This window comes from Clostridium bornimense, from assembly GCF_000577895.1.
GTDB classification, from domain to species: Bacteria; Bacillota; Clostridia; order Clostridiales; family Clostridiaceae; genus Clostridium_AN; species Clostridium_AN bornimense.
This window is the reverse complement of the sequence record NZ_HG917868.1, coordinates 922,743-1,845,488: the sequence shown is the minus strand read 5'-3', so window position 1 is coordinate 1,845,488 and position 922,746 is coordinate 922,743. Positions and strand designations below refer to the sequence as shown.

Sequence of the window (922,746 nt, the reverse complement as noted above, 5' to 3'; positions counted from 1 at the left end):
GATTAGATATTAGAAAAATAGATACTATAAAACAAGGTGATGAAGTTCTAGGATCAAGAGCTAGAGTTAAAGTTGTTAAAAATAAGGTAGCACCTCCATTTAAACAAGCGGAATTTGATATTATGTATAATGAAGGAATTTCAAGAGAAGGTAATGTATTAGATATCGGCGTAAAGGAAGAAATTGTACAAAAAAGTGGGGCTTGGTTCTCATATGGAGATACTAGATTGGGTCAAGGAAGAGAAAATTCAAAAATTTTCTTAACTGAAAATCCTGATATAGCATTAGAAATTGAAAATAAAATTAGAGAAAAATATAATTTGCCATTAGCTACTAATGCTGTAGAAGTAGACATGGAAGAAGAATAAAATTTGTATAATTGTTAATTTTAATATATATTTAAAAATTAAAGTAGAGTTAACGCTCTACTTTAATTTATTATATAAAAAGGTAATTTATGAAAAAACAATAAAAAATATCAGAAAAAAATACAAAAAATAACGAATTGCAATAATGATACATAACGATATTTACTTTAATGTATAAAATTACCTATTTTCTGAGTAAATAAATAAATATTTTAATAGTTGAAGTCCTTAAATCTTGACAGTAGACTGTATTTAATATAAAATTAAATACAAATACTGGTTTATCATATAAGTATTATTGCCAAATGAATAAATATGACACCTTTTCGGCTCTCAAATTTGTACAAATAAGCAAGGAGGTGTTCGGCAATGGAAATGAAATATGTTGTATTTGCAGTAATAGCAATAGTTATTGCTGGTATCGCTATATTAATTGACATTCAGATTAAAAAGAGTACAGCGATGGATAAGTTATCCAATGCTGATGAAAAAGCAAAGAAAATTATTGAAGATGCTTTAAAAGAAGCAGATTCTAGTAAAAAAGAAGCTATTTTAAGTGCAAAAGAAGAAGTTCATAAGTTAAGAGCTGATTTAGATAGAGAACTTAGGGAAAGAAGGAATGAAATTCAAAGGCTTGAAAGAAGAAACCTTCAAAAGGAAGAATCTCTAGATAGAAAGAGTGAAAGCTTAGAGAAAAAAGAAGATGTTTTAGCGAAAAAGTTATCTCAAGTTGCTGAGAAAGAAGAGAAAGTAGAAGAAACATATCTTTTACAATCAAAAGAGTTAGAGAGAATATCAGGGCTTACTAGTGAGGAGGCCAAAGAAGAGATTCTGGGAAAACTTAGAAAAGAATTGAAACATGAATCAGCGATGTTGATAAAGGATGCTGAGCAAAAGTCCAAGGAAGAAGCAGATAAAAAAGCAAGAGAAATTATTACTATGGCTATTCAGAGATGTGCAGCTGATCATGTAGCAGAGTCTACAGTCCATGTAGTTGCTCTTCCAAATGATGAAATGAAAGGTAGAATTATTGGTAGAGAAGGAAGAAATATAAGAGCTATCGAAACGCTAACTGGTATAGATTTAATCATAGATGATACACCAGAAGCAGTAATTTTATCTGGATTTGATCCGATAAGGAGAGAAGTTGCTAGAATTGCATTAGAAAAGTTAATACTAGATGGTAGAATTCACCCAACTAGAATTGAAGAGATGGTGGAAAAAGCCAAGAGAGAGGTTGAAAACAACATAAAAGAAGAAGGAGAACAAGCATCTTTCGAAACAGGAGTTCATGGATTACATCCAGAGATAACAAAAGTTTTAGGAAGACTTAAGTATAGAACTTCTTATGGTCAAAACGTTTTAAAACACTCTATAGAAGTAGCTTATCTTGCAGGATTTATGGCTTCTGAATTAGGAATGGATCCTACTTTAGCAAAAAGAGCTGGATTATTGCATGATATAGGAAAGGCTGTAGATCATGAAGTGGAAGGTCCACATGCTGTTATCGGAGCTGAACTAGCTAAAAAATATCATGAATCTTCAATAATAGTTAATGCTATTGGATCTCATCATGGAGATATGGAACAAGAGTCTATAGAAGCTATTCTTGTTCAAGCGGCAGATGCCATTTCTGCAGCTAGACCTGGAGCTAGAAGAGAAACTTTAGAAGCATATATAAAGAGACTTGAGCATTTAGAAGAAATAGCAAATTCATATGAGGGTGTAGAAAAGTCATATGCCATTCAAGCTGGAAGAGAAGTCAGAATTATGGTTAAACCAGAAGTTGTTGATGATTTATCATCAGTTCAAATGGCTAGAGATATTGTAAAGAAGATAGAAGAAGAATTAGAATATCCTGGTCAAATTAAGATAAATGTTATAAGAGAAACTAGAGCAATTGAATATGCAAAATAATAAATGAGAAAAAAATTTCCTTCAAGAGATTAAAAAAAATCTTTTGAAGGAATTTTAGATTTTTTGTAGAATTGTAAATATATAAGCAGTTTAATCACAACACTATATTTTGAATTTATTTTTAGGAGGGTAATTATGGAAGTATTAAAAGTTTCAGCAAAATCAAATCCAAACTCAGTAGCAGGGGCTTTAGCGGGAATCGTTAGAGAAAAAAATGGGGCAGAAATACAGGCTATAGGAGCAGGAGCAATTAATCAATCAATCAAAGCAGTAGCAATAGCGAGAGGGTTTATGGCTCCGTCTGGAATTGAGTTAGTAGTAATTCCTGCATTTACAGATATTGAAATTGATGGGGAAGAAAGAACTGCTATAAAGCTTATAGTTCAACCAAGATAAAAATGTTTACTAAAGGACTTGTTTAATACAAGTCCTTTTATTATAATAAAGACATTAAGAGGGGGTAATAGCATTGAAATTATCAAGAAAAGCTGAGGCATTAGCAGCCTCATTGACGTTAGAAATAACAGCGAAAGCCAATGAAATGAAAAAGCAAGGTATAGATGTAGTATCTTTTGGTGCAGGGGAACCGGATTTTAATACCCCAGATTATATTAAAGAGGCTGCAATAAAAGCTATAAATGATAATCATACAAGATATACAGCTACATCAGGAATATCAGAATTAAAAAAAGCAATAATAAAAAAGTTTAAAGAAGATAATGGATTAGACTATAGTGAAGATCAAATCTTAATTTCTACAGGTGCTAAGCAATCGTTAGCAAATGTGTTTTCAGCAATATTAAATGAAGGTGATGAAGTCCTAATAAATATACCATATTGGGTTACTTATCCAGAATTAATTAAATTAAATGGAGGAGTACCTGTTTTTATTAAGACTAAAAAAGAAAATTCTTTTAAATTTACATTGAAGGAATTAGAAGAAAATTGTACAGATAAAACAAAAGCAATTTTAATAAATTCGCCGAATAATCCAACAGGTTCAGTTTATAGCGAAGAAGAGTTAAGGGTTATAGCTGAATTTGCAAAAGAAAAAGATTTAATTATTATATCAGATGAAATATATGAAAAACTTATATATGATGGTAAAAAGCATATAAGTATTGCAAGTTTAAGTGAAGATGCTTTTAATAGAACTGTCGTTATTAATGGGGTATCAAAGACTTATGCTATGACAGGATGGAGAATTGGATATTCAGCAGCACCTAGAGAAATAAATAAGTTAATGATAAATATACAAAGTCATACTACATCTAATGCTAATGCTATAGCTCAATATGCAGCATTAGCGGCATTGGAAGGAAATGACGATGAGATAAAGCTCATGGTGAAAGAATTTGAGAGAAGAAAAAATTATATGATACAATCAATAAATAGTATTGATTCATTAGAAACTTTACATCCAAATGGAGCTTTTTATGTGATGGTAGATGTAAGTAAAGTATTCGGAAAAAAATGTGATGGTAAAGTGATAGAAGGTTCAATGGACTTCTCAAAGGCAATTTTAGAAAAGGAAAAAGTTGCGGTGATACCAGGGATAGCATTTGGAAATGATAATTATATAAGACTTTCTTATGCAACTTCTATGGAAAATATAGAAGAAGGTATAAGAAGAATCGAAAAATTTATAAAAGGTCTTTAAAATCTATAGGCAATATGATAAACTAAAGTAGATATTTAAAGATACTATGATAAAGGTGGGAGAAAAAATGGTAGTTAAAGAAGTAACTGTAAAAAGCGCAACAGGATTACATGCAAGACCAGCTACATTATTAGTTAAGGAAGCATCAGGATTTAAGTCAGATGTAAGTTTAGAATTCAATGGTAAAAAAGCAAATGCTAAGAGCTTAATCGGAGTTTTATCATTAGCAGTAACTAGCGGAGCAGCTATTAAGGTTTCAGCTAGTGGAGATGATGAAGCTGCAGCAGCTGAAGCAGTAGCTAAGTTAATAGAATCAATTGAAGAATAATATTCACAATATAGGGGCCGCTGCACAATAAATTAATTTTGTGCATCAGGCTCCTTTTTTCATAATCTATTTATTATTAACGATTGCTTCTTCTCTATTTCTTTCGAAATATGTAATTTATTATATAAGAAGAAATATATATTCCACTTACACCTATAAGAATATATATTATTCTAGAAATATAAGAATATACTCCAAAAATTGTAGCAAGGATATCTATATTTATAATACCTATTATTCCCCAATTTATAGAACCAATAAGTATAAAGAGAAATGCAATCTTCATAGAGGTAGATAATTTAAACAATAAGAAATCTCCTTTATTAATTAATACAATAAAGTATATTCATAAAAAATGTAAATATGAAAAATTATTAATTACGAACAAAGATGTTACTTTACATAATAATATATGTTATAATCATAAACGGATGAAATTTCTAATATATAAATGTACGGAGGTAATTATGAGAGATTTATATAGCACACCACTAAATAGTAGATATGCTTCAAAAGAAATGTCATTTATATTTTCAGATGATAAGAAGTTTACTACATGGAGAAAGCTTTGGATAGCTTTAGCAGAAAGTGAAAGAGAACTTGGATTAAATATAACAGAAGAGCAAATAGAAGAGTTAAAAGCTAATGTTAATAATATAAATTATGAAGATGCAAAAAAAAGAGAAAAAGAAACTAGACATGATGTTATGAGTCATGTATATGCTTATGGATTACAATGTCCTAAAGCTAAAGGAATAATCCATTTAGGAGCTACTTCTTGTTATGTAGGAGATAATACAGATCTAATAATAATGAGAGAAGCTTTATATCTTATAAAGAAAAAAGTTTTAAAAGTAATAAAAAATCTATCAGATTTTGCAATGGAATATAAAGATATGCCAACACTTGGGTTTACACATCTTCAACCAGCTCAATTAACTACAGTAGGTAAAAGAGCTACATTATGGATTCAGGATTTAGTGTTAGATTTAGAAAATATAGATTTTGTTATAGAAAAGTTAAGATTTAGAGGAGTTAAAGGAACAACTGGTACACAAGCATCTTTTATGGATTTATTTAACGGTGATGAAGAAAAAGTAAGAGAATTAGATAAATTAGTTTGTTCTAAAATGAATTTTAGTGAAAGTTACTGGGTTACTGGTCAAACTTATACTAGAAAAGTTGATTCAATAATATTAAATACTTTAAGTGAAGTTGCTCAAAGTGCATATAAATTTTCTAATGATATGAGATTACTTCAACATATGAAAGAAATGGAAGAACCATTTGAAAAAAATCAAATAGGTTCATCAGCAATGGCATATAAGAGAAATCCAATGAGAAGTGAAAGAATTTCAGCTCTTTCAAGACATGTTATTGCAAATAGTATAAATCCTGCTATAACTGCAGGAACACAATGGTTCGAGAGAACTTTAGACGATTCAGCTAATAAGAGATTATCTGTTGCAGAAGCATTTTTAGTTTTAGATGGAGTATTAAATCTTTATATAAATATTTCAGAAAATCTTGTTGTATATCCAAAGGTTATAGAAACTCACATAAATGCAGAATTACCATTTATGGCTACAGAGAATATAATTATGGAAGGTGTTAAAGCTGGAGGAGATAGACAAGAATTACATGAAAAGATAAGAGTATATTCTCATGAAGCATCATTTAGAGTTAAATCAGAAGGGTTAAATAATAACTTACTTGAAAAGATAGCAAATGATAAAGAGTTTGGACTTACATTAGATGAACTTAATGCAGTTATGGATGCTAAGAATTTTATAGGAAGAGCACCATCACAAGTAACTGATTTTATAGAAGGAACAGTAAATCCTTTATTAGAAGATAATAAAGAATTTTTAGATGAAATATCAGTAGAGATAAATGTATAGTTAAGATATAATATATTATTAAGCTGCTGCAGAGCAAGAAAATTGCTTTGTAGCAGCTTTTTAAATATACTCTAAAATATTCATTATATATAAAAGGAATACTATATGGAGCAAATATAAATCTACATAAAAACTACACTTAAAATGTGCTAAATAAAAATAGTATTAGTTCGATAATATAAATATGTAAGATGATAGGAGAGGTGTGAAATGAAAATAGATAGATTAACAGTAGTTAATATAGATAGATTATATAAGAATAATGCTAAAAGTAATATAGAAGAAAAAGAAGTCAGTAAAAAAGGTGATCGTATAGAAATATCAGAAGATGCTAAAAGAATTCGATCTATGAATGAGGATAATAACCAATATATGAATAGAGATATAGAGGCAATTAAAAAAGCAATTAATAATGGGACTTATAAGGTTGATAGTAAAGAGTTAGCTGAAAGTATGAAAGACTTTATGAAAGGAACAGATATATAATGAAAGAAACTCTAAAAGCTATAATGAAGGAAGAAGTTACTGCGTTAGAAAATTTGCTTAAAGTTTTAGAAAATCAGCATAAACATCTATTTGGAAAAGATCCATTATTGTTAGAAAAAGATGTGGAACTAATAAAGGATGCTTCAGTAGAGGTAGCTAAAGTAGAGAAGAAAAGAAGAGATTTAGTTGTAGGCAAGACAAAAAAAGAAATGTTTGAAATGTTAGATGATGATGGTAGACAAATTTATTATAAGTTAGATTCAACAATAAATCTTTGTGATTTACAAAGAGGAACTAATGATGCATTAATAAAACAAAATTTAATGTTTACAAACAAAATGTTAAGCTTTATAAATCCAAATAGAGAAGTAAATGTGTATAACGGGAACGGAAAGTTAAATAGGTAGGTGAAATTATGTTAGGATTAATGAGTACATTAAATACAGCAAAATCGGGGATTAATGCTACACAAGTAAATATCAATGTTACATCCCACAATATATCAAATGCAAATACGGAAGGTTATTCTAGACAAGTTGCTAAGCTTGTAACTACAACGCCATTTTCAGCACCAAGCTTTTCATCTATGGCAGGACCTGGTCAGTTTGGAACAGGAGTAGAAGTTGCTTCTGTTACTAGAGTAAGAAATCATTTTTTAGATTATCAGGTAAGAAATGAGACATCTAAGCAAGGTGAATATGAAATAAAATATGAAACACTTAGCAAAGTTGAAGGAATACTAAATGAACCAAGTGATAGTGGCTTAACGTCAATCATGTCAGATTTTTTTAAGGCGTGGCAAGATGTTTCTAATAGTCCGGCTGATTCTAATGCAAGAACTGTATTGGCGCAAAAAACTGATGCATTAACAGGGGCATTAAATAGTTACTATAATCAATTAACTAAAATGCAAGAAGATGCATGTGAAAGTATAAAACAAACAGTATATGATGTTAATTCATTGTTAAGCCAAATAGATACTATAAATCAAGAAATAATTCAAGTGTCTGTAGCTGGACAATCACCAAATGACTTAATGGATAGAAGAGATTTACTTCTAGATCAATTAAGCGCAAAGATGAATATAAATGTAGATAGAAATCAAAACTTTAATGGAGAAAATGTATCTCCTGTAGATAGTAATGGTGTTATAGACCCAACTCTTATTAAATCAGTGTTTAATCAAGAAATAAAATCTTTTTCTTATGTAGCCAATATAGATAAAACAGGTACCGCTAATGCTGATGGAACTTATACTTATGAAGTTACGTATTATACACACGGTGATATGACAAGTAATACTAATGCTAGAACTATAAAAGTAAATATGACTGAGGCAGAAGCAAAGGAACTTTCTCAGACAAGAGTTCTTTGGGCAGATAAAAATGGAGAAGCAATTAAAAATGGATGTGAAACAATTTCAGAAAATGAAGTTGTCGATTTCTCTGAACTTAATATATTTAAACCAAGTTCTGGAGAATTAAAAGGTCATCAAGATGTACAAGAACAATTAGATGAGTATATAACACAAATAAATAATGTAGCAAAGGCTATGGCTTTAGCAGTTAATGCTGTGCATAGCGCTTCAGCTGATGGAAGTACAGACACTATGCCTTTCTTTGTTAATAGTGATGTCGCTAAATATAATGAAGATGGAACACTAAAAAATCTTGATGAAGTATTGGCTGCAGAAAAAGATATAACAGCAGGAAACATAAGTATTAATAAGGAAATTCTTAATGATGTTATGAAGATTAATGCAGGGAAAGATGAAACTAGTGGTGAGGGAGATGGAAAAAGAGCTCTTGCTATAGCACAAATCATGGATACTATGATGATGATACAAAATATGAGCTCAAGTACTACAAGAGAAGAATTTGTAGGAACTCTAGAAGAAAATGAATATGGTGTTTTAACAATAGCTTCTGATAAAAAAGGAATGAAAGTGGAAAGTTACTATAAAGACATAATTAACAAGTTAGGTGTTCAAACACAAGAAGCTAATAGAGTTGTTACTAATCAAACAGCGCTTCTTAGTGATTTTGAGAATCAAAGGTTACAAGTATCTGGAGTATCTTTAGATGAAGAAATGGTAAATCTAATACAGTTTCAACATGCATATGGAGCAAATGCTAAGATTATATCTACAGTTGATGAATTATTAGATGTGTTAATAAACGGATTAAAGAAATAAGGGTGGTATTTTAAATGAGAGTAACAAATAGTATGTTAGTAAATCAATTTATGAGAGATACACAAAATAATTTAGGTAATATGCAGACTATTCAAAAACAATTGACTAGTGGAAAAACGGTGAATAAGCCATCAGATGATCCTCTAAAAGTTTCAAGAATAATGCAACTTAATAGAGATTTAAAGGCAAATGAACAATATAACAAAAATATATCATCTACTATAAATTATTTAGATACTGCTGATACTGCACTTGGACAATTAAATGAAGTTATAAAAAGTATAAATGAAAATATATTGGCGGCAGGAAATGGTGCATATTCAACTGAGGAAAGAGAAGCTATAAGAAACACTATTAATGAGCAAATTGGTCATATGGGTCAGATTTTAAATACAAATTTTGATGGGAAATATATTTTCGGTGGAACTAGAACAGGAGAGAAACCTGTTGAAGTAAGTAAAGATGATACTGGTACTAATCATTTAACTATAGCTGGTGGCGATGATGCAAATGAGCTTAAGAAATTAGATACAAAATTAGTAGTTGAAGTATCACAAGGGGTTACATTAGAATATACGAACTCAGTAACAGATCTTTTTACTTTTACTAACAGTAAAGGTGAAACAAAAGATATAAGAGATATTATGGATAATATAATGAATAATTTAGCTTCAGACGATCCAGATGATTTAGAAAAATTAACGAGTGAAAATCTTACTGATATTCAAGATTTTCAAAATCATCTTTTAAAAATAAGATCTGAAGTAGGGGCTATGCAAAATAGAATGGAGGATGCACAGTCTAAAAATGAAGATGAAACATATAATATGACTGAAATTTTATCACAGACTGAAGATATAGATTTTGCAGAGACTGTAATAAATCTTATGACACTGCAATCTGTTTATCAAGCATCACTCCAAGTATCTTCTAAGGTACTACAACCAACGTTAATTGATTACGTATAATTATGGAGGTTTTCATGGCAAATATAGACAGCATATTTAACACAGATATATTCTTTAAAGATGGTCTTTTAGGATTAGAAGAATATAAGACTTATGCTCTTGAAATGATAGAAGAAAATGGAGTATTTTATTTGTTACAAAATAAAGAAGATAGAGAATTAGCTTTTGTTGTTATAAATCCATTTACATTGAAAGAAGATTATGAAGTTAAATTGGATGATAAACTTGTAGAAGAGTTAGATATAAAGAAAGAAGAAGAAGTATTAATAGTTAATACAGTTACATTAGGTGAAAAAAAAGAAGATTTTACATCAAATTTTATGGCCCCATTAATTATAAATGTGGCAAATAATAAAGGTAAACAGATTATACTTAATGATTCTAGATATAAAATAAAAGAAAAAATTTTCAAGGAGTAACTTATGTTAGTTATAACTCGTAAAAAAGAAGAAACAATTTTGATAGGTGATGATATAGAAGTAACTGTAGTTAGTTCAAAAGATGGTGTAGTAAAGCTAGCTATAAAGGCTCCAAATGATATTACTATACTTAGAAAAGAATTGCTAGCAGAGGTAAAAGAAGAAAATAAGAAGGCCATAAGCACCAAAAAAGATTTACTTAGTATCTTAAAGAAGTAATATGAAAGGGATGGAGGATATGGATGTAAATATAATTCATCAAGGGGAACAAGTTACCTTAGAATTGTCTGGTTCAACATATGAAGTATCTTTATATAGAGAGGATAAAGGTAATTGTTCAGCGACAGAATTAAATTTAAGTCAAAATGATGCGAAAAAAGTCGTAGAAGAACTTAATAAATATATAGAAGAAAAGGATACTTATGCAGAATATAAAGTTCATGAAGAACTAGGTAGTATAATGATAAAAATACATGATAGGGAAACTAATGAAGTTATAGCTGAATATCCACCAGAAAAGATACTAGATATGGTTGCTAAAATGTGTGAAAGAGCTGGAATATTTATGGATAAGAAAGCTTAGGATGTGATTTAATGGAATATATTTTGAACAAGATTAATCGAAGCACAAGAGAAAAAATTGTGAAGGCAACTAAAATAGATAAAGTTCATAAATTAGATTCCTATAATATAAAAGCTTATAAGAGAAATGATAATAAACTAAATAGTAATAATGATGATAGTGAAGATTATATAGTTACAGCAGTTAGAAAAACTAATGAAAAGGATAGAGGAAGATTTCTTGATAGTCTAGAATAGGAGGATATTTATGCAAAATTTAGGGGGATACAATGCTTACAGAAATAATTCTGTAAACTATGCATCTAAGAATCAATTATTATTAATGTTAGTAGATGGAGCTGTGAAATTTTCAAAGTTAGCATTAAAGGGAATAGAAGAAAAAAATGTATCGTTAGCTCACGAAAATCTTATAAAAACACAAAATATATTTAATGAACTTATAGTTACTTTAGATGTAGAGGCTGGAGGAGAATGGGCTAAAAACTTAAGAAGTGTGTATGGGTTCATTGTAGAATCTTTAGTTAAGGCTAATTTAACTAAATCTAAAGAAGAAATGGAAAAAGTACTATCCCTTGTGATAGATGTTAGAAATTTATGGCATGAAGCGTATGAAAAAAGTATAAAGGAGGCATAACAATATGACTAGAATAACAGGACTAGCTACTGGGTTGGATGTAGATTCATTAGTAAAAAGTATGGTATCCCTTCAACAAAGTAGAGTAGACAAGGCAAAACAAAATCTACAAACTGTAACGTGGAAACAAACACTTTATAGAGATTTAATGAAAGAAGCTAATGAATTTAAAAATAAGTATTTTAACGTAACTAGCTCAAGTAACATGTTAAGTTCTAAAAATTTATCTACATTTAAAGCAAGTGGTTTAAGCAGTACTGCGGGAATAACAGTTAAACCTGGTACAGGATCTGTTAAAGGTACATACTCTATTACTGTTAATAGTTTGGCAAAAGAAGCAACGGTTCAAGGTAGTAAAACTATTGCTTTTGCTACTGGTGGTACTAGTAAAATACCTGTAAATGTAACAGATTCAAATAACACTATAAACATTGAAGGAACAGATATAACAATAGATAATAAAGCATATAGTACTATTTCTGATGTAGCTTCAGCTTATAATGATGCAATATCCAACGATGATTCTTTAAAAGGAAAATATGTAGCAACTGTTGATAGTGAAACTAATTCAATACAAATAGAAAAAAAGATAGAAATTGGTGCAGATTATAAAGAAACTATTGCGGTATCGGGAAAAGATATAGAGATTGAATTAGAAGAAGGAAGTTATACAGCGGAAGAGCTTACAAGTAAAATTCAAAGTGCATTGAATAAAGCTATAAAAAATGATAATGATTTAAGCAACGATGAAAATCTTAAGGATATAAAAGTTGCATTAAATGATGATAAAAAGATAGTTATTAATAAAGATAATGCTGAAGTTGGAACTACTAACTATTCTCAAAATATTACTAACAAAAAGCAATATACACCACAAATAGTAGATGGTGTAAATGATACATTAAAAATATCAATTGGAGGAAATACTTCAATTGAATTGAAACTTGATACTACAAAAAATTTCACGAATCCAGATGGGACATTAAAAACAAATGAAGAAATTATGATTGAGTTATCAGAAAATCTAAATGATCAATTGGCGCAAAAAGGTATAAATAATATTTCTTTTAGTAACAATGGCGGGAAACTTTCTGTAACAGCAGAGACTGGAGAACAAGTAATAATAACAGGAAATGCAACAAGTACGCTGGGTCTTGATAGTAGATTTGAAGTAAAAGGTAATACTTCAACAAAGATGTCTGATATGCTTGATGCTATGGGGGTAACAGATAAGAAAGTATCATTTGAAATTAATGATGTAAAATTTGAATATGACTTTGATGGAGCAGATGCTAATAAAACAATTAATGAAATAACAAAGGACATTGCAAGCAAAGCAGGGGTTAATGTAAATTATTCAGAAGTTACAAAAAGCTTTACTATGTCTTCAAAAAATACAGGATCAGATTCAACTATAACACTTAAAGATACCAACGGAAACTTCTTAGGAGCATTATTTGGTGATGGTAGTCAACTAGATAAGACTGTAGAAGGATCAGATGCAGAGATTGTAATGAAAACACCAAATGGAGAACAGACATTACAAAAAAACAAAAATAACTTTACAATTGATGGAATTGAAATAAATTTAGTAAAAGATCCTGAAGGAACACCGTATACAGAAACTTTTACTGTGGAAGGTAATGTAGATGAGGCAGTTAAGAATATTAAAGAAGTAATTGATGGATATAATTCTTTAATTACAAAAATGTACACATTAACTAGTGAAAAGAAGTTATCATCATATTCACCATTAACAGATGAACAAAAAGAAGAGATGACAGAAAAGGAAATAGAGCTGTGGGAGACTAAGGCAAAGCAAGGGTTATTAAGAAATGATACATATCTTAATAAATTAAGTTCAGCATTAAGAAGTGCTGTAAATACTCCTGTTGAAGGTGCTGGAATAAGTATGAGTGACGTAGGGATTTCTTTTTCAACAGATTATACTAGTGCACCAACTATAGTTCTTGATGAAGATAAATTAAAAGCTGCACTAGAAGAAAATGGTGATGCGGTAGTTAGTTTATTTACACAAAATAATGCTGAAGCTTCAGTATATACATCTGATTTAACAGCGGATGAGAGAAAAGATAGAATGAATAATTGTGGTATATTCCATAGAATAAGTGATGCTCTTAACGATGCGCTTAGAACAACTAGAAGTGAAAGTGGAAATAAGGGGTATCTTGTAGATATAGCAGGATTTGAAGGAGATTCAACTAATACTTTATCTAAAAATCTTGTTAAGATACAAGAAAATATAGATACATTATTAGAAAAATTGACAGATGCAGAAAATAAGTATTATAAGCAATTTGCAGCATTAGAAACAGCTATGTCAAAGTTAAATTCTCAACAAGCTTGGTTAACTCAACAGTTTAGTAGTGGATCATAATGATTAAAGAGTTACTTGAAAAGTATAATAAATTAAATATTGACTGCATAGAAGCTGTTGAGAAAGATGATGTTGAGAAGTTAAATATTTTACTAAAAGAAAAAGATCTTATTATTGGGAAGATAGATAATATTAAATACACTGCAGATGAATTTAAGAGATATGCTCAAGAAATTGATTTGGTTAATGTAGAAAATCAGTTAGAGAGAGTTATAAAAGAAAAAAAAGAAGAAGTTAAAAATAAAATAAAAAATACTGCTATTAGTAAAAATGCTGTAGGTGCTTATAGTAATGCAAATTTTACAAATAGTGGTATCTTTAATAAAAAGATATAAAATAAAAAGGACTCAAAACAATAGCAATATTGATTGAGTCTTTTATTTATTATAAATATTAATAGGATAGTGTAAATAAGAATCAAAGTAGTTGTTTTTTACATACAAAAATTCCTTGAGAAAAATGAAAGTGAAAAGTGTCGAAAGATGTTACAAAAAAATACAGTAAAATATTATAAAAATATGTAAAGTTATAGTAAAGTGTAACGAATATATTAAATGACAGGGAAGTCTAATAATATTTTAAAGTCATGGAGGAATATAAAATGATAATTAATCACAACATGAATGCGATGAACGCAAACAGACAAATGGGAATTAATAACACAAATCAAGGAAAGTCAATTGAAAAGTTAAGCTCAGGTTTAAGAATAAACAGAGCTGGAGATGATGCAGCAGGACTTTCAATCTCAGAAAAAATGAGAGGACAAATCAGAGGATTAGAACAAGGATCAAGAAATGCACAAGATGGTATTTCATTAATCCAAACAGCAGAAGGAGCTTTAAATGAAACTCATTCAATTCTTCAAAGAATGAGAGAATTATCAGTACAATCAGCTAATGATACTAATATAAGTGAAGATAGAGAACTTATAGATAAAGAATTCCAACAATTATCAAAAGAAGTTGACAGAATTGCAAGCCAAACTCAATTTAACAAACAATCTTTATTATCATCAAATGCAGCAAGCGGTGATGCATTAGCATTCCAAGTAGGAGCAAATGCAGGTCAAACTATATCAATCCAATTAGCAGATATGAGTTCCACTGGATTATCAATAGGTTCTTTAGATATTAAAAATAAGACTAATGCTAATTCTGCAATAACAGCTTTAGATGAAGCAATTAAGACTGTATCATCACAAAGATCAGAATTTGGTTCAGTACAAAATAGATTAGAGTCAGCTATAAATTCAACAGATAATACTGCAGAAAACTTACAAGCAGCAGAATCAAGAATAAGAGACGTAGATATGGCTAAAGAAATGATGACTTATTCTAAAACTAATATCTTAGCTCAAGCAGCTCAATCAATGCTTGCACAAGCTAATTCTGCACCACAAGGTGTATTACAATTATTACAATAATTTGTTTCGCAAAAAATAAGTTTATGGTATTTAAGCCATAAACTTATTTTTTTTATAACATTTTAATAAAAAATATAAAAAAGTTGTAAAGTTATAATATATTGTGTCGATAATAATAATAGGACAGGGAAGTCCACTAAGTTAAAATCAGGGAGGAATATACAAATGATTATTAATCACAATTTAAATGCGATGAACGCAAACAGACAAATGGGAATCAACAACACAAATCAAGGAAAGTCAATTGAAAAATTAAGCTCAGGTTTAAGAATAAACAGAGCTGGAGATGATGCAGCAGGACTTTCAATCTCAGAAAAAATGAGAGGACAAATCAGAGGTTTACAACAAAGTTCAAGAAATGCACAAGATGGTATTTCATTAATCCAAACAGCAGAAGGAGCATTAAATGAAACTCACTCAATTCTTCAAAGAATGAGAGAATTATCAGTACAATCAGCAAATGATACTAATATAGGTGAAGATAGAGAACTTATAGATAAAGAATTCCAACAATTAAAAGAAGAGATTAACAGAATAGCAAGTCAAACTCAATTTAACAAACAATCTTTATTATCAGAAGATGCAGATGGTACTGATGTAGATTTCCAAGTAGGAGCTAATGCAAACGAAACTATTACTGTACAACTAAAGAGAATGGATGCTGAGGGATTAAGCTTAGATGGGGCTGATATTACTGATAAAACTAATGCTAGTGATGCTATAACAGCTTTAGATGCAGCAATCAACACTGTATCAACACAAAGATCAGCATTTGGTGCAGTACAAAACAGATTAGAGTCAGCGATAAACTCTACAGATAATACTGCAGAAAACTTACAAGCAGCAGAATCAAGAATAAGAGACGTAGATATGGCTAAAGAAATGATGAATTTCTCTAAGACTAACATCTTATCTCAAGCAGCACAATCAATGCTTGCACAAGCTAATTCTGCACCACAAGGTGTATTAAGTTTATTACAATAATAAATAAAATTCAAAGGTTACTCAATAAATTTTGAGTAGCCTTTTATTTTTTTATAAAGTTAGTATATAAAATGAACGATAAATAAAAACAAAGATATTTTAATTATGGGCATTTAATTGGAGGCATAATGAATATAGCAATAATTGTAGGAGAAAATTTACTTGAAAGAAGTATCATGAGAAGTTATAGAGATGCATTTATAGATTTAGGACATAGAGTCTATGTAAAAAGTTTTGCACAAGGATATACTGAAAATGATATTATAAGCATTATAGATTTTAAGCCTGATTTTATTATTTTTTATGGAAATATAGGAATTTTGAAAGCTACAAAAGGGTATTTGTTTAGATATATGAAAATACCAGTAGTATGTTTATACTATGATAATTTGTTTTTTGGATTAAATCCAGATTTTGAAGAAGAAATGAAAAATTATCCTGAGTATTATTATTCTTTTATATGGGATGAAAAATTTTTGGAGTTATATAACGACAAAGGATTACCTAATGGATATAAAATAATGTTAGCTTTAGATAAGAAAAATTTTTATCCTATGGAAAAAGTATATGCTAAAAAATCATTGTCTTTTGTAGGATCTATGCCAGAAGATTTAAGTGATTTTTCTACAGGTAATACTATTTGTAATAACTTTATTGATGATGTAATTAAATTAAAGATAAATAATATTGATGTTCCAGTGTTAGAAATATGTGACTATTTATATAAAGAGATAGATGAATATAAATTAGTTGAAAGAATATATAAAAATCAAGAAAATGATTTTTGGAGAGGAATATACTTAAATATTCATGTTAAAGGCGGAACAGAGTATAGAAAATATGTTTCATCAATAATTGAAGATGTTGATTTTTATATTTATGGTAAGTGTAACATTATAAAAAATAATGTTCATATAAAAGATCCGGTTAAATATGGGGAAGAACTTTGTAAGATATATAATAGCCATTGTATAAATCTAAATTTATCCACATTTCAGTTGGAAACATCAGTAAATAATAGACCTTTTGATTGTTTTGGAAGTAAAAATTTCTTATTAAGTGATTATAAAAAAGATATGGAAATTATATTTCCTGATCATTATAAGGAAGTTACATTTAAAAATTTTCAAGAATTAGGAGAAAAGGGAGAATATTATTTAACTCATGATAAAGAAAGGAAAGAGATAGCAGAAGAGCTTTATAATATAGTTATTAATAATCATACATATCATCATAGAAGTAAATATATTATAGATTGTATAAGCAATAAAATTTCCAAAAGAAATAAATAGATGATTTTTAACTATAAAACTTAATATACGATTAAAGAAAATTTTTTTAAAGACGATAATTTAATATAATATAAAACGGAGATAAATAAATGGAAAAATATGAAAAAATGCAAGCTGTAGAAGAAAAAAGTAAAGATGGAAAAAAGGTAATAAAGATAATAAGTGATAACAGAGAGCTTTATGTTGGATCTAAATATAATGTTCAAAGAGATATAGATAATTTTATAAAAAAGATAGAAGAACAAAAAAGTACAAAAAAACTTATTATTTTTGGATTAGCTGCAGGAGAACATATAAAAGAAGTAATTAGAAGAAATTTTTCAGATATAGATATACTGATTGTAGAGCCTTGTGAATCTATTGTAGAATTAATGAATAAAGATCATGATTTTATTAATATTTTAAAAAATAATAATATCAAGATAGTGCACTTTAACAAAAAAGAAATTTATAAAGAATTAAATGCTTTTTTTTCTGAGAGAGATATTAATGGAGTGGTAGTGCAAGTATATGCAAACTATTCATCTATTTTTAGAAAAGAAATTGATGAATTTTATGAAGTATATAAGTCATTATTACTAGATAAAAATGTGCAAAAAAATACTAGATTAGAATTTGGAAAAACATGGTTTAATTCTTTGATGTCAGGTTTAAAATTTTTTGCTACAGAACATTTTGTAAGTGATTATAAAGATAAATATAAAAATATACCAGCAATAATAGTTTCAGCGGGACCGTCATTATCAAAGAATATAAAAGAGTTACAAAAAGTTGATAGTAACTTTCTTATATTACCAGGAGGAAGAACTGTAAAACATCTTATGGATATAGGCGTAAAACCAAGCTTTTTAACAATAGTTGATCCAGGGGAAATATCTTATACTTTGGTGGAGGATGTAATTGAGAAAATTGATACTCCTTTAGTATGTTATGAAGGTACTAATAAGAAGGTGCTTGAAAAGCATAAAGGTGAAAAAATATTATTTACACAACAAGAAGAGTTGAATAGGGTATTAAATAAGGATATAGGAAATTTATCATCAGGAGGATCAGTAGCTCATATTTCTACAATGTTTGCTTTGAAAATGGGATGTAATCCAATAATATTTATAGGACAAGATTGTGCATATACAGGAGATAAACTTCATGCTGATGAGGTTTATCATAATGGTGAATATGTAGGTAAGATAAAAGTAGATATAGGAGATTCTTATGTACCTTCAGTAGATGGTGGATTAGTTAGAACTAGTATTGTTTTAGATGGATTCAGAAGATATATGGAGACAATTGTATATGAAAATAAAGATATAGTATTTATTAATGCTACAGAAGGTGGGGCAAGAATTGAAGGAACTATAGAGATGCCATTAAAAGATGTTTTATGTAAGTATGGAAAAAATAAGATAAATAATAATATAGAGCTTGAAGATGTAGATGTAAAAGAACGAAAGGATAAGATAAAAAAGTTCTTAAGAGAATATATAAGTAATTTTAATATTATTATAGATAATTGCAATAAAGGTATAGTTTTATTAGAGGAATTCTATAATAATGTGAAGCTAGGGAAAAAAATAGACAAGGATATAAAAAAGTTAAATTTAATTGATAAAGTTTTAGAAGAAACTTGTTCTAAAGTAGAATTTATAAATGATGTTATATATCCAATAACATATCAATTAGCTAATAACGAAGATTATATTATTAACTCTAATGAAGAAGAAACTATAAGGGTTGAGAAGTATTATAACAGAAACAGCTTTTTATATACAGAACTTAGGAAAATAATAAAAGAAAGTATTAAGGTTGTAGAAAAGGCATTAAAGGAATTAGAAGGAGATAAATAAAAATGAACTACTTTAAGGATAAAGCAATTCTTATTATAGGTGGTACAGGAACTATAGGAAAAAAACTTGTTGAAGAACTTATAAAATGCAAGCCGAAGGTTATAAGAATATTTAGTAGAGATGAATATAAACAGTTTAAGATGCAACATTCTGAGATAGTAAATGTGTATGGAAACTTTAGATTCTTAATAGGTGATGTAAGGGATTATGAAAGAGTAGAAAGAGCTATGAATGGAATAGATATAGTATTTAATTTAGCTGCAATGAAACATGTAGGCTCTTGTGAATATAATCCTACAGAAGCAATTAAAACAAATGTAGATGGTATGAATAATGTTATAAAAGCAGCAATAAAACATAATATTGAGGCTGTTGTTTTTACTTCATCGGATAAAGCTATTAATCCCACAAATACATATGGAGCTACAAAAATGCTAGCAGAAAAATTAGTACAATCAGCTAATTATTCTAAAGGAGATGTAAAAACTAAATTTTTAGCAGTGAGATTTGGAAATGTTATGGGATCTCGTGGCTCAGTAATTCCTTTATTTAAGAAACAGATTATTAATGAAAATAGAGTAACGGTAACAGATCCTAATATGAGTAGATTTATGATGACATCGATAGAAGCAGTAAAACTTATGATGAATGCTTGTGAAATAGGAAAAGGTGGTGAACTTTTTGTATTAAAGATGCCTGTAATAAATTTAGGAGATTTAGTTGATGTAGTAATAGAGGAAACTTGTAGAAAGAGTAATAAACAGGAAGAAGATATATCAAGAGAGATTATTGGAATAAAACCAGGAGAAAGACTTTATGAAGAGCTTATGACAGAGGAAGAATCTCATTATGGAAGAGATTTAGGAGATATGTATGTAGTATTTCCTACAACTTATGGTAAGGAATATTTTAATGAGATTTATAAAGAATATGAAAAGTGTAGTATAGGGTGCTATTCTTCAAATGATATTGAACCGATAAAGAAGGAAGAAGTAAGAAAGTTAATAAAAAATTTATTGTAATAAAAGTAATAGTGAGAAGGTAGAATAGGAGGTATATATATGAAAATTTTACTTACTGCTATTGGAAGAAGAGTAGAGCTTATAGAGCATTTAAAGAAATATTTATATGTAATAGGCGTTGATATAAATAATAATGTAGCGGCGAAGGAATTTGTAGATAAATTTTATATAGTACCCAAATTTGACAGTAATAATTACTTAAGTTCTTTGTTGGAAATTTGCAAAAAAGAAAAGGTGCAAGGAATAATACCTTTATTTGAGAAAGAATTTGATATTTTGAATAAGAATAGAGAGATTCTAAGAGAGAATAATGTGGAACTCATTTTAAGTAATGAGAAGACGATAAGAACATTTAATGATAAGGAAAATACGGACAAGTTCTTTTTAGATAATAATATAAAGACTCCTCAGAAGTATACAGAAGGTGATTTAGAAGATGAATCTATTTATCCTATTATTATAAAGCCAAGGGATGGTATGGGAAGTAGGGGTGTTTTTAAAGCCAATAATAAGGAAGAAGGTAAGTTTTTCTATAAATATGTTGAGAATCCTATAGCTCAAAAGTTTATTAACGGAGAGGAATATACAGTAGATTTATTTTGCGATATAGATGGAGACGCAATTACAGTTATACCAAGAAAAAGAATAGAGGTAAGAAGTGGTGAAGTTTCTAAAACATCAACAGTAAAGGATATGGATATTATTAAAGAAGTAATTGCTATAACTAAGAAAATAAGATTTTTCGGACCTATAACTATACAATGCATAAAAGACGATGATGGAAATATATTCTTCATTGAAATAAACCCAAGATTTGGTGGTGGTGTTACAGCAAGCATTTATTCAGGAATTGATTATAGCTTTATGATAAAAAGTATCTTAAAAAAAGAAAAGTTGGAACCAATAATAGGGAATTTTGATGAAAAGTTAGTAATTAGATATGATAGGTCAGTGATAAAATGATAAAAGCAATAATTTTTGATATGGATGATACTTTATATAAGGAGTACGATTTTGTATTTGGCGGTTTTAAAGCCGTATCGTTGTATCTTTCGGAAAAGTATAAGTTAAGTGAGAATGATGTATATAAAAAGATTTTAGATATATTTTACAGAGAAGGTAGAGGTAAAATATTCAATAGAATTATAGATATATATAATTTGAAAGAAGATATAAATAATTTGATAGATAAATATAGATTTTACAAGCCTAAAATAGAACTATATGACGATGCTGAAGAAGTTCTTAACTGGTGTAAAGAAAATAATATAAAAACTGGAATTATAACAGATGGAATGAGTGCTGTTCAATGGAGTAAAATAAAGGCTCTTAAGTTGGAAGAGAAAGTAGATAAGATAATTGTAACAGACGATTTTGGAAGAGAGTTTTGGAAACCACATACAAGAGCTTACAAAGAGATGATTAAGTATTTTGGAATTGATGGAGAAGAAGCTATATATGTAGGAGATAATCCTAATAAAGATTTTATTGGGGCAAAAAAACTTCATTACAATACAGTAAGAATAATCAGAGAAGAAGGAGATCATATGAATACTAAGTCAAGTGAAGATCATGGGGTAGATAAAATGATAAAATCTCTTAGAGCATTAACAAAAGAAAAGGAGACTAGTGATGAGAAAATTTATTATGGAGTGGATAGAAAGTAAGGAAATAAATCAAATGGGAAAATACGGAATCTTTGGAGCAAGTACATTTGGTTTAAAGGTGCTAGACTTTCTTACTAAGAATATAGGTATATCGAAAGATAATGTTGTATTTATTGATAATGATATAAACAAGCAAGGAAAATTTTTAAGCGGAATAGAAATTAAAAATATTAATGATTTAGCAATCGAAATTGATAGAAAAATTATAATTGCATCTCAATATTATAACGAGATAGAAAAACAATTGTTAAATTTAGGTGTTAGTAATTATTTTATAATGCGTTACGAGATGCTAGAATATTGGAATAATGTAGATAAAATAGAAGAATTAATAAATATGGTAGAAGATGAGAAATCAATAAAAAGTATTGAAAATATCATAAAATATAGAATAACTAAAGATAAAGAATATCTTAAAGAAATATATGAAGAGGTTCATTACTTTCCTAATGAGATAATTAAATTAAGTAAAAATGAAGTTATGATTGATGGGGGGGCTTACACGGGAGATACTTTAAAGGAATTTATAAAACATACTAATGGAAATTTTAAAAAGATATATAGTTTTGAGCCAGGAGAAAGAACATTTGAGGAACTACAGAATACGAAAGATAATTTAAATGATGATAGAATTGAAATATTTAAGTTAGGATTATATAGTGACAGCGAAAGATTATTGTTTGATGATACATTAGGTGCTGGATCTACAATTTCGAGTTGTGGAAATAGTTACATAGATGTTGTGAGTTTAGATAAATTTGTTGAAGATGAAAATGTATCCTTTATAAAGATGGATATTGAGGGTTCGGAACTAGAAGCATTAAAAGGTGCAAAATCAATTATTAACAAAAATAGACCTAAACTTGCAATATGTATATATCATAAAATTAATGATTTGTGGAATATACCACTATATATTAGAAGATTAGAGTTAAATTATAAAATATATATTAGACATCATAATGATGAAAATGAATGGGAAACTGTATGCTATGCAGTGCCAAGATACTAAGTAATTATAGTATCAAAAGTGAGGTTAATACAGATGATAAATGTTACAAAGACCTTTTTACCAGATATAAAAAAGTATAATAATTATGTTAAAGATATATTTGAATCAGGGTGGATTACTAATAATGGAAAGTATTTGGGTGAACTGGAAAAAAGATTAGAAGAATATCTAGAAGTAAAAAATTTAGTTTTAGTAAGTAATGGAACATTAGCATTACAACTAGCTTATAAGTTACTAGGAGTAAAGGGGGAAGCTATAACAACACCTTTTTCTTTTGTTGCAACTGCTAGTAGTCTTATATGGGAAGGAATCGATCCTATTTTTGCGGATATTGATGAAGAGTCATTTTGTATAGATCCCTCCAAGATAGAAGATAAAATTACAAATAGCACTAAAGCCATAGTACCAGTTCATGTTTTTGGTAATTGTTGCGATGTAGAAAGAATTGATTATATTGCTAAAAAGTATAATTTAAGTGTGATTTATGATGCTGCTCATGCATTTGGAGTTAATTATAAGGGGAAGAGTTTATTAGAGTATGGTGATATTTCTGTTTTAAGTTTTCATGCAACAAAAATTTTTCATACAATTGAAGGTGGGGCATTAATAATTAATGATGATGAGTTATATAAGAGAGCTAAGCTTATGATAAATTTTGGTATACAAGGGCCAGAAGATATTCAGTGTTTGGGGATAAATGCAAAAATGAATGAATTTCAAGCAGTGATGGGATTATCTATACTAGATAATATAAATGAATTAATAGAAGAAAGAAAAGAAATATATGAATACTATGTAAATAAATTATCATGTGTAGAAGGAGTAGCATTACAAAAAATTCATGATTGCCTTCATTATAATTATAGTTACTTTTCAATTGTATTTATTAGTGAAAAGATACTACTTAAGGTTATGGAGGAACTTAATAAAAATGAGATATATCCACGTAGGTATTTCTATCCATCATTAAATAAATTGAGTTATCTTAATAAAAAAGATCAGTGTCCTATATCAGAGAAAATAAGTGAAAGAATACTATGTTTACCGATATATCCAGGTATAACAACTAAAGAGCAAGAGTTAATAATTGATATAGTAAAGAAAAACATTAAAAATTAGAGGTATAAGATATGAAGAATGTATTAGTTTTTCCATGTGGAACAGAAATAGGATTGGAAATTAATAAGGCACTTAAGAACTCTAAGTTTTTCAAAGTATTTGGTGCATCTAGTGAGAAGATAAATCATGGGAACTATGTTTTTGATGATTATATAGGAGAATTACCATATGTAACAGATGATAATTTTATGGGGAGTTTAAATGAGTTAATTATTAAATACAAGATAGATTATATTTACCCAGCACATGATACAGTTCTTTTAGAGTTAAGTAGAATAAGAGATGAAATAAAATGTATCGTTGTAGCATCAGAATATATGACTTGTAAAATATGTAGGGATAAAATGGAGACATATAAAATTTTTAAAGATAAGATAGAAGTTCCCAAGATTTACAATTTAAGAGACAAAATAGATATCTATCCTGTGTTTCTGAAACCTAATATCGGACAAGGTAGTCAAGATACATACTTAGTTCATAATAAGGATGAGTTGGATTTTTATGTTAATAGAAATAGTAAGTTAATGATTCTTGAGTATTTACCAGGAAAGGAATATACAGTTGATTGTTTTACGGATAGAAATGGTGAGCTAAAGTATATATATCCTAGAGAGAGAAGAAGAGTAAGAAATGGAATTAGTGTGAATACATATCCTGTAGAAAGCATAGAGTTTAATAATATTGCTGAAAAAATAAATAAAAATTTAAAAATTAGAGGAGCTTGGTTTTTTCAAGTAAAGAGAGATAGGAACAATAAATTAGTTTTATTAGAAATTGAACCTAGGATTGCTGGTGCTATGGGGATAAATAGATCTATAGGAGTTAACTTACCACTTATAACATTATTTGATTTTGAGAATATTGACATTGAGATAATGAAGAATAATTTTAATATATGTTTAGATAGAGCATTGGAAAATAAATATAAGATAGATTTGGAATATGATGAGTTGTTTGTAGATTTAGATGATACCATAATTATGAGACAAACTATAAATACTAATTTGATAAAGTTTTTATTTCAATGTATTAATGAAAAAAAGAGAATAACTTTGATAACAAGACATTTAAAAAGTGATTTAGAAGATCATTTAAAAAAATACAGAATTTATGAAATATTTGATGAAATTATAGTAATAAATGATGGAAGTAAAAAGCATAAGCATATTAAAAATTTAAAATCAATTTTTATTGATGATTCATATATAGAGAGAAAGGATGTTAAAGATAATATAGGAATACCTGTTTTTGATATTGATTCTATAGAGTGTTTAATTAAATAAGAATAAGTAATAAAGGATGTTAAACAAATGATAAAATTAATTAATGAATTTAATGATTTTGAGGTAGATATAATTAGAAAATATATTGATGAAAATCATTATATTATTTTTGGTACAGGGGAAGGAAGTAAAGAAGTAGTTAGAGTTTTAGATAAGAAACCACAATTTTTCTTAGATAATAATAAAGAAAAATATAATCAAAAATTTTTAGATAGAGAAGTTAAGTCTCCAAATGTACTAATAGATAATAATTATGAAGGTATAATTATTATAGCTAGCATGTACTATAAAGAAATTAGATGTCAACTAGACTCTATAATAGATGGTAAGAATATCATATGTTATAACTTACATAGTATAGAAGAAATTCTATATAATCATATAAAAAATTCTGTAGAAGATATAGTTGATATTAAGGAAAAGATTTGTTATTTGGAGTTAATGGAAGATAAGATTTATAATGTGAAATCAGCTAAATATATTAAAGAGAGATTATATAGTCTTAGGGTTGATGAATTAAAAAAATACATTGCAAAAAATAGAAGAAAAAAGAATGTGATAATATATCATTTAGAGAGTATATCACAAGAAATATTAAATCATAATTTAGAGTCTTTTAAAACAATAAAGAAATTACAAAAAAAATCAATAAATTTGACAAAGTTTTTTTCAAGTGCAACTTCAACATATATGACTATGAGTTACTTTTTTTATGGAAATGATTTTGAACTAGATAAAAAGCAAGAACTATATGATGATATACCAGTATCTAATATAGAAGAAAATCTTTTTTCTGTTTTAGAAAAAAATAACTACAGAACTTTATCAACAATATATTGGGATGATAAGAATACTATTAATGATATAAATATATCACATAACAAGACGTATACATCTAAAAATAAGTATAGAGACTTTGTAAATGGTATAAGGGATTTTATTTATCAAGATGAAAATCCATTTGCTATGTATGTTACAGATGCAAGAACTCATTTAATATATCAAAAGTGGAATAAGCCAGATGAAATTACTCATATAAATAAGTTGCAATGGGGATATAGAAATGTAGATAATACGTTAGAAAATATTTTAAGGATATTAGAAGAAAAAGATATATTAAAAGATACTATCATAATTTGTTACGGTGATCACGGAGATGATTATTGGAGTCATAATTTTAATGGTGGATTTGCTCATGGAATAGAGCCATATAGTAATATGATACATGTTCCTGCATTTATATATTCAATGGAAATTCCACCTATTAATTTAACTACAGTATGTTCTACTATAGATATGAAAAACACTATTTTGGATTTAATAGGTGTTGAAGCAAATAATAACTTTAAGTATAGTGGTAAGTCTATTTTTAATAGTGATGGATATGCTTATTCGCATAATTTGTTAGCTAATCAGTCAGAAGAAAAAGGATATCTACTTAAGTCATATTCTATAACTAACAACATGTATACTCTTATTGTTAGTAAAAATGGATTAGAAATGTATGCTTATGAAATGGATCCATTTAATCATAATAATTTATTAAATTTCTTTGAATTTAAAGATAAGGATATATTAGAGGCAAAAGAATTTAAAGATGCACATGGACATTTTAAAGTTTGTTTTGATGAAATACAATTAAATGATATTAGAGATAATTACTATTTGTTAGTTGATTTGTTAAAGAAGAGAATCATTGAAAAGAATAGATTAGCATCGGAGAATAAGTTTGATATAAACAATTTTAATAAAATAAAGGAAAGAAAATATAATTGGTAATTATATTTTTAAATGGAGTAGTATATGAAGTGTTTTATTTGTGATACAGATGCAATATTTTATTTTAACAAGGCATTTTATAATAATTCTGTATTAAAAGATGATGTTGAGTATTTAATATGTCCTAAATGTGGATTTGTTTTTTCAAAAACTCATGCAGAAATGGATAAAAAGCAATGGGAGTGTTTAAATATTAAGGGACATATGGAAATTGAAAGTGCGACGCTTAAAAGGAGAAAGAATAATCAGCCACCTTATTTAGAACAAGCTACTATGATAAATTTATTAATTAGAAATAATATTATTGATGAAAAAGGAATTTTGGATTGGGGAGCTGGTATTGGAACGTTATCAAATATTTTAAATAAATATTATAATATAGATATTTTAACTTATGATAAATATATGAATAGTAACAAGATTATAGAAAATAGAAAATATGAAACGGTTATTTCAAGTGCAGTATTTGAACATGTAACTAATAGAAATATTTTAGATGAAATAAATTCTTATGTAGAGGAAGATGGATGTTTAATTTTACATACAGTTATTGCTGAAAATGTACCAAAAGATCCTAAGTGGTTTTATTTATTGCCAATACATTGTGCTTTTCATACTAATAAGAGTATGGAAATACTAATGAGGCAATGGGGATATATATCTTCGATATATTGTCCTAGCTCTAAATGCTGGATATTATTTAAGAAAGAGAAGATCAATATAGAAGAATGTATATATAAGATAAATGAAGAATTACAAAGAGAATATTTTATTTATAAAAAAGGATTCGTGGATTATTGGAAGTGATTTAAAGAAATACATTTAATAAGGAGTAGGTAATGGAAGATATACTAGTAAGTGTTTTTATGATTACATATAATCATGAAAAGTATATAAAGCAAGCGTTAGAATCTATTCTTATGCAAAAAGTAAATTTTAAGTATGAGATTGTAATAGGTGATGATTATTCTACTGATAAAACAAGAGACATACTTAAATTATATAAAGAAAAATATCCAGATAAAATAAAACTTATATTAAGAGATAAGAATATTGGAGTCACTAATAATGTTATTGATGTATATAGAAATTGTACCGGTAAGTATATTGCAATGTTAGAAGGTGATGATTATTGGACAGATGAAAACAAATTACAAATCCAAGTGAATTTTTTAGAAGATAATTTAGAGTATAATGGATGTTTTCATAATACTAAGATATATAATTGTACAAATGGAAAATTTTTTGGAGTATATCCTCCTAAATATGTCGAATCAATAAATAATATAGGAGAAGGAATAGAAGAGATAATAGGACATAATTGTTCTATACATATAAGTTCATTAGTATTTAGGAACTTTTTGATAAAAGATTTAGAAAAATGTATGGAAGTACTAAAAGCATCAGAAGTTGTTGGAGATATTCAATTGTTCTTTTTAAATTTATACTATGGAAAGTTAAAAGGAATAAATAGATATATGTCAGTTTATAGATATAAATCTTGTAGTACTGCTGCAACTACTAAAGAAGATGAATTTTTTGTAAATGAATATATGAAAATTATAGATAATCTAAATATATTCACTAATAAAGTTTATAATGAAGATTTTTTAAGAGTAAAAGAATTTAGAAAAAGCTTGTTAATTAATACACAAAAGGCAAAAGTAAATAACTACGATTTAATAAATCTTATTATTGGTGATCTATTGGAAAAAGATAAGTCAAAGATAATAAAATATATAAATAAAAATAACAATAGTTTTGGTATTTATGGATTTGGAACTTGTGGTAAATTAGTATATAAGTTGTTGAAAAATGAAGGACTTGTTCCTAATTTTATAGTAGATAAAAATGAAAAATATCAAGATGAGTTTATAAAGGTAGAAAATAATATTGTTAAAATAAATGATAATAGTGTCATTTTATTATCTATTCCAACAAATACAGAGGAAATAAAAAATTTTATAGTTAATAACACAAAAAATAAGGTTGTGACTATCGAAGAATTAATTAGTGAATAGAAAGGTGACAAAATTAGTTTAAATGTAATTAAAAAGAAGGGTAATTATATTCATTAAGTGATGAGGACACGAAGATTAGAGATACAATAGATGACATTGATGAATTGAAGGAGAATTTATATGGAGAAAGTGATAGTATTTGGGACAGGAAAATATTACCAGGACAATAAAGAAAAAATTGCTTCATTAGGATACAAGATAATTGGATTTTTAGATAATAACTACAAAGGTAAAAATGCAATTTTTGAGGGAGTTAATGTGTTTAAACCTGAAAAAGTTGTTAATATAAAATATAACAAAATAATTATTATGAGTATGTTTAAGTATGAAATGGTAAATCAACTATTAAAATTAGGTGTTAATATAGACGATATATATGTCTATGATGTATATGAAAGTGAGTGTATAAAGGTAACAAAAGAATATTATCCTATAAAGTTTAGGAATAAAAACAATGGAAGAAAAATATTGTTAATTTCTCACGAGTTATCTTGTACTGGTGCACCAATAGCTCTTAAGTATGCTGTGCAAGTAATAAAAGAAAATGGTGATATACCTATAGTAATGTCGCCATCTTCAGGACCATTATTAGATGAATTTTTAAATATGGGAATAGATGTAGTTTTAGAAAGTGGTTATTCACTTAAATATGGAAGGTTTAAAGAGATAATAGATGATATTGATTTAATTATAGTAAATACCATGCACTTAAGTAATTTAGTGCATGGACTTTTAAAACAATTATCTATACCAATTTTGTGGTGGATACATGAAGGAGAGTCTTTTTATAATATGACAAAAAAAGACACAGTTTCAAGAATTACTGGAAATATAGTTATGTATTGTGTTAGTCATTATATTAAAAATATATGGGAAAAAGTTTACACAAATTTTAATATAGAAATATTACTATATGGTATGCCAGATTTATATAATAGCACGATGAAATATAGATTAAGTGATAAAATTATCTTTTCTATAGTTGGTACTATCGATAATAGAAAAGCACAAGATATTTTTATTAAAGCAATACTAAATATGCCATTAAAATTTAGAGAGCAATGTAAATTTAGAATCATTGGAAAAATTAATGATAAGGAATATTATGAAGGATTGGTAAAAATGTCATCAGAAATAAATCAATTAGAATTTATTGATGAGGTTCCTAATAATATGATGTATAAATACTATTTAGATTCTGATGTTATTGTAAGTACTTCAAGAGATGATCCTATGCCTGTAGTATTATCAGAAGGAATGATGTTTTCTAAACCTTGTATATGTTCTAAGAATACAGGAACTTCTTTTCTTATTAGAGATGGTGAAGATGGATTTACATTTCAATCAGAAGATTATAAAGAACTTTCAAAGAAAATGATTTATTGCATAGAAAATAGAAATAAAATCGAGTATATTGGTAAAAAGTCTCGTGAAATATATGATAAAAATTTTAAATATGATACATTTTCAAATAACTTAATTAATATTATTAGACAATTACTTGGCGAAGAGAAGTTAGAAGATAGAGAATTGTGTAGGGAGTAGCTATGAACAAGAGGATAAGTATAATAGTATTAACTTATAATAATTTTAAATATTATAAAGAATGTATAGACTCTATATTATGTCAAACATATAGCGATATAGAAATTGTAATAAGTGACGATGGGAGTTTAGATTTTCCTAGAAATGAAATTTATAATTATATATATTCTAATATATCTAAGAATATAAAAAAAATCACCATTAATATTAATGAACATAATCTGGGCATAGTAAAAAATTACAATAAAGCTATTAGGTTAAGCGAAGGAGATTATATTTTTTATTTAGCTATAGATGATGTATTATATGATAAAAATGTAATAAAAGATGTTGTGAATTATTTTGAAGAAACTGGAGAATTAATCTTTACAGGATATAAAGATGTTTATAATAGTGATTTAAATGAGTATATTAAAACATTACCTAGAGATAATGAAGTAGAAATATTAAAGAAAAAAGATGCAAGAGTTTTATATGAAAGTTTATGTAAAGGATCTTTTATTTCTGGGTCTAATACACCTTTTTCTAAAAATTTGATAGATAAATATGGATACTTAGATGAGAGTTATTGTTATCTAGAAGATTATCCTCGATATTTAAGTCTTACAAAAAGAGGATGTAATATTGGATTTTATGATAGAAAGCTAATAAAGTATAGAAGTGGTGGGGTTACTACATCAGGTAAAATAAGCGATGTTCTAAGAAGAGATATAAGACGAGCAACAATTGAGGAGTGTAGTGAATATTTTCAAGAGAAGTGGAATCATCAGTGGATTATTGATAAAAAGCTTATTGGTTGGGGAACTGGTGATTGTTATAAAAATTCTACAGATTATATAAAAAACAATATTGATTATTTAGTAGATTCAAATAAATCTATTCAAAAGACAAAGATAGAGGGTAAGCTTGTGTTATCACCAGAGGTACTATTAAAAGAAGATATAAATAATATATTTATACTAATATTTAGTTATGCTAATTATTTTGATATTGCCAAGTGTCTTGAAGAATATGGTTTTAAAGAATATAAGCATTTTTTTGTATGTACACCAAATATATTAGAAATAATTTAGATTATATAGAGCGAGGGAGAACATGAACATATTACATATTACCACCTATATGCAAGGTGGAGCTGGTAGAGTTATTCGAGACTTAGTATTTAAGCAAAAAGAAAATGGTCATAATGTTACGGTAATAATGAACGGTAAAAATGAAGTTGGCTATGAAAACTATAAAGAGTATATAAATGATCTTAGAGAAAATAAAATAGACTTTTATTTTGTAGATTCGACTTTTAAGAGAGACATATATTTAAATATAGATGCTTCAACAATAGTAAATAATGTCCTTAAACAAAAAAATATTGATATAATACATTCTCATGCTACAACGCCATCAATGATTGCAATGATTGCAAAGAGTAATATAGATAAGAAAATACCTATCATACAAACTATGCATGGATGGGGTACAAATAAAAATGATAAACATGAAAAAATGGATGTATCTATTCTAAATTTAGTAGATAAAGTAGTAACGGTTTCTAATACAGATAAAGAATTATTGATATCAAAAGGAGTTATTAAAAGTAAAATAGATGTTATATATAATGGTATAGGGGATATAGAAGATATTAATAATATTGATAAAAATATTGAACTTCAATTAAGAGAATTAAAGAATGAAGGGTATACTATAATAGGATGTATTGGCTCTATATGCAAAAGAAAAAATCAACTTGCTATTTTAGAGGCATTAAAGAATATTAAGGATGCAAATGTAAGAGTTATCTTTATTGGTGAAGGTGAATCGATTGAGGAATTAAAGGTAAAGGCAATAGAATATAAAATTTCTCATATGATAAAATTTTATGGATATGTAAGTAAAGGATATTTATATATTAATAATTTTGACTACACTATATTACCTTCTTTAAGCGAGGGACTACCTTTAAGTGTATTAGAAAGTTTTAGAGCTGGTAAGCCTGTTATTGTCAGTGATATTGATGTATTTAAAGAAATGATAGAGGATAAAAAAAATGGTTTTATCTTTAATCTAAATGATAAAGATAGCTTGGCTTCAAAGATAAATGATGCTGTAAAGATAAAAGATACAGAGCAATATATTTTAATGTCACGAAAATGTTATAAAGAGTTTCAAGGTAAATATAGATTAGATAGTTGTTATAATAAATATTTAAATCTGTATAAGAGAATATAAAGCCAATTATTGTGATATTTACTGTATCAAAATATTATACAAAATACTTTTCAGAAAGAATAGAAAATGAGTTTTTTAGTATTATAAATGAAATAGGTAAGTTATATGATTTTCAATATATTGATTACTTTAGATCAGAATTATTTACTGATGATGATTTTGTAGATGTATCTCATTTAAATGGAGATGGAGCAACGAAATTTACAAAAGTATTAAATAGTATGATAAAGTGATAATATGATTAGTGATATAAAGAGTATTTCAGATAAAAGTGATGGTGATTTTTTATGTTGAAAGTTGTTTTATATGGAGTTGGGAGTTCATATCAAAAATTTAAAGAAATTAATAGTTCACTTATAGATATAGTAGCATTAGTCGATTCATATAAAAGTGGTAAACAGATTGATGGATACATAGTAAAAAATATAGATGAAATATTAGAAATGAATATAGAATATGATTATATAATTAGTTGTAGTGAATATTCTAGTGAAATAAGAAAATTATTAATACAAAAAAATATTGATGAAAATAAGATTATAAATTACTTTGGATATCATAATATATTAAACTTATTAAAAATAAAAGAAAACCGTAATATTATAGGGAATGATATTACAATTATATCTAATCATTGTTGGGGGGCATATTTATACAAATTATTAGGAATTCAATATAATTCACCATTTATTTGGTTATCAGTTGAAGATAATGATTATAAGAAACTAGTTTCAAATTTTAATGAATATATGGATAATGTTAATTCATTAGAAGTTATATTTGATGAGAAGTTAGGATATCCTGTAGGAACCCTTAAAGATATTAAACTTCAATTTATTCATTATAAAACTTGTGATGAGGCATATGAAAAGTTTATTTCAAGGGCATTAAAAATTAATAAAGATAATATATTATTAGAATGTACAACTAGTAATAAAGATATTATTGAAACTATATTAACTAGTAATTTTCAGAAAAAGTTGATAATAACGGATATAGAGTACAAAAGTAATAATGTACATTCTTTTACCGGGTGGAGAGAAATTGCAAGAAATAAAAATATAAGTAAGTTTAGTGATTTTGTTCTTAATTGTTCATTTGACTATATTGATTTAAATAAAATAATTAATAATTAATCATATACAATTTATGTAGAACTTCAGGTGATTAAAAATGATGAATAAAAAAGTTATTTATATTAGAGCAGATGGTGGATCATCAATAGGAATGGGTCACATAATGAGAACGATAATCCTTGCAAATGAATTAAAAAAGAAATATAAGATAATTTATGTGTGTTTAGATGATAAAAATTATATAAATGGAATAAAGTTTATAAAAGATAGAGGTTTTGAAGTTAAACTAATTTTAGACGAAGAAGAAATATTAAAGATAGAAAATTCTATAATAATTGTTGATAAATATAATCTAAGTAGTGATTATTACAACAAATTAGCAATAAATAATAAAGTTATTATATTTGATGATAATTGTACTTTAGATTTTTACTATGGAAACATAGTATTAAATCAAAATGCTTATGCTAAAGAGTTAGAATACAAATGTAATAGTAGTACTAAGTTATTACTTGGAAATGATTATACTTTGCTTAGAGAAGAGTTTAGGATGAAAACACCGATAGAAGTAAATAGTGATGTGAAAAATATAATGATAACTTTAGGTGGAAGTGATGATAGAAATTTAACTGAAATAATAATAAAACAGTTAATAGATGAAGAATTTACTATACATATTATTATTGGTCAAGCCTTTATACATGAAGCAGCATTAAGAAAATATGAAAGTGATAATGTTATATTATATAAAAATCCATCAATAAGTGACGTCATGAAAAAAAGTGATATACTTATATGTGGATGCGGAAGCACTATTTACGAGGGGTTAAAATTAGGAGTGCCAATTATAGGACTTGTATTAGCAGAAAATCAAGTAAACCTAGGGAAATATTTATCTAAAAATAATATTATAATAAATTCCGATATTAATAATATTAAAAAGAATATTTTGAGTTTAGATTATGAAAAGAGATGTTTTTTTAGTAATAAAGGTAAGAGTATTATAGATGGTATTGGTTATAGAAGAGTCATTAGTGAAATAATGGGGATATTATAAGATATAATTTATGTCTTATAATATCTTTTTTATTTGTTAATTAGAAAAAGTTGTTTCAAGGATAAGTACTATATTACGATAATAGTTATAGAAAAAGTATGGAGGGGTATCAATGAATAGTTTTTACATAGATAATAAGGAGATAGGTGGAGATAGAACTTTTGTTATTGCAGAACTTTCTGCTAATCATAATCAAGATTTTGATAGAGCTGTAGAAATTATAAAAGCAGCAAAATGGGCGGGAGCAGATGCGATAAAGTTACAAACATATACTCCTGATACCATAACATTAGATTGCGATAATGAGTATTTTCAAATAAAACAAGGCACTATATGGGATGGTACTACACTTCATAAGTTATATCAAGGAGCATATACTCCATGGGATTGGCAACCTAAATTGAAGAAAATTGCAGAAGAAGAAGGTCTTATATGTTTTTCATCACCTTTTGATTACACTTCAGTAGATTTTCTTGAAAAAATGGATGTACCCGCATATAAAATAGCATCTTTTGAGATAAATGATATACCTTTTATTGAGTATATTGCATCAAAGGGAAAACCTGTAATTATGTCAACAGGTATAGCCACTTTAAAGGATATTGAAGAAGCTGTTAATGCTTGCAGAAGAGTTGGTAACAATAATATTGCATTGCTAAAATGTACTTCTGCGTATCCATCTCCATTGGAGGATATAAACTTAAGAGTTATACCTAATATGAAAGAAACCTTTGATATAGTAGTTGGATTATCAGATCACACTATGAGTAACACAATAAGCTTAGGTGCTGTGGCATTGGGGGCTAAGATAGTAGAAAAGCATCTTACTCTTAGAAGGGAAGATGGAGGGCCGGATTCTAAGTTTTCTATGGAACCAGAGGAATTTAAATCTATGGTAGATGGAATTAGAGAAATGGAAAAAGCTTTAGGGAAGGTTACGTACCAATTAACAGAAAAGCAAAGAAACTCTAGAGAGCATAGTAGATCTCTTTTTGTAGTTAAAGATATCAAGAGTGGAGAAAAATTCACAGAAGAAAACGTTAGAAGCATTAGACCTGGTTTCGGTATGGAAACTAAGTATATTGATGATATAATTGGAAGGGAAGCAAAGGTAGATATAGAAAAAGGTACTCCTATGAGTTGGGACCTTATTAGATAATGGAGGAATTTTATATATGAATATATTAGTTACAGGTGGAGCTGGATTTATAGGAAGATGGGTAGTAAAAAAACTTTTAGATGAAAATCATACAGTTACAGCATTTGATAACTTAAGTAATGGTAGATTATTTAATATAGAGGAGTTTGAAAGTAATTCGAAGTTTAAATTTATTGAAGGGGATATACAGGATTTAGAAAAGCTAGATGAGGTATTCAAAGAAAAGTACGATATTATTTATCATCTTGCAGCATCTATAAATGTTCAAGACTCTATAGATGATCCTAAAACTACTTTTTATAATGACACTGTAGGAACATTTAATATTTTAGAAAAAGCAAAAATACAGATGTTTGGTAAAAATTCTAAAATGATTGGAGATAAGTGGAGTATTGATGAAAGTGAGGTAGTACATAGCACTAAAATTGTGTTTATGAGTACTTGCATGGTATATGATAAATGTGATGATAAAGGGATAGATGAATATCATCCAACAAATCCAATATCTCCTTATGGTGGAAGTAAGATTGCAGCAGAAAATATGGTTCTATCTTATTATAATGCTTATAAACTACCTACAACAGTTATAAGACCTTTTAATACATATGGCCCATTTCAAAAGACTGGTGGAGAAGGTGGCGTTGTAGCTATTTTTGTTAATGCTGTTATAGATAAAAAAGATATAAATATATATGGTAGTGGAGAGCAAACAAGAGATCTTTTATATGTAAAAGATTGTGCAGATTTTGTAGTAAATGCGGGTTATAATGATAATACAAATGGACAAATTATAAATGCTGGTACTGGTAGAGATGTTACTATAAATGAATTGGCGAATATTGTTTCAAAAAATTTAGTTAATATCAATCATGTAGAACATATACATCCGCAAAGTGAAATAATGAAATTAAAATGTAATTATGAAAAAGCTAAAAATATAATGGGATGGTCACCTAAATATAGTCTTGAAGAAGGAATAGAAGAGACATATAGATTTTTGAAAGGTATGAGATAAGTGGAAGAGAAGCTAGCAATAAATGGAGGAACTCCAGTAAGAAAAGAATTTTTACAATATGGTAGGCAATATATTGATGATGAAGATATTTCAAAAGTTGTTGAAGTTTTAAAAGGTGATTATTTAACTACAGGACCCTATGTTAGAGAATTTGAAAAGGCTATAGCAAATAAAGTAGGGTCAAAATATGCTGTGGCTGTTACAAGTGGTACGTCAGCACTTCATTGTGCTACATTAGCAGCAGGATTAGAAAAAGGTGATGAAGTATTAGTGACACCGATGACTTTTGCTGCTTCAGCTAATTGTATATTATATGTGGGAGCTACACCAGTATTTGTTGATATTGAAGAAAACACAGGAAATATTGATGTTAGCAAAATTGAAGAGAAGATAACATATAAGACTAAAGCAATAATTGCTGTATCCTATAGAGGAAATCCAGTAAAAATAGATAAAATAATGGATATTGCAAAAAAGCACAATTTAATTGTTATTGAAGATGCTGCTCATGCAATAGGTGCTAAGTATAAAGATAGTTATGTTGGTAATAATGCAAATATGACGATATTTTCTTTTCATCCTGTAAAGCATATTACTACAGGTGAAGGAGGAGCAATAACTACTAATGATAAGGAACTTTATAGAAAACTTATAGAAGTAAGATCACATGGAATAACAAGAAATGTTGATATAATGGAAAACAAAGATGATCCTTGGTATTATGAACAAATTGATTTAGGTTATAATTATAGAATGCCAGATATAAATGCAGCACTGGGAGCTTCACAAATTAAAAAATTAGATTCTTTTATTGAAAAGAGAAAAGAGTTAGCTACATTGTATTCAAGTATGTTAAAAGGTAATCAGTATGTAACTTTATTAGAGGATACTGAAGATGGATTTAACTCTGAACATATATATGTAATAAAATTGAACTTAGAAAAACTTAATTGTACGAGAAGAGAAATATTTAGTGCACTTATTAAAGAGAATATAGGAGTAAATGTTCACTATATTCCTGTTTATTTTCATCCTTACTATAGAAAGTTAGGATATAAAAGAGGAATTTGCCCAGTATGTGAAGAATTTTATGAAAGAATAATTACGTTACCATTACATGTATCAATGAATAGAGATGATGTGATATCAGTAATTAAAGCATTAGATAAGGTATTTAAATACTATAGTATAGAAGCTTAGGAGGATATTATTATGGATAACAAGGAATTAGTAGAAGTAGTAGATAAAGCTATTGAATATTGTGATAAGCTAGAAAAGGCTATATCAAATGGTGCAGAACTTTTTAGAAGCGATAAAATAGCAGATGGTTCTAAACTTTTATTAGAGATATTAGATGCAATACAATGGGTTATAGATGTTGCAGCAGGAACTAAAGATTTACAAACTAGTAAGGTAGATATAGAAGATGTAAATGAAAAATTAAAATTGGCTATAGAAGCTTTTGAAAATAGTGACTATAACCTTTTAGGAGACGTTCTTGAATATGAAGTTTTAGAAGGAACAAGCAATATTAAGACTTCATTACAAACTGTTAAGAAAAATAAATAAATTATAGCTGGAGTTTGTCATCAAATGAAAATTTGATTTTTGACAACTCCTTTTTGTTTTATAAATATACTAAAGAAAAAAAATAAGAAATCGAATATTAATATATATATTAATTTAGAGTGGAATTATGAAATAGATTATAAATACATTGTAAATGGAGGGGATTAAATGAGATTAATGCATAATATGGCATCGTTAAGCACTTATAGGACATATAAAAAAAGTCTAACAGCTCAATCTAATAGTATAAGCAATATTTCCACGGGATTAAAAGTAAGTGCAGCTAAAGATGACCCTAGTGCTTTATCTAAATCTGAAAGCATAAAGATGAAAATAAGAAGCCTTCAAATGGCATCTAGAAATGCACAGGATAGTGTTTCATTAATACAAACAACTGAAGGTGGATTAGATGAAGTCTCAAATTGCCTTCAAAGAATGAGAGAGCTAACTATTCAATGCGACGGAACAAAGACAGATGATGAAAAAGAGATGATATCAAAAGAGATTGAACAGTTGAAAAAAGGTATTAATGATCTTGTGAATAATACAAGTATGAATAATGTGAATATAATTAATGGTGATTTGGAAAAATCATTAAAAGTACCTTCAGGAGCTAATTCAGGAGAGTTTATTGAGATTCCTGTAATTAATATGAATTTAGATGCATTTCCCTCAGGAGAAAACTCTGATATGAATTTGCAAGATGTAGATGTAAATGATATGGAAAAGTCATTATCTATAATAGATGAATCTATAAATAAATTAAGCTTACATAGAGGAAAACTTGGAGGGGTATCAAATAGATTTGAGAGTTGTTATAATGATTTAGAGGAAATCTCTATAAGGTTAGAGGCAGCAGATAGTTCTTTAGTTGATGCAGATGTTGCAACAGAAATGATGAATTTAGCAAAGAATGATGTACTTGTTACTGCTGGGATTTCTATAATGCAACAAACAAATAATTTTCCGCAAGATGTATTAAGGATACTTCAAGGAATTTAATAAGAATAAGAGGGGTAATCTATAAGATACCTCTTTTTTTAGGAGGATTTTATGAAAATTATATGCATAATACAGGCCAGAATGGGTTCGGAAAGATTGCCTGGGAAAGTTGTAAAACCAATAAAAGGAATACCTCTGATTGGATATACTATAGATAGATTAAAAAGAAGTAGGTATATAGATGAAATAATATTAGCTACATCTAATAAAAAACAAGACGATAAGTTGGTTGATGTAGCCAAAGAGTATAAAATAGAATGTTTTAGAGGTAGTGAAGAAAATGTATTAGAACGATATGTTAAGTGTTCTGAAAAGTATAATGGAGATGTAATAATAAGAATTACTGGAGATTGTCCACTTATAGATCCTATTATTGTTGATAACGTAATTACAAAACTTATTATGTATAAATATGATTATGTAAGGTTAGATGTACCGAATACTTTTATTAGAGGATTTGATATTGAGGTATTTACTAAGGAAAGTTTATTTAGAACTTATAATATTGTTAGCGAAAAATATGCAGGTGTTATAAATAAATATAAAGAACATGTAACTTTATTTATTTATGAGAATAAAGAGTTATTTAATATAGGGTATGTTATAGGAGAAAAAGAATTTAATAGAAACTATAGGGTGTGTGTTGATACTTTTGAAGATTTTCAGGTTGTAAAAAATATAATAGAAAATATAAAAAAGGAAGATTTACAATATAATAATATAGTACATTATATTGATGAAAGTCATATAGATAATCTTAACAAAGAAGTAATTCAAAAAAATAGTTAAATCATACAAATCATATAAAAAGTTGATAGATTGCTTTTTATATGATTTTTTTTACTGCATTTTATGACTATTTTTTTGTTAAGATTATTAAATTTAATTAGGAGTGAGCTATACAAAACAAGAAATCGTTCGACAAAAACAAAGCATTAATACATAATATGTAAACTTAATAATGTATATTATAATAAAATTTATATAAATGATAAAAAAATAAGTGAATTCTTTTGCTGGTGCTATAATATTGGTTAAAAGTAATAATTTGTAAAAAAATGTGGTGCAAATGCTGATATAACTTGTTTAAAGGAGAAAAAAAACAGTGTATAATGTATAACGTAGGGAGGGGTAAAATTGTCTAATAATATTTCAAGTGTCGCATACAATCTTATAAAAGATGATTTAGATGTATCAGCTTTAAGAAACAAAGTCATAGCTAATAATATTTCCAATATTAATACAGCTGGATATAAGAGAAAATATGTATCTTTTGAGGATACTTTACAAAATACGATAAAATCAGTAAGATTAAAGACCACTAGTGAAAAACACATATCTAGTAGTAATGAATCAGGGGATGAAAGAATTATTACAGATAATAGTACATCAACAAGAAGTGATGGAAATAATGTTGATATTGATACTGAAATGGTGAATTTAACGGCTAATAATATGATGTATGAGTCTTTGACTACAGCATTAAATAGTAGGTTTGCTATGAATAAGATAGCTAGAGGAAATTAATAGACTTTATAGGAGGGGAAAGATGACTTTAGGAGTTTTCGATACTTTACGTATAAGTTCTTCCGGTTTATCGGCAGAAAGATTAAGAATGGATACGATAGCTTCAAATGTTGCTAATGTAAATACTACTAGAACGGAATCTGGTGGTCCATATGTAAGAAAAATAGCAGTTTTTGAAGAAAATTTAAAAGCGGCAAAGGATAAAAGTAGCTTCAATGGAAATGGGGTAAAAGTGTCTGCTATTGTTGATGATACTAGTGATCTTAAAACAATGTATGATCCCACACATCCGGATGCAGATGAGAATGGATATGTAGCAATGCCTAATGTAAATATATTGAATGAAATGGCAGATTTAATTGCATCTAGTAGAGCATATGAAGCAAATACAACAGTAATAAGTACAACAAAAAATATGTATTTAAAAGCATTAGAAATTGGTAAGTAGGGGGAAGACGGAAAATGATAGTAAATAAATACATACCAACAGAGTATTTAAATAAAGTAAATAGTATAGGAACAAATAGTAATAAAGAAAGTGATACAAATACATCAAGTATAAGTTTTTCTGATGTTTTAGGAGAAAAGATACAAGCTGTTAATGATAAAATTATAGAATCTGAAGAAACAACAATTAACTTTATAAATGGGGAAGAAGAAGATATTCATAATGTTATGATTGCTACAGAGGAAGCAAAAGGCTCTCTTCAATTGGCAGTAGAAGTAAGAAATAAACTTGTAGAAGCGTATAAAGAAATACTATCAATGCAACTATAGTAAGGAGTGTATAAGTTGGATAAGATAAAGAAATTATTTGGAACATTTATAGATAAATTCAAAGCTTTATCTGTTACTAAAAAAGTTGCATATATAATTTTAACTTTAGTGTTCATAGGGACTATTGCCGTACTTAGTACATATATGTTTAAAACAAAATATACTACTTTGTTTTCTAATTTAGATGCAAATGATTCTAAAGTAATAATTGAATCCTTAGATAGTAAGGGTGTTAAGTATAAAGTAGATAATAGTAGCAATTCGATTTTAGTACCAGAAGACCAAGTAGGAACGCTTAAATTAAGTCTAGCTTCTGAGTTGTCAAATGGATCTATCGGATTTGAGATATTTGATGAATCAAGTCAGTTTGGACTTACAGATTCAGAGTTTTCTGTAAAATATCAAAGAGCAGTTCAAGGGGAATTAGAAAGAACTATAAAAAACTTGGAAGAAGTGGAAAATGTTAAGGTTAATTTAGTTATGCCTGAAGACTCTACTTTTGTTAAGGATCCTACTAATGCAACAGCGGCAGTAGTTGTTAAACTAAAGTCAGGGGAAAGTTTAGAAGAAAGCCAAGTAAGGGCTCTAGTAAATTTAGTATCAATGTCAGTTAAAAATCTACCAACAAGCAATATAACTATTGCAGATACAAATGGTAATTTATTAACAGATGGATTATATGATGAAAATGGAAATTCTAGTTCAAGTTCAAGTAGTTCTGTAGAGAAGCAATTAGAGGATAAATCAAAATATGAAAAATACTTGGAAGAAAAAGTACAAGGTCAATTAGAACCTGTATATGGTAAAAGTAAAGTAAAAGTAAAAGTAAATGTAGATATGGATTTTGATACTTATACACAAAATTCTGTTACTACAGAAAAAGATCCACCAAAAGAAAGTGAACAAATAACAATAAATAAGGATAATAGTGAAGGTGGAGCGGTATCACAATCACCGGTAGATGAGAATATGTCCAATAAGATTGAGGATGAAGTAATTAATGATAGCTCTGTAACAAATTATGAGTCTATAACTAATTACAATACATCTGGGAAAACTGAAGAAAATAGAGTTCAAGCTCCAGGAAAGGTTAAAAATGTATATGCTTCTGTAATAATCGATACTCCAAGTTTAGGATTGGTAGAAAAAGAAGATATACAATCAGTGGTAAATAAGACTATAGGACAATCTAATGCTGAAAATACAGTAGTTATGGGCAAAGAATTTGACTCTGAAACAAAAGAATTAGCAGCTGAGGCTTTAAAAGAGATGGAAGAAGCAGAAGCTAAGGAAAAGAGAGAAAAAATTATTAGATATTCAATTATTGGTGCTGTAGTACTAGTATTATTAATTACTTTAATAATTGTAATGAGAAAGAAGAAAAAGAATAATGAAGAAGTAGTAATGGAAAATGAAAATACTCTTGATGCAATTATTGATGATGAAATAGATGAAACAGAAGTATATAAACCTGTGAACTTTGATGAACCAAATAATAAACAGGTATTAGAAAATGAGCTTAAGAAATATGCACAAGAAAAGCCAGATCAAGTATTAGAGATAATTAAATCTTGGATTTCTAGTGATGAGAGGTGATAATTGGTGGCTAAAGATAAAGGATTAACAGGAGTTCAAAAAGCAGCAATTTTATTTATTACTTTAGGACCAGAAGCCTCTGCCAATATAATAAATAAATTGCCAGAAAGAGATATTCAAAGAATTACTTATGAAATTGCAAATACTACTACAGTAAGCACTACAGAAAAGTCAGAGATACTTGAAGAATTTATTCAAATGAATAAAGCTAAAGATTATATTTTAGAGGGTGGATTTGATTATGCTAAGGATCTTTTAAGTAAGGCGTTAGGTAATCAGAAGGCAAAAGAGATTTTAGATAAGGTATCTGAAGAGACTCAGCAATATAGACCATTTGCACTTGCTAGAAAAGCTGACTCAATACAATTACTTAATATAATTTCAAATGAACATCCACAAACTATAGCATTGATACTTTGTCATATAAATGTAGATAAAGCAGCTCAGATTTTATCAGAATTACCTCAAGAAGTACAAGAGGAAGTGGCGTATAGAATAGCGGTTATGAATACTACATCGCCTACAGTGATAAAGGAAGTAGAAAAAACATTAAATATGAAATTGTCATCAATAGTAAGAAATGAAGTTACATCAATTGGAGGACTACAATCAATTGTTGATATATTAAATCAAGTTGATAGAAGTACAGAAAAGAATATTATGGAAGCATTAGAAAGACAAGATCCAGAAATTGCTGAAAAAGTTAAGGAATCAATGTTTGTCTTTGAAGATATTATTGCTCTTGATGATGTAGCAATTCAAAGAATATTAAGAGAAGTAGATGGAAAAGATTTAGCGTTAGCATTGAAAGGATCTTCAGAGGAAGTATCAGAAGTTATTTTCAGAAATCAATCAAAGAGAGCTGCTGCTTCAATGAAGGAAGATATAGAATTCTTAGGGCCAGTTAGAATTGCTGATGTTGAAAAGGCACAAACTAAGATTTTAGCGGTTATAAGAAGACTTGATGAAAATGGAGAAATTGTAATTGCTAGAGGTGGGGAAGATGCTGTTATCATCTAATGTTATTAGAAATACTTCAATTGGAGAACCAAAGGAGATTATTACTAAAGGTGAAATTGTATTAAATGATGAATTAGAAATAACAAAAGAAGAAATGGATATACTGCATGATGATGTAAGTGAATCAACAGAAATCATTGAAGAAATGCTTAAGAATGCAGAAAATGAAAGTAGATTAATACTAGAAAAAGCTGAAGAAGAAAAAAATAAAATTTTAGAAGAGGCTAGAAATGAAGCTAGTATTATAAGACAGAAATCATATAAAGAAGGATATGAGAAAGGCATAGCAGAAGGAAATGAAGTAGCTAAAAATCTTATTTCAGAGGCAGAAAAGCGTAGTGATGAGATTGTATTAAATGCTAATGTTGTCTATAAGCAGTATTTATCTAGTAAGGAAGATGATATAAAAAAAATTATCATTGAAGGATATGAAAATATATTTCTTAAAGCTTTTAATGAAGAGGATATACTTGATAATATTTTATATTCTCAATTAGAAGAAACAATGAATGGCGAAGTTTTTTATATTAAGGTGAATGAAAAATACTATTCTCATCTTATAGAAAAGAAAAATGAATGGGAGCATTTACTTCATAATATGGAGATTAATATAATAGAAGACAACCATATAGAGGATGGTGCAGGTATTATTATAGGTGAAAAAGGTAAAGTTGAAATTAATCTAAATAGTAGTCTGGATGAAATAAAAAATGTAATTGAGAATTATTAAGAGGGATAAGGATGATTAATATTGATTTTCAAGGAATAGCTAAGCGAATAGAGAAAATTACTCCTTATAAATATCAAGGAACAGTAACTAGAGTTGTAGGACTTACTATAGAGGCAGAAGGTATCAAAGCAGCTGTAGGTGAGGTATGTATCATCAATAATATAAAAAAAGATGTAATCAAGTGTGAAGTAGTTGGATTTAAAGAGGATACAGTAATATTGATGCCACTAGGTGAATTAACAGGAATAGCTCCAGGTTGTAAGGTGGAGCCACTAGGGCATCCTCTTTCAGTTAATTGTGGAGAGCATTTATTAGGTAAGATATTAGATGGACTTGGAAATCCTTTAGATGGTGAAGATAATGAAAAGGGTGTTCCATATCCATTAGAGGCAATGCCACCAGATCCTTTAAGAAGAAAAAGAATTACAACGATTCTTCCCACAGGAGTAAGAGCCATTGATGGACTGCTTACTATGGGTGAAGGTCAAAGAGTGGGGATTTTTGCAGGATCCGGTGTAGGTAAAAGTACTACACTTGGAATGATTGCAAGAGAAGCTAAGGGAGATATAAATGTAATTGCGCTTATTGGAGAAAGAGGAAGAGAAGTAAGAGATTTTATTGAAAGAGATCTTGGTGAAGAAGGAATGAAAAGGTCTGTTGTTGTTTGTGCTACTTCTGATCAGTCAGCATTAGTAAGACTTAAAGGAGCTTTCACAGCTACAGCTATAGCTGAATATTTCAGAGATCAGGGGAAAAAGGTAATTTTGATGATGGATTCTGTCACAAGATTTGCTATGGCTCAGAGAGAAATTGGTCTTGCTATTGGAGAACCTCCAGCAACGAAAGGGTATACACCATCAGTTTTTTCAATGTTACCTAAACTTATGGAGAGATCTGGAACTAGTGATAAAGGATCAATAACAGCTTTTTATACTGTTTTAGTTGATGGAGATGACTTTAATGAACCTATAGCTGATGCAGTAAGAGGTATTTTAGATGGACATATAGTGTTATCAAGATCCCTTGCTGCTAAAAATCATTATCCAGCTATAGAAGTATTAAAATCAGTATCGAGACTTATGAGTGAGATAGCTGATAAAAATCATAAAAACGATGCATCAAAACTTAGAGATCTTTTAGCTACTTATGAAAATTCTGAAGATTTGATAAATATAGGAGCATATGTAAAGGGGAGTAATCCTAATATAGATAAAGCTATAGAATGTCATGATTCAATTTTAGGATTTTTAAAGCAAGGTATAGATGAAAGTACTTCTTTTGAAGAAGTCAAAGAGAAATTAGCAAAAAGCATTTCTGTTTAAGTGGGGGAAGTTTAGATGGAAAAATTCCATTTTAGATTAGAAAAATTATTGGAAATAAGAAGAAGTTTAGAAGATGAAAGTAAAAGAAAATTTAAAAGTGCTCAAGATGAAAAAATAAAAGTAGAAGAAGAGTTGCAAAATTTGAAAGATAAGTATAAAGAAACTTCTAAAAATAAAAATTGCTCTACAATTCTAGAATATAAGATAGTTAATAATTATATGAATTTTCTTGATAAAAGGATAGCAGAGGAAAAAATAAATCTTAAGAATAAAACGATAGCAGTAGAAGAAAAAAGAAAAGAATTAATAGATAAACAAAGAGATAGACAAGCTGTTGAAAAGTTAAGGGAAAATAAGTATTTAGAATATGTTAAGGAAGTTCAAGCCATAGAGCAAAAAAATAATGATGAATTCGCATTATATGGGTTTATTAGAAATACTGAAAGGGGGTGAGAAAAATAGGGAATAGTATAGCAAGCTTTATAGATACGATTAATAATATGAATTCAGCTGAAAAATCTACTGGCAGAGATATAAATATTAAAAGTAGCAATAGTTTCAAAGAATGTTTAGATACAAAAAATAAAAGTATTAAAAATGAGAATAGCAAAGAAAAAGATTTTTTTGTAAAAAATTCTAATACTATAGACGATACTGCCAAAATTAAAAAAGATGATGGAAAAAATTCTATAGAAGATAAACCATCAAAAGTAGATAGTGAAGAAAGTGATAGTAAGGAATATGATGCTATTGAAGAGTTATTATTAATGCTTTTAAATGGTAAAATAAATGATAACTATGATTACGAAAAAGTAATTAGTGAAAATGAATTTCTGTCAGAAGAAGTTAAGACTATGATTTTAGATTTATTTTCTATGTATAATTCTACTGAAAATAATGACAAAACTTTGATTGAAGGTAAGAGCGAAAGTTCTATAGCTGATATTATGAAATTGTTGAAAAATGATTCATCTGTAGATAAAGAAGCGTTAGATAGTATATTAGAGTCAGTAAAAAGAAATAGTAGTGAGGTAGAGTCGCCTAAAGAAATTCTAAATTATATTAAAGCAAATGTAATAAAAGAAACTAATACTGATAATAATGATATCTTAGAAAATAAAACTACTTTAATAAATTCTATAGATGAAAATAATATCGATTTAAATAGTGAAAATAATGAAACTAGCAGTGAAAGTAAAAATCAGGAACAAACAAATAAAGAAGATACATTTCTTACATCATTAATAGAAGGAAATGATAATGTAAAAAGTGAAGGGAATTTGATGCAAGTTCCAAAGATGGTATTTGAACCATTAAAAGATGTAAAGGAATCAGCACCTGCACTGACAAACAAAACTAATATTGTGGAAGATATAATAAAATCAGTGAAATATATCAGGGATGAATCTGTTAAAGAGATTGTATTGAAAGTGGTTCCAAGGAATTTAGGAGAGGTAGTAATTTCTCTTTCTATGGATAAAGGTGTTATGAAAGCTAATGTTGCTACAAATAATGCTGAGACCTATAGTTTATTAGCTACAAAAATAGAAGAAATGAATAAAATATTAAACGAATTTAAGGTAGAAAGTTTTGACTTAACTTATATGAATAATAGTGAGTATGGTGAAAAAAATAAAGAAGGTAATGATCAGAATAGTTTTCAGGGAAATGGTAAATCATCCTTTATTAGTATAGAAGATGATGTAATTGAAGAAACAAGTGATGAAATTTACTCTAATATAGACATGCTTGCATAAGGGAGGGGAAATATGTCAGATTTAAGTTTAGCAAGTACATTAGCATCATCTACTACTGGAAAAACATCTAATGGTACAAAGATAACAACTAGTAGTAACGATTTAGATAAAAATTCTTTTGTAAAAATACTTGCAGCACAATTAGCTAATCAAGATCCTACAAATCCTGTAGATTCAACTGCGTATGTATCTCAATTGGCAGAATTTACAGCACTTGAACAAATGACAAATCTTAATGAAACCATGTCATATATGAGTGCTACTAATATGGTTGGCAAATTCGTTATGACAAAATATGTAGATGATAATAATGTACCTATATCAGGAACAGTACTTTATGTTAGTAGACGAGGTAGTGAAACTACTGTAGTTCTAGAAGGGTATGAAGATACTGAATTTAAAGTTAGCGATATACAGGAAGTAGTAAATGGTGATACTTTAGTTGAATCACAAAAATATGTTGGACAAACAGTAATAACTAATCTTGTAGATTCCAATAATAATTTCTTAGAAGGTAAAGTAACACAAGTTATCAATGGATATGATGGTATCTATGCTAAGGTACAATATGAAAAAGATGGAGAACTCACAGAAACTACCATAGGAATTAAAAATATTATAGGTGTTAAGGATCCGAATGCTCCAGTTATAGATAAAACGGAAACAGAAACAGAAACAGAAACAGATAGTAATGGTGAGAATAGTTAGTAGATGACTTACCGAATTGTAAATGGAAATATTGTTTCAGTAAAGCCATTAGATATAGAGAGCAGTAGAGCTAATGTAAACAAAGATGCTAGTACAACATCTTTTAGCGAGATATTAAATGAAAAGCTAAATAAAGATATAAATATATCAAAACATGCTAATGTAAGACTTACTGAAAGAAATATAACACTATCTGATGAGGATATGGGGAAACTAAGTGATGCTTTTGATAAAGCAGAAAATAAAGGGGCAACAGATTCAGTTATTTTGTATAAGGATTTAGCTTTTGTAGCGTCTATTAAAAATAGAACTATAATTACAGCTATGCCGAAAGGGGAAGAAAATATATTTACAAATATAGATTCGGTGATTTTATTATAGCTGGACCTTATTGGAGGCTAATTTTTACTGAATGACAGAAGTAAAAAATCATCGAAGTAATTAGTGGAGGGGAAGAAAAATGATAAAAAGTATGTATTCAGGAATAACGGGATTAAAGGCGAATCAAACTAAGCTTGATGTTATAGGGAACAATATAGCAAACGTAGGAACAACATCCTTTAAATCTCAAAGTGTTAATTTTAAAGATGCATTAAGTCAAACTTTAAATAGTTCATCAGCACCAGGATATAGTGTTGGAGGAACTAATGCATCACAAATAGGATTAGGTGTACAAGTTGGATCTATTGTAACAAATATGGCTCAAGGGAATTTACAAACAACAGGAAGTAATCTTGATGTAGCTTTAGATGGAGATGGATTTTTTATCGTAGCGAGAGGTGCAACTCCGGTATCTAACAATTCTAGTGTTAGTGTAGATTCAACTTATCATACTATGGGAGCAGGTAATGGTCTTGAAGTAAGTTATACTAGAGACGGTTCTTTTGCACTAGATTCTGAAGGAAATTTATTAACTTCAGATGGATATAGAGTTATGGGTTATCCAATATCTGAAAAAGGTGGAAATGTAGCAAGTATAGATTATGCTAGTAATGGTACTTGTAATTTTGTAGATGCCGATTCTAAAAAGGGAATAGCGGCTTCTTCAGATAATTTAGTACCATTAAAAATTACTGATACAGTGCATGTTTCAGCTAGCAACTATAATAAGGTGGAAATGACATATACAGGATCAGGAGTCGTTGCAGATGTAAACCCTATTACAGTATCTACTGGTGGATCTTATAAATATGATGGTGACTTAAACATTACGGTATCATTTAATGCAGAAAGTAAAATGTATATGTTGTCTGTTAATGGAAATACACCAGTAAGTATAGAAAATAAAGATAGTTATAAAACTGCAAAAACAGGAATAACTGTAGATGGAAAAGAAACTACATTAGCTGATTTAGGTATAACTATTGATGGATTAGATAATTATACAGGAGTTCAAACAGATGTAAATGCAGCAAAAAAAGACTCTTTTAATTTGGTTGTATATGCAGAAGCAGATAAGAAGATAAGAAACTTTTCTATAGAAAAAGATGGATTAATTAAAGGGGTTCTTGAAGATGGTAGAGTTACAGTTTTCGGTCAAATAGCTATGGCATCATTTAAAAACCCAGCAGGATTAGAGAAACAAGGAAATAATCTATATTCTGTTTCATCAAACTCAGGAAATCCAGTTGTAAGAAGTGCTACTGGATGTGAAGAGATTAATGATAACTCATCTGGGTTTGGATCAGCTTTAAATGGTTATTTAGAAATGTCTAATGTAGACTTATCAGAACAGTTTACAGAAATGATTGTTGCAAGTAGAGCATTCCAAGCTAGCAGTAAAGCAATAACAACTGGAGACGAAATATTGCAAGAATTAGTTAACTTGAAAAGATAGATTAATATAATTCATAATTCACAAATTGCAATTCACAATTAAGGTGGTTTTTCCTTAGGAAAAACAATATAGTCTTGCAGACGGTTTATTTTATCATGGTGCAGATGTGTTACCATACTTTAATTAAAGAAATTCCCTAGGAATTTCCTCCAAAATTGTGAATTGTGAATCGTGAATTGAGATTTGCAAAAAGGAGACAATATGATTAAGTTAATTGGTTTTAATAGTAAAGAGATTGTTTTAAACAGTGAGCTTATTGAAAAAATAGAAGAAGTCCCAGAGACGTTAGTTACTTTAGTTAATGGAAAAAAGATTATAGTTAAGGATACCGTTGATGAAGTGATAGAAAAGGTAATAGATTATAAAAGAAAGATACATATTTAAGGTTTTAATTTAAGGGGGGGGAACTAATGACTAAACTAGATATAATGACGCCTGTGGGAATAATATTAGCAATAGGACTTATAATCTATGGAATTTTAGGTGGTGGAACAATATCGTCATTTATAGATATACCATCATTAGCAATAACAGTAGGAGGAACTTTTGCAGCGATATTTATTGCATATCCACTAAATGAAGTAAAAAAAATACCTACATTTATTGCATTATCAATGAAAGAAGATGTTATATCTAAAGTGGATATAATAACAATGTTTAGTGACTTTTCTAAAAAAGCAAGAAGAGAAGGTCTATTATCATTAGAAGATTCTATGGCCAGTGTTGAAGATAAGTTCCTTAAAAAAGGAATGCAAATGGTAATAGATGGAGTTGAACCAGATCATATAAAAGATATATTAGAGTTAGAACTACAAAAAATAGAAGATAGACATAGAATAGGTACAGATATGTTCAATAAACTAGGAACTTTTGCTCCAGGTTTTGGTATGATAGGTACTCTTATAGGACTTATTAATATGTTAGTAAAACTTGATGATCCGTCTACAATATCTACAGGTATGGCTACTGCCCTTATCACAACATTATATGGATCATTAATTGCAAATATAGTATTTTTACCAATTGCTAATAAATTGAACCATAAAACAGAAGTAGAGATAGAAACAAAAGAACTTATGATTGAAGGTATTTTAGCAGTTCAATCAGGTGTAAATCCAAGAATTATTGAGGAAACATTAATAACATATCTACCACCAAAAGAAAGAGAATTATTAAATGGAAATAATAATGGAGAAATAGATAATGGCTAGAAGAAAGAGACCAAGAAGTGACTCAGGTGGTGGTAGTGAGTGGTTAAATACATATGCCGATATGGTTACATTACTTTTAACTTTCTTTATCTTAATGTTTTCAATGTCTACGATGGATGCAAAGAAATTCGAAGCTTTAGCTAATGCTTTTAAATCTGTTTTAGCAGGAGAGTCAGGATCAACAATTTTTGAGAATACTTTATCAGAAGGACTTGAAAATACAACAGGTGCACAAGCAGAAATTAGCATGGAGCAGGGTCATAATAGTGAATATGAGGAAATTTACAGTGCAGTTGAAGAACTTATAGATGAAAATAATCTTCAAGAAGTAGCTCAAGTTAAAGAAGATAATAGAGGAGTAATAATAGAATTAAAGGATAAGATTTTATTTGATTCTGGAAAAGCGGAAATAAAGGAGATATCTATTCCTGTGTTAGATAAGATTTATGAAGTTATTGCTAAGTTGCCAAATACTATTGAAATACAAGGACATACTGATAATGTACCGATATCAAATTCTTCATATAAAGATAATTTTTCTTTATCAGGAGCAAGGGCATATGCAGTATTAGATTATTATAGAAGTAAGGGGATACCAGGCGATAGATTAAATTACAGAGGAATGGGAGAGTTTTCACCAATAGCACCTAATGATACCGATGAAAATAGATCTATGAATAGAAGAGTTAATATATTAATTGAAGTAAGTGGGAAGGGGAATTAAATATGGCTAAAGAAGAAAAAAAAGGTGGAGCACTTAAAGTAGTTGTAATAACACTAAGTTTATTATTAATAGTTTCAGTAGGATTTACTTCATACTTGTTATTATTTAAGAAGCCTAATGAAGAAGTAAGTCAGCATGCTTTAGATGGTGTAGAATTTTATTCACTTGGGGACTTTAAGTTAAATCTTGCAGATGAAGGTAAGTTTGTACAGCTGACTTTGCAAATGGGATATAGAGGCGATGATGAAATGCCAGAAGAATTAGAGAAAAAGAAAGATGGGCCTCTTAGAGATGCAGTAATTACTGTAATTTCATCTAAAACAGTTAATGATTTTAAAGGTGACGGAAAAGCTAAGGTTAAGGAAGAAATTAAAAATGCTATAGCTCCGTTACTTGAACATGGTGAAGTGGTAGATATCTGGTTAGGAGATATAATTTATACTTAGAGAATTAAGAGGTAGGACACATGGATATATTTATTTCAATACTTCAATTGTTTTTAGTACTTCCTATAATATTAATTTTAATATATATATCAATAAAAGTTGGAGGAAGAAAATTAGATACTCTAAATAAAAATAGGTATATAAAAATTATAGAAAGAGTTCCTTTAAATAAAGATAATAATATTTATCTTATAAAGTTAGGACAAGAGTATTATGTTGCAACTTCTAACAATGGATCATTTGAAATTATTAAAGAATTATCTAAAGATGAAGGTACTAAGTTAGAGGAAAATAAGGAAATACCACAGTATGATAGTTTTAAGGATTTTATTTACGATATAAAATCTAAATTTAGAAAAAATGAGGAAAAGAAATGAAAAAGAAATATATAATTCTAACTTTTATAGTTACATTTATTTTAATAGCATCTACATCTTTAGTGGCCCATGCAGAGCCTACCAATCTAACTATACCTGACATAAATATATCTGTTGATGGAAGTGAAAGTCCTAAAGAGTATGTAGAGAATATAAAAATATTTTTGTTATTAACATCACTTTCTGTTTTACCTTCACTTATCTTAACAATGACAAGTTTTACAAGGATATCTGTAGTATTTGGATTTTTAAGAAATGCATTAGGAACACAGCAAGCTCCATCTAATCAGATTTTAATAGGATTATCATTATTTTTAACTATTTTTGTTATGTCACCTACATTTACTAAAATAAATAATGATGCAATTAAGCCATATACAGAGGAGACTATATCACAAGAGGAAGCTATAGATATAGGAACAGGTTATTTAAAAAAATTTATGCTTAAACAAACTAGGCAAAAAGATTTAAAAATGTTTATGGACATAAATGGAGTATCAGAAAAGGTTGAAAATGAAGATTTACCTATGACTGCAGTTATACCTGCTTTTATAATTTCAGAATTAAAAACTGCATTTACCATAGGATTCCTTTTATATCTACCATTTTTGATTATTGATATAGTAGTGGGATCTATTTTAATGTCTATGGGAATGATGATGATTCCACCAATGATGATATCATTACCATTTAAATTATTATTATTTGTTATGGTTGATGGATGGAATCTAATTGTAAAGTCATTAATAATGGGATTTTAGCGAGGTGATAGTAAATGAGTGAAAGTATGGTTATTTCTATATTAAAAGATGCAATAACTACAGCAATTATTGTCGCCGGCCCACTTCTTATAGTAGCTGTAGTAGTAGGACTTATTGTAAGTATTTTTCAAGCTACGACTCAGATTCAGGAACAGACATTGACTTTTTTACCTAAGGTTTTATGTGTAGCTTTAGTAGGTTTATTACTTGGAAGTTTTATGTTACATACTCTAGAAGGATTCACAGAAAGAATTTTTTCTATTATTTCAAATATAACTAAATAGGTGAAATTATGATAAATATGATTTATTTAGTAGGTTTTATTTTAGTAATGTTGAGAATAAGTGCATTTTTTGTATCATCACAAATATTATTACCGAAGCCTACACCCAATATAGTAAAAGTAATTTTTATAGTATCAATCTCATATGTTATAACTCCATTAGTGTCTTTAGATGGTATAGAAGGAGTTATTGAAAATAATATGACTTTTATTATCGTATGTATTAATGAAGTTTTAACAGGGCTAATATTTGGATTTGTCACCTATATGTGTTTTGAAGCGATAAAATTCGGAGGAGCATTAATAGATTTCCAAGCCGGACTTTCAATGATGAGTATGTTTGATCCTACGACAGGGAGTAATGCTGCTTTAGTAGAAAAGATATATTCGTATTTGGCTTTAACAATAGTATTTGTATTTGATGGACATCATATAGTTTTGAAGGCAATCATTAATACTTTCAATACTATACCATTAGGAAAAAATGTAGTAAGCCAAGATAGTATATCTTCATTTATGAAAGTGTTTGTTAACTTCTTTGAGATTGGCTTTAGAATTGCATTACCAATAATCTTAGTATTGTTATTAACAGAGATAGTACTTGGAATAGTATCAAGAACTGTTCCTCAACTGAATGTTATGATTTTAGGAATGCCAGTAAAATTACTGATAACATTGGCATTGCTTATAGGAATGTTCCCTGTAACACTTAAACTTATACAATATGCATTTGAACAATTACCTGGGGCATTTAGAAATCTGTATAAAGCTTTCCCTATAATATTTATCTTTTCATCATCTGGAGGAGAAAAGACTGAAGAAGCTACGGGAAAGAAGTTACAAGATGCAAGAAAAAAGGGTCAAGTAGCGAAATCAAGAGATATATCTTTAACATTTACATTACTTGCAGCGACACTTATGTTTTTAGTTTTTGGTGATTTTTTAATTGAACAATTAAAAATCATTATGATTAATGGATTTAATTCAACAACTATAACAGAATTAAGTGAAGCATCTCTCTCCTCTATTGTATTATCGTATATAGGGAAAGGACTCTTAATAGTAATTTTATTTGCAGCAATAATAATGATAGTTGGTGTTGCGGCAAATATAGCACAAACAGGTTTTATTAGAACTTCAGAACCTTTAAAATTTGATTTTAAGAAAATGAATCCTATAAATGGATTTAAAAATATATTTTCTATGAGAAGTGTAGTAAGTTTATTCAAAAATATTTTATTAATATCTGTTATTGGTTTTATAGCAGTTAAATTTTATACTTCTACTTTAGATGATGTTATGAGAATTTCTTTATTATCTATAGATAAAATTCCGTCGAAAATGATTTCCATAGGAGTAAAGTTATTTTCTCTTATTGGTTTAGCTATGGTTGTTATTTCTTTAGGTGATTTTGTGTATCAAAAATGGAAGTATAAAAAAGATATGAGAATGACTAAGCAAGAAGTAAAAGAAGAATATAAACAGATGGAAGGAAATCCAGAAGTTAAAGCAAAAAGAAGAGAAAAAATGAGAGAGCTATCAAGAAGGAGAATGATGGCAGAAGTACCAAATGCAACGGTGGTAATTACAAATCCAACTCATATATCAGTAGCACTTAAATATGAGGAAGGCGGAGAAAATGCGCCTAAGGTAGTTGCAAAAGGAGCAGATAACTTAGCATTAAAAATTAAGGAGATAGCTATTGATAACAAAGTTCCAGTAGTAGAAAACAAACCTTTAGCCAGAATGATATATAGCCAGGTAGAACTAGAAAGTGAGATACCTGTTGAGATGTATGCAGCGGTGGCTGAAATACTTGCAGTAGTTATCAATGAAAAATAGTGGGGTGGGAGAATGGAAGAAAAGAAGAAATTTTCTTTTTCAGCAAAAAATAATTTAGATTTAATTGTAGCTTTTGTAGTAATTTTGATTGTAATGATGATAATTATACCGCTTCCAACATGGATGTTAGATATATTATTAGCATTTAATATTGCAGTTTCATTAGTTATTTTACTTATAACTATGTTTACAACTAATGTCCTTCAATTTTCAGTCTTTCCATCTATATTACTTATTACTACATTATTTAGATTAGCACTTAATATATCTTCAACAAGACTTATTTTAAGTGAGGGTGATGCAGGAGAAATTATTAAGGCTTTTGGAGATTTTGTTGTAGGAGATAGTTATGTAGTAGGTATAATTATATTTTTAATTATTGTAATAATACAATTTATGGTTATTACTAATGGTGCAGGAAGAGTATCAGAAGTAACAGCTAGATTTACATTGGATGCAATGCCAGGTAAGCAGATGAGTATAGATGCAGATTTAAATTCAGGGCTTATTGATGAGGCGGGAGCAAAAAAGAGAAGAGAAGAATTGCAGATGGAAGCAGATTTTTATGGTTCAATGGATGGTGCTTCTAAGTTTGTAAAAGGAGATGCTGTTGCTGGGCTTATAATAACAGCAATTAATATTATAGCAGGTATTGTTATAGGAATGACGATGCAAGGATTAAGTGTAGGAGAAGCTGCAGAGTTATTTACAAAATTAACAGTAGGAGATGGACTTGTATCTCAGATACCAGCATTACTTATTTCTACAGCTTCTGGTATTTTAGTAACTCGTTCAGATAACAAATCTAATTTTGGGGATACTATTGTCAAACAAATGACTACTTTTCCAAAGGTAATAGCAATAGCGTCTTTTGTATTACTAGTGTTTGCTATAATACCTGGACTTCCTACATTAGTCTTTTTAGTTATGTCAGCGATAACTGGATATATAGCCTACATATTATATAAGGAAGAAGAAAGCGAAAAACAGAGAGTAATTGAAGAAAAAGAAATGGAAATTATAGAAACAGAGCAAAAAGAGCCGGAAAATGTTATGAATTTAGTGAAGGTAGAGCCTATGGAAATAGAAATAGGATATGGCTTAATACCGTTGGCTGATGAGACTACAGGTGGAGATTTACTTCAAAGAATTGCTTCTGTTAGAAGACAATGTGCTATTGAGATGGGAGTTGTAGTACAACCTATACGAATAAGAGATAATCTTCAATTAAAGAATAATGAATATGTAGTGAAGATTAGAGGAACTGTTATAGAAAAAGGTGAACTTATGCCTGGTATGTTCCTTTGTATGGATCCTACATCTAATGAAATAAATTTACCAGGAATTAAGACGGTAGAACCTACATTTGGATTACCTGCATTATGGATAAATAAAGATAGTAGAGAAGAAGCTGAGATACAAGGACTTACAGTAGTAGATCCAACAACAGTAATGGTTACTCATTTAACAGAAACTATAAAGGCACATTCATATGAACTTTTAGGAAGACAAGAAGTAAAAGAACTTATAGATTCTTTAAAAGATCAATATTCAGCAGTTATAGATGAATTAATACCAGATCTTATGACTATAGGTGAGGTACAAAAAGTTTTAAGAAATCTTTTAATGGAAAAGGTGCCAATAAAAGATATGGTTACTATATTAGAAACGTTAGCAGATCAATCTAGAACTAGTAAAGATATAGAATTATTAACTGAATATGTAAGAATATCATTAGGAAGAACAATAACTATGCCTTTATTAGATGAGAACAATGCGTTGGTGGTGGTTACACTAGATGGAGAAATAGAGGAACTTATAGGAAACAACCTTCAAAAATCTATTCAAGGAACTTTTCCAGCATTGGATCCTCAAACTACACAAAGTGTTTTAAATGGTATAAGAAATACAGTAGAGAGAGTATATTTTAATAATAATATTCCAGTTATATTAGTATCTCCAAAAATCAGACCAGCTTTTAGGAGATTAGTAGAAATGGTATTTCCGAATTTAATGGTTTTATCTCTAAATGAAATTCCAAATAATGTTGAGATTAGAACTGGAGGTGTAGTTGAATTAGCATGAAAGTAAAGAAATACGTTGTTAAAAATATGAACGAAGCAATGGCTAGAATAAGAAATGAATTGGGAAAAGATGCAATTATAGTTTCACAAAGGAAAATAAGAAAAGAAGGCATAAAAGGATACTTTACACCAAAGTTAATAGAGGTTACTGCTGCATTAGATAGATATAATAAAGATAATGAAGGGCAGTCTATGGATTCTATAAAAGCACTAATATACAACAAACAAGAAGAGCAGAAGAAGGCAATGATTGCTAAAGAACAATTTATTCAAAAAGATAAAAGGATTGAAAATACTGATAATTCTAATAGTAGTATTATAAAAGAAGTTATTGAGATGAAAAAGATGATAAAAGAATTGCAGAATAATAATGCAATAGAGGATAAAGAAGATAATGTCATTGATTCTTTTATAGATAACTTAGATATATCCACAGAATCTAAAAAAAGAATTATAGAAGAAATATTAAAAATAGATACAGATAATGAAATAGAAGAAAAATTTAAAATGGCATTAGATAAAATTTTTCCACAGTATGAAGATAAAGAGAAAAAGATAGAAATTCTTATAGGGCCTACAGGAGTGGGGAAAACAACTACAATAGCAAAACTTGCTGGTAGGAAGGCGTTACTAGAGAAAAAGAAAGTAGGACTTATTACTATTGATACATATAGAATAGGTGCCGTTGAACAATTAAAAACATATTCTGAGATAATGAATATACCTTTTAAAGTTGTATATTCTATAAAAGAGATGGATAAAGCTTTAGAAGAATTGAAGGATTGTGATAGTATTTTTATCGATACCACAGGAAGAAGTGCAAAAAATACTATGCAAATATCAGAACTTAGAGCATATATTAATAAAATTCCTAACAAGTTAATTCATTTGGTTATTAGCTCCACTATAAAGAATAAAGATATAAAAGTTATTTTACAAGGATATGGTGTCATAGATTTTGACTCTATTATTTTTACTAAGTTAGATGAAACATCAAATTATGAGATATTAATAGATGCTTTAATAGATGGTAATAAGCCTATAAGTTATATGACATTAGGGCAAAGTGTTCCAGATGATATTAAGAAAGTGTCTAAAAACTTTATTATTGATTTAATAGTTGGAGATAAGATTATATGAGAGATCAGGCAGATAGGTTAAGAGAGTTAGCAAGAGGCGCTAAGCAAAGTGAAAAAACCACTAAAGTTATAACAGTAACTTCAGGTAAAGGTGGAGTAGGAAAAAGTAATTTTGTTGTAAATCTATCTATAATGCTTCAAAAGATGGGAAAGAAAGTCTTGATTTTTGATGCAGATATAGGAATGGCTAATGATGAGATTCTTATGGGATTTGTTCCTAAATATAATATACTTGATTGTATTATTAGGAACCTAGATATAGAGGATATAATGATAACAGGACCGGAGGGAGTAAAATTAATATCTGGTGGTACAGGCTTAAATAAGATAAAAGAGTTACAAGATGAAGAAAGAAGAATATTACTAAGTAAGTTAGAAAAGCTAGAAGATTATGACTACATTATAATGGATACAGGAGCAGGTGTTAATGAAACAGTAATAAATTTTATAGCCTTTAGTGATGAGTTTATTTTATTAACTACACCAGAGCCTACAGCAATAATGGATGGGTATTCATTATTAAAAACTGTGTCATATTTCAATGTTAAAAATATGGTGTCAATTGTCGTTAATAGAGTGTATAATGAGAAAGAAGGAGAAAAAACTTTTTTAAAGCTAAAAAATGCTAGTACTAAGTTTTTGTCTATTAAATGCAATTTTATCGGCTGCATTGAAGAAGATAGAAGGTTATTGGAATCTGTTAGAAACCAAGTACCAGTAGTAGTTGGATTTCCTAATAGTAAAGTAAGTAAAAATATATCGTCTATAGCTAAGAGGATAGATGATAATGGAGTATTGAATAGAAGAGATAAATCAGCAAATAGTTTATTTAAAAATATATTTCAATTGTTTAGATAAGGGGTGTTATATGTTTTGAGTATAGGAATTGAAGAGAACAGTGTGATAGAGGTTATGCATAATGAAGAGATATATATAAGTAGCATAAGAGACATTTCAAGTGATTTTTTTTCAATTACTATTCCAATGTTCCAAGGTCAATATTATATACCAAATCAAAATGATGTTGTTGATATAAGCTATGTTGGTAAAAATAAAAAATATTCTTTTTCTACTATTGTAGTAAAAAGAGAGAAAATAAAAGGAATCCCACTAATAGTGTTGAAAGCTCCTACAAAGGTTACTGAAATTCAGAGACGAGAATTTGTAAGAATAGAAACCTCCATAAAGGTTAAAGGTTGGATAGTAGATGATGAAAAGAAGTCTTTGGAAGAGTATTTAAAAGTGCCTAGTATATTAGTAGGAAATATTGTTGATTTGAGTGGTGGGGGATTAAGAATAAATATATCTCAAAAGTTGAACTTAAATTCCAAGGTAATATTATCATTTTTTATAAATGATGAAGAGATAAATATAATGGGGAATGTAGTTAGGATTTTGAATGAAGATATGAATCGACATATTTACGGTATTGAATATGAATGTATGAAAGAAAATATTAGGGATAAAATTATAAAATATATATTTGAAGCAATGAGAAAAAAATAACAATAAGGTTTAGGGGGGAATTTTATGGCTATAATGCAAGCTGATAGCTATAAACAAGAAGTAATAGAGAAATATCTTCCATTAGTGAAGTATATAGCATCAAGAGTAATAATCGGGAAGAGTAGACATATAGAATATGAAGACTTAGTATCATATGGAGTAGTAGGATTAATTGATGCATTTAATAAATTTGATGAATCAAAAGGAATGAAATTTTCTACATATGCATCTATAAGAGTAAAGGGAGCAATGATAGATGAGCTTAGAAAAAATAGCCCTATATCTAAAGGTGCAATGGATAAACTTAATAGATATAATGCTGCTGTAGAGAGATTACAGAATCAATTTATGAGAGAACCAAGCGACGCAGAAATTGCAAAAGAACTTGGAATGACAATATATGAAGTTAAAGAAGTAGAAGGATACATTGGCTATCTTTCACAGGTATCTTTAGAGGAATTAATATATTCAGAAGATGATGATATGCCTTTAATAGGAAAGATTGAAGATGAGAAAAGTCCAAGCCCAGAGAAGAATTTGGAGAAAAAAGAAGAAATTATTCATTTATATAAAGCTATTGATATGTTAAATGAAAAAGATCAACTAGTTCTTAATCTTTACTATAAAGAAAGATTAACATTAAAAGAAATTGGTAAAATATTAGAAGTGTCAGAGTCAAGAGTTTGTCAATTACATACAAGAGCTATAGTTCATCTTAGAGCTAATATGAAAAAGTTAAAATATGATTAGGTGAGATATATGATTATTTATATATTAATAGTTACAATTGGGATACTTTTAATATGGATAAATAGAAAAGAGTTTAAAGTAAAAAGTTCAGGGTTTAAAGAAGTATTGATTAATAAAACTGATACAATAACTGAAGTAGAAATCGAAATACAAAATCTACGAAGAGATTTTGCAGAAACTATAGGTATTCTACAAATGGATATTAAGAATTTAAGTGAAGACATCGATAATTTAAAAGGTACACAAGTTATAGAAGAGAGTATTATAGAAAATGATTTTTCTAATAGTGGAAAATCAAATAATGTAGAAGAAGTTAAAAGATTAATAGAACAAGATGTTTCTATAGATGATATATGTAAGATATTATCTATTGGAAAGGGGGAAGTACTATTAATAAAAGATTTATACAAACAATAGTTGAGAAAATAAAAAAATATACTAAATTTATTGATAAAAAGATAATTTTAGGTATTGGTATTGGTATGATTATAGGCTCTACATTAATGCTCCCAGTTAAATTTAAAGAAATAAATGATTCAGGTAAGATTGAAAATAAGGCACGTGCCATGGGGATGGAATATCCTGAGAATTACAAAGTCGATGTTAAGGGGGAAGAAAAAAATGATTAGAGGATTGTATACAGCCGTATCAGGGATGATTGTTCAAGAAAATAAGCAAAATGTTATAAGTAATAATATAGCTAATGCAGAAACAGTTGGATTTAAAAGTGATAACTTAATTGCAAAATCATTTAAAGATGTTATGATGATAAATCATGATAAAGGGACATCATCAGGATCACAAAAAGTACAACTTGGAACAATGTCATTAGGTTCATCAGTGGCAGGGGTTTATAGTGACTTTTCACAAGGAACTATAAAAGAAACAGGAAATGATACTGACTTTGCTATAGTAGGAAATGGATTTTTTAAAGTATCTAGAGAAAGTAACGGTATAGCAGAAGAATACTATACTAGAGATGGTAATTTCCAAGTAAATATTCAAGGTTATTTAGTAAATAATTATGGTGATTATGTATTAGACAAAAATTCTAATAAGATATATGTAGGAGATGGAAAAATTACTGCTAATGAAAATGGTGATTTATCTATAGAAAATAATAATGGAACAGTAAATAACTATTCTCTTGCTGTTGTAGATTTTGAAGACTATACAACACTAAATAAGGTTGGTGATAATTTATATTCTGGAGAAGGTGCCGTAGATATAAATGCTAGAGTTCAACATAAGTCTGTAGAAGGTTCTAATATAAACATAATGAATGAAATGGTAAATCTTATGTCTGTAATGAGAGATTTTGAAAGTAATCAAACATTAGTACAAACTATGGATGAAAGTCTCGGAAAATTGATAAATAATGTAGGAAGTGTAAGGGGGTAGAAATTTATGAATACAATATATTGGACATCAAGAAGTGCAATGAATGCCTCTGAACAAAAATTGCAAGTTATATCAAATAACTTAGCGAATTCTTCAACTACAGGATATAAAAAAGTACAGGCAAATTTTAGTGATTTATTATATGAAAATATAGATAGAAAAGGAGTACCAAACTCAAGAGATAATAATTTAACAGCTCCAAGTCATGGAAATGGAGTAAGAATTAGTTCAACTGTAAGAAATAATTCACAAGGATCTCTTTTAGCTACGGGACTTTCTACTAATGTAGCTATTGAGGGAGAGGGGTATTTTAGAGTGAAATTAGGTACTCCTATAAATGGACAAGAATATGGATACACAAGGAATGGATCATTTCAAGTAGATGTAAATGGTGACATAGTTGATGAAAAAGGCAATCTTTTAGATATAGATTTTCTACCAGGATATGAGAATACAAAATTTACGGCAAATAATTTTGAAATAGGAAGTAATGGGGATATATATGTTTCAAATGAAAACACAACTACTAAAGTGGGAAATATAAGTTTATATAATTCTATTGGAAGTGGTGGATTTGTTTCAGTGGCAGACTCTTTATATATACCAGTAGATGGAAGTAATGTATATAAAGATGAAAGCAGTAAATTGTACCAAGGTTATTTAGAAAATTCTAATGTTGATATGGCTGATGAATTAAGTGATCTTATTATAACTCAAAGAGTTTTTCAAATGAATTCAAAGATGCTTCAGACTGGAGACGAAATGTACGGAATGGTGAATAATCTTAGAAAATAAAAAATAACAAATAATAAATAATAAGTATTAGGGGGCGACTTAGTGGACATTAGTTCAATTATATTTTTATTTATAGGAATTTTATCTCTTATTTTAGGATTTGTATTGGAAGGTGGAAGCATCGGTGGATTATTGGAACCAACAGCAGCTTTGATTGTTTTTGGTGGTACTTTAGGAGCTGTTGGTGTATCATTTCCAATGAAAGAAATAAAGAGAATACCAAAAATGATTGCTGTAATATTTAAAAAACAAAATCAAGACTTAGTACAAACATTAGAAGAATTTAAATATATTGCAGGGGAAGTAAGAAAGAATGGATTGTTGCAATTAGAAGAAGTTATTAATAATAAAGATATGGATCCTTTTATGAAAAAGGGATTACAGATGGCTATAGATGGCGTTGAACCAGAAGTTATAAAAGAATGTCTAGAGGTAGAAGCGACGATGATTTCACAGAGACATAGAGCAGGAGCTAAAATTTTTGATTCAGCTGGTGGATATGCACCTACGTTAGGTATTATTGGTACGGTTTTAGGTTTAATTCATGTATTAGGTTCTATGAATGATACTTCAACATTAGGATCAAAGATAGCTGTAGCTTTTGTAGCAACATTATATGGGGTTTTTTCTGCAAATATATTATGGATGCCTATAGGCTCTAGGTTAAAGAATTTAGATAGCGATGAATTAAAAAGAAATTCAATGATTATTGATGGTGTACTAGCGGTGCAAGAAGGAAGAAGTCCTCAAGCTATAACTAATAAATTAATTGGATATATTGATAAAAATTACGTAAATAAGTTTACAAATATAGAAGGTCAAGGTGATTAGTTATGCTTAAACCAGTAGAAGAGGAACACGAAAATAGTGAAAGATGGCTTTTAACCTATTCAGATTTAATAACATTACTAATGATATTCTTTGTTATAATGTTTGCTACTTCAAATGTTGATGCGAAAAAATTCAAAGAAATATCAGATTCTTTTAATGGAGCTTTTGGAGAAGGAACTGCAATTATTGCTAGTACTTCTGGTGATAATATAGAAAGTAGCAATTTGCTTCTCAATGATACTGATAAAAAGGATTCTATCGAAAGTAAGCTAGAAGAATATTTAAAAGAGAGTAATATATCTGAGGGTGTTACTGTAGATAAAGATGATAGAGGTGTACGACTATCAATTCAAGATACATTATCTTTTGATTTGGGAGAAGATACTATAAAGGAAGAATTTAAAAATCATATTATTGATATTGGCAATATAATATCACAATTTGATAAGAAAATTTATGTTGAAGGACATACAGATACTACACCTATACATAATGATAAATTTAGCTCAAATTGGCAATTATCTTCTGTGAGGGCAAGTAATGTTGCAGAGCTATTATCTAATAATACAACAATTCCTAAAAGTAATATTGTAGCTGTTGGTTATGGTGAATATAGACCTGTTTATGATAATAGTACAGAAGAAGGAAGAGCTAGAAATAGAAGAGTAGATATAATAATATCAGATGATTAATAATAAATAAGTGGATTGTTTCAATTAACAATCCACTTTTTATTACGTTATTTAAGTTGTTCTATTGCTGTTGTAAGAGGTGGAATAACTTGTTTCTTTCTTGAAACCACACCTTCTTTATAAGCACAAGAATTTTCTAGTTTAACACCGAAAGCAGTATTAACTATTTCTGTATCTCTACCTACAGCAAGTAGAAGAGAACCTTCTTTTATTATATCTGTTAATAATAATAATATTAGGTCAAATCCATCACGATCAGCAGTTGTATTCATTAAGTTTAACATATCGGCTTTCATTGATTCGAAACCTTCAATGTCCATAGTATTTACTTGGGCAACAGCAATTTTTCTTCCATTCATTTCAAATGTTTTGCAATCTTGATAGAATATCTCTTCTAAAGTTTTACCTTGAAGAGAAGTACCCGCTTTGAACATGTCCATAGCAAACTCTTCAATATTAATATTTGCTATTTCAGCTAACTTCATTAAAGTATGTTTATCAGTTAAAGTTGTTGTTGGTGATTTTAAAAGTAATGTATCTGATATTAATGCACCACATAATAACCCAGCTATCTTTTTAGATGGTCTAATTCCATTTTCAAAGTAAAGATTAGCAACTATTGTACTAGTAGAACCAACAGGTTCACATCTATAGTATATTGGCTTAGAAGTTTCAATATTAGCTACTCTATGGTGATCTATTATTTCTAGTATTTCAGCTTCTTCTATTCCATCTACAGCTTGTGTTCTTTCATTATGATCTACTAAGATTATATTCTTTTTATTTTGAGAAATTAAGTGGAATCTTGATATAGAACCTATAACTCTATCATTTTCATCAAGAACAGGATAACTTCTATATCTAGTTTGTAACATAATTTCTTTTACATCTTCAACAAATTCATTATTTCTAAAGAATACAATATTTTCTTTAGCCATAACATAATCTATTGGAATACTTTGTACAATAATTCTTGATGCAGTAAATGTATCATGAGGTGTTGAAATTATTGTAGTACCACTTACTTTAGCCTTTTCTATTATCTCTTCTTCAATTGGTAAATTTCCAGTAATAATAAGAAGAGAAGCTTTTGAAGATACTGCAACGTTTTGAGTGTCTGTTCTATTACCACATATTACAATATCATTTTCTTCAATATGTTCTTCTGCACTTTCTGGAGTCATAGCGCCTACTACAATTTTACCAGCAAATTTCTTTGTAGCTTTATTTGCATATATAATTTTTGCTGATAAAGTATTTACTATGTTTTCAAGTGTAGTATTAGATTTTCCTATTATATTGTTGTCCCAAATATCCATATAGTTAGTTGTTAAATTTGAAACAGATGCTAAACCAAGTAGTTTTGAGTTTTCATCTACTACTGGTAAATTTTTAACTTCATACTTTTTCATAATAGACCATGCTTGTTGTAGAGAAATCTCTGGTGAGATTGGTGTAATTTGATCTATATCTAGATCTCTAATTTGTGGTCTAACTGTTTTTACTAGATTAGGTGCATCTACATCAAAATAATCTAATATATATTGAGTTTCTCTTGAAACTTCCCCAAGTCTTATTGGTACATATGTTTTGCCAAGTGCCATTCTATTTTTAAGTTCTGCATAAGCAATTGCAGCACATATAGAATCAGAATCTGGATTTTTATGTCCACTTACATAAATTGTATTATGCATAAAAATACCCTCCTAAATTTAATCGTTATGTTTATTACTATACTTTTAAATTTTATAATTAAATAAAATCTTTGTAAAGTACTAAAGATGATTATAATACTCATAATTTAAAATAAAGGTTCATATATTTAAGTATAATTTAGTTCTAGGAGGGGGAATATGGAACAACTAAAAATAAGAGAAAAGGGATTGACGACAGCTGAAGCTGAGAAAAAGCTTAAAGAGTGTGGTCATAATGTTCTAGAGGTAAGTAAGAGAAAATCAGCGATAGGTATGTTCCTTGCTCAATTTAATGATTTTATAATATGGGTACTTATAGGAGCTACTATTCTTTCAGGGCTTATGGGCGAAGTTGCTGATGCAGTTACAATAATTATAATTGTAATAATGAATGCAATCTTAGGATTTGTTCAAGAATTTAAAACTGAAAAGTCTCTGGAGGAATTAAAAAGATTAGCTTCACCAACAGCTAAAGTAATTCGTGATGGATCAATAAAAGTTGTTAATGCAGAAGATTTAGTGCCAGGTGATTACATAGTATTTGAAAGTGGGGATAAAATTCCTGCTGATGGTTATCTTGTGAAGGAAGCATCATTGTCAGTAGACGAATCTCTATTAACGGGAGAATCTGTAGGAGTACAAAAAAACATAGCAGATGAAAATAAATTTTTTATGGGTACTACAACTATAAATGGTAAAGGTGAAGGTATTATAACTAATACTGGAATGAGTACTGAAATGGGGAAAATAGCCCATTTATTAAACAATATAAAAGAGGAAAAATCACCTTTAAAAGAAAAATTAACATCTCTAGGTAAAGTATTAGTAGTGATTTGTGTAGCTATATGTGTAATAGTAACAGTAATGGGTATTATAAGAGGTCAGGATAAGTACCAAATGTTTCTTTTAGGGGTATCATTAGCTGTAGCAGCAATTCCAGAAGGATTGGCAGCAATAGTAACAGTATGTTTAGCGTTAGGGGTATCTAAGATGCTTAAAAAGAATGCATTAATAAGAAAGTTACCAGCAGTGGAAACATTAGGGTGTACCTCTGTTATATGTTCTGATAAGACAGGGACTCTTACACAAAATAAGATGACTGTCAAGGCAGTTTACTATGATGACAAAATTAAAGAGATAGATGATAACAAATTAGATAATAATGAAATGTTGAAGAAAATATTTACATATTGTAATGATCTAAATATAGATATTGCTGAAGAATCAATAAAAGATGCTTTAATCGGTGATGCCACAGAAAAAGCGTTAGTATTAGCATATTATGATGATATAAAGGAATTTGAAAAAAGAGTATCATCTTTTAATAAAATTAAAGAAAATCCTTTTGATTCAATTAGAAAATTGATGAGTATAAGAATTGATGAAGGAGGAAATCGAATTACTTTAGTAAAAGGTGCACCGGAAAGAGTATTAGATAGGTGTAAACAAATATATATAAATGGGAAAATAAGACCTATATCTCAAGGGGATAAAAAAAATATACAAAATGCCATTGATAAAATGAGTGAGAGAGCTCTTAGATGCTTAGCTGGAGCTTTTAAATATAATGAAGGTGATTTAGAAGAAGATTTAATTTTTGTAGGTGTTATTGGAATGATAGATCCACCAAGAAAAGAAGTAAAAGAAGCTGTTGATAAATGTATCAAAGCAGGTATAACACCTATAATGATTACAGGTGATCATAGAAAAACTGCTTATGCTATAGGGAAAGATTTAAATATATGTAACAATAGTAGTGAAGTTATTGATGGTGTTGAATTGAATAGATTATCAGAAGAAGAATTGAATAAGAAGTTGGATAATATTAGGATATTTGCAAGGGTTAGCCCAAAAGATAAATTAAGGATAGTTAAGGCTTTTAAGAAAAAAAATAAGATTGTAGCAATGACTGGAGATGGGGTTAATGATGCTCCAGCAATTAAAGAAGCGGATATAGGTGTAGCAATGGGAGTTAATGGTACAGATGTAACTAAAGAAGCTGCTGCTATGGTACTTTTAGATGATAATTTTAATACTATTGTTTCAGCAGTAGAAGAGGGAAGAGTAATTTATGGAAATATACGAAAGTTTATTAGGTACTTATTATCTTGTAATTTAGGAGAGGTACTAACTATGTTTTTATCTAGCCTTTTTGCATTACCAACACCGTTACTTCCAATACAAATATTATTTGTAAATTTAGCTACAGATGGATTACCAGCAATAGCACTGGGGCTAGATCCAGGAGAAAAAAATATAATGGATGAAAAGCCTAGAGATAAAAAAGAAGGAGTATTTGCTAGAGGTTTAAAGGAAAAAATTCTTGTAAGAGGTGTTCTTATCGGTGTATGTACTGTTTTAAGTTTTATAATTGGAACATACTTCAATTTTGATTTGAAAACTTGTAGAACAATGGCATTAACAACATTAGTATTGTCTCAATTAATTCATGTATTTGAATGTAAAAGTGAGAAATTACCTTTATTTAAGATAGATATATTTAACAATAAGTATTTGGTACTTGCTGTTTTATCATCTATTTTGATGATGCTTGCAGTAATTTATATACCATTTTTATCAACAGTATTTCATACATCACAGCTAACATTAATGCAATGGTCAATAATATTATTTTTCTCCTTAATAATTTCATTTATTAATTCCTTATTTAATATGATTGAGAAGGAGAAATAAATAAATAAATAAAAGACTTAGAATTGTCTAAGTCTTTTATTTATTTCTATATTTAGGTTGAACTGTTTGTGGACTTGTTGGACCCCCATCTATTGGAGATAAATCTTCTTTAGTAGTAAAGTTTCTAACATTTATAATTTCTAATATTTCAGAGGAAATATTGTTTTTCTTAGAACTATCTTTTTTACCTTTTAAACCTTGAACTAATATTGAGTTACCTTGAGATATATGTATAAATGTTGGCTTCTTAAACCACTTATTTTTTGTATATACACAATTAGCGATAGAACGAGAATGATCGTTTTTAACAACTAGTGTAACTTTTAGTTTATGAAATATACCGATAATAGATTTTTTTTCAATTTTGCAAGATAGAACTTTACCTTGAACTTGAGTTAATCTATCTCCGTATTTTTTCATATATGAGTTGATATAGTATTGTTGAATTTTATCTCTAAATCCCATATAGAATTGCTCCTTTACATAAAAATAATTCATTGATAAACACCACAAGTATATCATATTTTAAATGTATTTAAAAGAAAAAGGAAAGAAAATTAATAATAGTATATTGTATTAATTAAAATAGTGATATAAAATATCAATGCAAGGAGTGATAATTTTGGAAAAAGATAAATTAAGCAGAATGATAGACCACACAATACTTAAGGCAGATGCAACTAAAGAAGAAGTTCAAGCCTTGTGTAAAGAAGCAAAAGAGTATAATTTTGCATCAGTATGTATAAACCCATCTCATATTTCATTAGCGAATAGAGAGTTACAAGGAACTGAGGTAAAGGTATGTACAGTTATAGGATTTCCATTAGGAGCCAATGCTACTGAAGTTAAGAGATTTGAGACTAAAGTAGCTATAGAAGATGGAGCTACTGAAGTAGATATGGTAATAAATGTTGGAAAGTTAAAAGAAAAAGATTATGATTATGTTTTAAAAGATATTGAAGCTGTTGTAGAAGCGGCAAAAGGAAAAGCTTTAGTTAAAGTTATTTTAGAAACTTGTCTTTTAAATGACGAGGAAAAGAAAATAGCTTGTTTACTAAGTAAAAAAGCAGGAGCTGACTTTGTGAAGACATCTACAGGATTCTCAACTGGAGGAGCTACGGAAGAAGATATAAGACTTATGAGAGAAACAGTAGGAGAGGATATGGGTGTTAAGGCATCAGGTGGAGTTAGAACATATAATGATGCTATAAAAATGATAAATGCAGGAGCTACTAGAATTGGTGCATCAGCTTCTATAAATATAGTAAATAAGGTTGATAACACTAAAGAAATGAATTATTAATATAAAGATAAAAGTTACAGGTTAAATAAGATATTTTAAACTGTAACTTTTTTATTTTCAAAAATAAAAATTGTAGGGAATTAAAGTATTTAATTTTGAATATATATTTTAATAACGGAAGGGAGGGTGTTATATGAAAAAGTTATCTTATGATGATATATCCCTTAAAGTTTCAATAAGCAAAGATGAGGATAAAAGTTATTATGATTCTATGAAAAATGAAATTAATAAGGCTTTATCTGTTAATAAAAAGGGCTTCAATTTATTCTTTATAGACAATTATTCTAATTATTGTAGAGAAAAGTTGATAGAAATAGTAGAAGAGTACTACAGTGAAAAAGAGGCACCTAAAGATATATGTTATGTTGTGTTAAAAGGAAGTAAGAATCCATATGGAATGAAAGTTAAAAATGGATATGGAATAAAAATAAAAAATAAAATAGAAGATATAAAAGAAGAGCTAAAATCTATTATAACTAATTTTTTATCTGATGAAGATATAGAGGAAAAGAATGTAATAGTAGAAAAATATAAGGATGATAGAGATTTATTAATAGATAAATTGCTAAATATATCTAAAGAAAGTGGGTTTGAATTAGATTTTAATGATAAAGGATTTGCTTTTACACCAGTTTTGGATGGCAAATTACTCAGTGAAGAAGAATTTAATAAATTAGATGAAGAAAATAGAGAAAATATATTAGATAATTTGGAAGAGTTGAAAGCGGTAACAGAAAGTATTGTAAAAGATATTGGAGATATAGATGACAAGGAGAATAAAGAGCTAGAAGATATATTTATAAAGGAAATTAGTGATTTTGAAATTATATGTAAAGACGAAATAGAAGAAGAATTTATTGATGAGTCAGAAGGAAAAAAATATTTACTAAATATTCTTAGTATAATAATTGGTGAAATAATAGAGAAAAAAGCTTTTAAAGATGAAGAGAGTGGGGTATTATCTGATATATTAAAAAGAATTCATATTAATGTAATAGTGGATAATAGTGAAAAAGAACACCCTCCAGTATATTTTGAAGATGATCCAAATATAAGTAATTTATTTGGTAGATTTGAATCAGAAAGTGTTAATGGATCTTATATTACAGATATATCTATGTTAAGACCTGGAGCTATACTAAAGGCTAATGAAGGATGTTTAATTTTAAGGGCCGATGACCTTATTAGTTATCCTCAAGCATATCAATATCTAAAAAATTTTTTATATAGTGGAAAAGTAGGATATAAAATAACATCATCAATAGACTATATGACTTTAAATGGATTTATGCCAGAAGAAATTGAAGTAAATACAAAGATAATACTTATAGGTGATTATGATACATTTGAAACTTTATATAACATTGATAGTGATTTTAAAAATATATTTAGGATAAAAATATTTAATAATAAAATATTAGAGAAAAGAAACTTTATAATCATATTAGAGAAGTTCAAAGAGATATGTAAAAAGAACTCTATTACAATAGAAGATGAGAGTATTTATTTACTGATATTAAAAAGTTTTATGAGAAGAAATGAAAGTAAAGAGAAGATTGTATTTGATTATGAGTTTTTGGAAAATATAGCATTCTTAGCGTGCGAAGATAACAATTTAAGTTATAAATCTGTATATGATTATCTTTTCAGAGAAGATGAAATAGAAAAACAGTATTTTGAAAGCTATAAAAATAAGGATGTATTTATTTCTGTAAAAGGAGAAAAGATAGGAGAAATTAATGCATTATCTGTTATTGATGGAGGCGATTTCTCCTTTGGAAAACCTATAAAGGTAACTTGTGTTTGTTCTAAAGGGAAAGGAAATATTTTAGATAGCCATAAGGAAAGTTATTTAAGTGGTAAAATTCACAGCAAATCAATTTTAATTCTTAAGGGAGCAATTCTAAGATATTTAGATGGATATTATAACTTACCTATAGATTTTCATATATCTTTTGAGCAGCTCTATAGTAATTTAGAAGGTGATTCTGCTTCAGTAGCTGAATTTTTATCTATGATTTCAGCTATAACAAAAATTCCATTAAAGCAGAATATAGCTATAACTGGATCAATGAATCAAATGGGAGAAATACAACCTATTGGTGGAGTAAATGAGAAAATAGAAGGTTTTTTTAAAGCCTGTAACTTAGTAGACACTTATGAAGATAAAGGGGTACTTATACCTAGGGCTAATGTTAGAAACCTAGTTTTAAATAATGATGTTGAAGAAGCTATAAGAGAAGGTACATTTTCTCTATATATAATGGAGAATATTGATGATGCTATAGAAATAATGTTTAGTAACTATGAGAGAGATCAAGTAATTAATATTATGAGGAAAGAAATGATGAAATATATGTAAAAGAATTGTAATAAAATTCACAAATCACAATTTGCAATTAAGGTGTTTTTTCCTAAGGAAAACATTATAGTGCTGCGGACGGCCTGTGTAGTCGTTTATGAGTAATGAAAATTAACATTTTTATATTTCAATTATGCATTTATATTATAAAGCTATATGAAAGTGCAACTTTCATTAGCACCAAGTAAGACTGCGTTAAGCTCCCTATTCAAACTATAAAATAAGTCTTTATAATAAATTAATGACAGCATGTTTATAATCTCAGAAATTCTGTAGGAATTTCCACCACAATTGTGAATTGAGAATCGTGAATTAAAAAAAGGACTGTAGCACATTGATTAATTTCTTGTGCAACAGTCCTAGTTTGATAATTAAACGTTAAATCTAAAGTTTACGATGTCTCCATCTTTCATTATATATTCTTTACCTTCAAGTCTATATAATCCTTTTTCTTTTGCAGCAGCTTCACTGCCACAAGCTACTAAATCATCATAAGATACTATTTCAGCTCTAATGAATCCTCTTTCTATGTCTGAGTGGATTTTACCAGCAGCGGCAGGAGCTTTTGTTCCTATCTTGATAGTCCAAGCTCTTACTTCTATTTCACCAGCAGTTAAGAAACTCATAAGACCTAGCAATTTATAAGAAGCTCTTATAAGCTTATCAAGTCCTGATTCATCAAGACCATATTCAGCAAGCATTTCTTTTTCTTCTTCTTCATCAAGACCACTTAATTGTTCTTCAAGAGAAGCACATACAACCATTACCTCTGAATTTTCATTTGCAGCATACTCTCTAAGTTTTGCTACATATTGATTTTCTTCTCCTGAGATTATATCATCTTCGGAAACATTAGCAGCATATAAAACTGGTTTTAAAGTTATTAAGAATAATGATTTTAAGAAAGCGGCTTGTTCTTCATCACATTCAAAACTTCTAGCAGGTTTTTCAGCCTCTAGATGTTCCTTTAATTCTTCTAGAAGAGCATATTCAGCTTTAGCCTTTTTATCTCCAGAACGAACAAGTTTCATAGTACGCTCTAATCTTCTTTCTACCATTTCTAAATCTGATAGTATAAGTTCTAAGTTGATAGTTTCAATATCTCTAATAGGATCAACACTACCATCAACGTGAACTATGTTTTCGTCGTCAAAGCATCTAACAACATGAACAATAGATTCACATTCTCTTATATGTGATAAAAACTTATTTCCTAATCCTTCACCTTTTGAAGCACCTCTAACAAGTCCGGCTATATCATAAAATTCTATGCTAGCATATACTTTTTTCTTTGTGTTATAAATTTTCTCCAAAACATCTAATCTTTTATCTGGAACATTAACAACACCAACGTTTGGTTCAATTGTACAGAATGGGTAGTTAGCTGATTCAGCACCAGCTTTTGTTATAGCATTAAATAATGTACTTTTACCTACGTTTGGTAGACCAACTATACCTAATTTCATCTTAAAATATCCTTTCTAAATACATATAATATCTAACTATAGATTATATCTTACGGCGTATTATATTTCAAGAAAGATAGAATTTGAGAAAAAAATGATAACAGAAAAAATCTATTAGCATATTAATATTTTAATTCAGATAAATTACAGTATAAGGAATAAAAGTATTAAATTAACGTATTCATATAAAAAATGTTATAAAATTTAAATAAAATTTGCATATATGGTTGAATAGATGTGAAAATGAATATAAAATATAAGTAAAGTGGTTTAAAGTGGTTTAAAGTGGTTCGAAGTTATGAAATTGGGGTGAAAGAATGTTTATAGGTGAATATGGACATGCCATTGATGCTAAAAACAGAATAATTCTCCCTTCAAAGTTTAGAGAAGGTTTAGGTGACTCATGTATAATGACAAAAGGTCTTGATGGATGTCTTTATGTATACCCACGAAATGAATGGGCCATACTAGAAGAAAAGCTAAAGTCATTACCACTAACATCTAAAGATGCTCGAGCTTTTGTAAGATTCTTTTTTTCAGGAGCAAACGAAATGACTTTTGATAAGCAAGGTAGAACTTTAATTCCACAAAACTTAATGCAATATGCGGGGATAGTTAAAGAAGTAGTGTCTATTGGCGTATCCAATAGAATTGAAATTTGGAGTAAGGAAAAGTGGAACAGCTATACGGAAAGTGACATAAATATGGATGAAATTGGTGAGAAAATGTCTGAATTAGGAATATAGAAGGAGAAAGACAATGGAGTTTAGTCATTATACAGTAATGCTTTCAGAGACAGTAGACGGCTTAAATGTAAGAGAAAACGGAATTTATGTTGATTGTACTTTAGGTGGAGGAGGCCATTCTGAAGAAATCTTAAAAAGACTAGATGGAAGTGGAAAACTTATAGGTATAGATCAAGATACTATGGCTCTTGAAGCATCAAAAAAAAGATTAAGTAAGTTTAATAACGTAGAATATGTACATAATAATTTCTATAATATATCTGAGGTCTTGGATAGTTTAGGAATTGAAAAAGTTGATGGTATTGTTATGGATTTAGGAGTATCATCACCACAATTGGATCAAGCAGAAAGAGGATTCAGTTATCATAAAGATGCCCCACTTGACATGAGGATGAATAGAGAAAAAGAATTTTCAGCATATAATGTAGTTAATGAATATAGTGAAGAAAAATTATATAAAGTTATAAGAGATTTTGGTGAAGAAAAATTTGCAAAAAATATTGCTAAACATATAGTTATCGATAGAGAAATTAAGCCTATAGAAACTACATTTGAACTAGTAGAAATTATAAAAAAATCTATTCCTGCTAAGTTTAGAAAGGATGGACATCCTGGGAAAAAAACATTTCAAGCTATAAGAATAGAAGTAAATAGTGAGTTATCAATTTTAGATAAGGCAATAAATGATTCTATAGATAGATTAAACGACGGGGGAAGGCTATCTATAATAACATTCCATTCTTTAGAAGATAGAATAGTAAAGAATATTTTTAGAGATAATGAAAAACCATGTACATGTCCAAGTGAATTTCCTATATGTGTATGTGGTAAGAAACCTAAAGTAAAAATCATTACTAGAAAGCCAATTGAATGTAGCGATGAAGAATTAAATCTTAATAATAGAAGTAGAAGTGCAAAACTTAGAATTTGTGAGAAGAAGAGTTCTAAATAGCACTAGGGGGGAATAAATATGTTAGTGGAGAAAGAGGAATATATAATTAAAGGCAGCAACGCTTTAAAACAAAGCGCTATTGAAGTACAAAGGGAAAACGAATATGAGAAGCTTAGGGAGCAAAGGGTAAGGTCTAAACAAAAAGCTAAAAAGAATTTAGTTAGGTTAAGAGTATCTGTATTACTTAGTATATTTATGGTTTTAGTTACAGGAATACTTTTAGTTTCTAGGTACAGTATAATATATTCATTGCAGGACCAGTATTTTGATGCTAAAGATGAATTAGGAGTGGCAGAAAGATACAATGAAAAATTAAAAATTGATTTACTAAAAGTTGCAGAAGAAAAGGATGTTTTAAATACTGCAAAGGAAAGTCATAATATGGTTCTTCCACAAAAGGGAACAGCTATTGTGTTGGAAGGAAATGAAAAAACATTCGCTGAGCCAACAAAGGTAGACGAAAAAGAAAGTATATTTGACAAAATTAAAGGTCTATTCTAGCGGAGGTATCAATTTTGAGTAAAAAAAAATATAGTGACAGGTACATATCCAAAAGGAGAGCTATAGGTATTTATGGCATACTTATTTTACTTTTTATAGGATTAACAACTGTTTTATTTAGAGTTATGGTTCTTGATTCTAAAGGGCTTAAGGAAAAAGCTATGAGACAGTGGACTTCAAAGGTAAAAATAGCCGCTAAAAGAGGTCGTATTTTAGATCGTAGAGGTAAAGAGTTAGCTATATCAGGAAACTTGTTTAGAGTAGATTTAGATTTGAACACTTTAAGAGATGGTGTGAAAAAAGAGAAATTTACATTGGAAGAACTTGCAAAAGATATAGCACCTATAGTTGATATGACAGAAGAAGAAGTTTATGAAAAACTTACAATAAAGGGATCTAAGGGAGAAGATTTAGGGTATTCAATTCTAAAAAGAAGAATAGAAGATGATGTTGCTAATAAACTAAAAGCATTAGCTTTAGAAAAGGAAGCTAACGGAATAATAATTTCTCCAGATACAAAAAGATATTATCCTAATGGTAATTTTGCATCACAAGTTATTGGACATACTAATTCTGATGGAAAAGGATTGACAGGTATAGAATATCAATATGATGATGAGTTATCAGGAATATCGGGAGAGATATTAACGGAGAGAGATAATATACAACAAGATTTACCTTATGGAATAGCTCAATATTATCCAGCGGTAGATGGAAAAGATGTTGTATTAACATTAGATGAAACTATTCAAGGATTTGCAGAGAAGTATGCTAATGAAGCTCTTACTAATAATAGTGCTGAAGCAGTATCTATTATTGTTATGAATCCTAACAATGGTGAAGTATTAGCAATGGCTACTGCACCAGGATATGATCTTAATGATCCTTGGGTTGATGGTGTAGATGGAGATGAACTGCAAAAACTTTGGAGAAATAGAGCAGTAAGTGATGCTATGGAACCAGGATCTGTATATAAAGTAATAACTGCTTATGCAGCCCTTGCTGAAGGTATTGTAACAGATGTAACAAAGGTTGATTTTAATTGTACAGGAGTTCACTATGTAGGTAAAAGTAGCTTCCATTGCTGGAAACATGGTGGACATGGAGCACAAAGCTTTGAGCAGATATTACAAAATTCTTGCAATCCAGGGTTTGGTTCTATAGGAGAAAAACTTGGAGCTGAGAAAGTTGAAGAATATGCTAAGTTATTTGGATTTGGAAGTAAGACTGGAATAGATTTGCCAGGAGAAACTAGTGGAATAGTTAAAAAAGCTAGCGATATGTATCCAATAGATACAGCAACAATTTCTTTTGGACAAGCAGATACAAACTCTATGGTACAATATATGGCTGCATTTAATGCTGTTGCTAATGGAGGTCAGTATATAACTCCACATCTTATGAAAGAAATAGTTGGAAAAGATAGTAAAGGTAATGATGTAGTAGAAAAAGAATATGAACCAGTAATAAACAAAAAAATACTAAGTACTGAAACAACGAAAATACTTAGAGAATGTCTTGAAAAAGTAGTTTCTGAAGGTGGAGGAAGAAATGCTTATGTAGAAGGATATAATATTGCTGGGAAAACAGGAACAGCTCAGATACCAAATCCTAATGGTGGTGGATATGAACCAGGTAAATATCTTTCAACTTTTGTAGGAATGGCTCCAGCTGAAAATCCTCAGATTACAGTAATGGTATCTATCTTAAAACCTGATCCTGCTAAATATTATGCAGGGCAAATAGCAGCTCCAGTAGGAAGAGAACTATTTAGTGATATATTCAATTATTTAGCATTAGGACCAAGTTCATATGATTTTAAACCAGAAGTTACAAAGGATGTTATGATTCCTGAAATTCGTGGAATCTCAAAAGAAGATGCAATAAAGATATTAAAGGAAAAAGGATTAAAATATCAAATAGAAGGTGAAGGTACTAAAATATCTGATACAAATCCTAAGCCAGGTTTTTCTATAGAGGAAGGATCAAAAATTATTCTTTACACTAGTGACGATGAAAATTATAATAATATGGTAGGTGTACCTAATCTACGAGGTTACAGTAAAGAAAGAGCTATAGAGACTTTAGATTCTATTGGTCTTAAGTATAATTTTATTGGAAACAGTGGAATAGTCGTTAATCAAAGTATCAGTAAAGAGACTGAAGTTGTTGTAGGAACGTCTATTAGTTTAACATTAGAAGAAGTAGGAGACTAATTTGGAACACAATACGAAAGTATTGTGTTTCTTTATAAGGAGTGGGATATAGATGAATTTAGATAATTTATTAAAAGATTTAAATCTAAAGGAAACATATAATGAAGAGATTAATGAGATACAATATGATTCAAGAAAAGTGACAAATGGTGATGTCTTTGTTGCTATTAAAGGATTTAGTGTAGATGGACACAAATTTATCGATAAAGCACTTGCTAATGGTGCAAAGGTTATAGTGGGAGAAGATGATATATCTATAGAAAATGCATTATACATTAGAGTAAAAGATAGTAGAAAAGCTCTTGCAATTTTAGCAAAAAACTATTTTGATAATCCACAAAACAAAATGAAGATAATTGGAATAACAGGGACTAATGGAAAGACTACTTCAGCATTTATGATGAAATCTTTATTGGAATCTAAGGGATATAAGGTTGGTTTAATAGGAACTATATGTAACATGATAGGAGATAAAAAATTAAAAGCTGAAAGAACTACACCAGAATCACTTGAGTTATATAAGTTATTTAATGATATGGTAGAAGAAAATATAGATTATTGTGTAATGGAAGTATCTTCTCATTCTTTAGCTCTAGATAGAGTATATGGTATAGAGTTCTCCACTGGTGTATTTACTAACCTTACAGTGGATCATTTAGATTTTCATAAAACTCTTGAAAATTATTTTAATGAAAAGAAAAAGCTATTTAAAGTATCTAAAAAGAGAGTTGTTAATGTAGATAACAAGTATGGAGTAGAACTAAAAGGTCAATATAAAGATGCATTGTCATATAGTATTGATAAAGATGGTGATTTAAATGCTACTAACATGGAGATAAGTTCAAAAGGTGTTAAGTTTTACGCAACATATAGAAATGAACAGGAGCATATATCTATAAATATTCCTGGAAAGTATAACGTAGAAAATGCCTTAGGTGTTATAGGGGTAGCATTAACAGAAGGAATGACGTTAAGAGAGATAGCTGATGGAATGAAAGAATTAAAAGCAGTACCAGGAAGATGCGAATTAGTATCTTTAGGAGAAAATATTCCTTTTGATATAATAGTAGATTATGCCCATACACCAGATGGACTAGAAAATATAATAAAAACTTTGAAAGAGCTTACAGAAGGAAGACTTATAACTATTTTTGGTTGCGGTGGAGATAGAGATAAGAGTAAAAGACCTATTATGGGTAAAATTGCTACAGAGTTATCAGATATAGCAATTGTTACATCAGATAATCCAAGAACAGAAGAACCAGGAGAAATTATAAAAGATATATTAGCTGGTATAAGCAGTGATAATTATGTTGTTGAAGAAAACAGATTAGAGGCTATTAAAAAAGGTATGTTGATGGCAAAAGAGAAAGATGTTTTATTAATTGCAGGAAAAGGTCATGAAGATTATCAAATACTAAAAGATAAAACTATAGCTTTTGATGAGAGAGTTATCGTAAAAGAATTAATAAAGGAGTTATTCTAATGGAAAATTTATCATTTAATGAAATACTAGAAGCTGTTAATGGAAGATATCTAGAATATAATGGTGAAAGAAAAATAACTTATGTAGAAACAGATACAAGAAAGATAAAAGAAGGTGCTTTATTTATAGCATTAAAAGGAGAAAATTTTAATGGGAATAAATTTGCTGATGTTGCATTAGAAAATGGTGCTTCAGCAGTAATAATAGATGAAATAGCCTTTGATGTCTTAAAAACTAAAGGGTTAGGAAATATAATAATAGTAGAGGACACGAGAAAAGCACTTTTGGATTTAGCAGCTTATTATAGAAGAAAGTTAGATATAAAAGTAGTTGGAATAACTGGATCTACTGGGAAAACATCAACAAAGGATTTGGTAGCAGCAGCTCTAAGTAGTAAATACAAGGTTTTTAAGACAAAGGGTAATTTTAATAATGAAGTAGGCGTACCACTTATGATATTCAGCATTGATAATAGTTATGATATTGCAGTATTAGAAATGGGTATGAGCAATTTAGGGGAAATTGAAAGATTAGCTTTGGCAGGTAAACCAGATATAGCAGTTATAACTAATGTAGGAATGTCTCATATAGAAAATTTAAAAACTAGAGAGAACATATTAAAAGCTAAGATGGAAATAACAACAGGATTTAATAAGGAAAATGTTCTTATTATAAATGGAGAAAATGATTTATTAAAGACCATATCTAGAAAAGATTATGAAGTTATAAAAATTGGTGCCGATGATGATTATTATGATATTAAAGCTAAAGATATAAAAATTTGTGAAGATAGTGTAGAATTTACTGTAGATGAATCTTCGTTTTTAGTAGAACAGCTAGGATATCATAGTGTACTTAATGGACTTTTAGCTATAGCAGTAGGAAGGAAGCTAGGTCTTAGCGATAAAGAAATTAACAAAGGGTTTAAAAATATTGAATCTACATCTATGAGACTTGATGTTAAGGAGAAGAATAACAATATTATTATTAATGATACCTATAATGCAAGCCCAGACTCAATGAAGGCAGGTATAGATGTTCTCATGAACTTAAAGAAGTCTTATAATATTATAATTGTAGGAGATATGAGAGAGCTTGGTGATGAAAGTTATAATGCACATAAAAATGTTGGAGAATATGCCAAGGAAAAAGGTATAGATTTGTTATTAACTACCGGAGAATATTCTAGGGCATATAAAGACGGATTTGGTGAAAGTACTGTAGTCTTTGAAGATAAAGAGTCTATAGTTAATTATGTGAAAGCTTTAGATAAAAATTATGCTGTATTAGTAAAAGCTTCTAGAGGAAGTAAATTTGAAGAAATAGTGAATAATTTAATTTAGCTGGAAAGGAAGAAACAATGGATATTAACTTTTATTTAACATTATTATTTGATATATTATTAGCACTAATGATAACACTTATTATATGTCCAAGAATGATACCAATTTTGCATAAATTTAAATTCGGGCAACCAATAAGGGAAGAAGGACCAAAGAGTCATCAAAAGAAAGCTGGAACACCTACAATGGGTGGAGTTACATTTATGATATCAATTCTTATAGTTATGGTTTTAAATTTTAAACTTTTAAAGATTGATGGAATGATACCTGTATTTGCATTATTTGGATTTGGTATTATTGGGCTTTTAGATGATTCAATTAAGATAATTAAAAAGCAGAATGAAGGTCTAAGACCAATGGAAAAAATGGTATTACTACTTGTTGTATCTACTTTTCTAAGTGTTTTAGGAGCTAAAGTTATTGGGACTGATTTAAAGTTTCCATTTGTTGAAAATACAATAGATTTTGGATTTATTCCATATGTATTATTAATGGTGTTCTATTATGCTGCAGTAACTAATGCTGTTAATTTAACAGATGGGTTAGATGGTCTTGCTACATCAGTGACATTAATGGTTATGACATTTTTTGCTGTTGCAGCATTTATGTTTGGAAAGTTAAATATAGTTATATTTGCAGGAATTACCATAGGAGCTTTATTAGGATTCCTAAAAAATAATGCTTATCCAGCAAAGATATTTATGGGAGATACTGGATCTCTAGCTTTAGGAGGAGTTGTAGGGGCTACAGCTATGGTTTTAAAGATGCCTATATTTGTAGTAATAGTAGGTGGAATATATGTTTTTGAAGCTCTTTCAGTTATAATTCAAGTTACTTATTATAAGAAAACGAAAAAAAGGTTTTTCAAAATGGCACCAGTACATCATCATTTTGAAGCTTTAGGATGGAAAGAGACTAAAGTAGTTACAGTATTTACAGTCGCAACTTTTGTCTTATGTATATTAGGGATATTTGCATTATACTTTACTTTTTAGGGTAAGTAAGGGGGGAGTTTATGATAAAAAAAATTAAAAAGTTATGTGATGATAGGGGATCAGTAGATTTTGTGCTCCTTGCAACAATATTATTATTAGTTTCAATCGGAGTAATAATGGTTTTTAGTGCATCATCCTATATATCATTACATTCTAAAGCATATGGAAATAATGAGATGTATTTCTTTTTAAGACAAGGAGCCTTCGCATTTGTAGGAGTAATAATGATGTTTTTTGTTTCTAGAATAGATTATAGGAAATACAGAAAAAAGAAGTTTCTTTTATGGGGTATGGCAATAACAGCAGTATCATTAATAGCAGCATTATTTTTTCCTGCTGTTAATGGAGCAAGAAGATGGGTAAGATTAGGACCACTTGGATTTCAACCATCAGAATTAGCAAAATATATTGTTGTGTTTTTTTCAGCGGCTTCTATAGCTAGAAAAGGTGAGAGAATGAAGAGTTTTACATATGGAGTAATGCCTTATCTAGCAGTAGCAGGAATATTTGCTGGACTTGTATTGTTAGGGAAAAATCTTAGTATTGCAACTATTATTTTAGGTACTACGATAATAATGTTAATTGTTGGAGGAATTAAGATAGTTCATATTGCACTTTTAGGTATTGGGGCAATTGGATTTGGTGTGTTCTTTATACTTGTAGAACCGTATAGAATAGCCAGAGTAATGTTCTTTTTAGATCCTTTTAAAGATCCTCAAGGGAAAGGATATCAACTTATACAATCCTGGTTTGCTTTATCTTCAGGAGGAGTAATTGGACAAGGACTTGGACAATCAAGACAGAAGGCATTCTTTTTACCTGAACCTCACAATGATTTTATATTTGCTATAATAGGAGAAGAGTTTGGTTTTATAGGATGTTTTCTACTTATAATGCTTATAATACTGCTATTAACAAGAGGACTTAAAGTAGCTTTAAATGCAGAAGATACTCATGGAATGTTATTAGCATTAGGAATAACTTGTGTTTTAGGATTACAAGCAATTATTAATATTGCAGTAGTATCTGGAGCGATGCCAGTTACCGGGGTACCGTTGCCGTTCATAAGTTATGGTGGAACAGCTCTTATGATAAATTTATTTGCTTCGGGGGTACTTTTAAATATATCGATACATAGTAAAAAGCGTAAAATAAATAAAAAAAGGTAATATAAAAAAAGTACGAAAGCTAAAATAAGTAACTTTCGTATTTTTTTAATATTATATAAAAATACTATAAACATTATGTAATTACCAATTAATATATGATATTATAGTTATTAGACAATACAAAATAAATATAAGGTGTTAGATATGGGTGCAAATAAGTTTATACAGAAAAAAGAACGTCAGAGGAAAAGGAAAAAAAAGTTTAGGAATATAGTGATACTATTGATTTTAGTAATAGTATTATTAAATTTAGTGTACAAATTACCTTACTTTGATATTAAGCATATTAAAATTCAAAATAATAATATAGTTTCTAGTGACGATATATATTCAATATGCAAAGAAGTAGAGGGAAAAAATATTTTTTATACAAAATTAGATAATTTACAGAAGAAAATAAAGAAAAATACTTACATAGAAAGCGTAGAAATATCAAGAAAATTACCTTCAACTATTACAGTAAAAATAAATGAGAGAGATCCTTTTTTCTATGTTAATAATGAAGGTAAATATTACATTTTTTCTGAAAATGCATTACTGCTCGATATTAAAGATACAATAATAGATTTAGATGTACCAGAAGTAGTAGGATTAGACTTAGGTGATATAACCATAGGTGAATCGATTGCATTTAATAAAGATAATGAGAGAAAAGTCAAATATATATCAGATTTATATTTAAATATGTCAAATCCTATAGATGACAGTTTTAATAAAAAAAATATATCGCTTATAGAGATACCAGAATTTTTTAATTGTTCTTTTAAGTATAAAAATTTGACAATAAAGCTTGGGAAAAATGAAGAGCTTTTAGACAAGTTGAATAAAGCGTTTCAGATTATTAAAGAAAAAGAATTTGAAAACTCTATAGGATATATAGATGTTAGTTATTATAAATTACCAGCAGTTCATATAGAAGGGTAGGAGGATAAATGGGAAAGAGTTTGGATTACAAAAAGTTAAAAAGAGAATTAGCTATAGCAGTAGTCCTTGGAATCTTAGGATTTATAATAGCATATCAACTTAAGTATATTTCAAAAGAAGAAAAAAATGCATATGAAAATACATCAGATGTAGATATAACAAGTGAAGTATCTAAATTATCAAAAGAGAAAGAGGAACTTTCTGAAAAAGTTAATGCCCTTCAAGCGACAGTATCAGAATTTGAGAAGGAAGCAGCAGAAAACAATAGTAATAGCCAACAATTATATGAACAGTTAGAGAAAAGTCGTATGCTTTTAGGAGAAACTGATGTTGAAGGACCTGGTGTAGTAGTTACTATAACACCAAAAGTTTTAAATGTGGATAGCACTAACAAGGTTATTATAACACACAAGGATTTAATAACTTATGTTAATGAATTAAATTTTGCTGGTGCAGAAGCGATTTCTATTAATGGATATCGAATAACAAGTAATAAGGGAATTCGTTCATCTGATGGTGTAAAAACTATATATATAGGAAATGAAAGAATATCCCCTTATGAAACAATAACCATTAAGGCTATTGGAAGTAAAGATCAATTAAGTGCTGCTATGAATTTTTATGGTACATTTAAAGATATAGAGGGATCTTATACTTGTTCTGTGGAAAAAAAGGATAGTGTACGTATAGAAAAAAGTAATTATACAAGTGAATTTAAGTATTCAAAAGTAATAAAAGGCGATTAGAGGTGAAATAATGATAGCTTTAATAGGATTGATTATCGGAATTGCTGTAGGAGTATTCTGGGATATAAGTATACCACCAAGTTTATCACCATATTTATCTGTTGCAATTTTTGCATGTTTAGATTCGGTTTTTGGTGCCTTTAGAGGTACACTAGAAAAAACATTTAGAACGGATATTTTTATTTCTGGTTTTTTTGGTAATGCAATTCTTGCAGTAGCATTAGTATTTTTGGGAGATAAGTTAGGCATACCAGTATACTTGGCAGCTGTAATTGTATTTGGTGGAAGAATTTTTAATAATTTCGCTATAATAAGAAGACTAATAATAGATAAACTGAGATTACATAATGAGGTGAAAAGATGAAAAAAAATGAAGCTACAATATTTATTTTGATAGCTTCAGTACTTATAGGATTCCTTATAGCATCTAATTTGAAAATTGGGGAAGGTAGTACCTTTAATTATTTAGATAGTAAAGAGTATAGTAATCAGTATAATAAAAAAATATCATTAATAAATGAAATTGATGATTTATATAAGAAATATAATGAATTGAAAGATAAAGAGGAATTATATACTGATATTGGAGTAGAAGATCCCAAAGTACAAAGACAATTAGAAAGGGAGCTATTAACATACAAAGGTCTAACTGGAATGGCTGATATAAGAGGACCAGGAGTAGTTATAACATTAGATGATGCTAAGGATGTGTATGCAACTAATTATGATTTAATACATGATAGTGACCTTAGATATATAGTAAATGATTTAAAAATATTAGGCGCTGAAGCTATTGCAATAAATAAAGTTAGGATTTTAGATACAACAGAGATTAAATGTTATGGTGCATTAATAAAAATTAATGGTATAGTTATTCCAGCACCATTTACTATAGAAGCCATTGGAGATATAGAGAAACTTAAGGCAATTAATAGTAGTGAATATTATTTTGGAGCTTTAGAATTTTATAGAAGTGGACTTGTAAGAGAATTTGAAGAGAAAAATGATATAGTTATAAATGCTTTAAGTGATGATAGAAATTACAAGTATATGAAGGAAGTTAAGTAATATTATTGTGTTAATAAATTTTAAAAATTAAAGGAAATTTAATTTGTTTGAAGAATATATTATTAAAATTATTTCTTTTGAGGTGGCGATGATATGACAGTTAAAGAAAATAGTATAGAAACTTTAAATACTATTAAAGATGGGGTAACACTTATAGGAGTATCTAAAACTAAGCCAGTGGAGATGATAAAAGAAGCTTTTGACGGTGGGATAAGAAATTTTGGAGAAAATAAAGTACAAGATTTGATTGCAAAAATGGATATACTGAAAGATTATCCAATAAAGTGGCATTTTATAGGACATCTCCAAAAAAATAAAGTCAAATATTTAGTTGATAGAGAATGTCTTATTCATTCTATAGATTCTGTTGACTTAGTAAGAGAAATAGAAAAGAAGTATGGAAACAAAGGACGAAGTTGTAGAGGATTAATACAAATAAATATCGGTAGAGAAGAAAGTAAATTTGGAGTACTAAAGGAAGATCTTTATGATATAATCGAAGAGGTTGAAAAAAGTGAATTTATAAAAATAGAGGGCTTAATGGCTATATTACCTAAAGAAAATGAGGAAATATTGAGAAAGTACTTTAAAGATATGAAAAATACGTTCGATAAGTTAAGTAAAGAGAGCTTTAAGAATATTGATATGAAATTTTTATCAATGGGAATGACTAATGATTATCTATATGCCATGGATGAAGGAAGTAATATGGTAAGAGTGGGTAGAAAAATTTTTGGTGAAAGATAAAGGAGGATATTATGTTTAACAAATTTAAAGAAATTATTGGCCTAGAAGATGAAGAAGACTTCATTGAAGAGATGGAAGAAAATAGAGAAAAAGAAGAAGAAGTTAATTCTTTAGAAAGAGAAACAATTTTTAATACAAAGAAAAGTAATTCTTATGGAGAAAATAAACTTGTAAATATACATACATCTGCATCAGTGAAGGTAGTTATTTCAAAACCTAATAATTATGATGAAGCAACTGCTATATGTGATGATTTAAGAAATAGAAGAATAGTCGTTGTAAATACAAGTAATTTAGAGACTAAAGTAGCACAAAGATTATTAGATTTTATATCAGGAGCATGTTATGCAGTAAATGGGGAAATTCAAGAAGTAGAGAAAGGTGTATATGTATTATCACCTTCTAATGTGGAAGTGTCAAAAGAAATAGGCAAGAGTTTTGCTTCTAAAAGAGGATTTTTAGATTCTGAGGAGTAAAGAGTGAATAAAAAAGCTTTTTTAGAACATTTTTTAGGGGAAGATACAAATTTATTAAGTAATATTTTTGAAAAAATTAACCTTAGTAAAAAGTCAGGTATTATAACTTTTAGCAATGAATTTTTGCCAGAGTTATTGTGTAGAGAGATAGTAAATATAGCGGAATCTATGGGAGTTACTGCAGAATATTTCGGGGGATTTAATAATTGTGATAGAGCAATGGTATCTTTTAATAATTTTTATAAAACTCCATACCCTATGGAGCTTATAAAAATTAAGTTCTCTATAAAATTTCAATCAGTTACTCATAGGGATATATTAGGCGCATTAATGTCTTTAGGAATAAAGAGAGAGAAATTAGGAGATTTAATTATAGAAGAATCTTGTGGGTTAGTTGTTGTACATGAAGATATAAAGGAATATATAATATCAAATTTAGTAAAAATTAAAAATGCTAGTTGTAAGATTGAAACGTTAGATTTAGAGGAATGTAAAAACTTCGAAAAAAAGTTTCAAGAAAAAATAGAAATTGTATCTTCACTTCGATTTGACTCAGTTGTTAGTTCAATTTGTAATAAATCTAGAAGTTATGCAGTGGATCTTATAAATTCTGGGGATTGCAAGATAAATTATTTAGATAACAGAGACAAAAGTAAAGAAGTGAAGATTAATGATGTAATTACAGTAAGAGGATATGGTAAATTTAAATTAGATGAAGTGATATCTAGCACTAAAAGTGGAAGAATTAAGGTAAAGATAAAGAAATATGTTTAAAGAGGTGTAGAAATGAGATTAACTCCAATGGATATTACAAACAAAGAATTTAAAAAGTCTTTAAGGGGATTTGATTGTGAAGAAGTAGATGAGTTTTTAGATAAAATAGTAGAGGACTATGAATTTATATATAAAGAAAACTCATCATTAAAGGAAAAAATAAAAGCTAATAATGATAGAATAAAACATTATGAGCAGATTGAAGAAACAATACAAAATACTCTTTTATTAGCACAAAATGCTGCTGAACAAGCTAAATTAGTAGCTCAAAAAGAGGCAGAAATGATTTTAAATTCTGCTAATGAAAGTGCAAAAAAAATAATAGATAAAGCTAATTTTGAAGTTATAAAAATAAATGATGATTATGAAGTTATAAAACAAGACTTTATGAAGTTTAGAGCAAAATATAATAATTTCTTACAAACTCAAATGGATATGTTTAAAGGTCTTGAACAAGATTTCTTAAAGAATTATAATATAGCTACAAATGAAAAAGATGACAAAGTTATAGAAACAATAGATACAAAAGTTATATCAGATGATATAAAAGAAAAAGAAGCAAATGAAAAAGAAATAAAAGAAAAAGATATTTTTAAGGAAGTAGCTGCTGAAGAAGTAAAAGCGATTCCAGAACTTGAGCTTACTGCTAACTTAGAAGATGTAAAAAATTATTTTGTAGAAGATGATAAATAACCACTTGCCTTAAGTGGTTTTTTATCTTAAAGGAGGATTTACATAAAATGATAGGTATAATAGGCGCAATGGATGAAGAATTAGCAATATTATTAGAGCTTATGGAAGTGGAGAAAGACATAGTAAAGGCTGATATGCATTTTAAGATAGGTAAATTAGACAATAAAAATATAGTAGTTGTACGATGTGGAATAGGTAAAGTAAATGCTGCAATATGTACTCAAATTTTAGTAGATGATTTTAAAGTAGATAAAGTAGTTAATGTAGGTATAGCAGGAGGAATTGGAAAGGATGTTTGTCCTGGAGATGTTGTTATTGGTACAGCTTTAGTACAACATGATGTAGATGCTACTAATTTTGGATATGAATTAGGTCAAATACCGAGATTAGATACCCTAGAATTTAAATGCGATGATAATTTAATAAAATTAGCAAGAAAAGCTTGTGAAGGTAATCTAGATCACAAGTGCTTCACAGGTAAGATTGCTACTGGAGATCAATTCATAGCATCTGTTGACAAGGTAAGATGGATAAAAGAAACATTTGGCGCAATAGCATGTGAGATGGAAGGTGGTAGTATTGCTCACGTATGCTATTTAAATAGTGTACCATTTGTGGTTATAAGAAGCATTTCTGACAATGCAGATAATGGGGCACATTTGGACTATGATAAGTTCCAAGATATAGCTATTAAGAATTCTACCAATATTTTAAAGACTATGATATCAGAAATGTAATGGTAAATTTATAAAGTTATAAAAAATTAATCACTAGATAACAATATTATTGTATAAGGAGTGATTAATTATGTTAACTAATGATGAAAAGAAATATTTTAAGAATAAATTGATAGAAGAAAAAAATAGAATTGAAGGTATAATTGGACTTATGAATAAAAATGAGACAATTGGAGAAGATGCACAGAACTTTTCAGAATTGTCTCTATATGATAATCATACAGGAGATATTGGCAGTGAAGTGACAGAGACATCTAAGTCTATTGCACTAAAAAATAATGAAGAAAGAATATTAGCTAAAGTTGATAATGCAATTGAGGATATAGACAATGGAAGTTATGGTATATGCAAAATTTGTGGTAAAGAAATAAATAAAGAGAGGCTACAGTTTATACCTTATGCTGAGTATTGTGTAGAGTGCCAAAAAGCTAGTTCTTTTCATGATAGGAATGAGTTTGATAGGTTTAAAGAATCATCACCATTTGTAGCAGATACTTATACTGCTGCACCAAATCCTGTAGAATACTATGAAGCAGTGGAATCCTTTAATCAAATAGATAATATCTATGAATTTGATGAAGATGTTGATTATGGAGATGTTGTGGATCCATTAGATAATATAAGTAATGAATTTTATAAACGAACATTGTAATTTTGGGGGAAACATGGAATTAATAATAATAGTTTTAGGCTTTATCTTAGATAGAGTTACGAAGGTAATGGCATTTAATGTTTTAGGTGGAGGCGAAGAAAAACAAATTATAAAAGGTATATTTTCATTAGAATATTATGAAAATACTGGTGCTGCTTTTTCTATGCTTTCTTCTAAAACAATGCTATTAGCGTTTGTGTCATTAATAGCAGTTATACTAATGACGGTTATACTATTAAAGTATAGAAAGAAAAACAAGATTTTCGATTTATCATTATCATTTCTAATTGCTGGAGCATTGGGAAATATGTATGATAGGTTTTTTCAAGGATATGTTATAGATTTTTTTAAATTACATTATTATAATAAGTATACTTTTCCTATTTTTAATGTAGCGGATGTATTGGTATGTATAGGAGCAGGTTTTTTAATTTTATATGTTATAAAGGAAGAAATAGATGAAAGAAGAAAAAGTAGTAGTAAGTGAAAAAGACAATAATAGTAGGCTAGATAAATTTCTCACAACTATATTTACTGATAAATCACGAAGCTTTTTTCAAAATATTATTGAAGAAGATTTAGTTAAAGTAAATGGTAATACAAGAAAAAGTAACCATAAAGTAAAAGAAAATGATATAGTAGAAATAAAATTTCCCGATGCAGTAGAAGGAAGTGTAGAAGCAGAAAATATTCCAATAGATATATTATACGAAGATGATGATGTAATAATTGTGAATAAAGCTCAAGGAATGATTGTACATCCAGCTCCAGGTGTTTATTCTGGAACTTTAGTAAATGCATTATTATACCATTGTAAAGATTTATCTGGTATAAATGGAGTTGTAAGGCCAGGAATAGTTCATAGAATAGACAAAGATACTTCGGGAATACTAGTAATAGCTAAAAATGATTTTGCACATATGAAGCTAAGTGAGGATTTTAAAAAGCATTCTATAACTAGAGAATATATAGCTATTACAGAAGGTATAATAAAAAATGATAGTGGTACAATAGATAAACCATTAGCTAGAGATCCAAAAGAGAGAATAAAGATAGCTATTGTAGAAGGTGGAAGAAAAGCTGTAACACATTATTCTGTTGAAAAAAGATTTAAGAATAATACGATGGTCAGGTGTACTTTAGAAACAGGAAGAACTCATCAAATAAGAGTTCATATGGCATCAATAGGACATCCTTTAGTTGGAGATCCTGTATATGGATATAAAAAACAAAAATTTAAAGTTAATGGTCAAATGCTTCATGCTGCTAAATTAGGTTTTATACATCCTACAAAAGGAATATACATGGAATTTACTAGTGATGTGCCAGATTATTTTGCAAAAATATTGCAAGTTTTAGGAAACACTTGATGATGTAGAAAAGATTTGATATAATACACTAGAATTAATCTTTAATTGATCCCGTGAGGTCACAAGGTTAAACTAGTAAAACCTAATTATAAGTTTGTATAGTAATGCCTTACTTCGCGAGAAGTAGGCTTTTTTAGTTAATTTATAAAATAAAACTTTGAGGTGATTAAATGAATTTAAAAGCGGAACTTTTAGATGAAAAAGCAATAGGAAGAACACTAAAAAGAATCTCTCATGAAATAATTGAAAAAAATAAAGGGACAGAAGATTTAGTCCTAATTGGAGTTAAAAGAAAAGGAGTTCCTTTAGCCAATAGAATTGCTAATTTTATTGAGAATATTGAAGGAAATAGAATACCAGTTGGAGATGTTGATATATCATTATATAGAGATGATTTAAATACGTTTCTAGGTGATAGTTCGATAGAAAATATGAATTTAGGAGTAGAAGTTAGGAATAAAAAAGTTATATTGGTAGATGATGTTCTTTATACAGGAAGAACGGTTAGAGCTGCAATAGATGCTATTATAGCAGTGGGAAGACCTAATTCAATACAATTGGCTGTATTAGTTGATAGAGGTCATAGAGAGCTTCCTATAAGAGCTGATTATGTTGGAAAAAATATACCGACATCTAGACACGAGATGATAAAAGTATCTCTTGTTGAAATAGATAAAAAAGATTTAGTTAGTATATATGAATAGGAGAAAGCTATATGAATAAAAAAGATTATGTTGATGTAGAAGAAAAATTGCCAATAGGTAAGACAATTCCATTGTCACTTCAACATTTATTTGCAATGGTAGGTGCTACAATATTAGTACCACAACTTACAGGACTACCACCAGCTATGGCTTTGTTTTGCTCAGGTATAGGAACATTATTATATATATTTGCAACAAAAGGGAAAATACCATCTTTTATTGGTTCTTCTTTTGCATTTATAGGAGCTATCATTTTAGTAAAAGATAAATATTCAACATCAGTAATGCTATCTGGAGTGATTGCTGCAGGACTAGTATATATTATTGTAGCAGGAATTATAAAATTGGTAGGAGTTAAATGGATTGATAAAGCATTACCTCCAGTAGTTGTAGGGTCAGTAGTAGCCTTAATCGGGCTGTCATTGGCAGGCACAGCAGTAGAAATGGCTGGCTTTTCTTTAGCTTCGTCTGTAGAAAATAGACCTTTAGTTATTTTAGTAGCAATAGTTACATTGTCAATTGCTATAATAGGTACTACCTTTTTTAAAGGATTCCTTTCGGTAATACCAATACTTATTGCTATGATATCAGGATATGTTTTATCTTTTATAGTTGGAATAGTACCAGAAGAAGCAATACATGAAATAGTATCTGCGCCAATATTTCAAATTCCACAGTTTACTTTACCTAAGTTCAATAGAGATTCAATAAATGCAGTAGTTATAATGGCACCGATAGCATTTGTTACATTAGCAGAACACATAGGACACTTATATGTAGTCAATAGTGTTGTAGGAAGAGATTTTACAAAAGATCCAGGATTACATAGATCTATTTTAGGAGACGGACTAGCTACAACTTTTGCAGGATTAGTGGGAGGACCTCCTAATACAACTTATGGAGAAAATATAGGAGTTATGGCTATTTCTAAAGTTTATTCTGTATGGGTAATTGCTGGTGCAGCAATTCTTTCTATAATAATGTCCTTTATTGGACCTGTAGCGGCTCTTATAAAAAATATACCTAGTCCAGTTATTGGTGGCGTTGGGATTTTACTTTTTGGAATAATAGCATCATCTGGATTTAGAATATTTGTTGATGATAAAATAGATTTTTCAGATAAAAGAAATTTAATTATAGTGTCTGTAATAATGATATTAGGGGTAGGAAAGACTGTTTTAGAATTTAATATAGGAGCTATACCAGTAACAATAGATACTATAGCATTAGCTACTATAGTAGGAATTATGTTAAATTTAATTCTTCCAAAGAAAAAGAAAATAGATTTATAGTGCACTGAAAATTGTGCACTAAAAGAGGAGCTGTTGCATGAAGAGTGTGGCAGCTTTTTTCAGTAAGTTTGATAGAGTAAAAATCAGGGCACAAGTATGATGGCACAAGGCACAGGTATGGAGGAAATTCCTGCGGAATTTCTTAAATTATAAATGTTAAGTTGAATGTTATAAGTTAGACTATGTCTCTCTTTTAGATAACAGTTGATATAAAAGTCTTTACAGAAAGCTCATGAAAGTTACACTTCCATGAAGCTGTGGTTACAAATTACATTTTATATTAAACATGAAAATACTGTGTTGTCCGCAGGAGTTATAATATTTTCATCTTAAGGGTAAGAATAATCTTCTTATCTATTCACTAGCATTTCTAACCTGTGCAATGATAAAAGGAACTATCGCTCACGAAAATTTATTCGTTATTGCGATAGCCTACTTTTTAAGATTTATTAGATTTAATTTTAGATCTAAATAGTAACTTTCTAAGAGCAGCTCCGTTAAATGGAATTAATGGATAAAGATAAGATTCTCCAGTTAGAGTTTTTGTAGAAGCCATAATAATTATTGAGAAGATAATTCCTATAATAAAACCCCATATATTAAACAAACCAGTTAAAATTAATATTATAATTCTAAGAAATTTTATAGCATAGCTTAATTCTATGCTTGGTTGTGTAAAACTAGCTAAAGCGACTATAGCCATATATAAAATTGTTTCAGGTATAAGCCATCCTGTGTTTACTGTATACTCCCCTAAGAGCAATGCACCAATAACAGATAAGGACATTCCAAGGGAGCTAGGGGTGTTAAGAGAGGCGAGTTTTAAACCATCTATCCCTATCTCTAATAGTAAAAATTGAAATATCAGTGGAACGGTGTATGAAGTTGATGGTAGTAAAAATTTTAATGATGTTGGTATTAAATTTTGATAGTGAACTAGTAAAAGATAACATGGAGTAATAAAAATTTGAGCAATGAATATAAAATTTCGGATAATTCTCAAATAGTTTCCAGTTAAAATTGGGAAATAATAATCTTCAATATTTTCAAAAAAATCAAATATGCAAGTTGGAATTAACATTGCTGTAGGGTTATTATCCACTAATAATATAATTTTACCTTCTAGTATGTGTGCCGCTGTTACATCGGGTCTTTCTGTATATCTAACTTTAGGAAATGGGTTAAACCAATTATTGGAGTTTAGAGATTCTACTAAACTTTCATCGCCCATTGTTAAAGCATCTACCTCTAATGAACTTAATCGTTTTTTTAGGGTATCTAAAGCTTTCTTATTTACTAAATTCCCCATATATCCTATAGCTACATCTGTTTTTGATGATGAACCTATAGTTGTCATTTCAAAAGTTAAATTTGTATCTCTTATTCTACGACGTATAAGAGCTGTATTAAACACTATAGTTTCAACAAAACCATCTCTAGCTCCTCTAAGGACTTTTTCTTTATCTGGTTCTTCAGGACCACGAGCAGGATAAGTACGGATGTCTAATATAATTGCAGAATTGTAACCTTCTATAATCATGATAGTTTGACCAGATAGTAAACTATCAATTATTTTATCAAAATCTGTTTCTTCTGCAACTTCTATATTTGGAATAACTTTTTCTATGAAATCTTTAGATGTTTTTAAATTTTTGAAAATATCTTCTTTTAAGAAATATATAGATTTCATAAGTGATCTAAGAGCATCGTCCTTTGTTAATCCATCTAAAAATACTAAATATGCTTTTTTGTTATGAATAAGTATATTTCTTTCTAAGATATCAAAACTTTTTTCTAGGGGTAGCCTAGAACGAATTTCAGAGACATTTTTCTCGAATTCTGATGAAAATTTCATATATCGTCACCTCTTACTTTTGTATACTAGAAATAGTATCCACAAATAAAAAATAAATATACTGAAAATAGTATAGTGATTTGTTGTATCAAGAGATGAAAGTATGTATAATAACTCTAAATAGGAAATTTTAAGGTGGAGTGTGATTTTATTTTGAAGGAAATAAAAAATAAAGTGAAAGAGAGTATGATAGTAGGTACATATATTGTTCTATTGGCTTTCTTACTTATTAATTTAAAAGGGGTAACTATGATATTAGGTAATATTATGGTTATAATTAAACCTATCATAATAGCATTGGCTATGGCATTTGTATTAAACATATTGATGAGGATTTTTGAAAATAAAATATTTTTCTTTTTAGATAAACAAAAAAGTGAGTTTCTAAGAAAATTGAAAAGACCATTATCTATATTAGCTACTTTTTTATTTGTTATTGGAATGATGGTAGGAATAACTTTATTTGTAATTCCACAGTTTATTGAGAGTTTATCAACATTAATTGATGCAGTACCTGGATATTTAAATTCCTTTGAAGCAATGATTGATAAGCATTTTTCATCTATAGAGGTAATGAAAGCGATTCAAGATAGTGTTATTGATGCATGGAAGGAAGTCTTTCAAATAGCAGGGCAATTAATAGGAAAGTCTTTAACAGGAATATTAAGTGTTACAGTAAATATTACTAATATGATATTTAATTTTGTAGTTGCTCTTGTTTTGGCTATATATCTGCTTGCAAATAAGGAGAAATTAATATTACAAAGTAAGAAATTATTATATGCATTCTTAAAAAAAGATGTAGTTGATAAAATATTGGAAGTTGGTAGGCTTACAAATGTTACATTTTCTAGTTTCATAGGGGGTCAATGCACTGAAGCTATAATACTTGGTATATTGTGTTTTATAGGAATGAATATATTTAAAATGCCTTATGCATTACTGATAAGCGTACTTATATCAGTTACAAGCTTAATACCTGTTTTTGGAGCTTTTATAGGAACAATTCCTGCAGTATTTATAATTTTAATAATTAGTCCTATAAAAGCGATATGGTTTGTTATATTTATAATAGTTCTTCAACAATTAGAAGGCAATATTATTTATCCAAAAGTTGTTGGAAGTTCTGTTGGATTATCTGCTATATGGGTTATGGTAGCTATAACTGTAGGAGGAAGTGCTTTTGGATTAATAGGTATGCTTATAGGTGTTCCTACTGTAAGTGTAATATACCAATTAGTTAGAAATGCTACAAATAACAAATTGAATAAAAAAGGTATAAGAGTAAAGTGATTATTTTATATGAGGTGAAAATGTGAATAGGGTAATTCTTCATGTAGATATGGATGCCTTTTTTTCATCGGTAGAGGTGGCTGATAATCCTAGACTTAAAGGGAAACCAATAATTGTTGGAGGAAAGTCAGAAAGGGGTGTAGTTTCTACATGTTCTTATGAGGCGAGAAAATATGGGATAAGATCAGCTATGCCTATTTATAAAGCAAAAGTATTGTGTCCTAATGGTGTTTTTTTACCGGTGAGATATGGTAGATATGTAGAAGTATCGAATAAAGTATTTAAAATCTTATTTAGTATAACAGACCATGTAGAAAAAGTTAGTATAGATGAGGGATATTTAGATGTTACAGATATAGATGAAGATCCAAAGCTAATAGCATTAAAAATAAAAAGCAAAGTACTAATGACTTTAGGATTAACTATTTCTGTAGGGATTTCTTATAATAAGTTTTTAGCAAAGTTAGCTTCAGATTGGGAAAAGCCTAATGGTTTAAAGATAATAACAAAGGAAATGGTTCCGATGATATTATTTCCTTTGCCTATAGAAAGAGTGCATGGCCTTGGAAAACAATCTGTAAAAAAACTTAATAATATAGGGATTTTCACTATAGAAGATTTATATGGTTTACCTAAAAAATATTTTAGTGAGTATTTTGGTAAATTTGGAGTGGAAATCTATGATAGAATAAGGGGAATAGATAATAGAGAAGTTGTTACAGAGAGAGAAAGAAAATCTGTTGGAAGGGAAATAACATTAAAAGAAGATACTAAAGATATAAAAAAACTTAAAAGTTATCTAAAAGAATTTGCAAATTTTATATCTAAGTATTTAGAAAAAAATAATATATCGGGAAAAACTTTAACTGTAAAAATTAAAACAGCGTCTTTTGAAAATCATACTAAAAGTAAAACTTTTAATAAATATCTTTATCTAGAGAAGGATATTTATGAGGAGGGGTGTAAGATTTTGGATGAAGTTGTTATAGAAGAAGATATAAGGCTTATAGGACTTACAATTTCATCACTAGAAAGTAATAATCTTAAGCAATTGACATTTTACTGATAAAGAAAAGAGGAAGAGCACTAATGAAAAAAAGAACAAAGGAAACGATGATAATAGGAGGAGCTTTAATAGCATTATCTTTATTATTACATTATGGGCATTATCTTATTTTTCAGGACTTACATCATACATTAATATTTTTAGTTGCGGATTTAGCTTTTATACCTATGGAAGTATTTTTTACAACATTAGTTCTAGATAAATTTTTAGAAAAAAGACAAAATCAACATTTATTTGAAAAACTAAATATGATTATTGGAGTATTTTATACAGAAGTAGGTACAAGATTATTGTATAGATTTGCAGAATCAGATGATGATATAGAGGACTTAAAAGAAAATGCAGTAGTGAACCTTAATTGTAGTGAAACAACTTTTAAGCAGTTAGAAACAATTGTAGAAAATCATAATTATGTAGTAAATATGGATAAGGTGGATTTAAAGAGTTTAAGAGACCTTCTTGATTACGAAAAAGATTTACTTATAAATCTAATTACTAATCCTACGTTATTAGAACATGAAGAATTTACAGAAATGATGATGTCTATTATGCATCTAAGAGAAGAATTAGATAGTAGATGTAGTGAATCTATGGAAGAATATGAGATAATTCATATTTCATCAGATATTTCAAAAGCATATAAATATTTAGCTAAAGAATGGGTAAGATACATGAAATATCTTAAAAATAATTATCCTCAATTATTTTTAAAAGCTGTAATAAACAATCCTTTTGATAGGAGAGATAAAAGGGAGAAGGATTATTTATTGATAGATAAAAATAGAAAGTAGTTTTTGCATATTATTTATTAAGCTATAACAAAGGACTGTTACATAAAATTTTTTTATTATGTAACAGTCCTTTCTTTAAATTGGCTTAGGATCAATATAAATAGTTTTATTAGTTAAATAAATAACCATGCCAGCTTTAGCTCCATTAGGTTTTCTAACATTTTTTATTTCTGTATAATCTACTGGAACTTTAGTACCAGATCTACCTTTTGAATAATATGCAGCTAAGTTAGCAGCGTATTCAAGTGTTGTATTGGGAATATCACTGGAGGTTCTTTTTATTATTACATGAGAACCAGGAATATTTTTAGTATGTAGCCAAATATCATTTTTAGATGCAAATTTTGTTGTTAAATAATCATTTTGAATATTATTTTTACCAACATAAATATCTATTCCATCTGGAGAAGTAAATTTTAAAGGTTTTGTTGAAGTAGATTTATTTTTCTTTTTAGAAAATTTAATATATCCTTCAGCAATAAGTTCATTTTTTATATCATCTATTTCATTATAGTTATCAATTAAGTTTATATTTGTTAAAACAGATGTTAGATATTCCAATTCAACTTTATTATGTTCTAATTGAATATTAGCCATTTCTTCAGATTTTTTTAGTTTATTATATTTCTTATAGTATTTTTGAATATTATAAGATATGGATTTATTAGGATCCAGTGAGATTGTTATATAATCATTTGTATAATAATTGTATACATTAGCTTCTTTATCTCCATCTTTAATAGAATAAATGTTTGATGTTAATAATTCACCATAAAGTTTAAATATATCTTTATCCTTAGTTTCATCAAGAGTTTTAAGAAGTATTTTTTCTTTTTTTATACAACGTTCAATATTATTATTAATAAGCTTTTGAAGAGTTAAAGTTCTATTTTTTAATCTATCTGCTTTATCCTTCTCCTTATAATAATCTTCTAGAAGTAGAGATGGAGAAGGATAGTTTTTTATAGTTGAATTATCTAATGAAAGTGGCATTGAGGAAAAATTAAATGGAATGCCATTTTCAATATATATATTAAATTCTGGAGATACATTAAAGTATTTCTTTATACAAGAAAATAAATCGTCACCATCATATTTTAAATATATATCTTTAGATATATCCTTACCTATACCCATAAACACTTTAGATGCAAAGTTTGTGTTAAAGTCTGTATTTTTAGAAACAATTTCAAATTCTTCTTTTGTAAAGGTAAATGGATCTAATTTATTAGTTGATGGTGGTAGAACAAACTCTAGAGAAGGGAGAATAGTTCTAAACCTATTTATATCTTCTGTTATGTGTTTTATGGAATCCATTATAATATTATCTCTATCTCTAACTAATGTTATATTTGAGTGTCGTCCCATTATTTCGAAATATAAATTATATTTACTATCAAATCCTAGTTCATCTGTTGTTAGAAAAGAAATTTTTCCTATTCTATCAGTTCCTATTTGTTCAATATCTATTATTTTAGAGTTATTTAAGTATTTTCTAAGAACCATATTAAACAACGGAGGTGTTAAAGGATTTTCTTTAATCTCATTTGTAATATGTATTTTAGGATAAGATGAGGAAGATGAAATTAGAAGCTTTACCTTCCCATGATTTTTAGTTTTTATAGTGAAAATTATTTCGTCTTTTTCAGGTTGATTTATTTTATTAATTCGACCATCGATAATTGTATTTTTAAGTTCATTTATAACATAATGGAGGTATAAACCGTCAAATGCCATGATATCATCTCCTTATTATCTTTGGTTATTAGTATAACATTGATAAAAATTAAAATAAAGTACTATTGATAATTCAAAAAAGTCATTGTACTATATAGTATGTAGAGTAGAAGGAGAATGGAAAAATGAGGCTAAAGTATTATAGGAAGGTAATGGCTTTAACACTTATTTTATTATTGATGTTACAAGGATGTACTTCAAAGAATACTAAAAAAAATGATGGTAAATATTTAAAACTTGAAAAGAATATTATCGTCGGTTTTGATAGAAAGGGAGTAAAATACTATAATTTTGATGATTTAAATGAGGTGTTATATACAGAAGAAAATGCTATAGATGTGTTATATAATAATGAACCATTAGTAGTAGTAAATATAAAGCAAGAAGAAAGTGGTAATAATTACATTGATATATATACAAAGGATAATATAATAACACTGAAGGACTTTAAGAATTATTCAAATATAAAGTTAAGTGATAATGGAAGATATTTAGGATATTATGGTTATAATGATGAAGAAGTTATAGATGGTCTAAAAATATTTGATATAGAGACTAGAGAAGAAAAAGAAATTCCAAGTGAATATATTATTTCAGGTGACAATTATTCAATTACAAATAATAAGGTATATTTTTATGGTGTACATAACCAAGGAAATAAAGCCGGATTGTATCAATATGATATTGAAAAAGATCAAGTTAAAGAAAGAGATATTAATGTAGATGGTATAGTTGTTTACTATAAAGTTATTGGAGATTCAGAGATTATATTAACTTTTGATGGCATGGATTATAAGTTAGATATATATAAGGATAACAAAAGAGTGATATCTAGAAATGATTTTACTAAAATAGAAGATTTTTTATATATAAATAATAAATATTATATAGTTGGGGTAGCACAAGACGATACGACTAGAATATATGAAATTATATCATCGGATGAAAAAAGAACAATGACCTTTGAGTTTCCGAAGAATATATATGCAAGTAGAGGAATTGCTTATGATGATGATAATATATATTTTATAGGTGGAGATAATAGTTTTGATGATAATAAATTATATAAGTTGAATATTGAATCTAGAGAGGTAACTATATATAATGCTTACTCTGATGAAGTAAAGGTAAAATAAAAAAGTAAGAATGTAAAAACATAAACATTCTTACTTTTTTTTGTTTATGTGAATTAATAATGAAAATATGGTAAATAATTTAAGTGGGGTGAAAATATGAAAGAATTAGAAGTATATATAGAAGATGAAAATATAACAGATTTACATATAGAACAAAAAAAGGATAAGGGGATTTTACGAATTAGGGCTAATGGAGAACTTGAAGAAATGAAAGAGTTTTCAAAAGAAGAGGTGCTAAGTCTTGTTGCAAAAATTAAAGTAAGAAGCAAATTGGAGTTAGATAAAAAAAGAATCTGTCAAGATGGAAGTTTTAATGTTACGTTAAAAGATAAAGAATATAGCATTAGAGTTTCATCCTTGCCAACAATATTTGGAGAAAAAATTAATCTTAGAGTGCTAAGAAATAAAACAGCATATTCTCTAGAATCATTAAAATTTATACCTAAGGATACTTTAGATTTATTGTTATGTGCTAATAGTGGGCTTTTTTTAATTGGTGGACCAACAGGAAGTGGAAAAACAACTACTTTGTGCAACATAATAAATTCTATAGATACTGTGGGAAAAAATATTATAACTATTGAAGACCCAGTAGAGTATATAATACCTAATGCAAATCAAGTGGAAGTTAATGAAAAAGCTAATTTCAATTTTTCAAACATACTAAGATCTGTTTTAAGACAAGATCCAGATATTATTGTTATAGGTGAACTTAGAGATGAAGAGACAGCTAGATTAGCTCTTAGAGCAGCTCTTACAGGGCATTTAGTTATATCAACTATACATTGTAATGATAGTTATGGAGCTATTAATAGACTTTTAGATATGGGGATTGATAAGACACTTATAAAAGATACTCTTATAGCAGTAATATATCAAAGACTTCTGAAGAAAAAGTGTAACTGTGAAAATAAGTCTAAATGTTTGATATGTGGAGGAAAAGGATACAAAGGTAAAGTTGTTGCTGGAGAATATATAGTAAACGATAGATATGATATTGAAAATGATTTATCTAAAGATTATTTATGTAAAAATAAAATACCGTTAAGAAAATATTGTAAGGGATTGTGGGAGAAAAAGATTATACCTAAGGAGGAATATTTATCTTTATTAATTTAAAAAAAATAAAACGAAAAGAAATAAGCAATTTGTTTTATCAGTTAAGTATTTTATCTAAGGCAGGAATATCTATAGTTACTTCATTAGATATTATAAGCAAACAATGTAAAAATAAGAAATTCAAATACATTTTAAATAAAATAAATGAAGAAATATTGAAAGGAAATAGCATATATAAGGCTTTTTCAAATAGAAAGGTTTTTGATACATATGTAATACAATCAATAAAAGTAGGAGAAGAAAGTGGTAGTATAGATAAGATTTTCAATAATATTTATGAAAATTTGGAGTCTAAAATTAAGACAAGAAAAAATATATTACAAGCTATAACATATCCAATTGTGATTCTTAGTATATGTTATATTTTGTTTAATATAATCTTTATAATAATCGTGCCATCATTGTCTTCTACCATTACCGTTGATAAAAGTAAAATATCTAGCTTGGTAAAGTTTTCCATGCACTTTAAAGAAAATTATATATTAATAAATTTTATGGTGTTTTTAACTGGAGGCTTATTAGCCAAAATATATAAAAAAATAAGTGCTAAAAATGATAAATTGAGAATTAAGATACCTATATTTGGAGAACTAATATTATCAAATTTAAGAATAGGGATATATGAATCATTATTTTTATTGATAAATAATGGGGTACCTATTACTACGGCTATAGAAAATATTGTAGATGATTGTAAAAGCAATTTTATAAGAGATATTTTAAATAATATATTGATAGATATAAAAAATGGAAATGATTTAGCTACTGCCTTAAATAAAAAGTATATTTTTGATGATATATCTATGGTTCTAATATCAACTGGCATAGAAAGCGGATATTTACCTGAGACTATAGAGAAAGTTTCAGAAATGGAAAAAGAAAATTTTAATATGAAATTAGATAAAGTAGTAAAAAAAATAGGGCCTATTATGCTTGTGATAATGGGAGCCATTGTATTATCTATAGTTGTATCTATTATGGAGACTATGTTTTCTTATATGGAGGGAATTATGTGAAGAAAGGATTTACGTTAATAGAAGTTTTAGTAACTTTATCTATATTAGTTATATTAATGTCTATAGTAGTACCTAATTATAGTGAATTAAGAAAAAACATAGATAAGAATAAGTATATTTTAAATTCTGTACTGGTATATGATTATGTTAAAGCTCATAATGAAAAGAATACTTTTACTAAGTTAAGTGATTTAAAAGTAGCAATTGAAAGTAATATATCTGTTACCGATGTAGAACTTACAATTGGAGGAAAAGGTATTGAAACTGTGAAATACAAAGATAAAGGTAATGAATTAAAATTAGTATTAGATGATAAGAAGTTTACTTATAAATTATATTTAGAAGGGAAAGTAATTTACAGTGGAGATTAAAAAAGGATTTACATTAATTGAAACAATAATAGCAGTGGCTGTTATCGTAACATTATTGCTTCCTATAGGGTCGATAATAAAAGTTTATAAGCATCGATCTATAATATACAAAGGAGAAACAATAAAAAATGAAATTGGGGATTTCATTTTTAGAGGAAAAGAAATATCTAAAAGAAGAGAGAGAGAAGGAACAATAATTATTCAAACTAGTAATAACAAATTGATTTTAGTAATAGATGGAGAAGTAATAGATCAATATAATCTTAAAGAAGAATTTGAGTTTATAGAAAATTCAACAATGAAAAAACAAGAGATTATTTTAGGAAGTAAGGGAAATATAAAGTCTTCGATAAAAGTTAGATTTAAAGATAAGTATGATAACAAATATGATGTTTCTATTAGAGTAGGAGTGAGCAATATATTTTATGAATAGGAAAAAAGGTTTTATTGTGATAGATATGTTACTATCTATAGCACTCTTTTTATATTTGTCTATAGTGGTGATAAAGGTTATTGATAAAAATACGAAGGTTGGAATCGATAATAGTAGAATTAAAAATAATATGAGAATATTGAATGTCATTAGAGAGAAGGTATTAGTAGATAGTGAAAAAGACTATCATATAATGATTCCAGAAGAGAATTTGACAATTAATAGACTTACAAGTAATAAAGTTATTGATTTAAGTGGCAAAAAAGGTGACAAATATGTAGAGGTATATAAATATAGTGGTGGTATGGATATTACCTTATATGAGAGAGTGGAAGATGGGTATGAAGTATATAAAGTTAAGAACTAAATATAATGGCTCAATACTTATTAACTTATTAATTCTACTTATGATTAATGTAATAATTATGACATTCCTTTTAAGATATATGTATAGTGTAAAAAATCATTATATCAGTAATATTGATGAAAATAGAAAGTATATAGATATAAGTTGTACTATGGATCAAATAGTTTACATGTTAGATAATGAAATATCACAGTTTGAAGTTAAAGAAGAATCTATAAGTTATTTATATAATGGAAAACGATATATGATAAGTAAATATGGTGGAGTTTTAAAATATATAGTAATTGATTCTGAGGCTACTAATGTAGTTATAAGTAATTCTATAGATAAGTGTAGATTCACATATGAACCTTCTGAGGAGTTATTATATATATATTTAAAATCAAATAGTGGGGAGGAAAACTTTCGTTGTATAAAGATAAAAAAAGAGGTTTTATTATGATATGGATAGTTATTATTATGAGTGTAATGATTATGTTAGAATTTATGATAGCTAATATACTCATAAAGGAAAGAAGAACTATTATTTATACAGAAAAAAATATAGAGTATCAGTACATTAAAGATTAGTGTATTTAATTTGCAAATAATCATAAGTTTTGATAAAATATCATTGTTGTTTGCGTATGTATACTATAATTTAAGAATAAATATTAAAAATATAGTATTAGATTAACTAAATAGGTTATAATAATAATGAAAATCATTTTGGAGGGATATTAATGATATCAGCAGGAGATTTAAGAAAAGGTACTACGTTTGAGCAAGATGGACAAGTGTATACAGTTATAGACTTTTTACATGTTAAGCCAGGAAAAGGAGCTGCATTCGTTAGAACTAAGCTTAGAAATGTTATAAATGGTGGTGTTACAGAAACTACTTTTAACCCAACAGCTAAATTCCAAGAAGCAGTAATTGAAAGAAAAGAAATGCAATATCTTTATTCAGATGGAGAATTATACTACTTCATGGATGGAGAAACATATGAACAAATACCATTAAACTATGATCAAGTTGAAAACGCTATTAAGTTCTTAAAAGAAAATATGTTTGCTATAATTAAGTTCTATAAAGGTGAAGCTTTCTCAGTTGAAGCACCGAACTTTGTTGAATTACAAGTTGTAAGTACTGAGCCGGGTGTAAAAGGAAATACAACAACTAATGTAAATAAACCAGCAACATTAGAAACAGGTGCTGAAATTGGAGTTCCATTATTCGTAAATGAAGGTGACATGATAAGAGTTGACACAAGAACTGGAGAATATATGGAAAGAGTTTAATTTTCCTTAAGAGAGGAAGAGTATATGAATATTAACGAGAAAATATCTACTCTTGAAAATATTGAAAATAAATCTTGTGAAGTGAAATTATTTATAGACATTATAAAAGATTTGCAAGATGAAATAGAAAATCTTAGCAACGAAAATCATTTGTTAAGAGAGTATATTGATACTATAGAAGAGGATTTAAGAGAAGTAGAATCAGTGCTTTCTGTAGAAGATGATGAATTAGAAATTGATAATTTTGATGAAGAAGAATTTATTCAAGTTAGTTGCGATAGTTGCAAGGAATCTCTATATATAGATAAGGAAATTTATGAAAGTGAAGAAAATTTTGATTGTCCTAATTGTGGAAATTTAATTACTTTTATAAAGAGCTAATATTAAAGAAATCACTATCTCTAAAAAGAAAGATAGTGATTTCTTTATTTTATTATGTGTTAGAGATCAATAAATTAATTTAGATAGAAGGAATTTTACATAAAAATTGAAATATTAAGAAAATTAAAGATATTCAGAGTAATTGGAAAATATCAAATACTAATTTCTTCCAGTTAGACTTTTATACCCTTAAGTGCTATACTAATTATAAAATTATAGTGCTATAATACAAATATGGTCGCAAGAAGGAAGGTGACTACAATAAAATTTACAAGTAGACAAGAAGAGATTATGAGATTGGTGAAAGAGTTTCAACCGATAACTAGTGAAAAAATAGCCAAGAAATTAAATCTTACCAGAGCAGCATTAAGAGCAGATCTTTCTATACTTACAATGAGTGGTATGCTAGATGCTAAGCCAAAGGTAGGATATGTTTTTTCTAATAGAGAAAATAAGATTTCAATTGGAGAAAATACTCTTACCACAAAGGTAAAAGATATAATGTCTAAGGCTGTAGTAGTAGGAGAAAATACTATGGTATATGATGCAGTATTAGAATTATTTCTTAATGATAGCGGAACTTTATTTATTGAGAATGATGGATTTTTGGTTGGTGCAGCATCAAGAAAAGACTTCCTAAAAACAGCTATAGGAAGTAGTGATATGCATAAGGTACCAGTAGGGATTATCATGACAAGAATGCCTAATATAGTTTTTGTTGAAGAAGATGATACGGTTATTTCAGCGGCTAAGAAAATTATAGATCACGAGGTTGATTGTCTTCCTGTCGTAAGAAAGGAAATTAAAGATATAAAGGAAAGCTATAAAGTAGTAGGAAAGGTTTCTAAAACTAATATAACTAAGTTATTTGTTGAAGCGGCATCTAAATAATAATGATACTATCGGGTAAAACCCGTTAGATATAGATTAATATGACAAAGGGGATGTTGTTATATGGATAATAATAAGTATGTGTACCTTTTTAAAGAAGGAAATGCTTCAATGAGAAACCTTTTAGGAGGAAAAGGTGCTAACTTAGCAGAAATGACAAATTTGGGAATTCCGGTGCCTCAAGGATTTACAGTTACTACAGAGGCATGTACAAAGTTTTATGATGATGGTAAATTGATATCAGAGTCTGTTAAAAATGAGATGAAGGAAGCTATAAAAAACTTAGAGGTAATAACAGGTAAAACATTTGGGTCAACAGAAAATCCTTTATTACTCTCAGTAAGAAGTGGTGCTAGAGTATCTATGCCAGGAATGATGGATACTATTTTAAATTTAGGACTTAATGATGATGCTACTATAGGGCTTTCAAAGTTAACAGGTAATGAAAGATTTGCTTATGATTCATACAGAAGATTTATTCAAATGTTTTCTGACGTTGCTATGGGGATAGAAAAAAGATATTTTGAAAACGTATTAGACGATGTTAAAGCTGAAAAAGGAGTAAAGTTTGATACAGAACTTACTGCTGATGACTTAAAGGAAGTTGTAATTAGATATAAAGATATCTATAAGAGAGAGATGGGAGAAGATTTCCCAAATAATCCATTTGATCAATTGATAGCAGCAGTAGAAGCAGTATTTAGGTCATGGGAAAATCCAAGAGCTATAGTATATAGAAGACTTAATGATATTCCATCTGACTGGGGAACTGCTGTAAATGTTCAATCTATGGTTTTTGGTAATATGGGAGGAAATTCAGGAACAGGGGTAGCCTTTACTAGAGATCCGGCTACAGGAAACAACAAAATATATGGTGAGTACTTAATTAATGCTCAAGGGGAAGATGTTGTTGCAGGAATAAGAACACCCCAACCTATATCTAAACTCGAAGAGGATCTTCCAGAATGCTATAAAGAGTTTATGGATATAGCACATAGATTAGAAAATCATTATAGAGACATGCAAGATATGGAGTTCACTATAGAACAAGGTAAATTATATTTCCTACAAACTAGAAATGGAAAAAGAACAGCACAAGCAGCTTTAAAGATTGCTGTAGATTTAGTAGAAGAAGGTTTACTAAGTAAAGAAGAAGCAATATTGAAGGTTGAACCAAAACAATTAGATTCATTACTTCACCCAACTTTTGATATAGATGAATTAAAGAAGAGTACAGTTATTGCAAAGGGGCTTCCTGCATCACCAGGAGCAGGTTGCGGAAAAGTTTATTTTACTGCAGAAGATGCCAAATTTGCAGCAGATAGAGGAGAAAAGGTAGTTCTTGTACGTTTAGAAACATCACCAGAAGATATTGAAGGAATGGTTGTTTCAGAAGGTATCCTTACAGTAAGGGGAGGAATGACATCTCATGCTGCAGTTGTTGCAAGAGGAATGGGAACTTGTTGTGTGGCAGGTTGTGGAGAACTTGAGGTAAATGAAGAAGAAAAATATTTTAAAGCTGGAGATAGTATATATAGAGAAGGGGATTATATTTCAATAGATGGTTCCACAGGAAATGTATATGGAAAGGCTATAAAAACAACTACACCGGAAATAACAGGATATTTTGGAACTTTTATGGAGTGGGCTGATTCAATAAGAAAACTTAATGTTAGAACTAATGCTGATACACCTAGAGATGCTAAACAAGCAGTGAAATTTGGAGCAGAAGGAATTGGATTATGTAGAACAGAGCATATGTTCTTCCATGAAGAAAGAATAGCTGCAGTTAGAGAAATGATTGTGGCGAAGACAGAGGATCAAAGAAGAAAAGCATTAGATAAGATTTTGCCAATGCAAAAAGAAGATTTTATAGGAATTTATGAAGCGATGGAAGGAAAAGCTGTTACAATAAGATTTTTAGATCCACCATTACATGAATTTTTACCAAGTGCAGATGAAGATATTGAAGCTTTAGCAAAAGAGATGAATATAGATTTATATGAATTAAAAAATACAATAGCTTCACTTCATGAATTTAATCCTATGATGGGACATAGAGGATGTAGATTAAGTGTTTCTTATCCAGAAATAGCAGAGATGCAAACTACTGCTGTTATAGAAGCTGCATTAGATGTAAAGAAGAGATTAGGATATGACATTGTACCAGAGATAATGATACCATTAGTAGGAGAAGTAAAAGAATTAAAATATGTAAAAAATATTGTAGTATCTGTTGCTGATGAACTTATTAAAAATAGTGGAATAGATATGAAATATAAAGTAGGTACAATGATAGAGATACCAAGAGCAGCTTTAACAGCTGATGAAATAGCTAAGGAAGCTGAGTTCTTCTCATTTGGAACTAATGACTTAACACAAATGACTTTTGGGTTCTCTAGAGATGATGCTGCTAAATTCTTAAATGATTATTATGAGAAAAAGGTTTATGAATTTGATCCATTTTCAAAACTTGACCAAAATGGTGTAGGAAAATTAGTGAAGATGGCAGCAGATGCCGGAAAATCTACAAGAAAAGATATTAAGCTTGGAATTTGTGGAGAGCATGGTGGAGATCCATCATCAGTAGAGTTCTGTCATGCTGTTGGATTAAATTATGTATCTTGTTCACCATATAGAGTTCCAGTAGCTAGACTTGCAGCGGCACAAGCACAAATTAAAAATCCTAGATAATTAAAAAATAGTTTATAAAAGAGTCTAAAGTACAATAAATTAATATTATGCTTTAGGCTCCTTTTTTATAGGTAAGAGTAAATAGTGAAGAAATAAGAGAAAAGGTTGTCTCTTAGACAAGCCGAGAAAATTTTATTTAAGAAATTTAGTTATACTTTAATATTGGTACCAGTACAAACTAGCCATAATATCAAGAAAACTGTTATTTTCTTACCATATATTTTGAATTTTACTATTATTGCTTAATTTCTTTATGCATTTCAAATCTGTTCTTTCTTTCGTTTTTAAAGCGATTATAAATATAAAATTTATATGAAAATATAAAATTCATGTGATTTTCGCTTTGATTATTATATTTATTTAACAGAGTATTATAATCTTCATAAGATAGCTCTGATGTATTATAAAAATCTCTACATAGTCTCCAATGCTTTTGTGGAAAGCTTAGATATGAAAAAAGATAAATATGTTCATTAAAATTTAAAGGAGATATTTTCTCATATATATTTAATAGATATGAGAAAAGAAAGAAGTTCCATTTTGTATTTTCTCTTCTTAAAAAACGCCTAAAAAAATAGCAAAGGTCTGTAATTCTATAATCAATTCTACATTTATCAAAATCAATTACCCAAGGATTCATATTGTTATCAATGATTATGTTTTTATTGACGTAATCTTTATGACATAAAGTTTTAGGAAGAAAATTAGTATCAATTAATTGAGAATATATGACACTTATATAGCCTGTATTGAGAATATAATCTTTATAATCTATAATCTTTTTTGAAAAAATATCATCTTTATTACTACAGATATCAATATACTTTTTTAAGTCAGAAAAATGCTTAGCGTATGAAAAAGAGCTGTTATCAAATCCTGTTAATAATTTAGAACCTTCTATAGGAGAAAAGTTTTTGCCAGATATATGCATATTAGCTAGATTCTCTAGAGAAATTTCTAAATGATTTAAAATATCATAATTGCATTTTACACCATTAATCCATGGAGTTAATATAAAAAGCATATTATTATACTTAAAATATCGTCCACCACTAGTAGTAGTAAGAAGAGTAGGACAAGATATATTATGAAGATTTAACCATATTATTGATGAGTAAATAAATAATAGTGTTTCTTCATCATAATAGACTTTCTTTAGACAATATGATTGGGAATCAGTATTTATTTTATACACCATTCTATCTTTTGCAGTAGCTTTAGCTTTGACAAGTTCAATAGAATTTGCTCTAATATTATATTCTTTCAAAACTAAATCAAAAATTAAATTATTACTCAAAGTTAAGTTAGACATATAAAAATCTCCTTAATCATTATAGTATAAGAGTATTAAAGAAATAATATATTTATGCATGAAGTATATTAATAAATGAAGGGAAAATTAAAAATATTATAATATAAAAAGAGGAAATGAGAATTTTATAAAGAAGTATTATTAATCAGGAGGATTTATATGAATATAAGAGAAACTATAGAAAATAGAGAAGAAGTTACATTAAATAAGCATGCTGTATTATCTAAGAATACTCGTGGAAGAAGTGTTGCTGAAAAAGAAGAAGATATTCGTACTTGTTTTATGAGAGATAGAGATAGAATAGTTCATACGAAATCTTTTAGAAGATTAAAACATAAAACACAAGTATTTATAAGGACATCAGGAGATCATTATAGGACACGGTTAACACATACATTAGAGGTAGCTCAAATTGCAAGAACTATTGCTAAGGGTATAGGACTTAATGATGATTTAGTTGATGCTATAGCGTTAGGGCATGATATAGGCCATGTGGCTTTTGCACATAATGGAGAAGAAGTCTTAAATGAACTTATGCCTAATGGATTTAAACATAATATAAATTCTATACGAGTGTTGACACGTCTTGAAAAAAATGGAGCAGGGTTAAATCTTACAGAAGAAGTATTGGATGGAATACTACATCACTCTGGATTTGATAAAAATGGTAAAGAAGCTTTTACATTAGAAGGTCAAGTAGTAAAATATGCAGATAAAATAGCTTATGTAAATCATGATATTGATGATTCAATAAGAGCAGGTTTAATCGTTGAAGAAGATCTTCCAAGTGAATACATAAATATTCTAGGACATACTAATTCTGATAGAATAAATAGATTAGTTCATGATATTATATATAATACTATAAATAATTTAGAAAGTGAAAATATAAAAGTTAATTTAAGTGAAGAGGTTGGTTATGCATTAACTGGATTAAGAAGTTTTATGTTTAAGGAAGTATATAAAGGAAATATACTTAGAAATGAGAGAGAAAAAGCCAAGTTTGTATTTGAACAAGTATTTATGTATTATGTTAAAAATCAAGATAAGCTTCCTAAGTTTTATAGAGATATTGCGGAAGAGGAAGGAATTTACCAAGGTGTGTGTGATTACATAGGCGGCATGAGTGATGATTATTGTATTCATTTGTTCAATGAATTGTATGTTCCTAAGTTTGTAATATATTAAGAATAGGTAAGCTACAAGTATGTAATAATATAATAAAAGAATAACATAATTAATATATTTAAATTAAAAATAAAAAGAGGAAATATAATTTCAGTGTCGAATATTAATTTAATTGTACGAAAAAAATAGAGGTGGTTTTTATTTGATAAGTGATGAATTAATCCAGAAGATAAAGGACGAAAATGATATTGCTAGTGTGATAGAAGAAAGTGGTGTCAGACTCAAAAAAAGTGGTAAATATTTAACTGGATTATGTCCCTTTCATAAAGAGAAAACTCCATCATTTACAGTTACACCTGAAAAAGGAATATATAAATGTTTTGGATGTGGAGAAGCAGGTAATGTAATTGTATATGTAATGAAAACTAAAAATCTGCCATTTGTTGAAGCAGTAAAGTATTTAGGGGAAAGAGCCAACATAGAAATTGATGAAGGCAATAAGGAATCCAAAAAAAAGAAGGAGTTTAAAGATAAACTTCTTAAAATTAATAAAGATAGTGCAAGAATATTTTTTAATAATTTAAAAACTAGTAAAAAAGCACAAGATTATTTTAAAAATAGGGAATTGAATATAGCAACAATTAAGAAATTTGGTTTGGGTTATGCCGAAGATTCATGGCATTCATTAATGAATAATCTAAGACGAAAGGGTTATAGATTAGAGGACTTAATAGCGCTAGGGTTAGTAATAAAAAGTGAAAAATCCACCTATGATAGATTTAGAAACCGAGTAATTTTTCCTGTTTTTGATTATAGAGGAAATGTAATAGGTTTTGGTGGACGGGTTTTAGATGATTCTAAACCTAAATATCTTAATTCTCCAGAAAGTTTAATTTTCAAAAAAGGTGACAATTTATATGGCTTAAACTTTGCTATAAAAAGTGGACTGAAAAAGTCAATAATTATAGTAGAAGGTTATATGGATGTAATTACTCTTCATGAGCACAATATTACCAATGTAGTAGCTTCACTGGGAACAGCTTTAACTGTTAATCAAGGTAAGCTTTTAAAGAAGTTTGTGGATACAGTTATAATTTGCTATGATGCTGATGCAGCTGGAAAAAGTGCTACAGAAAGAGGATTTAAGGTATTGCAGGATATGGGAATTAAAATAAAAATTTTAAGAATCCCAGATGGAAAAGATCCTGATGAGTTTGTTAAGAAAAATGGTAGAGATAAATTTATAGATCTTGTTGAAAAATCTATGTCATTAAATGAGTATAAGCTGGAACTAATAAAAGAAAAGTATGACCTTAATGAATCAGAAGATGTTCGACATTTTATAGAAGAGTCTCTAAAGGAAATTTGTATAGATTTATCTAGTTTAGAAAGAGATGAATTTATACATAATATAAGTGAGATAACTAAAGTTAGAGAAGAATTTATAATAGATACATTAAGAAAAATGGAGAATTTTAAAGGTAATTATGAAAAAGTGAATAATTCGGGGTATATTGGCCAAAATATACATTTAGAGAAGAGTAGTTTAAGAATAGAAAGAATATTACTAAAATTATCTTTAAAAAATATTGAAAATTATAAATTAATCTTACAGCATAATGATGAGGAGAACTTATATTCAAGAGAAACAGCACCTTTATTTGAAAAAATTAAAGAGCTTTACAATAGTGGGAAAGTTGATATAACTAAAGATATAGAGGCAAAATGTAATGATGAAGGGACTTTGAAGACACTTATAAAGGTTCGAGAGGAACCAATTATTACAGATGGATATGAAGACGATAAGCTTATATTTGATTGTATAAGAAGACTTAAAAAATTTAAGCTAGAAGAAGAAATAGAGTTCTTAAATGAAGAAATTAAGGAAAAAGAGAAGTTAGGTTCAGTGAATGAGACGATAACATTATTGAAGAAGATGAAAGAGAAACAAAAACAATATAAAGAACTCTAGGGATATTGAGAGGAGGTCTAGCATGGAAAAGGTGAATCCAAAAGACAAGGCTGGAATGTTAAAGATAGTTAAAAAATTAATTGATACTGGTAAATCAAAAGGAAGTTTGACATATAGTGAAATAGTAGATGAGCTTGAAGATGTAGAATTAAGCCCAGAACAAATAGAACAGGTTTATGAAGCGTTAGAATCTATGGGAATAGAAGTAATTGGTGAGAATAAAGATGCAGTAGAGGAAGCAACTGAAGAAATTGACATATCAATTCCTGAAGGAATATCTATAGATGATCCTGTAAGAATGTACTTAAAAGAGATTGGTAAGGTACCTTTATTATCATCAGAAGACGAAATATCACTAGCTATGAGGATAGAAGAAGGAGATCAATTTGCAAAGAAAAAACTTGCAGAAGCAAATCTTAGACTTGTTGTATCTATAGCTAAGAGATATGTAGGAAGAGGAATGTTATTTCTAGATCTTATACAAGAAGGAAATTTAGGTTTAATTAAGGCTGTAGAAAAATTTGACTATAGAAAAGGATATAAGTTTTCAACTTATGCAACATGGTGGATAAGACAGGCAATAACTAGAGCTATTGCAGATCAAGCTAGAACTATAAGAATACCTGTGCATATGGTAGAAACAATAAATAAGCTTATTAGAGTAGAAAGACAACTAGTACAAGAATTAGGAAGAGCACCTCAGCCAGAAGAAATATCAGAAAAAATGGATATGCCAGTTGAGAAAGTTAGAGAAATTATGAAAATAGCTCAAGAGCCTGTATCACTAGAAACGCCAATAGGTGAAGAAGAAGATTCTCATCTTGGAGATTTTATACCTGATGATGAAGCACCAGCACCGGCAGAAGCAGCAGCTTTTACAATGTTAAAAGAGCAGTTAATTAATGTTTTAGATACTCTTACACCTAGGGAAGAAAAAGTATTAAGACTTAGATTTGGTCTTGATGATGGTAGAACGAGAACCCTTGAAGAAGTAGGTAAAGAGTTTAATGTAACAAGAGAAAGAATAAGACAAATTGAAGCTAAGGCATTAAGAAAATTAAGACATCCAAGTAGAAGTAAAAAACTTAAAGATTATTTAGATTAGAGCATCACTTTATGATGCTCTTTTGTTATTGGTGCTATTTAATTATTATGATATAATTATATATATTATAAGGGGGAGATGTTATGAAGGTTTACAAGCAGAAACCAGGAATTGGAAGCTTTTATTTAATACTTATGACGGTGATTCTTAATTTTGCTTTATTATTTATTTCAATGTTTATCGAATCCTATATGATAAATTTATTCGGATTGGTATCTTTAATATGCATTGATATATATCAAATGTATTATATAGTTATATCGTTTACAACTAGATATATAGTAAATGAGGATTCTGTAACAATAAATACATTTTTTTATTTAAGGAATATAAAAATATCAATGAAGGATATAATAGAACTTCGACATGAAGAAAATAAAATAGATGGAATGGTTTTAGATGGATATGGAATGAAAAAATTTGCCTTTGGGATAATTTATATAGAAAATATAGGTGCTACAAGAGCATACATATCTAATTTTGAAAATGTTTTACTTATAAAAACTACTAAGGGTAATTTTGCAATTTCTCCAATAGATATTGGTGGAATTTGTGATGATATATCTATAGAAGGTTCAAAGAAAGTTGAAGATAAAAAAGTAAGTCCATTATATAAAGATAAATTTTTTTTAGCACCATTTATATCTGCTTCATTTCTTATTATAGTATTAATGATAATACCACTTTTATTAGGAATGAAAGATAATTATGCATTAAATTCAATGCCTTTATCTTTTAATGAGAGATTTGAACCGATTAAATGGGGGACATATACACAGTTTGCTGTAAATCAAATTTCTTATGGGCTTATTACAGCAGGAATACTGCTATGTATGTTTTTAACTTCTAATGTATACTCTAAATATGATAGAAAATCATGTTATAAGTATATATATTTACCTTTAATAGTAGCAGTTGTTTTATTATTTATGCAAATTCAAATACTTTCAATATATTATTTTTAGAATACATAGGAGAAAAAAATGTTAGTTTCAAAGAGAATAAAAGAAATATGTGAATTTATAGATTCCTGTGATACATTAGGAGATGTAGGCTGTGATCATGGATATATAGGATTATGCTCGTTAGAGAATAAACTATGTAATAATGTTATTGCTACAGATATTAGTAAAGATTCACTAAAAAAAGCGATGTTTAATGTTAAAGGATCTAAGTTTACTAATGATATTTCCTTTAGAGTTGGTCCTGGACTTAAAGTGTTTAAAAAAAATGAAATAGATGTAGCTGTTATAGCAGGTATGGGAGGAAATCTTATAAGAGATATAATAGAGGATTCATTGGATATCTTTAAAAGTATGGATTATCTAGTATTGCAACCAGTTCAAAATGTAGAAGTTGTAAGAAAATACATTTATGAAAAAGGATACAACTTAATAGAAGAAAAAGTAATTTATGATGAAGAAAAGTATTATCCTATAATTAAAGTATCTTATGGAGAGAATGAAAAAAAATCATTTTCTGATATAGTATATGAGTTAGGTGAGAAGGTAATATGTAATCCTAGTAAAGAGGAAATAATGTATATAAATCATAAAATAAATCATTTTAGAGAAATCATAAACTATATAACAAAAGAAACAGAAGCATCACTTATAAGAAAAAAAGAGATTCAAGATAAAATTGATTTTATGGAGAGTATATTAAATGAAAATAAAAGACTTTGAAGTATATATGAATGGGATAGCACCTACATATTTAAAAGAAGATTTTGATAATGTTGGATTAATGGTAGGGGACTTTGAAGATGAAATATCTAAAATATTAGTGGCTTTAGATGGAACTATTGAAGTTATTGAAGAAGCAGCTGAAAAAAAATGTGATTTAATTTTAACACATCATCCTTTAATATTTAGTAAACCAAGTTCTATTACAAATAAAACAATACAAGGTATTAAAATAAGAAATCTTATAAAAAATAATATTGCGTTATATTCTGCTCATACAAACTTAGATAGTGTTAATGGTGGAATAACAGATACTTTAGGGCAAATATTAGAACTTGAAAATATGACATTATTAAGTAGTAATCCTCTTAGTAGTGATGCTGGTATTGGAAGAATAGGTGTCACTAGTGGTGATATAACATTAAAAGATATATTAGATAAAATAAAGAAAAAATTTGGAATAAATAATATAAGGTATTGTGGTGATTTAACTAATAAAATTAATAGAGTAGCACTATTGAATGGATCAGGACAAGATTTCTTTAAATATGCTAAGGAGCAATCATGTGATTTAATTATAACTGGTGATACTACATATCATTATGTATCAGATTACAATGAAGAAAAAATTAATATTATAGATATGGAACACTTTTATTCAGAATGGATACCTTTTATAGAGATATCAAAAAATATAAAAAAAGATTTAAAAAAGTATGGAGTTGATGTTTTATTATCAGAAAAAAGTAAATCTCCATATAAGAATTATTAAAAATTAATTGATTTAAAATATTAATTATGTTAATATACATATGCGAGTAAAACAGATGGTCGCTGCCTAAAGTTTTAGGGAGAGGAAAGTCCGAGCACCACAGAGCAGAATGCTGGGTAACACCCAGTCAGGGCGACTTGAAGGAAAGTGCAACAGAGATATACCGCCTAGAGTATATTCTAGGTAAGGGTGGAAAGGTGAGGTAAGAGCTTACCAGCGCAATGGCGACTTTGCGGCTATGTAAACCCCATTTGGTGCAAGATCGATTTGAAGCAATGAGTTGCTCGCTCGCTTCAGAAGTATCGCTTGAGTTTATTGGTAACAATAAACCTAGATAGATGACCGTCAAATACAGAACTCGGCTTATAGTTTTAGTCGTACATGAGAGACATTTGGTTATAGTCAAATGTCTCTCTTTTTCTTATTTGGATAAATTATTTTATTTTGCTAATAATATAAAATAAAAGTCTGGTAGGAGCTGATATTAATGTCTAAAAATACAGGAGTTATTAAATGGTTTAATAATGAAATAGGATGTGGATTTGTCGAAACAAAATATGGAATAAATATTTTTGTAAATGATTTGTATTTTAATGATAACAATATGGATTATATTAAGGTGAAAAAGTAAAGTTTTATGTAATTGGCGGCTCTATAGGATTGACGGCAGTTAATATACATAGAATATAGGTTAAAAATGAAAAGATAAATATAGTAAGATATGGTTTTGTAAAAAATATACTCCACAAATCTATAAATATAGTTTATATTATAATATGGCGATTATATTTTAGAATGGAGTAATGGGATGAATAAAGTTATGGATGATAATCTTTTAAAAAGGTACGAAGAAGTTAAAGGATTAATAGAAGGATATTGTAAAACAAATTTAAGTGAAGAATTTGCAGGTTTATGTATTAGAGCAATAGATAAAGTTATTGAAACAAATGAAAAAGGATTTTCAAAAGGAAGATTAGAAGGGTGGGCTTGTGGAGCTGTTCATGCCCTTGCTGGAGTAAATTTCTACTTTGAAAAGTTTTCAAAAATAAATGTTAAAGCTTCAGACTTATATAAATCTTTTAATATAAGCTCTTCAACTGCATTAAGTAGATCTAAAGAAATAAGAGATGGTATAATAGGTGCTGACATAAAAGATTGGGTTACAGAAGAGAATAGAAGTACCTTAAAAGAGATAGCATATAATATTGCTAGAGAGGCTATATATATAGAAAACTATGAAGAGAGAATAAATGAAGCATATTTTGCTTTAAGTTTATATGATAGATGTGTTGATGCTATGCTTATTATAGCTGATGAAGAAATAATGGATTTAAATAAGAAAAAAGAAGCATATAAACTGGCTTTAGATGCAGGATATGATGAGATAAAGGAAGACTTTGAAAGTTTTAGAGGAAACTTTTGGAGTATAAAAGAAACTCAACCATATATGCTTGCAAAATTCTCTTATGGAGACTTATTGTGGGCTTTAGGAGAAAAAGAAGAAGCTATAAAAGAATATACAGAGATGATTGAATTAAATAGTAGTGATTCTCAAGGAATTAGATATATATTAATAAACTGGTTATTAGAAATGAATAAAGATGAAGAGGTAGAAAAACTTTTAGCTACATATAGTGATGATGCAACTGCTATATTTAAGTATGCTAGAGCACTTTTAAGTTATAAATATGGTGATTTAGATAAAGCTAAAGATGAGCTAAAAGAAGCTGTAAAAGTAAATTCATTTATACCACCTTATCTATTAGGATATAAATCTATGCCTAAGTCACTACCAGATTATTGTGAAGCAGGAGATGAAAAAGAAGCAATAATGTATTGTTGGTATTCTTTATCTGCATGGAGAAGTATTTTAGGTTCATTACAATGGCTTAGAAAAAATTATAGATAGATATTGCAAATAATCTTGTGAATTTTTGCTAAATGTAAAAGTTAATAGTATAATGAAGTAAAAAAATAGTGGCTGTTATTAACAGCCTTTTTATATTTTTTTCAGAATAAATGTTCGATACTATTTACTATTCGATATAAAATAATATAAAATATCAAGTATGGATTAAAAATAGGAGGCTAGAAAGACTATGAGTAATAATACTTATGAAGTAACGGATTTAACTTCCTTAGAAAAGCTTGAACCTGTTAGAGTAAGACCAGGTATGTACATAGGATCTACAGGTATAAAAGGATTACATCATTGCCTTTGGGAGATATTGGATAATGCTATTGATGAAATATCTAATGGATATGGCGATAAAGCAACAATAGTTTTGAATAAAGATAAAAGTATAACGGTTAGGGACAATGGAAGAGGTATACCTACAGGAATACATCCTATTAAGAAAAAAAGTGGTGTAGAAATGGTATTTACAGAACTTCATACTGGTGGAAAGTTTAATAATAGTAATTATAAAACTTCCGGTGGATTACATGGAGTTGGAGCTGCTGTCGTTAATGCACTATCTAAATGGGTTGAGGTTGAAGTGTTTCAAGGAGGAAAAATATACAAGCAGAGATTTGAATATGGGTTTGATAAAGACCTAAAGAAAGATATGCCAGGTACTCCAGTTAGTAATCTTAAAATCGTTGGAGATACAGAAGAACAAGGTACAAAGGTTACTTTTATGCCTGATAAAGATATTTTTTCTACAATAGATATAAAATTTGATATAGTAGATCAAAGACTTATGGAATTATCATTCCAAAATAAAGGCATAACCCTTGAACTTATTGATCTAAGAGGAGAAGAAGAAGTTAAAAAATTATACTACTCTGAAAATGGACTTTTAGATTTTATAAGATATTTAAACGAGAGTAAAACAGTATTGCATAAGGATCCTATTACTTTTTCTGGAGATAGAGAAATAGGCGATATAAAGATGAGTGGAGAAATATGCATGGAGTTTACTGATTCAACTTCAGAAAATATTATGAGCTATGTAAATAATATTCCGACTACTGAGGCTGGAACCCATGAGAGTGGTTTTAAAACTGGTATGACTAGAGCCTTTAAGGAATGGGCTAAGAAGTTGAACCTTATAAAAGAAAAGGATAAGGAATTTGAAGGTGATGACTTAAGAGAAGGTCTTACAGCTATTATAAAAATATCCTTAACTAATCCTATTTTTGAGGGGCAAACAAAGACTAAACTTGGAAATAGCGAAGCATACACTATGATGAATGATTTATCCTATACTAAAATTTCTCAATGGATAGAAGATAATAAAGAAGTTGCTACAATGATAATAAATAATGCCATAGCAGCTGCTGCAAGAAAAGATAAAATTAAGAAAATTAATGAATTAGAAAGAAAAAAAGTAGGAAAAGGAACATCACCTCTTGCTGGGAAGATAGCTATATGTACTTCAAAGGATAGAAAGTATAATGAATTTATTGTAGTTGAGGGAGATTCTGCAGGGGGATCAGCAAAACAAGCAAGAGATAGAAGATTTCAATCAGTTATGCCGTCTAAAGGAAAGATAATGAACACCGAGAAGCAAAAATTGGAGAATGTTCTTGCATCAGAAGAACTTAAAATTTTCAATACGGCAATTGGTACTGGTATTCTTACAAATTATAATGAAGAAGATCTTAAATACGATAAAATAATAATAATGTCTGATGCTGATGTGGATGGATATCATATAAGAACTTTATGGATGACATATATATATAGATATATGAGACCACTTATAGCCAATGGACATTTATATATGGCACAACCACCTCTTTATAAAGTATACAAAGTTGTAAAGGGAAAAGAAGTTGCTAAATATGCATATAATGAAGAAGAACTAGATAAAGTAAAAAAGGAAATTGGTAAAGGTGCATTAATACAAAGATATAAGGGACTTGGAGAAATGAATCCAGAACAACTTTGGGAAACTACTTTAAATCCTGAAACTAGAAATCTAATGCAAATTACTATAGAGGATGCTGCAAAAGCAGAGAAGATGGTATCTTTGCTTATGGGAGATGTAGTTGAACCTAGAAAGAATTATATGTATAAATATGCTGAATTTTAAAGAAAGGGACTTACGATATGGCAAAGAAAATTAACATACCGACAGATAAACACGTCATTAAAGTACCTATTGAAGAAGCAATGCCAGATAACTATTTACCTTATGCAGTAGAAGTTGCAAAGGAAAGAGCATTGCCAGATGTTAGGGATGGATTAAAACCGGTTCATAGAAGAATACTATATGGTGCATATAAATTAAAAGCATTTCCAGATAAACCATATTATAAATCGGCGAGAATTGTAGGTGATATTTTAGGTAAATATCATCCACATGGAGATTCTTCTGTATATGATGCAATGGTTATATTAGCACAAAATTTTAGTACAAAAGAGCCGTTAATTGATGGACATGGAAATTGGGGAAGCATAGATGGAGATTCAGCGGCAGCGATGCGTTATACAGAGGCAAGACTTTCAAATATCGCATTAGAAATGTTAAGAGATATTGAAAAAGATACAGTAGATATGGTAGATAACTATTCAGCATCAGAACTAGAACCTAGTGTACTACCAAGTAGATATCCTAATATTTTAGTTAATGGAAGTTTTGGTATTGCAGTAGGACTTTCAACTAATATTCCACCTCATAATTTAGGAGAGGTAATAGATGGAATATTAGCTTATATAGATAATGAAGAAATAACTACAAAAGAGTTAATGAAATATATTAAAGGACCTGATTTGCCAACAGGAGGAGAACTTATAGGAAGTGATTCTATATTGTCTGCTTATGAAACTGGTACAGGCAAGGTAGCATTGAGAGCAAAGACTAATATTGAAAAGAATGAAAATAATAGATGGTGTATTGTTATATCTGAATTTCCATATAGAAAGAATAAGGCTAAATTACTTCAAACTATATCAGAAATGACTGGGGATAAGAAACACGCAAAAATTCTTGATGGAATAATGGATATAAGAGATGAATCTGATAGAACTGGTATTAGAGCTGTAATTGAATTTAAAAAATCAGTTGATGAAGAAGGGGCTAGAAGAGTTTTAAAATATCTTTATATGAAGACAGAACTTCAATGTAATCTTCCATTTAATATGGTTGCTATTGCAGATGGAAAACCTCAAACGTTATCTTTAAGGAGTATTTTAAAACACTATATAAATCATCAAAAAGAAATTATAACAAGAAGAACAGCCAAAGAATTGCAAGAAGCAGAAAAAAGATATCATATAGTTGAAGGATTTATTAAAGCTATTGGAATAATGGATGAAGTAATTAAAACTATAAGAGAGTCTAAGTCAAAAGCCAATGCTAGAGAAAATCTTATGAATAAATTCGGGTTTTCAGATGTACAAAGTGATGCTATTCTTGAACTTATGCTGTATAGATTAACAGGACTTGAGATAAAAGCTTTTGAAAAGGAATATAAAGAATTATCTCGATTAATTAAAAAGCTAAGAAAAATATTAAGCGATGAGAAAGAATTATTAACTGTCGTAAAAAAAGAGCTAGAAGAAGTAAAAAACAATTATAGTACAGAGAGAAAAACTAAAATACTTGATGGTGTAGAAGAGACAAAATTTGATATAGAAGATATTATCGTTTCAGAAGATGTAGTAATAACTTTATCTAATGATGGATATATAAAAAGAATTTCTCAAAAAAGTTTTAATAGACTTTCATCAGGAGTAGAAGATATAGAGTATAGAGAAGGAGACTTTAATAGATTCTTGCTACAATCTAATACAAAGGATACTTTTATGATTTTCACTGATAAAGGGAATATGTATCAGACTAAAGTAAATAATATTAAAGAGATGAGGTGGAAAGAAAAGGGTGAAAGAATTTCAGAAATTATTAAAAGTTGTACTTTAGATGAAGAGTCTATAGTTTATGCCACTACTATTGGTCAAAATAATATGAATAGTGATTTTATTTTTATAACATCAAAAGGTTTTTATAAAAAAACTTCAATAGATAAATATGTAACAGCATATTCAAAAATTGCGGCACTTAAACTTAAAAATGATGAAACATTAGTTATGGTGGATATGGTTTCAAAAGATGAAGAAAGTAAATTTTTAAATGTAACATTAAAGAGTTCATTAAGCTTTATTGTGGAAGAACCAGAGGTTCAAGAGGGAGAAAGAATGGCTGCCACTTCTAAGTTCTTAAGTTTGCCGAATAAAGAAGAGATAATTGATGCAAATATAGTTAATGAAGGAGTTTATGCTGAATTTTCTATTGATATAAGTAAAAAAGGTATTATAAAAAGAAAGAGCAGTGGTAAAAAGATAACTTCTAATGATGATATATTATTATTTACTAGTAAGGGAACAGTATTAAAGATTAGTGCTGTGCTATTTGAAAATTTAAAAGATAATTATGACTTAAGCAAATATTATGATGGATTTTTAAAGAATGATGAAATAATCAAAGTTGTTTATATAAGTAAATTTGATGGAATAGTGATTTTTTCTACTGAACTTGGATATATAAAGAAAACAAGACTTCAAGAATTTAAAAAAGATGAAGGAGTAACTATAGGGTATAAGCTTAAAACTGCTGATGATAAGTTAGTACATGTTGATATTATAGAAGATGATGTTGATTATGTAATGGTTACTAGAAAAGGTATGGCCTTAAGAATTAATACTAGTACAGTAAGTGAAATGGGAAAAGTAGCTTCTGGAGTTATTGCCATATCATTAAGAGATGAAGATAAAGTTATTTATTGTAATACTGTAAGTAAAGAATATAATATAAAGATGATTTCAAAGAATAAAGAAGAAAAGATTATAAATACTAAAGAATTGAATACACAAAATAGAGCTACAAGAGGAAAAAGTGTTTTTACGGTAAATATGGATGATTATATAAATAAAATAAATCAGGGGTGATAAGATGAAAAAAGTAGTAGTATTTTTGGCTACAGGTTTTGAAGAGATAGAAGGGTTAGCTGTTGTAGATATATTAAGAAGAGCAGGAGTTAACGTTGATATTTGTTCTCTCAATGGAGAATATGTTACAGGATCTCATGATATAACAATAAAAAGTGACATTTTAATAGAGAATATAGATATAGATCAGTATCAATGCATCGTATTACCAGGTGGACTGCCAGGGGCAACAAATTTAAGAGATGATAAAAGAATTATTGAATTTGTTAAAAGTTTTGATAAAGAAAGTAAACTTATAGCTGCGATTTGTGCCGCACCTATTGTATTGGAGAGAGCTGGAGTAATAAGAGATAGAGAAATAACTTCATATCCAGGATCTTTAGAAAATAGTGAAAAGTTTAATTATAAAGATGAGATTGTAGTTAGAAGTGAAAATCTTATAACAAGTAGAGGACCAGCGACAGTATTGGAATTTGCATATAATATCCTTAATGCCATGGATTTAAAAGATAAGGCAGATGCATTAAGAGAAGGTATGATGGTTAATTTCTACAATAAAAACATATAAATAATAAGGGCTGTCGTATTAACAAATGAAGATTTGTATGTCAGGGCACAGGGAATAAGGCACAGGGCACTAGTAAAGTGAAAATTCCTCTTTTAGAGGAATTTTATTATAATGCTGTGGATGTCAAAGTATTTTCATATTTACTATAGCTACAAAAATTATATTATAATTCGTAATACAAGAACTGTGTCACAATAAATATTGTGAGCAGTTCTTTTTTGTGAATAAGTAAGAGTGAAGCTTAATTTTCACCACTACTTAACTAGAACAGGTATGAATATTAACATAACTATACCTTATGATATCGTACAGTTATGTTCCAAGCTATATGAAAGTGCAACTTTCATTAGCCATCTGTAAGACTATGGTATTAACTCTATTTTAATTATATAGTCAGTCTATATAACAAACTAATGACATATTACTTATAATCTCAGAAATTCTTCAAGAATTTCATCTATACCTGTGCCTTGTGCCATCATACTTGTGCTCTGTGAAGCATAAATTTACAAGAAGGAGATAATATATGATTAAATATCTATCAAATGGTATAAAGGTTATAATTGAACCGACGGAAGGAGAATTAACTAGTTTTACTATTGGATTTAATGGTGGGGCATTACAAGATAATGAAGAGCTTGGAATATGTCATTATATTGAACATGGATTGTTTCTAGGGACCAAGAATAGAAGTGAAGAAGAGATAAATGTAGAGTTTGATAAGTATTTTGGCTTTTATAATGCTATGACTAATTATTCTTATGTAGTTTTTTATGGAACAACTTTTAATGAAGATTTTGAAAAAGGACTAGAATTATATAGTGATATATTACTAAATCCTACTTTCCCTGATGAAAAACTTGAAAGAGAAAAAAATATTATTTATACAGAAATTGATGAATGGTTACAAAATGAAAAGTTAAAAAGTGAAAGCATATTATTTTCAAAAATTTTCAATGGTAGATTGCAAAATATAATTCATGGAAATAAAGAAAGTTTGAAAAAGATAACTAGGGAAAGTGTAATAAAAAAATATAATGATATATATGTAGCTGAAAATTGTACTATTTCTGTTGTTACATCAATAGAAAGTGATATAATTTTAAAATGTTTAGAAGAAAATTTTGCATATATGAAAAAAGGTAAACGTTTTATATACCCTGAAAGAGAGGTTTTATCTGGGAAGAAGATTACTGCAAGCGGTGAGAATAGTAATACAGCTACAGTATTTGTGTCAATTGATTTACATGGTTTAAGTAAAGAAGAAAAGTATTGCATGCAGATTTTAGATTACATTTTAGGCATTGGTACAAACTCTATTTTATATGATAGACTTCGAACTGATAAAGCGTTAGTTTATGATGTTGAAACAGAAATTAGATTTGATTCTGGAGTAGAGATATATTTAATTAATGCTATGACAAGTAAAGATAAGGGAGAAAATGTGGCTAGTGAGGTTGAAGAAATATTAGATAACTTAAAGAACTATATATCAGATATTGATGAAGAAGAAATAAAGCATTATATTAAGAAAGTAAAGATGAGTAAAACAATAAGGTGGGAGAGAAAGATTCAAAAGGCTAAAGATTTATCTGCAGAAGATATTATGTTTTCAGAGGAAAATTCATTGGTGGATAATGAAATAGAAATAATAAATAAAAAATTACTTTTTAAATTATGTGATAGAATTAAGAATTACTCCATATTAATTAATAATTAGTATTTTTGTGGGGTAAAAAATGAAAAAAGAATATTATTTAAAAAACTTACATTGTACAAACTGTGGAGAAAAGATTGAGAGACGTTTGAAGAAGATAGATTTTATAAAAGATGTACAAGTTGATTTTATCACTAAAAAAATCTATATCGAAACTAAAGAAGATATAAGGGGTCTGGATAAGAAAGTGAAAAAAACTGTGCATTCTGTAGAACCTAATTGTATTATTGAAGAAAGAAAATATATGCACGAAGAAGAAATAGCTAATGTAGATATAATGAAGTACATAATTGCAGTTACAATGTTTCTGACAGGGATTATTTTAGATAATAAATATTCTTTTTATTTATTAATTATAGCTTACATAATTATAGGATATAAAATTATAGTAAAATCAATTAAAAATATTATTAGAGGAAATGTTTTTGACGAGAATTTTTTAATGTCACTAGCTACACTAACAGCAATAGGAATAAATCAATATAAAGAAGCAGTAGCAGTAATGCTATTTTATAGTATTGGAGAAATGATACAAAATCTTTCAGTAGAATCATCAAGAAATTCTATTAAAGAATTGCTAAAGTTAAAAGAACCGAAAGTTAATTGTATAGAAGAGAATAAGATAGTAACAAAGCCAATAGAAAAAATAAAAATAGGTGAAGTAACCTTAGTTAAGTCAGGAGAAAAGGTGCCATTAGATGGGAGTTTAATTGATAAAGTATGTATATGTGATACATCACCACTCACAGGGGAGTTGGTTCCTAAGGTATATACAAAAGGTGAAAGTATAAAAAGTGGTATTATAAATATTAATGAACCAATAAGAATAAAGGTAGACTCCGAATATAAAAATTCTACAATAAAGCAGGTTTTAGATTTAGTTGAAAATTCAACTTTAAAAAAAGGCAAAAGTGAAAAAATGATAACAAAGTTTTCAAAAGTATATACACCTATTATACTTATAATAGCATTTATGACCACTATACTTGGTTATAGTATATTTGGAGGAAAATTAGTAGCCTGGATTTATAAATCATTAATATTTTTAGTATTATCATGTCCTTGTGCACTAGTATTGTCAATACCACTAGGATATTTTTCAGGTATTGGTGCAGCGGCAAAGCATGGAATAATGATAAAAGGTTCTAAGTATTTAGATACCATTTGTAGTCTAGAAAGTATTTTTTTTGATAAAACAGGAACAATTACTGAAGGAAAGTTCCATGTAACAGAAATAGTGCCATTTATCAATATACCAAAAGAAAAACTTATAGAGTTAGCAGTAGCTGCGGAGTATTATTCAAATCATCCTATAGCAAAAACTTTGAGAAATTCTTATAATATGAATATAGATATAAACTCGTTATCTAATTTTCACGAACATGTAGGTATGGGGAATAGGTGTACTTATAAGGGAAAGGATATTATTATAGGAAACTGTAAACTTATGAATAGGTACAATATTAAAATTGATGATAATTGTAAAATGGGTACATCTATATATCTGGCTATGAATAGAAGAGTAATTGGTAAACTTATATTTAATGATAAAATAAAGCAAGGTAGTTATAAAGCCATAAATGATATAAAAGAACTAGGAATTAACGATATATATATTTTATCAGGTGATTGCAAAGAAAATGTGGAAGATGTAAAAAATCTACTATCTATAGATAGAGGTTTAAGTGATTTATTACCACAAGATAAAATTAAAGCTTTTGAAGAATTATCTAAAAATAAAATTACTTCATTTGTAGGTGATGGTATTAATGATGCTCCGGTATTGTCTATGGCACATGTTGGAATAGCAATGGGAGGGCTTGGTTCTGATATTGCGATAGAAGCTGCGGATATAGTAATAATGGGAGATGATCTAAGTAAGATTCCAATTATCATAAAAATTGCTAAGGTTACTAGAAAGGTAGTTTTACAAAATATAGTTATGTGTATTGGAGTGAAGCTTACTATATTATTATTAGGAATATTAGGACATTCAACGTTATGGGGAGCAGTATTTGCAGATGTAGGGGTAGCCTTAATTGCTATTTTTAACTCAATTAGGATAGAATATAGAAAATATAATTAAAAAAGGGAGGGTGCAAACAATATTCGTGTAACACCCTCGTTTTTATAGGAGGAAATATGGAGAAAAAGTGGGTAATTAAAAATAATAAGATTAACATAGAGGAATTATCAAAAAAATCATTTATATCTAAAGTAATAGCAAAGATACTAGTAAATAGAAGTATATCTACAACAGAAGAAATCGAGAAATTTCTAAAGGTTAGTGTAGATGATGCACATGATCCATTTTTAATGGAGGATATGGATAAAGGGACAGAGATTATATCAGAAGATATATCATTAGGAAATAAGATAGCTATATATGGTGATTATGATGTAGATGGGGTCGCTTCTACTACTATCTTATATATTGCATTAAAAAAGATAGGAGCCAATGTGATATATTATATACCAGATAGAGAAAAAGATGGGTATGGATTAAATGAAAAATCTTTGTATTCATTAAAGGAGCAAGGAGTAAAAACTATTTTAACATGTGACAATGGAATTGCTGCTATTAATGAAGTTAAGAAGTGCAAGGAATTTGGAATGAAGATTGTAATAACGGATCATCATGACTTACCATATGAAGATGGAGATAATAGCAAAGTGATTATTCCAGAAGCAGATGCAATTATAAATCCTAAAAGATTAGATTGTAATTATCCATTCAAATTAATTTGTGGCGCTACTGTAGCTTATAAATTTTCGGTAGCTCTATATATAAAAAGGAATATTGATATATCAATGTTAAAGGAATTGATAGTATTTGCAGGAATAGCAACTATATGTGATGTTGTGGATCTTATAGATGAGAATAGAATTATCGCTAAATATGCCATCGATGCACTAAATGGTACTGTAAATAATGTTGGTATGAGAGCTCTTATTGATGCATGTAATTTACATGATAAAGAGATTAATTCATATTCTGTAGGTTTTATATTAGGTCCATGTATAAATGCCTCAGGAAGGTTAGAAACAGCAAAAATGGCTGTTGATTTATTTGTATCTAAAGAATATGAAAAATGCAGTGAAATTGCAAAGAAACTAGTAGAATTAAATAAAATGAGAAAGATGATGACAGAAGAAGCTGTAGAATCTGTAATTGAACAAATAGAGAATAGTGATATTATAAAAGATAAGGTTTTGGTAGTACTAGATAAAGAAATTCATGAATCCTTAGCTGGAATTATCGCTGGAAGAATTAAAGAGAGATATAATAGACCAACAATAATATTGACATTAGGTAGTAATGGCAGCATAAAGGGGTCAGGAAGATCTATAGAAGAATACAATATGTTTGAGGAACTTACAAAAGTAAAAGATAATTTTTCGAAATTTGGAGGACATCCTATGGCAGCGGGAATGTCATTACAAGGTGATAATGTAGATAAACTAAGAAGAGAATTAAATGAAAACTGTCTTCTTGAAGAAAAAGATTTAATTAAAAAATACACAATAGATTGTGTATTTAAGATTGGTAATATTAATAACCAATTGGTATATGATATAGGGATGTTGGAACCTTTTGGAAAAGGGAATAATAGACCAATATTAGGGGATAAAGCTGTAGAAGTAAGTAAAATAATAGCATTTGGTGAAGAAAGTAATGTAATAAAGTTTGAATTTGGAAATAATCCTGATGGAATGATATTTGAAAATGTCGAAAAAGTGAGCGATAATATAAAAGCGTGGTATGGAGAGGAATATGGAGAAATCATAAGCTATGATAGGTATAAGACGATAACAATACCTGAAAATTGTAAAATGGATATACTATATTCTCCAACATTTAATAAATATAATGGAAATATTAATATACAATTAAAAATAGTAGATTATAGAAAAATGAAAGTATAATTGAATGTGTTACATAATTTGCTATATTTCAAGTTTTCATATATAATATAAGTGATTTTATTCTATGAAGGGATATGTTACTTATGGATAAACGTAGCTTATTAAAAAAAGAATTGGAAAATTCACCCTATAATAAGATATATTTAGATAGAAATCTCAAAGTATTATATTTAAATAGTAACGCGAAAAAATATTTCAATAATAAAAAGTATAAAGATTTGTATTCTATATGTGCTGATGTTGAATTAAAAGATTTTGCTGGAGAAGAATATGAAGTAAAGTATGACAAACTTATAGAAACATTTGAAATTAATGAGCCTTTTGCTGTGCATCAATATATTCGTATAAGAGGTAAAATATATGATTTTAATATATATTCCTTACAAGATAGTGGCATTAACATTGCTATAGTTATTAATTTTTTTGATGTTACTAGCAAGGTTGAAAATGATATATTAGGTTCCAATGAATTATTACAAAGTATTATTGCGTTGAAAGCTAGTCTAGATGTATCTAATAAGATTAAAGAAAAATATAGAGTAAATATGAACCAATTTAATAAATTAATGAGTAATGTATCAGTAGGTTATATATTATATGATGAAACATATAATATAATTTTTAGTAGTAATAGGGTATATGAAATTCTAGATTTTAATGGAGATAGTATTTACACTTGGTTTGATTTCAATAATAGAAAGAGTGAAGATTATAGAGTAAATACAATGCTTGCTGATTATATTTCTAAAGGTAAAGAATTAAATGGATATCAATTAGAAGTAAATAAAAATGATATTAAGAAGATTATAGAAATTTATATTTCTTATACTACAGATGAAAGTGGAAAAAGTAATGCAATAATTACATTTAAAGATGTAACAAAGGATACTGAAATAAAAGCGGTAAAAGAGGAGAATAAAAAATATATTAATGATGTTTTGAACAATATAGATATACCTATTCTTGTAATAGATTGCAATGATTCTGACATAATTTTTTCTAATTATAAAATGAAGGAAGAATTTGGTGTGTTTGAAGGTAACCTCAAGAAATATTCAGTTCCAGAGATGATACCATACTACAGTAAGGCATTACAAACAAGAGAAAAATGTTGTTGTGACCAAATTAAATATGAAAATCGATATAAGAAAATATTTTTCTATCCTTGTATAGGAAAAAATGAAGAAGTATCAGTTATGTATGTACATACTATTGATATAACTGATGAAGTAATAAGATTCAATGAGAAAGAAAGATTACAGGACATAAGAAATTCATATTTTTCTATGATATCCCACGAGCTTAGGACTCCTCTTACAGTAATATATTCTTCACTTCAACTTATAGATACATTATATAGTGATAGCATAAATGATAAGTTTGATTCTATACTTAAAACTATAAATAGCAATTCTAGAAGGCTTATGCGATTAGTTAACAATGTATTAGATATGTCTAAAATCGATGCAGGATATTTAGTGATTAATAAAGAAAATATAGAAGTTGTAAGTTTTATTGAAGAATTAGTAGATTCCATTATATCTTTTTCTAAAAGTAAAAATATAAATATTATCTTTGATACTAATATAGAGGAATTATATATTAGTATAGATAGTGAAAAATTAGAGAGAGTAATCCTTAATATTTTATCAAATGCTGTAAAGTTTACTCCTAGTGGAAAGAGTATATTTGTGAATTTATTTATAGACATAAAAATGTCAAAAATATACATATCTATAAAAGACGAAGGAGTAGGGATCGAAGAAGAAAAGCTGCCATTGATTTTTAATCAATATGTAGAAGTAAGTAAAGGGAAAAAAGAAATGGAAGGTACAGGATTAGGCCTTGCTATTGTAAAAAAATTTGTTGAAGCAATGGGAGGTAAAATAGAGGTATCTTCTGTATATGGTAGTGGTACTACTTTTAATATATCATTGGGATTTGAAAAGTGTCCTGAAGATGATGATATGATACAACGAGGAGTATATGATCAAATTTCTAGAAAAGTAAAAGTTGAATTTTCAGTTATTGAGTAGTATATGATTTTTATTGAAAAAAAGTTTGAATTTATATAATATAAATAGGTAAAAATATTTAGGAGATGGTGTTTTGAGTAAATATAAAATATTGATGACAGGTGGGGGAACCGGTGGACATGTTATTCCAAATCTAGCATTGATTCCAAGATTACAACAAGAGGATTTCGATATTTTTTATATAGGATCTATTAACGGCATAGAAAGAAAACTTATAGAAGAGACAGGAATAAAATACCATCCTATATCTTCAGGAAAACTGAGACGATATTTCGATATCAAAAATTTTACAGATCCATTTAAAGTTGTTAAAGGCTTATCTCAAGCATTTTTTATTATAAAAAAGGAAAAGCCAGATGTAGTTTTTTCAAAAGGTGGATTTGTAGCAGTGCCAGTAGTTATAGCAGCTAGTATGTTAAAAATTCCAGTAGTAGCACATGAATCAGATATTACGCCAGGACTTGCAAATAAATTATCACAACCATATGTTAGCAAGCTATGTGTAACATTTCCTGAGTCAATTAAATATGTAAAGGATAATAAAGGGGTAGTTACTGGTACACCTATAAGAGAAGAATTATTTAAAGGAAATGCAGAAAAAGCTTTAAAATTTCTAAATTTTACTGGTAAGAAACCAGTTATTTTAATAATGGGTGGTAGTTTAGGATCTAAAGTTATTAATGAAAGTATAAGGAATAATTTAGATTTATTAACTAGTAGGTATGATATAGTTCATTTATGTGGAAAAGGAAACTTAGATGATTCATTAAATGGAAAACAAGGATATAGGCAGTTTGAATATATAAATGAAGAATTAAAAGATATAATGGCCTTGTCTTCTATGATTATTACTAGAGGTGGATCTAATAGCTTATTTGAAATCTTAGCTTTAAAGAAACCTAATATAATAATTCCTTTATCTAGGGCGGCATCTAGAGGAGATCAAATTTTAAATGCAGCATCTTTTGAAAAGTCAGGTTATTCTATTGTTATTCAAGAGGAAGAATTAAATAGTAATATTTTACTTAATAAGATTAATCTATTAGAGGAAAAGAAAGCTACTTATATTAATAATATGAGAGAATCTAAATTGCAAGGAGCTATAGATAAAATAGTAAATATTATTAAAGAGAGTATTAAAGATAAAAGATAGAATATATACGGAAATGATAAATATATATAAGAACGAGGCAAATTTGTCTCGTTTTTATAGTTGTTATTTAAGTAATAATATAGTATTATTAATTAATAAAGATTATTAATTAAAAACAATGAAGTTTAATATAAAGAGGTGGAATTCATGAGAAATATGAAAACAATGGATGGAAATACTGCTGCAGCATATATAGCGTATGCTTTTACAGAAGTAGCGGCAATTTATCCTATTACACCATCATCACCAATGGCTGAAAGTTTTGATGAATGGATGAGTAAGGAAAAGAAAAATATTTTTGGACAAAAAGTAAAAGTAATGGAAATGCAATCAGAGGCAGGAGCGGCAGGAGCATTACATGGATCTTTACAGTCTGGAGCATTGACTACAACCTTTACTGCTTCACAAGGATTATTGCTTATGATACCTAATATGTATAAGATAGCTGGGGAATTATTACCTTGTGTATTTCATGTAAGTGCTAGAGCTATTGCTACATCAGCATTGAATATTTTTGGAGACCATAGTGATGTTATGGCTACTAGACAAACAGGATTTGCAATGCTTGCGGAATCTTCAGTTCAAGAAGTTATGGATTTATCAGCAGTAGCACATTTAGCATCTATAGAAGGAAGAATACCATTCATTAATTTCTTTGATGGATTTAGAACTTCACATGAAATACAAAAAATAGAAGTTTTAGAGTATGATGAATTGAAAGAAATGATTAATGTTGATGCTGTAAATGATTTTAGAAGAAGAGCATTAAATCCAGATCATCCTGTTACAAGAGGAAGTGCGGAAAATCCAGATATATATTTTCAACAAAGGGAAACTTGTAATGAGTATTACGACAAATTACCAGCAATAGTAGAAAAATACATGGAAAAAATCAATAAGATAACAGGGAAAAGTTATGGATTATTTAATTACTACGGAGCAAAAGATGCAGAAAGAGTAATTATTGCTATGGGATCTATATGCGAATTATGTGAAGAAGTGGTTGATTATCTAAATGAAAATGGTGAAAAAGTAGGTTTAATAAATGTTCATTTATACAGACCATTTTCTAATGAGTACTTATTAAAGATATTACCAAATACTGTTAAGAAAATAGCGGTATTAGATAGAACAAAAGAACCTGGATCTAAAGGTGAACCATTATACTTAGATGTAGTTAATGCTTTCTTTGGTAAGAAAGATTCACCAATAATAGTGGGAGGAAGATATGGTATTGGTTCTAAAGATACAACACCTGCTCACATTATAGGAGTATTTAATAATTTACTTAAAGATGAACCTAAAAATTATTTCACTGTTGGTATAGTAGATGATGTTACTTTCACATCTATAGATAGTGGCGAAGATATAGATACAACACCAGAGGGAACAAAAGCATGTAAATTCTGGGGATTAGGATCAGATGGAACTGTAGGGGCTAATAAAAGTGCTATAAAAATTATAGGTGACCATACAGATATGTATGCTCAAGGTTATTTTGCATATGATTCAAAGAAATCTGGAGGAATAACAATATCACATTTAAGATTTGGAAAAAACAAGATAAAATCTCCATATCTGATTAATAAAGCTGATTTTATAGCATGTCATAATCAATCTTATGTATATAAATATAATATATTGAACGACATAAAAGAAGGTGGAACTTTCTTATTAAATACAGTATGGAATGAAAAAGAATTAGAAAGTAAATTGCCAGCTCATTACAAGAGAGTTTTAGCAAATAAGAAAGTAAAGTTCTATACAATAAATGCGGTTAAAATTGCTCAAGAAATAGGCCTTGGTGGAAGAATTAATATGATAATGCAATCAGCATTCTTCAAATTATCTAATATAATTCCTATAGAAGAAGCAATAAAGTATTTAAAAGAAGCTGTGGTAACTTCTTATGGTAAAAAAGGTCAAAAAGTTATTGATATGAACTTCGAAGCTATTGATAGGGGAGTTCAATCTATAGTAAACATAAGTATACCAGAAGAGTGGAAAGAGGCAAAAGATATAGAAATATCTGAGGCAAAGAAAGTACCTTCATTTATAAAAAATATATTACAGCCTATAAATAAGCAAGAAGGAGACAAAATAACAGTAGGAGATCTTGTTAAAAATGGAATGGTAGATGGTACATTACCAGCTGGAACAGCTGCTTATGAAAAGAGAGGTATAGCTATAAATGTTCCTGAGTGGCAAATAGATAAATGTATTCAATGTAACCAATGTTCATATGTGTGTCCTCATGCTACAATAAGACCTTTTTTAATGGATGAAGAGGAAATTAAGAATGCACCAGAAGGTTTTGAAACTAAAAATGCAGTTGGTGCTAAAGGGTTAAATTATAGAATAGCAGTAGATGTATTAGATTGTACTGGATGCGGAAATTGTGCAGAAGTTTGTCCTGCAAAAGATAAAGCATTAATAATGAAACCAATAGAGACTCAGATGGATAAACAAGAGATATGGGATTATGCAAAAAATGAAGTTAAGGTAAAGAAAAATCCAATGAAAAAAGAAACCGTAAAAGGTTCACAATTTGAAACTCCACTTATAGAGTTCTCAGGTGCTTGTGCAGGATGTGGAGAAACTCCATATGCTAAAATAGTAACACAGTTATTTGGAGATAGGATGATGGTGGCTAATGCTACAGGATGTTCTTCTATATGGGGAGCATCTGTACCGGCAACTCCATATACAGTCAATGACAGGGGACATGGACCAGCATGGGCAAATTCTCTATTTGAAGATAATGCTGAATTTGGTCTAGGAATGTTACTAGGTACAAAACATGTAAGAGATGGATTATGTGAAAAAGTTAAAAGAGCATTAGACCTTGATATATCAGTGGAATTAAAAGATGCAATGGAGGATTGGATAAATAATATTGATAATAGCAATGAAACTAGACTTAGATCTGAAAAGTTAATTTCAATCTTGGAAGTAGAAAAGGATAAGGATCCATTACTAGAGGAAATATATAAGGATAAAGATTTCTTTATAAAAAGATCTCAATGGATTTTCGGCGGCGATGGATGGGCATATGATATAGGTTATGGTGGTCTAGATCATGTTATTGCATCAGGAGAAAATGTAAATATACTAGTATTCGATACAGAGATATATTCAAATACAGGAGGGCAAGCATCAAAGTCATCACCAGCAGCAGCGGTAGCTAAATTTGCGGCATCAGGTAAGAGAACTAAAAAGAAAGATTTAGGAATGATGGCGATGAGTTATGGTTATGTATATGTTGCTCAAATAGCTATGGGTGCTGATAAAAATCAAACACTTAAAGCAATTGCAGAAGCTGAAGCATATGATGGACCATCATTAATAATAGCCTATGCTCCATGTATAAGTCATGGTATTAAAGCTGGTATGGTAAGTTCTCAAGAAGAAACAAGAAGAGCTGTTAATTGTGGATATTGGTCATTATATAGATATAATCCTGAATTAAAAGATACAGAGAAGAATCCATTTATATTAGACTCAAAAGAACCGAAATGGGATGAATTTGAAGATTTCTTGATGGGAGAAGTAAGATTTGCATCATTAAAGAAATCTTTCCCAGATGTTGCAGATGAACTTTTTAAGAAAACTAAAAAGGATGCTATGGATAGATTAGCATCATACAAGAGATTAGCAATGGATTAATATTGTATAATTAAAGGATTTAAGGTTATAATTTTAAATAAGTTTATTTCAAAAGAAAAAAATACTTTCAATTTACTAAAATTGAGGGTAAAATGAAGTGTAGACCTAAAGGAGGTATAAATATATGGATGAAAATAATTTATTAAATAATGGTTGTGGATGTGGAGAACACCATCATCATGAAGAAGAAGGATGTTGTGGTGGAAGCTGTGGCGGACATGAAGAAGAGCATTCATGCGGATGTGGCTGTGGTGGTCATGAAGAAGAAGCCTTATTCCTTCCATTGCAAGATGAAGAAGGAAATGAGATATTATGTGAAATAGTTGAAGGATTTGAATTTGAAGATAAAGAATATGCTTTAGCTCAAAATCCTAACGATGGATCAGTTTACTTATTTAGAATAGTAGAAGATGAAGAAGGGTTAGCTTATGAAGTTCCTGAAGAAAAGGAATTTAATGAAGCTGTAGCTTATTTTGAAAGTTTAAAAGCTAGTGATTTATAATGGATAAAGCCGTAATTTACGGCTTTATTTTCTTTATTATTATAATGGAGGTATATATATGGAGTGTAGCTCTGAATATTTCGTATTAAATAATGAAACAAAGAGTAAAGACAAATTTGATGAAAGATATATTTATCAAGGAAAGTCTGTATATGAAGTTATAAAAGTAAAAAAGGGAATTCCTATGTTTCTAGAGGATCATATGGATAGAGTGTTATTGACGTTAAAATTGAAGAAGTTAGAATTATTTATATCTATTGAAGAAATAATATCAAGAATTATGAAATTGATCGCTATTAATGATATTAAAAATGGAAATATAAAAGTTATACTAAATTATAATAAAGATGATAAAAATTTTATAACTTATTTTATAAGGCATAGTTATCCTACTGAACAGCAATATAGAGAGGGAGTTGAAACTATTTTATATTATGCTGAGAGAAAGGATCCAAATTCAAAGATAATAGATATAGATTTAAGAAAAGCTGTAAATGAAGAAATTAAAAATAATAACGTATATGAAGCTTTATTAGTTAACAAAGAAAATTTCATAACAGAAGGAAGTAGAAGTAATATATTTTTTATTATAGATAATAAAATTATTACGTCGCCTATAGAGAGTGTTCTTCCTGGTATTACAAGAAAATGGATATTTAATATATGTAGAGAATTATCTGTAGATATAATAGAAAGAAAAGTGTCAGTAGAGGAACTTGGGAAATTCCAAGGAGTATTTATGACAGGTACGTCTCCAGATGCTTTACCAATAAGCAAAGTAAATGATATCATTTATAATTCAAGTAATGAAAGACTTATGAAAATAATTATGAAAAAATTTCAAGATGAGACAGAAAAATACATAGAAAAAAGGAGTTGATTTCAACTCCTTTTTAATTATTTGTTTGCATTAAATTCTTTTTCTGCATTTTGTAAAACAGATTTTAATGTCTTAGCAGATGATTGGAATAATTCTAATTCGTCTTTAGCTAATGGAATGTTAAGTACTTGCTTAACTCCAGTAGATCCTACGATACAAGGTACTCCAAGATATATATCTTCAACACCATATTCACCTTCAAGTAAAGCTGAAACAGTTAAAATAGAATTTTCATCTCTTAAGATAGCTTCTACTATTCTCTTAACAGCTACACCTATAGCATAGAAAGTAGCACCCTTTCTATTGATGATTTCGTAAGCTGCTCTTACAACTTTATGATGTATTTCTTCTTTTAATGTGTCTTCACAAGTTTGGCAATGTGAATCGCAGTATTCTTGGATGCTCATACCAGCTATGTTTGTAATACTCCAAGTTGCAACTTCTGAATCACCATGTTCACCCATGATGTAAGTGTGAACGTTTCTAGCATCGATACCAAAATGATCAGCAAGTTCAGTTCTTAATCTAGATGTATCTAAAACAGTACCTGAACCTATAACTCTTTCTTTAGGGAATCCAGAAAGTTTATAAGTGATGTAAGCTAATACATCAGCAGGGTTAGATACAACTAATAAAATTGCATTAGGACTATATTTTGTAACTTGTGGAATAATACTTGAGAATATTCTGTAGTTCTTTCCAACAAGATCTAGTCTAGTTTCACCAGGTTGTTGTGCAGCACCAGCTGTAATAACAACGATGTTTGAGTCTTTAGTGTCTTCATAGTCTCCACTTCTAACTTCAACAGGCTTAACAAAAGCACCACCATCAGCTATATCCATAGCTTCACCTTCAGCTTTATCCTTATTGATGTCAACGATAACTAGTTCAGAAGCTAATCCAGCTAAAGTTAATGCGTATGCAGTAGTTGAACCAACTGCTCCAGCTCCAATGATAGAAATTTTAGTTCTGCTCATAATAATCCTCCATTCAATTCTGCGAATATATAATTAATAGTGTTTCATGTAAACATTATAGCCTACTTACGAAAACTTATCAATTATAAATGAAAATTTTATGTTCATTTATTTATTTTTTATTATACTTAGTATTAGTTTTTTAGAATTAACTTATACCAATTATAAAGAAAAGTAATTAAAAGTCGATAAATATAATACCACTGGTATAGTTAGGATGTGATAAAGTGAGAAAGGAAGCAAAATTTATAGGAAAAACATTGGATGAAGCAATAGAAAAAGCAAACAATTTCTACAATGGTAAAGAATTTGAATATTCTATAGTAAGCAGTATAGATACGATTTTTAACAACAAGATAAAAATAAGTACAAAACTAATGAATAATGAAGATAAAAAGAGTATTAGTAGTATTGAAAGAAAAGATGTTACTTATGGATATGCGTATATAAAATCAGGAAAGCTTATTGTTGTAGATCCCAAAGTAGGAACTGAATATGCCAGAATAAAATTTAATAGTAATATAAAAATAAAAGTAAATGGAGAAGAATCATATGATTCAGTTATGGTGCAGTCTAGTGATGATATTGATATTAAAATACCTAATTTAATGGGAGAAAGGAAGATTAATATCAACATATCTAAAGATAAATTAGAGGCATATTTAAATGTTGAATATAATGATGGAATACGATATAAATTAAAAGATTGTAATGAAAAGGAAAAGAATAATATATTAAATTTAGATATAGAGGAAGATGTTGTTTTACCAACAAAAAGGTACAATAAAGACGAAGTGATAAAACAAATAAAAGAGATGGGAATATATACAGAAATATTCGAAGAGAGCATTGAAAATGTAATAGAAGATAATATAGAAAACCTTCTTATATCTAGGGGAAAAGATAAAATAGATGATGAAGAAGATAAAATAGTAGAACACTATAAGAATAAAAAGGATAAAGATAAGTATAGTGATAGAATAGATTATAAAAATATTGGATATGTTGAACCAGTATTAAAAAATCAATTAGTTTGGGAAATTATTAGAGGAAATAAAGGGAAAGATGGCTTAGATGTTTTTGGTAATGTTATAAAGCATAAAATAAAGCAGGATAAGAAATTAGAGATATATGAAAATGTATATTCTATAGGAGATAAATATTTTGCCTCAATAGATGGAAAGCCATACATCCAAGGTAAGTTAGTAAGTATTAGGAATTTGCATCAAATAGAAGGTGATGTAGATATGAAAACTGGAAACATAACTTTTGTAGGTGATGTAGAAATATTAGGTGACATAAAAGATGGTATGAAGGTTACTTCACAGAATGATATAAATGTATACAAGAATCTTTTAAGCGGAGAGGTAAGTGCAGGAGGAAGCGTACATATTGGAGAAAATGTAATAGATTCAAAGGTAGTTGCAGGTGGGGGAGATATAGATAAGATTAAAGCATTAAAATTACTAGAGCAGTTGCAGTTGAGTTTAAAAGAATTATATTCCGCTGTGGAGCAAATTAAAAAGAATACAAATAAGTATAAAGATGGAGAATTGATCAAAATATTAATAGAAAATAAATTTAAAGGAATAACTTCAATTATATTGAAGCTAATGAATGCGTATTCTCCTGTAAATAGTAAAATATATATTCTTTTTAGAGAAAAATTAATAGGAATTGCTTCAGTTAATATAAAGAACTATGTAGAATTGAACGATATTTTAAATGAAGTGAATAAAGAAGTTACTATACTAAAGGAGTCAATAAAATCAATAAAAACAGTGGATATAGGTTATTGTCAAAAGTCAGAGATACAAAGCACAGGAGATATACATATACATGGAAAAGGTGAATATATATCACATGTGTTTGCTAAAGATAAAGTTATATTCACTGACGATAGTAGTATTGCTAGAGGGGGAATAATTAAGGCAGATTCTGAAGTTAGATGTGGAATAGTTGGTAATGAATCAGGAGTTCCTACTAAAATTGTTGTTGGAAAGCAGGGACATATATATGCAAAGTTAGCTTATATAAATACTTGTTTTGTAGTAGGAACTAGGGAATATCTAATTTATGAGAATTGCAAGGATGTTCATTGTTTTTTAGATAAAGATGGAGATATAGTAGTGGAACGATTAGTTATGTAGAGGGGGGTATATGATGAGTAATAAAGAAATGAAAATATTGATTTTTTTAATAAATGATGAGTATTTTGGAATAGACATAATGGAAGTTGAAAGAATACTATCATTTAGTCCTTTGACAGAAATTCCAGATAGTCCCAACTTTATTGAAGGAGTTATTAATTATGAAGGAAATATTCTTCCGATAATAAATCTTAAAAAGAAGTTTTCTATGAACAATATAGTTGGAAGTAATGAAGATGAGACAAAGATAATAGTATCAAAACAAGATCAATGTAAATATGGTGTTATGGTAGATTTAGTTTCAGAAGTTAAAGATATATCTATGGATATCGTAGAAGAGACACCAGAAATAGTTAAGGGTATATCTGAAAGATATATAAAAGGCTTAATAAAATTAGAGGATAAAATAGTAATTCTTCTTAATTTGTATACAATTTTAACAGATGATGAAAAGAAACTTTTATAAAAGAGGTGATATATGGATGCTTTAAAACTAAAAGAAAAAAAAGTTGGGATAGCGGATGCTGCAATATCAATAAGTCCTAATAGATTAATTACAATAGGATTAGGATCTTGTATCGGAGTAGCTTTTTATGATAAGAAGACTAAGATAGGTGGATTATTACATATAATGCTTCCTGATAGCAGTAAGTTTAACAATGTAGAGAATTTATATAAATATGCTGATACAGGAATTCCTTTAGTTATAAAGGAGATGGAAAAAATGGGAGCTAACATCTCGCGAATTACAGCAAAAATAGCTGGTGGAGCATCTATGTTTAATTTTAGTGATAAAAAAATAAAAATGGATATTGGAAAAAGAAATAGTGATGCAGTTAAAAAAATATTGTCTTATTATAAAATTCCTATTTTAGCTGAAGAAATTGGTGGGACAAAAGGGAGAACTATGATTTTTAAGTTAGAAAGTGGCTTAGTTGAAATTAAAACATTAGGAGTTTTAAGTAAGGAGATATAAAAGTGAAAAGAATATCAGCAATAGTTATTGGAGCATCGACAGGAGGCCCAAAGGCAATTGAAAAAATTCTAATGAGCCTTCCCAATAATTTAGATGTGCCAATTTTTATAGTTCAGCATATGCCCAAAGGAATAACAAAAGGTTTTGCTAATAGATTAAATGATAAGTGTAAATTGAATGTAGTTGAAGCTGAAGATGGGATGAAGATACAAAACAATTATGTTTATGTAGCGCCAGGTGGACAACATATGGAGATAATTTCAAAAGAAAGAATTAGTTTAAATATGAAACCGCATGTACGTGGGGTTAGACCATCAGTGGATAATTTATTTATATCAGCATCAAAAACCTATAAAAATGAACTGCTAGGAATAGTGCTAACAGGCATGGGCAAAGATGGAACTAATGGAGTGTTAGATATTAAGTCAAGAGGTGGTACTGTATTAGTAGAATCTGAAGAAACAAGTATAATTTATGGTATGCCTAAATCTGCATATGAAATTGGAAAAATTGATGAAGTAATACCCTTACAAGATATAGCTAAGGGGATTGTATCATATGTTAAGGGGGAGCATTAATTTGAACATAAATGAGTTTAAGAACTGGGTTTTTAAGGAATTTAATATTAATTTAATTGCATATAAAGAAGTTCAATTGGATAGAAGGATACTTTCTTTAATGAATAAATGCAATATAAAAGATTTAGGAGAGTATTCGAGAGTATTAAAGACTGATAAAAAACAAAGACAAATTTTCTTAGATTTTATAACAATAAATGTAACAGAATTTTTTAGAAATCCTGAATTGTTCGATGAACTAAAAAATGAGATAAGAAAAGGCGTAAATAATTCTAATGGAACCTACAAGATATGGAGTGCAGCTTGCTCTATAGGATGCGAACCATATTCATTAGCAATGATTATAAAAGAATTTAACGCAAGAAAAAAAGTAAGTATTTTAGCTACAGATTTAGATACCACAATTTTAAATAAGGCTAAGATTGGAGAATATTCAAACATTGAAATGAAAAATATGGATTCTACTATGATAAATAAATATTTTAAAGTAGATAATGGAAAGTACTACATAAATGACGATATAAAAGAAATGGTAAGTTTTAAAAAGCATGATCTGATTTTAGATGATTATGAAAAGGGATTTGACTGCATCTTATGTAGAAATGTAGTTATATATTTTAAGCAAGAAGTAAAAGAGGAAATATACAATAAGTTCGCTAAATCATTAAAGCAAGGCGGCATATTTTTTGTAGGCGCCACAGAGAGTATATATAATTACAAAAATTATGGATTTGAAAAAGTGTCTACATTTATTTATAGAAAAATATAGGAGGGGATACCATGGATACATCACAATATTTATCAATGTTTTTAGAAGAATCTATGGACAATCTTCAAGCATTAAATGAGTCATTACTGCAATTAGAGCAAGAGCCAGAAAATATAGATAAAGTAAATGAAATATTTAGAGTTGCACATACATTAAAAGGTATGGCAGCGACAATGGGCTATAGTAAAATGGCAGAATTGACTCATAAGATGGAAGATGTTTTATCAAGATTTAGAGATGGAGATTTAAATGTAACTCAAGAAGTTGTAACAGTGCTTTTCACATGTTTAGACAAATTAGAACAAATGGTGGATGCTATATCAGAAGGTAATGAAGAAGGAGAAATAGAAGGAATAATTAAGGAATTAGAATCTTTACATTCTCAAAGTATGGAAGTGCCATTATCATCAGAACAAGAAAAACAAGGTGAAAGTGATAAAGTAAGTTCTATTGTATTAAATGAATATGATATAAGTGTTATTAAACAAGTTATCGAAAAAGACTACAATGTTTATGAAATAAATATAACTTTAGATGAAAAAACGTTATTGAAATCTGCAAGAGCATTTCTTATAGTTAAGGCTCTTGAAGATAGTGGTGACATAATTAAGATACATCCTTCAACAGAAGATATAGAAAATGAAAATTTTGATTTGGATTTTACAGCAATATATGTTAGCAAAAAAACAGATACTGAGGTATATGAATCAATAATAGGAATTTCAGAAGTGGCATCAGTACAAGTGAAATTTTTAAATGATAGTTTTAAAGAGAAATTAGAAATAAAACCTACAGTACAAGTAAACCCAAAACCAGTAGTTGAAAAAAGTAAACAAGCTGCGACAAATAAGGTTACAAAGAAAGAAGAAAAGAAGTCTAATCAGCATAAAAAAGTTCACCAATCAGTAAGAGTAGATCTTGAAAGATTAGATAATTTTATGAATATGGTTTCAGAATTAGTTATTCATAGAACAAGGTTAGAACAAATAGCAAGTGGATATAGAATTTTAGATTTAAGTGAAACATTAGAGCAAGTTGCAAGAACAACATCAGATTTGCAAGACTTAGTTATGAAGATCAGAATGCTGCCTTTAGATACTGTGTTCAATAGATTTCCAAGGATGGTTCGTGATTTAAGTGTAGAATTAGATAAGGAAATGGAACTTATTATAGAAGGACAGGAAACAGAGCTAGACAGAACTGTAATAGATGAAATAGGTGAACCTTTAATTCATTTAATTAGAAATGCGGCAGATCATGGAATCGAAAGCAAAGAAGAAAGAGAAGCAGCTGGAAAAGATCCTGTAGGAAAGATAAAACTTATTGCGTATCAAGAAGGAACTAAGGCCGTAATTAAGGTACAAGATGATGGTGCAGGAATTAATGTAGACAAAATAAAAGCTAAGGCAGAGAGATTAGGCATATCTACAGAAGGAATGAATGATACTGACATTAGAAACCTTATATTTAATCAAGGGTTCTCTACGAATGAAGAAGTAACAGATATATCCGGAAGAGGAGTAGGAATGGATGTCGTTAAGACAAAAATAGCTGCTCTTGGTGGAACTGTAGATTTGATATCAGAATTAGGAGAAGGTTCTTCTTTCATAATAAAGCTTCCATTAACATTACAAATTATACAAGCTTTATTAGTAAAAGTAGGATCAGAAACTATGGCAATATCATTAGGTTATGTTAATGAAATAGTTGAGTTTAAGGAAGAAGATATCAAAAAGACTAATAATCAAGAAGTAATAATTTATAGAGGAGCAATTATTCCTTTAATAAGAATAAATGAAAAGTTAGATATTGAAGCTAAAAATGAATCCAAAGGATTTGTTGTTATAGTTAAGGTAGGCGAAAAAACTGCTGGAATACTAGTAGATTCACTTATGGGACAACAAGAAATTGTTATTAAACCATTAGGTAAGATATTAAAGAATCTAAAACAATATATAGGTGCTACAATTTTAGGAGATGGTCTAGTAACTTTAATCTTAGATATAGCTGCATTGATTTAGGAGGAGATTATGAATATAGGACTAACAAACCTACAATTGGATGTATTAAAAGAAATTTGTAATATTGGGGCTGGTAATGCAGCTACTTCGCTATCAAAGTTTATTAATAAAAAAGTAGATATGAGTGTACCATGTGCAAGGATTATATCTTATGATAGCATATATGATAAGTTGGAAGATAGAGCTGTTATTGCAGTTGTAGTAAGAGTATTAGAAGGTATAGAAGGTAATATTTTAGTTATTTTTAATGAAGAAATAGCTAAAAATCTTATTGAAAGTTTAACTGGAAGTAAGGAAAATATATTTGATGAAATGGGAACTTCACTTATGTGTGAAATTGGTAATATTATGTCTGGAACATTTTTAGAAACAATAGCTAAATTTGCCAATTTTACAGAGGAAAGTTTAACCTTGTCTGTTCCAGCTTTATGTTATGATATGCTAACAGCAATTTTATCCACAATATTTATAGAATCAGGACAACATGAGGATTTTGTGTTAGAATTAGATACAGAATTTACAATAGAGGATGATAAGAAAGATTGTTTATTTTATTTTATTCCAGTTCCAGGTTCATTAGATAATATATTAGAAAAATTAAAAATTAATTAAATTTAGGAGGTAACAAAAATGGCTAGAGTGTTAATAGTAGATGATGCTGCATTTATGAGAATGATGATTAAGGATATTTTAGGGAAGAATGGTTTTGAAATAGTTGGTGAAGCACCAAATGGGTTAAAAGCGGTAGAACTTTATAAGAAGGAAAGACCAGATGTTGTTACTATGGATATAACAATGCCTGAAATGGATGGAATCGAGGCTGTTAAAGAAATAAAAGCTTTTGATCCAAATGCAAAAATAGTTATGTGTTCTGCAATGGGACAACAAACTATGGTAATGGATGCAATTCGTGCAGGAGCAAAAGATTTTATAGTTAAGCCATTCCAAGCGGATAGAGTTTTAGAAGCACTTAATAAAGCTATAGGATAGGTGATAATATGCAAGTTGTTGTATTTAAACTAAAGGATGAAGAATTTGGAGTAGAAACTTCAAAGGTCCAAAATATAGGGGATAATATGAGCATAACAAGGGTTCCTAAATCTCCAGCATTCATTAAAGGATTAGTTAACCTAAGAGGAAATGTAATAACTCTATTAGATATTAATCTGTTACTTGGAATAGATAACGATAATGAATCAACGAACACAATAATATTAAAATTAGAAGAAGAAGAAATTGGAATTACTGTTGATGAAGTAAAAGAAGTTTTAGAAGTAGATGAAAATGTAATTGAAAGAAATTCAGTAGAAGATGAAAATTCATATATTAAAGGGATATTGAATTTTAAGGATAGAATTGTTACACTAATTGATGTAGCGGAATTATTATAAGTAATAGAAATGAGGGAATGATATGGCAGATGTATTGTCACAAAGTGAGATAGACGCCTTATTATTAGCCTTAGACTCTGGAGAATTAAAGCCGGAAGAAATTACAAATGAAGAAGAAAAGCAGAAAGTAAAATTATATGATTTTAGAAGTCCACAGAAGTTTTCAAAAGATCATATAAGAACACTGGAGCTTATATATGATAATTATTCTAGGATAATTGCTAATTATCTTGCGGCACAAGTTAGAACTACTGTTAAAGTAAATTTGGAGTATATAGAACAGACTACATATGAAGAATTTATGCATTCTATATCTAATCCTACAATATTAAATTTATTTAAATTGCAACCGCTTAGTGGAACATTATTGTTTGAAACTAATCAACAATTTACATATCAAATAATAGATATTTTATTGGGTGGAAAAGGAGAAGGTGTATATAAGACTAGGAGTATTTCTGATATTGATAGAAATATAATTATGAAAATAAATCAAGCTTTAGTTGCACATCTAAAGCTTGCTTGGTCTGATGTATTATCAGTAGAGCCAGAGTTTGAAGGAATAGAAACTAATCCAGCACTGAATCAAACATTAGCACCACATGAACCAGTGGTACTTATTACCTTATCTGTAGAGATAGGAAAAAATAGTACATTTTTAAATATGTGTATACCGTATTTAAGTGTAGAGAAGATACTCGATAAGCTAGTTTTTAGTTATTGGTATCAAGAAAGTGATGAAAATGACAAGGCTGAAACACAGGAAAAGATAGTAGAAAACTTAAATAAGGTTGAAGTACCTATAAACGTTCTGTTAGGTAAGAGTCAAATTTCCGTCCATGACTTTTTAAGTGTAATGACCGGGGATGTAATCACTTTAGATACTAAGTGTGATGATCCTTTAAAAGTTTTAGTAGATAATAAGGTTCATTATATTGCTAAACCGGGAGTTGTAGGTAAAAAATTAGGAGTTCAAGTTATAAGCGTAAATAATGAGGAGGTGGATGGTGATGACTGAAGGATTCCTTTCACAAGATGAAATAAATGCTCTATTAAATGGAGAAATAGAAAATGAAGAAAAAAAAGAAAATACCACTTTAACAGATATAGAAAAAGATCTTTTAGGTGAAATTGGAAATATTTCCATGGGAACGGCATCAACAGCATTATCTCAAATCATAAATTGTAAAGTTAATATAACTACACCAGTAGTTACATCTACGACATTTGAGGATTTAAGAGAAGAGTTTGATATACCTAATCTTGCATTAAATATAAAATATATATCTGGAATAGTTGGGCAAAATCTTTTAGTTATGAAGATTAAGGATTCAGGTGTTATTGCTAACTTAATGATGGGTGGAGATGGAAGGGTTGAGGTTTCTGAACTTACAGAGATAGAAATATCTGCAGTTCAAGAAGCAATGAACCAAATGATAGGGTCTGCAGCTACATCTATGGCTACAATGCTTGGAAGAGAAGTAAATATATCACCACCAGTATCAGAAGTGTGGAATAATACGGAAGAAGCTGTAAAATCAGGTATTGAATTAGAAAAAGAAATTGTAAAGGTATCTTTTAGAATTACAATAGGAGATTTAGTTGATTCTAACATAATGCAAATTTATCCTGTAGAAACTGCAAAATACATATGCTCAATTATGATGGGTGAAGAAGAAAAATCACAAAATAATGATATTAAGGCTACGCCAGAGTATCTTGAGGAAAAAGTTGAATTTAAATCACCAGTTCATGAGGAGTTTATAGAAAATCCAACACCTGTTTCAGTACAAAAAGCTAGTTTTCAACCTTTAAGAGAGATTCCAAGAGAAAACTTACCAAATAATATAGATTTAATAATGGATGTTAACTTAGATATATCTGTTGTACTAGGAAGAACTAAAAAAACTATTAAAGATATTTTGGCACTTGGAAATGGTTCACTAATTGAATTAGATAGACTTGCTGAGGAACCAGTAGAAATCTTAGTAAATGGTAAAAGAATTGCTTATGGTGAAGTTGTTGTCGTTGATGAAAACTTTGGAGTTAGAATTACGTCAATAGTAAGTGGAGAAGATAGAATTAAATCATTATCAAAATAAATATTTATAAATGGAGGCTATCGCAATAACAAATGAAAGTTTGTAGGCGAGAGCCTCTTTTCAGTTCACAGTTTTCAGTGCACAGTGCACAGTGATGGTTGAAATTCTTGCAGAATTTCTGAGAATATAAATGCGGAGACACAATTCATAATTTGTTCTAAGTTTCTTAATAAGTTTAAGTTTTTTAATAGGTTGTTATAGAAGGCTTATGACAGGTGCACTCGCATGTCGCTTGAGTTGTAGGTTCTTAAAATAATCATGTAAGTTAGAACTTGGAACTATAACATGATTTTCAATATAGAATAAAAATGGAAACATTCTGCCGTCCGCAGGACTACAATATTTTCCCTGCAGGGGAAAATAAACCTTTACTGTGAACTGATAATTGTGCACTGTGCACTGAAGAATAATTGGTTAATTATAACTAAGTTAACAATGAAAAATTAATAAGCTCTGTGATAATTTCTATATTAAAGGAAAAAATAAGGTTATAGAAATTATATAGGAGGTAAAACAAATGAAAAAATTAAGATTTATATCATTTGTATTGATATTTGTCATATTATTTCCATTTGGATCTGTTGCATTAGCAGAGGGTGGAAAAAATGAAGAAAATCATAATCCTTTAGAACCAGAATGTAGAAGTGCAATTTTAATAGAACCTGTAACTGGAAAAGTAATCTTTGAAAAAAATTCTAATGAGAAGTATCCACCAGCATCTGTAACAAAGATAATGACTATGTTATTAGCTATGGAAGCAGTAGATAGTGGTAGAATCAAATTAGATGATAAAATAACATGTTCTGAAAAAGTTAAAAGCATGGGGGGATCTTCAATGCTTTTAGATAATAACGAGGTTAGAACAGTAGAAGAAATAATAAAAGGAATAGGAATAGCATCAGGAAATGATGCTGCAGTTGCTATGGCAGAATATCTAGCTGGTTCAGAAGAGGCATTTGTTGTTATGATGAATAAGAGGGCACAAGAACTTGGAATGAATAATACTTCTTTTAAGAATTGTACTGGTCTTTCTGCACCAGATCATTATACAACAGCAAGTGACATAGCAAAAATGTCAATGGAACTATTAAAACATCCTCAAATATTAAAATATACAGGTACATATATGGAGACAATAAGTGAAGGTAGAAAGACTCCTATAGAGCTAGTTAATCACAATAAATTAGTGAGATTTTTTAAAGGTTGTGATGGTTTAAAAACAGGGTTTACTTCAGAAGCAATGTATTGTATATCAGCTACAGCTGTGAGAGATGACGTAAGAATGTTAACAGTTATTATGGGAGCACCATCTTTCAAAGTTAGAAATAGAGATGCATCAAATTTAATGAACTATGGATTTTCTAAATTTGAATGTAAGACGCTTGTTGAAAAAGATGCAGAAGTACAAAGAATAGATTTGGATAAAAATGGAGAAAAGTTTTATCTGTTAAAAAGTGCTGATGATGTTAAAACAATTGTAGAAAGAGGAGAAGATTTTAAGTTAGAACAAAAAATTATTTTAGATGAAAAGAAAAAGTATGCAAAAGCTGGAGAGATTATTGGATCATGTGAATTTTATAATGGTTCTAATCTAATTGGAAAAGTAGATTTATATTGTGATAGAGATATATCTAAAGGTTCTATATTTGAAAACTTTAAGGATTATATAAAAAATTTATTTAATTGTGCTGTTTAGAAGAAAAAAACACTCTATATATGTTAAAATATATAGAGTGTTTTATTAGTTAAAGGAGAAAGAATAATGTCACTTAAGGTAAAGATAAAGGATTTTGAAGGACCATTTGATGTTCTTTTGCATTTAATAAGAAAAAATAAGATGGATATATATAATATAAAGTTATATGAAATAACGACTCAATATTTAGAATATATTAAAACATTAGAAGAGATGGACTTAGAAGTAACTTCTGAATTTATAATAACGGCAGCAACAATGATCGAAATAAAATCTAGGGCATTATTACCAAAGGAAAAAAATGATGACGACAATGCTGATGATATAGACCCTTCAAAGGAACTTATAAATAAATTAATTCAATATAATAAATTTAAAGGTGCTGCATTGTATTTAAAAGAAAAAGAAAAAAGTTCGGAAATTGTTTATAGTAAAAAAGGTGAGATAATAGAAGATACTCATGAAGTATCTACGGAGGAATTATTAAAAGGTGTGACTATGTTAAAGCTATTTAAGATATATGAGGAAGTCTTAAATAGTTATTATAATAAGCAAAACATAACTGTAATTGAAAGAGAAATACCTATAGATAGTTTTAAAATAGAAGATAAAATAGATAAGATAAGAAAAATAATTACTGATAAGAAGATGGTAGTTTTCAGTGAGATTGTTTTTGAGTCTGTATGTAAGATGGAAGTAGTAGTTACCTTTTTAGCTTTATTAGAGTTAGCTAAATTGAGAGAGGTTCAATTGTTACAATCAGAAAATTTTCAAGATATTATAGTTGAAAGGATAAATTGAAATGAAAAATTATAATCAAATAGAAATAGAAAACATAAATAATAGTAGATATTCAATAATCGAATCTTTACTATTTGTAAGTGGTGATGCTTTAGATAAAAAAGATATAGCTAATATATTAGATATATCAGAAAATGAAGTTGAGGCTACTATAGAAGCTATGATTAGAAACTATAGTAAAAGTAGTTACAGAGGAATAAAAATAATTAAAGTAAATGAGAAATATCAACTTGTAACAAAGAATGAGAATAGCAACTATATACAAAAATTGTTAAAGAAAAATAGTAGACAATCATTATCACAAGCAGCGTTAGAGACCTTATCTATAATTTCATATAAGCAGCCTATTACTAGGGTAGATATTGATGAAATAAGAGGGGTTAAAAGTGATAGAGCAATAGTGACACTTATGGAAAAAAATCTAATTAAGGATTGTGGAAGGTTAGATGTCCCAGGAAGACCTATATTATATTCAACTACAGATGAATTTTTAAGATATTTCAATTTAGAATCAATTAAAGAATTACCTAACTTAGATAGTTTTTATACATCTAATAATGATGAGGAAGCAGAGCCAGAGGTTACTCCGTAGGCTCTGTTTCTTTTTTATATGGAGAATTATTTGAATTATCACTATCAGTCTTGCCTTTTATAATATCAATTAATTGAGGTACACTATCGACTAACTTGTCGATGGTAGTACTAGCATCTAAAGGTAATAATCGTATAGTGTCTTTTTTTATAACAAGAAAGGCAACTGGTTTTAAAGATACACCTGCACCAGATGCACCACCAAAAGGATATTCAGGAGTATCTTTATTAGGTATATCACTTCCACCAGATACAAAGCCTAAACTTACTTTTGATATTGGTAAAATAACACCATCCTCTTTTAGGGGAATTGCGTCTCCTACTATAGTGTTTACATCAATTATATCTCTTAAATTCTCAAGTGTATTGTTAATAAGATTATCTAATGGGTTCATTGTAAATCTCCTTTATATTTTTTTAAAAGTAACTTACTACCTATAAATATAAGTTTTCCAATACTTATATAAATTATACTGTTTATAGATAGATATAAATTTTTTTCTTTTAATGTTGGAATTATATTAATTGAGTAATGTTTAATTATTAAAAAGTAATTTAAGATATTTATAAGATAACTATTTAGTAGGTCCTTAAATCCATAAGTTATAGCAGTAATGTTTGGTTCTTCAAAACCATATTTTAGATTAATATCTAAAGTATTAACTGGCAAAAGTTTTTTAAAAAATTTATGATATAACTTGAATTTTTTATAGTTGGATATAAAAGAATTTTTATTCTTTTTACTTGAATTTTCTGTATTTGTAGAATCATTAATAACTGTAGAGGAGTTTTCTCTTTTTTTCTTAGTAAATTTATTTAAGTTAATTTTATGATTCCATAAAAATAAGGTAATTTTTTTATTATCATATATGAAACGAATATTTATTTTAATTGGTATAAGTAGTAACAATAATATAATAAAAAAAACATAAATCATAACCTACCCCCTAAGTATTATAAATAATAGTATTGCCATATTTAAAAAATTTATTAACTTTTTATAATAATATTATTTACAGCCTTGGGGCAAAATAAATTTAGAGGTGGTAGTATGAAATTTAGAAAAAGTATATCGCTATTATTAATAATTATTTTGTTGTTTAGAAATAGTGTAGTTTTAGCTAAAAGTGAAAATAAAAATTTAAATATTGTAGCGAGAAGTGCTACTGTTATAGATGGAAGAACTGGAATACTTCTATATGGAAAAGACGAGAATAATCCTATACCTATGGCATCGACAACGAAGATTATTACATCATTAGTAGCTTTAGAAAGAGGAAATTTAGATAAGAAGGTATTAATATCTAAAAGGGCTATTAGTATTAATGGATGTAAAGTTGGTTATAAAGAAAATGAAGAAATAGCTTTAAAAGAATTAATATTCGGATTAATGTTAAGATCAGGAAATGATGCAGCTATAGCTATTGCAGAAGGTGTTAGCGGTTCAGTAGAGGAATTTTTAAAGCTAATGAATGAAAAAGCAAGAACATTAGGACTTACTAATTGTAACTTTGAAACACCTAATGGATTAGATTCGAAAGAACATTTTATTACTGCTAAAGAATTAGCATTAGTTACTAGAGAAGCAAAAAAGATTCCTCTGTTCAATGAAATAGTTAGTACAAAACAGATATCAAAAGATAAATATAATTTTACAAGAGACTATGGAAATATAAATAAACTATTATATCAATTAAATGAATCAACAGGAGTTAAAACGGGGTATACAGGAAATGCTGGAAAATGTTTAGTAGGAGCTTCTATGGTTGGGGATAACGAACTTATAGAAGTAGTTTTAAATTGTAATGACAGATACAATCAAATTGTGAAAATGCATAACTATGTAAAGGATAATTTTATATTTGATAAAATTTATAATAAAGATGATATTATAAAAGAAGTTTCTTATGGAAGTACAAATTATAAGTTGTCAGTTAATGAAGATATAATTATACCTAAAAATAAGAATAAATCATATAAAGTTGAAGTTATAGTCCCAGAAAAGATTATGAAATTTAAGCCACAAAAAGGAGATCCTTTTGGTGCATTAAGAGTATATTGTGAAGATGAGGAATTAATTTCATATAATCTATATATAGTATAAAATTATATAGATTAACGTAGATAACTCTCACAAGACAATTAGGTTTTGTGAGAGTTTATTTACGTTTAATGTAGAAAAGGATATGAAAAATGTAAACTTACAGTGGAGTTATTAGCTACACTAGTTGTTTTTAGGAAAACCACCTTAATAGTGAATTATAAATTGTGAATTATATAATGTTATATAGTTTCTATATTATTAATATAATATAGAAGAATAAATAATTGGAGGAGTTTATGTCTTCTAAAGATTGTAAAAATGATAGGTATTTAACTACAAACCAAGGAAGTCCTATTTGTGATGATAATAATTCTTTGACAGTGGGAAAGAATGGACCGGTATTGATACAAGATAATCAACTTATCGAAAAATTAGCTCATTTTGATAGAGAGAGAATACCTGAGAGAGTGGTTCATGCAAAAGGTGCAGGAGCTCATGGAAAATTTAAGTGTTATAAGTCTATGGAAAAGTATACAAAAGCAAAATTTCTCTGTAAGGAAGGAAAAGAAACACCTGTTTTTGTTAGATTTTCAACAGTTATAGGAGGGCGAGGTTCAGCAGATACTGTAAGAGATCCTAGAGGATTTGCGGTTAAATTCTATACTGAAGAAGGAAATTACGATATAGTAGGGAATGATCTTCCTGTATTTTTTATACGAGATGCTATAAAGTTTCCTGACGTTATTCATGCATTAAAGCCATCTCCAGATACTAATATACAAGATCCAGAGAGATATTGGGATTTCTTTTCTAATACTCCAGAAGCAACTAATATGTTAACTTGGTTATTTTCTGATAGAGGTACTATCAAGAGTTATAGAAAAATAGAGGGATTTGGGGTAAACACTTATATATGGAAAAATAGATATGGAGAACGAGTATATATAAAATATCATTGGAAACCTATGGCTGGTATAGAGACTATAACGAGAGAAGAAGCTATAAGGCTAGCAGGAACAGATCCAGATATAGCTGTTAGAGACTTATATGATACATTGGATTGTGGAAAAGTAGTTGAATATGAGTTATGTGTTCAAATAATGGAATTAGATGAGGCTTGTAATCAGTATTTTAACCCATTAGATGATACAAAGATATGGCCAGAGGAAGAGTTTCCACTTATTAAGGTAGGAAAGATGACTTTAACACATAATCCTAAAAATTTCTTTGCAGAAGTGGAGCAAGCAGCTTTTTGTCCTGCGAATGTAGTTCCAGGTATTGAACTTTCAGCAGATAAAATGTTGCAAGGAAGAGGATTTTCATATTTAGATACTCAAAGATACAGAATTGGAATTAACTTTATACAACTACCAATAAATAAGCCTAGGGTTAAGGTAGACAATAATATGCAAGATGGCAGTATGAATTATTATCCTAATAAAGGGAAGGTTAATTATTATCCAAGCTCTATAGAAAAGAACCCAAAAAAAGAAGCAATTTGTGATAAAGATGATTTTATGTATGTAGAAGGTGAAATAGTCAGAAAAGTGATAGATAAAGAAGAGAATTTTAGACAAGCTGGAGAAAGATATAGATCTTTTACAAAGAAAGAGCAAGATAATTTAATTCATAATATTGTAATGGACCTTTGCGGAGTGAGTGAAAAAATACAACGAAAAATGATAGAATACTTTACTATTGCTGACAAAGAATTTGGAAGTAGGGTTAAAAAAGGATTAGGAATATAAAAAATGAGGATTGCATAGCTAAAGTGCAATCCTCACTTTTTTAGTTATTAAAAGCGTTGTAAATTAGATTTACTGCTTTTTCAAAATCATCTGTATTTATACCAACAAGAATGTTCATTTCACTAGAACCTTGATCTATCATCTTTATATTTATGTCTTCTTTAGATAAAGCATTAAAGAGTTTTGCTGCTATTCCAGGAGCACTTGCCATGCCTTTACCAACAGTAGCTATTACTGCCATATGTGGATGAATTTCTATGAAATCTGGATTACATTGTTTCTTAATCTCTTCTACAATTTTTTCGCCTTTACCTTTTAATTGTGAGTCTTCAATTACAAGAGAAACGGTATCTATTCCTGATGGCATATTTTCAAATGATACACCATACATTTCAAGTATAGATAAAATTTTTCTACAGAATCCAAGCTCTGAGTTCATAAGAGCCTTTTCAATTGCAATAACAGAGAAATTCTTTTTACCGGCAATTCCTGTTATTGTTCCAAGTGTGCTCAAATCATGAACATCGCTGACGATTAGAGTACCTTCATCTTCTGGTCTATTAGTATTTTTTATTCTTATAGGAATATTAGCCTCTTTCACAGGGAAAATAGCTTCCTCATGTAAAACAGAAGCGCCCATATATGATAATTCTCTAAGTTCTTTATATGTTATTTCTTTAATAGTTTTTGGATTATTAACGATTCTTGGATCTGCCATTAAAAATCCTGATACGTCTGTCCAATTTTCGTATAATTTTGCATCAACGCCAGATGCTACTAATGAACCTGTTACATCAGATCCACCTCTTGAAAATGTTACAATTTCTCCATTAGTATCAGCACCATAGAATCCAGGAATTACTGCACATTTAGTATCTTTAAGTCTAGTTGATATGGCTTTTTTAGTAAGTTCATGATTAAAATTGCCGCCTTCATCAAAAACAATTACTTCTGCGGCATCTATAAATTCAAATCCCAAATACTCTGCTAATATAAGTCCATTTAAATATTCGCCTCTACTCGCTGCATAATCTGATGAAGCACCATTTGCAATATCCTCTTTCACTTTATTTAATGGAGTTGATATATCGAAATCTAGTCCAAGGTCTACAACGATTCCTTTATATCTATCCTCAATTAACTTAAAAACGTCATCAAAAGCAATACCACTATTAACATGAGCATTGCATAAATAAAGAAGATCTGTTATTTTATAATCTTTACTGTTTCTTCTTCCTGGTGCAGAAGGAACAACATATCTTCTATTTTTATTAGACATTATTATATTTTTTACTTTTTGAAATTGCTCAGAGCTTGCCAGCGAACTTCCCCCAAATTTTGTTACGATTGTTTCATTCATAATGTATTAGCCCCCTAATAATAAAAAATATTGTTTAATATATAAATAATAACATTTCTTTACTGTGTATTCAAGGAAAATACTAATGTGTGTGGTGAATATACTTTTTTGTAGTTCTATTTTGTTTTTCAACATATGAAATTGTATTATAATATATTTATAATACAATTTAGATTGGGGATAATTATGAATATACAAGTTTTTGGAATAAATAAGTGTTTTGATACTAAAAAGTCTGAGAGATATTTTAAAGAAAGAAAAATTCCATTTCAATATATAGATTTATCTAAAAAGAATATAAGTAAAGGTGAATTAGAGAGTGTACTAAAAAATGTGTCATTAGCAGAGATTACCAATATTAATTCGAAAGAATACAAGAAAAGTAATATATCTATGATAAGAAATACTCAGGGGAAAATTGATATTTTACTTGAAAATTATAAGTTATTAAAGACGCCTATAGTTAGAAACGGTAAGTTAGCTACTGTAGGATACAAAAAAGAGATATGGGATAGTTGGGAATAACGGTAGTGAAATTCATAACCACCTATTAATAATTATGAAAAAAGGAGCTTTGCATGGCGATTAATTTATCGCTTCTGCAATAGCTTCTTTAAATAATTAGTTTTTTACATTACTTTAGAAATAGTTTTTAACATTTTGATAGTTTTTTCATCATCTACTAGTTCTAATGCTTCATTATCTTCATCATAGTTGTATTTATAGACTTCTATCTTGCTTTTGTTTTTTTCTGGTGTCATTATAATGTAATCATTGGAATTGACAGATAATTGTTCTTTTACTATGTAAGATAATAGATCACCATTTTCATTCCGAAAAGAATAAATTTTATCTTTCATAAATAAGCCTCCTTATAATATTTTCATAAGTTAGTATGTGTTAAAAAAAATTAATTATGAAATTAATATAAAAGAACTTGTTAAAATATGGAATATGTAATATAATTATAATACCGATTTCAGGTTAGGGGATGGGATCATGTGTCATAGAATAAAACTTATTAAAGGAGATATTACTAAAGTTTCTACAGAGGTTATTGTTAATGCTGCAAATACTTCATTAATAGGTACTTCTGGAGTAGCATCAGATATACATAAAGCTGGGGGAATAGTTATTGATCAGCAATGTATGGATATTAGAAGAAGACTTGGTGGATGTAAGACAGGAGAGATTGTTGTAACTGATGCTGGAAATCTAGATGCAAGGTATGTAATCCATACTGTTGGACCAGTATGGAAAGGTGGAGAAAAAAAAGAAGCAGAATTATTATATAGTTGCTATATTAATTCATTGAGAGAAGCAGTAAGGTTAGAGTGTAAAAAAATTGCTTTTCCAAACATAAGTACTGGTATTTATAGATATCCTAAAAAGGAAGCAGCTATGATAGCTTTAAAAGCAGTAGAGGAATTTTTAAGCGAGAATAGTACAATAGAAGAAGTATTATTTGTAGCATATGACGAAGAAAATTATGAAATATACGAAGAATTATTAAAATGAATATAATAAGTGATGTATTAACTTTAAATATTACTAAAAATCTATTATCATATATCTAGAAGGGACGTGAAAATATGGACAATAATAAATTGAAAACAATGGATCCATTTATGCTTTTAAGTATCGTAAATATGAAGCTTAGGGATTTTTATAGTAATTTGGATGACTATTGTGAGGATATAGGTGTAGATAAGGAACTTTTAAAAGAAAGATTATTAACGGTAGGTTATAAATATGACGGAGAGACAAATAGTTTTGTATCTCTATAGTAAAATAGGGGCTACTGCATAAAATAAATGCATAGCCCCTATTTCTATTTATAAAATTTATATATTAAAATAAAAGACTCTTGTTTAATGATGAAAAAAATTATAATGAAAATAAGAAATTTTTAAGGGGGAAAAATATGAATATAAGCAAAGAAATAGTTGAAAATGTAAGTGGTATAGATATTGTGGAATATATTATTGAAAATGATAATGGAATTGCTATAGGAATAATAAACTTTGGGGCTACTATAACAAAAATTATAACTCCAGATAGATATGGGAATTTAGAAAATATGGTAGTAGGATTTGATAACAAAAGTAAGTATTTAAAGAACTTTCTCCATTTTGGAAGTGTAATAGGTAGAGTAGCAGGAAGAGTATATAAAGGTAAATTGACAATAGATGATGTAGCCTATAATCTAGATTTAAATTTAAATGATACCCATATACATGGTGGAGAAAATGGATTTCATTCAAGAGTATGGGATACAGAAGAGATTTATGAAGAAGATAAGGTAGGAGTTAAGTTAAGATATATTTCTTTAGATGGAGAAGAGGGATTTCCAGGGACAGTGGAGACAAAAGTTGTTTATTCATTAAATAATGAAAATGAATTAGAATTTGAAGTAGAAGCTACTACTGATAAAACTACTGTTGTAAACATAACTAATCACAGTTATTTTAATTTAAGTGGAAATTTTAAAGAAAATATATTGAATCATTATCTAAAAATTAATGCAGATAGGTTTTTGCCAATTTATAAGAATGGAGATATTTCTGGGAAGATAAATACTGTGGAAAATACAGTTTTTGATTTTAGAAAAGGAAAATTAATAGGTGAGGATATAGATAAAAAATTAGAGCAACTTACATTTGCAGACGGATATGATCATCCTTTATTATTTGATGATAAAATAGGGAAAATAGAGCTTTGGGAAAGTAATTCAGGTAGACATATGGAGATTACAACTAATAATGAAGCTGTTATATTTTATAGTGGTAATTGTTTTATGAAGAAAACACCTTTTAGTAAAAAAGATAAAAATAGAAGGATAGCTTTATGTCTTGAAACTCAAAATTTACCTATTGGTGAAAATGAGGTGTTTAAGGAAAATTCAATCTTGAGGAAAAATGAAGTATATAAGAGAACTACTAAATATAAATTTTCAGTAATATAATTTTTATAATCTATAATCTGTTATAATATTATAGATTAAAATCCTTGGAGGTAAGTATGGAAAAATTAATGATTTTAGATGGAAATTCTTTGATGAATAGAGCTTTTTATGCTGTTCCTACATTGACTATAGCTGATGGAACACATACAAATGGAATATATGGTTTTTTAAATATGGTAGATAAAGTTAAAGAGGATATAAAGCCTGATTATATTGTGGCTACTTTTGATAGAAAAGCACCAACATTTAGACATTTAGAATATAAAGAATATAAAGCTGGAAGAAAAAAGATGCCAGAAGAATTGGCTATGCAATTTCCTATTTTAAAAGATATATTAAAAATGATGGCTATAAATATTTTTGAAATAGATGGTTTTGAAGCTGATGATCTTATAGGTACTTTAAGTAATTATGCTGAAAGTAATGGGTTAGAGGTTTACATAGTAACAGGAGATAGAGATGCTCTTCAATTAGCTACTGATAATATTAAAGTCGTTTTAACAAAAAACAAAGGTGAAAAAGAAATTTATGATGCAAATAAAATGATGGAAACATATGGTGTAACGCCAACAGAGTTTATTGATGTAAAAGGATTAATGGGAGATTCCTCAGATAATATCCCAGGAGTACCAGGCATTGGAGAAAAAACAGCATATAAACTTATAAAAGAATATAAGAGTATAGAGAATTTATTATGCAACTTAGATAAACTTAAAGGAAAAATGAAAGAGAATTTAGAGAATAATGTAGAACAAGCGATTTTTTCAAAGAAGTTAGCAACAATAGAGACCAATGTGCCTGTTGAAATAGATTTAGAAGAAATTAAGTCTAAAGAAGAATATGATGTTAATGGACTAAGAAAAGAGTTTACTAGATTGCAGTTTAAATCATTATTATCAAAGTTGCCAAAGGAAGACAAGGAAGATAGAAATATAGAAGTCTTATCAGTGACAAAAGTTGAAGATATAAGTATAAATGAAAGTGATGAGTTATATATAACCTATGGTGTTAAAAATTCAGATAAAATCTCAACAATAGAATTAAGCAATTTAGAAATGTTTATAAATGGGAAAGTCTATAATTTTGATCTGGATTTAATAGATATAGAAGAGCTTAGAGATATTTTTCAAGGGGAAAATAACAAGGTGATACATAGTTCTAAAAATCTTTATACTATTTTAAGAAAACATAATATTGATTTAAATAATGTTATTTTTGATACAGAAATAGCTGCATATATAATTGATTCTTCTAGAGGAAACTATAATATTAAGGATATAGTTTTTAATGTTTTGGGAGAAGAAATCGAAGAAAATATAGAATGTAGTTATTTAAAAGAGTTATATTTAAAATTAAAAGAAGAAATAGAAAAATTAGACATGCAAAAACTTTATTATGATGTAGAGTTACCTTTAGTGGAAGTTTTATCATCTATGGAAGAAGTAGGTTTTAAGGTAGACGAAGATAAGTTAGATGAACTAGGGAAAGAATTTAAAGATATGATAATAACTTTAGAAAAAGATATATATAATTTAAGTGAAGAGGAATTTAACATAAATTCTCCAAAACAATTAGGTAAAATACTATTTGAAAAGCTTGATTTACCAGTTATAAAGAAAACAAAAACAGGTTACTCAACTAATGCAGATGTATTAGAAAAGCTTAAAGATAAGCATCCTATAGTTGAAAAGATTATAGAGTATAGACATGTGGCTAAATTATATTCTACCTATATTGAGGGCCTAAAAAATGTTATAGATGAAGATGGTAGAATACATTCATCATTTAATCAAACTGTTACAACAACAGGAAGACTTTCATCAACAGAGCCTAATCTTCAAAATATACCGATTCGTACTGAAATGGGTAGAAGTATTAGAAAGGTATTTGTACCATTTGATAATGATAGTGTAATTTTATCAGCGGATTATTCTCAAATAGAACTTAGAGTGCTAGCTCATATGTCTGAAGATGAGAATATGATTAATGCTTTTAACTCTCATTTAGATATACATACAAAAACAGCATCAGAGGTGTTTGGAGTAAAAGAAGATGAGGTTTCATCTGAAATGAGAAGTGCAGCAAAAGCAGTTAATTTTGGTATTATTTATGGTATGTCAGATTTTGCATTAGGTGAAGATTTAAAGATATCTAAAAAAGAAGCAAAGAAATATATAGATATATACTTTGAAAGATATCCTAAGATTAGTGAGTATTTATCAAAGCTAAAGGAAGATGGGAAAAAATATTCTTATGTTAAAACTATTTTAAATAGAAGAAGATTCATACCTGAAATATCATCTAGTAATAAGATAGTTAAGGCATTAGGAGAAAGATTAGCAATGAATGCACCAATACAAGGTAGTGCAGCAGATATTATTAAGCTTGCTATGGTGAATGTGTGGAAGAGACTTAGAAAAGAAAAATTAGAAAGTTCTATAATACTTCAGGTGCACGATGAAATTATAATTAATGCTAAGAGAGGAGAACTTGAAAAAGTTAAGGTAATTTTAAAAGAAGAGATGGAAAATGTAATTGAATTTTCAGTGAAGCTTGAGGTGGATGAAAATGTTGGGAAAACATGGTACGAAGCAAAATAGAATAGTGAAGATAGGAATTACAGGGACTATAGGAAGTGGAAAATCTACAGTTTCATCATTTTTAAAAGAAAATGGATTTGATGTAGTTGATGCAGATATTATTAGTAGAGAAATATTAGATAAATATAAGGAAGTAAGGGAAAAAATAAAGAATACTTTTGGTGATGATATCTTTGAAAATGAAAAATTAAATAGAAAGAAATTAGGAACTATAGTTTTTAATGATGATAAAAAGAGGAAGCAGTTAGAGGCTATAACTATTCCTTATATAATTAAAGAAATTGAAATGAGAATTGATATACTAAGATCTGTAGGTAAAAAAATAGTATTTATTGATGCACCTACTTTGATAGAGCATGGACTTCATAAATCTATGGATTATAACATATTAATAACATTAGATGAAGAAACAAGAATATCTAGAGTTATGAGAAGAGATGGAATATCTAGAGAAGAAGTATTAAATAGGATAAAAGCTCAAATGAGTCAGGAAGATAAGGTTAAATATGTAGATTTTGTACTAGAAAATAATGGTGAAATTGAAGAAACATATCATAAGATCGTTAGTATATTAAAAGATGGAGTGGGGTATGAAAAAATTATGTAGATTTATAATATTATTTTTAATATTAGTCTTGGTATATATATCATTTAAACCTGTTATGAAACTTATATTTCCGTTAAAGTATAAAAATATTGTTTTAGAATATTCTGAAGAAAATGATGTAGATCCACTTTTTATTATGTCTATAATAAAAGCAGAAAGTAATTTTAATAAAGATGCCAAGTCAAATAAAGGAGCTCTCGGACTTATGCAAGTTACACCGTCAACAGGAGAATGGATAGCTGAGAAACTTAATGAGGAGATCTTTGAAGAAGATAAATTATTTGATCCAGATACAAATATAAGGTATGGTATATGGTACATAAATTATCTTAGTAATCAATTTGATGGAAATCTTAATTTGATTATTGCTGCTTATAATGCAGGCCCTGGTAGCGTAGATAAATGGCTTAATGATTCAAGTTATTCTCAAAATGGAGAAGACTTAGATAATATACCTTTTGTTGAAACAGATAAATATGTTGAGAAGGTAAACTTTTTTTATAATATATATAAGTTCCTATATAGATAGGAACTTATATTTTAGTTTTAAGTATTGACAATAGCTATTATGTATATATAATGAAATATATAAATGTAAAATGCAGGTATGGCGGAATGGCAGACGCGCTATCTTGAGGGGGTAGTGAATGAATTTTCGTGCGGGTTCAAGTCCCGCTACCTGCACCAGATAAAAGAAATCTATCTTGTAAAACATTACAAGATAGATTTTTTTACAATTTTATAAAAAATATCAGTTTTTTTCATATTTTACGAAGAAATAAATCGACTTTTGGTGAAAAATTATATACAATTAATATTGAAAGAATATTATAATTTTTAGTATATAAGGAGAGAATTGTATGAAAAAAAGAATCGGAAGTTTAATATTAGCAATAGGTATAATTGTTTCAGTAGTGATGACTTTTACAGGATGTTCATTTGGCGGTAATGATAGTGATTCAAGTACACTAACAGCAGAAGAAATTTTAGAGAAAATAACAATGAATATAGATGAACCTAATCAAATGGATATTGATTCAGACTTTTTTACTGATAACTATGAGATAGATAAATCAATACTAAAGAGTTATGTAGTTAGAGTACCAATAGGAGACAAATATGCTAATGAATGTGCAGTATTTGAGGTTAAAGATAAGAAGGATATAGAAAAAGTAGAAGAAGGAATAGAAAAAAGAAGCAAAATATTAGAAAATAATTGGAAAGGATATATTCCAGAGCAATATGATTTAGTTAAATCTAGAAAAGTAGTAACAAAAGGAAAATATGTTCTTTTTGTTATATCAGAGAATTCAGATAAGATAGAAGAAAATTTTGAAGAAATAATTGAATAATACATAATTTGTATATAAATATATTTTAAAGAGGCTGTTGCAATAACAAAAGAAAATTTGTATGTCAGGTCACAGGGATTAGGGCACAAGGCACAAGTAAGGTGAAAATTCCTCTTTTAGAGGAATTTTATTATGATTGTGTGAATGGCAAAGTGTTTTCATATTTACTATAGGTACAAGAATTATATTATAATTTGTAATCCAAGGAACTGTTTCACAATAAATATTGTGGAGCAGTTGTTTTTTTGTGAATAAGTAAGAGTGAAGATTAATTTTCGATTGTAAGAAAAATATTAAAGTCCTGCAGATAGCTAGTGTGGCTGGGAGAAATCAATGAAAATTGTCATTTTTATATAGCTTATGTATTAAATCTGTAATAAGAGTACCATTGAAACCACACAATTCTCACCACTACTTAACTAGAACAGGTACTAATATGAGATTAACTATACCTTATCATATCGCACAGTTATATCCCAAGCTATAGAAAGTAAAACTTTCATTAGCCTCCTGGAAGACTATGTTATGCTTTCTAGTTTAATTATATAATAAGTCTATATATCACATTAATGACATAATACTTATAATCTTAGAAATTCTGTAAGAATTTCATCTATACCTGTGCCTTGTTACAAGCACCTTGTCAAACATAAATTTATATAATTCAATATGCGACAGTTCTTTATTTTAAATGCATTTATTATATTACTTACTAAAGTTAGAATTTTTAAGTTTTATGCATCTCATATTACAATCTGTACCACCAAAAAGATAAATGAGTTCTAAAAGATTTCTATTATATAAGTCAGCAGTATGTTGCGATATATATATATCGCTATATTTAGATCCGTTACCATTAATGTGAGTTACATAAACTGAGTGGCTGTACCTTTTATTAATTGAGCCAAATTGTAAAACATCTCCTAAGTTTATTGAAGAAGGAGATAGAGATTCATAAGTTTTTTTATTATTTAGTCCAACGCCATTAGGACCAATTGTTTTTTCTTTACACAAATAGTTGTATAAATTTTCAACTGATTCCCAATTTATAGTTCCACCACCTTCATTACCATGCCAGGACCCTGGTACCATGCGATATTTTTTTCTAATATTTTCATAGGATGTTTCAGTACTTGAAAAGTCATATCCCCCATAAGCAGCCCATATACATTGGGATACAAAATTAGAACAATCACCAGGTGCGCTATAAAATAATGGATTATATGACTTAGAAAATGTTTTTGCATATAAAATACCTTTATCAGGAGAGTAATTTGAATATTCTCTTGTTAGTTCAGAATTAGATCTGACATTTTCTTTAGATATATCTATTATGTTATCTATTTGTTTTTGTTCTTTAATTTCTAGTTTATCAAGATAGTTCTTTAAGGTTTCAATGGGAATGTCTTCGCTTCTAAGATCCATCGAATATAAAAATGATTCATCTTCAGAGAAAATTCTTTCTATGTTACAAATTTTTAATTCAGGTTCACGAATAATTTCTAGTCTATAAGGTATATTACATAAATTAGATTGGCAAGTAGCATTTTTATATTTATATGATACTGAAAGAAGAAAATCTATATCTATAGTATTTTTTTTTGTATATATGTTTTTATATACAATATTTATATTGAAAGATTCAAAAGGTGTATTTAATGTTTTATAAAGATATATTTTATTTTTATGGATAGTATTATATATTAATGTGCTGTTACTTTCTTTAGTATATTTATTATATGTATCTTCAGTTAAATTTATATAATCTTCAAAATAGCTATTAAAATAACTTTCTATAAAATTTTTTAACTTTGTATCTAAAGTTTGAGATCCGTAGATGATTTCTTTGAAACTAAATATAATTAATACTATTGTTAGAAAAATTGATAAAGATTTTTTCATTGTGGCCTCCTTTTAAAATTATTATGATAATAGTAGAATATCCTTAGTTGTGATAAAATATAAGAAAAATTATTGAGGTAATTTAAATGAAAGGTACAATACAAGAAATAGAAATAAAAAGCATATTAAAAAATGTAATATTTATGGATATAGAGACTACTGGATTAGACTCTAGTTTAAACGATGGGGTAAAGCATAAAGGTGAAATAATCGAGATAGGTGCTGTTAAGGTATTAGATGATAAAGTGTATACATATAGAACACTTATCCGACCAGTAGGATTTGTGCCTAAGTTTACTTTTCAATTATGTAAAGGACTAACTATGGATATGTTGTTAGAAGCTCCAACGCTAGAGGAAGTAAAAGATGAATTTTTAGAGTTCATTGGAGATATGCCTTTAGTTTGTCATAATGCAGAATTTGAAAAAACTTTTTTAAAATATTATATAAAACCAGATATAGATATAAGTAATAAGTTTTTAGATTCTATGGAATTGGTGGCTATTTTATTTCCTTACTTCAAAGAATATAATTTAGATTACTTGATTAAATCAGTTACAACTATAGATAGAGATGAAATGCATAGAGGATTAGAAGACTCTATAGATACAATATATGTGGTTAATAGTGTACTTATAAAATATTTTAATAGCACATTAGATTATTTATCAATATCATCATGGTTTGATGATAATAATAGATGGCAATGGTGTGAGTATTTACTACCGCCAGAAAATATTAATGAATATATGGTAAAAGTAAGAATAAATGAAGAAACTATAGTTGAAAAGGGAAAAAAGAAAAGTATAGATTATAAAAAATACGAGGAGTTATTAAAAAAAGGAGAAATATTTGATACTCCTTCATTTAAATATATATTTAGAGAAGGTCAATACAACTTAGCTAAACATGTAAGAAAAACACTAGAAAATAAAAAGATTTCCATAATTGAAGCTCCGACAGGAATAGGAAAGAGTATAGGATATTTATTGCCAAGTATAATTTACTCATATATAAATAATCAACGTATATTTATATCTTCCTCAACAAAAGAATTACAAGATCAATTAATAGAAAAAGATATTCCTAGATTAATATCAACTTTAGGATTAGAAGAAAAAATAAGGTATACTTGCATGAAGGGTAGAAGTAATTATTTATGCAATAAAAAAATTAAAGCTTATTTAGAAGAAATTATAGAGCCAGATTTAGATGATATTCTTTCTATATTATTTATAAGTAGGTTAATGACGATAAATGGTAATGTTGAAGAAATTAATTTTTGGGCAAGAAAACATTTTAAGAAATTAGATTATCACCTAAATTTTCTTACTAGTGATGGTGAAACTTGTACAGGAAGAAAGTGTAATGAAGGTACAAGTTGCTATTATTACAATAAAATAAATGAACTTGAAAATAGTAACATTGTAGTGATAAACCATTCATTATTTTTGAAGTGGCCTTATCCAGAAATAAAAATAGAAAATATTGTATTGGACGAGGCACATAATTTAAATGATAATTGCTTTAAAGCTTTTACTGAAGAGGTAAGTAATTTTGATATATTATCTCTTTTACGAGAGGTATATAACACTAATAAAAATTATGGATTTTTAAAGGATTTTATAGTAAAGAATAATTTATCTTTAGCAAATGTAGAGTATGTGAAATCTAAAATAATTAATGTATATGAAACAATTGAAGAGATGATGACCTTAATTAGAGATAGGTATTCGTCAATGGATAATTTTTGGGGAATAAATAGTGTCTTTACTTATAAAGATTTTCAATTTATCGTAAGTGTATTAGAAAATTTGGTACTTCAACTAGATGAAATATATATGCGAATAGATGAAGTTATTAAAGAAACAGATGCGAAAGAACATCCACTTATTTTACTGAATAATAAGATAAGAACTTTTAAGGAAACTATAAACTTTGTCATAGGCGAGACTACCGATAGCTATTGTGCTGTTATAGATATTTCAAAAGATTTATCTAGAATTACGCTAAGAAAGATTCCGTTATCAGTAAATTATTTATTTAAAGAAGAAATTTTAGATAAATGTAGTAGTTTGGTAATGACATCAGCGACAATAAGAATCGATAGTACTTTAGATAATTTTAAAAATTCATTAGGTATTTCAATGATAGATAAAGATAAGTTATTAGAAGATTTAATTGAAAAACCAGTTTTTGATTATAAAAATAGAAGTGTAATAGCTATTCCTACTAATATAGAGAGATATTCATACAATCGAGAGGATGAATTTGTAAAAAGTGTTAGCAATGTTATATTGAGAATTGCTAAAAATATTGGTGGTAATATTTTGGTGTTATTTACATCAACTTCAAGGATGAAAAAAGTAAAAGAAAGTATTATTGAAGAATTAAATGATCTAGAGTATGATATTTTTGATAATAAGAAACAATGTAATAAATTAAGAGATCCATTAACTAAAGCCGTAGTTTTTGGATCTAGAGGATTATTTGAGGGTGTAGATATACCAGGTGATGGTTTGTTTACTGTAGTAATGGAGAAAATACCCAATATTCCAATGAGAGATCCATTATATTCATCTATTATGGAGAAGAAAAAGATAAATTATAATACACTAAATTATCCACAAAGTATTATAAAAATGAAACAAATATTTGGAAGATTGCTTAGAAGTGTTTATGACTATGGATATTTATTTGTGTTAAGTAATTTAGAGGATGGAAATTCATATAGAACTAAAGAATATGAAAGAGATTTAGAAGGTCCTGTTTTTTTAAGAGATAATTTAGATAATATTTTATATAAGATGAAAAAAGATAATGAAAGATGGAGAAAAGAAAATCTTATTAAAATTGTTTCTAAAGAGTGTAAAAAAGAAATGAAGGAAATAATTGAATCAAAAAAAGATGTTGATAAAAGGTTAAAAGATTTTTATAGAGATGAGTTTTATAAAAGGAATATAAGATGTGTTTTAGAGAGTATAGTCTATGAAGGAGATGAGGTCAGAAAGCTTGTTTTTAATTATTTGGGTAAAAAATTTACAACGAGCAATTTAGGATGATTTATGAAAATTGATGAATATGAAGTAAAAATAAAAAAGGAAAATAGAAAAACAATAAAAATATCTATAGAAAAAAATTTTTTGGTGGTGAAGGCTCCAGGATTTATAAGGGAAGATCAATTAGAAAAAATACTTTTTCAAAATATAAATAAAGTTAGAAGAATAATAAATAAAAATAGAAATCTTATTGATATTGGAGAAAAGCATTTTTTAGAGAGTAACAATGCAATGCTTCTAGGAAAAAGTTACAAAGTGGAAGTTATTAACTCTTATGTGAATAATGTTGAGATTATTGATGATACTATAATAATATCGGTGAAGAAAGATGATGAAAATTTAAAAATAAAATTGTTTAAGAATTTCTATAAAAATAAGTGTATTGAAGTAATAACACCAATTTATAAGCAATGTCTAGATAGTTTTGTAGAAGATAAGTGTAGCATTAGACCAAGAATAGAATATAAATTTTATAAAGGAAGATGGGGGGCATATTATCCAAAAGATAATAAAATAGTCCTTAATTGCAATTTAGTTAAATTAGATGAGGAGTACATTAGATATGTTATATTTCATGAAATAAGTCATACAAAGATACCTAACCATTCTAAAGAATTTTACAATGTTTTTAATAATGTTTATGATAGAGTAGAAGAAATGAGAATAAAAATAAAAAAATATATAATAAATTAATAAAAAATTGTGTTTTAATTTTATTTATGAAATAATATATGTTAAATAAAAGTCGTGGGGGAGTATATCATGAGTGAAAAAAGTTATGAAATAGTTAAAAGTAGTAATAAGATAAGAGTAAGAAAAAGCTGGCATAATTATTTTATGAATTTAGCTCTTCTTGCAGCAGAAAGAGGTACTTGTGACAGAGCGAATGTAGGTGCAATTATAACAAATAAAGAAAATAGAATAGTAGCAACAGGATATAATGGTTCTGTAGGAAATAAGACACCTCATTGTGATGATATAGGTCATGTAATGAGAGATGGACATTGCATAGCAACGCAGCACGCAGAACTTAATTGCCTTTGTTATTGTGCAAAAGAAGGTATCGCTGTTAAAGGATGTAGTATATATGTAACCCATTTCCCTTGTCTTAATTGTACTAAAGCATTAATTCAATCAGGAATTGAGAGCATATATTATTTGAACGATTATAGAGTAGATGATTATGCATTAGAATTACTAAATATAAATAATATAAAATATAAAAAGATTACTTTGGAGGATTAGAATGAAAAGTAGATTTATAGTAGTAGATGAGAAGTTGCTTCCAGAGGTTCTCCCTAAGGTATTAAAAGTTAAAGAGATATTATCTTCTAAAAGTGCAAAAGATATATCAGAAGCAGTTAAACTAGTAGGAATTAGTAGAAGCACATATTATAAATATAAGGATGGCGTATTCAAGTTATCTGATGGTGCAATAATTCAAAAAGCAACTATAGGAGTTACTGTTGGGCATAAAAGGGGAACTTTATCAAATGTTTTAGATATTATAGCTGAATGTGGTGGAAATATATTAACTATAAATCAAGATATTCCAATAAATAATACAGCAAATGTTACCATTACTATGGATATATCATCATTGAAGGCAGACTTATATGCATTACTTGAAACTTTAAAAATAGAAAATAACATTTTAGGTGTTTCATTAATAGCTATGGAGTAAGAAGGAATTTCTCATCATATAGAGAATATTCTATTTAAAGGATGGTGAGAGGATGCTATGTGAAATATCAGATTTATATAATTACAATATATCGAGGGTATTAAAGGAAGATATACCATCTATATATAATTTTATAATAAAAAATGATATTGATTTAAAATGTTATTTAACATCTAATTCTATTGAGGAAAAAATAAATGAAGCATTATATTGTAGGGGAGAGTTGTTTTTAAAAATCGAAAATCAATATGAAGAAGTTATAGGGATTATTAGAGGAAGAATAGATTTTGATTTTTATAATAGATTATGGCTTTCTTTATTCAAAATTTCTGATGATATACCAGAAAAAATGAAGAAAAAAATTTTCAACTATTTCACAGAGAGAGTCAGTGAGAGTTATAGTATATATAAAATAGAAATAGGTGTATCCAGTGAAGATAATACATTATTTTTTCTAAAAAGTTGTGGATTCTCTATAAGTAGAATATTGAAAAATTACTTTACTTTTGGAAATGAAAATCATAGTTTAATTATCTTAAATAGATAAGAATAAATATGTCTCTTAATGAATATAGATTTACTATATACATTGGGGGGGATAAAATGAGATATTCTAAAGTAAAAGCAAAGAGAACATCTAGAAGAGAGCTTATAGTAGTTACTTTTACATTGATGGTGATTTTTATAGGTTCAACTTTATTTGCCACAGCATTATTTAATGTTTTTCTTAAAGACAGTAGTGCATTTTCTAATAATTTTAAAGATGATGAAACTGCTATGACATCAGGAAATGTAGAAAACAATACAGCTAAAGAAGGAAGTGTTACTACATTTTATATTATTCAATGTGGAGTTTTTGGAATTAAAGAAAATGCAGACAAAGTGAATAATGATTTAAATTCACAGGGAATGTCATTTATTTCTGAAGAAGGTGGAAAATATAAAGTTATTTACTCCATTTGTAATAGCGGAAATGAAGATGAAATTATGGCTATGATAGAATCAAAAGGTGTGGCAGTAGCGAAAATTAAAAAAGAAATTACATATTCAAACATTTGTGATGAGGAAATTGGTGAAATGATTAAAGGTCTTATAAGTGTTGTTGATAAGCTTAAAGATAATTCAGTATCAAGTGTAGAAATTCAGTCATTGAAGAAATGGTGTAAAGAGTTAGAACAATGTGATGCAAATGAAGAAAATGCAAATAAGGCAAATGAGTTAAGAAAATATATAGAAGAATTACCAGATGAGATAGATAAAACTAAAATTAGTGAAATAAATAAGAAAATATATCAATGTATAGTGTAGTAATAAGGGGCTTTGCAATTAGTATTTTGCTTAATAGCTCCTTTTTTTTATTCATCTTACTTGTTTAAAATTATTGTAAATGGTAAACTATATTAGATATGATGGGGGCGGGAAATTTGAGAGAGATAAAAAAGAATAGAATTGGACTTTTGTGTTTATTAGTATTCATGGGAGCTATTTCTGGTACGTTAGTTGGAGAAATATTAGGATCAAAGTTTGAAGTACTTTCTTTCATGGAGTCTACATATTCATTAGGTTTTTCAAAACCACTATATTTAGACTTAGGAATTCTTAAGATTACTTTTTCATTAATCTTTGATATTAATATAATGACTATAATAGGGATAATTCTTGTGGTTGTATTGTACAAAAGATTATAGGAGGTTTAAATGAAGATTATCTTAGCGTCATCATCTCCAAGGAGAGCAGAACTGATAAAAACTATATCAGATAAGATAACTATATGTCCAAGTAACTTTAATGAATCATCTATAGAATATGATGGAGATGTAGTTAAGTATATAAGAAAATTATCTTATGAAAAAGCAAAAGAAGTAAGTGAAAGAGAAGAAGGAATAATCATAGGATGTGACACTGTAGTATTTTTTGAAGAGAAGATTCTAGAAAAACCTAAAGATAGAAAAGAAGCAATAGAATTTTTGAAAAGCTTAAGTGGAAATGTTCATTATGTATATTCCGGATACACTATTATAGATAAAAACAATAATTGTAACAAATTCAATTATTGTAAGACCGCTGTTAAATTTTATACTTTATCAGAAGAAGAAATAGAAGAGTATATAAATACTGATGAGTATATTGATAAAGCAGGTGGTTATGGAATACAAGGGAAAGGTGCTCTTCTTGTTGAGAAAATAGAAGGGGATTATTTTAATATTGTAGGGCTACCAATTAGTTTACTAAATAAAGAGCTTAGGGGCATGGGGGTAAATCTTTAGGAGGACAAATGAGTTTTAGATTAAAAGATTTACCAAAACACAATAGACCAAGAGAAAGATTTAAAATGTATGGGGCACAAAACCTTACAGATATTGAACTTTTATCAATTCTATTAGGTAGTGGGATAAAAGATGATAATATTATAAATGTATCTATGAAGGTATTTTCAAAATCAAAGGGATTAAGAAATTTATTTAACATGAGTTTAAATGAGCTTCAAGAAATTAAAGGTATAGGAGAAGTTAAGTCTATACAAATACTTGCACTTGGAGAACTTATACGAAGATATACAATTGTTGATTATGAAGATAAACTTAAAGTTTCAAGTGCTATAGATTGTGTAAATATTATAAATAATGAGATGTGCCTATTGAATAAAGAGGTTTTAAAAATTATAATGTTAAATGTGAAAAATATTGTGATTGGAATAAGAGACGTTTCTATAGGATCATTAAATTCATCTATAGTGCATCCAAGGGAAGTTTTTCATGAAGCAATTAAGAATAGTAGTGCATCAATAATTATAGCTCATAATCATCCTAGTGGAGATTCAACACCTTCAAAGGAAGATATTAATATAACAAAAAGATTAAAGGAGTGTGGAGAACTCTTAGGAATCAATTTATTAGATCATATAATTATTGGGAAGAACACATATGTAAGTTTAAAAGAAAAAGGAATACTTTAATGTATAAATGGAAGGAGCAATAGTAATGGGTTTATTTGGTATGACAAAAGATATGGGAATTGATTTAGGAACAGCTAACACATTAGTATATGTAAAAGGTAAAGGAATAGTTTTAAATGAGCCATCGGTGGTAGCTATTAATACTAATAGTAAGGCTGTACTTGCTGTAGGAAATGAAGCAAAACAAATGATAGGTAGAACACCAGGTAGCATTGTAGCAATAAGACCATTAAAAGATGGTGTTATAGCAGACTTTGATGTCACTGAAAGAATGCTTAGAATGTTTATTGAGAAAGTATGTCCAAAAGGTGCGTTTACTTCACCAAGAGTAATGGTATGTTTCCCATCTGGAATAACAGCAGTAGAAAAGAGAGCTATCGAAGAAGCAACTAAACAAGCAGGAGCAAGAGATGTAAAATTACTAGAAGAACCGATGGCAGCGGCGATAGGAGCAGGCCTTGCTACTGATGAACCAAGAGGATCTATGGTTGTAGATATCGGTGGAGGTACTACAGAAGTTGCTATAATATCTCTTGGAGGAATTGTAACAGCAAAATCTCTTAGAATAGCTGGTGATGATTTAGATAAGGCTATAATTAATTATATTAAGAGAGCGTATAACTTAATGATAGGAGAAAGAACAGCAGAAACTGTAAAAATTACTTTAGGATCAGCATATAAAGTTTCAGATGTAGATGAAAAGATGGAGATAAGAGGAAGAGACTTATTAACAGGACTTCCAAAAGTAGTTGAAATTGGAGAAGCTGAAATAAGAGAAGCATTAAGTGAGCCTGTAAGTTCTATAGTAGATGCTATTAAAACAACTCTTGAAAAAACTCCACCAGAATTAGCAGCAGACATAATGGATAGAGGTATTATGTTAACTGGTGGTGGTGCATTATTAAGAGGTATAGATAAGTTAATAAATGAAGAAACTCATATGCCAGTAAACATTGCTGAGAATCCCCTTGATTGTGTAGCTTTAGGAGCAGGAAAAGCATTAGCTCACTTTGATAAATTGAGATAGAGTGCTAGAGCAAGGTTAATTATGAAAAAGTTTTTAAGAAATAAACTGACAGTTGTTATAATTATACTGTCAGTTGCCTTTTTAAGTTTAATAACTTATAGTGCGAAGACACAAAATAATAATATAATAGCAAACTCAGTGGGCAGTGGAACAGGAAAAATTGGGGGATTTTTCTATACAGTTGGTAGTGAGATAAAAGGTTTTTTTAGTAATATATTTTATGCTTCTTCAATTAAGAGTGAGAATGAAGAACTTCAATTAAAAAATACAGAATTAGAGAAAAAAGCTGTTGCATATGATAATTTAATTGAAGAAAATGAAGAACTTAGAAAAATGTTAGAGTTCAAGGAGACACGTGGAGAATATGATTATGTTGGAGCTGATATAACAGGTTCATCTGGAGAAGGGTGGCTACAAAGTTTTATAATAAACAAGGGTAGTGACGATGGAATGAAAGAAGGTCTAGTAGCGATATCTCCTAATGGGTCTTTGGTAGGTGTTATTAAAAATGTAAGTAAAAGTTGGTCAGAAATTGAAACAGTAACATCGCCTAATGTTTCTATAGCATGTTATATTTCTAAGGTTACAGCAGATATTAATGATACAAATAATGAAAATAATGGCGATAATACAGATAATCAAAGTGTCAATGATGCACCTAATGGTGTTTTAAAAGGAATTAGTACAAATAAACAAACAAATCCAAGAGCTGAAATTAATTATATACCTATACAAAGTGATGTTAATAAAGATGACTTAGTTTTAACTTCTGGACTTGGAAAATTGTATCCTAAGGATATTGTTATTGGAAAAGTTTTGGAAGTTAAAGAGGAAACAGGAAAAGGTATGAAAGTAGCGACAGTAGTGCCAAATGTTGAATTTAACAAACTAAATGGAGTTTTAATCGTTATACCAAAAGATGGTGTTAGTGTAGATGGAGAGGTGAAGTATTAATGAAAAGAATACTCACCCTATTTTTAATAATCATAGGACTATTTATTTTAGATAATTCTGTAGTGCCTTTATTTTCTATTGGTGGTTATTGCCCTAGTTTGCTATTAGTATTTACCCTTGGATATGCAATTTTGATTGATCCTATCGATGCTATGTTTTTAGGTATTTTTTCAGGTTTAATTCAAGATGTTTATTTTCATGGAGTACTAGGTGTTAATGGATTTTTAAATATGGGTGCATGTGTTATATGTTCAGTTATCGGGACAAAAATATTCAGAGAGAAAAGGTTATTTCCTGTAATAATTATATTTTTTTTAAGTGCTTTAAAATATGCCATAGTGTTTATAGTGATGTATTCTTTAGGTACAAAATATAATTCTTTAAACATTCTTTTCGGTTCTTTTTATAATATGATAATAGCTATAATTGCTTATGGATGGATATATGATTTATCTCAAAAAAGCTTTATGATTAGGGACTGGGAGTTTTAGGAGTTGATATATTGAACAAACAAAACAAAAGAAGAAAAACGGTAACAAGAAAATCGTTTATAAATGAATTTACAAGATATTCAGTATTAAAGTTATCTGTAGTTGCAGTAAGTGCTTATGTAGGAATAGGTTTATTAAATATACAAGTTTTTAATCATAGTTATTATAGTGAAAGTGCAAAATCAGGTTCACATAGATTTGTAGAAGAACAAGCTCCGAGAGGAAATATATATGATAAAAATGGAACAGTAATAGCTTATGATATCCAAAACTTTGCACTTACATTTACAGAAGCTACAGAAAGTAATGAAAAGTTTTATGATACAATGGAAAAAGTCTTTAAAGTTTTAAAAGAAAATGAATTAGATATAGATGATGACTTTCCCATAAAGCTTAATGGAGATCAATATGAGTTTAAGTTTAATGCTATAGATGAGGAAGGTAAAAAGCTTCAAGAAAGGCAATTTAAAATTGATATCAGTTTAATGGATTATTTAGCTGGAGAGATGTTTGATGGAGCGTCTTATTCAAAATTAGAAGATGATGAAGCTAAAGCTGTCATTAAAGAAGCAGAAAAGTATACAGCAGAAGATACTTATAATTTTTTATTATCAGATAAAAAGTATAGTATACCTAAAGGTGTATACTCAAAAGATGATGAAAGAAGAATGGTGATTGTAAAAAATTCACTTCAACTTCAAGGGTATTCAGGATATAAACCTATAACTATAGCTTCTGCTCTTGATAGAGAAGTAGCATTTACCTTTGAACAAATGTTAGACGAATTACCGGGTATAAATGTTGAAACTAAACCCCAAAGATATTATCCATATGGAAAAATGGGAGCAGCTTTTATAGGTTACGTATCAAAAGTTAATGATGATGATAAAAATGTAGAAAAGGGATATGATGCTAGTACAGATATAAAAGGAGCTTCAGGAATAGAAGCAGCATACGAAGATAGATTAAGAGGATCTAAGGGAGCATCTATTGTAGAAGTTAATAGATTTGGAAGACCTATTTCAGAACTGGCTAAAAGAGAAGCTTATCAAGGTCAAAATGTTCATTTAACAGTAGATTGGAAAGTACAAGAAGCTGCTGAAAATGCTTTAGCAAAGAACATGACAGAATCTAGAACATTATTAAATGGAACAGTGATAGATCCTCCTGACAGAGGAGCTGTAGTAGCGTTAGATGTAAATACAGGAGCTGTGATAGCTATGGTATCACAACCTACATTTGATCCTAATGACTTTGCAGCTGTTAATGGGCTTAGTACAGAAAAATATAATGAATATTATGGTTTTGATAATGAGTTCTATGAAAATTTAGCTAAGGAAAAAGGATGGGATAATAAAACTATTTCCACTAAGGATAAGAGTCATCCTCTTAATGGAAAGAATATGTTTGAAGCGCTTTTTCCGAAAAATGAAAATGGTCAAAGAGAAGATATTAAGGATTTAGTACCAAAACCTACTATTAATTATGCAACACAATCATTGATACCTCCTGGTTCGATTTTCAAAACATTTACAGCTTATGCTGGATTTGCTGAAGGCGTTGTAGATAGTTCTAGTACAGTTTTTGATGGAGGATATTATGAAGATGGAGAAGGGTTCAGGACAACTTTCCCAGAAGATCCTCAGGCTGGAAATGCAGATATAGAACTTGCTCTGGAGAAATCTTCAAATCCATATTTTATGGAGATATCTAAAAGATTATACCAAAAGTTTTCAGATGAGAATAATAGAGAATCATCAGGAGTAAAGTATAAAGAAAATGGAATTGCTTCCTATGCATGGAGATTTGGACTTGGAGCAGATCCTGAAGACAAAAATGCTATAACATCTACAGGAATAGAAATAAGTGAAAATTTTGGGCAAGTATATAATCATTATTCATGGATAAGTTCGCAGTCAAAATTAATGTATATATCATTAGCTGATAGATTAAAGGCAGGAGAATACACTGGAAGAACAAAATATACTTTTATACCAATAAATTTGAGTATAAATGAAGAAGTAGATAGTGAAGAAGTTAAATCACTAAAGTTAAAAATAAAATCTATTATTTTAGAAGGACTATGTAATGGAACTTATGATAATAAACTTCTTGAAGAAAATATTAGACTATTAAATGATACGGATCCAGAATATAATGGAAGAAAACCAAGTGATAATGAATATAAGAATTTACTGGATTTTATTAGAGATCAAATAAAATATGAAGGATATAATCAATTTGTTGCTAAATATCATTCATATAATGCTTCTATAGGTCAAGGAGCTACAAATGTTACACCACTTCAGATTGCTTCTGCTTATGCTACTTATTTAAATGGAGGAACTAGATATAAAGTTCATCTATTAGATAAGGTAACAGATGTAGATGGAAATATAGTGTCTGAATATGAACCAGAAGTTATAGATAAAATGGATATTGATCCTAAAATATCAAAAAGTATAAATGCTGGTTTAGAAAGAGTTATTTATAATTCATCATCATTTAATAGTTTATATAGTAAACTGCCTGTTAGAGTTGGCGGAAAGACAGGAACAGCTACTTTTGATAATGAGCAATTAGCATATGGTAGAGAAGCTTATGGATGGCTTGTAACTTATGCACCAGCAGAAAATCCTGAGATTGTAGTTGTATCAGTAACTTTCAATGGACATTTTGGGAAAAATAATGCTGAAATTAATTATGAAGTATTAAAAGCATATTTTGAAAATAAATAATAAGAAAAAACTATCTACTTTGTAGATAGTTTTTTCTTAATTTAAACTTCTACAGTAATATATATTTTGATATAATTATGATGAAAATAACTTAATATAAAAAATATGTAATGAAAAATAAGAATATTTTTAAAAAAAGAAGGAAAATTTGGTGTAATTGTTGAATTATATAATGATGCAATTTCTAAATGGAGGTGTTTCCGATTTCTAGAAAGATTACTTTAAAAGGAAATAAAGATGGGTTAAATGCTATAATTGATATGAGTAGATTTGCAAGCTTTGATGAAATGATGACAAATTTAGTTGCAAGATTAAATAAGGGGAAGAGATTTTTTAAAGGAAGCACTCTAATTATAACATCTCAACTTGAGTATTTTAGTGAATCAGAAATGAGGATGTTTAAGAATACACTTTTTTCTGAATTTGAGATAAAGGATTGTATATTTAAAGATAGTGAAGAAAATAATAAGAAGGTTTTTGAAGGAATTAAAGAAGGAAAAACTAAATTTATAAGAAATACTATCCGAAGTGGTCAAATAATAAGATTTGATGGAAATCTTATTATAATAGGAGACATAAATCCAGGCGCAGAAGTATATGCAACGGGGAATATTGTAGTTTTAGGAGTTTTACGTGGAGATGTTCATGCAGGTAGTGATGGTAATAAAGAAGCAATAATAGCAGCTTTTTCATTGCAACCTAAAATTATTCAGATAGCGAATATGATTACAAGATCTCCAGATGATGTGATGAAGCCCAATTATCCAGAAGTAGCTAAAATCAAAGGAAATTTTATTATAGTTGAACCATATTCACCAAATAAATTCATATAGTGGAGGTTTTTTTATGGGAGAAGCAATTGTTATAACATCAGGTAAAGGTGGGGTTGGAAAAACAACTACAACTGCTAATATTGGAACTGCACTAGCTAGTCTAGGTAAATCAGTTGTAGTAGTTGATGGAGATACAGGCCTTAGAAACTTAGATGTATTAATGGGTCTTGAGAATAGAATAGTTTATACATTATTAGATGTTATTGAAGAAAAATGTAGGTTAAAACAAGCACTTATTAAAGATAAGAGATTCGAAAATTTAGCATTATTACCTACCGCTCAAACTAGAAACAAAGAAGATATAAACATGGAACAGATGGTCTCTTTAGTTGGGGAACTGAAAAAAATGTATGACTATGTTTTAATAGATTGCCCTGCAGGTATAGAGCAAGGTTTTGAAAATTCTATTGCTGCTGCTGATAGAGCCTTGATTGTAGTTAATCCAGAGGTAACTTCAGTGAGAGATGCAGATAGAGTTATTGGTAAGCTAGATGCAAAAGGTATAGAGGATCACAAGCTTATCATTAATAGGATGAATCCAGCTATGGCAGCAAGTGGGGATATGCTTAATGTAAATGATATAGTGGAAATTTTAGCAGTTAAGTTAATAGGAGTAGTTCCAGATGATAAAGGTATCACAGTATCTACAAATAAAGGGGAACCTATAGTTCTAGAAGATAGTGCAATAAGTGGAAGAGCATTTAAAAATATAGCTAGAAGAATACTTGGAGAAGAAGTACCATTTTTACAACTTAAAGCAGAAGAAAAAGGATTTTTAGCTTCGATAAAGAAAATCTTTTCTAAATAAGTTAAGGGGGTGGAGATATGGACTTTTTTAAATTTTTTACAGAGAAGCAAGCACCTAAGGATGTAGCAAAGGAAAGATTAAAATTAATTTTAATTCATGATAGACAAGATCTAAGTCCAACTATATTAGAGAAAATGAAAAATGAGATATTAGAAGTCATATCTAAATATGTGGAGATAGATAATGCAGATGTGGATGTAAAATTAACTACAGATAATAATATGGATGGATGTGGCCCAGCCTTAATAGCTAATATACCTATCAAAAAACTGAAAGAATAGTTGCTTAATGTAACTATTCTTTGTTTTTTGTGTTAAATATAACTTCTATATGATATAATAAAATGACTATGTAGTACTTACAAAATGATTATTGAGGTGAAAAAATGAAAAAAAATTCTAAGATGGATAGAATGTTATCTAATCTTAAAATAAATAAGAAATTATTAGGAGAAATAGATTTTACTATCTTAATGATAGCAATTGTTATTGTTATTTTCGGAGTACTTAATATATATTCGGCAACATATAACAAGACATTAGATGGAGTACCAATTGGGTTTGAATATGCAAAGTTACAACTAATGTGGCTCGGAGTAGGCCTTATAGCTATTTATTTTATTTTAACTATTGATTACTCTTTCTTTAGAAATTATGCATATGTTTTTTATGGTGCATCTATTATACTTTTGCTTATAAATAAAGTGGCTGGAACAGTTAGTAAGGGAGCTAATTCTTGGATACAAATAGGTTCTAGAGCAATACAACCATCTGAATTTGCAAAACTAGCTATAATAATTATAGTAGCAAAAAAAATAGAAGATATGGATGGTAAAATTGATTCCTTTAAAAAGCTGTTTATAATTTTTATATATGCTATAATTCCTACATCTTTAGTTATAATCCAACCAGATATGGGGATGACTATGGTAATATTCTTTACTGTACTTGGAATGGTTGTAGTAGGAAAATTGGATTGGAAGATTATCGGTGGTGGATTTTTAGCTTTATTTATCGCTATTGCAGTAGTATGGAATAGTGGGCTTATAGAAGACTATCAAAAAAATCGTATAATCACTGTATTTAATCCAGCTAGAGATCCATTAGGAGATGGTTATCATGTAATACAGGCTAAAATTGCTATAGGGTCTGGTGGTCTTACTGGAAGCGGATATATGAATGGAAGTCAAACTAAAGGAGGATTTATTCCAGAAGCATGGACAGATTTCATATTTTCTGTAGTTGGGGAAGAATGGGGACTTCTTGGATCTGTTGGTCTTTTAGCGTTATATGGAATTATGATTTTTAGAATGATTAATATAGCAAGAGAATCGAAAGATGTCTTTGGATCAATATTAGTAGCAGGTGTTACGGGATCGATGTTATTTTCAATTTTAGAAAATGCAGGAATGAATGTTGGATTAATGCCAATAACAGGAATAACTCTTCCGTTTATGAGTTATGGAGGTAGTTCTATGTTAGTTTACTTCATGAGTTTGGCTTTAGTTTTAAATGTAGGAATGAGACGTAAGAAAATTAATTTTTAGAGTGGTAAGAAGCTGTTGCACGGGAGGGTGTGACAGCTTTTTTTCATTAAGCTTGATAGAGTAAAAAGTAAAGCACAAGGCACAGGGATAGATGAAATTCTTACAGAATTTCTGAAATTTTAAATGTTGAGTTGAATGTTATAAGTTAGACTATGCTTCTTACTTAGATTACAGTTGATATAAAAGTCGTTGCATAAAGCTCATGAAAGTTGCACTTTCATGAAGCATTGAATATATCTGCAGGACTATAATAAAATTCCTCGCAAAGAGGAGTTTTTACCTTACTTGTCCCTGTGACATGATAAAGTTTTTTTATTTAAAATTAGTACATATACATACAAGGATTCAAATATACTTAAATAGATAGCTTAAATTAGAATCTTGTTATGGGGTGATACGATGATAAAAATAAATAAAAGATTTTTTATTTATGTAATTATAATTGTAATAGCCACAAGAAGTTTAAGTATACTATATTCATTTCTGTTTATAATAATTCACGAAATAGCACATTTACTAGTTGCTATATGCTTTAAATATAAAGGATATACTATAGAAATTGATATATTGGGTGCTAGATTACATTATAAAGATATAGAGGATATGTCTATAAAAGAAGACATCATTATTTCCTTAGCAGGTCCAATTATCAATATTATTATGGGATTAATTTTTTGTTTATTAAGCCTATATGAAGAGATGATTATAAATTATATTTTAGGCTTTTTTAATTTAATACCGGTTATACCATTAGATGGAGGACGTATTTTAAAGAATCTTTTAACTAAAAGGTATTTATATAAGAAAGCCAATGTTATTACAATTTATATAAGTATGGTTATAGGAGTATTTTTTTTAGTAACAGCTATTATATTGGGAATTGAATTTAAATTTAATATAAGTTTGTTACTAATTAGTATATTAATAATATATTGTTCATATAGGGAGAAAAGAAGAATAGTATATGTAGTTATGGGGGATTTAATGAAGAAGAGAGAAAAGTTTTTTAAAAAAGGATATATAGAGAGTATAGTAGTTTCAATTTCATATAACAAGTCATTACTTAGTGTATTAACTTTAATAGATAAGGGTAAATACACTTTATTTTATATTTTAGATGATAGTATGAATGTTATTAAGGTTATATCTGAAGAAGAAGTATTAAAAGGAGTTAAAGAATATGGAGATATAACAATAAAGGAATATATTAATTTACCTTAGAATTTAATTACATTGATAAAGAATATTCCCTATGTTAGAATAAATGTACGTAGCGAAGGAGGAGTAAAATGAATAGAATAAATGATGATATTCTTTATAGGGTTGAGAAGCCAGCTAGGTACATAGGAGGCGAATATAACTCTTTTAATAAAGATTTAAATAATGTTGATATTAGATTTGCATTTTGTTTTCCTGATGTATATGAAGTTGGTATGTCACATTTAGGGATGAAGATTCTTTATCATACATTAAATCAAAGAGAAGATACATTTTGTGAAAGAGTATTTGCCCCTTGGGATGACATGGAAAAACTATTAAGAGAAAAAGAAATTAAATTATTTACCTTAGAGACAAAAGACTCAATAGATAACTTTGATTTTGTAGCATTTACATTACAATATGAGATGAGTTATACTAATATATTAAACATGTTAAATTTGGGTGGAATTACAATAAGAGCTTCCGAAAGAGGAGAAGATGAACCAATAGTTTTAATGGGTGGACCATGTTCTACAAATCCAGAAACTTTATATGATATAGCAGATATTTTTTCATTAGGGGAAGGAGAAGATCACTTAAATGAAATTATCGATTGTTATAAAAAGTGTAAAGCTAAAGGGATGAGTAAAAAAGAATTTTTGAGAGAAGCTTCTCATATAGAAAGTACGTATATTCCATCTCTTTATGATGTAACTTATAATGAAGATAATACAATAAAAGAATTTAAACCAAAGTATGAAGATGTTCCAAAGACGGTTAAAAGACGAGTTATAAATAACTATAATGATGTAGAGTATCCAGATAAGTTAGTAGTTCCTTATACAGAAATTGTACATGATAGAATAATGTTAGAGACTATGAGAGGATGTACAAGAGGTTGTAGATTCTGTCAAGCGGGTATGATTTATAGACCAGTTAGAGAAAAGAAAACAGAGACACTTATGAAGCAAGCTGATAAATTATTAAAAGCTACAGGATATGAAGAGATATCATTAACATCATTATCAATTTGTGATTATTCAGATGTTAAAAATTTAGTTTTATCAATGGTTGAAAGATATAAAGATGATAAAATTGGTGTGTCATTACCTTCACTTAGAATAGATTCGTTCTCTGTAGATTTAATAAATGAAATACAGAAAGTAAGAAAAACAGGCCTTACTTTTGCTCCAGAGGCAGGAAGTCAAAGGATGAGAGATGTTATAAATAAAGGTGTAAATGAAGAGGATTTATTAACATCTGTTTCTGATGCGTTTAAAAATGGTTGGAGTACTATAAAATTATACTTTATGGTAGGATTACCATATGAAACCGTTGAGGATGTTAAAGGAATTGCTCATCTTGGAGAAAAGGTCGTAGATGAATATTATAAGATTCCGAAGAATGAAAGAAATAGAGGACTTAAAGTTACTATATCTACATCTATTTTTGTACCAAAGCCATTTACTCCATTCCAATGGGCGCCAATGGATAATTTAGAAAATGTAAGAGAAAAAATTGCAGCTTTAAGAGGAGAAATAAAAAGTAGAGCGATATCATACAATTGGCATGAGACTCTTGTAAGTTACATGGAAGCAGTTATTGCAAGAGGAGATAGAAGAATATGCGATGTCATAATAAAAGCATATGAAAAAGGTGCTAGATTAGATGGATGGTCTGAATTCTTTAACTATGATATATGGATGGAAGCATTTAAAGAGTGTAATGTTGATCCAGAATTCTACGTTCATAGAGAGCGTGATTATGAAGAAATACTACCATGGGATTTCATTGAAATTGGAGTTACTAAAAACTATTTGAAGAAAGAAAATGAAAAAGCTAAAAAAGCTGCATTAACACAAGATTGTAGATTAGGATGTACAGGATGTGGAGTTAATAGAAATGCATTTGCGAAGGGAGAGTGCTTTGAAGGTGCGTTATTTAATTAAATTTACTAAGGAAAGTAATATAAAGTTCATATCTCATTTAGATTTAATGAGAACAATTCATAGAACTGTTAGAAGAAGTGGAATAAAAGCAAAATATTCAAAAGGATTTAATCCTCATATGATAATGTCAATTGCTCAACCATTATCAGTTGGGGTATATTCAGATTCAGAGTATTTAGATATTGAACTGGAAGAGATTATTTCTGAAAAAACTGTTATTGATAAGTTAAATATGGCCGCTCCTAGTGGAATAAAGTTTCTAGATGCTAAGATGATTGTTGAAAAAGAAAACACCAAAAAGCCACCGACAGCTATGGCAGCAGTTGAAGGAGCTAAATATATTATAAAGATAAAGTATAATGATGATATTTTATTAAAAGATGAACTACAAGATTTATATTTAAAAGAAAATTGGCAAACGATAAAGAAAAGTAAAAAAGGCGAAAAACTTGTAGATATAAAGCCAATGATTAAAGAATTTGAATATACTATTGAAAATAATTTATTAACTATAGAAACTATAGTGGCATGTGGTTCAAGAGAAAATCTTTCAGCAGATCTTTTAGGTAACTTTATAAAAGAAAACACGTCAAATGCAGTAAGTGATGCTTTTATAGAAATAAGAAGATTAGAGTTGTATGGTATGAAAAATAAAAAGTTAGTTCCATTAAATAAAGCGATAGTTTAAAGTATAAAGGAACTGTTGCATAATAAATCATATAAATGTATGTCTCAGTTTCGTTTATATAATTGGTAATTCACAAAGCATAATTCACAATTAAAATTAAAAGAGCTATCGCTTACGAATTTAAATCGTTAATGCGATGGCTCTTTTTAGTGTAGAAGGGAAAAATATGAAAGAATTATTTATAGATAGGGATAAAGATATACTTAGAATAGCTATAAAGAATAAAGGAAAACTAGAAAAGTTATATATTGAAGAAGAGGAAAAAGAGCCTATACAAGGTGAGATATATAAAGGAATAGTTAAAAAAGTTATACCAAATTTAAGAAGTGCATTTATTGATATAGGATTTAAAAAAAATGCTTATATGTACATAGATGATAAGTTTAACAATAATGAAATTAAAAATGGAGATGAAGTTATAGTAGAGATATTAAAAGAGGGGACTAGAGATAAGGGGCCTAAAGTTACTAATATGCTTTCTATCCAAGGGAAATATATAGTTCTAGATTCTTCTTCAGATAAATTAAGATTTTCTTCAAAGATTGATAATGAAGAAAATAAAGTTAATATAGTACAAGGAATATTAAAACCAAAAGATATAGGTGTAATAATAAGAACAAAAGCCATAGGAGTATCAGTTAGTGATATTAATGAAGAAATAGGTTTATTATATGATACTTATTTAAATATACTTAAGAAGGGACAATTTTCTTTAAAACCATCAAAAATATATGATGGAGGAGGAACTATTGGTAAGGTATTAAGAAATATTGTAGAAGATGATATAAAAATAACATTAAATAATATTAATGACTACAATAGAATAATTGAAATGAAATTTTTGCAAATGAATAAAAAATATGATATCAATTATTATGAAGAAAATATACCTATATTTGAAAAGTATGGAATAGAAAACGAGATATTAAAGTTAAGAAATAAGAAAGTGAAATTGCCATGCGGTGGAGATATAGTAATTGATAGAACAGAAGCAATGACAGTGATAGATGTAAACACTGGGAAAAATATAAAAGGTAAAAATGCAGAGAAAACAATTTTTGATACTAATGTAGAAGCTGCAAAAGAGATAGTAAGACAAATTTTACTTAGAAATATAAGTGGAATTATAGCTATTGATTTTATAAATATGAACTCAAAAACATATAAAAAAAATATTATAGATATTCTAAAAAAATATTTGCATGAGGATGATAATAAATTCTCTATAGTAAATTTTAATGAATTAAATATTGTACATATAAGCAGAATGAAAAAAGGTAAGTCTATTTTGGAATATATAGATGAAAGATGCACTATTTGTCATGGTAAGGGAACTATTTTAAAATTTTCATATTTAAAAATGCTTATGAGAAATGAAATAGTAAGGCAAATGAAGGAATATACGGTTAGAAAATTTCATATTGCGATAAATAAAGCATATAAAGATGTTATTGAAAATAAAAAACAATTATTAATTGATGAGTATAGGGAGATAGAGTGTGATATATATATCACATATACAAATGAAATTGATACATATAAAGTAGAACCTATAATCTTTGAAAATATGAGAAAAAAACTAGAAGAATTTAAAATAACGAAGTAAAATTCTTTACAAGATATAAAAGTTATGTTAGAATATCGTTTGTAGACCGCACAGAAAAGGTTGAAACATTTATGTACCTTTATGGCGAGACTGGATAGAGGAGGTGTATTTAATGTACGCAGTTGTTGTTACTGGTGGAAAACAGTATAAAGTTGAAGAAGGAAACACAATCTTTGTTGAAAAATTAGAAGCAGAGGTTGGTTCTACAGTTGAACTTGACAAAGTTCTTGCAGTTAGCAAGGATGGAGAAATCAAGGTTGGAAAGCCTGTTGTTGAAGGAGCTAAAGTTGTTGCTAAGGTTGTTGCTCAAGATAAGGCAAAGAAGATTATTGTTTTCAAATATAAGCCTAAAAAGGATTATAGAAAGAAACAAGGTCATAGACAACCTTACACTAAATTAGTTATTGAAAAAATCGAAGCTTAATTATGATTAAGATTGATTTTCAAAAGCATTGTGACAAATTAATTTCTTTCAACATAAGTGGGCATGCGGGATTCGATGAATCTGGACGCGATATAGTATGTAGCGCTGTTTCAGTGCTTTCAGGCGCTGTTATTAATGGTGTTACAGAGATATTAAAGATAGATGCACCTTATGATTTTAGTGATGGACATATGAGTATATCTCTAAGTTCTTTAAGTGATGAAGAGATAGAAAAATGTCAAGTATTGATGGAAACAATGCTAGTCTCATTAAAAAGTTTAGAAGTAAATTATAAAGACTATGTAAATGTCCATATAAAGGAGGTGTAGTGGAATGTTTATCATTGACCTTCAGTTATTTGCTCACAAAAAAGGGGTAGGTAGCTCAAAGAACGGTAGAGATTCTGAATCAAAGAGATTAGGAACTAAATGCGCTGATGGAGAATTTGTTTTAGCTGGTAACATATTAGTTAGACAAAGAGGAACTAAGATTCACCCAGGTACAAACGTTGGTAAAGGTGGAGATGACACTTTATTTGCTAAGGTTGACGGTATAGTTAGATACGAAAGAATGGGTAGAGATAAGAAAAAAGCAAGCGTATATCCAATCGCTGTAGAAGAAGCAATTAACGAATAACAAAAAGGCATCCTTTTAGGATGTCTTTTTCTTTAAGAGATTAAATAACTAATGTGATAAATAGACTAGTAAAAGATAATAATATTAAAAGAAATACTAATAAAAGAGAGGTGACTTAATTTGTTTATAGATAAAGCAAGGATCTTTGTTAAGTCAGGCGATGGTGGTAATGGTGCAATTTCTTTCAGAAGAGAAAAGTATGTTCCACTTGGAGGGCCAGATGGAGGCGATGGTGGTAATGGTGGAAGTATAGTATTAGAGGTAGATACTAATATGACAACATTACTAGATTTTACATACAAGAGAAAATATTCTGCTGAGAGAGGTCAAGATGGTGGAACATCTAAATGTTTTGGTAGAAAAGGTGAAGACTTAATCATAAAAGTGCCAATGGGAACAGTAGTAAGAGAAGAAGAAAGTAATAAGATAATAGCAGATTTAGCTCACCCGGGAGATAGATGTATTGTATGTAAAGGTGGTAAGGGTGGAAAAGGAAATGTACACTTTGTTACACCAACTAGGCAAGCACCTCATTTTGCAGAACCAGGTATGCCAGGCGAAGAAATGTTCATAAGATTAGAATTAAAACTATTAGCGGATGTTGGACTACTTGGATTCCCTAATGTAGGTAAATCTACTTTGTTATCTACTATAAGTAAAGCAAAACCTAAAATAGCAAATTATCATTTTACCACATTAAAACCTAATTTAGGAGTAGTGGCACTTCCAGGAATAAATCCTTTTGTTATAGCTGATATTCCAGGAATTATTGAAGGAGCTTCAGAAGGTGTAGGCTTAGGACTAGAGTTTTTAAGACATATAGAAAGAACAAGATTATTGATTCATGTTGTAGATATTAGTGGTATTGAAGGAAGAGATCCAATTGATGACTTTATTAAAATAAATGAAGAACTAAAAAAATATTCTATTAAGCTATGGGATAGACCACAAATTATAGCTGCAAATAAGAGTGATATGTTATATGATGAAGAAGTGTTTATAAACTTCAAAGAAAAACTTAAAGAAATGGGATATGATAAAGTATTTAAGATTTCTGCGGCAACAATGTCAGGTGTAGAAGAACTTATAAAAGTAGCAGCTGAGGAATTATCTAAAATACCTGTTGTAGATTTAGAAATAAGTGAAGATGAAATGTATATTCCAGAAGAAAAGAGATTTACTTATGAAATAAGAGTAGAAGATTACGAAGAAGATAATAAAGTATATATAATAGAGGGTACTTTTGTAGATAGATTATTATTAGCAGTTAATATTCATGATCCAGACTCTTTAAGATATTTCCATAAGGTTTTAATGAAAAAAGGTATTATGACTGAACTTAGAGAAATGGGAATCAAAGATGGAGATATGGTAAGATTGAATGATTTTGAATTTGAATATCTATTATAGGAGGCAATATGATAACAAGTAAGCAAAGAAGTTATTTAAGATCATTATCTAATAACATAACACCTATATTTCAAATTGGTAAGGGTGGTATAGATGATAATATGTTAAAAGCTATAGAATCAGCATTAGAGGCTAGAGAGTTAATTAAAATTTCTATATTAAATAATTCTGACTATGGAGCTAGAGAAGCTAGTGATGAAATTTGTAAAAAATTAAAATGTGATGGAGTTCAAGCTATAGGGAAAAAGATAGTACTTTATAAGAAAAGTTCAAAGAAACCTGTAATTGAATTGCCATAATATAGAGGAATTTGTTTTAGTGAGGAGTGATTAATATGAAAAAAGCTATATTTGGAGGAACTTTTGATCCGTTGCATATAGGACATTTAAATATAGCTTTTGAAGCATTGTATCTGCTTGATTTAGATGAAGTGATATTTGTGCCTACAGGAAATCCTCCTCATAAAAAAAATATAACTAGTAATTATCATAGAGTTAATATGATAAAAGGAACAATAGATAAATATGATAAATTATCTTTAAGTACTTATGAGATTGAAAAAGAAGATAAAAGTTATACTTTTGAAACTTTAGAATATTTCAGAAATATAGAAAAAAATACTGAGTGGTATTTTATAGTCGGAGAAGATTGTTTATTAAATATTGAAAAATGGAAAAATCCAGATAAAGTATTGAATTATGCAACTTTAGTTGTTTTTAAAAGAACAGATAATAATGTAAATAGACTAAAGGAGTATAAAGATGTTATTGAAAAAAAATACAATACAGATATAATATTACTTGATAATAAAGTTATAGATATATCTTCTACATTTATTAGAAAATCTATATATCAAAATAGGGAAGTTTCTTTTTTATTACCTTCATATGTAAGAAAATATATAAAAAAGTTTAGACTTTATGAAAAGGGGGATACGCTTATATTAAAAGAAAAAATAAAAAATGCATTAAAGGATACCCTAAATTCAGATAGATATGATCATACAATAAGGGTAGTAGATGAGGCGAAAAAATTAGCATTATTATATGGTATAGATGAGGAAAAAGCTGAGATTGCAGCATTGGCTCATGATTGTGCCAAAAATATCAGTTATGATGAATTAAAAGAAATTTGTGAAAAAGGGAATATGATTTTTACTGAAGATGATTTAAATAGTAAACCTATATGGCATGCTTATGCAGCTGCTATAATAGCTAAGGAAGAATTTAATATTAATGATGAAGATATTTTAAATGCAATTAAGTATCACACTACAGGCAGAAGAAATATGACAGCTCTAGAAAAAATAATTTATTTAGCTGATTATATTGAGCCAGGAAGAACTTTTGAAAAAATTCAGGAAGTTAGAGTATTAGCATATGATAAAAATATTGATGAAGCTTTGATTAAAGCTATAAATAATACAATAGAGTTTTTGATAAGCAAAGGAAGTATTATACATAAAAGTACAATAGAGGCTAGGAATTATCTAATTATGAATACAAAGTAGGTGTGTATTAAATGAATAATAAATGGGGAAGAATATTAAGAAATATCTTAGTTATGATGATGGTGATAACAGGTAGTATTGGATCTGCAGTGACATATCTTTATTCAGGTTTTATATTTAAAAGTGATGTATATGGATCGTCTGAGACTAAGAAAGAAGAAGAAATCCCGAAGATAACTGATCCGGTAAATATTCTTATTACTGGTGTTGATATAGGAACTCCAGGTGAGGAAAGTGGATCAGCATCTAATCCTCAGAGAACAGATACAATTATGGTTGCACATTATGAACCATCGTTAGATCAGATGACAGTGATTTCTATACCTAGAGATACCAAGGTATATAGTAAAAGACAGAATTGTTATATTAAGATTACAGAGGTTCATGCATATGGAGATTTGCATAACTCAGGAATACAAGATTTAGAAGAAACAGTTGAAGAATTATTAGGAATAAATATTAATTACTATATGAAAATAGATTATAGTGGATTTCATGAAATGATTGATGCTATAGGTGGGGTAACTGTTACGATACCTCAAACTATGATATACGATGATCCAGTTCAAGATCTACATATTAACTTCACAAAAGGTGATGTAGTGACTTTAGATGGACAAAAGGCAGAAGAGTTTTTTAGATGGAGAAAAAATAATGAAGGAATAGCCAATGAAAAAGATGGCGGAGATTTAGGTAGAATTGATAATCAAGTTGTATTTATTAAAGCTTTTATTGAAAAAGTAGCATCTCCAAGCATAGTTACTAAAATACCAGTATTATTACAGTCTCTTAGCAATGTTCTATATACTAATATGGATGGAGACTATATATTGAAATATGCATTGAATTTTGCAAAGTTGGGTGTTGATAAAGTTGAATTTGCTACACTTAGAGGGGATACACCTCCATGGGAGCCAGGAGAAGCATCTTATTTCATATATTATCCAGAATGGAATAGAGATATTTTACAAGCTTTAAATGGAAAACAATTTTTTAGTAGGTATGATAAGAATGTGAAGATTATAAATAAATCTTCAGATTCAGGTATAGGAGATAAGCTTAAAACTATATTAGTTAATGATTATTCATATAATAAGTACAATGTTAATATAGAAAATAATTCTGAAGAAGTTGTAGAAAATACTTCTTTAGATGTTTATGGAATAGATGAAAAGTATGATAATGTTATAAAAGATGATTTCTTGACAAATGTTATAAATCATAATGAAAAATCAGAAGATACGAAATATGATATAGTAGTAACTTTAGGTAATAATAGTATTGATATAATAAATAATTATACTCTTAAAGAAAAAGTTATAGATACTAGTAGTAATAGTAGTACTAGTACTAATTCTAGTAATAGTAGTTACTAGTATGTTTCAAATGCTAATAAGTGAGATTTGTAGCAGTGAAATCATAGATTATAAAAAAGGTTGATAAATATCATTATTAAGATATATAATATCTTAATATATACTAATAAAATAGTATTTGATGTATAATATATTTATATATAAAATGAATATCAAGGGGGAAATAAAATGGAAAAGGAAATAATAAGCACTATTAATGCACCAGCAGCAATAGGACCATATTCACAAGCTATAAGAGTAGGGAATTTAGTATTTACATCAGGTCAATTACCATTAATACCAAGTACTGGTGAGTTAGTTAAATATGATATAAAGAAGGCTACTGTTCAATGTTTAGAAAATATAAAAGCAATTTTAGATGAAGCAGGTACATCTTTTGATAAAGTTGTAAAAACAATGGTATTTTTAAGAGATATGGAAGATTTTGAAGATATGAATGAAATATATTCAAAGTATTTTGCAGTAAAACAGCCAGCAAGATCATGTGTTCAAGTGGCTAAATTGCCTAAAAATGCTCCAATTGAAATAGAGGTTATTGCATTAGTTACAGAATAGAAATAAAAACTGGTCTGTGTTAGAATATAAAAGTTCTTAGCACAGACTTTTTTTAAGGAGGAAAAATGAGCAACTTTATAAGTTATATAGTAGATGAAGTAGATAATGGAGAAAAAATTAGAAATTATTTAAAGTATAAATGTAATTTATCTTCGAGATTTTGTAGGAGTGCGGCGCTAAATAAAAATATTCTAGTTAATGGTGAAATAGTAAAGTTATCATATATTTTAAAAGCAGGAGATAAAATTGAAATAAATTTAAAAAAGGAAGAAAATCAAGATATTGAAGCTGAAAAGATGGATTTAGATATAATATATGAAGATAGTGATATTATTATTATAAATAAACCACCTAATTTAGTTGTACATCCGACTAAGTCTCACCAAAGTGGTACTTTAGCAAATGGGGTGTTATATCACTTTAGAGAAAATGGTGATAGTTCTATAGTTAGGTTAGTTTCTAGATTAGATATGAATACATCAGGTCTTATAATTATAGCAAAAAATCAATTTTCTCATATGGCTCTTCAAAGAGATATGACAGAAGGACACGTTGATAAGATTTATAGGGCTATATGTCACAATAAGATGAAGTATAGTGAAGGTACAATAAACTTACCTATATACGCTTCAGAAGAATCAAAGCCAAGACGTATTATTGATGATAGAGGACAAAGAAGTATTACTCATTATAAAGTCATTGAGGAATTGAATGATGCCACATATATAGAGTTAAAGCTAGAGACGGGTAGAACTCATCAAATAAGAGTTCATTTAGCTTATTATGAATATCCAATATTTGGAGATAACTTATATGGAAAAGAAGAAAAAGAATTTATAGATAGGCAAAGTTTACATGCGTATAAATTAAGATTTAATCATCCGAAGACTGGTGAAAGAATGGAATTTATAGCGCCAATTCCTGATGATATGAATAATTTATTAAATAAGCTTAAGTAGAAAATGATGATTAAAATCACTTTTTATGGATATTACTTAGAATAAGGAGTGGTTTTATGAAAGAATTTTTTAATAAATATAAGATTTTAATAATAGTAGTGATATGTTTATTAGGATTTTTACTTATATTTAGTAATTTTAATAGTAGTATAAATGATGAAGAAGATGCTTTTAAGAAGTATAGTAAAGAAACAGAAATAAAAGAAGATTCTGAAGATAGCTATACGGAAAAAAATAAGGAAGAAGAAATATTTGTGTATATAGGTGGAGCTGTAGTGAAACCTAATGTATATAAACTTATGGAAGGTTCAAGAATAAAAGATTTAGTACAGGTAGCAGGCGGATTTTTAGATAATGCAGAAAGTAAAGATATAAATTTGGCTCAAAAGCTAAATGATGAAGACTATATATATGTATATTCAGTTGGAGAAAGCGAAGTTGATGCTACTATAGATAGTGTAGTAAATAGCAGTATCAGAAAAGATGGATGTATTAATATAAATAAAGCTACTGTTGAAGAGTTAAAATCTATTGATGGTATAGGTGAGGTTAGAGCTTCAAAAATAGTAGAATATAGAGAAGAAAATGGACCATATAAAAACATTGATGAATTAAAAACAATTGGTGCAAGGATTGGAGAAAAGACTTTTGAAACAATTAAAGATAAAGTGTATGTGCCATAATACACATTGGATTAACAAGGGGGATGATATATGCATAGCTTACGATGGGATGAAGTGTTAAGAAATTTGGATACTACAATTTCTACAGGACTTTCATCTGATGAAATTGATGCTAGAAGAAGTAAATATGGAGATAATGTTATTAAAGAATATAGAAATAAAATTTTCAATAATCTTAAAAATTTTATTATGTCAAAGTTTTTTTTAATAGCTACAGTTTATTCTGTATTTACATGGTTTTATTCTCAATATAAAATTGTATGTTATATAAGTTTATTATTTGTATTGCTTATTGCATTTATAATAATTAGGAAAGTTAATAATCCTATATCTTTTGATAGAGTAAATAATAAAGAGGTTAGAGTAAAAAGAGATGGTTTAATTAAATATATAAAATCAGCAGAATTGGTAGTAGGAGATATAGTGTTTATTGAAGAAGATGACATTTCTCCTGCAGACATAAGAATAATACAGGGAAATAACATAACTGTAAAAGAAATTTTTATAAATGGTGAAGATGTACCTGTAAATAAGTTTTCTTTAGAAATAGATGAAAGTAGTGATTTTAAAGAAAGAAGTAATATTCTTTATAAGGGGTCAAAAATTGTTTCTGGGCATGGAATTGGTGTAGTTATTGCCGTTGGTTATAATACGAAGCTGGGAGAAAAGCTCTTAGATCATGTCATAGAAAATAATAGATTAAAGTTATTAAAATATATTGATAATATGATTTCACCAATATATGTGTTATCAATGATAATATCTATATTTGAGTTAATACTTATGAAAAACAGTTATAGTAAATCATTAGCTATAACTTTACCACTTATACCAGTATATATTCTTTTATTTATAAAATGCATAAAGAATGAGTTTAGAAAAGATGAGATAGAAGTAAGTGGTATCTTAGATTTAGAAAAGCTTAATAATACAGATTATATTGTTATAGAAGATAAAGATAGTTTTTATGATGATGATATAGATATAATAGAGATAATTATTGATGAAAAAAGATATTCTACATTATCATTAGCACCAGATGAGTATATGATTACTAGAGCTTTTGAAATATTACATATTTGTTCTTTAGATGTACCAGAAGGATTTGATAATAAAATATCTAAAAAAATTATAGATTTTTTAGACGATATGAAATTTAACTATAATGAATCAAAATCTAAAATAAAGTCTATTTTTACATTACCATATAATATAGAAAATGATGTAGTTACAAAAGTTATAGCGGTAGAGAATGGGTATAGAGCATATTCTTTAGGAAATATAAATACTATAATTAACAGTTCGACTTTTAGAATATCTAATGAATTAGAAGTAAAACTAGAAGAAGATTATATAGAAAAAATAAAAGAACTAGATATAGAGATGAGCAAAAAAGGATTTAAAACGGTAGCTTTTTCTTATAGAGCATTTAATTATAAGCCATCAGAATATGAGAATATAGAAAGCAACATGGTTTTTGTAGGTGTATTAGTATATAAATCAAGAGTAAATTGTAACTATGAAACTAATATTCAATTAATAAGAGATATGAATATAAAGGTATTAACATATACTAATGATAATAAGCTAGTTGCTTTTAATAAAGGTAAGTTGCTTGGAAATATATATAAGGAAAGTGATATAATTTCTGGAGTAGAACTAAAAAATATAGATAAAGATGAAATGAATAGAAATATAGAAGGATATAAGGTATTATCAAAAGTAACTAAAGATCAAATTGAAGATATAGTTAAGGAGTTAAGAATAAAAAAGTATAACATACTATATTCTGGAGATAGTATCGGAGATTTAGGAATACTAAAAGAATCATCTGTTTCAATATATAAAGGAAATAACAATAATAGTCTATGTAAAGAAGTATGCGATTTTACTATAAAAAATAATCATTTAACTAAAATTCTAAAGGGAATGGAGTTATCAAAACAAATTATAAAGAGATTTAATTATATTCAAGGATTTTTTATATCATTTTTTGGAACTGTATTATTATCAAATATTATAATTATGAAATTGTGTGAAAGAAGTTTATATAATTATATAGAGCTATTTATTTTGAATGTAGTTTGTATTTCCATATATATTGGGTATCTAATGTTAAATTTGGAATCGGAAAAAGTAACTTATTATAAAAAATATAAATTTAATAATTCTTTAGCTTGTATAAAATTAAATATAAAAGATATTGTAATCAGTACATTAATTATATTAATTCCTTTTATAATTCCTTTTTTACAGTTTAGTGTAAAAAAATATTTGTCATTGATAATATTTATATTAATTTATACAATAAAGGCTTTATTAAATGGATATAGAGAGAGTAAAGTTCAAGATATAATATTAATATTGCCAAGTATAATAATTTTATTATATATTTTTTTAATGTGATGTTTAAACCTCTATTTAAGAGTTAAGAATTCTTAAATAGAGGTGTTTTATTTGAAAAATATACTTTCTTTTATAAAGATATTTTGTGAAGAAAAATTACAAGGAAAATATATAGGAGGATTTCCGTTATTAGCTATAATATTATCTATAAATTATTGGTTTAATGATTGCAAAATAATAACAACTATTATGTTATTTATCGTAACTATATTTATATTTAGTTATTATAAGGTAAGATATACTATTATTTTTATCGTAGCATTTTTTTCTACTTCTTTCCTATGTATTAATTACTTGTCATATAGTGATGTGAATAAGTTATGTATTGTTGAAAATAATGGTATAAATAGTATAGGAGAAAGTGGTAATCATCTTATTTTAGTAAATAATAGTGACTTGAAAGTTGGCTATGAGTATTTACTAGAAGGAAAATTTACAAAGGCTTTAGATTTAAATAAAGGATACTATGGAATATATGATGTTGAAAATATAAAAGAATGTAAAAAAACATATAGATATTTCATAATAAGGTTAAGAGGAATAATTAAAGATAAGTATAGTGAAAAGTTAGATAAAAAAGCAGCTATGAAAATAGATAGTTTACTATTAGGTGATACAAGTACATTACCTAGTATTGAGAAAGAAAAAATGAAATCATTAGGAATATATCACATAATATCTATATCGGGATTTCATTTATCGTTATTATTTAAGTTGTTAGATAAATTTACAAGTAAAACTTTATCTATAGTCTTTATTTTATCATACATAATATTTTTAGGGGCACCAGTACCAGTATTGAGAGCTTTTATTATGATTTTAATTAATATATTTAGCTATAAGTTATACAGAAATTATGATGGAGTTAATGCTTTAATAATAAGTGCTATTATAATATTGATATTAAATCCTATAAAGCTGTACTCTTTAGGCTTTCTTTTAAGTTATGCTGGGGTCTTTGGAATCTATTTTTTTAATGATTTTTTCAAGAAGAAATTAATTTTTTTACCAGAAACAATAGGAGAATCGATAGCAGTATCTATAAGTGCTACAGTTGCTACAGCTCCATTTATTTTTGCAACTATAAAAGGAATATCAGTTAATTGTATCATTGCCAACTTATTTTTAGCGCCGATATTTTCTTTAATAATAGCTTTGATTTTTATATCGTTATTTTCTATTTTCTTTAATCCCGTATTAGATTTTCTATGTTATGTCATAAATATAGTGTCCAGAATTATTGATTATATGATAGATAAGCTATATTATAACACTTTAGATGAAATATTTTTCAGCAGTGAAGTAGCTATATTATTAATAGCATATATTTTTATAGCTTTTTTATACAAATCAAATATCGAGGTAAAGAGAATTATATTAGGGACAACAATATTATTTTATATTTTTATATTAAATCCAATACATAGAGTAGAACTTATAAAGTATAAGGATAGTTATGGAATAGTGGAGAGGGAAGCTAAGAATAGTACCTTTTATTATTATGGGAAAATTAAGTCTATGAAAGAGGAAGAGTTTTTAAAAAAATATCTTTTAGTTAATGAAATTTATTCAAATGCAAATAAAAAATTTGATATAATTAATTGCAGAGAGAATTATTATTATCAATCTTCACCAGTTGTTATTGATACATATATTTTAGAAGGAGAGTAAATGTGATTGATTATTTCAAACTTAAAGATGATATAAAAAATAATAAATTTAAGAATAATTATATTCTTATGGGAGTTAATGAGCATCTTATTAAAGAATGTGTGGAAGACATAGTGAAAAAGAATGTAAAAGAAGAGTTCTTAGATCTAAATTATATTAAATTTGATGGATTTAAATTAGATTTTCAAGAAGTGATTAATGCTTGTGAAACATTACCTTTTTTTGATGAGAAGAAGGTAGTTGTAATATATAGAGGAGACTTTTTAAGAAATTCTAAAGATAAAGAGCATAAAAAGAATTTCAAAGAATATAAGGAATATATAAAAAACATACCAAGTACAACAATACTTATAACCTACTGCGTTTTTGATAATAAACGAGAAAAAATACCGTCAGAGGTAAAGCCTTTGAGCAAGAACTCAGAGTTAGTAGAATTTAAACAATTAAAAGGTGAAGCGTTAAATAAAGTTTTAAGAAGTCTTTTTAAAGAAAAAGAAAAAGAGATAGGAAGAGCTGAACTTAGTTATCTATCATCAATTTTAGATGGTAATATAGATGTAATAAATAATGAAATAGAAAAACTTATAAATTATTGTAAAGATAGACCTATTACAAAAGAAGATATAATTAAGCTTATGCCACCTTTAAATGAAAATGATATTTTTAATTTAGTAGATTCTATAAGTAAGCGTAAAATAAAAGATGCTTTGGATATATTAAGTGAACTTATAAATCGTGGTGAGAAAGAACCTATGATATTATTTATGATTCTTAGGCAATATAGATTATTATATAAAATAAAGTCATTTAGTGAACAGGGATATGATAGCAAATCAATAAGTAAAGAGTTAAAAATTAATGAGTTTGTATGTAATAATTTATATATTTTAAGTAAAAAATATAGTTTTATTACATTAGAAAAGAGTATAGAAAAGATTTTAGAGACAGAAAAGGCTATAAAAAGTACTTCATCAGAAGATAATTTAGAATTATTACTAATTTCTCTTGGAGCATTATAAAAAATAAAAGACCGGAATAAACCGGTCTTTTATTACATTGCTACTAATTTAGCATTTAATCTAGACTTACCTCTAGCAGCTTTATTCTTATGAATAATGCCCTTAGAAGCAGCCATGTCTAAAGCTTTAACTGCAGCTCCGAAAGCAACAGTTGCTTCTTCAGTGTTTCCAGCTGCAACAGCAACTTCGAACTTCTTTATAGTAGTCTTTAATGCAGACTTAATCATCTTGTTTCTTAAAGTCTTCTTTTCAGTCACTTTAATTCTCTTTTTAGCTGATTTTATGTTTGCCATGTTTTTCACCACCTTGTAAAAATAAAGTAACAGCTGGGGAATAGCGCCACTTTACATACGTTTAACAACGAATACTATTATAACATCTGAGAACAACACTTTCAATAGATATTTATAATGAATATTAAAAATATGAAAATAAAACAATATACATATATGAAGGAGGTATATATATGTATAATTATAGTATAAGAACAGATTTAGCTGTAGAAGCAAAGGAAATGATAGAAGAAACATCTAGACCAAAATCTATAGAAGGTGTAGAAGCAACTGAGAAAGAGGAGGATAATGTAAAAACTACTACAGTAATAATTAAAAATGCTGAAGGCGCAAAAAAAATGGGAAGAGCTGAAGGTACTTACATAACAATTGAAATACCAGATCATGTTCACTATGATGAAGATACTAAGGAATCAGTAGCTAGGTCACTGGCGAAAGAGCTTACAAGTGTGTTAAAAATTGATGAAGATAAAGTAGTACTTGTTGTGGGTCTGGGAAATTGGAATGTTACTCCAGATTCATTGGGACCTAAAGTTGTGTCAAAAATAATGGTAACAAGACATTTAAAGGAATTAGTTCCAGATGAGATTGATGAAGGAATAAGACCTGTTTGTGCAATATCTCCAGGAGTTCTTGGGATTACTGGCATGGAGACAAGTGAAATAGTTAAAGGAATTGTGGAGAGAGTAAAACCTGATGTATTAATCTGTATAGATGCTCTTGCATCTAGAAGACTAAATAGAGTGAATACTACTATTCAGATTGGAACATCAGGAATAGCACCAGGTGCAGGAGTAGGTAATAAAAGAAAAGAATTATCAGAAAAGACCTTAGGCATACCAGTTATAGCTATAGGTGTGCCAACGGTAGTTGATGCAGCAACAATGGCATCTGATACTATTGACTTAGTTATAGATGATCTTATAAGAGAATCAACTAAAGGTGGAGATTTTTATAAAATTTTAAAAGGTATAGATAGAGAAGATAAGCATAAGCTTATAACTGCTCTTCTAACACCAGAGGTAGGGGATTTAATTGTAACTCCAAAAGAAGTAGATGATGTGATCGAGTCAATATCAAAAATAATAGCAAATGGAATAAATATAGCATTACAACCAGCACTAGAATTAAGTGATATAAATAGGTATTTGAATTAGTAATAAAAAGAAATCCCTCCTCATAGATTTAAAAGAGGAGGGATAACTATGGGATATAGATTGGATAACTTAAAGAAGAAAAAATCAATTTTTGAGATAATATTGTTTTTCATTATGATGCTATTGTTAATAGCGTTTTGCTTTGTGAAATTTATGGAGTTTAATTATAGAATTTCGAAAGGAAATAGAAATTTATTTTATGTAACTATGGTTAATAAAACGGTACCAATTATAGAAACTGTTCATTTTGATAATACAGCTATGGTGGAAAATCAATTTACTTTAAAAAATATAATAAATTTCTTGTTTGATTTTTCTATAGATAATCCTAAAAGTATTATAGGAAAAGAATTTATAGGAATAAGTATGGTTAATAAGGATAATATATCAAATAGTGGTGGGATAAAAGGCTTTGCTTCAGATAGTATAGTTATTAAAACTAAAGAGAATGGTCAAGTGGAGCCAGTATCAGAAGAAGGAAATCCATTATTAGAAGCTACATTAAATGTTTTTGATGAAAGATTTGTAAATAATAGTAGTATAAAGCCTAGGGTATTAATTTATCATACTCATACAGGTGAAGCATTTGTACCATATCAAGCATCTAGTAGAAATGAAAATGAAAATATAATTTCAGTAGGAGAAGAATTAACAAAAGAATTAAACAGATATAATATTGATGTTGTTCATGATAAAACTATAAATGATGGAAATTATATAGCTGCCTATGCCGCATCGAGAGAGACCGTTAAAAGGAATCTAACTACATATAATAGTTTTGATATTATTATAGATTTACATAGAGATGCTGTTTCCAATAAGGCAGCAGTAACAGGAAATATTAACGGAGTTACGTTAGCAAGACCGATGTTTGTTTATGATACATCTGTACCAAATATAAATGAAAATTTACGAATAGTTGAAGGCCTAAAAAATATAATTGACAGAGATTTTCCAAATTTAAGAAGAGATGATTTTGTTTATACAAGCACGTCAAGTAAGTTTAATGCAGATTTAAGTACAAATTCAATATTGATAGAGATGGGATCTGAAGCAAGTAATTTAGGAGAAGCTAAAAATACTGCAAGAATAATAGCTCGTGCAATAGGTGAATATTTAAAAAAATAACGTTTTTAGCATATACAATTGAAATATAAATTAATATATAATTATAAATAATTCTATAATATTGACAACTATCGGGGAATCTATGATATAATTTAACATTGATAAATAGATAATCATTCCGCATAAATCGGAATAGAATAAATACCCAAACAAAAATAGAGTGGGGGAAGAAAAATGAGCATAAATCAAAAAAACATAAGAAACTTTTGTATTGTAGCCCATATTGACCATGGTAAGTCTACACTAGCTGATAGACTCTTAGAAAAGACAGGAACCTTAACTCAAAGAGAAATGGAAGCTCAGGTTTTAGATAATATGGAGCTTGAAAAAGAAAGAGGAATAACAATAAAATCCCAAGCTGCGAGATTAGTATATAAAAGAAGTGATGGAGAAGAATATATATTGAATCTTATAGATACTCCTGGTCATGTAGACTTTAATTATGAAGTATCAAGATCTCTTGCTGCTTGTGAAGGAGCTATATTAGTAGTAGATGCCACACAAGGTATACAAGCACAAACTTTAGCAAACACATATTTAGCGTTAGATCATGATTTGGAATTAGTACCAGTAATTAACAAAATTGATTTACCATCTGCTAGGGCTGATGAAGTAAGAGAAGAAATAGAGGATGTTATAGGAATAGAAGCATCAGAGTGTCCACTTATTTCAGCTAAAACTGGATTAAATATTGAAGATGTTTTAGAAGCTGTTGTTGAAAAAATACCAGCTCCATCAGGGGATGAAAATGCACCACTTAAGGCATTAATCTTCGATTCATTTTACGATTCGTATAAGGGTGTAGTATCTTATATAAGAATAAAAGATGGAAAGATCAAAAAAGGAACAAAAATAAAACTTATGGTAACGAAGAAAGAATACGAAGTTACTGAAGTAGGTGTTTTTGCACCAAATTACATGCCTGTAGATGAACTAGGTCCAGGATGTGTTGGATATTTTACTGCATCAATTAAAAATGTTAGAGATGCAAGAGTTGGAGACACTGTAACTTATGCTGAAGGTGGCACAGAGGAACCATTACCAGGATATAAACCAGCAATTCCTATGGTGTATTCAGGAATTTATCCAGTTGATGGAGCGAAATATGTTGAACTTAAAGAAGCTTTAGAAAAATTACAAGTTAATGATGCGGCGCTATCTTTTGAGCCTGAGACATCTGTAGCACTTGGATTTGGATTTAGATGTGGTTTTCTTGGATTACTACATATGGAAATAATACAAGAACGTATAGAAAGAGAATTTAATCTAGATATCATAACAACTGCACCGTCAGTTATATATAAAGTAATAAAAACAGATGGAGAAATTATAGAATTAACAAATCCAACTAATCTTCCACCAGTTACAGAAATTGATTACATGGAAGAGCCTATGGTAAAAGCAACAGTTATTACACCAGCAGACTTTGTTGGGGCCATAATGGAACTTTGTCAAGATAAAAGAGGTACATTTAAAGATATGCAATATTTAGAGGAAACTAGAGTTATGCTTACTTATGATATTCCTTTAAATGAGATAATCTATGATTTCTTTGATGCATTAAAATCAAGAACAAAAGGATATGCTTCATTTGATTATGAACTTATAGGATATTCAAGAACTAAACTAGTTAAACTTGATATATTATTAAATTCTGAAGTTGTAGATGCATTATCTATGATAGTCCCAGAAGAAAGAGCATATACTAGAGGAAGAGGAATAGCGGAAAAATTAAAAGAAGTTATTCCAAGACAAATGTTTGAAATTCCAATTCAAGCAGCAGTAGGAGCAAAAATTATAGCAAGAGAAACCATAAAAGCTATGAGAAAAGATGTATTAGCTAAATGTTATGGTGGAGATATTTCAAGAAAGAAGAAACTTCTTGAAAAACAAAAAGAAGGGAAGAAGAGAATGCGTCAAGTAGGTTCTGTAGAAGTACCACAAGAAGCATTTATGTCTATTTTAAAAGTAGATTAAAAATAAGAGAGGTGTCGCAACGATAAATGAAAATTTGTTTGCGAGCCTCTTTTTTTAAAATTCACAATTTACGATTCACAATTAAGGTGAAAATTCCTGCGGAATTTCTTGAATTATAAGTGCATTGTCGTTAATTTGTTATTGAGACTTATTTTATAATTATAATTGATATTATAATTATGTCTTATAGGTAGCTAATGAAAGTTGTATTTACATGAATTGTGAATTGCGCTTTGTGAATTGTGAATTATGATTTATATATAGGAGGAATTATGAGCAGTTTATATATACATATACCATTTTGTAAAAATAAATGTTTTTATTGTGATTTTCCATCGTATTCTTGTATGGAAAACAGTATAGAAGAATATTTAAATGCATTAGAAAAAGAAGCTAAATCGAGGGCAAAAGATACTTATGACACTATATTTATAGGTGGAGGCACACCAACCCATTTAAGTGAAAGGCAAATAGAAAAATTAGGTGATATTATAAGTAATATTAAGATGTCAAATAATTGCGAATTTACTATGGAAGGAAATCCAGGAACACTTACAAAAGAAAAGTTATGTATGATGAAGGATATTGGGGTAAATAGGCTTTCTATGGGATTACAAAGTACAAATAATGACTTGTTAAAATTTATAGGAAGAATACATAAGTATGAGGATTTTTTAAAAAATTATAATGATGCTAGAGAAGTAGGGTTTGAAAATATAAATGCAGATTTAATGTTTGGTCTACCAGGACAATCATTACAGGAATATAAAAAGTCTATAAAGTCTTTAATTGATTTAGGATTAGACCATATATCAGCATATTCTTTAATAATAGAAGAAGGAACAAAATTTTATGAATTATATAATAATGATAAGTTAAAGTTACCTGATGAAGAGGTAGAAAGAGATATGTATCGTATTACATTAGAGGAATTAGAGAAAGGAGGATATCATCAATATGAAATTTCGAATTTTTCAAAAGAAAAAAAGGAATGTAAACATAATATCGTTTATTGGACATTAAATAATTATATTGGGATAGGATCTTCTGCAGCATCATATTGTTCTCATAAAAGATTAAAAAATGTTAATAATATAGGTGAATATATAGATAGGATAAATAAAAAAGGCAATGCAATAGAAGAAGTAATAGAAAATTCTATAAAAGATGATATGGAAGAGTTCGTATTTATGGGATTAAGGATGATAAAAGGGATATCAATAGAGGAATTTTATAAAAGATATAATAAGAGAATAGAAGATATATATGGTGATGTCATTAATAAATATACTAATATGGATCTGCTTAAAATTGCTTGTGGTAATATGTTCTTGACTAAAAGGGGAATAGAAGTATCAAACTATATAATGAGTGATTTTATATTATAAATTACTTGCATATGAAAAATGGAGAATATAGTATCTAATTTAATCTAAATGATTTTTTTAAGTATAGAGGGTAAATTATGAGGTAAAAATCAATATTGACAATAATATTCCAAAGTGGTATTTTATAGACAAGATGTTAGCACTCAATTATAATGAGTGCTAATAAGAGGTGATAATGATGGAAATGGATGAAAGGAAAATTAGGATACTTCAAGCTATTGTTGATGACTATATAAGTACTGGGGAGCCAGTGGGTTCTAGAACAATTGCAAAAAAGTATAATTTAGGTGTTAGTCCTGCTACAATAAGAAATGAGATGTCAGACTTAGAAGAAATGGGGTATTTAGTACAGCTTCATACATCTTCAGGAAGAATTCCTTCCGATAAAGGATATAGATTATATGTTGACAGACTTATGATGCCATCAATAATCACACCTCAAGAAGAAAATTTAATTCATAGTGTTTTGAATCAAAGTATCTATGATTTAAGTAAGATAATTAAGTCATCAACAGAGTTATTATCTCATATGACAAAACTTACTTGTGTAGTTAAAACACCATCATTAAATAAAAGCTATCTTAAATCATTACAAATAGTATATGTAGATAAGCTTAAGTTACTTTTAGTTATGGTCAGCGACTCTGGAATCGTAAAAAATGCAATGATTAGAGTTGATGAAGAGGTGGATATTAACGCAGTAAATTCAATAAATGCTATATTAAATTCATTTCTTCAAGGTGTAGATTTAAAGTCTATAGATCATCAAGTTATTGTGGAACTTAAAAGTTCTTTTGCAGGCAATGAAAAAATATTTGATTCATTAATGAATCAAATTATTAATGAAATGAAAGATGATTATGATTCTGAAATTTACGTTGAAGGAATACAAAATTTATTTTCTATGCCTGAGTATAAAGATATTGATAAAGTTAAAAATATGTTCAACTTATTAGAAGATACCAAAAATGTAAATAGCCTATTGAAAGCTGAGAGCGATTTTAATATTGTTATCGGTGAAGAAAACAAAATAATAGGAGCAAAAGAATGTTCTGTTATAAAGGCTACTTACAAACTAGGTGATAGACCACTTGGTACCATAGGACTTATTGGACCAACAAGAATTCCATATGCAAGAATAGTATCTATATTAACATCTTTTGTTAATGAATTAAATAGAACTATAACTAAAAGATTAGGTGAAGAGTAGAGAGGTGATGTAATTGACAACTAATAATGAGGAAATGAAAGAAGAAATGAAAGATTCAAGTTGTGCAGAAGAATCGATAAATGAGGAATGCACTAACAATTGTGAAGAAAATATAGAATCTGATAATGTTGAAAATAATTCAGAAGAGGAATCTAAAGTAATTAATGAAGAAGATTACTATAAAGTAAAATATACTAAAGAAGCTGAAAATAGTAAAAAGCTTTCAAAGGAAGTAGAAGCCCTTCGTGATAAGCTTATGAGATTAGATAAAGAATATGAAAATCATAGAAATAGATCAGCTAAGGAAAAAGAAGAAATTTATGATAATGCTGTTGTAGATACTCTTAAAGAGATTGTACCAGCAATAGATAACTTAGAAAGAGCTGTATCAGCTGTTGGCGATGAAAGTTCTCTTAGAACTGGAGTTGAAATGACATTAAAAAGTTTGCTAGATTCATTAGCAAAACTTGGTGTAGAAGAAATATCTACAGAAGAAGGATTTGATCCAAATGTTCATCAAGCAATAATGCATATACAAGATGATTCTTTTGGAGAAAATGAAGTTGTAGAAGTATTCCAAAAAGGATACAAGAAAGAATCTAAAGTTTTAAGATATAGTATGGTAAAAGTAGCAAATTAATTGCAAAATAAAATTGGAGGTAATTATAATGTCAAAAGTAATAGGTATTGATTTAGGAACAACAAATTCATGTGTTGCAGTAATGGAAGGAGGAGATCCAGTAGTTATAGCAAACTCTGAAGGAGCTAGAACTACACCATCAGTAGTATCTTTCCAAAAAGATGGAGAAAGATTAGTAGGGCAAGTTGCAAAAAGACAAGCAATTACAAACCCAGATAAAACAATAATTTCAATTAAAAGACATATGGGTACAGACCATAAAACTAATATAGATGGTAAAGATTACACACCACAAGAAATATCAGCAATGATTTTACAAAAATTAAAGGCCGATGCTGAAAGTTATTTAGGAGAAAAAGTTACTCAAGCAGTAATAACAGTTCCAGCATACTTTAATGATGCAGAAAGACAAGCAACAAAGGATGCAGGTAAGATTGCAGGGCTTGAAGTATTAAGAATAATAAATGAACCAACAGCAGCATCTTTAGCATATGGATTAGATAAGCAAGATGATAGTCATACAATTTTAGTATATGACTTAGGTGGAGGTACTTTCGACGTATCTATTCTAGAACTTGGTGATGGATTATTCCAAGTTAAATCAACAAACGGAGATACTAAGCTAGGAGGAGATGATTTTGATGAAAAAATCATGAACTACTTAGCAGATAATTTCCAAAAAGAATATGGAATTGATTTAAGAAATGACCAAATGGCACTTCAAAGATTAAAGGAAGCAGCTGAAAAAGCTAAGATAGAATTATCTTCTTCACAAAGCACAAATATTAATCTTCCATTTATTACTGCTGATGCAACAGGTCCAAAACATATAAATGAAGATTTAACAAGAGCTAAGTTCAACGAATTAACAAGAGATTTAGTTGAAAGAAGCTTAACTCCAATGAAGAAAGCATTAGAAGATGCTAAAATGACAATTGGTGATATAGATAAAGTAATTTTAGTTGGTGGATCAACTAGAATACCAGCAGTAGTAGAAGCTGTTAAAAACTTTACAGGAAAAGAACCATCAAAGGGAGTTAACCCAGATGAAGCTGTTGCAGTTGGTGCTGCAATTCAAGCTGGTGTATTAACTGGTGATGTTAAAGATATCTTACTATTAGATGTAACACCATTAACATTAGGAATTGAAACAATGGGTGGAATTGCGACTCCATTAATAGAAAGAAATACACCAATCCCAGCTAAGAAGAGTCAAGTATTCTCAACTGCTGTAGATAATCAACCATCAGTTGAAATTAATATAGTTCAAGGTGAAAGACAAATGGCTGTAGATAACAAGTCACTTGGTAGATTCACATTATCAGGAATAGCTCCAGCTCCAAGAGGAATTCCTCAAATAGAAGTAACATTTGATATCGATGCAAATGGTATAGTTAATGTTTCAGCTAAGGATAAAGGAACTGGTAAGGAAGCTAATATAACTATCACTGCTTCAACTAATCTTTCTGATGAAGAAATAGATAAGGCTGTAAAAGAAGCTGAACAATTTGCAGAAGCTGATAAGAATAGAAAAGAAGCTATAGAAGTTAAAAATAATGCTGACAACTTAGTATATCAAATGGAAAAATCATTAACAGATCTTGGTGATAAAATTTCTGAAGATGAAAAAGCTAAAGTAACTGCTAAAATTGAAGAGTTAAAGAAAGTTAAAGATGGCGATGATATAGAAGCTATTAAGAAAGCACAAGAAGAATTAACTCAAGAATTCTATGCAATATCTCAAAAGATGTATGCTGAAGCAAATCCACAAGGTGCAGAAGGTGCTACTGGTGCAGGAGATGCTGCTGGTGCAGGAAGCGCTGATGATAATGTTGTAGATGCAGACTTTAAAGTAGATGATAAATAGTATATAATATAGAAGTCAAATGTTAAAGGGAAGGGTTTTACCCCTCCCTTAATTTAAGTAGGGTGGTGAAGAAATTGGCAAATAAGGATTATTATGAAGTGCTTGGTGTATCAAGAGATGCTTCTCAAGATGAAATAAAAAAGGCTTTTAAAAAGCTTGCTATAAAATATCACCCAGATAAAAATCAAGGTAACAAAGAAGCTGAAGAAAAATTTAAAGAAATAAATGAAGCGTTTCAAGTATTATCTGATCCAGAAAAGAGACAAAGATATGATCAATTTGGAAGCGCAGATGGTGCTGGATTTGATGGATTTGGTGGATTTGGCGGCTTTAGTAGCGGTGGCGGTTTTGATTTTGATTTAGGTGATATATTTGGAGACTTCTTCGGCGGTGGTGGAAGAAGTAAGAGAAGAAATGGTCCAGAAAGAGGATCAGATTTAGAAGTAACAATCAATTTGACTTTTGAAGAAGCAGTTTTCGGTTGTAAAAAAGAAATAAAAATTGTTAGAAATGAAAGCTGTGAAACTTGTAATGGTACAGGTGCTAAAAGTGGAAGCGGTAAAGAAACATGTTCTAAATGTGGAGGAACAGGTCAAATTAAAATTCAAAGAAATACACCACTTGGAACTTTTGTTCAAACAGGAACATGTGATACTTGCGGTGGTAAAGGAACAATTATTAAAGATCCATGCTCACATTGTGGAGGAACAGGTATTGAAAGAAGACAAAGAAGCATTACATTAGATATACCAGCAGGAGTAGATAATGATAATGTAATTCCACTTAGAGGACAAGGAAACCATGGTACTAATGGCGGACCAGCTGGAGATGTATATGTAAGAATCAGAGTTACTCCAAGTTCAGTATTTAGAAGAGAAGGTTCTGATATATATATAGAACAACATATTTCAATTGGAAAAGCTATATTAGGTGCTGAAGTTAAAGTTCCTACTATTGATGGAGATGTTAAGTATGATGTTCCAGCAGGAACACAATCAGGAACAACCTTTAGACTTAAAGGAAAAGGTGTAAGCAAAGTTAATACTTCTTATAGAGGAGATCAGTATGTTAAAATTATAGTTGATATTCCTAAGAAGTTAAATGAAGCTCAACATGAAGCAATTGAAATGTTTATGGAAGCATCAGGGGAATCTCTTGATGGAGTTCATACAAAGAAGTTTAAAAGTAGATTATTTGGTAAAAAGAAATAATATAGTTTGTGAGGATGTTGCATGATAAGTTAACTTACTGTGACATTCTCTTTTTATTATCTCTTTTATTGTTAAATTATAATAAAGTGTGTTAATATATAACTTGCATCAATGATTTATATTAAAAAAGTATGAATTTTATTATAGAAAAGCATAATTAAAGATTAGGAAAAGGTGATTATATGAACAAAGATTGGATAGAGATAACAATTATAACTTCTTCAGAAGCGGTAGAAGCAGTGCAAGGAATTTTATATACAACGGATGTAAAAGGTGTATCAGTGGTAGATAGTGAAGATTTAGAATTTAAAAAGAAACATCCTGGTGATTGGGATTATTTTGATGAAGAAATTTTAAATATAAAAGAGGGTGCCGTTGTAAAGGGGTATTATGTAGAAGAAGAAAATATTGAGGAGATAGTAGAATATATAAAAGAAAAAGTAGACAATTTAGGTGAATTCGGTATAGATAAAGGAGAAGGCACAATATTTGTTAGTAAAGTTTCAGAGGAAGATTGGGCAAATAATTGGAAAAAATATTATAAACCAACTAAAGTTGGTGCAAGATTAGTAGTAAAGCCATTATGGGAAGACTATGAAAAAAAATCTCATGAATTAATAATAGAATTAGATCCAGGTATGGCTTTTGGTACAGGTACTCATGAAACAACTAGAATGTGTCTTCAAGGATTAGAAAGATATGTTGGGGAAGATACAACAGTATTTGACATTGGTACTGGATCAGGTATTCTTGCAATTGGTGCAGCAATGCTTGGTGCAAAAAAGGCTGTTGGTGTCGACTTAGATCCAGTAGCTGTAGATTCAGCGAAAGAGAATGTAGCTTTAAATAAATTGTCAGATAATATTGAAATACTACATGGAGATTTAATGGAAGTGGTAGAAGGAAAAGCAGATATTGTAGTAGCAAATATAATTGCAGATGTAATCAAGTTCCTTACACCGATGGTAAAAGATTATATTGTGGATGATGGTTATTTTATTTCTTCTGGTATAATAAAAGATAAAAAAGATGAAGTTATTGAAGTATTAATTAAAAATGGATTTGAACCTATGGAAATAAATAATCAAGGTGAGTGGATTTGCATAATTGCAAAGAAGCATAAGATGATAACAAAGTAATCAAGGAGTTTATATATGCATAAGTTTTTTGTAGATAGTTCTAATATTATAGGCAATAATGTAAATATAATAGGTGATGATGTAAAGCATATTTATAAAGTTTTACGTCTCTCAGTAGGAGATATTGTTGCAATAAATGATTGTAATGGTAATGAATTTCTTGGAGAATTAGAAGAAATAAATAAAAAAGAAGTAAAAGTAAAAATTTTAGAAGAGCTTGAAACTAGTAATGAGCCACCTATAAAAATATCTTTATATCAAGGAATGCCTAAAGGGAGTAAGATGGACCTTATAGTACAAAAAGGAACTGAGCTTGGAATATCAAAGTTTCAACCTATTATTACAAAAAGAGTTGATGTAGCTTTCGAAGAATATAAAAAACTCGATAGACTTAGAAGAATAATATTAGAAGCATGTAAGCAAAGTAAGAGAAGTATTATTCCAACTATAAATGAGCCAATTAATTTTGAAAATACAAAAGAAGAGTTAAAACAGTATGATTTAATAGTAGTACCTTATGAAAGAGCTGATGATTATGGAATAAAATCTCTTTGTATGAATATTAAAAGGGAAGATATAAAGAATATAGCCATTGTTATTGGACCAGAAGGTGGATTTGAAGAAGATGAAATAGAAGAGTTGAAAAATATTGGCGCTGAGATAGTTACTTTAGGAAAAAGAATATTAAGAACTGAGACAGCAGGGTTTGTAGCAACATCATTACTATGTTATGAATTAGGAGATATGGGAGGCGTATAATATAATGAAAGTAGCATTTCAAACATTAGGATGTAGAGTAAATTCTTATGAGAGTGAAGCTATGACAGAAAAGTTTAAAAAAGAGGGCTTTGAAGTTGTAGATTTTAATGATAAAGCAGATGTATATGTTATTAATACATGTACAGTGACAAATATGGGAGATAAAAAATCAAGGCAAGCAATAAATAAAGCAAAAAAAGCTAATCCGGATTCTGTAGTAGCTGTCGTAGGATGTTATTCTCAAACTTCTCCAGATGAAGTGTCTAATATTGATGGAGTAGATGTAGTTCTTGGTACAAGAAATAAAGGGGATATAGTATATTGGGCTAATAGAGCTATGGCAGAAAAAAATCAATTTGTTGAAGTAAATGATGTATTGAGAAATAAGCAATTTGAAGAACTAGAAATTAGCGAATATCAAGATAGAACAAGAGCTTTTGTAAAGATACAAGATGGTTGTAATAGATTTTGTACATTTTGTCTTATTCCATTTGCAAGAGGTGCTGTATGTTCAAAAGATCCTAAAAAAGTTATAGAAGAAGTTAAAATTTTAGGCGAAAATGGATTTAAAGAAGTTATTTTATCAGGAATACATATTGCATCATACGGTATGGATCTTGAAGAAGAATATGAATTAGCTGATTTATTAGAAGAAGTAGAGAAAGTTGAAGGAATAGAGAGAATAAGAATAGGATCTATTGATCCTACTTACTTTACAAAGGATGTAGTAGAGAGAATTAGTAAACTTAAGAAACTTTGTCCTCATTATCACCTTTCACTTCAAAGTGGATGTGATAAGACATTGAAGAGAATGAATAGAAGATATACTGTTGAACAATATATAGATATAGTTAAAAATTTAAGAGAAAAAATAAAAGATGTTTCTATTACAACAGACTTAATAGTAGGCTTTCCAGGAGAAACTGATGAGGATTTTGAAACTACATTAAACTTTGTTAAGGATATAAAATTATCAAAGATACATGTATTTAAATATTCACCAAGAAAAGGAACAAGAGCAGCAACATTTGATGATGATGTTCATGGAAGTAAAAAGGAAGAGAGAAGTAAAGCTATTATTGCAGCTGACAGAAAAAATGAAGAGGATTTTGCTGACAAATATGTAGGAAAGACAGTAAAAGTATTATTTGAAGAAAAAGTTAAAGGAAAAGAAGGATTTTACAGTGGATATACAGAAAATTATATTAAGGTAATGGCAGAATCTACTGAAGATATTAGTGGATTAATTCTAGATGTAGATATCAAGGAAAATCACATAATATACTTAGAGGGAAGCCTAATAAAGGAGAGGATATAATGGATTGTTTATTTTGTAAAATAATAAAAGGAGAAATACCATCAGAAAAAGTATATGAAGATGATCTAGTTTATGCGTTTAAAGATATATCACCTATGGCTCCAGTGCATATACTAATAATACCGAAAAAACATATTAGCACAATTAATGATATCGAAGAATATGATGAATCAGTAATAGGTCATATTTTTACTGTTGCTAATAAAATTGCAAAAGAGTTAGGAATAGATGAAGAAGGATATAGAATTGTAAGTAATTGCAATAAAAATGCCGGGCAAACAGTATTCCATGTTCATTTTCATTTACTTGCAGGAAAAGAGTTAATTACTACACTTGGATAAGGTTTTATATTGACAATTAATTAAGATATAGTGTATAATAATCAATGTGCTATTGAAGCCCGCTGTATTTTAATTATTTTATTAAATGGCTAGCGGAGGGAGGGATATATATGTCAGAAATTAAAGTTGGAGAAAACGAAACATTAGATAGCGCTTTAAGAAGATTTAAGAGAAAATGCGCAAGAGCTGGTGTTCTTTCCGAAGTAAGAAAGAGAGAACATTATGAAAAGCCAAGCGTTAAGAGAAAGAAAAAATCAGAAGCTGCAAGAAAGAGAAAATTTAAATAGAATTATCTATTATAGAAGGTACCACAATTCAATACTATATAAGTTTAGAACTGTACAGTTAAAATTGTTTGAGTTGCCTTCCTGCGCAGTTGTATTATATTGCTTTTAATTTTAAAGTGGGTAGATAGCTAAAGAATAGAAATAATGTAAGTTAATTATAAATAGACCTCATATGAGGTCTATTTTCATTTTTTGAATAAATGTTATAGTTGAGACTTTTTAAACATAGATTTAATATGAAGGAGGTTGATACTATATGAATGAGAAAATGAGAAAATCAGCAGAGTTTCTTTCTGAAAAGCTTGATATACCTAAAGAGTTAGTTGGAGTCAAAGCTAAAATAACAATTCTAGGGAATGAAGAAATAACTGTAGAGAATCATAAGGGAATTATAAGCTTTTCAAAGGAATATTTAGAAATTGCTACTCATAAAGATAATATTTCATTGTATGGAGATAATTTTGAGATATGTTATATTTCAGAAGGCACAATGGTTATAAAAGGGAAACTTAATAGAATATCAGTAGGTGAGGATGATGAATAAAGGGCAATTTTTAAATTTATTTTATGAAGCTAGATTAACTTTAAAAATAGAAGTTATAGAATTAGAAGAGCTTATTAATAATCTTATAAAAAGTGATATAGATATAGATAGCATAACTAGAGTATCTATATCCTCAGCAATTTTATCTATTCAGTATAAAGATTTTGAGTTATTTAAGGAAATTTTTGAAAAGTATGATGGAACTTATAAAGTTATAGGTAAAGACAAAAGAAGTACAACCATATATATTTTAAAGAGTAGAATATCATTAGTAATTGGAATAGTAATATTCTTTTTATCGCTTATGCTATTTAATGAGATCATTTGGTCAATAGATATTAAAACAGAAAAGAACATCTCGCCATTTGAAATAAGAAATCTTTTATATAAGGAAGGAATAAAAGAAGGGACTTTTAAAAGAAAAATAAATTATGAAGATTTAGAGGAAAAGTTGAAAAGTGATCATTCAAAAATATCATGGGTATCTATAAGACCATATGGAAGTAAATTACTTATTGATGTTAGGGAAAAGCAGCTACCACCTAGTTTAATAAAAGATGATACAAAGAAAGATTTAGTAGCAAAAAAAGATGGAATAATATCTAGAGTATATACATCAAATGGTACTGCCCTTGTCAAAGCAGGAGATGTAGTTAAGAATGGAGATTCATTAATATCATATATAGAAGGTGATGAAAGTCATTCATATGAAGTTGTTCCTAAAGGTGTTGTAATGGCTAAAACTTTTTATGAAGATAAAATAATTGTCCCATACAAAGAAAAAAATAGGGAGAAAACTGGAAAATACATAACTAATAAATACATAATTATAGCAGGTAATAAAATATGCGTAAAAAAATCTGAGAATAAGTTTGAAAAATATGATAAAATAGAAGAAAACTATGGTCCTTTTGTAATAGAAAAATATTACGAAGTTATTGAGAATGAAGTAGAACTTAATAAGGAATCTGTAATAAAAAAAGCGGAAGGTGAATTGCTAGATAAGATAAGAAGTAATATAAGTGTAAATAGCACTATAATGGATAAAAAAATATATAGAGAAGAAAAAGGTGACTGTTGTGAAATTAGAATGATTATTCAATGCGAAGAAGATATATCTAATTAAAGGAGAATTAACATGGAAGATAAGAAAAAGGTTCCCAAAAGAAAATGGAACAGTATAGTTTTTATATACATAATTGCTTTTTTCGTTATATCTATAATAATTTGTACTGGGTATTATTCGGTAAAGTATAACTTAGAAGTTGGGGATATTGCAAAAGTAACTATTAAATCTCCTCGTGACGTAGAAGATAAAGTTACGACTGAAAAAGATAAAGAAAAAGCACTGCAATCTGTATCTAAAGTATATAAGGTAGATAGCAGTATTAAAAATGATCAGTTACAAAAGGTTCAGTCATTGATAGATACTTTTGATAAGCTTAGGATAAATAAAAATAGTGAAGAAATATTAAATAAAATTGATGATACATATGATTTGAATATTGATGATTTGAATAACATAATAAATCTTAATGATTCTGATTACAATGCATTTAGAACATATTTAAAAGAATCTGTTGATTCATTATCAACAATAGTGGTAAGAGATAATAATTCAGAGGATATAGCTAATGTGAGAAAAAATATATCATCTAAATTATCAGGTTACAATCTTTCATCTGAAATAAAGAGTATAATAAGTAAAATAGATAGCAGTTGTATCAAAGTTAATGCAGTAGTTGATGAAGATAAAACGAAACTTTTAGAAGAGGAAGCTTTAAAGAAAGTTCAATCTGTTATGATAAAGAAAGATCAGACAATTGTAAAAGAAGGAGAGCCTGTAGAGGAGTGGCAAATAAAAGTTCTAGAATCATTAGGGCTTCTTAATTCATCTAGAGGAAATAATTTCTTTATATATGCATCTATAGTAGCTATAGTAGCTATAGTTACATTTATGCAAGGTAGGTATTTGTTTAAGTTTAGGAAGGAGATATTTTATTCGCCTAGAAAATTTTCACTTATATTTTTCCTAATTACTATACAGATATTATTTGCTAGAATTCTTGTTATTCAACCATTTTTAATTCCATTAGGAGCTACTGCAATTTTAATGGTTTTAATTTTTGATAGAGAAACGTCATTGGTAATAAACTGTTTAAATGCAATATTGTTGTCTGTTGTAGTAAATTTTAATGTGCAAATAATAATTGTTTTCTTATTAAATATAATTTTAACTTTTATGTTTATGAAGAAGTTAAATGTTAGAAATGATATTTTTTCTTCCGCACTTATTATATCTGTAATTACAATTATGATAAATATTTTTGTTGGAAATGTTATAAGTAGCAATTTAATAGAGGTGTTAAAAAATTCGGCATTGTTAATGGTTGGGGGAGTTTTATCAGCTATTTTTGCGGCTGGTGCATTGCCTGTTATTGAAAACATGTTTGATATAGTTACTAATATAAAGCTATTGGAATTATCAAATCCTAATAATCCATTATTAAAACGATTGGTAGTTGAAGCACCAGGAACATATCATCATTCTTTAATGGTTGGAAATTTAGCAGAAGTTGCAGCAGAAGAAATAAAAGCTAATGCTACATTAGCAAGAGTAGGAGCATTTTATCATGATATAGGAAAGATTTCTAATCCTATATTTTTCAAAGAAAATCAGGTAAATGAAAGTAATCCACATAACAATTTGTCGTCAAAGATAAGTGCAATGATTATTATTTCTCATGTTACTGAAGGGGTAAAGTTATCTAAGGAGTATGCATTGCCAACAGCTATTGAAGATATTATAAGAGAACATCATGGTACAGACTTAGTTAAATATTTTTATATTACAGAAAGAAATAATGCTGAAAATCCAGATGATGTAGATGTTAATTTATTCAAATATCCAGGACCGATTCCAAAGAGCAAAGAAAGTGCTATAATAATGCTTGCTGACGGTGTAGAAGCATCAGTGAGAAGTATTAAGAATCCTACTGTAGAATCTATAACTGAAATGGTAAATAATATATTTACAAATAGGTTGTCGGAAGGACAATTAGATGACTGTGACTTAACGTTAAAAGATTTAAATAGAATAAAGGAGGCTTTTATAAAAGTGCTTATGTCTATGTATCATCAAAGAATTGAATATCCAAAAGATAAAAATAATAAGGAGATAGAGAAAAGTGATCTATATAGAAAATAATCAATCAAAAAAAGAAGTAAAAGATGAACTAAATGATTTGTTAGAAGAAGTAATTAATTTTACTATAGAAGAGGAAAAAGTAGATGTTGATGTTGAAGTAAGTTTATTATATGTAGATAATGAAGAAATAAAAAATATTAATAAAGAATTCAGGAAAATTGATAGGGTGACAGATGTATTATCATTTCCTATGTTAAGTTATCCAGAAGGAAAAGTTTATAAAGATATATATTATAAAGATAAAGAGCTATTAGAAAGAAACCTAGATAATGGGGTATTAATATTAGGTGATATTGTGCTATCTTTAGAAAGAGCTGAAGAACAAAGAATAGAGTTTGGACACTCGTTTTTAAGAGAAGCAGCATATTTGACAGTACATTCAGTATTACATTTGTTAGGCTATGATCATATTAATGACAGTGATAAAGAAAAGATGAGAAGACGAGAAGAGGAAATACTAAATAAATTTCAAATAACTAGGTAGGTGGTACTATGAAGCAAGTTAGAAGCATAGTAGATTCCTTTAATTATGCAATTGAAGGACTAGTATATGCTACTAGAACTCAAAGGAATATGAGGATACACTTAATTACATCATTAGGTATTCTTACAGCTTGCTTTTTTTATAAACTTAGTAAAGCTGAAATATTAGTATTATCAATAACAATAACATTAGTATTATTTGCTGAACTTATTAACACTGCCATAGAAGCTACTGTTGATATATTAACAAATAATTTTCATCCTCTAGCGAAAATTGCTAAAAATACAGCTGCAGGAGCAGTTTTAGTAACTGCAATTAATGCTATATTTATAGGATATATAATATTTTGGGATAAACTTAAAAAATTATCTTTTCAATTAGTTAATATAATAAAAGAATCTGATACATATTTAGTTTTTATAGTATTAATACTAATTTGTATGATAATATTATTTTTGAAAGCTGTAATAGGAGAAGGAACACCGCTTAGAGGTGGTATGCCTAGTGGTCATGCATCTATTAGTTTTGCTATTGCTACTATGATATCATTAATTGCTAAAAATGAAAGTGTAATTTTATTATCATTTATATTAGCAATTATTGTTGCACAAAGTAGAGTAGACTCTAAAGTACATACAGTTTGGGAAGTAATAGTTGGAGCAATTGTTGGAATATTAATTACAGTAATTATATTTAAAGTGTTTACATATTAAAGGAGAGTTATAATGAAAGATTTAATTAAGATAGCAATGGAGTACAAAGAAAAGGCCTATGTTCCATATTCAAATTTTAGAGTAGGTGCGGCAGTGCGATTTGATAGTGGAAATATATATGGTGGATGTAATATAGAAAATGTATCATTTGGAGCAACTAATTGTGCTGAAAGAACAGCTATATTTTCTGGAGTTAAAGAAGGAGAAAAAGTTATAAGTGAAATTGCTATAGTTGCTGATTCAGAGGAGCTTATAGCTCCATGTGGAATATGTAGGCAGGTTATAGTGGAATTTTGCTCAAAAGATAGCAAAATAATTCTAGCAAAAAATGAAGAAGAGTATATAATTAAAACTATTGAAGAAATTATGCCAGGAGCATTTACAAAAGATTTCTTAAAATAAGGAGGAAATATGTTTAAATCAGGATTTGTAACAATAATAGGAAGACCAAATGTAGGAAAATCAACTTTGATGAATTATTTAGTAGGAGAAAAATTATCTATAGTTTCTTCTAGACCACAAACTACAAGAAACAATATACAGACTATACTCACAACTAAAGATTATCAAATAGTTTTTGTAGATACTCCAGGAATGCATAAACCTAAGCATAAACTTGGTGAATTTATGATGAAAAATGCTCAAGAGGCATTAAAAGATGTTGACCTTGTATTATTTATGACAACAGCTGATAAAGAATTAGGGATTGGAGATAAAAAAATTCTTGAGGATTTAAGATCTACAAAAGGTAAAAAAATTTTTATAATAAATAAAATAGATGAAACTCCATCAGAGAAAGTGGCAGAATTTTTAGAGTCTATCAAAGAATATAATTTCTTTGATGAAGTTATTCCTATATCAGCATCAAATGGTAAAAATGTAGATACCTTATTAAAACTAATGGTTGATAATCTTAATGAAGGACCTATGTATTATCCAGAAGATATGATTACAGATGTAAATGAGAGATTTGTAGTTATGGAAATAATAAGAGAAAAGGCATTAAGATTATTATCTAAAGAAGTTCCTCATGGTATAGCAGTAGAGGTTATATCAATGAAAAAGGATGAAAAAGGAATGTATCATATTGATGCAAATATGATTTGTGAAAAAGATTCTCATAAAGGAATTATTGTTGGTAAAAATGGTGCTATGATGAAAAAAATATCTACTTATGCTCGACAAGATATTGAAAAATTCTTAGATGCTAGAGTGAATTTGAAGGTATGGGTAAAAGTTAGAAAAGAATGGAGAGATAATGCCTTACTTCTAAAAGATCTAGGTTATAAAAACTTAAAGTAGGAGATGATATTCTGTCCATAATAAAAACACGAGCTATAGTATTAAAAGCTATAGATTATAAAGAAAGAGATAAGATAATTACCGTCTTTAGTGAAAGTTTAGGAAAGATATCTGTTATGGTTAGGGGAGTTAAAAGTAATAAAAGCCAAATGCTGCCATTGACGCTTCCGATGTCTTATAGTGAGTTAGTTTTATTTAAGGGTAAAGGAATGTATACATTGAATGAAGGATTCTTAATAGATTCTTTTCAAGAGATGTTAAAGGATATATATACTTTAACTTATGGAAATTACATTTTAGAATTAATAGATATGAGTATGGTAGATGATGAAATAAATATTAATCTATTTAAGAATGTAGTTGTATCATTTTATTTTCTAAAGAATAAAGCTGTTAGTGATAGAATTGTGATAAGAAAATTTGAATTAGATTTGCTAAAATATACAGGACATAGTTTGAATTTTGAAAACTGTGGAATTTGTAGAAATAAGATTATATCTAGTAATTACATAATATATCCACCATTTAGTGGAGTATGTGGTAACTGTAATAAAAAAAATGGTATATATATATCATATAGTGTTTTCTCTTTTATGAAATATTTGTATCATATAGATATTATGAAAATACATATACTAAAAGAAAATAATTATATACTTTCTGAAATAGAAAAGATAAATTCAGAATTGATAGTTACAAGTATAGGAAAGAAACCTAAAAGCTTAGAACTTTTAGAAATATTATAAGGGAGGAATAAAGATGGAAGATATTACTCTTGAAAAAATTGACACATTAATAGAAAGAACTGGTATAGGTTATGGCAAAGCTAAAGAAATTTTAGAAATTTGTGATGGTAATATTGTAGATGCATTAGTTTATGCAGAAAAATTAAAGGAAAATGAGCCAGATTCTGTTTTGAAGACAACTACAGATGGTGTTATAAAGTATTTAGAGGAACTTATTAAAAAAGGAAATGTTTCAAGAATAAGAATAAAAAAAGAAGATAAAGTTTTGGTGGATATACCTGTAAATGGAGGTATTGCTGTAGGATTATTAGGGATTGCTATATCGCCGATATTAATTCCACTTACAGTGATTGGAGGTGTTATCTCTAATGTTGTTATAGAGATAACTGATGATGAAGGAAATATTAAAGAAGTTAATGCTTTGATAGAAAGTGGTGCTAAGGATATAAAAAATAAAGTTTCTAGTTTAGCACTTAATATTAGAGATAAGATGAGTAGCTCTAAAGGAGATAGTGGATCTACTTATAATGAATCAATTTCTTATACTGTAAAATTTGATGATGAAGATAAATAAAAAAGTAGGACTGAGAAATCAGTCCTACTTTTTTTATTTATTATTTTTGCATAATTTATTATTTACAGTAATAAAAATAATTATGTAAAGGAGGATAAAAAATGGAGAACTGGAAAGAAGTTGTATTGTTATTGCCAGAATCTGTGGCAGTGCTAATAAAGAAAAAACTTATTAGATCAATTGAAGAAATAAGATTATCTATTGATAAACCTGTAGTTCTTTTAGGAGAGAATAAAGAAGTTTTAGGTGAAAGAAGAATTACTAATGAAGAATTTATGTTGACTCTAAATAGACTTACATCATATTCATTGTATGCATATAAAGAAGAAATTAAAGGTGGATACTTTACCTTAAAGGGAGGACATAGAGTAGGAATAGGTGGACAATATATAACCGATGGTGGAGCTATAAAAACTATAAAACATATTTCATCACTTAATATAAGAATTAATAGAGAAGTAAAGGAATGTTCAAATAGGATTTTAAAGTACATATGTAAAAATGGAAAAGTATATAATACGTTAATTGTATCTCCACCTAAGTGTGGTAAGACTACACTTTTAAGAGATATATCAAGGTCGTTATCAAATGGTGAGAATTGTGACATCACTAGAGGGGTCAGGGTGTCTATTATAGATGAGAGAAGTGAAATAGCTTGTTGTAACAAAGGTGTGCCACAATTTGATGTGGGATTAAGAAGTGATGTATTAGATGGATGTCCTAAAAGTAAAGGAATTATGATTGCTATAAGATCGTTGAGCCCTGATGTAATAGTTTGTGATGAAATAGGTACTGATGAGGATATAAATAGCCTCATAACGGCATTAAATTGTGGTGTATCTGTTATTACTTCAATTCATGGTGATGATATAAGCGATGTTGAAGAAAGAATCATGTATAAGAAGATACTGGAGAATAAGTTTTTTGATAGAGTTATAGAGTTAACTAATTATCCAAAAGTTGGAACGATAAAAAGAGTATATGATTATAAAAATAAGAGGATTTTATTATGATTATAAAGATTATTGGATCATTAATTATTTTAGGTAGCACTACTATAGCAGGCTTTATATTAGGGGATATAGTTAAGGCAAGATTTGAGCAATTAATGGAACTACAAAAAGCAATAAATATAATAAAAAATGAAATGATATATTCTTTTGATGTTTTAGAAAATATTTTACTAACTACATCGAAGCATGTAAAAGGGTCTATAAGTCTAATATTTAAGAGAGCAAGTGAGATTATATATGCAAAGGAAGTTGATAATGTTAAAGAAGCCTTTGATAAAGCTTTAGAAGAGATAAGTCATAATTTAAATAAAGAAGATATAGAAGTAATACGTGCAATGGCCACCTCTATAGGAAATTTTGATGTTGATGGTGAAAGTGAATTATTAAATTTAACACTAATTAATATTGAAAGACAATTAAAAGAATCAGAGGAACTTAAGAATAAGAATTTAAAAATGTATAGATCTTTAGGTATATGTATTGGCCTTATTATAGTTATTTTTATATTTTAGGAGGAGATTTTAGATGGAGTTAGTGTTAGTTTTTAAGATAATAGGAATAGGGATAATAACCATTGTTTCGGACAGATTATTAAAAGCTGCAAATAAAGATGATTTTGCAACTTTAGCTAATATAGCAGGAATAACAATAATATTATTTATGGTGATAGAGCAAGTTTTTAAATTACTTACTACAGTGAGGACTATGTTCAATCTTTAAGGAGGGAAAATGGAAGATATATTAAAAGTTGTGTCAATAGCAATGGTAGGTATGGTAGGATATTTAGTATTAAAAAAGTGGAGAGATGATATTGCCATTTTATTTTGTTTAGCTATAGGAGTAACTATTCTATTATTTGTTATGCCCCAAATATCAGAAGTTCTAAATCTTATAAAAAGATTGGCGGAAAAAGGAAGTATAGAACCTTTTTATATTACAACCACATTCAAGATAATAGCAATTGCATATATAACTACTATTGCATCTGAAATATGCAAAGATGCCGGTGTTGGTTCACTTGGAAGTAAAGTGGAATTAGCGGGAAAAGTAATGATACTAATGTTAGCCGTGCCTATAATATATGGGCTTTTAGATACTATTGTTAAATTGTTATGAGGAAGGGTTATGAAGAAATTAATAGTTTTTATTATATCGATATTGTTGTTATTATTTCCATCTGCCATAGCATTAGGGGAGGAAGAGGTTAAGCCTAATGATATTGAAGGGGTAGAGGAATTTGATAATTACATAAATAATTTTAAGACGAGATATGATCTTTTAAATGATATAGATTTTAGCAAATACATAGAAGATACATTTAAGAATGGAACTAGTGAATTAAATATTAAAGAAATATCTTCAACATTAATAAAGTATACAGTAAAAGAAATTTATGCATCTATAAAGATTATGGCATTGCTTGCAGTTATGGTGTTACTGACATCATTTTTAATGAGCTTACAGGAAGCTTTTTCAGGAAATAATTTAATTAATATAAGTTTCTATGCAATTTATGGATTGATAATGATTTTATTAATGAAAAATATGTTAATTGGTGTGGAAGAGTGTAAAGAGATAATAAAATCTTTATCAGATTTTATGGTGGTATTGATTCCGCTGCTTCTTACAATGCTTATAGGAATTGGAGGATTTACTGAAGCAGTGGCTATGGATCCTATTGTAATAGCAGTAGTAAATATTTGTGTAACAATAGTGGTAAATTTTTTACTTCCAGCTATTCTAATGGTAACAGTTTTGAAACTTATAAATAATTTATCTGATGATGATAAGCTTACAAAATTAACGGCATTGTTTAATTCGGTAATAAAATATACCCAAGGTATAATGCTTACAGTTTTTATTACAGTTTTAACAATTAGAGGTGTTACTACACGTACTTTTGATAAGGTAGCTGTTGAAACTGCTAAATTTGCCGTAGATAACTTTGTGCCAGTTGTAGGTGGTGCATTATCCGATGCAGTTACATCTGTAGCTAATTATTCATTACTTATAAAAAATTCATTGTCATCGGTAGGACTAATTGTAATAGTATTCTTAATATTAACTCCAATAATAAAATTATTTATATTATCTTTAATAAATAAGTTTACTGCAGCTATTTTGGAACCAATAGGCAATAAAAAAATTATTGATTCCATAAATGAAGTAGGTAATAGTTTAATGCAAATCATATCTTGTGTTGTAGTTGTTTCATTAATGTTTTTTATAATGATTGCAATAATAGCATCTGCAAAACCAATATAGGAGGAGTTGTATGTTGGAGAATATAAAGAATTACATATTAATAATAGCTGTAGCAATTGTATTTTTTTCTACAGTAAGGTTATTATTACCGAACAATTCATTAAAGAAATATATAAATTTGGTTTTTGGATTATTATTAATAGGTATTGTTATAGATCCTATAACAAAATTTATGCTGAATACATCTATAGATAAAGAAGTAAATGACTTTTATGATAATTTAGATAAAAAGTATAGTAATACAACTTTGAATACATATGCTGAGAAAGATAAAGATTTAACCATGAATACATTTAAAAATAACCTCGATGAATCAATTAAAAATTTATTAAAGAAAAATTTTCAGAATATAGATTTTGAAGTAGATACAAAAGTTCAGTATAAAGATAAAGAAGTATTAATAGAGAATGTTAGTGTTACATACTATAGTGGTATGGTAAAACCGATAGAAAAGGTTACTATAGGTGAAGTAAAAGAGAAGGATGAACATTTAGATAAAGAAGGGACTGATATTGAAAAATTTTTATGTGATGAACTAAAAATAGATTCAAATAAAATTAATATAATAAAGGGGTGAAAAAATTGTTTAAAGAAATAAAAGAAAATTTAAAGAAACAAAAAAATAATTTACCTTTTATAACTATTGCAGGGATTATGGTGGGAGTTTTAATAATTTTCATGGGGAAGTATTTTTCAGGAGAAACTTCAACAGTTTACGGTGAAGATCAGCTAAATAGTAAGACTACAGAAGTATCTTCTACTGAGGAAGAATACAAAGAAAAAATAGAAAAACAATTAGAAGATATTTTAAGTCAGATTGATGGTATAGGGAAAGTAGATGCAATGGTATATATAAAAAGTGGAGAAGAAAAAGTTCCTGTATATAATGAGAGTGCATCAGCAAATACAACAGAGGAGACTGATAGCTCTGGAGGTAAAAGAACTACTAATCAAAATAATACAGGAAATTCTGTGGTTGTAGGAAATAATGGAAGTAGCAGTGAACCGTTTATAAAAAGGGTAGATGCACCAGATATAACAGGAATCGTTATTGTAGCAGAAGGGGTCAATGACGAATATAAAAGAGCGACTCTTGTACAAACAGTTTGTAATTTATTTGATATTCCATCTTCAAAAGTTAATGTACATCCAATGAAAAGTAACTAAATAATATAAATAGACAATAATTATCAAGAAAATGAATATTATAAAACAAATAAAAGTTAACATAATTAAATTAAAACATTCATATAAATTAATAAATACATATTAGGGGGTTAATAAAATGAATAAGAAACAAGGCATAATTATTGTGTCTCTACTAGTACTTATAGTTATAGCAGGAGTTTTAGCAACAAGGGTTCAAGGTCCTTTATATTTTCCAACTGATGAGACAGCATCTTCTGAGGATGTAGAAAAGAGTTCTGAATCAGGTGATGAGTATTTTTCACAAGCAAAGTTAAATAAGACATCACAATCTGAAGACACATTAAAGAACTTAAGAACTATTATAGAGGATGAATCATTACCAGAAGACTCAAGAAGAGAGGCTAAAGATCAATATGTAAGTGTTAATTTAAATGCACAAAATGAAACAAAAATTGAAGAGGATCTTAAAGGAAAAGGTTTCGAAGATGCTGTAGTTACTATAGGAAATGATAAGGCATCAGTAATAGTTAAAAGTGATAAAGAACTAACTGATGAACAAACTAGAATGATTCAAAAGTCAATTATAACTATAGCAAATATTAAAGATTTTGAAATTACGTATAAACAATAATCATTTGTAAAATCATATTTATATGATATAATTATCTCAAGATAAATATTTTGCACAGGCAAGATAAGGGGGTATCTTTTATGGAACAAGAGTTAAATCAAGAAATAGGAATAATCAAAATTTCTGATGATGTTGTAGGTATAATTTCTGGTCTTGCAGCAAATGAAATTAAAGGTATTCATAGTATGAGTACTGGATTTGTAGAAGGAATAACATCTAAATTAAGTGGCAAAAAAAATGTTAGTCGTGGAGTTAAGGTTAACTTTGCTGATGACAATGCAACAATAGATATTTATGTTATTGTGGAATACGGATTAAAAATTACTGATGCTTGTATAAAAGTACAAGAAAATGTAAAGAAAACTGTTGAAACTATGACTGGATTGAAAGTAGATAAAATAAATGTTTATGTTCAAAATGTTATGTTTCCAAAGCCAGAAAACGAAACTATAAGTGAAGAAGAATAGGGCGCCCTCTTAAAGAGGGTGTTTTATTTTATTATATTATATGTATAATATAAATGAAGATAAGTATTTAGGAGGAAGTTATGAATCGTAGAAAAACAAGAGAACTTACATTTAAATTAGTATATGAAAGTATTATACATAAATTTGATTGTGATGAAGTATTTGAAAACTTCGTAGAAAATGAGGTATCAGGAAAAGAGGATAAGTTTAAAGATATAGATCTTAAATACCTTAAGGAAAAATTAAAAAATATATGTGAAAAAAATGAAGAGTTAAAAGGATATATTAGTGAAAGCTCACAAAAGTGGAAGTTTGAAAGAATTTCAAAAATAAATGTAGCTATATTATTTGTAGCTATTTATGAAATAAAGTATGAAGATGATATTCCAAAAGCTGTATCTATAAATGAAGCATTAGAACTTTCGAAAAAATATAGTGAGGAAAAAAGTAAAGGTTTCATAAATGGAATTTTAGACAAAATAAATTAGGAGGAGATTATAATATGGGGGCTATTATTGATGTTAAAAGCTTAGTATCTAAATTTCAAAATGAAATTATGGCAATAGTTAATGAGAAAAAAAATAAAGGTGAAATAGTATCTATAGGTATACTCCAAGTTGGAAAAGATGGAGGAAGTAACTTTTATAGAAATAGTGTAGTTAAATTATCAAACAAATTAGGTATAGAACCTAAAGAATTTTTGCTAGAAGAAAATGTGTCAGAAGAAGAAATTATATCTGTAGTTAATGAAATAAATAATGATAATAATATAACAGGTGTCCTTATGTTATTGCCGATGCCTAAAGGAATAGATAGTGATAAGGTAAAAGAGGCATTGAGTCCAAGTAAAGATATTGATGGAGTAACAACTCATAATATAGGTCAGTTTTACTCTGGAAATAAAGCATTTATTCCTTGTACACCACTTTCAGTAATGGAAATTTTAAGATCAGTTACGGATTTAGAAGGAAAAGAAGCTGTTGTAATAGGAAGAAGCAATGTTGTAGGTAAACCATTGGCTCAATTATTACTTAATGCAAATTGTACAGTTACCACTGTTCATTCAAGAACTAAAAATATAGAAGAAGTATGTAGAAGAGCAGATATATTAGTAAGTGCAATAGGTAAACCTAAATATATCAATAGTAATTTTATAAAGGATGGTGCAGTAGTTATTGATGTAGGAACTTCTGATGTAGAAGGAAAGATTACTGGAGATGTTGATTTAGAAGATGTAATAGAAAAGGTTTCATATATAACTAAGGTACCAGGTGGGGTAGGATCTTTAACAACTACTATACTATTAAAAAATTTATGTGAGGGTTTATAATAAATGTTTTTGAAAGTACTTACAGTAACTGAAGTAAATAATTATATAAAAAAGGTATTTGATAATGATTTTATATTAAAGAATTCAAAAATTAAAGGTGAACTATCTAATGTAAAGGTACATTCATCAGGACATATTTACTTTTCACTTAAAGATGAAGGTGGAAAAATAAATGGAATAATGTTTTCGAATTATGCAGAAGATTTAAAGATAATTCCTGAAGAAGGTATGCAAGTTGTTATATCGGGAAAGATATCTTCTTATCCTAAAGATGGAAGTTATACTATTTATGCGAAAGAAATGGAAGTTGAAGGGGTAGGAGAGTTACATAAGGCTTTTGAAAAATTGAAGTTAGATCTTATGGAAGAAGGCTTATTTGAAGAAAAATATAAAAAATCTATACCAAGATATCCAGGAAAAATAGGAGTGATAACTTCACCAACTGGAGCAGCAATTAGAGATGTAATTAATGTATCTATGCGTAGAAATAGAAAGGTAGATATATTAATTTATCCATGCCTTGTACAAGGGGTTAATGCACCGCAAACTATAATTCAAGGTATAGAAACATTAGATTCACGAGAAGATATAGATGTAATTTTACTTTGTAGAGGTGGAGGATCAATAGAGGAATTATGGGCCTTTAATGATAAAGATTTAGCTAGGGCAATTTTTAATTGTGATACACCTATTGTAAGTGCTGTTGGTCATGAAGTAGATTTTACTATTTCAGATTTTGTTGCAGATATAAGAGGTGCGACACCATCACAGGGGGCAGAAATTATTGTGCCACAGTTAAGCGATATGGAAGGTTTTTTAAGAGATTCAAATGATAAGTTGAAAACTAATATAACTTCATATATAAGAGATAAAAAAAGTATTATAAGTCAAAACGAAGAAAGACTTAAGAGGTATTCCCCAATAAATAAAATACTACAGAAAAAAGAGAAAGTTGAGTACTTAAACAAGAACTTAAATATTTATATAAAACATTATGTTGAAAGTAGAAAAAGAAAAGTAAATTCTTTGATTGATTTGATTGAAGCTAATAGCCCAATGAATATTATTAAAAGAGGATATAGTTGTATAGAATCTGATGGGAAAGTAATTTCTTCAATTGATACTTTGAAAAAGAAAGATAATGTAAAGATAACATTAAGAGATGGTAGTGAATATTTTAGTATAAAGGTAAGGAAAGAGTAATGAAAGATTTTGAAAAGAAGTCAGTAGCATTAGAACAGATAGTTAAAAATTTAGAGGATGAAAATTTAACATTAGATAAAGCTATGAAAGAATATGAAAAAGGAGTCTTTCTAGCAAAAGAACTTATGGATATGCTAGATACTGCAGAAAGTAAGATAAATGTATTGACATCTCAAGGCGAGAAGAAATTTATTGATGAAGAGGAAGAGCTATGAGTATTGGAGAATATAAGAAATGTATAGATAGGGAATTGAAGCTTTATTTTGAAGATAAGATAAAATATAGTGAAGAAGAAAAAATCATATACGAGGCAATGGCATACTCTACAAATATTGGAGGAAAAAGAATAAGACCAATATTATTTATGGCTACACATAATATATTTTCAAATAGTGAAGTTCCAATGGGTATACCTTGTGCCATTGAAATGATTCATACTTATTCTTTAATTCATGATGATTTGCCAGATATGGATAATGATGATTTGAGAAGAGGAAAGCCTACAAATCATAAAGTTTTTGGTAATGCTATGGCCATATTAGCTGGAGATGGGCTATTGAATGAAGCATTTAATATTGCATTTCAATATGTAGTAGATCATCCACATCATGCTAAAGCATTAAAATATTTATGTAACTCGTCTGGTGTTGATGGTATGATTAGTGGACAAGTGATTGACATTTTAAATGAAAATAAGACAGTGTCTCTAAAAGAATTAGAAAAGATGCATAGATTAAAAACAGGAGCTTTAATTAAAGCATCAATAGTCTCAGGAGCAATTATAGGTGGAGCTACTGAGGAAGAAATTGTACTTTTAGAGCAGTATGGTGATGCTTTAGGTTTAGCTTTTCAGGTAATAGATGACATTTTAGATGTTACAGGTAATGAAGATAAAATAGGTAAAAAAGTTGGATCTGATGCCACAAATAATAAGAGTACATTTGTTAGTGTTATCGGACTTGAAGAATCTAAAGTTTATGCAGAGAAACTTACTTTAAAATGTTATGATATTTTAGAAAATATAGACAAGAACACAGATGAACTATATGAAATTACTAGATATCTTTTAAATAGAGAGGAATAAGAGAGAAAAATTTATTCTCTCTTTTTACTTTTTATATGGTAATTTATTGTGAATTGATATAAACTATAAAAGATATAGTATATAAAATTGTCGAAGTTTTGAGATGGGGTAGTAGATTACAAAAGTTGCTACTATTTTTTTGCTTTGATATAATTAATAAAGAAAGTAAAGTAATGGAGAAGAGAAGACATGTATGAAATTATTGATTCATATAAAGATGTAAATGATATAAAAAATATGTCAGAGGAAGAAATAAAAAACTTTTCCGATGAAATAAGAAAATTTTTGATAAACAAGGTGTCAAATACTGGAGGGCATCTTTCTTCTAATTTAGGAGTAGTAGAATTGACATTAGCTTTATATAAAGTTTTTGATTTTAATAATGATAAAATTATTTGGGATGTAGGGCATCAAGCATATGTGCATAAGATTCTTACTGGAAGAGCAAAGAATTTTGATACACTTAGAAAATATAATGGTATGAGTGGATTTCCTAAAAAAAATGAAAGTAAATATGATTTTTTTGAAACAGGACATTCTTCTACATCTATATCTGCAGCGGTTGGGATGGCTAGAAGTAGAGATATTAAAAAGGAAAATCATGAAGTTATAGCAGTGATTGGTGATGGTGCTCTTACAGGGGGTATGGCCTTTGAAGCATTGAATGATATTGGCTTTAACAAGTCTAAAATCATTGTAGTTTTAAATGATAATGGAATATCTATCGCTGAAAATGTTGGTGGATTATCTATGCATTTAGCAAAACTTAGGGGAGATAAAAAATATAATAAATTAAAGAAAGAAATAAAAAGTTTTTCCAGAAGTAGTATAGGAAAAACTATGAATAAGTCAATGAAATATTTAAAAGACTCTATAAAAAAGATATTACTTCCAAGTTCATTATTTGAAGACATGGGTTTTAAATATTTTGGACCGATTGATGGACATAATATTAAAGAGTTGACAAAGATATTGGAAAATGCAAAGAATATAGATGCACCGGTATTAATTCATGTGAAAACAACAAAAGGTAAGGGCTATGATTATGCTGAAGAAAATCCCTATAAATTTCATGGAATTGGGCCTTTTAACTTAGAAAATGGAGAAGTAGAAGATAAGAGTGGTAAGATTACATACTCTAAAGTTTTTGGAGATACAATAATAGATATGGCACGAGAAGAAAAAAATATAGTGGCGATAACAGCTGCTATGCCAGATGGCTGTGCTTTAACTAGTTATTCTAAGGAATTTCCTGATAGATTTTTTGATGTTGGTATTGCTGAACAACATGCAGTTACTATGGCTGCTGGAATGGCTAGTACTGGAATTAAACCATATTTTGCAGTATATTCAACTTTCCTTCAAAGAGGATATGATCAGGTACTTCACGATGTATGCATCCAAAATCTTCCTGTTGTATTTGCTATAGATAGAAGTGGTATTGTTGGAAATGATGGTGAGACGCATCAAGGTATATTTGATTTATCTTACTTATCAATGATTCCTAATATAACAATAATGAGTCCTAAATGTACAGAAGAGCTTAAAAATATGTTATACTATTCTAAGAATTTTAATGGACCGTTAGCGATAAGATATCCAAGAGGCGGAGATGTATTTACTGAAGGTTTTAAAGTACAAAAAGAATTTACTTTTGGTAAGTGGGAGATTATTACAGAAGGCGAAAATATAGCAATAATAGCAGTTGGAAAAATGGTTCAATTTGCAAATGAAGCTGTAATGAAATTAAAAGAAGAAGGTATTAATATAACGTTAATTAATGCTGTATTTGTTAAGCCTCTAGATTATACTTTATTGGATGAAATTAAGAAACATTATAAAGTTGTAATAACTGTAGAAGATAATGTGATAGCTGGTGGATTTGGATCATACGTAAACCAATATATAAATTCGTCAGAAATAAGTATTAAAAATTTAGGGTATCCAGATGAATTTGTTCCTCATGGAGATATTGATACATTATATAAATTGTATAAATTAGATTCTGAAGGGATATATAATAAAATAAAAGAAGAAATGTAGGTAGTATATATGACTAAAGAAAGATTAGATGTAGTATTAGTTAATAAAGGTTTTTTTGCTTCTAGAGAGAGAGCAAAAGGAGCTATAATGGCAGGAAATGTTTTTATAGATAATATACGAGTTGATAAATGTGGTGAAAAGATAAATCCAGATGCAGAGATAGTTGTAAAGGGACATGATATACCTTATGTAAGCAGAGGTGGGTTAAAACTTGAAAAAGCAATAAAAGAATTTGGAACAAATGTTTCAAATAAAGTGTGCTTTGATATAGGAGCATCTACAGGAGGTTTTACTGACTGTATGTTAATGAATGGAGCAACTAAGGTATATGCTGTAGATGTGGGATATGGACAACTAGCATGGAAGCTAAGGACTGATGAACGTGTAGTTTGTATGGAAAGAACAAATGTAAGATATCTAAAAAAAGAAGATATTGAAGATATACCATCTTTTGCATCTATAGATGTTTCGTTTATATCACTAAAAAAAGTTGTACCAGTTGTTTCATCATTAATGAGCGAGGATGGAGAGATTGTTGCATTAATAAAACCGCAATTTGAAGCTGGTAGAGATAAAGTTGGCAAAAAGGGAGTAGTAAGAGAAAAAGAGACACATAGAGAAGTTGTTACTGATATAGTTAATTTTTTAAAAGAGAATGACTTTGGTATTATAGGATTAACGTATTCACCAATAAAAGGACCAGAAGGAAATAGAGAATATTTAGTGTATTTTAAAAAGGCTTGTGAAGATGCTATAGATATAGAAAACAGCATTAATGAGGTTATTGAAAATTCTCATATAAGTTTATAGTACTGGAGGATATAGGATGAAAATAGGTATAATTATAAATGCTTCTAAAGATATTGATGGTGCAATAATTAGATTTGTAAAAGAAAAAATAAGCATTTACTATGACAATGCAGAAATACTAGTTTTTGATGACCCTAATATACATAAGAAAAAAATCACTAATCTAGATTTTATCTTAGTATTAGGGGGAGATGGAACAGTACTTAGAAGTGCTAAAGCTGCAATAGAAAAAGAAATACCTATTTTGCCTATAAATATTGGATCTTTAGGATTTATAACTTCAGGGGAATTAGAAGAACTGGAGGAAATTTTAAAGAAAATAATTAATAAACAATATTATATAGAAGAGAGATTAGTATTACATTGTAAAATTCAGGGTAAACATGAATTTAACTTTATAGCATTAAATGAAGTTACAATTACTAAGGGCACTCTTTCAAGGATAGTGAAATATAATATTGATGTTAATGATAAAAAGTATAGTAGATTTAAAGGTGATGGTGTTATTATATCTACGCCAACAGGATCTACAGCATATTCATTATCTGCAGGTGGACCTATTATAGAGCCGAGCTTAGAACTTATATCTATAACACCTATTTGTAGTCAAAACTTTTCAATAAAGACTATGGTATTAAATAAAGAATCAAAAATTAAGGTATATCTTAGTGAAGTTAAAGATAAGGTATATATTACTATAGATGGTCAAGAATATGTAAAGATAGATGAAAGTGATATTATAACATTAACAAGTTATGATAAGAAGATAAAATTTATTAGAACAGATAATTATGATTATTTTAATGTATTAAATAAAAAAATATTAAGTAACGGTAAGGAGTATTAAAAGATGAAGGTTTCAAGACACTCTAAAATTTTAGAACTTATAAATTCTAGGGATATAGAAACACAAGAAGAATTAGCGGAGATATTGAAAAAAAGTGGTTTCGATGTAACGCAGGCAACAGTGTCAAGAGATATAAAAGAGTTAAAGCTTATTAAAATTATGGGAAATGAAGGAAAATATAAGTATGCAACAATTTCTCCTAACGAAGGATTCTTATCTGATAAATTACTAAATATATTAGCACATACAGTTATTTCAGTGGAAAGAGTTAATAACTTTGTTGTAGTTAAAACTATCACAGGTTCTGCAGGAGCAGCGGCAGAAGCGTTAGATTCAATTAATATAGATGGTGTTGCTGGTACTATAGCAGGAGATAATACTATTTTTGTTATGCTAAGAGATAAGGAAAAAGCTGAAGATATGATTTTTAAGATAAAGAAAATAATTAATGCTCAGGAGGAATAAATGCTTGTTCAACTTAATATAAGTAATTTTGCTTTAATAGATAATTTATCTATCAATTTTGAAAAAGGGTTTAATGTTCTTACAGGAGAAACTGGTACGGGAAAATCAATTCTTATAGATGCTATCAGTTACATACTTGGAGGAAAGTATAATCGTGGTATTATTAGAAATGGAGAAGAAAGAGTATTTGTAGAAGGTGTTTTTGAAATTTCAAATACTAAAAGCATTAAGATATTAGAAAAGCTTAACATACCTGTTGAAGAAAGTATAATTATTAGCAGGGAGACTTTAAGTGAAGGAAGAAGTGTAGCAAAAGTAAATAATAGAACTGTGACATTGAGCCAACTTAGAGAACTGGGAGAAACTATTTTAAATATACATGGTCAACATGAAAATATAAGTCTTTTGAATACAAATTTACATATAAATTATCTTGATGATTTTGGAGATGATGAATTTCAGAATGCACTAAAAACATATCATAGTGAGTTTGATAAATTTAAAGGACTAAAGAAAAAGTTGGAAGAACTTGAGAATTCAGATGATGGTTCTGAAAAAATGAAAGATTTTATTAGTTATCAAATTGATGAGATAGAAAAAGCAAAGTTAAAGATAGGTGAAGATTTAGAGTTAGAAGAAAAAGTTACTTTGTTATCAAATTCAGAAAATATGACTAAAATCTTCTTAAGTGTAAATAATATATTAAAGGAATCATCAGAGGAAAGATTATCAGTATTGGATTCTTTAAATATTGTAGTAAGAGAATTAAGAAGTCTTGGTAATTGTAGCGAAGAATTAAATAAAATAATATCGTCTATTGAAGATTCATATTACTCAATTCAAGATAATTCTAGTGCTATAAGAGATATGAAAGATTCATTAGTTTATGATGAAGATGAGTTAAATTATTTAAATGGTAGATTATTTTTAATAGATTCATTAAAGAGAAAGTATGGGGAAACTATTGAAGAAATTATCGCAACTAAAGACCAATTAGAGAAACAATATTATGATATATGTAATAAGGATGAGATTATTGATAAAATAAAAAAAGAAATAGAAGAACAGCATAGTTTATTGATTAAGTTATCTGAAGATATATCTAAAACTAGAAATAATCTTGCAAGATCATTAGAAGATAGTATTCATCAGCAGTTAAAGGAACTAGGCTTAGAAAAGGCTAGATTTTCTATAGAAGTTTTATTTGATGAAAAATATCTTAATAACAAAGGCTGTAATAAGGTTACATTTAAGATTAGTACAAATCCAGGTGAGCCATTATATTCAATAGATAAGGTAGTATCTGGAGGAGAACTCTCAAGAATAATGTTAGCATTAAAAGTGGTTTTCACAAATAAAGATAAAATACCAACAATAATTTTTGATGAAATAGATATAGGAATAAGTGGAAGTATAGCATCAGCTGTTGCTAAGAAAATGTTTTATGTTTCTTTAGATACACAGGTATTTGTTGTGACTCATTTGCCACAAATAGCAGTGATGTCAGATAATCATTTTGTTGTAACGAAAGAAGTTAAAAATGAAAAGACTTATTCATATGTAAATAGATTAAAAGAAGAAGAAAAAGTAAATGAGATAGCAAGAATGATTGGTGGAAGTGATTTAACTAAACTTACTATAGAAAATGCAAGAGAATTAGTAAAGCTTGCTAATGATATGAAAAGTGAAATTAAGAAGGAATAAATAAAATCCTTCTTATTTTTTGTAGTAATAGAGATAAGAATAATATTTTTACTTAAGGGAAAATTAAAAATACAGAAAAGATTTGGAGGTGAAAATTTTGCGAAAATTATATTCAAAAAATTTTTTATTGCGTAATATATTGATACTGTTTTTTATTTTTATATTTGCTTTTGGAAATTCGCCTCTAATAATATTTGGAAAAAACCTAGATAGAACATATTTAGTTAATAAAGAAGATGATAAATATGATGCTGTTTATTTAGGTGGATATCCTATAGGAATTAAACTAAAGACTAAAGGCTTTATAGTAATATCTCTTAGTGAAATAGAAAATTATGAGAAAGAGCCTTATTCACCGGCTAGTGAAGGTGGAATAAAAGTAGGGGACAATATAATTTCAATAAATGAAATAGAACTAAAAAATTCAAATGATATTACAGAAATAGTTAATAAAACTAAAGGAGATACAATAAAAATTAAATTAATACGAGATAACGTAGAATTAGTTAAAGAAGTTAGACCTGTAAAATGTGTAGATAATAATTATAAGCTGGGATTGTGGATTAGAGATTCTACAGCAGGTGTGGGAACGCTGACTTTTTATGATAAGAAAAGTAACATATTTGGTGCATTAGGTCATGGAATTATAGATAGTGACACTAATATTATTATGCCAATTGAAAAAGGAGATATTTTATCTGCAGAAATAAAATCTATAAAACGTGGAGAAAAAGGAAATCCAGGAGAATTAAGAGGAATATTTGTAAATGAATCACATATAAGAGGAGAAATTAAAAAGAATAGCTTAAATGGTGTTTTTGGTATATCTAAAGAATCATTAGAAAATATAAAATTTAATGAACCTATAAAGGTTGCAAAAATTAGTGAAATTAAAGAAGGAGATGCACAAATTTTAACTACAGTAGATGCTGAGGGACCTAAATATTATAATATAAGAATTGAAAAGGTTTTAGATAATGCTAGTACATCATCTAAAAATATGTTGATAATAGTAACTGATGAAGAATTATTAGCGAAAACTGGAGGTATTGTCCAAGGAATGAGTGGTAGCCCAATTATACAGGATGGTAAATTAGTTGGGGCTGTTAATCATGTATTGGTAAATAATCCATGTGCAGGATATGGGATTTTTATAGAAACTATGTTAAATGAATTGAATAAAGGAATAAAATAGTTTATTATTTAAGAAAGAGTTTATTTTTATTAATTTTTTTTCAAAAAAAATTTTTTTTTAAGAAATTTAGAAGGGATTAAAGAAAAGATGTCGAATATATAATGTTGTAAAGAAATGGAAATTAATTTGTGAATTGGGGGATTTATTTATGGATAATCAAAAAATTAACGTACTAATTGCCGACGATAATAAAGAGTTCTGTAATATCTTGAATGATTATTTACTTAATCAGAGAGATATGGTGGTTGTCGGCGTTGCTAAAGATGGATTAGAGGCTTTAGATATGATTGAAGCTAAAAAGCCAGATTTGGTGATTCTTGACATAATAATGCCACATTTAGACGGTTTAGGTGTACTTGAAAAACTTATGTTAACAGAATCTGAAGATAAGCCAAGAGTTATTGTATTGTCAGCAGTAGGTCAAGAAAGAATAACTCAAAGATCAATTGCATTGGGTGCAGATTACTATGTAGTAAAACCATTTGATATGGATGTATTTGTTAAAAGAATAAGAGATATGTTCAATAATAATGTTGTTACAAATGAAAATAAAAAATCTGTAGAAGTATATTCTGAGCCTGTAGTTCAAAAAGTGACAGAAAATAAACCGGTAGATTTAGAAACAGAAATTACATCAATAATACATGAAATAGGAGTACCAGCGCATATAAAAGGTTATATGTATTTAAGAGAAGCTATTTCAATGGTAGTTAATAATGTAGAATTATTATCTGCAGTTACAAAAGAGCTATACCCTTCTATAGCTAAAAAATATAATACAACAGCCTCTAGAGTTGAAAGAGCAATTCGTCATGCAATTGAAGTTGCATGGAGCAGAGGACAAATAGACACAATAAATAAATTATTTGGGTATACTATAAACAATGGTAAAGGTAAACCAACAAATAGTGAATTTATTGCTATGATAGCCGACAAATTAAGACTAAAAAATAAAGTAGGTTAAATTTTATTTAATATAATTTTAAAAATGTAGGCAGAAATAATTTTATTATATGAAAATATAACGGGAATAAAAATATCTTTTAGTTTTGCTAAAAGATATTTTTATTTATACATAGGTGATTATAAATATTTACATAGAAAAGTTGCTGTAGTAAAATGTAAATATAGGTTATTGGATTAATTTGTACGTTGAACATATTTATGTAAGAATGTTGAAAGAACTTATTTACATAAAAGTAAAAATGCATGTTAACTTTCAAAAGAACAATGGAAATGAAAAGATATAACAGTAAATTAGAGTGCTTTATGTGGTTTTATATATAAGTTGTTGACAGTATAAATTTCCAGTGATAATATACATTAAACAGTATGACATGAAAAAGGGGAAGGATTATGAAAAAATATGTATTATTAGCTATAGTGGAGGATAATCCTGGAGTACTAACACGTGTTTGTCAGTTGTTTACTAGGAGAAGTTTTAACTTAGATAGCGTTACTGCAGGCAAAACTGAGAAAGAAGGATTTTCTAGATTAACATTAATTACAACTGCTGAGAATGATTATGTTGTAGATCAAATTTGCAAACAAATGTCAAAATTAGAAGAGGTAAAAAAAGTAAAAGCTTTAGAAGAAGATATGATTATATGTAAAGAGATTGCAATGATTAAGATAAAGTGTGATAATAATAAGAAAACAGAAATTGTTAATATAGCAAATATTTTTAAGGGTACAATTGTAGATGTTTCTAAGGAAACTGTAACAGTTGAAATGACTGCAGATGTTGAAAAGTTAAATGCATTTATTGAATTAGTTAAAGAAGATATAGTTGAACTTGTTTCTAGTGGATATATAGCTATGGAGCGAGGAAGTCTTGTCTTATAAATAAACAAAATATATTAGGGGGTCTATTTTATGGCAAAAGTATATTATGAAAGCGATGCAAATTTAAATTTATTAAAGGATAAAACAGTAGCTGTTATTGGTTATGGTAGCCAAGGACATGCTCATGCTTTAAATTTACATGAAAGTGGAGTTAATGTTATCGTAGGTTTATATGAAGGAAGTAAGTCTTGGGCTAAGGCTGAAGAAGCAGGATTAAAAGTAATGGTTACTGCTGATGCAGTTAAAAATGCTGATATTATTATGATATTAGTAAATGATGAAAAACAAGCTGCATTATATAAGAAAGATATATTACCAAATTTATCAGCAGGAAAGGCATTAGTATTTGCTCATGGTTTTTCAATTCATTTTGGACAAATTGTTCCACCAGCAGATGTTGATGTATTCTTAATAGCTCCAAAAGGACCAGGACATACTGTAAGAAGTCAATACTTAGAAGGAAGAGGAGTTCCTTGTTTAATTGCTGTACATCAAGATGCAACTGGAAGAGCTAAAGATATTGCTTTAGCTTATGCAGCTGGTATCGGTGGAGCAAGAGCTGGTGTTATCGAAACATCATTTAAAGAAGAAACAGAAACAGATTTATTTGGTGAACAAGCAGTTTTATGTGGAGGTTTAACAGCATTAATTCAAGCTGGATTTGAAACTTTAGTAGAAGCTGGATATCAACCAGAAATGGCTTATTTTGAATGTTGCCATGAAATGAAATTAATTGTAGATCTTATAAATGAAGGTGGACTTAACCTTATGAGATATTCAATCTCTGATACAGCAGAATACGGTGATTATATAACAGGTCCAAAGATAATTACTGAAGATACTAAGAAAGCTATGAAAGAAGTTCTTAAAGACATTCAAGAAGGAACATTTGCTAAGAATTGGTTACTTGAAAATCAAATCAATAGACCATATTTCAATGCACAAAAAAGAATTCATAGAGAACATCAAATTGAAACAGTTGGTGCAGATTTAAGAAAGATGATGTGTTGGTTAAAAAAATAGTACATCATAATTAGAGCTGTAGCTTGCGTTGTAGGCTCTAAAATTATTATCTATAGATATAGAATCTGTAATACTCAGTTTTACATAATTGAGTATTATAGATGATAGTCATAAGATAAAACTGAACAACTGAAAAAATTGAACAAGCTTAGGTTACTAAGCTTGTTTTAATTATAAGGGAAATAAATAATATAAGGGGGCAAGTTAGTATGATAAAACCTATGACTATGACACAAAAGATACTAGCCAAGTCAGCAGGACTAGATTATGTAGAAAGTGGACAACTTATTACTGTAAATTTAGATTTAGTATTAGGAAATGATGTAACTACACCAGTTGCATTAGATGCTTTTAATAAATTAGATAATGCTAAAGTTTTTAATAAAAATAAAATAGCAATAGTACCGGATCATTTTACGCCGAATAAAGATATAAAATCTGCTGAACATTGTAAATGTGTAAGAAAGTTTTCAAAAGAAAATGAAATAAAGAATTATTTTGAAGTTGGTCAAATGGGAATAGAACATTGTTTAATTCCGGAAAAAGGTTTGGCTATTCCTGGGGATGTAATAATAGGAGCTGATTCTCATACATGTACTTATGGGGCTTTAGGAGCATTTTCTACTGGAGTTGGAAGTACTGATATGGCCATCGGAATGGCAACAGGAAAAGCTTGGTTTAAGGTGCCAGAAGCAATAAAGTTTGTATTAAAAGGTAAACTACCTAAGTGGGTTAGTGGAAAAGACCTAATACTTCATATAATAGGGAAAATTGGCGTCGATGGTGCACTGTATAAATCTATGGAGTTTACTGGAGAAGGGGTAAGTGAACTATCTATGGATGATAGATTTACAATAGCTAATATGGCCATAGAAGCTGGTGCTAAAAATGGTATTTTCCCAGTAGATGATAAGACATTAGAATATATAAAAAATAGAACTGATAGAGAACCAAGAGTTTTTACTGCTGATGATGATGCTCTATATAGTGAGGTCATAGAAATAGATTTATCAGAACTAAAACCAACGGTAGCATTTCCGCATTTACCAGAAAACACTAAGACTATAGATGAGATAGATGAAGAAGTTAAGATAGATCAGGTTGTTATAGGATCATGTACAAATGGGAGAATAGATGACCTTAGAATTGCTGCTAAGATTTTAAAAGGGAAGAAAATTTGTAGCGATATAAGAACAATAATTATACCTGGTACTCAAGATGTATATTTACAAGCAATAGAAGAAGGGTTAGCTAAGATTTTTGTAGAAGCTGGAGCAGTTCTTTCTACACCAACTTGCGGACCTTGTCTTGGAGGTCATATGGGTATATTAGCTGAAGGTGAAAGAGCATTATCAACTACAAATAGAAATTTTGTTGGTAGAATGGGTAGTCCTAAGTCAGAGGTTTACTTATGTTCACCAGCTGTAGCAGCTGCATCGGCTATAACAGGTAGAATAACTTCACCGGAGGAGGTATAGTAATGAAGGTAATAGGAAATGTTTTAAAATATGGCGATAATATAGATACAGATGTAATAATTCCAGCAAGATATTTAAATACATCTGTACCGGAAGAATTAGCAAAACATTGTATGGAAGATTTAGATGTTGACTTTTTAAAGAAACTAAAAAAAGGTGATATTGTAGTTGCAGGAAGTAACTTTGGTTGTGGTTCTTCAAGAGAACATGCACCTATCGCTATAAAGTATGCTGGGGTATCATGCGTTATAGCAAAAAGTTTTGCAAGAATATTTTATAGAAATGCAATAAACATAGGATTCCCAATATTAGAGTGTGAAGAGGCAGTATTAGCTGCTGAAAATGGACATAAATTGGAAATTGATTTTGAAAATGGAATAATTAAAAATTTAGATTTAAATGAAGAATATAAGAGTCAACCTTTCCCAGATTTTATTTTAAATATAATGAAAAATGATGGTTTACTAAATACTGTTGACGCTGGTGAATTTTAAGGGGGTAAATTTATGAAAGAGTTTAATATCGCAGTTATGCATGGAGATGGAATAGGAGTAGAAATAGTAAATGCCTCTTTAGAAGTTCTAGAGAAGATAGGAGAAAAATATAATGTAAAGTTTAATACAAAAAATGCTTTACTTGGAGGGGCTGCAATAGATGCTACAGGGATACCACTTCCAGAAGAAACAATAAAAATATGTAAAGAATCAGATGCAGTAATTTTAGGATCAGTAGGAGGACCTAAGTGGGATAGCCTACCTGGAGCAAAAAGACCTGAAAAAGCTCTTTTAGGTATAAGAGAAGCTCTTGGATTATATGCAAATCTTAGACCAGCTAAAGTTTATGAGGCTTTAAAAGATGCGTGTCCTCTAAAAGATAGTATAGTAAATGAAGGGGTAGATCTTTTAGTTGTAAGAGAATTAACTGGTGGTATATACTTTGGTGAAAGAGGAAGAGTAAAAAAAGATGTAGATTCTGCATATGATACTGAAAGTTATGATGTTAATGAAATAAAAAGAATTGCTCATGTAGCATTTAAATCTGCAAGGCAAAGAAGAGGTAAGGTAACTTTAGTCGATAAAGCTAATGTTTTAGAATCATCTAGATTATGGAGAGAAGTAGTTAATGAAATTCATAAGGAGTATACTGATGTAGAACTTGAATTTATGTATGTTGATAATGCAGCTATGCAACTTGTAAGAAAACCAAGTCAATTTGATGTTGTATTAACAAACAATATTTTTGGAGATATTTTATCTGATGAAGCTTCAATGATAACAGGTTCAATAGGAATGCTTCCATCAGCTTCTGTTAGAGAAGATTCTTTTGGTATGTATGAGCCTATACATGGATCTGCACCAGATATTGCTGGAAAAGATATTGCTAATCCACTAGCACAAATTCTTTCTGTTGCAATGATGCTTAGGTATTCTTTAGATATGAAAGAGGCAGCTGAAGATATTGAAAGAGCGGTTGAAAAAGTATTAAAAGATGGTTATAGAACAGCAGATATTTATGCTGAAGGTATGAAAAAAGTAGGTACAAAAGAAATGGGAGAATTAGTTGTAAGTAAGTTATAACAGAGAAATCCCTAGTCTAAGATATAAATGTAGTATAGGGGGGCTTAGCATGAAAGTAAGAGGAGCTAGAATATTACTTGAATGTTTAAAAGAACAAGGTGTAGATACAGTTTTTGGATATCCAGGAGGAGCAGTACTTAATATATATGATGAATTATATAATTTTAAAGATATAACTCATTATATGACTTCTCATGAACAAGGTGCTGCTCATGCAGCTGATGGTTATGCAAGAGCTACAGGAAAAGTAGGGGTTGTTTTTGCAACATCAGGTCCAGGGGCCACTAATTTAGTCACTGGAATTGCAAATGCGTATATGGACTCAGTTCCTATGGTAGCTATTACAGGACAAGTTCCTACATCACTTATTGGTAAAGATTCATTTCAAGAGGTAGATATTGTAGGAATAACTCTTCCAATAACAAAACACAATTTTATAGTTAAGGATGTTAAAGATTTAGCTGATACCATAAGAAAAGCTTTTAGAATTGCAACTACTGGTAGAAAAGGACCAGTGCTTATAGACATACCAAAGGATGTAACTGCAAATTTAGCAGAATATGAACCAATAGAAATTAATAAAGATGATTTTAATTTAGAAATTGAACAAGCATCTTTAGATAAGGCATTAAATTTGATTAATGAGAGTAAGAAGATTGTTTTGATGGTAGGTGGTGGCTGTAATGCATCACCATGTACTGAGGAAATATTAGAGTTGCAAAAGAAACTAAAATGTCCTATTACAGAAACTATGATGGGATTAGGAGTTATAGATGGGTATTATGAGATGAATGCAGGATATGTTGGAATGCATGGAAGTGTAGCTGCTAACAGATTAATTCAAAAATCTGATCTTATAATTGTATTAGGAGCAAGATTCTCTGATAGAGTTATTAGTGATCCAAATAAATTTGCAACAAATACAAAAATTCTTCATATTGACATTGATGAGGCTGAGGTATCTAAGAATATTGAAGCATATACATCATTAATAGGCGATGTTAAAAAGATTCTAAAAGAGATAAATGAGAAAGTGGAAAATAGAGATGCTAATGAATGGACAGAGTATGCACGAGAACTTATAGAAGTTGAAATAGAGAAAAAGAATAGAGATAGAAGTGCAAAAGGACCTATCGATCCACATTATGTATTACAAATGTTAGAGAAGGAAACTAATGGTGATGCTATAATTGCAACAGAAGTTGGACAACATCAGATTTGGGCATCAAAAAGTTATAATTATAAAAATCCAAAGACCTTTATTACATCTGGTGGACTTGGAACAATGGGTTATGGGCTAGGTGCAGCTATTGGAGCTTATATTGGTACTGGGAAAATGGTATTTGATATAGCTGGCGATGGTTCATCACTTATGAATATAAATGAATTAAATACTATTTTTAAATATAATTTACCTGTTAAAGTAATTGTATTTAATAATTATTCACTTGGAATGGTAAGACAATGGCAAAATTTATTTTATGAAGGTAGATTATCTTCAACAGTAATGTATCCAGAAACAAGTTTTGCAAGAATTGCAAATGGATTCGGAATATATAGTAATAGAATAGAGAAGAATGAAGATGTTAAAGGCGCTATACATGAATTTGTAGCACATGATGGACCTGGATTACTTGAAGTGATTATTAATCATGAAGAAATGGCAACACCTATAGTTCCACCAGGTCAATCTATTGATAATATGATGTTAACAGATTAATAAATAAGAGGCTCTCGTAATAACAAATGAAAATTTGTAGACGAGAGCCTTTTTTTTATTTACAATTCACAACTGTAGTGGAAATTCCTATGAGGAATTTTCACCTAAACTATTCACCATTCACTACAATACCTTACTTCTGCACAGTTTATTTGATTTTTATGATAAAATATAAATATATTATTTTGATAAGAGGTAGAAATGTAATGAAATTAGAAGAAAATACTTTAAGAGAAGAAATAGTTTATAGAGGGGAATTTATAAATATATCACAATTACAAGTAAAGCTACCTGATGGTAATATAGCTAATAGAGAAGTGATAAGACATCCAGGTGGTGTAGCTGTATTAGCTTTTTATGATAGTGAGACATTAATCATGGTAGAACAATATAGGAAAGCTATAGATAGAGTTACTTTAGAATTACCAGCTGGAAAAATAGAAAATAAAGAAGAAATAATAGAAACAGCAAAGAGAGAATTAGAAGAGGAAACAGGCTATTTATCAGATAAATTTGAATACCTAGGGAAAATTGTTACGGCTCCAGGGTTTTGTGATGAATATATTTATTATTTTAAGTGTGAAGAGTTAAATAGTGGCTTCAAAGGTGGAGATGATGATGAGTTCATTAATGTAAAAAAAATAAAGGTTAACGATATAAAGAAAATGATAAGAAATGGTGATATAATTGATGGAAAGACTATTGCAGCATTGATGTTCCTATAAAATATGGAATATTTATCTCCTTGTTTACATATATTTTAGTAAAACAATAGGAGGTAAAGTCATGAAAGGAATTAGGTTTAATGAATTTATAAAAAAACATTGTAGAGATAATTTTTTAAGTTATGTTATTGTTATTTTTTTTATTTGCACAGGTGTTGTGTTAGGTATATATACAGTTTTATATATGGATGATTTTTCAAAACAAGAATTAAAGAGTTACATAAATTCTTTTTTGAGTATAGGAAAAATAGATATACCTTATGAAGAGTTATTTATAAAAACATTTATAAACAATTTTATGATTTTAGTACTTATATGGTTATTAGGGTTAACAGTAATAGGAGTTCCTTTTACACTTATAATTTCTCTTGTAAAAGGATTTACTTTAGGATTCACTACAGTATTTTTTATTTCAGAAATAGGCGGAAAGTCTATAGCAATTATATTTTTAACTACTATCATTCCTAACATAATTTATACCTTAATGTTAATAGTTGCATCAGTACTTAGTATTCAATTTTCCATGTCCCTTTTAAAGGATAAAGGTTCATGGAGGAATAAATTATTAACTAATATAGGTAGGTATACTATATTATTTGTTATTATTATTGGAATAACAATGTTAGGAGTGGCTTATGAGACTTTTGTTTCACCAAATTTCATTAAGTTATTTAATTAGGAGTATTATATGGAAGAATATTTATCAGAATATGAAAATTATTTAAAGAGAGAAAATTTGTCTGCAAATACATTAGAAAATTACAAAAGAGATGTAAAGTTATTTATGGAGTATATTATTAGTAAAAATCTAGATATAAAAGATGTAACAGAACAATGGGGAAATAGATATGTTATAGAGTTGAAAAATTCAAAGAAATCTCTTAATACAATAAAAAGAAATATATCATCATTAAAAAAGTTTTATTCCTTTTTAGTAACTAAAGGAGAAGTAAATATAAATCCTTTTATTATAAAAACTGTAGGAAGTTCGAAGCGTATAGATATTAAATATCTTACATATGATGAAATAGAAAAACTTATAGATGCACCAGATGAAAATACAGTAAAAGGTATAAGAGATAAAGCAATGATTGAAATTATGTATGGAACAGGTATTAAGGTTACAGAGTTAATTAATTTGAAATTAGATAATATAAACCTTAAAGATCATTTTTTACTCTTTAATAAAAGTGAAGAAGAGAGATTTATACCTATTGGAAGATATTGTGTAAATATAATGAAAAAATATTTATCATATAGAAAAGAATTAGATAAATTTCAAAGTGAATATGTTTTCCTAAATGTTAAAGGAGAACCATTAACTAGACAAGGATTTTGGAAAATTATCAAGGAATATGCTAAAGAGATAAATATAGATAAAGAAATTAACTGTACAGTATTAAGACATTCTTTTGCAATGCATCTTTTAGAAAATGGAGCAGATATATCAGTTGTTCAAGAACTTTTAGGTTTAACTTATTTGAATAGTGCTGAAGTTTATAAATCAGCAATAAAAAACAGAAAAATCGTAGATGAATATATAAAAAATCATCCAAGAGCATAGCTTTTATTTAGGCTATGCTTTATATTATTATTGTAGTAAAATGAAAGATGAAGGAAGGAGAGATTGTAGTGACAAATAGAGTAATTTTAATAGTACTAGATAGTGTCGGTATAGGAGAGTTACCTGATGCAAATAAATATAATGATGTAGGAAGTAATACAATTGGTAATATAAGTAGTAGATGTAATGGAATTAATCTTGCAAATCTTTCGAAATTAGGAATTGGCAATATTCAAGGTATTAAAGGTTTAGAGAAGGTATCAAGTCCAATGGGTGCATTTGGTAAATGTGCAGAAGCTTCAAATGGCAAAGATACTATAACAGGCCACTGGGAAATTGGTGGAGTTATTTTAGAAAAACCATTAAAGACTTACCCTAATGGTTTCCCAGAGAGAATTATTAAAAATTTTGAAAATAAAATAGGAAGAAAAATAATAGGAAATAAAGTAGCTTCAGGAACAGAGATATTAGAAGAATTAGGTGAGGAGCATATTAAAACTGGATATCCTATTGTTTATACATCAGCAGATTCTGTGTTTCAAATAGCAGCTCATGAGGATGTTATAAGTGTTGATGAGTTATATAGATTTTGTGAGATTGCTAGAAATATGTTAATCGGTGATGATACTGTAGGAAGAGTAATAGCAAGACCTTTTATTGGGGAAGCTGGACATTTTAAAAGAACTGCTAAAAGACATGATTATGCTCTAGAGCCATTTTCAAAAACTTTCTTAGAGTACATAAAAGATAGTGGTATGGAAGTAGATGCTGTAGGGAAGATAAATGATATTTATTGTGGTAAAGGAATAACATCGTCAATTCATACTAAAAATAATGAAGATGGAATAAATAAGACTATTGAGTTAATGAAAAAGGAAAGTAAAGGTTTAATTTTTACTAATTTAGTTGATTTTGATATGCTATATGGTCATAGGAATGATGTAGAAGGATATAAAAGTGCATTAGAATACTTTGATATGAGATTGCCTGAAATAATGGAAAATATAAATGATGATGATGTACTGATAATAACTGCTGATCATGGTTGTGATCCCACTACAGAATCAACAGATCACAGTAGAGAATATATTCCTCTTATAGTATACGGAAAAGATATAAATGAAAATGTTGATTTAGGAATAAGAGACTGTTTTTGTGATATTGGAAAAACTATACTTGATTTATTAAATATAGATAATAATTTAAATGGAGTATCTTTTAAAGATAAATTAGTTAAATAGGGAGAATTAAAATGAAAAGTGAAATTATAAAAGAATCAGTAGAATATATAAAATCAAAAATAAATTCCACTCCTAGTATAGCTTTAATATTAGGAAGTGGTCTTGGAGATATTGCAGAAGAAGTTGAAGATGCAATTTATATAGATTATAAAGATGTTCCTCATATGCCAATATCTAAGGTTGTTGGTCATAAAGGAAGATTTGTTATAGGAAAACTTTCGGGGAAAGATGTAATTATGATGCAAGGAAGATTTCACTATTATGAAGGGCATAATCCAGAAATTATTGCATTACCAATATATATAATGAAATTATTAGGAGTAAATGATATTGTAATAACTAATGCAGCAGGAGGAGTTAATACAACCTTCAATGCTGGGGACTTAATGATAATAAGTGATCAAATTAATGGAGCAGGAGTAAATCCTTTAATAGGAGAAAACAATGATGAATTGGGACCGAGATTTCCTGATATGAGCAAAATATATAATGATAGATTAATAGATGTAACTGAGAAGTGTGGAAAAAAATTAAATTTAGAATTGAAAAAAGGTGTTTATTACATGACATCAGGTCCATGTTATGAAACACCGGCAGAAATAAAGATGATAAGAATTTTAGGTGGAGATGCTGTAGGAATGTCTACAGCACCAGAAGCTATGGTAGCTAATTATTGTGGGATGAACATACTTGGAATATCATGTATAACTAATATGGCAGCAGGAGTATTAAATCAACCATTAAATCATGAGGAAGTTATTGAAACTTCAAATAATGTTAAAAAAGATTTTATAGCATTGATAAAAGAAATAATAAAAGAGGTGTAGTCTATAATATGAGTTTGTTAGATAAAGTCAACAATACAAAAGAACTTATAGCAGAAAAATATAATGGCGACATAGATTTTGCCATAGTACTTGGAAGTGGACTTGGAGATTTAGCAAATAGAATAGAGAATCCTATAACTATTCCTTATAGTGACATACCGGGATTTCCTAAAGCAACAGTAGTTGGACATAAAGGAGAGTTAATAATAGGGGAGTTATCTGGGAAAAAAGTTTTGGCATTCAATGGTAGATTTCATTATTATGAAGGTCATAATATGAAAGATGTTACTATAGGTATTAGAGTGGCACAGAAGCTAAATATTAAAAATTTAATAATATCTAATGCTGCTGGTGGCATGAATCCAGAATTTAAACCAGGTGATTTAATGGTTATAACAGACCATATCAATATGACAGGAGATAATCCTCTTATAGGTGAGAACATAGAAGAGTTTGGACCTAGATTTCCAGATATGAGTTCTTGCTATGATAAAGAATATATAAATAAAGTTAAAGAAATAGGGACTAATTTAGGAATTAATTTAGTTGAGGGTGTTTATACCGCTGTAACAGGACCTAATTATGAAAGTCCCTCAGAACTTAGAATGCTTAGAATTATAGGTGGAGATGCAGTAGGAATGTCTACAGTGCCAGAAGTTATTGTTGCAAGTCATGGTTCTATGAGGATCCTCGGAATTTCAGTTATTACAGATATGGCTTTATGGGATACTCTTGAACCATTAGAGCATTCAGCTGTTATAGCAACTGCCAATAAAGCTAAAGATAAGTTTATTAAACTAATTGAAGAGTTTATTATGGAGGTTTAATATCTATGAGAATGTATGATATCATACTTAAAAAACGTAGAGGTCTTGAATTAACTACAGAAGAAATAAATTTTTTTGTAAATGGATTTAATAAAGATGAGATACCTGACTATCAGGTATCTTCTCTTATGATGGCAATATTCTTTAAGGGAATGAATAAAAGAGAGACGGCAGATCTTACTATGGCAATGGCTCATTCTGGAGATATTCTAGATTTGAGCAGAATTGAAGGCATTAAGGTAGATAAACATTCTACAGGAGGAGTAGGTGATAGTGTTACATTAGTTTTAGCTCCATTGGTGGCTTCATTAGGAATACCAGTTGCTAAAATGAGTGGTAGAGGTTTAGGTCATACTGGAGGAACTATAGATAAATTAGAAACATTTAAAGGATTCTCTGTTGAATTAGACAATGATACTTTCATAAATAATGTAAATAATATAAAAATTGCAATTGCAGGACAGACAAAGTCGTTAGCACCTGCTGATAAAAAATTGTATGCATTAAGGGATGTTACTGCTACGGTTGACAATATTTCTCTTATTGCTTCTAGTATAATGAGTAAAAAAATAGCTTCTGGAGCAGATGCAATTGTCCTAGATGTTAAAGTCGGTGATGGTGCATTTATGAAGAATTTGCAAGATGCAAAGAATCTGGCAACAGAGATGGTATCTATCGGAGAACAACTAGGCAGAAAAACTGTAGCTATAATTTCCAATATGGACCAACCACTAGGATTTGCTATAGGAAATGCTTTAGAGGTAAAAGAAGCTTTAGATACGTTAAAAGGCAATGGACCAAAAGATTTAGAGGAATTAGTTTTAGAAATTGGAGCACAGATGGTTGTGCTTAGTGAAAAAGCACATTCTGTTGAAGAAGCTAAAAAACTATTAAGAGAAAATTTAACTAATGGCAAAGCTTTAAATAAGTTAAAAGAGTTAGTAGAGTCTCAAGGAGGAGATTCATCTAGTATATATAATGAAGAACTACTACCTAAAAGTAAATTTAAATTAATAATTAATAGTGATAGAGAAGGATATATTTCTAAGATTTTGTCTGAAGATGTGGGATTATTAGCTATGGAGTTAGGTGCCGGAAGAAAAACTAAGGATTCAAAGATAGATTTAGCAGTAGGGATAGTACTTAAAAAGAAGATAGGGGATAAAGTGAAAAAGGGAGAGGAATTGGCAACTATTTATTGTAATAGCGAAGAAGCTGGAAAGTCTGTTTTAAGTAAGCTTAAAGATGTTATTATTATTAGTGACGTATATGAAGAATATAAATTAATATATGAAATTGTAAAATAATAAAAAGATTGGCAACATAAAATTATATGTTTGCCAATCTTTTACAACCTTGACAGGGCGGCGTATCCTGTATCTCTGGTTACTACTAAGTAGCGTATTGGGTGCCATTTCCAACCTCAAAGTTAACAACTAATTAATTATAATACATAAATCATAAATAATAAAGTGTTTTAAAATTTTATTTTCATAAGCTTTCCATTGTGAATACGATTTTCAACTTTTGAAGATGAAATAGGATACATGGATGCAACATATATATAATTTTGTTTTTTATCAATATCTAATGCTAACAATATTGGCAAATCTATTTTTTTTATCAACTCCAAGCTAACACCTTTACTAGAAACATTTACTCCAACAAAATGAGGACTTTGAATAATATCTTTAATAGTAGATTCCAAATTACATAATATTTTTTTTGATAATTGCTTAGAGTGACGTTTACGAATGTGCTTTAATACTCCAGGAGAAGCATAAACATTGCCAGAATAAGTGAATCCAACAATAGCAGAAACACCTTTGGGAATTCGGCCTATTCTATGATATCGTTTTAGGTCTACCATATCCATCTGTCCTTCCATAGTTTATAGTTATATGATAAATATAATATGTATTAATAATACATTAATGTGAAAATATAAACTTAATATTATTATATCATATATTATTATTTATGATAAAATATAAAAAATAGAAGTTAACAAAGGAGTAAGAGTTATGGATTATATTTATGCTATAAGTAAATTTAAAAAAATGCTTAAAGATAAGGGATTAGCAGAAGTTGAAATTGAAATGGCGTTAAAACGAGCTAAGGATATAGATATAATAACTTTAGAGAATTTATATGAATCTATGGCGGAGATGTCTATAGTATATTCTGAAGAGGAATTAGAGAATATAAAGAAATATTCTATTCCTGATGAAATAATAGAGTTTTATAAACAATATGAACCAAATGATTTACCATATTTATCAGGATATATTGATTTGCTAAGTATAAAAGAAATTAGGTATGTAAATACCACTATATCACCATCAGCCTATCTTCTAAGATATGGACTATTAACTATAGCAATGACCGGAGAGGGAGATGTTATAATGATGGATTTAAACAATATAAATGATGGACAACCAAGAATATTATTTGGTTCTTGTAGTTGGTTTAACTTTAATGAGATGGTTAGAGAAGTAAGTGTATCAGCTTTTTCTTTAGGTTTATCCAACTCATATTTAAGTGATAATATAATTAATAATAAACTTCCGGTTATGGAAGAAAGTTTTTATGATTTTATAATAGGTTTATCTGAAGAGAAATATCAATAAAGTACATATTAAATATAGGAAAATCAAATTCATAAAAAGGAGTTAGACAAACTATCAATTGTAAAAATATTACTAAAAAATTACTAAAATTAGAACTTGATTAAATTTAATTATTGTAAGATAAAATAAAATAATGTAAAATATAGTCGAAGCACTAATACCTTAATATTAATCTCAGGGATTTACTTTAGTATGTAGAAAGTGAAATGAAGAAGATATTAAGTATTTTTGTTGGATTTTTAATGATTACAATGTTAGTTTTAGTACAACTTTAAAATATAGAAGATAAGAATGGGTCTATGATGTTGAGATTACAGAAATGATAGAAAAATTTCTAAGTGTTGAAGATATTAGAATTAAAATTCTAAAGTATATTGAAATCTAATTTACATCAGATAATGGATTAAATATATCCGTTAGTACTCATGTCTTAGAGATAGAGGATGTGCTAATTATGTAAATGATAGTTTAAAAAGTAAAAGATTATCTAGGGGACGAAGAGTAGAGATATTAAGATGTTAAATCTATTTATCTCCCTCAAGGTATTTAATTAGAATATAGGAATCATGTACATATAGAATGAATTGATATTATTAAGTTATTATTATAGAAATATTAAACAAAATAATTTTTCGGTTACTAAAAATACTAAGATGTCTTCAGAGTAACAATAGAAACTTGTTTTGTAACAAGTCCCTGAGGATATGTATAGGTATTATGCTAAAAAATATAGATAATAGAATATTTAAATAGTTTGGGGGGCCAATGTAATGAATAGAAAATATGGTCACAAATTACTTGGTGGATTTATTATTATAGTTATTATTTTAGGAGCATTAATACCTTGTACAAAAGTATTGGCGTATTCAGATGTCGGTGTAACTTATAGATCTCATGTCCAGGATATAGATTGGATGGGATGGTGTAAGAATGGAGAAACATCTGGTACTACGGGAAAAGCTTTGAGATTAGAAGCTTTACAAGTTAAATTGACTAATCCAATTGAAGGAATGAAACTGAAAGCCAGGGTTCATGTACAAGATATAGGTTGGATTAATTGGCAAGATAGTACTAATATATTAGGAACTACAGGAAAATCTCTAAGATTAGAGGCAGTTGAATTTAAGCTTGAAGGTAATGGGTCTGAAAATTATAGTATAAAGTATAGGGCTCATGTCCAAGATATAGACTGGATGCCATGGGTAGAAGATGGACAAATTGCTGGAACTACAGGAAAATCTTTAAGGTTAGAGGCAATAGAAATAAAAATTGTACCTAAAAACGAAGTGGTATTATCTGATAGTAGCATTGCATATAATACATATGCTGCTGATATAGGATGGCTTGGTGAAGTAAGTGGAAGTAATATAGCTGGGACAGTAGGGGAGAAAAGAAGATTAGAGTCTATAGCTATTTCTACAAGAAATTTACCAAGTAATATTAAAGTTAAATATCAAACTCATGTTCAGAATATAGGATGGACATCTACTGTAGAAAATGGTCAAGTATCTGGAAATCCTGGTAGTGGAAACAGAATAGAAGCTATAAAAATTTGGCTGGAAGGTGCGCCAAGTCAATATAGAATTCAATACCAAGTGCATCTTGAAAATGCAGGATGGCAAGAGTGGGTAGAGAATGGTCAGATGGCTGGGACAACTAGTTTAGCCTTACGTGTTGAAGCTATTAGAATAAGGATATCAACAAATCCTTTATCTATAGCAAGAAATTATGATGTTGTTACTACTAGTAAAAGTTATAATGACTTTTTAGCGGGACAAGCAGATAGAAATGTAGCTTCTGGAGTTTCAGGTAAACTTCCGGTATCTGAAGTTGCTAATTATGTTAACGCTAAAACATTATTACATAATCCTAGCATAAATCAATTTATAAGAATAGATCAGTTTAAGAATGTAGATGCTAATAGCATTAATACTTATTTACAAAATTCTCCGTATAATGGAGGAGTTTTAAATGGAAAAGGGCAAGCTTTTGTAGATGCAGCTAGAAAATATAATCTTGATCCGTTATATCTTTTAGCGCATTCAATTCATGAAACAGGATATGGAACATCTAAGTTGGCGAAAGGTATTACATATAATGGAGTAATGACATATAATTTGTTTGGAATAAGAGCTTTTGACTCTAATCCAAATGGAGAAGGTGCAAAATTTGCTTTTGAAAATGGGTGGACTTCTATTAATGCGGCGATTGAAGGTGGAGCAAAGTGGATAAGTGATAATTATGTTAATAGCTCTAAATATAATCAGAATACTATTTTTAAAATGAAATGGGATACTGTTTATGGATGGCATCAATATGCAACAGATGCAGGATGGCCCAATAAAATAGCTGCTCATATAGAAAAAATGAGTTATATATATAATGGCAATACATTAAATTATGAAATAACTAAATTGAAAGATTTACCATAGTATAAAAAACGCTACAATTATTGTAGCGTTTTTTATATAGTAGAACTTATTTTATAAAAATTATTGGGCATTAGATTTATAATATCAGTGCTAGAAAGAAGTTTTATATCAAAATTTGAGGGTAACATATTAAGCTTATCTAAAATTATATCATCATAAGATGATATAGATAATATATAGCCATTACTAATATTATTTTCATGCATGGATCCAATGAATTTATAAAAGTCATTTTCATCAATGTAGTGCTTACAAAGTATTGCAAATGAAGTATTATTTTTTGACAAAATAGAAATATAAGTATCATCTAAATCTTTTAATTCTAAGTATCCCATAGAAGTAAATAAACTCTTGCTCCAATTATAGAGTTCTATTGGTGATAGATTAGAGAGATCCGATTCTGAAATAATATTATTTGATATTTTAGATGAGATATTTCTAAGTTTCATGTATCCTAAAGTAATTTTATATATTTTTAACAAAATAAAAAAAAACTCTATAGATAATATCATTATTAAAAAAGTATACATATTTCACCTCATATATTTATGTTATTAATTAAACATTGATTAAGAAGAGATTGTTTATCTAAAATCATAAAATTTTTCTGTTTTGACAGTTCTTTTTTTATATCTTCATCTATTTTTTCACGAGATAAGATAATAACGTTTGTTTTATTTTCTATAACTAAGGCACCTACTGTAGAAAGAATGAAGTTATTAACATTAAAATCTTCATCTCTAGAGTCTTCTAAAAATTTTACTAGATAATTTGAATTATTATCATATGTTAAAAATTGAAAACCTGACTTATCATAATTTAAAACATTTTTATATCCAATAGATAATAAGAATTTCTTTATAAAAATTTTAAATTCTGAATCATTTAGAGAATGTAACTTAGATTCTAATGGTGACATAGTATTAATTAAAAGCATATCTTTATATAGATTCGTTTTCTTTTTATAACGTGAGCTTATCTCATTTAAAAATTCATTTAAAATTGACAGTATAAGTTTACAAGATATTATAAAAAATAAAATTAGAACATATTTAAAAATTATTTGAAACAATTTATCTACCTCCTGTATTTTAATTATTGACAATGAAATAAATTTTAAACAAAATAATTCTATATATCATATTTAAATGGTATAATATATTTGACATAAAATTATAGGTTTTGGTATTAAAACTGAAGATGTTATTTAGGATTTACAATACGGGATACATTTAATATAAAGGAGGAATATATATGGAAAAGAAAAGAGGATTAGGGTGGAATTTCATTAGTAGTTTGATAGATATTATATCTATTGCATTAATTTCTGCTATAATTATGGTTCTAATTAATTTAGTTTTGAATATTATAGGTTATAAAATTGTATCAGAATATAAAGTGTATGCTAATTTCTTATGTTATGTAATAATATCACTTTTATATTTAACAATTACACCAGTTACAAAATTAAAAGGAACAGTTGGAAATTTTTTAGCAGCAAAAATATTAGGATAAGGTGAGTAAATGGCAAAAAGAAGACGTGAATATGAAGTACTTATAGAAGATGTAGCATTTCCAGGAATGGGAGTAGCAAAACATAACGATAGAGAAATATATGTAAAAGGTGCTATTCCTGGACAGAAGGTAAAGGTCTCTGGTGGAAGAAAGAAAAAAGGTAGACTAGAATGTCCTATAAGAGAAATTATTGAAGAGGTTGATTATAAGATAGAACCACTATGTTCTCATTTTAATGATGGATGTGGAGGATGTTCACATCAATTTATCGATTATGCCACACAACTTAAATTTAAAGAAAAGGCTGTTTTAAATTTATTTAATCAAAAGAAAATAGAATCTTATGAGTATTTAGGAATTGAAAAAAGTGAAAAACAATTTGAATATAGAAATAAGATGGAATTTACCTTTGGTGACCTTGAAAAAGGAGGAGAATTAACCCTTGGTATGCATGCTAAAGGAAAAAGTTTTGGAATTTTGACTGTGAATAAGTGTCAACTAGTAGATAATGATTTTAGATTGATCCTTGATGCTGTTTTAAAGTTTGCTAAAGAAAATAATCTACCACATTATAGAATTATGTCTAGAGAAGGATTCCTTAGAAATTTAGTAGTAAGAAAAGGCGAAAATACAAATGAACTTATGATTAATCTTGTTACTACTACACAGATGAAAGTTGATTTTTCTGAATTAGTTAATACAATAAAGTCATTACCACTAAAAAATGAATTAGTATCATTTTTACATACAAGTAATGATAGTTTATCTGAAGCAGTTATAATAGATAAATTAGACATATTATATGGTAGAGATTATATTTATGATAAGTTATTTGATCTTAAATTTAAGATAACGCCAATGTCGTTTTTTCAAACAAACACGAAAGGTGCCGAGAGACTATATTCAATTGTAAAAGATTTTATGGGAGACAGTGAAGATAAAGTAGTTTTTGACTTATATTGTGGAACAGGTACAATTGGACAGATTGTTGCACCGAATGCTAAGAAAGTAATCGGAATCGAACTTGTAGAAGAAGCAGTAGAAAGTGCAAAAATTAACTCTAAGCTAAATAACTTAAATAATACTGAATTTATTGCAGGAGATGTTGGTGAGGTAATTAAAACATTGAAGGTTAAACCTGACATTATAATAGTAGATCCACCAAGAGCTGGTGTATCACCAAAAGCATTAGATTATTTAGTTAAATTCAATGCAAAAGAAATTATTTATGTTTCATGCAATCCTGTATCTTTAGTTGATAACTTAGTACAATTTAAGGAATATGGATACGAAGTAGAAAAAGTGAAACTGATGGATATGTTCCCAAACACTCCACACGTTGAGTGTGTTGTCTTGATGTCAAGGGTTGAGAAATAAAGTCTATTCAAAGTACTGATAAATAAAGGATTTCCGAGGTTGGAAGATTTTCTGTCTGATGTCTGGCAGTGCCTTTCAATCTTGAAAATCCTTGTTTTTGTTTATTGAGGAAACAGGTCGACTGTAATAAAGTGCGTGGGGTTGAGTTGACAGATTAGATAACTTCATAGGGTTGTGGAGATAGAATAGATGTGGTCTGGGTATAGGAGAAGAGCTGTGCATTAAATTGAAAATTACTACATTGCTGCTTTTGAGCAGCGTTTAAGTAAGATGTTCTTGACAAAAGGCAGCGAAGGTGATATGATGATGCAGAGGTGAGAGGATGCCTGAGATAGGACAAATGATTAAAAGTCGTCGAGAAGCCATGGGGCTTTCTCTTAAAAAGTTAGCAATTGCTTGTGGCTCAAGCGACAGTGAAATAATGAAAATTGAGAACGGAACTAGAAAAAACCCTAATTGGGCAACATTATGTGAAATCGCACGTGCTTTAAATTTTCACCCGTTTGAAATATTGTTAGCCGCAGGTTATATATCAGAAAATGATATGCATCCCAATTGCCAGATTCATGGTTTAGAAAACTTAGATGATGACGGGGTAGCAATGGTGCAATTGTTCATAGATTTTTTGACTATGCGGAACGGTAATAAAATTGGTATTTCAAAGGAGGGAGAGTGATATTATGATATTTAGATTAGGTGAATTATTTTGCGGCCCAGGTGGGATCGCTTGGGGTGCAATGAATGCTAGTATTGAAGATCCAAACTTTGCGATTGTACATCAGTGGGCAAATGACTATGACGCAGATACCTGTGAAACATATAGATTAAATATCTGTCCTGATACTCCTAATACTGTTTACCATGCGGATATTCGCAAATTCGATATGTCTAAACTAGCCCCGATTGATGCACTGGCATTTGGTTTCCCATGCAATGACTATAGTGTTGTTGGTGAGCAAAAAGGTATGGACGGGGTATTCGGTCCCTTGTATTCGTATGGTGTCAAAGCTCTAAAACTGTTTAAACCCAAGTGGTTTTTAGCAGAAAATGTTGGAGGACTTAGAAATGCAAATGATGGGAAAGCCTTCACTAAGATTCTCAAGGAACTGAGGGAAGCTGGCTATACAATTACACCTCATCTCTACAAGTTTGAGGAATACGGAGTCCCTCAAGCGAGGCACCGTTTGATTATCGTTGGCATACGGGATGACATCGATGTTGAATTTAAAGTCCCATCGACAGCACCCTATGTCGGAATCGATAATACTTGCAAAAATGCAATAGAAAATCCCCCTATTCCAGAGGATGCATATAATAATGAATTGACAAGACAATCCGAAACTGTTGTTAGAAGGTTGCAGCATATTCTACCTGGACAAAATGCATTTACGGCAGACCTTCCAGAAGATTTGCGACTTAATATTAGAGGAGCAAAAATAAGTCAAATATATAAGAGGCTCGATCCAACTAAGCCTTCCTATACGGTTACGGGAAGCGGTGGTGGAGGAACACATATCTACCATTGGGAAGAACCACGAGCATTGACTAACAGAGAGCGGGCAAGATTACAGACTTTCCCTGATGCTTATAGATTCGTAGGAAGTAAAGAGAGTGTACGCAAACAAATAGGAATGGCAGTACCTTGTCAGGGTGCAAAAATCATTTTTGAGGCAATATTGAAGTGTTTTGCTGGAATTGAATATGAGAGCGTAGAGCCAAGTATTAAAGAATGAAAAAGCAGTTACTTTGTAGAGAAGGCAAAGTAACTGCTTTGTTTATACATGGAAATCCATAAAGTACTGCTCATCGTCGATTTTGTAAAAGGTAACATCTGTTCTTCCATAGTTTAGTAAATCTTGTTTTGTTACGAACGCACCATTTCCAAGACCTAAACGGTTTCGGAAGTATTCTCCGAGTTGAGCGTTGCTAAGAGGTGTTGTAATTGCTTTGTCGTTTTGTTGCTCAACTCTTAGGAGAAGAGTATGACCGTCGTCTGTAATAACAGTAAAGTGTTGTTTATTTAACGGGAAGAAACCGCTTCTTGCAATTTTTGCAGGAAGATGTATATAAGCTTCGTTTTTGTTTCTGCCCTTTCGTTGTCCCCAATTTAATCCGGATTTTTCTCCAACTTCAGCCTTATTTGTGAGAAGCGATAGAGTCGTAGAAGTAATATCCTCGCCAGCCAAAGTGGTTAGAGGCTTGTTTTCAGCATCAAGAATTTGATGTGTTGGACGGAGAACGATATGGTCTTCGACCTCTGCATGGTTACAATAAATTGAGTTTGCTTCAACTTCTTCATAAAACTTATAAGCTTCTTTAGGATCACAGCATACAACTATTTCTTTTCTGGATTGGATAAATGCATTCTGCACAAAATCAGCTGAACCTGTATATGCCTGTACTGGTGATTCTTCCTTTAGCCAAATGTATAAATTTGCGTGAACTGGAGGGTTTTCGCAAACATAACTACATGAAAAGCTATCCACTGCTTTTGGATATGTTTTGCCATGGAGTTCCATAAAGCCCTCATGTATAGGAACGCTTAATCCATCGTAAGGAACCATTCCAATAAGCAATGAAATATTTAGAGGGTGCATATTTTGTTCTTGAAAACTCTTAATAAGCCATGATGCCATATTAGGGGTAGCATATCCGCTTAATATTAATAAAGTGTCCGCTCCTTGGAGTGGAGGGGCAAATAAAATCCTTTTTGCTATGTTGTTGGTGAACATCCATTCTTGCCCTCCTATGCTTCTTCTATATCATCCTCAGACACATCATAATACATTGTATCATGAGGAAGTTTAATATTCGGCACCCAGAGAGCTTTTCCACCCCACCCCTTAGTACCAGTTACTTGATACATGGTCAAAACTACTTTGTCATGGAAAGTGCCACCTAGTTTCCAGTCGTTCGGAGACAACAAGGCTCCTGTCCCTTGTGCAACATCTCTTCCTCTTCTGACAATCAAAATCCCCTGTCCAGCTGGTTGTTCTGAAAGCAGTGTATCAATGACAGAAAGGAATGCATCTAACTTGAAATCCGGGCTGGCAATAATGTGGGATAATATTTTCTTAATTAACCTCAAATTTACCTGGTAATAAGGATCATCATCAGAGAAAGGCTCCAATAGTTTTGTTATATCATCTATGGTGTTATTATCTGGATAGAACGGATAATAGTTCGTTCCACCTGAAAGAATATTGACTCGTTTGTTATCAATAACATTCCTACGAGTTGGATTCAATCCAATTGGATAATAAATTTTTATGTTTTCAATTCCTTGCTCTACTTGTGCGATAATGGCATTATTAGTTGCGTTAATGTCCGCAAATAATTTATAGAGTTGTTCATCTATAAATATCTTCATCATGCCAGAGTCTCTGTCATAACCAAACATCCTACTATGTTGCCACATAGTATCCGCCTGGGGCTTTTTGCTGGTTCTTGTATAATAAATTGTCTGTAGCCCTGGAAAAGTTACGCCTCGGCCTAGAGTGTTTCCGCCTACGATAAAATTACAGCCTGTTGCATAATCTGGACTCTCAACATCTGTTTTTCCATTCATAACAAGAATTTTTATCCCTTTGTTTTCCAACAAATCCTTAGTAGTTTTATAGATAACTTCAAAAGAAAGTTTCTCACTTTTGTTGGGTTCTAAAGAATCATAGTGGGTTTGTAATTCTGTGATGAATTCGGTATTGATATGCTCCATACACCAATCTAGTTCCTTTGCGACATCGTCAGCAAAACGCTGGTGGACATTTTGTCGTACGCTCGGATGTAGAAGGCAATTTGATACTTTTCCTTTTGATGCTAAAATCTGAGCAGATACAGCAAGGTGGCGTATAACAACACTTCGTGTCGGTCGTTTGATTGTTTCAAGAAAATCAATGCATTCAGGTTTACCGCTTGTTGGAAAGAAAAAGTCTCCACCTAAATATCCATCCCCTGGATGGAAGTAGTATGTAAAATATGGATGCCAACCAGACGCAAGGGTCTGTAATAAGATTGCTTGAGGCGTACCTGTAACCTGTAGGTATAAGCTACTTGATGCTCCATTTTTTATAGAATCCAGATATCTATTAATTGATGACTGACTATTACGGTTTATTAGAGTATTTAAGGAAGCCGCATCCGCCTCATCATCAACGATGAATAGAGGGTTGCCCTTCATAAAGCCTGTAGAATTAAATACATTTGCCCACAATCTTAGTACTCTTGCATTTTTCTTTAGAACGACAATGGCTGGCTTAACAAGGCTATTTTCAATAAATAAGCCTGAGTCGTTTTCGCCACAAATACAGAAGCCGTCTAAGTCGTCTCTAACTCGATCTAAGGTTTGTTGTTGCAAGACAACATTGTCTGTTGTGAGTAAGATGAATGCGGGAAATCCTAAATCTGCAGCTTTGCACATAACGCCAAACATTTGACCAGTTTTTCCAGATTGCACATTACCAAACAACAAGCCAATCTCATGACTTATAAATGAAAAATTGCGAATATGTTGATTGCCAATATCTTCAGCTGTTTTGGAAATGGACTCAGCTAATTTTTCGTTACCTCGCTCTTTTATTTTTTCCAAGTATTTTTTTAAATATTGCATTGATACACCTCTCATTCGTTAGTAATTGTTTCAAACGATAAAACCCACACATCAAGCTCGGTGCCATCTTCGTCCAATGCTTTCTGATCTGTTTTTGAAAGTACAAGGCTATCGCAACCGTATGCTTGTAACATTTCTTTCGTAATCATTCCCTCACGATCAGTATCAGCTTGGGTGTCATTAACTGGTGTTACTAAACCTGCTGCTGCAAGTCTACCTTTAATCCAACGACCAAGAATGAGTTCATCGCCAACAGCACTGAATTGTTTATTGCCATCGCTTGTGGTATGAGCTTTAAACCAATAGCCATCATCGGTTACAACAAAAAAAGGCTTGTTTTTTTCAGGGTAACCTTCTGAACGAGTTATCGCTTTGCTAACAGTCAATTGAGTTTCGTACCAATCACGGGATTTCCTTTTACTTCGTGGTGCGGCATAGCTAACATTTATATTCGACTTTGTGAAATGCTTACCATCGTCCATATGCCGCTCATCGTAAGCAGGAACTTTTAATGGCAGTACAAAAGAAACGTCTGTTTTATGCTGTTCATAAAGCTGTACACCAGTTTGGGGAATCTGTGTTACCGTATCAATGCCACTAAGTGATGTGTTAACTTCCCTGACTATTGGCATTCCTATAATGTTAGCAATATTACCAGAGCAGTTCTGAGCCTTTAGCTTCTCTAAAAATTCAGCAATTTCTTTACATTCAGTAGCATCATCAGTAACCGATGAGATTTCATATTGCCTACGGTTATTAGCATCTAATTTGATTACACCTAAGTTTGCGGAACCAATAATAGCAGAAAAAGGTTGCCCATCTTTATAAAAGCAGTATACTTTTCCATGATATTTGAATGCTTTTACGATCTTAATTTCACCTATACCAGTCTCTGTCCATTTTTTGTTGATTTCTAAAGCAGTATTATATGATCCTTCTGGCATTCCTTCGATGAAGTACATTCCAATGGTAAGGCATATACTAGATATATTATGCTCTTCGACCAGATTGTCGAGTTCTTCCAAGGCAGCACGAGAAATATATCCAACCGCAATTTCAACACGGTCTGATTTTGCAATTTGCTCGTTAAAACAATTTATAATTGTTTGTTGACCCTCTGATGTTCCAAGAGGTAGGATGTTTGAATATAACAGTTTCATTAGCTCACTCCTTTGTTTTTGGTGGGGTTTCTGTAGTTTTTTCAATCTCCATAATATCTGAAATATCGCAGTTAAGCGCCTTACATACTTTTATTAAAATGTCAGTATTAACATTTTCATTTTTTCCAAGCTTAGCCATTGAAGCTGTACTAATACCAGCTGCTTCTCTTAAGTCCTTTTTTTTTCATATCTCTATCAATAAGAAGTTTCCATAGTTTTTTATAACTTATGGACATAATATCACCTCGCCTTAGTACCTAGCCTAAGTTAATAAATAAAGTTTATCACAAAGTTAGCGAAGCAACAATTAAAATTCGCAAACGTAAAATAAATGTTGAGGCAATCAAAATACATGTTATAATTTACCTATGAACTAATGTTTGAATAGTAAAAATCCTTAAAGATATTAATTTCATATGGGGTGAGGAGGGAGTGCCTTGGCGGGTAATCGTTCTTTTAAAGATTACGTGGATGGTAGATTCTATAATGAGATATTTTCTGCCATACAAACCTATGCAACGGATAATTGTGAAGATTTAGACTTACGGTTATACAGAGTTCAAAACATTGGCGGCATTGAGTTATCAGATATAGAAGTAAAGTTCGTATCTGTTAATGACTTACCGGACATGAAAATAGAATTTGATGTTGCTGTTGAAGCGGAATTCGAAGTCCGTGAATCAAATCATCGTTATGATGAATCAGAAAATTGCCGGCAATGGTTTATGCTAGAATGCTCAGGTGATTTGGATTGCAATTTGGACGATTTTTCAATCTCTAGTATAACTGAGTATACTAGCAAAAATAAGCAGCCGAAACCTATGTCAGACTCCCTTGTCCCTATCATTCATAAGGAACAACTAGAATCTGTTGTTACAGACTTCCTTAGAAGACATTACCCTGAAGCATTAAAAACCCCGATGGCAGTTGAGCCACAGGTGTTGGCAGAAAAAATGGGCCTTACAGTAGAAATGCGAGAGATTACAAAGGATTTCTCTGTTTTTGGACAGATATACTTTCACGACTGTGATGCAGAATTTTATGATGAAGATAGCGATGAAATGGTACAGACCCGTGTGAATGCTCGTACAATAATCGTGGACCCTAAAGCTTACTTCCTTCGTAATCTGGGGTCAGTCAATAATACTATTGTGCATGAGTGTGTTCATTGGGATCAACATAGAAAAGCATTTGAATTGGAGCGGTTATATAACAGCAGTGTCACACGAATAAAGTGTCAGGTAGTCGGGGGTATAAAAGACAATACCAGAGATGCAACTGACTGGATGGAATGGCAGGCGAATGCCCTTGCTCCAAAGATACAAATGCCACTAGCCATGTTTAAAACCCAAGCATTTAAGTTTATAAAGCAATTCCGTACAGAACTTGGAACATCAGAACTTATAGATGTAATGGAGCCAGTTATTGACGCATTAGCAACGTTCTTCAGCGTATCTCGGACAGCGGCTAAAATCCGAATGATTGATGCTGGATATGAGGAAGCAATCGGAACTTTTACTTTTATAGATGGTCGCTACGTCAAGCCACATAGATTTAAGAAGGGTGCGCTTGAAAGAAATCAGACCTTTTCTATAGGCGCAGAGGATGCTGCCATCCAAAGCATAACCAATCCAGAAATGGCCGCTTTAGTTAGGGACGGAAGTTATATATATGTAGATTCCCATTTTGTTTTAAACCATCCAAAATATATAACACAGGATATATTTGGACAGACCGTACTTACTGACTATGCTCGAACCCATATGGAAGAGTGCTGCTTGGTTTTCGAGTTATCAGTCAAATCCGGGTGTAGGGAAAGATACTATACTGAATGTTTTCTCAATCGTGATAAGACATCAAATATTGATTTTGATATAAAATATTGTAATGGTTTTGAGTATGCGGCTCCAGAAAAGAAGGCCCAATTACTAGCCGAAACAATAGCTGAAGAAATGCGAATCTATAATGAATTGCCAAATAGCTATACCAGCTCTCTTAAAATAGTTCGTAAGTGGAAAAAAGTAACTTATAACGAATTAGCAGACGAAATAATGGTCAATGAGCGTACCATAAGAAGAATAGTTAATGGTGAAGAACCAGGCTCTATTAATTCCATAGTTTTAATTTGCCTTGGACTCCATCTGCCACCTAAAATTAGCAACCATATAATTAGCAATTCTCCATTTTCGTTGAACTTCAATAACAATAGTCATATTTGGTATGATTTTGCATTGACTCACCTATATCCAAAATCGATGGATGAGATTAGAAAGTTTTTACAGGAACATGGCGCAGAGCCATTATAAAAAATCAAAATATTTTTGAAAAAGCGGACACGGGATGTCCGTTTTTTAGTTGCAAAATATGTGAGCCATACATGAATCCTTTTAGGGGTTTGTGTATGGCTTTTTTTATTGTCGTTTTTAGGTGTTTTTGTGAGGGAAAGCCTAATTTTAAGCCTGAAATTAACGGGCATGAGGTGTCCGCCAAGGCTGTCCAATTCTCTCTTACAATAATACTAGACGAAGGAAAGGTCCTTCGTAGTTAGCAAGAATTAGACCATTCCTCGTCTACAAAAAAATATCAAATGCCTGATTTGCAATAAGGGCAAAGGATACATATTGCTACGTTTCAGTCCGTTTAGGATTGTTATGCGTTGCAATAGAAGTACCTTACCTTGTTGCGCTCATTTTCAGGACAAAGGGTCTGTGTACTTCGAGGCACAGACCTATTTTTGTATCCTTTGCCGCCAATGCAGTCCGGCGGAAAGGATGCAAAATGAAAATTAGAATTCAGCACGAAAACAAATCTATCTATCTAGAGGTACCAGACGAGGACTTCACTTTAATGATTGATGCAGATTACGAGGACAGGCTATCTTCTGTCGAGGAGAAGGAAACTGTAGCACGCCGTTCACCACAAGAGATTATGGACGAGCGTTTCAACAAACCCGAGTACAATAACTGGCATAAATTTGATAGACACAGAGGGATGCCAAAGAAACCATTCCGCAAAGATGACGAATCTGAGGATGCAACGGATCATATGGACTATTTCCCTGATAACACCGATGAAGTGACTCGAGAGAAACAAGAAGAGTATGAATACCTCTGTGAAATTATCCGCAAGACCCTCAAGGAAAAACAAGCAGAGTTACTGATTGCTATATTCCTAGATGGTGTTTCGGTAACAGAGTATGCAAAGCGTGAAGGCGTCAGTAAAAGCGCCATTTCACACCGTTTAGATACAGCCAAGAAGAATTTCAAAAAAGTTTTTCCAGAATCCTCAACTTTCCCCTCTTGCCACGGCTAATAGATAGAGGGCAACACATAAACGCTCTCAAGAAAGAGGTGAAGAACATGAAACACAACTTGAAAATCAGTGTTTCAAAAACTCCACAATCTGGCGGGATTGTTTCCTGTCGTAATGTCACCATAAGGGAGCGTTTCCTTCGTTTCTTACTTGGTGATAAGCAGAAACTGACTATCCTTGTTCCGGGTGACACCGTTCAGGAACTCGCCATCAGTGAGATTAAGGAGGGAGGATTAAACCATGAGCAAAATCAAACTACTTCTTGATGTGGTTTCTGATATGCGTTCTTTGGCAGACAGCATACAAGCGGTTGCTGATGCAATGGCGGGCAATGAACCTGTCGAAGCAAAAGAACCGACTACACCTGTAAAAGAACCTGCGCCAAAGAAAAAGGAGATCACTCTAGAGGAAGTAAGAGCAAAACTCGCTGAAAAGAGTCAAGCCGGTCTTACTTCTCAAGTGAGAGAAATCATCAAAAAATACGGTGGCTCTAAATTAAGCGAAGTTGACCCAACACATTATGCAGATATGTTGAAAGATGCGGAGGTACTAGGGAATGAGTGATCACGCAGTACTTTCCGCATCAGGGTCCCATAGGTGGCTTAATTGCCTTCCATCTGCAAGATTGGAACTGGAGTTTGAAAATAGCGAATCCAATGTAGCTGCTGAAGGCACCGCCGCCCATGCCCTCTGTGAACATAAACTTAAAAAAGCACTTCACATGAGGAGTAAGCGTCCGGTCTCGGTTTATAACACCGATGAGATGGAAGAACACAGCGATGCCTATGTGGAATTTGTAATGGAGCAGCTTGAACTGGCGAAACAAAGCTGTACGGACCCGTTAATACTTATTGAGCAACGTCTTGACTTTTCCTGTTATGTACCACAGGGGTTCGGAACTGGTGACTGCATTATTATTGGAGATAAAAAGCTTCATATTATCGATTTTAAGTATGGCATGGGTGTGTTGGTAGATGCGGTGGATAATCCGCAGATGAAATTGTATGCCCTTGGTGCTTTGGAAATCTACGATAGCTTGTATGACATCGAGGAGGTTTCTATGACCATCTTCCAACCACGCAGGGAGAATGTCAGCACATGGACAATCCCGGTAAAGGAATTAAAAGACTGGGCAGAAAATGAACTGAAACCAAAGGCTAAAAAAGCTTATGAAGGCGAAGGTGACTACCTCCCAGGTGAATGGTGTACTTTCTGTCGAGCGGCTGTCAAATGCCGTGCAAGAGCAGAAGAAAAGCTGAAATTAGCACAGATGGAATTTAAACTGCCACCCCTGCTTACGGACTCTGAAATTGAGGAAGTTCTTTCTAAATTGTCCGACCTTACAAAGTGGGCAAATGAAATCATTGCTTATGCCACGGATGCTGCTGTTAATCACGGTAAAGAGTGGAGTGGTTTTAAGGTGGTCCAGGGCAGATCCGTCCGCAAATATAAGGACGAAGAAGCTGTGGCTGAAGCAGCCAAGGCAAACGGCTATAAGGATATCTACCGCCATAGTCTTATTACCCTTACGGAAATGCAGAAGCTGATGGGTAAAACGAAATTTGAGGAAATACTTGGTGGTCTCATACATAAACCACCGGGCAAGCCCACGCTGGTTCCATTTTCGGATAAGCGGCCAGCTATGAATATATCAAACGTAAAAAACGAATTTAACGAAATAACGGAGGAATTGGAATATGAATAATCAAAACAGAACTAAGGTTATTACAAGTGTCAACACCCGTCTCAGCTACTTTCACGGCTGGGAACCCGTATCCATCAATGGCGGAGCGGAAAAGTACAGCGTATCCGTATTGATTCCTAAAACAGATAAGGAAACTATCAATGCTATCAATGCAGCAGTAGATGCAGCCATTGAAGAGGGCCTTGCAAAGTTTGGTGGTAAAAAGCCGAATAAGGCGGCTATCAAACTGCCACTTCGTGATGGTGATGTAGAACGTGATGATGAGGCTTATAAAGGGCATTATTTTGTAAATGCCAACAGCAAGACTCCACCCCAAATAGTAGATAAAGCAGTTAGACCTATTCTAGATCGCAACGAGGTGTACAGTGGTTGTTATGCAAGAGTATCCCTAAATTTCTATGCTTTTAACTCTAATGGCAATAAGGGTGTAGCTTGCGGTCTTGGCAACATCCAGAAGATAAGAGATGGAGAGCCTTTAGGCGGAAGAACCAATGCAGCTGACGATTTCACAACTATTGAAGATGATGATTTTCTAGCATAAAGAATAAATACAGACGAGGTGGTGGAGGTTGTTCTTCTGCCACCTCGTTTGCATTGGAAAGGGCGGTAATACATGAATTCTATTTTTATTGATATTGAAACATTTAGTAGCGCCAATCTTCAAAAGTCTGGTGTTTACCGTTATGCCGAGAGTGATGATTTTGAAATTTTACTATTTGGCTATTCGGTGGATGGTGGTGAAGTACAAGTTGTTGACCTTGCTTGCGGAGAGGAAATCCCAGATGAAATCATAAACGCACTTATGGATGATTCCGTTACTAAGTGGGCTTTCAATGCAATGTTTGAGCGTGTGTGTCTATCAAAATGGCTTAATCTTACAGGATATCTTGACCCTGCATCTTGGAAATGCTCCATGATCTGGTCGGCATATATGGGACTTCCGCTATCTCTGGAAGGGGTCGGTGTAGTTTTAGGTTTAGAAAAGCAAAAATTGACTGAAGGTAAAGACCTCATCAAATATTTCTGTACACCATGCTCCCCTACAAAATCTAATGGTGGTCGAGTTCGTAATTTACCAGAACACGACATGGATAAATGGGAGCGGTTTAAAGTGTATAACATTCGCGATGTGGAAGCCGAGATGTCTATACAACAGAAATTATCTAAGTTTCCGATGCCAGAGAACATCTGGGAGGAATATCATCTCGACCAGGTAATCAATGATCGTGGCATTGCCATTGACATGACTTTCGTAAAACAGGCTGTTGTGATGGATGAACATTCCCGTGAAAAGCTAATGGCTTTAATGCAGGATATAACCAATTTGGAGAATCCAAACTCTGTACAACAAATGAAAGACTGGCTTGCCGATAATGGGCTAGAAACAGATACCCTTGGTAAAAAAGCGGTTGCTGAGATGTTAAAGACAGCACCTGAACCACTAGGCACTGTTTTAGAACTTCGTCAGCAACTTGCAAAATCATCGGTGAAAAAATACACAGCAATGGAGAATGCGGTATGTAGTGACGGTCGTGCAAGAGGAATGTTTCAGTTTTACGGAGCCAACAGAACCGGCAGATTCTCTGGCAGGCTGATTCAGTTACAAAATCTACCCCAAAACCATATGTCCGATTTGGAACAGGCTCGGGTTTTAGTTCGAAGCGGAAACTTTGATGCTCTTACTTTACTATATGATTCAATCCCAGAGGTACTGTCGGAGCTTATCCGTACTGCTTTTATACCACGAGAAGGTATGAAGTTCATTGTGGCAGATTTTTCAGCGATTGAGGCTCGCGTCATTGCTTGGCTTGCAGGTGAAAAATGGAGATTAGATGTATTCCAAAATGGCGGTGACATTTACTGTGCAAGCGCATCTCAGATGTTTAACGTACCTGTGGAGAAAAACGGTGTTAATGGGCATCTTCGTCAGAAGGGAAAAATTGCTGAACTAGCCCTAGGTTACGGAGGATCTGTTGGAGCGTTGAAATCAATGGGTGCTTTGGAGATGGGAATTGAAGAAGAGGAACTTCAACCTCTTGTAATGGCTTGGAGACAATCCAATCCCAATATTACAAAACTATGGTGGGATGTTGACCGCGCTGTAAAAACCTGCGTTAAGCAGAAAACTCCTACAGAAACACACGGCATTAAATTTATATATCAAAGTGGAATGCTCTTTATTGTCCTTCCTTCCGGCAGGCGGCTTTCCTATGTGAAACCTCGTATGGGAGAGAATGTATTTGGTGGCGAGTCAGTTACTTATGAAGGTATCGGTGGGACGAAAAAGTGGGAAAGAATCGAAAGCTATGGACCCAAATTTGTAGAGAATATTGTTCAGGCAATCAGTCGTGACATCTTGTGTCATGCCATGCAGACATTAAAGAATTGTTCGATTGTGGCTCATGTACACGATGAAATTATCATCGAGGCGGATATGGGGATGTCACTTTCTGCTGTCTGTGAGCAGATGGCTAGGACTCCTACCTGGGCACATGGTCTGTTACTCAGTGCTGATGGCTATGAATGCCAGTTTTATCAAAAAGATTAAATTAATTGGGTATTCGGATTATCTTGTGGGAAAAGATTAAAAGACCTTCAACTTTTAAACAACGAAAACAGGATAGCACTATTTATGATTAGGTACGTGCTATCCTGATTGTTCAATAAACGCTCCATTTTTGTGGAATAAAAGGTTAAAATTCGAATCTTGAAGAAATATAGTGAAAGAACCGATTTTGACTCCTCTCTCTATAAAGTTAATAATAAATTAAATCAAGGGGTAAGACTAAATCTATTAAAAACACATGGGACAATAATTGATACATCGACCGATTAGCTTAATTGATTTTATTGCAGAGTGTCTCTAAATGATAACGAATAACTTCCTTCACCTTTTCTGGAGAGTATACATCAGGTCTTAATAAAGCATGAATCGACAATCCCTCTATTAATGCCGTTAACCTACTCTTTTCTAATTCTGCATTCATTGAATCTGATAATACGCCTTTTAGAGCTAAGATTTCAATCATTGAATTTGCTAATTCATATGTACCGTCCGTCATTTCATCTTTTTTGTCCTTTATTGTATCACTTGTAAGTGAACGTAATGCAAGAATCCACCAAACACTCGTTTCAATTTTCTTTTCTTCATCTATTGGTACTAGCTCTAATAAAACTTCTTCTACTGCCTGCACTGGGTTTTCTGACCATTCTTTATTTTGAGAACGTTTTTCCCCTTCTTCTAAGTAGTAATTCATAATAAATAATAACATTTCATCTTGAGTTGAAAAATAATGTCTTAACGCACCAGAAGACATCCCTGCCTCAGCTGCAACTCTTCGTATAGACGCTTTCTCAACCCCTTCTTTTCTAATAATATTCCATGCAGCCTCAGCAATTTGTTTGCGCTTTTCATCATGATCAACAATTTTTGGCATTATAAAAATCACTTCCTTTATTTAGCACGGTGTGTTATTATCTTTTTATAGCACGATGTGTTAAATAGATAATACCACAACATTTAAAGGAGGACTAGTTTGTTTGATCGAAACTATTGAAGCATTGATGCCTTCTTCATCATTAGACATTTCTTCAGCATTAATGATTATTTCTTTGTGTGCATTAATTGATATATTAAGTCCTGGTGTACTTACTGTAACGGCTTATTTATTATTGACACAACAGAATCAATTAACTTCTCGATTGCTTGTTTTTTTGTCTATTACGCAGTTAGGCTACTTCATAATGGGGATATTACTATACTTTGGTGGAAATTCACTATTGAAGAGGTTAGAAAAAATAACAGAGTTTGACTTTATCAATTGGTTTTATATCGTATTTGGAGTAGTTCTTGTTCTAATAAGCTTCAGTAAACCAAAAGAGACTACAAAAAAACGTTTAATTGCATTTATCCCCCAAAATACAACAATTAAAGGGATGATTATACTAGGAATCATTGTTTTCTTAATTGAATTTGTAACGGCATTGCCTTACTTTTATTCAATCTTTTTAATGAATCATCAAACAATTGAGACTACACCTTCTATCTTAATTATAATTGGATACAATCTAGTAATGGTGCTTCCTTCTCTACTACTTGTAGGGGTTAATATTATGTTTAAAAAGAGACTTCAACAATTTCTTAATAAAATCAGGTCAAAATTAAATGAAGCTCCAATCTCTTCACTCTTGGTAGCGACAGGAGTCATAGGTGCAGTTTTTTTTAATATCGGTCTTAGAGGCATATTAAATTAGAAAAAATATTAAAGAGGTGTTCATCATGAAAGAAATTATCAGTGGACTCAGCCTACTTTTTATTATTCAGGGAGTAGGAGGATTAATCAATCATTTGACTAATGGAGGAAAAAGTTGGTTTTTAGTAAATTATATTGATGCGTTTCAAGGGTTGGAAATCGTTTTGGACATTGTATTTATTGCAGTTGGTGGGATCATAGCTTTAGCCACTCGTAAAATAACATCAAGTAAAAGCGATAAGTGAACGATGCAAAAATAAAAAATACAGAGTGAGAATTTCTCGCTCTGTATTTTTTATTTTAATTGATTCTCCTCAGACTCTACCAGCCTTACTCATCCAGGTCATAGATAAAATATGATACCAAAATGACTGTTTTTCTCTTTTCCTATTAGCCCCAAATCACTATAGGTCTATTACTGTTTACGTTACCATTTCTTGTTTATCAATCTAGTCCGTTTGTTAAAGTAGAAAATTACTGAATCAACTGTTAAATCTATTTTACATACTCAAATTCCGAAAAACAATCGGATGTATAATTTATTTTTTTTTTAAAATCCTCAACAATCATTACCTCCTGTGGCTATTAGGTAGAGGAACTTTCCTCTGACTATATCGCAGGAGGTAATTCGTATGGACGAATTAGTAAAAATCAACTATGAAAATCAGCGACCAACCGTACTCGGTCGTGATTTACATGAAGCCTTGGAAGTAAAGACCGCTTATAAAGATTGGTTTCCAAGAATGTGTGAGTACGGATTTGAGGAAGGGTCAGACTTTAGCTCATTTTTGAGCGAAAGTACCGGAGGCAGACCGAGCATAGACCATCAGTTAACAATCGATATGGCAAAAGAGCTATGCATGATACAGCGTACCCCAAAAGGGAAAGAGTGCCGTCAATACTTTCTTGAAATAGAAAGACGCTGGAATTCCCCCGAGGCCATTATGGCAAGGGCTTTACAGTTTGCCAATCAGCAACTAATTCAAGTAAGGAATCAAAATAAAGTGCTTGAAGGTACGGTTGCGGTTCAGAATCAGCAAATTGCAGAAATGAAACCGAAAGTCTCTTATTACGATGTGGTTTTAAATTGTAAAGACCTCATTTCCACATCAGCAATTGCCAAAGATTACGGCAAATCCGCTATTTGGATGAACCGCTATCTCAATAAAAAGGGCATTCAGTTTAAACAAGGTGGTATCTGGCTTTTATATCAGAAGTATGCGGAAAAAGGCTACACCAGCACTAAGACACATAGCTACCTTGGCAGTAATGGGCAGCAGCATACAAAGGTCCATACATACTGGACTCAAAAAGGTAGACTCTTCATTTACGAATTGATGAAGGCGGACGGTATTTTGCCTCAGATAGAAATGGAGGGTGCGTAATGGGAATCAACAAATTTAATCATGAAGGATACCATGACCCAACTCCCCATGAAGCACTGACCAACATAATGAAAAAGGAAAAGGCAGAGAAAAAACCTGCCTTTAAGCCGCTTGTATATATCTGTTCTCCCTATTCCGGTGATGTAGAAGGAAACGTTAAAAAGGCCCGTAACTTTTGTAGATTTGCCTTGGAGAGTAATTGTATCCCAATTGCTCCCCACCTTATGTTTCCGCAGTTTATGGATGATGAAAATCCAGTGGAACGGGAGCTTGCCATATTTATGGACATCGTGCTTATGGGCAAATGCTCCGAGGTGTGGGTGCTGGGCAATACCATCTCAAACGGTATGGCGAGGGAAATTGAAGTAGCCAAGAAACGCAGACAAACGGTTAGATATTTTAGTCCGGAGCATGAGGAGGTCGAAAGTTTATGAAAATTGCAGTGGGCAATAGCCGGATGGACAGGAAATGGAAAAACAAAGATATCTCCTGGGAGGATTTTTGCTCCCGTGTAAAGACAACACAGCGGACCACAGAAACAGTACAAGAATATCGGAAACTTAAAAAAGGTCATCAAGATGATATCAAAGACGTCGGTGGCTTTGTCGGAGGGCATTTAAAAGAAGGAAGGCGAAAGAAGGGCAATGTTCTGTGTCGTTCTTTGCTTACCCTTGACATGGATTACGGTAGACCAGATATTTGGGAGCAAATCTCAATGCTTTTTGATTTCAAATGTTGCGTTTACTCCACCCATAAGCACACACCGGAAAATCCGAGACTCAGGCTTATCGTTCCCCTTGCTCGTGAGATCAGCGAAGAAGAATATGCAGCTGTTGGACGTATGGTGGCAAAAGAAATTGGTATTGATCTTTTCGATGATACGACATATGAAGCCCATCGCCTTATGTATTGGCCATCCACTTCCTCTAATGGTCAATTTGTCTATGAAGAGCAGGATGGAGCATTACTTGACCCGGATATTTATCTTGCAAAATATGAAAATTGGCGAGATACGTCAACTTGGCCCGTATCAAGCAGGCAGTCTGAAGTTATTAATCGCAGTCTGAAAGAACAAGCAGATCCTATTTTAAAGGAAGGTGTGGTAGGAACTTTCTGTCGCACCTATTCCGTTCGTGAAGCAATTGATAAATTTTTAAGTTCAGTTTATGCACCATCTGTAATGGAAGGACGCTATGACTATATTCCAGCGGACAGTAGCGCGGGTGTGATTATCTATGATGATAAATTTGCATACAGCCACCATGCTACTGATCCAGCAAGCGGCCTGCTTCTTAATGCTTTTGATCTCGTTCGTATTCATAAATTCGGCTCTTTAGATGATAGAGCTTCCACTACTACGGCTCCTGGCAGGATGCCGTCTTTTGTGGCAATGTGCGAGTTTGCTATAAAAGATGAAGCGGTAAAAGCTGAGTTCGCAAAGGAGAGACAGGCTCAGGCTGAAGAGGAGTTTAGTGATGAGGATTGGCAGACAGGTTTGGAGCTGGATAAGCAAGGTCGGATAAAAGACTCTTTAGACAACATCGTTCTGATTATTCGGCATGATGAGGAATTACAACATATCGCTTTCAATTGCCACCGTGATGGGATCGATGCCAAAGGTGGTCTGCCTTGGGAACAGATTAAGATGGGTTGGAATGATTCGGATAACGCACTTCTTAAGGTGTACTTAAGCAGCAAATACGGAGTCTATTCACCTACCAAGACCAAGGATGCTGTGTTAGCGGTAGCGTCAGAACGAGCCTACCATCCTGTTAAAGAGTATTTAGACTCCCTGCCAAAATGGGATGGTATTAGCCGAGTGGAAAATCTGCTCATTGATTATTTCGGTGCAACAGATAATTCCTATACAAAAGCAGTGATTCGCAAAACAATGGTTGCAGCGGTAGCCCGCATTTATAGACCAGGTACAAAGTTTGATAGTGTTCTAATCTTAAACGGGCCTCAAGGTATCGGTAAGTCAACCTTCTTTGCCAAGCTTGCTAGAGACTGGTTTTCAGATAGTTTGACTATTACAGATATGAAGGATAAATCCGGGGCTGAGAAACTTCAGGGATATTGGTTACTGGAACTAGGAGAGCTTGCTGGAATGCGTAAGACGGATGTGGAGGTTGTAAAGTCCTTTATTTCAAGGGCGGATGATAAGTACCGTGCCAGTTATGGGGTCAATGTCGAAAGCCATCCCCGTCAGTGTGTAATTGTAGGTTCTACGAATGCAGAAAGCGGATTTCTTCGAGATATTACGGGCAATCGTAGATTTTGGCCAGTCCGCATTAACGGTAACGGTAAAAAGAAAGCTTGGCAGATGACCAAAGAGGAAGTACAGCAGATTTGGGCAGAGGCACTAGTGCTTTATGAGAAGGGCGAAAAACTCTACCTTGAAGGTGATGATGTATCCATGGCGACGAGTGAACAGGCAGATGCGATGGAAACAGATGAACGAGAAGGACTGGTTCGTACCTATCTGGATACGCTCTTGCCGAATGATTGGGACACGATGTCTTTGTACGAGCGTAGAAATTTCCTCGGCGGTAGCGAATTTGGCGGCGGCACCCGTGTTGGAACAGTAAAAAGGACCCTTGTTTGTAATATGGAAATTTGGTGTGAGTGTTTCGGTAAAGAGGCATCCATGTTAAAACCATCAGATTCCTATGCCATCGGTGCCATTATGAGAAAGATCAGTGAGTGGAACAAGTACACCGGGAACAAGAATGGTGTCGTAACGTTTCCTGTCTACGGAAAGCAACGAGCTTATTCCCGAGTCGAGGAACAACGCTAAGTTGTACCTTACATTGTTCCCATACTTGTTCTTTCCCTAAAGTTAGTAATGATAAGGAAAATCAACGGTTCGGAACAAGTGGAACAAGAAGTAACCTATTTATTTATAAATAGTAAAAAGAAATAATAGGAGCCTGTGCGTACACGCATACACGCGCGTATAGGAAAATTGGTTCAAAGTTGTTTTCTTGTTCCGGCCTTTTTATATGGGAGGTATTTATGCTTGAAAAATATATCGAAAAGAAACTGGTGGCTGAGGTAAAAAAGATGGGAGGCATCGCTGCGAAGTTTGTTAGCCCAGGTTTAGATGGAATGCCAGACCGCCTAGTGCTTTTACCGCATGGGAAGATGGCATTTGTGGAATTAAAGGCTCCCGGAAAGAAACCTCGCCTGTTACAGATTAGAAGAATAAAGCAATTACAGAAGTTAGGCTTTGCCTGCTATGTCATTGATGATGTTAAGCAGATTGGAGGGATGCTGGGTGAAATACAATCCTCATAAATATCAGACCTATGCAACGAACTTCATTCTAGAGCATCCCATTGTTGCTGTGTTTTTAGAAATGGGTCTTGGCAAAAGCGTCATTACTCTAACGGCTATATTCGACCTATGTCTTGATAGTTTTGAAGTTGGAAAGGTTCTGGTCATTGCTCCACTTCGTGTAGCAAGAGATACTTGGCCAGCTGAGATAAATAAGTGGGAGCATTTAAAAGGACTCAAGTTTTCGGTAGCAATCGGTACAGAGCAGGAGCGATTGGCGGCTCTAAGGAAACCTGCAAGTGTCTATCTTATAAACAGAGAAAATGTTGACTGGTTGGTAAATAAAAGTGGCATACCTTTTGATTATGACATGGTGGTCATTGATGAGCTTTCATCTTTTAAGTCCTATGGAGCAAAAAGGTTTAAAAGTTTACTAAAAGTAAGACCAAGGGCAAAACGGATTGTGGGTCTTACAGGTACACCTTCCAGTAATGGATTAATGGATTTGTGGGCAGAGTTTCGTATTCTCGACATGGGTAAAAGACTCGGCAGATACATAACTCACTACCGCAATTCCTTCTTTACACCAGATAAACGCAATCAGCAAATCGTATTTTCATATAAACCATTGCCAGGTGCTGAAGATGCTATATATCGGCTCATTTCGGATATTACCATTTCCATGAAGTCGATAGATTTTCTAAAAATGCCTGAATGCGTGATCAATGAAGTGCCTGTGTATCTTAATGCTAAAGAACAATCAGTATATGACCACTTTCGTGAAGAGATGGTCCTTGAATTTGGCGATGAAGAAATAGATGCCATGAATGCAGCTGTCCTTTCAGGCAAACTCCTGCAAATGGCAAACGGTGCTATCTATGATGATGATAAAAACCCCCGTATTATCCACGACCGCAAGCTAGATGCTCTTGAGGATTTAATTGAAGGTGCTAACGGCAAACCTGTGCTTATTGCCTATTGGTATAATCACGATTTAGAGCGTATTAAGGCAAAATTCAATGTCAGAGAAATTAAAAATTCCAAGGATATTAAGGATTGGAACAACGGTGATATTTCTGTGGCAGTTATCCATCCTGCATCAGCGGGACACGGTCTCAACTTACAAAGTGGAGGTTCAACGCTTATCTGGTTCGGACTTACTTGGAGTCTGGAACTCTATCAACAAACAAATGCGAGACTTTGGAGACAAGGACAAAAAGAGACAGTGGTAATCCATCACATCATTACTAAAGGTACAATTGATGAAGATGTGATGAGAGCCTTGAAACGAAAGGAAAAGACACAATCCGATCTTATTAATGCGGTCAAAGCAAATCTTGGGAAAGAGAGGGATGCTGTATGATGGATGCATTTGAAAAACTGGCAAATGCCATTATTCTACAGGCAGTCAAGGATTATCGTTTTGCTTTAAAAAGACTAGCAAAACACCCTCGCAATGATTCTGCTTTATATACAAAACGTGAGGTTGAGTGCTTCCTTCATTCTGAATTGTTCAATGTCCTTACCTCTCTCAACCCTGACATGTTAATTCAACAGCTACAAGAGGAGGTGGTGCGATGATGACAGCTAAGGAATTCTTAAAACAGGCTTACCGTTTGAATGAATTGATTAACTCAGACCTTGAAGAGTTGCAAAACTTAAGGGATTTATCAAGAAGTGTTTCATCCCCTGTGCTTGATGAGAAAGTCAGTCGAACCAAGAGTACTGACCCACCCTTTGAAAAGTATGTGATTAGGATAATAGATTTGGAGCAACAGATACAACATGAGGTTGAACGATTAATAAAGCTGAAATCAGATATCCGTGAAGCGATTAACCAGATGGAAAACGTGGATGAGAAGCTGCTCCTTCGCTACCGATACATTAACTTTCTTAACTGGGAAGAAATCTGTGTCAATCTTAATGTTTCTATGAGAACCGTTCATAGACTTCATTCATCCGCTTTGCAACACTTAAAGGTCCCCAAATAAAAGTTGGCACACTTTGGCACAGTTTGGCATATGATGACACTGTTTGTCCGTGGTGAAAGTTATATAATGGTAGTATGGAATATTAGTAAACGGAAGCCTTCACGGGAGCATTTCTCCTGCGAGGGCTTTTTGTATGGGCAAAAGGAGGTGCAAGTATGCCAAAGAAACCTAAGCGACCGTGCTCTTACCCCGGTTGCCCAGAGCTAACTGACAAGCGCTTTTGTGAAGAGCATAGCAAGAAGGAAGCTGCACGGTATGAGAAGTATCAGCGTGATCCAGCAACCCGTAAACGTTATGGTCGTGCTTGGAAAAGGATACGTGACCGTTACATTGCAGCCCATCCTCTTTGTGAGGAATGTAAAAGACAAGGAAAGCTGACCCCAGCGGCTGAAGTGCATCACATTCTTCCTCTTGCAAGAGGAGGAACTCACGATAGAAGTAATCTGATGGCTCTTTGTACTCCTTGCCACTCTGCAATCACTGCAAGAGATGGAGACCGTTGGGGAACCCGGTAGGGGGAGTCAAATCTCTACAGCTTTTCATTTGTGTAACGGGCGTGGGGTAACGCGTGAAAATTCGCGGTTTCAAACGAGGTAATAGGCCCATCGATGAAAAGAGGTGAGTGAATGGCCAAAGATGGAACAAATCGAGGCGGCGCCCGTATAGGCTCCGGTCAAAAGAAAAAACCACTTGCTGACAAAATTGCAGAGGGAAATCCCGGTAAAAGAAAGCTTGAAGTCGTCGAGTTCAAGAATACTGCTGACCTGAAGGGGCAGGAAATGCCAAAGCCAAGGGCCATGCTCTCCGCAGTGCAAAAGGATGGGAAAACCCTAGTAGCGAGTGAAATCTATGAAATTACATGGAAATGGCTTGAGGAGCGAGAATGTGCCCATTTGGTACTTCCACAGCTTCTAGAACGGTATGCCATGAGTGCGGCCAGATGGATACAGTGTGAGGAAGCGGTAACCGAGTTTGGTTTCCTAGCCAAGCATCCAACAACCGGCAATGCAATTCAAAGTCCTTATGTAGCAATGAGCCAAAGCTTTATGAGTCAGACAAACAGGCTATGGATGGAGATATATCAAATCGTTAGGGAGAACTGTGCTACAGAGTACTCTGGTTTAAACCCACAGGACGATGTGATGGAGCGACTGCTATCTGCCCGCAGAGGAAAATAAAGATGAGGAGATATGATGTAATGAGTAAGAGATATTTAACAGCAGAAAGTGTATGTGCTGGACATCCTGATAAACTATGCGACATTATTGCAGATAGCATTTTGGAAGCATGCCTACGTAAAGATAAGGCATCACGTGTCGCTTGTGAGGTAATGGCAACCAAGGGAAAAATTATCGTGGCGGGCGAGATCTCCTGCAGCGAGAAAGTGAATATTAGAGACATTGTAAAAACTGTACTAAAGGATGTGGGATACAATCCTCTAAAATTTTTGATTTATGTATATGTACATAATCAAAGTGTAGATATTGCGGCTGGTGTGAACACCGCACTGGAAGCACGAAATGGGATAAACGAACAGTACGGTTCCATCGGTGCTGGAGACCAGGGAACTATGTATGGCTATGCTACAAGGGAAACAAGAGAAATGCTTCCCCTGCCCCTTGTACTTTCCCACAGAATCGTAAAGAGACTGGATGATTGTCGCAAAGGAAAACTGATAAAAGGGATTCTTCCTGATGGTAAAGCACAGGTAACTGTGGAGTATGAAGATGACACTCCAGTAAGAATAAAGACGATTGTGATTTCGGTACAGCATGATAAGAATAAAACACAGGACGAACTTAAGGCGGATATCCTTAACAATGTCTTATGGCAGTGCTTTGAGGACTTCCCTTTTGATGATGAAACCGAGCTTCTTATCAATCCGTCGGGGCAGTTTGTTCTTGGTGGTCCCGCTGCCGATACGGGTTTGACTGGAAGAAAAATCATGGTCGATACCTATGGAGGGCTTGCATCCCATGGGGGTGGTGCTCTTTGTGGCAAAGACCCAACCAAAGTTGACCGAAGCGGTGCTTACATGACTCGGTATATTGCCAAACATATCGTTTGGTGCGGTTATGCCAAGAAATGTGAAGTGAGTATTTCCTATGCCATTGGTAAGGCAAATCCTGTAGCCTTTACTGTAAATACCCTTGGCACTGGAACTGTTTCTGATGAAATACTAACTATTGCTGCTCAGGAGACTTTCAACTTAAGACCTGCGGCCATCATTGAAAAGCTGCGTCTAAGAAATGTGATTTATTCTGATACAGCGGTTTATGGTCACTTTAATAGTTGTCTGTTCCCATGGGAGGATGTAAATAAGTACAGTGAATTTAGAAAGGCGGTGGAAAAGTATGTTGATTGAAAAGATTAAAACAAAACAACTCATCCCCGCTGACTATAACCCAAGGAAGGATTTAAAACCGGGTGATCCAGAGTACGAGAAACTTAAACGTTCCCTTGAGGAGTTTGGGTATGTAGAACCCGTTATATGGAATAAAACCACAGGAAGAGTTATCGGAGGTCACCAACGCTTGAAAGTCCTGCTGAGTATGGGCATGGATGAAATAGAATGTGTAGTAGTTGAAATGGATGAGCAAAAAGAAAAGGCTCTGAACATTGCACTAAATAAAATAAGTGGTGATTGGGATAAAGATAAATTGGCGCTACTTATCACAGACCTAAATGCTTCTGACTTTGATGTATCTCTAACAGGTTTTGACCCAGGAGAATTGGATGATCTTTTTAAGGATTCCCTTAAGGATAATATAAAAGAAGATGATTTCGATGTAGATAGCGAGCTGAAAAAGCCCGCTATTTCGCATTTAGGGGATGTTTGGATACTTGGACAGCATCGACTTGTCTGTGGAGATAGTACAAGGAAAGACACCTTTGATGTCTTGATGGATGGAAAAGCTGCCAATCTGGTAGTTACGGACCCTCCATATAACGTCAACTATGAAGGTTCTGCTGGAAAAATAAAAAATGACAATATGGGTAATGAAGCGTTCTATGATTTCCTGCTTGCAGCATTCCAAAATACTGAAGCAGCGATGGCAAAGGACGCTTCTATTTATGTATTTCATGCCGATACGGAAGGACTCAATTTTAGAAGAGCATTCTCCGATGCAGGGTTTTATCTTTCCGGCACTTGTATTTGGAAGAAGCAATCCCTTGTTCTCGGTCGTTCCCCTTATCAGTGGCAACATGAACCGGTACTCTTTGGATGGAAAAAGAAAGGCAAGCATCTCTGGTATTCAGACCGCAAGCAGACCACCATCTGGGAGTTTGAGAAACCAAAGAAAAATGGCGACCATCCAACCATGAAACCAGTGGCACTTGTGGCATACCCCATTATGAATTCGAGTCTTAGTAACTGCATCGTGCTTGATCCCTTTGGTGGTTCAGGAAGTACATTGATTGCTTGTGAGCAGACCGATAGAATTTGCTACACCATTGAACTGGATGAAAAGTACTGTGATGTCATTGTGAAAAGGTATATTGAGCAAGTCGGAAACTCGGATGGTGTGTTTCTTTTAAGAGATGGTTCGAAATTTAGATATGGTGACCTGCCGGAGGTGAATGCAGATGAGTAAATTGACACTCGGTTCCCTTTTTGATGGTAGTGGTGGTTTTCCTCTAGGTGCTCTGCTTTGTGGAATTGAGCCGTTATGGGCTTCTGAAATTGAACCATTTCCTATAAGGGTCACGACTAAACGCATCCCACAGATGAAGCATTATGGGGATATCAATAAACTAAATGGTGCGGAGCTTCCGCCTGTAGATATCATAACATTTGGTTCGCCTTGCACCGATATGAGTGTGGCAGGTAAAAGAGCTGGTCTAGACGGAGAGCAATCCGTCCTTTTTTATGAAGCAATACGAATTATTAAAGAAATGAGGTGTAAGACCAATGGACAATATCCAAGGTACGCAGTCTGGGAAAATGTCCCTGGCGCATTCTCGTCAAATAAAGGAGAAGACTTCAAGGCAGTCCTCGAAACGGTCATCAGCGTCAAAGAGCCGAACACCTCGGTGCCTTTACCTGAAAAAGGACGATGGCCATACGCAGACATCTACATGGGAGACGGATGGAGTGTGGCATACCGAACTATTGATGCGCAATATTTCGGAGTCCCCCAGCGTCGTCGTAGAATCTACCTTGTCGCAGATTTTGCAGACAGATGTGCCGGAGAAATACTATTTGAGTCCGAAGGCTTGTCAAGGGATTTTACGCCGAGCGGCAGCCCGTGGAAAAGAACTGCCGGAAATGCTAAAAACAGCACTGGAAAAGCAGGCGATAGCATAACTTGCCTAAATGACCAAGGCGGGAAAGTGATGTCTGTTTCGGAGGATATTACCGCCACACTTCGGGCGGAGGAACATGGACATCAGCCTTGCGTAATGCAGTCAAGTGGATTTTGTACCGAACACAGCGCCAAGAGCCGAAGTGTAGGTTATGAGGAAGAACGCTCTCCTACCCTTCGTGCAGGGGTTGTTCCAGGTACAGTCATGTCCTTTGAACCTGGTGCTGTTTCACGCATTGGTGGCCATACAGATAAAAACTTAAGTGGATCACTTCGTGCAAACATGGGAGATAACCAAACGGCTGTTGTCATTGAAAATCATCCAACTGATAGTCGTGTAAAACTGTCAGAGGATAATAAAGTACAGACGCTGACCTCTCGGATGGGGACTGGCGGTGGGAATGTACCCCTTATTATGAACACACCTAAAACATTAAAAATCCGCTCTGGCTGTGAAGGCGGCGGTAAGGGTGCATTGATACAGGATAATAAGTCTGCCACTCTTGGATGCAATAATGACCAGACCGTTTTTGTACCTACCGCATATGGCATCTGTTCTAATAAAAGTAATTCTATGCAGTCAAGCAATCCACATAGCGGTATATATGAAGCGGATACTTCTCGAACCATTGATGCCAATGGAGGAAATCCAGGATGTAATCAAGGTGGTATTGCAGTTGTTGCTTTGCAAGGCTCGATGATTGGAAGAGAGGATAAAAACGGTCCCCAAGGAAGCGGTATAGATGAAGATGTTTCTTTTACGTTGAATACCACGGATCGTCATGCTATTGCCTATGTTATGACAACCGGAGCCTATGCACAGGTTGAAGAAGATAAAGCACCAACTTTATTGTCGAGAGATTACAAGGATGCCCCTGTAGTAACTCAACCTTCTTACGGTATTGATCGGGCAGCCTTTAATCAAGGAAAGAACGCGCTATATAAACCTTCAATAGATAAAGAACAGCAACCTACACTCACGGCAAAGGGGCCTGGAGCAGTGGCACAACCAGCATCCTTTTACCCTCAGATGAAAGCTGAAAGTCAATGCTATAGGCAGGATGGTACATCAAATGCGCTTATCAATGGCACTAATCCAGGTTATCAAAACGGATTGGTTGAACCAGACTATATCGTCAGAAGGCTTACACCAACCGAGTGTGCTAGATTGCAAGGCTTCCCCGATGATTGGTGTGATGATCTTGGTACGGAAAATCCTACAGAAGATGAAATTTTATTCTGGACGGAGGTTTGGGAAACCCACCGCAAAATCATAGGTAAAAGCAGTAGACCAAAAACAAGAAAGCAGATTATAAAATGGCTTAACAATCCTCATTCAGATTCAGCCGAATACAAAATGTGGGGCAATGGTGTAGCACTTCCATGCGTCTGTTTTGTGTTGACTGGCATTGTGTTATCTACACAAAATACCGCCGATGAATAAACAGTAACTTCTACAGAAAGATACTCTAAATGACTTGATATTAACAGCCTTTAGAGTGATATATGTACGTACCGAAAATAGAAAGGCGGTATGAAAATGAAGATTAACTATAATGTTACAGGACCCAAAAGAAAAGCACTGGTTAACGCAATCAGCCAAGAACTGAATGTTCCTATTAAATACCTCGGGGCACCTACATTTGCCTATGAGGTGGCGGACTACAATATTGACAAAAACGGAGTACTCAGTGGGCCAGATAACTCTGAACTGGTTGGTAATCTATTGGGACTTCACGACTTAAAGCCAATTTCAGAAGAATTTGGTACACCATCTCAGAAAAAAGAAGCGAATGAAACTGAAGAATCTATCAATCTGATAATTCAAATGCCACGGGCAGATTTTACCGACACAGCCCTTGAGAACTTAAAAGGATTGGTAGAGAGTAAAGCAGCTCTTATAAAGACAGCACTTGATACGGACTCCATTCCAATCAATGTAACTGAAGAAATTGTCGCCTTCCCTTGGTTTCAAGGTGAGTGCTCAACAGAAGAAGTTAAGGCCTACACCCATTTTATAACAGCACTTTGCGAAATGGCGAAAAAACAGACACGCGTCAACTCCACCGAGAAATCAGTAGAGAATGAAAAGTACGCTTTTCGTTGCTTCCTTCTCAGGCTTGGCTTCATCGGCCCAGAATATAAAACGGAACGAAAGATTCTCCTCTCCAAGCTATCAGGTAGCTCTGCTTTCAAAAGCGGGGCGGCCAAGCAGGAGGTGAGTGAACAATGAATATCATTCACCCAGAAATGTTAAAGCAACTTAGAAGCTATTACACTCCAGGAACCCGTGTCATGCTACTTAGAATGAACGACCCATATACAAAACTTCAACCTGGAGCTAAAGGCACGGTTACTAGTGTTGATGACATCGGAACGATTCACGTCAGTTGGGATTCCGGTGGTTCCCTTGGAGTGACCTTTGGTGAGGATTTATGCAAGAAAATCGAAGAGTAACCATACACATTTCGAGCCAAATATGGCAGTAAATATGTAGATTTATATTGCGAAATTGTCTTGCTATAAAAGCCTTTTAGAGTGATATATGTACATGCCGAAAGGACACACACACTTTAGAAGGAGCGAGAAAAATGTTAAACGCAAAATTTGGAATCGAAATCGAGTTCACAGGAATCACAAGGGAAAGAGCAGCAAAGGTTGTTACTGAATTTCTACAAGGTACTTATGCTGAAGGCGGGACCTATTACGATACGAAAAAGGTAACAGCACCAGACGGTAGGGTTTGGAAGTTTATGAGTGACGGGAGCATCCACTGCCAAAGAAAAGAAGGTGGAAGGAAGGTTGCCGCTGGCAGAGAATACAGCGTCGAGTTAGTCAGCCCCATTCTTACCTACCAAGAGGATATTGAAACATTACAAGAGCTGGTGAGAAAGCTCCGCAAAGCCGGAGCCTTTACAAATACATCTTGCGGCATTCATATTCATCTAGACGGTGCTAAGCATACACCAAGAAGTATTCGAAACTTTGTAAATATCATCGCAAGCAAAAACGACTTATTTTACAAAGCACTTCAAATTGCACCGCAGAGAATGAACTACTGCAAAAAGATGGACAGCATTTTGGTTGAGAAAATGAACCGCAAGAAGCCTAAAACTTTGAGAGAAATTGAGGACATTTGGTACGAAGGTTACAGTGAGAGTAGAAGCGCCCACTATCACAATAGCCGCTACCATTTCCTCAACCTTCACAGCTTTTTTACTGGAAACCATACAGTTGAACTTCGAGGGTTTAACAGCGAGCTTCATGCTGGGAGGATAAGAAGCTACATTGTTCTAGCACTCGCCATTAACCACCAAGCCTTAACGCAAAAGTGTGCATCGACAAAGAAACCTCAAATTGAGAATGAGAAATTCGCCATGAGAACCTACCTAAACCGAATTGGTTTTATTGGCGACGAATTTGCAAACTGCAGAGAACATTTAACCGCAGCACTTTCGGGTTCAGCTGCATGGCGGTTTCGGGCGGCCTGAGCTGCCCTTAAACCCAAAAGCTAAGAAGGAGGATGACAATGAATAGTAAATTATATCTTGCCTATGGCTCCAACCTCAACCTGGAGCAGATGTCCAACAGATGCCCCACAGCGAAGGTGGTAGAAACAAGCCAAATCGATAATCACCGCTTGTTATTTAGAGGGGCACACGCGGGCGCTGTGGCAACCATTGAGCCTTTTAAGGGAGACAGTGTACCCGTGTTGGTGTGGGAAATCACACCGGCTGATGAGGCAGCACTTGACCGCTACGAAGGATGGCCTTTCCTTTATCGCAAGGAAACCGTAAAAGTGAAATTGAACGGCAAAACCGTCAAGGCGATGGTCTACATTATGAATGACGGAAGACCGCTTGGACAACCGAGCTGTTATTATTACAGTACCATTTTAGAAGGTTATAAGAGTGCGGGCTTCGATGTGGATATCCTGCGCAAAGCGACAACCGATTCAGCTGAATCGGAGGAGGCAATCAATGAATGAGATAATTAAGGAACAAATCCTTTCCATCCGTAAAAGTGGAGTCACAAATATGTTTGATGTGAACCGAGTCCAGTATGAAGCAAATGAACGAGGGTTTTATGAATTGGTAGTCTATTTAATAGACCATAAAGCGGAATATGCTCATTTCATAATGACAGGGGAAGTGGATGGAAATAAGTAAATAAAATTAAACAGGATAAGGAGAAGGGCTTCATCTATAGGATTGAGGCTCTTTTCTTTTGTCCTTTTTCATAAAAGGGGCGGTGTTTATGCGGAAACTGAAGAAATATAAGCCGACCGCCTTTATAGCTGATGGGTCATATTACGATAAGGATGCTGCTGATTACGCTGTGGCTTTTATCGAAGCACTCTCCCATACGAAAGGTTTATGGGCAGGTAAGCCTTTTGAACTTATCGATTGGCAGGAGCAAATCATCCGTGATTTATTCGGGATTTTAAAGACAGATGGATATCGGCAGTTTAACACTGCTTATGTAGAAATACCTAAAAAGATGGGAAAAAGCGAGCTTGCCGCAGCAATTGCACTTCTTCTCACTTGCGGTGATGGTGAAGAACGGGCGGAGGTATACGGTTGTGCCGCCGACCGCCAGCAGGCATCAATTGTATTTGAAGTAGCAGCCGATATGGTGCGCATGTGTCCAGCACTAAATAAACGTGTAAAGTTGCTGGCTTCAACTAAGCGATTGGTGTACCTGCCGACCAACAGCTTCTATCAGGTATTGTCGGCTGAAGCCTACTCTAAACACGGCTTCAATATACATGGTGTTGTTTTTGATGAACTTCATACTCAGCCAAACCGGAAGTTATTTGACGTTATGACGAAAGGATCTGGGGATGCTAGAACTCAACCACTCTATTTTCTTATCACCACTGCTGGGACGGATACCCAAAGTATATGCTACGAAACACACCAGAAAGCGGTTGATATTATTGAGGGCAGAAAATACGATCCCACGTTTTACCCTGTAATCTACGGAGCTAAAGAAGAGGATGATTGGACAGACCCAAAAGTGTGGAAAAAAGCAAATCCAAGCTTGGGAATTACAGTTGGAATTGACAAGGTAAGAGCTGCTTGTGAAAGTGCAAAGCAGAACCCAGCTGAGGAGAACAGCTTCCGGCAATTGCGCTTAAATCAGTGGGTTAAACAATCTGTCCGATGGATGCCAATGGCAAAGTGGGATGCCTGTGCATTTCCAGTTATACCAGAAAGTCTCGAAGGACGGGTCTGTTATGGAGGTCTTGACTTATCTTCTACAACAGATATTACAGCCTTTGTATTAGTTTTCCCACCGGAGGATGAAACAGATAAATACATTGTTCTTCCGTATTTTTGGATGCCAGAGGACAACATTGACATCCGAGTCCGAAGAGACCATGTACAATACGATCTTTGGGAGAAACAGGGATATATTCTAACCACAGAAGGCAATGTAGTGCATTACGGCTACATTGAGCGGTTTATTGAAGAACTTGGCGAAAAGTATAACATTCGAGAAATTGCATTTGACCGTTGGGGAGCAGTTCAAATGGTTCAGAACCTTGAAGGAGCAGGCTTTACTGTCGTTCCATTCGGTCAAGGCTTTAAAGATATGTCACCGCCAACCAAAGAACTAATGAAATTGACATTAGAAGAAAGAATAGCGCACGGTGGGCATCCAGTGCTTCGTTGGATGATGGACAACATCTTTATAAAAACTGACCCAGCAGGTAACGTGAAACCGGATAAGGAAAAAAGTACAGAAAAGATAGATGGTGCGGTAGCGACCATCATGGCACTTGATCGTGCTATCCGTTGCGGCTCAGGTAATAGCGGAGATTCAGTGTATGACGAGAGAGGTTTGATTGTCTTTTAAACCTTAATGGTTAACACAAAGTTTATATTCGGAGGTGACGCCTATGAATCTAATAAGAGGACTGTTTCGGTCAAGGGACAAACCGCAAAACCGTGTGGGTAGTGCATTTTCCTTCCTGTTTGGTGGTACGTCATCTGGCAAAACAGTGAACGAGCGTACTGCAATGCAAGCAACAGCAGTGTATGCCTGCGTAAGGATACTAGCTGAAGCGATTGCAGGACTGCCACTTCATGTATATAGATATCGTTCAGATGGAGGTAAAGAAAAGATTCCTTTTCACCCGCTGTATTACCTTCTTCATGATGAACCAAATCCAGAGATGACTTCATTCGTGTTTCGAGAAACACTGATGAGTCATCTTTTGCTTTGGGGAAATGCCTTTGCACAGGTGGTCAGAAACGGTCGTGGGCAGGCAGTGGCGCTTTATCCCCTACTCCCCAACAAGATGCAAGTTAGTCGAGCAACAAATGGTGAGCTGGTCTATACCTATTACCGTGATACGGACGAAAGTGGCCTAAATCCAAAAGGCGGCTATGTCACACTCCGTAAAGATGAGGTTCTTCACATTCCTGGCTTAGGTTTTGATGGACTCATTGGTTATAGCCCTATCGCCATGGCGAAAAATGCAATCGGCATGTCACTTGCTACTGAAGAGTACGGTGCGGCATTCTTTGCCAATGGCGCAAATCCCGGAGGTGTGCTGGAACACCCAGGAGTAATCAAAGATATACAGAGGGTCAAGGATAGCTGGAATAGTGCCTACCAAGGCACAGGCAATGCTCACAAAATTGCTGTATTGGAAGAGGGCATGAAGTTTCAAGCCATTGGTATCCCACCGGAACAGGCACAATTTCTTGAAACACGGAAATTCCAAATTAATGAGATTGCGAGGATTTTCCGAGTGCCGCCCCATATGGTGGGTGATCTTGAAAAGTCTAGTTTCTCCAATATTGAGCAGCAATCGTTGGAATTTGTAAAATACACCCTCGATCCGTGGGTGGTTCGATGGGAGCAAAGTCTCCAGCAATCGCTTATTTTGCCTTCTGAGAAAACTTCACTATTTATTAAGTTCAATTTGGATGGACTGCTTCGTGGTGATTACCAAAGTCGTATGAATGGCTACGCTACAGGTCGACAAAATGGCTGGATGTCAGCCAACGATATCCGTGAACTGGAGGATATGAACCGCATACCAGCTGAGGAAGGTGGCGACTTATATCTAGTTAACGGAAATATGACAAAACTGGCTGACGCAGGTGCGTTTGCCAAAACCAAAGGAGGTCAGTAAATGAGGAAGTTCTGGAACTGGGTGCGTGATTCTGATGAAGAGCGTACCCTCTATTTAAATGGAGTGATATCTGAAGAAACGTGGTGGGGCGATGAAGTCACACCTAAGATTTTTAAAGATGAATTGCTGGCAGGCACCGGCAATATTACGGTGTGGATTAATTCCCCTGGTGGTGATGTGTTCGCAGCAGCTCAGATTTATAACATGCTCATGGAGTATACCGGAAAAGTCACTGTAAAGATTGATGGACTTGCGGCAAGTGCAGCTTCCGTTATTGCAATGGCGGGTGGAGATGTATATATGTCCCCGGTTTCCATGCTAATGATTCATAACCCATCAACGATTGCGATCGGTGACAGTGAGGAAATGCTTCGAGCAAAGGCCCTATTAGATGAGGTCAAGGAAAGTATTATTAATGCCTATGAGTTAAAAACGGGTCTTTCCCGAACAAAACTCTCCCATCTGATGGATGCAGAATCATGGATGAATGCAAATAAGGCTATTGAACTTGGTTTTGCAGATAAAATCATGTTTATGGAAAGTGAAACACTAGATTTGAAGGATAGTCTTATTTTTAGCAGGATGGCGGTTACTAACTCGCTTATCAACAAACTGCCAAAACAACCAAAACAGAAAACAGGTACACCCATTGAGTCGCTGGATAAGCGGCTTTCTTTAATTTTGAACTAATTTAAAGGAGGAAATAACGATGAGTAAAATTCTTGAATTGCGTGAGAAGCGCGCTAAAGCATGGGACGCAGCAAAGGCATTCCTTGATTCAAAACGTGGCGGTGATGGACTGTTATCCGCTGAGGACACGACAACCTATGAAAAAATGGAAGCCGATGTGGTGGCACTTGGTAAGGAAATCGAACGTTTGGAACGCCAAGCATCTATCGACTTAGAACTGTCAAAAGCAACCAGTAACCCAATTACGAACGAACCTACTAGAACTGGAGAGGAAAAGACTGGTCGTGCAAGTGCTGAATACAAAAAAGCTTTCTGGAATGCGATGCGTGATAATGTCAGCTATGAAGTAAGGAACGCTTTAAAGATTGGCACTGATTCCGAAGGCGGATTCCTCGTGCCAGATGAGTTTGAGCGTACGCTTGTAGAAGCCCTAGAGGAAGAAAATATCTTCCGTAGGTTGGCCAATGTAATCACGACATCTTCTGGTGACCGCAAGATTCCTGTTGTTGCAAGCAAAGGCACTGCAAGCTGGATCGATGAAGAAGGAGCCATTCCCGAAAGTGATGACAGCTTCGGTCAAGTATCCATCGGTGCTTATAAACTAGCAACGATGATTAAAGTCTCTGAGGAATTGCTAAATGATTCCGTATTTAATCTCGAAAGCTACATCACAAGAGAATTCGCCCGTCGCATTGGTAACAAGGAAGAGGAAGCCTTCTTTGTAGGTGATGGCACAGGTAAGCCAACAGGGATTTTAAATGCTACTGGCGGCGGTCAAGTGGGTGTTACTGCGGCAAGTGCCACTGCCATCACTTTGGATGAGGTTTTAGATTTATTCTACAGCTTAAAAGCACCGTATCGTAATAAGGCAGTATTCGTAATGAACGATGCCACTATAAAGGCTATTCGTAAATTGAAAGACGGTAATGGGCAATACCTATGGCAACCTTCCATCCAAGCGGGAACACCTGATACGATTCTTAACCGCCCGCTGTATACCTCATCATATGTACCTACTGCAAAAGCAGGTGCAAAGACTGTGGTATTCGGTGATTTTAGTTATTACTGGGTGGCAGATCGTCAAGGACGAGTATTCAAACGACTAAATGAACTCTATGCTGTTACGGGACAGGTGGGCTTTATTGCTACTCAGCGTGTTGATGGAAAGCTTATCTTACCGGAGGCTGTTAAGGTACTTCAACAGAAAGCGTAACGGAGGTGCATTATGAGTTATAATACGAAGAATTATACCGAACAAGGCGGAGAAAAAACTGTTATCGGTGGTGTTTTAGAAATTAAAGAGGGGGCCTTGATTACGGGGCTTCCTGTTCTTGAAAATCAGGCAGATAGTACCGCTGATAGTGTAGAAACTTTGGTGACAGACTTTAATAATCTGCTCACCAAACTAAAAGTCGCGGGGATTATGATTGCGGACGCTCCTTAATGGAAGGATGGTGGAGTGATGACAATACTTGAAAAGGTCAAAGAAAATCTAATTCTTAAGCATGACCTTGATGATGAACTTCTTAAAATGTACATCACCGCTGCTATCTCATATGCTGAAAGCTATCAACACCTGCCCCAGGAATTTTATTCTGAGAATACCATGCCCCCAACTACTGAACAGGCCGTTATCATGCTGTCGAGTCATTTCTACGAAAGCAGAGATGGCTCGACGGCTGGTTTCTTCGCCGATAGCGTACAGGCGGGGCAGCAGGTTTGGAACACGGTGAACCTACTACTTCGGTTAGATCGTGAATGGAAGGTGTAGCCTATGAGTTATGGGAAAATGAATACCTTTATCGATATAGTTGCCGTTGAAAACGATAAGGATAGCGAGGGATTTGGTACAATCAGTGACACTATTATTGCCTCGGTTCGTGCGTATAAGGAAGAACGACATGGTAATGAGAAATGGGCAAACAGGGCGGTATTTTCTGAAGCCACCGCTCTTTTTTGTTTTCGAAGGATCCCTAGTATCCATGTGACAGCAAAAATGGTCATTGTAGATAGTGATGGGCGGTATGAAATTACCGGTGTAGAAGATGTAAAAGGCCGAGGAATGTATATTGAGGTTTTAGCAAAAAAGGTGGTGGCATCGAATGGCTAAAGTGGATGTAAGAATGCCTGAGGAATTTCTTCTTAAGGTATCTAAATTGGCTGAGCAAACTGATGTGATTATCCCAAAGGTACTAGAAGTTGGTGGCGAAGTTGTGCTTGCTAAAGTCAAAGATAATCTACGCTCTGTTGTTGGAAAGGGAACAAAATACCCGTCCAAATCCACGGGAGAACTTGTATCCTCCCTTGGTGTTACTTCAGCAAAACAAGACCGTAAAGGTAATTATAATGTCAAGGTTGGGTTTTCAGAACCGAGAAGCGATGGTGGTAGTAATGCCAAAATTGCTAATATCATTGAATATGGTAAACATGGGCAGCCTGCAAGGCCATTTCTAAAACCCGCAAAATCTAAATCAAGAAAGCAGTGTGTGGAGGCAATGATTGCCAAACTGGAGGAGGAGATTAACAGTCTATGAGTATATTATTGGAACTAAATAGAATTGTGGATGGTCTAGGTATTCTTGTGGAAACTGGTGTGTTCAAGGACAAAGCCCCTGATGAGTATGTTGTTATCACACCTCTTTCTGATACCTTTGATATTCACGCAGACAATCGTCCACAGTTTGAGATACAGGAAGCACGGCTATCGTTATTTAGTAAAAACAACTATCAAATACGAAAGAATCAGCTTGTTCGTGCGTTCCTAGATGCAGACTTTACCGTGACGGATCGTCGTTATATTGGACATGAGGATGATACGGACTACCATCATTATGCCATTGATGTGGCAAAAGAATATGAATTACAGGAGGTTTGATTATGGCAACGATAGGACTTGACCGTCTCTATTATGCTCCCATTACAGAGGACGAAAACGGAGACGAAACCTATGGTACGCCCGTTATGCTGGCAAAGGCCATCTCCGCAGAGCTATCCATTGAGCTTGCGGAAGCTACCCTTTACGCTGATGACGGAGCGGCAGAGATTATAAAAGAATTCAAAAACGGAACACTATCTCTTGGTGTGGATGACATTGGACGTAAAGCTGCTGAGAGTCTCACAGGAGCAACTACGGATGATAATGGTGTACTTATTTCAGCTAGTGAGGATGGAGGAAGCCCTGTTGCTATCGGTTTTCGAGCGAAAAAGGCAAATGGACATTACCGCTACTTCTGGCTATACAGGGTAAAGTTTGGTGTTCCTTCAACCAACCTGGCTACAAAGGGAGATTCTATCACTTTTTCTACACCAACCATTGAGGGAACTGTATCGCGCAGAAATAAATTAGACGGAAATGGTAATCATCCGTGGAAAGCGGAGGTCAATGAAGATGATGAAGGAGTTTTACCAGCTACTATCAGTGGTTGGTATACGGAAGTCTATGAACCTGTTTTTGCTGTTTCTGGCGGAGGTGAATAAGGATGGATAACGAAAGAAGTGCAATGATTAATATTGGCGGACAGCAACATGAGCTTATCCTCACGACCAAAGCTACAAAAGAAATCGCCCGCCGCTATGGTGGTTTGGAAAATCTGGGAGAGAAATTGCTGAAATCCGAAAACTTTGAGATGGCTTTGGATGAGATAATATGGCTTATTACTCTCTTAGCAAACCAATCCATTCTCATTCACAATCTGAAAAATAAAGAAGCTCCAAAGGATGTGTTGACCGAGGATGAGGTGGAACTGCTCACCTCACCACTAGAACTTGCAACTTATAAAAGTGCCATTACAGAAGCTATGTTCAAAGGAACAAAGAGAAATATTGAAAGTGAAGACAACTCAAAAAACACCGAGGCCGAGTAAGCGATGATGAATTGTTTACTCGGCTTCTTTATTACGGAACAGTGCATCTTAACCGTACTGAGGAAGAAACATGGCTCACACCATTAGGGCTTCTCATGGACTTGTGGGATTGTCATCGCCAGTTCTTGGGACTTGCTAACCGGAAGCGAGAACTCTTCATTGAGGACATAATCCCCGAAGGATTGAATTAGAAAGGAGGCGTTTACATATGGCTGATAATTTTGGCTTAAAGATTGGCATTGAGGGAGAAAAAGAGTTTAAGAACGCCCTTCGTGATATCAATCAGTCCTTTAAGGTTCTAGGTAGTGAGATGAAACTCGTGTCCTCGGAATTTGATAGAAATGATAAAAGTGTTCAGGCGATAACCGCTCGAAATGAAGTTTTGAACAAGGCCATTGAGGCACAAAAGGATAAAATCTCTACGCTGGAAGCCGCTCTAAAAAATGCTTCTGAGAGTTTTGGCGAGAACGATAGACGTACACAAAATTGGGCTATTCAGCTGAATAATGCAAAAGCTCAACTTAACGATATGGAACGAGAGCTAGAAGAGACTGCTGATGAAGCAGATGATCTTGGAGAGGAACTTGAGGATACAGGTAATAGTGCAGATGAAGCCGGTAGCAAGTTTGAGAAGCTAGGCGGTGTCCTTAAAGGCATTGGTGTGGCGATGGGTACAGTTGCTGTTGCAGCAGGAGCTGCTGCTATAAAGCTAGGGAAAGAGGTAGTTACTCAGTTCGGGGAGTTAGAACAGAATCTCGGTGGCTCTGAGGCGGTATTTGGTCAATATGCCACATCCATTCAAAAAACTGGTGAAGAGGCTTACAAAAATCTAGGTGTTTCCCAAAGTGAGTATCTTGCTACGGCAAACAAAATGGGTGCATTGTTTCAAGGCTCTGGTATACAGCAACAGAGAAGTCTTGAGCTAACTGAAAAGGCTATGCAACGAGCGGCGGATATGGCATCTGTTATGGGTATCGATATGTCCTCTGCACTGGAGGCGGTCACAGGTGCGGCAAAGGGTAACTTTGATATGATGGATAACCTGGGTGTTGCTATGAACGCTACCAATATCGAAGCCTACGCACTTGCAAAAGGGCTGGATTTCACTTGGAACACCGCAACACAAGCGGAAAAAGCTGAAGTAGCCATGCAGATGTTCTTTGAGAACACAGAGCAGTATGCAGGCAACTTTGCCCGTGAATCAACAGAAACCGTCACAGGTTCGCTGGGTCTACTCCAAGCCGCACTCGGCTCGTTTACAGCAGGACTTGGCAATGCCGATGCAGATATGACGAATTTGACACAGAATCTTGTAGATGCATTCCAATCGGTTGTTGCTAATATTGTCCCAGTTTTAGAGAATATCGTAACTGCATTACCTACGGCAACAGGTGCGATATTATCAGCGGTAGGCGACTTGCTTCCTATGCTTCTTGGCACTGTAACAGAACTGTTTTCTCAAGTACTGGAGGCAATTCTGAATCTTTTACCAGAACTTATTCCAGCTACTGTTGAAGCTGTAATGACGATTGTTGGGGCATTGATCGATAATCTTCCACTCCTGATTAATGCCGCAGTGGAACTGGTCACTGCACTTGTAGAAGGCATCGGTTTGGCTTTACCACAACTCATACCAGCAACGGTTCTTGCAGTTACACAGATTGTACAAGGATTAACTGACAACTTGCCAATGATACTGGAGGCAGCCTTTCAGCTTATTATGGGGCTTGCCCAAGGTCTAATTGACGCTATTCCGCAGTTAATTGCCGCATTACCCGCCATCATTACCGCTTTAGTTGACTTTATCATTGGCGCCATTCCGCAGATTATCGATGCAGGTATACAGCTTTTGGTGTCACTAGTTGAAGCATTGCCGGAAATCATTGCAGCAATAGTTGCTGCAATCCCACAGATAATTGATGGTTTAGTTACGGCGATACTTGGCTCAATCCCCCAAATAATTGATGCCGGGGTGAATCTGTTGATTGCCTTAATTCAAAATTTACCAATCATCATTACTATTGTGGTGGCAGCGATACCTAAGATTATTACCTCGCTTGTCAATGCAATTATTGGCAGTATCCCGCAGATAATTCAGGCGGGTATACAACTTTTAGTATCACTGATTAAAAACCTACCTACTATTATCGTAGAGGTTGTCAAAGCTGTCCCACAGATAATCACAGCTTTAGTTAAGGGTTTTACGGGTTCAATTGGGCAGATGGCTCAAGTTGGTGGCAATCTCATCAAGGGTCTATGGCAGGGAATCTCTGATGCGGGTGCATGGCTCTGGGGGAAAATATCCGGCTTCTTCGGTGGTGTGGTGGATAAAATCAAAAACTTCTTTGGCATCCGCTCACCTTCTGCACTTTTTGCAGGACTTGGTGACAATATGGCACAGGGGCTTGGGCAAGGCTTTGAGAAGACGATGGCGCAGGTTGGTGAGGATATGCAAAACGATATCCCCACAGACTTTGACACACCAGGTATAAACCTTAGTAGCTCTATCAATGGGTCAGTCGGTACTGGGGGCTTTGGTGGTTCGCTTATCACCATACAGCAGATGATAGTTCGATCCGAGGACGATATCCGCAGGATTTCACAGGAACTGTACAACTTGATGGAAACTGGCTCGAGGGCGCAAGGACGCTTCAATCCCGCTTAAGGAAGGAGGATGAAAATGGGGTTCACATTTAACGGCATATCATCGCAATCAATGAGTATCAAGGCTAGGCTGACATACTGGCAAGCATCACCCTCATTGCGAAACTCCTTTGTAACGATACCTGGCAAGCCCGGTGTAGCTGACTTTGGCAGCGATATTGCAGAGAAAATAATCACAGTTCATTGCAATGTCTACCCACAATATAAATTTTCTAAACTGGTATCTGTTATGGATAGCCTTGCTGAATGGCTAAATCCTGAACGTGGGGTGCAACAACTCGTTTTAGACGATGTACCTGACCGTTATTTTACTGCTCGTCTGTCAGAAGCTGTGGACTGTGACAGACTCATTCTTTCAGCCGGTGCATTTGATTTGAAGTTTGTTTGCCCAGATCCTCATGCCTACGCTTTAACGGATGAAACCTATAGCATATCGGTCATGGGAGAAAGTACCGTTACAAGGCTTAAAGGGAATGCCGACTCTGAGCCTGTGTACTTGGTAAAAGGAATAATTCCATCAGGAACAAACACATATGTTTCCATTCAGACTAACAATGAAGAAATTCGTGTTATTGGCCCTTTGTATGATGGTGAAACATTAATCATTGATACAGGAAAGGTCACAGCAAAGGTCGTTGATACTAGCGGCGAAACACTCCGTAACGGTCTACCGCTTATGCAAGAACTCAATTTCCCTGTACTTCGTAAGGGTAACAATACTGTGACGATTACTCCTGTAGGAGCGGATTTTACGGAACTTAAAATACAAGCAAAAAGCCGATGGAGGTGATGCAAATGGCAATTAAATCAATATTGACATCACAAACTGACTTTACGGGTGAGTTTCCTGTAAGTGAGAATACCCTTGCCCTTTGGCGATTCAATGAGTCTGGACCTGACTCCGATGTTAAACTTGTAGATGCGAGTGGCCACGGTCGGCACGTCACTATATCGGGATGGTCTGGAACATCGGCAAGTCTCCCAAGCGGTCGTTATGGACGATTTTTTCGTCAGAATATTGTTAATCCGACATCAGAGAAAACCTACTTGATTGCAAAGAATGATGGTACATTTTTCTCCAATTTAGGCGATAAAATCGCAGTAGGTGGATGGATAAACCCAACTACCTACTCTGTAGGACAGACCTTTATTCCGCTGTTTAATACAAGACAAGGTCCGGGTCAACCTATTCTATACTTGTCCCTGTACCAGGGCAGACCTCGAATGATGTTATATAACTCTTCTGGTTCACTGATTCTCGACCAGAGTGAAACACCAAGTTTTAACATGGTTAATGGTGGGTGGTACTTTATTGCAGCAATTATTGAAGTGAATGCCAAGACATCGCAGTTTATTCTTTGTAACCGAGCAGACGCAACGGTCTGGATTGCACCCAAACGGACATTCACGGGAACATTAAACCCATCTTGCACAGCCGATATTGTGATTGGAATGCATGCAAATCAGTATTATTATGCAGGTGGATTTGATGATTGGTTCATTGAAGTGAATTCACAGCTTACAATTGAGGGTTTAGAACGACATTTCAAGCAGTCAATGCTTGCCAACGGTGGTGATACCAGTGGTGCGGTTGATGCTATAACAGAGCCAGGTGTGGTAACACTCCTCAAGGATACTAACAACAGATATCCTGAAAGTGGGCAGCTTACGACTATAGCTGCAGAATGTTCTCTTGCAGGTAGTGGTCGGGTGTCTGTAACCTCGGAATATACTGCAGGTGTGACTTCTATTTCTACTATAGAGACGGCTACGTCAGACGATTTGCAGGATTGGTCGGCGTGGCAGGAGGTGGGTTCCAACGGTGAACTGGTTTCTCCAAACCGTAACTTTATTCGTTATAGGATTACACTTTCAACTATTGATCCCTTGGTTACACCGAGACTTTTGGATATCACACTTCACGACATACCGAAAGCTCCATATGAAAAACTGGGTTTTGCTAGGCCTGTCGTGCTGGACGAGAATGGCGCATGGGAAGCAGTACTTGAAAATGCATATGACATCATCGTAACGGGAGAGATTAATGGCGCAGATACTTTGGAATTCAAACTGCCATGGAATGATAACAAACGTGTATATTTAGATAATGAAAAACAGGTTCAGGTTGCACATGACATTTATCGCATAAGGACACTGACAGATGAAAAAGGAGCAGATGGAACAGGGATTCTGACCACTGTATATGCGGAAGCAGCATTTTATGATTTGACCTTTTCAGATGAAAAACAGCCGCGAGAGTTTAATGCCGATTTACCCTCTGTTCCAATGAGTTATGCGTTGGAAGGCACAGGATGGTCTCTTGGTGTAGTTGATGTCACTACCAAACGGACATGGCAATGCCAAGAGAAGAATGCATTGGCCATACTCAGAATGACGCAACAGATTCACGGTGGAGACTTAGTATTTGATAGTCGAAACCGTCTTGTAAATTTACTTACATTTAGTGGTAGAGATAGTGGTGCATTATTTGCCTATAAGAAAAACCTTACAGGTATCAAGAGAGTTGTTGATACCCGCTCTCTGGTGACAAGGTTATATGCCCATGGTAAAGATGGCATGACCTTTGCCACGATCAATAGTGGCAATGAATATGTAGAAAACTATGAATATTGCAATGAGGTGCGGGTTTCAACACTCGATCTTTCGAATTTCACAAATCCTTATCAAATGCTTGAGTTTACGAATATGCGACTCGCAGAATTTTCAAAGCCCCGTGTTTCCTATGTGCTATCAGCGATGGATTTGTCTGTGCTGACAGGTTATGAGCATGAAAGGTGGTCACTTGGCGACATTGTGACGGTGGATGATAGAGATTTGAATCTTACTATCAAAACAAGGGTTGTTCGCAGACAATACAATCTTCAGGAGCCATGGAAAACTGTACTTGAATTATCATCAAAACTTCGTGAACTTGGTGATACGTCTTCTAGCATTCTCGCTGATCAGCTCGACCAAAGCAACCTCATTGGGCAGGAAATCAAAGATATGGTGCCGTTTAACCATCTGCGTAATAGTAGAGCAGACGATGGCTTTGCTTACTGGCAGAATTCAGGTTTTGAGGTGGACACTGAAAAAGGTGTGACAGGTACAGCTTCATTTAAAGCGGTAGGTTCTGCAACCTCTACAAAAAGTATGGCTCAAACAGTATATCCTGCATCCCGCCGTAACTACACCATATCAGCACAAATAGGATCAGATAATCTCCAAAAAGGTATAGATGGACAAGTGGGTATCGAGGTAGTATTTGAGTTTGAAGATGGAACTACTGAAACGAGATTTATTGACCTGTTTTAAGAAAGGATGGTGATTGATTTGGCTGTATTTCAACAAATTGCTCGTGATGCAACACCTAAAGGGTATGGAACGCTTCACTCTATCACCATTCGGTTGGTAGTTTCAAACTGCACGGGAGAAGTATATTTCACTGACATTATGCTGCAGGCAGGTTCTATAGCCACTGGCTGGGTCGGTCATGTATGCGAAATCAAGTGGACGAACGACGGGTAGGTGATGGCTATGCAGGAAAGCAATTTTATACGTTTCGCGGAAGTCATAAAAGTAAAATCAGAAAAGCGTATAGTTAGTATTACTGTGCGTCCCCTTATTACCAACTGTACGGGTTCGATTTATTTCACCGACCTACAACTTCAGGAGGGTGACAAGCTGACAGGATACACGCTACACACGGAAACGTTCCTAAAGCATTCGCCTAATCCGGTACGTTTCCACAATGGTGTAGTCCGTAGTGGAGACACAATCATTATTTTTAACCTCGGAGAAACTTCAAGCGGGCTAGATTGTTATATCTACCCCCTGCAAGCTATGGAAGCTGGTAGTATTCAGCTTTCACAGGGGATGGGTTCACATAAGGTAAAATTTGATTCAGAGGCTTACCCAGGTGATGAATTTGCACTTAAGGCTTCAACAAGAGAGTGTTTGAGAAACGGCTATCCCACGCCGAAACATGGATTCTTTCAATACACAGCCGCTACCGACAGTAAGCACCAAGTAAAGCTACAAGACAGAAAATCTGCTAGGGTATATTTCGAATACAAAGAAATGCTGAAAGGGGATCTGCGTCCATGAAAGATTATATTAAGGGTAAACGCTGTATGGTATGGTCCTTCATGGGCAATGCTCGGATGTATCAGGCTTTGAACGATTACGGTGACCGTTTAGATACTGTTGGTATTTTCACTTTTGAGGTAGACATCACAGGCACGATAACGGAAACAGGTACTAGCGTTTCTTCCCTTACTCCATATCGTACAAAGTGGCCACATATCAAATGGTTACTTACCATTATGAACCATGGGACAGAGAGCATATTTACGGCTCTGAGAAATAACGAAGGTGGTGCAAAGTCGAAATTCCTCTCAGAAATAGTGCGTATTATGAACAAATACCCTTGGTGTGCAGGTGTAGATATCGATTTAGAGCGCGGTGGCGGATTTGAGAACCGTGCTGCCGCAAATGCTCTATTCGCTGATATATACTCGACTGTTAAAAACTATGATTCATCAAAACTGGTCAATATCTGCTTACCTGGAATGACGGGTGTGCAAGGATCAGTTGGTGGAGAAAATTGGTGTGTTTATGCCGACCTTAACGATTATTGTGATACGGCAGCAATCATGAGTTATGGCATGGCATGGGCAGGTTCAGCTCCAGGTCCAGTATCACCAAGGAGCTGGCTTGAAGGTATCTACAATTATGCTATTACAGCTATGTCACCACAAAAAGTATATATGGGTTTACCTGGTTACGGTTGGAATTGGCAGATTTACGACTATCCATCCAACCTAGGTAAGACTTATCGCGGTACATCGAACACTTACTATGCAGCTAAGAACTGGATGACTGGGGTGTATAACTTTACAAATGATCAGCCTCCACAACCATTTATCCCAATCATTGCCTACTGGGATGATCACGATAAAGTACCATGGGCGCTGCCACATGTCTACGATTATATGGAAGGCTGGGACGCAGTATCACGAGAAGCTCCTATTATTGCTGAAACATATAATCGGCGAAAATATCTTACTTGTTACGGGAAAACACAAAAGTCGGAGTTTGGAACTATATATGTTAACCGAGATGGTGAACCGAACAGCTACACAGATGGTGTTGTGGTTGGTAATGGAATGATCACTCTTTCGTCAAGTGAAGGTAAAGCGGAGTACAACTTTACAATTGACAAATCAGGTACTTATGATGTAGTTGTACAGCTTTGCTTTCCGTTCTGGGATAAGAATGGTATCACAATTGCACTTGACGGTACAGTGGTTAGCTACTCAGAGAATCGTCTATGGTGGCCATACTGGAGGAAAACTTATTGGGCAGAACTTGCCACTAATGTAAATCTCCTAGCAGGAACACATAGCATTACGATTGAAGGTGGTGTAGTTGGTACTCAATTTTATGGTTTCCGGGTTTGTTCTAATTTTAGTGAACATCCTTCTGCTGGAGAGGCAACCTTCAGTTTATCTCCACGAAGCTTTAAAGACGTAAATGGTAACATGGCTGTTCCAGACAAAGGGTTTAAGCTTACTACAGAGGTTTTGCGCCGTAAGCCGGATTCAGCGTTAGCTTGGTATGAAGACTTTAGAGATCCCGTCATCCTGCCAGAAAGCTACTGGCAGACGTTATCGGGGAGTTGGAGTGTATGGCAAAATCCTGAAGACAATGGCAATCGTCCGTATTCTCAGCTTGAAGGAAGTGGTCAGCTTGCTTGGAAATACGATAGCTTTCGTGATGTGCATATCCGTGCTAGAATTGCCTTTCCTATGAATGGTAGCGGAAGAGCAGGGATATTTTGTGGGAATGTGTTTTGCTGTATCAACATTGACACCCAACAAGTGGAGCTATACCAAGGCTCTACATTACTTGGTAGTTATCCGGCAAGTTACTATAAGACTTCAGATGCTGACATTCGCACCAATCCGAATATGTATCTCATTGAAATGAGGAAACGTGGAAATAAGGTGCGTGTCTACTCTGGGAATTCCAACACACTTCGTTTTACTGCAAACATCTCAAGTACGGGTGGCTATTGTGGTATTCAGTCCGATGGGCAAATTAAATGTGAACTTCTCCGCTTAGGCGATGCATGGACTTATGAACCTTACGAAGCCTTTGATGTCACCATGCCAGACGGATCACTTATGCAGTATGGCAGAATTGCTAGGAATGGTGTAACTTGGGATAGTAAGTTTCATGTATTTACTCTTACAGCTGATGTAGAGGAAGCCTCCACCAGAAGTGAGGATATTTCCATGGATTATGACTTTTATCATAGTAATCTCTTGCAGATACCATGCAATGCAGATTATACAGCGAAGGTTATACCAAAGGACATAAACGTCTGGATATCTCGGTTGTTTCTCGGTGATGCAGATGGCTTTTCAATTTTGTACTATCAAGATGTGGATTCGCTGGTCTACTGGTCAAACGAAGCGGCTTATCGTTGGGACCTACGGGGTATTGCTATCTGGTCATTGGGACAGGAAGATATGCGGCTATGGGAAGCTTTGCCAAAACAAATATAGAGGAAAAATAAACTATACAAGTATACGCTTGCCTATTTCGGTTGGCGTTTTTTTATGTAATCAAAATGATAGGAGGTTAAGATAATGAAGGAAATTTGGAACTGGATTCAAGTGACATTTGCTGTTGTTGGTGGTTGGCTCGGATATTTTCTCGGAGGATGGGACGGATTTTTATATGCTTTACTTACTTTTGTTGTGATTGATTACATCACAGGTTTGATGTGTGCTGTGCTTGATAAGAAGCTATCCAGTGAGGTAGGCTTTCGCGGCATATTCAAGAAAGTACTCATCTTTTCACTGGTAGCAATCGGTCACATTATTGATAAAAACGTTATTGGAGATGGCTCTGTTATACGAACAGCGGTCATCTTTTTTTATCTTTCAAATGAAGGCATATCCATACTTGAAAATGCTGTTCATGTTGGTCTGCCTGTGCCACAGAAACTCAAGGATATATTAGAGCAGCTTCACAACAGAAGCGACAAGGAGGACTATAAATGAATCTACGTAAATTAATACTTACGAACAATGCCTGCTACAAGGCAGGTAAAACAATAAAACCGAAGGGTATAATGGTTCACTCAACAGGGGCTAACAACCCAAACCTAAAACGCTACGTTGGTCCAGACGATGGCTTGCTAGGAAAGAACCAGTATAACAACCATTGGAATCAAAGCAAACCTGGAGGGCGTGAAGTCTGCGTCCATGCCTTTATTGGTAAATTAGCAGATGGATCTATTGCCACCTATCAAACATTGCCTTGGAATCATCGTGGTTGGCATGCTGGAGGAGCTGCTAATAATTCCCATATTGGTTTTGAAATTTGCGAGGACGGTTTGACCGATGCCTCGTATTTTTCTGCTGTTTATAAGGAAGCTGTGGAGCTTTGTGTATATCTTTGCAAACTTTATGGGTTTAGTGAAAGAGATATCATTTGTCATAGCGAAGGTTATAAACGAGGCATTGCCAGTAATCATGCAGACGTGATGCACTGGTTTCCTAAGCATGGGAAGAGTATGGACACCTTTCGAGCGGATGTAAAGAAACTATTAAGTGCCGAAAATAAACCAGCAGACACGGTGAATAAGAAATATTACCGTGTGCAGATCGGTGCTTATTCTGTTAAAGCAAATGCTGAGGCACAGCTTGCCAAAGCTAAAAAAGCAGGCTTTACGGATGCATTTATTAAGTATGATTAATCAAATAGAGCAGGTAAAAAAACAGTATTTCTTAAATTTCATCAAGCCTCTCAAATAAAATATTAAACTATTAAATTTAAGTAGCCTGTGAGGGTTCTTCCCTTGCAGGCTCTTTTTTTATGCCTTGATTTAATTAAATTCTACAAATCCTCAACTTCGACCTGTTCCCACGGCTATTAGGTAGGAGGTGATTCCTAGTGAATCAGCACGAGAATAAAAAAGTTACGAAGATCTCGGATGAGGTTATAGACAAAAGCACCACCGCACTTAAGAGAGTTTCACAGGAACAGTTACAACGTGAGTTTGATTATATCCAGGCAGAAAAGTTGCTGAGAAAGATGCTCGAAAAAGGCTTAATAACTGAAGTGGAATTTAACAAGATAGATGCACTCAACCGCCAAACTTTCTCCCCTTTTTTAGCTGAGATAATGCCCTGAAATCCTTGATATATAAGGGTTTCAGAGGTAATATGTGACATACCAAGAAGGAGGTGAGAGGATGAAAAAGATAACGAAAATAGAAGGGAATCTAGCCAACTCTTTTATTAAGGCAAAAATGCGAGTAGTTGCCTACTGCCGAGTTTCAACAGATAGTAATGAACAGCTAGTCAGCTTGCAAGCACAAAAGGCCCATTATGAGACCTACATAAAGGCGAATCCGGAATGGGAATATGCAGGCTTATATTATGACGAGGGAATCAGCGGCACGAAAAAGGAAAACCGCTCTGACCTACTTAGAATGTTATCAGACTGTGAAACTGGGAGAATTGACCTAATCATTACAAAGTCCATCAGCCGATTTGCGAGAAATACTACAGACTGCTTGGAGATGGTTCGAAAACTGATAGACCTTGGGGTTCATATCTATTTTGAGAAGGAAAACATCAATACGGGTTTAATGGAAAGTGAATTGATGCTCTCCATTTTAAGTGGGCTTGCAGAAAGTGAGTCAATTTCCATTTCTGAAAATACGAAGTGGGCCATTCAAAGACGATTTCAAAACGGAACCTTTAAAATTTCCTACCCACCATATGGGTATCAAAACATTGACGGTCAGATGATAGTAAACCTCAAGCAGGCTGAAGTTGTGAAGTATATTTTTGCAGAAGTATTATCGGGCAAAGGTACACAGAAAGTTGCAAATGATCTTAATCAAAAAGGTATCCCATCAAAAAGAGGTGGCCGTTGGACGGCTACTACCATTCGAGGGATTCTGACCAATGAAAAATATACTGGCGATGTTATTTTGCAAAAGACTTATACTGACAGCCATTTTAACAGGCACACCAATTACGGTGAGAAAAATATGTACCTAGTAGAAAACCATCATGAGGCAATTATCAGCCATGAAGATTTTGAAGCTGTGGATGCCGTTCTCAATCAGAGAGCAAAGGAAAAAGGCATCGAAAAGCGCAACAGCAAATATTTAAACCGATATGCTTTCTCTAGCAAAATTATCTGCTCGGAGTGTGGCAGTACTTTCAAAAGACGGGTTCATTCATCTAGAAGAAAATACATTGCTTGGTGCTGCAGTAAGCATATAAGCAATATAACGGAATGTTCTATGCAGTTCATTCGAGATGAAGATATAAAGACTGCATTTGCCACAATGATGAATAAACTCATTTTTGGTCACAAGTTCATATTAAGGCCACTTTTGGATGAGTTGCGCAGCAAGAATAATGCGAAAAGTTTTCGTAGAATCGAAGAGTTGGAAACTAAAATTGTAAACAACATGGAGCAGAGCCAGGTACTGACAGGTTTAATGGCCAAAGGGTATCTGGAACCTGCTCTGTTTAATAAAGAAAAGAATGCACTGGAGGCAGAAAGAGAAAGGTTTCTTGCCGAAAAGGATCAACTTACTCGTTCCGTCAATGGCAATATTGCAAAGGTAGATGAGGTTGACCGTCTGCTTAAGTTTGCCACTAAGTCCAAAATGCTCACAGCTTATGAGGATGAGTTGTTTGAAAATTACGTAGAGAAGATTATTGTTTTTTCACGAGAGAAAGTCGGATTTGAATTAAAATGTGGAATCACATTGAAGGAAAGGTTGGTGAATTAGATGGGTCACACACCCTATGGATATAGAATTGAAGATGGAAAGGCTGTTGTAGATGATAAAGCAGCAGAACAAGTAAAAGAGTTATTTTCAGGTTACTTGTCAGGATTATCCTTGAAGAATGCTGCAATAAAAGCTGGGATAGATTGCTACCATGCCACAGTAAGTAGGATGCTACAGAACAAGCAATACCTTGGAGACGAATTCTATCCTCCAATTATTGATGAGGAGATATTTGAAAAAGCAAGGTTAGAAAAACAAAAGCGAGCAGAAAAACTTGGACGGATATGGGAGCCTAAAGATGTACCAAAAACGGATTATCCTGTAAAGTTCAAAGCAAAACCTCTGGTACAAAAATATGACGATCCATATAAGCAGGCAGAATATGCTTACAGTTTGATAGAAAGTGAGGTGTAACAAGTGGCAGTGAGTAGAAATGTCACAGTGATTCCGGCAATTAAACGAGTCGGAAATAATAAAACTAGTGAGAGCAAACCCAAAATACGAGTGGCTGCTTACTGTCGTGTTTCAACGGATAGTGAGGAGCAGGCTTCAAGTTATGAAATTCAGATTGAACATTATACAAACTATATTAAGAAAAACAAGGAATGGGAATTGGCAGGGATTTTTGCGGATGATGGTATCACAGGTACAAATACCAAAAAGCGTGAAGAGTTCAACCGCATGATTGAGGAATGTATGGCAGGAAAAATAGACATGATCATTACAAAATCCATCAGCCGATTTGCCAGAAACACGTTAGACTGCCTTAAATACATCCGTCAGTTAAAAGATAAAAACATCGCTGTATTCTTTGAAAAAGAAAATATCAACACCATGGATTCCAAGGGTGAAATTATGCTGACTATTATGGCTTCCCTTGCCCAACAGGAAAGCCAATCCTTAAGTCAGAACGTTAAGCTGGGCATTCAGTATCGATATCAACAAGGTGAAGTCCAGGTCAACCATAAGCGTTTCCTTGGATACACCAAGGATGAAAACAAGCAACTAGTCATCGACCCCGAGGGTGCAGAGGTTGTTAAACGGATTTATAGAGAGTACCTTGAAGGAGCTAGTCTTTTACAAATATCAAGAGGACTAGAAGCAGACGGTATTCTTACAGCGGCAGGCAAAGCCAAATGGAGACCAGAAACACTAAAAAAGATATTGCAGAATGAAAAGTACATCGGTGATGCCCTTCTACAAAAGACATATACGGTTGATTTCCTTTCTAAAAAGCGGGTCAAGAATAACGGCATCGTTCCCCAGTATTATGTAGAAAACAGCCATGAGCCGATTATTCCAAGGGAGCTTTTTATGCAAGTTCAAGAAGAGATGGTTCGAAGAGCAAATCTTCGTGGCCGCAAAGGCGGTAAAAAGCGAGTCTATAGCAGCAAGTATGCTTTATCGAGTATTGTTTACTGCGGACACTGCGGCGATATTTACCGACGGGTACATTGGAATAACAGAGGCTACAAGTCTATTGTTTGGAGATGTGTCAGTCGTTTAGAGGAAAAAGGCTCTGAATGCACTGCTCCTACCATAAACGAGGAAACATTGCAGACAGCAGTGGTCAAGGCTATTAACGAGCTTTTGGCTAACAAAGAACCCTTCCTCTCAACCTTGCAGAAAAACATAGCTACTGTATTTAATGAAGAAAATGATAATGCCACCGATGATATTGATGGCAAATTGGAAGAATTACAACAACAGCTTCTTATACAAGCAAAGTCCAAGAATGACTATGAAGATGTGGCTGATGAAATTTACCGCCTTCGAGAATTAAAGCAAAATGCACTAGTTGAAAATGCAGAGCGAGAAGGAAAAAGGCAACGAATAGCTGAAATAACTGATTTCTTGAATGAACAATCCTACGAGTTGGAGGAATATAATGAGCAGTTAGTAAGGCGTCTCATTGAAAAGGTTACGATATATGAAGATAAGCTCACCGTTGAATTCAAATCAGGAATCGAAATTGATATAGAAATATAACCTTTGTGTTAAAACAAAACTAAATTTACTTGATTTTTATATCCCTCCATGCTAACATAAAAACAAATGAATATTTTGTTTTTATGTTTTTATATGGAGGTACATTATGTTATGGCTAAATTTACAGAGTTAGAAAAAGAAAAAATTCGAAAGGAATTGCTTAAAGTTTCCTATCGTTTTTTTTATAGATAAAGGTTTTAAAAGTACATCTCTTGAGGATATTACTTCATCAGTCGGCATTGCAAAGAGTTCTTTTTATATATTTTTCGAATCAAAAGAAATGCTATATATGGAATTGTTAGCGCATGAGGGAGAACAAATTGAAAAGCAGGTTTGGCCAAAAGTTTTGGCTGCTAATGATATACGTTCAGCTATAAAGATATATTTAAATGAGATGGCTTTAGAACTAGAAACAAAGATTTTAACTCAAAGACTGGTTTACGACATTGAGGAGTATAAACTTGTTTCAAGAAAACTAAATCCAGAGTATGTTGGTTCGGAGCATCTAAGAAGTATTGTTCCTCTTATGGAGTTTATAAAGTCGCGTCAAAACTCTAAGGAGGTTATCGATGAAGACCCAGGCGTTATAGCTGGAGTTTTAAGATCGGCATTACTAATAGGCTCTCAAAAAGGAGATTTGCAGCAATATAATTATGAAAAAATTAGAGAGTTATTATTCGAGGCGGTTACTAATCAAATTACTCGACCTTAATGGGGTATAGGTAATGATAATTTCAGATGAAAGTAAGAAAGTGGTGATATTTATGACGGAAAAAATAATTCACTTTAATAATGTTCATATCTGTACTGAGAGCTTTGGAGATATTAATAATCCAACAATCTTGTTAATTATGGGAGCTACTGCATCAATGATCTATTGGGAAGAAGACTTTTGTAAGAGATTAAGCAATAAAGGGTTTCATGTTATACGTTATGACAATAGAGATACAGGTAAATCAATTACTTACGCATATGGTCATCCAGAGTATACTTTTGAGGATTTGGCTGATGATGCAATTGAGGTACTAGATGCCTATAAGGTTGATAAGGCTCACATAGTTGGTATGTCTATGGGTGGAATTATTACGCAGATAATAGCTCTTAAACACCCAGACAGAGTTCTAACCATTTCATTAATTATGACATCAAATTTTGATTCTAATCTTCCTAAAAAGGATAGTAAAGTAACAGAAGCCTTAGGTGAGCTTAAAATTAAAAATTGGCAAGACAAAGATGAAGTGATAGAATGCTTTATTAAAAAAAGTAAAGTTCTTGTCGGGTCTAAAAATATATTTGATGAAGAGAAAATAAGAAGGCTGAATGAAGAGGAATTTAATAGAGCTAGTAATTTGCAGAGTATAGATAATCATGGATTTATTAGAGGTTGGGGTTTGTATTTATCTAGAACCAGCGAAATTAATGTTCCTACACTTGTAATTCACGGAACAGAAGACCCTATTATACCCTATGAGCATGGAGTTTATCTTTCTGAAGTTATACCAAATGCTGTATTGGTTACCTTAGAGGGTGCTGGGCATGAGCTTCACTATAATGATTGGGATAAGATTATTAATGCAATATCAAAGCGTGTATCGAGTTTTATAACTGAAATTTGAAAAAAGTTTTTAGATAGGAGTGATTTTAATGAGTAAAGATATGAAACAAATTAAGGAAATAACTAAAAAACATAATATTATTCTAAAGGAAGAAACAATGCAGTTTAATGAATCCGGGCTTGATTTTCAAGTTGTATTTGCACAAGATGAAAGTGGAATTGACTGGGTTCTAAGGTTGCCGAGGCGGGAAGATGTTATGCCTAGAACAAAGGTAGAAAAACAAGCATTAGATTTGGTTAATCAGTATGCGAAATCTTTTCAGGCACCAAATTGGATTATTTATACGGATGAGCTAATCGCTTACAAGAAGTTATCTGGTGTGCCAGCAGGAACTATAGACCATAATATAGGAAATTATGTTTGGGAAATAGATATTAACAATATTCCAGAATCATTCCACAAGTCTCTTGGTAGAGTGTTAGCAGAGCTTCATAGCATACCTAGTGATAAGGCTACAGAGCTTGGACTAGTAGTGCAAACCCCAGAAGAGGTAAGAATATCAATGAAGCAGCGTATGGATGATGTAAAAGCAAAGTTTGGTGTTGGTGAGAACCTATGGAACAGATGGCAGGCATGGATTAATGATGATGAAGTGTGGCCAATGAAAACTGGATTGATTCATGGAGATATTCATGCTGGCCATACTATGATTGATAAAGATGCTAATGTAATTGGATTAATCGACTGGACCGAAGCAAAGGTTACGGATATATCAAATGACTTTGTTTTTCATTATAAGGCTTTTGGAGAAGAGGGGCTAGAAGCTCTGATTTTTGCTTATAAAGAAGCTGGTGGATATTACTGGCCTAAGATGAAAGAGCATATTATTGAATTAGTTGCTGCATACCCAGTTTCAATTGCTGAGTTTGCAATTGTATCTGGTGTTGAAGACTATGCTCAGATGGCGAAGGAAGCGTTGGAAGTATAAGAGTCATTAGTGATGTAATGTAGTTATCGATATGTTCCCGTCTACCGATAGCCCCAAAAACGCAGTGGATATGTTTCCGAGAACGGGCATACTCAAATGACATTTATTCTGTCCTCTCGAGCCATGTTGAAAGTGTAGTTAAATTAGCTAGGAAGTAAGCTATTTAGCCAGGAATTTAATATGAGTATATTTCCACCTATTTTTCACCGCTTAGTGTGACTCTGGGTGGAAATTATTTTTTTATATAATGATTGTTTTAAGTAATTGTATATATTCAGTTGGAGTATTTTTTATAAACTAATTTTTGTTTTCTTTAAAAAGATACATATGAGTAAAAAGTATATTTTGTGTATTTATATACAAAATACCATCGGAGAAATAGGAAAGATATATTTTTGATTTATATTTTTATTAAATAAAAAAACAAATATGTTATTAAATTATTAGAAATATAATAAAAAAAATAAATTAGTTTTATGTTATAGAACATATGTGTTTCTATAAGACACATCTAATAAAAATCAATATTATGGTAAATTGAATAAATATACAAAAATATGTTGACAGTGCCAGTATTTTGATGTATTATATTACCAAGATGAATATTAGCTGTTGAAGAGAATAGTAACATTAGAAGGTGTTTAAGAGAGTCGATGGTTGGTGCAAATCGATACAAGTTCAATGTGAATCCGCCTTGGAGGCTTATTACGATGAGTAATACGGAGAAAACCGTTAAAACATTAGAGAGGATTATAATTTGTTCTAAATGAACATATTGTAATCAATTAGGGTGGCAACACGAGACATTCGTCCCTTTTAGGGAGGATGTCTTTTTTGTTATATAAAAGTATATATCATAAGTATATTAGGGGTAGTACACTTATGATGAAGCAAATTTGTTATTTTTAAATTTAAGGGGGAAAATTCATGCATAAGAAATTATTTATTCCAGGTCCAGTAGAAGTTAGAAAAGATGTTTTAGAAAAAATGGCTACACCAATGATAGGGCATAGAAGTAAAGATGCTTCAGCACTTCAAAGAGGTATTAGTGATAAGTTAAGAAAGGTATTTTATACAAAAGAAGAAATATTATTATCTACTTCATCTGGTAGTGGATTAATGGAAGGAGCTATTCGTTGTACTACTAAGAAGAGGGCAGCAGTATTTTCAATTGGTGCTTTTGGTAAGAGATGGTATGAAATGGCTAAATTCAACAATGTACCAGCAGATTTATTTGCTGTGGAAATGGGAGAAGCAATCACACCAGAAATGGTAGATGATGCATTATCAACAGGAAAATATGATAGTATTTTTGTAACACATAATGAAACATCAACAGGAATTATGAATCCTATTGAAGAAATTGCAGAAGTAGTAAAAAAATATCCAGAAGTAGTATTTTGCATAGATGCAGTATCATCTGCAGCTGGAAGCAAGATAGAAGTTGATAAATTAGGAATTGATATTTGTGTTACATCTTCACAAAAAGCTATAGGATTGCCTCCTGGACTAGCAATTTGTACATTTTCTAAGAAAGCTTTAGAAAGAGCAAAAACAATTGAATTTAGAGGATATTATTTAGATCTTTTACAACTTTATAACTTTATTCAAAAGAAGGATTATCAATATCCATCAACACCATCAATTTCACATATGTATGCTTTAGATTATGCTCTTGATTTAATGTTAGAAGAAGGATTAGACAATAGATTTAATAGACATATTGAAATGGCTAAGTATGTGAGAGCTTGGGCGAAAAAATATTTTGATTTATTTGGGGATGAAAAACACTTATCAAATACAGTGACAGCTATCAAAAATACAAGGGGAATTTCAGTAGCTGATTTAAATAAAGAATTAGGTAAAAGAGGATTTGCTATATCAAACGGATATGGAGATTTGAAAGAAAAGACATTTAGAATTGCACATATGGCTGAAATGACTTTAGATGATATTAAGGAACTATTAGAGAATATCGAAGATATTTTAAATCTTAAATAGATAATTTTGGGGGGCTATTTGTTATGAAAATATTAGTTAATGATGGAATGGAAGTAGAAGCTTTAGAGAATCTTAAAGCATTAGGATATGATGTAGATGATAATCAATATAAGGGTGAAGATTTATTTAATAAGATTAAAGAAGTTGATGTTATTGTAGTAAGATCAGCGACAAAAGTAAGAAAAGAACTTATAGATGAAGCTTTAAAAACTGGAAAATTAAAATTAGTGATAAGAGGTGGAGTTGGCGTAGACAATATAGATGTTAAGTATGCTGAAGAAAATGGTATAACTGTAAGAAACACTCCCCTTGCTTCATCAGCGTCAGTAGCTGAGCTTGCTATTGGACATATGTTTGCATTAGCTAGATTTATTAACATAGCTAATGTTACAATGAGAGAAGGAAAATGGGAAAAGAAGAAATATGAAGGATTTGAATTAGGAGGAAAAACTTTAGGACTTATTGGATTTGGTAGAATTGCAAGAGAAACTGCAAAAAGAGCAAATGCATTAGGTATGAAGGTGGTTTATACTGATATTACTGGAAAAGTTGATGGATATGACGAATATAAATTCTTAGAAAAAGAAGAATTATTAAAAGTTAGTGATTTTGTATCTCTTCATATTCCATTTATAAAATCAGTAGGAGCTGTAATTGGAGAAAAAGAATTAAACATTATGAAAAATAGCGCTTATTTAATCAATTGCGCTAGAGGTGGAGTTGTAGATGAAAAGGCATTATTAAATGCTTTAAATAACGGAGAGATTGCTGGAGCAGCGTTAGATGTATTTGAAAAAGAGCCAAATGAAAATGCAGAATTAGTAAATCATCCAAAGGTAAGTGCAACTCCTCATATAGGTGGTTCTACTATTGAAGCTCAAAAGAGAATAGGAGAAGAAATAGTAGCAATTATTAATGAATTTGGGGGGAAAGATTTAGATGGTGATGATAAGGCCGTTTAAGGCATATAGACCAAGAAAAGACGTTGCACATAAGGTAGCTGCATTACCATATGATGTAATGGATTCAGATGAAGCAAGGGAAATTGTAAAAGATAATATGTATTCTTTTCTTCATATAGATAAAGCAGAAGTAGATTTGCCTAAAACTATTGATATATATGATAGAAGAGTTTATGAAAAAGCAAAGGAAAATCTTAAAAGTTTCATTGAGAATGGAATACTTATTGAAGACTCAAAAAGTATATTATATATATATAGATTAATTATGGATAGAAGAGTTCAAACTGGAATAGTTGCATGTTCATCTATTGATGATTATTTGACTAATAATATAAAAAAACATGAAAAAACAAGAGAAGATAAGGAGCTAGATAGAATTAATCACGTAAATATATGTGGTGCTCACACTGGTCCAATTTTCTTAACTTATAGAGATAAAGAAGAAATTAATAAGTTAGTTGAAGAAATTACAAGTGAAGAACCAAATGTGGACTTTTTAGCAGAAGATGGTGTGGAACATATTGTATGGTGTGTTAGCAATAAGGATAGAATAAATACTCTTGTGAGTTTATTCAAAGAAGTTCCTTGTACGTATATAGCTGATGGACACCATAGAGCAGCATCAGCAGTAAAAGTTGGTGAACTTAGAAGAGATTTGGTAAGAAGTTATAAGGGTGATGAGGAATTTAATTATTTTCTTTCAGTGTTATTCCCTAGCTCAGACCTAAAAATAATGGATTATAATAGAGTTGTTAAAGATTTAAATGGATTAACAGCTAATGAATTATTAGAGAAGGTAAAGGAAAAATTCGATGTAGAGAAAGCTTATGGAAGTTTTAAACCGAGAGAAAAACATGTGTTTGGAATGTATTTAAACAAAGAATGGTATAAGATTAGGGCAAAAGAAGATACATTTCAAGATACTGTTTTAGAAGCATTAGATGTTTCTATTCTACAAAATAATCTTTTATGTCCTATACTAGGAATAAATGATCCTAGAACAGATAAGAGGATTGATTTTGTAGGTGGAATAAGAGGACTTAAGGAACTAGAACGACTAGGTGATAAGTATAATGGTGTAGCTTTTGCTTTATATCCTACAACCATTGATGAATTAATGAATATAGCTGATAATGGTGAAGTAATGCCGCCAAAATCTACATGGTTTGAGCCTAAACTTAGAAGTGGATTATTTATCCATAAGTTAGATTAATTTGTCTGAATAAAAAAAAGACTGACTAAGAAAAAAAAAGAATGAATAAGGAAAGGGTAGCTCTGAGAAGAGCTACCCTAATTTAATGAAATCAATAATGAAAACAAGAATAAAAAATAAAGATAATAAAAGGGAAGAAAATAGAGAAAAATTAGAGGAAAAGAGCCTGATTTCTGTTCAATCTTTATTATATTGTCAGACTTTTCTTTCTTTTTTGAACTCCCTCTTAGACCGCTATTCATCTATCTTTATAAGGATTCGTGTTTTAAATTCAAATAGTCAATCTTTTTTTTACTGGAACATAATTGTCTGAATAAAAAAAAGACTGACTAAGAAAAAAAAAGAATGAATAAGGAAAGGGTAGCGCTACAAAACGCTACCCTTAATTTGTATAATATTTATATTCTACTTAATTAATTCTACATGGGAAGGGGTGCAAATAGCATCTTCTGGTATACCTGTAATATATCCGTTATCGTTTAATTTGTATTCTGTGCCATCGATAATCATTTTTGAATCTTTAGTAAATCCTAATTTGAAGAAGTTTTCATTCAAATAACCATTTCTTAAATTCATCAATTCTTCATTAGTATATAACCAACCGCTTTCATCAAAATATACATAATTTTCTCCACCATCTAATGAAATGTAATTGTTTGTTTCTGCCCCCATTCCTTCAAGAATTGCTTTACCTTCTTTTGTTTGAGGAAAGAAAATTCTAATTAAGTCTATTTTTTCATCATATGAAATATTTTTGTTTAATATGTTGATAAAATCAAATACTCTACCTGAATCTTCTATTTCATCGGTTGATAGATAATCTCTATAATCTACATCTGGATTTAATATAGAAGAAAGTCTTTCCACTCCAGAATTAGTAATTGTTATGTCTGAATAGCCATGTAATAGAGTTTTTACTTTGTAAGGAGTATTTCGTTCTATGTTTAAAATATTATTTTCAAATTTTAATTCTGTTAAATTACCTTTTAAACGATTTGAATATTTTAAATTTGACGTATTAGAATTTTTACTTAACAAGTTACTAGTAGTTTTTTTATATGAATTAGTGGTATTAGAAGTATTTAAATTTTTCATGTAAGTACTGATTAGATTACTATTACATACATTGCGATTTATATACATTATTTTTATCTCCTCTCCTAAATAATATATTGTTATAAAAGAATAATGTTTTTATTATTATCGTAACAAAAAAGGAAAACTTAACTAAATTATATAAAAAATATATATATAATTAAATATATTACATAAAACGTAAAAATATAGACAAATAATACATTGTATGATAGTATATTATCTATAAAAGAGGAAAAAATATGAAGAAAAAGAGAATATTTACAATGGTATTGATATCATCTATCTGTTTTTTATTATTTACTAGTATGTTAAATACAACTGCATCTGCTGCATATGTATATACTGATTCTCAAAATGTAGACAATAGTACACAGGAAACAGCGTTTCAACTAACAGAAAATACAATTTATGATTCTTTGAGACTATTTCCAAAGAGAGAATCAAGTTGTTTTTTAGAGAGTACAGGAGATGCTGGATGGTACAAAGTTAATCTTTCAGAAGGAACAAAAACATTAACAATTTATGCTCCATATGTTACAGTTACAGCTACAGTATTTAATTCTGAAAAAAGTAAGGTATATGAAAATAAATTTGGTAAATCGCTTAAGAGACAAGGAAAATTCGATGTGTCAAATGCAGGTACATATTATATAAGAATCTCTTCAGATGATGAAATAACTGAAAAAGTTGCATATACAATGTTAGTAGGAGCTCCTGATTATACAACAAAGACATATACGAAGTCTCTTTCAACAACAAAACTAACAACATATAGTAGATACTCAAGTATTCAAACTTTTGATTTAAGCAATGTATCATCTATTCCAGATTCAGCAATAGTTAAAACAATATCTTTAGGTGGAACTGAGACTAATAAGTATAATGCTTCTGGAAAGACAAGAAGTATATGTGTATATGGTAAGTCATGGTATAGATCTACAGGACCATCTATTTTTGAGGTGGATATGTTTAATGCAACTACACCAACTCCACTAAAGCAAAAATGGCAATTCCAACATTATGCAACATCTGTAACTGATTCATATTCATTAAAGCCTAGTATCATATTTACATATATGTGTGAAAATAACTACTAATGTGAGTTTTATGTCTGAATAAAAAAAAGACTGAATAAGAAAAAAAAGACTGAATAAGGAAAGGGTAGCTCTGAGAAGAGCTACCCTAATTTAATGAAATCAATAATGAAAACAAAAATAAAAAAACAGAAAGAAAACATAGAAGAATAAAGGGCTAGAAAGGAATAAAGGAAAATATAAGAGAAGGAATAATGAATAAAAAATAAAGATAATAAAAGGGAAGAAAAGAGAGAAAAATTAGAGGAAAAGAGCCTGATTTCTGTTCAATCTTTATTATATTGTCAGACTTTTCTTTCTTTTTTGAACTCCCTCTTAGACCGCTATTCATCTATCTTTATAACGATTCGTGTTTTAAATTCAAATAGTCAATCTTTTTTTTACTGGAACATTAATTGTCTGAATAAAAAAAAGACTGACTAAGAAAAAAAAGAATGAATAAGGAAAGGGTAGCGAAGGCAAACGCTACCCTTTCCTTATTTATATTTAGAATATTATTTTTAAATTTTAATTCTTTTAAATGATTTTAATATTTTAAATTTGATGTATTAGAAGTATAAAATACATGTTAAAGAATATATTACATAAAATTATGGATATAATAAAAAATATGATAAAAGAAGGTGATGATTGTGAAAAAGAAAAAAATAATTATTATTGCAATAATCGTAATGTTAGGGGGGATAGGTAGTATTATAGCGATGAATAACAAATTAGAATTTAAATTACCTATAAATGGACACAACAAGATTTTGGAAGTCGAAGATACAGTGAAATTTATTAATAACAATCTTTCAGATGTAAATGGTATATATACGAATTATTTAGAAAAAGAGAGTGCAGGAGATGAAACAAAAGGTCATTATGTTTTATCTGAATCAGAAGGATTGATGATGTTATATGGAGTAGAAACTGGTAATAAAGATATTGCTGATACTCATTTAAAAATAATAGAAAATATGATGATGGAAAATAATTTAGTAAGTTGGAGAGTTAGGGGAGAAAAGAAGAGTATGGTATCATCTACTATTGATGATCTTAGAATAGTAAAAGCTAGTGCCTTAGCATATAAAAGATTTGATGATGCTAAATATAGAAAAGTATTTTTTAAGTTATCAGAGGGTATAAAGAATAATTCTGTATATAAAGGATGTTTAGTGGATTTTAATGATAATGGAATATTAAGCGATACAGTTACATTATCATATATGGATTTAGGGGCACTTTCTATTCTGGCCGATGTAGATAAAGACTATAAAGAAATAGAAGAAAAAAGCAAGAAAATAGTAGAGGGTGGATATATCTCAGATGCTATTCCACTTTATAGAAAATCATATAATATAAATGAGGAAGAGTATTCAAAGGAGGAAAATAATGATTTGTTATTAACTTCGATGATTTATTTGTATAAAAGTGAAGTAGGAGAAGATACAAGTAAATTTTTATATTGGGTAAAAGATAAGTTAAATAAAGATGGTTTTTTATGTAGTACATATTCTTCAGAAACAGGAGAGGCTACCTCAAAAGTTGAATCAACTGCTATATATTCCGTAGTAGCAATGGTAGCTAGAAATAGTAGAGAAACTAATTTATATAATAAGTTAAAAGAAAAGTTATCACTATATAAAATTGATGAAGGAGACTTAAAAGGTGCATTTGGATATTTAGAAAATAAAGAAATATATTCATTTGATAATTTAATGGCCATATTAGCACTAATAGAATAAAATAACTGCTTAAGAACCTAGAAATAATATGTTATAATATATCTAATTGTTGAGGTGATAATATGTTAAATTCTAGAATTGAGCTTATGTGTAAAGATAGATTATATAATAATATATTAGTAAAAGGGGTAAGTGGAAGTGGTAAAAGCACTTATCTTATAAATAGAGTTAATGAATATATTAATAAGTATTCTGTAGAAGATGGAGATTCTATATTGGTTTTATTTAAGAATAAACTATCAAAATCTATAGGATTAAAATTATTTGAAGAACAAGAAAGAGAAGAAACTCTTTTTTCATTTCTTAATATAAAAGTGGATTTTTATACTTATGATGAATTAGTAGAAAATTTATTAAAAGTAAAAGGAATTAATTTATGTAGTGGTGACAAAAAAAGAGAGATATTATTAGAAGCAATAGATAGTATAAAAGGAGATTTAAAAAATAGTAAGATATTTAGAATTAGTAATATTGAGAATATCGAAAAAGAAGTATGTGAAATTCTATCATCTAACATAAGTAGAAAACAATACATAGAAGGAAGAAGAAAAGTTTCTTATGTTAAGGCAAAAAAGAATTCACATAATAGAGAATTACTTTTTAATGTTTCTGAAATATTTAAAAAGCTTATATTTAAAAATAATGTATATATTAAAGATGTAATAGATATAGAACTTATAGAAAAGTTTTTAGATAATAATGATATATATACTCATATTGCAATTGATGATGGAGAATTTTTAACAGAGAAGCAAAGGAAATTTATATATACTTTAAGAAAAGACAGTAGTATAAGTACAATTACTATTACTTCCAAAAGAAATATTAAAGATGTTTCTTTTGAGAAAACTTATAATTTGAGAAATAACATAAGATCAAGTGAAGAAATAAGAAATCTTATTAAAGGTTTTAAAGGTAATAAGAATATATTAGAGAAAAATATAAATATACCATATCATCTTATATACGATGATATGGGAAAGAGTTTTTTAGCAATAAGAGATTTAATTAAAAACAATATATCTTTAAGATATAAATATGAAGATATTATTGTTTTATTTAAGAATGAAGAAGAACTTAGAAAGGGTAAGCTTTACTTCATAAATAGTAAGATACCATGTAGAAGAATTAAAAATTCTTTATATAGTAACGGAGATAAAATAAAATTAGCAGTCTTTGATGATGTATTAGGCATTAGTTCCAAAGTAGTTATAGTAACTAATTTTAATAATGAAAATTACAGTACTATAAAAGAAAAGAAAATTCTTATTGATGAAATATCTATGGCAGAAAATGAACTATATTTGGTTGGATATGGAAAAGAATCTAAATTTGTAAATAAGCTTCCAGTTGGAGTGCTAGAAGATAGAAGATTTGTAAGTAATAAAGGAATAGAATCATTTACTTATGTGGATTGTAAGAAGAATAAGGTGATAAATCTTTTAAGAGATATATCAGCTCCGAAGAATATGCTTATAAATGTTAATGGGAAAGAAGAAGAACTTGCTGATAGTGAAGTTTCAAAAGTTAAGGTGTTTTCACATATAGCAGCAGGTATGCCTATATTCATTTCAGAAGAAGAAACAGGAGAAATGTATCTACCTAATAGTGTTCTTACAAAAAATAAGGAACATTTTATTCTTACCATTGATGGGGACTCTATGATAAATGTAGGAATTAACAATGGAGATAAAGTTGTAATTGAAAGAAATAATACTGTAGAAAACGGAGATATTTGTGCTGTAGAGATAGATGGAAATGCTACTCTTAAAACTGTAAAGATAGCTAATGGTATGGCTACGCTTATTTCTGAAAATGATAATTATGCTCCTATGAATTTTGGACTTAACGAAATTAGAATTATAGGGCAAGCAGTTGGAATAATTAAAAATAATTAAAGGAGAAAACAATGAACTTAATTACTTTAGAGAATATAAGTAAAAGTTATAGTGAAAAACAAATAATTAATAATATATCTTTTGGTATTAATGAAGGTGAAAAGATAGGAATTATAGGGGTTAATGGAACGGGAAAATCGACTCTTTTAAAAATAGTAGCTGGATTAGATGAATTTTATGATGGTAAAATTACTAGAGTTAACAAATTAAGATGTGAGTATTTACCTCAAGATGTTGATTTTAATGATGAAGATAAAGTATTAACAGCAGTATTTTATGGAGATACTATTGAAATGAAAGCTCTTAGAGAATATGAAAATATTGTTTCTAAGTTATCTAGTGGACAAGGTGATTATGAGGAGTTAAGTAATAAACTAATAGAAGCTCAAGAGCCTATGGATGATCTTAATTTATGGGATATGGAAAGAGAAGCAAAAACTATACTTACTAGGCTTGGAATAACAAATTTTGAAGAGAAAGTTTCAAATTTATCTGGAGGTCAAAAAAAGAGAATTGCTTTGGCATCAGCATTAATTAGGCCTTGTGATCTTCTCATTTTAGATGAGCCTACAAATCATTTAGATAGCGAGACTATAGGATGGTTGGAAGAGTACTTAAACTCTAGAAAAGGATCACTATTGATGATAACTCATGATAGATATTTTTTAGATAGAGTAACTAATAGAATTATAGAGCTAGATAAAGGAAATTTATATAGTTATGATGGAAATTATTCGTATTTTTTAGAAAAGAAAATAGAAAGAAAAGAATTAGAAAAGTCTTCAGAAGAGAAGAGACAAAACTTTTTAAGAAATGAGCTAAAGTGGGTAAAGCGAGGTGCAAAAGCACGAAGTACTAAGCAAAAAGCTAGATTAGATAGATTTAAAGAAATATCAGAAATAAAATATGATAGTGAAGATCAGGAAGTAGATTTTGATATAAAAGGTAGTAGATTAGGTAAAAAATTAGTTGAAATTAATAATGTTTCTAAGAGTTTTGGGGATAAGAAAATAGTAAAAGATTTTTCATATATTCTTTTAAGAAAAGATAGAATAGGTATAATTGGAGAGAATGGAAGAGGAAAGTCTACATTAATGAATCTTATAGCGGGAGAATTATCTGTTGATAATGGTGAAATTATTAGAGGTGAGACAGTAAAAATAGGGTATTTTTCACAAGAAAATCGTTTTATTGATAGTGAATTAAGAGTTATTGATTATATAAGGGAAGTAGGAGAATATCTTGAAACAGCTAGTGGAGAAAAAATAACAGCATCTGCTATGTTAGAAAAATTTCTATTTACACCAGAGATTCAATATACTGAAGTAAAAAGATTATCTGGAGGAGAAAAAAGAAGATTATATTTACTTAGAGTACTTATGAGTGAACCTAACATTTTACTGTTGGATGAACCTACCAATGATTTAGATATTACGACACTTACAATTTTGGAAGATTATTTGGATTCATTTGATGGTCCGGTGATAACAGTATCTCATGATAGGTATTTTATTGATAGGATCTGTAATAAGATTTTTTATTTTAAATCAGCTAATGAAATTGATATTTTACATGGTGGATATAATGAGTATTTATTGTTTAGACAATTAGAAGAAGAAAAAGTTTCAGAAATTAAGGAAAAAAAAGAAAAACCAAAGTCTGAAAAAGCATTAAAATTTTCTTTTAATGAGCAACGAGAGTATGAAACAATAGATGAAGTTATAGAAAATTTAGAAGAAAAGATTAAAGAATTAGATAAAAGTATAGAAGAAAATGCTAGTAGTTATGGAACATTAAATGATCTTTTAAAGGAAAAAGAACAAGTAGAAAAAGAACTTAGTGAAAAGTATGATAGATGGACTTATTTAAATGAATTAGCAGAAAAAATAGAACAAGCGAAGAAGTAATTATTAAAGTTAAGAGGTGAATCGTTCAATGATATATTTAGACTATGCGGCTAATACACCAGTAGATGAAGAGGTACTTCAGGTATTCTGTGAGGCGTCAAAGGCATATTTGGGTAATCCTAATAGTAGTCATAAGCTTGGAAGAGATGCAAAGGGAGCGATAGATGCAGCTACAGAGAATATATCGAATCTTCTTAATGCAAAAGAAAGAGATATAATATATACTTCTAGTGGAACAGAGGCCAATAATTTAGCTATTAAAGGTGTGGCTAAAGCTTATAGAAGTTATGGAAAGCATATAATTACAACTTATTTAGAACATTCATCGGTAACAGCGGCAATGGTAGATCTTCAAAATCAGGGATATGAGATAGATTTTGTAGATGTATTAAGTGATGGAACTATAGACTTAGATCACTTAGAAGAGTTGATTAGAAAAGATACTATATTAGTTTCAATATGTTATGTTGGCAGTGAAGTAGGGATTATTCAACCAATAGATCAGGTATCTAAGGTGATTTCTAAATATGAAAATTGTTTTTTACATGTAGATGCTACTCAGGCATTAGGTAAAATGAATATTGATATGAATAATATGGACTTAGTTACTTTCACAGCTCATAAATTTTATGGATTAAATGGGTCAGGAGTAGTTATAAAAAAGAAAGAAATTAGGATGGAGCCTATAATTCATGGAGGAACTAGTACTACTATTTTTAGAAGTGGTACACCAGATGTAGCAATGATTCTTGCAACAGAAAAAGCTATAGATATAGCTATTAGCAATTTAGATGAAAGATATAATTATGTAAAATGTTTGAATAATATATTAAGAAAAGAATTTTTAAAATATAAAGAAGTACTTATAAATAGTAGTGAAAAAGCTAGTCCTTATATATTAAACATAAGTATAAAAGGAATAAAGGCTAATAGGATTCAAGATGAACTTGAAAAAAATGGTATCTATATAGCTACTAAAGCTGCTTGTTGCGCAACAAACACTGTATCTAAACCAGTTTTTGCTATAACTAAGGATAGAAAAAGAGCGATGGGTGCAATAAGAATAAGTCTTAGTCATCTTGTTAGTGAAGAAGATATTAAAGTGTTTTTAGAAAAATTTAAAAAGTGTTATGAAAAATTAATAAATGAGTAGGATGTAGTATGGAAAAGTATAAAGAAGTTGAAAGAAGTATTATAAAAAAATATAGAAAGAAAATTTGGTCTAAGTTTATTAAAGGAATCAAAGAATATGAACTAATAAAAGAAGGCGATAAAATAGCTGTTTGTATATCAGGTGGAAAGGATTCAATGCTTCTTGCAAAATGTATGCAAGAATTACAAGTTCATGGACATATAAAGTTTGATTTAGAATTTTTAGTTATGGATCCTGGGTATAATGAATATAATAGAAAGATTATTGAAGATAATGCAAAGCTATTAAATATTCCTATAACTATATTTGAAACAAAAATATATGATATTGTAGCAGAAATAGATGAATCTCCTTGTTATTTATGTGCTAGAATGAGACGAGGGTACTTATATAAGCATGCACAGAGGCTAGGATGTAATAAAATAGCTTTAGGCCATCATTTTGATGATGTTATAGAAACTATTTTGATGAGTATGCTATACAACGGTCAGTTAAAAACAATGATGCCAAAGCTACATAGTCAGAATTATGAAGGTATGGAAGTTATAAGACCGCTATATTTAATAAGAGAACAGGATATTATAACTTGGCAAAATAGTAATGAATTAAAATTTATAAAATGTGCTTGTAGATTAACTGAAAATTGTATGTTAGGTGACAGTGGTGGGGGCTCAAAAAGACAAGAGATGAAAGTACTTATCAAAAAGTTTAGAAAAATGAATCCTAACATAGAGTTAAATATATTTAGAAGTGTTCATAATGTGAATTTAAATACTATTATTGGATATGAGAAAGATGGAATTGAAAAAAGCTTCTTAGATGATTATGATGAATTATAAGAAAAGAGAGGCTTGGGTATAAGTATGATGGCACAAGGCACAGGTATGGATGAAATTCCTGATAGGGAAAATTAACCTTACTTGTGCCCTGTGCCTTCTAACCTGTGCAATATCTTGTGTTCTAAAAAAGGAACTATCTATGACGAAAATTTATTGTGGTAGATATGTTCCTTTTAAATTTCTATTTAAATAAGTTAGGTGTAGAAAGATAGCGCTCACCAGAGTCTGCAAATACTGTTACTATTGTCTTATTTTTAAATTTTTTTCCTAGAGATAATGCAGCATGCATTACGGCACCAGATGAAATACCAACTAACAATCCTTCTACTCTTGCAATTTCTCTAGTCATTTTATAAGCATCATCATTAGAGACAGGTATAATTCTATCTATTATTGACATATCTAATATTTCAGGTATAAAATTTGCTCCTAATCCTTGAAGTTTGTGTGGAGCTGATTTTCCACCAGATAATAATGGAGAAGATGCAGGTTCAACAGCTACTATTTGTATGTTTGGATTTTTTTCTTTAAGATACTGACCAACCCCTGTCAAAGTTCCGCCACTACCAACACCAGCTATAAAGAAATCAATATTTCCATCAGTATCTTTCCATATTTCTTCTGCAGTTTTAAGTTTATGTGCTTGTACATTTGAACTATTACAAAATTGTTGAGGGATAAAGGCATTACCAATCTCTTTTGCCAATTCATTAGCTTTATCAATGGAACCTTGCATTCCTAAATCTCCATCTGTCAAAATTACATCAGCACCGTAAGCCTTTAAAAGAGTACGTCTTTCTATGCTCATTGTATCAGGCATTGTTAGTATTACTTTATATCCTTTAGATGCAGCTACACAGCTAAGGCCTATTCCAGTATTTCCGCTAGTTGGTTCAATAATAGTAGTATCTTTATTAATTAATCCTTTTTTTTCAGCGTCTTCTATCATAGATAATGCTATTCTATCTTTTATACTTCCACCAGGATTAAGAAATTCTAGTTTTGCAAGTATTGTGGAGTTACAATTATTTAGTTTGTTAAGTTTGCATAATTCCATTAATGGTGTATTACCGATTATATCTGTAACATTCTTAATTATATTACTCATTTTATCACCTTTTCCTATATTTTATATAATAAGTTTATCACGGAATTAATAATTTTTAAAATTTTTTTAAAAAAGTGTATAGAGAACATACATTTGTGTTAATAATGTAGATATCAGTAATCTCAAGGAGGAATGTGAATATGAATAGAGTAAGTCTTATAGGCAATGTAACTAGAGAGTTGGAATTATGTAAATCTAAGGACGGAGAAATTCCATATACAAGATTTACATTAGCTGTTAATGAATATGTAATATCAACTAAAGAGAAAAAAACAACATTTGTCGATGTAGTGGCATTTGGTAAAAAAGCTGAAATTCTATCAAGAAATGTACATAAAGGTCAAAAGTTAGCAGTAGAAGGTAAGATTAGCACTGGAAGTTATTTCAATAATGATGGTATTAAAGTTTATACTACTTCTATTATTATGGAAGATTTTACTTTTATCGATTCCAAAAAAGACATAATATAGCAATTAACTCCTTAGTTTTCTAAGGAGTTAATAAATTTATCCAAAAATTAATCAAAAATTCTAAAAAAGTATTTATATTTATCTTGTATGATTATATAATATGTATATGAGAGTAACTTTTTAAACTAGGGGCAGCTTGTTTATTAAAGGGGGATACATATATGGGTAAAAAAATAAAAAGTTCCATTATTATTTATGATGATTTTAAGAACGTATTAATAGTACAAAAGGGAAAAAGTAAAAAATTCGAGCCAAAAGTTTGGTCTATATTAAGTAAAGACATAACAGAAAAACAAGATCCTGAAAAGTACATAACAAAAGCTGTAGGTAAGGATTTAAAGTGTAACATTTTTGATTTGCTTCCTTACAAAGTATATGAAGAAGGAGATAATAAAAATATTGTTTTCTCTGGAAAGTTAAAAGAACAAATAGTATGCAGTGCTGATATTAATGAATTCAGTTGGATTAAGGAAAAAAATTTAAAAGAATATAGTTTTTCTGATATTGAAGAAAAAATATTATCCGAATTTTTTAAAACAATGTAGTATATAGCCATCAGAGTATTAATAACTTTGATGGCTAACTTATTATAACGGCAAATTTTTCTTAAATCCTAATCCTTCTACGTCACTTACATCTAATACAGTTATAAAAGCATTAATGTCTTCATTACGAACTATTTGTTTAACAGCAGGTAATTGTGAAATTTCAACAATAGTATATATAATGTTACGTTTTTCTTTTGTATAAGCACCTTCACCATAAAGTAGAGTGACACCTCTTTGAACTTTATCCATAATACGCCTAGTTACTTCTGGTTCTTTGTCTGAAATTATTAAAACAAGTCTTTTTCTATTAAATATTTGAATGGTTTTATCAAGAGTAAAACTGCTTATATACATAAGTAATAATGTGTATAATGCTATTGAAATCCCGAAAATAAAGCAGCCAATTAGAACGATAATACCATTTAAGAGGAAAGAAACTGTTCCTATGTTAATATCTTCCTTATGTTTTTTTATTAAGGCAGTTATTATATCTAATCCGCCTGTAGATCCATTATAAACAAAAACTATGCCAATCCCAATTCCTTGTAGTACACCTCCATATATAGATAATAGTAATGGATCCTTGAGAGTTATAAATTTTTGCATATTTGTTGTAAGTATTAGTGTAACAACAGATCCTAATGTGCCTATAATGGTGAAGAATGTGAAAGACTTATTTATTTTAAAATAACTTAGTATTAAAAGTGGTATATTTAAAATTAATGTAGTATATCCTGCAGGAATAGAGGTTAAATACTGTACAATTAAAGCTATACCAGAAACGCCACCACTTAAGAGATTTGCGTTTACTAAAAAGATATTTATTGCTAGAGAATTAATAGTACATCCTACCAATATGAAAAGTATTTGTTTGAATTTATCACGATTAAAAAATTTCACTTAATAACAGCTCCTAAAATAATGTATAGAATTATTATGCACGAAGTTACATAAGGTTATGAATATAACTTTAATATATAATAAATTTCTGTTATTATATATTAATAGATAAGTTTTTTCTAATAACCAAGAAAGCCTATAGGAAATATAAAAAAGGAGCAAAGATATGATTTATTTTGATAATGCATCTACTACTAAACCTTATGAAGAAGTAATAAGTGAAGTAGCAGATGGAATGAGAATGTATTTTGCAAATCCATCATCTATTCATAAAATGGGTGTAAAATGCGAAAAAAGATTAGATAAAAGTAGAGAAAGTATCTCTAATATAATAAATTGTGGTAAAAATGAAGTGTTTTTCACATCAGGTGGAAGTGAAGGAAATAATCTTATATTAAAGGGATTGTTGAAACCAGGAAATCACTTAATAACAACTAGGTTTGAGCATCATTCAGTACTTAAGGTTTCAGAGGAGTTGGAAAAATACGGGGTAAAGGTTACTTATCTTGACTTAGATAATAAGGGGCAAATATCTTTAGAACAATTAACTAAAGCAATTTGTAAAGATACGGTTTTAGTTTCTATAATGCATGTTAATAATGAAGTTGGATCTATTCAAGATATTAAAAGTATAGCAGCGACGATAAGATCATGTAGTAAAAGAGCTAAATTTCATGTAGATGCAGTACAAAGTTTCGGAAAAATTACAATTGATGTAAAAGATATGGACATAGATTTACTTACTGCATCAGGTCATAAGATTCACGGACCAAATGGAGTCGGATTTTGTTATATTAAATTTGGGTTAAACTTAAACTCTATTATTAAAGGTGGAAGTCAAGAAAAAGGTCTAAGAGCTGGTACTGAAAATATAGCAGGAGTTATAGGTATGGAGAAAGCAGCTAGAATTGTAAGTGAAAATAGAGATAAGAACTTTAATTATGTATTAAAATTAAAAGAATATATGATTAGTAGATTAAAAGAGATAGATGGTTCACATATAAATAGCCCAGTAGATGAAATGTTTTCTCCATATATTCTTAATGTATCTTTTGAAGGAATTAGAGCAGAAGTACTATTGCATTTATTAGAAGAAGAAGATGTATATGTTGCTACAGGATCAGCTTGTACATCTAAACTTTCAGCAAGAAGTGGAAGTTATGTTCTTAAGGCAATGGGATTGAATAACAAATATATTGAAGGAGCTATAAGATTTTCATTTTCAGAAGATAATAAAATAGAAGAAGTAGATAAAGTTATAGAAATATTAAAACAGTCATTAACATTTTTAAGGAGAATAAAAAGATGAGAAAATTAATTTTAGTAAAATATGCATCAGAGATTTTTTTAAAGGGATTAAATAGAAATAAGTTTGAACAAAAGCTTATGGAAAATATAAAAAAAGTTTTAAAGGATGTTCCTTATGAATTTATTAGAGATGATGGAAGAACATTTATATATTCTGAAGATATAGATTTGCTTGTAGAAAAGGTAAGCAAAGTTTTTGGAGTAAAAGAAATTTGTATAGTAGATGAATGTGAAGTTCAATTAGAAGCTATATGTAATACAGCAATTTCATGTGCTAAAGAATTAAATGGTGGAACATTTAAAGTTGAAAGTAATAGAGCAAATAAAGAATTTCCAATGAATTCTATGGAGCTTAGTAGATATGTAGGATCACAAATCTTACAAAGTGATTCTAGTCTCTCTGTAGATGTGAGAGAACCAGAAAATAAAATTTATATAGAGGTAAGAAAGAAGGCAGCTTATGTATATTCTAAAAAAGTAAAAGCTGTAGGTGGAATGCCATATGGTACTAATGGAGGTACTGTTCTTATGCTTTCAGGAGGAATAGATTCACCAGTTGCGGGATATCTTATGGCAAGAAGAGGAGTGAAAGTATCAGCAGTTTATTATCATTCACATCCATATACTTCAGAAAGGGCTAAAGAAAAGGTTGTAGAACTTGCACGAATTCTTAAGAATTATACAGGTGAAATGAAGTTATTTGTAGTACCATTTACTGAAATTCAAATGGAAATAATGAAAAAATGTAGAGAAGATGAATTAACAATAATTATGAGAAGATTCATGATGAGAGTTGCATGTAAAATTGCTGAAAGTGAAAAGTTTGAATCTGTTACAACTGGTGAAAGTATAGGTCAAGTAGCATCACAAACTATGGAAAGTCTTGTAGTTACAGATAATGTTTCAGATAGACCTGCTTTTAGACCACTTATTTCTATGGATAAAGAAGATATAATTGATATATCTAGAGAAATAGGTACATATGATACTTCAATATTACCATATGAAGATTGTTGTACGATTTTTGTTCCAAAGCATCCTAAAACAAGACCGGTTCTAAAACATATAGAAGCTTCTGAAGAGGCGTTAGACATCGAAGGACTAGTGAATAAGGCGATAGAGGATTTAGAAGTTATTTCATTATAATAAAGAATGAGCTGTTGCACGAAGAGTGTAGCAGCTTTTTCCGTGCGACAGTTCTATATTTTCTATCTATTATTTTTACATCCACTACAATTGCCATTTTTAGAAGAAGGACAAGATGAGCAACCTTTTTTGCAGTTGCAAGATGAACAGTTATTATTTATTGCAGTAGATTTAATTTTAAATGTATCTTCTTCGAAAATAACAGTGATATCTTTGAAGTATTTGTTGATATTTTCATTATAAATAATAGATATACCATAATAATCTACATAAATATCACTGGACTCACTTTTTTCATAATCAAGAGTAATACCGACGGTATATTTGGAGTGACATGCTTTTTCTAAAGAAAGTCTAATATATTTATATTGAGGATTATTATTTAATAGTTTTTTTAACTCCGTTATTGCAGAATCATTTATTATAAAATTTAAGTTCATAGTAAACTCCTAAAATATTTGATGTTGAAAGTGTAGCATAAGTATATTAGATTTGCAAATAATCACTAAATTTCAAAATGAAATTATATAAAATGATTTATATAAACTTTAAAATGGTTATAATTTTATAATATAATACTAAAGTAATATATTATTAGGAGATAATAGATGAAATTAGATAAAAATCAAATTGATGCTATAAATTTTAAGGATTGTAATGCCTTAGTGGTTGCTGCACCGGGGGCTGGAAAAACTACAGTGATTCTAAAAAGGGTACAGTATCTAATTGAAGAGAAAGGTGTAAGTGAAAATAATATAATAATATTAACATTTACTAAAAATGCTGCTGTTTCAATGAAAAAGCGATATAAAGAAGAAACTAAAAAAGTTAAGACTCCATTTTTTGGAACATTTCATGGGTTGTTTTATAAAATTTTAAGTAGAAAAGAAGAAATAAAGATGATTTCTACTAATGATACATATAATATAGTTAAAAAAGGTTTGTATACACACTTAAAAGATGTTGGTGAAGATAAGATTAAAGAAATGATAAGTGCTATTGGTACATATAAATCTAAAAGATATAGTAAAGAGTCATTTCAAACATCAATAGATAAAGAGATTTTTTTAAAGATATATAACGATTATGAGAATTTCAAGGAGTCAGCAGGATTATATGACTTTGAAGATTTACAAATTAGAGCCTTAGATCTTTTATATAATAATGAAATGTTACTAGAGTCATATAGAAAATTGTTTAAATATATTCTGGTAGATGAATTTCAAGATTGTGATGAAAATCAAATAGAATTTTTACAGCTTATAAATAAAGAAAATTATATATATGCTGTAGGAGATGAAGATCAATGTATATATTCATTTAGAGGAGCTTATCCTGAGCCGATGGTAAGGTTCTCAGATTTTTTTGATAATGGTGAAAAAATATTTTTAGAGAAAAATTATCGATGTGCTAAATCAATAGTAGACTTGTCTAGGGATGTAATAAAATATAATGAAAGTAGAAATGACAAAACAATAGAAAGTTATAGAAATGAAAAAGGTGTAGTAAAATACATTATTGCAGATAAAGAAGATATTGAAGGTAAAGATATTACAAGTAAAATAAAATTAATAAAAAATGAAAATAAAGGGATTTCATTTAGTGATTTTGCAATAATATATAGGACTAATGAAGAAAGCAGAATTATAGTAGATAATTTAATAAGAAGTGATATACCTTTTAGATATCTTGATCGAGCATATAATTTCTTTGATCATTTCATATGTAAAGATATTCTAGCTTATTTATCATTATCAATAAAAACCAATGATATAGAAAGTTTTTTTAGAATAATAAATAAACCATTTAGATATGTTAGTAGAAGTTCTCTAGAAAAAATAAAAGGTTTAGAGATAGGTGATGTATTTGAAAATTATTTTGATAGAAATGATTTGCCACCATATCAAGAAAAAAAGTTAGTAGATTTAAAAATAGATATACAGTATTTAAATACTAAGTCTCTATCATATGCTATCGCGACAATTTTAAATGATTTAGGTTATCTCGATTATTTAAAAGAATATTCTATTAAGTATAAAGTAAATATTGATGATTTATTAGAAATAGTAAGAGAATTTCAAGAAATAGCTTCTGAACATAAAACAATAATAAACTTATTATCATATGTTAAAGAATATACTGAAACATTAGAAAATAGTAAAGTTGAAGATAAAGATGCTGTTATTCTTTCAACTATTCATGGAGTTAAAGGTATGGAATTTAAAAATGTTTTCTTGATTAATGTTAATGAAGATAACTTACCTCATTGTAATAATGAAGATGTAGAAGAAGAACGAAGATTATATTATGTAGCTGTTACAAGAGCTATAGATAATTTATATGTTTATTCATGTAAGTTTGTAAGAGGAACTTTTATGGATCCATCTAGATTTATAAAAGAGAGTGGATTAATACTAACTGAATTATAGTGAAAAATAACTATTAATTATATATTTTTTGCTATATAATTAATATAATTGTTATTTTTGTGCGAAGGATGATTTAGATGAGTGATTATATATTTGCCTTGGATATTGGAACAAGGAAGGTAATAGGTACTGTAGGGTATATAAAAGATAAAAAATTTATTGTGTCTCACGAAGTTTTAATGGAGCATGAAGAAAGAGCAATGATTGATGGTCAAATTCATGATATAGAACTTGTGGCAAAACTAGTAAAGAAGATTAAAGATCAGCTAGAAAAGGAATTAAATATTACTCTAACAAAGGTATCAATAGCTGCAGCCGGAAGATTTCTTAAAACTGTAGAAGTGAATCATGAAATTAAGTGTGAAAAGTATAAGGATATAGATAAAGACCAGATAAGAGGGTTAGAACTTACCACAATTAAAAAGGCAGAAGAAATAGCAAATGAAAATTCTGAAAACATTCTTTATTGTGTTGGATACTCTGTGAAGAATTATTATCTTAATGGATATGTAATTTCAAATTTAGAAGGTCATAAAGGAGATACTATTTCTGTTGAGATAATAGCTACATTTTTACCAAGATCAGTGGTAGATTCACTTTATGCTGTTATGAAAAAAGTTGGACTAACAGTTTCTAACTTAACATTGGAACCGATAGCAGCTATGGAAGTTGTTATACCAAGCAATTTAAGGATGCTTAATATAGGCCTTGTTGATATAGGAGCTGGTACGTCGGATATTGCAATTTCACGAGATGGAACAATTTATTCTTATGGAATGATCTCAAAAGCAGGAGATGAAATAACAGAAGTAATTGCAAAAGAGTATCTTGTAGATTTTAATACTGCAGAGAAAATGAAAAGAAGAATATTTATTGATGATAAAATAAAATTTACTGATGTATTAGGCTTTGAAGGTGAAGTTGAAAGAGATGGAATATTAAAATTAATTGATTCAAAAGTAAATGAATTAGCTGATGAAATATGTAATAAGATTTTAGAGTTAAATGGCGGGAAGAGCCCTAATGCTATGTTTTTAGTTGGGGGAGGAGCACATACTCCACTTTTAAAAGATTATATGGTAGAAAAACTTCAACTTTCTGATAAGAGAGTAGTTATTAAGGATAGAAGTAATATTGAGAGTTGTGAAGTAAAAGATTTATCTTTAGGTAGTACTGGCGTTACTGTTTTAGGTATTGCTTTAGAAGCTATAAAAAGAATAGGTGGAGACTTTATAGATATATCGATAAATGATAAAGTGGTATCGCTCTTTAATTATAATAATCATAAAGTTATGGATGTAATTTTAGCAAGTGGTATTAATCCGAAAGATATAATCTCAAAGAAAGGTAGCAATGTGAGGTTTACTTTAAATGGAAGAAACAAAATAGCTTTCGGATCATTAGGAAAGAATGCTATTATAAAAATAAATGGTAAAGATGCTACATTAGATTCGGAAATTGTAGAAGGTGATAAAGTTAATGTTGAGTTTGCCATAAATGGAGAAAGTGCGAAACCAATAGTTAAAGATTATGTTTTACTTGAAAGTACTTCATTTTATTATAATGATAAAATTCAATATTTAGAGCCAAGAGTTTATATAAATGATAATAGAAGTGATATAGATATGTTAATAAAAGATGGGGATGATATTGAAATAATATATCCTAAGACTTTAGGGGATTTTAAAGATTATTATATTAATGATGGTGAATTAAAAAACTTTTATATTAGAGAAAATATAATTTCAAATAATTATATAATAAATGAAGGTGACAGGATTTACAGTGAAATAAAAGAAGATAAATTAGAAACTGAAGAAATTGAAGAAATTGAAAATAGCAAAACTAATGATTTTGAAGCAAATAATATTACTGTTACTGTCAATGGTGAAAAAGTAATCTTGTCAGGAAAAGAATCATATGTATTTGTAGATATATTTGATAAAATAAAGTTTGATCTTACAAGTAATAAAGGGATGCTTATGTTAATATTAAATAATGAAAGAGCATCTTTTTATTCTCCGTTGTATGATGGCGATAATATAGAGTTGAAATTTCAATAGGAGGAATTATATGAATTTTTATAATGAAGCATTAGGAATTAAAGAGGAGTTAGTTTCACTTAGAAGGTATTTTCACATGAATCCAGAATTGGATTTTAAGTTATATAATACTTCTACAAAAATAAAAGAATTCTTAGATAATGAAGGTATAGAATATTTTGATGTAGCAGAAACTGGAGTCTGTGCTACAATCAAAGGAAAAGATGAAGGAAAAACTATTGGGATAAGAGCAGATATGGATGCCCTACCATTGTGTGACAATAAGGTATGTGAATATAAGTCTACAAAAGAAGGAGTAATGCATGCATGTGGTCATGATGCTCATATGACAATTGCATTAGGAATTGCAAAATTATTAAATAGACATAAGGATAAATTTAAAGGGACTATACGAATGTTATTTGAACCTGCAGAAGAAACTACAGGTGGAGCACAAGTAATGATAAAAGAAGGAGCTTTAGAAAATCCTAATGTTGATGCTATAATTGGGCTTCATGTAAGTGAGGATATTCCTTGTGGAAAAATAGGTGTAAAATACGATGTTTTTAATGCAGCATCTAATCCATATAAAATAGTTATAAAAGGGCAAGGCGGACATGGAGCACATCCCGAATCGACTATTGATCCTATAGTAATAGGAACAACAGTGGTTAATGCTATTCAAACAATTGTTAGTAGAGAACTTCCACCGACTGATGCAGGACTTATAACAGTAGGTTATTTTCATGGTGGAACATCTCAAAATATTATTCCTGAAGAAGTATCTTTAGGAGGAATAATAAGAACTGTAAAAGCAGAGCATAGAGAATATGTAAAAAAAAGATTAGTAGAAGTGGTAGATGGAATAGTTAAATCAATGAGAGGAAAAGCTGAGATAACAATAGAGGAAAGCTATCCGTGTCTTTATAATGATGATAAAATGGTGGATATAATAAAAGAAAGTGCTGAAACGGTAATAGGAAAAGATAATATTATTTCACTTAAGGCACCAAGTATGGGTGTTGAATCTTTTGCATATTTCTCTAATGAGAGACCATCAGCTTTTTATTTTCTTGGAACGAGAAATGAAGAAAAGGGTATAATCTATCCAGCGCACAGTACTAGATTTGATATAGATGAAAATGCATTAGCAATAGGTGTAGCAATTCAATGTGAAGCTGCATTAAATTTTTTAAATAAGTAAGAAATAGGAGCATAATAATGATAATAAACATAAGTAGTAATGAAAGTGGTCAACGTTTAGATAAGTTTTTAAAAAAATACCTTAAAAATATACCGTTAAATGGTATATACAAACATATAAGAAAGAAGGATATCAGAGTTAATGGAGAAAAATCAGCGGAAAATTATATTCTTCAAGAGGGTGATGTAGTAGAACTAAATAAATATGTTAGAATAGATGGATTAAAAGAAATAAAAGAAGAAAAAGTAAAAAGATTCACATCTATAGATTCCAGTTCTTTAAAAATAACATATGAAGATAAAAATATACTTGTAGTAGAAAAGTGGCCAGGAGTTTTAGTTCATCAAGATAGTAGAGAAGGAGAAGCAACATTAACGGATTATGTTCTTTCGTATCTAAATGAAAAAGGTGACTATAAGCCAGAAAATGAGATAACTTTTACTCCAGCGCCATGTAATAGATTAGATAGAAATACATCTGGAATTGTTGTGTTTGGTAAGAGTTACGAAGGTCTTAAAGGAATAAATAAAATTATAAGAGAAAATAATATTAGAAAATATTATATCGCGTTAGTTAAGGGTAAAATAGAAGAAGGATTACATGAGGCTTATATAAAAAAGAATGAAGAGAATAATATCTCTAAGGTATATAGAGAGCCTGGCAAAGATAGAAAGAAAATTGCCATGGATGTTAAAGTATTAGAAACAGTTGGGGCTTATTCATTATTAGATATTAATTTAATAACTGGAAGAAGCCATCAGCTAAGAGCGCATTTAGCGGAGCTTGGAAATCCTATTATTGGTGATCCTAAATATGGTGATAGAAAATTAAATTCTTATTTTGATAATAAATATGCATTAAAGTTCCAGTATTTATATGCATATAAACTTATATTTAAGAATTTAGATGATACTTTGAGTTATTTAGAAAATAAAACTATAGTTGAAACTTTGCCACCTATTTTTAAGAAAATAAAGAAAGATGTTTTAAGATTTAATTAAAAAGTAAGGTTATCTAAGTATTATTGTAAAACTTAGATGACCTTTTTTGTGTTGAGAAGTAATTAACATAAGAATTATAAAATGCATATTATATTTATATGACATAAAAAACATTAAGATAATAATGGAGTTACAAAATAAGGAGTCTATACAAAAACCCCTATAAGATAAAAAACTTATAGAGGCTTTCATATAGATTTAAATAAACACTAAAAGTGGCGGTCACTTTAAGTACAATATATATATATTAAACAGTTTGAAAATATATTCATAAATGGTATAATTTAAATAATTGGAAATAGGAGAATACTATGATTGATAAAAAATGGGTAGATTTGATTTTTATATTAATAATAGTAGGTATCAGTCTTATTTGTAGTAGCTTTATGCCTGATATAGTACCATTAAGTTGGAATGGCTGTGGTAATATAGTTCGCTTAGGCATTAAGGAAGAGGTAATATTCTTTATACCAGCGGTAATTATAGTTATATATTTAATTACTACTATGGCAGAAATTAATATTGATATAACTTTAGAGGGATATAGGAAAAAATTAAGGTTTTACAGAAGATTTTTTGTTGTTTTTTTAGGATTAATACAAATATATATTTTAATTAATGTAATATATAAGTTGTAAAATCATTAAATTTTTAATATGATTATATTGATTATTTTAAATTAAGCATTTAGGTAACGATATAATCATATTATTGTAGCGTAATTAATTGATAATTAGGGAGATGAGTTAAGTATGAAAATTTTAGTAACAGGTGGGGCAGGATACATAGGATCTCATGCAACATATTTATTAATAGAAAGAGGATTTGATGTTGTAGTTGTAGATAATCTATCAACTGGACATAAAGAAGCAGTGCACGAAAAAGCTAAATTTTATGAAGGTGACATAGGTGATTATAAATTTATATCTAATATATTAAAAGAAGAAAACATAGATGGTGTTATTCATTTTGCAGCATTTTCTTTAGTTGGTGAAAGTATGGAGAACCCATACAAATATTATGAAAATAATGTAGCAAAGACAAATAACTTATTAAAAGCTATGGTTGATTTTAATGTTAAAAATATTGTATTTTCATCTACAGCGGCAACCTATGGAGAGCCTAAAACTATTCCTATCTTAGAGAGTGATGAGACAAATCCAACCAATGTATATGGAGAGACTAAATTATCAATGGAAAAAATGATAAAGTGGTATAACAAAGCTTATGGATTAAAATATGTATGCTTACGTTATTTCAACGTTGCCGGTGCACATTCGTCTGGGGACATAGGTGAGGCGCATAATCCAGAAACACATTTGATTCCTATAATATTACAGGTTGCATCAGGAAGAAGAGAGAAAATTAATGTATATGGAAATGATTATGATACAAAGGATGGTACATGTATTCGTGATTATGTTCATGTTATTGATTTAGTGGATGCTCACATTAAAGCTATTGAATATTTATTTAATGGTTCAAAAAGTGATGTATTTAATTTAGGAAGTGGAGAAGGATTTACAGTATATGAGATGATTGAGGCTGCAAGAAAGGTTACAGGTGATGAAATACCACTTGTAGTGACAGAAAGAAGAGCGGGAGATCCTGCAAAACTTATAGCATCAAGTGAGAAAGCTAGAGAAATATTAGGATGGAAACCAAAGTTTGAGGATATAACTAAGATGATTAAAGATGCATGGAATTGGGAACAAAATAAGAAATACTAATCTATAAGAGGGGTAAATTGCTATGAGTATTAGAAATAAAAGAGTAGATATATGTTATCTATTTACTATAGCGATATTTATTTTATTTCTAATATTCACTATTGAAATTTTTCCCAATCAAGGATATAAATTAAAAATAGATTTACCTATGGAGTTAGATAATTTTTGGGATAAAGAAAGTACATATAAAGGAGATAGAATTGTTTCATCAAATATATTATCTGCTAAGTATGGGTATGTTGATACTGTGGGGTTTAGGACATATCAAGAAAAAGTAAAAGTATATCTGAATGATAATTTAATATACCAAAGTGGATATGGAAACATTCCCATTGGTAATACTCCTGGAGACTTATGGAATATAGTTGATTTACCTAAAGATTATGAAGGAAAAAAGTTAGAAATAGTTTTAGAAGATCCATATAATCAATTTGAAATTTATGATACTAATAGAATTTTTATAGGTACTAGAAGTAGTATTATTTTAAATATATTAAAAGATAATATTTCTAACGTTTTTTTATCTATTATTAGTTTTATAATGGGAATATCTTTTTTTATTTTATATTTTGCATCTCATATAGTACGTCAATTTAAGAAAAGTATATTATATGTAGCTATATTATGTGTAAGTGTATCTATATGGTCTTTGTCAGATGCATCCTTACTTCAAATAGTTACAGATAAACAGTTCACAATATATTGTATTAAGTTGTTATTAGTTGCATTTATTCCAATAACATTTACTATGATTGTAAAAGAAGAGATGCAAGAAACTTTTGCTAGAAAATATGATTTTATAGTAATAGGACAGTGCATTGCGTTTGTAATAATAATTTTATTACAATTATTAAACATATTTGATTTGAAGAAATCTTTATTTATAGCACATTTTATAGGAATAATAGCATCGGTTATGGTTATTATTATATTGTGTAGAGAATATATATTTAGAAAAAAGAGACCTACATTTTCTTCAATAGGTTATATAATAGTTATTACATGTGGTATTGTGGATATAATTAAATACAATATATGCAAGACTAAAGATACATCTTTTTATACACGTATAGGGATTATTGTACTAATATTATTACTATTTATAGATTTAATAAGTGTACTATCAAAAATATATAAAGAAAGTATTAAACTTGAAGCATTAAAAGAATTAGCTTATATAGATATTATGACTGGAACACAAAATAGAACTTGTTTTCAAATAAAGCTAGAAGAATTAAATACAAGATTAAATGTATCATCAAATATATATCTAGTTATATTAGATATAAATAATCTGAAAATTACAAATGATACTCTAGGGCACCAAAAAGGTGATGAACTTATAGTTAAAGTAGCGAAGGTTATAAAGAATACTTTTGGTGAAAAAGGTGAAGTTTTTAGGATAGGTGGAGATGAATTTGTAGTTATTATAGAAAATATATTGGATATTGAGATGAAAAAAATGATTGATAGATTTGAATATAATATTGATATAGAAAAAATATCTATAGCTTATGGATATGGGAAATTTAATAGAGAGTTTGATAAAACTATAAATGATTTATTTAGATATGTAGATAGTAAGATGTATAAGCAGAAGAAAGAGAAAAAGAGTAATATGTTATAAAGTATATATAACATATTTTAAAATGAAGTAAAAATAAATAGATTTCAGTTAAAATCATATTTCATTTGAAATATGATTTTTTTATTTTGTAAAAATAATTTTGATTATTATGATATCATAGAAAATAAATGCAATATGACGGATTATAAAGAAGTATATGGAAAAATAGAATAAGTTTATTCTAGAAATAATAATTAGATGTTTTTGAGCAATAAAATAGAACATGTAGATTTATGTAGTAAAATAGTAGGAATCAATGATGAAAATGCATAAATTTCAAGTATTTTATTGTAAAATTAATTATTTTTAATAAAATGTAAAAAAATAATCACAAAAACAAAATAATTACAAAATTCGATTAAAAAGTATTGAAAGTTATATTTTAAGTGATTATAATAAATATCAAGAGCACAAAAAAAGACAATATATCAAATTTTTAAATGTAATATATAGAAAAAAATAAAAATATAAAATAATACTGTATAAAAAGAAAATATAAAGAAATAAATGTAAAAACTCAATTGGAAATATTTGAGGTGGTACTATGGCGAGAAAAAAAAGAATTGGTGATTTATTATTAGAATATAATTATATTACTGATGCAGAATTAGACGAAGCGTTAGAAGTTCAAAAGGCTACGGGGAAAAAGCTTGGAGAAATTTTTATAAATAGTGGAATTATAAGTGAAAGTGATCTTTTAGGTGTACTAGAATTGCAACTTGGTCTAAATAGAGTCTACATGGATATGATTAAAGTAGATAAAGAACTTATAAACTTAGTTCCAGAATTTTTAGCAAAAAAATACAATGCCTTTCCAATAGGTATTGAAAATAATGAATTAGTAGTAGTTATGAATGATCCACTTAACATTCTAGCAGAAGAAGATTTATCAATAGCTTCGGGGTATCCGATAAAAATAGCTTTATCAAGTGAACGTGAAATAAAGCAGATGATAAATAAGTACTATTCTGAAAGCTATATGGAAAAAACAGCAGAACATCTTAAGGCACATTCAGAAGAAAAAGAACAAGAAGAAGATATCATAGAGCAAATTGACGGAACTGAGAATGCTCCTACAGTTAAGTTGATTGATACAATCATTGCTAATGCTGTAAGAAGCAAAGCCAGTGATATACATATTGAGCCTTTTGAAAATAGAGTAGTTGTTAGATATAGAATAGATGGTCAGCTAAAGAAACAATTTGAATCATCTAGAGAGCCCTTAGCAGCAATGATAACTAGAATAAAGATATTATCTGACATGGATATTGCAGAAAAAAGGATACCACAGGATGGGAAGATATTAACGAAAGTTGATGGTGTCGATGTCGATCTGCGGGTATCTGTGTTGCCTGCTGTTTATGGTGAAAAGGTAGTAATCAGAATACTAGATAGAAGTGCATATATGGTAGAAAAAGATCAATTAGGACTAGAAGGTGAGGATTTAGAGAAGATTAATAAAATAGTGAGTAATCCTTATGGAATAGTTTTAGTTACTGGACCTACTGGAAGTGGTAAAACTACTACACTATATTCATTACTTAGAGATTTAAATAAAGAATCTGTAAATTTAGTTACTGTTGAAGATCCGGTGGAATATGCAATGGATGGAATCACTCAAGTTAATGTTAATGCTAAAGCAGGGTTAACTTTTGCAAGTGGTTTAAGATCAATACTTAGACAAGACCCGGATGTTGTTATGATCGGGGAAATTAGAGATGCTGAAACAGCAGAGATAGCTATTAGAGCAGCGATAACAGGACATTTAGTTTTAAGTACTATCCATACTAATGATGCACCATCATCTGTAATGAGATTACAGGATATGGGAATACAGCCTTATCTTGTAGCAACAGCAGTAAAAGGAATAATAGCTCAAAGATTGATAAGAAAAATTTGCCCTAATTGCAAACAGGGATATTTAGCATCAGATTATGAAAAATCCATATTGGGATTACCAGACCAGAGAGTTATTTTATATAGAGGTACTGGTTGTAGTAGATGTAATGATACTGGATATAAAGGAAGAATGGGGATTTATGAAATAATGGAGATTGGTGCAGATGTTAAAGAAGTTATTTATAACAATGGTAATGCAGAAGAAATAAGAAAAGTAGCAGTAAGAAATGGTATGAATACTCTAAATAGATCTGCAGCAAAAGCTGTATTAGCGGGAAAGTCAACTATTGATGAACTTATGAGAGTTACTATGCTTAATGAATAGAGGGGTATATAGATGGCAGTATTTAATTATGAAGCTAAAAACATAGATGGAATAGTAATAAAAGGTAAGTTAGAAGTAGATACCAGGGAAGAATTACAGAAAAATTTAAGAGAAAAAAACTTTTTTCTTATAAAAGTAGAAGAAGAAGTAGCAGCTAATAATTTAAGTTTTGATAAGTTTAAAGAAATACCTTTTAAAGATTTATCGATGTTTTGTAAAGAACTTTATTTTACCTTGTCAGCGGGTATTCCTATGATTAGATCTCTAGAAATAATAAATGGAAATATTGAAAATAAAAAATTAAAATCTGTAATAGAAGAATTGATAGAAGAGATACAAAAAGGAAGAAATATGTCTGATGTTTTGAAAGAAAAGGAAGAAATACCGAACATGTTTGCAGCTATGCTTGCAGTAGGAGAATCAACGGGGTATCTTGATGAAATTATTAAAGATATGTCAATTTATTATGATAAGCAACATCAGCAAAAACTAAAAATAAAGTCAGCATTAAGCTACCCAAAAGTACTAGTGGCATTTGGGTCACTAATAACAGTTGGTCTGATAACTTTTGTAGTTCCTACATTTGTTGAAACTATAACTTCATCAGGAGGGGAAGTACCATTAATAACAAGAATTGTGATTGGAATAAGTGATTTTTGTAGAAATAATTTTATTATTTTAATGATTCTTGTCATGGGTATAATTGGATTTAAAAAATATATTTTAGATAAAAATGAAAACTATATATATGAAAGAGATAAATTCTTAATGAATTCTAAAAAGCTTGGTGCAATAACCCAACAAGTTACTACGGCAAGATTTGCAAGAACTTTTGCAATTCTAATTAAAGGTGGTATGGGAATAATTGAATCAATAGATATAGTTTCTGAATCTATAGGAAATGAGTATACAAAAAAATTATTGCAAGAATGTAAAGAGCTAGTCAATGTTGGTTCAAGTATTGGAGAAGCTTTGGAAGCAAAAGAAGTATTTCCAACATTACTAACTCAAATGATGAAAATAGGTGAAGAAAGTGGAAATATAGACAGTATACTAGATCAAATTTCTGAGTTTTACGATAGTGAATCTGATTTTGCTATTAAGAAATTTACTTCACTTATTGAACCAGTAGTAATAATAGGACTAGCACTTGTTGTTGGTATAGTTATAGTAGCATTAGTCTTACCGATGTTCCAATCAATGGGATCAGTTTAGCTAGGAGGATTAATATGCAAAAGAAAAAGAGTGGATTTACTTTAGTAGAAGTTATGTGTGCAATTTCAATTATAGCATTATTAGCTCTTGTAGTAGTTCCTGATATAAGGGCTTATATTATTAAAACAAGAAAGTTAGTAGTTATTGCACAAACTCATAATGCGATGAAGGCTATCGATACCCATAATATGTTTAGCTCAGGTAGTGATTATATACGTTATGCGGACATTGAGTCAGAAACAACTATATTAGAAGCAAAGGAAATAATAAATGATGATACACTATTAAGTGAAGATGATATTTCAAAGATAAAAAAATTAGGACTTTGTGCTGCAAAATTAATTGTTAAAGATGATGAAGCATTAAAGTTTGTTGAGATATATAAAGATGGCAATTTTTGTTGGTACAATCGTGACCGTGATATGTCGGTATTAAAAACGCCGATGCACAAATATGGGTATGACTATAAATAAACGAATTAAATATTTTAGTTCTATAAAAAATATATTAATTACATTATAGAGGTGTGATATAAGTGAATAAAAAGCATGGATTTACATTAATTGAAATAATGTGTTCTCTAGCTATTATTGTAACACTAGCAGTAGTATTACTTCCATCTGTAAAAGGATACATTAATAATAGTAAAAAATTGAGAGTTGTAGCTCAATGTCATCATGCAATAAAAGCAATTAATACATATAATATGACAGCTTTTGGTGATGATTATATTCCTTATGATAATACTAAAGTAGAGGAAGCAAGAGTTAAGATTAATGATAAAGAATTGCTAAATGAAAAAGATATTACTGAAATTTACGATTTTAGTCTTTGTGGCGTTGGAAAGATTGTATCAGACGAGAATGCATTGAAGCATTTAAAATTAGATGAAAATGGGAAAACGGAATATTACGATCAATATGCTGCAGGAATGGAAGATTTTCAATATAAATATTAAAAATGTAGCATTAAAATTTTAAGTATTAGAAATTATATTGGAGGATGAAATGAAAAAGAAAGGATTTACTTTAGTGGAAGTTAATGGCTGTAGTAGCAATTATTGCGATATTAGCAGTAGTATTAGTTCCTACAGTAACAGGATATATTAATAGGGCAAAAAAACTAGCTATTATTTCACAAGCAAGAGTAGCAGTTAATGCTGTAAGAAATAGTAATGCTTTAGGAACTGGTGCTTATTACATACAAGAAGATGCAGATTGTTGTATAGTAAAGGATCTCATAGTAAGTGTACAAGATGAAGAATAAGTTCCTATAGAAGATATAAATAAGTTAGGGAATATGTCAGTTAAGCAAGCAATGGCGATAGTTAAGGATAGTGATGCACTAAAGAATATAGAAATAGATGAAGCTGGAGTGTTTTCTACGTATAAAGGTGAAAAACCTAAATATGAAAATGATATTAAAGATTATAGTGACTATATAAAATAAGATATATAAGCTTAGTGCTTTTATATAGATATAAATATAAATTATTAGGGGGAAGTAAAATGAACAACTTAACAAAAAAAAGAAAGAAAAAAGGATTTACATTAGTAGAACTTATGGCAGTAGTGGCAATTATAGCAATACTGGCAGTTGTATTAGTACCAACAGTGTCAGGATACATTAATAGAAGTAAAAAGGTTGCAATAATATCACAAGTGAGAATAGCATTAGGAGCTGTAGAAACTTATAATGCTACAGCATCAACAACAATCGATGATGGCACAACAGTTACTGATGCAGTTACTACAATTGATGATGAAGATATAATAGTTAGTGAAGATGTTGATAGAATTGGATCTATGACCATTGGACAAGCTAGAAAAATAAATAAAGATTCTGATGCTATAAAGAATATAACTTTAGATGGAACTAATTTTTCTACTTATACAGAACCAGCAAGCGAATAATTAATATTATATCAAATTAAATATAAAAACAGGCTGTCACTATGACAGCCTTATTTCAAAAAGGAGGAAATATGGCTTTTTTTGTATTTGTTATAGGAACGATTTTAGGAAGTTTTTTTAATGTATGTATATATAGAATACCAGAAGATGAAAGTATAGCTTATCCTCCATCACATTGTGGGAAATGCAATACTAAATTGAAGCCTTTAGATTTAATTCCTATTATGAGTTGGATATTTTTAAAAGGAAAATGTCGTTATTGTAAGGAGAAGGTATCTATACAATATCCTTTAATTGAATTTTTAACAGGAATCATTTTTACTATTATATATCTAAGATTTGGTTTTGGGATAGAGTTTATTAAATACACATTTCTTATATCTATATTAATAATATCTGCAGTTATAGATTTAAAGACTCAATATGTGTTTTTTTCTGTGTCTTTAGTAGGTATAGTAGGAGGAATAATATTTTCTATAGTAGAGATTTTTATAAATAAAAATATTTTTAGTGTTTTATTAAGTATTATTATCCCATTAGTTATCTTAGGATTAATTATTTTGATGACTAGAAAATTTGATGGTATGGGGATAGGAGACTTAGAGATATTTATACTTATTTCTCTATATGTATCACCTAAGATAGTTGCAGTGAGTTTATTTTTATCTATAATTTTTGGAGGAATTGTATCTGCAGTTATTTATTTGAAAGGATATAGAAAAAAGCATATAGCTTTTGTTCCTTATATAGCACTAGGAACTTTAATTGCCATATTATTTGGTGAAGATATTTTTAATTGGTATTTATCTATTAGTATGTTTTAGGGGGAAATTATTGTGGCGAAGAAACAGGTATCTGTAGAATTAGGAAATACTTATGCTCATGTAATTGTTGGAAGTAAAAACAACATAAGTGATTATGGGACAATTACAGTTCATGAAGATCAAATACGTAATAAGGAAAATTTATTTTGTCAAAGAGAAGTCATTTCAGCATTAGGAAAATGGCTAAATAGAAACAGAATAAGAGAAAGTGATATATCATTTATCATTCAAGGTTCAGATATAATAACTAGATATATCGAAGTCCCAGTTATGAAAGATAAACTTTTAAAGGAAGCTATAGAATATGAATTAAGTCAGTTTATTCCTGAAATGGACAGGTACTACACAGATTACGAAATACTTGAAAAATGTCAGCAAGATAAAAAGAATCAAGTATATAGATTATTGTTAGTAGCAGCTCCAAAAGAAAAAATGGATAAGTTTATGGAGTTAGTTTCTATTCTTAATATGAATGTGAAAACAATAGATATCTTATCAAATAGCATGGCAAGAGTAATTAAAAACGGTCCAATATCTAAAGCGGTAGAAGATGTAGGAGTGTTTAATTTTGGTGCAAGAAGTTCTAATTTTTTTATTATGGAAGAAGGAATGTTAAAACTGGAAAGAACACTGATATTTGGTACAGATAATCTTACAAAAGATGTAGAGTTTGGAGCGAAAGAAGGATATATTTTAGGTGAAAAATTAGAGGATATATTTTATAAATATCCTAAAGTTAAAACTAATTTAGATAATGCTTTAAATATAATAGCAAAGACAATTCAATTCTATAATAGTGGGAAAAGAGATAAGAAATTAAGTAGAATAATAATTATTTCAGAGTTTGTATTAATAGATAATTTAATGAAATATATGGAGAGTTATTTTGGTACCGAATGTGTTCTTGTTAGAAAAACGGAAGATCTAGGAGTAAAAATAAAGATAAAAGAAAGCTTTCATAGGTATATAGGTGCTTATGGAATGTTCTTAAGGAGGGATTAAATATGATAAAGCAATTAAATTTAAATCCTGAAGTAATAAATAAGTCTTTAAAAGTTAATGCATTAGATAAAAAATTAAAACAAGCTTTAGTATCAACTGTATTAGTAGTAGCTTTGGTATCAGTAGCTGCACTAGGGATTAATCTTTTTATTATAGCTAAAATTAAGGTGTTGGAGATAAGTGCCAATAAATATGATGATGTTATACAAGAAAATAAAAAATTAACAGCAGAAACTAATAAGATGAATAGTTTTATATCACAAATTGATAGTATTAAAAGTACAAAAACAAATGTAAGTAAGATTTTAAAAGAAGTTAGTGGATGTATACCAAATGGTGGGTCAATAGATTCATATAATATTGATGATGGTAAAAGTATAAAATTAAGTTATTCTACAAAGGAATATGATGATATTACTAAGTTTATGAAAAATGTAGAAGATACAGATTTCTTTGAGTCAATAAATATAAGTTCTATTAGTTCTGATAGCAATGGGTTCAAAGCTTCTGTGGAAATAGAGGTGAGTTCTAAAAATGGAGAAGAATAACAAAAAACAAGGGCTTTCAAGTTATTTTAAGAATTTAAGTGATAAAGATAAAATCATTTTATGTGTAACATCAATAATAATCGTAACAGTAATCTCTTTTAAATTTATCTTGATGCCAAGTATGTCTAATTTTACATATAATAAGGAGAAATTGTCGTATTTAAAAGGAGAAACTAATAATTATAAATTATATGAGCAAAAAAATGAAGATATGAACAGTAAAATGCCACAATTAGAAGCTGAATACGAAAAAGCCTTAAAAAAATTACCTGATAAGGATAATATAAGACAACTTTTAGAAGATATAAAGAAATTAGCAATAAATAATTCATTAGAGATTAAATCGATAAGTATAACTAAAGAAGATGAAAAGAATAGTTTTAAGGAAGAGTCTTTTTCAGAAAATGAAAGTAATGATACTGTAGAAACTAATACTAGTAATTTAAATCTTAATAAAAATATATTTACACTTAACCTTACTGGAGGAGAGGGTGATACTCGTAATTTTATTGAGGATGTAGAAGATTATGAAAGAATATTAGATATAGCCTCTGTAAGTACTCAAAAATCAAATGATATTGTAACTCTAAATATTCAAATTAAATTTTATAATACAAATAACAATGAGGAGATATCAAGTAATGAATAGTAATATGTCTTCTAAAAATAAAAAAAAAGGTTTTACATTAGTTGAAATTATGGCAGCCATGGCTATTTTTCTAATTTTATCTTTGTCAATTGGAAATTTGCTTACTTCTTCAGCTAAAATAGAAAATAAATCTAATAATAGATTGGAAAATATCAATTATGTTAAAGCAGTGATGGATATTTTCGATGTAAAAAGAGGAGATGGGACTGACAATGAAACTATAAGTAATGATCGGTTTAATTATTTTTTAAATAATGGCGTTGTTACTATTAGTTTTGATAATATGGATGAATTGGAAAAAAAGATACTTGGAACGTATACTGGGACAGATGGAACTACTTATTCAGCAATTATAAAAGTATCAAATAAGGAGTCTAATATATATAAAGTTGAAGCCACTGTAAAAGATAATGAAAAAGGTAATGAAGTGGATAAGAAAATTTATATAAGTAGGTGATGAAAATGAAAAAGAGAGGATTTACATTGGTAGAATTAATAGCTGCAATGTCAATTTTCACAATGGTCTCTCTTATGGTATCTACATTATTTTTACAAAGTTACAAATCAGCTTATAAAAATAGAGATTATGGCATTATAGAAGATAATATAAGATCTATTTCTATGGATATCGATAACTTGATAGAAAAAGAAGAGTGTAAGGTAATTGTTTATGAGGATGGGAAGATTGCAAAGATAGAAGGGGACGATGGATATATTAAGCCCATTTTTGCAATCATACCTAGTGATGAAGAGAAAAATAAAGTAATTTATTTTTATAAAGGAGAAAACACTGCTCTAGAAGCTACAGAATTTAAGTTAGTTGATGATGTTAATAAATTATATTCTGAGGATACTATAGGTTCTGATGGGGGATTTGTAATAAAAGAAATTTCTAGAACCACAAAGATAAATAGTTTAGAAAGTGTTTCAGCAGAAAGAACTGAGAAGCAAATGCTTAGTATAAATTTTTATGGTGTTAAAGAAGGACAAGCATATAGAGAAAAGTATTCACTACTTGTAAATTTAAGAAAGAATGAGGAAATTCAAGTTGAAATGTCTTAATTTAAATTTTAAGAGGAAAAAAGGTTCAGCTATGATGATGGTATTAGTATTATCTTCAGCAATAATTATTGTGGCAGCATCTATGTTGAATACCTTAACTAAAACTATGCAATTAAACGATCAGTATAATAAAAATGATGATATGAAGCTAGCAGCGGAATCTGCAAATAATATTGCAAAAGCACAATTGATAAAGAATATAAATGATGTTAATGGTGATGTTATATATTTAAGTGAATTACGACAATCTTATGATTTCACAGATAAAGTAAAAGGGTTAGTGGGGGATGATGGTCTAAGTTATTCAGTAGAAGCAACTTTAGATACTGAAAGTAGTCAGTATAAAATAAAGACTATTGTAACAGATAGCAAAGGAAATTCAGTAGAAGATGTTGAAACAGTAAAAATTAATATGAATATAGGCCCTGGAATTTCTCCTATTATTGATGAGAAAAAAGCATTATCATTACTTTTAGAAGATGGAACACTTTCAGTTAAAGCAACAGAATTAGGTGCAATCCCTAGTCAGCTTTCAGAAGTTCCTACAGATATATGGTATGTACAAGCAAAAACTATTGATTTGAATAGTGAAACTAATGTATATATTCCTAAAAATACTATTGTTGGTAGTAATGTTAATGGATATAGCGATGGGGATTTGATTTCAAATTCTGGAGTAAGAAAAACATATGCAATGTCATATCAAATTTCTTTAGAAGAAAACGGGTTTCCTTTTAAAGATAATGAAGAAGTAGAAGAATTATTAGATATTACAGGTCAATCTGTAGTAGGATACACGAAAAAATTTAATAATGGAGTAAAAGTGGTAGTGGTTAATGGAAATATTAATGTGGTAGGACATGAGGCAAATCTAGAAGATACTATAATATATGCAGCAGGAAAACTTAGAATTGGTACTGTATATATAAAAATGAATAACTCTATGTTAGTAGCAGGACAAGACTTAGAACTAGTGCCATATTCATTAACTATAAAAAATAATCCAAGTTATGATAATCCCGATGCAATAAAGGAATTCTTGGTGAGATATACAAGATAAAGGGAAAATAAATGGGGGAAGAGAAAAATGAGAAAATGGTTGAAAAAGAAAAAAGGATCAACTATGATGACTGTATTAGTTATATCTATAGTGATGATTTTTATTGTAGGAGTGCTATTGACTACATTAGTTAAGACGAATACATATAATCAGAAATATAATACAAATAATGATATTGAAGCGGCAAGTAAATCAGGATTAAATATAGGAAGATCAGAGTTACAAAAAGAGATCGAAAAATTAAAAGGGACAGTTGAAGAAGTTGATGATCTTCCAGAAGAATATATTTTTGATGATAAAGTAAGAGAAGTAGTTGGAAATGATCAATATACATATTCAGTTATTGCAAAATTAGATAAAAACAAAGCTATGTATAAGTTGACATCTATTGCTACAGATGAAAAAGGTGTATCAATGGAAGAAACACAAAATATATATTTAAATCTTAATTATAAAAGCGATATAGCTTCTTTAGTGGGAAAAATGAACGTTTTTTCTGTATTAGGTAGCGATGTACCATCTATAACTATTACAACAACTACTGCACTTAATGAATCTAAGGTACCTAATGATATATGGTATGTGGAATCTTTAGAAACAGACTTAAATAACAAATCTTACATTAATATAAATAATAATGTTTATAGTGATGAATTTGTTAATGATTATAAAGAAGAAAATAGTAAGATTGAAATTAAAGATATTGATGACTGTAAAAAAGGTGTATGGAATAGTGCACTAAATATGCTTATTGATGATGCTCATCAAAGCTTAGAAATATATTCTGGAGATGGTTCTGGAGATATTATTGGATATAGAAAGAAGATTAATGGAGTTACTGTGGTTTTGCTCAATGGAGATTTGGAAATAACTGATGGTTCTTATCAGTTTAGTGATACTATTTTATATGTTACTGGAAGTATAAAAATAACATGTCAAGATTTAAGATTAAGTAATACTATGTTTATAGTAGGGGAAAATTTAAATTTAGATACAGTATGTATTAGAATAAATTCAAAACCTAATTACTCCAATATGGATGAGATTCAAGAGTTTATACGTACATATATAAAAGAATAAATTACCAAGCATCGAAATATTTTAATTCTCTACTATCATAATGAATATTGTATAGATTATTGTATTAAGCAAATGAAAAAAACAAATATTGATCTTAATAGTAAAGATAATGTAGATATTATTAGAAATAGTATTAGTGGTAGATATCAAAATGGATATTCAGGAGGAAAAAGAATAGAAAATACTGGTGTAAGAAATTCAAGCCCTACTGTTTTTCAGATTAGTAGGGCAGATGATTTTAATTTTAGCAGCAATGTATTACCAATTTACTATTCATTATCAAGAGATCCTGTAGGATATACAAAAAAGTTTACTAATGGTGTGAAAGTTGTTCTGATAAATGGAGATTTATTATTTCAAGAAGATTCTGAACTACAAATTGATAATACGATAATATATTCTAGTGGAAGGATATATGATTTTTCGCCAAAATCAGTAATAATAAATAATAGTATGCTGATAGCAGGTAAATCTATAGATTTATTTCCAGAATTACTTACAATAAAAAATAATCCAGATTATACAAATGTGGAAGAGATTAAAGGCTTTATACATGAGTATACTAAAAAGTAGATTATATACATCATTATTTTTAATAATGTAGGATATGAATATATTTCATATCCTACATTTTTTTATGCAAGTATAAAAAAATAAAAACTTAATAATATTTAGATAATCTACTATAATAATAATAAGATATAAATATATATTTTGGAGGTGTTTCATGAAAAAGAATACATTTCAAAGAGAATTTAAAAAGTTAAAAAGTCAAATTAATAATATAGAAGAAATTGTATATCATTCTAAAGTTGGTGCACTAATAGAGCATGAAACTGCAGTAAGAAAAAAAATAATTGAGCTTAATACTATGAAAAATGAATCGCTAAAGGGATTTGATGATGTATATATTAGGTATGAAGAATTATTACATTATATATCTGAAAAATTATTAGACAATTACAATAAAAAGAATGAAACTTCGTTTAAATATGAAGATGTAATAAAAGATAACAATAATTTACTTATCAATTCTGGAATACTTACAGTATTAATAAAAAAGCATATTCCTAAGTTAGTAGAGGAAGAATTTGAAAAGAACTTTCCTAAAAATCCTAAAGATGAATATATATTAGCAAGAAAGTTAAAAAGAAAATTCATAGTTCACTTAGGAGATACCAATACAGGTAAAACCTATAATGCTATGAAAAAATTAAAACAAGAAAAAAACTCTATATATTTATCTCCCTTAAGAATACTTGCACTTGAGAATTTTGAAATGTTAAATAAGGAAGGCATAGTTTGTGATTTGCTTACTGGTGAAGAAGAAATACGAAATGATGGAGCAACTCATATTTGTTGTACTATAGAGCGTGCAGATTTAAGTAAGGAATATAATGTAGCAGTAATTGATGAGATACAGATGATAGGTGATAGTCAAAGGGGCGCTGCTTGGAGTAGAGCACTTCTGGGTTTAAGAGCAAAAGAAATACATATTTGTGGTGCATTAAATACAAAAAATCTAATTAAAAAGATATTAGAAGATTGTGAAGATAATTATGAAATAATTGAGTATAAAAGAGAAATTCCGTTAATTGTAGAAAAAAGAAATTTTTCTTATAAGGAAGTTACTGATGGAGATGCTATTGTAGTATTTTCAAAAAAAAGAGTTTTAGAAATTGCAGAGAATTATTCTAATGAAGGAATAAAAACTAGTATAATTTATGGAGATTTGCCTCCGGAAGTAAGAAAAAAACAGTATGAGCAATTTATTAATAATGAAACTAAGATACTAATTACTACTGATGCTATAGGGATGGGTGTAAATCTTCCAATAAGAAGAATTATATTTTTAAATATAAAGAAATTTGATGGAAGGGATGTAAGATTTTTAACTTCACAAGAGGTTAAACAAATAGCTGGTAGGGCAGGTAGAAAAGGTAAATATGATAATGGTTATGTAGCTACAGTTAAAGATAATCAAGATTTTATTGAAGAAAAATTAACTGAAGATGATTTGATTATTAAAGAGGCAGTAATAGGCCCTTCAGAAGCTATACTTAATATTAAAGAGATACCATTAAATGAGAAGCTTGCGTTATGGAGCAGTAGAGAAGAAAAAATAAAATATTATAAGAAGATGGATATTTCAGATTACTTATTTATATTAGAAAAGATAAAAAGATACAAGTTAGATGAAATAGATCAATGGAATTTATTAAAGGTTCCTTTTGATGTAAGTAAAGAAGAATTATTAGAAACATTTATTTTTTATGTAGAACAATTATTTATAGAAAAACTAGATGAAATATCAAAACCAGAATGTTATGAAGGGGCATTATATGATTTAGAGATATATTATCAAAAAATCAATATGTATTATTCATTTTGTAAGATATTTGGGTTATCATATGATATGGAATGGATAAGTTCAGAAAGAAATAGAGTAAGTGATGATATAAATGATATATTATTAAGAATATAAGGATTATTTATAAAATGAATTTAAGGTGAATTAAGTGAATGATATTAAGATAGGAAATATTAGAAAAAAAGCTATATTAGAGAATATAAATAAGGGATATTATTTTTATAAAAGAGATCATGTTTTTGATTTTTGGGAAAGAGAAGTAGATGAATTTAGTAGAAGATTATCCTGTTATGTAGCTTCTGAAAATTTTGATGAATATTTAATTAATTTTGTTGTAGATAAAGGTGATAATCTCTTAGAAGGTCAGTGCACTTGTCCTTACAAGGTGAAAACAAATGATAATTGTAAGCATGTAGTAGCAGCTTATTTATACTATTTAAACGAAGTTGCAAAATCTAAAGAGAGTTATGAAAACTTATCTGTTATGAGAAAATTTCTTAACTCAATAAAAGAGGATGAGCCTGAGAGTATCGTAAAGTTTGATATTATAATAGCAGAAGTAAATAAAGAAGTAAGAGGATATTTTAAAATTGGTAAAAATAAAAAATATGTTATAAGGCAATTTAAAAATTTTATCTTTGATTTAGAAAATAGCGAAGAAATAGTTTTCGGTAAAGAATTTACATGGAAAAAAAATCATCATGGTTTCAATCCTACAGATAGAAGAATTATTAAAATACTACATCAGTATATTGAAGATGAAAATTTTAATGAAAAAACTACGGAAGGAAAGTACTTTATATTTAATAGAACGATAATTAAAGATATTATTGAGCTATTGAAATATAAAGAGTTTTACATTGAAGAAGAAAATAGATTAGTTAAAGGGGATATAGTTTATGATGATATTGCTTTAGAATTTATATGTAAAAACATTAACGGAAATTTATCATTGACTATAGAGAAAATGCCAATCTCCATAGATGAGTCCAATATATATTTATATGATGATAAGTTATACGTTACAACTATAGATTTTCATGAGCTTTATTCAGAAATCAAGAGTTTATTTGGTGATAACAATTATATTATTATAGAAGATGAAGATAAGGATGATTTTTTTAAATATGGTTTTAGTAGATTCAATTCTTTAGGAAGGGTAACATTAGAAAATACCTTAGAGAATATAATAATAGACGAGCCACTTAGAACTGAATTTTATTTTGATAAAGAAGAGAGAAATGTAGTACTAACAGTATTTTTTAATTATAAAAATATAAGAATAAATCCATTTAGAGAAGATTACAAAGAGGCTGTTATTCGAGATATAAAAAAAGAAAATAGAATTTTAAGAGAAATTTATAAATTAGGATTTATAAAAAATGATAATAATCTTTTATTGAAAAGTGATAAGGATATATTAAATTTACAAATTAATGGTATAGAAGTGTTAAAAGAATTTGGAGAAATATATTATTCAGAAGCTTTTAAAAAGATGGAAGTTAATTCAATCAAAGTTAAGACAATGCTTTCATTAAATGATGATGGGTGGTTAAATTTTTCTTTTGGTGTTGATAATTATGATAGTATTGAATTAAGAAATATACTTGAATCTATAAGAGTTAATAAAAAGTTTTATAGAGCTAAAGATGGAAGTTTTTTATCTTTAGAAAGTGAAGATATAAAAAAGTTATCACATGTAATTGAAGTTTTGGATATAAATAATAGTGACATAGATAAAGGCAATGTTCTATTAAATAAATATCATAGTTTGTATTTAAAAGATATGTTTATTAATAAATTAGATAAGTCTATAGAAAACTTATTAAATGATGTTGAGAATTTTAACTTAAATGATTTTAAGTTAGAGGAAAATGTTAATTATAAATTAAGATATTATCAAATAGAGGGTGTTAAATGGCTTTCTACATTATATCAATATAAATTTGGTGGAATTCTAGCTGATGAAATGGGTTTAGGAAAGACAATACAAACAATTGCATTCATACAAAATGTTATAAAAAAGGGAAATAATCAATGCAATCTAATAGTATGTCCAACATCATTAATTTTTAATTGGGTTCAAGAAATAAATAAGTTTGCACCAGAATTAAAGGTTAGTTGTTTATATGGTGATAGAGAGAAAAGAAGTAATTTAGTAGAAAGTATTGATTCTTCACATATCATAATAACTTCATATTCAATTTTGAAAAGAGATATAGAGTTATTATCAAAAATAAATTTTAATCTATGTATATTAGATGAAGCACAGGCAATAAAAAATTCATCATCTATTACTTGGAAATGTGCAAAAAAAATTAATGCTAAATGTAGATTTGCATTAACTGGAACTCCTATTGAAAATTCATTAATAGAATTATGGGCAATCTTTGACTTCATAATGCCTGGATTTTTATCAAATGAAAAGAAATTTAGAGAACAATTTCAGATTCCAATAATGATAGAGAATGATAAAAAATTATTAAAAGAGTTACAAGATAAAATAGTGCCATTTATATTAAGAAGAAAGAAAAAGGATGTATTGGGAGAATTACCAAATAAAATAGAGAGAAAAGTTATAGTAGATTTAAATGATGAACAAAAAAAGATATACACTTCATTAGTTAATTCTATTAATGAGGAGATTGATAATAATTCTGATAAATCTAATTTAGGGAAAACAAAAATATTAATTTTAAGTACTCTTACAAAATTGAGACAAATTTGTTGTGATCCTAGCAGTATAATTGAGGGATATAATGGCGGAAGCAGTAAAATAGATATATTAATAGATATATTAGATAAATCAATAGATGATGGACACAAGATATTAGTATTTTCTCAATTCACATCTATACTTAAAAATGTGCGGAAAATTTTAGAAAATTTAGATATTAAATCGATGTATCTTGATGGTGAAATAAAAGCCAAGACAAGAATAGAAATGGTTGATGAATTCAATAAAAGTAATATACCTGTATTTTTAATTTCTCTAAAAGCAGGAGGTTCAGGACTTAATTTAACTTCAGCAGATATAGTTATACATTTGGATCCATGGTGGAATCCTGCAGTAGAAAATCAAGCTACTGATAGAGCTCATAGAATTGGGCAGGAAAATGTTGTAGAAGTGATTAAATTGATTTCTAAGGGCACAATTGAAGAAAAAATATATAATCTTCAAGAAAAGAAAAAAATGTTGATAAGTGATGTTATTGATGGTGAAGAGATGGATAGATCAATAATTACGTCTATGTCATTGGAGGATATAAAAAATATATTTAAAATATAACATAATGGTAGTAAAAATGTAAAAATACAACTTAACAATATGGTAGTAAAAATGTAAAAATACAACTTAACAATCAGGAAACTGTAAAGGCGTTATTGAATACTAAAAATATATATGTTAAAATACATAAGTATCTTAAATATATGAACTAATATTAAGGATTAAGTATATAATAGCGCCAGAACTTATTTGTAAGTTGACGAGGATGGGGAGTATCGAATATTCGGCGGATGTCCCACGGTATCACACTACCGAAAAAGATTGGCAAAACTAGAAAGTGATTTTTAGAACAAATTCAATCGGGTGTGTCCTTTCTTTTTAGTTTTATTTTTAAGTACAAAAAATTAAATTAAGGAGAAGATATATTTATGTGTGGAATTGTTGGATATTTAGGAAAGAGACCAGTTACAGATGTTTTAGTTAACGGATTATCAAATCTTCAATACAGAGGATATGATTCAGCTGGTGTAGCAGTAGTAAATGAAAATTGTATATCTATTGTAAAAAAAGAAGGAAAACTTGAAAATTTGGAGTCAGCTTTAGAGAGCACGCCAGTTAGTGGATGTGTTGGTATTGCTCATACAAGATGGGCTACTCATGGAAAACCTAGTGATATAAACTCACATCCTCATTATAACGCTGATAAAACTATAGCTGTAGTGCATAATGGTATTATAGAAAACTATAAAGAGTTAAAAGCTTTTTTAGCTGAAAAAGGATATGAGTTTTATTCTGATACTGATACAGAAGTTATACCAAAACTTATAGATTATCTTTATGAAGATAATATTGAAACTGCTGTGATGAAGGCTACAGATATGTTAAAAGGTAGTTATGCTTTAGGAGTTGTATCTTCTAAAGATAATAACAAATTAGTAGGTGTTAGAAAGCAAAGTCCATTAATAGTTGGAATAGGAGAAAATGAAAACTTTATAGCTTCAGATATCCCAGCTATTTTAGACTATACTACTGATGTATATTTATTAGATGACAATGAATTTGTAATAATTACAGATGAAGGAATAAAGATTGTAGATAGAAATAACAATGTAATAGAAAAAGCTATTTATAAAGTGGATTGGAAAAAAGAAAATGTTAGTAAAGGAAATTATGAGCATTATATGCTAAAAGAAATTCATGAGCAACCAGAAGTTACTAAAAATACTTTAGATTCTGTTATTGATCAAAACACTGGATTCTTTAGAAAAATTACTTTTGACAAAGAGATGTTAAGTAATATAAATAGAATTTATTTAGTAGGATGCGGAACTGCTTATCATGCTGGTTTAAGTGGTAAAATGGCAATAGAGACGTTAGCACGTATTCCAGTTGAAACAGATGTAGCTTCTGAATTTAGATATAGAAATCCAATAGTAGACTCAAATACTTTAGTAATTGTAATAAGTCAATCTGGAGAAACTGCAGATACTCTTGAAGCTGTAAGAAAGTGGAAGGGCAAAGCAGCTGCAGTTATTGGAATAACTAATGTTATTGGATCATCTGTATCTAGAGAGTGTGATAAAGTATTTTATACTAGAGCAGGAGCCGAAATTTCTGTTGCATCAACAAAAGCATATGTTGCACAATTAACTTTATTATATTTAGTTGCTATAGAGATGGCATACACTAAAGGAATTTTAACTGAAGAAGAATCAAAAGAGTATATAAGTAAATTATATCAATTACCTAAATCAATAGAAACAATTCTTGATTCTGAAGATAGAATTGCTGCTTTAGCAGAAGAATTAAAAGATGAACAATCATTAATTTTCTTGGGAAGAGATTATGATTATCCAGTGGCTTTAGAAGGAGCCTTAAAGGTAAAGGAAATAACTTATATTAATTGTACAGGATATGCAGCTGGAGAGTTAAAGCATGGACCGATTGCTCTAGTTGAAAAAGGTACAAAAATAATTGCAGTATGTGGATCAATGAGAATTGAAGAAAAAACACATTCTAATTTAAGAGAAGTTATGACTAGAGGTGCGGAAATTTACTGTGTTTCATCTACTGAGCATAAGGAATTTACTAATATAGTAATTTCGGAAACAATAGATTTATTTACACCTATACTAACTGTTGTACCACTTCAATTATTATCATATTATATAGCAAAGCATAAGGGACTTAACGTAGATATGCCAAGAAATCTTGCCAAGTCAGTAACAGTGGAATAACAATTAGACTGTAGCATAATAAATAACAGTATGCTACAGTCTTTCTTTTATAATGTCTTAAAGATTTATCATTTATTCATCGTATTTGAATCAATTTTTCATAACAATTATTATGATGAACTCTTCCATGAAAATTAATTTGCCTACATAATTATATCCTAATTTTAATATATTCAATAAAGTTTATTTCAAAACAATATCTTATTTGACATAAAAGGAAAGATATGATATATTATGTATAAATATTATTTATTTATGCATAAATATTCAGAGTAGCGATATATATCTTAATAAAGGGGGGCTATATATGAATTTAAAAGGAAAGAGTTTATTAACGCTGAATGATTATTCAAAAGAAGAAATTATATATTTACTTGAAGTAGCTAAAAAGTTGAAGAATGATAAAAAATTAGGTTGTGAAAATCAATATTTAAGAGGGAAAAATATTGCACTAATTTTTGAAAAAGATTCTACAAGAACAAGATGCTCTTTTGAAGTAGCGGCATATGATCAGGGAGCACATACAACATATTTAGGTTCTACAGGATCACAGGTTGGAAAAAAAGAGTCAATAAAAGATACAGCTAGAGTATTGGCTGGAATGTATGATGGAATTGAATTTAGAGGATATTCACAAAAGTCAGTGGAGGAGTTGGCTTTATATTCAAAATTGCCAGTATGGAATGGACTTACAGACGAAGATCATCCTACACAAATTTTAGCTGATTTCTTAACAATAGTAGAAACTTCCAACAAAAAATTAGAGGAGATAACATTATCATATTTAGGTGATGGACGTAATAATATGGCAAGGGCACTTATGATAGGTGCATCTAAAATTGGAATGACTTTTAAGGTTATATCACCTAAAGATTTAGTTCCTGATAAATCTTTTGTAGAGATGTGTAATACTAATGCTGAGGTGTCCGGAGGTAAGATTATAATTTCGGATGATATTGAAGATGTTAAAGATTCAGATTATATATATACAGATGTATGGGTATCAATGGGAGAAGATAAATCAGTATGGGAACACAGAATAAAATCATTAGAAAAATATAAAGTCACTATGGATATTTTAAAGAAAACTGGTAATAAAGACGTTAAGTTCATGCATTGTCTTCCAGCGTTTCATGATCTGAATACAGAAGTATCAAAAGAAATTTATAATAAATTTGGAATTAAAGATATGGAAGTAACTGATGAAGTATTTGAAAGTGAAGCTTCTGTTGTTTTTCAAGAAGCTGAAAATAGAATGCATACAATAAAAGCTGTTATGGTATCAACAATATATGGAGACATTCTAATATAAAATTAAGTTTATAAGATAGAGGATAGAGATATTTTCTATCTTATTTATTTTTGTATTTTGTAACTTATAGATTTCTGTAGAATATATTAAAAATAGGAAATTACAATAAGGGGTGTGAAATGGGAGATAGTTTATTAAATGCATATAAAAATGGTGAGTTAAATTATTATGGACCTAATGATTACTTAAATATAGGATATATCGAAGGAATAAACCCTAGACTTGCATTAAACTTACAAACAAACCCTAGATTAGCATTAAGATTAGAAACAAATCCATCATTAGCATTGAATAAAATATATACTGAAGAATTAACAGGCTGACAAATATATATTTTCTATGACATATTAAAGAAATGATAAAATTTTATATTAAAATAAATAAACTGTTTTGTAAAAGAAAAAAATATTACAAAGCAGTTTATTTTATTTATTAAATAGAATCTATTAAGAATTCAGAAATTCGTTTATATCTGATAGAGAGAGAAGAGGTAAGAAGAATATAGAGTAGCTTTTCTAAAAAACTTTGTTCAGTATGGTCTTCATATAAACTTTTAATCTCTTCTGTCATGCTATTAAAATCAACTTCATTAGAAAGTATATATTTATTTTTCATAAAAAGAAAGTCTGTATATATTTTTTGAATATCAAAAATTTCTGTGTTATTCTCATAATCTGTTACCAAAGGATTAAGAAGTTTTTTTATATCTGTAATAGATAAAATTTGTTTCAAATTATATATAAGAATCATCAATATAATATGATTTTTAGAGTATTTCTTTTTATTAGAGCTCATAAGAAGCTTACTTTTTGAATAATTATTTATCATAGTTTTTGTAAGAATTGCATCTTCTATATTTCTCTTAGATGAGGATAAATTTGTCTCAAAAAGTGATATAACTTGATCCATATATAAATCAATACTAGGTATTTCATCAATGGGGATGTCTGTAATAAAAATTGATTCTGGAAATTCAAATATTGCATTTTCGTTCATAAATATAAGCACCTACCTGTATGTTATTTATATATATTATAAAATAAAAAAAAATAAATAACAATTCATATTGTAGAAATTGAATGCATATGTTATTATGTATATATATTAAGACGTAGAAATGAAAACTACATGAAGTAGTATAGGAGGGGAAGGTATGTATTCTAAATTTAGAGAACCTATAAATGGAATTACTCACTTAATAGGTGCAATATTATCAGTTATAGGTATGTTAATTCTTATTATTAATAGTCAATATAGTGATAACAATAGTACATCTAAGATAGTTAGTGCCGTAATTTTTGGAAGCAGCCTAATATTATTGTATAGTGCATCATCTATCTATCATTCAGTTAATGCTAAGGAGAAAGTTATAAATGTATTAAAGAAGTTGGATCATTCTATGATTTTTGTTCTTATTGCTGGCACATATACTCCAGTTTGTCTTATAACATTAAATGGAGTATTAGGATATGTATGCCTGGCTATAGTATGGATTATGGCAGTCTCAGGAGTATTTTTAAAAATATTTTGGATAGAATGTCCAAGGGGACTATCAACAGGAATTTATATATTTATGGGATGGATGTGTTTAGTGTTTATATATCCATTATGGCAAGTTGTTAAATTTCAAGGAATACTATTACTTTTTTTAGGAGGGGTAATGTATACTATAGGAGGAGTAATTTATGGTTTAGAGAAACCTAATTGTTTCAAAGCATTAGGATTCCATGAGATATTCCATCTATTCGTAATGGCAGGCAGCTTATTTCACTTCATTTTTATGATGAATTTTGTTTTTTAAAATATATAAATTTAAAATAAATATAAAAAAGTATTTTACAAATGACTCATTATTTGCTAAAATATATACATAAGATAAAATCGATGAAAGCAATGGCGTTTTCAATTAACAGATAGATTTAGGATATAGATTTATCGTTATTTGAGGACGCCTTTTTGTTATAAGGAGAGATTAGTATGAGTGAATTAAATGAAATTTTTGGATCTTATGTATTTAATGATTCTGTAATGAAAGAACGTCTTCCTAAGGCAACTTATAAGGCTTTAAAGAAGACTATAGAAGAAGGAAAAACATTATCACCTGAAATTGCTGATGTTGTTGCTTCAGCAATGAAGGATTGGGCACTTGAAAAAGGAGCTACACATTATACACATTGGTTCCAACCAATGACAGGCATAACAGCTGAAAAGCATGACTCATTTATAAATCCAACAGATGATGGAAAAGTAATTCTTGAGTTTTCTGGAAAAGAATTAATAAAAGGTGAGCCAGATGCTTCCTCATTCCCATCTGGAGGATTAAGAGCTACTTTTGAAGCAAGAGGATATACAGCTTGGGATTGCACATCACCAGCTTTTGTAAAGGACGGTGCTTTATGCATACCAACAGCATTCTGTTCATATAATGGAGAAGCTCTTGATAAAAAGACTCCATTATTACGTTCTATGGAAGCATTATCTGTACAAGCTATGCGTGTATTAAAAGCAATTGGAAACACTACAGCAAAGAGAGTTATAACAACTGTTGGACCAGAACAAGAATATTTCTTAATAGATAAGAATTTATATGAAAAAAGAAAAGATCTTATTTTGACTGGAAGAACTTTATTTGGAGCTATGGCATCTAAAGGACAAGAATTAGAAGATCATTATTTTGGAACAATTAAAGAAAGAGTTTCAAGTTATATGAAGGAATTAGATGAGGAACTTTGGAAACTTGGAATTGCTGCTAAAACTAAGCATAATGAAGTTGCACCTGCACAACATGAATTAGCACCAATATTTTCAACAACTAATATTGCAACAGATCATAACCAATTAACAATGGAAATAATGAAGAAGGTTGCACTAAGACATGGATTAGTATGTTTATTACATGAAAAGCCATTTGCTGGAGTAAATGGATCTGGAAAACACAATAACTGGTCAATGGCTACAGATGATGGTGAAAATTTATTAGAACCAGGTAAGTCTCCAGAAAGTAATACTCAATTTTTACTATTCTTATCCGCTGTAATTGCAGCAGTTGATGAATATGCTGGATTATTAAGATTATCAGCTGCAAGTGCAGGAAATGATCACCGTTTAGGAGCAAATGAAGCACCACCAGCAATAATCTCTATTTTCCTTGGTGAACAATTAGACTCAATATTAAGAGAAATAGAAGAAGGAAAAGTTGCAAAAGCTGAAGAAGTAAGTAGTTTAGAAATAGGAGTTTCTACTTTACCATTACTTCCTAAGGATGCTACTGATAGAAATAGAACATCACCATTTGCATTTACAGGAAACAAATTTGAATTTAGAATGACTCCATCTGCTGCGTCAATTTCAGGACCAAACTTTGTATTAAATACAGCTGTTGCAGAAATCTTAGAAGGATTTGCTGATAGACTTGAAAAAGCTACAGATGTACAAGCTGAAATGATAGCTATTATTAAAGAAACAGTTAAAGATCATAAGAGAATTATCTTTAATGGCAATGGTTATTCTGATGAATGGGTTGATGAAGCAGCAAGAAGAGGATTACCAAACCTTACTAGCACTGTTGAAGCAACTAAAGAAATGATAAAAGAAAAGAATATGGCTGTTTTAGAGAAACATGGTGTATTAACTAGAGAAGAATCTCAATCACGTTATGAAATTACTCTTGAAAATTACTCTAAAACTATAAATATTGAAGCATTAACATCTATAGAAATGGTTAGAAGACAAATATTACCTGTAGCTGTTGATTATGCTACTAATTTAGCAGCTTCTATTAATGAAATTAAAGCTACTGGAATAGAAGTAAATACTTCTGTACAAGCTGATTTACTAGTTTCAGTTTCTAATTTAGCTGCATCTATAAAAGAAAAAGTTTCTGCATTAGAAAAAGCAGTTAAGAAAGCAGAAGTAATTGAAGATTCATATGAAATGGCGTCATCATATAGAAATGATGTATTTGCTAAGATGAATGAATTAAGAGAAGATGTAGACACTCTTGAAACTATAGTAGATTCTGAAGTATGGCCATTACCAACTTACTCTGAATTATTATTTAATATATAATAATTTAAATTATTTATAAAAAATAGGCTGTCGTAATACAAATACTAATTTGTTGGCGAGAGCCTATTTTTCTATATAAATTGATAATACACTAGTATTAGGTTATAATACAATTTGAATTATAATTTATATAGGAGTGAATTTTATAATGGATATGGATAAGATGATAGAAAGAATAAATTTTTTATATAAGAAAAGTAAAGAAGAAGGACTTAATGAAGAAGAAAAATTAGAACAACAAAAATTAAGAAGAAAATATATTGATATAGTAAAAGGAAATTTTGAAAATCAATTAGCAAGATATAAATATGAACCTAAAAATTAACTTTTATAGTGACTCCTTTTTATATATAAGAATATAAAAAAATAATATGTAAACAATAAATATATATTATTAAAAGGAGGAGTTAACATGAAAATGAGAGGAGTTACAACTTTAGGTGTAGGTATGATATTGGGAGCCATGGCAATGGCTACTGTTGTTCCTAATTTAGACAGAAAAACAAAAAGAAGAATTAATAAAATGGGAAAAAATGTAGCGTGTAAAGCTGAAGATTTATATTATTCAATAATTGATAATAGAATATAGTTATAAGATGCATCATAATATAAATTATGATGCATTTTTATAGAAAAAACAGAAAAGGATATATTTATTATAAATACAAAAAATATAAGAAAACTTGAATTTTTTTATAATTTTTTTGAATAATTGTGTAAAATATGTTATAATTAAAAAAGAAAAGAAGAGTAATGTAATAAAATGGGGAAAAGGAAGAGGTTATTTATGGAGATAATGTCTTTAGGAGAAAAGATAAAAAGACTTAGAAAAGAAAAATCGTTGACTCTTAAGGATTTAGCTGGAGAAAGAATTACACCAGGGCAAATAAGTCTTGTTGAATCGGGAAAGTCAAATCCTAGTATAGATTTATTAGAATATTTAGTGGCGTCATTGGGGACAAGTATTGAATATCTAATGGAAAGTGAAGAAAGTCAAGCTGAGAAAATATGCTACTATTATGAAAATTTAGCTGAAGCACATAGCATAAAAGAAGAATGGGATGAAGCAGAAAAGTATATTGAAGAATCATTACACTATTCTGATAAATACAAATTGGATTATAGAAAAGGAAAAAGTTTCTACCTAAAAGGGAAGATATATCTTGAAAAAGGTGATTTAGGAGAAGCGCAAAAATTCTTTTTAATGGCTAATGAAATTTTTGTAAAAGAATGTAATTATGAAGATGTTATTAATACGTTTTTGAATTTGGGAGCAATTACGTATACTCTAAAATCATATAATTCTTCTTTAACTTATTTTCAACAAGCAGAAAAGATTTTTATAGATAATGAAGTAGGAAATGATTTACTTAAAGGTAAAATATACTACTATTTAACAAAAATATATTTTAAAGTAGATGACAGCGAAAAGGCATTAAATTATGCAAACTTAGCTGTTGAAAAGTTTAAACAACTTGATAATAAAAGAGAATATGCAGAAACTTTAATGACTCTTTCAAAAGAATATATGAAGAAAGATAAGATAGATGTTGCAATAAAATATTCTAAAAGATCTTTGGAAGAATTCAATAAGGTTGAAAATGAAATTTTAGTTTCAAAAATTGAAAATGATTTAGGTAAGATTTTCTATTCTTATGATAACCTTAAGGAATCATTTATTAGATATGAAAAGGCAAAAGAATTGAGAGCTAAAAATGAAAAAGAAAAGGTTATAGAAACTTTATTAAATATTTGTACTAATTACATATATATAAAGGATGTCGACCAATGCTCAAAAGTCCTTCAAGAAATTGAGGAATATAGTCAGTATATTACTGATTCTCAAATGGTTGAGATTAATATGATAAAATATAGATTGTCAATGCTAAGAGGCAATGAAAAAGAGGCAGAAACATATCTATTACTTGCAGTGGGTTATGCAGAAAATAGAGGAATGACATATGAAGCAGCGCAACTACATATAATAATAAGTAATTTTTACATTAGTATAGGTGAAAATGAAGAATCTAAAAAATATTTAACTAAAGGTATTGAAAGCTTTAAAAAAGTTGGAATGCTGAATACTATAAATTATGAATAGGAGTATTTTATGGAGATTATTTCTATTGGACAAAAAATAAAAAGAGCAAGAATCTACGGTGGATATACATTAAAAGATATATGCGGAGACAAAATATCTGTATCTAAGTTGAGCTGTATTGAAAATGATAAAATAAAACCAGAACCATGGATTATGGAGTTTATTGCAGAAAAGTTAGATATGGATTATGATTATCTAAATAAAGATGTTGATAAACAAATTTTGGAACATTTAGATGAGATAAGTAAGAGAAACGATAAAGATGAAATAGTTAAGGGAAGAAAAGAAATTTTAAAAGCTTGTATGGAATTTGGACTAAGTGACATAGCTTATCTAGTTATGCATGAATTATTTTCTGGATATGTTGAAGATAAAAAATTTAATCAATGTAGATCTTTGATAAAAGAATATTATGATTTATCTGTTAAATATAAAAAAGATAAATACATATATTATGAAGATGTAGGAGACTATATATTAGCAGTAAAAGAATATATGCAAGCTTATAATTATTATTCACATGCTTTAAAATCATTAAGAGATGAAAAAGATGATCCTAAAAAAGAGATGGATTTATTATGCAAGATATTAGAATGTAATATAAGAGAAAATAATACTTTAGATGATGATATTGTTAATGAGTTACTATCTATAAGAAGCAAGAGTGCTGATGAAGAGTTATCATTAAAAACATATAGTATTTTAGGCTTATATTATAAAGTTGTTGGTGAAGTAGAAAAATATAATCAAATTATTTCATATATAAATACAAATGATTTAATTGATAAAGAAAGATGTCTTTTAGATATTGCGTATAACTTAAGAGACTTAAAAAGATATAAAAATGCTTTAGAAATATTAGATATTATTGCTAGTGAAGTTAATACAGTAAGTATAGAAAGCATCATTCTTAAAACAGAAGTATTATATTTAGACGCACAGTATAAAGATGCATTGGAGTACGCTGATAAGGTATTAAATGAATCTATTTTATCTAATGATGAAGACGAAATTGAAATGATATACTATTTAAAAGCTAAAATATATATTATTTTAGGAAATCTTCAAAAAGCTGAAATATATTTTAATATATCTTTAGATTTTATTAAGCGACTTAATAATAAAGAGGGTATCGTTACTAGATATATGGAAATGGGTGAATTATATTATAAAATAGGTGATTTTAAAGAAGGATCAAAGTGTTTTGATGCAGCGCTTAAAACAAAAAATAAATATAATATAGTATAATGAATTTAGGGAATAATATAAGGTCATGAAAATTATAAAATTTTTGTGACCTTATATTTTTATGTAAAATTTAAGTATATTTAGAGTTATAATATAATTAAAGGAGATGGTAAAATGAATGTAGAAAAACTTACTTTGAAGGTACAAGAAGCAATTAATGAATCACATAGTCTAGCTGTAAGATTGAACAATTCTCAGCTTGAGCCAATACATTTATTAGCCGCTTTATTGCTACAAGAAAATGGGCTAATTCCACTTCTAATTGAAAAATTAAAAATAAACGTAAATAGTGTAGTTAATGAAGTGAATAGTGAATTAGAGACGCTACCAAAAGTAAATGGAACAGGCGTTGGAAATTTATATCCTTCTAGAGATTTTGAAAAAGTATTTAATAAAAGTGAAGATATAAGAGAAAAGTTTAAAGACTCTTACATTAGTGCAGAACATGTATTTTTAGCATTAATAAAGGTAGATAGAAAGGTTAGAAATTTATTATCAAAATTTGATATTAATGAAGAAAAAATATTGAAAGTTCTAACAGAGGTAAGAGGCAATCAAAGAGTAGATAGTAATGATCCAGAAGGAACATATGATGCACTATCAAAGTATGGTAGAAATTTAATAGAAGATGCTAAAAAAAATAAAATAGATCCTGTTATAGGAAGAGATGAAGAAATAAGAAGAGTTATTAGAATTTTATCTCGTAGAACTAAAAATAATCCTGTTTTAATTGGAGAACCTGGAGTAGGTAAGACTGCAATAATTGAAGGGTTAGCAAATAGAATTTTAAAAGGAGATGTTCCAGAAGGTTTAAAGGATAAAATCATATTTTCCTTAGATATGGGTGCATTAATAGCTGGAGCAAAATATAGAGGTGAATTTGAAGAAAGATTAAAAGCAGTTTTGAAGGAAGTAGAAAGTAGTGAAGGACGAATCATATTATTTATTGATGAAATTCATACTATAGTTGGTGCTGGAAAAACTGATGGAGCTATGGACGCAGGAAACTTAATTAAACCTATGCTTGCAAGAGGGGAGTTGCATTGTATAGGGGCAACTACATTTGATGAGTATAGAAAATATATGGAAAAGGATAAAGCATTAGAACGTAGATTTCAACCAGTTACCGTAGAAGAACCTACTGTTGATGACGCTATATCAATTTTAAGAGGCTTAAAAGAAAAGTTTGAGATTCACCATGGTATAACTATTAAAGATAATGCACTAGTAGCTGCTGTAAAATTATCTAGTAGGTATATACAAGATAGATATTTACCAGATAAAGCTATTGATTTAATAGATGAAGCTTGTGCAAAAATTAGAAGTGAAATAGATTCTATGCCTACAGAACTTGATGATTTAAAGAGAAAAATTATGCAATTACAAATAGAAAAAGAAGCTTTAGGAAATGAGGATGACATAAAGTCTAAAGAAAGATTAGAAGAAGTTGAAAAAGAATTGTATAACTTATCAGAACGTGATAGTGAATTATCTATTAAATATTCTAAGGAAAAGGAAGATATAATTGAGTTTAAAAAGTTAAAAGAGGAATTAAATAATGTTAAGGCAGAAATAGAAAGATGCGAGAGAGAATATGATTTAAATACTGCTGCACAATTAAAATATGGTGAATTGCCTCGACTAGAAAAGCTTATTAAAGAAAAAGAAGAGCTAATTAAGGAGAAAAAAGAAGATTCACTTCTTAAAGAAGTTGTAGGAGAAGAAGAAATTTGTGATATTGTTTCTATGTGGACTGGAATTCCTATATCTAAGTTGGTAGAAGGAGAAAAAGAAAAATTATTGCATTTAGAAGAAGAGATTAAAAAAAGGGTAATTGGACAAGATGAAGCTGTAGTTGCTGTTTCTAATGCTGTTATAAGAGCAAGAGCAGGTCTGAAAGAAGAAAATAGACCAATAGGATCTTTTATTTTCTTAGGACCAACTGGTGTAGGTAAAACTGAATTAGCAAAGACATTGAGTGAGCAGTTATTTGATTCAGTAGATAATATGATTAGAATTGATATGTCTGAATATATGGAGAAATATGCTGTATCTAGATTAGTTGGAGCTCCTCCAGGATATGTTGGATATGAAGAAGGTGGTCAATTAACCGAAGCAGTTAGAAGACATCCATACTCTGTAATATTGTTTGATGAGATAGAAAAAGCTCATGAAGATGTATTTAATATATTTTTACAAATACTAGATGATGGTAGACTTACAGATAATAAAGGAAAAACTATTGACTTTAAAAATACTATAATTATAATGACTTCTAATATTGGTTCTAGTTATTTACTAGAAAATGAAGGTGATGAAATTAATGATAAAGTAAAGAATTTAGTAATGGATTCTTTAAAATCAAGGTTTAAACCTGAATTTTTAAATAGAATAGATGATATAATAATGTTTAAACCATTAAACAATAGTCAAATAGGAAAAATAATAAATATATTCTTAAGAAATGTTAAGTCAAGACTAGCAGAAAAAGATATAAAGCTTGAAGTTACTGATGATGCTCTAAATCTTATTGCCAATGAAGCATATGATCCTCATTATGGTGCTAGACCACTTAAGAGATATATTGTAAATACAATAGAAACAACTTTATCAAAAATGATTATAAGAGGTGAGCTACAAAATAATTCAATAATTAAGATTGATGCTGAAAATGGAAATCTTAAATATATGGTTCAATAACATATAAAATAATAAAAGTGGGATACTATAATAGAAACTTTTAATTTTGGAGATGATTAAATGAAAAAAATTATAGCTATCGCACTTTTATTTATAACATTTTTTTATCCTATGAACAATGTTCTAGCAGAAGATAATATAGAGAGCGAGAGTGAAAAAAAGGTAGTATATTTAACTTTTGATGATGGACCAAGTAAAAATACACCAGCTGTATTGGAAGTGCTAAAAAAGCATAATATTAAAGCTACATTTTTTGTTGTAGGAGAACAATTTCAATACTTTCAAAATGAATTGAAGGAATTATTAGAATCTGGAAATCCAGTACATATTCATTGTTATAGACACTCAAACTGGATATATGGCTCACAAGATAATTATCGTTCTGACTATGAAAAGTGCAAAGAAACATTAAAGTCCTATGGATGGCAAGAAACAAAGTTTGTTAGATTTCCAGGAGGATCATCTAATAAATATAGAAAAACAGCTGCATTTAGAGATATACGACAATATATAGTTGGCCATGGGCTTTATTATGTAGATTGGAATGTTTCAGCAGAGGATGCTATTCATAGTATGTTATCACCAAATGAAATATTATGTAATGTAAAAAAGTATAATAAGGATTCTAATACTGCTGTTGTACTTATGCATGATGGAGGAATGAATAAAACAGCAGCTGCTGGATTAGAAAAAGTAATTGAGTATTTTAAAAGTGAAGGATATGAATTTAAGTGTATGGATGATGATATTAGTGAAGAAGAAATTAAATTACTTATGGGGAAAAGTGTAGTAAATAAATTTAATAAAGAAAAGACTACGGCAAATGACTTGCCATAGTCTTTTCTCTCTATATTCCTGAATTAGTTTTTTTAGATTTTATGCGATTTATGATAAAGTCTTTACCTTTTAATTCAAAAGAATCATCAAGAGGAGATAGTTCTATCTCCTTGTTATATTTTAATTCTAAAGCAGTAGCAATCAATCTATCAGCCATTTCAGGGTTCTTAGAAAGAAATGGTCCGTGGAAATAAGTGCAATATGTATTTTTATAAATACATCCTTCATAGCCATCTTCACCATTATTTCCATAACCTTCAATTACTTTGCCTAATGGAGATAATCCATCACCTAAATAAGTTCTACCAGAGTGATTTTCAAATCCTACATATGTTTCAGAAAAATTAGAGTTTTCAATGATAGTATTTCCAATAAATCTTTTTTTACCAGCTTCAGTATAAATATCTAGTATATCTAATCCATCTATTTTTTCTCCATTTGGAGCAGTATAGTACTTTCCAAGCAATTGATAACCACCACAAATAGAAAGTAATACTTTACCTTTTTCTATATAGTTCATCAATTCTTTTCTCTTATTCTCTTTAAGGTCTGTAGAAACAATAGATTGTTCAAAATCTTGACCGCCTCCGAAAAATACTATATCAAAATCATCACTGTTAAATTCATCATTTAAAGAGATATTATGAATATTAACAGATATATCTCTTTTTTGGCATCTGTCCTTTAATATAAGTATATTACCTAAATCACCATATACGTTCAATAAATCAGGATATAAGTGACATATATTAATTTCCATAACATCCTCCTACCATAAATTGTTTATATATTTTTTTTCATGAAGATATTTTCTAAATGAAGTCATAGCTGTATAAGTACAAAGTAGATATACTTTATCACTTTCAGTATTTTTTATAGAATTAAGAAGTTTATCATAGTCCTCACAAAGAACAAAAGAATTCTCATTCATGCCAGCTATCTTTAATCTTATAGCCATATCATAAGCTCTTATACCACCTACAAGAATAGAACTAATATCTAATGTAGACAATTGTTCAAAGTTAACATCCCAAATCCAAGAGACGTCTGTACCATCTGCATAATTATCATTAAGCAGAAAACCTACTGTTATTAATTGATTTTCAAGCATTACAGTATTTATAGCTTCATTATATCCAGCAGGATTTTTTACAAGAATAATTTTTACTTCTTTATTATTAATACTTAAGGATTCTTGTCTACCAAAAGCACTTTGTATTTTACTTAATGATTTACTACATACGTCAAAAGAAATTGAATTCTCCATAGCTACTGCTAAAGCACAAATACCATTATAAATATTGTAACTACCAGGTTGATTAATAACTAAATTTTTATCATTAATTAATACATCTGAGTAGGATGGTGTTGTTTCTAAAACTTTATCAACTCCATATTTTAATGTTGGATGTGAAAAACCACATGACTCACAATAATAACTTCCTAGATGATTATAAGTTATAAAGTTGTATTTATACATAGCACCACATTTTTTACAAAACTTTGCATCTGCATTAATATCAATTTTTGTATTTGAGTTAAAACCTTCGTTGAATCCATAATATAATATTTCATTAGGTAAATCTAAGTCACCTAATAAAGATTCATCTCCATTTAAAATAAGTTTAGACGATGGAGATTTTTTTATAGCATCAATAAGAATATTAAGAGTAGTATATACTTCTCCATATCTGTCTAATTGATCTCTAAATAAATTAGTTATAGTAATTATATTTGGTGACACATATTCAGTAAAAAATTTTAAATTTGCTTCGTCAACTTCAATAATAGCATAGCCTTCATTTTTAGAGAAAAACTTATAATTTTTTATAAAGGTAGTAACTATTCCTGTAATTAAGTTGGCACCGGAACCATTAGTAATTACCTTTGAACCATTTTCTTTAAAAATATTATATATCATAGATGTAGTAGTAGTTTTACCATTTGTACCTGTAACAACTATAATATTATAATCTTTAGCAACGGTTTTAAGAATATCCTTTTTAATTTTCATTGCAATTTTACCAGGAAAATTAGTTCCTCCTTTAAATATAGCTTTATTTAAAGTTATTGTAATTTTACCAGCGATTATTGATAAAAAATTTCTAATACCTATTTAAGACAACTCCTCTCATGTATATTATTTCATATAATAAAGTCAAATTCTAATCTTATAGAATAGGATATATCAATTTTAAATTGTAACATATTTACTTTTGCATTACTAGTAATACTTATAAAAAACAATAAATTTGTAAATTATACGCGAAAAAAGTATAAAAAAACATTAAATTGCGTTTAGTAAGTGTTAATGTAAATAAGTAAAAACACTCACTTATTATACAGATAAGGAGTGCTCTTTAAAGTTACCATGTATATGTTCAACTTCTGATATTGTTATAAAAGCCTTGGTATCTATTGATGAAACAATAGATTTTAGTGATGACAACTCGTTAGTTTGAACAACTACATATATGAATTTTTTAGAGTTATCAGAATATCCACCAACAGCATCTAAGATAGTTACACCTCTTCCAAGCTTTTGAGAAATGGCTTTTATTATTGGTTTTGGATCATCACAAATTATCATACATTGTTTTGAAGCAGAAAAAGTTTTTTGTACAGTCTCTATAGTTTTAGAACGAATAAAACTCATTATAATAGCATACATAACATATTCTAACCCAAGAGTTATACCTACAATTATATATATAAAAATATCCTGACACAATAATATATTTGAAAGTGGAAAATTTGGAGTAATCTTTCTTATGATTTTGCCTGATATATCTAAACCACCTGTGGAACCGCCTCCCATAAAAATAAATGACATAGCTGCACCGGATACAACACCACAGAAAATTGCCGCAGTTAACTTATCCTTAAGTGGTGTTACATCAAATATAGTAGGAATTATATCTATTAATGTTGAAGAGAGAAATACAATTATACCACTTTTAATAGCGAAGTTTTTACCTAACAATTTAAATCCAAGAATAAAAAGAGGGATATTTATAAGAAGAGTAGATAGCCCTATTTTGAATCCGAATAATTTGTTAAGTATAAGCGATATACCTAAAAGACCTCCAGTTCCAATATCATTAGGCTGTAGTAAAACAGCAGCGTAAATAGAATATAGTAAACAGCCGATGGTTAAAAGCGAATAACGCTTTAATGAAAGATACATATAGAATTAGCCTCCTTAAAAAATGTCATTCTAATATTAACATGGACAACTTTCATGTACAAAGTCATTAATACTTCAATAAAGTTCAAAAAATCAGTTTATTAGACAATATTAAAGATTTATAGAATATTGCAAGAAAATAATCATTTTTTCAAAAATAAGAATATATATTTTCAAAAATATTTTAGAGAAAACAGAATATCTGATTTATCAATGTTATAGATATAATTAAGAAAAGTTAAATAAGGAGGTGAAAAAGTGGAAATTTTATTTATTTTAAAAGCTGCATTATTAGGAATAGTAGAAGGGTTAACAGAATTTTTGCCAGTTTCATCAACAGGCCATCTTGTTATATTTGGAGAGATTATAAAGTTTAACAATGGAGTAAGACAGGAATTTATAGATATGTTTAATATGGTAATACAGCTTGGGGCAATACTTTCTGTGATAGTAATATATTGGGACAAAATATGGAATACTATTAAAACTTTTATTCCTAACGTAAATATTTGCGGAAATAGTACATATAAAGAAAGCGGATTACATTTTTGGTCTATTATTGCATTAGCATGTATTCCTGGTGCGGCTTTAGTATTACCTTTCGATGATTGGGTAGAAAAAAATTTATTTAATTCTAGAGTAGTAGCGTTGACTTTAGTTTTAGGCGGAATTGCTATGATAGTATTTGAGAAAAAATATAGAGATTTAAAAAATAATAGAACAAATAGTATATTTGAAGTGACCTATAAGCAAGCTCTAATAATTGGAATTTTTCAATGCTTGTCTATAGTTCCTGGGATGAGTAGATCTGCATCAACAATTATAGGAGCTTGGGTAGCTGGATTATCTACTGTAGCTGCAGCTGAGTTTTCATTTTTTTTAGCAATACCAGTTATGTTTGGGATGACAACTATAAAGTTATTTGGCATAGGAGGATTAACAGCTCTTACAACATCAGAATTATTAGCCCTTGGAACTGCTTTTTTAGTAGCTTTTATAGTGGCAATAATAGTTATTGATAAATTTATTGGATATTTGAAAAAGAATTCTATGAAGCCTTTTGCTATATATAGATTTTGTTTTGCTATAGTTGTATTGATTTCTGGCTTTTTTAATATAATATAAAAATTTTTAATGATGAAAAGCTAAATAGTTATAAGTAAATCTTAGTAATAAAGTATATTAAATTAAATTTTCGGATTAAATATAATATTTTAAATTTTCTAAATATATTGTATAATATATCCAGAAGGGGTTTGGAGGGATGTATATGGAAAGAAAAATAAAAAAAATAGGTGTTTTAACAGGTGGAGGAGATTGTCCAGGACTAAATGCAGTAATAAGGGGATTAACAAAAGCTGCTATTGGAAAATATGGATATGAAGTTATTGGATATACATTTGGTTACAGGGGATTATACAATAACGAATTTATTAAATTAACAAATGAAACAGTATCAGGAATACTTCATAGGGGCGGAACTATATTATATAGTTCAAATAAAGATAACTTGTTTGATTATGCAGTTGAAGAAAATGGAGAGATAGTAAAGAAAGACGTGTCTGATGTAGCTGTTGAGAATATGAAAAAAGAAGGAGTTGATGTTTTAGTAGTTATAGGAGGGGATGGAACATTAACTTCTGCAAGAGATTTTTCTAGAAAAGGAGTAAAAGTTATAGGTGTACCAAAGACAATAGATAATGATTTGGCCGCAACTGATGTAACCTTCGGATTTAATACAGCTATAGATATAGCAACAGAAGCGTTAGATAGATTACATACTACAGCTGAATCACATCATAGAGTAATGATCTTGGAAGTTATGGGAAGAGGAGCAGGTTGGATTTCACTAGAAGCTGGAATTGCAGGATCTGCTGATGTTATATTGATACCTGAAATACCATATGATATAGAAAAAATAGCTGAAAAGGTTAGAGCAAGAGAAGAAGAAGGAAAAAAATTCACTATTATAGTTGTAGCAGAAGGTGCAAAACCTAAAAATGGTGATGTAGTTATTGCCAAAATTGTTGAAGATAGCCCCGATCCTATTAGATTAGGTGGAATAGGTAATAAGTTAGCAGAGGATTTAGAAAGGATAGTAAATCATGAAGTTAGAGCTACTGTATTAGGTCATATACAAAGAGGTGGTAATACTTGTACTTATGATAGAATATTATCAACTAGATATGGTGTAGCAGCGGCAGATTTAATAAATGAAGAAAAATATGGTTCAATGGTAACATTGAAAGGAAATAATATTTCATATGAATCTTTAGAAAATGTCATCGGAGAAACTAAAAATGTAGATCCTGATGGTGAGTTAGTAAGAACTGCAAGAAGTATAGGTATATGTTTTGGAGATTAATATAAATATATGATTTTAGGAAGAAGTATTATAAGATAGTTTTATCTATTCTATAATACTTCTTTTATAAATTTAAGGTTAAATATTAAAATAATAAAAAACTATGCCAAGTGTATCAATAATGAAATATAACTATAAAATTAAGAAAAAGCGAGAAAAATAATTATAATTTCAAATAATGCTCAAATATATATAAATTTAATTTAAAATATAAATATATAATAGTCAATGTCGCTGCGACGGAGTAGTGACATTGATAGAATATGATCTTTGAAAATTGAACAGAAGAAACATATAACCAGTTAATTCTTTAAATTGACATTATATAATTTATTCGCTAGGAACAAGCAGGGCGAGGAAGCAAAAAACGAATGAGTTTTGTAGATGACGAAGCAATGCGCAGTTAATAGTAGAATAAAATGTCAGCAAACTAGTACTAAGCTAGTAATCAAACTTGCAAGAGTTTCCTATTCGCTAGAAACGAGCAGGACAAGGAAGCTAGGAGTGAATGAGTGAACTATACTTTGTATGTGAACGAGTGAACGACGACGCTGACGCAGTAATGCGTAGTTTATAGTAGAATACTAATACAGAATTATTAATTAATTCGAAGGAACTTTTTAAATTGAGAGTTTGATCCTGGCTCAGGACGAACGCTGGCGGCGTGCTTAACACATGCAAGTCGAGCGAACAAAGCTCCTTCGGGAGTGGAGTTAGCGGCGGACGGGTGAGTAACACGTGGGTAACCTGCCTTATAGAGGGGGATAGCCTTCCGAAAGGAAGATTAATACCGCATAAGAAGTAGAAGTCGCATGGCTTTAGCTTTAAAGGAGCAATCCGCTATAAGATGGACCCGCGGCGCATTAGCTAGTTGGTGAGGTAACGGCTCACCAAGGCGACGATGCGTAGCCGACCTGAGAGGGTGATCGGCCACATTGGAACTGAGACACGGTCCAGACTCCTACGGGAGGCAGCAGTGGGGAATATTGCACAATGGGCGAAAGCCTGATGCAGCAACGCCGCGTGGGTGATGAAGGTTTTCGGATCGTAAAGCCCTGTCTTTTGGGACGATAATGACGGTACCAAAGGAGGAAGCCACGGCTAACTACGTGCCAGCAGCCGCGGTAATACGTAGGTGGCAAGCGTTGTCCGGATTTACTGGGCGTAAAGGGAGCGTAGGCGGACCTTTAAGTGAGATGTGAAATACCCGAGCTCAACTTGGGTGCTGCATTTCAAACTGGAGGTCTAGAGTGTCGGAGAGGTAAGTGGAATTCCTAGTGTAGCGGTGAAATGCGTAGAGATTAGGAAGAACCCCGGTGGCGAAGGCGACTTACTGGACGATAACTGACGCTGAGGCTCGAAAGCGTGGGGAGCAAACAGGATTAGATACCCTGGTAGTCCACGCCGTAAACGATGAATACTAGGTGTGGGGGTTGTCATGACCTCCGTGCCGTCGCAAACGCATTAAGTATTCCGCCTGGGGAGTACGGTCGCAAGATTAAAACTCAAAGGAATTGACGGGGGCCCGCACAAGCAGCGGAGCATGTGGTTTAATTCGAAGCAACGCGAAGAACCTTACCTAGACTTGACATCTCCTGAATTACTCTTAATCGAGGAAGTCCCTTCGGGGACAGGAAGACAGGTGGTGCATGGTTGTCGTCAGCTCGTGTCGTGAGATGTTGGGTTAAGTCCCGCAACGAGCGCAACCCTTATTGTTAGTTGCTACCATTAAGTTGAGCACTCTAGCAAGACTGCCGTGGTTAACGCGGAGGAAGGTGGGGATGACGTCAAATCATCATGCCCCTTATGTCTAGGGCTACACACGTGCTACAATGGTGAGTACAAAGAGACGCAAAACCGTGAGGTGGAGCAAAACTCAAAAACTCATCCCAGTTCGGATTGTAGGCTGCAACTCGCCTACATGAAGTTGGAGTTGCTAGTAATCGCGAATCAGAATGTCGCGGTGAATACGTTCCCGGGCCTTGTACACACCGCCCGTCACACCATGAGAGCTGGTAACACCCGAAGTCCGTGAGGTAACCGCAAGGAGCCAGCGGCCGAAGGTGGGATTAGTGATTGGGGTGAAGTCGTAACAAGGTAGCCGTAGGAGAACCTGCGGCTGGATCACCTCCTTTCTAAGGATATATGTTTAGGGAGAACCTAAGCAAAAAGGTTTATGTCTTCTGTTCAATTTTGAAAGATCATAGAATCTTTCAAAATTATATGTTCGCTAGAAGCGAGCAGTACGAGGAAGCAAGGAACGAATGAGCGAATAATACTTATGTATATGAGCGAAATGAGTGACGTAGCTGACGAAGTAATGCGAAGCTTATAGTAGAGCAGATTGTTCTTTGAAAATTGCATAGTTACAATAAAGACTTTAAAATCTATTATAGATTTACTGATTTATATACCTATACTAATCTAGTAAAGATTGTATAGATTTATTCGCTAGAAACAAGCAGTACGAGGAAGCAAGGAGCGAATGAGTGAACAATACTTTTGTATGTGAACGAAATGAGCGACGTAGCTGACGAAGTAATGCGCAGTTTATAGTAGAATAAATGATAGGTCAAGCTACAAAGGGCGCAGGGCGAATGCCTTGGCACTAGGAGCCGATGAAGGACGTGATAAGCTGCGATAAGCTGTGGGTAGCCGCACATAGGCCGTGATCCACAGATTTCCGAATGGGGAAACCCACATGAGAAACCTCATGTATCCTTAAGTGAATACATAGCTTAAGGAAGGTAACCCGGGGAACTGAAACATCTAAGTACCCGGAGGAAGAGAAAGAAACATCGATTTTCTGAGTAGCGGCGAGCGAAACGGAAAGAGCCCAAACCAAGAGCTTGCTCTTGGGGTTGCGGACAGTTCATAAATACTTTGGAATTCTAGTCGAAGACAACTGGAAAGTTGCACCGCAGAATGTAATAGTCATGTAGGCGAAAGAACGAAAAAGTCAGAACTGATCCAGAGTACCACGAGACACGTGAAACCTTGTGGGAAGCAGGGAGGACCACCTCCCAAGGCTAAATACTACCTAGTGACCGATAGTGAAGCAGTACCGTGAGGGAAAGGTGAAAAGAACCCCGGGAGGGGAGTGAAATAGAACCTGAAACCCTGTGCCTACAACCGGTCGAAGCACCTTATGTGTGTGACGACGTGCTTTTTGTAGAACGAGCCAACGAGTTACGGTATGCAGCAAGGTTAAGTACTTATGGTACGTAGCCGAAGGGAAACCAAGTCTGAATAGGGCGACTAGTTGCATGCTGTAGACCCGAAACCGGGTGACCTATCCATGGCCAGGTTGAAGCGAGGGTAAAACCTCGTGGAGGACCGAACCACGTTGGTGTTGAAAAACCATGGGATGAGCTGTGGATAGCGGAGAAATTCCAATCGAACTCGGAGATAGCTGGTTCTCCTCGAAATAGCTTTAGGGCTAGCGTCTGGTAAATTAAGTGATGGAGGTAGAGCACTGAATGGGCTAGGGGGCCGCGAGGCTTACCGAACCTTATCAAACTCCGAATGCCATACACTTGTACCCAGGCAGTCAGACTGCGAATGATAAGATCCGTAGTCAAAAGGGAAACAGCCCAGACCGTCAGCTAAGGTCCCTAAATGTAGATTAAGTGGTAAAGGATGTGAGGTTTCTAAGACAACTAGGATGTTGGCTTAGAAGCAGCCACTCATTTAAAGAGTGCGTAATAGCTCACTAGTCGAGAGACCTTGCGCCGAAAATGTCCGGGGCTAAAATCTACTACCGAAGCTACGGACTCCTAACGGAGTGGTAGAGGAGCTTCCTGTATGGGCTGAAGTCGTACCGAAAGGAGCGGTGGACTGTACAGGAGTGAGAATGTTGGCATAAGTAGCGAGAATTGAGTGAGAATCTCAATGGCCGAAAATCTAAGGTTTCCTGGGGAAGGCTCGTCCGCCCAGGGTTAGTCGGGACCTAAGCCGAGGCCGAAAGGCGTAGGTGATGGACAATCGGTTGATATTCCGATACTACCAAATGACGTTATTACCAATGGAGTGACGCAGGAGGATAGGGTGTGCAGACTATTGGATGTCTGTCTAAGCACTTAGACATGTCTCTAGGCAAATCCGGAGACTAAGTTGAGGTGTGATGGGGAGCTCGTATGAGCGAAGTACCTGATTCCACGCTGCCAAGAAAAGCTTCTAGGGAGGAGTTTGGTACCCGTACCGCAAACCGACACAGGTAGATGAGGAGAGAATCCTAAGGCCAGCGGAAGAATTGCAGTTAAGGAACTCGGCAAATTGACCCCGTAACTTCGGGAGAAGGGGTGCCTACAGAAATGTAGGCCGCAGAGAATAGGCCCAAGCAACTGTTTAGCAAAAACACAGGTCTCTGCTAAAGCGAAAGCTGATGTATAGGGGCTGACGCCTGCCCGGTGCTGGAAGGTTAAGGGGATCACTTAGCGCAAGCGAAGGTGTGAACTTAAGCCCCAGTAAACGGCGGCCGTAACTATAACGGTCCTAAGGTAGCGAAATTCCTTGTCGGGTAAGTTCCGACCCGCACGAATGGCGTAATGATTTGGGCACTGTCTCAACTGCAAATCCGGCGAAATTGTAGTACCAGTGAAGATGCTGGTTACCCGCGATTGGACGGAAAGACCCCGTAGAGCTTTACTGTAGCTTAGCATTGAGATTTGGTATTGTCTGTACAGGATAGGTGGGAGACTAGGAAGCATGGGCGTCAGCCTGTGTGGAGTCATCCTTGGGATACCACCCTGACAGTACTGAATTTCTAACCGGAGGCCTTGAATCAGGTCACGGGACATTGTTAGGTGGGCAGTTTGACTGGGGCGGTCGCCTCCTAAAAAGTAACGGAGGCGCCCAAAGGTTCCCTCAGAACGGTCGGAAATCGTTCGAAGAGTGCAAAGGCAGAAGGGAGCCTGACTGCGACACTTACAAGTGGAGCAGGGACGAAAGTCGGGCTTAGTGATCCGGTGGTTCCTCGTGGGAGGGCCATCGCTCAACGGATAAAAGCTACCTCGGGGATAACAGGCTGATCTCCCCCAAGAGTCCACATCGACGGGGAGGTTTGGCACCTCGATGTCGGCTCGTCGCATCCTGGGGCTGTAGTAGGTCCCAAGGGTTGGGCTGTTCGCCCATTAAAGCGGCACGCGAGCTGGGTTCAGAACGTCGTGAGACAGTTCGGTCCCTATCCGTCGCGGGCGTAGGAAATTTGAGAGGAGCTGTCCTTAGTACGAGAGGACCGGGATGGACTGACCTCTGGTGTACCAGTTGTTCCGCCAGGAGCACAGCTGGGTAGCTATGTCGGGAAGGGATAAACGCTGAAAGCATCTAAGCGTGAAGCCCACCTCAAGATAAGATTTCCCATGACGTTAAGTCAGTAAGACCCCTGGAAGACTACCAGGTTGATAGGTCAGAGGTGTAAGTGTGGTAACATATTTAGCTGACTGATACTAATAGGTCGAGGGCTTGTCCAATGTATATAAAAAAGTTTATTGTAGCATGCAATTTTGAAAGAACAATATCTTTCAAATCTGGTGATGATGCCTCTAAGGGATACACCCGTTCCCATACCGAACACGATGGTTAAGCCTCAGAGGGCCGATGGTACTGCACGGGAGACTGTGTGGGAGAGTAGGATGTTGCCAGGTAATGATCCGTAGTAGCTCAATGGTGGAGCATTCGGCTGTTAACCGACAGGTTGGAGGTTCGAGCCCTCTCTACGGAGCCAAAAGAGATTAGTATTTTACTAATCTCTTTTTTTATATGTAATTTAATGGTGGTTAACAGTATAGATAAATGATATAATAATTTACGTAATCATTTTCATTAAATGTTGTATAAAAGAGAGGGCGTTATGGAAAAAATATATGAATTAGGGAAATCAAGTTGGAGAACTATTGAAGAAGGAAATGAATTTTCTTGGATGATAGGAAATGGAATTGGGGGATATTCCAATAACACTATAATAGGTGGAGGAGCTACAGCATTTCATAGCTATCTTGTTGCATCATTAAATCCACCTGTAAATAGAGTATCTCTTTTCACAAGAACTCAAGAGGAAATAATGATTGGAAATAATATAATAGATTTAACTTCACAGCAATATGTTAATAGCTCAAAAAATGGACAAATATATTTGGAAAGATTTACATTTGATACTATTCCAGAATACACTTATAGAGTAGATGATACATATATAAAAAAGAGCATAGCTATGGAATATGGTCATAATACTGTTGTAGTATGTTATGAAATTGAAAATGGTATGGAAGATTCTAAATTAAAAATTGTGCCATTGTTTAACTATAGACAAGCTGGTGAGCTTAGTGAGAAATCAGAATTAAAATTTGATATGGAGTTAAAAGATAGAATATTAAAATTGACACCTAAAGATAATGAAGAATTAAGTATAAGCTTTTATATATCTGAGGGTGAATTTTATGATAGGAGTTTGATTCCTACTACAATGGCTACTCCAAATTATTTATTTGAAGAAAATAACTATTATAAGATTGATAATAGAACAGGATCATTGGGAGTAGACAATCATTTTACACCTTATGAAATAAATATAAAACTTAAGTCATTTGAAAAGAAAAGATTTTATATAAAATGTACAATTGAAGAAATTGATGATAAAGATGGTTTTACTATATTAGAAGAATATAAAGATAGAGTAGAAAAGATAGTGGAAAAAGCTGGTTATGATGATAATTTTATAAATAATCTTATAAAATCAGGAGATCATTTTATAGTAAATAGAAATAGTACTGGTTTAAAAACTATTCTAGCTGGATATCCATGGTTTACTGATTGGGGAAGAGATACTATGATTGCTTTTGAGGGATTAGTTTTAGTACCTAAAAGATTTAAAGAGGCAGAGGAAATCTTAGAGTCATTTGCGAGATATGTTAAAAATGGATTGATACCTAATTTATTTCCAGCAGAAAACACACCACCGGAATATAATACAGTAGATGCATCTTTGTGGTATTTTCAAGCTGTTTATAAATATCTTAAATATTCTAAAAGCACAGATAGTTATGATTTTGTTAGAGAAAAAATATATCCTAAGCTTATAGAAATTTTTAAGGCATATTCTACTAATACTGATTTTTCAATTGGTATGGATAGTGATGGGCTAATATTTGCTGGAGATGGATTGGATCAAGTTACTTGGATGGATGTACGAGTAGGAGATTTAGTTGTAACGCCAAGGCATGGAAAACCAGTAGAGATAAATGCATTATGGTATAATGCATTACATATATTGGAGAGGCTATCAATTGAGTTTGGTGAAGAGTATAGTATATACTCTGAATTAGTTTTAAAAGTAAAAAAATCATTTAATGATAAGTTTTGGAATGAAGAAAAAAATTGTTTATATGATGTTATTGAAGAATATGATGATAAAATACGTCCAAATCAAATATGGGCAGTAGCACTTCCTTTCTCTATATTAGATGATGAAAAAGAAAAGAAAGTTGTAGATACAGTTTATAAGTATTTATATAATACATATGGATTAAGAAGTCTTTCATATATGGATAAAGATTATAAAGGGAAATACATTGGAAAATTAATTGATAGAGATTGTGCATATCATATGGGAACTACTTGGGCATATTTAATTGGTGGGTTTATTACTGCATATTGTAAGGTTAATAATCACTCTAAAGAGGCAATTGAAAAGGCTAAAGAAATGTGTTATTTATTCCAAGATCATATGAGAGATGGATGTATTAATGGTATAGCAGAAATTTTTGATGGTGACTTTCCATCTACTAGTAGGGGATGTTATTCACAAGCTTGGAGTGTTGCTGAGGTACTAAGAGCATATGCATCTGATGTATATCCATATTTAGAGTAAGAAAAAGAGTTATTGCTCAATAAATTAATATTGTGCAATAGCTCTTTATTTATTTTTCAGTATTAATGATACATTTATTGTCCTTTATAATAACATCTATAGTGCCATTAATGTCTGTTCTAAAAATATTTTTCTCTGTATATTTATTAAGAGTAGCTAATGTAGCTTTAGAAGGATGATTATAATTGTTATATTTACCTACAGAAATAATAGAAAAGTCTGGGGATACTTTTTTTACAAAATCTTCACTAGAAGAAGTATTACTGCCATGATGACCTACTTTTAGAAAATTACAATTAATATTTTCAGAAATAAGTTGATTTTCGATTTCTTTTTCTGCATCACCCATAAATAGAAAAGTGTATTTTTCAAAAGAAATTTTAATCACTATAGAAAAATTATTATCATTGTTATAGTTATCACTTTTAGGTGATAGAACTTTTATATTTGCATAATTTGAGAAGTCAAGATTTGTTGGGGAGTTAATTAAGAAAGTTTTATTTGATTTGTTTTTAATAAGTTCTAATAATGATAAAAATTCTTCGTTTTCTGAGTCAATTGTAGAAGTATAGAAATTGTGTATTTTAAAATTAGTAACTATAGCATCTAATCCTCCAAAATGATCTTTATGAGGATGTGTTAGTATTAAGTGATCTATTGAATTAACTCCACGTTTTTTTAAAGAATATACTAGAGATTTTTTTGTATCTTCGTCACCTCCATCAATAAGTATTGTAGTATCAGGCGCTTTTATAAGTATTGAATCTGCAGATTCTACATTGAAAAATGTTACTGATAGCTCTGGTTCTAAAGTTCCAGAATCACTAATAAAAAATGGAAATAAAATCAAAAGTAAAATGTAAACTTTCTTCATAGTAGCAATTATAGACAAATAATATATAAATTAGTCATGTTGAAAAAAACGTTAGAAAAAGGTATAATCAAGTATAAATTTAATAAGAAAGGACATAATTATGAGATTAATAAAGTATGTTAGATTATCGTTTTTAATGATATCAGTTTATTTTTTAGGTATTAGAGTTGATAAGAGATTAAAAAATGGTGAAGATATAGAAGATTATATCTATACTGAAGTAAATAAGTGGGCAAAACAACTTAATAAAATTGTCGGAGTAGATATTACTGTAGAGGGAAAAGAAAATCTTCCAGAAGGAAATTGTTTTTTTGTTTCTAACCATCAAAGCTATTTTGATATTATGACTATTCTTGCATCAATTGAAAAACCTTTAGGGTTCATTGCTAAGCAGGAGCTTAAAACAATGCCTATAGCAGGAAAGTGGATGGAAAGAATAAGATGTAAATTTTTAAATAGAGAAAACCCAAGAGAAGCAATTAAGACTATGAATGAAGCAGCTGAAGAGCTAAATAGAGGATACTCAATGGTTATATTCCCAGAAGGTACAAGAAGCAGAGGTGGAGAAATAGCAGAATTCAAAAAAGGTAGTTTAAAGATTGCAACAAAAGCTAAAGATGTACCAATAGTTCCATTAACTATAGAGGGAACTTATAATGCATTAGAGAAAAATGGATTAAATAGTGCAAAAGTTAAGCTTGTAATAGACAAACCTATATATATAAAAGATTATTCTAAAGAACAATTAAATGAATTAGCTAAACAATGTTATGATATAATAAAAAGTAATCATGACAAAATGTAAGAGATAAAAGTGATAGCTTATGAAAGAGTTATCACTTTTTTATTGAAAAAAGTAATATATATATAATAAGGAGAAACCTATGAATAAAGATAATATATGTGAGATTTTAGAAAAAAATAATGTTGATATTTTAAGTGAAGAAGAAAATATTATAAATATAATATATGAATTTGATGATGTAGAGATTGCAAGTTCAAAATCATTTTGTGAAAATGATGAAGAAATAGAGAACTTTCTTGTAGAATTAGCTGAAGATAATTTGACGGAAATATTAGAGGAAATTGAAGAGGAATTAGGAGTAATATGTAAGTTAAGAAAGACGGAATATAGCTATTTAAGCTACATTAAGTATTCATTGGAATTAACTTACACTAATTAATATAGATAAAGGTATTGATTTTTTATATTTCTTTGATATAATTTGTTTATAAATCCTGAAATGTTCGATGGATCTATAATTGTTCAACCTACAGATTAATTCCGGGATTATCGACATAATTATGGAAGTGGAGCTTTGTATCAGAAAGTTGACTGAAGTAATTTGAGATAAACCCACCTGCTAGAGTGCGGGTGTGAACAAATAGATTACCGGCATTTTGGGATTTTTATTTATTATATAGTATATTTTATAAAATAACTTTATAAAATATAGGAAACAATATATAATTATTTGTAAAGGTTAACTATTAAGGAATGGGGATATGTTTATGAGTGTAAAAATAAATAAACTTATTGAAGATATGAAATTAGAAGTTTTAGTAGAAGGAAATCCAAATGTAGAGATATCCGTTAGTGACATAAATAGACCAGGTCTACAATTTTCCGGATTTTACAATTATTTTGCTAATGAACGAATTCAAATTGTTGGTAATGCAGAGTGGAGTTTTTTAGATACTTTAAGGGAAGAACTAAGGGTAAAAAGACTTAAAAAGTTTTTTAAATATTCTGTGCCATGTATAATTATAGCAAGAAATTTAAAGTGTCATAAAGAGTTGTTAGAAGAAGCAATAAATAACAATACATGGTTATTACAAACAGAAATGTCCACTACAAGATGTATAAATAAATTAATGAACTATTTAGATAAAGAAATGGCGCCGGAAACTCGAATTCATGGAGTACTTGTAGATATTTATGGTATAGGTATTTTAATTACTGGAGAAAGTGGTATAGGAAAAAGTGAAGCAGCATTAGAGCTTATTAAGAGAGGTCATAGACTAGTAACTGATGATGCTGTAGATATAAAGAATATAGATGGAATTCTATATGGAAGTAGTCCATACATAACAGAAGGAATGTTAGAAGTAAGAGGAATGGGTATTATTGATATACCTGCATTATATGGATTGAGTTCAGTATTAAACGAAAAGACTATTGATTTAGTAATTTATATTGAACAATGGAAAGATGGCAGAGATTACGATAGACTTGGTATTCAAAATAAGACTATGGATATCTTAGGTATTAATGTAGATAAGATAGTGATACCAATAAGACCAGGAAGAAATATAGCAGTAATCATAGAAGCCGCTGCTGCTAATTATAGATATAAATTTAATATGAAAGAATCTTCAGTTGAAAAGATTGAAAGAAGAGTTGAGGAGTCTATTAGTGATAGTAGAAAGTAAAAAACTTATCAGGAAGCATATTTTAGAAGAGAGAAGAAATATTTCTAAGCATGAAAAAGAAGAAAAGGATAAAAAAATCTTAACTGATATAATATCTTCGAAAGAATATAAAGAAGCTAAAAAAATTTTTATATATGTTTCCTTAAAAGATGAAGTTGATACTATTGAATTGATAAGGGCGGCATTGGGAGATAATAAAGAAGTATTTGTTCCATATGTCATTTCTAAAAAGGAAGGAATGATTGCTGTTAAAATTCAATCCTTGGAAGATTTGGAAAGTGGCAGTTATGGAATATTAGAACCTAAAGATATAAGTAACACTATTAGAGATAAAAATCAGTTAGATTTAATAATTGCTCCAGCAGTAGCAATAACTAAAACAGGATATAGAATTGGATATGGTGGAGGATTTTATGATAGATTCCTGCAAGATATAGGGGAAAATACAGTAGCAATTGTTATTGTATATGAAGAGCAGGTTATAGATGATATACCAGTAGAGCCTCATGATTATATATTTACTAATGTAATATATGCTTAGTATTTAGTGGCATAATTACAACAAATAATGTAAAATATATAAGTAGACGTAACAAGGAGGATGAAATATATGAGTGAGAAAATTGATTTAGGTTTAGTAAAAAAATATGAATATGCTTGGGATAAATACTCTGACAGTGATTTAAAAGATGTATTTTCTTTTAGTGAAAGATATAAAAAATTTATGTCACAATGTAAAACAGAAAGAGAATGTGTTACTGAATTTATAAGTATAGCTGAAGAATATGGATTTAAAAATTTAGAAGATTTAATAAAAAATAATACTTCACTAAATAGTGGAGACAAAGTATATTATAATAACAAGGAAAAATCGGTAGTATTTTACATAGTAGGTAATGAGCCTATAGAAAAAGGATTGAATATATTAGGAGCACATATTGATTCACCAAGAATAGATTTAAAACAAAATCCATTATATGAAGAAAGTGACTTAGCTTTATTTGAAACTCATTATTATGGTGGGATAAAAAAATATCAATGGGTTGCAATACCATTGGCTATTCATGGTACTGTTATAAAAAAAGATGGATCAAAAGTTAACATAGTTATTGGTGAAGATGATAATGATCCTGTATTTAATATATCTGATTTACTAATACATTTAAGTGGAGATCAAATGGCAAAAACAGCATCTAAAGTTATCGATGGTGAAGCTATGAACTTATTGGTCGGTTCTATTCCAATTAAAAATAAAGATGAGAAGAATAGAGTTAAGATAAACATCTTAAAAATTATAAAGGATAAATATGATATAGATGAAGAAGATTTTGTTTCATCAGAAATAGAACTAGTTCCATCTGGAAAGGCTAGAGATTTAGGTTTAGATAGATCTATGGTTATAGCATATGGCCAAGATGATAGAATATGTGCATATACTGGATTTGAAGCAATATGTAATATTAATAAACCAAGAAAGACAGTTACATTAATTCTTGCAGATAAAGAAGAAGTTGGATCTATTGGAAACACTGGTATGCATGGAAGATTCTTTGAAAATTCTTTATGTGAAATAATGAATTTAAAAGGCGAATATAATGAGATACATTTAAGAAGAGCTCTTAGTAATTCAAAGATGTTATCTGCAGATGTAACTGCTGCATTTGATCCAAATTTCCCATCAGTAGCAGAAAAAAGAAATTCAGCTTATTTTGGAAAAGGGTTAGTTTTTTCAAAATATACTGGTAGTAGAGGAAAAAGCGGATGTAATGATGCAAATGCTGAATTTATGGGAGAACTAAGAAATATTATGAATAATAATAATGTTAGTTGGCAAACTTCAGAATTAGGAAAAGTAGATCAAGGTGGCGGTGGAACTATCGCATATATACTTGCACAATATGGAATGGAAGTAATTGATTGTGGTGTAGCATTACAAAATATGCATGCACCATGGGAAGTATCAAGTAAGGCTGATATTTATGAAACATATAGAGGATATGAAGCATTTTTAAGAGAAGCCTAAAAAAAGTTGTTTTGGGGGAATATTTTATGACAAAGATAATAACATTGGGGCCAAAAGGCACGTTTTCAGATGTTGCTACAAGCATTTACATAGGGAACTCTAATAAGGATTATGATATAGAATATAAGTCAAGTATTAATGATGTTTTTAGATCAATAGATAGTGAAGGTAAAATTGCAATAATACCTATAGAAAATTCTCTTGATGGATATGTTGATCAAGTATTAGATTTATTCTCAGATGGAAATTTGAAGATTGTTAAAGAATTAATAGTACCTGTTCATTTTGCTTTTGGTGGAAATGCTAAAAATATAGAGGAAATAAAAACTATATATGGGCAGTTTAAAACTCAAGGACAGTGTTTAAAATTCTTAAATTCCATGAAGGATGTAAAAATAATTACTACATCTAGCAATATGGAATCTTATGAAAAACTTAAAGAAGGAAAACAAAGTGAAGGAGCTATTATCCCATCACATATGTTAAAAGATAAATGTGATTTTGACTTAACAATAGGTGATGTTACAGATGCTGAAAACAATGTAACAAGATTTATTGTTGTAGCTAAAAATAATAGCGAATACGATACAAGCAAACAATATAGAACATCTATAGTTGTTCATGGAGAGGATAAGCCAGGAGAACTATCTTATATACTTAATCAGTTCTCTAGTCATGGAATAAATTTAAAATCTATAGTATCAAGACCAACTAGAAAGAAACTAGGTAGTTATTTGTTTTATATAGACATAGAAGGAAATTATCCTAATGATAGTAATGTTAAAAAGTCTATTAATGAAATTATGAAAACAAACAAGGTTTCAATTTTAGGATCATATTATACAGTATAAAAAAGAAGAAGGTTAACCTTCTTCTTTTTTACTTATAGATATTAAGTTTTTCTAAAAACGTAGATAATTCTTCTCCTTCTAAATATTTAGTCCCAATAATACCATGTTTAGTGTCAGAATTATCTTTTGTATGAAAATCAGATCCGGCAGTAGTGAATTTACCAAATCTTTTTGCCAAGTTTAAAAATCTTTTAGTATCTTCATCAGTATTTAAAATATATCTACATTCTATACCATCAAAATCTAAGTTAAATAATTGTTCAACTGGATTTTTCTTTATGAGAATAGGGTGAGCTAATACTGCAATACCATTGGATTCGTGGATTTTTTTAATACCTTCTTCTGTAGATATTTTTAAGTTAGGAACATAAGCTGGACTTTTTTTGCATAAAAAATTATCAAAAATATAGTTATAACTATATTTATAGCCACTATCAATTATAGTTCGTGCAATATGTGGTCTTGCCACTGAACCCTTAGATTTTTTATACACATCATCATAAGAAATTGATATATTAAAGTATTTTTCTAAATTAGCTACTATCTTTTTTGCTCGTTCCTTTCTATAATCAACCAATCTTTTTAAAAAATCTTGAAGTTCAGAATTCTTATATGAAGAATCATTAAAATAAGCTAAAACATGAACTGTTTCATCATTATATACTGTTGAGAGCTCAAAAGCAGGAATGACTTTTATACCTAACTTTTCACCGGTAGCTATTGCTCTATCGACACCATTAGTGGAATCATGATCTGTTAGTGCCATAATGTCAAGATTTCTATCTTTTGCTAGTGATACCAACTCTTCAGGTGTTAATGTACCATCTGAACAAGTGGAATGACTGTGAAAATCTCCTTTTGTATACATTCTTACCTCCTATATATGCTTTAATAAGATGATACACTAAAAATCCATTACTATCAAACAAGTATTTCTACTTTAAGAATATTATTAAATTTTGTATAATTATATAGAAAAGGAGATAAAAAAATGTTTTTAATGATAGATAATTATGATTCGTTTGTATATAACCTTGTTAGGTATTTTAAAGAGTTACAGGTAGATATTATAGTTAAAAGAAATGATGAAATAACAATAGATGAAATTAAGAAAATGAACTTAGAAGGAATTATAATATCTCCTGGGCCTAAAAGACCTAAAGATGCAAAAATAAGTTTAGATATAATATCTGAATTTAAAGATAAAATACCTATTTTGGGTATATGCCTAGGACACCAAGCTATTTGTTATGCTTTAGGAGGAAATGTTATCAAAGGTAAAATTCCTATACATGGGAAAATATCGAGAGTTACTCATAATAAAGAAGGACTTTTTAGAGGATTAAAAGATTCTTTTAAAGTTACTAGATATCATTCTTTAATAGTTGAAGAAGCGACGTTACCAGAAGGTTTTCAAATAGATTGTAAAAGTGAGGATGATGTCATTATGGGGATTTCACACAAAGAATATCCATTGTATGGAGTACAGTTTCATCCAGAAGCTGTTCTTACAGAATGCGGACATGATATTTTGAAGAATTATATATGTTTATGTAGGGAATGGTGGAAAAACTATGACTAAGATAAAGAGACTTAATAAATATGTTGATGAATTTGATATCTTTATGAGATTTCATGAATATAAGGATATAGCTTTTTTAGATTCTTCGCTTAAAGATAGTAGAGGAAGGTATTCTATTATAGGATTAAATAGCTATTTAAAAGTTGAAATAGATGATTATTTAAAAGTAAATGATACAATAATAGAGGAAGATTCATTCCAGTATCTAAATAAATTATTTAAAGATAATTATGAAAAAAACGATACAGAATTGCCGATAATATCAGGGGCAATAGGTTATTTTTCTTATGATTTTGGAAGAAAAATTGAAAATTTACCTACTACAGCAATTGATGATACAAATATACCTAAATGTATATTAAATTTTTATGATAATTTCATTATAATAGATAATAAAGAAAAAGAAATTTATGTAACTGCAGTTGGTAAGCTAATAGATTGTGATAGATCAATTGATAAGATAGAAAAAATAATCTATAGCGATTATATTATAGAAGATGATAAAAAAGAATATTGTATAGAGATAAAATCTAACTTCGAAAGAGATCAATATTTAAAAACCATAGATAAGGTTAAAAATTATATCGAAGAAGGAGATATTTATATATGCAATTTGACTCAAAGGTTAAAAGTTAAATCTAATAAAAAACCTATTGATGTTTTTAGTAAACTTAGAAGAATTAATCCATCACCTTTTGGAGGATATATAGACTATGATGATTTTAAAATAGTATCATCATCTCCGGAAAGGTTCTTGAGGATGAAAAATGGATATATTGAAACAGTTCCTATAAAAGGGACAAGAAGAAGAGGAAGAAATGAAGAAGAGGATAACATCCTAAGGGAAGAATTAAGAAATTCTGAAAAAGATAAAAGTGAATTATTAATGATCATAGATTTAGAAAGAAATGATCTTAGTAAAGTATGTAAGGAAAATAGTATAAAAGTAAAAGATTTATTTTCAATAGAGGAATATGCAACAGTGTTTCATTTAGTAACAAAAGTTACTGGAAAAATTAGAGAAGATAAAACAGTTATAGATCTTATTAAAGCAACTTTTCCAGGAGGTTCTATTACTGGTGCTCCCAAAGTTAGAGCAATGGAGATAATAGAAGAATTAGAAGGTGTAAGAAGAGGAATTTATACTGGAGTTATGGGCTATATTACATTTGATAATAGTTGTGATTTAAGTATTATTATAAGGACAATATTATTTAAAGAAGACTATGGTTATATAGGTGTAGGTGGTGGAATAACTTATGAATCTGATAGAGATTTTGAGTTTGAGGAAACTATACAAAAGGCAAGAGCTCTTTTAGAAGCAATGAAATAAAAGGAGATAGGGTAAGTATGAAACTGGATGAGGGATATATGTTTGGAATAGGAGCTTTTGAAACAATTCTTATAAAAGATTCAAAGGCAGTTTTTATAAATGATCATTTGAAAAGATTAAGAGATTCGTTAGATACATTATTTATAGAAAATGATATTGCTAAAAGTGATGTATTATCATATATTAGTGAAAGAAAAATCGAAAACGGAATTTTAAAAATAATGGTGTCTAATGAAAATATAATACTTTCTTTTAGAGATAATCAATATACAAAAGAAGATTACTTAAAAGGATTTAAGTTATGTATTTCAGAAGTTCTAAGAAATGAGACATCTAAGTTAACATATATAAAGTCTTTTAATTATGGCGACAATATTTTGGAAAAGAGAGCTGCCAAAGCTAAAGGCTATGATGAGCCTATATTTTTAAATACAAAGGGTTATATTTGCGAAGGAGCAACATCAAATATATTCTTCATAAAAAATGATACAATATATACTCCTAGGATAGAAAATGGGTTATTGAATGGGATAATCCGTAATAAGATACTAGAGAAGTATGAGGTTAAAGAAGTAGATATCAAGTATGATGAAATAGTAGAATATGAAGAAGTATTTATAACAAATTCAATAGTTGGTGTTATGCCTGTTAGAAGTATTAATGAATGTAGTTTTACAATAGATAAAGTAAGAAATATTACTATAGAGATGTAAAGGGGCAACTACCATATGGAAAGAGTTAATAAAATTATATCTAATGAATTATATAAAGAAAGCCAATTGGCAATAGATAATTGTGAGAAAGAACGTATATTTTGTAATCATGACTTTAATCATTACTTAGATACAGCAAGAATAGCATATATTCTTTCGTTAGAGGAAGGATATAAGGTTGATAAGGAAATTATATATGCTACAGCTTTATTGCATGATATTGGTAGAGTAGATGAATATACTTTAGGTGTCTCTCATGATATAGCTTCAGCAGAAAAAGCAAAAATAATTTTAAAACAGTGTTATTTTGAAGATAAAGAAATAGAAATTATATATGAGGCTATTAAAAATCATAGAGAATATAAAAACAAAAGTTCCTTGGATAAGGAAATGACATTATCAGAATTACTATATAGGGCAGATAAATTAAGTAGGTGTTGTTACAATTGTAATGCCTATTTAGAATGTAAATGGAATAATGAAATTAAAAATAATAATATTAAGTATTAGGAGTTGATATAAATGTTAATTGGTAACAAGGAATTTGATCTAAAGAATAATACATATGTTATGGGAATATTAAATGTAACGCCAGATTCATTTTCTGATGGCGGTAAATTTAATACTATATACAGTGCAATAGAAGCAGCTAAAAAGATGGTGGAAGATGGAGTAGACATAATAGATATTGGCGGAGAATCTACAAGACCAGGTGCAGAGTATGTTTCAGTAGAAGAAGAATTAAATAGAGTAATTCCAGTAATCCGTGCATTATCTAAGGAAATAGATATTCCAATATCTATCGATACATATAAAAGTAAAGTTGCAGAAGAAGCAGTAAAAGCTGGAGCATCATTAATTAATGATGTTTGGGGATTTAAAAAAGATCCTGATATGGCAAAAGTAGCAGCAAAGTATGATGTAGCAGTATGTCTTATGCACAATAGAAATAATAAAGAGTATAATTCACTACTAGATGATATGATGGATGATTTAAGAGAATCTATAAATATCGCTAAAAAAGCTGGTGTTAAAGATGAAAAAATAATTTTAGATCCTGGTGTAGGATTTGCTAAGACACTAGAAGATAATTTAGATGTTATGAATAACTTAGAGAAGTTTAATGAATTAGGATATCCAGTATTACTTGGAACCTCAAGAAAATCTATGATAGGGTTAACATTAAACTTACCAGTTAATGAGCGTGTAGAAGGAACTATAGCAACTAGTGTTATTGGTGTTATGAAGAAGATGTCTATAATTAGAGTTCATGACGTAAAGGAAAATAGAAGAGCTATAGATATGACTAAGGCAATATTAGGGAGAAGTATAAATGGATAAAATATATATAAAAGGTCTAGAAGTTTTTGCAAACCATGGAGTTTTTAAGGAAGAAAAAAATTTAGGGCAAAAGTTTGTAATAGATGTTGAATTAGAATTAGACTTAAGTGATGCTGGAAGATATGATGAACTGAAGAAAACTATTCATTATGGATTACTTAGTGAGGCCATAATAGAAGAATTCACAAAACAAAGCTATGATCTTTTAGAAAAAGCTACTTATGAATTATGTAAATTCGTTCTTATAAATTATGACGTAGTATCAGTGAAGATAACTGTAAGAAAACCTTGGGCTCCAATTAAAAGAAACTTTGATTATGTAGCAGTAGAAATGGAAAAAAGGTGGCATAAGGTATTTTTAGCTGTAGGATCAAATGTGGGCGATAAAGAAAAAAATATAAGAAATGCCATAGAAATCTTAGATAAAAATGAAGAAGTAAAAATAAAGAAGGTATCAACACTAATTGAAACAGATCCCGTTGGATATTTAGATCAAGACAAGTTTTTAAATGGTGCTATTGAAATTGAAACTATTTTTTCTCCAAAAGAACTTATGAGTGAACTTCTTAGGATAGAAAAAGAATTAAAGAGAAAAAGGATTATAAAGGATGGTCCAAGAACAATAGATTTAGATATTCTTTTATATGACAATCTGATAAATGATGATGAATTTGTAACATTGCCACATCCAAGGATGGAAGAAAGAACATTTGTTATGGAGCCTTTAAATGAAATAGCTCCAAATGCTATACATCCTATACTTAATAAAAGGATATCAATGATTTATAAGGAGTTATAAAAATAATAAATAAGGATTATAACAAGTTAAGATATGTTATAACCCTTATTTTTATTTATATGTTTTAGGATTTATAAATTCACAGTAATTATATAAGTTATATCCTTCTGGAATATTGGCGCTTGAAAAATATTCTTTATTACCTTTACCATCCCAAGGAAATACAGAAACTAGTCCATTTTTAAATACTTCTATTACAAACTTCTCATTAGAGTCAAATGTAATAAATAATTTATATGTAGGCGTTTCATTAAAAGTATCATCTAAGTTTTCTATATTATCTATACATAGATAATCAATTGAATTATTAAGCATTTCATTTTTATAATCATCTATTAAAAAGTTTCTATTAAATTTAACTTCTAATAATTCAAGGGAAGAAATTTTAGATGTATCCAATTCACTTTTTAATTTATCAATATATTTACAGGGATCTTGAACATCTTTATTTATTTCAAATGTACAAGATGTCATTAACAGAATAGGAAACAGTAAAAAAGGTAAAAGCTTCATAAGTTTTTTCATTTATTTTATCACCTCATTAAATTATACTTAATTAATATGAATAATATTACAATGAAAATAAGAAAATAAAAGTGACGAAATTTGTATGACATACATACTATTATGTAATAACTATTATTGATTTAAAAGAAGAATAATGATATTATGATAATATAAAGGTTAGATTTAAGAGGTAATTTATATGGAGAAGCAAACAAAAGAATTAGATCTTGTAATAATTGGAGGAGGTCCAGCAGGGTTAACTGCTGCAATATATGGTTCAAGAGCAAAATTAGATTTATTATTATTAGAAGACTCTTTAGTTGGTGGACAAATAAGATCTACTTACACTGTGGATAATTATCCAGGTTTTCAATCTGTATCAGGAAATGAATTGGCAGATAAGATGCAGGCGCAAGCTGAAAGCTTAGGAGCTACTATCGATGAGTTTGATAGTATAGTATCTGTAACATTAAATGATAATGAAAAAATTATTGAAACTGAAAGTTACATATATAAGCCTAAAGCTGTAATTATAGCTACAGGATCGACACCTAGAAAACTACCTGTACCAGAAGAAGAAAAATTTTCTGGAAAAGGCATTCATTATTGTGCTGTTTGTGATGGTGCAATGTATGAAGGGAAGAAGATAGCAATCGTAGGTGGAGGAAATTCTGCACTTGAAGAGGCATTATTTTTAAGTAAATTTGGTGAAGTAACTATAATAAGAAGATATGATTATTTTAATGGTGAAAAATCTACTTTAGAAGAAGTTTTAAATAATGATAGAATAAATATTCTTTGGAATGAAGATATTAAACATGTTAAAGGAAATAACATGGTAGAATCAGTAGTAGTAGAAAATACTAAAACTGGAGAGATAAAAGAAATACCGATGGATGGTGTTTTTGTTTCTATAGGAACAATGCCAAAAACTGATTTGTTTAGAGAGTACATAGAACTTACTAAAGGTGGAAATATAGTTACTGATGAAAATATGCAAACTAACATAAAAGGTGTTTATGCAGCTGGTGATGTTAGAGATAAAATGTTTAGACAAATAACTACCGCTGTTAGTGATGGAACAATAGCATCATTAATGGCTGAAAAATATATAAATGAAGAGAAAGGAAGATAATATAATGGTTAAAGTATATTCAACAGATTCATGCCCATGGTGTGTTAAAGCAAAACAATATTTAAAAAGCAAGGGTGTAGAATATAAAGAAATTAATGTTGCAGAAGATATGGAAGGTAGAGAAGAGATGGTTAACCTTTCAGGACAAATGGGAGTTCCTGTAGTAAACATAAATGGAACAATAATTGTAGGTTTTGATAGACCAGCAATAGATGAAGCTTTAGAAGAAGTTAAATAGTTTTATATAAATAAGTAGGGTTCAGAGTTGATCTGAACCTTTTACTTTTATATTATATAATAAGTTAGTTTACATAATCATAATTATGTTATTGTAAACTAAAGATAAAAATCTATACAATACTAAATAATAAAAAAACAATTAACATTGACTAAAAAATGTAAATATAATAAAGCAAAAGGATGAATTTTTTAGATAATAACTTCTTTAAAAATATATTATTGCAATTTTCTTTAGAAGATGATATAATTTAACTCGGCTGAAAAAGTAATATTATTTTGCTGGTGTGGCGGAACGGCAGACGCATTCGACTCAAAATCGAACGAGAAATCGTGTGGGTTCAAATCCCACCATCAGCACCATAAAAAGCATTTAGAATTGATTCTAAATGCTTTTTATATTTTATAAAGCTTTATTAGATAAATAAAATATGATATTTCTCAAATAATAATATTAATTATTATTAAAAAATAAGGAGAGATATATGGATAATAAAATATTTAGACTATATACATTAGATTACTTAGGAAAATATTATTTTTATGAAGCTGATGAATTTATATCATTAAAAGAAGATGGTAAATATATATTAGATAATTTAAAAGAAAGTAATAGATTTGATTATAAAGGTGCTTCCTATACTTATACTAAATTCGGTAATATATCTGAAGGAATCACTGAAAGTAACGTTAATATAATTATAGAACCTGAAAATATAAATGTAAAAATAAACGATGAAATCGTTCATCTCGATCTTATATATAAGATGAATATAAAAAGGTTAGAAGATCATGTTAGAGTAACAACAAGAATAAGCGAAAAAACTGATTCACCTTCTTGTTTATTGTATGCAAAACTAGTTGATAGTGATGATTTTGTAAAAGCATTAGAATCAGTGAGAGCAATGCAAATAAAGCTTAAAGAAAAAAAGTGATGTTTATAGATTTATAAATATATTAATAAAAAGTGAAGGGAAATTATTATGAGATATGTAATTGTAAGTGTAGTTAAAGGGAAAGCAGGGGATTTCAATAATAACTTAAGAAAAGATATATTTAATAAATTTAAAGCTAGATCATCAAAATTGCCAGCTCACTTTACTATAAAATCACCTTTTGAATATGATGGCGATATTAGTAACTTAGAAAAAGCTATAGAAAAGATATGTACTAATAGAAAACCTGCATCTTATAATATAGATGGTTATAGCCATTTTGATAATAGGGTAATCTATATGGATGTTAAAATGTCTAAGGAAGGTAAAGATCTTCATGATAATATAATTGATGAAATAAGTAAACTTCCATATATTGAATTTACTAATAGTGATGGAAAGGATAAAGTTTTCCATGTTACATTAAGCTCTAAAAGAATCCAGCCTATATATAATAAGTTATGGGATTATGTAAATCAATATCCTTGTCAATTTAACTGCCTTTTTGATAATGTTTCTATTTATACGTGGAAAAATAGTACATGGGAGTTATATAAAGAATTTGATATTTAGTATTAATCACTTATTAAAACACTTGTCACATATAATAAATTATCTTTTAACAAATTATAATTTAATGAGGTGTGATAAATGGCTGAAACTATAAATAATATAGCAATATTTAATAACGTAAGTGAACTTATTGATGCTGATTTAAAAGAAGGAACGAGGGTAGATACTTTAGGATATAATGATGCCTTTGATAATGGTGGGTGTCAGTACTATATTTCAAATGATAACAATCCTTGGTCTATCTCTTTAGAAAATGGTCTTTATGCCAATGTAATAAAAAAAGACTCTGTAAACTATAAAATGTTTGGTTGTCATCTTGATGGTGTAAATGATGACAGTGAAGGAATGAATAAGGCACATTTATTAGGAACAAATAAAGACAATCTTAATTCTCTACCTATTACTGTAATCCCAATAATAATATACTAGAATTAAATCAATCAAGAATACAAATAGCTGATATTCAAACCTCAATATTGATAAAGCTACCATCTGTTAGTAAATATACAGAAATCTCATTGATATTTTCTACTAATAAATATGTCAATATAATGATTCCATCTTGCAAAATGAATAGTAAGCCTAGCTATGTTGCCAATAAAACTTTTAGGTTAAACTTTACTTTTATAAATAATTCTATTGGATGGATTGGAGAAGCAATAGTTTATGGGTGAGGATGTCGTATTAACTATTAAACTTCGTAAACAGGAGCCCTTCTTCACTTTCACTCTAAAAAGGAACTGAGTCACAATATTTATTGTGTGACATCCCATAAAGTAATAATTAAATACACTACACACATTTTCATCTCTAAGAATAAATTATTAATAAATATTTTAGTGGAGTGATAATTATGGGATATTATATTAATGTAGAGGAAGATGTAAATGTTTATGTGGAGGATCTTAATAAAGAAGGAAAAGATACTGTTGTCTTTCTCCATGGATGGCCTGGAAGTAGTAAGCTTTTCGAATATCAATTTAATTATTTAGCCGAAAAAGGTTGTCGTTGTATTGGAATAGATCAAAGAGGATTTGGAGATTCCGATAAACCTCTTCATGGATATGATTATGATACATTAAGTGATGATCTACGATGTGTTGTTAATACGTTAAATCTAAAAAACTTTACATTAATAGGACATTCAACTGGTGGAGCAATTGCTGTAAGATATATGGCTAGGCATAAAGGTTTTGGCGTATCTAAACTAGTACTTTGTGCCGCTGCTGCTCCCAGTCTTATAAGAAGATCATATTTTCCTTATGGAATTAAAAGAGACGTTGTTGATAATATAATAAAAGAGACATACATTGATAGACCAAAGATGCTTAAAAATTTTGGAAAGATTTTTTTCTATAAAAAAGTAAGTGAGCCTTTTTCAGAGTGGTTCCTACAATTAGGATTTCAGGCAGCAGGATGGTCAACAGCCGCTATTGCAAAAACATGGCTTCGAGAAGAAAAACTATTTGATGATATGAAAGAAATATCTGTACCAACATTAATAACCCATGGAGTTCATGATAAAGTTTGTCTATTTCCTTTAGCTATGCAACAACATTATCTTATCGATAATTCTAGACTAATTAAATTTGAAAACAGCGGACATGCTCTCTTCTATGATGAAAAAGATAAGTTTAATAGAGAAGTTTTATGCTTTGTTAGAGAATAAATAATCTTTTATCATAATAAACTCTATTAAATGTATTTATTTCATTAGGGGGGGAAGAAGAGTGAGTAAAAAAATATTAATGTTAGTAGGAGATTATACTGAAGATTATGAAACAATGGTACCTTTTCAGACATTGCAAGTATTAGGATATGATGTAGATTCAGTTTGTCCTAATAAAAAGTCTGGGGATTTTGTAAGAACGGCAGTTCATGATTTTGAAGGTGATCAAACTTATTCTGAAAAGAGGGGACATAACTTTATAATAAATGCTAATTTTGAAACTATTGATACTAGTAATTATATCGGTCTATTTATAACTGGTGGTCGCGCACCTGAATATTTAAGACTAAATGAAAGAGTAGTAGAAATCGTTCAAGAATTCTTTAATGATACAAAACCAGTAGCAGCTATTTGTCATGGTCCTCAAATTTTAGCAGCAGCAAATGTTGTTAAAAACTTAAAATTAACAGCATATCCTACCGTTGCACCAGAAATAAGATTAGCTGGTGGGGAATATATTGAGACAAGTGTCGATGAAGCTATCGTAGACAAAAATCTTATAACATCCCCAGCATGGCCAGGAAATACAGCTATAATTAGCGAATTTATCAAATTACTTGGTACTAAAATTGTAATTTAAAAATTATATAAACAGATAAGAGAATAAAAGAGTAGCGTAGTAAAAATCAAAAAAGGGATATCTCGATAACGATTAATTCGTATCTGAGATATCCCTTTTTCAATCCACCACTATAATTATGGTATCATAAATTGCTAATTGTGCTTTATGAATTATTTCAATTTAGCTGTTAATATCCAAAGAAATTTATTCATTTGTTGGTAACTAACATGAAATTTATATTTTTCAAAAATTTTAGTTAAGGTCTCATGGGTAGAGTAAAATTCAGTATTTAGGTCATGAATTAAATTTGTATACCCATTTTGCTTAGCTTCTAAGATAAGTTCAGATTTTGTTCTTTCTGAATCGTACATAGTATCAGCTATTACTACCACACCGTCTTTTTTCAATTTTGATTTTAGTATACTTACAGCTTCATCTTTTTCTTCATCGGTTAAGTGATGAAATGAGTAACTACTAATAACAGCATCTAAAGTATTATCCTCTATAGGAAGTGATAGAAAAGTTCCCGATAAGAAATTAATAAATGGATACTTATCTTTAGCAATATTTATCATTTTAGTATTAGGCTCTATACCAATTACATTATATCCGATATTTGATGCAGCATTAGTTAGATTTCCAGTTCCAGCGCCAATATCTATTACTTTAGCACCTTGGAATTTGCCTACATGTTTAACTGTCTCATTTAATATCTCATTATAATTCTTAAATACATCTTTATATTCACCAGTTTCTAAAGACACAGTTGCATCATAATCATCTGCCCAATCATCAAATAAAGCATTAAATCTAAAATCAGATAAATTCATAGAAAAATCATAAAGATGTTGGCTAAAATATCTATCGCTACGATCTGGTAATATTGTTACAATATTTGTTTTCTTTTTAGCTTTATATGCTTGTTTTACAGCACCTGCTATAGCAGCGCCAGATGAAGAGCCTGCTAAGATACCTTCTTTTTTCGATAAAAGCCGTACATAATACATTGATTCGTCATCAGGTATTTTTTCTACTTCATCTATATAGCTTCTATCAAATATTGAAGGAATAAAGTGGTTTCCTATCCCTTCAACCTTATAAACACCTTCATCACCACCGCCTAATATAGAACCAATGGGATCGCTTAGTACTATCTTTATATTAGGATTTTTTTCTTTTAAGTAAGAAGCTATTCCTATAATAGTACCACCAGATCCGGCTCCTGCAACTAATACATCAATATTTCCATCTAAAGCGTCATAAATTTCTTTACCTGTTTTTCTATGAGCTTTGATATTAGCAGGATTATCAAATTGCTTTGCCATAAATGAATTTTCTATTTCTTCATTTAATTGATTGGCTTTTTTTACAGCACCTTCAATTCCTTCACTAGCTGGTGTAATAACTAATTCAGCACCTAAAGCTCTCATCAAAATTTGTTTTTCAATAGAAAATTTTTCAGGGATTACAATAATTAATTTATATCCTCTTTCAAAGGCAGCCATAGCAAGTCCTATACCAGTATTACCAGCAGTAGCTTCTATTATTGTATATCCCGGTTTTAATAGTCCTTTTTCCTCAGCATCTCTTATTATTTCAATACCAATACGATCTTTTATGCTACCACCTGGATTAAGATATTCAAGTTTTGCAAATATATTAACATTTTCGTTAGGTGAAATATGATTCAATTTTAGTAATGGAGTATTGCCAATAATATCTCTTATATCATTTATATATTGCATTGTTATTCCTCCTCTTATAAAAATAAAATTTAAAATTATTGCAATAACTTAATTAAAATACTTATTTTATATATAATTCCAAATAATTCTTGTTATAAGTAGTATACATCAGTTTTAAATCATTGTAAACCTATTTGTTTAATAGGAATTAAATTTTATCTTTTACTAGCTAGCAAAGAAACACTAATAATGATAGGAATCTCAACTGCATTTGCATTAGTGATAGGTACTATAATAGGACTAATTTTATATATAATATCAAATACTCTACTATATAAGAATAAATTCATAAATGCCATAGCTGGGTTTATCTGAAATAGATGAAGGTATAATAGAAGCAAGTATAGCTATGGGAGGAAATTTAAAAAAAATTATTTTTAATGTTCTTTTAGTAGAAGCTCTACCGCGAATCATTAGATCGATAACAGTAACTTTAATAAGTATAATAGGATTCTCTGCGATGTCAGGAACTGTTGGTGGTGGTATAGAAGAGGATACTATATCCTCTTCTATTTCTTTTTAAATTGTTATTGTAATTCAAAACATATTTGGAAAATGTAATCATTTCCCCTAAATCAATATAATATTTTTTTGTGAAATTTACCTAAAAGACTAGAAATATTGCTAAAAATGTGTTGAGGAAAAGACTTTTATTTGTTAAAATACAATAGTGGAAAGAACAAGCCTTATGGCTTAATATTGTTCGTATCCCTAAAGGGTTATATAAACTTTTTCACAAGGAAGGAGAATTAACAATGATGTATTCATCAGAAGTTACTGAAATGTGTGTACTTGCAAAAGGACCAAACCACGGTCCAGCCCCAATTCCTGCAGAAGGTAAATGGGTACAAGCTAAAGAAGTTAAGGACATATCTGGTCTTACTCACGGTATAGGTTGGTGTGCACCTCAACAAGGAGCTTGTAAATTAACTTTAAATGTAAAGGAAGGATTAATCCAAGAAGCATTAGTTGAAACTATCGGATGTTCTGGTATGACTCACTCAGCTGCTATGGCTTCAGAAATACTTCCAGGAAAAACTATATTAGAAGCTTTAAATACTGATTTAGTATGTGACGCTATAAATACTGCAATGAGAGAATTATTCCTACAAATCGTATACGGAAGAACTCAAACTGCATTCTCTGAAGGTGGACTACCTATCGGAGCTGGTCTTGAAGACTTAGGAAAAGGATTAAGAAGCCAAGTTGGTACTATGTACGGAACTTTAGCTAAGGGTCCAAGATACTTAGAAATGGCAGAAGGATACGTAACAAGAGTTGCTGTAGACAAAAATGCTGAAATTATCGGATATGAATTCGTTCACCTTGGTAAGATGATGGAATCTATCACTAAAGGTATGGATGCAAACGAAGCTTTAGAAAAAGCAAAAGGTACATATGGTAGATTTGCTGAAGCTGACAGATATGTAAATCCAAGACACGAATAATATTAGGAGGGTAAAAAAATGGCATTATTTGAAAGTTATGAAAGAAGAATCGGTCAAATAACTCCAGTACTTGAAAAGTACGGAATTGAATCTTTAGAAGCTGCTAGAGATCTTTGTAAGTCAAAAGGATTTGATCCTTATGAAATCACAAAAGAAACTCAACCAATCGCATTTGAAAATGCTGCTTGGGCTTATACTTTAGGTGCTGCTATAGCATTAAAGAAAGGTTGCACAAAAGCTGCTGATGCTGCTGAAGCAATCGGAGAAGGATTACAAGCATTCTGTATCCCTGGATCAGTTGCTGACGATAGAAAAGTTGGTTTAGGACACGGAAACTTAGGAGCTATGCTTTTAAGAGAAGAAACTAAATGTTTCGCATTCTTAGCAGGACACGAATCATTCGCTGCTGCTGAAGGTGCTATCAAAATAGCTGAAAAAGCTAACAAAGTAAGAAAAGAACCATTAAGAGTTATCTTAAACGGTCTTGGAAAAGATGCTGCATACATCATTTCAAGAATCAACGGATTCACTTATGTTCAAACTAAATTCGATTACTACACTGGTAAGTTAGAAATCGTTAAAGAAACTCCATACTCAGATGGACCAAGAGCTAAAGTTAAATGCTACGGTTCTGACGACGTTAGAGAAGGTGTTGCTATCATGCATCACGAAGGTGTTGACGTATCAATCACTGGTAACTCAACTAACCCAACAAGATTCCAACACCCAGTTGCTGGTACTTACAAGAAGGAATGTGTTGAAGAAGGTAAGAAATACTTCTCAGTAGCATCAGGTGGTGGTACAGGAAGAACTCTTCACCCAGATAACATGGCAGCAGGTCCTGCTTCATACGGTATGACTGATACTATGGGAAGAATGCACTCAGATGCACAATTCGCAGGATCATCATCAGTTCCAGCTCACGTTGAAATGATGGGTCTTATCGGTATGGGTAACAACCCAATGGTAGGAGCTACTGTTGCAGTTGCTGTTGCTGTTGAAGAAGCTTCTAAATAATAGTCTATTTTAATGTATGATAATAAAAAAAATCCCCATCTAATAAAAAACCTCCCCAACGTCATAAAAAAGTTCGGGAAAAATAGATAGGGAATACGCCCCGCAGGGAGTTCTTAAGAACAAAATGCGGGGCTTTTTTGCGTCTAAATCAAGATAAAAATCAAATGAAATTTCAAGTTAAAAGCATGAAAAGCTTGCAAGGATTTATTCCTGTAGCTATTCATGTTTTTATTCATTTGCCTCAGAAAATATAGATTCGAGGCAAGAGAAAGAAGAGAGAAAACCGACGCGAAGCCTTGAAATATAAGGATTAAGGTAGAGTGGAAAGAGAGGGGAGCAAGAGCAAGAAAAAGAAGAGGCTTGATAGAATTAGTGTAAGAATAAGCGCAATAAATTGGACGGATTGTATTGAAAGTGAAACATAAGTTTGATATAAAATTGGAAAAAGAAAAGATGTTGTAAGACTGTTTTATGCCTGATATTTTTGGGGAGCTTTATTATTATTCTGAAATTTTATCTGATTTTTAACCTGTGGATAAGTCGGGAAAAAGGGCGATTTTTGCGTGGGGATTATTTTTTTATACTTTTTTTGGAATTGGGGCTAAGGCGTGATTTTTACTTGGATAGTGAATTGAGAATGGTGTGGGGGACTTTTTTTTGAGGAAACATAGTTAGAAGAAAAATAGAAGAGCTAAGTGCACGATATTTAGCTCTATTTTACTGAAATAAATTAAATTACTAAAGCAGTGTATTGAATGCAATATTAATCCTTTGATAATACCAGATTTTTATAAAGTAGAAATATATAATAAATCAATAAGGTGTAATGATTTAGAAAATCTTCTGTATAGATTTAGCACATACAAGATATGAATGAAGAAAAATATATATGAGAGAAACAGATATAATAATAGGTATGTCTGTTTTTGGTTTTTAAGTAATAAATTTTCATATGATATATTGATGAATAAATTTAGATTTAAAAACTATAATATAAAAAGCTAAAAAATAGGTAATACAAATGTATTGAAAAGAGGCAGGTGAAATAAATATAAATAGTTAACTTTATTATTAATAAGGAGGCGTAAAATGAATAATAATATTATAAAAATGAGAAGAGGAGCAAAAATATCAGATAGTTTTTGGTTTTATGAAGTAATAGGACAAGAATCAATTGCTAAAAATTTTATTGAGAAACTTCTTAATGTAAGAATAAAATCTATATGCAAAAATGAAATGGATAATAGAATTAGATTTGAAGTATTAGTAGATGATAATGAGAAAAAGTATGATGTAGAAATACATAGAGTTACTAATATTATTGATTTAGGTAAGAGGTTTAGGTATTATCAGGATATTAGAGATTTAGAGGCTAATGAATACTATAAAGAGTATAAAAAGAGTTACATAATATTTTTATGTGAACTTGATTGCTTTAAAAAGGGATTCCCTATTTATACTTTTGAAAATAGAGCAGTAGAGAACTCAGAAATAACTTTAGATGATGAGACATATAAAATAATATTAAATATGGATTATGTTGAAGAAAATGCAAAAATGGTTTCAGATGATATTGCTGAATTTTTAACGTATGTTAGAACGGGTATAATTAAAGAGGACTCTTGTAATTTAGTGAAAAATATACATGAAGAGTTTGAGAGAAGAAAGAAAATAGTAACTAAATAAAATTATAGGGTATACTAAAATGAACTACTACGTCAATTATATGATTGATATGGTAGTTCGTTTTTATGTCAATAGATTTGTAGAATTATCAAGAGTTGTAATACTTATTTGAAAAATATATTATGATAATTACTTAATTCGATGTGGATAGAAATATTTTATATTAAAATAAAGAGGTAATATTAAATTTATGAAGAATAATATATAGTTATTTAAATTTAATTAAGTAGGGGTAATAAGAGTGGAAAATTTAAATATTCCGTATGAATTGAAAGATATATATGAAAAGTATTTTAGAAAATATAAAGATATTTTAGAGGTAATTAATCTAAGAAAAAATCAAAATAATATTAGTGAAATAACTCAAAGTGAAATTGCTTCCAAACTGAATATTAGCCAAACATTAGTATCAAAATGTCTAATAAGATTAGAACATTCTGATAAATGTGTTAAAAGGATTAAGGCAGTAGTCTATAAGGTAAATCATACTGATTTAATGAAATATGGACCATTTAATAAATTTGTAAAGTATTTAGTTGCAATTGTTGAAATTGATAATTTTATGAGCCTTAAACTTAAAGAACAAGCAGTAATATTGCATATGACTAAAAATGAAATTAAAAAGGTTAGAGCGTATATAAAATTACTATAAATTAAGACATATTATACTAAAAATATGATAAAATTGACTAAAGGACGTGAATATATGGAACAAATGAAATATAGTGCATCTTTAACAAGTGATGCTTTTTTATATTTTGAATTAAAACAAGTTTTGAAACTAAAAAAAGATGGTATAGCTGATAAGGATTTAAGAAAAATAATATTAGAGAAAAATATATTTGAGTATAAATCGGCAAAAGGTGGTAGTAGAGTAATTTCAACCGTAATTAAAAGAGCTAATGTTTTAGATGATACATTAAGAGAAATGGTGCTGACAGATCCAATAAATACAGGAAAAATAATCAACTTATATACTATTATGAAAACAAGTAGAATATTTTATGAATTCATGGATGAAGTTATCAGGGAAAAGCTTGAAAAGAATATTGGATTTATTGAAAAGAAAGATATAAACATATTTTTTACAGAAAAAGCTGAGCAAAATGAAATAGTAGAAAATTGGAGTGAGACTACTGTTACTAAGTTGAAACAAGTTATATTTAAAATTTTATTTGAAGTTGGTATTATCGAAGATAAAATCAGTGGAAAATTAAATAGATTATTCATAGAACCAGAATTAAGAGATTATTTAATGAGCCAAGGGGATAAAAAGTATTTAAAAGCAATGGGAGAATACTTAGATTAGGAGGTGAGTTATCATGTGTATGCACAGTTTAGGTGAAAGACTTGAAGCAATAAAAGATAAAATGAAAACAGACAAATTCATTAATGGACGTGGACTTGGAAATGAAATTAGTTTTTATATATTTGAATATAATCCTAAGAATGAAATGTATGTAAGAGAACAGATAGAATATATTATAAAAGACTTTAACAGAGTTCCTTCAAATGAAAAAATAATAGAATTTGATTTGTATAAGATGCTTATAGACTTCCTAAAAGAAGAAGAAGATTTTGAAGCAATAATTAGGATGGAAGAAAAAGAGGGAAAAGAGTATACATTGGAGACTATAACAACAGTAGTAACTTCGGAAATGTATGCTGAGAGAATAGAGAAAATGTCAAAAGAGTATGGAATATTATTTATAACTGGAGTAGGTAAAGTATATCCATATTTAAGAGCTCATAATATATTAAATACGCTTCAGCAAAATTTAAATAAAAATAAGAAATTAATTATGTTTTATCCAGGTATTTATAGTGGTCAAGATTTAAAGCTTTTTGATAGATTTGAAGATGAAAACTATTATAGAGCTTTCCAATTGATATAAGATTGTTTATAAGTAAGGTTAGGAGTGTTAAATATGAAACTAAGTGATATGTTCGTTAAAGACATAAATAGAGAAATAAGTGGTGTTATTAAAGTTGATGAACATGATGGAGAAAGGCTGTATCAAGAGCTGGATGAGTATGTAGTTACTAAAGAAGTTGCTAAACATTTAAGTAAGTTTTATGATACTTATGCAAAAAGCATAGGTGGTAATACACACAAAGTAGGTGTATGGATATCAGGATTCTTTGGAAGCGGTAAATCACATTTTTTAAAAATGCTATCACATTTGTTAGAAAATGAAAATGTTGAAGGCAAAGATGTAATTGAATTTTTTAAGGATAAAATAGAAGATCCAATACTATATGCTGAAATGGAAAGAGCATCAAAGGTTAAAACGGAATGTATTCTTTTTAATGTGGATTCAAAAAATCCTATTAATAATAAAGGAAGAGAAGATGCTATCTTAAGAATTTTTATTAAAGTATTCAATGAGCATAGAGGATTATGTGCTGAAATTCCTGGAGTGGCTTATATGGAGAAGCATTTAATTAAAGATGGAGTGTATGATGACTTTAAAAAAGCATTTAAAGAAGTTAAAGGAAAAGAGTGGCTTGATAGAAGACGTAATTTTAGAATAGATAAAGATTATGTTGCTATGGCTATATCAAAAGTATTAAATGTTTCTATAGAAAATGCAAAAGACTATGTTGATAATGATATAGATAAATATGAGACTGATATTGAAAAATTTGCATTGGAAATAAATGATTATATAAAAAGTAAAGGCGATGATTTTCATTTAATATTTTTAGCTGATGAAGTTGGTCAATATATTGGAGACAATTCATCTCTTATGTTAAATTTGCAAACAATAGAGGAACAATTATCTACAAAGTGTAATGGTAAGGCGTGGGTAATGGTTACTTCTCAGGAAAGTATAGATGAAGTCGCTAAAGTGAAAGGTAATGATTTCTCTAAAATAACAGGAAGATTTGATACAAGATTAAGTTTATCTTCAATCGATGTAGATGAAGTAATCAAAAAACGTATTCTTGAAAAAAATGATGATTCAAAACTAATATTAAAAAGTTTATATGATGAAAAACGTGTAGTTTTAAATAATTTAATCAGTTTTGAAAACGCAAGAAAAGATTTATTAGGTTATAGAGATAGCAATGAATTTATAGAGGTATACCCATTTATACCATATCAATTTAAAATATTACAAAATGTATTTGAACAAGTTAGAAAGCATGGTAATTCTGGTAAACATTTATCTGAAGGTGAGAGATCAATGTTATCAGCATTTAAAGAATCAGTTGTGAAATATGAGGAACAAAGTGAAGGATTCTTAATTCCTATGTATACTTTTTATGAAACTATTGAAGAGTTCTTAAATCCATCAATAACAAGAGTAATTGACAGAGCATCAGATGACGTAGAGTTAAGGGATGAACCTATTAATTTACAGATACTAAAATTATTATTTATGATTAAATATTTATCTGATGAAATGCCTGCTAATTTGAATAATATAGCAACATTAATGGTTAATAATATTGATGAAGATATGGAAGAACTAAAAGAAAAGATAAAAGCTTCATTGAGAAAATTACAGTCAGAACATTTAATACAAAAGAATGGTGATGTATACACATTTTTAACTGATGATGAACAAGAAGTTAATAAAGCTATTGAATCTATTGAAATTGATGATATTAAAATAAGTAAATGGATTTCAGATGATATTTTTCAAAGAATTTATGATTCATCAAAATATAAAATGAAGGGTACCAACTCATTGTTTGGATTTACTAAAAAAGTAGATGATTATGTAGCTTCAAATAAAGCACATAACATTGGATTAGAAGTATTAACACCAGTGGGAGATGATTATTACAAGTCTGATATGGAATTGTTAAGTAATTCATATAAGAAAATCATAATAAAATTTGGGGGCAATGACGAATACAAGGATGAAATTAAAAAGGTTTTACAGATTAAATCTTATAAAGATAAAAACAATATAAACGCACTTCCAGAAAATAAGCAAGCTATATTGATTTTAAAAAGCGGAGAGATAAAGATTAGATCGGAGAGAGCTAAAAACTTAATTGATAGAGCACTTATTGATGCAAGTTTTTATATAAATGGTGAAAAAGTTGAAGTAAAAGGCAACAATGCGAAGGATAAAATAAGCAATGCTTTTAGTATTTTAATAGGCAATGTATTTAATAAATTAAATTATATAAAAAAGAGTATCTCTACAGAAGAAGAAATAGTAGCTTTGGTTAGCAATAATGTTGAACAGTTAGGATTAGATGAAATAGAAGGCTACAATAATCAACAAGCTGAAAATGAAATATTTGATTTTATATGCTTACAAGAAGAAAATTTTGAGCAAATAAGAATGAAATTATTAATAAATAGGTACATGGATATTCCTTATGGATGGAATCTATTGGATATTGCTGGGGTAGTAGCGAAACTAATTAAAGATGAGAAGATAAATGCAAGACTTTCAGGAAATGATTTATCTATTGAGGAACCTTTAAAATTGGTAGATTCATTAACTAAATTATCTGAAGTAGACAGGGTAATAATAAATAAGAAAATTAGAGTTGATAAGTCCTTATTAAGAAAAGTCAAAGGCGTTTGTAGCGACGTTTGGGGAAGCTTGAATTTACCTGATGATGAAGATAGTATGGCAAAAAAAATACGTGAGGAAAGTTTAAAATTAATTGATGAATGTAGAAGTTATATTTTAAAATATCAAGGTAAAAAATATCCAGGAAAAAGTTTGTTTGAAAAAGGAATTGAAATATTTAATAAAGTTCTGGAACATAAAGATAATTTAAGCTTTTTTACGGAGTTAACTGAAAAAGGCGACGAATTATATGATTGGAGCGGAGATGTTGAATTACCAAAAGATTTCTTTAATTCAAACAAAATAGAGATGTTTGATAGGGAAGTAGAGATTTTAGAAAAATGTGAAGAGAGCATTTATTATTTAGATGAATTAACAAAGGAAAAATTTGAAACATTAAAAGAAATACTACATGATCCTATGCCATATGACAAAATAAGAAGTACTTTAACTATTGCAAAAGAAATCGAAAATGAATTAAATGATATAGTGAAGAATAAAATAAGTAATGCTATTGAAAAAGTTAATAAAGATTATGATTATGTAAAGTTAAGAGTTAATCAAAATGGTGTAAGCGATAGCACAAAATTAGTAGTAGAAAAATATTATACTGAGCTAATAAAGAATATTAGTGATTATAAGGATATAACTAAAATAGATGCTGCTATTACAAGAAGTAATAATAAAAGAGAAGAAATAGATAGAGTTGTTGATAGAGAAATTAAAGCTTATCATGAGTTAATTGATATTAAGCCGAAAGATGTAGAACATAAAACTAATAAACAAGAAGTATCTAAGAAGAAAATAGAAAAAGTAGAAATAGCAAAAATGATATCAATTAAAACTTTGAAGACAGAAAATGATGTTGAAGTTTATATAAGAGAATTAAAAAATAAATTAGATACATTGATAAGAGAAGGTAAAGAAATAGAGATAGATTAGTAATTTATATGTTAGTAATTCTTATATATGAATTACTAACATATTTAATTAGTTATTAAAAGGAGAAAAAATGATGGATAAATCAGTGTTGAAATCTTTTGCAACAGAAGCAAGAGAAGAGTTAATCAATAAGGTTAAATTAAAAGCAAATCAGTATGGTATAACTGATGAAGAAATAAAAACATCTAAAATAGTTAGTAGTGATTCAATAGTAATTAATGGAAAAGCATTAAGTTCAGTTGAAAAAAAGCAAAGACAAAAGCTTATTGATAGAATAAGTACGATAAATGAACAAGGTGAAGATGGATATGAACATGTAATGGAGGAAGTTGCATATACATGGTTCAATAGATTTATTGCATTAAGGTTTATGGAAGTTAATGATTATCTTCCAACTAAAATAAGGGTATTAACATCTACAGATCCTGATAGTTCAGAACCTGATTTGCTTAGAGAAGCCAATACTGTTAATTTAGATGTAGATAAACAAGTAATATATGAATATAAAATAAACAGTGATCGAGATGGATTATTTAAATATATGATTATATCACAATGTGATGCTTTAAATGTTACATTGCCATTCATGTTTGAAAAAACTGATCATTATACTCAATTATTATTTCCAGATGGATTATTAAACAAAGATGCGTTTATTAGTAGGCTAACTGATGTAGAATTAATAAAAGAAGAATGGTGGACAAATGTTGAAATTATAGGATGGCTATATCAATATTATATAGCAAGTGAAAAGGATAGAGTTATTAAAGCTAAGAAGAAATATAAGAAGGATGAAATACCATTTGCAACACAATTATTTACACCAGATTGGATAGTAAGATATATGGTGCAAAATACATTAGGGCGTTATTGGATTGAATCACATTCAGAAGATGAAGAATTAAAGGCTAACTGGGAGTTTTATCTTGAAAATCTTAATAAAGAAGATGAGTTTGAAGAAAAATTAGCACCATATATAAATAAAGAATTAAATGTTGAAGACATAAAATGCTTTGATCCAGCTTGTGGTTCGGGACATATTTTAGTATATATGTTTGATGTTCTCTATGAAATATATGAGAGATGTGGTTATGTAAGAAAAGAGATCCCAAAGCTCATAATAGAGAAAAATCTATATGGATTAGATATTGATGATAGAGCATATCAGCTTGCATGTTTCGCAGTAGTTATGAAAGGTATGAGCTATCATAATAGATTACTAAGAGATATAGAAAGACAAGTTGAAAGAACAGGTGAAGGGATTAAATTAAATATTGCATCTATACAAGAAACAAATGAATTTAATGAGGATGATATTATTTATTTAGCAGATGAATCTTCTGGAGAAAGATACGAAAGTACTAAGAAATTTGTTGAAACTTTCAAAAATGCTAAAACATATGGTTCACTAATAAAAATAGATGCTTTTGATTATAGATACTATTGGGAGAGATTATTTTATATTAAAAATAATCCAGCAAGAAATACTTTTGAACAAGAAAGCAAAAATAAATTTGAAAGTTCGAACAAACTACAAAAGTTAATTAATCAAGCTGAGATTATGAGTAAAAGCTTTGATATATTAGTTACTAATCCACCATATATGGGTAGTAAGTATATGAATCCTTTGCTAACTAATTTTATTAAAAAAGAATATGAAAGTGTAAAGGCAGATTTGTTTTCAGCATTTATGCAGTATTGTAGAAGTAAGGTTATTAATACTGGTCATTTAGGTTTTTTAACGCCATTTGTATGGATGTTTATTTCTTCATACTATGAATTAAGAAAATATATAATTGAAAATCAAAATATAAGTTCATTGATACAATTGGAGTATAATGCTTTCCCAGAAGCATGTGTTCCTGTTTGTTGTTTTACAATTAGAAATTATAAAATTAAATTACCTGGAGAATATATAAAATTATCTGATTTTACAGGAAGTGAAAATCAACCTATTAAAACATTAGAAGCAATTAAATGTCCTAATGTAAATTATAGATTTACTACTTGTTGTGATGAATTTAGTGTGATAGAAGGATTCCCAATCGCTTATTGGATCAGTGATAATGTAAAAAGTATTTTTGTTAATAATACTAAATTAGGAACAATAGCTTCACCACGAAAAGGAAATTCAACATCTGACAATAAACGATTTTTAAGATTATGGTTTGAAGTTGATATTGAAAAAATTAACTTTAATAAAAAAGAAATTATAAAAGAGGAAACAATGATAAATAGATGGTTCCCGTATAACAAAGGTGGTGGATATAGAAAATGGTTTGGTAATAATGAATATGTAATAGATTGGAAAAATGATGCCGAAGAAATAAGGAATATACCTACAGCTGTAATAGCAAATTATGAGTATTTTATGAAACCTGGATTAACTTGGTCTACTGTTACTTCAACTAATTTTAGCATGAGGATATTTGAAGAAGGATTCATTTTTGATAATGGAGGATGTTGTTTATTTACAAACAATAATGAAAGATTATTCTATTTAGCATTGTTAAATTCGAAGGTATTTAACTATATTTTAGGAGAAATAAATCCTACATTAAACTTTCAATCAGGAGAAGTTGCTAAATTTCCTGTAATTAAACCTGATAACGATGAAACAATATCTAAAATTAATATGTTAAGTAGTGAAAATAAGAGTATAGCAAAACGTGATTGGGATTCATCTGAATTATCCTGGGATTATAGGGTAAATAATTTAGTTAAGTATAGAAGAGAGTCGAATAAGATTAGTAAATGTTATGAATTATGGAAAGAAGAATGTTCTAAGAATGTTCAAACATTAAAAACTAATGAAGAAGAATTAAATAAGATATTTATTAATCAATATAATCTTGTAAATGAATTATCAAGTAGTATATGTGATAAGGATATAACTTTATTCGCAAATGGATATTACAGGTATAAGAAAAAAACAAAGAAGAAAAATACTGATAATATTTATTTTGAAAAAAATGAAAATGAAGCTTTTTCGTTAGAGGAAATGAAAGGTTTCTTTAAGATAGATACAATTAAAGAATTTATTTCATATTCAGTTGGATGTATGCTTGGAAGATATTCATTAGATAAAGAGGGTTTAGCATATGCAGGAGGAAACTTTGACATTAGTATATATAAAACTTTTAAACCTGATGAAGATAATATACTAATATTATCTAATGAATACTTTAAAAATGATATTGTCGAAAGATTTACAAATTTTGTGGAAGTAATTTTTGGTGCAGATACATTGGATGAAAATATAACATTTATTGCAGAAACATTAGGGATGAAAAATAATGAAATGCCAGAAGATACTATTAGAAGATATTTCTTAACTGATTTTTATAAAGATCATGTACAGACTTATAAAAAGAGACCAATATACTGGATGTTTACTTCAGGAAAACAGAAGGCATTCAATTGCTTGATATATATGCATAGATATGATAAATCACTGCTTGCAAGAATTAGAACAGAGTATGTTCATGTAGTACAGGATAGAATGGATTCACAAAGGGAATCACAACTCGAAATAATTAATGGAGATTACCCCCAAAAGGAAAAAAACGATGCAAAGAAAGAATTAAATGTACTTGAGAAAAAAATTGATGAGATAAAGAGGTTTGAAGAAAAATTACATCATATGGCAGATAAACCGTTTGATATTGATTTAGATGATGGAGTTTTGCATAATTATGATTTATTTAAAGGACTTTTAGCAAAAATATAATAGTATTTGAAAGTGTGGGTATTAAGAAACTCACACTTTTTATATTACATTTACTATAATAAAAGGCTATATTATAATTAAAGTAGTATATAAGCAGTCAAAATTGAAAAGAACATAGGGAGTGAAAATAATGGCTATTACAGATAAGGTGATAGAATCATTAAAGAAAGAATTTGATGAACCATTAAGAAGTGGTGAAAAAAGAAAAATTATATTTTGGAATGATTTTGAAAAGGAATTTATTGATATTATTGATGACATAAAAATGCCAGATGTTGAAGTGATAAAATTAAATGAAAATAATAATTTTATCACTAAATATTTAATAGAAATAGAATTAGATGATAAGAATTTATTAGTATATAATACCGAACAAATTGATGATGAGAGAGATAACTGGTTATTGGATACTATGATATATTCAAGAGAGTTTTTTGCTGATAATATTTCTCTTATGATGAAAGAATTAAATATAGATAGTAGTTTGAGAAAAAGATTTGTTAAATATAAATCATACTTTGGTGCAATTAGTAGGCGAAATAGATTCTTAAAATTTGAGGAACATATCAAGAACGAAGATCAATTAATAATTGGTATTTTATCTTCAATAACTAATGCAAAATCTATTGATTTTGAAGAAGTGGTAAAAAATATTTTTATGGAATCAATAAATGAAAATGATAATAAATTTATTGAGGAGTTTAAAAAATATAATGTTATAGATGAGTTTTGGAATTATGCTGATTTAAAATATGGATATAATCAAAATGATAAAAGCATAAAGAAGTTGTTCATATTTATTTTAACGACAGCATTATCTATTGATATTGACAATGATAGACTGAGAAAAATTAAAGAGTATATAGGTAATAATAAACCAAATTGTAAGTTGTTTATTAACCATTGGATGCTAAATAGAGCAGATTATGAGCAATATGATAGACTGACAGAATTTTATGAATATGAAACGAACATAGCTGATATAATAGATGAACTTGAACTTGAAGAGTATAAAGATATTGAATTATTAAAATGTTTTGATAGGGCAATAATAAAAACTATTGTAGAATCATTGAAAGATAGGCTTGAGGATTACGATTTATATATAGATATAATAAAAGGCCGAAGAGTAACACACTTCTATGAGGACTACAAGAATATGTATGAAGCTTTAATTAATGCAATAGGAATGTTTAAGATATACAAAATTTATGGAGAGGGATTACCAAAAGGTTCAGCTGACAAATTGTATAATCTTTATGTAAAAGAATTATATAAAATGGATACTTTCTATAGAAAGTTCTATTATTATTTCGATAAACAAAATACTAATATAATGAATCAAGTAAAGGATTTGATTGAAAATTTGTATTGTAATTGGTATCTTAATGATATATGCACTAACTTTACATCAAGTATAGATGATAATATGAAAAGAGAATGGTTAATACCTAATATAATTAATCAGAAAGATTTCTACTCAACATATATTAAAAATATGGTATCTAATGGAGAAAGAGTGTTTGTAATAATTTCTGATGCTTTTAGATATGAAGTAGGTGTAGATTTAGGAGAGAGATTAAATGAAAAAGTAATTAATTCTACAAGTATAACATCAATGTTATCAGTTGTTCCATCTATAACAAAGCTTGGCATGGCAAGTTTGCTACCTAATAAAAGTATAGTAATAAATGATAATGGCAGAGTATTTGTAGATGATATGGATAGTTCAGGAATAGAGAATAGGGATAAGATTCTAAAAAATGAATTTAATAATAGCATAGCCATTGATTATCACAAGATACCTAATAATAAAGTAGATTTTATAGAACAATTAAAGGGTTATAAACTAATATATATTTATCATGATACTATTGATGCAACAGCAGATAAGGGAGCAACGGAGATAAATACATTTGAAGCAACTGAAAAGGCTGTAAATGAAATAGAAGACCTAATAAATCGTAAAATTGTAGGATGGATTGGTGGAGCAAATGTATTTGTTACAGCAGATCATGGTTTTATTTATCAAAGAAGTGACTTAAAAGAAAGTGATAAAGTAAACAAAGAAGCTATTACTACAATAGATAAAAATAGAAGATGCCTAATATCAAAAGAAAGTATTGAAAATGAAGAACTATTGAAGATTAAAATGTCGTGGTTAGGTAATAATGAAACTATTTATTCATATATGCCGAAATCTAATATAAGATTTAAAGTACAGGGAGAAGGAAGCAAATTTGTTCATGGAGGAGCAACGCTACAAGAAATCATAGTACCAGTTGTCGCTTTTAAAAATATTAGAAGTAATTCTAAAAAGAGCGTTAAAGCAAGGAAGGTAGATGTAAAATTAACAAATGAGAGTAGAAAAATTACTATGAATACTTTCAAACTTGAATTTTTCCAAACCGAAAAAATAGGGGAAAAGATATTGCCAACAAGCTTAGAATTATTTATGGTAGATAAAGATGATGCAATTATTTCTGATATAAAAAGTATAATTGCAGATTCTACGAGCGAGAGACCTGAGGAGAGAATGCTTAAAATAAAATTACATTTAAAATCTATGACATATAACAAAAATGATGAATATAAATTGGTGATTAAAGACAATGAAACGGGTGTAATAATTGAGGAAATACCATTTATAATCAGTCTGGGAATAGCAAGTGAATTTGATTTTTAGTATGAGGGGTAATTAAAGATGATAGATGAAGATAATATAGAGGATAAGGATTTAGATAAGAAAATAAATAGACATTTTGCAGGGAGAGCTGTAAGAAAAGATTTGACTAAATCTATGAAAGAAGGCTTTAACGTACCCATATATGTTCTTGAATATTTGTTGGGGATGTATTGCGCTACGGATGATGATGATTGCTTAGAAGAGGGAATAGAACGAGTTAAGAATATATTAACTGAAAATTACGTACGACCTGATGAGGCAGAGAAAGTTAAATCTAAAATAAGAGAATTAGGTCAGTATACAGTTATTGATAAAATAAGTGTTAAATTGAATGAAAAGAAAGATATATATGAATCTGAATTTTCTAATTTAGGTCTTAAGGGAGTTCCGATAGCTCCATTTTATGTAAAGGAATATGAAAAATTATTAGAAGGCGGTATATGGTGTATTTTAAAAATGGATTATTTCTTCGATGAAGAAGTAAAGGGAGCAAGTCCTTTTAATATATCGAATTTAAAGCCGATTCAAATGCCTAATATGGATATGTGTGAAATCATGGAAGGTAGAAGGCATTTTACAAAAGAAGAATGGATTGATTTATTAATAAGAAGTACGGGAATGGAGCCTACACAGCTTTCATATGAAGTAAAATGGCATATGCTTACAAGACTAATACCTTTGGTAGAAAATAATTATAATCTGTGTGAATTAGGGCCAAGGGGAACAGGTAAGTCTCATGTATATAAAGAGTTATCTCCAAACACAATTTTGATATCAGGTGGTCAGAGTACTGTTGCTAATCTATTTTATAATATGTCTACAAGAAAAGTTGGCCTTGTTGGAATGTGGGATGTTGTAGCTTTTGATGAAGTTGCAGGAATAAAATTCAAAGATAAAGATGGAATACAAATAATGAAAGATTATATGGCATCTGGATCATTTGCAAGGGGAAAAGAGGAAAAAAATGCTTCTGCATCTTTTGTATTTGTAGGAAATATAAATCAAAGCGTTGATAACTTATTAAAAACATCTCATTTATTTGCTCCATTTCCAGAAGAAATGGCAAATGATTCCGCATTTTTTGATAGGATGCACTATTACTTGCCAGGCTGGGAGATACCTAAAATGAGACCAGAATTATTAACAGATAGATATGGATTTATAAGTGATTATATTTCAGAATTCTTTAGAGAAATGAGAAAACATACTTTTACAGACAGCTTAAATAAATACTTTAAGTTAGGGAATAATCTAAATCAGAGAGATGTTATAGCAGTAAAGAAAACAGTTTCTGGGTTAATAAAATTAATATATCCAAATGGAGAGTTTACAAAAGCGGATTTAGAAGAAATATTACAATATGCTTTAATTGGAAGACGAAGAGTCAAAGAGCAACTAAAGAAAATCGGTGGAATGGAGTTTTATGATGTTAACTTTTCTTATATAGATAGAGAGACAATGGATGAAGAATATGTTTCTGTTCCAGAACAAGGTGGCGGAAAGTTAATACCAGAAGGACTTGGTAAAGCAGGTCATATATATACAGTAGGTCATGCTGGAAGCGGAATGATAGGAGTATATAAGATAGAAAATCAAGTTGTCTCAGGGAGCGGTAAATTCGAAAAATCTGGAGTTGGTTCTGATAGAGAGGCAAAAGAAAGTTTGGATACTGCATTTAGATATTTTACTGCTAATAGTAAGAGTATAAGTGGTTCTATTGCAATCAAAACTAAGGATTTCCTTATGCATATAAGTGATCTTCAAGGTATTGGATTAACAAATGAATTGGCAGTAGCTGAATTTATTGCACTTTGCTCAGCATCATTGGAGAAGCCAGTTCAGGAAAGTCTTGTTGTGCTTGGTAATATGAATTTCGGAGGTACACTGATGAAAGTAGATGAGTTTGCAGACAGCATACAAGTATGTGTGGATGCAGGGGCTAAGAAAGTATTAGTACCTGCAACATCTATCGTAGATTTTCAAACAGTACCTTCTGAATTATTAGTTAAAGTTCAACCTATATTTTATAGTGATCCTATAGATGCAGTATTTAAAGCATTAGGGGTAAATTAAAATAGAATTAAACGTAAATGTCAAAAATTAAGTACCTAGATACTAAAATTTCCAATTGATAAAATTAAGGAAATAACATTTTATCAGGAGGTTAGGTATGTATAAAAAGTTAAGTAATGATGAATGGAGAGAATATATAAATCGTTATTATGCTAGTGATGAAAATTTAACTGTAAAAGATTATTGTGAAGAAAATAATATTAATAAAAGTCAATTTTACTATCATAAAAGAAAAATTGAAGAAAAGGCTACGCCAGTATTTCATCCTATAAAAATTAATACGGAAGCAAATATCGTTAGAAAAGATATTGGAGCTTCATCTGAGGTGAAGATTTCAATTGGTAATATTAGCGTAGCTATTCCGACATCGGAGACTGCTTTGATAAATTCTTTAATTAAGGAGCTATTATTAAAGTGTTAAATATAGATAAGGTTGAAACAGTATATATAGCCTGCGGCCCAACAGACTTAAGAAAAAGTATAGATGGATTAGTAATGATAGTAAAAAATCAACTGCAGCTCAATCCTTTTGATAAAGCATTATTTGTTTTTTGTAATAAACAGATGGATAAGTTAAAGATACTCCATTTTGATGAAGGATTTTGGTTATATTATCATCGTTTAGAAGGAAATCGCTTTAAATGGCCTGCTACGCAGGAGGAAGCAGTAAGTGTAAATATAGAAGAATTACGTTGGCTTTTGAAAGGATATGAAGTGAGAATAAAGTCTAAATTTAAACCAGTAAAAGAAGGTAATTATTATTAAAAATAGATATATAAGAACCCTTGAGAATCCTTTATTTTCAAGGGTTTTTGTGGTATAATATATATATAAATAAATGTTAAAAGAGGTACTTATGAATCACGAAATTATTAGCAATGAACTTGATGAAAGAAGCCAAGTATTAATTGAAAAAGTCGAAGAAATGGAAAAAGAAATAGATTCTAAAAATAAAGAAATAGAAAATCTCAAAAATGAATTAGAGTTTTTAAAAGGAATTATTTCAAATAAAAATAAAAAAATATTTGGAGCATCTAGTGAGAAAGTAGATGCTAATCAATTATGCTTTTTTAATGAAGCAGAAAAACATAGTGATTCAAAAGTAGAAGAACCTACGGTAGAAGAAATTACATATAAGAGAGCTAAGAAAAGCAATAATATTGGTAAGAAAGATAACCTTGCTAATTTAGAGAGAAAAATCATAGAACATAAATTAGAAGGCGATGATTTAATCTGTGATAAATGTGGCAGTGAACTAGTTGAAATTGGAGTTAAATCTAGAAAAGAAATTTTAATATATATTCCTGGTAAATTAATAGTAGAAGAACACGTATTGTACAGCTATGCTTGTAAAACATGCGAGAAGGAAAATGAAGATAGTAAGATTGTTTCACCAGAAATGCCTAAAACTATTTTCTATAATAGCATGGCTTCTAATGAATTAATTGCTCATACTATTGCACTTAAATATCTTCATGCTATGCCATTATATAGGCAACAGTCTTATTTTGACATGATGGGGGCTACTCTTAGTCGTCAGACTTTATGTAACTGGACCATGTCAGCTGCTAAAGCATTAGAGCCGATATATAATTACATGAAAAAAGAACTTCTTAATAGAAATTACATTCATGCTGATGAAACTACATTGAAGGTAATCAATGATAATGGTAAGAGTTCTAAGTCTAAGAAATATATGTGGCTATATATGAGTGAAACTAATGCTAAACCGATAATCCTTTATGATTATCAAAATACTAGATCTAGCTCGTGTCCTAAAGCTTTTCTTGGAGAATATAGTGGATATCTACAAACTGATGGATATTCCGGATACAACTCCGTTAGCGAAGCTACTCGGCTATATTGCTTAGCTCACATAAGAAGAAAATTCTATGAAATAGTAGAAAATCTTGATAAAGAAGCCCTAAAAAAATCTCGTGGTGTAATAGGGTTTAATTATTGTGAGCAAATTTATAAACTTGAAAAAGAGCTTAGAGAAACATATTCTTCTAATGAAGATTATTATGATATTAGGTTTAATATAAGAAAAGAAAAATTAGAACCTATTCTAGATAACTTTATTGAATATGTTGAAACTGAAATAAAAAATGCACTTCCAAGAAGTCCGTTAGGTAAAGCGTTAGACTATGCTAAAAAACATTTACCTGGACTGAAAAATGTATTATTAGATGGATCACTAGAAATTGATAATAATGCTGCTGAAAGAGCTATCAAACCTTTTGTTATTGGAAGAAAAAACTTCTTATTTGCTAATACTGCTAAAGGTGCAACATCTAGTGCTAAGTTATACAGCATTATAGAAACAGCTAAAGCTAATAAAGTTGTTGTAGAAAAATATTTGGTTTATCTTTTTAACAATTTACTAAATATTGATTCTAATAATAGCGAAGCTTTAGAAAATCTAATGCCTTGGTCAAGTAGTATTCCTGATAATTTAAAAATTAAAATAAAGAAATAAACAAATCCCGATAGGGCTTATATAAATTGCCCTACCGGGATATTTTAATATATTTTTTTAATTGATAAAAGGTACCAAAACTTTGACGCTTACAATTAAACTATGTTAAGAGCTAAGAAAGAAATTTCTCAGCTCTTTATTTATGATTCAAATTAATTAGTAAATAATAATTTACTAAGATATAGAAATTATAAATACTTCATCAGATAACTAAAATGTAATATAACAATGAAATTAGGTATTACACATGAGGTAATTTAATAAAAAAGGAGAGTATGAATTATGCAGAATAATGAATTAACATTTGGAGATTACATAAGAAATATAAGACAATCAAAAGGGCTTACACTAAGTGAAGTAAGCGATATGATGGATAATGAACAGTATGTATCTAATAGCTACTTAAGCAAGTTGGAAAGTAATGTAAGGCTTAATCCGACCATGGATACAGTAGCCGCTATTTGTAAGGCATATAATTTAAGTTTGAATGAAGTTGCAAAATTTTTTGGAATTAATGAAGTAGATAGAACAGATGATTTAAAAACACTTCTATTGAATAGTAAATATATTTTTGCAGACAGAATCGCAGATGGTAAAACTAAGCTACTATTAAATAATTTAATAAATTACATAAGTGTATATGTTAATAATAAAACTATAGATAGAGATATCGAAAGTAATATTTTAAAGACAATAGATAGCTTAAAGCTTAATACACAAAGCTTGTAGTAAAGGTAGGGAGAGGTGTTTAAACTTCTCCTTTTTTAGAAAGGATTTTTGAAAATGAGTAAAAAGGAAGCATTATTTAATGTATATTTGAAATTGAATAAAATATTAGAAAAGGAATGCGAAATAAAATTTAAGGAATTAGAATTAGAAAGAAATATTAGCAATAATAGAAGAGTTGATATTGAAGGGATACTTTATGATAACTCAAGATTTTATGCAGAAGTACAAATAGATAAGACATACAGCAGACATATACAACAGATAAAAGATTTGATTAGTATATCAGCTAATGATGAAAAAACTGTAATTGCATATATATCTACACATTTTAGAGAGAATGAAGTTAAGGAATTGATGCAATATGCTATAAATTTTGATAAGAAAAATATAGAATTGATGTTTCTAACAATAAATAAAGAAGTTGTGAATATATTAGAAGAAATAGATAATTATAAATCTACAGAAAAAGTAAGAGCTTTAAAGAAGTTAGATAATATAAATAAATTATTTACTGAGAAGCGATTTCTGAAAATTCAAGATAACAATAGAATAAATAAGGTTAAAAGTTTATATAAAGAATCTCATTTTAATTATGAAGAACAAATACTGAAGAACATTTTAATAAGATTGAGAGAAGATTGTGGAGATGTATCATTAAATTTACACTATCATAAAGCAATTATTGGAAGAAAATTTTTTGTGATAGGATTAGGAATAGATTCTTTAGTTTTAAAAGTAACCAGTGTAGATAAGAAAGGTCGTATTGGTGTGGAACTTATCTTCAATGGAACAAAGAATTTAAAGTTATTAGATAAATTTATAATTATTAAAGATAAAATAGATGATGCATTTAATTATATATTAAGTTGGGACTTAGAACATAATAAAATAGGTACATATTATCATAAAAGTGAATTTAAAAATGATAATATGGTCAACAGATTATGCAGAGATATAAAAGAATATTTAATTAAATTTCCAAGCTTTATAGAAGAAAGTCTAATTGAATAACTAACAAAACTTATTACAGACGATTAATAAGAGTTAATCATTAAATATGATTGATTCTTATTTTTTATGAGAAGATAAAGTATTGAATGATAAATCAATAGGAAATATGATAAATTATAATTTATCATGAGATATATAAGTGACTATTTTTACTACAGTAAAAATACTAAGTAAATTTGACTTCTGTGCAATGGAAATTCAAAATAATTGAAAGTATAATAGTTATATATTATTACATGGAGGAGTTAGATGCATTATGGTATATGAAATAATATTAAGCTTAATGGTAATATTGGATGTATTTGGTGTAGTATATGTTTATCAATTATTGAGAAATCATGCTATAAAGAGAAGAGCAGAAAAGAGGCAACAACAGTTATTAATAATAAAAGACACTACACCCAAAATCAAACGATTTAAAACTACAATTTCAGATGATATTAAGTTTGAAAGTGAAATATTATGTGATAAGGCACTAAGTATGCTTGATGGATATAGATAAAATAAAGAAATGAAATTAATAATAATATAATCATGGATGTTGAGAAGAGAGTATTATTATGTATTAATAATTTTGTAGAAAGAGATCCAATTTTTTTTAGGACCTTTATAAAGATGATACAAACATAAATGTTATAGAAACAATAATTAATAAGCTGTAAGAATATTTGGTTTTAAGTGAATATAGTTCTAATATTTATTATAAGCCTCTAAATACCCCATTTGGAGAATTGGGAATAATAAAGAAAAGCTTATTAAAAGACTCTATTTAAAGCAGAACGATGAAATTATAGGTTATGTAACTGGCCCAACACTATGGAATTATTATAGGTTAACAACACAAATTTGGAATAAGAGATGTATAATATCTAATAAAGTAAATGTAAATCATAAAGACAATGATTTAAGAGTAAAGCTAATTGTACCTAAAATTATTATTTAAGAATGAAAATTATAAGATATTGCAGATATTAGATGTAATAGAGCATAAGAATAATTTTTTTATTCAAGACTTAAATTATAATAAATACAATGAATTCTTAGGTAATATAGCTAAAAGTGATAAAAAGACTATAAATAATTTGTGTGAATTATTTTATCTATATGAGAAGAAAGTACAAGATGATGTGAAATATATATGAAATAATAGTAAAAATGGTTTGTAAAATTAAAATACAGACCTTTTTTTATGCTCGAACATGCTAAGACACTTTAAGTATTCTTTTAATTTTTACTTTTTTGTAAACTAAAGAAAACAAAAGAGGAGAAATAAAATTATGATATTTAAAGAAAAAATAGAGTTAGTTAAAACAATAAATTTCAAGAGCTTTTTAGAAAAAATTGAAGGATATACATTCAAAAAAGAAGGTAATAATTATTATAGATGCCATGAGCATACTTCATTGATACTAAAAGAAAGAACACCAGGTCAATATGTATATGCATGGTCAAGTGTTCAGCAATGTGGTGATATAATACAGTATGTAAGAGAAAATATAATAGGCGACAGTTTTAAAAATACAATAGATTATTTATTAAAATATATGAATATAGATACTGAAAGATATGATAATACTTTTACTAATAATAACGAAATAATAGAAAAAGAATGCAATAATACTATAGATATTGAATATTCTTCAAATACGAGACAGACATATGCTTATCTGCATAAATCAAGACTAATTGATATAAGCATAATAAACGAATTTATAGCTAAAGGCCTTATTAAACAAGATTTAAGGAATAATGCTGTATTAGTCCACCTTAATTTTGATAACAAAATAGTAGGAGCAGATCTGCAAGGTACAAATAGTTATAAAAAATTTAAAGGAGTAATTAAAAATTCTAATAGAGATTATGGATTTTCATTTAAAATAGGTGAAAATATAGACAAAATTTATATTTTTGAAGCAGGTATAGATATGCTTAGTTATTATCAACTATATAAAAGTAATTTAAATGATTGCTTATTATTGTCAACTGGTGGTAGTCAAAAAATAAATAAGATAGCAACATATTTAAATAAATATGATAATATCAGTACAATATATGTAGCAGTTGATAACGATGATGCTGGAAACATAGCATTACAGAAAATAAAGGATATTTATAATAACAAATTAGTTATTGATAATAGAGAGGAACTAATTAAATATAACATAAAAGATTATAATGATCTTCTAAAATTAAAAACAGAAAAAATGAAAAAGGTAGCTTAGCATTTTAATGTTAAGCTTTTATTTATATATAATTAAATCTTTATTATAATAAATGCTACTGACTAAGCATATTATGAAGTCTTTATTTATGCATATATTATTTTTTATTTCTTATGTCTATATATTTATATTGTATGAAAAGAATTTTAAGTTAAATAAAGAATATGCTTAAAGATATAAGCAATAATTTTATAATTACTATTTGGTAATATAGAAATATTATGAAATTTGATTATTTGTGTATTAAAGCTATTTTTTTATTTCTTATGTATTAAAAAAATAAAAAATTTAGTTGTTATTTATTAAAAATTAATTCTTGTTATCAACAAAGTGTTGTATATAAATAATGTTAAATTTGCAATAATTTCAAAATAAGGATAAAAGTAATATTTACTATAGTAAAAAATTTTGCTACCATATGTAAAATAGTGAAATAAGGAGTAAAAACTAAAATTTATATATAAGTCTAATTAATAATTGATAAAAGAACAATAAATTGTGGTTAACATAAAAAATTAATGATTCGATATAAACTTGTAGGCATAAGTAAAAAACTTAATTATAAAAGCTAAATTATAATTTTACATAAAACCTACGAATATAGTCAGTTAGATTATATATGCATTTTTACAAAAAAATACAGCTGATATGGATAAAACGAGTAGAGAAGAACTTAGAGATTTAAAAAATAAAAATAATGGTAGTGATATTAAAAAAAAGATTGGAATTATTATAAAAAATAATATTAATAGAATGAAAGAAAACATAGAAGTTGATAATTATTATAGAAAATATATAGTTAAGAATAAATCTGTAATTTCAGCTATGTGTAGTTATAGTCTTGAAGTTAGTAATTACAAAGAAGCTATATCTTTAATAGGAGCAGTAGACATACGAAAATTTTTTGATATTGATGTAGATTTAAACATGATTTTCCAAAATAAAGTTTTCTATGGAGTAGAAGAAGTTGACGGAGAAATATATACTGATGAAGATAAAATGAAACGGGCAATAAATGGCTATGGAAAAGAAATTCTTAATGTAAAAATAATAAATATGAGATTTAATAGATTCACGTATTATGCAAAGTATAAAGTTAACAAAAATAATACTTATATAAATAAAATAAATGATAAGTATTATATGTTTTTCAAAAGACTGAAAAATGAAGAAGAAGAAAAATTTGATTTAATTAATTTGTATGAAATAATAATGACAACCCCCAATACTATTACAGCTATAAATGAATTGTGTGATATATTGAATATAAAAATTAAATATGTTGAACAGCAAAAAGACAAGTATTATAGCAATAAGTTATTTTTATCAACTTATTTAGAAACAGAATATAAGATATTAAGTAAATATATAAATAAATATAGATTTGTTTTAGATGAACTTTTAGAGCAAGGTGAAAAAAATATTTATATGGATGAATATAGTTTTAAAGGAGAAAATGTTTTTTTTGCTGGCTCTGAGTATATTAGAGATATATTAAACAAAAAGAATGAAAATAATAAAATGATACGTAAAATTGAGCAAGATAAGGTTACACGAGCAATTAACGTTTTCTGCACTTTGGGATTTATAGAAAAATTAAAAAAAGAAGATGTACCGATAAAAATGCAGAAAAATAATTATGAATATAAAAAAGGTTTAAATTATTACATTGTGTACAAATATAATCATAAGTTATTTGAAAATGCAGAAAAGAGAGTCTTAGTACTTAAAGAAAATAAAATATCACTTACGAAATTTGGTGAGAAGAGTTGTATGAAATTATTTGGAGAAGAAGTAACGAATATGGTTTTTAGAAAGTAATATAGAAGATATTGAGATTAAGTGCATGGAGATAATGAATTGAAAGTTTATGAGTATTTAAGAAATAATAGAAAAGAATTAGAATATTTTTTTGAAAATATATTTTTGGGAAAAAGTAAGAATAGTGTTTGTAAATTAATTGAAGAACTTGATAATAGCTATGTAAATGAAAGCATTAATAACAGTGAAGTTGATCAAATACATAATATAATAAGCTTGTATATAAATTTAAAAGAATTATTGAATAATGTTTGTGAATTTAATATTTCTTTAGAAAAAACGATTATTGACATATATAGAATATTTAAAGAAGATTCATATAATCAGTTGTTAAAAAATCCTTATATTTTATGCGAATTTTTAGAAGAAGATTTTAAAGTGGCGGATAAGTTGGCTTATTATTTAGAGTTTGAAGAAGGAAGTGAATTAAGAATTAAATCTGGTATATTGTGCTTTTTTAAGAAAGATATTGTGAGTAAAAAAGGGCATATGTATATAAAACGAGATTATATGATTCCAGGAGTATGTTATTACATAAACAAAAATAATGGATTTAACAATTACAATCCAATAAGTGAACAATATATTGAAGAGTATATTGATATTCTAATAGATGAAGAGATATTTATTGAAGATATAAATGAAAATAAAGAAGGGATTATTTATTTAAAAAAGTATTATGACATCGAGAATTATATAGCAAATAATATAAAAGAAAGATTAAATTTCTCTTATACTAAGAATTCTATAAATGAGATCGCAAGTGTTTGTATAAAAAAATATAATTTGACAGAACAGCAAGAAGGAGCTGTGTTATTGGCTTTAAATAATTCAATTAGCATAATAACAGGTGGGGCAGGAGTAGGAAAAACGCAAGTTATAACTGCACTATATTCAATAATAAAAGAAATAAATGAAAGTTTAGTAGTAGAAATATGTGCGCCTACAGGGAAAGCTGTTAGTAGAATTAATGAAGTGAATGATATTAATGCAAAAACAATTCATAAATTATTTAAAATAGGTAGTAAAAGTGAAGAAAATAATAAAGTTATTGCAGATTTTTTAATAGTAGATGAAGCATCAATGTTAGATGAAGAAATATTTTATAAAATATTAAGTAATACAGATATATGCACACAAATAGTATTAGTTGGTGATATTAATCAATTATCAAGTATAGGTGCTGGGCAGATTCTAAAAGATTTGGTAAAAACAGATATAATTTCCCAATTTAATTTGTCAGAAGTTCACAGGCAAGTAAGAGATAGCTTAATATTAAGAAATTCACAAGCAATTCTTAATAATGAAGAAGTAGTATTTGATGATAATGAATGTGTATTTATACAAAGTGATATTGAAAACATAATATCAGATATTGTAGGAATATATGAAGATATAATGTCTGACTGTAAGTACTATATAGAAGATATTATGTTATTAACTACTATTAATTATAATCTTTTAGGTAGTAATGACTTAAATAAAGTAATTCAAAAATGGTATCAAGAAGATTTTAATGATAATATAAAGCAAATTAATAAAGGTGATAGAGTTATTCAATGTATTAACGATTATGAAAAAAATGTTATGAATGGTGAAACTGCATTTGTAAAGAGTATTATAAAAAATGACGAGGGAACAATTTATAATTTAGATTTTGGATATAAACAAATTCAATATGATCAGTTTATGATTGATCAATTAAAACCTGCATATGCTCTTACTATACATAAATGTCAAGGGAGTGAATATAACATAGTTATTATACCAGTTTTAAATGAAAATATGTTCAATGCAACACGAAACTTTATGTATACTGCTATAACAAGAGCAAAAAAGAAAGTTATATTTGTAGGGGATATGGAGGTATTTAGAAAAGTAATTACAACAAATGATAAAATAAGAAATTCAATGTTAACTAATAAGTTAGAAAATGAGTTAATACCTTAAAAAAATTTTTTATTTATGGAGGACATATGGATAACCAAGAAATTTTAGAAAAGTTATTTGGATATAAAGCAAATCAATATAAATTGCTTGGAAGTGAAACTGTTGAAGATAGAAAATATTATATTTGTGCATTGAAGGATGAAAAGTATTATTCGATGATTTTAATGAAGAATTTAGAAGAAAGAGGTTCTGATTCAAAGTTAAATTTTATTCTTGATCATGAAAGATTAAATGATAAGGTAATGAAAATAGCTGATATTCAAGTTTATGAAAAATGTAAAGGACAAGGATCTATTTTAATGAAATATGCGATTAATTATTTATGTACAGAAACAGATATTAGAATTATAACAGGATTTTTATCACAACAAGACGCTGATCATTTTGAAAGATTAGAACATTTCTACAAAAAATTTGGCTTTCAAGTTTCATTTGCAGTAGATATGCAAGGAAATAAAATAAGTGGTAAGATTAAGAAAATAATTAAATAGAAAAAATTAAAAGGACAAGAATAAATCTTGTCCTAAAATAATTCATTTATCAGTGAAATTACATCTTCATCTTCAGCATTAGAAGTAGCAGGCTGTGATAGCGATAATGTTAATCCATCTTTTGTTAAGAGTCGTTGTAAGATAATTTCAATTCTACTTTCTAAGTCATCATCATTATTCTTAGATGAATGCATATCCTTTTCAACTAAGTTACAAATATAATTACTAATATTATCTTTTGTTTTTAAATACTCATAAATACTTTGTTTTGATCTACTGAAGCTGATAGAAATTTTATTTTTGGACATTTTTTATCTCTAAAATTTTTAAATAAGATAAGCAATTAGAAAATTGTGCATCTTCTGCAATAAGAGCATTTGGATACAATGATAATATATACTTTTTAAGCAATATAGATCCACCACCAATAAAAATTAAATCAGTATTATTGTAAGATATATCTCTACTCTTTCCATAATTAATTATGGAGCTTACATGACCTGAAAGCATAGATTCAATTTTAGTTTTACTTTGTGAGATTATTTGACCGTTTATCTTTAAATGACCATCCTTCAATATTTGTTCAACATCATCATCACTAATCATAATTCCAAAAGTAGAAGTTAATTTTTCAGATATTTTAGCTCGCAATATATTTACACCTGAGTTTGCTATAACCATAGAATCCAGCATGGGAATCAATTTTTTATATGTACAAAATGTTGTATTAAGTGAACCAATATCAATGATTGTTACTTTTTTTTCTTTATAAATACTTGAATTGCTATATATTGGACCTATCGCCTCAGGACATAGTGTTACTGAAATTATTTTGAATGAATAAGGCTTTGAATTTACTAATAAGTTAAGTACTTTATCAGGTGACTCTATAAAGTATTTATATTCATTTTTTAATTCCTTATTCTTATAAATATTTATAGGTGTATTAACAACTAAATAAATTTGAGGAATTTCAGAGTCAATTTTTAATTTATCTATTATTCTGCATATTGCAGTATAAATAGATATAATATGTTCTTCATTACATTTGGTTATATCAAAATTGCAAGCAGATTCTGATAACATGTCACCAATTAAAAATGTCTCACCTAAGAATTTAACCAAAAATGATCCAGGTGTTATATCAACGCCTAAATTGTTGACTTTTTTTACTTTAGTTCTAAATTTTACTTTTATTATTTCTCCATTTATTTTTGTAATTGCTTTTGTGGTATGCTTTCCTGTATCTATTGCAATATATAAATTTTTCATTTGTTTTTCCTCCATATGTTATAAAAAATTATGTTTTATATATTATAGATTTATTTATGCGAAATATTACTACAAAAGAGCACTATATATGTTTAACGAGTACGAAAAAGTAAGAATTGGTAGTGTAAATAAAAATATACGATTTAAATATTGACCAAATGAAGATTTAAAAATAGTAATAGACTATGTTCAATAGAGAGTTTTTACTTCATCGTGTAAAATTTTAAATATATAGTTTGAATAGGGTATACCATATTTAAATTATTTATAAATTAAGATATTTGTTCAATTAGACCTTTAATATTAATAAATGAACAAGTATTTTGATATTTTAAGAACTTAAACGAATAAAAATGTTAGGAGGAAGTATGATTATGGATGTTGCTTATATAAGAATATCAGATTCAACCCAAAATGAAGCAAGACAAATAAAAGCGATGGAGGATAGAGGAATAGAAAAAATATTTTTGGATAAATGTAGTGGGAAGAATACCAATAGACCAGAATTAAAGAATATGCTTGAATTTATAAGAGAAGGAGATAATCTTTATATTGAAAGTTTTAGTAGACTTGCAAGGAGCACAAAAGATTTATTGGATTTAGTAGAACATATTACAACAATAAAAAAAGCTAACTTGATATCTCTTAAAGAGAACATAGACACGCAAACTCCATCTGGAAGAATGATGCTGGGGATAATTGGTAGTATATATCAATTTGAGAGAGAATGTTTATTAGAGCGTCAAAAAGAAGGGATAAGAATAGCTAAAGAAAAAGGTATATATAAAGGAAGAAAAAAAATTGATTTTCCTAATGAATGGAATGATATTTATAGTAAATATAAATTAAGAGAAATTACAGCAACAAAAGCTATGAAAATGTTGAAATTAAAAAGAACTACTTTTTATAAATTGAAAAGGGAATTTGAAGAAAATAGATGTGATATTAAGAATATTTAAGCTATATACACAATAATTACTTAAAAAAAATGAGTAATGTTGACTACAGTATATAGCTTTTTTATTTTGATTTTTTAGGAAACAGGGGGAATAGTTATGGAAAATAAGTTATTAGAAGTTAATGGTAGAGAATATGTTCCAGGTATAAAAATTCAAGATTTTGCATCTCGAGGACGTGTTTCTCGAATAAAAGGGAGAACAACTAATAGAGTACACCATCTTTTAAGTGATTTAGAGACAAATATATTTTATTTGCTTGACTTTGAAGAGAGAATAATAGATATAAAAGAACATTATCCATTGATAGATCTTCATGAAGTAGTTGAGGACCTATCAGATATTAAACTGAAAAAGTTCACTGATAAAAAGACGGGAGAAGAGTATATATTTACAACTACTTTTGTTGTTACATTAAAGGGTGGTTGTAAAGAAAAATACATAGCTATATCAGTTAGAAACGAGACAGAATTATATAGAGATTTATTGTTAGAGAAGCTTGAAGTAGAGAGAAGATATTGGAATAAAAAGAATATACGATGGTCTGTCATTACTAATAAAGATATTCCTATTGTTAAGATAAACAATATAAAGTGGTTATATTTAGGAGGGGTAGATATTAGAGGCAATGAGGAAAATTACATTAAAAATGTAATATCGAATAAGATAATATCCAATAAATGTCCTATAAAAGAAATATTGGATAATGTTGATAAGGAATTATCATTATCTTTAGGAACATCATTAGCAATATTTAAAAGAATGATAATTAATAATGAAATTACTATAGATTTATACAAGCCAATTAACATTGATATGTTATCAGATAAATTACAGATTAATTATAAAGATGGAGAGGTAGAAAAGCATGTATTGTAGCTTAAACGTAAATAGTCTGATAAAAATAAATGAAGATGAGAAGGAGATACATAGAATTTTATGGGTTTCAGAAGATGCAGATGCGGTTTTTTTAATAAATATATTTGATAAATCGTGGCCCCATGAAGTTAAGTTATCTGACTTTGCTATAGATATAAAGGAAAATAGGGTTAAATTCATTACAAATGAAATTTATAATAGAGTAATTAATGCAAATGAGTTAAGTCAAAAGGATATAAATAAGAGAAATAAGGCTTTTAATGTTATTATGGAATTTTATCAATATATAGGAGAACCAAATATATTTATAACATCTGAACGTAATAAATATATGAATAAAGTTATAGAGAAACATGAAATTAGTAGAAGAACAGCAGAAGATTACATAAAAAGATATTGGAAGCGTGGGATGACTCCAAATTCATTACTTCCTGATACTTATAAATGTGGGGGTAAAGATAAAAATAAAGCAGCAGGAGAATTAAAGAGAGGTAGACCGAGGGTACATGGTGAAAATAACGGAATTAATGTAGATGAAAATATTAAAAAGATTTTTAGAACATCAATTAACAGATTTTATAATAATCAAAACAAAAACTCACTTACTACTGCTTATTATTTAATGTTAAAAGAGTATTTCAGTGAAAAAATAATAAATGGAAAAGAAAATAGTGAATTAATTATTAAGGATAGAAAAAATATACCATCATTAGCTCAATTTAGATATTGGTTTCATAAGGAGCGAGATTTGAAGAAAGAAATTACAAGTAGAAATGGTGGAAGGGTATTTTTTCAAAAACATAGTGCTGTACTTAATACTGTTAATGATTTAGTAGTAGGGCCAGGCATGGAATATCAAATTGATGCTACTATTGGTGATGTATATTTAGTTTCAAGGTTTAATAAAGAATGGATAATAGGTAGACCTGTAATTTATATTGTTATAGATACATATTCTCGTTTAGTTACTGGAATTAATGTTACATTAGAAGGACCATCATGGGTTGGAGCAATGGGAGCATTAGCAAATGCTATGACTGGAAAAGTTCAATTTTGTAAGGAATATGATATTGAGATAGAGGAAGATGAATGGCCATGTAAGTATATTCCTTATTCAATTATAGGAGATAGAGGAGAAATAGCTGGTTTTAATGCAGATTATTTAACAGATAATTTAGGAATTAAAGTATCTAATACACCTCCATATTTTGCCCAATGGAAACCTATTGTAGAACAGCATTTTCGATTATTAAACTTAAAAACTAAACCATTAATGCCAGGTGCTATAAATCCAGACTTTAGATTGCGTGGTGCAAAAGATTATAGGTATGATGCTATTTTAAATATAAAAGAGTTTACTAAGGTAGTTATTTTATCCATCTTATATCATAATAACCATAATGTATTAAAGGGATATAGAAGAGAAAAAGGAATGATTCAGGAGGATGTTCTTCCAATACCAATCAATTTGTGGAATTGGGGAATAAAAAATAAGAGTGGTACATTGAAAACTGCATCTGAAGACTTTATTAAACTTAGTTTAATGCCAAGAGATAAAGCAACTATAACAGAAAAAGGAATTAAATTTAAAGGAATTTTTTATAGCTCAGTAACTGCAATAAAGGAAGGATTATTTGAAATTGCTCGTTCAAAGAAAAGTGGGAGAATTAGAATAGATGTAGCTTATGATCCACGAAATCTTAATAATATTTACTGGTTAGATAGGAGTGGAGAAAAGTATGAAAAATGCTTTTTATTAAAAAAAGAATATAGATATTTAGATAAAACAATTGAAGAAATTGAATATCTTAGGAAAAAAGAATTATTGATGCTTAAAAATATAGAAGTTGATGAAGTTGAGAAGAGAATAAATTTAATTGAAGAAATAGAAATGGTAGTGAATAAAGCAAGGGAAGAAGCAAAAGATATTAAATTAAATAGTTCTAACCTTATAGGAATAAGAGCAAATAGAAATGCAGAGAAAATTGTATGTAGAAAAGAAGACGCTTTTGTTATAGAAGATAGTGTAACAATGGAATCTGCAAATATAATACAATATCCCAAATTAGAAGATGGAGAAGATGAAGATATGATGTTATTAAGAAATAAACAAAAAGGAGAAAAATTAAATGAATAATAATTTTACTGTTGATGCTTACTATAATGAACAGTTAGTTAATGAATATAGAGGGAATCCTTTTATAGAAGCCCTTCCACCAATATTTAATAAAATAGATGTTATAAATAAAATAGCGTGTTATCCAGAGTTTAATACAGAAGAAAGAAACTATGATGATCATATTAGATTACATTTAATTCAGAGGGTATTTCAATATTTTCAACCATTACCAGTACATTTGGAATTAGAGAGCAGAATATCACGAATTATAAGAACTGGATATGTAATGAGAAATCCGCTTAAGTCCAATTATATTAAAGAATTAAATAATGGTTATAAAGATATTTTAAATAAACAAATTACAACAAATAATTATGTAACAACTTCGAATGGTTTTTCACTTATAGGGGTAAGTGGGATGGGTAAATCTACTGTGTTATCAAAAATATTGAATACTATACCTCAAGTGATTTTACATACAAAATATAAAGAAAAACCATTTTGTATGACACAATTAACTTATTTAAAGATTGATTGTCCATTTGATGGGTCACTTAAAGCACTTTGTTTAGAGTTTTTTTCAAGTGTAGATAGAATATTATCAACAAATTATTTTGAAAAATATAGTATGGCCAGATTGTCAGCAAATGCAATGTTGCCTATAATAAATCAAATAGCAAGAAATATTGGATTGGGTTTACTTGTCGTTGATGAAATACAAAACTTAAGTTTGGCCAAAAGTGGGGGCTCAGAGAAGATGCTAAATTATTTTGTTTCTCTAATTAATTTATCAATTCCAGTTATATTGGTCGGTACACCTAAAGCAATGCCAATATTGCAAGGAGAATTTAGACAAGCTCGTAGAGGTCAAGGAGATTTTGTATGGGATAGATTAAAAAAAGATAGTCAGTGGCAATTATTAATTGAGGGATTATGGGACTATCAGTGGGTTAGAAATCCACAACCATTAACAGAAGAAATAAGTAATGTATTGTTTGATGAATGCCAAGGAATAATAGATATTTGTATTAAACTATTTTTTATGGCTCAAGTAAGAGCCATATCTTCAAGGAAAGAGACTATTACTTCTAAGCTAATAAAAAAAGTAGCTGATGAAAATTTAAAATTGGTAAGGCCTATGCTACAATCATTAAAAAATGGAGGTAAAGGGTTATCTTTATATAATGATATTATGGTATTAGATGTATCTAATTTTATTAATAATGAACAAAATCAGATTAATCTAAATAACACAATAGAACAATTTAAAAAGGTAAAAGAAGAAAAAAATAACATACAAAGTTTTGATTTAAAAAAAGAAGTAACAATTAAGCTTTTAGAATTGGGATTTGAAGAAGATGAAATAAATGTGTATCTGGAGCAGGTTATTGATATAGGAGAAAAAGATATTAATAAGCTTACACGAACAATGTTAAATTTACTTATGAAGCCAGAGAAGAAATTTATAAAAGAAACTACAAGACTGAAAAAAGTTAAAAGTAGAATTAGTGATGAAAATGATATAAGATATATAGCCCAAAAGTGTAAAAAAGAAGGGCAATCAATATATAGTGGATTAAAAAATAATAATTATATAAGTGATTTTGATAGTTTATTAGCGGAGGTTATTTAATTATGGCTACATTTTTTCCTACACCATATGAGGGAGAAACTTTCTATAGCACTATTTCACGATATCATATTTATAGTGCAAATTTAAATTCTAAAGATACATTGAGAGATTTATTTAATACTACATCAGTAACAGCAGGTAGAGAACTACCTGCTAATATTGATTTATTATTAAAAAATATACCTAATAATCATTCATTTACAACAAATGATATCATTTTTAATAATACTTTATATAAATACTATACTTGCTTTTTAACAAAGGAAAAGGCAGATTATATATATAATTTAATGGCTAATGGGAACGGATCGTTGATATTTGCTTCATTAGGAATGTGTGGAAATAAAATGAAAAATGATTTCTCGTTAAAATATTGCCCAGAATGTGTTAAAAGCGATAGAAGTGTATTTGGAGAGGCATTCTGGCATTTAAATCATCAGATTCCAGGAATTTTTATATGCCCAAATCATATGTGTAAATTATATATTTGTAAAAAATCTACTGAAGTAAAGAATAGGCAAGAATATTTAAATTTAGAATTTAGCATAGGAAATAACGATGAAAGCATCGTTGGATTTAATAATATGATGATAGAGCATCAAGAGAGATTTATTATGAATTTAAATAAAATTATGAATGAAAAATATCAGTTTAAAGAAATGAATTTTTTTAGGGAATATTACTTAAAATCATTAATAGAAAAAGGAATGGCTGAAAGTAGAGTAAAAATTTATCAACAAGATTTATTAAGAGATTTTAAGGGTTACTATAGTGAAGATTATTTATCTCTTTTAGGTTGTAGTTTTGACTTAAATGATAAATATAATTGGGTAACAACTATTACAAGAAAGCATCGAAAGAGTTTTCATCCAATACAACATTTGCTAATGATTGAATATTTAAATATTGATATTGATGAACTGTTTGATTCTGAATATATGGAAGTTAGAAAAGATAATAAGCGTTCTGATAAAAATGATGAAGAGAAAAAAATATTTAGAGAAAAGTGGTTGGAATTAAGAAAAAAATATCCTAATAAGAATATAAGTTTTGTAAGAAAACTTGATTTTTCTACTTATAGATGGTTGAACAAATACGATAGAAAATGGCTTACTGATAATTCTCCTAAAAAGAATGGTTGTATGAATAGTAAAAGAATTGATTGGCAAAAGAGAGATGAAGAAATATTAAGTAAAGTTAGGAAAGCAGTAAAATCTATTTATAATAGCAAGGAAAAACCAGAGAGAGTTACTGTTGGAGCCGTTGGAAGGAAAATAGGAAAGATATATTTATTACAAAAATCCTTAGATAAAATGCCTATGACAAAAGAGTATTTGCAGAAAAAGTGTGAATCAGTTAAGCAATTTCAGGATAGAAGAGTTAAGTGGGTAAGAGAAAATGTGACTATCAATGGAGAAAGTGAATGGATTGTAATGAGAAAGGCAGGAATTAGGTAAATTTTATTATGGATGTTAAGTAAAAATTTACAAAATAACATAAAAAATGCTATAATGTTGACTATAGTATTTTACATGCAGGGAGAAAAAAAGATGAATGTTGATGAATGTATAGAAAGCTTAGATAAATTAGAAATAAAAAGAAAAGCAGATTATTCAATTTGGGGATATTTATATCAGTTTGATTTAACGTTATATGATATGTTATGTCATGGTACAAATGATGATTTATTTAATGAATTGTATAAAGATATACAAGTAATATATCAAGTTGAAGTTATTGAAGATTATATAAAGAATTTTACTTTATTAGATAAAAAATATGTTCGATTAGCACAAGTTAAATATTCATCAACTACTAAAGAATTTAAATATTGGGACGTAATTCTTGATTTATACTATGATTACTTATATTTATCAAATTGTTCAACAGAAAAAGTAGATATAAAATGTGGCATCTTTTTTAGTACTGCTAAAAAAATTGATTTTAGTAAAAAAGATATTGAGATAGAAGGTAGAAAAGTAATAAATAATTTTATAGAAACAATAAATACAGCTGCCATAAGTGAATTAGAGGATGATAAATCAGATGGCGAGAATAGTGAGAATCATTTAAAAAGAGTGATAGAGGTTATAAATAAATATCATTCTGATGAAGATTTAGAATTTTTTTTGAAAAATAGCTTAATTATTTCTTGGACTGAAAATAGATTAAATTTAATCAACCTTATAAAAAAAAGATTAGATGATGTGTTTAAGGATGAGTTTTCAATATTCCCAGAAAAAGAGAAAACAGATATTCTTTATTCAGTTGCAATAAATTTTATAATAAATGAGTGGCAAAGCAAAAAGAAGAAAAAAGATATTAGAAGGATAACTATAAGTGATGTGATAACTCATATAAAGGAAATTTGTAATAATGAAAATAACATTGCTTATAATTTAATCAAATCCAATATTATAAAAGCAATAGAAAAGGTAATAGAAGAGTTCATATCAAAGTTAAAACGTGAAGGAAAAGATGATAATGAGATAGAGGAGTTGTTGAAAGATAGTTACTATAAATATGCTGATAAATTATTTGAAGAACTTGGATTAATGCTAAAGGATAAATCAAATAGGTATAAGTTGGTAAATACTATATCTATGGAGGATACTGTAAGTGAGGAAGAATACTATAAATTCAACTTAATTGAAGAATATGGGTATTTGTCTACGAAACAACCTTATTTAAAATCATATGTTAAAAGAATATTAAAGTTTATTGATGATAATGTTAAAAACAAAGTTTATGATATAAATAATATTGATATTATGCTGAATTTTCAAACTGAAATAATATTATTTGAACATCCAAATGAAAAAAGAAAGTGTGTGTTATTACCCAAAACATATGATAATCCTGAATATGAGCATGGAGTTATTTTAGATAGAATAATAAAATCAAATATAAAGCCTAAAGTATGGTATTTTGATAATTTGGATATTGGAGATACTGTATATGATTTAGATATATGTAAGCCAGAACAAATGGATGTAGATATAAAAGAACCATATAATAATCATTATTATATAGAATGTATGGAATGTCTTAATCAAAATAATCCTTTTGATAATAGTAAGGTTAATTGCATATTTTGTGAGAGGTGTAATAAAAATGGACAAGATAAAAATAGAAAAACTTTTGGTTAGTTATGGTTTCAATAAATCTAAACTAATAATAGGAAGAGATACCGAAGTATTTAGTGAAGTGTTTATCAAAGATAATAAAGAAGCATACATACTATTTGAAGGATTAATCAATGTAGAATTAATAGATAAGTATCAAAAAAAAATTCTTTGGTTTCAAAATTGGAGTGATAACGAAATTCTAAGATATAATATAAATCTCTTAATTCCATATAAATCTTCACAAGTTAATAGAGATGAAGTTAATAAATATATATTTAAATTTGAAAGAGATTCACATATTTGTAGGAAAATATTCTTAGATTTAGATAATGAGAACTGCATTGACTTATTACCGTTTAATAAGATTAATTTGAGCAAAAGTGATGTGAATTCTAATAGTTTAAAAAAAGAACTTGTAAAAGTTTTACATACAGATAATATTTATCAAGAGCTTATAAAAGAAGATTTTGATTTAGAATTAATAAAAAAAGAATTGTTAAGTAAGTAGGTGCTTTGATATGAAGAATTTATATATTAAGAAGGTTTATATTAAAAATTTTAGGGGATATGAAGGCGAGAAACAGTTCGATTTTACAAGTAATAATAAACCCAATAACTTAATTTTATTATCTGGTGCAAATGGGTATGGAAAGACTTCATTATTAGAGGCTATAGAATGGTGTTTAACTGGAACAGTAAAAAGAGTTTATAATGATTACATAAAGAGATGTCCTACTTCAAAAGAACAACAAATCCAGGATTCAGACAAAGGATTAATTAAAAATACAAATAGCATAGACAATGAAATTTATGTGAAACTTAATATACTTTATAAGGAAAAAGAAATGAATTTAAAAAGAGAGTATATTGTAGTTGATAGTGAAGTTGAAGGATTAAAACTTAATTTCATGCCAGACATTGAAAGCGAAGATGGAGATATTAGAGAAGAATTGAGATCATATCTAATTGATACGATAGAAAATTTCTATGATAATTTTATATGCTCATACGATAAAAATGTCGAACTTTATTCAAAAGGAAGAAAAGAGATATATGAAATATTTTCTTGTTTGTACACAGAATTTAAAGAAGCAAATATTATTAAAGATAGATTAGTTACTATTAAGGAAAATTTATTGGAAGAAAAATTGAATTCAGAAAAAGAAATGGAGAAAATTATTTCTGAAAGGAATAAATATGAGAATTTAAGTAAAGAAATGGAAGGGATAAATTCTGATTTAAGAGAAGAATACCCTAAGAATAGAGTATTTAATGAAGAAGTTGTTACACCTTATGAATTTATTGAGAACACTAATATTGATTCGCAGAAAAATTTAAACAATCAGATAGCAATTTTACAGAGCATATATTATTTGAAAATTAAAGATAATACAGAAAAATTAAATTCAAAATTAAAGTATGAATATAATTTAATATTATTAGAGCAATTAGAAAATGAATATAATTCGAAGTTGCATATAATTGAAAAAATGAAAGGAATAAACATTCGAGAAATTAAAGAAGAAAAAGATAAAAGTGAAATCCTTTATAATAAGGTAAAGAATTCATTATCATTAGATAATATAGAGATTATTTTAGATGAAATAATTCAAGAAGACAAAATAAAGGAGTTTATAGGTAAGGGTAATATAAAGATCTTATTAGAATATAAAAACAATATAAAAAGTAATTTAGATAAGAAAAGTTTGTACAATGAAAGAAAATCATTATATGATACAAATAGCCCTGTTATGCTCGTAATGAGGTATATAATAGATAATACTGATACATTAAAAGAGTATAGAAATGCAAACAATAAATGCCCTGTATGTGGAAGTGAAGAATTCAAAAATAGTGAAATAGGTACTATTGCAAAAACTTTTTTAGGTGAAAAAGATATAGAAAGACAAGAAATTATAAAAAAAATTAAAACTATAGAAATGGAAAATAACAATATATTAAAAAAAGTTAGTGGTTTATTAACATCAAAATTTCAAGAGTTGATTAAATATTATGACGACATTTTGGAGTTAAATAAAGAATTGGATAATATATACAGTATATGTATGTTACTAAATATGAGTGATATTAATAAAGAGAAAATTTTAATACAAAAATTATTCTATGAGCAAGAAATTAAAGGGTTGAAAATTGATAGTTCTTGCGAGGAACAAACAATAAACAGTTTAGAAATGCTTGATTTACCTTCTATAGAAAAATTTAAAGAAAGATTAAAGGGATATGCTACACTCAATATAGATGAGCAGGTAAAATTATTAACTAAGATCATTAAAGAATTTGAAAATCAAAATATAAAGTTAGAAAACATATCAGAAGTAAATATTGAAGAGGAGGATTTGAAAAATATAGAAACTAAACTGAATATATGTAAGTTCATTAATTGTTTAATTAATAAAAATAATGTTTATCAGCAAATTATTGAATTTCAAAAAATTGAGAAAGAGAAACAAAAAGAAATTGGTGATATAGAAAAGCAAGTGACTAAATTAAAGAGTATTATAAAGGAAGTTAATAAAACAATCAAAGATAATGAAAAGAAAGAAATAGAAAGAATAGCAGAACCATTGGATAAGATATATCGTAAAATTACGAGAAATACAAATATAAAAGAAATAAGATTAAAGAGAGGGAATGGACAAAAATTATCTGAGTTGGAAATTATAGATTCAAACGATAAACCACTTCCATTTGGAAATATTTTAAGTGCAGGTCAACTTTCAACACTTTCAATATCTATTTTTTTATCTAAGGCGTTGTTAAATGATGGTAACTTGAAGTGTTATTTAATGGATGAACCAATACAAACAATGGACGATTTAAATATAATATCATTTATTGATTTAATTAGGTTTGAATTAGAAAATGATGAAGATGAGAGATTTATTGATCAATTAATTATTTCTACTTGTGACAATGATTTAGAAAAATTGATAATGCATAAAATCAAAAGTTTTAATATTCCAATATGTAATTATAATTTTCAAGGTCAAGGAAGATATGAGAGGGTACTTTAATAGGTATATATATTGAAATTTTATAAAGTATACTGTTAAGTATGTTTTTGTTATATTTCGTTATTAAAAATTAACAATCATATTAATTATTATGGTTATTATGGAATTGGCGTAACGAAGGAATTGGGAATTGAGCAAGGTATAAATCCAATACATTATAAAAGATTATTAATTTAGATATGAATATTAAATCGAATCTATGTATGATAATAAAAAAAATCCCCATCTAATAAAAAACCTCCCCAACGTCATAAAAAAGTTCGGGAAAAATAGATAGGGAATACGCCCCGCAGGGAGTTCTTAAGAACAAAATGCGGGGCTTTTTTGCGTCTAAATCAAGATAAAAATCAAATGAAATTTCAAGTTAAAAGCATGAAAAGCTTGCAAGGATTTATTCCTGTAGCTATTCATGTTTTTATTCATTTGCCTCAGAAAATATAGATTCGAGGCAAGAGAAAGAAGAGAGAAAACCGACGCGAAGCCTTGAAATATAAGGATTAAGGTAGAGTGGAAAGAGAGGGGAGCAAGAGCAAGAAAAAGAAGAGGCTTGATAGAATTAGTGTAAGAATAAGCGCAATAAATTGGACGGATTGTATTGAAAGTGAAACATAAGTTTGATATAAAATTGGAAAAAGAAAAGATGTTGTAAGACTGTTTTATGCCTGATATTTTTGGGGAGCTTTATTATTATTCTGAAATTTTATCTGATTTTTAACCTGTGGATAAGTCGGGAAAAAGGGCGATTTTTGCGTGGGGATTATTTTTTTATACTTTTTTTGGAATTGGGGCTAAGGCGTGATTTTTACTTGGATAGTGAATTGAGAATGGTGTGGGGGACTTTTTTTTGAGGAAACATTTAAAGGCTTTAGAGCATTTATATATTTGACTATATTGGACTAGCATTAAGTTAGTTCGTTAAGATATAGCACACGTTTATTAGAGATAATCTAATTGACGTGTGCTATTTTTTATATTTTAAAAGGTATAGATAAGAAAATTCTTATCTAAGGACAGTTCTCGGTATATAAGATAATATATTAAATTCTATTGATATGATGAGAGTTATCTTTTTTGCGTTTAAATAGAGATTCTAATGTTAAAATAATAAAGCTCAATATAGTTGAAAGTAAAACATTCAAGAAAGAAAATTAAAAGCTTTATGTCGTTCCAGATAAGAACAATTTATATATAGAAGATGAAAGTAGAACAAAACTTAATAGAGTAGAGATATAATATAGATAAGAAATATACTATTATATTTAATGATGCTATTTATGAATATAAAGCAATAATATATAATAAAAATATAGACACAATCAAGAAAAGGTCAAAATATAATTTTAGAAAATTGATATCGAAAGCTTAATTTTTATGATAAACATCTAGTTATTTTTATGAATCGTAGATTTAAAATACATAATTTATTTATATTAATTAGGAGCTTATTATGTATCAGTTAGATGGACATGTGCTAGTTTTATAGGTGTCTATAAGAAAACAAAACTAAATAGGAATAGAATACCTTACTATGAAGTGATATTAAATCTACCTTGAAAGGATAATTTATGAAAAAATATATTAATAAAAAGCGCTATATAATATTAATAGCCGTATTAGTGTTAATTCTAATACCTTCAGTATTTTACGGTATAAATTATTATAAAGATTCTGAAGAAAGCTCCATGGTTATAAAAGATAAAAATGGATTCTGTATTGAAAATGGAGTACTTTACGCTTATGTTGGAAAAAACGAAGAAATCATCATACCTTCAAATGTAACAGAAATTTATAGTAATGCATTATCTGGGGATTATAATCATGGGATTAATCTAAAAAAAGTTACGATACCAGGAACAGTGGAAAGAATTGATGACCATGCCTTTGCTTTTACTAATGCAAAATATATTTATATAGAGGAAGGCGTTAAAGAGATTGGTTCAAATGCATTTCAAGATTCATATATTAAAGAAATACATTTTCCCTCTAGTATAGAAGAGATAGGGGAGTTAATAATGGATACTGAAGAAGGTCTTTATGATACAAAGATTTATATTGAAGAAGATAGTGCAATTCATGAATATTTTAAGAAAAAAATGCCTTATGGAGACGTAGAAATATGCTTTGAAAATTAATGATCCTTTAGAATTAATAATAAAGAAATTTTATCTTTACTATTAATTCTAAAGGATATACTTTTATATACTTCTTTGCTTACGTAATAATTGAGCATTTAATATCATAAAAACTGTTGAGAATAATATTAATACTAGACAATCTAGCCATATTGAAGAGAAGCCATTTCCTTTAATCATTACCTCTGTTAATGCATTTGTTGTATAGTATAAAGGCACCGCGTGTCCAACCATGTTCCAACCCTCAGATAATGTAAATAATCCACATAAGAATATTTGAGGAAGTATAATTATCGGTATAAATTGGACCATTTGAAATTCACTATTAGCTAAAGTAGATAAAAGAATTCCTAATGTTAACGCTGATATTGCAGTTAATAAGCAAATTAAGAATACATACCATATGCTACCTACCACAGTTAACTTTAATATATATACAACGAAGAATGTAATTAATGATGTTTGTAGAATAGCTAAAATACTAAAGCCTAATACATATCCGATAATTATTTCATTACGACGAATTGGTGTTGACAACAATTTTTCAAGAGTACCTGATGTTCGTTCAGTTAAAAAATTAATTCCTGCTATAAGAAAAACGAAGAAGAACACAATTACACCTATAAGTGGTGCACCAAAGTTATCAAATTCAGATGAGTCCTCATTACCATATATATAGTTTGTCTTATATTCTGGTTGCATAAATGCTATATTTTTCTCTTTTACCATTGATTCTAAGTTTGATAATCCACCACCTTTAATTATAGACAATACCTTTTTTGCATCAGAAGCATTACTACCATTAATATCAATATTTATTGTAGATGAATCATCACTAAATTCTATTGCAGCAATAACTTTATCTTCTTTAATAAGATCTTCAGCTTCATCTTTACCTATGTTAATAACCTCTACATTATAATTATCATTATCCTCTAGATCCTTAATAAATTCATTTGGTGCATTTATTATTCCGATATTATATGTAATACCATCATAATCAAGTATATAATATACTAAAGTAAGCATTAGAAGAGGTGCTAAAAGAACAAGGGCGATAGTTCTCTTGTCATTAAGAATTTGTTTTATAATTCTAGAAGTTAATGCTCTAATTCTCATTATCATCACCACCCTTAACAGTCTTATTATTTTCCCCATAGTAAATGAAAGCATCTTCTATATTAGTTGTTCCAGATTGCTCCTGAATTTCTTTAGGGGTACCTGTTGCTATAATATGTCCTGCTCTCATCATTGCTAGATAATCACACTTTATTGCTTCATCCATAATGTGAGTAGTAATTAATATTGTAACACCTGATTGAGAAAGTAATTTTAATTCCTTCCAAATACTTTTTCTTAAAACAGGATCTATACCAACGGTAGGTTCATCTAATATTAGAATCTTTGGATTAGGTAATAAAGCAATAGCTAGAGAAAGTCTTTGCTTCATACCACCAGAAAAAGAATCTACTTTTTTACTTAAATGATCAAATAAATTAACTATATTAGCAACATAAGATATTCTTTTCTCTAAATCATTCTTTTTTATATTATAAAGTCTTCCAAAGAATTTTAGATTTTCATAAGCAGAAATTGTTGGATAAAGAGCTGCTGATTGAGCCATATATCCTATATAAGATAAAACTTTTATATTAGGAACCTTTTCGCCTAATATACGTATATCACCAAAGTCTGCATTAGATATCCCAGCTATAGTTTTTACTAAAGTCGTTTTACCACATCCAGAAGGGCCTAAAAGCCCATATATAGTTCCCTTTGGAATGTTTAATGATATATCAAATAAAATTTGCTTTTTTTCATAGGATTTATTTATATCTTTAATAGATATATAGAATTCATTTTTCATAAATAAAGTTCCTTTCATAATAGTAGTTTGAATATAACTAGCTAGTATTATATTATTAATTATAGATATATTAATTTAGAATAAAATAGTCAATTTCATCAAATTTGTTGGAAAAAGAGGTATAGAGATGAATAAAAATTCAGAGGAAACTAAAGAAAGAATAAAAAAGGCATTTATAAAATTATATAAAGAAAACAGAATTGAAAAGATAACTATATCTCAATTAACAAAGGAAGCAAAAGTATATAGAGGTACTTTCTATTATTATTATAAGGATATATATGATTTACTTGAACAAATCGAAGGAAGATTCTTTAAGGAAGTCATCGAAGATGTATTTGGAGTAATAGAAGGAATTTTATCTGGTGATATTGAAAAGAGAGCAGTAGAGATAACAGATCATTTTAAAAAATATGAAGAAATTATGACACTATTTTTTGTAGACAAGCCAAATTATATATTAATTAGAAGACTTAAAGAAGCTGCAAAATCTAAGATATTAATGATACTTGGAATAAACAATAATAACTTATCTAATGAAGATAAATATATTTTAGAGTATATTTCAAGTGCTCAAGTTGGAATTATTACAAAGTGGATAGAAAATAAGCGAGATATTGATACTGTTAAGTTAGCAAGAATAATAAAAAAAGTAAATTTATTGGGACCAGTAACTAGTTTAAAGAATAATTCTATTAATAAGTAAGATACAGTCTTAAGAATAATAATATCATAAATTCTCTTTATATATTATCTATTTAGGATTTCCTTATATCTTTAATAGATATAAGGAATTGTCTTTGCTAAGACTCTACTTTAATATTTTTAACAAAGTAAAATGTTCCAAAACTATTTGTAATCATTTACAAAAATGTATTTAAAGCATTGTAAAAAATAAAAATGTAATTTACTATATGAATATGAAATAATAGTAAATTATTAGGAGGGAAATTATGAATAAGTATTTAAGTTCAAAAATTAAAGTCATCTCCTTTATCGCTATCATTATGGTTGTATTTCTACATTGCTACAATTTTCAAGATAACTTTTTAGTTTCAACAACAATTATTACTGAAGGATTAAACCTTGCGACTTTCGTAGAATATTTTCTATGTAATGGCTTAAACAGAGTCGCCGTACCAATTTTCTTTATGATTTCTGGATATTTGTTCTTTTTATCATTTAAGTTTACCACATACGGATATTTCTCAAAAATAAAAAGTAGATTTGTATCTCTTGCAATACCATATATTTTATGGTCTCTTATAAGTATGGGAATTTGTCTTATATTTTGGGGAGTAGATATAATGCCTGTAGATAATATGAAATTAAATTTGGAAGCTGGTGGATTGCTACAAGTATTTTTGAATCCTCCAAATTTTCAATTTTGGTTTATGTTACAGTTAATGCTATATGTTATTATTTCACCAATAATTTATTTAATAATAAAGTTTAAACCAACTAGAATAATATATTTACTTGGATTATTTGTTATGTGGTTTATAGATAAAAGTATTCCAGGTATAGGTGGAGTAACCATTGTTACAGAAGCTATATTCTTTTACTCAATAGGAGCATATCTTGCTATTACGAATAAAAAAGATATAATTTTAAAAGATAAACAAAAAAACACAATTATAACCACTACAGTAATATGGATTGCTATACTAATCATAAAAACATTTATGTGTGCTACTTTTAACCTTGATGCTGATACTACAATAATATTAGTTCTTTACAAATTAAGTGTACTTATTGGTATTTTCTCAGTTTGGTTCGGACTAGATCATCTTATGAAGAATGAGAAGTTTACTAATAAAATACTAAGTTTAACACCACATACCTTCTTTATATTCTGTTTCCATGAACCACTATTAGACTTTGTTATTCAATACAGCATAAATAATATTAGTACTAGTATTCCTTTCAGTTTAATATCATATTTTGTATATCCAACAATAACAATTATCTTAGCTATAATAGTAAGTAAAGTTTTAATAAAGTATATTCCGTTTATTCATAATATTTTAACTGGTAGTAGAGGCACAAGAAAGATAGAAATAAAGAACTAATACTATTGACGGTTGTTAATTTATCCAAAATAGATTCTAAAGTTAGAAGAAATTATATATGAAATTCTACTACATTTGAAGATCATAATATGACAACATATTAGAAAATGAATCTGATATCGCAAATTATAAATATTTTGCCTCTGTTTATTTTCATATCTCAGAGGCATTATTTTTTTGAGAACTGCCTCATTATACAGAAATAGGCTAGTAACTCTATAAAATAATACATTATTCCAAGGTTTAACGCTTATATTGCTGTTAATAAGCGAATTAAGAATAGCAGATAACATCATTGTTTATATTGTTATGCAAATTTCAATGGTAAACAAGTTGAAGAAAATTATGAAATCCATGATAAGAATTATCCTTTACTTATAGGTAAAGTTAGAGAAGATGCAAAGATTACAGTCAGAACAATGAAATCAGTTAAAGGGAAAAAGCTAGAAATAGAGCAACTTCCAATTCTAGATAAACTTATAGTTTAAAAAATAAGTAAACTCCAATTCATTATTCATCTACCTTTATCAAATTACTATAATATTTTATTTTCCCAGAAAGAACATCATCATAGAATCCCTGTTTCCAGTCAATATAATCTATACTTTTTTGTAGCTCATCCATTGCCGTAAGAAGTTGCTTACGTTTCATTTCTAGTATAATTTTACGTTCTGGAATTGTAGATTGTCCTTGAAGGCAAAGAGCAAGATATTCTTTCATTTCCCTGATGCTCATATTGCATTTTTTAAGGCAGCTTAAACTTTTAATCCAAGCAATATCACTATCATCAAAAATACGATGATTATTTTTATCACGTTTTACGTTTGGCACAAGACCTTCATTACAATAGTATTTTAATGTTTCATAGGTAAGATTTGTCGCCTCACAAGCTTGCTTCATAGAATACATAGGAAAACCTCCTAAAAAAATTCTTGACCGGTAGTTACTACCGATTGTTACAATCAAATTATAGCATAAATTTGTAAATAGAATCAATATAGAGATGGAGGAATATAAAATGGAATATATAACATTAAATAATGGTTTAAAGATGCCTATTTTAGGATATGGTGTATATCAGGTATCCAAGGAGGAATGTCAGCAATGTGTGATGGATGCATTAAAAGTTGGTTATCGTTCCATAGATACGGCACAAAGCTACTTTAATGAAGAGCAAGTTGGAAATGCCATTGTAAAATCAGGAATACCAAGAGAAGATATTTTTTTAACAACTAAGGTTTGGATTGAGCATTACAGTTATGAAGAAACATTGGCTTCCGTAAAGGAATCAATGGAAAAACTTCAAACAAACTATCTAGATTTACTTTTACTCCATCAACCATTTGCAGATATATATGGAGCCTATCGTGCATTAGAAGAGCTATATGAGGCAGGAAAAGTAAAGGCTATAGGTATTTCTAATTTCTATCCAGACAGAATGATTGATATAGCCTCATTTTCTAAAATCAAACCAATGGTAAATCAAGTAGAAGTACACCCTCTGCATCAACAAGAAGAGGCTAAGCAGTGGATGGATAAATATAATATTCAGATAGAAGCATGGGCACCATTTGGTGAAGGAAGAGGAGATATATTTAATAACCCTGTTCTCGCAAAGATTGGTGAAAAGTATGGAAAATCAGTAGCACAAGTCATCTTAAGATGGCATATCCAAAGAGGTGTAGTAGTCATTCCAAAGACTACCCATATAGAACGTATGAAAGAAAATTTTAATGTATTTGATTTTACATTATCACAAGAAGACATGAATTTAATTGCTGACTTAGATAAAAAAGAAAGTGCCTTCTTCTCACATCAAGATCCGGCAATGGTAGAATGGTTTGTAAATATGGTTGAGGAACGTAAAAAAACATCACAATTTTAAAAATGAAAAGAGAAATTGGTAGAGGTGGATAATATGAATTATATAGAAGCTTCAATAGATGATTTAGAACAAATTATCGAAATGAGATTAGAATATATCGCTAGTGATCAAGGTGCTATAAAAACAGAATATATAAAAGCAATGAAAGAGAAATTACCAGGTTACTTTACAGAAAATATCGGTAAAAGCATATTTGTTTTTGTTGCTAAAGATAATGAACGTATAGTTTCAATTGTTATGTTGAATATTATTACTAAGCCCTCTAATCCTCATTTTATTAACGGAAGGGTAGGAGAAGTACTTAATGTATATACAAAAAAGGAATATAGAAAACAAGGGATAGCTTCTAAACTTATCAGTATGTTATTAGAATTTTCTAAAGAGAAGAATTTAGATTATGTTGAACTAGAATCAACAGATGAAGGATATGAACTTTATAAGAAGATGGGATTTAAGGATAGTAAATCTGATTATGTGTATATGAAATATGAATTATAGATTAGCTCTCTTAATACACATGAATAAAGTAGATAATAAGAAAAGATAACGAGAATGGAATAAGCACATGTTTATTAGAGATAATCTAATTTACATGTGCTATTTTTTATGTTTTAAAAATGCAATAAGAAAATTTATATATAAGAACCGAAAGTCATTAATTATTCCTTTATATAAACAGAGGATATATATAATAATAAATTTGAAGTAATGAGATATTGCTTATATAATATTATGTGTATATGTTTTACATATATGCATATTTAAGTGAGATGATAATCAAAGAGGTGTAATGTATTGTTAAAATTAAGTTTTTACGAATTAAATACAATAGATGATAATAAGCTAGATTTTGCGGTAATTGCATGTAGGTACAATAAAAAGTGGATCTATGTCAAGCATAAGAAACGTAATACATGGGAAATTCCCGGAGGACATAAAGAAACAAATGAAAATATTGATACAGCAGCTAAAAGAGAATTATATGAAGAAACAGGAGCTAAAAAATTCGATTTATATCCTATATGTATATATTCTGTTGATAGAGAGAATGACAAATCATATGGTCAATTATATTATGCAGATGTATATTGTTTTGGGAATCTTCCAGATTATGAAATTGAAAAGATTAAACTTTTTGATTCCATACCATCAAATTTAACATATCCTTTGATTCAACCAACTTTATTAGAAAAAGTTAAACAATTTGGAGTAATAAAATAGTTTATTATATGTACTTATGGACATATAATTATCTGTAGTTTACAAGATAGAAGTAATGCATAATAAGTTAGAAGAGATAATATCCATGTCTATGCTTTTCCAATATATCTGCAAAATAGGTTAAATTATGATTAATATTTTATATATATTAGTATAATTTGCATATATTATGTAAAATGATAACATTTACATAAGGAAGTGATGATATTGGAAAAGTTTAGAAGCATCTGTAAATCAAAAATATTTATTGCTGTTATTTCTTTTTTTATTGGTGGTGCAGTATTTAGCGGTAATAATAAACTAGATGCTTGTAAGAATTGTCATTAAATTAAAGATACATATGCTATAGAATAATATCTGTTATTCTATAGCTTTTTTTATTTAATTGATAAAGTTTATACAGCATAAGATAAAATTATAAAAGAAACTATCGCCTATAAGTTTTTATTTATTAATGCGATATTCCTAATAATATTAGTATAAACTTTTAGCTAATGTATATAATATTAATAGGTTTTTTATTATTAAGTTGTGTACTTAGTAAAAATATGTTATAGTAAAATTAAAGAAGAGGCGTTGGGCCGCCTCTTGTGTCAATGTTATTGAGTGGTATAATTGTTACTTATGCAAATGCATAAGTAACAATTATTTTTTGTCTTTTATATCTAGTCTATGTTTAATCTTTTCAGATGTAAAATCACTTTTAAGTTCTTTCCCAAGACACATTGCTACCAGAGCTATTAATGTCAAACAAAACATTCCAATACCAATAAGATATAACATAACTATCACCTGCCTTTCAGCATTAACACAAGAAACGCACCTCTTCGTGGTTGCAAGTAAATATGACAGGTGATAGTGAACATCCACTTTTTTACTTACCTTTTAATTATATCATATTAATAAAAAAATACACTATCTAGATATTAAAGATATTATCCAGTAGGGGAGTATTTCACAAAGATTGCAACTATTAAAGATAGAGGACTAAAAGGAATTATGGCTATATACATATATTCAAATGAAAATTCAACATGTTTCATTAAGTGAAACCCAATTAAGAGGTTTTGATGCTTGTAAGAATTGTCATTAACTTAATATAATACAAAAAATAAAGCAAGAGTACTTTATCTAAGAATACTCTTGCTTTATTTTTTGTAATTTAAGGAAAATTATTTATGTAATAAATTGACATTTTAATTTGTTCGTTTTATAATTAAACGTGTATTAAACATGTTTAATAAATAAGGAGGAATTAAAGTAATGGTAAAGCCCGATACAAGAAAAAAGCTAATTGAAACTACTAAACGCATGCTGATAAATGGTATTCCATATAAAAACCTTACTGCACGGCAAATTTCAAAAGATGCAGGAACAAATCTTGCTATGATAAATTATTATTTTAAATCTAAAGAGGAACTAGTAAAGATTTCAGTAGATGAAATTATTTCTGAAGAATTTTATCAATATTCGAAAATCGATTTAAGTAAGCCTGCCAAGGAACAATTGAAAGAATTGTTACTTCATATTTCTACTGTAATTATAAAATATAGAGAGCTAACTAAGTTATCTATTCCATACTTAATTCTAAATGATGAAATTTCGCTTCCTTTTGATATATTACCTTTTATAAAAACACATTTTGAAGATACAAAGAGTGATACAGAATGTAAAGTAATAGCATTTCAAATAGTCTATATGCTTCAATTAATTTTTTATCGTGCAGATGACTTTCAAAAGTATTCAGGAATAGATATTTTTAATACACAACAACTACAAGATTTTCTCGACATTCAGCTAAATATATTTTTAGGAGATGATTAATAATGAAATCTAATTTAAAAATACTTTCCTTACTTGCATTTATACTTTCTATCCCTGCTCTAATAATAGTAGATTGGTTTTATAGCGGATATGGAATTTTAGTAATGTTTATTTTACTTTCTATCGGTGTTGTGTGTGATCAACTTATTCGTATGAAATTTCCCAAAAATAAAGTTATACCTCTTCACAACTATCGAGCAAATAGAGTAATGAATATTTTTGCTGTAGTCTTATTTCTTTTAAGTCCAATGGCCCTAATATATGGTAATAGAGTTGTTTATAGAATGGGATTTTGGTTAATGGCTATTATGATATGTTTAGGTATTGTCTTTAATCAGATTGCTAGAATCGTTTTCCCTTATGAATTAGAGTAAAAAAGGAAAGTATAATGTCAGTATTATTAAAAATCTTAGGTATTTCATCTATAGTATTATTGATATGTACATTAGCTTCCTTATGTTTATTATTTTATTAAGATATATTTTTGAAAACAGAATATGAATAACTAAAAGTATTTATAAAATAATAATACTAAAGGAGTTGTTTACAATGAACTATTTCAGAAAGATTTTCTTAACATGCGCAGTTATAATTATTTTACTTACTACTATAACAAATTCGATATGTTTAGGTATTAATAATGATAAGGTGGTAATATCAACAGAAAGTAAAAAAATCGATTATGTAAAATATAATAATAGCATTATATCCTCAAAGAAAATAAGGGATAACAAAAACTACATAGGTTATTGTCTAGATATTCATAGGGCTTATCCTAAAGGTGAGGAGTTTATAGAAATTGCAACTGTTAAAGATAAAGCTTTGAAAGGAATTATTGCTAATGGATATCCTAATATAAAAGGACAATTATTAGGATTAACTGATGATGAAGTATATTTTGCTACTCAAATTGCTATATGGAGTTATCAAGAAGGTTATAATATTGATAAAATTACTTCAAGTAATAAAAGTATTGAATCTCTAATAAAGAGTATATACCATAAAGGTATAAAAGAGGAGAATAGTGAAGTAGCTAATCTAGATGTATTCTATACCTCTGAATCCGTTCAAAGAATTATTTTAATTGAAGATTCTGCTTCAAAGGGCATTAGTGATATCAAAAATGACTCAATACAACAAAATGGCTGATTTAAAATTATTTATTTTAAGAAAATCATTAGCTAAACTTTACAAAGCAAATTAATTAATAACATTTTATATGTTTTATATAATTATCTATTTGCTTTATTGATATAGAAACAATAATAGTTTAATATTAATCTGTGGAATACGTTTTAAATACATAACAAAACTCATACTTTCAAGTAAAAAAGCTGTAGCCTTTAAGTGCTATAGCTTTTTTATTTTTATAAATTCACCTTCCTCATAGTATACTTAAATATTATTGTGATTAATTTTATTAAGTTTCATTTCTATAAACTTTATTATTTGCACTTTAAACTACTCATTTATATATAAAAAACCAAGATTTGTAGAAAATATTGTATATTAATTTAGAATCAATATAATAGAAAATGTAGATAGGAACTACGTAAAAATAATTATAAATTAGGGGGTCACTTCTTTATGAAATATGAAATAAAATATACTGTAGAAAAGAAAACAGGATCAATTATAGCAGAATTTAATGTGGAATCAATAGATGCTTTAGATTATAAAGAAAATACAAATTTAATAAAGGGAATTAAGCGTAAAATATTAAATTTGCCTAGTACTTCTTGGCTTGCAACAATGGAAGATGTAAAGATCTTAGATATTGCAAATAGTCTTTAAGTAAGAGAGTTTATAAACTAGAACAGTTTTTATAGGTATTTAAATATCGTATATATACTCAAAATTAGAAAAGGAGTAGGGGGATAACCTATTCCTTTTCTAGTTTCAATTTATTCTTTAACTCAGATATTTCATTAAGTAAAGCAATTTTCTCCTCATAGAAATTCTTCTGTATAGCGTTTAACTCTTGCTCTTTTAACATAAGCTTATTATTTACTTCATTTATTTTTTCACTATATGTACTTTCTAATGACATCTTTTCTCTATCTTTTTCTATAGTTACTTTTTCTATAGCAGTAGAGGAGGAGGCTTTTATAGTTAATACTTCTTTATCTAAATCATTTATCTTATTATTTAAGTCTATAATCTTTTCTCTTAATACTTTATTACTTTCTTCTAAAATAGAGTTTTTCTTGATTTCATCTTCTAATTTAACTTTTGATTCTTCTAAATGAGCAATTTCTCTTTTAAAGGATGAAACAAGATCTTCTGAAGTATTTACTTTCTTTAAAAGTTCTTCTTCCTTTATTTTCATATCCTTAAGAGTTTGCTCTCCCTCTTTTTGTTCTTCTTTCAGCTTATCTATTTTTTCCTTTAACTTTAAGTTTTCTTCATTTAAATTAGAAATTTCTTGATCTTTTTCAGCAACGATTCTGTTGAATTTTTCTTCAATACTTTTTCCTAGATTGTTGTTTCTATCGACTATAGTTTTAAAAATTTCAAAAATTCTCTCTAAATTGATCTGGAATTCTTCTATATCTTTTTCCATTCCTGATCCACTTTTTAGTTTCTCTAATTCGTATAAATTAACTACATTGCTTAAAAATTCCTTACTACTAACATCTTCTTCTCTTATAATCGCCGTTATTTTCTCTTTTAACTCTACTGGAATCTTAGCTGCCCACGTTGTTATCTCATTTGTACTCATATGTACTCCTCCTACAAATAATATCTCTTCATTATTATATACTATATTAATAAACACTTCAAGTTAACCATTTTGGTTATGCTTAAGTTTACTTATATAAATACAAGTAAACCATCGGTTTACATAGGTTATTTGAATATAATTTGTATAAAAATTCTCTAACAAGACATAATGCGGATTATGTCTTGTTTGTAAAAGAGGGATATGATATAATAAATGTGGAGGTGAAAAGTGATGACAGATGTAGAAAAGTGGCTTAATTCACTAAAAGATGATGATAAAAGTATAAATACTATTGTTTCATACGAAAATGATGTTATTGAGTTTATGGATTTTACACAAAAAGAGGTAGAAGACATTAATAAAACAGATATTGATAATTATAAAAATTACATAAAGGATAAGGAACTTACTATTAAGACATTAAATAGAAAACTTTCATCAATAAATTCTTTTTTTAGATACTTAAAAGATGAAGAAGCAAGAAATATAGATGTAGTTATAAAGGTAGAGAAAACACAAAAACAAAATTATCTAGAACACAGTTTAAGTAAATATGATTTTCAAGCTTTAGTTGAAGCAGCTGAGTCTAAGAATGACTTAAGAGCTATTGCTATATTTTATACTCTATATTTAACTGGAATGCGTGTCAGCGAAGCTTTGTCACTAAAAGTTAGTGATGTTAATAAAAATAATATTTCTATAAAAGGAAAAGGTTCTAAACATAGAGAGGTATTTATGCCAAAAAGATTGAGAGATATCCTTTTAAATTACCTTAACGTTAGAATAAACAGGGATACACCATATCTTTTTACAAGTAAAACTGGCAAAACAGGAAACCTAAGTAGAAAAACTGTAGATACTATAATAAAAAAGTATGCAAATTTAGCTGGTATTGATAAAGAAAAGGCACATGCCCACAATTTTAGGCATTTATATTGTATGTCTCTAATTGAAAAAGGAATATCTATTGATACAGTAGCTGATTTAGCTGGTCATAGTGATATAAATACCACTAGAATATATACAAGAAAAACTAAAGAACAATTATTAGATACAATAAATAATTTATAAAAAATATAAGGGAGATATATGTCTCCCTTATATTAATCTTATTTTTTAATTGTAAAAAATCCAGGGAATACTTCTTCCATATAACTCCCCTTCTTAAGTTCATCATCTAAAATATCGTTAAGACCTTCTATATCATCTATATATTCAATATCTACACCATCTATTAGATTTTCAACATATTCTTTTTCAAGATCCTCATTTGTATAAGAATCATCTATTTCCATATCCATTTCTAAGTCTTCATCACAATCATCTTCTAATACAGAATCAATTAACTCACCAGATGTATTTTCAATAACCTTTGCATTCTCTTCATCCTCAATTATAGACGCTACTTTTACAGCTCTGGTATCCAAGTTATTTAAACCTAAACAATCTCCGCAGCTATTGCATATTTTTCCTTCATAAAGATCACATAAGTCATCTTCATTCTCATACTTTTCTTTTTTATCTAAACTCATAGCAATGCTCCTCTCGTTTATATTTTGTTTTTAGCATCTAAACATTATATCAAATATGAATACTTATTTCAAATAAAGTATATAATTATTATAGAATCGAACATAAGTTTGAAGTTGAATATTTAATATGCTATAATACTATTGAAAGGAGTAGGTAAAATGAGTGAAAAGAAAAATATGCAAATGGAAGTTTATAACTTTTTGAAGAAAACTACTCTTGAGAAAGGATATCCACCTTCTGTTAGAGAAATCTGTGAAGCTGTTGGCTTAAGGTCTACTTCTACTGTACATGGACATCTTTCTAGACTAGAAAAGAAAGGATATATAAGACGTGATCCAACTAAGCCTAGAGCTATTGAGTTCACAAAAGAAGAAGTGGTTCCTAAAGAAATGGTTAGAATTCCTGTAGTAGGAAAAGTAACAGCTGGAATGCCTATTTTAGCTGTAGAAAATATAGAAGATACATTTTCTCTTCCGCTTCAATTCATACATTCTAACAAAGAATTATTTATGCTTAAAGTATCTGGTACGTCAATGATTGAAGCTGGTATAAACGATGGAGACTATGCCATTATTGAGAAAACAAATGTTGCTTCAAACGGCGATAAAGTAATAGCACTTATAGAAAATGAAGCCACACTTAAAACTTTTTATAAAGAAAAAGATCATATAAGATTACAACCTGAAAATTCAACTATGGAACCTATCATTGTAGATGATTGCTCCATATTAGGAAAACTTATCGGTATCTTTAGAAATTACAAATAGTATTATATAAATAATAGACTATTGAAAACATTTTTCAATAGTCTATTATTTATTATTAATCTTAAATCATCCTGCATACTGACATAAAGTAATTCTCTCCTACTTTATCACTGTAAAATTCACATATTTTTGAATCTGAACCTTGTCCTAAAATAGGAGTATCTCTACTTATGTCAATAGTAAATGAATTCAAAGGTATAGATAACCCTTTTCCCTTGGCCTTTACATAAGCTTCCTTTAAAGACCATAGCTTAAAAAAAGCCTCTATTTGATTATCCTCACTAAGAGAAAATATATATTCACTTTCCTCTTTGCTAAAAAATCTCTTCGCAATTTTTATATCTGTATTTGTTATCTCTTGAATATCTATCCCAATAGGCACAGTATCTATAGCAACAACAACCCACTCTCCTGAATGTGATATATTAAAATGAATATCGTCATAGGGTGATTGTAAATATGGCTTACCATATTCATTATATGATAAGTTAAGTTCTACTATATTAAGAGCATCTTTTAATAACAATTTCCCATATAAACTTCTTAAAGAATCCTCATATTTCTTATACCTAAGTATTTTTTCTTTATCATTATCATTTAAATTAGCTAGTAACTTTAGAAAGTCTTCTCTACTTAAATTGTAATCTATTTTTTTCTTTATTATTCTCAAAACAAACCCCTTTTATTAATACGTTATCTTATTATAAAATATTAGAAAGTGAAATTAATACCCCTATCTTACCATGATCAAATGTAAGTCCACCTTGTAAATATGCTATATAAGGTTCTCTTATCGGTGCATCAGCTGAAAGCTCAATTGATGATCCTTGAATAAAAGCACCTGCAGCCATTATAACTTCATCTTCATAGCCTGGCATATCCCAAGGTTCACATTCAACAAAAGAATCTATAGGTGACCCCTTTTGAATACCCTTACAGAATTTTATTAACTTATCCTTATCATTAAACTTTATAGCTTGAATTATATCGCTTCTTTCATCATCATATTTAGGTAAAACTTCAAAGCCTGCTAATTCCATTATCTTAGATGTAAAGATAGCTGTTTTTACCGCTTCTATCGTTATATGTGGTGCTAAAAATAATCCTTGGTACATTGAGCGAACGACTCCAAATGTTGATCCACATTCTCCTCCTATTCCAGGTGTTGTTAATCTGTATGAAGCTTGTGTAACATATTCCTCTTTTCCTGCAATATATCCTCCAGTAGGTGCTATTCCTCCCCCTATATTCTTAATAAGAGATCCTGCTACTAAATCTGCCCCTACTTCTGTAGGTTCTTTTAAATCTAGAAATTCACCGTAGCAATTATCTACAAATACTATAACATCTTCTTTAATTGATTTTATAAACTTAATTACTTTTTCTATATCTTCAATTAATAAAGCTTTTCTCCATCCATATCCTGTAGAACGTTGAATATGTACTAACTTAATAGATGGTATACTTTCAAGTTTATTTTTAACCTCTTCTAAATTTATTTTACCGTCATCTGTTAAATCTACCTGTTCATAATTGATTCCATATTCCTTCATAGAACCGATCTTACCTTTGTTACCAATACCTATTATATTATGTAAAGTGTCGTAAGGAGATCCACATATACTCATCATAGTATCGCCAGTTCTAAGGTTTCCAAATAAAGCTGCACCTATTGCATGAGTACCATTTACAAAATGAGGTCTAACTAAAGCTGCTTCTGCTCCAAATACTCTAGCATATACCTTGTCCAAAGAATCTCTTCCAATATCGCCGTAACCATATCCTGAAGAATTAGTAAAATGTGATTCTGAAATTCTTTCTTCTTGTAATGCTTTTAAGACTTTCAATTGATTAAATTCTCTTATTTCATCATATCTATTAAATACATGCTCTATTTCTGATAAAGCTTTTTCGCTAAGAGATAATACTTCATCTTTTATTTTAAATTCCTTTTTTAAATATTCTTTAGTTTGTTGTAACACAATAAATTCCTCCTTAAAATATATACAGTATAAAAGAGAACAGGATATTCCTATTCTCTCTCCTCTCCATTTTCATAATTATTATTAAATAAAATTGGTTTTCCCGGGGTTATGGTAGAAATAGCATGTTTATATACCATTAACTGCTTACCATCGCTCTCAAGAATAACAGTAAAACTATCAAATCCCTTAACATAGCCCTTAAGTTGAAATCCATTAGTTAAATGTATTGTAACAGGTATCTTACCTTTTCTCGCGCTATTTAGAAATATGTCTTGAAGATTATTAGTTGATTTATTCATTTTTCTCCCTCCCAAAAAAATTAATAGTAACTATACACTATTTGATAATATTTTTTCCATTAATACTATCTATCATAAAGTCGAGAATTTCATTGTCGCTTTTAAATTCATCTTTGTTGATCCAGATGGTTCTCTTATCTTTTCTAAACCATGTCAACTGACGCTTAGCGTAATTTCTACTTCCCTTCTTAATTAAGTATATTGCATCTTCTAAAGTTATATCACCTTCTAAATATTGAAGTATTTCTTTATAACCTATTCCTTTCATAGATTGCATACTTGAATTATACCCCATTTTACGTAAATTTATAACTTCATTTAATAATCCTTTTTCTAACATAATATCTACACGAAGATTTATCCTATCATATAATTTTTCTCTATCCATATTTAATACAAAATAAGTTATATTATAAGGAATATCATATACATCAACTTCGCTATTTATTTCACTTAATGTTTTTCCTGTTGTTTTATACACCTCTAGAGCTCTAATAACCCTTTTTAAGTCATTCGGATATAGTCTATTATATGCTTCTTTATCTTTATCTTTTAGTAAAGAATGTACATATTCATTACCTTTTTCTTCTGCTAAATTAACTAAGTAATTTCTATATTCTTCATCTTTATCCGCTTTTGCAAAAGCATAGTTATAAATTAAAGAATTAATATACAGTCCAGTACCTCCAGCTAAAATAGGGGTTTTCCCTCTAGATGATATATCTTTTATAGCTTCAGTAGCTTTTTCATAAAAATCAGATACTGAAAATTCCTCACTTGGGTCAATAACATCTATTAAATGATGTTTTATACCCTTCATTTCTGTTTCACTTATCTTAGCAGAACCTATATCCATATATCTATATATTTGCATAGAATCCGCAGATATAATTTCACCATTTATCTCTCTTGCTAGATTTATAGATATATCTGTTTTACCTACAGCAGTAGGTCCTGCAATTATAATTAAATCCTGTTTCAAAATGTCCTCCTTATTGTATTCTTTTGAATCGTTTTTCAAGTTCAGTATTTGTTATTTTAATCATAGTCGGCCTTCCGTGAGGGCAGTTAAACGGATCTTCTATATACCGTAACTGCTCAACTAAAGAGTCCATCTCTTCGTATGTTAGTTTATCATTAGCTTTTACCGCACTTCTACAAGCTAATGTCGCAATTTTATTGTATTTTATATCTATAGTATCTGTGGAAGCCATTTTCTTAATATTATCTAGTATAGATAAAAATAAATCTTTTACTTCAGGTTTACCAAGAAAAATAGGTACCTCTTTTATTACTATTGAATTTCCTCCAAATTCCTCAATTAAGAAACCTGCCTCTTTAAAAACAAGATTATTCTCAGTATATATTATAAAATCATCATATGGCAACTGTATAACTTCTGGACTTAACAATATTTGAGAATGTACCTTTCTACTTTTAATTTCAGAAAAATATTTTTCAAATAGTATTTTTTCATGAGCAGCATGTTGATCTAATAGTATTAATGAATCTGCACCTTCAAGTACAATATAAGTTTTAAGTATTTGACCTATAACTTTAAACTTTGGGAATTTTGGTTCTCTACTGATAATTGGAATATATTCAGTTTTTTCATTGTATACTTCTTTTTCTACCACATTATTATATAATGGTTTAGTCTCTTCATTTATACTTTTTATGTTTCTACTATAAATTTCACCTGAATCATAAACTACTTCTTTTTTAGGTACTTCCATCTCAAAGGTATTATATTTTACTTCAGTTCGTTTAAAATCTAAAGGCATTTCTATTTTTTCTACTACAATATTAGTTGTTTCTTCTCGGTCATTAACCTCTTCTTCTAAAAAATCACTTTTCACATATTCTTTTAATGCATTATGCACCCCATGAAAAACAGTGCTGAATATAACTTTATCATCATTAAATTTAACTTCTGATTTTGTTGGATGTACATTAACATCTATTAATTCAGAATATATATCTAAAAATAGTATAAAAAACGGAAATTTATTAATTGTAAAAAATGATTTTACTGCATTCTCCACAGCTGTTCCAATAAGTTTATTTTTTATATACCTTTTATTTATAAATACGCTTTGATTATTTCTACTTCCCCTAGCTAACTCCATGTTTCCTACATAACCATAAACAGATACTGTATCAGTTATATTTTCAAAGTAAATCAAATTATCTATAGTTGACTTTCCATATACAGATCTTATTACATCTTTTAAATTATCATTTCCTAATGTTAATAATATTCGTTTTCCATTATTATAAAATTTAAATGATATATCCGGATGCGAAAGTGCTATCCTATTAACTATATCAGCAATTAATGAACCTTCTCTTTGAGGAGTTTTCATAAATTTTAGTCTAGCTGGTACATTATAAAATAAATCTCTTACTTCTATCATAGTTCCTTTATTAGTTCCTGCAATAGAGAATGTCTTTTCTATTCCACCTTCAAAAGTAATACTACCTCCATTAGACCCTTCTCTATAAGTAGTAAGGGTTAATTTTGATATTGATGCAATAGAAGGTAATGCTTCACCTCTAAACCCTAGTGTATTTATCTTATAAACATCTTCTATTGAGTTTATTTTACTAGTACCATGTTCCATAAATGCTTTTCTTATATCATCAAAATGTATGCCTATTCCATCATCTATTACTCTAATAAGCTTTTGACCACCGTCTTCTATTTCAATGGTAATATTTTTTGCCTTTGCATCAATAGAATTTTCAATTAATTCTTTAACTACAGAGAGAGGCCTCTCAACTACTTCTCCCGCCGCTATCTTATTGGAGGTTTCATTATCTAATACATTAATTCTATTATCCATATATCCCCCTTTTATAATTTTCTAGCTTCATTTACTAATTTATAAAGCATATTCATACTATCCATCGGTGTCATACTTACTATATCTATTTCTTTTAAAGTTGATATTAAGTTATCTTTTTCTAAAGATTCAAAAGTAATTTGTGTCATTGAATTATTATCACTTAAATAACTACTTTCCTTACTTTCTTCAACTTCTTTAGTTTCATCCTCTGTTACAGATACTTCATCATAAGATACATTATAAGCATTAACAGATTTCTTACCTTCTAATGACTCTAATATTTCTCTTGAACGCTCTACAACTGATTTCGGAAGTCCTGCAAGTTTTGCTACCTCAATACCATAAGATTGATCCTCTTTACCTTCTAGGATCTTGTGCATAAATATTAGCTCATCATCTATTTTCTTTACACCTACATAATAATTTTTAAATCCATCTAAGCTTTGTTCTAATTGTGTTAATTCATGATAATGAGTTGCAAATAGAGTTTTACATTTAGCATTTTTATTCTTAGTTAAATGTTCTATAACAGCCCATGCGATAGATAATCCATCAAATGTAGAAGTACCTCTTCCAACTTCATCTAATAAAACAAGACTCTTATCTGTAACATTATTTAATATATTGGCAACTTCCCACATCTCCACCATAAAAGTAGATTTACCAGAAGCCAAGTCATCAGAGGCACCTATACGTGTAAATATCTTATCGCATATTCCAATTTTACCTGAACTAGCAGGTATAAAAGATCCCATCTGTGCCATCACTGAAATTAATGCTATCTGCCTCATATATGTTGATTTACCACCCATATTAGGTCCAGTAATAAGCATAAAACTTTGCTTTTCATCTAATATTGTATTGTTAGATACAAACTGTCCATTTGAAAGAAGTTTTTCAATAACAGGATGTCGTCCTTCAATAATATCAATTTCATAATCACCTGTTACCACTGGTTTAACATAATTATTTTCTAATGCCACTGTTGCAAGCGAAGCTAGAACATCTAATGTTGACAATACTAATGCACTTTTTTGCATTCTCTCTATTTCATGCTCAACTTTCTCTCGTATATAAATAAAGGTATCATATTCTAAACTTATTAATTTTTCTTCAGCTCCTAAGATTTTTTCTTCCATTACTTTTAATTCTTCTGTAATATATCTTTCTGCATTTGCTAAAGTTTGTTTTCTTATATATCTATCTGTAGGTACTAATTGTAAATTTGTTTTAGTTACCTCTATATAATATCCAAATACTTTATTATAGCTAACCTTAAGTGATTTTATCCCAGTTTCTTCTCTTTCTTTACTCTCTAAGTTTGCAATCCATATACGACCATTTTCTTTTGCTTCACGTAAAGTATCTATATCTTCATTATATCCAGCTTTGATTATATTACCTTCTTTTAAAGTTATTGCTGGTGAGTTACTTATAGACTTATCTAAAAGATCATAAACATCTTTTAATTCATCTAAGTTGCTATACAGATCTTTTAGTAATTCACTATTTATATCTTTAAGTAAGTTCTTAATTTCTGGTATTCTTCCTAATGAGTTTTTCAAGGAAATTAACTCTTTAGCATTTACATTTTTTGATGAAATTTTTCCAACTAATCTTTCTATATCATATATGTCTTTTAGAGCTTCTCTTAAATCTTCCCTCACTGCTAGATTATTATAGAGTTCCTCCACAGCATCTAATCTTCTATTGATAGAATCTTTATTAATAAGAGGCCTTTCAATCCACTTTCTAAGCTGTCTTGCACCCATAGCAGTAGATGTTTTATCTAAAACCCAAAGTAGCGATCCTTTTTTAGACTTATCTTTTAATGTCTCTGTAAGCTCTAAATTTCTTCTACTATTAATATCAATTGATAAATAATTATCAACACTATAAAAATTAATTTTGTTAATATGATTTAAAGATTCTTTTTGAGTCTCTATTATATAATTTAGAGCTCCACAAATAATTAGTTTAGCTGTAGAATCAATTCCTTCTAAAACCGATTGTCCAAAATGTTTTATAAGCTTTTCTTCATTTATGTTAAATATGTCTGAAGTTCTTTTTGTTAATGTAAGCTCTATTCTCTCTTTAATTATATTAATAACCTTATCATCAATACTATCCATTACCAATAATTCTTTTGGTGAATATTTAGATGCCTCTGATATAAGTATACTTTCATCATAATCAAAAGAAGTAACATTAAATTCTCCTGTTGATACATCTGCAAATACTAATGTACACTTATTATTATTTACTCCTAGTGTAAGTATATAATTATTTTTTGATTCCTCTAGAAAAGAAGTATCAGAATAAGTCCCTGGAGTATATATTTTTACAACTCCTCTTTTAACTAATCCTTTAGCTTTTGATGGATCTTCTAATTGTTCAACAATAGCTACTTTATATCCTCTAGAAACTAATCTTCCAATATACATTGAAGATGCATGAAATGGTACACCACACATTGGTGCTCTTTTTTCTAAGCCACAATCTCTTCCTGTAAGCACTAACTCTAATTCTCGCGCTGCTATTTCTGCATCCTCAAAAAACATTTCATAAAAATCGCCTAATCTATAAAAAATAATACAATCCTTACAAGTCTCCTTTATTTCAACATATTGCTTCATCATCGGGGTAAGTGCCATATACATTCCTCCATAAAATGTCATCTTTTTATTAATATACACCTATTTTAACACATATTTTTATAAACGCATCCATATATAAAAAAGAAAGCTTTAAAAATTCATCTAAATTCTTTAAAACTTTCTTCGTTTCATAATATATTTTAAGTTTTCAACTTAACATGCATCTGCCTCTACTTCATTAGTAAAGGCCTTACCTTGCCACCTTCTCTTTTTCCATCTATTATAGACTAAAATTCCTCTAAACCATTCGTCAATAGCAAATGCTATCCACATACCGATTAATCCAAGTTTAAATTGTATACCTAGTATGTATGCAAGTCCAACTCCAAATATCCACATTGATATTATACCTATATAAACGGGGAATTTAACATCCCCAGCTGCTCTTAAGGAATTAATACCAACTAGATTTATAGATCTGCCTGGTTCTAAAAATACATCTATAATTAATACTAAAGCTCCCATTTCAATTATTACAGCATTATTAGAGAATAAAGACATTAGTCTACTACCAAAAAGTGCAAATACTCCACTAATTAATACACTTACTAAAATTGATTTTTTTATTGAATTAATTCCTATATTTAATGCCTCATCATTTTTATCCTCACCAACTAATTGCCCTACTAATATACTAGTCCCTTGTCCTAATGAAGTAGAAAATATATATGCAAAACTTATTAGATTCATAGCATAGCTTTTTGTAGCCATAGCATTTATACTAATCATATTTATAAAAGATGTAATTACTAATTGTGATAAATTATATGATATTTGTTCTCCAGCAGCTGGTATACCTATTGCTAATATATTTTTTAAATCATCTTCAGGTGAAACCTTTATACATTTTAAGGAATTTCCTCTTAATATCTTTACATATAAAACAATACCAAGTATTATCATACCAATTATTCTACTGGTACTAGTTCCTATAGCAGCACCAACGGCACCTAATTCCGGAACTCCAAATTTACCAAATATAAAGATGTAGTTACAAATTACATTTGTTATATTCATTATTAAAGTAACATACATACAAACCTTTGTGTACCCATGTGGTCTCAAAATTGCAGTAAACGTTTGTAGTATAGACTGTGTAAAAATAAAACCACCAACAATAACAAGATATTCTTTACCTATTCCTAGAATCTCTTCTGAGGTATTTAACATCTTAAGCATTACAGTACTTCCAACTACAACTAGACCACTACAAAATATACCTATCAAAGTATTAAAACATATAGAAACACCACATAACCTAATAATATTATCATTATTACTACTTTTATTTTTTTTATTTGCTCCAATATATTGTGCTGTTAAAATTGAAGTCCCCGAGGTTATTATCCCGAACATTAAACTAAACATCCATATAATCTGATTAGAAACGCCCACTGCTGCAACAGCATTATCTGAAAATTTTCCAAGCATAAATACATCCATACTTCCTAAAAAAGAAAGTAATACTGATTCTATGAATATAGGCCATGTGTAATTAAATAACTTCCTTTTAATAGTTTTATCCCTTTGCATATGTCATCCCCCTGTTTGTTTTTGTCAATATTTATTATATCGTATACATATAAATAATTTTTTATCTCATTACAAAACAAAAGCAAAAGTATTTGTTGCTTATTTAATACTTTTGCTTTTAAATGCTATTCTATAATTTACTTCTTTACTTTCTCTATTTATTGATATCTTATATATAGGAGGACATTGCTCACTTATCCATAATTTCATATATTTATCATTTACTCTTGCTGTATAATAATATTTCTCATCATATAAATCTGAGAATTGAAAAAATTCAACAATACTATCTTTATCAATATCAATATTATCTTTATTATAGTTATTTAATATTGGTAACAAAAACCTTAAAGGAATTTCATATGTATATTCACCTCTTATCTTTTTTCCTTCTATTAATAATCTTTTAAGTAACTTGTCATTACTGATATTATCATCTGTTATAGCAACTTTGAAAATAAAGTTTGAATTTCTCTTTTCTTCAATTTTGATTTTTATCATTGGATTCTCCTAATAGATTTTTTATTATAAGTATATTATATATGATAAAAAAAACAAGTCACTAGAAAACTTCTAGTGACTCAATTCTTTATAGAAATGCAATCTTAAAAATAAATAATACTGCTAATATAATCATAACCCATGATACATTTGCTTTTTTCTCATCTTTCTTAGCAAATATATTATAAAGTATATTTATGATAACATATGATAATACACCTAGTGTTAATCCATCACCTATGCTATATGTTAAAGGCATAGCAGCTATTGTTAAAAATGCTGGAACTCCTTCAGTTATATTATCAAAGTCTATATCCTTAACCACACCAAGCATTAAGTAACCAACATACATAAGTGCTGGAGCTGTAGCACAACTAGGAATAGCAACAAATATTGGGGAAAAGAACATTGCTAAAAAGAATAATACACCTGTAGTTATCGCTGTATATCCTGTTCTTCCACCAGCAGCGACTCCTGTAGAACTTTCAACGTAAGTTGTAACAGTTGAAACTCCCATAGCTGCTCCAGCTGTAGTTGAAACTGCATCAACTAATAAAGCTCTACCGACACCTGGTAACTTTCCATCTTTATCAAGCATTTTTGCCTTAGATGCAACACCTACTAATGTACCTACAGTATCAAAGAAATCTACAAATAAGAATGTACATACTATTGTAATAAATGTTGCAATAGTATCCTTGTGAAAAGCATATCCAAAATCTAATTTTCCTGCTATCGGTGATATACTTTCAAACTTAAATAATCCATTTGGTAAATAAATTGATAGCTTTGCAGCATAATCTGCATCAATAATTGCTATTCCCCATGCTAATATAGATGATACTGCTATACCATATAATATTGCACCTTTTACCTTTTTCTTGTCTAATACAGCTATTATAATTAATCCAACTAAACTTATAACAACTGCTGGAGTGAAACTTCCCATAGCAACTAAAGTTGAATCATCATTTACAACTAATCCAGATCCTTGAACACCAACGAAAGCGATAAAAAGACCTATTCCTCCTGTAACAGCTAACTTTAAATTTTTAGGTATTGCATTTACTACTGCTTCACGCACTTTGAAAAGTGATAGTAATATAAATATAATTCCTTCAACAAAAACTGCTGTTAATGCTACTTCCCAAGAAATTCCTTTACCAATAACAACCGAATAAGCAAAGTAAGCATTTAATCCCATACCTGATGCTAATGCAAATGGTAAGTTAGCAAATATACCCATCAATATACATCCTATAGCTGCTGTTAAACATGTAGCAGTAACAAGAGCACCTTGATCCATACCAGTTGCTCCAAGAATTTGAGGATTAACTGCTATAATATAAGCCATTGTTAAAAATGTTGTAATACCAGCTACTACCTCTTTCTTGTAATCCACTTTTTTGTTCGAAAGAATAGGTAAAATTCTTTCTTTAGGTGATAAGTTTTCCATTATTATTCCTCCTAAATGTTAAAGTCAAAAACCCGTTATAAGTTGAAATTTTTTCACTCATAACGGGCCATATATAATCGATTTATCTTCAATTATATATACTCATAGTCAAGATGTTTACGGTATCTTGGTAGAAACTTATGACCCCTATCGCCAAAATTATATGAGCTATTAATCTTAGTTAATTATAAAAGCTTTGATATAATTCGTCAAGAGACGAATAAATTTATCTTTTATATATATATAATTCGGCATATTGATATTTTAACTATAACTAAACTCTTTGATTTATTCTCATTTTTTTGATATAGTAAATATAGCTAAACTTAGTGTAACACTTTTTATATTTATTTATTATACTGTTAATAAAAATATTGATAATTAATAACCTAGGAGGTTTATTTCATGATAATAAAATGTATCGATAATAATTTATGCTCTACACTGACATTGAATAAAGAATACACTGTTATTGAAGAGGGTCCAGAATATTACGTTATTCTTGATGATACAAGAAATGAAACTACTTGTAAAAAATCTCGTTTTGAAATCATAATGGATAGTGATTTAACAAAAAAATGTAAAGCTACTATAAATGAGTTATCTTACCAACTTCAAAGTGATTTTAAAGACATCAAGAATTTTACTATACGAAAGAATTCAAAAGGAGATATAAAAGAAATAATAATTAAATTTAAATATGAATAAATAAATGTTTACTTATGAAGAACGGTTAATTTCTTTGCCGTTCTTTTCATATTTATTTTATATAACATTCTACACGGAGGCATAAATGAAGAATAAAAATAACTTAATAACTCATAATGACAAATCTGATGAAATTCGATTAAATAAGTTTATAAGTGAAACTGGATTTTGTTCTAGAAGAGAAGCTGATAAGTTAATAGAAAACAGACGTGTTAAAATAGATGGTGTTATCGCAGAGACAGGAATGAAAGTATCTAAATCAAATGTAGTTACAATTGACAATAAAATTATAAAAAATACTAATAACCTTATTTATATTGCATTGAATAAACCTGTTGGTATAACATGCACAACTGAAAAATCAGTGAAAGGAAATATTGTTGATTTCATTAATCATGATAAGAGGATTTTTCCAATTGGCCGTCTTGATAAAGATTCACAAGGATTAATTTTTTTAACTAATGATGGTGATATTGTTAACAAAATTCTACGTGCTGGCAATAATCACGAAAAAGAATATATTGTTACAGTAGATAAACGTATAACTACAAACTTTATAAATAAAATGAGTAATGGTGTACCTATTTTAGATACAGTTACTAAAAAGTGTAAAGTAAAAAAAATTAGTGATTATAAGTTCAATATAATTTTAACGCAAGGCTTAAATAGACAAATTCGCAGAATGTGTTCTCATTTTAATTATAATGTAACAAAATTAGAAAGAATAAGGATTATGAATGTCAAATTAGATAAACTTCCTTTAGGAAAATGGAGATATTTAACCGAAGATGAGCTTAAATGTATAAATAATCTTATTTCTGATTCATCTAAAACATAAATTTATCTATTTTTACAAAACTACTTATAAAAATATATATAACTGACCAATATTAATTTACGAATTTTTATTATATAATTTACTTAAGGTAATTATAAGGGGGATTAGGTATGATAGTTAAATGTATTGATAATGATTTATGTTCTACTCTTACTCTCAATAAAGAGTATTTTGTATTAGAAGAAGGGCCAGAATATTATGTTATATTAGATGATCTACATAATGAAACTACATGTAAAAAAAGTAGATTTGTAATTATAGAAGATGGAGATTTAGCCAAAAAGTGTAAAGCTACTATTAACGAATTAAATTATCAACTTGATAATGAGTTTGTTGATATTAAAAACTTTATTATAAGAAAAAATTCTAAGGGAAGTATCAAAGAAATACTAATAAAATTCAAGTATGAATAAAAAAACTGTTGCATCTAACTCTGGTTAGTCTGCAACAGTTTTTTTTAATATTTATATAATCTTGTATAGGCCATTTTTATTTTCTAGTAACATTCCTGAATGTAAATTATATTATAATAATATAGTTTTTTTCGGAGGAATGCTATGGATTACGAGATTATAGACTGTATCGATTGTGGCACTGAATATTGTCCATGCCATCTTGCATTATCAGGAGATTGTATACTTTGCTCTCACTTACAAGGTAACGAATTCTGTGATTGTAAGAATTGGCATGGAGTATGTATTTATAAAGAACTATTTGATAATGGTTTTAAAGCAAAAGAAGGTCGCAAAACCTATAAATGTAAAATATTAAACAAGACCCTTCTTGAAGAGAATTTATTAGAGTTAAGGATATTAGTTTCTAAAGCACTAGCTGAAAGTTTAAATGTTCCTGGTTCTTATGTTTTCATGAGAGCGCCTAATGATAATTTATATTATGATACTCCAATATCAATTATGGATGTTGATGATGAAAATAATATTGTATCCTTTGTTATAGAATTAAAAGGTATAAAGACAAAATCTATTTCTAATTTAAATGAACATGATGATATATTATTGAGAGCTCCTTATTGGAATGGAGTCCTTGGATTAAAAAATTTAAATAAAACTCATGATAAAAATGTCCTTATAATATCTCGCGGTATTGGTTTTGCACCAATGATGCCTGTCTTAAAAAAATTATATACTAGAGGAAACAACATTTCTTTAATATTAGATAAAGGTGCATTTAAAACTGATTACATTGATGAACTTATAAATAAATATAATATAACTCCAATATATATGAATACAATAGATAAAGGCGAACTCCCTAAAGCACTTAAAGACTACTTAACGATAAATAAATTTGACCTAATTCACATAGATGGTCCTGATATATTAATAAGTAATATAATAACTTACAATGATGATTCTACATCATATTCTTGTTGCAATAATGCGAAAATGTGTTGCGGCGAAGGAATCTGCGGTGCTTGTACATCACGTTATAAAGGTCATGTTGTAAAACGTCTTTGCAAAGTACAAGTAGATCCTAAATTTATTTTCGAAGGGAGACGTTTAATATGAAAGTAGTTATAATCGGTGGTGGTTGGTCTGGTGTATCCGCTGCAATAACTGCTAGTAAAGCAGGTGCGGAAGTACATTTATATGAAAAAACAGATTTACTTTTGGGTTTAGGTAATGTAGGTGGAATAATGAGAAATAACGGTAGATTTACCGCTGCTGAAGAGTTAAAAGCACTAGGCGCAGGAGAATTAATAGATATATGTGATAACTTGAGTCGTCATAAAAATATTGACTTTCCAGGCCACAAACATGCTTGGCTTTATGATGTAAATAAAATAGAACCAGCAGTAAGGAATAAAATAATAGATATGGGAATCAATATACACTTTAAAACTAGAGTTATAGACGTAAAAAAGAAGGAAGATACTATAGAGTCAATCATTTTAAGTGATGGAAGTGAAGTCAGTGGAGATGTATTTATCGAAACAACAGGTTCTACTGGACCTATGGGTAATTGTTTAAAATACGGAAATGGATGCTCAATGTGTATATTAAGATGTCCATCATTTGGACCAAGGGTTTCTATAAGTGCTCGTGCTGGTATAGAAGATTTACAAGGTATGAGAAGCGATGAGAATCCTGGCGCTATGTCTGGCTCCTGTAAAATTTTAAAAGAAACCCTCTCCAAAGATATTGTAGAAGAATTAGATGAAAAAGGTGTTGTAGTTATTGAAATTCCGAAAGAAGATATAAATATGGATAAACTAAAAAGTAAAGTATGTCAACAATATGCATTAAAAGAATTTGCAGAGAACATCATCCTATTAGATACTGGACATGCAAAATTAATGACAACTTATTACCCCTTGGAAAAATTAAGAAAAATTAAAGGTTTAGAAGAAGCTAGATATTGCGATCCTTATTCAGGTGGAATTGGGAACTCTATAAGATATTTATCTGTAGCTCCTAGATATGATGATATGAAAGTAAAAGGTTTAGATAATCTATTCTGTGCAGGAGAAAAAGGTGGATTATTTGTTGGTCATACAGAGGCAATCTGCACCGGTGCTTTAGCTGGATACAATGCAGTAAGATTTGTTTTAGGTATGCCTCTTCTTATTTTACCTAGAAGTATAGCAATCGGCGATATAATATCATATGCAAACTATAAGATGTCAACAAAAGAAGGACGAAAAAATAGATATACATTTGCTGGATCTGAATACTTCAAACGAATGCAAGATGTAGGGCTATACACTACCGATGTAGATAAAATAGTTAAAAATATTAAGAAGTTAAATTTGTACAATATATTTAATGAAAAAATAGTATGATAAATAAGGGGGCGCATTAACAAATAAAAAGTTGTTAGTGATACCTCCTTTTATTATGACACAAGGTAAGGCACAGGTCACAAGTAAGATTTTCTTATATTTACTATAAATCCATATATTTATCAAGTTATATGAATGTGCAACCTTTATTAGCCCTCTGTAATGACTTTTATATTAGCTGTGATATAAGTAAGAGACATAGCCTAACTTATATCATTCAATTAAACACTTAAAATTTCAGAAATTCTGCAGGAATTTCATCCATACCTGTGCCTTGTGCCCTCATACTTGTACCATGCACTATACCTTTCATTTGCTTTATTTTGCTAAAAAAGCTGCCACATTCATTTGTGCGACAGCCCCTTATATACTATATTTAGAACATATTATTATCATCTGTTCCTAAGTATTTAATTTCTTCTAATGAACAATTTACTGAATCAGATAAAATCTTAGCATTTCTTCTCTTAAGTGAAATAAAGTCATTATTCTCTATTCTTTCTAAAAATTTAGGATTAATATAACTATCTTTAAGAACATCAATTAATGCTTTTCCTGACAAATATACTTTATGTTGATACTTAACAGTATCAAGTAAAAATACATCGTCACCATCTGTACAACTTTCTATCCTTCTTGGGCTACATAATAATTGACTTGCGATATCTTTATAATTATCACTCTTAAAAGATTCAACACTACTATCAATAATAGAAGCTAAATCTTTAGAAGACATAGTTATTACACAATCCTTAGATTTTAATTCTTTTAATCTCTCTCTACATAACTTAGAATCTAATATAAACTCTTCGTTTGATAGTGTATTATTATAGGATACCTTTTTTTCAGTAGGCTCTACTTCTTTTACTTTAGTATTTGCCTTTATTTCATCATAAAGTATATCCTCTACAGGAATTTGCAGATAATTAGATAAATGTTTTAAATCTTTATCTCTAACTTCAGTATAAGCATTTAATGAATTATATACTTCATATAATAACTTATCATTATCAATAAAACCTGGTATTTCTTGTTTTATCTCATCAGCAAAACGTTTTATTCTGTTGACATCAACTTTATATACCTTTTCTTCCACATTACTATATGATGATTCATCATATAAAATTTTATCACTAGAAACTTGCAGTGATAATGAGATACATTCAAGTTCTGTTTCTGTAACTTCAACAAAATCATTATAAGAATTATATATGTTCATTAATAACGTATCATTTTCAGCAAAATTAGGTATATCATATTTTATAGAATCAATGATATCACATATTTTTTTTACATCCACTTCATATAAAGTAGAGCTGTTCTCTTTAGAATTTTCACTACCATAAAGTATTTCATCATTAGAAACTTGTAATGCCTTTTTTATATAATTAAATTCTACAACATCAAAATCCATATAATCATCAAATGAGTTATATATACTCATTAACATATCATCATTTTCTGCAAAATCAGAAATTTCTTTTCTAATATTATTAATAATATCATATACCTTCTGTACATCTACTTTATACATTTTACTCTCCATTCCAGAACCCCCGTTTGTATATTACATATATTGTTTCTAAATAACATTATATATTTATTTTACATTTTATTTAATTTTACACTAAATAAAGTAAATTTACAATCGCAATTTATCGATATTTGTAAATTTATTTAATAAATTAAAATATAAAAATAAAAAAGCAAGATAAATCCTTGCTTTTTTATATAAATACAAAATATTATTCTACTATTTTTCCTATTAATGAGAAAGATTGAGCTTTTGTTATCTCTACATTAACTAATTTTCCAATCAAATCTTTACTTCCTTCAAAGTTAACAAGTCTACCATTTCTAGTTCTTCCTGAAACTTTTGTATCATCATTCTTACTTAAACCTTCTACTAAAACCTCTAAAATTCTGCCTTCATATTTCTTATTTTTCTCAGCTATTATTTTGTTTACTTCATCAATCAAAATATTAAATCTTCTATGTTTAGTTTCTTCATCAACTTGATTTTCAAGTTTAGCAGCAGGAGTACCTTGTCTTATAGAATATAAGAAGGTAAATGCAGAATCATATTCAACTTCCTTTACAAGAGCTAATGTATCTTCAAATTCTTCTTCTGTCTCTCCAGGGAATCCAATGATTATATCAGTAGTTATTGATACATCTGGTATTTTTGCTTTAATTTCCTTCATTAACTCTAGATATTTTTCTCTTGTATAATTTCTATTCATACGTCTTAACAATGTATTAGATCCTGCTTGGACAGGTAAATGAATTTGTTCACATAATTTATCACATTCTGCAATAGCATCAATAACATCAGAAGTTAAATCCTTAGGATGAGATGTCATAAATCTTACTCTTTCTAATCCCTCTATTTCATTTACTAACCTAAGAAGTTTTGCAAAATTAATATCTTCTTCTAACCCCTTACCATAAGAGTTAACATTTTGACCTAATAAAGTTACCTCTTTATATCCTTCATTAACTAATCCTTTAATTTCATTAATAATATCTTCTGGCTTTCTACTTCTTTCCCTTCCTCTAACATAAGGAACAATACAATAAGTACAGAAGTTATTACATCCATACATTATTGTTACAAATGCCTTTACATCACTTTTTCTGTCTATAGGTATACCTTCGATTATCCCTTCATCTTTTTGTTTTATTTCAACAATAGATTTTCCCTCTTGTCTAGCTCTATTTAAATATTCTGGGAACTTATGAGCATTATGGGTACCAAAAATTATATCTACGTGTGGAAATCTTTTTATAATTTCTTCAGCCATTCCTTCTTGTTGCATCATACATCCACATATAGAAATAATTAAATTAGGATTTTTTTCTTTTAGCTTCTTTAACATACCTAAGTTACCATAAACTTTTTGTTCGGCATTTTCTCTAACACAACAAGTATTAAAGATAATAATATCTGCCTCTTCTCTTTGATCAGTAGGTGAATACCCTAAAGATTTTAACATACCAGATATCTTTTCTGAATCTTCTTCATTCATTTGGCAGCCCCAAGTTTCAATTATATATCTTAAATTATTTTCTTTCATTAAATTTTACACTCCTAATCTAAAAATATCACTTTCAGTATTATAACAATATTTTATTCATAAATAAAGAAAATGAATTAAAATCATTCAACTTATATAAACTTTAATAAATTTTATATAAATAAATTATATTCTTTAGAAATTTAGGAAAAACTATTATTAGAGTAAGGAGGAATATCTATGTATGATGCTAAAGAAAAACTAAACGAATTTAATAATCCTAATGAATCTTTAAAATGTGATTGTATAAGTGAAAAGTCCTATTTTAAAAATTTAAACTCATCTTATATTTATCAATCAAAGACCTCATCTGTACCGTACTCACCCAAATCTTTTTCTTAAAAATAGGCTAGAATAATTCTAGCCTACTTTAATCCATCTATAATATTTTTCTACAATTTCAAATCCAAATTTTTTGTATAAATCTATAGCCACTTTATTATTAACATCAACTTTTAAATATAATTCATCTGCATTAAATTTTTGTGCAAGAGAACATAATTTATATAACAAATTTTTACTGTATCCTTTTCCTCGATATGCTGGAATTATTCCAAAATTGACTATATAATATCGTCTTTTATCATAGATTATTTGCCCATAACCTATAGGTTCATTTTCATAGTATAAAAAGACTCCTCCATTTCTTATGGAATACTTTTGTGTCAAATCATATTTGATGTCATCTACAGTTAAAGGGATCCGATTACTATTATAAAAAATAATATTTTGTAATCTACATCTTAAATCTTCATCTCTATTACATTTAAACATTTTAAAAGCTAGATTATCAACACTCTCACATTTAGTAGTTATTTTGCATAAATCCATTTTCATTTCACAGGCGCCCGATAACCGTCTAAACTTTAAAGCTTCTAATACATTATTATAAATACAATTATCTATAGATGAATAGTATATACCACTATATGAATCAGGTATAATAGACAACAGCTTATTATATACATTTACTAGGTTATCCCCCTCAGCATATATAGATTTTATATTGTAAACACTGTACTCATATTTTGATCTTTCAAACCATATAAATCCAACATATTTCCCTTTAAATGATATAATTCTTAATTTACTTAATAACTTAAATTTTTTTAAGAATCTATCGCGCTTAATTTCTATAAGTATATCCTCATTTAAATTATTTAAACCTTTGGATCTTAAATTAAGATCTTTCAAGTACTTAAAATTTTTTTTATTTATTCTTTCTAAAACATACATATGATTTTATTCCCCTAAGATTTAAATAAAAAGTCAACAGTAAACTGTTGACTTTTTATTTATAGCATATAATCTACTTCTTTAATTGAAAGCTCTATTCTCTTCTTAGCTGCATCTACAACAATTATTTTAGCCTTAACTTCTTCACCTAAACTTAACACTTCATCTGGTTTAGAAATTCTCTTTTCACTTATTTGAGATATATGAATTAAACCATCTATACCTACTTCTAATTCTACAAAAGCTCCAAATGATGTAAATCTAACTACTTTTCCTAATACAACTGATCCCACAGGATATTTTTCTTCAACATTTAACCATGGATCATTAGTAGTTCTCTTGATAGATAATGATAATTTCTTTGTTTCAGGATCAACTGATAAAACAACTACTTTCACTTTTTGTCCAATTGATAAAACATCTGTTATTTTACTTACTTTTCCCCATGATAATTCTGAAATATGTGCAAGTCCATCCACTCCTTGGATTTCAATAAATGCACCAAAATCAGTTATTCTCTTTACTTCACCTTCTACTATATCTCCAACTTTTATTGTTTCAAATACTTTAGCCTCTTCTTTTGATTTTTTATCTTCAAGTAAAACTCTTCTTGAAACAACTATCTTTGATAATCTATTTTTCTTTTCATATTCTATAACATTAACTTCTAATTCTTTACCAACATAGATAGATAAATCCTCTACATGATTAAGTTCAATTTGTGATGCAGGTAAAAATACTCTTGCAGCATTTTTGAATAAGCAAATCACTCCACCTTTTACTACTTCAACTACTTTTACATTTATTATAGTTTTATTTTGAAAAGCATCGCTTAATTCTTTAACTATAAGTTCTCTTTGTAATTCTAACAGTGACACCACTACATATCCATCATCATTTTTTAATTTTATTATTTTTACTTCTACTTCGTCTCCAGTTTTTAAATATTCATCAAGACTAGTATTCTCTGGTAATGATACCTCTGTAACTGGTAAAAATGCCTCAGCTTTATTATTGATATCTAAATATGCTTCCTTATCATTTATTGATATAACTTTTCCTTTTACTTTTGATCCTACTCTTATAGATTCAGCTGAATCCATTTGATTCAAAACATCATTCATTGTTAATTCGTTATCGTTATTCATTTTATTAATAGCCTCCTTTATTACCCAATCTGGTGTTGATGCACCAGCTGTTATACCTATAGATATATTTTCATTACAACTAATTATATTATCCGGTATTTCGGAAGAATTTTCAATAAGAATTGTGTGTTCACAATTTTTTTTGCAAATTTCATATAATTTATTTGTATTAGACGAATGTCTTCCACCTATTACAATCATTATATCAACTCTTTTAGATAATTCCTCTGCATTCTTTTGTCTTACTTCTGTAGCGCTACAAATAGTATTAAAAACAACTAATTCTTTTGTAAGCTTCGTAGCTTCTTCTACTGCTTTAACAAAATTGCTTATTTTATTCGTAGTTTGAGTTACAATGCATAACTTTTTAGGAAAATTATCCATTGTATTAAAATCGCTACCGTCTTTAGTTATAATAGCAGAATTATCACACCATCCATTTATACCTATTACTTCCGGATGATTGCAATCTCCTACTATAGCTATAGCATATCCATTATTATGATATTTCTCAACCTTTTTATGAATGTTAGTAACATATGGACATGTAGCATCCACAATATCTAATCCTTTTCCCTTCAAATTAGAAATAACAGATTTTTCAACACCATGAGATCTTAAAATTACTTTTGTTCCAGGTGTAAGTTGTGAAATTTTATCTACATCTACTTCATGTATATTATTTTTTCTTAACTTTTTCACCACATCATTATTATGTATCAATGGCCCTAAAGTATAAATGTTATTAGTATCTTCACTATTATTAAGTGATAAATCTACTGCTCTTTGAACACCAAAACAAAACCCTGCATTTTCTGCTAATATTATTTTCTTTCCCATTATATATCCCACCTACTCTATATACTCACATATATAGTTAACAACGTCATCTATATTTAATTTTGATGTATCTATCTCAATAGCATCATCAGCCTTTTTAAGAGGACTAATTTCTCTCGTTGAATCTATTAGATCTCTCTTAATTATATCATTTAATATATCTTCATAATTTACTTCTATACCTTTACTAGTTAATTCTAAATATCTTCTCTTTGCTCTTTCTTCTGGATTTGCTGTTAAAAAGAACTTATACTTAGCGTCTGTAAGAACATTAGTGCCTATATCTCTTCCATCCATTATTACATTATATTCTTTTCCAAGTTTTTTTTGCGCCTTTACTAATAACTCTCTTACAACTTGTACTTTTGCATAATCAGATACAGAATTGCTAATTTCAGGCATAGTAATCCTATCATTAACATATTCACCATTAACAATTAATTTTTCTTTTTCAAAATGCATTTGCAAATCATTAATTAACTTAGATAGTTTTTCTGTATCTTCAGGTCTTATATTATTTTCCTTAGCAAATAGTGTAACAGCTCTATACATTGCACCAGTATTTATATACATTAAATCATACTTATTTGCTAACAAATTTGCTATAGTACTTTTCCCTGATCCTGCGGGACCATCTATTGCTATATTAAAGTTCATTTATTTACCTCTTTTCTATATTACTACCGGCTAAAAATCCTGTAGAGTATGCTATTTGTAAATTAAATCCTCCTGTATTAGCATCCACATCTATAACTTCTCCAGCAAAATACAAATTGCTAATAAATTTAGATTGCATCGTAGAAGGATCAATTTCTTTAGTGTTGACTCCTCCGGCTGTTATTATTGCTTCTGCAATAGGTCTAACACCAGAGACTTTTAAAGTAAAGTTTTGTATTACATCAATAATATTATTTCTTTCATTTTTAGTGATAGAATTTACTTTTTTATTTTCATCTATGTTAGATAATCGTATAACTATATCTATGATTTTTTTTGGTAATAAATCACATAATGAATTTTTAAAATCCTTATTTACATATTTAGCAAAGTCTTTTTGAATTCTTTTATCCAAATTATTTCTATCTAATGCAGGTTTTAAGTTTATACTAGCTGTTAATTCATCAAAATCATGAACTAATCTAGAAGCAGTTAATACAATAGGTCCTGAAATTCCAAAATGAGTAAATAACATCTCTCCAAAGCCTTTATATATAACTTTATTTTTATGTTTAAGGCTTAATTCTACATTTTTTAAACTTAATCCTGATAATTCCTTAACCCACTGTTCTTCTACAGTTATTGATGTAAGTGCTGCTCTTGGAGATATTATGGTATGACCTGCTTTTTTAGCAAACTTATATCCGTCGCCTGTAGAACCAGTCTGAGGATATGAAATACCTCCTGTTGCAATTATATAGTAGTCACCCTTAATTTTTTTTCCACCTTTTAAAATTACTGATTTCACAATTCCATCATTATATTCTATATCATCTACAACAGTATTAAGTAATATTTTTACATTGTTTTTTTTAAGTTTCTTCTCAAATACTCTGATAATATCAGAAGATTTATCCGACTTTGGAAATACACGATCACCACGTTCAACTTTTAAGTCTACTCCTTCAGATTGAAAAAAATTCATTACATCTAAATTAGTATAAGTATATAATGAAGAATATAAAAATGAAGGATTCCCTGGTATGTTATCAAAGAAATCACTTATATCTTTATAATTTGTTACATTACATCTACCTTTTCCTGTTATATATAATTTTTTCCCTAATTTTTCATTCTTTTCTATTAAAGTAACTGCGTTACCTTCTTCTGCTGCTTTTATAGCAGACATCATTCCTGCCGGTCCTCCACCTATAACAATTACAGATGACATTTACTCACCTACTATATATGTATTTATTAAAAAAGCCAAAAAGCAATATGCTTCTTAGCTTATATTAATACGATTTTAAATTTTTTTCAATTATATTTTTAAAATAAAGTATCATTTTTAAATGAATAAACTTTATATTCTTCCCAGATATCTTCTAACCCTGTAAATATTGATGATATCTTTTCTTTTTCCCTAAGTCCTACTGCTATTATTAAAGCATTGATCACTGATAATGGAGCTACTAATGAATCAACAAATGAAGCCATATTACTCTGAGCAATCAATGTATAATCAGACTTAGTTGCTAAAGGAGACAATAATGAGTCTGTAATGGCTACGACTTTTGTTCCTTTGCCATGTGCATAGTTTAATGCTTCAATAGTTCTTGCTGCATATCTTGGAAATCCTATACCTATTACTAAATCATCTTTTGAAATATTTATCATTTGTTCAAATATATCTGATACACCATATGCAACTACTTTAACATTATCTAAAATTAAATTAAGATAAAACCCTAAAAATTCAGCAAGAGCTGTTGAGCTCCTTAATCCAATAATATATATTCGCTTAGCATTAAATATACAATTCACTACTTCATCAAAAATTTTCGGATTAATTTTCTCTAAAGTAACTCTTATATTCTCCATATCTGATTTAAGGACACCTTTTAAAGCATTCTCCATAGTTATGTAATTATTGGACAACTCTATTCTCTGAACAGTAGTAAGTTTATTTTTTATCAATTCTTGTAACGCTTTCTGTAGTTTAGGATATCCACTAAATCCTAATTCATTAGCAAACCTTACAACAGTTGATTCACTTACTCCAACACTATCACCTAATTTAGCCGCTGTCATAAACGCAGCTTTATCATATTGTTTTAATATATATTCAGCTATAAGTTTTTGCCCTTTACTTAGTCGAGGAAACTTTACTTGAATAGTTCTCATTAAATCTTGCTTGCTTGAATCGATCATATTATCCCCACCTTTATGGTTGATGTGTATTTAATTTTACCATTATATGAAAAACTAATCAATATAAATTTCATTTTCAATGTATATTGAAGATATTTTACGATAATTTTGCAATATTATTCAATAAAACTTTCTCAATATGACTAATCTTAATCTAAATATTGCATATTATAATCTAAATAAAAAATTTAATTCTTTATCATTTAATTTTCGATATTCACCGATCTTCAATTCACCTAATTTTATATCTCCTATGGAAATCCTTTTTAAATTAATAACATCATGATTGATTTTAGAACACATTCTTCTTATTTGTCTATTTTTTCCTTCAGAAATTGATATTCTTATTGTTGATCTATTATCATCTCTTTTTTGAATAAAAACTTTTGCTTTAGCTGTTATATAACCACCTATATCTATACCATTCTTTAATTGTTCAATATCTTTATCGGTTATATATCCTTTAACATCAGCAATATAAGTCTTAAAAAGTTCTACTCTAGGATGCATTATTTTATTAAAAATTTCTCCATCATTAGTTAATAATAATAATCCTGATGTATTATAATCTAATCTTCCAATTGGAAATATACGTTCTTTTGATTTTACTATATCTATAACTGTCTTTCTTCCTCTTTCATCAGAAGCACTAGTTATAACACCAGTAGGCTTATTTAAAATATAATATACCTTTTTATCTTCTTTATCTATTTTAACTCCATCAAATTCTATAATATCTTTATCTACTAACACTTTTTTTCCTAATTCATTTACTATAATACCATTAACTTTTACTCTTCCTTCTAAAATAAACTCTTCACATTTTCTTCTTGAAGCTACTCCACAACTAGCCATATATTTTTGTAATCTTTCTTCCAAAATATCACCTACCTATTAATATATTTTAATAATTTCTCTTTGTATTTACAACATATAATATTTACAATAACTAATATTATTGTTATAGTAAACTAAGCTAAAATTAATGTTTCAAGGGAGAATATTTATATGTCAAAGAAGTTTTTTAAAGGTAGTGTAATGCTAAACCCTACCCCTGTTGTTTTAATTACATCTAAAAATAAAGAAAATAAAGTAAATGTATTTACCGTTGGCTGGATTAGTACTGTTTGTACAAAACCACCAATGATTGCTATGGGAATTCGTCCAGAAAGATTATCTCATGAATATATAAAAGAATCTATGGAATGTGTCATAAATTTACCATCTAGAGATATGGTTAAAATAGTAGATTATTGTGGAGTACGATCTGGTAAAGTAGAAGATAAAATTAAGCATTTTAATTTAGAACTAGAACCTGGTGAGAAAATAGGAACCCCTTCTTTAAAAAAATCACCAGTTGCTCTTGAATGCAAAGTTACAGATATATCAAAACTAGGAACTCACGATATGTTCTTATGTGAAGTAGTCGGTGTAAAAGTAGAAGACTCCTTGATAAATAATAATGGTAAAATTGAATTTAATAAAGCTAATCTTATTACTTATTGTCATGGAGAATATTTTGGTATAAATTCAAAATCATTAGGTACCTTTGGTTATTCAGTTGCAAAAAAGAAGAATAAAAATAAATATTATAAAGAAAATAATAACAATAAAAGTTTAAAACAAAAGGAAAGGAAATATTAATGAGCATTAACATTATCATATTTTCTGTAATGATTATTATTAATACAATTTCAATATTTTCTCTTATCTTTATAGAAAGAAGAGAGCCATCTACAACTTGGGGGTGGTTACTAATTATAACTTTACTCCCTGGTGTCGGATTTGTGCTATATCTATGTTTTGGTCAAGATTTAAGTAAAAGAAAGATTTTTAATGAAAAAAATATTATCGATAAAATTAAGTTAGATAACATTGATAGAAAAGAACATATAAATACAATTAACGCTTCTCCACGATTTTCTGATTTAATTAAAATGAATTTTAATCACTGTGGTGCTTTATATACTAATAATAATTCAATAACTACTTATATAAATGGTGAAGAGAAATTTAAAAATTTATTGAAAGATATAGAAAATGCAAAGGAATTTGTTCATATAGAATATTATATTTTTAAATTAGATAATCTAGGTAATACCATCTTAGAACTATTGAAGAAGAAAGTAAATGAAGGTGTGGAGGTTAGGTTACTGATTGATGCTATGGGTTCAAAGAGCATCAGACGAAAAGAACAAGAATATATTAAAAATTTAGGTATTGAATTTGCATTATTTTTCCCCGGAATTCTTCCACTAATAAATCTTAGAATCAATTATAGAAATCACCGAAAAATAGCAGTAATTGACGGGGTCATTGGATATGTCGGTGGATTTAATGTTGGAGACGAATATGTAAATAAAGGAAAAAAATTCTCATTTTGGAGAGATACTCATTTACGTATAGAAGGTGATGCTGTAACAGAGCTGAATACAAGATTTTTAATGGATTGGGATTATGCTAATAAATCTTCTACAACAAAAAATCCTAAGTATTTTCCATCTTCTCGCAATGTAGGAAATATAGGTATTCAGATAGTTTCATCTGGCCCAGATCATATTGAAGAATTTATTAAAAATTCTTATTTAAAAATAATAAATAACGCTAAAGATCATATTTATATTCAAACTCCTTATCTAGTTTTAGATGAACCAATGATAGAGGCATTAAAGATATCTGCATTATCTGGAGTTGATGTAAGAATAATGGTTCCTTATAAACCAGATCACTTTTATATGCCTTGGATATTACATGCTAATATAGATTTACTTTTAAATTCAGGTATAAAATTTTATCAATACAACAATGGTTTTATTCATGCAAAAACTATTGTTGCCGATAGTTCTGTTGCTAGTATCGGTACTGCAAACTTTGATATAAGAAGTTTTAAATTAAATTTTGAAGTTAATGCAATAATATATGATGAAGAGATGGCTAAAAAATACGAAGAAATTTTTAGAGAAGATGAAAAAGTATGTATACCTTTGGATAAGTCAAAGTTTAATAATAGAGGTGTAATAAAAAAATTTATGGAGTCTATAATCAGATTAATATCACCAATTTTATAAAAAAAGTACTATAGTAAAATCAACTATAGTACTTTTTTAACTTTTTCATTTTAATAAGCTTATATATTTTTCTACAAATTCATTAGCTTCATCATATTCTTTTGTATCAGGTACAAATTTAAATCTTAATCCATCATTTAAAACGTTAAACTTTAAATCTTTCATTCTAGATAGAATCATAGGTACCCCTTCTCCACTCCATCCAAAAGACCCAAAGGCAGATGCAATTTTTCCTCTTACATTAATTGGACATAAAGAATTAAGTAAATCCCATGCTGGTCTTACAGCGTCCTGATTAATAGTAGGTGTACCAACTAATATTCCTTTTGATGTTTCCACAACCTTAACAAGGTATGAAATATCATAAGATGTAATCTCATATGTTTCTACTTGAAACCCTTTTTGTTCTAATCTTTCTTTTATATAATTAGACATCTTTTCAGTATTTCCATAGGCACTTATATAAAAAATAGATATTTTATTATTTACTACATCATCTTTTTTAGCCATTTCATAATATGCATCTTTAATTTTATTGATATATGTTTCAGTATGAATAGGTCCATGTGAAGGACATATCATTTTTAGAGATAGATTATCTATTTTATCTAAACCGTTCTTAACAAACTTACTAAAAGGTGACATAATAGTTTGATAATAGTACTTCATTTCTTTAATATATGCATCATCATATGTTGTAAATATACTATCATCTGGACAATAATGACAACCTAAAAAATCACAAGTAAATAGAATTTCCTTATTCTTCACATAAGTAAACATTGTATCTGGCCAATGTAAATTAGGTGCAGAAATAAACTCTAAAGTATGTTCACCAAGATTCAATTCTTTAATAGATGATATATCTATTGATTTAAAACTAGCATTTATAATTTCTCTTAAGTACATTATCGCAGCTTTAGTAGCAATGATAGTAGCATCAGGATACACCTTTAGGAAATCCTTTATACTACCGGAATGATCTAACTCTGTATGATTTACAATTATATAATCGATAGACTTTTCTCCAAGAATTTCTTTAACTTTTTCTACAGATTCCTGAAAAAACTTATTCTTTACTGTATCTATAAGCGCTACCTTATCATCATTTATTAAATATGAATTATAGGTAGTCCCTTTATCTGTTGTCATTATTATATCAAAAACCCTTAAGTTTTTGTCTTTTGTACCGACCCAGTAAATATTTTTACTTAATTCTAAACACTCCATAACTGCTCCTATAAATAATAATTCTTATTAAATATATTTTATCACATAAAAATTGGATATTCAATTAATATTTAATATTTATAATATATTGAAAATGAAGTGCTCTTGTAAGTACGACATATAATAGTTTATTATCAAAAATATTATCTTCATAACTATTTTCATTAATAACAATAGAACAATCAAATTCTAATCCTTTAGTCATATAAGATGGTATTACCATAAAGTTAAACTCAAAATCATCCATTCTATCTTTTACTAAAGTCCACGAATAATTTGAATTTCTACGTAAATATGAATAAACTTTTTTACATTCATCAGAACTTTTACATATTACAGCCACTATCCTTTTTCCATTACTTAATACATCTTCACATATATCATCGATTTTCATTGTCATTTCTTTTTGAGTTTCTACATCTATATGTTTTACTTCTTTTCCATGTCTCAAAACTGCTCTTGATGGTTCAAAGTCTAAATTTTGTCTTCTAAATATTTTATTTGCATAATCTATTATTTCAACTGTTGATCTATAGGATTGCTTAAGATAAATAAATTCACTCTCATCAAATATCTTTTCTTTAAGAACATTCCAATCCGTTATCCCTTTAAAAAAGTAAATTCCTTGAGCTAAATCACCAACCACAGTAAAAGATTCCATTGAACATATCTCTTTTATCATACTAAAAGCTAATGGTGAATAGTCTTGAGCCTCGTCTATAACAATATGTCTAAATTTATTTTTATCATCTATGCCATTAATTTTAGATATTAGATATGCCATTGCTATAATATCATCACCATCAATGACTTTTTGGTTATCATTGATATTAAAAGATTCTTTTATATAATCTAATAATTCAGATGGAATTTTATTAATCTGTACTTTCTCTGCGATTTCTTCATTAAAAAACATTTCTTTATAAACATCATATATATTTTTAACATTATAAACTTTAATATTTTCTTCAATTATAGATTTATACTTATTTAATAATGAAGCTTTTTTCTCATCTCTTTCATTATATACTAGTGTTAACATTTGACGTCTGTCTTCACTATCTTCAAAATCTCTTTTTATTTTTTTAACTCTTAAATCATAAAACATATCTAATTTTTCGAATACTTGACTTAAAACGATTTTTTTCTTTTTTAAAAAATATTTTCGTATTTCTTCTTTTCTTCTATTTAGGGATAGATTTTTCATATCCTCTCCATAAAGCTTTCTTATTTCTGTTGCTTTAAAAAGAACAAACCCTTCACACTTAATGTCATATATATTCTCATATTCTCGTTTTTCAAGAAACTCAATATAATTATCTAATATATCTCTAAATTCTATAGATCCTTTAAACCTTGATGCTTCAATTAAAAGATCTTTATCTTCGTTCTCATTTATAAATTCACTAAGCTTTTCTTCTTTGGAAATATATTTAGTTTTCATTTTTAAGATATTTAAGGCTACTTGCTCCATAGTATATTGCTTAACTTTATCTACTCCTAATGATGGCAATATATTTGAAATATAATCTAAAAACATTTTATTTGGTGCGACTACTAAAATATCATTTCCACATAGGTTTCTTCGATATTTATACAATAAATATGCCAGTCTATGTAATGCTACAGTAGTTTTACCTGATCCAGCAGAACCTTGAATAATAAGTGCACTATTAAGTGGAGCTCTTATTATATCATTTTGTTCCTTTTGTATTGTAGCTACGACTTCTTTTAATTTAGTTGATGAAGACTCTTCTAAATTAATTTTTAAAAATTCATCAATAAGATTCTCATCACCATTACTTCCCTTAATAATGAGCTCATTACCTTCATCAAAAGCATCTCTTATCTCTCCATTTTCAATAATAAACTTTCTTTTAGCCTTTAATTCACCATCTATCCATCCATCTGGAGCCTCATAAGAAACATCTCCAATTATTCCGCTATAATATAAATCTGCAATAGGCGCTCTCCAATCAACAACAACTTCTTCAGCTTCTACTGAATCCATTATACCTATCTTTCCTATATAAAAACTTTCACAATCTTTTTTTCTCTCTCTGAAATCTACTCTTCCAAAATAAGGCTTATCTATTGCTTCTTTATAATTCACTATTGAACTACTTGTTACATTATATAACTTTTCCATAGTATCTAATTCTTCATTATATTTTCCTTTTGCATCTTTTTTAAGAGAAGATATTTTCAATTCTAATTCTTCATTTTTTTTAATTTTTATATTAATTTCGTTATTTATCAAATCTTTCTTTTCTTTTAATACCTTTACTTCATAGGTTAGTTCATTAAGTGTTATTGCCATATATTTTCCCCTTTATTTTTTCTTTGTCAAATAGTTTTATTTTATCATATATTTATTTATATAAGAATAGTGTTTTAAAATTTAATTTACAATAACATAATTAGGATTATGTAAACTAAATATTATTTGTAGATAAAATTACTATTAAAATAGACAATTTCTAAGCTTAATACTTAAGCTGTATAAAAGTATATCCTATGAAGTCACGAAATACTTAATTGTATAATTTATTTTTTAAGGACTTACCATATTGATAAAATAATCGAAACAGATTTGCGTAGCTACAGCTTTAAATATACAAGGTCATTTAAGAATACATTACTTAGTAAAAAAGCTGCCACACAATTTGTGTGACAGCTCCCTTTTTTATTCTATCATACTCTTAACTTTCATTAATCTAGTTATAGAACTTCTTTCATTTTCATCAAGTTTCATCTTGATAAACTTAATTGTTTCTTGAAGACTTGGTATTGTCATGTATTCTAGAGCATTAACTCTTCTTCTTGTCTTTTCAATTTCATCAGCCATAAGTTGGCATGATTTCTCTACTTCAGCAAGTTCTAAAAGCTTAGGAAGTATAGAGTATAACTTTTCTATAGCTCCATCTAATTCAGTAGAAGTATTACCAAAACCATAAGGATAAATACTTCCTGCATCATCTTCCATGGATCTTTTAAATTCCATTACTGGAACATTAACACTCATAATATTCTTAACATCAACTTCAAGAGAAATGCTTTCTTTAGGATAAGCAATTGCTTCCTCAAGGAACTCTGAACTCATTACAGCTCTAGCCATAACGAAATCTTTAAAAGCTCCACCAAGCATCTCTTCTACTTCTTTTCTTAAAACATTATTATATTTTACAAGATCTATAAATCTTCTCATAAGCTCATCTTGCTTATCTTTTAAAAGTTTATGACCCCTTGTAGAAGTAGCTAAACGCTTTTTAAGCTTAGTGAGTTCCATTCTTGTTGGATTCACATTAAGTCTAGCCATAACTATACTTCCTCTCTAGGCATATACTTTTCTAAATACTCATCTCTAATTCTCTTAAGTTCAGTCTTAGGTAATATTTTTAGAAGTTTCCATCCAAGTTCTAATGTTTCTTCAATAGTTCTGTTTGTTTCAAATCCTTGAGAAACATATTCTTCTTCAAAAGCTTCTGCAAACTTTGCATATTGTTTATCAGCATCTGATAATGCAGATTCCCCTAAGATAACAGCTAATTCTTTAGCTTGCTTACCTTGTGCATAAGCTGCAAATAATTGGTTCATTGTATCAGCATGGTCTTCTCTAGTCTTACCTTTACCTATACCCTTATCTTTAAGTCTTGAAAGAGATGGTAATACATCTATTGGAGGCATTACACCTTTTTTATATAATTCTCTTGAAAGAATTATTTGTCCTTCAGTAATATATCCTGTTAAATCAGGAATTGGGTGTGTTTTATCTTCTTCAGGCATTGTAAGTATTGGAATTTGAGTAACTGATCCTTCGGAACCTTTAATTCTTCCTGCTCTTTCATATAAAGTAGAAAGGTCAGTATAAAGATATCCTGGGTAACCTCTTCTTCCTGGAACTTCTTTTCTAGCTGCTGAAACTTCTCTTAATGCTTCTGCATAGTTTGTAATATCAGTCATGATTACAAGAACGTGCATTCCTTTTTCATAAGCAAGATATTCTGCTGCAGTAAGAGCCATTCTTGGTGTAGCTATTCTTTCGATAGCTGGGTCATTTGCTAAGTTCATAAATAGAACTGATCTATCAATAGCTCCAGTTTTCTTAAAGTCTTCTACGAAAAATTGTGATTCTTCGAAAGTAATACCTATCGCAGCAAATACAACGGCAAACTTAGAATCTGAATTTAAAACTTTCGCTTGTCTTGCGATCTGAGCTGCAAGTTCAGCATGTGGAAGACCTGAAGCTGAGAATATTGGTAGCTTTTGACCTCTAACTAATGTGTTTAAGTGGTCAATAGCTGAAATTCCAGTTTGAATAAATTCATCTGGGAATTCTCTTGCTACTGGGTTAATTGCTTCACCATTGATATCTAATCTTTTTTCAGCAATTATATTTGGACCATTATCAATTGGTCTTCCCATCCCATCAAATACTCTACCAAGCATATCTTCTGATACACCTAGTTCTAGTGGATGAGCTAAGAATTTAGCTTTTGATCCTTTAAGGTTAATTCCTGAAGATCCTTCAAATAATTGTACCATAGCTTTTGAACCATTAACTTCAAGAACTTTACCTCTTCTTAGTTCACCATTTTGTAATTCAATTTCAACTAATTCGTCGTATTTTACACCTTCAACACCTTCAACAGCCATTAAAGGACCAACTACCTCAGTTATAGTTCTATATTCTTTAAGCATCAGCTAGCCCTCCTTCACTTATTAATTTATCTACGGCTTGCTTTAACTCAACAATTACATCGTCGATTTTTTCTAATTCGTTCTTAGATATATATTTAGTTCTTGCAATTCTATCTCTAACTTCAAGAGCTAATACCTTATCTAAGTAAACTCCTGCATCAAGAGCTCTTAATGCTTCATCTTGGAAAGCTAAGATTGCTTTTAACATTCTATATTGCTTTGCAAGCGGAGTATAAGTATCTTCTTCATGGAACGCATTTTGTTGAAGATAATCTTCTCTTATTGATTTTGCTACTTCAAGTTTTAATCTATCTTTTTCAGATAATGCATCAAGACCTACAAGTCTTACTATTTCTTCTAAGCTTGCTTCTTCTTGAAGTAATGTCATCGCTCTAAGTCTTAAAGAAGACCAATCTGGAGCAACTGTCTCATCTAAGTATTTGTCAATCTTATCAACATATAATGAATAAGAATTTAACCAGTTAATTGATGGGAAGTGTCTCTTATATGCAAGTTGTGCATCAAGTCCCCAGAAAACTTTTACTATTCTTAATGTTGATTGAGTAACTGGTTCTGAAATATCTCCTCCTGGAGGTGATACCGCTGAAATTGCAGTTATAGATCCAACTCTTTCATCTTCACCTAAACATACAACTTTACCAGCTCTTTCATAATACTCAGCAAGTCTTGATCCAAGGTAAGCTGGATATCCTTCATCCCCTGGCATTTCTTCAAGTCTACCAGACATTTCTCTTAATGCTTCTGCCCATCTTGAAGTTGAGTCAGCCATTATAGCAACAGAGTAACCCATATCTCTGTAATACTCAGCTATTGTTATACCTGTATATATACATGCTTCTCTAGCTGCAACTGGCATGTTTGATGTATTAGCAATAAGTACAGTTCTCTTCATTAAGCTTTCACCAGTCTTAGGGTCTTTAAGTTCTGGGAATTCGTTAAGAACGTCTGTCATCTCATTACCACGTTCACCACAACCAACGTAAACAACTATTTCAGCATCTCCCCACTTAGCAACTTGGTGTTGAACAACTGTCTTACCAGCTCCGAATGGTCCTGGTACCGCAGCAGCACCACCAGTAGTTACAGGGAAAAATGTATCAATAACTCTTTGACCTGTAAGCATAGGTTCAACTGGGTTTAATTTTTTAGCATATGGTCTTCCTGTTCTTACTGACCATTTTCTAAGCATAGTAATATCTTTATTACCTTCCTTAGTTTCAATAACAGCTACTACTTCTTCGATTGTAAAGTCGCCTGATTTAATTTCTACAACTTTACCTTCGATTCCATGAGGAACCATTATCTTATGGTTTACAACTGCAGTTTCTTGAACTGTTCCAAGAACGTAACCTTCTTTAACTTCAGCTCCAACTTCTACTGTTGGCTTAAATGTCCATTTTTTCTCTCTATCTAAAGCTAAAACATGAACACCTTTCTTTAAGAATGCACTGTTAGCAGCTTTAAAGAACTTATCTAATGGTCTTTGAATACCATCAAACATTGATTCCATAAGTCCTGGTCCAAGTTCTACTGATAATGGTTCTCCTGTAGAAACTACTGGATCCCCAGGTCCAAGACCACTTGTTTCTTCATAAACCTGAATTGATGCCTTATCGCCTCTCATTTCGATGATTTCACCAATAAGTCCATTTTCTCCAACTTTACAAACGTCATATATATTTGCTTCTTCCATTCCTTCAGCAATAACCAAAGGTCCGGATACCTTAATTATTTTTCCTGTTTTCAAGTTACCGCCTACCTTCCTCAATTAGGACGAATCTTATTCTAAAGGATATTTACTCCTACTGCTTTCTCAACGTTAGCGTGTATTCTTTCAATTCCTATATTTAAGCTTCCTCTATTACTTGGTATAAGAATTACTGCTGGTACTATTTCATTATTATATCTTTCAACAGTATCTGGGATTTTTGCTGCATATTCTTCAGTTAAGAATATAACGCCATAATTATTAGCCGCCATTTTATCTACTGCTTTTCTAGCTTCATCTTCATTGAAAACTGGGAAAACTTCAATTCCAATAGCTTTGAATGCTAAAACAGAATCCTTATCTCCTACAACTCCAATCTTATACATAACTATCACGCAGCCTTTCTCTAATAACTTCCTCACTTATACCATTAATTTTACCAACCATTATAATTCTTATTATTTTAATTTCTGTCTCTTTTGCATTAATATATGTTGCGATTGGTTCTGGTCCAAATGTAACATATTTTGCTTTTTTTGTTTTAGCCATTATATAATCTTCAAATAATTTTTCAAATTCTGAAAATCTACCAGTAGTTACATAATGTTCGACTCCATTTTTCATAACTTCTTTATAACTAGTAGTTTGGAATTTCGATATAATAGAATCCATTGGTTCATCAATAGATCTATTTAATAATTTAATATCTACATCCCCACCACTTGCATAAACATCTTTTAATGCTTTAGAAGTTTTTCCTTGTTTTTTAAGTCTTAACATAGCTTTTATATTTGTATAATCAATATTTAACTTAACATATTCTGTTATAAAATCTATTTTTAGATCTTTAGCTAAATTCATCATATGTTCAAACATAAGCTTATCAAGAACAATATCGATTTTTTGAGGATCATTATCATCTTCAAAAACTTTCTCAGCTCTAATAATAGCATCTTTTATATAATTAGGTATTGCTTTAAAATCTCTTGTGTTTATAGCTAACTCTACTTTTTCAAAGTTAACATCACTTATATTTACTAGCATATAACCTAAATCTTTTTTTAGATATTTTGCTTTCAAAAGGACTTTTATATTATGATAAATATATTTCATTGCGAATATATCTACTATCCTTTTATCAGGTGAAATATTATATGCATTATTATAAACTCTATTTAGTTCTTCTTTTAATACCTCATCAAAATCTTCACTTCTTGAAATATTAGCTAAAAGTTCACTATACTCAGTATCTTGAAGAACTTTTAATGCCTCATCCTTAGATGATGCCTCTAACATTCTATCAAAAGTGTTTTTGTTAAGGAGTCTCTTTTCTAGAACTCTTATTCTAGCCACAGCCTGAGTGAAATCCATTCTATTCATTGGCTATCCTCCCTAAAATAATAATGAAACTATTTCTCCTTCAAGGGTATCTCTTTGGAATGAAACAATATTTTCAAAAGAAAAATTCATATCAATTCCGTTATTTCTAACCATAAACCCTGAAGATACCTTTTCATCAGATAATTTAAAACTCGTATTTAAAGTTGAATTTACTTCTTTTAATAAAGAATCACCATCAATTATAGCTTCAGAGAAAAGAATTTCTTCTCCACCCTCTAACTTAACATCTCTTAATGATGATACTATAAAATTTTTGTAATGTTCACCATTTAAGTGTTTTAATGACTTAGTTGCTTCAATAAAAACTTTATCAATTAATTCACCTTTTACCTTAAGCTTCTCATTTCTTACTTTAAGAGCGGCATTAGATAAAATTCTTTCTTTTCTTGTAGCCCCTTCTCTCTTAGCTTTTTCTACTAGGGAAGATTTTACTTCTTCTCCTTCCTTAGTATATTTTGAAATGATAGCATCTCTTTTAGCATCACCTTCAGCTTTAATAGCCTTAACTTGTGCATTTCCCTCTTCTTTAATCTTAGAGATTAAATTATTTAAATTAGACATATATCTTCACACCCTTAAAAATTTGCTGCATTCATCATTAAGAATGAAATAACGAATCCTAATAATGCATAAGTTTCAACCATCGCTGCGAAAATGATACCTTTTGTAGTGTGTTCTGGGTTTTTAGCTAAGATAGCTACACCAGCAGCTGCTGCCTTACCTTGAGCTATTCCTGAAAATAAACCTGCTAAAGCTATTGGTAAACATGCCATTAATAAATAGAATCCATTAGTTAATGATAAATCTGCTCCAATTTTATTAGATACTAAGAAACCTATAACGAATCCATATAAACCTTGAGTACCTGGTAATAATTGAAGTACTAATGCTTTACCAAACTTTTCAGGTTCTTCTGAAACTAATCCTGCTGCTGCTTCACCTGCAATACCAACACCTTTTGCAGATCCGATACCAGCTAATCCTACTGCTAATGCTACTCCAAGACCAGCTAAAATTGGTCCTCCATATTGACTAAAAAAATCCATGAATGTCATAATTACTTCCTCCTAATCATTCTTTACATTTAAATATTCATTTTTAGTTGTAAATGGCTTAAATTCTCTTCCTCCACCTTCGTAGAACTTAGAAAAATATTCTACATATTGAAGTCTAATTGAGTGAACATAAGCACCTAATGCGCCAAGACCTAAGTTAAATAATTGAAGAGCTATGAATAATATTATTGCTATTATTAAGCCGAAAATATTTCCTGTAAGTCCACTTAGAATTACATTTATAGCTCCTGCTATAGAACCACCTGATAATCCTAAGGCCATAAGTCTTGTATATGAAACAAGATCTGATACGTATCCTGTTATACCATATAACGCATATGCTCCTCCTCCAAGCTTTCCTCCTATTGAAGGCGCCTGTCTTCCTTGAGTTAATACTACAAGAACCATACCTATGATTGCTATCCACATTCCTCCTGGAACAGATGCAACCCATAAACCTATACCTACTAAAGTTATTATCCATGATCCTGAATCATAAAAAGCATCTAGTGGCTTTCCATTTTTAACAAGAGTTATTGCCTTCATAGCTAACCCTGTAAATATTTGCAATATACCTAGGCCTAATGATAAAATTAATATAGTATTAAAATCTTCATTAGGATTTATAAGTGGCGGTGTTTTGATAGCATCTCCAAAACCAGCACCATAAATAAACCCAAATATTATTGTTGGAAAACTCAAATAGAATAAAAACTTAATAAACTGCTTAGTACCATCTTCTAAATTAAATGCTTTTAATACTATAGCTGTACCAATTAACATAAGGAATCCATATCCAAAGTCTGCTACCATCATACCAAAGAATATTGCATAAAATATACTTAGTAGTGGAGTAGGATCTATTTCATTGTACATTGGCAATGCATACATAGAAGTAATACTTTCAAAAGCTGATACAAATTTATTATTCTTTAACTTTATTGGCACTTTTGTATCATCCTTTTCAGCTTCTACAGTCTCAATGTAATAATTGTCATTAGTACATTCCTTAACTATTTTTTCAAGTTTACTTATTAATTCTGTAGGTATCCATCCATTAATAACTACCACATTGTCGCTTTTTAAGAAATTTTCATTGGCTCTACTTTTTATTACAAGATTAGAATAGTATTCATGTACCTCTTCTAATTTTTCAAAATGTATTGCTAATTTTACAATTTCCTCTTTAACTTTTCCTTCTCTTTCATTTAAAGTATCAAGACTATTTCTTAGTGAATTAATCTCTTCCTTTATAGTTCCTTGATAATTTAATGTCATCTTGTTGAAATTGAAAGTTCTTAAAATCTCTTCACATTGATCAGCGTTGCTATTCTCTATAGCGATAACTAAATACACATTATCTTTATCTTCACTTAAAACTTCTACTGATATTGTTTCAAGCGAACTATTTAGCTTTTCTAATGACTCAGATTTAAGTGTTATAGGAATATATCCTATAAAAGTCCTTACTAATTTAAAATCTTTAACATCCTTTAAAGGAATTTCTATATTTTTAAAAGGTATAATAGCTTCTATTTCACTCTCTATTTTCCCTCTTTTATTGTTTATATCATTAAGTTCACTATCTAGCTTCTTTAATGATGTATAAACTTCATTATGATTGAAAGATAAAACTCTACTTTCAAGTTCATTAAATGATAAAGTCTTCTTTCCTTCCTTCATTGCTGTTATCATAGAAACTTTTGAAGTATAAGGTTTCAATCTTTGAATGCAGTAATTTGCCTTTGCAACTTCACCTTCATATTTGCTTACTTCATCTAAAGCCGCCATAGATTTTAAAAAAGTTAATTCTTCTTTAGAATCATTCAAATTTTCAAATTCAACGTTTCCAAACAAATGAAGCTTTTTTAAAATTTCTTCTTTGTGAGATTCAAAGGAAAGTAGAGTGAATTTACTCATTTTAACAATTGCCATTATTATTCACAATCCTTTCAATCACCAATTTTACAACATTGTCGAATTTTTGTTTATCCACATTTCTCAAAGCTTCGACTTCTGCCATACCTTTTTCAATTATCGGTGCCGCTTCGTCATTTCCTTTATTCTCTGCTGCTTCCATAACTGAATTAGCTTCCTCTTTCCCTTGTTGAACTAAAGAATCATAGATGTTCTTGCCTTCAATTTCAGCATTATTAATTTTCTCTTGATTCTCCTGCTGTGCTGACGATATCATTTTTTTTACTTCATCTTCAGCTTCCTTAATTTGTAGTAATGCCTCCTTAGCCAAACTTTCACCACCTTTCTAAAAAGCGCCAATTAAAGGGTATTAAATACCACATACATATTATACTATACAATACAAAGGTTTATCAAGATTTAAATTCTTAATTTAATTATTTTTATATTAATAATTTATTAACGGAATTGATTTCACTTTGCCATTTTGATAATATATCAACACATTTTTTTCCATATCGATAATATCTTCCTGGATAAACCTCAACACATCATAATTATATAATTCTATATGGTCCTGCTTAGCAAGACCTTTCTTTAAATCTTTTTCAACCTTTTTATCTAAATAAATTCTATCTAGAAAATCTGGTATCCACTTCTTCTTATTGTATAGTAAATATTCATGCTTCAATAAATTTAAAAATATATCTACATCCTTTTTTATTATTTGTAAACTAAAGTCAAGTAATACCTTATAATAATCAGTATTTGAAATATTTCTTTTAAAATAACCTTTCTCATCATAAAATTCCCCAAGTGCCTTATAAAATTCGAATGGCGTATCAAAATACTTTATTAGAAATTTAATAGATATATCAAATTTACCAGCATTATAATATTTATCGACCATTTCTTCTACTTTTTTAAGTAGTAATATATTTTTATATGAAATTTTATTATTATATAATATTTCATATGGTGGATAAGGAGATGATTTCATTCCCCATTTTTCTGATTCTTCTCTCATTTTAGAGCCCTTTAATAACTTTAAAAAACCTAATTGTATTTCTTCTGGTTCTATAGCATATACATCATTAAAAGATTTTACAAATGACTCCAAATCCTCTCCTGGAAGTCCTGCTATTAAATCCAGATGTTGTTTAATATTTTTATATTTTTTTATTTCATCTACTTTTTCTTTTATATTTTCATAATTAACAAATCTATTTATATTTCTAAGCACTTCATTATTTGTAGTTTGTACTCCAACTTCAAATTGAAATTTATCTTTAGGTGCTTTAGATAATATCTCAATTTCTTCTTTTGTTAAAAGATCAGCAGATATTTCAAAATGAAAAGTAGTATTTCCACCACATTCTATCAAATAACTCCATATTTCTTTAGCAAATTTATGATTACAATTAAAAGTTCTATCTACAAATTTAACTAATGATACATCCTTATCAATAAAATATTTTAATTCCTTTTTTACTCTATCTATATTTAAAAATCTCACCCCATGAGTTGTTGATGATAAACAATAACTGCACATAAACGGGCATCCGCGACTTCCTTCATAATATGCAATTTTATTTCTTAAATCTTCATCTTCTTCATATGGAAATATTAATTTTTCCATATCCATCAATGGTCTTCTACCACCATAAATAATTTCTTCTTCCTCTTTAACATATAGTCCTTTTATGTCAAATAAATTTTCTTTACCATTACTCTTCAATTTTTCTATTAGAAATTCCCTAAAAGTTTCTTCTCCTTCTCCCTCTATAATATAGTCTCCTGAAAATTCTTTTAAAATATCCATAGGACTGTACGATACCTCTGGACCTCCATAAAATATTTCTATATTTCCATTAATAATTTTTAAAATTTCTGATATTTCTTTAATTAAAGTTACATTCCATATGTATGTAGAAAACCCAATAATATCAGCTTCTTCTTTATACAATTCTTTTACTATATTATCTTTCCTATCATTTATAGTAAATTCCTTTAAAATAATTTCACAATTTAAATCCTTATTAAATGCTTTTAGATATCTTATAGCCAAATTCGAGTGAAAATATTGACTATTAATTCCTACTAATACAACTTTCATTTTTCTATTTCCTCACCTTCTAAATTATAATAAAAATAGAATTCAGGTTATTTACCTAAATTCTATTTTCAAAAATCATTTCATAATAACTTATTAACAATCCGGCAGTTGTTTCTATAGCTCTCTCTAATAATATATTACACATGATATCAAATTTTTCATTTTTTTCGTAGCAATTTAATTTATGATACAATTGATACGAATTTTCAGCGTTCTCTTTTATAAACTCCCCTATTGTTTCAAATTTTATTATCCTTTTTCCTTTTATTTTAGCAAATTCATTATTTCTATATTTTCTTCTAATAAATTGTTCATAAGCTCTATGTTCTTTAAGCTTTCCTCTTATAACATGATGAGGTACAGTCATATCCTGTATTAGGTGACACACTGTCCCTAAATAAAAAACTGATTTCCCAATTCCTTCTTTATGCATTGTTTTAATAGCTTCTTCAAAATACTTTTCTGATTCTGTGAAAGCATTAGAAAATCCATACATACCTTTCTCATAGTTCAAATAGTAAAGATGATTTCTACTTCTAAAATCTTGATCTATCCAAAAAGCTCCATAGTTTAATTCTCCAATATATTTAGAAAAAAACATATATTCTTTAGAATATCCTAATTCTTTGATAAGCTCTAACGCCTTTATATTTATAAATTTATGTATTACACATGTGGTTTTTATTACTTTTTTCTTCACAGGATTAGCTACATTCATTACTATAGCCATTGTCTTTCCATATCCTACTTCTACCTTATTATTTTTCACATTTCTTCATCCTCAACTCTTTTGATTTAACTAATGATCTCTTCAATAATATAATCATTGCCACTATTATTATTAATATTATTATTAATAATAATACTATTATATTATCATACTTTTTGCCAATACTATCAATATCATATTTAAAAATCATCCCTTCTCCATTTTCCAATATATATATATTATTATTATGTATCTTAACTTTCTTTAAATTAAAATCGTCCGGAAACTTTAATTCCCCCGTAGTTGCACCAAACAGATTTAGAGACTTTAAAACCTTATCCTTATTATCTATAAAATAAATTATATTATCTTTAATTGATAAACTCTCAATACTACTTACATTTTTATTAGCATACAAAGGTGACGGTGGATTTATTGTAGGTACTTCGTTTAACAATAAACTACAGTTAAATCTTGGAGAATCTAATGAATCTCCTCCTGAATAATCTGGCCATCCATACCACCCCCCTTTTTCTATTTTATAAATATAATCATAATCACCTTTAACTGGTCTAGAGCCTCTATCTTCCATACCACCGACGCCAGCATATAAATTTCCACCTTTATCAAAATCCATACCTTTAACATTTCTTATACCATAACCATATGTAGATATTTCTTTATTTGTTAAATCATATGTTATTACGCTAGCATTTCCAATATTGTTTCCCTTTACTTTCTGATTTTTTTTAGTAATAGATCCTTTAGGTACAAATGCTCCTGTATCACCGTAATTAATACCTCTTAAAGTTACTCCATATGTTGGTAAATCACAACTTTCTTCATATGCACTGCTCCATATATTATCTTCTCCTACTATTCCTGAATTAGTATTTGCTCCTACTGATATGTATAATTTATTCCTATTTAACTTTATTTCCCCTTCCTTGTAGTCGCCAATATTCGGTATACCCTTTACAAGTGATTTTACTTCATAGGAATCTAAATCTACACTTTTCACTTCATTACCTATATATGCATATATTATACCCTTTGAGTATTCAATAGAATATATTTCATCTTCATCACCATATACTCTTTTAGAATCCCCTGAACTAGTTATTTTCTTAATTTCATGAGGAAAAGCAATGTATATATTCTCTTTATCATCGAATACAAAATCTACAGCTCCTTTTATATCCTTACCTTTTAGATTTACTTCTCCATGATCACTTTCCTTTTGTATATCATAGCCAGCGGAATACTTATACCCAACTAAACTTCCTAATATTAAAGATACTACTAAAAATATTCCTATTTTTTTATTCATATTCTCCCCCACTTATTATTTCTCTTTGTAAAATATATGCTCTAACTTTTATCTTTAATATAAAAAATTATTAATATAAAACTTATTATAAATTGAAAACTTAATTCATATTATTAAATCAAGGAGGTGAATTAATGAAGATAGACAAATTTTACAAAGAAACTATCGTACTTTCAATTTCTAATATAACAATGGGATTATTTAGATTTGTTTTTTCAATAATACTATCAAAAAAACTTGGTTCTGAAGGGTTAGGACTATATTCAATAATATTACCTATATATGATTTGTTTTGCTGTTTATCTTGTGGTGGTTTAGTATCTGCTATATCATCAAGAGGTGCAGAGTTTGTTACAAAAGGAAATAATCTCAACTTAATAAAAACTATCAGGGTTACAGCTATTTTTGATTTTATCTGGTCACTTATAATAGCGTTATTAATGTTTTTTAATTCTTCAGCTATATCAATTTACATATTAAAAGATATTAGATCTATTACTTCTTTAAGAATGATCTCTATTGCTATAATTTTCATATCACTGTCAAATGTATTAAAAGGATATTTTCTATCACTTTCGAAAGCTTCTATTCCAGCTTTTATAGATATCTTCGAGAAGGTTGTTAGAATTTCAATGGTTCTTCTTACATTTCATCTTATTAAAGTAGTAGATATACCTACTGCTGTAACACTGGTTTTTTTCGCACTGTGCATGGGTGAGGGTTTTTCATTATTGATGTTAATAATATTTTATAAAACAACAAGAAAAAAAATAATAATTAACTATAATGTAAAAAGTGAATCAATGCCTCAATTATTAATACAAGTTCTTATAATAGCAATACCATTAGCTTTAAATGGTTTTCTATCTTCGATACTAGGTACAGCATCAACATTAATATTACCAAGAAGACTAGTATCATCTGGAATACCTTATGAAACAGCTTTATCTATGATAGGAGAATTTTCAGGAATGGCAGTAAGCATAATACTTTTTCCATCTGTAATAATTAGTGCTATATCTACTATTATAGTTCCTGAAATATCAGGTTCATTAGCTACAAAAAATTTCTTTAAAGTAGAAAAAAGAATAGGTGATGTTATACGAGTTTCTTTATATTTGGGAATAGCCACCTTAATAATATGCTCGATAATTCCAAAAGATCTTGGTATACTATTTTTTAATAAAGCATCTATTTATAAATACATATTTACAGCTGCATTATGTTGCCCTTTATACTTTACTCTTTATACTACATACGGAGTAATGAGCGGTATCGGAAAACAAAAAGATATACTCCTTAATTCACTAATTATATCAATATTAGATATAATCATTCTCTACATATTTGGAGGTATAAGCTGGATAAACATATATGCTTATGCTATAACTCTATTCCTCACTAGCCTAGTTGGTGTTATATTGAATATTATTAGTATACGTTCATTTACAAAAATCAGATTTGGGAAATATCAACTAATTTCTACATGTATTATAACTATACTTACTGCATTAATTGTAGCTATTTTAAATAATTTGCTTATCAATTTCAATTGCTTTCTAAAAACTTTAATAGTCATTTTGGTTGCATTTTCTTCTATGATCTTAGGTGGAATAAAAATAGATAGATTGTTTGAATAATAGATAGGAACTGTTGCATGATTAATTATATAAATTTATGTTTGACAGTTCACAAGTAATAGGGCACAAGGCATAGATAAGGTTAAAATTCCTCTTTAGGAGAAATTTTATCATAGACCTGCGGACAGCAAAGTATTTTCATATTTACTATAGATACAAAAATTATATTATAATTCGTAACCGAAGCTCCATGAAAGTGCAACTTTCATTAGCCCCCTATAATACATCATTACAATGCCAATTTTAATTATAGGCTATGTTTAAGAACAGTGTTGATAATATGCAATTTTTTAAGGGAACTTGTTAAAAGTTCCCTTAATGCACATTTTAAGAATATTATGTATTAAGTTTGCTGTAGACTATGTTTATTTTGAACGCAAAAAATAGTGCTCTCCTTCATATACATTGCCTTCACAGAAGTCAATTTTTAATAATGTATTCCGCCTTTCAACAGCTTGAGGTATTGCCTTAGTTGCAATCATATCAACCTCAAACAAATCAAAAAAGTTCTCGTTACAAACACTAAATATTTCGTTTAAGTAATCTGCATTTTCGTATTCAGAAGAAACATCAACTCGGAGTATTCCCGTTTTAATTTTATATTTACCAGCATAACCAAACATTTCTACTGTTCCAATAGCTTTAGATAGTAATTTATCTATAATTGCAAAGCGTATAAATTCTTGTTGAGAATATGCACAAAGCCAAGCTTTAATACATTGTAACATATCCTCAATTGTGTAAATACAAAAATCACCTGTACACCTATCAGAGTTAAAAATTTTTTGTGCCTTACTATCAGAATAACATTTAAGTAGACCTTCGAAATCTTCTTCTGAAACGAGTCTTAAAATAAAACTTTCTGTTTCAAAAGTGGGGCATATTTCATATGGGTTTTTCATAAAAATCCTCCTCATCATGTATATTGTATAAACTTTCTTCACTTCATATTTCTTACCATCGCGCCACAAAAATCTACAATTCTCTATTTACTTCATTATATAACATGCAGAGGTATAATTTCAGATATTTTACACATTATACATAGATTTTTTCTCTAATCCTAAAACCCTTTAATTTTATGTCAGTATGAGAGGTATGGCTTCATCCTCAATTCTACCTGTAAAGAACCTTTCTAAATCTGTATGCTTCATTCTTCCTTTACATATAAGTTCAGTAATAAGATTTCCTGTTCTATCCATAGCACATAAAACGCATACCTGTTCCTTTGAGATAGTTCTTTTTCTCTTTTCATCTTTACTGCTATAACTACCCTTACCACCTCTTTTATGGACTTTTCGGGGAATTATAAAAGTAGTGTTTTTCCTATGTTTTCCTTTAAAGGACTCCCTGAAGAACGCCTCGTCAACTTCTATAACACCACCCATACTTCCGATACCCATAAAGGCTCTAATTGTCCAATATTTTATGCCTCCAGTAAAATGATATGGATATGCTTATTTTAACTTCCTCTGCACATTTTCTTATGGAATAGCCATTTATCATGCACTTGGCATATTGTATCCATTGCTTAACATCTTTCTTGCTATTATGCTTTGGAGAGAGTGTAAAGTCGGTAAAAGTCTTTCGGCAGAACTTGCAGATATATCTTTGTTTTTCTTTATATTTCCCATTTCTGAATACTTCATCATGACCACAATAAGGGCAAACTTTCCCCCTTAAAAATCCGCTTTCCTTAACTTCATTTGTAACTTCTGTAGCAAATGAGCTTAATTATAAAATAAGTGCGGTGATATCAAGCTCTGATATCACCGCACTTATAATCTAAGAAATTCCGTAGGAATTTCATCCAGAGACCTGTGCCATGTGCCCCGAAACCTATACACTGACCTAGAAATTTTCATTTGTAAATGCGACAGCCTCTATTTATATATATCTACTATTAAACCTGAAATCTCATCAATAGTTGAAGCAATATCTATATTCTCTCCCTGATTTTCAAGTAAAGCTTGCGTTAATTCCTCTAACTTATTATCTATAACATCAACAGTTATAAAATATTGAGTTTGCCAAAATGATATGTCCTTTTTAACATCATACATATAGCTTAAAACAGATTCAAGATACTCTTTAATCATATTCTTATAGCTTTTTACATCTGCATAACATTTTGTTATTGCAAGCCTATTCCCCTTTTTCTTAATGTCATCCAGCATTCTTTTTAATTGCTCATCATTTTTTTTCTCTTTTGCAAAAGAAAAACTTTGTGCAAAACTTTTCTTTTCTCCTATGCTAGGTTTGTCTCTTTTTACAGGAGTATTACTATTAATTCTTTGGATTTCCACACTTACCTCTCCCTACATCAAATAAACATATTCCCTTATTTAATAAATTATATCACAGAATAATATTTTTTTTAATATTTTCCCTTAATAATGTATAAACTAAATTAGTGAGGTGATATAGATGTTTTATAACAAATCTAAAAAAGAAGTGCTACAAACTCTAAATTCTAATGAGAAATTAGGTCTTACTACCAAAGAGTCTACAGAAAGACTAGCTAAAAACGGCAAAAATATTTTGGAATCATCAGAAAAAAAGTCTATGATAAAAGCCTTCTTCAATCAATTTAAAGACTTTATGATATATATTTTAATAATTGCTGCCATTATTTCTGGTTTCTTAGGCGAAATTACAGATGCAGCAATAATCATTTTAGTAATATTGCTAAATGCAGTAATTGGTGTTATACAAGAAGCAAAAGCTGAACATTCCCTAGAAGCTCTAAAGCAATTATCTACGCCTAAAGCATTAGTAAAAAGAGACGGAACATTATCTGAAATTTCTTCTGAAGACATAGTTATAGGAGATATAGTTATTTTAGATGCTGGGAGATATGTTCCCTGTGATATACGATTATTAGAAGATGTAAACTTAAAAATAGATGAATCTGCTTTGACTGGTGAATCTGAGCCAGTGACAAAAGACTCTTCTTTGGCACTAGATAATGAAAATGTACCTCTCGGTGATAGAAGAAATATGGCATTTATGTCTACCCTAGTTACTTATGGTAGAGGTGTTGGCATCGCAACTTCTACCGGTATGAATACAGAAATAGGCCATATAGCAGAGATGATTAAAGAAAATACAGATTCAACTACTCCATTGCAAAAAAAATTAGCTGAACTTGGTAAATTCTTAGGTTTTGCTGCTATAGGCATATGCATATTGATATTTATAATAGGTTTATTTCAAAAAAGACCTTTTCTAGAGATATTTATGACTTCTATATCTTTAGCTGTAGCTGCTATTCCTGAAGGTTTACCCGCTATAGTTACAATAGTCTTAGCTCTTGGTGTTACCAAAATGAGTAAAGAAAATGCAATAGTAAAAAAATTACCTGCTGTTGAAACATTGGGATCTGTAAACATAATTTGTTCTGATAAAACTGGTACACTTACTCAAAACAAAATGACTGTAACAAAATTTTATTGTAATGAAATTTATGATACTGCTGATAAATTAGATATTAATGATACTGTTTCTAAACTTCTTCTAGAAGGAAATATACTTTGCAACGACGCAACATTCACAGATGATACTAAAACTGGTGATCCAACAGAAATTGCTTTATTAGAGATTGGATATAAATATAATATTATAAAAGATGAGCTTTCTATTCTTCATCCAAGAGTTGAGGAAATACCTTTTGACTCTGACAGAAAACTAATGACTACTGTTAATAAATATAATGATGTATATTATTCTTTTACCAAGGGTGCCATCGATAATCTATTGAAAATATGTAATAAAGTACTTATCAAAAATACAGAAGTTGATTTAACAGATAACTTAAAAGAAACCATTCTTAATAAAGCGACGTCTATGTCTTCTGATGCATTAAGAGTCTTAGGCTTAGCGTTTAAAAAAATTAAATCTTCTAATATGACAATTTCTACTCTTGAAAGCGACTTAATATTCATTGGTATGGTTGGCATGATTGATCCTCCTAGAACCGAAGTAAAAGATTCAATAAACACAGCTACATTAGCTGGTATTAAAACAATAATGATTACAGGAGATCATAAAGATACTGCTTTTGCTATAGGTAAAGATTTAGGCATTGCAGATTCTATTAATGAAGCAATCTCTGGATCAGAATTAGATAAAATAAGTGATTCAGAATTGAATAAAAATATAGATAATTATAGAATTTTTGCCAGAGTGTCACCAGAACACAAAGTAAAAATAGTAAAAGCTTTTAAAAGTAATGGTAATATCGTATCAATGACTGGAGATGGTGTTAATGATGCTCCATCACTAAAAGCAGCTGATATTGGCGTAGCCATGGGTATAACAGGAACTGACGTTTCAAAAGGCGCAGCAGATATAATTTTATTAGATGATAACTTTTCCACAATTGTTGAAGCTGTAAAGAAAGGTAGAAGTATATTTAAAAATATTAAAAAATCAATTATATTTTTAATTTCTTGTAATCTTGGTGAAATAGTTACAATTCTTATTTCAATACTATTTAATTTACCAACACCACTTAGACCAATACATTTACTTTGGGTAAATTTAATAACAGACTCTTTACCTGCACTTTCATTAGGTATTGATGAAGAAGAAACCGATATAATGAATGAACCACCTCGTAATCCTAATGATAGCCTTTTTACGGGATCTATTACTAATTTAATTCTTAACGGAATACTAATAGGATTATTATCTATATCTGCATTTATACTTGGTGGAGCAATTCACTCCAATGAAATAGCGTATTCACTTCAACATTTTGATATTTCTGGTGTTATATTAGGATTTAATCATTTAAATAATACAGGTAATATATATTACCCTCAAACAATGGCTTTTATTGTACTATCAGTCTCTCAACTAGTCCATTCACTAAATTTACGTAGTGATAAAAAGTCCATTTTCCAAGTAGGTATTTTCTCTAATAAATACTTAATTTTATCTATTATTTTAGGTATAGTTATTCAAGATATAGTGACTATGGTACCATTTTTAGCCTCAATATTTAAAGTTATTAATCTAACTTCAAAAGACTGGTTATTAGTTATTACTTTAAGTATCACGCCCCTTATCCTTAACGAAATAGTAAAAATATTTAAAAGAAATAAGAAAAGGATGAGATAGACTTCTCCTCCTTTTCTTTAATTAATTAACCTTCTTGCTTGACTATAGTCTTTAGCATACATTAATTTTGAATATTTTACATAATCTCCAGTTTGCGGCGCATGAATATATATGCCATCTCCAACATATATACCTACATGATGTGGAGCACTTATTGATCCAAAGAACACTAAATCTCCCGGTTGTTCTTGTCCTATTGGAACTTGTTTTCCTAAGTTAACTTGAGTATATGTTGGTGCTGGTGCATTAATTCCTACTTGTTTAAATACATATTGTACAAATCCAGAGCAATCAAATGTATCTGGCCCCTTTGCACCCCATACATATGGCTTTCCTAAGTGCTTTCTTGCCTCTTCTAACACTGCATTAGCTAAGTTAGTATTAGTAGCTGGCGGGGTCACCTCAGGTTGTTCTGGTGTTACTATATTATTATTGTTATTACTTTGTTGACTTCCACTATTATTGGTATTATTAGAATTTCCAGCAGTATTTTGAGCTATTTGTGCTGTCTTTTCTTCGTTTCTTTTTAAAACAGCTTCAGCTTCTAATCTAATTTCTTCATTTATTTTATCCAATTCCGCACTATATGTATTCTTTATATTATTTAATTCTTCTTGAGTTTTTTCTTGCTCTGATAACTTGACCTCTAACTGTGCCGCCTCAGTATCTAAAGAACCTTTTAACATTTTTAATGATTCTCTATCATTCTCTAAATCATCCTTTACCTTCGAAAGTGACACTTTACTTTCCTTTAATCCTGAAATTAACCTACGGTCATACTTACTTACCCCTTTTACAATTTCAGATCTATCTATCAAATCTCCAATACTTTTTGATGATACTAAAAGGTCGATTATAGGTTCACTTCCATTTTTGTATACACTTTTTACTCTTTCTTGAAAATCATATTCCCTATCTTTAAGTTCAGCTTCTTTTTCTTCTATTTCTCTTTCCTTCTCAGATATAAGTTCTTCTTTCTCACTAATTAAACTTTCTATCTCGGATTTTCTAGACATAATACTTCCTATTTCATTATCTAGCGCACTTGCCTTTGTCCTAGATTCCTCTATTTGCGCCATGATATCACTATATTGATTTTCTTTTTCAGCCTTTTTATCTTGCAAACTAGGTTCAGCATATACATTGATATAATTAAAATTCAAACTGATAATACTTACAATTAATAGTGTTACAACTTTTTTTATAGTTTTGTTCATTATTCCCCCTCCATTTTCTTCAAAACTATCTATTACTATTATAATTCTACACTAAATTGTAATTTCCTTTAATTTTCTGTAAAAAATTTAAAAGAGTTTCATAATTGAAACTCTTTTATTTCTATACCCCAACAACTCTTGCAATTATTAAAGCTATTCCAATAAGTAAACCTGCAACGACTACACCAACAGCTAAATTACCTTTTTCTAATTCCTTGTTAAAATCTGCTGGTACTACCCAATCAAGAATCTTATATCCTAATGCCATAAGTATAATTCCTAATAAAGAAAATCCAAATACAGCTATAAGGTCATACATAAACTTTAACCAATCCATTATTTTACCCCCTAATTAATTTAATTTTATTTTAATAATTGATTTTTCTTTTCTTCTTCACTCATATTCTTAACTCTATTAGGTTTAGCTTTAGGTTTAATAACTTTCTTTTCTTCTTTTTCTTCTGCTATTAATTTATCTCCTAATATACCTAATCTATCGAAAAATAATATTAATGAAATTACTCCTAAAGATAATACTATTAGAGATGCAAAACTCTTAAAATTCCATCCCCCAACAAAAGGTAATAATACTATAACCACACCAAGTACTAAAAATATCCATTTATTTATTTTTGATAACTTTTCATAAAAAAATATTCTAATAATATTTCTTCCTACAACAGATAATAAAATTATTGCTACTATTTGCAATATAGTTGAAAACATAAAGATTCCCCTTTCAAATAAATATAGTTCTAGCTTTACTAGAACTATTATAGCAAATAAAATTAATTTTTAAAATATATCTACTAGAATATATATGGTGTTTCACCAGGTTTTCTATTAAAAATAGTAACATCATCTATACCATCTAATTGCAATACATATCTAGTTATTCTTTCCACCCCTAATCCTGCACCAGCCGTTTGAGGCAACAACCCTCTCTTAGCAATTTCAATATAGTTTCTAAACAATTCTCTAGATTGGCCTATTTCATCCATTCTAACTAATATTCTTTCATATTCAAATTCTCTTTCTCCACCACTTAATCCTTCAACATATCCTCTAGGCCAGATTAAGTCATAATTTAAATACGTTCCTGGATTATTTAAATCTTCTTTATCATAAAATTCTCTCTTATGATTTATTAAAAAGAAAGGTTCCACAGCTTTTTCTGATGCTATCTTTTCAAAATCTTCTCCATATTTTTCATATAAATCTTCTGTTCTATATCTATCAAAAGATTTGCTAATATTTAAATGATCTAAAGATCCAGCTATATTAATTATTTCTTTAGAACATTTTTCCTTCAAATCACTAAATACATATGATACTAATTTTTCTATAAATGACAATACGTCATCCATTTTTGCATTTTTAAATTCGAAATCTACTTGAGAAAATTCAAATAAATGTCTTGTATCATTTCTTTCTGGTCTCTCTAATCTTATATTAGGAGATACTATATATATTTTTTCTAACCCCTCATTCATCAAAATTAATTGTTTATGAAATATCATAGATTTCATAACATCAAATTTTTGACCACAATAATTTAATTCAGTTTCTTCAACATCATGATTTAATGTATCAGTTATAGGTGCCATCATTAATGGCATTACTCTAGTTACATCTTCTTTAATCATAAACTCATCTATTGCTCTTAATATTTGTTGTTGTACTGATAAAATTTCTTTAAGTTCTGGTCTCTTAACTTTCTTTACAACTTTTTCTAACGCTTCAATTTCTTCATTATTAATAACATCTTTCATAAAATTACCCCCAAACATGTCTTAATAATATAATAATACCATTTTTTACTTATTTCAATACTTTTAATTTATAAGTGATTTTTTTAACATATTATTATTAATCTATTGAAATCATTAATATATTGAAATATTTCTATTGATTTTTTACATTGTTTTTGATAAATTATTAATGGCTCGATATAATAATATTAATTCAAAAGATACTTAGGAGTGATTATATGAATTTAAATATAAATGGTCTAGATGAGTTAGATCTACAAATTCTTGATATTTTAATAAAGGATTCTAGAACTCCATTTCTAGAAATCGCAAGAAAATGTCATGTTAGCGGTGGAACTATCCATGTCAGAATGAAAAAAATGGAGGATATGGGCATAATTAAAGGTACTAAGCTTATGATTGATAACTCAAAATTAGGCTATGATGTTACTTGCTTTATGGGTATTTATCTTGACAAAGCTGCTTCATATCCTAATGTTTTGGAATCATTAAATAACATAAAAGAGATAGTTGAATTACATTATACTACTGGAGAATATTCTATATTTATGAAGGTAATTTGTAAAAATATATCTGATTTACAAGACCTTCTTCTTAATAAAATTCAAGCTATTGAAGGCATACAAAGAACTGATACACTTATCTCTTTATCTCAACCTATTGATAGAAATATAGAATTATAAAATAAAGTATTATATTTTATGATTATTTGAGAATACTAATCATATAAAACTTTTAGGAGGTTTTTATATGAAAGTATTAGATGCTATTGCACTTATATTAATCGTAATTGGTGCATTAAATTGGGGATTAATTGGTTTTTTTAATTATAACTTAATTGGTTCTCTTTTTGGTATTACATCTATGTTTTCTAGAATCATATACGGATTAGTTGGATTAGCAGGTATATACGCTATTTCCTTCTTAGGCCGAGAAGAGTATAGAAATTAAAAAAGAGTAGCAATGCTACTCTTTTTTATTTTATTGTTTTAATTGCTTCTAGTAATTTTTCAGCTGCTTTTAATGGCCCATTTTTTTCTTTTCCTTTTATTCCAAGTCTTGTCCTTAATTGTCCAACCTTAACGCCTGTCTCAAAGAAATTAGAAAAATACTTATCTAATAATACTTCAGTTTCTTTTTGCTTTTGAACAGGGCCAAAAGGATTTGCAAAGAATGATTTCACTAATCCCTTTTCAGTAGTAGTTCCTTTTGCCATTCTGGCTCCATCTCTAAATGTTGGTAGAGCCTCTTCCTTGCTATTAAAATATTCAAGCTCTTCTCCATCATCATAATTATTTGCATATAAGAACATATCTATCTTATATCCTCTAGTGATTTCTTCATAAGTAGCTACTGGCATAACAAGTCGAGCATTTATTTTATCAGGATTCATAAATATACTTCTATCCATTTCTTTAAATGCATAACCAGGATCTAAATCATCTAGTCTTACAAATGCACCAGTTTCTGTACCATATCCCATTGCTTTTCCGTCTTTAATCTTAACAACACCCATATCATCAAATATTATTGTCATCTCACTTATATAATCCTCACTTAATGATCTAAATGCTTCTAAAGATTCAGATTTACCTGCTCCACTATCTCCCATTATTACAACATTTGCTTCTGATCCATTTTTTAATTTTAAATTAACCATAGCTCCATGAATAGGTAAATATCCTTCTTCAATCATCTTTACATTGTGAAGAGTTAATGTCATTTTTTTCATATAACCAAAATAATCTATATTTTCATTGTATGAAACGTATCCAAGCATAATATCATTTTCTTTATCATGATAAAATACAGTTTTATCTCCTACTTCGTCTTTAGCCCCAAAAACATATACGATATCTGGTTTTTTACCCTTAACTTCTTCTGGGTCTGCCATCTCAAAAAGGTTACACATTGTTACTCCATGTGCCATAAAATCTCTATGGAAATATACGTACGCTAACAACTCTCCAACCTTTGCTCTATAACAAAACCAATGTTCTTTTGTAAGCTTACAATAATTTAATGGGTTTTCATAAACTTCTTTGAAAACTCCATCTCTTGTATTCCTTTTAGGATATATTATAAATGGTGCATCTATAACTATTGCATCAATAAATGCTATATCTTTAAGTACAGCATATTCTTCTGGAAGATTCCACTTAAAGTTGCTTGTTATTAATCCTACATTTCCACCTGCTGGTAATTGTCTATATACCTTAGGCTTAACTCCAACAATATTCTTCTCAATTTTTCTATAGGTGCTAAGTACTAATGCTGAAAACTCAGTATTCGCTTCAATGAAGGATACATTTTCTAATCCTTCATTTATCTTAGAATGTTGTACTATTGTATATCTTTCTAATCTTCTCCAATATCCATATATACCTTCTACTAATTTTACACATAATTCTCTTGATTCTACTAACCCTTCAAACTCCTTATTCAACTTTGCAATTTCTTCAGCACTCATTACCACAAGAAGCTTTAACATGCCTGTAATCTTATCTTGAAGTACTTTAATATTATCAGTTTTAAATCCTTCTATTAAAAATGTATATAAAGTATCTTTCTTTTTTTCAATAGATGTTAAATAACTTACTAATACCCTTTCAAATCCTTCACTCTCTAGTAATTGAGCTGGTGTCTTACAATACTTAGCAGTGAAATTTATCATAGCTTTTTCTCTACTAATAGAAAATTCTTTCTTCACTGGAAGCCCCCCTATTTCATATATTTTTCTACCATAACTATTCTCTATTATATCACATTTATGAAATTTGTATAGTGTGAATATTGCAAAATTCAATTAATTTTTAAAACTTTTCTATTAAATCTGCATTAAATAAATTTAAAAGGTGGCAAATTTGCCACCTTACATATTTTTCTTTATTCCTCTTTTAATTGAATTTTCGTAATTTATAAATTCATAAATATCTTGTGAGAATAAATTTGAAAACTTTATAATTTCATCTAATGATAAATCTTCTATAGCCTTGGAAGATTCTTCACAATACAATACTATTTCCCCTACTACCTTATGTGCATCTCTAAAGGCCATACCCTTATTTACTAAATAATCAGCAACTTCTGTAGCATTTAAAAATCCAGCTTTTACAGCTTTTTTCATAGACTCTTTTTTTATCTTCATTGTTGCAATAATTCTTTCCATAACAATAAGACATTTTGAAACAGTATCTAAACTATCAAAAAACATTTCTTTGTCTTCTTGCATATCTTTATTATAAGCAAGTGGTAAAGATTTCATTGTTGTTAATAAAGATATAAGAGTTCCATATACTCTACCACTTTTACCTCTTATAAGTTCAGGTCCATCAGGATTCTTCTTTTGAGGCATGATAGAACTACCAGTAGCAAACTCATCATCAATTAATATGAAATCAAACTCTTTTGAACTCCATAAAATAAGTTCTTCTGATAAACGTGATAAGTGCATCATTATTATTGAAAAATCTCCACTAAGTTCAATTAAATAATCTCTATCTGATACACCATCCAAGAAATTATCTACAGGCTTTTTAAAACCTAATTCCTTTGCTGTAAATTCTCTATCTATATTATAAGTAGTACCAGCTAATGCACAACACCCTAGTGGTGACTCATCTAATATATCTATAGCATTTTCTATTCTCTTTATATCTCTACTAAACATCGATACATAAGCTTTCATATGATGTGTGAATGTTACAACTTGTGCCCTTTGTAGATGAGTATATCCTGGCATAATATATGGATTTTCCTCTCCTACCTTATTTAATGTATTCACTAATTTCTCTAAATATTCCTTAATAACTATAGCGGATTTTTTTGTATATAATCTCATGTCTAAAGCTACTTGATCATTTCTACTTCTAGATGTATGAAGCTTTTTAGCTACATCCCCAATTCTTTCTATAAGGTTTATCTCTACAAAAGAATGAATATCCTCATAAGTTCCTTCAATTAATACCTTTCCAGCTTCAATATCACTAAGTAAATCTTCCAAGCCTTTTTTTATAGCATTTCCCTCTTCTTCTGATATTATATTACAATTCTTAAGCATAGTAACATGAGCTATACTTCCTGTTATATCTTCATAATAAAGCCTTTTATCAAAAGGAAGGGAGGAATTAAAATCCTCCATAAGTTTACTTTCACCTTTTTTAAAACGTCCACCCCAAAGTTTCATAGTTATTTATTCCCTTTCATAGCTGAAATTTTTGTTGGAAGAGAGAATAATTTAATAAATCCTTCAGCATCCTTATGATCATACATATCAGAAGCACCAAAAGAAGATATTTCATCATCATATAAAGCGTGTTCAGTAAATATACCAGCTGGTTTTATATTACCTTTATATAACTTAACTTTAACAGTTCCAGTAACATTCTTTTGAGTTTCATTTATAAATGCATCTAGTGCATGTTTCAAATCAGTAAACCATTTTCCTTCATAAATCATTTCTGCATATTTAATTGAAATTAATTGTTTATAATGCATAGCATCTTTTTCTAAAGTAGCACTTTCTAATATAGAATGAGCCTTATATAGAATTGTTCCACCTGGTGTTTCGTATACTCCTCTAGATTTCATTCCAACAAGTCTATTTTCTATAAGATCTTCTACTCCTATACCATTTTCTCCGCCTAATTCATTTAATTTCATCATTAATTCAACGGGAGAAAGTTCAACACCATCAATTTTTTTAGGAATTCCTTGTTCAAAATATATTTCTACATATGTTGGTTCATCTTTTGCTTCTATAGGTGAAACACCTTTCATATATATTTCATCTTTATGCTCATTTTTTAAATCTTCTATATCTCCACCTTCATGAGATATATGCCATAAATTTTCATCTCTTGAGTATATTTTTGCCTTAGTTACTGATATCTCAATATTATGAGCATTAGCATAATCTATAGCATCTTCCCTTGATTTTATATCCCAAATTCTCCATGGAGCTATTATTTTCATAAACGGATCAAAAGCCCAAATTGATGATTCAAAACGTACTTGATCATTACCTTTACCTGTACAACCATGACAAATAGCTGATGCATTTTCTTTTTTTGCTACTTCTACTAATCTCTTAGCCATTATAGGTCTTGCAAGTGAAGTTCCAAGCATATATTTACCTTCATACTTAGCTTCCGCCTTAACTGCCATATATAAACTTTCTGTTACAAATTCTTCTCTCAAATCTTCTATATATACTTTACTAGCCCCTGAAGCATATGCCTTTTTCTCTACAGCTTCCATATCATCATTTTGTCCTACATTTAAACAAACTGCTATAACATCATAATCATAATTTTCTTTAAGCCATGCAATAATAATTGATGTATCTAGTCCCCCTGAATAAGCTAATACTACTTTCTCCTTCATTATTAATCCCCCTAACAATAATATATATAGTCAAAATAGATATCTCCTATCTTTTTCCTTTTCTATAGTACGATTATACATCACATTTTATATTTATGCAATATTTATGTATAAATATTTATATATTAAAAGCTACTATAAAAACAAATCTTTATAGTAGCTTTTATTTATATTATTTATTATTTGTTATTTGTTATTTTTTTCTCTTATCATATTCAATAATCCACCAGCCATAAGCATATCTTTTTGCCTATCTGTTACAGTTAAAGATAAACTATATGTTAGTGATTTTGTCTTATTACAAACAGTTACTTTTCCTTCTTTAACTGATTCAATAGCATTATCAATAACCAATATATCATTTAAATCTATAGTATCATAGTCACTTGCATTATCAAATGTTAATGGTAAAATACCATTATTAACCAAATTATCTCTATGAATTCTTGCAAAAGACTTTGCCATTACAGCCTTTATACCTAAATATACTGGTGCTAATGCAGCATGTTCTCTTGATGAACCTTGTCCATAATTTTCTCCTGCAACTATAAATCCACCACCTTGTTCCTTACATCTCTTAGGGAACTCTTCATCGCAAGGAGTTAAGCAATATTCACTTAGATATGGTATATTTGATCTATATGGTAAAAGCTTAGCATTAGAAGGCATTATATGATCTGTAGTTATATTATCTTCTACTTTAATTAATACATTCTTTTCAATTACATCTGTAAGTGCATCATTCTTAGGGAATGGTTTTATATTTGGACCTCTTACAACTTCTACCTCTGAAGAATGTTCTGCTGGTTCCATAATCATATTATCATTGATTAAAAATTCCTTAGGCATTTCAACATCTAAATCTAAATCAAAATCACATGGATTTGATATTACCCCTTCAATTGCAGATACGGCTGCTATTTCAGGACTTACTAAGTATACATTAGCAGACTTTGTTCCACTTCTTCCTTCAAAGTTTCTATTAAATGTTCTAAGTGATACAGCATCAGTACATGGAGATTGTCCCATACCAATACATGGTCCACATGCTGATTCCAAAATTCTTGCTCCAGCAGCAACCATATCAGCTAAAGCCCCATTTTCTGCAAGCATAGTTAACACTTGTCTTGAACCTGGTGCTATTACAAGTGATACATTTTCTGCTACTGTTTTACCTTTTAATATTTTAGCAACCTTCATCATATCAGCATAAGATGAATTTGTACAACTTCCTATAGCTACTTGATTTACTTTAATTCCTTTTACTTCTTCAACTGATACTACTTTATCAGGCATATGTGGTTTTGCAACAAGTGGTGTTAATTCACTTAAATTAACCTCAATTTCTTTTCCATAAATAGCATCTTTGTCTGGAAGAATTTCTGTAAAATCATCTTCCCTTCCTTGTGCTTTTAAGAATTCTTTTGTTGTATCATCACTTGGAAATACTGAAGTAGTTGCTCCAAGCTCTGCACCCATATTTGTAATGGTAGCTCTTTCAGGAACAGTCAAGTACTTAACTCCTTCTCCTGTATATTCTATTATTCTATTAACTCCACCTTTTACAGTTAATTGTCTTAATACTTCTAGTATTACATCTTTTGCTGCAACACCTTTATTTAATTTACCTTTTAAATTAACTTTTACTATTTCTGGCATTGTTAAGTAGTATTCACCACCGCCCATTGCCACAGCAACATCTAGTCCACCTGCTCCAATGGCCAACATTCCAATTCCACCACCAGTAGGTGTGTGCGAATCTGATCCTAATAATGTATATCCAGGAACACCAATTCTTTCTAATTGAACCTGATGACATATACCATTACCTGGTTTTGAAAAATATATTCCATGTTTTTTTGTTACAGTTTGTATATATGCATGATCATCTGCATTTTCAGGACCACTTTGCAACATATTATGATCTATATATGCAATTGATTTTTTAGTTTTTACTCTATCTACTCCTAAAGCTTCAAATTGTAAATAAGCCATTGTTCCTGTTGAATCTTGAGTTAGTGTTTGATCAATTTTTATTGCAATTTCTTTTCCTGTTTTCATTTCACCTTTAACTAAATGAGCTTTAATTATTTTTTCTGCCACAGTTAACCCCATGTTTCTGATTGCCCCCTCTGTAATAAAATTATTTCTTACATAATATATTACATTTTGTTGAATATTTTTGCAAGCTATGTGTTTAATGTATTTGTAAGAAGAACGTAGTTTTCATTATAAATTACTATAATTATTTTTTCTACAACACTTTATTAGTTACATTATTTTCTTATCATTTATAACCTATTTTGCAAAATAAAAGGTACACATCTTATTATCTTCTATCATAAGATGTGTACCTTTTATATTAGGTTTACTAAATCATACATATATTAATCTTCTTTAATATCAATAGCCTCAACAGGACAACTATCTCTAGCTTCCATCGCTTCATCTATTAAAGCTTCATCTATTTCTTCTTCAATCGCTTCTGCTTTACCTTCTTCATCATCTAAATTATAAACTTCAGGACACATTGATGCACACAAACCACATCCTATGCAAGTATCTTTATTTACAATAGCTTTCATTTCGTACCTCCATACCTTTTAAACATTTTATATTAACTATCTATATTATTATGTTTAAATATATATTTTATTCATAAAATATGTTTAGATTTTTCCACCAGTTACGTTTATTATTTCTCCAGTAATAAATGAACTATCATCACTACATAAAAATAATGCAACCTTAGCAATCTCTTTTGCTGTTCCCAATCTTCCAAGTGAACACATCTCTTCTATATCTTTTTTTTCCTCTTCCGTAAAGTGTTTATTCATATCTGTATCAATGGCTCCTGGTGCAATAGCATTAACTCTTACTCCCATAGATGATACTTCTTTTGATAATGCTTTTGTAAATGCATTTATAGCGCCTTTAGAAGCAGAATAGATTGTTTCACAAGAAGATCCATGTTCCCCCCACATAGATGATATATTAAGAATAACACCTTTCGCATACATCATTGATCTCAAAACTTCCCTAGATAACAGATAAACTGACTTAAAATTAATATCCATTATATTATTAAAATCACTTATAGTAGTATCAACTAACATATTAAAAGAAGATATTCCGGCATTATTTACCAACACATCAATCTTACCATATTTACTTATTATTGAATCTATCATTGAAACAACAAATTCTTCATTAGATACATCACCAATAAACCTCTCTACAATACCATATTGCTGCAATTCATTGAAAGTTATATCACCATATTCTGTATCATTTTTATAATTTATAATAACTGTAGCACCATTCTTTATGAACTCTTTTGAGATTTCTTTTCCTATCCCCTTAGATGCTCCTGTAATTAATGCTACTTTTCCATCAAGTTTCACTTTTTTCACCTCTATCTAAAAATAACTCAGCATCTTAACTGAGTTAATCTTAATATCATACTATATAATTGCTTTTAAGCACTTTATCTTAATACCCATATCTGAAAACATTTTTTCATGTTCTGTTTCTACATTACCTTCGAAGTCGCTATTGTGTAAATCATAGGTTATGTATTTAATATCCATATCACATTCTTTAAAATACTCTAATGATTCTTCAAATAGATTATCATCATCAGTCTTAAACCATATCTCCGTTCCTGGCTTTGAGAAATTTTTGTACTGTAATAATTGCCTTGTATGGGTTAACCTTCTTTTCTTATGTCTTTCTTTTGGCCAAGGATTACAAAAGTTAATATATATTCTACTTATTTCATCCTTATCAAAAATTTCATTAATAAGTGCAATCTCAAATGCCATTAGTTTTACATTATCTAAATCAACACCATTATCAATATACTCTTTTTCTATATTTCTCTTTGCTAATACTAATACTTCATCTTTTATATCTATAGCTATATAATTAATATTTTTATTTTTTGATCCATGAACTGAGACAAAAGTTCCTTTACCACATCCAAGCTCTAAATAAATCGGATTATCATTATTAAATAATTGTTGCCATTTCCCTTTATATTCTCTAGGGTTTGTTATAAAAAAATCACAACTTTCAAGCTCTGGTCTCGCCCATGGTTTTCTTCTAATTCTCATAATAATTCACTCCATCTTTTCTGTTTCAAAATTTATTATACATATATAATATCCTTTTATCAAATAGTAAAAGATAAATATATTAAAATCCCTATAAATATTATCATAATTTATCCGATATATTTTATATCAATATATTAATAAGTATCACATAGGGGTGACTATAATGAACGTAATAAAAAAGGATGGATCTATACAAAACCTAAATATCGAAAAAATTCAAACTTCAATAATAAATGCTTCAAATGATATAAATTTCTCTTTAAATTCATCAGACATTAAAGATATTAGCAACGAAATTATCACTGTATTGAATAAAATAAGAAAAGATAATACTTCAACATACGAATTAGTTGGTATAACAATAAAATCATTAATAAAATTAGGTTTTAGAGATATTGCTAAAAGCTATTTTTCTCATAATTTAATATAAATCAATAAAAAATGTTGCAAAGTAACTTTGCAACATTTTTATTAATTTCTATTTTGAATAATCGTAGAATCCTTTTCCACTCTTTCTTCCAAGCCATCCAGCTCTTACATATTTTCTAAGTAATGAATTAGCTCTGTATTTAGAATCTCCAGTTTCTTTAAATAATACATCCATAATAGCAAGACATACATCTAATCCAATAAGATCTCCAAGTGCTAATGGTCCCATTGGATGATTAGCACCAAGTTTCATAGCTGTATCAATATCTTCAACAGATGCTATTCCTTCTGATAGAATACCTACTGCCTCATTGATCATTGGAATTAAAATTCTATTCACAACAAATCCAGGTGCTTCAGCAACTTCAACACCTTGCTTTCCTATAGCTTCTGTAAGCTCCTTAACTGCATCAAAAGTTTCTTGTTCAGTAGCCATACCTCTTATTATTTCAACAAGCTTCATTACTGGAGCTGGATTAAAGAAGTGCATTCCAATAACCTTTCCTGGTCTCTTAGTAGCTGCTGCAACTTCAGTAATTGAAAGTGAAGAAGTATTAGTAGCTAAAATTGTCTCAGCTTTACATACCTCATCAAGTTCAGCAAAAATTTGCTTCTTAATATTCATATTTTCAACAGCAGCTTCTATAACTAAATCACAATCTGCTACATCATTTATATTAGTAGATCCTGTTATTCTAGTCAACGCAGCAACCCTATCTTCTTCTGTCATTTTTCCTTTTGAAACTAATTTATCAAAAGTTTTAGTTATCCCATTTAATCCTCTTTCAATAAATTCATCTTTTACATCTCTTAATACAACTTCATATCCTTTTACTGCAAATACTTGAGCAATTCCAGACCCCATAGTACCTGCACCAATTACACATACCTTCTTCATACTAAAATCCCCTTTCTAGCTATATATTTTAATTTAGAAGAAAGAATCAACTGAAAATTTAATAAGTCAGCTGTTCTTTCTTGTTTCTAATATCTAATCTTCCATTTTTTTAGCTTTTACTTGCTCAATAAGTTCTTTAACAACATTCTTATAATCACCTACTAAAGCAAGATCAGCTAATTTCATTATAGGTGCTGATTCATCTTTATTAATAGCAATTATATATTCTGAATCAGCCATACCACTTGTATGTTGAATAGCTCCAGATATTCCAACTGCAATATAAATTGTTGGTTTAACAGTTTTACCAGTTTGTCCAACTTGAAGTTCTTTATCAATCCAGCCTTTTTCTATCGCAGCTCTTGAACCAGCAATTTCTCCACCTAAAACATCTGCCAATTCTTTTAAAAGTTCAAATCCTTCAGCTGAACCTATTCCTCTTCCACCAGCAACTATAAAGTTAGCTTCAGAGATATCAGCAACATTCCTTTCAACTTTAACTTTTTCTATAACCTTAGTTCTTATATCACTTTCTGTTAAAGCAACTTCTACATCTACAATCTCACCTTTTCTATCACTTTCAGGAAGCTTATCAAAAACTCCTGGTCTTACTGTAGCCATTTGTGGCCTGTGATTTTCACAAACGATTGTAGCAATTAAGTTACCACCAAATGCAGGTCTAGTAGCTAAAAGATATCCACCTTCAGCATCAATATCTAATCCTGTACAGTCAGCAGTTAATCCAGTTTTTAATCTTCCAGCTATTCTTGGTCCTAAGTCTCTTCCTATGAAAGAAGCTCCAACTAAAAATACTTCTGGTTTCTTTTCATTTACTAAATCACAGATTACTTTAGTATATCCATCTGTTGTAAAATCTTTTAATAATGGACTTTCACAAACTAAAACTTCGTCAGCACCATGTGCTACTAATTCATCTGCAAGCGATTTTATATTTTCACCAAGTAATACTGCTACTACTTTAGTGTCTAATTTTTTTGCAATTTCTGTACCTTTTCCAACAAGCTCTAATGATACTTTTTGAAGTACGCCGTCTCTTTGTTCAGCAAATACCCAAACGCCACCCTTATAATCTGCTATATTCATCATTCAATACCTCCCATAATTTAGATGTAATGTTTCTCTACTAATTTTTCTACTGCATATGCTGCAGCTTCTTTTGCTGGTAAATTTTTAATCTCTCCAGCACCTTTAACTTCCTTAGTAGAACTCTTCTTAACTTTTGTAGGAGAACCCTTTAATCCTAATGAAGCCTTATCTACATCTATATCATCGGCACTCCATACCTTAACTTCCTTGCCAAATGTTTCAAATATTAACTTTGCATTCATATATCTTGGCTCATTTAATTCTTTTATTGCAGTTAATAGCACTGGAGTTTTTACTTCGATAATTTCATAACCATCTTCTAAAGCTCTATTTACTATTAATTTATCTCCTTTCACCTTAACATCTTGAACATATGTTATTTGAGGAATTCCTAAGTGTTCTGCAATTTCAGGTCCAACTTGAGCTGTATCTCCATCAATAGCTTGTCTTCCACAGAATATGATATCATATTCAAGCTTTCTTAAAGCTCCTGCAAGTGCACTTGATGTAGCAAGAGTATCTGCACCGCCAAGTACTCTATCAGTAAGTAAAATAGCTTCATCTGCTCCCATAGCCATTGCTTCTCTTAATATTTCTTCTGCTTGTGGTAATCCCATAGTAATAACAGTAACATGAGCGCCTAAGCTATCTTTTAATGCTAATGCTTCTTCTAAAGCATGTTTATCTTCTGGGTTCATTATTGATGCAACACCATCTCTAATTAATGTTCCCTTAACTGGGTCTATTTTAACAGCTGTTGTATCTGGAACTTGCTTTATGCAAACTACTATCTTCATTTATATACCCCCTCATTATCTAAAAATGCTTCCAGCGATAACCATTTGTTGTACTTGAGAAGTACCTTCATAAATTTCAGTTATCTTAGCATCTCTCATCATTCTTTCAACTGGATACTCTTTTGTATATCCATATCCACCAAACATTTGAACAGCTTTTGTTGTTACATCCATAGCTACATTTGCAGCTAAAAGCTTAGCTCTTGCAGCATCAACTGTATATGGAAGTCCTTGGTCTTTTTTCCATGCTGCTAAGTATACTAAATGTCTAGCTGATTCAATAGCTACATCCATATCAGCCATCATCCATTGTAATCCTTGGAATTTATCTAAGCTCCTACCAAATTGCTTTCTTTCCTTCATATAAGCCTTTGCTTCATTAAATGCTCCTTCTGCAATTCCTAAAGCTTGAGCAGCAATACCAATTCTTCCTCCATCAAGAGTCTTCATTGCTATTCCAAATCCCTTACCTTCTTGTCCAACTAAATTTTCCTTTGGAACTATACAATCTTCAAAAATAAGTTCAGTAGTTGATGATGCTCTTATACCTAATTTATTTTCAACTTTTCCTATAGAAAAACCTTTGAATCCTTTTTCTATTATAAATGCAGATATTCCCTTAGTTCCTTTGCTCTTATCAGTCATAGCAAATACAACAAAAGTATCAGCAACTCCACCATTTGTTATAAATATTTTTGATCCATTTAAAACATAATGATCTCCTTCTAATACAGCTGTAGTTTGTTGACCTGCCGCATCAGTTCCAGCATTTGGCTCTGTTAATCCAAAAGCACCAATTTTTCTTCCGGAAGCTAAATCTGGTAAGTACTTAGCTTTTTGATCTTTATTTCCGTGTTGATTGATTAATGATGCACATAATGAAGTATGAGCTGACAAAATAACCCCTGTTGTACCACATACTTTTGATAATTCTTCAACAGCTATAATATAAGATAATGTATCTCCACCTGCTCCTTCATAATCTGTAGCAAACGGAATTCCCATCATATTTAATTTAGCCATTTTTTCTACAGTTTCCATAGGGAATCTTTCTGTTTCATCTATTTCCGCTGCTAATGGTTTTACTTCATTTTCAGCAAATTCCCTTACCATCTTTTGAATGAACTTTTGTTCCTTTGTCAATGCGAAATCCATATTGTCCCTTACCCCCTATTATTTATTTTTAAATCTATCTAATTTTCTTTTTTCTACAAATGCTGTCATTGCATCAGTTTGATCTTCTGTTGAGAAACATTCACCAAATGCTTCTGATTCAAAAGCTAATGCTGTATCTATATCTACTTGCATACCTCTATTAATAGCTTCTTTACATAACTTAACCGCTATTGGTGCATTACTAGCTATTGTCTTAGCTAAAGCTTTTGCATTATTAAGTAATTCTTCTGGCTCATGAATAGAATTTACAAGACCTATTCTTAATGCTTCATCTGCTTTTATTACTTTTGCAGTATATACTAGCTCTTTAGCCATCCCCATACCAACTAATCTAGATAATCTTTGAGTTCCACCAAATCCTGGTGTAATACCTAACCCAACTTCTGGTTGCCCAAATTTAGCTTTATTTGATGCGATTCTTATATCACATGCCATTGAAAGTTCACAACCACCGCCTAACGCAAAACCATTTACTGCTGCAATAACAGGTTTTGATAATGTTTCGATTTTTCTAAATACATTATTCCCAAGTTTCCCAAAATTTCTTCCTTGAAGAACTGTCATATCTTTCATCTCAGATATGTCTGCTCCAGCAACAAATGCTTTTTCACCTGCTCCTGTTAAAACAACGGCTAAAACATCATCATCATTTTCTATAGTTGTAAACACTAAGTCTAATTCTTTTAATGTTTCACTATTTAATGCATTTAATGCCTTAGGTCTATTGATAGTTACAACAGCAATATTATCCTCTTTCTCAAGGATTACATTCTTTAACTCCATGACTAATCCTCCTACTTAAAATTTGTTAAACAAATAACAAATATAATTAAAAAAATTTACCCCCAAAGTATATATAATACTTACATATTATATTATATCTTCCAATGATATAGATTTCAATACAATTTTTATCTCCTGTTCATAAGATAAGATATTGTTAATAAACTTTCACTTAAATGTACATTTTCTACAATTATGTTTTCAGGAACCACTAAATCTACAGGAGCGAAATTCCATAAACCTTGAACTCCACCATCGATTAATACATTAGTAATTCTCTGAGCACTATTTTTAGGTACACATAAAATTGCTATATCCACTTTTGATTCTTTTAAAAATTTATCTAAATAATCAGTATCCATTATTTCTATATCTCTAATTTTTAGCCCGATTAATTTAGGATTAATATCAAAAATCCCCGTTAACTTAAATCCTAATTTATCAAAATTCATATAATTGGCCACAGCCTGACCAATATTACCAGCTCCGATAATTATAGTGCTATATTCTCTATTTAATCCTAAAATTTCACATATTTTATTATATAGATCCTTTACATTATATCCATATCCTTGTTGACCAAAATCTCCAAAACAGTTTAAATCTTGTCTTATCTGCGATGCAGTAAAACCAATTTTTTCCGAAAGCTCCTTAGAAGAGATTCTATCAACATCATTCACCATCAATTCTTTTAAATATCTTTGATATTTTGGCAATCTCCTCACTACTGCCATAGAAATCTTTTTTTTATCCATGTTTTCACTCCCTATATTAAATGACTTATATAAATCACTAGATTGTTAAATAATTATCTACATCTTTTAATTATACAATTTTAAAATATAAATTTATACTATAATTTAAAAACATCTACAAAAAAACTCTTTATAATAGTACAATATCTTAGAGGTGATTATTTTGTTTGTCATTAGTTGTAAAGACATCCATAAAAGCTATGGAATAAATGTAATACTAGAAAATATAACTTTTTCCTTAAATGAAGGGGAAAAATTAGGATTAATAGGTGCCAATGGTGCTGGTAAATCTACTTTGTTTAAAATAATCTCTGGTGAATTGTCCTATGATTCCGGTGAATGTTTTATAGATAAAAATAAAAAAGTGGGATATCTATCTCAACATCTCTCGTTACATAGTGATAATACTATTTACAGTGAATTGCTTTCTGTCTTCGATGAATTGCTATCAATAGAAAAGCAACTACTTGATTTGGAAGAAAAATTAAAAGAACCTTATGATGAAAGTAATTCAGATTATCATGATAAACTTATTAGCAAATTTACCACACTTACTGAACTATATTCAATAAAAGGTGGATATACTTATAAAGGTGATATATCAAAAGTACTTAAAGGGCTTGGCTTTAATGAAGCTGATTTTAATAAAAATATATCTATATTAAGTGGAGGACAAAAAACTCGTGTAGCTCTTTGTAAATTATTATTAACAAATCCAGATATCCTTCTTTTAGATGAACCTACAAATCATTTAGATTTAGATGCTATTAATTGGCTTGAAAATTATTTAAAAGATTATAAAGGTACTCTTATTATAATTTCTCATGATAGATATTTCTTAGATGCTATAACAAATAAAACTATGGAAGTATTCAATGGTACCTGTAGAATATATAATGGAAATTATACAAACTCTTTAGAAGAAAAGAAAAAAGCATATGAAGCTGATTTAAAGGCGTATAATCTTCAACAAGAAGAAATAAAAAGGCAAGAAGAAATTATTAAAAAATATAGATCTTTTAATAGGGAAAAATCTATTAAAGCTGCAGAAAGTAGACAAAAATCTTTAGATAAAATTGAACGTATAAAGGCACCTGTTAAAGAAGGACCTTCTGCTAGAATTACTTTCTTAACCTCTGTTAAAAGTGGTAACGATGTTCTTCATGTTGAAAATCTTAGTAAGAAATTTGAAACTAAAAATTTATTTTCTAATATCAGTTTTGAGATAAAAAAAGGATATAAAACTGCAATTATCGGTGAAAATGGTCGTGGTAAAACTACCCTATTTAACATAATAAGAGGTGTAATACCTAAAGACTCTGGAATTGCTGTATTAGGTAAAAATGTTAATATTGGATATTATGATCAAGAGCAAAAGAACTTATGCTTAGATAAGACTATTATTGATGAGGTTTGGGATGATTTTCCTGAACTTACTACTACAGAAATTCGTAGTGCCCTAGCTGCATTTTTATTTAGAGGCGATGATGTTTTTAAAGAGATAAAATATCTTAGTGGAGGAGAAAAATGTAGAATTAATCTATTAAAACTTATGCTATCTCAAAGCAATTTTTTATTATTAGATGAGCCTACTAATCACTTAGATATTCCTTCTAGAGAAGCTCTAGAAGATGCCATTTTAGGATATGATGGCACTATATTGGTAATTTCTCATGACAGATATTTCTTAAATAAAGTCGTTGATAGAATTTATGAATTAGAAGAATTTCAAATGAAAGAATATCTGGGGAATTATTCATACTATATAGAAAAGAAAACAAATCCAACGAGATTTGAACTAGAAGATACTTTTGATGGAAAAACTAAAACAAAAATAATAGCTGAAAAGAAAAAGAAACGTGAAGAAGAAAGAGCTCAGCGAGAAAAAAAGAAAACATTAAAAAAGATTGAAGAAGAAATATCTAATGTTGAAGATATTTTAAAGACCCTAAACGAGCAATTATGCTTAGAAGAAATTTACAGCAACCCAGAAAAATCTATTGAAGTAAATAATGAAATTAAACTTAATGAAGAAAAATTAGAATCTTTATATTCTAGTTGGGAAGAATTATCTTTATAAATTTGGGGGTTTTATGAAAAAATATATTTTTATTATCTCAACTGTAATTTCATTAATACTTTGTATATTGCTTTCTACTTCATATATAAAGTATTCAAATTTAGATTCAAAATTATCTTATGATAACTTGAATGTTAATAATATAGTATCTTCAAGGATTGAATTAAAAAAATCTTTGAATTATGTATCTAAGCCTATTTCTGATACTTTTATACCTATTTTAATGTATCACTCAATTTCAGATAGAGATCCATCTAATACATTATTAGTATCTCCTTCTGAATTTGAAAGTGAAATGGCTTGGCTTCACGACAATGGTTTTACTTCATTATCTTTAGATGAATTGTATTATTCATTAACTACTGGTAATGTTCCTGCAAAACCTGTAGTAATTACTTTTGATGATGGATATGATGATAATTATATTAACGCATATCCAATTTTACAGAAATATGGACTAATAGGCAATTTCTTTGTTATCACTGATTATATCGGTACAAAACCTGGATTTATGAATATTGATATGTTGAAAGAAATGTATTCTAATGGAATGATAATCGAAAGCCACACTTCAAATCATCAAGAACTAAAAAATATTAGTGATGATGCTAAAATATCATCTATAAAAAATGCTCAAAACTTTCTTAAAGAAAATTTAAATATAGATAGTAAATTTATTTGCTATCCAGTTGGTAGATATGATGAATCTACTAAAAATATTGTATCTTCTTTAGGGATTAAATTAGCAGTAACAACTGAACCAGGTTTGGCTAATATAAGTCAAGGATTAACTTCATTAAAAAGAGTTAGGATATCTCCAATGTCTTTAGAATCCTTTAAAAGTAATTTTCAAACTTTCATAAATTAATAAAAAGAGCTATTGTAAAACAACAATCTATGTTCTACAATAGCCTTAATTTATTCTATATTAACCTTCTCTTCCTTTATATCTTCAAAATATTTCTTTGTTTCATAAGCAACTACTCCACTCAAGCCTATTAACGCTATTAAATTTGGTATAGCCATTAATCCATTTACTATATCTGCCATTATAAATATTAAATTTAGTGGTAAAAATGCACCTATCGCTACTAATGCTATATAAATATATCTATATGGCTTAATTCCATTTATCCCAAAAATATATTCTGTACATCTTTCTCCATAATAATTCCATCCTAAAATAGTTGTGAAAGCAAAGAAAATTAATCCAATATTAACAATATATTTTCCTATATATGATATCGGTATTCCTATCATAAATGCTTCTGTAGTTAATTCTGCTCCTTCTAATGCACCATTACTCCACACATTTGTAACTACTAATGCTAGTCCAGTCATTGTACAAATTATTATTGTATCAAAAAAGGTACCGGTCATAGTTATCAATCCTTGCTTTACTGGTGAATTCGTCTTTGCAGCTGCTGCAGCAATTGGTGCACTTCCAAGACCTGCTTCATTTGAAAAAACTCCTCTTCCTACACCTCTTTGCATTGCAATAGCAACTGTTATTCCTGCACCTCCACCTAAAGCTGCCTTAGGATTAAATGCACTAGTTATTATAAGCGATATGGCATGTGGAATCTCTTTAATGTTACATATTAATAAAAGAATTACTCCTAATATATAGAATATAGCCATAAATGGCACAGCACTTTCTGCTACCTTAGATATCCTTTTTACTCCACCTAATATAACAATTGCAACAAGAATAGTTATAATAGTAGCTGTTATTACTAATGGTACATTAAACAATATTTTTGTTGAATTGGATATAGCATTTACCTGTGCAAATGTACCAATCCCAAAAAATGCAACACCAATTCCAAAAAGTGCAAAAATCTTTCCTAACCACTTTAGTCCTAATCCTTTTTCTATATAATACATAGGACCACCAGACATTTCTCCATTTTTATCTACTACTCTATACTTTATGGCTAAAACTCCCTCTGCGTATTTTGTAGCCATTCCAAAAAAAGCTGCAATCCACATCCAAAATAATGCTCCTGGTCCTCCATATTGTATTGCTGTAGCTACTCCTACAATATTACCGGTACCAATAGTAGCAGATAAAGCTGTACATAAAGCTGCAAATGAAGATATATCTCCTTTGGCTTTATCATCTGTTTTCTCTTCATCTTTTCCAAAAACATATTTTAATGCTAATGGCAATTTGAACACCTGAAGTAAATTTAACCTTATAGTCAAATATACTCCTGTTCCTACTAATAGTATGAGTAACGGTGGCCCCCATACTATATTGTTAATTTTTTCAAAGACTTCTGTTAGTATCTCCATAAATTTTCCTCCTCAACGTATCTTTTGAGAAGATTGGAGTTTATTATATTCTTTTTTACTCCTCTCCCCTGTCCTTTTACCTGAGAGTTTCGATAGTTTAATCTATCTTGCTCCTTCGGTGCTCATTCTATCAATGAGTCTCTCCAAGGGCTCGTCCAATTACGGTCCATATCTTAACGATGCCTGAAAGTTTTTTCATCTTCGGCGGACTAACCCTCTCCCGCAATCTTCATCCGAACACTTTTTATTTCTTGTAAATTATATTATTATTTCTTATTCAAAACAAGCATTTATATATAATTACTTTCAATATATTTCTTCATATTTAATATCTATTATTTCTCATTTATTATCTTATTATTTCATTATTACTTTATCTTTTTAATTGTATTATTTTTTGTTATAATTGTAATATATTTAAGGGGGTATATTTTCTATGCTTAAGCTTTCGACATTGCTAAAATTTAATAATATTATTATTCAGTGCCATGATAACCCAGATGCTGATACTATAGCCTCCGGTTACGGATTATATTGTTACTTCAAATCACACAATAAATCTGTAAAATTAATTTATTCTGGAAATATTATTACGAAACCTAATATTATACTTATGATAGATTTATTAAAAATACCTATAGAGCATGTTACTACTTTAAAAAATCCTGATCTTCTAATAACAGTTGATTGTCAATATGCTCAATCAAATGTTACAAAATTTCCTGGAGAGAATATTTGTATTTTTGATCATCATATAACTAATAATACTACTTCAGATTTTAATTGTATTCATCCTAATTTAGCAAGCTGTTCCACTCTTATATGGATGCTTCTAAATAAAGAAAATTTTTCTCTAAACAATAATATTTCTTTATCTACAGCTCTGTATTACGGATTATTAACTGACTCTAATAACTTTTCAGAGCTATATAATGAAAATGATAGAACTATGAAAGATTCTCTCACTTTTGATATTTATATTATAAAGCAACTTATTAATTCAAATTTGTCATTAAATGATTTGACAACTGCAGGGTTGGCTTTACTAAACTGCAAAATGAATAAAAAGAATAGATTTGCTACTTTTAAATCGGATCCTTGTGACCCAAATATACTAGGATTTATAAGCGATTTAGCAATCCAAGTTGATACCATTGATACTTGTATCGTTTATTATGAAAATAAAGATGGTATTAAATTTTCTATAAGAAGTTGCAATAATAAACTAAAAGCTACTGAATTAGCTGAATTTATCTCTAAAAATTATGGTTCTAGCGGCGGACATAATCATAAAGCTGGAGGCTTTATCAGTGCTGAATCTTTCTATAAAATACATAAATCTATTAATATATCTAATTATATGATTAATAAAACAGAAGAATTTTTTCTTCATATTAATTAACATAGAAGGAGTATAAGAACAATATTTGTTCCTATACTCCTTCTCCATTAAATTCTGGTATATAACTTTCTATATTAGTTCCTTCATCTTGTATAAAAGCATTTGTTATTCCTAATTTTATAGCGTAATTTATAAGACTATCATAATGTCTGTTATCTAAATATCTATTTATTTCATCATATTTACTAGCATTATTTAATGGAATATATTGATTCATTATACTGATATATATTTTATCTCCATATTGCTTATATAAATAATCTATTATTTTCTTAGAATCAAACAATAGTCCTGGTAACATTAAGTGCCTCACTATAACACCCTTTTGCAATATATTATTTTCATCAAATGTTGGATTTCCTACTTGTGATACCATTTCTTCAATAGCCTTTGTTGCAAAAATACTATATTCTTTTGCATTAGAATATCTAATAGAAAATTTGTTATTTAAATACTTAAAGTCAGGTATGTATATATCAATGTAACCATCTAGCAGTTTTAAAGTTTCTATCTTTTCATATCCACTTGTATTATATACTATAGGAATATTTAGCCCTTTGTTCTTAGCGATATCCAATGCAGATATTATTTGAGGAACATATTGTGTTGCAGTTACAAGATTTATATTATGTGCACCTTTCTCTTGTAACTCTAAAAATATCTCACTAAGTCTTAATATAGATACTTCCTTTCCAACGCCTTCTTGACTTATAAGATGGTTCTGACAAAATACACATCCAAGAGTACAATTAGAAAAAAATACTGCTCCTGACCCATTAGTTCCTGATATGCACGGCTCTTCCCACCTATGAAGTGCAGCTCTAGAAATCTTGATATCTCTTCCAGACTTGCAAAACCCAACCTTTCCTTCAAGTCTATTTATACCACATTCTCTTGGGCATAGCTTGCAACTCTCTAATAAAATCATTTTATTCATTAATATTCATTAACTCCCATTATATCATTTATATTCTTTCTCACTTTTTTCCTTGGTTTTTCATCACCACTATAACCAATAGAAATTATTAGATCTACCTCTTTATCTTTTGGTATATTTAAAATTTTTCTAATCCCTTTTTCCTTAAACCATCCAATTATACAAGTACCTAATCCTATATACGTTGCATAAAGACATATATTCTCTATCGCCATCCCCATGTCAAGAGATGTAAAATCTTTTTTCTTTACTATTTCTCCTATTTTAGATGTAAGATTTCTCTTTTCTCTTACAGCTATAATGAATGCTGGTGCTTGTAATGCAAATTTATTCATTCCAATAACTGGATCATAAATGCATTTACTTAATTCCTTTACCTTAGAATCTTCATCAACAATTATAAACTTCCATGGCTGTGCATTACAAGCAGATGGTGCAACTCTACCTGCTTCTATACACTCTATAATTTTTTCTCTTTCCACCTTTTTATCTATATAATTTCTAGTACTTTCTCTTTTTAATAATAATTCTTTAAAATCCATATTTATCTCCTAATTATTTCACTTCATTATATATCTTATAATTCTTTATATAACATTATAACAAATATATGAATAGTAAAGAAATACTGCCGATGGAGAATTCAAATAAATTCTTCATCGGCAGTATTTTTCTATATATTTTATCAATAATCAATTTAACTTTCCAAAGTATAAAATAGTGTTTTTATAATTTATATAATAAACATTACTACTACCTTACTATTTTTCTAGTTATAGTTCCTATACCAATACCCATCATTATTACACCCAGTAGCATTTCAATATCACCTAAAAAATATGTATTTTCTAAAGGTTCTCCAGCATTATATCCAACACCAGTAAAGGCTCCAACACTAGAATCAAAAGCTATTTTTAAATCATTCCAAAACTTCATTATAGAACAATTCCTTATATAATTAACGGTATATTTAACTGTTTCTCCATTTATATCTAATCCAAAAATCAAAAAAAGTATTGAAAAAATTATTATAATAACTAAAGAAGAAATCGCTGCATTTTCTGGTCTCTCTCCATATCCACATGAAAACCAATATATATATGACAATAATTTCGGAATAGGTTTTAATGTTTTTCTTTGAACTGTCTTACATAAAAAATAATACTCACCAAAATTATTATTTAAATTATTTTCTTTAAACTTATCTGCTAAAGTTTCATATACATGATAAATTCCTTCATATTCATCACGAGTCTTTTCTCTTAATGGAATCTTATCAAAAAAAGTCTTTTCATCAAAACTACTTCTTCCTTCATCTAAAAAATCTAAATCTTTTATGTAAGTATTTATTGTTTTAAATCCTCTCATATTACTATCTTGAATTTTTATTCCATCTGTTGTACTATCTTTTATAATTACACTATTTAAATTATTATTTTCAAAACATATATTAGAAAGTTCATCATTATCAAAGATGGCAAAACCAAGATTGCAATCTAAGAATTTACAATACAGTTTACTTTTTCTAAACTCTGTTGAAAAATTATCTGTACAGTTTAATGATGGTATTTCTTCACTTTCTTTCTTTAAAAAACAGCATCCTTCAAAAATTACACCTCCTCCACCAAAATCACATTTATCGAATAAACACCCTATAAATTTACAGTCTTTAAACTTTACATTATAAAACTTACATTCTACAAATTTACTACATATAATATCTCTATTTGCTATCTCTATAAATTCGTCTTCTTTTTTTACCCCTTTTTCACCAAATAATATATTAGTTATAGTTTTAAAACTATATTGATTATCAATTTGAAATTTGCTGGCTTTACTTTTATCCTTAAACATATCATCACATAACTTTTTATTATTCTCTCTTCTCTTATTAAGTTGATCGTTTGCAACACTTATTTCTTCTTTAAAATTTATATAGCTCATAATATTACCTCTTATAAATTTCATTTTTAATTAATCTTCCTATTTTATTTTCTACAATCATAATAAATTTATCCATAAAAAAATAAAGCCTCAAATAGGTTTAGGCTTTATTAATTATTTCTTCAATTTTCTTCATATCTAAATTTTCTTTCATAACTTCAACTAACTTATCGAATTGCAACTTTTTATAACTTTTGTAAGATACATTATCTGTTACTGTATCATATATATTCAAATAGTCTATTAGTGATTGTATAAATAATCTACGAAATTCATCATTATCAAATATTCCATGAAGGTATGTACCTAATACATTTCCTTCTTTATTTATCATTCCTAAAGGTTCCCCAGCTGGATCTTCTATAAAAATGTCATTTTTATTTCCTACTGTTACTCCATTATGTATTTCATAACCTGTAACCTCACAATCCAAAATTTTGTTAAATATTCTGCCCGAACAAGTAATTTTTCCTTCCCTTTGAATTGTCGTCTTATTTTCTTTGAATATAGTTCTAGATCTTAATAGATTAAATCCTACTTCTTCTTTAATATTACCTTCTACACCATATTCATCACATAATACTTCACCCAACATTTGATATCCACCACATATACCAAAGATTATAGTACCTTTATTTTTCCTACTAACTATTTCATCGTAGATTCCATTTTCTTTTATATATCTTAAATCTTCTATAGTCGTCTTCGTCCCTGGTAAAATAATAACATGTGGATTTCCAATCTCGCTTACCTCTGAAACATACCTAATAGTAATATTTTCCTCCATATCTAAAGGATTAAAATCAGTAAAGTTAGACATATGTGGCAATCTTATAACAGCTATATCTATTATACCTTTTACTTCTTTGTTATTTATTCTTTCTGTGACACTATCTTCATCTTCTATATCTAAATCAACATAGGGCATTACCCCTAATACAGGAATCTTTATAATATCTTCTAGTTGTTTTTTTGCAGAATCAAAATATTCACTATTACCTCTAAACTTATTTATTATAACACCTTTTACAAGGTTTCTTTCATCTTCATCAAGAAGCATAAGAGTTCCAACTATCGATGCAAAAACTCCACCCCTATCAATATCTGCTACTAAAATTACTGGTGCATTAACCATCTTAGCCATTGACATATTGGCAATATCAGAATCTTTTAAATTTATTTCTGCACAACTGCCTGATCCCTCTAAAATAATTAAATCATAATCTTTAGATAATATATTATAACTCTCTTTAACTTTAACTTTTAGTTCTTTATTTAAATTTTTATATTTATAAGAGTCCATAACTTTATATACAAGACCATTTACAATAACTTGGGTTTTACAATCTCCACAAGGCTTTAATAATAATGGATTCATATAAGCCGATGGTTTAATATCACAAGCATCAGCTTGTACTACCTGAGCCCTCCCCATTTCCAATCCATCTTCTGTCACATAAGAGTTCAATGATATATTCATAGCCTTAAATGGTGCCACTTTTATCCCTTTATTTTTAAAATATCTACATATTCCTGTAGCTATTGTGCTTTTACCAACTGAAGATGCTGTTCCTAATAACATTATATTAGCATTCATTTTTTACTTTCCACTCCTTATTGATATAGAGGAAGTTCTTTCACCTACATATATATCACCAAATATTATATCTACTTTATTTTTAAATATAGATCCATCAAAGACAAAAGTATGGTATTCTCCATTCTCACCACAAGGATCTGCTCCTGATTTTTTAATTTCTTCTACAACTTCTTTAGTAAGTACCTTCCCCAAAAATTCCTTACCTAAAAATTTGTTTTCTACTTTCTTTATTACAGCCTTAAATCCTGAATCAATAAACTCATAAACCAACTTTTCTCTATCTTCATTCCAAATTGGAAATATTGCCTCCATATTAGCTTTGTTGCATATATCTATTCCCCATCTTTTATGACTTTCAATATCTATATCTCCAAATACACAATAGTCTACACCATCTCTTTTACATTGCACTAACTTATCTTCAAAATATTCTTCATATTTATTACCACTACATTGTACCTCTATAAGATCAATATTTAATTCTTCACTAACCTTTAATAAAAGATCTCTATCAATGTCATGAAACCAACTCTTTTCCTCATCCTTATTAATGGTTACTAACAATCCATAAGGAATATATCCTTTATTAATCATCCTAAACAGCGATAATGTGCTATCCTTTCCAGTACTATAAGACATCACAAACTTTTTCATTTATTTCCCTCCCATTTTTTTAAGGAATTTATCATAAAATTTCTTATATCCATATTATAGGCTTCATTTAACATTTTACTACTAAGTACTTTTTTTGTATCACCAATTTCAGCAATTTCACCATTATTTAAAACTATTACTTTATCACTAAATATATTAACTAAATTTAAATCATGTAACACACTTATTAAAATCTTATCATTTTCTTCAGACCATTTCTTTAAGTATTCCAATATTTCTATTTGATATTTTAAATCTAAATGGTTAGTAGGCTCATCTAATAATATTACTTCGGGATTTTGCGCAAAAGTTCTTGCTAAAAATACCCTTTGCAATTGTCCTCCAGAAAGATTATTTATATATGTATCTTTTATTTCTAAAAGTCCTACCATTCTAAGACTTTCAAATATTATATCCTTATCCTCTTTATTTAAAGATAATCTAGAATTTTTCATATGTGCATATCTTCCTAATGCCACTGTTTCATAAATAGTATACGGAAAATGTATTGTGCTTATCTGACTTAATATCGCTATTCTTTTTGCAAGATCACTTCTTGTAAAAGTATTAATATCAGTGTTATCCAATGTTATTCTTCCTTTATATCCTAAAAGATTACCAATAGACTTCAATAATGTGCTTTTACCCGATCCATTTGGTCCCACTATACAAAGATTTTCTTTTCTATTTGCAACGAAACTAACGTTCTTTATAATCATCTCTTTATCATAACCGCAATATAGCGAAGTAACTTCTAACATATATACACCTACTTAGACTTTTTAAAATAAATATAAGCAAAAAACGGTGCTCCTATCAATGCAGTTATTGCACCTACTGGTAGCTCCGATGGTACTACCACTGTTCTTGCAATTAAATCTGTTATTACCATAAATGATCCTCCAAAAAGTAATGCCATAGGCACAACATAAATATGTTTTGAACCTACAACCTTCCTAACTAGATGAGGTATTATAAGATCTACAAAACCGATAACACCACTTAAAGCTACAGATGTTCCTGTTAAAATTGCTACTAAAAATAATAATTTCTTTTTTACCCTCTCCGTCTCTACTCCAATAGATTTTGCTTGATCTTCTCCAAAAGATAAAATATCCATTTCTCTAGCATATAACATAACACCAATAAAACCTATTATAAAAAATATACTACCACCTTTTACATAAGACCATCCTTTTAAAGAAAAAGAGCCCATTTGCCAAAGACTTATACTTTCAATATTTTCACTACATAAAGCAGTTATTGTTGTTAATATTGCATTTGCAAATAATGAAAATACCATTCCAGATAAAATTAATGTATTATTTCCCATAGTTTTATCTACTCTTGATGCAAATAACACCACAGCAAAAACTGTAATAAGGCCACATAAGAAACCTACTATTGGTAACATTAATACTCCTAATATAGGAATAGTTATGCCAGTTACAATTACTATACCAACTCCTAATGATGCTCCAGAAGATATTCCTAGAGTATATGGTGATGCCAATGAATTTTTTAAAATTGATTGTATAACAACTCCACTTACAGATAAAGCCGCTCCAACAAGGAAAGCTAACAATACCCTTGGTAACCTAAGTTTCCATATTATTGATACATATCTTTCTTCTATTCCCTCTAAAAGAGGAATTTTAAACATTTTATTTAATATTATTGATATAACATCTTGTATATTAATATTGGAACTTCCAATGGAAGTTCCAATACAAATTACTAAAATAGCTATAAATATAGATATCAATAATATTTTTCTATTCCTATTCATATTTCTCTGGATAAATGGCTTTAGCCATTTCCTTTAATGCTTTAATTATATTTTGAGAAGGTCTAGATGATGCATTTTTATCAATAAGATAAACATTGTTATTCTTTACTGCATTTATTTCTCCCCATCCTTCTCTATTTTTAATAGTATCTATAATATTGTCTACAGGCTCATTTGTCAAAATAACATCTGGGTTGTCTTTAATAATAATTTCTTCACTTGGAGATACCCAACCTTCTTCATTGCCTAAAATATTTTCAGCACCTATTAATTCTATCATTTCATTTAAAAATGTATTTTTACCAAAGCTAAATAAACTTGATGAAGAACCTATTTCAAAATATACTTTTTTCTTATCAGTAATAGTTTTACCTATATCAGCAATTTTTGAAATCTCCTTCTTCATATCATCTATAATTTTTTCACCTTTTTCTTCAGTACCAGTTATATCAGCAATAAAGCTTATATCTTTATATACACCTTCAATACTATCACTACTTGGAATATATACAACTGTAATACCAGCTTCTTTTATTGCTGCAAATGGATCTTCATTTCCAGTTTTATTATGTCCTGAAGCTATTATAATGTCAGGCTCTAAAGATATAATTGTTTCAGCATCGGGATTTCTAAAATCAATTGTAGGTAAATCCTTATCTATACCTTCTATGTCTGTAGAATATTTATCTATGGCAACTAGTTTATCCGATAATCCTAATTCTACTAATACCTCTGTATTTGATGGTGCTGTCGAAATAATTTTTTCTACTTTAGAAGGTAAAGTAAACTTAGTTCCTTCCCTATCTTCCATAGTAATAGATTTTTCACTTCCACATCCAATTAATGAAAGTGTTAACATTGCTATTAGCAATATTAGTGATAAAAATTTTTTTGTTTTTTTCATTTTTATTCTCCTCACGTTTTTATTGAAGGAATTTACATATATGTATACATATTTTGCACAAAAAAATAAAAATAACCCAGGGGTTATTTTATCTTTATGTTCAAAAATAGTATATATTATTATCCCACCCTCAGAAGATAATAATTCATCATAAAATGCAGGTCTCCCGACTTTACTTCATCCTACTCTCTCTTACCTTCCCGCTTTCGCAGTGGCTATAATAAAGATTTCGTCAGTTTCACGGTTACTGGGGTAGTTAAAGATTTTCACTTTATTCCCTATTAAGTCTATAACACATTCTATGTCAATTTTCTTATTGATTATATTATTTTAAGCTATTATTGTCAATACAAACTCTTCACTTAACTTTAAAACCAATAAATTTCACTTTTCCATCAGCATGCTCTCCTGTAACTGAATTTGTAATATGATCACTTCCTACTATTACTTCAAAGTTATTATCAACTTCACTCAATAGAGGCTCTATTACAACTTTAATTATTCTATTAAAAAACATGATTTTTTTATCATATTCTTTACGATGTGCAGCTTCATCACACCCATTTATATGTAATAATATAAAATCTTTTTCCTTTAAAAGTTTTAAAGTCATCTCTAACTTATTTTCTAAATTTGTATCTATATCTCCAGTAGCATCATCTATATTAGGGACTACCATATCTAACACCTTTCCTATTCCTTTAACTAAGTCGATACCTGATACAACAGCAGCTTTTAATCCATGCTTTATATAAAAGCTGGGCAACGTAGTTTTTTTTGATGCTCCCCATGGCCATAATAGAAGATTTGTGTATCCTAAATCACTAAATATTTTTCTAGATTTATCCATAATCTCCGTAATAATATTTCTATCATTTCTATTATCAATAACTTTACCTATGCTAAAATGCGGTGGTGGCAATTGAATTGACTTTATATATTGGTATGGCTCATCTAAAAAAATTAAATTTTTATAAGAACTACAATGCTGAATATAAGGAATAGTTTCTTGTATTCTATCAATAAGCATTTTCCCAATTTCTTTTGATATACCTCCGGTGAAATCTATTAATCTATTATCTGATATTTTAACTATATTGCAACGTAATATAGTCTTTTTTTCTAATTTACTATAACCTCTAGCTATAGATTCAAAATATGCTCTTTCATAAATTTTATATATATTAGCTGGATATCCAAGTATGTTTAATATACAAATTAAGCTTTCTGATTTAAATCCATTAACTCCAGTATCGACTATCTTTTCATCAATACCAATAGATGTATTTTTTACATCTTTTTTCAATACATCTACCAAAAATTCATTTTCATTTTCCTCTAATCCATCTATAATTATTAATACTTTCTTTTTACTCATTTAACACTTCTTCTAATAATTTAACTAGAATTTTATTATCACTATTACTTTTTACCGCAACCCTATAATATCTATTATCCAATCCATAATAGTTTTCACAACTTCTTATTAGTATATTCTTTTCTAATAATTTTCCCCTTAAGTCTATATTAGATTCTAATTTAAAAAATATATAATTTACAGATGGATTAAAAACTTTTATCCCCTTATGTGATTTTATTTCTTTATAAAGATTTTCTCTTTCTTTTTCCATATATTCTCTGGTCTTTTTTATGTACTCCGTATCATTAAGAGATGCTATACTTCCTTCAACAGCTACGGTATTTATATTCCATGGAATAGATATTTTTTTAATTGCTTTCATAATTTTCGTATTTGATGTAATACCATATCCTACCCTTACCCCTGGTAGTGCAAAAAATTTTGTTAAGGATTTTATTATTACTAACCTATCGAAACTATTTATTAAATTTTTTAAAGTATATCTTTCCTCTTCAAAAACAAAATCTAAAAACGATTCATCTATGACTATAATAGCATCAACAATCTTGGCCTTTTCAATTACTTTTAAAATGAATTCTCTTGATGTTAACGTTCCTGTAGGGTTATTAGGATTGCATATAAACACTAGATCAACATCTTCAGTAATATCACATATAAAATCTTCATCAAAATTAAAATTATTGTTCTCTTTTAAAACATGATATTTTATTTCTCCATCAACACTGTCAACAGCTTGTTTATATTCTGAAAAACTTGGTGCTGGTATTAATGCTTTTTTAGGATTAATAGCTCTAACCACATTAAATATACATTCTGCTGCTCCATTACCTAAAAAAATATTATTAGAATTAATATTTTCAAATCTTGATATTGACTTCTTTAACCTAAAATAAGTTATATCAGGATATACATTTATATTATTAAGTGAATCTATCATGGCTTCTTTACATTTTTCACTTATTCCCAATGGATTTATATTGGCAGAAAAATCTATAATATTTTTCTTATCTATATTATATCGTCTTGCAACTTCTTCCACATCTCCACCATGCATTCCTAAATACAAACCACTCTACCTCCCTATTATAAATATAAGTACTATAGCTATTATATATGATAAAATTGTAACACTATATATTATTTTATTAGTTATATATACATCTTCCACTTCTATGTCCTTTAGATAGTCACCTATATAAGGTTTCTCCACTAATTTTCCAAAATAATAATTTGGACCTCCTAATCTAAGATTTAACGCTCCTGCTACAGCAGCTTCAGGATGTGCACTATTAGGACTAAGATGTTTATTCCTATCTCTCTTATAAACCTTAAAGGAATTTTTAGTATTTAACCTCAAAATAAAAGATACTAATATTATTAGAATAGCTGTTAAACGAGCAGGAATATAATTAAATATATCATCGGCTTTAGCTGAAAAATATCCGAATTCCCTATATCTTTCATTTTTATATCCGAACATAGAATCCATAGTATTTACAGCCTTATACATAATCCCAAGTGGTGCTCCACCTATCCCTATATAAAATAATGGTGCTACTACTCCATCAGATAAATTTTCTGCTAAAGTTTCTACAACAGCTTTTAAAATTCCATCTTTCTCTAAACTACTTGTATCTCTTCCCACTATATATGAAAGCTGTTTTCTTGCTCCTATAATATCATTATTTAGTATAAACTTAACAACTTTTAATCCCTCAACTATAAGTCCCTTAGAAGAAATGCAGAAATAAATCATAACTGATGAAACTAAAATTCCTAAATAATTATTAATTCTATTAAAAATTATAACAACAACACTAGAAACAAAAAATGTTATAGCAATAACTAGAAACCACATAATAGCTCCTGCTAATTTCAAGTTATTATTCATAATTTTACGTAATCTTTCTTCTAAATTTTTAGCCAGCATTGCTATAATTCTAACGGGATGAATAGGATTTTGTGGATCTCCTATTATAAAATCTAATAAAACACCTATTGTTAAACATATCATAAATCAAACCTCAAATATTCTTTCTACATCAATAATTTCAATTTTTTCTTTACCAGTTACTACTATCTTATAACCCTCTCCACATCTAGGTTGCCACTGATAAAAGTTTTTAGAATTATCATAGAATAATTCTAGTATAGTTCCTATAGTTCCACCATGGCAAATAAATACTGCATTTGATATATTTTTAGCAATAATATCTTTTGTTATATTTATAAATGTTTCTTGAATCCTTTTTCTATAGTCTTTTTTACTTTCCCCATTAGGACAAACTACTTCTCCCATTTCATCATTTATCCATGATAAATAACTTTTATTAAATTTCAACTCTTCATAAGATTTCATCTCAAATATTCCAAAATTATATTCCTTAAATCCATCTATTACTTCATATTGAATATTGGGATATATGATTTTCATAGTTTCATTTGTTCTGTTCATTCCTGTAGTAAAATATATCTCTCCCTCAGGATAATTATTTACTTCCTTAAATGCTTCAAGTTCTTTAATCCCTATCTTACTTAATGAAATATCTGTACTACCACAATATTTTGATAATTCATTTGCCTTCGTTTTTCCATGTCTTATAAAATATAAATTATAACTCTTCATTTTTAATTAATGTAGGTATTCCACAAAAAACTCTATATATAATATTAGCCTCTTTACTTAATATTTGTAGACATCTACCAGTATCCTCTCTCCAAAGTCTTTCTTCTTTCTTTAATGGAACTATTCCAGAAGAAATATCATCACAAATTATTATTTTATCTTTTAGTTTTTCTTTAATCTTATGTAATTCATCAACTGGATTATTTCCACTTATCCTTTGCATATATATTTTTTTATGAAATTTATATATAACTTGTTTTGAAAAATCAATGTTTTCTTCATTACAAAAACATATATTTTCTTTAGATATATTGAATTGTTCCTGTACAAAGCTTAATTTTCCATTATAAGCTCCACCAACTACTAAAATCACTTTCTCACCTCTACACTAATGATAAAAATAAAAGAGCAATAGACTCCGCTAATACTAATCCATGTCCAGCAATATCACCATTGATACCTCCAAGCTCTTTGCAAGAATTATTCACTGTTAAAACTACCGTTATTATCATTAATATTGCTAATAGAATTCCTTTTATCTTTAATAAAATAAAGCTACATGATATAGAAATTAAAAGAAAAATCATTAGTACAATAATATCAAACTTTCCTGTCCCTTTTTTAAAATAAGCTCCAAATGAACTTTCCTTCATAGTAGGTTTTATCAAAAGCATTATTGCAATTATACTTCTTGATATTATAGGAATTACTAATAAAATGTAGAAAGGAATACCTTTTTCAATAAATGTATACATTGCCGAAAAATTAATAATAAAAATCATAGCTAAAGATATAACCGCAAAAGCACCGGTATTAGGATCTTTAAGTATCCTTACTTTCTCTTCTTTATCTCTTCTAGATAATAAAGCATCACATACATCCATAAACCCATCTAAATGTAACATTCCTGTAATAAAAAATGGAAAAATCATTAGTATTGCAGTTCTTATCATATTTGATGTGTTTAAATATAATAGTAATTTATAAAGAATAGTCCATAACGCTCCTATTACTAATCCTATTACAGGATAAGATTTCATAATGTGCCTTGAACTTTCATCATCCCAATAAGTTTTAGGCATAGGAATTATAGTAAACATTCCTAACGCCATCAATAATCCTTTTAAATATCTTTTCATTTATTCTCCTCTATATCTTTATGTACATATACGTTTCCAAAAAAACATTCTACTACTTTATCTGCCATATTAGCTATCTTAATATTTATATATCCTAACTCTTTTTTAAATTCCTCTGTATACTTGTCATATATTATACTATCACTAAATATATAGTCAGATATAATAACAACATTACTAGCAGATTCAACAACTTTTTTTATACCATCTATTATTTTTCTACTTGGTTTTTCTATAATTTCATTTTCTAAAAACATTTCATTTGTTAATAAAGATGTAATGCTATCAATAAATATGGTAGAAGAATAATTTACCTTAAGTAATATTTCTTCTATATCTCTATACTGTTCAATTGTTTTAAATCCCAAACCATCTCTCTGCCTTCGATGGGTTTCAATTCTTTTCTCATCTTCTTTATCATATGGATTCATTGTTGCTATATAATATAACTCACTATTCTTACATAACTTAATTGCCTCTTTCTCTCCATAAAATGATTTCCCGCTTTTGGATCCTCCCACTATAAAGTAAATCACTTTTCTATTCCTATTCTAGATGGTATACCTTTTTCATAAGGATGTTTTACACACTTTATCTCTGACACATAGTCAGCTAAATCTATCAATTCTTCTTTAGGATTTCTACCAGTCATTATAACTTCTAATCCATAAGGTTTGTTTTTTAGAAAGCTTATAACTTCATTTAAATCTATAAATTCTAAATTTATAGATGCTATACTCTCATCTAATATTAACATATCATAGTCTTCGTCTATAGCTTTATCTACTACTTTTCTAAATCTACTTCCATGTTCATCTTTGGTAACCGCTTTTTCTTCATAATTCATATTCCATACAAACTTATTAACAGGTTTACCTTCAAAAATATGAAAATACTCGTCTAATTTTTCTATTGATGCTAACTCTCCCGTTCTTCCACTTTTCAAAAATTGAGTCAATAATACTTTTTTCTTTCTTCCTGCTGCTCTCATTCCAAGTCCCATTGCAGCAGTAGTTTTTCCTTTTCCATCACCACAATATATATGAATTAATCCCTGATCCATTTCTAATTTCTCTCCTTTAAACAATATAATTTTCTTTTTCTCTTACTTCTTCTAAATAACTATCATCTATTTCTGCTTCATCAAATGTTGCCATGTTGTTCATAATAGCACAAGAATATTCTACTATAGAAAATGCTATTGGACATCCACTTCCTTCACCTAATCTCATATTTAAATCTAGCATTGGCTCCAAATGCATATTTTCAATTGCAATATTATAACCAACTTCCCATGACTTATGAGATGGTATAAAATATTCTTTAGCTAAACTATTTATCTTAAAAGCTGCTAATGCTGCTACTACAGATATAAATCCATCTATTACCACAGGTATTTTATAAAAGGCTGCACCTAAAAACACCCCTGTCATAGCTGCTAAATCAAAACCTCCAACTTTTGATAATACATCTATAATATTATTTTTATCAGGGTTATTTATCTTTATAGCATCTCTTATAACTTTTTTCTTTTTTTCAAAAGCATCCTTAGTTAATCCTGCACCTTTTCCTACTACCTTTTCTACTTCACATCCTGTAATTACTGAAAGAACAGCACTACTTGTAGTAGTATTTCCTATTCCCATTTCACCTACCCCTATCAAATCATATCCACTTTTCTTAGCTTCTTCTACCATATCTATACCAACAACTATTGCTCTTAAACATTCTTCATATGTCATTGCAGGACCTTTTGCAATATTATCTGTAGATTTTCTTATTTTTCTCTCCTTTACTGATTGGATTTTTTCATCACTATTTATACCAACATCCACAACTATTAAATCTGAATTATTTTTTTCTGCTAATACTGCTACCCCTGTTAATCCCCTTGTAAAATTTATAGTTTGTGCTACTGTCAATGACTGTGGACCTGAAGCTACTCCCTCTTCTACCACTCCATTATCAGCACACATTATTATTATAGCTTTTTTTTCAACTTTATTTTTTATTTTACCTGTAATACCTGATAATTGCACCGCTATATCTTCTAACTTACCAAGACTACCTATTGGTTTTGCAAGTGAATTTAACCTTTCTTCAGCTTTTATCATTGCACTTCTATTTAGCTCTTCTATACCTTCAATTACTTCATTTATTCTATTTAAATAATAATTCATAATACCCCCCTTATTTATTCTAATAAATATTTATATATATCATACTATAAATATAATTTATATATTTTATAATTAACACTCTATATTTTAACACCATATTTTTTTTCTTCAACTTTATTATAAAAGAAAATAGCTATGTCATTATATTAATTGACATAGCTATTTTACTTACTCTTTTACTCATTACAACTACATTTTTCAGAATGATTATGTAATTTTGCTATTATTTTATCATACTGTTCTTGTGTTATAATTCCTTTTTGAATCAATTCTTCTAATGGCTTTCTTTCTTTTATAGCTTTTTTAACTTCTTTTGCCTCTTTTTTATTTATAATTCCATCTTTGATTAACTGATCCAATGTTGAGTCTATTTTTAATTTCATATTTTTCCCAATATATTTCTTTAAATCTTTTGCTTTATCTTTACTTAAAATCTTATTGTCAACTAAATCATCATATATATCTTTATTTTTATTTATCTCCAGTTTTTTGTCACATTTATCACTAATATGCTTCATAATCTTATCATATTCTTCTGCTGTTATTATTTTATCCTTCATAGCACTTTCTAGAGAATATTTCATATTATCTTTATGTTTTTCTTTATCATCATTACAATGATGTCTTGTATTATCCTTTTGAACAATTTCATTGGAATTTTCAGTAACTGACATAGATTTTTCTTTATTCATTTCTTCAGCAAAAGCAATAGAAGATGATGATATAAATACAAAACTAGTAACTATACCTGTTAAAATCTTAGCTTTTAAAGAATTTCTTTTCACGTTATTTCCTCCTCTTTATATATAACAGTTCTTAACATCTTTATTTTTTCCTAAAAGCTAATATTTATGTGTATACATTCTCTATCTAAATCTGTTTGCCATTTTTTCATCAGTATCTTGCATCATCTCTGATACATTCCTTAGCTTATATTCTATAGAATGTGTTAACTCCACAAATTTCTTAATCTGTGGTCTTAGTTCCTCATATTGAAGTAAAAAAGAATTTCTAGAACCACCTTCCCAAGAACTTAAAAGCATATCTATTTGTACATCAAGATCATTTATTACACTATCTGTAGTATCTCCAGCATTCTTAAAAGCATTGGCGCATCTTTCTAATTCCTCCGGTGTAACTTTAATAACTGACATCTAATCATCCTCCTATTATAATTTTGCAAATTTAACTCTACTATAGGATCCATTAGATATAATATATCCTTCTCCTTTAGATAAATATTTTTCATTGTATCCAAATTTTAATTTAACATCAAAAAATCTTCTATTCTCTAACTTATCTAAGTAAATTCCAAAATTATTTTTTCGTATATTTGAAATATAGTCAAGATTATAACTATGCTGACTAATAGTATTTTCATCACAAGCAAATACTATATTAATACCTAATACATAATCTTTTGTAACAATCCTATTAATTATATTTTTTATTTCTATATTTTTTTCTGTTATTTTAATAAATTCTTCAAAATCATCAATAAAAATAACTATGTTTTTAAATATTGGTGTTTCTTTCGAATTTTCTTTTATAAAATCATTTAAACTACTTCTTCTCCTATTTAATTCTTCATCAATATCAAAAAATAAATCTATTATTTCCTCTTCATTTTTTATAACTTTAGATGTATTATTGAATCTGTTAATTCCTGCAAGACCATATCCTGATGAGTTTAAAACTATCATAGATATATTATCTCTTCTACTTAATACATCCATAATTACTTTCATTATATTTCTTTTTCCCATACCATTCTTTCCTATAATAGGTAGTGTAGCATTTTGAAAAATATCTACAAATGATAATTGAATTTCCTCTATATCAATTCCAATTGGAATTATTCCATCTCTATCAATTTTCTTAAATTTAGCATCATTATAAATATCACTAAGCATTAGTATTTTAGGTACTGACGGTATTTTAGTAGATTTTACTGGATATTTAATATTTCTATTAGCGATAACTTTTTTCATATTAGAAACTCTTTCTATTTCCGTTTCTCCTTTAACAGGAAGTGCTCCTTGAAATTCATAAATTTCATCTTCTTTAAACAAACCTCTTCCTTTTGAACTCTCTGGTAATATTTCTGGAATTCTTCCAAATATATTACTATATTCAGACTTCTCTACACAATTCAATGAGAAACTTGTTTTAAAATTAACACTCATCTTATATCTTATACTACTACTATTTGTAGCTGTTATAAGCAATACTATTCCCAAGTTTGCACCTTCCCTAGACAAAACTATAAAGTCATCTTCATTGTTAGGATATAATTCTTGGCAAGCTGAGAAGTTATCTACAATTATAATTATATTAGGCAAATCCTTATATCCAGCTTCTTTATATGCAGCATAAGAACTTACCCCCATATCTGATAATATTTCTTTTCTTCTATTAACTTCTTTTCTAATAAATTTTATAAAATTATTCATCATCTCTTCATTATTTGCAGTTACTACCCCACCAACTATATTACTGTCTTCAAATATCTTAAGAGCCATTGTTCCAAAATCTAAAATGTATATATTAATGTCCTCTGGTGAATATCTTTTAATAAGAGAAATAATGATAGTTTGTAATAATGTTGTTTTACCAGTGGTTGGTGCTCCAAAAAATATTGTATGACCTTCTTCTAATTTCAACAGCAAAGGCTTTTGCGTTTGACTTTTAGGCATATCAATTATTCCTATTACTGCAGATATATTACTTTTTATACTTCTATCAAACTTTTCTAATTCATCATAAGTAATACTTGTAGGTAATGGTGGCATCCATGGACATGGTATTTCTGTTATATTTCTTTTTGAACAAACTTTCTTTATTTCTTCAACTATTATCTCTAGTTGAGTTTTACTAAACTTATTTTCGTTTTCTTCATTTGTTGAATATAAACTTTTTCTCGTTCCATCTATACCAATCTCGTATATATCTATTTCTTTTTTATTTAAATCGTTATCCTCATACTTCTTAGCTCCACTCCAAGCTGATTGAAATAATTCAAACACCTCATTATTTCCAACTTGAAAATAGCATCTTCCAGATTCCACTATATTTGCTGCTAATGGTGATTTAATTATTTCATTACTATCGCTAGCATCTTGTACTTTTAAACACAATTTAAATTTAGAATTTGACCATATTTGATTATCTACTACTCCAGCTGGTTTTTGAGTTGCCAAAATCAAGTGAACACCCAAACTTCTTCCAATTCTCGCTGTAGTAACCAATTCATTCATAAAATCTGGTTGATCATGTTTTAATTCTGCAAATTCATCAGCTACTATAACTAAATGAGGCATTGGTTCTTTTGCAATACCAGCTTTATATAACTTCATATATGAATTTATATGATTAACGTCAAATTTATCAAAAAGACGTTGTCTCTTTTTTAGTTCACTTTTTATAGAAATTAATGATCTCGCTATTTTATTGCCATCTAAATTAGTAATTGTACCTACAAGATGTGGTAAATCTTTAAGCTGATTAGCCATTCCTCCACCTTTATAATCAATAATAATGAAAGTGACATCATGAGGATGAAAATTAATAGCCATTGACAATAGAAAAGTTTGTAACATTTCACTTTTCCCTGAACCAGTTGTACCGGCAACTAACCCATGTGGGCCATGAGATTTTTCATGTATATCTAAATTTATAATTTCTCCACTAGCGTTTATTCCAAGTGGTACAGCCATAGACTCATATATTTTATTTTCATTCCATAATCTATCTATATTTAACTCATTTACATTATTAATATTGTACAAATCAAATAATGTATAATTACTTGGTAATAAATTGTGATTAAAGCTATTTTTTACATATACCGGTGCAAGATGCTTAGCATACTCCTCCATATCATATTCTTCTATATTTTCATGGGTAAATTTTATCTTCTGAGCATCATCTTTAACATTTCTTAATACGCCTTCATTAGGAGTATTAACTTCAATGATATATTTACACTCCTTAGGAATTAATTCTATATAATCATATAAAAAAATTCCTGATACACCAATGGAATTATTACTCTCTATTAGAGGCATTATAGGCTCATTTTCAATTAGTGATGGATCTGTAAAAAATATAACATAATGAGCACTATTTTTATCTTTAATTAAAGAATAAATACTATTTAAAACTCTGTGAGTGCTATTTTTATCATAAGCTAAAAATCTTACATCTCTTTTATCATCCCAAACATGAGGCAACCACCTTAGCCAATTCCACTTATTTAACTCATCTACTGGAAAAATAAATGCTATCTTTATATCCTCATAACTGTATTGTGCTGTTAATTTTATAAGTAAAGATGTTAAAAAACTTGTAGTATACTCTCTTTTTCCTATTACTCCAATAGGAGCATCCTCTTTCAAATCTATAGTAATATTACAAGGATCTACAAAAGTATTATTCCTAACTAAATTATTTGCTTTTTTTCTTAACTGATCCTCATCAAAATTATCCATATCTTTCGGTCCATTTATAGAAAATGAAATTGGTACCTTTCCTTTTCCAAGTGATATTTTTAAATAGTCAGGATCGCTTTTTATCCTCTCCCATAACTCTCTTGCAAATTCATTGACTCTCTCTATACAAAGACTTTCTCCAGGATTCATATTATTAGTAATTCTTATTTGTTCACTTTTAAGTATCGATATATCTGTATTACATTTTTCAAGATATTCATTATATTTCATTTCTCTCATCATACAATTTTTCTTGTATTCATTATTTTGTATAAAATAAACAATTAACGATACCACTGCCGATATACCCATAATTCCCATGGAATATACCCTATATTTAACTCCTTGTCCATTTAATATCAGAAACATAAAAACACTACCTATTAATGGAATAACCGAGGTTATTATCATATTTGAAGGCTTTGATGGTTTTTCTGGTGGTTCACAAACTTCAATATCATCCTGAGGTAATCGTTCTATAATTCTTGGACTTCTTTGTAAACAAGGATATTTAAGTAATGAGTCTTTTATATCCTTTATGTATATATTCAATCCCCTAATTTCTATATTTTCATTATTCTTAGATATACATAAACAACTATTTTTAAATAAAAACTTATAACCACATATTATAATAAAGTCATTCTCACATAAATAAGTACGTCCTTCAACCTTTTTTCCATTTATAAAAACGCCAAACCTTGAATTTAAATCTGTTATATAGAAATTATGACTACTATCTAATGCTATTTTACAATGAGCCTTATCAACAAAAGTATCACTTATAATAATTTCATTATCAGCATCGCTACCTACTCTTATTTCTTCAATATTATTCATCGGTATCACTTTATCATAATTTTCATCGCTAACTAAAAAATCTATAAAAAGATTCATCCTAAACAATTCAATTTTATTTATTTTATCTTTTATAATAATTTGGTCACCATTATTTAATATCTTGGATGCACCATGTATACCATTAAAAGTAAGATGTGCATTTTCTAATTCTTCTACTTGCCATGATTTATTAACTTTATTTAACTGAATTGTTATTGATTCTCTAAATGGTAACTTAACTTTTATACTACATTCATCAGTGTTTCCTATTTTAATGTGTTCTTCATGTAGCAAATTTAAATCTACTTCTCTATAAAAGTTTTTATTTCTGATTATCAAGATATTTGTAAAATTTGAATTTACCACTATTATATCCTCCTATATTAATATTATCTCGCTTCCATGAGAAATATTGAAATTTTGTAACACATCTTTTCCTTTTAAAAAGCAAGTAGGATTTTTAGTCTTTATATAATATCCTGAAATTTCTATTCCCTTTTCTTCAAGATGCAATGCTTTATTTAAAGCACTACAGATTTCCTTCACTGTAATATCCACAGGTATCTCTAATTCAAATTTATCTTTTAAGTTTTCTATTGATATTGTCACTATAGCCCTTTCCATAAATTCTCCTATTCAATTATATTTTTAAATATTACTTGTTTTATATTATTATTAAATTCATTATTCTTTACCCAATGATTAATACTGCTACTTTCTGAAATCTCTTTAATTATAGGTATTCTACTAACTAAAGGTATTGAATATTCTTTAACTAAATCAATAGCATAATTACTCATTCCCTCTTCAAACTTATTAATAAGAAGTTTCATCCTATCCTTCTGTTCCATTTGTCTCAAAACAATATCTCCTTTAATTTTTCCTATCATATTCTGAAGAAGTATAAGAAAAATATTGTCTGAGTTATTAAATACCGATGTACACGCTGTCATAGTGTTTAATCCTAAATCAACAATTATATAATCATATAGATTTATTTCTTTTATTTTTTTCAACAAATCATCTATATTATTTACTACTGTTTCCATATCTAAAATGTTCTCAAATGGTAAAAAATAATCTATACCAGTAATCTCATCTCTTCTAACAATCAAAGATAACCTTTCTCTAAACTTCAAAAAATCTTCTTTTGCATAGCAAGATAAATATGCTATATTCTTTCTTGAGTTTTCACATTGAAAAAAAGCCTTTGTAGATTGTATATCTTCAAGATTCAAATATAATACTTTATAATTTACTCTTGAAAGAACTACTGCTGTTCCTAATGATATAGTTGTTGTTCCGCTTCCTCCTATAGGTGAATAAAAGGTTATAATCTTACTTCGTTCTATATTATTTTTATTTATTCCACTAATTTTTTTCTCACTACAAATTATTTTTATATCTCTTAAAATTAAAGTTATCGGTTGAAATTTTTTTACTACTGGTAAGTTATATGATCTTTCTTCTTCATCATCTTGTAATATAATTATGTTCTTAAATTGATAATCTTTTATCTCTTGAAAATAAAGCTTTGAAGAAATAATAAGAATATCAGCATCCTTTGGAGCATAAGTAGTAAAAAACTCTTTTGTTGTAAAACACATAATTTTATATTCTTCTCTCTTCTTATGAATATATCTTTCAAAACTGTTGATAAAATCTTCATCTTCATCAACTACAACTAAACTATAAACATACATATATACATCAGTACATAATTTATGTACCATCCTCCTATTTTATTTCAAATTTACCATCAACATTAGCTAGTCTTATGCTATCTCCGTCATTTAAAAGGTATCTATTATTACTCTTTAATCTTGCTCCATTTAAATAAGTCCCATTTTTAGAATTCAAATCAACTAAGTAATACTTTTCATCATCTTTTATTATTTCACAATGAATTTTTCCTATAGCTTTACTTTCTGTAATTAAGTCAACTTCACCTATCATTCGTCCAATCTTAAAACTTGCCTTATTTACTACCACTCTTTCACTAATTCCACCCTGATTTAATGTTATATATCCACACTTAAATTCTTCTGATAAGTTACTACTTAATAAGATAGTATCATTACTTATATCTACTTCTTTAATTTCATTTTTCTCCTTTACTTCCTTAGTATCTTTCTTTACTCCAAATGAAGTTATTATAATTAACATATACAAAAGTATTAAGATATAAATAAATAGTTTTATATATGGCTTATCTAACAAACCTGTTATGTACATTAACGAAATAACTAAACCTATAATTATTTGAGCTGCTATTATATTTTTAAAATTGACTTTTTTATCTTTTTTTATATTTTCTATAGCCCCAATATCTTCTTCCAATTTTTCTGTTAATGCATTACTATCAGACTCTTTATTATATAAAGTATTCATTTTTTCTCTAACTGCTAAATTTGTAATTGTTTTTGCATTGCTAATTTTGCTTAAATCCTTTTCTTCTACCTTATCTGATAATAAATTATATAAATCACTTATTGTGGAATCCTTATCTCTTACTAATTGTATTAATTTATCACACTTACCTGTATAATCTTCAAAATCAACATCAACATACTCAACATATAAAGATTTAATAATTTCTTTTAATCTATCTTCTACAATTTCCTTTTCACCTGTATAGTTTATTGGTATATATATAATCACTATTTCTTTGGTATCAATATCTATATATATGTCTTCTAAATCAAGAAATTCTATACCATTTTCTAATATCAACTCCTCATAGCTATTCAGAACTTTTACCATATTTTTCGCTATCAAGATAAATTCACTTTTAGTAATATTTTTGCCTTTTAAATAACTCTCTAATGATATTTTATTTCCTATATCATAACGTAATTTTATTTTTTCATTAAATTGACTTATACTCATTATTAATGAACTATTGGATGAATTGTTTTCTATCATTTTTACTTCATAACTTACTAATTTGTATGTTGGCCCAATTAGTGCTACGAAAAAACCCTTATTACCATCCTTTTCGATATATTTCTCTATATCAATTAACTGACTATCCATCTTTTAACCCCTTACCTTTTTATAAATTTAATAATTCTTCCTATTACACCATTTATATCTTTCTCTATATCTAAGATTATCGCAGATATGTTATCTCTTTCCCCTCTGCTCTTAACGATGTCTATAGTTTCTTTTAACCTTTCTTCTTTATTAGTATCATTAAATATATTACAAATTTCAGTATCTTCTAATCTATTACTAAATCCATCACTACATAATATAAACTTATCTCCATCTTTTATTGAACCTATTTTGTTATATATTTCTATTTCTTCTCTTATTCCTATACATTGCAACAAAATATTTTTTTCTTTACTAACCCTTGATTCCTCTAAAGTCATTTCTCCATTTTTTACTTTTAAAGCAACCAAAGAATGATCCTCCGTTAATTGCTCTAATTCCTTTTCAAACTTATAAATCCTTGAATCTCCAACATGAGCTATGTAATATTTTCCTTTTACTATTAATAAGATTGATGCAGTAGATCCTAAACTTATGTCATTTTCTTCTCCATACATAGATACCTTATTATTGCAATCGTATAATATTTCATTAATAGAATTAATTATTTCCTTATCAGTCAGCGATGGTAATAACTTCATTTGCTTGTTCCACCACTCTTCAAATGTACTTTTACATATTCCACTAGCTTTATCTCCTCTTTTTAATCCTCCTAATCCATCAAAAATTGCAAAAATTCCATGATTTCCTTTAGGTCCTATTGCTAGCTTTGTAATAATACTATCTTCATTTACTTTTTTTATTACTCCTACATCTGAAATAGCCCTAGTAGCTATTTTATATTTCTTCATTATATACTCCTTAGTCCCTTTTATATATAAAATTTTCTTTAATATCCATTTTTATAATTTAATTCTTATAAATATATTTTATGTATTTTTTCAACATTTTTCAAGCTTTTTCCTTTTTATTCGATTTTTTATATATAAAAAGGGCTGTTACACAATAAAAATAAAATCAACTTTGTGCACCAGTCCTTTTTATATTCAATCTCATATCAAAGATATAATGTCATAATTCCTTTGTTAAATCTAATTCACACTCTTTCTTATCACAAAGAATGTTGATACCTTCTAAAGTTTTCAAAACATATTCCTCACCTATATCTACAACCTTAGAAATTCTATTTTTCAAGTTCTCAATATCCCCTTCTCTTATCATAGAATTAATTTCTCTTGTTATTTTAGCATTCTCTTTATATAAATTTAGTTTAGACATTTCCTTTTCATAAATTTCATTTTCATCTACACTATTTAATATATCTGCTGCTTTATCACATTTACTTATGCTATGATTTCCATTACTCATTAATCCCATAAATGGCATAATTGAAGTTAAAGATCTTAATGCACTATCTTCATCACCTTTGAACAAATATAACATACCATCAATCCCCTGTGTTATATTTGAATCTTTTGCAATGATATTTTCATTACTCTCTTCTACATTGAGTAACTTATCCGTATTAAGCTTATTAATATCTATCACATTATTAATATATAACTTACTTTCTTTTCGTATCTCATTTGCCAATTCATCATCAGTATCTGAAATTTCTTGTATATATTTCTTAAAATCTATAATAAAATTTCTTACTTTTTCCTCTTCTGAACTTAAATTTACTATTTTATCTTCTAAACATTGATTTAATAATCTTATATCAGAATTTTTATCTTTAAGAGTATTTAATTTATATATTGCATTATTTATACTATTCTTTTCTCTAGATATATTATCTAATACAAATTCTAAATTTTTTGCAAGATTTCCACACTCACTATAATTTATCTCTATTCTTCCCATATAATTATAGCCTATCGCCAAAGGCTTCCCCCTGACTTTCTATAGTTTCCATTTTATCTGCAACTTTTGATAAAATACATCTTAAAAATTCTATTTTTTTGATATGTTCACCTAATCCTTTATCCCAATCTAAGTACACCACATCAAAAAATCTATCTTTTGTCTTTCCTTCCCAACTTTCCTCTCTTAATTCTTTCAAACTATTATTTATAGCTATACGTGCATCTTCTAAAGTATCAATACTTTCTTTATATAAAGCTTCAGCTTCTCTAAGCTTACAAGGATCTACTGAAAAATCCACTTATATCACCTCTCTAATATGCTATTTACAACATCAATTATTTTTTCATCTTCTACTGTATCTCTTTTGTTTTTTAATTCTTTTGCTAATGTATTTAACTCTTTTACTTCATCTACTGTAGTTATCTTTATAATACCTTCACTATAGGTGATTGCTTCATCATATTGTTGTAATTCTATCATTACCATTATCCTTAAAATCATTATTCTTATCTCATAAGGATTACTTATTGATAGTAATTTATATTTTTCTTCAAGCTTGTTGAAGTATTTTATACTTTTCTCTTTATCTTGAGCTTTTATAGCATAGCCTAATATGTATAAACCAAACCATACAAATTCACTGTTACTATTTTCTACTTCATTTAAGAATCCTAAAAATCTTTCTGCCATGGAATAATTTTTTAATTTAATACTATACATTCCAACAAGATATACTATTTCTGAGTTTTCTTCATTATATACACTATCTTCCATAAGTATTTTAATTGCTTCATCATAATCTTCTTTTAAAGCCATAATTTTCGCTCTAACTATAGAAAAATCACTATAATATATATTATCTTTAGGTATGCTATTAATAATATTAATAGACTTATCATATTCATTTATATACATATAATACTTAGCATAATCCAACATAATAATAGTATCTTTACCCAATACCTCTATGGCACTGTTTAAAATATCTATAGCCTCATTGCTTCTCTTCATATTCATCAAAAATGTAAATAAAAGATGATATCCATCATATTCATCACCATTGTATTTAATCATTTTTCTTAATTCTTCTTCACATTCATTATATCTATTTGTTTTTAGATATATTAGATATTTTCTGTACCTGGAACTAATAAAACTCTTATTCTTTCTAAGACTACGATCATAATAATTAAGTGCATGTCCCAATTTATTTTGATCTTCATATATTAATCCTTTATAGTAAAAAATATATTCACTATTATATCCTTTTTCAATTGCTAGACTTAAATATTCAAAACATGTGCTTATATCTTTCTTTTTTTGATATAAAGTTGCTATCTTGAAGTATATTAATGGATCATCTTCTCCTCTTTTTATCAAAGACTTTAATATGTATAAACTTTCATCGTATTTTTTCATATATTCATATACTTTAGATATTTTTAAAAATACTTCTTTAGTGGGTTGATATTCACTTATATCTTGCAAGGTTTCTAATGCTAAATCATATTTATTAAATTGAATAAACAAATCTACTATTTCCATTTTTTCATCCATAATAACCACCATTACCTCTACATTCATTTTATTTCTTCAATTTTTTACTAAAACACCTTGTTAATAATACCACTATTCATTTCTAATTCATTATTTAATATACTTTCCAATGACTTTTGTATTTTATCTAAATCATCGCTTAAATTTATATTAATCTTATTAATACCTTCCTCTAAGCTATTAATATTAGAAAAATACATTCCATTCAACAAGTCTTTTACAGCTTTTTCCTTATGCCTTTCCACTTCTCTACTAAAATTTAATGCATTAACTATTTCTGCTTTACCTTCATTGATAGATTGTGTGAAATAACTCTTATCTATAACACTCACTGCAATAAGTCACCTCCTTTATTCTTTTAATATACTATTAGTACCACTATAATCGGCCTCTAAAAATGTACTTTTAACACTATTTAAATTATCAAGCAATTCATGTAGTCCATTTACATATTCATTAAAAGAATTTTTTATAATTTCACTATTTTCAAAATATGCATCACTACTCTTTCCTGTCCATACATCTCTTAAACTTTCATCAGCCTGATTAATCTTAGCTCTTATACCTTCAATATCTGTAATAATATTACTAATAGATGATATAGCCTCTTCAAATTTATCAAAATCTGCTGATATTATATCACTCATTTTCTACACCCCTTACTTAACCTAATTTATTTTTTCTACTCCTTAAGAAATATATTGTTATTCCTATTATGAAAATAATAATACCTGATATAATACATGTTCTTGCTATTATCCCTACAGAACTCTCTTTTATAGTAAAGATATATTCTAAATCACCAGTTTCATTTCCCACATCATCTATAGCATTAACTATTAATTTATAATTTCCTACTTTATCTATTGCATAAGGATACTTTTCATTTTCTTTTAAGAAATCAACTAATACATTATTGTCACCATCTAATAATTGAAGCTTTGTAAATTTATCCTCATCTTCATTTCCCATATTTAGCTTTTCTAAATCTATATTTAATTTCATATTTAATATAAAGGGTAATAAATTTTTTCCTTTTTCTAATGTCCTCTCTGACTTATTATCAATTAATAAAGGTCTAGGAGCCGTACCATCTATGTATATATCATACGTAAATTCATTTGATACATTTTTAGCCATATCTTTTGCCATAAGATATATTGTCTTCTTTCCATCTTCTTCTATAGGATCATCAACATTCCACTCTTTTGTTCCATTATCATCAGTAAGTCTACATATAACTTCATCAATATATTTATCTTCTATATTAAAATAGTCACTAATAATAAATCCCTTTTTAAATGCCATTGGTTTATTTATGTCTATCTTAGTAGAAGTTATATTAGGTTTTGTTTTATCAATTATTAACTTTATCTTCAAATCTTCTGAACACTTATTGCCTGCCAAATCTGTTATGCTTCCATTTATCTCATATTCCCCTTCCTCTGATAAAGTTATCTCTTTTACCATTTTATCTTTATCAACAGTTATTAATTTAATATCGCTATCTACGATATCTACACCATTATTAACAATAGATATGCCATTTAAATCTATATTTTCATCTTTTAAATTAACTTTATATGTTATATCCTTATTTACAAATCCATCAAAACTGGTTTCTAATTTTATAGTAGGTAAAGTTCTATCATATATAACTCTATTTTTTTCTATATCATTAAAAGATTCTATTTTTGTTGTATTTCCAGCTATATCCTTAACTATAATTTCTACAGGAATTTCTCCTTCCATAGCTTCTTTCTCTTTTTTAGGAATTGTATATTTTACATATAATTTATTACTTTTTCCACTAGTCTTATCATATATATCTCTATTAAAAATTAATGCTGATTGTATTTCTACTTCATGATTTGTAGCTATATCTATTTTTATATCATCACCATTTTTTGCATAACCACTATTTTTACCAGTTGATTCTATAGATTGGTCAGTTTTTATAGGAGCATAATATGTAATTTTATAGTCATCATCATCGTAAACATTCTTAGTTATAGATGTATTAGCCGCTTCATCTTCTATGGTTATATTAAAATCAACTATATCTAAATCTGATATATCTCCATTTTTAACATAATACTCACCACTCCATTTAGTTTTATCCTTATTACTAGTAAATTTTATATTCTTTCCTGCAATAGTAGAGTTACTTAAATAAGTTTTATGATTTGTAGTAAAATTTATAGTTATAACATCACCATTTTTTGCATATTTATTTTCTTTATTGCTAGATGAAATTGAAAAATCTGATACTATAATTGGTGCAAAGTATTTTATTTTTGTTGTATCTAATTGATTTCTAATGACAGGTTCATTGCCAGCAACATCATTCACTTCTAACTTCATAGTTATTTCTTCATTATCTTTAATATCACCATTTTGTATTCTATATTCTCCACGCCAATGAAATCCATCATCACTTTTCATCTCTATATCTTTGCTAGCTATTGTACTTTCCATTATATTTACAGGATGCGTAGTATTAAATGTAACTTCCACTACATCATTATCTTTAGCTTTTGTATCATCCTCATTATCTGTTGAAAATTTCAAGTTATTTATAACAATTGGTGCATAATAAATAACTGAATCAATAGATGTCTCATCTATACTTATGGTATTTCCAGCATCATCACTTAGATTCACTTCAAATGGCACTTTAGTATTATCTTCTATATCTATAGTGGGATTACTATATGTAATTATCCAAGAATTATTATTTTCTTTTTTATCAATATTTGTTTCATTAGCAATTGTAGTATTATCTAAAACTTTTACACTATGATTTGTTTCTAATTCAAGCAATAGTTCATCACCATTTATTGCCAAATTCCCATTTTTATTATTACTAGATTGAAACTTTACCTCACTGATATCTATAGGTCCATAATATCTAATGGAATTTGAACTAAAAGTTTTTTTATCTCCTAATGCATCACTTATTATTACTGATAATTTAATATCCTCTTGATCCAAATAAGTATTTTCCTCTATTTTATACTCAATTATCCAATTTTTATTATCCTTATCATTTTTAACTTTATCCCTATCCATAGTCTTTCCATTTACACTTATCTCTTCTATCTCAACAGGTCTTATAGTATTAAAAGTCCATATGATATTATCTCCATTTCTTCCTATAAGGTTATTGTTACTGTTATTAGATTTAACTATATTATCTTCAAAATCTAGAGGTGAATAATATTTTAATTTTACGTTGTAATCTTCATTATTTATTAATTCATTCCATTTATCTTTGTCAATATTTAAAATATTGCCAGCTAAATCCTTTAACTTAAAAATAACATCTACATATTGTCCTTCTAGATTTTTATCTCCTATAAATTTTGTTTTAATATCCCATTTATTCAATGATTTATTACTAACATTAACATTATTTCCACCTATAGATACTATTCCACCTTCAATACTAACCTTATTATTTGTCTTAATTAATAGTTGTACTTCATCATCATCTCTTAAAATACTCTCTCCATTGTCATTTTTCTTAGTATTATCTAATAATAATTCCTCAATAACTATTGGAGAATAATATTCTATACCTGTTTTCACCGTTTCATTAAAAGTTGTCTTATTTTTATCTTCATATATTATATTTAAAGGTATATTCTCTACACTATCCTTAATCTCTTCTATTGTGTATGTTATATACCATACTTTACTAAATTCTTTTTCTGTTTTCTTACTAATAGTAGCTTGTTTATCTAATAATTTAGCTTCTGTTAACTTAACTGCTTTATTCATAGTTAATTTTATTGATATTGTATCATTTACTTTTGATATATTATTTTTATTTGCATTATTAGAATTGCATTTTAGATTTTTAATTTGAGTTTTTACTGAATCTCCAACACTTTCATATTTATAATTTATATCTATTAATTCAATTTCACCTTCATTTGATACATTATCACTATAAGCTATTTTGAAAACTCCATTTAAAAATCCATCTTTAACACTATCATTTTTTATATCTCCTATGCTGAAAACTGCTTCATATTCATTGCTATCATTTTTCTTTGCTTTTCTTGCATATTGATCATTAAAAGTTACTATTATCGACTCATCATCTACGCCAGCTCCATTATCTCCATCACTTATATTGAATGTTATCTTTAAATTTTCATTATCATTTACCGACGCTTCATTAATTTCATTCTCATTCTTAATACTAGTTGTATCTATCTTATGATTTAATAATACTGGTTTATCATAATCATTTCTTATTTCTAATTTACTAATTTCACTACGTTGATCTACTGTATCTGGTACTTTCTCTGTAGATGGCATCACTAAATAATATATTTCGTTGTTTATATTATTTATCTCATTCACCTTACATTTCTCATTGCTAATTTTATAACTATTAATATACGAATAGCTATTGTCAGAAGTTTTATTATATAAAGCAATTACATCATTTTCATTAAATTCTTCTCCCACTACTAAAACTACATCTCCAGTGATTCCTCTATATCCTTTTATACTGCTAAATTCAGTACCTTTTGCATATTTAGTACTAAAACCTAATATAAAAATACTATTGAATAAAATAAATAAAGAAACCATTATTATCTTATTTCTACTTAAATATACTTTTCTCATCTTTTCCTCCCATAATAACCCTATATTTCATCTAAAATATTAGTAGTAGCTTCTGCAGCTATCAACGCTGTAGCATAATTTTCTGCAATAGTAAGTAATTCGGTATTATCCACACTATTATTATTTTTGATTATTATAGTATTTTCATTTTCTATATTCATCTCAACAATTTCATCTTTTTTGTAATTTTTTTCACTTATTCTCTTTCTACTAATTTTAGTAATTTTATACTTAATAGCCTCTATAATATTAAACTTAAAAAATATACTTATACTTATTATTAAAAATATTGTTGAAAATACAATGCCACCATAAAATAAAATTTCATACATACCTTACCCCTCAATTCCTAATAATTCCATGCGTTTTTTTAATGCACTAAACTGAGATAATGCTGAATTTGATATTTCTTTACTTTCCCCTTTAATATTTAAAACTTTTTCATACGCTTCTTTTATTTTTGTAAAATTTCTTTTTGTTGAATTGGATTTTGCAAATTCTATATCTATATAACTTTGCGTTAAACCCATAGCAATTTGAAAATTAGATGGATATTTTGATAAACCATCTTCATATATATTAGCTGCAGTATTTATATAACCTAATACTTCTTCATCTATATCATTATTTTCTTCTGGTATATTATAAGTATCAAATAATGCCTTATATACATTTCCTTTCTTTAATATCATTCCTTGAGATAACTCATCATTAAGATCATCTAAATATTGGAACCATAACTTTGTATTATTTAAAATTTCTCTTTTACTATCTATATCTTCAGTACATAATGCCCAATTATACAAGTTAGATGCAACAGTCTCATACATTGTTAATATAGAATTAAATTTCAATTCTTCTCCTTGTGAGCTCATATCTATTATTTCCTTTGCTTTAGAACCTAAATCAAAAATTTTTCTATATGAATTCTCTAGTTTATCAGGATATGTATTGTATATATTTATTATTGTATTATAATTATTAAGTTTATCTTCTATTGATATTGCAGTAGCATTACTAGTATAACTTTCAAGTTCTAATAGTGCATTATTCAACTCTTGAAAATCCTGTGTTCCTATATCTCTTGATTTATTTAATGCTATAATACCTAATGTTTTAAGCTCACTTTTACTTATGTCTCCTTCCTTATACTCTTTACTATCTTTAATAATTCTTATATAATCGTTGGCATATCCTGAATAAATAGGATCATTTACCTCTATACACTTTTGTGATATTACATACAACAACTTGCCATTATCTTTTATTGGAGAGTATTCGTTATCTATATATTGTTTTATTGTATCAATGGCATATTTTGTTTTATCTATGTAATCATTATTATCATATGGTAATAACAAATAAAATAACTTTAAATACGGTTCCAATTCTGAAGGTTTATACTCTATTGCTTTCTTATATTCTTCTTTAGCTAAATCAGTATTGTTATTACGTTCATATTCAATACCATTACTTAAAGCAGTATAATAGCTGTCTATTGCATTTTTCTTCATACCATAATTACCTATAAACACAGAAACTAAAGATAAAATAAAAAGTATACATACAATCATAAAAGCTATTAACTTCTTATTAATTTTTTTATTGTATGCTTTATTTAATGTATCTATCTTGTTTAAATCTTCTCTTAATTCTCTGCAATTCTGATATCTTTCTACAGGATCTTCCTTAACACATTTTTTTATTATATATTCTAGTCCTTCAGATATCTTTGGATTAATTTCTCTAATTGAATTAACTTGATCTGTACTTCCTGTAGGTTGTATCCCTGTAATTAGATGAAATATTGTAATACCTAAACTATATATATCAGTTCTTTCATCTAAGCATCCTCCTTTGTATTGTTCTGGAGCTGCATATCCTCGCGTACCTACTTTAGGACCAGATTCCTTTTCCCCCCTAATACATTCTTTAGCTATACCAAAATCTATAAGCTTCACTCTTCCATTCTGAGTCAACATTATATTATCTGGCTTCATATCTCTATAAACTATAGGATTTTCTCTAGCATCATGTAAATATTCAAGTATATCTGTTAAAAGTTTTGCCCATCTAACTACATCTTTTTCATTTTGTGCACCTTCTACCTTAACTTTCTTTCCTAAAGATATTCCATCTATAAAATCCATACACACAAAATAATATCTACTATTTTCTATTCTATCCACTATACGAGGAACATCAGGATGATTTAATGATGCTAAAAGTTCAACCTCTTTTTTAAATACTTCTAAATCTATGCTTGATCTTTTATCTATCCTTTTTATTGCCCAATATGAATCTAAAGTTAAATCTTTTGCTAAATAAACAGTACTCATTCCACCTTTACCTAGTTGCAACACTATCTGATATCTGTCTTTTAGCACCTTTCCAATAAGATTCATAACTTTCCTCCTAAAACTTTTTACTTTTATGATTATACAACATATTACATTTTTCTTATGTATATTTGTGTCGAATATATAAAATTTTATCATTTATTAGGTTTTTATGTATTTTTTATATTTAGCATAATCTATTAAAAATAATAAAAAAAAGCAAGATAGATTTTAAGAGAAAATAAAAATACCTATAAGAAGTAATCTTCTTATAGGTATTTTTATAATAATTTAAATGCTTCTAAAAATCTATCTATATCTTTTTCACTATGTTTTACTGATAAAAATAACGACTCAAATTGTGATGGCGGTAAATAAATTCCATGTTTTATCATATGTATAAAATATTTTTTAAAAATATCTTTATCGCATTTCTTCACATCTTCATATCTTGACACTGATTCGTTATCAGTAAAAAATATAGTCATCATTCCTCCATATCTATTTATTACAATAGGTATTCCTTTTTCTTTGGCTATAGAATATAGTCCTTCTTCTAGTTGATTCCCTATATTATTTATATGATTATAATAACATAAGTTACTTTTTAACTTATTTAAAGTTGCTAATCCAGCAGACATAACTATTGGATTTCCAGACATAGTTCCTGCTTGATATACTGGTCCAAGTGGTGCCAACTGTTCCATTACTTCTCTTTTTCCACCATATGCTCCACAAGGTAATCCACCACCAATTATTTTTGCATATGTTATAAGATCAGGTTTAACTTTAAATAAAGATTGAGCACCATTAAAATCTACCCTGAATCCAGTCATAACTTCATCAAAAATAAGTAATGATCCATATTCATCACAGAGACTTCTTAATGTATTCATAAAATTATCCTCTGCTTTTATAGCACCCATATTACCTGCCACTGGTTCAATAATTACTGCCGCAATTTCACTTCCATAAATACTGAATAGCTCTTTTATTTGTTCCTCATCATTATATATTCCAATAAGAGTATTCTTTATACTATCTTCTGGCACTCCTTGGCTACCGGGAATCCCATGTGTCAACACCCCTGAGCCAGCTTCTACTAAAAAGCCGTCAAAATGACCATGATAACACCCTGCAAATTTAACAATTTTATCTCTTTTAGTATAACCTCTAGCTAACTTAACAGCGCTCATAGTAGCTTCTGTTCCTGAATTAACCATCCTAACCATATCTACATTTTCCAAATTATTGCATAGAAATTTTGACATTTCTAATTCTAAGTTAGTTGGGGCTCCAAAAGCTAATGAAGACATAGCAGTATTTTTTATAGCTTCAACAACATCATCATCGCAATGACCTAAGATAAGTGGTCCCCAAGCTAAAACAAAATCCACATATTCTTTGTCATCTTCATCTCTAATAATTGAACCTTTACCTGACTTTATAATAGGTGGATTTATTCCTATATCCCCAAAGGCTCTGACAGGTGAATTTACTCCTCCTGGCATATAAAGCATAGATTCTTCAAATATTTCAGTGTTCTTCAATATTATTCCTCCTCTAACCACTTGCTAACTTCTAAGGCATGGTAAGTTATTATCATATCCGCTCCAGCTCTCTTCATTGAAATTAAAGCTTCCATAGTAACCCTTTTTTCATCTATAAGCCCATTCTTTGCTGCTGATTTAATCATTGCAAACTCTCCACTTACATTATAAACACATATAGGTATGTTTACACGTTCTCTTACATCCCTTACAATATCTAAATATGATAATGCTGGTTTTATCATAACAATATCTGCTCCCTCATTAATATCTTCTTCTACTTCTACAAGAGCTTCCCTTCTATTAGCTGGATCCATTTGATATCCTCTTCTATCTCCAAATTGTGGTGCAGAATTTGCAGCTTCTCTAAAGGGACCATAAAATGCGGAACAATATTTTGCCGAATAACTCATAATAGCAACTTTATAATATCCATTTTCGTCCAAGATATTTCTTATATATCCTACTCTCCCATCCATCATATCTGAAGGTGCTACCATATTTGCACCTGCTTTTGCATGAGACAAAGCTATCTTCCCTAAATACTCTAAAGTCTTATCATTATTTACTTCACTGCCTTCAACGATACCACAGTGTCCATGACTTGTATATTCGCACATACAAACATCTGTTATTATATATATATCCTTATCTATTTCCCTTATTTTCTTTATTGCTCTTTGAATAACTCCATTATCATTATAAGCTTCAGATCCACACAAATCTTTACTACTTGGTATTCCAAATAAAATAATTCCTCCGATTTCTTTCTCTTTTACTTCTTCTATTACTTCTGGTAATCTATCTATAGACCAATGATAATTTCCTGCTAATGATGATATCTCTTTCTTTATGTTTTCTCCTTCTACAACAAAAATCGGAAATATTAAATCCCTTTTACTTATATTAGTTTCTCTTACTAAAGATCTTATTTTTTCATTCTCCCTAAGTCTTCTTCCTCTTCTAAACATAACTTTTACCTTCCTTATATTTTTTGTAGATATGCTCAATTTCAGATATAAATCCATCATCACAATGAGTCTTGCATACTTTCGCATCTATACCATTTTCTTTCAATTCTTCATTTGTTACCGGTCCAATTGCTATAGAACATTTTTCTTTAAGGGTATCTATACCAAATATATTAACCATATTCTTCACAGTACTAGGGCTACTATAAAGTACTATATCTACATCATCAAAAACTTTTAGATTTTTTACTTTTCCACATAAAGTTTCATATATATTAATTCTTTTTATATATACATTTGCACTTTTTAAGTTATCTTCTATATATGATTTAGCTGATGCCGATGTCGGTATAAGTATTCTATCACCACTACTTATATATACCTTTAGTTCCTTCACTAAACCTTTAGACAAAAATTCACTTGATATAATAAAAGGAATTATTCCTTTATCCTCTAAAACTCTTCCTGTTGCTTTACCTATTACAGAAAACTTTGCCTTTAAATTTCTTATATCATATCGTTGTTCTTTCAAATAGTTAAAAAAGAAGTTTACTGAATTTACTGATGTAAAAATAATATGATTAAAATCTTGCAATTCTTCAATATATGGCTTTAAATTACTAGCTGTATTATTAAACCTTATTGAGTTTATCTCTGTAACCTCTGCCCCTAAATCTCTAAGTTTATTACTTAAATTTTCACTTTGGCTTTTAGACCTAGTAATACATATATTAGCACCAAAAAGTGGTTTATTTTCATACCAATTCAACTTATCTCTTAACTTAATAACTTCCCCTACTACAATAATACATGGAGATTGTAATTTTTCTTTTTCAACCTTCTTTTTTATATTCTTCAAAGTACCAATAACAACTTTCTGTTTAGCCGTAGTTCCTCTCATAATCACTGCAATTGAAGCATCTTCATTTTTACCAAACTTAATTAAATTATTTATAATAGTAGATAAATTCTCTAACCCCATCATAAATACTAACGTTCCACTTTCTTTGCTCAAGGCATCCCAATTAATTTTTGATTCTCCTGCAGTAGTAGCCGTTACTACATGAAATCCTTGAGATATATTTCTATGGGTAATTGGTATCCCTGCATAATTTAGTACTGCTATAGGCGAAGTTATTCCTGGAATAACTTCAAATTCAATATTATTTTCTTCTAAGGCTAATACTTCTTCTCCACCTCTTCCAAATACATATGGATCTCCACCTTTTATTCTACCTACTATTTTTCCTTCTTTGGCAAGCTTTACTATAATTTCATTTATCTCATCTTGCGTTTTATAATGACACCCCGGTTCTTTTCCGCAATAATAAGTTTCACATCCATCTTTTACATATCTAAAAATATTATTTGAAATCAATCTATCATATAAAATTACATCACATTTTTTTATAGATTCTATAGCTCTTAATGTTAGTAATCCTTCGTCCCCTGGTCCTGCTCCAATTATATAAACCTTTGCCATAATCTCTTATTCACCTCTTATGAATTAATTATCTTCTCTGCCAATGTTATCCCTAACTCTATACTTTTTTCCTTTGGTCCAAAAATGTCTTTCTTAATAATTTTATCACCTATTTTATAAATTCCAATAATATATAAATCTTTACCTTCTATCTTCGAATAAGCACCAATTAAAGTATGACATCCTCCATTAAGTCTTCTCATAAAACTTCTTTCTGCTTCTACTGTTGTTCTCGCATCATTATCATCCAATTTTTTAAGTATATCCTTATTATCACTAGATGATAATATTTCAATTCCTAATGCTCCTTGCGCAATAGCAGGTACAAATATATCTGGCTTTAAATATTCTGTGATCAGTGATTCTTCATTTACTCTTTTTAATCCTGCTGCTGCTAAAACTATTCCATCTAAATTTTCATTTTTCATCTTTTCTATTCGTGTTTGTATATTTCCTCTTATAGGTACTATATTTAAATCTTCTCTAATTTGTTTTAATTGAAACGCTCTACGTATACTTCCTGTTCCTATTGTAGCTCCTTTTTTAAGTTCATCTATTTTTAAACCTTCTCTAGATATAAAAACATCTCTAGCATCTTCTCTTTCAGGTATAGCTATTATCTCAAATCCATCTATTAAATCATAAGGCACATCCTTCATACTATGAACGGCACAATGGGCTTCTTTATTAATCAAAGCCAACTCTATTTCTTTAATAAAAACACCTTTCCCACCTATTTTATCTAATGTTACATCTAATTTTTTATCTCCTTCAGTTAACACAAGAAGTTTTTCTGAATTAATCCCCAAATTCTTTAACTTATTCATAATAATTTCAGTTTGCTTCTGTGCTAGCATACTCTTCCTTGTAGCAATTGTAAAATACATATATTTAATCCCCTTTTTTATACAAAGCTTTAATAATATCTTCACCGTAAAATAATGTTAAAACTAATCTATCTTTATGAATAGAATATATTTCTTTAAAGTCTTCAGTATTAATAAAAGTTAAGATAGAATCCTTATATCTTTGATTATTTTTTAGTCTTTTTCTTATTAATGATGTATATTCTATAAATTCATCATATTCTTCTATAAATCCTTTCACAGAATTTGCTACCATCATTGTACCTATTGGATTACCTAATTTAGAATTTATCGATACACATAAGTTCTTTGTTTCTCTTTCAGTAGTCATTACAGCAAGTCCATTTCTATAATTATAGCAATTTATAAATAACTTATACCTTTTATTACAATCTTCTACTATTCTATTTATATCTTCTATATTATTTATAGCGATAATAATTATATGCTTATCTTTTATAAAATCTTCTTTATATTCATCTTCTATCAAAATAACATTATTACTTTTTATACTATAAAATTCACTATAAAAACTTTTACTAATTACTTCTACTTTACTCCCCTTATTTATAAACTTCCTAGCTTTTAAAAATCCAACTTTTCCTCCACCAATTATCCCTACTTTTATTTTGTTTGACATAATACCAATCATATTATATACATTACTTATTTCATGAATATCTTCGTTAGAATTTTTAGACATTCTTCTTCACGTCCCCTTAGAGTTTCTTCCTTCAATACTTCTATAGCTTTATTTGCATAGGCATTACCGACACTATCCATCAGCACCTTTACTAATTCTAATTCTCTTCTATCATCACACCTTGAAGAAAACTTCTTATACCTTTCATTTACTACTTCATCCTTTTTATTTTTTATACTAACTATGTACTCTTTAATATTTCTTATACTATTCCAATTTATATAGTCGTTTATATAGTTTTCTACTATATACTTATTAGAATTCATTCTATCTATTCTTAACTTTTTATTCTTATCATTCACATTGCTTATCATATCTACATCATACAAATTTACTCTTCTATAGTTTCCTAAATCTTTATCAATATTTCTAGGAATTGATAAATCGAATACCACTAAGTTTTTTCCTTCTTCTTTAATATCATCTTTTCCAATTAATATCTCATTAGATGTTGTACATGTTATTATCGTTTCAATATCTAAGTTCGACGGTAACTCTTCATTATAAGAAATAATATTAATTTTAGGATCCAATCTTTCTCTTATTTTCTCCTTATTTCTAACTAAAATAAATATTTTATCTACATCTTTTTTTAATAAATATTTAGCTAAAAGCTTTCCAATTTCTCCATATCCTATTATTAAAATATTTTTTAATCCCAAACTAAATATTTCATTTGCAACTATCGATGCAATTGATACTGGTATCTCATATAACTTTCCTTCAGATCTAAATTTTTTACCACAACCTAATGCCTCTTGAAAAAGTTTATTTAACCTTTCTCCAATTGATCCAATTTCTCTCGACTCTAAATAAGCCTTTCTAACTTGAGATAATATCTGATCCTCACCACAAATTTTAGAATGAAATCCACAGACCACCTCCATCAAATGACGTATTGCATCTTTTTCTTCTATATAAAACCAATAGCTTTTTAATTCTTTATTCCAATTAAATGCTTCAAAAATTATATCAATAGCTTCACATCTACTTATACTTCCTTCAATATAAAATTCTAATCTATTACATGTATTTAATATAACAACTTCATTAAATCTTCTTCTTAATATCGCCAACGCTTTTCTTCTCTTTTCTTCTTCTAATACAAACATTTCCCTAATATCTATTGACGTTTTCTTCTTTAAACCAATAAGCTGAATCATATAAATTACTCCCTAATATAGAATTCAAAATATATTAAATAATAAAAACCTGCAAAATGCAGGTCTTATTTAAAAATCTCTATAGATCTATCTAATATGCCTGTTAAATATGCTAAGATTAATCCATAATTAGTTATAGGTACATTTTCTCTATTACATCTCTTAATTCTATTTAAGATAGTCTTTCTATTTATCATACAACCACCACAATGAATTATAAGATCATATTCTTCTATATTTTCTGGAAAATCATGAAATATACTTATATCATAATGCAACTTTCCCCCTATAAAATTATTAAGTAGTTTAGGTATTTTAACCCTTCCTATATCTTCATGAGATATATTATGAGTACAACTTTCACATATCAAAATCTTAGAATTTTTATGAAGATTTTTTATAGCTTTTGTTCCCTCTATATACGACTTAATGTCTCCTTTTTGCCTAGCAAATAATATAGAAAAACTAGTTAATTTTATCTCTTTAGGTACAATATCACTTACCTTCGCAAAAGCTTGTGAATCTGTAATAACTAAATCAACATTTGTTATATCTTTAATTGCACTTTCTAGCTCACTATCTCTAACAACATAACTCTTTATTCCATTATCTAACGCATCTCTTATACATTGTACCTGAGGCAAAATAAGTCGTCCCTTCGGTGCTTCTGAATCTACTGGAACCACCATTATTATAGTACCACCTTCAGGAACTAATCCAGCTAACAAAGATACTTCATCATCCTCCTTATCCATCATATTTGCTATAATTTCTTCTCTTAATTCCTCTATTCCTTCCCCAGTATATGTAGAAATTAACTTAGGTTCTTTATATTTATTTTTAATTTCTTTTACAACTTCATCATCAACACTGTCTATTTTATTTATAACTAGTATACATGGTATATCTAAGCTAATAAACTTAGCTTTCATTTTATTATAATAATCTAAGTCCATATCATTAATATCCATAATATAAATAGCTATATCAGTTCTATGTAATATCTCTAATGTTCTTTTTTCCCGTATACCTCCCAAATTACTATTATCTCCTAATCCTGCTGTATCTACAAAAAGTACAGGTCCTACCGGAATTAACTCAGTAGCTTTTAAAACCGGGTCTGTAGTAGTACCTTCTTCATTAGAAACTAATGATACACTCTGATCAAGCAATGCATTTATAACCGATGATTTTCCAGCATTAGTTTTACCATAAATAACAATATGTTTTCTGTTAGCATTTGGTGTTTTATTCATTGTATACCTCCCTTAACCCCTTGTCCAATTCAAGTTATCTCCTCGTCCTAAATCTATATCAAATCCTATATTATTTATTCTATTTTCTATGCATCTCCTGCACTCAGCTGCTTCGTCTCCAGTACATATTTTATTATTATATAATGAATATTTATCTCTAACATTTATAGGTGATAAATTAGGCATAACTACATTAGCTCCTGCTTTTATTCCCTTCTCTCTTCCTTTATCACTGATACTTCCTAATGCTGTAGTAGCTGGTAAAAGAACGTTAGGTAACAATAATCTTGTGATAGCTAACATAATTATGACATCATCTAACCTGCCATGTTTCTCTAATCTATATGGAGTATCTTTATGAGGAATAAAAGGTCCTATACCACACATATGTGGTTCTAACTTTTTTATAAATAACAAATCTTCTACAAGATCTTCTGTGGTCTGACCTGGAAGTCCTACCATAAATCCAGCTCCTACTTGATATCCAATTTCTTTTAAATTCCATAGGCATCTAACTCTATTATCATAATCTCCATCAGGATGTAATCTTTCATATAATTTTCTCGATGCTGTTTCATGTCTAAGTAAGTATCTATCTGCTCCTGCTTCATACATTTTTTTATAAGATTCATAACTTCGTTCCCCTATTGATAAAGTAACAGCATCCTGAGGATACATACTTTTAATAGCTTTTATTATTTCTACCATTTTTTCATCATCAAAATACGAATCTTCTCCACCTTGTAGTACATAGGTGCTATATCCAAGTGTTTTTCCATTTTTAACACATTGAATTATCTCTTCCTTTGTTAATCTATATCTATCTAAATTTTTATTAGCAACTCTTATTCCACAATATTTACAATTTCTTTTGCAATAATTCGTAAATTCAATTAATCCTCTCATATATACCTTATTGCCATAATGTTCTATTCGTGTTCTATTCGCTGCTTCTATTAAAAGTTCTTTATTATCATCATTTATTCCCTTTATTAAGTATATGAGTTCTTCTTTACTTAAACTATTATATTTATATAATTTCTCAACTAATTCCCCTATTACCTTACACATTGCCCCTCCAAATAAATTTATAATTTTAAAGACAAATGATTATATCTCTAATCATTTGTCTTATTTTAAATATCAAATACTAATACTCATATGTTTTAACGTCTTCAAATATAGATACTTTTATTTTCTTATCAGAGTAAAGTTTCTTATATGAGCATATAAATTCATTTAATTCATTATCTCCTAAATCTATTTTTCCTTCAGATTTAATTATTATTTCTGTGTCTTTTAATAAAATATCTAAAACATTTCTTTCATTAGATATTTTGTACGTAATGTACACGGCATTACCTATTCCTGCTTTATATTTCTCTGTAAAGCCTAAATTCTTTCTAGCCATCTCATAATCAACATTTTTATCTAAAGATGATATATCCACTCCCATAGTTTTAAGTTGATTTTTTATTTCTTCACTATCTATTCCATACCTTGATAACATTTCATTTTGAATATTTAAAAATTTTTCTTGTGATATATTATTCTTTTCCATATACTCATTTATTTTACTGTATAAATCTGACATACTAATAGTTCCTTGTGATAAAGAATAATATAATTCATAAATATAATTTTCGAATTGATTAACATCTTGATCTCGAGCCTTATTTTTTACCTCATTAAAATCAATAATATCTGTCACTCTATTCTCCCCTTTCAATAAATACTCATATTTATAGCTTACTAAATATCTTAATCTTTATGCAATACATTTATTATATATTTGTTATTTATTAATAAAAAAGGGGATGTCGCATTAACAAATGAGAAGTTGTTAGCGATAGCTCCTTTAATCATGGCACAGGTTAGAATGCACAGAGCACAAGTAAGGTGAAAATTCCTCTTTAGGAGGAATTTTATTATAGTCATGCGAATAGCAAAGTATTCTCATATTTACTATAAATCCATATATTCACCAAGCTATATGAAGGTGCAACCTTCATTAGCCCCCTGTAATGACTTTATATTAGCTGTGATATAAATAAGAGAATAGACTAACTTATATCATTCAACTAAACAATTAAAATTTCAGAAATTCCGCAGGGATTTCATCCATCCCTGTGCCTTGTGCCCTGATACTTGTGCCCTGCACTATACCTTTCATTTGCTCTATTTTGCTGAAAAAGCTGCCACACTCTTTTGTGCAACAGCTCCTTAATATTTATCAATTCACTTTTTTCCTTGGTTTTTAACCCTCTAAAATTTCATTAGCTACTACAACCATTTTTCTTCCTGTATCCATACTGCATTTTTGTATATGCTTAAAAGCCTCTTGTTCTGTATATCCATTAATACTCATCAATTTTCCTTTAGCTTTTTCTATCACTTTTCTATCTTCAATTGTATGTTCTAGTTTTTCAACCTGCTCTCTAAGTTTTAATATTGTTCTTCTAGTCTGTAAAACTAAATCTACAGCATTCAATAGTATAGTAGGTGTTATAGGGTTGCTTATACAAAATATATCCATATCTTCTTGTACATATGAACGATAAGGTTCATTTACAACAGCTAAAAAGCTACTAATCTCCATCAAAGAGTCATATATATCAATTATTGTCATATCAGGTAATTTATAACCAAGTATGATTAAATCAGGACAATACTGATGGGCACACCTTATAAGTTCGTTTCCCGAAATACATACAGCCAAAACATTATATCCACTATCGCTTAAGATTTTTTTAACCTTTTTGCTTGTTTCAACATTGCTTAATGCTACTATTACCCCTTTTTGAACACTCATAGCAACACCCCTGCCACATTAATATTTCTTTAAATAACTATCAATTTCCCATTGGTGCACCATTGTTCTATAATTATCCCATTCAAACTCTTTTGCTTTTATATATTGATTAAAAGTATGATCTCCTAATACATTTTTAACAAGTTCATTTTCTTTCATATATTTAATAGCTTCTTCAAGACTTCCTGGTAAACTTTCGATACCTTTTTCTTCCCTCTCAGTTTGAGTCATTTCAAATATATTTTGCTCAATACTAGTTGGTGGTACTAATCCATTTTTTATTCCATCTAATCCTGCTGATAGTAAACATGCAAGAACTAAATACGGATTTGAACTTGGGTCCGGACATCTAAGTTCTACTCTTGTACCTGCACCTCTAGATGCTGGAACTCTTATAAGTGGGCTTCTATTTTTTCCTGACCAAGCTATATAAACAGGTGCTTCATAGCCTGGCACTAATCTCTTATATGAATTAACTAAAGGATTAGTTATAGCTGCAATTCCTTTAATGTTCTTCATAATTCCAGCTATAAAACTATATGCTGTTTTACTTAAACCATTCTCATCATTTTCATCAACAAAAGCATTTTTACCATCTTTATTTAATGACATATTTACATGCATTCCTGATCCATTTATTCCAAACACAGGTTTAGGCATAAAGGTAGCATGTAAACCATGTCTTTGTGCTATAGTTTTAACAACTAACTTAAATGTCATTATATTATCAGCGGTAACTAAAGCATCATCATATTTAAAATCTATTTCATTTTGACCTTCTGCAACTTCATGATGAGATGCTTCAATATCAAATCCCATTTCTTCTAACACAAGTGTCATATCTCTTCTTGCATTTTCCCCCATATCAGTAGGTCCTAAATCAAAGTATCCTGCTTCATCTTGTGTTTCTAATGTAGGATTTCCATTCTCATCTGTCTTAAATAAGAAAAATTCACACTCTGGACCTACATTCATTGTATATCCAAGATCTGCAGCTTCTTTTAAAACCTTTTTAAGAATATTTCTAGGATCACCTTCAAAAGGAGTTCCATCTGGTCTATAAATATCACAAATTAATCTCGCAACTTTCCCTTGTTGTGGTCTCCAAGGAAATATTTGAAAGCTATCTAAATCTGGTCTTAAATACATATCAGATTCTTCAATTCTTACAAATCCTTCTATAGAAGATCCATCAAACATACATTGGTTATTTAATGCTTTCTCTAATTGGCTGTTAGTTATTGCTATATTTTTTAATACTCCAAAAATATCTGTAAATTGTAATCTTATAAATTTCACACCATTTTCTTCAACTAATTTTAATATATCTTCTTTACTATATTTAGACATACTTACTAAGCCCCCTTAAAATTATAATAAAAAGGCGCCAATAGAAACCTTATACTATTGACTCCTTTATTCATTCCTATATTACTATGATTATAACTAAAAATAGTTTTTTATTCAATAAGTTGTTTAATTTATTATTTATCCTGTAACGCTGCTTTACCGGTCTCACCAGTTCTGATCTTTATTACATTTAAAACATCATATATAAATATCTTACCATCACCAATTTTTCCGGTTTTTAAAACTTTTTGAGCTACTTCAACAACTTTTTCTACCGGTACTTCTGAAACTACAATTTCAACTTTTAATTTAGGTATTAGCTTTGTTTCCATTGGTACCCCTCTATAATATTGCATGTCACCTTTTTGTACTCCACATCCCAAAACTTGTGTTACAGTCATACCTGTAACTCCAATTTTGCCTAATTCTTCTTTTAGTTCTTCAAAGTTATTTTTTCTAGTAACTATATCAATCTTAGTAATTTTATCCATCTTATACACCCCTTTATAATATCTCACCAATAAAATTATATATTAATATCTGAACTTAAGAAATCTGCATAACTGCTTTCAAGACCATGCTCTTCGATATCAAGTCCTCTTATTTCTTCTTCTCTACTAACTCTTAATCCTATTGTTGCTTTTATTGTCTTAAATAAAATAAAAGATGTGCAAATTGACCATGCAGCTACTGCAATAACTCCTAATAATTGAATGAAGAAATATTTAAATCCTCCTCCATAAAATAATCCACCATCTGTTGCAAATAATCCTACAGCTAATGTTCCCCAAACACCACATAAGCAATGAACTCCAACAGCTCCAACAGGATCATCAACCTTTAGTACTTTATCTACAAATTCTATACCAAATACTACAACAAATCCTGCAATAACACCTATTATGATTGCCCCTGGTATTGATACTGCATCACATCCCGCTGTTATTCCAACTAATCCTGCAAGTACACCATTTAATGTCATACTAACATCAGGTTTTTTATAACGAACCCATGTAATAAACATTGTAGAAACTGCTGCTGCTGAAGCTGCTAAAGCAGTTGTCATAATAACAAGAGCATTTAATTTTGTATCTGTAGCACTTAAAGATGAACCTGGATTAAATCCAAACCATCCCATGAATAATATGAATACTCCTAATGCTCCTAATGTTAAACTATGTCCTGGTATTGCATTCGGTTTTCCATCTTTACCATACTTTCCTATCCTTGGCCCTAAGATAGTTGCTCCAATTAAAGCACACCAACCACCAACTGAATGAACTGCTGTTGAACCTGCAAAATCATGGAATCCTAAATCTGAAAGCCAGCCGCCTCCCCAAATCCAGTGACCTGATATTGGATAAATAACTGCACTAATTATAAAACTATAGATAAGATATGCACTAAACTTAGTTCTTTCAGCCATAGCTCCTGAAACTATAGTTGCTGCTGTAGCACAGAATACAACTTGGAAAAACATAAATGCATTAGGCTCTATTCCATTTCCTAAATCTCCCCCACCTAAAAACATTGATGTTCCTATAATACCATGGAATGAATCTCCAAACATAAGACCAAATCCAAGAATCCAATATATTATTGATCCTAAAGCAAAATCCATAAGATTCTTCATTATTATATTCCCTGCATTTTTTGCTCTAGTAAAACCTGTTTCTACCATAGCAAACCCTGCTTGCATCCAAAATACTAATATACCTCCAAGTATTACCCATAAGGTATCCAATGTCATTTTTAAATCAAAATCCATAAATAAAACCCCCTCTGAAAATAATCGAAATGTTATGAGTTCTTTTTCTTTCAATAATATTTCTGCAGAAAATCATATTTAGAAAATAAAAAAGGTCAAAAAAGTTCTTACAAACTTTTTTGACCTCATTGTCAACAAGTATTTTTTACTATATAAACATTATATTTACACTTTAATATATTGTCAATAGTTTTTTATCATATAATTATTTATACTAATAAATTTTATTAGTTTTTATCTTTATTAAAAAATACTCTACTTATTATACCTAGTATCTCTTTAATAAATTCTATTTGTGATGTAAAATTTTCTTTAGCTACAATTAAATCTGCAGTAGTCTCTGTAACTACTTCTGAAACATCCTTTAATCCTTCTGAAATCTCTACTACATTTTCAGTAATAGTAGGTAAACCTTCTAGAGCAGAATCTATATTTTCTTTATTTTTATTAATAATAGTACCTACATTAGAAGCTATCTTTATTAATTTTACTACAAGAATTATTAACAATATTAATAATGCTATACCTAATATAGATAATATTGTTCCAAAAACAAAATAAACTGCAGAAAGATCTATATACATATTATTCTACATCCTTTCTTTCTTCAGAATCTAAATTGTTTTCTTCTAAAAGTATGTTTTCATTATTTTCTTCTTTTTTTAATAAACTCTTCTTTATATTCTCTTTACTATTAATAATTTTATTATCAAGAGCACCTTTAGTTTCTTTTACTTTCTCGCTTACAGTATTAGCAACCTTTTTAGATTTTTCACTTATTACTTTTCTAGTATCCTTTCCACTCTTTGGTGCAAGCAATAATGCTCCTATCGCTCCAACAGTTGCTCCAAGCACAACACTTGTAGTTGCTATTTTTGTATTTTTAACTTTCTCTTTTTTTGCTTTTTCTTTCCTTTTTTGCTCTAATAAATCTGATAATTTCATAATACTTTCTTCCCCCTATAAAATCAGTTTTATATTAATTTTCGTATATTATATCATAGTTTGTCTACTTTTATAATATATTTTGCTATTCCATTTTTAATTTTACTATTTATATAGTATAATTAGAAGAAATTATTATTATTTAAGGAGTATTACAGAACTTATGAACAATAGATATATATATTTAGTTTTTTCAAAAACAGGAACTTGGCTATCTAAAATAATAAAATTTACAACACAAGATAAATATATACATGTCTCATTAAGTTTAGATAGTTCCCTAAGAAAAATGTATTCCTTTGGGAGAACAAATCCTAATAATCCTTTTTGTGGTGGATTCGTCGTAGAGGATTTATACTCCGGTGTTTATAGTAAATTTAAAAATAGTACATGCCTTATATATAGAGTTCCTATAACTGAAAAACAATATGAAGCTCTAGTAAAAGAACTTGATTATTTTCTTCTAAATAAAAATAAGTATCGTTATAATTTGTTAGGTTTATTTTTTGTCCTTATTAATAAATCTTTTATACGTAAAAACTTTTATTTTTGCTCACAATTTGTATCAGAGATTCTTATGAAATCATCCATTTATTCTAGTAATAAAAAATCTGAATTTCATAAACCTATGGATTTATTATCTATAAAAAATAAAGAGTTCATATATGAAGGTCTTATCAAAAATTATGTACTGTATAATAACTATACTAATGTCATATAATTAAAATTTATGAATATCTATTTAAAAAAAACATAGTATTTAATATACTATGTTTTTTTAAGGAGAATTTCATATGAATGATATTGATACTGAAAATTTCACCTATTCTTCTCCACTGCCTTATCCTAAAATAAGAGTTCATTGTAAAAATCATCAATATGCTAAACTTATATTAAAAGATTATGCTGGTATAATATCAGAACTATCTGCAGTAACTCAATATGTTTACCATAGCATATATTTATCCAAGGAATATCCATATATATCGAAAGTGATAAACAAAATATCTATTGTCGAGATGCATCATCTTGACATTCTTGGAAAGCTTCTTATAGAATTAGGCGTTTCACCAAAATACGGATCAATTAAAAAGAATAAATTCACTTATTGGTCCTCGAAAAATATATATTACGAAAACTCTCTAAAATCTATGATTTGTGCAGATATTAAATCTGAAAAGGATGCAATTGCTATCTATAATAGAAATTTATCACAAATTGATGATACCTATATAAAAGAAATTATCGAAAGAATTATAATAGATGAAGAACATCATCTAAGAATTTTTGAAGATATCTATAACTATGAATTTAATAACTAAAAAAGAGACTAAACTTCAACTTTAGCCCCTTTTTTCATTAGTTAACTTTTAATATTTTTACTTCCATTGACTCTAAAGTGATCTCTCCATCTATAATTAATGATTTATCATTTAATAAATCTTGAACTTTACCTATCAGTGGTAATTTTATTGTTTCTGGACTCTTGTTATTATTAAAAATCGCTATACAAATATCATCATTATATCTTCTTGAAAAAGCTATAACATTATCTTCACAATAGATTTCTTTATAATCACCATAAACTAAAACTTTATTTTCTTTTCTTAATTTTATAAATTTTTTATAATAATCTAACATTTCTAAGTTTTGTTCTTCTTTATCCCATACCATACATTTTCTGTTTTGAGGATCATCTCCTCCGTCCATTCCAACTTCATCTCCATAATATATATATGGTATACCTAAATATGTGAATTGAAAAGCTACCGCCAGCTTCATTGCTCCAACATCATTACCTGCTTCTGTAAGAAATCTTTTTGTATCATGACTATCTATAAGGTTCCACATTTGTTTTGTAATTGAATCCATATAGAGCATTCTATTTAATCCTAATATATTAGAAAACTCATTAGCATTTATATATCTATGCCCAAAGAAATCACCTACTGCATTCTTAAAAGGATAATTCATAATACCATCTAATTGATCTCCTTTTAAAAATGAATTAGCTTCATGCATTATTTCTCCAATTATAACAGCATCACTATTTACACTCTTTATTCTCTTCTTAAAATCTCTCCAAAAATCGTGACCTATTTCATCACATACATCCAATCTCCATCCATCAATACCAATTTCTTTTATCCAATACTCACCAACATTTAATAAGTATTCTCTAAGTTCTTTGTTATTTGTATTCAATTTTGGCATATTTGAATGATTTGGTCCAAAAGTATAGTAGTTAATTTTCTCTTTACTTACCGGAAAACTATCTATAAAGTACCAATCTTTATATTTTGAGTCTTCTTGATTTTCTAAAACATCTTCAAAAGCAAAGAAATCATCTCCTGAATGATTAAATACTGCATCTAAAACTATCTTCATTCCTTTTTCATGACATTTATCTACTAATTCTTTTGCTACTTCTACTGTTCCAAATTGAGGATCTATATTAAAATAATCTGATGTATTATATTTATGCGCTGTATTTGATTTAAATATTGGCGTTAAATATACTAAATTTACACCCAACTCTTCTAAATAATCAAGTTTTTCTATAACTCCTCTAAGATCTCCACCAAACATTGTATTTAAAGTAACTTTTCCTCCCCATGGCAGTACACCTTCTGGGTTTATAGTAGGATCCCCATTACAAAATCTATCCGGAAATATTTGATAAGCTATCGCTTCTTGAAGCCATGGAACTTCTTCATATAAATCTTCTTTAGCTATATATGGATATATATAACTATATGCTTCTATATTATCACTTTTTGCTCCTCTTTCATTTAAATATGTTACATTGTTATCCTTATCTGTTAATTTAAAATAATACATATATCTATTTCTTTTTACAGATATATTTGCTTGAAAATAATCAAATAACCCCGCTTCTGCAACAACTTTCATTTCTTTAATTTCAAAAGGTAATTTTTCCATATATTTATCTTTATAATAAACTTCACATTTTTTTACTTCTCCCTTAGCAGTTCTAACTCTTAAAGTTAAAGTATCCATATCCTTAGCATAAGCATATGGTGCTTCTGTTGAATGATAAATTGCATATTTGTTCATGTTTCATCCCCCCAAGTATTCTTTACACTTGTATTATAACAAATTAATTTGCTTTTACTTGTATATAAATTATATAATATGTATATATTATATGTAATTTAATAATTTTATACTTAGGGGGGAAAATCATTATGTATGAACATTTTAAATCAGATGTCCACATTTTTAGTAATGATATCTTATTTTTAATAGATTTAAAAGCTAAACCTCAAATTCTTGAAATAGCTATAGACAAACATAAAGGAGAACTTATAGACCAACTTCCAATTGAAAATAAACGTACCGATTTACTAATTTGGAATGCTATCTATACTAAAGAAATAATAAAACATGGAATATCAACTAAATATCTTCATCCTATTTATAACAACTTTTATGACTTAATACCTAAATTAAATACATTAGAATCTCTACAAAAATTAGAACTAGATATGATTTCTACATATCTTGACTTACTAATAAATGATATAGAAGTTACAGATAATTTTGTTATTAATAGAATATTAAAGCACCTACATCTAAATATTGAGAGTCAGATTTCCTTAAAAAAACTTTCTCGAGATCTTAACCTATCAGAAGGATATATATCTCAATGTTTTAAAAAACACATGGGAATTACTGTAATGAAATATGCAAAAAAAATAAGAATAGAACGTGCTAAAGTTCTACTCTTAAGCACTAATGAAAGTATATTAGATATTGGACTAGCATTAGGATTCCATGATCAAAGCCACTTTTATAAAACTTTTAAATCCTTTACTGGTATGTCTCCATCAGACTATAGAAATAAAAATTATGGTTAAAATACTAGGCTGCTAAAAAGAGCTTAACTAATTCTTTTTAACAGCCTGTTTCTTTATGTATCTTCAGTAACAACTAATTTACTTTTTTCATAATTGTTAATTAAAAAACTGTACACTGACTTATAACTTTGCTAATAATTTAGAAATCTATTCTTCATCTTTCTTATTATCTAGTATTTCCCCTTCAATCCAATCTACAAATTGTTTTGCAGTTCTTGCTGATCTTCCATTATACCAAAGTTCCCACTTTTTAGCTTCTCTAAATAAATATTCTTCTTCTACTTCAAGTCCCCTAGACTTAACTAGTCCTTGTACAATCTCCAAAAATTTGTTTTGATCTGGAGCCATAAAAGATATAGTTATTCCAAATCTATCTGAAAGAGAAAGTTTCTCTTGAATAGTATCATTGGCATATATCTCATCACTACTATTACTAGACCCAAGTCCAGCTCTATCGGCAAAAGTTTCTTTCACTAAATGCCTTCTATTAGTTGTAGCATATATTATCATATTATCTGGTCTATTCTCTACGCCACCATCCAATATTGTCTTCATAGCAGAGTAACTATCTTCATTTTCTTCAAATACTAAATCATCTATGAATATAATAAACTTCTGTGGCTTATTTTTTAATAACCTAATTATCTTAGTAAAATCTTTTAAATTCTCTTTTTTTAATTCTATAAGCCTTAACCCCATAGAATAATATTCATTAATTATTGCTTTTACAGTAGAAGATTTACCAGTTCCTCTATCTCCATAAAGTAATATATTATTAGCTGAATATCCCTTTAAAAATCTTAATGTGTTTTTAATGATCTCATCTTGCTGACTTTCATATCCTATTAATTCAGATAGTGTAATTGGATCAGGTTTATCAATCCCCTTAAGCTTTCCTTCTTTATCACAGTTTTCCCACACAAAAGCTCTATATTTCGCAAATTCACCACAACCATAGCTTTTATAAAAGTCAATTAACATCTCTAATACATCATTCCAACACTTCTTTTTAAATATCTTTTCTTTAAATTTATAAATATCAGAATATGTGTTTTTATATCCAGCCTCCATATTCATATTCCATTCCATCATACTTCCTATAATTAATGATTCTTCTTCATCTAAATTATAGCTATCAATTATAATTTCTTTAATCTTTCTAGAGTTAATTTCAGATATTTCTTTGATGTAGTCTAACTCTTTACTAGCTACCTCTTTAACATAGCTTATTTTTTCTGTATTTCTTTTTTCAACCATTTTGCTTAATAAGTTATCTTCTGAAACTAGTTTATCTATCAAATACTTTTTAAGTGAATCACTACTATTACTTATAAGTTCGTATGCAAAATCATTATAACAATCCAATATTGCTTCTATATCTTTATCTTTATTATCTAAAATATCTATCATTCTATATAACTTTTTTATTACTTCATCTTCTCTTATAGAATTGAAAATACATAAAGATTTAATTTTCATCTTTGTTTTTTTTAATAATCTTTCTTCTGTTCCCATCTAAACATCCCCTTAAAATAACAATTTACTTGTCGCCTAATGACTTAAAATTATATTTATTTATAGCCTTACCTGCATAAATTTTTATTACAGACATTACTGGTGCTGCTAAAATCATGCCAACTATACCATAAAATCCTCCACCAATAGTTACTGCTAATATAACTAATAAAGGTGATAATCCAACTTTATTTCCAATAAGCTTTGGATCTAAGAACCATGCGTCAAACTGTTGTAATAATAATAAAAATACTAAAATTATTAAAGCTACTATTGGACTAGAGAATACATTAATCACAAAACCAGTTACAATACCAATAAACGGTCCGAAATACGGTATCATATTTGTAATTCCTACTATAACAGATAATAATAGTACATATTGCGATCCTAATACATTAAGCCCAACAAATGCCATAATAGCAATAATTAAAGAATCTATTGCCTTTATTCCTAAATAAGTTCCTATCATCTTATGTAAATTATTGATAACACCAATGAAGGAAATTCCTCTTTCCTCTTTTACAATTATAAATAAAATCTTTTTGAATAAATATATTATTTTTTCCTTATCATATAAAATATATATAGCTACTAAAAAGCCAAAAAAGAATTTAACAAAAGAGTTTGCAAAAGCTACTGTTGATGTCAATAACATATTTAATGTAGCTGCACTAATTTCACTTATTTTAGGAATTAGTGTATGTGGATTAAACTCTAGTACTCCAGAATCCAAAATACTCCTTATCGCATCATTCTTCATAAATTCATTAATCCATTCTTGAAGCTCTATTGACATATAAGGTATCTTCTCAATAAAATCTTCAACACTATAGTATAACTTTGGAAATAAATAAATAGAAGTAATTGCTATAACTCCTATCACAATGAAATAAGTACATAGTATGCTAATAGCTCTATTAAAATTTAATTTTTTTTCGAATAATTTAACAATTGGAGTTAATACATATGCAATTATTAATCCAAATACAAAAGGTTGAATCACTCCATAAAATTTTTCAAATACACCAGTAAAATATCCTATGTTATCTATTAGATTCATAAGAATATACGTTATTATAACAACACAAATCACTTTAATATATAACATATGTTTATATAAAAATTTTTTCATTTGATTTTCTAACTCCCTACCTTGATATTACTATATAATATAAAACATATACTTTTATTATTCTACTATATTAAATAATAGAAGTATATGTTAAAAATTTATTTTCCTTGATTTATTCTAGTTATATTATTATTATTATTTTGTAATATGACTTTTCCCTTTATTTATTAACATATTTTGGAGGCTTCAAAATGAAAATAATTATTGTTGGTGCTGGTAAAGTTGGTTATACTTTAGCTTCAAATCTATCATTAGAATATAATGATATTATTTTAATTGATATAAATAGCGAAAACTTATCCAAGGCTGAAAATTCACTAGATGTAATGACTCTCAAAGGTAATGGTGTTAGTGCAAATACCTTAATAGAGGCAGGAATAAAAAATGTAGACTTGCTTATAGCAGTAACTGGAAGCGATGAAATAAATATGCTATGTTGTCTAACTGGTAAAAAATTAGGTGTAAAATCCACTATAGCACGTATAAGAGATCCTAAATATGCAAAAGAATTATCTCTTTTTAAAGAAGACTTAGGATTAGATATGGTAATAAATCCAGAAGAAGCTGCTGCTGATGAAATAGCTCGTATTTTAACATTTCCTGGAGCTTTAAAATTTGAGAGCTTTGCTAATGGACGTGTAAGATTAACTAAAATTATTGTAAAAAATACTATGAATATTTGTAATGTAAAAATAAAAAATATTCATAAAATTACTGCTACATCTGTTTTAATTGCTGTAGTAATTAGAGATAATGAGCTTATAATCCCTTATGGTGATTTTGAAATTCATCAAAATGATCATATTTATGTAATTGGAAAATCATCACAAGTATATAACTTTTGTAAATTTATTAAAAATACATCGCTAAAAACTAAAAATGTTATGATTGTCGGTGGAGGAAAAATAACATATTATCTCTCAAAGTTACTAAATGAAATGTATATAAATGTTAAAATAATTGAAATTGACAAAAATTTATGTGAAGAACTTTCTGAGTCCCTTCCTCACACATTAATCTTAAACGGTGATGGAACAGACCCAGATTTACTATACTCAGAACACATAACCAATATTGATACATTTATAGCTCTCACAGGACATGATGAAGAAAACATAATTGCATCATTAATAGCTAAAAAAAATAATGTAGAACAAGTTATAACTAAAATAAGTCGTAGCAATTATTCGTCTATAATAAATAATTTAGAAATTGATAATGTTATAACCCCTAAAGAAATTATAACAGATGAAATTATAAAATATATCCGTGGTAACTCTGTAGAAACACTACATCGCATAGTAGATGGTCAAGGTCAAATCTTAGAGATTATTGCAAAAAATACTGATCATATAATAAAAAAGCCATTGTCTAAAATTAGTTTAGTAGATGGAGTTTTAATTGGGACTATTGTAAGAAAAAATGAAGTAGTTATTCCAACTGGTAAGGACATGATTTTCCCTGAAGATAGGGTTATATTAATTACAAGTAGAAACAATATATCTTCATTAAATGATATTGTTAACATTAATTCAGGAGGACTTCATAGTGAACTTAAAACTAGTATTAAGAAACTTGGGAATATTATTAGTATGTGAGGCCATCTCTCTTATTCCCTCATTAATAATATCAGCAATATATAGAGATGGAGACTTTTCTTCATTTCTTATTACAATAATAATAATATCCATATTGTCACTTATACTATTATCTATTAAGCCTGATTCAAAAAACATATATCCACGAGATGGCTTTGCTATTGTTGCTTTTGGTTGGATTTTAATATCCCTTTTGGGAGCTCTTCCATTTTACTTAAGTAAATCAATTCCATCTTTTGTAGATGCATTTTTTGAATCTAGTTCTGGTTTTACTACTACTGGAGCCTCAATTCTTTCACAAATTGAAGGATTACCTCACGGTATATTGTTTTGGAGAAGTTTCACTCATTGGGTTGGCGGAATGGGAATATTAGTATTAACTATAGCTTTACTTCCGTCTATGGGTATAGGCTCTATGCAAATAATGAAAGCTGAAAGTCCTGGTCCTGTAGTAGATAAGTTAGTGCCTAGATTGGGTAAAACAGCAAAAATATTATATTCAATCTATTTTTGTATGACAATGTTAGAAATATTTCTTCTGTGCATAGCTGGAATGCCTCTTTATGATTCTATAGTACACTCATTAGGTACTGTAGGTACCGGAGGATTCTCTATAATGAATTCTAGTATTGCTCATTATGATAGTGTATCTATAGATATAATAATTACAATTTTTATGATATTAAGTGGTATTAATTTTTCCTTATATTATCTTATTTTAAAAGGAAAATTCAAGAGCTTTTGGAAAAATGAAGAATTCAGATTATATATAAGCATTCTTTCTATAGCAATTTTGCTTATAACATTTGATTTATTAATGAAAAATACATATAAATCATTTGGAACTGCACTTAGATATTCTTCTTTCCAAGTTGCCTCTATCATGAGTAGTACTGGTTATGCAACGGCAGACTATAATACATGGTCTATTTTTAGTAAGGTTATACTTTTACTTCTTATGTTTATTGGTGGATGTGCCGGCTCTACTGGTGGTGGTATTAAAAATATAAGATTTTTAATATTTTTCAAAAGTATGAAAAACTCACTTTTACGTATTATCCATCCTCGTGGAGTATATACTGTACGAATTAACGATAAACCTATGGATGGAAAAACAGTTTCCGATGTTTTAGTTTATTTCTATATTTATATGACTGTTTTTACTATAGGTGTTATTATAATTTCTTTCAATGGTATGGATATAGGAACTACTGTTAGTTCTGTTCTAGCTACACTTAGTAATATTGGACCTGGTATAGAATTAGTCGGCCCTGCAGGTAACTACGCTGCCTTTTCGTCACTAAGTAAAATTACGTTTTCTATAATAATGATAATAGGAAGAATTGAAATATATCCTATCATTATTCTTCTATTACCTCAATTTTGGAAGAATAATTAATTTAAGCCTATATTCACTAGTGAATATAGGCTTATTAAAAATAATATCTATCTTCTATTATTTTGTTGTTTTCTTGCTCTTCTACAATCCGGACATCTTACTGGATCATTTTCAAATCCTTTTTCTTTATAAAATTCTTGTTCGCCTTCTGTAAAAACGAACTCTTTTCCACACTCTTTACATACTATAGTCTTATCTGGCATTATTATTCCTCCTTAAATATATCCTAACAATTTTATTATGCATCCATATAACAATATTTATTCATATAACTATAATATATACAATTAAAATATAAATTATTGAGTAGTACTAAATACTATAATATGATATTATATATTAACAAGTTAAAGTAATAAAATATATAAAGTAGGTGTATTATAAATGAATATAATGGAACTAGCTAAAATAGCTAAAAAAACTTCTATTAATTTAGCTGCTTGTGATACTGCAACAAAAAATAATGCTCTTAAAGCAATTGCTGAAGCGCTAGAAAAGAGAAAAGTAGAAATTTTTGATGCAAATAAAAAAGATATTGAAGCTGGTGAAAAAAGTAACTTAGCACTTCCTCTACTAAAAAGACTAAAATTTGATGACAATAAATTAAATGAAGTCATAGCTGGCATTAACAGCTTAATATCTTTACCAGATCCTGTTGGTGAAACACTATGGTGTAAGCAACTAGATGAAGATTTAGAATTATATAAGGTAAGTTGTCCAATTGGTGTTATTGGTGTTATATTTGAATCTCGACCAGATGCTTTAGTACAAATTTCCTCCCTTTGCTTAAAAAGTGGTAATGCTGCTTTATTAAAGGGCGGTAGCGAAGCTCTTAATACAAATAAAATACTTACAGAAATTATTGTTGAAGCTTCTACTAATGCTGGAATTCCTTCTGGATGGGTTCATCTTCTTGAAAGTAGAGATGATGTAAATGGAATGCTTAAATTAGATAAGTATATTGATTTACTAATACCTAGAGGTTCTAATGAATTTGTACAATACATCATGAATAATTCAACAATACCTGTAATGGGCCATGCCGATGGAATTTGTCATTGTTATGTAGATAGTGATGCTGATATAAAAATGGCCGTAGACATAGTTACTGACTCAAAAACTCAATATGTTTCTGTATGTAATGCAACAGAAACTTTACTAGTACATAAAGATATAGCTAAAGAATATCTTCCTCTACTAAAAAAGGAATTAGATAAAAAGAACGTTTCTTTGCTAGGATGCACCGAAACTACTAAAATAATTGATGTAGATTTAGCCACTGAAGAAGATTGGAAAACAGAATATTTAGATTATAAACTTTCTATAAAAATTGTAAATTCATTAGAAGATGCTATCGAACATATAAATACTTACGGCTCTGGCCATACTGATGCTATAATCACTAAAAATGAATCAAAGGCTAAAATTTTCATGGATCTTGTAGACTCTGGAAACGTATTTTGGAATTGCTCTACTAGATTCAGTGATGGATTCCGCTATGGATTTGGAGCAGAAGTAGGTATCAGTACAAATAAAATTCATGCAAGAGGACCTGTGGGACTTGATGGACTATTAATATATAAATATAAGCTTATCGGTCACGGAAACATTGTTTCTGATTATTCAAACAATATAAAAACTTTTAAACATAAAATGATAGACAAAGAATTTTAAAGTAATAAAACCAACACTTTAGGTGTTGGTTTTTATTACTTTAATTCCCTATACATAGCCTCTAATAAAGTATGAGTTTTATCTTGGCTATATTCCCAGAACATCATTCCAGCGATATCTTTTGACCAAACATATTTTCCTTTATATTTTATTGATTCTGGATCATCATAAGTAAAATAGGTATTACCATTATATAACCATGGAGCTTTAGCAATACTATCCCAATACCTTGTATATCCCTTTTCTACAATTAACTCATTATATATTCTTGTATAGGTATATTGCAATGATCTTGCAGTCTGTCCTAACATAACAGCCATATTGTTTTCCCATATATTAACATTAGTTAGTCCATAACCATAAAATGCCGCACCTATCATTATTTTTTTCTTATGCATTCCTGCCGCCATATATCTTTTTACTGTATTATCTACACTTCTTTTTGCTATAACAGGTTCACTATATAAATTAGTTTGGTATCTTTGTGTTAATAACTCTAGCCCCATTGCAAAATCGTAAGTCATTAAATTAGCATAATCTACAATATTAGATAGTTTCGCAACTTCTAAATTTCGTAATACACTATCATCAGATCCTACTGCCATAGTAAGAAGATACTTTTTGTCATTTTGCGTTCCTAATACATCTAATTGTGCCCGTATCTCTTCCATCATAAGGGTAAAATTATACTTATCCTCTGGTGAAGAAGCTATACCTGAAACTGATAATCCTGGATACTCCCAATCAATATCTATTCCATCAAAATCATATTTCAACATAAGTTGTATAGCCGAATTTGCAAAAACCTCACGTCCACTTGCTGTAGCTGCTAATTGAGAAAAGCCATCAGCTGCCCAACCTCCTATAGATACTAATACTTTAAGATCTGGATTATTACTTCTAAAAGCCAATAACTTATCTACATGAATCCAACTTTCAACAGCTTTTCCATTAGATATAGTAGCAAATGCATAATTTACTATATCCATTTTCTTAGCATCAGATGCAATTAATGAATCTGCACCCCAATCCGCTACATACCCTGAAATGATTTTACTCATTTTACTTCCCTCTATAATATTTCTTTCTATATATTATAGTTATTATCACCTAGATAGGGTTACACTTATTTAAAAGAAGAAACTTATTTTCATCAAAATCTACTATACACTTTCCACCATCTTTTAAAAATCCAAATAGTATCTCCTCTACTAACAATGTTTTAATATCTGAATTTATAACTCTTATTATTTCTCTTGCTCCGAATTCTTTTGATACTCCTTTTTCAGAAATTTCAAATATACTTTTTTCTGTAAATTCGATATCTATATTCTTTTTAACAAGTTTTTCCTTAAATTTGTCTAATTCCCTTTTAGTGATCATTAAAGCCATATCCTTATCTACATTATTAAAAACAATTATATTATCTAACCTATTTCTGAATTCTGGAGTAAATGTCTTTTTAACCTCTTCTTCAATTACTGTATCAAGCACCTTTCGTTCTCCAAACCCTAATAGATTCTTGCCTACATTTTTTGCACCAGCATTAGATGTCATAATTATTATTACATTTCTAAAATCAGCTTTTCTTCCTTGATTATCAGTAAGAGTAGCATAATCCATAACTTGTAATAAAACATTAAAAATATCTTCATGCGCTTTTTCTATTTCATCTAGTAATAAAACACAATGTGGTTTTTTTCTAATTGCATCAGTAAGTAATCCGCCTTCTTCATATCCCACATAACCAGGAGGAGCTCCTATAAGCTTAGATGCTGCATGCTTTTCTCCATATTCACTCATATCAAATCTAACTAATTCTATGCCTAATTCCTTAGCTATAGTTTTAGCTATTTCTGTCTTACCTACACCTGTAGGTCCTACAAATAACATTGATGCTACTGGTTTATTCTCATCACTTAAGCCGGCTCTAGATAATTTTATACATCTAGATACTTCTCTAATGGCATTTTCTTGTCCATATATATTTTTCCTCAAAGACTTATCAAGATTTCTTAAACTCTCTAACTCATTACTTTCAACTGTCTTTTTAGGAATTTTGCACACTCTTGATATAATCTCTTCTACTATTTCTTCACTTACATTATTTTCATCTTTATTAATATCATTTTGTATATTCATATAAGCTCCAGCTTCATCTATTATATCTATAGCTTTATCTGGTAAAAATCTATCATTTATATACTTATCACTTAAAACGACGGCTGATCTAATAGCTTCTTCTGAGTATTTAACATTATGATATTTTTCATAGGATTTTTTTAAACCCATCAAAATTTTTATTGTTTCTTCAACAGAAGTTTCATTGACTTCTACAACTTGAAACCTTCTACTTAATCCTTTATCCTTCTCAAAATACTTCTTGTATTCTTCAAAAGTAGTAGCACCAATAAACTTAATTTTTCCTTGAAGTAAATATGGCTTTAAAAGATTTGAAGCATCTAAAGAACCAGAATTTAAGGAACCAGCTCCAACTATATTATGTATTTCATCTATATATACAATAGGATTATCATAATCACTAATTTCATCTAAAATCTTTTTCATTCTTTCTTCAAAATCGCCTCTATATTTTGTACCAGCAAGAATTCCTCCAATATCTAAAGAAAATATTTCTGCACCCTTAAGTTTTTCTGGTACTTTTCCATCTTGAATCAATCTTGCTAATCCTAAAGCTATGGCAGTCTTACCTACTCCTGGTTCTCCTACATGAATAGGATTATTTTTAGTTTTTCTACAGAGTATCTCTATAGTTCTTCCTAGTATATCTTCTCTTCCTATCAATATATTTTCGTCACTATCTTTAACTAATTCATTAAGATTAGTAGTGTACTTGGTTAAAATCGGTAATCTATCATTAGATTCTTCCTCTTCATACTCTTCAATAAAATATTCTTCCCTATCTCTATGACACAAACTATACAATATATCTCTTTTACTTATACCCTGTTCTTCCAAATAAAATTTCGCAAAACTCTCTTCTAAATCAAATATAGCAGCAATTATATGTTCTATATCAACAATATGCTTACCTGAACTTACCACTTGGCTACTAGATATAAATAATAATTCTTGAAATGCCAAACTTTCTTCAGGTTCACCTTCATCTAGTTTAGTAACATAATTATCAATATAATTTTCAAGATTATCTCTTAATAACTTTACATCTCCACCACATTCTTCAATAGAACTACTAATATCTTCATTAAAAGTTGCCGCATATAATAAATGCTCTGGCGTTATATATTCACTATTACTATTCTTACACTTTTCATAAGCATTAAGAATAATTTCATTTACACCCTCTGTTATATTCATACCCTACTCCTTTTCTATAGTCAATTTAAATGGAAATCCTTCCTCTTTTGCAAGATCCATAGCCCTACTAACTTTAGTAACAGCTATATCATAAGTATATATACCAGCTATTCCTATACCTTTTTTATGGACATCCATCATTATTTTATTCGCTTCTCCTACATCTTTTTTAAATATATTTACTAAAACTGATAAAACAAATTCCATTGTCGTGTAATCGTCATTATGCATTATCACTTTATATAAACTAGGTTTCTTCACTTTAATCTTAGATTTTTCTGCTACATTTCCACTAGTCTCCATATCTATAGCCTCCATTCCTATATAAGAAAATTACTATAGAAGCTAGGAAGAATTTCCTAGCTTCTATAGTAATTATATATTAAATTCATTATATCTAACAATATTGTATACTTAAACATTTAGATACTTTCTTATAGATATACAACTTCCTATTACTCCAATTAGTGAAGCTATTAGTACCTCTATAGACATCAATTTTAAAATCATATTACTAATACTAGGTACAATAATATTATAATTTGTACTTCCAATATAATTAATAATATTGTCTTCTATTAAAGAATATCCTATTGAAATAACTATAACACTAATAACAGCACCAATTATACCCATTATAACACCTTCTATTATAAATGGTAATCTTACATAACTATTGGTTGCCCCTATATATTTTATTATACTAATTTCTTGTTTCCTCACAAATACTGAAATCTTTATAGAGTTTGCAATTAGAAATACTGCAGCTACTAACAGAAAACTCATTATTCCTATTCCTATTACTTTAACAATACTACTTGTTTTAGTTAAAAATTTTGTTATTAAATTTCCATTATCTATTTTATATATTTGCTCATATTTAGATACTTCGTTGCTTACTTTTTTTATAAAGTCCGCTCCTCTTACTTTTATTGAGAAACTACCTGGAATTGGATTTTCTTTATTCTCAGATACTACTTCAACAATTCTTTTCATTTCTTCATCATTATCATTGTCCAATGAAGTTTTATAGCTCTCTAAACCTTCTTCTGGTGAAATATAAATAACATTTTCTACTCCATCTATCTTACTAATAGAATTCTTTATAGTATCAATATCACCTTCTGAAACATCATCCTTTATAAACGCCATTATCTCAACAGAATCTTTCATATTTTCAACTAATTTATCTGTTAAGTTTATAGTGATATAGAAAGCTCCAAAAATTATTAATGAAATCATTACAGTGACAATAGATGCAAATGCCATTAATCTATGAGTAATAATATTTTTAGCACCTTCTTTTACAAGTCTTCTTATTGTTTTTAATTTCAAAGCTTATATCCTCCTTCAATATTATCATGAATAATCTTACCATTTTTCATTGATATTACTCTTTTTCTCATATTATTTACAACTTCTTTATCATGAGTAGCCATTAATATAGTTGTTCCACTTTTATTTACTTCATTTAAAATTTTTAAAATTTCTAATGTAGTTTCAGGATCTAAATTACCTGTCGGTTCGTCTGCTAAAATAAGTAATGGATCATTTACAATAGCTCTAGCTATAGCAACTCTTTGTTGCTCTCCCCCCGATAATTCTCTAGGATAGCAATTTAACTTATTCTTAAGCCCTACTTTTTCAAGAACAATTGGTACCCTTTTCTTTATATTATTTTCATCTGCTTCTACTACTCTCATAGCAGTGGCCACGTTTTCATATACTGTCTTTTCATTTAAAAGCCTAAAATCTTGAAATATCACTCCAAGTCTTCTTCTAAAATAAGGAATATCTTTATTTTTTAATTCTTTTATTGACTGACTATTTACATTTATATCACCACTTGTACAATCTATTTCTTTTAATATTGTTTTTATTAGTGATGATTTTCCTGAACCAGATGTACCTACAAGAAATACGAATTCTCCTTTATTTATTCTAAAATTGATATTATTGAGTGCTTGTACATCATTATCATATATTAAATTAACATTTTTAAAACTTATCATTTTTAATATCTCCTACAATTATTATATTTAGTTTAAATAATTCATTGGATCTACTGCAGTACCATTTACTTTCACCTCAAAATGAAGATGATTTCCAGTAGAACTACCTGTGGTACCAACTTTAGCAATAACTTGGCCCTTTTCCACTGTTTGTCCAACACTAGCAACTAATTGAGAGTTATGTGCATATAAAGTAGACAGACCATCACCATGATCAATTACAACAAAATATCCATATGAACTGTCGAACCTAGAAATTATAACCTTTCCAGATCTTGCTGCAACTACAGGTGTGCCTTCTGGCGCTGGTATATCTATTCCTTTATGAAAAGCTCCTGGTTTTCCAGTTATAGGATCTATTCTACTTCCATAGTAGGATGAAATATACGAGTATCCTGGTACTGGCCATAAAAAGCTTGTACTGTCTACAACTCCGTTATTATTGTTGTTATTATTGTTGTTATTATTGTTACCACTATTATTACTGTTACCACTATTGCTGCTATTGTTGTTGCTACTATTACTACTTGCTATTATATTCTTAATTTCTTCTTCAATAGCATTACCACGTAATTCCAGTTCTTTGATTTCATTTTCAGTTAACTTTATTTCATTTTCTAAAGCTTGTCTAGATGCTATATATGCAGTGACTTCTCCTTGCTTCTTTTCTAATAATGCAGTTAAATTTCCTTCTTCTTTTTCAACTTCTATCTTCTTATTATTTAAATCAATCTTTTTTTCTGCTAATACTTTTTCTTTAGACTCCAACTCTACCTGCAATACTTTAATTTCTTCTACCGCCCTATCACCACTTTTTATAAGATTAGATATAATTTCAAATCTCATAAGAAAGTTCTGAAAATTCTTTGCCCCTAATAAAAGATTGAGGTATCCACCTATTTGCTGTTCATAATCTATTCTTATTATCTCACTCATTATTTCATAGTTTTCTTCTATTTTTTCATGATTTTCTTCCATCTCAGATTCTAAATCTATCATTTCTTTTTCTATATTTTTTATTTCTGTATTTATATTACTAATCTTATTTTGAATTTCATTTAAACTACTATCTAAATCTGCAAGCTCCTTTTCTGTATCTGAAAGCTCTTTAGATGTATCTTTTATTTGATTTCTTTTTTCATTAATCTCACCTTTTTTTTCCTCTAATGTGTTCTCAATACTACTTTTCTTATTTTCTAAATCATTTACTGAAGTAGCATAAACATTATTATTTGCTATTACAATTGCTACTAATACTACTGCTATTGTTCTTTTCATATACCCTCCTCTTATGTATTAAATTTACTAATATAGAAGGCTATTACACAAAAACTTAAAATATTATTGTGTAATAGCCCCAACCTATTTTAACATATTAACTTAAATATATATATATTTAAAATTTACCTATAAAAAATATGGTTATCACAGTAATAAATGAAAACATATAATTGCATGCTACTATTTGACTTATTAATCGCACTGAATCATTTAAAAGAATCATAATATCAATATTTAACTTTAACTATTCATTATTATATCCATACTCTAAAAAAGAGCTGATGCACAATATTAACATATTGTACATCAGCTCTTTTCTTAACTCTAATCTATTCCTAGTATACTCTTAATTTCATTTTTGTAAGGATCAGCCTTAGCTCCAAAGATAGCTTGAATTCCGTTTCCTACTTCAACTACACCAGATGCTCCTAATCTTTTAAGTTCTACTTTATTTACTTTAGATTTATCCCTAACTTCCACTCTTAATCTTGTAATACATGCATCTACACCAACTATATTATCTTTTCCACCTAAAGCTTCTAATACTGCTGGAGCTTTTTCTACAATCTCATTTTTCCCCTCTTTAGCTAACTTATAGTCTTCCTTTGTATATAGCTTAGTTTCTTCATCATCTTCTTCTCTACCTGGTGTTTTTAAATTGAATTTCTTAATAATAAATGAGAATAGAAAATAATATATAACAGCATATATAACTCCCACTAAAAGTACCATATACCAATGAGTAGGAACTCCTGCCCCTGCTGGAAGTAATCCAAATAATATATAATCTATTACACCACCTGAAAAAGTCATTCCTACAAATACATTTAATATATCCATCAACATAAATGATAATCCCGCAAGTATACAATGCACTCCATATAAAGCTGGAGCTACAAATAAAAATGTAAATTCTATCGGTTCAGTAATTCCAGTTAAAAAAGCAGTTAGCGCTGCTGATGCTAATAAAGAACCTACCACTTTTTTCTTTTCTGGTCTAGCATTTTTATACATTGCAAAAGCTGCTGCTGGTAAACCAAACATCATAAATGGGAATTTACCTGACATAAATCTTGTAGTTCCTCCTACAATTGTAGACATTGTACTTGAATCTGCACCAACTAAACTTCCCATGCTTGATAATTGAGCAAAATATGCTGTATTTGCTCCATCTACAACTTTCCATGCACCATCAACTAAAATATTTCCTTCAACAAAATTACTAAACCAGAATGGTGTGTAGAATACATGATGTAGTCCAAATGGAATTAATGCCCTTTCTATTACTCCATATAAGAATGTACCAATAAACCCTGCATTTTTAACTAATTCTGCTACTATAGCTATACCATCTTGTATTATTGGCCATAAAAATGCTAGTATCGCTCCCATAACTGCCATAGCTAAAGATGTAATAATCGGTACAAATCTTGATCCTGAGAAAAATCCTATAACTTGTGGTAACTGAATATTATAAAATTTATTATGAAGTGTTGCTGTTACAATTCCTGTTATAATACCACCAAACACTGACATATTAAGTGTAAAAATACCTACTGACGTTGTAACATATGTTGAATAATCTCCAACTTTATCTGCTGTTACAACTCCTAATTGAGTTACTCCTAATCCTAAAAGTGTTGAAATAACTTGATTCATTACAATGAACCCAAAAACTGAAGCCAAAGCAGCTGTTCCTTTTTCCTTATTCGCAAGTCCCACTGCAACCCCTACTGCAAATAATATAGGTAAATTACCAAATATAATATTACCAATATCATTCATTACAGTTAATAACGCTTTAACGAAACCTATGTTTACAAACTTTATTAATGGTTCATAAATAGCTGGTGGATTATCTAATCCAGCAATTCCAAGAAAAGCTCCACCTATCCCTAACAATATACCAGCTATTGGTAATGCAGCTATTGGTAACATAATAGCTTTACCAATTCTTTGTAAAAACTTTAACATAAATGATTCCCCCTAATAAAAATTTATTATAATAGCAATTTTGCTATGCATAATCAAAATAAAAAGGCTAAAATATAAAAATGCACATACTATTGCATTTATATATTTTAGCCTTTGCCTGCCAAACAGTAACAACGCTACTTATATCTTATAATATTATCATAATACTTTTAAATAGTGTTGTAAATGTTTTCTTGGTAATTTTTTGATTTTTGTATATATGTCCAATATTATATATAAAAATTAAGAAGGACCTTCATATAATGAATTAAAAATAGTGCACAGTGAAGGTTAATTTTCCCCTGTGGGGAAAATATTATAGTCCTGCGGACAGCAGAATGTCTCCATTTTTACTATAGATAAGAAAATTATGCTGCAACTTACATGATCATTTTAAGAATCCATAATTCAAGCGACATGCCAGTACAACTGGCATAAGCCCTCTGTAACAACCTATTTAGAAAACTTAAACTTATTAAGAAACTCAGACCAAATTATGAGCTGTGACTTCGCATTTACAATCCCAGAAATTCCGCAGGAATTTCTACCATTACTGTGCACTAAAAAAGGCTTTCGCCTACAAATTTTCATTTGTTATTGCGAAAGCCTCTAACTTTACTAATCTATACCTAAAATATTTTTAATTTCATTTTTATAAGGATCAGCCTTAGCACCAAAAATAGCTTGAATTCCGTTTCCTACTTCAACTACACCAGATGCTCCTAATCTCTTAAGTTCTGCCTTATTTACTTTAGATTTATCTTTAACTTCTACTCTTAATCTTGTGATACATGCATCAACACCAACTATATTTTCTCCGCCACCTAAAGCTTCTAATACTGCTGGAGCTTTTTCAGCAATCTCACCTTTTCCACTTCCACCATTGTTAGTAGTGTCAGCATTTCCACCTTTAGCTGCTTGATAATCTGCTTTACTATATAATTTTACATCTTCTTCATCTTCATCTCTACCAGGAGTTTTTAAATCAAACTTCTTAATTATGAATGAGAATAATACATAGTATACTACTGCATATATTGCACCAATTAAAAGAACCATATACCAGTTAGTTTTAACACCTGCACCAGCTGGAAGTAATCCGAATAATGTAAAGTCGATTACACCACCTGAGAAAGTCATACCAATGAATACATTGAATATATCCATTAACATAAATGATAAACCTGCAAGAACACAGTGTACTCCATATAAAGCTGGAGCAACGAATATAAATGTAAATTCTAATGGTTCAGTAATACCAGTTAAGAAAGCTGTAACCCCAGCACCAACTAATAATGAACCTACTACTTTTCTCTTTGATGGAGCAGCACATCTATACATTGCAAAAGCTGCTGCTGGTAAACCAAACATCATGAATGGGAATTTACCTGCCATAAATCTTGTAGTTCCTGATACAATTGTTTTCATTGTCTCAGTATCAGCACCAACTAAACTTCCCATACTTGATAATTGAGCAAAATAAGCAGTATTTGCACCATCAACTACTTGCCATGCACCATTAACTAATATATTACCTTCAACAAAGTTACTGAACCAGAATGGTGTATAGAATACGTGATGTAATCCAAATGGAATTAACGCTCTTTCTATTGTTCCATATAAGAATGTTCCAATAAATCCTGCATTTTTAACTAATTCTGCTACTATAGATATTCCATCTTGAACTACTGGCCATGCAAAAGCAAGTACTGAACCTACTACTGCCATTGCTAAAGATGTTACTATAGGTACAAATCTTGATCCTGAGAAGAATCCTATAACTTGTGGTAATTGAATATTATAAAATCTATTGTGAAGTAATGATGTTACTAAACCTGTAATAATACCACCAAATACTGACATGTTAAGTGTAAATATACCTACTGATGTTGTAACGTATGTTGAATAATTTCCAACATTATCTGCTGTTAAAACTCCTAGTTGAGTCACTCCTAATCCTAAAAGTGTTGAAATAACTTGATTCATTACAAGGAAACCAAAAACTGATGCTAATGCTGCAGTTCCTTTTTCCTTATTTGCAAGTCCTACTGCTACTCCAACTGCGAATAGTATAGGTAAGTTACCAAATACTATATCTCCTATATTTTTCATTACTGTTAAAATTGCATTTACAGCATCAATGTTTACAAACTTTATTAATGGTTCATAAACAGCTGGTGGATTATCTAATCCAGCAATTCCAAGAAAAGCTCCACCAACACCTAGTAAAATACCAGCTATCGGTAATGCTGCTATTGGTAACATAATAGCTTTACCAATTCTTTGTAAAAATTTTAGCATAAATAATTCCTCCTATAAATAATCTTTAGTTTCTTAATAGTTTTCTCTCTTGTTAAGTTTCCCTATTAAGTCCTTTGCTATTCTAATTATTACAACAAAAAAAGGCTAATAATAGATATATACATAGAAAATCAATGTATATCTAAAATTAGCCTTTGCCTGCATAATCAGTAACAACGCTCGTCTTACGACTTCTACATGATATCATGACTTTTTCTTCTTGTAAAGGTTTTTCTTTTAAAAATATACTGTAATACGTAGCCATATATTGTTTATCTATCCTAATGCAAAAATTTGAAAAATTTACTACAGAAACAAGTAACCGTTTACTCTTTTATTCACAATTAAAAAAGTATTCACTTTTCTACAATTTAAAGTTATAATACCTCATAGGAAGAAAAATAATATTACAATAAAATATTTTTCTTTAATATATCAATAAATTAAATTTAATAATATGGAGGTTACATAATGTTAGTTTCAGCTAAAGAAATGTTAACAAAGGCAAAAGCAGGTAAATATGCTGTTGGTCAATTCAATATCAATAACTTAGAATGGACAAAAGCAATATTATTAACTGCTCAAGAAAACAACTCTCCAGTAATCTTAGGTGTATCTGAAGGTGCTGGTAAGTACATGGGAGGATATGACGCTATCGTTGGAATGGTTAACGGATTAATCAAAGGATTAAACATCACTGTTCCTGTTGCTCTTCACTTAGATCATGGTAGTTATGAAGGAGCTTTAAAAACAATTGAAGCTGGATTCTCTTCAGTTATGTTTGATGGTTCTCACTACTCAATCGAAGAAAATATTGAAAAAACTAAGGAATTAGTAAAAATAACTTCTGAAAAAGGAATTTCTTTAGAAGCAGAAGTTGGTTCAATCGGTGGAGAAGAAGACGGTGTTGTTGGTGCTGGTGAAATCGCTGATCCACAAGAATGTAAAGCAATTGCTGATTTAGGAGTTACTATGTTAGCTGCTGGTATCGGTAATATTCACGGACAATACCCAGAAAATTGGGCTGGATTAAGCTTCGAAGCTTTAGATAACATCCAAAAACTTACTGGTGATATGCCATTAGTTTTACACGGTGGTACTGGAATTCCAGAAGATATGATCAAAAAAGCTATATCTTTAGGAGTTGCTAAAATCAACGTTAATACTGAATGTCAATTAAGCTTTGCAGCTGCTACTCGTGAATATATAGAAGCTGGTAAAGACTTACAAGGAAAAGGATTTGACCCACGTAAGTTATTAGCTCCTGGTTTTGAAGCAATCAAAGCTACAGTTAAAGAAAAAATGGAATTATTCGGTTCTGTTAATAAGGCTTAATTATATAAAAAAAATTGCGTCAGAGTTTACTGTCGCAATTTTTTTTATACCTATATGCTACAATTTAAAACTATTTAAATACAACAAAATAAAATTTTATTATATGAAAATACTATATATAAACACTAATATAACCCCTGGTAATCCCAAGAATCCACTTATTAATGATGTCCAAATATTTACTACAAGAGTTATTCCTATATATGATCCAAAATAATTAATTATATTTAAGGTAACCATTCCAACAATACCATTAATAAGAATCTTAATCGGTAACTTCAATATTTTTAATACCATATATAATAATAAAATTCCAACAATACCTGCAATTATCAAATCTAAATTCATATTAAACACCTTCTTACTAATTAATTTATCTTAATAATGTAAAAGATTTTTTATATTCACCACAATTTTTTCATAATATTATATACTCATCTTTAAAATAACTTATATTATATATAATAACATATCACGAGCTTAAAAATATATAGTTTTTCTGTTTTTCTTATAGTAACAACCTTAATATGATTTGTATAATATATAAATGAATTAATTATATTAAGGAGAGTTTAAATGATTCCTACTGAAAAAATAGATGAATTTAACAATCTACTAAACAATTATATCACAGATATGCCTATATTATATAGAACTGTCGATTTTTTTCAAAAATCTTTAGAGGGTAATCTCTCCTTAGATGGAATTGAATTTTATCTAAAGAACTATACAGGCTTATCCGAAAATCAATATAATACTTTATTAGATTATTTCAAAGAAATATTATGTTTTATACCAAAAGACAACACTATAATAGATGAAAATAAATTAATAAGTGTAGTTATACCTACCTATAATCAAAAAGGATTTCTACAAGAAGCTATTAATAGTGTTCTATCACAATCTTATAAAAATATAGAATTAATAATAATAGATGATGCATCTAACGATGGTACTGAAGAAATAGTAACATCAAAATATGGTGATAATGATAAAGTTTCTTATTATAAAAATAGCAGTAATTTAGGAACTGGTAAAACTATAGTAAAAGGTTATAATCTAATAAAAGGTGATTACTTTGTCGTAATGGGTCATGATGACTTTTATATAGATATGGACTTTTTTAAAAATGCTATAAAACTATATAATGATCATGAAAATATATCTTTTATATGTGGTGGTGTGCTTATATCTAATACAAAATATCATTCTATAGAAAAAGCAAAAGTAAACTTACCTTTTATTACTAATGGTAAAGAATACTTTGAAAACTTATTACTAAATCAATATCAACTTCCTAATTGCTCAATTCCTACTATATTCAACAAAAAGCTTTTAGATAAAACAAACCCCGGCAATAGTATATCTCTTGATGATGTAGAATTATATATGAAAGCATTATTAACAGGGGATGCTATAATGCTAAGTAATTTTGTATCTGTCTATAGAGTTCATGGAAATAATAGTAGTTTTAATTATCCTATATCAGCTTTATTAAATTCATTTGATTCAAGATTAGAAATCCTACATTCTGCAATTAATGACTATAACATTGATGAAAATGTAGTAAAAAATTTGCACTTTAGACTTCTAAATACTAGTATTCCATGGTATTTTGCTTCTTCAAAAGTTTCTAAAGAAGATTATACCCTTCTTATTGACTGGCTAAATTCTAATGCTTTAGATTATTTAAATAATAATCTAAATTATTTAAATCACGTTTGTATAAATAATAATTCTTAATAAAAATGCTCTATGTAAATTTTACCATATTTCTTAATTTACAATAAGACATTAAAATTTATTGTAATTATCATTAAAAAGATGATCTCTCTGTTGTATAGAAATCATCTTTTTTAATTTCTAAAAATATCAATATAGTATTAACTATATAAAACATCTATAGGTTATTAAACTATTTTATTATTTTAAACCCCAATTTCTTATATAAACATATAGCCTCTATTCTAAAAGCATCTGTTTTTAATACCACTCTCTTTTCCCCTTTATCTACCATATATAGCATAGCAGCTATAACTACAATTTTAGATAACCCTCTTCCTCTAAATTTACTATCTACAGCCACCATATGCAAATATCCTGTTTTCTCGCCATATTCAGGTCTATACCAAGCTGTAGCAGTGGCTATAACTTTCCCCTTATATTTCAAAATAAAAACTCTATCTCTAGAATATACACCTTCATTTTTTAAATTTTCATTTATATCGCATTGAAAATTAAAAACCTCTGAAATCAACTTTTCCCATTGCTTTTCATCTTCTATACTTTCAATTATTCCTAAACTATATTCTTCTGGTATATCTAAATTTTCGCTATATCCATCTAAAAACTTCTCCATAATAATTTTATTTGTCATATCATTTTTCTCCATTTTTTTTAGCAAAAAATTCTGTAATTTTACTTGTAATATAAATAATTTCTTTTTCTTTTAATCCATAATACATTGGTAACCGTAATATTCTTTCGCTTTCTTTTGTAGTATAATTATCCTCTCCATAAAACCTTCCGTACTTTTTTCCAATCTTTGATGAATGTAGTGGTATATAATGAAATACTGTCAACACTCCATTAATTTTTAAATAATTGATTAACCGATCTCTTTCCTGTATATCCTTAACCTTTATATAAAATATATGACCATTAATCTCACATTCATCAGGAACAAAAGGTAATTCTATTAAAGATTGTTTTTCTAATTCCTTTAGATTCTTATAATAACATTTCCAACTATTAACTCTATCAAAATTTATTTTATCAACAATTTCTAACTGTGGATACAAATATGCTACATTTATTTCACTAGGTAAATATGAGGAACCTATATCTACCCATGAATACTTGTCTACTTCTCCTCTAAAAAATTTACTTCTATCAGTACCCTTTTCTCTAATTATTTCAGCCCTTTCAATAAATCTTTCATCGTTTATTAATAGTAGCCCTCCCTCTCCCATAGAATAATTCTTGGTTTCATGAAAACTATAGCATCCAAGATTACCTATAGTTCCTAAATACATATTGTTGTATTTACTCATCATTCCTTGTGCAGCATCCTCTACCACATATAAATTATACTTTTTTGCTATTTTCATAATCTTATCCATATCACAACTAACACCTGCATAGTGAACAGGTAATATAACTTTTGTTTTTTCAGTTATTGCTTTTTCAATAATATCTTCATCTATATTCATAGTATCAGGTCTAATATCTACAAATACTATTTTTGCACCTCTTAGAACAAATGCATTAACAGTTGATACAAAAGTATATGAAGGAGCAATTACTTCATCTCCAGGCTTTATATCACATAATAATGCTGACATCTCTAATGCATGGGTACATGAAGTAGTAAAAAGCACCTTTTTAACATTAAACTTCTTTTCAAACCAACTAGAACACTTTTTTGTAAAGACACCATCACCTGAAATTTTTTTCAAATTTATAGCAGATTTAATATTGTCTATTTCTTTTCCTGTAACAATAGGTTCATTAAAATTAATCATATTTGCCTTCCTTAAATTATTGCTTTAAAAATAATGCCCAAAATAAATCATTGTTACTAATAACATTATTTATTTTGATATTTTCATTAACCCTATGATTTTTTATCTTACTATATAATTCATTTATTTTTTTAGGTATATCACTACAATGTTTCTTCCTTATCTCCATTTGTATATTCTTTTTATTACTGTTGAATTCATTATTTATATAATTAATAGCTTCATCTACATTATTAAAACAACATTGCTCTATTTCTTCACCAGTATTACTAAATAATGGTGCCATATAATTTTTAAATTTTATTATTTGTAGTCCATACATTGCAGCATCTAATAAAGCTGTAAAACTACTAAACATAAATGAATCTAAATACATATCCGAAATCATATATAATTCTTCAATATTCTCAATTCTACCTATTACCTTAACTCTCTCATTTGTATCTACACATAATTTTTCCCACTTTCCTTCCCTTTTAGGGCCTACAATATATGCTATTGTATCTTCAGTCTCAAGAATTATTCTCTTTAAGATATCAATGTAACTATTTTCATTAATACTTTTAAACTTATACTCTTCAGATATAGTTAAAATAACCTTTGTTTTTATATCAATTCCATATTTATCCCTACACTTTTCTTTATCAAATTTTTCTTTATCATTTAATGGAACAGGTAATATAAATGATTCTCTAGCACCTCTTCTTTCAAGTGACAACTTTTTAGACTCTTCACGACAATCAACAATAATGTCCGCAATACTTGACCCTATCCAGAATCTATGATCTGCATGATTTAGAATAAAAACCGGTGGTCCACCTTCAACAGCAAAAGCTAATGCTGGAATTGGATCTTGCATATGACAATGTAATATAACAATATCTGCCCAAGAATATGCAATCTTTCTTAATAATGCTGCACTTTTCTCATAGGTTCCATAAAAGTTATTCAGTGAATATACAAATCCGCCTTGACTTTTTACCTCTTCAATCAAATCTTCTGGTAATGTGTCCATTTGCCATGTTGTAATAAGTGAACTAAGCGAATCTTTATCCTTCTTTATCCAGTTCTTAACTAGTTTAGTATGCCCCCCTATTTTATATCCCTCACTCATTACATGGAGTATTTTTCTTTTAGATGTACTATAATTTTTTACCATTAGCTCTACATCCTCAAAATTATTTTTATCCATATTAATGTTTTTTCCACATAGCAAAAGAGCTTTTTCTATATCTTCATTACAATATTCTCCCGTTGCATTATATTGGACATAATCTGCATATTGAAGTGATAAATTAGCTACTCCTTCAATATCAATATTAGTTGCACAATTATTAATATTTTTTATAAGTCCTTCAGTATAAATCCTATTTTCTTTAATTATCTTTTCACCTTCATTTATATCAAATAAAAACATATTATTTTTAATATCATTACGATTTTCCATAAATATTCTCCTCAAATTGATTATTACTATATAATTTCACCACCAACTTTTAAATACATAGTAAATTTATCTTTTATTTCTTTATCATTGATTTTATCTCCCAACAAAATATAATCAAAAAATCTTTTTGGGTATGGTAATTCAGCAGTTCTTACATCATCAATAATAACGTTGAACACTCCTTTAGAAACTTTACCTATAACTAAATTTTCTTCTATCCCATATAAATTCAGATTTTTATATCTATTCTTTAATTCCAATAATGTTCCACCTAAACCACACCCTACTTCTAAGATATTTATTTCTTCATTATTTCGTACATTAATTTTATTAATTGAATCCCATTTCACTGGAGCTCCAAATGCTATTTCAAATCCCCACTTTTCAATAAATTTATAATAATTTGTGCTTATTAAAATACCTAAGTCATCTTTTTTCTTAAAGCTAGCACTACCAAAGTGATGTATAAAAGTATCTTTACACATCAGTAAATTATATCCACTATATATTATTCTTATAGAGATATCATCATCTTCATAATGACCAGGAGTAAACCTTTCATCTAAAAGTCCTACTTTATCGATAACTTCTTTTTTAATTAAATAACAATACCCTATCAACTTAATTTTATATTCCCATAACATACTATTAGAAACATTAAATTCATCTGCAAATTTCAACATTTCATATACATTGTTGTAACTTACATCTATCTGTTGATTATTTGATACATAATTTGATACAGGACCTACAGCGCCTATATTAGGGGCACTATACAGTGCTTCTCTAAGATTATCTAACCATCTAGGTGTCACTATAACATCATTATTAAGCAACAAAATATCGCCTCTAGCAATTCTTATTCCTTCATTACAAGCAGTTGTAAAACCTAAATTATCTTTGTTAATTATTACTTTTAAATCACTTTCATTACTAATCCATTCCTTAGTACCATCAGTAGAATTATTATCTACAACAATAATCTCGTATGACTCTTTTTCTGTAAATTTCCTAATACTTTCTATACATAACTTTGTATATTCTAAACCATTGAATGTAACTATGATGATACTAGTAAATTTACTATCTTTATTTGAAGGAATATATTTAAAATCACTAATAGTTTTTAAATCATTTAGTAAATCTTTAGATTCCACTTCCTATTCCTCCTTACTGCATTCTTTCAGTAATACTTTTTCTATATTATCAATAACATTATCCACATCATATTTTAGAACAGAATCAATACAATTTTTAGCATCAGGTAAGTTTAAGCCTTTTTCTTGTAACTTGTTAAGCAATTCCGCTAATTTTACATAATCTTTCTTTTCTATTAGCCACCCATTTATATCATTTTTAATCATATAGGTTGGCCCACCACAACTTGTTGAAATCACTGGTATTCCTCTGGATAAAGCTTCAACTACTACAAGTCCAAATCCTTCTAGATCAGAGGTAAGTATTAAAACTGATACCTCCTGTACATAATCCCATGGATTCTCTTTCCACCCCATCCATTCTATATGGTCATATATACCTAAATCTTTTGACAAATTTACAATCATGTCGTGATCAATTCCATCTCCAATAATCTGAATACTCCATGGCTCTTTTACCAATGCTAAAGCTTTAAATAATATATCTAATCGTTTTTCCACATTAGAAAACCTTCCTACAAAAAGTAATTTTAGAGTTTCCTTCGGTCTTTTACATACTTTTTGATTCTTTACCTCTACAGGATTTCCAACTACATATATTTTCTCTCTTTCAATAGTTTTAGAAAGATCCTCCATAACATTTTCACATATTGCTAAATGTGCATTACTATACTGTAACAAATTACGTCCACCATAAAAATCTATAGGACCATGTATCCATGAAATTATTGGAGTCTTTTTATCAGATCCTTCATTAACGCCAATATAGCATATATAACTTTGCAATGGTGCATGTGTTGCTAACACAATATCTGGTTTATCCATCGTTTCTAGAAGCTTTTTATACCCATTTCCATATTGCTCCAAATATGATCCCCATGGAATATCTTCTCCATAATAATATATTTCATCCAATTTCTCTTCCCATTCTATATATTGGGGTCTATATGCTTGAAATACTCTAACCCTATGGCCTTTGTTTCTTAATCCTCTTGAAACCTTTGTAATAACATCTTCTAGTCCGCCTCTTCCCTGGCCATAATACAATACTATATCAATTATCATAATTTATTGCTTCTCCTATAAATATTAAAAGTACCAGTAACTTCCTATACATAATATATGTTTTACCAACATATTTGATACAATATAAACTCCTCTTAATAAAATAAGAAAAGCTATATAAAATAAGTTTTATATAGCTTCACTACGTTTATTTCTTTAATTTTGCTTTAATATAATATTTTTTAATACTATAGTTTATCCTATCACTTTTCCCATATTTACACAGCACATCTATTAATTCTTTATCCCTATCTTCCTCTAAATAATATCTATAAAAAAGTTCTTCTATTATAAATTTTCCCTCAATCAAGGTATATATTTCATCAATACTAAAACATCTTAAAGTGTCCTTTGAATTATTAAGAAATTTTCCATTAATAATATCCTTTATACTATTAATATTCATAATATTATTAGCACTAAATAATATATATCCATCCTCTTTCAGATATGAAGTTAATTTATTAAGAAGTGCTACTGGATTTCTAATCTTTTCCAATGCACTTCCTAATATTATATAATCAAAAATTTCTTTATCGTAATTAAACTGTGCAAATTCAACATCTTCTATTTCTACCTCAGCTATGCCCTTAGAAATAGCAACTGCATTAGCATCCTTTTCTATACCAAATAAATTACTTTTTTTATATTTATTTTTTACTTCTAATAATGTTAACCCAATACCACAGCCTATTTCTAAAACATTAATTGGCGTTTCATAATCATCATTAATGAATCCTATTAAGTCTTCTCGTATTTTATTAAACCGTACCATATCAAATTTCCACTTATTATTAAATTTAATTTGTCCTTTATTCATTATTTCATATCTTTGTGGATTTTTTCTAATAGTAACATCAGAAAAATGATGAATAAATGCATCATCACATTGAATTATCTTATATCCATTGCTTATTAAATTTAATCCTAAATCAAAATCTTCAAAATAAGCCGGTGCAAATCGTTCATCAAAAGCACCTACTTTATCTAACACTTTTTTCTTAACTACAATACAATACAAACCTAATAATATTTTGTTTTTCCATCTACTTGGATCACTTATATTATTCCTTATTGCAAAGCTAATCATTTCTTCAATATTATTATAACTAACAGGAATTGTTATTGACTCTAATCCTTTATTTACTACAGCTGTTACTGCCGCTATACTTTCATCACTATATAAAGCATTGCTTATATTATTTATCCAATTAGGTGTAACAATAGTATCATTAGCTAAAAAAACTACTGTATCCCCTTTAGCTTCTTTATATCCTATATTAAACCCAGGTGCTATTCCAACATTAATTTTTAGAAAAATTGTTTTTATATCATCTTGGTTTCTCAACCATTCTACTGTTCCATCAGTTGAACCATTATCTACAACTATTATTTCAGAAATACTTTTTAAAGTAAATTTTTTTACACTCTCTATACAAAGTTTAGTATTTTCCAATTCATTAAAAGATAATATAACTATACTTGTAAACTTCATAAAATCTTTTGTAGGCTCAAAATTATAATTTTTTATATATTCTGATGTTCTATCATTAATTGATATATTATAAGCCATAAGTTTACATATTCTCCTTTATATATTCTCCAACAAATATCTTTCTATTTTCTTCATACATATTCATATCTACATTTCCGCAATCATGTATACACCATACATTATCTTGTCTAGGAACAATTACTTCGTATCCCCTATTTTTAAATTCTCTACTTTGAGAAGCATCATAAAAGTGCCAACCTTTAAATATATCTTCTCTCCATTTTATATCATATTGAGTTATCATTATTAATCCATCTATTATATCAACTTTTTCATATTGCCCATCAATCTTTCCGTAGGATAATAAATGAATATATCCAGGATCTCCAGTATCATAAACTCTCGTTATTACTTCGGAAAACTTGGACCATATACCAGTATCATCTATTCCTCTTCCTCCTGCAACACCAATCATACCTATCTTATTATTTTTAAATAAGTCTAAAATAAGATATATAAATTTTTTATTTATTATAAAGGTATCTTGATGAAGATAAACTTTATATTTAGCATCACTTTTATTCATAGCATCATTATATGCACTTGCTATTGACTCAGCTTTTCTTATAGCTACAAACTCAATTTTTATATCTTCTGGTATTTCTAAATTATTAATATAAAACTTACACTCTTCATATTTAACTTCATCATTAACTGCTGTTATAAAACATACTTTATTCATATTCATTTTCAGAATAAAATTCCCCTTTATTAAATAAATAATTATCAATTTCTCTACATAGCTTTATCCAACTTAGATTTTTTCTAGCATATTTTTGAGCTTCTATACAGTTCTTCTCTAATATACTTTCATTTAAACAAATTTCCTTTAATACTATAGAAAGTTTCTCTGTATCATTAACAGGAACAATGTAGCCAAATTCTTCATTGTTGGTTATATCTCTTGCACCATCTACATCCGTTGATATTAAATAACATCCATTTGATATTGCCTGCGAAAACACATTAGCACAAGCTTCACTAGGTGAGGTTAAACAAAATACCTTAGCACTTTTATATTTTTCTTTAAGTTCCTTCTTATCTAATACTCCAATTAGCCTTACTCTTTCTTTTAGCTTAGAATTATTAAGATAGTACTGCTCCATATAGGATAAAAAATTATTTTCTACATTTCCTACTAATTCAATACTCCAATCTTCAATTTCATCCTCTATCTTAGAAAAGGCCTCTAAAAGAATATGATTTGCTTTTTCTGGTGAACCTACTCTCCCTACAAAAAGTATTATATTTTTCTTCTCTTCATAATCAATATAATCATTACTTATAAAATCATAATATCCATTAGGTATATATTTTACATCTAAATTCCATACACTATTGATATATCTTTGCACATTCCTATTTTCTACAGAAATTAGGTCACACTTCTTTAATGTATTTAATATATAATCATTCATATATCCATTAAGATATCCCATAGATTCCATTTTTGCATCTAACTTTACATATACTTTTCCTTCTGGATTAATCTCTTTATATCTATTTATTAAGTCAATATTAAATTGATATACCCATATTAACATTAATACTCCTGACTTTGATATTTCTCTCATGCATTCTTCCATATCTTCACCAACATAAATAGACATGTCTCCTAGATATTTTTTATTAGAAGGGAACTCTCTATATCCACCTGTAGTAATGAAACTAGCATTATAACCAAAGTATTCTTTCATTACATATGGTATTAAACATATATCTTTTGTTAAATGTTGATCTTCTAATTCTGGAAAAAATAAAGATATTTTTTTATCCTCGACACTGGTATACTCTTTTAAATATATATTTTCATATTTATAATAGTCATCAGTTAATTTTCTTTTTGTAAATGTTCCCCATGGCTTTTCTTGTAGTAAGACAACAACTTTATATCTATGACGTTGAAATTCTTTGCATTGAGCCTCATCATAAAAATAATCTCCGTTAAATAAATCCTCTCTCCACTTAATATCATATTGTGTTGCCATAACTACTCCATTTACTGTTTCAACTTCTTCATAATAGTCATTAACTTCTCCTATCAAATCTAAATGTATATTTCCATTTTCTATAATATATTTATTTCTTATATTAACTTTTTCTCCTACGCATACTCCAGAATTTAATGTTAATTTTCTTCCTTCAACTCCTATTATCCCAATTTTATCATCTTTATCAAAAATCTCTACAATATCTTTTATAAGATCTCTATTTATAATAAATGCATTTTCATCAACATAAATTTTATATTTAGCTTTAGACAGCACAATTGCCTTATTATATGCTTCTGCTATGGATTTTGCTTCTGTTATACCCAAAAATTCTAAACTCATTTTTTTTGGCACCTTTAAGTTTTTGAGATAATAAAGGCACTCCTCATATATATTTTTATTTTTAACATATGTTATAACGCAAACACTGTTCTTATCCATACATTATTTCCTTATCCATTATTGCTACTATTGACAATATATGAATAATAACATTAATTGATACATTGTTATTAGTAACACAAATCAAAATATATGAATATTTTAACTTTATATAAATATATTATTGAAAGTTAGGTGAAAATTATGAGTTTTATAAGCTTAATGGACAAATCTCCAAAAAAACCACTAAACATATTAATTTTAAGTTGTAATAATATAAATTTACTATCAGACATAAAAAGTAAATATAAGAATTCAAAAATATATATTATCACTAATGAAAACATTGATGACTCTTTATATAATGATATAAATATTATTGTTGGTAATATAGAAGCAATAACTCTTGATTTTAAAAAGAAATTTTTTGACTATATAATTTTAGATCACGCATTAGAAAACCTAATAGATCCTTGGAATACTTTTCCTAAAATATCAAAATACCTAAAAGAATCCGGCGATCTTATCTGTAGTTTTACAAATGTAATGCATATAAGTATATTAAAAGATCTTTTAAACGGTAATTTTTCTTATATAAACTCTCAATTTTTTAATAAAGATACTATACGATTTTTTACCCTTAAAGAAATAAAAAAACTTCTTTTAGAAAACAATTTTAATGACCCTTATGTAATTAATTATTATACAATAGCACAAGATGAAGATTTAATTGAAAAACTACTATCTATTAATGATTCCAGTTCCAAATTAGACTATTCTACTTATGAGTATTTCATAAAATCTCAAAAACAATTTGATCCATCAAAGTATGATTCTATTGATATGACTAACTTAAAATATAAATTAATGCGAATAGACAATAAATTAGATATAGAAAACAGCATATCTTATATTTCAAATTTTCAATATGAAGATTTAGAAGAATTTACTGAAGACATACTCTATTTAATAAATCATTTCACAATAAACAAAAATTTTGTATTAAGTACATTGAAATCTTCAATAAGAAAATAATATATTATTCACTGTAGTATTTTTTAATTATAAATAACTAATATTATCACTAGAATTTAAAAAAGCTGATTCTCTTTACTTTAAGAAATCAGCCTTTTTACAATACTCATATCATTTACATAGAAAAATTTTATTTTTTATTGAAGTTAACTACTTTTATGAAATAAAAAATTATTAATTTTGTCACATAATTTTATCCAATTCAAACTTTCTTTAGCATACTTTTGAGCTACTATACAATTCTCTTCTAGTAACTTTTCATTTAAACATGTCTCTTTTAATGCTATAGAAAGTCTATCTATATCATAAACAGGAACAATACATCCAAATTCTTCATTATTAGTTATATCCCTTGCGCCATCTACATCTGTTGATATTAAATAACATCCATTTGATATTGCTTGTGAAAATACATTTGCACAAGCTTCACTTGGTGATGTTAAACAAAAAATCTTAGATTGTTTATATTTCTCTTTAAGTTCTTTTTTACCTAAAAAGCCAACTAATCTTACCCGTTCTCTTCTTTTGGGATTATTATAATAATATTCATTGATATATCCCATAAAACCAGGATCTACATTTCCTACTAATTCAATACTCCAATCCTCAATTTCATTTTCTATCCTAGCAAAGGCCTCCAGAAGAATATGATTTGCTTTATCTGGAGATCCTACTCTACCTACAAAAAGTATGACATTTTTCTTTTCTTTATAATTAATATAATCATCACTTACAAACTCATAATATCCATTAGGTATATACTCTACTCTAACACCCCAATTATTATTTATAAATTCTTGACTATTCCTATTTTCAGCAGTAATTAGGTCACATTTTTTTAATGCTCCCATAATATAATTATTCATATTAACATGTAAACTATTTAACCAGTATGAATTTATATCTAATTTAAGATATATTTTGCCATTTTCATTTAATCTTTTATATCTATAAATCAAATCTATAACATCATCATAAATACCAAACATCATAATAACGTCTGAACTTTCTAATTCTCTATCTAAATGTTCATCATTTTCTATTGACGTTATTTTCATATGCCCTAAATACTTATCATTATCAGGAAAGTTTTGTTCTTTTGTATAAGTTAATATACTAGATTCATAACCATAGTATTTCTGCATAACAAAAGGAATTAAGCATATATCCTTAGTAAAAACTTCATTACATATTCCTGATGAGTATAAAACAAACTTTTTCATTATATTTATCTTCTCCTTAATGCTTTCGAATAATAAACTTTACTATATATACTATATGTGTTAGATATATACTCTGATACACAGCAAAAATAAAACGATGGTAGCATGTTAACCATCGTTTTATATAAATTTATGTTTATTTATCTTTTATATGGACATCCATTTGTGGATATGGTATAGATATATTTTCTTCATCAAATCTAATTTTAACTTTTTCTAATAAATTATAATATACTGTCCAGTAATTTTCTGTCTTACACCAAACCTTTACAACAAATCCTACAGCATTATCACCATGTTCAGAAATAGATATAAATGGCTCTGGATCTTTTAAAATAAAGTTTTCAGCATTTATTACATTTTCAATAACCTTCTTAACTTTTAGTACATCTTCTTCATAAGCTGCAGCAAAAGTAAGATCTACCCTTCTTAAATCTTTTGATGTATAATTTGTAACTGTAGTATTGGCTAAGGTACCATTAGGAATCATTATTTCTTTATTATCTGGCGTTAATAAATGAGTATAAAATATTCCTATTCTCTCAACGACTCCAGACTTACCATCTCCCTCAATGAAATCTCCTACATTAAAAGGTCGTATAAGAAGTATTATCACACCTCCACCAAAATTAGACAAACTTCCTTGCAAAGCTAGTCCAACTGCTAATCCAGCTGAAGCTAATAGAGCCGCCAATCCAGCTGTAGCAATACCAACATACTCCATTACCACTATACATAATAGGATTTTTAGCGAAATATTTAAAACTGCATCAAGAAACGAAGCCAAGGTACGATCTACTTCTCTTTTTTCTAAAACTGCATTCATTATTTTTAGTAACTTCTTTACTAACTTCCATCCAACAATCAGAATTATAATCCCTATTACTAGTTTAATTCCCTTTGTAGATGCCCAATGAATTAAGTTTTCTACAATTTTTTCTACATTTATCATCTTACACTTCTCCTCTCTTAAGCATCTACATTATATACAATATTTTATTTTAAATCAAATTATAAATACATGCTATACATAAATAAAACATTTTGTATAGCATGTATTTATTCTTATTAATTTATCCTTGTGATAACTCATTTTTTACTTTAGTAACTTCTGTTTCTGTGGCTTGTTGCGCAGGAATATAATACCCCTTTTCTTTTGCTTTTTTAAATAGAGCATATTGTCTTATTTCATCTTGATTTCTCATTAGCTGAATAGTTTGACGTAACTCTTCATTCTCTGTTTGTGCTATTATACCTCCATACCCTGCTAAACTGGCATTTAATCCAGCAAGATAATCATTTATCATCTCTTTTTCTTGCATATGTATTTCCTCCTAATTTAAAAATGACATTAATTTATCTTTACTGATTTTAGCATCTTCAGCATCTTTTTGTAACATTTGCTTTAATTCAGCATCTGTACATTGACTAGAATAAAATTGCAACTTTTTTTCAATAGTACAATGAGCACCTATTAAATGTCTCAAATTTTGTAATTCCAATTGATTTAAATTTGCCATATAATAAATCAACTCCTTTATTTTATCTCTATATTACTATTATTTATTAATAGAGATAAAAATATTCTATGTCATTTTATATAAAAAACTATCACAATTAAGAGTGCTATTATTACTTTTAAATTATTGTTATTCTTAATAATTTACTTAATTCTAATGCCTGAAGAGCAGTAACCTTAACTCCAGCAACATCATTTATCTCACTATCTATGCCATCAATATTACAAGTAGTCAAATCAACGTTATATAAAGATGTTTTATTAAAGTATGTGTTGCTTAAATTAGTTTTTATAAAATAAACATTCTTTATATACACTTGTTGAAATACTGCTTCTTGAAAATTACAAAGGTTAAATTCTACCTTTTTTAATTCTCCAAATGAAAAGTTACTATATTTACCTATACATTCATCAAAAACTACATCTTTTAAATGACTATCATCAAATTTGGCACCTACAAGCTTACAATTTATAAATTCTACTCTTTGTATTGAACTATTGCTAAAATCTATATTTGATAAATCACAGTTTTCAAATCTTGTATCCGTCAAATCTATATTTTTTAAATTACAATTAACAAATCTTGTGTTTCTAAATATACATGAGTCAATAAGAATACCTTTATCCTCTTTTTCTCCTATTTCAATATTATCTACAATTTTATCCTTTATTTTATATGATAAAAATATATCCTCATAATAATCTTCGATGCTCTCTAGTTCATTTATATATTTGGGTTTTTGTATTTTTACCTCTTTATTCATATACTATTTAATATATTGATTAATATATTAAATCTTTCACCTCTTTTATCTCTTTAATTAACAAACATTCTTACAATATATTAACATATATCTATGAATATATCCTCACTTTTAACATTTATTTCATACAAATATATATTTAATTAACCACTTTAAAAAATAAGTCTATTTTTGTTAGAAATTATTCAAATTTATTACATTTTATGTTATAATATTGTATTATATTGTAGAATGCAATTTCAATTTGTTGATTATGATAGAAGGAGGCTCAAATGAAAGAAATTAGAATTTTTAGTAATTTAGATAAATTGCAATTATCTCAAGAAGTTAATGATTTTATTTGTAACAATAAAATTAAAATTCATAGTTTACAATACGACACTACAACAATAAACTTTATCACTAAATCAATACAATATTCTGTAATGGTTGTTTTTGAAAAAAGCGAATCTACGGTGTAAAGTATGAATAAAAAGAAAATAGTTCTTTTATCAATAGTATTAATATTAACAACCATTATTTCTATCATACTATACAATATACCTTTAGACTCTTCCATTAATAATGCAAAAAAAATTTTAAGTAATACAAATAAAAGTAAAGATGAAGTAGATATTAATGAAATTATTTTAAATGAATATTTCGGCAACTTAGAAATAGCTATATCCTCTAAAATTTCAGAATACGGTGATAGTATAGGATTAACTTTTTATGATATAAAAACTAAACGTACAATATCTTTTAATGGTGATAAAACCTTTATTGCTGCAAGTACTAGTAAAGTTCCTTTAAATATGCTTCTTCTTAACAAAGTAGCATCCGGTGAGATAAAGGAAGATACTACCGTCAAATACACTGATGAAGATTACGAAGGAGGTGCTGGTATACTCCAAAGTCAAGATTTATCGTCACCAATAGATATATTTACTCTATCTAAATATTCCATTATTTATTCAGATAATATAGCAACTAAAATGATTTCAAATCTTATGGGAGGTAAAGATATAGTTTACAAGCAATACGATGATATCCTTGGATATGAAGCCGATCACACTGATAATGCTATTACCGCTAACGATGCTGCTCAATATCTTAAGGTTCTTTACTTCAATAAAGATGATAACCCTTATTATGATTCTCTACTTAATAATATGAAAAATACTGTATATCACGATAGAATAGATAAGTATATTGATCAATCATTAGTAGCTCATAAAATTGGAGATTACGAAACTTATGTTAATGATATCGCCATTGTATATGCAAATGCTCCATATATACTTACTATCTATACCAATAATGTAGTAAACGCTAAGGAAATTATTGCTGAAACTTCTCAAATAATATTTGATTATCAAAATAATCGTGAATTTTAATATAAAAAAGGCTGTGAACCAAAATATTACACAGCCTTTTTTTTATGGAAAAGTTTATTTTTTATATTTTATACATTTAATAAGTGTAGCTATATTTTCGCAAGTCTTTTCTACATTATACTTTCCACATTTCAAAGCATCTTCCATAGATGTAACCTCTGACAATATACTAAACATCGATAACTTAGAGTAGTTATAAAATTTATTGACTTCATAATTAACTTTTCCACCTAGCGCAATAACAGGTATGTCGTATTTTCTAGCAATATTAATAATTCCTGTTATAGTTTTACCTTCTTTTGTTTGAAAATCAATACTTCCTTCACCAGTAAATACATAGTCTGAATCTTTAATTTTTTCATCTAATCTACTGTATTTCATTATAATATCTACTCCACTTTTAAAACTACCATTACAAAATCCCAATAAAGCTGATGCTGCACCACCACCTGCACCAGCACCCTTAATATTTTCTATCTCAATACCTAAGGTGTTTCTTACTATAGCACTATAATGTTTTAAATTATTATCCAAAATTCTTACCATCGATTCTGTTGCACCTTTTTGTGGTCCAAAAACATAACTAGCTCCATTCACGCCAGTTAATGTATTTTTTACATCACATGCAACTTCTAAATTAACATCTAATATTCTTCTATCAAAATTACTATCATCAATTTTTGAAATTTTTCCAACTTCTCCGCCACCATATGAAATTTCTTTTCCTTTTTGATCTAAAAAACTCATCCCCATAGCCTGCAATATACCTACCCCAGCATCATTTGTAATACTTCCACCTATCCCTATAATGATGTTTTTAACACCAATATCTAATGCTTTTACTAATAATTCTCCAGTACCATAAGATGTCGTTATAAGCGGATTTCTATCTTTTCTATCTACTAGCTGTAATCCGCTAGCTTCTGCCATCTCAATAACTGCTGTTTCTCCATCCCCTAATATCCCAAATCTACTCTCTATTTTTTTGCCTAGAGGTCCTATAACATATGTCTTTACTATTTTACCATTAGTTATATTAATTAATGTTTCTAAAGTGCCTTCCCCTCCATCTGCCATTGGCACATGTATGCATTGAGCATCTCTAATTATATTCTTTATTCCTTTCTCCATTGATATACATACTTCTTTAGCCGTCATACATTCCTTAAATGAATCAGGTGCTAATATAAACTTCATATTCGTATTCTCCTTAAAAAAATATCCCATTAAGTAGATTTTATACTAGTTGTATAAACTATACTACCTAACAGGATATTTTTATTTAATATTTTTTATTTCTATTTCTTTTTCTTTTTCATTTTATTATTTACAAATAATCCGACACCTGCTCCAATTACCACTATAACTGCTACTCCTATTCCTACATCTCCAGTGCTTATTCCATTTTGTATTTCATCTGCTTCTTCTTCTTCAACTTCTTCTGAATCTGCAGCTTCTTCTTCATCTACAAAATCTTGTTCAGCTTTTGTTCCTTCTTCTATCTCTTCTTCTGGTAACTTATCTTCTTCCTCAATTACTATCTTTTCTTTCTCATTTAAGATTGCTCCTAAATCTACTTTATTTACTTCATCAGTTACTTCAAACTTTTCTTTATACTCAGGAGTTAAATATCCACTTGGCGCTTTAGTTTCTTCTAGTATATATGTTCCTGCTTCGTTTAATGTTGATGATACTATTCCTTTTTTATCACTAGTTATTGTATCTATCAATTTAGCCTTTCCATCTGTAACTTTATATAGTTTAAATTCAGCTCCAGCAAGAACTGTATTCTTATCTATAGAATCCACTTTTGTTGCAGTGAAACTATATTCTATCTTTTCTTTCTCTTTTTCCTTATTCTCTATCTTACCTAAATTAACAACATTTTTATCATCAGTTACTTCAAATGTCTTTTTAAAGTTTGGTTCTTCATATCCTTCAGGTGCTTTCACTTCTTCTAATACATATGTTCCTGCTTCATCTAAAGTTGATGTTATAGTACCATCATTACCACTTATAAGATCTTTTATAAATACTTCTTTTTTATCTACAACTTTATATAGCTTAAACTCAGCTCCAGGTAAAACCTTAGTCTTATCATTTGAATCTACCTTTGTTGCTGTAAAACTATATTCTTTTTTAACTACTACTTCTTTAATATTTTCTATATTTCCAAGATCAACTATATTATTATCTTCAGTTATTTCAAATTTTTCTTTATAAGTTGGAGTTACATAACCTGTTGGAGCCTTAACTTCTTCTAATACATATGTTCCAACTCCATCTACCTTAGAAGTTATAACCCCTGTATCTGTTGTAGTTATTGTATCAATAAGTTCTGACTTATTATTAGTTATCTTATATAGCTTAAATTCTGCCCCCGCTAATGGCTTATTAGTCTCTCCATCTACTTTAGTGGCTGTAAAACTATATTCTTTCTTTTTATTTAAAATCTTTCCTAAATTAACTTGATTATTTGTATCGCTAACAACAAATTGCTCTTTATATTGTGGTGTAACATATCCTGTTGGTGCTTTAACCTCTTCTAATATATATGTTCCAGCACTATCAAGTTTTGATGAAATAACTCCATCATTACCGCTTATAAGATCTTTTATAAATTCTGCTTTTCCATTATTAACTTTATATAGCTTAAATTCTGCACCAGCTAATTTTTTAGTATTATCTACTGAATCTACTTTTTCTGCTGTAAAACCATATTCTATCTTTTCTTCTTCTTTTTCCACTTCTACTTCATTTGTTGTACGATCATTTACAACAGCAATATTACTTATAGTTTCTCCACCTTTAACATTTTTGAAGCTTACTTTTATTTTTATTCTAGAATAAACCATTCTGCCTTCTTCTTCTGTAGTAAATCCATGTATATCCTGTTTGTTTACTACACTTACAGTGTTTGTATTCTTATCATAGTTTACATCAAATAATCCAGCTTCATCTTCAAAACCTAAATATTCAAGTCTTGGATCTAACTTATCTTTAATATTTAATGTTCCTTTCTTAATAGCACCATTAGCCCATGTTTTTATAGTATAAGTAACATTTTGATCATCTGAATTATTAGTTACTATTGATTTATCAGCTTCTTTTATAGCATTCAATCCAAAACTATCTACATATTGATCTAATGTATGTGATGCTTCTCTACTATATTCCTCTGCATCCATTGTAGCACTATTTGCATATGAATCTAATTGCTCAACTATCTTACATGAATATGTTATTTCATACTTACTTGCTACTTTAGCTATATTAATACTGAAGTTTCTTCCACTAGCTACTATGTTACCTTTTAAATCATCAGTTACATCAATACCTTTAGTAAGATTTTTTATCTTAATACTTGATGGCACTATTTCCATTCCCTCTGGTACAGCATCTTTAAATTTTACATTACTTAATTCATTTTCCTCTGGATTAAGAATTACTTTATAATTAGCTAAAGTACCTATTGGTAATGGACTATTTTTTACATCACTAATACTAACTAATTCTTTTGTTATACCTACTATATTTGCTATATCAACATCTAATTTAGTACTTGATTCATACTCTTTATTTGTTGTAACTACTGCTAAATTCTTATATCCATCTTTAATATATTTTTTTATATTTGTATTATATTCAATTTTATATCTAGCATTTGTTACATCTTTAATAACAATTTTTAACTTGTCTTGATTTCCATCTTCAGAAACCGTAATTGTATAATCCTTACCCTCTGTAAGTCCAACCCATTCACCATTTTCTAATTGTTTAGTAACTGGTATATAATATTTATTTAGCTCCATACCTTCTGGTATTGTATCTTCAAAAACAGCTTTTCCTGTTAAATTAAGTCCATTATTAACCATAACTAAATAATTAATATTCTTATTTATAACCTCATTAATACCATTAGGCTTTAATGATAAATTATTTACTAATAATCCATCATCCGCTTTAATAAACTTACTAATATTATCGTCAAAATTTATATCAGACTCTTCTGTTACTACAGCACTAGAACTATCTCCTTTTGTATTAGCCTTATAAGTAAATGTAGCTGTATTTTCAAATCTTCCTTTTAGGTCAGTTATTCTTGTCTTATACTCTACAATATACTTATCAGATATTTCACCAAAATTAATTATTAACTTATTATTTTCATAACTAACTTGGAATTTATCTGTAACATCTACATTACTATATTTTCCTTGCTTATATATCTTTACAGATCCTTCTGCCAACTTCATACCATCTGGAATCACATCAGTTAATGTAGCATCTTCTTTGTAAAGACTCTTTTGATTTAATTTTATCTTATAAGCAATTTCTTTTCCTATAGTATTTATTAACCAGTTGTCTCTCTTGATAGTTATTTCTTTTGCTTCTTTCCATCCATCTTGTAACACATACTTTTCTATAGGGTTATCTTCTGAATCAGCATTTTTACTTGGAATTACAGTTACTGAATCTTTTTCCACTTCACTACTATTAAATTTAAGTTCTGCATCATTAGTATACTGTTCCTTAAGATTAATAATTTGTGCAGTATATTCTACCTTATATCTATCACTTATAGTTCCAAATGTTACTTTTAATAAATTATCTCCTGTTACTGTTTTAAATTCTTCAGTAACATCTTTATATACATCATCACCTAAGTCTTTATATATTTTTACTGTATCCTCTAATAACATCATTCCTTCTGGAATTGTATCAGTTAAAGTAGTATTTTTCTTATTCTCTAATCTACTGTTTACCCAAATTCTATACTCTACTTTTGTTCCTATTCCAATTGCATCATTATTTAAATATTCCTTTATAGGTCCTTGTTGTTCTCCCCATTGTAGTACTACTTTATCTAATGACTTATCAATTGGTTTAGGATTTCCTCCTGGTTTTACAACGACTGAAGATTCTTCCTTATCTTTTCCATAAGTAAGTATTGCTGTATTCTTATAACTATCCTCTTTTTCTACTATCTTAGTTTTATATTCTACTTTATATCTTTCTTTAATAGTTCCAAAATCTATAACTAACTTATTCTTACTTGATGAAGCCTTTACTTTACTTAAAAATTCTTCATCCATATTAACCCAATTATATCTGCTTGTTTCTTTCTTTATTACTATTGAGTTTAAATCTAATTCCATTCCATCAGGAATACTATCAGTTAATTTTGCATCCTCTTTCTTTTCTAATTTATCATTAACCAATATGCTATAATCAACTGTTTGTCCAACTACTTCTCCTGTTGTTTCATTTGGTTTTACAACAGCAGTATTACTTTGTCCATTAGCTTGTTTTAACAAATCATTATTCCCTGGAACAGAATAATTAGGAGTTAATGTTGTTTTATCAGAATCATTTCCTCCATCCCAAGTTAAATTTGCTATGTTTTCATATTTTTCTTTATCTTCTGTTATTTTTATATCATATTCAACTGTATACTTATGAGCTATATCTTCAAATTCAATTTCTAAATTACCTTTTGATGTAATATTTTTAGATTGACTATAAAATTCCTTAGTTACATCTACTTTATTTCCTTTTACATATTTGTAAACTTTCACTGAATCCTTTATAATCTCAGTTCCTTCTGGAATCTCATCTTTTAATACTACGTCAGATTTCTCTTCATATTGTCCATATTTTCCTTCTTTATCATTAATCTTAATTGTATGATGATACTTTTGACCTTTTACTGATCCATTTTCATCAGGAGTTATTGTTAAAGCATTTGGAGTATAATATGGATTATCCATTGTATTAACAGTTTTTACAACATTGCTATCTCCTGGTTTATCTACTATTTCAGGAGTAGCTGTAACAGAATCTTCAGCATCTTTTTTATTACTTGATGTAACCTTAGCTGAATTTACATATTTTGCTCTTCCTTCTTCCACTTTAGTTTTATAAGTTATTACATATGTATTACTTATATCACCAAGATCTATTGATAAAATATTATTTTTTACCTTTGGATCACATTTTACTTCTTTCCCTGTACCATCTTCAGATAATTTCTCTAATTTTACTGAATCTTCAATTAAAGTCATTCCTGTAGGTATTGCATCTTCAAAGGCAGCATCTTTTAATGAAGTAGCCTTTTCATTAATTAATACACTATAGTCTACTTCTTCACCTACAACTATACCTTCTTCATTTGATAAAATTGTATAATTTGGTTTTGTACCCGGTTGATTAGTTATTTTCTTACTTATTAATGTTCCTGTAGTGTCTTGAGGAACTAAATTTATGTTAATATCTATTTTCTCTCCTGCTATATCTATAGATATCTTCTTTTCTTCTTCTTTCTCTATAGATCCTACTGTGGCAGACATACCTAATTCACCACGTATTGCAGTATCTATTTGATTACCACAAATTAATGTCACTATTTTACTTCCATTTGACTCACTTATATTCATATCTTTAAAATGATGTTCAGGATAAGATGGAATTATATCTTTAAACACTTCAGGTAGCTTAAATATAAATTCATCTCCATCATTAGGTTTCTGGTCCTTCGTAGCATAATCTAAATGAAATTCTACAGTTTGTCCTTCCTTTAACTCAACTTTCGAATTGATATCTACTTCTTTACCATCAACTTTCATTACTAATATTGAATCTAAAGATTCAGCTAGAACTACTTCTGCAGGTATAATATTTAGAATCATTGTCATCATAAATACTATACTAACAAACCCCGCTATTACCTTTTTCATAAACTTTCCCCCTATTAATTATGATATTACACCAAATGAGTCTTAAATTTCATGTTGTAATTGGAAAATACGTCGTCATATTTTTTTCTCATTTTACATAATGCAACACATAACTCATCCAAATAGAATTATAAATTTTACAATTTACTTTTTCTTAAATTATATTAATTTTTTAGGAGAATGTCTCTATTTTTGTCGTAAATGTATAGTTTTTTGTCGTAACGTATTGAAGTATCGTCGTAAAAGGCTGTTTTTTATTCTTAAACGTAATAAAAAATCAATTTTGTTACTCCATGTAAAACAGCATTATAATTTCAATTGTAAAATAAATCTCAATGATATCTATAATTCAAAGAGATATTACCCGAAGAGTTTGTTAGCTTTTCTCATTAAGTTTGATGGATAAAAAGTAAAGCACAAAGAACAAGGTATAGATGAAATTTTAAGTGTTAAGTTGAATATTATAAGTTATACTATTTCTTTTACTTAGATTATAGTTAATATAAAAGTCGTTAAAGAAAGCTTATGAAGGTTGCACTTTCATGAATCGTAGATTACGAATTATACTATAGTTTTTGTATTTATAATAAATATTAAAGCACTTTGCCGTCCGCGGGACTATAATAAAATTCTTCCCAAATAAGAATTTTCACCTTATTTTTGCCCTGTTCCTTCTAACCTGTGCCATGATAAAATGAACTATCTCTCACGAAAATTCATTGGTTATTACGACAACCCCCACCTTAATTACAAATTATGAATAAAAAAAGGCTCTCGCCTACAAACTTTCATTTGTTATTGCGAGAGCCTCGTTTTCTATTTATTCATTGCAGTTTCTATAGCTGTTTTATCAAATCCTACAATTATTTCTCCATCTATATCAATAACTGGTACAGTCCTTTGCCCTGATACCTTCATTACCTCTTCTCTATCCTCATGAGCATCTGCCACGTTTATTTCTGTATATTCCCATCCTTTCATATCAAAGAATTTTTTTGCCTTTATACATGCTGGACACCAAGATGTAGAATAAATTTTTATCATATGTAAATCTCCTTTAATTTTAATTTAGTTATATTTAAATATAACAATGTAAAATTAAATTGTCAATTTAATAAACTATTATAGTAATTCTTTTTCATAAATAAGTAAATCTAATATTCTATCAAACTTTTTACCAACATTCTTCATATGAGCACACTTGTAAAATCCCGCTTTTTCAAACAATTTTACACTTTTATAATTTTCACCACATATAAGAGATAAAAGTGTTCTTATTCCTTTCTTCCTAGCAACTTCTTCAATAAATTCTAATGCTATATATCCTATGCCTTTACTAGTTACATTATTATCTAAATAAATAGTTACCTCTGCACTTATTCTAAATGCCTCCCTTTTACTATATGGAGCTAGCAGTACATATCCTATGATCTTATTCCCATCCATTATTACAAAACTCTCATATAGATTATCTTCACTGAACAATATCTTCTTCATTTCATCATCAGAAATTTTATTAATATGAAAAGTAGCAGTAGAATTTTCTATATAATATGTATATATATTTTTTAATCTATGTAAATCTTCTAATTTTACACTTCTAAATTGAATATCATTCATAATCTATTCCACCTTACAAAGCAATTCTATGAAAATTATATAAAATTTATTACTCATCATCAACAATATTTTATTCCATAAAAAATGATGCACAATAAATTAAATTATCATTGTGCATCAAACCTATTTTTATAATGAATTAAGTAAGAAGTAATATATTCACTATTTTCACTAACCTATACAGCTTTCTCCATTATATAATCATCCATTATATACCCAGAACCTATATTTGTTACTTTCTCTGCTGTCTTAACAAATCCCATCTTCTCATAAATTTCTATAGATTTACAATTTTTCTTATTCACATTCAACCATATTTTTTCTAGTCCATCTCTATCACATATATGCAATAAATGCTTTATAGCAATCTCAGCTATACCATTGTTACGATACTCTTTCTCAACATATAATTTACTAAGATATATTTGATTTCCTTCTTTTTTAAAAGCTATATATCCAACATTGGATCCTTTAAAATTTAATATACAATATTTATAACCATCATTTTTTATTTGTCTTTTTATAGCATCACGAGATTGAAATTTACTAACCATATATTCAATTTGTTCTTTTTCAATTATAGATATATAATGTTCATTCCAAACATTTGTTGCTATATCTTCCACCTTCTTTATTTCATCTTCTGTACATACATATAAAATTCTAATATTCCTCATAATTTATCCCCCTTTAAACAAATGAAAACATTTACTTATTACTATTATACATATCTTTCAGTGAAAATTACAAGAACTAATTTCAATTTATTCATTTTCTTTACATTTTGTTAATATATCATTGAGAATTTATATTATTTATACTTTTCTACATAAAAATCTATTTTTTTACAAAATATTGTACCATTTTATGTATTTTTATATATAATATATAGTGTGAGTTTATATTTTCAAAATGGAGGATCAAAATGGCATTCGATAAACAAGATTTATTACAATTAGAAAAAACAAAAGAATATCCATATGATAACAATGAAATTACTGACTCTAATGGATATATACTTGATGTTGCACATAACCACATTATATTTCCCATTGGAAACAAAAAAGTTCTCTTACACCCTTTTACTAAAGAATATCTATACTTTGAAATGTATTATGATAAATTAGCAGATGATGCTAAAAACCTCCTTATGAACAGCTACAATAAAGATTATACAGATATTTTAGGATTAATAAATTTTTGCGAAAATAGTATAATGCCTTTCATTAATGATGCTATTAAGACAGCTGAAATTTTTGGTAAAAACTTTAAATATAATAATTTTTATGATTGTATAATGCCTGTTATAAAAGAAAATTGCACATCATTCTTAACAGAAATACTTGAATTAAAGGATAAATATCTAGAAGTAGAAAAGGCTACCAAAAATATAATAGATTTGGATAAATTTAAAAAATTAAATCTTTTACAACAAAGATTTAATAGTTTAACTAATACTCTTAAAAATAGCTTAAATAATGGAACAATAACTACTGTTACAAAAAAAGCTATTTCACGTAGAATGAATAATGTAGCTATAGCTATAGATAATATAAAAACAGTAACTCAAGGTGAATGGGAATTAAAGAAACTCTACTCAAATCCAGATTTTATAAATAATTTATGTGATAATATATCTCAAGATATTTTGAACTTTAAATTAGCAATTAGAAAAGTATCTTTTGAAATATACGGAGAAAAAATCCCTTGCCTTTTTAATGAAAATAATAAAAAACATTCAATTGAAATATATAAAAATTTAAAAAATGATTATTATACTGAAAATATTATTTTAGATAAGATAGTGGAAATGCTTATTGAATACCCACTAAACGAAGATTATTATACTTTGGCTATGATTCATAGTCTTGATGGAATATACAATCTAAAAAATTATGCTGAATATTTCTTTATAGACTATCATAAAGCTCGAGAAAAAGCATTAATAAAAATTAATTATAATAATGAAATTTTTTCTATTTATGAAAACGCTGCTAAAATTTTTGAAAAAGACCTTAAAAATAATGTCTTTTACAACGAATTAAAATTCAAGTTCAGTAAACATTTATTTAAAAATATTAAATCTTCTTTAGATTTTCACCCATTTAACAATACTTTTTATATATATGAATCAATAACTGACAGTATAAAAGAAAAAGTTTTTCAGGCATTTGAAAACTTTGCATATTTTAATAGTGATATTCCACTAATACTTTATGAAGAAAATTCAAATTGTCAAATATTAGAAGGATTGTTGATATCAACAGAATATATATATTTTACTAATAATTATAAAGAGAACATAGCAATGAATATTATGAATATCACCAATATAAAGATAGATAACAATGAAATATACTTCAACAATGAAAGTACTGTTATCTCAATGATTCCAGTAAATGAAAGAGATTTATTTCTGCAATTTGTAGAATATATTATTTATATGATAAAATATATAAAATTGTATAACGGATATAATCTAAAAGATATACTTAATTTAAGATATCAATATTTAGGTAATGGCAATAATCTAAATCCTTGTTTTGGTGAAACAACATTAATATTAGAAAATAAATTATTTAAGAACAGATTATATCATAAGATAAAAGGATCTTTGACTGGAAATTTAAATAAAGATCTAGAAGCAATTATATCTACATTTAATTCAAATAAACTAATAAAAATGTTTCCATCAATTGACGATTCCAATAAAATCAAACTTGAAAATGCTATTAACTGTTACGCTAATATAAAAGATGAAATTCCTCTAATTCTTTATGACAGCACTGCATTTAATACTGGAAAAGATGGATTTGTCGTTACTAATAAAGCCTTATACTACAAACCTTTTATGAAAAACTTTATAAAAATCGATATAAACTCAATAAATAAAATAAGCTTTATTAATGATAAATTATTAGTTAATGATATAGAAATAGAATATAACTCTATTCCTATAAGTGATAGATTTAATTTTAAAAACTCATTAGAATTATTGCTTTATAGATTGCGTATTGAAATTGGAATAGATCCTCATGTACGAAAACCACTTATAAATCAATTAAAATTGAACAAGTTATTTAATTATGATATTGATAGCTCTTACAAATTCGAAATTGATTATACTAAATCTATAGACTTAAATATATCAAAACTTCTTAATGATATTTGTAATACTAAAATTCGTGCCATGATATTTACTTTTAATGAAAATGAACATAGCAAAAAGAAATTTGCTGCTGCCACTGAATTATATATAGATGATAGCATCGAAGAACAAGGATATTTTTTATTTGATAATATCAAATTGAATGGTTCTAGAGAAAACATCTTTTTAACTAATAAAGCGATATATTGGAAGAACCCATGGTCAAGTTGTAACTTTATTTTTTATAAAGATATTAATTCTTTTGATGTAGATGAAAAAAACATTATTATTAATGAAAATCCTATATCGATAACTAGCATACCTAGCCACTTTCATGAAGACTTTAAAGATATATTAATATCCGTTATTAACATAATAAAAGCTATGACTCTAGTATAAACTAAATAGTAAATTTAAAATGAGCTGTTACACGAAGAGTGTGGCAGCTTTCTTCAGTAAGTTTGCTATAACAAAACTCAAGACACAAGTAGATGACGCCAGAAATTTTCACTTACTCTCTGTGCTTTCTATACGTGCCATAATAAAAGAAGCCATCGCTCACGAAAATTCATTCGTTCTTGCGACAGCCCCCAACCTTTTACTCTTCATAAATGCTTTTTAATAAATCTATCTCTTTTGCATAACCATCTAACTCATTAGGTGTTTCTAAAAAAAATGGAAGATGCTTTAATTTAGGATGATTTATTATATTCTTTACTGCATCAATTCCTATAAATCCAGCTCCAATTTTTTCATGTCTATCTTTATGACTTTTAAAAGGATTCTTACTATCATTTAAATGAATTGCATATAATCTATCTAATCCAATTATTTTATCAAATTCTTCCAAAACCTTATCTAAATCATTAACAATATCATATCCAGCATCATATATATGACATGTATCTAAACATACTCCCATATGATTTTTCAATTCTACTCTATTGATTATTTCGGCTATTTCTTCAAAATTTCTTCCTACTTCAGTTCCTTTTCCAGCCATAGTTTCTAATAATACTTTTGTAGTTTGATTTGGCATTAAAACTTCATTAAGCATATCTACTATATAACTAATTCCTACATCTACCCCTTGCTTAACATGAGATCCTGGATGAAAATTATATAGATTATTTGGTAAATACTCCATTCTTTTTAAATCATCCGCCATCATTTCAATAGCAAATCTTCTAGTGTTTTCATCAGCTGAACATCCATTTAATGTATATGGTGCATGAGCTAATATTTTTGCAAAATTATTTTCATTTATTATCTTAATAAGACCTTGTATATCTTTCTCTTCTATCGCTTTCGCCTTACCACCTCTAGGATTGCGTGTAAAAAATTGAAAAGTATTGGCCCCTATTTCTAGAGCCTCTTTTCCCATGTTCGTAAATCCCTTAGTAGTTGATAAATGACATCCTATTTTTAGCATTTTATCCTCCTATAATACTAATTGTTCCTTTGTATATAAAATGATACTACAAAAATAATATCACATACAATAGATATTTTATAATAATTATTATCCATTTAATATAACATTTTTTTATAGGATTAATTAGAAGTTAGATCTGCAAATTCAGCATTTATAACTTTTGCAACTTCTAACGCATTAGCCTCTATTTGCATGCCTATCTTTCCACCACTAAAAATTATTGTATCAAATTCTGTTGCTGAATTATCAATAAAGGTTTTATATTGCTTTTTCATTGCTAAAGGAGAACAGCCACCTCTTATATACCCTGTATATCTATTTATATCTTTCACATGTAACATTTCTATTTTCTTTTCAGATGAAATTAGAGCTGCCTTTTTTAAATTTAACTCATTATTCACTGGTATTACAAACACATATAATTCCTTCGAGGTTCCTTGTGACACTAAAGTTTTAAACACTTGCTTAGGATTTTGATTTAATTTGTTCGCCACCGCAATACCATCTATATGTCCATCATCACTCTTATATTGATGAACATCATACTTTATTTTATTCTTATCTAAAAACCTCATGGCATTAGTTTTTTGCATCTTACACCCTCCTTTAATAAAAAGAGGCTATTACAATAACAAATAAGAATTTGTGAACGATAGCCTCTTTTTAATTCACATAACAGCCCTTTTTTATAAGCTTTACTCTATTTCCTTAAATCCTTCTCCTAGAACTTCATGGGACTCTCTAACACTTATAAATGCCTTATGATCAATATCTTTTATATATCTTTTTAATTTAATAAATTCATTTCTACTTAAAATAGCATAAATTACATTTATATCTTTCCCTGAATAACAACCAGTTCCTTTTAAATATGTACAACCTCTTGAAAGATCATTAATAATAAAATCTTTCACTTCATTTTCCTTTTTAGTCATTACAATAATCTCTTTTGAAGTATTAAAACCATCTATAAATCTATCAATTGTTATACCTAATATTATCACACTTAACATAGAATAAAATCCTATATCCAATCCAAATACTATTGCTGCAAAAAAAGTAATTATAATGTCTATAATTAACAATGATATTCCAATATTAATATGTAAAAATTTATTCATGACTTTAGCTAATATATCTGTTCCTCCTGTGGAAGAATTGTTATTAAACACAATAGCCATTCCAAAAGCGGAAATTATCGTTCCAAAGATTGTCGCTATTATTAGATCTGAAGTAATAGCGAAAGGATTTAAAAACTCTTCTATTATCCACATCACTACAGATAACTCTATAGTAGCAAATATGCTTTTTTTACCAAAATTGCCTCCTAAAATTACAAATGCCACTGCAAACAATAATAAATTAATTATTAATGTTAGTATTCCTACTCCAATATACGGAAATAAATAATTTAAAACTATGGCTAATCCTGTAACTCCACCAGCCGCTAAATTATTAGGTGCAAAAAAATATTCTATTGATATAGCGACTAAGATAATACCAATAGTTATTAAGAAGTATTCTTTTAAATTTTTCTTTGTCATTTTATCTACTCTCCTGAATATAATTCTAGCTTGTTATAATTACATTATAACATATTATCTTCTTAATTATACCAATCTATCCTAATGATAACTATAATTAAAGAGGGCTATTGATTTAATCACATAACCCTCTTATAAAAAATATCACTATAAAATTATTTTTTTTCTAAAAAAATCTTTCTCGTAACAAAATTCCACACCATTACTACTGCTGTTGCAAATAATTTAACAATAGCATAGAATATTCCTAATTTATCTACCATCAACCACATTATTATTTGATTAATACCTAATCCTATAACACTAAGTATAACAAAAATAATAAATTCCTTTTCTCTACTCATATCGTCACGACCAACGAATACATATTTCATGCTGCATATGTAATTGAATATAACTGATATAGTAAATGAAATTCCAGAAGAAATTAAGTAATTTACATTAAATACTTCTGTAAGTAAAATCATAATTCCGTAATCAATAACAAAAGCTAATGCTCCTATAATTCCAAATTTAAATATTTGATCAATAAGTTTTTTCATAAATTGTTACTCCATTCATAAATTAAAGTCATATTGCAAATTCTTTAATTTATCATATTACATTTTATCACTTTAATCAATATATAATAGCCATCAACATAAATTCTCACCATTAACTAAATCCCTAATTTGCACCTCTTTGGATTACATTCTTTATATGGACTTTGTACACTTTTACTACATGAAACAGAAAACTTGTTAAATATAGCTATATATTTTTCCCTTTCTGCTTCTAATATATCAAACTTACATCCATATTCAAAAAGTCCATCATATAATTCTTTTTTCCAGACTACCAATGCTGGCACTAAATGATCTTCTTCATATATAGAAAAATCTATTCCAAGAGTTATTGTATTATTTATCGGTATATCTAATCTAGATTTAAATTTTACTCCACCAGCACCAATATCTTCAATACATATAGGTGTATAACCTTTGCTAACTTCTTTACCATTAACATATAGTATAGTTAACTTACTACACATTGGTATATCTAAATTTACTCTAAAGAAACTCCTTCTATTTTCACAATCCTTCTTAGCCACCAAATATATTTACCCACTTTCCTTTAATTTTTTCTAATTTATAATAAAATGAGCTATAAATTATCTCATAATACTATATTATATAATATCTGTATTATTTTTTCACTATTTTAATTAAAATAATTTGTTTTATTGTCTCAATTGTAAGTTCTTTACATTGTATTAACATACATTATCTATTCATATAATTACTATAACTGTTCCCATTAATATTCCTCCTTTGAATTTACTGTAATCAGTATAGCATGGTAAGAATTATGATAGTGTTAGGAAATTTTATAAGAATGTTAAGATTGTATAAAGATATTTATATATAAAAAAACTATCGCAAAAACGAATGAAATTCATTTTTGCGATAGCATTTTAAATTCACATTTACATAGTTATTTTATAATAATTATTTACTTATTTTTTTTACTTATTACTTCATCTATAATTCCATATTTTTTTGCTTCTTCAGCATTCATAAAATTGTCTCTATCTGTATCTCTTTCAATTTCTTCAATAGACTTTCCTGTATTCTCAGCTAAAATTTTATTTAATTTTCTTTTATTATTTAATATATAATCAGCCATAATCTTTATATCAGTTGCTTGCCCTTTGCTTCCTCCGGATGGCTGATGAATCATAATTTCAGAATTTAAAAGGGCATATCTCTTTCCCTTTGTTCCACCAGCAAGAAGAAATGCTCCCATACTAGCTGCCAATCCAATACATATAGTTGCTATATTACACTTAACATATTTCATCGTATCATAAATTGCAAATCCTGCTGTTACTGATCCTCCTGGACTATTTATATACAATTGTATGTCTCTATCAGGATCTTCTGACTCTAAAAAAAGTAACTGTGCCACAATCAAAGATGCCATTTCGTCATTTACTTCTCCAGATAAAAAAATAATTCTATCTTTTAATAATCTAGAGTATATATCATAACTTCTTTCTCCACTATTTGTTTGCTCTATTACATTAGGAACTAAACTCATGCTACCATCTCCCCATAACACTTAAACATATTACGTTGTTCCTTCGATTTAATATAATTTAACTCTAAAGGTTTAAATTCACCTATTTTTCTATATATAAGCGGTGAAATACCATAAAAATTAGTAAATGCAAAAGTAAACGATTGTTGTGTCTCATATCCACAATCTAAAGCAATTTCGAATATTGTTTTCTCTGTAGTAACAAGTTTCCTTGCAGCTTCTGTTAATCTTCTTTTTCGAATATATTGATGAATTGTACATCCAACTTTACTTAGAAACATTCTATGCAAATGATATTTTGAATATCCAGCTATTTTGGCTATATCTTCTAAACTTAATTTTTCAGATAAATTTTTTTCAATAAAATCTATGACACCATATATAATTTTTTGATTATCCTCCATATTATAAGCACCTCCTCTTATAATAAGTATATCTCATTTTAAAAAGTATGCTTTAATATAAATTGCTATTTTATACTAAATTAATATCTCTAGAATAATCTACATTATCAAATTTAAATCCAAACATATTATAAAAATCATTCCAATATCCATCTATATCTGCAAAATTATTTATGTTTTCTGAATTAACCTTTTCCCAATATTCCATAACTTGTTCTTGCACATCTTTTCTCATTTCATAATCATCTAAACGAATTCTATTCTTCTCATCTACTATAACATTGCCTTTATTTAACTTTTCACGGAATAACCTGTTCATTTGTTCAATAGATCCTTCATGTATGTTCTTCTCTTTCATAACTTTATATAAAATAGACATATAAAGAGGAACAATTGGAATTGCTGAACTTGCTTGTGTCACTATAGCTTTATTTATAGAAATATATGCTTTAATTCCTTTATCATGAAACTCATTATTAATATCTACTGATGTATTATATAAATCCTTCTTAGCCATGCCAATGGTTCCATTGTAATATACTGGATATGTAAGTTCTGGTCCTATATATGAATAAGCCATAGTAATTGCACCATCTTCTAACACATCTGCATCAGCTAAACATTTTATCCACTGTTTCCAATCCTCTCCCCCCATAACTTTAATAGTATCATGTATTTCTTTTTCATTAGCCATCGGTATTGTCGCTTCTACTACTATATTATTTCTTAAATCTAATGACTTATTAGTAAAATTTCCTTCTGTAGTCTTTAAAGTTGAATTATAAATAGTTCCATCTTCTGTTTTTCTTTTAGGAGCTGCTAAACTATAAATAACCATATCAACTTTTCCTAGATCATTCTTTATTGTTTCAATAACCTTATCTTTCACTTCTTTTGAAAAAGCATCACCATTTATAGATTTTGCATAATATCCATCTCCCTTAGCGAATTTTTCAAAAGCGACAGTATTATACCATCCTGCTGATGCTGGTTTACGTTCTGTAGCTTCTTTTTCAAACATAACTCCTAGCGTTGACGCTCCCTCTCCATATGTAACAGCAATTCTTGAAGCCAGTCCATATCCAGTAGATGAACCTATTATTAAGACTTTTTTAGCACCATTTACTTTTCCCTTATTTTTTGTATACTCAATCTGTCTTTTAACATTTTCCATACAACCATCAGGGTGAGCAGTAGTACAAATGAATCCTCTTACTTTTGGTTCTATTATCACTATACGTACCTCCTAACATTTTTAAGCATTTCATTTCTATAGTATCAATATATTTTATTACTGTAAATACCACTAACAATTTGTTATTAATTTGTTAAATGAAAAGTGTTGCCCAAAATAATCTTATCTAGAGCAACACTTTTTTATCTCTTATTTTTTATAGTCAACTTCTTTTTCTTCTTGTAAATATACCTTAGTTTCTTTTGGATTTGTTTTAGCAATTACTTTACCTTTTCTAATAGAATATAGTACCTCAGCTCTTCTTCTCACTGCGTCATATCCACTGTCAGCATTAAGCAATATTAAATTTCCATCATTACCAACTTCAATACCATATTCATTTTCAATATTTAATGTTCTAGCACTATTACTAGAAATTAACTTTAAAGATTCATTTATATCATCATACCCCATCATTTGACATACATGTAATCCAAAATGTACTACTTCTAACATATTACCAGTTCCCATAGGATACCATGGATCAAATATATCATCATGGCCAAAACATACATTAATACCAGCCTCATTCAATTCTTTAACTCTTGTTATTCCTCTTCTTTTTGGATAAGAATCAAATCTTCCTTGAAGATGAGTATTTACTAGTGGATTTGATACAAAATTTATTTCTGACATCTTTAATAATCTAAATAGCTTATAAGTATATGCATTATTATATGAATGCATTGCTGTAGTATGACTAGCTGTAACTTTATTCTTCAATCCTGTTTCTAGAGCCCTCGTAGCTACAGTTTCTAAAAATCTTGACTGTTCATCATCAATTTCATCACAATGTACGTCTACCAGAACATTATATTTTAATGCTAACTCGAACATTTTATTTATTGATTCAACGCCATACTCTCTTGTAAATTCAAAATGTGGAATTGCTCCTATTACATCAGCACCAAGCTTTAATGCTTCTTCTAATAAATTAAGACCATCAGGATATGAAAGTATACCTTCTTGTGGAAATGCAACAATTTGTAAAGTTACATAATCCTTCATTTCCTCTCTTACTTCTATCATTGCCTTTAATGCTGTTAAATTCTCGTCAGTTACATCTACATGGGTTCTTATATATTGTATTCCATTTGCCACTTGCCATTCTATAGCCTTCTTCGCTCTCTTTTTAACATCATCCAAAGTAAGCAATTCTTTTCTTTCAGACCATCTTTCTATTCCCTCAAATAACGTACCACTTTTATTCCATTTTGGTTCTCCTGCTGTTAATGTAGTGTCAAGATGAATATGTGGCTCAATAAATGGTGCTGAAGCTAACAATCCATTTCCTTCGATTACTTCTTCATTTTCTTTTATTGAAAGAGATTTTGTACTTATTTCTGTAAACTTACCATCTTCTATTCTTATATCAACTAAACCTTCATCATTATCAAATATTCTTACATTTCTAATTAACATAAATGCACCGTCCTTTATTTATGAAATAATTTTGTTCCAATAATATACGATATTATTGTTGCAACTAAAGCGTTTATTGCTATAACACCTACATTAATAATATTTGAAACTAAAAATCCTATTATAAATGATACTATTGCTATCCAATTTATATTTTTGAATTCTGCTTTTTGAATTTCATCATACTTTCTCTTTTTTATAATAAAATAATCTGCAATAATTATTCCTCCTACTGGTGGGAGCATTGAGTTTAAAAATGTTAAAAACCCTGTAAAATTATTATTTAACCATACTGCGCCTATAGTTCCTACAACACCTGAAATTATAACTAACTTCTTTTTAGGTAGCTTTGTAATATTCGATAAACCAAGTCCTGCAGTATAAATTGCATTATCATTAGTTGTCCATATATTTAAACCTAAAACTATTATCGCTGGTATTAACAATCCTTGTGAAAACATAACATCTGCTATATCTGAATTTCCTGTTACCATCGCACCTATAGCCCCAAAAATGAACATCAGTGTATTACCAATAAAAAATGCTATTACTGTTGTTGAAACTGCTATTTTTCTATTTTTGGCAAACCTTGTAAAGTCCGGTGTAGCAGTTCCTCCACTAATAAATGATCCTACACATAATGTTACTGCCGTAACTAAAGCCATTTTACTTTCCGGTTCTATATTCATTAGTCCTTGAAGTCCCCCTACTGAATCTGCTGCCATATATGCAGAAGAACTCCCAAGGATAGCTATAGCTGGAACAGCTATTGCACTAAGAATAGTTAATGACTTCATACCAAAATAAGCAGTAGCTGTCATTAATATTCCTGTTATTGCTACCAATAAGTACAAATTAATATTTAATCTATTTGATACTGGTATCGCAAACATAGCAATTCCTACACCAAACCATCCAATTTGCGTTATGCTTGTTACAAAAGATGCAAGATAAGAACCTTTTTCTCCAAATGAATATCTAGCTAGCAAATGCATTGATAATCCTGTATCTGATCCTATATACGCTAATGCTCCTGTATAACAAGCTAATATTAAATTACCTATAATCACAGCAATAAAAAATTCTTTGAGGCTAAGTCCAGTTCCTAAATTTCCTCCTGTTAACATACTAGCAGAGAAAAAAGTAAATCCTAACATTACAACAAACATAGAAAAGAAGCCTTTTTTCCCTTTACTTGGTACATTAGTTAATTCATAATCTCCATCATAAATTTTCTTCTTTTGTTTCATTTTATATCCTCCTAATCATATAGATAGGAAAACCAGTACTTATCTTTTGTAAAAAAAATACCCTTCTATTATTTATAGAAAGGTTGTCCGCATAACAAATATACACATATATTTGCATATATCTGTTATTCCATATTTACCAACCTTATTAGTCTCTCTGTACTAACTTTAAAGGACTAGTTTTCTTTTCGTTATTATATAATTATTATTAAAACAAAGTCAAGATGTTCTTTTTTCTTGTTCTTACATAAAAAGGAGCTATCGCTCACAAATTTTTATTTGTTAATACAACAGCTCCTTCTTAATATATATTATTTTATACCTGATCAGCTATGAAATAAAGTAATTTTTCAGTCTCTTCCCAACCTAAACAAGGATCCGTAATTGACTTACCATATATATGTTCATCAACCTTTTGGCATCCTCCTTCAATATAACTTTCAATCATAACACCTTTAACTAACTTTTTAATATCCCCATTGTAATTTCTACTATGAAGAATTTCACTTACTATTCTAGGTTGTTCTGCATATTGCTTTCCTGAATTTGAATGATTCGCATCAACTATAACAGCTGGATTTGGCAATTGATATTTATTATATAACTCTAAAGTCTTCATTAAATCTTCATAGTGATAATTTGGTATATTATTTCCATATCTATTTACGGCCCCTCTTAAAATAACATGGGCATAAGAATTACCACTAGTTCTAACCTCATTATCTTTGTAAATAAAGTCATGTTGTAAATTAGCTGCTTTTATAGCATTAAACATGATTGATAAATCTCCACTAGTTGGATTTTTCATACCAACAGGTACATCTACCCCACTAGCTGTAAGCCTATGTTGTTGGTTTTCTACACTTCTTGCTCCTACTGCAACATAACTTAATAAATCTCCACAATAAATATGATTACATGGATAAAGCATTTCATCTGCTGGTGTTAAATGAGTTTCTTTTATTGCTCTTACAAACATTTTTCTTATAGCAATTAATCCTTCAAGAATATTAGGTGCTTTTTCTGGATCTGGTTGATGTAACATTCCTTTGTATCCTTCACCTGTTGTTCTTGGTTTATTTGTATAAATTCTTGGTACAATAAATAACTTATCTTTAACTTTATCATTTACTTTTGCAAGTCTATTTACGTAGTCACAAACAGAATCTTCATCATCTGCTGAACATGGACCAATGATTACTACAAATTTATCACTTTCACCTGTAAAAATCTTTTTTATTTCTTCATCTCTTTCTGCTTTAACTTTTTTCAAATCTTCTGATAACGGTACCATATCCATGATTTCTTCTGGTGATGGTAGTTTACGAATATTAGTAAAACTCATAATAGCCCCCCTTTTTTTGAATACTTCAAATATATAACTATTTCGTAAAATAATCAACATTTTCTTATATTTCGATGATTTTCTTGTGCAAATAAATCTTAATGCATAATTATTATACTATAAGTAAATTTTGAAAGTCACCATCTATAATTTATGCAACTAATCTTGCATTACATAACTTTATATTTTACTGCAATTTACTAGTTGCATTTCAGAATATCTTCTAAAGATTATATATAATCGTACTACTTTTTCATTTATCCTTTCAAAAACTCTCCAACTTCTATTAGGCTTTTAAAACTCCTATAACAATACTTTTTTATATCATTATCAGCCTTTTTTAAATCCTCAACATGGATTCCAATCATATTTGCATTATAAGCTGCTTCTATTCCAGCAGGAGAATCTTCTATAACAATACATTTTTCTTTATCAACTTCTAAGTTACACGCCGCTTTAATAAATATTTCAGGATTAGGTTTAGATTCTAAAATATCATCTCCACAAACAATGGCATCAAAAAAACTTTCAATTTCTGCAGCTTCTATTTGCTTTGTTACTCTATTCCTTCTTGCAGAAGTAGCAAGAGCAACCTTATAATTATTTTCTTTTAGATACTTAAGTAAATCATAAGCACCTAATTTCATAGGAACTTCGTTATTTCCTATAACCTTTGCAAGCATAGCATCTTTTTCCATGTACATTTCTTCTATAGGCATATTTTCTCCGAAATTCTTCATAAAAATTTCTTTTACTTTTTTTCTACCCCTACCCATAACAGATATATATACTTCTTTTGTAATTTTATACCCGTATTTTTCAAAAACCTTACTCCATATATCTAAGTAAACTCTTTCTGTATCAAAGATTACCCCATCCATATCAAATATTATTGCTTTTACTTCTTTCATAATTCCTCCAAATGTACTATAAAGGGGTATATTAAGAATATATATTTATACCTTGCTGTAGTAAAGCCATCCCCTATGTTTATAATAAATTATACTATACTCTCTACTATATTAGTAGAATGATCCCCTATTCTTTCTAAATTACTAATTATATCTAAAAATATAGTACTTGCACTGGCGCAACAAACTTTTCTATTTAATCTTTTTATATTGTTATTTCTAAGAGTTTTTTCATATCTATCTATATCCTCTTCAATATTTTTAATCTTTTTAGCTTCTTCATTATCCTTATTACTATAGCAATCTATAGCTAAATTTACAGCTTCAATAGTCCTATTATACATATTTATAAGTTCTTCTCTTGCTTCTCCATCTATATCAATCTTATTTTTTCTCTTTTCAACAGCTAATTCCATAATATTTTTTGCATGATCTCCGATTCTTTCAATATCATTAATTACATGAAAAGTTGAACTAAGAATTTTACTATCTTCCTCTGGCAATTCATGAGATGATAACAATACCAAATAATCTGTAATCTCTTTTTCCAACATATTTATTGTAGCTTCATTTTTATATGCCATTTCCATAGATTTTTCATTATCTTCCAAAAAACCTTCCATAGATAACTTCACATTTTTCTTTGCTAATTCACCCATTCTTATTGTTTCTTTAAACACTTGACTTGTGGCTATAATCGGATTATCTAATAACTTTTCATCTAAATATATTGCTCCGGTATGTTCTATAACATCATCTCCCGGCATCAACTTATTAACCAACATTACTAAATATTTAGACATAGGCAATAAAACCATAGTAACACAAATATTAAAAATGGTATGAGTATTTGCCACTTGCCTAGCAACATCTGATGGATCTATTTTTTGCACTAAATCTATTACTATATTCATAAATGGTAAAAAGATTATTACTCCAATAGTATTAAAAAGTAAATGAATTAATGCAGCTTTCTTAGCAACTCTATTAGATCCAATAGATGCTAACAATGCCGTAACACAAGTACCAATATTACATCCTAATATTATTGGCAATGCTACATCCATACCTATAGTTCCTGTTGTTGCCAACGCTACTAAAATTCCAGTTGTTGCTGATGAGCTTTGTACTATTGCAGTCATAAGTAGCCCTGCCGCTAGTCCTAAGAATACGTTTTCTCCAATTACATCTAATATATTCATAAACAAAGTTGACTCTGCTAGTGGAGCCATTGATTCTGACATCATACTCATTCCTAAAAACAATATTCCAAACCCTAAGGCTATTGATGCTAAATCTCTAATTTTTTTTCGCTTTGACAATAATATAATAATAGCCCCTAATCCAATAAATAAAGGTGCTATCGCGTCTAAATTAAATGAAACCATTTGTGCTGTAATAGTTGTTCCTATATTAGCCCCCATAATTACACCTACTGCTTGTACAAGAGTCATAAGCCCTGCATCAACAAAACTCACTACCATAACTGTAGTTGCACTAGAACTTTGGATTACAGCAGTAACTAATGCTCCTATTGCAACTCCTACATATTTATTACTAGTTACTTTTTCTAATACAGCTTTTAACTTCTCACCAGCAGAGTTTTCTAATCCGTCTCCCATCATATTCATTCCAAATAGAAATAATCCTAATCCTCCAAAAAGTTCAATAAACATATTAATAACACTCAATTCACTCTCTCCTTTGAAATACAATATCTGTTTTATATTACTATACTTAACTCGTTTTAACATAAATTTAACATAGATTTAACATTATTTGTTGATATATCTATATATTGTTTGTCCATTTTTGTATAAATATATTACATCTCTTTGTTTCATTATATTTATGCATAAAAATCTTCTTTTATTGAAATATATTTCAAAGACTTTATAATTATATATATAACTAATGAAAGGAGATACTGCATTTTTATTGCGGCTAAATAACAAATGGATAAAAAAATTATATTTTTCGATATAGACGGGACTCTGATAGATGAGGAAACACATTTAATACCTAATAGTACAAAATATGCACTTAAAGAGCTAAAAGCTAATGGTAATTTAGCTTTCATTAATACAGGAAGACCTGTATCTGAAATAACTGATTATATTCGTAGTTTCAATTTTGACGGTTATATTTGTGGTTGTGGTACTTATATTGAGTTTAATAATGAAGTACTATTCTATAAATCTCTAGGTAATAAACTTTCCTGTCAATTAGCAAAGGATATGAAAAACTTTAATTTAGAAGGCCTCTTAGAAGGTAGATATGATATTTACTTCGATAAAATAGACAATATAAATCATCCTTATGTGTTAAAAATAATAGATCAACATAAAAAAGAAGGTTTTTATACAGGTTCAACTTGGGATAATCCATCAATTGATGTAGACAAGCTTGTTATTTTTTCTACTGAGTCTAGTGACTTCTCTGGATTTTACAACAAATATAAAAGCATCTTTGAATTTATTAAAAGAGGTGAAAATTTTTATGAACTAGTTCCAGTTGGATACTCCAAAGCTTCTGGAATTGAATATATAACTAATCACCTTAATATTCCTCTAAAAAACACCTATGCTATAGGTGATAGTACTAACGACTTATCAATGCTCCAATACGTAGAAAATAGTATTGCAATGGGAAATAGTAATCCAGAAATTTTTGATTTAGTCTCCTTTATAACTACTTCTGTTGATAATGATGGTATTGAAAATGCTTTAAAACATTACAACTTAATATAAATAAATGGCTGTACATATTTTATTATGATATGCTCCCCTTATGGTAGACACATAAAATAATTAAAATGTCTATCATGAGAGGGAGTATTTTTTTATGTGTAAAAAACGTAATTTTAGTGCTGAAGAAAAAGTTAAATATGTTGAGGAATATCTAAAAAGTAAAAATAGTATGAGTCATTTTTCATCTATGCTGGGGATTGCCTTAGAATCTTTTCGTCAATGGATTCGTAACTACAATAGTATAGGCGCGGAAGCCTTTACGATGGAAGGATATAAGGGCTATTCTAAAGAATTGAAATTACAAGCAGTAGAAGCTTATTTGTCAAATTTATATTCTCAAGATGAAATTTGTGCAAAATATAAAATACGTTCAAAAACGCAACTACAAAGATGGATTTCAATATATAATAGTCATAATAAACTAAAATCTTCTGGAGTTGGAGGGACAGCAATTATGACTAAAGGTAGAACTACAACTTATAATGAACGTATTGAGATTGTAAAGTATTATATAGAAAATGATAAAAATTACGCTAAAACAGCAGAAAAATTTCAAATATCATATCAACAAATATATAGTTGGATTAAGAAATATGAAACCAATGGCATTGAAGCACTATTAGATAAACGTGGAAAGCGAAAGCTTGCCGATGAAATGTCTGAAATAGAAAAGTTAAAAGCGAAAAACAAATTACTTGAAGCCGAAAATCGTAGACAACAGATGGAGATAGAATTCTTAAAAAAGTTAGACGAAATAGAAAGGAGGCGATTTTAAGTAAAACAAAAAATGAATTTATCTATTTAGCAATACAAGAGTTGCATAAGCAAAAATCTTTTTCTATTAAAGAATTATGTGAAATAGCCGGTATTGCACGCTCCGCATATTATAAATGGACGAATCGCAAAGTAAGTATGAATGAAAAATTTAATGAGGTGTTATTATCACTTATACAAGAATCATATGAAGAAATAAACGGAATATTAGGATATAGACAAATGACTATAAAATTAAATCGTGAAAATGATTTTCATGTAAATCCAAAGAGAATTTATAGGCTTATGTGTATTCTTAATCTAAAGTCAGTATGTCGTAGAAAACGAAAAACTTATAAAAAATCTACACCTGAAACTGTAGCTGATAATATTCTAAATAGAGATTTCTATGCAGATAAATTTGGTGAAAAGTGGCTCACAGATGTAACGGAAATGAAGTATGGTATTGGAAAGAAAGCATATTTAAGTGCAATTCTAGATCTTTCTGATAAGAGTATTGTCTCTTTTGTAATTGGGCATTCAAATAATAATAATCTAGTGTTTCAAACATTTGATATTGCCCGTAGGGAGTATCCGCAGGCTACGCCTATTTTTCATAGTGATCGTGGTTTTCAGTATACTTCAAAAACATTTAAGAAAAAGCTTGAAGAAGCTAATATGATTCAAAGTATGTCACGAGTATCACGTTGTATTGATAATGGTCCAATGGAAGCATTTTGGGGTATGTTAAAATCAGAAATGTATTATTTAAAGAAATTTAATTCATATGAAGAATTAGAAGCAGCAATTATAGAGTACATAGATTATTACAATAATCGTAGATATCAAAAACGTCTCAACTCTATGACTCCGTTAGAATATAGGGAGTATTTATTAAAATCTGTAGCATAAAATATAGCTAACCACAAAAGTGATTAGCTATATTAAATATTTTTATTATTTCACCTGTCTACTTGACAGGGAGCAGTTCATTATGTAACAGCCTTACTTTTTATATTTTTTATCTTCATAATAACATTTGAAGTAATTGTAGCTGTAATTAAAATAATCATAATGCAACCAATACCACTAAATAATATTCTTATAAATTCTTGAGCAAATACCTTTGAATTAATAATTTTCGAAAAAGAGTACTTATTTTTATTAAAATAAATCATTAACGTCATAAATTCACTAATATATGAAAAAAATAAAGTGTTCATAGTTGTTCCTAAAATATCTTTTCCCATATTCATCGATGATTTAAATAATTCTTTCTTATTTAAATGTGTATTATTTGTATAAACCTCATAAGTCGATGTTGCAACTGCTACAGATGTATCTAAAATTGCACCTATAAGTCCAATGATAATAATAGATATTTCTATATCTGTCATATTTAAATTTATATTTTTTGAATATGCAATCATTTCTCCCTCAAATTGTTGCTCTATAGGTATTCCCTGAATTATACTTTTACTAGCTATACAATACACAAAAATTAATAAAAGTAATGTTGTAAATATTACCGAAATAAAAGCTGTCTTAGTTTTAACATTTATACCATTTTGATAAAAAAGTGTTATTACGCTAATAAACATACAAGTAAAAAACGTTATAACAAGACTATTATATCCGCTAGATATTAATAATATTGTACATATTAATGCTACCATATTAAATATTAAAGTTAAAAATGACTTAGCTCCTCTATCGCTACCAATTAAAATCATAAGTATAAATAATATAAATGCTAAAGTTAATATCATTGGTTACACATCCTTTTCAATGTTCTTGTTGACAAATATGTCGCTATAGGTATGGTAATCACAATTCCTATACTTCCTGTTAAAAATCTTGCTATTTCAAAAGGTATATATGTAGTTAATAAGGTAGTAAGCTTTATTCCATTCTTTATACTCAATGCAAAAATCGGTATGCATCCTGCTAAATTAGTGAAAAACAGTACATTTATCATAGTACCCATAACATCATTTCCCACTTCTGTACATGAATTTTTTAAATCTGTTTTACTTATATAAGGATTTTTATCAATTAATTCATTAACAGTGGTAACCATAGTTATCGCAATATCCATAACAGCCCCTAATCCACCAATCATTATTTCAGAAATAAAAATATAATCAGCATCTAATGTATTGTATGGTTTCGGAAGATACTCCATAAACTCATAATCAAGTCCACCGGTATACTGAAGAATTATTATAGACAAAAGTGTAACAATAGCTACAGATACTAATGTTATTGTTATAGCTGCAAATGTTTTTCTATTAATACCACTACTTATCATCAAAAAAGCTGTAGAGAATATAAACGTTGCAAGTACGCTTAATAGAAGTATATTTATACCTTTAGAGTATAGATGTATCATAATATAAAATACACCTATGTTAACTATAAGACCTCCAAGTACTAACCCCCCTATTTGTTTTCCTACCAAAATCAATAATAATATAAAAATAACTATAGTTATAACTATATACTTATCTCTTTTCAGTCCAGTTATATTCCCAGTAATATCTCCATTTTTATCAACTTTTTTTGTGATAAATACATCATCATTAATTTTATATTTATCTGTATATACTAATGACGATGAATATTTATTTTTTATAATAACTTCTTTGCCTTTAAAGTCACCATTTTTTATTGTAGCTATAATATTTTGTGTATAATTCTTTTCGATATCCCCATCAGGTCCTTTTTCTTCCCCCTCAAATACTTCATCGATAGAATTTATCTTAGCAATTTCAGTATCATATAAAAAATAATTATTATAAAAAAAGGATATAATCATTAATGAAATAATAATTATACTTAAATACTTTATTTTTTCTTTTTTATGATTATCTATATAGTCTTTAATTACATTCAAAATACTTTTGCTCATTTATATCACTCTCTCATATTGCAAGTCATTTTATTCTTAATTATACATCAATAGTTGCCTGTTTCAAAATAATACCTTTATATGCTTTTTTAGTAAGTATTTTCGTAATATTCTAGAACTTTTTAATATATTGTAAACATATTATATAAAAAATAAACTATTAGTATTATTTGAATAATAAGTATACTTGGAATACCTATTGTAAACAAATTATGCTTAGTCTTATGCCTAAAGTAATACATCCCTATTAACATTCCACAAGATCCACCAATAATAGCTATCAATATAAGAGTGTTTTCTGATATTCTCCATTTTCCTTTTCTTGCTTTACTTTTGTCTATCCCCATCACTATAAATGCAATGAAATTAATTACAAATAAATATGTATACATAATTACAAACACCAGCTTTCTATCTATTTTATTAAACCTAATCTTGAATTATACTATTATAAATTATACAATACTTTTAATAAGTAAATTCACTTAGGAGGATAATTATGAATACATTTATTACAATTATTGTACTAGCTCTTATTGGTGGTATAATCGGTTGGATAACTAATATTTTAGCAATAAAACTTATATTTAGACCTATAAACCCAATAAAGATACCTATACTTAATATTGAGCTTCTTGGACTTATTCCTAAACGTAAGAAAGAAATAGCTGAAAACATCGGACAAGTTGTTGCCAATGAACTAATATCAATAGATGATATTATTAATGATGCTTTCACAGAAGAAGATAAATTAAACTTAACTTCTTATGTGCAAAATAGAATCAAAAATATAATCAATGAAAAATTAAATTTTATTCCTGCTCCTTTTAAAATGATGGTAGCCCCTAAAATAGATTCAATAGTTAATGAAGAAGTATCTTCTGCTATAAATGATATAACTGATGATATGATTGACAAGATAAAAGAAAGAGTTGAAATTGAAAAAATAGTAACTGAAAAAATAAATGAATTAGATCTTTTAGAACTAGAAAGAATCATAATAAGTGTTGCAAAAAAAGAATTAAAGCATATTGAAATTTTAGGATTAATACTTGGACTAGTTATTGGATTATTCCAAGGAATAGTTATTTCACTTATATAGAGGAGGCTCCATTATGGAAAAAATCACAATGCTTGGTACAGGCTCCGCCATGGTCACTAAATGCTATAATACATGTTTTACAATTTCAAAGAATAATGAATACTTTTTAGTGGATTGTGGTGGCGGAAATACAATATTAACAAATTTAGAAAAATGTAATATACCTATTAAATCAATTCATAATATTTTTATTTCTCATAACCACAATGATCACATTTTAGGTGTTGTATGGGTAATCCGTGCTGCTTGTCATGGTATTTTAAACACAAAAAACTACGAAGGCGACTTAAATATCTATTGTCATCAAAAATCTATAGATGCCATTAAGTCAATATGTTCTTTCGTTTTACAAAAAAAGTTTACCAATCTTTTTGATAAAAGAATATTATTCCATCCTATAAGTGATGGTTATACTACTACTATATTAAATCAAAAGATTGCTTTCTTTGATATTGGTAGTACAAAAGAACTACAGCATGGTTTTAATATTAAACTTGCAAACGGTAAATCTCTATCCTTTTTAGGTGATGAACCCTACAATGAAAACAATAAAACATATTGTGAAAATGTAGACTATTTAATGCATGAGGCATTTTGTTCCTACGAAGATAGAGAAATATTTAAACCTTATGAAAAACATCACGCTACTGCTAAGGATGCTTGTAATAATGCAAAAATATTAAATGCTAAAGCTATTATACTATTTCATGGCGAAGATAAAAATTTATCTTCTAGAAAAGATCGTTATATTCAAGAGGGAAAAACGGTTTTTTCTGGAACAATTTATGCTCCAAACGATTTTGATGAAATAATATTGTAATTATAAAAAATACGCTACATAATTTCAAATTATTACCCTATGTAGCGTATTTTATTATATACTTCCATTTAATTATTTTTTTCTAAAGCTAATAATCTTTCCTTTAATTCTAATCCTGCACCATAACCTACCAATCTTCCATCACTTCCTACTACTCTATGACATGGAATTATTAGTATAATAGGATTCTTATTATTAGCCCTTCCTACAGCCCGTGCAGCTTTAGGACTGCCAATCTTTTCTGCAATATCTTTATAACTACATGTTGTACCATACGGTATATTTTGAAGTTCCCTCCAAACTTTTTTCTGAAATTCTGTTCCCTTTGGTAACAATGGAAGGTCAAATTCTCTTCTTCTTCCAGCTAAGAAATCATTTATTTGTCCTATTGTCTCTTTAATTAAAGTTGTTTCTTTAATAGTCGCATCTTCAATAACAAAATTCTCTGATATAGAAACATATGTTAAAAATCCATCCTCTTCAACTACATTAACTTTTCCTATACTAGTATTGTAAGAAAATATACTTTTCAAAATATTTCACCTCATACATTATAAAATTATCTATATAATATTCTTAAAAAAAGTTACTATCTTCCACACGTACGAAGACTTATCATAATCCATTGGAACTGTATTAGGAAATAACATTACCATTCTTACAATATAAACTACTAATATAATCATAATTGTACTAATATAAAAGACTATCTCATATTTTTTATTTCCAAATAAAGGCCTTTTTCCATAAATAATGATTATTATTACAATAGGAATAAACCAAAATAAAGGATGATAAGAAAAACTTTTATAAAAATTTAAATTAAGTGCAGCTACAATTGCTCTTGTTAATCCACAGCTAGGGCATGGAACACCAATAAATTTTTTTATTAAACATTTTCCATCTACTAAAAAAATAGCTACTACCATCAATATAATTATCATATGCTTTTCTTTATTTCTAAAATCCATACTCGCCCCTTAAATATCTAATTATAATTACTGTTTTACAGTAATTATATAATAACATATTTAAGAATCAATAGATGTTTTTATTCAAACCAAAAATTATCAAAGGTATATTTAAATACTCTATACGCGTATTTTTTAGAATTATACTTATATTTCCTTATTAAATTTTTCTCACTATCATACTCTGCATAACTATGAGACATTCCTGAACTTACAATATAATTATCCTGTAATATTTCAACACTACTTACAATACTTGAATAATCAACATCAAATGAATCTACTAATTCATAGGTACCCTCATTTTCATCTACTAAATACTTATAATACATAGATTTATCACCTTCAGAATAAGTACCGCAGCCTACATAATTACTCCAATCAAAATCTGGTCTTGTTGATGCTCCTTTGTAATTATTATTAAACATATAAATATAGTACTTACCATCTTCTAAATTATCATCTTTAATATAAGTTATTGTATGTTGACCTGCATTGGCTGTAAAATCTCCTATCTTATTATAAAGATACTCTTCATATTCTGTTTCTTTATAAACAGATTCATCAGCAATTAAATATTTCAATTCAGGATCATTATATATATTATTAACTCTTATTATAGTACTTAACTCTCTTGCACTTACAATTATATCTTTTCCATCTATAACTTGAAGACTATTTAAATGAATCCAATCTAGCTCATCACCACCATAAGTGTTTTTACCAGATTTCGGCATTACTGCTTTTTCATACATATCACCTAATAAATCTCTCATATCTAATACTTCTTTTGCATCACCTGTTGCTAAATCAAGTGAAATCACTACATCTTCTATTGTTTCACTTCCTAATTTATTAGCTAAAATTAATAATTTATTATTTACCTCATCGTAGACATAATCATGATGCATTTCATAATTACCTAAAGAATAAAAATCTTCAATCTTTCCTAAGTTGTTTACAGCTATTATACTATTAGTGCTATTAGAATAAATCATTTTATCATCTTTAAATATTATTCTATCACCTCTATAATCATCTAATACTAACTCTGACCTTATTATGCCATCATTATCATATAAGTATATATTTGAACTAAAAGACTTATCGTGACCTAATAAAGCAAATAATCCATCAGTAATTTCTTCATTACTTTCTCCATCCTCAAAAGTAAATTCTGCATCAATATCATGTTCTAATTCTGGTACTATAATATTAAATTCTTTTCTCCCAACTTCATTACCATCTTCATAATAATTTATAAGAACATTATTAGTTTTCCCTGGAACTAATCCAATAATCTGATATTCATTATTATCATTATATTTTAAAGATTTTGAGAAATCTTTAGTTCCCTCAGCGGTTATTGTATATTTCACATCTATCTTTCTTTCTTCTTCAAAATATATATTTAATGACAAAGTATTAGTTCCATATGGATTATTAATAATAAGTGGATTTTCCATATTATACTCATTATCTTTTAATAAATCTTGAATCTTTTGTGATATAGTATTTTGATATTTAGCTGTAAATATAGAAGTATCTTCGTCTTTATCAACATAATATATCTCCCCATTATTAAAAAACTCAATATTCTTTGTTATTTTTTTATTAGATGAACTATTCTGCCTCGTAAGTAAGTAATTTCTATCGATAAGTATTATACCTATCGACAAAAATATAAATATCAAACTTATTATAGACAACTTTATCCATTTACTTTTCATAATATCATCCCCCCAATTCTTTTTACATTACAGATTCTATCATAGAGATTTATAATAAATAATAGGTTATGTAAAAATTACATTTTATCTTCACATTAAACTCAAGTATTCTTCACGTAAACGTTTTAAAAACCATATAAAAAAGAGTATAAAACAATATAGTATCTCCATATGTTCCATACTCTTCTTTTATAATTAATCTAACTTTCCATTATTAGCTATAACTTTTTGATACCAATAGAAACTGTCTTTCTTAATTCTTTTCATATCTAATAAATCATCATCCGTTCTATTTACATACACTAAACCATAACGTTTTTTAAATCCCTGAGCAGAACTTAAAAGATCCATAAAAGACCATGGACAATATCCTAACATCTCTACACCATCTTCTATAGCTAATTCACAAGCTTTAATATGATTTCTAAGGTAGTCAATACGATAAGAATCATGTACCTTTCCATCTTCCAATATATCAGGTGTTCCTAACCCATTTTCAGTTATAATAAGTGGCAGATGATACCTTTGCCAATATTCATTTAATGCAACACGTAATCCTGAAGGATCAATAGATGCTCCATATTCTGTAGCTTTTAATCTAGGATTCATAGACATTTTAAATAATCCATACATGTTAAAATCTACACTGCCTTCTCTAACTCCAAATTCATGAGTTTCATCTACTGGCAATGCTTCTGCGCAATTTGTTCTATAATAGTTAACAGCAATAAAATCCATCTTTGCACTTTTTAATATTGGTTTATCTTCATCTTTCATATACGGCATAATGTTTCTTTCTTTAAGGTATTTAATATAATACCCTGGATATTCACCATAATAATGCATATCAAGCATATAATATACTTTAAAGTTATCATTCATACGTGCTGCATATACATCTTCTGGCTTACATGTCATTGGATATGTTACAGAAGAAGATACTGCAGCACCAATCTTACTTCCTTCTATCATCTCATGACAAGAATTAACGGCTAAAGCATGAGCTAAACACATATTGTAATCCATTTGTGCTCTCATCTTGTCTATTTTCCATTTGTCCTCTTCATCATATATATTAATTCTCTCTTCTATTCTTACAATTAAATTTTGCTCATTATGAGGTTGCCAATACTTTACACGATCACCAAACTCTTTAAAACAAATTTTTGCATAACGATGAAAAGCTTCTACTGTCTTTCTACTTTCCCACCCATTATACTTCTCTACTAAAGCAAAGGGTAAATCAAAATGATACAATGTCACAAAAGGTTCTATTCCATTTTTAATTAATTTATTTATAACTTTATTATAAAATTCTATACCCTTTCTATTAACTTCTCCTTCTCCATCAGGAATGATTCTTGCCCATGATAGTGAAAATCTATATGTCTTCATTCCTAACTCTTTCATTAAATCAATATCTTCTTCATAATTATGATAAAAATCAGAAGCTACTTTTGTATCTGCTTGAATATGTGATTTTCTAAATGAATTATAATCTGCTACAGTTAACCCTTTTCCATCTTCATCCCAAGCACCTTCAATTTGAAACGCTGATGATGATGCTCCCCATAAAAAATTTTCTGGAAATACGTTTCCCATTATTCTTCTCCTTTCATGCCTCTACTTGGTATATCTTCAAACCCTACTATATATGTCAATATAGCTGATCCAAAAAATGCAATACTAATTCCAATTAAATAACTTATAAATCCTCTTAAACCTACTTCAGCATAAACTGGAATTGTTAAAATTCCTTGATTTGCAAAAGCATTACCAAAAGCTCCTCCTATACCCATTATCGCTCCTCCAATTGCACCACATATTACAGCACATATCATAGGCTTTTTCAATCTTAAGTTTGCACCATAAATTGCCGGCTCTGTAATACCAAATAATGCAGTAATAGTTGCTGACATCGATATAGTTTTTAAATCTTTATTTTTTGTTTTAAAAAATACACCTAAAGCTGCTCCTGCTTGAGAAAAATTAGCTGCTCCTGCAAAAGCTAGTATGTTTTGTCTACCAGTTTTCGCCACATCATTTATACCAATAGGTACAAGAGCTCTATGTGCTCCAAAAATAACTAATACACACCATAATCCGCCAATAAATGCACCACATAATCCAGGGCTAAACTCATATATAAATTTATATAAGAAATTAATAGAATTACCAATATAAATTCCAATAGGCCCAAATAAAAATAATGTAGCTGGAAGTATAATTAATAAAGATAATGTTGGTACCATTATTATTTTTACTACTTCTGGAATAAACTTTTTAAGATATTTCTCAACATAAGAAAGAACCCATACTGCTATAATAATAGGAATTACTGAAGAAGTATATGAAGCCTTTGTTAAAGTAAGTCCAAATAAAGATACTTCACTATCTCCAGTCATAAAACTCACAAAAGCAGGATAACAAAGTGTTGCCCCTATAACCATTGCAATTATTTCATTTGTTTTAAACATTTTAGCTGAAGTATATCCTAGCATAATAGGCATGAAATAAAATATAGCATCTGCTAATGCATTTAAAATAATATATGTATCCATTTCTTTTATATCTATTCCATGCTTATTGCTATAATACATTGCTACAACAGATAATATTCCTTTTATCATACCAGAACCAGCTATAGCAGGAATTATAGGTGTAAATATTCCTGCTATAGTAGATAATACCTTGTTCCATACTTTGTCATTAGTTTTATTATCATTTATAACTTTATCACTGTTAGGAATATTCATAGCTATCTCTTCATAAACTTTTACCACTTTATTACCTATAACAATCTGAATTTGTCCCATACTTTCAACTATAGTAATAACACCTTCTATTTTAGAAAGTCTATCCTTGTTAACTTTATGAGAATCTTTTACCTTAACTCTTAACCTTGTCATACAATGAGTCAATTCTATAATATTATTCTCTCCTCCTAAAAACCTTAGGATCTCATCTGCAGTTTTTGAATAATTCATTTTCTCCTCCTAATTTATCTACTGCCACAACTAAATAAAAGATATCTACTTAGCAAAATTATAACTACCTTATAGTATTATTAAATATATACTGTAGATATTCTTTCTAATAGCAATTATCAAACAATAATTATTATTATAGAGAAATAATAATTCATTGTAAATTCAATGTCAAGGTTTAAAGAATTTGAAAACATTAATGTAAATTCGCGATGCTTATCTATACATTAGCTAAATATAATAAAAAATCATTATAATATAGTAATAATATTATAATGACTTTACTTTTTAACAATATCTACAATAAGTATTCCACCTAATATAAGCGCTACGAGAAACCCTAAAAATCCAAGTAGTGGTATATCAAATATCTTTATTTTCATATTCGTAGTACAAATTAAGCTAGATCCAATAAGCAACCCTGCAGTAATCACAGCTACTATTATTTTATTTACCATCTTATCAATGTAATTCAGTGATTCCTCCAACCTTATAATTTTTAAATTTATCTTACTTTGTCCTTTAATAGTCATATTAATTAAATTTGAAAGTTCACTGACAATAGAAATAGATTTCTTACTAGAATATAATATTTCCTTACCTATAGATAAAATTTCTTTTTTTACATCTATAGATTTTATAAAATTATTATTTAGAAAATTAGTTAATATCTCAATCAAGTCAATATCAGGACTTAGCATTGCCATAACACCCTGTATTGTTAATAATCCTCTAGTAAACAGAGAAATTCCTTTTGGCATAGTGATGCTATGTTCCTTAGCTATAGCCATAAATTCTTCTAAAATTACTGTTAAATTTATTTCTCTCATAGGCATATTACTATATTTATTTACTATACTCTCCAAGTCATTGTATAATTTTTCTTCATTAACACCACTCTTAGGCCTACCTATTATTAATAATACTGATTTTATTTTATTAATATCTTTTTCAACAAAAGCTTCAACAACCTTCATTAACATTTCTTTATCATAAGTAGATAATGTTCCTACCATCCCTAAATCAATCCAGTAAATTTTCCTACCTCTTATCCATATATTCCCCGGATGAGGATCAGCATGAAAAAATCCGTCTTCTAATAATTGCTTTATATAATTGTTTGCTAGCTTAATCCCTATTTCTGATAAATCATATCCCTCTTCTTTTAGATGTTCTATATTATCTATCCTTATACCATCAATATATTCCATAACCAATATTTTAGAGTTTGTATATTCTTTTTCTATATACGGACAACTTACATACAGTATATCCTTATTATTTCTTTTGAATTTTTCCATATTACTAGCTTCAATAAGAAAATCCATTTCTTGTAATGCTACTTCCCACATCTCATCCAAGACCATATTAAAATCTATAACATTACCCATTAATTTAGATAAATTTGTCATTGAAAGAGCTTTTTTTAATAAGTTAATATCTCTATACATACTCTCATAAATATCTTTTCTTTGTATCTTCGCCACTACTAATCTTCCATCTTTTAATATAGCCTTATGAACTTGAGCAATAGAAGCCGAGCCTATTGGTATAGGATCAAACTTTTTAAAAATCATATCAATAGGCATATCATAAGTTTCTTCTATTATACTTTTTACTGTATCGTAATTCATAGGTGCAACATTTGACTGTAATTTTTTTAGTTCCTCACAGTAATCTTGTGGTAGTATATCTGTTCTCATGGACATTATTTGACCTATCTTAATAAAAGTTGGTCCTAATTCTTCAACTATCTTTCTACATTTTTCCGGAGTAATTCCTTTTGTTATTTTGTATTTTTTTAATACTGATATTATCTCTTTTAGACGCTTCTTATTATTCTTCATTTTATCAGCTTCTTAATTATATAGAATTTAATTTATTTTTTAGTTTTTCTACTTCTTCAGGACTCATCTTTTTTATTTCACTTAACACTTCAGAAATTTTTTCATCAGATATTTCATTTTTCTTCTCTTTGATACTTCTTTTTAATTCTTCATTTAAAACTTTCCCTTGCTCTACAGTAACTTCTCCCTTTTTTACAAGCTCATCAATGATCTCTTTACACTTCTCTGTAGTAGTTGCCATAGCACCGATTCCAACTAAAAGTATATTTTTTAACCCATCACTAAACATATTATTATTCATATAAATATCACCTATCCTTTTTAGTAACTTTTCCAAATAGTATTTGTAAATAATATTATATTATGCAATAGAATACTGATTAATTAATAAAAAAAATAAGTCACCTCCTTAGAGGGACTTATTTTCTTAATGTTAACAATTTACTTTTTAATTGTTCTTCGATATTATGCAACTCTTCTTCTGCTGCTTTACGCTTTTCACGGCCTTCAGCTTGTATACGCATAACTTCATCAAGAGTAGAAATTAATGATTCATTAGTTTGACGTAAAGTTTCTATATCAACAATGCCTCGTTCAGAAGCCTTTGCTGTTTCTATTGTTGACATTTTTAATGTTTCTGCATTTTTTCTTAAAAGTTCATTAGTCATATTAGTGACTTCATTTTGCACTTTAACAGCATTAGCTGAATGCTCTACACCTAGTGCTAAAACTATTTGGCTTTTCCAAAGAGGTATCGTATTTACAATAGTAGATTGTATTTTCTCAGACATTAAAGTATCATTATTTTGAATTAAACGAATTTGTGGAGCCATCTGAAGTGAAATCATTTTTGTTAATTCTAAATCATGAATTTTCTTTTCAAATCTGTCACATAAAGCTGCAAGATCATTAGTTTCCTGAGCATCTTCTGTACGCCCACTTAATCTAGCCTTCTCTGCAAGTTTTGCCAAATCCTCATTTCTTACCCTATCGAGCTTCTTTTTACCAGCTAAAATATACATAGTTAATTCTTTAAAATATACTTTATTTATTTCATACATTTTATCTAACATCGATATATCTTTTAATAGCTGTATCTGATGTTTCTCAAGAGCTGTACATATATTATTTATATTACCTTCAACCTTTGTATATTTAACCTTCATATCTTCAAATTTTTGCGCTGGTTTTTTAAATATACCTAGAAAACCTTTCTTTTCTTCTGTATTTTCAAAATTCTTAAGTTCTACTACTACATTTGAAAGCATTTCACCAATAGCACCTAAATCTTTAGTTTTAACATTATTTAGTGCTGTTTCTGAAAAATCAGCTATCTTCTTTTGAGCTCCTACACCATACTGCAAAATAGAATTAGAGTTTGTTAAATCAATCTTTTCAACAAAATCATCCACCATTTTCTTTTCCTCAACAGTTAATATCTCTTCTTCATTAGCTTCCTTTGGCTTTTCTTCCTGAAGCTTTTTTACTTCATTAATTTCTTCAACAGCATCAAAAGATAAACTTGGGGTGATATTTATTTCTTCATCAAAGTTATTACTCATCTACATTCCTCCATTATTGTCATTATCATCTTTTATAAAATCATCTTCTGTCAATCCTTCTTGAGTAAATAATGTCTTTAATACTTCAATATCCGAAGATATATCTAAAACAACATCCTCAAACAAATCATCTAATAAATTGGCAAAAGCACCATTTATTAAATCTATACTTTTTTCTATTTCTATTTTAGCTTTCTTTACATTATCTCCTTCAATGTATTGATTATTTAACTCTTTATAAGAATTAACCAACTTTAAAGTCATTGGTAGATAGTGATTTGTAAATTTTCTAACTTCAGATAATTTTTCTGGATTTTTTTCTACTTGCTTAAAAATTTCATCTACAATTCTTTCAAGCCTATCTAGTTTCATAGAGATTTCTTTTTCTTCGATAACATCATTAGCATACTTTATTTCAGAAATATACTTTTCTCTCATTTCACTTATCAATTCAATATCACTTTTCTCACTGTCATCATCTTTATCAACGTTTTTATCTTTATTTTCCTCTTCTGCTTTTCTTCTTTTATAAGATTCTTTTGAATTAAGATATTCTTCATAAACTTTATTACTTAACATAAAGTAACTCTTTTCATCGTCAATATGACCTTCCCTAAACATATCTAATCTTATCATTTTTTTTAAATCTTTAATTACAAAACTATTATTCTTAGCAACAGAGCTGGCTAATTCATCTATCCTACAATAATTTCTTCCTGAAAGACATCTCACGTATTTTCTAAATCGTTTTACCCTATTTCTTAAACTAGCTCCCTTATAAGATAAAGAAATACTAAGTATAAAAAATAATGCTAATATATATATTGCTATATTCATACCTACTAATGCATATTCACTTGATATCTTAATTATAGAACATATCACTAATGGTATAGCAAATCCTATAGTTCCTATAGTTCCAATTACATTAAGAACTATTCCTGAAACTCTACCTGCTGGCTTTTTTGCTATATACATATTAGTAACATTATCCTTTACCCTTATAGCATCATTTCTATTCTTAGAATAATTATATTGAGAAATATTTTCTTGAACTTTTCTCTCAAAATAATCAGATGTATTCTTAAATTTTGATATCACTTCGTTTAGAGTATCTTCTGCTGTATTATTTACCCTTACTTTAGCGAACTCTACATATCTTGCAGCATTTTCTACCGTAGCCCTAATCTGATCTTCTAAATGGGAAAAATCATTTCTATCCATTAGTATTCTCCCTTCATTTTGCATTTTCAAATTAATTACATATAAATAATTATACCTTATCACTAATTTCTAAACAATATAATAAAACTATATCTGTATATTTTTTATATCCCCTTATATGTTATATAATATTTACATAATAATATCGGGGAGGTTTAATTTTTTATGAATAATAAGCTCACTAAAGAGAATATAAAAAAATTACAAGAAGAATTAGATTATAGAATGACTGTTAAAAGAGCTGAAATAGCTAAGGAAAAACTTATTGCTGCTGCTCATGGTGACCGTTCTGAAAATGCAGAATATAAAGAAGCTTGTGCAAATTATAGAGCCAATGATAACAGGATACAATATTTAATGACAATGATATCAACAGCTATTATTATCGATGAAACTGATAGCGATAATTCTGTCTTAAATCTTAATAGTAAAGCTAAAATTAAGTTTGTTGATACAAATGATGAAGAAATTGTTACTTTAGTAACTACTATGGATTTAGATCCAGAAAATATGCATATAAGTATCGAGTCTGGCTTAGGTAAAGCTTTACTTGGTAAAACTGTTGGAGATATTGTTGAAGTTGAAGCACCAAGTAATAACTATTTTGTAGAAATCCTCGAAATATTTTAAATATATTGAAATGAGCTATTGTACACTATTGCACAACAGCTCATTTCAATTGCAAATTTATTTAAAATCTGTACGTGTAGATGGCTCATATGAACCATAAATTGTTTTTTCATTTCCTTTATCTTTCACTTTCTTACCATACTTCTTAGATGATGGATCTGAAGTTGTATAATCTGTTTTGCTATTCACCATAATTTCACCTCTTAACTATTACTTCAAACTTATATTTTCCTATTTTATAATGTTTATACGATATTATTTATTTTTCCTTCTATCCCTAATGACATCTAAAAATTCCAGTAGATTTATTAATATAAATAGCACCTTCTTTTTCTATCTTATCATCTAAAAATTCTTTGAAATCTTTCTTAGAATTGTCAATAAGATTCGCTGCATTACCTGGAATTGAATAAACATAATCATATAATGCTTTACTATCATCAACAATTAAACTATCTTCATAATCAATTCTACTAACTCTATTAAATGCCTTACTAAGTTGCTCCTTACCATTTTCTAAAGAAAATTCATTACACATTTCATCATGTGGAATACATATCCTTTCATCAAACTCATATGCTAAATTATGAAGTTCTAACATGTGTTCTCTCCCTATAGTAGAACAATAAAAAACACCTTCATTCTTTAAAAGTCTTCTAATACTATAAAATAATTTTTCTCTATTTTTTATATAAAACAATACATGATTGGCAATAATAATATCAAATTTATCTTCATCTATTTCAAAATTATCAGCATCTTTTTGCATAAATTGAAATTTTACATCATTATTACTAATAATATTTCTTTTTGCCTTTTCTAACATTCCTTCTGAATAATCTGTTAGAAATATATTACATCCTTTAGGAATCCTATTTAAGTTATTTAACCACAAAGCTCCATTACCACAACCGATTTCAAGAATCCTCATATTTTCTTTTAATTTCATTTTATCAAACACCCATTTATGCCATCCGTAGCTATTAGTACTAAATTTATCATGAATATTCATTCTTTTATTAAGGTTAATATCTGTACTATATTGTTTTATTACTTCTTCTTTTTCATTGGTAAGACTAATAATTTTAATTAAGCTCTCCCAGCTATCGCTATATCTTTCTGCTTCTTCTACTGCATTAATTATTAAATTAATATGTTCCCTTTTCTCCATAAGTAGTCTTCTTTGTTCCTTAAGCGACTGACTCAAATTTTCCCCTAGATTGCTATTAATAATTTCAATAATCTTCTCTAAAGAAAATCCTAAATATTTTAGCATTAATATTTTTTGTAATGTATTAATTGAACTATCATCATAATATCTATATCCAGCTTCAGAATATTCAATAGGTTTCAATAATCCTTTTACATCATAATATCTTATTGTTCTTACAGAAACTCCACACAATTTCGCAAGTTCACCAGCTGTATATTTTCCATTTACCATAATTTTTACCCCCTACTATCCTTTTCATCTTGAATTATACGGGCTTACGTAAGGTTATAGTCAATACTTTATAAATTATTTTTTATCCTTCCATTATTTTAACGAAAAATTTTCTATCTCTCGGCCCATCAAACTCACAAAAGTATATATCTTGCCAAATTCCAAGTACCATCTTACCATCATCTACTATAAGAGTTTGCGAAGCTCCCATTGTAGAAGCTTTCATATGGGCATGAGAATTTCCCTCAAAATGTTTATAATTTTTATCTCTTGTAGGATATACCTTTTCAAGGCCATAAATTATATCTCTTACTACATCTGGATCTGCATTTTCATTTATTGTTATACCTGCTGTAGTATGAGGACAAAATACTATAACTATTCCATCTTTTATACCACTTTTATTAATATCTTCTTCTATAATATCTGTTATACTCACCATTGTTTGTTCTTTATTAATTCTTAAATCATGCCTAAATAATTTTTTCATAAACAATCACCTCTTTAATAAAAATACAGTGCACTAAAAAAGGCTCTCGCCTACAAATTTTCATTTGTTATTGCGATAGCCTCTTTTCCTATACTAACTTAATTAACAATTCTCCAGTTTTAACTTGTTGTCCTTCTTCTACTAAAATTGCTTCAACAGTTCCATTAGCAGCTGCTACAATATTTGTTTCCATCTTCATCGCTTCAACTACTATTAAACTATCTCCTTCTTTAACTTCTTGTCCTTTTTCAACTAATACCTTAACAATAGTTCCTGGTATACTAGCTCCAACTTCAAGTTTATTTGAAGGATCAGCCATCTTAGAACCTTCATCTGGTCCTAAATTCTTATTAATTCTTTCTGTCTTGTCCTTTATTTTAATTTCTCTTCTATTTCCGTTGATTTCAAAATCTAATGTTCTGTTTCCTTCATTATCAAGCTTACCTATTTCTATTAACTTAACAATCATTGTCTTACCTTCAGCAATCTCTATTTCACTAGTTTCGCCTTCTGATAATCCATGGAAGAATACATCACTTCCCATACGGCTCATATCACCATATTCAAGAATAAACTTAATGAAATCTTCAAATACATCTGGATATAAAGCATAACTTAATAAATCTTTATTAGTTGGTTCATACTTATATTTTTCTTTTAAATATTCTCTAATTTTATCAAAATCCTCTGATGGCAATAATTCACCTGGTCTTACTGTAATAGGTTCTTCACCTTTTAATACTAACTTTTGAAGTTCTACAGGGAATCCCCCTTCTGGTTGCCCCATCATACCTTTAAAATATGAAACTACTGAATCTGGAAAAGCTAAATTCTTTCCTTTTTCATATATATTTTCTGGTGTTAAGTCATTTTGAACCATAAATATTGCCATATCTCCCACCATCTTAGATGAAGGAGTAACTTTAATAATATCACCTAACATATTATTAACAGTCTTATACATTTTCTTTACATCATCAAATCTATGTCCTAGCCCAAAACTTTCAACTTGTGGTTTTAAATTTGAGTATTGTCCACCTGGAATTTCATAATTATAAATTTCTACACTACCGGACTTAAGATCAGACTCAAATTGACTATAAACTGGTCTTACATCATGCCAATAATCTGATAGTTTTTGTATACCATTTAAGTCAATACCAGTATCTCTATCTGTATTGCTAAGAGCAGCAACTATTGAGTTAAGTGCAGGTTGACTTGTTAATCCTGACATACTATTAAATGTTGTATCTACAATATCTACACCAGCATCAGCTGCCATAAGCACTGTTGCAACACCATTACCAGTAGTATCATGAGTATGTAAATGAATTGGAATTTCCACTTCATTTTTAAGAGCTGTAATAAGCTTCTTAGCTGCATATGGTTTAAGTAATGCAGACATATCCTTTATAGCTAAAATGTGAGCACCCATTTTTTCTATTTCTTTTGCTTTTCTCACATAGTAATCTAAGCTATATTTATCTCTGTTAGTATCAAGAATGTCCCCTGTATAACAAAGTGCAACTTCAGCTACCTTACCACAGTTTAATACTTCATCTAAAGCAACTTCTATACCCTTTGACCAGTTAAGAGAATCAAAGATTCTAAATATATCTATTCCACTTTTTGCAGATTCTTTTATAAATTCTCTTATTACGTTATCTGGGTAATTTTTGTATCCTACTCCATTTGCCCCTCTTATAAGCATTTGGAACATAACATTTGGTATTCTTTTTCTTAAAGATTCTAATCTTCTCCATGGAGATTCCTTTAAAAATCTGTAAGCTGTATCAAAAGTAGCTCCTCCCCACATTTCAAGAGAAAATAAATCATTACCATAAACTGCAGTGGCCTTAGCGATATTTTTCATATCTCTACTTCTGACTCTTGTTGCCATAAGTGATTGTTGAGCATCTCTCATTGTTGTATCAGTAAGTAAAAGTTTCTTTTGATTCTTTATCCACTTAACTACCCCTTCTGGTCCTTCAGCATCTAAAATTTGCTTTGTACCACTTAGATTTCCTATATTATCTACTGATGGAATAACTGGAACATCATACTCTTTTTTTATTCCCTTTGTTTCATTAACAACTTTTTCTCCAATAAACTTTAATAATCTATATTCTTTGTCAGTTCTTGGATTTATATCAAATAATTGTGGATTATCAGATATAAAGTTTGTATCACATTGTCCTTTTTTAAATGTTTCATTATTTAATACATTTATTAAGAAATCTATATTAGTTTTAACACCTGTAATATTTAATTCTTTTATTGCACGAATTGCTTTTCTTCTTGCATCTTCAAAAGTTCTAGAATAAGATGTTGTTTTTACAAGTAAACTATCATAGTAAGGACTTATCACTGCTCCAGCAAATCCATTACCACCATCAAGTCTTATACCAAATCCAGCACCACTTCTATAAACATCTATCCTACCTGTATCTGGTGAAAAGTTGTTTGCTGGATCTTCAGTTGTAACTCTGCATTGAATAGCAAATCCTCTAGGATTTACATCATCTTGTGATTTTATTCCAACTTCATCAGAATCTAATTTATATCCTTCTGCTATTAATATTTGACTTTGAACTATATCTATACCTGTAGTCATTTCAGTAATAGTATGCTCAACTTGAACTCTTGGATTCATTTCTATAAAATAATGATTTCCATGCATATCTACTAAGAATTCTAAAGTTCCTGCACTTCTATAATTCATAGATTTTGCTATTTTTAAAGCATCTTCGCAAATTTTATTTCTTACACTATCATCTAATGATGATGCTGGACTTATTTCTATAACTTTTTGATGTCTTCTTTGAATAGAGCAATCTCTTTCATAAAGATGAACCACATTTCCATATTTATCTCCTAATACTTGAATTTCAATATGTTTTGGTCCTTCTATATATTTTTCAATAAATATATCATCTATACCAAAAGCTTTCTTAGCTTCATTTTTAGCACTTTTATAATTAGAAATAAGATCTTCTTTTTTTCTAACTATTCTCATACCTCTTCCGCCACCACCGGCTGCTGCTTTTACCATAACTGGATATCCACATAACTCTGCAGCTTCTAGAGCTTCTTCTTCTGTTTCAATTGGTTTTTCAACTCCTGGAATAACTGGAACTCCAACGGCTTTAGCTACTAACTTAGATTGAATCTTATCACCTAGCTTTTCCATCATTTCTGATTTAGGTCCTATAAATTCTATCCCTGCCTCTTCACATCTTCTAGCAAAATCAGCATTTTCAGACAAGAAACCATACCCTGGATGTATAGCATCTACATGTTTTTTTAACGCAAGATTTATAATCTCATCTATATTTAGATATGCTTCAACAGGTCCTTTGTTCTTTCCTATTAAATATGCTTCATCTGATTTTGTTCTAAATAGTGAACATTTATCTTCTTCTGTATATATAGCAACAGTCCTTATTCCTAACTCATGACAAGCTCTAAAAATTCTTATTGCTATTTCTCCTCTATTTGCTACTAATACTTTCTTAAACTTTTGCCCCACTTCAGTGCAACCCCCTTGTATCTTAATTACTATATTCAAGTAAATAACTTATTATATCTCTTATTTCATGTTATATTTTCAAACAATAAACAAATTATATCACATTTATATAAAAGATACTTAAAAATTTGTATTTTTATCATCAAATTATCTAATTTATTAATATTTCATTTTTTTATGCCATAAAAACTTCACATATTAAATAAAATGCAATAATTTGCAATTATTATTGCATTTTAAAAAATATATGCCTTGTTCATTAAATATGAATATATTCTTCATATTATCGCAGACTATATTAAGATAACATATTAGGAGATGATATTATTGAATAATTACAAACATGATTTAACATCAGAAATACTAAAAGGTATGGAAAATTTATTAATTCAATTATGGAGATAAATAGGAGGTGAATTTATGGATAATAAATCAAATGAGTCTCCAGAATCTATTGCAAAAGAAATGCTTATAGCTGGTGAAACTTATGATGCAATTATGTCTGCTACTAACCTTAGACTTAAAGATATTAAAAGAATACAAGAAAAAGAAGTTAATCCACATTTTTAATTAAAAGATTCGCACTATTTATGAATTTGTGCTTTGGTACTTTAAGAAGGCTGTGCATCTTGTTATGCAACGGCCTCGTTTTTGTAATTATTATTTTGTTATGTTTATATTGTATAGATATATTATACAAATTATTGTAAAATATATCTTATAAGGGGATGATAAATAGTGAATCTTAAGGAAGATAAAAAACTAATAACTTTTGCTTTTTATATAGTGATAACTGTTATATCTATATATATTGGAATTATAATTATTTCTAATATAGGGAATATACTGTCTTTTATATTTGATATTCTAAGTGATATATTTTCTCTAATTAAGCCTTTATTCATAGCTTTAATTATTACATATCTTCTTTATCCTATAAGAAATTACTGTGAAAAATTTCTTAAAAATAATAAAATATACAAAATAACTAAGCCTTCAAAATGTAGAGTTTTATCTACAATTTTTTCTTACTTGTTTGTTTTAGGTATTTTGATTGCTTTATTATATGGAATATATTTTATGATTGGTGGACAATTATCTAATAATGCTACTATTTCTAACATAATATCTCAAATAATAAATTACTTTAATGAAAATAAGTTTTCTACTGCTGCAATAAAAGATACTCTTAACAACTTAAATATTCCATTTTTAAATACATTAAAACCATATTTATTAAACATTGCTGCTGATATTCAAGATTATATTATAAACAACTTAGATAACATGACATCATCTGTTTTATCTTTTGGAAGTAGTATAGCTACATTTTTTGTTGGATTAGTAATAAGTATATATCTTCTTAAAGATACAGAATACTTCATTGGACTATGGAAAAAAATATATAATATCATATTTAGGGAAGGTACCCTTGGTAAAAATATTGCAAAATCAACACTTATTATTCATGAAGTCTTTTCTAAATTTATTCGTGGTCAACTTTTAGAAGCATGCTTTGTTGCAATATTATCATCAATAGCTCTTGCGATTATTGGTATAAATTATTCTTTTGTAATTGGACCAATTGCTGGCATATGTAACATGATTCCCTATGTAGGACCTATCGTTGGTACTATTCTTGCAGTAATAATAGCATTATTAAGTGGATCTCCTATAAAAATTATTTATGCTATTATTGCTATGATAGTGGTTCAACAAATAGACAATAATTTATTAGCTCCCAAAATTGTAGGGGATAGCGTTGGTCTACATCCCGTATTTACGATACTAGCAATTTTAATAGGTGCTAATATAGGTGGTTTTTTAGGAATGTTGATTTCTGTACCACTAGTAGCTTCTTTTAAAATATTCTTTAATATCTGGTATGATAAATATATAAATATAAAGTAATAGATTTATCTTAGTTTTATTCATATAATTAATTACTTAGAATATATTGTTATGTAAGTATTACTAGGGAGTTAATAAAATGTCTAATAAAAACAACGATAAATTTATCAATTATAGTTGTTCTAATCGAGAATTACCATCAGGAATACCTGCTATGCCTTTTTTACCTCCAAATATTCCTGGTGCTCCTTTTTTTCCAGGATATCTACCTGGAGGCGGTCCAATACCCCCTATAGGCAATTATCCTGGAGAAAATTTTTATCCTATAGGTATTCCAAATTCGCCACCTCCAAATTTTACACCTAAACAAAATAATCCTAATGTACAATATATAAGCAACAATCCAAATAGTAAATTTGTTAGTAGTAATTCTATAAGATTTTGCTTGTTTAAATTCACTTACATTTGGCAACGCAATGGTAGAAATTATTGGGCCTATCTAATTAATGTTGATAGATTTTCTATAGCTGGTTTTAGGTGGCTAGGTCGTACTTGGGTATATTTTGGACTAGATTTACGTAAAATAGATTCCTTCTTATGTTATAGTAATCCTAGAACTGAAACTAGAGGCTCACATTCATCCCATAAAGAAATAAAAAAAGAACACTGTTTATCTGGAGATAAAGAAATATATTCTACCCCACTAACAACTATAAAATTACCTGAATTCAAAGAGGACTACTCATCAGAGGTTCTTTCAGATGATGATAAAGATTTTCTTATAGAAACCCCTTACTTAAAATCTCGTATTATCAATTTTTCTATTATTTTAGAAGTAACTTATCCTATAGATTATAATAACGACTTAAAAAGTTCAATTCAAAATACTGCTTCTGATGCTTGTAACGATGCTAATCTAATACTATCATCTAGTAGAAGTTGTGATGATGATATTTCTATAATAGAAAATATTAATTCATCATCTACTCTAATTCCTAAAGCTTTAGAACATTTTTCTACTGCTTTTATTAACAATCTCCAAAAATCCAACATTCCCCAAGAGATTATTAATAATATAGATTATAGTATCAGAGAAGAAACACATATAGGCCATTGGCAACCTTACTTTTATTAAAACTAATGGCTGTTGCATAATGCAACAGCCATTAATATATATCGGTTTCTACTTACATAAGTAATATTTTTTTACTTGTGAAATTACTTCTTTAGCCTGTTGAGATTGTGCTTTTGGCACTTTAAAAGAAATTGGTGCATTAAATGGTACCCCATTTGCTGTAAAAGCAGTATTTCCTTCTACACCTATCTTAATATCTACATCCATATCTAGTGTACCAGCTGTTTCAAAAGAAACACTCTTAATGTTTTTTGATGGAAAAAATTTAGTTTCTACTTTCTTTCCAGATATTCCTTGTACATCTATCATATAAATTCCACATGTAGTTAATATTATTGAATCTCTGATAAATTTATATGAAGCAATAACTTCTTCATTTTCAATTAAAAATTCCTCAATAATACCCCCATCAGTGCTCATTGTAGCTTTTCCTGTTAACTTATCATATAATCCCATTTTTGCCCTCCTAAATAACATTATATAATAATTTTAACATTTATTAATTTTTTTTCAATAATTCTATTCTATTGATTTTAATGATTCTACCATGCTAATATTATTTATTTTCTTATACATAAATATATTTACAAGGATAGAAAACACTAATGTAAAAGCAGTAGCATATACAAAACTAATAGCATCTACCTTTCTTTCAAACATAACAATATCCATCTCAATAGTCCCTACTATATACCTACTTAGAAAAACCCCTATAAATAACCCTACTACTATACCAATTATTGATAAAATCATATTTTCTCGATAAACATAGTTAGCCGATTCACCATCAGTGAACCCTAATACTTTTATAGTTGCTATTTCTCTAAGCCTTTCAGAAATATTGATGTTAGTTAAATTATATAAAACTACAAAAGCCAATGCTGCTGCACAAACAATCATAATTACTACAACAAAATTCAAACTACTTATCATATCTTGAAAACTATCTATAATATATGAAGTAAATGTAATGACCAATACATCATTTTTCTTTAACCAATCCTCCGCTATACTACCTTCTTTAATATCTTTATCATTTTTGAATTTTAATAGAACACTGTTAAATTTAACCTCTTCATGAACTTTATTTTCATAAATATCTGGAGATATATATACATAGTTATATATATAATTTTCTGCAATATTTGTTACATTTAAATCAATTTTAATATTGTCATCTTTTATACTTATTACATCACCAACTTTTATATCTAATAACTTTGCTAATTTTTCTGTTATCACTACACTTTTATTATTAAAATCTATATTTTTACCACTATCAAAATCTTTTAGCCCTACATAATCCGATAATAAAGTAGTGCTTTCAGGAATAAATAATCTTACTTGTACATTATTTTTTACTTTATCACTATTACTATCCATTATTGTCTGATTTATTAACATATTTGATTTAAATCTCTTATCTAGATCTAAATTATCCAAAAGACTTTCCTTTTCTTTTAGTGTACCGTCACTTTTTAACTTAACCATAGCATCATAACTAAATATTTCACCATATTGCTTTGAAATAATTCCTGATATAGAGTCTTTTAATCCATAAGCAGCTAAGATTAATGCCGTGCAACCAGCTACTCCTAATACAGTCATAATAAATCTTGCTTTATATCTTAGAATATTTCTTATAGTAACTTTTGCAGAAAAATTTATTCTATTCCATATAATTGGTATTCTTTCTAATAATATACGTTTTCCCTTCTTTGGAGCTTTGGGTCTCATTAATGTAGCAGAATTTAATTTTAACTCTTTACTAGCCACTACATATGCAACAGTACAAGTACTTAGTAACGCTCCTAATATTGCAATCAGTATAATTAGAAAATTCAATTTAACATAAAATTGTGGTAGCTTATACATTGCATCATAAGCACTAAAAATAGTTCTAGGCAATGTACTTAATCCAACAATTATTCCTATAATACTTCCAACCATAGCTGCTAATAATGCATAAAAGAAATATTTAGCTATTATACTCTTATTTTCATATCCCAATGCTTGAAGGGTACCTATTTCTGTCCTTTCTTCTTCCACCATCCTAGTCATATTAGTTAAACATACAAGGGCGGCTACTATAAAGAAGAATAATGGAAATATTGATGCTATTCCATCAATTCGATCTGCATCTTGTGCAAAAGATGTGAATCCTGTATTATCTTCATTGGTTAATATATACCACTTACCTATTTCTATATTTTTTACTTCTTTCTTTTTTTGTTCAATTTCATCGTCAGCTAATGCAAACTTTTTCTCTGCCTCATTCTTAGATTGTTCTAATTTCCCCTCATTTTCTCTAATTTTGTTCTTAGCTTCTACTAACTGAGCACGTCCTTTCTCTAATTCTGACTTTCCATTAGCATATTCTTTCTCTCCAAGTGCTATCTGATTCTTCCCATTACTTATTTTTTTTCTGGAATTTTCTATTTCATTTTCTCCATATACCTTATTATTGTTTAACTCCTCCTCAGCGACTATTAGTTTTCCATTTACATCATCTAAAACAGTTTTCATTGCAAGAAATTTATTTTCAGCATCTTGTAGTTGTTTTTCTGCTTCAGTAACTTTACTTACTCCTTCATTATATTGATTTGTAAGATCTGTAATCTTATTGCTTAATGGTTCTATAGCTTTTTCAAGGATTTCATTATTCATTATTGATGATTTTATTTCTGAAGTAATATTATCTAATATTTTTTTTTGTTCTTCTGTAAGATTATATTTATATTTTATTTTATTTGAAATATCATCAATGGTATCACATGTAATATCTTTATTTTCTATAGATCTATCATATAAATTTTGAAGTGCATCAATAAGCAACTTTTCTTTTTCCAATTGTTTTTTGCTTTCATCTATTTCTTTCTCTGCTTTCGACTTCATAACTTTAAATTGGTCATATTGAGTATCATATTCATTAAGCTTTTCTGTATACTGTTTTCTTCCCTCATCTATTTGATTTTTACCATCTTCTATTTGTCTATTATAATTTTCTATTGCATTAGATAGTAATTGTTCTCCTTGGCTTATTTCTAGTTTACTACTCTCCAACTTTGCAAAACTATCTTTTAGCTTTTTATCCCCTTCTGCTAATAAAGCTTCTTTTTTATATATTTCTTCTCTACCTTGTATAAGTTTATCTTCAGCATCTTTTATTTCCTTTTCTGCTTTGTCTTTCTCTTTTTGTAATTTTTCCACAGCATCATCTAATTGTTTATTTGCTTCCTTAATTATGTCATTATAATTATCCTTTAGAGCTTTATTTCCTACGACTTCAATGTCATCTTTATACTTTTCTATATCCTTTTTATAGCTTTCATCAAAAAATGATTCATACTTATCACTTACATCAGTTTTAAGATAAACTTCTGTGTATCTTTTATAATTAAAGTCTTCAGGTAATATCATCATATAAAAGGCAATACTTCCATTCCCTATAGTGCTTACACCTTTATCATAAGAAATGTATTGAGGGCTATCTACAAACCCAACTACAGTATAGTCTTGAACTTCTAAAATATCTTCTATATTCTCACCTTCATCAGGATGTACAAACTTTATTTTATCTCCAATTTTATATGTCTTTGATGTATATTCATCTTTACCCAATACACATTCTCCTGATTTTTTGGGTAATCTTCCTTCTGTAATATTTACTTTATTTATTATATTTTTATCGTTATTATCATAAGCTTTTGGAATAGCATGTACCTTAACCGCTACTTCTGTTTCATTAGATTTTACTAATAACTCTGTAGAATATGAAGGCATTACTGCTTGTATACCTTTCATATTTTTCAATGCTGTAACATCTTCTTCTCTAAAACCATAGCTAGACATAACCTTATAGTCCATTAAATTATTTTCTTTAAAAAACTTATCAGCAGAATATTTCATACTGGGACTAGCACCTTTTACACCAACAAAGAAGCCTACCCCTAAAGCTACAATTACCATAATAGAAATAAATCTACTTTTCGTGTTTTTTATCTGTCTTATAAACAATTTAACTAATGAATTATTCACTTAACTTCATCTCCCTACCATTCAATATCATCTATAGAAGTTAAATGCTCATTTATGATAATAGATTCCACTTTACTATTTTTCATACGAATTACTCTATCTGCCATTGGTGTAATTGCTTGATTATGGGTAACTAATACTACTGTCATTTTTTCTTTTCTACAAGTATCTTGAAGTAACTTTAAAATATTTTTTCCTGTTTGATAATCAAGAGCTCCTGTAGGCTCATCACATAACAACAATTTGGGTCTTTTAGCTAAAGCACGGGCAATTGCAACTCTTTGTTGCTCTCCACCAGATAGCTGAGATGGAAAATTGTCCATTCTATCTTCTAATCCCACACTCTTTAATGCTTCTTCTGCATCCATTGGATTCTTACATATCTGCGCCGCTATTTCTACATTCTCCTTAGCTGTAAGATTCTGAATCAAGTTGTAAAATTGAAAAACAAACCCAATATCATAACGTCTATAGTATGTTATTTCTTTTTTACTCATATCACTTAAATGGTTATCTCCAACATATATCTCTCCACCATCACACTGATCTATTCCTCCAAGTATATTTAATACAGTGCTTTTTCCAGCTCCACTTGGTCCAACTACTACTGCAAATTCACCTTCCTTTACTACAAAATTTACACCATCAGCTGCATTAATTCTAACCTCTCCCATTTGATACCCTTTATAAACATCTTTAAATATTACAAAATCACACATATAATACCCCCTCTTTTCCTTATATATAAATTGCTAAATACACCTGAAATCAAATTATTTTTTTTCCATAAAATAATTAACTACATCTCCTACTGTCTTAAATAGCCTTATATCTTTCTCAGGAATTTCTATATCAAATTCTTCCTCAAATTTTCCCACTATACTTACAATATCGTAAGAATTAATTCCTAAATCTTCTACTATGTCCATATCTAAACCTATATCTCTTACTTCAATACCTAAATATTCTGAAATTATTTCTTTAACTTTATATTCCAATCTTATTTCCCTCCTCTAAAAATTTGGATCGAACAATCTTTTTTGAAGTGTTTTTTTCAAACTCTTCTTCTTTTATATAAATTTTTTGTATTTGCTTAAATAAAGGTAACTTATTATTTATTTTTCTTAAATCCTCTTCCAGTTGGTTTCTTACATTTTCTATACCTCTCATTGATATATATTCTTTACCTATATACACTGCTCCAACAATAATTTTACTACCATTTCTACTGTTTGCACTATAAACTAGCGTTTCTTTAACATAGCTCATATTTTCTAATATATACTCCTCTAATTCTTCAGGATTTACATTTTTACCATTACTCAATACTATCAGATTTTTTTTTCTTCCAGTAATATATAAATAACCACTATCATCGATATATCCTAAATCTCCTGTCTTAAACCAATCATTAACAAAGGACTCTTTGGTGCTTTTATCATCTTTATAATAACCCAACATAACATGATCACCATGAACTAATATCTCACCTACACCATTTTCATCTGGATTTAAAATGGATATATCTACACTAGACAGAGGCTTACCAATTGAATTTAAATTTTCACTAAAATTAATACTAACTACTGGTGTACATTCTGTTATACCAAAACCATTTATTACATTGATACCAATATCCTTAAATTTCTTTATTAAATCTTCTCTTAAAAGTGCGCCACCACTGATTATTGTTTTTAAGTTTCCTCCAAAATTATCTATCAGCTTCTTGAAGATTTTTCTTCTTAAGTCTATATTTATTTTTAATAATGCATTACTTACTTTTAAATATTTTTTAAATGTTCCTTCTAACTTCTTTCTCTTAAGTTCTACTTCCACAGATCTATACATTGTTTCTAAAAATAAAGGAACTAAAATCATTGCTTCTGGTTTAAACTCGTTAATATTTTTAGATAAATACTTTAAACTATCATTTATAAAAGTAGTAATCCCTAATTTTATCGTAGTTAATATACCACATATATTCTCATAAGCATGATGAAAAGGTAATACTGCCAATAAATTATCATAACCTTGAAATATCTCTGCCATATCCATAACATTACTTAATATATTTCTTTGACTTATCATCACTCCTTTATTAGTGCCTGTAGTTCCTGACGTAAACATTATTACATTTAAGCTATCAATATTAACATTACTTTTTAAATATAAAGTATTTCCTTTATCAAGCATTTCTTTGCCTTTATCTATAAGAGATTTAACATCATCATATCCATATGAATTTTCATCGATACATATACAACACTGCAAATCAGGAACTTTTTCCTTAATATATTCAATGGAAGATAGAAAAGTTTTAGAAAAAATCAATACAGACACATCGCTTTTTTCCATAAGCCTGCACAATTGCTCTTCAGATAATTCTTTATCTAGTGGTACTGCAACACCAACTCCATTAATTACTGCCAGATAAGATATAATCCAATTATAATTATTTTCACCAATTATTGCTATATGTTTATCTTTTAATCCTATTTCTAGTAACATAGTACCTAGCCTAAAAACATCATTTTTCAACTCTTTATAACTATGTGATATTTTCCCTCTTCCTTTTTTTTCATAAAACGCTACTTTATCCTTATACTTATTACTTGAATCTATCAATATCTCTTTATAATTAATCACTCCATTGATGCTACTACTATTTACATTGATTTCTTGTACCATATTTACTCTATCTCCCCTTTAACTAAGTCCAATATTTCTCCAATAGAGATCTCTGGCATATTAATACCTAATTCAATTACTCTAATCATTAGTTTATAAATCTTATAAATCACTTCTTCTTTTACAACAGATAATGTATATTCAAATAAGAAATCTAATGTTCCTGCATCACTAACATCCATAATAGTTAAATAAAGTCCCATCGCTGAAATTCCATTACTATAACTCTTAACAGAATATTTTATATCACTTTCTGAATTAATCTTTGCTAATTGATAGGTAAAACACATATCTGTATAGCTATAAGCAGTCTCTTTAACTGGATATTGTTCTTTTATATACGCCATTATATCTTGATATGGAAAATCTCCATGTTTAAACAAAAACATTTGATCAATAGTAAGCTTATTACATGTTTCAATAAAACTACTATCTCTTGAGCATTTTACCTTAAACGGCAGTGAATTTACCATCATTCCCCCAGCTCGTTTACTTGATATAGTAGATCTTCTTGCTAATGAATTATTTACTATAGTCTCATATTTATTATTTAATAAATAAAAATAACATTGACTACCTAATAAAAATAAAATTTGAGGTGACAAACGATTCTCCCTGCAAAACTTCTTAATCTTAGATACCTTTTCTTTCTCTAATGTTATTACCTTTAATTTTGATTTTGAGCTCAAAGAAAGGCTTCTAAAAGGCTTGCCCACATTTTCTTTACTAATAGCTGCATAACTAGGTGGAGTATTAAAAGTATCTTTCCAAAATTCATAATCCTTTTCTCTTTTCCTAGATGTAGTGTACTTTAAGTCACTCTTAACAAGCTCAATAAATGATGTTGGTGCCTCTGATAATGCTTTATTATCCTTTATCCCTATATATATATCTAAAATATCCTTTGTGAATACTGTTAATGCCCAGGCATCCATAATAATATGATTAACTTTAAAATATATAATAGTTTCATCATCGGGTCCCTTTATTATTGCAATATCATACAAGTCACATTCTATATACTTCTCAGTTTTTCTCGTCCATTTTGCTAACTTATTATCAATTTTTTCAGTGGTTAATTTGCTAAAATCATATACTTTTGTTTCCTTTGGTTCATCCATTGATATATATTGTTTTGTAATATTCTCTTCCTCAGTTAATCTAATTCTTAGAGCATCCATTCTTGATATTGCTATATATATAGCCTCTTTTAATAAAGGTATATCTATTTTATCCTTTATCCAAATTGAGACTCCTATATTTACAACACTTTTCTTTATAGAATACTTTACTGAATAATACATTAGTTGTTGGGATGGTGTTAAATCATATAAAATAGTTTTTTTCAATTTATTCTCCTTTACAAATTATAGCTTTATTTATATTTTACCATATATTCCCATGTTTTGTTTGGTAATATGTTTTGTTTAAAAATTTTTAATAAAAAAGACCTTACATATTAACCTATCTTTAAGGTATAACATGTAAGATCTTTTCTATTAATATTTAATTAGATTTAGTATTTTAACTAAAGTAAGAGTTAGCATAGATGTAATAGTCCCTAATAAAAATATAAATATAAAAATGTAATTGTATAACTTTAAAAATTGAAAAATCCCATCTGTACTTATATTTAGTAAAATAATTACTAAAGCAATAAAATAACTTAATAGTGATAAATATAGTGCACCTCTTTTCGAAGTCATTATATCCTCTTTACTTAATGACATACTCGTACTTATTCCGATAGTTATAAGTATAAATATCCAAAATTTCACGCTTTTCACATTAGTCATCGAAAATATAGTTGTAACTATAAATTTTAGAGATAACTCTGAAGAATTTATTATCGTCTTACAACTTTCAGGTAGCAAAAGAAAAAACACTAGAAATATAGCTAAACCTCCCATAAACAATGGGGCTGAACCAATGAAAAAATTTCCTATATTCTGATATATATTTTTAGAATTACTACTTGATTTAACATATCCTAATACGCCATCATCTCTTGATGCAATTGGTCTGAATAATTTTACTTCTTTAACTTTATGACCAAATAAAAAACACATTAATAGATGACTTAATTCATGAATTGGAGTCCCTATAGCATGTACAACCCAAATACCTTTTTCTCCAAACATCTTAACTATAGATTTATTACTTTCCTTCTGTATTTCACCAATGATAAACCCAAATACTAAAAACTCACCTATTAATCCCAATATAATAATAGTACCTAATTTTATTATCTCAACTATATAATCCATATAATCCCTCGTTTCATATATGATATAAGTTAATTATATACTATTTTTATAATACTTAACTAATTTGATTCTACAAATTCTTTCTTAATAACTAAAAATTCTTCTAAATCATTGAGAAATTGAAATAACAATGCTCTATTTTCAAATTCTTCTCTAGTTTTAGGCAGTTCCATCAATTCATAAGTTTTTCTAAGGGAATCTAATTTGTTTATCAAATTAGTACAATCATTATTTTCATATATTTCCTTAGAAACATCTTCCGTAAATTTTGATAAGATACCTGTTTGTTCATATGTCATATTAAACCTTAAAAAATGTTTCTTCATCCTTCTTATTGTATCTAATTGCATAGTTCGCATATTTATATAATTCAAATAATAATAGTTGTTTTTGAGAATATAATTATCATTAATTTTCTTAGCAATAATTTTACTTTCACTAATCAATTTTTCTACACTAAGAAAAAGTTTTTGCTCATATATTGGCACCGTATGAGTTACCAGAGTAACTGACATATCCGATAATATTTGTCTATACTTTTCTTCGATTTCTTCCTTATTTTTTTCAAATATATCTTCTAAAGAATCTGTATATAAATTAAATATCATTGCAATACTTATTCCTATTATCGTCAAAGCTTCTTCATTCAAAATCCAATATAGATTAATATTAGAACTTGATAATAAATGTGTTGATAATACTGATCCTACTACTAATCCATCTCCTATTTGCAACGATTTAGTTATTGGAATAAAGATCAATAAAAAAATACCAAAAACTACAGGATTATTTCCTAAAATAATATATAATGCAAAAGAAAGAACTATAGCTATTGTAGTGGCTATAAGTCTTCCCCCTGCTACCTTCAATGCTTCTTTCTTTGTATCTTGTACACTTAAAATAGCAATTATTCCTGCAGTTACAGAAAAATGTAGTTTAAATGCATCTGCAATAATAATCGCTATAGTAGCTGATATTGCCATCTTAAATGTTTTATCTTTAAAATATTTCATCATTATATCTTCACCTCCCATTAAAGAATTATTATATAATAATTCTTATCAATTTAAAAGTTGTTCTTTATATTTAATAACACACTCTCTATAATATATAATTGAGGTGATATGATGAAAAAATTTAATAACAAATTGTCAATAATTATTTTTTCAATATTAGTATTCGCTGTTGGTTTAGGATTTGTATCTCCTGACGTCTTAGATCATTTCAAAAATAATAACACTGTTATTGAAAATACTACTGCTGATAATAATATTATTGATAACAATACTACAACATCAAATAATTCCGATACCATAAATGAAAATAAGATTCTTGATGGCTTTCAAGAGGTAGCAGATTATATCCATCAATATAATAAACTGCCTGATAACTTTATTACAAAAAAAGAAGCCATGAATCTTGGTTGGTCTCCTGGTGATGATTTGTGGAAATATGCTCCTAATAAAAGTATTGGAGGAGATTATTTCGGCAATTATGAAAATTCTCTACCTACTAAAGAAGGCCGAACTTGGACTGAATGCGATATAAATTACAAAGGTGGTTCTCGTGGTAGTGATCGCATTGTGTTTTCCAATGATGGATTAATTTACGGTACATCTGATCATTACAAAACATTCATTCAATACTACTGATTGGAGGGCATTTACTATGAATTCTGTGTTTTTTAATGGTGAAGATTTTAAAACTAAAGAAATTTTTCATGAGATTATTAAAGATAAATTAAACCTTCCAAGCTATTACGGTAATAATCTTGATGCTCTAAATGATTGTTTATTAGAGTTATCTCCATTACCGCTAAAAGTTGTATGGAATAATTATAGTAAAAGTAAAGAATATTTAGGTAACTATTGCGATATAGCATTGAAAGTATTTGAGACAGCTTCAGAGTTTTTAGATAACAAACTTATCTTAGAAATAAATTAAAGAATGAGTATCTCATAATTTACAATTAATGTTGATTTTCCCCTTTTGGAAAAATATTGTAGTTCTGCAGACAGCAAAAATGGTTGGGGGAGTCAATGAAATTTGACATTTTCATATGATAATTATGCAGAAATCTCCATCTCAGTTGATAATTGTGAATCTTGAATTGTAAATTAAAAAAGAGGCCTTGCATACAAATTTTCATTTGCTATAGCGACAGCCTCTTCTTATTTATTATCTTTTCTTAAACCAAACAAAAGCACCAATTGCTACTAAAACAATTCCTATTCCAGCAAAAATTGTTACTGAAAGTCCTCCGGTCTTTGTTAATATTCCATTTCCTTTTTCCTTATCATCATCATCATCATTAGTTATATCTGTTACACCTTTTACATCTTCAATTATCTCATCTTCATAATCTAAACTTACAGAATCTTGATCTAATTTACTTTCTAATCTATTAAGCACTACTGTATTTACAAGTATGATATTATCACAATCTTCTTTTACTACATATTCATTAGTGATAACTTCTATTTTTTCATTTGCTCCTAAATTAAAATTACTGCTATCAAAATTTTTAATATCGTCACTGTAAAATTCCCATTTATCATTATTATAGTCTGCTGGAGTCATAGCATCAGAAATTGATAATTTATCAATAGGCAATGGATTTCCATCTTTATCAACAGTCTTATTAATAACGTCAAATTTAAAAGTAACTACATCATCTTTCTTTACTTTAGGGATAACTTCATCTTTACTACAATCATATATAACTTCTCCATCACGTTCTATTGTATTGACATTATTTCTTATTGTAGCATTATATTCACCAATCTTCTTCACATTAACTGCTACTTCTGCTTCATCTACTAGCTTATTTTCTTCATAAGTTGCTGTACCAACTACCTCATTAATGATTACTGGTTCTTTTGCATTGGCATCTTCTTCTGTAGCAGTATAACTTAATTCTTTATTACATCTAACTTCTATAGTTTCGCCAATACTTAAAGACCCTAATGCTTCTTTAAAATCGTTTGTCTTTAACTTTATATTACCTTTGGAATCTTTCTTTATAAAAGAAACTTCACTATCCTTTTTTACTCCATTCTTAAAGATTCCATCTGTATTTATTTTAACACCTAATAATTCGCTATCAAATTCTATATTCTTTAATGTAGCATCTCCAGTATTAGTCATTGTAAATGTATAATATATTTTTTCTCCTTCATATACAGATATTGCTGGTGACTCTTCTCCATTAGAATCAATAGTATATGCATTTTCTTCTACATTTAAATTAGGATTTCTAAAATTCATATTTGTTTCAATTGTTAAATTAGATTCTCCTGCTCCTCTTTCCATATAAAACAAATCAAAGCTATATGTCTCTCCAGGAATTAAGTTTTGCAATTTATCCAGCTCTACTTTTACGCTTTTCTTAGCATGAACTCCCCCTATGTCTGCAATAAGCTCTCCATTAATAAATACCCATACATCATCATCTCCGGCAAATTCAAACCATTGACCTTCTTTATATGTAAATTCAGTATGTGATTCTAATGTAAAGTGATAATTATGAGTTCCATTACAATTTTGATGTGCCCTTTCTTCATTAAATCCTTTGCCATCAGCTATAAAAAATCCACATTTTCCATAGGCTTCATCTTCATTTGAGCTATCATAACCCATAGCATCTCCACCACGGCTATAAAGTGGTAATTCTTTCTCATCAACTATTGTATTCAGACCTTCTACATCTTGAAAATAACTATTCATATAATAATAAGCATATCCGTATGCTGTTGAAAGCAATTTTTTCTTTACATCTTTTCCTTCTTGTAATTGTTCATATAATTTCTTAGCCTCATCTAATGTTCCTCTATTGCCTTCTTTGAATTTTCCTTTTTTTATAAGTCTATCTACTTCGTAATTATATCCTTCAGTAGAAAAGATTATCTTTCTGCTTACAGGATCAATTCCTTCAACCATATCTTTAATAACATTTTGTTTATTATTATCATCAGTAAAATCATTTCCATTAGAGAACATTTTCCAATCACTGTTAAAATCTCTTACTGTTATAGGTAATGTTCTTTTTACTACCTTTTCATCTTCATTATCTGCTTTAACTTCACTTACATTAAAAAGCATGTTGCTTAAGCAAATTACAATTAATAAAAATTTACTTATTCTTCTTATACCTTTCAACTTTTCCCTCTCCTTTATTACACATTATTACTTTATTTTCATTTCAAATACTAATTTACCACCTTTTTCTATATATGTCAACACGATTAATATTTTTTGTCATTTTTTATACAAATATGCAATTAAAAAATACAATATTCTTCAAATAAAAATAAAAGGTAGCCTTTATTTTTATTTAGCTACCTTTATTTACTATTTGTTTTTTAACTTTTCTAAAATATATACTATGTTATCTATCTTCTTAGAGTTCTTATTCAATTTTTCTGCTATATTATGTGCTATTTTCAGTAATTCTTTTTCTTCTACTTTACCTATCATAAATTCTAATACATCTGGTTTCTTCCCTAAAGATTCTATAATATTACTTTTAAACTCTTCACTATCACTTTCATCTTCTAATATAACTAACATAACTATTTTTTTATCTTTTAAAACATTTCTCATATCTTTTATATATAATAACGTTTTTTCTGCTATATAATTCTTATTAAAGCAAATAGTAAATACTATATTTTTATAATGATCTACATCTCTTGAAAGAGCATTAATATCTACACTTCTACCAGGTCCTAAAAGCAATGCTAAAATATCCGATATTCTTTTAGCATAATTATTTTCACTCTCACTAATAAATAAAGTGCTTCTCATATTTACTCCTTTATAATTATTTCATTAAATTATATTTTATTTTTATTCTTTATATTACAAAAACATTATTGAATTTAGTTCATTTTAACAAAAGTAATATTAAAACCTAAACAATAAGATAAAATAAAGAGCTGAAGCACAATTTATTGTGATTCAGCTCTTTAAATTTACATATCACATATTAAGAATAACATATTATAGGAGTTCCTGGTTCAATATTATCAAATATTGCATTAGCTACATCATAAGGAGCATTTACACACCCATGTGATCCACTATTATAATATATATTACCACCAAAAGCTGACCTCCATGTAGCATCATGAATACCTATCCCTCCATTAAAAGGCATCCAGAAACTTACTGGTGTTTCATAATCTTCTCCTTTTAATGTTGCATTTTTTTCTTTATAATTTAATCTATAAACCCCTGTTGGTGTAGCACAATTATTGGATACATTTCCTGTTACAACATCACCTTCTGTTATAAGTTGTCCTTTTTTATAAAACCAAATATGTTGACTAGATAGATTAACCTCTACATACGTATCTCCTATATCATCAACACCACTTGAAAAAGCTGTTTGCAAATATTCAGGTTCTCTTGAAGTAACTTTCCCTTCAACTATAGCTGTTTCTAAAAATGATATTTCTCCTTCTTTATCCATAACCACTCCATAATTTCCTCCACTAACTTTTACTGTATCGCCAAGGGAAGATTTGAAGTTTCTTGTATTTCCTATTGTATTACATTCCATAGCTAACTTATCAACGTAGTTTACAATGCTATCTTTATCTAAATTAACTTTAAATTCATTATCTATATTAATCCATGTATTTATAACAGAACCATCTAAAATTTCTTCTTTTCCATTTATATTATATGTTATCTTTGAATTACAGTACTTATCTAAAATAGCTTTTGCTTCTTTAACTTCTTTAGAATCTTTTGTATACTGTGGTTTCTCATAACAATCTACTTTATCTAAATTTAAAGTACTTTTTCCATCTATTATAGCCTTTGATATGTTCTCAATTAATAAATCTTTATTAACCTTATTTCCATTAACTTTATCTACTATCTCATAACCCTTATCCCCATATTTAAATGTAGGATTTTTAGGCTCTACTATATTTTCTTCTTTAAAACAATCTAACTTATCAACTTCAGCTTTTAACAGTTCTTCATCATACTCAACCATTTCAGATATCGTTGATTCTGTTCCGTGGAATATTCCTTTTATCCATCCAAAAGGATTTTGACTTTCTTTTATTTTTTCCACTTCGTCTCCTGACTTATATTTAAGTCCTATGTCAGATCCTTTTATTTCTGATTCAAATTTATCTCTACCTTTTATTTTCAATGTATATGATTTTATTTTTTTCTCTATTTCATTATTGACCTCATCAACAGTTTTCCCTGTAGCCTTAACAGAATTTATCTTAGACCCAAAATAAAATTTATTTGTGAAGAATATTGATACACCAATATATGAGACAATAACCATAGCACTCACAATAACACTAATACACCATTTACTCATTTTAAACTTCATATATTTTACCTCACTAACTCTATTGAAATACATTACTCTTTATAAGTCTATGTTAATAATATCATATTTTTCTATTTTTTTCATTTATTTATTATATATTTATATGTGTCACCTTTAAATATTTTCCATATTATATATAGAGCAATGTTTTCTAGGAGCGAATTTATGGAAGATTATAATTTCTTGAATAACCTAAATGGAATTTCAGAATGCATAAATAATAATACAACAACAAATACAGTAAATGATCTAGCTACACTTAATGCTATGAATAATTGTAATAACTTAGGCTTAATAAATGGATTTTTTAACCAAGGTCAATCTACTATATTTTTATTAATCTTTATGTATTGGTTCACCATATTATATTATTCTAGTTACTTATTTAACATGAATAGCTATCTTGTTAATGCTAATACATGCGTATTAGAAAAAGTACTAAATAACTGTTGCAAAAAATAATTCATTAGGTGCTGCTAAATAATGAATTATTTAAGCTTACGTTTTAGTTCATATTTAAATAATTCACAAAGGGCTATCGTTAATGAAATTTAATCATTATTGCGATATCCCTTTTACTTTCATATATTATATTTAAATACTCTAATTTGTAATATATAATAAATAATAATATATATTACGAAACCTAAGGAAGAAATACAAATGAAAGATCATTATTACGAAAAATTATTAAACATAACTACTACAGGCGAACAAAAAAAATATAATGAATCTATTCATTATAATGTTTATGAACCAACATCTTATGAAGCTCTAGAAATTCTTTTTAAGGAATATTTCTTATCCGAAAATGATACTATTATAGATTTCGGTTGCGGTAAAGGACGTCTTAGTTTTTATAGCAACTACTTTTTTAGCTGCAATAGTGTTGGTATAGAAATGAATCCTTATTATCATAAGTGCGCTATAAATAATATTAAGTCTTTTAACAAAAAGCATAAAAATATCGCTAACCCTATTACTTTTATTAATACTTTAGCTGAAAAATATACTATAAATCCATCAGATAATAAATTTTACTTTTTTAATCCTTTTTCAGAACAAATATTTATAAAAGTAATTCAAAATATACTGTATTCCATAGAAGAAAGTCCTCGGACTGTAGATATAATATTATATTATCCATCTGATGATTATATATTTTATCTGGAAAATAACACATCTTTTTCATTATTATATGAAATTCCTATTGATAATTTATATAAGAAAAATAAACGCTATAAATTTTTAATATATAGGCTGTCCTAAATATAAAAAGCTGCCATGAACCTTTTATTCATAGCAGCTTTTTAATAATTAACACCATTTATTCCAAAACTCTTTACAACACTTTTTAACTTCATTACCACCTCTAACTTTAATACATGAAAGCCATTCTTCTGGAAGTAAGCTCCTATACTGATTTTTGGAATACCTAGTGTCTAATAGCAAAATTGCTCCCCTGTCCTCTTCCGTTCTTATACAACGACCTGCTGCTTGCAAAACTTTTATAATACCTGGATATATATAACTATAGTAAAACCCCTTACTCTCTTTATCAAAATAGTTTTTAATAATTTCTCTTTCAATGCATATTTGAGGCATTCCTACACCTACAATTATTACACCTATAAGTTTGTCTCCTACTAAATCTATCCCTTCAGAAAAATGTCCTCCTAATACGCAAAATCCAATATAAGTTTTTTTATTCTCCTCATTAAATAAGTCTAAAAACTTTTCTTTTTCTTCCTCGGTCATATCACTTTTCTGCATAAATATATTTATTTCTTTATGTTCACTGATTACCTTCTCATAAATAATTTTCATATACTCATAAGAAGGAAAAAAGACTATATAATTCCCTTCTTTAGAAGTTGTAAAATTCATAATATAGTCTACTATCTGAGAACTTGTTTCTCTTCTTTTTTTATAGGTAGTATCAACATTATCGCCTATCATTATAATTCTATTATCGATATTAAAAGGACTTTGCAGATTTATACTATAATCTCCTTCTTTATATCCATATATATCTTTAAAATAGTTTATCGGCATAAGCGTAGCTGAAAAAATAATTGATGATTTACATTTTTTCATTCTTTCTTGAATAACTTTAGATGGATCAACACAATAAAGTATTATATTAATTCCTTTAAAATCATACTTACTCAATGTCACATAATGTTCATCGTAATACTGTGAAATAACTATAAAATTATGAATATCAAAATATAATTGTAATAACTCTTTATTAACCTCTGACGATTTTGATAGATAATAATCACATAAAATTATAAATTCCTCTAACAACTTATGAAATTCCTTTAGTTCTTCATTTTCTATAATATAATTTTCATCTATAACTTTTAAAACTGATCCTTTATCTTTAAGATAATCAATGATCTCCTTAATAGAATTAAATAATCTTGTTCCTTTCTTTAGTGACTTTTTTACTTCTATAAATTGTTCCTCATATAATTGAGAAGAATACATAGAACGTGCTCGATCAACTAGGTTATGTCCTTCATCAATTAGGAGAGTATAATCATTTTCTTTTTCTTCAAAAAATCTTTTTAAATATACTCTAGGATCAAAAACATAATTATAATCTCCTACTATAATATCTGCTATAGAGGTTAATTCTAAGGATAATTCAAATGGACATAATTTATATTTCTCACTAATTTCATCTATAATTTTTCTATCAAAATTATTATATTCTTTGATTATTTTCTTCAAAGCTCCATTCAATCTATCAAAATAACCATTAGCATATGAACAATACTCTGGATTACAATTCATCTCATCCATCTTACAAACTTTTTCTTTTGCTGTTAATGTTACAGAACTTATCATTAGACCTCTTTTCCTCATAAAGTTAATAGTATCCTCTGCAACTTCTCTAGTAATAGTTTTAGCTGTTAAATAAAATATTTTCGATGTATGTCCCTCTCCCATAGCCTTAATTGTTGGAAACAATGTTGATACAGTTTTTCCTATACCTGTAGGTGCTCTTGCAAAACACTTTTTACTATTAATTATACTTTTATATACTCTTACCGCTAACTCTCTTTGACCTTTTCTATATTCTTTGAAAGGAAACTGCAAATTACTTATTGATTTATTTCTCTTATCTTGCCAATTAATTTTTTCATCATACCAATATTTGTATTCATCAAGTAAGCTAAAGAAAAATCTTTCTAATTCATCAACAGAATATTGATTTTTTAATATTCTAGTATATCCAGTATCTACATTGTAATAAGTTATCTGAACATAAATATTATCTATTTTATTTTCAATACAATAAATATATCCATAACACTTACCCTGTGCCCAGTGAAGCGGATTAAAATCTTCATCGATAATAAGTAAATCCCTTGTTGTTGTTTTTATTTCATCTATAGTAACTTTTTCATCTTCTATTAGTATTCCATCAACTCTACCTTCCACCTTAATATCAACATCTTCATAAGTAAATATATGAGATAACGACACCTCTGCCATGTAATTATCACCATAGGATCCCTGAACTTTTTGATGTCCTCTTATTCCTTCTAAAGCTTTTATGGAACTAACATACCTATTATCTATACTTCCTCTCCTCATAACAAACTCTACTAGATTTCGTATAGATATCTTAATCTCACTTTTCATAGCTGTTCCTCATTTTCAATATATTATATCCTATTATACATCATATATAAAAAACAAATATATAGAAAAAGCTGTCACTCTTTTTACCGTGACAGCTTTTTCATAAAAATCACTATTCAGCTAATTCAAACTTCCATTGTTGACATTTATGACCATTATATTCCCATTGTTGTACATTTGCCTTTTTTGCAGTACTTGCATCTTTTACTTCAACTACAGATTTTCCTTTTGATACCTTTGTAGCTATAGTATATCTACTATTTCCTAAACTAATAAGTTGAAATTTTTGATTATCTCCAGAATTATCTTTATAAATAGCTATATTTGCACCATTTTTGCTACTTTTCTTACTTACATCAAGAACTTTCTTTCCAGTTCCTACTTGTGATACTAATTTATAGTATCCATCACCTACATATACTACTTTAAACTTTTGAGCTTTTTCTCCATTACCTGGATGTTGTTGCACATTAGTATTATTTTCATCAATTCCATTATATACATCTAAATATTTATTACTATTAACATTTTTTATATAATATATTCCACCGTCAATTAACCCACTTGCTGTATTTTCAGTATTATTTGATGCTGTAGAAGTAACTACATAATTTGATGATTGAACTCCTGCTGATTTATATGTACTATAGTTCATTTTACTTTTAGAACTTTGTGCACCAGCATAATTTTCAGCATATTCTCTAAGCTCACTAGTTTTCATAGTTGTATATGTATAGTTATTTTTAGGTCTCCATGATGTTGCCTTAGATTTAGATGCTGTTACTGTTGGATAACTTCCTTCATCAGTAAAATATGCTGTTCCATAGTCATTAACTAATCCACTACTGTTACAATTATTAAAGTAATTTTTCTCAGAATATATATTGGCATTTGTACAAGCTGTATAACCTAATGTTGCTGATTCTATATAGTTATTATAACTATGAAAATATCCATATCTCATAAGTCCTGGAGCTCTAGTTTGAACATCTTGAAAAAAGTTATTTGATATTGTCATTCTAGGATATCCTGTATAAGTTGCTTGTGCAGATTCATCATCTGCTGGATAACCTAAGATTAAACCATATTTATGACCTGTAAACTTAGAATTAGAAACTGTAACATAATCTGCTTTAACACCTACATACATAAGTTTATCAACATCATTAGCATGTAATGACGTATTTTCAGTAAGGTCATGTCCTTCTAAAGTACAATGATCTATCCAAAAATTTGTTCCTACACTTATATAAAGTGGAATATCATTATTTTCATTTATTTCTTCTGAATGCTTTATATGTAAGTTTTTCATTATTAAATTACCAGAATTGCAAGTCTGATCTAGATAAAAATATAAATTAGTTAAAGAAACTCCGTAAGCACCAATTATTGTCTTATTTTTACCTACTTTAACTTTTGTTAATGAGCTTTTAGATATATCTTTAGTGATTACAATTGTTCTCACATCATCACCTTCGGAATACTTTTGAAATTCATCTAAAGTAGATACTGTAACAGTTTCTCCCAATACTCCACCAATAGTTCCTGCTTTATCATTTCCGTCCATATCTTTACTATATCCTGCAAAACCTTCTAGTCCCGCACTATCTAATCTCCACTTTTGATTATTAGCACCTGTATATTTTGTTAATGTAACCTGTTCTCCTTTTCCATTATTAGTTAAAACCATATTTGAATCTTTATAATTTTTTATTTTATAAGTTATATAATTTCCTAAAGAATCTTTATCTACCCCTTCTATTATCCAACACTGTTCTTGCTTATTAGCATCACCAAAAGTTATACATTTACTATTAGCTGAAACTCCCCATGATACAGTAGAAACTAGTCTTCCAGAATCCTGATTTACCAGTTTAAAATATCCACCATTAACATATGTGAATTTCCACCTTTCCTTTTGTTCCCCAGTACTACTTGCTACTTGCAATAAAGAACCATCCTGATCCCCTGAAATGGTTAATTTATAACCATCTAAAGTAGTTATCTCCATTTCTTGTATAGGATAATCTGTAGCTGCTAAAACTTCACTATTTTTCAATGGTAATAATGCTATTATCATTGATATAATTATAATACTTATAATATTTCTTTTATTTTTCATTTATAATCCCCCTTTACTATTTCCATTATAAAGGAGATTTGCATTCCATGTAAACCCATATTTTGATTTTTTTCTACATTTTCCGATTTTAAAATTACTAATTTTACATATTAAAATAGAATAAAATATTCCTTATAACTTTTTAAGGCTATATTTTAATATTTTATTAAAATATAGCCTTTATTCTAAAAAACTTCTTTTTCACATTCTATATTTGTTATTGTAGCATCAGTATTTTCTTCAATAAAAGATATTATACTCTCCATTGTAGAGTCTGCTATTGCAGCAGTGCCACAAATTGCAACTATACCTATTGCCATTTCTTTATGAATATCTTGATAATCTATTTCAGAAACAGACACATTAAACTTATTTCTTAACCGACTAATAATACTTTTAATAATCATTCTTTTTTCTTTTAACGAATGTACCCATTGAGCTCTTAAATAGACCTTAATAATTAGCACTCTCATAGTATCACCTTTATTTTAAAATTTCTTTTATATATTTTAAAGTACAAACCTCTCCCTCTGTAGCTAATTTATTAAGCAACGACTCTAATAATTCTCTAGAACTTTCGTTCATCACATAATATTCTTTCCTAGCATTGTAATACTCTAATGGACTACTATTTGTATATTGGTCTTTTAAGTAATTTTTAGATGCACACATCCTATCAATAAACATCTCAACTACATATTTATCAGGCATCTTCATTCCTTTAAGTCCTTCTTCTTCTCTTACTCCATAATCTATCCAGTACTCAAAATGATGTTTATTTCGACCTTTATGATGTAACCATGCCATAGAGTAACCTTCTTCTAACTTTTGTATTCCATTAGGACTTACAGTTCCTCTATAATACTTTATACCAGTAGAAAATTCTACCCATGTATATTTTGATAAATCATGTAAAATTCCTTGTTTATATAAACCTACCCTAAAACAATATTTCATAACTAACAATTTATGATTAGTTATTGTCTTAAAGTGTCCTATAAAATTTTTCACTTTATCTTCCATCACTTATTATCTCCACTTCATATTACCTTTAATCTACTTTTAAAAATTCGGAAAATGTACCTAATAATAGTGCTCTACTATACTATCTATATACTTTAACATTCTCTTGATGCTAAAAATAACATCTCAAAAATAACGGCAAGTACTATCCCTACTATATAGCAAATTAAATCTGTATATAAAAATCCATGACCTAATATAAGTGATCCTATAACTGTATCTCTAATATTATTTATCCATTCACTTTGATATAGCTGTAAAAATTCAACTCCATAACAAATAAGTAATGAAATCAATGATACCTTAATAACTGATATCCTTTTAAATAAAAAAACAATAATTAGATATATCATAAAAGCCCACAAAACATCTCCTATATATTTTCCAATAAATACAGGCAAAATATCTTCATAGGTTCTTGATGCCAATCCTAAAATTATAACTACAATGATACACATAAGATATGTAATTCTGTTCCTCTTCATTCCTCTTCTCCCTAGATTTTTCGATTTTTTATAAAACAAAATAAAAATTTACATTTACTATTATACTTGATTTTTAATAATATTTGTATATTTATATAAATCAAAATCAAAATTTGTAATTTTTAAGAATTAAGAGTACTGGGGTTCATTATAAAATTAATCATTATCTCAAAAGATTCACTATTTTTCTGTTTTTATAAATATATTTTTTCCATCAGATGTTACCTCTATTTCTCCTTGTTTATCTGTTCTATAGGTATCTATATCATACTTTGAAATTGTATCTACAGTTTCTTTATGAGGATGACCATAATTGTTATCTTCACCACAGCATATAATTCCATACTTCGGAGATACTGCTTTTATAAATTCATCAGTAGAAGATGTTCTTGAACCATGATGTGCAAACTTTAAAACTTCACCTTTTAAATCCTCAGAATGTTTAGCTACCACTTCTTTTTCAGCATATGATTCTGCATCTCCTGTAAATATCAATTTTGTATCACCAAAGGTTAATTTCATTATTGTTGAATAATCATTAAGATCTTCATAAACACTATCTATTGGAGAATATACATCTATAGTAGCATTAGAACCTAAGTCGAGGTGTGTTCCTTCTTTTATTGGCTTAGCTTTAATCCCCTCTTTTACTATAGCATTTAACATTGATTCAAATGCTTGAGTTGTATGTACTACTGGTGGCATATAAAATTCCTTAACATCATATCTACTAAACACCTCTGTCATTCCCCCTATATGATCTTCATGAGGATGAGTAGCTATAACTATTTCAAAATCATCAATATTCTTTTTTTCTAACTGCTCCATTAAGTGCCCTACATTACTATTAGATCCAGCATCAATTAAAATATCATAATCATTTACTCTTATATATATTGAATCTCCTTGCCCAACATCTAAAAAATACACTTTTAATTCATTATTTGTATCTCCTAGAGCTGTATCTTCAGTAAATATTGTACTAAAGCATCCTATAATTAAGAATAAAATAATAGAGATAATCTTTAATGTAAGATTTCTTTTATACTTTTTTATACTTTTCTCTTTTGTATAATCCAATTGTCATCATCCTCCTAATCTTATTGAACATTTATGTTATTTTAGTAATTATCTATAAATGTAGTATCTCCCAGCTAAATTATTTTATAGATGCTTTACCATAAAAGATTATAAAAAATTTTTATTTTTTTCATTGGAAGTTTCGATTTTTATTATTATATATTATTTAAATTATTTATATTAAATTGTATTCTAATTACATAATTCTTTTTTTATTTTATACCTTTTCTTCAAATAGTTAGATATTATATTATAATTCTACATTAAATGTAGAATTATAATATATAGTATTACCAACAAGTTAATAGAGGTATAATTGTCTCTTCATTATTTCTTCACAAATAATTATAAGAATATAATTGTAAATATTTAAATTTCATATTCAAGATATCAAAATTAATTTTTGGGGGAGATAAATAATGAAAAGGAAATATCTATCGCTTATTATAGCAGCCGCTTTATTGATTGCTATGGAAGATATGGGGGAATCAGTTAATGCAACTCCAATGTTAAGTGAGTATCAAGAAATATTAAGTAAGGTTGAAGAAGCAAATTCTAATATACAAAAATTAGATGAAAAAATAAGCAACTTACTATCTGAACAAGAAAATACAAAAGCTTCAATAAATGAAAAATCAGAAGCCATAAATAAAAAACAAGCCGAAATAGATGAAGTATATTCAATACTTAAAGAAAATGAAGACGATTTCAAAGCTAGGGTACGAGCTGTTTATAAAAATGGTAATGATTCTACCATAGAAATATTATCTAAATCAAAAACCTTAGGTGATCTTATTGAAAGAGCTGCTACTATTGAAAAAGTATCTACTTATGAAAAAGACATCATAGATAATATAAGAGATAATAAAAATAGACTAGAAAAAGAAAAATCTACTTACAATAAAGAAATAAAAAAATTAAATTCTTTAAATAAAAAATTAGCTACACAAATAACTGACACAGAAAAAGAAAAATCTAATCAAGAAAAATTATTAGCAGAAGCAAATGAACTAAAAGTTAAATATTCAACAGAATTAGCTTATATTGATAATGCTAACAACGAATTAGCTCTTAACCTAGGACAAGGTACTGCCACTATAGCATCTGCAACAGTAGCTTCAAGAGGTGGGGATACAAATAGTGCTGGTGCAATGGCAGTACTATCTGAGGCTGCTAACCATTTAGGTAAGCCTTACGTTTGGGGTGCTAAGGGCCCTAACTCCTTTGACTGCTCTGGATTTGTTCAATATGTATTTGGAAGGGTAGGTATAAATGCTCCAGCACCTACATATACACAAGAAACTTTAGGTAGTTATGTTCCAAAAGGCCAAGAGCAACCTGGAGATTTAGTCTTCTTTGGTACACCAGGAAATACTCACCATGTTGGTATCTATGTAGGTAATGGTTTGTATATACATGCACCTCAAACTGGAGATTTTGTAAAATACTCAAATTTATCTAGCGCTAGCGATTATAGTTTTGCAAGAAGAATTTTATAGAAGTAAAAAAAGCTATCGCAATAACGAATGAAACTTCGTGTGCGATAGCCTATTTTATCATGGCACAGGTTAGAAGGCACAGGGCACAAGTAATGTAGGCTAGTGAATAGATAAGAGTGAATGGTGAATAGTTAGGGTTAATTTTCCTTTAATAGGAAAATAATATAGTCCTGCGGACAGCACAGTGTTTTCATATTTACTATAGATACAGAAATTATATTATAATTCGTAACCTAAGCTTTATGAAAGTGCAACTTTCATGAGCTTTCTGTAACGACTTTTATAGAAAATTTGATCTAAGCAAGAGACATAGTCAAAATTATAACATTCAACTTAACACATAAAATTTCAGAAATTCTGCAAGAATTTCATCTATACCTGTGCCCTGTGCCATGATACTTGTTCCCTTCAAACTTACTAGGAAAAGCCACCGCACTCTTCGTGCAACAACTCCTTTTTATAACAAGCCTAGTCCTCTCTTTTTACATACATATCTATAAACTCTATCTTTAATAAGTCCCATATCATAAAAAGGTCGTATAAGTCTATAAGTATCTTCATAGCCTTGATTCATCCTTATTTCTGCATGTTTCTTATCAAAATCTAAAGTTCCCTTGATAAAATTGCCTTGTGGCTTCCTAGGTATTATTTGAAACATATTTATTCCTGGAAAATCTGTATCTCTAATTATACTATTATGACTCAAATGCACAACTATAATAGTCTTATATCCTATATCATATAATGGCTTCACTGGTATATTATCCACTATCCCACCATCTATATATCTTTTATCGTCTATAATAACATTATCATATATAACTGGTAATGCTGATGATGCTAATAAAATATCCTTAATTCTTTCCTGACTATTATTATTTATATTAAAGTATTTCACTACCTTTTTAGGTATCTCACAACAACTAATAAAACATTGTATTTTCGATTGTGATACTATATCTAAATCCACATATTCTTTCATTATTTCAAGTAATCCCTCTCTTGAAAATATCCCATTTTTACCTTTAGTTATTAAGTAATTATTAACCATAGAGGACGTTATTCCTGTTTCTAAAAGTATTTTTTTAAGAGTTTCTATCTTATCTATCTTCAATATTTTTTCATTTGATATATTACTCCATACTTCTTTAGCGATATCTATGTTATCTTGCAAAAATAACGCGGCATTTAAAGCACCTACTGAAGTACCTGCTACTGCTCCTATTTTTTTATCTATCCCAAACTCCCTTAAAGCCTTCCAAACACCTATTTGATAAGATCCCTTTCCTCCCCCTCCTGATAATACTAATGCAATTCCATCCATACTAACTCCAACTAAATAATATTGTTCCCTAATCAAAATATTCAAGACATCATTACTTAGTGATAAAAAATAATTATTGTATTACATATAATTAAAATATGCAGATTACTTACTATATATTTTTATATAATAAATAATCTGCATACATTTAAATCCTATTTTCTTCTACATCTTCTATAGATCTAGTACCGTTATTAGTTATGAACCTCCAAGCCTCTCTCTCACTTCTCTCTTGTAAATCCTCAATAATATCATTTCCTTTTTCTATAGTCTTTGATATTATTCTAATTAAAGCATTTTTTTCTTCCTTTGGCAATGTTTTTAATGCTTTAACCCTTACTTCATACCTTTTAGCTCTCTCTAATAGTATTCTATGTCTCTTAATAATCTTCTCAGATCTATTTACGATATATCTTATTTTTTCCTCTTTTACCTTCTTAGTCCTTACATCAAGGTTTCTTATCTTAGCTATTCCTCTCTTCATACTTTCTTGATCTAAAAAAACTAGTGTATTATAATATCTTTCAACAATTTTTCTATCTTCTGACTCAATTGTTTCAACTAATTTTTCACTAAGTTCTAGTATATGTTTATCCTTTATTATGGTTTTATAATCACCATTTCTTATTTCCTCAATAATTTCTTTATAATCACTTTCACTTCCTGTTTTAATTTTATTTTCAATATCTTGTATTCTCTTTAATTCATCTTTAGCTACTTCTGCCTCCTCTAAAGTATCAAAAACTATTCCATCAACTGTTCTTTCCTCTTTTTCCTTAGACTTTTCTTCTGACATATCTATAGCTAAAAATTCAATTATTTCATATATATCCTTTTTACTAGCTTCTCCAGAATTCATCAAATACATATATAATTCTTTATTATAAGGATTTTTCTCTATTATTTCCTTTACAACTATTTCTTCTTTTTCTTTTGGAATTAATCCATCTCTAAAATTATTAAGTAAAGCAAGAGATAATTTTTCCTCTTCTTCCATTACATATTTTGCTATATACTCTTTTCCATTTTCTCTCATAGCATCTACTAAACTATAATGAATCTTAAATACATTGTCTTCTATAGCATTAGATAGACTTTCTAATATTTCTTGAATGTAATTATTTTTTCCATAATTATCACCTATAACGTTACCTACAGAATTTATTATAGATTGAGCAACTTCTTTTATATTAGATCCTTTACTGATAAAGTTAAAGCTAATTATATCGGTGAAATCTTTATTTAAAGTACAAAACTTATCATAATATTTTTCTATAAAGGTATCTTTATCAATTCCCATAATATCATTATTTATTAAATATTTAATAGCCACTTCAACATTTTTTAATATTATGTCATTTCCTTTTTCCAATGCTTTCTCTTTTATATCCTGTATTGTCATGGATTCTTTAAAAAATGCATCATTAAATTCAACAGCAGCATTTTTTGACAACTCCATATACTGTCTTTTTAATTCATTATATTTTACAAAATCATCTTTAAATCCTATACTATATTTACCCAAAATAAAGCACTTTTGCAAACTCCTCACCCCATAACTTCTGTTTATATTAATAATATTATTAATATAAATAAATTATTCCTAAACATAATAAGTAATAGTAAATATGTATGAGGTTAAAATCGTTAAAAATAGGACTTAAGCACAATATTGGTTTATTTATTGTACATCAAGTCCTTTGTTTTTATTTTACTGTCTCTAATGCTGTCTTAACTTTTGGAATAACATAATGACTTCCGCCTTTATCTTTAACATCTTCGATCATAGATACTACCAATAGATTATTATTATCTTTATTTGTAGTCATAGCTGCAAACCATCCAAGCTCAGTTCCTTCAGTATCATCTTGAGTTTTCTTTATTTCTGCAGTACCTGTTTTTGCAGCTATAGTAAGACCATCTATCTTCGCCTCACTTGCAGTTCCTGCTGGATCTTCTACAACAGATACCATTGTATTTAATACTGTAGACGCAGTATCTTTTGTCATAATATTTTCTTTCCATACTTTTGATGTTTCTCCACTATCTAATGTTGGCATTATCATATTTCCGTCATTTAAAAATGCTGTATATATAGAAGCTAAATGTATTGGATTTACTAAAAGTTTTCCTTGTCCATATCCTGTATCTGCTAATTGAATATCATCTTTAAACTTATCATCATCTGCAAATTGAGATGAGTATAATCCATATTTAAATGGTATTTTTTCTCCAAATCCCATTTTAGTTAAATCTGTAGCAAAACTATCCTTTCCAACATCTAATGCAACTTGAGCAAAATAGATGTTGTCTGAATATACCATAGCCTTTGTTAAGTTTGTGGTTGAACCATAATCTGTGACTCTAGTTATTGAATAATCCCCCCAACTATCATCCTTCTTCCAACTCTTACCACTTATATTTTTAGTTCCATCAGCATCAATGGCCTTATTTTCTAACCCTATAGCTGCTGTTATTGGTTTAAAAGAAGATCCTGGAGCAAATGTACCTTGAAATCTGTTATACAAAGGCTTATTTTCATCATTATTTAATTCTTCCCACTTATTATTTGATATTCCTAAAATAAAATCGTTAGGATCATAAGATGGTGTACTTACCATTGCTAATACTTCTCCAGTGTTAGGATTCATTGCTACCGCAAACCCTTTATCACTTTCTAATTGACTATATAATAGTTTTTGCATACTACTATCGATAGTAACAGTAACATCTTTTCCATCATTAAGTTCTGTCGATGCTATTTCACTTTTCTTTTCACCATTTTTGTCTTCAATATATATTTCTACACCATCAGTTCCTCTTAAGGTATCTTCATAAGCTTTTTCTAATCCTACTTTTCCAATTACGGAACTTGATGAATAACCTTTATCCTTATTTTTTTCAAGTTCTTCTGCTGTAATATTTTGAACATATCCAGTTAAATGTGCCGCTTCAACGCCTAATGGATATACCCTAGCTTTTTTATCATTAAGCATTATTCCAGGTATCTCAAGTAGCTGATCAACCCTTTCATCTGATGATGAAATATCTTTTATAGGAACAAAAGTATCATCTTGTACATAAGATGCAGTAATTTCAGTATTTATATATTCTTCACTTACCTCTAAAAGCTCTGAAATCTTTTTAATATTATCCTCTTTTGCATCTCCTAACTTTCCTGGTACAATACCAACTTCATTAATATAGCCATCTTCCGCTAAAACATTCCCATTTTTATCTAAAATGCTACCTCTTTTGGCTTGTTCATCATTAACTCTTACTTTATCATCACTGCTCAAGTCAGGAAAAATCATTTTTGAAGACCACTCTATTCCTTCATCTTTCTTTACTACTACAGTATTTTTAAATTTCACTTCTCCAGCAATTGTATTCATTGTAGATTCATAAGTAATATCATAGTTTGAACCATCTTTTTTTACTTTTAAAACCTTATTTTTAATATTTGTTGCTTCAATACCTTCATATATATTCTTGTTTCTTTTTATAAAATCTTCTTTAGATATATTACCTTGACTTTCCTTTGTTATTTTAGAATACATTTCTTCGTATTTTTTATCATTAATTAATGAAGTATATTCTTCTAATGCTTTTTCTGGATTATACTTATTTTTGTTAACAAAAAAAATAGTACCACCTACAGCTAATGCTATAACTAATATTCCCGATATAGCTATTGCTATTTTCGCTCCTTTTTTCATTTACCTTCTTCCCCCTATTAGTTACTTCAAATATATTATACCATATAATAACATTATTTTATTTAATTTGTAATCACTTTTGTACTATTACCAGCTAAATATCCTGTTGAAAATGCAATTTGTAAATTATATCCCCCTGTTTCTGCATCTACATCAATCACTTCTCCTGCAAAATATAAATTTTTTATGATTTTTGACTCCATTGTCGATGCATTAATCTCTTTTACTTTAACTCCACCACTAGTTACCATAGCACCTTTTATACTTATAGTTTCTATAATAGTTAATCTCATCTCTTTTATATAATTAATAACCCTATTTTCATCTTCTTTTTTTAGCTCACTTGCTTTTGTCTCAAGTAATCCCACCATACCTAAAATCTCTTTTAGGAAATTCTGTGGCAATATTCCCTTTAAATTGTTAATTAAGCTTTTATTTAAGTTTGATTTCATTTGCTTTGATAATTTTTCCCTGCTCCACTCTTCTAAAAAGTCTAATGTAATCTCCACTTCTCCATCCTTCAATGCCTTATTAATATAAGAAGATAATTTTAAAACACCAGGCCCTGATATCCCAAAGTGCGTAAAAATCATATCCCCTTTTACTTCTATCTTCTTTTTCTTTAGCTTTGTAGTAAAAACTACTTCCTTCATTGATACTCCTTGCAGATTCTTTACAAACCCTTCTTTTGTAACTAATGGAATTAATGCAGGATATAATGGTGCAATGCCATGACCATAGTCTTCTAGTATTTTATACATTGATCCATCTGATCCTGTAGCAGGAACACTTTTTCCTCCTGTAGTAACAATGACTTTTTCTCCTAAAATTTTATTTCCATCTTCCGTTACTACACCTTTTATACTTTTTTCTTCCACTATTAAGTCTACAACTTTTGTACCATACATAACTTTAACTTTATTTTTTTCTAAATCCTTTTTTAAAATTTCAATTACTTCATCAGCTTTATCACTCATAGTATAAACTTTTTCATCATATTCTACTTTATATCTCAATCCTCTATCAGTGAAATACTTCAATAAATCTTCATTTGTAAAAGTATAAAAGGCACTATACAAGAATTTATTATTTGTTACTACTTTATCAAAGAATTCTTCTATATATCTATTATTAGTTATATTACATCTTCCACCACCAGTTAATTTAAGCTTTTTACCTAATTCGTCATTTCTTTCTATTAATAATACTTCATTATATTTAGCTGCTTCCAATGCAGCCATAATTCCTGCTGGTCCACCACCAATAACTATTACTTTTGGCATATTTTTTCTCCTTAATTATATAATAATTTCTTAACTTATTTTATATCATTTTTTTATATCTATCTATTACTAATTGTTTAAATTCAGTTTATTTTTTTATTTAAAAGTGCATACTCTTTAATAAAGGAGGTTTATCTCATGGATATAGAAAAATCATTGATTAAAAACTTAACAAAAAACTTTGAAGGCCCTAGTTTCCAAATTAAATTTTGGGATGGTGAAGAAACTTTAGTAGGGGGAAGCACTCCCACTTTCACTTTAAAGTTAAATAAACCATTAAATAAAAAAGATATGGCTTTAAGTACTACTTTAGCTTTTGGAGAAGCATATATGGATAAAAACTTTGAAATTGATGGTGATTTATATTTTGCACTAAATTCAATACTTCAAAATATAACCCACTTTAATTTTGACTTTAAAGGTCTTCCAAAAATATTTCATAAATCTTCTAAAACCAAACAAAAAGAGAATATAGCTTCTCATTATGATATAGGAAATGACTTCTATAGTCTTTGGTTAGATAAAACCATGAGCTACTCATGTGGATATTTTAAAAATGAAAAAGATAATCTGTATGATGCTCAAATGAACAAAATACATCATATTTTAAAGAAACTTAACTTAAAAGAAGGTGACACTTTACTTGATATTGGATGTGGTTGGGGTGCACTTTTAATTGAAGCTACTAAAAAATATAAAGTAAAAGGGGTAGGTATCACATTAAGCGAAGAACAATTTAAGAAATTTAATGAACGTATAGAAGAAGAACATTTAGAAAATTTTTTAGAAGTAAAATTAATGAATTATCTTGACTTACCTAAATTAGATAAAACTTTTGATGCTGTAGTAAGTGTTGGTATGCTTGAGCATGTAGGTAGAGATCATTATCCTGACTTTTTCAATTCAGTATCCTCAGTTTTAAAAGATAGCGGTATATTTTTGCTACACTATATCACTTCACTTATAGAATCACCAGGAGATCCTTGGCTTAAAAAATATATTTTTCCTGGAGGAGTGATACCTACATTACGAGAAATTATATCACTTTCAGCAGAAAACAACTATCATGTTTTAGATGTTGAGAATTTAAGACTACATTATAAAAATACACTTTTACATTGGTATTCTAACTTTAACAATAATATAGATATAATAGAAAATAAATTTGATGAAAGATTTATTAGAATGTGGCAACTATATCTTTGTGCCTGTGCAGCTGTTTTTAATAACGGTATTTGTGATTTACATCAAATATTATTTACTAAAGGAATAAATAACTCTATCCCTCTAACTCGTGACTATATGTATAAAGATTAAAGTTAAATATACAAATCGTGAATGGTAAGTTGTAAATTTAAAAAATAGAGGCGCTGTCGCATTAGCAAATGAAAATTTGTGAGCGATAGTCCTTTTATCATGGCACAGGTTAGAAGGCACATGACACAAGTAAAATAGACTAGTGAATAAATAAAAGCAAGTGATGAATCATTAAGGTTAATTTCCTCCATAACTATTCTCTATTCACTATTACTTCTTCACTGCTATACCTTGTACACTGTGCATTCTTTATAAAAAGTGAGACTGAAGCATTAAGTGCAACAGTCCCTAACTATTTTCTTCTTATCTAATATAAAAACCTATTTATTTTCAATCTCTTTTAAACTTTTGGCCACTACCACAGTACTAGTCATTGTTCCATTTACATTAAGCATAGTACGGCCCATATCTAAAATAGGATCAATTGCAATAATTCCCCCAGCTAAAGGAAAATAACTGCCCATTCCCATACCTGAAACTACAACAGAGACCGCCATAGTTGCAGTTCCTGGCAATCCTGCTATGCCAAGAGAACTTATGGTTATTATCACCAATAACATTATATAGAAGCTTATATCCATTTCTACTCCTGCCATATTTCCAATAGTTATAGCCATTAATGCTGGATATATTCCTGCACAACCATTCATACCCATGTTCGATCCAAGACTTCCTACAAAGCTAGCCACCCCTTCATTAACCTTCACATTATTAGTAAGACATTCTATTGTTACCGGTAAAGTTCCTAAACTTGATCTTGATGTAAAAGCTAATATTAATGCTTCAGATACATTTCTGATATATGTAATAGGATTTATACCACTTAATGATACTATTAATAAATGAATTATAAACATAATAACTACACTTATATACACTGCTATTATAAAATCTAAAACTGTATATAGTGCCGATATCCCTCTCGCTGTTATAGTATTAGCTAAAAGTGCTACTACTGCATATGGCATAAATTTAATAACTGTCATAGCTACACTTGTTATTATCTTATAAGCCCCTTGTACCCATCCTACAAAAGGTTCTATTACATCACTATATTTTTTCTTTAATATATTTATTGATGTACCGATAAATGCTGCAAAAATAACTACAGCTACTATATTTCCATCAGCCATAGCTTTTATAGGATTCGATGGTAATAAACCTCTTAAGGTATCAATTATTGATGTAACTTCTCTAATTTCTACATTATTATTTATATCTCCTATATTAACACCTACACCAAGCTTCATCACATTTCCTACAATCATACCAATAATAGCAGCTATTGCAGTAGTAATTAGTAACATAAAGATACTTCTTGATGTAAGTTTTCCTAGATTTTCTCCTTTCATATTTATAATAACTCTTATAATTGATAAAAACACTAATGGTACTACTAGCATCTTTAAAAGATCCATAAATCCATAACCAAATAGACCATACCATTGCGTAACCTCAGATAACCAAGTTACTTTGCTAGGATCTTTAGGAAATCCTGCTATCCATTGTATTATTACTCCTAATATTAATCCTACAATTGTTGCTGTAATCATTCTTATAGGGAATTTTACTTTTTTCTTTTCCATACTTTTCATTATAAAAAATATACCTATTAGAGTAATTATAAATGCTACGGTTTTAAAATTTGTTATTAAAAGAAATTCTGATAAAAATGAACTATCTTTCATTTTTTCCTCCTTAATATATATTATTTACTTACATTTCCTGCTACATTTAGTACATCCCATGTTCTCGAAAAAGGTGGAGCATAACATAAATCTAACATTCCTAATTGTTCTGTTGTGATACCAGCAAAAATACACGCTGCTAACACATTTACCCTTTGAACTGCATCTTTATACCCAACTATCTGACCACCTAATATTTTCTTATTTAGCGCATCATATATAATTTTTACATATATTTCACTTTGACCCGGGTAATAATTTGTTTGATTCATATCTTTTATAAATTTAACTTTATAATCTAATCCTTTTTTCTTAACCTCTTCTTCAGATAATCCTGTCCTTGCAGCTTCCATATTCATAACCTTTATGCAACTTGAAGCTAAAGAACCTTGAAACTTTATATTACCACCAGCAAGATTTTCACCTACTATTCTACCTAATTTATTAGCACCTGTAGCTAATGGCACATAGATATTTTCACCTGTAACAAAACTATTTATAGTTGCACAATCTCCTGCTGAATAAACATCTTTTATAGAAGTTTCACCATATTCATCCACTAATATTGCACCATTTTTAAGCATCTTTATACCTTTATCTTTAAAAATATCAGTATTTGGTTTTACTCCTGTTGCTAAAATAACTATATCCGCTTCTATTTCTCTCAGGTTAGTTCTTATTCCTTCTACTTTATCATCACCTATAATCTCTAAGACTGTTTCATTTAGATATAAGTTCACATCATGTTTTCTTAACTCATCTTCTAAAATATCTGTTATTTCTTTATCAAAGACTTCTTTAAGTATTCTATCTTCTAATTGAAATAATGATACGTCTTTTCCACAGTTTTTCACAGCCTCAACTGCTTCTAGTCCAATAAATCCAGCACCAATTATGGCTACCTTCTTGTTTTTATTATCTTTCAGTAACGATTTTAATCTTTTTCCATCTTCCATAGTTCTTAAAGTACAAACATTCTTAAGTTCTATATTTTTTATAGGCGGAATAAAATTTCTTGCTCCTGTTGCAATCATTAGCTTATCATATTTATCTGTAAATTCATTGTTATTAATAGTATCTTTTACAACAATAGTTTTATTATTAAAATCTACATCTATAACCTCATGATTCACTCTAACCTTTACATCAGTTTTTTCAAAATCTTCTGGTGTTCTTGCTATCATATTGTTACTTCCCTTAAAAAACTCTCCAACATAATAAGGAAGTCCGCATGCGCCAAAAGAAATTATACTGGACTTTTCATAAATAATTACTTCTACATCTCTATTTACTCTTTTTAGTTTTGCTGCTGCACTAGCACCAGCTGCTATTCCTCCTATTATTATAACTTTCATTAATTATTCCTCCTATAATATCTATAAATATTATTCATAGTTTTCCTATCAAATTAATATAAGATTAATCATAATGACTTTATATATATTAGTCAATAATATTTTTTCCTATTTTATCTTTTTCACTACATAATATGCTAAATAAAAAAAAATCTATACTAACATACAATCTATGTTAGTATAGATTTTCTTTAATTAATGATACTACTTTATATAATGAAAAACCGTTAATGATACTACTTATAGTATACTTACGTATAAAATCATATCTTTTAAATATATCTGTAGATTTTTTACGATCTACAAACACCTTCCAATATCTTGATTCAATATAATTATTATCAGTACTTATAATAAAAGCTCTTACTTCTTCAACTGGAATTCCTAAAAAGATTCCAATTTCATGAGGACAATTATACTTATCATATCTATTCTTTAAAATTTTTAAATTTGATTCTAAATTAATACTATAATATCCAAACTCCTTTAAAAAACTTTTATTTTCTTTTTCATTTATTACTTCTTCTAATAATTTTTTATTATATATCATCAGTATTATAATATCTTCTTTATCTCGTAAAACCATATAATCCAAAGATACTGTATCTAAAAAGTTAATACCAAATTTACACCAGTCTTCATATTGATTATTTTTTATTTTACTAAATGCTATTGTTACAGCTGGCTTTACTTCTGATATTACTAAACATGTCTTATATAATAGCAAATATTCTATGTACTCTTTTCTACTCATTAATGTTAATTTCTTTAAAAATTCTATATATTCCATATAAATTCTCCATTTTAGCTATAAGAATCTTTCTATGAAATATATTATCTGCAAAAATACTAAAATTTATCTAATTAAAATTATTCATTTTTACTAATAAAATAAATAAATAAGAAACCTATTATACCTAATATAATACCTACTATACTTTCAAGACCATTAAATCCAGGAAAAACCTCAACTATAGATCCTAATATAAATCCTAAAATAATCATATAAGTCTCATTTGGAAACTTATTTAAAAGTTTGTCAATAGCTTTAGCTGTAGCTATAGTTCCTACTAGTCCACCTAATACTATCGGAATCAAAATAGGTATATTAAATTCTGTTATAGAATTAATTACAGTATTATATAATCCTAATATTAACAACATAAAGGACCCACTTATTCCTGGCAGTATTAATGCTATAGCAATTATAAAACCTCCTATAAATAACCATATAAAATTAACTATTGTCAGTGAGGTTATTAACTCTGAATTACTTTTATAATTACCACTCATTAGCATTACAGCAATTATACCCAATATCAAAAATATAATTCCTCTTTTACTTCTTTGTTTTTCTGTAGCTTTTTTATACATCAATGGTGCTCCACCTAAAATAACACCAATAAAAAAATAGCCTAATGGTATAGGATAATTATCAAGTAGTTTTTTTACCATGTTACTAAATAAAAATATCCCTATTATAGCTCCTAATCCGACCTCTAGTAAAATCCTATACTGATTTTTAAAATCCTTAACAATATTATTTACTGCATGTATAAGTTTATCGTATATTCCTAATATCATCGCTATAGTTCCACCACTAACCCCTGGCACAATCTGTGAAATACTTATAGCTATCCCTTTAAAAAAGTTAGCCCAAAACTGCATCTATATCCTCCAATCTATTACAAATTTTTATTATGGTATCACAGTCTATTATTTCCTGTCAAAACTTATAATATGCTTAAATTAACTATATATTATAACGGTAATAGCTTGATATATACTATAAATTTTATTATGTAAAATACTATAAAAACTACAAAATTATATACATTATACTCTTCATATTTTCTTCTTTCATTCGATAATTTCTATAGTTATATTTAATTTATTGAAAATATCACATATAACTATAACTTTGTAATTATTAGCAAGATATTATTAAAATACTATTAAAAACTTTTTATATTATTTTTAAAAAAATTTATTATAAATTATTGAAATAGAACTATTGAAAAAAAAGTAAATTATTATAAACATTTTTTCTTTATTTTTTCATATTGATGCTAAATTTTATTTATACTAATTTAATAATTAATTCACTTTTGTATAAATCTTTTATGATAACATATATTTTCTACAAAATCCAAAAAAACTCTTATAATAATTACAAAATAATTAAATTATAAACATTTTTCAACATTCATGGTATAATTATTATATTAACTATGTTGTTTAGGGGGATATTATGCTTGATATTATAATTTGTGAAGATAACACTACTCAAAGAAAAAACTTAGAAAGTATTATTGAAAATGAAGTAAGAAGTGCTCACATTAAAATTGCATTATCTACTAATAATCCTAACGAAGTAATTCAATATGTACAAGATTCTAAATCACAGAATTTTATTTATTTTTTAGATATAGATCTCCAAAGTAACATAAATGGACTAGAATTATCTAAAATTTTGAGACAACATGATCCAATGGGTTACATTGTATTTTTAACTTCTCATGCCGAACTTACGCTATTAACTTTTCAATATAAAGTTCGTGCTATGGATTTTATAATAAAAGCTGACACTAATATGATAAAAGATAGGATTGTAGATTGTATAAATGAAGCATTCAATGATTTGAAGAATATTAAAGTTCAAAATACCAATACTATCCCTATAAATATTGGTAATAATATAACATTCTTCGATATGGATGATATACTATTTTTTGAAACTTCTAGCAAAGAGCATAAAATACGTATTCATACCACTAGTGGTCATTCTGAATTTTATGGTTCATTAAAGGATATAGAAACAAAATTATCATCAGATTTCTATAAACCTCACAGATCTTATATTGTCAATACAAAAAAAATAAAATCAATAGATAAAGATCAACTTATTATTAATATGATAAATGGAGAGATATGCTATGTATCTTCTAGATACTTGAAGGGATTGTTAAAGAAATGCATGCTTTAGTTTTTAATATGCTCTATCCACTGATATTATCTCTTATGATAGTATTACCAGTTGCTAATTTATGTTTTGTTAAAAATAATATTAGAGCTTTAGTGATTTATACATTTCTTAATTACTGTGTACTAGCATTAACAGTAATGTATAAATCTACATCAGGTTCATTTTTCTTCTGTAACCTGAGTTCATCATATTTAATAGCAAGTGTATTAATTTATATTTTTATAGTATATAGAAATCTTACTTATGCTTTGATAACATCTATTTTCATATTAATCAGTAATATGATTAGTGACGGAATTGTTGGTGCTATAACAATAGTTGTATTTAATATTGAGTATGAAGGACTATCTAACAACTATCCCTTATACTCTATAATAGGTATAGCGATACTATTTACAACAACTATTATAAGTCTAATTTTTAGAATAGTAGCATTAAAAATGAGTAAAAAATATATTAATTTTAAGAAATATGGACAGATAGGTTTTCTATCAATTTTTGTCTTAGCTACAATGCTAGGTATATTTTTAATTTATATTTATTTATGTGGATATCTTCTTCCAAATTGGGACAGCAGAAGTATCTCACTTCACATGATTCTAATTATATTTTTGTCTACAGTATGTTTAACAATGCTTTATTCTGTAACGAAGGCAATTAAAAATATGTTTGAACAAGAGTATAAAGAAAAAGAATATTCTCAATTGAAAGAGTATACAGACTTGTTAGAAAATGTTTCTACCGATTTAAGAAAGTTTAAACATGATTATATCAATATTCTTCTTACACTAGGTGGATATATTGACGAAGGCGACCTTAATGGCTTAAAAGAATTTTATAATAAAGATCTCCTTCCTGAGACAGGAAAACATGTTACTAAAAATAAAAACTTATCCTTATTGCAACATATTAAAACAAGTCCATTAAAAGCGCTATTATCATCAAAATTAATTACATCTCAGTCCCACAATATTGAAACTAGAATTGAATTAATAGATGACATTGATAATATACCTATGAATACTATTGATATATGTAGAATTATAGGTATACTTTTGGATAATGCTATAGAAGCAGCAGATTTATGTGAAAAGAAATCTCTTCACTTCGCTGGTATAAAAACCGATGATAGTATTATATTTATTGTTAGAAATTCTTGTCTTCCTGATACACCTCCTGTTTATAAAATCTACGAAAAAGATTTTTCTACTAAAGGTGATGGACATGGCATAGGACTAAAAACCGTAAGAGAAATTATAAATAGAGATTATAAAAATGTTATATTAAATACTAAAATAGAAAATTGTATATTTTCTCAAGAACTAATAATAAATCTATAATAGTAAAAAATTCTTTTTTATTAGGAATTAAAAAAGGGATCTCGCTCACGAAATTTAATCGTCAATTGCGAGATCCCATTTTTAAATTAACCTTTTTATATAATGACTCTGGCATTTGGGGCTATGTAATTTTATATCATCTTTTTAATACTATATTACAGTTATTACACCTCCATTGAAATCAAAGTCATAATTATTACCATCAAAATCTGAAAATACAGGATCATCATTATTAGGTTCTACCTTAACTGGTCCCCTTGACGTCTCGTCTTTTATCTTAAATGTTACATAAAGTAACACTCCATCATATTGTATTGCATCATTTCCTAGGCATTCATAATCAATATAAGTTACATAAATTAAATGTCTCTTCGCATTTGAATAATACTTTAAATTTTTATCTGCATTAACTACAACTTCTCCAGATTTTACATCAATAACATCTAAAAATTGTCCTTCATAACTTAGTCTAAAGTCAAATGCTTCTACCCCTTGTTTAGGAGTTCCTCTCACATACACTGGTATAGTGATTATGTCTCCAGCTTTTGCTTCTATTGAAGCTACATTAATAGAAAACTTCCCTTCATCCTCCATACTATTAATAACATTGATAGTAAAAGGTATAGTTTGTCCTGATGTGAAGTTTATATTTAATAATTTCACACCAACATCCATAGATTCTAGATATCTTTTAGTTAAAACAATTGTATTTCCTTCTAAAATATAGTCTTTTCCTTCATTTAAAGTTAATGCACCATGTTTTATATCTCTAAAGCAATTACCATTTAACAACACCTTAATAGGAATTTCTAATGGACTTGCTAAATCAAAAACTGATGAATTTATATTTATTTCCGCATTCACTAACTTCGGCTTACTTTGATCAATGTTTACCATAAGAACTTGATCTTTTCCTGAACTAAATTTAAAAGTTAATACTTCATCTCCTAGTGGCAATATGTCCAAATATTCTTTAGTTATTATTACAGTTTCACCCTTAACTAAATAATCTCTTCCCTTTAATAAAATCTCATCTCTATTCATTATATGAACTAAATTATTACCATTTAGATTCATATCTACGATTACATCAAAAGGATCTTCTTTATCGAACTTATCAACGCTTTTATTTATAGTTGAGTCCTTATCTTGAGATTTTAGTATAGAAATAGACCCACCTATAAAATTAACATCATACAATCCACCTTTAGCATCAGTAAATACACCTAATTTATTTAAAGTTATGTCACTTACTCCTATTTCTGAATTTCCTTTTATATCAAATTCTAAATTTAGAAAAACACCATCCTGTGCAATAGAATCTATTCCTGTTCCGGTAGAATCACAGTACATGATAGATATAATGCCGGCCTCATTATTTACCCCTGAAAATAATGTTTCCTCTGGATTTATACATGATCCTTGTGAAATAACCTTAACATTTTCAAACTTACTATTATCATATTTTAATGAAAAATTAAAAGCACTTAACTTTTCATCGGTTATACCTTTAAAAATAACAGGTACTGTTACCCTTGATCCTTGCTTTCCTAAAACAGAACATACATTCAAATCTAATGACTTATTAGAATTATTATCTACATTCATTTCTAATCTATCATTAACTATTTCCTTATTCTCAACTTCTCCTTCTAATATATTTACTAATCCTGCTTTTACATTGATTTCATATAATGAATTATTCATATCAGCGAAAATACCTAATCTACTTAATTTTATTGATTCAACTCCAACTTCAGCATTTTTACAAATATCCATTTCTAAATCAATAAATACACCATCTTCTGATATAGCTTCCATTCCTGTTCCTGAAGTGTCAAAATAACGAATAACTATTATTCCACTATCTCTATTTATATCTGCAAATAATGTTGATTCTGGATTAATACATAATTCTCTAGGTATAACATTTATATTTTCAAATTTATCTGTATTATACTTAATTGAAAAATTAATTGTTCCTAATTTATTCTCTGTTACTCCACTAAGACTAATTGGTAATATAACTTTTTCTCCATGTTTTCCTTTAGATGATCCAATTGATAACTGAAGATTCTCTACTGATTTATTTACATTAATCATTAATATTTTATTTTGTCCATAAGTAAATTGAAATATAAGAGGTGTTGTACCTATATTTAATGATTTTAAGTATCCTTTACTAAGAATAACACTTTTATCTTTGATAACATAGTCCTTATTATTCTCTAATTTACTATTACCATCACTTATGGATACTAAACTATTACCATTGAAGTCCAATTTTACTTCTATATCATTGAGATTATCCATATCTACCTCTATTGCTTCTGTAATTAACTCTGGATCTTTACCCTCATTCTCAATATTAATATTTCCACCAATAAATCTTAAATCATATAATTGATCCTCTGTATCTACAAATACTCCGCAATCACTTATTACAAAACTACTTATATCATTTTCTACGTTACTATCTACATCAAATTCAATATCTATAAATGGACCATCCTTGCAAATAGATTCACTTCCATCACCTTTAGAATCACAGTACATTATTGATATTATTCCCTTATCTTCATTTACGTCAGAAAATAATGTCACATCAGGATTTACACATATATCTTTTGCCACTACTGCTACATTTTTCATTTTATTATTGTCATAACTTAATGCAAAATTAAAAGCACTTAGCTTTTCTTCTGTTACGCCTTCTATACTTACAGGTGCTACTACTGATGTACCTTTTGTTACAGAAACATCATTAATTTCAATTTTAATTTTCTTGTTTCCTCTAAAAATATCAACATATAATAAAATATCTTCACATTCTTCAAATTCGAAAACAAATTCCTTTTGTCCCTCTTCTAAAGTCTTTAAGAATTCCTTTGTTAAAACTACATTGTCATTATTTATAAAATAATCTACATTTTCCTTTAGAACAGTATCACCTAATATTATCTTTTCTAAAATATTTTCATTAAATATTATATCTACATAAACATCTACAAAATCATTTAAATCAAAAGTAGTTGTAGGTGTAAGAATTTCTGCATTTACTAGCCCATCTACTGTAATTAATCCTGATTGGAATTTTAGATTATATAGTGAATCATTAATATCAGCAAATATACCTATTTGATTCATATTTATTTCACTATCTCCAAATGGAGCTTCTTCTTTTATATTCATTTCTAATTCTATAAATATTCCATCTTTATATATTGCTTCAGTTCCATCTCCCACGGAATCACAGTACATTATTGATATTGTTCCACTATCTTCATTAATATCAGTAAATAAAGTTACTTCTGGATTGACACATATACTACCAGGGAAGATTTTTATATTACTAAATCTATTATTATCAAATGAAAGAGAAAAATTAAAAGCATTTAGTCCATTTTCTGTTATACCTTCAATCATTATTGGTACTACAATTCTATCTTCTCTTTCTCCATTAGCTTTTCCTATTATTAAGTCCAAACTTATATCTTTATCTTCAATAATATTTATACAAACTTTTCTTTCCTCATTATTATCAAATATAAAAGAAAGAGTATTTTTTCCTTCTTCTAATAGTGATATAAACTCTTTATATAAAACTATTGAATTACCTACTATAGCATAATCTTTGTTTCTTAATAACACTTTAAAGTTTTCTTCTATACCTATTAATTTAGAAATACTATATGCATTCATATGGATTATTACATCTGATACTATACCTACACTTTTATCTATATCAATCCAATCTCGATCTATATATATTTTTTTCCCCATCATCTCATCATTCATATTAATACTTTTATCTAAAATATTTAAATTATCCATATGTATTTCTCCTATTTCCAAATTAAATAAATATCATATCTTTATAAAGATTCTAAAGTCAAAATAAGTTTAAAGTTATCTGACTTTTTCTTTTTCCTTAGTTACATTTTTTAATAAATTATAATTCTCTTTAATAATATATTTAAATTATCGCATTATCCGAATATTTTTTCTATATATATTACTTATCCTATCTTTTTTAACTCACAAAGGATTTATCTTTATATTTTATATCGTTTATGAGTATTTTTTTGCCTTTTACGCAATATAATTGACAATATTATATACTTATGCTTAATAAAAAAACCAGCTATTTAGCTGGTTCTTCCGGAATCCCCTTTACTTTTCCATATTCTTCTTTACTTCTATTTTCCTTATCCTTAATTAGCACACTAGCTGCAGTTACTACTACTGCTCCAACTAAAGCTGCAATTCTTAACTTTTTCATTTAAATTTCCTCCTATCATAACATTTTATTGTAAAGCACTTTTAAACATTATTTTGCTAGTTCATAAATTGCTTTTGCATATATTTTCGCACACATCATAAGATCTTCTATTTCCATACATTCATTTGGTTGATGATCCAAATCTGGTTTTCCTGGGAATATTGGTCCGAATGCTACTATATTATCCATAGTCTTTGCATAAGTTCCTCCACCTATACTTAAAAGTGTTGCTTCTTCTCCAGTGTATTCTGTGTATACCTTTTGTAATATCTTAATTAAATCACTATCAGGACTAAAATATAAAGGCTTTTCATGATCCATATCTTCTATTGATATACTATAATCTTTAATTATTTCCTCAATAGGATTCATCATTTCCTCAAAAGTTTTAGTAACAGGATATCTTAAATTTAATAATATACTTCCTTTTTCTTTATTAATATCAATTGCACCTACATTAAAAGATAAATATCCTGAAATATCATCATATAAATCACAATTCATAGATTCACCATGTATTTCAAAATTTATATACTTATTATAAAATTCTATAAACTCTCTAATATCACCTTTTGGTAAATCTAATTGACCTAAGAAAGCAATTATTCCTGAAATAGCATTAATACCTTTTTCTGGCGTACTACCATGAGCACTCTTTCCATAAGATTTTACTATAAGCTTATCTTCTTCTAATATACCTTCTAACTTTATTCCTGTTCTATCTGCATATTCTTCTAATGCGAATAATACTTCACTTAGGTTTTCTCCAGTAACTTTTGCCTCACAATAATCAGGCACCATATTGGCTTTTCTTCCTCCGGCTATATATTCTATATTATTTACCCCTTCTTCACCATGAGAAAACTCCTTAACTAATCTAAACATAGTAAGTCCTTTTTCTCCATTAATTATTGGAAACATACCATCTGGTGTAAAACCCGCTACTGGTGGTTTTTCTCTTTCAACATAATAAGGCATATCATGTGAACCACTTTCCTCATTTGTTCCAAAAATTACTCTAACTCTTTTAGATAATGGTAAACCTAAATCTTTAATAGCCTTCAATCCATATAGTGCTGCAAAAATAGGACCCTTATCATCCATAACCCCTCTTGCATAAAGCTTTCCATCATGAATTTCTGCTCCATATGGAGGATACATCCACCCTTCTCCTTCTGGTACCACATCCAAGTGCCCAAGAACTGCCACATAATCTTCTCCAGAGCCATATTCAGCATATCCAACATACCCATCTAAATTTACTGTATTAAATCCTAAATCATCACAAATTTCTAATGCTTTTTCTAATGCTTCATTTGGACCTTCACCAAAAGGCATACCTGGCAATTTCTTTCCTTCAACAGAATTTATTTTTAGTATTTCAACTAATGAATTTAAAAACTCATCACGTAACTCTTCTACTTTTTTGTCTAACATAACTTTGCTCCTCCATTTAGTCAATTACTCTTTTATTTAATTATAATCTTTTCCAGCATACCTCTTCAATATATTATCCCCAACTTTTACAAAACTTATATTATTAATAATAAAAAAGAAGTTTTCTATACTAAAAATAGTAACAAAACTTCTTTTTATAAGAATTCTATTTATCTATATCTATCTTTTAATTCTCTCTCTATAGTTCTCTTTGCATCTTTTTCTCTTAAAGCATCTCTCTTATCATAATTTTTCTTTCCACGTACTACTGCTATATTAACTTTAACTCTACCATTTTTTAAATATAGAGAAAGTGGAACCATAGTATATCCACTTTGAGTAACATATTTAGAAAGAGTCGCTATTTGAAATTTATGCAAAAGTAATCTTCTATCTCTCATAGGATCTTTATTGAAGATATTACCTTGTTCATAAGGTGAAACATGCATATTTCTGACCCATACCTCACCATTTCTTACTTCTGCATAAGAATCTTTTAGATTTGCTTTTCCTGCCCTTATTGATTTAACTTCTGTTCCAATAAGTTCAATTCCAGCTTCATAGGATTCTTCTATAAAATAATCATGGAATGCTTTTCTATTATCAACTAATGTATTACTATCTTTTTTCTTTGCCATATTTTCCACCTCTAGAATTTCTTTATATAAACTTTACCTTTTCATTGATAAAAAACTATATATATATATTTTACCACATTATAAAAGAACTGTCGCAATCATGATTAACTTTCATCAGCGATAGTTCTTTCAGTTCACAGTTTTCAGTGCACAGTGTACAGTTATGGCGGAAATTCCTGCGGAATTTCTTAAATTTAAAATACGATATCAATATTTCTTTATTAAGACTAGTTGTATATATTTAATTAAATATATACCATAATATTTATTATCTAATCTCAATCTAACTAGCCGTCCGCAGGACTATAATAAATTCCCCATGGGGAATTTTAACTTTCACTGTGCACTGTGAATTGTGCACTGTGCACTGATTCTCTATTCTTCATTATCTTCTTCTAGGACATTATGAAGCTTAAAATAAATTTCATGAGCATCAATATCAACTCTATCTACAATTATTTCTACTTCATCACCTAATTTATATATATTTTTCGTTCTTTCTCCAATAAGTGCCATATGCCTATCATCATAATGATAGAAATCATCTTCTAGCTCACTTATATGTACTAATCCTTCTACAGTATTAGGAAGCTCTACAAACATACCAAAATTAGTAACAGATGAAATAATACCTGAGTATACTTCTCCTATTCTTTCTGACATATATTCTGCTTTCTTTAAGTCATCAACTTCTCTTTCTGCTTCTTGTGCTACTCTTTCTCTTTCAGATGATTGTATAGAAGCATAATCTACTGCTCCAATAAATCTCCTTGTAGTCTTCTCATCTAATTTTCCTCTTAAGTGCTTCTTAATTATTCTATGTATTATTAAATCTGGGTATCTTCTTATAGGAGATGTAAAATGGCAATAATATTTTGCTGCAAGTCCAAAATGTCCTATACATTCAGGAGAATATCTTGCTTGTTTCATACTTCTTAATAATAATGTATTTACTACTGTCTCTTCTTTTTTTCCTCTTACCTTATTTACAATCTCCTGAAGATTCTTAGGATGAACATCCTGAGTTTTCTTCATTGTATATCCAAGATTATAAATAAACTCGTTAAAATGTTCTAATTTTTCTGTATCTGGATCTTCATGAATTCTATATACAAAAGGAGTATTAGCCCAATACATATGTTCAGCCACTGTTTCATTACAAACTAACATAAATTCTTCAATTATTCTATTTGCAATAGCTCTTTCATATGGCTTTATATCGATTGGTTTTCCTTTATCATCTAGTATTATCTTACATTCTTCAAAATCAAAATCTATTGCACCACGTGATAATCTCTTCTTATTAAGAATCTCAAATAATTCACCCATAAGAAGGAAATCTTCATATAATTCTTTATATCGTTCTATAAGTTCTTCATCTTTATCTCTTAATATCTTAGTTACATCAGTATATGTCATTCTTTCATTTGTTCGTATAACAGTTTCTTCAATTTTATGATTTAACACTTTTCCATTCTTATCAATTTCCATAAAACAACTAAGTGCCAATCTATCTACCTTTGGATTTAATGAACATAATCCATTTGATAATTTTTTAGGTAACATAGGAATAACTCTATCAATTAAATATACTGATGTCGCTCTTGCTAGTGCTTCTTCATCCAATGGAGATCTTTCTTTAACATAATGAGAAACATCTGCTATATGCACTCCTAAATAATAGTTACCATTTTCAAGCTTGCTTACAGATACGGCATCATCAAGATCTTTGGCATCTTCTCCATCAATTGTTACCATCTTAATATCTCTCAGATCTACTCTTCTATCCGCTTCCTTACTATCAATAATATCATCATATTTATTAACGAAATCTTCAACTTCTTTTGGAAACTTTTCTGGTAATTTAAACTTTTTAATAATTGTTAATATATCTATTCCCTTATCACCTTTGTTTCCGAGAACTGAGGTGATTTTTCCTTCTGGGTTTCTTCTTGATTCTGGCCATTCAGTAACTTCAACAATAACTACTTCTCCAGACTTAGCTCCATTTCTTTTAGATTTTGGTATAAATATATCTTTACTAATTCTTTTATCTTCTGGAATTACAAAACCAAAGTTTTTTGAATCTTCATATATACCAATAATTTCTTTTTGCGCTCTTTCAAGTATCCTTGAAATCTCTCCTTCGCATTTTTTACCTTCTTTTTCACTGACTACTATCTTAGCTAGGACTTTATCTCCATGTACCGCTCCATTCATCGCTGAACCTGGAATAAAGATATCTACCATCCCTTCCTCTTCTGGAATAACAAATCCAAACCCTCTAGCATGACCTTGTAATCTTCCTACAACTAATCCCATTCTCTCTGGCACACCGTAATATCCAGCTCTATTTTTAACGATTTGACCATCTTTCTCCATCTCTAATAAAACTTTTTCAAAATCTCTAGACTCTTTTTTATTAATATTAAATATCTTTGATAATTCTTTTATACTCATAGGTTTATAAGCTTTTTCGTTCATAAACCCTAATAATATCTCTCTTATATTCAAATTAATCACCTCCATAAATATTATTGGTAAATAAATAAATTCATATACAAAATAAGAAGCCATCCATTACTAAAGATAGCTTCTTCATCAGTAACTTATACAATTATTGTGGACCTTGCATCATCAATATAACGATTCCAAGTAATAATGCTACAACTAATGTTGCTCTTCCTAACATTAATTCTCTTGTTTTAGTTTTATGTTTTGTAAAAAATGTATCTTGACCACCTGTTAATGATTTTAATCCATCTGTTTTACTAGGTTGCATAAGTACAAGCACTATCATAGCTATAGATAATATAATTAATGCTGCTATTAAAAACCACTTCACTAAACACAACTCCTTTCGTACATACTATAACAAATACATTTTATCACAAGTTTATAATATAGTCCATTTAATATAATAACTTAATTGATAATTTTAACAATTTTCTTACCTTATTTTATAAATTAATCTATGTAGTATATTGTTATAATATTCAAAATAGTATATAATTCTTAAGAATATTAAAAATAGAATACTAAACCTTATTCTATTAAACTTTAAAGGAGTGCTTATATGTTTATAATCAATTTTATTCGCGGATTTTTTATGGCACTAGCTGATAGTGTACCAGGTGTATCTGGTGGTACCATAGCATTTTTATTAGGATTTTATGATAACTTTATAAACTCACTTAATGCACTAGTATCTATAAAAAGTTCTAGAGAAGAAAAGAAAAAATCTTTAATATTTCTTATTAAACTTGGTATAGGTTGGGTTATAGGATTTTTATTATCTATGATAATACTATCATCAATTTTTGAAAAAGAAATATATAAAATTAGTTCAGTATTTATAGGATTTATAGTATTAGCAATTCCTATAGTTATAAAAGAAGAAAAAGATTCTATTGTTGGTAAATATAAAAACATAATATTTACCATTGTAGGTATATTAATAGTTGCTGCAATTACATATTTTAATCCTTCTGGTGGGGACGGTTTTAAATTATCACTTGACAACCTTTCCATTGGTCTTGGACTTTATGTGTTTTTTGTAGGTATGATTGCAATTTCTGCAATGGTTTTACCTGGTATATCCGGTTCAACACTTTTACTTATATTTGGACTTTATGTACCAATTGTAAACGCTATAAAAGAAACTCTTAAAATTAACTTATCTTACTTACCTATTTTAATAATATTTGGTTTGGGTGTAATTGCTGGTATTGTTTCTGTTATACGTTTATTAAAATATGTATTAGAAAATTATAGATCACAAGTTATTTACTTAATTTTAGGTCTTATGATTGGTTCTCTATATGCTGTTTTTATGGGTCCTACAACTCTTGAAACACCAAAAGATCCGATGTCATTAAAAACGTTCAGCATAGTATACTTTGTAATTGGTGGTGCTGTTATATTTGCATTACAACAATTAAAAGTATTTTTCGAAAAAAAATAGAACTTTAGATAGGCTGTTGCATAATTAGAGATGCACAGCCTTTTCACTTTCACAACTTATCTCTTTCCTTATAAAAATACTATTGTTTAATTGCCTAAATAAATTAACTATATTATATTTCATTATTTATTAAGTTCAAAATATTCTTATTAACAAAAGGTTTACTAATATTTTTACATTTTTCTTTCATTCCTAAAATTCTTTTTTCATTTTTTAATAATTCTTCTATGCTTGTGCTACACCTTATCCCATTACCTATACTTACGGCCACATCATTTTCTATTAAAAACTTTGAATTTTCCTCTTCTTGACCAGGTATAGCATCAAATATAATCATTGGAATATTAGAAACTAAAGCTTCTGTAACTGTTAATCCTCCTGGCTTTGTTATTAATATATCTGACACCTTCATATACTTATCTACTTCACTTGTAAATCCTATAAGTTTAGTTTTCTTACTACTATTCATTATTTCTTTTTGCATATCTCTATACAAGCTTCTATTATTTCCAACAATAACAATTACCTGAAATTCAATTTCTATGGTGGAAATTTCCCTATATATATCTATTATATTTTTTACTCCAAAACTCCCTCCCATTAATAATACAGTAGTGATATTGGGATCTAATCCTTCTGAATTTAATACATTTATCTTGTCTATGTCCCTCAAAAATTTATTGTCTATAGGAATTCCATATGCATGCACTTTTTTATCTTCAATTCCTCTTTCAATCATCTTTATTTTCATCGCTTCATTGGATACAATATAGTGATCTACATTATTATTTATCCATGAATTATGTGGTGAATAATCTGTCATTATACATATATGTTTTACTTTAATTTTTCCTCTTTCTTTTAATACAGAAACCATTTCTTCTGCAAAAGGATGGGTGGTTATAATTATATCTATTTCTTTATTATTTATTAATTTTAAAAGTTTATTGCTAAATAATTTTTCAATTGCTTCAACTAATAAAGAAAACACATTTTCTTCATCAGTAATATCATATATCTTTTCATAGACCCATGATAATTTTTTGACTAAAAAAACATATCCATTAACAATCAATTTATTAAGTAATGGATTAATATATTTTAAAGTGTCTATTACCTCAACTTCTATACCTTTAGAATTATCTAGTAAATATGATTTTAATGCATTGGATGCACTCATATGTCCACCACCTATAGAAGCAGATAGTATAATAACCTTCATATTTTTACTTCCCCTTTATCTCTAGTACCTTAAATATCCCCAATCTAACATAAAAGCTAGATTGGGGATATTTCTATTTATTTAAATTAAAGAATGCTTTTATTCCTCTATATTCACCGACTTCTCCAAGTTCATCTTCAATTCTTAATAATTGATTATATTTAGCAACTCTTTCACTTCTAGCTGGCGCTCCAGTTTTTATTTGACCAGCATTTAATGCTACAACTAAGTCTGCTATTGTTGTATCTTCTGTTTCTCCACTTCTATGTGAAACTACAGCAGTATAACCTGCTCTATTAGCCTTTTCTATTGCATTTAATGTTTCTGTTAATGTACCAATTTGATTTAACTTTATAAGTATAGAGTTTGCTACTTTTTTCTCTATCCCCATTGCTAATCTCTTTTCATTAGTAACAAATAAATCATCTCCAACTAATTGAACTTTATTACCAATTTTTTCAGTTAGTATTTTCCATCCTTCCCAGTCTTCCTCTGCCATTCCATCTTCTATTGAAATAATAGGATATTTTTCTACTAATTGTGCATAATAATCAGCCATTTCTTCTGGAGATAATACTCTACCTTCACCAGCTAAATTATATTTTCCATCTTCATAAATTTCAGATGATGCAGGGTCAAGAGCTATATAAAAATCACTACCTGGCTTATATCCAGCCTTTTCTATAGCTTCCACTATAACTACTATAGCTTCTTCATTACTCTTAAGATTTGGTGCAAAACCACCTTCATCTCCTACTCCAGTATCATATCCTTTTGATTTTAAAGTTTTCTTCAACATATGATATACTTCAGAAGACATTCTTAATGCTTCACTAAAATTTGGTGCCCCTACTGGCATAATCATAAATTCTTGCAAATCTACGTTATTGTCAGCATGTTTACCACCATTTATTATATTCATCATAGGTACTGGTAATACTTTTGCATTTACACCACCAATATATTGATATAATGATAACCCTAATGCATTGGCTGCAGCTTTTGCAACGGCTAGAGAAACTCCAAGTGTAGCATTCGCTCCAAGTTTACCTTTATTTTCAGTTCCATCAAGTCCTATTAAAGTCTCGTCTATTAAAACTTGATCTAAAGCATTCATACCAATAAGTTCTTCAGCAATTATATTATTTACATTATCAACAGCTTTAAGTACCCCTTTTCCATTGTACTTAGAAGCATCATCATCTCTAAGTTCTACTGCTTCAAATATTCCAGTAGAAGCTCCAGAAGGGACTGCTGCTGTTCCTACAAATCCATCTTCCAACATTACCTCTACCTCTACAGTTGGAAAACTTCTTGAGTCTAAAATTTGTCTTGCATATACATCTACAATTTCTATGTACTGTTTCATTCTGTTTCCTCCCTTTATTACAATAAAATATTAAGAAACAATTTTGTAAACATTTTATTGACTTACTATTAACAATTATTAATATCTCCAATAATCATTAATATTATTTACATTATTAAATACTTATTCATAATATTAATGATTTATTAATATATTATGTTACTTTTACAACCTTAAAGTCGTTTACATATTAAATAAATTTATGTTAATATTTTATAGAGAAAACATTTTGGAGGATACTATGAATAAAGAACTTTTTACTAGAAAAAACCTGCCTATAATAGAAATAAATGATACTAAATTCAAAATTAGAGGCGTAAAAAAAATGAGTGTTTTTGAAATTAAAGATATACAATGTATGTACATCAGCAACACTTCAAAATTAATTATATATTATAAAGGAAATATATTTGAATACTTTATTGGTGATATTAAAGATAAGTACAAGCCAGCACTAGATGAATTTATTGATTCTGTTAATAATAGACCAGGTAATAATCACTTAATATTTTCAAATCCAACTCCAGCAATACTAAATTTTGCTCCAATAATCGCAGTTATTCCATTACTTATATTTAATAATATGTCTCCAATTATCCCTACACTTTTTGCTTTAGGAGTATTTGTCGCATTTTTAGTATATTCTACATATTTCTTAAAAACATTATTTCTTTTTGATTTAACAAAAGGAGAAGTTACTTTATCAAATAGTTTTTCTAAAAAACATGCTACTACTACATTAGATTTCAAAATTGAAATTATTTCTACTTCCCCTTTAAATTTTAAACTTGTTATTGGTAAAAGAAAATTCAAACTTAAATCTAATGCTATAGGACCAAAACATTACGTAAATAAAATGTCCAAATTTATTACAAATCATTCTTAAGGCAGTGCACAGTTTTCAATGCACAGTGCACAGTTGTGGTGGAAATTCCTGCGGAATTTCTTAAATTGTAAGTATGTTAACAATACTTTTTAATAAAACCAAGAGAGTGGCATTAATTTAGCTTTTAATATAGTCTTTTCAGAAGATAATGAAAGCTTTGCTTTCATGTATCATACTTAATGTACCAATACATTATTGCAATATAAAAATGCTAATTTTAATTGCCTATCTCAAACTACAATTTCTGTCCGCAGAACTTTAATTTTTCCCCTTAGGGAAAAATATCCTTTACTGTGCACTGCTTAACATAGATTTATCTAATAACTATTCAAAATAATTATCTTTTTTCTTATTATCCAATTCTTGAAAATATATATTTATCTTTTTTCTCCACTCTCTAGCTTTCTTTCTATCTATAATCTCTATATATCCTAAAAACTCATCTAATACCCCTTTTCTTCTTAATCCTTTCATAAGATGCCTAGGATAATCTACTTTTCTTGTATAAGATTTTTTAGGGTCTATTACTCTTATATGTTTAGCGTTAATTAAATACAAATCTTTACATCTTATATCTCTCTTTGTAAATTTAAGTTTTTCAAATTCCTTTAATAAGCGATATAAAGTTTTTGCCAACTGAAAGCTCATACCATGTCTTTCTATATAATCATCTAACCGTATCCCTTCGATTTTTTCTCTTAAAATATAATACTTACCATGTTTATAGATTTTAGGAAAGTTTTTAGATTTTTGTGTTTTAAGTAAAATTGATTTTTCATCTTCACATACTTTATTTTCTTTAAATATTTTAAGTACTTTATTGCCAGGAATTTCATAAACTATACCATTGTTACCTTCTCCAAGAAATTCAGCTTCTTTAAATATTTCTTCCATTTCTTCATCAAAATCTGGACAATAACAAAATCCACCCTTCATAATACCATCCCATTATATTTTTACTATATTATATTATTAATTTATAAGTTCTGTTACACACCTTATAAATTATGCTATTATATTAAATATATGTAAAAGAGAGGGGGTTCTTATGATAAAAATACCTAACTATAGTGATAAAGATTTCATAATCATAACAGATGAAGAGTTTAAAATAAAGGTATTTAGAAAATTTAAAAATTTTATGATTTCAGAAATAAAAGGTATATATATTGATAGTAAAAATCAACTGATTTTTTTATATAAAAATGAAGTTTATAGATTCTATATTGGTAAGATAAAAATAGGTTATCGATGCTTCTTAGATTCTTTTATATCGAATATCCATAAAAATAATCCTAAAAAACATATATTTTTTAGAACAGATAACATTGGTATCATATATCCACTTTTATTTTTGCCATCTATCAATAGTATGTATGAATTTTTATTTCGTCAAAATAATATAAAAATATTTGAGATAATTGCTTTTATATTATTTATCCTTATCGTTATTTATGAATTTTATTATCCTAAATCAATAATAGTTGATACTTATAATAATGATATAAAAATAACTCATGGTTTTATAATTCCACTACATAAAATTTATAACAAATATAAACTTATTAAATCTAAACAACTTGATAATTGCCTTGTACTTAAACATCATTTCTTAAGATATAACCTTAATCTAGATTTTAAAAAAAATGATCCTTATAAATTAGTACTTGATGACTTTATAAACAAATTAGATAATCAAAAAACAGTCTGTAGCATTAACAAATGAAAATTTTTTAGCGTTAGTTCTTTTTATCATGGCACAAGTTAGAATACACAGGTCATAGGTAAGCTCCCTAGTATGACTTATAACATTCAACTTAACACTTAAAACTTGAGAAATTCCGCAGGAATTTCATCCATACCTGTGCCTTGTACCCTCATACTTGTGACCTGATAAAGTAAAAAAAGCTGCTACACTCTTCGTGCAACAGCTTTTTATAACTTTATTTATCAATAATCTATTTAGCTATTAAGCTTTCTCCAGTCATTTCTACTGGTTTTTCAAGTCCCATTGCTTCAATCATTGTTGGAGCTATATCTGCAAGCTTTCCACCTTCTCTTAAAGGCTTAGCATCCTTTGCAATATATATGAATGGTACTGGTCCTGTAGTATGAGCTGTCATAGCTTTACCAGTAGAGTAATCAATCATTTGTTCAGCATTACCGTGGTCAGCTGTTACAAATACTCTACCTTCTTTTGCAAGAACTGCATCTACAACTTTACCTAAACATTCATCAACAGCTTCAACTGCTTTCTTAGCTGCATCAAACACTCCAGTATGTCCAACCATATCTGGGTTAGCAAAGTTTAGAATAATAACATCGTACTTATCTTCATTAATTTTTCCAACTAAAGTTTCAGTTAATTCATAAGCACTCATTTCTGGCTTAAGATCATAAGTTGCAACCTTTGGTGAAGCAACGATTTGTCTATCTTCGTTTGCATTTGGTTCTTCTACACCACCATTGAAGAAGAAAGTAACGTGAGCATATTTTTCAGTTTCTGCAATTCTTAATTGGTTTAATCCATTTTTAGCTAAGAATTCTCCTAAAGTATTTGTTAAAACTTCAGGACCAAAAGCAACTTCAACACCTTCTAGAGTTGAATCATATTCAGTCATTGTTACAAATACTAAATTTAAAGTATTTCTCTTGAATCCATCGAATTGTCTATCATTGATAGCTCTAGTTATTTCTCTTGCTCTATCTGGTCTAAAGTTGAAGAATATAACTGAATCACCATTCTTAATTGCTCCAGCTTTATCAATTACTGTTGGTAATACAAACTCATCAGTTTTATTATCATGATAAGATTTTTCTACAGCTTCTACAGCAGAAGTTGCAGTTTCACCTTCTCCAAGAACCATAGCATTATATGCTAATTCTACTCTTTCCCATCTGTTATCTCTATCCATTGCATAGTATCTTCCTGATAAAGTAGCTATCTTACCAACACCTACTTCATTCATGTAGTTTTCTATTTCTGCAATATATTCAAGAGCCGATGATGGTGCAACATCTCTACCATCTAGGAAACCATGAATATAAACTTCTTTTATGTCATTTTTCTTTGCAAGATCTATTAATCCCTTAAGATGATCAATATGAGAGTGAACTCCACCTGGTGATAGAAGACCCATTAAGTGTAAAGCTCCACCATTTTCTTTTACATTATTAACAGCTTTAACCAAAGCTGGATTTGTAAAGAAATCTCCATCATTAATTGATTTAGTAATCTTAGTTAATGATTGATATACTATTCTTCCTGCACCAATATTTAAATGCCCAACTTCTGAGTTACCCATTTGTCCATCTGGAAGACCAACAGCCATTCCTGATGCTCCTATTTGTGTGTGTGGGTACATTTCTACGTATTTATCAATATTTGGAGTATTAGCTGCAGCTACAGCATTTCCTTCCACATGATTAGTCAATCCAAATCCATCTAAAATAGCAAGTAAAGTAGGTTTCTTTGCCATAATTATGCCTCCCTAAAAATAATAAATTTTTAGAAATGAAACTATCTAGTACTCTCATTTCTTTTAATAAATAAAAATCGATAATTAAGTCACTAATTATCCATTTTTATTTATCAATACTTTGTTAGCATCAGCTAGTAGTCAGCAAAACTGCTAACTACTAACTTTGGGCTGCTAACTATCAATACTATTTATCAAAGTTAACGATTTGTGCAAAATCAGCAGGAACTAATGAAGCTCCTCCAACTAATGCACCATCAATGTCACTCTTAGCCATTTGAGCTTTAATTGTAGCTGGCTTAACTGATCCACCGTATTGAATTCTGATCTTATCAGCAACTTCTTTTCCATATACATCAGCTAAAGTAGCTCTTATAGCCATGATTGTTTCATTTGCTTGATCATCAGTAGCTGTTTTACCAGTTCCGATAGCCCAGATTGGTTCGTAAGCAACAACAACTTTAACTGCATCTTCAGCAGAAACACCTTCAAAAGCAGCTTTAACTTGTTTGCTGTTTACTTCATCTGTAACACCTGATTCTCTTTGTTCTAAAGATTCACCACAGCAAAGAATTGGTACTAAGTTATGTTCTAAAGCTTTTTTAACTTTCTTGTTGCAAGCTTCATCAGTTTCATTGAAATATTGTCTTCTTTCACTGTGTCCGATAACAACATATTCTACTCCAAGAGCAGTTAACATAGTTGGAGCTATTTCTCCAGTGAAAGCACCTTTTTCTTCAAAGTGCATGTTTTCAGCACCGATTTTAACATTGCTTCCTTTAGCAGCTTTAACAGCAGCATCTAAAGATGTAAAAGGTACGCAAAGTACTACATCACAGTTTGCTCCTTCTACTAATGGTTTAAATTCATTTATATAATTAACTGTTTCATCTACAGTCATGTGCATTTTCCAGTTTCCAGCGATTATTGGCTTTCTCATTAAAAACACTTCCTTAAAATCTTATTATTTTATCTTCAAGGAGGAAAAATCCTCCTTGAAAAGCTAAATTACTATTTGTCGTTTAATGCAACGATTCCTGGTAATTCTTTACCTTCTAAGAATTCTAATGATGCTCCACCACCAGTTGAAATGTGGCTCATCTTGTCTCCGAATCCTAAATTGTTAACAGCAGCAGCTGAATCTCCACCACCGATTATAGTAGTAGCATCACTTTGTGCCATTGATTCTGCAACAGCTACAGTACCACCTGCAAAGTTCTTCCATTCAGAAACTCCCATTGGTCCATTCCAGATAACAGTCTTAGCGTTCTTAACTGCATCAGCAAATAATTTACCAGATTTAGGTCCGATATCTAATCCCATCCATCCTTCTGGAATATTTTGATCTTCAGTAGTTAATACTTCAGTATTTTCGTTAAATTCTTTACCGCAAACGTGATCTACTGGTAATAAGAATTTAACTCCCTTTTCTTCTGCTTTCTTGATCATGTCTAGAGCATAATCCATTCTATCTTCTTCACATAATGAAGAACCGATTGTGTAACCTTGAGCTTTTAAGAAAGTATAAGCCATACCACCACCGATGATGATTGTATCAACTTTATCTAAAAGATTGTTGATAACAGCAATCTTATCTGAAACTTTAGCTCCACCTAAGATAGCAACGAAAGGTTTAACTGGATTTTCAACAGCTTCACCTAAGAATTTTAATTCTTTTTGGATTAAGTATCCACAAACAGCAGTGTCAACGAATTTAGTTACTCCTACAGTTGAGCAGTGAGCTCTGTGAGCAGTACCAAAAGCATCATTAACATAGATATCTGCTAAAGAAGCTAAATCTTTTGAGAATGAATCTTCACATTTACCTTCTTCTGGTCTGAATCTAGTGTTTTCTAATAAAACAACGTCTCCGTCTTTCATTTCAGCAACAGCTTTTTTAGCGTTTTCTCCAACTACTACATCATCAGCAGCGAAAACAACTTCTTTTCCAAGCATTTCTGATAATCTCTTAGCAACTGGTGCTAAAGTTTTAGTAGCATCTGGTCCTTTAGCTTTTCCAAGGTGTGAGCAAAGGATAACCTTAGCTCCATTATCAACTAAAGTCTTTATTGTTGGCATAGCTCCAACTAATCTATTTTCATCAGTAATAACACCATCTTTTAATGGTACATTGAAGTCACATCTTACTAGTACTCTTTTACCAGCAACTTGATCTTTGATGTCTTCAACGCTCTTTTTATTGAATTTCATCATAATAAAAGCACCTCTTCAAAATATTTTTATTTCAAATAAGACTAGAAATAGCCTAATAAATTTTTCTTTTTTTAAAAAAGGTCTGGCTTATAGCCGTAACTACAAAACCAGACCTTATAAACTTATACTTAAGTATTAAATACTATCTAGTAACAAAATACTTTAATGTTCTGATTAATTGGTTAGTGTATGACATTTCATTGTCGTACCAAGCTGCAACTTTAACTAATTGTTGTCCGTTAACTTCCATAACCTTAGTTTGAGTAGCATCGAATAATGAACCGTAAGTGATTCCGATAATATCTGCAGAAACTAATGGTTCATCAGTGTATCCGAATGATTCATTAGCAGCAGCTTTCATAGCAGCGTTGATTTCATCAACAGTTACTTTCTTTTCTAAGTTACATACTAATTCAGTTAATGAACCAGTGATAACTGGAACTCTTTGAGCTCCTCCATCTAACTTACCTTGTAATTCAGGGATAACTAATCCGATTGCTTTAGCAGCACCAGTTGAGTTAGGAACGATAGAAGCTGCAGCAGCTCTAGCTCTTCTTAAATCACCTTTAGCGTGAGGGCCGTCTAAAGTGTTTTGATCGTTAGTGTAAGCGTGGATAGTAGTCATGAATCCTTTTTCGATTCCGAACTTATCGTTTAATACTTTAGCCATTGGAGCTAAGCAGTTAGTAGTACATGAAGCACCTGAAATAACTGTTTCAGTACCATCTAAGATATCGTTGTTAGTGTTGAATACAACAGTCTTTAAGTCACCAGTAGCTGGAGCTGAAATAACAACTTTCTTAGCACCTGCTTCTAAGTGTAATCCTGCTTTTTCTTGTGAAGTGAAGAAACCAGTACATTCTAGTACTACGTCTACTCCTAATTCTTTCCATGGTAAGTCTGCTGGGTTTCTTTCAGCTGTAACTTTGATTTCATGTCCGTTAACAACGAAAGCACCTTCTTTAACTTCTATTTCACCATTGAATCTTCCTTGAGATGAATCATATTTGAATAAGTGAGCTAATGTCTTAGCGTCAGTTAAGTCATTAATTGCCACTACATCAAATTCTGGATTTTCAATCATTAATCTTAATGCTAATCTACCGATTCTTCCGAATCCGTTAATTGCTACCTTTACCATTGGAATACCTCCTAAAAAATCTTATATAATTTATGTAAATTACATAGCTATGCTATATAATTTTTAACATCAGATTTAGTATACTTATTATTCATTAAGAATATTCAAGATTTCTTTTGCTGTACCTTCATCTGTTATTAAAACAGAATTTTTTTTATTAATCAATGTAGAAATTATAGCTTCTGCTTTACTTTTCTTTCCTGCTACTGCTATAAGCGTACTTATATTCCAAATATCTTCTGTACTAAATCCTATAGTAGGTGTAGAAAATATTATTTTTCCATCTTTATTAAAGTAATGTCCAAAAGCTTCTCCTACAGCACCTTTTTCAAGTATACTATTTAATGACTCTTCGCAAAGTCCTCTTCTACGTCCCATTTCATCAGCTCGTCCAATTCCAAAAATTAAAATATCACAACTTTTTAGTTTTTCTAAAACTTCTTTTATTGATCTCTCATTTCTTATTTCCTTTAGAATTTTCTCGTCACTAAAATTATCTGGAACATGAAGTAATTTATGTTTTCCATTTAATTGACCTGCCAAAGTTGCAGCTAAGGTATTTGCTTGTCTTGCGACATCTTTCCCCATACCACCTCTAGCTGGTAAAACTAAAATGTCTTTAAGGTTGTTAATTTTGGGAACATTGTCTATACAAGCTTTCACTGTTGATCCACCTGTCACAGCTACAACATTACCACTTTTCACAACACTTTTCAAGTAGTTTGCGGAAGTTCTACCTATTTCATTAATTAGGCTTCCATCTTCCTCCATATCACCGCATACTATAATGGCATTTCTTATACCTAAAGCTTTGCGTAATTGATCTTCAATTTCTGATAATCCCTGTAATTCATGAACTATCTCTTTTAGTTTATGTATTATTTCTTTTCCTTCATCGGTGACAGTCATTCCAGAAACATTAACATCTATAAGGTTTGCTCTTTTTAAAAAATCTACCTCTGTTCTTATGACTCTTTCACCTAATTGAAGAACATTTGCTATTAATCTTCTTCCTACTGGCTCATTATCATAAATAGCTCTTAGAATATTATATCTTTTTATCATTTCAGACATAATCTCTGGAACTATTTTTTGCTGTAGTTTAATTAGTTCATACAAAAGCAACACCCCATTGGTCTTTTTTTGTCCCATACTCTAATTTCTGTCCCACGTATATTATAAAACATTTCACTTAATAATAAAAGGATTTTTTTATTTTTTTTTATTTTTTTAAACTCACTATATTTATATTGTATATCAGTGCACAGGTTTCAGGGCACAAGGCACAGGTTTGGATGAAATTCTTGCAGAATTTCTTAGATTATAAGTGTTACATTGAATGTTATAAATTAGGTTATGTTTCTTTTTTATTTATAGTTAATATAAAAGTCGTTACAGGGGGCTAATGAAAGTTACACTTTCATATAGCTTTGAATATATATTTGCATAGGATTATATATAGTTAAGCTTATATTAGTACCTGTTGTGAATTATCATCTGCCATTGGCAAAACTTATAATAAAATTTCTCCTAAAGAGGAATTTTCACCTTAATTATTAATTGTGCTTTGTGAATTGTGAATAAAAAAAGAGGCTCTCGCCTACAAATTTCCATTTGCTATCACGACAGCCTTTTTAATAATCAATATAAAGATATTTTATCTTTGTCCTTTTTCGTATACTTCTCCTAAAGCTGCTGGTGCTGTTGTTTTTCCAACAAATCCAGCTAAAGCTAACATTGTTAATAAATATGGAAGTGCATAATAGAATTCTAATGGTATATTCCATCCAAAAGCTTGCGCTAATATAGATAAAGCTTCTGAAGCACCAAAAACTATACATGCTAAAAATGCGCCTTTTGGCTTCCAGTTACCAAAAATAACTGCTGCAAGAGCAATATATCCTTTTCCTGCTATCATACCTTCTCTAAATAATCTTGCATCCATAGCTAAATATATTCCACCAAGTCCTGCTAATATCCCTGATATTATAAGAGCAATATATCTCATCTTAACTACGTTAACCCCAACTGTATCAGCTGATTTAGGATATTCACCTACAGCTCTTAATCTTAATCCAAATGGAGTCTTGAATAAAACATATGTTGCTATTATTGTTACTATTATCGCTAAGAATACAAACCAGTTTAATTGTCCAAGTAATTTACCCACTACTGGTATTTTGTAGAAAAACTCTCTTGGATATGGCATTGATGCTACACCATCTGTTTGACCATTTGTATGGAATATTTGAAATAATAGAAATCCTGTTAAAGCTGATGAAAATAAATTAATTGCTACACCAGAAATAACTTGATTTGATTTCAAGTTAATACTTAAAAAAGCATGTAACAAAGCACCTAAAACAGCTGTAATAATACCAGCAATTATACCAACTGTTAAACTTCCTGTAATCAATGTCATTGCTATTGAGAAAAATGCACTTAAAGTCATTAAGCCTTCTAATGCAATATTTACAACTCCTACTCTTTCTGAGAATAGTCCACCTAATGATGCAAAAATAAGAGGTGTTGATAATCTTAGTGTTGTTGCAATAAAATTAATAATTGTATCTCCCATTATGCTACCACCTCACTCTTTTTCCTATTTAATAAATACTTATTAAATACATAGTCTGCTGCAACAAATATTATAATTATTGCTTGAATTATAAATACTATTTGCTTTGGTATACCAGCTCCTTGAAGAGTACTTTGAGATGCATTTAATGATGCAATTAATAGTGCTGAGAATATAACACCGATTGGATTATTTTTACCTATAAGTGATACCGTTATACCATCTGTACCAAATCCATACATAGTTGTTAAATAAAATATTTTATGATTAACTCCACCAGTGTAACTAGCACCAGCTAGACCAGCCAACGCTCCTGATATTACCATAGCTAAAACTATATTTTTCTTTATTGATACACCGCCATATTCTGCCGCATATGGAGATAACCCAACTGCCCTTAATTCATATCCACTTCTACTTCTAGAAATTAAAACTGCTACTATAACTACTGCTATAAGTGAGAAAAATATACCTATATTAGCATTATTCCCACCTTCAAAAAATCTATATAACATTGAGCTACTTTCAATTTCCTTAGAATATGGATTGCTTCCATCGCTAATAAAATACTTAATTATATAATTACTAAACCAAAGAGCAATATAGTTAAGCATTATTGTATTAACAACTTCATTTGTTCCTCTTTTAGCTTTTAAATAACCAGGAATAGCAGCCCATAAAGCTCCTGCAATTATACCAGCTAAGATCATTAATGGTACATGTACAATCATTGGTAAACCTGGTATAAATCCAACTATAGTGGCTACTAATCCCCCTATTATAAATTGTCCTTCTACACCAATATTAAATAAACCAGTTCTAAAAGCTACTGCATTAGCAAGACCTGTTAATAATAATACAGTAAAGAAAGTCATCGTATCTGAAATCTTATTTATGCTTCCAAAGCTACCCATATATATTGTTTCTATCAAAGTTCCTAATGAATCAAAATAACCATATCCTGTTGACATCATTACAAATATAGCAGCTATAAGTACTGCTAATACAATAGATATTATAGGAACCAAAATTGGTCTTATTATCTTCTTAAACATCTTTTTCCTCCTTGTTTAAGCTTCCTCCTGCCATAAGAATACCTAATTCCATTTCTGTTACATTTTTAGCATCTAATATATCCATAATCTTTCCATCATATATTACTGCAATTCTATCAGATAAATTCATTACTTCATCTAACTCAGATGATACAAGCAGTACAGCTCTGCCTTTATCTCTTTCTTCTATAAGTCTTCTATGAATATACTCAATTGCACCTACATCTAGTCCTCTTGTAGGTTGTGCTACAATTATAAAATCTGGATTTTTAGATATTTCTCTAGCAACTATAAGTTTTTGTTGATTTCCTCCAGATAATGATCCTGCAAAAACATCTTCATTAGGTGTTCTTACATCAAATTCCTTTATCAATTTGTTACAATGTGATCTTATAGCTTTATAATTTAATAAAGGTCCATTTCTAAATTCTTTATCTTTTTGTCTACCTAGTATTGAATTTTCTACTAAAGAAAACTTTAGAACTAATCCTCTTTTATGTCTGTCTTCTGGTACATGACCAATGTTCAATTTATTTATTTCTGCAGAAGAAAGAGTAGTAATATCTTTATCACCAACCATTATTCTTCCTGAAGCTGATTTTCTAAGACCTGTAAGTATTTCTATAAGTTCACTTTGGCCATTTCCATCTACTCCTGCTATACCTAATATCTCACCTTTTTTAATATCAAGATTTATACCTTTTAATATTTCAATTCTTCTATGATCTAATGCTTTAAGGTCTTCTATTTTAACAAAAGTTTCTCCTACTTTAGGCTCTTTCTTATCTACTTTTAAACTTACTTTTCTACCCACCATCATTTCAGCTAATTCATCTATATTAGTATCACCTGTATTAACCACATCTACAAGTTTTCCTCTTCTTACAATAGTAACTCTATCACTCATATTCATGATTTCTTTTAATTTGTGAGTAATTAATATAATAGATTTCCCTTGCTGAGTTAAATTTTTAAATATTCCAGCTAACTCATCTATCTCTTGTGGTGTTAATACTGCTGTAGGTTCATCTAATATAAGGATTTCTGCACCTCTATATAAAGCTTTTAAAATCTCTACTTTTTGTTGTTGTCCTACTGTTATGTCTTCAATAAGATCATCAGGCTTTACATTAAAACCATATTTATTAGCTAATTCTTCTACTTTCTTTTTCGCTTCCTTTTCATCAATAGCTAAACCTTTTTTCGGTTCTGATCCTAATATGATGTTTTGAGCTACAGTAAAATTATTTACAAGCATAAAATGTTGGTGTACCATGCCTATTCCTAATTTTATAGCATCAGAAGGATTTTTTATTTTAACTTTTTCACCATTAACATAAATATCTCCTTTTTCTGGTTCATAAAGACCATAAAGTATGTTCATTAGTGTTGTTTTACCTGCACCATTTTCACCTAATAAAACATGCACTTCCCCTTTTTTTAAATCAAAATCAACATTATCATTAGCTACTGTACCTGGAAATATTTTTGTAATTCCACGCATCTTAATAACGTTATCCATTGAAATCCTCCTTATATCTTTAAAAAAGCTAGATGTGATTTTACATCTAGCTCTATTATTTTACCTATTTTAATTCTGCTAAAGTTGCTGGAACTACTATTGCACCATCTACAATTTGTTTTTTATAATTCTCTACTTCTTCAATAACAGATTCAGGTAAATTATCTTTTGTTTCAGCTATATCCATACCATTTTCAGCTAATCCAAAAACAGTTTCTTTTCCACCTTCAAAGCTTCCTTCTAGGAACTTTCTAGCAACATCTTCTACTGCAATGTCTACTCTCTTAATACAAGAAGACAGAATAGCATCTTTAGCATTTGGCATTGTAACTGCTTGGTCTTGATCTACTCCAATAACCCAAACATCTTTCCCTTGTTCTCTTAATTCCGCTGCCTTATTTATAACACCAACACCTGTACCACCTGCAGCATGGAAAATAACGTCTACACCTTCATTATATAATTGGTTTGCATATTCTCCACCTTTAGTTGGATCTCCAAATGTTCCAACATATCTTGAATATTTACCGTGTTTTGCATTACCTTCAGCTATAAGTCCTTTTGCTGCCTCAGAATTTACAGCTTTTACACCAGCTATGTATCCAGCTTCAAATCTTTCTATAACAGGATTATTATCAATACCACCAACAAATCCTACTTTATTAGTTTTAGTCATCTTACCTGCTATTACTCCCATTAAAAATGCACCTTCATACTCTTTAAAAGTAATTGAATTTACATTAGGCATATCTACATAGGCATCTATAATAGCAAATTTCTTATCTGCTCTAGATGATGCAATTTTTGATGTAGCATCTTCCATAGTGAATCCTGTTGCAAATGTTAAATCATTACTATCTGATAATTCCTTTAAGTTTTGTTCATAAACAGTACTTGATGATGATTGTAATACTTGTGTTTTAAGATTGTATACTTTCTTTGTATCTTCCAATCCTTTATTAGCTAAATCATTGAAGGACTTATCTCCAAGTCCACCTTGATCTGTCGCTAATCCAATTTTTAAATCAGTAGGTTTTAAGTTAGAATTAGCTTCTTCATTTGCTTTCTTACTTCCACAACCAACTAACATACTCATTGAAATTATACCAGCAGTAAGTAACGCAAGCACTTTTTTCTTTTGCATGAAAATCCTCCTTCTTATTATTTATTTCAAACGGTTAATATTATATTATTACAAATTTCGACAAAAATCAATATTTACTTACTTTATTTTCATCTCTATTTAAAATACCAATAAATAAATGTATTATTTTTACATCGACTTGCTAATCTATTCTATTTCTTCTAAAGTTGTTGGAACTGTAATTGAACCTTCTATTATTTCTTTTCTATATTTTTCAACAAGCTCTAAAGTTTCTTCATTTAAATTATCCTTTGTATCAGCAATACCAATACCATCTTCGGCTAATCCATATTCAATAGTAGTTCCGCCTGCAAATTCACCATTTATAAAGTTCTTAGCTATATTATATATTGCTACATCAACTCTTTTTACACATGATGATAAAATAGCATCTTTTGCTTGAGGCATTGTAACTGCTTGGTCTTGATCTACACCAATAGCCCAAACATCTTTTCCTTGTTCTCTTAACTCTGAAGCTTTATTAATTACACCAATACCAGTACTTGCTGCAGCATGGAATATTATATCTACACCTTCACCATATAATTGATTAGCAAACTCTGTACCTTTAGTTGGATCTCCAAATGTTCCTGCATATCTTACATACTTACCATGTTTTGATCCATTTTCACCTATTAACCCTTCAGCAGCTTTAGGATTAACCGCTTTAACTCCAGCTATATATCCTACTTCAAATCTTTCTATAACTGGGTTATTGTCAACGCCACCTACAAATCCTACTTTGTTAGTTTTAGTCATGCTTCCTGCTATAACTCCCATTAAGAAAGCACCTTCATGTTCTTTAAATAATACTGATGTTACATTTTCATTATCAATAACAGTATCAACTATAGCAAATTTCTTATCAGGCTTTGCTGATGAAATTCTACTCATAGCATCTTCCATTTTAAATCCTATAGCAAATGTTAAGTCATTAACATCTGATAATTCTTTTATATTTTGCTCATAAGCTGTACTTGATGGTGACTGTAAAACTTGTGTTTTTACATTATACTCTTTCTTGATTTCTTCTAGCCCTTTATTAGCTGCATCATTAAATGACTTATCTCCAAGTCCACCTTCATCTGTTGATAAACCAATAGTTACATCTGTTGATATTAAATCACTCTTATTAGTATTATCATTTTTAGCTTCTCTTCCACAACCTGTGAAAATACTCATGGAAATTATACCTGCTGTAAGCATTGCTATTATCTTTTTACTTTTCATCTTCCGTTTCTCCTTTGTCATTTTTTGTAGTTTTGCGTCATTTTTTATTATGCCATCATATATCTTATTTGAACATCACTTAAAAATCAAGTATAAATTTGACATCAAATGTTCCTATATAACTTTATTTTTTCATTTATTCTCAAAGTTATTCAACAAATTTTATATTTCATCTTAATGCTCACCAATTCCACTGTCTTTAAAGTTTTCAATAAATTTCTTTGATACTTTGTTAATAGGTCTCTTTAAAATTATACCTACCACTATTGATAAAACTATAAAGCTTAAAAGTACTATAATGTCATTTATTAAAACAGACTTAACTATTCCTCCTACTGTTTCCCTTACAAGAGATATTGCATAAGTAAAAGGTAGATATGGATTAATTATTTGAAAAAACTGTGGTGTCAACTGAACTGGGAATGTTCCTCCAGAACCAGCTATTTGTAATACTAATAAAATTATCCCTATAACTTTTCCTATATTTCCTGCTACAGATACCAATGTGTATATTATTATAGAAAACACACTACTTATAAAAGCACATGCAACTATAAAACTTATAGGATTTACACAATATACTTTAAGTAAAAATATATCTCCTAAACAAACTATTAATCCTTGTATTATGGCTATTGTCAAAAATAAAAGATATTTACCAAAATAAACTTCTACCGATTTATACTCCCCATGAGCTTCTGTGGTTAATATAGATACCAAGAGAAGCATACCTACCCATAATGATAAAACAGTATAAAAAGGCGACATTGCTGATCCATAATTTTCTATAGGAAATAATTTATTCTCTTTTATTGTTACTGGATTAGATAAAAATTCACTTCTACTTTTTGCATCACTTTTTAGTATGTTTATAATTTCCTTTAATGCATCATTATCATTAACAGTATCAATTTTAATTACAATATCATTTATCACTTCTTCAGCTTTGGGCAAAACTCTCTTAGCATATTCAATACCATCAACACCTTTTTCTTGTAACGAAGATGCTATCTCTAATATCTTTTCTAATTCGGGAATCTTTTTATCAGCTTCTTCTAACACCTCATATATATTATTGCTTATTTCTATTCCACTATTAAAAATCTTATTTAAACTTGGTAATATTTCTGAATCAAAATTTACATATAATTTATTTGTTATATTTTTAACATCATTAGATAAAGTGATGACTTTATCCATAATATCTAAATTAGGTTTTTCTCCATTTGATATATTTACTTTTATAATTTCTAAATTATTTATTATATCTACTAGCTTTCCTTGAAACCCTTGTAGCGTTTCTATTAGTGTTGTTAATGGTTTATCCGGATTTATCTTATTTAATGATTCTAATACTTTAGTTAGAGAATTTATCAAACTAATATCTTTATTAATTTTATTTATTATACCCTCCATCATTTCCGGTGCTTTTTCATGTCCAGTCAATATAGCCTCTTTAAGCTCAATAGCTGAAACATTTACACTATTAGATATGCTACTTATAATACTCATATCATTTTTTATTGTAGGTGCTATATTATTTACGCTATTATTACTAGAATCTAAAAAATTATTGATACTTTTATCCAAATCTTTACTTTGTGATAATATATCTTTAATCTTAGGAATATCATTTTGTATCTCTTCCACTATATTCTTTATTCTTTTTAGCCCCTCATCTCCTATATTAATAGTTTCATCAATATCAGAAAATTTACTTTGTATATCCTTTAATTTATAATTTATGTTTTCTACATTAGGAAGTTGATTTTCTATCTCTACCCCAACTTCATTAGCCATAGTAAAAATCACATTACTTACAGTTTCTACTATAGTTTTATTTACATTTTCTTGTACTCCTGTTGCTCCTTTATCTGTAAGCTTTGGTGCTATAGCATTAATTTTTTCATTTACAGTATAGATAATTTCACCTTTTTTTACATCATTGCTTAATATTGACGTTATATTTTTTGAGAAATCCTTAGGAATAACTATATAGGCATAATATTTCCCTTTTTCAATCTCTTCCTTCGCTTTATTTTCCGTAACAAACTGCCACCCCATTGCAGAATTACTTTTAAGTTCATCAATAACTTTATTTCCTATATTTAAAGAATTATTATTAAAAATAGTACCTTCATCTTCGTTAACAACACCTATCTTGATTTTACTAGTCGCTGATGGATCATAAGGATTCCAACTAGCTTTTATATTAAACCATGCATATAGAGATGGTATAATACAAAGAGCGATGACTACAGTTAAAGCCCCGTAATGAGTTATTATATTTTTTATATCTTCCTTATAAATTTTAAAAACCTTTTGCACATCTAATCTCTTCTTTCGTAAGTTCTTTTTTATATTATTATTAACATAAAAAGAACACTTAATAACTTAAGTGTTCTTAAATCTATCTAATTATTTAATTATTTTTTTCTAAGAAAAAGAATCCACACGCATTTGTTCCAGAATGTGTCCCAACTACACAACCAACTTCTGATTCTATATAATCTATATTTCTTTCTTTTAATGCAGAAATTATAGTCTCTCTAATTTCTACTTCTTCAAGTCCAGCAGTTAGAAACACTACTTTACTACCTTCTCTTACACCTTTTTCATCGATATATGATATAATACTTTTTACGCCTTTTTTAGTTCCTCTAATTTTTTCTCTTACATTCATAATTCCATTTGAAACATCTAATATAAGCTTAATTCCAAGAAGATTTCCTATAGTACCAGCCGTTTTAGATAATCTTCCACCTTTTATTAAATTATCCAATGATGTAAATAATAAGGCACTCTTCACATTATCAACAGAATTTCTTATTTCATTTGCAATCTCTTTATATCCATAACCTTTTTCTTTTAAATTTTGTGCTTCTAATACTAGTACACCCAATCCTGCCGTTACATTTTGAGAATCAACAACCTCAATATCTTCTGTATCTAACATATCTTTTGCTATTAATGCTGATTGTGCTGTTCCACTCATTTTTGAAGATATATGTATTGAAACTATTTTATATCCTTCATCTATATATCTTTTATAATATTCATAAAATCTTTGTGGATTTATTTGAGTCGTTGTAGGTAATTCATCTGAATCCTTAATTTTCTCCATCATCTCAGAAAAAACAAGTTCTTCTCTATCTTTATAACTCTCTCCATTTATTGTAACAAGTAATGGTATTACTTCAATATCATATTCATCAATTATAGATTGCGGCAGATCACAAGTACTATCTGTAATAATCTTTATTTTATCCATCTCTTCACCTCTTATTTCATATTAGGAAATCCAAATTGCCTTAAACCTTCATAAGCAATTATTGAAACTGTATTTGATATATTTAGAGATCTTGTTGATGTCTTTATCATAGGAACTCTTATACAATTTTTCGGTTCACTATCTCTTATTTCATCAGGCAATCCGCTTGATTCTCTTCCAAACACCAAAAAATCTCCTTGTTTCATTGTGATTTCATCATAATATGCTTTTCCTTTTGTAGTACAAAAATAAAATGTTCTATCTTCATAAGCTTTTCTTAAATCCCAATACGAATCCCAAATAGTTAAATCTAACTCTTTCCAATAATCTAACCCTGCTCTTCTTACGCTCTTATCTGTAATTTCAAAACCTAATGGCTTTATAAGATGCAATTTAGAATTAGTTAAAACACATGTTCTTGCAATATTGCCAGTATTTTGTGGTATTTCTGGTTGAAATAACACTATGTTTAAATTTTCTTTATCAATAATCATATAATTTCCCTCTAATATTATAATAATTCATTTTATTATTATAATATACTTATTTATTTAATACAAATTTTTTAATAATCTTTCCTACTCCTCCATTAACATTAGTATCTGTTACATAATCAGCATGTTTCTTAATGTAGTCACTACTATTACCCATAGCAACTCCAAGTCCTGCATACTTTATCATAGAAAGATCATTTTCACCATCTCCAATAGCTATAATGTCATCTTTTAATATTCCATACTCCTTAGCTAAAGTTTCTACAGCTTTTCCTTTTGAAACTCCTTTATTCATTATCTCGAAATTATTATGATTTGATGAAACTACTTCAATAGTATCTATCTTTTTTAGTTTCATCTTTATCTCTTCTATATTACGCAAATTATTTTCATTGATACATATGCATTTTAAAATTTCGTCTTTATATCTTAAAGCAGTAGTCTTAAGATCTGAATTTATTAAAAATTTTACCCTCATTTCCTCTGGCAAATCTTTATTCATTTCCATATATGCATTTCCTTGCATAACGTCTTTATCAGTAATGACAGTATCTACAGTATTAAAAAATATTCTTATATCATAATCTTTTACTATATCTAAAATAGCATTTATATTATCTTCACCTAATAAAAATTTTGCTATTACCTTATCACTATCTTTTTCTCTTATATAAGCTCCATTAGATGCTATAACTGGAGTCTTAACCCCTATTAAATCAGAAAAGTACTTTGCTGAAGTAAATAATCTACCTGTAGTTATTGCTACCTTCACACCTTTTTCCGTAGCTAACTTTATAGCTTCTAAGTTTTCATTAGGAATATTCTTTGCAGAATTATCTAATAACGTCCCATCCATATCAATACAAATAAGCTTGTATTTCATATACTTCATCCTCTCCTAATTTCCATCCATCAATATAAATTTTTCAATAGCCTGTGCAACACCACAATTATTATTTGATGCTGTTACATAATCTGCTATCTCTTTTACTTCTCTTGACCCATTTCCCATAGCTACAGCACAACCAGCATATTGAAGCATAGATAAATCATTTTCATTATCACCGATACACATTACTTCTTCTTGTTTTATATTATATTTTTCAGCCATCATTCTCACTGCTTCACCTTTTGATGATCCTTTTATCATAATTTCACAGTTGAATTTAGTAGAAGAAACAACTTCTACATTATCTATCTTTCTAAGAACTTTCTTAACTTTATCTATTTTTTTACTACTTATAGAAATTCCAACAAACTTTAATAAATTATCTTTATTATCTTTCATTCCTATCTCAAAAGAATCTATTTCTTTTACAGAATCGCCAAAAAACTTTTTTGCAAGAAACTTACCAATATCTTTTTTTCTATAAATTATCTCTTCTGTTGTATGAATAAAAGTTTTAACTTTATGCCTCTTCATTACATCTAATATTGTATTGGCAGTTTCTATTGGTATAATATTTTTCATCATTACTTCATGTCCATCTATTATATATGCTCCATTTGAAGCTATTATTGGTGTACTTATCCCCATCTTATCTCTAAATTTTTTTGCAAAAGGATATCCTCTTCCTGTTGTAAGTACTACCTTAACCCCCATTTTATCTGCTTTTCTTATTACTTCTATATTGCGTCTCTTTATATTTTTACTACTATCTAATAATGTTCCATCCATATCAACACAAACTAGCTTATACTTCATGTAATCCTCCAACTTATATCAAAAAATTTTTTTATTATATATTTATGATATTTTTCTTTCTTCTTTAAATGTTCTTCTAAAAGTATAACATATTCTCCTGCATCAAATAAAATATTTTTCTCACTAAACATGTTAATATTATATGTTTTTAAAAGTACCTCTACACATTTTCTCAAATCTTTATCATAAATCTTATTAAGATACTCTTCACCAGTTTCATAATTTTCCTTTTTTATACCATACTTTCTCAATCTATGTATGTAGTAGCTATATACTACATTAATATCTTTACTTTTCTTAGTTCTCCTTATAATATATACGTTCTTTAAAATCATTAAAAGTAAAAATGCTATTATAAAAAATAAAATTATAAAAACTATATCTATATACTTATTATTGTTTTTATTATTAACAACTTTAGTAGCATCTACTTTTTTATTTTCTTTCACAACACTACTATCATTATTCTTTTCAACATCATTATTAACGGTATTACTATTTATTTCTTTACTATCATCCTTTGTAATTTTCTCACTATCATTACTATATCCTGGTGTAGACTCTACAATTGTCCAAAGTCCTCCTTTTGCATCTACATCTAAAAGAACTTCACACCATGCATGGGCATCTGAATTTCTAGCAATATATTCTCCCTCTCCAACTTTTTCACCTAACTTTACCCCTTCAACATACCTGGCGGGAACTCCAACAGCTCTACACATAATAGTAGTAGCTGTAGCAAAATATGTACAATATCCTTTTTTCTCTTGAAAAAGAAACTTTTCTAAAAAATCTTCTCCTTTTCCTAAAGAAGTGACATCTAAACTATACTGATAATTTTCTCTTAAATAATCTCTGATTTTTTGAACCTTCTTTAAATCATCAGTTTCATTCCCAATAATTTTATTAGCTAAATCTACAACCTTTGGAGATATATTAGACGTTTTCCAATACACATCATCATAATTAACTTTAAATCCACTACTTATAGCATTATCAAGATATTCTAAATTTTCACTACTCTTAAAATAATCTCCTACAAATTCTCCTTCATAATTTTCCATATCTTCTATATAAGAATTATTTGACATTAAATTAGTATTAAAATCATCTATATATCTATTAATCAACAAATTAATACCTTCACTTTTATATCCACTATATACTTCTCTTAAATTTAATGGATGAGGCCATATAGTAGTATAAATATCATCATACTTAACTTTATATTCCTTCAATTGAAAACCATTGCTATAATAATTTTTATTATAATCTCTAGGATATAAATTCAACTTAGGATGAGGGTTAAAATTTTCATCTACTAAAAAACCATCAGGATAATCTATATACCATTGCTTATTATATTCATGTGGCTCTCCATCTCTATCTACATAAAAACCTCTTGGATATTTTTCTACCCATGTCTCATCATAAGGATGTTGTTCCCCTTTCTCATCTTCATAATATCCATTTGGATATTTTTTATTAAATTTATGAGATAAAGTAATTAGTTCACCATCATTGTCAATATAGGATTTATTAGACTCCTCTACTATAACACTTTCTGCTTCTCCCATTGGGTAATAAATACAATTTCCGTTTTCATCACTATAAAAGTCACCTTTATATTTTCCTAGTATCTTATCTAAACTTTTATTAGCCCTTAAAGCATAATCTTCTTTTTCTGAATCATTCCCATCTTTCTCAATCCCCTTATATATAATTATATCGTCTATATCACCAATAGTTTTTTCCCACAAACCATTACTATATTTATAATAACAATTAGTCTTTAAATAAGTTGGTTCATCTATTTCTACTTCAAAAAGTTTTTTATTATCTAACCGCAATTTTCCACCTAGTTCAACCTTATCATTATCACTTAAACCTGCAATTTGATTTTTAACTTTATTTTTCCCCATTAAAGTATCTACAACACTTTGTAAATCATAACGATGTTTGCCAATAAAATCGATATCTATATTACTTATTACCGTTATAGATACAATTGATATTATCATCACTAATATAAGCTTTTCTTTTCTTAAGTTTCCATCAGCACTACCTAAAGTAAAATTAATTATTGTTAATATACAAAAGAAATACAGAACTTCTCTTGTAGTTATGGTATATCCTGTGAACCATATTGTCATCATTATAGTAAAATTAATTATATTTATAATAAAACCTTTACCTTTATTAATAAGAAATACATATATATTTATTACAGCAAAAATAATCATGAAAATTATTAAAGGAATATCGTTAAAAGAGATATAATCATTTATTAAAAAATTTTTATCTACTTCTACTAATATATTTACTATATTATTCACACCTAAAACTAAACTATATATAATTGTGCCTATTAATATCAACAAAGAGCTTAATAGCACTTTTTTATAACTAATATTAATTTTGTCATAAAAGTAATTAATAGCACTCACAACTATTAACATTGCCAATACCAATAATATATTAACACTAGTTATCTTATAACATTTTATAAATACTATAAATAAAAATGCAATATTTATGTATATTAGAGAATGTTTAACTAATGTTTCTTTTTTCATATTCTTTGTCCCCTTTAATATAATCAATAATATTAACTAACTTAATATTATTACAAAAACTATAATTTTTATTGCAATTATTAAAATATATTGTTATGTTAACGTCTTTTCTAGATAACATATCAATAAGATTTTTTATATTATCATCTATATTTGAAATTATCAATATAACATTCTTTTTATCTAAATTATTTTCGATAATATCATTAAAATAATAAATATAATTTTTATCACTAAAAGAAAATTGATTTTCTAATGAATATTCTAAAAGATTACTTATATCAATATTATTTGATATATAAGACATAAATTTTGCATCATTATTAATTAATAATTTTATATGATTATTTCTATTTATAAAATCCTTACATAATGATATAACAAAAGATGTTAAGTCTTCTTCCATAAAATAATCAAATTTGTCTTTTTCTAAATAATAAGATACTATCACTACTTTTTCTTCATTATGTTTATTTGTATATGTCTTTGTATATAATTTATTTTCTTTTGCCGTTATTTTCCAATGAATATCTTCTAAACTATCTCCTACTTCATATTGTCGTATATTATTAATATCATCATTTCTATAACTAGACCTAATCAAAGATTCTTTTATACCACAACTACTGTTATAAAACTTATAATTGTAATTTAATGAATATATCTTAGGATATATTTTTATGAATTTATTAACTTTATACTTGCCATTTATTGAAATCAAATTAAATATACTTTGTATTTCAATATCTAAATTATTTATTACATATTTACCTCTTTTTATTGCTGTAATAGTATGATATTTCCTCTCTAAATTTAACTTATCCTTTCTTTCTTCACTTCCACTAATATCATCTATAATTTCATTAATAGCAAAAATATTAGCTGATAAATATATACTTAATTTATTACATATGTATCCTACCGCTATTTTTTCTCCTACAACGGCTACTTCATCTAAAATCATTTCTATATTAAGGAACATCTTAGCTACTATCAAAGAAATCATCTCAATAGAAAATATAACTAAAAATACTAGTATCAATGAATAGCTTATAAAATTCCCTATAGCGTAATTTAGTAAAAGTAAAACAATAAAGCTTATTAAAAACCCCTTATTTATCTTTATCATTAAATCACCACCGGAATTGTAGATATAATATCTTCTATTATCTTTTCTTCACTGTCTTTTATATTTTGTTTAATTATCCTATGACTTAACACTATCTTTGCATTTTTCTTCACATCTTCAGGTATAACATAATCTCGATTATCTAATAAAGCCTCTGCTTGAGCAATTCTCATTAAAGCTATTGATCCTCTTGTACTAACTCCCAATATAACCTTTTCACTACTTCTTGTAGCTTGTACTATTCTTATAATATATTTTTGAATTTCATAAGATACATGTATATCTTTAACTCTATTCTGCATTTCTATAACTTCTTCTTTACTTACTACTGCATTAAGCTCATCTAAAGAGATACCCATATTTTTCCCTTGTAATATTTTTAATTCGTCTTCAGTTGTTGGATATCCTAAATGTACCTTTATAATAAATCTATCTAATTGTGCCTCTGGCAAATTATATACTCCTTGTTGTTCCACTGGATTTTCTGTCGCTAAAACTATAAATGGTTTATTCAACTTATATGTAATATTTCCTTCTGTAATTTCTCCTTCCTCCATTACTTGTAATAAAGCAGATTGAGTTTTTGCAGTACTTCTATTTATTTCATCAGCTAAAATTATATTTGCAAAAATAGGACCTTTTTTATATTGAAATTCCATATCTTTCGGATTATACAAAGATACTCCCAGTATATCACTAGGCATAAGATCTGTTGTAAATTGTATTCTATTACATGATAAATCCAGTGTCCTAGCAATAGCTTTCACTAACGTTGTCTTTCCTACCCCTGGAACATCCTCAATTAATATATGACCTTCTGCTAAAATTCCTTTTATAATATCTAATATCTCATTTTCTTTTCCAATAAAAACTTTACTGATATTATCTAATAGCCTCTTTGAAAAATTATTCATATGATACACCTCAATTTTACTTAATATGTCTTTATTTTACACTATTTCTATCATATAGAAAACGAAAAATATACTCTTTTCATTCAAAGATATCACTATTGCTAAATGAAATTTTCTCAACGTATCATAGGAATAACGTTAACTACCATATATTGTTTCTTTACTATATAAAAAAGGGAGCCTGAAACACAAATTTATTGTGTTTTAGACTCCTATAACCTCACTCTATCTTTCTATTTTTAATGATTCTTCAATAAAAGTTGTTATTAATTTATCATAAGATAATCCTGCAGCTTTTGCACTTTTAGGGAAAAGTGAAGCTTCTGTCATACCTGGTAATGTATTAAGTTCTAAAATATATGGTACTCCATCTTTTATTATCATGTCTACTCTTACATAACTTTCACATTTTAATGCATCCCAACAAGCTACTGCCAGTCTCTCTACTTCTTTATGAAGGTTTTCTTCTAAGGTTACCACAACTTCTTCAGCTCCACCAGCTTCATATTTTGAAGCAAAGTCAAAAAATTCACCAGTAGGCTTTATCGCAATAACTGGATATATCCTTCTATTTATCATACAACAAGTAATTTCATCACCTTTTATATACTCTTCAATCATAACTTCTTTATCTACATCTAATGCTAACTTAACAGCATCTATAACTTCTTCTTTACTATGAGCAAGATTAGTAGCTACTGATGACCCCCCACCATTTGGTTTAACTACTACAGGGTATCCCATTTCTTCAATCTTATCAAAATTTATATTCTCTGTAGATTTTGCCATAGTCCATCTTGCCGTTCTTATGTCACTTGCTTTTAAAACTTTTTTGGTCATATCTTTGTCCATACATATAGCTGATGTCATAGGCCCACATCCTGAGTATGGTATTTCAAAAGTTTCTAGTACACTTTGTACTGATCCATCTTCTCCAAACTTCCCATGAAGAGCTAAAAAAGCAAAATCTAAATCTTTAACTTTATTAATAACATCATCTTTAGAATCTATCACAATTGGCACTACATCATATTTTTCTCTATCTATACTTGCTACTATTCCTTCTCCAGACTTTAGGGATATTTCTCTTTCAGTGGAAATGCCCCCCATTAAAACTCCTACCTTCATTATATAAACCTCCTAAATAATATGAAATTACTTATTTATAATTTTAACTAATTCTTTAGAATCAATGACTTCTTTTCCATAATAATTTATTAAGTTTTTAGCCATAGAAATTTTTTCGTCATTTTCTCCTATCTTTTCTATTATATCATTTGCTTTTTCAATTGGAATAGCCACAGAGAAATATGATAATAAAGTTAGTTCAAATTTATTAAGAACTTTATCTTTCTTTAACTGCCATTGTTCTACTGGCATTTCTAAAAACTCATTGGTAACGAATTCTATACACTCTTGTATTTTATCAACTATGGCATTAATGTTATTGTTATGAATAAATTCTATAGATTCTACTATTTCAAAAACATTTGCAATTTTATACATTATTTCTTCCTTAACTTGTATTGCTAATTCTTCTCCTAAAATATCATCTATTTTCTTGCTTCCTTTCCAATCTAATAATTCCAACTTAAGGAACCCTATAAATTTTTCAAAATCCTCTGCATTATTTCCTAATTCTATTTCAAACATTATTCTAAAAAATAAATTCCATTGAAAATCATTGTTCATATTTGACACTATTATTTGTGATACTTTCTTTGAAAATTTATCTTCAAAATGTAATTTTCTTTCAAAAGTTATTTCAGAATTGAATTCCACTTCATTTTCTCGTATTTCATTTAATCTCTCCAAAAGATTGATTAATATCGTATTGTAATCCATAGTATTATCTTTCTCTGAACTTCTAAGAATATATTTAGCAACTTGATCACATGACTTCCTAAAATCTACGGCAAAGCCTAAAGAACTTTCAACTTTATCTGCAAAAACATCATAAATTATTTTAGATAATAAAACTTCTATTTCCTCCCTCTGATTCCACATATTGTCCTTAGATTTATTATTTATATGATTGTAAATAAGCAACAATTCATTATCCATTAATGATAAATTCTTTTTAATTGATGCCATTATGTCTTTTAAAAATTTATCTACAACTAAATAATTATAATTTTTATAGACAATTTTATGTTCTATTTCACTCCAAAATAAATTAACTAGTGACTTTATTTGCAATTCAAAAGGTATCTTTTCATCATCTTTAATAAAAAAGCCATCTATTCTATAAATAACAAAACCATTTTTTTGTTTTTGAGGCTGTCTCTCTCTTAAATCTAATATTATTTGTGGATAATTTCTATTATAATGAAGCCCTTCATCAGTTCTTTCTCTAAACTGTTTTTTTATGATTTTATATACTTTATCTTCATCTTCATTAAATCTACATTCTACTCTTACACCTATTAAATCAGATAAATTTGATAATAACTCACTCGGATTATCAAACCTTTTGTAATAAGAATTTCTTAAAATTTTTTCTTTTAAACTTTCACTACTTTTAACTCTTGCTTTTACATCTAAAAATCCCTCTCTATCTTCACCAATAATATCTCTAAAAACCTCTTTAATATCTATTGCTATATTTTCTAATTCTATTTCTCTACTCTCAAGTTCATTAATTACATCATCTATAAACTCAAACATTTTCAATGTCATCTATTATTTCCTCCATAATTTAATTAATTAATATTATATCATTTAATTGTAAATAATATATTTAGAGCACATAAAATATACAATTTATTAAAAAAACCTTAGGAACATAGTTCCTAAGGTCATAATTAAAAACTTCTTTATATCGCTTTGAAAAAGCTCTCACTTGTTTTTCTTCACCAAATATACCCTGTTTATAAATAACTGATACTTTGTCCCCTTTAAATTTAACATAGAATACATTTTTATATTCTCCGACTTTTAAGATTGTAGGTACATCACTATTTTCAATAACTCTACCTTTTATATAGATATAAATAGGAATCACTTTCGTATTGCTATTATTAATATAACCTAAATGTGCTGTGTAAGTACCATCTTTATTAGTCTCTACGCTATTAACTGTTATTTTTACATCTTCATAGTAATTTTGTGCAAAAATTTTAGTCGGGTTCAAACATAAAATTATTAGTAAAATTAACACAACTTTCTTATGCATTTAACACCCTTCCTTCATCTATGAAGTTTTTACACTTATAGTTTATGAATTTCAGGGTTTTATATGTTATTTAATTGATAGTGTATTTACGGATTAATTCAAAACATTGAATTACATACCTATTATAGATTTAAATTATAGTGTTTTATAATAACTGCAATATGACTTTAAATTACAATCATCACATTTAGGATTTCTAGCAATACAGCATCTTCTTCCATGCCATATTATTTGATGATGCACTTTTATCCAGTATTTTTTAGGAATTTTTTTCATTAATTCCTCTTCTACTTCATTTGGTGTTTTTCCTTTACTTATTCCAAGCCTATTAGCTACTCTAAAAACATGAGTATCTACAGCTAATGCTGGTACACCAAAAGCATTTGAAACTACCACATTTGCAGTCTTTCTTCCGACACCAGGAAATGTTTCTAAAATTGATTTATCTTTTGGAACTACACCATTAAATTCATCTACAAGAATATTTGAAGTTAATAGTATATTTTTTGCTTTTGACTTATATAAACCACAAGTTTTTATATATTCCTCTAACTGCTTATTATCTAATTTTATCATTTTCTCAGCTGTGTTGTATTCTTTAAATAACTCTTTAGTAACTATATTTACTCTTACATCTGTACATTGTGCTGATAACATAGTTGCTATTAATAACTCATAAGGACTATTATGTACTAGTTCACAATTTGCATCTGGGTACATATTTTCAAGACCTTCTAAAATATTTTTAATCTTCTGTGATGTCATAAACGCCTCTATACTCCTTTGGTAGCAATTTTGCAATTTCCATCATTGCTTCATCAACTACATTTTCTTCATATTCTCTTTTACCTTCATCTTCTCTTCTTTCTCTTAACTTAAATGGCTTTCCTATTTTAATAGTTACCTTTGCTGGATTAAATGTTTCACTTTCCATAGATTCATCATTTATAGGCATAAGAATTTCTGTTCCTGTTGTTGCTACTGGTACCAAAGTAGCCTTTGTCATTTTTACTATTAAATATAATCCTCTTTTAGCTTTTATCATTTTTCCATTTCTACTCCTGGTGCCTTCTGGAAACATAAACAGATTGCCGTTATTTTTCACAATATTTATTATCTTTGTTATCCCCTCTTTGTCAGCACTATTAGCTTTTATAGGCGTCGTTTTAATTATCTCCATACCTAACTTTGTAAATGTCGTTGTATCTAGCTTAACTCCTGCTACAAATGTAGGGTCATAAGGACTTAATACTTTACTTAAAACTAGTCCATCAGTATTGCTTAAATGATTTCCAATAAAAATAATTGGTCCCTCAACATCCTTGGCATTATCAATTCCTTCTACAGTAAGATCCATATTTTTTTTTAGTTTTATCTCCAAGTATCCTTTTGCCACTTTATTTCTAAATGACGATGGTAACATACTCATAACTTTATATATAATTTGTCTCATCACTTCATCACCTCTAAATTTTATTCTTTATCTTTTCATAATATTCCTTTACATAAGGACTATTTATATCTTTATCTTTTATATCCAACTTATAATTACAATTATGTGAAACAATCAAAGCATTTCTTTGAAGGATATTTTTTCCTCTCCACCCGCAAGATGTAGTTTTGTACTTACTTTGAAAGTCACTTTTATTAAGTAATGCTATTTCTGATATCTTAGGTTCTTTCATAAAGTTCTTAGGTCTAAATTCTTCTATACTAGAATACTTAGCATCTTCATTAAAAGGACAATAATTTTGACATGTATCACAACCAAATAGTCTTTTATCAATAACCTTAAACCACTTTTCTTCTATATCTTTCTTTTGTGTAATATAAGATAAGCATATATTTGAATTTTTTCGTTTAGGATTCAAAGAATTTGTTGGACATCTCTCTATACATTTTACACATTGTTCACATTTATTGTCTATAGGTATATCATATTTCATTTCTATATTAGTGATTATTTCTCCTAAAAATACGTAAGAACCATACTTTTCAGTAATAATCATATTATTTTTACCAATAAATCCAACACCACATAGCTTTGCTAAATATCTCTCTGGTAATGGATTAGAATCTACTAATGCTATACCATCTCCACCTAAACTTTTTATATACTCTAATATTTTATTTAAATATGATTTTACAACTATATGATAATCTGAACCCATAGTATACTTTGAAAAATATGGATTTTCTTCTCCTTTAGTTGGATACAAATAAGGAAAAGCAATTGAAATTATTGATTTTCCATCTTTATATAATAAAAATGGGTTTATTCTCTTTTCTATATCTTCTTCCTCAAAAGGATTTTCTAGTTTTAATCTCTTATTCATTTCTAATTGTTCTTTAATCTCTTCAAATTTTCTGCACTCTATTGCCCCAAATGTATCAATGCCTAAAGAACATATATAATTTCTAATTTTGCTATCTAAATCCATATATTCCTCCAAAGAAACATGACTCCAGAAATTATATCTCTCCGGAGTCACATTTTAATCTTCTTTTCTAACTTTCACTATCTTAGCCGGTACACCTACAGCTGTACAATAAGGCGGAACATCTTTTAGTACTACCGAATTTGCTCCTATCTTTACCCCATCACCAATAGATATATTACCTAGTACCTTTGCTCCAGCACCAATAATAACATTATTACCTATGGTTGGATGACGTTTTCCTGTTTCTTTTCCTGTACCACCTAATGTTACTCCATGATACATAATAACATCATTTCCTATTACAGCAGTTTCACCAATAACTACGCCCATAGCATGATCTATAAAAAATCCTTTTCCTATTTGTGCCCCTGGATGAATTTCTATACCAGTGAAAAATCTAGATATCTGCGATAAAAGTCTTGCTATAAACTTAAGATTTATTTTATATAGGCCATGTGCTATTCTATGCATTATTAATGCATGAATACATGGATATAATAAAATTACCTCAAATCCATTTCTCGCCGCTGGATCATTTTCTAAAATCCAGTTTATATCATGCCTTATTGTTTTAAACAATATAATTCCCCCCAAATGTTACTTAATAGCAAGTAATTTTCAATATTATATTTGAACATTTAGAAATTAACTCACTCTTTTAAATCTTTTCTTATAGCTTGGAACTAAAATTTCATCAAGTAAATCATGTAAAACTATTATTCCGCATAATTTATCTTCTGCATCAATAACAGGTATAGATAATAAATTATATTTATTCACAGCATCTATTGCAACTTCAACTTTATCACTATCTTTCACTGTTAACATTTCATCTTTCATTATATCTTTTAACATAGTATTTTCCTTTGCAAATACTAAATCTTTAAAAGAAATCATACCTTTAAACTTTTCTTCCTCATCAGTTATATATACATAATAGATAACCTCTTCATCTGGATTGACTTCTTTTATTATATCTAAAGCTTCCTTTGCTGTTATATTGACATTAAAAGCAATAAAATCTTTATTCATCATACTTCCAACTAATTCTTCTTCATATTCCATAAGAGATCTTATTTCATCTGCGTCTTCTTTTTCCATATTATATAATATTTTTTCAGCAGTCTCATCATCTACTTCATCTAACATATCTGCCAATTCATCATTAGGAATATTTGATAATACCGTTGCTCTCTTATCTCCACTAAGATTACCTAAAAGCTCTGCTTGAAACTCTGGCTCTATCTCTTCTAAAGTATCTGCAGCTAAATCTTCATCTAGACTTTCAAAAATCTTATTTCTATAGGCAGAATCCATCTCTTCTAAAATATCAGCTAAATCAGCTGGATGTAACTTTGATAATTTTTTATATGGAACATTTAGCTTTAAATTATCAAGAACTATATCTAATGCTTCAACATTATCCCATAAAATTAATTGATCTTCTGGTACTCTTTTCACCAATTTATAGGCTATTTTTAAAATTTTATAAAACCCATATCGTCTTGCTAATCCTTTAAAACCAGGATCTACAGCCACAACTCTAATATCTCCAGCTATAGATGCTAATCTAACATCATTTACTCTAACTAATTTTTTTCCATTAACATCAACTATTTTTTTATATAAAAGATGCTTACTTAATAAATATGAATATGAATTAGGAATAATATCTCTTTGTCCTCTTATCTTTATAGTTATCTTTTTATCCATATCTCTATAAAACTCAATATTTCTAAAAACACAACTAGATATTTCTCCTCCATTTTTAATCTGATATCCTATAATTTTAGGATATCCTCCATCATTCATAACAAACATATCATGTAAAATTCCAATACAATCATTATATTCATTATAAACCTTTCTTTTATAAACTTTACTAAAGAAGAAATTGTAGAGTTTTTCCATCGAATTTTCCTCCTCACTAATTGAAGGAATCTTCTATTACACACTTAGCAATATCCATATTCCTTCAACAATATTATTTCTATTTTTATTGAATTGCTAAGAGGGACACCCTCCATGTTCTTCTCACCTCGTTCTTAATTTATTATTAAGCAATACTCTTTATTATATGCCCATAATAATTATATTACAAGAAATAAAAATTGTCACCGATTCATGCTTTTATATTCCCTCCACTCTATGATAATATAATATCAGTCTGGAGGAATTAATAATGAAAATAAATACACAATTTATGCCAATATCTAAGGCGGATTTAAAAGAAAGAAATATTGATCAATTAGATTTTATAATTATAACAGGTGATGCCTATGTAGACCACCCCTCCTTTGGTACAGCAATAATTGGTCGTACCTTAGAACATGCTGGATTTACTGTCGGCGTAATAGCACAACCTAACTGGAAAGATGTCGAGGCATTTAAAGTTCTTGGTGAGCCTAGATTAGGTTTTCTAATAAACTCTGGTAACATAGATTCTATGGTAAATCATTATACAGCAGCAAAAAAGAAAAGAAGTGATGATTTTTACTCTCCTGGTGGCAAAGCAGGTTATCGTCCTGATAGAGCAGTAATAATATATTGTAACAAAGCCAGAGAGGCATACAAAAATGTACCTATCATAATTGGTGGTATAGAGGCCTCGCTTAGACGTTTTGCTCACTATGATTATTGGAGTGATAAAGTAAGACGTAGCATATTAATAGACAGTAAAGCTGATCTTTTAATCTATGGTATGGGAGAAAAAACTGTTGTTGAAATAGCAGAGCTTTTAAATTACGGAAAGCCAGTTAAAAATATTACAAGTGTCCGTGGTACAGTATATGCTACTTCTTCCATAGATAAATTAGATAAATACTTAACCTGTCCATCATTTGAGGAGGTTATAGAAAGCAAAAAAGCTTATAACGAAGCTTTCAAAATTCAATCGCAAGAGCAAGATGCTATTAGAGGCAAAGGAATAATTCAAAAACACGGTGATAGATATGTAGTACAAAACCCTCCCCAATTCTCTTTAACTGAGGAAGAAATGGATATAACTTATAATTTGCCTTATACTAGAACATATCATCCTATCTATGAAAAAGATGGAGGAATACCAGCAATACAGGAAGTAAAATTCTCTATAACTTCTCACAGAGGTTGCTATGGCTCTTGTTCATTTTGCGCACTAACATTCCATCAAGGACGTACTATCCAAAATAGAAGTAGTGACTCTATCGTAGAAGAAGGTAAATTACTGACAACTATGAAAGATTTTAAAGGATATATTAATGATGTTGGGGGACCTACTGCTAACTTTAGACATAAAGCTTGTAAGGTGCAAGAAAAAGTCGGTGTATGTAAAACTAAACAATGTATTTTCCCAACTCCATGTAAGAATCTAAAAATAGATCATACAGAGTATTTAAGTGTTTTAAGAAAACTTAGAGCTATACCTAAGGTAAAAAAGGTATTTGTTCGTTCTGGTATCAGATATGATTATTTAATCTATGATGAAAATCAGAAATTTTTTGAAGAATTATGTAAATATCATATTTCTGGTCAACTTAAAGTTGCACCTGAACATATTTCTGACAAAGTATTAGCTCAAATGGGTAAACCTACTCAAGAGGTATATGATAAATTTGCTAAAAAATACTTTGAAATAAATAACAAATTAGGCATGAAGCAATATCTTGTTCCATATTTAATGTCTTCACATCCAGGTAGTGATTTAAATGCAGCAATAGAATTGGCTCTATACATTAAAAAGATGGGTTATATGCCTGAACAAGTACAAGATTTTTATCCAACACCAGGATCTCTTTCTACAACAATATATTATACTGGTGTAAATCCTATAACCGGTAAGAAGGTATATGTTCCTAAAAACGGAAGAGAAAAATCTATGCAAAGAGCCTTATTACAATTCCATAATCCTAAAAATTATGATCTTGTAAAAGAAGCACTAATTAAGGCTGGTCGTGAAGATTTAATAGGTAATGGTAAGAATTGTTTAATACCATATCATAAACCTAGAGTTCATAATGATAAGACAAAGAATCATGATTCTAAATATTCTAAAAAAGCTCAATTTACTAAAACTCAAACAGAAAAGAAAAATATCAATTTTAAAAATTCTAAGAAAAGAAAAAATAAGAACTAGACTTTTGTCTAGTTCTTATTTTTTGTCCACTCTACTATTCCATCGAAATGATTCCACACACCGCTCTAAAGCTACTACCCAAAGTACTTCCCCCATAAGTGGTTGAGGCATATATGCTCCAAATCCCAAACTAAGAGCCACCTCTGCTAAAGATAATAATGATGCCGATACGACTATAAGTACACCATTTGTATCTTTTGCATATAATAAAAATTTCATTATGAAGGCAAAAGCAATAATATTTATAAACCCATAATAAAATTCTGTTATTGGAATATTAAAATTAATTACATATCCCATTTTGTAATCTGTAAAAATTTCAACAATAGGTTTATTTAGTAGCAATATAATTGAATATAAAAACACTGATATTATTAAAACTATCACCAAACGAGATGATTTTAACTTTGAGTTTCTCCACAAAATAAAAAATACTATTGATATGATTATTGGAATATAGATAAAATTTAAATAATATGTATACTTAAAATATCCCATATACGAAATAGATTTTTTTACAAAAGTGAACATTAATGTAGCCATTCTTAATATAATCATAATAGTGACAATAGTAACTATTTCCTTGATAGTTTTAGGGCAATTATTCCTTATGTAAAATGTATAAAAAGATAAAAAAATTATAAGTAATAGAGAAATAAAATATAGGTAAATCATAAATTCCTCCTTAATTTCTATTACTTATAATTATTAATTATTTATATATTTTATTCTTATATTTTATAATTTTATCCCTTTCATCTTTAACCCATTATGCTCACAAGAAATTTTTAATGGAAATGCTGGACCTAATTCACCATCTATATCTGTTGATAAATTTTCATCACAAAAAATTTCTAAAGACTTTGTTTGAAAATGAATTATATTATTGCCCTTATCTAAATGATCTTCTCTAAGAATCTGTATAAATAATGTAAGTGTTTGTGGTATACTTGCTGCTTTAACTAATATTACATCTAATAATCCATCATTAATTTTTGCATTATATGCTAATTTAAAATTTCCTGCCGTTTGGCCATTAAATATCAATAAAAGATACATATCCTCTTCAATATTCATTTCTTCACTAGTTATTTTGATTGGTATTTTTCTAAGATTAGATACTTCTTCTACCCCTTTTATGTAATATGCTAATTTTCCCATTGTATTCTTTAAATTTATATCTGTCTTATGAGATACATCTGTAAAAAGTCCTGTAGATGCTACATTTATAAAATAATCATCATTTACTTTACCTAAATCTATCTCTTGAACCTCTGAAGTCACTATTTGCTCACAAGCTTTCTCTACACTTCTTGGAATTCCTAAAAGTTTTGCAAAATCATTAGCTGTTCCTACTGGTAAAACAGCTAGCGGAATATCTATATTATTATGTTTCATATAATTAACAGCTTTATCAATAGTTCCATCCCCACCTGCAACTAATACATATTCAAAGCCTTCATTTATATCCTCAAATGCATTTTCTAATCCATTATCTAATTCTATTCTATATGGAATTATAGAATATCCATGTTTTTGGTGAACTTTTATTACTTTATCAACCTTATTAATTATTGATTTCTCTCCAGAATATGGATTGTATATAAATTTTACTTTCTTCATCATCAACTCTCCTACCTAATATTACATATTAAAATTATACTTTATGGTTTAATTTTTTTAAAGTAGTATTTGTGAATACATTCATTTATTTCTTAAGATAATATTAATATAATCTTATTTTTTCTCTTACCTCTTAAAAAATTCCTCACTTTAGTATATAATTACATTAACTAGTTTATTATTAGTCAAATCTAAGTTTAGGAGTGTATATTATGTCTAAAAGCTTAATTCCAAACATGTTTACTTTTTCAAACTTAGCATGTGGAGTATTTTCATTGCTAATGCTATTTAAAGGTAAACTTGAAGCTGCTTGTATTTTTATATTGTTAGCGGCCATTATTGATAGATATGACGGAAGAGTTGCAAGGTTTCTTAATGTTTCTTCTGAGATTGGTAAAGAGCTTGATTCTTTAGCGGACTTAGTGTCTTTTGGTGTCGCTCCTGCAATGTTATTATACATTTTGAATCAATATGAAAATTTAGGAATCATAGGTTATATTTTAATTATTTTATTCCCTATTGCTGGAGCATACAGACTTGCTCGCTATAATATTTCATCTTTTGATGGTGTATTTACTGGTGTACCAATAACTATTGCTGGTTGTGTCGTTGCATTATATAGTTTAATAATATTAGTGACAAAAATGGAAGCATCAAAAGTATCTATTATTATTTCAACAATATTATACTTAATTTTTAGTTACTTAATGGTCTCTAAGATTAAATTAACAAAGGTATAAAATAAATCAGTACAACTTTCTACTTATAAGTTGTACTGATTTATTTTTTATTTTCACCCTTATTATCATTTTTTTTATCTTCATTATTTCCACCCTTGTTTCTGTCATCTTTTCCTCTTGAAGTATGTAAATTATTCATCCTAGCAGCCACATTATTGCAATGTTCACAATAGTTTCCTTCACTAAGACACTGTTCTATATTCTTTATACATCCTTTGGCTTGGCAGATTACTTGAGCTTCTGCTATACTTTGTAGTATTTGCATCTTGAAGCAGAAGTAAGATAAATATCCTCTTCCACAATTATCTACAGCCTCTATATAATCATCCAATATACATGTTATGTTATTAGCAAGTCTTAATGCCTCTTTAATCTCTTTTTTTTCCGCAAGCCCTATGGTGTTAAGTTGACTAGCAGTACCTACTAAAATTCTATATGAATCTACTAGCTTTGCCATAAGATCAATTGTTCTACTAAGTGTTAAAAAATAATCTTCTGAACATCTAGTGTTATCTGGCATCCCATCCATTTAAATTCTCCCTAAAACCTGCTTATACTTTATTATATTAAGAACCCTGAGTTAAATTACTCAGGGATACTAATTTATTTACTTTTTCTGTTCTTAGAATGACCTCTTCTTTCTCCTCTTTTGCTTTCACATTTAAGAATATATTCTTCATCAATATCTTTAAATTCCTTTTTATCTACCTTTTTAATGCATTCTTCCTCTTTTATCATAACAGGCTTTGTACATTTTTCTTTTTTTATCATAATTGGTTTTTCACAACTTTTTTTCTCTTCTACTTTTTCAATACAACTTGCTTTCTTAACTTCTTCCTTTTCACAACATTTCTTAACTTCCTCTTTCTCACAGCTCTTTTTAACCTCACTGCCTAGCATTACCATCAATTCTTTTTGCATAACCATAAGTTCTTTCATCATTTTTGTAAGTGAAGCTTTTTCTTTCATCATCTTAGATTTTAAGTTTTTCATGTCATCCATTATCTCGTCACCCATACCCTTAATCTCTTTATGCATCTTTTTGCACATACACTTTACATCTACGCAACCTCTTTCCATAAACTCATCATCAAATTCATCACTAATGTACTCTTCTTCATTCATATAATCATCATCATATTCCTCATTGCTTTCTACATTATCATCATCGTATGATCTACTTTCGTTTTCAAATTCTTCTATATCATCATCACATATTTCATCTTCTTCAATCTCTACTAGTTCCTCAGTATCTATATCTCTATAAACATTTTTTTTGCAAAGTTGAACATAATTTTCTGGATAATTCAAGTACATAACTACACCTCTACTTATAATCTTCACAAAATCTCTTAAAATAACCTTGTGGATAATGACATAATGGACACCTCTCTGGTGCCTCTGTACCTATATATATATATCCACAATTCATACATTGCCACTTTATTTCTGTATTACTCTTGTATAAAGTTTTATTTTCTAGCTTCTTAGCTAATTCTTCATACCTTTTAGCATGCTCTGCTTCTACTTCTCTTACTTCCTTGTAAAAGTCTGCAATTTCAGTAAATCCTTCTTCTCTAGCATCATTTTCAAATTGCTTATATATCTCTTCGTTTTCTTCTTTTTCTCCTGCTACAGCTGCCAATAGATTTTCTATTGTACATCCATTCATTTTTAAATAATCATTGAAAACCTCTCTCGCATGAGCTAATTCATTATCTGATGTTAACTGAAAAACTTTGGCAATATAATGTAGGCCTTCCTTTTCTGCCTTTTCTCCATATAAAGAATACATTGTTCTAGCTCTTGATTCACCGGCAAAAGTTCTAAGCAGATTTTTTTCTGTCTTACTGCCCATTAGTTTCATATTTTTCCTCCATCATTATATTTATACACTATTAAATTATTCTATGCCCTTTGATTTGTTACAAAATAAAAAGAGCCCTAAGGCTCTTCTTCTACTAACCAAATACTTTTTCGTTATATTTAAGTCCTGTCTTAGTTACAGCAACTCCTCCTAAGGCTGTCTCTCTAAGTGAACATGGTAACATCTTCCCGACTTCATACATAGCTTGTACTGTATCATCAAATGGTATCTTAGATACTATCCCACTTAACGCCATATCTGCCATAGATAGAGCCATAACTGTTCCTGCTACATTTCTTTTAGCACAAGGCACTTCTACCAACCCTGCTACTGGATCACACACCAAACCTAAAAAATTTTTAATTACTGTAGCACTAGCACTTAGAGCAGTTTCTACATCTCCACCCATAAGTTCTACCACCGCCGCTGCTGCCATAGCTGATGCAGATCCAACTTCAGCTTGACATCCCCCTTCTGCACCAGACAAAGTAGCATTTTTAGCAATTAATATCCCAACACCTGATGCTGTAAATAATCCTTGTATTAATTGTTCATCAGTAAAGTTAAATTTTTCTCCTACACTTAATAATACTGCTGGTAAAACTCCACAAGATCCTGCTGTTGGTGAAGCAACAATCCTTCCCATAGCAGCATTTACTTCAGAAGTACCAAGAGCCTTTGCCATAGCTTCAACAAGAAATTCTCCACATATAGTTTCATTACTTTTTGAATATTTATATAGCTTAGGAGAATCATCCCCTATAATTCCCGATACTGATTCTACACCTTCCTTCATCCCTTTATCCACTGCATGTTTCATCGTAGACAGTACCTTTTCCATCTTCTTAAATATTTCCTCTTTACTTAGTCCTGTTTCCTTTGATTCAATATCTACTGTATATTGCCATATTGTTTTCCCTTTGTTCTTGCAAACTTCTATAAGTTCTTCTCCTGTATTTACAAACATACTTCTTATCCTTCCTTAATTGGATTAATTACTGTCACAGATTCTATATCCTCTATTTCCTCTATTTTATCTAATATAGTCTTTGTTATGACATTATCCATTTCAAAAATCATTGAGGCATTTTTCCCTTTTTTACTTCTATATACTTTTAAAAATGCAATATTTATATTGTTATCAGATATAATAGTACTTACTCTTGATATCATTCCCGGCCTGTCCCTATGATTGATAATTAGTGTTGGATATTCCCCCGTAAATTCTATTTCCATCCCATTTATTTCTGTAACAATAACATTTCCTCCTCCTATAGATGATCCTGTTATTGTACTTATAGAATTATCACTTTTCTCAATTATAAATTTAACAGTATTAGGATGTGCTCCTTCCATTACCACTTCTTCAAAACAAAACTTAATATTCCTAGATTTTGCTATAGAAAAAGATTCTTTAATTTCTTCATCCCAAGGGTCAAATCCTAAAATTCCTGCAACTAAAGCTTTATCTGTACCATGCCCCTTATAAGTTTTAGCAAAAGATCCATGTAACAAAAATTTAACTCCTACTATCTCACCAGCTGCTATTGTAGCCGCTATTTTTCCTAATCTAGCTGCCCCTGCAGTATGGGAAGATGATGGTCCTATCATTATCGGTCCCAAAATATCAAACGCGCTATAATTTTTCATAATTTCACCTTGTCCTTAGTCATTTATACTTATATAAGATAATTTATATTGCTTTATATAGTTTGTCAAATATTTTGTTAATTTGCGTATAAAAGTTTTATTTTTGTGACATCATATTTACAAAAGATAGATTGGAGGTGTGATATTGTGGGAAAATCTAAAAAGAAGAAAAATCAAAATAAGAGTTTAGAAGCTGGCTCTGATATGGATATAACAAGTGATTTAGCAAACTGCTCAACTTCTAAAAAATGCAAAAACGATTGCAGATAACTATGTACATAAGGAGCCGTCAAAAGGCTCCTTTAAAATAAAATTGACCCTATTCCAAGTAATATAACAAGAACTGCACCAATAATTTCTGATATCTTTGATAAATTATAGTTATTAAGTTTCATAGATATGAATATTCCTATATATATAAATAAAAAACTAAATAATAGTGAAAAAGCGCTAGTCCAAACTGGATTATAACCAGCTATACTCCCCCCTAATCCTAATGTAATGTTATTTACTGCTAAAGCTAATCCTAACATCAATATATCTTTTGAAATTACTTTCTCAGGAATTTGTAATTCTGTTACTTCATTTTTAAAGATTTCTTTTAAAGATTTTAATCCTAATATAATTAGAAACACCCCTCCTAATATAACTGCTATATTTAAAGGTATAAAATCTTTTAATATTCCTCCAAAGCACATTGATATTAATGTTCCTATTGCAGGAATAAATGATAATAATAAAATTGAAAATATTGACATTTTATTCTTTTTTGCGCCAATATTAATTCCTAAAACTATAGAGTCTGAACTTGCAGCTATGGCTAAAATCATTGTCGATATAAGCATATACGTCTCCACTAAATTATTTCTCATTCTTACTATATGTAGTAAAAAAAAATAGGTGTTTATTAACACCTACTCATGATAAAAATATCAATATAAACTCTTTCTAGTTTATATGATCACTTTGAAAGCCTTCTCTCTTTATTGAGTGCTTTTTCATAGTTCTATTACTATTTTTCGCCTCTTCACTAGTTAATGGAGTTTGAAAATTACATTTTTCCATTCTAGCTCTTTTATTATCAACTTGACTATCCTTACTCATTTCTATCACTCCTCAATAACTAGTATCTTTTATAGACATGAAATTTATTCAGATTAATTATTAATATTCATAAAAACAACTACCACCTATAAATTCTCTAATTATAGAATTATCCGGGATATCTTCACTATTAATTTCATTAAAAACATCTAACAAGTCTATTAATCTTTTTGCATCATTATATACTACAGAATTCTTTTCTATCTTTTTCAATTCTCTTATTGCATATTTTTTTAATACACATAATTCATATACTAAAGTAGAATTAAACATTGCATCAGCTTCTTCTTGAAAGATAAAAATATTCTTTTTCTCTCCTCTCTTTATAGAGTCCCACATCTTTAATGTTGCCTCTCCACTATATCCTCTTGATAATGAGTCTCTAACAATTCTTCTTATAATTCTAACATCAGCAGTAGAAATTCTATTATGATCATCAAGATTTAATTGTGTTAATGCTGATAAATAGATCTTATATTTATATTTTTTATCTATAGAACTAGTCAATAGATCATTTAATCCATGAATCCCTTCTATTAACAGAACACCATTTTCAGGCAATTTCGTTTTATTAGAACTTGTATTTCTCATTCCAGTTTTAAAATTAAAAACTGGTAGATTAACTTCTTTACCCTCTAATAAATTATTTAAATCTTCATTAAATAATTTTAAATCTAATGCATATATAGATTCAAAATCAGGATTTCCCTCCTCATCTAACGGAGTTTTATCTCTATGAACAAAATAATTATCTAAAGATATAGGTACTGGAGTTATTCCATTTACCCTAAGTTGTATAGATAACCTATTACAAAAAGTAGTTTTCCCAGATGATGATGGACCCGCTATCAAAACAACTTTAACATTTTTATTTTGATGAATAGAATCAGCTATATATGCTATTTTTTTCTCATGTAAAGCCTCATTTATTCTTATAATATCTATTATCTCTCCATTATCAATTTTCTCATTTAAGTCACCAACATTCCCTACCCCCAGAATGTTACCCCATTGTTCACTCTCATAAAATATTTTAAATAAATTCTTTTGTTCTTTAAATGCCCCTAATTCTTTAGTATTTATTCCCTTAGGAGGTAGTAGTATAAATCCAGGATTATAATAAATAATATCAAAGTTTTTTATATCTCCAGTAGAATTAATCATATCTCCAAAAAAATAATCATAATAATCATCTAAACTATATAAAGATATTTCTTCTTTTTTTACATACCTTAATAACTTTATTTTATCTTCCACAGCTTTTCCCTTAAAAAAATTTTCTGCCTCACCTCTTCTTATTTTCTTCTTAATAAACCTATAATCTGCTCTTATTATTTCTTCCATTCTATTCTTAATTAATTCAATATTTTGTTTTGTAAGAGGCTGCTTTTTATGAATTTCTCCAAAAATGCCTTCTCCTAACGAATGCTCTAATACTACTCTACTATCTGGAAAAACATCATTAGTAGCTTTAACTAAGATCATTATTAATGACCTCACACAACTTCTATACTCTTCTTTAATCATATTTATTCCCCCCATCTTTTATAAATATTTACATCACATTTCATATCAAATAACATTAATAATTTTATTATATGTGGAAAAACTAATAATAAACTTTTATTTGAGGTGAGTTATGTTTACTTTATTAATTCGAACTTTTATATTATTTATAATAATTATTATAACTATGAGAATTATGGGAAAACGTCAAATTGGAGAACTACAGCCTTATGAATTAGTAATTACGATAATAATATCTGAACTTGCATCAATACCTATTTCAGATACTAAAATTCCTTTAGTTCATAGTATATGTCCTATTATAACATTAATTCTACTACAAGTTATTTTATCTGTTATACAAATGAAATTTGATAAAGCAAGAACCCTATTATGTGGTAAGCCAAGCTTACTTATAAAAAATGGTTATATAGATATAGAAGAAATGAAAAGACAAAAATTAAATCTAGATGACTTACTTGAAGAATTACGTCTTGCCGGTTATTACAATCTAGAAGATATAGAATACGCAATTTTAGAAACCTCTGGAAAATTATCTATAATTCCAAAAACAAAACTAACTTCTGTTACAAAAAAAGACTTAAATATAAAAGTTCAGCAAGATATCCTTCCTCTTACTCTAATATCTGATGGCAAAATACGATATAAAAATCTACAAAGCATAAATAAAGATATGGAATGGCTAAAAAATGAATTAGCTAGAAAATCTATTTATTCATATAAGGATGTCTTTATAGGTATTATAAATTCTGAAGGTAAAACTTATTTTCAAAGAAAAAATTAAGGAGGTTCCTAATGAAAAATTTATTTTATTCTCTATCACTATTTATAATTATGATATGTGCTATACTATTTAGCACTTCTTTTCTTATAAAGACTAATGATCACTTAGTTGAACATATAGAAACAATAAAAAATTATGTAGAAAATGATATGTGGAATGAGGCTTCCAATGAATTTGATATCCTTTTTGACCACTGGATAAAGGAATCTAAATTAATTGCTATATTTATAAATCACAATGATTTAGATAATGTTACCAACGAAATATATAGACTAAAGGAATACATTGAAATTCAAGAACGTGGAGAATCTGTTGCTACACTAGGATCTATATATTATAACTTTAATAAAATAATTAATTTAGAAAAAATAAGATTGGAGAATATTTTATAATAGTCTCTAAATAACCTCACACCTATGATATAATTATGAAAGGTTATAGTTTTAATACCTAAATAATATACCCTAGGACAAGGAAGTGAGATTTTGCTACGTAGAAGTAGAAAAACTAAATTTAATAAGTATAGTACATTAAATAGTAGTTTTAGTAAAAGAAAACAGAAAAAAAATCATAAACCATTAATCATAAGTTCTATTATTATATTTTTAGTTGGTTTTACAATTTATATCTATATATCATCTAAAAATTCCACTAACTTTAAATTAAATCTATTATTAGCTTCTAGATATTATGAAGATAAAAAATTTGATCTTTCTCTAGAAAAATATAAAGAGGCCTTAAAAGTAGATCGCACTAATCCTGATATAATTATGGGACTTACAAGAACATATATTAAGCTTGAAAAGTATTCTGAAGCAGAAGCTCTACTTAATGAAAGTACTTCCTTAAGTAACGGTGAAGAATATCTTAATGCTTTAATTGATCTTAAATTCAAACAAAATAAGACCATGGAAGTATATGACTTACTTGTATCTAAATATAATGATACAAAGGATTCTATGTATAAAGAACTATTTAATAAATATTTTAATGTTACTATTGCAAGTAATAAATATATTTATAAGTCTAGCGAAAAGGCTACATTTAATTTATATCTTACCGATAAAGAAAATAATATTCTTTCTAACCTAGATGAAAAAATTGAGATTTCTGGAGATAACATAAAAGATTTTAAAACTTCAAAAGGATCTGCTACCTTCGGATTTAGTGGCTTATCAGAAGCTACTATTAAGGTATCCTCAGGACTTATAGATACCTCTGCAAAAGTTCTATGCATAGATGATATTGAAGTTGTCGGAATTCCTACTACTAAAGTAAAGGTCGATGAAGAGTTAGAAGTAAAAATTCAAGGTAAATCTAATAAAACCACTAAAACTTCAAATAAACAATCAACTAATACTAATAAAACTATGGATTTATCTTCTTTAAATAATCAATTTGTTTTAAATAATGGAACTTTAGAGAAATATGAATTTTCAAATCCTATCATCACTTTTGATGAAAAAGTTGTTGAAAAAATAGATGGAGATAACCCTTTTGAATTTAAATTAAAAGCCATCGGTGCTGGTGATATAAAATTAAGTGTTCAATGGGATAGTTTTACTAAAACTACTAATAAATATATAAATCCAAAATAAACATAAAAAAAGGAACTATCGCATTAACGAATGAAAATTCGTCAACAATAGTTCCTTTTATTATGGCACAGGGCACAAGTAAGGTGAAAATTCCTCTTAAGGAGGAATTTTATTATAGTCCTGCGGACAGCAATGTGTTCTCATATTTACTATAAATCCATATATTCACCAAGCTATATGAAGGTGCAACCTTCATTAGCCCCTTGTAATGACTTTTATATTAGCTGTGATATAAATAAGAGACATAGCCTAACTTATATCATTCAACTAAAAACTTAAAATTTCAGAAATTCCGCAGGAATTTCATCCATACCTGTGCCTTGTGCCATCATACTTGTGCCTTGCTTTTACTCAATCAAACTTATCGGTAAAGCCTTACATATTCTTTATGCACCTTCACTTTTTAAAATTATGAATTTTATTTATGGCTTCCACAACCACATGGACCCTTAACTAAATAATAAAGAGTTCTAACTGGTGCTCCTGTAGCCCCTTTTACTACATATTCTGAAACAGGCGTAGATGTCCAAGATGTACCTGCTATATCTAAATGTAACCATGGCTTCTCTTCAACAAATTCACCTACAAATAATCCTGCTGTTATAGTTCCAGCCAATCTTCCTCCAACATTTTTAAGATCTGCAATATCTGATTTTATCATTTTCTTATATTCATCATAACCTGGTAATCTCCAAAAATGTTCACCAGTCTTTTCTGATGCTTTTATTAATTTACCATAGAATTCATCATTATTAGAAACTACCGCTGTAGTTGTTTCTCCAAGAGCTATAAGAGCTGCTCCTGTAAGTGTTGCTACATCTATAACTTTTGTTACTTTTTCTTTTCTTACTATATATGTTACTGCATCTGCTAATGTAAGTCTCCCTTCCGCATCTGTATTAAGAACCTCTATAGTTTTTCCAGCCATTGAACTTATTATATCACCTGGTTTATAACTTCCACCTGAAATAGCATTTTCACAAGCTGCTACTACTGCAATAACATTTTGTTTAACTTTATTTTTAGCAAGAGCACTAATAGTTCCTATAACTGCAGCAGCACCACCCATATCACTCTTCATATCTTTCATTGAATCATTTGGCTTTAAAGAATATCCACCAGTATCATAAGTTAGACCCTTACCTACTAGCCCTGTAATTTCCTCACTATCCTTATCTCCCATATATCTCATAACTATAAGCTTAGGTTTTTTATCCGAACCCATACCAACAGTTAAAAATGCTTCCATCCCTAAAGATTTTATTTTATCTTCTCCAAATACCTCTACTTCAAATCCACTATCTTTTCCAATAGATTCTGCTTCACTAGCTAAAGTTTCTGGATATATTACATTAGCTGGTTCATTTACTAAGTTCCTAGCTATAATTACTCCATCTATTATATTATTTACTTCTTCTAATCTTTCAGTTGCTTTTGCTATCTTTTCTTCTGGTACTTTAGAAATAAAAATATCTACATCATATTCTTCTTTCTTACTTTTATATTTATTAAAAGTATATAAAGCAAGTCTAGAACCTTCTGCAATAGCTTTAACAGTTCCTCCAACACATATGTTTTTACTTTCTGTAAATTGGATTCCTAAAGTTTTAACTTTTAGTTCTTTAGCTTTCTTAGTAGCTTTTGCTATTGAGCTTCTTAATATTTCAGCACTTGATTTTTCATATTCTCCAAGACCAACAAGAATTTCATATTTTAATCCGCCTTCTTCTTTAGTAAAGTAAAACACTTCACCTTCTTTTCCTTTGAAAGCATTAGATTTTTTTATTTTTTCTACCCATTCACAATTATTAACTTTATCCTGATATACAGGAATTATCATTGCTTCTACAGTAGATAAATCTACATTTTTAATATCAATATTCATTCCATATTCCTCCTTTACTCTTCTTTAGTATTATACTCAATTTATTTTTCGATATAATTAATAACATTCTTTATTATCATATTAACTGAACCATCACCATTTGGTTTAATCTCAAACCTCATGTTATCATTATAAGCCTCCTCACTTAGATAAATATCTATATCTTTATCTATCTTAAGTCTGACTCTTTTTAACTTTTTCTCTATATAATTTTTATCAAGATCTATAGTATCCTTAACACCTTTTTCAAGTAAATAGGTATTAAAACTTTCTTTTGCTTCTTCATTATCATGAAACATTTCTGTAGCTAAACTCTCTATATTTATAGAATCTTCTTCACGAAGCTTTTTCTTAATTGTATTTCTTACCTCATTAGCACTTTCTGCATTTTCTTTAAAAGCTTTTTGTGTCCATTTTTCTGCATTAGTTATAAACTCTTTTGTTTTATCTCTACTTGTTTTTTCTAATGTGCACTCTAAGTAATTCTCAATAAAATAATTACTTACATATCCCTCTTGTTCTTCCTTTTTATTTATTTTATCTATAACAAGAAGATCACTAGTACCTCGTTCACTTTTAACAAATGCACATTTTTGTAATTTTTGAGATGCAGCTGGAAGCCCAGAATATTGTTCTACTATCTTTATACCTATTTTATCATTAACAAAATCTACAACATGAGCATAATTTTTTATGTAATCTAATTTAAGTATACCTATCATAGGTCCTAAATCTGTAAGGAAACTAACTATAAGCAAATCACAAGATCCTATCGTTCCATTTCCCTTCATTATTGCAAAAAATTTTCTAGCTAACTCTTTTGACATATCTACAAAATTTATATTTCCATTAAAATATTCTAACGACGTCTCATTTACAATTATTCTTCCATCTTTAAAGTATCCATATTTCAACTCTTCATCCTTTAAAGATTTAGTTAAATGCTTAGTTAAATATTCATCTATATCTTCTGTTAAAATTAATGGATATTCCGTAAGTATCGGTTCATCTGAGTTTTGATCTAATATATGTACAATAGCTTCTTTTAAATGAATTTCATTTATATAATCCAAGGATTTTTCCTCCTTCTTATATTTAAATAACATATTAATAATATAACACTACAGAAAAAAAACAAATACCTATATATAAATTTTCTTGGAATTGCTTATTAGGTTGAAGTAATGTAGTATAGTAAATATATATATCACAAAATTCTTAACATTATATAATAAATATAAAAAATGAGGTGACTTTACATGCAAGAAATGGAGACTCGTATCATTAAAATAGATGTAGATAATATAAGATCTATAGTAAAAAAACATAACCTTCAACTAGTAAAAAAAGAAAATCAAATTAACAACATATATGATTTTGAAGATAGAAGATTACTAAACAAAAAAGGCTATGCAAGAATACGAATTATAGAAGACTTGTTAAATAATGAAACTATAAATTTTATGACTACAAAAAAACTTATCTCACAAACTCCATATAAAGTTATGGATGAAAATGAAGTAATAATTTCTGATAGTGAAACGGGAAAAAATATTTTTACTTCTCTTGGGTTGATACTAGTAGAATCTATTAAAAAATATAGAGAAAGCTATAAATATAAAAATACATTAATTGAAATAGATATAAACGATAAAAGTTTTTGTCCATTTCCATATCTAGAAATAGAAACAAATAGCGAAGAAGAACTAAAAGAAGTTGTTAATCTTCTAGGATATACTATGGAAGACACTACTTCAAAAACTATATATGAAATATTAGATAATGAAGGAGTTACAAAAGGAATTTAATGTTTGGATATGTTTTACCTAATAAAATGGAACTTAAGGTTAAAGAATATGAACTTTTTAAAGCTTATTATTGCGGCGTTTGTAAGAGTATAAAGAAGAACTTTGGGCAATTGCCAAGAATGACTCTTAGTTATGATATGACATTCTTAGCAATTTTATTAGATTCCATTGAATCTAATGGTACATATGTACAATCAGAAAGATGCTTTGTCCACCCACATAAAAAAAAGCCTTATGTATTAGATAATAAAGCTTTATCATATGCAGCATTTTGTAATGTTGCATTGACTTATTTTAAACTTGTAGATGATAAACAAGATGATAAATCAATTACCTCATCCTTTTTATCTTTTATTTTAAAAGGATATTTTAAAAAATTCCCCAAAGACTCTGATAAAATTTTGCTAGAAATAGAAAAGAACCTTTATAATCTATCACAACTTGAAAAAGGTGGAATTGCACAATCTATTGATGAAATTTCTCATCCATTTGCTCACTTAACAGGATATTTAATATCTGTTTACAATTCAAACGATGAAAATCTTTATAACTTAGGTTATAATTTAGGTAAATGGATATATTTAATAGATGCCATTGATGACTTAGAAAAAGATATGCAAAAAAATAAATTTAATCCATTAAATGATATATTAAATAAAGAAAATCTTCCATATCAAGAATTTAGGTCTTCTATTTTAGAAAGAATTGAGTTCAATCTTACGACATGTGGAAGAATAGCCTTTAATGAACTTGATAATATAAATCTAAAAAAGAATAAAGAAATCATAAAAAATATTCTTAGCCTAGGTTTAATAATGAAAATGGATAAAATACTTAATGTTAACAATTGTAAGGAGTGTGGAACTAGTGGCAAAGAATCCATATGAAGTATTAGGAGTATCGCCTAATGCCTCTAAAGAAGAAATTGAAAAAGCATATAGAAAATTAATAAGAGAATATCATCCAGATCAATATGGAGATAATCCTCTAAAAAAACTAGCTGAAGAAAAACTTCAAGAAGTTAATGAAGCATATGATAAAATAAAATCAAATAGTAGCTACAATAATAACTACTCTAACAATAATTATACAAATAATAATAATAATAATGAATTTACTCAAGTTAGATTTGCTATTCAAAATGGAAATATAGCACAAGCTGAATCTATGCTAAATAATATTACAAATAGAAATGCAGAATGGAACTTCCTAATGGGAATGGTTCATGCTAGACGTAATTGGAATGATAGTGCTTACAACTATTTTAGAACAGCTTGTTCAATGGATCCATATAATAGAGAATATTCTTCTATGTTAAATGCTATGAATAGACAAAATCAACAATATAGAAATTACAATACCTATGGTAATCAAGGATGCTCAGCCTGCGATATGTGCCAATGTTTAGTCTGCTCTGATTGCTGCTGTGAATGCTTTGGTGGAGATTTAATTTCTTGCTGTTAAACTTTTATGGGAGGTTATTATATGAAAAATGTATCTAATATAACAAGAGGTGGTATCCTTACTGCTTTATCCGTTATAGCTTTATATATTTCTTCATTGCTACCTACTAATAAAATAACAATATTAGCTATACTAGCTTTAATAATACCAATAGCAATAATATGGACTAATATCAAAACTGCATTAGCTATATATATATCCACATCTATTCTTGGTATTTTGCTAATTGGATTAAGAGGTAATGTTATTTCTTACATAATTCTTTTTGGTACTTATGGATTTTTTAAGTTATTTATAGAAAAACTTAAAAAACTTTACTTAGAGATTCCATTAAAAATTATATATTTCAACATATCATTAGTAATGATTTACTTAGTTGTAAGTAATCTTGTGGTTGATATTACTACACTTAAATTTAAATTACCTATTACACTATTAATCCTCGGTGCCAATATAGTATTTCTAGTGGCTGATTTTATTATCTCATTACTAATACATGAAATAAACGAAAAGTATCTAAAAAAATTGAAGTTTTAAAAAATGGGGTGTCGTATTAACAAACAAAAAGTTGTTAGCGATACCTCCTTTAGTCATGGCACAGGTTAGAATGCACAGGGCACAAGTAAGGTGAAAATTCCTCTTGGGAAGGAATTTTATTATAGTCCTGCGGACAGCAATGCGTTCTCATATTTACTATAAATCCATATATTTACCAAGCTATATGAAGGTGCAACCTTCATTAGCCCCCTGCAATGACTTTTATATTAGCTGTGATATAAATAAGAGACATAGCCTAACTTATATCATTCAACTAAAAACTTAAAATTTCATCCATACCTGTGCCTTGTGCCCTGATACTTGTGCCCTGCACTATACCTTTCATTTACTCTATTTTGCTGAAAAAGCTACCACACTCCTTTGTTCGACAGCCCCCTTTCTATTTATATGTAACAATCATTAATAATCCTGCATATCATAATAACGTAATAATTTTTATAATTGAGGTATTATGACAGCAATTATCTTATATACCCTATCACTTGTATTATTGATAATCTCTTTTCTAAAGGATAAGAAAAAAACTATACATTCTCTAAAAATATCAGTTACTTCTTTTGAAAAAATAATGCCACAATTTTTAGGTATCATAATAATTGTGGGAATCATTCTTTCAATTGTCGAACCTTCCACTATTTCAAAATTAATCGGTAATAGCTCAGGATTTCTTGGGATAGTCCTTTCAGCATTAATAGGTTCAATTGTACTTATGCCAACCTTTGTGGCCTTTTCAACTGGAAATATGTTACTTCAAAATAATGCAGGATATCCCCAAGTCGCAGCTCTAATATCTACTTTAACATTAGTAGGAATAATGACTATATCATTAGAATCTCAATATATTGGCAAAAAAGCTGCCATTCTTAGAAATTTTATTGCTTTTCTATTTTCCTTTATTGTAGCAATTTTAATCAGAAAGGTAATGATGTTCTTATGAATAATTTTATAAAAGTAATTAAAAGATATAAGTTCTTTGCTTTTTCTCTAACTTTACTTATTATAATATCATTGCTAAATAAGTCTATCGGATATAAAAGTATTCTAAGTGCAACAGATAGCTTTGTACAAATGATTTCTGTATTACCTCCTATTATGATTTTACTAGGACTTATTGATGTATGGGTTCCTAGAGAAAAATTAATTAAGTATATGGGGAATAACTCTGGACTTATTGGTATATTTCTATCAATGCTAATTGCTTCTATTGCTGCTGGACCCATGTATGCAGCTTTTCCATTTACCACAGTTCTTCTTAAAAAAGGTGCAAGGTTTAGTAATATAATTATTTTTATGAACACTTGGTGTGTTGTAAAAATTTCCACATTGCTATTTGAATTTTCATCTCTAGGATATAAATTTACAATAGCTAGACTTATCATAGATATTCCTGGTGTCATATTAATGGGCTACATTGTTAACTACTTTATGGATAAAAAATCTTTAATTGCAATATACGAAAAAGCCTCAAAATAACAAAAGTTATCTTGAGGCTTTTTTATTATAGCTTAGGTTCTACTCTCTTAGGCTCCTCTTTATATGAAATTTCTTCAGCATATCCATTTAATTTTATATGCTTTAATCCAAACCACATATAAATCAATGCTGGCGCTATAACAAATATAATTCCACCCTTTGATAAAGTTGGTGAGAACATAACAAATAGATTTACAAAAATTGATGTTGTCATAGCAAATAAAGAAATCCTAAATAAATCTTTATATGACATCTTAATATATAAGTTTTTAGCTGTAACAATTGAAACTCCTGCTACTATTGCTGTAACTATTAAAAATAGTCCATAGTTAACCAATGTATTACTTATTAAACTTGCTACACCTACTTTAGAAGCATTCTTTTTTGCTGGAATATAACCTTCATCCACTTGCTTTTGCAAATCAGCTTTAGTTAGCTTATTGTCTTCTAACTTTTCATTTGGAACAGAAGTCACTGATCCTTGACCATTTGCTACAATAGCAATTTTATTCTTATCTAAAACTACAGCTGATCCCATTTTTGCTATTTCTGAAACTTCTATATCTTTATTTTTATCTACTATAACTCTAATTCCATCTATATCCTTATCAATAGAAACATCTTCTTTTATAGTAAGTTTATCTTTTGTCATTTCAAAATCAGGGATATCATTTTTTACAATTGTAGATATAACTTGTAATTTTTCGTAAATATCTTTGTTGTTTTTAGCACTATAAAATATATATGGTATACTTGTTAAAAGTACTAAAATAAATAAGTATAAAAAACCTTTCTTTAAACTAACTTTCATAAATTTATGATACTGTTTAGGTTTAGCTATCGCTATTGCAAAATACTTAAAAAAATTCATCTTTTTCTCCTCCTGTGTACTACTTCCTATAATATTTTTGTAGATATAAAATTAAATAATTTATCTTCTCTAAACATTTATATTGACTTTCATTGATTTTATTCCTCTTATTATTGTTATAGCCCCTAATACCATAATGATAAATGTGTTAGCATCTGACGACAATGGATATACAAAACTCATTATTAATACAACTAATAATGGTGTAGTCAAAGAGTATAAGGCCATATTGAACAACTCTTTAAAAGATAAATTTACTTTCAATATAGATTTAGCTATATTTCCAACCAATGCAATTATTAGACTTACCCATAAATAGCTAATAAAATTTACCACTATAATAAAGAAAAATGATATTATCATTCCTATTTTCATCATAGGCATAAACTTTTTAATTTCTTCATCATCTATGTTAAATCTTTTATCTATATTAAAATCCATACTTTCATTAGGTGTTTTTATATAAATTTTATTTTTACTAATTAATATTCCACTTATATATTTGTTAAATTGATCTGTATTATCATTTTCCGCATTTAAATCTACCATAAATACTGAACCATCTAATTCTTTTTCATAAAAGTCTTCCCCATTTTTAAGTGACATTTCACCACTTTTTATAGTAAATGGAGGTATAACTTCATTTGTTATTTTATTAAATGTTTTTTGCATAGGCCCTATCACTGGTATAACAGTAATTACAGTAAATAATAATATAGCTATAAATAGATATAAAAAACCATATTGCATGCCTTTTTTTCTTACTTCTTTATATTCTTCTGGTTTAAAAGTTGAAGCTAAAAAACCTTTCACTAAAAACATTAAATTACTCCTTTCTAGTTATCTTCCTATAGTATTATACACTAATTTTGATATTCAAAATAGTAAACTTTTATTGAATAATATATAATTCCAAAATAAATTTAATATTTCTTTTCCTTGACAATAAATATTATTTTATATAAAGTAATATTATAACTTTATATTAAGCATTGAAATGAAGTAGTAATGCTAAATTTCTTAGTTAAGAGAACTGTTGGTTGGTGTAAAACAGTAAGGAATAGCATGAACTTATCATGGAGCTTGCTAATTTAAAAAATTAGCACGGTAAAAGCCGTTATTTTGTAAGTGAAGTATGATTATACTTAACTAGAGTGGTACCGCGGAAGTATAGCTTTCGTCTCTAAATTTGAGACGAAAGCTTTTTTATGTTATTTATTAACTTTTATGATAAAAGGAGCGATTAAAAAAATGGAAAAGTACTCAACTAAAATTGATGCTAAATGGCAAAAAAAATGGAGTGAAGATGAAACTTATAAATTTGATGGAAGTAATCTAGATAAGAAACTATATGTTCTTGAAATGTTTTCTTATCCATCAGGAGCTAAACTTCATGCTGGTCACTGGTTTAACTACGGTCCTGTAGATTCTTGGGCTAGATTTAAAAGAATGCACGGCTACAACGTATTTCAACCAATGGGCTTTGATGCTTTTGGATTACCTGCTGAAAACTATGCTATAAAGACAGGCATTCATCCAAAAGACTCTACTTTTAAAAATATAAAAACAATGGAAGAACAATTAAAGGCTATGGGAGCTATGTTCAACTGGGAAAATGAAGTAATAACTTGCTCTGAAGATTATTATAAATGGACTCAATGGTTATTCTTAAAACTTTATGAAAAAGGATTAGCTTATAGAAAAAATGCTCCAGTGAACTGGTGTCCTTCATGTAACACAGTTTTAGCTAATGAACAAGTAGTTGATGGTGCTTGTGAAAGATGTAATTCCGAAGTAACTAAAAAAAATCTTACTCAGTGGTTCTTCAAAATTACTGATTATGCAGATGAATTATTAGAAAAACTTGATGATTTAGATTGGCCTGAAAAAACTAAAGCTATGCAACGTCATTGGATCGGAAAATCAAATGGAGCAGAAGTAACTTTTAAAGTTAAAGATAGCGATGTTCAATTTGATGTATTTACAACAAGAGTAGACACTCTAAATGGTGTTACTTATGTTGTTTTAGCACCAGAAAGTCCATTAGTAGACGAAGTAGTAAAAGATGAGTATAAGGCAGAAATCGAAAGTTATAAAGAAGCTACTGCAAAACAATCTGAAATAGAAAGACAATCTATTACAAGAGAAAAAACTGGTGTATTTACTGGTGCCTACGCTATTAATCCAATCAACGGAAAAGAAGTACCAATATGGGTTGGTGACTATGTAATTGCATCATATGGTACTGGAGCTGTTATGGCTGTTCCAGCTCATGATGAAAGAGATTTTGCATTTGCTACTAAATACAATTTACCAATAACAAGAGTTATTGAAGGTGGAGACCTTCCATTTACTGAGTATGGACTACTTGTAAACTCTGGTGAATTTGATGGATTAAAAGGCGATGAAGCAAAATTAGCAATTGTTAAAAAACTAGAAGAATCTAAGAATGGTTCTTTAAAAGTTAACTATAGATTGAGAGACTGGCTAGTATCTAGACAAAGATATTGGGGAGCACCTATCCCAGTTATTCATTGCGATCACTGTGGCGTTGTTCCAGTACCGGAAAAAGATCTTCCAGTACAACTACCATACAATGTAGAATTTACTCCAGATGGAAAATCACCATTAGCTAAATGTGACGAATTTATTAATACTACATGTCCTAAATGTGGCAAACCAGCTAAGAGAGATGCAGATACTTTAGATACATTTGTATGTTCTTCTTGGTACTACTTAAGATATGCAGATCCTCATAATACCGAAAAACCATTTGACTCTGAGATAGTAAATAAAATGTTACCAGTAGATATGTATGTTGGAGGACCAGAACATGCTTGTATGCACCTTCTATATGCAAGATTTATTAATAAAGCATTAAGAGACATGGGATATCTTAATTTTGACGAACCATTTACTTCATTAAAACATCAAGGTCTTATCCTTGGACCAGATGGACTAAAAATGAGTAAATCTAAAGGAAATACTATTTCTCCAGATGACTATATCAAAGAATATGGTGCTGATGTATTTAGACTATACTTAATGTTTGGCTTCCAATATGAAGAAGGTGGAGCTTGGAGTGATGATGGTATCAAATCTATAAGCAAATTCGTTGAAAGAATGGAAAGAATTCTTGGAACTGCTTTAGCTGCTATAAAATCTGGTGAAAATAATAAAGATACAATGGATAAACTAGAAAAAGAACTTAACTTCGTTAGAAATCATACTATTAAGAGCGTAGAAACCGATACAGAAAAATTCCAATTTAATACTTCTATAGCAAGAATGATGGAATTCACAAATGCACTTTCTAAATATATCAATGAAAAAGACAAGAATCTTAATTTCTTAAAAGACACTTGCATAGATTATATTAAGTTACTTGCTCCATTTGCCCCTCACTTAGCTGAAGATCTTTGGGAAGCTTTTGGAAACAATGATTCTGTATTTAATGCAAAATATCCAGTATGTGATGAATCTGCTCTTGTTAAAGATGAAGTTGAAATAGCAATTCAAGTTAACGGTAAAATTAAAGCTAAAATTAATATTGCTAGTGGACTAGAAGAAGAAGAAATTAAAGCTGCTGCTTTAGATAATGATTCTGTAAAAGCTGCTATAGGTGATAAAACAGTAGTTAAAGTTATCGTTATTAAAGGTAGATTAGTTAATATAGTTATAAAATAATTTTTATAAATTAAGGGGCTGTCGCAATAACGAATAAATTTCGTAAGCGATAGCCCTATTCAGTACACCATTGTGAATTGTACACTGATAACTGTTATCGTAAATTATTTAGGAGGATTATATGAAAAATAAAAACTTAGCAATATTTTTTCTCATAATTTCAGCACTAGGATTTGCTCTTATGAGTACTTTTGTGAAATTAGCAGGTGATGTTCCTTCAATGGAAAAAGCCTTTTTTAGAAACTTAGTTTCATTTTTAGTGGCATTATTTATGATTATAAAAAACAAGCAATCTTTAATTGGAAAAAAAGAAAATAGAATGGCTCTTATAGGTCGTAGCTTTGCGGGAACCTTAGGAATTATATTTAATTTTTATGCAATTGGTCATATGAATCTTTCAGATTCTTCAATGCTAAATAAACTTTCACCATTTTTTCTTATACTTTTTTCATACTTATTCTTAAAAGAAAAAATATCACTAACACAAATTACTGCTGTAATTATTGCATTTATAGGAAGTTTATTTATTATAAAACCATCTTTTGATGTTGAAACAATTCCGTATTTAATTGGATTTATTTCTGGTGCTTCCGCTGGAGCTGCTTACACCTTTGTAAGATACTTAAGAGATAAAGAAGCACCTGCTACTATCGTATTTTTCTTTTCATCTTTTTCCATGATAGTAACAGGAGTATTTATGTTATTTAACTTCAAACCTCTTTCTCTAACAGAATTTACTTACTTAATGCTGGCTGGTGTATTTGCATCAGTTGGTCAATTTGCAATAACTAATGCTTATAAGTATGCTCCGGCTTCAGAAATATCTATTTTTGATTATACTAATATAATTTTTGCTGCTATCATCGGATTTATTCTTTGGGGTGAAATCCCTGATATACTTAGTTATATTGGATATGCTTTAATTTTAACTGCAGCATTATTTACTTTCTTTTATAATAAAAAATTATCAAAAACAACAGTTTCATAAGATTTTACTATATTATTAAATAGGGTCGTAGCACTAATCCAGTTAATTTTTGTGCTACACCCCTTATTTTTATTTTAATTCAATCTCTATAAAATCATTTTCAAACCACTGTATTTCCGTTTCTCTTGCTTCACTTTCTCCATATAAATATTCTATATATGGTTTGATTACTAGCTTTTTAGCATCTTCTGGTATAATATATTCTGCATAACACCACTGACTGTGACTTTCGTCTACATATAGATTTTCTAGTTTATTACCTTTTTCATCTTCAACAGTAAAATACACTATATTATTTGAACCCCTACCTGAATATTTTATATATTTAACATTTATAGATATAGGAGATACACGAACTTCACTTATATCCATATGCTGAATATCTATAGGGTTATCATTCGGAACATATATTTCTTTATTTATCATTTTTACATTAACTTTATTTAATAACTTATTATCAACTCCAAAATTAAAATTCCAATTCCCATCTATAGACATACTTGAGTTAATATCTATTCTTTGAATAAAAACCTTACTTATAGATAAGTTTACATCATGAGTATCACTATCATTAAAATCTTCTACTAAAAAATTAAGTACAATATCACAATTATCTACACTATTAAATTTTAATATATCAGAAATAAGACTCACAGTATTTCCATCTATTGTTGATTCATAGCTATACAAACTAATATTCTTAATGTCTATTTCTTCTCTATCAATATTAACCTCCTCATTATGTTTAGATAGATACTTACTGTAATCCACATTTATCTGTACTATTAAATTATTATTATCTAAAATTGCTTCTTTGAGTGTCATAACTACATCATTATCCTCAGAACTCTTATTTATTTCATTTTTATACTCATTTATCTCTTTATCATATAATGAATTTATATTTCCTTTTTCGTCTTTATGTTTTGACTCCAAATAATTTTTATAAAATATATTTTCAGATTTTATTATAGCTAGTACTGCGACAATTATTGTAATAGCTATTATAACAACTTCAATTTTCCTCCTTCTTTGATATCGCTTCCCTCTCTTTATCTCTTTTCTTATAACGTCTTCTATATTCATTGGAATTTTTATTTCATCAAACTTACTCATTTACTCCTCCTCCTTTAACAATCTTGCCAAACATTGTTTTCCTCTATGTAAATAAGTTTTCACCGTTCCCTCCGGCAAATCCATAACCTTAGCTATCTCCTCTATAGTCATTCCGTTGAAATATCTCATTATTATTGCATTCTTATACTTTATATTTAGAAGATCTATGGCATCATATAAATCTATGTACTTTATAACGTCATCCATATTTTTCCCTGCTACAAACAAATCATTATTATCCACACTAGATAGTTTCTTTTTCTTCTTTAATAAATCTATTGCATTATTTATAAGTATTCTAGTTATCCAAGTTTTAAAAAGAGTATGATCTTTAAGTTTCTTTCTACTAATAAACCCCTTATAAATTGTTTCCCCAACTATATCTAATGCATCAGCTTCATTTTTTACATATAAATATGCAGTCTTGTACAAATATTCTTTATAGTATTCCATAAGCTTCTCAAATGCCTTATCATCCTTAATCGCCCTTTTCTCTATACTCTCTTCATTAGTTTCTTTATGTTTACCTTTAACACTTATTCTTGATAATGTGTTTATCAAATATGCCCCCTCCTTAATACTAACCTTCATATATTAGACTAGATACTTAATAAAAAGTTTCAAATTATAATAAAAAAATGTTACAAAATTTTATTATTTTGTAACATTTTTATACTAATATGACCTATGTTTATACATAGTAAGTGTTTTTTCTGTAGATGATAATAAGTTAGTAAGGTCTATAACTTCTCCATTTTCTAAAAATCTATTAAGTTGCTCTCTGTATCTAGCCGCCTCTATATGTTTTCCTAAATTAGTTAATGCCAATATGTTATCTGATATTCTTGTAACTAATGAAGATTTTATTTCAAATAGTTTTTGAGCATCCATTATTTCACCTTTTATAATTCGCATCTCTTCATCTAATTTATATGCTGCATGAGCTGCATTTTTTAGTCTTTCTCTTACATCTTCTGGTAAGTCTTTTCTATATTTATAATTCAATGAATGTTCAATTGTTGCCCAAAAGTTCATAGCTAAAGTTCTTATTTGAATTTCTGCTAAGATCATCTTAAGGCCAGTTGACATGTTAACAGGATATTTTATTACTATATGATAACTTCTATATCCACTTTCCTTCACATTAGTAACATAGTCTTTCTCATAAACTATTTGCATATCTTTTCTTTCTCTAATTATATTAATTACAGTCCATATATCATCAACAAATTGACACATTATCCTTATACCAGCTATATCTTCAAGCTCATACTCTATCCTATCAATGGGAATATCATACTTATTAACTTTTTCCAGTATAGAATTTATTTCTTTTACTCTTCCCGTAACAAATTCTACTGGTGAATAATCATTTTTTCTTCTTAATTCAGTTCTTATACTCTTAAATTTAACCTTTAGCTCATTTACTGCTTGCTCATAAGGAAATAAAAAAGTCTTCCATTGTGTTATTGCCATAATTAAACCTCTTTATATTATGATAATTATATCTAACTACTATTATAATATATCATATTTAATAATAAAAATACCAATACTGTATTTAACATATTTTTTTGATATAATATATACATATTTAATTTTTTATAACAAGGAGTGTTTTTAATGTCAAACACAGAAGACCTATTTGGAGGTCTAGATAAAATAGGTTTTAATAATACAGGAAATATTAATATATACAAAAAACCCACTCTAAAAGAAACTGAAACAAAAAAAGCAACAGATAAAATTATAGATCCTTTAACACTACTTTTCGATAAAACCATTGATTGCCCAGTTTGTCATACGGAATTTAAGACAGCTTCTGTAAAGAAAGAAGGATATAAAATTTCTAAGCGAGATAGTGATTCTTTCATCTATTATAGAGATATAAATCCCTACTTATACGATATAACATTATGTCCTAAATGTGGTTATGCCGCATTAAAAAATGATTTTTCTAAGCTTCGTAATCATCAAAGAATACATGTAATTCAAAATATTACACCTAAATATATCTCAAAAGAATATCCTCGTTTATTAGATATTAATATGGCTATTGAACGATATAAATTAGCTTTACTAAACTCTGTATATATTGATTCACCAGCATCTACAAAAGCTATTTTATGTTTGAGATTAGGTTGGTTATATAGGCTTAATGAATCTTATGATAATGAAATTATATTTTTACGAAAAGCTGTAGAAGGCTTAGAATTTGCATATACAAACGAACTCTTTCCTATTTATGGTATGAACGCTTATTCTTTAGAGTACTTAATTGGTGAATTATATAGACGTACAGGAGATTTTGATTCCTCATTAAAATGGTTTTCAAATCTTATAGTAAAACCAGGGGTAGATTCAAAACTAAAAGAAAAAGCGCGTTGTCAACGTGATTTAGCAAAAGACTCTATAAAAAAGTAATATTTTATAATTTACAGTGAAGATTTGTTTTTTTTATTCGATAAAGTATGTATAGTAATAAATTCTATAAAACGGGAGGTAGCTATGTTATTTTCGAGAAAAAAAGACGATTCTACTTTTATTGATGATACACCACTTACAATTTCAAATAATGATGAAATAAAAGAACTTTCCAACGAAATACAAACTTCAGTAATATCTATTAAAAATAAGGCTAAAAATTTATCAACAGAAGAAATATATACATCTGCAAATAAAATTTCAGATTATACTAATGAAGAATCTTCTGATTTAGATTCAACAATAGAATCTATAGATAAATTTAACAATGAAATGGAAGGATTATCTCAAAACATAAATGATGTTCACGGTTTAGTTGTAAACACATCAAAGCTTGCTGATGATGGTTTAACTAACATGAATACATTAGATTCTTCTTTAAATGAATTAAAAGATTCATTCTCTACTTCTGCTTCAATAGTTTCAGATTTAGTTTCAAAAATAGAATCTGTTAACTCTATAACTGATTCTATAAGTCAAATTGCTTCTCAAACTAATCTCCTAGCTTTAAATGCTGCTATAGAAGCAGCTAGAGCTGGCGAAGCAGGAAAAGGATTCGGTGTTGTTGCTGATGAAATTAGAAAACTAGCAGAGAGCTCTAAAAATGCTGTTGAAAATATAACAACAATATTAGATGAAATAAAAAAAGATATTATGAATACTTCTTCAGCAATGAATTCTGCCGGTGATGCTATAGAGCTTCAAAATAATACAGTACAAACTACTAAAGAAACTTTCACATCAATAAAAACTTCTATTGATGACACAGTTAGCCAAATTAAAAATTCCGTTAACTCTGTTAATTCATCAACATCAGTTAGAACTGATATAGATGCAAAAGTTCACTCAATAAAAGAATCTTCTGAAAAATGTAATTTAGAAGTTAACTCTATATTATCAAGCATTAATGATTTTAAAGATAATATAAAAGATATAACTTCATCTTTAGAGGAACTAACAAAACAAACAACTGCTTTATTAAATAAATAGAAAATATCCACCTATCATTAGGTGGATATTTTTATTCTATTATTTTTATTGGATCAAAATCAATAAAGTCACCAGAAGTTAATATATATTCACATTCTCCAATAAACCCTTTAAATGCTCGTGATAATCCTTGGCCATGAATATGACCATATATTACTTTCTCTACATTATACTCTTCTAGAATCTCAACAAGTTTTGTTTTATTATCCTTTTCTAATATAGGTGGATAATGTATCATAGCTATTATTTTTGTAAATCCTTTTTTTCTCGCATCCTCTATAGACATCCTAAGTCTTAGTAATTCTCTATTATATATCTTCTTATCATGCTCTGAAGCATTCTCTTCCTCTGCTATAATCCATCCTCTTGTACCACAGATACCATAGTCTTCATAAGAAAAACTATTATTTTGAATAAATTTCATATTATCATACATTGAATTAAGTTTTGTTATACTATTCCACCAATAATCATGGTTTCCTTTTATAATAATCTTCTTTCCAGGTAACCTATGAATCCAATCAAGTTCTTCTATAGTCTCATCCATATTCATTCCCCAAGATATATCTCCACCTATAAGAACCGTATCTTCTTCAGTTATCTTTCTTCTCCAATTCTCTTCTAACCTACTTACATGATTTTCCCACTTAGATCCAAAAATATCCATAGGTTTATCCACATTAAAAGCTAAATGCAAATCTGATATTGCATATAAACTCAATCTATCATCCTCCTTTTTGTTCTCTATCTAAATCCATTACATATGCTAATATCTCAGCAACTGCTTCATATAATTCCTCTGGTATCGATTCACCTATATCTACATTACTTAACATATTAACTAATTCTTTATTATAAACTATCGGAACACTATTTTCATCTGCCGTAGATAATATTTTTTCTGCAATTTTACCAACTCCACTAGCAGTGACAGTAGGAGCATCATTAGCGGCCTCATATTTTAATGCTACAGCTTTTTTTAAATTTTTCATACTTACACCCTCACATTTAAACCCTTACTATACTCTTCTTCTAATAAATCTATAACATTAGAGACATCTACTTTTTCAGTTCTTTCTGTGACATTAATAACTGGTGAATATCCTATCCCTCTCAACTTTTCCATTAATATATTCTTACTTCCTTCAATAACACCAATGAATTCTTTCTTTATTTTTAAGTTAACATTTATATTTTTATCCAAAACACTAATAACTGCATCAACATCTCCCATATTAATAGTAGATACAGATGCAAATAATCTAACATTAGAGGAATCTATTTTCTTTCCCTTACCTCTTTCATCTTTGACAATAAGCTTACAATCGTAGGTATCATCCTGAACTTTAACAGGAACATCTAATATATACATATCTTTACTTAAATTATTAAATACTTTTATCGTTGTAAATTGTTCTTTAAATGTTGTCACTACTTTATCTACATCAACATTTTCTTTTAATAATGATTTAACTAAATCTTTTACATCTTTACTTTGTAACTCAATACTTTCTTTTATATTTTCTTTGTTAGATTTCATTTCTGATGCATCATTCTTAAATTTATTTAAAATAAATTCTTTAAATTTATTAATGATCTCTTTTCCTTCAACATTAAACTTATCACTATTTAGCTTATTTAAAACTTCTTCTATAGGCTTATCAACTATATCTTTTAACTCTGATACTAAAAACTCATTGATTTCATCTTTACTTATACTATTACTTGTATTTAAAAATTCTTTAATAGTATCATTAATACTGTCTTTGGTAAAATACTTCTCAAATTTATATATATCTTTTATATCATTAACTATCTCTTTTGAATTTTTAACATTAGTATCACTTTTTAATATTTTAATTTCTTCATTATTATTATTAGATTCTATACTGTTTTTTTCAACTATATCTATTTTCGTTTCAAAGCTTTCTATAATTTTTCCATCTTTAAAAATAGAAGCTTTTAAATCATTCAAAGTTTTTATAACTCCATTATCACTCTTAATAACTTCTAATGATTTAATATTTTCTTCATTAAGTTCTATGCTACTATTTTTAAATAATAATATATCATCATCAGTTAAATTTTTAAATTTTTCTATAAAACCATCTAAAGTTTTTATTATGCTTTTACCTTCTATAGAATCTTTAGAAATATTTTTACTTGTTAGAAATTTATCTATAAATTCATTTGATTCTTCATTATTATTTATTAATCTGTCTCTAAAGCTTATTAAACTTTTTATGTCCGATACATTTTCCTTTGTTAAAGGTATATTATGTTTTAATAATGATTTTATAAAATTTATGTCTTCTTTATTAAGTCCTATATTCTTAAGATTGAAACCTTCATCTATGATCTCTTCTCCACTATCTTGTTTATAGCTTACTTCTGAATCTTCTATCATATTCAATTTTAATTTACCATTAGAGTACCCAACTACCTTTAGAGTAACATCTTTGTCTAATTGATCTTCTACATTACCATCAAATAATGCTTCAAACATCCATCCATCTTTTAATTCTACTACAATTTTCCCCGTCGAATCTTGTGTCTTTATTTTTCCAGTAAAAATATCTCCTTTAGAAAAAGATATCTTTTTTTCATTTATTCCACTACTATTCCCACTTAATCTACTTAAATCTGATATATTTGCCATACTATCACCACCTTAGCTCATTACTTCTTTTATCGTCAACTTCTTTATATTACTTTATAATAGTGATTTATAATGACAAATAACAAAGATAAAGGAACTCAAAAACTGAATTCCTTTATCAAAATAAATTTACTCTATTTCTACTTTGTAGAAGTTTTTCTTCCCTCTCTTAACCATCATATGACCATCTTCAAACATATCTTCTATAACCGGTAAAAATGGATCAGAAACCTTTTCTCCATTAACTGAAATTCCACCTTGTTGAATAAGTCTTCTTCCTTCTGATTTTGATGGCACTATCTTTGTTTTAGAAATAATCTCTAAAACACCTTGCCCTAAATCATCTTTAGATATTGTAACTGTTGGTACGTTATCTAAATTTATTCCGCCTCCAAATAGAGCTTCAGAAGCTTCCTTAGCTTTTTTAGCTTCTTCTTCTCCATGAACAAGTTTAGTAACCTCAAATGCTAATATCTTCTTAGCTTCATTTATTTCTTTATCTTTAAGAGCACCTAGTCTTCTTACTTCATCCATAGGTAAGAATGTTAATAATGCTAAGCACTTTTCAACATCTGCATCACCAACATTTCTCCAGTATTGATAAAACTCATATGGAGAAGTTTTAGCTGGATCTAGCCATAATGCACCATTTTCAGTTTTACCCATTTTCTTTCCTTCTGAATTAGTTAACAATGTACATGTCATAGCGAAAGCTGGCTTTCTTTCCTTCTTTCTTATTAAATCAACACCAGCAATCATGTTTGACCATTGATCATCTCCACCAAGTTCCATTACACAATTGTACTTTTGATTTAAAACTAAGAAATCGTACCCTTGCATTAACATATAATTAAATTCTAAAAATGTAAGACCTGTTTCCATTCTTTGTTTAAAACATTCTGCTGTAAGCATTCTATTAACAGAAAAATGAACACCAATATCTCTTATAAATTCTACATAATTTAAATTTAAAAGCCAATCTGCATTATTTACGATCAATGCTTTATCATCTTCAAAATCAATAAATCTTTCCATTTGTTTCTTAATAGATTCTACATTATGTTGAATTTGTTCTGCTGTAAGCATTTTTCTCATATCTGTCTTTCCTGAAGGATCACCAATCATTGCTGTTCCTCCACCTATTAATGCTATTGGTCTATGACCTGCTTTTTGCATATGTGCCATAAACATCATTGCTATAAAATGTCCTACATGTAATGAATCTGCCGTTGGGTCAAAGCCTATATAAAAAGTTATCTTTTCCTTATCTAATAACTCTCTTGTTTCTTGTTCATGAGTAAATTGTTTTATGTATCCACGTTCTAATAGTGTATCAATAACACTCATCGAAACTCCTCCTTGTATCATATATTTGTCTATACCTCATATTAGTATATCCCTATTACACCGCAATTGTCAATTAACAATTATACTCTAAGTTAGCGTAGAAAGCTGTTATATTTAAGTGTTGTTATTCGTTGATATTACTCCACCACTACTTAACTATAACAGCTACTAATATGAACTTAACCTTAAATATAAGAGAGCACGAGTATGATGGCACAAGGCACAGGTAAGGTGAATTTTTTTCTTTATTATGAATCTTATTCCACACCTTTAGACATCAAAGTATTTTCATATTTCCCGTAGATATGAAAGTTATATTCTAATTTGTAACTGAAGCTACATGAAAGTACAACTTTCATTAGCCCCCTATAAGACAACATTACAATATAAATATCTAATTATAAAATAAATGCAGTGATACTAAACTAATATCACCACACTTATAATCTAAGAAATTCCTCAAGAATTTTTACCTTAATTGAAAATTGTGAATCATGAATTGTGAATTCAAATAATTCTATCTCTTCTTAACCTTATTTATAGCTGCTCCTAATGGTACTGCTACAACTATGCCAAGGACTACTTGTATTATATTTCCTGGTATTCCTTCTGTATTTGCAATTAGACTTGCTACAATCCCTACATTTTTTGTAGTAAGTATAGTTATTATAGCTCCACCTATCCAATACATAACTATCATGTAGATTCCAGCAATAATAGATCCTATTATATTAAACTTAACTGATTTTCCTTCTCTTTTATTACCATTAATAAATAATCCCGCAATAAATGCCATACCAGCTTTTGCGATTATTGTTACAGGAGCCCATATTATATATGGACTTAAAATATCAAATAACCCCATTCCAATTGCTGCCGCTATTGTTCCTCTTCTAGTTCCAATCATAATTACAGATAAATATAAAGCAGCATCACCTAAATGAACCAATATTTTTGGTCCTATCCCCATTGTTGGAAAAGGAAAGTGTGTAGCATATGTTACAACAAATATTAATGCTGCAAAAATACCCGTAAGTACTAAATCATAAGTTTTACCTTTTCTAGCTATCCTATTCTCCATATTTCCCTCCATATATTTATTCTTTATAAAATTCTTATTAAGTTAAGTAAAAGTTCACTTTTTATTATATTTAATAGCGAATATTTTGCAACTGTATCCATACATTTATGAATAATCCATTGTATTTTAGGTTAATATATTTTTTGCAAACTATTTTAGGAGGGTACAATATGAAGATATTACTATTCTTAATAGCATTAACTTTATTTTCGATTTTTACTTTAGTATACTTTTCTAACTTTTTTATTCTGATAAATACTATACTTTTATTAGGACTTATTTTATTAATTTACGAATCTTTTTACAGTATAAAAAAAAATTATTAGCAAAGCTAATAATTTTTTTATTATAGGATATACTAAACTCTGTAAAAGAAATTTTATTTTCTTTTATAACCTCAACATTCCATTACTAATTCTATGAATAGATTTAATAAGTCAAATATGTTTCATTTAGCCTTATCTAAAATATACAAAAGATCATAGAGTTAAACTCTATATTACATAAATCTACAACTAAAGATAAAATAGATAAGGCTATATTCCCACTACTTCTTTATTTTCTCATAACAATAGTTTATTATGTCACTTCTCTTTATTATCCCTATAAAGATTCCTTCATCATCTACTATAGGAATGAAGTTTTGAGTTATTGCTTTTGAAATTAAATCTTCAATTTCTGCATTTATAGAAACAGGATGATTTATAAACCTTCTTTCAATATCTTTTATAGAAACTTTTTCCGTATTCTTAAAATCTAACCCTGGTGTATTTTTAAGTTTCCATAATAAATCTCCCTCTGTTATTGTCCCAACATACTTACCTTCATTATCTATTAATGGAATCGCTGTATACCTATGATATTCCATTCTCTCTAGTACTTGTCTCATTGTTGAATCTATTTTTTCATAAATAACTTCCGTTTTAGGAGTAAGAAAAAAAGCTACATTCACTATAATCCCCTGCCTTTAAGTTGTTTTATATACTATATTATACGTTATCACTTAACACATGTCAATAATCTTACCTCTTGTTTTTACTCTACCATATAATACAAATTATTGCACTATGTAAAAGTTGTTTAACATGGAATTTTATATATAAAAAAGTGTTTAAAAATACAAAACTATTTTTAAACACTTAAAATTAATAATTATTCTTCACTTTTACCTATATCTGATAATATTAAGCCGTCATTATGCTCTAAAGCCCATGATATTGCCCAATCACTTTGGAATAAAAGAATTGGTCTTTCTTTTAAGTCATTAACTAACTTAGTGTCTGATGTAAGAGATAATTTATCTAATGGAGTTTCACTACTTTCAATCCATCTTATGCTTCTAAATGGAAGTCTTTCCATTTTAATGTCTACATTATACTCATTTTTCAGTCTATATTCTAGAACTTCAAATTGTAGAACCCCAACAACACCAACGATTATCTCTTCCATACCAATACGCAATTCTTTAAACACCTGAATCGCACCTTCTTGTGCTATTTGAGTAACACCTTTTACAAACTGTTTTCTCTTCATAGTATCTACAGGTCTAACTCTTGCAAAATGTTCAGGTGCAAATGTAGGTATTCCCTCAAACTTAAATTTATCACCTACGCAAAGTGTATCCCCTATTGAAAAAATACCTGGGTCAAACACACCAATGATATCACCTGCATATGCCTCTTCTATAATCTCTCTATCTTGAGCTAAGAATTGTTGTGGCTGTGATAACTTAATTTTTGTATTTTTTTGCACATGCTTAACTTCTAAACCTTTTTCAAATTTTCCTGAACATATTCTCATAAATGCAATTCTATCTCTATGAGCCTTATTCATATTAGCCTGAATCTTAAATATAAATGCTGAGAATGGTTCATTATATACATCAATCTCACCTTTAGATGAATTTCTAGCTAGCGGTGGAGGTGTAAGCTTTAAAAACTCTTTTAAGAACGGTTCCACTCCAAAATTTGTTAATGCGGATCCAAAGAATACTGGTGTTAATCTTCCTTCTCTAACAGCATCTAAATCAAATTCATCTCCAGCCATATCAAGTAGTTCTATATCCTCTTGTAATTTTTCATGAAGATGTCCGCCTAAAACTTCATCAAATTCACTATCTCCAAGATGACCTTCTATAGTTTTAGCTTGAGTAGATCCATGATTTCCACCATCGAAAGCTATAATTCTTTCTCCAACTCTATCATAAACACCTTTAAATTCTTTTCCGCTACCTATAGGCCAATTCATTGGATATGATTTTATTCCAAGCTCTTTTTCCAGTTCCTCTAATAGTTCAAATGGATCCTTAGTTTCTCTATCCATCTTATTTACAAAAGTAAATATAGGTATTTCTCTTAATGAACATACATTAAATAACTTTCTTGTTTGATCTTCTATACCTTTTGCACCATCAATTACCATAACAGCTGCATCTGCTGCCATCAATGTTCTATAAGTATCCTCTGAGAAGTCTTGGTGTCCCGGTGTATCTAATATGTTTATTTTAAATCCATCATAACTAAATTCTAATACTGAAGAAGTAACAGAAATACCTCTTTGTTTTTCAATCTCCATCCAGTCAGATACTGCATGCTTAGATGCTTTTCTTGCCTTTACAGATCCTGCTTCTCTTATAGCTCCTCCATATAAAAGTAACTTTTCAGTAATAGTAGTTTTACCTGCGTCAGGGTGAGATATAATTGCAAAGGTTCTTCTTCTATCAATTTCACTCTTTATATTACTCAAACCGCTTTCATCCTCTCTTATCTTAATAACTATTTTTCATCCTTTTTAAGTCCTAAAATATCTAAAATCTTTTCCGCTCTTTCTTTTGTTGTTCCATCTAATTCTCGATAAGTTATATGTTCACTATCTAAAAATGCCTTTATTGCGTTATCCACAGCTAATGCAACTTCTTCATCCTGCCATCTAACTCCATCTCTTTCATATCCAAATTCTCTTGGAAGAAAAAATATATAATCATATTTTCCTATATCATTTAAAGCTAAATTATATAAGTCCTTAAGTATTTCTATTTCTTTTACAGTGCGTTTCCTATTTCCTATCATAAATCTACCATAAATATATGGTACAAAGGTAGCATAATCTGTAAGAGCATAATCATGTACACTTAATTGATTTTCTATTCTCAATTGACCTAAATATATTCCATACTGTTCAGCTATAGTTTCTATCATACCTTTGTCTCTTAAATAATCAGTTGAATACTCTGTAGCAAAACCTACATCTAGGCCCATTATTTTCATATCCACATATAATTGTTGTATCAATGTAGTTTTTCCACATCTTGGTCCACCTAATATGGCAATTCTTGTAGTCATATTTTTTCCTCCTTGCCCAACAACAAACTTCATTATATCAAATAACTATAGCTATTTTCAATGGATTTTTACACTTATCTTAATAACGCTGTAAATATATAATTTTTTTATGAAAATAAGATATATTTTCTCTTATTATTTACATTTAGATGATATAATTATTATAAATCTTGTTAAACATAGGAGGAGTCATTTATGTACAAACTAATAGCCCTTGATATGGATGGTACTCTTTTAAGAGATGACAAAACTATATCTCCAGCTGTCAAAGAAGCAATATCTAAAGCAAAATCTAAAGGAGTTAAAGTAGTATTATCTACAGGAAGACCTATAAATGGTATAAATAGATACCTTAAAGAACTTAATCTTTTAGAAGATGGTGATATTGCTTCCTCTTTTAATGGTGGACTAGTTCTTGAAACAAAGTCTGAAAATGTAATATATCAATGTCATATGCCAAAAGAATCTTTTGAAGAATTATATAATTTATCACAAGAATTAAACATACACATACATGCTTTAACAAAAGATGCTGTATTAACACCAAATAAAGATATTTCTAAATACTCTGTCTTAGAAGCTTTTATGAATGATATATATCTTTATTATGAAGATAGTTCAAAGTTAATTGGAAGTGAAGAGTATATAAAAATAATGTTTATAGATCATCCTGAAAAACTAGATAAAGCAATTGAAAAACTTCCATCTTGGCTTTATGAAAAATATAATGTAGTAAGAAGTGCTGAACACTTCTTAGAAATATTACCTAAGGAAGTAGACAAAGGTTTAGGGTTAGTTATGCTTGCAAATAAACTTGGAATTAAAATAGAAGAAACCATCGGTGTTGGTGATGCTGGTAATGATTTGAACCTTATTAAGTCTGCCGGTCTTGGCGTAGCTATGGGTAATGCTTTTGACTTCGTAAAAGAAGCTGCCGATTATGTTGCTAAAACTAATGAAGAAGATGGCGTTGCTGAAGTAATTAATAAATTTATATTAGAAGAACAATAGAGGTTTGTTATCAAACCTCTTTTCTATTAGAATTAATCATGTATCTACTGGACTTAAATTCTTCTTATTATTTTTTCCACTTATATCAATAAAAATATTACTTTTATAGTTATTCTCAAAATAATTATATCTTGTCTTAAATCCACTTCCCATCACATAATATACACTTATTCTGGTACTCTTTATATTCGTTTCAATATATATCATTCTGGCAACTTCTAATATATTTTGTATTCCATAAACTTTATATTGTTTCCCTTTATATTCTATCTTAATATCACCAGATAAATTTATAACAGGTGGCTTGTCCATAAAATAATCTAATTTTTTAGGTCCTATAGATGTTTTAATATGCCACTCACCATTCTTCTCATACCACTTTCTTACACATATCAACTCTTGAAACCTTGCAATAATGATGATATTTTCTATATCTTTGTTTTCTATTTTATTATCTCCTATATAAATACAATCATTTGATATTTTTACTTTTCTTACATCAACAATACAAATTAATTCTTTTGTAAGAAAATATATTACATACAATGGTAGAAAAAAGAAAATCATAACCATTGCTATATCATAAGAGTTTATTTCTATAATTCCAAATACCTTTAACCAAACATATGTAGTAACTACTATAGCCAATAACACTATATACACTATATAATCCTTTGTCTTTTTTCTAAGAAATTTTGAGTCTTTTTCTAATATCATATATTCCCTCTCCATAAAAATAGGGCCTTGCATACTTTATTGCAAAATGCCCTACTCTATCCTTATTCTATAGGATTTCCATCAAAATCTTCATACCCTGAATCTTTTTTAGGATTCCCTACATTATTTTGATTTTCATGAAGTTTTTGTCTTCTTGTTCCTTTTTGCATTGGGTTACATGAACCATGCTTGTTAACCATTATAATCACATCCTTTCCTTAGGTAGTTTATACCTAGAAAAGTTTTTTATGTATTATGCTACGCCGTTTCCCTTTCTGACTTTTTATTTTCTATGAAGGTTTTGTTTTTCTTTAAATAAACTGCCCAATATACCAATCCAATACAAAATCCTCCAATTATATTTCCTATAGTAGCCGGTATCAAATTGTTTGTTATGAATGTGCCCCAACTTAACTTATCCACATTCACTCCTAATTCAATAGCCTTATTTACATATTCAGGATTATTAAGAGCAAAAATACCTGCAGGTATAAAATACATATTTGCAATACAGTGCTCAAATCCACAGAAAATCATAAAAGCTACAGGTAAAAATAGTCCTATAACTTTTCCAGCAGCATCTTTTGCTGCTGATGCAATCCAGACAGCTATGCATATTAGAAAATTGCACATTATTCCAAGCATTAATACGGATACAAATGGTAATGATACTTTAGCTACAGCTGTTTTTATAGTCATAGCCCCTAAAAGCCCTGATGACAAATCCCATTGTTTTCCTATTGATAGTATCCATACCACTAAAATGGATCCAACAAAGTTACCTAAATATACTATAACAAGATTTTTAATCATTCCTGACCATTTCGATTTTTTCTCTAGACACGAAATAGAAATTAACATATTTCCTGTAAATAACTCTGATCCCGCAAGAATAACCATCGTTAATCCACAAGGGAAAATTAAGCCTCCTATAAGTTTTGATAAAGAGGCATTAGTGATAGCATGTGTTGCTACACCAACTCCTGATCCAGTAATGGCAATAAAGGCTCCTGCCATTACTGCAAGTAAAAATATTTTTATAGGTTTCTCTGTAGTCTTTTTTAATCCAACATTAATAAAATTAGAAGCATTTTCTGCCGGTGTGAAAAATCCCAAATTCCCATCCCCCTCATAAATTTATTAATATCATAATACACTTTTTACCATAAAATTTCAATTACTGTATTTTACTTATGCTTTTAACATCAAACTACTATAATTCTCTATTTTTTATCGGACATCCATAATCAGCAATGGTATAGTCTCCATATATACCATAGGATATACATTTTGCTCCACCACCACATATATCATAGAAACTACATTTCTCACATTGTTTAGGAACTTTATTACTTATATTTCTTATCTCTTTCATAACATCACTATTAAAATATATTTCATTAAGCCTCTTTTCTTTTATATTTCCAGCTTTTATAGGTAATCTTCTACAAGGAAGTACATCTCCATTTTCTAACACTATAACTAATCCATCTCCGGCACTACACTTATAACAACTTCCTTCCCCAGATAAAAACTGTAAACTTCTATCCATTGAAATTATAGTTTTTCTATACCTATTAATAAATTTACTCTTTTCTTTCCTCATTATAGATAAATAATCTACAACTTCATCACTACTTAATGTTCTTATCGATCCACTACTACCTGAACCAATAGGAACCATTCTATCGGACCAAACTTTATATGCCTTAGCCCTTCTCGCCACTTTTATAACCTTTGATATTCTCTTATAATTTTCATTATTCGCAGTAAATGAGACTATTCCTTTTATTTTATACCTATTTAGCATTTTAAGAGCATTTAAAACCTCCTCATAAGCTCCTCTGCCTCGAATCTTATCATGAGTATCCTTATCACCATCTAAGCTTACTTGTACCATTCTAGGGTTATATTCACTAAGTTTTTTTACAACCTTTTCATCTATCAATGAACCATTAGTCAAAATACCAAATGTAAATTCATCTTTATTATCTTTAAAAAAATCTAATATTTTAAATATATCTTCTCTTATAAAAGGTTCTCCACCGGTTATATTAATATGACCTTTTTCCTTTACACCATATACTTTGTTATATTCCCGTAATAATTCTAGATATTGACTCCCTATATCTAATAGCTCACTTGTAGTAAATTCTTTATCACTATACTCTTCCTGATAACAATGGCTACATCTCTTATTACATCTACTTGTTATATGCCACTGTAAAACTAATTTATTCTTCAAAACTAATCACCACCACAGCCACCACAACCACCTCCGCATGAACTACATGAACTGCATGAACTACAAGAATGTCCTCCAAAATTATCATGATCTTCTGCATGTGGTACTCCAAAATAATCTATACCAATATTAAATAAAACGAAAGATGCCATAAGTCTGTTATAATCATCTATATTAATATCTGCCCCATTATTACTATCTTTATAATTACCATTAATTTTTTTAAAAGCTTTTATAGACTTTTTTCCTTTCTCTGTAATTTTATTAGACATAATATTTTTACTTATAATATATAATATAACTATTGTAATAATTATTTCATAAATCAAATATGTTACTGGTTTTTCATTTATCATTCCACTAAATACTCTAAGAATTCCTGGTATTATTGTTAAGCTATATGCAATTATAATTTCTATTTTTATTGATGTTGTTTTTTCAATAACATCTATTAATCCTCTTTTCAAAAATTCTTTCTCTTTACTACAATAATATTCTCTAGAAAGATTTATTAATCTAGAATCATTTACTATACTATTAAATTCAACACCAAAGCCAGAGAAGTTATTCATTAATTCCATTTCAATAATATTCAAATTACTATTTGAATTTAACATTTCCTGTTTACTTCTAAATAGTCCCTTATCTTTATCTAAATTTTCTATATATCCCTTTACTAATAATCCATAAGTGAAAAAAGCTAATAACTCCCTTATGTTCTTTCTATTAATATTATTTATCATGAATACATCTTCAATAGATAATTCTTCAATAACATAATTACTTTCCTTTCTTCTTTTTCCTGTTACAAATAGATAGAATAGTAATATTATAATTGCACAATAAACTGGATAAGCTTGTAAAAATTCTTGTCCTGACATAAAAGGTAAAAATTTCATTCGGAGCCTCCTATAATTATTTTTTACCTAATTATACAATTAATTGAAAATAAAAAGAACCCTAACGGGTTCTAAATTATCTTGCTGGTGGTATAAGTCCTATTTTCTTTTGCATTTTTCTTAATGTTTTATTAGCTACATAATTAGCTTTTTCTGCACCTTTTTTATAAACTTCTTCAAGATACTTTTTATCACTTAAAATATCCTTTACCTTATTTTGAATAGGTTCTAATTCAGCAACTATAGCTTCACCTACATCTTTCTTAAAGTTAGCATATCCTTGACCTTCATATTTCTTTTCTATCTCTTCAAAGCTCATACCTGTAAGAGTGCTTAATATTGTCATAAGATTTGCAACACCAGGTTGATTTTCAACATCATACTTAACTACACCTAATGAATCTGTTACTGCTCTTGAAATCTTCTTTCTAATAACATCTGGTGGATCCATAATAAATATATAGCCATTAGGATTTTCTGCTGACTTACTCATCTTTTTAGTTGGATCTTGAAGATCCATTATTTTTGCTCCTTCTTTTGGAATATATGGCTCTGGTATTTTGAATGTATCTGAATAAGTGTTATTAAATCTTTGTGCTAAATCTCTTGTTAATTCTAAATGTTGCTTTTGATCTTGACCAACTGGTACTAAATCAGTTTGATATAACAATATATCAACAGCCATAAGCACTGGATAGTTCAAAAGTCCTGCCCCAACATTTGAATATTTTGCAGACTTATCTTTAAATTGTGTCATTCTTTGTAATTCTCCAAGATAAGTACTACAGTTTAAAAGCCATTGAGCTTCACTATGAGCCTTTACATGGGACTGTATAAATAAAGTAACTTTATCAACATCTAATCCAGCTGCTATATATATTGCAAGCACTTCCAATGTTCTTCTTCTAAGCTCTGCTGGCTCTTGTTTTACAGTTATTGCATGTAAATCTACAACACAATAGTAACAATCATATTCTTCTTCATCTTGTAACTTAACCCAATTCTTTAAAGCACCTAAATAATTTCCTATAGTTAAATTTCCTGATGGTTGTATTCCACTAAAAATAACTTTCTTATTTTCACTCATATTTTTTCCTCCATTTTTATCACTATATAAAATAAAAAGCCCTATAAGCAAAAGCTTATAGGGCGTTAAGTACGCGGTACCACCTATTTTTGAGATTTCTCTCCTCTAGCTCTTAACGCGAGCAACGTTATGAGTATGTATTCCTCATACTTCTTAAAGGCCCATTCACTATAAATCTACTATTGTCTTGCAGCTACCGACAACTCTCTTCAAGCGTCCTTATAGTTACTCTTCCTTATCTTCGAAGTTAAAACTATTAATATAAATATTACTATACCACTAGAAAATATCAAAAGCAATATTACCCAATGATTTTTTCTGCTGCTTCTGCTATTTCACCTACGATAGGAAATCTATATGGTTTATTTTGAGCAGCATGTACAGCACCTATTACAACAAAAATAATCCATATTATTCTAATAAGATCAGAAATAATCCATCCTACGAAAGGAATTGCTTTGCATAACACTTGTAATATCGCTACAGTTAGTCCAAAAACAGTAGATTGCATAGCATGAAACTTAAGTGTATAATTTCTATCTTCAGTGAAATAAATAATTAACCCTCCAACAAAACTAAATAAGTATGCTATGATTCCTTTCCACTTATAACTATCATCATTCATGTCATATCACCTCTTCATATCTATTATATATCATTATAAAGTATATTCTTGTATATGTAATTATATTTCCATTTAATATTTATTACTTTTTTACACAAACTATATTTTGAGGTGATTATTATGAATAAAAAATATCTTCCTAAAGAAAGAGGCTATCTAGAAAAACAATTTTCAACAATAATTAAAGGCGTTCATGATAATATAGTACAACAAAATATCTCATATCAAGAATTTGATTATACTAGTGATTGTATAAAAGAAGATATTGAACCAAAATAGGCATACAAAATTCCATATTTTGTATAAATTTTCTGTATATAAATATTTTTATATGCTATAATGTATAATTATGGTTATATAAATATATACAGGTGGTGTTAACGGCATATATGAAAAAATTTTATTTTTCTTTCGGAACAACAAGTTTATTAATTATATTCATTAATATAATTAATACCATTTCAGGATCTCCTGATAATAATATATTATTTCAATCAAATCCGATCCTAAGGTTCTTAGCTTATAATGATATTCTTAAAACCTCTGGTGTTACTTATTATTTATTTAATACTAATGATGTATATTTATCTTATGCAATCCACCTTGTCTCCTTTACATTATTAGGTGCCTTAATAGACTTTATTTCTGATATATACAAAAAACTAACTCTAACAGAAAATTTTCTTACTTAAAAAATTACAGGTAGCATTTTTGCTACCTGTAATTATTTTATAATAAAGATTTAACCATTGGATTAATCTTACTTCTTTCATATCTACCTGCTACTTTAGGCATTATTTCTTTCATAATTTTACCCATATCTTTAGCAGTATAATTATTAGTACTTATAATTTCTTTAAGCATATTTTCTACTTCTTCATCACTTAATTGAGCTGGCAAATATGGTGTTAATACTCCAATAGCAAAATTACATTCATTAATCTTTTCTTCATCACCAAGTTTTTCAGCATATTCTAAAGTCTCTTTTTGTTGTTTTATGTTTTTTTCAATTATAGAGACTATTTCTTCATCACTTAAAGTAGTTCTTGTATTAATTTCTTTACCTTTAATATCAGCATTTATTAATCTTAAAACAGCAACTTTAGATTTTTCCTTTGCCTTCATAGCTGCTATTTCATCTTTTTTTAATGTCTCTTTTAACATATATATTGTTAGCAGTTAAATTCTACTAACACTTCACCCCTTTTCTTAATACTTATAATTGTTATTATACACCAAAAAGAAAAAATTAATCAAATTAACCTTTATACTAATAACATCCATCAATCAGATAAAGTATTTTTATTATTTAATACATCTTCTTTTAATATGTTAATGGCTTTTTTAGATTCTTCAAATAGCGGACTATGAGCAGAGTTATCAAAAGTATAAAAACCTTTAAGTGGTGCTTTAATAGCGTCATAATACTGTTTTTATAAAGAATAGCAACAAGTATAATCATATGCTCCAGCAAGAAAATATACTGGAATATCAATAGAAGGTACCTTATCAAAAACATTAAATTCAGTCCGTTCTACAGCTACAGGCGCAGATGAAATAAATGCTTTACTACGCCAAATATTAATTCTTTCTATAAGTGTATAAACTTTACACCTTAAACACTAGCATTTTACCTAAACTTGGTGGAAAAATAATTGCTACAATAATAGATAATATTATAAACAATAGTACAATACTCATAGTTCTTCTCCACCTCCTATTTTATACTAAATTTATTTTATCTACTCCTTAAAATATGAATACTTAAATTATAGTATAAAATTTTATTTTTGTAATATATGTTATAAATCTTAATTGTGTATAATATATATAAATAGTATACAATAATACTGTAAATATGCTATACTATTTATGAGGTGATTATATGAATACTATTTTGGTCCTAGGAGGATCTACTTTTGTAAGCAAAGCTATTGCAAAACACTTAATCTCTAAAAATTATATTGTTGATATTTTAACTAGAGGTATTATTCCTATTGAATATACCGGTTTTAGAGAACACATAATCTGCGACAGACATGACATACCCAATCTAAAGAAAAGCCTTGAAAATAAACATTATGATTACATTGTTGATATTTCTGCCTATGAAAAGAGAGATATAGACTTTCTACTGAATTCCATCAATAAATCTACAATAAAAAAATATATCTTTTGTTCCTCTGGTGCTGTTTATCCTAGTACAAATGACATTATTAATGAAAATTACAAAACAGGATACAATGAAAATTGGGGCAGTTATGGAACAAATAAAAAAGAAGCAGAGGACTCTTTAATTAATAGTGACTTAAAATACTGTATTTTTAGACCAACCTATATATATGGCAAAGATAATAATCTATATAGAGAAAAATTTTTTATAGATAAAATATTGAATAATGAAACCATTCCAATTCCTCCAAATAATTCTTCAATCCAATTTATCAATATCGATGATCTTGTTAAAACTTTTGAATCCGCTATAACAAATGATGATATTACTGGTATATTCAACTTAACTCATCCTAACATATACACTTTTGAAGAAATTGTATTCACCATTGCTAAAGCCTTAAAAAGAGACTATAAGATAAAAAGAGTTACAGAAAATATCCCTGCTCGTAGCTATTTTCCTTTTAGGGATGTAACTTATTTGCTTAATACAGATAAACTAAAAAATTCTGGACTATATTATCCACAAATGGATCTCCTTGAAGGTATTAATTGTACTCTCGCTGGTATATTATAATAAAATGTCATATTAGCATCTGTTCTAGAAAAGTAGTGGTATTTATCTTATTTTTACAATTACCACTACTTATCTAGAACAGGTATTAATATTAGTTTTATATACATACAAGTACAATAAAAAAGAAGTTGTCGCACTAATGGTGCTTCAACTTCTTTATTTCATCTTATCCAATATTTTTAAGTAAATTTGCCATTTCAATTGCAGAAACTGCTGCATCAAATCCTTTATTTCCTGCTTTTGTTCCAGCTCTTTCAATAGCTTGTTCTATATTTTCTGTAGTAACTACACCAAACATTACTGGAATTTCTTCATCTAAAGAGATCTTTCCAATTCCCTTTGCAGCTTCTGAACACACATAATCGTAATGTGTAGTTGCTCCTCTTATTACTGTTCCTAAAGCTACGATAGCATCATATTTTCCAGTCTTAGCAAGCTTTTTCGCTGCTAGTGGTAGTTCAAAAGCACCTGGTACATAGGCTATATCTATATCTTCTTCATTTCCTCCATGACGTACTATTGCATCTACTGCTCCTGAAACTAGTTTTCCTACTATAAATTCATTAAATCTTCCTGCCACTATAGCAATTTTTAAACCTGATGCAACTAAATTTCCTTCAATTATCATCATTAATTCCTCCTAAAATTTATTTAATATTAAAATTTATTACTTAAACATATGTCCCATTTTAATTTCCTTAACTTTTAAGTATCCTTCATTTATAGGATTGCTTTCAATTATAATTGGAACTCTTTCAATAACTTCTACACCAAATCCTTTTATATTTTCAATCTTATCAGGATTATTAGTCATTAATCTTATCTTACCTACTCCTAATTGTGAAAGCATTTGTGCTCCAATATTATATTCTCTCATATCTGCTGGAAAACCTAATGCTATATTAGCTTCTACTGTATCCATGCCTTTTTCTTGTAAAGCATAAGCTTTTATTTTATTTACTAATCCTATTCCTCTTCCTTCTTGTCTTAAGTATAATAATACTCCTGTACCTTCTTCTTCAATACGATTAAGAGCTGTCATTAATTGAGCCCCACAATCACATTTTTTAGAATGAAAAACATCACCAGTTAAACACTCAGAATGTAATCTAACTAATGTTGGCTCATCTTTACTTGGATTTCCCTTAACTAAGGCAACATGCTCTTCTCTATTTATCTTGTTCACAAATCCAACTATTTTAAAATCACCAAACTCTGTTGGAAGTTTTGTCTCTGTAACTTTTTCAACAATTATTTCTGTTTCCATTCTATACTTTTTAAGTGTTTCTATAGTTAATATCTTTAAATTATGTTCCTTAGCAAAAATTATTAGATCATCTCTTCTTGCCATAGTTCCATCTTCTTTTATTATTTCACAAATTGCTGCTGCACCTTTAAATCCTGCAATTTTTGATATATCCACTGAAGCCTCTGTATGTCCAGTTCTCTCTAAGACTCCTCCTTTCTTCGCAATAAGCGGAAAAATATGTCCTGGTCTTCTAAAATCTTTAGGATCTTTTGATTCTGCTAATTGTCTTATTGTCTCTGCTCTTTCAAAAGCTGATATTCCTGTAGTAGTATCTTTATAATCAACAGAAACTGTAAAAGCAGTTTCATGATTATCTGTATTATTAGCTACCATTGGATCTAAAGATAATCTTTTTGCTATATCCACTTCAACCGGAGCACATAAAAGGCCTTTAGCATACTTAATCATAAAGTTGATATTTTCTCCTGTAGACATTTCAGCTGGAATTACTAAATCCCCTTCATTTTCTCTACCTTCATCATCAACTATTATGATCATTTTCCCTTGCTTTAAATCTGCTACTGCTTCTTTTACAGTACAAAAATTATTGTTCATACTATTCCCCCCTAATTTAAAAACCATTACTTCTTAAAAAATCTAAAGTTATATCACTTTTTTTCTCTTCCTTGCTTCTAGAAAATATCTTCTCAACATACTTTGCAAGTACATCTACTTCTATATTTACCTCACTACCTATAGGCTTTTCTAATAACGTAGTATTTTCCCCACTATGAGGAATAATATCTACTTTAAAATCATCATCACTAACTGCTGCAACAGTAAGCGATGTTCCATCAATAGCAATAGATCCTTTTTCTACTACATATTTAAGTAAGTCACTACTTAATGCAATTGTAATCTCATGAGAAAAACCTCTTTTTTCTACCTTAATAATCTTCCCCATACCATCTACATGACCAGATACAATATGTCCATCTAGTCTTCCATTTACTGATAATGCTCTTTCTAGATTTACTCTATCACCTACTGATAGATATTTAAGGTTACTCCTATCTAAAGATTCTTCCATAATATCTACTGAAAATATTCCATCCTTATAAGATGTAACAGTTGTACAAACTCCTGAGATAGCTATTGATGCTCCTAATGTTGTATCAAATGTAACTTTTTTGCCATATATAAATAGTGTCATTCCGTCGGAAGTCTTTTTTAGATTTTTCACAACGCCTATTTCTTCAATTATTCCTGTGAACACTCCACATCACCTTCTATCAAAATATCATCATCAAATGTCTTATATTTTATATTCTTTACCTTCGTTGCCATATTCATCAAAGGATGTCCTTTCCCTTCTATAGCTGTTACTGCATCTCTTCCACCAATAACTTTTGGTGCTATAAATGCCGATATCTTATTTACTACATTTTCTTCAAAAGCAGAAGCTAGTATTTCACCACCACCCTCGATAAGTAGTGAATCTATATTTCTTTCTCCTAACTTCTTAACCAAATCCTTTATTGAAACTCTTCCATCTCTTTCAGCACAAAGTAATACTTCCACTCCATAGCTCTCTAACTCTCTTCTCTTTATATCATCAATAACCTTAGCCGCTACAATAGTTGGAATTTCTCTAGCTGTTTTTACTACTTTCAATTTACAATCAATATCACCATCAGTAGCAACAATGACTCTAGTTGGATTACTTACTCCATTTTCTAGATTCTCTAGTCTAACATTAAGCATTGGATCATCTTTTTTTACACAATTGTGCCCTACTAAGATTGCTGAAACTCTTTGTCTTAGCTTATGCACATGTTCCCTACTTTTTTCATTAGTTATCCACTTAGAATCCCCAGTGTTTGCTGCTATTTTTCCATCTAGTGTCATTGCCCACTTTGCAATTACAAAAGGAGTTTTATTTTTTATATAATGAAGAAAAATTTCATTTACCTTCTTACACTTATCTTCTAAAAATCCCACTTCCACTTCTATTCCAGCACTTTTTAGAATTTCAATTCCTTTTCCACCTACTTTGGAATTAGGATCTCCAATTGCTACATAAACCTTCTTTATTCCTTCTTTAACTATTCGCTCTGCACAAGGTGGCGTTTTTCCATAATGAGCACAAGGTTCTAAAGTTACATACATTTCAGCTCCTTTTACATCTTCTGTAGCATTGTCAAAGGCATTTACTTCTGCATGAGCCTCACCATATTTTCTATGGTATCCTTCACCTATTATTCTTCCATCTTTAACAATAACAGCTCCTACCATAGGATTAGGATTAGTATGTCCTATTCCTTTCAACGATAGTTGTAAAGCTCTCTCCATAAATTCTTCTTTCAATATTCCTTCACCACTCTTTACAAAAATTAAAGGTTATACAAAGTTCTTCCATAGAATTTGTATAACCTTCAGTAACCTTAAATATTTAAATGTATTACAACCTAAAAGCCCTGAGTATAGATATACTCAGGGCTTAATTGTAAAACATAATACTTTAGCTAAAAAATTATTTTCCTTCTTTCATCCAGACTATACTGTCGGCTTCGGAATTTCACCGAATCATGCATTACGCTCGCGGGCTTTACCGCCGGTAGGGAATCACACCCTGCCCTGAAGGTTATTTAATTTATTATTACTTTATCACTATTTATTGGCTATGTCAATATTATCTAATATTTCCATCTGAAAATATATTCATTTTATTTCACCAATGATATCTAACTTATTTAAAGGAACACCTTCTTCATAAGCCAACTTATCAAAATATGCCATTGTATCTAGGTAACCTTGTAAAATTCTTTTATTAGCGCCACTACCACTAAAATCTAAATTTCCATCAAGCATTCCACCTAAATTTACTCTAGGTGAAATTTCATAAAACTTAACTCCCGGATACTTCGATAAATCTACCCTTTCATCTTCTCCTAAATATATAATTATTATTTCATTACATCCTTCTTTATATAGCGGATCAATAGGTACATTATCTTTTATACAACCATCCCTATAAAATTTATCATTTATTTTTATTGGATCAAAAAGTCCAGGCAATGCTGATGATGCCTTAATTAGTCTTTCTATTTCTTCATCACTTTTATCATTTACAGTAAAATAATCTACAATATCGTCATCCATATTGTAAGCGGATATATAACCTTTGATTTTTGAATTTCTTACCTTCTCAAAATCAACATAACTTCCGATAATCTCTTGATATCCACTACTGTCCACAATAGTATCTTCTTCTAATATGTTAGTTATTCCTTTTTTGTATTGCTTATATAACCCTAATAACTGAGTAGCACTTAACGGTAATGCCTCCTTTTGTGATAAATTTCTCCACATTTTTAATGCTAAATCTAATTCTCCTACCATAAACATAACTGCATTTAAAGAACCAATAGAATTTCCTGATATAACTTGAATTTTTTTATCTATACCCAATCTTTTTAAGGCCTTCCAAGCTCCTATCTCAAAAGCTCCTTTACCTCCTCCCCCAGATAAAACTAGCCCTATCTTACTATCCATTATCTCACCCACTCATTAACTAATCATACTATTATTTTACTATAAATCTTCTATAAATTATGTTAATAGTTTGTATCTAATATATTTTTATTATATTGAATTTTATTAAAATATCTCATAGTATCTAAATATCCTTGTTTTAATCTTTTCTCCGCTCCCTTAGGATTAAAATCTAAACTTCCATTTACAATATGTGTTCCAATATCACAAGACGGAATTATCTCAAAAAATTTAGCATTCTTATATTTATTTTTATCTATTTTTTCATCTTTTTCTAAAGAGACCACTATAAACTTTCTATACCCTTCTCTATAAAGAGGTTCTATAGGAATATTATCTTTTATACATCCATCTCTGTATTTGCAATTGTTTATAAATATAGGATCAAAAATAAGTGGTAATGAAGTTGAAGCCTTTAATATTTCTTTAATTTCACTTTCACTTCTACCATTTAACTTAAAATATTCTATATCTTCTTTATCCATATTATATGCGGAAACATATCCCAAAATCTTAGAATTACTTATATCCTTAAAATTTATATTTTCACTAAAAAATATATCTAATTTATCCATGGTCATTATAGATTCTGTATCTATAATCTTCTCTACATCGGATCTATATCTATACCACAACTTAATAAAATCTGTTATTTTTAATGGAATAGTATCTTCCTGAGTAACATTTCTCCATAATTTTAATGCTCCCATTAAATCACTACACATAAAAAACGCACCATTCAATGCCCCAATAGAATTTCCTGAAACTGCAGATATTCTTTTGTCAATATCAAGTATTTTCAATGCCTTCCAGACGCCTACTTCATATGCCCCCTTTCCACCACCTCCTGAAAAAACTAGCGCCATTTCATCTTTCATCAGATCACCTCTCTTATAAAAATAAAAGGTCTTGTAAACTAAATTTAGTTTCCCAAGACCCACTAAAAATTAAACTAAATAATCACTTTAACTTCTATCTCACCAGACAAATCATAAGATATTATATCTACCTTATTATCATTAATATATATACCTTTATCCTCACCTCTCTCTATAGCTATATTATATGTTACATTGTTTCTACTGAACTTCATTGTATATCCGTCCCACTCATCTGGTATACATGGTTCTACTATAAAACCATCTTTACCTTTTAGCTTTAGTCCTAATATACCTTCAATAGCTCCTCTATAAAGCCATCCTGCTGAACCTGTATACCATGACCAACCACCTCTACCTACGTGACCTTCAGTAGAATAAATATCTGCTACTACTACATATGGTTCTGTCTTATAAGTATTACAATCTCCATAAGTTTTAGTATGCGTAATAGGGTTTATCATATTAAATGTTCTAAATGCCTTGTTAGTCTTCTTCATCCTACTATAAGCTAATATAACCCAAGTTGCTGCATGAGTATATTGTCCTCCATTCTCTCTAACACCAGGCACATATCCTTTTATATATCCTGGTTCTAACTTTGAATTATTAAAGGGAGGCGTAAAAAGTAAAATCATATTACTATTTTCTTTAACCAAGTATCTCTCAAGAGAATCCATAGCTTCTTCTATCCTTTGCTTAGATCCTCCACCAGAAATTACTGCCCACGTTTGACCTAAAGAATCTATCATACATTCATCATTTTCTTTACTTCCCAATGGTGTTCCATCATCAAAATATGCTCTCTTATACCACTTTCCATCCCATGCATTTTTCTCTAAATTTTCTCTTAAAAATTCTTTCATTGATAGGTATCTATTTTTCTTTTCTTCATCCTTCATATATTCACATATATTAATAAAGTCATTCAATATTGAATATATGAACCATCCAAGCCATACAGACTCTCCTTTACCCTTGTTACCTACTTCACTCATTCCGTCATTCCAATCACCACTGCCCATAAGTGGAATATTATGTTCACCAAATCTTAAACCTCTTTCTATAGCTTTTATACAGTGCTCATAAATAGTTCCTTTTTTATCACTATATTTTGTGATAGAATATCTCTCATCTTCCCCTTCTTTCAATGGTTCATCTTCTAAATAAGTTGTCTCTTCAAGTAAAACAGAATAGTCTCCTGTATTCTTTATATAATCTGCAGTTACATAAGGTAACCATAACAAATCATCAGAAAATCTTGTTCTTATACCGCTATCTACAATAGGATGCCACCAATGTTGTACATCACCTTCTACATATTGTCTTGATGATGAATATACTATTTGTTTCCTTGTTATCGACGGATCTAAATAGCTAAGACTCATTACATCTTGTAGTTGATCTCTAAATCCATACGCACCTCCAGATTGATAGAATGCAGTTCTACTATACACTCTACAAGCTATATCTTGGTACATTAACCATCCATTTACCATCAAATCCATAGATTTATCTGGTGTGTTAACTTCAATTGTTCCAAGTAACTTCCTCCAAAATTCCTTAACATTATCTAATGCATCCTCTACTTCATCTATTGTTGATAATGATTTAATAATATCCTCTATATTTTCTATAGATTCTTCTTCTCCAAATAAGATAGTAATTTCCTTAGTTTCTTCTTCTTCTAATGTAACGTATCCCATGGTAATTAATGCTGGATCTATCCCAGCACCACTAATACCATTTAGTGACCTATATTTTAATCCTTGTGGATTTGAAATTTCACCTTCTCTTCCTAAGAAACTCTTTCTATCACCAGAAAAACTTTCATTTTCTCCTCCAACCATAGTTAAATAGCTTATTTTTTCTTTAAACTTACCACCATAAGGATTTATTCCAATTATATAATTTTTATCTTCATTTATTTCTGTATATATATGTGTATAAGTATGTTCTGGAATAACGCCCATTACTAATGTTGCAAAATATGTTATAGCTAACTTTCTCTTCATAGAACTCTCATTCTTTAATGATAAAGTTACACACTTTACAGATTTATCTTTTGGAACAAATACCTTCATAGATGAATATATACCTTTATAATAATGATCTATTTTCGAATACCCATAGCCATGAGTTACTATATACGGTGACTTATGTCTTATTGGCATAGCTGTAGCACTCCAAATTTCACCATCATATTCATCTCGAATATATAATACTTCTCCTGGAGAATCTTTGACCCAATCATTATTCCATGGTGTTAATTTATTTTCTCTAGAATTTCCACACCATGTATATTGTGCTCCTAATTCAGATATATGAGTACCAAATTTATCATTAGATATTACATTAATCCATGGTGCTGGAGTATTTTCATCCTCCTTTAAAATAATAACATACTCTCCAGTTTCCTCTTTGAAACCGCCATAGCCATTGAAATATAATAAGTCTTTTTCTTCTAAATTAACTTCTTTATACGTATAATCTACATTTATAACCGGTAGTCTCTCTTCATTTTTACTATTGCTATCTTTATACTTAACTTGTGTAGCCAATAAACCTTTTCTAGAGTCTATCACTATTCTTCCTAGTGCCTCCAACAAATTTAATAACTCCTTGGATATTTCCCTTGCTTTTAAAATGTAGACATTAGGTAATGTTTTCTTGCTTACCTCATCATTAATCATATTAGTTACTTTATTGTAATAGGAAGTTTCTTCATAATCTAAAATTACAAGATCATTTCTTAATCCTTTTCTCCTCCAATACTCATGAGCCATCAGCATTTGTGATAATATTCCTCTATCACTTTCTTTATATAACTTAAGTAAAACTATTGGGTTATCTCCGGATATTCCATAAGGCCATAAATCCATTTGACCTAAGGATACATTTTTTATTTCATTTTCTTGTGCTCTCATAAGAGGACTTAAATATATAATCTTAGAAGCCATGTAATTAAATAAATTTCCTTGAGGATATTTTAATCCAAAATGGTTAAGCTCCATATTAACTTCCGATGACGCTACAGTAAATATTCTATTCATATCATCTTCATTACTATATTTTCGCCCAATATTAATAACCTCTTCTCGTGATTCTCCAATAGCAGTTAAAAAATAAAATTTAGCACTCTCAGAGCTTTTTATTCTTATTCTTTTTCTTAAACTCATTATAGGATCTAATATTGCACCTACTGTATTAGATAAATTGCCATCTTTTTTTATAGCAATAGGATTTTTTAATGTGTTTCCTCTACCTATAAAATTTACCCTACTAGTTTCGTATTGAGTTGCACTGACCTCTTCTCCACCAACGACAAATAACTTTTGCATTATCCATGGTTTATTACCATGCTTTGATCTTGGCCTCCTATTTGCTAATAATGTATCTGGATTTTCAATAAATTCTGTATTTATAAATAGATTTGAAAATGCTGGATGAACAGCATCAGCACCATAATTTGCTAAAGTTACTTCCATATAGGAAGTTACCTCAATTATTTTATCCTCTCCACTACCATTAGTAATATCTATTTCTCTCAATTCTCCATTATCTTCATGAAGAACTGCTATATTTAATGAAGTAGAAAGACCTTTATAGTTCTTTTTAAATTCGATTTTATCTAAAGAAAAATTCACCTTATAATCATTTCCTAAAACCTTTGTAGGTTGATATGTAGGTGAGAATATCTCTTCATTTCTAACATCTTTAATATAAAAAAACATTCCACTTTCATTTAAAGTAACATCTTCTTTAAATCTATATATATCCATATCATCTTTTTTCGAATAACCACTTCCAGAATTAGTTACCATCACTGAATAAACACCATTAGATAACAATCCACATTCTGGCATATCTGTAAATGGAGTTGAATAGTTTCGTGTATAGACTCTTGGCGCTGACTTAACAACCTTTTTACTTTCAAAAATAACTTCTCTACTATAGGTTATCTTATTTGGAACTCTCTCTTGTAAGTACAATTCTGTAGCTTTAACCCTTTTTATATTATGAAATCTTTTTTGGAAAATAAATTCATTAAGTACATTATTAAGACTCATTAATGCCATACCTTGATGATGAACCATATAACTCTTAACTATAGCCCTATTTTCATTTTTAGGTAATCTTTCTCTAGTATAATCTATAGCCTCATAAAAACCATATTTTCCTTCAAAACCTTCTTCTTTAAGGTTCTCTAAGTTTTTATATCCATCATTATAATCTACCATCATTGCCATAATTGTAGAATATGGTGACACAACTAAATCTTCTCTTAACCCTCTTTTCAATCCCAATCCTGGAACTCCATGTGCTTTATATTGATAATTTTTAAACTTATCAAATAAATAGTATCCAGATTCTGAAATTCCCCAAGGTATATTCCTCTTATTAGCATAATCTATTTGACCTTTTATTACGCAATGATATGTACTTGACCATATAGTATTTTTATAACTTTTCATAATTATTAACGGCATCATATATTCAAACATGGTACCACTCCATGATACTAAGCCCTTGCATCCATATGTATTAGTTAAACTTCTACCAAGTTTAAACCAATGACTTGATGGTACTTCTCCTTTAGCAACTGCTATGAAAGATGCACCTCTAGCTTCTGAGGCTAATAAATCGTAATAACAGTTACCAATCTCACCTTTCTCTACATCATATCCTATAGCAAATAATTCTCTTCCTTTATCATACATTATAGAAAGATCCATATTTTTATCTAGATACTCTATTTCTTCTCTTAAACTTGAAAATCTTTTTATGATATCTTCAATAGAATATATCCCATCTTTTATAGCAGCTTTGAAATCTTTATCTTCTATAAATTTAACAATATTTTTATAAACCTCTAATAGTTGTTCTAAAGCTAAATTATCACTTTTGTCTACGAGATCTTGATATATCTTTTTATCTTTATCATTTTTTATGTCTCTAAATTCTAGAAATGGGTATATTGATAGAAGCTCTTTCTTTTCCTTTTGTATATTTCTTATTAGCTTACTATTCCAGTAAAAAGATACTCCTTTTTCCCTTTTTAATTTATCAATATCCAATTCTTTAGAATATATTTTAGATATACAACTAAAATAAGATTCTATATTTATAGTTTCTGATTCCAATTCACTTAATATATCATCATAAAAATCAAACCTTTCTAAAGAAAGTCTTAATTCTTCATCACATAATCCTATAACAGTCTTAATACCTTTTAATAATTTATTTATGTCTATAGGTTTACTAATATACTCTTTAATTGTTTCCTTAAGAACCCAGAAATAGCAAATTAAATTTCCACTATCAACAGTTGATACATATAATGGATGTAGTGGTCTCTTTGTTAAAGTATCATACCAATTATATAAATGTCCTTTATACTTTTCTAAAGAATCTACAGATTTTACTATCTTTTCAGTATTTTCAAGAAAAGTCTCTATAAAAATAAATCCCATATCATAAGAAACAACATTGGCCATAAGTCCCATTCCTATATTTGTAGGTGATGTTCTATGAGCTACCCCTATATGTGGATCTTCTTGATAATTGTCTGGTGGTAAATAATTATTTTCTTCATTAACGAAATCTTCAAAATAACAATAAGTTTTTCTAGCAACTTTATATAACTCTTTTTCTTGATCTTCAGATATATTTCTTTCCTCCGTTGCTAAACCTCTTGATACGCTATAAGCAAATATTGGGCTAAGTATCCATATAATTGAAGCTAATAGTAGTAAAGAAAATGCATTAGAAGAACTTCTATAGGATAATATAGCTATAACTAATCCAAATATTGGAGCAAACCACATAGTCACTATATAGTTTCCGAGAGAATTATCGCTAAATCTTTCAACATCCTCTGAAGTTACCCACTGTAATAAATGTCTTTTGGATATTATCAATCTATATAAAGTAATAAAAATCGCTTCTAACATTCTAAAAGCACAATAAGGTAAAAATGAAAAAAGTAAAAATATCTGTAACACTAGAGTTTTTCCATCTCTTATTTCTCCAGATAAAGATATACCTTTTATAGGACTTACTACTGCCTCTGATACATCAAATAACATAGGCATAAATATTGCTAACATTCCAACAGATATATATGTATCTATATTGCCTCTAAAAAATAATAATGCTCCTAAAAATAATATTATTATAGATGGAGCTAATAAACTTCTTCTTAAGTTATCTATCATCTTCCACTTTGAAACAGAATTTAATTTTTTATCCTTCAAGATATAAGGAAGCAGTTGCCAATCACCTCTCACCCATCGATGTAACCTTTTTATATATGACATATAGTTACTAGGATAAGAGTCAAATAAGGCTGTATCACTTAATAAAGCTGTTCTTAAGTAACTTCCTTCTATTAAATCATGTGATAATATCTTATTTTCCTCAAACTTATCTTTTAATACTTCATTAAAAGTATCTATATGAAATATTCCTTTTCCAGTAAATATTCCTTCATCAAATAAATCCATATATACATCTGAAATTGCTAATGTATATATATCCATTCCTATTTCACCACTAAATATTTTTGAAAATAATGTCTTATTACTACTTTCAATGGTTATATTTATTCTAGGTTGCATTATTCCATAACCTTTTACCACTATCCCATCTTTTATAATAGGATGATTTAATGGATGCAACATAGATCCTATTAATCTTTTTGCACAATCTCTTGGTAAAATTGTATCTGAATCTAATGTTATAATATATTCTGCTTTTTTAAGAGGTGATATATCTCCACTTATGACATTATAAGTAGTATTTTCATCTCCTCTTATTAAAGATGCAAATTCTACGAGCTTTCCGCGCTTTCTTTCCCAACCTATGTACTTTTCTTCCTTATCATTAAAAACTCGTCTTCTATTAAAATAATAAAATTTATCTTCTTTTAAACCATATTTTCTATTTATTGCCCTAACTTCATCTATAGCATAATCATTAATCTCCTTTTCTCCCTTTTCTTCCATAACAGATGAATCCTTAAAGTCACCTAATATAGCAAAATATAGATTTTTATCTTCATTGGATAAACTATATACTTCTAATTTATCTAAAAGTTCATCAACACGTTCTTTGCTATCTATTATTGTAGGTATTACCACCACAGTTTTTCCTTGATCTGGTATGCCATCTTCTAATTGTAATTTAGGTATAAATGTTGGTTTAGAAACATTATTTATAACCCAATTAATTAACGATAAAACAATCTCACTACAAGGAATTAATAAACATAAAAAAGATATTATATATATATATGAAAATCCACCGTAACCCATATAATATGAAGCATATGTTATAAACAATGTTAATATGGCTGTTATAAATAGAACACCACTAATATAAAATTTAGGAGAAACCTTCTCTTTTTTATTTTCTATACCTAATTTCTCTCTTAATATATTTTCTCCATCACCTAATAAATAATATCCAATATGTCTACTATATTCTTCTTTTCCTTCTTCCGCACAACTTAATAATATGTCACTTATAAAAGTTTCAGATATTTTATATGTATTAGATATCTCTTCTATTTTTAATCTATATTTTTCCCTAGAATCAAAATCCATTTTTTCATATACTCTAAGTGGATCTTTTCTAAGATCTTGTTCTACATAACTTAATGATTCAAAACTTGGAGCCCAAACTACACTTATCATAGTTCTTATGGAGTTTATTGTATTTCCTAATGATATTCCAAATGATGAAATTCTATTATGATCTATAGTAATTGCCCTCTCAAAAGTAGTTCCTTCTTTATGAAGTCTCTTCTCTAAAAATTTATATACATCTATTTTTTCTACTTCATTATCTCTTAATACTTTTAGAACTCGTTCTACAAAATGAACTGATACCTTTTCATCATTATATATTTCTTTTAATTTTGCCTTTAATTCATCACTAGAATTTATTTTATCTACAATCTCTTCCCCAACTATATTTCCTAAAGCTTTTTCTTTTTGAACATATACCATCTTATCAATTATATTAGCGGCTCTATGCATAAGAGCAATTCTTATCATTATTGGTAATGCCCATATTTCTTTTGATGTTAAAATTACATTTTCCTCATATTCTTTTACAAATCTTTCTATAGATGATATGTCTATTTTTCCATCAGTACATCCTACTATTTCCACGGCAATAAAATAAATTCTTGGAAATCCTCTCATTGCACCATCACTTATAACAGGTAATTCCTTTAAAATCTTACCCTTTATAGCAGTTTTAATTTCTTCATATTCTTTTTCCAGTATATATATATTATCTAATAGCCATTCACTAGGTGGAATGACTTCTTCACCATTTCTTACATCGTTATCAAAATAATTATATCCATTGATAATGGTCTCATAAGATTCTTTCACTGAATACTTAATTTGTGATTTACAATTGAATATTTCTACATTTAAATTTTCAAGTGATATACTTTTTGCTCTCTCTTCTAGAGATACCCCCTTAGAATTTATAAAAGGTATATCTTTTATAAGATTTTTATCATTTTCATTTTTTTTATATATCGTAACTGAAGCAATTAATATAACTAATAATGCTAAAATAATCATGAAATAATACATAATTTCCCTCCTACCATAAACGTTACCTTTTTAGTGTATCCAAATGAGAGAAAATTATTAACTTCAATACATTCTTATATTAACAAACTTCCTATAACTATTATTGCCACTAAAGACAACACATCAACAAAACAATAACTCAATATTGAAAAAAAACATCTTAAACTTTTATCATATTTAAAATAATCTATTGTCAATTTTATTGCTCCATAAGTAGATCCTATTATTAAAATAACTAGAATAAATAATGAAGTTTCATTTATCGCTGTAAGTTCCACAAACATAATAGAAAATATAATAAATATCAATAAATCCACCATTGCTAAGACTTCAAATACCTTATTTACCACTCTACTCTTTCCTTTCTAAAAGAACAATTATCTCATTTAAAAAGACTAATATCTCCATGAATAGATAACTCTATATTATCTTTTTCAGCTTTAACATTAGTAATTTCCAATCCATCTATTGTATCTAAAGTTACTATAATATCTCCATTTTCTTTATCTATTTTAATCCATTTATCTTCTTTTATACCTCTAAAAATTTTTTCCTTACTTATTGATATAAAACCAATATTTCCTTTTTTATAATGCAATACAGCATCTCCATCCTTGCTTCTACAATCAAACATCAAATTTATTTCCACAGGTATAAATTTATACTTAGCATTAACTATTAACTTAATTTCATTATTTTCTATATCTACTAATATTCCATTAATATTTTCCTTTATTCCTTCTATATCGCTAATTGCCATTATAACTAAATCTGTAATTTCTTCTTCTGAAAACTTAACATCGGAATCTATAGATATATTTTTTAAACTAAAATTTGCGTTATTAGGTATAAACTTTTTTACTATTTCTAATTGATTTATTGATACGTTGCTGTCTATAGATTTTACTTCTGTCTTAGGATAAAAATATATGTAATACGTCCCCCCTATTATAATTGACACTATAACTATTATTGATATAATAGTTCCAATAAACTTTTTCACTTTTAACAACCCCTTAGTAACCATAGATATAATAATCTATGTTTAATTCTTTGAAATTATTATAGATTCTATAATTAATATTTAACAAAAAAAAGAGAGAATGATATTTTTTATCATACTCTCTTTGTAAATATTTCACAATATAATTTTACCTTTTTTGATTAAGTGGGTTTCCTTTTCCCATTCTTTTCTTATCATCTGCTAAACTTAATTTATCATATTCTTCCTTATTAACCTTATCGTATTCCCTATTAATTTTCTCTTCCTGTTTTTTATTATCACTCATTTAAATCACCTCTTCATTTGTATTTTCTCAATACAATGAAGAAATATACTTCATGCTGACAATTATTAAAAACCTAAAACTTCATCTAATTCTGCTTCTAGTTCCTTACTAATATTCAAAAGTGGTAATCTTATCTCATCACTTTCAATTAAATTCATCTTTTTTGCTATATATTTAAGCGGTGCAGGATTTGGTTCTTTAAATAATAATGGAATAAATTCATACAATGGCTTCCAAAGTTTTAATGCTTCTTCCATCTTTCCTTCTTTTATATATTTATATATGCTAACAAACTCTTTAGTATTTACATGACATGAAGCTAGTATCCCTCCATCTCCTCCTAATGCTAAAGTTGAGTAGAATAGAGCATCCTCTCCTGTTAATACAGCAAAATCTTTAGGCTTATTCATAATTAATTTTTGCGATTCAGTAAAACTTCCTGAAGCATCTTTAATACCAACTATATTTGGTATTTCTGCAAGCTTTAATATTGTTGATATTTCAATATTTCTTCCTGTTCTATATGGAATATTATATAAAATAATATCTGTATTTATTGATTCTGCAAGAGCTTTAAAATGTTCATATATTCCCCTTTGATCTGGTCTATTATAATATGGGCATACTGATAGAATACCATCTACTCCTAACGCTTCTACTTTTTTTGCTTTTTCTATCAAAGATTTTGTATTATTTCCCCCAACACCAACTACTACCTTTACTCTTCCTTTTACATATTCTATAGTCTTTTCTATTATAGAAAAATATTCATCTTCACTTAAAGTAGGTGTTTCTCCAGTAGTTCCTAAAGGAATAAATCCAGTAATACCTGTATCTATATAACTTTCTATCATATTCTTATAAGAATCAAAATCAACTTCTCCATCTTTAAATGGTGTAATAATAGGTAACCATACTCCACTAAATTTCATAAAAATCCCCACCTTTTATATAATTTCTGATGCTAATAAATCTTCATAACTTTGTCTTTTACATACTACTCTACTATTTCCGTCTTTAACCATAACCACTGCTGGTCTAGGTATTTTATTATAGTTAGATGACATAGAGTAACCATATGCCCCTGTAGTAGCTACTGCAAGTATATCTCCACTTTCAACCTTTGGTAGTTTAGCATCTGATATTAATATATCACCTGACTCACAACATTTTCCTGCTACAGTTACTAACTCTTCTTCCTTACAATTCATCTTATTGGCAATAGCACATTCATAATCTGCTCTATATAAAGATGGCCTTATATTATCTGTCATACCACCATCTACTGATATATATTTTCTTACTTCTGGTATTTCTTTTATTGATCCTACTGTATAAAGAGTTGTACCTGCATTACCAATAATAGATCTTCCTGGCTCTATAATTAATTTAGGCATAGGATATTCTAATTTTTTAGACATCTCTTCTGCCTTATTTAATATAGCATCACAAAATACTTTCGGATTCTTTGGTTTATCTTCTTTAGTGTAATATATTCCGAAGCCACCTCCTAAATCTAATTCTGGAAGTTCTATCCCTAGTTTTGATCTTACATCATTCATTATATTAAACATAACTTCTACTTCATCGACAAAAGGATCTACATCAAATATTTGAGATCCTATGTGAGCATGCAATCCCATAAGTTTAATATTCTCTAACTTCAATATCTCTTTCACAGCATTTACTACACCATCATTAATAAGTGTAAAACCAAACTTAGAGTCTATTTGACCTGTTTTAATATAATCATGGGTATGAGCCTCAATACCTGGTGTTATTCTAATATAAACATTGACAACTTTATTTTCTTTCTTTGCAAATTCATTAATTGTATTTAATTCATAAAAATTATCTGCAACAAATCTTCCAACACCTAAAGAGATACCCATTTTAATCTCTTCAATAGTTTTATTATTTCCATGAAATAATACCTTCTCCATAGGAAACCCACTTTTATAAGCTGTATATAACTCTCCACCTGATACTACATCTAAACATAATCCTTCTTCATTTATAATTTTGCACATTTCTAATGGTAAAAATGCTTTTCCTGCATAAGTAACTCTATTTCCATTCTCTTTTACTTTAAAATTCCTTAGATACTCTCTACATACATTTCTCACATGTTGTTCATCAATGACATATAGCGGAGTAGAATATTCTTTAGCTAATTCTTTTGTTGATACTCCACCTATATAAAGTGTATCTTCTTCTATCCTCATTGTCCCTAATAACTTCATTAAAATAGCCCCCTTAATTAACTTACTACGAATACTGCTTTATGCTACAACATTTATATAGATTTATTTTTCTTATGTAAAAATTACTAAAAAACAAAAAAACAGCTAGGGTACACTTACCTTAGCTGTATTATGCAATACATCATTTTTGTAAAATGTAACCTTTGTAGCTCTCCACGAAAATTAGTGACAACATCATAAATATTATTTATAATGCCAGTGAACTTCAACGTCTATCCATTCACTTCGGCCATTGTCCCTTTCATTATTTCTCACTGTGTACCCACTAAAAATAACTACTATTGACTTTAGCACCTCTACCATAGGCAATATTCATTAATTATTTATTTTAGATTATTTTATCATCAATAACAATATATTTCAATAGTTAATAATAAGTTCTATATTTTATAAAATTCTGTAATAACATTTTCAAAATATTCAATATCTTTAACTCCCATAACCTCTCTTATAGAATGCATAGCAAGCATAGCTGCACCTATATCTACACTCTTAATTGGTAAATGTGATGAAGATATTGGTCCAATAGTAGAACCTCCCATCATATCAGAACGATTTACAAACGTTTGATATGGCACATTAGCCTTATTACATATATTCTTAAAAATAGCTATAGATTCTGCATCTGATGTATATCTTTGATTTGCAGAAATTTTTATTACTGGTCCCTTATTTATATATGGTATGTTTGTTGGATCATTTTTTTCCGATCTGTTAGGATGGATTCCATGAGCACCATCAGCAGATATCATAAATGAATTAGCAAGATTCATAAAGAAATTTTCTCTATTTCCTCCCATACTATATATTATTCTCTCTAATACATTTGAAAGCATCGGAGAGTCGGCTCCTTGCTTAGTAGTACTTCCAATTTCCTCATTATCAAAAAGTGCTAATACATTAGTTCCCTTAAATCCACTATTTAAAGAATTTATCATTGCTTTTACACCAACAAATGCCATTGATAAATCATCTATTCTTGAAGATGATATAAATTCTTTTTCAACACCAAAAGTAGTACCTTTTTCAAATTCATATAAATATAAATCGAAATCTAAAATATCATCTACTTCTATAGATAATTGTTTTGATACTATCTTTAGCAGATAATTATCTTTTTCAAACTCTTCAGTTATAAGGCCTAAAATAGGTAAAGTATCTACTTGTTTATTTAATTCTACCCCTTTATTTATCTCTCTATTCATATGTATTGCTAAATTTGGTATATATGCTATAGGTTCATTTATGTTCACAATATGATAATTAGGCTTCAATGGATTATCACTTTTAGTACAAACTCTTCCTGCAATAGCTAATGGTCTATCAAACCAGGTATTAATTATAGGTCCTCCATAAACTTCAGTATTTAACTTTATATAATTATTACTTATCATCTCTGGATTAGGTTTTATTCTAAATCCTGGTGAATCTGTATGAGCCCCCACTATTTTAAATCCATCAAAATTAACACTTTCTTCACCAATAGTGAAAACAACTAATGCTGATCCATTTTTATCTACAAAATATTTTCCACCACTATTTACTTGCCATCTTTGGCATTCTTTCAATTCCTCAAACCCTTCTGTTCTTAATATGTTTTTAATATTTTCTACTGCATGAAATGCTGTAGGACTACTATATAAAAAATCTATTAATTCTTTACTTAAACTACACATAATATTCCCTCCTAATTTATACAGTATAACAAATTAATTTATTTATATGCAAATGGTAATTCTTTAATATATAATTAAAGAAATAAACTATAATAAAGCGAGGTATAACTATATATGTTTTCTAAATTTTTAGTAAGAACCTTTATAAAAAATAGTGAAGACTATAAAAACAATAGTAAAGTTAGAGACAAATTTGGATTTCTTGGTGGAATTGTAGGAATCATTATAAATATAATTTTATTCTCTATAAAATTTGTAGTTGGTATATTATCTAATTCTCTAGCTGTTACAGCTGACGCTTTTAATAATTTATCCGATGTTTTTAGTTCAGTAGTAACAATTATTGGATTTAAGTTAGCATCAAAACCTGCCGATGATGATCATCCTTATGGTCATGGTCGTATAGAGTATATATCAGCACTAATAGTTTCAGTGTTAGTAATATTAGTTGGTTTTTCTTTCGTAAAATCTTCTATTTCAAGAATTATTCATCCTGTTCCAATAAAATTTCAATGGATACCAACTTTACTTATATTAATTTCAATATCCTTTAAACTATGGCTTAGTAGATTTAATGGTTATTTAGCTAAACTTATTAACTCTTCTGCCCTTAAAGCTTCTTCTGTAGATGCTCTTAGTGATTGTTTTACTTCTGGAACTGTTGTTATATCATTAATTCTATCTAATTGGATTCCTTTTCCTCTAGATGGCATAATGGGACTAATAGTTGCTATTTTTATATTATATTCAGGATTTCAATTATCTAAAGAAACATTGAATACTTTATTAGGAGAAAAACCTTCTACTGAATTAGTTACAAATATTGAATCAGAGGTATTATCTTATCCTAATATATTAGGTGTCCATGACTTACTAATTCATTCATATGGTCCTAATAAATATCTTGCTTCTATACATGCTGAAGTTCCTTCAACATTAACACTAGTTGAAGTCCATGACATAATTGATAGAGCAGAAAAAGAAATTTCAACAAAATTAAACGTGCATCTTGTAATTCATATGGATCCAATAAATTTAAACCATAAAGAAATCAGTATCACCGAAGACATAATGAGAGATATTCTTAAAGACTTTCATTGTATCACCAATATGAGTGATTTAAGGCTTGTAGGCAGCGGTGATGATAAAAATGTACTATTTAATATAACTACTGATGATACTTTATATAAAACATATAAATCCGAAACTGATCTAATCAACGACATAAATAAAGAAATCAAACTAAAAAATTTAAATTTTTCAACAGTAATAACTGTTAACAAAACCAAATAGTTTTCACCAGATTTCCTCTTATTCATATACTAATATTATAAAAAACATTGATATTATAGTATCAAATAGGAGGAAAAAATTATGTACTGTTTTTACCAATCAATTGCAGAATCAGAGGAGAAATTAAATCGTTCCTTCAATTGCGCTCTTCGTAAGATTCAATGCTTAATTAAAGAAAGTAACTTAAGCTGTTGTAAAAAGAAAGAATTACTTTGCGAAGTTAAAGAAGCTTTCTGTGATAGAAAAGCTGCCGCAAATAATTTATTTAGCACAGCTTATAGTCTAAATCAAGCACTAGAATGTGGAAATAATTCTCCTTGTCTAGTAAAACAAATAGCTGAAGCAGCTGAAAAAGAAGCAGAAGCATTTGCTTGTTTTACAAAAGAAGTGACTAGACTTATCTGCTGTCTTTTCAAAGGTTGCTCAAAGAACTTATGTAAAAAAGTATGTGAATTCATAGAACTATTAAAATCAACAGCTATGGCTGAAAGAAAGTTAGCTAGCGATTTTGCCCAATTATTATCAGCTTTAGAAAATGCCAATAATTGTGATTGCGACCGTGATTGTTGTGACTTTGACTGTGACTTTGACTGTGATTGCAATTCCCGTTGCAATTCTGATTTTGACTATAACTCATATAATAATTCTAGTAACGAATTCAACACTAGAAATACTTGGACTAACTTTACTGATAATTGTAATGAATATTCAAATGATTATGCAAACTATGATAATTACAATAGTTGTTCAAATAATTACAATAACTACGACAATTATAATAATTATAGTGACGTAGCTAGTTATAATGATAATTGCAATAACTATAATTATAATGATGTAGCTAGCTATAATGATAATTATAATAACTGCAATTCTAATAATTGCAACAATTCTTGTTGCTGTCCTTGTGATTGTGATACTAGAACTTTATCATTAGATGAAATTGTTGGTAGAAATAATTGTAATTATTAATAGCTCTACAAAAGTTATCTATAAATTAATATTTCAAAAGAATAAGAGTTCATCTCTTATTCTTTTGAAAAGTTAGAAAATTTAAAATTTAAAAAATAATGTGTTTTTTTTTAAACTAGAGTAAATAACATTATTTAAGAGATATTACGCTCAAATCCTAAACTATAGAATTTGAGTATATTTTTTCAAAATCTTATAATTATAGTAAATACAGTATATCGAGGGAGGGATTGCTAATGAGAAGAAATCCTATTTTAAATCCAAACTTTATAGGCTTTGCCCACTACGGAAAAAAACCACCTATTATCTTAGATGACGATACTATCTTTTTCCCTTGTAGTGAACATATATTACAACTTTCTGTAAACGATATAAATTACTTTCTAAAAGGAAGCAGCGTAAAAATCAGCGAAATTTGCCAAAAGTATGATTATCTACTAAAAGATTGCGAGTATGCAGAACTTTTTTATGATACACCATATCATGATGTAACTTATGAATATAATAAAGAAGATAAAAAATGGTATCTAGTAGAACAAGGGATCGGTTACGCTCGCTGACTTTTTAATATTAGCTTTTACAAAAAATAATACTACATTAAAATAAAATCTACTCTGAATTGTCTCAGTAGATTTTTTATTTTGCAATAATACTTGTATAATTTTGTGGAACAATATAATATATTGTATAATAAATTTATTTAAAATTTGTTAATAACAAAATTTTTTTTACTGAAGAGGTGATAGAATTGTTCTCAAATTTACGCAACAATGACAAAATATATAAGAATCTATACAATGGAGAATGGATTGAGTCTAGTTCCCAAAAATTAATTGAAATTTTTTCTCCTGTAGATGGTTCTTCCCTTGGTAAAGTTCAAGCTATGACAACTGAAGAAGTTGATATGGCAATAAAGAACACTAAAGAAGCCTTAAAATCATGGCAAGAAACTTCTTTAAATGAAAGAGTTGATATTATTTATAAAGCTGCTAATATTTTAGAGGAAAATTCAGAAGAAATAGCAACTTTAATGATGATGGAAATATCAAAAGATAAGAAATCATGTGTATCTGAAGTTGTTAGAACAGCAGATTTATTAAGATTTACTGCTGACACTGCAAAATCTATGCAAGGAGAAGCTTTAAGTGGAGATAGTTTCCCTGGAGGTTCAAAATCAAAAATGGCCTTTGTATCTCGTGAACCACTTGGAACTGTTCTTGCAATTGCACCATTTAATTATCCTATAAATCTTTCAGCATCAAAAATTGGACCAGCAATCGTTGCTGGAAATACAGTTATATTAAAACCCCCTACACAAGGATCCCTTTCAGCTTTATGTCTTGCAGAAGTATTTAATAAAGCTGGATTACCTGCTGGTGTATTAAATACTGTTACTGGAAGAGGTAGCGAAATTGGTGACTATTTAATAAGTCATGAAGGTATAAACTTCATAAACTTTACAGGAAGTACTGCTGTTGGACAACACATAGCTTCTTTATCAAAAATGGTACCACTTCTATTAGAGTTAGGCGGTAAAGATGCTGCTATAATCTTAGAAGATGCAAATTTAGAAGAAGCTGCAACAAATATTGTAAATGGAGCATATTCATATTCTGGACAACGTTGTACAGCTGTTAAAAGAATTCTTACCTTCGATAGTGTTGCAGACAAATTAATTCCTTTATTAAAGGAAAAAATCGAAAAACTAAAAGTTGGAAATCCAGCTGAAGATGGTGTTGTAATTACACCATTAATCGATAACAAATCTGCTGACTTCGTAGAAGGCTTAATTAAAGATGCCAAAGATTCTGGTGCAACATTAGTAACTGGTGGTACTAGAGAAAACAATACAATTTACCCAACATTATTTGATAATGTTACTACAGATATGCGTCTTGCTTGGGAAGAGCCGTTTGGCCCAGTATTACCATTAATTAGAGTATCTTCAATAGATGAAGCTATTGAAATTGCAAATAAATCTGAATATGGACTACAATCATCTGTATTCACTCAAGATATAGACAAAGCTTTCTACATAGCTAAAAAACTTGAAGTTGGAACTGTTCAAATTAATAACAAAACTGAAAGAGGACCAGATCACTATCCATTCCTTGGAGTAAAATCATCAGGCATGGGTACTCAAGGTATAAGATACTCAATCGAAGCTATGAGCAGACCAAAAGCCATCGTTTTAAATATCAAATAATATAAAAGGCTGTAGGAATACTAAAAATTAGTTTTCCTACAGCTCTTATATTTTTCAATACACATATATATAAATATATCTATTGTGTATTATGTCATCATATTTGTTTTTGTATCCTATACTGATATTACTGTTAAGTTATGTAATGCTCTTGTACTCATTACATAAGATAATTTACTTTCTTCATTTCCTTGTTCTACTACTATTACACCATCAAATTCTAAACCTTTTGATAGATATGATGGAATAATAATATATCCACCTCTGTATATCATTTCTTCTTTATCATACAACTTAAGTCCTTCACCTTCAAGAAGTGTACTTAATTCCTCTGCTTCTTCTCTATTTTTAGTTATTATAGCTACTGTCTCCATCTCAGCATCTTCCATATCCATGATAGCTTCTTTTAAAGTATCTACTAACTCTTCTTTACTTTTAACAGCTTCTACCTTAACTTTATTTCCATTTCTAACTAGTGGAACGATTTTTTCTCCTTCTAAATAGCTATTGGCATATTCCATAATCTCTTTTGTAGATCTATAACTTTTATTAAGAGAAAACTTTTCAATATCTTCACAACCTAGATATATCTCTTCAATACTTTCCATAGGAATACTACCTTCTATAGGTGTTATTCTTTGGTTACTATCTCCTACAATAGTAAGTCCTAATGCTTCTGTTATCTCTTTTACAACTATAAATTGAAGTTTAGAATAATCTTGTGCTTCATCAATTACTACATGCTTTATTTCCTTTTGAAGCTTAATACCCTCTAGCTTAATTCTTAAATATAATAATGGTGCTAAATCGTCTATTGTATAAAGATCACCGTTTTTATATGGTTCATATATTTCTTCAACTTCAATATTATCAAGCCATGTTAAAGTCTTCTTTACATTTATAACTTCCATCACAGCTTCTCTTATATCCAATGTTTTTTTGTATTCTAAATTATTTAATTGTAATTTAAGTTCATCTTCACTAAGTGACTCAATTGTTTCTTTAAACTTTCTTTCTATGTCCCATACTCTTTCGTTTCTTGCATCTCTTAATTTTGAAAATACTATTCTCTTAATCTTTTTCTTTCTTCTATAAAGTGGCATAGTCTTAAAATGATTATATAGCATATCTTTTATATCCTCTACAGACTGTACTACATTATCAAAATATTTTATTTCTCTAACTTCAGCATTTTCATCCATATTCTTAACTAAATTATCTAATTCTTCTATAAATGCTTCTGAAGTCTTTTTCTTCACCACTTCAATAAATTCTTTATCATTATCAACTATCTTCTCCATATATTTATCAAAAGTCATCAATTGATCTCTGTCAAAATTTAAAAGATTTAAAGCAAAATCTACAAAGGTCATTTGATCAATACCCGACTCTCCTAATGTAGGAAGTACTTCTCGAATATACTCCATAAAAATATAATTTGGTCCTAATATAAGCATCTTATTCTTAAGAACTTCTCTATTGTTATATAGCAAATAAGCAACTCTATGCAATGCTATTGTAGTCTTTCCTGAACCTGCTACCCCATTAACTACAACTACAGAATTTCTAGGTCTTCTTATAATTTCATCTTGCTCTCTTTGAATAGTCATAACAATATCCTTAAGCTTATCTGATGAATTTTTACTTAGAACACTTTGTAAAATTTCATCCTTTACATCAATAGCAGAATCAAACATTCCCTTTAGCTTTTCTTGTTTAATAATGAATTGTCTTTTCAAAAGAACATTTACTGATACTTCTCCATCTGGTGACATATATGATGTCTCTCCAAGAGTTCCATTATAGAATGTAGAAGCAATAGGTGCTCTCCAATCAACTATAATAGGTTCAAATTTCTCTTTATTCATTACACCAAATCGACCTATATATAACTTATCTTCTTCACTGTCTTCTTCTCTTAAATCTATTCTTCCGAAATAAGGTGCCGGTAGTAGAGTTGTTATTTCTTGAATTGTCTTATCTATAGATTTAAATGTCTCTTCCATTACATAGGACTCATGATCAAAATATTCTGCTACTCTATCTTCATCATCTTCATATGCTTCTAAAGTCTTTTTTCTATGATCTATTATCAAGTTTGAAATTTTAATTCTTTTTTCTAATTCCTTTAATCTTTCTTCCTTTAACTGTTCTATAACATATCCTAAATGACTTTCTTCTATGGCAAGTTCCACTTCTTGATTTAAATTATCCATTAACTAATCTCCTTTAATACGATACTGAAAATTGTAGTACCTTACATTATAACATATCATAATAATAAATCATTAATAAAAATTTAAATATACGTGACGTACTTCAACCTTTTTTATCTCGCTTATATTCTAAAATTTCTCCTGGCTGGCAATCTAAAACATCACAAATAGCTTCTAATGTTGAAAATCTTACAGCTTTCACTTTCCCATTTTTCAAATTAGATAAATTCACATTTGAAATTCCTACCTTTTCAGCTAACTCATTTAAAGATATTTTTCTATCTGCCATTACTCTATCTAATCTTAATATAATACTCATAACTTTCCATTCCTCAAAGTGTCTCATCTATTTCTTGTTGTAAATCACAACCATAATCTACTGCATAAGATATCCCCCAGACTACACAACTAATAAATATTAATATAAGTGTATAACTAGAGAAAAACATTTCTCCTTTCGAAAATAAAAAGAAACTTAACATTCCTCTTGTAATTGTTGGTATTAACGCAACTAATAGAATTAAAATACTAATTAATTTTATTCTTTTACTAACTAATTTAGTGAATGGTCTTGTATCTTTTCCTATACCTACAAGAATTCTATAAATAATAATACCAATTGAAAAAAGAAATATCAATTTAATTTCATTACTTACCAAATTTATAATAAGTAATTCTTTACAGTTATCATTTATACTAGCATCATAGTTTTCTAATTCACCATAATTCTTATTATTTATAATAACACTAAAACTTTTATCTATCTTTTCAATATGAATATTCTTCCTATCTGCAACTGTTACTTTTTTTATATTAATAATGTTTACCATAAACAAAATTGATACCCCTATAATCACTAAGAATAAAATCTTACTATAAATCTTACCTCCTTTTTTAATTTTATTAATTGTATTTTTCATATAACCCCTCCCTTAATATGTTAATAATATAACAACAAGCATTTTAATGTTTTTCAATTAAAATTTAATGATAAACATTAATTTTTTTACATTTATCATAATATCTTATATGCACATCTATATATATATCTTTTATACATAAAAAATACTCCCTCTCATGATAGATATTTTTATTCTCATACATATCTACATAATAGGAGTATATTAATTATTTGTAAAAATTAAATATGATATTAAAGTATTAATGATCCGCTAAAGCCCATAAGTAATATCTCTAATACACACCATACACAAAATAGTGCTATAGCTGCTTTATTTTTTATTTCCCCTAAACTTACTTTTTAATTTTAAAATTTCTTATAAAATAAAAAAACACAAAGAAATGCTACTTTTAATAACAAATCTTTGTGCCTTTAGCTATGTAGTTTTATTTTGCAAAATCATAAGATTCTAATTTCCCAATTCTATTAAAAGGATACAATGTAAATTGTGCTTTACCTTCTATATCTTCCCCTTTTATATATGGGCTAGTTTTCCACTTTCTAGAGTCTTTAGAATCATTTCTATTATCACCTAAAAAGAAATATGAATCTTCTGGTACTTCGTATTTTTGATAAACATCAGTAACATATTCTCTTTCATATACATATGAATCATCTAATAATTTACCATTAACTTTAACACTACCATCCTCAAAAATCTCTACTGTATCTCCTGGTGTTCCAATAAGTCTTTTTACAAACTTCTCATTATCTTCTTTAAAATCAAAAACAACTATATCACCTGTTTTTAAATTTTCTGGATTATATACTCTAGTAACAAGGAGCCTATCCCCTTCCATTATAGTAGCTTTCATAGAACCTGTTGGTACTGTTACTACTACAAATAAAAATTTTTTTATAACCATCGCTAAAATTATTGCTGTTAATATTGGTAAAACCCAATCAAATAATATTTTTTTCACTATTCTTCCTCCTCATGGCTGTCAATACTATCTATAAAAGCTTTAAATTCTCCATTATTCATTAAGTTTCGAAGTTCTTTATCCTTTCTTATATACTTAATAAAAGGAGTATATATCTCAATACACTTCTTCAAATCTTCAATAGCTTCTATAACACACCCTAAACTATTATAAAAACATCCTCTATTATAATATAAAAACCCCTCTTCTGGTCTTTTTAATATTCCTTTGCTTATTGTCTTTATAGCCATCTTTAAGTTATCTTCTTCTTTATATATAACTGCTAAATTCAAATATGTATAAGAATATTCATCATTCTCATCTATTGATTGCAAATATGCCTTTTTAGCTTCTTCTATTCTATTAAGTTTTTTTAATACTACCCCCTTATTAAATAAAGCCAAATAATCATATGGCTCTATTTCTAAACTTTTCTCTATCTCCTTAAGTGCTAACTGATTTTCATTTCTTTCCTCATATATAGCACCTAAATTTAAATGAGCCCAAAAATCATGCTCATTAAGCTCTATTACTTTTTTATAAGCTTCAATGGCTTCATCTTGCTTTCCTATAGCATCATATGCACCAGCCATAAAGAAATATGCTCTATTATAATTAGGATTTATTTCAATAGCTTTTTTATAAAATTCAACAGCTTTACTGAACTGTCTTCTATTATCATAAACAATAGCCATTCCATAATATCCTCTTTCTTCTAATGGATCTAAAGTTATTATCTCTTTAAATTTTTCCTTTGCCTTTTCTAACTGTCCCATCTCATCATATAGTAATGCTATATCTAAAATAAGCTCTTTATCTTTATTTCCTCCTTCGCAGCTATATGCTTTTAAATAAAAGTACATCGCTTTTGTAATATTTCTCTCTGCATAAAACTTCTTAGCAAGGATTTTGTTATTTTGTAATTGATTCATCTTCATCCTACCTAAATTTTATTCTATATTTATATTTTATACTATTTAATTAATTTGTAAACATTTCATAATACTGATGCATTTTGATATAATAATTAATAAGTAAATAAAATACATCACAAGGAGGACCTAATGTTATCATTAAATGACAAATTGATTAATTACGCAAAACTTATTGTAAATAACGGAATAAATCTTCAAGACGGTCAAACACTATATATTAATAGTACTATAGAATGTGAAGATTTTACTAGTATTGTTGTGGAAGAAGCTTATAAAATTGGTGCAAAATATGTACACGTAAATTGGATATCTAATAAATGCAAAAGAGCTAGGTACATATATTCTAAAAAAGAATATTTAGAGGAATATCCAAAATTCTTAGTTGATTGCATAAATGGTGCTGATGAAATTAATGCTGCCTATTTATCAATAACAGTACCTAACCCTGATGCTCTAAAAGGTATTGATAGTGAAAGGCTATCTATAGAAAGTAAGGCATCAAATTTAGCTTTAAAAAAGCATAGCAAATTTATTTTAAACTCCATAGCTAGCTGGTGTGTTGTAAATGTTCCATCTCCAACTTGGGCATCTAAAGTATTCCCTAACCTTCCAATAGATGAAGCATTAAATAAATTATATGATATTGTACTTTCTGCCGTAAGAGCTGACAATGACAATGCTGTAGAGGCTTGGAAAATTCACACAAACACATTGCTTAACAGAACTACAAAATTAAATAATCTAAAAATAAAAACAATGTATTACAAATCACCTACTATAGATTTATCTGTAGATTTACCTGAAGGTGCAATTTGGCAAGGTGGTTCTGAAAAAAATGCACAAGGGATCGAATTCATTGCTAATATACCAACAGAGGAGATTTTCACAACCCCTTATAGAACTGGTGTAAATGGATGGCTAAAAAACACAAAACCATTTAACTATAGAGGTTCATTAATTGAAAACTTTACTCTTCATTTTAAAGATGGAAAAGTAGTAGATTTTACTTGTGAAGATAATTATGATTTATTAAAGAGATTAATAGAAACTGATGAAGGTTCTTCTTATCTTGGAGAAATTGCATTGGTACCAAATAGTTCTCCAATCAATCAAAGTGGCGTTATTTTTAATTCTACTCTTTTTGATGAAAATGCATCTTGTCATTTTGCTTTCGGTAGTTGTTATGCTACAACAATCAAAAATGGAGAAAATATGACTGACGAAGAACTAAAAAATGCTGGTGGTAATGTTTCTTTAGTTCATGAAGATTTTATGGTAGGTTCAGAGGATCTAAATATTACAGCAGAAACTTTTGAAGGTAAAATCGTTGAAATCTTTAAAGATGGAGAATTTGTAATATAAAAATTATAGTTTAAAAGGCCCCTGTTATCAGGAGCCTTTTAATTTCCACTTTATAGGTGATTTTGTCATATACACATCTGTTGCAGTTAAGTAGTGGTACTTTTAACTTACTTATCTATGCTCTTAATGCTATTATTTTAAATTTTCTTAGCAGCTTTTGTCTGTATCTTTTTTACAATCTTGGCATTTAACGTTGCCGGCATAACTTTAGTAATATTTATTAATACTCTATTTAACCTTCCAGGTTTAATAATTGCTTGTCCCCTAAGTAATCCCTTAATAGCTTTTTTAGCAACAAACTCTGGTGATACAGCATTTACTAAATCTCCTTTACCTGCTCTCCTTGAAAAAGCTGTTTTAGTAGCGCCAGGACATAATGTTGAAATACTTATATTTGTATCTTTGTATTCTTCGCGCAGCGCTGTAGATAGCGATAATACATAAGCTTTAGTAGCATAATAAACACCAATTGTTGGTCCTGGTTGATAAGCTCCTGAAGAGGCTACATTTAATACTTTTCCCCCTCCATTTTTCATCATATTATCCAATGATAAATATAATATCTCTGTAAAAGCCGTTACATTTAAATTAATTATTTCTTTATGATTTTCTAAAGGAATATCTAAGAAATAGCCATTATATCCAGCTCCAGCATTATTAATTAAAATTTCTATATATATATTATGCTCTTTTATATATTCTCTTAAAAGATTTATATTTTCATTTTTATTTAAATCCACAGCAATAGTCTCAACAACATTACTTGAAAATCTTTTTTTAAACTCTTCTAATTTCTCTGCATTTCTTCCTGTAATCAATACTGAGTATCCTTTTTGTATAAAAATTTCGCTTATAGCAGCTCCGATACCACTAGTAGCTCCAGTAATAAGTACATATCCTTTTTTCATTATATAAGATTAGCAGTAATTAATATTAAAATTGAAACAACTAAAGAAAGTACTGCTCCTCCAAAATATTGTTTATATTTTTCATCTTTTTTTGAAAATCTATATTCTTTATATCCATATACACTAGCTATTATAGATAGAAGTATTCCCCCAATACCACATACTAAAAGTTTTCCTTTTTCTGTTTTTACAAGCATTATACTAAGTATGAATATAATCATTACAACTGAAATTAAAGCCAAAACTATATCTATGACCTTTTTAACTTTATTCTCTTTTTCTTCAAGTCTTCTTTTTTCTTCTTTTCTTAACTCTTTTTTACTTGGCTTTGAACTATTACCTTTAGACATATTCCTCACCTCAATTTAAACATTTTCATGATAATTATATTTTATTATAACAATTAAATCAAATAAAAGTCGTTATATTAAACGACTTTTATGATTATTTATTCTTCCCTTTTTCTCTTCTAGCTACTATAGGCAATATTAAACCAAGCCCAATAAGCACAAAAGGTGTTATTACATTTAAAATTAATTGAAAAACCCATTGTGAAGAAAATAATTCTACTTTAGGAAACATCCCCATTATGCATGCAAATGCAGTGAAAATAAAACACCACATTCCTATAAAATATCCTAATGAATCGTTTTTAACAAATTTATATCCTTCCTTATCTTTCTTCACTCCAACCTTTTTTAATGCTATAAAAGCAAAAAATACCCATAAATATCGCATTGGCATTACTATTGAATTTAAGTTCAATAACCAGTTAAATAATCCATTTATATCTTTTATACCTAGAGCTGGTACAATTATTAATATACTAACTAAAACTAAAGTTAATAAATAGCCTTTTATTGGCGCACCATATTTATTTACTCCCATCATTGATTTAGGTATATATTCTTCATCTGCATCGGAAAGTAATACTTTAAGTGGTGCATCTATTGAAAAAACTAATGCTGAAATTTGTGCTATAGTATTTGCACAAGCATATATAATTAAAAATAGATTTCCAAGTCCATAATATTCACCTAATTTTTTAAAAGCATTATACTGACCATTTAACATTAAATCTCCTGGAATATTATTAGCATCAAACATAAGTGCCATGGCTATAGAGCCTAATATAGCTGATATTCCTACCAATGTTGCTAGCATAATCATACCAATAGGAAATTCTCTTTCTGGATTCTTTGTATTATTAACATATGGAGATATCTTCTCTGCTCCTCCTACAGCAAATACTAACATAGATAATGTTGTTAGATACTTAAAATCGAAGGATGGTACAAAATTTTTTAAGGATATATTAGTGGTAGCTGGTTCTATATTTCTTATAATTGGTGCTGTTAAAACAAGAATTACGTATAAAATTGACATTACAAAAACGGCTGTTCCTGCCAATGTTCCAATTGTCTTAAGGGATGTTATTCCTCTTGATGCAACCCACATAAATATTAAAAATATTATAAGAGTAATTAACTGCAACATCATTGGATTCATATTACTTACTTTAGAACCATCTTGAAAGAAAACCCATCCTAGCGCTACTACTACTGCTTGCGGTTTTTGAGCTAGATATGGAATATGTACAACCCAATAAGTCCATCCAGCTAAGTATGCAATTTTAGTTCCAGACGTTTCTTTAACCCAACTGCTTACTCCACCACTAGTTGAATCAAAAGTTGATCCCATTTCACCAACCATCAACGCATATGGAACAAAATACAGTGCTAAAATCAAAATCCATGATACAATTACTTGCAATCCTTGTTGTGCAAAGTTATTTACTATATTTCCAAATCCCCATACCATAACAAAAGCTATCATGCCCAAGTTATACCATCTTAATGTTCTTTTCTCATCCATTCACTTTCCTCCTCTTTTGTATAATCACAAAAAAATGATAATATTATGATTCATAATATTATCATTTCCATAAAAATATTTATTATTTAATCTTTAAATTCTACTTTTTCTCTTGCCCCATTAATGAACTTATGTCTAATATATTACCATCAGATCCCATAACACTTGGAAGTTCTCCATTCCATTTCTTAATAAATTCTTGTTGTAATATTTTATCATCAATTGATTCAGCTTTTATTCTATTAGCCTCAGCATCCCCTTGTGCTTCTACAATCTTCTTTTCTGCTTCAGCCTTAGATATTTCTAATTCTTGTTGAGCTTTTAATGCATTTTGTTGTGCTGTTTGAGTTGCTTCAATAGCTTTGTTAAACTCATCACTAAAATCAAAGTTTGTAATATTAAACCCATCTATTACGATACCATAAGTAGCCATCTTTTCTGTTAGATCCTCTGTCATTGCTGATGCTACCTCATCTCTTTGTTGTATTAAATCTGTAGCTGTATACCTTGCTGTAACTGCCTTAACACTATTTGAGATTGCTGGCGCTAATATTGTTTCTTCATAAGTTCTTCCTACATTCCTATATAACTTTGAAGATTGCTCCTTGTCTATCCTAAAATTTACTACAACTTTCGTTGATACAGTTTGTAAATCTTTACTTGCTGAAGAACCTTCTACCTTTATTTTTTGAGTTCTATTATCCATTACTTCAATTTTTGTAACAAAAGGCATTTTCCAATGCCACCCTTCTCCTAACGTCTCTTCTTGTGCTTTTCCTAATACTACTTTTATACCTGTGTGTCCAGTAGGCACAGTTTTATGCCCATCTATTAGTAATATTACTCCTAACACGCTAACAGTAGTTATTGCAGCTGCAATAATAGTTGAATTTCTTCCTTTCACTTCCCACATCTCCCTTGATAAATTTAAAATAAACTTTTTATAATTTATTATTTATTATGTTATATAGTATACGATAACTCATAGTAATTATCAACCATTTCTTCTATTTATTTTTCGACATTGAAAAATTACACGTTTGATATAATTATTACTAAAAGATTGCATAAATAAAAAGGCTATCACTTACATTATTGTGTGATAACCTTTTTATTCTACATCCGTATATAGATAAACTTCATATTAGTACCTATTCTAACTAAGTAGTGTTTTTTGTATAATTTTGTTATGAAAATTATATCTATTTAATTTTTTTAAAATCCATCAATAAAAAAATTACTCTTCTGTTCTAGATAAGTAGTGTTTTTTGCTAATTCCTATGTAATTCATTTTTTAAGTCAAAGCTTGCCCTTCCCATTTTATATTATATTTTCATTAATAAGTTCTCTAACTGTTCTATATAAATACTGTCTTGTATTTGTATATTCTTTATCATTTTTATAATATATTCTGAACCAATTTAAATAATTAGTAATATATCTAAAAGATACTCCCCAAAATCCGCTCATCCAAGTTCTCATCTCTTTTTCATAGAAAAAAAGTTTAGAATTTGAAACTATTTTTGAGACTTCTTTAAACTTTCTTTTAGCATAAGACATAATAACATTATTTCCATAAATAGAAACCTTTTTTACCTTATTTAGAATAACAGACAAGTTCTTTTCTAATTTTGATCTTACTAATGGATACTTATCAAAAGGAATAAATTCTATATTTTCATCTTTATCTTTAGTAAAGAAAAAATAAAATCTTTCTCCTGGTTTTAATGAAAAAACCTCTTTATTGACATTTTCAATAGCTGATTCTTTCTCTTTTCTAGAATTTTGAACATAAGTCCTTACTAATATCTCTGCTTCATTTTCTAAAGCTTTTCTTTTTAAAAATTTTGAATAATAACCAAGAATTTTATGTCTCCATGAAAATGAAGTGTTTTGTGAAATATTCATCTTGCCAGAGCACTGCCTTATAGTACATCCAATCCACATATTTTCAAAATAATTCTTCCATACTGCTTCACTTTTCTTACTATAATAAAATGGTGTCCCAATAGTTTCTACAAATCTTTTTTTGCACTCCTTACAATAAAAAATTTGTGCTTTATTACTTTTCACTCTGCCATACTTTATTACTTTTGTGCTAGTACAATGAGGACAACTTCTGCTAGTAATTACTTCCGTATCTTTCATCATTTCATTTATTTTTTTTAATATTGAATAATACTTCGACTTGTCTGTTAATAAGATAATTGGACAATGCATACTATATACCTCCAGAACATATTTTTTAAATTCTGAACTATTTTCATAAAAAATATACATTGTATTATTTTCTTTTTATTCCACAGCATACCTTTTACCACTACTTATCTACAACAGATGCTAATATGAACTTTAGCAACATATCACTACCACATAAAAAATACCAAAATAAAAAAGCCTGCACTAGAATTCTATTACTCCTTAGTGCAAGCCAATTCTTTATATTTACATAACAATACCTGGTACGCTAACCTCTATTGCCTTATCTCTACTCTTAAACACCGCTTCTTCTCCAACTAAATCAATAAAGCCCATATTAGTTAGAACTTTTTTAGGTTGTTCATTAATATTTGCTAAACAAAGCTTAATATTATTTTTTTCACATCTCTTATATAATCTCTCTAAAGCATCAATAGCTGTAGCATCTACAGTAGTAGCATGTTTCATATCTAAAACTAAAACATCGTATGAAGAATTTAATCCTTTCATAACATCAATAAATCTATGAGTAACTCCAAAGAAAAATGGTCCATTGATTTCATAAACAAGAACATTTCCTTTAGATTTATCATCAACAGAATCATCTTCTTTATCATTTGATCCAAGAATTGTAGTTTTAATTTCAGTATTTTCTGCAACCCTTCTAACAAATAGTATCATCGCTAATACCATACCTACCTCTATAGCTACTACAAGATCTAAAACTACAGTAAGGGAGAAAGTTAAAAGTAAAACTATTACTTCACTTTTAGGTGCTTTTAATAGTGATGCGAAAGTCTTCCACTCACCCATATTGTAAGATACAACTATAAGTATAGCTCCTAATGTAGTCATAGGTATCATTTTAGCAAGTGGCATAAATATTACCATAATTAATAATAAAACCACAGCATGTACCATCCCCGCTATTGGACTTCTTCCACCGTTTTTTATATTGGCAGCAGTTCTTGCTATAGCACCAGTTGCTGGTATTCCTCCAAATAACCCTGATGCAATGTTTCCAAGACCTTGTCCTATTAATTCCATATTAGAATTATGATTTCCGCCTATCATTCCATCAGCAACTACTGCTGATAATAATGATTCCATTGCAGCAAGAATAGCTATAGTAAATGCTGGTTGTATAAGACCTTCTATAGTTTTTAAATCCATGTTAGGTAATGTTGGCATAGGAATTGCCCCTGATAATGTTGGAAACTTACTTCCTATAGTTTCAACATTTAACCCCATAAGTTGTACGATTAAAGTAGTCACAATAATAGCTACCAATGACCCTGGTATCTTTTTATTTATTTTAGGCCAAAAAACAATAATAATAATTGATAAAACTCCTATAATCAAAGCCATAAAATTTATACTATTTATGTTTTCAATATAACATATTATTTTAGGAATAAATTCTGCTGGCACTTTATCAATTTCTAATCCTAGAAAATCTTTTAATTGAGTTGCCAAAAGTGTAACAGCTATACCTGCTGTAAATCCTACTGTTATTGTATGAGGTACAAATTTTATAATATTTCCAAATCTGCACAATCCAAAAATCACCAAGATGACTCCAGCCATTATTGTGGCCATTATAAGTCCATCTATACCATAATCTTCTATAATTCCATAAACAATGATAACAAATGCTCCTGTAGGTCCACCTATCTGAACTCTACTTCCACCTGCAAAGGATATAATAAACCCAGCTACAACCGCTGTTATTAATCCTTTTTCTGGGGATACCCCTGAAGATATACCTAATGCCACTGAAAGTGGTAATGCAATAATTGCTACGATTATGCCTGCAACGATATCCTTAATAATTTTCTCTTTTGTAAATTCTTGCTTTTTTATCATCGTAAAAAGCTTTGGCCTCATTTTGTCCACCTCCGTATAATACTCGACGTTGTTAATTTTACTCTTTTTTAATAATTTAGTCAAAGTTTGTTCATAATTTTCATGAAAATATACATATTATTCTGTAAAATATACAATGAAAAGAGGTTATCATAAACAACATTGTCTATGATAACCTCAAAATAAACTATTACTTACACTGTTATATCTAAATTTTGTCCTACATTAGGATCTACTACTACATCTTCCATCATTTCCTGCATATTATTCATTAACTCTTCACTACTATTCATGCCCAATTTTAGCACTGAAAGTTGTACTGCTGTATTTAAAGAACTCTGACTCATAGCCATAGATAAACTTCCAATATCCATATAACATTCCCTCCTATCTCTTGAATTTACTAAATTATCGCCTGATTCTTCATTATCTTTATTTATTATCAAAATAATCACTTTCTCATTTGTAATAATCTCTAAATCGGTGTAAGATATTATTTATTCATATTTAGTTAAAGAAAGGAGATATTATATGCTTAAAAAATTTATTAGTTATTATTCAAAACACAAAAGATTATTTACACTAGACTTGTTATGCGCCTTTGCTTTAGCACTCTGTGATCTTGTATATCCTATGATTACAAGAGAAATTATTAATGATGTAATACCAAATCACAATCTACGATTATTAATTATTTTTGGCGTTTCTTTATTAACTATATATATTTTGAAATATATATTTAATTATTTTGTTCAATATTGGGGACATGTTGTTGGTGTTAAAATGCAAGCAGAAATGCGTAGAGATGTATTTACTCATCTACAAAAACTTCCTCTTGGATATTTTTCTGACAATAAGACCGGTGTTATAATGTCAAGGATTATCAATGATTTAATGGATATCTCCGAATTAGCACATCATGGACCAGAAGATTTATTTATATCTATAATAACTCTTATTGGATCATTTTTTATTTTATGTACTATCAATGTTCCACTTACAATAATAATATTTCTTCTATTACCACTATTAATTTGGTTCACCATAAAAAAGAGAAAAAAGATGTCTGATGCTTTTATGGAAACTAGAGTTCAAACCGGAGAAATAAACGCATCATTAGAAAATAGTATCTCAGGAATTCGTGTCGTAAAAGCCTTCACCAATAGTGATTATGAATTAGAAAAATTTGAAGAAAATAACACCCTTTTTGTAAAAGCTCGTAGCTTTGCATATAAAATAATGGCCGAATTTTATTCAGGAATGTACTTTCTACTAGATTTATTAAATCTTATTGCAATAATCGCCGGTGGTTATTTCGCATATAAAGGTATAATTAACTTTGGTGACTTCGCAGCTTACTTCCTTTATATATCAATGTTCCTTAATCCAATCAAAAGACTTATCGGATTCGTTGAACAATTTCAATCTGGTGCCACTGGATTTAAGAGATTTATAGAACTTATTGAAGAAGAATGTGAAAAAGATAATCCAAATGGAATAGAGCTTTCTAATGTCCAAGGAGATATCGAATTTGATAATGTATCTTTTAAATATGATGATGAAAATCATATTTTAAATAATATTTCTTTCAAAATTGAAAAAGGCTCTACTATTGCCTTAGTTGGCCCTTCTGGTGGTGGTAAAACTACCCTTTGTAATCTAATCCCAAGATTCTATACTGCTACAGAAGGTACTATCACCATAGATAATATTGACATAAACAATATCAGACTATCCTCATTAAGAAGTAATATAGGTATAGTACAACAAGATGTATTTTTATTTACTGGAACAATCAAAGAAAATATCTCTTACGGTAGTCCTAATGCATCTCTAGATGACATTATCGAAGCTGCAAAAGAAGCTAATATCCATGACTTTATTTTAGGTCTTGAAAATGGATATGATACTTACATCGGTGAAAGAGGTGTAAAACTTTCTGGAGGACAAAAGCAAAGACTTTCAATTGCAAGAGTATTCTTGAAGAATCCGCCAATTCTTATTTTAGACGAAGCTACCTCTGCATTAGATAACAATACTGAACTTATTATTCAAAAATCTCTTGAAAAATTATCTAAAGGTAGAACAACTATAATAGTAGCTCATAGACTTTCAACTATTAAAAATGCTGATAAAATTTTAGTATTAACTGATGAAGGTATAGCCGAATCAGGAACCCATCAAGAATTATTATCTCAAAATGGCATTTATGCCGATTTATATAATTCACAATTTGCAACACTTTAATATAAAAAGCTCAATTATCCATCAATAATCATTATGGATAATTGAGTTTATAAATATCAGTAAAGTATAATTCCTAATATGCTGATAAAACAATTACTAAAATAGGATGAAGTTTTTTTGTAAATAAAAATCCTGCTGCTACTACTGTTATTAAAATTGATTTAAAATCTACATAAGCCTCTTTAGCTAAAGATAGAAAAGCAGTTAATATAAGAGCTATAAGTGCTGGTCTCATCCCCATTAACATACCTTTTATCTTAGGATTATCTTTAAACGTCTTTATAGCTTTACTTGTTATAAGCACCAAGATAAATGATGTAAAAATTATTCCTATAGTTGCAACAATACTACCTAAAATTCCACCAACTCTATATCCGATAAAAGTAGCTGAATTAATTGACACCGGTCCTGGTGTCATTTGAGAAATTCCTATTATATCAGTAAATTCCGCCATAGTAATCCACTGATTCTTTTCTACAACCTCCTTTTGAATAAAAGGAAGCATAGCATAGCCTCCACCAAAACTAAAAGTGCCTATTTTTAAAAAAGATAAAAATAACTTTATGTAATTCATTACTTTTCTTCCCCTCTTCCATAATAAAGCACTCCGAATAATGCTGATACTATAATTACCCATATGGGATTAATATCAAAAAATAATAGTACTACTAATGACAATGCCATGATTATAAATGTCATTGTACCTTTACTCAATGACTTTGATAATGAAACTATTGCAACTAATACCATTATAGGTACTGCTGAATTTATTCCTTTAAAAGCAGCATTAACATATACATTATTTCTAAATTTCATAAGATACATAGCTACAATAAGCATTATTATAAATGACGGTAAAATAGCTCCTAAAAGGGTTACTATTGCCCCTGCAATTCCATATATTTTATATCCCACCATTGTTGAACAATTTACTGCTAAAGCTCCTGGAAAACTTTGAGATAAAACTATAATATCAACAAACTCCTCTTTACTAACCCATTTTTGTTTTTCTACTATCTCTTCCTCAATTAAAGGAACCATAGCATATCCCCCACCAAAAGTAAAAGCTCCTATTTTGAAAAATGACCAAAACATATTAAATAATTTTCCCATTTAAAATTTACTCCTCGCCCAGAAAACAACTTAATTATTACACTATAAATATAATTCCCAATACAATTCGTAAATATTATAAAAACAAAATGACTGACACACAATACTAAATTTAAAATAGTATGTGTTGTCAGTCTTATAAATTAGTTTACATTTCTTTCTTTTTTCTTATCTAATAGCTTCACTGTATAATATGTTCCTGCTACATATATACTCATTATTGAAACAGTATTAAAGATAGAATCTAAATTTCCTCCACTAGAACTTTCTTTAATCCTCATAGCTCCATTAGAATATCCAGGCATTCCACCTTCAGTATTACCATTAAACTCTCCATTTCCTGGTGTATTTTGTGAACCATTATCTGACCCACCATATTGAGATCCATAATCTTGTCCACCTGAATATGGTTGTTGTTCATAACCATATTCATCATTTCCACTGCCAAAATTATTATTACCTTGGGATGGTCTACCTCTTTCCATTGATTTATCACTACTATAATCTCCATAGCTAGAATTATTAGATAAATTGCTAATACTATACTGCTCATTGTTTATAATTTCATTATCATCCTCTGTTTCACTATCAGTATTGTCATCACTGTTCTCATTATTATTATTAGGTACCCCATTACTATTTTCTTCAGGATACTGAATAAACTTTTCTTCATTTGAACTTCCAGTTATCGGAGATACTATTTTAGACGCTATGTCTTCTTGAAATGATACTCTTATACCATTAAGTACTAATATGATTGCTAAAACTCTTAATATTATTTTTCTAGTTTTAAAATCTTCTTTTATTCCCCATATTCTCCTAAACATATTTAATACCCAGTTAAAATGGAAACCTATATGAATAGAAATTGATATTAAAAATATATAAGATGCAGATACATGCAAACTCTTCATGATATTACTATTACCTATATTTAAAAAACTAAAAATATATTTAGAAATACCTATTCCTGTAACAATAATTATTAGCATTGAAATAATCATAACAATATCTACAATCCACATTACCTTTGCTCTAACTTTTATTCTGTTATTAAATATTCCTTGCCCTACAACCTTTAACCACTGTTTATGATAGATTATATGAATCATCACTAACACTAAAATTGCAACCCCTAAAATTTCGTGAACTAATACTCCAGTAATACTTAATGTCATCAGTAATAAATATATTATAGTCATAGCTACATTAACAAAAATTTTCTTACATTCTTCTCTATCTCTCATTTTATTAAAATCCCCTCTCCATAATTCATTAAGGGAATAATATCATTCCAATATGGAATGTATTTGAATTTCATGTAAGTTTTTATTTATACAAATATATCCTATAATGTATAATCATATATGATATAATGAATTATAGGACTTTTAGGAGGATAAATATGAAAAAAACAACTTATATTTTTGGATATATTTTGGGTGTATTCTTAATAATGCTTAGTTTAGTTACTTTTTGTTATGGATGTTACACTTCTAATATTTTAGGAGATACTCCCATGAATAGAATAACTGTACCTGGTGAAAATCTTATTGCATTTGATCAGCCAGGGAAATATGTTATATATCAGGACTATACTTATGATGACATATATTCAGATGATGAATACTATGATGACGATAGCTACTATGATGATGATTTTACCTTCAATTTTGATGATTTATTTCCTAATGAAGACGATGATAATCCAGTTCTTTCTAATTTAAATTTTTCTTTAATTAATAAAGAAACTAATGAAAAAATTCTTATCTATAATTGTAAAGCTGATAATGATTACAATATAGATTACGAAAATGGTGAAGCAATTTTTGAATTTTATATTAAAGATCCTGGAGCATATATTTTTTCTATGACATCTAATGATGAATCTACCACTGATAAATATACAATGACAATATTAAAAAATGAAGATAATGAATCAGGTAATTTCCTTTTATTTTCTGCTGCTTCCTTAGCGCTTCTGGTATTAGGAGTATTACTTATAACTTGTATCTCGGTGAATCTATTTAATGATAAACATAATGCTAAAATATCTTCTTCTAATAACATAGATAATATTAATGATCCATATGATAGATTCTCTCATGAGCTCATTTCTTATAATGATGATGATAATACCTTTAATTAATTTTCCTGAACTAAAACAATGACTATAGTAAAAAATTATTCTACTATAGTCATTCTTTATTATTTATATACTATAAAATTATCTTTTTCCAATTTTTCAATCATCTTTTCATAAGTTTTAAATGTCTCTTCTGTAATAGGATCAGCATCTACATCATAATTTATAATTTCATCAAAATTTTTAAATGTAAATCCCATAGATTTATAATATTGATAGATGGCTTCTTCCATATCTTCTATAGTTATATCGTCAAAACTTTTATAGTAATATCCAGCATCAATATACTCTTGTAGTAACTTCTCTTTTAATTCTTCTTCTGTAATCTTGTCATCCTCATATAACTCTAAAAACATTCTTTTCGTTATTTCATCTCTTCGTTGTTTTTCTAAAGCTTCACTCATAATCTGCACCTCTATTCATGTTAAATTAACATTAATTACAGTAGCAAAAACTTTTATATATTATTTATCTGCAATATTAGAAAAGCTATGCTGTAGTTTTTATGAGTGTACTCTCAAAATATTTATTTTCTTGAATTTTTTTAATTTGAAATAACTATTGAAGATAGTGGTTCTACTTTTATAGCATCTCCTTTTACAGAATCTTTACTATCTCTTGAGTATATTACTTTCATCCCATTTATACCTTCTATTGTTACCTGTTGCTCTTTTTCGCTAAAATTATGAATAACATAAACCTTATTATTATCTTTACTTCTCTCATAGGCCATAACATTATTATTATCTATTTCAATAGCTTTATAATCACCACTATATAACGCCGGTGTAGACTTTCTTAAATCAATGATCTTTTTATAGAAATTATACATAGAATTCTTATCATTTTTTTGTTTATCTAACGGTGTTAAATCTTCATTATATTGACTACTCTCCCAAGTTGTATTAGGCTTTTTTCTTCCACTCGTCCATACAAATGGTTCTCTTATATTTTCATCAGGTTTCATACCTTTCATTCCTATTTCTTCACCATAGTATATATATGGATTTCCTGGTAATGTCATGTATACCATAGCTGCAAGTTGAGCTTTTTCTTCTGTTTCACACATTGACATAATCCTATTTTGATCATGATTTGTTGCAAAAACACCATCTATAAATTTATCATCAATTGAATCATATCGATTATAAATTTCCTCTAAAGATTTAGAAAATTCCTTACCATCTACATTAGCCTTACCAGATAATATTGTGCTAGAAAGGTCTGTAGATACATCAAAATTAAAAATAGTATCAAAAGGCTGTACATAAGCAGCTACATCTTTTTTCTCTTCATCCCAACATTCTCCTACAAGATAAACATCTTTATTTACTTCTTCACATGCAGTGGCAAATTCATTCCACCATTGCAAATTTTTGTTCAACGGATCACTTTCTTCCTCAAATTCATGTACACCATAAATATGTCTTGCTGCATCTAATCTAAATCCATCAATACCTTTTTTTAACCAAAATTTCGCTATATCTTTTATTTCTGATCTTACAGCTTCATTATTGAAATTCAAATCTGGCATCTCACTCCAAAATATCCCATAATAATAAGCTCCATTTTTATTATGCCATACATCACCTGAACCAAAATCTGATACAGCATTTGCTACATAATTATCTTTATCATCTTTAGTAACCCACCTATAATAATCTCTATACTTACTATTTGGTGAAGATGCAGATTCTTTAAACCATGGATGACTAGAACTTGTATGATTAATTACTAAATCCATAATTACTTTTATATTTAATTTATGTGCTTCTTCCAATAACTTTTGAAAATCTTCCATTGTCCCATAATCTTTTTCTATAGCCTTATAATCTATAACATCATAACCATGATATGATTCAGATTCCGTTACAGGCATAAGCCATATTCCATCTACCCCTAATTCTTTTAAATATGAAAGTTTTTCTGTCACACCGTTAAGATCACCAATTCCATCACCATCAGAATCAGCAAAAGACCTCACAAAGATTTCATAATAAACACCCTGTTTTTTATCCATATTTGTTTTGTTCCTTTTTACATCATTAAATTCCACCTTATTAAACTTAGAATTTTTAGATGAAGGAACTTTATTGTCTATATTACACCCAGATATTGTAGTAATTATCATTAAGAATATGATAACTTTATTAAACCGTTTTCTCATAAAATCAAATCCTTCCCCACTTTTATTATATAATACCATTTTCTTAATTATTTTCCAATAATTTCATAGCATTTTAATAAAATAAGACCAGGCAATAACATTACCTAGTCTTGTGGTTCGTTTTAGATGTGAGTTTATTTGTGTATAAAGTTGATATTAACATCTGTTCTAATAAAGTAGTGGCGATGGTTTTATTTTGAATATTTAACACATCTTTAAAACACCACTACTTAGCTTCAACAGATACTAATATAAAGTTTTTACATATATATTTCCATTTTGTTATTACTATAAAATGGATATTAATCCAACTTTACTTTCTCCAATATATACCTTTGCCTATTATGCAATTTCTTCAATAAATGATACACCCTCTTCATTATGCAATGCTAATATACAATCAGCATGATTTACCTTATCCAATAATCTTAAAGTCATAATTACTCCCACACTACTTTTATCTATTTTATCAGTTTTTTGTACTTCAAAATTTGATATTCTTATTCCACGTTCTCTAAGATTTTTAATAAAATTCGTAACATTAGAAATATTATTAAATTCAGCATAAATATTTATTACTTTAGAATTATTTTGAACATATAAATCCAATTTATGAAGTCCTGTCATTACTCCAAATAAAAATATACAAGATATTATTGCCCCCTCATAAAAGCCAATTCCAATGGCTAGTCCCATACAAGCGCATGCCCAAAGTCCAGCAGCTGTTGTAAGACCTTTTACCTGATTTCTTCTATCTACAATTATAGTTCCTGCTCCTAAAAAACCAATGCCACTTATAACTTGTGCACCAAGTCTTGTAGGATCTGAAGACATATCCATTACATCAATTATATATTGATTGGTAATCATAATTATAGTTGCTCCGATACAAACTAATATATGAGTTCTAAAACCTGCTGGCCTCTTTTTCTGACCTCTTTCTAGTCCTATAATACCGGCAAATAGTGTTGCCAACGTTAATCTCAATATAATAGAAATTGTATTTACTTCTCTTAGATATGCTAAAATAGTTTCCATATACCGTCACCTTTAACCTATTTTTAAAGAATTTTTTGTCAATAACAATAAACAGTTTATTGTTATATATGACTTTCTTATATATTTATTTCTATATATGACATTATTTTTCCTCCTTATTCTTCATTAAAAAATATATAAGTATGTTAAAAGCATCTACATTTGTTAACTAATAAATGTAGATGCTTTTTTTGAGAACAATTAATAATAAGGTGTCAAATTTTCCATATAAATTGCCATAATTTCTTTCATTTCTTTTGGCTCTAGTTGATCCAATTCTACTCCAATAAAATTATCAGAACTTCTAGCCACTCTTCCCTTTGCCTCTAATTCTTGTGTTTTATTATATATTCTTAATTTTACTTTATCATTTACATTAAAGTTATATCTTGTAGGAAGTATTATTCCTAATCCTTTTTCAGATAAATCATGTATATTTGCTTTTACTTCTCCATATTCATCTGTATTTAATTCTAATTTAGTATCCTCTGAAACATTTGTACGCTCAGAAGTTCTATATATAGGTCTTTGATATGCTAATCTTATACATACTATAAGAGCAATAACATTATATATACTCCATGCAATATTAATTAGATATCCTATAAAAAATATATTCCCTCTATTAACATTTATAGCACCTATAATCCATGATATGATAATTATTGCTAGAAGACATATATGTGGCAATACAACTCTAAACTGAAAATACGGCTTGTCAGTTGTAGTATTTTTAGGTGTTACATTAAAATTAACTTTTAAATTTAACAATGTTTTTATTATTGAAAAAACTAAATGTGGAGCTACTGCTGTATCATAAAATATACTATATAGTAATTTTTGATTTCTAGTAGGCATTGATTTCATTACTAATAATTGACCTATTGAATATGGAATCAACAAAGATGCCATAACAATTAAATCACAATCAATAATCGGAATTCCGAAAAATAAATAAACCATAGGACATAGTATAAACACCATTTTTGTTACGGATCCAAACCAAAATAAATATCCACTAAGATATGATATCTTCTGACTAAAATTTAAATTTTTTCTAAAGAATTTAAAAAACTCCTTCATTGCCTGCATATTTCCCCTGCACCAACGATCTCTTTGTTTCACTGTATCTACAAAAGTAGTAGGGCTTAATCCTAATGCTAATGTTTCATTTACAAAAACACTCTTATATCCGTTTCCTTGCAATAACATCCCCACCGCCATATCTTCTGTAATAGAGCAAGTAGGAAACTTACCAATCTTCATAATAGCAGCTCTACTATACACATTATTAGTTCCGACATTAATTATTGCATTAACAGCAGACTTATGCTCTTGCAAGTCTCTCATAAAAAAATCTTGCTCATTAGGTATATCTTTATTTAAATGATATTGGTACATATCAGGATTATAATAATTTTGCGGTGTTTGCACAAATCCCATAGCTCCATCACTAAAATATCCAACGGTCTTTTCTAAAAATTCTTTTTTAGGCATCATATCTGCATCTAAAACTAAAAATAAATCTCCTTTTATGAATTCTAATGCATTATTAATATTTCCAGCTTTCGCATGAAGATTATTATCCCTAGTAATATACTGAACCCCATACTTATCAGCCATTTCTCTAAACTCTTTTCTTCTACCATCATCACAAATATATATTTCATATTTATCTTTTGGATAATTTAAATTTAAACAAGCTGCAACATTTTTTTCTACTAATTTTAAAGGCTCATTATATGTACATATCAATATATCTACTGTTGGCAATTCTTTATCTCCATATACTTCTAATCCCTTAGCTTCTTGTTTTCCTTTAGCTACGCTTTTCCCATATAAGTATTGTACGCAAATAAATTGAACAATAGATACCAATTCTGCCAACAATAAAATTCCACCAAAAATGATTCCTAACACAGACGAATAAGGTAATGTTATAAATCTACCAGTGACGTAAATAATAATTGCAATGATCTCAGTGATAACTACTATTTTTGCATACTTAGAATTTGATTTAGAAGCAAAATATCCAACAATAAGTAGTAACATTGAAATAATAAAATATAATGCGCTTAATTTAATCATATTTTTCCCCCTTTATGCTTTTGTATAATCTAAATTGTAATTTTTTATATCTTATACCTAAATATATACTTTATTTATTTTTTTGTAAATACTATTTTGTCATTTTGTAAATTTTATTAAATTTTTTAATATAATTCATAGGTAATTTTATGATATTTAATAGAATTTTATTCTTTTTTGATTTTTCTTGTATTTTTGTATATTTATTCTTTATTTGATATAAAAAATCCAATATTCTAAATTGAATATTGGATTTATATCATTATTTTATTTTAAATTTAATAACTTTCTTTTCTGATACTCTCTCTACTTTTCCTTCTTCTACCAATTGTCTGATTAATGCAGATATCTTTTGGCTTGTACATTCTGATAAACCTAAATTATATTCATCTTCTCTTATTTCCTTTATTGTAATAAAATCATTTTTATTTTTTAAGGCAATAAGAATTTTATCTTTAATTTCTTCATTTTCCTCTTTTAGTTTTGTTGAATTTTTATTTTCTTTTTTCTCTGACTTTTCTTCTTTTTTTACAGTTTCTTTTTTATCTGTATTCTCTTCTTCTTTTTTTATATTGTCCTTATTGATTGATTCTTCATCATTTATCACTTTTTCATCAGCGCTATCTATATTATCGTTTTTGACCTCTATGGATTCAACATTCTCATTTTTTATATCTTTTATTTCATTAGCTTTATTTTCGTCACTATTTTCACTTTTTTTCGTTTCTTCTACTTCTTTCTTTATTTCCACTTCCGCACTTTTTTCTTCTTGATTCTCTTTTTCAATACTATTTTCTTTTGAAAAATCAATTGAATTATAATGAAGAAACTTAGTGATATGCTTAAGTATAACTTTATTATCTTCTGTTATACCAATACTATTACATTCTTTAAGCTCCTCTATATAATTTAGAAATACTTCGTCATCCATGGCTCTTATAATTTCATCTACACATTTAAGTTTTGCCAGCTCTAATTCAGTATTAAAACAATATAATATCGCAATTATTCTTGTCTTATTTAATAAATTTACCTTAACTTCTTCACTTTCTATATCTTTCTCTCTAATGTATAACTTCGTAACAGATAATCTTTCATTAAGTTTTTCTTTATATCTATGTAATGCTTTTATTTCTTTGCCTCTAAATTCTATATTATCAATTATTTCTACTTTATTTCCTCCAAAAAAGCTTTTAATAGTTTCTATTATATCCACGTTGATCCCTCTTTCCTTCAAAAACTCTTTTTTCCATAATTCATGTATTTTCTTAATTATATCATATTATTTGATATTTTGTATATTTCTTGTCGATTTATATTTTTATGTATTTAAAAATACACTTATATGTAACTTTTAGTTATAAGTTATTACTTAACTTTTAAAATATTTTTTTATACTATTTGTGTTGTGTTTTTACTCTCTCTATGTTAATATATAGTAAATAAATTAATATATTACAGGAGGTTAGTGTAATGGAAATTCCAACTGGCGCTATTATAACTGCTATATGTATTTTAGTCGTAATAGCCATAATCCTAATAACTTGGAAAAAAGCTCCGGCTGATAAAGCCATAGTAGTTACTGGTCTAAAGAAAAGAGTCATTAGCGGAGGTGGAGGTCTTGTTATCCCTTTCTTTGAACAAACTGATAGAATATCTTTAGAAAATATGAAAGTAGAAGTTAGAACCCATGAATCACTAGATAGTAATGGTGTTCCTATTGACACTGATGGCGTAGCTATCATAAAAATAATCTCTTCTTCAACTGGAATTCTTCTTGCTATGGAACAATTTAATACCGGCAAGGAAAGAGAAACTATAGAAGTTATTAAAAGTACCGTTCAAGATGTTCTTGAAGGTAAACTTCGTGAAATTGTCTCAAAAATGTCAATTGAAGAGATTTATAAAGACAGGGAAATGTTTGCTAACGAAGTTGAAAATGTTGCTAAAAACGATTTGGAAAAAATGGGACTTGAGATAAAAACTTTCACAATAAGAGATATAGACGATACTAAAGGTTACTTAACAGCATTAGGTGCTAAACAAATAGCTGAAGTTAAAAAGAATGCTGCCATTGCAGAAGCTGAAGCACAAAGAGAAGAAAAACAAAAAACAGCTGAAGCTAAGAGACTAGGAACAGAAGCAGAAATCAAAGCCGATACTGAAATAGCTAAAGCCATCAAGGAAAAAGAACTTAGGGTACAAGCTTATAAAGAAGAAGAACAAAGAGCAAAAGCAAAAGCTGATTTTTCATATGAAGTAGAACAAAATATCGTTAAAAAGCAAGTAATCGAAGCTGCAAAAAATGCAGAACTTTTTGAAGAGCAAAGACAAACAGAAATAGCAGAGCAACAAGCTAGAAAAAAGGCTATGGAACTTGATGCTACTATTAAAAAAGTAGCTGAAGCTGATAAATATAGCGAAGAGCAAAAAGCTGAGGCTGAAAGATATAAGTTAATAAAACAAGCTGAAGCCGAAGCTGAAGCAATAAAAATTAAAGGTATGGCAGAAGCTGATGCCATAAGACTTAAAGGTGAAGCTAATGCCGATGCTATGAAGGCAGAAGCAGAAGCTATGAAAGAAAAAGCAGAAGCTTACAAACTATATGGTGATGCCGCTATTATTCAAATGTTAGCCGATAAACTTCCAGAAATAGCAAGATATATAGCTGAGCCTCTTTCTAGAACTGATAAAATGGTTGTTATTGATAATGGTGGACAAGGTGGTGCTTCAAAAATCACTAAAAATGTTACTAACGTAATGGCAGAATTGCCAGATGTTATTAACTCATTAACAGGTATCAATATTGTAGACTTAATTAAAGATATGTCTAAAAAAGAAAAGATTAACAAAATGGCAATAACAAAAGACGATACACCTGAAATCAAGGAAATCAAAGAATAATTTTAATTCTGTAATAGATTGCTGCATTGCGGCAATCTATTTTTTACTATCACCACCACTACTTATCTAGAACAGATGCTAATATGCATTTTACACAACTTAAAATACCACCATTTTAATAAAAAAATCATATAAGATCTATTATTCCAATAGATTTATATGATTTTTTATTTTACAAACTAATTTGTGACAATTTCAACTTTACTACCACCGCGGCCTGCTTCTGCTGGTGTTATTACTAGTTGCATTGGCACTCTGTTTTTTATTGCCTCAACATGGCTAATTATACCTATTTTTAGTTTGTCATTATGAATCTTTTCAAGGGAACTCATTACCACATCTAATAGATTATCATCTAATGTTCCAAACCCTTCATCTAAAAAGAACAACTCTAAAGGCGCTGTGCCTTTTAATTGAATTTGTGCTGATAAAGCTAATGCTAATGCTAATGATGCTAAGAAGGTTTCTCCCCCTGAAAGAGTAGTTGCATCTCTTTCTGCTCCACCATTTTTGTAGTCTCTTATAATAAACTTTCCGTTTTCATCTACTTCAAGACCATAGTTACCATTAGTTATTTCCTTTAGCCTCTTTGATGCTTCCATCGAGATATATTTAAGCTGATGAGCTGCTACAAACTCAACAAATTTCTTTCCTTTAAATAATTTTTCTAAATCACTAAGCAATGCAAGTTTATGATCTAATTTTTCTTTCTTGCCAAGTAATCCTTCCATTTCCTTTAACTTTGTATTAATTATCTTTATTTCCTCATCAATTCTTACCTTGTCTTCACTTACTACCTTATATTGCTCTTCTAAAGAAGTTTTTGAATTCTTTATTTCTTCCCACTTTTCTTCTTCTAAAGATCTATCCCCTATTTTTTCATTAATACTTTCAATAGCTCCCTTTATTTTTAAAAGCGAATCATTATATTCTTCTATTTCTTTTTTTAGATTTTCTATTTTTACATTAGATACTTCATAACTTCTTACCTCATCAACAGAGGCAAACTTTTCTTCTCTTAGCTTTTCATTTATTGTTTCTTCTTCTGAACCTTTTCTATGTAAAAGCTGCTCTTTCTTACCTAATATAGAACTATAACTTTCATTAGCAGTAGTGTACTCCTTATCTTTAAGAAGTTTTTCATTTTCAAGATTTTTATATGTCTCTTCTATAACTTTTACTTTACCTTCTATAGTGACTAATAATTCATCTATATCTTCTACGTCTCCCACCTTGCTCTTTATAGACTCTATTTTCTCTTTACTGTTATCTTCTAAAGACTGAATATTACTTCTCTTTTCAATAAATTCTGCTCTCAAATCATCAATACTCTTCGTTATTTCATCTTTATCCTTGCTTAGTTTATCCTTATCACTTCTATATTTTTTTACTTCTCCTAAAAGTTTTTCTCTTTTTTCTTCTATAGCTTTTATTTCTTCCCATTTACTTTTGAAATCTTCAATATTTGTATCTTTAACTAATGAATTTAAAGATTTCTCTACTTCACTAAAATCTTCTTTTGTAATATTATTTTCTTTATCTAGTTCAATAAATTGTTTATTTAAGTTTTCTATTTCAACAGCAAAATTACTTATCTTTTTTTCTAAGTTTGATTTTTCCTCTTTGCTTATGTTTACTTCTTTTTCTAATTGCTCTTTTCTCTTAATATGATTTTCAATGTCATTTTTTAATTTTTCTAGATTCTCTTCCATTTCCTTGGGAGATATATTTTTAAATTCTGTTCCTAATTCTAATAACAATTTATTATTTTCATGTAGTTTTTCTTCCTCATTTGTAATATTCGCCTTAACTATAGTAATTTTCTCATTATAATCCTTTAATAAAGCTTCCTTATCCTTTATATTATCTTCAAGTTCTTTAATACCTTCTATCTTAACAACTTTTATATTTTCTTTAAAATGATCCTTAGAACCACAAACAGGACATATTTCTCCATCCTTTAATTGTTCCCTCAAATTATGAGCTAACATCTCTTTTCCCATAATATCAAGATTATCTTTCATAGACGCTAAAGCCTCTTCTTCTTTACTTATAATTTCACTATATTCATCTAAAGATCTTCTTAATGTAGAAACCTTCGCTGTTCCCTCTTCTATCTCCTTTGAAATTTTATTAAAACTACTCCATTTTTCCTTATTCTCTGAAAGTACCTTCTGCATATGCAAAAGATCATCTTGAGTCCCCGGTACAGATTTCAAAAGAGTTTCTAGAATTTCTATTTTATCTTCTAATGATTTTGTTATAACTTCTAATTCCTTAGATACATTTTCTTTTAAAGTAGTATTTTCCTCTATAGCCTGTGATATATTTTTTATTTTTAAATTATTCTTATCAATAGTTTCCTTAAATGTATCGAACCTCTCTCTTTGTATAATTCCTTTTTGAATTTTTTCCTTTAATTCATCCTCAATTTTAAAAACTACAATAGATTCATCAGCTTCTCTTTCTTTCTTTTCTAATGTTTCTAACTCCTCTGTAAGTTTATTAAAAACAACTTTCTTTTTCTTTCCTTTTTCACTTATTTCATTAAGGTTAATTTTTAATTCACTAATTCTCTTTAGTATATTATCCAAAGATTTCTTATCTTCTAAAGCATCAGATGCCTTTTGTTTTCTTATCAATAATTCTGGCTTCTTATTATCATTGTCAGCTTTAGCTATAATCCACTTTTCTTCTACCGCTTCTCTTTCTTTTGTTATTTTTTCAATAATATTCTTAGTTTCAACTAACTGTAACTGACACTGTTCTATTTCCTTCAAAGTGTTATCATATGATTTTATATAAGGTAATACTCTTAATGCCGCTTCCCCTAACTTTACAATCTCTTTAGATTTTTCTACATTATCTTTTTCATGCATAAGTAATATTTCTTTTTCCTTATACCCTGCTAAATCTAATTGCAAGTTCCATAACTCTTCATTTTCCTTATAAATAACCTCTATCTTTGATAAGTTTTCTTTTGCATCCTTCAATTTATTATTAATATCTATTAAGGCTTCTTCTTTACTTTGTAATAAATCCTTGCTTATATCTTCATAACCCTTAAGCTCTCCTAATAGAACACTATTATTTTCTTTTTCCTTTGCAATCTCCCTTGATAGCTTAAAAGCTAAATTGTCACCATATTGTTGAAGATTAAATAATCTTTCTAACATATCTCTTCTATTTTTACCTTCTAATTTTAAGAATTCACTGAACTTTCCTTGTGGCAATACTACAGTTCTTGTAAAATCCTCAATTCCCAGGCCTATTATAGATTTTATTTTTTCATCTATTAACTTTTTCTTATCAGCTAATATTTCTTCATTACCATCAGTTATATCAATAAGTTTACATTTCCCAGAATTTATAGCTCCATCTTTTTTCCTTTTAAATTCTCTGGAAACGACATACCTTCTCGTATCGGCTCCTGAAATTTGAAATGTGAATTCTACGCTAGTGCTATCACAATTTGTATTTATATAATTTGAACTTTTTCTTGAAACTTCTCCATATAAAGCTAAAGTTATCCCATCAAGAATAGTAGATTTACCACTACCAGTAGGTCCAAAGATACCAAACAATCCTCTTTTAGTCAGCTTATCAAAATCTATTGTTTGCTTTTCGATAAAACTATTTAACCCTTTAATTTCAAGTTTAATTGGTCTCATCCGCTTCATCCTCCTCCGATATTATTGATAATAGTGTACCTACTACCTCATCACTAGGTTCAACTTCCCTCTCTTTAAAATAAAAATCTCTAAATATCTCCTCAAAAGATTTCTCCTTAAAATTTTCAACATCATCCTCTTCACCATCAATAGACGATATCTTTGGCATTATCTCTAAAATATCGCTTTTGATGTCTTTCATCATCTTTATTTCATCTTCTCTAATATATCTGTCAGTAGCTATTTCTAAATAAACCCAACATTCTCTATCTTTATTCTCTTCACATTTATTAATTGCTTCCTCTACACCATTACATTTCCATACTTCTATAGGTTTATAAACTTTAAGTTCTATATCAGTAATATCACATGGTTCTCCTACCTTAGCATCGATAACAAAACATTTTTTAGTGAAATTAATTTCCTTCTTATTATAATGAATCGGTGATCCGGAATATCTAGCTCTTCTTTCTGTTCCTGGTACTATTTGTGGCTTGTGAACATGTCCTAAAGCAATATATTGTGCCTCCTTAGGAAAACAACTACCATCAACAATATAGCTGCCACCTAATTGTATACTTCTTTCAGATCCACCTTCTTCACTACCCATTGCAAAAAGATGTGTTGTTACAAGATTTATTGTATCTTTTCTATAATGTTTCTTTAATCCATCAAATAAAGAGAAAATTCTCTCACTATAAGACTTCATTTTTTCTTCTTCGTCATCCATAGTACTATATAAAACTTCATTTAATCTCTTTTCGCTTGGATAAGGTACTGTAAGTATCACTGCATTTTCTCCATTAATACTTATTTCAATAAACCCTTCTCCAGAATCAACAACTTCATTTTTTCCATATATACCAATAGGTACAACAGATTTAGGAGTTCCAACCATAACAATACCATGTTCTCTAGCTAAAGGTCCTGCTGCAACCAATCTATCTGGATTATCATGATTACCTGAAATAACTAAAGTCATTCTTTCTCCACCTAATGATAATTTTTTTAATGTGTCATAAAACATTTTTTCAGCTCTTGCCGGTGGATTACTGCTATCATAAATATCTCCAGCAATTATTACTAAATCTATATTATTATCTTTTACTATATCTATAAAATCTTCTAAAAATCTTTCTTGTTCATCCATTCTACTTTGACCTTCAAGGTTTTTTCCTAGATGCCAATCTCCTGTATGTAAGATCCTCATATATTTATCCCCCTTATAGGAAAATTTCATTACTTTAAGTATAGACTAAAATAAATTTTCTTAAAAGTTTATAATAAGCAAAAAATCTATAAAGATAGCATTTTGCTACTTTATAGACTTTAATATAATTATCAATAAAAAAGTGGAAGTAACTTTTACCCCTGTTACTTCCATCCCTTAACCCTATATATTATTCAAACTCAGTAAATGTCCCTTTTTCCCCGACTTATTTATTCCCTATACCCCTTATACCTAGCAATTTGTCGAATTGTTTATAGGAATCTACTCAATCACCTTTCCCCAAAGATGATATCTATTACTAATTTGAAGCTACTTCAAATAGATCATGACTCTTCAAACTTCTCTTTTCAGATATATAATACCATAACTTTTGTGAAAATTTTGTCGTAACTTGTCATGAGATAAATATTTTTTAAATTATTTTAAATTTCTTATTAAAAATATTTACCAGTAATTATTATGCAATTAACAACATTGATGTACTAAAGGTGCCTTAAAAGATCTGTCTAATCTTTCAATAACGTATTCATAAAGTTCTCTATTCTCTATCGGTGATTTAAATGTAAAAGTATTTATAGACCCTTTTCCAACTACCGAATACTTATGATATATATATTTCTCATCATGCCATGTTAAGTTATACGCATAATCATTGCACCATGTAATATGATTATCTCTTGGTACATATAACATATCATGCTTATAAAGACTTTCAGCACTACTTCCTTCTGTATTATTACTTCCCCATGCTATAAGCTCTACTGTATTATCTATATTACTAAAATAAATCCCATCATTATTTGTTGGCTCTTCTTGCGGAATTAACTCAGAAGGATATTCTATTGAAAACCCATATCTTCCATTAACATAAGTATTATATTTTTTATATTTTTCTATCATATCTACATCTATATTTTCATATCCCTTAACTATCTTTGTATTAAGAGATATCAACATAAATATAGATACTATAATTAAAAATTTTCTGTTATTTCTCACCATACCTTCTTACCCCTAACTCGACGTAATATAAATATAGTGTTCTCAATTTTTAATTAATTATAACCAACAATAAAAATTATTAATGCAAATATTATAATTAATCCAATAATAGATGATATGATAATTGGAATCCAGCCAACTTTTGATATTTTTGAAGATTTAATTGCTTTCTTCTTATTAGCCTGATTCTTATTCTTAGACTTATTATATATATCTTTAATTTTAGAATCATTAGGATTTAACCATAAGGTTCTTTTAGCTATAATCTCCACTAATTCATATTCTTTATCATCATATAATTTATATATTATTTCTCCTAACTTAGTAGACATATAATCTCTGCTCTTTTTATCATTAGATATATTTCTCTCAATCATATCCATAGTATTCTTTATTTCATCTTTATTTTTATCTGTCACGTATATTCTTACAAGTTCTATGTAATATGGTAATATATCAAATTGGCTACTTTTATTTCTTATTATAGATTTCTTAAGAAAAGATGATGCCCTATTATACATTTTATTATCTTTATAAAATCCTATTATCTCAAATACCCTATTATCATTTAGAGGATCAATTTCATAAGCTTTAAGAAAATGTTCTTCTGCCTTATCATATTGAGATGTATTTTTATAGGCTTCTCCTAAATTCTCTTGAAATTCTGCGTTCTTCGGTTCTAATTGTACAAGCTCTTGAAATTGTAATAGAGCCTTTTCATACTGTCCATCGTAAAGAAATGCTACCCCTAAATAATTTTTAGCAGATATTAATTTAGGTTCTATAGCTAATATCTTACTAAATTCGTTAATAGCTTTTTTAAAATTTTGATTTTCTAAAGCTTTCATTCCAGCTTCATTATATCTTTTTATCTCCTTACCATGTTTTAAAAACGCATCATATTCTTTCCTAGCAACTGGATTAGTCAATGTTTCATAAGCTTTTCTTATCTCCTTAAACTCTTCGGGAGCTTTTTCCGGTGGATAATTTCTTACCATATTAACATATGCTTTTTTTATTTCCATATCTCCTGCTTCAGGGCTGACTTTAAGAATGCCATATAAATCTCTCATATTTTTCTCCTCTCTTGTAGAATTAATTATTTAATATTTCTGAAACTCTGCTATTCACAAAAATACTATTTGGTGCCTCATTTATTAGTTTAGCAAACATTTCTTTACTCTCATCAATTTTCCCTTCATTATAAAGCATTAATCCACAGTTATATAATGAATCGTCATAATAATTTTTATTTGGGAACTTATCTATATAATTTTTATACCAATTATATGCACCTTCGTAATCTCCTGTTTTTTCTAGAGAAACAGCTAAATAATACGTACCCTCTGCAACATATATTTCTTCTTTTCCCTTACTGCATAAATAATTTAACTTCTCAATAGCCTCACTATAATTTTCTTCTTTAAATTTATCTATAGCTATATTAAATACCTCTGCCTCATTATCAATAGTTTCTGTAGATTCAACATTTTCTTTTTTCTCACTACTAATATTACTTATATCAAGAGCAAGTTTATCATATGCTGACTTACTTTCTTCCAATTGTTTTTCAAGTACAGCAGTTCTATTTTTATAAGAATCTAATTGATTTATTGTAGTATTATAGCTTCTATAATTTTTACCAGCTATTAAAGTCATAGCTATAATAGCTAGTCCCATAGTTGCATATAACATAATACTTTTTTTATTAAAAATAGCATTTTGTTTTTTATTATTCTTAAACTTTAAAAGATACGATAAGTATTTATTATTTCCTATATCCTTATTTATTCCTTCTTCTATATATCTTTTTGCACAAGAATAGTCATTAATATTATAATAAGATAATCCAAGTATTATATATGGTTCAATCCATTCTTCATTTTTTTTATTAATATCTTTTATTATTTTTATAGACTCTTCATAGTTTCCCTTATTATAATTGCTTATGCCTTTATTATATATTTCTAATATTTCTTTAAATTCTTTTCCTTCTAATATATCTAGATAATGCTGAGCTCTATTATTGTCTGGCCTATACTCTAAACTTTTATGCCAATAAAAGCATGCCCCTGCAAAATCACAAAGTTTATACTTACACAATCCCATAAGATTAAGAGTATCAACATCTCTACAATAATATTTAAGAGCTTTTTCTAGATTTTTAATAGCAGTTGAAATCTTATTATCCTGAACAAGTTTCAATGAGTCATTATAATATTTATTTGAAAGTTCTATTAAACTACTCATACATCTCTCCTAAAAACTAAGTTTATTACTCTATACAATATTAAAAAGTAAATCTGTCAATTCATTATCATATTTTTGTATCAATGATTCATTATCTGATATAATAGCTCTTTTAATATTATCTAAAATCACTTTTACTTTTAGCTTTAATTCGCCATTTAGTGAATCTAACTTCTTTTCACCAAGTTCTATGACATCTCTACCTTTATAAGCTAGTCTACATGTTGACCATTTTTCTAATTCTTCTTCAGATAACTGCTCTTCTCTAACTAATTTTGTTGTATCAATAATTCCTTCTATGCACTTGCCATTACTTAATACTTTCGCAGTTATCTTTAATATTCCATTAAGATCATAAGTAAATGATACTTCTATCTCTTCTTCTCCTGCTGGTCTTGGCGGTATTCCATCTAAAACAAATTCACCGATACTTATATTTTCATCAGCCTTCTTTTCATCACCTTGATAAACATCTATAGTCATTCGTGTCTGATTTTTTTCTACAGTAAAATAATTTTTCTTAACAGTACATGGAATCTTACTATCTCTCATAATTATTGGATCATATATTCCTTCTAGTACTCTATCTTCACCATTTATAACAATACTTGTACCAAGTGTATATCTACAAGCATCAGTTATAACAACACTTTTCTTAGAACTTATTTCATCATTTTTTATTCCTGCCTGAATAGCTGCACCTAAAGCTATCGCTTCATCTGGATTTACTTCATCTCTTATTTTGTCTCCAAATTTTGATACAAGTAATTTTCTAACACAAGGAATTTTACTTGACCCTCCTACAGCTATAACCGTACTTATATCTTCTGGTTTAAAACCTGCAGCATGCATAGCATCATCAATTTCTCTCTCTGTGCTTTTTACCAAGTCACAAATAAGCTTTTCAAACATTTCTCTAGTAAGTCTCATTTTAATCGCTAAAGGCTTATTATCTTTATCTACTGTTATAAATGGAACTTCTATATTTGTATTCTTCATTGTTGTCAGTTCTATCTTAGCCTTCTCAGCTGCATCCTTTACTCTTGCCATAGCTTTTTTATTTTCTCTTAAATTTATCCCATGACGATCTTTAAATTTTTTAACTACATATTCGATGATTCTATCATCAAAATCTTTTCCACCTAATTTATTATTTCCTCTACTTGCTTTTATATCTAATATTCCATCAAATAATTCTAAAACAGTAACATCAAAAGTTCCGCCACCTAAATCATAGACTAATACATTTTCTTCGGTATTTAGATTATTAATACCATAAGCTAATGCCGCCGCTGTAGGTTCATTTATTATTCTTTCAATTTTTAATCCTGCTTTTCTTCCTGCAGACTTAGTAGCTTGACGTTGAAGATCTGTAAAGTTTGATGGTACAGTGATTACTGCCTCTGTTACTTCTTCTCCTAAATAATCTTCAGCTGATTTTTTTAAGTCTTTCAAAATCATAGCTGATATCTCTTGTGGTAATAAATTCTTTCCACCTAAAGAAACTCTTTGATTTGTTCCCATAAGTCTTTTAACTTCCATTACTGTTCTATCTGGTTTTAATATAGCTTGGCCTTTCGCCTTTTCTCCGACGATTAACTCATTATCATCTGTAAGTCCAACTACAGATGGAGTAATTCTAGAACCAAATCTATTCACTATTATCTCTGGCTTACCATTCTTTATATAAGCAATTTCAGAGGTTGTTGTCCCTAAATCTATTCCTATTACTCTCCCCATTTTCTACTCCTTATAACTAAAATCATCTATTTTACAGCAATTACTGATGCTGCTCTCTTTACTTTTCCGTCCATTAAATACCCTTTTTTAATAACATCTACAATTTCATATTTAGTCTTTGTATCATCTTCTACTGCGTCAACACATTGATGAAGATCCTGGTTATATATTTCACCAACAGTAGGAATTTCCTCTATACCTACTTCTCTTAACTCTTTTCTTATTAGCTTTTTCATAGTCTTAATATTATTCATAAGCGCTTCATCTTTTGCAGTATTAGCAAAATTATCTATATAGTCAATTTGATCTAAAATTTTAATTACCTTTTTAACTAACTTATCTTCTCTTTCAGCGTAGCCTCTAATAGTAGATTCTAATTCTCTAATTTTCTTATTTTTTTCATCTAATTCTGTTTTTATTGTATCCATAATTAGAGTATTCTTCTTATTAGCTTTTTCAATATTTTTCATTTTTTCTTCCATATCAACAAAAGGTCCATATAAATCATCTAATTTTTTATCTTCCATAGTCAATTTCTTTATTGGAAATAATTCTAACTCTTCTCCTATATGAATATTGATATCATCTTTTTCATTAGTAGCCATAGCATCCACTCCCAACTTTTTTTGTATGTATATGTAAATACACCTGTTTTATCTATATTACAACAAATTATAGCATATTTATTTATATTTTTCCAGTATTTATATAAAATTGTAATAGATTTTTATAGAAAAATGTAGAAAAAAATAAAAACAACAGCTAATTAACGCTGTTGTTTTTATTTTAAATATCAATTAAATTAAATTTATTAACAAATTTCAAAAAGAAGGTCTGTCAGTTCTTCATCGTATTTATCAACTAAAAATTCATCATCATCGATAATTGCTCTCTTTAATGATTCTATTACTTTAACTACTTTTATTTTATTATCACTATCTAAATGATGAATCTTTTTTTCTGCCATTTCTATTATAGTTTTAGACTTACTACTAAGCCTTGAAGAACTCCACTTTCCTAGATCTTCACTATATTCTATAGGCTTAGCATTAACTCCCATTGTATCAATAATACCCACTATAGATTCTCCACTGCTTATAATTTCTGCAGTGACTTCTAAAATTCCATCAATATTATATGTAAATGCTACTTCTACTTCTTCTTCTCCAGCTGGAGCTTCTGGAATACCTTCTATCTTAAATTCTCCAATTTTAGTATTCTCACTTTTTAAATTTCCATCACCTTGATATACTTCAATTACCATAGACTTTTGATTATCAATAGAAGTATTATATATTTTATTTTCTGTACAAGGTAACTTACTATCTTTCATTATAATATGATCAACTGTCTCTTTTCCTACACTTGTACCTAACGTATACATACATATATCCATAATCTTTACTGAACTTAAATTTGGATCGTTTTTATGTATGGCACCTTGGATAGCTGCCCCCATAGCTACCGCTTCATCGACATTTATACCGCCTTTTAACTTATTTCCAAACTTATTTTTTAGTAATTCTCTTACACAAGGTATTCTTGTAGATCCACCTACTGCTATAACTGTATCAATATCTTCTTCACTATATCCTGCAACTTCAAGAGCTTTATCTACTTCTGCTTCTGTAACATCTATTAAATCTTTTATCAATTCTTCAAACTCTTCACGAGATATTTTTAAATTAATTTCCAGTGGATTATTTTTATCATCTGTTGCTATAAATGGTATTTCTATTTCTGTAAAACTCATATCAGACAAATCCATTTTCGCTCGTTCAGCTTCTTCTTTTATTCTAGCCATAGCTATACGATTTTTACTTAAATCAATACCATTATCGTCATGGAATCTTTTTAAAATATAATTTACAAGTCTTTCATCAAAATCCTTGCCACCTAATTTATTATTTCCTCTACTTGTCTTAATATCTAAATTTCCATTTAATAAATTAAGTATAGTTATATCAAAAGTCCCTCCGCCTAAGTCATATACTATAATTTTTTCTTCTTTATCTAGATTATCAACACTATATGCAATAGCAGCAGCTGTCGGTTCATTGATAATCCTTTCTATTTTTAGCCCCGCTAATTCTCCTGCAATCTTTGTAGCTTGACGTTGTAAATCATTAAAGTTTGCAGGTACTGTTATAACAGCCTCTTTTACATCTTCTCCGATGTAATTTTCAGCATATCTCTTTAGTTCTTTCAAAATCATCGCTGATATTTCTTCTGGTGTTACTACACTGTCTCCTAGGGTAACCATTTTATCAGTACCCATAATCCTTTTTACTTCCATTACGGTTCTATCCGGCTTCAAGGCTGCCTGACCTTTAGCTGTATTACCGATTATAATTTCATTTTCATCAGTTAGTCCTACTACTGATGGAGTTATTCTGCCTCCTAACTCATTAATTATTACTTCTGGTTTTCCATCTTTAACATAAGCGATTTCAGAGGTAGTAGTTCCTAAATCAATCCCTATTATTGTACCCATTAAATTTCCCCCTAATTTAATCCTTTATATAATACATTTTAATAGTTTTATTTTTTAGTACAATAACTTCGACAATAATAGATTAAATCAAAATTTTCTTACATCATTTTTCTATCTTTTTTTGAATTCTATACTATTTTTCTACCTATAATTTATAAAATAATAAAAATATTAATATTGAAAAAAAGCACTTTTACTAGGTTATAATAATATGCAAAATCATTTGGCAGTATTTTTTTTGTCTTTTCAACAATTGATAAAAAAATAGAGTTATTTTCACAATAAAATTCAATTTCTATCATGAAAACAACTCTTATACATACACTTCTTATTAATCTATAATATTAGTCTCTATCTATAAACGTTACTCCCTTTATACCATTATACCTATATATTAATGTATAGATTGAAGTGTATTATAAATAAAATACAATTCGGTGACTATCATTATATAACTTGTCCTTTAATTATAATTGAATTGTCACTTAACTTCTTTAAAATGATATCATATACAATCTAAAAAGTTTGTCGTTTGTTGTCTTTTTACCATTAATATTTTATTTTTTTTTATTCAATTCTTTTTATTTTATGAAATTATATATTTTTTTCTTATAATTCCTTATTATTACATAAGTATAATTTATATATTTCTCTCACTTCTAAATAGAAAAACTGCTGTAAAACTAATCAGTCTTACAGCAGTTAATAAATGTACTTTAAATTTGCGAAAAAGAGTTTGTTCTATTATATATATCGATAGAACCTAACTATTTTTTATAGCTAATTATATACTTCTTGTATATTTCTTTAGCCAAATGTTTTCTTCTTCTGTCATGTATGGAGAAAGTTTTTCATATACCATAGCATGATAATCATTTAACATTTTTATTTCTCTTTTTGACATTAGCGTCGGATCAATAGCATCCAAATCTATTGGTGCATATGTTATAGTTTCGAAATCCATGAATTGACCATATTCATTCTTTTCTGCTTTTCTACATACTAACTCATTTTCAATACGTATACCATGGCTACCTTCTATATATACTCCTGGTTCATCAGTAGTTACCATACCTTCTTCTAAAATGCAACTGTCATTACGTTCTGGTACTACTTTCCATCTAAATCCATTAGGAGCTTCATGTACATTTAGTAAAAATCCTACTCCATGACCTGTGCCACATTTATAGTCTATTCCTAACTCCCAAAGTGGACCTCTTGCAAGTATATCTAAATTCATACCTCTACAACCATAAAGGAATTTTGCATTTGCAAGATTAAGCATACTACGAGTTACTGTTGTAAAATGTAACTTTTCTTCATCACTTATTGGTCCTAATGCCATGGTACGTGTAATATCTGTAGTTCCTTCAAAGTATTGTCCTCCTGAATCAACAAGGAAAAGACCTTCTTCTTTTAACTCCGCTGCTGTCTCTTCTGTAGCTGAATAATGCATCATTGCTGCATTAGCCTTATATCCAGCAATGGTTGGAAAACTTAATTCTATAAATCCATCCTGAGCTCTCCTACAATTTTCAAGATAATCACTAGCAGATATCTCAGTTATTTTTATCTTTCCAATGTTAGTTTTTAACCAATACATAAATTTAGTAAAAGCTACGCCATCTTTTATATGTGATTTTCTTAAATTTTCAATTTCCACTGAATTTTTTATAGCTTTAGCAAAGGTAGTTGGATTCATCTCATCAACAATGGTAATCCCTTTTGGTAAAGTTTCAGTTAACGTATAATTTACCTTATTAGTATCTAATAATACCGTTGCATCAGAACTTATATTTTTAACATCTTCATATATATCATTGTAATCTTTAATTGTAACTTTAGCTGAAGCTAAATACTTAACAATTTCATCATTAAGTACAGCTTTATCTACATATAGTGTAGCATCTTCTTTAGTAATTATTGCATAAGATAACACCACCGGATTGCACTCTATATCATTTCCACGAATATTGAAAAGCCATGCAATATCATCTAAGGAAGTTAGTATATGTATATCAGCATTCTTTGCTTCCATAACTTTACGTAAATCTTTTAACTTATCTATAGCTTCTTTACCTGAATATTTAACAGGAAGTAAAAATGCCGGTTTCTTTGAAATTTCAGGACGATCATTCCATATTAAATCTACTAAGTCTTCCTGATGTTTTATATTAATATTTTTTCCTTCAAGAGCTTCTTTAATATCTACAACAGATTTAGTATTCATTACACGACCATCAAAACCAATGCAACCATTTTCTTTAACGTTATCTGCTAAGAATTCTTTAACTGTTGGAACTCCTTCCTCACCCATTGGGAATAGCTTAAAACAACTTCCTTTTATCTCATTAGCTGCTTGAATAAAGTATCTTCCATCAGTCCAAAGGCCTGCAATATCTTTTGTAATTACAACAATACCTGCTGAACCTGTGAATCCAGAAATAAATTTTCTTGCCCTAAAATAATCTCCAACATATTCTGATTCATGAAAGTCTGATGTTGGAATTATATATGCATCTATTCCTCTTTCATTCATTAAAGAACGTAAAAATTCAACATTTTTATTTATCATCTGTTCTCCCCTCCTAGAATAAAATTCTTTCAAGATTATTATATCATTAATGAAATATATGTGATGTAATTCGAAATAAATAATTATTTTTCATATCCATTTATATGTACATCAAGTTTACCTGTTGCAGGATCAATAATAAGCCCATGAATAGCAACACCTTCTGGCATTAATGGATGATTTTTTATCATATTCACACTATCTTCAATAGATTTTTCTACTGAATCAAATCCATGAAGCCATCCTTTAACATCAATTCCCCCGTTAGCAAGAGTATTTAGAGTCTCTTCTGAAATTCCTCTATCCTTTACCTTTTGTAATAGTCCTTCAGTATTTAAATTACACATCCCACATCCACTATGACCAACAACAAAAACTTCATCTGCATTAAACTCATACACAGCAACAATTATACTTCTCATAATACTTCCAAAAGGATGCATTATAGCAGCTCCTGCATTCTTTATTAATTTTGCATCACCATTTTTTATATTTAACGCTCTTGGAAGTAAATCTGTAAGTCTAGTATCCATGCAAGATAAAATTACCATCTTTTTCTTAGGATTTTTAGATGTTTCATATTTCTCATATTCTTTATTTTCTACAAAATTTTTATTAAATTCTAAAATTTCCTCTAATTTACTCATATTTTTAGCCCCCAATTACCTTTTTTTAGTTATATTGATTATAACAAAAGGAAATAACTGATATATAGTTATTTCCTTAAACTTATTAAAATATTAACATTTATGCTGCTTCCATTGCATTTAATATAACTAACTTTAGCAATTCTACATCACCTTTATCAGTTATATTTTTTATTTTTAACCTATTATTTAATTTTTCTTTTCCATAATTCTTGTAAAGCTTCCCTATTGCATTATTAAGGAAAGCTGTAGTAATAAGTTTCAATCCAGAAAAATCTAACAAAATTTCTGCTTCACTTTTATCAAGGCTAGTGGCTATTTCATCAAAAATTAAATCGCCTTGTTCATTCTCTGAAGCAACTTTAGAACCAATAATATCTTTAATTACTAAATTCATGGCGTTCCCTCCCTTTAATAATACACTCATTTCTAATGTCTATAAGAATATTATATACCAAATATATATGCATTTGACCCACACTGATTTCAAAATATTTTTTATCGTCTATAGTTATATCTGAAAAATCATAATCTAGCTTTTCTCCAAGTAAATAATAATCACGATAATTTTGATCTTCATCTAATACCTTTATGGAGTCACACAATTCTTTTACCTGATCTATAGTTATAATCTTTATATGATTTTGACTTATAGGATTAGAAATTTTAAACTTGCTATATAACTCACTATCATAAACATGATTTCTACAAAAGTTTGTAAATATTGCTACGTTATCTTTATATGCACTTTTATGTAACCTGTCATTATCTTTATTTTTCAATTTAGTAGAACAATAAATTATACCATTAAAGTTATTTTCTTTTGCTATTTGAGCTAACATTTGTGGTAATACATATTCTTCACAAAATGAGAACTTTCTATGCTCCTGACGTTTTTCAAAAGTACAAATTGATGATAGTATAAACTTAAAAAACTTCTCTTTGATATTATTATATCCCAACGGAAAACTATCGTCACCATTAACAAGAATATTTTCTAGTGGATCTTCTTGAAAATATTCGTAGAAGCTATTTCTTAAATCTAATACATTAAATCCTACCTTCATTTTATATGCACACAATTTTATATTTCTATAGTCATAATAATTATTATCTAACTCAGCTAATATATCTAATACTGAAAATCCTAGATATAATAATGGCTGTCCTGTTAAACTATATCTTTGATTTCCAATTAAATACCTTTTATTAAAAGGTATATGAAACATGTCAAAAGGAGTTAATATAGATTCACATTGTCTTCCTCTAAATAATATATTATTACTTAAATCATATTTAAACTGCTTATAATTTATACTATCTAATATTTCTTCAAAATTTTTTAAAGCTTCTTTACCTTTAGAATCAATCCACATTATATATACTGATAAAACCTTATTAAAAAATTCTTCAATTTCTCCTATTGGAATATCATTTATAAACTCTATTACCTTACTAGTTTTTTTATTTATACTTTTTATATCATTATCCTTTCTTCTCATTAATATCATTTCTGAAATAAATGAATCTCTGTATTTTTCTATAGCTTCTTCATAAGTTTCACTTTGAACTTGTGCCAAATTTCTTAAACCTTCCTGATAGCTATCATGAAGAAAGTCAATAATATTCACCGCTACTATTTCACCACCTATATTACCTACAAGTTACTATTTTTATTACTGTCCTATTAACAAATTTTTAATCAAAATATTTTATTATATTAATATTATACCACTTTTTACCACATATAAAGTAAACTTATTTCATAATTCACCACTACTTATCTAGAACAGGTGCTAATATGATAAAAATACATAAAATAAAGAGGCTATTACACAATATTTAGTTAAATTATTGTATAATAGCCTTTTAATCTATTATCATTAAAATTTTTTAAGCTTAGACTCACATTTTAATAATTTATCTTCATAACCATAGATTTTTTTATCAAGATATGCTAATGTATTTTGCATTTCTTCAATTTTATCAGCAAGTTGTTTCCTTTGTTCTATTAACAATTCCTTTCTTAGGTGAATTGTTTCCTCGCCCTTTTGAAACAAAGCAACATACTCAATAAGTACTTCAATAGAAAGTCCTGCACTTCTCATACATTTAATAAAACTTATCCAATTACAATCTTCTTCAGTATAATCACGATTTCCACTTTTATTCCGATTAACCTTTGGAAGTAAACCAATTCTCTCATAATACCGCAATGTATCTGCTGTTAATCCAAATTTTTCACTGACCTCTGTAATAGTCAAGCTACTCATCTCCCTTCATAAAAGTATTGTTTTCTTTTACTATATATACTGTAGCACTTGGAGTTAACTCTAAGTCAAGAAAAAATATGTCACGTAGATCTTATTTTTAAAATAAAATTCCACGTGACATATTTTACAGATTAATTTTTGAACATTTACTGCAAAATTTATTTTTACATTGCTTTAGACAACTAATCTTTGTAGACTTACATGTTGGACAGGTATATTCTCCATCTTTTATTTGCTGTAAGTTTTCAAAACTCTCATTCCACTTATGATTGCAAAAGTTACATTTAACATTACATATATTTTTTGTATAGTTGCCTCCTTGTATATGAATTGCTTTCCCATTAATTATACTATCGGCAATCTTCTCTCTTGCTGATAATAAAATTCTTTGAAATGTTGGTCTTGAAACCTCCATTTTTTCAGCACATTGATATTGTTCAAATCCTTCTAGATCTTTTAATCTAATTGCTTCTAACTCTTCTAGTAATAAAATATTTTCTTCTAGTTTTTCTATACCTTTTTCTGATGGAATAAAATGAGAAACCACCGGCTCACACTCTATCCTCCTCAGCTTCGTTGGTCTTACCATATTAAGTACACCTCATCAATTAACAACTATGATTACCACAACCATGCTCGCCACATACATGACCATCATTTTTATGTTCTTCATCATGATGGCTACAACTTACATCCGGATTAAAATCAAGTTTTTCAGATAACAACGCTTTAACTGCTTTATCAGCATTTCCCTTTACTCCGCCATATAACTTAATTCCTGATTCCTCAAGAGCTGCCTTTGCACCTCCTCCAATACCGCCACAAATTAATGTGCTAACATCATTCTTAGCTAAAAATGTAACTAACTCTCCATGACCACTTCCATTAGTATTTACAACTTCTTCATCTAAAATTTTATTATCTATTACATTATAAATTTTAAATTGATTAGAATGACCAAAATGTTGAAAAATTTCTCCATCATTATATGTTACCGCAATTTTCATTTATATTTCCCCTTTCGTCTATTATAATATAAATTATAAATCATTTTGAGCATATGTCAATAACCATATAATTACACTGTCTTTTCACTTAATTTTTCCCATAAAAAAAGAACTGAAGCATAATGTTAAATGATTTGTTATGCACCAGTCCCCCATTATTAATATTACAACATACTTACTTTTTTCTTATTTATATTTTTCATAAAAAATACTGCAAAGATAAGTGATAAAACTTCAGCTAGTGGAATTGTAGTCCAAATTAACCATGTATAATCACTACATTGCCTTGCTACAATAGAAAATCCCCATGCAACAGGTAGTACAAAAATAATTTGTCTTAAAACAGAAATAACTAGCGATGGGACACCACTATCCAAGGCTTGAAATATTCCTTGAAATGCAATATTAGCACCAGCAAATACAAAGCTAACAGATATAATACGAATGGCATCAATACATAAACTTTGTGTTTCCCCTGATAAACCAAAAACTTTAGAAAACGGAATTGCAAATATCTCTAATACTAAAGTACCAACAATCATAATGATAAAGGTATACATCATACCATATTTTATTCCATCTTTAACACGTGTCCTACTTTGCATACCATAATTAAAAGATATAATTGGTGTGATAGCATCTCTAAGTCCAAATGCAGCAAACAGTACAAATTGTTGAATTTTATAATATAAACCATATGCCGTAACTGTATTTTCACTTATAGTACCAAATATAATATTAAGTCCATATGTCATAACTGATGTAAGCACTTGTGCAATAATTGCAGGTAACCCAATAGCATATATTTCTTTTATAATTCCAGTTGAAGGTTTCATATAATGTAAGCCATTTTTGATTTCCTTATTATATTTTATATGAAATGTAAGTGCTACAACTAAAGATACAACTTGTCCTATTACAGTAGCATAAGCTGCTCCTTTTACACCGAACTTAGGTATTCCTAATAACCCATAGATTAATATTGGATCTAATATAATATTAGTAATTGCCCCAGCTATCTGTGCTATAGTTGAAAATATAGATTTTCCAGTAGATTGCAATAGCTTTTCAAAGATTGAAAAGAATACAATACCAAATGATGCTACGCAACATATTCTTAAATATTCTACTGCCATTTCTGAAATCAATACATTAGATGTTTGAGTAGAAATATAAGCTTTTACCCCTAAAAATCCAAATAGTAGAAACACAATATAAATTACTACAGCAAGAAAAATAGCATTACCAGCTACTTTGCTTGCTTTTTCTCTATTATTTTGTCCCAAACTTTTTGCAAGAAGAGCATTGGCTCCAACACCTGTACCTATTCCGATAGCTACTATCACCATCTGTATTGGAAAAGCTAGTGTTAATGCATTTATAGCTGCTTCTCCATTGACATCCATATTAGAAACAAATGCGCTATCTACAATATTATAAGCTGCTTGTAGCATCATAGATAAAATCATCGGAATACCCATTGACAACATTAGCTTATTTATAGGCATTATTCCTATTTTATTTCTTGTTTGTTTTTCTTCCATGTTTCGTCCTCCTTTGTTGTCTAAAAAGTTACTTGCATAAAAAAAAGGCGTAAATCCATATCTGGATTTACGCCTTTGGCTACTCGATATAATAATTTTATCAAAAATTTTTTCTTAGTGTCAATAATAAATTCAATCTTTACATGTCTTTTAAAAATAATCTACAATAAAATTCACCACTACTTGTCTATCTATATGATTTTTCATAAATTTTTCCTTTACTATATATACTGTAGCACTTAGAGTTAACTCTAAGTCAAGAAAAAAATATATCACGTAAATCTACGTGATATATTTTTATAATCTTACTTTTTATCAAAATAATTTATTAATGGAGTAATATATTTCTTATCAGATATATCAAAAGAAGATACTGCCTCTTGTTCTGATTTATTTTCTTTTTTAGCCACAGACTTTCTTATTTTCTTCAACATAAAACGAACTATGAAATTCAGCTTTTCAAATCTAATGCCACCTGGCATATAGAAAAATGATTTTTCTTCAATATTATTTTGTTTTAAAATTTGGTTTTTCAATTCTTCACTATACAATGAAGATCCCACAGCAAACACAACTAATTTTTTAGGCTTTAACTGTTTTATTTTATCTAGTCCACTTATATTACTTGCCATAATCCAACCACCAAAAATCACATATTCATAGTCTGATATATTGATTGTTGATACCTTATTAATATCTATAGCTTTAATACCCATTTCTTCTGCAATCCACTCTGCATATTGTTTTGTGAACCCCGTTGAACTCTTATAAATTACAATTGATTTCATTTCCTATTATCCTCCCTCAATTAATTAAAAAACTATACTTAAAATGCATATCTAATCCAGCTAAATACTACTTCATTTTCTTTAACTGATTATCTAGCTGTAATATTGTCTTTATTGTAATATCTAGATCATTTTTATCGACATTCTGAAATAACTGATTTATAAACTCTGCACTGGCTTTCTCATACTTCTTATTAAATTTATCTGTTTTGTTTGTAAGGATAATACGTTGCTTCCTTTTGTCCTTTTCATCTGGCACAAATTTTAAAAATCCTAACTTCTCAAGTTTTAATAGTATCTGCTTTATATTCTGATGAGAACTTCCCATCATTTCAGAGATATCCTTTATTGTTGGTGGTGTTTCAAAAAAACCTATGCAAATAATAAGAAAGCATTGTTTCCAACTAATTTCTTCAAAAAATCTATCTCCCGCTGCTTGAAATCTATTCATAAATTCATTAAGCAATCCCACTAGAAAAAAAGATTTATCCATATCTCCAAAATTTAATACACTATCATTATCTTCCGATATTATATACTTCATATTTCACCTCAACAAAAATAGGTAATATATTACCCTTTATATGTAATATATTACCTATTTAAACTTTTGTCAATATCCTTAGCAACATTATCTATACCATTATTTCACATGGTAATATATATGTAATAACTCATATTAGCATCTGTTCTAGCAAAGTAGTGGTGGAATTTACATAAAAACGCCACGTAAAATCTTACGTGACGTAAATATTAATATGTACGATTCAAAACTATTCCTTCCTTAAACCCACCTCTAGCTTTAAGTTTTTCCTCTCTCTTTTTAAGTAAATCTTCCTCACTAAATCCAAGCTCATTAGCTAATCCAAATAATACTTCCATAACATCGGCTAATTCTTCTAAGTTGTCATCTTCTAAATATTCATTAACTTCTTCCATTAGTTTTGCTCTTAATAATTCTTTTTTCTCTTCTCCTGAAACTATTATAGTATCGCAATTCTTTCCATCAGCTTTTATTATTTCAGGTATTTTATCTCTTACTAACTTATTGTATGTTTTCATTTTCCTCTACTCCTCTAATACTTAAATATTAGTTAAGTAAATTATACCATCAACATCTTTTATAGAAAATCAAATAATAAAAATACGTAACTTTTTGTATATCTTTTGGTAATATATATGTAAAAACTCATATTAGCATCTGTTCTAGCAAAGTAGTGGTGGATTTTACTCAAAAAACGTCACGGAAAATCTTACGTGACGTACACTAATTATATTTTATTTGATACTACTTTTTCATTAACATTAATCATGAATTCTTCAATTTCTTTAATGTTTGGTTCATTTGGTAATGATGTATTTTGGGAAGCATAATCTAATCTTTTCTCATAATCATCTATCATTTCATAAAATTCTTCTTTAAAACTTCCATCACTATTTTGATATTTTCCATTTCTAATACTTAATAATAATTTCTGTTCATTTTCACGGTATGTGTTGATTTCCTCTTTTTCTAAAATATCAATAGCCATCATGAATAATCTTATCAAATGCATTGCATGTTTATTAAGATGATTATCATCTTTTTTATTATTACGTTTTCCTGCTCTATCATAATCCTTAACAATATTATTCATCTCAGCCCAAATATTTTTGTAATCTCGTAAAGGATAGTGTTTTAAATTAGCATCGACAAAAATTTCTTTCTTCATATCTGTTTTATTGGATTCATCGATATATATCTTTAAAGAACCTTCCTGAAACTCTTGATATCTATCATTAAAAGTATTCATAGCATTTTTCACCGAATTATATATATGCTTTTCCTTCTCTTCCTGTGGATATGAATCTCTTGCTAGAGCATTTTGTAGTCTTCTTAGTTGTGCACTGGCATATCCTCCAAATGATTGTATAGCTCTTTTAGATAAAAAAAGCTTTTTATTATTAATTAGCTCTTTTCCAATATCATTTAAATATAAATAATGCTCTTGTTTTAACCCTAATAATTCTATGGTATTAGGATTGCAGTTTAATAATAGGTTAATTATTTTGTTAAAAGAATAAATACATGTATCAGTATTATCATCGACATATTGTTCAAAATAAGTCATTCCTATTAAGTCGGACTTTCTATTAAGGGTAATGCCCCTTATATCAATATCACTATTTTCATTATTAGTACCATAAGAATAACTACCGGCTAGCCCTAGCATAATAATATTATTTCCAAGATGTTCATTAGTTCTTAGAAATGCGTACTCCGCGCTATTCAATAATTTATTGAAATCCATATTTTCACCTATCCTTATTATTTACTATCTAATTTTTCATAAGTTAAAAATAATTCTGTCGTTTCTAAATACTTTATATTAATATTTGCCTCAGGATATTTTTCTTTTAGTTTATCTAATTCATAATATTGTGTACTATTTAATTCAATAGATAAATCCTTGCTTATATCTATATAATATTCAGTTGTACTTCTAGTACTAAATTTTGATGAATAAATTTTACACTTACTAATATTTATATTTACACTTTTATAATTATCTTCCCACATATCTGACACATTAAAACAAATAAGTAACATCTGCCATATAACCATTATTACTATAATAATTTTACCTATTACTTCTAGATATCTCTTTCTTTTATGAAATTTACGTAATGGATCATTTAGCCATTCTACTTTGTCATAATTTATAAACTGATTACCGATTAAAATAACACAAATAGAGTAGATAATACAATCAATAACCGCTCCGTAAACATTAACATATATAGAATCATGAAATTTATCTTTAAACATCTCATTTAGTAAACACTCGCTACCCTTAGCACTAGCATAAATAGCTATAAAAATTAATACTATTAATAAACCTATGGGAATCTCCCTAATCCTTTTGTCTTTTTTTCTTTCCCCAACGTAATATGTTTTATTTTTCTTTCTAAAAATCATTTTTATGTCCCTATCCCTTAAACAATATTAATTAAATTATAATACATTTTATGTAAAATAAAAGTAGTAATTATATAATTACTACTTTAAATCTATAACTATTTTTATTACCACGGTTCTTCTTTTCTTGAATCATTTTCCTTAATATCGCAAGCTGCTTTATATATAAGTTGTACCAGTTCTAAAATCCTCTTCCATTGACTTTGGTCTGCATCTACAAAATAGTAGTTCTTTGTTCCTTCTCTTCTCATATTAATTATTCCAGCTTCTTTTAATATCTTTAAATGATGAGAAACTGCTGGTCGTGATAAATTTGTTTTTTCTGTAATCTCACCAACTCTTATTCCTCTACAGTCACTTTCTAATAATGCCAGAATAATTTGCTGTCTCGTTTCATCACCTAAGGCTATAAAAGCACCTTTGCATTTCTTAAATTCACTGGCTATTTTACTCATCCTAAATTTACATTTTCTCACGACATCCACCTCTTATTTTTCTTATAAGGTAATAACATGTGGCTCAACTTCATCATCATGTGTTGCGAGGATTTCTTTGCAATTCTTATCTTTTGACATAGCATGAACCCATTTTAATGATGCCATAGCTCTTTCTCTATCTTTAGCTATTCCAGGAAGTTTTAGCTCCTGCCATGATTTATGATTATAACAACTATCAGAAGTAATAATAATAAACTTTCCATTGTTTCTAACCATTACACCCATGGTGCCATTAGAATGTCCAGAAACATCAACTAATAATACACTTTCATCTCCAAATAAATCATAACTTTTCTTAAATGGTCCGAAATTTGAAGTCTTCATCTTAACCGGTTCAATATTAATACCTTCCCATAATGATGGATTATATCTTATATCACCTTTTTTAATTGCTTCTAGTTCACCTTCACTAGCGCAAATATGTTTAGCATCTTTAACTAATTTAACTCCACTAACATGATCTACATCTAAATGTGTAAGGAATACATAATCTAAGTCTTCTGGTTTTATACCTAACTTTAATAGTTGTTCATCCACTGCCTCACCTTTAGGTAATATTGCTTTACTAGCAAGATTTAGTTTCCAACTCATATGCTTTTTTTGATTTTCTCTTACATCACTATGCCATCCAGTATCAATTAATACTTTTCCCTTGGGATGTTCAATTAAGTAAACATAAACAGGAATCCAAACACGATGTTTATTACCTCTTAAAATTCCAGTATAGGCATAAGGATTCTTGGATTTGCTTCTATCTGTTATAGTTTCATCAGTTCCTACAGTTCCACATTGTAATACATGAATTTTTATTTCCTTATCCATAACTTTTCTCCTTTGTTATTTACAATCCTAATCCCATATAAAGTTTTCTTTTCCTGCTGCAACTTCAAAATGATACTTAACTATTCCTAAATCTATTTTTGAATAGAATGCCATTTTATCTTTAAGTTTTACTTTATTACCATTTAAGTAAAACATGAATTTTTGTTGATTCATTGCTGTTGGTGCTAATGTTGCTGCCTCCATTCCTCTCTTGAACCAATCTGGCATTTCTCCTTCACAAGTAGATAATTCTTCGATTTTTTTGCTTTTATGTGCTATACCTGCTGTAGCTCCATAGCCAATAGCAATAACAATATGTAATTTTTCATCACTCTCTATTTTACATGGACTTTTTCCTTTACTATATGTCATTGCCACCCAGCAAGTATTTAAACCTAACTCTTGAGCCTTTAATACTATTTTTTCTCCATAGTACCCAATCTTCTCTTGTAGATCCTTACTCTTTTTCCCTACAATTGCAATATAGTTATTAACATTATTAAACTTTCCATAATGTGCTAAAAATGAATCAAATGCCTTAGGCTCATCAAAACATCCTTGTATATTAAGACCACTTTCCTTATTACATTCTTCAATACATTGTAATAATTTAGCCTTTGTTTCCCCTTCAATTTTTTTATCAAGATAACTTCTTACTGAATGTCTTGCCTTCATAATTTCTAATATATCCATAACTTCATCTCCCTATAGATTTATAATTTATGCAACAAACATCACAATTCCTAATAAGGTCAATATGATCCCCGTTACTCTATTTAATTTTTTTACATCAGCTTTATTAGCCCATCTTGCACCAATTCGTGCCCATATAAATGTAAATAGGATACATAATAGCATTATCTTTAAATCTGGACTTCCTCCGATATAAAAATGTGACAAAGCTCCTGTTAATGCTGTAAATGTCATAATAAATACACTTGTTCCTACTGCCATCTTAAGTTCATATCCAAGAAATCCTGTTAGTACTAAAAGAAGAAGCATTCCTCCTCCTGCACCAACAAACCCACAGACAAATCCGATTAATATCCCACAAAGAATTGAATTTACAATTTTCTTTTTTTCACTGCTTTCTTTCATATTATCTTCAGTATTCATTATTGGACGAAAAATAAATTTTAATCCAACTATTAAAGTCATTATTTTTGAGAAATTACCCATAGCGTGATTAGGTACTAATGATGCTAGAAAACTTCCTACAAAAGTGAAAATTAACACAGATATCAACATCACTATCCCATTCTTCAAATCTATATTTTTATTATGTCCATATGTATATGCTGATACAGCCGAAGCAAGTACATCTGAAGCTAATGCTATACCAATAGCTTCATAGGCAGGAACTTTTAAAAATGTAATCAACATAGGCGAAACAACTGCTGCCGCCGAAAGCCCTGCTAATCCTGTCCCTAGTCCTGCTCCCAGTCCTGCTATAAAGGTAACTAATATTATAGTCCACATTGATTTACCTCTTCCCCCTTTTGTATTGTCTCATTAGTTTAAACTTTTAAATCATTATAGCATAACGATTGTATTATTTTTCAATGGTAAAGAAAATCGATACCATTGATTTTCTTTATGCCTTTAAATTCAAGTAATGACATATAAATTTTCTGCAAAATAAATAAAGTTGCTACACTAATATAATTTTGTGTAACAACTTTAATAAATTATCCTTCTATCTTAATTATCTTTATTCTAAATGGCTTAATTAATTCTACTAATGCACTATTGTCACCATAAGGATATGACCAAGGATCAAAATATATTCTAGCAACATTAGCTTTAATAATTCTACAGCCTAATATTTCATATTCACCATTACTAATTGCATCTAATACTGATTCTAAATCCCAATTAATTTTCAAACCAATATCACATTCTCGTTGTTCTTTTGGTATAGAGTAATATTTTCCCCAGAATTCCTTATTCTCTGCATCAGTAGGCCACCAGAAATACTCTAATTCTTCATTAGTGTAAAAATCCATAACATTTATGTCATCCCCATTTAATCTTTCTGCTTTCTTTTCTCGCCTTACATAGTTAATAAGATTGTTAATTCTTCTAAATGTATTATTATCTTTATAACTAAATTCAATATAAAAATCTGATTCTGTAATTTCCCCTTTATTACTCATTGTATTCCTCTTTTATAATGTTCATTAAAATTAAATGTCCTTTATACTATTAATTGACTCTTCTAATGTTTTAATAAGCTTAGATTTAATTTTATCTGGAAACATTTCTTTTATTTCAGTAAGTAACATATTACTTTTATTTTTAATCTCTTGCTGAAACTCTGTAGCTGTTATGAAATTTTCTTTAAAACTAGTTTCCTCCATCTTAACATCTCTGAAAAAAATCTCACCACTTTTTAAAACTACTTCTTCTTTAATAGGTTTGGTATCCATTAATGGGCCGCTTACACAATCTATATCTTCCATACCTTCAATCTTATGATATACTTCTCTTAATTCTCTAACCTTAATAAGATTATTAGACTTAGTTAATTCTATCCACACAGGTGCTTCAATTTCAGAAAACATTACATAATTATTACTTACTAATAACTTTGCCGCTTTAATAAGATTTCTAAACCATAAAGTTACCCACTCATCTTGAAAGCATCCTACTTCATACATTTCTTCAGTTATTTCACCTTCAAAAGTCTCTCCAATCTTACTTCCATTAAAATTTAGTTCAATAATTCCTTCTAAGTCATCATATTCCTTATCAAATTCTTCTAAAGACATTGAATTAATTTCGTTCATATCTAGAACTAATCTATATTTGATTTCAAACATATTAACCTATCCCCCAATGTTTATTCTAAACTTGTTATTTAAAATAATATTTCCTCTAAGCCTCATTATCAAATCTCATCTTATAATACTCCACTGTTCTAAAATCAATTATATCTTTAAAATGACCTAAAAATTCTTCATTGTTAATATATGATTCTAGTGATTTTGATAGATAAAATTTATCATTTTCAAAGGTAAAGAATTCTCCATGGGTTTTGCATAAAGCATTTATTGGATTATCTTTGGCTAATTTATAATATTTATCATAATTCCATAACTTATAGTCTTCTGTTGATTTATGCTTTTTCATATCTATGCCGTTAGAACCGTAACTATAAAAATTCCTAAAAGATTTTGCTATATCACTTTTATCAAGTTTCATTATCATATTTCCATCGTTATAGAATGCTAATAATAATGGCATTTTATATGTTTTACTCATAGCTGTAGTTTCTATTTGCACTAAAAATCTGTGAGCTACAGTATCTAGCAATGGCGACTCTTCTCCCATTTCACTTAGAAATGATATGTAATCTTTAAATATATTTTCTTTAGATTTTGCTTTGAGGTTTATATATAAGTCATCTTCCATTTGTAAAAAGAATTCTTTTCTATTGGGAGTATGTCCTAATTCTTCTTTTACTCTTAAGAATTCATCTCTTATCCATGTTTTAATATTTCTTGATCTGCTGTATTCTTCTTTAAAAATATCTATAAGTTTAAAGTCGAAATCTACTAAGCACCCGTCGGGATAATCATCCACTTGAGGATTTACAAATCTATTTCCACTACTTCTTTTTCCGTCTTCGCCTTTTAATAATAACGGCACTAAATTAACTTTTTTATATTTGCCTATAAAATCTAGTACATTGAGATATTTTTTATCTTTTGATTTTCTAAGACCTCTTCCTAATTGTTGCAAAAATACTGTTGATGATTCTGTAGGTCTTAAAAACATTACCATATCTATTGATGGTATATCTAATCCTTCATTAAACATATCGATAGAAAATATTACTGAGATTTCTCCTGATGCTAATTTTTCTATAGCTTCGTTCCTATTATATTTTCCACCACTATAAACAGCTACAGCTTTAACTCCTTGATCTGCAAAATACTCTGCCATATATTCTGCATGAGTTTTTGATGTACAGAATCCTAATGCTCTTTTACTATCAAATTTTCTATAATGATTATAAACTAAATCCGCTCTTTCCTTTTTACTTAATGCTTTTTCTAGTTGTGTTTCATTATATTTTCCTCTTGAATAATCAATACTGTCATAATCTACTGTATTATCGTAAATACCATAATATCTATATGGACAAAGGATATCTTTTTCTATAGCCTCTTTTAATCTAATTTCATAAGCAACATTATAATCACAAATTGCAAAAACATCTTTGTTATCCATTCTTTCTGGTGTTGCCGTTATTCCAAATAAAAATTTAGGTTTAAAATAATCTATTATCTTTTTATAATTACTAGCAGTAGCATGATGAAATTCATCTATGATAATATAATCAAAATCATCTTTATTAAAATACTTATCATTTAAATATTCTTTTTTACCTAAAGTTTGTACTAATGCAAAAACTACATCGTTGTCCTTATCTTTTGTATTACCATAAAAGTATCCATAGGTAGAGGTTTCGCCTCTTACATTTCTGAAACTTTTATATGCTTGTTTTAATATTTCTTCTCTATGTGCTACAAAAAGTACTTTCTTATATTCTTTTGAGTCAAAAGCTGCAAGATATGTTTTACCAACACCAGTTGCAGCAACTACTAATGCTCTATCAAAACCTTCTTCCCTTGTGGCTTTTAAATTGTATAAGCATTGTAGCTGTGTGTCAGTAGGTGTGTATAAATCTATAACATTAGTATCTTCCTCAACATCATCAACAACAATACGTCTCTTTCTCCAAGTTTTTGCATATTCATTAAGCTCTTTTCTTCCTATTATAGTAGAGTGATTTAAAAACAAATCATCAAAAGTTCTTTCTAAATAATCAAAATCTTCTGGTGACGTACTTTTATCAATCCTGTAATTCCATTCAATAGCATCAGTAAGTGCCGCTCTAGACATATTAGATGATCCTAAATAAATTTCTCCACCTTCACTATTTTTGAAAATATAAGCCTTCGGATGAAATGATTTATTCTTAACATTATAAAATCGCAAATCTATCTTATCTCCAAAGTTATATTTTAATGATGTAAGAGCTTTAGGCTCTGTTATATTAAGATAATTACCTGTTAATATTTTTATATTAACTCCCCTATCAACTAATTCTCTAATATCATCTTCTAATAACTTAACACCGGTATCTTTTAAAAATGCTACGATTATTTTAACTTCTGTAGCTTTTTTAAAGGCTTGTCTAAGTTTTGGTAATAGATGATTAGTTTCTCCTGTGATGCAATTGTTATTTATGTCTTTAAATTTAATGTTATCTATAGCTACTTCGCTAGCTATAATATTCTTGGCATCAACATTTCCCATTGTTTTCTCCTATCTAAATATTTTCTACTTATATTATAAAATAAATTTTTCAAATTTACCCTTTATGATATCTAAATCGCCATATATATATCACATTGTTTTTAATGTTTTCAAAATTTTAATTATTATATCTTTTTATGGTAATTAATTCCATTCCTAAACTTATTAAATAATTTATTCTATGGAACCATTACATAATTTTTATTACTACTACATAATTAAAATTCACTTTTTTAATGTATATCTTTATAAAATCCATTTTAACTTACATTTAATCTCTCAACAATTATGAGTATCAAAATTATACATATTTAATCAAATATTGTATACTGTATTTATTAAGCAAAATATTGTTATAAGGAGAATTTTATGTACTTACCATATAATGAAACTGATGCCAAAAGTATTGAAAATTATGCGCAAAATCTTATTGGAAAAAGCTTTTCTGAGATTTTAGGTGAATATAATAATAATCTAAACCGTATATATGAAGATACTAGTAATTATGGTTCAACTCATGAAAATAAGAAACGAAAAGGTGGATTAGGTGAATTAATAGAAGAATGCTTTTTTCAATATAAATGCAATAATGATTCAAATCCTGATTTTGATAAAGCTGGTGTTGAGTTAAAAGTAACACCATATAAAATTAATAAAAATAAAAGTCTTTCTGCAAAAGAACGTTTAATTTTAACTATGATTGACTATTGTGAAGTTATTAATGAAGATTTTTATGAAAGCCATCTTTGGAAAAAATCAAATCTTATTCTGCTAGTATATTATTTATACTCAAAAGAAATACCTAATAGGTTAGATTACAGAATCAACTATGCTAAGCTATTTACCCCACCTAAACAGGATTTAGAAATAATTAAAAATGATTATAATATAATAGTTAACAAGATTAGAAATGGAAAAGCTCATGAACTCTCTGAAGGAGATACAATGTATCTTGGAGCAGCAACAAAAGCAGCTACGTCAGCAAATAGTAGGAAACAACCTTTTTCTGATATTCCAGCAAAGCCAAGGGCATTTTCATTTAAAGTTTCTTATATGACACATATTTTAAATACGTATATTGTTCCAAACAAAACAACATATGAACCAATAATTAAAAATGTTGATGAATTAAAAAATAAAACTTTTGAAGAATATATAATTAATAAAATAAATATTCATATTGGAAAATCTGATAAAGAATTATGTGAATTATTCAATAGGGAATATAATAATAATAAATCTCAATGGTGTGATCTTTCATACAGAATGTTAGGAATAAAATCAAATAAAGCAGAAGAATTTATAAAAGCAAATGTTGTTGTTAAAGCTATTCGCATAGAAAATAACAACTCTATAAAAGAAAGTATGTCTTTTCCGGCATTCAAATTTAAAGATATAATTAATGAAGAGTGGGAAGAATCTTCTTTATTTAATTATTTTGATAAGACAAAATTTTTATTTGTAGTATTTAAAAAGAATAATGATATATACGAGTTAAAAGGCTGTCAATTCTGGAACATGCCTTATAACGACCTAAATACCATTGTTTTTGATGGCTGGAATAAAGTTCGTGAAACTATAATCAACGGAGTTATACTTACTATAAAGGAAACTAAATCAAAAAAAATAGTACTTAATAATTTTCCTAAAAAAGAGGACAATCCTATTGTTCATATAAGACCACACACTCAAAGAAGCGCCTATCTCTTTAATGATGGAGTTATTATTGGTGATATCCATAAAGATGCAAACGAACTTCCTGATGGTAGATATATGACAACACAAAGTTTCTGGATAAATAATACATATATTCTAAGTCAATTAAATAAATCACTTTTAAAATAATAGGACTACAGTACTGTAGTCCTATATTTCACCATCAAAAATTTTATTTAATGTAAGTCCCATTCTTGTCACTACTCCAACAACTAATGCGTTACCCATACAAAAATATCTAAACTTTTCAGGCATACCAGTATTAGTCCAATTATCATCAAATCCTTGTATTCTTTCTGCTTCCATTGGAGTCAATAATCTTAATCTTTTTGTTTGTGGATCTTCTATAACATGTGTACTTCGATTTACACTTGATTCGCTAGTTAACATTGTTCTTGCAGGTTTATCAATAGAATCAGGGAATGCTATTGGTCCTTCTGAAAATACATATGAGTGACCAGTTTTACTAGTTCGTTCAATCTTTTTAGCTCCCTTTAAATATTTCCACTTTTCAAGTTGCTCACCAAGATAGTATCTATCATCTACATTCTCTTCAACTATTTCTCTAATAGTAATAGGTTCTTCATATTTAGGAATAGTTTTAACTGTAGAAATCTCTCCATTTATCATCAAACCTGAATTACAAAATTCATAATTGAAATTATCAGATATATCATATATATCTTCATAAATAAAATCCTTAACATTAACATTATCACATTCTTCTATAGGAAATGTAGTAGCAAAAAAACCTTTATGATTTATAATATCCTTATTAGATTTATTTTTCATAACTTTATAATACTGAGTATCATTTCTATATGCAAAAATAAAAATCCTTCTTCTTCTTTGTGCAAATCCATATTCTGCAGCATTTATGACTCTCCATTCAACACTATAACCTAAGTCATTAAAACATCCTAACATTACTGCAAAATCTCTACCTCTTTGTTTAGCAGGTGATTTTAATAACCTATCCACATTTTCTAATAAAACAAACTTCGGTGATTTTTTCTCCAATACGTCTCTTATTTGCCACCATAGAACTCCTTTAACACCATTTATCCCTTGAGCTCCTGTTCTAGCTACTGAATAATCTTGGCAAGGAAATCCCCCTACAAGCAAATTATGTTCTGGAATCTCTTCTTTATTAATAAGCGATATATCAACATTTACATGATTAGTTGTATTTCCAAAATGAGAACAGTAACAATTAAATGCATGTTGCAACTTTTTCCCTGGTTCCCATTGATTTGCCCAAACTGTATTCCATTCTTTTGATGCTTTTTCTAACCCTAGTCTAAAACCACCGACTCCAGCAAAAAGCTCACATACTGTTTTCTCTATAGCCATATTACTTTCTCCTTTTGAATTATTACCTCTAGTTATTATAATATATTTCTTAACAAAAAGAAAAATCAAATTTTACTATTTAATCATATTTTAAAACAAAAAACACTACTTTTCCTTTTAAACATATATTTTGTATAATATTAGTGTATAACTTTTATATTGAGGAGAAATATATGGCTGGATACATAATGAGTTTAAAAAAAACATCAAGTAAAAAAATAGATATTTTAAATCCACTAGAAACATGTATATCTAGAGGTGTATATTCTACAAATATGAGTTCTCCAATAAATAATAAGTGGAAAACTCATCATGAATCTACTTTTTCTGATTATGCTACAATGAAAGAAGGTGACAACATATATTTTTTTATTGATAGAAAAATATATGGCATTGGTACTCTTAAAAATATTAATAGAGATTGTAAATATAATAATTATACTTCTTCATCTCAACCAATAACTCCAGAATATTTAGACATTAAAAATGAATTATTAGTTGACTTAGGTGAAGAAAGTATAAATAATAGATGGATATGTACCTTTGAGCCAACTCCCTTCTTTTTCAAAAACGGTGTTGATATGGATGACGTTTTGTCTTCAAATCCATCAAAATTTAGAATGTTGAGAGCATTTTATAAGTTATCATTTGTTAAAATCGATGATGATGAAAATAAGGCATTAAAAGATATAATTCTTAAAAAAAACGAACAATTTTTATTAAACAACACAGCTAATGAAATTTTAAAATTTAATAACTCTACTCATAATAATATAAAGCTTAAACTTAATGAAAATAATTATACTCTTAATGTGGCTGATATTCTCTCATCTTGCAATGAAAATGAAACTTTAAGCCATGAAATGGCCTTAGAGGCGGGAATTCTTTCACAATTGTCAAATAAAGATTCACATACTGAAAGCATTTTTGGCAATTGGGATTATATATCTCATCAAGTAATTGCGTCTCCATTCAAGCCATTAGACTACATCGATAAAATGGACGTATTTGGCTATAAGTATATTCCTGGCTTTTATGGTACAATTTCCAAATATCTACTTATGGAATTAAAAAAAGGTGATGCTCTACCAATTGATATTGATCAAGTAATGAAATATGTAGATTGGATAAGCCAAGAATACTCTTATGGAGATTATTCGATGATTAACGCATTTTTAGTAGCAAAAAAATTTGATTCTTCAATTATTGAAGCCAAAAATAAATTTGCGCAAAGAAACTATATTGTTGGGCGAAGACCACCCAACTTCGATATTTGGACAAACCTTACATTAGTAGAATATACTTTTAATACGTCTAAAAATTTATTAGAGTTTAATATTATAGATTAGATACAATCTAAAGCTTAATAGTGTAATATATTTTTAAGCAAACCGTCACGTACAACTCCACCTAAAAAATGAAATTATACGTGACGTATTTTCTTACTTTTAACTTTTCAATATCCCAACCAATTTCCCCATTATCCTAAAGTCACCTTCTGATATATTAATTGGCTCATAGTTAGGATTTTCACTTATTAGAAGTACGGTACTTCCCATTGGCATAAACTTTTTAAGGGTGGTTGTCCCATTATAATATACCGCTACTATATCCATTGGATCTGCTGTACTAGCACTTTGTAGTACTACTAAATTACCATTATCTATATTGGCATTTATCATGCTGTCCCCTTTTACCTTTAAGATGAATAAATCCTTTTTATTTTTAACCCATTCACTTGGAAGTGTAAAGGATCCTCTTAATTCATCTACTATTTCTATAGGGATTCCTGCTGCTATATCTGCATACACTGGTATTTTCATCATATTATCTTTTATTACATCTTCATCGTATATAATTTCATTTATATTGTCTAAGTCTCTTTTAAAGTACTTTTCTTGTTTAGTTGATGTGTCAATATATCTATATTCTTCTACTGAGCTAGATAATATCATTGCATTACATACAGGAATATCTTTTATTTCATTAAAATCTCTATTTAGAAAAACTATATCTTTTCCATTAGTAGCAACACCAAATGGAGTTTTAGATACATTCATATATGACTTTAATTGATTTACTGCGTTAGATATATCTTCTTTTCTACTTTTTGTTTCTACCATTATATATGGTTCTTTTGTTTTACCGTTTAATACTACGATGTCTGCTTTTCCATCTCTCGAAAAATTCTTAAATGGATATTCTACTTTCAATAATTCTTTCGGATATCCATAATTATTAATTAACTCTTTTATCATCCATTGTCTTACTGATTCCTCTTCTTCTTCTTTTTGTTTTATTTCATTTGTAAATAAATATTCACTATATTCAACATTGTAATAAGTGTTTATCCTACTTTCGCTTTTAAGCAATAGTAAATTTTTATCTATATCATTAATAAACTTAGATGGCTCTCCATGAGAACAAAGGAATAATTTTTCTTCTGCTCTAGTCATTCCTACATACATAAGTTTTCTATCTCTAGTTTCTTCTAGCAATCTATCTTCCTCATTAGTTTCCTTAACTGGATATGGCATGAGATTGCTATTTAAATCTATTAATATTACTACTTTAAACTCTAATCCTTTAACAGAATGCATAGTTACAAGCTTTATCTTTTCCTGTTCAAAATCTATATCTTTTTTAAACACTGTTGCATCTATATTATTTTTAATAAGAAAATCTCTTAATAATTCTAAGTTTTTATTTATCCTAGATACTATTGCTATATCCTTTAATTCATAATTATTTCTTAATGCTTTTATCGTCCTTAATAGATATCTATTTCTTTATTCTTCATTATTAAAATGAGTATATATAGGATATTCTCCCCTCTTATCTAATAATGATGGTTTTACAAAGTTTTCATCTTCAACTATATTAATATCTTTTGATAAAAGACTATATGCAGCCTCTGCTATCTCTGTAGTAGTTCTATAATTTTTAGATAACCTAGACCCTTTCCCCGTCATATCATATCCTATAGTTTTAAAAGATCTTTCTTTTACTAACCATGCTTGTGGATATATACTTTGAGCTACATCAGCTAAAAATAATATAGAACTATCTTCCTTATCACTTCTTAATATATTTATAAAATCAAGCTGTACCTTTGTTAAATCTTGAGCTTCATCAATTATAATATGCTTATATCTTTTATGATTTTTATACCTTTGTATCTGATCTAGTGCAATAATATTAGCTGTAAATATATCTACCTTATTTTCTTTCATAAGCAATTTATCAACTTCTTCCATAAGTCTAAAAATTGCTTCCCTACTTTTAGAATTTCTATTCAATCTACTAGGTCCATCATTATTACCTATTGATCTTCCAGTTCTAAAGCAATTTTGATATTTTTCCAACGTAATATACCTACATGCCTTAATCCAAGCAATTTCATCTCTTAAAAACTTAATATTATTTTCATTTAATATAGATGATTCTCCAAAAGTTTTTCTTACATTATAAATCCCTTGCTTCATAATAGCCGGCTTTATTTGCATTTCCAAAATCAAATCTTTACCGTTTTCATTACAATATGCTTTAAAATATCCATACATAATAGAATCTATGGTAGATACCTTTATGTTCTTATCACTATTATTATCAAAAAAACTTATATTCTGATTTTCCTTAAGTTCATCTTTAGTTTTTTTGTACAAATACTTTATGTATGTTTTTAATGAATTATTATACGTAAGAAATAAAATCATATCATCTTTATCGCAAACGTTATCAAGAAGATATGATGCTCTACATACACCTACTGTTGTCTTACCTGATCCAGCAATTCCACGTATAACTTGATGTCCTACATTTTTGCTATTTACCAATTTTTGCTGTTCTATATTTAATCTCATAAAACCAACCCCTGAATCTCTCTTAATATTAATTATATTATTAATATGCTTATTTTTTCCTTTGTGATTATACATTTTTATTATATTCTACCATTTTTCTTGATAATTTTCTATATTTTAGCGTTATCAACATAATATTTCAAATATAATAAAACGCCACCTACAATTTCACTCCCAAAATGAAATTATACGTGACGTACTTTTTATTTAAATATTCTCTTAAATAAACTAGATTTAGCTACTGTACCTTCTATCTTCACCTCTACATTTCTATTGTTACCTTAATCTCCGCCCCTTTCTCTCCCACCACAGCAACATAATCACCTACTTTTAAAACTGCTGACTTCTCATTATAAAAATGGAAATTGTGCGTTGTTTCACCATTAGCCTTATAGATAATAATATTTGTTTTATCTTCTAAATCTGCAGCTATTCTTTTTCCATCAAGTTCTGAAGGAACAACAAACCACTTAGTATATCCATCCTCTTCAATGGCGATTTTATCTATACTACTAGTTAATGTATTAACGCCATCTTGAGACATATAGACTATTCCGCCGTTTTCAACATACTCTATACCATTTTTCTCTACAAATTCACAATCATATATATCACTACCTATAACTCCTGGTATCTTTAGTATTGCTTTGCTATTATTATTATCAATAATTTTATTACTACCATTAACATAACCATTTACATTCTCTTGAAACCATATTCCTAATCCATATTGATAAAACTCTGATCCATAGCTTTCACTTACTGTAAGGTATAGTTTATTCTTTCTTTTATCCCAAGACTCCTTAACTTCATCACTTAAAGAATTGTTTTCTATCTTTTGACCTATATACTCACAATAAGCAAATTCATATAACCCATCTCCAGCTCTGTATATACGTCTTTCCATATAAGTTTCTCCATTTTTTTCTTTTACAAATCTTATTCCCATAGAGCCATCTTTTGTTTGAAAAAATCCTGAATAGGTATGGTAAAGAGTTATATCGTAACCATAATCATTATAATTTAATGTTCCATCAGAATTTATCTTAACATCATAATAATTATTTTTGCTGCCATATAGACCTGAATGTTCTTTTAAATACTGAGGCATATACTGACTTCTTTGATAATCTAACTTAGCCTTTGGTAATCCTTCCTTTATAATTCCTTTCTCTTTAAGAAGTTCCAATAGAGAACTTACTGCGAAGTATTGATTATTTTCAAAACTTCCGCCTGAGGTTATTACTGTAACAGATATATCATACTCTGGAATAGCTACAGCATAAGACTTATAATCCAAAGTTTCTCCTGATTTACTTAATGCTTTTATTCCATATCTATTGAAAGGGAAAAGTTTAACACAATCCCAGCCTAAACCAAATCCCCAAATATTATCATTATCATCAATGGGCCAAACACCTTTTAAATATTCCTTCTGCCCCATAGCATCAACAGAGTTTTTACTTAATATTTTACTATCTCTATTGGTTATATCACTAATAAACTTGCATGTTTCTTCAGCTGTAGAATACATTCCACCCATGCCTATTTCCATAAAGTTTTCTACCGGTTCTACTCTTCCTGTATATTTATCATAAGCTTTGGCTATTTTACTTCTATCAAATTCATCTCTAGGTGTTTTAGTATTTTTCAGTGCCAATGGTCCAGTAATATTTGCTTTTATATACTGTGTAAACTCCATACCACTGACTCTCTCAACTAAAATTTGCGCTAGGGTAAATGAGTCATTAGAATAAACTGAATACTCTCCTGGTTCTGCTTTTAAATTTTGTTCTGCTAACTGATCCAGAAATGAATCATATCCGTACATATCATTGATTTCCCTAAAAGACACATTTCCTTGTGTAGTTCCCATAAAACCAGCTGAATGATTTAGTAACATTCGAACTGTTATCTTTTTATAACGTTGATCTTTCATCTTAAAATTAGTTATATAATTTGTTACAGCGAGATCTAAATCAACCTTTCTTTCATCCACTAACTGTAAAACAGCTACAGTAGTATAAAGTTTACTTATAGAACCAATACCATAAATACTATTATTATCAGCTTTAATATTTTTATCTTTATCAGAAAAACCAACAGCATCTGATATTATTATTTTATTTCCTTCACTTATTGCATATTGAATACTAGCTGTACTTGAATTTTCATCCTCAAGAATCGCATTTGCTTTTTCTTTTAATATAATTTTTAAATTATCATAGTTTGATATAGAAGCACTCATATTATTATTTACCTCCAATACCATAGCATTAATAATTTTGGTAAAAAGAAATAAAATAATTAATACCACTAAAAACATTTTATTTCTTAACTTTACTTATTCCTATATCATTATATGCCCCTCGTATAAATACCATTCTACTTTTACTATCTAAAATTGACATCATACAATTATTTAAATCATCTATACTAATTTCATTAATAAGTTTACTAATTATCATATAATCATCTTTAATTAAAAGAATAGCCTCTTTATTAAAAAAATTATGTATATACTCTTTTGCTATATCTTCTGCATCCACTTCTTCATTTACTAAAATATTTAAAATACTCTTAAGAGTTTCTTTCTCTTTCATAAAGTCTTCTTTATTAATACCCTGTTTTAAAATTCCCCTTATGATGGTTAGATATTTTTTCTTCCACTCTCTTTCTTTAATCCCTTTACAAACAATAATATAATAATCACTACCGAATATATTCCTTCTATCAGTACATATAACGTTAGATATACTATTATTAATTTCTTTATATTTAGTTAAAATATATTGTTCTAATATTCTATCAAAAAAATATCTTATCAATCTTCCTCTAATTTCACTGTCATTACTCTGAAATCTATAATATGCTTTCAGTACATTGTTCTTACTTCTTATATCTTCCAATAATAATTCTTTATTTTCTTTATATCCAATAACATCCTTTTTCCTATATTCAATAAAATTTTCTTTAGATTTACTTGAATTAAAATTATTTATTAATATATTTTCTACTTTAAAGATATCTATATTACCTATTATTAATATCGATAACTTATTATATATAAAATTTTTTCTATGAACTTTTATTATATCATCTAAAGATATATTCTTTATTATACTATCTTTACCCATTGGTAATATACTCTTTTTACCATCTGTTATAAATTCTATAATCTTTTTTTGCAACTCATTTCTAATAGAAAAATCTTCGCATTCTTTTATTACAAGCTTTTTCACTTCTTGAAAAACTTCATCTTTTATGATTTCTCCACTGATAATCTTATTTACGAGATACAAGCTTTTTTCTATTGGATTTTTTTCGTCTCTTGTATATATTTTTAATACTGTTCTATCAAAATCTGTATATCCTGTGCATATATATTCTTCCCCATTAATAATTCCCACTGGTGTATGAAACCAATCTTTCTCATTATATTTTCCATAAGCTAAACACATATGTTCTAGCAAATGAGTAATACCATTCTCATCATCTTTTTCATAATTTACACCGCCTTTATTTAGTAATATTACCCTTAGTTTATTCTCCCCCTCGCTACTATAAAGATAATAACTCATCCCATTTTCTAAATTTCCTGTTAATCTATTAATTCCTATCATATTTACCATCCTTTAAGGTATTTTCTTTCAATATAGTAAAATTGAAAATAGGCTATCTAACTAAATTTAGATAGCCTATCTTTCTTAAATTCTTTTACTATAGGTTTATAGTTATATAATGTTAAAACTTATATAGTTTCAATTTCATTTAAAATATCTAGCTTTTCTGGATTTGTTTCTAAAATATAGTGATATAGACTTAATCCATCTTCTATTGAATCTCTTACCGAATCACATCTTGAGTTCTTATATTCTTTATTAAAACCATCCTTAGTATAATTTTCTGCATAACATTTATAGCACAAAGCAGAAGCCCAACACTTTGAACATTCTTCAATAGATCCATTTGAATAATCTTCTATATAATATTTTTTAATCTTATCAAAATCCATACCATCATATACATTGCCTATACTTGGAGAATTTCCTATTCTTTCACATAGATAAAAATCTCCTTTTGTATCTACATAAAGCCTTCTACTTCCTGGAACACAACAACCATTAAAATTTTGTTTAATAAGTGGCTCTTTTGATATTCTTCTATTATGAATTCCTAAAAGTCTCTTTTGTATTCCACCCATTGTTATCATCTTCGTATCATCTAATTTAAGATCAAATTCATCTATCTTTTCTTTACTCCATTCATATAAAGTGTTTATCAATTTTCCTTCCTTTATATATATAGGATTCTCTAAAAGTTCTTGTATTGCACTGCTATCTTTTATACTACCATCAGATGGATATGTAACATTTATATCTGTACTCTCTGGCAACCAAGATAACTCTTGAAAAAACCTGTTAACCTTTTCAGCTTTTTCAAAACTATATGGTGGGGCAAATACTCCATTGATACTAATTGTATTAGTATCATTCTTTTCAAAAGCTTGAACTAAATATTTAAGTCCTCGTATTGCATCATTAAAAGTTCCTCTTCCATCTACGTATTTTCTATAGCTATTTTGAACCTCCTCTGGTCCATCCAAACTACAGAGAACTGTCAAATTATCTACTGTGCTTAAATATTCTGCTATTTCCTTTGTAACTAAAGTAAGATTAGTAGTAAATGAGAAAGTAACCGTTCTGTCTTTTATAGTTTCTTTAGCATATTCCATAGACCACTTTAATAATTCAAAGTTTAACAAAGGCTCTCCACCATAAAAAGTTACTGCTACCTCTCCATTAGAATGCTTTATTGTATAATCTATTGCTGCTTTAGCTACTTCTTTATTCATATCATTAGAATTAAAATTTCTATTTCCATCATAATCATCATTATATATACAATATCCACATCTTAAATTGCACTTTCCGGTCAATTCTAATATTACTTGTTTTAAATCGTTATTAACGATGTTTTCTAGGTTTTCACAGTGATTTCTAGTATATAACCTTTCCATCTTAGGAGCTAAAAACAAATTTTCATCTTCAATAATTTCTTCTAATTGATCCAATGCTTTTAAATGTTTATCACCTAAAGTTTCAACAAAGTCATCCCAATCCATTCTGTTTTCTCTATCAAATAAGAAATTAAGAATCTCATAGGCCTCATCATCTAATTGCAATACTTTACTTGTTCCTAGATCATAAAAATAATGTATATTCTCTGTTTTAAATAGTTTTCCTAATCTAAAAATTTCATTTGACTTCTTTAGATCAAATAAACTTTTCAATCTACTTGCAGTACTCTCCATTTTATATTCCCTCCTTCTAAAAAATTTAATTTATATAAATATAACTTATGTTATTAATATTTAAGATTAAGCTATCTAACCTAGGTTAGATAGCTATCTCAGAAAACTTTCTGAAAATTGTTTTACTATAGATTATGGTTATAAGTATAATTAGTTGAACCATAGCTACATGTACATACAACACTATGACTCCAATAACCACCATCATAAGCTGCTGAACGAGGTGATGAACTACTACCTGCACTACAGTGACATTCACAAGAATAATTTGCTTCTGTGTACACCTCATCAATATTTTTATTAAATGGATTTACTATTCTAGTCATTCCTTCTTCCCCCTTTCTAAATCTTATATATGAACATTACCTTAATTAATATTTAAATACTAAAAGGTAACGAACAAATCAAATAAAAACTCATTCTAATTTGTCACATATGACTCAGATTGCATACTATATAACTTTTCATATAACCCATTGCTTTTAGATAACTCCTCATGTGTTCCTTGTTCTATTATTTCTCCATCCTTTATTACTAATATCTCATCAGCCAACTTTACTGTAGAAAATCTATGTGAAATTAATATACATGTCCTACCATCTATGATTTCTTTAAAGCTTTTAAATATTTCATATTCTGCTACTGCATCTAATGATGCTGTGGGTTCATCTAATATTAAGATAGATCTATCTGCCATAAATGCTCTAGAAATCGCCAGCTTCTGCCACTGACCAAGTGATAAATCTACACCCTCACTCCATTCTTTTTGAAGTTGAGTATTATATTTATTAGGAAGATTTTCTATAAATTCAGCAGCACCAGATTTTTTTGCAGCTTCCATAATATAATTTATGTTATCTATTTCATCGATATTTCCGAGCCCAATATTTTTTGCCACATCTAATGGATAACGTAGAAAATCTTGAAAAACTACTGCAATATTCTTATATATTGACTCTCTATCATAATTTTTTATATTAATACCATCTATATAAATATCACCTTTATCAGGCAAATATAGCATACTTAATAGTTTAATTAATGTTGTTTTCCCTGATCCATTCATTCCTACTAATGAATAAGTTTTATTTGCTTGTATCTTCAAATTAATATTCTTAAGAGCATATTGATCTTTGTTAGGATACTTAAACCATACATTTCTGAATTCTATTTCTTTAAATTCTCGGTTAAATATGATTTTTTTCTCGTTAGATATTTTATATTTAGGTTGCAATTCTAATATATTGAATAGGCTTTTCATATATAACTCATTCTCATAAAGCTCACTTACTATATTAAGTATTGTAATCATAGAATTTTGCACTGTATCAATTCCTGATATATACATAGTTATACTACCTATAGAAGCTTTCTTATTAATAGACACCAATATTGTATATAGTTTTATAGCATATGAAATCATATTTTCAAAAGTTATTCCTAAAGCAAAACTCTTTAAAAATTTCTTTCGCACTACCTTATCCTCATCAATATATTTCTGATATACATCTAACATAAAGTTTTTAAAGTATGTACCTATACCAAAAATCTTCATCTCCTTTATATTTTCATTCTTTATAAAAATAGAACGAAGTTGCATAACTAACCTTCTTTTCTCTAATCTCTCGTTATACAATGAAAATTCCTTTTTAGATGCACTTATACTGATATAAAACATCGGTATAGTAGTGAAAATACATAAAATTATTATTATTGGATTGAACGTTAAGAATATTGTTATTGTTCCTATTAATCCTATAACATTTTTTATTAGTTCAATTAATATAGATAAAAACTCAACAGATCTACTAACAGATTCATCATTTACTTTTTGTAAATCATCATAGATTTTTGCGTCATCAAATTGTATTAGATCTAATGTTGCTATCTTTTCCATAGTTACTTTTGATATATACTTATTTAAATATTCCGATAACATCTTTTTTAAATAATTAGTTACATAAGTCAAAAGATTTTCTATAATAATTACAAATAAATATATAGCTAAAAAAAATATAATTATATCTACATTGTCTCCATTTTTTTTCAAAGAAAGTGTTATAGTATCAATTAATTCTTTCCAAATTATTAATTTCCCTGGAGCTATTAGTCCTATTAATACGTTTACAACAAATAAAAGAAATATATATATCTTGGAGCATTTCCATAATACTTTAATCGTTTTAATAAAATTACTTAGATATCTCTTAATACCCTCACTTCCTTATATTTAAATTTATGTAAATGTTTTCTATATTTTTATAATACTCCCTATCTATTTGTATTTCAATACTTTTTATAAATTTTTATTTTTCAATGTATATTTAGATTTCATTTTATTTATCCACTTATTAATATATTTTTTCTGCCAATAGTACATATAAAAAGACTGTAGAAAGTTCCCCAATATACTTTCCACAGTCTTTTTCCTAAATCTTATTTTCTTATAAATCTATTTATAACGAATAATGCACCAGAAGCTATAGAACCTAGAAAAACTTGTAGCGGAAGCTTGCTATTATCTCCAGTTTTAACTCCAGCTATTGTCTTTGTTTCTTCTGTATCTTCTGTATCTTCGCTGTCTTCTTCTACATCACTTACACCTAAAGTACCTTCTTCTATTTCAGTACTATCTCCATCTTCATTTACTACAGGTGTTGAAACATCAGTATTTGAATCTTCATTTTCAGATGAAGTCTCATTATTATCAACTGATGGTGTTGTTGTGTCTTCTGTATTATCTGGCACTACTGGTGTTGTTGTATCTTCTGTATTATCTGGTACTGATGGTGTTGTTGTACCAGAGTCAGGTTTTGTTGTATTTGAGTTTCCAGAGTCAGGCTTTGTTGTATTTGAATTGCCACAGTCTGGTTTTGTTGTACTTGGTTTTGAATTGCCGCAATCTGGTTTTGTTGTGCTTGGTTTTGAACTACTGCAATTTTGATTCGTTGTGTTTGGTTTTGAATTACCGCAATTTTGATTTGTTGTGTTTGGTTTTGAATTACCGCAATTTTGATTTGTTGTGTTTGGTTTTGAACTACTGCAAGTAGATTTTGAAACACTACATCCAATTGAAGTACTTAAAGTGCTATAACTACTAGCCAATGCAGTGTTAGAAACTCCTAATAATACCGTTGCAACGGTTGTTGTACAAATTAGTTTTCTTAAATTTCTTCTCATTTACTTTCTCCTCATTTTCATAAATATTTTTGTTTATATTTATCCATGTAATTAAAATATATCCTTTACGTATATATAATACCATTAATGAGATATTTTGTAAATATTTAAAGAAAAAACTTTTTATTTGTAGAATAATGTAATATTAAATTTATTTAATATATTTTTTAAGGAGAAATCTATTCTATAAAATAATTAATTTTCTCACTGATATTTTCATAAATTTTTTTAAGAAAAATTGTTGACAATTTTTCAAAACACGATATAATAGATATTGTCACTGATCCGTAGTAGCTCAATGGTGGAGCATTCGGCTGTTAACCGACAGGTTGGAGGTTCGAGCCCTCTCTACGGAGCCAAAAGATAGATTCAATTTTGAATCTATCTTTTTTTATTTCTATATCATAAATATATTTACTTCCATTTAATAAAGCGTCATAGGACATTCTACAGCGCTATTTTTACTTCATTTATTTAATCAAATCCTACTAATCTCCATCGCTGGTGGTATTAGAAATTTTTAAAAACTCCCACTTATTTCCACAATCTCTAGAAATATATATTCCTTTGCAATTACCTTTATAGTCACCATCGGCACCTTGTCCAACTTCCATATAAAGAAAACCATCTTTTTTATATACTTTTTCTGGATAATCAAAATATTCTATATCTATATCTATAGAACTATTATTATTTCTTGCTGATTCATTATAATTAATTTCTTCAAAAGTATATCCACCATCTTCACTTCTATATAAATAGCCATTTTTTCCGCCATTGGTAGCCAAGGATATAAAACCTAACTCTTCATCAATAAAAATCATAAAAGCTGCTTGTCCCATCTTATCTAATGGTTCATAGTTTACCTCGCCCCAAGTATCTCCATCATCTTCACTTATATATAATCCATATTCTCTACTTCCAGCCGCTGCAGCAATTATTTTTAAATAATATCTTACATTATTATTTAACTTATATACAACTTCTCCATTATCTAAGATTTCAAATTCTCCACTGCTCATATTCATAGATGCATCAACATTAATTCTATCTTCACCATTATAAGCTTTTCCATTAATCTCATTTATATCTTTTACTAATATATATCGTTTTGGAGTTATTATTTCTTCCTTCTCTGGTATGTATAGAGACATTGACGCTGTTGATATAGTATTTTCTAAAGCCTCTTCTTCCCTTTTATCTCCCTTACCATTAACATATATAATTCCTTCTGTTCCTGCCTCCCATTTTCTATTTCCATAAAATAATATTCCATATTCTTCACTATCCCAGTTATACACTGCTTCACGTAAATTTATTCCTTTCATAATATCTAGTAATGTTTCTATTTCACATTGATCATCTATTTCCCTATTAGCGATATTATATCTTACCTTAATTTTTTTAGAAATTTCCCTATTGTAATACATATCATAAAAAATAGTTTCCCCCTCTTTATTTACTCCATATAATCTACCTTTTATAAATGTGATTATTCCATTAGCCTTAAATTTCATTGAAATGTTATTATCTTCATCTACATATAACTGTTCTGGCATTTCTATCTCATCCCTAATATCCTCTAAAACTCCTTGAAAATTTGTCTTATACATGTTGTTGTTTTTTAACTTTAACGTCGTTTCTGTATACTTATCACTTTTTACTGTTTCCGCGCCACTACAACCTTGTAATAAACTACCAACTAAAAATGTCATTAAAAGAACAAACACTATCCTATTTCTTATCTTATTCATTTTCTATCTTCTCTCCTAACACTATAAGAATCACCTCTTATTTTAGTATATTTTACCATAAAAATAGCTATTGCCGGCGAATTTTAATTCGTCAGCAATAGCCATCTATTTTACAATATATTTATATTTCTTCAGTTAAATTATATTTATCATAACTTTTAATTAACTTCGGTTTAATTTTAAATATCTAGTCAATGCTAGACATGTTTTTGATTCAACTTTAACTTTGAAATTTCAAAACTATTATATGATGATATCATATCTACTTTTTCTAACTTATCCTCAATGTTGCTTAACTTATCAGATAAATCTGATAAGTTAGAAGTTTGTCCTTCTATTCTACTTACTTTTATATCTACCTTATCTACTTTTTTACCTATTTCTGATATATCTACATTTGAATTTGTACTTATAGCTTCTTCTGTTCTAGTTGATCCATTAAATTTCATATCCATTAATTGTTGTTTTATAATCGATAAGTCATCTTTCATATTTACCACATCTTTATTTTCATTTGGCACTTGTTCAGTATTACTTATCATCTTTCCATTTATACTTGTAATATCTTCTTTAACTTCTGAAAGTTCTTGTCTTATAACAGATATTACTCTACTATCCCCCGATGTATTTTGATTAACAGCTGTAATATCCTCTTTTATACTAGCAATATCCTCTTTTACAGTAGCTATCTCTTCCTTTAAACTTAATATATCCTGATTCATACCTGATATGCCTTGCTTAACACTTGTTATGCTCTGTTGAATATTTGTTAATAAGTTAATCATTGTTTCTTCCATTTTCGATACCTCCGTCATTATTCTCTCAATTATTACAATTACTATGAAAAATAATGTATGTATTATTCATTTTTCTTCATAAAATAAAATTCCATATAAACAATTTTATGTAATTTTATTATATAATATAACAATACCATATATCAATAGTAATTGTTTCAACTTTTTTCGACTTTTCTTGTAATATACTTTTTAACTTGATTTTATTCCACATATAGTAAATTTATAGAAATATATGTTATAATCCTGGTATAATAATTTTTGTGAGGTATATATTATGAACATCGATAGTATTATTTTTGATTTAGATGGAACACTTTGGAACTCCATAGAAGGAGTTTGCAGTGCATGGAAGACAGTATTAGATACCTACCCTGAAATAAATAGAGTTATAACACCTAAAGATATGGAAAGCTGTATGGGACTAACAGTAGATACAATAAGAAAGAAATTATTTCCCGATTTAGATGAGGATATGCAAATTCAGATTATGAAAGAATGTTGTGATTCAGAAAAAATCTACTTAGGTAAACATGGTGGAAAATTATATCCTAATCTAGAATGTACCCTTAAAAAGTTATCTAAAAAATATAAACTATTTATAGTAAGCAATTGCCAAGATGGTTACATACAATGCTTCTTTGAAGCTCATAACTTAGAAAAATATTTTATAGATATAGAATGTTCAGGATCAACAGGGCTTTCTAAAGGAGAAAATAATAAGCTGATTATTGAAAGAAATCATCTACAAAACCCTGTTTATGTAGGTGACACCATCGGTGATAGAGAATCAGCTATTATAGCTAATATTCCTTTTATATATGCTAGATATGGCTTTGGTGATGTTGATGATTATGATTATGTTATCGATAATTTTGAAGAAATTCTTTCACTTAATCTATGATTTAGCATAATTACTACAAACTATAATAATAAAAGTCTATCGGTAATTGTATGACGATAGACTTTTATTATTCAATATATCAAAAACTAATTACTATATTACTCCTCCCCATCAAGTTCTTTTTCAAATTCCCAATTCTCTCCATGATCTTTAGATATATATAGTCCCTCAGAACTTTTAGCATAATATCCATCATTTTCTTGTCTGACCTCTAAATATAATAAGCCATCTTTTTCATATACCTTTTCTGTAGAATCATATGGATTAACATTAAACCTCATACCTCTTGCATCTACTAACTTCATTTTTATCTGTGTATAAGTTTTTCCACCATCTTCTGTACGAAATACTTTTGCATCGTTGCCACTTCCATATGCTAATACTACAAATCCTAAATCTTCATTTATAAAAGTTATTGAGGATACTTGACCCATTGACATCCCAAAAGCTATCCAATTAATTTCCACCCATGAGCTATCTTCTTTATTCAACTTATATAATGCATAAGTTCTACTTCCTAAAGATGAACTTGTCACCTCTAACTTATATTTAATATCCTCATTAAACCTATAAATAACTGTTCCGTCCTCTAGAAATATTGTTTCTCCTACTTTAAGTACATTTTCATCATTTTTTTCTGATTCACTTGGTATTCCTACATAATCTTCGGATTCTATATTATTTAGATCTTTTACAAAATTATATCTTTTAGGTGTAATTTTCTCTTCTTTATCTGGTACATAAACAGATATAGTTTTTCCCTTTATTTCAGATAATACTTTACTTGCTCCTCGTATATTTCCATTGAAATCAATATATAGAATTCCTTCTTTTTCGTATCCCCAGTTTCTTTTCCCCTTATATATAATGCCATACTCTTCACCTTCCCACCAACTCTCAATATCACTTTCTAAAGGAATGATATTTAAACATTTATTTAATTGTTCTACTGTATAATCATCATCTTCATTAGTATTTCCGTAAGAATATGAATGTATTGTAATCTTACTAGTTGAATCACTATAATAACTAATACCATATTCCTTTTTCTTTCCTTTTTTATCTTTTCCATAAATACCTGCTGAAAAAGAAGTAATTGTACCATCTTCTTCAAAAGTAAGATTCAGGTTACTAATGTACAATTTTTTTGGTAACTCTACTTCCTTTGAAATATTATTAATAATTCCTTTTAAGCCATCCTTGTATATTTTATTCTCATTTTCATATACAATCTCTTTTGTATTTTTATATTCATTATACTTATCAACAAAATATCCTTTTGAATTTATAGTAATTTTATATACTTCATATCCATATTTCAAAGTTATTGCCATTATTAATATAAGGGCTATACATATCCATTGTTTATAAAAGCCCCTATACTTTTCCCAAAGATTTTTTTCTACTCTTCTTACGATAAACCAGATCAACCATATTATAAAGAATACTCCAGATAAAAGTAATATCTTTATGTTAGTCCGTAAAAATCCATATTGATATACTGGAACAAATTCATACCATGATATCCAATATACTATAATAAAAATAGGATTAACCAACATATATAAAAATAAACTTCTTTTATTTTTCATTATAATTCTCCTCTAACTTATTAATTTATATCACTACATCTACACTGTACCATTTTATTACTTTTATTTCTGTAAAAAAATGTCGCTTAGCATATTTTTAAATGCTAAGCGACATGTATTCTTTTACTATCTTTATATTATTTCTTACTATAATATTTAATCAAAGCTTGTGTTCCTAAATCTCCCATACCTTCATTTTCAAGTTCCTCATAAATTTTCAGAACATCTTTTAATATATCTAATGAAAGCTTTCTACCTTCTGCTTCATCATTAGCAATTTTCATATCCTTTATAAAATGCTTTATATAGAAACCAGGATCTAAATTTTCATCTAATATATTCTTACCATTATTTTTAAGCTGCCAACTTCCTGCTGCACCTTCACTTATACTATTTAACATTTTCCTTGTATCAAGTCCATTTGCTCTTCCATAAGCAATAGCTTCACATGTTCCTGCAATTGTACCAGCTATAGCAATTTGATTTGCCATCTTTGTATGTTGACCTGCTCCAGCTTTTCCTTCATATATTATATTTGTTCCCATAGCCTTAAAAACATCTAAAGCTTTAGCAAAAACCTCTTCGTCACCACCTACCATTATAGACAATGTACCGTTTTTCGCACCAATGTCTCCACCAGAAACTGGAGCATCTAAAGCTAATAATCCTTTTTTCATACCCTCTTCATAAATTCTTTCTGAAAGTTTTGGACTAGTTGTAGTCATATCTATTAATATAGTTCCTTTATTACTATTTTCGATTATTCCATTTTCCCCAAAATAAACTTCCTCAACATCCTTTGGATATCCTACTATTGTTATAACAACATCTTTATTGTTTACACAACTCTTTATATCATCACACCATAATGCCCCTTCTTCTATAACTTCCTTGGCTTTACTTTTGGTTCTACTATATATTGAAACCTCGTAACCATTCTTCATTAAATTTCTAACCATATGTTTCCCCATAACACCAATTCCAATAAATCCAATGCTTCTCATCTATATGTACCTCTCTTCTTTTTTATCTTATTATATCATATATAGGCTTTTCTCTACCCTCTCTATAATTTTTATGTATTATTTTGTATAATAGTTGTAAATATTGTTATACAAAGGAGCTTATATGAAAAAGATCAGGTTTTTTTTAATTACTACATCATTATTAATTTTTATCATAGGATTTATTAGTTTTCTTTCATTGCTAGTATTTGCAAATAGCAATGATAAACCAGTTACCTATTACTTAAGACTAGTAAAAAATCAACTATCGTCTATTAATAACAACATTGATACTACTACTGATGTAAATATCAATAACAATGACACTAGTTTTACAGAACCATACATACCTTCGTCTTATCCTGATACCTCTAGTCCTAATTATAATAAACCTTTCGAATTAGCCCTAGAGGATATTAGAAATAGTCAATTACAATGTGCTTTGTCTGAAATGACAGATCCAGATACTTATCAGTATTTTGTCACAGAACAATATGATATTCAAAAAGAATATTTTATAGATACGATGAAAAATTTTCTCTCAACTACTAGCTTATCAGACTCATTAAGAATTGCTAATTCTCAATACAGTAACTATACAACAAACTTATTTGGTAATTCAAAAGATAAGCTAATTAATTTTTACACTATACTATCCAATAATTCAGTAAATTCTATT

The 922,746-nt window shown here is 28.9% G+C and carries 860 protein-coding genes, 4 tRNA genes, 3 rRNA genes, 2 other RNA genes, 6 pseudogenes, 5 riboswitches and 3 other annotated features (2 of these 883 running past the window's edge); of the genes and pseudogenes, 506 read left to right on the top strand and 369 right to left on the bottom strand.

All coding sequences use genetic code 11. The features are described from left to right. The 5 genes from recA to CM240_RS08335 form a co-directional block, all read left to right on the top strand. A protein-coding gene (gene recA, locus CM240_RS08355; RefSeq protein ID WP_044038296.1) for a recombinase RecA crosses the window boundary here: on the top strand, nucleotides 1–368 show its 3' portion. It extends 661 nt beyond the left edge of the window; the window shows 368 of its 1,029 coding nt (coding positions 662–1,029); its start codon lies beyond the left edge, outside the window; it ends in the stop codon at nucleotides 366–368. 369 nt (nucleotides 369–737) lie between these two features. Beyond that, the gene (gene rny / locus CM240_RS08350; RefSeq protein WP_044038294.1) at nucleotides 738–2,285 is read left to right on the top strand and encodes a ribonuclease Y; all 1,548 of its coding nucleotides are present in this window, start codon (nucleotides 738–740) and stop codon (nucleotides 2,283–2,285) included. 135 nt (nucleotides 2,286–2,420) lie between these two features. Next, nucleotides 2,421–2,681: a stage V sporulation protein S gene (locus CM240_RS08345; RefSeq protein ID WP_044038292.1), complete on the top strand. Its 261-nt coding sequence runs from the start codon at nucleotides 2,421–2,423 to the stop codon at nucleotides 2,679–2,681. 73 nt (nucleotides 2,682–2,754) lie between these two features. Then, nucleotides 2,755–3,945: a pyridoxal phosphate-dependent aminotransferase gene (locus CM240_RS08340; RefSeq protein WP_044038290.1), complete on the top strand. Its 1,191-nt coding sequence runs from the start codon at nucleotides 2,755–2,757 to the stop codon at nucleotides 3,943–3,945. A gap of 67 nt (nucleotides 3,946–4,012) precedes the next feature. Further along, nucleotides 4,013–4,273, top strand: coding sequence for an HPr family phosphocarrier protein (locus tag CM240_RS08335; protein WP_044038280.1), 261 nt, complete (start codon nucleotides 4,013–4,015; stop codon nucleotides 4,271–4,273). A gap of 94 nt (nucleotides 4,274–4,367) precedes the next feature. On the opposite strand, the gene CM240_RS08330 is transcribed toward CM240_RS08335, so the two are convergent. Next, nucleotides 4,368–4,559, bottom strand: coding sequence for a DUF378 domain-containing protein (locus CM240_RS08330; protein ID WP_044039837.1), 192 nt, complete (start codon nucleotides 4,557–4,559; stop codon nucleotides 4,368–4,370). 181 nt (nucleotides 4,560–4,740) lie between these two features. Here CM240_RS08330 and purB point away from each other — a divergent pair, with 181 nt between their 5' ends. The 68 genes from purB (at nucleotide 4,741) to CM240_RS07995 (ending at nucleotide 66,063) form a co-directional block, all read left to right on the top strand. After that, a complete protein-coding gene (gene purB / locus CM240_RS08325) occupies nucleotides 4,741–6,174 on the top strand; it encodes an adenylosuccinate lyase (protein WP_044038278.1) in 1,434 nt (477 codons plus the stop codon). A gap of 210 nt (nucleotides 6,175–6,384) precedes the next feature. Next, on the top strand, nucleotides 6,385–6,660 hold the full coding sequence (gene flgM, locus CM240_RS08320; protein WP_044038276.1) for a flagellar biosynthesis anti-sigma factor FlgM: 276 nt from the start codon (nucleotides 6,385–6,387) through the stop codon (nucleotides 6,658–6,660). After that, nucleotides 6,660–7,067, top strand: a complete 408-nt coding sequence (locus CM240_RS08315; RefSeq protein ID WP_044038274.1) for a flagellar protein FlgN — start codon at nucleotides 6,660–6,662, stop codon at nucleotides 7,065–7,067. The genes flgM and CM240_RS08315 overlap by 1 nt, the downstream gene beginning before the upstream one ends. Nucleotides 7,068–7,075: 8 nt before the next feature. Further along, nucleotides 7,076–8,854 carry a flagellar hook-associated protein FlgK gene (flgK, locus tag CM240_RS08310; protein WP_044038272.1) on the top strand — a complete coding sequence of 593 codons (1,779 nt, stop codon included), beginning with the start codon at nucleotides 7,076–7,078 and terminating at the stop codon, nucleotides 8,852–8,854. A 14-nt stretch (nucleotides 8,855–8,868) separates the two neighbouring features. Beyond that, a complete protein-coding gene (gene flgL, locus CM240_RS08305; protein WP_044038270.1) occupies nucleotides 8,869–9,822 on the top strand; it encodes a flagellar hook-associated protein FlgL in 954 nt (317 codons plus the stop codon). 14 nt (nucleotides 9,823–9,836) lie between these two features. Beyond that, nucleotides 9,837–10,241: a flagellar assembly protein FliW gene (locus CM240_RS08300; RefSeq protein WP_162148686.1), complete on the top strand. Its 405-nt coding sequence runs from the start codon at nucleotides 9,837–9,839 to the stop codon at nucleotides 10,239–10,241. Between the two features lie 3 nt (nucleotides 10,242–10,244). Next, nucleotides 10,245–10,460 (top strand): carbon storage regulator CsrA, encoded by a 216-nt coding sequence (csrA, locus tag CM240_RS08295; protein ID WP_044038265.1) that lies wholly within the window; start codon nucleotides 10,245–10,247, stop codon nucleotides 10,458–10,460. Between the two features lie 19 nt (nucleotides 10,461–10,479). Further along, a complete protein-coding gene (locus CM240_RS08290) occupies nucleotides 10,480–10,824 on the top strand; it encodes a flagellar protein FlaG (protein ID WP_044039836.1) in 345 nt (114 codons plus the stop codon). Between the two features lie 11 nt (nucleotides 10,825–10,835). Further along, nucleotides 10,836–11,060 (top strand): hypothetical protein, encoded by a 225-nt coding sequence (locus CM240_RS08285; RefSeq protein WP_044038263.1) that lies wholly within the window; start codon nucleotides 10,836–10,838, stop codon nucleotides 11,058–11,060. A 10-nt stretch (nucleotides 11,061–11,070) separates the two neighbouring features. Continuing rightward, nucleotides 11,071–11,457 (top strand): flagellar export chaperone FliS, encoded by a 387-nt coding sequence (gene fliS / locus CM240_RS08280; RefSeq protein ID WP_044038261.1) that lies wholly within the window; start codon nucleotides 11,071–11,073, stop codon nucleotides 11,455–11,457. A gap of 4 nt (nucleotides 11,458–11,461) precedes the next feature. Beyond that, nucleotides 11,462–13,855 carry a flagellar filament capping protein FliD gene (gene fliD / locus CM240_RS08275; RefSeq protein ID WP_044038259.1) on the top strand — a complete coding sequence of 798 codons (2,394 nt, stop codon included), beginning with the start codon at nucleotides 11,462–11,464 and terminating at the stop codon, nucleotides 13,853–13,855. Further along, entirely contained in the window at nucleotides 13,855–14,190 is a 336-nt protein-coding gene (locus CM240_RS08270) for a hypothetical protein (protein WP_044038257.1), read from the top strand. Before fliD ends, CM240_RS08270 begins: the two co-directional genes overlap by 1 nt. Nucleotides 14,191–14,456: 266 nt before the next feature. Further along, on the top strand, nucleotides 14,457–15,278 hold the full coding sequence (locus tag CM240_RS08265; RefSeq protein ID WP_044038255.1) for a flagellin N-terminal helical domain-containing protein: 822 nt from the start codon (nucleotides 14,457–14,459) through the stop codon (nucleotides 15,276–15,278). A 165-nt stretch (nucleotides 15,279–15,443) separates the two neighbouring features. Then, a complete protein-coding gene (locus CM240_RS08260) occupies nucleotides 15,444–16,262 on the top strand; it encodes a flagellin N-terminal helical domain-containing protein (RefSeq protein ID WP_044038253.1) in 819 nt (272 codons plus the stop codon). Nucleotides 16,263–16,390: 128 nt separating this feature from the next. Further along, nucleotides 16,391–17,554: a glycosyltransferase family protein gene (locus CM240_RS08255; protein WP_044038251.1), complete on the top strand. Its 1,164-nt coding sequence runs from the start codon at nucleotides 16,391–16,393 to the stop codon at nucleotides 17,552–17,554. A gap of 89 nt (nucleotides 17,555–17,643) precedes the next feature. Then, a complete protein-coding gene (locus CM240_RS08250; RefSeq protein ID WP_051483763.1) occupies nucleotides 17,644–19,398 on the top strand; it encodes a motility associated factor glycosyltransferase family protein in 1,755 nt (584 codons plus the stop codon). A gap of 2 nt (nucleotides 19,399–19,400) precedes the next feature. Next, the gene (locus CM240_RS08245) at nucleotides 19,401–20,420 is read left to right on the top strand and encodes an SDR family NAD(P)-dependent oxidoreductase (protein WP_044038249.1); all 1,020 of its coding nucleotides are present in this window, start codon (nucleotides 19,401–19,403) and stop codon (nucleotides 20,418–20,420) included. A gap of 39 nt (nucleotides 20,421–20,459) precedes the next feature. After that, nucleotides 20,460–21,383, top strand: a complete 924-nt coding sequence (locus tag CM240_RS08240; RefSeq protein WP_044038247.1) for an ATP-grasp domain-containing protein — start codon at nucleotides 20,460–20,462, stop codon at nucleotides 21,381–21,383. Continuing rightward, entirely contained in the window at nucleotides 21,380–22,087 is a 708-nt protein-coding gene (locus CM240_RS08235; protein ID WP_044038245.1) for an HAD family hydrolase, read from the top strand. The genes CM240_RS08240 and CM240_RS08235 overlap by 4 nt, the downstream gene beginning before the upstream one ends. Beyond that, nucleotides 22,053–23,099, top strand: coding sequence for an FkbM family methyltransferase (locus tag CM240_RS08230; RefSeq protein WP_044038243.1), 1,047 nt, complete (start codon nucleotides 22,053–22,055; stop codon nucleotides 23,097–23,099). The genes CM240_RS08235 and CM240_RS08230 overlap by 35 nt, the downstream gene beginning before the upstream one ends. 33 nt (nucleotides 23,100–23,132) lie before the next feature. After that, nucleotides 23,133–24,218: a DegT/DnrJ/EryC1/StrS family aminotransferase gene (locus tag CM240_RS08225; RefSeq protein WP_044038241.1), complete on the top strand. Its 1,086-nt coding sequence runs from the start codon at nucleotides 23,133–23,135 to the stop codon at nucleotides 24,216–24,218. Nucleotides 24,219–24,229: 11 nt separating this feature from the next. After that, on the top strand, nucleotides 24,230–25,501 hold the full coding sequence (locus CM240_RS08220) for an ATP-grasp domain-containing protein (RefSeq protein ID WP_044038239.1): 1,272 nt from the start codon (nucleotides 24,230–24,232) through the stop codon (nucleotides 25,499–25,501). Between the two features lie 27 nt (nucleotides 25,502–25,528). Beyond that, a complete protein-coding gene (locus CM240_RS08215) occupies nucleotides 25,529–27,280 on the top strand; it encodes a sulfatase-like hydrolase/transferase (RefSeq protein ID WP_044038237.1) in 1,752 nt (583 codons plus the stop codon). A 24-nt stretch (nucleotides 27,281–27,304) separates the two neighbouring features. Further along, the gene (locus CM240_RS08210) at nucleotides 27,305–28,087 is read left to right on the top strand and encodes a class I SAM-dependent methyltransferase (protein WP_044038235.1); all 783 of its coding nucleotides are present in this window, start codon (nucleotides 27,305–27,307) and stop codon (nucleotides 28,085–28,087) included. Between the two features lie 32 nt (nucleotides 28,088–28,119). Then, complete coding sequence (locus CM240_RS16885) at nucleotides 28,120–29,301, top strand: glycosyltransferase family 2 protein (protein ID WP_051483762.1); 1,182 nt, start codon at nucleotides 28,120–28,122, stop codon at nucleotides 29,299–29,301. A gap of 120 nt (nucleotides 29,302–29,421) precedes the next feature. Continuing rightward, entirely contained in the window at nucleotides 29,422–30,846 is a 1,425-nt protein-coding gene (locus tag CM240_RS08200) for a glycosyltransferase (RefSeq protein WP_044038233.1), read from the top strand. A gap of 2 nt (nucleotides 30,847–30,848) precedes the next feature. After that, on the top strand, nucleotides 30,849–31,919 hold the full coding sequence (locus tag CM240_RS08195; RefSeq protein WP_051483761.1) for a glycosyltransferase: 1,071 nt from the start codon (nucleotides 30,849–30,851) through the stop codon (nucleotides 31,917–31,919). Nucleotides 31,920–31,941: 22 nt separating this feature from the next. Beyond that, entirely contained in the window at nucleotides 31,942–33,069 is a 1,128-nt protein-coding gene (locus CM240_RS08190) for a glycosyltransferase family 4 protein (RefSeq protein WP_044038226.1), read from the top strand. Nucleotides 33,070–33,080: 11 nt separating this feature from the next. Beyond that, nucleotides 33,081–33,302, top strand: coding sequence for a hypothetical protein (locus CM240_RS08185; RefSeq protein ID WP_044038224.1), 222 nt, complete (start codon nucleotides 33,081–33,083; stop codon nucleotides 33,300–33,302). A 54-nt stretch (nucleotides 33,303–33,356) separates the two neighbouring features. Beyond that, nucleotides 33,357–34,205, top strand: coding sequence for a DUF1919 domain-containing protein (locus CM240_RS08180; RefSeq protein WP_044038222.1), 849 nt, complete (start codon nucleotides 33,357–33,359; stop codon nucleotides 34,203–34,205). 37 nt (nucleotides 34,206–34,242) lie between these two features. After that, nucleotides 34,243–35,202 (top strand): UDP-2,4-diacetamido-2,4,6-trideoxy-beta-L-altropyranose hydrolase, encoded by a 960-nt coding sequence (pseG, locus tag CM240_RS08175; RefSeq protein WP_051483760.1) that lies wholly within the window; start codon nucleotides 34,243–34,245, stop codon nucleotides 35,200–35,202. Nucleotides 35,203–35,314: 112 nt separating this feature from the next. Continuing rightward, nucleotides 35,315–36,361, top strand: coding sequence for a pseudaminic acid synthase (pseI, locus tag CM240_RS08170; protein ID WP_044038220.1), 1,047 nt, complete (start codon nucleotides 35,315–35,317; stop codon nucleotides 36,359–36,361). Between the two features lie 16 nt (nucleotides 36,362–36,377). After that, complete coding sequence (locus CM240_RS08165) at nucleotides 36,378–37,376, top strand: GDP-mannose 4,6-dehydratase (protein ID WP_044038218.1); 999 nt, start codon at nucleotides 36,378–36,380, stop codon at nucleotides 37,374–37,376. Continuing rightward, nucleotides 37,377–38,576 (top strand): UDP-4-amino-4,6-dideoxy-N-acetyl-beta-L-altrosamine transaminase, encoded by a 1,200-nt coding sequence (pseC, locus tag CM240_RS08160; RefSeq protein WP_044038216.1) that lies wholly within the window; start codon nucleotides 37,377–37,379, stop codon nucleotides 38,574–38,576. Between the two features lie 12 nt (nucleotides 38,577–38,588). Next, nucleotides 38,589–38,945 carry a DUF8042 domain-containing protein gene (locus CM240_RS08155; RefSeq protein WP_051483759.1) on the top strand — a complete coding sequence of 119 codons (357 nt, stop codon included), beginning with the start codon at nucleotides 38,589–38,591 and terminating at the stop codon, nucleotides 38,943–38,945. 168 nt (nucleotides 38,946–39,113) lie between these two features. After that, complete coding sequence (locus CM240_RS08150; RefSeq protein ID WP_044038214.1) at nucleotides 39,114–39,947, top strand: flagellin N-terminal helical domain-containing protein; 834 nt, start codon at nucleotides 39,114–39,116, stop codon at nucleotides 39,945–39,947. Nucleotides 39,948–39,998: 51 nt separating this feature from the next. Then, complete coding sequence (locus CM240_RS08145; RefSeq protein WP_044038212.1) at nucleotides 39,999–40,736, top strand: cytidylyltransferase domain-containing protein; 738 nt, start codon at nucleotides 39,999–40,001, stop codon at nucleotides 40,734–40,736. A 348-nt stretch (nucleotides 40,737–41,084) separates the two neighbouring features. Then, on the top strand, nucleotides 41,085–41,474 hold the full coding sequence (flgB, locus tag CM240_RS08140) for a flagellar basal body rod protein FlgB (RefSeq protein WP_044038210.1): 390 nt from the start codon (nucleotides 41,085–41,087) through the stop codon (nucleotides 41,472–41,474). 22 nt (nucleotides 41,475–41,496) lie between these two features. Further along, on the top strand, nucleotides 41,497–41,922 hold the full coding sequence (flgC, locus tag CM240_RS08135; protein ID WP_044038208.1) for a flagellar basal body rod protein FlgC: 426 nt from the start codon (nucleotides 41,497–41,499) through the stop codon (nucleotides 41,920–41,922). A gap of 14 nt (nucleotides 41,923–41,936) precedes the next feature. Next, nucleotides 41,937–42,251: a flagellar hook-basal body complex protein FliE gene (gene fliE / locus CM240_RS08130; RefSeq protein ID WP_044038206.1), complete on the top strand. Its 315-nt coding sequence runs from the start codon at nucleotides 41,937–41,939 to the stop codon at nucleotides 42,249–42,251. 15 nt (nucleotides 42,252–42,266) lie between these two features. Further along, on the top strand, nucleotides 42,267–43,847 hold the full coding sequence (gene fliF / locus CM240_RS08125; protein WP_044038204.1) for a flagellar basal-body MS-ring/collar protein FliF: 1,581 nt from the start codon (nucleotides 42,267–42,269) through the stop codon (nucleotides 43,845–43,847). A gap of 6 nt (nucleotides 43,848–43,853) precedes the next feature. After that, complete coding sequence (gene fliG / locus CM240_RS08120; protein WP_044038203.1) at nucleotides 43,854–44,867, top strand: flagellar motor switch protein FliG; 1,014 nt, start codon at nucleotides 43,854–43,856, stop codon at nucleotides 44,865–44,867. Next, on the top strand, nucleotides 44,851–45,597 hold the full coding sequence (locus CM240_RS08115; protein WP_044038201.1) for a FliH/SctL family protein: 747 nt from the start codon (nucleotides 44,851–44,853) through the stop codon (nucleotides 45,595–45,597). Before fliG ends, CM240_RS08115 begins: the two co-directional genes overlap by 17 nt. A gap of 11 nt (nucleotides 45,598–45,608) precedes the next feature. Continuing rightward, nucleotides 45,609–46,919: a flagellar protein export ATPase FliI gene (gene fliI / locus CM240_RS08110; protein WP_044038199.1), complete on the top strand. Its 1,311-nt coding sequence runs from the start codon at nucleotides 45,609–45,611 to the stop codon at nucleotides 46,917–46,919. 15 nt (nucleotides 46,920–46,934) lie between these two features. Next, nucleotides 46,935–47,372 carry a flagellar export protein FliJ gene (gene fliJ, locus CM240_RS08105; RefSeq protein ID WP_044038193.1) on the top strand — a complete coding sequence of 146 codons (438 nt, stop codon included), beginning with the start codon at nucleotides 46,935–46,937 and terminating at the stop codon, nucleotides 47,370–47,372. Further along, nucleotides 47,369–48,676 carry a flagellar hook-length control protein FliK gene (locus CM240_RS08100; protein WP_044038191.1) on the top strand — a complete coding sequence of 436 codons (1,308 nt, stop codon included), beginning with the start codon at nucleotides 47,369–47,371 and terminating at the stop codon, nucleotides 48,674–48,676. Before fliJ ends, CM240_RS08100 begins: the two co-directional genes overlap by 4 nt. A 12-nt stretch (nucleotides 48,677–48,688) precedes the next feature. Continuing rightward, a complete protein-coding gene (locus tag CM240_RS08095) occupies nucleotides 48,689–49,384 on the top strand; it encodes a flagellar hook assembly protein FlgD (RefSeq protein ID WP_051483758.1) in 696 nt (231 codons plus the stop codon). Between the two features lie 3 nt (nucleotides 49,385–49,387). Then, a complete protein-coding gene (locus CM240_RS08090) occupies nucleotides 49,388–49,765 on the top strand; it encodes a TIGR02530 family flagellar biosynthesis protein (protein WP_044038189.1) in 378 nt (125 codons plus the stop codon). 79 nt (nucleotides 49,766–49,844) lie between these two features. Next, on the top strand, nucleotides 49,845–51,221 hold the full coding sequence (locus tag CM240_RS08085) for a flagellar hook protein FlgE (protein WP_044038187.1): 1,377 nt from the start codon (nucleotides 49,845–49,847) through the stop codon (nucleotides 51,219–51,221). A 201-nt stretch (nucleotides 51,222–51,422) separates the two neighbouring features. After that, nucleotides 51,423–51,605 (top strand): flagellar FlbD family protein, encoded by a 183-nt coding sequence (locus tag CM240_RS08080; RefSeq protein ID WP_044038185.1) that lies wholly within the window; start codon nucleotides 51,423–51,425, stop codon nucleotides 51,603–51,605. Nucleotides 51,606–51,631: 26 nt separating this feature from the next. Beyond that, nucleotides 51,632–52,432 (top strand): motility protein A, encoded by an 801-nt coding sequence (locus CM240_RS08075; RefSeq protein WP_044038183.1) that lies wholly within the window; start codon nucleotides 51,632–51,634, stop codon nucleotides 52,430–52,432. Continuing rightward, nucleotides 52,425–53,156: an OmpA/MotB family protein gene (locus CM240_RS08070; RefSeq protein WP_044038181.1), complete on the top strand. Its 732-nt coding sequence runs from the start codon at nucleotides 52,425–52,427 to the stop codon at nucleotides 53,154–53,156. The genes CM240_RS08075 and CM240_RS08070 overlap by 8 nt, the downstream gene beginning before the upstream one ends. Nucleotides 53,157–53,158: 2 nt before the next feature. Continuing rightward, nucleotides 53,159–53,602: a flagellar basal body-associated FliL family protein gene (locus tag CM240_RS08065; RefSeq protein ID WP_051483757.1), complete on the top strand. Its 444-nt coding sequence runs from the start codon at nucleotides 53,159–53,161 to the stop codon at nucleotides 53,600–53,602. 20 nt (nucleotides 53,603–53,622) lie between these two features. Continuing rightward, nucleotides 53,623–53,979, top strand: coding sequence for a flagellar biosynthetic protein FliO (locus CM240_RS08060; protein ID WP_044038179.1), 357 nt, complete (start codon nucleotides 53,623–53,625; stop codon nucleotides 53,977–53,979). After that, complete coding sequence (gene fliP, locus CM240_RS08055; protein WP_044038177.1) at nucleotides 53,976–54,740, top strand: flagellar type III secretion system pore protein FliP; 765 nt, start codon at nucleotides 53,976–53,978, stop codon at nucleotides 54,738–54,740. The genes CM240_RS08060 and fliP overlap by 4 nt, the downstream gene beginning before the upstream one ends. A gap of 14 nt (nucleotides 54,741–54,754) precedes the next feature. Continuing rightward, a complete protein-coding gene (fliQ, locus tag CM240_RS08050) occupies nucleotides 54,755–55,024 on the top strand; it encodes a flagellar biosynthesis protein FliQ (protein ID WP_044038175.1) in 270 nt (89 codons plus the stop codon). Nucleotides 55,025–55,032: 8 nt separating this feature from the next. Beyond that, entirely contained in the window at nucleotides 55,033–56,865 is a 1,833-nt protein-coding gene (locus CM240_RS08045) for a fused FliR family export protein/FlhB family type III secretion system protein (RefSeq protein WP_044038173.1), read from the top strand. Between the two features lie 12 nt (nucleotides 56,866–56,877). Then, the gene (gene flhA, locus CM240_RS08040) at nucleotides 56,878–58,950 is read left to right on the top strand and encodes a flagellar biosynthesis protein FlhA (protein WP_044038171.1); all 2,073 of its coding nucleotides are present in this window, start codon (nucleotides 56,878–56,880) and stop codon (nucleotides 58,948–58,950) included. Next, a complete protein-coding gene (gene flhF, locus CM240_RS08035; protein WP_044038169.1) occupies nucleotides 58,947–60,089 on the top strand; it encodes a flagellar biosynthesis GTPase FlhF in 1,143 nt (380 codons plus the stop codon). The genes flhA and flhF overlap by 4 nt, the downstream gene beginning before the upstream one ends. After that, entirely contained in the window at nucleotides 60,086–60,946 is an 861-nt protein-coding gene (locus tag CM240_RS08030) for a MinD/ParA family protein (protein ID WP_044038162.1), read from the top strand. Before flhF ends, CM240_RS08030 begins: the two co-directional genes overlap by 4 nt. Before the next feature lie 15 nt (nucleotides 60,947–60,961). Then, nucleotides 60,962–61,594: a flagellar brake protein gene (locus CM240_RS08025; protein WP_044038160.1), complete on the top strand. Its 633-nt coding sequence runs from the start codon at nucleotides 60,962–60,964 to the stop codon at nucleotides 61,592–61,594. A 24-nt stretch (nucleotides 61,595–61,618) separates the two neighbouring features. Then, entirely contained in the window at nucleotides 61,619–62,344 is a 726-nt protein-coding gene (locus CM240_RS08020; RefSeq protein ID WP_044038158.1) for a FliA/WhiG family RNA polymerase sigma factor, read from the top strand. A 9-nt stretch (nucleotides 62,345–62,353) separates the two neighbouring features. Next, nucleotides 62,354–62,761 (top strand): DUF6115 domain-containing protein, encoded by a 408-nt coding sequence (locus CM240_RS08015; protein WP_044038156.1) that lies wholly within the window; start codon nucleotides 62,354–62,356, stop codon nucleotides 62,759–62,761. A gap of 65 nt (nucleotides 62,762–62,826) precedes the next feature. Further along, complete coding sequence (locus CM240_RS17745) at nucleotides 62,827–62,973, top strand: hypothetical protein (protein WP_162148685.1); 147 nt, start codon at nucleotides 62,827–62,829, stop codon at nucleotides 62,971–62,973. Next, nucleotides 62,966–63,745, top strand: coding sequence for a flagellar hook-basal body complex protein (locus tag CM240_RS08010; protein WP_044038154.1), 780 nt, complete (start codon nucleotides 62,966–62,968; stop codon nucleotides 63,743–63,745). The genes CM240_RS17745 and CM240_RS08010 overlap by 8 nt, the downstream gene beginning before the upstream one ends. 6 nt (nucleotides 63,746–63,751) lie before the next feature. Then, on the top strand, nucleotides 63,752–64,540 hold the full coding sequence (locus tag CM240_RS08005; RefSeq protein ID WP_044038151.1) for a flagellar hook-basal body complex protein: 789 nt from the start codon (nucleotides 63,752–63,754) through the stop codon (nucleotides 64,538–64,540). 42 nt (nucleotides 64,541–64,582) lie between these two features. After that, nucleotides 64,583–65,371 carry a flagellar motor protein gene (locus tag CM240_RS08000; RefSeq protein WP_044038149.1) on the top strand — a complete coding sequence of 263 codons (789 nt, stop codon included), beginning with the start codon at nucleotides 64,583–64,585 and terminating at the stop codon, nucleotides 65,369–65,371. Nucleotides 65,372–65,373: 2 nt separating this feature from the next. After that, nucleotides 65,374–66,063: an OmpA/MotB family protein gene (locus CM240_RS07995; RefSeq protein WP_044038146.1), complete on the top strand. Its 690-nt coding sequence runs from the start codon at nucleotides 65,374–65,376 to the stop codon at nucleotides 66,061–66,063. A gap of 47 nt (nucleotides 66,064–66,110) precedes the next feature. Here CM240_RS07995 and CM240_RS07990 read toward each other — a convergent pair whose 3' ends face one another. Continuing rightward, complete coding sequence (locus tag CM240_RS07990) at nucleotides 66,111–67,757, bottom strand: putative manganese-dependent inorganic diphosphatase (RefSeq protein WP_044038144.1); 1,647 nt, start codon at nucleotides 67,755–67,757, stop codon at nucleotides 66,111–66,113. 159 nt (nucleotides 67,758–67,916) lie between these two features. Between CM240_RS07990 and CM240_RS07985 the strand changes: the two genes are divergently transcribed. Then, nucleotides 67,917–70,451, top strand: coding sequence for a cation-translocating P-type ATPase (locus CM240_RS07985; protein ID WP_044038136.1), 2,535 nt, complete (start codon nucleotides 67,917–67,919; stop codon nucleotides 70,449–70,451). Between the two features lie 36 nt (nucleotides 70,452–70,487). On the opposite strand, the gene CM240_RS07980 is transcribed toward CM240_RS07985, so the two are convergent. After that, on the bottom strand, nucleotides 70,488–70,916 hold the full coding sequence (locus tag CM240_RS07980) for a hypothetical protein (RefSeq protein WP_044038134.1): 429 nt from the start codon (nucleotides 70,914–70,916) through the stop codon (nucleotides 70,488–70,490). A gap of 181 nt (nucleotides 70,917–71,097) precedes the next feature. Between CM240_RS07980 and deoC the strand changes: the two genes are divergently transcribed. Further along, a complete protein-coding gene (gene deoC / locus CM240_RS07975) occupies nucleotides 71,098–71,754 on the top strand; it encodes a deoxyribose-phosphate aldolase (RefSeq protein WP_423219475.1) in 657 nt (218 codons plus the stop codon). A 133-nt stretch (nucleotides 71,755–71,887) separates the two neighbouring features. Continuing rightward, nucleotides 71,888–74,116 (top strand): AAA family ATPase, encoded by a 2,229-nt coding sequence (locus CM240_RS07970; protein ID WP_044038130.1) that lies wholly within the window; start codon nucleotides 71,888–71,890, stop codon nucleotides 74,114–74,116. 371 nt (nucleotides 74,117–74,487) lie between these two features. Here the strand turns inward: CM240_RS07970 and ychF are convergent, their stop codons facing one another. Further along, nucleotides 74,488–75,582 carry a redox-regulated ATPase YchF gene (gene ychF, locus CM240_RS07965; RefSeq protein WP_044038128.1) on the bottom strand — a complete coding sequence of 365 codons (1,095 nt, stop codon included), beginning with the start codon at nucleotides 75,580–75,582 and terminating at the stop codon, nucleotides 74,488–74,490. A 317-nt stretch (nucleotides 75,583–75,899) separates the two neighbouring features. Between ychF and mraZ the strand changes: the two genes are divergently transcribed. The 22 genes from mraZ to uraA all read left to right on the top strand — a co-directional run bounded on the left by mraZ (nucleotide 75,900) and on the right by uraA (nucleotide 95,173). Then, the gene (mraZ, locus tag CM240_RS07960; protein ID WP_044038126.1) at nucleotides 75,900–76,328 is read left to right on the top strand and encodes a division/cell wall cluster transcriptional repressor MraZ; all 429 of its coding nucleotides are present in this window, start codon (nucleotides 75,900–75,902) and stop codon (nucleotides 76,326–76,328) included. A 13-nt stretch (nucleotides 76,329–76,341) separates the two neighbouring features. Then, a complete protein-coding gene (gene rsmH / locus CM240_RS07955; protein ID WP_044038124.1) occupies nucleotides 76,342–77,280 on the top strand; it encodes a 16S rRNA (cytosine(1402)-N(4))-methyltransferase RsmH in 939 nt (312 codons plus the stop codon). A gap of 18 nt (nucleotides 77,281–77,298) precedes the next feature. After that, the gene (locus CM240_RS07950; RefSeq protein ID WP_044038122.1) at nucleotides 77,299–77,781 is read left to right on the top strand and encodes a hypothetical protein; all 483 of its coding nucleotides are present in this window, start codon (nucleotides 77,299–77,301) and stop codon (nucleotides 77,779–77,781) included. Between the two features lie 14 nt (nucleotides 77,782–77,795). Continuing rightward, nucleotides 77,796–79,997 carry a stage V sporulation protein D gene (locus CM240_RS07945; protein ID WP_044038120.1) on the top strand — a complete coding sequence of 734 codons (2,202 nt, stop codon included), beginning with the start codon at nucleotides 77,796–77,798 and terminating at the stop codon, nucleotides 79,995–79,997. A 52-nt stretch (nucleotides 79,998–80,049) separates the two neighbouring features. Further along, nucleotides 80,050–81,483, top strand: coding sequence for a UDP-N-acetylmuramoyl-L-alanyl-D-glutamate--2,6-diaminopimelate ligase (locus tag CM240_RS07940; protein ID WP_044038118.1), 1,434 nt, complete (start codon nucleotides 80,050–80,052; stop codon nucleotides 81,481–81,483). Continuing rightward, a complete protein-coding gene (locus tag CM240_RS07935; protein ID WP_044038116.1) occupies nucleotides 81,483–82,826 on the top strand; it encodes a UDP-N-acetylmuramoyl-tripeptide--D-alanyl-D-alanine ligase in 1,344 nt (447 codons plus the stop codon). The genes CM240_RS07940 and CM240_RS07935 overlap by 1 nt, the downstream gene beginning before the upstream one ends. Nucleotides 82,827–82,843: 17 nt before the next feature. Then, nucleotides 82,844–83,821, top strand: coding sequence for a phospho-N-acetylmuramoyl-pentapeptide-transferase (gene mraY / locus CM240_RS07930; protein ID WP_044038114.1), 978 nt, complete (start codon nucleotides 82,844–82,846; stop codon nucleotides 83,819–83,821). Between the two features lie 32 nt (nucleotides 83,822–83,853). Continuing rightward, a complete protein-coding gene (ftsW, locus tag CM240_RS07925) occupies nucleotides 83,854–84,990 on the top strand; it encodes a putative lipid II flippase FtsW (RefSeq protein WP_423219474.1) in 1,137 nt (378 codons plus the stop codon). Between the two features lie 144 nt (nucleotides 84,991–85,134). After that, the gene (locus CM240_RS07920; RefSeq protein WP_044038103.1) at nucleotides 85,135–85,914 is read left to right on the top strand and encodes a cell division protein FtsQ/DivIB; all 780 of its coding nucleotides are present in this window, start codon (nucleotides 85,135–85,137) and stop codon (nucleotides 85,912–85,914) included. An 8-nt stretch (nucleotides 85,915–85,922) separates the two neighbouring features. After that, complete coding sequence (locus tag CM240_RS07915; protein WP_044038101.1) at nucleotides 85,923–86,660, top strand: DUF881 domain-containing protein; 738 nt, start codon at nucleotides 85,923–85,925, stop codon at nucleotides 86,658–86,660. Between the two features lie 10 nt (nucleotides 86,661–86,670). Beyond that, nucleotides 86,671–87,024, top strand: a complete 354-nt coding sequence (locus tag CM240_RS07910; protein ID WP_044038099.1) for a small basic family protein — start codon at nucleotides 86,671–86,673, stop codon at nucleotides 87,022–87,024. After that, complete coding sequence (locus tag CM240_RS07905; RefSeq protein WP_051483756.1) at nucleotides 87,021–87,728, top strand: DUF881 domain-containing protein; 708 nt, start codon at nucleotides 87,021–87,023, stop codon at nucleotides 87,726–87,728. Before CM240_RS07910 ends, CM240_RS07905 begins: the two co-directional genes overlap by 4 nt. A gap of 93 nt (nucleotides 87,729–87,821) precedes the next feature. Continuing rightward, entirely contained in the window at nucleotides 87,822–88,475 is a 654-nt protein-coding gene (locus CM240_RS07900) for a YggS family pyridoxal phosphate-dependent enzyme (protein ID WP_044038097.1), read from the top strand. A gap of 11 nt (nucleotides 88,476–88,486) precedes the next feature. Then, on the top strand, nucleotides 88,487–88,951 hold the full coding sequence (locus tag CM240_RS07895; RefSeq protein WP_044038095.1) for a cell division protein SepF: 465 nt from the start codon (nucleotides 88,487–88,489) through the stop codon (nucleotides 88,949–88,951). 3 nt (nucleotides 88,952–88,954) lie between these two features. Further along, nucleotides 88,955–89,725, top strand: coding sequence for a YlmH family RNA-binding protein (locus CM240_RS07890; protein ID WP_044038093.1), 771 nt, complete (start codon nucleotides 88,955–88,957; stop codon nucleotides 89,723–89,725). Nucleotides 89,726–89,737: 12 nt separating this feature from the next. Then, a complete protein-coding gene (locus tag CM240_RS07885) occupies nucleotides 89,738–90,418 on the top strand; it encodes a DivIVA domain-containing protein (RefSeq protein ID WP_044038091.1) in 681 nt (226 codons plus the stop codon). Between the two features lie 47 nt (nucleotides 90,419–90,465). Continuing rightward, on the top strand, nucleotides 90,466–91,155 hold the full coding sequence (locus CM240_RS07880) for a 5'-methylthioadenosine/adenosylhomocysteine nucleosidase (RefSeq protein WP_044038088.1): 690 nt from the start codon (nucleotides 90,466–90,468) through the stop codon (nucleotides 91,153–91,155). 70 nt (nucleotides 91,156–91,225) lie between these two features. After that, complete coding sequence (locus CM240_RS07875) at nucleotides 91,226–91,807, top strand: TraR/DksA C4-type zinc finger protein (RefSeq protein ID WP_044038087.1); 582 nt, start codon at nucleotides 91,226–91,228, stop codon at nucleotides 91,805–91,807. Between the two features lie 13 nt (nucleotides 91,808–91,820). Then, on the top strand, nucleotides 91,821–92,294 hold the full coding sequence (gene lspA, locus CM240_RS07870; protein ID WP_044038085.1) for a signal peptidase II: 474 nt from the start codon (nucleotides 91,821–91,823) through the stop codon (nucleotides 92,292–92,294). Next, the gene (locus tag CM240_RS07865) at nucleotides 92,266–93,177 is read left to right on the top strand and encodes an RluA family pseudouridine synthase (protein ID WP_044038083.1); all 912 of its coding nucleotides are present in this window, start codon (nucleotides 92,266–92,268) and stop codon (nucleotides 93,175–93,177) included. Before lspA ends, CM240_RS07865 begins: the two co-directional genes overlap by 29 nt. 170 nt (nucleotides 93,178–93,347) lie before the next feature. Then, nucleotides 93,348–93,881, top strand: coding sequence for a bifunctional pyr operon transcriptional regulator/uracil phosphoribosyltransferase PyrR (pyrR, locus tag CM240_RS07860; RefSeq protein WP_044038080.1), 534 nt, complete (start codon nucleotides 93,348–93,350; stop codon nucleotides 93,879–93,881). Nucleotides 93,882–93,892: 11 nt separating this feature from the next. Beyond that, the gene (uraA, locus tag CM240_RS07855; RefSeq protein ID WP_044038078.1) at nucleotides 93,893–95,173 is read left to right on the top strand and encodes a uracil permease; all 1,281 of its coding nucleotides are present in this window, start codon (nucleotides 93,893–93,895) and stop codon (nucleotides 95,171–95,173) included. Nucleotides 95,174–95,612: 439 nt separating this feature from the next. Here uraA and CM240_RS07850 read toward each other — a convergent pair whose 3' ends face one another. Then, entirely contained in the window at nucleotides 95,613–97,028 is a 1,416-nt protein-coding gene (locus CM240_RS07850; protein WP_044038076.1) for a spore germination protein, read from the bottom strand. A gap of 153 nt (nucleotides 97,029–97,181) precedes the next feature. Between CM240_RS07850 and CM240_RS07845 the strand changes: the two genes are divergently transcribed. From CM240_RS07845 to CM240_RS07835, 3 genes are read left to right on the top strand one after another with little or no spacing between them, the layout of a single operon-like run. Continuing rightward, complete coding sequence (locus CM240_RS07845; RefSeq protein WP_242838471.1) at nucleotides 97,182–98,321, top strand: AI-2E family transporter; 1,140 nt, start codon at nucleotides 97,182–97,184, stop codon at nucleotides 98,319–98,321. 22 nt (nucleotides 98,322–98,343) lie between these two features. Beyond that, nucleotides 98,344–99,387 (top strand): DNA polymerase IV, encoded by a 1,044-nt coding sequence (locus CM240_RS07840; protein WP_044038074.1) that lies wholly within the window; start codon nucleotides 98,344–98,346, stop codon nucleotides 99,385–99,387. A 23-nt stretch (nucleotides 99,388–99,410) separates the two neighbouring features. Next, entirely contained in the window at nucleotides 99,411–100,178 is a 768-nt protein-coding gene (locus CM240_RS07835; RefSeq protein ID WP_044038072.1) for a hypothetical protein, read from the top strand. A 75-nt stretch (nucleotides 100,179–100,253) separates the two neighbouring features. Here CM240_RS07835 and CM240_RS07830 read toward each other — a convergent pair whose 3' ends face one another. After that, nucleotides 100,254–101,915 carry an Rqc2 family fibronectin-binding protein gene (locus CM240_RS07830; protein WP_044038070.1) on the bottom strand — a complete coding sequence of 554 codons (1,662 nt, stop codon included), beginning with the start codon at nucleotides 101,913–101,915 and terminating at the stop codon, nucleotides 100,254–100,256. A 125-nt stretch (nucleotides 101,916–102,040) separates the two neighbouring features. On the opposite strand from CM240_RS07830, the gene CM240_RS07825 reads away from it, so the two are divergent. From CM240_RS07825 to ppdK, 12 genes are all read left to right on the top strand, one after another. Then, nucleotides 102,041–103,051: a hypothetical protein gene (locus CM240_RS07825; protein WP_044038068.1), complete on the top strand. Its 1,011-nt coding sequence runs from the start codon at nucleotides 102,041–102,043 to the stop codon at nucleotides 103,049–103,051. Between the two features lie 96 nt (nucleotides 103,052–103,147). Beyond that, nucleotides 103,148–104,170, top strand: coding sequence for a GspE/PulE family protein (locus CM240_RS07820; protein ID WP_051483755.1), 1,023 nt, complete (start codon nucleotides 103,148–103,150; stop codon nucleotides 104,168–104,170). A gap of 29 nt (nucleotides 104,171–104,199) precedes the next feature. Beyond that, complete coding sequence (locus CM240_RS07815; RefSeq protein WP_044038066.1) at nucleotides 104,200–105,186, top strand: type II secretion system F family protein; 987 nt, start codon at nucleotides 104,200–104,202, stop codon at nucleotides 105,184–105,186. Next, nucleotides 105,183–105,557 carry a type II secretion system protein gene (locus tag CM240_RS07810; RefSeq protein ID WP_044038064.1) on the top strand — a complete coding sequence of 125 codons (375 nt, stop codon included), beginning with the start codon at nucleotides 105,183–105,185 and terminating at the stop codon, nucleotides 105,555–105,557. The genes CM240_RS07815 and CM240_RS07810 overlap by 4 nt, the downstream gene beginning before the upstream one ends. After that, entirely contained in the window at nucleotides 105,547–105,990 is a 444-nt protein-coding gene (locus tag CM240_RS07805; protein WP_044038062.1) for a type II secretion system protein, read from the top strand. Before CM240_RS07810 ends, CM240_RS07805 begins: the two co-directional genes overlap by 11 nt. After that, nucleotides 105,983–106,357, top strand: coding sequence for a hypothetical protein (locus CM240_RS07800; RefSeq protein WP_044038060.1), 375 nt, complete (start codon nucleotides 105,983–105,985; stop codon nucleotides 106,355–106,357). Before CM240_RS07805 ends, CM240_RS07800 begins: the two co-directional genes overlap by 8 nt. Further along, the gene (locus tag CM240_RS07795) at nucleotides 106,332–106,799 is read left to right on the top strand and encodes a hypothetical protein (RefSeq protein ID WP_044038049.1); all 468 of its coding nucleotides are present in this window, start codon (nucleotides 106,332–106,334) and stop codon (nucleotides 106,797–106,799) included. Before CM240_RS07800 ends, CM240_RS07795 begins: the two co-directional genes overlap by 26 nt. Beyond that, the gene (locus CM240_RS18145; RefSeq protein WP_278246564.1) at nucleotides 106,796–106,927 is read left to right on the top strand and encodes a hypothetical protein; all 132 of its coding nucleotides are present in this window, start codon (nucleotides 106,796–106,798) and stop codon (nucleotides 106,925–106,927) included. Before CM240_RS07795 ends, CM240_RS18145 begins: the two co-directional genes overlap by 4 nt. A gap of 152 nt (nucleotides 106,928–107,079) precedes the next feature. Beyond that, nucleotides 107,080–107,637, top strand: coding sequence for an elongation factor P (gene efp, locus CM240_RS07790; RefSeq protein ID WP_044038046.1), 558 nt, complete (start codon nucleotides 107,080–107,082; stop codon nucleotides 107,635–107,637). Nucleotides 107,638–107,661: 24 nt separating this feature from the next. Continuing rightward, a complete protein-coding gene (locus CM240_RS07785; protein WP_044038044.1) occupies nucleotides 107,662–108,018 on the top strand; it encodes a hypothetical protein in 357 nt (118 codons plus the stop codon). 252 nt (nucleotides 108,019–108,270) lie between these two features. Further along, complete coding sequence (ccpN, locus tag CM240_RS07780; RefSeq protein WP_156930568.1) at nucleotides 108,271–108,909, top strand: transcriptional regulator CcpN; 639 nt, start codon at nucleotides 108,271–108,273, stop codon at nucleotides 108,907–108,909. A 63-nt stretch (nucleotides 108,910–108,972) separates the two neighbouring features. Then, nucleotides 108,973–111,603, top strand: coding sequence for a pyruvate, phosphate dikinase (gene ppdK, locus CM240_RS07775; RefSeq protein ID WP_044038040.1), 2,631 nt, complete (start codon nucleotides 108,973–108,975; stop codon nucleotides 111,601–111,603). 235 nt (nucleotides 111,604–111,838) lie between these two features. Here ppdK and CM240_RS07770 read toward each other — a convergent pair whose 3' ends face one another. Continuing rightward, nucleotides 111,839–112,915 (bottom strand): CotS family spore coat protein, encoded by a 1,077-nt coding sequence (locus tag CM240_RS07770; RefSeq protein WP_051483754.1) that lies wholly within the window; start codon nucleotides 112,913–112,915, stop codon nucleotides 111,839–111,841. Nucleotides 112,916–113,074: 159 nt separating this feature from the next. On the opposite strand from CM240_RS07770, the gene CM240_RS07765 reads away from it, so the two are divergent. From CM240_RS07765 to CM240_RS07680, 20 genes are all read left to right on the top strand, one after another. After that, nucleotides 113,075–114,103: a deoxyguanosinetriphosphate triphosphohydrolase gene (locus CM240_RS07765; protein ID WP_044038038.1), complete on the top strand. Its 1,029-nt coding sequence runs from the start codon at nucleotides 113,075–113,077 to the stop codon at nucleotides 114,101–114,103. A 142-nt stretch (nucleotides 114,104–114,245) separates the two neighbouring features. Continuing rightward, nucleotides 114,246–116,015, top strand: coding sequence for a DNA primase (gene dnaG / locus CM240_RS17995; protein WP_044038036.1), 1,770 nt, complete (start codon nucleotides 114,246–114,248; stop codon nucleotides 116,013–116,015). A 22-nt stretch (nucleotides 116,016–116,037) separates the two neighbouring features. Next, complete coding sequence (gene rpoD / locus CM240_RS17990) at nucleotides 116,038–117,120, top strand: RNA polymerase sigma factor RpoD (RefSeq protein WP_044038034.1); 1,083 nt, start codon at nucleotides 116,038–116,040, stop codon at nucleotides 117,118–117,120. 83 nt (nucleotides 117,121–117,203) lie between these two features. Further along, on the top strand, nucleotides 117,204–118,085 hold the full coding sequence (locus CM240_RS07750; protein WP_044038032.1) for a PH domain-containing protein: 882 nt from the start codon (nucleotides 117,204–117,206) through the stop codon (nucleotides 118,083–118,085). Between the two features lie 18 nt (nucleotides 118,086–118,103). Then, nucleotides 118,104–118,805: a tRNA (adenine(22)-N(1))-methyltransferase gene (locus CM240_RS07745; RefSeq protein ID WP_044038030.1), complete on the top strand. Its 702-nt coding sequence runs from the start codon at nucleotides 118,104–118,106 to the stop codon at nucleotides 118,803–118,805. Continuing rightward, on the top strand, nucleotides 118,786–119,577 hold the full coding sequence (locus tag CM240_RS07740; RefSeq protein WP_044038028.1) for a Nif3-like dinuclear metal center hexameric protein: 792 nt from the start codon (nucleotides 118,786–118,788) through the stop codon (nucleotides 119,575–119,577). The genes CM240_RS07745 and CM240_RS07740 overlap by 20 nt, the downstream gene beginning before the upstream one ends. Nucleotides 119,578–119,620: 43 nt before the next feature. Then, nucleotides 119,621–119,959: RNase P RNA component class A (rnpB, locus tag CM240_RS16950), an RNA gene on the top strand. Nucleotides 119,960–120,064: 105 nt separating this feature from the next. Next, nucleotides 120,065–120,208 carry a cold shock domain-containing protein gene (locus tag CM240_RS17470; RefSeq protein ID WP_156930526.1) on the top strand — a complete coding sequence of 48 codons (144 nt, stop codon included), beginning with the start codon at nucleotides 120,065–120,067 and terminating at the stop codon, nucleotides 120,206–120,208. Between the two features lie 177 nt (nucleotides 120,209–120,385). Next, nucleotides 120,386–121,486, top strand: coding sequence for a DUF6398 domain-containing protein (locus CM240_RS07735; protein WP_044038027.1), 1,101 nt, complete (start codon nucleotides 120,386–120,388; stop codon nucleotides 121,484–121,486). 190 nt (nucleotides 121,487–121,676) lie between these two features. Further along, nucleotides 121,677–123,617: a DNA gyrase/topoisomerase IV subunit B gene (locus CM240_RS07730; RefSeq protein ID WP_044038024.1), complete on the top strand. Its 1,941-nt coding sequence runs from the start codon at nucleotides 121,677–121,679 to the stop codon at nucleotides 123,615–123,617. A gap of 17 nt (nucleotides 123,618–123,634) precedes the next feature. Next, the gene (locus CM240_RS07725; RefSeq protein ID WP_044038022.1) at nucleotides 123,635–126,472 is read left to right on the top strand and encodes a DNA topoisomerase IV subunit A; all 2,838 of its coding nucleotides are present in this window, start codon (nucleotides 123,635–123,637) and stop codon (nucleotides 126,470–126,472) included. A 4-nt stretch (nucleotides 126,473–126,476) separates the two neighbouring features. Next, nucleotides 126,477–127,040, top strand: a complete 564-nt coding sequence (locus tag CM240_RS07720; RefSeq protein ID WP_044038020.1) for a DJ-1 family glyoxalase III — start codon at nucleotides 126,477–126,479, stop codon at nucleotides 127,038–127,040. Nucleotides 127,041–127,566: 526 nt separating this feature from the next. Next, nucleotides 127,567–128,760 carry a M16 family metallopeptidase gene (locus CM240_RS07715; RefSeq protein ID WP_044038018.1) on the top strand — a complete coding sequence of 398 codons (1,194 nt, stop codon included), beginning with the start codon at nucleotides 127,567–127,569 and terminating at the stop codon, nucleotides 128,758–128,760. A 19-nt stretch (nucleotides 128,761–128,779) separates the two neighbouring features. Further along, a complete protein-coding gene (locus CM240_RS07710) occupies nucleotides 128,780–130,843 on the top strand; it encodes a heavy metal translocating P-type ATPase (RefSeq protein WP_044038015.1) in 2,064 nt (687 codons plus the stop codon). 56 nt (nucleotides 130,844–130,899) lie between these two features. After that, nucleotides 130,900–132,684, top strand: a complete 1,785-nt coding sequence (gene recJ, locus CM240_RS07705; RefSeq protein WP_044038013.1) for a single-stranded-DNA-specific exonuclease RecJ — start codon at nucleotides 130,900–130,902, stop codon at nucleotides 132,682–132,684. An 83-nt stretch (nucleotides 132,685–132,767) separates the two neighbouring features. Continuing rightward, nucleotides 132,768–134,720, top strand: coding sequence for a sensor histidine kinase (locus CM240_RS07700; RefSeq protein WP_044038011.1), 1,953 nt, complete (start codon nucleotides 132,768–132,770; stop codon nucleotides 134,718–134,720). Between the two features lie 73 nt (nucleotides 134,721–134,793). Then, nucleotides 134,794–135,873 (top strand): undecaprenyldiphospho-muramoylpentapeptide beta-N-acetylglucosaminyltransferase, encoded by a 1,080-nt coding sequence (locus tag CM240_RS07695; RefSeq protein WP_044038009.1) that lies wholly within the window; start codon nucleotides 134,794–134,796, stop codon nucleotides 135,871–135,873. A gap of 147 nt (nucleotides 135,874–136,020) precedes the next feature. Further along, complete coding sequence (gene nifJ / locus CM240_RS07690) at nucleotides 136,021–139,539, top strand: pyruvate:ferredoxin (flavodoxin) oxidoreductase (RefSeq protein ID WP_044038007.1); 3,519 nt, start codon at nucleotides 136,021–136,023, stop codon at nucleotides 139,537–139,539. Between the two features lie 124 nt (nucleotides 139,540–139,663). Next, nucleotides 139,664–140,041 carry a DUF1292 domain-containing protein gene (locus CM240_RS07685; RefSeq protein ID WP_044038005.1) on the top strand — a complete coding sequence of 126 codons (378 nt, stop codon included), beginning with the start codon at nucleotides 139,664–139,666 and terminating at the stop codon, nucleotides 140,039–140,041. A 58-nt stretch (nucleotides 140,042–140,099) separates the two neighbouring features. Beyond that, entirely contained in the window at nucleotides 140,100–140,921 is an 822-nt protein-coding gene (locus tag CM240_RS07680) for an aminotransferase class IV (protein ID WP_044038003.1), read from the top strand. A gap of 17 nt (nucleotides 140,922–140,938) precedes the next feature. On the opposite strand, the gene CM240_RS07675 is transcribed toward CM240_RS07680, so the two are convergent. Continuing rightward, nucleotides 140,939–141,898 carry an L-lactate dehydrogenase gene (locus CM240_RS07675; protein ID WP_044038000.1) on the bottom strand — a complete coding sequence of 320 codons (960 nt, stop codon included), beginning with the start codon at nucleotides 141,896–141,898 and terminating at the stop codon, nucleotides 140,939–140,941. Nucleotides 141,899–142,125: 227 nt separating this feature from the next. On the opposite strand from CM240_RS07675, the gene CM240_RS07670 reads away from it, so the two are divergent. The 14 genes from CM240_RS07670 (at nucleotide 142,126) to scpB (ending at nucleotide 154,974) form a co-directional block, all read left to right on the top strand. Continuing rightward, a complete protein-coding gene (locus tag CM240_RS07670; protein ID WP_044037997.1) occupies nucleotides 142,126–144,048 on the top strand; it encodes a flagellar assembly protein A in 1,923 nt (640 codons plus the stop codon). A gap of 13 nt (nucleotides 144,049–144,061) precedes the next feature. Next, nucleotides 144,062–144,514 (top strand): chemotaxis protein CheW, encoded by a 453-nt coding sequence (locus CM240_RS07665; protein WP_044037996.1) that lies wholly within the window; start codon nucleotides 144,062–144,064, stop codon nucleotides 144,512–144,514. Between the two features lie 12 nt (nucleotides 144,515–144,526). Continuing rightward, nucleotides 144,527–145,024 (top strand): chemotaxis protein CheD, encoded by a 498-nt coding sequence (locus CM240_RS07660; protein ID WP_044037994.1) that lies wholly within the window; start codon nucleotides 144,527–144,529, stop codon nucleotides 145,022–145,024. Between the two features lie 2 nt (nucleotides 145,025–145,026). Continuing rightward, the gene (locus tag CM240_RS07655; protein WP_242838470.1) at nucleotides 145,027–145,602 is read left to right on the top strand and encodes a CheB methylesterase domain-containing protein; all 576 of its coding nucleotides are present in this window, start codon (nucleotides 145,027–145,029) and stop codon (nucleotides 145,600–145,602) included. Between the two features lies 1 nt (nucleotide 145,603). Then, entirely contained in the window at nucleotides 145,604–146,371 is a 768-nt protein-coding gene (locus CM240_RS07650; RefSeq protein ID WP_044037990.1) for a CheR family methyltransferase, read from the top strand. 11 nt (nucleotides 146,372–146,382) lie between these two features. After that, nucleotides 146,383–148,392, top strand: a complete 2,010-nt coding sequence (locus CM240_RS07645) for a chemotaxis protein CheA (RefSeq protein ID WP_044037987.1) — start codon at nucleotides 146,383–146,385, stop codon at nucleotides 148,390–148,392. Nucleotides 148,393–148,401: 9 nt separating this feature from the next. Next, the gene (locus tag CM240_RS07640) at nucleotides 148,402–149,004 is read left to right on the top strand and encodes a chemotaxis protein CheC (protein ID WP_044037984.1); all 603 of its coding nucleotides are present in this window, start codon (nucleotides 148,402–148,404) and stop codon (nucleotides 149,002–149,004) included. Nucleotides 149,005–149,022: 18 nt separating this feature from the next. Then, complete coding sequence (locus tag CM240_RS07635; protein ID WP_044037981.1) at nucleotides 149,023–149,382, top strand: response regulator; 360 nt, start codon at nucleotides 149,023–149,025, stop codon at nucleotides 149,380–149,382. 8 nt (nucleotides 149,383–149,390) lie between these two features. Beyond that, nucleotides 149,391–149,783 carry a chemotaxis protein CheW gene (locus CM240_RS07630; protein ID WP_044037979.1) on the top strand — a complete coding sequence of 131 codons (393 nt, stop codon included), beginning with the start codon at nucleotides 149,391–149,393 and terminating at the stop codon, nucleotides 149,781–149,783. A 22-nt stretch (nucleotides 149,784–149,805) separates the two neighbouring features. After that, the gene (fliM, locus tag CM240_RS07625; protein ID WP_044037977.1) at nucleotides 149,806–150,801 is read left to right on the top strand and encodes a flagellar motor switch protein FliM; all 996 of its coding nucleotides are present in this window, start codon (nucleotides 149,806–149,808) and stop codon (nucleotides 150,799–150,801) included. Then, entirely contained in the window at nucleotides 150,794–151,885 is a 1,092-nt protein-coding gene (gene fliY, locus CM240_RS07620; protein WP_044037975.1) for a flagellar motor switch phosphatase FliY, read from the top strand. The genes fliM and fliY overlap by 8 nt, the downstream gene beginning before the upstream one ends. Nucleotides 151,886–152,402: 517 nt before the next feature. Further along, the gene (locus tag CM240_RS07615; RefSeq protein WP_044037972.1) at nucleotides 152,403–153,581 is read left to right on the top strand and encodes a D-alanyl-D-alanine carboxypeptidase family protein; all 1,179 of its coding nucleotides are present in this window, start codon (nucleotides 152,403–152,405) and stop codon (nucleotides 153,579–153,581) included. 66 nt (nucleotides 153,582–153,647) lie between these two features. Further along, nucleotides 153,648–154,382 carry a segregation/condensation protein A gene (locus CM240_RS07610; RefSeq protein WP_044037970.1) on the top strand — a complete coding sequence of 245 codons (735 nt, stop codon included), beginning with the start codon at nucleotides 153,648–153,650 and terminating at the stop codon, nucleotides 154,380–154,382. 1 nt (nucleotide 154,383) lies between these two features. Next, on the top strand, nucleotides 154,384–154,974 hold the full coding sequence (gene scpB / locus CM240_RS07605) for an SMC-Scp complex subunit ScpB (protein ID WP_044037968.1): 591 nt from the start codon (nucleotides 154,384–154,386) through the stop codon (nucleotides 154,972–154,974). Here scpB and ytfJ read toward each other — a convergent pair. Next, nucleotides 154,964–155,368, bottom strand: a complete 405-nt coding sequence (ytfJ, locus tag CM240_RS07600) for a GerW family sporulation protein (RefSeq protein WP_044037966.1) — start codon at nucleotides 155,366–155,368, stop codon at nucleotides 154,964–154,966. The two genes, scpB and ytfJ, sit on opposite strands and share 11 nt — an antisense overlap. After that, on the bottom strand, nucleotides 155,365–155,910 hold the full coding sequence (locus CM240_RS16880; protein ID WP_051483753.1) for a DUF2953 domain-containing protein: 546 nt from the start codon (nucleotides 155,908–155,910) through the stop codon (nucleotides 155,365–155,367). The genes ytfJ and CM240_RS16880 overlap by 4 nt, the downstream gene beginning before the upstream one ends. Before the next feature lie 114 nt (nucleotides 155,911–156,024). On the opposite strand from CM240_RS16880, the gene CM240_RS07590 reads away from it, so the two are divergent. After that, nucleotides 156,025–157,077, top strand: coding sequence for a D-alanyl-D-alanine carboxypeptidase family protein (locus CM240_RS07590; protein ID WP_044037964.1), 1,053 nt, complete (start codon nucleotides 156,025–156,027; stop codon nucleotides 157,075–157,077). Nucleotides 157,078–157,313: 236 nt separating this feature from the next. Then, complete coding sequence (locus CM240_RS07585; RefSeq protein ID WP_044037961.1) at nucleotides 157,314–158,765, top strand: catalase; 1,452 nt, start codon at nucleotides 157,314–157,316, stop codon at nucleotides 158,763–158,765. A gap of 40 nt (nucleotides 158,766–158,805) precedes the next feature. On the opposite strand, the gene CM240_RS07580 is transcribed toward CM240_RS07585, so the two are convergent. Beyond that, nucleotides 158,806–160,125, bottom strand: coding sequence for an aspartate kinase (locus tag CM240_RS07580; protein ID WP_044037959.1), 1,320 nt, complete (start codon nucleotides 160,123–160,125; stop codon nucleotides 158,806–158,808). Between the two features lie 186 nt (nucleotides 160,126–160,311). Here CM240_RS07580 and CM240_RS07575 point away from each other — a divergent pair, with 186 nt between their 5' ends. Next, entirely contained in the window at nucleotides 160,312–160,650 is a 339-nt protein-coding gene (locus CM240_RS07575; RefSeq protein ID WP_044037957.1) for an arsenate reductase family protein, read from the top strand. A 104-nt stretch (nucleotides 160,651–160,754) separates the two neighbouring features. On the opposite strand, the gene CM240_RS07570 is transcribed toward CM240_RS07575, so the two are convergent. After that, on the bottom strand, nucleotides 160,755–160,985 hold the full coding sequence (locus tag CM240_RS07570; RefSeq protein ID WP_044037954.1) for a DUF1292 domain-containing protein: 231 nt from the start codon (nucleotides 160,983–160,985) through the stop codon (nucleotides 160,755–160,757). A gap of 139 nt (nucleotides 160,986–161,124) precedes the next feature. On the opposite strand from CM240_RS07570, the gene CM240_RS07565 reads away from it, so the two are divergent. The 8 genes from CM240_RS07565 to CM240_RS16875 all read left to right on the top strand — a co-directional run bounded on the left by CM240_RS07565 (nucleotide 161,125) and on the right by CM240_RS16875 (nucleotide 167,649). Then, nucleotides 161,125–161,643 (top strand): macro domain-containing protein, encoded by a 519-nt coding sequence (locus tag CM240_RS07565; protein ID WP_044037952.1) that lies wholly within the window; start codon nucleotides 161,125–161,127, stop codon nucleotides 161,641–161,643. Nucleotides 161,644–161,717: 74 nt separating this feature from the next. Continuing rightward, the gene (locus CM240_RS07560) at nucleotides 161,718–161,912 is read left to right on the top strand and encodes a DUF4250 domain-containing protein (protein WP_044037950.1); all 195 of its coding nucleotides are present in this window, start codon (nucleotides 161,718–161,720) and stop codon (nucleotides 161,910–161,912) included. A gap of 137 nt (nucleotides 161,913–162,049) precedes the next feature. Beyond that, nucleotides 162,050–163,090, top strand: a complete 1,041-nt coding sequence (locus CM240_RS07555; RefSeq protein WP_044037948.1) for an aldose epimerase family protein — start codon at nucleotides 162,050–162,052, stop codon at nucleotides 163,088–163,090. A gap of 56 nt (nucleotides 163,091–163,146) precedes the next feature. After that, nucleotides 163,147–165,690 (top strand): DNA polymerase I, encoded by a 2,544-nt coding sequence (gene polA, locus CM240_RS07550; protein ID WP_044037946.1) that lies wholly within the window; start codon nucleotides 163,147–163,149, stop codon nucleotides 165,688–165,690. Next, nucleotides 165,659–166,297, top strand: a complete 639-nt coding sequence (coaE, locus tag CM240_RS07545) for a dephospho-CoA kinase (RefSeq protein ID WP_242838469.1) — start codon at nucleotides 165,659–165,661, stop codon at nucleotides 166,295–166,297. The genes polA and coaE overlap by 32 nt, the downstream gene beginning before the upstream one ends. Further along, the gene (locus tag CM240_RS07540) at nucleotides 166,281–166,826 is read left to right on the top strand and encodes a lytic transglycosylase domain-containing protein (protein ID WP_044037944.1); all 546 of its coding nucleotides are present in this window, start codon (nucleotides 166,281–166,283) and stop codon (nucleotides 166,824–166,826) included. The genes coaE and CM240_RS07540 overlap by 17 nt, the downstream gene beginning before the upstream one ends. A gap of 72 nt (nucleotides 166,827–166,898) precedes the next feature. Beyond that, a tRNA-Leu gene (locus tag CM240_RS07535) sits at nucleotides 166,899–166,984 on the top strand. Nucleotides 166,985–167,157: 173 nt separating this feature from the next. Then, nucleotides 167,158–167,649, top strand: a complete 492-nt coding sequence (locus tag CM240_RS16875; protein ID WP_051483752.1) for a DUF4358 domain-containing protein — start codon at nucleotides 167,158–167,160, stop codon at nucleotides 167,647–167,649. A gap of 705 nt (nucleotides 167,650–168,354) precedes the next feature. Here CM240_RS16875 and CM240_RS07525 read toward each other — a convergent pair. Next, a complete protein-coding gene (locus CM240_RS07525; protein WP_044037942.1) occupies nucleotides 168,355–169,551 on the bottom strand; it encodes an amidase domain-containing protein in 1,197 nt (398 codons plus the stop codon). Nucleotides 169,552–169,637: 86 nt separating this feature from the next. Here CM240_RS07525 and CM240_RS07520 point away from each other — a divergent pair, with 86 nt between their 5' ends. From CM240_RS07520 to holA, 34 genes are all read left to right on the top strand, one after another. Next, complete coding sequence (locus CM240_RS07520) at nucleotides 169,638–172,613, top strand: exonuclease domain-containing protein (protein ID WP_044037940.1); 2,976 nt, start codon at nucleotides 169,638–169,640, stop codon at nucleotides 172,611–172,613. Nucleotides 172,614–172,616: 3 nt separating this feature from the next. Beyond that, entirely contained in the window at nucleotides 172,617–173,303 is a 687-nt protein-coding gene (locus CM240_RS07515) for a M48 family metallopeptidase (RefSeq protein WP_044037938.1), read from the top strand. Nucleotides 173,304–173,372: 69 nt separating this feature from the next. Next, nucleotides 173,373–173,855 carry a deoxycytidylate deaminase gene (locus CM240_RS07510; protein ID WP_051483751.1) on the top strand — a complete coding sequence of 161 codons (483 nt, stop codon included), beginning with the start codon at nucleotides 173,373–173,375 and terminating at the stop codon, nucleotides 173,853–173,855. A 1-nt stretch (nucleotide 173,856) separates the two neighbouring features. Next, on the top strand, nucleotides 173,857–174,294 hold the full coding sequence (locus CM240_RS07505; protein WP_044037936.1) for an ACT domain-containing protein: 438 nt from the start codon (nucleotides 173,857–173,859) through the stop codon (nucleotides 174,292–174,294). A gap of 52 nt (nucleotides 174,295–174,346) precedes the next feature. After that, entirely contained in the window at nucleotides 174,347–174,841 is a 495-nt protein-coding gene (locus CM240_RS07500; protein ID WP_051483750.1) for a GNAT family N-acetyltransferase, read from the top strand. A gap of 56 nt (nucleotides 174,842–174,897) precedes the next feature. Beyond that, nucleotides 174,898–175,602 (top strand): SPOR domain-containing protein, encoded by a 705-nt coding sequence (locus CM240_RS07495; RefSeq protein ID WP_044037934.1) that lies wholly within the window; start codon nucleotides 174,898–174,900, stop codon nucleotides 175,600–175,602. Nucleotides 175,603–175,718: 116 nt separating this feature from the next. Then, nucleotides 175,719–175,982 (top strand): DUF4321 domain-containing protein, encoded by a 264-nt coding sequence (locus CM240_RS07490; RefSeq protein WP_242838468.1) that lies wholly within the window; start codon nucleotides 175,719–175,721, stop codon nucleotides 175,980–175,982. Between the two features lie 9 nt (nucleotides 175,983–175,991). Then, on the top strand, nucleotides 175,992–176,561 hold the full coding sequence (locus tag CM240_RS07485) for a Maf family protein (RefSeq protein WP_044037932.1): 570 nt from the start codon (nucleotides 175,992–175,994) through the stop codon (nucleotides 176,559–176,561). Nucleotides 176,562–176,569: 8 nt separating this feature from the next. Further along, nucleotides 176,570–177,250: a RadC family protein gene (gene radC, locus CM240_RS07480; RefSeq protein WP_044037930.1), complete on the top strand. Its 681-nt coding sequence runs from the start codon at nucleotides 176,570–176,572 to the stop codon at nucleotides 177,248–177,250. A 25-nt stretch (nucleotides 177,251–177,275) separates the two neighbouring features. After that, nucleotides 177,276–178,277 carry a rod shape-determining protein gene (locus CM240_RS07475; RefSeq protein ID WP_044037928.1) on the top strand — a complete coding sequence of 334 codons (1,002 nt, stop codon included), beginning with the start codon at nucleotides 177,276–177,278 and terminating at the stop codon, nucleotides 178,275–178,277. Between the two features lie 21 nt (nucleotides 178,278–178,298). Beyond that, a complete protein-coding gene (gene mreC / locus CM240_RS07470; protein ID WP_044037926.1) occupies nucleotides 178,299–179,231 on the top strand; it encodes a rod shape-determining protein MreC in 933 nt (310 codons plus the stop codon). Then, nucleotides 179,231–179,722 (top strand): rod shape-determining protein MreD, encoded by a 492-nt coding sequence (gene mreD / locus CM240_RS07465; RefSeq protein ID WP_044037924.1) that lies wholly within the window; start codon nucleotides 179,231–179,233, stop codon nucleotides 179,720–179,722. The genes mreC and mreD overlap by 1 nt, the downstream gene beginning before the upstream one ends. Before the next feature lie 11 nt (nucleotides 179,723–179,733). Then, nucleotides 179,734–182,460 carry a penicillin-binding transpeptidase domain-containing protein gene (locus CM240_RS07460; protein WP_051483749.1) on the top strand — a complete coding sequence of 909 codons (2,727 nt, stop codon included), beginning with the start codon at nucleotides 179,734–179,736 and terminating at the stop codon, nucleotides 182,458–182,460. A 188-nt stretch (nucleotides 182,461–182,648) separates the two neighbouring features. After that, nucleotides 182,649–183,293 (top strand): septum site-determining protein MinC, encoded by a 645-nt coding sequence (minC, locus tag CM240_RS07455; protein ID WP_044037922.1) that lies wholly within the window; start codon nucleotides 182,649–182,651, stop codon nucleotides 183,291–183,293. A 13-nt stretch (nucleotides 183,294–183,306) separates the two neighbouring features. Beyond that, nucleotides 183,307–184,101 carry a septum site-determining protein MinD gene (gene minD / locus CM240_RS07450; RefSeq protein ID WP_044037919.1) on the top strand — a complete coding sequence of 265 codons (795 nt, stop codon included), beginning with the start codon at nucleotides 183,307–183,309 and terminating at the stop codon, nucleotides 184,099–184,101. 17 nt (nucleotides 184,102–184,118) lie between these two features. After that, the gene (gene minE, locus CM240_RS07445) at nucleotides 184,119–184,382 is read left to right on the top strand and encodes a cell division topological specificity factor MinE (RefSeq protein WP_044037918.1); all 264 of its coding nucleotides are present in this window, start codon (nucleotides 184,119–184,121) and stop codon (nucleotides 184,380–184,382) included. A 131-nt stretch (nucleotides 184,383–184,513) separates the two neighbouring features. Further along, complete coding sequence (rodA, locus tag CM240_RS07440) at nucleotides 184,514–185,647, top strand: rod shape-determining protein RodA (protein ID WP_044039815.1); 1,134 nt, start codon at nucleotides 184,514–184,516, stop codon at nucleotides 185,645–185,647. A 399-nt stretch (nucleotides 185,648–186,046) separates the two neighbouring features. Next, complete coding sequence (locus tag CM240_RS07435) at nucleotides 186,047–186,868, top strand: site-2 protease family protein (protein ID WP_044037916.1); 822 nt, start codon at nucleotides 186,047–186,049, stop codon at nucleotides 186,866–186,868. Nucleotides 186,869–186,936: 68 nt separating this feature from the next. After that, nucleotides 186,937–188,796 carry a TIGR03960 family B12-binding radical SAM protein gene (locus CM240_RS07430; protein WP_044037914.1) on the top strand — a complete coding sequence of 620 codons (1,860 nt, stop codon included), beginning with the start codon at nucleotides 186,937–186,939 and terminating at the stop codon, nucleotides 188,794–188,796. Then, the gene (locus tag CM240_RS07425; RefSeq protein ID WP_156930525.1) at nucleotides 188,774–189,484 is read left to right on the top strand and encodes a TIGR03936 family radical SAM-associated protein; all 711 of its coding nucleotides are present in this window, start codon (nucleotides 188,774–188,776) and stop codon (nucleotides 189,482–189,484) included. Before CM240_RS07430 ends, CM240_RS07425 begins: the two co-directional genes overlap by 23 nt. Nucleotides 189,485–189,650: 166 nt before the next feature. Continuing rightward, the gene (locus tag CM240_RS07420) at nucleotides 189,651–191,090 is read left to right on the top strand and encodes a ribonuclease E/G (protein WP_044037912.1); all 1,440 of its coding nucleotides are present in this window, start codon (nucleotides 189,651–189,653) and stop codon (nucleotides 191,088–191,090) included. Between the two features lie 112 nt (nucleotides 191,091–191,202). Further along, on the top strand, nucleotides 191,203–191,514 hold the full coding sequence (rplU, locus tag CM240_RS07415; protein WP_044037910.1) for a 50S ribosomal protein L21: 312 nt from the start codon (nucleotides 191,203–191,205) through the stop codon (nucleotides 191,512–191,514). Nucleotides 191,515–191,516: 2 nt separating this feature from the next. Beyond that, the gene (locus tag CM240_RS07410) at nucleotides 191,517–191,843 is read left to right on the top strand and encodes a ribosomal-processing cysteine protease Prp (protein WP_044037908.1); all 327 of its coding nucleotides are present in this window, start codon (nucleotides 191,517–191,519) and stop codon (nucleotides 191,841–191,843) included. Between the two features lie 4 nt (nucleotides 191,844–191,847). Then, nucleotides 191,848–192,150, top strand: coding sequence for a 50S ribosomal protein L27 (gene rpmA / locus CM240_RS07405; protein WP_044037906.1), 303 nt, complete (start codon nucleotides 191,848–191,850; stop codon nucleotides 192,148–192,150). A gap of 120 nt (nucleotides 192,151–192,270) precedes the next feature. Next, a complete protein-coding gene (gene obgE / locus CM240_RS07400) occupies nucleotides 192,271–193,560 on the top strand; it encodes a GTPase ObgE (RefSeq protein WP_044037903.1) in 1,290 nt (429 codons plus the stop codon). A gap of 8 nt (nucleotides 193,561–193,568) precedes the next feature. After that, nucleotides 193,569–193,859 (top strand): ribosome assembly RNA-binding protein YhbY, encoded by a 291-nt coding sequence (yhbY, locus tag CM240_RS07395; RefSeq protein ID WP_044037900.1) that lies wholly within the window; start codon nucleotides 193,569–193,571, stop codon nucleotides 193,857–193,859. Between the two features lie 35 nt (nucleotides 193,860–193,894). Then, on the top strand, nucleotides 193,895–195,070 hold the full coding sequence (nadD, locus tag CM240_RS17985; protein ID WP_044037897.1) for a nicotinate-nucleotide adenylyltransferase: 1,176 nt from the start codon (nucleotides 193,895–193,897) through the stop codon (nucleotides 195,068–195,070). 11 nt (nucleotides 195,071–195,081) lie between these two features. Then, on the top strand, nucleotides 195,082–196,446 hold the full coding sequence (locus tag CM240_RS07385) for an LCP family protein (RefSeq protein WP_051483748.1): 1,365 nt from the start codon (nucleotides 195,082–195,084) through the stop codon (nucleotides 196,444–196,446). A gap of 168 nt (nucleotides 196,447–196,614) precedes the next feature. Beyond that, nucleotides 196,615–197,001 (top strand): RidA family protein, encoded by a 387-nt coding sequence (locus tag CM240_RS07380; protein ID WP_044037895.1) that lies wholly within the window; start codon nucleotides 196,615–196,617, stop codon nucleotides 196,999–197,001. Nucleotides 197,002–197,066: 65 nt separating this feature from the next. Continuing rightward, complete coding sequence (locus CM240_RS07375; protein ID WP_044037893.1) at nucleotides 197,067–197,960, top strand: RluA family pseudouridine synthase; 894 nt, start codon at nucleotides 197,067–197,069, stop codon at nucleotides 197,958–197,960. Between the two features lie 56 nt (nucleotides 197,961–198,016). After that, nucleotides 198,017–198,643 carry a helix-hairpin-helix domain-containing protein gene (locus tag CM240_RS07370; protein WP_044037891.1) on the top strand — a complete coding sequence of 209 codons (627 nt, stop codon included), beginning with the start codon at nucleotides 198,017–198,019 and terminating at the stop codon, nucleotides 198,641–198,643. A gap of 30 nt (nucleotides 198,644–198,673) precedes the next feature. Next, nucleotides 198,674–201,049 (top strand): P-type ATPase actuator domain-containing protein, encoded by a 2,376-nt coding sequence (locus tag CM240_RS07365; RefSeq protein ID WP_044037889.1) that lies wholly within the window; start codon nucleotides 198,674–198,676, stop codon nucleotides 201,047–201,049. A gap of 51 nt (nucleotides 201,050–201,100) precedes the next feature. Beyond that, nucleotides 201,101–202,720 (top strand): ComEC/Rec2 family competence protein, encoded by a 1,620-nt coding sequence (locus CM240_RS07360; protein ID WP_044037887.1) that lies wholly within the window; start codon nucleotides 201,101–201,103, stop codon nucleotides 202,718–202,720. A gap of 2 nt (nucleotides 202,721–202,722) precedes the next feature. Next, nucleotides 202,723–203,739, top strand: coding sequence for a DNA polymerase III subunit delta (gene holA, locus CM240_RS07355; RefSeq protein ID WP_044037885.1), 1,017 nt, complete (start codon nucleotides 202,723–202,725; stop codon nucleotides 203,737–203,739). A 32-nt stretch (nucleotides 203,740–203,771) separates the two neighbouring features. On the opposite strand, the gene rpsT is transcribed toward holA, so the two are convergent. Then, nucleotides 203,772–204,032 (bottom strand): 30S ribosomal protein S20, encoded by a 261-nt coding sequence (gene rpsT, locus CM240_RS07350; protein WP_044037883.1) that lies wholly within the window; start codon nucleotides 204,030–204,032, stop codon nucleotides 203,772–203,774. Between the two features lie 173 nt (nucleotides 204,033–204,205). Between rpsT and gpr the strand changes: the two genes are divergently transcribed. The 56 genes from gpr (at nucleotide 204,206) to CM240_RS07070 (ending at nucleotide 256,365) form a co-directional block, all read left to right on the top strand. Continuing rightward, nucleotides 204,206–205,189: a GPR endopeptidase gene (gene gpr, locus CM240_RS07345; RefSeq protein WP_044037881.1), complete on the top strand. Its 984-nt coding sequence runs from the start codon at nucleotides 204,206–204,208 to the stop codon at nucleotides 205,187–205,189. 48 nt (nucleotides 205,190–205,237) lie between these two features. Further along, a complete protein-coding gene (locus CM240_RS16865; protein ID WP_051483747.1) occupies nucleotides 205,238–206,317 on the top strand; it encodes a stage II sporulation protein P in 1,080 nt (359 codons plus the stop codon). Between the two features lie 174 nt (nucleotides 206,318–206,491). Next, the gene (gene lepA / locus CM240_RS07335) at nucleotides 206,492–208,294 is read left to right on the top strand and encodes a translation elongation factor 4 (RefSeq protein ID WP_044037880.1); all 1,803 of its coding nucleotides are present in this window, start codon (nucleotides 206,492–206,494) and stop codon (nucleotides 208,292–208,294) included. Nucleotides 208,295–208,566: 272 nt separating this feature from the next. Next, nucleotides 208,567–209,682, top strand: coding sequence for a radical SAM family heme chaperone HemW (gene hemW / locus CM240_RS07330; RefSeq protein WP_044037877.1), 1,116 nt, complete (start codon nucleotides 208,567–208,569; stop codon nucleotides 209,680–209,682). 175 nt (nucleotides 209,683–209,857) lie between these two features. Beyond that, nucleotides 209,858–210,892, top strand: a complete 1,035-nt coding sequence (gene hrcA, locus CM240_RS07325; protein ID WP_242838467.1) for a heat-inducible transcriptional repressor HrcA — start codon at nucleotides 209,858–209,860, stop codon at nucleotides 210,890–210,892. Between the two features lie 34 nt (nucleotides 210,893–210,926). Next, the gene (gene grpE, locus CM240_RS07320) at nucleotides 210,927–211,532 is read left to right on the top strand and encodes a nucleotide exchange factor GrpE (RefSeq protein WP_044039811.1); all 606 of its coding nucleotides are present in this window, start codon (nucleotides 210,927–210,929) and stop codon (nucleotides 211,530–211,532) included. A gap of 28 nt (nucleotides 211,533–211,560) precedes the next feature. Further along, complete coding sequence (gene dnaK, locus CM240_RS07315; RefSeq protein ID WP_044037874.1) at nucleotides 211,561–213,399, top strand: molecular chaperone DnaK; 1,839 nt, start codon at nucleotides 211,561–211,563, stop codon at nucleotides 213,397–213,399. A 74-nt stretch (nucleotides 213,400–213,473) separates the two neighbouring features. Next, nucleotides 213,474–214,610, top strand: coding sequence for a molecular chaperone DnaJ (gene dnaJ, locus CM240_RS07310; RefSeq protein WP_044037872.1), 1,137 nt, complete (start codon nucleotides 213,474–213,476; stop codon nucleotides 214,608–214,610). Nucleotides 214,611–214,792: 182 nt separating this feature from the next. Further along, a complete protein-coding gene (prmA, locus tag CM240_RS07305) occupies nucleotides 214,793–215,749 on the top strand; it encodes a 50S ribosomal protein L11 methyltransferase (RefSeq protein WP_044037870.1) in 957 nt (318 codons plus the stop codon). 15 nt (nucleotides 215,750–215,764) lie between these two features. Then, nucleotides 215,765–216,508: a 16S rRNA (uracil(1498)-N(3))-methyltransferase gene (locus tag CM240_RS07300; RefSeq protein ID WP_044037861.1), complete on the top strand. Its 744-nt coding sequence runs from the start codon at nucleotides 215,765–215,767 to the stop codon at nucleotides 216,506–216,508. Between the two features lie 4 nt (nucleotides 216,509–216,512). Further along, nucleotides 216,513–217,826, top strand: a complete 1,314-nt coding sequence (gene mtaB / locus CM240_RS07295) for a tRNA (N(6)-L-threonylcarbamoyladenosine(37)-C(2))-methylthiotransferase MtaB (RefSeq protein ID WP_044037859.1) — start codon at nucleotides 216,513–216,515, stop codon at nucleotides 217,824–217,826. Next, complete coding sequence (locus CM240_RS07290) at nucleotides 217,826–218,167, top strand: histidine triad nucleotide-binding protein (protein WP_423219465.1); 342 nt, start codon at nucleotides 217,826–217,828, stop codon at nucleotides 218,165–218,167. Before mtaB ends, CM240_RS07290 begins: the two co-directional genes overlap by 1 nt. Nucleotides 218,168–218,277: 110 nt before the next feature. Further along, nucleotides 218,278–218,454 carry a 30S ribosomal protein S21 gene (gene rpsU, locus CM240_RS07285; protein WP_032121923.1) on the top strand — a complete coding sequence of 59 codons (177 nt, stop codon included), beginning with the start codon at nucleotides 218,278–218,280 and terminating at the stop codon, nucleotides 218,452–218,454. Between the two features lie 256 nt (nucleotides 218,455–218,710). Beyond that, the gene (locus CM240_RS07280) at nucleotides 218,711–218,998 is read left to right on the top strand and encodes a YabP/YqfC family sporulation protein (RefSeq protein ID WP_044037853.1); all 288 of its coding nucleotides are present in this window, start codon (nucleotides 218,711–218,713) and stop codon (nucleotides 218,996–218,998) included. Continuing rightward, complete coding sequence (gene yqfD, locus CM240_RS07275; RefSeq protein ID WP_051483746.1) at nucleotides 218,991–220,124, top strand: sporulation protein YqfD; 1,134 nt, start codon at nucleotides 218,991–218,993, stop codon at nucleotides 220,122–220,124. Before CM240_RS07280 ends, yqfD begins: the two co-directional genes overlap by 8 nt. A gap of 12 nt (nucleotides 220,125–220,136) precedes the next feature. After that, nucleotides 220,137–222,206, top strand: coding sequence for an HD family phosphohydrolase (locus CM240_RS07270; RefSeq protein WP_044037852.1), 2,070 nt, complete (start codon nucleotides 220,137–220,139; stop codon nucleotides 222,204–222,206). Then, nucleotides 222,187–222,690, top strand: coding sequence for an rRNA maturation RNase YbeY (gene ybeY / locus CM240_RS07265; RefSeq protein WP_044037849.1), 504 nt, complete (start codon nucleotides 222,187–222,189; stop codon nucleotides 222,688–222,690). The genes CM240_RS07270 and ybeY overlap by 20 nt, the downstream gene beginning before the upstream one ends. Nucleotides 222,691–222,698: 8 nt before the next feature. Beyond that, nucleotides 222,699–223,403, top strand: coding sequence for a diacylglycerol kinase (locus CM240_RS07260; protein ID WP_044037847.1), 705 nt, complete (start codon nucleotides 222,699–222,701; stop codon nucleotides 223,401–223,403). A 12-nt stretch (nucleotides 223,404–223,415) separates the two neighbouring features. Further along, complete coding sequence (locus tag CM240_RS07255; protein WP_044037845.1) at nucleotides 223,416–223,805, top strand: cytidine deaminase; 390 nt, start codon at nucleotides 223,416–223,418, stop codon at nucleotides 223,803–223,805. Between the two features lie 9 nt (nucleotides 223,806–223,814). Continuing rightward, nucleotides 223,815–224,705: a GTPase Era gene (gene era / locus CM240_RS07250; protein WP_044037843.1), complete on the top strand. Its 891-nt coding sequence runs from the start codon at nucleotides 223,815–223,817 to the stop codon at nucleotides 224,703–224,705. Nucleotides 224,706–224,713: 8 nt separating this feature from the next. Beyond that, nucleotides 224,714–225,451: a DNA repair protein RecO gene (gene recO, locus CM240_RS07245; RefSeq protein ID WP_044037841.1), complete on the top strand. Its 738-nt coding sequence runs from the start codon at nucleotides 224,714–224,716 to the stop codon at nucleotides 225,449–225,451. A 13-nt stretch (nucleotides 225,452–225,464) separates the two neighbouring features. Continuing rightward, complete coding sequence (locus CM240_RS07240; protein ID WP_044037839.1) at nucleotides 225,465–226,025, top strand: DUF4342 domain-containing protein; 561 nt, start codon at nucleotides 225,465–225,467, stop codon at nucleotides 226,023–226,025. Between the two features lie 101 nt (nucleotides 226,026–226,126). Beyond that, a complete protein-coding gene (gene spoIIIAA, locus CM240_RS07235) occupies nucleotides 226,127–227,038 on the top strand; it encodes a stage III sporulation protein AA (protein ID WP_044037837.1) in 912 nt (303 codons plus the stop codon). After that, nucleotides 227,035–227,550: a hypothetical protein gene (locus tag CM240_RS07230; RefSeq protein WP_044037834.1), complete on the top strand. Its 516-nt coding sequence runs from the start codon at nucleotides 227,035–227,037 to the stop codon at nucleotides 227,548–227,550. The genes spoIIIAA and CM240_RS07230 overlap by 4 nt, the downstream gene beginning before the upstream one ends. A gap of 13 nt (nucleotides 227,551–227,563) precedes the next feature. Then, nucleotides 227,564–227,758 carry a stage III sporulation protein AC gene (gene spoIIIAC, locus CM240_RS07225; RefSeq protein ID WP_044037832.1) on the top strand — a complete coding sequence of 65 codons (195 nt, stop codon included), beginning with the start codon at nucleotides 227,564–227,566 and terminating at the stop codon, nucleotides 227,756–227,758. A gap of 9 nt (nucleotides 227,759–227,767) precedes the next feature. Beyond that, on the top strand, nucleotides 227,768–228,154 hold the full coding sequence (gene spoIIIAD / locus CM240_RS07220) for a stage III sporulation protein AD (protein ID WP_044037830.1): 387 nt from the start codon (nucleotides 227,768–227,770) through the stop codon (nucleotides 228,152–228,154). Between the two features lie 9 nt (nucleotides 228,155–228,163). Then, nucleotides 228,164–229,303, top strand: a complete 1,140-nt coding sequence (spoIIIAE, locus tag CM240_RS07215) for a stage III sporulation protein AE (RefSeq protein ID WP_044037828.1) — start codon at nucleotides 228,164–228,166, stop codon at nucleotides 229,301–229,303. Nucleotides 229,304–229,313: 10 nt separating this feature from the next. After that, complete coding sequence (locus tag CM240_RS07210) at nucleotides 229,314–229,880, top strand: stage III sporulation protein AF (RefSeq protein ID WP_044037826.1); 567 nt, start codon at nucleotides 229,314–229,316, stop codon at nucleotides 229,878–229,880. A 5-nt stretch (nucleotides 229,881–229,885) separates the two neighbouring features. After that, the gene (gene spoIIIAG / locus CM240_RS07205) at nucleotides 229,886–230,470 is read left to right on the top strand and encodes a stage III sporulation protein AG (RefSeq protein ID WP_051483744.1); all 585 of its coding nucleotides are present in this window, start codon (nucleotides 229,886–229,888) and stop codon (nucleotides 230,468–230,470) included. 118 nt (nucleotides 230,471–230,588) lie between these two features. Further along, nucleotides 230,589–231,083: a SpoIIIAH-like family protein gene (locus tag CM240_RS07200; protein ID WP_044037822.1), complete on the top strand. Its 495-nt coding sequence runs from the start codon at nucleotides 230,589–230,591 to the stop codon at nucleotides 231,081–231,083. Nucleotides 231,084–231,163: 80 nt separating this feature from the next. Beyond that, nucleotides 231,164–231,550 carry an Asp23/Gls24 family envelope stress response protein gene (locus CM240_RS07195; protein WP_044037820.1) on the top strand — a complete coding sequence of 129 codons (387 nt, stop codon included), beginning with the start codon at nucleotides 231,164–231,166 and terminating at the stop codon, nucleotides 231,548–231,550. 80 nt (nucleotides 231,551–231,630) lie between these two features. Beyond that, a complete protein-coding gene (gene nusB, locus CM240_RS07190) occupies nucleotides 231,631–232,038 on the top strand; it encodes a transcription antitermination factor NusB (protein ID WP_044037818.1) in 408 nt (135 codons plus the stop codon). Nucleotides 232,039–232,052: 14 nt separating this feature from the next. Then, nucleotides 232,053–232,880: a bifunctional 5,10-methylenetetrahydrofolate dehydrogenase/5,10-methenyltetrahydrofolate cyclohydrolase gene (locus CM240_RS07185; protein ID WP_044037817.1), complete on the top strand. Its 828-nt coding sequence runs from the start codon at nucleotides 232,053–232,055 to the stop codon at nucleotides 232,878–232,880. 3 nt (nucleotides 232,881–232,883) lie between these two features. After that, on the top strand, nucleotides 232,884–234,083 hold the full coding sequence (gene xseA / locus CM240_RS07180; protein ID WP_044037815.1) for an exodeoxyribonuclease VII large subunit: 1,200 nt from the start codon (nucleotides 232,884–232,886) through the stop codon (nucleotides 234,081–234,083). Beyond that, nucleotides 234,083–234,298: an exodeoxyribonuclease VII small subunit gene (gene xseB / locus CM240_RS07175; protein ID WP_044037813.1), complete on the top strand. Its 216-nt coding sequence runs from the start codon at nucleotides 234,083–234,085 to the stop codon at nucleotides 234,296–234,298. The genes xseA and xseB overlap by 1 nt, the downstream gene beginning before the upstream one ends. Continuing rightward, nucleotides 234,295–235,167 (top strand): polyprenyl synthetase family protein, encoded by an 873-nt coding sequence (locus CM240_RS07170; protein ID WP_044037802.1) that lies wholly within the window; start codon nucleotides 234,295–234,297, stop codon nucleotides 235,165–235,167. The genes xseB and CM240_RS07170 overlap by 4 nt, the downstream gene beginning before the upstream one ends. Nucleotides 235,168–235,356: 189 nt before the next feature. Further along, the gene (gene dxs / locus CM240_RS07165) at nucleotides 235,357–237,210 is read left to right on the top strand and encodes a 1-deoxy-D-xylulose-5-phosphate synthase (RefSeq protein ID WP_044037800.1); all 1,854 of its coding nucleotides are present in this window, start codon (nucleotides 235,357–235,359) and stop codon (nucleotides 237,208–237,210) included. A gap of 9 nt (nucleotides 237,211–237,219) precedes the next feature. Beyond that, the gene (locus tag CM240_RS07160) at nucleotides 237,220–238,020 is read left to right on the top strand and encodes a TlyA family RNA methyltransferase (RefSeq protein ID WP_044037788.1); all 801 of its coding nucleotides are present in this window, start codon (nucleotides 237,220–237,222) and stop codon (nucleotides 238,018–238,020) included. 16 nt (nucleotides 238,021–238,036) lie between these two features. After that, the gene (locus CM240_RS07155; protein ID WP_044037786.1) at nucleotides 238,037–238,867 is read left to right on the top strand and encodes an NAD(+)/NADH kinase; all 831 of its coding nucleotides are present in this window, start codon (nucleotides 238,037–238,039) and stop codon (nucleotides 238,865–238,867) included. Between the two features lie 3 nt (nucleotides 238,868–238,870). Beyond that, a complete protein-coding gene (locus tag CM240_RS07150; RefSeq protein ID WP_044037784.1) occupies nucleotides 238,871–239,332 on the top strand; it encodes an arginine repressor in 462 nt (153 codons plus the stop codon). After that, the gene (gene recN / locus CM240_RS07145; RefSeq protein ID WP_044037782.1) at nucleotides 239,333–241,036 is read left to right on the top strand and encodes a DNA repair protein RecN; all 1,704 of its coding nucleotides are present in this window, start codon (nucleotides 239,333–239,335) and stop codon (nucleotides 241,034–241,036) included. Nucleotides 241,037–241,133: 97 nt separating this feature from the next. Then, a complete protein-coding gene (spoIVB, locus tag CM240_RS07140) occupies nucleotides 241,134–242,231 on the top strand; it encodes a SpoIVB peptidase (RefSeq protein WP_051483743.1) in 1,098 nt (365 codons plus the stop codon). Between the two features lie 148 nt (nucleotides 242,232–242,379). Beyond that, nucleotides 242,380–243,195 carry a sporulation transcription factor Spo0A gene (gene spo0A, locus CM240_RS07135; protein WP_044037780.1) on the top strand — a complete coding sequence of 272 codons (816 nt, stop codon included), beginning with the start codon at nucleotides 242,380–242,382 and terminating at the stop codon, nucleotides 243,193–243,195. Between the two features lie 392 nt (nucleotides 243,196–243,587). Continuing rightward, nucleotides 243,588–244,076, top strand: a complete 489-nt coding sequence (gene ilvN, locus CM240_RS07130; protein ID WP_044037778.1) for an acetolactate synthase small subunit — start codon at nucleotides 243,588–243,590, stop codon at nucleotides 244,074–244,076. Nucleotides 244,077–244,106: 30 nt separating this feature from the next. Further along, the gene (ilvC, locus tag CM240_RS07125) at nucleotides 244,107–245,099 is read left to right on the top strand and encodes a ketol-acid reductoisomerase (protein ID WP_044037776.1); all 993 of its coding nucleotides are present in this window, start codon (nucleotides 244,107–244,109) and stop codon (nucleotides 245,097–245,099) included. A gap of 209 nt (nucleotides 245,100–245,308) precedes the next feature. Continuing rightward, entirely contained in the window at nucleotides 245,309–246,577 is a 1,269-nt protein-coding gene (gene leuC, locus CM240_RS07120; protein WP_156930524.1) for a 3-isopropylmalate dehydratase large subunit, read from the top strand. A 2-nt stretch (nucleotides 246,578–246,579) separates the two neighbouring features. Next, entirely contained in the window at nucleotides 246,580–247,071 is a 492-nt protein-coding gene (leuD, locus tag CM240_RS07115; protein ID WP_044037774.1) for a 3-isopropylmalate dehydratase small subunit, read from the top strand. 12 nt (nucleotides 247,072–247,083) lie between these two features. Continuing rightward, on the top strand, nucleotides 247,084–248,154 hold the full coding sequence (leuB, locus tag CM240_RS07110; protein WP_044037772.1) for a 3-isopropylmalate dehydrogenase: 1,071 nt from the start codon (nucleotides 247,084–247,086) through the stop codon (nucleotides 248,152–248,154). A 49-nt stretch (nucleotides 248,155–248,203) separates the two neighbouring features. Further along, nucleotides 248,204–249,874 (top strand): biosynthetic-type acetolactate synthase large subunit, encoded by a 1,671-nt coding sequence (gene ilvB / locus CM240_RS07105; RefSeq protein ID WP_044037770.1) that lies wholly within the window; start codon nucleotides 248,204–248,206, stop codon nucleotides 249,872–249,874. Between the two features lie 206 nt (nucleotides 249,875–250,080). Next, complete coding sequence (locus CM240_RS07100; RefSeq protein ID WP_044037768.1) at nucleotides 250,081–250,599, top strand: NUDIX hydrolase; 519 nt, start codon at nucleotides 250,081–250,083, stop codon at nucleotides 250,597–250,599. A 61-nt stretch (nucleotides 250,600–250,660) separates the two neighbouring features. Beyond that, complete coding sequence (gene spoIIM, locus CM240_RS07095; RefSeq protein WP_044037766.1) at nucleotides 250,661–251,278, top strand: stage II sporulation protein M; 618 nt, start codon at nucleotides 250,661–250,663, stop codon at nucleotides 251,276–251,278. A gap of 9 nt (nucleotides 251,279–251,287) precedes the next feature. Further along, on the top strand, nucleotides 251,288–252,163 hold the full coding sequence (locus CM240_RS07090; protein ID WP_044037764.1) for a tyrosine-type recombinase/integrase: 876 nt from the start codon (nucleotides 251,288–251,290) through the stop codon (nucleotides 252,161–252,163). 68 nt (nucleotides 252,164–252,231) lie between these two features. Beyond that, nucleotides 252,232–253,404: a phosphopentomutase gene (locus tag CM240_RS07085; protein ID WP_156930523.1), complete on the top strand. Its 1,173-nt coding sequence runs from the start codon at nucleotides 252,232–252,234 to the stop codon at nucleotides 253,402–253,404. Between the two features lie 11 nt (nucleotides 253,405–253,415). After that, complete coding sequence (locus CM240_RS07080) at nucleotides 253,416–254,231, top strand: purine-nucleoside phosphorylase (protein WP_044037760.1); 816 nt, start codon at nucleotides 253,416–253,418, stop codon at nucleotides 254,229–254,231. 8 nt (nucleotides 254,232–254,239) lie between these two features. Then, complete coding sequence (locus CM240_RS07075) at nucleotides 254,240–255,058, top strand: purine-nucleoside phosphorylase (protein WP_044037758.1); 819 nt, start codon at nucleotides 254,240–254,242, stop codon at nucleotides 255,056–255,058. 5 nt (nucleotides 255,059–255,063) lie between these two features. Further along, nucleotides 255,064–256,365, top strand: coding sequence for a pyrimidine-nucleoside phosphorylase (locus tag CM240_RS07070; RefSeq protein WP_044037756.1), 1,302 nt, complete (start codon nucleotides 255,064–255,066; stop codon nucleotides 256,363–256,365). Nucleotides 256,366–256,535: 170 nt separating this feature from the next. On the opposite strand, the gene CM240_RS07065 is transcribed toward CM240_RS07070, so the two are convergent. Further along, the gene (locus tag CM240_RS07065) at nucleotides 256,536–256,934 is read right to left on the bottom strand and encodes a PBECR3 domain-containing polyvalent protein (RefSeq protein WP_051483742.1); all 399 of its coding nucleotides are present in this window, start codon (nucleotides 256,932–256,934) and stop codon (nucleotides 256,536–256,538) included. A gap of 148 nt (nucleotides 256,935–257,082) precedes the next feature. On the opposite strand from CM240_RS07065, the gene CM240_RS07060 reads away from it, so the two are divergent. After that, nucleotides 257,083–257,688, top strand: coding sequence for an SMI1/KNR4 family protein (locus CM240_RS07060; protein ID WP_044037754.1), 606 nt, complete (start codon nucleotides 257,083–257,085; stop codon nucleotides 257,686–257,688). A gap of 770 nt (nucleotides 257,689–258,458) precedes the next feature. Then, on the top strand, nucleotides 258,459–260,120 hold the full coding sequence (locus CM240_RS16860) for a glucosaminidase domain-containing protein (RefSeq protein ID WP_051483741.1): 1,662 nt from the start codon (nucleotides 258,459–258,461) through the stop codon (nucleotides 260,118–260,120). A 32-nt stretch (nucleotides 260,121–260,152) separates the two neighbouring features. Here the strand turns inward: CM240_RS16860 and CM240_RS07050 are convergent, their stop codons facing one another. Then, complete coding sequence (locus CM240_RS07050; protein WP_044037752.1) at nucleotides 260,153–260,650, bottom strand: hypothetical protein; 498 nt, start codon at nucleotides 260,648–260,650, stop codon at nucleotides 260,153–260,155. An 8-nt stretch (nucleotides 260,651–260,658) separates the two neighbouring features. Next, entirely contained in the window at nucleotides 260,659–261,192 is a 534-nt protein-coding gene (locus tag CM240_RS07045) for a hypothetical protein (protein WP_044037750.1), read from the bottom strand. Between the two features lie 182 nt (nucleotides 261,193–261,374). Here CM240_RS07045 and CM240_RS07040 point away from each other — a divergent pair, with 182 nt between their 5' ends. The 4 genes from CM240_RS07040 to CM240_RS07025 all read left to right on the top strand — a co-directional run bounded on the left by CM240_RS07040 (nucleotide 261,375) and on the right by CM240_RS07025 (nucleotide 264,745). Next, nucleotides 261,375–261,635, top strand: a complete 261-nt coding sequence (locus tag CM240_RS07040) for a hypothetical protein (protein WP_044037748.1) — start codon at nucleotides 261,375–261,377, stop codon at nucleotides 261,633–261,635. A 9-nt stretch (nucleotides 261,636–261,644) separates the two neighbouring features. Then, entirely contained in the window at nucleotides 261,645–263,012 is a 1,368-nt protein-coding gene (gene rlmD, locus CM240_RS07035) for a 23S rRNA (uracil(1939)-C(5))-methyltransferase RlmD (RefSeq protein WP_044037746.1), read from the top strand. A gap of 322 nt (nucleotides 263,013–263,334) precedes the next feature. Continuing rightward, the gene (locus tag CM240_RS07030) at nucleotides 263,335–263,688 is read left to right on the top strand and encodes a helix-turn-helix domain-containing protein (protein ID WP_039236610.1); all 354 of its coding nucleotides are present in this window, start codon (nucleotides 263,335–263,337) and stop codon (nucleotides 263,686–263,688) included. Nucleotides 263,689–263,692: 4 nt separating this feature from the next. Next, complete coding sequence (locus CM240_RS07025; protein WP_044037744.1) at nucleotides 263,693–264,745, top strand: DNA cytosine methyltransferase; 1,053 nt, start codon at nucleotides 263,693–263,695, stop codon at nucleotides 264,743–264,745. 42 nt (nucleotides 264,746–264,787) lie between these two features. On the opposite strand, the gene CM240_RS16855 is transcribed toward CM240_RS07025, so the two are convergent. The 4 genes and pseudogenes from CM240_RS16855 to CM240_RS07005 form a co-directional block, all read right to left on the bottom strand. Continuing rightward, nucleotides 264,788–265,744: a restriction endonuclease PLD domain-containing protein gene (locus CM240_RS16855; RefSeq protein ID WP_051483740.1), complete on the bottom strand. Its 957-nt coding sequence runs from the start codon at nucleotides 265,742–265,744 to the stop codon at nucleotides 264,788–264,790. Between the two features lie 14 nt (nucleotides 265,745–265,758). Continuing rightward, nucleotides 265,759–267,618, bottom strand: a complete 1,860-nt coding sequence (locus CM240_RS07015; RefSeq protein ID WP_044037742.1) for a Z1 domain-containing protein — start codon at nucleotides 267,616–267,618, stop codon at nucleotides 265,759–265,761. A gap of 11 nt (nucleotides 267,619–267,629) precedes the next feature. Next, the gene (locus tag CM240_RS07010) at nucleotides 267,630–268,778 is read right to left on the bottom strand and encodes a restriction endonuclease PLD domain-containing protein (protein WP_044037740.1); all 1,149 of its coding nucleotides are present in this window, start codon (nucleotides 268,776–268,778) and stop codon (nucleotides 267,630–267,632) included. Nucleotides 268,779–268,782: 4 nt separating this feature from the next. Further along, nucleotides 268,783–269,014 (bottom strand): annotated as a pseudogene (locus CM240_RS07005) (helix-turn-helix domain-containing protein). A gap of 201 nt (nucleotides 269,015–269,215) precedes the next feature. On the opposite strand from CM240_RS07005, the gene CM240_RS07000 reads away from it, so the two are divergent. The 7 genes from CM240_RS07000 (at nucleotide 269,216) to CM240_RS06970 (ending at nucleotide 276,343) form a co-directional block, all read left to right on the top strand. Beyond that, entirely contained in the window at nucleotides 269,216–271,084 is a 1,869-nt protein-coding gene (locus CM240_RS07000) for a helix-turn-helix domain-containing protein (RefSeq protein WP_044037738.1), read from the top strand. Between the two features lie 472 nt (nucleotides 271,085–271,556). After that, on the top strand, nucleotides 271,557–272,090 hold the full coding sequence (locus CM240_RS06995; RefSeq protein WP_242838465.1) for an ECF-type sigma factor: 534 nt from the start codon (nucleotides 271,557–271,559) through the stop codon (nucleotides 272,088–272,090). A 47-nt stretch (nucleotides 272,091–272,137) separates the two neighbouring features. Further along, a complete protein-coding gene (locus tag CM240_RS06990) occupies nucleotides 272,138–272,356 on the top strand; it encodes a hypothetical protein (RefSeq protein WP_000682242.1) in 219 nt (72 codons plus the stop codon). Next, nucleotides 272,331–272,654 carry a hypothetical protein gene (locus CM240_RS06985; protein ID WP_044037732.1) on the top strand — a complete coding sequence of 108 codons (324 nt, stop codon included), beginning with the start codon at nucleotides 272,331–272,333 and terminating at the stop codon, nucleotides 272,652–272,654. The genes CM240_RS06990 and CM240_RS06985 overlap by 26 nt, the downstream gene beginning before the upstream one ends. Next, entirely contained in the window at nucleotides 272,647–273,795 is a 1,149-nt protein-coding gene (locus tag CM240_RS06980) for a DUF2800 domain-containing protein (protein WP_044037730.1), read from the top strand. Before CM240_RS06985 ends, CM240_RS06980 begins: the two co-directional genes overlap by 8 nt. Then, complete coding sequence (locus tag CM240_RS06975) at nucleotides 273,788–274,336, top strand: DUF2815 family protein (RefSeq protein WP_044037728.1); 549 nt, start codon at nucleotides 273,788–273,790, stop codon at nucleotides 274,334–274,336. Before CM240_RS06980 ends, CM240_RS06975 begins: the two co-directional genes overlap by 8 nt. Before the next feature lie 72 nt (nucleotides 274,337–274,408). Next, nucleotides 274,409–276,343, top strand: coding sequence for a DNA polymerase (locus CM240_RS06970; RefSeq protein ID WP_044037726.1), 1,935 nt, complete (start codon nucleotides 274,409–274,411; stop codon nucleotides 276,341–276,343). A gap of 289 nt (nucleotides 276,344–276,632) precedes the next feature. Here the strand turns inward: CM240_RS06970 and CM240_RS06965 are convergent, their stop codons facing one another. Then, nucleotides 276,633–277,232, bottom strand: coding sequence for a TetR/AcrR family transcriptional regulator (locus CM240_RS06965; protein ID WP_001124455.1), 600 nt, complete (start codon nucleotides 277,230–277,232; stop codon nucleotides 276,633–276,635). A gap of 103 nt (nucleotides 277,233–277,335) precedes the next feature. On the opposite strand from CM240_RS06965, the gene CM240_RS06960 reads away from it, so the two are divergent. From CM240_RS06960 to CM240_RS06725, 48 genes and pseudogenes are all read left to right on the top strand, one after another. Further along, nucleotides 277,336–278,049 carry a GAP family protein gene (locus tag CM240_RS06960; protein WP_044037723.1) on the top strand — a complete coding sequence of 238 codons (714 nt, stop codon included), beginning with the start codon at nucleotides 277,336–277,338 and terminating at the stop codon, nucleotides 278,047–278,049. 25 nt (nucleotides 278,050–278,074) lie between these two features. Beyond that, nucleotides 278,075–278,293 carry a hypothetical protein gene (locus CM240_RS06955; protein WP_039236448.1) on the top strand — a complete coding sequence of 73 codons (219 nt, stop codon included), beginning with the start codon at nucleotides 278,075–278,077 and terminating at the stop codon, nucleotides 278,291–278,293. A gap of 387 nt (nucleotides 278,294–278,680) precedes the next feature. After that, nucleotides 278,681–279,433, top strand: coding sequence for a phage antirepressor KilAC domain-containing protein (locus CM240_RS06950; protein ID WP_044037719.1), 753 nt, complete (start codon nucleotides 278,681–278,683; stop codon nucleotides 279,431–279,433). Continuing rightward, a complete protein-coding gene (locus CM240_RS06945; RefSeq protein ID WP_044037717.1) occupies nucleotides 279,433–279,867 on the top strand; it encodes a DUF7768 domain-containing protein in 435 nt (144 codons plus the stop codon). The genes CM240_RS06950 and CM240_RS06945 overlap by 1 nt, the downstream gene beginning before the upstream one ends. Continuing rightward, nucleotides 279,864–282,230 (top strand): virulence-associated E family protein, encoded by a 2,367-nt coding sequence (locus CM240_RS06940; protein ID WP_044037707.1) that lies wholly within the window; start codon nucleotides 279,864–279,866, stop codon nucleotides 282,228–282,230. Before CM240_RS06945 ends, CM240_RS06940 begins: the two co-directional genes overlap by 4 nt. A gap of 218 nt (nucleotides 282,231–282,448) precedes the next feature. Continuing rightward, nucleotides 282,449–282,730 (top strand): VRR-NUC domain-containing protein, encoded by a 282-nt coding sequence (locus tag CM240_RS06935; protein WP_044037705.1) that lies wholly within the window; start codon nucleotides 282,449–282,451, stop codon nucleotides 282,728–282,730. Continuing rightward, on the top strand, nucleotides 282,711–284,072 hold the full coding sequence (locus tag CM240_RS06930) for a DEAD/DEAH box helicase (protein ID WP_044037703.1): 1,362 nt from the start codon (nucleotides 282,711–282,713) through the stop codon (nucleotides 284,070–284,072). Before CM240_RS06935 ends, CM240_RS06930 begins: the two co-directional genes overlap by 20 nt. Continuing rightward, nucleotides 284,069–284,290 (top strand): hypothetical protein, encoded by a 222-nt coding sequence (locus CM240_RS06925; RefSeq protein WP_479723187.1) that lies wholly within the window; start codon nucleotides 284,069–284,071, stop codon nucleotides 284,288–284,290. The genes CM240_RS06930 and CM240_RS06925 overlap by 4 nt, the downstream gene beginning before the upstream one ends. Then, entirely contained in the window at nucleotides 284,287–284,700 is a 414-nt protein-coding gene (locus tag CM240_RS06920) for a DUF1492 domain-containing protein (protein WP_042357512.1), read from the top strand. The genes CM240_RS06925 and CM240_RS06920 overlap by 4 nt, the downstream gene beginning before the upstream one ends. A gap of 155 nt (nucleotides 284,701–284,855) precedes the next feature. Then, a complete protein-coding gene (locus tag CM240_RS06915; RefSeq protein WP_044037701.1) occupies nucleotides 284,856–285,215 on the top strand; it encodes an HNH endonuclease in 360 nt (119 codons plus the stop codon). 111 nt (nucleotides 285,216–285,326) lie between these two features. Continuing rightward, on the top strand, nucleotides 285,327–285,878 hold the full coding sequence (locus CM240_RS06910; protein WP_042357509.1) for a P27 family phage terminase small subunit: 552 nt from the start codon (nucleotides 285,327–285,329) through the stop codon (nucleotides 285,876–285,878). 20 nt (nucleotides 285,879–285,898) lie between these two features. Next, nucleotides 285,899–287,065 (top strand): methionine adenosyltransferase, encoded by a 1,167-nt coding sequence (gene metK, locus CM240_RS06905; protein ID WP_156930522.1) that lies wholly within the window; start codon nucleotides 285,899–285,901, stop codon nucleotides 287,063–287,065. Continuing rightward, a complete protein-coding gene (locus tag CM240_RS06900) occupies nucleotides 287,055–288,296 on the top strand; it encodes a site-specific DNA-methyltransferase (protein WP_044037697.1) in 1,242 nt (413 codons plus the stop codon). The genes metK and CM240_RS06900 overlap by 11 nt, the downstream gene beginning before the upstream one ends. Continuing rightward, the gene (locus CM240_RS06895) at nucleotides 288,289–290,451 is read left to right on the top strand and encodes a DNA cytosine methyltransferase (RefSeq protein WP_044037695.1); all 2,163 of its coding nucleotides are present in this window, start codon (nucleotides 288,289–288,291) and stop codon (nucleotides 290,449–290,451) included. Before CM240_RS06900 ends, CM240_RS06895 begins: the two co-directional genes overlap by 8 nt. 96 nt (nucleotides 290,452–290,547) lie before the next feature. Then, nucleotides 290,548–291,240: a hypothetical protein gene (locus CM240_RS06890; RefSeq protein WP_044037693.1), complete on the top strand. Its 693-nt coding sequence runs from the start codon at nucleotides 290,548–290,550 to the stop codon at nucleotides 291,238–291,240. Next, nucleotides 291,237–291,464 (top strand): DUF4314 domain-containing protein, encoded by a 228-nt coding sequence (locus CM240_RS06885; RefSeq protein ID WP_044037691.1) that lies wholly within the window; start codon nucleotides 291,237–291,239, stop codon nucleotides 291,462–291,464. Before CM240_RS06890 ends, CM240_RS06885 begins: the two co-directional genes overlap by 4 nt. 134 nt (nucleotides 291,465–291,598) lie before the next feature. After that, nucleotides 291,599–292,498 (top strand): amidoligase family protein, encoded by a 900-nt coding sequence (locus CM240_RS06880; RefSeq protein ID WP_044037689.1) that lies wholly within the window; start codon nucleotides 291,599–291,601, stop codon nucleotides 292,496–292,498. 38 nt (nucleotides 292,499–292,536) lie between these two features. Continuing rightward, nucleotides 292,537–292,995, top strand: coding sequence for a gamma-glutamylcyclotransferase family protein (locus CM240_RS06875; RefSeq protein WP_044037687.1), 459 nt, complete (start codon nucleotides 292,537–292,539; stop codon nucleotides 292,993–292,995). Beyond that, nucleotides 292,988–293,176: a DUF5049 domain-containing protein gene (locus tag CM240_RS06870; RefSeq protein WP_044037686.1), complete on the top strand. Its 189-nt coding sequence runs from the start codon at nucleotides 292,988–292,990 to the stop codon at nucleotides 293,174–293,176. Before CM240_RS06875 ends, CM240_RS06870 begins: the two co-directional genes overlap by 8 nt. Nucleotides 293,177–293,264: 88 nt before the next feature. Further along, nucleotides 293,265–294,869, top strand: coding sequence for a terminase large subunit (locus CM240_RS06865; RefSeq protein WP_044037684.1), 1,605 nt, complete (start codon nucleotides 293,265–293,267; stop codon nucleotides 294,867–294,869). A 43-nt stretch (nucleotides 294,870–294,912) separates the two neighbouring features. Beyond that, on the top strand, nucleotides 294,913–296,157 hold the full coding sequence (locus tag CM240_RS06860) for a phage portal protein (protein WP_044037682.1): 1,245 nt from the start codon (nucleotides 294,913–294,915) through the stop codon (nucleotides 296,155–296,157). Further along, nucleotides 296,158–296,847: a head maturation protease, ClpP-related gene (locus tag CM240_RS06855; protein ID WP_044037680.1), complete on the top strand. Its 690-nt coding sequence runs from the start codon at nucleotides 296,158–296,160 to the stop codon at nucleotides 296,845–296,847. It begins immediately after the preceding gene. Between the two features lie 19 nt (nucleotides 296,848–296,866). Next, complete coding sequence (locus CM240_RS06850; protein WP_044037678.1) at nucleotides 296,867–298,060, top strand: phage major capsid protein; 1,194 nt, start codon at nucleotides 296,867–296,869, stop codon at nucleotides 298,058–298,060. 12 nt (nucleotides 298,061–298,072) lie between these two features. Beyond that, on the top strand, nucleotides 298,073–298,291 hold the full coding sequence (locus CM240_RS06845) for a head fiber protein (protein ID WP_044037676.1): 219 nt from the start codon (nucleotides 298,073–298,075) through the stop codon (nucleotides 298,289–298,291). An 18-nt stretch (nucleotides 298,292–298,309) separates the two neighbouring features. Further along, nucleotides 298,310–298,618, top strand: a complete 309-nt coding sequence (locus tag CM240_RS06840; RefSeq protein WP_044037674.1) for a head-tail connector protein — start codon at nucleotides 298,310–298,312, stop codon at nucleotides 298,616–298,618. Nucleotides 298,619–298,621: 3 nt separating this feature from the next. Beyond that, nucleotides 298,622–298,957, top strand: a complete 336-nt coding sequence (locus tag CM240_RS06835) for a head-tail adaptor protein (protein WP_044037671.1) — start codon at nucleotides 298,622–298,624, stop codon at nucleotides 298,955–298,957. Then, nucleotides 298,950–299,381: an HK97-gp10 family putative phage morphogenesis protein gene (locus CM240_RS06830; RefSeq protein ID WP_044037668.1), complete on the top strand. Its 432-nt coding sequence runs from the start codon at nucleotides 298,950–298,952 to the stop codon at nucleotides 299,379–299,381. Before CM240_RS06835 ends, CM240_RS06830 begins: the two co-directional genes overlap by 8 nt. Further along, complete coding sequence (locus CM240_RS06825; protein WP_044037666.1) at nucleotides 299,378–299,722, top strand: hypothetical protein; 345 nt, start codon at nucleotides 299,378–299,380, stop codon at nucleotides 299,720–299,722. The genes CM240_RS06830 and CM240_RS06825 overlap by 4 nt, the downstream gene beginning before the upstream one ends. A gap of 2 nt (nucleotides 299,723–299,724) precedes the next feature. Then, nucleotides 299,725–300,324: a major tail protein gene (locus CM240_RS06820; protein ID WP_044037664.1), complete on the top strand. Its 600-nt coding sequence runs from the start codon at nucleotides 299,725–299,727 to the stop codon at nucleotides 300,322–300,324. A gap of 2 nt (nucleotides 300,325–300,326) precedes the next feature. Beyond that, a complete protein-coding gene (locus tag CM240_RS06815) occupies nucleotides 300,327–300,710 on the top strand; it encodes a hypothetical protein (protein ID WP_044037662.1) in 384 nt (127 codons plus the stop codon). Between the two features lie 208 nt (nucleotides 300,711–300,918). Continuing rightward, entirely contained in the window at nucleotides 300,919–303,375 is a 2,457-nt protein-coding gene (locus CM240_RS06810; RefSeq protein ID WP_044037660.1) for a phage tail protein, read from the top strand. A gap of 15 nt (nucleotides 303,376–303,390) precedes the next feature. Next, a complete protein-coding gene (locus tag CM240_RS06805) occupies nucleotides 303,391–304,164 on the top strand; it encodes a distal tail protein Dit (protein WP_044037658.1) in 774 nt (257 codons plus the stop codon). Nucleotides 304,165–304,169: 5 nt separating this feature from the next. Further along, on the top strand, nucleotides 304,170–306,689 hold the full coding sequence (locus tag CM240_RS06800; RefSeq protein WP_044037656.1) for a phage tail spike protein: 2,520 nt from the start codon (nucleotides 304,170–304,172) through the stop codon (nucleotides 306,687–306,689). Between the two features lie 222 nt (nucleotides 306,690–306,911). Then, nucleotides 306,912–307,481: a hypothetical protein gene (locus tag CM240_RS06790; RefSeq protein WP_044037652.1), complete on the top strand. Its 570-nt coding sequence runs from the start codon at nucleotides 306,912–306,914 to the stop codon at nucleotides 307,479–307,481. Next, complete coding sequence (locus CM240_RS06785) at nucleotides 307,478–309,946, top strand: glycosyl hydrolase family 18 protein (RefSeq protein ID WP_044037650.1); 2,469 nt, start codon at nucleotides 307,478–307,480, stop codon at nucleotides 309,944–309,946. The genes CM240_RS06790 and CM240_RS06785 overlap by 4 nt, the downstream gene beginning before the upstream one ends. An 84-nt stretch (nucleotides 309,947–310,030) precedes the next feature. Beyond that, on the top strand, nucleotides 310,031–310,447 hold the full coding sequence (locus CM240_RS06780) for a phage holin family protein (protein ID WP_044037648.1): 417 nt from the start codon (nucleotides 310,031–310,033) through the stop codon (nucleotides 310,445–310,447). Next, entirely contained in the window at nucleotides 310,444–311,145 is a 702-nt protein-coding gene (locus CM240_RS06775; protein ID WP_044037646.1) for an N-acetylmuramoyl-L-alanine amidase, read from the top strand. Before CM240_RS06780 ends, CM240_RS06775 begins: the two co-directional genes overlap by 4 nt. A 197-nt stretch (nucleotides 311,146–311,342) precedes the next feature. Further along, complete coding sequence (locus CM240_RS06770; protein WP_084485389.1) at nucleotides 311,343–311,582, top strand: SHOCT domain-containing protein; 240 nt, start codon at nucleotides 311,343–311,345, stop codon at nucleotides 311,580–311,582. Between the two features lie 61 nt (nucleotides 311,583–311,643). After that, complete coding sequence (locus tag CM240_RS06765) at nucleotides 311,644–313,206, top strand: recombinase family protein (RefSeq protein WP_044037644.1); 1,563 nt, start codon at nucleotides 311,644–311,646, stop codon at nucleotides 313,204–313,206. Continuing rightward, nucleotides 313,207–313,620 carry a recombinase family protein gene (locus CM240_RS06760; RefSeq protein WP_044037642.1) on the top strand — a complete coding sequence of 138 codons (414 nt, stop codon included), beginning with the start codon at nucleotides 313,207–313,209 and terminating at the stop codon, nucleotides 313,618–313,620. Between the two features lie 3 nt (nucleotides 313,621–313,623). Continuing rightward, nucleotides 313,624–315,195 (top strand): recombinase family protein, encoded by a 1,572-nt coding sequence (locus CM240_RS06755; protein ID WP_044037640.1) that lies wholly within the window; start codon nucleotides 313,624–313,626, stop codon nucleotides 315,193–315,195. A 172-nt stretch (nucleotides 315,196–315,367) separates the two neighbouring features. Beyond that, nucleotides 315,368–315,436, top strand: a pseudogene (locus CM240_RS18215) (TetR/AcrR family transcriptional regulator); the annotation flags it as partial. A 48-nt stretch (nucleotides 315,437–315,484) separates the two neighbouring features. Next, a complete protein-coding gene (locus tag CM240_RS06750; RefSeq protein ID WP_229059762.1) occupies nucleotides 315,485–315,907 on the top strand; it encodes a hypothetical protein in 423 nt (140 codons plus the stop codon). Between the two features lie 13 nt (nucleotides 315,908–315,920). Continuing rightward, the gene (mle, locus tag CM240_RS06745) at nucleotides 315,921–316,811 is read left to right on the top strand and encodes an alpha/beta fold macrolide esterase (RefSeq protein ID WP_211101838.1); all 891 of its coding nucleotides are present in this window, start codon (nucleotides 315,921–315,923) and stop codon (nucleotides 316,809–316,811) included. Between the two features lie 28 nt (nucleotides 316,812–316,839). After that, the gene (locus tag CM240_RS06740) at nucleotides 316,840–317,739 is read left to right on the top strand and encodes an Mph(B) family macrolide 2'-phosphotransferase (protein ID WP_044037638.1); all 900 of its coding nucleotides are present in this window, start codon (nucleotides 316,840–316,842) and stop codon (nucleotides 317,737–317,739) included. A gap of 603 nt (nucleotides 317,740–318,342) precedes the next feature. Beyond that, nucleotides 318,343–318,557, top strand: a binding site (T-box leader). Nucleotides 318,558–318,666: 109 nt separating this feature from the next. After that, nucleotides 318,667–319,740 carry a pyridoxal-phosphate-dependent aminotransferase family protein gene (locus tag CM240_RS06735; RefSeq protein ID WP_044037636.1) on the top strand — a complete coding sequence of 358 codons (1,074 nt, stop codon included), beginning with the start codon at nucleotides 318,667–318,669 and terminating at the stop codon, nucleotides 319,738–319,740. A 23-nt stretch (nucleotides 319,741–319,763) separates the two neighbouring features. Then, nucleotides 319,764–320,702, top strand: a complete 939-nt coding sequence (locus CM240_RS06730; protein ID WP_044037635.1) for a D-2-hydroxyacid dehydrogenase — start codon at nucleotides 319,764–319,766, stop codon at nucleotides 320,700–320,702. Then, entirely contained in the window at nucleotides 320,680–321,915 is a 1,236-nt protein-coding gene (locus tag CM240_RS06725) for a DUF1015 domain-containing protein (protein ID WP_044037633.1), read from the top strand. The genes CM240_RS06730 and CM240_RS06725 overlap by 23 nt, the downstream gene beginning before the upstream one ends. A 405-nt stretch (nucleotides 321,916–322,320) precedes the next feature. On the opposite strand, the gene CM240_RS06720 is transcribed toward CM240_RS06725, so the two are convergent. Beyond that, the gene (locus CM240_RS06720; RefSeq protein WP_044037631.1) at nucleotides 322,321–323,058 is read right to left on the bottom strand and encodes a hypothetical protein; all 738 of its coding nucleotides are present in this window, start codon (nucleotides 323,056–323,058) and stop codon (nucleotides 322,321–322,323) included. 194 nt (nucleotides 323,059–323,252) lie between these two features. Between CM240_RS06720 and CM240_RS16850 the strand changes: the two genes are divergently transcribed. From CM240_RS16850 to CM240_RS06690, 6 genes are all read left to right on the top strand, one after another. Next, nucleotides 323,253–324,110, top strand: a complete 858-nt coding sequence (locus CM240_RS16850; RefSeq protein WP_051483739.1) for a hypothetical protein — start codon at nucleotides 323,253–323,255, stop codon at nucleotides 324,108–324,110. A gap of 629 nt (nucleotides 324,111–324,739) precedes the next feature. Next, a complete protein-coding gene (locus tag CM240_RS06710; RefSeq protein WP_156930521.1) occupies nucleotides 324,740–325,834 on the top strand; it encodes a glycosyl hydrolase family 8 in 1,095 nt (364 codons plus the stop codon). Nucleotides 325,835–325,896: 62 nt separating this feature from the next. Continuing rightward, nucleotides 325,897–327,732 (top strand): LexA family protein, encoded by a 1,836-nt coding sequence (locus CM240_RS06705; protein ID WP_044037629.1) that lies wholly within the window; start codon nucleotides 325,897–325,899, stop codon nucleotides 327,730–327,732. Between the two features lie 11 nt (nucleotides 327,733–327,743). Beyond that, complete coding sequence (locus CM240_RS06700) at nucleotides 327,744–329,639, top strand: ABC-F family ATP-binding cassette domain-containing protein (RefSeq protein ID WP_044037627.1); 1,896 nt, start codon at nucleotides 327,744–327,746, stop codon at nucleotides 329,637–329,639. A gap of 28 nt (nucleotides 329,640–329,667) precedes the next feature. Continuing rightward, nucleotides 329,668–330,792 carry a cysteine desulfurase family protein gene (locus tag CM240_RS06695; protein ID WP_044037625.1) on the top strand — a complete coding sequence of 375 codons (1,125 nt, stop codon included), beginning with the start codon at nucleotides 329,668–329,670 and terminating at the stop codon, nucleotides 330,790–330,792. A gap of 8 nt (nucleotides 330,793–330,800) precedes the next feature. Further along, nucleotides 330,801–331,631 carry a tRNA 2-thiocytidine biosynthesis TtcA family protein gene (locus CM240_RS06690; RefSeq protein WP_044037623.1) on the top strand — a complete coding sequence of 277 codons (831 nt, stop codon included), beginning with the start codon at nucleotides 330,801–330,803 and terminating at the stop codon, nucleotides 331,629–331,631. A 181-nt stretch (nucleotides 331,632–331,812) separates the two neighbouring features. On the opposite strand, the gene cysK (CM240_RS06685) is transcribed toward CM240_RS06690, so the two are convergent. After that, the gene (gene cysK / locus CM240_RS06685; RefSeq protein ID WP_044037622.1) at nucleotides 331,813–332,739 is read right to left on the bottom strand and encodes a cysteine synthase A; all 927 of its coding nucleotides are present in this window, start codon (nucleotides 332,737–332,739) and stop codon (nucleotides 331,813–331,815) included. Nucleotides 332,740–332,879: 140 nt separating this feature from the next. Here cysK (CM240_RS06685) and CM240_RS06680 point away from each other — a divergent pair, with 140 nt between their 5' ends. Together CM240_RS06680 and CM240_RS06675 are read left to right on the top strand one after the other, a co-directional pair. Then, nucleotides 332,880–333,209, top strand: a complete 330-nt coding sequence (locus CM240_RS06680; RefSeq protein WP_044037620.1) for a single-stranded DNA-binding protein — start codon at nucleotides 332,880–332,882, stop codon at nucleotides 333,207–333,209. A 161-nt stretch (nucleotides 333,210–333,370) separates the two neighbouring features. Next, the gene (locus CM240_RS06675; RefSeq protein WP_044037618.1) at nucleotides 333,371–333,754 is read left to right on the top strand and encodes a hypothetical protein; all 384 of its coding nucleotides are present in this window, start codon (nucleotides 333,371–333,373) and stop codon (nucleotides 333,752–333,754) included. 42 nt (nucleotides 333,755–333,796) lie between these two features. On the opposite strand, the gene CM240_RS06670 is transcribed toward CM240_RS06675, so the two are convergent. Further along, nucleotides 333,797–334,657 carry a YitT family protein gene (locus CM240_RS06670; RefSeq protein ID WP_044037616.1) on the bottom strand — a complete coding sequence of 287 codons (861 nt, stop codon included), beginning with the start codon at nucleotides 334,655–334,657 and terminating at the stop codon, nucleotides 333,797–333,799. Nucleotides 334,658–334,823: 166 nt separating this feature from the next. On the opposite strand from CM240_RS06670, the gene CM240_RS06665 reads away from it, so the two are divergent. Both CM240_RS06665 and thiI read left to right on the top strand, forming a co-directional pair. Next, nucleotides 334,824–335,966, top strand: coding sequence for a cysteine desulfurase family protein (locus CM240_RS06665; RefSeq protein ID WP_044037614.1), 1,143 nt, complete (start codon nucleotides 334,824–334,826; stop codon nucleotides 335,964–335,966). Next, a complete protein-coding gene (gene thiI, locus CM240_RS06660) occupies nucleotides 335,963–337,111 on the top strand; it encodes a tRNA uracil 4-sulfurtransferase ThiI (protein ID WP_044037611.1) in 1,149 nt (382 codons plus the stop codon). The genes CM240_RS06665 and thiI overlap by 4 nt, the downstream gene beginning before the upstream one ends. Before the next feature lie 62 nt (nucleotides 337,112–337,173). Here the strand turns inward: thiI and CM240_RS06655 are convergent, their stop codons facing one another. Next, on the bottom strand, nucleotides 337,174–337,551 hold the full coding sequence (locus CM240_RS06655) for a hypothetical protein (RefSeq protein WP_044037606.1): 378 nt from the start codon (nucleotides 337,549–337,551) through the stop codon (nucleotides 337,174–337,176). Between the two features lie 168 nt (nucleotides 337,552–337,719). Here CM240_RS06655 and CM240_RS06650 point away from each other — a divergent pair, with 168 nt between their 5' ends. From CM240_RS06650 to CM240_RS06520, 28 genes are all read left to right on the top strand, one after another. Further along, nucleotides 337,720–339,540: an ATP-dependent helicase gene (locus CM240_RS06650; RefSeq protein WP_051483737.1), complete on the top strand. Its 1,821-nt coding sequence runs from the start codon at nucleotides 337,720–337,722 to the stop codon at nucleotides 339,538–339,540. A 77-nt stretch (nucleotides 339,541–339,617) separates the two neighbouring features. Beyond that, nucleotides 339,618–341,603 carry a cell division protein FtsA gene (locus CM240_RS06645; RefSeq protein ID WP_044037604.1) on the top strand — a complete coding sequence of 662 codons (1,986 nt, stop codon included), beginning with the start codon at nucleotides 339,618–339,620 and terminating at the stop codon, nucleotides 341,601–341,603. A 10-nt stretch (nucleotides 341,604–341,613) separates the two neighbouring features. Continuing rightward, a complete protein-coding gene (locus CM240_RS06640; protein WP_044037602.1) occupies nucleotides 341,614–342,786 on the top strand; it encodes a M20 metallopeptidase family protein in 1,173 nt (390 codons plus the stop codon). Nucleotides 342,787–342,803: 17 nt separating this feature from the next. Then, complete coding sequence (locus CM240_RS06635; protein ID WP_044037601.1) at nucleotides 342,804–343,787, top strand: RluA family pseudouridine synthase; 984 nt, start codon at nucleotides 342,804–342,806, stop codon at nucleotides 343,785–343,787. A 311-nt stretch (nucleotides 343,788–344,098) separates the two neighbouring features. Continuing rightward, nucleotides 344,099–344,425 carry a DUF1648 domain-containing protein gene (locus tag CM240_RS06630; protein ID WP_044037600.1) on the top strand — a complete coding sequence of 109 codons (327 nt, stop codon included), beginning with the start codon at nucleotides 344,099–344,101 and terminating at the stop codon, nucleotides 344,423–344,425. Nucleotides 344,426–344,539: 114 nt separating this feature from the next. Continuing rightward, the gene (gene galE, locus CM240_RS06625) at nucleotides 344,540–345,517 is read left to right on the top strand and encodes a UDP-glucose 4-epimerase GalE (RefSeq protein ID WP_044037598.1); all 978 of its coding nucleotides are present in this window, start codon (nucleotides 344,540–344,542) and stop codon (nucleotides 345,515–345,517) included. A 22-nt stretch (nucleotides 345,518–345,539) separates the two neighbouring features. Next, nucleotides 345,540–347,144, top strand: a complete 1,605-nt coding sequence (locus tag CM240_RS06620; protein ID WP_044037596.1) for a GGDEF domain-containing protein — start codon at nucleotides 345,540–345,542, stop codon at nucleotides 347,142–347,144. Between the two features lie 544 nt (nucleotides 347,145–347,688). Beyond that, on the top strand, nucleotides 347,689–349,368 hold the full coding sequence (locus tag CM240_RS06615) for a GspE/PulE family protein (RefSeq protein ID WP_044037595.1): 1,680 nt from the start codon (nucleotides 347,689–347,691) through the stop codon (nucleotides 349,366–349,368). A 12-nt stretch (nucleotides 349,369–349,380) separates the two neighbouring features. Then, nucleotides 349,381–350,583, top strand: coding sequence for a type II secretion system F family protein (locus CM240_RS06610; protein WP_044037593.1), 1,203 nt, complete (start codon nucleotides 349,381–349,383; stop codon nucleotides 350,581–350,583). A 14-nt stretch (nucleotides 350,584–350,597) separates the two neighbouring features. Next, nucleotides 350,598–351,056 carry a type II secretion system protein gene (locus CM240_RS06605; protein ID WP_044037591.1) on the top strand — a complete coding sequence of 153 codons (459 nt, stop codon included), beginning with the start codon at nucleotides 350,598–350,600 and terminating at the stop codon, nucleotides 351,054–351,056. 62 nt (nucleotides 351,057–351,118) lie between these two features. Continuing rightward, nucleotides 351,119–351,541, top strand: a complete 423-nt coding sequence (locus tag CM240_RS16845; protein ID WP_051483736.1) for a type II secretion system protein — start codon at nucleotides 351,119–351,121, stop codon at nucleotides 351,539–351,541. An 83-nt stretch (nucleotides 351,542–351,624) separates the two neighbouring features. Next, complete coding sequence (locus CM240_RS06595) at nucleotides 351,625–351,849, top strand: type II secretion system protein (protein ID WP_051483735.1); 225 nt, start codon at nucleotides 351,625–351,627, stop codon at nucleotides 351,847–351,849. 33 nt (nucleotides 351,850–351,882) lie between these two features. Next, nucleotides 351,883–352,032, top strand: coding sequence for a hypothetical protein (locus CM240_RS17465; protein ID WP_156930520.1), 150 nt, complete (start codon nucleotides 351,883–351,885; stop codon nucleotides 352,030–352,032). 59 nt (nucleotides 352,033–352,091) lie between these two features. Next, nucleotides 352,092–352,496 carry a type II secretion system protein gene (locus CM240_RS16840; RefSeq protein ID WP_051483734.1) on the top strand — a complete coding sequence of 135 codons (405 nt, stop codon included), beginning with the start codon at nucleotides 352,092–352,094 and terminating at the stop codon, nucleotides 352,494–352,496. Nucleotides 352,497–352,567: 71 nt separating this feature from the next. After that, a complete protein-coding gene (locus CM240_RS06585; protein WP_044037589.1) occupies nucleotides 352,568–353,320 on the top strand; it encodes a prepilin peptidase in 753 nt (250 codons plus the stop codon). Nucleotides 353,321–353,332: 12 nt separating this feature from the next. Beyond that, nucleotides 353,333–354,322 (top strand): pilus assembly protein PilM, encoded by a 990-nt coding sequence (gene pilM, locus CM240_RS06580; RefSeq protein ID WP_044037587.1) that lies wholly within the window; start codon nucleotides 353,333–353,335, stop codon nucleotides 354,320–354,322. Between the two features lie 2 nt (nucleotides 354,323–354,324). Continuing rightward, complete coding sequence (locus CM240_RS06575) at nucleotides 354,325–354,870, top strand: PilN domain-containing protein (protein WP_044037585.1); 546 nt, start codon at nucleotides 354,325–354,327, stop codon at nucleotides 354,868–354,870. After that, nucleotides 354,857–355,519: a type IV pilus inner membrane component PilO gene (locus tag CM240_RS06570; RefSeq protein WP_044037583.1), complete on the top strand. Its 663-nt coding sequence runs from the start codon at nucleotides 354,857–354,859 to the stop codon at nucleotides 355,517–355,519. The genes CM240_RS06575 and CM240_RS06570 overlap by 14 nt, the downstream gene beginning before the upstream one ends. Continuing rightward, nucleotides 355,512–355,976 (top strand): PulJ/GspJ family protein, encoded by a 465-nt coding sequence (locus CM240_RS06565; protein WP_044037581.1) that lies wholly within the window; start codon nucleotides 355,512–355,514, stop codon nucleotides 355,974–355,976. Before CM240_RS06570 ends, CM240_RS06565 begins: the two co-directional genes overlap by 8 nt. A gap of 5 nt (nucleotides 355,977–355,981) precedes the next feature. Then, nucleotides 355,982–356,581 (top strand): PilW family protein, encoded by a 600-nt coding sequence (locus CM240_RS06560; RefSeq protein ID WP_044037579.1) that lies wholly within the window; start codon nucleotides 355,982–355,984, stop codon nucleotides 356,579–356,581. Then, on the top strand, nucleotides 356,568–357,641 hold the full coding sequence (locus CM240_RS06555; protein WP_044037578.1) for a hypothetical protein: 1,074 nt from the start codon (nucleotides 356,568–356,570) through the stop codon (nucleotides 357,639–357,641). The genes CM240_RS06560 and CM240_RS06555 overlap by 14 nt, the downstream gene beginning before the upstream one ends. Nucleotides 357,642–357,668: 27 nt before the next feature. Further along, nucleotides 357,669–358,721: a hypothetical protein gene (locus CM240_RS06550; RefSeq protein WP_044037576.1), complete on the top strand. Its 1,053-nt coding sequence runs from the start codon at nucleotides 357,669–357,671 to the stop codon at nucleotides 358,719–358,721. A 72-nt stretch (nucleotides 358,722–358,793) separates the two neighbouring features. Next, nucleotides 358,794–359,294, top strand: coding sequence for a hypothetical protein (locus CM240_RS06545; RefSeq protein ID WP_044037575.1), 501 nt, complete (start codon nucleotides 358,794–358,796; stop codon nucleotides 359,292–359,294). Between the two features lie 154 nt (nucleotides 359,295–359,448). Further along, entirely contained in the window at nucleotides 359,449–361,206 is a 1,758-nt protein-coding gene (locus CM240_RS06540; RefSeq protein ID WP_044037573.1) for a helicase-related protein, read from the top strand. A gap of 34 nt (nucleotides 361,207–361,240) precedes the next feature. Continuing rightward, the gene (locus CM240_RS06535) at nucleotides 361,241–364,381 is read left to right on the top strand and encodes a DEAD/DEAH box helicase (RefSeq protein ID WP_051483733.1); all 3,141 of its coding nucleotides are present in this window, start codon (nucleotides 361,241–361,243) and stop codon (nucleotides 364,379–364,381) included. Between the two features lie 368 nt (nucleotides 364,382–364,749). Then, nucleotides 364,750–366,558: a glutamine--fructose-6-phosphate transaminase (isomerizing) gene (glmS, locus tag CM240_RS06530; protein WP_044037571.1), complete on the top strand. Its 1,809-nt coding sequence runs from the start codon at nucleotides 364,750–364,752 to the stop codon at nucleotides 366,556–366,558. 307 nt (nucleotides 366,559–366,865) lie between these two features. After that, entirely contained in the window at nucleotides 366,866–367,870 is a 1,005-nt protein-coding gene (gene argF / locus CM240_RS06525) for an ornithine carbamoyltransferase (RefSeq protein WP_044037569.1), read from the top strand. Between the two features lie 119 nt (nucleotides 367,871–367,989). After that, entirely contained in the window at nucleotides 367,990–368,193 is a 204-nt protein-coding gene (locus CM240_RS06520) for a hypothetical protein (RefSeq protein ID WP_044037567.1), read from the top strand. A gap of 109 nt (nucleotides 368,194–368,302) precedes the next feature. Here the strand turns inward: CM240_RS06520 and CM240_RS06515 are convergent, their stop codons facing one another. Continuing rightward, nucleotides 368,303–368,866, bottom strand: coding sequence for a DUF1836 domain-containing protein (locus tag CM240_RS06515; protein ID WP_044037566.1), 564 nt, complete (start codon nucleotides 368,864–368,866; stop codon nucleotides 368,303–368,305). A 157-nt stretch (nucleotides 368,867–369,023) separates the two neighbouring features. Between CM240_RS06515 and trhA the strand changes: the two genes are divergently transcribed. The 8 genes from trhA to CM240_RS06485 all read left to right on the top strand — a co-directional run bounded on the left by trhA (nucleotide 369,024) and on the right by CM240_RS06485 (nucleotide 378,824). After that, nucleotides 369,024–369,671 (top strand): PAQR family membrane homeostasis protein TrhA, encoded by a 648-nt coding sequence (gene trhA / locus CM240_RS06510; protein WP_044037564.1) that lies wholly within the window; start codon nucleotides 369,024–369,026, stop codon nucleotides 369,669–369,671. Between the two features lie 176 nt (nucleotides 369,672–369,847). Continuing rightward, a complete protein-coding gene (locus CM240_RS06505; protein ID WP_044037562.1) occupies nucleotides 369,848–371,938 on the top strand; it encodes a glutamine synthetase III family protein in 2,091 nt (696 codons plus the stop codon). 148 nt (nucleotides 371,939–372,086) lie between these two features. Continuing rightward, nucleotides 372,087–372,263, top strand: coding sequence for a DUF896 domain-containing protein (locus CM240_RS17215; protein ID WP_084485385.1), 177 nt, complete (start codon nucleotides 372,087–372,089; stop codon nucleotides 372,261–372,263). An 87-nt stretch (nucleotides 372,264–372,350) separates the two neighbouring features. Further along, the gene (locus CM240_RS17460; RefSeq protein ID WP_156930518.1) at nucleotides 372,351–372,527 is read left to right on the top strand and encodes a YtxH domain-containing protein; all 177 of its coding nucleotides are present in this window, start codon (nucleotides 372,351–372,353) and stop codon (nucleotides 372,525–372,527) included. A 198-nt stretch (nucleotides 372,528–372,725) separates the two neighbouring features. Beyond that, nucleotides 372,726–374,039 carry a helix-turn-helix transcriptional regulator gene (locus tag CM240_RS06500; RefSeq protein ID WP_044037560.1) on the top strand — a complete coding sequence of 438 codons (1,314 nt, stop codon included), beginning with the start codon at nucleotides 372,726–372,728 and terminating at the stop codon, nucleotides 374,037–374,039. Between the two features lie 9 nt (nucleotides 374,040–374,048). Continuing rightward, nucleotides 374,049–375,287, top strand: coding sequence for a helix-turn-helix domain-containing protein (locus tag CM240_RS06495; RefSeq protein ID WP_044037558.1), 1,239 nt, complete (start codon nucleotides 374,049–374,051; stop codon nucleotides 375,285–375,287). 114 nt (nucleotides 375,288–375,401) lie between these two features. Next, on the top strand, nucleotides 375,402–377,987 hold the full coding sequence (gene clpB / locus CM240_RS06490; protein ID WP_044037556.1) for an ATP-dependent chaperone ClpB: 2,586 nt from the start codon (nucleotides 375,402–375,404) through the stop codon (nucleotides 377,985–377,987). Between the two features lie 60 nt (nucleotides 377,988–378,047). Continuing rightward, nucleotides 378,048–378,824 carry a polysaccharide deacetylase family protein gene (locus tag CM240_RS06485; RefSeq protein ID WP_051483732.1) on the top strand — a complete coding sequence of 259 codons (777 nt, stop codon included), beginning with the start codon at nucleotides 378,048–378,050 and terminating at the stop codon, nucleotides 378,822–378,824. Nucleotides 378,825–378,834: 10 nt separating this feature from the next. Here the strand turns inward: CM240_RS06485 and CM240_RS06480 are convergent, their stop codons facing one another. The 3 genes from CM240_RS06480 to CM240_RS06470 form a co-directional block, all read right to left on the bottom strand. Continuing rightward, nucleotides 378,835–379,584, bottom strand: a complete 750-nt coding sequence (locus CM240_RS06480) for a type 1 glutamine amidotransferase (RefSeq protein WP_044037553.1) — start codon at nucleotides 379,582–379,584, stop codon at nucleotides 378,835–378,837. Between the two features lie 9 nt (nucleotides 379,585–379,593). Further along, the gene (locus CM240_RS06475; protein WP_423219464.1) at nucleotides 379,594–380,838 is read right to left on the bottom strand and encodes a Mur ligase family protein; all 1,245 of its coding nucleotides are present in this window, start codon (nucleotides 380,836–380,838) and stop codon (nucleotides 379,594–379,596) included. Nucleotides 380,839–381,162: 324 nt separating this feature from the next. After that, nucleotides 381,163–382,011, bottom strand: coding sequence for a YitT family protein (locus CM240_RS06470; RefSeq protein WP_044037550.1), 849 nt, complete (start codon nucleotides 382,009–382,011; stop codon nucleotides 381,163–381,165). A gap of 264 nt (nucleotides 382,012–382,275) precedes the next feature. Between CM240_RS06470 and CM240_RS06465 the strand changes: the two genes are divergently transcribed. From CM240_RS06465 to CM240_RS06435, 7 genes are all read left to right on the top strand, one after another. Beyond that, nucleotides 382,276–383,136, top strand: a complete 861-nt coding sequence (locus tag CM240_RS06465) for an undecaprenyl-diphosphate phosphatase (protein ID WP_044039796.1) — start codon at nucleotides 382,276–382,278, stop codon at nucleotides 383,134–383,136. 145 nt (nucleotides 383,137–383,281) lie between these two features. Continuing rightward, the gene (locus CM240_RS06460; protein WP_044037548.1) at nucleotides 383,282–384,376 is read left to right on the top strand and encodes a 6-phosphofructokinase; all 1,095 of its coding nucleotides are present in this window, start codon (nucleotides 383,282–383,284) and stop codon (nucleotides 384,374–384,376) included. 621 nt (nucleotides 384,377–384,997) lie between these two features. Beyond that, nucleotides 384,998–386,511, top strand: a 16S ribosomal RNA gene (locus CM240_RS06455). A 435-nt stretch (nucleotides 386,512–386,946) separates the two neighbouring features. After that, nucleotides 386,947–389,847: ribosomal RNA gene (locus tag CM240_RS06450) — 23S ribosomal RNA — on the top strand. A gap of 56 nt (nucleotides 389,848–389,903) precedes the next feature. Then, nucleotides 389,904–390,021 (top strand): 5S ribosomal RNA (gene rrf, locus CM240_RS06445). The 16S, 23S and 5S rRNA genes sit together here with 1 tRNA gene alongside, the layout of an rRNA operon. A 5-nt stretch (nucleotides 390,022–390,026) precedes the next feature. After that, a tRNA-Asn gene (locus tag CM240_RS06440) sits at nucleotides 390,027–390,101 on the top strand. 126 nt (nucleotides 390,102–390,227) lie between these two features. Continuing rightward, a complete protein-coding gene (locus CM240_RS06435) occupies nucleotides 390,228–392,243 on the top strand; it encodes an amylo-alpha-1,6-glucosidase (protein ID WP_044037546.1) in 2,016 nt (671 codons plus the stop codon). A 49-nt stretch (nucleotides 392,244–392,292) separates the two neighbouring features. On the opposite strand, the gene CM240_RS06430 is transcribed toward CM240_RS06435, so the two are convergent. Next, nucleotides 392,293–393,117 (bottom strand): ComEC/Rec2 family competence protein, encoded by an 825-nt coding sequence (locus CM240_RS06430; RefSeq protein ID WP_156930517.1) that lies wholly within the window; start codon nucleotides 393,115–393,117, stop codon nucleotides 392,293–392,295. Between the two features lie 100 nt (nucleotides 393,118–393,217). Here CM240_RS06430 and CM240_RS06425 point away from each other — a divergent pair, with 100 nt between their 5' ends. The 7 genes from CM240_RS06425 to CM240_RS06400 all read left to right on the top strand — a co-directional run bounded on the left by CM240_RS06425 (nucleotide 393,218) and on the right by CM240_RS06400 (nucleotide 398,424). After that, nucleotides 393,218–393,922, top strand: coding sequence for a lysophospholipid acyltransferase family protein (locus CM240_RS06425; RefSeq protein ID WP_242838493.1), 705 nt, complete (start codon nucleotides 393,218–393,220; stop codon nucleotides 393,920–393,922). A 79-nt stretch (nucleotides 393,923–394,001) separates the two neighbouring features. Further along, a complete protein-coding gene (locus CM240_RS06420) occupies nucleotides 394,002–394,301 on the top strand; it encodes a hypothetical protein (protein WP_044037545.1) in 300 nt (99 codons plus the stop codon). A gap of 49 nt (nucleotides 394,302–394,350) precedes the next feature. Next, a non-coding RNA gene (gene ssrS / locus CM240_RS17100) (6S RNA) lies at nucleotides 394,351–394,529 on the top strand. 100 nt (nucleotides 394,530–394,629) lie between these two features. Continuing rightward, complete coding sequence (gene hprK, locus CM240_RS06415; protein ID WP_044037543.1) at nucleotides 394,630–395,550, top strand: HPr(Ser) kinase/phosphatase; 921 nt, start codon at nucleotides 394,630–394,632, stop codon at nucleotides 395,548–395,550. Continuing rightward, a complete protein-coding gene (locus tag CM240_RS06410) occupies nucleotides 395,534–396,091 on the top strand; it encodes a 5-formyltetrahydrofolate cyclo-ligase (protein ID WP_044037540.1) in 558 nt (185 codons plus the stop codon). The genes hprK and CM240_RS06410 overlap by 17 nt, the downstream gene beginning before the upstream one ends. A 60-nt stretch (nucleotides 396,092–396,151) precedes the next feature. Further along, a complete protein-coding gene (locus tag CM240_RS06405) occupies nucleotides 396,152–397,573 on the top strand; it encodes an aminopeptidase (RefSeq protein WP_423219472.1) in 1,422 nt (473 codons plus the stop codon). Nucleotides 397,574–397,599: 26 nt separating this feature from the next. After that, on the top strand, nucleotides 397,600–398,424 hold the full coding sequence (locus CM240_RS06400; RefSeq protein WP_044037537.1) for a prephenate dehydratase: 825 nt from the start codon (nucleotides 397,600–397,602) through the stop codon (nucleotides 398,422–398,424). A gap of 28 nt (nucleotides 398,425–398,452) precedes the next feature. On the opposite strand, the gene CM240_RS06395 is transcribed toward CM240_RS06400, so the two are convergent. After that, complete coding sequence (locus CM240_RS06395; protein ID WP_044037535.1) at nucleotides 398,453–399,292, bottom strand: PHP domain-containing protein; 840 nt, start codon at nucleotides 399,290–399,292, stop codon at nucleotides 398,453–398,455. A gap of 123 nt (nucleotides 399,293–399,415) precedes the next feature. Between CM240_RS06395 and CM240_RS06390 the strand changes: the two genes are divergently transcribed. Genes CM240_RS06390 through folK form a run of 6 tightly spaced genes read left to right on the top strand, consistent with a single transcriptional unit; the run spans nucleotide 399,416 to nucleotide 404,192 of the window. After that, nucleotides 399,416–400,006, top strand: coding sequence for an anthranilate synthase component II (locus CM240_RS06390; RefSeq protein WP_044037533.1), 591 nt, complete (start codon nucleotides 399,416–399,418; stop codon nucleotides 400,004–400,006). Continuing rightward, nucleotides 399,999–401,339 carry an aminodeoxychorismate synthase component I gene (gene pabB, locus CM240_RS06385; RefSeq protein ID WP_044037531.1) on the top strand — a complete coding sequence of 447 codons (1,341 nt, stop codon included), beginning with the start codon at nucleotides 399,999–400,001 and terminating at the stop codon, nucleotides 401,337–401,339. Before CM240_RS06390 ends, pabB begins: the two co-directional genes overlap by 8 nt. A gap of 17 nt (nucleotides 401,340–401,356) precedes the next feature. Further along, nucleotides 401,357–402,052 (top strand): aminotransferase class IV, encoded by a 696-nt coding sequence (locus tag CM240_RS06380; RefSeq protein ID WP_044037529.1) that lies wholly within the window; start codon nucleotides 401,357–401,359, stop codon nucleotides 402,050–402,052. Nucleotides 402,053–402,067: 15 nt separating this feature from the next. Next, nucleotides 402,068–402,562 carry an HD domain-containing protein gene (locus tag CM240_RS06375; protein WP_044037527.1) on the top strand — a complete coding sequence of 165 codons (495 nt, stop codon included), beginning with the start codon at nucleotides 402,068–402,070 and terminating at the stop codon, nucleotides 402,560–402,562. 12 nt (nucleotides 402,563–402,574) lie between these two features. Beyond that, a complete protein-coding gene (gene folP, locus CM240_RS06370; RefSeq protein ID WP_044037525.1) occupies nucleotides 402,575–403,393 on the top strand; it encodes a dihydropteroate synthase in 819 nt (272 codons plus the stop codon). After that, entirely contained in the window at nucleotides 403,386–404,192 is an 807-nt protein-coding gene (gene folK, locus CM240_RS06365) for a 2-amino-4-hydroxy-6-hydroxymethyldihydropteridine diphosphokinase (protein WP_044037523.1), read from the top strand. Before folP ends, folK begins: the two co-directional genes overlap by 8 nt. Nucleotides 404,193–404,243: 51 nt before the next feature. On the opposite strand, the gene CM240_RS16835 is transcribed toward folK, so the two are convergent. After that, complete coding sequence (locus CM240_RS16835; RefSeq protein WP_051483730.1) at nucleotides 404,244–404,717, bottom strand: DUF4883 family protein; 474 nt, start codon at nucleotides 404,715–404,717, stop codon at nucleotides 404,244–404,246. Between the two features lie 181 nt (nucleotides 404,718–404,898). Here CM240_RS16835 and trxB point away from each other — a divergent pair, with 181 nt between their 5' ends. From trxB to CM240_RS06320, 8 genes are all read left to right on the top strand, one after another. Further along, on the top strand, nucleotides 404,899–405,834 hold the full coding sequence (gene trxB, locus CM240_RS06355) for a thioredoxin-disulfide reductase (RefSeq protein WP_044037521.1): 936 nt from the start codon (nucleotides 404,899–404,901) through the stop codon (nucleotides 405,832–405,834). Between the two features lie 4 nt (nucleotides 405,835–405,838). Further along, nucleotides 405,839–406,072 (top strand): glutaredoxin family protein, encoded by a 234-nt coding sequence (locus CM240_RS06350; RefSeq protein ID WP_044037519.1) that lies wholly within the window; start codon nucleotides 405,839–405,841, stop codon nucleotides 406,070–406,072. Nucleotides 406,073–406,352: 280 nt separating this feature from the next. Continuing rightward, nucleotides 406,353–406,434 (top strand) — tRNA-Leu (locus tag CM240_RS06345). A 122-nt stretch (nucleotides 406,435–406,556) separates the two neighbouring features. Further along, nucleotides 406,557–407,006, top strand: a complete 450-nt coding sequence (locus CM240_RS06340) for a hypothetical protein (RefSeq protein ID WP_044037517.1) — start codon at nucleotides 406,557–406,559, stop codon at nucleotides 407,004–407,006. Nucleotides 407,007–407,054: 48 nt separating this feature from the next. Next, nucleotides 407,055–407,579 (top strand): 2'-5' RNA ligase family protein, encoded by a 525-nt coding sequence (locus CM240_RS06335; RefSeq protein WP_044037515.1) that lies wholly within the window; start codon nucleotides 407,055–407,057, stop codon nucleotides 407,577–407,579. A gap of 78 nt (nucleotides 407,580–407,657) precedes the next feature. Then, the gene (locus tag CM240_RS06330; protein WP_044037513.1) at nucleotides 407,658–408,008 is read left to right on the top strand and encodes a hypothetical protein; all 351 of its coding nucleotides are present in this window, start codon (nucleotides 407,658–407,660) and stop codon (nucleotides 408,006–408,008) included. A 424-nt stretch (nucleotides 408,009–408,432) separates the two neighbouring features. Then, nucleotides 408,433–409,248, top strand: a complete 816-nt coding sequence (locus CM240_RS06325) for an alpha/beta fold hydrolase (RefSeq protein WP_044037511.1) — start codon at nucleotides 408,433–408,435, stop codon at nucleotides 409,246–409,248. 79 nt (nucleotides 409,249–409,327) lie between these two features. After that, nucleotides 409,328–409,888 (top strand): DJ-1/PfpI family protein, encoded by a 561-nt coding sequence (locus CM240_RS06320; protein WP_197537942.1) that lies wholly within the window; start codon nucleotides 409,328–409,330, stop codon nucleotides 409,886–409,888. Between the two features lie 152 nt (nucleotides 409,889–410,040). Here CM240_RS06320 and CM240_RS18200 read toward each other — a convergent pair whose 3' ends face one another. Together CM240_RS18200 and cysK (CM240_RS18195) are read right to left on the bottom strand one after the other, a co-directional pair. Continuing rightward, nucleotides 410,041–410,700 carry a class I SAM-dependent methyltransferase gene (locus tag CM240_RS18200; RefSeq protein WP_242838500.1) on the bottom strand — a complete coding sequence of 220 codons (660 nt, stop codon included), beginning with the start codon at nucleotides 410,698–410,700 and terminating at the stop codon, nucleotides 410,041–410,043. A gap of 9 nt (nucleotides 410,701–410,709) precedes the next feature. Further along, nucleotides 410,710–411,615 (bottom strand): annotated as a pseudogene (gene cysK / locus CM240_RS18195) (cysteine synthase A); the annotation flags it as partial. A gap of 349 nt (nucleotides 411,616–411,964) precedes the next feature. Here cysK (CM240_RS18195) and CM240_RS17735 point away from each other — a divergent pair. The 22 genes from CM240_RS17735 to CM240_RS16830 all read left to right on the top strand — a co-directional run bounded on the left by CM240_RS17735 (nucleotide 411,965) and on the right by CM240_RS16830 (nucleotide 440,444). Beyond that, on the top strand, nucleotides 411,965–412,138 hold the full coding sequence (locus CM240_RS17735; protein ID WP_162148684.1) for a hypothetical protein: 174 nt from the start codon (nucleotides 411,965–411,967) through the stop codon (nucleotides 412,136–412,138). A 232-nt stretch (nucleotides 412,139–412,370) separates the two neighbouring features. Beyond that, nucleotides 412,371–413,063, top strand: a complete 693-nt coding sequence (locus CM240_RS06305) for an iron-sulfur cluster assembly scaffold protein (RefSeq protein WP_044037505.1) — start codon at nucleotides 412,371–412,373, stop codon at nucleotides 413,061–413,063. 18 nt (nucleotides 413,064–413,081) lie between these two features. Continuing rightward, the gene (locus CM240_RS06300; RefSeq protein ID WP_044037504.1) at nucleotides 413,082–414,080 is read left to right on the top strand and encodes a GGGtGRT protein; all 999 of its coding nucleotides are present in this window, start codon (nucleotides 413,082–413,084) and stop codon (nucleotides 414,078–414,080) included. Nucleotides 414,081–415,169: 1,089 nt separating this feature from the next. Further along, nucleotides 415,170–415,766: a hypothetical protein gene (locus CM240_RS06295; protein WP_044037502.1), complete on the top strand. Its 597-nt coding sequence runs from the start codon at nucleotides 415,170–415,172 to the stop codon at nucleotides 415,764–415,766. 241 nt (nucleotides 415,767–416,007) lie between these two features. Further along, nucleotides 416,008–416,418 carry a hypothetical protein gene (locus tag CM240_RS06290; RefSeq protein WP_044037500.1) on the top strand — a complete coding sequence of 137 codons (411 nt, stop codon included), beginning with the start codon at nucleotides 416,008–416,010 and terminating at the stop codon, nucleotides 416,416–416,418. Between the two features lie 54 nt (nucleotides 416,419–416,472). Beyond that, nucleotides 416,473–417,075 (top strand): DUF1819 family protein, encoded by a 603-nt coding sequence (locus tag CM240_RS06285; RefSeq protein ID WP_044037498.1) that lies wholly within the window; start codon nucleotides 416,473–416,475, stop codon nucleotides 417,073–417,075. A 13-nt stretch (nucleotides 417,076–417,088) separates the two neighbouring features. After that, nucleotides 417,089–417,661 carry a DUF1788 domain-containing protein gene (locus CM240_RS06280; protein WP_197537940.1) on the top strand — a complete coding sequence of 191 codons (573 nt, stop codon included), beginning with the start codon at nucleotides 417,089–417,091 and terminating at the stop codon, nucleotides 417,659–417,661. Between the two features lie 33 nt (nucleotides 417,662–417,694). Next, the gene (gene brxC, locus CM240_RS06275) at nucleotides 417,695–421,252 is read left to right on the top strand and encodes a BREX system P-loop protein BrxC (protein WP_044037496.1); all 3,558 of its coding nucleotides are present in this window, start codon (nucleotides 417,695–417,697) and stop codon (nucleotides 421,250–421,252) included. 73 nt (nucleotides 421,253–421,325) lie between these two features. Further along, nucleotides 421,326–424,982: a BREX-1 system adenine-specific DNA-methyltransferase PglX gene (gene pglX / locus CM240_RS06270; RefSeq protein WP_044037494.1), complete on the top strand. Its 3,657-nt coding sequence runs from the start codon at nucleotides 421,326–421,328 to the stop codon at nucleotides 424,980–424,982. Nucleotides 424,983–425,112: 130 nt separating this feature from the next. After that, nucleotides 425,113–427,668, top strand: coding sequence for a BREX-1 system phosphatase PglZ type A (gene pglZ / locus CM240_RS06265; protein ID WP_044037492.1), 2,556 nt, complete (start codon nucleotides 425,113–425,115; stop codon nucleotides 427,666–427,668). Between the two features lie 18 nt (nucleotides 427,669–427,686). Next, nucleotides 427,687–429,741, top strand: a complete 2,055-nt coding sequence (brxL, locus tag CM240_RS06260; RefSeq protein ID WP_044037489.1) for a protease Lon-related BREX system protein BrxL — start codon at nucleotides 427,687–427,689, stop codon at nucleotides 429,739–429,741. Nucleotides 429,742–429,838: 97 nt separating this feature from the next. Next, entirely contained in the window at nucleotides 429,839–430,162 is a 324-nt protein-coding gene (tnpA, locus tag CM240_RS06255; RefSeq protein WP_044035972.1) for an IS66 family insertion sequence element accessory protein TnpA, read from the top strand. Then, a complete protein-coding gene (gene tnpB / locus CM240_RS06250; RefSeq protein ID WP_044035973.1) occupies nucleotides 430,156–430,506 on the top strand; it encodes an IS66 family insertion sequence element accessory protein TnpB in 351 nt (116 codons plus the stop codon). Before tnpA ends, tnpB begins: the two co-directional genes overlap by 7 nt. 91 nt (nucleotides 430,507–430,597) lie before the next feature. Next, the gene (gene tnpC / locus CM240_RS06245; protein ID WP_051483633.1) at nucleotides 430,598–432,220 is read left to right on the top strand and encodes an IS66 family transposase; all 1,623 of its coding nucleotides are present in this window, start codon (nucleotides 430,598–430,600) and stop codon (nucleotides 432,218–432,220) included. A gap of 282 nt (nucleotides 432,221–432,502) precedes the next feature. Beyond that, a complete protein-coding gene (locus tag CM240_RS06240; protein ID WP_044037486.1) occupies nucleotides 432,503–432,949 on the top strand; it encodes a helix-turn-helix domain-containing protein in 447 nt (148 codons plus the stop codon). 54 nt (nucleotides 432,950–433,003) lie between these two features. Then, nucleotides 433,004–433,960 (top strand): hypothetical protein, encoded by a 957-nt coding sequence (locus tag CM240_RS06235; RefSeq protein ID WP_044037485.1) that lies wholly within the window; start codon nucleotides 433,004–433,006, stop codon nucleotides 433,958–433,960. A 256-nt stretch (nucleotides 433,961–434,216) separates the two neighbouring features. Next, a complete protein-coding gene (locus CM240_RS06230) occupies nucleotides 434,217–434,462 on the top strand; it encodes a hypothetical protein (protein WP_044037483.1) in 246 nt (81 codons plus the stop codon). Between the two features lie 418 nt (nucleotides 434,463–434,880). Beyond that, a complete protein-coding gene (locus tag CM240_RS06225; RefSeq protein ID WP_044037482.1) occupies nucleotides 434,881–435,102 on the top strand; it encodes a hypothetical protein in 222 nt (73 codons plus the stop codon). Nucleotides 435,103–435,237: 135 nt separating this feature from the next. Beyond that, on the top strand, nucleotides 435,238–436,182 hold the full coding sequence (locus CM240_RS06220) for a DUF3991 and TOPRIM domain-containing protein (protein WP_044037480.1): 945 nt from the start codon (nucleotides 435,238–435,240) through the stop codon (nucleotides 436,180–436,182). A 648-nt stretch (nucleotides 436,183–436,830) separates the two neighbouring features. Further along, nucleotides 436,831–438,003, top strand: a complete 1,173-nt coding sequence (locus CM240_RS06215) for a hypothetical protein (RefSeq protein WP_044037479.1) — start codon at nucleotides 436,831–436,833, stop codon at nucleotides 438,001–438,003. Between the two features lie 39 nt (nucleotides 438,004–438,042). Next, nucleotides 438,043–439,953 (top strand): AAA family ATPase, encoded by a 1,911-nt coding sequence (locus CM240_RS06210; RefSeq protein WP_044037477.1) that lies wholly within the window; start codon nucleotides 438,043–438,045, stop codon nucleotides 439,951–439,953. Between the two features lie 26 nt (nucleotides 439,954–439,979). Then, entirely contained in the window at nucleotides 439,980–440,444 is a 465-nt protein-coding gene (locus CM240_RS16830; RefSeq protein ID WP_051483729.1) for a GNAT family N-acetyltransferase, read from the top strand. A 32-nt stretch (nucleotides 440,445–440,476) separates the two neighbouring features. Here the strand turns inward: CM240_RS16830 and CM240_RS06200 are convergent, their stop codons facing one another. Both CM240_RS06200 and CM240_RS06195 read right to left on the bottom strand, forming a co-directional pair. Beyond that, nucleotides 440,477–440,752, bottom strand: coding sequence for a hypothetical protein (locus CM240_RS06200; protein ID WP_044037475.1), 276 nt, complete (start codon nucleotides 440,750–440,752; stop codon nucleotides 440,477–440,479). Next, nucleotides 440,739–441,716 carry a ParM/StbA family protein gene (locus CM240_RS06195; protein ID WP_044037473.1) on the bottom strand — a complete coding sequence of 326 codons (978 nt, stop codon included), beginning with the start codon at nucleotides 441,714–441,716 and terminating at the stop codon, nucleotides 440,739–440,741. The genes CM240_RS06200 and CM240_RS06195 overlap by 14 nt, the downstream gene beginning before the upstream one ends. A 374-nt stretch (nucleotides 441,717–442,090) precedes the next feature. Between CM240_RS06195 and CM240_RS06190 the strand changes: the two genes are divergently transcribed. The 10 genes and pseudogenes from CM240_RS06190 to CM240_RS06150 all read left to right on the top strand — a co-directional run bounded on the left by CM240_RS06190 (nucleotide 442,091) and on the right by CM240_RS06150 (nucleotide 455,598). Beyond that, entirely contained in the window at nucleotides 442,091–442,675 is a 585-nt protein-coding gene (locus CM240_RS06190) for a recombinase family protein (RefSeq protein WP_044039789.1), read from the top strand. A gap of 96 nt (nucleotides 442,676–442,771) precedes the next feature. Further along, complete coding sequence (locus CM240_RS06185) at nucleotides 442,772–443,551, top strand: heteromeric transposase endonuclease subunit TnsA (protein ID WP_051483728.1); 780 nt, start codon at nucleotides 442,772–442,774, stop codon at nucleotides 443,549–443,551. After that, nucleotides 443,541–445,688, top strand: coding sequence for a Mu transposase C-terminal domain-containing protein (locus tag CM240_RS06180; RefSeq protein WP_044037472.1), 2,148 nt, complete (start codon nucleotides 443,541–443,543; stop codon nucleotides 445,686–445,688). Before CM240_RS06185 ends, CM240_RS06180 begins: the two co-directional genes overlap by 11 nt. Continuing rightward, nucleotides 445,681–447,303 carry an ATP-binding protein gene (locus tag CM240_RS06175; RefSeq protein ID WP_044037470.1) on the top strand — a complete coding sequence of 541 codons (1,623 nt, stop codon included), beginning with the start codon at nucleotides 445,681–445,683 and terminating at the stop codon, nucleotides 447,301–447,303. The genes CM240_RS06180 and CM240_RS06175 overlap by 8 nt, the downstream gene beginning before the upstream one ends. A 2-nt stretch (nucleotides 447,304–447,305) precedes the next feature. Beyond that, nucleotides 447,306–448,760 carry a TnsD family Tn7-like transposition protein gene (locus CM240_RS06170; protein WP_044037468.1) on the top strand — a complete coding sequence of 485 codons (1,455 nt, stop codon included), beginning with the start codon at nucleotides 447,306–447,308 and terminating at the stop codon, nucleotides 448,758–448,760. Between the two features lie 93 nt (nucleotides 448,761–448,853). After that, the gene (locus tag CM240_RS06165; RefSeq protein WP_044037466.1) at nucleotides 448,854–450,452 is read left to right on the top strand and encodes a hypothetical protein; all 1,599 of its coding nucleotides are present in this window, start codon (nucleotides 448,854–448,856) and stop codon (nucleotides 450,450–450,452) included. Beyond that, complete coding sequence (locus CM240_RS06160) at nucleotides 450,418–450,939, top strand: hypothetical protein (RefSeq protein ID WP_044037465.1); 522 nt, start codon at nucleotides 450,418–450,420, stop codon at nucleotides 450,937–450,939. Before CM240_RS06165 ends, CM240_RS06160 begins: the two co-directional genes overlap by 35 nt. 10 nt (nucleotides 450,940–450,949) lie before the next feature. Further along, nucleotides 450,950–453,466 carry an AAA family ATPase gene (locus CM240_RS06155; RefSeq protein WP_044037463.1) on the top strand — a complete coding sequence of 839 codons (2,517 nt, stop codon included), beginning with the start codon at nucleotides 450,950–450,952 and terminating at the stop codon, nucleotides 453,464–453,466. 51 nt (nucleotides 453,467–453,517) lie between these two features. Beyond that, nucleotides 453,518–453,643 (top strand): annotated as a pseudogene (locus tag CM240_RS18210) (abortive infection system antitoxin AbiGi family protein); the annotation flags it as partial. A 1,388-nt stretch (nucleotides 453,644–455,031) separates the two neighbouring features. Further along, nucleotides 455,032–455,598: a leucine-rich repeat domain-containing protein gene (locus CM240_RS06150; RefSeq protein WP_044037461.1), complete on the top strand. Its 567-nt coding sequence runs from the start codon at nucleotides 455,032–455,034 to the stop codon at nucleotides 455,596–455,598. Nucleotides 455,599–455,661: 63 nt separating this feature from the next. Here CM240_RS06150 and CM240_RS06145 read toward each other — a convergent pair whose 3' ends face one another. Then, nucleotides 455,662–456,717, bottom strand: coding sequence for an ABC transporter permease (locus CM240_RS06145; RefSeq protein WP_044037459.1), 1,056 nt, complete (start codon nucleotides 456,715–456,717; stop codon nucleotides 455,662–455,664). Continuing rightward, complete coding sequence (locus tag CM240_RS06140; RefSeq protein WP_044037458.1) at nucleotides 456,707–457,465, bottom strand: ABC transporter ATP-binding protein; 759 nt, start codon at nucleotides 457,463–457,465, stop codon at nucleotides 456,707–456,709. The genes CM240_RS06145 and CM240_RS06140 overlap by 11 nt, the downstream gene beginning before the upstream one ends. Nucleotides 457,466–457,592: 127 nt before the next feature. Between CM240_RS06140 and CM240_RS16825 the strand changes: the two genes are divergently transcribed. Both CM240_RS16825 and CM240_RS06130 read left to right on the top strand, forming a co-directional pair. Next, entirely contained in the window at nucleotides 457,593–458,171 is a 579-nt protein-coding gene (locus CM240_RS16825) for a TetR/AcrR family transcriptional regulator (protein ID WP_051483726.1), read from the top strand. Nucleotides 458,172–458,418: 247 nt separating this feature from the next. Next, complete coding sequence (locus tag CM240_RS06130; protein WP_044037456.1) at nucleotides 458,419–459,537, top strand: acyltransferase family protein; 1,119 nt, start codon at nucleotides 458,419–458,421, stop codon at nucleotides 459,535–459,537. A gap of 510 nt (nucleotides 459,538–460,047) precedes the next feature. Here the strand turns inward: CM240_RS06130 and CM240_RS06125 are convergent. Next, on the bottom strand, nucleotides 460,048–460,446 hold the full coding sequence (locus CM240_RS06125; RefSeq protein WP_044037454.1) for a MerR family transcriptional regulator: 399 nt from the start codon (nucleotides 460,444–460,446) through the stop codon (nucleotides 460,048–460,050). A gap of 109 nt (nucleotides 460,447–460,555) precedes the next feature. On the opposite strand from CM240_RS06125, the gene CM240_RS06120 reads away from it, so the two are divergent. From CM240_RS06120 to CM240_RS06110, 3 genes are all read left to right on the top strand, one after another. Then, nucleotides 460,556–461,422 (top strand): aldo/keto reductase, encoded by an 867-nt coding sequence (locus CM240_RS06120; RefSeq protein WP_044037452.1) that lies wholly within the window; start codon nucleotides 460,556–460,558, stop codon nucleotides 461,420–461,422. A 33-nt stretch (nucleotides 461,423–461,455) separates the two neighbouring features. Then, complete coding sequence (locus CM240_RS06115; protein WP_044037450.1) at nucleotides 461,456–461,920, top strand: GNAT family N-acetyltransferase; 465 nt, start codon at nucleotides 461,456–461,458, stop codon at nucleotides 461,918–461,920. A gap of 297 nt (nucleotides 461,921–462,217) precedes the next feature. After that, complete coding sequence (locus CM240_RS06110; RefSeq protein WP_044037448.1) at nucleotides 462,218–462,643, top strand: NUDIX hydrolase; 426 nt, start codon at nucleotides 462,218–462,220, stop codon at nucleotides 462,641–462,643. A gap of 645 nt (nucleotides 462,644–463,288) precedes the next feature. Here CM240_RS06110 and CM240_RS17445 read toward each other — a convergent pair. Beyond that, nucleotides 463,289–463,426 carry a hypothetical protein gene (locus CM240_RS17445; RefSeq protein WP_156930515.1) on the bottom strand — a complete coding sequence of 46 codons (138 nt, stop codon included), beginning with the start codon at nucleotides 463,424–463,426 and terminating at the stop codon, nucleotides 463,289–463,291. 480 nt (nucleotides 463,427–463,906) lie between these two features. Between CM240_RS17445 and CM240_RS06105 the strand changes: the two genes are divergently transcribed. From CM240_RS06105 to CM240_RS06090, 4 genes are all read left to right on the top strand, one after another. Continuing rightward, the gene (locus CM240_RS06105; protein ID WP_044037446.1) at nucleotides 463,907–464,467 is read left to right on the top strand and encodes a TetR/AcrR family transcriptional regulator; all 561 of its coding nucleotides are present in this window, start codon (nucleotides 463,907–463,909) and stop codon (nucleotides 464,465–464,467) included. Between the two features lie 2 nt (nucleotides 464,468–464,469). After that, nucleotides 464,470–464,841, top strand: a complete 372-nt coding sequence (locus CM240_RS06100; protein WP_044037445.1) for a hypothetical protein — start codon at nucleotides 464,470–464,472, stop codon at nucleotides 464,839–464,841. Between the two features lie 175 nt (nucleotides 464,842–465,016). Next, a complete protein-coding gene (locus CM240_RS06095) occupies nucleotides 465,017–465,616 on the top strand; it encodes a thioester domain-containing protein (RefSeq protein ID WP_044037442.1) in 600 nt (199 codons plus the stop codon). Between the two features lie 438 nt (nucleotides 465,617–466,054). Continuing rightward, nucleotides 466,055–466,261 (top strand): hypothetical protein, encoded by a 207-nt coding sequence (locus CM240_RS06090; RefSeq protein ID WP_044037440.1) that lies wholly within the window; start codon nucleotides 466,055–466,057, stop codon nucleotides 466,259–466,261. Nucleotides 466,262–466,349: 88 nt separating this feature from the next. Here CM240_RS06090 and CM240_RS06085 read toward each other — a convergent pair whose 3' ends face one another. Next, nucleotides 466,350–467,189, bottom strand: coding sequence for a hypothetical protein (locus tag CM240_RS06085; protein ID WP_044037438.1), 840 nt, complete (start codon nucleotides 467,187–467,189; stop codon nucleotides 466,350–466,352). 234 nt (nucleotides 467,190–467,423) lie between these two features. On the opposite strand from CM240_RS06085, the gene CM240_RS06080 reads away from it, so the two are divergent. After that, entirely contained in the window at nucleotides 467,424–468,263 is an 840-nt protein-coding gene (locus tag CM240_RS06080; protein WP_044037437.1) for a tyrosine-type recombinase/integrase, read from the top strand. Between the two features lie 38 nt (nucleotides 468,264–468,301). Here CM240_RS06080 and CM240_RS06075 read toward each other — a convergent pair whose 3' ends face one another. Further along, a complete protein-coding gene (locus CM240_RS06075) occupies nucleotides 468,302–468,724 on the bottom strand; it encodes a hypothetical protein (protein WP_044037434.1) in 423 nt (140 codons plus the stop codon). A gap of 159 nt (nucleotides 468,725–468,883) precedes the next feature. Here CM240_RS06075 and lexA point away from each other — a divergent pair, with 159 nt between their 5' ends. Then, entirely contained in the window at nucleotides 468,884–469,492 is a 609-nt protein-coding gene (lexA, locus tag CM240_RS06070; protein ID WP_044037433.1) for a transcriptional repressor LexA, read from the top strand. A gap of 61 nt (nucleotides 469,493–469,553) precedes the next feature. Here the strand turns inward: lexA and CM240_RS06065 are convergent, their stop codons facing one another. The 9 genes from CM240_RS06065 to CM240_RS06025 form a co-directional block, all read right to left on the bottom strand. After that, nucleotides 469,554–470,162, bottom strand: coding sequence for a 4'-phosphopantetheinyl transferase family protein (locus CM240_RS06065; RefSeq protein ID WP_044037431.1), 609 nt, complete (start codon nucleotides 470,160–470,162; stop codon nucleotides 469,554–469,556). Nucleotides 470,163–470,193: 31 nt separating this feature from the next. Beyond that, entirely contained in the window at nucleotides 470,194–471,474 is a 1,281-nt protein-coding gene (locus CM240_RS06060; RefSeq protein ID WP_044037429.1) for a methionine gamma-lyase family protein, read from the bottom strand. Nucleotides 471,475–471,524: 50 nt separating this feature from the next. Then, on the bottom strand, nucleotides 471,525–471,776 hold the full coding sequence (gene hfq / locus CM240_RS06055) for an RNA chaperone Hfq (protein ID WP_044037427.1): 252 nt from the start codon (nucleotides 471,774–471,776) through the stop codon (nucleotides 471,525–471,527). A 37-nt stretch (nucleotides 471,777–471,813) separates the two neighbouring features. Then, nucleotides 471,814–472,758 (bottom strand): tRNA (adenosine(37)-N6)-dimethylallyltransferase MiaA, encoded by a 945-nt coding sequence (miaA, locus tag CM240_RS06050; protein ID WP_044037425.1) that lies wholly within the window; start codon nucleotides 472,756–472,758, stop codon nucleotides 471,814–471,816. 10 nt (nucleotides 472,759–472,768) lie between these two features. Further along, nucleotides 472,769–474,622, bottom strand: a complete 1,854-nt coding sequence (gene mutL, locus CM240_RS06045; RefSeq protein WP_044037422.1) for a DNA mismatch repair endonuclease MutL — start codon at nucleotides 474,620–474,622, stop codon at nucleotides 472,769–472,771. A gap of 11 nt (nucleotides 474,623–474,633) precedes the next feature. Next, a complete protein-coding gene (gene mutS, locus CM240_RS06040) occupies nucleotides 474,634–477,279 on the bottom strand; it encodes a DNA mismatch repair protein MutS (RefSeq protein WP_044037420.1) in 2,646 nt (881 codons plus the stop codon). Nucleotides 477,280–477,435: 156 nt separating this feature from the next. Beyond that, nucleotides 477,436–478,815, bottom strand: a complete 1,380-nt coding sequence (locus tag CM240_RS06035) for an MATE family efflux transporter (RefSeq protein ID WP_044037418.1) — start codon at nucleotides 478,813–478,815, stop codon at nucleotides 477,436–477,438. 99 nt (nucleotides 478,816–478,914) lie between these two features. Then, nucleotides 478,915–479,316, bottom strand: coding sequence for a hypothetical protein (locus tag CM240_RS06030; protein WP_044037416.1), 402 nt, complete (start codon nucleotides 479,314–479,316; stop codon nucleotides 478,915–478,917). 88 nt (nucleotides 479,317–479,404) lie between these two features. Beyond that, nucleotides 479,405–480,772, bottom strand: coding sequence for an NCS2 family permease (locus tag CM240_RS06025; RefSeq protein ID WP_044037415.1), 1,368 nt, complete (start codon nucleotides 480,770–480,772; stop codon nucleotides 479,405–479,407). 85 nt (nucleotides 480,773–480,857) lie between these two features. Further along, a riboswitch (purine riboswitch) is annotated at nucleotides 480,858–480,959 on the bottom strand. 218 nt (nucleotides 480,960–481,177) lie between these two features. Between CM240_RS06025 and CM240_RS06020 the strand changes: the two genes are divergently transcribed. From CM240_RS06020 to CM240_RS06000, 5 genes are all read left to right on the top strand, one after another. Beyond that, nucleotides 481,178–481,480 carry a hypothetical protein gene (locus tag CM240_RS06020; RefSeq protein WP_044037413.1) on the top strand — a complete coding sequence of 101 codons (303 nt, stop codon included), beginning with the start codon at nucleotides 481,178–481,180 and terminating at the stop codon, nucleotides 481,478–481,480. A gap of 85 nt (nucleotides 481,481–481,565) precedes the next feature. Further along, on the top strand, nucleotides 481,566–482,318 hold the full coding sequence (gene rluF, locus CM240_RS06015) for a 23S rRNA pseudouridine(2604) synthase RluF (RefSeq protein ID WP_044037411.1): 753 nt from the start codon (nucleotides 481,566–481,568) through the stop codon (nucleotides 482,316–482,318). A gap of 110 nt (nucleotides 482,319–482,428) precedes the next feature. Beyond that, nucleotides 482,429–482,731 (top strand): hypothetical protein, encoded by a 303-nt coding sequence (locus CM240_RS06010; RefSeq protein WP_044037409.1) that lies wholly within the window; start codon nucleotides 482,429–482,431, stop codon nucleotides 482,729–482,731. A 144-nt stretch (nucleotides 482,732–482,875) separates the two neighbouring features. Then, nucleotides 482,876–483,847: a sulfide/dihydroorotate dehydrogenase-like FAD/NAD-binding protein gene (locus CM240_RS06005; protein ID WP_044037408.1), complete on the top strand. Its 972-nt coding sequence runs from the start codon at nucleotides 482,876–482,878 to the stop codon at nucleotides 483,845–483,847. Next, on the top strand, nucleotides 483,844–485,121 hold the full coding sequence (locus CM240_RS06000) for an FAD-dependent oxidoreductase (protein ID WP_044037407.1): 1,278 nt from the start codon (nucleotides 483,844–483,846) through the stop codon (nucleotides 485,119–485,121). The genes CM240_RS06005 and CM240_RS06000 overlap by 4 nt, the downstream gene beginning before the upstream one ends. Before the next feature lie 376 nt (nucleotides 485,122–485,497). Here CM240_RS06000 and CM240_RS05995 read toward each other — a convergent pair whose 3' ends face one another. From CM240_RS05995 to CM240_RS05960, 8 genes are all read right to left on the bottom strand, one after another. Then, nucleotides 485,498–486,667, bottom strand: coding sequence for a hypothetical protein (locus CM240_RS05995; RefSeq protein ID WP_044037405.1), 1,170 nt, complete (start codon nucleotides 486,665–486,667; stop codon nucleotides 485,498–485,500). Nucleotides 486,668–486,866: 199 nt separating this feature from the next. Continuing rightward, a complete protein-coding gene (gene miaB, locus CM240_RS05990; protein ID WP_044037403.1) occupies nucleotides 486,867–488,198 on the bottom strand; it encodes a tRNA (N6-isopentenyl adenosine(37)-C2)-methylthiotransferase MiaB in 1,332 nt (443 codons plus the stop codon). Between the two features lie 360 nt (nucleotides 488,199–488,558). Beyond that, nucleotides 488,559–489,434, bottom strand: a complete 876-nt coding sequence (locus tag CM240_RS16820) for a GNAT family N-acetyltransferase (protein WP_051483725.1) — start codon at nucleotides 489,432–489,434, stop codon at nucleotides 488,559–488,561. 59 nt (nucleotides 489,435–489,493) lie between these two features. After that, complete coding sequence (locus CM240_RS05980; protein WP_044037401.1) at nucleotides 489,494–491,422, bottom strand: bifunctional 4-hydroxy-3-methylbut-2-enyl diphosphate reductase/30S ribosomal protein S1; 1,929 nt, start codon at nucleotides 491,420–491,422, stop codon at nucleotides 489,494–489,496. Nucleotides 491,423–491,434: 12 nt separating this feature from the next. After that, entirely contained in the window at nucleotides 491,435–492,079 is a 645-nt protein-coding gene (cmk, locus tag CM240_RS05975) for a (d)CMP kinase (protein ID WP_044037399.1), read from the bottom strand. A gap of 4 nt (nucleotides 492,080–492,083) precedes the next feature. Further along, nucleotides 492,084–493,310 carry a BaiN/RdsA family NAD(P)/FAD-dependent oxidoreductase gene (locus CM240_RS05970; protein WP_044037397.1) on the bottom strand — a complete coding sequence of 409 codons (1,227 nt, stop codon included), beginning with the start codon at nucleotides 493,308–493,310 and terminating at the stop codon, nucleotides 492,084–492,086. Nucleotides 493,311–493,408: 98 nt separating this feature from the next. Beyond that, the gene (locus tag CM240_RS05965; protein ID WP_044039784.1) at nucleotides 493,409–494,287 is read right to left on the bottom strand and encodes a MurR/RpiR family transcriptional regulator; all 879 of its coding nucleotides are present in this window, start codon (nucleotides 494,285–494,287) and stop codon (nucleotides 493,409–493,411) included. Between the two features lie 171 nt (nucleotides 494,288–494,458). Then, nucleotides 494,459–495,169 (bottom strand): pseudouridine synthase, encoded by a 711-nt coding sequence (locus CM240_RS05960; RefSeq protein ID WP_044037394.1) that lies wholly within the window; start codon nucleotides 495,167–495,169, stop codon nucleotides 494,459–494,461. Nucleotides 495,170–495,298: 129 nt separating this feature from the next. Between CM240_RS05960 and CM240_RS05955 the strand changes: the two genes are divergently transcribed. Both CM240_RS05955 and cls read left to right on the top strand, forming a co-directional pair. After that, nucleotides 495,299–495,934 carry a flavin reductase family protein gene (locus CM240_RS05955; RefSeq protein ID WP_051483724.1) on the top strand — a complete coding sequence of 212 codons (636 nt, stop codon included), beginning with the start codon at nucleotides 495,299–495,301 and terminating at the stop codon, nucleotides 495,932–495,934. Then, entirely contained in the window at nucleotides 495,934–497,358 is a 1,425-nt protein-coding gene (gene cls / locus CM240_RS05950; RefSeq protein WP_044037392.1) for a cardiolipin synthase, read from the top strand. Before CM240_RS05955 ends, cls begins: the two co-directional genes overlap by 1 nt. A 45-nt stretch (nucleotides 497,359–497,403) precedes the next feature. Here the strand turns inward: cls and CM240_RS05945 are convergent, their stop codons facing one another. The 14 genes from CM240_RS05945 to CM240_RS05880 all read right to left on the bottom strand — a co-directional run bounded on the left by CM240_RS05945 (nucleotide 497,404) and on the right by CM240_RS05880 (nucleotide 513,546). Beyond that, the gene (locus CM240_RS05945; RefSeq protein ID WP_044037390.1) at nucleotides 497,404–498,588 is read right to left on the bottom strand and encodes an FprA family A-type flavoprotein; all 1,185 of its coding nucleotides are present in this window, start codon (nucleotides 498,586–498,588) and stop codon (nucleotides 497,404–497,406) included. 64 nt (nucleotides 498,589–498,652) lie between these two features. Then, on the bottom strand, nucleotides 498,653–500,908 hold the full coding sequence (gene helD / locus CM240_RS05940; RefSeq protein ID WP_044037387.1) for an RNA polymerase recycling motor HelD: 2,256 nt from the start codon (nucleotides 500,906–500,908) through the stop codon (nucleotides 498,653–498,655). 366 nt (nucleotides 500,909–501,274) lie between these two features. After that, on the bottom strand, nucleotides 501,275–501,907 hold the full coding sequence (locus CM240_RS05935) for a V-type ATP synthase subunit D (protein ID WP_044037385.1): 633 nt from the start codon (nucleotides 501,905–501,907) through the stop codon (nucleotides 501,275–501,277). Nucleotides 501,908–501,909: 2 nt separating this feature from the next. Then, nucleotides 501,910–503,289: a V-type ATP synthase subunit B gene (locus CM240_RS05930; protein WP_044037383.1), complete on the bottom strand. Its 1,380-nt coding sequence runs from the start codon at nucleotides 503,287–503,289 to the stop codon at nucleotides 501,910–501,912. Beyond that, a complete protein-coding gene (locus CM240_RS05925; protein WP_044037381.1) occupies nucleotides 503,282–505,057 on the bottom strand; it encodes a V-type ATP synthase subunit A in 1,776 nt (591 codons plus the stop codon). The genes CM240_RS05930 and CM240_RS05925 overlap by 8 nt, the downstream gene beginning before the upstream one ends. Nucleotides 505,058–505,095: 38 nt before the next feature. Further along, on the bottom strand, nucleotides 505,096–505,404 hold the full coding sequence (locus CM240_RS05920; RefSeq protein ID WP_044037379.1) for a V-type ATP synthase subunit F: 309 nt from the start codon (nucleotides 505,402–505,404) through the stop codon (nucleotides 505,096–505,098). After that, the gene (locus CM240_RS05915) at nucleotides 505,397–506,398 is read right to left on the bottom strand and encodes a V-type ATP synthase subunit C (RefSeq protein ID WP_044037377.1); all 1,002 of its coding nucleotides are present in this window, start codon (nucleotides 506,396–506,398) and stop codon (nucleotides 505,397–505,399) included. Before CM240_RS05915 ends, CM240_RS05920 begins: the two co-directional genes overlap by 8 nt. A gap of 12 nt (nucleotides 506,399–506,410) precedes the next feature. Then, nucleotides 506,411–506,980 carry a V-type ATP synthase subunit E gene (locus CM240_RS05910; protein ID WP_044037374.1) on the bottom strand — a complete coding sequence of 190 codons (570 nt, stop codon included), beginning with the start codon at nucleotides 506,978–506,980 and terminating at the stop codon, nucleotides 506,411–506,413. 14 nt (nucleotides 506,981–506,994) lie between these two features. Beyond that, nucleotides 506,995–507,474, bottom strand: coding sequence for a V-type ATP synthase subunit K (locus tag CM240_RS05905; RefSeq protein WP_044037372.1), 480 nt, complete (start codon nucleotides 507,472–507,474; stop codon nucleotides 506,995–506,997). Nucleotides 507,475–507,486: 12 nt separating this feature from the next. Further along, entirely contained in the window at nucleotides 507,487–509,409 is a 1,923-nt protein-coding gene (locus CM240_RS05900) for a V-type ATP synthase subunit I (RefSeq protein ID WP_044037369.1), read from the bottom strand. Next, on the bottom strand, nucleotides 509,396–509,722 hold the full coding sequence (locus CM240_RS05895) for a hypothetical protein (RefSeq protein WP_044037367.1): 327 nt from the start codon (nucleotides 509,720–509,722) through the stop codon (nucleotides 509,396–509,398). The genes CM240_RS05900 and CM240_RS05895 overlap by 14 nt, the downstream gene beginning before the upstream one ends. Nucleotides 509,723–509,839: 117 nt before the next feature. Further along, nucleotides 509,840–511,507 (bottom strand): B12-binding domain-containing radical SAM protein, encoded by a 1,668-nt coding sequence (locus CM240_RS05890; protein WP_044037365.1) that lies wholly within the window; start codon nucleotides 511,505–511,507, stop codon nucleotides 509,840–509,842. Between the two features lie 55 nt (nucleotides 511,508–511,562). Continuing rightward, the gene (locus CM240_RS05885) at nucleotides 511,563–512,276 is read right to left on the bottom strand and encodes a zinc dependent phospholipase C family protein (protein ID WP_044037363.1); all 714 of its coding nucleotides are present in this window, start codon (nucleotides 512,274–512,276) and stop codon (nucleotides 511,563–511,565) included. Next, nucleotides 512,266–513,546, bottom strand: coding sequence for a PQQ-dependent sugar dehydrogenase family protein (locus CM240_RS05880; RefSeq protein WP_051483723.1), 1,281 nt, complete (start codon nucleotides 513,544–513,546; stop codon nucleotides 512,266–512,268). Before CM240_RS05880 ends, CM240_RS05885 begins: the two co-directional genes overlap by 11 nt. A gap of 134 nt (nucleotides 513,547–513,680) precedes the next feature. On the opposite strand from CM240_RS05880, the gene spoVB reads away from it, so the two are divergent. Beyond that, nucleotides 513,681–515,186, top strand: a complete 1,506-nt coding sequence (gene spoVB, locus CM240_RS05875; protein WP_044037361.1) for a stage V sporulation protein B — start codon at nucleotides 513,681–513,683, stop codon at nucleotides 515,184–515,186. 365 nt (nucleotides 515,187–515,551) lie between these two features. Here spoVB and CM240_RS05870 read toward each other — a convergent pair whose 3' ends face one another. From CM240_RS05870 to CM240_RS05860, 3 genes and pseudogenes are all read right to left on the bottom strand, one after another. Continuing rightward, nucleotides 515,552–516,088, bottom strand: coding sequence for a GNAT family N-acetyltransferase (locus CM240_RS05870; RefSeq protein ID WP_044037359.1), 537 nt, complete (start codon nucleotides 516,086–516,088; stop codon nucleotides 515,552–515,554). Nucleotides 516,089–516,283: 195 nt separating this feature from the next. Beyond that, nucleotides 516,284–516,902 (bottom strand): annotated as a pseudogene (locus CM240_RS17960) (IS1595 family transposase); the annotation flags it as partial. A gap of 167 nt (nucleotides 516,903–517,069) precedes the next feature. Next, nucleotides 517,070–517,492 carry a YaaR family protein gene (locus tag CM240_RS05860; RefSeq protein WP_044037357.1) on the bottom strand — a complete coding sequence of 141 codons (423 nt, stop codon included), beginning with the start codon at nucleotides 517,490–517,492 and terminating at the stop codon, nucleotides 517,070–517,072. 121 nt (nucleotides 517,493–517,613) lie between these two features. Here CM240_RS05860 and CM240_RS05855 point away from each other — a divergent pair, with 121 nt between their 5' ends. Continuing rightward, a complete protein-coding gene (locus CM240_RS05855) occupies nucleotides 517,614–520,310 on the top strand; it encodes a cation-translocating P-type ATPase (protein WP_044037356.1) in 2,697 nt (898 codons plus the stop codon). Between the two features lie 17 nt (nucleotides 520,311–520,327). Here CM240_RS05855 and CM240_RS16810 read toward each other — a convergent pair whose 3' ends face one another. The 4 genes from CM240_RS16810 to CM240_RS05835 form a co-directional block, all read right to left on the bottom strand. Further along, entirely contained in the window at nucleotides 520,328–521,527 is a 1,200-nt protein-coding gene (locus CM240_RS16810) for a C40 family peptidase (RefSeq protein ID WP_051483721.1), read from the bottom strand. Between the two features lie 121 nt (nucleotides 521,528–521,648). Then, a complete protein-coding gene (locus tag CM240_RS05845; protein ID WP_156930513.1) occupies nucleotides 521,649–521,864 on the bottom strand; it encodes a DUF350 domain-containing protein in 216 nt (71 codons plus the stop codon). Nucleotides 521,865–521,890: 26 nt separating this feature from the next. Beyond that, nucleotides 521,891–522,253: a hypothetical protein gene (locus CM240_RS05840; protein ID WP_044037354.1), complete on the bottom strand. Its 363-nt coding sequence runs from the start codon at nucleotides 522,251–522,253 to the stop codon at nucleotides 521,891–521,893. Between the two features lie 83 nt (nucleotides 522,254–522,336). Beyond that, the gene (locus CM240_RS05835; protein WP_044037352.1) at nucleotides 522,337–523,299 is read right to left on the bottom strand and encodes an asparagine synthetase A; all 963 of its coding nucleotides are present in this window, start codon (nucleotides 523,297–523,299) and stop codon (nucleotides 522,337–522,339) included. Nucleotides 523,300–523,517: 218 nt separating this feature from the next. Here CM240_RS05835 and CM240_RS05830 point away from each other — a divergent pair, with 218 nt between their 5' ends. Together CM240_RS05830 and CM240_RS05825 are read left to right on the top strand one after the other, a co-directional pair. Then, nucleotides 523,518–523,982: an Lrp/AsnC ligand binding domain-containing protein gene (locus CM240_RS05830; RefSeq protein WP_044037350.1), complete on the top strand. Its 465-nt coding sequence runs from the start codon at nucleotides 523,518–523,520 to the stop codon at nucleotides 523,980–523,982. A gap of 67 nt (nucleotides 523,983–524,049) precedes the next feature. Further along, nucleotides 524,050–524,250 (top strand): DUF378 domain-containing protein, encoded by a 201-nt coding sequence (locus CM240_RS05825; protein ID WP_044037348.1) that lies wholly within the window; start codon nucleotides 524,050–524,052, stop codon nucleotides 524,248–524,250. Nucleotides 524,251–524,275: 25 nt separating this feature from the next. Here CM240_RS05825 and CM240_RS05820 read toward each other — a convergent pair whose 3' ends face one another. From CM240_RS05820 to trmB, 7 genes are all read right to left on the bottom strand, one after another. After that, entirely contained in the window at nucleotides 524,276–526,009 is a 1,734-nt protein-coding gene (locus tag CM240_RS05820) for a phosphoenolpyruvate carboxykinase (ATP) (RefSeq protein ID WP_044037346.1), read from the bottom strand. A gap of 162 nt (nucleotides 526,010–526,171) precedes the next feature. Next, entirely contained in the window at nucleotides 526,172–527,485 is a 1,314-nt protein-coding gene (argH, locus tag CM240_RS05815) for an argininosuccinate lyase (RefSeq protein ID WP_044037344.1), read from the bottom strand. 2 nt (nucleotides 527,486–527,487) lie between these two features. Then, a complete protein-coding gene (locus CM240_RS05810) occupies nucleotides 527,488–528,684 on the bottom strand; it encodes an argininosuccinate synthase (RefSeq protein ID WP_044037342.1) in 1,197 nt (398 codons plus the stop codon). Between the two features lie 186 nt (nucleotides 528,685–528,870). Then, the gene (locus CM240_RS05805; RefSeq protein WP_044037340.1) at nucleotides 528,871–530,799 is read right to left on the bottom strand and encodes an aconitate hydratase; all 1,929 of its coding nucleotides are present in this window, start codon (nucleotides 530,797–530,799) and stop codon (nucleotides 528,871–528,873) included. A gap of 272 nt (nucleotides 530,800–531,071) precedes the next feature. Continuing rightward, a complete protein-coding gene (locus tag CM240_RS05800) occupies nucleotides 531,072–531,269 on the bottom strand; it encodes a ferredoxin (protein ID WP_044037339.1) in 198 nt (65 codons plus the stop codon). An 84-nt stretch (nucleotides 531,270–531,353) separates the two neighbouring features. Continuing rightward, complete coding sequence (locus CM240_RS05795) at nucleotides 531,354–532,088, bottom strand: SDR family oxidoreductase (RefSeq protein WP_044037338.1); 735 nt, start codon at nucleotides 532,086–532,088, stop codon at nucleotides 531,354–531,356. A gap of 60 nt (nucleotides 532,089–532,148) precedes the next feature. Next, nucleotides 532,149–532,799 (bottom strand): tRNA (guanosine(46)-N7)-methyltransferase TrmB, encoded by a 651-nt coding sequence (gene trmB, locus CM240_RS05790; RefSeq protein WP_044037336.1) that lies wholly within the window; start codon nucleotides 532,797–532,799, stop codon nucleotides 532,149–532,151. Nucleotides 532,800–532,965: 166 nt separating this feature from the next. On the opposite strand from trmB, the gene CM240_RS05785 reads away from it, so the two are divergent. Beyond that, a complete protein-coding gene (locus CM240_RS05785) occupies nucleotides 532,966–533,232 on the top strand; it encodes an ATP cone domain-containing protein (RefSeq protein ID WP_044037334.1) in 267 nt (88 codons plus the stop codon). Nucleotides 533,233–533,280: 48 nt separating this feature from the next. Here the strand turns inward: CM240_RS05785 and CM240_RS05780 are convergent, their stop codons facing one another. The 6 genes from CM240_RS05780 to CM240_RS05755 form a co-directional block, all read right to left on the bottom strand. Further along, a complete protein-coding gene (locus CM240_RS05780; RefSeq protein WP_044037332.1) occupies nucleotides 533,281–534,129 on the bottom strand; it encodes a 3-hydroxybutyryl-CoA dehydrogenase in 849 nt (282 codons plus the stop codon). A gap of 93 nt (nucleotides 534,130–534,222) precedes the next feature. Then, nucleotides 534,223–535,233, bottom strand: coding sequence for an electron transfer flavoprotein subunit alpha/FixB family protein (locus CM240_RS05775; RefSeq protein ID WP_044039778.1), 1,011 nt, complete (start codon nucleotides 535,231–535,233; stop codon nucleotides 534,223–534,225). Nucleotides 535,234–535,253: 20 nt separating this feature from the next. Next, complete coding sequence (locus CM240_RS05770; protein WP_044037330.1) at nucleotides 535,254–536,033, bottom strand: electron transfer flavoprotein subunit beta/FixA family protein; 780 nt, start codon at nucleotides 536,031–536,033, stop codon at nucleotides 535,254–535,256. Between the two features lie 15 nt (nucleotides 536,034–536,048). After that, the gene (locus tag CM240_RS05765; protein WP_044037328.1) at nucleotides 536,049–537,188 is read right to left on the bottom strand and encodes an acyl-CoA dehydrogenase; all 1,140 of its coding nucleotides are present in this window, start codon (nucleotides 537,186–537,188) and stop codon (nucleotides 536,049–536,051) included. 18 nt (nucleotides 537,189–537,206) lie between these two features. Further along, a complete protein-coding gene (locus CM240_RS05760) occupies nucleotides 537,207–537,992 on the bottom strand; it encodes a short-chain-enoyl-CoA hydratase (protein ID WP_044037326.1) in 786 nt (261 codons plus the stop codon). A 128-nt stretch (nucleotides 537,993–538,120) separates the two neighbouring features. Beyond that, on the bottom strand, nucleotides 538,121–538,747 hold the full coding sequence (locus tag CM240_RS05755; RefSeq protein WP_044037325.1) for a redox-sensing transcriptional repressor Rex: 627 nt from the start codon (nucleotides 538,745–538,747) through the stop codon (nucleotides 538,121–538,123). A gap of 163 nt (nucleotides 538,748–538,910) precedes the next feature. Here CM240_RS05755 and abc-f point away from each other — a divergent pair, with 163 nt between their 5' ends. Together abc-f and CM240_RS05745 are read left to right on the top strand one after the other, a co-directional pair. Further along, the gene (gene abc-f / locus CM240_RS05750; protein WP_044037323.1) at nucleotides 538,911–540,827 is read left to right on the top strand and encodes a ribosomal protection-like ABC-F family protein; all 1,917 of its coding nucleotides are present in this window, start codon (nucleotides 538,911–538,913) and stop codon (nucleotides 540,825–540,827) included. A gap of 13 nt (nucleotides 540,828–540,840) precedes the next feature. Next, entirely contained in the window at nucleotides 540,841–541,695 is an 855-nt protein-coding gene (locus CM240_RS05745) for a polysaccharide deacetylase family protein (RefSeq protein WP_044037321.1), read from the top strand. Between the two features lie 50 nt (nucleotides 541,696–541,745). Here CM240_RS05745 and CM240_RS05740 read toward each other — a convergent pair whose 3' ends face one another. Next, complete coding sequence (locus CM240_RS05740; protein WP_044037314.1) at nucleotides 541,746–543,125, bottom strand: alanine/glycine:cation symporter family protein; 1,380 nt, start codon at nucleotides 543,123–543,125, stop codon at nucleotides 541,746–541,748. A gap of 58 nt (nucleotides 543,126–543,183) precedes the next feature. After that, nucleotides 543,184–543,282, bottom strand: a riboswitch (glycine riboswitch). Nucleotides 543,283–543,561: 279 nt separating this feature from the next. On the opposite strand from CM240_RS05740, the gene CM240_RS05735 reads away from it, so the two are divergent. Continuing rightward, nucleotides 543,562–544,527 carry a DHH family phosphoesterase gene (locus CM240_RS05735; RefSeq protein WP_051483720.1) on the top strand — a complete coding sequence of 322 codons (966 nt, stop codon included), beginning with the start codon at nucleotides 543,562–543,564 and terminating at the stop codon, nucleotides 544,525–544,527. A gap of 31 nt (nucleotides 544,528–544,558) precedes the next feature. Here CM240_RS05735 and CM240_RS05730 read toward each other — a convergent pair whose 3' ends face one another. The 47 genes from CM240_RS05730 to CM240_RS05500 all read right to left on the bottom strand — a co-directional run bounded on the left by CM240_RS05730 (nucleotide 544,559) and on the right by CM240_RS05500 (nucleotide 593,281). Continuing rightward, on the bottom strand, nucleotides 544,559–545,455 hold the full coding sequence (locus CM240_RS05730) for a radical SAM protein (RefSeq protein ID WP_044039776.1): 897 nt from the start codon (nucleotides 545,453–545,455) through the stop codon (nucleotides 544,559–544,561). An 8-nt stretch (nucleotides 545,456–545,463) separates the two neighbouring features. After that, complete coding sequence (locus CM240_RS05725) at nucleotides 545,464–546,006, bottom strand: nitroreductase family protein (RefSeq protein ID WP_044037312.1); 543 nt, start codon at nucleotides 546,004–546,006, stop codon at nucleotides 545,464–545,466. Between the two features lie 211 nt (nucleotides 546,007–546,217). Further along, complete coding sequence (locus tag CM240_RS05720; RefSeq protein ID WP_044039774.1) at nucleotides 546,218–547,408, bottom strand: pentapeptide repeat-containing protein; 1,191 nt, start codon at nucleotides 547,406–547,408, stop codon at nucleotides 546,218–546,220. Between the two features lie 100 nt (nucleotides 547,409–547,508). Continuing rightward, nucleotides 547,509–549,005, bottom strand: coding sequence for a cobyric acid synthase (locus CM240_RS05715; RefSeq protein ID WP_044037310.1), 1,497 nt, complete (start codon nucleotides 549,003–549,005; stop codon nucleotides 547,509–547,511). Between the two features lie 3 nt (nucleotides 549,006–549,008). After that, nucleotides 549,009–549,662 carry a Dph6-related ATP pyrophosphatase gene (locus CM240_RS05710; protein ID WP_051483719.1) on the bottom strand — a complete coding sequence of 218 codons (654 nt, stop codon included), beginning with the start codon at nucleotides 549,660–549,662 and terminating at the stop codon, nucleotides 549,009–549,011. Then, complete coding sequence (locus CM240_RS05705) at nucleotides 549,659–550,423, bottom strand: ABC transporter ATP-binding protein (RefSeq protein ID WP_044037309.1); 765 nt, start codon at nucleotides 550,421–550,423, stop codon at nucleotides 549,659–549,661. Before CM240_RS05705 ends, CM240_RS05710 begins: the two co-directional genes overlap by 4 nt. 8 nt (nucleotides 550,424–550,431) lie before the next feature. Next, nucleotides 550,432–551,451, bottom strand: coding sequence for a FecCD family ABC transporter permease (locus tag CM240_RS05700; RefSeq protein WP_044037307.1), 1,020 nt, complete (start codon nucleotides 551,449–551,451; stop codon nucleotides 550,432–550,434). Beyond that, a complete protein-coding gene (locus CM240_RS05695; protein ID WP_044037305.1) occupies nucleotides 551,444–552,355 on the bottom strand; it encodes an ABC transporter substrate-binding protein in 912 nt (303 codons plus the stop codon). The genes CM240_RS05700 and CM240_RS05695 overlap by 8 nt, the downstream gene beginning before the upstream one ends. 139 nt (nucleotides 552,356–552,494) lie before the next feature. Next, nucleotides 552,495–552,670: riboswitch (cobalamin riboswitch) on the bottom strand. Between the two features lie 43 nt (nucleotides 552,671–552,713). Then, nucleotides 552,714–553,733 (bottom strand): alkaline phosphatase family protein, encoded by a 1,020-nt coding sequence (locus CM240_RS16805; RefSeq protein WP_051483718.1) that lies wholly within the window; start codon nucleotides 553,731–553,733, stop codon nucleotides 552,714–552,716. Next, nucleotides 553,726–554,802: a threonine-phosphate decarboxylase CobD gene (gene cobD / locus CM240_RS05685; protein ID WP_044037304.1), complete on the bottom strand. Its 1,077-nt coding sequence runs from the start codon at nucleotides 554,800–554,802 to the stop codon at nucleotides 553,726–553,728. Before cobD ends, CM240_RS16805 begins: the two co-directional genes overlap by 8 nt. A 6-nt stretch (nucleotides 554,803–554,808) precedes the next feature. Then, nucleotides 554,809–555,750, bottom strand: coding sequence for an adenosylcobinamide-phosphate synthase CbiB (cbiB, locus tag CM240_RS05680; protein WP_044037302.1), 942 nt, complete (start codon nucleotides 555,748–555,750; stop codon nucleotides 554,809–554,811). A gap of 3 nt (nucleotides 555,751–555,753) precedes the next feature. Beyond that, a complete protein-coding gene (locus tag CM240_RS05675) occupies nucleotides 555,754–556,362 on the bottom strand; it encodes a histidine phosphatase family protein (protein WP_044037300.1) in 609 nt (202 codons plus the stop codon). Further along, nucleotides 556,349–556,735, bottom strand: coding sequence for a bifunctional adenosylcobinamide kinase/adenosylcobinamide-phosphate guanylyltransferase (locus CM240_RS05670; RefSeq protein ID WP_044037298.1), 387 nt, complete (start codon nucleotides 556,733–556,735; stop codon nucleotides 556,349–556,351). Before CM240_RS05670 ends, CM240_RS05675 begins: the two co-directional genes overlap by 14 nt. Nucleotides 556,736–556,745: 10 nt before the next feature. Next, on the bottom strand, nucleotides 556,746–557,501 hold the full coding sequence (locus CM240_RS05665) for an adenosylcobinamide-GDP ribazoletransferase (protein WP_044037296.1): 756 nt from the start codon (nucleotides 557,499–557,501) through the stop codon (nucleotides 556,746–556,748). Then, nucleotides 557,498–558,037 carry a bifunctional adenosylcobinamide kinase/adenosylcobinamide-phosphate guanylyltransferase gene (locus CM240_RS05660; protein WP_044037294.1) on the bottom strand — a complete coding sequence of 180 codons (540 nt, stop codon included), beginning with the start codon at nucleotides 558,035–558,037 and terminating at the stop codon, nucleotides 557,498–557,500. Before CM240_RS05660 ends, CM240_RS05665 begins: the two co-directional genes overlap by 4 nt. Beyond that, complete coding sequence (locus tag CM240_RS05655; RefSeq protein WP_044037285.1) at nucleotides 558,034–558,564, bottom strand: cob(I)yrinic acid a,c-diamide adenosyltransferase; 531 nt, start codon at nucleotides 558,562–558,564, stop codon at nucleotides 558,034–558,036. Before CM240_RS05655 ends, CM240_RS05660 begins: the two co-directional genes overlap by 4 nt. Nucleotides 558,565–558,580: 16 nt before the next feature. Continuing rightward, entirely contained in the window at nucleotides 558,581–559,681 is a 1,101-nt protein-coding gene (cobT, locus tag CM240_RS05650; protein ID WP_044037284.1) for a nicotinate-nucleotide--dimethylbenzimidazole phosphoribosyltransferase, read from the bottom strand. Nucleotides 559,682–559,857: 176 nt separating this feature from the next. Continuing rightward, entirely contained in the window at nucleotides 559,858–560,466 is a 609-nt protein-coding gene (locus tag CM240_RS05645) for a hypothetical protein (protein WP_044037282.1), read from the bottom strand. 81 nt (nucleotides 560,467–560,547) lie between these two features. Next, the gene (locus CM240_RS05640) at nucleotides 560,548–560,835 is read right to left on the bottom strand and encodes a WXG100 family type VII secretion target (RefSeq protein WP_044037280.1); all 288 of its coding nucleotides are present in this window, start codon (nucleotides 560,833–560,835) and stop codon (nucleotides 560,548–560,550) included. A 15-nt stretch (nucleotides 560,836–560,850) separates the two neighbouring features. After that, nucleotides 560,851–565,377, bottom strand: coding sequence for a type VII secretion protein EssC (essC, locus tag CM240_RS05635; RefSeq protein WP_051483717.1), 4,527 nt, complete (start codon nucleotides 565,375–565,377; stop codon nucleotides 560,851–560,853). A gap of 12 nt (nucleotides 565,378–565,389) precedes the next feature. Further along, nucleotides 565,390–565,635 (bottom strand): EsaB/YukD family protein, encoded by a 246-nt coding sequence (locus CM240_RS05630; protein WP_044037275.1) that lies wholly within the window; start codon nucleotides 565,633–565,635, stop codon nucleotides 565,390–565,392. 8 nt (nucleotides 565,636–565,643) lie between these two features. After that, entirely contained in the window at nucleotides 565,644–566,744 is a 1,101-nt protein-coding gene (locus tag CM240_RS05625; protein ID WP_044037273.1) for an AAA family ATPase, read from the bottom strand. A gap of 4 nt (nucleotides 566,745–566,748) precedes the next feature. Continuing rightward, the gene (locus CM240_RS05620) at nucleotides 566,749–568,047 is read right to left on the bottom strand and encodes an FHA domain-containing protein (RefSeq protein ID WP_044037270.1); all 1,299 of its coding nucleotides are present in this window, start codon (nucleotides 568,045–568,047) and stop codon (nucleotides 566,749–566,751) included. A gap of 11 nt (nucleotides 568,048–568,058) precedes the next feature. Beyond that, nucleotides 568,059–568,859 (bottom strand): PP2C family protein-serine/threonine phosphatase, encoded by an 801-nt coding sequence (locus tag CM240_RS05615; protein ID WP_044037267.1) that lies wholly within the window; start codon nucleotides 568,857–568,859, stop codon nucleotides 568,059–568,061. Between the two features lie 220 nt (nucleotides 568,860–569,079). Continuing rightward, the gene (locus CM240_RS05610) at nucleotides 569,080–569,892 is read right to left on the bottom strand and encodes a hypothetical protein (protein WP_044037266.1); all 813 of its coding nucleotides are present in this window, start codon (nucleotides 569,890–569,892) and stop codon (nucleotides 569,080–569,082) included. Beyond that, the gene (locus tag CM240_RS05605; protein ID WP_044037264.1) at nucleotides 569,876–570,172 is read right to left on the bottom strand and encodes a WXG100 family type VII secretion target; all 297 of its coding nucleotides are present in this window, start codon (nucleotides 570,170–570,172) and stop codon (nucleotides 569,876–569,878) included. Before CM240_RS05605 ends, CM240_RS05610 begins: the two co-directional genes overlap by 17 nt. A gap of 5 nt (nucleotides 570,173–570,177) precedes the next feature. Then, nucleotides 570,178–571,431: a tetratricopeptide repeat protein gene (locus tag CM240_RS05600; protein WP_044037261.1), complete on the bottom strand. Its 1,254-nt coding sequence runs from the start codon at nucleotides 571,429–571,431 to the stop codon at nucleotides 570,178–570,180. 47 nt (nucleotides 571,432–571,478) lie between these two features. Beyond that, nucleotides 571,479–571,763, bottom strand: a complete 285-nt coding sequence (locus CM240_RS05595) for a hypothetical protein (protein WP_044037258.1) — start codon at nucleotides 571,761–571,763, stop codon at nucleotides 571,479–571,481. An 18-nt stretch (nucleotides 571,764–571,781) separates the two neighbouring features. Continuing rightward, a complete protein-coding gene (locus tag CM240_RS05590) occupies nucleotides 571,782–572,078 on the bottom strand; it encodes a WXG100 family type VII secretion target (RefSeq protein WP_044037257.1) in 297 nt (98 codons plus the stop codon). A gap of 16 nt (nucleotides 572,079–572,094) precedes the next feature. Continuing rightward, nucleotides 572,095–576,075, bottom strand: coding sequence for a hypothetical protein (locus tag CM240_RS05585; protein ID WP_044037256.1), 3,981 nt, complete (start codon nucleotides 576,073–576,075; stop codon nucleotides 572,095–572,097). Nucleotides 576,076–576,095: 20 nt separating this feature from the next. Next, nucleotides 576,096–576,407, bottom strand: coding sequence for a hypothetical protein (locus tag CM240_RS05580; RefSeq protein WP_044037255.1), 312 nt, complete (start codon nucleotides 576,405–576,407; stop codon nucleotides 576,096–576,098). A gap of 3 nt (nucleotides 576,408–576,410) precedes the next feature. Beyond that, nucleotides 576,411–578,480, bottom strand: a complete 2,070-nt coding sequence (locus CM240_RS16800; RefSeq protein ID WP_051483716.1) for a serine/threonine protein kinase — start codon at nucleotides 578,478–578,480, stop codon at nucleotides 576,411–576,413. 215 nt (nucleotides 578,481–578,695) lie between these two features. Continuing rightward, nucleotides 578,696–579,964, bottom strand: coding sequence for a glutamate-1-semialdehyde 2,1-aminomutase (hemL, locus tag CM240_RS05570; RefSeq protein ID WP_044037254.1), 1,269 nt, complete (start codon nucleotides 579,962–579,964; stop codon nucleotides 578,696–578,698). A 2-nt stretch (nucleotides 579,965–579,966) separates the two neighbouring features. Further along, nucleotides 579,967–580,935: a porphobilinogen synthase gene (gene hemB, locus CM240_RS05565; RefSeq protein WP_044037253.1), complete on the bottom strand. Its 969-nt coding sequence runs from the start codon at nucleotides 580,933–580,935 to the stop codon at nucleotides 579,967–579,969. Continuing rightward, entirely contained in the window at nucleotides 580,928–582,418 is a 1,491-nt protein-coding gene (gene cobA / locus CM240_RS05560; protein ID WP_044037252.1) for a uroporphyrinogen-III C-methyltransferase, read from the bottom strand. Before cobA ends, hemB begins: the two co-directional genes overlap by 8 nt. 17 nt (nucleotides 582,419–582,435) lie before the next feature. Further along, nucleotides 582,436–583,305, bottom strand: coding sequence for a hydroxymethylbilane synthase (gene hemC, locus CM240_RS05555; protein WP_044037250.1), 870 nt, complete (start codon nucleotides 583,303–583,305; stop codon nucleotides 582,436–582,438). Between the two features lie 4 nt (nucleotides 583,306–583,309). After that, entirely contained in the window at nucleotides 583,310–583,987 is a 678-nt protein-coding gene (locus tag CM240_RS05550; protein WP_044037249.1) for an NAD(P)-dependent oxidoreductase, read from the bottom strand. Next, a complete protein-coding gene (gene hemA, locus CM240_RS05545; protein ID WP_044037247.1) occupies nucleotides 583,951–585,150 on the bottom strand; it encodes a glutamyl-tRNA reductase in 1,200 nt (399 codons plus the stop codon). Before hemA ends, CM240_RS05550 begins: the two co-directional genes overlap by 37 nt. A 65-nt stretch (nucleotides 585,151–585,215) precedes the next feature. Further along, a complete protein-coding gene (hydF, locus tag CM240_RS05540; protein ID WP_044037246.1) occupies nucleotides 585,216–586,406 on the bottom strand; it encodes a [FeFe] hydrogenase H-cluster maturation GTPase HydF in 1,191 nt (396 codons plus the stop codon). A 12-nt stretch (nucleotides 586,407–586,418) separates the two neighbouring features. Next, nucleotides 586,419–587,477, bottom strand: a complete 1,059-nt coding sequence (gene hydE, locus CM240_RS05535) for a [FeFe] hydrogenase H-cluster radical SAM maturase HydE (RefSeq protein ID WP_044037244.1) — start codon at nucleotides 587,475–587,477, stop codon at nucleotides 586,419–586,421. Nucleotides 587,478–587,556: 79 nt separating this feature from the next. Then, nucleotides 587,557–588,117: a DUF3867 domain-containing protein gene (locus CM240_RS05530; RefSeq protein WP_044037241.1), complete on the bottom strand. Its 561-nt coding sequence runs from the start codon at nucleotides 588,115–588,117 to the stop codon at nucleotides 587,557–587,559. Between the two features lie 546 nt (nucleotides 588,118–588,663). Beyond that, nucleotides 588,664–589,218, bottom strand: coding sequence for an ANTAR domain-containing response regulator (locus tag CM240_RS05525; RefSeq protein ID WP_044037240.1), 555 nt, complete (start codon nucleotides 589,216–589,218; stop codon nucleotides 588,664–588,666). 18 nt (nucleotides 589,219–589,236) lie between these two features. Beyond that, entirely contained in the window at nucleotides 589,237–590,568 is a 1,332-nt protein-coding gene (gene glnA / locus CM240_RS05520; RefSeq protein WP_044037238.1) for a type I glutamate--ammonia ligase, read from the bottom strand. A gap of 134 nt (nucleotides 590,569–590,702) precedes the next feature. After that, entirely contained in the window at nucleotides 590,703–591,059 is a 357-nt protein-coding gene (locus CM240_RS05515; RefSeq protein WP_044037236.1) for a P-II family nitrogen regulator, read from the bottom strand. Between the two features lie 35 nt (nucleotides 591,060–591,094). Then, a complete protein-coding gene (locus CM240_RS05510; protein WP_051483715.1) occupies nucleotides 591,095–592,336 on the bottom strand; it encodes an ammonium transporter in 1,242 nt (413 codons plus the stop codon). A gap of 227 nt (nucleotides 592,337–592,563) precedes the next feature. Beyond that, entirely contained in the window at nucleotides 592,564–592,920 is a 357-nt protein-coding gene (locus CM240_RS05505; protein WP_044037234.1) for a hypothetical protein, read from the bottom strand. Nucleotide 592,921: 1 nt separating this feature from the next. Then, nucleotides 592,922–593,281 carry a YtxH domain-containing protein gene (locus CM240_RS05500; RefSeq protein ID WP_044037231.1) on the bottom strand — a complete coding sequence of 120 codons (360 nt, stop codon included), beginning with the start codon at nucleotides 593,279–593,281 and terminating at the stop codon, nucleotides 592,922–592,924. A 163-nt stretch (nucleotides 593,282–593,444) separates the two neighbouring features. On the opposite strand from CM240_RS05500, the gene CM240_RS05495 reads away from it, so the two are divergent. Then, nucleotides 593,445–594,002, top strand: a complete 558-nt coding sequence (locus CM240_RS05495; RefSeq protein WP_044037229.1) for a hypothetical protein — start codon at nucleotides 593,445–593,447, stop codon at nucleotides 594,000–594,002. A 73-nt stretch (nucleotides 594,003–594,075) separates the two neighbouring features. Continuing rightward, nucleotides 594,076–594,603: a ferritin family protein gene (locus CM240_RS05490; RefSeq protein WP_044037222.1), complete on the top strand. Its 528-nt coding sequence runs from the start codon at nucleotides 594,076–594,078 to the stop codon at nucleotides 594,601–594,603. A gap of 37 nt (nucleotides 594,604–594,640) precedes the next feature. Here CM240_RS05490 and CM240_RS05485 read toward each other — a convergent pair whose 3' ends face one another. Continuing rightward, entirely contained in the window at nucleotides 594,641–596,359 is a 1,719-nt protein-coding gene (locus tag CM240_RS05485) for an alpha-glycosidase (protein ID WP_044037219.1), read from the bottom strand. Between the two features lie 131 nt (nucleotides 596,360–596,490). Between CM240_RS05485 and CM240_RS05480 the strand changes: the two genes are divergently transcribed. Further along, entirely contained in the window at nucleotides 596,491–597,162 is a 672-nt protein-coding gene (locus tag CM240_RS05480; RefSeq protein WP_044037217.1) for a helix-turn-helix transcriptional regulator, read from the top strand. Between the two features lie 147 nt (nucleotides 597,163–597,309). On the opposite strand, the gene CM240_RS05475 is transcribed toward CM240_RS05480, so the two are convergent. Then, nucleotides 597,310–598,677 (bottom strand): ATP-binding protein, encoded by a 1,368-nt coding sequence (locus CM240_RS05475; RefSeq protein WP_044037215.1) that lies wholly within the window; start codon nucleotides 598,675–598,677, stop codon nucleotides 597,310–597,312. Nucleotides 598,678–598,702: 25 nt separating this feature from the next. Continuing rightward, a complete protein-coding gene (locus CM240_RS05470; protein WP_044037214.1) occupies nucleotides 598,703–599,812 on the bottom strand; it encodes an AI-2E family transporter in 1,110 nt (369 codons plus the stop codon). A gap of 191 nt (nucleotides 599,813–600,003) precedes the next feature. Here CM240_RS05470 and trkA point away from each other — a divergent pair, with 191 nt between their 5' ends. Together trkA and CM240_RS05460 are read left to right on the top strand one after the other, a co-directional pair. Continuing rightward, on the top strand, nucleotides 600,004–601,410 hold the full coding sequence (trkA, locus tag CM240_RS05465; RefSeq protein WP_044037212.1) for a Trk system potassium transporter TrkA: 1,407 nt from the start codon (nucleotides 600,004–600,006) through the stop codon (nucleotides 601,408–601,410). Next, nucleotides 601,361–602,809, top strand: coding sequence for a TrkH family potassium uptake protein (locus CM240_RS05460; RefSeq protein WP_044037210.1), 1,449 nt, complete (start codon nucleotides 601,361–601,363; stop codon nucleotides 602,807–602,809). The genes trkA and CM240_RS05460 overlap by 50 nt, the downstream gene beginning before the upstream one ends. Before the next feature lie 47 nt (nucleotides 602,810–602,856). Here the strand turns inward: CM240_RS05460 and CM240_RS05455 are convergent, their stop codons facing one another. Then, complete coding sequence (locus CM240_RS05455) at nucleotides 602,857–603,012, bottom strand: zinc-ribbon domain-containing protein (protein WP_044037208.1); 156 nt, start codon at nucleotides 603,010–603,012, stop codon at nucleotides 602,857–602,859. A gap of 181 nt (nucleotides 603,013–603,193) precedes the next feature. Between CM240_RS05455 and CM240_RS05450 the strand changes: the two genes are divergently transcribed. Further along, nucleotides 603,194–604,483, top strand: a complete 1,290-nt coding sequence (locus CM240_RS05450; RefSeq protein ID WP_044037206.1) for a glutamate-5-semialdehyde dehydrogenase — start codon at nucleotides 603,194–603,196, stop codon at nucleotides 604,481–604,483. Nucleotides 604,484–604,518: 35 nt separating this feature from the next. On the opposite strand, the gene CM240_RS05445 is transcribed toward CM240_RS05450, so the two are convergent. The 8 genes from CM240_RS05445 to CM240_RS05410 all read right to left on the bottom strand — a co-directional run bounded on the left by CM240_RS05445 (nucleotide 604,519) and on the right by CM240_RS05410 (nucleotide 615,390). After that, a complete protein-coding gene (locus CM240_RS05445) occupies nucleotides 604,519–605,544 on the bottom strand; it encodes a glycoside hydrolase family 18 protein (protein ID WP_044037204.1) in 1,026 nt (341 codons plus the stop codon). A gap of 49 nt (nucleotides 605,545–605,593) precedes the next feature. After that, on the bottom strand, nucleotides 605,594–607,822 hold the full coding sequence (clpA, locus tag CM240_RS05440) for an ATP-dependent Clp protease ATP-binding subunit ClpA (RefSeq protein ID WP_044037203.1): 2,229 nt from the start codon (nucleotides 607,820–607,822) through the stop codon (nucleotides 605,594–605,596). Nucleotides 607,823–607,825: 3 nt separating this feature from the next. Then, on the bottom strand, nucleotides 607,826–608,125 hold the full coding sequence (locus tag CM240_RS05435; protein WP_044037201.1) for an ATP-dependent Clp protease adaptor ClpS: 300 nt from the start codon (nucleotides 608,123–608,125) through the stop codon (nucleotides 607,826–607,828). Between the two features lie 111 nt (nucleotides 608,126–608,236). Then, entirely contained in the window at nucleotides 608,237–609,157 is a 921-nt protein-coding gene (ftsX, locus tag CM240_RS05430) for a permease-like cell division protein FtsX (protein WP_044037200.1), read from the bottom strand. Further along, the gene (ftsE, locus tag CM240_RS05425) at nucleotides 609,154–609,834 is read right to left on the bottom strand and encodes a cell division ATP-binding protein FtsE (RefSeq protein WP_044037199.1); all 681 of its coding nucleotides are present in this window, start codon (nucleotides 609,832–609,834) and stop codon (nucleotides 609,154–609,156) included. Before ftsE ends, ftsX begins: the two co-directional genes overlap by 4 nt. Before the next feature lie 27 nt (nucleotides 609,835–609,861). Continuing rightward, nucleotides 609,862–611,112 carry a murein hydrolase activator EnvC family protein gene (locus tag CM240_RS16795; protein WP_051483714.1) on the bottom strand — a complete coding sequence of 417 codons (1,251 nt, stop codon included), beginning with the start codon at nucleotides 611,110–611,112 and terminating at the stop codon, nucleotides 609,862–609,864. Nucleotides 611,113–611,439: 327 nt separating this feature from the next. Continuing rightward, nucleotides 611,440–613,089: a PTS transporter subunit EIIC gene (locus CM240_RS05415; RefSeq protein ID WP_044037197.1), complete on the bottom strand. Its 1,650-nt coding sequence runs from the start codon at nucleotides 613,087–613,089 to the stop codon at nucleotides 611,440–611,442. Between the two features lie 618 nt (nucleotides 613,090–613,707). Next, nucleotides 613,708–615,390: a PTS transporter subunit EIIC gene (locus CM240_RS05410; RefSeq protein ID WP_044037195.1), complete on the bottom strand. Its 1,683-nt coding sequence runs from the start codon at nucleotides 615,388–615,390 to the stop codon at nucleotides 613,708–613,710. A gap of 471 nt (nucleotides 615,391–615,861) precedes the next feature. Here CM240_RS05410 and fba point away from each other — a divergent pair, with 471 nt between their 5' ends. Then, nucleotides 615,862–616,725 (top strand): class II fructose-1,6-bisphosphate aldolase, encoded by an 864-nt coding sequence (gene fba / locus CM240_RS05405; protein ID WP_044037193.1) that lies wholly within the window; start codon nucleotides 615,862–615,864, stop codon nucleotides 616,723–616,725. A 99-nt stretch (nucleotides 616,726–616,824) separates the two neighbouring features. Here the strand turns inward: fba and CM240_RS05400 are convergent, their stop codons facing one another. Beyond that, nucleotides 616,825–617,073 (bottom strand): pro-sigmaK processing inhibitor BofA family protein, encoded by a 249-nt coding sequence (locus tag CM240_RS05400; RefSeq protein WP_044037191.1) that lies wholly within the window; start codon nucleotides 617,071–617,073, stop codon nucleotides 616,825–616,827. A 228-nt stretch (nucleotides 617,074–617,301) separates the two neighbouring features. Here CM240_RS05400 and CM240_RS05395 point away from each other — a divergent pair, with 228 nt between their 5' ends. After that, nucleotides 617,302–618,468, top strand: a complete 1,167-nt coding sequence (locus CM240_RS05395; RefSeq protein ID WP_044037189.1) for a glycosyltransferase family 2 protein — start codon at nucleotides 617,302–617,304, stop codon at nucleotides 618,466–618,468. 172 nt (nucleotides 618,469–618,640) lie between these two features. Here CM240_RS05395 and CM240_RS05390 read toward each other — a convergent pair whose 3' ends face one another. The 8 genes from CM240_RS05390 to CM240_RS16785 form a co-directional block, all read right to left on the bottom strand. Further along, a complete protein-coding gene (locus tag CM240_RS05390) occupies nucleotides 618,641–619,102 on the bottom strand; it encodes a GNAT family N-acetyltransferase (RefSeq protein ID WP_044037187.1) in 462 nt (153 codons plus the stop codon). Between the two features lies 1 nt (nucleotide 619,103). Beyond that, on the bottom strand, nucleotides 619,104–620,249 hold the full coding sequence (gene rffA, locus CM240_RS05385; protein ID WP_044037185.1) for a dTDP-4-amino-4,6-dideoxygalactose transaminase: 1,146 nt from the start codon (nucleotides 620,247–620,249) through the stop codon (nucleotides 619,104–619,106). A 16-nt stretch (nucleotides 620,250–620,265) separates the two neighbouring features. Then, nucleotides 620,266–621,696: a glycosyltransferase family protein gene (locus tag CM240_RS16790; RefSeq protein ID WP_051483713.1), complete on the bottom strand. Its 1,431-nt coding sequence runs from the start codon at nucleotides 621,694–621,696 to the stop codon at nucleotides 620,266–620,268. 26 nt (nucleotides 621,697–621,722) lie between these two features. Beyond that, nucleotides 621,723–622,853: a glycosyltransferase gene (locus CM240_RS05380; protein ID WP_051483712.1), complete on the bottom strand. Its 1,131-nt coding sequence runs from the start codon at nucleotides 622,851–622,853 to the stop codon at nucleotides 621,723–621,725. 3 nt (nucleotides 622,854–622,856) lie between these two features. After that, on the bottom strand, nucleotides 622,857–623,918 hold the full coding sequence (locus CM240_RS05375) for a glycosyltransferase (protein WP_051483711.1): 1,062 nt from the start codon (nucleotides 623,916–623,918) through the stop codon (nucleotides 622,857–622,859). A 148-nt stretch (nucleotides 623,919–624,066) separates the two neighbouring features. Next, a complete protein-coding gene (locus tag CM240_RS05370) occupies nucleotides 624,067–625,491 on the bottom strand; it encodes a glycosyltransferase (RefSeq protein ID WP_051483710.1) in 1,425 nt (474 codons plus the stop codon). Between the two features lie 4 nt (nucleotides 625,492–625,495). Further along, entirely contained in the window at nucleotides 625,496–626,161 is a 666-nt protein-coding gene (locus tag CM240_RS05365) for a glycosyltransferase family protein (RefSeq protein WP_044037182.1), read from the bottom strand. Next, complete coding sequence (locus tag CM240_RS16785) at nucleotides 626,148–627,905, bottom strand: glycosyltransferase (protein ID WP_051483709.1); 1,758 nt, start codon at nucleotides 627,903–627,905, stop codon at nucleotides 626,148–626,150. The genes CM240_RS05365 and CM240_RS16785 overlap by 14 nt, the downstream gene beginning before the upstream one ends. Before the next feature lie 144 nt (nucleotides 627,906–628,049). Between CM240_RS16785 and CM240_RS16780 the strand changes: the two genes are divergently transcribed. Beyond that, the gene (locus CM240_RS16780) at nucleotides 628,050–628,880 is read left to right on the top strand and encodes a methyltransferase domain-containing protein (RefSeq protein WP_051483708.1); all 831 of its coding nucleotides are present in this window, start codon (nucleotides 628,050–628,052) and stop codon (nucleotides 628,878–628,880) included. Nucleotides 628,881–629,026: 146 nt separating this feature from the next. Here CM240_RS16780 and CM240_RS05345 read toward each other — a convergent pair whose 3' ends face one another. The 5 genes from CM240_RS05345 to CM240_RS05325 all read right to left on the bottom strand — a co-directional run bounded on the left by CM240_RS05345 (nucleotide 629,027) and on the right by CM240_RS05325 (nucleotide 632,386). Further along, complete coding sequence (locus tag CM240_RS05345; protein WP_051483707.1) at nucleotides 629,027–630,103, bottom strand: glycosyltransferase family 4 protein; 1,077 nt, start codon at nucleotides 630,101–630,103, stop codon at nucleotides 629,027–629,029. A gap of 136 nt (nucleotides 630,104–630,239) precedes the next feature. Next, nucleotides 630,240–631,055, bottom strand: coding sequence for a mechanosensitive ion channel family protein (locus CM240_RS05340; protein ID WP_044037180.1), 816 nt, complete (start codon nucleotides 631,053–631,055; stop codon nucleotides 630,240–630,242). A 121-nt stretch (nucleotides 631,056–631,176) separates the two neighbouring features. Further along, a complete protein-coding gene (locus tag CM240_RS05335; protein ID WP_044037178.1) occupies nucleotides 631,177–631,425 on the bottom strand; it encodes a spore coat protein in 249 nt (82 codons plus the stop codon). Nucleotides 631,426–631,437: 12 nt separating this feature from the next. Beyond that, nucleotides 631,438–631,623, bottom strand: coding sequence for a hypothetical protein (locus CM240_RS05330; protein WP_044037176.1), 186 nt, complete (start codon nucleotides 631,621–631,623; stop codon nucleotides 631,438–631,440). A gap of 118 nt (nucleotides 631,624–631,741) precedes the next feature. Next, complete coding sequence (locus CM240_RS05325; RefSeq protein WP_044037173.1) at nucleotides 631,742–632,386, bottom strand: pentapeptide repeat-containing protein; 645 nt, start codon at nucleotides 632,384–632,386, stop codon at nucleotides 631,742–631,744. Nucleotides 632,387–632,658: 272 nt separating this feature from the next. Between CM240_RS05325 and CM240_RS05320 the strand changes: the two genes are divergently transcribed. Then, nucleotides 632,659–632,847 carry a hypothetical protein gene (locus CM240_RS05320; protein ID WP_044037170.1) on the top strand — a complete coding sequence of 63 codons (189 nt, stop codon included), beginning with the start codon at nucleotides 632,659–632,661 and terminating at the stop codon, nucleotides 632,845–632,847. Between the two features lie 3 nt (nucleotides 632,848–632,850). Then, a complete protein-coding gene (locus CM240_RS05315; protein ID WP_051483706.1) occupies nucleotides 632,851–633,762 on the top strand; it encodes a serine hydrolase in 912 nt (303 codons plus the stop codon). A 54-nt stretch (nucleotides 633,763–633,816) separates the two neighbouring features. On the opposite strand, the gene CM240_RS05310 is transcribed toward CM240_RS05315, so the two are convergent. The 5 genes from CM240_RS05310 to CM240_RS05290 form a co-directional block, all read right to left on the bottom strand. Continuing rightward, nucleotides 633,817–634,959 carry a glycerate kinase family protein gene (locus CM240_RS05310; protein ID WP_044037167.1) on the bottom strand — a complete coding sequence of 381 codons (1,143 nt, stop codon included), beginning with the start codon at nucleotides 634,957–634,959 and terminating at the stop codon, nucleotides 633,817–633,819. A 101-nt stretch (nucleotides 634,960–635,060) separates the two neighbouring features. Then, nucleotides 635,061–640,499 (bottom strand): collagen binding domain-containing protein, encoded by a 5,439-nt coding sequence (locus CM240_RS05305; protein WP_044037159.1) that lies wholly within the window; start codon nucleotides 640,497–640,499, stop codon nucleotides 635,061–635,063. An 816-nt stretch (nucleotides 640,500–641,315) separates the two neighbouring features. Next, nucleotides 641,316–641,543 (bottom strand): glutaredoxin family protein, encoded by a 228-nt coding sequence (locus tag CM240_RS05300; protein WP_044037157.1) that lies wholly within the window; start codon nucleotides 641,541–641,543, stop codon nucleotides 641,316–641,318. Between the two features lie 78 nt (nucleotides 641,544–641,621). Beyond that, the gene (locus tag CM240_RS05295; protein WP_044037155.1) at nucleotides 641,622–642,119 is read right to left on the bottom strand and encodes a GNAT family N-acetyltransferase; all 498 of its coding nucleotides are present in this window, start codon (nucleotides 642,117–642,119) and stop codon (nucleotides 641,622–641,624) included. Nucleotides 642,120–642,295: 176 nt separating this feature from the next. Continuing rightward, nucleotides 642,296–642,796, bottom strand: coding sequence for a GNAT family N-acetyltransferase (locus CM240_RS05290; RefSeq protein WP_044037153.1), 501 nt, complete (start codon nucleotides 642,794–642,796; stop codon nucleotides 642,296–642,298). Between the two features lie 248 nt (nucleotides 642,797–643,044). On the opposite strand from CM240_RS05290, the gene CM240_RS05285 reads away from it, so the two are divergent. Further along, nucleotides 643,045–645,666: a hypothetical protein gene (locus tag CM240_RS05285; RefSeq protein WP_044037151.1), complete on the top strand. Its 2,622-nt coding sequence runs from the start codon at nucleotides 643,045–643,047 to the stop codon at nucleotides 645,664–645,666. A gap of 199 nt (nucleotides 645,667–645,865) precedes the next feature. On the opposite strand, the gene CM240_RS05280 is transcribed toward CM240_RS05285, so the two are convergent. The 13 genes from CM240_RS05280 to CM240_RS05220 form a co-directional block, all read right to left on the bottom strand. Then, complete coding sequence (locus CM240_RS05280) at nucleotides 645,866–646,699, bottom strand: deoxyribonuclease IV (RefSeq protein WP_044037150.1); 834 nt, start codon at nucleotides 646,697–646,699, stop codon at nucleotides 645,866–645,868. A gap of 122 nt (nucleotides 646,700–646,821) precedes the next feature. Further along, complete coding sequence (ybaK, locus tag CM240_RS05275) at nucleotides 646,822–647,295, bottom strand: Cys-tRNA(Pro) deacylase (protein WP_044037148.1); 474 nt, start codon at nucleotides 647,293–647,295, stop codon at nucleotides 646,822–646,824. 102 nt (nucleotides 647,296–647,397) lie between these two features. Continuing rightward, complete coding sequence (locus CM240_RS05270; RefSeq protein ID WP_044037146.1) at nucleotides 647,398–648,246, bottom strand: YitT family protein; 849 nt, start codon at nucleotides 648,244–648,246, stop codon at nucleotides 647,398–647,400. 155 nt (nucleotides 648,247–648,401) lie between these two features. Continuing rightward, complete coding sequence (locus CM240_RS05265) at nucleotides 648,402–648,788, bottom strand: GtrA family protein (RefSeq protein WP_044037144.1); 387 nt, start codon at nucleotides 648,786–648,788, stop codon at nucleotides 648,402–648,404. A 116-nt stretch (nucleotides 648,789–648,904) separates the two neighbouring features. Continuing rightward, nucleotides 648,905–649,336, bottom strand: a complete 432-nt coding sequence (locus tag CM240_RS16775) for a PilZ domain-containing protein (RefSeq protein ID WP_242838499.1) — start codon at nucleotides 649,334–649,336, stop codon at nucleotides 648,905–648,907. A 401-nt stretch (nucleotides 649,337–649,737) separates the two neighbouring features. After that, nucleotides 649,738–650,325 (bottom strand): ATP-dependent Clp endopeptidase proteolytic subunit ClpP, encoded by a 588-nt coding sequence (gene clpP / locus CM240_RS05255; RefSeq protein WP_044037143.1) that lies wholly within the window; start codon nucleotides 650,323–650,325, stop codon nucleotides 649,738–649,740. Next, entirely contained in the window at nucleotides 650,322–650,729 is a 408-nt protein-coding gene (locus CM240_RS05250; protein WP_051483704.1) for a helix-turn-helix transcriptional regulator, read from the bottom strand. Before CM240_RS05250 ends, clpP begins: the two co-directional genes overlap by 4 nt. A gap of 70 nt (nucleotides 650,730–650,799) precedes the next feature. Next, a complete protein-coding gene (gene fabV / locus CM240_RS05245) occupies nucleotides 650,800–651,963 on the bottom strand; it encodes an enoyl-ACP reductase FabV (protein WP_044037141.1) in 1,164 nt (387 codons plus the stop codon). A gap of 150 nt (nucleotides 651,964–652,113) precedes the next feature. Beyond that, complete coding sequence (gene codA, locus CM240_RS05240; protein ID WP_044037139.1) at nucleotides 652,114–653,385, bottom strand: cytosine deaminase; 1,272 nt, start codon at nucleotides 653,383–653,385, stop codon at nucleotides 652,114–652,116. Between the two features lie 14 nt (nucleotides 653,386–653,399). After that, complete coding sequence (codB, locus tag CM240_RS05235) at nucleotides 653,400–654,635, bottom strand: cytosine permease (protein WP_044037137.1); 1,236 nt, start codon at nucleotides 654,633–654,635, stop codon at nucleotides 653,400–653,402. A gap of 316 nt (nucleotides 654,636–654,951) precedes the next feature. Beyond that, nucleotides 654,952–655,980: a 3-deoxy-7-phosphoheptulonate synthase gene (locus tag CM240_RS05230; RefSeq protein ID WP_044037135.1), complete on the bottom strand. Its 1,029-nt coding sequence runs from the start codon at nucleotides 655,978–655,980 to the stop codon at nucleotides 654,952–654,954. A gap of 257 nt (nucleotides 655,981–656,237) precedes the next feature. Continuing rightward, nucleotides 656,238–656,891, bottom strand: a complete 654-nt coding sequence (locus tag CM240_RS05225; protein WP_044037134.1) for an HAD family hydrolase — start codon at nucleotides 656,889–656,891, stop codon at nucleotides 656,238–656,240. Between the two features lie 89 nt (nucleotides 656,892–656,980). Beyond that, nucleotides 656,981–658,582 carry a Na/Pi cotransporter family protein gene (locus CM240_RS05220; protein ID WP_084485379.1) on the bottom strand — a complete coding sequence of 534 codons (1,602 nt, stop codon included), beginning with the start codon at nucleotides 658,580–658,582 and terminating at the stop codon, nucleotides 656,981–656,983. A 264-nt stretch (nucleotides 658,583–658,846) separates the two neighbouring features. Here CM240_RS05220 and CM240_RS05215 point away from each other — a divergent pair, with 264 nt between their 5' ends. From CM240_RS05215 to CM240_RS05205, 3 genes are all read left to right on the top strand, one after another. Further along, entirely contained in the window at nucleotides 658,847–659,641 is a 795-nt protein-coding gene (locus tag CM240_RS05215) for a Cof-type HAD-IIB family hydrolase (protein ID WP_044037132.1), read from the top strand. 94 nt (nucleotides 659,642–659,735) lie between these two features. Next, complete coding sequence (locus CM240_RS05210) at nucleotides 659,736–660,416, top strand: helix-turn-helix domain-containing protein (protein ID WP_044035761.1); 681 nt, start codon at nucleotides 659,736–659,738, stop codon at nucleotides 660,414–660,416. Next, nucleotides 660,374–661,306: an IS3 family transposase gene (locus CM240_RS05205; protein ID WP_156930482.1), complete on the top strand. Its 933-nt coding sequence runs from the start codon at nucleotides 660,374–660,376 to the stop codon at nucleotides 661,304–661,306. The genes CM240_RS05210 and CM240_RS05205 overlap by 43 nt, the downstream gene beginning before the upstream one ends. An 80-nt stretch (nucleotides 661,307–661,386) precedes the next feature. Here the strand turns inward: CM240_RS05205 and CM240_RS05200 are convergent, their stop codons facing one another. The 3 genes from CM240_RS05200 to CM240_RS05190 form a co-directional block, all read right to left on the bottom strand. After that, nucleotides 661,387–662,163, bottom strand: coding sequence for a YibE/F family protein (locus CM240_RS05200; RefSeq protein WP_044037130.1), 777 nt, complete (start codon nucleotides 662,161–662,163; stop codon nucleotides 661,387–661,389). Beyond that, a complete protein-coding gene (locus CM240_RS05195) occupies nucleotides 662,160–663,305 on the bottom strand; it encodes a YibE/F family protein (RefSeq protein WP_044037128.1) in 1,146 nt (381 codons plus the stop codon). Before CM240_RS05195 ends, CM240_RS05200 begins: the two co-directional genes overlap by 4 nt. A gap of 122 nt (nucleotides 663,306–663,427) precedes the next feature. Continuing rightward, on the bottom strand, nucleotides 663,428–663,697 hold the full coding sequence (locus tag CM240_RS05190; protein WP_044037126.1) for a DUF1294 domain-containing protein: 270 nt from the start codon (nucleotides 663,695–663,697) through the stop codon (nucleotides 663,428–663,430). A gap of 107 nt (nucleotides 663,698–663,804) precedes the next feature. On the opposite strand from CM240_RS05190, the gene CM240_RS05185 reads away from it, so the two are divergent. After that, entirely contained in the window at nucleotides 663,805–664,407 is a 603-nt protein-coding gene (locus CM240_RS05185) for a DUF445 domain-containing protein (RefSeq protein WP_044037124.1), read from the top strand. A gap of 13 nt (nucleotides 664,408–664,420) precedes the next feature. Next, the gene (locus CM240_RS05180; RefSeq protein WP_044037122.1) at nucleotides 664,421–665,227 is read left to right on the top strand and encodes an MBL fold metallo-hydrolase; all 807 of its coding nucleotides are present in this window, start codon (nucleotides 664,421–664,423) and stop codon (nucleotides 665,225–665,227) included. Nucleotides 665,228–665,295: 68 nt separating this feature from the next. On the opposite strand, the gene CM240_RS05175 is transcribed toward CM240_RS05180, so the two are convergent. From CM240_RS05175 to CM240_RS05135, 9 genes are all read right to left on the bottom strand, one after another. Then, on the bottom strand, nucleotides 665,296–665,760 hold the full coding sequence (locus CM240_RS05175) for a methylated-DNA--[protein]-cysteine S-methyltransferase (RefSeq protein ID WP_044037120.1): 465 nt from the start codon (nucleotides 665,758–665,760) through the stop codon (nucleotides 665,296–665,298). A 30-nt stretch (nucleotides 665,761–665,790) separates the two neighbouring features. Then, complete coding sequence (locus CM240_RS05170) at nucleotides 665,791–666,198, bottom strand: DUF2752 domain-containing protein (RefSeq protein ID WP_044037118.1); 408 nt, start codon at nucleotides 666,196–666,198, stop codon at nucleotides 665,791–665,793. A gap of 80 nt (nucleotides 666,199–666,278) precedes the next feature. After that, nucleotides 666,279–667,928 (bottom strand): aryl-sulfate sulfotransferase, encoded by a 1,650-nt coding sequence (locus CM240_RS05165; protein WP_051483703.1) that lies wholly within the window; start codon nucleotides 667,926–667,928, stop codon nucleotides 666,279–666,281. 195 nt (nucleotides 667,929–668,123) lie between these two features. Continuing rightward, complete coding sequence (locus CM240_RS05160) at nucleotides 668,124–669,530, bottom strand: glycoside hydrolase family 1 protein (protein ID WP_044037117.1); 1,407 nt, start codon at nucleotides 669,528–669,530, stop codon at nucleotides 668,124–668,126. Continuing rightward, entirely contained in the window at nucleotides 669,530–670,915 is a 1,386-nt protein-coding gene (locus CM240_RS05155) for a PTS transporter subunit EIIC (RefSeq protein WP_044039753.1), read from the bottom strand. The genes CM240_RS05160 and CM240_RS05155 overlap by 1 nt, the downstream gene beginning before the upstream one ends. A 281-nt stretch (nucleotides 670,916–671,196) precedes the next feature. Further along, the gene (locus CM240_RS05150) at nucleotides 671,197–672,762 is read right to left on the bottom strand and encodes an ABC1 kinase family protein (protein ID WP_044037115.1); all 1,566 of its coding nucleotides are present in this window, start codon (nucleotides 672,760–672,762) and stop codon (nucleotides 671,197–671,199) included. 16 nt (nucleotides 672,763–672,778) lie between these two features. Further along, nucleotides 672,779–673,063 (bottom strand): phasin family protein, encoded by a 285-nt coding sequence (locus tag CM240_RS05145; protein WP_044037113.1) that lies wholly within the window; start codon nucleotides 673,061–673,063, stop codon nucleotides 672,779–672,781. 118 nt (nucleotides 673,064–673,181) lie between these two features. Beyond that, nucleotides 673,182–674,324 (bottom strand): toxic anion resistance protein, encoded by a 1,143-nt coding sequence (locus CM240_RS05140; RefSeq protein WP_044037111.1) that lies wholly within the window; start codon nucleotides 674,322–674,324, stop codon nucleotides 673,182–673,184. Then, entirely contained in the window at nucleotides 674,325–675,548 is a 1,224-nt protein-coding gene (locus CM240_RS05135) for a 5-bromo-4-chloroindolyl phosphate hydrolysis family protein (RefSeq protein WP_044037109.1), read from the bottom strand. Nucleotides 675,549–675,713: 165 nt separating this feature from the next. Here CM240_RS05135 and greA point away from each other — a divergent pair, with 165 nt between their 5' ends. Beyond that, nucleotides 675,714–676,178, top strand: a complete 465-nt coding sequence (gene greA / locus CM240_RS05130) for a transcription elongation factor GreA (RefSeq protein ID WP_044037107.1) — start codon at nucleotides 675,714–675,716, stop codon at nucleotides 676,176–676,178. A gap of 57 nt (nucleotides 676,179–676,235) precedes the next feature. On the opposite strand, the gene CM240_RS18135 is transcribed toward greA, so the two are convergent. From CM240_RS18135 to CM240_RS05115, 4 genes are all read right to left on the bottom strand, one after another. Continuing rightward, nucleotides 676,236–676,370 (bottom strand): hypothetical protein, encoded by a 135-nt coding sequence (locus CM240_RS18135; RefSeq protein WP_278246579.1) that lies wholly within the window; start codon nucleotides 676,368–676,370, stop codon nucleotides 676,236–676,238. An 85-nt stretch (nucleotides 676,371–676,455) separates the two neighbouring features. Then, complete coding sequence (locus CM240_RS05125) at nucleotides 676,456–677,622, bottom strand: MerR family transcriptional regulator (protein ID WP_044037105.1); 1,167 nt, start codon at nucleotides 677,620–677,622, stop codon at nucleotides 676,456–676,458. An 82-nt stretch (nucleotides 677,623–677,704) separates the two neighbouring features. Further along, nucleotides 677,705–678,112 carry a secondary thiamine-phosphate synthase enzyme YjbQ gene (locus CM240_RS05120; RefSeq protein WP_044037103.1) on the bottom strand — a complete coding sequence of 136 codons (408 nt, stop codon included), beginning with the start codon at nucleotides 678,110–678,112 and terminating at the stop codon, nucleotides 677,705–677,707. An 88-nt stretch (nucleotides 678,113–678,200) separates the two neighbouring features. Beyond that, nucleotides 678,201–681,641, bottom strand: coding sequence for a pyruvate carboxylase (locus CM240_RS05115; RefSeq protein ID WP_044037101.1), 3,441 nt, complete (start codon nucleotides 681,639–681,641; stop codon nucleotides 678,201–678,203). Nucleotides 681,642–682,061: 420 nt separating this feature from the next. Between CM240_RS05115 and CM240_RS17780 the strand changes: the two genes are divergently transcribed. The 3 genes from CM240_RS17780 to CM240_RS16770 all read left to right on the top strand — a co-directional run bounded on the left by CM240_RS17780 (nucleotide 682,062) and on the right by CM240_RS16770 (nucleotide 684,627). Next, a complete protein-coding gene (locus CM240_RS17780) occupies nucleotides 682,062–682,211 on the top strand; it encodes a hypothetical protein (protein WP_173400230.1) in 150 nt (49 codons plus the stop codon). Between the two features lie 168 nt (nucleotides 682,212–682,379). Continuing rightward, nucleotides 682,380–683,552: an AI-2E family transporter gene (locus CM240_RS05110; RefSeq protein ID WP_044037100.1), complete on the top strand. Its 1,173-nt coding sequence runs from the start codon at nucleotides 682,380–682,382 to the stop codon at nucleotides 683,550–683,552. Between the two features lie 79 nt (nucleotides 683,553–683,631). After that, complete coding sequence (locus tag CM240_RS16770; protein ID WP_051483702.1) at nucleotides 683,632–684,627, top strand: hypothetical protein; 996 nt, start codon at nucleotides 683,632–683,634, stop codon at nucleotides 684,625–684,627. Nucleotides 684,628–684,675: 48 nt separating this feature from the next. On the opposite strand, the gene CM240_RS05100 is transcribed toward CM240_RS16770, so the two are convergent. The 8 genes from CM240_RS05100 to CM240_RS05065 form a co-directional block, all read right to left on the bottom strand. Next, nucleotides 684,676–685,083, bottom strand: coding sequence for a PH domain-containing protein (locus CM240_RS05100; protein WP_044037098.1), 408 nt, complete (start codon nucleotides 685,081–685,083; stop codon nucleotides 684,676–684,678). Between the two features lie 63 nt (nucleotides 685,084–685,146). After that, nucleotides 685,147–688,665, bottom strand: a complete 3,519-nt coding sequence (locus CM240_RS05095) for an FtsX-like permease family protein (protein ID WP_044037097.1) — start codon at nucleotides 688,663–688,665, stop codon at nucleotides 685,147–685,149. A gap of 14 nt (nucleotides 688,666–688,679) precedes the next feature. Further along, entirely contained in the window at nucleotides 688,680–689,384 is a 705-nt protein-coding gene (locus tag CM240_RS05090; protein ID WP_044037095.1) for an ABC transporter ATP-binding protein, read from the bottom strand. Between the two features lie 54 nt (nucleotides 689,385–689,438). After that, nucleotides 689,439–689,663, bottom strand: a complete 225-nt coding sequence (locus tag CM240_RS05085; protein WP_197537939.1) for an acyl carrier protein — start codon at nucleotides 689,661–689,663, stop codon at nucleotides 689,439–689,441. Beyond that, nucleotides 689,653–691,353: an AMP-binding protein gene (locus tag CM240_RS05080; protein ID WP_051483701.1), complete on the bottom strand. Its 1,701-nt coding sequence runs from the start codon at nucleotides 691,351–691,353 to the stop codon at nucleotides 689,653–689,655. Before CM240_RS05080 ends, CM240_RS05085 begins: the two co-directional genes overlap by 11 nt. 2 nt (nucleotides 691,354–691,355) lie before the next feature. Further along, complete coding sequence (locus CM240_RS05075) at nucleotides 691,356–692,702, bottom strand: condensation domain-containing protein (protein WP_044037092.1); 1,347 nt, start codon at nucleotides 692,700–692,702, stop codon at nucleotides 691,356–691,358. Between the two features lie 150 nt (nucleotides 692,703–692,852). Beyond that, nucleotides 692,853–693,620, bottom strand: coding sequence for a hypothetical protein (locus CM240_RS05070; RefSeq protein WP_051483700.1), 768 nt, complete (start codon nucleotides 693,618–693,620; stop codon nucleotides 692,853–692,855). A gap of 59 nt (nucleotides 693,621–693,679) precedes the next feature. Beyond that, entirely contained in the window at nucleotides 693,680–694,636 is a 957-nt protein-coding gene (locus CM240_RS05065; RefSeq protein ID WP_044037090.1) for an aromatic acid exporter family protein, read from the bottom strand. Nucleotides 694,637–694,747: 111 nt separating this feature from the next. On the opposite strand from CM240_RS05065, the gene CM240_RS05060 reads away from it, so the two are divergent. Together CM240_RS05060 and CM240_RS05055 are read left to right on the top strand one after the other, a co-directional pair. Then, nucleotides 694,748–695,272, top strand: coding sequence for a ribonuclease domain-containing protein (locus CM240_RS05060; protein WP_341349774.1), 525 nt, complete (start codon nucleotides 694,748–694,750; stop codon nucleotides 695,270–695,272). 16 nt (nucleotides 695,273–695,288) lie between these two features. Next, a complete protein-coding gene (locus tag CM240_RS05055; protein ID WP_044037086.1) occupies nucleotides 695,289–695,564 on the top strand; it encodes a barstar family protein in 276 nt (91 codons plus the stop codon). A gap of 234 nt (nucleotides 695,565–695,798) precedes the next feature. Here the strand turns inward: CM240_RS05055 and CM240_RS16765 are convergent, their stop codons facing one another. From CM240_RS16765 to CM240_RS05040, 3 genes are all read right to left on the bottom strand, one after another. Then, nucleotides 695,799–697,778, bottom strand: a complete 1,980-nt coding sequence (locus CM240_RS16765) for a fibro-slime domain-containing protein (protein ID WP_051483699.1) — start codon at nucleotides 697,776–697,778, stop codon at nucleotides 695,799–695,801. A gap of 192 nt (nucleotides 697,779–697,970) precedes the next feature. Next, on the bottom strand, nucleotides 697,971–698,426 hold the full coding sequence (locus CM240_RS05045; protein WP_044037084.1) for a hypothetical protein: 456 nt from the start codon (nucleotides 698,424–698,426) through the stop codon (nucleotides 697,971–697,973). Between the two features lie 181 nt (nucleotides 698,427–698,607). After that, nucleotides 698,608–699,981: a L,D-transpeptidase family protein gene (locus tag CM240_RS05040; RefSeq protein ID WP_044037083.1), complete on the bottom strand. Its 1,374-nt coding sequence runs from the start codon at nucleotides 699,979–699,981 to the stop codon at nucleotides 698,608–698,610. Between the two features lie 165 nt (nucleotides 699,982–700,146). Between CM240_RS05040 and CM240_RS05035 the strand changes: the two genes are divergently transcribed. Together CM240_RS05035 and CM240_RS05030 are read left to right on the top strand one after the other, a co-directional pair. Further along, nucleotides 700,147–700,443: a hypothetical protein gene (locus CM240_RS05035; RefSeq protein ID WP_044037081.1), complete on the top strand. Its 297-nt coding sequence runs from the start codon at nucleotides 700,147–700,149 to the stop codon at nucleotides 700,441–700,443. Nucleotides 700,444–700,644: 201 nt separating this feature from the next. Then, nucleotides 700,645–701,250: an SAM-dependent methyltransferase gene (locus tag CM240_RS05030; RefSeq protein WP_044037079.1), complete on the top strand. Its 606-nt coding sequence runs from the start codon at nucleotides 700,645–700,647 to the stop codon at nucleotides 701,248–701,250. A gap of 48 nt (nucleotides 701,251–701,298) precedes the next feature. On the opposite strand, the gene CM240_RS05025 is transcribed toward CM240_RS05030, so the two are convergent. The 6 genes from CM240_RS05025 to CM240_RS05000 all read right to left on the bottom strand — a co-directional run bounded on the left by CM240_RS05025 (nucleotide 701,299) and on the right by CM240_RS05000 (nucleotide 708,348). Continuing rightward, nucleotides 701,299–703,638 (bottom strand): ATP-dependent DNA helicase, encoded by a 2,340-nt coding sequence (locus tag CM240_RS05025; protein WP_044037077.1) that lies wholly within the window; start codon nucleotides 703,636–703,638, stop codon nucleotides 701,299–701,301. Nucleotides 703,639–703,750: 112 nt separating this feature from the next. Next, nucleotides 703,751–705,760 (bottom strand): pectate lyase family protein, encoded by a 2,010-nt coding sequence (locus CM240_RS17435; RefSeq protein WP_156930511.1) that lies wholly within the window; start codon nucleotides 705,758–705,760, stop codon nucleotides 703,751–703,753. Between the two features lie 185 nt (nucleotides 705,761–705,945). Continuing rightward, complete coding sequence (locus CM240_RS05015) at nucleotides 705,946–706,233, bottom strand: DUF503 domain-containing protein (protein WP_044037076.1); 288 nt, start codon at nucleotides 706,231–706,233, stop codon at nucleotides 705,946–705,948. A gap of 10 nt (nucleotides 706,234–706,243) precedes the next feature. Beyond that, entirely contained in the window at nucleotides 706,244–706,783 is a 540-nt protein-coding gene (locus tag CM240_RS05010; RefSeq protein ID WP_044037074.1) for a DUF5662 family protein, read from the bottom strand. A gap of 95 nt (nucleotides 706,784–706,878) precedes the next feature. Next, nucleotides 706,879–707,268, bottom strand: a complete 390-nt coding sequence (locus CM240_RS05005) for a ribosomal maturation YjgA family protein (RefSeq protein WP_044037073.1) — start codon at nucleotides 707,266–707,268, stop codon at nucleotides 706,879–706,881. Between the two features lie 180 nt (nucleotides 707,269–707,448). Continuing rightward, nucleotides 707,449–708,348 (bottom strand): ComEC/Rec2 family competence protein, encoded by a 900-nt coding sequence (locus tag CM240_RS05000; RefSeq protein WP_051483698.1) that lies wholly within the window; start codon nucleotides 708,346–708,348, stop codon nucleotides 707,449–707,451. A gap of 419 nt (nucleotides 708,349–708,767) precedes the next feature. On the opposite strand from CM240_RS05000, the gene CM240_RS04995 reads away from it, so the two are divergent. Further along, entirely contained in the window at nucleotides 708,768–709,847 is a 1,080-nt protein-coding gene (locus tag CM240_RS04995; RefSeq protein WP_044037071.1) for a C40 family peptidase, read from the top strand. A gap of 457 nt (nucleotides 709,848–710,304) precedes the next feature. Here CM240_RS04995 and CM240_RS04990 read toward each other — a convergent pair whose 3' ends face one another. From CM240_RS04990 to CM240_RS04975, 4 genes are all read right to left on the bottom strand, one after another. Beyond that, the gene (locus CM240_RS04990) at nucleotides 710,305–711,171 is read right to left on the bottom strand and encodes a patatin-like phospholipase family protein (protein WP_051483697.1); all 867 of its coding nucleotides are present in this window, start codon (nucleotides 711,169–711,171) and stop codon (nucleotides 710,305–710,307) included. A 148-nt stretch (nucleotides 711,172–711,319) separates the two neighbouring features. Beyond that, nucleotides 711,320–712,714: a hypothetical protein gene (locus CM240_RS04985; RefSeq protein ID WP_044037069.1), complete on the bottom strand. Its 1,395-nt coding sequence runs from the start codon at nucleotides 712,712–712,714 to the stop codon at nucleotides 711,320–711,322. Between the two features lie 163 nt (nucleotides 712,715–712,877). Further along, complete coding sequence (locus CM240_RS04980) at nucleotides 712,878–714,890, bottom strand: penicillin-binding transpeptidase domain-containing protein (RefSeq protein ID WP_044037068.1); 2,013 nt, start codon at nucleotides 714,888–714,890, stop codon at nucleotides 712,878–712,880. A gap of 62 nt (nucleotides 714,891–714,952) precedes the next feature. Beyond that, a complete protein-coding gene (locus CM240_RS04975; protein ID WP_044037067.1) occupies nucleotides 714,953–716,173 on the bottom strand; it encodes a BaiN/RdsA family NAD(P)/FAD-dependent oxidoreductase in 1,221 nt (406 codons plus the stop codon). A gap of 138 nt (nucleotides 716,174–716,311) precedes the next feature. Between CM240_RS04975 and CM240_RS04970 the strand changes: the two genes are divergently transcribed. Continuing rightward, complete coding sequence (locus CM240_RS04970; RefSeq protein WP_044037065.1) at nucleotides 716,312–717,490, top strand: SAM-dependent methyltransferase; 1,179 nt, start codon at nucleotides 716,312–716,314, stop codon at nucleotides 717,488–717,490. Between the two features lie 320 nt (nucleotides 717,491–717,810). On the opposite strand, the gene CM240_RS04965 is transcribed toward CM240_RS04970, so the two are convergent. From CM240_RS04965 to CM240_RS04950, 4 genes are all read right to left on the bottom strand, one after another. Further along, nucleotides 717,811–719,178, bottom strand: coding sequence for a cation:dicarboxylate symporter family transporter (locus CM240_RS04965; protein WP_044037063.1), 1,368 nt, complete (start codon nucleotides 719,176–719,178; stop codon nucleotides 717,811–717,813). A gap of 20 nt (nucleotides 719,179–719,198) precedes the next feature. Further along, a complete protein-coding gene (locus CM240_RS04960; RefSeq protein ID WP_044037061.1) occupies nucleotides 719,199–720,533 on the bottom strand; it encodes a CoA-disulfide reductase in 1,335 nt (444 codons plus the stop codon). Between the two features lie 175 nt (nucleotides 720,534–720,708). Further along, complete coding sequence (locus tag CM240_RS04955) at nucleotides 720,709–721,323, bottom strand: DUF3793 family protein (RefSeq protein WP_044037059.1); 615 nt, start codon at nucleotides 721,321–721,323, stop codon at nucleotides 720,709–720,711. 80 nt (nucleotides 721,324–721,403) lie between these two features. After that, nucleotides 721,404–722,201 carry a DUF368 domain-containing protein gene (locus tag CM240_RS04950; protein WP_044037057.1) on the bottom strand — a complete coding sequence of 266 codons (798 nt, stop codon included), beginning with the start codon at nucleotides 722,199–722,201 and terminating at the stop codon, nucleotides 721,404–721,406. Nucleotides 722,202–722,784: 583 nt separating this feature from the next. Between CM240_RS04950 and CM240_RS04945 the strand changes: the two genes are divergently transcribed. Further along, nucleotides 722,785–723,519: a LytR/AlgR family response regulator transcription factor gene (locus tag CM240_RS04945; RefSeq protein ID WP_044037055.1), complete on the top strand. Its 735-nt coding sequence runs from the start codon at nucleotides 722,785–722,787 to the stop codon at nucleotides 723,517–723,519. Then, nucleotides 723,507–724,859, top strand: a complete 1,353-nt coding sequence (locus CM240_RS04940) for a sensor histidine kinase (protein WP_044037054.1) — start codon at nucleotides 723,507–723,509, stop codon at nucleotides 724,857–724,859. The genes CM240_RS04945 and CM240_RS04940 overlap by 13 nt, the downstream gene beginning before the upstream one ends. A 150-nt stretch (nucleotides 724,860–725,009) precedes the next feature. Here CM240_RS04940 and CM240_RS04935 read toward each other — a convergent pair whose 3' ends face one another. From CM240_RS04935 to secG, 6 genes are all read right to left on the bottom strand, one after another. Continuing rightward, complete coding sequence (locus CM240_RS04935; RefSeq protein ID WP_044037052.1) at nucleotides 725,010–728,693, bottom strand: cohesin domain-containing protein; 3,684 nt, start codon at nucleotides 728,691–728,693, stop codon at nucleotides 725,010–725,012. A gap of 310 nt (nucleotides 728,694–729,003) precedes the next feature. Beyond that, nucleotides 729,004–729,141 carry a hypothetical protein gene (locus CM240_RS17430; RefSeq protein WP_156930509.1) on the bottom strand — a complete coding sequence of 46 codons (138 nt, stop codon included), beginning with the start codon at nucleotides 729,139–729,141 and terminating at the stop codon, nucleotides 729,004–729,006. Between the two features lie 48 nt (nucleotides 729,142–729,189). After that, on the bottom strand, nucleotides 729,190–730,578 hold the full coding sequence (pepV, locus tag CM240_RS04930; RefSeq protein WP_044037050.1) for a dipeptidase PepV: 1,389 nt from the start codon (nucleotides 730,576–730,578) through the stop codon (nucleotides 729,190–729,192). A 170-nt stretch (nucleotides 730,579–730,748) separates the two neighbouring features. Continuing rightward, a complete protein-coding gene (smpB, locus tag CM240_RS04925) occupies nucleotides 730,749–731,216 on the bottom strand; it encodes an SsrA-binding protein SmpB (protein ID WP_044037049.1) in 468 nt (155 codons plus the stop codon). Nucleotides 731,217–731,591: 375 nt separating this feature from the next. Next, the gene (gene rnr / locus CM240_RS04920; protein ID WP_044037047.1) at nucleotides 731,592–733,730 is read right to left on the bottom strand and encodes a ribonuclease R; all 2,139 of its coding nucleotides are present in this window, start codon (nucleotides 733,728–733,730) and stop codon (nucleotides 731,592–731,594) included. A gap of 103 nt (nucleotides 733,731–733,833) precedes the next feature. Further along, a complete protein-coding gene (gene secG / locus CM240_RS04915) occupies nucleotides 733,834–734,061 on the bottom strand; it encodes a preprotein translocase subunit SecG (protein WP_044037045.1) in 228 nt (75 codons plus the stop codon). 231 nt (nucleotides 734,062–734,292) lie between these two features. Here secG and CM240_RS04910 point away from each other — a divergent pair, with 231 nt between their 5' ends. Continuing rightward, entirely contained in the window at nucleotides 734,293–735,180 is an 888-nt protein-coding gene (locus CM240_RS04910) for a DUF368 domain-containing protein (RefSeq protein ID WP_044037043.1), read from the top strand. A gap of 112 nt (nucleotides 735,181–735,292) precedes the next feature. Here CM240_RS04910 and CM240_RS04905 read toward each other — a convergent pair whose 3' ends face one another. Beyond that, complete coding sequence (locus tag CM240_RS04905) at nucleotides 735,293–736,402, bottom strand: MGDG synthase family glycosyltransferase (protein ID WP_044037041.1); 1,110 nt, start codon at nucleotides 736,400–736,402, stop codon at nucleotides 735,293–735,295. A 73-nt stretch (nucleotides 736,403–736,475) separates the two neighbouring features. Beyond that, complete coding sequence (gene eno / locus CM240_RS04900; protein ID WP_044037039.1) at nucleotides 736,476–737,771, bottom strand: phosphopyruvate hydratase; 1,296 nt, start codon at nucleotides 737,769–737,771, stop codon at nucleotides 736,476–736,478. Nucleotides 737,772–738,012: 241 nt separating this feature from the next. Between eno and CM240_RS04895 the strand changes: the two genes are divergently transcribed. Beyond that, the gene (locus CM240_RS04895) at nucleotides 738,013–738,657 is read left to right on the top strand and encodes a hypothetical protein (protein ID WP_044037037.1); all 645 of its coding nucleotides are present in this window, start codon (nucleotides 738,013–738,015) and stop codon (nucleotides 738,655–738,657) included. A gap of 324 nt (nucleotides 738,658–738,981) precedes the next feature. On the opposite strand, the gene CM240_RS04890 is transcribed toward CM240_RS04895, so the two are convergent. Then, on the bottom strand, nucleotides 738,982–739,593 hold the full coding sequence (locus CM240_RS04890) for a protein kinase (RefSeq protein WP_044037035.1): 612 nt from the start codon (nucleotides 739,591–739,593) through the stop codon (nucleotides 738,982–738,984). 112 nt (nucleotides 739,594–739,705) lie between these two features. On the opposite strand from CM240_RS04890, the gene CM240_RS04885 reads away from it, so the two are divergent. Then, a complete protein-coding gene (locus tag CM240_RS04885; RefSeq protein ID WP_044037033.1) occupies nucleotides 739,706–740,383 on the top strand; it encodes a hypothetical protein in 678 nt (225 codons plus the stop codon). A 232-nt stretch (nucleotides 740,384–740,615) separates the two neighbouring features. Here the strand turns inward: CM240_RS04885 and gpmI are convergent, their stop codons facing one another. The 26 genes from gpmI to CM240_RS04755 all read right to left on the bottom strand — a co-directional run bounded on the left by gpmI (nucleotide 740,616) and on the right by CM240_RS04755 (nucleotide 770,636). After that, nucleotides 740,616–742,136, bottom strand: a complete 1,521-nt coding sequence (gpmI, locus tag CM240_RS04880) for a 2,3-bisphosphoglycerate-independent phosphoglycerate mutase (RefSeq protein WP_044037032.1) — start codon at nucleotides 742,134–742,136, stop codon at nucleotides 740,616–740,618. 187 nt (nucleotides 742,137–742,323) lie between these two features. Then, nucleotides 742,324–743,076, bottom strand: a complete 753-nt coding sequence (tpiA, locus tag CM240_RS04875; protein WP_044037030.1) for a triose-phosphate isomerase — start codon at nucleotides 743,074–743,076, stop codon at nucleotides 742,324–742,326. 71 nt (nucleotides 743,077–743,147) lie between these two features. Beyond that, nucleotides 743,148–744,347, bottom strand: coding sequence for a phosphoglycerate kinase (locus CM240_RS04870; RefSeq protein WP_044039743.1), 1,200 nt, complete (start codon nucleotides 744,345–744,347; stop codon nucleotides 743,148–743,150). 145 nt (nucleotides 744,348–744,492) lie between these two features. After that, on the bottom strand, nucleotides 744,493–745,491 hold the full coding sequence (gene gap, locus CM240_RS04865; RefSeq protein ID WP_044037028.1) for a type I glyceraldehyde-3-phosphate dehydrogenase: 999 nt from the start codon (nucleotides 745,489–745,491) through the stop codon (nucleotides 744,493–744,495). An 87-nt stretch (nucleotides 745,492–745,578) separates the two neighbouring features. Beyond that, nucleotides 745,579–746,610, bottom strand: coding sequence for a sugar-binding transcriptional regulator (locus CM240_RS04860; protein WP_044037027.1), 1,032 nt, complete (start codon nucleotides 746,608–746,610; stop codon nucleotides 745,579–745,581). A gap of 538 nt (nucleotides 746,611–747,148) precedes the next feature. Further along, on the bottom strand, nucleotides 747,149–748,069 hold the full coding sequence (locus CM240_RS04855; protein WP_044037026.1) for an ABC transporter permease: 921 nt from the start codon (nucleotides 748,067–748,069) through the stop codon (nucleotides 747,149–747,151). Then, complete coding sequence (locus tag CM240_RS04850) at nucleotides 748,069–749,124, bottom strand: ABC transporter permease (RefSeq protein WP_044037024.1); 1,056 nt, start codon at nucleotides 749,122–749,124, stop codon at nucleotides 748,069–748,071. Before CM240_RS04850 ends, CM240_RS04855 begins: the two co-directional genes overlap by 1 nt. Then, on the bottom strand, nucleotides 749,117–750,646 hold the full coding sequence (locus tag CM240_RS04845; protein ID WP_044037022.1) for an ABC transporter ATP-binding protein: 1,530 nt from the start codon (nucleotides 750,644–750,646) through the stop codon (nucleotides 749,117–749,119). The genes CM240_RS04850 and CM240_RS04845 overlap by 8 nt, the downstream gene beginning before the upstream one ends. Nucleotides 750,647–750,710: 64 nt before the next feature. Continuing rightward, nucleotides 750,711–751,790 carry a BMP family lipoprotein gene (locus tag CM240_RS04840; RefSeq protein WP_044037021.1) on the bottom strand — a complete coding sequence of 360 codons (1,080 nt, stop codon included), beginning with the start codon at nucleotides 751,788–751,790 and terminating at the stop codon, nucleotides 750,711–750,713. 147 nt (nucleotides 751,791–751,937) lie between these two features. Beyond that, complete coding sequence (locus tag CM240_RS04835) at nucleotides 751,938–753,020, bottom strand: BMP family lipoprotein (protein WP_044037019.1); 1,083 nt, start codon at nucleotides 753,018–753,020, stop codon at nucleotides 751,938–751,940. Nucleotides 753,021–753,194: 174 nt separating this feature from the next. Next, entirely contained in the window at nucleotides 753,195–755,348 is a 2,154-nt protein-coding gene (locus CM240_RS04830; RefSeq protein WP_044037018.1) for a YhgE/Pip domain-containing protein, read from the bottom strand. Nucleotides 755,349–755,442: 94 nt separating this feature from the next. Then, nucleotides 755,443–756,291, bottom strand: a complete 849-nt coding sequence (locus CM240_RS04825; RefSeq protein WP_044037016.1) for a DegV family protein — start codon at nucleotides 756,289–756,291, stop codon at nucleotides 755,443–755,445. An 11-nt stretch (nucleotides 756,292–756,302) separates the two neighbouring features. After that, entirely contained in the window at nucleotides 756,303–756,785 is a 483-nt protein-coding gene (locus CM240_RS04820) for a tRNA (cytidine(34)-2'-O)-methyltransferase (protein ID WP_044037014.1), read from the bottom strand. A gap of 49 nt (nucleotides 756,786–756,834) precedes the next feature. Continuing rightward, nucleotides 756,835–757,668, bottom strand: a complete 834-nt coding sequence (locus tag CM240_RS04815; protein WP_044037012.1) for a Cof-type HAD-IIB family hydrolase — start codon at nucleotides 757,666–757,668, stop codon at nucleotides 756,835–756,837. A gap of 15 nt (nucleotides 757,669–757,683) precedes the next feature. Further along, complete coding sequence (locus CM240_RS04810) at nucleotides 757,684–758,490, bottom strand: Cof-type HAD-IIB family hydrolase (protein WP_044037010.1); 807 nt, start codon at nucleotides 758,488–758,490, stop codon at nucleotides 757,684–757,686. Then, a complete protein-coding gene (locus CM240_RS04805; RefSeq protein WP_044037008.1) occupies nucleotides 758,487–761,066 on the bottom strand; it encodes a transglutaminase-like domain-containing protein in 2,580 nt (859 codons plus the stop codon). The genes CM240_RS04810 and CM240_RS04805 overlap by 4 nt, the downstream gene beginning before the upstream one ends. After that, the gene (locus CM240_RS04800; RefSeq protein WP_044037006.1) at nucleotides 761,044–762,195 is read right to left on the bottom strand and encodes a DUF58 domain-containing protein; all 1,152 of its coding nucleotides are present in this window, start codon (nucleotides 762,193–762,195) and stop codon (nucleotides 761,044–761,046) included. The genes CM240_RS04805 and CM240_RS04800 overlap by 23 nt, the downstream gene beginning before the upstream one ends. Next, nucleotides 762,195–763,109, bottom strand: a complete 915-nt coding sequence (locus tag CM240_RS04795; RefSeq protein ID WP_044037004.1) for an AAA family ATPase — start codon at nucleotides 763,107–763,109, stop codon at nucleotides 762,195–762,197. The genes CM240_RS04800 and CM240_RS04795 overlap by 1 nt, the downstream gene beginning before the upstream one ends. A gap of 225 nt (nucleotides 763,110–763,334) precedes the next feature. Then, nucleotides 763,335–764,237 carry a D-alanine--D-alanine ligase gene (locus tag CM240_RS04790; protein ID WP_044037003.1) on the bottom strand — a complete coding sequence of 301 codons (903 nt, stop codon included), beginning with the start codon at nucleotides 764,235–764,237 and terminating at the stop codon, nucleotides 763,335–763,337. A gap of 27 nt (nucleotides 764,238–764,264) precedes the next feature. Continuing rightward, nucleotides 764,265–765,788, bottom strand: a complete 1,524-nt coding sequence (locus CM240_RS04785) for a GTP pyrophosphokinase (protein WP_051483696.1) — start codon at nucleotides 765,786–765,788, stop codon at nucleotides 764,265–764,267. Between the two features lie 61 nt (nucleotides 765,789–765,849). Further along, on the bottom strand, nucleotides 765,850–766,284 hold the full coding sequence (locus CM240_RS04780; protein ID WP_044037001.1) for a hypothetical protein: 435 nt from the start codon (nucleotides 766,282–766,284) through the stop codon (nucleotides 765,850–765,852). Nucleotides 766,285–766,419: 135 nt separating this feature from the next. Then, nucleotides 766,420–767,049, bottom strand: a complete 630-nt coding sequence (gene nth / locus CM240_RS04775) for an endonuclease III (RefSeq protein WP_044036999.1) — start codon at nucleotides 767,047–767,049, stop codon at nucleotides 766,420–766,422. Further along, nucleotides 767,030–767,737 carry a lysophospholipid acyltransferase family protein gene (locus CM240_RS04770; protein WP_242838492.1) on the bottom strand — a complete coding sequence of 236 codons (708 nt, stop codon included), beginning with the start codon at nucleotides 767,735–767,737 and terminating at the stop codon, nucleotides 767,030–767,032. Before CM240_RS04770 ends, nth begins: the two co-directional genes overlap by 20 nt. A 13-nt stretch (nucleotides 767,738–767,750) precedes the next feature. Next, a complete protein-coding gene (queG, locus tag CM240_RS04765; protein ID WP_044036995.1) occupies nucleotides 767,751–768,725 on the bottom strand; it encodes a tRNA epoxyqueuosine(34) reductase QueG in 975 nt (324 codons plus the stop codon). Nucleotides 768,726–768,779: 54 nt separating this feature from the next. Beyond that, on the bottom strand, nucleotides 768,780–769,304 hold the full coding sequence (gene epsC / locus CM240_RS04760) for a serine O-acetyltransferase EpsC (protein ID WP_044036993.1): 525 nt from the start codon (nucleotides 769,302–769,304) through the stop codon (nucleotides 768,780–768,782). A 66-nt stretch (nucleotides 769,305–769,370) separates the two neighbouring features. Beyond that, on the bottom strand, nucleotides 769,371–770,636 hold the full coding sequence (locus CM240_RS04755; protein ID WP_044036992.1) for a magnesium transporter: 1,266 nt from the start codon (nucleotides 770,634–770,636) through the stop codon (nucleotides 769,371–769,373). Nucleotides 770,637–770,907: 271 nt separating this feature from the next. Between CM240_RS04755 and CM240_RS04750 the strand changes: the two genes are divergently transcribed. Continuing rightward, complete coding sequence (locus CM240_RS04750) at nucleotides 770,908–772,839, top strand: YgiQ family radical SAM protein (RefSeq protein ID WP_044036990.1); 1,932 nt, start codon at nucleotides 770,908–770,910, stop codon at nucleotides 772,837–772,839. Between the two features lie 15 nt (nucleotides 772,840–772,854). Here the strand turns inward: CM240_RS04750 and CM240_RS04745 are convergent, their stop codons facing one another. After that, the gene (locus tag CM240_RS04745; RefSeq protein ID WP_044036988.1) at nucleotides 772,855–773,514 is read right to left on the bottom strand and encodes a hypothetical protein; all 660 of its coding nucleotides are present in this window, start codon (nucleotides 773,512–773,514) and stop codon (nucleotides 772,855–772,857) included. A 63-nt stretch (nucleotides 773,515–773,577) separates the two neighbouring features. Then, complete coding sequence (locus CM240_RS04740) at nucleotides 773,578–774,462, bottom strand: YegS/Rv2252/BmrU family lipid kinase (protein ID WP_044036986.1); 885 nt, start codon at nucleotides 774,460–774,462, stop codon at nucleotides 773,578–773,580. Nucleotides 774,463–774,674: 212 nt separating this feature from the next. Here CM240_RS04740 and pssA point away from each other — a divergent pair, with 212 nt between their 5' ends. Continuing rightward, entirely contained in the window at nucleotides 774,675–775,202 is a 528-nt protein-coding gene (gene pssA, locus CM240_RS04735) for a CDP-diacylglycerol--serine O-phosphatidyltransferase (protein ID WP_044036984.1), read from the top strand. 40 nt (nucleotides 775,203–775,242) lie between these two features. Here the strand turns inward: pssA and CM240_RS16760 are convergent, their stop codons facing one another. The 5 genes from CM240_RS16760 to sdaAB all read right to left on the bottom strand — a co-directional run bounded on the left by CM240_RS16760 (nucleotide 775,243) and on the right by sdaAB (nucleotide 778,719). After that, a complete protein-coding gene (locus CM240_RS16760; protein WP_051483695.1) occupies nucleotides 775,243–775,731 on the bottom strand; it encodes a hypothetical protein in 489 nt (162 codons plus the stop codon). Between the two features lie 74 nt (nucleotides 775,732–775,805). Further along, the gene (locus CM240_RS04725) at nucleotides 775,806–776,546 is read right to left on the bottom strand and encodes a hypothetical protein (protein WP_044036983.1); all 741 of its coding nucleotides are present in this window, start codon (nucleotides 776,544–776,546) and stop codon (nucleotides 775,806–775,808) included. Further along, a complete protein-coding gene (locus tag CM240_RS04720; RefSeq protein WP_044036981.1) occupies nucleotides 776,530–777,069 on the bottom strand; it encodes a rubrerythrin family protein in 540 nt (179 codons plus the stop codon). The genes CM240_RS04725 and CM240_RS04720 overlap by 17 nt, the downstream gene beginning before the upstream one ends. Nucleotides 777,070–777,163: 94 nt before the next feature. Further along, nucleotides 777,164–778,036 carry an L-serine ammonia-lyase, iron-sulfur-dependent, subunit alpha gene (gene sdaAA / locus CM240_RS04715; RefSeq protein ID WP_044036980.1) on the bottom strand — a complete coding sequence of 291 codons (873 nt, stop codon included), beginning with the start codon at nucleotides 778,034–778,036 and terminating at the stop codon, nucleotides 777,164–777,166. A gap of 5 nt (nucleotides 778,037–778,041) precedes the next feature. Further along, a complete protein-coding gene (sdaAB, locus tag CM240_RS04710; protein ID WP_044036978.1) occupies nucleotides 778,042–778,719 on the bottom strand; it encodes an L-serine ammonia-lyase, iron-sulfur-dependent subunit beta in 678 nt (225 codons plus the stop codon). 147 nt (nucleotides 778,720–778,866) lie between these two features. On the opposite strand from sdaAB, the gene CM240_RS18130 reads away from it, so the two are divergent. Then, nucleotides 778,867–778,989, top strand: a complete 123-nt coding sequence (locus tag CM240_RS18130) for a hypothetical protein (RefSeq protein ID WP_278246578.1) — start codon at nucleotides 778,867–778,869, stop codon at nucleotides 778,987–778,989. Nucleotides 778,990–779,021: 32 nt separating this feature from the next. Here the strand turns inward: CM240_RS18130 and CM240_RS04705 are convergent, their stop codons facing one another. The 3 genes from CM240_RS04705 to CM240_RS04700 all read right to left on the bottom strand — a co-directional run bounded on the left by CM240_RS04705 (nucleotide 779,022) and on the right by CM240_RS04700 (nucleotide 781,350). After that, nucleotides 779,022–779,564 carry a manganese efflux pump MntP gene (locus CM240_RS04705; RefSeq protein ID WP_044036977.1) on the bottom strand — a complete coding sequence of 181 codons (543 nt, stop codon included), beginning with the start codon at nucleotides 779,562–779,564 and terminating at the stop codon, nucleotides 779,022–779,024. Between the two features lie 103 nt (nucleotides 779,565–779,667). Further along, nucleotides 779,668–779,823 (bottom strand): hypothetical protein, encoded by a 156-nt coding sequence (locus tag CM240_RS17775; RefSeq protein ID WP_173400229.1) that lies wholly within the window; start codon nucleotides 779,821–779,823, stop codon nucleotides 779,668–779,670. 60 nt (nucleotides 779,824–779,883) lie between these two features. After that, complete coding sequence (locus tag CM240_RS04700; RefSeq protein ID WP_051483694.1) at nucleotides 779,884–781,350, bottom strand: nucleoside kinase; 1,467 nt, start codon at nucleotides 781,348–781,350, stop codon at nucleotides 779,884–779,886. Nucleotides 781,351–781,462: 112 nt separating this feature from the next. Here CM240_RS04700 and CM240_RS04695 point away from each other — a divergent pair, with 112 nt between their 5' ends. From CM240_RS04695 to CM240_RS04685, 3 genes are all read left to right on the top strand, one after another. Further along, the gene (locus CM240_RS04695; protein ID WP_044036975.1) at nucleotides 781,463–782,134 is read left to right on the top strand and encodes a DUF421 domain-containing protein; all 672 of its coding nucleotides are present in this window, start codon (nucleotides 781,463–781,465) and stop codon (nucleotides 782,132–782,134) included. Nucleotides 782,135–782,145: 11 nt separating this feature from the next. Beyond that, a complete protein-coding gene (locus tag CM240_RS04690; RefSeq protein WP_044036973.1) occupies nucleotides 782,146–782,526 on the top strand; it encodes a DUF4363 family protein in 381 nt (126 codons plus the stop codon). Nucleotides 782,527–782,619: 93 nt separating this feature from the next. Further along, nucleotides 782,620–783,732 carry a tetratricopeptide repeat protein gene (locus CM240_RS04685; RefSeq protein WP_044036972.1) on the top strand — a complete coding sequence of 371 codons (1,113 nt, stop codon included), beginning with the start codon at nucleotides 782,620–782,622 and terminating at the stop codon, nucleotides 783,730–783,732. A 418-nt stretch (nucleotides 783,733–784,150) separates the two neighbouring features. Here CM240_RS04685 and CM240_RS04680 read toward each other — a convergent pair whose 3' ends face one another. After that, the gene (locus tag CM240_RS04680) at nucleotides 784,151–785,617 is read right to left on the bottom strand and encodes a leucyl aminopeptidase (RefSeq protein ID WP_044036971.1); all 1,467 of its coding nucleotides are present in this window, start codon (nucleotides 785,615–785,617) and stop codon (nucleotides 784,151–784,153) included. 41 nt (nucleotides 785,618–785,658) lie between these two features. Beyond that, on the bottom strand, nucleotides 785,659–786,690 hold the full coding sequence (locus CM240_RS04675; RefSeq protein WP_044036969.1) for a nucleoid-associated protein: 1,032 nt from the start codon (nucleotides 786,688–786,690) through the stop codon (nucleotides 785,659–785,661). A gap of 186 nt (nucleotides 786,691–786,876) precedes the next feature. Between CM240_RS04675 and CM240_RS04670 the strand changes: the two genes are divergently transcribed. The 6 genes from CM240_RS04670 (at nucleotide 786,877) to CM240_RS04645 (ending at nucleotide 790,920) form a co-directional block, all read left to right on the top strand. Then, complete coding sequence (locus tag CM240_RS04670) at nucleotides 786,877–787,425, top strand: class IV adenylate cyclase (RefSeq protein ID WP_044036967.1); 549 nt, start codon at nucleotides 786,877–786,879, stop codon at nucleotides 787,423–787,425. After that, the gene (locus tag CM240_RS04665) at nucleotides 787,425–788,312 is read left to right on the top strand and encodes a DUF5685 family protein (protein ID WP_044036965.1); all 888 of its coding nucleotides are present in this window, start codon (nucleotides 787,425–787,427) and stop codon (nucleotides 788,310–788,312) included. The genes CM240_RS04670 and CM240_RS04665 overlap by 1 nt, the downstream gene beginning before the upstream one ends. Further along, nucleotides 788,293–788,889 (top strand): J domain-containing protein, encoded by a 597-nt coding sequence (locus CM240_RS04660; protein ID WP_044036964.1) that lies wholly within the window; start codon nucleotides 788,293–788,295, stop codon nucleotides 788,887–788,889. The genes CM240_RS04665 and CM240_RS04660 overlap by 20 nt, the downstream gene beginning before the upstream one ends. A 21-nt stretch (nucleotides 788,890–788,910) precedes the next feature. Continuing rightward, a complete protein-coding gene (locus CM240_RS04655; RefSeq protein ID WP_044036962.1) occupies nucleotides 788,911–789,426 on the top strand; it encodes a hypothetical protein in 516 nt (171 codons plus the stop codon). A 472-nt stretch (nucleotides 789,427–789,898) separates the two neighbouring features. Then, the gene (locus CM240_RS04650; protein ID WP_044036959.1) at nucleotides 789,899–790,384 is read left to right on the top strand and encodes a hypothetical protein; all 486 of its coding nucleotides are present in this window, start codon (nucleotides 789,899–789,901) and stop codon (nucleotides 790,382–790,384) included. Next, nucleotides 790,381–790,920, top strand: coding sequence for a permease (locus CM240_RS04645; protein WP_156930506.1), 540 nt, complete (start codon nucleotides 790,381–790,383; stop codon nucleotides 790,918–790,920). The genes CM240_RS04650 and CM240_RS04645 overlap by 4 nt, the downstream gene beginning before the upstream one ends. 25 nt (nucleotides 790,921–790,945) lie before the next feature. Here the strand turns inward: CM240_RS04645 and CM240_RS04640 are convergent, their stop codons facing one another. Both CM240_RS04640 and CM240_RS04635 read right to left on the bottom strand, forming a co-directional pair. Beyond that, nucleotides 790,946–791,791, bottom strand: a complete 846-nt coding sequence (locus CM240_RS04640; protein ID WP_044036957.1) for a DUF1189 domain-containing protein — start codon at nucleotides 791,789–791,791, stop codon at nucleotides 790,946–790,948. A gap of 69 nt (nucleotides 791,792–791,860) precedes the next feature. Continuing rightward, nucleotides 791,861–792,613: a DUF1189 domain-containing protein gene (locus tag CM240_RS04635; RefSeq protein WP_044036955.1), complete on the bottom strand. Its 753-nt coding sequence runs from the start codon at nucleotides 792,611–792,613 to the stop codon at nucleotides 791,861–791,863. A 161-nt stretch (nucleotides 792,614–792,774) separates the two neighbouring features. Further along, nucleotides 792,775–792,979, top strand: a binding site (T-box leader). A 63-nt stretch (nucleotides 792,980–793,042) separates the two neighbouring features. On the opposite strand from CM240_RS04635, the gene leuS reads away from it, so the two are divergent. Next, on the top strand, nucleotides 793,043–795,478 hold the full coding sequence (gene leuS, locus CM240_RS04630) for a leucine--tRNA ligase (protein ID WP_044036953.1): 2,436 nt from the start codon (nucleotides 793,043–793,045) through the stop codon (nucleotides 795,476–795,478). A gap of 121 nt (nucleotides 795,479–795,599) precedes the next feature. Beyond that, complete coding sequence (locus CM240_RS04625) at nucleotides 795,600–796,466, top strand: DMT family transporter (RefSeq protein WP_044036951.1); 867 nt, start codon at nucleotides 795,600–795,602, stop codon at nucleotides 796,464–796,466. Between the two features lie 69 nt (nucleotides 796,467–796,535). Here the strand turns inward: CM240_RS04625 and CM240_RS04620 are convergent, their stop codons facing one another. From CM240_RS04620 to yjbM, 3 genes are all read right to left on the bottom strand, one after another. Then, a complete protein-coding gene (locus CM240_RS04620; RefSeq protein WP_044036950.1) occupies nucleotides 796,536–797,582 on the bottom strand; it encodes a DUF4179 domain-containing protein in 1,047 nt (348 codons plus the stop codon). Next, entirely contained in the window at nucleotides 797,583–798,143 is a 561-nt protein-coding gene (locus tag CM240_RS04615) for a sigma-70 family RNA polymerase sigma factor (RefSeq protein WP_242838491.1), read from the bottom strand. Between the two features lie 114 nt (nucleotides 798,144–798,257). Next, a complete protein-coding gene (yjbM, locus tag CM240_RS04610) occupies nucleotides 798,258–799,058 on the bottom strand; it encodes a GTP diphosphokinase (protein WP_044036948.1) in 801 nt (266 codons plus the stop codon). 147 nt (nucleotides 799,059–799,205) lie between these two features. Between yjbM and CM240_RS04605 the strand changes: the two genes are divergently transcribed. After that, a complete protein-coding gene (locus tag CM240_RS04605; RefSeq protein WP_084485375.1) occupies nucleotides 799,206–800,006 on the top strand; it encodes a DUF2225 domain-containing protein in 801 nt (266 codons plus the stop codon). An 84-nt stretch (nucleotides 800,007–800,090) separates the two neighbouring features. Beyond that, the gene (locus tag CM240_RS04600; protein ID WP_044036946.1) at nucleotides 800,091–801,056 is read left to right on the top strand and encodes a methyl-accepting chemotaxis protein; all 966 of its coding nucleotides are present in this window, start codon (nucleotides 800,091–800,093) and stop codon (nucleotides 801,054–801,056) included. A 31-nt stretch (nucleotides 801,057–801,087) separates the two neighbouring features. Here CM240_RS04600 and CM240_RS04595 read toward each other — a convergent pair whose 3' ends face one another. The 8 genes from CM240_RS04595 to CM240_RS04560 all read right to left on the bottom strand — a co-directional run bounded on the left by CM240_RS04595 (nucleotide 801,088) and on the right by CM240_RS04560 (nucleotide 809,484). After that, nucleotides 801,088–801,777, bottom strand: a complete 690-nt coding sequence (locus CM240_RS04595) for a metallophosphoesterase (RefSeq protein WP_044036944.1) — start codon at nucleotides 801,775–801,777, stop codon at nucleotides 801,088–801,090. A gap of 4 nt (nucleotides 801,778–801,781) precedes the next feature. After that, nucleotides 801,782–802,048, bottom strand: a complete 267-nt coding sequence (locus CM240_RS04590; RefSeq protein WP_044036942.1) for an EscU/YscU/HrcU family type III secretion system export apparatus switch protein — start codon at nucleotides 802,046–802,048, stop codon at nucleotides 801,782–801,784. 2 nt (nucleotides 802,049–802,050) lie between these two features. Beyond that, complete coding sequence (locus CM240_RS04585) at nucleotides 802,051–803,715, bottom strand: hypothetical protein (RefSeq protein ID WP_044036940.1); 1,665 nt, start codon at nucleotides 803,713–803,715, stop codon at nucleotides 802,051–802,053. Between the two features lie 129 nt (nucleotides 803,716–803,844). After that, the gene (gene tyrS / locus CM240_RS04580) at nucleotides 803,845–805,062 is read right to left on the bottom strand and encodes a tyrosine--tRNA ligase (protein ID WP_044036938.1); all 1,218 of its coding nucleotides are present in this window, start codon (nucleotides 805,060–805,062) and stop codon (nucleotides 803,845–803,847) included. Nucleotides 805,063–805,579: 517 nt separating this feature from the next. After that, entirely contained in the window at nucleotides 805,580–806,143 is a 564-nt protein-coding gene (locus CM240_RS04575; RefSeq protein WP_044036936.1) for an ECF transporter S component, read from the bottom strand. A 547-nt stretch (nucleotides 806,144–806,690) separates the two neighbouring features. Then, nucleotides 806,691–807,095 carry a CBS domain-containing protein gene (locus CM240_RS04570; protein WP_044036934.1) on the bottom strand — a complete coding sequence of 135 codons (405 nt, stop codon included), beginning with the start codon at nucleotides 807,093–807,095 and terminating at the stop codon, nucleotides 806,691–806,693. Nucleotides 807,096–807,295: 200 nt separating this feature from the next. Further along, nucleotides 807,296–808,888 carry a peptide chain release factor 3 gene (locus tag CM240_RS04565; RefSeq protein WP_044036929.1) on the bottom strand — a complete coding sequence of 531 codons (1,593 nt, stop codon included), beginning with the start codon at nucleotides 808,886–808,888 and terminating at the stop codon, nucleotides 807,296–807,298. 29 nt (nucleotides 808,889–808,917) lie between these two features. Further along, nucleotides 808,918–809,484: an ATP/GTP-binding protein gene (locus CM240_RS04560; protein WP_044036927.1), complete on the bottom strand. Its 567-nt coding sequence runs from the start codon at nucleotides 809,482–809,484 to the stop codon at nucleotides 808,918–808,920. A 195-nt stretch (nucleotides 809,485–809,679) separates the two neighbouring features. Between CM240_RS04560 and yidA the strand changes: the two genes are divergently transcribed. Beyond that, nucleotides 809,680–810,495 (top strand): sugar-phosphatase, encoded by an 816-nt coding sequence (gene yidA / locus CM240_RS04555; protein ID WP_044036926.1) that lies wholly within the window; start codon nucleotides 809,680–809,682, stop codon nucleotides 810,493–810,495. 36 nt (nucleotides 810,496–810,531) lie between these two features. Here the strand turns inward: yidA and CM240_RS04550 are convergent, their stop codons facing one another. From CM240_RS04550 to CM240_RS04525, 7 genes are all read right to left on the bottom strand, one after another. After that, nucleotides 810,532–811,212 carry a hypothetical protein gene (locus CM240_RS04550; RefSeq protein WP_044036924.1) on the bottom strand — a complete coding sequence of 227 codons (681 nt, stop codon included), beginning with the start codon at nucleotides 811,210–811,212 and terminating at the stop codon, nucleotides 810,532–810,534. 62 nt (nucleotides 811,213–811,274) lie between these two features. Next, entirely contained in the window at nucleotides 811,275–811,412 is a 138-nt protein-coding gene (locus CM240_RS17770) for a clostri-philic family protein (protein WP_173400228.1), read from the bottom strand. 58 nt (nucleotides 811,413–811,470) lie between these two features. After that, nucleotides 811,471–812,328: a formate/nitrite transporter family protein gene (locus CM240_RS04545; RefSeq protein ID WP_051483692.1), complete on the bottom strand. Its 858-nt coding sequence runs from the start codon at nucleotides 812,326–812,328 to the stop codon at nucleotides 811,471–811,473. Between the two features lie 97 nt (nucleotides 812,329–812,425). Then, nucleotides 812,426–813,457, bottom strand: coding sequence for a radical SAM/SPASM domain-containing protein (locus CM240_RS04540; RefSeq protein WP_044036921.1), 1,032 nt, complete (start codon nucleotides 813,455–813,457; stop codon nucleotides 812,426–812,428). Between the two features lie 2 nt (nucleotides 813,458–813,459). After that, the gene (locus CM240_RS04535; RefSeq protein ID WP_044036919.1) at nucleotides 813,460–814,356 is read right to left on the bottom strand and encodes a hypothetical protein; all 897 of its coding nucleotides are present in this window, start codon (nucleotides 814,354–814,356) and stop codon (nucleotides 813,460–813,462) included. A 76-nt stretch (nucleotides 814,357–814,432) separates the two neighbouring features. Beyond that, nucleotides 814,433–815,443, bottom strand: coding sequence for a tryptophan--tRNA ligase (trpS, locus tag CM240_RS04530; RefSeq protein WP_044036917.1), 1,011 nt, complete (start codon nucleotides 815,441–815,443; stop codon nucleotides 814,433–814,435). Nucleotides 815,444–815,498: 55 nt separating this feature from the next. Continuing rightward, nucleotides 815,499–815,694, bottom strand: a binding site (T-box leader). 50 nt (nucleotides 815,695–815,744) lie between these two features. Further along, nucleotides 815,745–816,068 carry a DUF4870 domain-containing protein gene (locus CM240_RS04525; protein ID WP_044036916.1) on the bottom strand — a complete coding sequence of 108 codons (324 nt, stop codon included), beginning with the start codon at nucleotides 816,066–816,068 and terminating at the stop codon, nucleotides 815,745–815,747. A gap of 120 nt (nucleotides 816,069–816,188) precedes the next feature. Between CM240_RS04525 and CM240_RS17765 the strand changes: the two genes are divergently transcribed. Both CM240_RS17765 and CM240_RS04520 read left to right on the top strand, forming a co-directional pair. Continuing rightward, nucleotides 816,189–816,347, top strand: a complete 159-nt coding sequence (locus CM240_RS17765) for a hypothetical protein (protein WP_173400227.1) — start codon at nucleotides 816,189–816,191, stop codon at nucleotides 816,345–816,347. Between the two features lie 110 nt (nucleotides 816,348–816,457). Then, entirely contained in the window at nucleotides 816,458–816,760 is a 303-nt protein-coding gene (locus CM240_RS04520; protein ID WP_044036914.1) for a hypothetical protein, read from the top strand. Between the two features lie 37 nt (nucleotides 816,761–816,797). Here CM240_RS04520 and CM240_RS04515 read toward each other — a convergent pair whose 3' ends face one another. Next, a complete protein-coding gene (locus tag CM240_RS04515; RefSeq protein WP_044036907.1) occupies nucleotides 816,798–817,232 on the bottom strand; it encodes a GatB/YqeY domain-containing protein in 435 nt (144 codons plus the stop codon). A 721-nt stretch (nucleotides 817,233–817,953) separates the two neighbouring features. Between CM240_RS04515 and CM240_RS04510 the strand changes: the two genes are divergently transcribed. After that, nucleotides 817,954–818,817 (top strand): NAD-dependent epimerase/dehydratase family protein, encoded by an 864-nt coding sequence (locus CM240_RS04510; protein ID WP_051483691.1) that lies wholly within the window; start codon nucleotides 817,954–817,956, stop codon nucleotides 818,815–818,817. Nucleotides 818,818–818,983: 166 nt separating this feature from the next. On the opposite strand, the gene ribH is transcribed toward CM240_RS04510, so the two are convergent. The 13 genes from ribH to CM240_RS04450 form a co-directional block, all read right to left on the bottom strand. Next, nucleotides 818,984–819,448 carry a 6,7-dimethyl-8-ribityllumazine synthase gene (gene ribH / locus CM240_RS04505; protein WP_044036904.1) on the bottom strand — a complete coding sequence of 155 codons (465 nt, stop codon included), beginning with the start codon at nucleotides 819,446–819,448 and terminating at the stop codon, nucleotides 818,984–818,986. A 36-nt stretch (nucleotides 819,449–819,484) separates the two neighbouring features. Further along, nucleotides 819,485–820,681 (bottom strand): bifunctional 3,4-dihydroxy-2-butanone-4-phosphate synthase/GTP cyclohydrolase II, encoded by a 1,197-nt coding sequence (locus tag CM240_RS04500; protein WP_044036903.1) that lies wholly within the window; start codon nucleotides 820,679–820,681, stop codon nucleotides 819,485–819,487. A gap of 16 nt (nucleotides 820,682–820,697) precedes the next feature. Continuing rightward, the gene (locus tag CM240_RS04495; RefSeq protein WP_044036901.1) at nucleotides 820,698–821,342 is read right to left on the bottom strand and encodes a riboflavin synthase; all 645 of its coding nucleotides are present in this window, start codon (nucleotides 821,340–821,342) and stop codon (nucleotides 820,698–820,700) included. Further along, a complete protein-coding gene (ribD, locus tag CM240_RS04490; RefSeq protein ID WP_242838490.1) occupies nucleotides 821,327–822,433 on the bottom strand; it encodes a bifunctional diaminohydroxyphosphoribosylaminopyrimidine deaminase/5-amino-6-(5-phosphoribosylamino)uracil reductase RibD in 1,107 nt (368 codons plus the stop codon). The genes CM240_RS04495 and ribD overlap by 16 nt, the downstream gene beginning before the upstream one ends. Nucleotides 822,434–822,601: 168 nt before the next feature. After that, a riboswitch (FMN riboswitch) is annotated at nucleotides 822,602–822,715 on the bottom strand. A 72-nt stretch (nucleotides 822,716–822,787) separates the two neighbouring features. Next, nucleotides 822,788–823,621, bottom strand: a complete 834-nt coding sequence (locus tag CM240_RS04485) for a patatin-like phospholipase family protein (RefSeq protein WP_051483690.1) — start codon at nucleotides 823,619–823,621, stop codon at nucleotides 822,788–822,790. A gap of 62 nt (nucleotides 823,622–823,683) precedes the next feature. Beyond that, the gene (locus tag CM240_RS04480; RefSeq protein ID WP_051483689.1) at nucleotides 823,684–824,499 is read right to left on the bottom strand and encodes a patatin-like phospholipase family protein; all 816 of its coding nucleotides are present in this window, start codon (nucleotides 824,497–824,499) and stop codon (nucleotides 823,684–823,686) included. A gap of 74 nt (nucleotides 824,500–824,573) precedes the next feature. Further along, nucleotides 824,574–833,114, bottom strand: a complete 8,541-nt coding sequence (locus tag CM240_RS04475; protein ID WP_044036900.1) for a GH36-type glycosyl hydrolase domain-containing protein — start codon at nucleotides 833,112–833,114, stop codon at nucleotides 824,574–824,576. A gap of 74 nt (nucleotides 833,115–833,188) precedes the next feature. Further along, the gene (locus CM240_RS04470; protein ID WP_044036893.1) at nucleotides 833,189–833,464 is read right to left on the bottom strand and encodes a hypothetical protein; all 276 of its coding nucleotides are present in this window, start codon (nucleotides 833,462–833,464) and stop codon (nucleotides 833,189–833,191) included. Nucleotides 833,465–833,496: 32 nt separating this feature from the next. Then, entirely contained in the window at nucleotides 833,497–834,117 is a 621-nt protein-coding gene (locus tag CM240_RS04465; protein WP_051483688.1) for a hypothetical protein, read from the bottom strand. Nucleotides 834,118–834,265: 148 nt separating this feature from the next. Then, a complete protein-coding gene (locus tag CM240_RS17760) occupies nucleotides 834,266–834,403 on the bottom strand; it encodes a hypothetical protein (RefSeq protein ID WP_173400226.1) in 138 nt (45 codons plus the stop codon). Nucleotides 834,404–834,468: 65 nt separating this feature from the next. Then, on the bottom strand, nucleotides 834,469–835,335 hold the full coding sequence (gene dapA, locus CM240_RS04460) for a 4-hydroxy-tetrahydrodipicolinate synthase (RefSeq protein WP_044036890.1): 867 nt from the start codon (nucleotides 835,333–835,335) through the stop codon (nucleotides 834,469–834,471). 15 nt (nucleotides 835,336–835,350) lie between these two features. Further along, on the bottom strand, nucleotides 835,351–836,646 hold the full coding sequence (lysA, locus tag CM240_RS04455) for a diaminopimelate decarboxylase (RefSeq protein WP_044036888.1): 1,296 nt from the start codon (nucleotides 836,644–836,646) through the stop codon (nucleotides 835,351–835,353). 159 nt (nucleotides 836,647–836,805) lie between these two features. Beyond that, nucleotides 836,806–836,974: riboswitch (Lysine riboswitch) on the bottom strand. A 73-nt stretch (nucleotides 836,975–837,047) separates the two neighbouring features. Beyond that, nucleotides 837,048–838,343: a M18 family aminopeptidase gene (locus CM240_RS04450; RefSeq protein ID WP_044036886.1), complete on the bottom strand. Its 1,296-nt coding sequence runs from the start codon at nucleotides 838,341–838,343 to the stop codon at nucleotides 837,048–837,050. A 114-nt stretch (nucleotides 838,344–838,457) separates the two neighbouring features. On the opposite strand from CM240_RS04450, the gene CM240_RS04445 reads away from it, so the two are divergent. The 4 genes from CM240_RS04445 (at nucleotide 838,458) to CM240_RS04430 (ending at nucleotide 842,814) form a co-directional block, all read left to right on the top strand. After that, the gene (locus CM240_RS04445) at nucleotides 838,458–839,636 is read left to right on the top strand and encodes a cation diffusion facilitator family transporter (protein ID WP_044036884.1); all 1,179 of its coding nucleotides are present in this window, start codon (nucleotides 838,458–838,460) and stop codon (nucleotides 839,634–839,636) included. A gap of 81 nt (nucleotides 839,637–839,717) precedes the next feature. Beyond that, the gene (locus CM240_RS04440) at nucleotides 839,718–840,608 is read left to right on the top strand and encodes a hypothetical protein (RefSeq protein WP_044036883.1); all 891 of its coding nucleotides are present in this window, start codon (nucleotides 839,718–839,720) and stop codon (nucleotides 840,606–840,608) included. Between the two features lie 236 nt (nucleotides 840,609–840,844). Then, a complete protein-coding gene (locus tag CM240_RS04435; protein ID WP_044036882.1) occupies nucleotides 840,845–841,168 on the top strand; it encodes a hypothetical protein in 324 nt (107 codons plus the stop codon). A 188-nt stretch (nucleotides 841,169–841,356) separates the two neighbouring features. Then, nucleotides 841,357–842,814 carry an NADP-dependent glyceraldehyde-3-phosphate dehydrogenase gene (locus CM240_RS04430; RefSeq protein WP_044036880.1) on the top strand — a complete coding sequence of 486 codons (1,458 nt, stop codon included), beginning with the start codon at nucleotides 841,357–841,359 and terminating at the stop codon, nucleotides 842,812–842,814. Nucleotides 842,815–842,930: 116 nt separating this feature from the next. Here CM240_RS04430 and CM240_RS04425 read toward each other — a convergent pair whose 3' ends face one another. From CM240_RS04425 to CM240_RS04405, 5 genes are all read right to left on the bottom strand, one after another. Further along, on the bottom strand, nucleotides 842,931–845,030 hold the full coding sequence (locus CM240_RS04425) for a HelD family protein (RefSeq protein ID WP_044036878.1): 2,100 nt from the start codon (nucleotides 845,028–845,030) through the stop codon (nucleotides 842,931–842,933). Between the two features lie 103 nt (nucleotides 845,031–845,133). Next, nucleotides 845,134–845,349, bottom strand: a complete 216-nt coding sequence (locus CM240_RS04420) for a helix-turn-helix domain-containing protein (protein ID WP_044036876.1) — start codon at nucleotides 845,347–845,349, stop codon at nucleotides 845,134–845,136. A 13-nt stretch (nucleotides 845,350–845,362) separates the two neighbouring features. Then, nucleotides 845,363–845,950: a hypothetical protein gene (locus tag CM240_RS04415; protein WP_044036874.1), complete on the bottom strand. Its 588-nt coding sequence runs from the start codon at nucleotides 845,948–845,950 to the stop codon at nucleotides 845,363–845,365. A 427-nt stretch (nucleotides 845,951–846,377) separates the two neighbouring features. Next, nucleotides 846,378–846,914 carry a signal peptidase I gene (gene lepB / locus CM240_RS04410; RefSeq protein WP_423219471.1) on the bottom strand — a complete coding sequence of 179 codons (537 nt, stop codon included), beginning with the start codon at nucleotides 846,912–846,914 and terminating at the stop codon, nucleotides 846,378–846,380. Next, nucleotides 846,914–847,852 (bottom strand): tetratricopeptide repeat protein, encoded by a 939-nt coding sequence (locus CM240_RS04405; protein ID WP_044036871.1) that lies wholly within the window; start codon nucleotides 847,850–847,852, stop codon nucleotides 846,914–846,916. Before CM240_RS04405 ends, lepB begins: the two co-directional genes overlap by 1 nt. 126 nt (nucleotides 847,853–847,978) lie before the next feature. Between CM240_RS04405 and CM240_RS04400 the strand changes: the two genes are divergently transcribed. Then, a complete protein-coding gene (locus tag CM240_RS04400) occupies nucleotides 847,979–849,211 on the top strand; it encodes an aminopeptidase (RefSeq protein ID WP_044036862.1) in 1,233 nt (410 codons plus the stop codon). 137 nt (nucleotides 849,212–849,348) lie between these two features. Here CM240_RS04400 and CM240_RS04395 read toward each other — a convergent pair whose 3' ends face one another. The 7 genes from CM240_RS04395 to CM240_RS04365 form a co-directional block, all read right to left on the bottom strand. Continuing rightward, complete coding sequence (locus CM240_RS04395) at nucleotides 849,349–850,119, bottom strand: SDR family NAD(P)-dependent oxidoreductase (RefSeq protein ID WP_044036860.1); 771 nt, start codon at nucleotides 850,117–850,119, stop codon at nucleotides 849,349–849,351. Then, nucleotides 850,119–850,469 carry a DUF4181 domain-containing protein gene (locus CM240_RS16755; RefSeq protein ID WP_051483687.1) on the bottom strand — a complete coding sequence of 117 codons (351 nt, stop codon included), beginning with the start codon at nucleotides 850,467–850,469 and terminating at the stop codon, nucleotides 850,119–850,121. Before CM240_RS16755 ends, CM240_RS04395 begins: the two co-directional genes overlap by 1 nt. Before the next feature lie 94 nt (nucleotides 850,470–850,563). After that, entirely contained in the window at nucleotides 850,564–851,994 is a 1,431-nt protein-coding gene (locus CM240_RS04385; RefSeq protein ID WP_044036856.1) for an APC family permease, read from the bottom strand. A gap of 100 nt (nucleotides 851,995–852,094) precedes the next feature. Then, nucleotides 852,095–852,898 (bottom strand): prohibitin family protein, encoded by an 804-nt coding sequence (locus tag CM240_RS04380; RefSeq protein WP_051483686.1) that lies wholly within the window; start codon nucleotides 852,896–852,898, stop codon nucleotides 852,095–852,097. A 416-nt stretch (nucleotides 852,899–853,314) separates the two neighbouring features. After that, a complete protein-coding gene (locus CM240_RS16750) occupies nucleotides 853,315–854,214 on the bottom strand; it encodes an IS1/IS1595 family N-terminal zinc-binding domain-containing protein (RefSeq protein ID WP_051483685.1) in 900 nt (299 codons plus the stop codon). Nucleotides 854,215–854,439: 225 nt separating this feature from the next. Then, nucleotides 854,440–856,080: a SulP family inorganic anion transporter gene (locus CM240_RS04370; RefSeq protein ID WP_044036852.1), complete on the bottom strand. Its 1,641-nt coding sequence runs from the start codon at nucleotides 856,078–856,080 to the stop codon at nucleotides 854,440–854,442. A 173-nt stretch (nucleotides 856,081–856,253) separates the two neighbouring features. Beyond that, nucleotides 856,254–856,433, bottom strand: coding sequence for a YjfB family protein (locus tag CM240_RS04365; protein WP_044036851.1), 180 nt, complete (start codon nucleotides 856,431–856,433; stop codon nucleotides 856,254–856,256). Nucleotides 856,434–856,590: 157 nt separating this feature from the next. Here CM240_RS04365 and CM240_RS04360 point away from each other — a divergent pair, with 157 nt between their 5' ends. Continuing rightward, nucleotides 856,591–858,306 (top strand): ABC transporter ATP-binding protein, encoded by a 1,716-nt coding sequence (locus CM240_RS04360; protein WP_044036842.1) that lies wholly within the window; start codon nucleotides 856,591–856,593, stop codon nucleotides 858,304–858,306. Between the two features lie 56 nt (nucleotides 858,307–858,362). Here CM240_RS04360 and CM240_RS04355 read toward each other — a convergent pair. The 3 genes and pseudogenes from CM240_RS04355 to CM240_RS04345 form a co-directional block, all read right to left on the bottom strand. Next, a pseudogene (locus CM240_RS04355) lies at nucleotides 858,363–858,880 on the bottom strand (chromate transporter). Beyond that, complete coding sequence (locus CM240_RS04350) at nucleotides 858,880–859,419, bottom strand: chromate transporter (protein ID WP_044036838.1); 540 nt, start codon at nucleotides 859,417–859,419, stop codon at nucleotides 858,880–858,882. Before CM240_RS04350 ends, CM240_RS04355 begins: the two are co-directional and overlap by 1 nt. A 143-nt stretch (nucleotides 859,420–859,562) precedes the next feature. Continuing rightward, nucleotides 859,563–860,666: a DUF4405 domain-containing protein gene (locus CM240_RS04345; RefSeq protein ID WP_044036836.1), complete on the bottom strand. Its 1,104-nt coding sequence runs from the start codon at nucleotides 860,664–860,666 to the stop codon at nucleotides 859,563–859,565. A gap of 158 nt (nucleotides 860,667–860,824) precedes the next feature. Here CM240_RS04345 and CM240_RS04340 point away from each other — a divergent pair, with 158 nt between their 5' ends. Continuing rightward, nucleotides 860,825–861,568 (top strand): hypothetical protein, encoded by a 744-nt coding sequence (locus tag CM240_RS04340; RefSeq protein WP_044036834.1) that lies wholly within the window; start codon nucleotides 860,825–860,827, stop codon nucleotides 861,566–861,568. A 59-nt stretch (nucleotides 861,569–861,627) separates the two neighbouring features. Here the strand turns inward: CM240_RS04340 and CM240_RS04335 are convergent, their stop codons facing one another. The 5 genes from CM240_RS04335 to CM240_RS04315 form a co-directional block, all read right to left on the bottom strand. Next, nucleotides 861,628–861,969, bottom strand: a complete 342-nt coding sequence (locus CM240_RS04335; protein ID WP_044036827.1) for a hypothetical protein — start codon at nucleotides 861,967–861,969, stop codon at nucleotides 861,628–861,630. Nucleotides 861,970–862,109: 140 nt separating this feature from the next. Next, nucleotides 862,110–863,732 carry an alpha-amylase family glycosyl hydrolase gene (locus CM240_RS04330; RefSeq protein WP_044039726.1) on the bottom strand — a complete coding sequence of 541 codons (1,623 nt, stop codon included), beginning with the start codon at nucleotides 863,730–863,732 and terminating at the stop codon, nucleotides 862,110–862,112. Between the two features lie 342 nt (nucleotides 863,733–864,074). After that, entirely contained in the window at nucleotides 864,075–864,770 is a 696-nt protein-coding gene (locus tag CM240_RS04325; RefSeq protein ID WP_044036825.1) for an MgtC/SapB family protein, read from the bottom strand. A gap of 201 nt (nucleotides 864,771–864,971) precedes the next feature. Then, nucleotides 864,972–866,858 carry a glycosyltransferase gene (locus tag CM240_RS04320; protein ID WP_051483683.1) on the bottom strand — a complete coding sequence of 629 codons (1,887 nt, stop codon included), beginning with the start codon at nucleotides 866,856–866,858 and terminating at the stop codon, nucleotides 864,972–864,974. 262 nt (nucleotides 866,859–867,120) lie between these two features. Next, nucleotides 867,121–868,074, bottom strand: coding sequence for a hypothetical protein (locus CM240_RS04315; RefSeq protein WP_044036823.1), 954 nt, complete (start codon nucleotides 868,072–868,074; stop codon nucleotides 867,121–867,123). Between the two features lie 257 nt (nucleotides 868,075–868,331). Here CM240_RS04315 and CM240_RS04310 point away from each other — a divergent pair, with 257 nt between their 5' ends. After that, nucleotides 868,332–869,762, top strand: a complete 1,431-nt coding sequence (locus CM240_RS04310) for a flotillin family protein (protein ID WP_044036821.1) — start codon at nucleotides 868,332–868,334, stop codon at nucleotides 869,760–869,762. 179 nt (nucleotides 869,763–869,941) lie between these two features. On the opposite strand, the gene CM240_RS04305 is transcribed toward CM240_RS04310, so the two are convergent. The 28 genes from CM240_RS04305 to CM240_RS04170 all read right to left on the bottom strand — a co-directional run bounded on the left by CM240_RS04305 (nucleotide 869,942) and on the right by CM240_RS04170 (nucleotide 900,590). Beyond that, entirely contained in the window at nucleotides 869,942–873,433 is a 3,492-nt protein-coding gene (locus CM240_RS04305) for an SbcC/MukB-like Walker B domain-containing protein (protein ID WP_044036819.1), read from the bottom strand. Then, on the bottom strand, nucleotides 873,420–874,643 hold the full coding sequence (locus CM240_RS04300) for an exonuclease SbcCD subunit D (protein ID WP_044036817.1): 1,224 nt from the start codon (nucleotides 874,641–874,643) through the stop codon (nucleotides 873,420–873,422). The genes CM240_RS04305 and CM240_RS04300 overlap by 14 nt, the downstream gene beginning before the upstream one ends. A gap of 486 nt (nucleotides 874,644–875,129) precedes the next feature. Then, a complete protein-coding gene (locus tag CM240_RS04295) occupies nucleotides 875,130–875,666 on the bottom strand; it encodes a hypothetical protein (protein ID WP_044036816.1) in 537 nt (178 codons plus the stop codon). Between the two features lie 53 nt (nucleotides 875,667–875,719). Continuing rightward, a complete protein-coding gene (locus CM240_RS04290) occupies nucleotides 875,720–876,739 on the bottom strand; it encodes a J domain-containing protein (RefSeq protein WP_051483682.1) in 1,020 nt (339 codons plus the stop codon). Nucleotides 876,740–876,761: 22 nt separating this feature from the next. Further along, nucleotides 876,762–877,916, bottom strand: coding sequence for a tetratricopeptide repeat protein (locus CM240_RS04285; RefSeq protein ID WP_044036814.1), 1,155 nt, complete (start codon nucleotides 877,914–877,916; stop codon nucleotides 876,762–876,764). Between the two features lie 30 nt (nucleotides 877,917–877,946). Next, nucleotides 877,947–879,656: an Hsp70 family protein gene (locus CM240_RS04280; RefSeq protein ID WP_044036812.1), complete on the bottom strand. Its 1,710-nt coding sequence runs from the start codon at nucleotides 879,654–879,656 to the stop codon at nucleotides 877,947–877,949. A gap of 26 nt (nucleotides 879,657–879,682) precedes the next feature. Next, on the bottom strand, nucleotides 879,683–880,261 hold the full coding sequence (locus CM240_RS04275) for a nucleotide exchange factor GrpE (RefSeq protein WP_051483681.1): 579 nt from the start codon (nucleotides 880,259–880,261) through the stop codon (nucleotides 879,683–879,685). A 206-nt stretch (nucleotides 880,262–880,467) separates the two neighbouring features. Then, entirely contained in the window at nucleotides 880,468–882,150 is a 1,683-nt protein-coding gene (locus tag CM240_RS04270; RefSeq protein WP_044036810.1) for an Hsp70 family protein, read from the bottom strand. A 784-nt stretch (nucleotides 882,151–882,934) separates the two neighbouring features. Further along, nucleotides 882,935–884,725: an aminopeptidase P family protein gene (locus tag CM240_RS04265; RefSeq protein WP_044036809.1), complete on the bottom strand. Its 1,791-nt coding sequence runs from the start codon at nucleotides 884,723–884,725 to the stop codon at nucleotides 882,935–882,937. Nucleotides 884,726–884,808: 83 nt separating this feature from the next. Then, nucleotides 884,809–885,372, bottom strand: coding sequence for a beta-class carbonic anhydrase (locus tag CM240_RS04260; RefSeq protein ID WP_044036807.1), 564 nt, complete (start codon nucleotides 885,370–885,372; stop codon nucleotides 884,809–884,811). A 100-nt stretch (nucleotides 885,373–885,472) separates the two neighbouring features. Continuing rightward, nucleotides 885,473–885,769 (bottom strand): STAS-like domain-containing protein, encoded by a 297-nt coding sequence (locus CM240_RS04255; RefSeq protein WP_044036805.1) that lies wholly within the window; start codon nucleotides 885,767–885,769, stop codon nucleotides 885,473–885,475. After that, nucleotides 885,753–887,003, bottom strand: a complete 1,251-nt coding sequence (locus CM240_RS04250) for a hypothetical protein (protein WP_044036803.1) — start codon at nucleotides 887,001–887,003, stop codon at nucleotides 885,753–885,755. The genes CM240_RS04255 and CM240_RS04250 overlap by 17 nt, the downstream gene beginning before the upstream one ends. 252 nt (nucleotides 887,004–887,255) lie before the next feature. After that, nucleotides 887,256–887,636 (bottom strand): MerR family transcriptional regulator, encoded by a 381-nt coding sequence (locus tag CM240_RS04245; protein WP_044036801.1) that lies wholly within the window; start codon nucleotides 887,634–887,636, stop codon nucleotides 887,256–887,258. A 133-nt stretch (nucleotides 887,637–887,769) separates the two neighbouring features. Next, nucleotides 887,770–888,234 (bottom strand): DUF134 domain-containing protein, encoded by a 465-nt coding sequence (locus CM240_RS04240; protein WP_044036799.1) that lies wholly within the window; start codon nucleotides 888,232–888,234, stop codon nucleotides 887,770–887,772. Nucleotides 888,235–888,253: 19 nt separating this feature from the next. Beyond that, nucleotides 888,254–888,652 (bottom strand): NifB/NifX family molybdenum-iron cluster-binding protein, encoded by a 399-nt coding sequence (locus CM240_RS04235; RefSeq protein ID WP_044036796.1) that lies wholly within the window; start codon nucleotides 888,650–888,652, stop codon nucleotides 888,254–888,256. A gap of 164 nt (nucleotides 888,653–888,816) precedes the next feature. Continuing rightward, nucleotides 888,817–890,196, bottom strand: a complete 1,380-nt coding sequence (locus CM240_RS04230; RefSeq protein ID WP_044036793.1) for an MATE family efflux transporter — start codon at nucleotides 890,194–890,196, stop codon at nucleotides 888,817–888,819. A gap of 305 nt (nucleotides 890,197–890,501) precedes the next feature. Beyond that, entirely contained in the window at nucleotides 890,502–890,984 is a 483-nt protein-coding gene (locus CM240_RS04225) for a flavodoxin domain-containing protein (RefSeq protein WP_044036791.1), read from the bottom strand. 67 nt (nucleotides 890,985–891,051) lie between these two features. After that, the gene (locus CM240_RS04220; protein WP_051483680.1) at nucleotides 891,052–891,528 is read right to left on the bottom strand and encodes a MarR family winged helix-turn-helix transcriptional regulator; all 477 of its coding nucleotides are present in this window, start codon (nucleotides 891,526–891,528) and stop codon (nucleotides 891,052–891,054) included. 209 nt (nucleotides 891,529–891,737) lie between these two features. Then, complete coding sequence (locus CM240_RS04215) at nucleotides 891,738–892,046, bottom strand: nucleoside triphosphate pyrophosphohydrolase (protein ID WP_044036789.1); 309 nt, start codon at nucleotides 892,044–892,046, stop codon at nucleotides 891,738–891,740. A gap of 209 nt (nucleotides 892,047–892,255) precedes the next feature. Then, a complete protein-coding gene (locus CM240_RS04210) occupies nucleotides 892,256–893,275 on the bottom strand; it encodes a nucleotidyltransferase domain-containing protein (protein ID WP_044036788.1) in 1,020 nt (339 codons plus the stop codon). A gap of 17 nt (nucleotides 893,276–893,292) precedes the next feature. Beyond that, nucleotides 893,293–893,943, bottom strand: a complete 651-nt coding sequence (locus CM240_RS04205) for a hypothetical protein (RefSeq protein ID WP_044036787.1) — start codon at nucleotides 893,941–893,943, stop codon at nucleotides 893,293–893,295. 107 nt (nucleotides 893,944–894,050) lie between these two features. After that, on the bottom strand, nucleotides 894,051–894,419 hold the full coding sequence (locus CM240_RS04200) for an ArsR/SmtB family transcription factor (protein ID WP_341349773.1): 369 nt from the start codon (nucleotides 894,417–894,419) through the stop codon (nucleotides 894,051–894,053). A 21-nt stretch (nucleotides 894,420–894,440) separates the two neighbouring features. After that, entirely contained in the window at nucleotides 894,441–895,262 is an 822-nt protein-coding gene (locus tag CM240_RS04195; RefSeq protein ID WP_044036781.1) for an N-acyl homoserine lactonase family protein, read from the bottom strand. A gap of 27 nt (nucleotides 895,263–895,289) precedes the next feature. Further along, entirely contained in the window at nucleotides 895,290–895,955 is a 666-nt protein-coding gene (locus CM240_RS04190; RefSeq protein WP_044036779.1) for a nitroreductase family protein, read from the bottom strand. A gap of 27 nt (nucleotides 895,956–895,982) precedes the next feature. After that, on the bottom strand, nucleotides 895,983–896,741 hold the full coding sequence (locus CM240_RS04185; protein ID WP_044036777.1) for a sulfite exporter TauE/SafE family protein: 759 nt from the start codon (nucleotides 896,739–896,741) through the stop codon (nucleotides 895,983–895,985). A 209-nt stretch (nucleotides 896,742–896,950) separates the two neighbouring features. Next, nucleotides 896,951–897,418, bottom strand: a complete 468-nt coding sequence (locus CM240_RS16745; RefSeq protein ID WP_051483679.1) for a hypothetical protein — start codon at nucleotides 897,416–897,418, stop codon at nucleotides 896,951–896,953. A gap of 30 nt (nucleotides 897,419–897,448) precedes the next feature. Next, a complete protein-coding gene (locus tag CM240_RS04175; RefSeq protein WP_044036776.1) occupies nucleotides 897,449–898,084 on the bottom strand; it encodes a hypothetical protein in 636 nt (211 codons plus the stop codon). Nucleotides 898,085–898,139: 55 nt separating this feature from the next. After that, nucleotides 898,140–900,590: a DEAD/DEAH box helicase family protein gene (locus tag CM240_RS04170; protein ID WP_044036766.1), complete on the bottom strand. Its 2,451-nt coding sequence runs from the start codon at nucleotides 900,588–900,590 to the stop codon at nucleotides 898,140–898,142. A gap of 369 nt (nucleotides 900,591–900,959) precedes the next feature. Here CM240_RS04170 and CM240_RS04165 point away from each other — a divergent pair, with 369 nt between their 5' ends. Continuing rightward, a complete protein-coding gene (locus tag CM240_RS04165) occupies nucleotides 900,960–902,435 on the top strand; it encodes a Sau3AI family type II restriction endonuclease (protein ID WP_044036765.1) in 1,476 nt (491 codons plus the stop codon). A 21-nt stretch (nucleotides 902,436–902,456) separates the two neighbouring features. On the opposite strand, the gene dcm is transcribed toward CM240_RS04165, so the two are convergent. Continuing rightward, entirely contained in the window at nucleotides 902,457–903,653 is a 1,197-nt protein-coding gene (gene dcm, locus CM240_RS04160; RefSeq protein ID WP_173400239.1) for a DNA (cytosine-5-)-methyltransferase, read from the bottom strand. A 179-nt stretch (nucleotides 903,654–903,832) separates the two neighbouring features. Between dcm and CM240_RS04155 the strand changes: the two genes are divergently transcribed. Further along, on the top strand, nucleotides 903,833–905,008 hold the full coding sequence (locus CM240_RS04155) for a hypothetical protein (protein WP_044036761.1): 1,176 nt from the start codon (nucleotides 903,833–903,835) through the stop codon (nucleotides 905,006–905,008). 99 nt (nucleotides 905,009–905,107) lie between these two features. Here CM240_RS04155 and CM240_RS16740 read toward each other — a convergent pair whose 3' ends face one another. From CM240_RS16740 to CM240_RS04120, 8 genes are all read right to left on the bottom strand, one after another. Further along, nucleotides 905,108–906,310 carry a S24 family peptidase gene (locus CM240_RS16740; protein WP_051483678.1) on the bottom strand — a complete coding sequence of 401 codons (1,203 nt, stop codon included), beginning with the start codon at nucleotides 906,308–906,310 and terminating at the stop codon, nucleotides 905,108–905,110. A 138-nt stretch (nucleotides 906,311–906,448) separates the two neighbouring features. Next, nucleotides 906,449–907,522 (bottom strand): UvrD-helicase domain-containing protein, encoded by a 1,074-nt coding sequence (locus tag CM240_RS16735; RefSeq protein WP_162148683.1) that lies wholly within the window; start codon nucleotides 907,520–907,522, stop codon nucleotides 906,449–906,451. A gap of 262 nt (nucleotides 907,523–907,784) precedes the next feature. Next, nucleotides 907,785–909,770, bottom strand: coding sequence for a serine hydrolase domain-containing protein (locus CM240_RS04145; protein WP_051483676.1), 1,986 nt, complete (start codon nucleotides 909,768–909,770; stop codon nucleotides 907,785–907,787). 79 nt (nucleotides 909,771–909,849) lie between these two features. Then, the gene (locus CM240_RS04140; RefSeq protein WP_044036760.1) at nucleotides 909,850–911,145 is read right to left on the bottom strand and encodes an insulinase family protein; all 1,296 of its coding nucleotides are present in this window, start codon (nucleotides 911,143–911,145) and stop codon (nucleotides 909,850–909,852) included. 128 nt (nucleotides 911,146–911,273) lie between these two features. Beyond that, nucleotides 911,274–912,836: a radical SAM/SPASM domain-containing protein gene (locus tag CM240_RS04135; RefSeq protein WP_044036759.1), complete on the bottom strand. Its 1,563-nt coding sequence runs from the start codon at nucleotides 912,834–912,836 to the stop codon at nucleotides 911,274–911,276. Nucleotides 912,837–912,961: 125 nt separating this feature from the next. Beyond that, complete coding sequence (locus tag CM240_RS04130; protein WP_044036758.1) at nucleotides 912,962–913,162, bottom strand: hypothetical protein; 201 nt, start codon at nucleotides 913,160–913,162, stop codon at nucleotides 912,962–912,964. Between the two features lie 95 nt (nucleotides 913,163–913,257). Beyond that, nucleotides 913,258–914,886 (bottom strand): ABC transporter ATP-binding protein, encoded by a 1,629-nt coding sequence (locus tag CM240_RS04125; protein WP_084485369.1) that lies wholly within the window; start codon nucleotides 914,884–914,886, stop codon nucleotides 913,258–913,260. A 386-nt stretch (nucleotides 914,887–915,272) separates the two neighbouring features. Beyond that, nucleotides 915,273–916,016 (bottom strand): hypothetical protein, encoded by a 744-nt coding sequence (locus CM240_RS04120; protein ID WP_044036754.1) that lies wholly within the window; start codon nucleotides 916,014–916,016, stop codon nucleotides 915,273–915,275. A 284-nt stretch (nucleotides 916,017–916,300) separates the two neighbouring features. On the opposite strand from CM240_RS04120, the gene CM240_RS04115 reads away from it, so the two are divergent. After that, nucleotides 916,301–916,375 (top strand) — tRNA-Asn (locus CM240_RS04115). A 129-nt stretch (nucleotides 916,376–916,504) separates the two neighbouring features. Here CM240_RS04115 and CM240_RS04110 read toward each other — a convergent pair. Both CM240_RS04110 and CM240_RS04105 read right to left on the bottom strand, forming a co-directional pair. Continuing rightward, entirely contained in the window at nucleotides 916,505–917,770 is a 1,266-nt protein-coding gene (locus CM240_RS04110; protein WP_044036752.1) for a WD40/YVTN/BNR-like repeat-containing protein, read from the bottom strand. Between the two features lie 197 nt (nucleotides 917,771–917,967). Beyond that, entirely contained in the window at nucleotides 917,968–918,567 is a 600-nt protein-coding gene (locus tag CM240_RS04105) for a hypothetical protein (RefSeq protein WP_044036750.1), read from the bottom strand. A 277-nt stretch (nucleotides 918,568–918,844) separates the two neighbouring features. Between CM240_RS04105 and CM240_RS04100 the strand changes: the two genes are divergently transcribed. Further along, nucleotides 918,845–919,471, top strand: coding sequence for an HAD family hydrolase (locus tag CM240_RS04100; RefSeq protein ID WP_044036749.1), 627 nt, complete (start codon nucleotides 918,845–918,847; stop codon nucleotides 919,469–919,471). Nucleotides 919,472–919,569: 98 nt separating this feature from the next. Here CM240_RS04100 and CM240_RS04095 read toward each other — a convergent pair whose 3' ends face one another. Together CM240_RS04095 and CM240_RS04090 are read right to left on the bottom strand one after the other, a co-directional pair. Continuing rightward, nucleotides 919,570–921,063 carry a WD40/YVTN/BNR-like repeat-containing protein gene (locus CM240_RS04095; RefSeq protein ID WP_044036747.1) on the bottom strand — a complete coding sequence of 498 codons (1,494 nt, stop codon included), beginning with the start codon at nucleotides 921,061–921,063 and terminating at the stop codon, nucleotides 919,570–919,572. A gap of 137 nt (nucleotides 921,064–921,200) precedes the next feature. Beyond that, complete coding sequence (locus CM240_RS04090; protein WP_044036745.1) at nucleotides 921,201–922,067, bottom strand: NAD(P)-dependent oxidoreductase; 867 nt, start codon at nucleotides 922,065–922,067, stop codon at nucleotides 921,201–921,203. Between the two features lie 124 nt (nucleotides 922,068–922,191). On the opposite strand from CM240_RS04090, the gene CM240_RS04085 reads away from it, so the two are divergent. Next, nucleotides 922,192–922,746, top strand: partial view of a hypothetical protein gene (locus CM240_RS04085; RefSeq protein WP_044036743.1) — the 5' portion only. It continues 213 nt past the right edge of the window; only the first 555 of its 768 coding nucleotides appear in the window; the start codon lies at nucleotides 922,192–922,194; its stop codon lies beyond the right edge, outside the window.

Excerpts from the sequence above, each read along its gene's own strand:
- CM240_RS07370 (WP_044037891.1), top strand. The coding sequence starts at position 198,017 with ATGAAAGAATTTTTTAATAAATATAAGATTTTAATAATAGTAGTGATA.
- CM240_RS06000 (WP_044037407.1), top strand. The coding sequence starts at position 483,844 with ATGAAAGTAGTTATAATCGGTGGTGGTTGGTCTGGTGTATCCGCTGCA.
- CM240_RS04645 (WP_156930506.1), top strand. The coding sequence starts at position 790,381 with ATGAATAATTTTATAAAAGTAATTAAAAGATATAAGTTCTTTGCTTTT.
- CM240_RS05735 (WP_051483720.1), top strand. The coding sequence starts at position 543,562 with ATGCTTAAGCTTTCGACATTGCTAAAATTTAATAATATTATTATTCAG.
- CM240_RS06430 (WP_156930517.1), bottom strand. The coding sequence starts at position 393,117 with ATGAAGAAAGTTTACATTTTACTTTTGATTTTATTTCCATTTTTTATT.
- CM240_RS08315 (WP_044038274.1), top strand. The coding sequence starts at position 6,660 with ATGAAAGAAACTCTAAAAGCTATAATGAAGGAAGAAGTTACTGCGTTA.
- CM240_RS07435 (WP_044037916.1), top strand. The coding sequence starts at position 186,047 with ATGATAAAAATAAATAAAAGATTTTTTATTTATGTAATTATAATTGTA.
- CM240_RS05920 (WP_044037379.1), bottom strand. The coding sequence starts at position 505,404 with ATGTATAAGATTGGAGTTGTAGGAGATAAGGATTCTGTTTTAGCATTC.
- CM240_RS07735 (WP_044038027.1), top strand. The coding sequence starts at position 120,386 with ATGAATAAAGTTATGGATGATAATCTTTTAAAAAGGTACGAAGAAGTT.
- CM240_RS05060 (WP_341349774.1), top strand. The coding sequence starts at position 694,748 with ATGAAAAAATTTAATAACAAATTGTCAATAATTATTTTTTCAATATTA.
- CM240_RS05700 (WP_044037307.1), bottom strand. The coding sequence starts at position 551,451 with ATGAATAGGAATAGAAAAATATTATTGATATCTATATTTATAGCTATT.
- CM240_RS06080 (WP_044037437.1), top strand. The coding sequence starts at position 467,424 with ATGACAGATGTAGAAAAGTGGCTTAATTCACTAAAAGATGATGATAAA.
- CM240_RS04600 (WP_044036946.1), top strand. The coding sequence starts at position 800,091 with ATGTTATTTTCGAGAAAAAAAGACGATTCTACTTTTATTGATGATACA.
- CM240_RS05435 (WP_044037201.1), bottom strand. The coding sequence starts at position 608,125 with ATGGAGACTAGTGGAAATGTAGCAGAAAAATCTAAGATTAAAGTGAAG.
- CM240_RS07575 (WP_044037957.1), top strand. The coding sequence starts at position 160,312 with ATGAATATACAAGTTTTTGGAATAAATAAGTGTTTTGATACTAAAAAG.
- CM240_RS06215 (WP_044037479.1), top strand. The coding sequence starts at position 436,831 with ATGGATAAAACGAGTAGAGAAGAACTTAGAGATTTAAAAAATAAAAAT.
- CM240_RS07830 (WP_044038070.1), bottom strand. The coding sequence starts at position 101,915 with ATGGCATTTGACGGTTTATACCTCCATTATGTTATAAATGAACTTAAA.
- mreC (WP_044037926.1), top strand. The coding sequence starts at position 178,299 with ATGAAAAAGTTTTTAAGAAATAAACTGACAGTTGTTATAATTATACTG.
- CM240_RS07255 (WP_044037845.1), top strand. The coding sequence starts at position 223,416 with ATGAAAGATTTAATTAAGATAGCAATGGAGTACAAAGAAAAGGCCTAT.
- CM240_RS08060 (WP_044038179.1), top strand. The coding sequence starts at position 53,623 with ATGGATATATTTATTTCAATACTTCAATTGTTTTTAGTACTTCCTATA.
- rluF (WP_044037411.1), top strand. The coding sequence starts at position 481,566 with ATGAAGAATAAAAATAACTTAATAACTCATAATGACAAATCTGATGAA.
- CM240_RS04290 (WP_051483682.1), bottom strand. The coding sequence starts at position 876,739 with ATGAGAGATTTATATGGCATTCTTAAAGTCAGCCCTGAAGCAGGAGAT.
- CM240_RS08005 (WP_044038151.1), top strand. The coding sequence starts at position 63,752 with ATGAATACAATATATTGGACATCAAGAAGTGCAATGAATGCCTCTGAA.
- CM240_RS05765 (WP_044037328.1), bottom strand. The coding sequence starts at position 537,188 with ATGGATTTCGCATTGACAAAGGAACAAAAGTTCATTCAAAAGATGGTA.
- CM240_RS06095 (WP_044037442.1), top strand. The coding sequence starts at position 465,017 with ATGAACTATTTCAGAAAGATTTTCTTAACATGCGCAGTTATAATTATT.
- CM240_RS06785 (WP_044037650.1), top strand. The coding sequence starts at position 307,478 with ATGAAAGATTATATTAAGGGTAAACGCTGTATGGTATGGTCCTTCATG.
- CM240_RS06855 (WP_044037680.1), top strand. The coding sequence starts at position 296,158 with ATGAGGAAGTTCTGGAACTGGGTGCGTGATTCTGATGAAGAGCGTACC.
- brxC (WP_044037496.1), top strand. The coding sequence starts at position 417,695 with ATGAAACTAAGTGATATGTTCGTTAAAGACATAAATAGAGAAATAAGT.
- ppdK (WP_044038040.1), top strand. The coding sequence starts at position 108,973 with ATGGATAATAATAAGTATGTGTACCTTTTTAAAGAAGGAAATGCTTCA.
- uraA (WP_044038078.1), top strand. The coding sequence starts at position 93,893 with ATGAATAAAAAAGATTATGTTGATGTAGAAGAAAAATTGCCAATAGGT.
- CM240_RS04680 (WP_044036971.1), bottom strand. The coding sequence starts at position 785,617 with ATGAATATTGATATTAAAAATGTAGATTTATCTACTGTAGAAGCAATG.
- trmB (WP_044037336.1), bottom strand. The coding sequence starts at position 532,799 with ATGAGAATTAGAAGAAAACCATGGGCGAGACCAGAGCTTGAAAGTTGT.
- CM240_RS05190 (WP_044037126.1), bottom strand. The coding sequence starts at position 663,697 with ATGTATACATATTTATTTGTAATTAATTTCATTGCATTTATAGTGATG.
- CM240_RS05065 (WP_044037090.1), bottom strand. The coding sequence starts at position 694,636 with ATGATGAAATATTTTAAAGATAAAACATTTAAGATGGCAATATCAGCT.
- CM240_RS06935 (WP_044037705.1), top strand. The coding sequence starts at position 282,449 with ATGCTTGAAAAATATATCGAAAAGAAACTGGTGGCTGAGGTAAAAAAG.
- CM240_RS08285 (WP_044038263.1), top strand. The coding sequence starts at position 10,836 with ATGGAATATATTTTGAACAAGATTAATCGAAGCACAAGAGAAAAAATT.
- CM240_RS05225 (WP_044037134.1), bottom strand. The coding sequence starts at position 656,891 with ATGAAAGAAGTAAAAGCAATAATATTTGATATGGATGGGGTAATCTTT.
- CM240_RS06035 (WP_044037418.1), bottom strand. The coding sequence starts at position 478,815 with ATGCAAAGGGATAAAACTATTAAAAGGAAGTTATTTAATTACACATGG.
- helD (WP_044037387.1), bottom strand. The coding sequence starts at position 500,908 with ATGGCAATAACACTTAATGAACTAACCTATGAAGTAAAGGTATTAAAA.
- CM240_RS04965 (WP_044037063.1), bottom strand. The coding sequence starts at position 719,178 with ATGAAAGATAGTTCATTTTTATCAGAATTTCTTTTAATAACAAATTTT.
- CM240_RS05910 (WP_044037374.1), bottom strand. The coding sequence starts at position 506,980 with ATGTCTAATTTAAATAATTTAATCTCTAAGATTAAAGAAGAGGGAAAT.
- CM240_RS16800 (WP_051483716.1), bottom strand. The coding sequence starts at position 578,480 with ATGAATCTTATTGGAAAGGTGCTAAAAGACAGATATCAGATAGTGTTG.
- CM240_RS16860 (WP_051483741.1), top strand. The coding sequence starts at position 258,459 with ATGAATAGAAAATATGGTCACAAATTACTTGGTGGATTTATTATTATA.
- CM240_RS04135 (WP_044036759.1), bottom strand. The coding sequence starts at position 912,836 with ATGGAGAGTACTGCAAGTAGATTGAAAAGTTTATTTGATCTAAAGAAG.
- CM240_RS07090 (WP_044037764.1), top strand. The coding sequence starts at position 251,288 with ATGGAAGAATATTTATCAGAATATGAAAATTATTTAAAGAGAGAAAAT.
- CM240_RS16785 (WP_051483709.1), bottom strand. The coding sequence starts at position 627,905 with ATGGATAAGAACAGTGTTTGCGTTATAACATATGTTAAAAATAAAAAT.
- CM240_RS06480 (WP_044037553.1), bottom strand. The coding sequence starts at position 379,584 with ATGGAAATTAATATATGTCACTTATATCCTGATTTATTGAACGTATAT.
- CM240_RS05480 (WP_044037217.1), top strand. The coding sequence starts at position 596,491 with ATGTATGAACATTTTAAATCAGATGTCCACATTTTTAGTAATGATATC.
- CM240_RS05010 (WP_044037074.1), bottom strand. The coding sequence starts at position 706,783 with ATGGAAGATAAAGTGAAAAATTTTATAGGACACTTTAAGACAATAACT.
- CM240_RS07510 (WP_051483751.1), top strand. The coding sequence starts at position 173,373 with ATGAGTGAAAAAAGTTATGAAATAGTTAAAAGTAGTAATAAGATAAGA.
- rffA (WP_044037185.1), bottom strand. The coding sequence starts at position 620,249 with ATGATTAATTTTAATGAACCTATTGTTACAGGAAAAGAAATAGACAAT.
- rplU (WP_044037910.1), top strand. The coding sequence starts at position 191,203 with ATGTACGCAGTTGTTGTTACTGGTGGAAAACAGTATAAAGTTGAAGAA.
- CM240_RS06965 (WP_001124455.1), bottom strand. The coding sequence starts at position 277,232 with ATGCCAAAAATTGTTGATCATGATGAAAAGCGCAAACAAATTGCTGAG.
- CM240_RS07375 (WP_044037893.1), top strand. The coding sequence starts at position 197,067 with ATGAGCAACTTTATAAGTTATATAGTAGATGAAGTAGATAATGGAGAA.
- ychF (WP_044038128.1), bottom strand. The coding sequence starts at position 75,582 with ATGAAATTAGGTATAGTTGGTCTACCAAACGTAGGTAAAAGTACATTA.
- CM240_RS07525 (WP_044037942.1), bottom strand. The coding sequence starts at position 169,551 with ATGAAAAAATCTTTATCAATTTTTCTAACAATAGTATTAATTATATTT.
- flgM (WP_044038276.1), top strand. The coding sequence starts at position 6,385 with ATGAAAATAGATAGATTAACAGTAGTTAATATAGATAGATTATATAAG.
- CM240_RS07040 (WP_044037748.1), top strand. The coding sequence starts at position 261,375 with ATGGAAAAGAAAAGAGGATTAGGGTGGAATTTCATTAGTAGTTTGATA.
- CM240_RS05655 (WP_044037285.1), bottom strand. The coding sequence starts at position 558,564 with ATGGATCAGGGATTAATTCATATATATTGTGGTGATGGAAAAGGAAAA.
- CM240_RS04910 (WP_044037043.1), top strand. The coding sequence starts at position 734,293 with ATGTTTATAATCAATTTTATTCGCGGATTTTTTATGGCACTAGCTGAT.
- CM240_RS07160 (WP_044037788.1), top strand. The coding sequence starts at position 237,220 with ATGACTAAAGAAAGATTAGATGTAGTATTAGTTAATAAAGGTTTTTTT.
- CM240_RS16825 (WP_051483726.1), top strand. The coding sequence starts at position 457,593 with ATGAATAAAAATTCAGAGGAAACTAAAGAAAGAATAAAAAAGGCATTT.
- CM240_RS16885 (WP_051483762.1), top strand. The coding sequence starts at position 28,120 with ATGGAAGATATACTAGTAAGTGTTTTTATGATTACATATAATCATGAA.
- CM240_RS07210 (WP_044037826.1), top strand. The coding sequence starts at position 229,314 with ATGTTGGAGAATATAAAGAATTACATATTAATAATAGCTGTAGCAATT.
- CM240_RS05090 (WP_044037095.1), bottom strand. The coding sequence starts at position 689,384 with ATGTGTGATTTTGTAATATTTAAAGATGTTTATAAAGGGTATCAAATG.
- CM240_RS07060 (WP_044037754.1), top strand. The coding sequence starts at position 257,083 with ATGGATTATATTTATGCTATAAGTAAATTTAAAAAAATGCTTAAAGAT.
- CM240_RS05730 (WP_044039776.1), bottom strand. The coding sequence starts at position 545,455 with ATGATTTTATTAGAGAGTTGCAAGCTATGCCCAAGAGAATGTGGTATA.
- radC (WP_044037930.1), top strand. The coding sequence starts at position 176,570 with ATGAGTTTTAGATTAAAAGATTTACCAAAACACAATAGACCAAGAGAA.
- CM240_RS08215 (WP_044038237.1), top strand. The coding sequence starts at position 25,529 with ATGATAAAATTAATTAATGAATTTAATGATTTTGAGGTAGATATAATT.
- CM240_RS08020 (WP_044038158.1), top strand. The coding sequence starts at position 61,619 with ATGGCTATAATGCAAGCTGATAGCTATAAACAAGAAGTAATAGAGAAA.
- CM240_RS07200 (WP_044037822.1), top strand. The coding sequence starts at position 230,589 with ATGAATAAGAAACAAGGCATAATTATTGTGTCTCTACTAGTACTTATA.
- CM240_RS08225 (WP_044038241.1), top strand. The coding sequence starts at position 23,133 with ATGATAAATGTTACAAAGACCTTTTTACCAGATATAAAAAAGTATAAT.
- CM240_RS07850 (WP_044038076.1), bottom strand. The coding sequence starts at position 97,028 with ATGAAATTTTCATCAGAATTCGAGAAAAATGTCTCTGAAATTCGTTCT.
- CM240_RS08090 (WP_044038189.1), top strand. The coding sequence starts at position 49,388 with ATGACTTACCGAATTGTAAATGGAAATATTGTTTCAGTAAAGCCATTA.
- CM240_RS05390 (WP_044037187.1), bottom strand. The coding sequence starts at position 619,102 with ATGACAAATAAAATTATTATGGAGAAGTTTTTAGATGGATATAGCGAA.
- trxB (WP_044037521.1), top strand. The coding sequence starts at position 404,899 with ATGGAGAAGCAAACAAAAGAATTAGATCTTGTAATAATTGGAGGAGGT.
- CM240_RS04090 (WP_044036745.1), bottom strand. The coding sequence starts at position 922,067 with ATGAGAAGCATTGGATTTATTGGAATTGGTGTTATGGGGAAACATATG.
- CM240_RS08210 (WP_044038235.1), top strand. The coding sequence starts at position 27,305 with ATGAAGTGTTTTATTTGTGATACAGATGCAATATTTTATTTTAACAAG.
- CM240_RS06885 (WP_044037691.1), top strand. The coding sequence starts at position 291,237 with ATGAATATCATTCACCCAGAAATGTTAAAGCAACTTAGAAGCTATTAC.
- CM240_RS16805 (WP_051483718.1), bottom strand. The coding sequence starts at position 553,733 with ATGAGTAAAAAGAAAGTATTAATAATTATAGATGGATTAGAGGAAAAT.
- metK (WP_156930522.1), top strand. The coding sequence starts at position 285,899 with ATGAGTAAGAGATATTTAACAGCAGAAAGTGTATGTGCTGGACATCCT.
- CM240_RS04415 (WP_044036874.1), bottom strand. The coding sequence starts at position 845,950 with ATGAAAAATACAATTAATAAAATTAAAAAAGGAGGTAAGATTTATAGT.
- clpP (WP_044037143.1), bottom strand. The coding sequence starts at position 650,325 with ATGAGTTTAGTTCCTAATGTAATAGAGCAAACAAATAGTGGAGAAAGA.
- CM240_RS04145 (WP_051483676.1), bottom strand. The coding sequence starts at position 909,770 with ATGAGTGCTTCTATATCAAACTATGATAATTTAAAAATTATATTAAAA.
- CM240_RS05290 (WP_044037153.1), bottom strand. The coding sequence starts at position 642,796 with ATGAGGAATATTAGAATTTTATATGTATGTACAGAAGATGAAATAAAG.
- CM240_RS04960 (WP_044037061.1), bottom strand. The coding sequence starts at position 720,533 with ATGAAAGTTATAATAATAGGAGGAATAGCAGCTGGTGCTAGTGCAGCA.
- CM240_RS04345 (WP_044036836.1), bottom strand. The coding sequence starts at position 860,666 with ATGAGAGATAGAGAAGAATGTAAGAAAATTTTTGTTAATGTAGCTATG.
- CM240_RS16835 (WP_051483730.1), bottom strand. The coding sequence starts at position 404,717 with ATGAAAAAACTTATGAAGCTTTTACCTTTTTTACTGTTTCCTATTCTG.
- CM240_RS07720 (WP_044038020.1), top strand. The coding sequence starts at position 126,477 with ATGAAAAAAGTAGTAGTATTTTTGGCTACAGGTTTTGAAGAGATAGAA.
- minC (WP_044037922.1), top strand. The coding sequence starts at position 182,649 with ATGGAGGTGTTTCCGATTTCTAGAAAGATTACTTTAAAAGGAAATAAA.
- pabB (WP_044037531.1), top strand. The coding sequence starts at position 399,999 with ATGACTAAGATAAAGAGACTTAATAAATATGTTGATGAATTTGATATC.
- CM240_RS05055 (WP_044037086.1), top strand. The coding sequence starts at position 695,289 with ATGAATTCTGTGTTTTTTAATGGTGAAGATTTTAAAACTAAAGAAATT.
- CM240_RS06830 (WP_044037668.1), top strand. The coding sequence starts at position 298,950 with ATGGCTAAAGTGGATGTAAGAATGCCTGAGGAATTTCTTCTTAAGGTA.
- CM240_RS05835 (WP_044037352.1), bottom strand. The coding sequence starts at position 523,299 with ATGAAAGATGTTATTAATAATGAAGAAATTGAAGCGTTAGAAAAAGTT.
- trpS (WP_044036917.1), bottom strand. The coding sequence starts at position 815,443 with ATGAGTGAAAATAAGAAAGTTATTTTTAGTGGAATACAACCATCAGGA.
- CM240_RS07070 (WP_044037756.1), top strand. The coding sequence starts at position 255,064 with ATGAGAATGTATGATATCATACTTAAAAAACGTAGAGGTCTTGAATTA.
- CM240_RS04780 (WP_044037001.1), bottom strand. The coding sequence starts at position 766,284 with ATGCATAAGAAAGTTGTGTTAATTTTACTAATAATTTTATGTTTGAAC.
- CM240_RS04475 (WP_044036900.1), bottom strand. The coding sequence starts at position 833,114 with ATGTATTATTTCATGATTATTTTAGCATTATTAGTTATATTAATTGCT.
- CM240_RS05375 (WP_051483711.1), bottom strand. The coding sequence starts at position 623,918 with ATGATAATTGATATAGTATTGTATTATGGCCAGGGAAGAGGCGGACTA.
- CM240_RS04260 (WP_044036807.1), bottom strand. The coding sequence starts at position 885,372 with ATGAGTAAATTAGAGGAAATTTTAGAATTTAATAAAAATTTTGTAGAA.
- CM240_RS16865 (WP_051483747.1), top strand. The coding sequence starts at position 205,238 with ATGGGATATAGATTGGATAACTTAAAGAAGAAAAAATCAATTTTTGAG.
- CM240_RS04405 (WP_044036871.1), bottom strand. The coding sequence starts at position 847,852 with ATGAAGATGAATCAATTACAAAATAACAAAATCCTTGCTAAGAAGTTT.
- CM240_RS04195 (WP_044036781.1), bottom strand. The coding sequence starts at position 895,262 with ATGGATAAGGAAATAAAAATTCATGTATTACAATGTGGAACTGTAGGA.
- CM240_RS06495 (WP_044037558.1), top strand. The coding sequence starts at position 374,049 with ATGGAGATTATTTCTATTGGACAAAAAATAAAAAGAGCAAGAATCTAC.
- CM240_RS05365 (WP_044037182.1), bottom strand. The coding sequence starts at position 626,161 with ATGAATATGAATAAAGTATGTTTTATAACAGCAGTTAATGATGAAGTT.
- CM240_RS17780 (WP_173400230.1), top strand. The coding sequence starts at position 682,062 with ATGGATAATAAATCAAATGAGTCTCCAGAATCTATTGCAAAAGAAATG.
- CM240_RS07680 (WP_044038003.1), top strand. The coding sequence starts at position 140,100 with ATGGAGTGTAGCTCTGAATATTTCGTATTAAATAATGAAACAAAGAGT.
- greA (WP_044037107.1), top strand. The coding sequence starts at position 675,714 with ATGAATAATAAGCTCACTAAAGAGAATATAAAAAAATTACAAGAAGAA.
- CM240_RS04795 (WP_044037004.1), bottom strand. The coding sequence starts at position 763,109 with ATGAATAATTTTTCAAAGAGGCTATTAGATAATATCAGTAAAGTTTTT.
- sdaAA (WP_044036980.1), bottom strand. The coding sequence starts at position 778,036 with ATGTTTGTAAATACAGGAGAAGAACTTATAGAAGTTTGCAAGAACAAA.
- ytfJ (WP_044037966.1), bottom strand. The coding sequence starts at position 155,368 with ATGAACCCATTAGATAATCTTATTAACAATACACTTGAGAATTTAAGA.
- CM240_RS08250 (WP_051483763.1), top strand. The coding sequence starts at position 17,644 with ATGGAAAAATATGAAAAAATGCAAGCTGTAGAAGAAAAAAGTAAAGAT.
- CM240_RS05770 (WP_044037330.1), bottom strand. The coding sequence starts at position 536,033 with ATGAAGATAGTAGTTTGCATAAAGCAAGTTCCAGATACAACAGCTGTT.
- CM240_RS04520 (WP_044036914.1), top strand. The coding sequence starts at position 816,458 with ATGAAAAAATTTTATTTTTCTTTCGGAACAACAAGTTTATTAATTATA.
- CM240_RS04120 (WP_044036754.1), bottom strand. The coding sequence starts at position 916,016 with ATGAGAAGAAATTTAAGAAAACTAATTTGTACAACAACCGTTGCAACG.
- CM240_RS06540 (WP_044037573.1), top strand. The coding sequence starts at position 359,449 with ATGAAAAAGAATACATTTCAAAGAGAATTTAAAAAGTTAAAAAGTCAA.
- hprK (WP_044037543.1), top strand. The coding sequence starts at position 394,630 with ATGAGTGTAAAAATAAATAAACTTATTGAAGATATGAAATTAGAAGTT.
- hydF (WP_044037246.1), bottom strand. The coding sequence starts at position 586,406 with ATGAATAAAACACCAAATGCTAACAGAAAACATATTGTTATTTATGGT.
- CM240_RS06990 (WP_000682242.1), top strand. The coding sequence starts at position 272,138 with ATGAAACACAACTTGAAAATCAGTGTTTCAAAAACTCCACAATCTGGC.
- CM240_RS07485 (WP_044037932.1), top strand. The coding sequence starts at position 175,992 with ATGAAGATTATCTTAGCGTCATCATCTCCAAGGAGAGCAGAACTGATA.
- CM240_RS04205 (WP_044036787.1), bottom strand. The coding sequence starts at position 893,943 with ATGATTTTTAGAAAGAAAAATAAAACATATTACGTTGGGGAAAGAAAA.
- CM240_RS07985 (WP_044038136.1), top strand. The coding sequence starts at position 67,917 with ATGGAACAACTAAAAATAAGAGAAAAGGGATTGACGACAGCTGAAGCT.
- CM240_RS04805 (WP_044037008.1), bottom strand. The coding sequence starts at position 761,066 with ATGAAAAAAGAAACATTAGTTAAACATTCTCTAATATACATAAATATT.
- CM240_RS07935 (WP_044038116.1), top strand. The coding sequence starts at position 81,483 with ATGGAAAATTTATCATTTAATGAAATACTAGAAGCTGTTAATGGAAGA.
- CM240_RS06175 (WP_044037470.1), top strand. The coding sequence starts at position 445,681 with ATGAATAATAATTTTACTGTTGATGCTTACTATAATGAACAGTTAGTT.
- CM240_RS05185 (WP_044037124.1), top strand. The coding sequence starts at position 663,805 with ATGAATACATTTATTACAATTATTGTACTAGCTCTTATTGGTGGTATA.
- CM240_RS07660 (WP_044037994.1), top strand. The coding sequence starts at position 144,527 with ATGGATGCTTTAAAACTAAAAGAAAAAAAAGTTGGGATAGCGGATGCT.
- CM240_RS06880 (WP_044037689.1), top strand. The coding sequence starts at position 291,599 with ATGTTAAACGCAAAATTTGGAATCGAAATCGAGTTCACAGGAATCACA.
- CM240_RS06075 (WP_044037434.1), bottom strand. The coding sequence starts at position 468,724 with ATGAGTTTAGATAAAAAAGAAAAGTATGAGAATGAAGATGACTTATGT.
- CM240_RS06805 (WP_044037658.1), top strand. The coding sequence starts at position 303,391 with ATGGGGTTCACATTTAACGGCATATCATCGCAATCAATGAGTATCAAG.
- CM240_RS05620 (WP_044037270.1), bottom strand. The coding sequence starts at position 568,047 with ATGGATAGTCAGTTAATTGATATAGAGAAATATATCGAAAAGGATGGT.
- CM240_RS05410 (WP_044037195.1), bottom strand. The coding sequence starts at position 615,390 with ATGCTAAAATTTTTACAAAGAATTGGTAAAGCTATTATGTTACCAATA.
- pseI (WP_044038220.1), top strand. The coding sequence starts at position 35,315 with ATGAATAGTTTTTACATAGATAATAAGGAGATAGGTGGAGATAGAACT.
- CM240_RS07940 (WP_044038118.1), top strand. The coding sequence starts at position 80,050 with ATGAATTTAGATAATTTATTAAAAGATTTAAATCTAAAGGAAACATAT.
- CM240_RS05905 (WP_044037372.1), bottom strand. The coding sequence starts at position 507,474 with ATGACATTCATGGATTTTTTTAGTCAATATGGAGGACCAATTTTAGCT.
- CM240_RS07500 (WP_051483750.1), top strand. The coding sequence starts at position 174,347 with ATGCTATGTGAAATATCAGATTTATATAATTACAATATATCGAGGGTA.
- CM240_RS07580 (WP_044037959.1), bottom strand. The coding sequence starts at position 160,125 with ATGAATGAAACAATCGTAACAAAATTTGGGGGAAGTTCGCTGGCAAGC.
- CM240_RS06565 (WP_044037581.1), top strand. The coding sequence starts at position 355,512 with ATGAATAGTAATATGTCTTCTAAAAATAAAAAAAAAGGTTTTACATTA.
- CM240_RS04835 (WP_044037019.1), bottom strand. The coding sequence starts at position 753,020 with ATGAAAAGTAAAAAGATAATAGCAATGCTTACAGCAGGTATAATTTCC.
- CM240_RS07665 (WP_044037996.1), top strand. The coding sequence starts at position 144,062 with ATGAGTAATAAAGAAATGAAAATATTGATTTTTTTAATAAATGATGAG.
- clpB (WP_044037556.1), top strand. The coding sequence starts at position 375,402 with ATGAATGTAGAAAAACTTACTTTGAAGGTACAAGAAGCAATTAATGAA.
- CM240_RS04340 (WP_044036834.1), top strand. The coding sequence starts at position 860,825 with ATGAAAAAAACAACTTATATTTTTGGATATATTTTGGGTGTATTCTTA.
- CM240_RS04225 (WP_044036791.1), bottom strand. The coding sequence starts at position 890,984 with ATGAAATCAATTGTAATTTATAAGAGTTCAACGGGGTTCACAAAACAA.
- CM240_RS05615 (WP_044037267.1), bottom strand. The coding sequence starts at position 568,859 with ATGAAGAAATATAAAATAGCTACTAGGGCTATTTCAGATGTAGGAGTA.
- CM240_RS04190 (WP_044036779.1), bottom strand. The coding sequence starts at position 895,955 with ATGGATATATTAGAAATTATGAAGGCAAGACATTCAGTAAGAAGTTAT.
- CM240_RS04800 (WP_044037006.1), bottom strand. The coding sequence starts at position 762,195 with ATGATAAAGATAAATAAGGGGTTTTTAATAAGCTTTATTGTTTTACTT.
- CM240_RS05675 (WP_044037300.1), bottom strand. The coding sequence starts at position 556,362 with ATGAAGAGTTATAATTTATATTTTATAAGACATGGAAAAACGAAGGCA.
- argH (WP_044037344.1), bottom strand. The coding sequence starts at position 527,485 with ATGAAACTTTGGGGTGGACGTTTTAAAAAAGGTGAAAGTAAACTTATG.
- CM240_RS06230 (WP_044037483.1), top strand. The coding sequence starts at position 434,217 with ATGGTATATGAAATAATATTAAGCTTAATGGTAATATTGGATGTATTT.
- dnaK (WP_044037874.1), top strand. The coding sequence starts at position 211,561 with ATGTCAAAAGTAATAGGTATTGATTTAGGAACAACAAATTCATGTGTT.
- CM240_RS07150 (WP_044037784.1), top strand. The coding sequence starts at position 238,871 with ATGAAGGTTTCAAGACACTCTAAAATTTTAGAACTTATAAATTCTAGG.
- flgK (WP_044038272.1), top strand. The coding sequence starts at position 7,076 with ATGTTAGGATTAATGAGTACATTAAATACAGCAAAATCGGGGATTAAT.
- CM240_RS06435 (WP_044037546.1), top strand. The coding sequence starts at position 390,228 with ATGGAAAAAATATATGAATTAGGGAAATCAAGTTGGAGAACTATTGAA.
- CM240_RS07590 (WP_044037964.1), top strand. The coding sequence starts at position 156,025 with ATGAAATTTAGAAAAAGTATATCGCTATTATTAATAATTATTTTGTTG.
- CM240_RS04755 (WP_044036992.1), bottom strand. The coding sequence starts at position 770,636 with ATGGAAAAACTCTACAATTTCTTCTTTAGTAAAGTTTATAAAAGAAAG.
- ilvC (WP_044037776.1), top strand. The coding sequence starts at position 244,107 with ATGGCAAAAGTATATTATGAAAGCGATGCAAATTTAAATTTATTAAAG.
- CM240_RS04240 (WP_044036799.1), bottom strand. The coding sequence starts at position 888,234 with ATGGTAAGACCAACGAAGCTGAGGAGGATAGAGTGTGAGCCGGTGGTT.
- CM240_RS05005 (WP_044037073.1), bottom strand. The coding sequence starts at position 707,268 with ATGAAGAGGAACAGAATTACATATCTTATGTGTATCATTGTAGTTATA.
- yidA (WP_044036926.1), top strand. The coding sequence starts at position 809,680 with ATGTACAAACTAATAGCCCTTGATATGGATGGTACTCTTTTAAGAGAT.
- CM240_RS06105 (WP_044037446.1), top strand. The coding sequence starts at position 463,907 with ATGGTAAAGCCCGATACAAGAAAAAAGCTAATTGAAACTACTAAACGC.
- CM240_RS04325 (WP_044036825.1), bottom strand. The coding sequence starts at position 864,770 with ATGGAAACTATTTTAGCATATCTAAGAGAAGTAAATACAATTTCTATT.
- lexA (WP_044037433.1), top strand. The coding sequence starts at position 468,884 with ATGAGTGAAAAGAAAAATATGCAAATGGAAGTTTATAACTTTTTGAAG.
- CM240_RS06320 (WP_197537942.1), top strand. The coding sequence starts at position 409,328 with ATGTTAGTAGGAGATTATACTGAAGATTATGAAACAATGGTACCTTTT.
- CM240_RS05505 (WP_044037234.1), bottom strand. The coding sequence starts at position 592,920 with ATGTATATAGATCTTTCTGCAGTTTATTTTGTTTTTGGAACAATATTA.
- CM240_RS05340 (WP_044037180.1), bottom strand. The coding sequence starts at position 631,055 with ATGATAAATGTAGAAAAAATTGTAGAAAACTTAATTCATTGGGCATCT.
- pglX (WP_044037494.1), top strand. The coding sequence starts at position 421,326 with ATGGATAAATCAGTGTTGAAATCTTTTGCAACAGAAGCAAGAGAAGAG.
- glmS (WP_044037571.1), top strand. The coding sequence starts at position 364,750 with ATGTGTGGAATTGTTGGATATTTAGGAAAGAGACCAGTTACAGATGTT.
- CM240_RS06485 (WP_051483732.1), top strand. The coding sequence starts at position 378,048 with ATGAAAAAAATTATAGCTATCGCACTTTTATTTATAACATTTTTTTAT.
- CM240_RS04690 (WP_044036973.1), top strand. The coding sequence starts at position 782,146 with ATGAAAAATTTATTTTATTCTCTATCACTATTTATAATTATGATATGT.
- CM240_RS08150 (WP_044038214.1), top strand. The coding sequence starts at position 39,114 with ATGAGATTAATGCATAATATGGCATCGTTAAGCACTTATAGGACATAT.
- spoIIIAC (WP_044037832.1), top strand. The coding sequence starts at position 227,564 with ATGGAGTTAGTGTTAGTTTTTAAGATAATAGGAATAGGGATAATAACC.
- CM240_RS06200 (WP_044037475.1), bottom strand. The coding sequence starts at position 440,752 with ATGTCCAAAAATAAAATTTCTATCAGCTTCAGTAGATCAAAACAAAGT.
- CM240_RS04890 (WP_044037035.1), bottom strand. The coding sequence starts at position 739,593 with ATGAAGGGTGGATTTTGTTATTGTCCAGATTTTGATGAAGAAATGGAA.
- CM240_RS04515 (WP_044036907.1), bottom strand. The coding sequence starts at position 817,232 with ATGTTAAAAGAGACATTAAAAAAAGATGAAATAGCAGCTATGAAGGCA.
- CM240_RS06915 (WP_044037701.1), top strand. The coding sequence starts at position 284,856 with ATGCCAAAGAAACCTAAGCGACCGTGCTCTTACCCCGGTTGCCCAGAG.
- CM240_RS06500 (WP_044037560.1), top strand. The coding sequence starts at position 372,726 with ATGGAGATAATGTCTTTAGGAGAAAAGATAAAAAGACTTAGAAAAGAA.
- CM240_RS08300 (WP_162148686.1), top strand. The coding sequence starts at position 9,837 with ATGGCAAATATAGACAGCATATTTAACACAGATATATTCTTTAAAGAT.
- CM240_RS06005 (WP_044037408.1), top strand. The coding sequence starts at position 482,876 with ATGGATTACGAGATTATAGACTGTATCGATTGTGGCACTGAATATTGT.
- CM240_RS08065 (WP_051483757.1), top strand. The coding sequence starts at position 53,159 with ATGGCTAAAGAAGAAAAAAAAGGTGGAGCACTTAAAGTAGTTGTAATA.
- CM240_RS04235 (WP_044036796.1), bottom strand. The coding sequence starts at position 888,652 with ATGAAAATTGCGGTAACATATAATGATGGAGAAATTTTTCAACATTTT.
- CM240_RS06735 (WP_044037636.1), top strand. The coding sequence starts at position 318,667 with ATGCATAAGAAATTATTTATTCCAGGTCCAGTAGAAGTTAGAAAAGAT.
- CM240_RS05695 (WP_044037305.1), bottom strand. The coding sequence starts at position 552,355 with ATGAAAAAAACAAAAAAATTTTTATCACTAATATTGCTAATAGCAATG.
- CM240_RS06665 (WP_044037614.1), top strand. The coding sequence starts at position 334,824 with ATGATTTATTTTGATAATGCATCTACTACTAAACCTTATGAAGAAGTA.
- CM240_RS16760 (WP_051483695.1), bottom strand. The coding sequence starts at position 775,731 with ATGGATGGGATGCCAGATAACACTAGATGTTCAGAAGATTATTTTTTA.
- folP (WP_044037525.1), top strand. The coding sequence starts at position 402,575 with ATGTTAATTGGTAACAAGGAATTTGATCTAAAGAATAATACATATGTT.
- CM240_RS06845 (WP_044037676.1), top strand. The coding sequence starts at position 298,073 with ATGAGTTATAATACGAAGAATTATACCGAACAAGGCGGAGAAAAAACT.
- CM240_RS07520 (WP_044037940.1), top strand. The coding sequence starts at position 169,638 with ATGAAAGGTACAATACAAGAAATAGAAATAAAAAGCATATTAAAAAAT.
- CM240_RS07770 (WP_051483754.1), bottom strand. The coding sequence starts at position 112,915 with ATGTCTAACTTAACTTTGAGTAATAATTTAATTTTTGATTTAGTTTTG.
- CM240_RS17775 (WP_173400229.1), bottom strand. The coding sequence starts at position 779,823 with ATGAGTAAGGATAGTCAAGTTGATAATAAAAGAGCTAGAATGGAAAAA.
- CM240_RS05295 (WP_044037155.1), bottom strand. The coding sequence starts at position 642,119 with ATGAATGATATTCAATTTAGAAGTGTAAAATTAGAAGATTTACATAGA.
- CM240_RS04840 (WP_044037021.1), bottom strand. The coding sequence starts at position 751,790 with ATGCAAAAGAAAAAAGTGCTTGCGTTACTTACTGCTGGTATAATTTCA.
- CM240_RS04770 (WP_242838492.1), bottom strand. The coding sequence starts at position 767,737 with ATGAGACAAATTATATATAAAGTTATGAGTATGTTACCATCGTCATTT.
- leuS (WP_044036953.1), top strand. The coding sequence starts at position 793,043 with ATGGAAAAGTACTCAACTAAAATTGATGCTAAATGGCAAAAAAAATGG.
- CM240_RS05215 (WP_044037132.1), top strand. The coding sequence starts at position 658,847 with ATGGATAAAAAAATTATATTTTTCGATATAGACGGGACTCTGATAGAT.
- CM240_RS16755 (WP_051483687.1), bottom strand. The coding sequence starts at position 850,469 with ATGTCTAAAGGTAATAGTTCAAAGCCAAGTAAAAAAGAGTTAAGAAAA.
- CM240_RS06730 (WP_044037635.1), top strand. The coding sequence starts at position 319,764 with ATGAAAATATTAGTTAATGATGGAATGGAAGTAGAAGCTTTAGAGAAT.
- CM240_RS05755 (WP_044037325.1), bottom strand. The coding sequence starts at position 538,747 with ATGGATAAAAAAAAGATTTCTATGGCAGTAGTGAGGAGATTGCCAAAA.
- CM240_RS04625 (WP_044036951.1), top strand. The coding sequence starts at position 795,600 with ATGAAAAATAAAAACTTAGCAATATTTTTTCTCATAATTTCAGCACTA.
- CM240_RS08345 (WP_044038292.1), top strand. The coding sequence starts at position 2,421 with ATGGAAGTATTAAAAGTTTCAGCAAAATCAAATCCAAACTCAGTAGCA.
- CM240_RS06620 (WP_044037596.1), top strand. The coding sequence starts at position 345,540 with ATGAGTATTAGAAATAAAAGAGTAGATATATGTTATCTATTTACTATA.
- CM240_RS04855 (WP_044037026.1), bottom strand. The coding sequence starts at position 748,069 with ATGGGAGATACAATTATTAATTTTATTGCAACAACACTAAGATTATCA.
- CM240_RS06515 (WP_044037566.1), bottom strand. The coding sequence starts at position 368,866 with ATGAACGAAAATGCAATATTTGAATTTCCAGAATCAATTTTTATTACA.
- CM240_RS08200 (WP_044038233.1), top strand. The coding sequence starts at position 29,422 with ATGGAGAAAGTGATAGTATTTGGGACAGGAAAATATTACCAGGACAAT.
- CM240_RS05270 (WP_044037146.1), bottom strand. The coding sequence starts at position 648,246 with ATGACAAAGAAAAATTTAAAAGAATACTTCTTAATAACTATTGGTATT.
- CM240_RS06400 (WP_044037537.1), top strand. The coding sequence starts at position 397,600 with ATGACAAAGATAATAACATTGGGGCCAAAAGGCACGTTTTCAGATGTT.
- CM240_RS04310 (WP_044036821.1), top strand. The coding sequence starts at position 868,332 with ATGGAAATTCCAACTGGCGCTATTATAACTGCTATATGTATTTTAGTC.
- CM240_RS16850 (WP_051483739.1), top strand. The coding sequence starts at position 323,253 with ATGAAGAAAAAGAGAATATTTACAATGGTATTGATATCATCTATCTGT.
- CM240_RS06280 (WP_197537940.1), top strand. The coding sequence starts at position 417,089 with ATGTGTATGCACAGTTTAGGTGAAAGACTTGAAGCAATAAAAGATAAA.
- mutS (WP_044037420.1), bottom strand. The coding sequence starts at position 477,279 with ATGGCACTTACCCCGATGATGAAGCAATATGTTGAAATAAAGGAGACT.
- CM240_RS04650 (WP_044036959.1), top strand. The coding sequence starts at position 789,899 with ATGACAGCAATTATCTTATATACCCTATCACTTGTATTATTGATAATC.
- CM240_RS07260 (WP_044037847.1), top strand. The coding sequence starts at position 222,699 with ATGAAGCAAGTTAGAAGCATAGTAGATTCCTTTAATTATGCAATTGAA.
- rpsU (WP_032121923.1), top strand. The coding sequence starts at position 218,278 with ATGTCAGAAATTAAAGTTGGAGAAAACGAAACATTAGATAGCGCTTTA.
- CM240_RS04500 (WP_044036903.1), bottom strand. The coding sequence starts at position 820,681 with ATGAACAATAATTTTTGTACTGTAAAAGAAGCAGTAGCAGATTTAAAG.
- CM240_RS04945 (WP_044037055.1), top strand. The coding sequence starts at position 722,785 with ATGCTTGATATTATAATTTGTGAAGATAACACTACTCAAAGAAAAAAC.
- CM240_RS04350 (WP_044036838.1), bottom strand. The coding sequence starts at position 859,419 with ATGGGAAAATTATTTAATATGTTTTGGTCATTTTTCAAAATAGGAGCT.
- hfq (WP_044037427.1), bottom strand. The coding sequence starts at position 471,776 with ATGAATAAATCAACTAATAATCTTCAAGACATATTTCTAAATAGCGCG.
- CM240_RS08335 (WP_044038280.1), top strand. The coding sequence starts at position 4,013 with ATGGTAGTTAAAGAAGTAACTGTAAAAAGCGCAACAGGATTACATGCA.
- CM240_RS05120 (WP_044037103.1), bottom strand. The coding sequence starts at position 678,112 with ATGAAAAAATTATTTAGGCATGATTTAAGAATTAATAAAGAACAAACA.
- CM240_RS04385 (WP_044036856.1), bottom strand. The coding sequence starts at position 851,994 with ATGGATGAGAAAAGAACATTAAGATGGTATAACTTGGGCATGATAGCT.
- CM240_RS06425 (WP_242838493.1), top strand. The coding sequence starts at position 393,218 with ATGAGATTAATAAAGTATGTTAGATTATCGTTTTTAATGATATCAGTT.
- CM240_RS06765 (WP_044037644.1), top strand. The coding sequence starts at position 311,644 with ATGAAAAAGATAACGAAAATAGAAGGGAATCTAGCCAACTCTTTTATT.
- CM240_RS04695 (WP_044036975.1), top strand. The coding sequence starts at position 781,463 with ATGTTTACTTTATTAATTCGAACTTTTATATTATTTATAATAATTATT.
- CM240_RS05640 (WP_044037280.1), bottom strand. The coding sequence starts at position 560,835 with ATGTCAGTTATTAAAGTTACACCGGAGGAATTAGAAAGATGCGCCAAT.
- CM240_RS06900 (WP_044037697.1), top strand. The coding sequence starts at position 287,055 with ATGTTGATTGAAAAGATTAAAACAAAACAACTCATCCCCGCTGACTAT.
- CM240_RS07645 (WP_044037987.1), top strand. The coding sequence starts at position 146,383 with ATGGATACATCACAATATTTATCAATGTTTTTAGAAGAATCTATGGAC.
- CM240_RS07765 (WP_044038038.1), top strand. The coding sequence starts at position 113,075 with ATGAATATAAGAGAAACTATAGAAAATAGAGAAGAAGTTACATTAAAT.
- CM240_RS05345 (WP_051483707.1), bottom strand. The coding sequence starts at position 630,103 with ATGAAAAAGTTTGTTTTATACTCATCAGGAATATGTAATGAAGTTTTT.
- CM240_RS05805 (WP_044037340.1), bottom strand. The coding sequence starts at position 530,799 with ATGGGGTTAACTGTGGCAGAAAAAATAATTAAAGCTCATTTAGTTAAA.
- CM240_RS08155 (WP_051483759.1), top strand. The coding sequence starts at position 38,589 with ATGGATAACAAGGAATTAGTAGAAGTAGTAGATAAAGCTATTGAATAT.
- CM240_RS05880 (WP_051483723.1), bottom strand. The coding sequence starts at position 513,546 with ATGAATAAAAAAATAGGAATATTTTTAGTAGTATCTTTAATATTAGGA.
- CM240_RS07555 (WP_044037948.1), top strand. The coding sequence starts at position 162,050 with ATGAATATAAGCAAAGAAATAGTTGAAAATGTAAGTGGTATAGATATT.
- leuC (WP_156930524.1), top strand. The coding sequence starts at position 245,309 with ATGATAAAACCTATGACTATGACACAAAAGATACTAGCCAAGTCAGCA.
- CM240_RS07980 (WP_044038134.1), bottom strand. The coding sequence starts at position 70,916 with ATGGGATTTAGAGATAAAATTCAACAATACTATATCAACTCATATATG.
- rny (WP_044038294.1), top strand. The coding sequence starts at position 738 with ATGGAAATGAAATATGTTGTATTTGCAGTAATAGCAATAGTTATTGCT.
- CM240_RS06860 (WP_044037682.1), top strand. The coding sequence starts at position 294,913 with ATGAATCTAATAAGAGGACTGTTTCGGTCAAGGGACAAACCGCAAAAC.
- nifJ (WP_044038007.1), top strand. The coding sequence starts at position 136,021 with ATGAGAAATATGAAAACAATGGATGGAAATACTGCTGCAGCATATATA.
- CM240_RS04935 (WP_044037052.1), bottom strand. The coding sequence starts at position 728,693 with ATGGATAATTTAAATATTTTAGATAAAAGTATTAATATGAATGATGAG.
- nth (WP_044036999.1), bottom strand. The coding sequence starts at position 767,049 with ATGACATCACAGAAGATTAAAAATATTTTAGAAGGTCTTGAAAATATG.
- cls (WP_044037392.1), top strand. The coding sequence starts at position 495,934 with ATGAGCATTAACATTATCATATTTTCTGTAATGATTATTATTAATACA.
- CM240_RS08010 (WP_044038154.1), top strand. The coding sequence starts at position 62,966 with ATGATTAGAGGATTGTATACAGCCGTATCAGGGATGATTGTTCAAGAA.
- CM240_RS07910 (WP_044038099.1), top strand. The coding sequence starts at position 86,671 with ATGATAGCTTTAATAGGATTGATTATCGGAATTGCTGTAGGAGTATTC.
- yjbM (WP_044036948.1), bottom strand. The coding sequence starts at position 799,058 with ATGGCAATAACACAATGGAAGACTTTTTTATTTCCTTATGAGCAAGCA.
- CM240_RS05930 (WP_044037383.1), bottom strand. The coding sequence starts at position 503,289 with ATGCTTAAAGAATATAGAACTATAACTGAGGTAGTTGGTCCTTTAATG.
- CM240_RS07675 (WP_044038000.1), bottom strand. The coding sequence starts at position 141,898 with ATGAGCAGAACTAAAATTTCTATCATTGGAGCTGGAGCAGTTGGTTCA.
- CM240_RS06235 (WP_044037485.1), top strand. The coding sequence starts at position 433,004 with ATGAGTAAAAAGGAAGCATTATTTAATGTATATTTGAAATTGAATAAA.
- CM240_RS04700 (WP_051483694.1), bottom strand. The coding sequence starts at position 781,350 with ATGATTAAAGAAGAGTATAGAAGTTGTGTGAGGTCATTAATAATGATC.
- CM240_RS04845 (WP_044037022.1), bottom strand. The coding sequence starts at position 750,646 with ATGGATAACGTTATTAAGATGCGTGGAATTACAAAAATATTTCCAGGT.
- fba (WP_044037193.1), top strand. The coding sequence starts at position 615,862 with ATGTTAGTTTCAGCTAAAGAAATGTTAACAAAGGCAAAAGCAGGTAAA.
- CM240_RS07185 (WP_044037817.1), top strand. The coding sequence starts at position 232,053 with ATGGGGGCTATTATTGATGTTAAAAGCTTAGTATCTAAATTTCAAAAT.
- CM240_RS06970 (WP_044037726.1), top strand. The coding sequence starts at position 274,409 with ATGAATTCTATTTTTATTGATATTGAAACATTTAGTAGCGCCAATCTT.
- CM240_RS04605 (WP_084485375.1), top strand. The coding sequence starts at position 799,206 with ATGTCAAACACAGAAGACCTATTTGGAGGTCTAGATAAAATAGGTTTT.
- CM240_RS06350 (WP_044037519.1), top strand. The coding sequence starts at position 405,839 with ATGGTTAAAGTATATTCAACAGATTCATGCCCATGGTGTGTTAAAGCA.
- CM240_RS06550 (WP_044037576.1), top strand. The coding sequence starts at position 357,669 with ATGAGAAAATGGTTGAAAAAGAAAAAAGGATCAACTATGATGACTGTA.
- CM240_RS06910 (WP_042357509.1), top strand. The coding sequence starts at position 285,327 with ATGGCCAAAGATGGAACAAATCGAGGCGGCGCCCGTATAGGCTCCGGT.
- CM240_RS06120 (WP_044037452.1), top strand. The coding sequence starts at position 460,556 with ATGGAATATATAACATTAAATAATGGTTTAAAGATGCCTATTTTAGGA.
- CM240_RS04705 (WP_044036977.1), bottom strand. The coding sequence starts at position 779,564 with ATGCTTATATCGACAATGATTTTAGCCATAGCTGCAAGTTCAGACTCT.
- CM240_RS17435 (WP_156930511.1), bottom strand. The coding sequence starts at position 705,760 with ATGAAAAATAAAAGAAATATTATAAGTATTATAATTATATCAATGATA.
- CM240_RS04395 (WP_044036860.1), bottom strand. The coding sequence starts at position 850,119 with ATGAAAAAAGGATATGTACTTATTACTGGAGCTACTAGTGGTATCGGA.
- grpE (WP_044039811.1), top strand. The coding sequence starts at position 210,927 with ATGAAAGAAGAAATGAAAGATTCAAGTTGTGCAGAAGAATCGATAAAT.
- CM240_RS04300 (WP_044036817.1), bottom strand. The coding sequence starts at position 874,643 with ATGAGGATCTTACATACAGGAGATTGGCATCTAGGAAAAAACCTTGAA.
- CM240_RS04420 (WP_044036876.1), bottom strand. The coding sequence starts at position 845,349 with ATGAGTATTATATTAAGATTAGATAGAGTAATGGCAGATAGAAAAATA.
- CM240_RS04170 (WP_044036766.1), bottom strand. The coding sequence starts at position 900,590 with ATGGGAAATGTTGATGCCAAGAATATTATAGCTAGCGAAGTAGCTATA.
- galE (WP_044037598.1), top strand. The coding sequence starts at position 344,540 with ATGAAAATTTTAGTAACAGGTGGGGCAGGATACATAGGATCTCATGCA.
- CM240_RS05500 (WP_044037231.1), bottom strand. The coding sequence starts at position 593,281 with ATGAAATTATCAGATTTATTAGAGCAAAAAAGGAAAGAAAAAGCAAAA.
- CM240_RS07585 (WP_044037961.1), top strand. The coding sequence starts at position 157,314 with ATGTCTTCTAAAGATTGTAAAAATGATAGGTATTTAACTACAAACCAA.
- gap (WP_044037028.1), bottom strand. The coding sequence starts at position 745,491 with ATGGTAAAGGTAGCAATTAACGGATTCGGAAGAATCGGTAGATTAGCA.
- CM240_RS05285 (WP_044037151.1), top strand. The coding sequence starts at position 643,045 with ATGGCATTCGATAAACAAGATTTATTACAATTAGAAAAAACAAAAGAA.
- CM240_RS05415 (WP_044037197.1), bottom strand. The coding sequence starts at position 613,089 with ATGTTAAAGTTTTTACAAAGAATTGGTAAAGCTATTATGTTACCAATA.
- CM240_RS08220 (WP_044038239.1), top strand. The coding sequence starts at position 24,230 with ATGAAGAATGTATTAGTTTTTCCATGTGGAACAGAAATAGGATTGGAA.
- CM240_RS05035 (WP_044037081.1), top strand. The coding sequence starts at position 700,147 with ATGGAAGATTATAATTTCTTGAATAACCTAAATGGAATTTCAGAATGC.
- CM240_RS06955 (WP_039236448.1), top strand. The coding sequence starts at position 278,075 with ATGAAAGAAATTATCAGTGGACTCAGCCTACTTTTTATTATTCAGGGA.
- CM240_RS04790 (WP_044037003.1), bottom strand. The coding sequence starts at position 764,237 with ATGAAGGTAGGAGTTTTAATGGGGGGCATTTCCACTGAAAGAGAAATA.
- CM240_RS16810 (WP_051483721.1), bottom strand. The coding sequence starts at position 521,527 with ATGAACAAAACTATAAAAAAAGTTGTAACACTATTAATTGTAAGTATT.
- CM240_RS08075 (WP_044038183.1), top strand. The coding sequence starts at position 51,632 with ATGACTAAACTAGATATAATGACGCCTGTGGGAATAATATTAGCAATA.
- CM240_RS06865 (WP_044037684.1), top strand. The coding sequence starts at position 293,265 with ATGCGGAAACTGAAGAAATATAAGCCGACCGCCTTTATAGCTGATGGG.
- CM240_RS07475 (WP_044037928.1), top strand. The coding sequence starts at position 177,276 with ATGGGTTTATTTGGTATGACAAAAGATATGGGAATTGATTTAGGAACA.
- CM240_RS05890 (WP_044037365.1), bottom strand. The coding sequence starts at position 511,507 with ATGAAAGTTGTATTAGTAGGAATTAATAGTCAATATTTTCACTCGAAT.
- CM240_RS08030 (WP_044038162.1), top strand. The coding sequence starts at position 60,086 with ATGAGAGATCAGGCAGATAGGTTAAGAGAGTTAGCAAGAGGCGCTAAG.
- CM240_RS07895 (WP_044038095.1), top strand. The coding sequence starts at position 88,487 with ATGTTTAACAAATTTAAAGAAATTATTGGCCTAGAAGATGAAGAAGAC.
- CM240_RS06975 (WP_044037728.1), top strand. The coding sequence starts at position 273,788 with ATGAATAATCAAAACAGAACTAAGGTTATTACAAGTGTCAACACCCGT.
- CM240_RS06980 (WP_044037730.1), top strand. The coding sequence starts at position 272,647 with ATGAGTGATCACGCAGTACTTTCCGCATCAGGGTCCCATAGGTGGCTT.
- CM240_RS05970 (WP_044037397.1), bottom strand. The coding sequence starts at position 493,310 with ATGTCATCTGTAATTGTTATAGGTGGAGGACCGGCAGGAATGATGTCT.
- thiI (WP_044037611.1), top strand. The coding sequence starts at position 335,963 with ATGAGAAAATTAATTTTAGTAAAATATGCATCAGAGATTTTTTTAAAG.
- spoIIIAE (WP_044037828.1), top strand. The coding sequence starts at position 228,164 with ATGAAGAAATTAATAGTTTTTATTATATCGATATTGTTGTTATTATTT.
- CM240_RS16875 (WP_051483752.1), top strand. The coding sequence starts at position 167,158 with ATGAAAAAAAGAATCGGAAGTTTAATATTAGCAATAGGTATAATTGTT.
- lepA (WP_044037880.1), top strand. The coding sequence starts at position 206,492 with ATGAGCATAAATCAAAAAAACATAAGAAACTTTTGTATTGTAGCCCAT.
- CM240_RS06725 (WP_044037633.1), top strand. The coding sequence starts at position 320,680 with ATGGTGATGATAAGGCCGTTTAAGGCATATAGACCAAGAAAAGACGTT.
- CM240_RS07280 (WP_044037853.1), top strand. The coding sequence starts at position 218,711 with ATGAATGAGAAAATGAGAAAATCAGCAGAGTTTCTTTCTGAAAAGCTT.
- CM240_RS06520 (WP_044037567.1), top strand. The coding sequence starts at position 367,990 with ATGGGAGATAGTTTATTAAATGCATATAAAAATGGTGAGTTAAATTAT.
- CM240_RS05200 (WP_044037130.1), bottom strand. The coding sequence starts at position 662,163 with ATGATATTAACTTTAGCATTTATATTATTTATACTTATGATTTTAATT.
- CM240_RS07615 (WP_044037972.1), top strand. The coding sequence starts at position 152,403 with ATGAAAAAATTAAGATTTATATCATTTGTATTGATATTTGTCATATTA.
- ilvN (WP_044037778.1), top strand. The coding sequence starts at position 243,588 with ATGAAAAAATATGTATTATTAGCTATAGTGGAGGATAATCCTGGAGTA.
- CM240_RS06630 (WP_044037600.1), top strand. The coding sequence starts at position 344,099 with ATGATTGATAAAAAATGGGTAGATTTGATTTTTATATTAATAATAGTA.
- CM240_RS07015 (WP_044037742.1), bottom strand. The coding sequence starts at position 267,618 with ATGCAATATTTAAAAAAATACTTGGAAAAAATAAAAGAGCGAGGTAAC.
- CM240_RS07915 (WP_044038101.1), top strand. The coding sequence starts at position 85,923 with ATGGGAAAGAGTTTGGATTACAAAAAGTTAAAAAGAGAATTAGCTATA.
- CM240_RS04535 (WP_044036919.1), bottom strand. The coding sequence starts at position 814,356 with ATGAAATTTTTACCTTTTATGTCAGGACAAGAATTTTTACAAGCTTAT.
- queG (WP_044036995.1), bottom strand. The coding sequence starts at position 768,725 with ATGGATTTAGATAGCAAAATTAGAAATTATATATGTTCTTTAGGCATT.
- CM240_RS04425 (WP_044036878.1), bottom strand. The coding sequence starts at position 845,030 with ATGGATAATTTAAATCAAGAAGTGGAACTTGCCATAGAAGAAAGTCAT.
- CM240_RS06650 (WP_051483737.1), top strand. The coding sequence starts at position 337,720 with ATGAAATTAGATAAAAATCAAATTGATGCTATAAATTTTAAGGATTGT.
- CM240_RS08270 (WP_044038257.1), top strand. The coding sequence starts at position 13,855 with ATGATTAAAGAGTTACTTGAAAAGTATAATAAATTAAATATTGACTGC.
- CM240_RS17215 (WP_084485385.1), top strand. The coding sequence starts at position 372,087 with ATGGATATGGATAAGATGATAGAAAGAATAAATTTTTTATATAAGAAA.
- fliD (WP_044038259.1), top strand. The coding sequence starts at position 11,462 with ATGACTAGAATAACAGGACTAGCTACTGGGTTGGATGTAGATTCATTA.
- CM240_RS08245 (WP_044038249.1), top strand. The coding sequence starts at position 19,401 with ATGAACTACTTTAAGGATAAAGCAATTCTTATTATAGGTGGTACAGGA.
- CM240_RS06675 (WP_044037618.1), top strand. The coding sequence starts at position 333,371 with ATGGGTAAAAAAATAAAAAGTTCCATTATTATTTATGATGATTTTAAG.
- CM240_RS04175 (WP_044036776.1), bottom strand. The coding sequence starts at position 898,084 with ATGTTTGAAATCAAATATAGATTAGTTCTAGATATGAACGAAATTAAT.
- CM240_RS06505 (WP_044037562.1), top strand. The coding sequence starts at position 369,848 with ATGAGTGAATTAAATGAAATTTTTGGATCTTATGTATTTAATGATTCT.
- CM240_RS08330 (WP_044039837.1), bottom strand. The coding sequence starts at position 4,559 with ATGAAGATTGCATTTCTCTTTATACTTATTGGTTCTATAAATTGGGGA.
- CM240_RS07100 (WP_044037768.1), top strand. The coding sequence starts at position 250,081 with ATGAAATTAGAAGAAAATACTTTAAGAGAAGAAATAGTTTATAGAGGG.
- CM240_RS04485 (WP_051483690.1), bottom strand. The coding sequence starts at position 823,621 with ATGGATAGTAAGATAGGGCTAGTTTTATCTGGGGGAGGAGGTAAAGGA.
- CM240_RS06140 (WP_044037458.1), bottom strand. The coding sequence starts at position 457,465 with ATGAAAAATGAATTCTATATATCTATTAAAGATATAAATAAATCCTAT.
- CM240_RS04450 (WP_044036886.1), bottom strand. The coding sequence starts at position 838,343 with ATGTGTAGTTTAAGTAAAGAATTAATAGATTTTTTATATAGTAGTCCT.
- CM240_RS05300 (WP_044037157.1), bottom strand. The coding sequence starts at position 641,543 with ATGATAAAAATTTATTCTACATCTTGGTGTCCAGCATGTATAAAGGCA.
- CM240_RS07635 (WP_044037981.1), top strand. The coding sequence starts at position 149,023 with ATGGCTAGAGTGTTAATAGTAGATGATGCTGCATTTATGAGAATGATG.
- CM240_RS05630 (WP_044037275.1), bottom strand. The coding sequence starts at position 565,635 with ATGGAAAGGGCTATAGTGACAATATCAATAGAAAACTTAAAAGATAAA.
- CM240_RS06750 (WP_229059762.1), top strand. The coding sequence starts at position 315,485 with ATGGAATTGTTAGCGCATGAGGGAGAACAAATTGAAAAGCAGGTTTGG.
- rsmH (WP_044038124.1), top strand. The coding sequence starts at position 76,342 with ATGGAGTTTAGTCATTATACAGTAATGCTTTCAGAGACAGTAGACGGC.
- spoIIM (WP_044037766.1), top strand. The coding sequence starts at position 250,661 with ATGAAAGGAATTAGGTTTAATGAATTTATAAAAAAACATTGTAGAGAT.
- CM240_RS07565 (WP_044037952.1), top strand. The coding sequence starts at position 161,125 with ATGTGTCATAGAATAAAACTTATTAAAGGAGATATTACTAAAGTTTCT.
- yhbY (WP_044037900.1), top strand. The coding sequence starts at position 193,569 with ATGATAACAAGTAAGCAAAGAAGTTATTTAAGATCATTATCTAATAAC.
- CM240_RS07270 (WP_044037852.1), top strand. The coding sequence starts at position 220,137 with ATGGAAGATAAGAAAAAGGTTCCCAAAAGAAAATGGAACAGTATAGTT.
- CM240_RS07995 (WP_044038146.1), top strand. The coding sequence starts at position 65,374 with ATGCTTAAACCAGTAGAAGAGGAACACGAAAATAGTGAAAGATGGCTT.
- CM240_RS18135 (WP_278246579.1), bottom strand. The coding sequence starts at position 676,370 with ATGGTGAATAGCAAAACAGATTATACAACTTCAGATCCATCATCTAAG.
- dapA (WP_044036890.1), bottom strand. The coding sequence starts at position 835,335 with ATGAAATTTAGTGGAGTATGGTTACCTATTATTACACCATTTAAAGAT.
- CM240_RS05870 (WP_044037359.1), bottom strand. The coding sequence starts at position 516,088 with ATGAAAAACCCATATGAAATATGCCCCACTTTTGAAACAGAAAGTTTT.
- CM240_RS06595 (WP_051483735.1), top strand. The coding sequence starts at position 351,625 with ATGGCTGTAGTAGCAATTATTGCGATATTAGCAGTAGTATTAGTTCCT.
- CM240_RS04270 (WP_044036810.1), bottom strand. The coding sequence starts at position 882,150 with ATGGGTACAATAATAGGGATTGATTTAGGAACTACTACCTCTGAAATC.
- CM240_RS05995 (WP_044037405.1), bottom strand. The coding sequence starts at position 486,667 with ATGGAGAGTAAAATGTATAAAGTAGATGTACAGAAGGTATATGATATT.
- CM240_RS07825 (WP_044038068.1), top strand. The coding sequence starts at position 102,041 with ATGAGGCTAAAGTATTATAGGAAGGTAATGGCTTTAACACTTATTTTA.
- hydE (WP_044037244.1), bottom strand. The coding sequence starts at position 587,477 with ATGTGTAAGGTAATAGGGGAATTAGTTGAGAAATTATATAAATATAAT.
- CM240_RS05550 (WP_044037249.1), bottom strand. The coding sequence starts at position 583,987 with ATGTCTAAAAATTCTAACGAAGATATTCATGAAATAAGTAATGTATAT.
- CM240_RS06645 (WP_044037604.1), top strand. The coding sequence starts at position 339,618 with ATGAGTGATTATATATTTGCCTTGGATATTGGAACAAGGAAGGTAATA.
- CM240_RS05025 (WP_044037077.1), bottom strand. The coding sequence starts at position 703,638 with ATGAAAAGTGAGATTAAGATATCTATACGAAATCTAGTAGAGTTTGTT.
- CM240_RS05800 (WP_044037339.1), bottom strand. The coding sequence starts at position 531,269 with ATGAAAGCTATTGTAAATAAAGATACTTGCATAGGATGTGGTTTGTGT.
- flgC (WP_044038208.1), top strand. The coding sequence starts at position 41,497 with ATGACTTTAGGAGTTTTCGATACTTTACGTATAAGTTCTTCCGGTTTA.
- CM240_RS04280 (WP_044036812.1), bottom strand. The coding sequence starts at position 879,656 with ATGGGGAGAGTAATAGGAATAGATTTAGGGACAACAACCTCTGAAATT.
- CM240_RS06010 (WP_044037409.1), top strand. The coding sequence starts at position 482,429 with ATGATAGTTAAATGTATTGATAATGATTTATGTTCTACTCTTACTCTC.
- mutL (WP_044037422.1), bottom strand. The coding sequence starts at position 474,622 with ATGGATAATAGAATTAATGTATTAGATAATGAAACCTCCAATAAGATA.
- CM240_RS05155 (WP_044039753.1), bottom strand. The coding sequence starts at position 670,915 with ATGAATTATTCAAAAACTGCAGATGAGATCCTAAGGTTTTTAGGAGGA.
- CM240_RS05825 (WP_044037348.1), top strand. The coding sequence starts at position 524,050 with ATGAAAGTATTAGATGCTATTGCACTTATATTAATCGTAATTGGTGCA.
- pepV (WP_044037050.1), bottom strand. The coding sequence starts at position 730,578 with ATGTTAGACAAAAAAGTAGAAGAGTTACGTGATGAGTTTTTAAATTCA.
- CM240_RS06300 (WP_044037504.1), top strand. The coding sequence starts at position 413,082 with ATGGCATTATTTGAAAGTTATGAAAGAAGAATCGGTCAAATAACTCCA.
- CM240_RS05725 (WP_044037312.1), bottom strand. The coding sequence starts at position 546,006 with ATGGATTTTAAAGAATTATTATTAAAAAGAGAAAGTACTAGAAATTAT.
- rpoD (WP_044038034.1), top strand. The coding sequence starts at position 116,038 with ATGGAAAAGGTGAATCCAAAAGACAAGGCTGGAATGTTAAAGATAGTT.
- CM240_RS16840 (WP_051483734.1), top strand. The coding sequence starts at position 352,092 with ATGAACAACTTAACAAAAAAAAGAAAGAAAAAAGGATTTACATTAGTA.
- CM240_RS07885 (WP_044038091.1), top strand. The coding sequence starts at position 89,738 with ATGAGATTAACTCCAATGGATATTACAAACAAAGAATTTAAAAAGTCT.
- folK (WP_044037523.1), top strand. The coding sequence starts at position 403,386 with ATGGATAAAATATATATAAAAGGTCTAGAAGTTTTTGCAAACCATGGA.
- CM240_RS17735 (WP_162148684.1), top strand. The coding sequence starts at position 411,965 with ATGGGAGGAAATTTAAAAAAAATTATTTTTAATGTTCTTTTAGTAGAA.
- CM240_RS07430 (WP_044037914.1), top strand. The coding sequence starts at position 186,937 with ATGAATAGAATAAATGATGATATTCTTTATAGGGTTGAGAAGCCAGCT.
- CM240_RS08260 (WP_044038253.1), top strand. The coding sequence starts at position 15,444 with ATGATTATTAATCACAATTTAAATGCGATGAACGCAAACAGACAAATG.
- CM240_RS05585 (WP_044037256.1), bottom strand. The coding sequence starts at position 576,075 with ATGAGAAAAGTATATTTAAGTAGAAATAAGATAATAATGGTTTCTTTA.
- CM240_RS08190 (WP_044038226.1), top strand. The coding sequence starts at position 31,942 with ATGAACATATTACATATTACCACCTATATGCAAGGTGGAGCTGGTAGA.
- fliI (WP_044038199.1), top strand. The coding sequence starts at position 45,609 with ATGATTAATATTGATTTTCAAGGAATAGCTAAGCGAATAGAGAAAATT.
- CM240_RS05855 (WP_044037356.1), top strand. The coding sequence starts at position 517,614 with ATGTTTTATAACAAATCTAAAAAAGAAGTGCTACAAACTCTAAATTCT.
- CM240_RS04810 (WP_044037010.1), bottom strand. The coding sequence starts at position 758,490 with ATGAAGTATAAGCTAGTTTGTGTTGATATGGATGGAACATTATTAGAT.
- yqfD (WP_051483746.1), top strand. The coding sequence starts at position 218,991 with ATGAATAAAGGGCAATTTTTAAATTTATTTTATGAAGCTAGATTAACT.
- CM240_RS07750 (WP_044038032.1), top strand. The coding sequence starts at position 117,204 with ATGAAGGTTTACAAGCAGAAACCAGGAATTGGAAGCTTTTATTTAATA.
- CM240_RS05030 (WP_044037079.1), top strand. The coding sequence starts at position 700,645 with ATGAAAGATCATTATTACGAAAAATTATTAAACATAACTACTACAGGC.
- CM240_RS08255 (WP_044038251.1), top strand. The coding sequence starts at position 16,391 with ATGAATATAGCAATAATTGTAGGAGAAAATTTACTTGAAAGAAGTATC.
- CM240_RS04140 (WP_044036760.1), bottom strand. The coding sequence starts at position 911,145 with ATGATAGGAATTAATAGATTAACAGGAAATTTAGAAAATGGGATGAGT.
- CM240_RS06325 (WP_044037511.1), top strand. The coding sequence starts at position 408,433 with ATGGGATATTATATTAATGTAGAGGAAGATGTAAATGTTTATGTGGAG.
- CM240_RS07050 (WP_044037752.1), bottom strand. The coding sequence starts at position 260,650 with ATGTATACTTTTTTAATAATGATATTATCTATAGAGTTTTTTTTTATT.
- sdaAB (WP_044036978.1), bottom strand. The coding sequence starts at position 778,719 with ATGAAAAATTATAGCGCGTTTGATATTTTGGGACCGATAATGATAGGA.
- pseG (WP_051483760.1), top strand. The coding sequence starts at position 34,243 with ATGATGAATAAAAAAGTTATTTATATTAGAGCAGATGGTGGATCATCA.
- CM240_RS05705 (WP_044037309.1), bottom strand. The coding sequence starts at position 550,423 with ATGTTAGAAGTTACTTCGCTATATTGCGGTTATGATAAAGAGATGATT.
- pyrR (WP_044038080.1), top strand. The coding sequence starts at position 93,348 with ATGAATTTAAAAGCGGAACTTTTAGATGAAAAAGCAATAGGAAGAACA.
- CM240_RS04360 (WP_044036842.1), top strand. The coding sequence starts at position 856,591 with ATGCTTAAAAAATTTATTAGTTATTATTCAAAACACAAAAGATTATTT.
- CM240_RS07230 (WP_044037834.1), top strand. The coding sequence starts at position 227,035 with ATGATTATAAAGATTATTGGATCATTAATTATTTTAGGTAGCACTACT.
- CM240_RS04590 (WP_044036942.1), bottom strand. The coding sequence starts at position 802,048 with ATGAAAAATTTAAAAAAAGCTGTAGCATTAAAATATGAGGCCGCTAAT.
- CM240_RS07290 (WP_423219465.1), top strand. The coding sequence starts at position 217,826 with ATGGATTGTTTATTTTGTAAAATAATAAAAGGAGAAATACCATCAGAA.
- CM240_RS06680 (WP_044037620.1), top strand. The coding sequence starts at position 332,880 with ATGAATAGAGTAAGTCTTATAGGCAATGTAACTAGAGAGTTGGAATTA.
- cbiB (WP_044037302.1), bottom strand. The coding sequence starts at position 555,750 with ATGATATGTTTAACAATAGGTGTTTTATTAGATTTTATAATAGGAGAT.
- CM240_RS07745 (WP_044038030.1), top strand. The coding sequence starts at position 118,104 with ATGTTAGTTTCAAAGAGAATAAAAGAAATATGTGAATTTATAGATTCC.
- CM240_RS05335 (WP_044037178.1), bottom strand. The coding sequence starts at position 631,425 with ATGCAAGAAAAAGAGATGATAAATGATTATCTTGCTGGATTAAATGCC.
- CM240_RS06130 (WP_044037456.1), top strand. The coding sequence starts at position 458,419 with ATGAATAAGTATTTAAGTTCAAAAATTAAAGTCATCTCCTTTATCGCT.
- CM240_RS16820 (WP_051483725.1), bottom strand. The coding sequence starts at position 489,434 with ATGTATGTTTTAGAAAGAATAAATAAAAAAAATTTTAAGTACTTGAAA.
- CM240_RS06185 (WP_051483728.1), top strand. The coding sequence starts at position 442,772 with ATGGAAAATAAGTTATTAGAAGTTAATGGTAGAGAATATGTTCCAGGT.
- CM240_RS05320 (WP_044037170.1), top strand. The coding sequence starts at position 632,659 with ATGAAAGAAATTAGAATTTTTAGTAATTTAGATAAATTGCAATTATCT.
- CM240_RS04575 (WP_044036936.1), bottom strand. The coding sequence starts at position 806,143 with ATGGAGAATAGGATAGCTAGAAAAGGTAAAACTTATGATTTAGTACTT.
- CM240_RS05625 (WP_044037273.1), bottom strand. The coding sequence starts at position 566,744 with ATGGTACATAAATTATGTACTGATGTATATATGTATGTTTATAGTTTA.
- CM240_RS05760 (WP_044037326.1), bottom strand. The coding sequence starts at position 537,992 with ATGGAGTTAAAGAATGTAATCCTTGAGAAAGAGGATAATATTGCTGTT.
- CM240_RS07880 (WP_044038088.1), top strand. The coding sequence starts at position 90,466 with ATGATAGGTATAATAGGCGCAATGGATGAAGAATTAGCAATATTATTA.
- mreD (WP_044037924.1), top strand. The coding sequence starts at position 179,231 with ATGAAAAGAATACTCACCCTATTTTTAATAATCATAGGACTATTTATT.
- gpr (WP_044037881.1), top strand. The coding sequence starts at position 204,206 with ATGTATAATTATAGTATAAGAACAGATTTAGCTGTAGAAGCAAAGGAA.
- CM240_RS06295 (WP_044037502.1), top strand. The coding sequence starts at position 415,170 with ATGAATAATAATATTATAAAAATGAGAAGAGGAGCAAAAATATCAGAT.
- CM240_RS07025 (WP_044037744.1), top strand. The coding sequence starts at position 263,693 with ATGATATTTAGATTAGGTGAATTATTTTGCGGCCCAGGTGGGATCGCT.
- mraY (WP_044038114.1), top strand. The coding sequence starts at position 82,844 with ATGGATATTAACTTTTATTTAACATTATTATTTGATATATTATTAGCA.
- CM240_RS07820 (WP_051483755.1), top strand. The coding sequence starts at position 103,148 with ATGAAAGAATTAGAAGTATATATAGAAGATGAAAATATAACAGATTTA.
- CM240_RS06790 (WP_044037652.1), top strand. The coding sequence starts at position 306,912 with ATGCAGGAAAGCAATTTTATACGTTTCGCGGAAGTCATAAAAGTAAAA.
- ilvB (WP_044037770.1), top strand. The coding sequence starts at position 248,204 with ATGAAAGTAAGAGGAGCTAGAATATTACTTGAATGTTTAAAAGAACAA.
- CM240_RS05180 (WP_044037122.1), top strand. The coding sequence starts at position 664,421 with ATGGAAAAAATCACAATGCTTGGTACAGGCTCCGCCATGGTCACTAAA.
- CM240_RS04895 (WP_044037037.1), top strand. The coding sequence starts at position 738,013 with ATGAATAAAGAACTTTTTACTAGAAAAAACCTGCCTATAATAGAAATA.
- CM240_RS06025 (WP_044037415.1), bottom strand. The coding sequence starts at position 480,772 with ATGGAAAACTTATCACCTAAAGAAAGAATTTTACCTATTCTTTCGAAC.
- CM240_RS06570 (WP_044037583.1), top strand. The coding sequence starts at position 354,857 with ATGGAGAAGAATAACAAAAAACAAGGGCTTTCAAGTTATTTTAAGAAT.
- CM240_RS04940 (WP_044037054.1), top strand. The coding sequence starts at position 723,507 with ATGCATGCTTTAGTTTTTAATATGCTCTATCCACTGATATTATCTCTT.
- CM240_RS04560 (WP_044036927.1), bottom strand. The coding sequence starts at position 809,484 with ATGACTACAAGAATTGCCATATTAGGTGGACCAAGATGTGGAAAAACT.
- CM240_RS05485 (WP_044037219.1), bottom strand. The coding sequence starts at position 596,359 with ATGAACAAATATGCAATTTATCATTCAACAGAAGCACCATATGCTTAT.
- CM240_RS05395 (WP_044037189.1), top strand. The coding sequence starts at position 617,302 with ATGATTCCTACTGAAAAAATAGATGAATTTAACAATCTACTAAACAAT.
- CM240_RS07640 (WP_044037984.1), top strand. The coding sequence starts at position 148,402 with ATGAATATAGGACTAACAAACCTACAATTGGATGTATTAAAAGAAATT.
- ribH (WP_044036904.1), bottom strand. The coding sequence starts at position 819,448 with ATGATGATAATTGAAGGAAATTTAGTTGCATCAGGTTTAAAAATTGCT.
- CM240_RS05015 (WP_044037076.1), bottom strand. The coding sequence starts at position 706,233 with ATGAGAGTGCTAATTATTAAGGTCTATTTAAGAGCTCAATGGGTACAT.
- CM240_RS06285 (WP_044037498.1), top strand. The coding sequence starts at position 416,473 with ATGGAACAAATGAAATATAGTGCATCTTTAACAAGTGATGCTTTTTTA.
- hemC (WP_044037250.1), bottom strand. The coding sequence starts at position 583,305 with ATGTATTTTACAATTGCTACAAGGAAGAGTATGCTAGCACAGAAGCAA.
- CM240_RS07495 (WP_044037934.1), top strand. The coding sequence starts at position 174,898 with ATGAGATATTCTAAAGTAAAAGCAAAGAGAACATCTAGAAGAGAGCTT.
- CM240_RS07610 (WP_044037970.1), top strand. The coding sequence starts at position 153,648 with ATGTCACTTAAGGTAAAGATAAAGGATTTTGAAGGACCATTTGATGTT.
- cobT (WP_044037284.1), bottom strand. The coding sequence starts at position 559,681 with ATGAATTATTATTTAAATAGAATAAATGAAGTAATTGAAGGTATAGAA.
- CM240_RS16830 (WP_051483729.1), top strand. The coding sequence starts at position 439,980 with ATGGATAACCAAGAAATTTTAGAAAAGTTATTTGGATATAAAGCAAAT.
- CM240_RS08080 (WP_044038185.1), top strand. The coding sequence starts at position 51,423 with ATGATTAAGTTAATTGGTTTTAATAGTAAAGAGATTGTTTTAAACAGT.
- CM240_RS04655 (WP_044036962.1), top strand. The coding sequence starts at position 788,911 with ATGAAAAATGTATCTAATATAACAAGAGGTGGTATCCTTACTGCTTTA.
- CM240_RS06695 (WP_044037625.1), top strand. The coding sequence starts at position 329,668 with ATGATATATTTAGACTATGCGGCTAATACACCAGTAGATGAAGAGGTA.
- CM240_RS06690 (WP_044037623.1), top strand. The coding sequence starts at position 330,801 with ATGGAAAAGTATAAAGAAGTTGAAAGAAGTATTATAAAAAAATATAGA.
- CM240_RS06825 (WP_044037666.1), top strand. The coding sequence starts at position 299,378 with ATGAGTATATTATTGGAACTAAATAGAATTGTGGATGGTCTAGGTATT.
- CM240_RS06920 (WP_042357512.1), top strand. The coding sequence starts at position 284,287 with ATGATGACAGCTAAGGAATTCTTAAAACAGGCTTACCGTTTGAATGAA.
- CM240_RS04320 (WP_051483683.1), bottom strand. The coding sequence starts at position 866,858 with ATGATTAAATTAAGCGCATTATATTTTATTATTTCAATGTTACTACTT.
- CM240_RS04365 (WP_044036851.1), bottom strand. The coding sequence starts at position 856,433 with ATGGATATTGGAAGTTTATCTATGGCTATGAGTCAGAGTTCTTTAAAT.
- CM240_RS16795 (WP_051483714.1), bottom strand. The coding sequence starts at position 611,112 with ATGAAAAGAACAATAGCAGTAGTATTAGTAGCAATTGTAATAGCAAAT.
- CM240_RS06720 (WP_044037631.1), bottom strand. The coding sequence starts at position 323,058 with ATGTATATAAATCGCAATGTATGTAATAGTAATCTAATCAGTACTTAC.
- leuB (WP_044037772.1), top strand. The coding sequence starts at position 247,084 with ATGAAAGAGTTTAATATCGCAGTTATGCATGGAGATGGAATAGGAGTA.
- tnpA (WP_044035972.1), top strand. The coding sequence starts at position 429,839 with ATGTATAAAAAGTTAAGTAATGATGAATGGAGAGAATATATAAATCGT.
- CM240_RS06800 (WP_044037656.1), top strand. The coding sequence starts at position 304,170 with ATGGCAATTAAATCAATATTGACATCACAAACTGACTTTACGGGTGAG.
- CM240_RS07950 (WP_044038122.1), top strand. The coding sequence starts at position 77,299 with ATGTTAGTGGAGAAAGAGGAATATATAATTAAAGGCAGCAACGCTTTA.
- CM240_RS04445 (WP_044036884.1), top strand. The coding sequence starts at position 838,458 with ATGTTTTCTAAATTTTTAGTAAGAACCTTTATAAAAAATAGTGAAGAC.
- CM240_RS05715 (WP_044037310.1), bottom strand. The coding sequence starts at position 549,005 with ATGAATGCTAATATAATGTTATTAGGAACAGCATCTTCAGTTGGTAAA.
- CM240_RS07195 (WP_044037820.1), top strand. The coding sequence starts at position 231,164 with ATGGAACAAGAGTTAAATCAAGAAATAGGAATAATCAAAATTTCTGAT.
- mtaB (WP_044037859.1), top strand. The coding sequence starts at position 216,513 with ATGAAAGTAGCATTTCAAACATTAGGATGTAGAGTAAATTCTTATGAG.
- CM240_RS06850 (WP_044037678.1), top strand. The coding sequence starts at position 296,867 with ATGAGTAAAATTCTTGAATTGCGTGAGAAGCGCGCTAAAGCATGGGAC.
- CM240_RS17745 (WP_162148685.1), top strand. The coding sequence starts at position 62,827 with ATGATTATAGGCTCTACATTAATGCTCCCAGTTAAATTTAAAGAAATA.
- CM240_RS05515 (WP_044037236.1), bottom strand. The coding sequence starts at position 591,059 with ATGGATAAAATTACTAAGATTGATATAGTTACTAGAAAAAATAACTTT.
- CM240_RS06700 (WP_044037627.1), top strand. The coding sequence starts at position 327,744 with ATGAACTTAATTACTTTAGAGAATATAAGTAAAAGTTATAGTGAAAAA.
- CM240_RS06985 (WP_044037732.1), top strand. The coding sequence starts at position 272,331 with ATGAGCAAAATCAAACTACTTCTTGATGTGGTTTCTGATATGCGTTCT.
- CM240_RS06195 (WP_044037473.1), bottom strand. The coding sequence starts at position 441,716 with ATGAAAAATTTATATATTGCAATAGATACAGGAAAGCATACCACAAAA.
- CM240_RS07800 (WP_044038060.1), top strand. The coding sequence starts at position 105,983 with ATGAATAGGAAAAAAGGTTTTATTGTGATAGATATGTTACTATCTATA.
- CM240_RS04820 (WP_044037014.1), bottom strand. The coding sequence starts at position 756,785 with ATGATTATTGATAAAGAAAATTTAAACATAGTGTTATTTCAACCAGAA.
- CM240_RS04745 (WP_044036988.1), bottom strand. The coding sequence starts at position 773,514 with ATGATTTACCTATATTTTATTTCTCTATTACTTATAATTTTTTTATCT.
- CM240_RS07900 (WP_044038097.1), top strand. The coding sequence starts at position 87,822 with ATGACAGTTAAAGAAAATAGTATAGAAACTTTAAATACTATTAAAGAT.
- trkA (WP_044037212.1), top strand. The coding sequence starts at position 600,004 with ATGAAAATAATTATTGTTGGTGCTGGTAAAGTTGGTTATACTTTAGCT.
- CM240_RS04905 (WP_044037041.1), bottom strand. The coding sequence starts at position 736,402 with ATGAAGGTTATTATACTATCTGCTTCTATAGGTGGTGGACATATGAGT.
- scpB (WP_044037968.1), top strand. The coding sequence starts at position 154,384 with ATGAAAAATTATAATCAAATAGAAATAGAAAACATAAATAATAGTAGA.
- CM240_RS05980 (WP_044037401.1), bottom strand. The coding sequence starts at position 491,422 with ATGGGAAAGAAAATAATATTAGCAGAAAATGCAGGGTTTTGTTTTGGT.
- CM240_RS07700 (WP_044038011.1), top strand. The coding sequence starts at position 132,768 with ATGGATAAACGTAGCTTATTAAAAAAAGAATTGGAAAATTCACCCTAT.
- flhF (WP_044038169.1), top strand. The coding sequence starts at position 58,947 with ATGAAAGTAAAGAAATACGTTGTTAAAAATATGAACGAAGCAATGGCT.
- CM240_RS06815 (WP_044037662.1), top strand. The coding sequence starts at position 300,327 with ATGGATAACGAAAGAAGTGCAATGATTAATATTGGCGGACAGCAACAT.
- CM240_RS06950 (WP_044037719.1), top strand. The coding sequence starts at position 278,681 with ATGGACGAATTAGTAAAAATCAACTATGAAAATCAGCGACCAACCGTA.
- CM240_RS05040 (WP_044037083.1), bottom strand. The coding sequence starts at position 699,981 with ATGAAGTTTAAAATGAGTAAATGGTGTATTAGTGTTATTGTGAGTGCT.
- CM240_RS16880 (WP_051483753.1), bottom strand. The coding sequence starts at position 155,910 with ATGATTTATGTTTTTTTTATTATATTATTGTTACTACTTATACCAATT.
- CM240_RS06375 (WP_044037527.1), top strand. The coding sequence starts at position 402,068 with ATGGAAAGAGTTAATAAAATTATATCTAATGAATTATATAAAGAAAGC.
- CM240_RS06190 (WP_044039789.1), top strand. The coding sequence starts at position 442,091 with ATGGATGTTGCTTATATAAGAATATCAGATTCAACCCAAAATGAAGCA.
- CM240_RS04815 (WP_044037012.1), bottom strand. The coding sequence starts at position 757,668 with ATGAAATACAAGCTTATTTGTATTGATATGGATGGGACGTTATTAGAT.
- CM240_RS04295 (WP_044036816.1), bottom strand. The coding sequence starts at position 875,666 with ATGGTGAGAAATAACAGAAAATTTTTAATTATAGTATCTATATTTATG.
- CM240_RS06810 (WP_044037660.1), top strand. The coding sequence starts at position 300,919 with ATGGCTGATAATTTTGGCTTAAAGATTGGCATTGAGGGAGAAAAAGAG.
- CM240_RS04620 (WP_044036950.1), bottom strand. The coding sequence starts at position 797,582 with ATGAGTAAGTTTGATGAAATAAAAATTCCAATGAATATAGAAGACGTT.
- CM240_RS08145 (WP_044038212.1), top strand. The coding sequence starts at position 39,999 with ATGAAAATTATATGCATAATACAGGCCAGAATGGGTTCGGAAAGATTG.
- eno (WP_044037039.1), bottom strand. The coding sequence starts at position 737,771 with ATGAAACAGTACATAGAAATTGTAGATGTATATGCAAGACAAATTTTA.
- fliS (WP_044038261.1), top strand. The coding sequence starts at position 11,071 with ATGCAAAATTTAGGGGGATACAATGCTTACAGAAATAATTCTGTAAAC.
- CM240_RS05945 (WP_044037390.1), bottom strand. The coding sequence starts at position 498,588 with ATGGAGTGTTTAGAATTAAGTAAAAATATTTACTGGGTCGGTACAAAA.
- smpB (WP_044037049.1), bottom strand. The coding sequence starts at position 731,216 with ATGGCAAAGAAAAAAGATAGTAATACATTAGTTGATAATAGAAAAGCA.
- CM240_RS04100 (WP_044036749.1), top strand. The coding sequence starts at position 918,845 with ATGAACATCGATAGTATTATTTTTGATTTAGATGGAACACTTTGGAAC.
- CM240_RS07570 (WP_044037954.1), bottom strand. The coding sequence starts at position 160,985 with ATGAAAGATAAAATTTATTCTTTTCGGAATGAAAATGGTGATCTATTA.
- leuD (WP_044037774.1), top strand. The coding sequence starts at position 246,580 with ATGAAGGTAATAGGAAATGTTTTAAAATATGGCGATAATATAGATACA.
- CM240_RS05230 (WP_044037135.1), bottom strand. The coding sequence starts at position 655,980 with ATGAGTTTTACTAATATTCGTAAACTACCATCACCAGAAGAAATCATG.
- CM240_RS06820 (WP_044037664.1), top strand. The coding sequence starts at position 299,725 with ATGGCAACGATAGGACTTGACCGTCTCTATTATGCTCCCATTACAGAG.
- CM240_RS06610 (WP_044037593.1), top strand. The coding sequence starts at position 349,381 with ATGGCAGTATTTAATTATGAAGCTAAAAACATAGATGGAATAGTAATA.
- CM240_RS05720 (WP_044039774.1), bottom strand. The coding sequence starts at position 547,408 with ATGAGCTATATAAATTTTAAAGAAGAAATAAGTGTTGCAAACGATCAA.
- CM240_RS05845 (WP_156930513.1), bottom strand. The coding sequence starts at position 521,864 with ATGGATTGGTTAAAGTTTATGTATGACCTTATAGCTGTATTTGGATTT.
- CM240_RS06420 (WP_044037545.1), top strand. The coding sequence starts at position 394,002 with ATGAATAAAGATAATATATGTGAGATTTTAGAAAAAAATAATGTTGAT.
- CM240_RS05315 (WP_051483706.1), top strand. The coding sequence starts at position 632,851 with ATGAATAAAAAGAAAATAGTTCTTTTATCAATAGTATTAATATTAACA.
- CM240_RS17760 (WP_173400226.1), bottom strand. The coding sequence starts at position 834,403 with ATGAGTGATAATAAAAAACAGGAAGAGAAAATTAATAGGGAATACGAT.
- spoIIIAA (WP_044037837.1), top strand. The coding sequence starts at position 226,127 with ATGGAGAACTGGAAAGAAGTTGTATTGTTATTGCCAGAATCTGTGGCA.
- CM240_RS06155 (WP_044037463.1), top strand. The coding sequence starts at position 450,950 with ATGAAGAATTTATATATTAAGAAGGTTTATATTAAAAATTTTAGGGGA.
- csrA (WP_044038265.1), top strand. The coding sequence starts at position 10,245 with ATGTTAGTTATAACTCGTAAAAAAGAAGAAACAATTTTGATAGGTGAT.
- CM240_RS07865 (WP_044038083.1), top strand. The coding sequence starts at position 92,266 with ATGAAAGAAGAAAAAGTAGTAGTAAGTGAAAAAGACAATAATAGTAGG.
- CM240_RS04510 (WP_051483691.1), top strand. The coding sequence starts at position 817,954 with ATGAATACTATTTTGGTCCTAGGAGGATCTACTTTTGTAAGCAAAGCT.
- CM240_RS06940 (WP_044037707.1), top strand. The coding sequence starts at position 279,864 with ATGAAAATTGCAGTGGGCAATAGCCGGATGGACAGGAAATGGAAAAAC.
- CM240_RS07970 (WP_044038130.1), top strand. The coding sequence starts at position 71,888 with ATGAAAAAGTTATCTTATGATGATATATCCCTTAAAGTTTCAATAAGC.
- CM240_RS07170 (WP_044037802.1), top strand. The coding sequence starts at position 234,295 with ATGAGTATTGGAGAATATAAGAAATGTATAGATAGGGAATTGAAGCTT.
- CM240_RS06475 (WP_423219464.1), bottom strand. The coding sequence starts at position 380,838 with ATGAAAATTAAAAAGGATATTCTTAAAACCGTTGCTAAAGATTATAAT.
- CM240_RS04825 (WP_044037016.1), bottom strand. The coding sequence starts at position 756,291 with ATGGATAAAATAAAGATTATTACAGATAGTACTTGTGATCTGCCGCAA.
- efp (WP_044038046.1), top strand. The coding sequence starts at position 107,080 with ATGATATCAGCAGGAGATTTAAGAAAAGGTACTACGTTTGAGCAAGAT.
- CM240_RS17470 (WP_156930526.1), top strand. The coding sequence starts at position 120,065 with ATGTCTAAAAATACAGGAGTTATTAAATGGTTTAATAATGAAATAGGA.
- CM240_RS07715 (WP_044038018.1), top strand. The coding sequence starts at position 127,567 with ATGATTAAATATCTATCAAATGGTATAAAGGTTATAATTGAACCGACG.
- CM240_RS04165 (WP_044036765.1), top strand. The coding sequence starts at position 900,960 with ATGTACTTACCATATAATGAAACTGATGCCAAAAGTATTGAAAATTAT.
- CM240_RS04980 (WP_044037068.1), bottom strand. The coding sequence starts at position 714,890 with ATGAAAAAAGGAGCGAAAATAGCAATAGCTATATCGGGAATATTAGTT.
- cysK (WP_044037622.1), bottom strand. The coding sequence starts at position 332,739 with ATGAGTAATATAATTAAGAATGTTACAGATATAATCGGTAATACACCA.
- CM240_RS05265 (WP_044037144.1), bottom strand. The coding sequence starts at position 648,788 with ATGAAAAAACTTATTGATCAAATATTTAAATTTGGAATTATAGGAGCA.
- minD (WP_044037919.1), top strand. The coding sequence starts at position 183,307 with ATGGGAGAAGCAATTGTTATAACATCAGGTAAAGGTGGGGTTGGAAAA.
- CM240_RS04740 (WP_044036986.1), bottom strand. The coding sequence starts at position 774,462 with ATGAAGAAAGTAAAATTTATATACAATCCATATTCTGGAGAGAAATCA.
- CM240_RS04970 (WP_044037065.1), top strand. The coding sequence starts at position 716,312 with ATGGATATAGAAAAATCATTGATTAAAAACTTAACAAAAAACTTTGAA.
- CM240_RS04665 (WP_044036965.1), top strand. The coding sequence starts at position 787,425 with ATGTTTGGATATGTTTTACCTAATAAAATGGAACTTAAGGTTAAAGAA.
- CM240_RS06305 (WP_044037505.1), top strand. The coding sequence starts at position 412,371 with ATGATGTATTCATCAGAAGTTACTGAAATGTGTGTACTTGCAAAAGGA.
- CM240_RS06030 (WP_044037416.1), bottom strand. The coding sequence starts at position 479,316 with ATGATAAAAATCAAAATTGAAGAAAAGAGAAATTCAAACTTTATTTTC.
- CM240_RS06150 (WP_044037461.1), top strand. The coding sequence starts at position 455,032 with ATGAAAAAATATATTAATAAAAAGCGCTATATAATATTAATAGCCGTA.
- CM240_RS04750 (WP_044036990.1), top strand. The coding sequence starts at position 770,908 with ATGAAAATAAATACACAATTTATGCCAATATCTAAGGCGGATTTAAAA.
- polA (WP_044037946.1), top strand. The coding sequence starts at position 163,147 with ATGGAAAAATTAATGATTTTAGATGGAAATTCTTTGATGAATAGAGCT.
- CM240_RS04585 (WP_044036940.1), bottom strand. The coding sequence starts at position 803,715 with ATGGCAAATATATCAGATTTAAGTAGATTAAGTGGGAATAGTAGTGGA.
- flgL (WP_044038270.1), top strand. The coding sequence starts at position 8,869 with ATGAGAGTAACAAATAGTATGTTAGTAAATCAATTTATGAGAGATACA.
- CM240_RS07630 (WP_044037979.1), top strand. The coding sequence starts at position 149,391 with ATGCAAGTTGTTGTATTTAAACTAAAGGATGAAGAATTTGGAGTAGAA.
- CM240_RS05810 (WP_044037342.1), bottom strand. The coding sequence starts at position 528,684 with ATGAAGGAGAAAGTAGTATTAGCTTATTCAGGGGGACTAGATACATCA.
- CM240_RS06395 (WP_044037535.1), bottom strand. The coding sequence starts at position 399,292 with ATGTATACAAAAGGAGATTTTCACAGTCATTCCACTTGTTCAGATGGT.
- CM240_RS05310 (WP_044037167.1), bottom strand. The coding sequence starts at position 634,959 with ATGAAGTTTATATTAGCACCTGATTCATTTAAGGAATGTATGACGGCT.
- CM240_RS04975 (WP_044037067.1), bottom strand. The coding sequence starts at position 716,173 with ATGCCAAAAGTAATAGTTATTGGTGGTGGACCAGCAGGAATTATGGCT.
- CM240_RS04640 (WP_044036957.1), bottom strand. The coding sequence starts at position 791,791 with ATGAATTTTTTTAAGTATTTTGCAATAGCGATAGCTAAACCTAAACAG.
- CM240_RS07385 (WP_051483748.1), top strand. The coding sequence starts at position 195,082 with ATGAATAATAAATGGGGAAGAATATTAAGAAATATCTTAGTTATGATG.
- CM240_RS07420 (WP_044037912.1), top strand. The coding sequence starts at position 189,651 with ATGAAAGAATTATTTATAGATAGGGATAAAGATATACTTAGAATAGCT.
- CM240_RS07710 (WP_044038015.1), top strand. The coding sequence starts at position 128,780 with ATGAAAAAAGAATATTATTTAAAAAACTTACATTGTACAAACTGTGGA.
- CM240_RS06615 (WP_044037595.1), top strand. The coding sequence starts at position 347,689 with ATGGCGAGAAAAAAAAGAATTGGTGATTTATTATTAGAATATAATTAT.
- CM240_RS05400 (WP_044037191.1), bottom strand. The coding sequence starts at position 617,073 with ATGAATTTAGATTTGATAATTGCAGGTATTGTTGGAATTTTATTATTA.
- CM240_RS07725 (WP_044038022.1), top strand. The coding sequence starts at position 123,635 with ATGGCAAAGAAAATTAACATACCGACAGATAAACACGTCATTAAAGTA.
- CM240_RS05305 (WP_044037159.1), bottom strand. The coding sequence starts at position 640,499 with ATGAAAAAGGTAATAGCGGGGTTTGTTAGTATAGTATTTATGATGACA.
- CM240_RS05125 (WP_044037105.1), bottom strand. The coding sequence starts at position 677,622 with ATGGTAAATGGAAAATATACAGCTGGTGAACTTGCGAAATTGTGTGGA.
- CM240_RS04285 (WP_044036814.1), bottom strand. The coding sequence starts at position 877,916 with ATGAGTAGTTTAATAGAACTTTCAAATAAATATTATAATGACTCATTG.
- CM240_RS05195 (WP_044037128.1), bottom strand. The coding sequence starts at position 663,305 with ATGAGCAAAAGTATTTTGAATGTAATTAAAGACTATATAGATAATCAT.
- CM240_RS04220 (WP_051483680.1), bottom strand. The coding sequence starts at position 891,528 with ATGAAGTATATAATATCGGAAGATAATGATAGTGTATTAAATTTTGGA.
- CM240_RS05510 (WP_051483715.1), bottom strand. The coding sequence starts at position 592,336 with ATGGATTTTGATTTAAAAATGACATTGGATACCTTATGGGTAATACTT.
- CM240_RS04155 (WP_044036761.1), top strand. The coding sequence starts at position 903,833 with ATGGCTGGATACATAATGAGTTTAAAAAAAACATCAAGTAAAAAAATA.
- CM240_RS07515 (WP_044037938.1), top strand. The coding sequence starts at position 172,617 with ATGAAAATTGATGAATATGAAGTAAAAATAAAAAAGGAAAATAGAAAA.
- CM240_RS06835 (WP_044037671.1), top strand. The coding sequence starts at position 298,622 with ATGAGTTATGGGAAAATGAATACCTTTATCGATATAGTTGCCGTTGAA.
- CM240_RS08290 (WP_044039836.1), top strand. The coding sequence starts at position 10,480 with ATGGATGTAAATATAATTCATCAAGGGGAACAAGTTACCTTAGAATTG.
- CM240_RS06125 (WP_044037454.1), bottom strand. The coding sequence starts at position 460,446 with ATGTATTCTATGAAGCAAGCTTGTGAGGCGACAAATCTTACCTATGAA.
- deoC (WP_423219475.1), top strand. The coding sequence starts at position 71,098 with ATGATAGACCACACAATACTTAAGGCAGATGCAACTAAAGAAGAAGTT.
- CM240_RS08165 (WP_044038218.1), top strand. The coding sequence starts at position 36,378 with ATGAATATATTAGTTACAGGTGGAGCTGGATTTATAGGAAGATGGGTA.
- CM240_RS04335 (WP_044036827.1), bottom strand. The coding sequence starts at position 861,969 with ATGAGTGAAGCTTTAGAAAAACAACGAAGAGATGAAATAACGAAAAGA.
- CM240_RS08240 (WP_044038247.1), top strand. The coding sequence starts at position 20,460 with ATGAAAATTTTACTTACTGCTATTGGAAGAAGAGTAGAGCTTATAGAG.
- CM240_RS17765 (WP_173400227.1), top strand. The coding sequence starts at position 816,189 with ATGAATAAAAAATATCTTCCTAAAGAAAGAGGCTATCTAGAAAAACAA.
- CM240_RS07365 (WP_044037889.1), top strand. The coding sequence starts at position 198,674 with ATGCATAGCTTACGATGGGATGAAGTGTTAAGAAATTTGGATACTACA.
- codB (WP_044037137.1), bottom strand. The coding sequence starts at position 654,635 with ATGAAACAAAAGAAGAAAATTTATGATGGAGATTATGAATTAACTAAT.
- CM240_RS06170 (WP_044037468.1), top strand. The coding sequence starts at position 447,306 with ATGGCTACATTTTTTCCTACACCATATGAGGGAGAAACTTTCTATAGC.
- CM240_RS05900 (WP_044037369.1), bottom strand. The coding sequence starts at position 509,409 with ATGGCAATTGTTAAAATGAGTAAATTCACTCTACTTTCCTTTGAATCT.
- CM240_RS05145 (WP_044037113.1), bottom strand. The coding sequence starts at position 673,063 with ATGAATAATAATATGTTTAGTGATGGGTTAAAAAATATACTTTTAGTT.
- CM240_RS16770 (WP_051483702.1), top strand. The coding sequence starts at position 683,632 with ATGTCTAATAAAAACAACGATAAATTTATCAATTATAGTTGTTCTAAT.
- CM240_RS05165 (WP_051483703.1), bottom strand. The coding sequence starts at position 667,928 with ATGAAAAGTAAATGGATAAAGTTGTCTATAATAAGTTTGATATTTATA.
- CM240_RS05525 (WP_044037240.1), bottom strand. The coding sequence starts at position 589,218 with ATGAGTGTTCAAAAAGGGGTAATAGTAGCATTAAGCAATGTTGAAACA.
- nadD (WP_044037897.1), top strand. The coding sequence starts at position 193,895 with ATGAAAAAAGCTATATTTGGAGGAACTTTTGATCCGTTGCATATAGGA.
- flhA (WP_044038171.1), top strand. The coding sequence starts at position 56,878 with ATGGAAGAAAAGAAGAAATTTTCTTTTTCAGCAAAAAATAATTTAGAT.
- CM240_RS07685 (WP_044038005.1), top strand. The coding sequence starts at position 139,664 with ATGGATGAAAATAATTTATTAAATAATGGTTGTGGATGTGGAGAACAC.
- rpsT (WP_044037883.1), bottom strand. The coding sequence starts at position 204,032 with ATGGCAAACATAAAATCAGCTAAAAAGAGAATTAAAGTGACTGAAAAG.
- CM240_RS05045 (WP_044037084.1), bottom strand. The coding sequence starts at position 698,426 with ATGAGAAGCACTTTATTTATTAGTGAGAGTGAAAATAATTATGCTAAA.
- CM240_RS05475 (WP_044037215.1), bottom strand. The coding sequence starts at position 598,677 with ATGGGAACAGAAGAAAGATTATTAAAAAAAACAAAGATGAAAATTAAA.
- CM240_RS08085 (WP_044038187.1), top strand. The coding sequence starts at position 49,845 with ATGATAAAAAGTATGTATTCAGGAATAACGGGATTAAAGGCGAATCAA.
- CM240_RS05330 (WP_044037176.1), bottom strand. The coding sequence starts at position 631,623 with ATGGCAAATTTAAATCAATTGGAATTACAAAATTTGAGACATTTAATA.
- CM240_RS08180 (WP_044038222.1), top strand. The coding sequence starts at position 33,357 with ATGTTGAAAGTTGTTTTATATGGAGTTGGGAGTTCATATCAAAAATTT.
- CM240_RS16745 (WP_051483679.1), bottom strand. The coding sequence starts at position 897,418 with ATGAGTAATAAAGGGGAAATTACAGAATCAGATTTTTATATTGAATTT.
- CM240_RS04330 (WP_044039726.1), bottom strand. The coding sequence starts at position 863,732 with ATGAGAAAACGGTTTAATAAAGTTATCATATTCTTAATGATAATTACT.
- CM240_RS07990 (WP_044038144.1), bottom strand. The coding sequence starts at position 67,757 with ATGCATAATACAATTTATGTAAGTGGACATAAAAATCCAGATTCTGAT.
- CM240_RS06740 (WP_044037638.1), top strand. The coding sequence starts at position 316,840 with ATGAGTAAAGATATGAAACAAATTAAGGAAATAACTAAAAAACATAAT.
- CM240_RS04990 (WP_051483697.1), bottom strand. The coding sequence starts at position 711,171 with ATGGATGGAATTGCATTAGTATTATCAGGAGGGGGAGGAAAGGGATCT.
- CM240_RS06870 (WP_044037686.1), top strand. The coding sequence starts at position 292,988 with ATGAATGAGATAATTAAGGAACAAATCCTTTCCATCCGTAAAAGTGGA.
- rodA (WP_044039815.1), top strand. The coding sequence starts at position 184,514 with ATGTTATCTAATCTTAAAATAAATAAGAAATTATTAGGAGAAATAGAT.
- CM240_RS04210 (WP_044036788.1), bottom strand. The coding sequence starts at position 893,275 with ATGGATTTCAATAAATTATTGAATAGCGCGGAGTACGCATTTCTAAGA.
- fliM (WP_044037977.1), top strand. The coding sequence starts at position 149,806 with ATGGCAGATGTATTGTCACAAAGTGAGATAGACGCCTTATTATTAGCC.
- prmA (WP_044037870.1), top strand. The coding sequence starts at position 214,793 with ATGAACAAAGATTGGATAGAGATAACAATTATAACTTCTTCAGAAGCG.
- CM240_RS05080 (WP_051483701.1), bottom strand. The coding sequence starts at position 691,353 with ATGGTACAAGAAATCAATGTAAATAGTAGTAGCATCAATGGAGTGATT.
- CM240_RS06635 (WP_044037601.1), top strand. The coding sequence starts at position 342,804 with ATGATAATAAACATAAGTAGTAATGAAAGTGGTCAACGTTTAGATAAG.
- CM240_RS07505 (WP_044037936.1), top strand. The coding sequence starts at position 173,857 with ATGAAAAGTAGATTTATAGTAGTAGATGAGAAGTTGCTTCCAGAGGTT.
- CM240_RS06115 (WP_044037450.1), top strand. The coding sequence starts at position 461,456 with ATGAATTATATAGAAGCTTCAATAGATGATTTAGAACAAATTATCGAA.
- CM240_RS08015 (WP_044038156.1), top strand. The coding sequence starts at position 62,354 with ATGATTATTTATATATTAATAGTTACAATTGGGATACTTTTAATATGG.
- glnA (WP_044037238.1), bottom strand. The coding sequence starts at position 590,568 with ATGTCTAAATATAGTAAAGAAGATATATTAAAATTAGTTGAAGAAAAT.
- CM240_RS06640 (WP_044037602.1), top strand. The coding sequence starts at position 341,614 with ATGAATTTTTATAATGAAGCATTAGGAATTAAAGAGGAGTTAGTTTCA.
- CM240_RS07030 (WP_039236610.1), top strand. The coding sequence starts at position 263,335 with ATGCCTGAGATAGGACAAATGATTAAAAGTCGTCGAGAAGCCATGGGG.
- CM240_RS06840 (WP_044037674.1), top strand. The coding sequence starts at position 298,310 with ATGACAATACTTGAAAAGGTCAAAGAAAATCTAATTCTTAAGCATGAC.
- spo0A (WP_044037780.1), top strand. The coding sequence starts at position 242,380 with ATGGATAATCAAAAAATTAACGTACTAATTGCCGACGATAATAAAGAG.
- CM240_RS16790 (WP_051483713.1), bottom strand. The coding sequence starts at position 621,696 with ATGGAAAATCGTAATGATATTAAAAATAATATGTTTTTATTTGATATA.
- tyrS (WP_044036938.1), bottom strand. The coding sequence starts at position 805,062 with ATGAGTGTTATTGATACACTATTAGAACGTGGATACATAAAACAATTT.
- CM240_RS05600 (WP_044037261.1), bottom strand. The coding sequence starts at position 571,431 with ATGGATGAAAAAATGGAAATAGTAGATTTGTTTATTCAATTTAATAAA.
- CM240_RS08235 (WP_044038245.1), top strand. The coding sequence starts at position 21,380 with ATGATAAAAGCAATAATTTTTGATATGGATGATACTTTATATAAGGAG.
- CM240_RS07540 (WP_044037944.1), top strand. The coding sequence starts at position 166,281 with ATGAAAAAATTATGTAGATTTATAATATTATTTTTAATATTAGTCTTG.
- CM240_RS05780 (WP_044037332.1), bottom strand. The coding sequence starts at position 534,129 with ATGAAGAAGGTATGTGTAATTGGTGCAGGTACTATGGGGTCTGGAATT.
- CM240_RS08095 (WP_051483758.1), top strand. The coding sequence starts at position 48,689 with ATGTCAGATTTAAGTTTAGCAAGTACATTAGCATCATCTACTACTGGA.
- CM240_RS08195 (WP_051483761.1), top strand. The coding sequence starts at position 30,849 with ATGAACAAGAGGATAAGTATAATAGTATTAACTTATAATAATTTTAAA.
- rlmD (WP_044037746.1), top strand. The coding sequence starts at position 261,645 with ATGGCAAAAAGAAGACGTGAATATGAAGTACTTATAGAAGATGTAGCA.
- hemB (WP_044037253.1), bottom strand. The coding sequence starts at position 580,935 with ATGTTTAGAAGAGGAAGAAGACTTAGGGAGAATGAAAAAATAAGATCT.
- CM240_RS06775 (WP_044037646.1), top strand. The coding sequence starts at position 310,444 with ATGAATCTACGTAAATTAATACTTACGAACAATGCCTGCTACAAGGCA.
- era (WP_044037843.1), top strand. The coding sequence starts at position 223,815 with ATGTTTAAATCAGGATTTGTAACAATAATAGGAAGACCAAATGTAGGA.
- CM240_RS17445 (WP_156930515.1), bottom strand. The coding sequence starts at position 463,426 with ATGTTATATCTTATTGGTATTGGAATGTTTTGTTTGACATTAATAGCT.
- CM240_RS06760 (WP_044037642.1), top strand. The coding sequence starts at position 313,207 with ATGGGTCACACACCCTATGGATATAGAATTGAAGATGGAAAGGCTGTT.
- CM240_RS06945 (WP_044037717.1), top strand. The coding sequence starts at position 279,433 with ATGGGAATCAACAAATTTAATCATGAAGGATACCATGACCCAACTCCC.
- CM240_RS17430 (WP_156930509.1), bottom strand. The coding sequence starts at position 729,141 with ATGAAAAAGTTAAGAATTGCAGCTTTAGTTGGAGCAGTAGTAGTAACT.
- CM240_RS05495 (WP_044037229.1), top strand. The coding sequence starts at position 593,445 with ATGAACAATAGATATATATATTTAGTTTTTTCAAAAACAGGAACTTGG.
- CM240_RS05070 (WP_051483700.1), bottom strand. The coding sequence starts at position 693,620 with ATGGATTATATAGTTGAGATAATAAAATTAGGTACTATTATTATATTG.
- CM240_RS07785 (WP_044038044.1), top strand. The coding sequence starts at position 107,662 with ATGAATATTAACGAGAAAATATCTACTCTTGAAAATATTGAAAATAAA.
- clpA (WP_044037203.1), bottom strand. The coding sequence starts at position 607,822 with ATGAATATAACAGAGGGTGTAAATGAAATTATTCTTAATGCTTATGAA.
- CM240_RS04275 (WP_051483681.1), bottom strand. The coding sequence starts at position 880,261 with ATGGCTACTAATGAAAAAGATGATATCAATATTCATATAGGAGAAGAG.
- ybaK (WP_044037148.1), bottom strand. The coding sequence starts at position 647,295 with ATGCAAAAAACTAATGCCATGAGGTTTTTAGATAAGAATAAAATAAAG.
- CM240_RS16855 (WP_051483740.1), bottom strand. The coding sequence starts at position 265,744 with ATGTTCACCAACAACATAGCAAAAAGGATTTTATTTGCCCCTCCACTC.
- recJ (WP_044038013.1), top strand. The coding sequence starts at position 130,900 with ATGGAGAAAAAGTGGGTAATTAAAAATAATAAGATTAACATAGAGGAA.
- CM240_RS06605 (WP_044037591.1), top strand. The coding sequence starts at position 350,598 with ATGCAAAAGAAAAAGAGTGGATTTACTTTAGTAGAAGTTATGTGTGCA.
- CM240_RS04215 (WP_044036789.1), bottom strand. The coding sequence starts at position 892,046 with ATGAAAACATACAATAAGTTAGTAAGAGATAAAATACCTGAAATAATA.
- recN (WP_044037782.1), top strand. The coding sequence starts at position 239,333 with ATGCTTGTTCAACTTAATATAAGTAATTTTGCTTTAATAGATAATTTA.
- CM240_RS05455 (WP_044037208.1), bottom strand. The coding sequence starts at position 603,012 with ATGCCAGATAAGACTATAGTATGTAAAGAGTGTGGAAAAGAGTTCGTT.
- CM240_RS06390 (WP_044037533.1), top strand. The coding sequence starts at position 399,416 with ATGTTTTTAATGATAGATAATTATGATTCGTTTGTATATAACCTTGTT.
- CM240_RS18145 (WP_278246564.1), top strand. The coding sequence starts at position 106,796 with ATGATATGGATAGTTATTATTATGAGTGTAATGATTATGTTAGAATTT.
- CM240_RS08230 (WP_044038243.1), top strand. The coding sequence starts at position 22,053 with ATGAGAAAATTTATTATGGAGTGGATAGAAAGTAAGGAAATAAATCAA.
- CM240_RS07410 (WP_044037908.1), top strand. The coding sequence starts at position 191,517 with ATGATTAAGATTGATTTTCAAAAGCATTGTGACAAATTAATTTCTTTC.
- CM240_RS06780 (WP_044037648.1), top strand. The coding sequence starts at position 310,031 with ATGAAGGAAATTTGGAACTGGATTCAAGTGACATTTGCTGTTGTTGGT.
- CM240_RS06145 (WP_044037459.1), bottom strand. The coding sequence starts at position 456,717 with ATGAGAATTAGAGCATTAACTTCTAGAATTATAAAACAAATTCTTAAT.
- CM240_RS05470 (WP_044037214.1), bottom strand. The coding sequence starts at position 599,812 with ATGAAAAAATTTTTATATAAACATATGTTATATATTAAAGTGATTTGT.
- hrcA (WP_242838467.1), top strand. The coding sequence starts at position 209,858 with ATGATGGAAATGGATGAAAGGAAAATTAGGATACTTCAAGCTATTGTT.
- CM240_RS07010 (WP_044037740.1), bottom strand. The coding sequence starts at position 268,778 with ATGAAACTGTTATATTCAAACATCCTACCTCTTGGAACATCAGAGGGT.
- CM240_RS04255 (WP_044036805.1), bottom strand. The coding sequence starts at position 885,769 with ATGAATTTAGTAATTAAAGATATTATTGGTTCTAAAGTTGCTTCAGAG.
- CM240_RS07300 (WP_044037861.1), top strand. The coding sequence starts at position 215,765 with ATGCATAAGTTTTTTGTAGATAGTTCTAATATTATAGGCAATAATGTA.
- CM240_RS06220 (WP_044037480.1), top strand. The coding sequence starts at position 435,238 with ATGATATTTAAAGAAAAAATAGAGTTAGTTAAAACAATAAATTTCAAG.
- CM240_RS05160 (WP_044037117.1), bottom strand. The coding sequence starts at position 669,530 with ATGGGAAACGTATTTCCAGAAAATTTTTTATGGGGAGCATCATCATCA.
- CM240_RS04720 (WP_044036981.1), bottom strand. The coding sequence starts at position 777,069 with ATGAAACTAATGGGCAGTAAGACAGAAAAAAATCTGCTTAGAACTTTT.
- CM240_RS04370 (WP_044036852.1), bottom strand. The coding sequence starts at position 856,080 with ATGAGGCCAAAGCTTTTTACGATGATAAAAAAGCAAGAATTTACAAAA.
- CM240_RS04850 (WP_044037024.1), bottom strand. The coding sequence starts at position 749,124 with ATGTTTAAGAAGATAATAAGACCAATTTTGGTTCCTATAATATCTATT.
- trhA (WP_044037564.1), top strand. The coding sequence starts at position 369,024 with ATGTATTCTAAATTTAGAGAACCTATAAATGGAATTACTCACTTAATA.
- CM240_RS06405 (WP_423219472.1), top strand. The coding sequence starts at position 396,152 with ATGAAATATATGAGTGAGAAAATTGATTTAGGTTTAGTAAAAAAATAT.
- CM240_RS07075 (WP_044037758.1), top strand. The coding sequence starts at position 254,240 with ATGAGTTTGTTAGATAAAGTCAACAATACAAAAGAACTTATAGCAGAA.
- lysA (WP_044036888.1), bottom strand. The coding sequence starts at position 836,646 with ATGAAGTTATTAGGGACAATGAGGATAGAAGAAGATACACTTTATATA.
- CM240_RS08045 (WP_044038173.1), top strand. The coding sequence starts at position 55,033 with ATGATAAATATGATTTATTTAGTAGGTTTTATTTTAGTAATGTTGAGA.
- purB (WP_044038278.1), top strand. The coding sequence starts at position 4,741 with ATGAGAGATTTATATAGCACACCACTAAATAGTAGATATGCTTCAAAA.
- CM240_RS05170 (WP_044037118.1), bottom strand. The coding sequence starts at position 666,198 with ATGGATTTTAGAAATAAAGAAAAGCATATGATAATTATATTGATGGTA.
- CM240_RS04130 (WP_044036758.1), bottom strand. The coding sequence starts at position 913,162 with ATGACTAGAATAGTAAATCCATTTAATAAAAATATTGATGAGGTGTAC.
- CM240_RS06085 (WP_044037438.1), bottom strand. The coding sequence starts at position 467,189 with ATGAGTACAAATGAGATAACAACGTGGGCAGCTAAGATTCCAGTAGAG.
- CM240_RS04480 (WP_051483689.1), bottom strand. The coding sequence starts at position 824,499 with ATGAAAGATGAAATGGCGCTAGTTTTTTCAGGAGGTGGTGGAAAGGGG.
- CM240_RS05935 (WP_044037385.1), bottom strand. The coding sequence starts at position 501,907 with ATGGCTAGACTTAATGTGAATCCAACAAGAATGGAACTCACTAAGCTT.
- CM240_RS04230 (WP_044036793.1), bottom strand. The coding sequence starts at position 890,196 with ATGGAAGAAAAACAAACAAGAAATAAAATAGGAATAATGCCTATAAAT.
- CM240_RS06340 (WP_044037517.1), top strand. The coding sequence starts at position 406,557 with ATGGATAATAAAATATTTAGACTATATACATTAGATTACTTAGGAAAA.
- fliJ (WP_044038193.1), top strand. The coding sequence starts at position 46,935 with ATGGAAAAATTCCATTTTAGATTAGAAAAATTATTGGAAATAAGAAGA.
- CM240_RS04400 (WP_044036862.1), top strand. The coding sequence starts at position 847,979 with ATGTTATCATTAAATGACAAATTGATTAATTACGCAAAACTTATTGTA.
- CM240_RS06460 (WP_044037548.1), top strand. The coding sequence starts at position 383,282 with ATGGAAAGAAAAATAAAAAAAATAGGTGTTTTAACAGGTGGAGGAGAT.
- tnpC (WP_051483633.1), top strand. The coding sequence starts at position 430,598 with ATGAATCACGAAATTATTAGCAATGAACTTGATGAAAGAAGCCAAGTA.
- CM240_RS07155 (WP_044037786.1), top strand. The coding sequence starts at position 238,037 with ATGAAAATAGGTATAATTATAAATGCTTCTAAAGATATTGATGGTGCA.
- CM240_RS04670 (WP_044036967.1), top strand. The coding sequence starts at position 786,877 with ATGCAAGAAATGGAGACTCGTATCATTAAAATAGATGTAGATAATATA.
- CM240_RS07795 (WP_044038049.1), top strand. The coding sequence starts at position 106,332 with ATGAAGTATATAAAGTTAAGAACTAAATATAATGGCTCAATACTTATT.
- dxs (WP_044037800.1), top strand. The coding sequence starts at position 235,357 with ATGTATGAAATTATTGATTCATATAAAGATGTAAATGATATAAAAAAT.
- CM240_RS04955 (WP_044037059.1), bottom strand. The coding sequence starts at position 721,323 with ATGGAATATATAGAATTTTTAAAGAAATTAACATTAATGAGTAGAAAA.
- CM240_RS06180 (WP_044037472.1), top strand. The coding sequence starts at position 443,541 with ATGTATTGTAGCTTAAACGTAAATAGTCTGATAAAAATAAATGAAGAT.
- CM240_RS05250 (WP_051483704.1), bottom strand. The coding sequence starts at position 650,729 with ATGGAGGATAATCAAAAAATTATATATGGTGTCATAGATTTTATTGAA.
- cmk (WP_044037399.1), bottom strand. The coding sequence starts at position 492,079 with ATGAACTTTAATATAGCAATAGATGGTCCCGCAGGATCAGGGAAAAGT.
- CM240_RS06875 (WP_044037687.1), top strand. The coding sequence starts at position 292,537 with ATGAATAGTAAATTATATCTTGCCTATGGCTCCAACCTCAACCTGGAG.
- hemA (WP_044037247.1), bottom strand. The coding sequence starts at position 585,150 with ATGATTCAGCTTATTGGTTTAAAGAAGAAAACGTCAATAGATATTAGG.
- CM240_RS04885 (WP_044037033.1), top strand. The coding sequence starts at position 739,706 with ATGATAAAAATACCTAACTATAGTGATAAAGATTTCATAATCATAACA.
- CM240_RS05745 (WP_044037321.1), top strand. The coding sequence starts at position 540,841 with ATGAAAAAATATATTTTTATTATCTCAACTGTAATTTCATTAATACTT.
- CM240_RS06100 (WP_044037445.1), top strand. The coding sequence starts at position 464,470 with ATGAAATCTAATTTAAAAATACTTTCCTTACTTGCATTTATACTTTCT.
- rpmA (WP_044037906.1), top strand. The coding sequence starts at position 191,848 with ATGTTTATCATTGACCTTCAGTTATTTGCTCACAAAAAAGGGGTAGGT.
- CM240_RS04185 (WP_044036777.1), bottom strand. The coding sequence starts at position 896,741 with ATGTGGACTATAATATTAGTTACCTTTATAGCAGGACTGGGAGCAGGA.
- CM240_RS04440 (WP_044036883.1), top strand. The coding sequence starts at position 839,718 with ATGTACTGTTTTTACCAATCAATTGCAGAATCAGAGGAGAAATTAAAT.
- CM240_RS06470 (WP_044037550.1), bottom strand. The coding sequence starts at position 382,011 with ATGTATCTTTCATTAAAGCGTTATTCGCTTTTAACCATCGGCTGTTTA.
- hemW (WP_044037877.1), top strand. The coding sequence starts at position 208,567 with ATGAGCAGTTTATATATACATATACCATTTTGTAAAAATAAATGTTTT.
- CM240_RS06545 (WP_044037575.1), top strand. The coding sequence starts at position 358,794 with ATGAAAAAAACAAATATTGATCTTAATAGTAAAGATAATGTAGATATT.
- fliY (WP_044037975.1), top strand. The coding sequence starts at position 150,794 with ATGACTGAAGGATTCCTTTCACAAGATGAAATAAATGCTCTATTAAAT.
- spoIIIAD (WP_044037830.1), top strand. The coding sequence starts at position 227,768 with ATGGAAGATATATTAAAAGTTGTGTCAATAGCAATGGTAGGTATGGTA.
- CM240_RS05840 (WP_044037354.1), bottom strand. The coding sequence starts at position 522,253 with ATGTTTTCAACTATATTGCAAATAGTAGCAATAATTTTATTATCTGTT.
- tpiA (WP_044037030.1), bottom strand. The coding sequence starts at position 743,076 with ATGAGAAAGCCAATAATCGCTGGAAACTGGAAAATGCACATGACTGTA.
- CM240_RS06240 (WP_044037486.1), top strand. The coding sequence starts at position 432,503 with ATGCAGAATAATGAATTAACATTTGGAGATTACATAAGAAATATAAGA.
- CM240_RS17465 (WP_156930520.1), top strand. The coding sequence starts at position 351,883 with ATGTCAGTTAAGCAAGCAATGGCGATAGTTAAGGATAGTGATGCACTA.
- CM240_RS06890 (WP_044037693.1), top strand. The coding sequence starts at position 290,548 with ATGAAGATTAACTATAATGTTACAGGACCCAAAAGAAAAGCACTGGTT.
- brxL (WP_044037489.1), top strand. The coding sequence starts at position 427,687 with ATGATAGATGAAGATAATATAGAGGATAAGGATTTAGATAAGAAAATA.
- spoVB (WP_044037361.1), top strand. The coding sequence starts at position 513,681 with ATGAAGATAGACAAATTTTACAAAGAAACTATCGTACTTTCAATTTCT.
- fliE (WP_044038206.1), top strand. The coding sequence starts at position 41,937 with ATGATAGTAAATAAATACATACCAACAGAGTATTTAAATAAAGTAAAT.
- CM240_RS16750 (WP_051483685.1), bottom strand. The coding sequence starts at position 854,214 with ATGCATTGTCCAATTATCTTATTAACAGACAAGTCGAAGTATTATTCA.
- mraZ (WP_044038126.1), top strand. The coding sequence starts at position 75,900 with ATGTTTATAGGTGAATATGGACATGCCATTGATGCTAAAAACAGAATA.
- argF (WP_044037569.1), top strand. The coding sequence starts at position 366,866 with ATGAATTTAAAAGGAAAGAGTTTATTAACGCTGAATGATTATTCAAAA.
- CM240_RS07905 (WP_051483756.1), top strand. The coding sequence starts at position 87,021 with ATGAAAAAAAATGAAGCTACAATATTTATTTTGATAGCTTCAGTACTT.
- CM240_RS04265 (WP_044036809.1), bottom strand. The coding sequence starts at position 884,725 with ATGATAAATAAAAATGTTGAATTTTTACGTTCTTTAATGAATGAAAGA.
- CM240_RS05710 (WP_051483719.1), bottom strand. The coding sequence starts at position 549,662 with ATGAAAAAGTTTGTGATGTCTTATAGTACTGGAAAGGATAGCACATTA.
- CM240_RS17770 (WP_173400228.1), bottom strand. The coding sequence starts at position 811,412 with ATGGTTAACAAGCATGGTTCATGTAACCCAATGCAAAAAGGAACAAGA.
- minE (WP_044037918.1), top strand. The coding sequence starts at position 184,119 with ATGGACTTTTTTAAATTTTTTACAGAGAAGCAAGCACCTAAGGATGTA.
- CM240_RS05915 (WP_044037377.1), bottom strand. The coding sequence starts at position 506,398 with ATGAATAGAATGGATTTCACTCAGGCTGTGGCTAGAATAAGAGTTCTA.
- CM240_RS05955 (WP_051483724.1), top strand. The coding sequence starts at position 495,299 with ATGTCAAAGAAGTTTTTTAAAGGTAGTGTAATGCTAAACCCTACCCCT.
- CM240_RS07920 (WP_044038103.1), top strand. The coding sequence starts at position 85,135 with ATGGGTGCAAATAAGTTTATACAGAAAAAAGAACGTCAGAGGAAAAGG.
- codA (WP_044037139.1), bottom strand. The coding sequence starts at position 653,385 with ATGTTAATTAGAAATGTAAGAATATTTGATAATGATGAAGGTTTAGTT.
- CM240_RS05785 (WP_044037334.1), top strand. The coding sequence starts at position 532,966 with ATGAACGTAATAAAAAAGGATGGATCTATACAAAACCTAAATATCGAA.
- CM240_RS16735 (WP_162148683.1), bottom strand. The coding sequence starts at position 907,522 with ATGAGATTAAATATAGAACAGCAAAAATTGGTAAATAGCAAAAATGTA.
- CM240_RS05135 (WP_044037109.1), bottom strand. The coding sequence starts at position 675,548 with ATGGATAGAAATGATTTTTCCCATTTAGAAGATCAGATTAGGGCTACG.
- ftsE (WP_044037199.1), bottom strand. The coding sequence starts at position 609,834 with ATGATAAGTTTTAAAAATGTTAATTTAATATATGATAATGATGTACAA.
- CM240_RS04525 (WP_044036916.1), bottom strand. The coding sequence starts at position 816,068 with ATGAATGATGATAGTTATAAGTGGAAAGGAATCATAGCATACTTATTT.
- CM240_RS05100 (WP_044037098.1), bottom strand. The coding sequence starts at position 685,083 with ATGGGATTATATGATAAGTTAACAGGAAAAGCTACAATGAGCACTGAT.
- fliQ (WP_044038175.1), top strand. The coding sequence starts at position 54,755 with ATGAGTGAAAGTATGGTTATTTCTATATTAAAAGATGCAATAACTACA.
- coaE (WP_242838469.1), top strand. The coding sequence starts at position 165,659 with ATGTTGGGAAAACATGGTACGAAGCAAAATAGAATAGTGAAGATAGGA.
- CM240_RS05370 (WP_051483710.1), bottom strand. The coding sequence starts at position 625,491 with ATGGCTTATAATATATCAATTAATGATAGAACATCAGAATATATAAAA.
- nusB (WP_044037818.1), top strand. The coding sequence starts at position 231,631 with ATGAATCGTAGAAAAACAAGAGAACTTACATTTAAATTAGTATATGAA.
- CM240_RS04435 (WP_044036882.1), top strand. The coding sequence starts at position 840,845 with ATGAGAAGAAATCCTATTTTAAATCCAAACTTTATAGGCTTTGCCCAC.
- CM240_RS05445 (WP_044037204.1), bottom strand. The coding sequence starts at position 605,544 with ATGAGTAAAATCATTTCAGGGTATGTAGCGGATTGGGGTGCAGATTCA.
- CM240_RS06335 (WP_044037515.1), top strand. The coding sequence starts at position 407,055 with ATGAGATATGTAATTGTAAGTGTAGTTAAAGGGAAAGCAGGGGATTTC.
- CM240_RS06560 (WP_044037579.1), top strand. The coding sequence starts at position 355,982 with ATGAAAAAGAGAGGATTTACATTGGTAGAATTAATAGCTGCAATGTCA.
- CM240_RS05830 (WP_044037350.1), top strand. The coding sequence starts at position 523,518 with ATGAATTTAAATATAAATGGTCTAGATGAGTTAGATCTACAAATTCTT.
- CM240_RS07065 (WP_051483742.1), bottom strand. The coding sequence starts at position 256,934 with ATGGATATGGTAGACCTAAAACGATATCATAGAATAGGCCGAATTCCC.
- CM240_RS06995 (WP_242838465.1), top strand. The coding sequence starts at position 271,557 with ATGAAAATTAGAATTCAGCACGAAAACAAATCTATCTATCTAGAGGTA.
- fliP (WP_044038177.1), top strand. The coding sequence starts at position 53,976 with ATGAAAAAGAAATATATAATTCTAACTTTTATAGTTACATTTATTTTA.
- CM240_RS06895 (WP_044037695.1), top strand. The coding sequence starts at position 288,289 with ATGAGTAAATTGACACTCGGTTCCCTTTTTGATGGTAGTGGTGGTTTT.
- CM240_RS07730 (WP_044038024.1), top strand. The coding sequence starts at position 121,677 with ATGAGTAATAATACTTATGAAGTAACGGATTTAACTTCCTTAGAAAAG.
- CM240_RS06705 (WP_044037629.1), top strand. The coding sequence starts at position 325,897 with ATGTTAAATTCTAGAATTGAGCTTATGTGTAAAGATAGATTATATAAT.
- CM240_RS07380 (WP_044037895.1), top strand. The coding sequence starts at position 196,615 with ATGGAAAAGGAAATAATAAGCACTATTAATGCACCAGCAGCAATAGGA.
- CM240_RS04950 (WP_044037057.1), bottom strand. The coding sequence starts at position 722,201 with ATGCAGTTTTGGGCTAACTTTTTTAAAGGGATAGCTATAAGTATTTCA.
- CM240_RS04995 (WP_044037071.1), top strand. The coding sequence starts at position 708,768 with ATGAAAAGGAAATATCTATCGCTTATTATAGCAGCCGCTTTATTGATT.
- CM240_RS04635 (WP_044036955.1), bottom strand. The coding sequence starts at position 792,613 with ATGTTTTTAGTGAAAGGTTTTTTAGCTTCAACTTTTAAACCAGAAGAA.
- CM240_RS06925 (WP_479723187.1), top strand. The coding sequence starts at position 284,069 with ATGATGGATGCATTTGAAAAACTGGCAAATGCCATTATTCTACAGGCA.
- CM240_RS06585 (WP_044037589.1), top strand. The coding sequence starts at position 352,568 with ATGGCTTTTTTTGTATTTGTTATAGGAACGATTTTAGGAAGTTTTTTT.
- lspA (WP_044038085.1), top strand. The coding sequence starts at position 91,821 with ATGGAATTAATAATAATAGTTTTAGGCTTTATCTTAGATAGAGTTACG.
- CM240_RS08070 (WP_044038181.1), top strand. The coding sequence starts at position 52,425 with ATGGCTAGAAGAAAGAGACCAAGAAGTGACTCAGGTGGTGGTAGTGAG.
- CM240_RS05740 (WP_044037314.1), bottom strand. The coding sequence starts at position 543,125 with ATGGAGATACTAACAGAAGTCTTTGAAAAAATTAACAATATAGTATGG.
- CM240_RS06165 (WP_044037466.1), top strand. The coding sequence starts at position 448,854 with ATGAATGTTGATGAATGTATAGAAAGCTTAGATAAATTAGAAATAAAA.
- CM240_RS06330 (WP_044037513.1), top strand. The coding sequence starts at position 407,658 with ATGGCTGAAACTATAAATAATATAGCAATATTTAATAACGTAAGTGAA.
- CM240_RS05325 (WP_044037173.1), bottom strand. The coding sequence starts at position 632,386 with ATGAATAAAGAGGTAAAAATACAAAAACCCAAATATATAAATGAACTA.
- CM240_RS07835 (WP_044038072.1), top strand. The coding sequence starts at position 99,411 with ATGAAAAAAAGAACAAAGGAAACGATGATAATAGGAGGAGCTTTAATA.
- CM240_RS07240 (WP_044037839.1), top strand. The coding sequence starts at position 225,465 with ATGGAAGATATTACTCTTGAAAAAATTGACACATTAATAGAAAGAACT.
- miaB (WP_044037403.1), bottom strand. The coding sequence starts at position 488,198 with ATGAAAGAAAATAATTTAAGATATATAATTGAAACTTGGGGCTGCCAA.
- CM240_RS17460 (WP_156930518.1), top strand. The coding sequence starts at position 372,351 with ATGAAAATGAGAGGAGTTACAACTTTAGGTGTAGGTATGATATTGGGA.
- CM240_RS04785 (WP_051483696.1), bottom strand. The coding sequence starts at position 765,788 with ATGACATTGAAAATGTTTGAGTTTATAGATGATGTAATTAATGAACTT.
- CM240_RS04870 (WP_044039743.1), bottom strand. The coding sequence starts at position 744,347 with ATGAAATTCAATAAAAAGAGCGTTGAAGACATCAAAGATCAAGTTGCT.
- xseB (WP_044037813.1), top strand. The coding sequence starts at position 234,083 with ATGAAAGATTTTGAAAAGAAGTCAGTAGCATTAGAACAGATAGTTAAA.
- CM240_RS05450 (WP_044037206.1), top strand. The coding sequence starts at position 603,194 with ATGAATATAATGGAACTAGCTAAAATAGCTAAAAAAACTTCTATTAAT.
- CM240_RS08115 (WP_044038201.1), top strand. The coding sequence starts at position 44,851 with ATGCTGTTATCATCTAATGTTATTAGAAATACTTCAATTGGAGAACCA.
- CM240_RS07740 (WP_044038028.1), top strand. The coding sequence starts at position 118,786 with ATGAAAATAAAAGACTTTGAAGTATATATGAATGGGATAGCACCTACA.
- CM240_RS04095 (WP_044036747.1), bottom strand. The coding sequence starts at position 921,063 with ATGAAAAATAAAAGAAGTTTATTTTTATATATGTTGGTTAATCCTATT.
- CM240_RS05665 (WP_044037296.1), bottom strand. The coding sequence starts at position 557,501 with ATGAAAAGATATTTAAAAGGATTATTGATGGCGTTAGGAATGTTTACT.
- pssA (WP_044036984.1), top strand. The coding sequence starts at position 774,675 with ATGTCTAAAAGCTTAATTCCAAACATGTTTACTTTTTCAAACTTAGCA.
- CM240_RS04105 (WP_044036750.1), bottom strand. The coding sequence starts at position 918,567 with ATGGAAGAAACAATGATTAACTTATTAACAAATATTCAACAGAGCATA.
- gpmI (WP_044037032.1), bottom strand. The coding sequence starts at position 742,136 with ATGGCAAAGAAACCTACTTTACTTGCTATTTTAGATGGATTTGGATTG.
- xseA (WP_044037815.1), top strand. The coding sequence starts at position 232,884 with ATGTTTTTGAAAGTACTTACAGTAACTGAAGTAAATAATTATATAAAA.
- CM240_RS04305 (WP_044036819.1), bottom strand. The coding sequence starts at position 873,433 with ATGAGACCAATTAAACTTGAAATTAAAGGGTTAAATAGTTTTATCGAA.
- CM240_RS07080 (WP_044037760.1), top strand. The coding sequence starts at position 253,416 with ATGAAAAGTGAAATTATAAAAGAATCAGTAGAATATATAAAATCAAAA.
- CM240_RS06575 (WP_044037585.1), top strand. The coding sequence starts at position 354,325 with ATGATAAAGCAATTAAATTTAAATCCTGAAGTAATAAATAAGTCTTTA.
- cobA (WP_044037252.1), bottom strand. The coding sequence starts at position 582,418 with ATGGCAAAGGTTTATATAATTGGAGCAGGACCAGGGGACGAAGGATTA.
- CM240_RS05490 (WP_044037222.1), top strand. The coding sequence starts at position 594,076 with ATGAATGATATTGATACTGAAAATTTCACCTATTCTTCTCCACTGCCT.
- CM240_RS05140 (WP_044037111.1), bottom strand. The coding sequence starts at position 674,324 with ATGAGTAATAACTTTGATGAAGAAATAAATATCACCCCAAGTTTATCT.
- CM240_RS06090 (WP_044037440.1), top strand. The coding sequence starts at position 466,055 with ATGAAATATGAAATAAAATATACTGTAGAAAAGAAAACAGGATCAATT.
- CM240_RS16780 (WP_051483708.1), top strand. The coding sequence starts at position 628,050 with ATGAGTTTTATAAGCTTAATGGACAAATCTCCAAAAAAACCACTAAAC.
- CM240_RS04550 (WP_044036924.1), bottom strand. The coding sequence starts at position 811,212 with ATGATATTAGAAAAAGACTCAAAATTTCTTAGAAAAAAGACAAAGGAT.
- mle (WP_211101838.1), top strand. The coding sequence starts at position 315,921 with ATGATAATTTCAGATGAAAGTAAGAAAGTGGTGATATTTATGACGGAA.
- CM240_RS05150 (WP_044037115.1), bottom strand. The coding sequence starts at position 672,762 with ATGAAGAATAATAAGAAGCGTCTAAAAGAGATAATATCAGTATTAAAA.
- CM240_RS06380 (WP_044037529.1), top strand. The coding sequence starts at position 401,357 with ATGAAACTGGATGAGGGATATATGTTTGGAATAGGAGCTTTTGAAACA.
- CM240_RS05580 (WP_044037255.1), bottom strand. The coding sequence starts at position 576,407 with ATGTATGAAATTTTATTTTATGGTGGCATTGTATTTTCAACAATATTT.
- CM240_RS05590 (WP_044037257.1), bottom strand. The coding sequence starts at position 572,078 with ATGAGTGATATAATATCAGCAGATTTTGATAAATTTGAAGAGGCTATA.
- CM240_RS06160 (WP_044037465.1), top strand. The coding sequence starts at position 450,418 with ATGGACAAGATAAAAATAGAAAAACTTTTGGTTAGTTATGGTTTCAAT.
- CM240_RS05210 (WP_044035761.1), top strand. The coding sequence starts at position 659,736 with ATGTGTAAAAAACGTAATTTTAGTGCTGAAGAAAAAGTTAAATATGTT.
- CM240_RS18200 (WP_242838500.1), bottom strand. The coding sequence starts at position 410,700 with ATGAATTTATCTGATTTTAGATTTAATGCTTTATTTGATGATTGGGCA.
- CM240_RS04110 (WP_044036752.1), bottom strand. The coding sequence starts at position 917,770 with ATGAATAAGATAAGAAATAGGATAGTGTTTGTTCTTTTAATGACATTT.
- CM240_RS07560 (WP_044037950.1), top strand. The coding sequence starts at position 161,718 with ATGGACAATAATAAATTGAAAACAATGGATCCATTTATGCTTTTAAGT.
- CM240_RS05775 (WP_044039778.1), bottom strand. The coding sequence starts at position 535,233 with ATGAATATAGCAGATTATAAGGGTGGCGTTTGGGTATTTGCTGAACAA.
- pglZ (WP_044037492.1), top strand. The coding sequence starts at position 425,113 with ATGGCTATTACAGATAAGGTGATAGAATCATTAAAGAAAGAATTTGAT.
- CM240_RS05280 (WP_044037150.1), bottom strand. The coding sequence starts at position 646,699 with ATGCTAAAAATAGGATGTCATTTATCAACTACTAAGGGATTTACGAAC.
- CM240_RS06655 (WP_044037606.1), bottom strand. The coding sequence starts at position 337,551 with ATGAACTTAAATTTTATAATAAATGATTCTGCAATAACGGAGTTAAAA.
- CM240_RS07875 (WP_044038087.1), top strand. The coding sequence starts at position 91,226 with ATGTTAACTAATGATGAAAAGAAATATTTTAAGAATAAATTGATAGAA.
- CM240_RS08265 (WP_044038255.1), top strand. The coding sequence starts at position 14,457 with ATGATAATTAATCACAACATGAATGCGATGAACGCAAACAGACAAATG.
- CM240_RS06020 (WP_044037413.1), top strand. The coding sequence starts at position 481,178 with ATGATAATAAAATGTATCGATAATAATTTATGCTCTACACTGACATTG.